We start from the raw sequence: 922,746 nt of genomic DNA, 5'->3' as shown, positions 1-922,746 counted from the left end.
TTCACTCCGAGCCACGGAGAAGCATCAGAAAACCCGCCGTTCGCCTCACCGCTCCATTGCATCGGTGTCCGTGAATTATCCCGGCCCTTCTTCCAGATGATCTTCATCACTTTTTCATGCGGAACGCCGCGGGACGTCTCTTTTTCATACAGATATTTCATTGCGGCGTCATCATAATCTTCTATGGATGGAAACGAAACATTGGTCATCCCGAGCTCCTGCCCCTGGTAAATAAACGGCGTGCCTTTCATCAGCATATACATCGCGGCGAGTGCCTTGGCGCTTTCTGTCAAAAACCGTTCGTCACCCCATACCGAGACGGAACGGGGCTGATCGTGGTTCTCCATAAATAACGCGTTCCAGCCCTTTCCTTCAAGACTGTTCTGCCAGCCGGACAAGACGCGCTTAAGCGCCGGAATGGAGATGCTTTGATCATCTTCCGTATCCCAGAGGCCGAGATGTTCAAATTGAAAAATCATTTGAAAGACGCCGTTTTTTTCACCGGCCCAATCAGCCGCCTCCCAAGCCGCCACTCCGTTCGCCTCGCCGACCGTCATGATCGGATAGCGCGAAAATGTTTCCCGTTTCAGCTCTTTTAAGAGATCCATTATGCCTTCCCCATTCATATGGTACGGGAAAGACGGGACGTACGGGAGACCGTCCGGATTCGGCATGTCAGGGAGCCCTTCTTTTTTCTTAATGTGAGAAATGGCATCCACCCGGAAGCCGTCTATGCCTTTATCAAGCCACCAGCGGACCATCTCATAAACGGACTGCCTCATCGCTTCGTTTTCCCAATTTAAATCAGGCTGTTTTTTGTCAAACAGGTGCAGGTAATACTGGCCGGTCTCTTGATCATATTCCCACGCTGATCCGCCGAAAATGCTTTCCCAATTGTTCGGCTCTTTGCCGTTTTTTCCGTCTCTCCAGATGTACCAGTCCCGTTTTTCGGAATCTTTCGCCGAGCGTGATTCGATAAACCAAGGATGCTCATCGCTTGTATGGTTGATGACGAGGTCTATAATCAGCTTCATGCCGAGCGCATGGACATCCGCAAGGAGCCGGTCAAAATCCTCCATCGTCCCGAATTCGCATGCAATTTGTTTATAATTCCGAACATCGTAGCCGTTGTCCGCGCCCGGCGAGTCAAAAACGGGACAAAGCCAGATCACATCCGCCCCCAACTCTTTTATGTAATGAAGCTTTGCTCTGATGCCGTTCATGTCGCCGATTCCGTCCCCGTTCGAATCCATAAAGCTTCGGGGATAAATTTGATAGACGGCCGCCGTTTTCCACCAATCCGTTTTCATACCGACACTCCTTTCTTTACATCATATGAAGGAGCGGGACGAAGAAGCATTTTTTCCATAAAAAAAGCCTCATTGCAAAAGCAGGAGGCTCAGAAATCAGTTTTTTTAATTTCAACGAAGCGGATATGATGGTCTTCCGCTTCCAGCACCTTAAATTCACACCCTTCGGCATGAAACACATCACCATTTTTCAACTCCATTTTTTGTGTTAAGAGCCAGCCGGCAATCGTGTCAATGTCTTCATTTTCGATGGCGATATCAAGGAGATCATTCACCTCTTCTATGAGCGCCTTGCCGTCCATCACATAATGGTGTTCGCCTTTTTTGACGATGTGGGGCATTTCATCCTGGTCATATTCATCACGGATTTCCCCGACGATTTCCTCCAATATGTCTTCGACGGTCACAAGTCCCGCCGTGCCGCCGTATTCGTCAACGAGAATCGCCATATGAATCCGCTCCTTCTGCATGCGGATCAAAAGCTCCTGAACGGGGATGCTTTCAATGACTCTGATGACCGGACGCATAATTTCTTTTAATTCAATGGAGCGGCCGAGAAAATACGCCTTAAATAAATCCTTATTGTTAATAATGCCGAGAATGTGATCTTTGTCTTCCTTAATAACCGGATATCGCGTATACCGTTCGTTGATGATCAAATGTATGGCTTCATCAACTGACTGTTCAAGCGAGATGGCGGCGATTTCGGTGCGCGGCACCATGATTTCTCTGGCGACCCGGTTATCGAATTCAAATATTTTATTGACGTAACGGAATTCAGATTGATTGATTTGACCTTTTTTATAGCTTTCGGACAAAATCAGCCGCAATTCCTCTTCACTGACCACGACCTCATGTTCTTTCACCGAATGAAAACCGAACAGCTTGACCAAAAATCCGGCTGAGCCGTTTAACAGCTTAATAAACGGATACATCACTTTATAAAACAGAATGAGCGGTTTCGCCGTCCACAGACTGACGGCTTCGGCTTTTTGAATGGATATCGTTTTCGGCGCAAGCTCTCCGATGACGACGTGCAAATACGTGACGGCGATAAACGCCGCAATAAACGTGACGACGTGCGTAATGGATGACGGCATTCCGATCAGGCTGAAAACAGGATGAAGAAGCCGCTGAATCGTCGGTTCACCGAGCCAGCCGAGTCCGAGCGCCGTAATCGTAATGCCGAGCTGGCACGCTGATAAATATTCATCGAGATTTGAAATCACCCTGTGCGCCGCGAGCGCCCGGCTGTCTCCGGTTTCAACCAGCTCCGCGATTTTTGAACCGCGGATTTTGACAATCGCAAATTCCGCAGCGACAAAGATGGCCGTTAATCCGATTAACAGCATAATGAGAATCAGTTTTAATATAAGCAAAAAAACCCCTACCGCAAACGGTAAGGGGCCACCTCCTTCGTGTTAATTCTCATCACGACCATTTAAGAAAATCATCACAAAACGAAGCAGCTCGAATAATGAAACGAGCGCCGCAGCCACATACGTCAGCGCGGCGGCGTTCAGCACTTTATTCACGCCGTGTTCTTCACTGTTGCGAATGAATCCTTCCGACACGATAATCCGCTTCGCCCTCGCGCTGGCATTAAACTCGACAGGCAGTGTGACAAGCTGGAAAAAAACAGCGGCCGAAAACAAAATAATGCCGAGTCCGATTAAGTTCAAGCTGCCCAGGAGCATCCCGCCCAAGAAAAGCAGAGGGGCAACCCCGGAGGCAAAATTGACGACCGGAAAAATTTTGTGCCTCAGCACAAGCGCGCCGTATGATTCCTGATGCTGCAAAGCATGTCCGACTTCATGGGAAGCGACGGAAATGGCGGAAATGGAGCGGCCGTAATATACCGGCTCAGATAAACGCACCACCCGCTCCGTCGGGTCGTAATGGTCTGTTAAAGTGCCTCTTACCGGTTCTACCGGCACATCATATAAACCGTTAATATCAAGAATCCGTCTTGCCGTTTCCGCCCCCGTCCGCTGACTGGAAGCTTCTACGTCTGAGTATTTCTGAAAATTGCTTTTCACTTTAAATTGTGCCCAAAACGACAATCCCAATGCAGCAATTGTTAAAAAGATAAACAGCATATTATCCTCTTCCTTTTTCTCTTATATCGTACGATTTGCTTATATATTATTTTAATGATTGTCCGCTTTCCTGTACAGAAATCCGCTTCTTTTTTCTGACAGGAATCAAACCTCCGAGCATGATGAGGATACACCCGGCCAATCCGATGTAAAACGGAAACGTGCCTGCGGTCTCTTTTGCAAAAACAAGCCATGAAAATCCGCCGGACATATGATTGTATCCATTCAAATCGAAAATAAGCAATACGGCCGCCGAAGCGAGCAGCTGCGCTCCGGCCAGCACCGCCAGCAGTTTTTGAATGACTGTCATTTGACTCACCCTTTTTCGATCCGCTTTCTTTATCATATGAAAAAATGAGGGTGAATATGTTTTCGGCGATTTTTGAAAGACATCAAACGAACTGGGACATACTGTATAAAAAAAGATACAGGTGTGATCGACATGAAAGTGACAAATGGCGAGAAAGAACAGCTGAGCAATGCGATAGACAGAATGAACGAGGGGCTTGACGCCTTCATCCAGCTCTATAATGAAGCGGAAAACGATGAACCTCTCATACAGTTTGAAGATGAGACGGCCGATTTAATCAGACATGCGCGTGACTCATACGGCCAGGAACAGCTGGACGAAAAACTAAACACCATTATTAAGCAGATTTTATCCATCTCTCTGTCGAAAGAAGAGCCGGACGAATGAAATCAAACCGTTTATTTATTTCCTGGCTGAGATGGCCGTTATATGTTCGGATCGGACTGATCATTATCGCCTTGATTTTATTGTTCGGCCAACTCATTTACATGCTTGAACCGAAGCAATTCACGTCTGTGTTTGAAGGGGTTTGGTGGGCGGTTATTACGGTGGCCACGGTCGGCTACGGCGATTACGTTCCCCAGACGCCGCTCGGGCAGATTGCCGGCATGGTGCTTGTATTAAGCGGAGCGAGTTTTGTGACCGCCTATTTCGCCACGCTTTCTTCAGCCGTGTTCAGCAAACAGCACCGCTATGTCGAAGGCAAGGTCGCCTTTAAAGGCAAGGGGCACGTCATCCTTATCGGATGGAATGAGAAGTCGCATATGCTGCTTAAAGAACTGCAGCACATCGCGCCGTCAAAAACTGTCGTCCTGATTGATGATTCATTAAGGGAAGGGCCGCTTATTGAAAACGTCCATTTCATCCGCGGACATGCCGCTGATGACAGTACGCTCAATAAGGCGAATATTACGGAAGCCGATACCGTCATTTTGACAGCGGACCAGCAGAAAAATGAATCCGAAGCTGATATGCTGTCGGTATTAACGCTTCTCGCCATCAAAGGGCTGCATCCGTCCGTTTATTGTATCGTGGAAATTTTAACGGAACGGTATGTCAAAAACGCCGAGCGCGCAGGAGCCAATAAGATTCTGTGCACATCACGCCTGTCGAGCCGGGTGATGTTTGAGCATTACCGGGTCAAGCTGCAGCTTGCCAAACCGCAAACGCTGTCAGATCTGACGCTGGAGAAAAAGGTGCGCATCATTCCCGTCCCCGAGGAATTAAAGGGTTCATCTTATCATGACTGTGCGCTCTATTATCTCAAACGGAATACCACGATCATCGGCATACAAAAAGAAGAGGGGCCGATGCTGACCCCTCCCCTGTCATACCATGTGCTCGATACTGATCTGTTTTTGGCTCTTTAATGCAGCAGGACGTCTTCCAGCTCTTTCACAAGCGAGATGCCGATATCTGTATATGAGCGGTCAATTGCCGCATCCCGCCGTTTCGGCTCGGAGAATTGGTTGAATAATGACTCAAAAACACCGCCGCCTGCATGATCATCCGTTTCCTGCTGATAAACGTGCCTCAGCAAAAAGGGTGTGCCGATTGTAACGGCGGCCCCCCGTTCATCCAGGTGTCCCTTATTTGCTTCAACAGGGATGCGGAGAAATAAATAGCCGTCCTGATCGGAAATTTTGTAATCAAAGAACCCGCGGTCATACTCCCAGCCGCCTCCGATGGTATAACCGATCGGTTTCATCACCTGTTCCAGTTCGCGGAGTAAAAACGATTGCCCTTCAAGTGAAGATGGAATGCTGATCATGTGCATATGCTCCTTTTTGTCTTTAGCGTCCCCGCTCTGCGGCATCTTCATACGGCGCCCGGGAAGAATCGGGAGCGGCAGACAGACGCCGGAAAGAGATAACGGCGCATTCAATCAGAACATACGTCACAATTGCGGAGAGAACGGCTTCCGTTGAAATATAGAAAACGACGGCATAGAGACAGCACTTCGTGATCAGCGACTGCATCCGGCCAATCTTCAGTTTCAGCCGGACCATGTCCGTAAACAAGCCGAGAGGGAAAGCGAAAAACAGGATGGTTTGTAAGAGGGATTCAGGAGACAGTTTTAGTGCCGAATAGACAATAGCGGCGGAACAGACGGAAATGACGGCATGCTTACATAAGAGTCGTATCATTCATCATCACACCTTTCACGGTTTAAAAAAGGCTGACCCGTCATGCTGAGGGCCAGCCCTTTTTTTTATTTTTCAAGGCGTTTTTCAAGCTCTGCTTTTTTCTCTTCAAAGCCCGGTTTGCCGAGAAGCGCGAACATATTCACCTTATAGGCTTCAACACCCGGCTGATCAAACGGGTTGACTCCGAGCAGATAACCGCTCATCGCCACCGCTTTTTCAAAGAAATAGACGAGATATCCAAATGTATATGCATTAAGCTCCGGAATATTGACAATTAAGTTCGGCACTTTTCCGTCTGTATGGGCAAGCATCGTGCCTTCGAACGCTTTTTTGTTGACGAAATCGACCGTTTTGCCGGCTAAGTAATTTAAGCCGTCGAGATCATTTTCCGCTTCTTCAATTGTCAGCTCATGCTTCGGTTTTTCAACGTTTAATACAGTTTCAAACAGATCGCGTCTGCCTTCCTGCACGTATTGACCGAGAGAGTGAAGGTCTGTTGAGAAGTTAGCGGAAGAAGGATAGATGCCTTTTTCATCTTTTCCTTCACTTTCGCCGAAGAGCTGCTTCCACCATTCCGCAAAGTATTGCAGCGCAGGCTCATAGTTGATAAGCATTTCAATGGTTCTGCCTTTATTATACAGAACGTTGCGGACGACGGCGTATTGGTAAGCCGCGTTCTCTTCTAATTCCGAGCTGGAGAAGTCTTTGCTTGCATCAAGAGCGCCTTTCATCATTTCATCGATATCAGCCCCGCTTATCGCAATCGGCAGAAGGCCTACCGCAGTCAGAACGGAGAAACGTCCGCCGACATCATCAGGAATAACGAATGATTCGAAGCCTTCTTCATTAGAAAGCGTTTTTAAAGCGCCGCGCTCTTTATCTGTCGTCGCGTAAATCCGCGCTTTCGCTTCTTCTTTTCCGTATTTTTCTTCAAGAAGTTTGCGGAAAATCCGGAAAGCGATTGCAGGTTCCGTCGTCGTGCCTGATTTAGAAATGACATTGATAGAGAAATCAGCGTCTTCCAAAAGATCCATAACATCTTTCATATAAGTTGAGCTGATATTGTTGCCGATAAAGATAACTTGAGGGTTTTTGCGCTTGTCTTTCGGCAGAACGTTATAGAAAGAATGATTGAGCGCTTCAATCGCCGCGCGGGCGCCTAAGTATGAACCGCCGATACCCACGACGAGAAGCACGTCTGAATCTGATTTGATTTTTTCAGCGCTTTTTTTAATGCGCGCGAATTCTTCTTTATCGTAGTTTTCAGGGAGGTCCACCCATCCTAAAAAGTCGCTTCCGGCGCCTGTTTTTTCATGGATATTATGGTGTGCCGTTTTTACGAAATCACGTGCGTATGTAAGTTCATGTTCATTGAAAAAAGGTAACGCTCTTGAGTAATCAAAGCGTACATGCGTCATTTGCTTGTCCCTCCATCACGGTGAATTGTTTTCTCTTTCACTTTATATGAACTCACCCGCTAAATCAAGTCATGAAGAAGGCATGATGAATACGGGATTTGCGCTAAAGATGCGTTCATTTTTTATACAATATCCCGGATTCAATATGGTTATATTTGTAATGATCGTGAGAGGGATAACGAATCGAATGTTGGTGATCCAGGAACGTATCACCTTTACTTTGGAGCAGGATGACATCCATCGCCAATCCCGATGGGCCGGTTCTTTTTATATAGTACTCCTCTTGAGAGGCTGCCACGAAGGAATATTAAGGCATAAATGTCCATTTTTAAAAATAGTGTCTATATTTGGGGTAACGTGTTAAGATGAAAGTGATTTTAAACCGGGAGGTGATTTTATGACTAAAACCATTGGTCTTATTTGTGGAAGTTTACGAAAAAACTCGTATAATCGAGCAATTGCTCAATCACTGATTGACTTCGATAATGCGGCTCAATTTCGCTGGGTTGAAATAGACAGTCTTCCTTTTTTTAACGAAGATTTAGAAATTGCCGGAGCACCAGACTCCGTAACATCCTTTAGAGCTGATATACAAGACGTTGACGGCGTCATCATTGTAAGTCCAGAGTACAATTCCGGAATTCCGGGGGTATTAAAAAATGCATTGGACTGGGCATCGAGACCGCGGACCTCTTCTGTTTTAAACAGAAAACCGGTTGGCTTAATCGGAGCAACCCCCGGAGGGTTCGGTACCGCCTTTGGCCAAACGCAAATGAGAGAAGTACTCGAAGCTATGCAAGTCAATGTTTTGCCCTTTCAAAAAATGCTGATTTCGCAAGTCCATGAGAAAATTGATTCCGCTCAAAACATACTTACGGATGAACAAACAAAACGTTATCTTCAACGCTATTTACAACAGTTCATCCATTGGATTGATCATGCTCCGGTTCCCGTTCCAAATTAATTGAAGGATCATCCCCCTCACGAAAAGTCACCTCAGAAATAACTTTCTATCTATACAGCATATGAATAGATTTACCGTTTTCAATTCACAAACTTACTTGCCTTAATTCAAGGAGGATGATAAAATGTCTGATCTTTATTCCCGTCTTTCAAAAGATGATGCTGCCGTGCTTTTAGTTGACCATCAAACCGGCCTTATTTCCGGTCTCGTGCGTGACTATGGCGTTGATGAATTTAAAAACAATGTATTGGCTCTCGGTGATACGGCTAAATTCTTTGATTTACCGGTTATTTTAACAACGAGTTTTGAAAATGGACCCAACGGACCGCTCATGCAAGAACTCGTTGATCTCTTTCCTGATGCGCCGAAAATAGCCCGTCCCGGACAAATTAATGCATGGGACAATGAAGATTTTGTTAAAGCCATTGAAGCGACTGGCAAAAAACAGCTGATTATCGCGGGGGTGGTAACAGACGTCTGCGTTGCTTTTCCTGCGCTTTCTGCCATTAAAGCAGGCTACGAAGTGTTTGTTGTGACAGATGCTTCGGGGACGTTTAATAAGCAAGTAGCAGATGCATCATTAACGCGTATGGCTCATGGCGGCGCGCAGCTTATGAACTGGTTCAGCGTAGCGTGCGAGCTTCAGCGTGATTGGCGCAACGATGTTGAAGGTTTTGGCGCATTAATCTCCAGTCATCTTCCCGGTTATCAAAACTTAATGGGAAGCTATATGGGGGCGCAGCGGGATCTTAGTACACAAAATGCATAAAAGGAGCGCTGATTGAATCAGCGCCCCTTTTTTAAATTCGCGGCTCTTCATGATTTAGATTTTGTGTAAATAGATGATCGGCAATCGCAAAGTTAATTGATCCTTTTCTGCTAAATGACAGAAACAAGGAGTCAAATCCGCAACATGTGAGATTTCCATAGTTGTCTCATGGCAAGGGGTGTTTCACTTGCTCTTGATGCACTAATGAAGGGACTCCCAAAACGGTTACATCTGCAGCTTGAAAATCTATTTCATCTTCACCCCGGCCGGGAATGTATCTTACAGTGACGCCTTTAAGATGGCAAGTACGTCATCTTTGTTCAGTTTTTGGAAATTGCCGAATCCGCCGTATTCCATTTCTTTTGCGGCGATGTCTGCGATCAGCTCAAGTTTGTCTTCACCGATGTCATAATCCGCAAGGCGGGACGGTGCGCCGAGGCTTGTCCAGAACGCGGACAATTTATCAATCCCTTCAAGCGCAATTTCTTTATCCGTTTTGCCTTCAGTATCAATGTCAAACATGTTGAGCATCAGGTTTTTAAAACGGTCTACATTTGTATCCAGCGTGTATCTCATCCAGTTCGGGAACAGAATCGCAAGTCCTCCCGCGTGAGGGATGTCATAAACCGCTGATACGGCGTGCTCCATCGTATGGGAAGCCCAATCGCCGAAATAGCCCATTTGCAGCGTGCCGTTTAATGCGATCGTACCCGCGTATAAAATCGTTTCACGATGCTTATAGTTCTCAAGGTCTTCCAAAAGTTTCGGCGCTGTTTCAATTACCGTCTGAAGGACCGCAAAACACATTCTGTCCTGAAGCGGCGTGTTTTCAACATTGTGGAAGTATTGTTCAAATACGTGGCTCATCATATCCACCATGCCGTATACGGTTTGGTTTTCCGGAACGCTGAAAGTATTCTCAGGATCTAAAATGGAGAAACGCGGATGAGTGACATTGCTGCCCCATACGAATTTTTCGTTTGTTTCCCAATTTGTGATAACGGAATCAGGGTTCATTTCAGAGCCTGTCGCCGCAAGCGTCAGCACCGTGCCGAACGGGAGCGCGTCCTGCGCCGTTACTTTTTTGCTGTAAATGTCCCATGCGTTGCCGTCATATTTCGCACCGGCCGCAATCGCTTTTGTACAGTCGATGACACTTCCGCCGCCGACTGCGAGAAGGAAATCTATCTCATGCTGTCTGCACAGCTCAATTCCTTTATTTACCGTTTCCAGACGCGGGTTCGGTTCAACGCCCGCAAGCTCATGAACGGCTGCGCCTTCTTCTTTTAAGATGCCTGTTACTTGGTCATACAGGCCGTTTCGCTTAATGCTGCCGCCTCCGTATACAAGCAGCACGTTTTTCCCGTATTGCTTCAGCTCTTTTTTCAATTGGTCGATTTGACCTTTTCCGAAAATCAGTTTCGTCGGATTGTAGTACGTAAAGTTCTCCATTTATCATGACCTCCAAAAAAATCGTAAGGGAATTACTATAACACAGAAAAAAAGGAGCTGCCAATCCGGCCGCCCCCTTTATGTTATTACAATGATGCTTTCAGTATCGCAAGCACGTCTTCTTTCTGCAGTGACTTGAACTGTCCGAATGCTCCGTTTGCCATCGCTTTATCTGCAATCGTATCCAGCTTCTCATCAGAAATATCATAATCAGCGAGTCTGTTCGGAGCACCGAGGCTCGTCCAGAAATCAGACAGCCTGCTGATTCCTTCAAGTGCGATCTCTTCATCTGATTTGCCTGTCTCGTCAATATCGAAGACACGGACGGCAAGCTGTTTAAAGCGGGCCGGATTTTCTTTGAGCACATGTCTCATCCAGTTCGGGAACAGAATCGCTAAACCTCCGGCGTGCGGTATATCGTAAACCGCTGATACCGCATGCTCGATGTTGTGTGTGGCCCAATCCCCTCTTGCGCCCATTGACAGCATTCCGTTTAATGCGATCGTGCCTGTATATAAAATCGTCTCACGAAGCTCGTAGTTCTCCAGATCATTGATCAGCTTCGGCGCTGTTTCAATCACCGTGCGCAGAAGCGATTCACACATCCGGTCCTGATACGGCGTGTTTGACGTGTGGTGGAAATATTGTTCAAACACATGGCTCATCATATCGACCATGCCGTAAATAGTGTGGTCTTTCGGAACGGTAAATGTGTTTACCGGATCGAGAATAGAGAATTTAGGGTAAACGAGCGGGCTCCCCCATCCGTATTTCTCTTGTGTCTCCCAGTTTGTGATGACTGATCCGGAGTTCATCTCTGAACCGGTTGCCGCAAGTGTCAGCACTGTTCCGAAAGGCAGCGCTTCTTTCGGCTGGTGTTTTTTCGTGACGATATCCCACGCGTCGCCGTCATATTTAGCGCCCGCCGCGATGGCTTTCGTGCAGTCAATGACACTTCCGCCGCCGACGGCCAATAAGAAATCGATGCTGTTTTCTTTACAGAGCGCAACACCTTTGTTCACCGTTGAGACACGCGGATTCGGCTCTACGCCTGCCAATTCATGTACGGTAACTCCCGCTTTTTTCAGAAGTTCGGTTACTTGATCATAAAGACCGCTGCGCTTAATGCTGCCTCCTCCGTATACGAGCAGCACGTTTTTTCCGTACGGTTTGATTTCTTCAGGAAGTTTTTCAACCTCTCCCTTTCCGAAAATCAATTTGGTCGGATTCCAATATGTAAAGTTTTGCATGACATCTCCTCCTTTGGATTTATATTATGCAGAAAGATGACGTTCAATGTAAAGCAATCCGCTTTTTTGACGGCGCATCACATGGTTTACAGACATCGAATTCCAGGGAAAGGCACTTGTACAGCCTGAGACAGTGTGTGATTTTACACGGCGAAGAATGTAGTATGCATAGATTCTTTGCTTTGTCACAATCTATAACTGTTTCACGAATTCATAGAGGAGGTTGTTTACATGAGTGTTATTCAGCGTATCTGTCTCGTATTAACGATTATCGGCGCTATTAACTGGGGACTGATCGGGTTTTTCCAATTTGATTTAGTAGCAGCCATCTTCGGCGGCCAAGGATCAGCTCTGTCGCGGATTATTTACGGCCTTGTCGGCATCGCCGGTCTGATCAATCTCGGCCTGCTGTTTAAGCCGAACGAAGAAACATCCCGCGAGGAAGCGGCAAATCCGGAAGTCAGATAAACATAAAAAAAGCACCGAACATAGGGACTGACCCCCGTTTTTGAGACAGGGATCAAAACACCTTTAAGCAGCCAGCTGTCGGTATGTGACCGGCGGCTGGTTGTTTAGTTTCGTTTGAATACGAATGTTGTTATAATAGTATATATAGGTTTCGACAGTTTGCTCTACGATGGTCGTCGTAGTGCTTTCCAACCTGTCGAGGTAGAACGTTTCAGACTTTAGTGAGGAATGAAACGATTCGATGGAGGCATTATCAGCGGGTGTCCCTTTACGGGACATGCTCATGGTAATGCCTTTTGTTTTAACAGCTTTCTGATACTCATAAGATGTATAAACAGAACCTTGGTCACTATGTAACACGCAGTTCTCTGGGAGTACGGGCAGCTGATCAAGTGTGTGTAAGACAAAATCTGTGTCCTGTCTATCGCCAATCGTAAAAGCAATCACTTCTCCATTGTATAAATCCAATATACTGGAAAGATACAATTGTTTCTGCCCATAAGGCAAATATGTGATATCCGTTACTAGCTTTTCCAGAGGGCGATCAGACTGAAAGTTCCGATCTAATATATTCTCGGCCACGGCATATGGCTGCCCATTCTTCTTGCGCTTTTTCACCTTAACCCGGCATTGCCACTGGTTTTTCTGCATAATGCGCTGAACCGTTTTATGATTAATACGCATTCCCTTTTTTAATATGGCTGTGATTTTCCGATAGCCATATCGATACTTATGTTCTCGGCACAACGTGCCGATTTGTTTTTCTAAATGGTATTTAGGGTTATCTTTCATCAGATTCTTCTTCCAACGATAATAAGATGCTCGTGAGATACCTAAATGAATACAGATATCCTGTATGGTCATTGTGCCGCGCAATGCTTCTACAAGCTCGACTGGCGTTTCGCTATCAGCTTCCTTTCCAATTCGTTGTACTTTTTTAACACTTCATTCTTTTGTCTCAGATAACGATTTTCTGCCTGCAGTTTCTCTAATTCGGAAGAATACTCTGGACCTTTTCCATAAGAATATTGCTTTCCGACAGGTTGTTCGAATCGATGTGTGTCCCCAGCTTTATACCACCTGACCCATGTCTGCACCTGCGTCTTATTCTTTATATTCAATTCCTGCATGATCTCCTTCACAGGCACGCCCGCCAATCTCATTTCTACAGCCTTCTGTTTGACTTCAACCGGATAACTCACTCTTGCCCTCATAGAAAAACACCTCCAAGTCTAATTTCGGATAACAACGATCCGTTTTCAAACTTGAAGGTGTTTTTTGTTTGTCTCATATTATGGGGTCAGTCCCATACATATCCGGTGCTTTTTTTAATGATTATTTTTTGATAAGGTCTTTGCGGTTGGACTGTTCAATCCACTCTTCAAGCTTATCTTTCAATGTGTTGAAACCTTGCGGAGCAGATGTTTCTTCAGAAGCTTGAGCCGCTTTCGGTTTTCTTGGTTTGCTTTCTTTTCTTTCAGGCGCCGCTTGAGTCGCACGGATAGAAAGGCTGATTTTGCCTTTTTCTTCGTCAACCGCAAGTACTTTTACTTGTACTTCGTCACCGATAGAAAGGTGTTCGTTAATGTCTTTTACGAAACCGTGAGTGACTTCAGAAATGTGAACAAGTCCTTGAGTTTCTTCATCTAATGCAACAAACGCACCATACGCTTGTAATCCTGTTACTTTACCAGTGTAAACACTGCCCACTTCAAATTTTGCTGCCATTCATAACAACTCCTAAGTTAAATTAAATACAGATTATACGCAATTTAAAATTATATCATACAAGTTTGTTTTTCGCAAAGAGAACTTTTTTACATCATCATGTTTAAGCACAGATAAAGGAGGGTAGACTATGATTACGAAGGCTTTCTAGTATTCCCCCCTTTTATTTGGATGCGAACCGGGTTCGTATCTTTTTTTATGCCCTTTTTTCAACAAACCGTTTGATTCTGACGAGCGCTTCCTGAATCTGCTCAATGGATGTCGCATAGGAACATCTGATGTAGCCTTCGCCGCTCGGGCCGAATACATTCCCCGGAACGACGGCTACTTTTTCTTCAATGAGCAGCTGTTCCGCGAATTCTTCTGAACTCATGCCGGTCGACTGAATGGAAGGAAAGGCGTAAAATGCTCCGCCGGGGTGGTGGCAGCCGAGTCCGATTTCGTTCAATGTCTCCACAATCAGGTTTCGGCGTCTCCGATAGCTTTTCTTCATTCTTTCGACGTCTTCCTGGCCGTTTTTCAGCCCTTCAAGCGCCGCGTACTGAGCCATGGAAGGCGCGCACATCATCGCGTGCTGATGAATTTTGAGCATCGCATCCCTGATCCCGGGAGGCGCCGCCGTAAATCCGAGTCTCCACCCCGTCATGGCAAATGCTTTGGAGAAGCCGGAAATAAGGACCGTGCGTTCCTTCATGCCGCGGATGGCCCCCATGCTCGTGAATGGCTCATCATACGTCAGCTCGGCATAAATTTCATCGGCAAGCACGATCAAGTCGTGTTTTTCAGCGAAAGCAGCGATGGATTCAAGCTCTTCTTTCGAATAGACGGAACCTGTCGGATTTGACGGCGAGCATAGAAGCAGCGCTTTTGTTTTGTCCGTCAGGGCCGCTTCAAAATCGGCGGCTGATGCTTTGAAACCTTTTGCAGCGACAGTCTGAATCGGCACCGGTTTCGCCCCCGTTAAGGTCACGAGTGATTCATATGCGACAAAACACGGTTCGGGAATTAACATTTCCTCTCCAGGATTCATAATGGCGCGGACAGCGAGATCAAGCGCCTGGCTTGCCCCTACCGTAACGATCAGTTCACTGTCAGGCGAATAACTCAGGCCGAACCGCTGATCTAAATAGCGGCTGATTTCTTCTCTCAGTTCATAAAGACCCGCATTTGCGGTATAAGCCGTATAACCCTGTTCTAAAGAAAGAATACTCGCTTCCCTCACGTTCCAGGCCGTCACAAAGTCAGGCTCTCCCACTCCCAGTGAAATGACGCCTTCCATCGTGGCAGCCAGATCAAAGAACTTGCGGATGCCTGACGGTTTAATCTGCTGCACGTAGTCAGATAAATAAGAAGTCTTCGTTTCCATTTACGGAGACACCACGATTCTTTTGTCATCGTCTCCGCTTTCAAAGACTTTGCCGTCATGCTTATATTTTTTCAGGATAAAGTGCGTTGTCGTGGAAACGACGGACTCAAGGGTGGACAATTTTTCAGACACGAAGCTTGCCACGTCTGACATCGTGTTGCCGCGAATAACGACAGATAAGTCATACACCCCTGACATCAGGTACACTGATTCAACTTCCTGGAATCTGTATATCCGTTCAGCGACTTCATCAAAGCCGACATTTCGTTTCGGAGTGACTTTTACGTCAATCATCGCCGTGACGCCTTCCAAACCGTCGACTTTGCGCCAGTCGATCATCGCCGCATAATCAATGATGACTTTTTCCTTTTCAAGCTTTTCAATGATGCTTTTGACTTCTTCGGCGGGAATGTTTGCCATTTTCGCAATCGTTTCCGCATCAACGCGGCTGTTTTCGTCTAAAATTTCTAATATTTCTGTTTCTTTTTCGGTCAGCTTCATACGTTTCACACCTTTGCATTATCAAAAATCTTCATGACATTATATCACGATTTTCGACAAATGCTAAGAAAAACCCGAAAGAAACCAGAGCTAAAATCTGACAATCAAAAAAGCCTTTACATTACAACAAAGAAAGGACGGCGAAGGCTCTCATGGAAGCTGTTTCACCGATTAAACGGGCCGCGATAGACGGAGTTGAGCTGTATTACGAGCATTATGAAAATCCCGGCAGACAGACACTCGTCTGCGTACACGGTTTTTTATCTTCGGCATTCAGCTTCAGAAAACTGATCCCGCTGCTCAGAAACCATTATGATATTATCGCCGTTGACCTGCCTCCTTTCGGGCAATCGGAAAAGTCACGGACATTCGTATATACTTACGCAAACCTCGCCAAGCTTCTGATCGGACTTCTCGAAAAGCTCGGTATCAGCCGGGCCGCACTCATCGGCCATTCGATGGGCGGCCAGATTTCCTTATCCGCGTCTCTTCTCAGACCCGAGCTTTTTTCTAAAATCGTCCTGCTGTGCAGCTCGGGGTATTTAAAGCGCTCGCACCCGTCGATTATATTCGGGACGCATCTCCCTTGTTTTGACCTGTATCTTAAGTATTGGCTTTCAAAAGACGGCGTGCTGAACAACCTGTTAAATGTCGTTCACGACCGGACGCTTATCGATCAGGAAATGATTGACGGTTACGAAAAACCATTTACAGACCGCCAGATTTTCAAAGCGATGACAAGGTTTATCAGACATAGGGAGGGTGATTTAGAGCCCGAGGATTTGAAGAAAGTGCAAAACCCCGCTCTTTTAATCTGGGGAGAAGAAGACCGTGTCGTTCCGGTCTCAGTCGGAAAACGGCTTCATGACGACCTGCCGGATTCCATTCTGTATTCACTCAAGGATACGGGGCACCTCGTACCCGAAGAGCGCCCGGAGTTTGTTTCGGAGCGGATTTTTGAATTTATTCAATAAAAAAACCGGCGGAACCGCCGGTTTTTAAGGGGTGCAGGAGCTGCTTTCTTTTATGAACAGAAGCTGCTCGGCGGCCTTTTGGCAGCCTTCGATCGGAAGCTTTCGCTCAAATGAAGCTTCAAAGATATCCTGAATGGCTGCTGCCAGCTTGTCGGCACGGTCTTCACTGTAGACGGCCTGAACGATATCGACGGCTTCTGTCTCATAAAAATCTTCTCCATATTTAAACGGGTCCCACTTGGCAATGATTTTCATCATTTCCATGACCGCTTGGCTTTCTTCCATTTTCATCACCGCTTATAATAAAGTTTGCAATTCTATTTTATCATAGATACGCTGTGCAAAATAATGATACTACAGGAGTGACATACATGAACTTTGATCTTCGAGAAAACCGTCTTGGCACACAATCGGTGAAATGGGACAAGGCGGAAGCGTTATTCGGCGTATCGGATGCGCTTCCGATGTGGGTTGCCGATATGGATTTCCGCGCTCCCGAAGCGGTCACTGACGCCTTAAAAGCCCGCCTTGACCACGGCATATTCGGTTATACGTCTCCTGACGAAAACACAAGAGAAGCCGTCGCTTCATGGCTTGAGACGCGGCACGGCTACCGGCCCGATCCCGCAAGCATCGCGTTCAGTCCCGGTGTTGTCACGGCAATCAGCATGGCCGTACAAGCCTTTACCGAACCGGGCGATCCGGTGTTGATTCAATCACCGGTGTATACGCCTTTTTATCAGATGATCAAGGAAAACAAACGGCAGGTTTTACATAACCCGTTACGGGAAGAAAACGGCGTCTACTGTATGGATTTTGAGGATCTTGAGAAAAAGCTGACCGATTCTGAGGTCAAGCTGATGATTCTTTGTAATCCCCACAATCCGTCCGGCAGAGCGTGGAGCCGGGATGAGCTTATGAAGCTCGGATCGCTGTGCGCCGCCCATAACGTCACCGTCGTTTCTGACGAGATACATTCCGACTTGATGCTGTACGGAAAGCCGCATACGCCTTTCGCTTCTCTGTCTGAGGAGTTTGCGCGGATTTCCGTTACTTGTGTCGCGCCGAGCAAGACGTTTAATATTGCCGGCATTCAGGCATCCGCCATTATCATTCCCGATCGGTATAAGCGGGCGAAATTCTCCGCCGCATTGCATCAGAACGGAATTTCCAGCCTCAACACATTTGCGGTTGCAGCAATCGAAGCGGCCTATACAAAGGGAGGCCCTTGGCTTGACGCGCTGATTCCTTACATTGAAGGGAATATGAAATTGGCTGAGGACTTTTTAAGAAAAGAATTTCCGAAAGTCCGCATGATGAAGCCTGACGCTTCCTATTTGATCTGGATGGATTTCAGCGAATACGGATTTTCGGATGCCGAGCTCAAAGAAAGAATGCTCAAAAAAGGGAAAATCATATTAGAGCCGGGAACAAAATACGGACCGGGCGGCGAAGGATTTATGAGACTTAATGTCGGCTGTTCAGCCGCCGCCGTAAAAGAAGGGCTTGAGAGAATGAAAGCAGCGCTCGCTTAGCAGCGGAAAGAACGCCTTTATCAGATGAGATAAGGGCGTTCGCTTTAGAGAAATATATACTTTTTTTTCCGGTAAAGATGTTATAATAGATTCATATTTACATAGGAAAGGATTTCGCATAAATGGAGATCGTAAAGGATTACCTGCTTCACTTCTCTTTTATTTTATTCCCTATTTTTCTTTATCAAGTCTTCTGGCTCAGCAAGCCCGATTTGCTTGTGCCGAGAGCGAACCGCCTGCTGGTCGCCGTATTTGCAGCGTCATCTTCCTTATTATGTACGGCTTTTCCCATCCAGGAGCTTCATTCCGTCCGTTACGGTTTGCAGCTGATTCCCATTATCGTCTGCCTGCTTTATTCCGGTACCGCCGCAGGACTTGCCGCAGGGGCGGCATCCGTTTTTTTTCAGCTCATATGGTTTGAACCTTCCGCTCTTTTTTTCTTATCCTTAATTCCTTTTTTAATCATCATCCCTATCCAGCTCCAAACGAAATGGCCTTTTTTTTCAAAGCGGAAGAAACTGCTTTTCGCTCTTCTCATCGGCTGCACTGAAACCGCCTTATTAACCGCATCTGTCTTCATCTATTCCGCGACCAATATTTTCAATTTTCAAAATCTATCTTCCGTTTATTATGAGGCGGCAGTATCTGTTTTTTTTCAAGCCAGCGCCCTTTTGCTGTGCATTTATTTGATTGAGATCATTGATGAGAATGCGTCCATGCGGGCAAGGCTGATTCACTCAGAAAAAATGGCCGTCGTCAGCGAGCTTGCGGCAAGCGTCGCCCATGAAGTCCGCAATCCGCTTACGGTCGTCAGAGGTTTTGTGCAGCTGCTGTTCAGCGGCGAGCAGCTTCAGGACAAATCCCACTCCGGATATCAGAAACTTGTGCTGTCCGAACTCGACCGGGCTCAGATGATCATTACGAATTATCTCGATATGGCGAAGCAGGATGACTATGAAAAAGAAAAGTTTGATATTTCTCTGCTCGTAAAGGAAACAGGTTCCTTAATGGAGTCTTATGCCAATTTTAAATCGGTGACCGTGACTGTTCAAAGCGAGCCTGATTTATATGTGTTCGGCGATGTAAAAAAACTGAAACAGGCCTTCATTAATCTGATTAAAAACAGTATTGAAGCCGTGCCCTCTGAAAACGGCCGAATCGAAGTCTCCGTCCAAAAACAGGAAGAGATGATTCTCATTCAGATTACGGATAACGGAATCGGCATGTCCGATGAAGAACTGCAGAAACTCGGCAAGCCGTATTATACGCTGAAAACGAACGGCACCGGGCTCGGGCTTACCGTGACATTCTCGATTATTCAGCATCATGAAGGCTCCGTCTGTTTCACCAGCGGCGAGCACTCGGGCACAACGGCCTCAGTCAGGCTTCCGGCAGCTGTTCACTAGCCAACCGCGTTGATCTCTTATAGAATAACTAGAGAGAGGTGAACGCTATGAATACGTCTGACATCGGCACAATCGTAAAAGGGTTTTATAAAACAGGAGCATACATAGGGGAAGTGACAGACGTCAGGCCCAATCACTATTTAGTGAAAATTAAAGCCGTTCTGACGCATCCCGCTCAAGGAGATCTTCATCATCCGAAGCAGGCGGATGTTCCGTTTTTTCATGAAAGAAGAGCGCTTGCATTCGGGGAACAGACAAACATACCGCATCAGATGGTCAAACCGTTTGATGGCGAGGTGCCTGATTATACGGCTTCCTTACAAGCGGCGTCTGCCCGGCTGAAAGATCAGCTTACAGCGGACGGCTCAGAATGGGCGGAACGTTCGCTCGACAACTTGGCCGCGTTAGAGCGTGACTATTTTAAAAGAACTTGACCCAGTCGGCATGATTGGGTTTTTTTATGTGGCCCGGCGAAACAGTTCAGTCAGATCGACGCGATCACCGATCGTCGGAGGTTTCGGTTTTTCAAGATATTGTTTATCCCGCTCGACAAGCTTGAATAATTTGTATGTCGTCCGCGCATCATCCAGCGCTTTATGATGCGTGCCCGTCCCTTTATCGCCATACTCTTCTGCCGCTTTCCAAAGGCCGGTCAATGTTCTGTCGCCGAAGAAGTTTTTGTATTCAAGGGACAGATCCCGAAGTTCTCCTTTGAACGGAAAAGGGATGTGGTTAAACATGCAATTTTGCTTTAACACTTTCATATCCATATTGCCCCAGGTGACGATCGTGCAGTTTTTATCAGGATCAAGCTCATTTAATTTGCGGATGAATTCATTAAACGTGATTCCGCCGTCCACGTCTTTTTGGGTGATGTTCAGAAAGGTTTTGCATCGTTTCGTCAGCTTCGGAAATTTTTTCGGTTTGATATAACTCGAAAACGTTTCAGTCACTTCATCATTCACCGTCTTGACAATTCCCGCTTCAATAATTTCGGGAAAGAAATTTTGCGGGCTGTATTTTCCGTCAGGCATTGTAAATTCAAAATCAATAATGAGCAGACTGCGCTGATCCACTTTTTTTACACCTGCCTTTCCTCCGATCAAAAATGATATTTTATGATAGTATATCAGTTTCCCCTCTGAAACTTTCTTCATTTTCTAAAAATAATGAATTTTCCTATATCCGCATCGAAAATACAAATACCGGATTCATTCCTATATACTAATGATTAGATACACGAAAAGTAAAGAAGGTGATGTTATTTCTGTCCGTAAGAAGAACTTCGTCGTCATTTGGATTACAAATTTCTTTATTTCCGCCAGCATGACCATGATTGTTCCGTTTCTTTCGTTATATATCGAAACGATCAGCCCCCATTCGGGCGGGTATGTGCAGAGATGGAGCGGGTATGTGTTCGGCGTCACGTTTTTAATGGCGTTTGTGATTTCCCCGTTTTGGGGCAGATTCGGCGATAAGCGCGGCTACAAAAAAATTCTCTTGATTACAGGAACCGGCATTGCCGTCAGCATTTTATTGATGGGGTTTGTGACATCCGTTTATCAGCTGTTTGTCCTGCGGCTGCTTATGGGTCTAGTAACAGGCTTTGTTCCGACATCGCTTGCCATGATTTCGGCGCAGACGCCGAAAGAGACTGCCGGGAAGACGCTCGGCACGCTGCAGATGGGTCAGGTGTCAGGCACTTTATTCGGACCGATGCTGGGCGGGCTGCTCGCTGACAGCTTCGGGTTTACGTACACGTTTTTTATTACGTCTTTTGTTATTTTCGCATCCGTGCTTCTCGTTTTATTTCAGGTCAATGAGCAGCCGCTCGGCGAGAAACAAAACAAGCGGAAAACCTATTCCAGAAAACAGGTGCTCTCCTATATTTTTCACCAGCCCGCGCTTTGGGCGATGATGGTGCTTACTATGATCGTGCAGACCGGCAATTTCAGCATCCAGCCGCTGCTCGCTTTATATGTCAATGAGCTGCACGGACCTGTTAATTTAGCCTTTTTCTCCGGTATGGCGTTTTCAGCGACCGGACTCGGAAGCTTACTGCTCGCCCGGAAATGGGGGGACTTCGGCGACCGCTTCGGCCACAGCCGGATCTTAATCGTGCTTTTGATTGCCTCAGCGGTGTTTTTCATTCCGCAGGCGCTCGCCTCCTCCCTCTCCATTCTGTTAGTCTTCAGATTTCTGTTCGGCATGGTCATGGGCGGCACGCTCCCCTGCATTACGGCTGCGATCCGCGTCAGGGCGCCGGGCAGCATCCAGGGAGAGGTGCTCGGCTATAACGTCAGCTTTCGTTTTCTCGGAAATGTGCTCGGCCCTCTGCTCGGAGGTGCGGTCTCAAGCGGTTTTTCCATTTCGGCTGCTTTCTACGTCACCGCCTTTCTCTTTTTAATAGGCGCGGGGCTCTTATGGATGGCGGGACATCTGCAAAAGGATACAGCGTCAAATGCGGGCTGACCGGCAGCGATCACGATTTCTTCTAAATTTAACCTTCTCGTATTCTTAAAAGAATGATACGATATGGCTAGAAATCAGGAGAAAAGAGAGTGACCATGGTACGTAAAATAATCGGATGGATTTTGCTGCTCGGCATTATCCCGTTGTGTGCATTTACAGTTATTGCTTCCGGCAAAGAGGTAAAACAAATCAAGCCTTTTGATCAGGTGCTCGATAAACATATTGATTTAAAAGCGATCAACCTGGTTCAAAACAGTTACATGTATGACAGGGACGGAAGCCTTGTTTCTGAGATTGTCAGCGATCATGAGAACCGCGTGATCGTGCCCTTTAATAAAATACCGAATGAGGTAAAACAACTGTTTTTAACCTCTGAAGACCGTCATTTTTATGAGCATAAAGGGTTTGACTTTATGGGGATGGTCAGGGCGGCCGCCTCCAATTTCAAAGATCATAAAATTGATCAGGGCGCCAGCACCATCACCCAGCAGCTGGCAAGGAATGTGTATTTAAGCCATGAACGCACCTTCAGCCGAAAACTGACGGAGCTGGCCTATTCCTATCAGCTTGAGAAAAAATACAGCAAAGATGAGATTTTAGAAGGCTACTTAAATACGATTTATTTTAATAACGGCGTATACGGTGTCGGTTCGGCGGCACAATTTTATTTCAGCAAGCCGCTGAAATCTCTCACTTTGGGAGAAATGGCCTTTATCTGCGCCATCCCTAATAACCCTACATTATATGATCCTCTCAAGCATTTTGATTATACGAAAAAACGACAAGTCAGATTGCTTAACGGATTAAAAAAAGCAGGCGTTATATCCGGGAAACAGCTGAAAAAAGCCGAAAAGGAAAAGATCAAGCTTGATATAAACGAAAAAACAAATAAATATCCTGACTATGTTTCCTATGTAAATGATGAATTCACACAGCTTGTTTCATCATCCGAAGGCTATGACAAACGTCTTGAAAAAGCTTCCGGAAAGGCGAAACAAAAAATACAGAGTGAGCTTTCAGACAGAGTCAGCACATTGTTAAAAGACGGCGTGAAGATTTATACGGCGCTGAATCCGTATATGCAAAACCAGGTCGTCGCCCAAGTGAATCAAAATCTGCCGTATGCAGGCGTCCAGGGCGGAGCGGCCGTGATTAATCATCAGACACATCAGATTATCGCGCTTTCAGGCGGGAAAGATTATCATAAATATGATTTCAACCGTGCCTATCAGGCATACAGACAGCCCGGTTCATCCATTAAGCCGCTGCTTGATTACGGACCTTACATTGAAAAGACCGGCGCAACGCCACACAGCAAGATTGACGCAAGCAAATTCTGCAGTGCGGATTACTGCCCGCAAAACTACAATAACCGCACGTACGGTACGGTCACGCTGGAAACGGCGTTTAAATACTCGTACAACACACCGGCCATCAGAATCATGGACCGCGTCGGCGTCAATAAGGCGTTCAGCTACCTTGAACCGTTTCATTTCGCGAAGCTGGTCAGCGCGGATTACCGTCTGCCTGCGGCGCTTGGCGGTTTTACAAACGGCATGACGCCGCTTGAAATGACCAATGCGTACACCACGTTCGGCAACAACGGCGTTTATACGCCGAGTCACGCGATTACAAAAGTGACTGATTTAAAAGGAAAAACGATATTAAAATGGAAAGATGAGCCGACGCAGGTATTCAGCGTGCGGACCAACATGCAGATCAAAGAAATGATGAAAGCCGTCGTCAAAAGCGGAACAGGAAAAAAAGCGAACTTTAAAGCTCCGTACGTCGGCGGAAAATCAGGAACGTCAAATGACTATCACGATATGTGGTTTGTCGGCCTGACGGACGCTTATACGATGGGGGTATGGGTCGGAAAGGATACACCGTCAAGCGTCGAATATCTTCATGACGCAAGCCCTCAGCTTTCGATCTGGAAAAACACGCTGCAGGCAGCTTATTAAAGATAACGGAGGGGATCCGCTTTGAAACCAGCTCAGCTTCCGGACCGCGTACTTTTGTTTGACGGCGTCTGCAACTTATGCAGCGGCGCCGTTCAATTCATCATTAAACGCGATCCGGCCGGCAAAATCTCATTTGCATCATTGCAATCAGATACCGCCCGGGAGCTTTTGGCATCAGAAGGACTTCCGACAGAACAATTTGACAGCATGATTTTTATCGAAAACGGGCGGATATACAAAAAATCCGCAGCCGTGTTAAAGGTTTCCCGTCATCTCCGCGGAGCCTGGCGGCTGTCAGCGGTTTTTTTCGCAGTGCCCCGCCCCCTCAGGGACAGAGCCTATTCTTTCATCGCCCGGCGCCGTTACAAATGGTTCGGAAAAAGGGAAGCATGCATGCTCCCCTCCCCTGAGATCAAAAACAGATTTCTGTCTTAACAAAAATGGCTAGCTTACACAGGTAAGCTAGCCATTATGCTATTATAAAGCTTGATAAAGATGTACAAAATACCGATAACAAAAGTAAACCAAAACAGAATCTCAAGCAATATAAAACCGATCAGCGAAACGATCGAGAGTGTCGAATAGATTCTGTACACCATGAAAATCAAATAAACGAGCGTAACAACGGCAAATAACGCCGCAATCCAAAAACCATTCTGCACGAGCGCAAAGGAAAGAATTCCTCCGCCTACATAAATTAAAGAGCCTAATCTGATTTTTTTCAGATTGTCCCCTTCAGGGTCATTTGTGAAAAACAAAAGAGACAGCTCTGTCACTGTGTTTGCAATCAGCTTCAAAGCCGAAAAAAGCATAAAATACACAAGGGCGAACGCTGCAAAAAGCGCCAGTCTGATCCCTTTCTCAGAGAAATAATCCAGCATCCCCTGATACATGCCGAGCGTCTGAAGTATCTTCATGACATAAAGCGAGGTAGAAATGGATAATGACGAACTAAAAAGCAGAATCGCAACGAGCGGAAAATAACCCGTCCAATAAGTATTTTTCATATAAAAAGTCCCTTTCTGTAATCTACCTCACTTATTATGGAGGACTTAAAACACATTGACAAGATAAAAAATACCATTTTTCCTCACTTTTACGAAATAAGGGCCTGATCTTCACAAACCGGCTTTTTCGGAGTAAAGTAGAACGCGGGAATGATAAACGTAAGGAAGGCTGTTATGAAAAAAACATTAAAATTGCAAACCCGATTAACGATTTTCGTCTGTATTGTCGTCCTTATCGCACTTTGTATCACCTTTTTCACGATCAGCGTCCAAACAGCAGACCGCGTGAAAGAAGAAGAACGGACGACCGCGCTGCGCACCGCAAAGCTGGTCGCGGAAACACCGAGTGTCGCGCGGGCATTGCAAACAAGAAAAGGGCTGAAAGAGCTCCGGGATTATACATTAGACGTCCAGCATACGACAGGAACCGAATTTGTCGTGGTGATGGATATGAACAGCATCCGCCTCACCCACCCCGACGTAAATAAAATCGGGAAGAAATTCACCGGCGGAGACGAACAGCCGGCGTTGCACGGACATATCAAAACGAGCACATCAGCGGGAACTCTCGGAAAATCCATGAGAGCCTTCGTACCGATCTATGGAAAAGATAAAAAACAAGTGGGCGTCGTTTCGGTCGGAATTTCGCTTAACAAAATACAGGATGTCGTCAGCCACAGTTTGAGACCGCTTTATTTCATCATCTGCGTAAGTATTTTTGTCGGCGTCATCGGAGCCGTCATTGTCGCCCGCACCGTCAAAAACATTATGTACGGTCTTGAGCCTTATGAAATCGCCACCCTCCTCGAAGAGCGGAGCGCCATGCTCGAATCAACGAAGGAAGGCATCCTGGCGGTTGACGCGCGGGGAAAAATCAAGCTTGCCAATGCGGAAGCGAAACGGCTTTTTATTAAAATGGGTATTCCGACTAATCCGGTCGATCAAGATGTGAACGATATTCTCCCGAAAAGCCGGCTGAAACAAGTGATTGAAACGAAAAAACCGCTTCAGGACAGGGATATCCGCATTAACGGGCTTGAGCTGGTCTTTAATGAGGTTCCGATTCATCTGAAAGGACAAACCGTCGGAGCGATCGCCACGTTCAGGGACAAAACGGAGGTCAAACATTTAGCAGAACAGCTGTCCGGTGTTAAAATGTATGCAAACGCATTAAGAGCCCAGTCTCATGAATTCATGAATAAGCTTCATGTCATTTTAGGGCTTGTCCAGTTAAAAGAATACGATGATCTCGGCACTTACATTAAAGACATTGCCATTCAGCAGAAGACGGAAACAAGCGAGATTATAAGTGATGTCAAAAGTCCGGTTCTCGCAGGGTTTCTTCTAGGAAAACAAAGCTACATACGCGAACAGGGCGCTGATCTGGACATTCAGCTCGGCAGCCTGATCCCGAATGCGGCAGATCCGGCCGTCATCCATGAGCTCATTACGATTATCGGAAACCTGTTAAACAACGCGCTCGACGCGGTGGCGCAGATGCCGAAAAAAAACATTACGTGCTCAATGCGGTTTCAGGATCGCCAGCTTGATATAGAGATTACGGACACGGGAGCCGGAATGTCTGCGGCAGACCAAGCCCGTATTTTTGAACAAGGTTATTCCACGAAAGGGACAAACCGGGGGTTCGGCCTCTATTTCACCCAGCAGGCAACAGAAAATTTAAAAGGCCATATGATTGTGACAAGTGAAAAGAATGAAGGAACGACTTTCAGTCTTCGCATTCCGTATGAACCGAAGGAGGAAAATGATGATTAATGTACTCATAGTTGAAGACGACCCCATGGTGGGTGAATTAAATAAACGCTATCTCAGCCAGATTGAAGGATTTCAGCTGAAAGGGATCGCATCATCCTTTCAAAGCGCGCTGCACGTGCTGAGCGAGCATCATATCGATCTCATCCTTCTTGACATTTACATGCCGGGAAAAAACGGGCTTGAGCTTTTAACGGAAATCCGCAAACAAAATGAATCGGTTGATGTCATCGTCATTTCGGCCGCAAGCGAGCTGGACGTCATCAAAAAAACGCTTCGGTACGGCGCCGTCGATTATTTAATCAAACCATTTGAATTTGACCGCTTTCAAACCGCTCTTTCCGACTACAGACGCAAGCAGAAAGTTTATCAATCACACAGAAGCATGACACAGAAAGAATTGGATGCCGAGCTTTTTCAAAAGAAAGAAGCGGCGGAAAAGGTTCACCTTCCGAAGGGATTGACAAAAAGCACGCTTAAACTCATCTGGGCGAGCATTGAGTCTTTCGGTGACGGCTCTTTTACCACAGAAGATCTCGCCAAGCATACTGAAATCTCGCAAGTCTCCATCCGGAAATACCTTAAATTTCTGGAAGACATACAAGTGCTGAATGTAGAAATGGCGTACGGCACGATCGGCAGACCCGTCTTCCAATATCATATCAACACCGGCAATGTCAGCAGCATCAAACAATATTTATAATGTCAAAAAGCGCCGTTCCGCTGTGAACGGTGCTTTTTTACTGTCATATCCCGTGACAAAAGGCTTGAGATTCCTTTTTTGTATGCTATATAAGGATAATGACCTGGCTGATCCTCCTCTGTTTTATCCAGATGAGGAAGCCGATTCATAAAATTGATATTTTTTAAAAAATAAGCAAATTTCTATTTATTTATGGCGGGTAAAATGATAAATTATGATTGGTTAGCAGATCTTTTCAGATAAGTCATAAGTCCCGAACCCGGAAGAGACAGCCGCTCAAGGCGGGAAAAAGAGAGACGTCTCATCATTATTATCAGAAAGTTTTTTCGATTCTGCATCCGGTACGGGGACTCAAGTCTGAATTGAACGGCACAGCCATATTTTACAGGGGGGTTATATCTTTGAAAAAACGCAAAATCGGAATGGCGATGGCGCTCATCGCGGCGGCCGGAACCATATTAAGCGCATGCGGTTCAAGTGACAAAGCAAACGGCTCCGGCAGCAAAAACTTTACCGTCGGCATGGTAACAGATATCGGCGGTGTCGATGACAAATCATTTAACCAGTCCGCCTGGGAAGGTATTCAGGCATTCGGAAAAGACAACGGGCTTACAAAAGGCAAAAGCGGTTTTGACTATCTTCAATCAAAATCAGATGCAGATTATACAACGAACTTAAATAAATTAGCGCGGGAACACTTTGACCTGATTTACGGCGTCGGGTATCTGATGCAGGATTCCATCAGCGAAATCGCCGATCAGCGCAAAGACACCAATTTTGCGATCATTGACGCCGTTGTCAAAAAAGACAACGTGGCGAGCCTTACATTTAAAGAGCAGGAAGGTTCATTCCTCGTGGGAGCGGCCGCTGCGCTATCGAGCAAAACGGGAAAAGTCGGATTCGTGGGCGGAATGGAGTCTGAATTGATCAAAAAATTCGAAATCGGCTTCCGCGCGGGTGTACAAGCCGCAAATCCGAAAGCGACCGTCGAAGTGAAATATGCGGGCGGATTTGACAAAGCCGATGTCGGTAAGGCGACGGCTGAAAGCATGTACAAATCAGGCGTTGACGTCATTTATCACGCGGCCGGCGCAACGGGAACGGGCGTCTTCACAGAAGCGAAAAATCTGAAAAAAGAAGATCCGAAGCGGAACGTATGGGTTATCGGTGTTGATAAAGACCAGTACGCGGAAGGTCAAGTCAAAGGCACAAAAGACAATGTCACTCTGACATCAATGGTCAAAAAAGTGGATACAGCCGTAGAGGACTTAACGAAAAAAGCAAGTGACGGGAAATTCCCGGGCGGCAAAACATTAACATACGGTTTGGCGCAAGATGCAGTCGGCATCTCGGATCACAAGGAGAACCTTTCTGACGATGTCATCAAAGCAACAGACGATTGGAAGAAGAAAATCGCGGACGGACTCGAGATCCCTTCAACTGAAAAAGAATTGAAATCCTTCAAGGCTGAGTAAGAACCAGGGGATAAGGAGACTTCCGTGCTTATCCCCTCTCTTTTATGAAAAGAGCGGTGAAGGAAAAGCTGCATCTCTTGCAGCTTTTCTTTTGCCAAGCTCTTTCTCATCAAAGTATCTCTGAAAAGGAGCGTCAAATCGGTGGATTATATCATTGAAATGCTTAATATACGCAAGGAGTTTCCCGGAATCGTCGCCAATGATGACGTCACGCTTCAAGTGAAAAAAGGCGAAATACACGCCCTTCTCGGTGAAAACGGCGCCGGAAAATCGACACTCATGAACGTTTTATTCGGCCTGTATCAGCCGGAAAAAGGCGAGATCCGGGTGCGGGGCGAACGCGTTCACATCAACAGCCCGAACAGAGCCAACGATCTCGGCATCGGGATGGTGCACCAGCATTTTATGCTTGTGGATACCTTTACCGTCTCAGAAAATATCATTCTCGGAAAAGAGCCGAAAACTTTCGGCCGAATTGACAGACAGCGCGCCGCCCGGGACGTGCGCGATATTTCCGACCGTTACGGCCTGCACATTGATCCTGAAGCCAAAGTTGCCGATATTTCCGTCGGTATGCAGCAGCGGGCGGAAATATTAAAGACCCTCTACCGGGGCGCCGACATTCTCATTTTTGACGAGCCGACCGCGGTGCTGACCCCGCACGAAATTCAAGAACTGATTCAGATTATGAAAAATCTTGTCAATGAAGGAAAATCAATCATCCTCATCACCCACAAATTAAAAGAGATTATGGAAGTCTGCGACCGTGTCACCATCATCCGGAAAGGAAAAGGCATTACAACACTCGATGTCGCACATACGGATCAAGATGAACTGGCAAGCCTTATGGTCGGACGCGAAGTGTCATTCAAGACGGATAAACAAGCGGCCGAGCCGAAACAAGAAGTGCTTTCACTTTCTGATGTAACGGTTAAGGACGCGCGCGGCGTTGAGGCGGTCAAACAGCTCTCCCTCTCAGTCAGAGCCGGTGAAATCGTCGGCATTGCGGGCGTTGACGGAAACGGCCAGTCTGAATTAATTGAAGCCATTACAGGTCTCAGAAAAACGAATGCCGGCACGATCACGTTAAACGGCAAACAGCTGCAAAACATGCCGCCCAGGAAAGTCACTGAAGCCGGCATCGGGCATATTCCGCAGGACAGGCATAAACACGGGCTCGTCCTTGATTTTCCGATCGGAGAAAATATCGTGCTGCAAAGTTATTACCAAAAGCCCTACTCTTCTTTCGGCATATTAAATAAACACACGATTTATGACAAAGCGCGAAGCCTGATTGAAGAATACGACGTCAGAACACCTGATGAATATACGCCTGCGCGCGCTCTCTCCGGGGGGAATCAGCAAAAGGCCATTATCGGCCGGGAAGTGGACAGAAATCCGGATCTTTTAATTGCGGCCCAGCCGACGCGGGGACTCGATGTCGGCGCGATTGAATTCGTCCATAAAAAGATCATTGAGCAGCGTGACGCCGGTAAAGCGGTGCTTCTGTTATCTTTTGAACTTGATGAAATAATGAATCTCAGCGATCGCATCGCCGTCATCTTTGAAGGCAGCATCATCGCAAACGTCAATCCGCTTGAAACAAACGAGCAGGAGCTCGGACTTTTAATGGCGGGAAGTAAGCAAATGGAGGCGGGGAAAACACATGATTAATCGACTTTCTCATCTGGCTGTGCCGCTGATTGCGATCATCCTTGGGTTAGCTGCGGGTGCGGTCATCATGCTCGCCAGCGGCTACAATGTCGTAAGCGGGTATTCGGCTCTTTGGAGCGGCATTTTCGGAGAAGTGTATTACATCGGGGAATCGATCCGCCAGATTACGCCATATATTTTGTCCGGATTGGCCGTGGCATTCGCATTTCGGACCGGCCTGTTTAATATCGGGGTTGAAGGACAGCTCCTTGTCGGCTGGACCGCCGCGGTGTGGGTCGGCGCTTCCTTTGACGCCCCCGCTTACATCCACCTTCCGCTTTCGTTATTGGCGGCTGCGGCTGCGGGCGGCATTTGGGGCCTGATTCCCGGATTTTTAAAAGCCCGTTTTTTTGTCCACGAAGTGATTGTCACGATCATGATGAATTATATCGCTCTTCATTTAACCAATTATCTCATTTCCGATGTCATGACGGACCACCGGGACAAAACAGACAAAATTCATGAAAGCGCGTCGCTCCGCTCGCCGTTTTTAGAGCAGCTGACAGATTACTCCCGCCTTCACTGGGGCATTCTGATCGCTCTGTTTGCGGCAGTCCTCATGTGGTTTATCATTCATAAAACAAAAAGCGGATTTGAATTCCGGGCTGTCGGCTTTAACCAGCACGCCGCACAATACGCCGGAATGAGCGTCAGAAAAAATATGATGTACGCCATGATGATTTCCGGCGCCTTCGCGGGGCTTGCCGGCGCGATGGAAGGACTCGGAACCTTTCAATACGCGGCGGTTAAGGGCGCCTTTACCGGCGTCGGCTTCGACGGCATTGCGGTTGCGCTTCTCGGCGGCAGCACGGCAATCGGCGTTGTTCTGGCGGCATGTCTTCTCGGCGGCCTTAAAGTCGGGGCATTAAATATGCCGATTGAATCCGGGGTGCCTTCTGAAGTCGTTGACATCGTCATCGCCATTATTATTTTGTTTGTGGCATCAAGCTACGCCATCCGTCTCATCCTTGATAAATTGAAGAAAAAGGGGGCGAAGTAAGTGGACTTCCTGCAGATTTTATCCATTATTGTCCCGGCAACACTCGTATATGCGGCTCCGCTTATTTTAACTGCTCTCGGCGGCGTGTTTTCTGAAAGATCGGGAGTTGTCAACATCGGTCTTGAAGGACTGATGATTATCGGCGCCTTTACAAGCGTCATGTTCAACTTATTTTTCGGACGCGAGCTTGGCGCCGCCGCTCCGTGGCTCGCCTTGGCTGCGGCTATGATTGCCGGCGGACTGTTCTCACTGATTCACGCGGCCGCCGCGGTTTCTTTCCGCGCCGATCAGACGGTAACCGGTGTGGCGATCAATATGCTCGCGTTAGGAGCGACACTGTTTATCGTCAAGCTGATCTACGGAAAGGCGCAGACTGATAAAATCCCGGAGCCCTTTTACAAAACGAACATTCCCGGGTTAAGCGATATTCCGGTTTTAGGAAAGATTTTCTTTTCCGACGTATATTATACGTCGATTTTAGCCATCGTACTGGCCTTTGTTTCCTGGTTTATTTTATTCAAAACGCCGTTCGGCCTCCGCATCCGTTCTGTCGGGGAACATCCGATGGCGGCCGATACGATGGGAATCAACGTGTTCGGCATGCGCTATATCGGCGTCATGATCAGCGGGCTGTTCGGCGGGCTCGGCGGCGGTGTATATGCTTCCACGATCGCGCTTGATTTCACGCACTCCACCATTTCCGGACAAGGCTTTATCGCTCTTGCCGCGCTGGTTTTCGGCAAATGGCATCCGATCGGCGCGCTCGGGGCGGCGCTGTTCTTCGGATTTGCGCAGAGTTTGAGCATTATCGGCTCGCTTTTGCCCCTGTTCAAAGACATTCCGAATGTATACATGCTGATGGCTCCTTACATTCTGACCATTCTCGCGCTTGCTGGCTTCATCGGCCGCGCGGATGCGCCTAAAGCCAACGGCATCCCTTACATTAAAGGAAAACGCTGATTGCCACAAAAAAGAGTTCCGCACCCTGGTGCCGGAACTCTTTTCATCTATATACGATTCTGATATACTCACGCGGCTGAAACGGTGTTTGCATTGATTCAGCCGCACTCAGCTTGTCTTCTGCGTATTCCGCACCGAGAAAAAAACGCTCCCAATTATCTGCCTCCGTCTGCTGCCGCGTTTTGCAGAAATCGTCCGCTATGAATGTTCCTGCAATAATAGAACAAAATATTCCAATACAGGCCGCCGCCTTTCTCTTCATCTGACCAGCTCCTTTTTTAAAAGCTTGATCTGAAAGATAAATGTATATACAAAGATCAGGATATTTGATAAATTTATTTTGGGTTCAAAAGACCACAAAAACACAGAGAGGAATACATTATGCCGTAGCAGGGTAAAAAAAAGTGCGATATAATTTGTACTGGGTCCTATGACCGTGAATTGATTAATTCACTCTTACATAAAGCAGTTGCTTGATGAAAAAACAAGCAAAGGAGGTCTTCTGTTGCAGCTGTTACATTTCGCGATTTTGGCGCCTTTTTTATTTGCATTTATCGTTCCCTTTCTTTATAAACGGGTAAAACAAGTCCATACAGGCTGGTTTGTGCTGATAGTGCCCGTTGTGCTGTTTGTTTACTTTATCAGCAAGCTCCCTGTAACAATGGCTGGGGAAACCGTCCGATATGCGGCCGAATGGATTCCGTCCCTCGGTATTAACTATACCGTTTATCTTGACGGACTCGGGCTGTTATTCGCTTTATTGATTACGGGTATCGGCTCTTTAGTGACGCTTTACAGTATTTTTTACTTATCGAAGGACAAAGAAAAGCTCGGCCCCTTTTATGTGTACCTGCTGATGTTTATGGGCGCGATGCTCGGCGTTGTGCTCGTCGATAACGTTATCGTGCTTTATATGTTCTGGGAGCTGACAAGCCTGTCATCCTTCTTATTAATCGGGTATTGGCATAAGCGGAAGAAATCACGCTACGGTGCGGAAAAGTCACTGCTGATTACCGTCGGCGGCGGGCTGTGCATGCTCGGCGGCTTTATCCTGCTGTATCTGATGACGGATTCTTTCAGTATCAGGGAAATGGTCAACCAGGTGCATATTATCGCAGGCCATCCGTTCTTTATTCCGGCGATGGTTCTCCTGTTATTGGGGGCCTTTACGAAATCAGCGCAGTTTCCGTTTTATATCTGGCTGCCTGATGCCATGGAGGCGCCGACTCCTGTCAGCGCCTATCTGCACTCGGCTACAATGGTGAAAGCGGGCATTTATCTGATTGCCAGATTCAGTCCGGTTTTTGCATTTTCACCCGTCTGGTTTTGGACGGTTGCCTCAGTCGGTCTGATCACGATGGTATGGGCTTCCTTTAATGCGATGAAACAAACCGATTTAAAAGCGATTCTGGCATTTTCCACAGTCAGCCAGCTCGGTATGATTGTATCGATGCTCGGCGCAGGAGCCGCCGCGCTTCATTACCAGCATTCAGAGTATTTTACGGCGGCTGTCACCGCGGCTGTGTTTCACTTAATTAACCATGCTACTTTTAAAGGAAGTTTATTTATGGCGGTCGGCATTATCGACCATGAAACGGGAACACGGGACATCCGCAGGCTCGGCGGACTGATGGCGCTTATGCCGGTAACGTTCACCGTTTCACTGATCGGAACGTTTTCCATGGCGGGCCTCCCTCCGTTTAACGGCTTTTTAAGTAAAGAAATGTTCTTTACAAGTATGCTGCGGATTGCTCATGCAGATATTTTCAGCCTGGATACGTGGGGCGTGCTGTTCCCCGTTCTCGCATGGATCGGGAGCGTCTTCACTTTCATCTACAGCATGAAGCTGTTTTTCAGAACGTTCAGCGGCGCGCGCAAACCTGATCAGCTTGAAAAGACGCCGCATGAAGCACCGCTCGGCATGCTGATTTCGCCGGTGATTCTTGCCGCTTGCGCCGTCAGTCTGTTTTTTGCACCGAACGTTTTGTCTTACAGCCTGATTGAACCGGCGATGAACTCCATTTATCCGGCTCTGTTAACCGGCGGAGATACATTCCATGTCCATATTTCCCAGTGGCACGGGGTGACGGCTGAGGTAATGATGACCCTCGGCATCATCATTGTCGGCACGATCGGTTACGTAACGCTGTCTAAATGGGAGCGTTTGTACGGTCTGTTTCCGAAAAAACTGACGCTGAACAAGCTTTACGATGCGGTGACGGGCAGTATGGAAAAAAGATCTTACCAGCTGACGTCATCTTATATGACCGGATTTTTGCGGGATTATCTGCTGTATATCTTTGCGGCGTTTATCATTCTCATCGGAACGGCGTTCGTCACAAAAGGCGGCTTTTCCATGACAGCGAAAGGCATGGCTGAAATCGGCCTGTATGAAATCGTGCTGTCCCTCGTTATGGTGAGCGCAACGATTGCGACTGTGTTCGCCAAATCGCGGCTGACGGCCATTATCTCACTCGGTGTTGTCGGGTACACACTCGCGCTGTTTTTCGTGATTTTCAGAGCGCCCGATCTGGCGCTCACGCAGCTCGTCATTGAGACGATATCCGTCGCCTTGTTTCTTCTTTGTTTTTATCATCTGCCGAAAATGCGGCGGAAAAAGAAGACAAGAACATTCCGGATGACGAATTTTATCATTTCTCTCGGTGTCGGCGTCATCGTGACAATGCTCGGAATCGCGTCTTCCAGCGAAAAAACAAAAGACAGCATCTCCTCCTTTTTCACCGCTTACAGCCATAAGCTCGGGGGAGGAAACAATATCGTCAACGTCATCCTCGTTGATTTCAGGGGATTTGATACGATGTTTGAAATCACGGTGCTGTCGATTGCCGCACTCGGTATTTACGGCATGATCAGAACGAAAGTAAAAGAGGAGGGAGAAGAGCGTTGAGACAGCAAAACACAAACGACATCATCCTTCAGACGGCAACGAAGCTTGTATCTTTTATCATTCTGCTTTTCTCTTTCTATTTATTTTTATCGGGGCATAACGCTCCCGGCGGAGGATTTGTCGGCGGACTGATTACGTCTTCGGCCATCGTGCTGTTGCTTTTGGCCTTTGATTTAAAAACCGTCAAATCGATTTTGCCCGTCAATTTTATTTATGTGGCGGGCGCGGGTCTGCTTATCGCGATTGCAACGGGTGCAGGTTCGTTCTTATTCGGAGCACCCTTTCTCACCCATACATTCGGCCATTTTCATCTCCCTGTGCTTGGGAATACGGAGCTTGCGACGGCCACTTTGTTTGATTTAGGTGTGTATCTCGTTGTTGTCGGCGTGACGATGACCATTATTCAAACGATTGGAGAGGAAGAATAATGGAAATCTTAATGTCTGTCATTGCCGGTATTTTGTTTATGGCGGCAACCTACCTGCTGCTTTCTAAAAGTCTGCTGCGCGTGATTATCGGCACCGCGCTTTTAAGCCACGGCGTCCATTTGCTGCTTCTGACCATGGGCGGACTGAAAAAAGGCGCCCCTCCCATACTGGGCGGAAAAAGCACGTCGTTTGTCGATCCGCTGCCGCAGGCACTCATACTGACGGCGATCGTTATTTCGTTCGGCGTCACGTCCTTCCTGCTTGTGATGGCGTTTCGCGCCTATCAGGAACTGAAAACGGACGATATGGATCGAATGAGGGGAAATGATCAACATGAATAACTTTGTGATATTGCCTATTCTGGTGCCGCTGCTTGCCGCAGTGCTGCTGATTTTTATGAACAGGCACGTGATGCTGATGCGGATATTCAGCACTGCCGCTTCCTGTGTCTCCATCGTCATCAGCGCCGCTCTCGTTCAGACGGTTTTTACACACGGGATTCAGACGCTGTCACTCGGCGGCTGGAAAGCGCCGTACGGCATTGTGCTCGCCGCGGATCAGCTTGCCGCACTGCTTGTTTTGACAACCGCCATAATCGGGCTGCTCGTCACCCTGTACTCCTTCCGCTCCATCGGAGAAAAAAGGGAGCGCGCTTTCTATTATTCAGGGGTGCAGTTTCTTCTAGCCGGCGTAAGCGGAGCGTTTTTGACGGGTGACCTGTTCAACATGTACGTCTTTTTTGAGCTTCTGCTTATCGCGTCCTACATGCTGATCGTGCTTGGCGGAACGAAAATTCAATTAAGAGAATCATTGAAGTATATCGTGTTTAACATTGTGTCATCCGCGTTTTTTGTCATCGGCGTCGGTTACTTATATGCGGTGACGGGCACGCTGAATATGGCTGATCTAAGCGTAAAAATAAGTGAATCGGGCCAGACCGGGCTGATAACCGTCATCGGCGTCCTTCTTCTCGTCGTTTTCGGTTTAAAGGGCGGGATATTCCCGCTGTATTTCTGGATGCCGGGCTCTTATTACGCCCCGCCGGCTGCGATTTCGGCCTTATTCGGGTCTCTTTTGACGAAAGTCGGCCTGTACGCCATTTTAAGAGTATTCACCCTGATCTTTATTCACGATACGGGCTTTACCCACCAATTGATGATGTGGCTTGCGATGCTGACGGTGTTATTCGGCGTAATCGGATCTATCGCCTTTTCGGATGTCATGAAAATCGTCATCTACAATATTATTACAGCCGTCGGCGTGATTTTGTTCGGCATTGCCATGAACACGCCGGCCTCCATTCAAGGAGCGGTTTATTACTTGATTCACGATATGCTGATTAAAGGAGCGCTGTTCATGCTCGCCGGCACGCTTATCGCATTGACGGGCACTGCCAGCCTGCATAAAATGGGCGGACTGATCACCCGTTATCCCCTTTTAGGATGGATGTTCTTTATTTCAGCCATATCTCTGGCCGGCATCCCGCCGTTCAGCGGATTTGTGGGCAAGCTGAAGATCGCGGAAGGCGGGTTCGATAAGGGGGAAACATTGTTTTCCGTATTGATTCTCTTATCCAGCCTGCTTGTGCTCTATTCCGTGCTGAAGGTTTTTACGACGGCTTTTTGGGGGGAAGAAAAAGAAATCCCCGGCCCCGGCGCAGGCGGACGGTCCGCAAAAGGACTTCTTTATCCGGCAGCCGCTTTTCTCCTTTTGTCGCTTCTGTTCGGGCTCGGAACCGAATGGGTTTCACCGTATGTCAATCAGACGGCTGAGAATCTGCTGAATCCGGAAAAATACATTGAAGCTGTTTTGAAGGAGTAGATGGCATGGCTTTTCAACTATTATTAAATGTTCTTCTCGCTGTTTGCTGGATGTTTCTCACAAACAGCCTCAGCGCGGCGGGTTTTATGACCGGATTTATCGCGGGCTTGGCGGCGCTGTTTTTTTTCCGGCGCTTCTTCTCGCGGCCGTTTTATATTTGGAAAATATGGTCAGTCATCAAACTGGCGCTGATCTTTATAAAGGAATTATATTTGGCCAATGTCAGCGTGCTGAAAACCGTTATATCGCCGAAACTGAACATCCGCCCGGGCATTTTCGCGTTTAAGACGGAATTGACGGAGGATTGGGAGATCACGCTGCTCTCGCTGTTAATCACTTTAACACCGGGTACGCTCGTGATGGATATCTCCGATGACCGGTCGATTCTCTATATACACGCCATGGACATTGAAGATGCGGAGAAAGCGATCCATGACATCCGCGTCTCTTTTGAGAAAGCCATTCAGGAGGTGAGCCGCTGATGTTTACGTTTATTCTGCAATTATCACTCGGCATTATGGCGGTTTCGACTCTTCTGTACGTCATTCGCGTCATAAAAGGGCCTACGATACCGGACCGGGTCGTCGCGCTTGATGGGATCGGCATTAATCTGATTGCCATGACCGCGCTTGTATCCATTCTCTTAAACACATCGGCCTTTTTGGACATCATTCTGCTGCTCGGCATTTTATCGTTTATCGGCACGATTGCCTTTGCTAAGTTTTTGGAGAAAGGAGAGATTATCGAAAATGATCGAAATCGTTAAATGGGCCGTCGCCGTTTGTATTCTGATGGGATCGCTGATCTGCCTGGTCGCGTCTTTCGGCACACTCAGGCTTCCTGATGTGTATACGCGCGCCCACGCCTCTTCAAAAGGCTCGACACTCGGCGTTAATTTGGTATTGCTCGGGGTGTTAGGCTACTTGTGGATGCTGACCGGAGAAATTTCTGTAAAAATACTGCTCGGCATCATTTTTATCCTGCTGACGGCGCCGGTCGGAGCGCACCTCATATGCAGGGCCGCGTACAATTCGGGAGCGGCGCTTGATAAAAGAAGCGTTCAGGATGATTACAAAGGGATCAGAAACTTTGTGATCAAACGTAAAGAAGATTCATATTTGTAAAAACAAACAGCCGGACGATTCAGGGTTCCGGCTGTTTGTTTATTTTGTTATAACAGCCAGCGTGCAGCGAGAAATACAGATCAGCCTTTCCCGTTCATCGAAAATGTTAATCCCGTACACAATGGTTGCCCTGCCTGTGTGAACGGGTTTCGCAATCGCCGTGACCGTCCCGCCCTCTTTCACGGATTTCAAATGATTGGCATTAATCTCAAGCCCGACACACGCCTGGTTCGACCGGTCGATAAAATGCTGGGCCCCGACACTTGCAACAGTCTCCGCCAGCGCTGCTGACGCGCCACCATGCAGATATCCGAAAGGCTGCACCGTCCTCTTATCCACCGGCATCACCGCTACGCATCTCTCCGGCGTGTTTTCAGTGATTTCAATACCGAGTGCGCCGAGCAATGTATTGTTCAGATTCATAGGTCATTCTCCCTTCAAGATTTATAGTACGTTGTCTGACTTGGCGATCAGCACCGCTTCAGTTCGGGAGCCGACATTCAGCTTGTTAAAAATGGATGTCAGGCTGTATTCAATCGACCGCTTGCTTAAGTGAAGCGCATCTGCGATTTCCTGATTGGTCAAACCTTTTTCGACCTCTTGGAGAATATGGCGCTCTCTCGGGGTTAACCGATCCTGCTCACTTTGAGGGGAAGAAGACGTTTTTGTTTTTTGCTGGGTCATCAGCTGTTTGAAATAGGAGAAATCAACTAAAATCTGTCCGTTGAGCACGTGATATATGTATTGCATGATTTTCTCTTTAGATTCGGTTTTGCTGATGGCGCCATGCAGGCCCGCGCGGATGGATTCTTCAAAATAATCTTCAACCTCATAGCCTGTGTAGACAATGATTTTACAGAGAGGATTCTCTTTTAAGATTTTCTTGGAAAGCTCTATGCCGCTGATGTCATCACCCAGATTTAAATCCATTAATATGAGATCGTAAGCTGAAAAATCATGCCGGAGAACGAATTGTTCACTGGCGTCAGGACTGAGGCAATCGACAGAAAGATTCGTGTCCGTTTCCAGAATCGTCTTGGTGCCCTCCATGACAGCCGGATGATCATCAATCACTAGTATCTTTTTCATGGTTTCCTCCCTTTTACTCACTCATTTCCATTTTATTAAAAAGACTTGGCTTCTGCCAAGTCGATTTGGTGATAAATTGGTTACAATTCCATTTCAATATCTACTTTAAAACCGTTTCCTTCACTTGTGTCGATTTTCATCCGTCCGTCAAGCGCCCGGACGCGCTCCTTAATACCCGAAAGACCCATGCTCATCGACTGCCCGCCGCCTTCTTCCTGATTGCATCCGACACCGTCATCTTCATAATGCAGAATCACTTTATTTTGAATGCTGATCAGCATAATCAGCACCTCATTCGCCTGTGAATGCTTCATGGCGTTCGAAAGAAATTCCTGAATGATGCGGTACAAATTCAGCTGCGTATCCAAATCCAGAGCCGCCGTAAACCGGCCCGTATTCAGACGGATATGAAACGGCGCACGCTCCTGCTGCTGCGCGGCAAGCTTGGATACCGCCTTGACCAGACCCAAATCATACAGCAGCTGAGGACGCAGCTCATGGCACGTCTCCCGGGTCATCAAAATGACATCCGACATCTGCTCATTCATCTGATGAAGCTTGTCCTGCACCTCTAACTGGCAAGGCTCCTCTTTCTTAAAATCGGCCAGAAACAGCTCACACTGGCGCTTCAAAGAAATTAAATCCTGCAGCACCGAATCATGCAGATCACGGGCCAAATCCGAACGCTGCTTTTCCTCGATCGTAAACATCAGCTTTTTGAGCCAGACCGGGTTTGAGCCTTGTTGTTTTAGATTTTGGAGGTGATCCATAAGTTCCTCAATTTGCAGAACATTTTCCATCGATACACTGGTATAAAATGATAACGTCTTCAGCCATGAAGTCTCATCCATTGTAAGTCTTGGTGTATTTATGCTTGATAAACAAAGCAAAACATAAGAACTTGTTCCTCTCTCGCCAATTTTCATGAGGAACCCTTGATTAATCTCAATGATTTTGCCGATTTCCGAATTGACCTTTTCAAATTTGTCTTTATAGGGATACCAATTTGGTTCTGTACTTTGTTTGTCAAAATACACAATTTCTCCGCCAGAACTAATTTCAAAAATATAAGCTTTGCTTACTGGCAAAACATCTAAAATTGTCGCTTTAAGATGTGTGAAAACTTGGTTCAAGACTGACACACTTTTAATCAATTGTGTGTATTTAAAAATACTGTCTTGATAATTATACTTTTCTGAGAAACGCTTTAAGCGGAACTTATAGTCCAGCACTTCTTTAAAATAAAAAACAGAAAGCATAATCAGAAAAACAAACAAGGTGATTTGAAAAGTATTAAAATCTCTATTTTTATTCATAAACACAACGAAAACCCAAACGATACCAATTGATGGGATAACCGCCAACAAACAATAATACCTCAAGCGTCCCAACAAAAAATCAATATTATAAATTTTATTAACAACAAATTGATATACCAGTGCTAACGGTATAAGCAAAAGAAAAGGTGCAGTGATTACCGCACTATAAACATATTGTCCAAAGATCACAAGAGGAACAATATATAATAAAGTAAAAGGTAAGAATGCAATGGTATTAGATACTAATAATACTTTTAACAAATAAGCAAAATCTTTCTTTCTATGCTTAATTTGATAAAGTATAAGACATACATAAACCACCATCATTTCAAATAAAAAAGTTAAGAGATTAAGGCTTGTAATCACATCATACTTTATATGCTTTTCAAATAGTTCACATATGATGTTCACTAAAGGTAAATTATACAAAATTAAAATATAAATCCCTCGTGAAAATTTCACGTTTAATTCTTTAAAATATTGATGAAGGAAGTTAAGATACAAAACAGGCACTGCTAAAAATGTATAAAGATTAATATAACGATTTACAGAGTATCCCCTTGTCACTCCTCCGGCACTTAAATAAGCAATAGATATACATAGCAAAAAACAAATCAGAATATATGCTGATATGCTGTCTTTCTTCAAATTAACTCTAAAGATGTAAAAAATACATATTAAACTCAGTAAATAAAAAATACCTGGTACAATATATGAAAAGAAACTGTACGGGCTATCTAAATAGATAAATTCAAAGTTATCTAACTTAATTAATTTATCATTACGTTCAACTTTTAATTGTCTAACTTTAGCTAAGTAAGAGCCATAAATGTTTTCTTTATTTGGTTTATGTCCATTTATTTCAACAATTTTGTCTCCAATTTCCAACCCCATTAATCTTCCATAGGAGGATCTTGTCATATCAACAACTTTCAGTTCTTGATTAGAAACTTTAACTACATTGGTACCTATAATTATTCCATTTTGAGTATAATAAACTACTAAAGTAAAATAGAAAATACTAAACAATAATAAGGCAACCGAAAAAAACTTTAAAAACTTCTTCAAAATAACATGGTTCACTTGTTTTTTAAGTACGCCAAGCAGGATCATCATTCCCTATTTTGAATTTATTGTTAAAAATTTTAATAATATCAGGAATAAGCGAGTCTGGAATACTTATTAAGCTCACTTCTCCCATCCCGAGTTTTTCTACAACCTCTGGATTCTTCATTAAAAAATTTACGATGTCTTGGTTCATAATGGTGCGCCCTCATTCAATGATTTATAGTTGAAAAATTCAAGTTTAATATTGAGTTTATTTAATTCCGTCATTATTTTATCCTCATATAATCTGATCATAATCGAAACATATTGAGTCACTCCGGCCTCCCAAAGTTTTTGTTTAAATAAGTTTATATCAGAAAGCAATAATTGATACTCCCTTTTTGAATTCATTATATTGAGGATTGATACTGACATCGGATTAAATTTACGTTTTAAGTATAATAAAACTAAATTATTTCTATTTTTGTTAATATCACTGCGTTCAATATTAAACAGTCCGTAATAATCATTCTCTATTTGTTTCACGATTCCCAACCAATAGGAATAATTCTCAACAGTTTTGTTATACTCTCCGCATGCAAGCATAGTTCCTAAAACACATGGCATCGCAATAAGTGAACCTGATTTATGTTTTATCATTGCGAGACATTCTTCTTCCGTTTCAGCCGAATTCTTTAGGTCATCATGCTGCCCTTGCATTGCCTCTATTGCATAATTTAAAGCTAACCGAGAAAAGTCAGAAACTGTACAAAGAGAATTAATGAATTGTATACTAATCGTATAGAGAGTTGTTGAGGCATTTAACGATACTGAGCGGTCTATTTTCATCCAAAGAGCACTTCCATTATCCTCATCTTCATGGTCATCTAAAATATCAAATGATAAGATTAACAACTCAATACCTGCAGCCAGCATCTCTATTTCTTTGAAATTTGCTCCGTTAAATGCTATGTAATGCTGATATGCCAGGTTTCCAAAAAAGAAGGATTCTTTTGTTTCAATGAAAGAGTACAGCAGACTGATCAAATCCGAATTGTAAAGATTAGTATTTACAATTTCCTTCATCTTCTCTTTAATCGTTTCGGCATCTAAACACATTTGCTCAATAATTGTCTTCACCCTCCCATTCTATTTTACTAAATGCAGGTGATGAAAGACAGCAGGTTTTTCGTTTTTTAACAATCGTATAATACTTTATCCATGAAATGGATAAAAAATGCACAAAAAAAAGACTTGTTTCCAAGTCTTTTTAAGAAATTTTCATTGCATATGAGAATTTATCGAGCTGATCAATGCTTTTGTTAATGTTTCGTAATGAGTCGGTTGTTTCTCTGATATCATTTTCAAGTCGGAATAATAATTGCTTTACTTCTTCTAATTTGTTTTCCACCGTTTCCACACTCCTTTTTTTGAAAGATCAATGAATTGTGTATGGTGAACGAGTCCTAGGTATTTGATCTGTTACTAATAGTGTAAACGTTTTTGCGGGATTTTTCACCGAAAAGTATGTGTAAAAGTATCTGCGTGACACCGCAAACCGTGGTAATTCTATAGTCCCGAATGGAGCATTTAGCGAACAGGACTATATAACTACCAGAAAGGCAGACGTTTAGGATGAAGCAGACCAATCTGGCGGTTCTGCTGTTTTTTTAACGGTTTTCCGACAAACCGGCAAGGACTATAGTCCCTGCCGTCGCAATTTCAAAACAGAATGGGCGAACAGCGTCGCATAACCACCGACAAACACCGAAAAGACCGCAACCCCCGCATTGTGGTCTTTTTGCATGTCATAACTCGTTATCATGCCGCCTATACTCTATAACGAATGTTTTCTCAGGAAGGAGGCCGCCGTATGCATTATGTGTATCCATGCTGTCCTGTTTTCGCCGCGCCATACCGGCATCCTGCGCCCAGTGCCCCGGTTCACGCAGATATTTTGACAGCGTCCGCAAAAGAGGCTGCGGGCATGCTGGAGGATGCGCGCCTGCTCCTTGCGCGGCTGTCGGCGTCAAAAGAGCTTGCGCGCCGCATTCTCACCGCAGCGCAATCATCTGACACCGCAGCGGTCAAGCGGCTCATTAAGCAGACCGGCATCAAAAATGACTTTGACGTGACGTATAATCCCGACGGCATCCGTGTCAGTCTGATCAGAGAGCAAAGCCGGTTTATCATCGCCCTCAGGTGGTCGGCTTAAAGCGGCTCAATCCACGATCAGCTGCCGGCACCATTCGATCGCCTGTAAGTAACATTCATACGCTTCTTCTTTGTTCAGTTCTTTTCCCCACTCGTCACAGTCCCAGTTGTTGCATTCAATGGCTTTGACGAACGCGAGCATCTTATAATAATCGTTTTCATAACCGAGCAGCGCCTGTCCGACTTCATCGATTAAAGGCAGTTCTTTGATGATATCCTCCAGCTCCCGGTGGAGAAGCGTATCGATGAGCGAAAACATGCCGATCAGCATGTAAGAAGAGGGCTGGGGCCTTCCGGTTCTTTTCGCCAGCAGTTCGCACAGTTTGGCCCTGATTAAGGAAATCTTAATGATTTCTTTTTGGCTTGAATGGCTTTTCGCCGTTAAATCTCTGAATGAAAGAATGTAAATCAAGCGCTTAATCTCATTCAGCCCAAGCATCATGATGGCCTGCTGGATGCTGTCTATCTTTTTTTTCAGCCTTGTTTGCGATCCGTTTAAAAAACGCAGAATCTGATACGATAAGCTGACGTCCCGCTCTATGTATTCCGTCACGCGCTGTATATTGGGCTGGTCATTGTTTAATTCGCTTAAAAGCTGGTAGTAAGAATGAAAATGAAACGTCAGATCATTTCCGCTGATGACACGCGGTTCACTGAAAAAATATCCTTGAAACAGGTGAAAGCCGTCTATGGCCGCCTGTTTATAATCTTTTCTCGTCTCCACTTTCTCCGCTAAATAAATCAGACTTTTACAGCTGTACGTCTGAATGATTTTTTTGCGCTCCAGACGCGAGGATTGCAAAAAGTCGATTTTTAAAATATCAATATATTTCATCAGCTGTTCCACTAACTCTTCATTTTCCGGATTGATGGCGTAAAAATCATCAAGTGCTAATGTATATCCTAATTTCTTCAGCTGTCTGCATCTTGAGATGAGTGCCGGAGTGATCGGTATGTCCTCAAGAATTTCGATAATAAGCTGGTCAGGATCAAAGGAGGTAGGGAGATCTGAAAACATCAGGCTTTCTGTAAAATTCACAAAGCAGCGTTTCCCCTCAGTCAGCTTTTCGATTCCGATGTTGATAAAGCTGTTAATAATGAGATCCGTCGTAGCTTTATCTCCATCAGCGGCCGAATAACGGTTCTCTTCGCTCTCCCGGTAAAGAAGTTCATAAGCAACAACCTGTTCGTTTCTGTTGAAGATAGGCTGTCTCGCAACAAACACCTTCATTCATTTACCCCCTTAGATGCGGCCTTCGAACATAAGTATATCAAATAACTTGACGAAATTTGTCTAAATGTGAAAAATATTATCACAACAAAAAGGCCTTTCCAGAGAAAGGAAAGGCCGCTTTGTCTTCTATTCAAGTTCCCGTTTCAGCTTGCTTTTGATTTCATGAATCCGCTGCATCTTGTTGCTCCAGCAGTCTTCGCTTAAATCGACCGGATATTCTTCCGGCTTGCTGATCCGTTTGTATTCCTCCCACAGAAGTTTGAGGTTATCCTGCACGTATTGCTGGATGTCGGTAATTTCGGGATTATCATAGCATAAAACGCCGTTTTCAAAGATCGGCTCATGCAGGTCTTTCGCATAGAAATCAGTGACGAATTTGCTGACGAACGTGTGGACGGGATGGAACATTTTTAAGCGTTTCTGATCATTTACCCGCTCGTCATAAAGCGCGATATAATCACCTTCCGAGTGGTGATTCAGCTTGTTGATAATCCGGTATACTCTCTTTCTTCCCGGCGTTGTCACTTTTTCAGGGTTTGACGAAATTTTAATGGTGTCGGTCAGTTTGCCGTCCTCTTCAATGGCGACAAGCTTGTAAACCGCGCCGAGAGCCGGCTGATCGTATGCGGTAATCAGCTTCGTGCCGATGCCCCACGTATCGATTTTCGCTCCTTGGGATTTCAGATTTAATATCGTGTGCTCGTCAAGATCGCTTGAAGCAATGACCTTTGCGTCTGTGAAACCCGCTTCATCAAGCATTTCACGCGCTTTTTTTGACAGGTACGCCAAGTCCCCGCTGTCCAGGCGGATGCCGATGAAGTTGATCCGGTCGCCGAATTCCTTTGCGACTTTAATCGCATTCGGCATGCCTGAACGGATCGTATCGTACGTATCTACGAGAAACACGCAGTCTTTGTGGGTCTCCGCATATTTCTTAAATGCCGTATATTCATCGCGGTACGCTTGTACGAGCGCATGAGCGTGCGTGCCGGATACCGGTATATTAAAACGCTTTCCGGCTCTTACATTACTCGTCGCGCTGAAGCCGCCGATCAAAGCCGCTCTCGCTCCCCACATGGCCGCATCCATTTCATGGGCGCGCCGCGTTCCGAATTCGAGGGCGTCTTCGTCACCGACAACGCCTTTAATGCGGGCCGCTTTCGTGGCGATTAATGTTTGGTAATTCACAATGTTAAGCAGAGCCGTCTCAATCAGCTGGGCTTCGATCAGGGGCGCTTCGACCCGCATAATCGGTTCGTTGTTAAAAACGAGCTCGCCTTCTTTCATGCTGTAAAGAGATCCGGTAAAAGAAAGATCCCGTAAATACTCAATGAAATCATCAGCATAGTGCAATTCCGTTTTTAAATAATTCAGATCGCTGTCGGTAAATTTGAAGTTCTCCAAGTATTCGATTGCTTTTTCTAAGCCCGCAAATACCGCATAGCCGTTTTCAAAGGGAAGCTTTCTGAAAAAAAGCTCAAAAATCGCTTTTTTCTCATGAATGCCGTCTCTCCAGTACGTTTCGGCCATATTTATTTGATAAAGATCTGTATGTAAAGACAAACTGTCGTCTTTAAAACCATGCTCCACCAAAATTGTTTTCCCCTTCCTTACTCTGCCACTTGCGCTCCGATGCTGTTCTTAAAATGGGACAGGGCCCATTCATGCCCTTCCGGATTAAAGCTGGCCACAGCGTTTTGATGAATGACGATCTGAAAGCCCTTGTTGTAGGCGTCAACCGCCGTGTGAAGAACGCAGATGTCCGTGCACAGGCCCGCAAGATGCAGCTCAGTGATCTGCCGTTCCCGCAGTTTCAGCTCTAAATCCGTTCCCGCAAAAGCAGAATATCTCGTTTTTTCCATATAATTTACGTTTTTTGCGTGTTTATGTTTCTCATAAAGAGGCGATAGCCTTCCGTACAGCTCTTTGCCCTCCGTGCCGTTGATATTATGCGGAGGAAACAGGCGTGTCTCGGGATGAAAGTCATCGTCTGCATCATGCGAATCAACCGCAAAGACAACGTAATCACCGTTTTCTATAAATGCTTGCGTCAAACTGACAATCGTATCTTCAATCTGTCTCGCGGGTTCTCCGCAGGTTAATGCCCCGTTCTCTGCTGCAAAATCATTCGTATAATCAATGCATATAAATGCTTTTTTCATAGCCGGCCTCCCCGCCATTCATATGAAAACCATTATATCCTATCTCCACTTGTAAGTGAATTGGCATTGTAAAATGACAAACGGTGTTTTGCCCTTTTAAGATTTCAGGAGTGAGCGCTGAAAAATGTCATCCTGTACGTAAATGCCGTCAAGGTTCACGGCATAATCGGCGGCAAAAACCAGGCCGAGCGGCGTTTCGAATTGAAGATCCGATATGACGGAGCTTCGGACACCGGCAAGTGCGGCAAGCTTCATATATGGCGAATAAGCATGATACGGGAGCCTTCCGTTTATATAGAGCACCGCGTCTTTTCGGCTTTTCAGCGCCTGTTTCACTTCTTCATACGGCTGCTTTTGCAGCACCTGCCCCTTCGTCAGGGCAATGATGACTCTTTCACGCAGCGAGCCTAAAAATAAATGGCGTTCATCCGGTTTCGTCTGCAGAGGGCCGTACATCCCCTGCTGTAAATAAAGGTCAACCGTTTTGTCGCTCATCGGCCTGTCCCTCCTCAGCTTGTTTTACAATTATCTCCCCGGACGGGACGCGGTAAACCGCTTCGTTACATTTCAGCCACCCAATGGGAGATCTTGCCGGCGAGCTCTCCGGCGGGTTCTTCTTCAATCAGCTTGCTGAATGATTGTAAAAGCCGCTGCGCCAGCGCCTTTTTCTCTTCCTCATAGGAAATGATCGTGCTCCACTCAAGTTCCGGAACGGCTACAAGGGTATGCTGTTCTTTTTTATTTTCATGCAGATATACATCACCGATCATTCCGGACTGCACGGTAATATTCGCTTTTCTGATTTTCATAAAAAATTCCCCTTTTATAAAGACTGATTCTATTATACTACAAAAAAGCGACAGCCTCCTAAAAGGAGGCTGTCACGCGTTAAACCAATCAGGTTCGTCAAACACATCGATGTCTTCAAAGCGCGTTTTGCTGAATTTATTAGTGACTTTGACAAAATCTCCGGAATGAAACGCCCCTGCCCCCGCGCCTGAGTGGTCAACGGCTTTGGGAGAAATGGCAAACACGTCACCGAAGCTCGCCGCAGCGTCTCCGGCTAAACTCATAATATAAATCGGTCCCACAATTGCAGGCATACCCACACCTCCGCTTTTCTTTACAGCATTTTATGCGCTGCATCGGGAGTTGTGCCCGTTTTTATTTCGGCTTGCGGCTGTCTTCGAGCTTTGACCGCTGACGAAGTTTGATAAGCCGGACGATATTTAAGACAAAAGCTTTTAAAACCGCGTAAACCGGCACGGCCAGAATCATTGCGAGAATGCCGCCGAAACTGCCCGCTCCGATAAGCAGAAGAATAATGGTGAGCGGGTGGGTATTCAGCCGTTTCCCGATGACAAGCGGAGAAAGCAGGTTCCCGTCAAGCTGCTGGACGACAACGACAACAATAACGGCAAACAGCGCCTTAGCCGGCGAATCCATAAACGCGATAATCACCGCGGGCGCCGCCCCGAGAAACGGCCCCAGGTACGGAATGATATTGGTGACGGCGATCACCATCCCGAGAATTAACGCATACTGCAGGCCGATGATCCAATATCCGATAAAGCATGCCGTTCCGACAAAGAGACAAATCAGCAGCTGGCCTTGGAAATAGGCGGCCAATGTGACATATAAGTCATTAAATATTTTCCGACCTTCCGCCCGGTAGGAAGTAGGCAGGATTTTAACCGCCAAGAGCGGAAACCGCCGGCCGTCCTTCAGCATATAAAACAAAATGAACGGAACGGTGATCACGACAAGCGTGATATTCGTAACGACGCCGAACACGGCCGACAGGCTTGCCGTAATATTTTGCGGAAGGCTTTGTAAAAATCCCGTCAGAGACTGCTGGATTTTTTCTATCGACACATAATCCTGCGTCATCATCCACGTAAACCATTTGGAATGGGATAATTGCGCCGTCAAGACTTGAATCTGATGAATGTAATCAGGGAAATTGTTAATCAGCCCCGTGACCTGGGAAGCCACAATCGGTCCGATGGCGGTGAACATAAAGGCAATCAGGCCGATGAAAACGAGATAAATGAGCAGGATCGCCAATGTCCGGGGGATTTTTTTCTCAAGCAGGCGTACGATCGGATTAAAAATGAAAAACAAAATGCCCGAGATCAAAATCGGAAAAAACAGCGTGGTGATAAAACCGAAAAACGGCTGAAAAATAAACGAAACTTTCGTTGATACGTAAATAATGAGCAAAACGAGCAAAATTTGCAGCGTCCAAAAATGGACCTTTGATTTCAACAAGCGGTTTCCTCCTATTGTCATGTGAACTTGTACTGTGATTGTACCAAAAAAAGCCGCCGTGCATCTATGTATCTCAAAAAAGAAGACGCACCGGGGTTCTATAGGGCCGCCTCCGGTTTGCGCCTTATTCGTGCTGTTACACGCGTTCGGTATAATCAGGCATGACGGAAACCACATGGCGGTTTCTGATATAAAATACACGGTCATGCGTTTCTTCAATGGCGATGTGATCCGGAGTGGCATCAATCAGCCGTCCTCTGACAATGCGTCTGACGGTTTGAATGATAAACCTTGAGCCGATAAGTTTATGGATGGTCTGATAAACGTAAGGGTCCACTAACGAGACGATTTGCGGGCTTCCTTGATGGGCCATTTTCGCTGATCCCCTTTACTATGTTTTCCTTCAGCATATGCAGCGGACAAAGGCTTTGACACAGTACGTCTATCGGAGCGGAAAAGGTGTTAGTGAGCATGCGGAGTTATGTAAGCGGAAAAGGCCGCATGAGTGGCCTAGACTGAGCTTCTTATGGGATATTGGGCTTGGTCAATTAACTGATCAAGCTTTTGGATTTGTTTGAGCGCGGCCGTGTGATCCATTTGGCGGTAATGGTGATGCCCGCCGGGTTCTTCATCGAGTTCATCTGCTTGTTTCACGATTTGCTGGAGCGTATTCTTGTCCAGTTCGCCTTCAGGCAGATAGGAATCGGTGTGAAGCAGAATCGCCAGCGCAATGTCCTTCGCCGCTTTTGGTTCTTCACCGAGCCGGATGAGCAGCTTATGCGCCCGTTCCGCGCCTTTAATGGCATGGATATCGTTTCTTCTGTACTTTTCATAATCCCATTTGCCGTCTGTGTACCATTCATAATGGCCGACGTCATGCAGTAAAGCCGCTTTCGCCGCAAGATCCGGGCTGACACCTGCTTTTACGGCAAGACGGTATGCATGAAACGCGCAGGCGATCGCATGGGCGACACCGGAACGCTGTAAATACTTTTGTGCGATTGGATGGGTGAAGACATCCATTAACGTTACATTTCTCATGGAAACCCCTCCTTATTTATATTTTTAGAATCCTAACATAAATCGAGAAGAAACTCAATTCATCTGATACATTTCTTATACCCCTTATACGTTGTTTCATTCATCATATGCCGCCGGACCCCGAAGTGATTGTACAAACAAAAAAGAGCAGCGTAAAAGCTGCTCTACAAAAATTCTTTGATATCGTATATCCGTCCGTTTTCCGGCTCACCCGCGATCAGTGAGTGAATGACGCCGGCGATGTATTCCGGGCTTCTGAGGTTTTTCGTTTCTTTCAGATTGCGGAACCGCTCGATGTCATGGAAATCTTCTTTTGACGAAGAACGGATGACGGCCTGCATGTCTGTATCCATCACTCCCGGCGAGAATGAGATCATGCGGACCGGCAGCTCTTCATCTTCCTGTTCAAACCCGAATGTTCTCGTAAACATATCAAGCCCCGCTTTTGAGCTGCAATACGCGCTCCAGCCTTTATAAGGATTTTTCGCCGCGCCCGATGTGATGTTGACAATTGTTTTGCTGCCGCTGAACGCTTCGAAACGCTTTGTGAACATTTGGCTGAGCAAAACGGGCGCCGTCAGATTAAGGGTGTAATGGCGGTTCAATTCTTCTGCGGAAGCCTCTTTCGCCCGCTTGATCGGTTCCACCATGCCGGCATTGTTGATCAGTGTGACGGCGGAGTACCCCTTCTCCTCTGCTTGATCAAGAATCGCCTTCATCTGCCGCTCTGTATCTGCCAGATCGGTTAAATCAACACTGTATTCTGTCAGCCCCTCACGCTTTTCCCCGCTTATCGTTCTTGAAAGCGCGGCGACTTCGGCTCCTTCTTGCAGCGCCTGTTCCGTCAGCGCCCGGCCCAAGCCTTTTGACGCGCCTGTTATAAGAAAAAACTGCATGAAACTCCTCCTTTTTTTCTTATTTTACGGGCTGTCTTCCCGCAAACACAAGCGATCCGTTTACCGCTTTGCCTTTTCCTGCGCCGTGACTTTCGGGATCAAATAGATCATCGCCGCAATCCCGAGGAGGATCAAGACGGCATAAATGACAGGCAGCAGATAAGAAGTCTTTTTCTCCTCCGTTTCCATATCTGCCGAGGTATGCCGCACCGCAGGCTCGGCAAATGTGATACCCAGTTTTTTCGATTGCGCTTTGATCGTATTCGGCTCCGTGTCTGACGATGTAAACAATTTTGATATCAGTTTGTCATCCGGGTTTTCGGCCGGCTGATCAAAGGTAATATCCTTCTGTTCTTTCGGAAGCGCCGTTTTTTCCTCGGAGTAGGCATCGTCGTGCAGGTAATCCGTACGAATTTCAATGTCTTTCTTTTCATATTCATTCGGCTTGACATCAGTATTTTCCTCATTCGCGGCTGCGGCTTGGGGAAGGAAAAGGAAAAAGGAGAGAGCAAACAGCAGCAATCCTTTTTCCATGAACGTGTTACGCCTCATAAGACTGATCACTTTCCTCCGTTTTTTCCGCAAACAGCCGAATGACGAGCGGAAGCGCCGCCGCAATCAGCGTAATGATCGCAAGAACCGTTACCCCCATCGCAAACAGATGGCCCGTTCCGTATTGAATATCGATATAGACTTTCGAAACCGGACTGTCAAAGGTGAAGTTCGGCATAATCAGGTCGATCAAAGGCGCCACATAAAAGAGAATGAGCGCGGATGATGCAATCCATCCGGTGATTGAGCCAAAGACAAAGGCTGCCCGGATAAAAGCTGAACTCGCCGCAAGCAAGAGAATCGTAAAGACTGACCATTTAATGGTCTGATCGTCCGGAAGCGAGTAGATATTCAGACCGAACAGACTGATCATCAATCCGACCATAATGTTTAAAATCCCAAAGAGCGCGCCTTTGACAAGAAGCGGCGCCTGCTGATAATACGAGCTGAAATAGCCGATCAGAAGACTGCTGATCAGAACGATTACCAAAATGACGACCGGCGGAACATTCTGAACCCGGTCTTCCGGCACCTCTCCGCTGATTTTAAGCGGGTTGGCGAGATAATCGTAAACGTAGCCGTTTTCCTGTCCGTCAACGAGCGCGTTCCCTAAAATGCCGTACACGTCATTTCTGATCAATTTCGTGGAATCGACGTTTTTGCCCCAGTTGCTGTTCAGGGTGTCCGCTTTATGCTGGACGTCATTTACGCTTTGCTGCATATTGTCGGTATAGCTGATGATGCCGGACTGGCGTTCTGACAGATGGCCCATCGTGTCAGACATTTGCAGGACTTCGCGGCCGACGGTATCCTGAGCGCCGAGCGCCATCGTTCCGGTTAATCCGTCTCCGCTGAACGCGGCCGCTTCCTGCACGGCGCCTTCAGCCAGCTGATCGGATGCTTTCGCCGCGCTGTCTGAAATGCTGGCGAGCTCATCGAGCACTCCGGCTTGTTCATCTCTGATATACGAGCTGTAGTTATCCGAGAATTCGGTCATGCCTTTAATGAAATTGCTGATGTCTTCATCTGTCTGCATTTTATTGTTTTTCAGATTTTCCCAGCTTGCCGTTTCTTCCGGTTTGATGGCGAGAACGGTTTGGACTTCGCCTTGCTGGGCTTTCAGCACCCGGTTTTTCACATCAGGCAGCGAGCCCGCGTCAAGAGAGTGATAGAGTGTCGCCTCATACAGGGATAAATCATTATAGTAACTCATTAAATCGGATATTTCTTTTGTATTGATGTCAGCGGCAAATATCTGTTCAAGAGCAGATTTTCGGCCGCTATCCAATGACGGGTAGTTCAAAATGTTCTGTTCTGTTCTTACAATCAATCTGTAAACGGTATTGAAGTCTTGTTTTCTCGTTTCTTTCAATTCCTCTAGCTTTTTCTTTGCACGTTTTTTGACGTCATCAATCTGGTCTTGAAGGCCTTGGATTTCTTCATCAAGAGCATCGAGACGTTTTTTCAGTTCTTCATTATGAGTCTGCTGTTTCTCTTCCAGCTCTTTTTCAATTTGCTGAATGCGCTCTGCGGCTTGGTTCAGCCTTTCTTTCGCCTCAGATATGTCCGTGCCGCCGTCCCCTTCAGAATCGTTTGGATCGTCCGCCGGCTCATCAGCAGGCGGAGTGACGTTTTTAGCGGCTGTCGCGGTCTGGACGGTTTTTGGCTCCTGATCGCCTGTGTTATCGGAAGCAGGCTGCTCTTCTTTTGTGCCGTCTTCCGTTTTTCCGTCTTCTCCGGGATTCGTTCCGTTATCCGGATCGGTATCGCCGGAGTTTTCACCGTCATCGCCTTGGCCCGGGTTTTCCGGTTCCGGTTTTTCTTTTTCCGGTTCTTTTAATCCGTCAGAAATGTGATTGATTTCAGCGGAGATGCGTTTTAATTCGTCACGCTGATCGTCAAGGTCCATTTTCAGATCGCCGGGTTTTTCTTCTTCCGGTTTTTCTTCTTCCGGTTTTTCTTCTTCTTTCGGTTCATCCGAGCCGTCATCACCCGGGTCCTTTTCCGGAACGGTTAATGCCGGCCGATCCCTTTTCATAAGGGTTTGGATACTGTTCAGTGTTTCAAATCTTGCTTGAGCTTTATATTGAGTCAAATAATTGTCCAGTAAATTGGATTGAATATTCGCCATCCCGTGTTCCTGATCAGGAACCTGCGCTTCTCTCACCTGTTGAGCGGCAAGAAGAGCCGATCCCGTCTGGTCAAGCTGTGTCTGCGCCCGGTTTATGCCTGAAGACAGCCCGCTCATCATCGTGCTGAACTGGTTGGCGGCCTGCTGTGCTTTAATGGCATTCAGTCCGGTTGTGATTTGCTTTTGGTTTTGTTCCTGCGCGGCCATCAGCAGTTTTTTCTGATTTTCTTGATATTGTTTATAGCGCTCGACCGTGTCGGCAAAGTCTTTAAGCGTGGTTTTGGCTTCATCTGCCGAAGTCAATTTTTCTTTTGCCGCGCCCTGCGCTTCATTCATTGATTTTTTCAGTTCGTCAATCAGGTCTTTTTGCCGTTTGATTTCACCTGCCAAGTCATTGGAGCTCGGCTTGTAAAAGTTGTACATGACGTTTTGAAACTCTGATTCTTTATTGACGATCTTGTCAAAATCGCCTCGGACATTGTTCACTTTTTGCGAGACGAAATTCCAATATAATGCCGACATTTTTTTATTCATTGATTTTTGGGCGTCTTCTAGCTCACGCTGCACCTTTTCTTTGTTGACGGCGTTCAGGTTGCTTTGAATATTGAATGTCAGCGTGGCTTTTTGCGGACGCTCCTTGTCATAGCTTAAGATGTCTTTTGAAAAATCGGATGGAATGTAAACGACGGCGTCATACTTCTTAGCCGCCAGACCGTTTTCAGCCGCGCTCCTGTTGACAACCGTCCATGAATAATCCGGACGGCCGCCGAGAGCGGCCGCTACTTCTTTGCCGAAATGGACGGATTCCTCTTCCTCATTTTCATCTGTTTGTAAGCCCATGTCTTCATTCACGACTGCGATTTGGCGGGTGGCGTTGATTTTTTGTTTTCCCGGGTCATCGCCGATAAACCGGAAAAACAGCACCGGCAGCAGCAGAATGATGACGACCGCGGCTATTAATTTGATCAGGCTTTTTCGTTGTTCAGTCATCTGACGGCCTCCCTTTCCGCTGAACATAAAGGTATTTGGATTTTTTGCTCTTTCCCGTTTTCAACCAAATAGCCGAAGCCCGGCTGAATGTCCGGTTCCTGCCTTTGGTAAGGCAGCGGAATGACATTTTGTTCGGATTTTTTCACAAGCAGCATCGCGTGGCGGATCTGTTTCATTTCCGTCGTTAAGGAATCATAGCCTTTTGAGAATTCGCTGTGATTGCCCGCCGGGATAAAACTGAAGCCCACATGCGCGTAAGATTTCATAAACATCGCCAGCTTGTCCTGAATGGCGGTGTCGATCGTCTGCTGGAATCTTGTAATGCCGTCGGCCATTAACACGACCGGAGAGAAACTGAGTTTGTGCACATCGCCATTTTTGACGGCCTGCGCATACTGAGCTTCGCGCTCCGTGAAAATAGCTTCTGCCGTTTCGATCCACTGCCGGACGTCTTCTTTTGTGTCCAGATAGCTGACTTTTGTTTCCTGCGCATACTGCGACAGTCCGCGGTCAATCGAGTCAAACAGCCCGACCTGTTCCGTACCTTCACGCAGCAGGTGATTCAGCATCACTTTCAGGATATTTGTTTTTCCCCGCTGTGTCTGGCCTAAGATAAGGCAATGCTTATTTTTGCCCAGATCAAAGTACACAGGGCTGACCTTTTCCTCATGAAGCCCGACAGGAATGCGGAACGGTTCTTGATCCGGGCCGAGACGGAGTGAAAATTCGCCGGCCGTCAGCCTATCCGGAAGCATCGGAATCGGGTCTGGGCCGGCTGTTCCGGCGTGGCGCTCAGCTAATGCTTTGACATCGGCTTTCAGCGCCTGGAACATCTCGAGGTCATTTTCCGCTTCAGCCGGAAGAAACATTTGCGCGAAAAACAGTTCTTCTTTTTGGATCATCACGCGGCCCGGGATCGGTTCGAGACTGAACGGCGGACGCCCGTAAATGGAGTATCCTTCTGACTGATCCATTAAATAATGGACGACTTTCGTTTTTATGTTGTTTAACAGCGACTGGCGGACGGCGTTTACCCTCGTTGCAGTCAGCAGGAAGTAAATGCCTAAGCTTTGCCCGTCGCGTGAAATCTGGATAAATTCCGTTTCTAATTCATGCATTTCATCTTTTACGATGTCGAAATTGTCAATTGTGATAAATATAAACGGCAGCTCTTCTTCACTGAGCGAATTGTACATTTTGATATGGCTGACTTCTTTTTCTCTGAACAGCCGTTTCCGCCGCTCGATTTCTTCCTTGATGCGGATCATGAATTTTTCGATCTTTCTCATTTGATCCATTAAGAAATAGTCTGCGGTGTGCGGAAGCTTTGCCAATGGCAGAAGCGTGCCGTTTCCGAAATCAAAGATGTACATATGAAGCTCTTCCGGCGTGTATCCTTCCGCGAAGTTCATCAGAAAGGTGATGGCAGCCACTGACTTGCCGTAGCCGGATGAGCCGAAAATGCCGATGTTACCGTCATCCATCATCGTATAAGCGAGAGGCGCCTGTCTTTGCTGATCAGGCTCATCCACGCAGGCGATGAAGAAGCGGTCTTTTTCCTGCGCAGGGTAAAGCGTGCGCGGGATACGTTCGGCAAGCGGCGGAAGCCACGGGCTCGGCAGCTTTTCAATGCCCATTTCATTTTGAATCCGCTCGATTTCTTCGACTACGGCTTCTATTTCTGCCGGGGCGTCTTTTTTCGCCGCATCATCCGCATCCACCTCAGACAGCGGGATTAAGCCGGTGTCGGTAACGATGGCAATGTCATCCTCGGTGCCGTATACATCTTCCATGTAAGGGGCGCCGCTCCAGGCAGACTGGAACTGCTCATACACTTCGTTATTTCCGACTTGCAAGTAGCCGCGTCCGGTGACCGTAATATTCGCCGCATCACTGTTTTTCAGGATTTCTTTACTGTCACTTGCATCCTGCACTTTCAGCGCGACCTTAAAGCGTGAGTTGCTCCATATTTGGTCGTCAATGATGCCGCCCGGCTTTTGCGTGGCGAGAATTAAATGCACACCAAGGCTCCGTCCGATGCGGGCCGCGCTGACAAGCTCCCTGATAAAGTCAGGCTCTTCGCTTTTCAGCTCGGCGAATTCATCTGAAATCAAAAACAGGTGCGGCATCGGAATCTCCGTTTCTCCCTGTTTATACAGCTTTGTATAGTCATTGATGTGATTGACGCGATATTGATCAAACAGACGCTGCCGTTTTTTCAGCTCGCTCTTAATGGATGCAAGCGCCCTGATACTGAAGTTTCTGCTTCCTTCAATATTCGTGATGGTTCCGAGAAGGTGCGGCATCTTGCGGAACGGCTGGGCCATTCCTCCGCCCTTATAGTCAATCAGCAAAAACGCCGCTTCATGCGGGTGAAAGTGAACGGCCAATGACAGGATGTACGTTTGCAGAAATTCACTTTTCCCGGAGCCGGTCGTTCCCGCCAGCAATCCGTGCGGCCCGTGCGCTTTTTCATGCAGGTTTAAATAGACGATGTCGTCTTTTCCTTTATAGCCGATCGGAACAGCCAGCGATTTTGCAGACTCACTTGTCTCCCACTTCTGCCTGATGCCGATTTCTTTTACTTCCTTCGCATGAAACAGCTCCAGAAATGAGACCGTTTCAGGAATGGAATTCGTCATTCCGACCTGATGGTGCAATGTCCGAAGCGTCCGGGAAAACCGCTCGTTGTTTGTCCGTTCGTGCCTGTCCAGCTTAAACGGGATCTGCACCGCTTTTTTCTGCTGAATGAGAATGTCTCCCTCATCTTCATTAATGTAGCGGACGAGGGTGTGAATGTTTTCCGCCAGGCTTTCCTTCGTTTCCGCGGCGATGATTGCCGAGATGCCGAGATGCTCATGCCGGCCTTCGATGTATTCTAAAATGACGTGCTCTGCGATCAGCTGCTGATTTGTGATGACAAAGACAAAATGCGGCTGGAAGATCTTCTTTTCTTTATCTTCTTCCAAATCCCGCTCCCGCAGCAGCTCGTAAATGGACGATAACAATTGATCGCGGGTCTGTTCATTGTAAATAAATCCTTTCGCGTACATATGAGGCAGCTGAAATTGCGGCAGCCACTTCATCCATTCCCATTCCTTATATTCGTCCTCATGAAAGATAAAGACAAATCGCAGATCATGGTAGCTGTTGAAGAACGCGAGCTGGCCGATCAGCTGGTGAATTTCATTTTTGACGATCTGAGGTTTCCCGACAAGCCCCATCGGCCCTTCTTGTAAATCAACGGTCACGGGCGCATGGCGGATATCTTTATACACACGCTGCATGTGCTGCGACTGCTCCATCAAGTCATCCACATCACGGTTCGCAAGGTCTCCGCCGCTCATTGAAATCTCGTAGCTTGCCGGGACCGTGCCCGTTCCGAGTCGAAGCATCAGAAAATCCCTGCTTTCCAGCGATTTCTCCCAAATGCGGCCGCTGATTTCAGAAGTTGAATATTTCATTTTTTCAAACGGGGGAAAATGATGCGTCAGCACTTGCAGCTGTTTTTCCGACAGCATCTGAAGCTCTTTCCGTTTGCTTTCCAAATACTGCTTGTACACACGCTCCCGTTTTTCCTCCCGTTTTTTCCGCTGGTTTTTTTCACGGAAATACTGCACGGTGGACGTAATGAGAGTCATCATAAACATCGCCAAAGAGACAAGGATGAATATGCCCCTCGGCTGTATAATGGCGACAACCCCCATTACAACCAGCATGACCAAAGGAGGCAGAATGACGAGCCACAGCCCCCGGTTATTCTGTTCGCTTTCCTGCGAGGGAAAGCTGAATGAAACGCGGTCTTCTGGAAGATCGTAGACCATGCGCGGCGTTCTTCGATATTGCGGGTATTTCTTTTTCATTTCGGTGCTTGGTTTTACCGTTTTGGTTAAACCGGTTTGAAGCTTTTCGTGATGAACGACTTCTAAAAGGTCGTCCTCCGTCAGCCTCACACGCAGAAAATTCCACAGCAGCTCATCTCCCGTCCGGAGCCTTTCGGGAGCTTCTGCAAGTATTCCGTTCACATAAACGTCCTGGCCATCAGGGACGACAGACCAGCATCCTCCCGACTTTCGCAGATAAAAAGCCCCTGTTTGAGCGGAGGACGGCTCTTTGTATATATCCGCTTCCTCTGTTTCTGATGAGAAAACGATCTCATCCTTCCCGCCGATAAAATAAACGGAGGATTCTTCTTTGTCAGGGGTGAGCAGAAGCCGCATCGTCTCTTCTTCAATCCGGCAGGGCATTTCATTTCCTATTGTCAATTCGCCGGCACAGTTATTTCCCAGGAAAACATCATAACGATCTGTTTCTTTTCGATAAAGGGTTGCGGCGTTTTGCCGTAACGGAAGTGTGCCGACCGTGATTGTATCTTTCATATCCGGACCGATCGTAATCGGCTGAGACGGCGGGAGTTCAGACAGCTGAATCTTTTGTACGTGCTCTCGGTAAAAGACCCATAACAGACTCATATGGCGAACCTCCTGACAGCCTGATCGTTACCTGCGGCCATTTGATGTGTGCTGTTATTTTTTTTCATCTTTTTTCTCATCTTTCTTGTCGTTCTCTTTGTTATCTTTCGCTTTGTCTTGTTTGCTTTCATCCTGTCCGGCGGAAGCTTCGGCGGTGTCACCGTTTTCCTCCGCTTCTTTATGCTGCTCCTCCGCCTCTTTTTTCGCCTTCGCAAGCTCGCTTTCCACGGCGTCCAGTTCTTTCTGCTTTTCGTCGTCTTTCATACTGTCATCCGCTAATAATTGCTGTTTATATTTTGTAAGTCCGAGCCAGATGTACGGGTTGTACTCAAGATTGCGGCCGATTTTGATGGCTTCTTCATTTTCCCCTCTGCCGATATCAATCCAATAAAGGAAATGCTTCGGGTCTGATTGCAGCGTGACCAGATTCCCGATGTTTTTCCGCTGCTCTTCCCTCAGATTTTCAACTGCCACATAAGAAGAAGCAAGCTCGTACTGCACAGATTCCGGGAGGCTTTCCGCATCGTATTTGGCGAGTGTGTCAATGACTTTGCTGTACTGCTGATTTAAAAAATAGCGGTTGCTTTCCGTAATTGCCTCTTGCTTTGGCTGGGCGAAAAACAGAACGTATAAGGAGTAAAGAAGTGTCGGCACAAGGAGGACGGCAAGCGCCAGACCGGCGTATCTTTGGATTTTCCATTTCTTTTTCGGCAGTTTTATGTATGTCTTGTCCCTTTCTTCGAGGGAATCAATTGCGGTTTGAATGGTTTCTTCCAGTTCTTCAATCGTCTCCGCCTCTAGCACGCTTTTCACCTCAGGAGAGAAGTGAAGCGTCTCCTTGTACTTCAAATATTCATCGAAGGTGTACGCCCCGTCAGCTGCAAGCGCCGCACAGGCTTTGAGCTCTTTTAACACCCTTTCTCTATCTTCCTCATAAGGCGGAAGGCTCTCCTTTACGCCGTAATGAAGAAAGTAAGGCGTCAGCGCTTTATCAAACACGATATTTTCAGGGGCGGCAATCAGATTGAGACGTTTCAGCTTATGCTGTTTCACGGCTTGGACGAGACGGTAGGCAAATTGCCACCTGCTTTTTTTATCTTTTCCTTTTATATAGCGGAAAGCCTGATAAGAAGAAGGAGGTTTGATTGTGATGGTTACTTCGTCTTCTGAAACTGAGACCTCTTTTTGAAAAAAAGGATCAGCATCTTTAATCACGTTTGCTTCCAGCCCGTCAAGAAGCTTGATTTTTTCCCGCTGGAAGGTGAACGTGAAGCCTGATTCGGTTTCTTCTCGGACGGCGTCTAATTCTGTTTCTAAATAAGATCTGTTATGACCTGTCATTCCACCATGTCCTTTCATAAAATTTCAAGGCGGTCTCCGTTCGTAATGCCGCAGTCAGATAGCTTTTGTTCTCCGGAAAAAACCGCTTCTTTATTGACCACTCTGATCCAATAGCCTTCACGCGGCGGAACGGATACATGCTGAGCCTGCCGGGCAATATCAATGACTTTTTTCACAGAATGGTAATCTGACAATCTGAGATCGAAGACGCTGCCGTTATAATGTGTTAAATCTATTGTAATATCGATATACATATTCATATCACCCTTACATAGAAAGAGCGCCGTCTTCTTGATTGAATCAGGCGCTCCGTTTCTTCATTCATCTTATTATCCGCGAATTTGGTTAGCGATATCTTGGTCAGTAGACTCAAGCGTATTTGCCGTTTGATCGAGCTGATGATTCACATCTTGAAGCAATTCAGACATTTTAATAAATGAAGGTTTCAGCTGCTCATATTGATCTGCAAAGGCTTCACTTGAAGCACCTTCCCACATGCCTTTCAAATCAGAAATCATGCGGTTCAGGCGGTCAACCTGATTCATGACTTCCTGACTTTCAACGCCATATTGCTTAGCCATCGCTCTTAGCTCTTCGGGTGTGACACGAATTAATCCAGACATATTCCTTATACCCTCCTGTGTCATCAGCCTAAATATGGGCTAATTCACTTATTTTTTGAACGTCATTATTATAAAAACAACCATTCGGCACAGTCAAACAAATCTGTTTTAATTTTACAAAATGAGTCTTATGATATATTGGATTTTTCGGTATATTTACACATTTTGTAAATGTAGTAGTATGATTTTCTTATTATTTTCGTTTTCATCGAATGATCTTATTGTCCTAGTCTATTTCCCTGCAAAGATGCCTTTCAGTCTGAAAAGCAAGATGGTAAGATCAAGATATGAAGCTATGAAAAAGTAGGGATACAGATGACCAATCCAAAGGATCCATTTAAGTACAGTTTCGACAGGCTTGAAGATGTTGCCGACCATATCAGTGAAGTTCTTCAATGCCCCATTACAATAGAAGACGTTAATCATAAACTGCTTGCATACAGCACGCACAGCGATTGTACAGATCCGGCCCGGACGTCGACGATTATCGGGCGGAGGGTGCCGGAAAAAGTCATCAACAAACTCTGGAAAGACGGAACCATTCCGGCCCTTTTAAAAACGGACCAGCCGATCAAAGTGAAAGAAATTGACGAGGTGGGCCTGAGCAACCGCGTGGCGATTTCCATCTGGAAAAACAGTCAGGTTCTCGGATTTATTTGGGCGCTTGAGATCAAAAAAAAGCTCAATGACGAAGATCTGAAGACACTTCAGCTGGCAGCCAAAGCGGTGCGGAACAAGCTTTTGCACCTGCAGATCCGCAAAACGAAAATCGAAGAGCGGGGCCAGGAGTTTTTTTGGAAAATGCTGACCGGCCATATTTATCAGGAAGCCGAAATGGCCGAAGGGTTTCATAAGCTCGGAATGGCGCTGCCGTCCGTGTTCAGCGTCATGATCATCCGTTTACATGATGAGCTGACTGAAAAGACGGAACAGCAGCTGCAATATTTGCAGGAAACGACACAGCAGATTCATGTCATGCTGGCGACTGTTGATTCAAATGAATTAATCTTATTAGCCGCGCCGAAAACCGATCAGCCTTTTAAAGATGTAAAGCACTTCGCCCTTCATATTCAAAAACAGCTGAAGGAACGATATAAAATTGAGGATGCGTCGATTGCGGTCGGCGGTATTTACGAATCGATTTCTTATGTTTACCGCTCCTATCAGGAAGCGCTTTCCGTATTAAAAGCGAAAGAGCGGTTTGTGAGAGAAACCAAACACCTTTTCAGCTTTTCGGAACTCGGCATTTATCAGTACCTGGATGTGTTGGATGAAAAACGCAAGCACAGCGGCTATATGAACTATTCCCTGTCAAAGCTTGAGCAGTATGACAGGGAGCACCAAGCCGATATGGTAAAAACGCTCGAACATTTTATTGATGCCGACAGCAATGTCAACACCGCCGCTAAAGCGCTTAACATCCATGTCAATACATTGAATTACAGGCTGAAAAGAATCAGCCAGATCGCAGAAATCGACTTAAAAAATGTGAATGAAAAGTTTACGATTTACCTTGATATCAAACTTCGCAGCATGGGTTCGTGAAATTTCACAAATCCGTGTTTTTTTATTTTCTGTTTCAAACAAAGAATTTTCGCAAAAATCGCGCTACACTTGAAGCATCACACAAACATTGGGGGAAACAGACATGATTATCGGGGTTCCAAAGGAAATCAAAAACAATGAAAATCGAGTGGCATTAACACCTGGAGGCGTTTCACAGCTTATCGGAAACGGCCATCGGGTTCTTGTGGAATCCGGAGCGGGACTCGGAAGCGGCTTTACAAATGAAGATTATGTATCAGCAGGGGCGGAAATTCTGGAGGACAGAAAGCAAGTATGGGATGCGGAAATGGTCATGAAGGTAAAAGAACCGCTGGCTGAAGAGTATGCGTATTTCCGTCAAGGTCTGGTCTTATTCACTTACCTTCATTTAGCTGCAGAGCCGGAATTAGCTAAAGCGCTTACAGAAAAAGGCGTGACAGCTATCGCGTACGAAACGGTAACGGACGGACGTTCCCTTCCGCTGCTTACGCCGATGTCCGAAGTGGCCGGCAGAATGGCCGCGCAAATCGGGGCTCAGTTTCTTGAAAAACCAAAGGGCGGAAAAGGAATTTTATTAGCCGGCGTACCGGGTGTATCCCGCGGAAAAGTCACGATCATCGGAGGGGGCGGCGTCGGAACAAATGCCGCGAAAATGGCTGTCGGACTCGGTGCCGATGTGACAATGATCGATTTGAACGCAGACCGCCTGCGTCAGCTTGATGATATTTTCGGGCATCAGATTAAAACATTGATGTCAAACCCTGTAAATATTGCAGATTCCGTCGCGGAAGCGGATCTTCTGATCTGCGCCGTGCTCATCCCGGGAGCCAAAGCGCCGACTCTCGTTACGGAAGAAATGGTTAAACAAATGAAACCGGGTTCCGTCATTGTTGATGTTGCCATCGATCAGGGCGGCATTGTGGAAACCGTTGATCATATTACAACCCACGATAATCCGACTTACGAAAAACACGGCGTCGTTCACTACGCTGTCGCCAATATGCCGGGCGCCGTACCGCGTACGTCTACGCTCGCATTAACGAATGTAACCGTTCCTTACGCGCTTCAAATCGCCAATAAAGGCGCGGCACAGGCCATTGCAGACAGCCCTGCGCTTAAAGCGGGCTTAAATACGGCTAACGGACATGTCACGTATGAAGCGGTAGCCAAAGACTTAGGCTATGACTACGTGCCTGCTGAAAAAGCAATGCAAGGTTCGGCTGCAAAAGCTTAATAGATATGAAGAGGACAGCCTGATCAGCGGGCTGTCCTTTTTTCTTTCTCATAAAAGGAAAAAAGGCCCCCTGTCTCGAATATCAATTCTTATCCCGGAAGAAAAAGGAGGATTCATATGGCTGTTCAGCACTATGGTGTATTAAAAGGCACTGTGTCAGATATGAAAAGGGAAACAGATGATGATTCTCCACATTTTCAAGTCGAGGTGCTAGGCGAGCCTGATACGCGCTATCGCTGTGCGATCAATGTCATGTCAAGTTCAAAAGAATCAGAGGTTCTGTATGCGGCACGCGATCATTTTGACGCAAGCGCGATCACCCTGCTGCCCAACATTCCGTATGGATATACCCCAATTGATGAAACCAGCCGTGAGCTGGCGCTGGATTATGTCCGCGGCGGATTATTTGATCCCCGGAACATGGTGCCCCTCCCGCATGAAGTCACCGGTCCGGATAATGACTTAAATGACTTTATTGAGACGTACATGCAAAAAGCGAAATCAGAAAAAGCCACCGTCTATATTTACGGCTCTAAATTCGGGCCGGAGCCGGGCGCTGATAAGATTTTCGGGTTCAAGCCGACAAACGGCATGCATAATATTCATATGAATCAGGGAAACCCAATTGATACACGCTGGAAGAAGGATAACGGAACGTGGCACGACGGCGGTATTTTAATCCAGTTTGCAGACCAGTGGGCCGCGGTCTTTTTGGCTTTTCTGTCTCAGTCATGGTGCACGAATGAAGAAGGCAACCCTTATACATTTTGTGATCATACACAGCTTAACGGCTGATGTCCGCATAAAAAGCCTGCCGAAATAACGGCAGGCTTTTCTTATTACATTTTAGCGGCTTCGGCCTGTTTCAGGCTTTCCGGCCTCATATCACGCCAGTTTGTTTCAATATATTCGAGACAAACGGGGCGGGTTTCATTCGTGAGGCGGGTTTCCCAGCCGTCCGGCACATCCAGATAGGCCGGCCACAGTGAGTACTGGCCTTCAGCATTGACGAGCACATGGTATGAGCCGTCTTCCCGTTCAAATGGATTTGTCATATCATCTCTTTCCTTTCTTTACCGGACTGTACGCCGTCCGTTTAATTTCTCTGCCAGAATCGCGCCGATGTCGGCAAGCGGGCCCGGCTGGCACATATCTTTATGGCGGCAGTCTAAGTCATACCGCTCGATTTCCCCCGTAATATACGGTTTCCAAGTATCCGGCTCAATCGGGTCAAACCACTCCGGAATAATTGTGGATCTGAAGAACAGCACATCTCCGTGGAACGGCTTCGGCTTGTATGTTCCTAACAGCCCGACAGAATTAATGTACGTGTCTTTCAGATTCATCATCACTGACTCGTCCAGGCTGGCTAATGCGCTTCCCTCACGGCGGAGAATGGTCAGCGCGGTGTCAAAATCAAGCGGCTGATCCCCGAGGCTGTCCGGGTCGTACCCTCCCAGGGCGAGCAGCGCGATGACGGCTTCCTCGTCATCAGGCGCATTTTTTATCGGCAGAAAATGATTCGGATACGCGTCAAGCATCACCAAAAGCGAAACCTCTTCACCCCGGCTCTGTAATTGTGTCGCCATGGCCTGAATGACATTCCCTCCGAGAGACCAGCCGAGCAGACGGTACGGCCCTTTCGGCTGCACGGTACGGATTTTTTCAATATAATCCGCCGCCATGTCATCTAGGCTTTGCGGAAGCGATTCTTTTTTTCCGATGCCTCTCGCCTGTAAGCCGTATATCGGATAATCAGCCTCTAAAGAAGACATCAGCCCGGCATAACACCAGCTGAGACCGCCGGCCGGATGGACACAGAACAACGGTGTTTCTTCTCCTGCCGTTCTGAGCGGAAGAAGAACATCAAGCGCGCTTGCGCCCGTTCCTGACTCAAGTCTTTCAGCAAGACTTGCCACCGTAGGAGCTTCAAATAATGTTCCGATACTCAGCTCGGCTCCCATCGCTTCCCGAATACGGCTCATTAAATGAACCGCAAGCAAAGAATGGCCGCCTAAATCAAAGAATCTGTCATCAATACCGACACGCGGCAGGTGAAGCACCTCTGCGAACAGCTCACACAGCATTTCTTCCTGCGGCGTTCTCGGCCCCCGGCCGGTGACCTCCGTTTGGAAGTCAGGCGCAGGGAGCGCTTTTCGGTCAAGCTTTCCATTCGGTGTCAGCGGCAGTTCATTCATTTGGACAAAAGCTGACGGAACCATGTAATCCGGCAGGCTTTCTTCGGCAAACCGGCGCATGTTTCCCGTGTCCAAGGTGCTGCCGGCAGATCGGACAAGGTAGGCGGCCAGCCGTTTATCTCCCGGCCGGTCTTCACGGACGACTACGGCGGCATCCTCGATATCCGGATGTTTGACGAGAACCGCTTCGATTTCTCCCAATTCAATCCGGAAGCCGCGGATTTTAATCTGGTGGTCCGCCCTGCCCATATAATCAAGAGAACCGTCCGTCCGCACACGGGCTAAATCCCCCGTCCGGTACATTCTCGTTCCCGGCGGGCCGTACGGATCAGCCACAAAGCGTTCGGCGGTCAGGCTTTGCCGTCCTAAGTAACCGCGTGCCACGCCTCCTCCGGCCACATACATTTCGCCCGTGATGCCCGGGGGCACAGGCTCCAGCCGGTCATCAAGCACATATACGTTCAGATCAGGAATGCCGCAGCCGATGAGGCTGTTTGCTCTCAGTTCGGCAATGTTTTTGTCTAATTCAAGGTAACTGACGTGCACCGTCGTTTCCGTAATGCCGTACATATTCACGAGCACCGGCTGATTGTCTGCGTGGCGGCTGTACCAATCCTCAAGCCGGCTCAGCTCAAGCGCCTCGCCGCCGAAGATGATATATCTGAGTGCGAGCTGACGCCCCAGCTCTTTGTGTTCTTTTTCCGCATGCATCAGCTGGTAAAACGCTGACGGCGTTTGGTTAAGCACGGTTACCCGCTCTTTCACGAGGAGATGTAAAAACGCTTCCGGCGATCTGCTGATGTCATGCGGCACGACGACGAGACGTCCGCCGTGAAGCAGCGGCCCCCACATTTCCCAGACAGAGAAATCGAAAGCGTAGGAGTGAAACATCGTCCATACATCATCAGAATGAAAGTGATACCAATGCCGCGTCGACTCAAACAGCCGGATAACATTGCTGTGCGGAATGATGACACCTTTCGGCACACCTGTTGATCCCGACGTGTAAATGACGTAGGCCGGGTGAAGCGGTGACAGCGGCCGAATCCGCTCAGCGTCCGCAGGGTTCGTGACGGCATATTGCCGAAGTGTTTCTTTATTCTGCGGGTCATCCAAGATGAAGGCCGGCATGCCGCTTTCGATAGAGAGCTTACTTGCGCCTTCACGGTTGGTAAGCATAAATACGGGCTTGGCATCATGTAACATAAAAGCAATGCGGTCCGCGGGATAATCAGGATCAAGCGGCAGATACGCTGCCCCCGTCTTCAGGACGGCTAACAGCCCGACAATCATATCTAAAGAACGCGGCAGCGCCAGTGCGACAAACTGCTCCGGGCCGACGCCGCGGGCAATCATCATGTGCGCGAGCTGATTGGCTCTTTCATTCAGCTCTTTATAAGTGAGTCCGCTCTCTTCAAAAACTGCCGCCGTTTCATCCGATTTTGCGGCGGCTTGTATTTCAAACAGTTCAGGCAGTGTCTGCCGAGGCTGAATATGCTGTTTTGCCCGTTTAACCGGCAAAAGCTTCCGGCGCTCTTCATCAGAAAGAATGGTTAAGCTTCCGATCGGTTTTTCCGGATGTGATGCGGCATCTTCGAGCAGAAGAAGCAGGCGTCCGGCAAGTGCTTCAGCCGTTTCTTTTCTAAATAAGTCCGTACTGAACTCCAGCAGGCCTTCAATACCGGCAGGCGTGCCGTCGTCATGGCGCTGTTCAGCCAATTCCAGCGTCAAATCAAATTTGGACGATCCGACACTGCTGATTTGCAGGCTTGTTTCCATATCAGGAAGACTGAGTACAGGGTCAGGCGTATTTTGGAATGCGAGCATCACTTGGAACAGCGGATGTCTTGACCGGGAACGAACCGGATTCAATTCTTCCACGAGACGTTCAAACGGCACGTCCTGATGTTCATATGCTGCGAGATTCATTTCCCTGACCCTTTCAAGGAGCTCACAAAAGCTCGGATCGCCAGAGGTATCGGTTCTCAGTACGAGTGTATTAATGAACATACCCACAAGGTCTCCCAATGCGTCATCACTGCGGCCGGCTATCGGACTGCCGATCGGAATATCGGTCCCTGCACCGAGCCGGGTCAGTAACGCGGAAAGCCCTGATTGAAGCACCATAAACAGGCTTACGCGCTGATTTCTGGCAAGTGAGAGAAGACGGGCATGAAGCTCTTGGCCGATGTTGACCCGAATGACGCCGCCCCTGTAGCTTGATTCAGCGGGACGCGGAAAATCAGACGGCAGCTCCAGCTGATCCGGTACATTTTCAAGCGTTTTCTTCCAGAAATCCAGCTGGCGCGCAATTAAGCTCTCAGAATCAGACGCGCTGCCTAAAAGCTGCTGCTGCCAAAGCGCATAATCCGCATATTGAACCGCCAGCGGCGCCCATTCTGCTTTTTCACCTGTTTGCCGGGCGATATAGGCTATGGATAAGTCACGCATGAGCGGATTCAAGGACCAGCCGTCACCTGCGATGTGATGCAGGAGAATCATCAGCGTATACTCGCCGTCACCAAGATCAAACAGCTCGGCTCGGACGGCCGGCTCTTTAGCGAGATCAAACCGATATCGTGCCGCAGCGGCAAGCATGTCTTGGAGCTCGTTTTTGTCTGCACGTGTCACTGTAAACACAGGGCGGGCTTCTTCAGCAGATAAAATGAGCTGATGAGATGATCCCTTATTTTCCGGAAAAACGGTGCGCAGGCTTTCATGACGGCTGACAACATCGTAAAAGGCGTGTTTCAGCGCTGATTGGTCAAGCTTGCCTGACATGCGGACAATCACCGGAATGTTGTAAGTCGGGCTTGGCCCTTCAAGACAGTAGAGAAACCATAGACGCAGCTGCGCAAATGACAGCGGGATATGCTCCGGCCGGTCAAACGGCTTGAGCTTAGGCCGCGCACTCTTTGCGGTATCAAGCTGTGCGGCGAGCCCGGCAACGGTCGGCGTATCAAACAGACGGCCGATGCCAAGCTCTGCGCCCATCGTCTCCCGGACCCGGCTCATCAGGCGTCCGGCTAAGAGCGAATGTCCGCCCAATTCAAAGAACCCGTCATCAATCCCGACCCGTGCAAGACCGAGAACCTCGGCAAACAGATCGCATAATATTTCTTCCTGCGGCGTCCGCGGCCCTCTGTCAGACAGGACAGCGGAAAAATCAGGTGCAGGCAGAGCGCTGCGATCGAGCTTCTTATTCGGTGTCAGCGGCAATTCTTCCAGCTGTACAAACGCGCCCGGCACCATATAATCCGGCAGGCTTTCGTCCATATATTCACGAAGTCCGCCGATATCAAGGGGCTGATCCGCGACAGCATAAGCCACCAGCCGCTTATCTCCGGGCTGGTCTTCACGGACAATGACGGCGGCCTGCGAAATACCCGGATATTTCGACAGCACTGACTCAATTTCTCCTAATTCTATCCGGAACCCGCGGATTTTAATTTGGTGATCGGCTCTGCTGATATAATCAAGCGAGCCGTCCTCACGCCAGCGCACGAGATCTCCCGTCCGGTACATCCTCGCGCCCGCGGACCCGTACGGATCGGCAATGAATCTTTCCGCTGTTAAATCAGGACGGTTATAATAACCTCTGGCAAGCCCCTCGCCCGCGATATAAAGCTCGCCCGCGATTCCCGGCGGGACGGGCTGCAATGCGGCGTCCAGCACATATACCCGCGTGTTCCAAATCGGCTTTCCGATCGGAGGCGCCCCTGTATGGCCTTTTGCAAGCGGCTGTGCGGCCGACCAGATTGTTGTTTCAGTCGGCCCGTACAGATTCGTCACCGTACAGCCTGATTCAAGCAGAGCATGCATAAGCGCGTTCGGAAGCGCCTCACCTCCGACAAGCACCTGCAGCGCCCGGAGAGAATCCGGTTCATTGGTGACTAATGAATGCCACAATGTCGGCGTTGCCTGCATGATTGAAATACCGTATGAGTGAATCATGTGCGCAAGCGCCCGCGGTTCCTGAATCGTCTCTTTACGTGCGATGACGCACCCCGCCCCGCTGATGAGCGGAAGGAAGAGCTCAAGTCCGGAAATATCAAACGCCGCAGTCGTAACGGCAAGCAGGCGGTCTTGTTCGCTGAGGGGGAACATTTCCCGCATGGATAAGAGGAAATTGCTTACGCTTTTTAATGTGACGACTACGCCTTTCGGTTTGCCCGTTGAACCCGATGTATAGATGATATAAGCGGGGTGCAAAGGCGAACATTCCGCCTGAGCGGGACAGTCAGCATTATGAGCGGCAACGGTTTTTACCGTATCCGGGTCATCGAGAATGATCCTTTTTACATCACTGTCTTCCGGCATGCGGCCGGATAATTCCATCGTTGTAATCAGGCATGCAGGCTGTGCATCTTTGAGCATGTATGTGATCCGCTCAGAAGGAAAATCAGGATCAAGCGGCAGGTATGCGGCTCCCGTTTTCAAAACGGCCAGCATGCTCACGGCCAACTCCTGTGACCGCGGAAGCAGCAAAGCGGCAAATTGTTCCGGTCCGAGCCCCTTTTCCTTTAGCATGCCGGCAAGCTGGTTCGCGCGCTTGTTCAATTCGGCATAGCTGAGCTCTTCGTTTTCGGTGATGATTGCCGGCCGGTCCGGTGTTTTTACGGCCTGTTCGTAAAACAGCTCCGGCAGACTTTTCTGCTTCTCGGCCTTGCGCGTGTCATTCCAGCTTTCCAGTACGCGGAGACGTTCACTTTCAAGCAGAAGGTTGAGTGTGCCGATTTTTTGTGTCTGGTCTTTCACAGCGGATTCCAACAGAAGCAGGAATCGTTTTTGATGGTTTTCAATATCTTCGGCGCTGTACACTTCCGGATTCGCATCAAAGTCCACACGCATTCCGCTTCCGTCCGCTCTGTCGTAAACGTTAATTGACAAATCATCAACGGGCCCTGCTGATAAATTATGAACGGTCCCCCGCGCTCCGGCGAAATCAAGCGCGTAGTCAAACGGCATCACATTGACTTGCGGGCCGAACAGCCTGCGATTTTCTCCGAGCAATTTAAGGTCGCGGCGCATGTCTTCATGGCGGTATTTCTGATGGCGCCGGATGTTTCGGATTTCTTTTGCCACTTGGCTGACGGCCTCATGAAAATTCATATCCGGGCGGAGAGAAAGCCGTAAAGGCAGAAGATTCATGACCATACTCGGAATATTCAGTGAAATTGAGCCGATCCGCCCCATCATCGGTAAACCGAGCACGATATCCCCTGCGTTTGTCATCCGATGGACATATACCGCCGCTGCGGCCGTGACGGCTTCATGCCAGTTCGGAATCGCTTTTACATGCTGTAAAGCCGTTTCAGAAAGATAAGCCGTGCTTCTCCGAAAACGTGTTGAGGTTCGCGGCGCTCTTTCTGCCAAACTGACGACATCAGGTTCATCCGCAAATTTCTCCATCCAAAATTCCCGATCTTTCAGGAATTGATCAGACGCACGGTACTCTTGTTCTTCTTTTACCAGCTCCTCCAAAGAACCGAAGGAGCGCCCGTTATCCGGACGTCCCTCCCGTATTGCGGTGTACATTTGCGCCGTACGCCGTGCCAGCAGTGAAAAACCGTAGCCGTCTATCGCAATGTGGTGAATGCGCTGATACCAGAAAAAGCGTTCCGGTCCCGCCTGAAATAAAATGTCGCGGAACAAAGGCCCGGTCGCCATATCAACGGGCTCAGCCAAATCTGTCTGCATGAGTCTGAGTGCGGCCTGCTTCGGATCAGCTTCTGAACTCACATCTATGACATCGATCGCAGCTTCAAATGGAGGATTGATGATCTGCTTCGGCCCGTCTGCTCCCTCTTCGAAGCGGGCGTGTAATGACGCGGCTTCCGTCAGCACGCGTTCGAGAGCGGTTTTAAATATGTTCACATCGATCGCGCCGTTTATCTCAACGTACTCGCCTGTATTGTAAATCGGATTATCAGGATCAAGCTGCTGCGCAAACCAGATACCGGCCTGTGCGCCTGTCAGAGGCAGCTGTTGTGTATCATGCATTCTATTCTCTCCCTTTATAAATAATCTGCGTTCGGCAAGACTTTTTGAGATCGGGAAGAAAGAAGTCTCCACCACTCTTCCAGCGTCGGGTTCTCCGCCAGTTCCACAAACGTCACTTCAGCTCCGTCACGGCGCCATTGTTCGACAAGGCTCATGATTCTGACGGAGTCAAGACCTCTGTCCAGCAGGTCTTCATGATCCGGAATATCAGACGGTGATTCTTGAAGAATCGCCGCAATTTGTTCACGCACCCGGTCTTTTGTCAATACGGCGGAAGTCTTCTCTTCTCCTTCAGAAACCGGCGCGCCGCCCAGCAGCTCCAGCACTTCGTTTGTCAAAGCCGTATAAGCGCAGCGCTGAGACGCATATTCGATGGCCATCTTATGTTTTTCTGAAGAAAAATCAGCAACGGCGTCTCCGATAAAGAAGCTTTGGATATCATCCATAAATGCTTCACAGGCTGTGACGAGACAGCCGATGTGTGCATAAATTCCCGTAATCATGAGCTGGTCTCTGCCGCTTTCACGCATGATCTCAAGGAGATTCGTCCGTTTAAACGCGCTGTATCTCCACTTTGTGAGGACAATGTCCTGATCATCCGGTGCAAGCTCCGGAATGACCTTTTCTTCATAAGGCCCGCTTTTTAGCCCCGGCCCCCAAAAATCCGTCAGCAGCGCACGGTCCGCCGGGTCTTGGCTGCCCGGCTGCGCGGTATACACCACCGGAATGCCGAGTGCTTTGCATTGCTCTTTTATTTTTTTGATATTCTCAGCCGCCTCCGTGATCGGAGCTTCACCTTTCGCAAAAGCATCGACGAAATAATTCTGCATGTCATGGATCAGAAGCACCGCGCGTTTCGGATTCAGCGTCCACGATACTTTATTTTCAGGCATATCTGACGCTGTCGGCAGCGCATATGCGGGAATAGACGGTATAGCCAATGTAAACACTTCCTTTTTTAAGATTGTTTGATTTCAGCCGGCTTTACTTTTTGGGCGATCGTTTCGCGAAGATCCTTTTTACTGACCTTGCCGACGCCGGTTTTCGGAAAAGAAGCGATAAATTCAATCCGGTCGGGGATTTTATATGCCGCCAGTCCGCGCTCACGCAAAAATGCTTTCAGCTCTCCCGGTTTCGGCGCTTCTCCTTTCGGGATGACGAACACACAGGAACGCTCCCCGAGAAAATCATCCGGCATTGAGACCATGGCGGCATCATGAACGGCAGGATGCGCAAGAAGGTGATTTTCCACCTCCTCAGCGGCTATTTTTTCACCGCCCCGATTGATTTGATCTTTCGCACGTCCTTCGACGATGATATAGCCGTCCGCCGTCAGTTTGACGATATCGCCGGTCTGATAAAATCCGTCGGCTGTGAATGATCTTTCATTATGTTCAGGCGCTTTATAATATCCGCGAATCGTGTAAGGGCCGCGTGTAAACAAATGTCCCGCTTCACCGGGGGCGACATCCCGCCCGTCATCGTCTAAAACCCTTACCTCATCAAAAGGTGACATCGGTCTGCCTTGCGTATTGACAATGATCTCTTCAGGATCATCCAGTCTCGTATAATTCACCAATCCTTCCGCCATTCCGAAAACCTGCTGAAGGGTGCATCCGAAAGCGCTCTTCACGCGGCGGGCCGCCTCAGCGCTGAATTTGGCGCCTCCCACCTGCAGCACTTGAAGGCTTGATAAATCATCACTTCGCGAACCGGATGCGTCCATCCACACCATCGCAAGCGGCGGGACGAGCGCTGTAATCGTGACACGTTCTTTTTCAATTAACGAGAAGCAGTCATCCGGACTCGGCGTCGGTGACAGAACGACCCGGCCCCCGGCATATAAAGTTCCCAGCACACCCGGCGAGCTGAGCGGATAATTATGCGCTGTCGGCAGAGCGGCCAAATAAACGCTGTGTTGATCCAAGCCGCATATTTCCGCACTGATGCGCAAACTGTATATGTAATCGTCGTGTGTTCGCGGAATCAGCTTGGACAGCCCCGTACTGCCTCCTGAAAGCTGTAAAAAGGCGACTTCCGCCGGGCTTATATCTTCCAGTTGAACAGGCTCTCTATGCAGGCTGCTCAGTTCTTGAAACTCTTCAGCTTCGCCGGCCACAATGACATGCGCCAAATCCGGAAGTTTGTCTTTCACCTGTCTGGCAAGCGCCCTGTAATCAAAACCTGAATGCATATCAGGAATGATGTATGCTTTCGCCTCTGCAAACTCGCAGAAATACGTAATCTCACTGCTTCTATGAGAAGGCAGCGCGAAAACGGGCAGCGCTCCCAGCCGGAACAGCGCGAAAATCACTTCAAAAAACTCAGCGATATTCGGCAGCTGAACGACAACGCGGTCTTCCTTTTGAATTCCAAGCTTATGCAGCCCCGCCGCTAAACGATCTGCCCTTTCATCTAATTCTTTGTAGGTCCAATGTACATCTTTACACGTCACGGCAGTTTGATTTCCGTATAAAGCCGCACGCTCTTTCAGCATTCCTCCGAACGTCTCACCCTTCCAGCAGCCGTCTTTTCGGTATTTGTCAGCCCATTCTTCCGGCCATGGCGTAAATCCAGTCAGCACGATCCATTCCCTCCTTTTTTACAACTCATCTTGGTAAAGCCCCATCGCCCGGAGCATGGTGCGGAATTTGGCCGAGGTCTCGTCCAGTTCATCCTGCGGCTTTGATCCGGCGACAATCCCGGCACCCGCAAAGAGCCGGAGAGACCTTGTTTCCGCTTCGGCGCAGCGGAGTGCGATAATCCATTCTCCGTCACCCTCAGCATCACACCAGCCCGCCATTCCCGTGTAGAAATTGCGGTCAAACGGCTCAATATCCTGAATCGCTTCTCTCGCCACATCTGTCGGTGTTCCGCATACCGCGGGCGTCGGATGCAGGGCGATGGCCAGCTCAAGTGATGTCGTTGACGGATCACGCAGCTCTCCCTTTACCTCGGTGGACAGGTGCCACATCGCCTCAGTTTTAATGAGTGACGGTTTTTCCGGCACATCAAGCACACGGCAGAACGGTTTAAGGGCGGCGGCCACGGCGGCCACGACTACGGCATGTTCATGCAGATCTTTTGCTGATTGCAGCAGTTCTTCCGCTCTTCTCTGATCCTCGGCGGGGTCTGTGCTGCGAGGTCTGGAACCTGCCAGCGGATTGGACAGAATCGATGTTCCGTTTTTGGACAGCAGCAGTTCAGGACTTGCGCCGAAAAGCGTTTTTCTTGTTTCTGACGTTCCCGTCACATCCGCAGCGAATGTATAGCCGCGCGGGTTGTGCTGCGCCAAATGCTTGACGGCCTGTGGAATGTCGATATCCTTTTCAGCGGTCAGATGAAGCGTCCTTGACAGCACGATTTTGCTGAGCGGACCGTCCGTAATGCTGAATACGCCTTGTTCCACACCGCTCATAAAGCCCTCAGGCTCCGGAACGGGACGGATGTCATATGTATTGGATTGCGGCTTTTCTGCGGAAGATTCCGCAAACGAAAGCGGGCCTGCCGTATGGACATTCTTCGGTACAAAAAGCCGGGAAGCTTTTCTGCCGTCAAAAGGAATGGCGCCGGCCGCAATCGGATGTTTGATGCCGGCTTGCTTTGCCTCAAGAAGCGTCTGTCTCACGCGTTCAGGCAGTGAATCCAGCTGACTTTCCGCGTCTGTATCAGGCACTTCCGCAAACATTCCTTCCGCAAGTATCGTACTTTTCGGGGAAGCTAAAAAGAACGCCCCGGGCTTGTAAGCATCCAGCACCTCTTTTGCAGACACTTCCGCCAATAAATATTGATTTGTCATGTTTGTCCCTCCTTCTCGTTACATCAAACGCCTAAAGTAGCGCCGCCATCAACGCATAAATCATGCATCGTAATATGGTTTGCCTGTTCAGAAGCCAGAAACAAAACGGCATTTGCAATATCAGAAGGCTTCGCCAGCTTTTGAAGCGGAATTCCCGTTTTATATGTATCAAGCGAACCTCTGATGACGTCCCGGGCTCCGTTCTCGTCCTGCCACAGCGCCCGCTGCATGTCGGTTTCCGTTGAACCCGGAGATACGATGTTGCAGCGGATATGATGGGCCGCAAGCTCCAGTCCGAGGCATTTCGTAAACATAACGGCAGCCGCTTTTGACGCCGCATAAGCCGCCATGGAAGCACGCGGAACGCCGGCTGCATTCGAACCGACCGTAACGATGGCGCCTTTTTGACGCTCAATCATGTACCGGCTTACAGCCCGCGACACATGAAATACGCCGGTCGTATTAACAGAAAATGTTTGATCCCAATCTTCATCACTGAGGGATTGCACCGGACCCGGCCGCAGCACGCCCGCAACGTTCGCCAATATTTCAATAGGCCCCATGTCGCGTTCAACGGCGGCGATGATATCATTGACAGCCGCACTGTCAGATACATCTGCGGCAAACCCCTGCGCCTGCACGCCTTTTTGCCGAAGTCTGTCAGTAAGCCCGAGAAGCAAGTCTTCATTTGTATCTATAGCTGCCACATTTACGCCTTGTTCAGCAAGGGCAAGCGCTGTTGCTTCTCCGATGCCTTGAGCGGCGCCGGTGACAACGGCCGTTTTCCCTTTCATTCCCAATGCGTCCATATTATCATTCCCTTTCTATATTGATAATGATTATCATTATCAATTATGATTCAAGACAATCATATCCAAATCAAAACACGCAGTCAATTAGAAAATTAGAATCAGCCGCATTTAGTTCGAAGGGCCTGTTTTTTCTCATGCGGGAGAATACGGGGTATGCGGTCCTCCCGGATTCAGGCAGAAACGCAGGGCCCTGCTGATTAAAACGGGCAGGACAGAAATATGGCCCTCTCCTTCAAACTCGCTGTATTCAGCACGGACTCCATCATCTTCAAATCCGGATAATAAAGAGTACAGCGCCTCTGCGTGCTGCGGGATTCTGCTTTTATGTGTTTTTTCAATTTCTCCCGCAGCCAGCAATACGCTGACTTGAAGATTTTCCGCAGAGAGCCGGTCTGACAAACGTTCCGCTTTTTCCTGAATAAAACGCTTGTTCCAGTGAATTGACGGACTCCCGGCAACATAGGTCTGGAACATGTCCGGCCTCATCAAAAGCACTTGCAGCACAAAAAGACCGCCCAGCGAATGGCCGAAAATCGTCTGCCTGCCTCTGTCGATCGGATAATCCCGCTCCATCGCGGGCTTTACTTCTTCTTCTATAAAACTCAGAAACGCTTCCGCCCCTCCCTGTTCGGGCCATGCCGCGCCGCGCGGATGCACCGGCAGTTCTGATTCAGAAAGCGGCATCGTAAAATCACTGTGACGTTCGGCGGAAAACGGCTGATCTGTCGGGTAGCCGATTCCGACAATCACCGCCGGAACAACGCCTGTTTTTTCAGGCCGTCGGCTTTGCACCCGCAAAGCTTCGGCCATTGTGCCGAATACGGAATTCGCATCGAGCAGGTATATGACGGGGAAGCCGGATGCAGGCGGTTCTTCCTGAGGAAAAGAGACAAAGATACGATACATACGGCCTCCTTTTGAGCGCATTTCTCTTACTTCTGTGCCCGGAACCGCGTATCGGCCGGCCGGCGCGAAACCCCGCTTTATTTGTTTTCCGTCCATTATGTGTTCATCCCCTTTGCGGCAATTGCTTTATCTATGCTTATTGATAATGATTTTCAATATCAAAAGACACCTCAAATAATAGGTTTTTTGCCAAACAAAGTCAATGGATTTTTGATATAAAAAAAGCACCTTATTTCAATAAGGTACCTAAGAACTATATAGTGATAGGGGCTTAATCCCATGTAAAGCGCTCATTCTTCCATGGATCTCCCCTCATATGGTAGCCGTTTTTCTCCCAAAAGCCGGGGTGGTTTTCCTTTGTGAACTGAATGCCGCGCAGCCATTTTGCGCTTTTCCAAAAATAAAGATGGGGGAAAACGCCTCTGAGCGGATAGCCGTGCTCTGGCGTTAACGGCTCGCCGTTATGCGCATATGCCAGCAGGGATGTTTCCCGCGCAAAATCAGAAAGCGGCAGGTTGGCCGTCCAGCCCTCTTCAGCGTGCAGAATGACGAATCCCGCTTCTTTGTGCACGCCCGCTTTCTCAGCGATGTCTTTGGCGCGTATTCCCTGCCAGATATTATCAAGACGGGACCAGCCCGTAACGCAATGAATATCATTTTTCACTTCGGCTTCAGGAAAGGATTTGATATCTTCAAAGCTTAACAGCATAGGACGGTCAACAAGTCCGTACACTTGCAGATTCCATTTTGACATATCTTCATAATAAGGAACATTTCCGGCGTGAAGCACGGGAAACTTCGTTGTGACATTTTGATTTGGCGGAATCCGTTCCGACTGTTTTGTTTGTTTCGTTTTCCCGAAAAACATATGGCTCCCTCCATTTAGTAAACCTGTGTTAAATCTTTGTTGACAATCAATCACCCTTCGATTACGCTAATCTGGTACAAGTGTAAGGGGGAAAAACAAATGAAACAACGCAACCTTCGCGCGGGCGATATGGCGCTTATCGGCATGTTTGCCGCACTGATGGCCGTCGGCGCCAACATTACATCAATGGCTCCTTTTTTGCAAGTTGCGGGAATTCCGTTATCGCTGCAGCCTTTCTTTTGTCTGTTAGCCGCGATGCTTCTCGGCGCCAGACGGGCAGCCATTGCAATGACGGTATACGCATTGGCCGGACTCGCGGGGGCGCCTGTTTTCGCTCAATTCTCAGCAGGCTTTGCGCCGTTTATCGGAAAGAGCGGCGGATTTATTCTCGCTTATATCCCGGCGGCATTTGCAGCCGGATGGCTGCTGGAAAAAACAAAAAAACCCGGCCGCCTGCATTATGCATGGGCCTCTTTGATCGGTACCGCCGTCATTTATATCATTGGCACGACCTATACGTATATTGCGCTGAAATTATGGCTTCATGCTCCGATCAGCTACGGAATGGCCTGGTTTTACATGATATGGTTTTTCATAAAAGATATCGTTTTAGCACTGTTATTGGCATCAATCGCGCCTGCCGTTTACAGGTCTATTCATAAAGCGACGGGGTTCAGCAGAAACCCGGCGTAAGATGTTCTCAGCATACAAAAAGGCTCCCCTTTCCGGGAGCCTTTTTTTACAGGACAAGTGCGGCAATCCAGCCGAATATCACAAGCGGAATGTTATAGAAAATAAATGTCGGTACGCACGTATCCCAAATGTGGTGGTGCTGTCCGTCGGCGCTGAGGCCTGACGTCGGGCCGAGCGTACTGTCACTTGCAGGAGAACCCGCATCACCGACCGCGGCGGCCGCTCCGATTACGGCGATCGTCGCCATCGGGCTGAATCCGAGCTGAGCGCACAGCGGAACGAATATGGTCGTAATAACGGGTACGGTTGCAAATGATGATCCGATTCCCATCGTGATTAATAAACCGACCACCAGCATCAGGAGCGCGCCCAATGATTGGCTGTGGCCGATAAAGCCTGTTGATGCTTTGACCAAGGAAGCCACATCACCCGTTTTATTCAATACATTTGAAAAACCGGCCGCAACAAGCATGACAAACCCGATAAAAGCCATCAGAATCATGCCGTCCGTGATCAGCTTATCCGCTTCATTGCGCTTCATGACTCCGCTGATAAACAGCGTAAACAAGCCGGCAAGCGCGCCCATGATCATACCTTCCACTCCGAGCACTTGTGACAGATAGAGCTGAACGGCAAGCGACACGGCAATGGAGATCAAGGCGATGGCAATGCTTTTTTTCGTATAAGGAGAAGACGATAGTCCGGCAATCTCCTTCGTCTCATATTTCTTCGGTTTCCGGAAGACGATGACGGCTAAAATTAAACCGACTACCATCCCGGCCGTCGGAATGATTAAAGCATAAGGGATATCACTGAGCGGCACCTTTAAACCGGCTGCCGCCATATTATCTCTCAGCATCCCCTGGAAAATCTGTCCGAATCCGACAGGCAGAACGATATACGGCGCAGTCAGTCCGAATGTCATCACACACGCGATCAGTCTGCGGTCTATTTCAAGTTCGTTAAATATTTTTAAAAGCGGCGGAATCAATACAGGAATAAACGCAATGTGAACGGGCACCACGTTTTGCGAGAAACAGGATATGATTAAAATAATCAATACGATTAACACTTTTGACAGTGCTTTTTTCCGCGAATCTTCCTTTTTTCCGATTAGTTTGACAGACGCTTCCACCATTGCATCGGGAAGCCCCGTCTTTGTCAGCGCCGCGGCAAATGCTCCGAGCAGCGCGTAGCTGACCGCGACGGTGGCATTTCCGCCGAGACCGTCCGTAAAAGCCTTCACCGTCTCTCCTAGGCCTAAGCCGCCGGTCAGCCCGCCGGCAAGCGCGCCGATCATTAAAGCTATAATAATATTGACACGCAGCAGGCTTAAGACGAGCATAAGCAATACTGCGACAACAACAGCATTCATTGATGAGTCCCTCCAAAAATCCTTTAGTTTGCTAATGTAGTAGATAATTAAAGTTACCATATATTCTGCGCTTTAGTCAACTAAAGATTTTGGAAATCAAAAAACCCGCTGCATCAAGGCAGCGGGATGCTGTTATCTTTCGGGCGTAAAGCGCTCAGTCAAAACAGCCAACGTCCTTGCCATGACGCCTGTTGCGCCGGCAGGGCCGAAGCATGTCGCTTTATTCGCCGTCGCGGTTCCCGCAATATCGAGATGAACCCACGGCGTGTTTTCCGCGAATTCACCAATGAATGCCCCCGCCATAATCGCGTGGCCTTCTCTTCCCGGAGAATTGTTCAAATCAGCCATCTGACTGTTTCTCACCCGTTTTTTATCCTTTTCTGTAATCGGAAGCTGCCAGATCGGCTCGCCGGATTCTTTCGCCGATTCCGCCACCTGTTCATAAAACGCGGCGTGATTGGTCATGGCGCCCGTCATTTCGTTCCCTAAGGCGACAATGACACCGCCCGTTAACGTTGCGACGTCTACAAGGACAGAGGCTCCGTGCTGCTTGGCGTATGTGATGCCGTCGGCAAGCACGAGACGCCCTTCCGCATCGGTGTTCAGGATTTCAATGGTTTTTCCGCTGAGCGAAACGATGACGTCATCCGGCTTCATCGCATCGGACGAAATCATGTTGTCCGTAGACGGTATGACGGCGAGCACGTTTTGTTCAGGCCGCAGTTCGCCGATAATCTCCATTGCCCCTAATACCGATGCGGCCCCTCCCATATCGCTTTTCATGCCGACGATGCCGGTTTTCGGCTTAATTGAATATCCGCCCGTATCAAAGGTAATTCCTTTACCGACCAGGCCGATGACGTCTTCCCACTGATCTTTGCCCTGATACTTCAGAACGATCATTTTCGGCGGTTCGGATGAGCCCTTGTTAACAGCAAGCAGCCCGCCCATGCCGAGCTCTTCCATTTCATCTTTTTCTAAAATTTCACACTCGAAATCGTATTTTGCCGCAAGCTCGGCGGCATATGACGCCAAATCAGTGGCCGTCAGCATATTACCCGGCATATTCACAAGCGTGCGGGCTGAATTCGTCCCTTGGCCGTATGCCGCTCCGACGTTCAGGCCGGCCTGCACTTCCCTCAGGTCTTCTTCGGTCACGGCGCAGACTGATTTCAGTTCCTGATCCGGCTCATTCGATTTATGTTTATAATCCTGCACTTCGTAAACCGCAAGCAGACAGCTTTCTGAAAGCGCATGAGCGGCATCGGCGGCAGGCACTTCCCCGGAGACGAATGTATCGAGCAAAACGGATACTTCCTGTTTTTTATCTTGATGAATCTGCTGAAATACTCGTGCAAAGCATTCTTTCGTATCTTCAAACGAATAATCCGCTTCTCTTCCCAGGCCGATAAAATAAATACGTTTCATACCGGTCGCAGCCGGAGGGTATACTTTTGATACACGATTGCGTTTGGCGGACACATCACCATCCTTTAACAGCTGGGTCAGATGACCGTCCAATTTATCATCCAATTCCTTCGTAAATCCGTTCAGCGTGCTTTTTTGAAAAAGACCGATGACCAGTGTTTCAGGATGCCGCAGTTGATCAGATGCATAAAACATGAGTACACACTCCTTATGTGGGTATTTGTTATGTAAAGTGGTATAATGAAAAAACATTTTTCATTGATTTTATTTTACCAAACTAAGGGCGTTTTCTGCAGTTTTTCGATACGATCGGAATCAGCAGATACAGAAAGGATGTCGCATATGGATGTACTTATGAATTTTCCTTTACTGGCGAGTTTTGCCGCCATTATTTTTGCCCAAGTTGTAAAAGTGCCTATTCAATTTATCGTATCCAAAAAACTTGACTGGTCTCTTGTGACGAGCACCGGCGGCATGCCGAGCTCCCATTCCGCCGCCGTCACTGCGCTGTCAACCGGAGTCGCTTTGGAACAGGGGCTGGACTCGCCCCTGTTTGCAGTCGCCGCGATTTTCGCCGTCATTACGATGTTCGACGCTACAGGTGTCAGGCGGCATGCGGGTGAACAGGCGACGGTCATTAATAAACTGGTCATCGACTTTAATCGGTTTGTCAGCGAAGCGAAGGACTTTCAGAAAGCGGAAGAGAAGGAAAAACAGAAGAAACTGAAAGAACTGCTCGGCCATCAGCCGATTGAAGTGTTCTTCGGCGGCGTCACCGGTATTGTGCTGACATTGATTTTAGATTATTTCTTTATGTAAAAAACGCTTCAGCGGATGCTGAAGCGTTTTTATTCTTTTACCGTTTTGTATTGATTTCTGAACACTTGCATCGACTTGGTTTCGTTCAGCTTTACAAGTTCGTCCTCGGTCACTGTGCCGTTCCCTTTTTTAATCATGTAGACCTCAAGTGTTTTTTTGCCCCAATTGTTATAGACGTCCTTGACGGTGTCAAAGTAGAGGTCAAGGCGGCTGCCTTTAATTTTTGAGCCGGTATCGGCGACAACCCCGTATCCGTAATTCGGTATAAACAGAATCGTCCCGATCGGGAAAACAGACGGATCGGCCGCAACAGTTGAATATAAATCGCGTTTGACCTTCACGCCTGAATATGTAATTCCGTACTGCGGATGACCCGGAGATTTTCCGGTAGATTCCGCTCCGGCGGTATAACCGGTGGCCGTCACCTTTTGTGACGGATAGCGTTCCCAGTCAAAAGCTTCTTCCAGCGGTTTTATCCTGCCTGATGCCTTCTTTTCCGGCTGATTCTGTAAGGATTGAAACGGAGTGCCGATGTTTTTCAAAACGGCGCCGCGATGTTCCGTCATCCAATTTGTCAGATCCTTTGCTTCAACACCGGTTATGGAAAAGTATGTCGCATGGCATGCGCCCAAAAAGAGCACGATCATGAATACGCGTCTGATTATCGTCAATCTGAAATCACTCTCCTCCGAGTCATTGTTCCCAACTCGGTGAGGTGCTATACAAAAAGCGCCGCGGCACAAAAAAAGCTTTCTCGAATAAGAAAGCGGCTTAAAACATTTGATATCCTCTTTTTCTGAGCGCCTTTATGGCAATGCCTGACATGATGGCTCCCGCCAGTCCGCCCGCCAAAATCACGACATCCGCAACCGCTAATGACATGATGCGCTGAAACAGGCTTTGAAAGGATTCCCCCGGCGCCTGCACGTAACTGATCATCTTTTTATTGCTGATAATGAAAAGGCATACAATCGGATAGACAACAGCCATAATCCACGACATTCTAAGCAGCATGTTCAACAGAAAGCCTATGCCGAAAAACAGTACGAAAAATAGTACGATTGAGATCAGGACAACCGGCAAACTAATCACAAACATCCACCCCCCTACAGCACTTTCAGTGTACCTCGGGGGCGGTAAAAAAGTCAACGTCTGGAAAAATCATCGTCTCTCTTTGCCGCTTCCCTGGCAGGAGGGACATGTTTCGGAGCCGCCAAGAAGCAATTGAAAATACCCTTTACCTGAGCAGAACGGACACGCCGCCGTGCTTTTTGCTGTCGTTTTCATGCGGATCACCCTTTTTCTTAATTTTCTGATAATATATCATATTTACTTGTCAAGCACCAAGTCAGAATATGTAACAAAATAACTCATGTAAGCGAAAACATTCATTTTTTTCTTTTACATTCTTTTGATAGCGCTCTTTTTTAAAAGAAGAGAAAACCCGCGGCCGCGGGTTTTCAGAAGAATTTAAACTTCCCTTTTTTCAGCGTCAGGCCCAGCCCGCCGATCATAAAGAGCGATCGGTTGTCAATGACCTTTTTCATAAAGGACGCCGGCATGCCTTTGAGCTTCCTGCCGTATACGACTCCGACGGCGTTATGCTCACCGAGGGAGGCGACGGTTCCTTTAATGTCAGGCTTGAACTCTTCAAGCTGGCCTCCTTTAATCAAACCGCCCAGATTTTTGGCGACCGTTTCTCCTTGCTGCATCGCGATCTGAGCAGTCGGCGGGTACGGCCGTTCCGTCTCTTCATTGATAAAGAGCGAGCTGTCGCCGAGTATAAAAACGTCATCATGACCCGGCGCCCGAAGATCAGGGTTGACCTTGACACGGCCGCGCATATTTTCAAAACCCGCTTCCTCCACGATCGGATGTCCGCGCACGCCCGCCGCCCAGACAACGGTCTGGGATTTGATTTCTTCCGGCTCTTCATCTTTCTTGCCGACTGTGACACCGTCTGCGCGGCATTCTTGAACCGCGGTGCCGATTTTAAATTCAACGCCTTTGCTCTCAAGGTATTGAACGGCGTAATCGACAAGCTCCGGATCAAATCCCGGCAAAACCGTCGGGGCGGCCTCGACACAGACGATCCGGACGAGACTTTCATCTATATCATAATATCTGCATAACTCCGGCTTGCGGTTCGCAAGTTCACCGAGAAATTCAATTCCCGTAAAGCCCGCTCCGCCGACAACGATGGTTAAGCGGTCAGGGCGTTTTTCGGCCTCCGTATTGTATGTCGCAAATTGGAGCTCAATATGGTCTTTCAGCTGGCGCGACGTATTAATATTCGCGATCGGAAAAGCGAATTCTTTTAAGCCTTTAATCCCGAATGTTTCAGGGACGGCGCCAAGCCCGATGACAAGATAATCATAAGGGATGTCCCCTTGTGAAAGCGTCACCTTTTTATTTTGCACATCTATCGCTTTTACGGTATCCTGCACAAATTTGACCCGTGATTCATTGATTACATCTTTTATTTGATATCTGCAGCGGTCATGATGCAGCGTTCCTGCGCTCGCTTCATGCATCCATGTCGTTTCATAATGATAATTGTGTTTATTGACCAAAGTAATGTCAGCGTCATTTGCCCCGATATGCTTCGGAAGCCTTGTTACTGTCATTAATCCACCATAACCTGCACCTAAAACCACGATTTTGGGTTTATTCAATGCCATCACATCCACCTTCTTTTTTTTGCTGTTAGACGCATAATCAAATCAACATTTGTATTAGCTTCAGCTTATTGGCGGGATTTTATGAAATGAAATATAAAATTTTTTAGAAAACCGCACATGTCTGCATATCACCATACTATCCGGAAGAATCAGAAAACATTCAGGAAAAAACAGATTGGAATTTGTCCCCATATTAGCGGCGGCCGCAATTTTTTTCAAGAATGAAGCGGCCGGGCGGTTTTCGGCACTCGTCATCCTTTTAAATTGTATGTTATAATTAATAACAATTTTCAATTAGGAGGCAATTTGGTATGCAAGAGGATTCAAAGGTTTATGATATTACGGTCATCGGCGGCGGCCCGGTCGGCCTGTTTACCGCTTTTTACGGGGGAATGAGACAGGCGAGCGTCAAAATCATCGAGAGCCTGCCTCAGCTTGGCGGCCAGCTCAGCGCGCTGTACCCTGAAAAATATATTTATGATGTAGCCGGATTCCCGAAAATCCGCGCCCAAGAACTTGTGAACAACTTAAAAGAGCAAATGGCAAAGTTCGATCAGACCATCTGCTTAGAGCAGGCCGTTGAATCTGTTGAAAAACAGGCGGACGGTGTGTTTAAGCTTGTCACGAATTCAGAAACGCATTATTCAAAAACGGTTATTATCACCGCGGGAAACGGCGCATTTAAGCCGAGAAAGCTTGAGCTGGAATCAGCGGAACAATATGAGGGCAAAAACCTGCATTACTTCATTGACGACCTCAATCAATTCGCAGGCAGACGCGTTGCCGTTCTGGGCGGCGGCGATTCCGCGGTTGACTGGGCGCTCATGCTTGAGCCGATCGCGAAAGAAGTCAGCATCATCCACCGCCGTGATAAATTCCGCGCGCATGAGCACAGTGTCGAAAACCTGCATAATTCTAAAGTCAACGTGCTGACACCGTTTGTTCCCGCTGAACTTGTCGGTGAAGACCGGATCGAACAGCTCGTTCTCGAAGAAGTGAAAGGCGACCGTAAAGAAATCATTGAAATTGATGACCTGATCGTAAACTACGGCTTTGTTTCTTCTCTCGGCCCGATTAAAAACTGGGGCCTTGACATCGAGAAAAATTCCATCGTCGTCAAAAGCACGATGGAAACGAATATTGAAGGCTTCTTTGCCGCCGGAGATATCTGCACATATGAAGGCAAAGTCAAGCTGATCGCCAGCGGTTTCGGCGAAGCTCCGACAGCCGTGAACAACGCGAAGGCCTACATGGACCCGAAAGCGCGTGTCCAGCCAATGCATTCTACAAGCATGTTTGAAAAATAATATAAAAAAGAGTCTGTGTCATACCGGCACAGACTCTTTTTTATTTAAACATCCAAATATAATTCATGACGGTTCCGACAACGAGCGCAATGACAAGCGCCGACACGACCCAAATCGTGCCTAAAATAATCCGGTCCTGAATTTTCTGGGCTTTCGGGCTGTGCCCGGGCTGTTTTTGTTCCACACCGGCCCCTCCCTTCTTTGCAAATCTATCTATCGTAACAAATGTCTTACAACACCCAATACTACTATGATAACCAAACTGCAAATGGATGACAAGCTGACCGCATATGAGGCAGCATGAAATCATTTGACATTCCTGACAAAACAAAGTACATTATAAAAAGACGAACATTTTAATTTTATTTAATTCTATTATTCGCTTTTAGGGGTGTTATATATGGAAAATGTATTTGATTACGAAGATGTTCAGCTGATTCCTGCAAAATGCATTGTGGACAGCCGATCTGAATGTGATACATCAGTTACATTGGGCGGACACACGTTTAAACTTCCGGTCGTGCCGGCCAACATGCAGACGATTATAGATGAAAACATCGCGGCCTGGCTCGCGGAAAACGGGTATTTTTATATCATGCACCGCTTCGAGCCGGAAAAACGCCTGGCTTTTGTCCGGGATATGAAAGCGCGCGGACTGATTTCTTCCATCAGTGTCGGCGTGAAGGAAAATGATTATGAATTCATCCGGGAGCTGAAAGCCCAGGAGCTTGTGCCGGATTATATTACCATTGATATCGCGCACGGCCATTCCAATGCCGTGATCAGCATGATTCAATTTATTAAAGAACATGTCCCGGAAAGCTTTGTCATCGCAGGGAATGTCGGGACGCCTGAAGCCGTAAGGGAGCTGGAACGCGCGGGCGCCGACGCGACAAAAGTGGGAATCGGCCCCGGGAAAGTCTGCATCACCAAAATTAAAACCGGCTTCGGAACCGGCGGGTGGCAATTAGCCGCGCTTCGCTGGTGCGCAAAAGCGGCGAGCAAACCGATCATTGCTGACGGCGGCATCCGCACGCACGGCGATATTGCGAAATCCATCCGATTCGGCGCATCCATGGTCATGATCGGATCATTATTCGCCGGCCACGAAGAATCACCGGGACAAACGATCGAAATCGATGGCAAGCTGTACAAAGAATATTTCGGCTCCGCTTCTGAATTTCAAAAAGGCGAAAAGAAAAACGTCGAAGGCAAAAAAATGCATGTCGAACATAAAGGGTCTTTACAGGACACGCTGGTTGAAATGGAGCAGGATCTGCAATCTTCCATCTCTTACGCCGGCGGCAATACACTTGAAGCCATCCGCAATGTCGACTACGTGATCGTAAAAAACTCTATTTTCAACGGCGACAGATTTTAACACGCAGCAGAGCCGCAAAAAAAAATAAAAAAATGACATTCAATATGAATGTCATTTTTTTATTAAATACCGAAATAAAGAGCCGCACTGGCCAACAGATTAATCACAAAAATAAACAAAAAGATGTAACGAATGAATTTATTTTGCACCGGTGCAAATATAAAGAGATACAGTCCTGCCACCCCAAAAGTAAGAACAGGAAACAGCCACTCAAAGGATAAAGAAATGATATAACCGATAATCATAACAATCGGCACACCGATTAATGATAATTTACTTCTCATATGATTTCTGCCCCTTTTACTTAAAAATTGGTGTGATGTAAGCTTCAATAATGGCAGCGGCGATCAGCAGACAAATAATTATGAGCACCAATATTCCAATATGCCTGAACATTGAAGCCATTATCTTTTTTTCCTTAGAAAAACACAGCCTGATGACCAATTCAACGCCCTTAAAACCAATGGCGCCACTTAATAATAACGCGGGAACTTCAAATATACCATGAGGAATTAGCAGTAAAAAAATCTGATAAAAAGGAACCCCGCTATGCAGATTTTCTATAATAGAGCCGCTTAAAATAAACCCGTTGGTGAATAAATAAAAGATTGAGGTCAACCCAAAGGTAAAAAAACCCGCGGCTAAAAACAGACAAGCGATTGCATTGTTTTTCAGCAGTTCAACCGCGCCTGACGAGCCGTTGTAAGACGCTGTTGAAACAAAGTGATCGGAAAAAAACGCAGCGATCACACCGCCTGAAAAAAACAGCAATGATGCGGTTAACGGAATGACGGACGTCCTGATTGCCGGCAACATGCGGTTCATCATGTATAAATACTCTCAGCCAATTTTTCAATCTCTTCTAATGAATGCTCGGATGACTGATACTCCGCCGCAAAAACGCCTTCATGTATAATACCGATTGTATCGCACAGCGAATGCGCCAGCTCCAGCAAGTGAGTCGATAACAGGACCGTATGTCCCTGTTTGACGTACTCCTTTAATAACGTCCGTATCGTTTTACCGCTGATTAAATCAATGCCCGTCAGCGGTTCGTCAAGAATTAATATCTTTGGCTGATGAATGAGCGCGGCCGAAATTGATAATTTTTGTTTCATTCCATGTGAATATGTTTTAATCAGCTGATTTCCGTCTTGAGCAAGCTTCAGCGTCTCTAACATATTCTTTATATACTCATTTGTCCGCTGAGACGGTACTTCAAACATCTCCGCTGTAAAACGCAAGTATTCGACTCCCGTTAAGTAATCATATAAAAAGGCATGGTCGGGCACAAAACCGATATCAGCCGATATTTGCCCCCCCTCTTCTGAATCCAGTTCCTTACCGTCAATCATGACGCTGCCTGAAGTCGGTTTAAGCAGGCCCGAAATGATTTTCAAAGTCGTTGTTTTCCCGACTCCATTAGTCCCCAGCAAAGCATAAATTGAGCCTTTTTTCACCTCAAACGAAATATCTTTCAACACCTGTTTTTCACTATAGTTTTTTTGTATATTCACTAATTTAATCATTGTTCGCAAACCTTTCCGCCATATTGATTCTGCGAAGAAACAGAAACATGACTCCATAGTTTAATAGTGTGAACAGGACAAAAATACCTGATGCAGAATGAATAAGCATCGTTTCAAGTTCCGGCTTTTTATAGATAAAATACGACGTGATCGCAGCGATTTGAAGCGACACAATGAAAATGAAAGATCCGTATAAGTTGTTATACGTCTTTGCTTTCCCCGCTTCTCCAATTTCGTACATATGCTCCCAGTTTTTCTTAGGATACAGGGCGGTGCTTGAAATCTGGACAAGACTGTATAAAAAACCCGAACATAAAAACACAATAAACAAGTAAATCGTCAGCGCAGCGGAAGACGGAAAAAACACCGTAATCAAAATGGTGATGATGAACGAATAGATAAGAGCGGCGAGATTATAAATACATACTTTCGGAAACACCAGCTGCCACGCATGTTTGATATTTCGGTGAAACAGATGCTGATTTTTTATTTCTCCGTCAACTGATAATACTGTTTTGAGCGCATCTCCGACGAGCTGATACGAAAAGTTCGCAATGATAACCGCCGCAGACACGATGGCGGCTGCCGAATACCCGATAAAATGATGCGACAGAAGCGGAATACAAAAACCTAAAAACAGCATGAACAAATACAGCATACTGCCGAAGTTCCTGATAAAAAACCCGTCAATTCTCGATAAAAACAGCAGATCCTTTTGAAAAACGGCATGAAATATTTTGTTATTTCTATATAATTTCAGCTTTGGCGCAAAATCTGCGTTTGTCAAAAACATATAAGGAATAAGGTCCATTTTCTTCAGCGTGGCCGACCACAGTTTAAACATCCCCGCCGTTAAAAGGACGGCGGCCGCAAACACCGCGGCGAAAACGAGCACGGAATGTGAGCGGAATGCTAACCATACATACGGCGTATTCATGAGGATGTTCCGGAAAGCCGGTGACTCCGTAAAGCTTGAAATATCCTTTGCGGTATACTCCCCAAACACGAGAAGATAAACGGCATACCCGACTGCAAGCGGAACCAGCAGGCTGACGCTGAATAAAATGCCTTTCATGATTTTCAAGTAAAACAATTTGCTCCACATATTTGTAAGAAGATAAACAACATAAGAAAACAGCATAGATAAAAATAAATTGAGAAGAAAATAAACGAAGCCCAAGAAAAATACGATGACCGCCGCAGACCCGGTCATGCCTGCGCTTGATAAAAACAAAAAGACCGGAAAAACAAAAAGATACCATACGAAAATGGTTTTTTTGATCGCCTGGCCGGCAAAAACAGAAAACAGCTGTAAAAAACGAACCTTTTTTAATTGATGAATGACCTTGCGCGTATCCAGCAGAAAGGCATTGTGGTGTTCTTTAAAGAAGCCGGCAGCCCAAAAAAGCTGCTCAAGTGAAACGGCGATTAAAACAAATTGCCCCCATGCGCTTAGGGGCAGCTGAATCAGTTTTGTCCCGAATACAACACCGCATCCCAGGAAAACGAGATATAAACATAACAGAGAAATAATAATGGCAGACAGCAGTTTGCTGTTGAGTTGAGGAATGCCCCAATCTTCCTTTCTTTTTCGAAACGATGACAGGGTATTATATTTGATAAGAGCCGCAATTTGTTTGACTATCATACTTTCAATCCTTACATATGTATTTGGGAGAGAGGCTCTTTTTGCAGCTTGTACAAAAAGAGCAATTATTTATTGATCGATTTTACCAAGCAGCTGCGTATTTTTTGCCGTATTTCTTAATCATTGTTTTTGCTGTTGCAACGATTGCATAAGAAATCGCGCCTGCGCCTGTAACGATACCGATAAGAGAAATGATAGAAGCAATTGTTGATGCCGCATCAATAATATCAATTGCTTTTTTAGCTGCGGCTGTAGAGATGCCGAGAGTAGAAGCTAATTCAGCATTGGCTGAGAATGCATGAGCCGCCGCCACGTTTAATTCAGTTCCCGTTAATAATAGTGCATAAACCAATGTTGCTGCAGCAAGAGCCGCGCCAAACAAAATGAAAGACTTTTTATTAGATTTTACTAAGTTCATCATAACATCTCCCTACTCTGTTTTTTAATTTATAATAAAATTCAGCTTAATTGACTCTCTCCCGAGCTAAATTTTATCCGCCATAAAATAGTTTAAGAAAATAGTAAAGAGTTTTAGTAAAACAAAACATCCAGTCAAAATGATTCTCTTGCCTTTACTGAGATCGGTCAGTTTTCCCGCAGCAGCATAAAGAGCCGCGATTGATATGAGCAGAAATGGATCCAGCAGCTGCAGACTCAAGCTGGTGCCGCCGGCAGAATATATAAGCGAGGAATCAGCCGTTAAGTAGTTAACAACTGAAAGAATCAACATTTTAAATGCCGAGATTAAAGAAGTCAGCGTATATAGAAGCAAATATATTTTTTTCGGTTTTTTTGTACCGAGAATAAAAGCGGCAACGAATAACAGAAATCCGCCTATCAGAATTTCCACAAAAGTTGTGAAGATCATAAACCCTTGCAGAAACATGACAATCGTACGAACACTTTTCTCCCCGATATCGTAGGTATTTTCTCCGACGGAAGAATAATACGACTGCAGAACTTTATCTGAAATACTGAATTGGAAGAGTAATGAACAGATCAAAATGATGAAAAAAGAACTTAAAAATATTTTTTTATTGCTCAATTGACCTATCATATTATCATCCTTTTCTTACAAAATAAATTAACTATTCTATACTTTTACAATTTAGTTTAATCCTATCAAAAAATCAATATCCTTTCGAAAAATATGACTTTAGAACGTGTTGACAAAGAGCACATCTTTCAGAGTTTTCGGTGCTATGTACCCTTTATTTTTTTTCGAATTTGCAAATAGTATGATTTAGACAATTGATTTGAAGTTTTAGGAAGAATCTGTCGAAAGAGACGCAGGATATAAAAAAGGAGGATATCGTCATGTATCCTCCGGATGTATGATCGCCAGCACCTGATGATCTTCCCATTTTCCATTTATTTTTACATTTTTTCTCGCAATGCCTTCTTTATGAAAGCCAGCTTTTTCGAGCACCCGGATTGACGCCTTATTGTTCGGCATGACTCCGGCTTCTATCCGATGCAGTTTCAGCTCGTTGAATGCATAATCGACTGCCAGCTTGACAGCCTTCGTCGCATAGCCTTTCCCGTTATATTTGCCATCTAAAAAATAACCGATAAAAGCGCTTTGGAGGGAACCCCGAACCACCTGAAAAAGGCTGATCGTGCCAATCAGGGTCTGATCCTGAAGAAAAATGCCGAAGCTGTATTCAGTATCATTTTCTGCATTCTTCAGTGATTGTTCAATTCGTTTTTTCCGGCCTTCCAGCGTATAAAAATCCCCTTGTCTCGACATGGCAAACCGTTCAAAAAACATGCGGTTTTCCCTCTGCAAAATCAGTTCCTGCTCTGCATCATTCAAGCTGAGCGGCCTGATACCTTCCTGCATATGCATCGCCGTCCTTTTGTTTTGATCAGAAACATTTTTTAATTGCCTCTCACCCATGTGATACGGTACGCTTTATCGCATCAAGAAAATTCCAAGACTTTACGTTCCCCTTTCCTGTCGTGACCTATGTCTGATGTGAGTAACCGAAACGGAAGCACAAGGTTCTTTTGTTGACTTAAACCGTGCTTTAAGCCGTATCATCATATTGTGACAAGGAAAGAATAGTTTTGGCGGGTTTCCCGATGATCTAAAAATCAATTTTACAGAATCACTGCTGTCTTATTTCATGCCTATTTGCGGGATGAATATATTGATTGGATCAAAGCTGAAATGTGACAAAGAAATGTAAAAACAATCAGAAAAGAGGAGTTAATATGAAACTGACGGGAAATACAATACTGATTACAGGCGGAAATGCCGGAATAGGATTGGCTTTCGCAGAACGGTTTTTAAAAGCGGGAAATAAAGTCATCGTGACCGGACGGCGTGAGCACGCTCTTCAAAAAGCAAAGGAAACATTCCCGGATCTTATTACATATGTCAGTGATTTGAGCATTCCATCTGAACGTATATCACTGTTTGATTGGGTGAAAGAAAATTATCCGGAAGTGAATGTGTTAGTAAATAACGCGGGGATTCAACAACGGTTTCATGTGCTGAAAGCGGATGCGAAGGACAATTGGGACTATTTCAATAAAGAAATCACAACGAACATTGAAGCTCCCTTCCACCTGTCTATGCTGTTTGCTCCGTTTTTTGCCGGAAAAGAAGATGCGGCTGTCATTAACGTCTCTTCGGGATTGGCTTTTACACCGCTTGCCATTGCACCGATCTATTCAGCAACGAAAGCGGCGCTTCACTCATTTACAATGAGTCTGAGACATCAGCTTTCTGATTCATCTGTAGAAGTGATTGAAGTTGCGCCTCCGGCGGTGAATACAGATTTAGGCGGAGCAGGGCTGCATACTCAAGGAGAACCGCTGGATGAATTCGCTGATGGGATTTTTAAAGGACTGAAAGAGGGCAAACAAGAAATCGGATATGGTTCTTCAGAAGAACGGCTGCGCATGTCACGGGATAAAGCCGATGAACATACGGCAAATATGTACCATGCGATGAAACATACAATTGAATAACCTCTTTGAAAAAGGAAAACCCGCTTCTGTTGAGCGGGTTTTCCTTTTATTAAACAGATAAACGCCTTTTTTAACAATGGTGCAAGCGCCACCGGAAAGAAAGACGTCATATTTTTTTCATCCTAAGAATGGCGGGTTGACCCTTAGCACTCTTCCGGCGTACCGGCGTTTTTGGCCGTGCGGAAAGATGAACCGCAGCCGCAGGAAGCGATGGCATTCGGGTTGTCAATGGTGAAACCGCCGCCCATCATGGACTGTTTGAAGTCAATGATCGTGCCGGTCATAATATCAAGGCTTTCGCTGTCGACCAAAACGGTGATTCCGTGCTGTTCAAACATGCTGTCTTTTTCGCCTTTTTCGTGCTCAAATCCCATTCCGTAAGACAGGCCGCTGCAGCCGCCGCCTTTTACGCCCACACGGAGAAACGCGTTTTCTTCTTCATGCTCTTTCATCATATCTTTTATATGCAAAGCCGCTGCTTCAGTGATGGTTACTGGAACACTCATAGGTAGACCTCCTTTTTTTAAAAACGGATGCTGATATCTATTATAAACCTTGAGGAGAGTATTTCTCAAACGAGCTGTTTACAAATAATAGACGCCGCTGCATACGGTTTCGGCGGGTCCCGTCATCAGCACGTGCCCGTTGTCCTGCCAATTAATCACAAGGTCGCCTCCCGCTAAATGAACGGTGATATCCCGGTTTCGTTCGGAAACACCGTTCAATACGGATGCGACAGCCGCCGCACAGGCGCCTGTTCCGCAAGCCTGTGTAATGCCGGAGCCGCGTTCCCATACGCGGAAATGAAGTTCATCGGCGCTGACGGTTTCCACAAATTCGACATTGACGCCTTCCGGAAATCTCGGGTCTTTTTCAATGACGGGACCGAGCGTTGTAAGAGGCGCTTGATTGATATCCGCAACCGGAAAAACAATATGGGGGTTTCCCATTGATACGGCTGTTCCGGAAAGCTCCGTTTCTCCAAAAACAAAGGTTTCATCGATCGTCCGTTCATCTTCATTGCCGAGCATCGGCAGCTCTTTTTTGGTGAGGCGCGGTTCGCCCATATCAACGGCGACTTCACGCACAATCCCGTTGTCCTCCGTAATGTCTGCTTTCACAAGACCTGAAAGCGTCTCAATGAAAAAGGACGTTTCTTCTGTCAGCTTATGTTCGTATGCGTACTTTGCCACACAGCGAAGGCCGTTGCCGCAATTTTTCCCTTCTGAGCCGTCATTATTAAAAATCCGCATTTTGACGGGCGCTTTTTCTGACGGACAGATGAGGATCATTCCGTCAGAGCCGATGCCCGTGTGAATACTGGACACTTTAACGGCAATCTCAGCCAGCCGTTCTTCCGGCAGCTGTTCTTCAAATTGATTTACATATATATAACTGTTTCCAAGACCGTGCATCTTGGTAAAACGGAATGAATTCATATCGGCCTCCAACTTTTTTTCTTTTACTTAGTATAAAAGCTCTTCTGCTCGGACACAATACAAATATCCCCCGTTTTTCATACATAAAAGCTCCCTGCATATGCAGGGAGCTTTTATCGTTTACTAAATAAACATGCCGGCAATCGCCGCGCTGAGAAGGTTTGCGAGTGTTCCCGCAATAACCGCTCTTAATCCGAGGCGCGCAATGTCCGAACGGCGGCTTGGGGCCAAACCGCCCAGTGTGCCGAGCATAATCGCAATCGAAGAGAAGTTGGCAAATCCGCACAGCGCAAAGCTGATAATCGTAGACGTTTTTTTAGAAAAGTCCGCAATATGCGGACCGAAGTTTGAATAAGCGACAAACTCATTCAGCACAAGTTTCTGTCCGATATAGCTTCCCGCTCCGAGCGCTTCATGCCAAGGAACGCCGATTACAAATGCGATCGGTGAAAACACGTAACCGAGAATGGATTCTAATGTAATATGTTTGAAACCGAACCAGCCGCCGATTCCGCCGAGAATTCCGTTCACTACGGCGATGAGCGCGACAAACGCAAGCAGCATGGCGCCGACATTTAGAGCAATCTGAAGGCCCGTGGACGCGCCTTTTGCCGCTGCATCAATCACATTAGCGGCGCCTTCGCCTTCTTCGTCCATATTAAAATCGCCTTTTATCGTCTGCGTTTTTTCCGTTTCAGGTATTAAAATTTTTCCGAACACGAGACCGGCGGGAGCCGCCATAAAGCTGGCCGCCAGCAAGTATTCGATCGGAATGCCTAACAGGGCGTAACCGAAAAGCGTCGAACCCGCTACAGCCGAAAGGCCGCTCGTCATAATCGTAAACAGCTCGGAACGGGTCAATCCCGCAATCAGCGGTTTAATGGCAAGCGGTGATTCAGACTGTCCGACAAAAATATTCGCAGCCGCCGCAAGCGATTCCGTTCTGCTTGTCCCAAGAAGTTTTGACAGTCCGCCTCCGATGACGCGAAAGATGAGCTGCATGATTTTCAAGTGATACAAAACGGCAATCAGCGCTGAGAAAAAGATAATGACCGGCAGAACGCTCAGCGCAAAAGCCGGGCTGCTGCCCACTTTTAACAGCGGGCCAAAAATAAAGCTGATGCCTTCGTTCGCATAATCAATGAGAAGCTGCACACGGCTTGAGAACCATAAAAATACGGCCCGTCCGGCGTCCCACTTTAATACGATGAATCCGAAGGCCATTTGTAAACATAAACCGACAATGACGGTTCGCAGGTTAATTTTGCTTTTCTTCTCTGATAACAAAAAAGCAATGGCTAATATAGCAACTGCCCCGAGCAGCCCCCAAACGATATTCAATGAATCCACCTCTAAAATTTTATTTAAAAAAAGTCTTTATTAAGATAACAATATTTATTTTTGCTGTCTACAAATTTTTTATTTTGCCAAAACCCGGGCGCAATAAAAAAGAGACCCCGTTCGGAGCCTCTGATTAAAACATCGGATTTTCTTCTATGAATGTATATATGTTGTCAACCAGTTCAGCAGGCGTGCCTCCCGTGACCACTTCGCCGTTAACCAGGGCGAACAGGGACTCCATGCATTTCCCGCAATAGCTTAAACAGCCGTATTCAAGCACGTCCAAGTTCGGATCCTTCTCTAAGATCTCAAGTGCTTCCTGGGAACCGCGCGCTAAATTGCTGACACAGAATTCAATCATCGGATTCATGCGGTTTCACCTCACATATGTACCTTATCCTAACGGAATTTCCTCTATTCGTCAAAGATCCGGTTTCACGCTCAATGTTATCGTAACATATTAATTCAGGTTAAAGGTTTTACTATTACGTGTTTTCTGGTCAATTTGTAGGTTATTTTAAAACTATTATTGTGGTTTTAGATCAAATTCGATATAATTCTAGATGTTATTTTACATAGTTCGTTATTTTGTAACAACATTGACTACCATATTTTTCGGGCAAAAGGGGAATCATTATGAAAAAATTGGTCTTGATCGGCGGGGGTTACGGAAACATGCGGGTGCTGCACCGCTTACTGCCGAACCAGCTTCCGTCAGATATATCCATCACGCTGATTGACAGAAACCCGTATCACTGCTTAAAAACAGAATATTATGCGCTCGCCGCCGGCACGATTTCTGATCATCATATCAGGGTGTCTTTTCCTGAGCATCCGAATCTGGATGTTCAATACGGTGAGGTGGCTTCCGTCGACACGAAAAACAAACAGGTTCTGTTTCATGACCGCGAACCGATTTCTTACGATGACGCGGTGATCGGACTGGGCTGCGAGGATAAGTATCATAACGTGCCCGGCGCGCCGGAACATACTTACAGCATTCAGACCATTGATCAGTCACGCGAAGCCTATCAAAAGCTGAACAACCTCGGCGCCAATGCATCTGTCGCTATCGTCGGAGCGGGATTAAGCGGCGTGGAGCTTGCCAGTGAATTAAGAGAGAGCCGTGACGATCTGAAGATTATGTTATTTGACCGGGGCGACCTGATTTTATCAAGCTTTCCGAAAAGACTCAGCAAGTATGTTCAGAAATGGTTTGAAGAACACGGCGTCACCATTATCAATAATGCGAATATTACAAAAGTGGAAGACGGGATCGTTTATAATCATGATGAAGGAATACCGGCCGATGCCATCGTGTGGACGGCGGGAATTCAGCCGAATAAAGCCGTCAGAGAACTGGACGCTGAAAAAGATCCGCAAGGCCGCATCGTTTTAACACCGCATCACAACCTTCCGGGCGATGAGCATGTTTACGTCGTCGGTGATTGCGCAAGCCTGCCGCATGCGCCGAGCGCCCAGCTGGCTGAAGCTCAAGCGGAACAAATTGTGCAGATCCTCCTGAAACGCTGGAACAATGAAGAGCTGCCGGAAACAATGCCGCAATTTAAGCTGAAAGGCGTTCTCGGTTCACTCGGAAAAAAAGCGGGCTTCGGTCTTGTCAACGACCGTCCGCTCATCGGGCGTGTGCCCCGTTTATTAAAATCAGGCCTTTTATGGATGTACAAGCATCATAACGGCTGATAAGAAAAAAGCCGCTGATTGCGATCAGCGGCCATTTTTAAGAGCCCGCAACATAGCCGCGCTTTTCCATTTCTTCATATATATCTTTTAAATGCGGATTCCCTTCCCCCACAATGACATCCTCCACCAGCACGAGCGGATAGAAAAATTCATCGTTTCTGATGCGCTCCGCAAGCTCTTCTGTCTCCTTTTGCTGAGGCGGTGCGTCAATATCAATATACCGCATGTGAAAAGGCTGCTCCGGATATTTCCGTTGCAGCGCCGCCTCCAGCCATTCAAACGTATCTTTGGCGCTCGGCATATTCACGCAGCTTGCGCAAAGCGTTTCAGCGCCGTAAACACTGAGCGTAACCGGCTTTGTCATGTATATCATCCCCTTTACACCAGTATACAAAGGACGCGGCAGCTTTTGTATAAAAAACGGTTTTTATGTTCAAGTTTAAATATGCTATAATGGGGAAAGCAGCTTTGCAAACCAAACATTAGATTTTTACCGTTACTGTGAATATAATGGTTTTATGTATATGAAAGGAGCGAATCTCATGACTGAGGTTGAAATGAAAGAGCAAGTACAGGAAGTATTGGATAAATTACGTCCGTTTCTGCTTCGTGACGGCGGTGACTGTGAGCTTGTTGACGTAGACGAAGGCATTGTAAAGCTTCGCCTCCTTGGCGCATGCGGCAGCTGCCCAAGTTCAACGATTACGCTGAAAGCCGGAATCGAACGCGCCCTTCTTGAAGAAGTACCGGGTGTCGTTGAAGTAGAACAAGTATTTTAATCATAAAACCAGGCTGCATGACAGCCTGGTTTTTTATTTTTTACAAATAGCCATCAAACCATGAACAAATATAACGGATGCGTTTCATCCGCTGTTCCGGATGGCCGCTTCTCGACAGCTCATGCGTGGCTTTCGGAAACCGGATGAACGACGTCGTTTTGTTCAGTTTCTTCAATGCGGTAAAGAGCTGCTCCGCCTGCTCTATCGGACAGCGGTCATCTCGCTCACCATGCAGGATCAAAAGCGGCGTCGAAACGCGGGACGCATATTTTACAGGAGAACGATCCCAAAGCTTATCCGCTTCCTCAAACAAATCATGTCCGAGCTGCCAGTCAGTAAAAAAGAAACCGATATCGCTGACACCGTGGAAGCTGAACCAATTTGAAATGGAGCGCTGCGTGACGGCTGCTTTAAAACGGCCGGTCTGCCCGACAATCCAATTCGTCATAAACCCTCCGTAGCTTCCGCCCGTCACACCGAGACGGCCGCTGTCAATAAACGGATACGCCTGAACGGCTTCATCCACCGCCTGCATGACATCACGGTAATCTCCGCCTCCGTAATCACCCCTGACACGATTGACAAAATCCTGCCCGTAGCCGTGGCTTCCTCTCGGGTTGACATACACGACAGCATATCCTTGTGCGGCCAGCACTTGGAATTCGTGAAAATACGTATGGCCGTACATCATGTGAGGCCCGCCGTGTATGTATAGAATGAGCGGATAAGTTTGATCCTCTTCAAAAACGGCGGGCTTTAAAAACCAGCCGTTTACCGTCAGCCCGTCCTTTGTTTCATATTGCAGCTTTTCCGGCACGGATATGATGCGCTCCTCAATAAACCGATCATTGTCGGATGTCAATTGCTTCTCTTCCCCTTCTTCGAGTGAAATGCTGTAAAGCTCGGAAGGCTGTGCGGGTTTGGCAATGACAGCGATACAGCTTTTCTGATCAGGATGAAAAGCAAAACCGTTCACGTACTCTTCTTCTAATCGGATCGGATAGACGAGGCCGTCAATCGAGATATAATAAATACCGGTGCTTCCCTGCTCGCTCCCGAGAACGTAAAAACCCTGCCCGTCGTTTGTCCATACAGGCCGGGGCGTCACCCCTCCTATGATTGAATCCGCAATCAGCGCATCGCTCAAATGAACATCCAGCATGTCGGTCAGGCAGGAGAGCCGCTCAGTTTTCACGTCGTACAGCCACGCTTTCTCTAAAGTCGCATTGCGAAATTCATTTTCATGGCCCAGCATCGCGATATAAGACCCGTCCGGTGAAAACACGCAGGAACCGAAAGAACCGCGGTGCGGCGTAATCTGCTTCAGGCTTCCGTCCGCCAGATTCATCAGATAGACATCGCTCGGCTTTCCGGCGTCACCCGGCTCGCATAAATTGGCGGTAAACGCAAGCTGCCTGCCATCCGGTGAAAAGGCCGCGCCATAATGATCCGCTTCATGATCCGTCAGCTGCCGAATCTCACCCGTTTCAAGATGAATCAGCACAAGCTGGGCCCAGCTTCCGTTCAGCAGGCCTTTCCCGTCACGTTTATATGTTAATGATTGAATATCAACCGGCTCATACTCGTCATGCTTCTTTTTTTCTTTCTCATCGGCGCGCTCCGCTGATGTCAGACTGACGGACACAAGCACGGATCTGCCGTCGGGCGCCCATATCGGATCTGATACGCCCCAAGGAATATCGGCCGCCTGCTCCGCCTCTCCGCCGGCAGCGTCGATGATGTACAGCTGAGGGACGCCATTCTCCCTGTCAGAAACAAAGGCGAGGCGCCGTCCGTCAGGCGACCACCGCGGACTTGTATTTCTATTGTCCCCGAAAGTCCACGGGTTTGAGATGCCGGATTCTGTGTCATATACCATAATGGCTGAGGAATAGGAATCACGCTTATGATTGACTGTTGTCCGGACGTAAGCGGCTCTTCTGCCGTCAGGGGCATATTGCGGGTCTGTCACGGATACGAGAGTCGCAATGTCCTCCTCGGTTATGAGTTTTTTCAAATCGTTTCTCCTCCTTTTCTTTTTTATTTCGCTTCCCTAAATAAAAATCCTTCTCCAGAAAAAGAAAGCGTCCTTCTCTGATGGGAAGAACGCTTTTTTATCATTATACACTTTTCACCTGCTCTAAAGGATTCCGTTCAATTACGCTTCCTTCTGACGGGACGGTAAGCGCCGCAATCTCACAGTGGGGGAAATGCTCAGAAAGCTGCTTTCTCAGCTCTTCTCCCTTTCCTTTTTCAATCAGGACAAGAATCGTCGGTCCCGCTCCGCTCAGCGCCGTCCCGTAGGCGCCTTTCATTTCGGCCGCATGTTCCACCTTTGAAAGCTCAGGAACAAGCATGGCGCGGTACGGCTGATGGAGGATGTCTTTTCTCATCATTTTCCCGGCGAGCGCCCAGTCATTTGACATGATCGCAGCAACGAGAAGGTTGCTGACGGCGCTTGCTTTAACGGCGCGTCGGTACGGCAGCTCTTTCGGGAGCACGTCTCTTGCGTCCCTGGTCAGAACTTCGTAAAACGGAATCACTGCCACAACGTCGATATCCGCTTCGGCAACACGCACGATATGTGTTTCATCTTTTTCGTGAAGGCCGATCACAAGCCCTCCTGCAAGGGAAGCAGCGGCATTATCAGGGTGCCCCTCTTCAAGACTGGCTAAGTGCAGCTTGTCGCTTTCCGACAGCTGCAGGCCGCATAACTCATCCGCAAGCTCAATGGCGGCGACGATAGCGGCCGCGCTGCTTCCTAGACCCCGCGCAAGGGGGATGTCACTCCACACTTTGACATGGGCGGGCGGCAGCTCTTTCTGATAGCGGTCAGCCGTCCGTTTGGCGACTTGGTAGATGAGGTTGTCCGTTCCTTGAGGGATGCCCGCGACAGTTTCGGTTTCCGCCGAGAACTGCCATTCATCGTTTCGGAAAACCGAAAGCTTCAAATATCTGCTGAGCGCCATCCCGACGGAATCAAACCCAGGCCCTAAGTTGGCGGTGCTTCCCGGAACCGTAATGGAAAACAGCATCTCCGCCTCATTCATACACGCGCCGCTCCATTTAAGTATTCCAGAATACTGTCCTCATCTGTCGGCAGTGTAATCGGTTTTATGTCAGATACGTCTACAGCCGTGTTCGGATCTTTCAGGCCGTTCCCGGTCAAAACTGCGACAACCTTGCTGCCTTTTGGAATTTCACCGGATTTCACCTGTTTCAAAACGCCGGCGATGGATGCACAGGAGCCCGGTTCGGCAAACACGCCTTCTTCACGGGCAATCAGCTGATAAGCGTGAAGAATTTCTTCATCTGTGACTTCATCAATTTTTCCGGCTGATTCTTCCGCAGCGAGCACCGCTTTGTCCCAGCTGGCAGGATTCCCGATTCGGATTGCCGTCGCAACGGTCTCTGGATTTTTAATGACTTCGCCGCGGACGATAGCCGCAGAACCTTCCGCCTCAAAACCGCGCATCTTCGGAAGTCCGGTGCCGTTTTTCTCATGATATTCTTTGAACCCTTTCCAGTAGGCCGTGATATTCCCCGCATTACCTACCGGGATCGCCAGAATGTCCGGCGCTCCGCCAAGCTGTTCGCATACTTCAAAGGCCGCTGTTTTTTGCCCTTCAATCCGGTAAGGGTTTACTGAATTCACTAATGCAATCGGTGATTTTTCGCAAATCGACCGGACGATGGCCAGCGCGTCGTCAAAGTTTCCGTCAATCGCGATGATTTCCGCACCGTACATGACGGCCTGCGCAAGTTTTCCGAAGGCGATTTTTCCGTCCGGGATGATGACGATGCATTTCATGCCGGCTCTCGCCGCGTATGCCGCAGCTGCCGCGGATGTGTTCCCTGTAGAGGCGCACATGATGGTATCATTGCCTTCTTCTTTCGCTTTGGCGACCGCCATGACCATGCCGCGGTCTTTAAAGGATCCCGTCGGATTAACGCCCTCTGTTTTCACATGCAGTTCAATTCCGAGCTTTTCGGAAAGTTTCGGCAGGTGAATCAGCGGTGTGTTGCCTTCATGCAATGTCAGGGCCGGCGTCTGATCCGTCACCGGCAGAAATTCTTTATATTGATGGATGAGTCCTTTCCACATTAGCTCCAACCGTTCCCTTCTACGCGATATGTGCTTTTTACTTCTTGTACAACTTCGAGGTCATTTAAGTTTTGCAGAATGTCACTGAAATCTTCTTCCGATGTATGATGCGTGACGATGACGATTTCCGCGAGGTCGTCATGGCCTTTGATCGGCAGCTGCAGAATTTTTTCAAAGCTGACGCCGCGCTCTGAGAAGGCCGATGTGATTTTTGAAAAAGAGCCGACCTGGTCTTTGACGTGAATTCTTAAAAACTGCTGGGCATAGATATCAGACGGCTGCTTCAGATTTCTTTCAAACTGCGGGGCGACAAAGCTGTTTCCGTTTACGCCGAGACGCATGTTTTTCATGACCGCGACCAGATCGGAAACGACCGATGTCGCAGTCGGCATGCTTCCGGCTCCGGGGCCGTAAAACATCGTTTCGCCGACGGCTTCTCCGTACACGTAAACGGCATTAAACTCGTTATGCACCGCAGAGAGCGGATGATGATCCGGAAGCAGTGTCGGCTGAACGCTGACTTCGATTTTATTGTCATCACGCTGGGCGATGCCGATCAGCTTCATCGTATAGCCGAGCCGTTTACTGAAGCTGATATCTTCATCCGTAATCCGGGAAATTCCTTTTACTTTGACATCGTCCAGATCGACATTCATAGAGAAGCCGAGACGGGCTAAAATCGCCATCTTGCGTGCGGCATCGAGCCCTTCTACATCGGCGGTCGGGTCCGCTTCCGCGAATCCGAGATCCTGCGCTTCCTTCAGCACTTCTTCATACGGGCTTTTTTCTTTAATCATTTTCGTTAAGATGAAGTTCGTCGTTCCGTTGACGATTCCCATCATTTTTGTGATCCGGTCAGAAGAAAGGCCTTCTTCGAGCGTGCGTAAAATCGGGATTCCGCCGGCGACACTCGCTTCATAATACAAGTCACAGCCATTTTCCTTTGCGGCGGCTAAAAGCTCTGACCCGTATACGGCGATCAGATCTTTATTTGCGGTCACAACATGTTTTTTCGCTTTCAAGGCATCAAGAAGATATTGCTTCGTCTGTTCGACACCGCCGATGACTTCAATAATCACGTCGACCTCAGGGTCATCGATCACATCATAGACTTCTGTCGTCAGCACTTCTTTCGGCAGATCTGCGTCTCGTTTTTTATCAATATCTTTAACTAGCACTTTTTTGATCGTCACCGGACAGCCGACCTGGTGCATAAGCTTATCCTGATGATCTTGTATAATTTTGACGACTCCGCTTCCCACGGTTCCCAGTCCTAACAGTCCAATACGAATCGCTTCCAAAGAGAAACTCCACCTTTCTTCCTTTTGTCCACTAGAAAAGGACAATTGTTAACCCTTCACAGACATTTAAGTTACAAATATTATATAAGCCCGCATTTGTTTTGACAAGCGGCTGAATATTGTTTCTACGGCTATGAAAACGCTTAACACATTGATATGACAAGATTCCCTATTTTCTAAATATTTTTACGTCATATTTTCTTACGAACTGATTCCTTTTCCGAGCCACGCCACAGGCGGGACAAAAACCTGCGCCGACCTGACATTCATCATGTTGTGACATGTCTGTAAAAACTGTTCATAGCGAGTGCAGTCGGCAAGAATGTAGTCAAGCTGCTCTTCGTAAAACTGTTTTTCAGAATCATGAGAAATGTAATAGCTCTCCACCGTCTCGAAGAAATGGAGCGGAAACAGCAGGCGGCTGTAAAACAGGCGTTTGGAAAAGGAGGATAACGGCGTAACTTGCTCATATTCCTGCAGAAACAAAAATCCATCTTTGAGCAGGTCGTCACGATGATACAAATATGTGCTGCGCATATATTCCGCAATATCACGGGCGGCATGGTCGAATACCCAATCGCCCGGAATGCGGATCAATGATTCCTCCGACCAGGTATCCCGTTCCATCCGCTGATGGCAGATTGTCCCCGAGTCTTCTGCGCCGGGATTGTCATCCAGCTCCGTATCCACTAAATATTGAATGGCGTTTTCCGCTAAGCCTGAATAATAAGGAAATGCTTCGATCATTTTCTTTTCGAACGGTTCAAGCGGAGACATATGAATTTTCTGCATCCAGAATGATTCCAGCTGATCCACCCGTTTTCCCCATAAGTCCTTCCATTGGCCGATCCTGCCCGCTTCTTTCACTTCGTACGGAAAACCCCGCCCTTTTCTGTGAAATTCGGCAAGCTCCCCTCCGACAGAAAACGACCGGTTTGAGACGGGAATCGGCGCTTTTAAGAGCGCATACGTTTTGCCCTCGTCCTCAAAGGTCAGTTCTCCTTCCTTCGTAAAGATAAACACTGAAACGTATGGGTCACTTTGTTCTTGTAAATACTGACTCATGTAGTAAAGCTCCGTCAGCTCTGATTGCGAAAACCCGGAAACGGGAATTATAAGAAAGAAGGAATTAGGCGTCTGGAAGCATTGGTATTTCTGATAAACGGAAAGCTGTCTGACGTGGATGCCGTATTTTTCTTTAATGATGCTTTTCATCATAATCACCTGCCTGAAAAATTAGAGCTATTCACATCGTAGTCATACGCCGGCGGAATTATGAATACATATTGTAATCCTTTGAATCAAGTTGAGAAACATCGTACACATCGGAAGAGTGTTGTATAAACTAGTAAAAAAAGATTGGGTGAAGCAAATGTCAGAAAAGGAACAACTGAATCAGGTGGAAGCTGTCGCCAGGGCGCGTTTAAAAGAACGGGGGGTTGAGACGGACGATATTGCCGAGCTGGTGTATTTCCTTCAAAAAAAATATCATCCTGATTTGACGATGGAAGTATGCAGGCTCAATGTGGACCGTGTCATCGCAAAACGCGAGGTGCAAAACGCCATTTTAACGGGAATAGAATTAGATGTGCTCGCCGAACAAAAAAAGCTGTCTGAACCGCTTCAGACCATTCTGGCGATTGATGAAAGCCTGTATGGGGTTGACGAGGTGCTCGCCTTCTCTATCGTGAATATATACGGCTCGATCGGCTTTACGAATTACGGCTACATTGACAAAGAAAAACCCGGTATTCTCGGGCGGTTAAATGATAAATCTACTGGCGAATGCCATACGTTTCTTGATGATATCGTCGGCGCAATCGCAGCAGCGGCTTCAAGCCGGCTTGCTCACAGCGCCAGAAATACAGAATAAGGACGGCCGTCATGGCCGTCCCTTTTTTTATAGATGTTCAATCCATTCGGTTAAAGAATCAATCGCATATGTCGGCTTCTGGCCGTAATCTGCCATATGCTCACGCTTTGTCACTCCGGTGTGAACCAGCAGCGTATCCATGCCCGCATTGATGCCGGCCATAATATCCGTTGCATAGTTATCGCCGACCATGAGTGTTTCGGAAATATCCGTTCCGAGCACACGCATCGCCTGTTCCATAATAATGGATTCAGGCTTGCCGATAAAGACAGGCTCAACGCCCGTTGACACCGTCAAAACGGATGTGAGCGAACCGTTCCCTGGTAAAAGTCCTCTTTCAGTCGGAATGGCGACGTCGCCGTTTGTTGAAATGAACCGGGCGCCGTTTCTGATCGCAAGGCATCCCGTTGCCAACTTTTCATATGTAATGCCGCGGTCGATTCCCACAACGACAAAGTCCGCGTTTTCTTCTCCGAAGCTCAGCCCGTTTTCTTCAATGGCCTGACGGATGCCTTCTTCGCCGATCACATACACCGACGCGTCTTTTTTCTCCTGGGCGATATGCTGCGCAGTCGCCATGCTCGTCGTGAAGACCTGCTCTTCAGATGCCGGAATGTCAAAGCTCATCAGCTTGTCCGCCACCTGCTTCGGCGTCCGGGAAGAATTGTTCGTCACGAATAAATACGGAATGCCGCGCGCTTTAAGCGTTCTCACGAATTCACACGCTTCTTCGATTTTTTCCGTCCCGTTGTACATTGTGCCGTCCAAATCTATCAAATATCCTTTATAATCCTTCATACTCAACACTCCTGTGGATTTTCTCACTCGTTGTTATTTAAATGCGGAAACAGGCCCTAATTCTGTTTCCAGGTAGGTTCTTACACGGGCTGGAAAGGCTTTCAGCACGTCCCTGTTTGACGTGATCAGCGTAAACAGCTCCTGATGGTCGGCGCGCTGATATTCCTGGACAAGCTGCTTTCTGGAAGAGATCAGCTGCTTCAGCTTATTTCCTTCATCCTCAGCTACCACCTTTTCATCCGTCAGAATATCCATGATGTCGTCATAACTGCCCGGATCGCGCATGATAAAGCCGTCAATCATATCATTTCCGACATCGAGTATGCATTCGATCATAAGATGGCTGATCCGCTCAAGCGCCCTTTTTTCGATCTCGCTCTCCCATGCAGGCGTGCTGTCAAACAGCGCAAGCTGGGTCTCAAAAAAACGGAGTGTTTGTTCGATATTATTTCTGTCAACAAAATACACGTGACAGCATCCCCTTCTGCATCAATTATTTTCTGATTCGTTTTAAAACAAAATACGCGCAGCCGAAATTGCAGTATTCGTAAATGTATTCGTCCAATGTGCTGATTTTCGTTTCAAAGGTTGCTTTTTGATTCTGGTCATCAAAGAAGCCTTTGAGCCGCAGCTGACTGTATCCCCAGTCTCCCACAATGTAATCATATTTATTTAATATGTCCGAATAGCGGGCTTTGAACGCTTCTTCATTGAAGCCGTTTTTAAAATCGTGTACGAGTTCAAACTCGGCATTTTGAATAAGAATCATGTCTTCACCTCTTTTATCACTCTTTACTATCATAATTCATTGACTTCTGTCCATCAATTGCAAAATGAGACGGTTCGGACGGACGGAGAATTTTTCCTCTTTATATCCAGTGTAGCGGTTCAGACGATCCTTATTCAAGAATGACTTTTTCCCTGCAAAAACGGCTCCATCACAAAAAACCCAAAACCTGCGGCGTTTTGGGTTTTTTCGGCTTATCTTATGCTTGGGCCTGGCGTTTTTTAGACGCTTCGTTCACTTGTTCATCCGCATGGTAGGAAGAACGGACAAGCGGGCCTGCTTCACAGTGGCTGAAGCCTTTTTGCATCGCGATTTCTTTCAGTTCGGCAAATTCGTCCGGATGATAATATTTTTGGACTTTTAAATGTTTTTTCGACGGCTGCAGGTATTGGCCGATCGCCATGATGTCGACATTGTTCGCAAGCAGGTCGTCCATCACTTCAATAATTTCTTCCTTCGTTTCGCCGAGACCGATCATAATGCTTGATTTCGTCGGGATGTCAGGCTGCATTTCTTTCGCACGGCGCAAGAATTCCAAAGAACGATCATATGTTGCGCGGGCCCGGACTCTCGGTGTCAGGCGGCGGACGGTTTCAATGTTGTGGTTCAGAATATCAGGACGGGTATCCATTAATGTTTTCAGGTTGTCGTAATTTCCGCCCATATCGGATGGCAGCACTTCAATTGTCGTGAACGGACTTTTTCTGCGGATCGCCCGGACCGTTTCCGCAAAGACGCCTGCTCCGCCGTCTTTCTGATCATCACGCGCTACGGCCGTGATGACGGCGTGTTTTAAATTCATCAGCGCGACGGAATCAGCTACGCGTTCCGGTTCCTGCAGATCCAGCTCAGTCGGCAGTCCCGTTTTTACAGCGCAGAAGCGGCATGCTCTCGTACAGACGGAACCGAGAATCATGAACGTCGCCGTACGTCTGACAGCCCAGCATTCATGGATGTTCGGGCATTTTGCTTCTTCACATACGGTATGCAGATTATTTTCACGCATTAATTTTTTCAGACCCGTATAGTTTTCATTCGTGTTCAGCTTTATTTTGAGCCATTCCGGCTTTCTCAGATGCTCGTCTTTCTTTGCCATTTCCCCATCATCTCCATTATCCCTTTATTCATGTTCGTGTGCGAAAAATTTCTATTTCACGATGGATATAAAACTTGCGGATTTCTATTCAATAGTCACTTTAACATAGGAAAAATTTCTCGACAAGGGAAGAGAATTACTTACATTTTCTCGGATTGTTGCCGCAAACTATTTGTATTCAATCCTGAAAGGAGATCATGTTGTGAAAGTTCTGTTATCTGCTCTTCTCCTTTTTTCAGTTTTCTGTCCGGCTGCAAGCGGGAAAGAACAATCGGCTCCTGTTTACGGCGAACGGATGCAGTTGTACCGCAAAGCCGAAGCAGTCACGCAGATTCCTTGGTATGTGCTTGCGGCGGTTGATCAATATGAAGAAAATGTCCGCTCGAACCGAAAGGATCTGCCGGAAAAAGCGGGAATCATCAGCATTTATATTCCGGATCATTTGTGGAGCGGCCCTGAAAATCCAAATCCTAAGGACGATGCGCCTCTCAGCATTAAAGTATTTGACGGGATCGGCTTGGACGGCGACGGCGACGGAAAAGCCGAGGTAAGCAATGATGAGGATATCCTTTATACATTTGCTCAGTATTTAGCGGGATTCGGAACGGATCTTGACCATATCCGCATCGGCCTCTGGAATTATTACCGCCGTGATCAGACGGTCGGCATTATCACCGAATTCATGACACTGTTTAAAACGTTCGGCCGCCTTGATCTCGGAGAGCACGCCTTTCCGCTTCCCGTGAAGACGGATTACAGCTACCGCAGCACATGGGGCGCCGCACGGGGTTTCGGCGGGCGCCGGATTCACGAAGGAACGGATCTGTTCGCTCATTACGGGCTCCCCGTCAGATCGACCTGCTACGGTATTGTTGAAATGAAGGGCTGGAACCGTTTCGGCGGCTGGAGAATCGGTATCAGGGATATCAATAACACGTATCACTACTTCGCTCACCTGAACGGCTTTGCAAAAGGTGTGCATAAAGGCCAGATCGTCAAACCCGGAGAGGTGATCGGCTCTGTCGGCAGTTCCGGATACGGACCGCCGGGCACCGCGGGAAAATTTCCGCCGCATCTTCACTACGGGATGTATAAAGATAACGGCAGATCGGAATGGTCTTTTGATCCGTATCCTCATTTAAGGGCATGGGAACGTAAAGAAATCCGCAGGAAAAAGTAAACACACAGCCGCCAGGAAAGATTGCGGCTGTGTGTTTTTATTTATCTTTCTTCTGTTTTTCATTCGGCAGCTGGACGGAAGGCGTCACACCTGACCCGCCGCTTCCGTTATAAAACTGCGGCACCTCTCCTTGAATCGCTTTAATGGAGACCGGAATATTATTTGTCACGACTGATGTCTTACTGGCAAACGGAATAATGACCTTCACTTTTATTTCCACAAAAATACTGATATCGATCAGGGCATTGTTAATGCCGTACGGCTTTATTTTTGTTTTCACATCAGTTAACGCATCACCGATCAGGTTAAAGCGCACGGGGATTTTCGGCCCGAGATTTCCGAGAATGCTGTTTCCCGTGACCTGCCCTAAGGGAATATCGATCATAATTTCATCGGCCGTTTTCGCGTCTTTTTCCGTTTCATGCTGCTTATTGTTCGACTCCGCTTCCTTCAGATGAGCCTGAAGCTGCTTTGTCACTTTCGCCTTCATACTGTTGACCATTTGTGTATTAAAATCCATCGTTGTGACTTTTCCGTTTTCATCCGTTTTCATATCGACCATATCTTTCACATTGTCGCTGTGAGACATGTATTCTTCAATGGATTCCGTAATGACCTCTGTCGCCACCCGTTTGGTTTCCATTTCCCCTATGTTCATCAGCACCGGTTTGATTGAGGAGTTGATCATCCAAAGGCTGATGACCGTCGATATGATAAAAAAAGCAAACGACAGAAGAAGCACATATCGAAAAGGCAAAGGCCCTCTCTTGCGAAGAGCGCTCCGGTATCTAGGCAAGAAAAATCCCCCCTTACATATCACAATGTATGCTTGTAAGGGGGGACATAGTATTTTATTTTCACACTTAAAAAGTCCCGCTTACCTTCACTCGGATGTAATGGAACGGCCGGCGGATTCTGACATTACGGCTGCCGCGCGAGCTTCCAGGCGAGCAGATCCCTTAAAAACTCCGGCATAAAGTATTGCTTTTCTTTTGAATCGCGGATGTAAGGGAACAGCTTTCCGAGTGTAAACATGTCGAGAACGGCAACCGAGTATATCCGCTCCGGATCAACCTCTTCTCCGTTCACTTTCACATTGAGGAGATGCGTCACACCGTCTTCAAGAATGCCGGCCTCTGCCTCCGCTCCGGCATATACCATCCTGCCCATCACTTCCCCGCGGAAGCCGAGGCCTTTTATCCGCAGCTGCTCCATTTGTTCCGAGGCGGCCTGGCTGATTGTTTCCTGAAGTTCTCTGCCTGAAAGACGAACGGCCACCGGATTGATCGGATGAGGACAGATACGGTGCAGGTCAAGCTTTGTGACAGGCCCCTTCTGTAAAGGCCCCAAAATAACGCCTGAATTCACCATGCTGACTTCACAGCCGCACCAGCTTTTCAGCGCTTCGGCTAATAGAAGCGGGAGGGGCGATTCCTCAAACCATTTCACGCCGGCTTCTTCATTCAGATTGGCGACTTGTTCGGAGAGCAGGTTTTCCGCTTCCCGTTCTTTCTCTTTCAGAAAAGCCGCCGTATCTTCAGATTCCCCTTGCCAATCAGCCATTTTCTGTACAGATGCCTGTTTGCTGACAATGGTTCGTGATTCACTTTCTATCGTCAGCTCGACACAGCCGACATAGTTCCCGTATTTTTCCGCACATGCAAGCAATACGCCGTTTATGTCCTGTCCGTCCTCAAGAAGGTGGTGCGTATGTGATTCAAGAATGACATCGATGTCCGGAAATTTTTCCGCTGCGGCCCTGTCATCGATCAGGCCTAAATGAGAAAGCAGAATGATGATGTCCGCTTTGCCCTTAATATCGTCAAGTGATTCTTGAATGCTTTTTTCCGCATCCGTCACCGTCCAGCCGAGTTTTTGATAGACGGGATAATACGGCACCGTGACGCCCAGTATGCCGGCGGTCATCCCGTTTTTCAGCGTTTTGATCACGTAGGGCTCGGCCCATTCCGGCCGCTGTCCGTCCGCGTCAAACAGGTTGGACACAATGACGGGAAACGCGGCATGGGTATATAAATCCGCCAGCTCATCGTGAGGCAGCGTAATTCCTTCATTATTCCCGACGGCAGCCGCATCGATCTCAAGCCGATTTAATAAGTCGACATTCGCTTTGCCGAAGGTCGCTTCCGTTATCATTTGGAATCGGTCCATATGATCGCCGATGTCGAATACGAGTGTTTCCTCCCCGTCTTTTTCATGTTCATTTTTCTTCTGCTCAATATAATGTACGATTTTCGGCCAATTTTCGAAATGGCTGTGCAAATCATTCGTATGATATAAACGGAGCTTCTCTAACATACCATCTCTCCTACCTTTTAGCTGAATATCCCTTGATAAATCAATTCACAGCCGATCAAAATCAAGACGACCCGCATGAAAAGCACGATCGTTTTCGTCTGCACCCGCTTATTAACCCACGCGCCCATTTTGCCGCCGAACCACGCGCCCGGAACGAGGCACAGCGCATACAGCCAATTGACATGGCCCTCTGCGATATGTGACACGGAACCCGTCACGGAGGATAAGAAAATAATGAGCATTGACGTCGCCACAGCCACTTTCGGCGGGAACAAAAATAACAGCATCATGGCCGGAACCATCAGAGAGCCGCCGCCAATGCCGAAAAGACCGCCCAATAAACCGACGAAAAAGGCAATCACGATACCGGTGAAAATACGGTACGAATATGTATAAAGCTCACCCGATTCATCCTCATATGTCCGGATCATGCCTTTATGCGCTTTATTGACCGGTTTTGCTTTCGCCTTCAGCATTAATGTAATGGAAATCAAAATCATAAAAAGTCCGAACCAGACGGAAAACGTATGCGCATTAAAAAGTTTAGACAAATACGCGCCGATGATGCTTCCCGGGCCGGAACCGATAAAAAAGATCAGTCCGCTTTTGTAGTCAACGGTTTTATATTTCATATAGGCCAAAGTTGATGACAGGCCCGTAAAAATAATCACCAAAAGGGACGTGCCGATGGCAGTCTGCGGTGTTACGTCATGGAAAAACGGAGTCATCGTGCTTAAATAGAGCATTGCCGGCACGATGATAATTCCTCCCCCAAGCCCGATCAGGCTGCCGACCGTTCCCGCGATAAATCCCAATATAATCAAAATAAGATAAGACATGTGTCTTGAAACCTCTTTTCTAGCTGAATAGGTCGAGCTGCTTCGGAGCAAGTCCGGTATATGAGATATTTAACATTTCAAGCATCTCAAGCCCGTTATCGGCGGCGTCTCCGCCTGAGTTATTGTTGAAGAGCACATACAGATTGCGCGACTGTTTTTTCAGCTCCTGAAGATTGTTTTTCCAATCTTTGAGCTCCTGTTTGTTATAGCGGTATAAATATCTGACCTCACGCCAATTTTGTCCGCCGTCAGGTTTGATCCAGCCCTGTTTGTTCCGCCCGTGAAAACGGACAAGCGTTTTTTCTTCATCCGTTGCTTTCAGGACGGTCGGAATGCTGCCCTCGCCGATTTGCGGCTCGTCACATATGCTGTGAATCCAGCCTTCCTCCTTCATAAAGGAAAGCGTCTGTTCGTAAAATGGCGGGGAAAACCAAGACCGGTTGCGGAATTCAAGCGCGCACGGGATATCGCCCATCTGCTGCCTGCACCATCTTAAATATGCGACGTTTTCTTTCTTGCAGTCAAACCACGGCGGGAATTGGAACAGCACCATGGCAAGCTTTCCATGCTCTATATACGGCGATAATGACAGCTTAAACGCCTCAAACATTTCTTCCTTCGATTCAAAGGGAATATCGCCGCGCTGATGGCCTGTCATTCCTTGATATGCCTTAATGACAAATTGAAAAGATTCCGGCGTCTCTTTGACCCACCTTTCATTATTGCGGGCGGGCTGTATCGCGTAAAAGCTCGCGTCCAGCTCAACGATGGGAAAATGGGAGGAATACGCCTGCAGTTTTTGCGGGCCCGCTGTTTTCGGCGGATAGATGCTGTCATGATCCCCCCACCCCGTCAGTCCGATATAAATCACAATCCTTCACCTCTCACTCTAGTTTATCACAGGTGTTTTTCTCTTTCTTTTTCCATGTTTTTTCTGAATGCACTTTTCAGGAACCGGTACTGATGTTCATTGGTGTCCGAAAATGCTTCATCTCTGGAAGAAAGAATGTGCTGATAGACGATCGGCTCTGAAAACTGACCGCTCGTGAAATCATATATCTCCCCGTCTATTCGGTTATAAAAATGCCAGCTTGTGCCGGTTTTTGTTTTGAGAATGTCACCGCCGTAAACATCTTGGATGACTAAAGCCGTTACGCCGCACTGGCCTTTGGCCGGGCAATCTTCCGTCCATTTTGTACTGGTCTTGCGCGACCAGGATGCCGTTAATATGTTCAAGATTTGATCATACAATGTGTTTTACTCCTTTTTATAAAAAGATACCACGAGACCCGCTTTCCAAACGACAAAAAAAACCGATTCTCATCAGAGAATCGGCTCTTTTATTTCAGAAGGCTTCAGGAATGTTCCGAAAGCCCCGCTCTGCTTACGGCCGCCATCCAGATACACACAGCGCCCCTTGCTGTAGGTCGCAGCAATTCGGTATGGAAAGGTGCGGCCTTCATACAGGCTTTGCTTATGTTTGGAAAACATCGTTTCTTTTGTGACGGTAAAAGGTTCCGGCAAAACGATGGCAAAATCAGCGTCAAATCCTTCTTCAAGCCGGCCTTTATTCGTTAACCCAAAGCGCTTGGCAGGTGCTTCGGCCGTCCATCGGGCCACATGTTCAAACGGAATCCCATGATCGATCGCTAATTGAATCATGCCGAGAAGCGTAAATTGGCCTCCGCTGATCCCGCCCCACGACAGGAACATATTATCCTCGCGTTTCAAAGACGGATGACAGGGAGAATGATCCGAAGACACCATATCAATCAGGCCCTCTGCCAAAACCCCGATCAATTCCTCTTTATCAGCCTCTGAGCGGAGCGGCGGAGCGCATTTGGCTGCCGCCCCTTTTTTGAGGAAGTCTTCAAAGCTGAATAATAAGTAGTGCGGACACGTTTCAACGGTGACATCCAATCCGTCTTTTTTCGCCTGCTGAATGGAGAGCACAGCCCGTTTCGTGCTGATATGTACAAAATGAAGCGCGCATCCCGTCGCTCTTGCATATTCAATCGCCCGCTGCACAGCCTCGCATTCGGCCTCTTCCGGACGTGAGGAAGCGTAAGCGCGGGCATCAATTTTCCCTCGGAGCGCGTACTCGGCTTCAAGGAATCGGGTGAGGGCGTCGCTTTCTGCGTGCAGGGCCAAAATCTTGCCGCACGCCGCGATTTCCTTCATTCCCTTTAAAAGAGTCCGTTCATCGGCTGATTGAAATTCATCCGTTCCCGACTTAGACAGAAACGCTTTAAACCCGATTGCCCCCGCTTCTGCCATCGGCCGGATATGTTCGGTATATCCGGGCATCAAACCGCCCCAAAGCGCAAAATCAACCGATGACTTCCGTTCGGCGATTTCCGCCTTTGCCAGCAGGTTTTCAACAGTTACCGTCGAAGGGATGCAGTTAAGCGGCATATCAAAATAAGACGTACAGCCGCCGGCAGCCAGCATGTTTGAGCCGGTTTCAATGCCTTCCCATTCTTCTCGGCCGGGTTCATTGAAATGGACGTGACAATCGACCGCGCCCGGAAACACATACATGCCGTCCGCCTGCACCACTTGTTCCGCGTTTTCGTCAATGCCGGGTCCGATCAAGGCGATTTTCCCGTCCTTGACGGCGATATCAGCCCGCTCTGTTCCGCCTTTTCGCACAGCTTTCGCACCCTTTACAATTACGTCATAGGCCATTTTATCTTCCTCCCTGTAAGGATGACGATTTTCTGTCAGTTTTTATCACAACATGCGTCTATGATTGCCAGTTTACTGCTACTATGATCGTAATACATCAGCAAAACCGCTATAATTTTTGATGATTTTTATTCATATTAACCAATGGTTGTCTTTAGAACCTGAAAGGAGACTGACTGATGAACATTTATGACGTGATGAAGATTCCCGCTTATGAGCGGGCAACATTAATCGCAGGCAGATCCGGCGGATGGAGGGGGGTGCAGCACGTCAACATGATGGATGCGCCGGACATCGCTGATTTTTTACATAAAAACGAATTGCTCGTCACCACGGCTTATCACTTGAAGGACCGCCCGCAGCTGTTGAAAGATTTGATCCGCCTCATGGCAAAACGGGGCTGCGCGGGACTGGGGATCAAAACGAAGCGTTATCTTAATGTCATTCCGAAAGATGCCGCGGAGCTTGCCGACCGGTATGAATTTCCGATTATTGAGCTGCCGGAAGACATCAGGCTCGGAGATATCGTCAACGCCACACTGAGCCATATTCTTGATATGCGTTCAAATGAGCTCCAGCAGGCCATTTACGCCCATAAAAAATTCACAAACCACATCATGAGCGGCAAGGGGCTGCAATCCCTGCTTAAGAAGCTCTCAGACATTCTCCGGCTTCCCGTGCTGCTTTTGGATCAGCATACAAAACTCTTATCATCGTCCCACCGCATACCCATTGACACGTCTTTATTGAAAAACATCTGTTATTCCCTTTCCGGGCCTTATTTCACCTGCTTTTCCATGCTGTCCGACAGAAAGGCGTATTCTGTCCTGCCGATTCTGAATGTTGAAAAAAACTGCGGTTATCTGGTGATTCCGGAGCTCGTGCAGACCGCTGATAAAGGCATGATTTTGACAATTGAACAGGCGGCCAACGTCATTTCCTTTGAACTGCTGAAAGAAAATGCCGTCAAACAATTCGGCAGACGGGCGCGCAATGAATTTTTCAGCAATTTCATCGACCGCTCGTTTACCGGCCATGAAGAAATCAAAAGCCGCGCCAAAGAATTCCGGCTCCGCTGGGATCAGAAATACATGTGCATTTGCGGAAAGCTTGACCGAAATGAGAAAACGATCAGCTTTACCGAAAATCAGCTCGTTTCCGATCATGTATTTGATCTGCTTGAAGGGGAGCTGTCATCCTTTCCGTTTCCCCCTCATCTCTTTATTAAAGGAAATGTCGGTATTCTTTTAATTGAAGCGACAGACAGCTGGAATGAAATGCACGCGTCTGTCATCAGCTTTTTGGAGCAGTTTCAAAAGCAGGTCCGGACGCAATTTAAACGGACTGTCTCCTTCGGCATCTCAAACATATGCCAAAAGCTGATCGACGTCCCTGACGCTTTTACTGAAGCTTCAGACGCCATTTCATCCGGGCATTTGTCCAGAAGCGCGGAGTTTATTCAAATCTATCATGCCAAAGACGTGCCGGAGCTGCTCCGCCTGCTTCCGGCGGAAGATGTGAAGAAATTTTACGAAGCCACCCTCCAAAGCCTGGCCGACCGGCAAAAGGAGGACCAGAGCCTGCTTCATACGCTGTCTGTTTATCTGGAGACCCACTGCCAGATTTCAGAAACGGCTAAGCGCCTGTACGTCCATCGAAATACGGTGATCTATCGTTTAGAAAAATGCGAGGAACTGCTCGGCAAAAGCTTAAAAGATCCGGAAACGACGATGCGCCTGCGGCTCGCGCTGAGAATGCAGCGGCTGATCGGTTAAGAAATGGTTAGAGACAGGGATGCGGGGTGTTCTCCCGCATCCTATTTAAGAGGGATTGATTCAGCTTAATCCTCAAAAAATGCTGCCATCAACATCTGCTTCCAGTGATGTCATCAGGCGTTAGTTATGATTTCAGCAGACTCTAATCTAAACTAAAAAAGCCTTTCCCGAAGAAAAGGCGTAAGCTGTTCAAGTTTGAAGACGATCAGAAGCAGTTTGAAAGGTAGCATGTGTTTGTTTTTCCACTGTGTTCATACCCAATCCACATACTAAAGTCAATGACAGACCCAGGACGATGAAAATGCTCTTTTTAAAATTCATACTGGCACTCTCCTTCTTAGGTTTGATTACGATCAGACGAAACTTGATATGATCCATCAAATGAAACAGACGATGCCGTTAGACCGGCCCCTGACATTAAAACGACAGCCGACACAATGATAAATACGCCTTTTCTAAAATTCATACAGGCATTCTCCCCTCTGAATTTGTTTTTGCGTTTGAATCATTTTTTGATGATAAAAATAAGATTTGTCATATTGCTTTGACTCTGCAAAAACAGCAGCCGTATCAAGAGCAATATCTTCTACATACGAATAGTTTTTATTTTTCTCAAGGTAATCAATTGTTTTTTTGATTCCCATTTGGTCTATTGCATTAATATATAAAGCCTCCAAATATTTTTGCAGAGATTCAAACAGCTTATCCCCTTGATATATCGCTGATGAAAGTCCCTTTTTGCTGATTTGAATCGCCTCGCTTGTTTTCCCTTGTTTAAATAGAAGCTTTGCGTATGTAAACAAGGAATGCGGAAGGTTACCCAATTTATACTTTTCGGATATCTCCGCTGCTTTTTTTAAGTAGATTTCAGCTTTACTGTATTCTTCCAGGTCTCCGTAATTCTTTCCTATGTTGTAATAAGCAGAACTGAGCAGCCTTTCATTATTGTTTACTTGTTTCGACAACTCTAAAGCTTTTTCTAAATGCGGCAAACTTTTTTCAAAGCGTTTAAAGTCAACATAATTTCCTGATATGACAAATAGACATTGAATTTTCCGGACTTTATACAACTCATACTGATCGTAAATATCGAGCGCTTGCTTTACGTGATGCATGGAGACGTGGCTTTGTTTCATACCGTAATATGCTTCAGCCAGTTTAAAATGAAACTCCGCTCTCTCAATTTCATCATGCACATGAACGAGTTGTTTTTCAGCCTCTCTATAAAAGCCGATCGCCTTTACATACTGCTTTTGATCAAATTCATACATGCCGCGGAAAAATAAAGAATAATAGCACAGCAGGCCGGAAATTCCTTTATTTGATGCTTCGATTGTTTCCAGCAGCTCGTCAATTGTCGGTCTCACGCGGGTAGTCACCGGTTCTAAATAATCCAGCATAAGCTGATGGCGGAATTTCATGAGGGTGTAGTAAATCAGTAGATACTCGTCTTCTTCCATCTCATTTATTTCTTGTTCCACTTCCGCTTTCAAAATCTCCGCATCCGGAACACTGAACTGACGTATCATTTTGTACCATTCATTAATCTTAACGCCAACCTCCGATGATGGTAAAACAGAACTCACAAGGCCACTCCTCCTTTTATTTCATATTCTAACATTTCCAAAATTATGTATGCCCGCAATAAAACCGCAAAATTTCATTCGGCTTGATCATAAATCTTAGTTTTAAGTCTACAACAAAAAAGCAGTCCCTATGCAGCCTGCTTTTTTTTGAGAAATTTATCTAAGATGAACATAAATAATGTGAATAACAGAGACATTATCAACATGTCTAGTATAGTTACATTAGAATTTTCTTTTACTAAGAAGAACCAGAGAAGCTGTAAAACGAAAGAAATCACAAAATACAATATGTACCTGATACTATTCATGTCAATCCATCCCTTCGCTTATCTTATTGCCCTTTACAGGGTAACCTGAACCATGCTGGAATCTCCCGGTAATGATGAGTATAATATATGCAGAATGTAACTGGAGCTGATCTAATCATCTCAACTTATTTTAAAATTTCAAAACGTGCAATTTCCCACTCTTTGTTTACTTTTAGCGGGATTGTTTTTAGCTTTTTGCCTGATTTCAAATCATAAGACGTGATGTCTCCAAGCTTCTTATCGCGCTGGATATCAAAGTTTTTAAGTAAAACATACATCTCTCTATCAGTGAATTGAACATCATTCATTAATTTGTTATCATCCCCAGCATAAAAATCAAAAGATTTTTTCTTAACCATTTTTTTATCAAACACCTGCAGCTTTCCATCAAAAGAAACAGCTAAGATGCTATCTTTTAATATTTTCAATTTTACAGGATGAAACCCTTTCTCCATCTCGACTTCTTTTTTTACCTTTAGCGTCTCTCTGTCTATTAATATGAGCTTAGAATTCTCTTTCTCATTCACGTTATCATTAACCGTCAGTATAAATGTATTTGCATTTAGAGCTTGGAATGCATCCTTTTCATCCATGAAGTATATCCCTTTATTCGGTATGGATGCCTTGTTCTCTTGCTTATTTGTCTCTGGGTTAATTGAAAGGATGGACATACTTTCTTCATCACTTGAAATGACATAAATTTTATTTTTAGCGACGATTGCTGATCCAAGTTCTCCGTCAAGCTTTATTTGTTTCTTGTTTTTTCGGCTGTTTCCCTTCCAATATACCAGTTCACTTTCCAGCCCTTTGTCTGTATATCCAACGTTAATGTCATGGATGATATAACCGTCAGAACTATTTATAAAGAAAGCACCTTCATCTTCAGTTGTTTTTGACAAACTCTTTTCATTGATTTTGTTTATTGTTCCGGTTTTATTGTCTATCATTAAGTGATTATTGCTTCTATTTGATGAGAAGAATGTATTATTTTTGTTATGTGAAGACATCGTGAAATTTATACCATCTTTCAATTCCAAGCTATCCATTTTAATACCATCTTCACTGTAAACCCCAATCTCACTTCCCCTATCTAAAGTGTTAGAAAAACCAACAATAAATTTTGCATTGTCAATATCCTTTAATACAGTCTTTTTATTGCTGCTTCTTTCCTCTTTTTCATTCCCAGTTTGGATGAGACCGCAAGAGGTTGTGACGATCAGTATACAAATGAAAATAAACAGGGTTTTAAGTCTACTCATTTTTTTCCTCCCTATGAGATAGCAAAAAGCCTCCGGATACCCGGAGGCTTTTGATTCTATCCTTGCTGCGTGAACGGCCGGGTCTGTGTCTTTTTGCCCCAGCCAAGCGCGGCCAGAAAACTGATGGCGAGAATAGCCGCTCCCAGCATATACGGAAATTCCATATTTACGTCAAAGAGAAAACCGGCGGCTGACGGTCCAGCGATATTCGCTAAGCTGATGAATGAGGTGTTCATCCCGCCGGCAAACCCCTGCTGGTCACCGGCGAGCTTCGACAGCATCGTATTAACCGCCGGCCGGAGCAGCGATGTCAGCGTCAGGAAAAAGATTGCTGCGGCAAAAACGGCCCAATATGAACCCGCAAACCGGCACCACACAAGTCCTGCAGCAGCCCCGATCAACGTCACGTTAATCACGCGTTTTTCCCCGAACTTGCGGACGAGATAACTGACGCCGACCGCCTGCACAAACACGCCGATGAGACCCGCAGCCGTAATAATAAAGGCAATATCAGACGCTTTAAATCCGTGTTTATGGTCAACGTAAAGGCCGAAAACAGATTCAAAGTTCATAATTCCGAAGTTCAGCACAAAAACCAGAATCAGCATAAACGCGAACGGCGATTTGAGCGCGCGTGACATTTGCTTAAACAGATGCTCACGTTTTTCCGTTTTTGCCCGGGCTTCCAGCTGCTTTTCACGCCCCAGCGTTTCGGGCAGAAAGAAAAATGAAAGCACACTTGAAAAGCAGGCAAGACTTGCAGACACGATGAACGGCACAGACATGCCGTAATGAACCAAATAGCCTCCGACACCGGGCCCGATGACGACACCAAGCGTCATCGCCGCGCTGAACAGCCCCATTCCTTTCCCGCGTTCTTCTTCGGTCGTAATATCCGCAATGTAAGCGAACATTGACGGCATTAAAAACGCCGCGCCCATTCCGCCCAAAAGGCGGGATGCGAACAATTGCCAGAGGCTTCCGGCAAAGGCGAAGATCAATTGTGACACGGCAAAGGCGGCGATGCCGAAAATAATCAGTTTCCGCCGTCCGTATTTGTCGGTTATTTCCCCGGCAATAGGCGCAAATAAAAGCTGTGTAAGCCCCGCCGCCGCAACAAGCAGACCCATCGTGCTGCCCGTCGCTCCGAATTCGGTAATATAAGTGGGCATAATCGGAATAATCAATCCGATTCCAAGCATCGCAATAAACATATTCAGCATTAAAATTGACAATCGGCCTATGTACGCCATGATTTCTTACCTTCTCCCCAGACAAACAGATGATCATTCCATATTTGTCATTTTTTATACCACTCAGTATAACGGGCAAAAGGGAAAAAAGTCCAGATGATTTCAATCTCGTTTTCAAGTCTCATGACAGCACACCGGTTTCAGCCGGCAGATCATATATGTTAAGAGCCGCCTGCAGCGCTTCCCCGGCTTTAACGGCAACTCCGTGTCTGATCAGAACCGCTTCAAGTCCGGCCAGCACAAACAGCACATTTTCCTTTCTGCAGCTGTAGCCCATCGTTCCGATTCGCCAAATTTTCCCCTGCAGCGGACCGAACGAGCTGGCGATTTCAATTCCGAATTGAGACAAAAGCATACTTCTGATCGATTCGCCGTCTGCTTCCGGCGGAATCTTCACACATGTGACGACAGGCAGCTTCGCCTCCGGATCGCCGAATAAATCAAGGCCCATCGCTGCAAGTCCCGCCGTAAGCGCTTTTTCATGACGCCGATGCCTGCGGAACCGTTCTTCAAGTCCTTCTTCCAGGACAAGGCGCACACCCTCCCGCAGCGCATAAAGCATTGCTGTCGCTTCTGTATGGTGATTCAGCCTTCTTTCACTCCAATAATCTTCGAGCTGGCTCAGATCAAAATAGTTGCTCGTAACCGGCCGATGACCGGACAGCCTTTTGCCGTCGGCTGCCGTCGCAATGCCCCGTTCTACCTTTTTACGCGCGGCAATGACAGCTGCCGTCCGGTCATTATAAGTAATCGGCGCCATTCCGGAAGGGACCGACAGGCATTTTTGCGTTCCCCCGATGACTGCGTCAATCTTCCATTCATCCGTTTTTACGGCGCAGCCTCCGATCGTGGCCACGGCATCCACGATAAAGAGTGCGTCTTGGGCGCGGCACGCTTCCCCGATTTCTTTCAGCGGGTGAATCCGCCCCGTTGATGTTTCTCCGTGCACCATAGCGACGATTTTCGGGGAAATTTTTTTCATCTCGCTGATAATCTCTTCAGGCCGGAAGACCGTTCCCCATTCACACTCAATCGTATGAACGTCCGCTCCGTACCGCTCGGCGATTTCAGTCAGCAGGTATCCGAAGCGTCCGTATATCGGAACGAGCACGCTGTCGCCCGGTTCTATCACACTTGCGAGAACAGCCTCAATCCCCGCTCTTGATGTACCGTCAATCGGATAGGCCCAGCGGTTTTCCGTTTGAAACAATTCACGGAGCATTTGCATCGTTTCGTTCATGATGCCGGTAAATGCCGGGTCAAACTGGCCGATGATCGGAGCGCCCATCGCCCTCAGCACTCTCGGTTCAGCTTCTGTCGGTCCCGGTGTCATAATCGTTCTTTGCGGAATGCACAATTCTTTTCTGGTCGGCACGCCGATTCCCCCTTTACGTTAATAGGCAAGTTTATGTAATACATTCGCCAGCGTAAGGACGCCGGTTTCAAGCTGATGTACGGGTGTGAATTCAAGCGGCGAGTGGCTGATCCCGCCACGGCTCGGCACAAACAGCATGCAGGCCGGAAAGGTTCTGCCGAGCATCTGGGCGTCATGTCCCGCTCCGCTTACGATTTTCTCCGGGTCCGCCCCCTGTTCTTTTGCAGCCTCCGCTGCGGTACGCGTCAGTGTCTGATTCATTTGAACCGGCTCTATCCTCATATATTCATCAATAACGGGTCTGACTCCTTTGCTGCGGCTGATGTTTTCAACAATCGACACCAGTTTCTGATGGAAGGCTGCCAGCACGTCTTCCTCCGGGTGACGAATATCAACGGAAAACTGGATACGGCCCGGAATGACATTCGCCATATTCGGCTCAACCGTCATTTTCCCGCACGTCAGGCGGAGCTCTTCCGGCTGTCTTTCCGCTGAGAGCATGAGTTCATGGATGATGCTGCTTCCCGCCGCGAGCGGGTCTTTCCGCCATTTCATTGAAGTGGTGCCGGCATGGTTGCATTCACCGTCAAGCGTAACAGTATAGCGTCTCTGTCCGGCAATCCCGGTGACAATCCCGATATCCCTTCCCGATCGTTCAAGCGTTTGCCCCTGTTCAATATGAATTTCCAGAAAGGCTTTGATATCTGTGCGCAGCGGTGCTGGATAACGGCCTGCACCGAAGCCGTTCTGCCGCATGGCTTCTTTCAGAGAAATGCCGGACGCGTCTTTCGGCGTTTCCGCATCTGAAAGCGAGAAAGCACCGGTGATATTGCCGGAGCCCCAATAAGTGATGGGAAAACGGCTCCCTTCCTCTTCACAGAGCGACACAGCCTCCAGCGTTTTTTTCGGACGCCCGCACGTCTCATGCAAATACCGGATCGCCAGCATGCCCGCCAGCACGCCGAACGCACCGTCATATTTGCCGCCGTCAATAACGGTGTCAATATGCGACCCGGTCAGAATCACCTCATCAGGCGATTCTGTGCCGTTCAGCCGGCCGAACACGTTTCCGACATCGTCAAATGCCGTTTCCAGCCCGAACGCCTCCATTTTCTTTTTGACGGCAAGCTGGGCGTCCATCCATTCTTTCGTATATAAAAGCCTCGTCACTCCGCCGGAAGCGGAAGCGCCGAATTGAGACAGCCATTGTATGTCATCGGAAATCCCGATATTCGCCGCCGAAAGCTGCTGATGTTCCATACACGCCCTCCTTTTAAACTGAAAAACTGACAAGATGATCTTCATTATAGAAGGAGCGCATAACGAGTTCATTATCATATCCTCTAAATAATCAATGATTTTCCGGATACTTTGACCAATAAGCCGAAGGAACCATTTTTCAAAAAAGATAGAATATTAGATTTATTTTTTGGATAATAGAGGTAAAGGAGGGCAAGTCATGACAAAAAAACTTTGGTTTCTGCCGATTGTCTGCCTGTTTTTCATTTTTGGATGGGCCGCGCCGTCAGCCTCTGCGGGCGCGCCGGCTGACACGAATCTGTACAGCCGGATGGCGGTTTCAACTGCCGGCGGCACAACTCTTTTTCCGCAAACTGCCTCAGCTGTCATCACTCCGTCTGCGGATACGGACACATATTACAAAGAAGCTTCCGGAAAAAGCGGAACGGACTTAAAGAGCGCCCTGCACCGCATCATCAGCGGACATACAAAGCTGTCTTACAGCCAAGTATGGAATGCATTGAAGGAAACTGACGAAGATCCGGCAAACCCGAACAATGTCATCTTGCTCTACACCCAGGAATCACGGGCCAAAAGTAAAAACGGCGGCAGCGTCGGGGACTGGAACCGCGAACACGTGTGGGCAAAGTCACACGGAAACTTCGGAACAGCTGCCGGCCCAGGGACGGACATTCATCATCTGCGCCCTGCAGACGTTCAGGTGAACAGTGCCAGAGGAAATATGGATTTTGATAACGGCGGCTCAGAATACCCGAAAGCGCCGGGCAATTATTACGACGGCGATTCCTGGGAGCCGCGCGATGAGGTTAAAGGAGACGTCGCCCGCATGCTGTTTTACATGGCGGTGCGTTATGAAGGAGAAGACGGGTATCCCGACCTTGAGCTGAATGATAAAACCGGAAACGGCTCAGCTCCTTACATGGGAAAACTGTCCGTTTTGCTCAAATGGAATCAACAAGACCCCGTCGACAGTAAGGAAAAACGGCGGAACGAAATCATTTACGAAGACTATCAGCATAACCGCAATCCGTTTATCGACCATCCGGAATGGGCGGACGAAATCTGGTAATCGTATCATAAGAAGTGATAAGGGAGCCCCGATCATCAGGCTCCCTTTTTCAATATACGGCGTTTTCAGTGTCGGCATCAAAAAAGACGGCCCGGTTCATATTGACCGCAAGCAGAATGGCATCGCCGGGTTTCACCTGTGAAGCGCCGTCAAGACGGATCGTCATGCGGTCATCTCCGCTCACCGCATGAACGTACATCTCCGCGCCTAAGTTTTCACATACTTCCGCCACAGCGCGGCACACCGCTTCAGGCGGGTGCTCTGATTGTCCGGCAAGCGTCAAATGCTCCGGACGCAGCCCCGCAATCATCTCCTTACCGCTGTATCCTTTCTGCACAAGAACAGCCGCTTTTTCTTTCGGAATGGGCAGACGAACGGACGAAGCGGCAAAATACCATTGCCCGTGACTTCCTTCAATGACGCCTTTTATAAAATTCATACTCGGAGAACCGATAAAACCCGCCACAAACAGATTCGCCGGATAATGATAAATCTCATGGGGGCTTGCGGCCTGCTGAATATCTCCTTCATTCATCACGACAATCCGGTCGCCCATTGTCATCGCTTCCGTCTGATCATGCGTCACATAAACGATGGTCGCTTTCAAACGCTGATGGAGCTTGCTGATTTCGGCGCGCATCGTCACTCGCAATTTCGCATCTAAGTTGGAAAGCGGCTCGTCCATCAGAAACACTTTCGGCTCCCGCACGATCGACCGGCCGAGCGCAACCCGCTGCCGTTGCCCGCCTGAGAGAGCCTTCGGTTTCCGCTGGAGCAGATGCCCGATTTCCAAAATATCGGCGGCCGTCCGGACTCGCTCTGCGATTTCTTTTTTCGGCAGCTTTCTGAGCTTCAAACCGAACGCCATATTATCAAACACCGTCATGTGGGGATACAGCGCGTAATTCTGAAAAACCATCGCGATATCGCGATCCTTCGGGGGCAGATCGTTCACCGCGTCTCCATCGATATAAAGCTTCCCCTCAGAAATGCTCTCCAGTCCGGCAATCATTCTGAGTGTCGTAGATTTGCCGCAGCCGGAGGGACCGACTAGCACCAGCAGTTCCTCATCTTTTACATCTAAGTGAAAATCCTTCACTGCCGCCGATTGGGCGCCGTATGTTTTTTTGATATGGTCAAATGTTAATGATGCCATTCGAAACCTCCTCCAATACTGGAAACCGCCACATCTTTCTGTTATGTTAAAAATGCTCGGGGTTTCTGACAGATTCATAAATAAAAAGCAAATTTGTATTATAACGTCATAATACATATAATAGTACTACTACTTGACAAAGGAGGTCCGTCCCATTGTTAAATAACGGGAGCTCGAAACCTTTATATATTCAGCTGAAACAAATTATCGCGGACGATATCAAGAAGGGCGTTTATTCGCCGTCCGTGAAACTGCCGACCGAAAATGAGCTGTGCGAAACGTACAACGTCAGCCGCATAACGGTCAGGAAGGCCATCCTTGATCTTGTGGAAGAAGGCTGGCTCATCCGGCAGCAGGGAAAGGGAACGTTCGTTAAAAGCCCTAAACTGAAGCGGGAGCTCATCGCGGTCAACGGCTACTCTGAATTTATGGAATCAACGGGGAAAAAACCGAAACACCAGATCCTTTCCCATGAAATCATTGAAGCGCCTAAATCCATCGCCCAAAAACTTCGCGTCGCTTCCGAAAGTCCCGTTCTTGAATTAAAACGCATTTTATTTCACGACGACCAGCCGCTCTCATTCGAAATCGCCCACTATCCGCTCAGTTTATTTCCCGACATCGGCAAGCATATTAAAGGCGGCGTGTCGATGCATGACATTTTGAAACAGCACTATCAGGTGGTGCCCACCCATAATACGAAGCTGTTAAATGTCGTATACGCCAAGCAGGAAGAAAGCCGCTATCTGGCTTGTGATATCGGGGATGCGCTTTTTGAAATTGACAAAACCGCTTTTATGTCAAAAGACCAGCCGATATACAGCTCGCTGTTTTTAATGCATACCGACCGCGTCACGTTTACCATTAACAGTCCCTATGCGTAACAAGTATAAAAAACGAGACAATGCTTATCGTATTCTCGTTTTTTCACTGCTTTTCCCGCCGCCCGGCCTGTAGGGATGCCCGTAACCGAACGCTCCGAACCCTCCGCATGTTTTGGCAGCCGTCCCGGCGGCCGCAGTAAGCGCTCGCCGAATATCCTGATGCTCGAAGAAATCGGTAAGAAACCCGGCGATAAAAGAATCACCCGCGCCCAATGTATCTATTATATCAGCTCTTACCACCGGCTGATGATAGACGCGTTCCCCATCCGATAACACCGCGCCATGTTCTCCCCTTGTCAGACAGACGATTTTCGCTCCGAAACCGCGGGCTTTTTCGGCAAGCCGCATACATTCACTTTCACTCAAATCACTCCCGGAAAAAAACGCATACGTCACGTACGGACAGACCGCTTCTAAATAGGCTTCGTCACGTTTTACAGAGAAGTCAAAGGAAATCGGCACATGGCCGCTCAGCATCGGAAGGTCACGTTCTATCCTGCTGTATACGCTCGTATGCAGCAGATCATGTCCGGCGATAAATGAGATGTCATTCTCCTGAAAAGCGAGCGTCAGACGCGATTGCACGCCGCCTTTATTTGATCCGGCAAATATCCTGTCCCCTCTTTCATCAAGCGTGACGACCGCCATCCCGTTTTCTCCGTATGCCCGGCGGATCAGATCGGCATTCACCTTTTCCAGTTTCAGCACATTCAATACGTGATCCGCCGCTTCATCACTGCCGAGAATCCCGATATAAGAAGTTTCGTGGCCTAAGCGCCGGGCAAGCACGGCTACGTTTAACGCATTTCCGCCCGGGTAAAACGTCTCCTGATCCTGATAATAATCTACTACATTATCTCCGGCCGCTATCAGTTTCATCTTTTCATCCTCCTTATCCTTTTACGCTTCCCGCTGCAATGCCGCGGATAAAATATCTCTGCATCAATAAAAACAGCGCGATGATCGGAGCAGCAGAAATCGTCAGCCCGGCCAGCAGCACGCCCCAATCCGTCTGCAGCGCATCTCTGAACTGCATCAGCCCGGCCGGAATCGTCCGTAAATTTTCATCATCGATAAAAATAATCGCAAACATAAACTCATTCCATGTATGGTAAGCCGTCAAAATGCCTGATGTCACCAGAATCGGCACGCTCATAGGTAAGAATATTCTGAAAAATATTCCGAAACTTGTACATCCATCCAGATAGGCAGCTTCCTCAAGCTCTTTGGAAATCGACAAAAAATAGGAACGGATCAGAATCACGGTAAACGGAATACGGTAGGCGGCGTACGGAAGAATCAATGCCCAATACGTATTGTACAGTCCCAATGACTGGATAATGGAGTACAGCGGCACAAGACTGACCTGCGGCGTCAGCATCAAGCCGCCAAGACAAATGATCAGCACAAACCCTTTTCCTTTAAATTGAAAACGGGCCAGCCCGTATGCCGCCCAGGCGCTCACAAATACGGTGATGAGACAAGTCAGCACGGTCACAATGACGCTGTTCATAAAATAAGCGGAAATCCCTTGGTTCCATGCGGATACGAAGTTTTCGGGATGCCAGACAGAGGGCAGCGACCAGCTGTGCTCAAAAATCTCATCCGAGCTTTTAAAGGCGCTGACCGCCATCCATAACAGCGGATAAGCAACGGCAATGAGGTAGATTAAGAGAAACAGCCACACAGACGTTTCCCCGACATACCATTTTCTCGGTTTTCCGCCTGTTCTGACGGCCTGACGGGCATGACGCAAGTCCGTCTTTTCAGGAAGCATCGGCTACTCCTCCTTTCCGGTCTTAAAGAATTTCATCTGAATAAGCGACAGAGCAAGCGTCAGCAAAAGCACCACCGTCGCGATCGCAGAAGCGTAGCCCATCATATCCTTTGTAAAAGCGCTCTTATACAAAAATGTGCTCAGCACTTCTGAAGCATTGCCCGGCCCTCCGCCGGTCAGAATATACGGTTCATTAAATACGGTAAATGCGCCGGTCAGCGTCATCACCACGGCAACAAACGACATTTCTTTCGTCTGCGGCACCGTAATGTGAAAAAACTGCTGGATTTTTCCGGCTCCGTCCAGCTGCGCCGATTCATATAATTCAGCGGGAATGCTCTGAATCGAGACAATGTACAGCATGGCGATGTAACCGACAGACTGCCATTGAGACACAAAAATGACAGACAGCATAGCGGTGTTTTCATCGCCCAGCCACGCCCGGGTCAGTTCATCAAGTCCGACGGCTTCCAGCAGCTGATTCAAGAGACCGATTTCCGGGTTATAAATAAAATCAAACAACAGCGCAATAACGGTCATGGAAATGACAACCGGAAGAAAAAAGACCGTGCGGAAAAACGGCGACCATTTTCTTACCAATCTGTCTTCCAGCACGGCCGCCAGAATTAAGCCGCCGCCAACCTGGCAAATCAGCGATATGACCGCATACAGCACATTGTTGCGGAGTGCTGTAAAAAACACGGGATCGTGAAACAGGTCAATATAATTTTTCAAACCGATAAACGTCTTTTCGGGTTGAAATGAGCTCCATTCAAACAGACTGAAAAACACATTCTCAATAATCGGAATGTAAACGAACAGCAGAAAAATCAGCGCGGGCGCGAGAAACAGATACGGAATGAAACGTTTTCGGCTGACCAAGGAAATCCTCATCTCCTTTCTCCAAAGAAATCTGTTCTATTCAGATGACGCTTTGACCTGACGCGCCGCTTTCTGCACGGAATTCATCACCTCGCGCGGTGTCATTGTGCCGCCGAGCATCTGCTGAACGCCTGCCGCATACACATCGGCGATTTCAACGTCAACATCCATATCAAACCACGGCACCATTGATTCGGCGCGGACGATATCCTGCACGGCTTCACGCTGGATCGGGGCGGAATTGTTTTCTGTCGCCGTTCCTTGAACCGCGCTGTATTTACCGACGTCTTTTATCAGCTTCTCTCCCATTTTTTTCGAGGTTAAAAACTGTAGAAATTCCATGGCTTCTTTCGGGTGCTTCGTTTTTGAGGAAATCATAAATCCTTCCGGAGATCCGGTCAGTGCACGGGGAGATCCCTTTTCGCCGCTGAGTTTCGGGAAAGGAAACAAGCCCAGATTGACCGGTTCGACGAGCTTAATTTCTGCCGTTTCCGCATAAATCATCGCCGCTTTGCCGCTCGTAAACTGCTGGCGCACGTATTCGTGATCAACGGAGTTCACGTGCTTTGTAAAGTACGGCAGAAGTTCCTGAAGCTTTTCAAGCGCTTTGACATAGCCTTCGTCCGTAAACTCCCCGGTTTCCGGGCTGTAATCCTTCGCCCGCGTTTTTTCATCCACCATACGCTGGTTCAGCGTCCCGATATAATGAGAAATCGTCCAAGGCGCTTTTGTGCCGAAACTGATCGGAATATATCCGTTCTCTTTCAATTTCTCAGAGACTGTGATCAGTTCATCCCATGTCGCCGGGGGCTTCAAATGTAATGTATGAAAAATGTCCTTATTATAAAAGAATGATTTAGCGTCCATTTGCCACGGAACACCGTACTGTTTTCCGTCATGCGTAAAGGGTTTGATTTGTGACTGCACAAGCTGTGAGGACCAATCTTTATCCTGCTGATAGTAAGACGACAGATCGAGGGCTTTATCTCCTTTGATGAATTTATAAGCAAACCGGTCGCTCCATGAAAAGAAAATATCAGGGGGGCTCGTTGTTCCGAGCATGACTTTCACCTTGTCTTTATAAGAATCGTTTAAGACCGCTTCCGTTTGGATATGAATATCCGGATGAGCAGCTTCAAATTCTTTGACCGCTTCTTCGAAATAGCTTTTTTCCGGCTCCTTCGGCCACCTGTGAAAAAACTTCAAGGTCACTTTTCCGTCAGAGGAACTGCTTTGGCTTGAACAGGCGGCGGCTGACAGACATACGGCTAACAGAACGAACAGGCAGATGAGCTTTTTCAGATGCTTTTCCTCCTTTGTCACCGGACTATAACGTTATATATCATTATAGTCCGGTGAAATATAATGCGCGTTCTTAATATTCGACTTTCCACATGTAACGCCGCTGGCTTAACGGATGGTTCCTTGCTTCCGCCAGCGCATCCGCATAGCTTCTGAGCACCCGGTTTAATACGAGAGGAGCCAGATAGCCTTTTACAGAATCGTCAATTCCGGAAAAATCATATGCTGCCGCATCAAGCACAGTCAGTTTTTTGCCGTATCTTTTTGAGAAGGAAAGCGCCCGCTCTTCAAGGGGTCTTGTTTCGTCTAAGCCGAGCAGGATAATAAATGGAACGGATTCATCAATGATTTCGAACGGTCCGTGAAAATATTCTCCGGCATGAATGGCGTGGGAATGAATCCATTGCATTTCCATGAGAATGCAGATGCTGTAGGAGTAAGCGACGCCGTAGTTCGCACCGCTTGCCATCGTGTAAATGATATCTTCTTTTTCGTGGGCTTTCGCGAATGCCTTTGCGTGATCCGCTTCTTGTTTAAGCGCTTTGTCATATACGGTCTGGAGCTTATTGAGTCCGTCGATCGCGTGCTCAAACGCGGTATGGTTTTCCAGCACGTGTAAAGCGCCGAACACGATTTGATACAGAACCCCGTAATTCGTGTTTATCGCCTGTGCATTCTCACCCCAGTCATACACCGCGACATATTCGGCTTCTTTCGCTAGCGGAGAATCAGGCTCAAAGGTCATCGCAATCGTAAGCGCGCCTTTTTTTCTGGCGAAACCGGCGGCTTTCACCGTTTCCGGCGTATTGCCTGACTGAGAACATAAAATCACGAGAGAGTTCTCCCCGAGCTGAACGGGATTGCGCTGAATAAATTCATTTGAACTGTAGAGATCAGAGCTGATGGCTTTCGCCTCTCTGTCAAACACGTACTTGCTCGGATACATAATGGCTGAAGAACCCCCGCAAGCGACGAAAAAGACGTGGTCAATCGTTTTTCCTTTCAGATCATCCAAGAAAGCCTGAACTTTGTGATTCACTTGTGCGGCAGTTTGACTCAAATCCTTCACTCCTCAGTGTTTTATTATATAACGTTATATAACATTATATAACGTTATATTAATCGCAACAAAGGTGCGTTGTCAATCATATTTTCTGAAATTTCTAAAATATGAAATAAACCCGTCTTATTTGCCGCCCTCTCTTGACCTGACCCTTAGAGACACGTTTAGAATGAAAAACAGGGAGTGATTCAGAATGAATATAAAAGAAGCCGCAAGGCAGACGGGTCTCACGAAAAAAGCCATCAAATATTATGAGCAGGAAGGTTTAATCACCGTCAGCAAAAACCCTGATAACGGATACCGTGAGTATTCCGCTCAGAACGTGAATACGCTGAAAATGATTGCCGCCCTCCGAATGCTGGCACTGTCTGTAAGCGATATTAAAGCGTTCCTCTTAGAGGGCAGCAGTCTGCATGATATACTGCGCCGGCAGCATCAAAAGCTCAGTCGGCAGATTGAAGAGCTTGAGCAGGAACGGAAACTGACTGAAATGCTGATCAAACGCGTGGAAGATGCGGAAAATGTCGATTCAATTCTGCATGATATCGGCGAGGTCAAAATAGATGAACCGAAGTATATGGGACTTCAGCTGAAAAAACTGTTCCCGGGAGATTTCGGAAAATTTATCGCCGCGCTGTTTGAACCGTTCCTCGACTTTTCTATTGATACAGATGAGAAAAAAACGATATGGGCAAAGCTTATTAAAGTATTGGATGATATGGAAGAAGTTCCGGCTGCACACCCGATGATGCAGCTGGTCGGCAAGGAGGATCCGGCTCAGCTCCAGCAGCACAAAGTCCAGCATGACCAATTTATCGAGCGGATTTTGGAGAGAGACCCCGCCACTTGGGACACTCATAAAAACATCATCATTCAGCTTGTGAAAAGAGTGCAGACAGATGAAGAATACAGGGAAAGCCTGATCAAGGTCGGAGAATCCGCTTCTGATCTGCCCGCGCTGAAGGCGGGATCGCCTTTCAGCAATCTTCTTCAAAAGCTCAGCCCGAAATATGACACGTACGTGCGACTTCAGCTTGAACTGAAAAAAGAAGCCGACGAGGAACTCGGCTTTGATTCAGAAGCATATTTAAAAGAGATGCTTCAATCAAAAAAACGCTAAGGTTCGTTTCCTTAGCGTTTTCTTTCTTCATCCTCAGTGCTGCGCGTTAATGCGGTCAACGACATTAGCGATGAGCTGCTCTTTTCCTAAGTCGGAATCTTCGTCAACGCTTGCTACTGTCAAAATGATGGCCGCTACCGCAAGAGCGATCGTCTCAATGGCGGCCGCCGCGTTTAAAAATACCTATACAGCCGTTGCGCATTGGCCGATGGCCGTTGATTTTCCTTTGTCCATGCTCTTTTTGTCAAATTCTTCTTTCAGCACTTTCGCCATAATCTGCGAACCTTGATCAATGACGCTGTTCACTTTCTCATAATCGCCGCTGTAGACCGCCGCTTTCAACTCTTTAAAATAATCCCGCGATGACTTTTTAATATCAGCGATCACCTGATCGGAAACACCCATAAGATAAATACTGAAACTAATGAAATTTTTCACACTAAAAAAAGGGAGTGTTCATATGTTTTTAATGAATGATAAAGTGCTGTGGGGTGCTGTAGTTCTCGCCTTTATTCTGTCGATTGTGTTTTATCCGTTTCTTCCTGCTGATATGGCTATTCACTATGACGTGTCGAACCGTCCGAATACATCAATCAATAAAACGGCCGGCGTCCTGATTTTTCCCGTGCTCATGATGATCTGCATGTTATTCAGAAAAAAGGTCGTCCAGCTGTTCCTCATCGTTTACTGTCTGCTGATCGTGCATATTGCCGTGATGTGGCTGGCACTGTAAACATAAAGAAAACCGGAGCCCTTAAGCTCCGGTTTTTCTTATTTATAAAATACTTTCTCAATGTTGTATTTCGACTGAAGGGTATTGATCGCGTACGTTTCGTAAATCTCCCTTTCCATCGGATCATTTACGACACATACTTCAATTTTATACACTTCGTCCCTGTGATGTTTAACAGGCGACACATTGTCTTCAAAATGCTTTTTGATTCTTTGTCTTAATTTACGGGCTTTCCCGACAAACAGCAGCTCATCATGAATGTTATAAAACATAAAGATGCCGCCTTTGTCTCTCGGAATTTGGTGAAAATCAATGAAACCGTAAATCGCTTTAATCGCCGGTTCATTCTCCGACGGTGACTGCTGCCGTTCCGTAATGGTTACATCAGGAGCAGGAAGGTTTATTTTTATCAAATGGGTCACGTCCTCTTATTCATTAAAGCTCCATCCTATCATAAGAATGCGCCAAAAGCTATTTTTTATTCAAGCGCTCCGGCCGGATCATAAAGGCTTACATCAATTTCCGTCTGCTGCCCGAGCGCGAGTTTCGCCAGTTCAGCCCCCAGATACGGCCCGCTCGTAAGTCCTGAGGCGCCCAGCCCGTTGGCAACGAGGAGTCCGCTGATATTCGGCACTTTGCCGATGACGGGAAGAAAACCGGGAGTAAACGGCCTGAAACCGACTCTTGTCTCTATTACAGTACTTTCTGAAAGCCCCGGCGCCACGGTTAATGCTTTGTCAAAAATCTCGCGGAGACCGCCGGCCGTCACCCGCAAATCCATGCCGGTATCGTTTTCATGAGTCGCGCCCGCTATGATTCTGCCGCTGTCAAAGGCGAGAATGTATTGATCGTTTGGAGGCATGACGACGGGCCAGCCGCCCGTATCCTCTCCCTGAAGCTCTAAATGAACGATCTGCGCCTTTTGGTATGATACTGAAAAACGGATGCCGAGCGGCTCAAGCAGCTCTCCCGCCCAAGCGCCGGCCGTTACGAGAACCCGGTCGGCAGTAAGCGTGCGTTCTGCGGTTTTCACACCGATGACGGCACCGTCCTCTGTCAATATTGACGCTTCTTCATTGTAAACAATCGCGCCGTGCTTAACGGCCGCGTTTAACAGCGCCTTACGAAGCGCCCTCCCGTTCACCCGGGCCGCGCCGCTGACATGAACCGCCCCGTATTCCTCCGACAGCGCGGGGAACAGCGCCTTCGTTTCTTCCGGAGTCAGTCTTGTAATGTCACCGATTTCAGGGGCGTCCTCTCTTCTTTTATAAGCTCTTTCCTCCATTTGGCTGAGCTTTTTTTCATCCGTATGGAGGCTGACGGCACCGACCTTTTGATAACCGGTTTCTGTTTCTCCGTCCGCTTCAAGCTGCTGTATCAATTGGTTATAATAGCGGGCTCCGCCTTTTGCGATCGCATACCATGCCTGATTGCGGCGCTGCGACAGCCACGGGCAGACGATCCCCGCCGCGGCGTCAGTCGCCTGCCCCGGGTGTTTCCGATCAATGACCGTTACATCCGCACCGGCCTTTGCGAGATGATAAGCCGCGGACGCACCGAGAATGCCGGCTCCGATAATTATATAAGACTTCATGTGTAACACCTTTTCTATCTGTTTTGTCTTATTTATTTTAACAAATGGAGCGCCCGGTTCCTACCGGAGTCCTGACAGCGACAATGAGTTTTGAAAACGGAAACGTATAATAAAAGGAATACGTTCTTGTGTGAAAGCCGTTTTCTTCAAGAATTGCTCTGTATTGTGATGTATTTTTTATATCTGACACGGCCAATGTGCCGCCAGGCTTCAGCACCCTCACCATTTCCGCAATCGCCCGTTCCCTCTCTTTTCTGCCTGAAATGTTGTGTACGGTAAAATGCGAAATGACAAGGTCAAACGTTTTATCAGGAAACGGCATGGCTTGCGCGAGCCCGTCATACAAATCAATTTTCGGCGCTCCTTCTGCCCGTCTGTTCTTTTCGAATGCGTCTCTCCCGTTTCCGCCCAGATCCCAGCTTGACCATTTGTCAATCGCTGAGACGTCAGCGCCTTTTTGAGCCGCGGCGATCGCTAATAGCCCCCGCCCCGTACCGACATCAAGCACCTTCATGTCCGGCTTTAAACCGGAAAGCGCAAGAATGCGATGGCGGTGTAAAAGTTTAATGGCCGTTGAATACAAGAGCATCCAAAGACCGAGCAATAAAAACAAGGTGCCCGTCAGCCAGCCCCAGTAAGGAGGAATCATACCGCATAACGTGGCTGCAGCATAAAGGAGCGCAAGAAAGATAAATCCAAACGCTCCATAAGGCGCATCAATTCCGTATCGTGTTGTCATACTGTCAAGTCCTTTCAATATTTATCCAACTATTATACCATAATATTCAAAAGCCGAAAGGAGATACGACCATGTGAAACGCGGCATTACATTTAACATCCCAAATCAATTCGGACGGTTTGCGGCAGATATATTACAACCGTTCCCCATCTCTTCCTATACGTGGTTTATCGGTGATGGAGAGGCGTATACTGAATTCAAAGAAGACACCGATACAGACCTGTTTCCGCAAAATCAGCGCATCATTCAGGGTCAAGAACTCCGTCAGCGTCTGGAAGGAAACCCTTATTATATGATTTTTGCTGAATTGAAAGCTTTCCCGGGCGGGATGGTAACGGAAATCAATACGTACGAGGAGTATTTGGAGAGTTCCTGTGAGCTTGTGCTTCTCATTGCAGATTGCTCGTATGTAACGTTATATTGCAAAGATCCGGATATGCTCGAAGCCCTTTATCAGCAGGCTGTACAATGCGGGTTTCACCGCGTTGACTATGTTACAGATGAGAATGACGCGAGAACGGGATTGTCTGTCTGATGAAGGTGCGTTCTTTTTATGAAGCACCTGATAGGGCTTAGGATTCAAAATATTGACAAATTCGTGTGTTTTAACAAAAAAACAACCCCCTCATGTATACTGAGTGCGTAACTTACATATGAAAGGGGTATGGCAATGAAAATCAGCTTGAAGAAAAAAGCAGATTTTTGGAAGAAGACGGCGGTTTCGTCACTTATTTTCACCATGTTTTTTACCCTGATGATGAGCGGTACGGTTTTTGCGGCCGGGCTGAATAAGGATCAGAAGCGCCGGGCGGAACAGCTGACCAGCATCTTTGAAAACGGAAAGACGGAAATCCAATACGGATATGTTGAAGCGTTGGATGACGGAAGAGGTTACACTTGCGGGCGGGCCGGCTTTACGACGGCTACCGGAGATGCGCTGGAAGTAGTCGAAGTATACACGAAAGCGGTGCCGAATAACAAATTGAAAAAGTATTTGCCTGAATTGCGGCGTCTTGCGAAGGACGAAAGCGATGACATCAGCAATCTGAAAGGATTCGATTCTGCCTGGCGCTCACTTGGCAATGATAAAGCCTTCCGCGCTGCCCAGGATAAGGTAAATGACAGCTTGTATTATCAGCCGGCGATGAAACGTTCAGAAAATGCCGGACTGAAAACGGCCTTGGCAAAAGCAGTGATGTACGATACGGTGATTCAGCATGGCGACGGGGATGATCCAGACTCCTTTTATGCCCTGATTAAACGCACGAACAAAAAAATGGGCGGGTCACCGAAAGACGGAACTGACGAGAAGAAATGGCTCAATAAATTCTTGGATGTGCGCTATGACGATCTGATGAATCCGTCAGATGAGGACACCCAGGATGAATGGAGAGAATCGGTTGCCCGTGTCGACGTTTTTCGCGATATTGTCAAAGAGAAGAACTACAATTTAAACGGGCCGATTCATGTCCGGTCAAGCGAATACGGTAATTTCACTATTCAATAAACAAAAAAACCCCGCCATATGGCGGGGTTTTACTATTAACCGATGGAGCCTTCCATTTCGAACTTAATCAAACGGTTCATTTCAACTGCGTATTCCATCGGAAGTTCTTTTGTGAATGGTTCGATGAAGCCCATAACGATCATTTCTGTTGCTTCTTCTTCAGAAATACCGCGGCTCATCAAGTAGAAAAGCTGTTCTTCAGAAACTTTTGATACTTTCGCTTCGTGCTCCAATGAAATGTTGTCGTTCAGGATTTCATTGTAAGGGATTGTATCAGAAGTCGATTTGTTATCCATAATGAGCGTATCACACTCGATGTTTGAACGGGCACCGTCCGCTTTTCGTCCGAAGTGGACGATACCGCGGTATGTTACTTTTCCGCCCTGTTTAGAAATCGATTTTGATACGATTGTGGATGACGTATTCGGTGCAAGGTGAATCATTTTCGCGCCTGCGTCCTGATGCTGTCCTTTACCCGCAAGAGCGATAGAAAGCGTCATGCCGCGCGCGCCTTCACCTTTCAGAATGACAGCCGGATATTTCATCGTCAATTTAGAACCGATGTTTCCGTCAACCCATTCCATCGTCGCGTTTTCTTCACAAACCGTACGTTTCGTTACTAGGTTGTAAACGTTGTTCGCCCAGTTTTGAATTGTTGTATAACGGCAGTAGCCGCCTTTTTTGACGATGATTTCAACAACCGCGCTGTGAAGCGAGTTTGTTGTGTACACAGGAGCCGTACAGCCCTCTACGTAATGAACGCTTGCTTCTTCGTCAACGATGATCAGCGTACGTTCGAACTGACCCATGTTTTCAGAGTTGATGCGGAAGTAAGCTTGAAGCGGTGTTTCAACCTTCACGCCTTTAGGCACGTAGATGAAAGATCCGCCGGACCAAACAGCTGAGTTCAGCGCCGCAAACTTGTTATCAGTCGGCGGAATGACTTTCGCCCAGTGCTCGCGGAAAATGTCTTCATTTTCTTTCAGCGCGCTGTCTGTGTCTTTGAAGACGATGCCTTGCTCTTCAAGATCTTCTTTCATATTGTGGTAAACAACTTCGGATTCGTACTGTGCAGAAACACCAGCAAGGTATTTTTGCTCAGCTTCAGGAATACCGAGTTTGTCGAATGTCTGTTTAATTTCCTCAGGCACTTCATCCCAAGAACGCTCTGAACGCTCAGACGGCTTTACGTAATACGTAATTTCGTCAAAGTTTAAAGAGTTTAAATCCCCGCCCCACTGCGGCATCGGCATGTTGTAGAAATGCTCAAGAGATTTCAGGCGGAAATCAAGCATCCATTGAGGCTCTTCTTTCATGCGTGAAATTTCTTCTACGATTTCTTTTGTCAATCCGCGCTCTGAACGGAAAATGGAAACGTCCTTATCGTGAAAACCGTACTTGTATTCACCAATTTCAGGCATTTTTTTAGCCATCCATTTTCACTCCAATCTTTTAATTGCCGCCTTTTTCGCCAGCGACTCCTTTTTCAAGTGCTTTCCATGAAAGGGTGGCACATTTAATCCGGGCCGGGAATTTCGAAACGCCTTGAAGAGCTTCAATATCCCCGAGATCTATCGAGTCGTCATACTCTTTCCCTTGCATCATGTCTGAGAAAATCTTAGACATGGAAAGGGCGGTATCAATATCTTTTCCTTTAATCGCCTGCGTCATCATGGAAGCTGAAGCCATGGAGATAGAACAGCCTTCCCCTTCAAACTTCGCTTCCTGAACGGTATCGCCGTCAAGCTTCATTGTCAGTCTGATCCGGTCGCCGCAAGTCGGGTTGTTCATATCGACGACGATGCTGTCATCCAAAACCCCTTTGTTGCGCGGATTTTTGTAATGATCCATGATCACTTGTCTGTATAATGTATCTAAATTTGCATTAAAAGACATTTGTAAAGTACTCCTTTGTCTTTTGGAGGGCTTCCGCGAGCTTATCGATCTCTTCCTCTGTATTATACAGATAAAAACTCGCTCTCGCAGTAGCAGATACATCCAGCCATTTCATGAGCGGCTGGGCGCAATGATGTCCGGCTCTGACCGCAATGCCCTCAGCATCGAGGACAGTCGCGACATCATGAGGGTGAACCTCATCAAGATTAAATGTCACAAGTCCCGCCCGCTCTTTCGGACCGTATACCGTCACGCCGTCTAGCTGCTCGAAACGGTCAAGCGCATAGGCTGCAAGCTTATGCTCATGCCGGGAAATCTCGTCGAGTCCGATCTCTTCAAGAAAATCAATCGCAGCTCCCAATCCGATCGCGCCTGCGATAATCGGCGTGCCTGCTTCAAATTTCCACGGAAGCTCTTTCCAAGTTGATTCATAAAGCCCTACAAAGTCGATCATCTCGCCGCCAAATTCGGCCGGCTCCATATTCTCAAGCAGTTCTTTCTTGCCGTACAGCACGCCGATTCCCGTCGGGCCGCACATTTTATGGGAAGAAAGCGCGAAGAAGTCGCAATCCAAGTCCTGAACGTCGATTTTCATGTGCGGTGTGCTTTGCGCCCCGTCTACCACGATGACCGCGCCATTGTCATGAGCGATTTTGGCGATCTCTTTAATCGGGTTGATCGTGCCGAGCACGTTTGACACATGAGCGACTGCCACGATCTTCGTATGGCTTGTGACAGTCTGCCGGACGTCGTCTAACGAAAGCGTGCCGTCTTCCTGCATCGGGATATATTTTAAAGTCGCGCCGGTTGCTTTTACTGCCTGCTGCCACGGAATGATATTCGCATGATGCTCCATTTGGGTGATGACCACTTCATCACCGGGTTTTAAGCTGGCGCGGGCATAGCTCAGCGCCACCATATTCAGTGAAGTTGTCGTGCCTTTTGTGAAAATGACCTCAGCCATTGATTTCGCATTGATAAACTTACGGACTTTTTCACGCGCACCTTCATAGCCGTCTGTCGCTCTCGTGCCAAGAGTATGAACGCCTCTGTGGACATTGGAATTGTATTTGCTGTAATACTGATCCACTGCTTCAATGACAGCACGCGGCTTCTGAGAAGTCGCCGCGCTGTCAAGGTACACGAGGTCATGTCCGTTCACTTGCTGATGAAGGATCGGGAACTGTTCACGAATATCGGTGATATTCATTATTTTACTTTCCTTTCGATGACGGAGACGAGCTGTTTCTTAACTCCTTCAATCGGAAGCTCTTTTACCACCGGAGCAAGGAATCCGTAAATGACTAAGCGCTCCGCTTCTTCTTTCGGAATTCCGCGGCTCATTAAGTAGTAAAGCTGGATCGGGTCCACACGGCCGACAGATGCCGCATGTCCTGCAGTTACATCGTCTTCATCAATTAAAAGAATCGGGTTTGCATCTCCGCGTGCTTTTTCACTCAGCATCAGAACGCGGGATTCCTGTTCAGCGTTTGCTTTAGAAGCGCCGTGCTCGATTTTGCCGATTCCGTTAAAGATGGAAGATGCGGCATCTTTCATGACTCCGTGCTTCAGGATATAGCCTTCAGAAGCCTTACCGAAGTGGATGATCTGCGTCGTAAAGTTTTCCGTCTGTTCTCCTCTTCCGACAACTACGGTTTTCGTATCGCCGTATGTGCCGTCTCCGTAGAGGTTTGTCGTGTTTTCAGAAATCGTGTCGCCGTCGTTCATCAGTCCAAGCGCCCACTCGATTCTGCTGTCGCGTCCGCGCGCGGCTCCGCGGCGGTTGACGTATGTTGTGACGCCTGCTGACAGGTTGTCAACGGCGCCGTACGTCACGCTGGCATTATCACCTGTGACCACTTCACTGATAATGTTGAATACAGCTTCTTTCGGATTCACCGTGCTGATGTAGTTCTCAACGTAAGTGACGGAGCTGTGGTCCTCAGCGACGATCAGCACGTGGTTGAACAATGCCGTGTCATTGCTTTCATGAACGTATACGGCCTGAACAGGCGTCTCCACCTGAACGTTTTTAGGAACATAAAGGAATGCCCCGCCGTTCATTAATGCTGCATGAAGCGCAGTCAGTTTATGTTCGTCGACCTTAACGCCGTCTTTCATGAAATACTTCTCAACGAGGTCGCTGTGCTCACGGGCAGCCGTTAAAATGTCCGTAAAGATGACGCCTTTGTCTTTCAGTTCTTTGGAAAGAGAAAGGAAAGCAGGCGTTTGGTCACGCTGCACGTATAACGTTTTGTCTTCGTTTTCGATATCGATCAGCGCTTTTGCTTCATCAGCTAAATCTTCTAAAGAAGCAAGCGGCGCATTTTCTACTGTATGCTTGTTGAACTTTGTAAAGTTCCAATTTGTGATTTTTGTTTTATCAGGCTTAGGCAGCGGCAGATCTTCAGCTTTTTCAAGAGCCTGTAAGCGCAGGTTTTTCAGCCAGGCAGGTTCTTGATGCTTTTCGGAAAAGCCTTTGACATATTCCTGATCTACGGATAGTTTCGTTTCCAATGTCATGATTATCCCCCTAACGCTTACGCTTCTTGGCCTACAGTTTCGTCTTCAATGCCCAGTTCTTGTTTAATCCAGTCATAACCTTCCGCTTCAAGGCGCTGTGCAAGCTCCGCGCCGCCGGATTTCACTACGCGTCCCTGCATCATAACGTGAACGACATCAGGCGTGATGTAGTTCAGAAGGCGCTGGTAGTGAGTGATCATTAAGCAGCCGAAGTTTTCGCTGCGCATTCTGTTGATTCCTTTAGAAACGACTTTAAGCGCATCGATATCAAGACCTGAATCGATCTCGTCAAGAATGGCGATTTTCGGCTCGATCATCATAAGCTGAAGGATTTCGTTGCGTTTTTTCTCCCCGCCTGAGAAACCTTCGTTCAGGTAACGCTGCGCCATTTCAGGGTCCATTTCAAGGAACTCCATGTTTTCGTCCATTTTGCGGATGAATTTCATAAGAGAAATTTCATCGCCTTCTTCACGGCGTGCGTTAATCGCAGAGCGAAGGAAATCGGCATTTGTCACACCGCTGATTTCGCTTGGGTACTGCATCGCCAGGAAAAGACCCGCCTGAGCGCGCTCGTCCACTTCCATTTCCAGTACATCCTTGCCGTCAAGCGTGATGCTGCCTTTTGTAACTTCGTATTTCGGGTGTCCCATAATCGCTGCTGAGAGCGTGGATTTACCGGTACCGTTCGGCCCCATGACAGCGTGGAATTCGCCGCCTTTTATTTCAAGGTTTACACCTTTTAAGATCTCTTTTCCTTCGATTTCAACGTGAAGATCCTTGATCGTTAATGTTGAAGCAGCCATATCTATACCTCCAAAATATATAATCATTATTCTCAATTTATTCTCATTCTAATTTTATAACAAATGAAAAGTAAATACAACTTTTTATATTACCCGGAACATTCCTAAAGTTTATCAAAGATCAAGGCGTAATTAAAGCTGTTTGAAACAGAAAAAGGGCGGAAATCCACCCTTTTTTACTGACCGATTTTCTCATTAAGCTGCGCTGCGAGGAACTTGCTTTTTTGATATTCAAGCTCCCTCTGCCGTTCGACTTCCATCCTTTTTGAAAGACGCCGTCCGTATTCCTCGTAGCCGATGCCGTGTGACTTCTGCATCGCTTTTTCCATTTCAGGCGTATAGTCAAGGTCCAGTCTCTCGTGGCTGGTGCAGATAATGAATCAATCCCTTCATCTATTTGTTTCTATTGTAACAATGATCCGCTGCTCCGGCCAAAGAGAGTGTGCCCCTGAATCCTTTCGAATGTGCCGGAAATCGGCGCTCGCTTTATCTGAAAAACGGTATTCACACGATTGCTCTTTCTAATGCGTCGTATGTCCGAATTCCTGAATGCACTGCTGCACGAGGGTCACTCCCTGACTGAGAGCCGCGCCGCCCCCGAATGCCGCCGCGACGCCGATGACCTCAAGGATGTTTTCTTCTGTCGCCCCTTGGTCAAGGCAGCCCTTCGTATGATAAATCATGCAAAATTCATCTTGAGCGCTGATGCTGATGCCCAGAGCGATTAATTGTTTCTCTTTTTCAGTTAATGAATCCGCTGAGAAACACTGTTCAGTAAATTCATTAAACTTCCGCCCCATCATCGGCATTTTTTGCTCGAATATGCCTAAACCTTCTTTATATTGTTTCAATGCGTCATGCACGCTTTTGCCGTTATCCTGGTATTGAGCCACTGCCATTCCCTCCAATAAGTTAACCTTCCTTTTTATTATGGACAGTTCTCCGATTAATACCCGAAAAAAACCCCGGATGATTCATCCGGGGTTTTCGTTTTATTCAGATACGGGAAGCACGGCTCCGTCGTATTTTTTCTCAATAAAGTCTTTGATTTTCTTAGAGTGAAGCACTTCCATAAGCGCTTTGATTTTCTCTGATTTTTCGTCACCTTTGCGTACGGCGATGATGTTTGCGTACGGGTTGTTTTTCGTTGATTCCACTTGAATCGCATCTTTTAACGGATTCAGTTTGTTTTGAATCGCATAGTTGACGTTAATGAAGACTGCATCGCCTTCTTCTTCATTATATGCTTTCGCCGTTAATTCAGGGGCGATTTTTTTGAATGTCAGGTTTTTCGGGTTTTTCGTAATGTTTTTCGTAGTGGCTTCAATCGTTTTTACCTTCGGATCAAGTGTGATCAGTCCGGCTTTTTCAAGCATCGCCAGCATACGGCCTTGTTCAGCGACATTGTTAGTCATGATGATGGTCGCGCCTTTAGGCAGGTCTTTCAGTGATTTGTATTTTTTCGTGTAAATTCCGAATGGCTCAAGGTGAACGGCTCCGGCATTCACGAGTTTGTAATCTTTATTTTCTTTCATTTCCTGTTCAAGGTAAGGAACGTGCTGGAAGTAGTTCGCATCCACTTCATTATCAGCTAACGCTTTGTTGTACATTTTGTAATCGTTCAGCACTTTTACTTTTAATGTGTAGCCTTTTTCCTTCAAGAGCGGCTCCGCTTCTTTTAAGATTTCAGCATGCGGTGTTTTTGTCGCGGCGACGACGATTTCCTTTTTATTTGAGCCGTTTGATCCGCAGGCGGCCAAAACTCCCGCGAACACAAGCAGCAGCGCACTTAATACAATCTTTTTCAATGTAAATCCTCCCTTATCTTTTGTCTATTATATTTGTAATTACATCACCGATAATCTGAATGATAAAGACGATGATGAGTATAAATACTGTCGCTACAAACGTTACATCCGTATTATTGGACTGGTAGCCTTCTACATATGCAAGGTTTCCGAGTCCGCCTGAACCGATGGCGCCGGCAATGGCGGTAGATCCGATCAGGGCGATGGCCGTAACGGTGATGCCTGAAATTAACGCAGGCATTGATTCAGGAATCAGCACTTTGAAGATAATCGTCGATGTCTTTGCTCCCATTGACCTGGCAGCTTCGATGACTCCTTTATCGACTTCGCGCAGCGCAATTTCCGCAAGACGGGCGTAAAACGGCGCGGAGCCGATAATCAGCGCCGGCAATGCGGCGTTCGGTCCTAAAATCGATCCGACCAAAATCTTAGTGAAGCCGAGAAGCAGAATAATTAAAATAAGAAACGGAATAGACCTGAAAATATTAACGACCGCCGCAATCACGGTGTTAATGATTTTATTTTCCCATAAGCTTCCCTTGCCCGTTAAAAAGAGCAGAAGACCGAGAATCGCTCCGATGACAAATGAAAAAACTAATGCGATGACCGTCATATAAAGGGTCTCGTATGTGGCCGTCCACAGCTCGGTTATATCAACGTTCGGGAACCATTTTTCAAACATTTGTGATCACCTCTGCTTCTACCTGTTTGTCTTTGATGAACCGGATCACGTTTTCTACTTCTTTTTCCTGACCGTCAATATGAATGAATAAAGAACCGTAGGCTCCGTCCTTCGTCTGTGAAATTTTCCCCTGCAGAATATTGACGTCCACATCAAAGTTTCGGATCATTTCCGTAATGAGGGGCTGCTCGGCGGCCTGCCCGACAAATGAAAGCTGAATCGTTTTTCCTGTCGCTGTTTCCTGCAGAAAATGCTGGATGGTTTCTTTCGTCTCCTCCGGTTCTGTCACCTGCTGAACGAAACGCTTGGTCATCGGTTCGCGCGGGTTTCTGAAAACTTGGAGTACTTCGCCTTCTTCAACGACTTTCCCGTTTTCCATGACGGCGACTCTGTTGCAGATTTTTCGGATGACATGCATTTCATGGGTAATGAGCACGATCGTCAGACCGAGTCTGTCATTTATATCGGATAAAAGATCCAAAATTGAATCGGTCGTCTGCGGATCGAGCGCTGATGTCGCTTCATCGCACAGAAGGACTTTCGGATTATTGGCGAGCGCCCGGGCGATGCCGACACGCTGCTTTTGACCGCCGCTCAGCTGCGACGGATAAGATTTTTCTTTCCCCTCTAATCCGACCAGTTTAATCAATTCATCAGCGCGGCGGACCCGTTCGCTTTTTTTCACGCCGGCGATTTCCAGCGGAAACATAATGTTCTCCCGGACGGTGCGCGACCACAGAAGGTTAAAATGCTGGAAGATCATGCTGATTTCCTGGCGCGCTTTTCTCAGCCCGCGGCTGCTTACTTTATTTAATTCCGTCCCCGCGACTTCCACGGTTCCCGACGTCGGCTTTTCAAGGCCGTTCAGGAGACGGATTAAGGAACTTTTACCAGCTCCGCTATATCCTATAATTCCAAATATTTCGCCCTTTTTGATATCAAGAGTGACATCTTGGACAGCATTGACATCCCCATGCTTCGCTTTGTAAATTTTTGAAACATTTTGAAGATGGATCAAAGCAATCACCCGCCTTACACTATTCTAAGAAATCTTCCGGGTTTCTCCGCAAAAGAAAAGCCTTTCTGCAAAAATGAGCAGAAAGGCTTATTGAAAAAGGCCTTTCTCTCATCTTTCAAAGCAGACCGCTTCGAGTGAATTGGCACCATTTCAACATTGTTGATGGTTGCCGGGCTTCATAGGGCACTTCCCTCCACCTCTCTTGATAAGAGAAAACATATCGTATTTTCGTCCGGAAATTCTTACTGTAGAATAGCACGGCGAATGATAAAAAGTCAATAAAATAAATATTGGAAGCTATTGTCACATAGTAGATTGGCAGTTACGGCCGTTTACTGATCGCCTGAAAAAATCCGTTTGTCAGCCAGAGGATGGCCTCCAGCTTCAGCAGAGCTCTGAATGATCCTTTCACTTTGAGTTTTCCGCTTTGGATAAGCTTTTGCAAAGAGACATCACCATGCAGGAGATGGATGATTTCCGTCTGGTTTCCGTAAAAGGTCAAATTAGATTTTTCCTTTGAGACCGACGTTTTTCTCATTTCTCCCTGTCCGTTAATTGAGACCGTTAAGGCTTCTGTTTCTCCTTGGAATGTAATCAGCAGCGTTGAGGCGTTTAATAGCGGTTTCAAAAACAGATGCTGTCCGTCATTCTCTGAAACTTCTATTTTCTCCACTCGTATAACCTCCCGTTTTAATGGCCATACATACACTTTCTCTTTTTAACGGACAGAACCCTTTATAAACCGCACGACATTTTCCTGTAAATATTGTCACATCGGGAACGTTTGCGATGTTTTTTGTTTAATCAGCTCATATAAATAGGAAACGGAGCGGAAGGCGTATCCTTTCTCAACAAGCTCTCCGCCTTTAAACAGCAAAAAGCACGGAACGCTTTCAATCTGATAGGCTTTGGCGAATGCGGGGGAATAATTCACGTTGTTTTTATAGAAGGCGGCGCCGGGCAGCATTTCTTCGACGACAGTAAGCATTTTGGACGCCAGCTGGCATGTGCCGCAAAACGGGGTGTACAAATACAGGAGATAAACGTCATCCTGAATCGATTCAAGTTCATTTTCTTGGAGTTCTTTCATGATTACCACCTCAGGTCGTTCTTTTTCAAAAATACAGTGTCAGCATCAAAGCCGGCTCTGATCAGCACAGATGCGAGATGATGGCCCGGGCACGACTCGACTTGCCTGTATGTTCTGTCTATATAAATATGGCGCGCGTCGGGAAGCTCCCGTTTCAGCTGTTTTCTTAATTTTTCTCCGGAGTCATCTGCGTCCGTTAAAATATAGACGTCCCTGTCAAACAGGCGGTCCGCCAAATCTTCCAGTTCGGTTTGGCCGATTGTCCCGTTTGTACAGACGATTTCCGCGGGTTCGATGAGCACTTCCCTGACTTTGATTTTATCAGATTTTCCTTCTACGATAATGACCTTTTCATCTCCGTTGTACATAAGCGCGTCACCTGCCGATTGTTTTAGCGTCAGATTGAAAAAGAAGGCAGTGAAATTCACCGCCAACTGTTAACACCAGCCATTCTCATAATCGCAATCGACATATTTCGGATCTCTGCCGTTTATGACATCGGCTGTTTTATAAAATTTTTGATTTTCAAATGAAAAGCCCTGTTTGAGCTCGTACTGGTCCATGCCTGTCATCTCGCCGATGGCTTCATTTTCATGAAATAAGGAAAACCGGCCGTTTTGAAAGCGGCCCGTAACGTTCTCCGTCACATCGACCTTTTGTTTATCAAAAGCCATTTTAGACACCTCCCGTTACAGATAGAATGTCCAAATGGCCCCTTTGCTATCCGATCAGTCTTCTTGTGTCATTTCGTCATATTGCTCGGAAGTCATGAGGTTTTCGATTTCTTCAGCATCAGCCGGTTCCACGACGATCATCCAAGCTTTTTCATACGGAGACTCGTTTACGAATTCGGGACTGTCATCAAGGTCTTCGTTCACTTCCGTCACCGTTCCGTTAATCGGTGCGTACAGTTCGGAAACGGTTTTGACGGATTCCACGCTGCCGAATGGCTCGTCCGCTTTAATTTCGGCGCCGACTTCCGGAAGCTCGACAAAGACGATGTCGCCAAGTTCGGCTTGCGCGAAATGTGTAATCCCGATGCGGGCTTTTCCGTCCTCAACTTTGACCCATTCGTGCTCTTTGGAATAACGCATATCTTTCGGTGTGCTCATCTAAATCCCTCCATTTTTTTCTTATAATAAGAAGATACCATAATTCTTTGAACCTGGCATTACATCCAATATTTTTCGAATTGGTCTTCTTTAAAGCCGACAGTGACTTTTTCGCCGTCTGTCGTAATCGGGCGTTTCAGGAGCATACCGTCTGATGCCAGGAGTTCGAGCTGTTCATCCTCTGACATATGGTACAGTTTTTCCTTTAAGTTCAGCTCGCGGTATTTCATTCCGCTCGTGTTGAAAAACTTTTTGAGCTCAAGACCGCTCTTTTCATAGAGGTCTTTAATTTCTTCTTTCGACGGAGTTTCCTCCGCGATATGTATTTCGTTTATTTCCTTACCGCGGTCTTCCAGCCATTTTTTCGCATTACGGCACGTTCCGCATTTAGGGTACCAGTAAAAATTTAACGACATCTTCTTCACCCCTTGTAAATGATCGTCGTTATTTTAACACAATCACTTGTAAAAACCTATAACGTTGCTTCATGAAAAAGCGCCCCTGATGAAGGAGCGCTTTCAGCATGTGATCAGACCGTATATTTTTCTTCACGGAAGACGGCGGCTGCCGCTTCACGTTTTTTCTGAATGAGGTTTTTCGGCGTCAGGCGCGTCAGTTTGCGCAGCACGGAAAGCATCATCCGGAGGGAATCTCCTTCCTCCATGGCGATCAGTGATTCTTTGGCGTGCGCTTCAATGTTCTGAAGGGCTTCCTGGGCAAAGATTTCCGTATATAACAGCTTCTGCGCGGCTTTTTCGGCACCGTCCGCCGCAATTGCTTTTTCCGTTCTGAGGACGGCTGATTCCAAAGCGTACAGCGCGCTGACAATATCGGCAATGTTCACCATGATTTCCTGCTCGCCTTCGATCTCTTTGCCGTATTTCTGCGCCGCGAGACCCGCTGTCAAGAGGGCGATCTTTTTCGCCTGTCTGACAATGTATTTTTCCTGTTCAAGAGGTTCTGAGCCCGGCTCTTCAGGCATCAGCATCATGAGTTCTTCTTGGAGCGCTTTTGCTTTTTCAAAGAGCGGCAGCTGACCTTTTACGGCTTTTTTCAGGAACGTGCTCGTGACGATCAGGCGGTTGATTTCATTTGTGCCTTCAAAAATTCTGTTGATTCTTGAGTCGCGATAGGCGCGCTCCACTTCATATTCCTGCATAAATCCGTAACCGCCGTGAATTTGAACGCCTTCGTCGGCAATATAATCAAGCGTTTCAGAACCGCACATTTTGTTGAGCGAGCATTCAATCGCGTACTCGGCGATTGACTTCGCGACTTCGCGTCCGTCTTTTTGCTCCGCTTCCGTCAGTCTGCTCATATTATCTTCGAATAAGCCCACTGTTCTGTATACAGAGCTCTCCATCGCGTAAAGCCGAGCTGACATCGTCGCAAGCTTTTCCTGAGTGAGCGTGAAGCTTGAGATCGGCGTTTTAAATTGCCGGCGCTGGTTTGCATAAGCGGCAGACAGCTCAATCACCCGTTTTGAAGCGCCGATTGTGCCGACGGCAAGCTTGTAGCGCCCGATATTCAGAATATTAAAAGCGATGACATGGCCTTTTCCGATTTCGCCGAGAAGGTTTTCTTTTGGGACTTCCGCCTGATCTAAAATCAGCGTTCTTGTCGATGAACCCTTAATCCCCATTTTTTTCTCTTCCGGTCCCGTTGACACGCCCGGATAGTTCTTTTCTACGATAAATGCGGAAAACTTATCTCCGTCCACTTTAGCGTAGACGACAAAGACATCTGCAAAGGCGGAGTTTGTAATCCATTGCTTTTCTCCGTTAAGAATATAGTGTGTACCCGCTTCATTCAAAACAGCCGTGGTTTTCGCGCCGAGGGCATCTGAACCTGAACCGGGCTCAGTTAAGGCGTATGCCGCGATTCTTTGTCCTGAAGCCAAGTCCGGCAAATAGGTTTTTTTCTGTTCTTCCGTTCCGAAGAACACGATCGGCAATGAGCCGATACCGACGTGGGCGCCGTAAGACAGCGAAAAGCTGCCGGCACGTGAAAACTTTTCCGTAATGAAGGCTGAACTGATTTTATCCAGGCCGATTCCGCCGTACTCTTCAGGCACGTCTGCTCCGAGGAGGCCGAGATCTCCGGCTTTTTTCAGCAGTCTGACCGAATGCTCGAACTGATGGTTTTCAATTTCATCGATATAAGGAAGCACATCGTTTACGACATAGTCTTCGGTCGTTTTGCCGATCATTTTGTGTTCGTCTGTAAAGTCCTCCGGAGTGAATATTTGATCATATCCCGTCTCTTCAATCAGAAAGCTGCCGCCTTTTTTGACGTTGACCGTTTCCTGTTTCATGTTCGTTTCCCCCTTTTTTTAAATGAGTTCAAATACGCCGGCAGCTCCCATGCCGCCTCCGATGCACATCGTCACCACGCCGAATTGCTCGTTTCTCCGTTTCATTTCATGAATAAGTGACAGGGTCAGCTTCGTTCCCGTGCATCCGAGCGGATGTCCGAGCGCGATGGCGCCTCCGTTGACGTTCACCTTTTCTTCATCTATCCCAAGCGATCTGATGACTTGAATGGCCTGTGAAGCAAAGGCCTCATTCAATTCAAAAAGCCCGATATCCTGTAATTCGAGTCCGGCAAGCTTGAGCGCCCGCGGAATGGCTTCAATAGGACCGATCCCCATTACCTCAGGCGGAACGCCGCCTACGGCAAAGGAACGGAATTTGACAAGCGGCGCCAATCCGAGCGACGAAGCTTTTTCGCGATCCATCAGCATGACAGCCGCCGCGCCGTCACTTGTTTGTGAAGAGTTCCCGGCCGTCACGGTTCCCGTTTTAGAAAAAGCCGGACGGAGCTTCGCCAAGACGTCAGCTGATGTGCCGGGACGAACGCCTTCATCTTGAGAAAAGATAAATTGTTTTTTCCGCGGCTTATGGTCATCACCGACTTCTGTCAGCGATACTTCAACCGGCACGATCTCGTCATTGAATTTGCCTTCCTTAAGGGCTTTTGCGGCATTCTGATGGCTGCGGACGGCAAATGCATCCTGGTCTTCTCTGGATACGCCGTACGTTTCGGCGACCTGCTCCGCTGTGTGCCCCATGCTCATGTAATACTCAGGCGCATGCTCCGCCAAAGCGATATTCGGGCGGGTCACATGCCCCATCATCGGAACTTGCGACATGGATTCCGCACCGCCCGCAATGACGGTGTCACCCGCGCCGATCATAATTTTTTCAGCACCGTAAGCGATGGATTGGAGCCCGGAAGAGCAGTAGCGGTTCACCGTAATAGCCGGCACCGTATGAGGAAGCCCCGCCAGCGCACCGATATTCCGCGCCATATTTAATCCTTGTTCGGCTTCAGGTGTTGCACATCCGATAATTAAGTCATCGATATTTCCTTCATATCCGCCTGCCCGTTTCAGCGTTTCTTTTACACAAAGCGCGCCCAAATCATCAGGACGAACGGCTGCAAGCGATCCTTTTTTCGCTTTACCGACCGGGGTTCTCGCACCGGCCACAATGACTGCTTCTCTCATAAACACCCTCCTAGTTCCGTAAAGGTTTGCCTTTGACGAGCATATGCTGCATTCTCGCTTGAGATTTCGCCTCGCCAGCGAGGCTTAAAAAGGCTTCTCTTTCAATCTCGAGCAAATATTCTTCTGAAACCTCCGTGCCGAACGGGACTCTTCCGCCGGCAATGACATGGGCCAGCTTCTTCGCAATCTTCATATCGTGATCGGATAAATAACCCGACCGTCTCATTTGGTCTGCTCCGAGCAGTAATGCCGCACATCCGGTTTCCCCGGTGACTTTCACGTTTTTGCGGGCAGGCGGGCGGTATCCGCTGTCATATAAGGAAGCAGCCAGCTGTTTCGCATCGTGCAGCAGGTGATCCTGATTCATGCTGATACGGTCTGCCGCGGACAAAATCTTCATATCACGGGCTTCATGTGCCGAACCGGACACTTTGGCAAGCGCGATTGTTTCGAAGGTTTTAATCGCTGCGTCCATCAGTTCACTTCCGCCGTCCAAATAATTCATGTACAGCTCTTTGTTTCCTCCGCCGCCCGGAATAAGGCCGACGCCGGTTTCAACAAGACCCATATACGATTCGCTCGCCGCCTGAACGCGTGCCGCCGGGAGACAGACTTCCGTGCCGCCGCCGAGTGTCATCCCGAATGGCGCCGCGACAACGGGTTTAGCGCTGTATTTGATGTTCAGCATCGTCTGCTGAAAACGGCGGATGACAAAATCGACTTCCATAAAGTTATCATCCTGAGCTTCCATCAAAATCATCGCAAGGTTTGCCCCCGCGCAGAAATGTCTGCCTTGGTTTCCGATGACAAGACCTTTATAATTCCGCTCCGTTTCCTCAAGCGCATTGTCAATCATCTGAATAATGTCTAAGCCGATCGCGTTGCTTTTCGTATGAAATTCCAGCAGCGCGACATCATCGCCGAGATCAATCAGACTTGCGCCGCTGTTTTTACTGATCACGCCTTTTGTTTCTTTTAACGTTTGCAGGCTGATCCGTTTCGGATTTTCTTTCACAGCCCTGTATTGGCCGTCTGAATAGTAAAATGGTGTTCCGTTTTCCTTCATATAAAATGTTTCATGGCCCTGATCAAGCATTTCTTTCACCCAGACGGGGAGTGCCGCGCCTTCTTCTTCGAGCCGCTCCGCTGATTTTCTGACGCCGATGGCATCCCACATCTCAAACGGTCCGAGCTCCCATCCGAAGCCCCATTTCATGGCGTCGTCAATCGCTTTGATATCATCAGCGATCTCACCTAAAAGCCGGGCTGAGTACAAGAGTGTTTGCGATGTAATATTCCAAAGCAGGCGTCCGGCGCGGTCATCAGAGTATATAAGCGCTTTCATTTTGCCTTTGGCACCCTTTGCCTGTTTGGCGGCTTCTAAAGCGGGCGTCTTCATTTTCGAGCGCTCACCGTATGTCATGGTCAGCGGATCGAGTTCATATATTGTTTTACCTTCTTTTTTGTAAAAACCTTGGCCTGATTTGCTGCCCAGCCAATTGTTTTTCAACATGTCATTCATAAATTCAGGAAGCTTAAACATGTCTTTTTCAGCGCCGTCGGCTTTATCATACACATTTTTTGCCACATGGGCGAAAGTATCAAGCCCCACAACGTCAAGGGTTCTGAAGGTCGCGCTTTTCGGTCTGCCGATCAAAGGCCCGGTCACCGTGTCCACCTCGCCGATGCGGCAGCCGGAAGAAAGCATTTCTCTTACCGTGACCAGCAGGCCGTACGTACCGATGCGGTTGGCGATAAAGTTAGGCGTGTCTTTTGCGATGACGACCCCTTTCCCGAGCGTGTTTTCTGCAAATGAAGTCATAAACTCCAGCACGTCAGGATCTGTTTCCTGAATCGGAATGATTTCCAGAAGCTTTAAGTAGCGGGCCGGATTAAAGAAATGGGTTCCTAAGAAATGAGCTTTAAAATCGGCAGATCGGCCTTCCGCCATTTTTGTGACGGAGATACCGGACGTATTGCTCGACACGATGCTTCCCGGTTTCCGGTATTCATCAACGATTGAGAAAATCTGTTTTTTTACGTCAAGATTTTCGACGACGACTTCAATAATCCAATCAGCATCCTTCAATTGAGCTGCGTCATCTTCCAAATTCCCCGCCGTTATATAGTCGAGATTGGCAGCCGAAGTCAGCGGCGCCGGTTTTTGCTTCAGCAGCTTTTGCATGGCCGATCGGCTCAGTCTGCTGCGGACCTCCGGGCTTTCTAATGTCAGCCCTTTTTTCATCTCATCCTTTGTCAGCTCGTTTGGCACAATATCAAGCAGCAGGACGGGAATTCCGATGTTAGCCAAGTGCGCGGCAATTCCGGACCCCATGACGCCTGATCCGAGAACGGCTGCTTTCTTTATAAACTTGTGCATGAGTCATCCCCCTTGAACTTTGAATGAATAGTCATTCATTTTTTCGGCAAAAAAAATGAAACCCTTTTCTTCTTACATCTTAAAAGATTTTCAGGATGACTTCAATAGCAAATATGGAATTTTTTTAAATTTTTCTGCTTCCGCATGTTCCGTGGCGCGGGCGGGAAACTTAAACCCGGAGGTGAAGGGAATGGTGCGAGGGAGAAAAGATCCGTCTTCTGCCGCAGTGAGCGCGGCCAGCATGAAAGGAAATGCGGGACCGAAGCAAAAATACGGCGGCGGCAAACGGACGAGCCAAAATCAGCAATATAAAAAAGACAACATGGAATAACATGCTGCGGCTGCTTTTTGGAGCAGCCGTTATTTTTTGAAGATCCCTTTCAGCACAAATGCCGCATTTGCCGGGCGCTCGGCAATTCTTCTCATCAGGTACCCGTACCAATCGGTTCCGTACGGGACATACACCCTCATCCTGTATCCTTCTTCGGCAAGCTCCTTCTGGCGCTCCGTTCTGATGCCGTACAGCATTTGGAATTCAAACTGCTCCCGGGGAATCTGATGTTTGCTGATGAGTGTTTTCGTATAAGAAATGATGTCATCATCATGTGTCGCCACCGCCGTTTCATGGCCGCTCAAAAGCTGCAGCTTAATCAGCTGCTGAAAATGAAGATCGGTTGCTTTTTTATCAGGGAATGCAACGGCCGCCGATTCTTTATAAGCGCCTTTTACAAGCCTGAGCCGCGGCTTGTATGGCATCAGACCGCTGATGTCTTCAGCTGCGCGGTACAAATAAGCCTGAATGACGGTGCCGAGCATCGGGAAATCCGGCTTGCACCGCTTATACAGCTCAAGCGTACGGCCGCATCTTGAATAGTCCTCCATATCAATCGTTACAGGCACGCCGCGTTCTTTTGCCTCCGTCAATATGTCTCTGACATGCTGTTCCGCGAGTTTCTCGGAAATATCCAGACCGATGGATGTTAATTTCAGCGACAGCTCACAATCCAGTTGATTCTCGGCAATCGCCCTGATTGCTTCTTTACATTCTTCCGCCGTCCTTTTCGCATCCTTCTCTGACCCCGCATATTCACCTAGATAATCAATCGAAGCCGACAGCCCTTTTTGGTTCAGCCGCTTTACCGTTTTCACAGCTTCCGTGAGTGTTTCCCCTGCAACGAACCTTCCCGCACCGAAGCGGATTCCGTAAGCCTGGGCGAATTTTGTAAGCATTTTATTTTTCGACAAAAATAAACATATGCTCCGCAGCAAGGATGAACTCCCTCCTTTTTCTTTTATTCGTGTATGAAATCCCGATCGCAGAGAAAGCTAAAACACAAAAGCTATGCAAATTGCCAAGATATCAGTTCATATATCCATACAGACTCTGATGTCAAAGCAATGTATTATATTATCAAGATATTCAAACGGTTTTAATGAGTCACAAAAAGAGTCAATAAAAATCACTACTTCTTAAATTGAGTTTTCGAGCTATAATTCCGCTTCTTCGTTAAATTTTGCCCCGAAAAACTTTTAATTTATATTTCTTTATCCCCTTATAATTTGAAAATATTCCTTAAAAGATAATTGATTTATAATTTACAATGGCTTATATTTAAAATTGATAATTCAGTTTATTGAACGTATCTATTAAGAAGGAAAAGCAGAATTTCAAAATGTTAATTCTGCTGAATTTATCTTTGCCTCACAAACATACCTCCAAAGCATTATTATTTCTTTCTAATAGCTTTACGATCCTTCATTTTTAAAGATGGCTTCTCTTCCCTAACGGAATTTAAAGAAGGGACCTGCCTGAGTTATCCATTCACCTAATTTTGAAGAATCACTATGCTCGAAACATATGAAAAGAGGGAACCTTCAAGTGGATTCAACAGGAAAATCTAAACGTACACTTTTATTAATTGGACTTATTATAGCCATGTTTTTTTCTGCTCTAGACGGAACAATCGTAGGAACGGTTATGCCTAAGATTGTAGGAGATCTCGGCGGCCTGAGCATGATGACTTGGCTGACTACGGCCTACCTATTAACATCTACCTCCATCGTTCCGATCGCTGGAAAACTTGCAGATCTATTAGGCCGCCGGGCAGTATATGTGGCCGGGCTGATTATATTCATGATTGGCTCTTCACTGTGCGGCTTGGCTGATAATATTAAAGAATTAATTGTGTTTCGAGGTTTACAAGGTCTTGGCGGAGGCATTATGATGCCGATGGCTATGATTGTCATTGGAGATTTATTCACAGGCAAACAGCGTGCCAGATTTCAAGGCGTATTTGGCGGTATTTACGCTCTTGCTTCTGTAATCGGACCGCAAATTGGGGGATGGATTGTAGATTCTTTCAGCTGGCATTGGGTATTTTTTATCAATTTACCCGTGGGAATGGTAGCTGTGTTCTTTATTGCGATGGGATTGCAGGCCAGAAAATACACGGGTCCGATTCATTTTGATTTCATCGGGATGTTTACAATGATTACGGGTGTAGTCTGTTTGCTGCTTACACTCAGTTTCGGCGGAAAAGAATTTGACTGGTTATCATGGCAGACATTTTGTCTGTTAGCTTTGGCCACTATAAGTATTATTAGTTTTGTATTTGCAGAAAAAAAAGCTGAAGAACCAATTCTGCCTATACATCTTCTAAAAAGCAGAACTTTTATCTTCCTAAATTTAATAGGGTTCTTTATGAGTATTGGGATGTTTGCAGCAATCACCTTCGTCCCTTTCTTCATGCAAGGAATAATCGGCATGAGTGCATCAGAGTCCGGGACAATCATGATGCCGATGATGGTCGCAATGATTATGTCCAGTATTATAGGCGGGCAGCTGGTCTTTAAAATCGGCATTAAAGCTCAGATTATCACGGGGATGGCAATCATATCCTTTGCCTATTTTTTATTATCCACATTAGAAGCTGACACCAGCAAATTAACTGCAACTACTTATGTAGCTATCATCGGCTTCGGTATGGGCCTTGTTATGCCCATTATTACTCTGGCACTTCAAGAGAGTTTCTCTAAAGAAACGCTCGGCGTGGTTACTTCGTCAAGCCAATTTTTCCGCTCTATCGGAGGTACGTTTGGAATTACGATTCTGGGAGCAGTGATGAATGCCAAGTCAGGAAATATATTAACCGATAAATTAGTTCCTTTTTTAGACAATTTCCCAAAACAAGAAAACGCATTGGCAACTCATCTCAAAGACTTGATCAGCAGCAATCCTCAAGTCCTGCTACAGAGGCTATTCAGTTCTGATTCATTCGAACAATTTCCGCATTCTATAGCAAAGCACATCATACCGATACTGAAGACAGCGTTAATGGACTCTCTTCGCAGTGTATTTTTCGCAGGGCTTATACTATTAATTGCCGGAGTATTTTCTGCTTTTCTTTTACCAAAAATAAAAATAACCGAAAGAAAAGCCGGCACTGATCTAGACAATAAACCGGCAGCTGAAGTCCAATCCTAGTGCCGCTGCTGACTTTCGCATATATTGAACTGTTAACATGAACAGGCATTATCCGAAGGTTTATTCTTCTGATAGTGTCTTTTTTTATTGTAAATATTGATGTCTCTGCTGCAAATCGTGGTTATTTTAATTTATCTGTATGAAATCCCGATCGCAGAGAAAGCTAAAAAGAACAGAATTGAAGGAGGCGTTTATATGAACAACCAAGAGCAGCACGGAAACTTGCCGCCTGCCGTCATCTCAACGAAAGACCATTTGTATCTTGAGGACATGCTGAACTGGAATCTGCTTGCCATGAAAAAAGCGCATTTTATGGCGGAACACTGCCAGAATCAGACGTTAAAACAAGAGCTTGATCAGATCGGCCGGATGCATCAGAAGCATTATCAGCACATATTAGGCCGCTTGAACCCCGATCAAGGCGGACAGACAACAACAGGCTATATGCAATAGGAGGACAATACATGGAACAGCAAAACCAAAAAATCACGAATCCGCAAACGCCCGTGCCCAATACGGCGCAAATGAATGACAGAGACTTGGTGAATGAGCTGCTGACGACGGAAAAATACATCACGGCTTCATATTGCACAGCCCTGCACGAGTTCAGCCACGAGTCTCTTTATCAAGATATTCAGGCGATTTTCGATGAGTCACAAAAAGCGCAAAGAAGATTATACGATGTGATGTTTCAAAATGGCTGGTATTCCATTGAAGCAGCCGATACCCAAAAGCTTCAGCAATCGTATCAGAAGTTCCGGCAGACCATTCAGCAGCAGTCTCCCTACCAGCAGTAAAACGAAGAAGGGTTTGATGTTTTCGACAAGCATCAATCCTTTTTTTATTTTTGCACAAAAAGATTGACTTGTCATTAATCCTTATTTATATTTAACTAATGTTAATTATTTTCTCGAGGAACAAGATGAGGAGGAGTTATGAAAAACGCGGATCAATATGTGTCTGACATCCAGAAATCTCTTCAGACGCTGCTGCAAAACATACAGCCTGAAATGGTGGAAAGCATGGCAAAACACGAGGTGACGCCTGCCCAATTATTTGTTTTAGCCAGCCTGAAAAAACACGGGAGCTGCAAAGTTTCCGAAATTGCGGAACGCATGGAGGTAAAGCCGAGCGCAGTGACGCTGATGGCCGACCGCCTCGAACAAAAAGGACTTATCGTCCGCAAACATAACCAGCAGGACAGACGCGTCATCGACATCAGCCTCACCAAAAAAGGCGAAACAAAATTCGAAGATGTTGTGGAAGGACGGAAAGCGATACTGGCGCGAAACCTATCCGTTCTGACTGACGATGAACTGATTCAGTCCGTGAACATCATCCGCAAAGTAGCGGAAGCCGCCGAGAAATACGCGGCTGATCAAAAAGAAAACGAATAGAAAAGAGGAGCTGCCGAAACATGAGCATTGAAAAGAAAGATCCAAAACGCACATTATTAATAACCGGCTTAATTATCGCCATGTTTTTCTCAGCCCTTGACGGCACCATCGTAGGAACGGCGATTCCTAAAATCGTGGGTGACCTCGGGGGATTAAGCATGATGACGTGGCTGACCACGGCATATCTTTTAACTTCGACGACGATCGTTCCGATTGCGGGGAAACTTGCAGATTTATTGGGGCGCCGCGTCGTCTATGTATCAGGTTTATTGATTTTTATGGGAGCTTCCGCACTGTGCGGAATGGCCAGCAACATGACGGAACTGATTATTTTCCGCGGACTTCAGGGAATCGGCGGCGGTGTCATGATGCCGATGGCTATGATCGTCATCGGGGATTTGTTCACAGGGAAACAGCGTGCCAAGTTCCAAGGGCTTTTCGGAGCGATTTACGGGCTTGCTTCCGTGATCGGCCCGCAAATCGGGGGCTGGATTGTTGACTCATTAAATTGGAAATGGGTTTTCTACATCAACCTGCCTGTCGGAATTTTAGCCGTGATCTTTATCGCAAGAGGACTTCAAGGCAGAAAACAGACCGGGCCGATTAACTTTGACATCGCCGGCATTTTCACAATGATCGTCGGAATCGTCAGCCTCCTCCTCGCGCTCAGCTTCGGAGGAAAGGATTACGCATGGGGCTCTTGGCAGATTCTCGGTCTCTTTGCGCTTGCACTTGCCGGGATTGTCGGATTCATTTTCGCTGAAATCAAAGCAAAAGAACCGATTCTGCCGATGTACCTGTTTAAAAACAGAACGTTTACCGTACTGAATCTGATCGGCTTTTTCATGAGTATCGGCATGTTCGGCGCCGTTACGTTCGTTCCTTTCTTTATGCAGGGAATTATCGGAGTCAGCGCCACCGCGTCCGGCACGATTATGACGCCGATGATGGTATCTATGATTATCACAAGTATTATCGGAGGCCAGTTGGTTTATAAGATCGGTATTAAACCGCAAATCATGATCGGCATGCTGATCATGGCCGTCGGCTTCTTCTTATTAACGACTTTGCAGCTGGATACAAGCAAGCTCGCGGCTACATGCTATATGGCCGTGATCGGTCTGGGAATGGGGCTCGTCATGCCGCTTCTCACACTCGCTCTGCAAGAAACGTTTTCAAAAGAAGAGCTGGGTGTTGTGACCTCTTCAAGCCAATTTTTCCGGATGATCGGGGGAACGTTCGGCATTACGGTGCTCGGCGCTGTCATGAATGCCAGATCAGGAAGCCTTTTAACCGACAGACTGGTGCCTTACTTAGACTCACTCCCGAAACAGGCAAGTGCCTTTGCCGCCCAGTTTAAAGGTATGATTGACAAGAATCCTGAAGGGCTGCTTCAATCCTTGTTCAGCCAGGAATCGATTAAGCAGATTCCGGCCGCATTTTCTTCCCATATCGTGCCGGTTTTGAAAACGTCACTGATGGATTCGCTTCACAGCGTGTTTTTCACAGGCCTGGCCTTTATCGCTGCCGGATTGATCCTCACGCTGTTTGTTAAATCAATTAAACTGACAAACAAAAAGACAGGCAAACAAGAAGAAAAGGCGAAAGCCGTTTAACAAAGAAAAATCCCGCGGATGCCGCGGGATTTTTTTATATCATCTGGGCCTCCCCGTTTCCGAATGACCAGTCTTCCGCCGCATTGCCTGAGAGGACGATAAACACATCTTCTTTTCTGACGCCCAGCTTTTCGTGCAGCCGGTCAGCCAAATGCTGATAGAATGCTTGTTTCTGATGAGTTGTTCTGGAGTTTTTCAAAGTAAAGCGGATAAACATCAGTTCATCGCTCCGCTCGACTTGAAGATATGACGGATCATAGAAAAACTCCCCTTTTTCGTGCTGATGCACCACTTGAAAATAGTCATCATGCGGAACATCAATCATCTCCGTCATGGCGGTGTGAATAACAGTGCTCATTTTTTTGAGCCAAAGTCCGCTTTTTCCTTTCTGTAAATGGATCTGTACAAACGGCACATTTCTCTCTCCTTTCGTCACATCGTCTGGCCGCAATCGGCTGTTATGATTTGTCCCGTCAGTGATTCCTGCTCCAGCACAGAGCAAATCAGTTCTCCGATATCTTCCGGAGCGGCGATCCGTTCCAGCGGAAGGCTTCCGGCAAGCCGGTACATCGTCTCTTCCCGCCCCGTCCACCATCTTGTTGCAACGGCTCCGGGCGCGACACAGCATACACGGATGTCCGGCGCCAGCGCATGGGCCAATGATTTTGTCAGGCCATGCACGGCCGCTTTGGAAACGGCATACGGAAGGGAAGAACCCGCTCCCGTCAGGCCGGCGATGCTCCCGACATTCACAATAGCACCTGACTTTTGCTTTTTCATATGAGGCGCTGCCGCTCTGGCGCAATGAAACATCCCGTTTACATTGACACCAAATAATTCATCCCATACTTCTTTCGTTGCAGATTCCAAATCATGAAGCGGAATATGTCTGGTGATGCTCGCATTATTTACGAGTAAATCAAGGCTTCCGAATCGGCTGGCCGCTTCGTTCACCATGTCTCTCGCCTGTTTGTCTATAGAAACGTCCGCTTGAATGGTCATCGCGTGTCCGCCTGCTTTTATTATGAATTCTGCCGTTTGTTCCGCTTCCGTTTTTGAATGTGAATAGTTAATGACAACAGCCGCTCCCCGTTTTGCTAAGGCAAGGCACGCCGCTCTTCCGATTCCTGTACCGCCGCCTGTGACCAGTGCCGTTTTATGTTGTAAATTCATGGCTTCTTCTCCTCTTACGTTCGATGTTCATCAGCTGATATGTTTATTGTAATGGAGATGTGCATTTTCGTATAATGATTGTTAAAGATGTTTCATATCACAAAAAATGATAGCAAAGAGGGAGAGATGACAATGGAAAGCGGAGATTTGCGGATTTTTCAGATGGTGGCCCGTGAAGGTTCCATTACAAAGGCGGCTGCGCGTCTCGGCTATGTGCAGTCAAACGTGACGGCCAGAATCCGCCAGCTGGAAGAAGATTTGAAAACCGAGCTGTTTTTCCGCCATAACCGCGGGATGACGCTGTCTTCAAGCGGCACGGTGCTCCTCCATTATGCGGATCAGGTCGTCGGTCTGATAGAAGAAGCCAAAATGGCGCTCGCTTCAACAGACAAGCCGAGCGGACCGCTTATGATCGGCTCCACCCAGACAACAGCCGCCGTCAGGCTGCCAAAACTTTTAGCCTCTTATTATGAGCGGTATCCTGATGTGGAGCTGTCCCTTACGACAGGACATACACAATATGTAACCGATAAAGTTCTTCGCTATGAATTGGACGGCGCATTTATCGGCTGTCACTTTCATCATCCGGATTTGCACTCCATCCCGGCCTTTGAAGAAGAAGCCGTTGTCGTGACTCCCGCTGCCGTCACCGCTATAGAAGAAGCGGTAAAAAAGCCGCTTCTTGTGTACAGCACGGGCTGCACGTATCGTGACACATTAGAGCGGTGGCTTCATTCCATTGGAACGGCGCATCCGGCCATTATGGAATTCGGCACCCTTGAAGCGATTATCGGGGGAGTGACAGCGGGGCTCGGCATTACGCTGCTCCCGCGAAGCGTAATTACTCAGCACGCCGCACTAGGCGCGGTTCGGATATGGACCATTCCCGAATCTTTCAGCATGATGAAAACGGAATTCGTCACGCGGAAGGATTCATATATGAGCTGTGCATTACGGGCCTTTATTGATTCCTTTTCAGCAAAAAAAGCTTCCGGCACCTCTCTTTGATGCCGGAAGCTTTTTATTGTATTTTTCTGTGCTCTTCATTGAGCTGTTTAATGTGCTGTACCGCGGCTTTGATGCCCTCTTTGGCGTCCGGGCTGGATTGGTTCCAATGTTTTACCGTTCAGCAAATATCTAATTATGATTGAAAAGAACAATTGAAAAAATCCACGAGATCCGTATAGCAAAACGGCTCTAATAGCAGGCTTACCAACTAAAAACATTAATTTTTAACAGCGTGTCAAAGGAAGCCGGCATTAAACTAACAATCGCAAGTACCCACCCCGCAACAAGTGAAACGGGAAATGAATGTAAGCAACAAGTTTCCCCATCATTACATCCCTAAAAAGAAAACATCAAAAGCTGGAGAAGGGTGTCCTTTTTCTTATGCCGCTAACGGTGCAGTTGAGTAAGGAGTATGATGAAACCCTTTAATAAACCTTAAACATTTCATAGTTATCTTTATAGTACGACATAATAAAGTCACGAAAATTTCTTACCGAAGAAGACAACAGCTTATGTCTCATCCAAGATAAGCCGACTGGATATGAAGCAGAGTGATCAGTCACTTTTATAAAATTCAGCCCCAATGTTCTGCAAACTGAAATAGGAAGCAACGCCACACCTTGATCCAGCTTTATAATCTCGACCAGTAAATGAGAATCTGCCTCAAACGCAATATTTGGGGTGAAACCGGCTTTCTCACAAAGCGAGGCTGTAAAACCGCTATACTCTTCATTATTAGCAAGGGTAATAAATGGTTCATCGGCGACAAGGCGTAAAGAAATTTCTGTTTTACCCGTAAATCGGTGGTTTGAGGGCAAAGCCAGAACAATATCTTCATTTACCAGCACCCAACTCCCTATCTCTTCATCTTGAATCGGATGACCTGTTATTCCTAAATCAATGTCCCCTTTTTTTAAACTTGTTATGATCTCGCTTTTAACTCCGATTGCTTGGAGAATTTTTGATTGAGGGGAGCGGTTGATATATTCACTCATCAGTCCTGCAAGGAATCTTGGATTGGAAATAGATATTCTGATGGTGTCAGAAATTTGATGTTCCTCCAATTGAATTTCCGTTTGTGCATTTTCAATCTCAGTAAAAATCCTGTTTACATGTTTTAAAAGAATTTTCCCTGCTGAACTCAGCTTAATATTTCTGCCTTTTCTCTCAAACAAGGTTGTTCCCAGTTCATTCTCAAGTCTTTTTATAGTGAGACTTAAAGAAGGCTGGGCAATCTTTAATTGTTCTGCTGCTTTAGATATATGTTCAGTATAGGCAACTGTCTGAAAGTATTTTAGCTGCAGCAATTCCATCTGTCTGCACCCCCTCATTTATTTCAATAAATATATATATACCTTATTATGTATTGGATTAAATGTAAATGCGAATGTAAGATAATAGCATAGTTAAAGAAAAGGAAAGGGTGTCATTCAATGAAAATTGATGTGAAAGATATAGCAAAAAATTTAAATACGCCACTAACAGCCCCTGCTTATCCTATACCAAATTATAAATTTGTTAACCGTGAATATTTAAATATTATTTACCGAACGGATGAAAAAGCTTTACGTGCAGCAGTGCCGGAACCTCTTGAAATTACTGAACCTTTAGTGAAATTCGAAGTGATGCGGATGCCCGATGTTTCCGGACTTGGCGCCTATACAGAGGCTGGACAAGTCATCCCTGTCAGCTTTAATGGTGAAGAAGGAGATTATGTACATTCTATGTATGTTGACAATTTCCCGGCTATTGCAAGCGGACGGGAACTTACTGCATATCCAAAGAAATTGGGTGCCCCTAAGCTGTATATAGACTCTGATACTCTTGTTGGCACATTAGATTATGGCAGTCTTCGTGTGGCAACTGCGACTATGGGATATAAACATTTCGAAATGGATAAGGAAAAAGCGAAAAGGGAAATTTGCCGACCTAATTTTATGGTTAAGATTGCCACTGATTACAATGGTGATTTAAGGGTTTGTGATTTGGTGCGGACGCAAATAACGAATATAGAAGTTAAAGGTGCCTGGACTGGACCGGCGCGGCTTCAATTATTTGAACATGCTCTGGCACCTCTTGCAGATTTGCCTGTATTAGAAGTCGTTTCAGCATCTCATATCCTTACAGATTTAACCTTAAATGCAGCACAGCCGGTTTATAACTACTTAGAGGAAAAATAAGGAGCGTTTACAATGAGAATTGCAGTTTTAGGAGCAGGTTCTTTAGGAACCATAGTTGGGGCATATCTGTCTGCTGGCGGAATGGATGTCGAATTGATTGATTCATACAAAGAACATGTAGATACTCTAAATCAAATAGGTGCTAAAGTAGTTGGTACAACGGAATTTCAAGCAAAGGTGAAAGCCATCACCCCTGAAAACAAATCAGGCAAGTATGATTTAATATTACTCCTGACGAAACAATTATATAATGACTCCATCCTTAAAGAGTTACTGCCTTTTTTAAAGGATGACAGTGTAGTATGTTCCTTGCAAAACGGTATACCTGAACAGAAAGTTGCTTCGATCGTTGGTGATGAACGTGTTATTGCAGGTTCTGTTGAATTTGGGGCTACATTTATTGAACCGGGCGTATCCAGACTTACAACTGAGTATACTCAATTTAAAGAGTACGCTTTTCAAATTGGAGAATTACATGGTGAAACAACAGAAAGAATCCAGCGTATTAAATCGGTTTTAGACCTTATCGGCGGAACACATATTTCCGATAATTTAGTTGGAACGAAGTGGTCAAAATTACTTATCAATAATGCATTCAGTGGTTTATCGGCTGCATTAAACGGAGAATACGGAGACATTCTTGACCATGAAATCGGCATTGTCAGTGCAGTCCATATCGCAGATGAGACGATTAAGGTGGGACACGCCAATGGTGTCAAATTTGCGAAAATGGGCGGCCTTGATTTAGAATCTTTGGAATTAAGAAGCGAAAATGATATTCCTGAACGTATCCAAACATTTAGGTCAGCCATGGAACCATCTAGGCTGCTAAGAGCAAGTATGCTTCAGGATCTTGAGAAAAAACGCAAAACTGAAATTGATTATATTAATGGAGTTATTCCCAAAATGGCAGAAGGTACTGGCATTTCAACACCTTTTCATGATTTGGTTGTAGCACAAGTCAAATGTGCCGAAGAATCTCTAACAGTGCCCAATTTTGATACAAATATAAAAGCATTTGAAGAGTTATTACGTATCCGAAAGGAAATGTGATATATAGGAAAGAGAGAAAGGGATTGCTGCGGCGGTCCTTTTTTCTTGGTTCAGCAAGCGGAAGAAATATACGTAAACAAACGGGTGCATTAGTTATATTAAAGTTCTTCGCCTATGAATTGAACGAAGCTCTTATTGATTCCCTTTTCAGCAAAAAAAGCTTCCGGCACCTCTCTTTGATGCCGAAAGCTTTTTTATTGTTTTTTTCTGTGTGCTTCATTGAGCTGTTTAATATGCTGTATCGCAGCTTTTATGCCCTCTTTGGCGTCCGGGTAGGATTGATTCCAATGTTTCACGAGCGGAGGCATGCTTTTTGCGATATGTGTATACAAAATCCACTGCCTGACTTCTTCCTTTACATCCGGGTTTGTTTCGCCAAGCAATAGTTCCGTGTATTTCTCAAGCAGGCCGTCCAGCTGCTGCTGCAGTTTCTCTTCCATACCGTTCCCTTCCCTTTTTCATGATTATGACAATCGGGCGGTGAGGGCCGCTTCCTGCACGATACATCTGCCGCGTCCGTGCGGAATGCAAAGCGGCGTGCCGAACAGCGGGTCTTGCGTTACCTGGCAGTTCATCGCAAAGACCTGCTGTACAAGCTCGCAAGTGATGACTTCTTCGGGACGGCCCTCTGCGTAAATCTGTTTATCCTTAATGGCGATCAGATAATGGGCATAACGGCATGCCAGATTCAGGTCGTGCAGCACCATGACGATTGTGCGTTTTTCTTTTTCATTTAATTCAAACAGCAAATCAAGAATTTCAATTTGATGCGTCATGTCGAGATAGGTTGTCGGCTCGTCAAGCAGAATGATATCCGTATCCTGAGCGAGTGTCATCGCAATCCATGCGCGCTGGCGCTGTCCGCCTGACAAGGAATCCACCGGACGGTCGGCCATTTCCTCAAGCTTCGTCGCTTTAAGCGCTTTTGCCACTGCGTCTTCGTCCTCTTTGGACCATTGCTTCAGCCAGCTTTGATAAGGGTATCTTCCCTGCTTCACAAGCTGATGCACCGTCAGGCCTTCGGGAGCTGACGGACTCTGCGGCAAAATAGCGAGCTCTCTTGCCACTTCCTTCGTCGGAAGCTTAGCGATGGCTTTTCCTTCTAAAAGCACAGAACCGCCCCTCGGTTTCATCAGCCGGGCCAATGAACGTAAAAGTGTCGATTTTCCGCAGCCGTTGCTTCCGATCAATACAGTGATTTCGCCTTTTGGAATCGCAACATCCAATTCGTCAATGATAACAGTTTCTCCGTACCCTAAGCTCAGCGTCTCTGTAGAAATTGCACTCATACCGCTAACCGCTCCTTTTTTGAGTTTCCCAACACTATGTATATAAACAAATTGCCTAAACATTCAACGTGAGATCATGATTATATTGTAACAGAAATTAATGACTCTGAATATCATTATCAATTAGTTTTGGGCAAAAAAGCAGCGGGCGGCAGTTATTTTTTTATTTCCGTCATTTCTCCGTCGTTCTTTTTCAGTTTCAAATAAAAATGGTCATAGCGGCTGTCCAAATTAAAAGCCGAGAGCACCTGCCGGACGATCTCGCTTTCCTGCATCCGGCTGTTTACAGCAAGTTCTCCAAGGATCATCTTCATTTCATCAAGCGCTTCCTCGCCCTCTCTGTGAACCCCTGAGAGCTTGTCCCGGATGTCAGCCTTTTCATGACCGCCTTTACTTTCATACAAACCTTCATAGCGGTTATGCTCTCCGGCTCCGTAGCTGACGCGTAGTGCAAAGCTGCTGTAAGGAACCGGCTTCGCGGATGATACGGGTGTGCTATCTTGTTCCGCTTCCCGTTTTTCTTCATTCAATCGGCAGCCGGCAATCAGCATCAGCGTAAGACATAAAACGCCCGCCGTTCTGATCCATTTCATGCGATTCACTCCCATTCCATTCCGATCGTTTTTAGGTATTTCCAAGGGAGGCGGCTGTCATTCATTAAACAAAAAAGAACCGGAGCGATAACACTCCGGCCGGTTCATCTCAAGATTATCATTCAGTCAGCTCTAAAAATTCCTGCACATCCTGTACGGCAAGGCGGACCGCGTCTTCCCAAAACGACCGTTCCGTCAGATCTGCTCCAAGGTGCTTCATCGCCAAATCCTCAACAGTCATCGAAGCCGTGTCACACAAAAGCGCGATATATTTTTCTTCAAAATCCGCTTTTTCCCGAAGAGCTCTTGCATATATTCCAAGCGAAAATAAATAACCGAACGTATACGGAAAGTTGTAAAACGGCACTCCCGTAATATGAAAATGCAGTTTTGACGCCCAGAAATGAGGGTGGTATTCCCCTAATGAATCGCAAAATGCTTCTTTCTGCGCCGCTTCCATCAGTTCATTCAGTTTCTCAGCCGGAACGACGCCCTGCTTGCGCTCTTCATAAAAACGCGTTTCAAATAAAAATCTCGCATGAATATTCATAAACATGGCTACGCTTCTTTGAATTTTATCTTCAAGCAAGAACACCTTTTCATCCTTTGTCTCCGCTTGTTTCAAAGCGGCGTCGGCGACGATCATTTCCGCAAAGGTCGAGGCTGTTTCAGCCACATTCATAGCGTAGGCTCTGTTCAGCTGCCGCACTTGAAGCATGGCCTCCTGATGGAACGCGTGACCGAGCTCATGCGCCAGCGTCGATACATTCGAAGCGCTTCCGGAAAACGTCATAAAAATCCGGGATTCTCCGCTGTCGGGAAAGCTGGTGCAGAAACCGCCGACCCGTTTGCCGCTGCGGTCTTCCGCTTCTATCCACCGATCACGGAATGCTTTTTCCGTAAATGCGGACAGCTTTTTGCCAAACGTCGAAAATTGGCTGACGATCAGATTGGCCGCTTCATCAAATGTGTATTCTTTCGGAGCCTCGCCGATCGGCGCGCCCACATCATACCAGTTCAGCCGCTCAAGCCCTAAAAGAGATGCCTTTCGATTCAGGTATTCGGCAAAAGGCTTTTTATGATCGGTAATGACCTGCCACATGACATCCAGCGTTTCTTTTTTCATCCGGTTGATCGCAAGCGGCTCTTCCAAAGCGCTTTTCCAGCCCCGCGCTTTATAGATTTCCGTACGGAAGCCGGCCAGATGGTTCAGCGTGCTGCCGAAAAGCTCCTCTTCTCCTTTCCACGCTTCATTAAGCTCTTTGAACACTTGATGTCTGATGCGGCGATCCGGGTGCGCCATCATATTTTCCGCTTGGCCGACCGACAGCTCTTTATCCTCAAACGGAATCTTCATTCTGCCGACAGCCGCATTATACAGGTCGCCCCATGCGTGATAGCCGTCAACGGCCAGGCCTTCAATCAGCCTTTCTTCTGAAGCGCTGAGCTTCTCTTTGACCCGGTCTCTTCTTTCATTTAAAACATATGTGAGATCCTGAAGTTCCGGTTTTTGCAGCAGCTCCTCCCAGACCGGCTCGTCAATCCGGGCAAGTGTATCGTCAAAGGTGACCAGAGCGGATTTAAAATCACTGCTCAGCTGATTGATCCGCGCCCTCCATTCATTCGCTTTCTGATCATGAGTGTTCTGAGCCTGAAGACATCCGACGAACGCTCCCGCCTGCCTGATCATGATCGCTGACCGTTCAAACCTATCAATCAGATTGATCAGCTCCCGGCTTTCATCCGCATGCGTCGGAGCTGTAAACGCTTCAACCGCATGTTGAAAAGCGCTTAGATGATTTTTGAGCTCTTGTATGTATTGCTGAAACTCTTCCGACCGGCTCCCGCCCTCAAAAATGGAGTTTAAATCCCATGTTTCCTTCAATCCCTCTAATGCCATCTTTTCTTTACCCCTTTCTATCCGAAGCTGACTCCATTATAAAACAATTCTGACATATTTCCGAACGATTTCTCCTTCTTTCCGCGAGATGTTATACACTATGAGAAAAGAACAAACGGGGAGGATTATAAGATGAACAGAAAAATTGCCATTGTAACCGGCGCGACGAGCGGATTCGGGCTGCTGACAGCGCTGAAGCTCGCCCGGTCTTATCACGTCATCGCAACAGCCAGACAGCCGGAGAAAGCTGAAATACTGAAAGAGGCCGCCGCTCAAGCGGGTGCATCCGAACATGTTACGGTCGTTTCTTTAGATGTGACAAATGAACAGTCGGTGTCTGACTTCGGGAACACCATCAGCGGTTTCGGACCGATTGACCTGCTCGTCAATAACGCCGGCACTGCGTACGGGGGGTTTATTGACGATGTGCTGATGGAACATTACAGGCAGCAGTATGAAACAAATGTATTCGGTCTGATTCACGTCACAAAAACCGTGCTGCCTTATATGCGAAAACATGGCGGGGCGAAAATCTTCAATATCAGCAGTATCAGCGGACTGACCGGTTTCCCGGCTCTATCTCCGTATGTCTCTTCCAAATTCGCGGTTGAAGGGTTTACAGAGAGCCTGCGCCTCGAACTGCTGCCTTTAGGAATTGATGCCGCTTTAATAGAACCGGGCTCCTACAAAACATCTATATGGGAAACGTCTCTCTCCAATCATCTTACGGCACCCGGCAAAGATTCGCCTTATTACCGCTATTATCAGCAAATCGAAGCTTACTTCAAAGCCAACGCATCCAAAAGCGGCGATCCTGATGACGTAGCGGAGCTGATTTATCAATTGGCACAAAGGAAACGGCTGAAGAAACTGCGGTATCCGATCGGCAGGGGCGTTAAGCTGACATTGGCTTTCCGCTCACTCTTTCCGTGGTCCGCCTGGGAATCGATTATAAAGAAAAAGCTGTTCACTTAAACCTAAATTATAATTATTATAATTTAGTATTGATTTTTATTTAATACGTGATATAATTAAATTATCAGATCACAGGGAGGACGATGAATATGAATACACAAAATGCGAAAAAAACTGAAACTCTTGTTGAGAAATCAATGAACACACAATTATCAAACTGGTTTATCCTTTACTCTAAACTGCACCGCTTCCATTGGTATGTAAAAGGCCCTCATTTCTTTACGCTTCATGAAAAATTTGAAGAGCTGTATAACGAAGCGGCGGAAACGGCGGATGCCATCGCAGAGCGACTTCTGGCCATCGGAGGACAGCCTGCGGCGACTTTACACAATTACCTTGAACAAGCTTCCATTACGGATGAAGGCCAGGAAAAAACGGCTTCTGAAATGGTAGAATCACTGGTTCAAGACTATAAACAAATCAGCCGCGAATCAAAATTTGTCATCGGCATCGCCGAGGAACAAAATGACCCGTCAACTGCCGACCTGTTTGTCGGATTAGTTGAAGAAGCGGACAAGCATGTGTGGATGCTGTCAGCCTACTTGGGAGAATAACGAAAAAAGCTGAACCTCAGTTGCAGGTTCAGCTTTTTTTATGCGTTCAGCTTGCGCTTTCAGTTTGTTTTGATAATGTGACGTTCAGCGTCTTTTTGCTTCCGCTTCTGAGAACTTGAATAGTCGTTTTATCGCCGATTTTCAGCTGATTATATAAGATCTGTCTAATATCGGCGCTGCTGCCGACATCTTTGCCGTTCAATTGTACAATGACGTCATTTGATTTGATGCCCGCTTTCGCAGCCGGTGAGCCGGACTGCACTTCTTTTACGTAAACACCCTTAGACAGCTGGTCGCCGAACAGTCCGAGCGTGTTTTCCTGATAAGTTTCCGGCACTTGCGCCATGTCAATCATCTGCACACCTAAAAATGGGCGCTCGACTTTTCCTTTTGCAAGCAGCTGGTCGACTATCGGTTCTACATCATTGCTCGGAATGGCAAAGCCGAGTGATTCCACGCCGTTTTCACTGACTTTCATGCTGTTGATCCCGATAACCTGGCCGCTTGAGTTGATTAACGGGCCGCCGCTGTTTCCGGGGTTAATCGCCGCATCCGTCTGAATCACGTTCATTTCCACTGGGCCTTGGGATGTATCGGCGTCTACCGTTCTGTTCAGCCCGCTGATGACACCTTGTGTGACGGTGCCGGAAAACTGCTGGCCGAGCGGGTTGCCGATTGCAATCACTTTATCGGCAATGCGGAGCTTGGAGGAATCCCCGAAGCTGGCCGCTTTTTTGACATTGGACGAGCTGATTTCCAATACAGCCAAGTCACTGATGGCATCCTTTCCGACAAGCTTTGCCGTTTCGGTTTTCCCATTGTAAAGAGTGACCGACAGTTTGTTCGCACCTTCTACGACATGGTTGTTTGTAATGATGTACGCTTTTTCGCCGTCTTTTTTGAAGATGACGCCTGACCCCGTGCCGCTTTCCGTTTCAGAGCTTGAACCGCCGTCAAGTCCGAACTGGCTGCTTTGCGAAGCTTGGTAGTTGGACACTCCCACAATCGCAGGCTCCAAATCTTCTACCATATCCGCTACGCTTGAGGTATTTTTCAAAGGCGTTGACGTAAAATTCGAAGACTGAACTTGTTTCGTATCAGAAACGGCTTCTGTCTTATGCTGCTCACCCGGCAGGTTTGGCACAATGCCAAGCATGAGGCCGCCGCCGATAATGCCGCCTAAAATCGGGCTCAGCCAAGCGGCTCTCCGTTTTTTTTCTTTTTTCACGGCAGCCGTTTTTTCAAATTCCGTACCGGCCGCCGTCTCGTTTTCCGCTTCTTTCGAGACGGGCCCTTCGAGCAGCTCGGGCTCCTGATGGCTGATCTGCTGCTGTTCATTTCTGTTTTGTTCCGTATGTGAAAGATCTGACTGATCGCGGCTTCTGCCGTCATCTCGATGATCATTCATATTCACGCACACTCCTTCAGCATGTTTTCATTCTATCGATTACATATTCATCGCATGTACAAGTTCTATTGTCCCAATAATAAGGAGAAAAGCAAAGCTCCAAAACAAAATGTGTTTGAACATGTTATCTTCCCCGCTTTTTTTCTTCCTTTCTTCCCTTATACACATCATAAACAAACATTGTGGGATAAAAATGAAAAGAATATGTGAAATTATGAAAATGCGGCTTGAGTGTGTTAAAACTAGTATAATGACGTTGAAAGGATGTGAAATGCCTTGTCATACACCATTTATCTAGTTGAAGATGAGGATAACCTGAATGAACTGCTCACAAAATATTTAGAGAATGAAGGCTGGAACATTACATCTTTCACAAAAGGCGAAGATGCCAGAAAGCAGATGCAGCCGTCTCCCCACTTGTGGATTCTTGACATCATGCTGCCGGATACGGACGGCTATACACTGATAAAAGAAATAAAAGAAAAAGATCCCGATGTGCCGGTTATTTTCATTTCCGCGCGGGATGCCGATATTGACAGAGTCCTCGGGTTGGAGCTCGGAAGCAATGATTATATCGCCAAGCCCTTTTTGCCGAGAGAACTTATTATACGGGTCCAGAAGCTGCTGGAGCTCGTGTATAAAGAACAGCCCGCCGCAAAGAAAACCGGCATCACCGTTTCTTCCTACAATGTGATCGAAGATGCCCGAGAGGTTTATGATGAAACCGGCAGCCTGGTCAATTTGACGTCTAAGGAATTTGATCTGCTGCTTTTATTTCTTCACCATAAAGGACACCCCTTTTCCAGGGAAGATATCCTGCTGAAAATATGGGGCCATGATTATTTCGGCACTGACCGGGTGGTCGATGATCTTGTGCGGAGGCTGAGAAAAAAAATGCCCGGGTTAAAGGTTGAGACCATTTACGGATTCGGCTACAGGATGATGACGTCATGAAAAATAAGCCGCTTGCTTTTCAAATATGGGTGGTCATCTCAGGCATCCTCTTAGCCATTTCGATTCTGCTTCTCGTGCTGTTCTCAAATACGCTGCGTAATTTTTTCACGGATGAAACGTATACGACCATTGAAAATGAACAGCATGTACTGACGGAGTACCGGCTGCCCGGATCGATCGAGCGGGGATATTACAGCGAGGATGCGACCGCGCCGACGACTTTCCGATCCGTTCAGCACGTTCTTCTGCCGCAACGGGAGGAATCGGCCAGTGACAAAGACTTGAACTACTTTTCTTCTTCCTTTATCCATAAGGTGTACAAGCTCGCGGGCCGCCAGCACAGCGTCACGAAACGATACAGCGCGGATATCAGCGGTGAAAAAGTATTTTTCGTCATTAAAAAAGGCCTCACCATTAACGGCCAGGATGCGATGATGCTGTCTTACGCCCTTGATTCTTATCGTGATGATCTCGCATTCACCCTGTTCAAGCAGCTGCTCTTTATCATTGCCGGCGTGATTTTGTTAAGCTGGATTCCGGCGATTTGGCTTGCCAAATATCTCTCGCGCCCGCTCGTTTCCTTAGAAAAGCATGTCAAACGGATTTCAAAACAGGATTGGGATGATCCGGTCATCGTCGACAGAAAAGACGAAATCGGAAAATTAGGCCATACCATTGAAGACATGCGGAGCAAGCTGGTGCAAAAGGATGAAACGGAAAGAACGCTCCTGCAAAATATCTCTCATGATTTAAAAACGCCTGTCATGGTGATAAGGGGCTATACTCAATCAATAAAGGACGGGATTTTTCCTAAGGGGGATCTGGAAACCACAATTGATGTCATTGAAGGCGAAGCAGAAAAACTTGAGAAGAAAATTAAGGATTTATTATATTTAACGAAGCTTGATTATTTAATGAAGCAGCGGGTGCACCATGAGACATTTGACATTGTGAAGGTCACGGAAGAAGTCATTGAACGGCTCAAATGGGCCCGGAAGGAATTATCGTGGACCGTTGAAACAGAAGATGCATTAATGATGCCCGGTGATCCGGAACAATGGAGCAAACTTCTTGAAAACATTCTCGAAAATCAAATCCGCTATGCAGAAACGGCGATTCACATTCGGATCAGCCAAAATCAGCAGCAGATTGTCATGACGGTTAAAAATGACGGGCCTCCGATTGAGGATGAGATGCTATCCAGCTTGTACGAGCCTTTTAATAAAGGGAAGAAAGGCGAGTTCGGCATAGGACTCAGCATCGTAAAACGGATTTTAACCTTGCATAAAGCATCAATTTCAATTGAAAATGACCAATCGGGTGTAATCTACCGAATTATCATACCAAAGTAGACTGTAGTGTTTCATTGCAGTCTTTTTTATGTGAAGGAATAGCCGTTAAAATCTCTGTAGTTTGCTTTCAGCGGTTTTTGGCATTGATGAACCCATTTCTTTTCACAAATTGTCTTTTTCGGATATTTCACCTTTTCGACTTTAATTCCTCTGTTTCGCAAGCGGCTGATCATTTCATCTAATTCTTTCATTTTCAGATTCACCCTTTCGCCAGAACTTTGACCATTCGGTCAGCTCACTTTATAATATAAATAAAACAAAACAAAAAAACAAGTTACAATCAGGTTAAATTTACGGAATATCAATATGACCATATAGTCATACATGAGAAGCACAAGCCAGCCTCCTGGCTCCGAAAGGGTGGAACCATTGAAGGAAAAAGAAAAGCTGATCATTGAAGCAGCAATCAAACTGTTTGCCCGAAAAGGGTACAAATCTACATCGGTTCAGGAAATCGCCGATGAATGCAAAATCTCAAAAGGCGCTTTTTATCTATACTTTCCTTCCAAAGAAGCACTGCTTCTATCCATGCTGAATTACTACTATGATAAAACGTTTACCCGAATCACGACGATCCAAACGGAGGGTGACAGTCCGAGAGCCGCTTACCAAAAACAGCTTGCGGTGTTTTACGAATCGATTCTCGCCCATCAGGATTTTATTACCGTGCAGATGAAAGACGGTTCACTTCCTTATACCGAAGAAGCGGCGCAGTGCGGAAAGAGAATCCGCCGGTCGATCCTGCAGTTTCATATCGACAGTCTTCTTGCGATTTACGGAGAAAAAGCTGAACCATACACAGCCGAGCTTTGTTTTTTAATAGAAGGAATCAGTCAGATGTATCTTGAATATCTCATTCTGACCGGCCGGTCCGTACAGCCTTCGCTTTTGGCAAATACCGTGATTCACAGAATTGATGACATCGTAAACGGAATGGCGGACAGACATGATGAAGCGTTTATTTCTCTTGATGAGGCAAGCTCACTGTTTGGCCCCCTTCATAACGGGCAGCCCGATCCTTTAAGCCAATCGATCTTGCAGACCCTCCGCACGCGCATCGGCACGATGGACAAGACGCAAGCATCTGAATTCACCGAGAGCTTGGATATTCTGGAAGCGGAAATGAAGAAAAAGTCGCCGAAACCGGCAATCATCAAAGGAATGATTTTGAATTTGAAGGAATCCGACCTGCTGGCTGAAGATGCAGAACAGCTCAGATTTTTACTGAAACAGCAGTTTATTTAGAAGAACGGCCGCAATGACTGCAGCCGTTCTTTCTTTTTATGCTTTCGGGTGCACCATATCTTCCGGACGCACCATTTCATTAAATTGTTCTTCTGTCAGAAGGTTCAGCTGTAATGCCGCTTCTTTCAGCGTCAGGCCTTCTTTGTGGGCAAGCTTGGCGATTTTCGCGGCGTTTTCATAACCGATGTGCGGGTTAAGCGCCGTAACAAGCATTAATGAGTTAGAGAGATTTTCCTGAATCGTCTCTTGGTTCGGCTCAATACCGACAGCGCATTTGTCATGGAAGGAATTCATTCCGTCACTGAGCAGCTGCACGGTCTGCAGGAAGTTATAAATAATAACCGGTTTGAAGACATTCAGCTCGAAGTTTCCTTGGCTGGCCGCAACTCCGATTGTCGCGTCATTTCCCATCACTTGCGCGGCGATCATTGTCAGCGCCTCACTTTGCGTCGGGTTGACTTTGCCCGGCATGATAGAGCTTCCCGGCTCATTTTCAGGAATGACGATTTCGCCGATTCCGCAGCGCGGGCCGCTTGCCAGCCATCTGACATCGTTGGCAATCTTCATCAGGTCGGCAGCCAATGCTTTTAACGCGCCGTGAACGTGAGTGATTTCATCATGGCTTGTGAGCGCGTGGAATTTGTTAGGCGAACTCTTGAATGTCTGCCCCGTTACTTTTGTGATTTCTTCCGCGACGAATTTACCGAACTGCGGATGGGCGTTGATTCCCGTGCCGACTGCCGTGCCTCCGATGGCAAGCGCGCGGATTTTTTCCGTTGACTCAAGAATCATTTCTTTCGAACGGTCAAGCATGTATACCCAGCCGCTGATTTCCTGTCCGAGCGTCAGCGGAGTGGCGTCCTGCAAATGCGTGCGTCCGATTTTCACAATATCCTGATAAGCTTTCGCTTTTTCATCAAGCGTCGCGCGCAGCTGATCAAGCGCCGGAACGAGCTGCTCATATACGGCAAGAACCGCCGCAACGTGCATCGCCGTCGGGAATGTATCGTTTGAGCTTTGGCTGCGGTTAACGTCATCATTCGGATGAATCTTCAGCTCGGAATTTTTTTCTTTCAATAAAGCAGTCGCGCGGTTGGCCACCACTTCATTCATGTTCATGTTGCTTTGCGTGCCGCTTCCCGTCTGCCAGACAACGAGCGGAAAGTTATCGTCGTATTTGCCGTTTAAAACATCGTCACATACAGCGGCAATCGCCTGTGCTTTTTCAGACTCTAAGTTGCCGAGGCGTTCGTTGGCGATCGCTGTGCTTCTTTTCAATATTGCAAACGCCTTCACAACACGCTGAGGCATTTTTTCTGAACCGATTTTGAAGTTCTCTTTGCTGCGCTGTGTCTGAGCGCCCCAAAATTTATCTGCCGGAACTTTAACTTCTCCCATGGTGTCTTTTTCAATTCTGTAATCCATTTATGTATCCCTCCATAACAGTTGCTTCACCCTGAGTATTATTCGCCAGTAACAGATGAAACCCTTTTTATTTTTCGGCCTTGGCCGTTTTTAATTTCAGCTCAAGATAGACGCGCGAATCCTTAGAGTATTTATACTTCGGATTTGTTTTACGGTATTCTTTCGACGTGTAAGCCACTTCGTAATGCGCTTCAAATGATTTGATGAGCTGTTCAATTTCTTCGGCATTTCCTGCCAGTCTGACTTGTGCCACATCTCTCCTCCGCTTTCATAAAAAAACTTGTACCATTAAATACTTTATCATAGTATATCATTTTTTTAACAGGAAAAGATAACCTCAATTAAGGATTGGAAGGCGGGTGACTGTCGATGGCGCAATCGGAATTCAAGGAATACATACACGTTAATCTGGCACTGGTGCTTCCCCACGTAGAGCAGAATGATGACCTGGTTCAAAATAAAAAGATGCTTCCGAACGGGCTTGTTTTTTATTATATGTATCTGAGTGAAATGAACGACGAAGACAAAATAAAAGAGGCGATTGAAACGCTGCTTCGGGAGGAAGACACTCTGACGCTGGATACGGTTACGAAACGTCTTGATAAGATCGACGCCCGTCCCGTCTTTACGTCGAAGGAAGCCGTCATCTCCATTCTGCGGGGAAAATGCGCCGTGTTTATTAACGGACTTGACAGCGTATACATTTTGTCCACGGGAAAAAGAGAAAAAAGAAGCGTGAATGAACCCACATCCGAAAAGGTCGTAAGAGGTCCGAAAATCGCCTTCATAGAAGATTCTGATACAAACGTCGCCATGATCAGGCAGCGCACGAACCATCCGAAGCTGAAAACGAAAAAGGTTCCGATCGGAGAAAATAAGTTAAAATACGCCACGGTCATGTACATAGATGATAAGGCGGACCCATCTGTCGTCAGCGATGTTGTAAAGCGCCTCAGCGAAGTGAAGATGGACGACATCCAGGATTCCGGGACGCTTGAGGAGCTTATTGAGGATAATAAGTATTCGCCGTTTCCGCAAATACAAAATACGGAACGGCCTGATAAAGTCTCTTCCGCCTTGTTCAACGGCCGCGTCGCCATCCTTGTCGACAACTCGCCGTTTGCGCTGGTGGTTCCGGCTTCTTTAGGAATTTTAATGCAGTCTCCCGATGATTATTATGAACGGTGGATTTCCGCCTCGCTCATCCGGGTGCTGCGGTTTACGTCTATTTTTATTACGCTGTTTTTTTCGTCCATTTATATCGCCCTCGTTTCGTTTCACCAAGGGCTGCTGCCGACGTCGCTTGCAGTCACCATCGCGGCGAACAGAGAAAACGTTCCCTTCCCGCCTATTATTGAAGCGATGGTAATGGAAATTACGATAGAGCTGCTGAGAGAAGCGGGCTTGAGGCTTCCCAGCCCGCTCGGCCAGACGATCGGATTGGTGGGCGGAGTCGTCATCGGCCAGGCGGCCGTTGAAGCGAATATTGTCAGCTCCATCATGGTCATCGTGGTCAGCATTGTCGCGCTCGCTTCATTTACGGTGCCGCAGTACGGGATGGGTCTGTCATTCCGTGTGCTCCGTTTCATTTCGATGTTTACCGCCGCAGCTTTCGGGCTGTACGGCATGATTTTATTTATGCTGGCGATCTACACTCATTTATCGAGACAGCGAAGCTTCGGTTCTCCGTATTTCTCGCCGAATGGATTTTTCAGCTTAAAAAACGCAAACGACTCTATTCTCCGTCTCCCTATTAAAAATCAACCAAAAGAGGCGAAAAACGTAAATGAGCCAGAAAACAACTCTCAATAAGCTTACAAGCTATCAAGGGACAGCATTGATTTCCAACACGATGCTCGGGGCGGGACTCCTTACCATGCCGCGGTCGCTGTCATCAAGGGCGAATTCGCCGGACGGCTGGATTGCATTATGTCTGGAAGGCGTCATCTTTATCTTTTTGATTTATCTCAATACGCTCATTATGAAAAAGCATCAGTACGGATCATTGTTTGATTATATGAACGAAGGCCTCGGCAAATGGGCGGGAAATATCGTCAATCTTATGATCTGTCTCTATTTTATAGGAGTCGCCAGCTTCGAAGCCCGGGCGATGGCGGAAATGGTCAAGTTCTTTTTATTGGAGAGAACGCCTGTGCCGGTTACGCTGTTTATCTTTATCGCCTGTTCCGTTTATTTAATTATCGGCGGCATGAGCGATCTCGGCAGGCTCTTTCCTTTCTATTTAACGATTACGATCATTATTTTGCTGGTGGTGTTTTCTTTCAGCTTTAAAATATTTGATCTGGACAACCTGCGGCCGGTGCTCGGACAGGGGTTTTCTCCCGTTATGGCTTCCTTGACCGTCGTTTCTGTTTCATTCTTAGGAATTGAGATTATGCTGTTTCTCCCTGAGCACATCAAAAATAAAAAGCACACGTTCCGTATGTCGGCCATGGGCTTTGGCATCCCGATTATTTTATACATCATTACCTACGTGCTCGTCGTCGGCGCCTTAACCACCCAGGATGTCAAAACAATGATCTGGCCTACGATTGCGCTTTTTCAATCATTTGAAATCAAAGGGCTTTTTATCGAAAGATTCGAGTCTTTTTTGCTTGCCGTCTGGATTATCCAATTTTTCGCCACCTATGTATCGTACGGATATTTCGCGACATCGGGTCTTAATAAAATTTTCGGGCTGAAGCACAAAAAGGGCATCATTTTCGTAGGCATTGCGACATTCTTCGGATCATTGATGCCCAAAGACGCTAACAAGCTGATGCTGTTCAGTGATATTCTAGGCTATATCTTCTTGGTTTTCTTTTTGCTGCCTTTACTGATGTTTGCAGTCGTCGCTGTGAAAAGGAAGGTGAAAAAAGCGCAATGAAGAAATATATCGTAATCATTCTTTGCACATTGCTTTTGGCCGGATGCTGGGACAGCCGCAATATAGAAGATTTGAGTCTCGTTATCGGCGTCGGGCTCGATAAACCCGAGGAAGAAAACGTGGAAGTGACGCAGCAGATTCTGGTTCCGCAAAAAGCAAGTTCCCAGCAGTCGTCGTCAGGGAGCGACACGACAAAGGTGACTTCCACTTCCGGAGAAACCGTCCATCAAGCCTTACGAACGGCATCATTAAAAAATCACCCCGCTTTCTCCCAGCACTTGCGTATCATGCTGTTTTCCGAGGCGCTGTTAAAGGACGACATCCCGCTTGACGCATTGATGAACCAATTTATCAGGGACAACGGTACGAGAAGAAGCTGCAATGTGATGACGGTGCCGGATAAAACGAAAGATATTTTCAAAATCAGTGACCAGGGAGAGCCTGCGTCAAATACGATCTATGACTTAACGGAGAATAATACGGTCACCATCCGGATGATGGAGCCCGTGACATTGGGGGAAATATCCGAGAGAATCGCCAAGGGCGAGACCTTTGCCCTTCCTCAAGTTCGCAAAGTGGGCAGCAGACTGGAAATCTGGGGCGCTACCATTATTAAAAATAAATTCTGGTATGCGAATCTAACTCCTTTACAAGTCCAGAATATGAACCTGTTCACAGGCACGGTAAAGGGAGGCGTTACGTTTGCAAAGCATGACAATTATTATTTGTCTTTCGAGGTATTTTCCAGCAAATATGATGTAAAAACACAATATAAAAACGGAAAATTCAAGTTTATCGTTACCCGGTTTGTTGAAGGCCGTCTATCTGAGGATTGGAACCCGAAAGAAGATTCCTTCAAGGAGTCCTATATAAATGAAATCAAAAACGCGGTAAAACGCAGCATTCATTCAGATGTCATGGCATTCATTGATTACATGCAGCATGAGTTGAAAGTGGATATTACCGGGTTAGGCGATCAAGTCCGGATTCATTATCCCGATAAATGGAAAAAGATATCCTCTGACTGGGATCATCACTTCAGTGAATCGGATATTGAATACAAAGTCAAAGTCGCCATCAGGGATTTCGGAACAAAGGGAATGTCCCAATGACCCCGTTCCTCGGGAGAGTGTGCTGGCACCGCTCTCCTTTTCTTATGTCACGAGATGATTGCGGTGGGCATATACGGCTGCCTGCGTGCGGTCACTGACATCAAGCTTTGACAATATATTCGTAATGTGGGTTTTCACCGTTTTAATCGTAATGAACAGCTCTTCACCAATCTCTTTATTCGTCTTGCCTTCCGCGACGAGACAGAGGATTTCCAGTTCTCTTTTTGTCAGCGTTTCATGCGGAAGCTGATTCTCTGAATGGCGCAGCCTTGACAGCACTTTTCCCGCCACCTTCGATTCAAGCTTCGGTTCGCCCTTGGCAGCCGCTCTGATGGCTTCGGCTATTTCTGCCGCCTTGGACGTTTTCAGCAAATAGCTGAGCGCTCCCGCTTCGATCACCGGATACACTTTGTCGTCATCAATAAAGCTCGTCAGCACGATGATTTTCGGGTCATTGAGTGTCGCGCAGATCTGTTTTGTCGCTTCGATACCGTCCATGCCGTCCATGACGAGGTCCATTAAAATCACATCCGGCAAAAGCTTTGCGGCCAGATCGACGCCCTGCTGCCCGTCTGATGCTTCACCGGCGACTTCAATGTCCGGCTGTGCTTCTAAAAATGCGGCCAGACCCATCCTGACCATTTCATGATCATCAATCAGTAACACTCGAATCACTGTCGTTCTCTCCTTTTGTTTTCTGATAAATCGGGACTTTCACGTCGATCTGCGTGCCTTTTCCCTTTACGGAGATAATTTCCGCTATGCCGCCGATTTCACTCGCTCTTTCCTTGATGGAATGCAGGCCGTATGAGGATGCTTTCACTTGATCCATCGTAAAACCCGCCCCGTTATCAATGACTTTAAGCTGAAGTTTTTGATGTTTCGCGCCGAGCCTGACGGTGACCTTGGTCGCCTTTGAATGTCTGAAAACGTTGGAAAGCGCCTCCTGCACGATGCGGAACAGATGGTCTTCAACGCCTTTTGACACACCCGTATCGCTGATGTCCCACTCAATATCCAGCGGCTGCTTCGCTTTGAACTCTTTTAACAGCTCAATCAGCCCTTCTTTTAAGCCTTTTCCTTCTAAAGTGACGGGCCGCAAATGCAATAGCAGCGCTCTCATCTCGTTTTGCGCTTCCCCCGCCATATGTTCAACCATGCGAATCCGTTTGACGATTTTGTCATCCGCATCTTTCACCTGCTCTAAGACGGCGGATGTCATCATAGAAATGGCAAAGAGCTGCTGGCTGACGGCATCGTGCAGATCGCGCGCCAGCCGCTGGCGTTCTTCAGTGATGACCGATTTTTTCATTTGATCCTGCCATTCCGCACGTTCGTTGGAGAGCTTTTGCAGCGATGTGACCTGGAGCTCGACCCGCTTGGCCATTTCGTTGAGCTGATCTGCCGCCAGACCGATTTCATCATCGCCGAGCGGCGGCACCCGATAAGCAAAATTGCCGTTTTCAAATTTCAAAACCGCTTCAATCAGTGTATCCATCCTTGTTTTCAGGCGGCCGCCGTATACATAACCGGAAATCAATCCCGCCGAAAGAGACGCCAGAAGCAGGATCACCACAAACGGAATACCGAACCAGCCGGAAGAAAACAGCAGCATCGGGTCAAGCCCGTAATACAGCAGCATCAGCGTAATAAACACCGCGCAAAGGAGCAGACTGAGTCCCGCGGTCATCCGCATGGCGCGCCACTGAATATTGGCGAGTAATTTTTTCCTCATAAATACTTCACATCCACATCGCCGATGAATAACGAAATTGAAATTTTAATCCGCCGCGGCGAGTCGCCGTACTCAGACGATACTTTATACAGATTCGGGCTCATGCCGCTTTTCTTAGAGCCGAGCAGGTTCATATCGCCGATAAAAGCCGATGAACTGACGGACACTTCGATATCCGGCGGGACGTACACATCGACATTGCCTATGACACCGCTGATGGTCATCGTGCTTTCTCCTTCGGGAATCATCGCTTTTGACAAATCAATTTTCACATCGCCGATGAATCCGGAAACATTTAAATCATTCAGCTCAAACGGGTCCTTCATCATCCGGAGCTCGCCGATAAAAAAGCTGCGGAGGTCCGGCTGTCTGCTTTCCGTCTGGGCGGAAGGCTTTGGCTGCTCTTCTTTTTCAAGATTGATTTTCTTCTCTTTATGTTCATACACGCGCTTTCCTTTCAGGAGCCTGTAGCCCGCGTATATGAGAAAGGCGGCGAAGGCATAGCCGAACAGGTTAAAGGTGGCGCTGAACAGGTTCCTCAAAAATAAAAAAGCGGCGAAGATATACAGGACGGAGCCGAGCCAGCCGCGGGAATATTTATTAAAAATATAACCTGTGATCAGAAAAAAGAGCGGCCAAAACAAGAAGTCGCCGATGCCGATAATACGCAAAAACATGCTGACGCCTAATAAGGCGATGATAAGTCCGAGAATCTGTTTTTTTGCCATCAGCTGCTTGCCCCTCCTTTCCTTGACTATTGCAGTGCAATATTGCCGCTCGTCACTTTTATATCAATCGGCCTGGCGCCGCTGCCTTTCATGCCGGTAAATGCCCCGCCTTCCTTACTCGTTTTCTCAAAGGAATAAGACGGCCGAATCCTTCCGCTTGCCGTCTCGGCGTTCACCGTAAAACTTCCGTCTTTCGGCAGGCTGATCGCTGCGCTGCCGCTCGCAAGCCTGACGGATACGGGAGCATCCGCCGTCTCAAGCGAGGCATCGACACTGCCAGAAGCGACCCGCACGTCAAGGGCGCCCGCCACATGTTGAAGCCCGACATGTCCCGAGGATAAACGGACAGCCCCCGTTTTTGCCGCAAGGCCTGCTGCTGTGAGATTGCCCGACAGCCCCTTCGCTTCAAACACATCCGTCTTCACGTGCTTCAGCGACATGTTCCCGCTTACAGAACGGACGCCGAGGTGCGCAAGAGACAGCCCCTTGTTTCCGTCGACGGCAATGCTGCCGCTTGATGTATGGACGGTGATGTCCCGATGATAATCATACGGAATGCGGACAATCAGCAGAGGGCGCTGAAAGAGATTCAGAAATTGGAACCCTTTCTCCTTCGCTTTAAGATTGAGGGTCTTTCCCCTGCTTTGGACAAACATTTTCCCCGCCGGTCCCGTCATGTTTGCCGCGATATCATTCCGCGCTTCCGCGATGATTTTTACATCCGTCTGTTCCGATGAAACCGACAGGCTGTTGACGGCACGCGGCGGTATGCTTGCCGATTCCGCTTCTGTTTCGCACAGCGGAAAAAAACGCCCGGCAAACACTTCTTTCACCAAAAACAGACAGCAGATCAGAACGGACGCCGCCATCAGTCCTTTGGCAATCTTACGCTTCATTACGTTCCATCCTTTTTCATTCATTTTATTATAAAGGAAAAGCCGGAGAATTGATACGTGCGTATAGGGAAGAGGCGTAAACGCGCCGATCTTCCCTTGTGCACATTATTCATGAGCCGCTTTTTGACGCTCTGTTTTTTCCAGAGAAAGCGAGCGCATTTTTTCAATCTCAGCTTCCACCTCGTCTGAATATTGGGAGCGGCTGTATTCTGTGTTCGCCTCAGCTGAAGTGCCGTATTTGACGCGGACTTCCATTTCTTCAATGCGGCTTTCCATTCGAAGGAACTCTCTGTAGGCGCTTTCGCTGTCAATTTTGTCGAAAGAAGCGTTCATATGTTCCTTCGCATTTGCCGCGTTTGCGCGGGCGATGAGCGCCTGTTTTTTATCCTTTACGTCGCGGAGGCGCGTTTCTAAAGTTTCCAGCTGCTCTTTCAGCTCTGCCAGCTGTGTTTTCGCCTGCTCATACGCTTTTTCATGTTCGGCCGCTTTTCCCTCAAGGTATTTCATTTCAGTCAGCGCCTTTTTCGCCAGCTCCTCTTCCCCGGCATCAAAAGCAAGCTGAGCCTGGTTTTTCCGTTTTGCCGCCGTTTCGGAGGCGTCTTCCTGTTTTTTCTTAAACTGATGGACGATCGTATGCTGTTTGACAATCGTTTGTTTCGCCTTAGCGATGTCACTTTCCATATCACGCACATATTGATTCAGCATGACTTTCGGATTTTCTAATTTATCAAGCCCTTCGTTAACAGATGCGACGAACATATTTCTTATTCTTTTTAAGACCATTTTGTCTTCCTCCTTATTTTTTCTTCAGAAATTCTTCCCATTCAGAGTCAAATCCGGATTGATAGCCCGGTGATGCCGCTTCCGGTTCATACTGGCGGGAAGCGGTATCTGAGCCGCCCTGCTTCATCATCTTCCACCCGAAATACACCATGGCGCCGGCCAGTCCGATCGCAACGATAAATGGAAGAGAACCGACGAGAATCATAGCTCCGATGACGCCCGCGATGATACCCGATACCGCCCGGCCTTTTGAAAAACGTTTGATTCCCCAGTAAAGCATCAGGCCTCCGATCGCCAGCGGGATGATAAATGCGAAATGGCCTCCTCCGAAAAAGACAGAAAGTCCGAACACAATCAGCAGAAAGCCGCCTGCCGTTTTACCATTTATATTCATGCAGATCCTCCTTTCGTTTTCCTTGTCTTTACTATAAACAAATCCCGCGGCCGGCAAAACGAGTCAGAGATTGATTTTCATATCAGACCGGAGTCGTATAAGCCCCCGGACCTTCGCATAAAAAAACGCCGCTGCACCGGACGGCGCAGGGCGTTTCACGAAAAATCTATATTCTGATGCTCGCTTCTTTTTCCCTGATGAGATCTGAGCGTTCGGCTTTGGCCAGCTTCGTAAAGAACAATATTCCGAGACCGGACAGGACTTCAACGAGACCGCCTGCGGCAATGACTTTTCCGGGACCGAAGGCGTTAGCCGCGTATCCGCAAAGAACCGCGCCGAGCGGAATGGATATGTTTGAGATCATATGGATGACGGCATAGACTTGCGGCTGGTCATCATGGTCCACAGACGTCTGAATAATCGTATATTCCGGCACATTAATAGCGCTGACGGCAGATCCGAACGCAAACGCGGCGAGGAAGACGAGCGGCAGAAAAGTGTTGAGGCCGGTGATGAAAAATGCCGCTCCTTCTATGATTCCCGCTGACACAAACAGGAGGCCGTATTTGTTCACCTTCACCTTAGCCAAAATAAAACCCATTAAAAAGGCTCCGCCCGTGCCTGTCGCTTTCAAAAGCGAGTAGATGATCGGCGGCATGTTTAAATCTTCGGCGACATAAACGGCAGAGAGCGCCTCCCACGGAGCGGCCGCAAAATTCATGAAGATACAATAGATGGCGAGCGGGTATAAAATCTGGTGTTTCCTGACAAGAACGAAACCCCGTTTGAGCCTTCCGAAATACGTCCCGCGCTGTCTGACGGCGACTGTATCCTGTTTGGCATGCTGGACTTGGTATGACATAAAGAGTACGAGAAAACCTGATAGAAGATAGAATATAAGAGCGATAAACAAAGAATAAGCGGGACTGATAAATGTTAAGAACACCCCGCTCAGCGTAATGGCGGCAAGCCTGACGATCTGGCCTGATGACTGGATGACCGCATTCGCTTTCTGCAGGCTGTTTTCTCTGACAATATTGGGGATTAATGAGATAGATGCAGGATTATAAGCGGCTCCCGTGGCTGAATGCACAATCATGAGAAGCATGACAAACCATAAAGGAGAAAAACCGTTAAAGTAACAGACCGGAATGATCAACACGACCGCCGCGCGCGTCAGGTCGGAGAAATACATCCAGAATTTCAGCGTATGCTGCTTCATAAAAGGCCCGGTAATCGGCGCCAGCATCGCCTCCGGAAGGAACGTGACCGCAATGAGCAGGGACGTGCCGATCGCGCCTTCCCCGTCAAAAATCAAAAACCACAGAATGGAATTAAAGGCAAAACCGTCGCCTGACAATTTAACCAGCCTTGAGATAAACAGAAGGGTGAAATTTTTATTCCAGATGCTCTCGCTCTTATTATATGTATCCATCTATCAAATCCCCCATTATTTTACAATGTTTCTTATAATATCTCATTTTTTAATTTTTCAGTCAATAATGCATAAGATACATTTTCCTCCTGTCAATAAAGGTTCAATTGATGGATATCTCTATAAAAAAACAGCCGGCTTGCTGCTGCCGGCTGAACAAAACATTATTCATCATCACGGAATACCGCGGCGCTTCTTTCATACTCTATATCCTGAACGCCCTGTCTTGCGTTAACCGCTCTTGCCGCCGCGAAAAAATAATCAGACAGGCGGTTCAAGTAACGCATCACCGTATCGTTTATCTCTTCTGTTTTGCCGAGTTTCACGATGAGACGCTCAGCCCGTCTCGTGACGGTCCGCGCGATGTGAAGCTGAGCAGCCGCCTTATGCCCGCCCGGAAGAATAAATTTCTCAAGCGGGGGCGCTTCAGCCGTGTAACGGTCTATGCAGTCTTCCAATGCGGAAATAGATGTCTCTCTTAATGTATAGCTTCTATGTTCAGTGACCGTCGCCAAGTCGCCGCCGCAGTCAAACAGCTCATGCTGAATGTTTCGGAGTTCGGCTTTCACATCACCGCAATTCTCACAATCATCAAGCTCCGCAAGCGCAAGCCCGATAAAGCTGTTCAGCTCATCAATCGTCCCGTAGCTTTCAACCCGCAGACTGTCTTTATCCGTTCTGCCGCCGATCAGGCTTGTCTGTCCTTTATCACCGGTTTTCGTATACAGCTTCATCGTTGTATTCCTCCTTCTTCCGCCGCTTTTACACATGCCGCGGTTCCTCTTCTGACGGCTCTTTCCGCGCGAGGGACGTCCATCGCCTCTCCTGTCTGCAAGGCACAAATGACAATGTCGCCTTTTGCCTGTCTGCCGGAAAGAGCCTGCATTCTCGCTTCAGCCGCTGCCGTTAACAGCCGTACAAATCCCTGTTCCGATAAACGTCCGCTGATCAGCACCCAAACGGTATGCTGCGCAGTCACGGCAATTGTGACCGAATCAAACGTACGGCAGATCAAACCAGCGGCCGCTGAACCGGAAAGCCGGCGGCTCCACGAAAAGCCCGGGCCGTCAGATGCGGTTGACAACATTCTGAACGGCCGTTCTGTATGAAGCGTTACGGTATTTCCGCTTTTGTTTATCTGAGAGGCGAACGGAACGTTGACGGGCTCTCTTTCCTCCCGCGCTTCCGGCATGAACGCGATCAGCGGTTTCGGCGACGATTGCTGGGCAACAGCGCTGACGGTGATGCCGTAAATGTCTTCAATCGTCTCTTTTTTCAAAGCCTGATCCGGCGTCTGCTTCGGAAAAGCGCGCCCGTCTTTCATCATCAGGAGCTGATCACAATATTGGCCTGCGGCGTTTAGGTCGTGAAAAATACTGATGACCGTCAGGCCTCTTTCTCTCGTCAGCCGCTTCACCGTATCAAGCAGGTCTTTCTGATATTTGAGATCAAGAAAGGTTGTCGGCTCATCCAGACACAGCACCTCAGGCTGCTGAGCCAGCGCCTGCGCCAGAAAGACGCGCTGCCGCTCCCCTCCGCTCAGATTGCAGACGGATTGCTGCGCATATCGGTCGATGCCCGTCATTTCCATCGCTTCCCGGACAATGTCTTCGTCATGTTGATCCATCTGTCTGAAGAGTCCTTTTTGATACGGGTATCTGCCGAAAGACACTGTTTCCTTAACGGTAAATGTAAAAGCTTGCTCCGTATGCTGCGGCAAAACGGCCATGATTTTCGCAAGTTCCCGCGGCTTGTATCCGCCGACGGGCCTGCCTGCTACGAGCGCCTCGCCTTTTGACGGAAAGAGCATTCCCGTCAGCAATTTCAACAGCGTTGTTTTTCCCGAGCCGTTCGGACCGAGTATGCCGACAAATTCACCTTTTCCCGCGGTAAAGCTGACATCTTCCACAATCATCCGGCCTCCGTACCCGCCGGACAGGCTGCTCACCCTGATCATAAGCGTTTCCCTCCATGATGCTGGCGAAGCAGAATCAAGGCAAACACAGGCGCTCCCGCCAAAGCCGTCATAATGCCGATCGGCAATTCGACAGGCTCAATGACGGTGCGGGAAAACAAATCCGCCAAAATGAGAAACCCGGCGCCCGTCAATGCTGACAGCGGCAGTAAATGGCGATGATCCGTCCCCCACAAAAGCCGTGTCACGTGGGGAATGACAAGGCCGACAAATCCGATCGTCCCCGAGACGGCAACCGCTCCTCCCGTCAGCAGAGATCCGGCGGCGATCATCAGCCATTTTCTTTTTCCCGTACTGACGCCTAACAGCCTTGCCTTTTCTTCTCCATAAGTCATAATGTTTAATTCTCTGCCATTGATAAGCAGAAGCGCCGTCCCGGCCAGAAAAAAAGGCAGAAACAGCGCGACATAGCCCCAGCCCCTCATTGACACGCTTCCTAACAGCCAGCGGACAATCGGGAGCAGATCATTGCCCGTTAAAGCGATCACAAGCGATATGAGAGCCCCGAGAAAAGAATTCATGATGATGCCTGTCAAAATGAGCGTCGAAACCGACATCGACGCATGAACGAGGCGGCTGAAAAACAGAACCGCCGCCATGACCGCAATGGCTGCGGCGATGCTGACAACCGGTAGTGTGAACCGGCCGATGACGGGAATCTGAATGCCGAAAAACAAGGTGATAACGGCTCCCGCTGAGGCTCCCGAAGATACCCCGAGTGTATAAGGGTCGGCGAGCGGATTTTTCAGAAGTCCCTGAAACGCCGCTCCCGCAATGGATAACGCGGCTCCGACAAGGGCAGCCAGAACGACTCTCGGCAGGCGGATATTCATCATAATATTTACATTCATAGGGTCAGCCGAGGATGTCCGGCCGATCCCGATCCAAAAAACGTCGGATAAAGGAATATGCAGACTGCCGATTGAAATGCCGAGTGCCGTACAAACGGCTAAAAACAGCAGGCTGACCGTGTAGGCCAGCGGGCGGTTACTTTTTAAACGTTTCAGGATAAACGCTTTCTGCAAGCTTCTCGACCCCTTTGACAAGGCGCGGGCCTGAGCGTGTGACAAGGTCGGGATCAACAGAATAGACATTGTGGTGTTTGACCGCATTGACGGCACCCCAGCCGGCGCGTTTTTCCACTTCAGCGGCCTTTACGCCGTCTGTCGTAATGATGACGTCCGGATTCATTTTGACAATCGCTTCATCCGTCAGCTGAACCCAGCCGGTCTGGCTGCCGGCGGCGTTTTTCGCGTGTATATCTTCAAGCATTTCGTTCATAAACGTGCCTTTCCCCGTCGTGTAGCCGTCAGGAGACACTTCGACGAATACTTTCTTTTCGTCTTTTTCAGAAATGGCCGCCGCTTTCTTTTCTATGCCGGAAAGGTCGGATTTCATCGATTTGATCAGCTTATCCGCCTGCTTTTCTTTGCCGGCCGCTTTTCCGATCATGCTGATTGATTTGTACACATCTTGGAACGATTGCGCATCATTGACCGTTAAGACGGTGATGCCCGCATCTTTCAGCTGCTTCATCGCATCGGCGGAAGCGGACATAGAGGACGCGTGGGCAAGCACGAGATCCGGCTTCAGCGCGATGACTTTTTCAGCGTTCACATTCATATCTCCGACTTTCGTTTTTTTTACCGCTTCTTTCGGATATGTATCATTTGTCGTGACGCCTGCGACCTTATCTCCCAGTCCGAGCGCGTATGTAATTTCCGTATTGCTCGGCATGAGGGAAACGATTTTTTCCGGTGCCTGCTTTATGGTTACTTTTTCGTTCGCGGCATCCTTAATGGTTACCGGGAATGCTTCGGTTGAGACGGCTTTTTGTTTGGCCGCGCTTCCTTCTTCCTGTGCGCCGGAACAGCCGGCGATCACAAAGGCGGTGACCAAAAGCGCCGCCCAGACGGCAGTGATCTTCTTCATTCTTTTAACTCCCCCTGATTATGGTAAACGATTGTCTCTTTGACATTCGTATCCTTTTTTCGCAGTAATTATACTATAAGTCTTTAAGGCTTGTATATCCGGCCTTTTTGCATGAAAGCAAATTGTTCGTACACACTAAAATTCATCATGTATACTGTTACACAATGGTGTAAAAAGGAGGATTATCATGGAATTACAGCTTGAACGAAAGCTCGTGTTGATTACAGGATCAACCTCAGGCATCGGAAAAGCCGCGGCAAAAAGCTTTTTAGCCGAAGGCGCCGAGGTGATTATAAACGGAAGAAAAAAAGAAACTGTGGAACGGACGGTTGAGGAGCTTTCCGCTTACGGAACGGTTCACGGCATCGCTGCGGATTTATCGCGTCAGGATGAGGCGGATGACTTGATAAAGCGCGCCGGCGGAATCGGGGAAGTCGATATTCTCGTCAATAATCTCGGTTTTTTTGAAGTAAAGGACTTCACTGAGGTGTCTGATGACGAATGGACTCGGTATTTTGAAGTGAATGTTATGAGCGCCGTGCGCCTGTGCCGGCGTTTTCTCCCGCAAATGCTCGAAAGAAACAGCGGACGGATTCTGAACATCTCCAGTGAAGCCGGTGTCAAACCGCTTGCGCAAATGATTCCGTATTCAATGACGAAAACGGCGTTAATCAGCTTGTCCCGGGGAATGGCGGAAATGACGAAAGGCACAAATGTCACGGTCAACTCCGTGCTGCCGGGACCGACATGGACCGAAGGCGTCGCTTCTTACATGGAAGGAGCCGCAAAGGCTGCCGGAGAAGACACAGACAGCTTCGTCCGGGATTATTTTAAAGTGAATGAACCGACATCATTGATTCAGCGCTATGCAACCCCGGAAGAAGTCGCCAATACGATTGTATTTCTCGCTTCATCAGCGGCTTCTGCCATTAATGGCACCGCACAGCGGGTTGAAGGCGGCATCATCCGCTCCATTTAACACAAAAAAGCCCGGCACAATGGGAACTTCCCCATATGCCAGGGCTTTTTTTTACATCATGCCTGCAAACGGAACCGGCTCCCAGCCGCCCGTCTCAAGCTCTGCTGAAAACAGGCCGCCCGCATGCGGCTGCTCAAGTCTTTCGGCTTCCGTCAATTTTTCCGTCGCGGTCGTAATGTATAACGTGTTCAAGTCTCTGCCTCCGAACGCGCAGCAGGTGACGTATTTCGCCGGAACTTCGATAGATGCAATTTCCTTATGCAAAAACGGGTCAATCCGGACGGCACGGCCGCCTCCGAACAGAGCCACCCACAGCATTCCGTCACGGTCAATGGTCATTCCGTCGGGAGATCCTTGCGACTCCGGAAAGCGGTAGACCGTTTTCGGATCTGATACGGCTCCGGTTTCAGGATCATATGAATAACAGACGATTTCCTGCGTCGGAGTATCGATATAGTACATCAGGTTTCGGTCCCGATCCCAATCCAAACCGTTCGAGGTGGAGACCTGGTCTTTTATTTTGGCAAGGCTGCCGTCCGTATTCAGACGGTACAGCGAAGCCTCCTCTTCTTTGCCTTCCATGCTCGTCGTTCCCGCCCATAATCTGCCGGACGGATCGCATTTTGCGTCATTGAAACGGATATCTTCCCGCATGTCTTTCGGCTGCTTCATCTTCGTCAATGTGTCTTCCCGAAGATTGTACAGGTAAAAACCGTCTTTCATCGTCATCACCAGCTCTTCCTTTGAATACAAGGCCAGAGCCGTGACAAATGATTTGAATTTAACGGAACGGTTGATTCCGTCAGCCGGAGTGAAGATATGCAGCTGGCTGCCCAGTATATCCACCCAGTACAGGCATTGCTTGTCCTTGTCCCATAAAGGGCCTTCTCCGATAACTGCTCTCGTATCTGCTCGTAATGCTGCTTCCATGTGTGAACACCTCTTTTGCTTGTCAGTCTTCTATTGTTATTCCCGACAAAGCGGCGTCCAAACTCAATCTTTTTTAAAAAGAATCGTAATCACCGTTCCGGCGCTGATTCTGCTGTTGACATGGATGGTTCCGTTATGAAGGTGAACCAGCTCCTTGGCAATGGCGAGCCCGAGTCCCGTTCCTTCTGACGGTCCCTTCGTATTCGTTCCCCGGTAATAACGGTTAAACAGCTGGTGAATCGTTTCGTCGTCCATTCCTCTTCCGTTATCTTTCACCTTCAGAATGAGCTGTTCGGCTGATTCCTCAAGCACGACCCGAATGGCGGTCCCTTTCTTATTATGCTTAACCGCGTTTGCCAGCAGATTCTCCAGAATACGGCGGAACCACGCTTCATCAATGGCGAAAAGAATGTCTTCCTTTTTGGTTTCAAAGGCGATGTCATAGCCTTCCGAGAACGTGTTTTTCGTGAAATCGTTCGTGACGTTTCTGATAAACGGCACGACGTTGATCAGCCGCCGTTCGATCGGGAGGGCCGCGTTTTTGAGGCGGTATGTTAAGTTTAAGTCCTCAATCAGCTTCGACATATATTCTGATTTTTCCCGGACGATCTGCCCCATTTCTTTGACTTCTTCCGGGGTCCAGTCGTATTGCTTCGATTCAAGCATCATGCTGTAGCCGTAAATCGTGCTCAGCGGGGTTTTTAAGTCATGGCTCAGCCCGGCGATCCACTCTTCCCTTGTCGCCTGGATTTTTTCTCTGTTTTTCTTATCCCGCTTCAGCGTGTCGGTCAGCTGATCCATCGATTCGAAAATCTCGGCGAAAAAGCGGAACGGCTGTTTTGTTTTGCCTTTTTTGTTTTTGCTGACCGGCTGTCCTTTGCGGTTCTTCGGCTCTTCAAGCCGGCCCTTTGATAAATTGACGAGCCATTTGATGGTATGAAACAGCGGCCAGCCGAAACGGAAAGAGTACCAGATGGTCAGGATGCAGATCATAAATACCAGGATTCCGATCAAGAGGAAGAGGGTTTTCATCACATTTCTCAAAAATGATTTGTTAAACTCGTGATCGGGGATGTACACGGGGTTCGGCACCGACGCGACCATCCATTTCGTTTTATCGAGTCTTTTAAAAGAAATTTCCCGTTTGTAATTCCACGGCTTGGAACTGTATTTCAGCAATTCAAGCTCATTGACGGTGTTCCGTTCTTTTTTCGTGCTGTTGATATCCCCGAGCAGTCTGCCGCTGTCTTCGAGAAGGTAGACCGCCCCTTTTTCCCGTTTAATATAATCAATCGTGCTCTTTTTATATTGAGAAAGGGAAGCGAGGGATGGCTCCTGTGATTCGATGTAAGTGAGAAGCTGCTCACTGGCGGATTTCCAGCCGAACAGAATCAAATAGGTCTCATCATTTATCGTGACCGTCCAGTAATTCAGCTTGTAGTTGTCAAAATTCCGGTACTGGTAAATGGATAAGAGATCTTTTCTGCTGTAATGGCTCGGGACGTCTTTCGGCACTCTGTACGCGTAGTCCGTTTTTTCATTGTCATTAATGATCTGCAGCCAGCCCTTCTGCTTTCGGACCGACATCTTTAAAAACTCATCGACATCCCATGTGCCGTCTTCGTTTTTATCAAGCCACGCTTCAAACGAGTCCGCGGTCGCTTTGGTCAGTCCCGCATTGGCTTCCGCTTCGCTGAAACGCCAATCCAAATAGAAGAAAGAAGCGACGGCCAAAACGGACATCAGCAGGATGACAAGCAGAAGCTGTCCGAAAAAGTGGAGCAGAAATTTTCCGCGCATTCTCATGAGCGGGTTCCTTTTTCTCCTTGATCGGGAATAAACCGATAACCGAGGCCGCGCACCGTTACAATATAGGACGGATTGCTGGGGTCTTTTTCAATTTTTTCTCTGAGCTTGCGGATATGCACCATGACGGTGTTGTTGTCGCCGTAAGACGGATATCCCCATACTTTTTCATAGATCTGATCTTTTGAGAGCACCACATCAGGGTGTTCACAGAAATATTGAAGCAATTGCAGAAGCTGTGCGGAGCAGCTGACGGGCTCTCCCCCGACGATCAGCTCGGCGTTTTGCGGTGAATAGGAAAAATGACTGTATGAATACGTCTTTACCGCCGTTTTCTCTTCGCGCTTATAGGTTCTCTTTAACGTCGCTCTGATCCGCGCCGCCAATTCGAGCGGATTAAACGGCTTTGTTATATAATCGTCAGCTCCCAATGCAAATCCTGACAGCTTATCCGCATCAGAAGAACGGGCGGTCAGAAAAAAGATCGGAGCGTCGGTATAGTTCCGGATTTCGGTGCATGCTTCAAAACCGGACATGCCTTCCATCATCACATCCAGCACGAGCAGATCCGCGGTTTCATGTTTAACAAACTCGATCGCTTCCTCAGCGCTTCCGGCTGTCTTAATGTTGTGATAGCCTTCTTTGACGAGAACGCGTTTGACCATATCAACGATCGCCTTCTCATCGTCTACAATTAAAATTGATGCATTTTCCACCTTGGACGTTCCTTTCTCTTTGTTTTTTTCATCATATCATTATATGGATAAGATTTGGTACCTTTTTAGTGCGGAGGTCTTGCGGGGAAACAGAAAAGAAAAACGAGACCGGACATCTCTTCTCGTTTTTCTCACGTTGTCAGAGCGGAATATCCATCATTCCGCCGCTTTTGTCAGGAGCTTTCATTTATAAGATGAAGTATAAATTCCCAAAAACCCGGCACTTCCTGGCATAACAGCATGTCCGCTTTTTCAACGATTTTAATCTTCAATTCTTGTTCAAGATCTTCTCTTTCCTGGTATGATGTATTGCTCAGTTTTTTTTTTATCATTGGCGAAAAACGCGAAATCAAAAGTTCCATTTCGTCGGTATCTGTGTTCTCTTTGTTGAAGTCAAATGGCCCGTTCACTGCTTATTTTCCCCCTTTTTTTGCTTGTCCAGCTGCTTTCTGAGATTGTCGAGCCCTTTTTTATGAATATTGGAAATGTTCTGCCGTGATTCACCCAGCGACTCGGCAATCTCCTTCATCGTCGCTCCGTGAAGATAAATATTCGTCAGCACGCTTTTTTGTTTATCGGTTAACGTCTGAAGCGCTTCGTATAAATCACGGTTTTGGACATGCTGGCTCAAATCCCCCTGCTTCCGCAGAAACTCTTCATACGCGTCTTTTCCCATTTCATAGGGAAGCGCTTCACCTCCCTCCGGCTGATCCACCGTCAGCGGATAGCGCTTCTGATTTTTACGGATGCGCTTGTCAAAATCGATGGAGAAAATCCGGATCATAGAGTTCATATATTTGATGATCCGGATTTCCTTATAAAACTGTTTAAAATGGTCGTCCAGTGATTTTGCATCCTTCTCGTCTGAATGTTCCAGCACATTTTTAAATTTCTCGTAATGCTTTGGGTCACTTAAAAAATGTTTAACGATCGGATGTTTCATAATTTCCTTGCATTTTGACCGTAAAAGAACTTGATAGTCCATAAAACCGCCCCCTATTTAAATTAAATGAAAGAAAGCAAAAAAAAGTAAACTACTCCTTTCCGACTAAGATTCCGCACTCCTTATGTCCCGGATTTGCCGGAACAAAAAAAAGACCCTCAACCGGGATATCAGGTTTACAGGAGCCGCTCTTTCTTTCACTTATATACATGACTGCAGGTCAAGTCAGGAGGTGGCTGATAATGGATCAGGTTTTTATAGAAGAAGCGGTCAGACAGATCGGCAATCTCGGCTTTCCGGCTCTGATTGCCATGTATCTTCTCACACGGTTTGAGAAGAAGTTTGACGCCCTGATCGAACTGATGACGGAACTGAAAGATCAGAAAATGAAAAATTAATTTTCACACGAAGTTGACTTTTCATCGGAACGCATCACTTAACAAAGCAGAAGGGAAAACGAAAGGCCTTTCACATTCTCTTTCTGAAAAAACAAAGCTTGAGAGGAGACGATTTACATGTCAAAAGAAAACAACTGCAATATCCCGCAGCCGATCAGAGGAGACAAAGGGGCGACCGTCACGATTCCGCGCAACCTTGAAAGAGACCGCCAAAATCCGGATATGCTGACGCCGCCGGAAACGGATCACGGCACAGTGGATAATATGAAATTCTCTTTCTCAGATGTGCACAACCGGCTGGAAAAGGGCGGATACGCGCGTGAGGTGACCGTTCGCGAGCTGCCGATTTCTGAGAATCTGGCATCTGTCAACATGCGTTTAAAACCGGGCGCCATCCGTGAGCTGCACTGGCATAAAGAAGCGGAATGGGCATATATGCTGACAGGCAAAGCGCGGGTCACGATTGTTGATGAACAGGGACGCAGTTTTATCGATGACGTGAAGGAAGGAGATCTGTGGTACTTCCCGTCAGGCCTGCCGCACTCCATTCAGGCGCTGAAAGAAGGCTGTGAATTCCTCTTGGTTTTTGATGACGGTTCTTTCTCAGAAAACAGCACATTCCAAGTGACTGACTGGCTTGCACACACACCGCTTGATGTCATTGCCAACAACTTCGGGGTTTCAGAAAAAGACCTCGCCGGCCTGCCCGGGAAAGAAAAATATATCTTTGAAGAGCCGGTTCCCGGGAAGCTGAAAGATGACATTGTGGAAGGCCCGAACGGTGAAGTGCCTTATCCGTTCACTTACCGCCTGCTGGATGAAGGCCCGACTGCTGAGACGGATGGCGGCAAAGTATATATCGCGGATTCCACAAACTTCAAAGTGTCCAAAACGATCGCTTCAGCGCTTGTCGTGGTCGAACCGGGCGCAATGAGAGAGCTGCACTGGCATCCGAACACGCATGAATGGCAGTATTATATTTCCGGTAAAGGGCGGATGACGGTTTTTGCATCGGACGGCCATGCAAGAACATTTAACTATCAGGCCGGGGATGTCGGTTACGTTCCGTTCGCAATGGGCCACTATGTGGAGAATTTGGGAGATGAGCCGCTCGTCTTCCTGGAAATCTTCAAGGATGACCACTATGCCGATGTGTCCCTGAACCAATGGCTTGCCATGCTCCCTGAGAAATTCGTCCAGCAGCATCTGGATCTGGGCAAAGACTTTACGGATATTCTTTCGAAAGAGAAACACCCTGTCGTCAAAAAGAAATGCTGAAGATACACACCGGCTTGCAGAGTTCCGTCTCTGCAAGTCTCCTCTGTGTGAAAAGGAGCTGAACAGATGATCAATCAAAACGGGACGAAAATGTTTTTTCTTCAGGTGCTCCGGTATGCCCTGGCAGCCGCTGCCGTATTATTCGGGTATTTCATCGTGATGATGGCTGTATTTTCATTAGCCGGGACGAGCTACGGATCGATGGCGTACGTCCTGCTTTTTTCCGTGCTTTTTATTCTTCTCGGTTTATGTTTTGAACCGCTTGAGCGGCTGATGATACATAGCTTTACCTTTTTTGGGACGGGCAGGCTGCCTTTTCTCCTTTTAGCCAGCACCGTTCAGCTGCTGTTCCTCTGGATGACCGCGTATACGACGGATAAACTGATTGAAAAGATTTGGCTGTCAACGACGGAGGAGCTGATTGTGGCGGGGGTTTTTTTCGTTTTGGATAAATGCGTCTCCGGACAAAAGCAGCCCCGGGCGCAATAAAAAAACGCAGGCCGGAATGGCTCTGCGTTTTTTTCATCATACCGTTGCGCTTTCATGCCGGATTAAATCGTAGGTTAAGCAGACCGGTTTGTTCGTGCGCGGATCTTTTACAATCTGTGCGTCAATTTGGAAAACGTCTTCCAATATTCCGGGAGTCATGACTTCCTCCGCCGTTCCTTCCTTGATGACGCGCCCTTTTTTCAGGGCGATCATGTAATGGGAAAAACGGGCGGCATGGTTCAGATCATGAATGACCATTAAGATGGTGCGGCCCTGCTCCTTGTTTAATTTGTCCAGCAGCTGCAAAATTTCAAGCTGATGGGCGAGATCTAAATAAGTGGTCGGTTCATCAAGAAGCAGCAGCTCCGTTTCTTGAGCGAGCGCCATGGCGATCCACACACGCTGCCGCTGCCCCCCGGAAAGCGCTTCGATCGGCCGGTCGTAAAATTCGGCCATCCCCGTCTCTTCCAGCGCCCATTTGATCATGTCACGGTCTTTATCACTCAAACGGCCCATTCCGGACTGATGCGGAAACCTGCCGTAAGAAACAAGTTCGTACACCGTCAGCCCGCTCGGCGCTTCAGGCGTCTGCGGAAGAATTGCCATTTCCTTGGCGATGTCTTTCGTGGATTTTTGCATGATCGCCTGTCCGTTTAAATAGACGGCGCCGGATTTCGGTTTCATGATTCTTGACATCGTTTTGAGAACCGTCGATTTTCCGCAGCCGTTCGGACCGATCAGTGTTGTAATTTTTCCTTTCGGGATGGCGATATCCAATTCTTTCGCTATCAAACGGTCGCCATAACCGACAGTAAGCTGTTCCGCCGATAATGAGTTCATCGCGGCAGTCTCCTTCCTCTATTTCGTTTTCATCAGCAAATATACAAAATAAGGCGCTCCGAGCACGGAAATCACCAGGCCGACGGGAACTTCGGACGGTGCAAGCACATTTCTCGCCAGCGTATCGGCAAGCAGAAATAAAAATGCTCCGATTAAAGCCGAAACCGGGATAAGCGTCTGGTGGCGCGGTCCGGTAAGCCTTCTGGCCAAATGCGGCGCAATGAGTCCGAGAAAAGCGATTCCGCCGGCTGCCGCAACACATGACGCGGTCAGGGCAACGGCGCACATCAGCAGAACGCGCCGCTCCTTTTCAACCCGGGTGCCGAGCCCCGCCGCCAGCTGATCACCGAGCTGAAGCACATTTAAATACCTGGCTTTATAGAGGCTGAACGGTAAAAGAACCAGCAGCCACGGCAAAATGGACAGCACCATTTTCCAATTGGCGTTCCAAATCGAACCGGAAATCCATACAAGCGCCTGCATGAAATCCCGCGGGTCCATTTTCAGCTGAAAAATCAAGAGAAGCGCATTAAACCCCGCATTGACGCCGATCCCGACCAAAACGAGCCGGACAGGTGAAACGCCTTTTTTCCAAGCCATCACATAGATGAGCAGCGCAGCCAGAAAAGCCCCCGCCAAAGCGCTCACCGGAAGCAGCCATGTACCGGCCATGCTTAAATCAACAGCTGATCCTTGGAAAAAGAAGATAAACAAAACGACCGCCAAAGACGCCCCGGCGTTAATCCCGAGAATGCCCGGCTCCGCCAAGTCATTTTGAGACACGCTTTGAAAAATCGCGCCTGAAACCGCGATTCCGGCGCCGACCAGCAATGACAGCACCATGCGCGGCAGTCTGAATTCAAATAAAACGAGCTGATCCCGGGCATCCCCCTGTCCGAAAAAGACACGTAGCGTATCAAGAGGCGCAATCCGGATCACACCCATGTTTAAGCTGATAAAAAAGACGATGCATATGAGCAAAAACGTAACGGCCATGACCGCCAGCGGTTTTTTCGATTTTACATTCATTACAGCCCTCTCCTTTCCCTGCGCGCCAAATAAAAGAAAAAGGGAACGCCGATAAGGGCGGTTAAAGCGCCGACCGGTGTTTCAAACGGCGCATTGACGAGTCTTGCGGCAATATCACTGAAGACTAACAGAACGGCGCCGAATACCGCCGAACAGGGAATGATCCACCTGTAATCTACCCCGACTAAAAATCGGGTGATATGCGGAATCACCAAGCCGATAAAAGAAATGGCTCCGGCGACTGAGACTGAAGCCCCCGTCAAGAGGACAACGACAAACATTCCGATTACTTTCACAAGCGATGTGTACTGCCCGAGCCCTTTGGCCAGCTCTTCACCCAAGCTCAGCACCGTCACTGAGCGCGCAATCAGAAATGCCAGCAAAAGTCCGATAACCCCGACCGCCAACAGCAGCTGCACGCCTTCCCATTTCACGGAAGCGACTCCTCCGGCGTACCAGAACTTCACATCCTGGGCGACATCAAAACGGATCGCAATCGCGCTTGAAAGCCCCGTTAAGAAATAACCGACTGCCGTACCGGCCAGCGCGAGCTTCACCGGTGTCAGACCGCCTTTTGAAAACAGGCCGATGCCAAACACAATAAGCGCTCCGATTCCCGCTCCCGCAAAGGACCACAAAACAAGTCCCGCCGCAGACAGGCCCGGAAAAAAAGCAAACGCCAATGCGATCGCAAATCCTGACCCCGACGTCACGCCCATAATCGAAGGCTCAGCAAGCGGGTTCCGCGTCAGCCCCTGCATAATCGCCCCGGACACAGCTAAAAAAGCCCCGACGAGCGCGGCGGCGGCGGTTCTCGGCAGCCTCAGATCGCGTATGATTTGATGAGATGTATTTTGCGGCTGAAAGTGAAAGAGAGCATCCCACACCGTCCGCAGATGAATATCGGCAGCTCCGATGGAAACAGACAGAGCCGCGCCGATCAATAAAACCGCAATCCCGGCACACAGCAGCACAGCCGCTCTGAATGAACGCGCCGTCCACTGGATTTCACTCCCTGATGCCCCTAGAGCCGTCATTGTCTGTTTCTTTTTCAATAGACCCAACACTCGTTCTTCCTTTCTCAAAACAAGAATGGTAATGATAATGATTATCAATGACTTGTTTCAGTATAGCACTTTTATCTTCTCTTTTAATAGACCTAATTTCATATAAAAAAAGAAAGTTTTTCTTAAAAAAGAGCGTGCTTCTCTATGAAAGCAGTGATATAATCACACTGATAATGATTCTCTTTATCACTAATTTTCATGAAAGAAGGAATGTCAGATGTTCCATACATACAAGAAAATCGGCGCAGCGCTGATTGCCATGCTGCTCATCGCCGCTTTGGCCGCATGCGGCAATTCTTCAGACACGAAAGGTTCTTCTGAAAAAGAAGAAACCATCACGTATAAAGCCGAAAACGGCAATATTAAAATTCCGAAGCACCCGAAACGGGTCGTCGTCATGGCTGACGGCTACTACGGCGACTTTAAACAGCTCGGCATCAATGTTGTCGGCGCGCCGCAAAACGTATTTAAAAACCCTTATTACAAAGGGAAAACAAAAAGTGTGACAAACATCGGCGACGGCACGTCCGTTGAAAAAATCATTGACTTAAAGCCGGATTTAATCGTGGTCTGGACGACACAAGGCGCCGATATTGAAAAACTGGAAAAAATCGCGCCGACCATCGCCATTAAATATGACAAGCTCAGCAACATTGATCAATTCAAAGAGTTTGCGAAAATGACAGGCACTGAAGATAAAGCAGACAAATGGCTGGCTGAATGGGACAAGAAAACCGCTGCCGCTAAAACAAAGGTTCAAAAAGCGGTCGGGTCAAAAACCATCTCCATCATGCAGACAAACGGAAAAGACATCTATGTATTCGGTAAAGACTTCGGCCGCGGCGGAAGCATCATTTATGACAAACTCGGGCTGAAGGCCACAAAACTGACGCAGGAAAAAGCCATTAATCAAGGGCCGGGCTACGCCAGCATTTCACTCGAGAAACTGCCTGACTTTGCGGGAGACTACATCTTTATGGGGCCATGGCAGGCCGGCGGTGACGACAAAGGCGTGCTTGACAGCTCAATCTGGAAGAACCTCGATGCCGTCAAACAAAACCATGTCTACCGCATTGATCCGATCGGCTTCTATTTCTCAGACCCGATCTCACTTGAAGGCCAGCTCGACTACATCACAAAAAGCTTAACAAAGTAACCCCGAAGCCGCTGTCACAGCGGCTTTTTATTACGCTTAAAACTTGACAAAAAAAATTTATTTATGCTATAATTTACATTTTTGGATTAACATGTATAATAAGATTCTCCCGGCCGGAGATTGATGTAAATAACGGAGGATCTTTATATGAAAGAAAACAAGGCGAGTATGACTTCCCTGCTGTCCGCTTTCGGAAGGGCGTACCACAGTAAATACGACACCCCGGTGATATTTGATGATTTTATGGCACAAGATCTGATTTCCGAAAAAGAGCATTCGGACATCCGCGATCATCTGATGCAAGGTATATCATTTTTCAGTAAAGACATGGCACAGAGGCTTCAAGGCCAACCGAATGACATCTTAAAATGGGTGACTCAAGTACAGCTGTCTCCTACACCGTTAGCCCGTGCCGCATATTGTGAAGAAGTGCTTTTGAATGAAGTGAAGCTCGGGGCCAAACAGTATGTTATCCTTGGCGCGGGGCTCGATACTTTCTGTTTCAGGCATCCTGAGATGACAAACGCCTTAGACATATTTGAAATCGATCATCCCGCTTCACAAGAAGACAAAATAAACAGATTGAAACATCTGAATCTCGACATTTCCCATCATCTTCATTTTGTACCGATGGACTTCGCCGCTTCGCTTTCTTTCAGCCGTCTGTATCAGGAAGGTTTTTCACGCCAAAAAACCTTTTTCAGCCTGCTCGGTGTGTCATACTATCTTACGAAAGAGCATCTCGCCCGCCTGCTCACACAATTATTTGCCGAAGTCCCGCCAGGAAGCTCTATCGTGTTTGATTATGCAGATGAGTCGCTCTTTGAAGAAAGAGGACTGTCAAACAGAGTGGAAAACATGGTGAAAATGGCTGCAGCAAGCGGAGAACCGATGTTATCGTGTTTCAGTTATAAAGAAATCGAAAAAATATTAGAATCATCAGGTCTGCTTATTTATGAACATTTATCTCCGGCGGACGTCAATGACCGTTTTTTCAGCGGACGCACTGACCATTTAACCGCATTCGAGACCATTCATTATATACATGCCGTCAAAAAGTAATCAGCTGCCGCAAACAAAAAAAGACATCTCACAGACGTGAGATGTCTTTTTGTCATACCGATTGTCTGTTATTTGCAAATTTCTTTGAGACGAAAGGATATAACAGCAAACCGACGAAAAACAGCCCGATACCGAGAATAAAGGTCGTTAAATCGGCCGTTCCGGTAATAATGACATAAAAAGAATAAATGCAAGCAAGGATGGCGATGATACCGTCTCTTACTCTTGAACCCTTTATCTCGTCATACGTTTCACCCGTAAAAATGAGCTTCAGGCTGTAAAACGCTGAAACGAGATACGGAATCAGATAAGCGAGCGTCGCCGCCGTCGTTAAAAACGTAAACGCGTCACTGATCGTCCGGGAAATAACTGAAAAGATAAAGATCTGTGACATCACGTTCGTTACGATTAACGACACAACTGGGCTGCCCTGTTTATTCGTTTTTGCAAAAGCAGCGGGAAAGTCTCCTGATTTCGCCGCTTGATACGGAACTTCAGAGCCGAGAAGAATCCATCCGAGCATCGTTCCGAACAGACACAAAATCGCCAGAATCGCCATGATGACGCTTCCCGCATTGCCGACGATCGCGTACAATACGTCAACAAACGGTTTTTCCGAGCCGACAAGCTTACCATGCGGAAGCACGCCCATCGTAATCAATGTCACGATGATATAGATGCCAAGCGCGATCAATAATCCGGTAATGGTGGCGCGTTTCACGTCGCGCTGCGAACGGGCGCGCCCGGATAAGATGACTGCCGATTCAATTCCGACGAACGCCCATAATGTTGAAATCGCCGCATTGTGGATCTGTCCGCCGATTCCCTCAACTGTGTGAGGACCTGTTTGAACCGGAAAATAAAAATGATCGAAAAACGACGTTTGAAACACAAATAAACCTGCAATGATAAAGAAGATAAATCCTAATACTTTTGAAAACGTCGTGACAAAATTTAATTTACTCGCACCGTTAATGCTGGTGACGAGAATCGTGTGAGTGCCCCATAATAAAACCGTACATACGGCAAACGTCAGCAGCTGGCCGAGCGTAACCGCCTGACCGCCGATCGAAAACATTTCACGCTTATCCGTTAAAATCGGGAAAAATGATGTTAAATATCCGGCAAGGCTCGTGATGATCGCCACGTTGCTGATCCAGCTCGCCACCCAGTAGCCCCAGACCATCGTGAAGCCCGCTGCATTCCCTTTTTTCCGATCGCTGAACAGCGCACGCGCATAGCTTTGCGGCCCCGCCGTCAGCTCAGGCTTGCGGATGGATAAGTGGCCGAAGACCAGCGCGATCATTAACACACCGGCTCCCGTTAAAAGCCATGCCGATGTGGCGCCGAACGGGCTCGCGATTTTTGCGAGCGTACTCGGAAGCGAAAAGATGCCCGAGCCTACCATATTTCCTACGACAAACGCCGTTAATAACCAAAAACCCCATTTTTTCGTCTGTTCCATTCCTGTACCTCCTGGTTGTTCATTCGTACGGACCAGACCCCGAGATCATATTTACACGCAAAAAAAGCCTGAACAAAAGTCCATGCTTAAAGAAACACACACACCCTTGATCTCCGGATAGCCCTCCGCGAAAAAGCACGCGGCAGTCCTGCACTTATTCAGATACAGTCCCAGCATAAAGAAGGATCGGCTTTCTTTACACTTCGGCGCTGATGCCTTTAACACATGTTTTGCGGCCCCTATCAGCCTGGCATGTGCGACTCATCATCAAGCGCAACCTCTACCTCACCGAGAAAGAGTGAGGATTTTTATCATTCAATTCTACTCAGAGGTTATCAGAGATAAAAAGATCTGTCAAAGGGAAAAATTAGATGGAAAACGGATAGAGCGTTCGCCCTACCCGTCTTATATGGTCAGCGGTTGTTTTTTTTCTTTTGAACAGCTTCTTGAAGCGGATCGTCTTTCAGAGCTGCACCGGCGTCTTCAAGCGCGCCTTGAATGACGTTTTTGTTTTTATCGCTGTTTTTTCCTTTTTCTTTGTTAAAGAAAGCCATCTGTATCACCTCTTTATCAAATATAGGTACACCTATAATGTGTCTTTTTCCGCGGCAGAATATGCGGAATCCCCGTCTCCTTCCTTTTGGCGGAACAGGTAAAGTTTGTTGATCAAACATGCATTCTCTTGATATATTTGTAATTCAGGGGATTTTGGCAAAAATAAAAAGGAGAAGCGAAAAATGACAGGAAAAACACACATCATGGGAGGCATCGCTTCTTGTTCCGCAATTGCGTATTATTACGGGTATGATCCGGTCCTTATGACCTCAGCGGGTGCCCTCGGGGCGCTGATTCCCGACATATGCCATACGAAAAGCAAAATCGGCAGAACGCTGCCCGTTCTGTCCAAAATCGTAAGCACGGTGTTCGGCCACAGAACGTTTACACACAGCCTGCTGTTTATGCTTATTATGTTTTTCATTACGGCAACCTATATTCCGAATCCGAGCATTTCCGCCGGACTGATGATCGGAATGGCGAGCCATCTTGTGCTTGACGCATGGACCGTCAACGGCATTAAACTGCTGTTTCCGTCCGCCATCCGCTTCCGTCTTCCCCTTTATATGAGAACGGGGAGTTTTTCGGAGCAGCTTGTGCTGGCCGGCTTAACGATTGTATCCTGCTATTATTTATACGAACTGGTTCACGGCCGTATCTCTTAAACAAAAAGCATCTTTCGCTTTTAGGGTGAGGAGTCATACATATGAAGAAAACCTTTTTCAGCAATCATCGGTTTTTATGCCTGTCCATCCTGTTCATGTGGATGAAAACCTATGCCGTTTATAAGCTCGGTTTTGATCTGCAGAACAATTCGGTTCTTGAGGAATGTCTGCTTCTCATTAATCCGCTGAGCTTCATTGTGCCGCTGTTCGGCATCGCCCTCTTGCTGACAGAAAAAAAACAGCGGATCTTTCTGCTTTCGGCAAATGTGATGCTGACGGGAATTTTAATCGCGAATACGGTGTTTTACGGGTTTTATATTGATTTTATCACCATACCGGTTTTGTTTCAGGCGAGCAATATGGGTGATATGGGAAGCAGCGTCCAAGAGCTGTTTCACCCGCTTTATATCGCTTTATTTTTGGATATTGCGGTTTTGTTTTACCTTGGTAAAAGGCATAAAGCCGATAAAGGGAAAGCCAGCACCCGTACCGTTAAAGCGTATGCGTGGGCATCAGCCGGCCTCATGCTGTGCAACCTTGCACTGTCTGAGGCCGAGCAGCCGAAGCTGTTCAAGCACCCTTTTGATCGTGAAGCGCTCGTAAAAGGAATCGGCCTGTTCCACTTTCATTTGTATGACACCATTTCGCAGACGCTGAATGCAGGGGCAAAAGCGTTTGCCGATGAAGACAGCCTTGCGGCGGTCGCGAATTACACTCAAGCCGACTACAGCAGGCCGTCCGAATCAAAGTTCGGGCTCGCAAAGGGGCGCAATGTGATTTTTGTTACGCTCGAATCAACACAGCGTTTTGTAATGGATGAGCGGGTCAACGGGCGGAAGATTACCCCGTTTTTAAATAAACTGCGGAAAAAAAGTTATGACTTCACTCATTTTTATCAGCAGACTGAACAGGGAAAAACCTCAGATTCAGAATTCATTACTGCGAATTCGCTGTATCCGTCTTCAAGCGGCGCCGTTTTTTTCACAAAAAGCGGCCACCGGTTCAATACGATGTACCATATGTTAAAAGACCGTCAATACTATTCAGCCGTTCTGCATGCCAATCATAAGGCCTTTTGGAACCGGGATGAGATGTACGGGGCATTCGGAATCGACCGTTTTTTCGACGCGGATGAATTTAAGGTGACACAGGAAAATTCAACAGGCTGGGGCCTGAAGGACAAGGAATTTCTCGAACAGTCAGCGGAAAAATTAAAGAAGCTTCCGCAGCCGTTTTACGCGAGCCTGCTGACTTTGACCAACCATTTTCCTTTTGAAATTGATAAACAGGATCAGCTCATTGAGGAACCGGACACAAGCAGCGAGTTATTAAACCGCTATGTGACGACGGTCCGCTATGAAGATGAGGCCCTGAAACACTTTTTCAAGAAGCTGAAAAAAGAAGGACTGTATGACAACGCGATGATCGTCCTGATGGGAGATCATTACGGTATATCCGAAGCCCATAATCAAGGACTTGCCGAATTCTTAGGGAAAGAGGAAATCACTCCGTTTGATACGGTTCAGCTTCAGCGCGTGCCGTTTATCATTCATATTCCAGGGGTGACCGACCGTGCGCCGGAAACGATTGCTTCCGCCGCGGGACAGGTTGATGTAAGACCGACGCTGCTTCACCTGCTCGGCATTGAAACGAAAGGCAGCATTCAGTTCGGCAATGATCTGTTTTCCGGAGAGCGGACCCCTTTTGCGGTGCTGAGAAACGGCAGCTTTATCACGGATGATCATATTTATACGAAAAATACGTGTTACAGCCGTAAAACGGGTGAACCGCTTTCTGACATGAGCGCGTGCAGCGATGAGAAAGAAAAAGCGGAACAAGAGCTGATGCTTTCCGATAAAATATTAAACGGCGACCTGCTGCGGTTTTATAAGCAATAAAAAAATCCCTCCGTTATATGGAGGGATTTTTCATGTTTCATATATAAGCCGTCCGGTCATTTTCGTATCATATCCGGATAATTGAGAAAGCTGAGACTTGAATTCCTCAGAATTAAGAATGTCCTGCACGCTTTGAACAAGCTCCCGGTTTTGTTTTAAGACGACCACATCGTACTGCTCACTGATCACCGGGATAAAGTCCGTGCCCGCCATATGCGCCGCATGCTGCGACCCGACTCCGATATCCGCCTTTCCGCTTGATACTTGTGAAGCCGCTGACAGATGATCCGTGACAATGTCATGATAGCCGGCGACATCAGACGGCGTAATGCCGAAAGATCTGAGCTGTTCATCCAGCAGCACCCTCGCGCCTGATCCTTTTTCGCGATTGACGATGCGGACATCTTTTCGGCTCATGTCCTGAAAACCCTGAATGTTCAGCGGATTACCTTTTTTCACATATAATCCGGCCTGCCGCAGCACGACATGAAAAAGCGCAAACGGCTCCCCTGAAAGAATGCGCTTCACGTACGGGATGTTATACTGCCCCGTCTCCCCATCGTATAAATGCAGACTGACGATGTCACAGGCCCCGCGGTACATCTCGATCAGGCTGTTCAAACTGCCGCTGTACTTGCGGAGCGGAGCCGCCTGTATTGTTTGTTCCAGCTGTTTGCTGAGGAGGTCCATCGACACATCCTGCCCGCTGATGATAACGGACTGCCTTTTTTCCGGCTCCCGCCCGCGGGACGGGTCAGGCGCTTCTGCTGCGGATGGCTTTTTTGACATTCTCATGTTTGCTTTATATTGTTTTAAGTCCTCTTCATCGACCCTCATCTGTCTTCCGACCCTGTACGCCGGAATGAGTCCTTTTTTTATCAAATCATATACTGTCAGTTTGGAGACCTTCAAAAGGCCCGCAACTTCTTCTATTGTATAGGAAGTGGCTTCCGTCATATTATCACGCTCCGTTTTTATTATAACTGTTCAGATATTGAAAAAAAACCGCACCATCACGTACAATTGCGTTATAATTAGTTTGATCTAATGATATTTAGCTATAAGGGGTGCACAATGTTGAAAAAGAAAGCGACACTACTCACAACTGCGGCTATGGCCGTTTTCCTTGCAACTGCGGGCTGCTCATCCGGACAATCGTCCAAAGGCGGACAAAACGAAAAAGTCACGCTGACCGTCTCTGCGGCAGCCAGCGCTCAGGATGCACTTGAAGAAATCCAGACCAACTACGAAAAATCTCATTCAAACGTAACCATTCAAGACAACTTCGGATCATCAGGCACATTGCAAAAACAAATTTCACAAGGCGCGGGAGCTGATTTATTCTTCTCGGCAGCCGAAGATAAATTCGAAAAGCTCGTTCATGACGGAGATATCGATAAAAAGGACAGCACGGATCTTTTGAAAAATGATCTCGTCATGATCGTGCCTGAGAAAAACAGCGCACACCTGACACATCTGAATGACCTGAAAAAAGACAGCACGGAAAAAATTGCGCTCGGCACGCCTGAATCCGTTCCGGCCGGACAATACGCCAAACAGTCATTGACGGCATTATCCCTGTGGGACAAGGTAAAAGATAAAGTCGTCTATGCAAAAGACGTTCGCCAGGTGCTTTCTTATGTTGAAACCGGAAATGTCGATGCCGGGCTTGTCTATAAAACAGACGCGCTGATTTCGAAAAAGGTGAAAATCACCGATGAAGCGCCGGCGAAAACGCACGATCCGATCGTTTATCCGCTCGGCATCGTCAAGGATACAAAGCACCGTAAAGAAGCAGAAGCGTTTTATCAGTATCTGCAGTCAGATGAAGCAATGAAAGTGTTTAAGAAATATGGATTTACTGCCAAGTAACATTACGGCTTCGGAATTTTTCACCCCAGTCGTATTGTCTTTTGAGGTGGCTTTGGCATCAGGCATCGCCGTCATCATTCTCGGGACGCTTGCCGGCGCCTGGATGGCGAAAGCGCGATTTCCCGGAAAAACGGCTGTGGAGACCCTGTTTATGCTCCCGCTCGTTCTTCCGCCTACCGTTGTCGGCTTCATTCTCATTATTATTTTCGGCAAACACAGCTTTATCGGCCGGGCGATTGAGCGGATTTTTCACCAGCCCGTCATTTTCACGTGGTCGGCCGCGGTGATCGCTTCGGCCATTGTCGCCTTCCCGCTTATGTATCAGTCCGCTAAAACGGGCTTCGCCGCGGTTGATGCCGACATCGAGGGAGCGGCGAAAGTAGACGGAGCCGGCAGGTGGCAGGTGTTCACCCGTATTTCCGTCCCGCTTGCCTTTCCCTCCCTCTTGACCGGAAGCATTCTCAGTATTGCACGTGCGCTAGGTGAATTCGGGGCGACTTTAATGTTTGCGGGAAATATTCCCGGTGTCACCCAAACGCTGCCGACAGCGATTTACGTCGCGATGGACTCCGGCAATGAAACACTCGCCTGGGTGTGGGTGATCTGTATTGTGATCATTTCTTTCCTGATGCTGTTTTTCATCCAATTGAAAAAACCCGCTTGACCGATCCGCCTTCCGCGCACCTTTCGCCGGGAGGCTTTTTGATTTAAAATCGGATGGTATATAATGAAACAAAAAACACACAAAGGGTGCGGCCATGAAGATTAATGTCATTATCGCGGATGATAATTCTTTCATCAGAGAAGGAATGAAAATCATTTTGCATACATATGAGGAATTTACTGTATCGGCAACGTTGGAAAACGGCCTGGAGGCGGCCGAGTATTGTAAACACAATCCCGTCGATATCGCCTTGCTGGACGTCCGCATGCCGGTGATGAACGGCGTCGAAGCCGCAAAACGGATCGCGGAGGAAACGGATACGAAGCCGATGATCCTGACGACATTTGACGACGATGAGTATATTTTAGAAGCGATTAAAAACGGCGCGAAAGGATATTTATTAAAAAACACCGAACCGGAACGGATACGCGATGCGATCAAAAGCGTTTTCAACGGACACAGCATTCTTCAGGACACCGTGCTGGATAAAATAAAAGACAGCCTTTTCCGGCCGGCGGAAGCCGCGCATCAGATTGATGAAAGCCAGTTTACTGAAAGAGAGCTCAGCATCATGTCGCTTATTGCGAAAGGACTGTCGAACAGGGAAATTTCAAAACAGCTTTTCATTTCTGAAGGGACGACGGCCAATTATATTTCATCTATTTTAGGAAAAACGGGGCTTGAGCACAGAACGCAGATCGCGATTTATTATATCACCGGGAAGGTGGATAACGGGCGTTGAACGGTATGGATTTTTGGATGCTGATGAGCAGACTGATCGCCATTTTTTATACGGCTTTTTTGTTCGTCTCGGCAGACCGCCCCTACACGCCGTACGCCGTCTTGTTTCTGCTGCTTTATCTGTCTTTGGGCATTGCGGTCTGCATGATCAGGCCGCCCGCTTGGAGGCGCGGGATCACCCTCATGTTGCTGGCATTGACCGCCTGGCTTTCCGCCTTAGGCCATCCGGCGTTTCTGTTTCTTTTACCGCCCGCCATTTTTGCGGTTCTTGCCGAATATCCGGTTCACCGCTATGTGTTCTGCCTGCTCGTATTTTTGCCGTTTTTATTTATCCCGTACGGCGACCTTCCGACTTATATCGTCATGACCTTGTTCTGCTTGGCGATATTCGTTTTGGCCGCCCGGTCCAGCGACCGGCTGAAAAAATATGAAGAGCAGTCAGACAACATGCGCTCAAGCATTGAAAAACTGACGAAACAGCTGCACAGCAGCACGGAATATATCAAACAATCGGAGTATACCGGCAAACTCGAAGAAAGAAACAGATTGTCCCAAGCCATCCATGACAAAATCGGCCATTCCATGACAGGCGCGCTCATTCAGATGGAAGCGGCGAAGCGGATGCTCGGCTCCCATCCGGACAAAGCGGCTGAACTGCTCCAAAACGCCATTACCATTTCCAAAGAGGGCATTGAGGATATCCGCATAACGCTGAAAAATATGAAACCGCCCGCTGAACAAATGGGCATTCACAGATTAAGAACGTTTATTGATGAATTTTCGGCCAAAAACGGGATGCCGGTTCCGTTTACGCATCAAGGCGATTTGGACAGGCTGACGCAAATGCATTGGAGAGTCATTCAGGAAAACGTAACCGAAGCCTTGACCAATGCAATGAAATACGCCGATGCCACGCAGATTTTCATTGATATCCATGTGCTGAATAAAGCCGTGAAAGCGGAAGTGAAAGATAACGGAAACGGCGCCGCCCGCTTTAAAAAAGGCCTCGGCATGCTCGGTATGGAAGAACGGGCGGCCGTCCTGCACGGAACCGTTATTTTTGACGGCACGGCCGGTTTTTCCGTCACGACATTGCTTCCGGTTGAATAAGTGAATGTTTTCATGTGAAAAATATGAAGATTCTCATGTCAAAGGAATGAACAGCTGCACTAACGGCCGTTCATTCTTTTTTTTATAATAAGAGCATCATAAGACATAGAGGTGGAAACATGAACATTTTGGAGCTCAAACAGCTGAGTAAGAAATTCGGTGATTATGCCGCCGTTGACCAGATGTCGCTTGCCGTAAAAGAAGGTGAGATTTTCGGGTTTCTCGGCGCAAACGGAGCCGGAAAAAGCACGACGATCAATATGATCTCAGGCCTTTTAAAACCTTCAGGCGGAGACATTCTGTTTCTCGGAAAAGATATTTTCAAATATAGCAAAGCAACGAAAATGAATATCGGCATCGTCCCTCAGGACCTCGCGATTTACGAAGAATTAAACGCCTATGAAAATGTGAAGTTCTTCGCCGGGCTGTACGGCCTGAGAGGGGCGGCTCTGAAAGAACGGGTCGAGGAGGCCCTGACATTCGTCGGCTTGAGCGATAAACACAAATATTTGCCGAAGCATTTTTCAGGCGGAATGAAGCGCCGGCTCAATATCGCCTGCGCTCTTGCCCACCGGCCGAAACTGATCATCATGGATGAACCGACGGTCGGCATTGACCCGCAATCAAGAAATTATATTCTGCAATCAGTGAAAAAGCTGAATGAAATGGGCTGCACGATCATCTACACGAGCCACTACATGGAGGAAGTGGAAGAAATATGCACGCGCATCGCCATCATCGACCACGGAAAGGTCATCGCAGAAGGCACAAAAGAACAGCTGACCTCCATCATTACCGACACGAAGGACGTCGTGATTGAGCTGTCATCCGGAAACGGCATCAGCCTCGGCGACATTCAGGAGCTGCCCGGCGTCAGAGCCGCCACACTGGAAGAAAACAGCGTGAAAATCAGCTCTGACACAGGGGTCAACAATTTAAACCGCCTGATCCGGTACTTCATGGACAAAGGAATTGAAATCCGCTCCTTGCAGGAACAGGCCCCTGACTTAGAAACGGTATTTCTCACGCTGACAGGCAGAAGCCTGCGCGACTGACCTCACTGAAAGGAGGATTGCAAATGAATATTCTGCACATCGCCGGGAAAGAAATCAAAATCAGTTTCCGCGACAGACGGACTTTTATTTTCATGCTTGCTTTTCCGATCGTCTTCATGCTGATTTTCACTGCGGCATTATCAAACGCCTTTGATTCAGAGGTGACGGTCGGAAACATCAAGGTGGTATATACGGACCAGTCAAACGGCCCTCTTTCTCATGATTTTACTGAGTTTATGAAAGCCGCCAAAAAAGAGCATGTCTATTTTCAAAAAGCGGACACGGAGGCAAAAGGCAAAAACGAGGTTCGAGAAAATCAGGCGGATGCTTTCGTCACTGTAAAAAACACCGGTTTTCAAGTCTTTACAAATGACCGGAGCGGCATAAACGGCACGATCGTCCAAGGCATGCTGACCGCTTTTACCAATCAATACAAAGCAGGCGCCGCCGCTTACAAGGCGCATAAGGCGCCTTCCGCCGGACAAATCAAAAGCGATTATATGAAGCAGACGTCTTTACACAAAGCGAAAGAACCGAAAGCGAAAGATTTTTACGCGATATCCATGACGACGATGATCGGGCTGTACGCCTCGATTTTTGCAAGCACCTTATTCCGCGGGGAAAGAATACGGCACACCGCAGATCGCCTGATCGCCGCCCCGCTCCGGAAAAGCGATATCTTTCTCGGAAAGATGCTCGGCATTTTGGCTGTGAATGTCCTGACGATTCTTGCCGTTGTCGCCTTCAGCAAATTTATCTTAAAAGCGAATTGGGGCAGCCACATGGGACTTGTGCTTTTGATTCTCGTTTCTGAAATTCTTTTGGCCGTCAGCTTCGGGCTCAGTCTGAGCTATTTGACCAGAAAACCCGAAAGCGCCAGATTAATCACCGTCATCATCGTTCAGGTGATGTCCATTATCGGCGGCGCCTATTACAAATATGAAGGCGGAGGAATTTCCGCCCTGTCGCCCTTATCCTGGATCAATAAGGCGATTAACAACATCATTTACGCAAATGATGTATCAGCGGCATGGCCTGCACTCGGTTTAAATACAGCATTGGCGGCACTCTTTTTGCTGATCGCTGCATTTACGTTTCAAAGACGGGAGGGACTGTAATATGAAAAACTTCTGGTGGCTGTTTGCGCACACTCTCAAAGGGATTACAAAAAGCAAAAAACAGCTCATTCTTTATATCGGGGCTCCGCTGATCGGCGTCTTCCTCTCCTTCATGACCAATGCCAACGGCGGAGCCGAAACGCTCAATATCGGCATTCTCAATCAAGACGGCGGAGAAGTGGCACAGGATACGGCCGCGTTTTTAAAAGGACTGGATCATGTGAAGATTTCGGAGGAAACAGCTGCGTCCGCCTCATCAAAAATCGCTTCAGGAAAAATGGAGGCGCTCATTACGTTTGAAAAAGGCTTCTCCCAAAGCGTAAAAGACGGGAAACCGTCTCACATCGGCATGACCTCGCTGAAAGGCGCCCAGGTCACCGGATATGTCAGCTCTTATTTGTACAATTATATGAACAGCATCGCCTCAATCGGCAAATCCTCCGGCGGAGACGCAAAGGCCTTTCAGGCGATGTACGCCGATTTCAAGCATTCTCCCATTCAAACGGAGTCCGCTGTTTTACAAGATACATCGAACCATAAAGAAATGACTTACTCAGTCATCGGGTATCTCATTATCATTATGCTCTATTCCGCCGGCAACCTGACGGAACTGATGATTAAAGAGCGGGAAAACAGGACATACTACAGGCTTCTGTCAACGCCGATCACATCAAAGCAGTATGTATTGGCGAACGCGGCGGTGAATATCATTATCATGGCCGTCCAAATTCTATTCGCCGTTCTCTTTATGGGCGCCGCTTTTCATATTCATCCGTCATTCCCGCTGTGGCAGCTGTTCATCCTGATGATGCTGTTTGCATTAAGCGCGATCGGGATCGCCTTTATTACCGTCGGTTTTTCCAACAGCAGCGCTTCGGCATCGGCGCTTTTGAATTTGATCGTCGTGCCGACATGCTTGCTGGCCGGCTGCTTCTTTCCGGGCAATATTATGCCGAAAACGGTGCAGACAATCGCCGAATTTCTGCCTCAGCGCTGGGTGCTCGATACTGTGGATCAATTGCAGCAAGGCCGCACGTTCCAAAGCCTGGTGCTGAACATCATCATTTTGGGAGCCTTCGCCGCCGCCCTGTTATTAATAGCCGCATACAGGTTCAGCGTAAAACGTCAGACACAGACATTTATGTAAAGAAAAACAGCCCCGTAAAGGGCTGTTTTTTCTTAGAACAGAAGCTCGTCCGGATTCGGGCCGACACGCTCGTCTTTGTTCAATGCGCTGATCTTTTCCATTTCTTCCTGTGACAGTTCGAAATCAAAAATATCGGCATTTTCTATGATGCGGTGCTCTTTAATCGATTTCGGAATGGTAACGACTTCGTTTTGAAGATCCCAGCGCAAAATCACTTGAGCAACCGATTTGTTATGTTTTTCCGCAATTTGTGACAGCACTTCGTTATCGAGAAGCTGTCCCTGCATCAATGGAGACCATGCTTCCACTTGAATGCCCTGCGCTTTGCAGAAATCTCTTACTTCTTTTTGAGTCAGGCGCGGGTGGAATTCAATCTGGTTGACCATCGGCTTGATTTCAGCATCTTTCAGCAGTTCTTCTAAATGATGCACTTGGAAGTTGCTGACGCCGATGGCGCGGATTTTGCCGTCTTTGTACAGCTTTTCAAGAGCGCGCCATGTGTCTTTATATTTATCCTTGCCCGGCCAGTGAATCAGGTACAGGTCGAGGTAATCGAGGCCGAGGCGCTCAAGGCTTTTCTCAAACGCGTCAAGTGTCGTTTCGTATCCTTGATCTTCATTCCACACTTTTGACGTGATGAACAGCTCTTCTCTGGCAACGCCCGCAGCTCTGATGCCTTCGCCGACACCCTCTTCATTTTTGTAAATAGCCGCCGTATCAATGCTGCGGTAGCCGTTTCTGATTGCCGCTTCGACGGAGTCCGCCGCTACGCTTCCGTTTTCCACCTTGAAGACGCCAAGGCCGAACCACGGCATTTCAACGCCATTATGAAGCTTTACAGTATCTTTTAAGCTTTTTGCCACGTTGAACCATCCTTTCTAGTCATTATGTAAACGGTTATTATTATCTCACATTTCCGCCGTAAGAAACCAATTATACGCTCATCGTTATCACAAAAACCATCTTTAGTGCCCAAGCACCACTTCCGTTATTATTTTCCTATTTTTCAAAAATTCCGGTTAACCGGTTAACTGTCCGGGTAAATCGCTACTGTAGCCACCACACAATTGAAGGAGGAAATCATATGAAACGTATGCGTATCCCGATGTCCGTTGCCCTTGGCGCCGCTTTGTCTCTGACTCCTCTGTCCTTTGTATCCGCAAAAGAAACCCCGGTCCCTCAAAACATGGCACAGCAATCATCAGATGTCTCAGCAAAAGATGTCGGATTAAACATTGACGTTGACCTGCTCGGCATCGGCAATTCGATTGCTGACGCGATTAAGTCGGCGCAAAACCGTGACGGCTTCGTCAAAAACTTAATGGAATCTTCATTCTACGCTTCCGGACAAAAATATAACGTCATGGTGTTTAATTTAAGCCAGGAATATGAAGATCATTTTAACGGTGTTCAGTTTTACGGTTCCGCCGTTTATGACGGCATCACGTACGGCATTTGGGTGTTTGAAGACGGAAGCTTCACCAATAAAGGTGATGGCGGCTGGATCAACTGGGCCTTCAGAGGCTGGTTTGACCGCGACGGCGATCACGTCGAATTCCATCGTCCGTAATCAAAAAAAGTCCGGCGACAGATGCCGGACTTTTTTGATTTATTCATCTCCGTCAAGCATGGCCGCTTCCACATCATTGATGTATTGGCGAAGCTCATGTGACATATCGCGGGAAATTTCCCGCTCTTCGAATAATGTTTGGATTTCGTTGCGGATGGCCTGCACGGCCCGCAGTTTGATTTCGAGTTTTTGATTTTCAAAACGGCGGCTTGGACTCTGTTCGTGATACGTGTGCCCCAGCCTGAAAATCAAGTGATTGTAAAAGGAAATGACGGCAAGCGTCACATCTTTATTTTCTTCAGTCATGTGTTTTTTCAGGCTTTCAATGGCCGCTTTTGCCGTTTTAACCCTTGTGGTGCGGATGAGGCCTTCTTCATTTAAAATTGACATTTCCGGCTTTTTTTGTTCACCGAAAAAGATCCAGTACATCAGGCGTTTCAGCTTTTTCTTAGATAAGCCGACTTTAAACGGGTTCGTATACAGCACTTCCAGTTCATCAAACCGTTCCTGAAGGCTGTCAGCCGTTTCTTCCGGTATGTCGCCCCGCTCAATCAGCCGCAGCAATTCTTCCTGTTCAGCCTGTATCCCTTGGGCGCGGACTTTCCGCTCATCTTTTTTCGTGCGGTTTTTGACGGTGAACTGCTGAAACCTGAGATTTTTCATTTTCTCATTGTATTCGGCAATGACCGCAAAAGAAGCCGTTTTGTTTGTCTCATTCATATTTTCTTTAATGGCGGTTAAGGCAGCTTTTATCAGCTTCCGTCTCGCTGTCAGCAATTTGACTTTCTTCTCTTTCACATTGTCTTCCGGCTTATCTGTCAAAATCGGCAGTACGATTGTCGCCAGCACCAATGTGCACATAATAACACCCGCGGCTAAAAAGAGAATCAAATTCCGTTCAGGAAACGGTGAGCCGTCAGAGAGCACGTAAGGAATGGAAAAGGAACCCGCAAGCGTGACCGCTCCCCTGACGCCTGAAACCGAAATCAGCAGGGTCGAGCGCAGGCCGGGTTTATAAATGCTCTGATCCTTGTTAAAAAACCACTTGCCGTTCCAAAAAAATAGCACCCACAAAAACCTGAGAATCATTAACGTCAGCGTAATGACGATAATGTACCCGATGACCATCATATTGTTAAACGCGGTATCATTAAAGATGACGGAAACCACATCCGGTATTTGCGCACCTAAAATAACGAAAACAAGACCGTTCAGAATGAACAAAATAATATTCCACGTACTTGAAGAGACGATTTGCAGTTTGACCATCGTTGATTCAAGACGGTCCTGCTCCACCGCATGCGTGATGCCGCCGGCCACAACAGCTAAAATGCCGGAAACGCCGATTTCTTCAGCCGCGAGATAGATGACGAACGGCGTCAGAATTTGAATCAGCATATGCATCGTGACATCCTGCATGCCGAGGCGGCGCAAAAACAGCCGGAAACGGATAATCAAAAAAGAAATGACGACACCGCTGAGTAAACCGCCGGCTGAAATCAGAACGAAACTGAAGGCGGCCTGCGCCAGCGAAAATGCGCCCGTCACGGCAGCCGCAATCGCAAATTTAAAAGCGACCAGGCCGGATGCGTCATTCATCAGTCCTTCTCCTTCAAGGAGACGCAGAATGCCTTTTGGCATCTTCACTCGCCCTGACAGCGCGCTGACCGCGACAACGTCAGTCGGTGACAGTATCGCCGCCAGCCCGAACGCGGCAGCCAGCGGGATGCTCGGAATCATCCAATGAATCGTGTAACCGCCGACAATCACCGTGGCAAACACGAGCCCGAGCGCAAGCAGCAGAATCGGCGCTCTTAAATTCCAAAGTTCCGCACGCGGCGTCCGTTTTCCATCGTTAAAAAGCAGCGGAGCGATAAACAAAACAAAAAACAATTCGGTATTCAGTTCAAAATGAAGCCCCTGCGGAAATGACGCCGCAATGATACCGAGCGCCACCTGAATCAGAGGCACTGGGATAAAGGGGACAAACCGATTTACGATATTTGAGATCGCGATGATGGTTAAAAGTACGAGTACGACTAAAAATATGTCCAAAGCATGACCTCCTTCATCTGCTGCATCATATCATTATTGCCTGTTCTCTGCCTTTGCCAAAGGCCGGAGCCGATGATCGGGCAGATTCAATATATTTTCCGCACGCAACCATTCTTCTTTTATTTTACCCGTTTTTATTTAAAATTTCTCATAACGTGCTCACGGCGAACTTTTTTTGCCTTCGGCTACATTTTTTCCAGAAAAAGAAAAAGCCTGTTTTCTCTGAAAACAGGCTTTTTCGCAAGCTGCGTCATCTGTTTCATGACGCGGTGCAGCGTTTATGCTGCTTAGTAAAGGATAGAGAACGCACCGTCAGTGTGTCTCTATCCTTGGTTTTAAGTGCTCATCTTATTCGTGAAAATTCGTGCCGTCTGTCGTCGCTTTAATGATGCCGGCGCGGATAACGAAATCGCCGAAGTGTTCGCCTTCCTCACGCTCTTTCGCGTAGCGCGGGAGAATGGTGCGAAGCTCATTCAGAATTTCCTCTTCACCGATATTTTCCCGGTACATTTTGCTCAAACGGCTGCCGTCAAACGCCGCTCCTAAATACATATTATATTTTCCGGGCGCCTTTCCGATAAATCCGATTTCGCCGAGCGCATGGCGGGCGCAGCCATTCGGGCACCCGGTCATACGGATGGTGATTTCTTCATCCCGCAGCCCGTTTTCGTCAACAATGTCTTCAATCTTATCAATCAATTTCGGCAGATAGCGCTCGGCTTCGGCCATGGCGAGCCCGCATGTCGGAAGCGCGACGCAAGCCATTGAACTGCGGCGGAGGGCGGAATGCTGCCGGCCGTCTGTCAGACCGTATTGTTCGATTAATGCGCTGATTTGTTTCTTTTTCTGGCTCGAGACATTACCGATAATCAGGTTTTGATTAGAGGTGAGACGGAAATCTCCCGTATGGACTTTGGCGATTTCACGTAATCCCGTCATCAGCTTATAATTCTCATAGTCCGTGACGCGGCCGCCTTCGATAAACATCGTAAAGTGCCATTTACCTTTTACACCCTTCACCCATCCGTAACGGTCGCCGTTATGGTCAAAATGATAAGGTTTCGCTTCATCAAGCTGCCAGCCGAGGCGGTTTTCCAGCTCGGCTTTTACGTTTTCCAGCCCGAGACGGTCAACAGTGTACTTGAATCTGGCATTCTTTCTGACGGAACGGTTTCCGTAATCGCGCTGAATCGTAATGGTTTTTTCCGCTACATCATACAGCTGCTCCGGTTTGCAGAAGCCGATGACTTTTGAAAGCTGCGGATAAGTGGCCGTATCGCCGTGCGTCATTCCCATACCGCCGCCGATTGCAACGTTGAATCCGATAAGACGGCCTTCCTCCACGATGGCAATGAAGCCGAGATCTTGAGAAAAGACATCGATATCATTGGACGGAGGCACGGCGATTCCGATTTTGAATTTCCGCGGCAGGTACAGCGGCCCGTACATCGGTTCCGTTTCCGTGTCAGGAGTGCCCGCTACACGTTCCTCATCAAGCCAGATTTCATGATAGGCTCTCGTGCGCGGAAGAAGGTCATCGCTCAATTTCTTCGACCATTCGTATACTTCCGCATGAATTTCAGACTGGTGCGGATTTGAAGCGCACATGACGTTTCGGTTGACATCTCCGCAGGCCGCAATGGTATCAAGCAGCGCCGCATTGATTTTCTGAATCGTTTTTTTCATGTTCCATTTTAAAATTCCGTGCATTTGGAACGTTTCACGCGTTGTCAGCTTCAATGTATTGTTTCCGTATTTTTGCGCCAGTTCATCCATGACAAGCCATTGTTCCGGAGTTGACACGCCGCCTGGCATCCGAACGCGCAGCATGAACTGATAAGCCGGTTCAAGCTTTTGTTTTTGACGTTCATTACGGAGATCGCGGTCATCCTGCAAGTAGCTTCCGTGATGCTTCATCAGCCGGTTGTCATCGTCCGGGATGCCGGCTGAAATCCGGTCGAGCATGACTTCTTTCAATGTGCCGCGCAAATAATCACTTTTTTCTTTAATTTCCTCAACATCACTTGGAGGGCCTTCCGGCGCTTTTAAAATGTTGTTCACCATGCTGAATATGCTCCTTTCAAACCAAAATCAATATACGTCACGCTGATAGCGTTTTTTCTGCTGCATGTCTGCCAGGAAGCTTTCCGCTTTTTCACGGCTCATGCCGCCTTCTTCCTGAATGATATCGAGAAGCGCCTGGTGCACGTCATGCGCCATATGCTGTTCATCACCGCAGATGTATACGGCGGCTCCCTGCTGCAGCCATTCATAAAGCTCTTTGCTTTGTTCTTTCATGCGGTGCTGCACATATACTTTTTCCTCCGAATCCCGGGAAAAAGCGACGTCCATTTTTGTGAGAACACCGTTTTGCAGCCATTTTTGCCATTCCGTCTGGTACAGAAAATCAGTGACAAAGTGCTGATCCCCGAAAAACAGCCATGTTTTCCCTTCAGCTCCGGTTTCTTCACGCTCCTGCATAAAGGAACGGAACGGCGCGATGCCTGTCCCCGGCCCGACCATAATGACCGGTGTATCCGGATTGTCCGGCAGCTTGAAGTTTTGGTTGTGCTGAATGTAAATCGGAAGCGTATCTCCCGGCTGGAGTCTTTCCGCACACAGAATGCTGCAGACGCCTTTTCGTTCTCTGCCGTGCGCGTCATATCTGACCGCTCCGATTGTCAGATGCACCTCTTCCGGATTCGCTTCTAAACTGCTTGCGATCGAATAGAGCCGGGCCGGCATTTTACGCAGGATGGAAAGAAAGTCTTCCGCTGTCGCTTCCCACGGCCCGAAATCCCGGACGAGATCAAGCAGATCACGGCCGTTGATGTACGCTTTCAGCTGCTCTTCGTTTCCTTCGGCCAAAAGTTCACTCAGCTTTTGGTCAGCCGTAAACTGTGCGGCCTTTTGCAGGAACGGTTTTGTTAAGACGGTTATTTCAAAATGAGAAGTAAGCGCATCTTTCAGCGGGAGGCGCTCTCCTTGTTTATTCACCGCCACTTCCTGTTTTGGGTCCCATTTCAGCTCATTGATCAGCTCATCAACGAGCGCCGGATCATTTTCCGGATAGATGCCGAGGCTGTCTCCGGGCTGATACGCGAGGCCCGACCCTTCAAGCGAAAGCTCGAGATGGCGTGTTTCTTTATTCGAACCGCGTCCGTTCAGATTGATGTTCTCAAGAACCTCCGCCCGAAACGGGTTCGTTCTGGAATAAACGGATTCACCGAGAGCCGGCGTCTCGGCAGGCGCTTCGGCTGTTTGATTTCCCGCTCCTTCGTTCAAACCGCCGATGACCGCGTCAAGCCATTCAGAAAACGGCTCATCATAATCAAGATCGCAATCAACCCGCGGCGCAAGCTGGGTGCCGCCGAGCTCTTGAAGACGCTCGTCAAACTCTTTGCCGGTCTGGCAGAAAAATTCATACGAGCTGTCCCCGAGCGCCAAAACGGAGTAACGGAGCGCTTCAAGCTTCGGCGCGCGTCTGCCGTGAAGAAATTCATGAAAGGCCAGCGCGTTATCCGGCGGATCGCCTTCTCCGTGCGTGCTCACCACGATCAATAAATTGTTTACTTTTTTCAGATTATTCAGCTTAAAATCGTTCATCGATGCGACGGTGACCTGGAATCCCCGTTCCTCAAGCGTCTTTACCGTCTGTTTCGCAAGACCTTCCGCATTTCCCGTTTGCGATCCGTATAATACGGTCACTTCTTTCGAGACTGCCGGGCTTTCTGCAGGAGCCGGAGCAGCGGGTGCGGCTGTTTCACCGGATTCGGACCGGGCCGCAGCCAAATAACCGCTCAGCCAGATTTTCTGTGATTCTGTCAAGGTCGGCAGAAGGCGGTTAAGGAGCTCTGCCTGCTCCTGATTAAACGGACTGTTCATGACCTGAAGTTGCAACGATATCCACCTCACAAGGAATTAAACGTAACGTACGTTATTTCTATAGGAATTGTCAAAATAATATTCTAATTGAAACTTTACCGAAAGTTTGTATGTAAGTAAAATATATAATCATGATGACAATGATTAAGATTCCTAATGATAAAAAGCCCTTTGCACTTGGCAAAGGGCTTACACGAATAAGCCGGCGGGCACTTCTTTTATAAAAGGAGAGGGTTCTCCCGGAGACAAAACGGTCAGATGATGCATCGCCCGCGTACAGGCCGTATATAACAGCTTACGGTCATGTTCGCTTTTGTACTGGACAGCAGAGGCGTCAGCGGCAATGACGGCGTCAAACTCAATGCCTTTTGCCAAATAAACGGGAATGACGCATACCCCTTTTTGAAAAGGCTGGTTTTCTTTATTGATCAAGCGGACACCGCTCTCGGCGCTGACTGCCTGAAACACTTTTTTGGCTTCCGCGGCCGTTTTGCAGATGACGGCGACCGTCTCCCAGCCTTTTTGTCTGAGCTCCCGGATTGTATCCGCCAATTGTTCCTGCCGCGCATTTTCTGTATCCGTCCGCAAAACACGCGGTTTTTCCCCGTTCCGGTTAAAAGGCTCAATGTCATCGCCGTCAGCCAGCAGCGCTTTCGTAAATTCAACAATCTGCCGCGTCGATCTGTAAGTCCGCTTCAGGCTGACATACTTTTCTGCACCATTGCGAAAGCAGCCGGCGAGGGAAGAAGGGCCCGTAATGGTGTGGGCATAAATCGACTGGCTGACATCACCGAGCACCGTCATCTTTGCCGCCGGGAAGATGCTTTGAATATACGTGAGCTGAAACGGGGAATAATCCTGAGCTTCATCAATGAAGACGTGCTTCATTTGTGTGTTTTTTCTTTTTCCTTCTAACAGATCCTGCAAATACAGATACGGAGCGGCATCTTCATACGGAAGTGACCGTTCTGCAAATGCGTTTCTGGTCAAAGCGCCGATGCTCTCCCAATGATCGGGCTTTTCATCAGCTCCCCAATCTGAAAACAGCCGGAGATACATCCGTTTTATATCGAGAAAGCCGAGCCGTCTGACGGCCTGCTTAATCGGTTTAAAGGCTTTGCCGACAATAATGGCGCCAAGCAGCCGCTGTTCGCGCTGATGGTCGTCAAATGCAGGTTCATCATCTGCCGCCTGCTTCTTGAGTGTTTGATAAACCTCAGCATAGTCTTCCTTATCAAGCAGCTCGCTCTCCTGCAAGACCCATTCCTTTTTACGCTCCTTTTTTTCGAGAGCGCTGATTTCCGCGAGAAGCCATTCCGCTGTCAGCTCCGCTCTGTTCGGAATCGGCAGCTGCTGATCAAGCGAATAAAAATAGGCTTCAATCCGCTCTTTTGAAATCAGGATGTCTCCCCGGAAGCTGATCTGTTTACACATCAGGCCCGAGCCGGAAAGCGAGCCGGCATAGCGGTCAATCATGGCCTGGAAAGCTGATGACGCTTTGTAAGCAATGGCTGCGAGCCTTACGGAAAGTGCGTCCTGATTTTGTTCAGTCAGGCAATATTCAAGCTGCTCGTACGGGCTTTCACAATCAAACTTTCGTCCGAGCCGGCGGATGATATATTCCTGAAAGGTGGCCTGCTCCATATTCTCTTCTCCCAATTCCGGCAATACGGCGGAAACATAACTGTTGAACAAAATGTTCGGGGAAAACAATACAATCTGACGGGCATCAAGCACCCCGCGACCGCGGTACAGCAAGTAAGCGGCCCGCTGAAGCGCCGCGGATGTTTTCCCGCTTCCGGCGGCTCCCTGAACGATGAGATATTTGCTTTTTTCATCCCGGATGATTTCGTTCTGTTCTTTTTGGATGGTTGACACGATGTTTTTCATATGCTGTCCGGAATGGCCGCTCAGCACCTCTTGCAGCATTTCGTCACCAATCGTCATATCCGTGTTAAACATCGCTTTAAGCGTCCCGTTTTTAATGATAAACTGCCGCTTCAGTGTGATGTCTCCTTCTATCGTTTCTTCGGGAACTTCATAGCGGGCTTTTCCCGGGGAATATTGATAGTAAAGAGATGAGATGGGCGCGCGCCAATCATAAATGAGAAATTGCTCGTTGTTTTCATCCATCAAAGAAGTCAGCCCGATATAAATCCGCTCGGAAGAGGACTCCCCTTTTTCCGTAAAATCGACACGGCCGAAGTAAGGAGAGGTTTTCAGCTTTTGGATTTTTTGAAGCTGCCGGTATTGAAGCCGATGCGTCCGTTCACGTTCTGAAAGCATTTCCGCCTGCTGTTTAATGCTTGAAAATGTCTCAGCCGCTTCATGGGCATCATCCATATTCACGGTGACATCATCCCAAAACGTTTTTCTCAGGCCGACAATATCCTGCTTCAATCCGCCCGATGAGGCTTCAAGATGAGTTTGTTTCTGTTCCAGTTCCTTCATGACAAAATTGATTCTTTCCTGCTCTTCTTTCCACTCTTTATCACGTTTTGCCATCAGCGGCACCTCCGACATCAAGCTGACAAATCCGGCTTTCATCATACAAACATATATGCAACATATTATTCAGCATTATGGTCAAATACCCTTTTTCTTATCATATCGGGCGTCTTTTTTTATCAGAAGCCGTTATGCAAAAAAAACCGATTTCGTTTGTGAAATCGGTTTTTTACTGATCTATATGATAGGAACGATTCGGCAGGCGCCACCTGAACACATAACTGCAGATGCGGCATGCCACAAGCACAAGAAACAGCACATACAAACCGGCGGCATCCCCGGCCCAGCCGAGGCCCACGATTAACCCTCCGAGCGCGGCCCAGACCGCGTAAATTTCCGCCTTGAGCACAAGCGGCTTCCTGCCCGCGAGCAAATCCCGTATGATGCCGCCCCCGCTGCCGGTCAGGACCGCTGCCGCAATCACAGCACTGAGCGGATGGCCCATTTTCACGGCATATAAAGCGCCTTGGATGGCAAACGCCGAAAGCCCGATGGCATCGGATAGGTTGCCCCATTTACTCCAATGCCTTAACAGCAGCTTCGGAAACAAAAAGACAATCGTAACTGATGCGAGAGCGATTTGAAAAAACGCGCCTTGCTCCCACAAGGCGGAGACCGGAACACCGATCAGCAGATTTCGGATCGCTCCTCCGCCGAACGCCGTTACAATCCCCAAGATATACACGCCTAAAATATCATACTCCTCTTCCATCGCAACAATCGCTCCGCTGACCGCAAACGCAATGATGCCGATTACACTAAGCAGCTCCCAGGCCATTCCATATGCTCCTTTTTATTTGTTAAATTTTCTGACGACCATTAGATTTTATAATCGCTTTCTCTTAAAATCAACCTTATTTTTGAAAGATTCTGATTCCTAACCCGGGACTACCTCACTCGCAACGGCTGGGAGCAAGAACATTTACCTATTTTATACTATTTTGGGAGGTTTATTGGAAGTTTCATTGAATACTTTCTCTAACAAAAAGGGGGTTATGAGATGAAAATCAGTTCACTTGTTTTTCCTGTTTTATTGGCCGCCGGATTAATTCCCGGCCTGCCGTCAGCCGAAAGCCATACGCATTCGCACACTCATGCGGAGCCGGCGAAAACGGTGTATACGGACCCGCTTCCGAAAGCCGATCATTTTAAAGATCTGAAGGGCCCGGTCCAAGTCGAACAGACGGTTGACACAAAAATTCTGGATGAAAACGGCAAGCAGGTCGGCACGAAACGATTCAATGCCAATGTCAGTCAGGATAAAGCCTCAACTAAAGCCAGCACGGGCAGCCAGAAGGTCAGAGTGCTGGCGGTGGCGGACGCTGAATACCGCGCCAAATACAGCGACTGGCAAACGCGAATCGTCCAGATCGTGGAGCAGGCGGATGTTGCTTTTAACCGTGATCACAACATTGATTTCGTCGTACAGGCTGTGCAGGCTTGGAATTCCTCCGGCTCAAACAGTTCTCAGATTTTATCGAATCTCCAAGGCAGCTTCAGAAATCAAAATTATCATTTTGTCGTCGGTTTTACCGCAAAATCAAGTTTTGACGCCGGCGGGATCGCGTATGTATATAACGGCAAACCGAGCGGCCCGGCTTTCAGCGTGAACCTTGATCAAGGAACGGCCAACACGGCGAAAGCGGCACAGCACGAGTTTTCCCATAACTTCGGACTTCAGCATGACGCCCAAGGCAGCGGCATCCGCTGCGTCATGAATTATGATTATGCCTATTCCGTGGATATCTGGGACAGCTCCCATAACAGACAGATTGAGACAAACAAAGCTTGGTACAAATAATAGAAAAAGAGCCGCTCCCATGGAGCAGGCTCTTTATTTTGCCGTGCGTTCCGTTTTGACAAAACACATGCAGATAATAATGAGAATAAATGCCGTCAATGCCAGGAAAGGAATGGTAATGAAACCGAACCAGTTTATATATTCAGATGAGCAAGGCACGCCGTAGACACACGGCTTGATGCCGCTGAAACCGGGCACCTTCTGCTCAAGGTAATGCATGATCGATATAAACGCGCCGATGACGGCCATCGGCAGCACGTATTTTTTCACGCGCGTGTCACCCTGGAAGGTGGCGATTCCTAAAATCAGGACAAGCGGGTACATGAGAATTCTTTGATACCAGCACAGCTCGCACGGTATGAATTTTCTGATCTCGCTGAAATATAGGCTGCCGAGCATAGCAGCAAGAGCAATCACCCAAGAAGCATATAAAAATACGATTCTATTTTTCATTTTTCAGCTCTTTCTTAATCGTTTTTGAAATCTCATCATATTTAGAGAAGTCATTAATCACCTTGTCATTTACGTAAATCGTCGGTGTCGCCGTTATGTTTAATTTATCATTCAGGTCAGTGTCAGCTTTCAGCTCTTTTGCAAATGTCTCTTTATCAAGGTTTTCCTTCAGCTTGTCAGGATCAACCTTTTTCGCGGTGCTTTTGACCGTTTTTTCAAGCAATGCAGGCGTGACCCATTCCTGTTCGCTTGACGGCTGCTGTTCAAACAGCTTTTCATGGAATGCCCAGAATGATGCCGGGTCTTCTTTCCACACTTCTTCTGAAGCAAGAGCCGCCAGACGCGAGCCGCTTCCGTGGTACATGACGTTCACAAATGAAAATTTCACGTCGCCTTTATCGATAAAATCTTTTTTGATTTTCGGAAAGATATCGCTGTTAAATACTTTGCATGACGGACACTTGTAATCTCCGAATTCAACTACCGTAACAGGCGCGCTGTCTTTGCCGAGCACGGGCTGTCCTTTAATGGAAGGCTGTTCGGCGACTGTTTCGCCCGCTTTTTCCGTTTGGTTGTTAATAATTACGATGGCCGCAAATAAAACGACAACGATTAACGTCAGTATCACCGCAAATTTCGCAGACGATTGTTTCTTTTTCACTCAGACACCTCATTGTTTTTAAAATAAAAAAGAAGCGGATGCCGGATGGCCCGCTTCTCTATTTTACCAAGACAACCTTGTTTAAGAAAACCCTGAAAAACGAATTATCTTTGACAATTATTCCGCTTTCACTCTCATGACGCGCATCGCGTTGGCAACAGCGATCAGCGTGACGCCGACATCTGAAAAGACCGCTTCCCACATGGTGGCGAATCCGAATGCGCCAAGCAGGAGAAAAATCATTTTTACGCCTAAAGCAAATCCGATGTTCTGCCAGACGATCCGGCGTGTGCGGCGTGCAATCCGGATGGCTTCGGCTGCTTTTGACGGCTGGTCTGTCATCAGGACGACATCGGCCGCTTCGACGGCGGCATCAGAGCCGAGAGCCCCCATGGCAGCTCCGATGTCAGCTCTGGCAAGCACAGGCGTATCATTAATCCCATCGCCGACAAACATCAGTTTTTCATTCGGTGCAAGCGCCGCTTCAAGTTCTTCGACGCGGTCTACCTTGTCACCCGGCAAAAGCTCTGTGTACACATCATCAATACCGAGCTCTCGGCCGACAGCTTCTCCGGTCTGCTTTGAATCACCCGTCAGCATCACTGTCCGCTTCACGCCGAGCGCTTTTAAATTGGCAATGGCCTGTTTGGCGTCCTCTTTGATTTCATCGGCGATCACGATCGCCCCCGCATACTGCTGATCAACGGCGACATAGACGACGGTTCCGTTGTTTTCAGCTGTGCCGGAAGCGATTTGTTCTTTTGCCATCAGTTTTTGATTTCCGGCTAAAATCGTTGATCCGCCGGTTTTCACCCGAATGCCGTGTCCGGGTATTTCTTCATATTCTTCAATCTCGTCTGCCGAGAGCGGTTGATTGTAAGTTTCACGGATGGAAGAAGCAATCGGATGATTGGAATGGGCTTCTGCAAGCGCGGCCGCATGAAGCAGGCTGTCTTTCGTAAATCCCGCCGCCGGCTTGATATCAGTAACGGCGAAATTGCCTTTCGTTAAGGTTCCCGTTTTATCAAACACGGCGTATGCCACCTGATTGAGCGCTTCTAAATAGTTGCTGCCTTTCACGAGCACCCCTGCTTTAGACGCAGCTCCGATACCGCCGAAAAACCCGAGCGGAATGGAGACGACGAGTGCGCACGGACAAGAAATCACAAGGAAAATCAGCGCGCGGTACACCCAGTCGGATAGCGCGGTTGAAGGCACGAGAAGCGGCGGTAAAAAGGCGAGAAGCACCGCAACAATGACAACGGCCGGTGTATAATACTTGGCAAACTTCGTAATAAAGTTTTCCGTTTTCGCTTTGCGTCCGGCCGCATTTTCGACCAGATCCAATATTTTTGACACGGCAGAGTCTTCATATCCTTTAGAGGTTTCAATATGAAGCACGCCGTTCTGATTCATAAATCCGGCCATCACATCTTGCCCCGGCTCCGCTTTTCTCGGCACGGATTCGCCCGTTAAAGCGGATGTATCAACCATCGAGGAACCGCTCAGCACCTTTCCGTCCAGCGGAATCCGTTCTCCGGGATTCACGACGATGACCTGTCCGACTTTGACGTCCTGCGGCGGAACGGCAGTCATGCCGTTTTCCGTTTTCACATTGGCGTACTCAGGACGGATGTCCAATAACGCGCTGATCGATTTTCTGGATCGGCTGACGGCCGCTCCCTGAAACAGTTCACCGATTTGGTAGAACAGCATGACCGCGACGCCTTCCGGATACTGATGAATCATAAATGCGCCGATCGTGGCAAGCGCCATCAGAAAATGCTCATCAAATACCTGGCCGCGGACAATGTTTTTTCCCGCTCTGGCTACGATATCGCCGCCGATAATCAAATATGAAGCAAAAAAGAGCAGAAACTCAAGGACGGCGCCCGTGTGCGCGAAGTAAGCGATGACGGCCAAAACGGCTCCCGCCGCCAGCCTCACTAACATCAGCTGCAGCTTTTTGCGGTACTCATCCTCGCCGGGTTTGTCTTCGTGCTTCGAACGAACGGTCACATGAGGATCAATGGACTTTACTTTTTTCGCGACTTCGTCTTTCATCCATTGCTCGTTTTTGCCGCCGGCTGAGACCGTGATGGTGCTTGCCGCAAAATTGACAGCACAGCCGTCTATGCCGTCAATGGCTTTTACGCCGTTTTCTATTTTTTTTGCACAGTTGCTGCAATCAAGTCCGTCTAATACAAATTCACCTTTGGCTGCTTTCATTTTCGACTCACCCTACTTTCCGTAATAGGATTCCCATAACATCAATACAGCTAAACGAATTTATATATATGAACATATACTCATATATGTGTTTTCTCTATTATATGCAGGATTTGAATAAAGTGTCAATAAAAAAGACAAAACAGGCATCAGCCCATTTTGTCTTTTTTCACCTTCTGTAAACGCAAAGCATTAAGGACGACCGATACTGAGCTGAACGCCATGGCAGCGCCTGCCACCCACGGGGCCAGAAAGCCGGCCGCCGCAATCGGAATGCCGATGCTGTTGTATCCCAATGCCCAGCCTAAATTCTGCTTGATGTTTCTCATGGTCAGCCTGCTCATGCCGATGGCGTCGGCAATGCCGTTCAGGTCACCGCGGATCAGCGTAATATCGGCTGCTTCCATTGCGATATCTGTGCCGGTGCCGATGGCCATTCCGATATCGGCCACAGCCAGCGCCGGAGCATCATTGATGCCGTCACCGACCATCGCCACGCGCCGGCCTTCTTTTTGCAGCCGGGAAATTTCCGCCGCCTTTTGTTCGGGAAGCACTTCGGCGATCACGCTGCCGATGCCCGCGGCTTTTGCAATGGCTTCCGCGGTCTTTTTGTTGTCACCGGTCATCATGATGACGTCAAGCCCCATATCATTCAGGCGTTTCACCGCGGCCGGAGATGTGTCTTTGATTGTATCGGCGACTGCGATAAGCCCCGCCGCTTTGCCGTCTGCCGCAATAAGCATCACCGTTTTTCCTTCCGCCTCCAAGCGGGCCATGTGAGGAAGCAGCGCCTCATGTTCGATGTGTTCCGATTCCATCAGCCGTCTTGATCCGGCTAGAATCGTTCTGCCGTCAGCCTCGGCGTATATTCCGGAACCGATCCGGGCTTGGAACCGGGTGATTTTCGGGATGACAATCCCCCGTTTTTCGGCTCCTGACACGATGGCTTCTCCAAGCGGGTGCTCTGATCCCGTTTCGGCGGCCGCCGCCAGCCGCAGGAGTTCCTCTTCGTTCATTCCCGCTGCCGGTACGGCGTCTGTCAGAACCGGTCTGCCGTTTGTCACCGTTCCTGTTTTATCCAGTACGATTGTCGTCAGACGCTGTGTTTTTTCTAAATGCTCTCCGCCTTTAAAAAGAATGCCGAATTCAGCTGCGCGGCCGGAGCCCGCCATAATGCTCGTCGGAGTGGCGAGCCCGAGTGCGCACGGACAGGCAATGACAAGCACGGCGATGAATTTGCCGATCGCTTCAGAAAACTGTCCCGGCGCCGCCCATACATACCAAATGAGAAAAGTCAGCACGGCCAGCCCCAGCACAATCGGGACGAAAATGCCTGAAATGTGATCTGCGAGCCGCTGAATGGGGGCTTTTGATCCTTGGGCTTCTTCCACGATTTTAATAATGTGTGCAAGCGCGGTATCTTTCCCGACATTCACCGCTCTGATTTTGAGAAAGCCGTTTGCATTGATCGTCGCCCCGGTGACAGTGCTTCCGGGAGACTTATCGACAGGCATGCTCTCCCCCGTAATCATCGATTCATCAATTGCGGAATGGCCTTCAATCACTTCGCCATCGACAGGAACACGTTCTCCCGGTTTCACATATACGATATCCCCCGTCCGGACCTCGTCAATCGGAATCACCTGTACCTTCCCTTCCCGCTCAACCGCCGCCGTCTTCGCCTGAAGCTTCATTAACTTTTTAATCGCTTCTGATGAGCGGCCCTTCGCTTTCATCTCTAAAAGCTTTCCAAGCAAAATCAAAGTCAGCAAAATGGCGCTCGTTTCATAATAAAGCCCCTCTACATGTCCGTCTCGTCCGAGAGACGCAATCGTCATGTACAGGCTGTATGCGTAAGCGGCCGTCGTTCCGAGCGCAACGAGAACATCCATATTGGCGCTTTTGTTTCTCAGCGCCTTATACGCTCCCATATAAAAAGGCCAGCCGATGACGAGCTGCACCGGGGTGGCAAGCGCGAATTGCAGCCACGGATTCATCAGGATATCCGGCATCCAGATAAAAGAAGTAAAAGAAAAATGGCTGACCATCGACCATAGAAGCGGAAATGAGAGAACTGCAGAAAATATCAGCCTGATCAGCTGTTTTCGCTGCTCTTTCTCCTTTTGGGATAATCCGCCATCTCCATCAACCGCTTGCTTCTCGTCTAATCTGTAGCCGAGTTTTGCCACGGTCTCTTTCAGCTCTTTCGGTGTCACCTCTTTCGGATTGTATTCAACGGTGACCGTTTCCAGAGCGAAATTCACCGGTGCGCTGTCAACTCCCCCTACTTTGTTCAGGCGCTTTTCAATCCGATTGGCGCAAGCGGCGCACGTCATGCCTTCAATCTGAAACTCGGCTTTTTCCGTCACAACATGGTAGCCGAGTTTTTCAATTTTATCCTTTATGGCGCCAGCTTCGATTTTGTCAGGCTGATAGGAAATATTTGAGGTCTCAAGCGCAAGATTGACGGAAGCGTCATTGACGCCGTCCATCCGTTTCAGTCCTTTTTCAATTCTAGAAGCGCAGGCGGCGCATGTCATGCCCCCCACTTGAATGGTCATTTCTTTCGGTTCACTCAATGTCCTCATCTCTCTTCATAAACCCCATGGGGGTATAAGTATGATAAAAGAAAACCGCGCCCGTTTCCGCAGCGCGATAAATCCTATACGACGTCATAACCTTGATCTTCAATCGCGTCTTTTATATCTGATACGGAGACTTTGTTCTCATCAAACGTCACATCTACCTGTCCGGCTTCCAATTTCACCTGCACCGCCGTCACTCCGTTCAGTTCTCCTACTCCGGTCTCTACTGCTTTGACGCAGTGCTGACATGACATGCCTTCGACTTGCAGTGTTTTTTGTTCCATGATGATTCCCTCCACGTCTTGTTTTTTCTTCTTTATGTTACCATACCCCTGTAGGGTATTTCAAAACATTTTATTTTACGATTTTGCGATTTTTTTCACAACATCAAGCAGCTCGGCAATCGCCTGCTCCCCGTTTCCGCTCTCAATGGCGCCGGCTACGCAGTGATGGGCGTGATCTTCCAGCAGATGAAACGCGACTTTCTGCATGGCCGCCTGTACGGCTGAAATCTGCACGAGAATATCCACGCAGTATCGTTCGTTATCCACCATATTCTGAATGCCCCTGACTTGGCCTTCAATCCGTTTCAGCCGGTTCAGGATCTGGTCTTTTTCCTTGGCGCTTTTATGATTTAACGATTGATGCTCGGTATGTTTGTCCATTTTCCACCTCGGTTTTTTTCTTCGTTATCTTCATTATACAGACTTGAAAATCCGGTGTAAAAAATTTTCAACACACAAGTTTTACCAGTACGCCCGCGGGGTATATAATGTTATCACTTATCAAGAGGGGGAAACTCATTGAAAACGATACAAGTCGGCATATTGGGATATGGTTTGTCGGGTAAAGTCTTTCATGCGCCGCTTTTGGACGTCCTTGATGATTATCAGATCAAAAAAGTCATGACGTCCAGAACGGAGGAGGCTAAACGTGATCTGCCGGGGGCTGAAGCCGTGCGCGCGATTGAAGACATTACCGGTGATCCTGACATTGATCTCGTCATCGTCACGACACCGAGCGGAATGCATTATGAATCAGCGATGAAATGTCTCCTGGCGGGAAAACACACCGTCGTGGAAAAACCGATGACGGCGACTTCAGCAGAAGCGGAGGAGCTGAGAAGAACGGCTGAAGATAAAGGCGTCTTGCTGAGCGTGTACCACAACCGGCGCTGGGACAATGACTTTTTAACAATACAAAAGCTGATTCGGGACGGGGCGCTTCAAGACATTCATACATATCAAGTCAGCTACGATCTATACAACCCGGTTGTACAGGAAAAATGGCGCGAAAAGAACGGACCCGCCACGGGAACGCTGTATGATCTCGGTTCACATATCATTGATCAGACACTTCTGCTTTTCGGAATGCCGGAATCCGTCACCGCACATGTGATGAAACAGCGGGACAACAGCGAAACCGTTGATAATTTTCTGGCCGCGCTTCATTACGGCAAGCTTCAGGTCATTCTTCAATCCGGCTCCATGAATGCGGCAAGCGGCCCGCGCTACCAGATTCACGGACGGAATGCAAGCTTTATCAAATACGGAAAGGACGGACAGGAAGCTGCGCTTTCAGCCGGCCAAAAGCCGATTGACGACAGCTGGGGCGCCGATGCCCCTGACAACTTCGGAGAGCTGACAATCGCAGCGGATGAGAAAAGGCATACAGAAACAATCCCCTCTGAGAACGGCTCTTACCTTACGTACTACAAACTGCTGGCAGACAGCATCTTAAACGGAAAACCGCTTCCCGTTACGGCAAAAGAAGGCATCGATGTCATCCGTGTCATTGAAGCGGCGATGAAAAGCAGCGAACAAAAACGGACGATTGCCCTTTAATATGAAAAACCTCCCAGCCGTACGGCGGGGAGGTTTTTTTAAGATCAGAATGATTTTCCGGCTTCTTTCGCGCGGGCAATCGCATCTTCTTTAATTTGCTGTGATTTATTCGGTTCAGCATTATGGCCTTCAACGATTAATCCGTCAAAAGAAGGAACGCCGAAGAAGTTCATCATGATGCCGATGTAACGGTGGCCCATTTCCATGTCAGCCGCCGGCCCTTCAGAGTAATAGCCTCCGCGCGCCTGAATGTGGAGCGCTTTTTTGTCTGTCAACAGACCGATCGGGCCTTGCTCTGTATATTTGAATGATTTTCCGGCTACAGCCACAGAATCAAGGTACGCTTTCATAACAGGCGGGAATGAGAAGTTCCAAAGCGGTGTGACGAATACGTATTTGTCAGCTGACGCGAATTGATCGCTCAGCTCGTTCAGACGGCCGACTTTCGCTTTTTCGTTTTCAGAAAGCTCTTCAAAACCTGTGCCGGATTGAAGTTTTCCCCAGCCGCTGAATACATCCGCATCGATATGAGGAATGTTCTCTTTGTAAAGGTCGATATGTACAACCTCATCATTCGGGTTTGATTCTTTATAAGAATCGATAAACGCTTTTCCTGTCGCCATGCTGTAAGATGTTTTTTCATCATGAGGATGAGCAGTGATATAAAGTACTTTTGCCATTGTAAACAGCCCTTTCGTTTTCAGATTACACACACATTTATTATGAAATATGAATGTTTTTTTATACTGATCAGTTCTGTAATAATTATAGTTACAAAAAAATCTTTTCGCAACAATAATATCTCGAAATCAGTGTATTTTTTTGAAAAGGCTGCAAGAAGTACCTCCAGCAAATCGAAAAAAACCCGCGTTAAGCAAATTTCGACAAAGAAAAGACCGATTTTGACCATGTTAAGCCTAAATCGGCTGTTTCATTTCAGACAGTTGTGTGGAATTTATCCATGCAAAATGTTCCTGCTCTTATATTAGAGACAAACGAATTCCGCTTCATACGTTCGAATTTATCACACTCTTTTATTGCAGGTCTGCTTGCCAGTTTAACAAATGCTTCATTTTCTGTTCTGTTTCACCTTCTTGGCGAGGTTGGTAAATGGTTAATTTTAGTTCAGGGGCATCGTACACTTGAAGAGTAATATGATCCATAATCATTTCTCCAACTAAAGGATGCAGCAGTGTTTTTTTGCCGCAAGGAGTACCTAGAACTTCATGTTTGGACCACCAATTACGAAACTCAGGGCTCTTATTGGTAAGTTCTTTAATGATATCTTTAAACCACTCATCACCGACAAAACGTGTATAGGCTAAACGAAATTGAGCAATCAAGCGTTGCGCATGATCTTCCCAATTAAGAAAGAGGTCTCGGTATTCTTTAGACGTAAAGCAACGCCAGACTGCATTACGATCTCGATCATTCATTTTATTAAAGTCACCAAAAACCACGGCAGCAGCTTTATTCCAGCTTACTATGTTCAATTTTTCGTCGGTTACATATGTAGGGCAGTATTCTAATTGACTCAATACATTTTTCAGGACGCTATTTACACTTTCAACGAGAGGTCTTCCCACCTTAGATAGCAATGGCCGATTTGCTAATAAAAATAGATGCTCTTTTTCCTCTTCATTTAACCTGAATACACGCGAAATAGCCTCCAATACGTCTGAAGATACCTGTATATCACGCCCTTGCTCTAACCATGTATACCAGGTTACTCCTATTCCTGCCAGCTGAGCTGCTTCTTCTCGGCGCAGTCCTTCTGTTTTTCTGCGCGGACCAATAGGTAAACCAAAGTCTTGAGGAGATAATCGCGCCCGTCGTGTTTTTAAGAAATCCCCTAGTTCTTTCCTTCTTTCTTTGTCACTTAACATGAACTTCTCCCCTTATAAGTAGTAGTTTTAATAATAGGATAAACACACTCCTATTCCCATTATAAACCTTCATCTATTCTAATAAATGAAGGAGGTGAGTTTTATGGTTTTCAAAAATAGGGCTGAGCCTTTCCCGAAAGGATTAGTTCTCCTCATGGCTGCAGCATGTGGTTTTACAGTAGCTAATGTCTATTTAAATCAAACGCTCTTAGTCAGTATGGCAAATACTTTTCACGTTTCTGAAAACTATATAGGAATTGTAGCAACTTTAACTCAAGTGGGATATGCATTGGGAAATCTTTTATTGGTACCATTAGGTGACATTTTTGAACGGAGAAAATTGATCCTAAGTTTATTATCTATTGTATGTATAATTTTAGCCGCAACTGCTTTATCAATGAATGTAACTTGGCTGATTGCAGCAAACTTAATTCTTGGATTTGTTACCATAGTCCCTCAAATTATTGTTCCTCTTGCTGCTAATTTAGCTTCAGAAGAGAACAGAGGAAAAGTGTTAGGGAATGTTGCCATTGGCTTAGTGTGTGGGATTTTAGGCGCTCGATTTATCAGTGGTTTTGCAGATTCCCATTTTGGATGGAGATCAATGTATTGGGCTTCTTTTGCTGGCACAATGATAATGATCATTTTAATGGCAATGTATCTTCCAAAAAGCAAAGGAAATCATGCAATGCAGTATAAAACATTACTTGCATCTTTAGGCCCGTTATTTAAAAAAGAAAAAGTGTTGCAAAAAGCTTGCCTGAGTCAAGGAATGATGTTTGGTTCCTTTAGTGCCTTCTGGACAACTCTTATTTTTTTATTAAATACTTCTCCGTATTCTTATGGGAGCACCGCGGCAGGTTTAATAGGTTTAGTGGGAATAGCTGGAGCCTTTGCAACTCCCATGATTGGCCGGGTGATCGATAAAAAAGGATCAAAATTTGCTAATACCTTATGTATGTTTATTTCTTTAATCGCTTTTCTGACCTTAATATTCTTAGGATATTGGTTACCGGGATTACTTCTTGGCGCACTATTAGTAACAGTTGGCACGCAAGCAAATCAAGTTGCTTGTCAAGCTGCTATCTTTCAACTATCTCCTGAAAAGAGAAGCAGATTAAATGGTTTATACATGGTATCTACATTCTTAGGCGGATCTTTAGGATCATATCTAGGTGTACTTGCTTGGAGCAAATGGCATTGGTATGGAGTATGTACAGTTGGGATACTCATGATAGGTATTGCTTTTAGTTCCTTATTTAGCTTACCTAAAAAAAGAACAGTAAAAAATAGAGAATTCGAGAAAGGAAGTCATATCTAATGTCTGAAAATACAGAAAACTTCAAAAAGGGATTGGAAGTTCTATCAAAAATAGATCCGCACAACTATCAAAATATCGTGAACAGTTTTAAAGATTCAGCAGCACCCGACTTGGGAACTTTGGCTGTGGAATTTAATTACGGTCAAATTTTTTCCAGACCGGGATTAGATTTAAAATCCCGCCTTCTTGCAGCAGTTGCTGGTCTGACTGCTTTAGGAAATACGGAACAATTAAGATTTTATATTAACGGAGCTTTAAATGTCGGATGGACCGAAGAAGAAATTGTGGAAGCTATGATGCAAATGTTAATTTATGCAGGCTTTCCTGTCGCATTAAATACCATTTTAACAATAGCTACTGAAGTATTTTCTAAAAGACGAAATCAGCTGTCAGCCAATTTATTGGAAGGAGAGTAAAAAATGATTATTGATAGTCATGCCCACGTAGTTCTACCTGTAGAAAAACACATTGAAATGATGGATTCAAGCGGGATAGATAAAACTATTTTATTCTCTACGCTTGTTCATCCAGAAAAAAGTGAAAGCTACGATGAATTTATTCAGGAAATGGATGTACTGAATCAAATTTTAAATAACGAAATAAATCCCCTAGAAGCACGATCAAAAGCTTTAGAAGAATTGAGGGATGCTATCGCAAAATATCCTGACCGTTTTATTGGATTTGGATCAGTTCCCCTTTTAAGTTCCTCCGGAGAACTGCATGATTGGGTTGAGAAGATTGTAAAAGATTATAAAATGAAGGGACTTGGAGAATTCACCCTTGGTTCAGGCCAAATTAAAATGCTTGAGCCTGTATTCCAGGCAGCTGGTGATTATAATTCCTTTCCGATTTGGGTGCATACATTCCATCCACTCAATTTAAATGATATTCGGGAATTGTTCGCTTTAACTCGTAAATATCCCACTGTCCCTGTAATCTATGGCCATTTGGGAGGGATTCATTGGCAGCAAGTTATTGCATTAACAAAAGAAACAAAGAACGCCTACCTGGATATTTCTGCATTTTATACAACCTATGCATTATCTTTGGCTATAAAAGAACTCCCAGAGAAAACTTTATTTAGTTCTGATTTTCCATATGGTGATCCATTCCTAAATAAGTTGGCAGTTGAACGCCATGCTTCAAGTGAAGAAGTCGCACAACGAGTACTGGGCGGAAATATTGCTAACCTCTTAAAGATTTAACTTATTTTTATAACAATTTCTTAGGGAATATAAGTTTGAAGGATTGCATTCAACAGGTTTTCATTCCTTACGTCTTTTAATAGTAAAGAGCCGATTTACTCTTAATGGTTAACGGGGTAAATCGGCTCTTTTCTTATCCAAAATGCTGGCGGGATCCCTTTAATGACGGGAATGGCAAGCAGCAGAAAAAGCAGAAACATTTAGTTTCTGCTCAAAATCGGATTTGATTTACAGATCGGAATATCCAATCCGAGATTCCCCCGCAGTGTATCGGCCGGATAGCTTTTTCGGTACAGCCCCTTTTCCTGGAGGATCGGTATGACTTGATCCACAAAGGCTTCAAGCATGCCGGGGATGTCAGAGTGAATAATAAACCCGTCCGCCGCTTCCCGCTGAAACCATGTTTCAATTAATGATGCCACACGTTCCGGTGTACCGATAAAATGGGTTCGCGGAAACGCGGCTTCGCGCGCCACTTGACGCAGCGTAAGATTCCGGGCTTTCGCCTCCCTTTTGATACGGTCTGTCGTGCTTTGAAACGCGTTTTTCCCGACGTCGCCCAAATCAGGAAACGACTCATCCAGCGGAAAACGGCTCAGATCATAATCATCAAAAAATCTGGCCACATATTTAACAGCGTTCTCTATCGGAATCAGCTCGGCGAATTCTTGGTATTTCGCTTCCGCTTCTTCTTGTGAGCCGGCTATAATCGGACTGATTCCCGGAAAAATCCGCAGCTTGGTAGCGTCCCGGCCGTAATCCGCCGCCCGCTTCTTCACATCATCATAAAAAGCTTTCGTTTCCTCAAGTGAATTGGAGTGCGTAAAGACTGCATCTGCATTCCTCGCGGCAAACGACCGGCCGGTTTCTGAAGACCCCGCTTGGAAAACGACCGGCTCTCCCTGTTTGGACCGGCCGATATTCAGCGGGCCCTCCACTTTGAAATACTCGCCTTTGTGATACAGGCGATGCAGTTTGTCAGGGTCAAAAAACTGCCCGGTTTCTTTGTTGCGGACGAAGGCATCTTCTTCCCAGGAATTCCACAGACCGCGCACCACGTCCACATGTTCCTGGGCGATGGCGTAGCGCCGGCTGTGGTCGGGAAGGCTTTCCTTGCTGTGATTGCGCGCGGCTCCCGCCTGCGGAGAGGTGACGAGATTCCAGCCCGCCCGGCCGCCGCTGATATGGTCAAGAGACATCAGCTGTCTTGCGATGGTGAACGGCTCAGTGAACGATGTGGAAAATGTGCCGATTAAACCAAGATGGGTTGTAGAGGCGGCAAGCGCCGATAAGATAGTGATCGGCTCAAACCGATTTAAGAAATGCGGGATGGACTTTTCAGAAATGAACAAGCCGTCCGCAATAAAAGCAAAGCTGAACAGCCCTCTTTCAGCAGTCTGCGCTTTTTGCCTGTAAAACGCCGCATTCGTGCTTGCTGTCGGATCGGCGTCGGGATGACGCCAGCCGTCCGTTGTGCCGCCGACACCGTGAATCATGGCTCCGAATTGAATAAGATCCGTCCGGCTCATTTTCTCTCCCCCTTTTTCCCCTCGTAATCGGCAAGCGCCCGTTCTACATGTTCAATGCCGACTTGAGTAACGGCCTGATACACACGGCTGTCACCGCTGCCGAGTTCAACGACGGGAACATGACGGATGCCGTATTTCATCTGCAGCACGTCACGCAATTCGTCCCGTTCTGTCACATCAATTGTTTCGTACGCAATGGCCTTTTCCCGCAAATATCCTTTCACTTCATCGCAATACGCACAGCCCTGTTTGCTCCAGACCACAACGTTTACTTCATGACTCATGTTCATCCCTCCTATAATTGTCTTACCGGCTGCACCGCTTCGCTTAACAGCCGGTAAGACAATCGTTTTTCCTCAGCGTTTCTGATAGGCGACAAAATCACAAAATCAGTAATGCTGTACTGAACGGATAATCGTCGCAGCTCGGCGGCAGTCTCTTCTTTTGTCCCGGCAATCACACCCGTCTTTTGTGTAATCAGCTTATATGGCTGCGTGACTTGTTCAAGAAACGCTTCCGCTTGTTCCCGGGAACCGACATTCACCTTTTTGCCGTCTTCGAGAATGATTTTGACCGACTCACGCGATACCACGTGTTTTTCCGCTTCTGCTTTTGTATGCGCGGTAAAGACCATCGGCGCAAGGTGAAATTCCGCCTTCGATCCTATCGGCAGATGCTCGTCAAAGGCGTGGCGCGCTTTTTCTAACGCAGCCTCTTCACCGTTTATGAAATAGGCGAAAACGAAGGAAATGCCGAGTTTGGCCGCGGATATCGCGCTTTCCGCGCTGCCGCCGAGCAAAAAGAGGTCAGGCGCATACTCAGTATGCGGCGCCGGCCGCAATGACGCGTAGCGGTGCGAGTCCGGAAAATCATTTCGGATGAAATGAGTCAGCTCCTCAAGCTTTTCTTCAAATAAACGGGCGGGCTGGATAAGCTCCCGCTGCAGCGCATCGGTTGACAGCTGAAATCCGCCGGGCGCTTTGCCGACACCAAGCGCCACACGGCCGGGAGCAAGAGCGGACAAAACCCGGAACTGCTCCGCCACTTTATAAGGACTGTAATGCTGCAGCATCACCCCGCCGGATGCGAGACGGATTTTTTTCGTGCTTGCGGCAAGATACCCCAGAACAATTTCCGGCGCTGATCCCGCTATCTCTTCATTGTTATGATGCTCCGCCGCCCAGAAACGGTCATATCCGTATTGTTCGGCCTCCTGAGCCAATTTCACCGTTTGCCGCAAGGCTTCTTCTGCGGTTTGGTTTTCCGCGGTGACACTTTGGTCTAAAATGCTTAAACGAATCATACGACAGGCTCCTTTATGCGCTCTTTTATGTCATAACCGTAATCAGGCAGCACGCGGCGGAGGAACTTCTTCGTTCTTTCTTTTTTCGTCTTGTAAAAGACTTCCTCAGGCGTTCCTTGTTCCACGATTGCTCCTTCATCCATAAACACAATTCGGTCGGACACTCTTCTGGCGAATTCCATTTCATGAGTAACAATGATCATGGTGGCGCCGGTCCGCACAATGTTAAGCATCACCTCGAGCACCTCGCCGACAAGCTCCGGATCGAGGGCTGCGGTCGGTTCATCAAACAGCATCACATCAGGATGAATGGCAAGCGCCCTGGCAATTCCGACCCGCTGCTTTTGGCCTCCCGACAGCTGATTCGGATAGGCGTGCAATTTATCCTGAAGCCCCACCTTGGCCAGTTCCCGCTCGGCAATGGCGTACGCATCTGTTTTTTTCATTTTCCTTGCGATCGTCAGGCCTTCCATAACATTTTGAATCGCCGTTTTATGCGAAAACAAATGATATTGCTGAAAAACCATCGCCGTCTGTTTCCTCAGTCTGAGAATGTCTTTTTTGGCAGGCTTTTTGTAGTTAATGACTTCACCGTGCAGCGAAATGGCGCCTTCATCCGGCCGCTCAAGTAAATTAAGGCAGCGCAGAAACGTGGTTTTCCCGGAACCGCTCGGGCCGATGATGGTCACGACTTCTCCTTTCCGGACACTTAAATTGATGCCCTTTAGCACGTGATGACTGCCAAAATGTTTCTGAATGTTTTGGATTTCGATCATAATGCGCCTCCTTGATATCTGGCTGCCCTTTTTTCCGCCAGACTGTTTACAGCTTCGAGAATCAGCGTTAATCCCCAATAAATCACGGCAGCCCCGATAAATGCTTCCAGAAATGCATAGTTATCGGATGCCGCAATCGTCGCCGTTCCTGTAATTTCAGGCACTGCAACAATGGCCGCGATGGAAGTGGTATGCAAAAAGCCGATGCCTATGTTGGTGAAGTTCGGCAGCGATATCATGAACGCCTGCGGCAGAACCACGCGCCGAATCATCTGCCCCCGCGTCAGGCCGATTGAATATGCCGCCTCCGCCTGCCCCGTATCGACGGCCATGATCCCGGAACGGAGAATTTCCGTCATATAAGCGCCTGCCGTTAATGACAGTGCCATGATGACAAACACGGCGACCGGAATCTGATTGGCCGACCAGCCGAGATGAAACGCGCGGCTGAATTGATCGGCAATCAGCGGAACCCCTAAATAAATCAGCATAATATGGAGAATCGCCGGGGTGCTGCGGAAAAAAGACACGTAAAACGATGAGCAGGCCAGCAGCCATTTGATGCGGAATATACGCACCGTGATATTGCCGAGAGCTATGAAAAATCCGGCAATAATCGGAATGACCGTCATCGCCAATGTAAGCGGAACGGTTTTCATCATTTGTTTGATCGCAGTGCCGATAAATGGAATGTCCAGCTCCACTGTTCTCCCTCCTTTTCAGCCGTGCGCGCTCATGTCAAAAACCGTCACAAGGCGCGTCTCATCTTTCTTGATTCGTTTTTCGGCCCATCTGAAGACACATTCAAATAAAAGGGCGGCCGCATAATACAGAACAGAAAGCGAGATATACACTTCTAAAGAATGATTGCTCGATGTAATCAAGGTCTGTCCTCTGCCCGACATATCCATCACCCCGATCGAAAAAGCGAGCGATGTATCTTTTAAGAAACCGATCACCATATTCCCGATGTTGGGAAAGGCCTGCACAAGCGCCTGCGGCAGAATGATGCGCCGGAATGTCTGCCCCCCGTTCAGCCCGATGCTGAAAGCCGCCTCCGCCTGCCCGCGGTCGACGCTGTTCACACCTCCCCTCATGATTTCGGCCGCTCTTGCCGCGCTGCTCAGCGCATACGTGGCGATGGCCGCATATAAAGGGTCCATTTTAGAGGTATCGATTCCGGCGAGCGCCGTGAGCGCCGGAATGCCGTAAAATACAATGAACAGCTGCACCATGATGGGCGTTCCTCTGAAAAAAGAGATATACAGCTTCGCAAACTGATTCAAAACGGGAATGCGATAGATGCGGGGCAGCGCCAAAAGCAGCCCCAATAGAAAGCCGAACAGCAGAGACACCGCCAATATATACAGCGTGACGGGCAAATACCCGAGCAATGTCGGCACAAAGGACGCGATCATACTGATATCAAACGCTTTTTCCATTACCGATCCCTCTCTTTTTCACTTAATATTGCTCCTTTGAATAATCCGCGCCGAGCCACTTTTCACTCAGCTTTTTAAGCGTGCCGTCATCAATGATTTCCTTGAGGGCTTTATCAATGTCATCGCTCAGCGTTTGTTCATTTTTGTTAAACATAAAGAACACTTTGGCATTTGACAGCACCCCGCCGACCGTTTTTTCTTTGATCGCGCTCGTTTTGTTTTGGAAATCGACGGCAAACGGCGTAGAAATCGTCGCATCGGCGCGGCCGGATTTCAGCTGATTGGCCGCATCGTTTGAACCTTGGCCCGCATAAGCGATTTCAAACGGACTGCCGTGTTTTTCATTCCATTTTTTCAGCACAAGCGCGCCGTTTGACGTCGGACTTGTAATGACCCGCTTTCCTTTCAAGTCATCAATGCCGTGAATGTTCCCGTTTTCTTGAAGCACCGTGATTTTCAGCGGGAAGTTGTTATACGCGACTTGATTGAACAGAAATTTTTTCTCCCGTTCGGCGCTTTTTTCCATTTGATGGGCTACGATATCGACTTTATGCTGGCCGAGGCTGACAAGCAGGTTGGAGAAATCCATCGTTTTAAAAGTGAAACGATAGTCCGGCAGGCGCCTGTCAAGCTCTTTCACCAGCTCAACGTCGTAGCCCGTCAATTTGCCTTCATCATCAATAAAGCAAATATTCGGAAATTGAGTGCCGGTGCCGACCGTAATGTTCTTCACGTTTTTCTGATTGCCTGATGCCGCCTCCCCGCCCGCGCCGCAGGCTGATAACGCCGCCGTTGCGGCAATTGTTAATGACATGACCGCCAATCTTATTTTCATGTGATCGCCCCGTTTTCTGCCTCAATTATTTCGTGAAACTTGATTTTGAATAATCCGCGCCGAGCCATTTTTCACTCAGTCTTTTCAATGTGCCGTCCTTCTCAAGCTTTTGAATCGCCCGATCCGTATCGTCCGCCAGGGTTTGGCTGTTTTTATTGAACATAAAATACACCTCGGTATCCAGCAGCACATCACCGACCGTTTTTTGTTTGAACGCGTGCGTCTTATTTTGAAAATCGACGGCAAACGGCGTGGATACGGTGGCGTCAGCGCGTCCTGTCTCTATTTGGTTTGCTGTATCATTGCCGCCCTGCCCGGCGTATTTCAAATGTATCGGGCTGCCGTGGGTTTTGTTGTATGCCGTCATATAATCCGCCGCGTTTGACGTCGCGCCGACGATGACGGTTTTCCCTTTTAAATCCCGGAGCGTGTGTATCGCGTCATTATCCGCCTTCACCGTGAGGTACATCGGCGAGTAGTTATATGGGATCTTGTGATACAAAAAGCGTTTCTCCCGTTCCTTATTTTTCGCCATATTATGCGCGATCACATCAATTTTCCGGTTTCCGAGACTTGTAAGCAGATTCGAAAAATCCATCGTCTTAAAGACAAATTTGTATTGCGGCAGCTGTTCATCAATGGCTTTCATCACTTCAATGTCATAGCCGGTCAGCTCGCCTTTTTCATCCATAAAAGCAATGTTCGGAAAATCAGTTCCCGTGCCGACAATGACGGTCTGCACGCCGCTTTCCGCTTTTGTGCTTTCTCCTTGCCCGCACCCGGCCAGCACGCCGAGCAGCAGAAGCAGACAGCCGGCTCTGATCCGTTTTTTTATCATTGCGCCCAGCTCGGTGTGCCTAACAGCGACGCGTCAAACCGCTCCGGTATGAGCACCTTTCTCATCATGACTCCGATGTCTCCGTCTTTCTCCTGCTCAAAATACACTTCATACCCCCTCCGTCTGTACATATCTACAAGCCAGGGATGCTTGCGCGCCGAAGTGCCGAGCGTGATGGCCGGGGCCTTCAGCGTATCCCGCAGCACGTGTTCCTCCACATAAGTCAAAAGTTTGCTGCCGATGCCCTGCCCCTTCAGCTCAGGAAGCGTTGCAAACCACCAGACAAACGGATATTTTGACGGAGGCGTGTCACTCTCCCACGGAAAACGGATCGTAATGGTTGAAAGAAGCCGTCCGTCCCGTTCGAGCACGACGGCTGAATGATTTTCAATATTTTCTGTTACCATATCGATGTCGGCTCGCGCCGACGGCCAGTCAATCTCCAAATTGCGGATCGGCTGAAACGCGCTGTACAGCAGCTCTAAAAACTCCGGCGCATCCTTTTTCTCAGCCAATCGAAATATGTCTTCACTCATTCCGGTCACTCTCCCCGCAAAATATATAATTCCCATTTGTTTACTAATCTTTGATTGTTTATACTATAAAGCAAACTGATTTATTTGACTAATCAAAAAAAGTAAAGGAAAGGTTCAAGAAAATTAATGAACAGCCGGGAGGGGATTTCGTTGGAATTACGCACCATTAAAACGTTTCATACGATCGTACAGTCAGGCAGCTTTTATAAAGCCGCCGAAATTCTGAACTACTCACAGCCGACGATTTCAATGCGGATTAAACAGCTGGAACAGGATGTAGGCGCGCAGCTGTTTGAACGGGGAAAGAAGCTGAAGCTGACAAGGGCGGGGCGGCTGTTTCATGAGCGGGCCGGGCAGCTTCTCGCGCAATACGAGGTGCTTGACCATACTCTGGCCGATATCAGACAGGGGCAGGCCGGCCTTATTCAGATCGGCATATCCGAACCGACGGCAAGCCTGATCTTCCCTGCCGTACTGCGGGGTTTCTTAAATGATTATCCGGACATGTCGGTCAATGTCAGCGTGGATGACGCCAATACATGCAGCCGCAAACTGCTGGAAGGCGCCATTGATTTTGCCGTATGCGGCGAGCCGGAGCTGATTCTGGAAAATTACTTCGATCCGTTTTTCCATGACTCGCTCAATGTCATCGTGTCCGACAGACATCCCCTTGCAGCCAAAACAAGCATCAATCTCGAGGATTTAGAAAATGAATGCCTGATTTTTACGCCCGCCAATTGCCCGATCCGGATTCAAATTGAACAGCACCTGCAGCGGGCCATCGGCAGCCGCTATCGAAAAATGGAGCTGACCAGCAGCATGGCTCACCAATACTATGTCAGGGAAAATATCGGCGTCTCAATCTTTACGGCGACGGCGCACTCAGAACCGATCGAGGGCACGAAGGTCATTCCGATCCATAACTTAACGATTTCACCGCCGGTCGGGCTGTTGACAAACCAGAAAGAAGAGCATTTTGACTGTGCTACAAAAGATTTAATCAGCAGGATCATCAGCCGGTTTCAGCGTGATCCGCATTAAAAAAACCCCCGCTTTACGGGGGTTTTTGTACGTTCATCTTATATAATGCTCCGCACCAAGCCGCCGTCGATCCGCAATGCAGATCCGTTAATGGCAGACGACAGCGGGCTGCTTAAAAAGGCGACAAAGTGAGCGATTTCTTCCGGACGGATCAACCGCTGAATGATCGACGTCGGACGATTCTCCTTCATAAATCGTTTCTCCGCTTCAGCCGCTGTCAGGTTTTCACCGGGATAAAGCGACTCCAGCATCGTTTCGACGCCCTCTGTTTTCGTGGAGCCCGGCATGACCGTATTCACCGTCACATTCGTCCCTTCCGTGAGCTCGGCCAGACTGCGTGACAGCGACAGCTGCGTTGTTTTCGTAGCGCTGTAATGGGCCATTTCCTGAGAAGGCATGACGGCCGCTTCACTCGCGATAAAAATCACCCGCCCCTCCTTCCGTTCAATCATCCGCTTTGCATACCGGCGTGTCAGCCTCACGCCGCTCATGATATTCACCTCGAAAAACCGGAGCCACTCTTCGTCAGGAATATCAAAGTATTCCGCAGGTTCAAAGATTCCTAAATTGTTGACGAGAATATCCACATCCGGATACTGCTGAAAAATCGCGCCGCATCCTTCCGCCGTGCCTAAATCAAATGCGGCCGGATAGAGACGGGCATCCGGCGTCTGTTTCTCTAGTTCCCGGATCGTTTCGTTCACCTTTTCTTCACGGCGGCCGTTAATAATCACGGCCGCACCTTCTGCAATCAGCGAAGCCGCAATCGCCTTCCCGATGCCTGACGTAGATCCCGTCACAAGCGCCGTCTTCCCTTTCAACTGCAAATCCATCATCCATTCCTCCCTATCGCAAGTCTCTTCTTATATATGGACAGAAATCGAAAGCCTGAAACCTTCTGTCCCTATTATCAGATAGAAAAATGGATGAGGGGAAGTACGCACTTTTTAGTGCCTGTCCGTTGTCCCGGCTGACGGCTGATCGATTTGAATGAAAAATTCACCATCTAATTCTGCCTGAGCCTTTTTTAATATCCTTAATACATTATCAGCATCCGAACCCAATTCCTTCTGACTGATGTCAAAATTCTTCCACACCAAAGTCAGCGGAAGTTCGATCCAGCCTGTCAGACAATCCCATAAGGCATTCAGATTTTCGCCATAAAAGTCCGGGAAATCTAATTGATCTTTTAAGATTCGGTGTAATGCTTCTGTGCTTGTAATATCTTTTCCGTCTATGATGACGACTATCATTCAAATGGACTCCTTTATTTCGGCATGAAAAAACCGCAGTGCGTCATGTGACGGCACTGCGGTTCCTCTGTTATGTATGGAGACGGTGGGAGTCGAACCCACGTCCAGAAACATCGATTACTTAAGCGTCTACGAGCGTAGCCTGCATATTTCGTGTTTCACTCGTCTTCGTGCCTGCGGGCGGGCCTTCCGAGAGCTAGTCTGTCAGTCTCTTCTTACGTTCTCAGACGGGAACGCAAGCGTAGCCTACTTGGATGTGCTCTTCACGGACACATAGGCAATGTCAGGAAGAGCTCGCTGCGTTTATTAGGCAGCTAGTGCTAAGTTTTGGTTAAAACTTTTAGTTTTGCCAGTTATATTTAGGTGCGTGTTAACGAGATCGCCTCTCGGCTCGCAGCTCAAGCTCGATCCATCCCTGTCGAATCCGTAACGTCCCCTTGTTAAGGGTATACGGGAGATCTATCAAGCTCTTGCTCAACTGGCTGTACTGTTATTATATCATGATCACAGACAAATTCAATTGGGAATGTCTTCAATAAACAGCCTGTGAATTTGATGTGTGAACAGTATAGCATACGGCAGTTATCACATCAAGGCTCAGGCATCAGAAGCCTTTTTGTCTGTCTCTGAACGCTCTTTCGATTTCCCTTTTGGCGTCTTTTCGTTTTAAATCTTCGCGTTTATCGTATGTTTTCTTCCCTTTTCCGAGGCCGATTAACACTTTGGCAAAGCCGTTTTTCAAGTACAGCTTCAGCGGCACGAGAGAATAACCTTTCTCTTTTGTCAGGCCGATCAGCTTATTGATTTCTTTCCTGTGCATCAAAAGCTTTCTCGTCCGGAGCGGGTCGTGGTTATAGCGGTTTCCCTGCTCGTACGGGCTGATGTGCATGTTGTGGAGGAACACTTCGCCGCGCTCGATTTTCGCAAAGGAATCCTTCATGTTTACGCGGCCGGCGCGAATGGACTTAATCTCCGTCCCCTGCAGCACGATGCCTGTTTCATAGGTTTCTTCTATAAAGTAATCATGGTTTGCTTTTTTGTTTTGTGATAATACTTTGCCTGATCCTTTTGGCATGCCTTATCCTCCTCTCTCCGCAAAAACCGTTCATGTGTGCGATACGCTTTATTTTAGCAAATGGAGCGTTCCGCGACAATGAAAATGCGGCTTGCGAAAGAAAGCAAACAGAGCATTTTGCCCCATTTGCTTTTCGCATTTACTTCTTCTTTTTGCGTTTTTGTTTTGGCGCGTTTTGGAAACCGCGTTTTTTCTTTTTCTTCTTCGGTTTTGTAAACCATTCCCCTTTTTCCTCCGATTTCGGCGGTGAAGCCGGGGTATTGCTGTTTAACACGCGTTTCCGCGCCGGTCTGCCGCGTTTTCTGCGGTCGCCTGTCGTTTCTCTCGGACGGCGGGTGCCTTTCATGCCGACAATTTCAAAGTCGATGTTTCTCTCATCTTTATTGACGTCGACGACTTTGACCGTGATTTCGTCTCCGATCCGGTAAACGTTGCCCGTGCGTTCGCCGATCATGGCGAAATGCTGCTCGTCAAAACGGTAATAATCATCCGTCATAAAGCTGACGTGCACAAGCCCTTCAATCGTATTCGGCAGCTCGACAAACATTCCGAAATTCGTGACGGAACTGATCATGCCGTCAAATTCCTCGCCGATTTTATCAAGCATATATTCCGCTTTTTTCAGATCGTCCGTTTCCCGCTCTGCATCAACGGCGCGACGCTCCATCGTTGACGTATGATCAGCGATTTCCGGAAGGCGTTCGGCCCACTTTTCTTGAGTCGCTTCGTCCGATTGTCCGTTGATCAAATACGTTCTGATCAGCCTGTGAACGATTAAGTCAGGATAGCGGCGGATCGGCGATGTGAAGTGCGTATAAAATTCAGTCGCCAGCCCGAAATGGCCCAAGCTTTGCGGGTCGTATTTCGCCTGCTTCATGGAACGGAGCATGACGGTTGAAATCACCGTTTCTTCCGGACGGTCCCGCACTTCGTCAAGAATGCTTTGCAGCGCGCGCGGATGAATGTCTCCGGCTTTCCCTTTGACGATATAACCGAATGTCGTGACGAACTCCAGGAACTTTTGCAGTTTTTCGGCGTTCGGCTCTTCGTGAATCCTGTAAATAAACGGCACGTTCATCCAATGGAAGTGCTCGGCCACCGTTTCGTTTGCCACAAGCATGAATTCTTCAATCAGCTTTTCCGCTACTGAGCGCTCTCTGATGACGACGTCTTTAACGGCGCCTTCCTCATCGACGAGCACTTTCGCCTCTTTGAAATCAAAATCCACGGCGCCGCGGTCCATCCGTTTCGCCCGGAGAATTTCGGCCAGACGTTCCATGTCTTTAAACATCGGGACGAGCGGCTCATATCTTTCTTTCAGCTCGGCGTCGTCTTCTGTGAGGATCTGGTTGACATCTGAATAGGTCATTCTTTCCGTCGTTTTAATGACGCTTTGGAAGATCTCGTGCTCTGTCACCTGGCCCTGCTGGTTGATTGTCATTTCGCAGGAAAGCGTCAGCCGGTCGACCTTCGGATTTAAAGAACAGATTCCGTTAGACAATCTGTGCGGAATCATCGGAATGACCCGGTCAACCAAGTACACGCTTGTCCCTCTTTCCAGCGCTTCTTTGTCAATCGGGGAATTCTCCGTGACGTAATGGCTGACGTCGGCAATATGAACGCCGAGCTTGTAGCTGCCGTTATCAAGCTTTGTCACGGTGACGGCGTCATCCAGATCCTTCGCATCCGCGCCGTCAATGGTGACAATGACCTGATCGCGGAGATCACGGCGGTCTTTGATGTCTTTTTCATCGATGGTATCGGGCGTGCTTGTTGCCTGCTCCATCGCTTCAGCCGGAAAATCTCCCGGCAGGCCGTGCTTATGGATGATGGATAAAATATCGATGCCCGGATCATTTTTATGGCCGAGTATTTCAACGATTTCTCCTTCGGCGTTCATTCTGCCTTCAGGGTAGCTTGTCAGTTTGACGACGACTTTATGACCTTCCGCAGCCCCGTTATTGGCATGTTTCGGAATAAAAATATCACTCGTGATTTTCTTATCATCCGGGATGACAAAACCGAAGCTTTTCGTTTCTGTGTATGTGCCCACGACGCGGTCGATGCTTCTTTCCAAGATGCGGATGACCGTGCCTTCCTGTCTCGATCCGCTTGACTGGGAATTGAGCCGCACCATGACGATATCGCCGTTCATGGCCGTATTCAGCTCATTCGGCGGAATAAACACATCGCTTAAAGAGGTATCCTCCGGCAATAGAAACGCGAATCCCTTTGCATGCGCGGAAATTTTTCCTTTTACTAAATTCATTTTTTCCGGAAGCCCGTAGCGGTTGCTTCTGGTGCGGACGATCTGCCCCGTTTCCTCGAGCGCCACCAGCGCTTTTACCAGCTCTTTGAATTCATCTGCTTCCGTGATGTTCAGCATCTCCTCAAGTTCCTGAACGGTAAGGGGCTTGTACGCCTCTTCCTTCATAAACGCGAGAAGACGGTCCATAAACGCTTCTTTTTCCATTATTCGACCTCCTGTTTGTTACCAATCGAGTTTCTCTAAAAATTCGTACACATCCTGATGAACGAGGTCCCGTTCTTTATCGAGCGTAATGACATGGCCTGATTCTTCATACCATTTCAGCTGTTTGTCGTCCGTTTCCACCTCGTTGTAAATGATGTTCGCACTTTCTGTATTAATCATATGGTCATGCCGTGCCTGAACCACAAATGTCGGGGAATAGATCATGTCGACGTTTTTGCGCACATCGGCAATCAGCTCCTGAAGCGATTTGAGCGTATTCATCGGTGTTTTTTCAAACTCCTTCATTTCCTTTTCAATCTGCTCCGGCTGTTTTCCTTCGAATTTTTTATAATTGCGCGCGTAGGAAAGAACTCCTTCGTACATAACCTTTTCACTTTTAATGTGCATCGGCGCACACATAGGAACAATTCCCTTTATGGGTACAGTGTAACCCAATTTCAATGAAAAAACCCCGCCAAGCGACAGTCCGCAGGCCGCAATGTTTTCATAGCCTTCAGACCGTAAATACTCATAACCGTCCATGACGTCTTTCCACCAATCTTCAGGCCCCGTATGTACCAGTTCTTCCGGCGGAACGCCGTGCCCTTTATATTGAGGCGCGTGACAAGTGTAGCCGCGCTCATTCAAGTAGCGGCCGAGCATTCTGACGTCTGCCGTATTTCCCGTAAATCCGTGCAGCAGAAGCACCGCTTTGTCTCCGCCTTTAAATGTAAATGGTTTTGGTGTCACAATTTTCATGCTCATAACCCCTTTTTTGCACATTCAATTTAGTTTTCCACAGTTTTGCGAGAAACAAACGCCGTCTCTCAACAAGAAAAAGGCCTGATATTAAATCAGACCTTATACAAACATTGCCTTATACGATATACGCCAGCGAAATCGTCAACACGAAAAACAAGACTGCCAGCACAACGGTTGTGCGGTGAAGAATCAGATCAAGGCCCCTTGCTTTCTGTTTTCCGAAAAGCTGCTCCGCCCCGCCTGAAATTGCACCCGATAAACCGGCGCTTTTGCTGGTTTGAAGCAATACGACAATAATAAGTGCAATACTGACGATGACCAATAAGGTAATCAATAATGTGTGCATCCCATACACCTCCAGACTGACTGGCCTACATTGCTTCTATTTTACATGAAAAACAAAGGCATGTCACGCCGTATCGGTGCACATCATGTCAGAAAAACGGAAATGCGTTTGAATCTTCCATCATCATTGACTTTTGTCAACAAAGTCGTAGTAAAAAAGATCTTCAAATTTCATGTCAAAGTAATAGAGCATTTTTCCGATGACCAGCTGGCCCGGCCTCCGCTCTCCATTCAGTACACGGCTCAGTGTGGCGGGAGATATTCCGATCTCCAGGGCGAGCTGGTTTAACGAGTAGTCATTATTGACCATATACTGCAGCACATAATCTCTTCTGATCTGTATCTTTTCGACCACTTTCTTCACCTTCCGTTCTGTCAAATACTTTCTTTCTTATACATAAGATACGGCTTTTGTTAACTTTTGTCAATACTTTTCCAGCCTGGCTATTCCCTTTAGTCAATAAACATACTAGAATATAAATAGACCGCGGGAGGGGGAAAGACTGTGGAAAGTTTCGGGAAACAATTGCGGACATTGCGGGAAAAAAGGCATCTGACAGTGAATCAGCTGGCAACGTATTCAGGCGTCAGCGCCGCGGGAATCTCGCGGATTGAAAACGGCAAACGCGGGGTGCCGAAACCTGCAACCATTAAAAAGCTCGCAGATGCGTTAAAAATCCCGTATGAGGAACTGATGCAGACGGCGGGATATATAGAGACCGTTCAGGAAACGAGAGCCCCGTACGACACGGGCTGCACCTTGCTGGAAAAAGCCGAAACGTATGAGCTGCATGATTTATCCCTATTGGAGCGGGAGAACTGGCGGCACCTGTCGAAAGAAGACTTGGTTCTGCTTGATAAATACTTTGCGTTCTTATCGGCTGAAGCCAAAAAAAGAACAAATGAAGACTCATGACTTTGCACATGTGAGGCGATCTTATTGAACACATTCGGAAAGCAATTAAGAGAGCTGCGCCGCGCCCGGAAGCTTACCGTCAATCAGCTTGCCGTCTATTCCGGCGTCAGCTCGGCGACCATTTCCAGAATTGAAAACGGGCACCGCGGCATTCCTAAACCCGCGACCATCCGAAAATTGGCGGACACATTAAAAATTCCGTACGAGGAGTTAATGGCGCGGGCCGGACACATCAAGGCATTTCAGGAAGAAATCCGCGAAACCTCCGAAAGCTATCAATCCATCTGCGCCATCTATCAGACCGCCGTTGACAGAGGCGCGGAGCATCTGCCGCTGTTTGACAGCAAAAAGTGGCAGCATTTCACAAAAGAAGATATTGAAAGCGTCAGCAAATACTTTGATTTTATCGCGGCTGAAGCGAAAAAGCGCTCCCCGGATTCCTCATCCTCTTTTTGATCCTCTCCTCAACTTAACAAGCGCCAGACGTACGTTCCCTCCGATTTTGCGGTATAATAGCAGAAGACGAGGTGAAAAAGCATGAACCAATCAGAAATGTGCCCCAGATTCGAAAAAGCGGTCGACATCCTAAGTAAACGCTGGGTGGCTCTAATCGTCTTTCAGTTATTGAACGGACAGCAGCGATTTAGCGAAATTGAAGCGGCGCTTCCGAATTTAAGCGGAAGAGTCTTGTCAGAACGTCTGAAAGAACTTGAAACAGAAGGTGTCATCAAACGGGATGTTATCCCCGAAACGCCTGTCCGCATTGAGTATTCTTTAACGGAAAAAGGCTGCGCATTAGCCCCTATTTTAGAGGAAATTTCCAAGTGGTCTTCAACATGGATTGATCCTTCCTGATAAACTCTTTTCCGCATAAGCGGCTGATCTCTCAAACGGACAGCCGTTTTTATTTTTGCTTTTCTTAAACAGAAAAACAAGCCCTCAGGCGTGCAGGGCTTGTTTTTGTCTGACGCCTTCCAGCGGAATTCGAATCTCCGCCCGGGCTCCTCCAGACTCCTGATTTTCAAGTATTAATTCGCCGTGGTGAAGATGTACGACATGATGGGCGAATGTAAGCCCCATGCCGTGATGCCCCGCCGAATGTCTGCTTTTATCCTCCGTGTAAAAAAGCTGTGTCGCTCTTTTCAGCGCTTCCGGCGAGAACCCGCTTCCGCTGTCGGATACGGCGAGATGGAGGGCGGAAGCGGTGCACAGGACGTCCACACGGATTTCCCCTCCTTCCGGCGTATAGTCGACGGCATTTGCCGCGATATTCATGACCGCCCTGTGGAGCAGCTCATGATCGATCGGCGCTTCAATTCGGTCAATTCCCCGTTCGCTGAGGACGAGATCAATCTGTTTCGGCCCCGCAAGCGCCGCCGCGTCACGATATATGTTTTGAATCCACTCTTTGAGGTCGGTATATTCCACATGAACGGCAACTGCCTCTTCCGCTTTAGAAAGCTGGATCAGCTGTCCGACATAATGCTCGATTTTGTTTCCGGCATCCAGAATATACTGCGCATATTCCGCCTGCTCCTCATCAGGCTCTGTTAACTGAAGCAGCTCGGCATTTCCTTTAATGATCGTTGCCGGAATTTTAATATCATGCGCAAGCGCGCCGATTTGTTCTTTCTTTATCCGCTCCGCCTCCCACTGCGCCGCCAAAGATGCCTGAAGCGCGTCTTTCATTTTCAGCAGAGAGTCAATGACATCGTCAAATTCCTTTATGCGAGACCTTTTTGGATTGATATTTAAATTCTGTTTTTGAATGCTTGCCGTAATGGAGCTGAGTGTGCGGAAATGCCGTCTCAGCTGATTGGCGAAACGCGTCGTCACGATAAAAACGGTCAAAAGAAGCAAAGTGATCAGAATCGTAAGACCCGTCCATTCATAATTCGGCAGATAGCGCCTTAACAGCGGCGACTGAAATTCCGACCTGAGTGAATATTGGAGAACGCCGTATTCATCTTTCCGATTTATCACCATGAATCCTTTTTGTGCATAATTAAAATACGGCTGATGCTGAATCTTTTTTCTCGCGTTGGCCGCATCTTGTTCCGTCATCGTTCCTTTTGTCATCCGCTTTGTTTTTTTATCAAAAACGGCGTATGTCATACCTGCGGGGATCATGTCTTCTGTTATCTTTTCCGCTGATTTCAGGCGGGGTTTGATCTGTTCCGCCTCATGCTCGCTGTAGTTTGCGGGCAGGATCGCTCCGGCATTCATGGCAATGGCATTTAAGGCGACACATAATGCCGCCACCCCCATCGTGCTCAGACACAGTGTGATCGTAAATTTGACAAGCTCTTTGCGGATGCTGGATTTTCCTTTTGCTATTCCCATTTGTATCCGACACCCCACACCGTTTTGATCGGATCAGCCCCGTGTTCTTTACATTTTTTCCGGATGGTTCTGATAAACTCCGTAATGGTTGAATAGAGCGCATCGCCGTCCAAGCCGTACACTTCCTCGTAAATCTGCTCCCGTGAGAATGTTCTGTTTTTATGCTGTGCCAGACATTCAACGATTTTATATTCGTTTTTCGTAAGAGGCAGTTTCCGATCATCAATCCATACTTCTTTATTGTCAAAATCAAACATGAAGCCTGATATCAGCCGTTTCGTCTGATGCTTTTCCCGCCGTTCCCTTCTGACATGCGCGTTTACCCTTGCCATCAATTCCTGTACGCCGAACGGCTTTGTGATGTAATCATCAGCGCCTGTCATGAGGCCTTTCACAATGGATTCTTCGTCAGACTTTGCTGTTAAAAACAGGATCGGGCTGTCCACCAGCGGGCGAATCCGCCGGCAGAGTTCAATCCCGTCTGTTCCGGGCATCATGACATCAAGAAGAATCAAATCATAGCCTTGAAAAAAATCCAATGACTGATCCTCCGCTTTTTCCAGAATCGTTACTGTATGCTGATCACGCTGTAAAATGTTTCTGATCAGAACGAGAATATCTTTTTCATCATCAATTGCTAAAATGTTTGCCACCGGCCGAATCGCTCCTTGCCTTTATTCATATGAACGCCGCCCTTCCCATCTTCTGCACCAATAAAGGCCGGCCAGACATAATATCACTATAGAAAAATATAACATTATTTCTCCGAATCTCATATCGTATCTTACATAAGGGAGGAACTCTTTTTTGACTTTGTCAAAATGCAGCAGTCCTGCAAGGCCTGAAAGCCGCACGCTCCATGCCCACGGAAAAAAACGCCAGATGATATCGCCAAGTCCCGTATTCATGAGCGCCGCCATTAATAATCCCGCACCCCCTAAAAGCCCGGACGGTCCCATGCCGTACTTTATGCCGACAAAAAAAGACATCATATAAAGCGGAATACTGCCGGCAATCAGCCACGCCCCTCCTTTTAAAAAGAGAAGATACGGGAGATCATTGATGTGAAGAACAAATTTCATCCCCGCCAAATAAAGACAGATGGCGAGACCTACCGAAAACACATTCAATAGGAGCAGCAAAAGCAGCTTGCCCGCAAAACTGATGATTTTAGAATGCGGAACCGCCAGCATCATCTGAAAACGGCCCGCCTGTTCCTCAACCGAGGCAGACATGCCGCAGACAATACTGATGATGAAAGGGTATAAAACAGCAATCGCGCTGAAAAACACACTGTACAGCATATAAGGCTCCTGAACCCTTCCATACATATACAACAGGAAAAATCCCGCGCATAAAACCGGCGCCGCAGCATGCATCCATATGAGCGGCGTACGCTTCATTTTTAATACATCGGCCCACATATATCGTAAAAGCACGGTCATGACCGGTTTCCCCCTTTTGAAAAAGACACGGCGGAAACAAAACTTACCGCGATAAAAGAAAGAATAGAAAGAATAATAGCCGGAATGATCACGTTTCCGTTTAATAAGCCGCTGTTTGCGGGAAGCGGAATTCCGTTCGGATGGATCCCGAGAATCGGTGACATCACCCGGACTGACCAGCTCCACGGACTCAGCCACCACAATGAACCTGACGCCGGCACAATGCCTAAAACAAAGGCGGCGATCATATTCATGAGGATGACTGCCGTAAACCCGAACTGTCTGGCAATCCATAAGCAGAACGGAATTTCCCAAAGCGTAGACAGCCACAAAAGGGAGCTTGCTTCAATACCTTTCAGCTGAACCGCAGCAATTGCCGGAAACACAAGGCCAAGAAAAAACATGATGACTAAAAAGACGATTTGCGACAGGAGTGAATACAGCGCGATCAAGCTTATTTTTGAGAACCATATGCTCTTCAAGTCAGCCGGCAGTGAGTACACCGCACGGTCATTCGCTGATTTTTTCTCTTTTTTAACAGATAAACCGCACATTAGAGCAATCATGAGCGGCATGAAAATAACCGCCCACCAATTGAACGTGCCCGTCATAAAATAGGCGGCATTCAGCAGAAAAGAAAAAGCCGTGTTCAGAAGCGGGATTAGAATGATCAGCTTTCTGATAAATGTTCTTTTAGATGTAAGGTGTTCCGCCTGCATGTACTGAATCATTTTCCTGTCCCCGCTTTCTCCCGTGTTGATTTGACTACCTCCAGAAACAGCCGCTCCAGATCGTCTTCCCGGCTGATTTCTCCCTGATATCCTAAAACGCCGTCACTGATAATTCCGATATGGTCTGCGATCTGCTCGACTTCTGATAACAGGTGGCTAGATAAAATCACCGTCATTCCCTGTCCGGGCAGGGAGCGGATAAATTCCCGCAAATCCTGAATTCCCATCGGGTCCAATCCGTTTGTCGGCTCATCAAGAATTAAAAGCGACGGACGGTTTAATAATGCTAACGCAATGCCGAGACGCTGTTTCATCCCCATGGAAAATTGTCCGGCGCGCTTTTTTCCGGTTCCCGTTAATCCCGTGATTTCCAACACTTCCGCAATCCTTGAATCAGGCAGTCCGAGCATCACGCAGCGGACTTTCAGATTTTCAGCGGCTGTCAGGTTGCTGTAAAGCGGCGGCGCTTCAATCAGGGAACCGATGCTTTTCAAATCTTCGCGCTTCCATGTATGTCCGTCGAACAGAACCTTGCCGGATGTTTGCTGCAGCATGCCGGTCAATATTTTAAGTGTCGTTGATTTTCCCGCGCCGTTCGGACCGAGCAGGCCGTAAATACTGTTTCGCTTAACCGATAGAGACACATCAGCCACTGCCTGTTGTCTGCCGAATGATTTTTGCAGCTGTCTCGTTTCTAAGATGTTGCTCATATGATTACCCCTCTGCTTTGTTATTTGATAAGTAAGACTTTACAGCGCAGTTATCAAAATTTAATCAAGAAATCAAAAAAAAGCATCCTTCACGCGGAAGAATGCTTTTTTTCATGAGGCTGAGCGTACGATCAGCTTTCTTTTTTGTTTTTTCACCGGGCTGAGGGCTCGTTCCAGCCACGCCATCAGCAGGTCTGCGGCTACCGCCATCAGCGCGGTCGGGATGGCGCCCGCCAAAATAATGGCGGTTCCGTTTGTCGCGTTCGAGCCTCTGACGATCATATCCCCGAGGCCGCCTGCGCCGACGAAGGTGCCGATTGCCGTGATGCCGATCGCAATGACGAGCGCCGTTCGGAGACCCGCCATAATGACGGAAAGCGCAAGCGGCAGCTCCACCATACGAAGGATTTGGTATTTCGTCATGCCCATCGCCTTTCCCGACTCGAGATAAGCGTGCTCGATATTGATAATGCCCGTGTGCGTATTTCTGAGAATCGGCAGCAGTGAATACAAAAACAAAGCCGTGATGACCGTATTGGCGCCGAGTCCCATGACGAGCATCAGGACGGCGAGCATCGCAAGCGCCGGAACGGTTTGAATCACGTTCGCCACAGCAAACACCCAGCCGGCGAGACGCCCGTGCCTTGCTGTCACAATTCCGGCCGGAATGGCGAGAACGGCGGCGAAAACGACGCCGTACGCCGACATGAGAAAGTGCCGCCAGCACTCATACAGAACATAACTGCCGTTTTGAGCATAATACGTAAACAGCTCCTTCATCGTGTCCATCCGCACATCTCCTTTCCGTTATTCAAAGTAATGATGTTTTTCTAAATATTCCTTGGCCACGACGGACGGCTCTTTTAATCGGCCGTCAACTTCGTAATTCATTTTCTGCATCATCTTTGTATCAATCGCGCCGATCATTTTATTGATCACGCCCTCCAGTTCGGGATGCTCTTTTAATACTTGATCCGGAACGACGGGTGAACAGTCATACGGAGGAAAGAACCGCTTATCATCCTTCAGCGTTTTCAGTCCGTAAGCGATGATTCTTCCGTCGGTGGAATAAGCGAGCGCGATATCCATCTTTCTGCTTTTCAGCGCGTCGTAAACAAGGCCGATCTGCATCGGATACGTGCCTTCAAATGACATTCCGTATGTGTTCATAAAATCCTGATATCCGTTGCCTCTCAGCTTCATCCAGTAGTTATCGACGCCGAATTTCAGATGAGACGCTTCTTTTTTGACATCGGATACCGATTCTAAATGGTATTTGCTGGCAAGCTGTCCGGAAACGGTAAAGACGTATGTATTATCAAAGCCGTAAGAATCAAACCATTTCATGTCATATCTGTTTTGAAATTCACGCTGAACGAGCCGCAGCGCTTTGTCCGGGTCTTTTTCCGGCTCCATGCGAAGCGTCCCGGTCAGCGCGTCTCCTGTATAGCGCGTCGCGGCGATATCAATATCACCGTTTATCAAGGATTGCTGCTGTACGGCATTGGAGCCGAGATTTTTAATAACGGATGTTTTCAACCCGCTGTGATGTTCGATCATCTGTCCGAGCATGCTCGCGATGATTTCCGATTCGGTCATGCTTTGCGCGCCGATTTTAATGGTGTCCTCCGATGCGGCGCTCAATCCCGGGAGCGAGCATCCGCCAAGGAGCAGCATGCCGATACAGGCGATTGCGAGCAGCCGTTTTTTGCATCTATTCCCCATGAGAGACCTCCTCCTTATGAAGCGTCCTTTATGCTTTTCAGCCCGTCAGGCGTGACTTTCCGTTCTGTCATCCCCAGCATGTAATCGACGGCTGCCGCCAGCATCGTGACCGGAACGGCGCCTGCGATAATATACTCCGGCTGGTAAAGGTTCAAGCCGATAAAAATGTAATCTCCCAGCCCGCCTCCGCCGATAAAGGAGGCGAGCGTCGCCCAGCCGATTAAATAAATCGAAGACGTCCTGATGCCCGCCATGATGACCGGAGCGGCAAGCGGGAGCTCTACAAGCCTGATCTGCTCCCATGCCGTCATGCCGATTCCTTTTCCCGATTCCAGAAGATGCCGATTGACGCCGAGAATCCCCGTATACGTGTTTCTGAGAATCGGCAGCATGGAATAGAAAAACAGCGCCACAACGGCCGGGACCTTTCCTACGCCTAAAAGCGGAATAAAAAACGCAAGAATGGCAAGGCTCGGCAAGGTTTGAATGATGTTGACGATGCCGATGACGGCGCCGGCTCCTCTTTTCATCCTCGTCAGCACGACACCGAGCGGAACGGCGGCGAGAATGCCCGCCATGACGGCGATTAATGAGATGTACAGATGCTCCCATGTTTTATAAAGCATCTCTCCTCCATTTGCCTGTAAAAATTGCACGGTCTGATTCATATCAATTGAAGCCTCCTCATGACATCACCGCGAGCTGATTTTCTTCTCCCCAGATGGAGTCATAGACGATGTCAACGAGGCTTGCCCTTGTCACGATTCCCGTTAGCCGGCCGGCTTCATCAAGGACCGGCACAAATTTCATGCCTCTTTTTAAAATTTTATGGACGGCGTCGCGGAGCAGAGTGCCGCTTCTGACCGTGTACAGATCCCGGTCAAGCACTTCCGCGACGGTTACCGCCTGTCTTCGTTTGCGGTCAATCATCTCCACATCGACATAACCTTGGAGAACGTTCTTTTCATCAATGACGAGCAGCGAATCCACCCGCTCGGCACGCATCAGCTGAATGGCGGCTGACAGTGTTTTCTCAGGTGTTACCGTCACGGGATCGGGATTCATGATCTGCTCCACCCGTTCAATATCAGGGCTGGATGATTGGATCAGCCGTTCCTTGCCGATAAACTCCTCAACAAATTCATTCGCCGGAAATCTGAGAATCTCATCAGGCGTTCCGGCCTGGACGATTTCTCCCGCTTTCAGAATGACGATTCTGTCCGCAAGTTTGATGGCCTCGTCCATATCATGGGTAACAAATACGATGGTTTTATGTAAGGTTTTTTGCAGTTTTTTAAATTCTTCCTGAAGGGAATCTCTCGTAATCGGGTCAAGCGCCCCGAACGGTTCATCCATTAAGATGAGCGGCGGCTCTGCGGCAAGTGCCCGTAATACACCTATTCGCTGCTGCTGTCCTCCGCTCAGTTCATGAGGGTAACGGTCTAAATATTCAGGCCCCATATCAACGAGCTTTAAAAGCTCCCGCGCCCGTTCCTTCCGTTTTTCGGCAGGATGCTTTAAAAGCTTCGGAACGAGCGTAATGTTCTGCTGAATGGTCATATGCGGAAACAGCCCGATCTGCTGGATGACATAGCCGATGCTTCTTCTGAGTTCCACCGGGTCTTGTTCCATAATGTTTCGGCCCTCTATCAGGATTCTGCCTTCTGTCGGTTCAATTAAGCGGTTGATCATTTTCATCGTCGTCGTTTTGCCGCAGCCGCTCGGTCCGATAAAACAAATAAATTCGCCTTTGGCGATATTCAGGTTGATGCTGTTGACGGCTTTTTTCCCGCCTTTATACATTTTCGAGACATTTTCTAATGTCAGCAAACACTCACACCTCCATGATTAAGTTTATTCAATTCGTTAAATTCAAATTTAACTTTTCAGACAATTGAACGTTTTCCATTATAAATTAAACTTTGTAAATTAAAAAGTTTACAATTTGTCCATATTATATATAAAGGTTGTGTAAGCACTGATTAACCCGTATTGACCGGCAAAGTTCTTCTTATTGCTCCGGATTACTGCCAAATTCTCTCGGAAGAGCATTTCCGCCGGTTTAAAAATGTGGTATATTGACATCGGAATTGCTGACTGAAAGGATTGAAACTGTTGGAGAAAGATCCGTTACACGTAATCGAACAAGCTGAAGATCATTTGATAGAACGAATCGCTGAAAATATGCATACATTCGGAATGCCCGCGACGGTGGGGCGCATTTTAGGCATTATTTATATGAACCGCAAGCCGATGACCTTAACTGAATTATCAGAAGCGACCGGCATGAGCAAGACGAGAATGAGTCAGGCGGTCCGTGAAATGCTTGACGTCAATCTGGCGGAAAAAGTGTTTGAAAAAGGCGTCCGCAAAGATTTATACGACGTCGAGCAGGATTATTACCAAACCTTTATTACGCTGTTTACGGCCACCTGGAGCAAGGTCGTCAGCAAAAATAAAATGATGCATAAAAAGCTGAACCGCGAACTGACGGCCGTCCTTGAAAACGGCGTGCCGGAAGAAGCTGAGGAAAAAATCAACGAACTGCTGAAAGAATTAAAGGATTGGCTTGATTACTACAACTGGATCAGCCGTCTGATCGAGTTTTTTGAAAGCGAAGAAATTTTCAAGCATGTTCCGAAGCCATAAGAAAAAAACGCCCTGACCCGCAAGGCGTTTTTTTCATGCCGCATTCGGCGCTTTGGTTCGTTTTTTCTTTCTCACCGGACTCAGCGCCCGCTCCAGCCATGCCATCACAAGATCTGCGATAACGGCCATCAGCGCTGTCGGAATGGCGCCGGCCAAAATAATCGCGGTTCCGTTCGTGGCGTTTGAGCCCCTGACAATAATGTCACCGAGTCCGCCCGCGCCGACAAACGTACCGATTGCCGTAATGCCGATCGCGATGACGAGCGCCGTCCGCAGCCCCGCCATGATGACGGAAAGCGCAAGCGGCAGCTCCACCATGCGGAGCACCTGAAATTTGGTCATGCCCATCGCTTTTCCCGATTCAAGATAAGCGTGTTCAATGCTGGCGATTCCCGTGTACGTATTCCGGATGATCGGAAGAAGCGAATATAAAAACAGCGACAATATCACCGTATTGGCGCCGAGCCCCATGACGAGCATCAGCACCGCAAGCATCGCAAGCGCCGGCACGGTCTGAATCACGTTTGTCACCGCGAATACCCAGCCGCTTAATGTTCTGTACCTGGCAATGAAGATGCCGAGCGGAACCCCGACGATCGCCGCAAATAAAACGCCGTATACCGACATGAGAAAATGGCGGTAAAACTCCTGAAGCACATAGGCGCCGTTTTGAGAATAATAAGTGCCGAGCTGCTGCAGCACTTCCATTTGCTCCACCTCATTTCTTATTCAAAATAATGATGTTTCTCCAAAAATTCTTTAGCGACGACGGACGGTTCTTTCAGCTTGCCATCCACCTCGTAATTCAATTCCTGCATCGTTTCCGTATCGATTTTGCCGATCAGTTTATTCACAATGCCCTTCAGTTCAGGATGCTGCTTCAGCACGCTGTCGGGAATGACCGGCGAACAGTCATACGGCGGGAAAAACTGCTTGTCGTCTTTTAAAATTTTCAGATCGTACGCTTTAATCCGTCCGTCCGTTGAATAAGCGAGGACGGCGTCCATTTTCCCGTTTTTCACGGCATCGTATACAAGTCCGATCTGCATCGGATAGGTTGTGCCGAATTCAAAGCCGTACGTGTCGGTAAAGCCCTTATAGCCGTCACCTTTTCTTTTCAGCCACGCATTGTCTACACCGAGCTTAAATTGATCCGCATGCTTCTTAATATCGGACACTTTGTCTAAATGGTCTTTTTCCGCGAGCTCTTTCGTGACGGTAAAAGCGTATGTGTTCTCAAATCCGTAAGAATCAAACCATTTGTAATGGAAGCGTTTCTCAAATTCTTTCTGTACGATGGATAATGCTTTTTTCGGGTCTTTTTCCGCTTCCATGCCGAGGGTGCTCGTTAAATCCGTTCCCGAGTAGCGCGTCGCGGCGATATCGATTTCACCGCCGAGCATCGCTTGCTGCTGGACATAGTTCGATCCGAGGTTTTTAATTAATGCCGTATTCAAGTCTGTATTGTGCTCAATCATCTGTGCGATCATATTGGCGATAATTTCTGATTCCGTCATGCTTTGCGCCCCGATTTTAATCGTATCATCGGAAGCCCCGCTCAGGCCGGGAAGGGAACAGCCGCCTAGAAGCAGAGCAGCTGACAGCGCCAGTCCGCACATCCATCTCTTTTGGTTTCTTTTCACAACAGCCAACTCCTTATGATACTTCCTTCAGTCCTTTCAGCCCTTTCGGCGTCACCTTCCGTTCCGTCGCCGCCAGCAGATAATCAATGATAATGGCTAAAATGGTGACTGGCACGGCGCCGCCGATAATATATTCAGGCTGATAGAGATTCAGGCCGATAAAAATATAGTCTCCGAGCCCGCCGCCCCCGATAAAGGAAGCAAGCGTCGCCCAGCCGATCAGATAAATGGTGGATGTGCGGATGCCCGCCATGATCACCGGAACCGCAAGCGGCAGTTCCACAAGCCTGATCTGCTCCCAGACCGTCATGCCGATGCCTTTTCCCGATTCCAGCAGATTTTTGTTTACGCCTTGAATGCCGGTATACGTGTTCCGGAGAATCGGCAGCACCGAATAGAAAAACAGCGCGACGATCGCGGGCACCTTTCCCACGCCTAACAGCGGGATAAAAAACGCCAGTATCGCGAGACTCGGCAAGGTCTGCACAATGTTGACGGCGCCGATGACGGCGCCTGCGCCCTTTTTCATTCTCGTCAGCGCCACTCCGAGCGGAACGGCGACGACAATACCTAATATGACGGCGATAATCGAAATGTATAAATGCTCCCACGTTTTATATAACAGTTCTCCGCCGTTCGTCTGCAAAAACTTGATCATTTCATTCATTGTAAGCGTTCCTCCCTTGTCAGCCTGTCACCAGCTGGTCTTCCTCGCCCCAGATTGAATCGTAAACGATGTCGACAAGGCTCGCTCTCGTGACAATTCCGACTAAATGCCTTTGTTCATCAACGACGGGTACATATTTCATTCCGCGCTTTAAAATTTTGCGTACGGTATCGCGCAGCAGTGTCCCCTGCTCGACTGTATACAGATCAGAGCGGAGCACGTCGCCGACGAGGCTCGCTTTTTTCCGGTTCTGATCAATGATTTCGACATCAACATATCCTTGCAGCACATTCAGGTCATCAACGACAAGCAGGGAATCGACACGGTGTTCCCGCATCACCTGTATCGCCTGCGAAAGCGTTTTGTCCGCCGTAACGGTGACAGGTTTTTTGTTCATCATCTGCTCGACGCGTTCAATATCCGGTCTTGATTGCAATAACCGTTCTTTGCCGATAAATTCTTCAACAAACTCATTAGCCGGATTCCTGAGGATGTCATCAGGAGTGCCGGCCTGAACGATCTCTCCCGCTTTTAAAATGACGATCCGGTCAGCCAGCTTAATGGCTTCATCCATATCGTGGGTTACAAACACAATCGTTTTATTCAATGTTCTTTGCAGTTTTTTAAATTCTTCCTGAAGGGAATCCCGCGTAATCGGGTCAAGCGCTCCGAACGGTTCATCCATGAGAATAAGAGGCGGTTCCGCTGCCAGGGCGCGCAGCACGCCGATTCTCTGCTGCTGTCCCCCGCTCAGCTCGTGAGGATAGCGGTCTAAATATTCCGGGCCCATATCGACGAGCTTCAAAAGCTCCCGCGCCCGTTCCTTCCGCTTTTGTTCCGGCCATTTCAGCAGTTTCGGCACGAGGGAAATGTTCTGCTGAATGGTCATATGAGGGAAAAGTCCGATCTGCTGAATGACGTAGCCGATTTTCCGTCTCAGCTCCACCGGGTCCTGCTCCATAATGTTTTCGCCATCGATAAAAATCTTTCCGGATGACGGCTCAATCAGTCTGTTAATCATTTTCATCGTCGTCGTTTTTCCGCAGCCGCTCGGCCCGATAAAACAAATAAACTCGCCTTTTTCGATATTTAAATCAATGCTGTTGACAGCTTTTTTTCCGCCTTTATAGACTTTTGATACATTTTCTAATCTCAGCAATCCGTGCACCTCCGAAGGGTTCCGTTATTTTTCTGAAAAGTATAATCTTTATTATAAGATGAAATTTGTAAAATAAAAAGTTTACAATGTGTTGGAATTATATACAATATACGTATTTTTTCATGTTATCCCGCTGACAATGCGGATGTTCTTACAATCGCTCCCGATAGCTCGCATATCCTGCCGCATCATCTTTTTCATCAACTGTAAAAAATATGATATATTGTCAGCATGAAAAGCCAGTGAAGGGATGATCAGCCGTGGAAAAAAACGCTCTTGATATCATCGGGCATGCTGAAGAGCATCTCATTGAGAGAATCGCCGAGAATATGCATACATTCGGAATGCCGGCCACACTGGGACGTGTGCTCGGTATTATTTATATGAACCGCAAGCCGATGACGTTAAATGAGCTGTCAGAGGCGACCGGGATGAGCAAAACGAGGATGAGCCAGGTGGTCCGCGAAATGACCGATGCCAATCTGGCTGAAAAAGTGTTTGAAAAAGGCGTTCGGAAAGACCTTTACGACGTTGAGCGTGATTATTACCAGACGTTTATCTCCCTGTTTACGGCAAATTGGACAAAGGCGGTCAGCAAAAACAAAATGCTCTATAAAAAGCTGAACCGCGAGCTGACTGAGCTTCTGGAATCGGAAAATCTCAGTCCCGATATTGAAGAAAAAGCCCGTCAGCTTTTGGATGAACTGACGGATTGGCTCCATTATTATGACTGGCTGAGCCGTTTGATAGAATTTTTTGAGAGTGAAGAAGTGTTTCAGCATGTGCCGAAAATAGAAAAAAGCAGCACCCGAAGATAACCGGGCGCTGCTTTTTTAAGTCAGGAAACCAATATCGGGAACATGCCTTTCAGACCGGCGCCGATCATGCCGATCGCCACCACCGCCAAAATCAGCCCCATCAGCCGGGTAATGACGTTCATTTCGGTTTTCCCGAGCTTATTGCTGATGAAAGATGAATAGTGAAAGAAGATGAACGTCATCGCGATGACGGCCGCAATGCCGATAAGCACGCTGATGTAATGGAAGATGCCGCCATGGCCGGCCGACAGACTCATCACCGTCGCGATCGTACCGGGTCCGGCGATAATCGGAATCGACAAAGGCGTCACAGATATATCTGCTTTCTCCTTGCTCTCCCCTTTCTCTTCATGATGGAGAGACTGCACATGAGATTTCTTCGCGTTCAGAAGATTATAAGCGATGCCGAAAATAAAAATGCCGCCCGCGATACGTAAGGCATGAATGTTAATGTCAAACAGTTTAAAGATCAGATGGCCGAAGATTAAAAAAGCCGCCAAGATGATAAACGACAGCACGGAAGCCTTGCGCGCGATCGCTGTCCGTTCTTTCTCCGGGTACCCTTCCGTCAGTGAAAGAAAAATCGGCACGTTTCCGATGGGATTGGAGACTGCAAACAGTGAAATGAAGACATGAATGATGAATGAAAACATGCGTACCTCCTTATGACTTGCCGTTATTGAGTTATGTTTTGTTCTCCGCTGTTTCTTATGCATGGTTTTTACCCCGGGGGCTGCTTTTTATAACCTCAGCCGAACAATCTGGAAACAGAAAAAACCGTCCTTGTAAGGACGGTTTTTTCTGTTTGCTATCTCCATAAGCCTTTTCCGAATTTCAACAGCCGATAAAGCATTTTCAATTTTTTCAGCATGCGTTAATTTCCTTTTTCACTCTGAATCAATGCGCCGAGAGACATGATATCTATCAGCTCCAATAAAATTCTACCATAAAGGGTACTTTTTCTCTATTATCAATTCATAGAGAAGGTGATTTGTATATCTTTAGAAAACTCCGTTACATCCGTCCTATTTTCTTTTATAATGTAAATATTGAACAAAATCCCTATATTACTTGTAAAAGGAGTTTTAGAATGTATTGTTCTCAATGCGGCCATCATACTGATGGCGGAAAGTTTTGTGAAAAGTGCGGGGCGCCCCAGCCCGGGCAGGGAGGCGCAGGCCAAACGCAAGGCCAGGCCGCTCAGGCCGGCGCCGCGGCTAAGCAGGCTTCAAAGCAATTTGCCTTATTCGTGCTTGATGTGTTAAAGCGACCGTACCAAACATGTAAAACGACAGGCGGCGAACAGCTTGTCAGCAGCATCATCAACATGGTGCTTTTCTGCCTGGTGACGCCGATTATGTTTTATATTCTCTTATCAGACGGCTTTCGTGACGTCAGTTTTACCGCGATTGTGGTCAAACCGGCGCTTACCTTTGCATTATGCGTTTTTTGCCTGTATCTCTTGATTTTTATTGCTTTGAAGGCCGGCGGCGCGCAGGTGTCATTTAAAGATTCGCTGTCCCGATTCGGGGCATTTTTGATTCCGTTTACAGCTATTTTGCTTCTTGCCCTCATTTTTATGCTGCTTCATACAACCGTTTGCTTCACCATTCTGGCTGTCGGTCTTTTAGGAGCGGCGTTTGCCGTGCCTCCGCTCATGCTGGCGAGCTATCAGCATCAGCTCACTACTAAGGCGGATATCATTTATTCTGTTATCGTCATCTATTTGATCATTTGCGTAACGTTTCAATTCACGATCAAGCATTATATAAAAGAACTCATGAATTATTTCTTCTTTTAAAAACGGAAACCCCCGCCGCCTGATTGGCGCGGGGGTTTTTTTATTGAATGGATGTTAAATAAATTCTTCCGTCTTTAACAATGCCGCCATACGTCCAATTATATGTTCTGAGCTTCGGACTGCCGCCGGCTTTCGTAATATAAAACTCCTCGTACGTGTGAATCGTCAGATGAGAGCCTTTCTGTGAAAAGCTTTTGACATTCACTTCATTAAATACTTCGGTCGTCCCCTCGCTGTGCAGTTTTTTGACCAGTTTCTGCTGATCAGCATACAAAGGGCTTCCCTCTTCTAAATTACCCGCCATGATGGCAAAATTGTTAAGGCTGACGGCGCTTGATTGATTTGTCAGGTAATCAGTCATAAACGATGTGACTTGCTCGTTTGTCACGCTGCCTGAAGCTGTGTTTCCTTTGGAAGATGCCCATGCGGATGTATAGGTTTTCGGCTGGTCGTTTTTTATTTTTTTTACATTTGTCCCAGAAGAATCTGAGGCAGGGTCAGCTTTTTCGAAAACCCATTTTTTATGTTTTGTATCATATGAGAGTACATAGTGAAAGCTCGGCTCAGCCTCTTCCATATCAGGCTTCGTATTCCCGTCGAAATAAGCAGACTCATGAAGCTCTTTACCCGTAACAGTTACTTGCCAGCGGCCGTTCTCTTGAGAAATCGCAAATGAATCCAGATCAAAGCTTGTCTCTTTATACTGATCCTTCAAAAAGGTGCCGGAACTCTTCATGCCGGATACCACTTCTTTCGTCTGCTCTTTCCAGGCGGAACCAGCCTCGGTCATCTGATCGGTATTTCCGTCTGCCATCGCTTTTGTATACTGCTTCGTTGTTTTGACAATCGTGTCCATGATTGTTTGCTGTGTATCTTGATCCGGGATAAGCGTTAAGTCCACATCAGTACTGTTGATCGGGACATCGGCAGTTTTCATTTTCCCCCAAGGAAAATCAGCCTCCACGGCGGCTGTCATGGAACCGTCAGTTAAGAGCGGACCATATGTAACGGATGTAAACGGATCTTTATGGACGGACTTGCCGTTTATCAGCAGATCGCCTTTCGCGCTTTTGAAGCTATCTGCCGGAGTGAATGTCACATCCTCGGCGTCTAACGGCAGGTCAAACTCAACATTCCGGCTTCCGGCCGCCTCTGCCTCTTGCTTTTTGACAACGTCAACCGTCTCATTTTTAAGCTTGGCTTCCGCCGTGTAGACACCAGGTGCATACGGGCCGAAGATTTGGGTTTCATCGGCTTTTTTGACCGTACCTGTTTTCTCGCTGTTGATATAAAGATCGGCGCCTTTATAATTGCTTGTGACGCGGAAATAAACCGGATCGACTTTCAGTTCGTAATGGTCAAACAAAAGAAGGGTTTTTCCCTCTTTTTTGACATATACCGCATCTGTTTCTGATGAATTGCCGCGAAGCGCTGCCAGCAGTTCATCGTGTTTCTTTGCGTATGCAAGGAGCGGTTTGACATTGGTCTCATTCAGCTTCAGTTTTTTGTCTGAAGGAGTGAGCAGGGCTGCGAGCTTTTTCGTGTCCCCGTCATGAACCGCCTGTTCGAATTGATCCGTGAGCCTTTTTTCAGATGTCAGCCAGGCTCCGGTTTTATATGCGGCAATCAATAAGATCAGCGCTGCGGCAATGCCGCCCCACATGAAGAGCGTTTTTTTAGGGATCGGCTTTCTCATTTGTGAAGCAGGTTCAGCCGCTTTTACAGCCGCCTGCCGCTCCAGCCGGCTTCCTTTCCCGATCGGTTTTCCGCATTCTTTACAGAAATGCGCTTCTTCATTGTTCTGCTGGCCGCAATGCTTACAAAAAAACATGACTTTCCTCCTATTCAATCTGCAAAACTTGTATAACTTTTCCTATGTTTCATATTTTATAATAAAGTAGAATGATTTTGGAGTTATTTTCAAAAATAGCTGTCGATCATAACGGAGGAGGAGAAACGGACATGCAAAAACTGAGCATCCGAAAAGCCGCGGAGCCGGATGAAGCGCTGTATGAACTATTGCTGCTGGCCGATCCGTCGAAAGAGATTGTCGATGATTATCTTGTAAGAGGAGAATGCTATACGGCCTGGACGTCAGACGAGCTTGCAGGGGTTTACGTTTTATTGCAAACAAGGCCTAAAACGATAGAAATCGTAAACATCGCGGTAAAAGAATCGCTGCAGAACAGGGGATTCGGAAAACAGCTGGTGCGGGACGCCATTGAAAAAGCGAGACAATCGGGGGCTGACACGATTGAAATCGGCACCGGAAATTCCAGTATTCATCAGCTGTCACTCTATCAAAAATGCGGATTCCGCATTCAGGCTGTCGACCATGATTTTTTTATCAGACATTATGATGAAGACATTTTTGAAAACGGCATTCAATGCCGGGATATGATACGGCTTTATTTGGATTTATGATAAAAAGGGCGCCGGCTGACATCGGCGCCCCTTCGTTTACCATTCAGACGGATTGATCCGCTTGTTTCTCTGTATTTCTTTGACTCCCTTGTCTGACTGAAAAAACAGCAAAAACGATCGTAAGGGTCAGTCCGACCGCCGCAAAAATATAATCCGCATTCATCAACAGCAGAAGCCCTGTGTAGACAGCGGCCGACAGCGGTTCACCCATTTTGACAATGGAAAAAATCAGTGCAAAGACCCTTCCGAAATATGCGGCCGGAACCGTCTTTTGGAAATACAGCACCGTTTGCACATCAATATACGAGATGATGATGCCAAGCACCAGGAAGATGATGCACTCAAATCCATGAAGGGGAAAAAACAGGAGCATAATGAGCAGTCCCGCTGCCGTTAACGTCCGCGGGTACAGCCGGTTCAAGCGTTTTGTATTCCATTTGAAAAATACGGCCAGATTGCCCAAAAGCATCCCCGCCTGAAACATTGAATACATGACGGCAAACCATACAGAATAGTTCTGCTGAAAACGCTCCACAGCAAGAATCGGCCCCATTACTGAAATAAGGCCGGCAATGACGAGATTTACGACGAAAAAGTATCCGACCGATGTCAGCCATGCCGCATTTCCTTTCAGCATTCTGTAACCGGCTTTTACATCTTCAGTTCCGTTGCTTTTTTCATTGGGCTGTTCTGAAATACGAATAAACGCGATAAATGCCGCAGAGATAAAAAAAGCAGTTCCGTTTATGGCAAACAGCATCCCGAACGGAATAGCCGCAATCATGATCCCGCTGATCAATTTTCCGACGATGAGTCCGATCAAGTCACTCGTATTGATCAGAGATGTCGCCTGATCAAGATGCTGTTTGCGGACGAGCAGCGGAATGATCGCGACTTTCGCCGGCGCAAACAGCATCGATTGCAGAGATAGACAAAAGGCGCACACCCCGGCTATCCACACGGTTAATAAATCGTTCGCGCTGAGCACCGCCAAGAGGATCATGATGACGGCCCGGCCCGTATTGCACAAATACAAGATCGACTTTTTTCGGAATAAATCAATCAGCGGTCCCGCCAGCACGCCAAATGTCAACGGCACGAGTTCGATAAAAGAAATAACGCCGACAAGAATTTTGCTGCCGGTCAATTCCAGCACTAACAGCGGCAGTGCAATAAGCCAGACCCCGTCCGCTGCTGAAGAAAACACCTGTGCACACCAAAGCTTTGCATAGTTCGGTGTTCGATATGTCATATCAGGCCCTTTTTTGATCCTCGTCATCAGAAACACCGCCGAACCATTCCAGCGTTCTCCATGATTCCCGTCTTTCCGTATAATCCTCTTCCATCACCTCAAATACAATGCCGGTATCTTGATTCCGATAAAGCTCCTGCAAAGTATCTGCAGCCCGTCTCAGCAGCTCCTCAGCGATCGTCCCTTCACTCGGATGGCGGCCCTCAAAACAGCGGACGCCGCCATGCGGGAACGCAAGCTGGCGAAATGAGCTGAAGTGATAATGCTTAATGTTCTCTTTTATCGACAGAAACTGAAAGAAATCGGGATATTTCAGCTGATCATTTCTGAACATAAGCGCGGAAGACAAGTGAGTCTGATAGGTAATCGCCCAATGGCACAGATCCCACGTAATACCGACATGCTTCAGATCCATCTGCACCAGCTCTGTAAAATCCTCAGGATAAATGAAAATCGGATCAAAATCCTCTCCCAGATTCCCGATGATCGGAAGGTTTTCCACACCGATCCAGATGTCCGTCCCTTTCAGCCGCTCATCAAACTCCGCGAAAAACTCAACGATTTTTTTACGGTTTCCTTCCAGGTCATAGACTTGAAATTCCTCAACCGTCATAAATTGATTCGCATGAACGGTTATGCCTTTGGCGCCGTATTTCACAGCGAGCTCCGCAAAGTGATAAAGCTGTTTTTTGATGTGATCTTCATTCACATAATCGGCATGATCTGTCGGGAAATGCAGCGTCAATAATGAAGGATCAAGCTGTTTCGCATATTCCAGCGTCTGATTAAATGTTTTGATATAATCCGCTTCCTCAAAGGAATGGCCGTCAAAAATATTCGCTTCCAGACCGTATCCCGCTTCCACCCATTTCTCATCGATTTGCTTCGGATCAAGTCCGAAAAACGGAATTTGAGCAATCATAGGACAGTCACCATGTTCCTCTCACAAGCATAAACGCTTCCGCAGCGGTAAAACCCGATTTTGCTCCCCACACATGGGCATTATGTTCGATCGCCTGCAAAGAGCGGGGATGAGGGAAGTCTCTGAGCTCGGAGCCGTAACACGCCATCGATTTCAATTTCGTTTCAAGCTCGTCTTCAATATTAACGAAGAAATTGGCATGAAACTGATCCTTCTGACAGTAATTCCATTCCGTCGAAGACAATGTTTCATAGGCAAAAACCCGTTTTACCGTATGACCGGGAAGCGGACGGGTTGCCGTCATGACCGCTCTGAATACGACGGAGTGGTCAATATTAATGTCACCGCCGTACTGGGTATACACAATGTCAGGCTGAAAACGATTGATTTGTTTCTCCGCTTCCTTCACGACATCCAGCAAATCCATTGAATCCATTCTGTTATCAGGAAGGTTCAGCCTGACAAAATCATGGATGCCCAAAGTGCTGAGCGCCTGCTCCGTTTCTTGATTAGAATGCTCCATAACGGAATCTTCAGGCTTTTTGTAATCCGTTTTTCTTGATGATTTGCCTTCCGCCATAATGACTGCCGACACGCTGTCACCTTGGCGGACATGTTTGGCGAGCGTGCCGCCGACGCCGATAATTTCATCGTCGGGATGCGCTGCAAATACCATTACTTTCATCATATTGCCCTCCTTTAACTAACATTTCAGCTGTATCCGCTCCGCAGTTCATCAGCATATCGAGCATGGAGAGGTGAGGGATATGCTCCCCGAATAATTGAGGATAGCCAAAATGTCGGATCTGCTGATACTCAATGACAATTCCGTTTCTTTCAAAATCGCTTTCTATTAAATAGTCGGAACCCTGACTGCCTGAATAATAACGGTCCGCCCCCAGCTCCTGACAAAGCGCTAAAACAAAATCGCTTTTTTTCTCCTTCCGGCATTCAAGCTCAGAGACATAACAGAGCGGCGTTTCAATTCGGAGCTCTTTTCGGAAAAATTCAATGATGTGCATATTCAAATCATGGAGATATTCCCACTCCCGCTGATAGACATCTTGAAAAAAATGCTGGTATCGCTCAAAATAGGGAGCTTTCGCATAGTTCATTTTAATCGCCATCCAATGTTTTTTCCGCCAATCCTGTGTCTGGTCGATTTTCATATGCCGAAGCTCTATGTCTTTATATTGTTTCATCTGCAAAGGCACTGTCAGCCATCTGGGGCCTTGCGGCGTTTTGATTCTGTTGCGGTTGAGGAATCCTTTTTTCTCAAATTGGGCTGTGTCATGAATGGCAAACAGATCCGACTTATACATTTTTTCAAAAAAACCGTACCACGGCAGATAACTGGATTGATGGCCGCTTATTGTTTTCATTCCGGTTTCGTAAAAAGTCGGCATTGTTTTTCTTCAGCTCCCCAATATCGTTTCGGTCTCGCGATTTCTTTACTGTGTGAATAGCCAAAATCAGCCCATTGAAGCTTGCGGCAAATGGCGAATTGCAGGGCGTCACGCATCAATAAGTAAGAGGCCTGCGCTTTTTTTCCCGCCAGGCTGTTTACATTCTGCCAATAATAGAAATGAGAGCGGTCATAGAGAAAAATACTGCTGCTGATCAGCGTCTCATCCTGATATGCTCCGACCCAAAACATTCGGTCCGCAAACGTGTCAAGCAGTCTTTGGAAAAAGCCCTGGCTCAGCACATAAGCCGCGCCGATTGCCGCCGTATGCTCTTTGTAGAGGTCATAAAACGCGCCAAGTTCTTTTCGCCCGATCAGCCGGGTGACAATATTCTCTTTTTCAGCGTATCTGACTGCCGTCCGGGCTTTTCCGGAAATGCCCGTCCAAAGCTCGTCAAACGTGTCCGGAAGCGAAAGAATCCGCGTTGCCTTTTCCGTCCATCCTTCCCTGATTTCTTCTGTAAAAGAAGTCTGACCGTACGGCAGCAGCATCCGGGATATGTTCCGGCCGAATATGGCCTGGATTTCACTTTGAAGCCATTCAAATGAGATGGGGCGATCTGAAATAACGCCGCCGTATCCGATCATGTTGCCGGATAATACGCCCTTCTGTTCAAAAAGCGGAAGATAGATGACTTGTCCTCCGTCCGTTGTCAGTCTGACAGGGTGAAATGACGTGCCGGGAAGCTCTTCCATGAGGATTCCCCAATCATAGCTTTGAAACAATCCCGCCTGATACATGTCAGCGGCCCGATCCCATGCCTGGCGGGTCGTGCATACTGCTGTTTTTTGCATAGTTATCACCACTATTCAGTCTTATTCTGTTGCTCACAATATGATAAAACGGATTCGGCTATATATCTGACTTGCTCCTTTTGAAGAGGAGGTTTAAACGGCAGGGAAAGAACTCTCTTCCAAAGCGGGTCTTCCCCGCCTTCCCCCGCGTATGTTTCATAAATCGGAATACGTCCGAGGGGAAGGTAGTTCCAGCATGTTTGGATGCCTCTTTCAGCTAAATAAACGGAACACCCGTACCGCTCTTCATCCCGGGGAAATACAATTGTTAAATAATTCAGATGTTCTCCTTCTTGGGGCTGGATCATTCTTATGCCGTTTGTTTCTTCCGCCTTTGCAAAGATTTCTCCCGCCGTCTCTAAGTTTTGGAGCGAAGCTGTTACAAGCTGATCTATACGTGAAAGCTGATCATCAATAATGGCTTCCCTTGCCGGATGCATACGAAGCACGGGTACAACAGCCGGTTTATCCGGCAGAGCTTCGAGCTTTGTGGCTTTCATGGAAGGCATGGCGCCCGCTTTTCTAAACATATATGAAATAGGATGATGCCGTTTCCGTTTCATTACAGCTTGGATTCTTTGATTTCTGATATAGATTCGATAGTCAGCTGCCACTTGGCTGCGCTGTTCCATCGGGAGATTTGCTTTTTGCCGAAGCCATTCTTTCGGCGCGATTAACGCGCCGCCTCCGATACTCGCAAGCGGCTTTGAGGGGCCGAAGCTTAAAATGCCGAAATCGCCCAAACCGCCGGCAAATGTATCGGCTTGTTTTGTAAACATGGCTTGAGCGGCATCATCAATGACAGCAATTCCGTTTTCCTTCGCCCAGTCAATGATAGCGGTATTTTCTCTCCGGCCGTATACATGTGTGAGGATAACCGCACACGTCTGCCTTGTCGCTTTTTTTTTGACATCCCCGAACGATAAGGATAGATGCTCATCCAGCTGCGCAAACACAGGCGTCGCACCGGATTGCAGTACGGCATCAATGACATTCGGGCAGCTGAAGGATGAGAAAATCACTTCTTTCCCCGGCCCGGCTCCCGAATAAGTTAATGCGAGCACCAGTGCCGCACTGCCGCTGGATGTCAGCACAACCCCTTTCCCGTAACGTTTTTCCAGTTTTTCAGTCAGTCCGCTTTGTCCGGCAGTAAGCAAGTGTTTCACTGCGCGCAGACGGCCGCTGACGGAAAACTGTCCGGGATAAACGGGATATTTGACCACTTCCGGGTTTTTAGGAAAGTGAAAGTTTGTGCTTTTGTCTTTCATCTTTTATGATCTCCAGGCCTTCATTCAGACTTACTTTCGGAGCGTAACCGAGCAAACGTTTCGCCTTCTCGATTGACGGCGCCCGCTTAAAAATTTCGATGTCTTTTCCCCTCACGCCGTCTTCGCCCAGCTTTTTAAACAGATAGTTATCCTTCTCTCTGCCTGAGAGCACATTGACTTTTTCAGCCAGTTCTTTTATCGTGATCGGCTGGTCGTTCCCGATATTGAAGTCCTCAAAGACGGCTCCTTCATGAATGAGAGCGAGATAAGTTCCGGTGACGATATCACTGATGTAGCTGAAGCAGCGTATTTGTCCGCCGTCCCCGTAAAGAGGCAGCTCAGAGCCATTCTCGGCCAGGCTGAAAAACTTGTTGATGACAAAATCCTCGCGCTGTTTCGGCCCGTATACATTAAAGTACCGGACGACCCGAATATGAAGTTCGTCGGAAGCCTGTTCTCTCAAATATTCCTCTGATTGCAGTTTGGCTTTTCCGTAAGCTGATTTCGGAAGTTTTCTGCTTGTCTCGGTATAAGGAAAATCCGGTGAATCTCCGAACACTTCTGAACTCGATGAGAAAAGAAGTGTGCTGATTCCCAATTCACCGCATACCTCAGTGACGTTTTTCGTTCCTTCAAAATTGACCCGTATGACGTCTTCTTCATTGCTTCGGCAGCTGTCCACTCCGACCATTGCCGCCAAATGGACAACCGCATCCGCTCCCCGCAGTGATTCGCGGAGGGACGTCCGGTCAAGGATATCCGTTTGGCGGTATTCAGTGTCAAAAGCCGGCTTCCTTTGGTCTGCAATGATGGTGTGATAACCTTTATCCTGTAATAATGCCGCCAGTTCGCTTCCGATAAAACCGGCTCCTCCGATAATCGCAATATGTTTCATGATCCTACCTCCTGGCTGATAGTCAAAACTTCTTTTATAGACTTGACAATATAGCTGCAATCCTCATCTGATAACTGGCTGTAAAGAGGCAGTGACACGATCTCCCGGAAAACACGTTCAGTTACCGGAAGCTCGGCAGGAAAATGTTTTTTATAGTAAGGATGCATATGCACGGGAATAAAGTGCACGCTCAGCCCGATTTGTTTTTCTTTCATTTTCTCAATAAACAGATCTCTGTCCATACCGCCGTTTTCTCGAATGCGCAAAATAAATAAATGCCATGAGTGCGTTATGCCGTTTGGAATGTCAGAAAGCGGAAGCGCCGCTTTGTCAGATTGGCCTGACAGTTCACGTACATAAAATTGAGCGATCTGTTCCCGTTTTTCTTGAATGTCGTTTGCGCGCTTCAATTGAACCAGACCGAGCGCGGCCTGAATATCCGTCATATTATATTTAAAGCCCGGCAGTAAAACGTCGTATCTCCAGCTGCCTTTTTCACCGTACCGGTTCCAGGCATTTTTTGTGATGCCGTGCCATCCGTACAGCCTCGCTCTTTCTGCGGCCTGTTCGTCTTTCATGACGAGGGCTCCGCCTTCCCCTGTTGTAATATTTTTGGTGGCATAAAAGCTGAAGCACACGGCATCGCCGTGAGTGCCGATCATGCTTCCGTTATATTTTGTACCAAGCGCATGAGCGGCGTCTTCAATCAGATACAATCCGTTTTCTTTACAAATGGATTGCAAGTTTTCCAGATCAGCCGGATAGCCGGCAAAATGAACCGCAATTACCGCTTTTGTGCGCGGCGTTATTTTCTTCCTGACATCTTCAGGATCGGCACATAGACTTTTCTCGCATATATCCGCAAACACCGGAACGGCTCCGGCGTGCAGGATGACATTGACACTGGAACAGAACGTGAAGCTCGGCACGATGACTTCATCGCCTTCTCCCACACCGAGCGCCAATAAAGCCATATGTAAGGCAGCGGTGCCTGAATTACAGCTGATGACGTGTTCGGCTCCTATACATTCTCCCAGCTTTTTTTCAAAATCGATTACCTTCGGGCCTTTCGAAATCCAGCCCGATTGAATCGTTTCGGTTACGCTTGCGATTTCTTCGTTTGTCATATCAGGTCTGTGAAAAGAGATAAATCGATTACTAATGACCGTTCCCTCCTATAAAGTGACAACTCTGCAATTGTCGGCTGATTTTTCCTTACATACATTTCTTGTGTCAAAGATAATCGGTGAGGCATCCTTCAAAATACTGTAGTCGATTACATCGTGATCTGTATGAATGATGATGACGTCGTACTGATTGATTTGTTCTTTTGTGAAAGGGACAGATTGTTTGCAGCTTCCGTCATTCAAGCGGATCTCGCTGATAAACGGATCATGATAATCAATCGCGCATCCCTTGTCCATCAATTCTTCCATTATCGTAAACACTGAGGATTCACGCGGGTCATTTGTATTTTTTTTATAAGCGGCCCCTATTATTAAGATGCTGCATTTGTCTTTGCCCGCCAGTTTCAAAGCATAGTCAGAGACAGAAATCGGCATGTTGGAATTGATTTCGTCCGCGAGATCAATTAATTTTGTCTGCAGCCCTTTTTCATTCGCGATCCATTTGAAGTAAAAAGGATCAATCGGGATACAATGGCCTCCGACTCCGGGGCCCGGGATAAATTTTTGAAAGCCGAACGGCTTCGTGTCCGCCGCGCAGATGACTTCCCATATATCAATATCAAGTTCACGGCAATTAAGCGCCATTTCATTGATAAGAGCTATATTGACATAACGATAAGTATTCTCTAGGAGTTTAGCTGTTTCAGCTACTTCGGGTGAGGTGACCGGGTGAATGCTTGTAACAATGGTGCTGTAAAACGCTGAGGCAAGTTCTGTGCAAGTCTGTGTGGTTCCGCCGACTACTTTAGGAATATCTGAAACTTCATATTGCCTGTTGCCCGGATCGATTCTTTCCGGAGAATAAGCCGTAAAAAAGTCTGTTCCTATTTTCATGCCGCGGCTTGATGCCATTCTGTCGGCAATCTTTTTTTTCGTTGTTCCGGGATAGGTGGTGCTTTCTAAAATTAAAAGCTGATGCTGCCTTCCATAAGCAATCATGCTGTCAACTGCACTGTCGATGTAGGTTAAATCGGGGATCTTGTCTTTTTTGTTCAGGGGTGTCGGCACACATATCACAATGATGTCGCATTTTTGGATGAGCGACATGTCGGCGCTGATTTGAAAGCGTTTTGTTTGTAAAGCCGAGTTCAGTCTGTCGTCCTCTATATCTTGAATATGGCTGCTTCCGGCGGCTAACAAGGAAACCTTTTCACTGTTTTTGTCGAATCCGATAACATTGTATCCTTTATCGACACATTCCAGCGCAAGAGGAAATCCCACATATCCCATGCCTAACACGCCTACAATCGCCTGCTTCGTTTCAATCAGATGTAACAGCCGTTTTTGACCAAGGTTGCTGGCTTCTTTTGTGACAGTATTCATTTTTCGCCCCCTAATAGATAGAAAAGAGTATTGTTTTTTACAATTTAAAACAAATATCGATCGATATCGCAATTATAACAAAAGTTAAAATTTGATAAATGAGTTTTACATCCTTTTATAAATTAGGTATTATCTATTTATTTTTCTTTTATTTGTAAAATAAAATCCTGTCAAATGGTATATATCTGGTAACGAGTGAGAAAATCTCCCTTAATTGAGAGAATATACAGAAAACAATATAAAAAAAACAGGCTGAAGCCTGTTTTTTATTCTTTCACTGCCTCAGTTACAGCCGCAGAAACGAGTGATCCCGCTTTCTCTAATCGTTCTTTGCTGATGTGTTTCATATTATCATTCTCGGTGTGATACCAAGGCCCCGGCTCCTGTGTATCGGGGCTGAGCCAAATCCAGTTAGCCGACGGAATCCCTGCTTCATAAAAAGAGACATGGTCTGAGTAACCGAGCTGAATCAGGTTTGGCTTGACCAACCGGGATTTTTCAGCGGCTTTTTCAGCATACCGGACGCTCGGGTTTTCCTTGCCGTCAGGAGTCGTGACACACATTTGACTCGCTTCTTCCCAGTCAGTCGCAATCATATCGGCATTAAAATTGGCCTGGCTGTGCTTTCTTTCATTGTTCGTGAGTGTACTGACGTAATAAGATGAACCCGCAGACCATAATTCTTCTGCACCGAACAGGATAAAGCGGATCTCTTTGTCTTTCGGTATGTGTTTGAGTTGCTTGCTGATTTCCAGAACGGCAGATGTGCCTGAGGCGTTATCATCCGCTCCGGGCGCGCCTTTTACGCTGTCATAATGCGCTGTGACATAAATAATATCAGCATCAGAAGAGTTGGCCTGTGCCGCTTTGCGCGTTCCTATAATATTTTGTGAGGTGCGGTTTTTATAGTTTTTAAATTGAATGACTGCCTGCTTTTCCTGCAGCAGTGCTTCACCGTCTTCTTTTTTCATACCCGCCGCCGGTATCGTGATTCCTTTATCGGTATGCGGACGGACGGCGAGCGGTTTTGTTGTCTGATTATAAATAATGACTGCTTTGGCTCCCGCTTGTTCGGCATGTTTGATCTTTTGAGAAACGGGGATCTTTCCTTCGCGTATCACTGCAATCTTTCCTTTGGCTCCTATTACGTCATCGCGTGATCCGCAGCCGCCGTCAAAAATCCCTCCCTCAATTCTCAGCTCTTTTTCAACAGCGGATTGATCAGCGGAGCGGAGCGGGAATTCATGATCTCCCGCTGTGACTGAACCTGAAAAGTACTTTTTCAATGGAAATGACTGTACTTTGACACTGGCGCCCTGAGCCCGCAGGCGATTCGATATGTATTCAGCCGCTTCCTTTTCTTTCGCAGTTCCGGTTTCCCGCGGTCCGATGGTTTCACTCAGATCATGCATCGTGTCCAATGCCTCATCAGCATCAAAAACCGGCGCGGCCACGGCTGAATAAGCATGAGTTTCGGACAGCGGCCCGGCAGACGCGCCCCATATGACGCTTGCTGCCACCGCGGCTGACATAAATGAAAATTTCATCATAATCCCTCCTCTTATTAACACCTCTTCCCTTTCGATTGAAGAACACTGATTCCTTTAAAAAGGGGAAAAATGAATATTATTGACCAAATGAAGATGATGAAAAAGGAGGGAAAAGCCCGGGAGCATAAAAAAACGCCGGGAGAATATCTCCCGGCGTCCATTCCATTACTTATTCAAGTTATAGAAAGAGTTGATACCGTGGTATTGAGCAGTTTCAGCCAACTGATCTTCGATGCGAAGAAGCTGGTTGTATTTCGCAACACGGTCCGTACGGGACGGAGCACCTGTTTTGATTTGTCCTGCATTAGTTGCCACAGCGATGTCAGCGATTGTGCTGTCTTCAGTTTCACCTGAACGGTGAGAGATAACGGCAGTGTAGCCCGCGCGTTTCGCCATTTCGATCGCATCGAATGTTTCAGTCAATGTACCGATTTGGTTTACTTTGATCAGGATAGAGTTGCCTACGCCGTTTTTGATACCTTCAGCAAGCTTTTTCGTGTTTGTAACGAAAAGGTCGTCACCGACAAGCTGAACTTTTTTGCCAAGACGCTCTGTAAGAAGTTTGTGGCCTTCCCAGTCGTTCTCGTCAAGTCCGTCTTCGATAGAGATGATTGGGTATTTAGAAACCATTTCTTCGTACCAGTCAACCATTTCAGCAGATGTTTTCACAACGCCTTCACCAGACAGATGGTATTTGCCGTCTTCTTTGTTGTAGAACTCAGAAGATGCAGCATCCATAGCAAGCTTCACTTCTTCGCCAGGTTTGAAGCCGGCTTTTTCGATCGCTTCAACGATTGTTTGAAGCGCTTCTTCGTTAGAACCAAGGTTCGGAGCGAATCCGCCTTCGTCACCTACAGCTGTGTTCATTCCTTTAGCAGAAAGAACTGATTTCAGGCTGTGGAAGATTTGAGCGCCCATGCGAAGCGCTTCACGGAAGTTAGGCGCGCCTACAGGCATAATCATGAATTCTTGAATGTCTACGTTGTTGTCAGCGTGCTCTCCGCCGTTTACGATGTTCATCATCGGTACAGGAAGCGTTTTTGAGTTGAATCCTCCAAGGTATTGGTAAAGAGGAATCTGTAAGAAATCAGCAGCTGCGCGCGCACAAGCCATAGATACGCCAAGGATTGCGTTCGCACCGAGTTTGCCTTTGTTTTCAGTTCCGTCAAGCTCGATTAAAAGCTGATCGATTGCGTTTTGTTCAGTTACGTCAAAGCCGAGAAGCTCTGGAGAAATGATTTCGTTTACGTTGTTAACAGCAGTTAACACGCCTTTTCCAAGGTAACGGTCTTTGTCGCCGTCACGAAGCTCAACCGCTTCGTATTCACCTGTAGAAGCTCCGCTTGGCACTAATGCGCGGCCGAAAGCTCCTGTTTCTGTATATACTTCAACTTCAACTGTTGGGTTGCCGCGGGAGTCAAGGACTTCGCGTGCATAAACATCAACAATGTATGGCATGAGTTTGTCTCTCCTTTTGATTTACGCTTATTTTTGAATTAAAGATGTTCCGGTCATTTCTTTCGGTTTTTCAACACCGAGAAGGTCTAATAACGTTGGTGCGAGGTCGCCTAGGATTCCGCCTTCGCGCAGCGTCACGCCTTCTTTCGTCACAATGACAGGGACTGGGTTTGTCGTATGGGCAGTGTGCGGTTCGCCTGTTTCTGTAATCAGAATGTCTGCATTACCGTGATCAGCGGTAATGATGGCATGTCCGCCTTTAGCGATGATGGCGTCAACCACTTCGCCTAAGCATTCGTCCACTGCTTCAATTGCTTTAATCGTCGGTTCAACCATTCCGGAGTGGCCGACCATGTCAGGGTTTGCAAAGTTCAGGATGATCGCGTCGTGCTTGTCAGCCGCGATTTCTTTTACAAGAGCATCCTTCACTTCATACGCGCTCATTTCAGGCTTCAGGTCATATGTCGCGACCTTCGGCGAGTTAATGAGGATGCGCTCTTCGCCCGGGAATTCTTCTTCGCGGCCGCCGCTCATAAAGAACGTAACGTGCGGATACTTTTCAGTTTCTGCAATGCGAAGCTGTTTTAACCCGTGCTGTGCCAATACTTCACCGACCGTATTGTCAAGGTTTACCGGTTTAAAAGCCACATATCCGTCAACAGATTCACTGAAGTGAGTCAGGCAGACGAAATACAGGTTTTTCGGATGATTTTCACCGCGGTCGAAATCGCGGAAATCTTTGTTGGTAAACGTGTTTGAAATCTGGATGGCGCGGTCTGGTCTGAAATTATAGAAAATCACAGAATCGCCGTCATGAATTTTCGCAACGGGTTCACCGTTTTCTTTTGTGATGACGGACGGAATGACGAATTCATCATGAATGCCGTTCGCATATGAATCGTCGACTACATCCATCGCGCTGCGGTAAGACGGGCCTTCGCCGTAAGCCATTGCGCGGTACGCTTTTTCCACACGGTCCCAGCGTTTGTCGCGGTCCATGGAGTAGTAGCGTCCGGAAATGCTGGCGATTTCGCCGACACCGATTTCTTCGATCTGCTCATTCAGCTGCTGAATGTAAGTTTTCGCTGTTTGCGGACCTACATCGCGGCCGTCGAGGAAACCGTGAATATACACCTTCGTCAGTCCTTCACTTTTCGCAAGCTTCAGCAGCGCGAATAAATGATTGATATGACTGTGTACGCCTCCGTCAGAAAGAAGGCCGAACAGGTGAAGCGCTTTGTCGTTGTCTTTCGCGTTTTTGATGGCGTCAAGGAACGTTTGATTGCGTTCGAATTCGCCTTCGCGGATGGCAACGTTCACGCGTGTTAAGCTTTGGTACACAATACGTCCTGCGCCGATATTCAAATGACCGACTTCAGAGTTCCCCATCTGTCCTTCAGGCAGTCCGACTGCTTCGCCTGATGCCGTCAGCGTCTGATGAGGGTATTGGTTCCAATAACGGTCGAAATTCGGTTTTTTCGCTTGTGCGACTGCGTTTCCGACTGTTTCATTGCGTAATCCGAACCCATCAAGAATGATGAGTGCAGCTGGTTTTTTACTCATATTGACCTTCCTCCAATAATTGAACGAATGACTGCGGTTCAAGGCTTGCGCCGCCGACCAAAGCACCGTCAATATCGGACTCTGCCATATATTCTTTAATATTTGCAGGTTTTACGCTGCCGCCGTATTGAATGCGGAGCTTGTCAGCAGTTTCCTGGCTGAAGCTTTCAGCAACGACTTTACGGATATGCGCGCAGACGTCGTTAGCATCTTTCGCTGTAGAAGATTTGCCTGTTCCGATTGCCCAGATTGGCTCGTACGCAATAACGGAAGCGGCAACTTGCTCTTCAGAAAGACCCGCAAGACCTTTTTTCACTTGATCGGCAACAAGATCATTTGTTTTTCCGGCTTCGCGCTCTTCAAGCGTTTCACCTACGCAAATGATCGGCACAATGCCGTGTTTGAAAGCGGCATGCGCTTTTTTGTTAACTGTTTCATCAGTTTCAGCGAACATTTCACGGCGCTCAGAGTGGCCGATGACGCAGTAATCCACGCCAAGGTCTTTCAGAGCGACCGGGCTTATTTCACCTGTGAACGCACCGTTTTCTTCAAAATGCATGTTTTGGGCGCCGACTTTCAGGTCAGTTCCTTTAACAGCAGAAGTCAGCTTTTCTAAGAAAAGAGCTGGTGCGCAAACAACGGCTTCCGCTTTGTCTGCTGCTGGAATGGAAGATTTCACTTCTTCAACGAAGCTGACAGCCTCGCCGAGTGTTTTGTTCATTTTCCAGTTACCGGCTATAATTGGTTTTCTCATCTGTTCCACTTCCTTATAGCAGTTTTTATTTATCGTTCAGCGCAGCTACACCTGGAAGCTCTTTGCCTTCCATGAATTCAAGGGATGCGCCGCCGCCTGTTGAGATATGGCTCATTTTGTCAGCAAGGCCGAATTTTTCAACGGCTGCCGCAGAGTCTCCTCCGCCGATGACAGAGTATGTATCGTTTGCCTCTGCCAATGCTTCAGCCACTGCTTTTGTGCCTTGAGCGAACAAGTCGATTTCGAATACGCCCATCGGTCCGTTCCATACGACAAGTTTGCTGTTTTTGATAACTTCAGCGTACGTTTCGCGGGTTTTCGTTCCGATGTCGATCGCTTCTAAATCACTTGGGATCTCAGAGATCGGCACGATTTGGACGTTTGCATCGTTAGAGAAATCATCAGCAACGAGAACGTCTTCCGGCATATAGAATTTAACGCCTTTTTCTTTCGCGCGGTCCATGAATGATTTTGCAAGTTCGATTTTATCTTCTTCAAGAAGAGATTTACCGACTTCATAACCAAGCGCTTTTACGAATGTGTAAGCAAGACCTCCGCCGATGATCAGGTTGTCCACTTTATCAAGCAGACTTTCAATTACGCCGATTTTGTCTTTTACTTTCGCGCCGCCGATGATTGCCGTAAACGGGCGCTCAGGATTTGTCACGGCTTTGCCGAGAACGTCAAGCTCTTTTTCCATCAGGAATCCTGCAACCGCCGGCAGATGCTCGGCAATTCCGGCTGTAGATGCGTGAGCACGGTGGGCAGCACCGAATGCGTCATTGACATATACATCCGCAAGCTCAGCAAATGCTTTAGCAAGCTCAGGATCGTTTTTCTCTTCACCAGGGTAGAAACGTACGTTTTCCAATACAAGAACGTCTCCGTCCTTCATATCAGAAATTTGTGCTTTTACAGCATCGCCGTAAGCTTCATCCGCTTTTTTCACTTCTTTGCCGAGCAGTTCGCCTAAGCGTGCAGCGACAGGAGTTAAACGAAGCTCCTCAACCACTTCGCCTTTCGGGCGGCCTAAGTGGCTCGCAAGAAGGACTTTCGCGCCTTGGTCTGCAAGGTGTTTGATTGTTGGAAGCGCAGCGCGGATACGAGTATCGTCTGTTACTTCCCCGTCTTTCATTGGAACGTTAAAGTCAACGCGGCAGAATACGACTTTGCCTTTTACGTCGATGTCTTTTACTGTTTTTTTATTCATGCCTTAGGAGATCCTCCTTCAAAATGGTTTGCATAGCACGAAAAACGTGAAACGTGAAACCGCCTCATGATGCTTCCGCCGCGGGGCAGATTGCAGCTTCCGGGCACGGGGCAGATCGTCTTCTGAGCCAGGGCAGGCGGCTCAGAAAACGAAAGTGCCGCGGAAACTTCAAAACGCGGACGTTCTGCAGCAATCCGGCGCTTTCTGAAAGCCGGTTCTCATGGAAAAAGGGAAAGGGAGTCCGTCCCCTTCCCTTGTCCGCTTTCATTATAGCGTTTCTGTCCGAAAGAACCAAGTCCGGCCCTTTCCGGGAGCTATGAATTAAAGACCTTGTTTTGCGATGTAAGCTGCAAGGTCAACAACGCGGTTAGAGTAGCCGCTTTCGTTATCGTACCAAGAGATTACTTTTACCATGCTGCCTTCCATAACCATTGTAGAAAGAGCATCGATTGTAGAAGAGTTAGCATTGCCGTTGTAGTCTCCGGATACTAATGGCTCTTCGCTGTAGCCAAGGATTCCTTTAAGATCGCCTTCAGCCGCTTCTTTAAGAGCTGCGTTTACGTCTTCAGCCGTTACGTCTTTGTTAAGTTCAGCAACTAGGTCAACAAGAGAAACGTTTGGAGTCGGCACACGCATAGCTCCGCCGTTCAGTTTGCCTTTCAGTTCAGGAAGAACAAGGGAAACTGCTTTAGCAGCACCAGTTGATGTAGGAATGATGTTTTCAGCTGCTGCACGCGCACGACGGTAGTCTTTGTGCGGAAGATCAAGAATTTGCTGATCGTTTGTGTAAGAGTGAACAGTTGTCATCATACCGCGTTTGATGCCGAATTTGTCGTTAAGTACTTTTGCAAACGGCGCAAGGCAGTTTGTTGTGCAAGATGCGTTAGAGATAACATCGTGGTTAGCCGCATCGTATTTGTCTTCGTTAACACCCATAACGATTGTGATATCTTCTTCGTTAGCAGGTGCAGAGATGATAACTTTTTTCGCGCCTGCTTCTAAGTGTTTCGCAGCGTCTGCGCGTTTTGTGAAGAAACCAGTAGATTCAACTACGATTTCAACGCCTTGTTTGCCCCAGCTGAGTTTCGCAGGATCGCGCTCAGCAGAAACTTCGATTGTTTTGCCGTTAACAACAAGGTTGCTGCCGTCAACTTTAACTTCTGCATCTAATTTTCCGTGTACGGAATCATATTGTAAAAGATGAGCAAGCATGTTAGCGTCTGTTAAATCGTTAACCGCTACTACCTCAACTTCAGGATTGTTTAATGCTGCGCGGAATACGTTACGTCCAATACGACCAAAACCGTTAATACCGACTTTTACTGCCATGATTATTTCCTCCTTTAAATAAGTGAGAGATATTTATATTGAGGGACTGTTATCCCTTAATAACTTCTTTGCGGCTCCTTCGTCCGTGACGAGAACCGTGTTTCGCTGCTTTTTAAAATAAGCTTCGATTGCTTCTGCTTTTGATGATCCGCCCGCTACCGCGATAATGTCGGGAATGGCATCGAGGTCATCGAGCTGCATTCCGACTGAATGCACCTTGTGAACGACTTCTCCGTCCGCATTAAAGTAGTAGCCGAATGCCTCTGTCACCGCATGATTGTCATCTATTTTCTTCAAATCTTCCAAAGGCGTGTTTCTTCGCTCCGCCATTGTTCTAGCTTCGCCGATTCCGTGAACGAGCATACTCGCTGATTTAATCGTGTGAAGCACCTCTTTTACGGAAGGCTCTTCAATAATAGATGAGTAGGCGCCTTGTGACAGCTGCCCGGGAACGAACAAAAGCCGGTAAGTGCCTGAAGCCTTTTCCGCCATATGCGCGCATATGGTGTTCGCCTGGTTTTTCACATCTTCGCCTAAACCGCCTCTTGCGGGCACAAACAGGAGCTCGCGGTTTTTTGAATCCGGCGTCATCATATCGGCGACGGCTTCAATTGTCGTACCGCCGGTTACAGCGACGATATTTTTGCCTGAAAATCTCTTTTTCATACATGCAACGGCCGCTCTCCCTAATTCTTTTTTGACCCAAGGAGATTGGTCGCTGTCTCCGGAAACGATAATGGCGTCTTTCAGATTAAGCCGCTCTTTTAATGTCTTTTCCAAAAGCGTCAACCCTAAAACATCCTTCATCGTATCTTCCAGAATCGAAAGCAGTGAATAGCCCTCTTCCGTCATTGTCATGCCGTTTGTTTTAATATCGATGAGATTCTGTTCTTTCAAAAACTGAACCTCGCTTCTGAGAACGCGCTCGGTCAATCCGAGGCTGGCTGCAAGACTTCTGCGGCCGATCGGTTCGGTAAGCCTGATATACTGCAAGATTTCAAATCTTTTCTGCATCACAAGCAAAAGATCAGGCAATAATTTTTTTTGAGCTTGTATTAACTGGTTCATGACTCAAACGTTCCTTCCTATTCATACTGGACAGAAAATGTCCCGCTATGACAAAAAACGTCCCATCATAGCCAAAAAAAATTATGTCTGCTTTCTTTAATTATTTTAACAGGATGACTTTGTTAATTCAACTGTTAAAGGTCAATTCCTCGACATTCTTCGCAGGATTTTCCAGTATCTCCTTGATACAGTCATTATATACAGAAACGGAATGAAGGTGACAGACAAAAGCCCGCCGGAGCGGACTTTTGTCGTAAAACGCTTTCATTTTATCCAGAGTTTTTCTATTTCTTCTAATGATTTATTTTTCGTCTCAGGACAGATCGTCACGACAAACAAGAAACAGAGAATATTAATGACGGCGAATATCCAGAAGGTGTACGCGAGCCCTAACCCGCTGATCATCATCGGCACGAACTGGCCGATCGCCCAGTTGGCCCCCCATAAGAATATCGTCGCAATACCGGCGGCGCGTGCGCGGAGGTGATTCGGAAAGATCTCCGAAATCATGATCCACGTAATCGGCCCGACCGATACGCAGAAAGCGGCGACGAATCCCAATATGATGACGACTAAAGCCGGACCGCTCGCCAGCTGAAAATAAAAGGATGCTCCGATTAAGATCATGAACAGCGCCATAAAGGCAGATCCGACCCCCATCAGCTTTTTCCGGCCCACCTTATCGACTAAAAGAACCGCGATAATGGTGAAAATCACTTCAACGACACCGACGATGCATGTCGTGATAAACCCCGCATTCTGTCCGAAGCCCATCATTTTGAAAATTTCCGGCCCGTAATACGTAATTGCGTTCATACCGATAACCTGATTGAATAAAGCCAGCAGAATCCCGATCACAAGCGCTTTTCTCAGCCCCGGCTTAAACAGCTGAGACAATGACCCCATTTTTTCTAATTGTAAAGACGTTTCGATTTGTTTGATTTCTTCTTTCGCGGTCTGCTCGCCGTTAATGCGCGTCAGCACGGCGAGGGCTTCATTCCGGCGCCCCGCTTTCGCAAGCCAGCGCGGACTTTCCGGCACGATAAGCAGCACGATAAAAAAGATGACGGACGGAATCATGCCGTAAGCGAGCATCCACCGCCAGCCGGTGTGCACTCCCCATTCATACGAGCCGGACTGCTGGACGGCGAGGTTAATAAAATAAGTGCCGGATATCCCTAATATCGTAAACAGCTGATACAGTGAAGACAGACTGCCGCGTATGGCCGGCGGAGCGGCTTCGGTAATATACGTGACAGAAAGCGAGGAGCCCATGCCGATTCCCAGACCGCCGATGACTCTGGCGATCACTAAGGAAGACACACTTTGAGAAAGCGCAGAGACAACCGCTGACACCGCAAACAACAGCGCCGCTGCCATCAAAATCTTTCTCCGTCCGAAACGGTCACTCAAAAATCCGGAAATCCCGACGCCGAAAACACCGCCGATCATAATGCTCGAAATCACGAGCCCTTCCATAAAAGGACTTAAGCGGTACAAATCTTTCAGGAAACCGATGGCGCCGGAAATCACCGCCGTGTCATAACCGTACAAAAGCCCTCCCAGTCCGGCCGCGCATGAGATGAGAATGACAAACCACTTGGAATGCTGCCGAGTGACAGGTACATTTGAGCCAATTGGTGCCGGGTGATTCTTCATGAATTTTACCCTCCCGCGAATAATAGAATAAAAACGCTTACAAATCTGAGTGCGGCGCTTGATGTTGCTTTGTTTTCTTCAGAACCGCCACATTTGTACGTACTTATAAAGAATTTTATCTAAAAATAAGGAAAATTAGTACGTACAAATAAAGAATAAGCAGTTTTTCATAATCTGTCAATTATTTTTACAGCTTGATGAAAGGGCTTACTATGTTATACTAGGATTTGTCCGTATACATTTTGGAGGAATTGATATGCTACCGAAATATGCTCAAGTAAAAGAAGAAATTTGTTCATGGCTGAATCAAGGAAAAATACAGCCGGACGAAAAGCTGCCTACGGAAAATGAGCTGATGCAGCAGTTCGGCGTCAGCCGCCATACCATCAGAAAGGCGATCGGAGATTTGGTCTCGCAGGGGCTGCTGTACAGCGTTCAGGGCGGAGGCACCTTCGTCGCTTCACGCACGGCGAAATCAGCCATGCATTCAAACAAAACGATCGGCGTCATTACAACGTACATATCAGACTATATTTTCCCGAGCATCATCAGGGGAATCGAATCTTATTTAAGCGAACAGGGCTATTCCATGCTGCTGACGAGCACCAACAACAATACAGAAAGTGAACGGCGCGGTCTTGAAAACCTGCTGTCCAAAAATATAGACGGGCTGATTGTCGAGCCTACGAAAAGCGCGCTGCAGACGCCCAACATCGGCTACTATCTCAATCTGGAGAAAAACGGCATTCCGTTTGCCATGATTAACGCCTCTTATGCGGAGCTGGCCGCACCAAGCTTTTCCGTCAATGATGTCAAAGGCGGCATGATGGCTTGCGAATACGTCATGTCCCTCGGCCACACGCACATTATGGGAATCTTTAAAGCGGATGACACGCAGGGCGTCAAACGGATGAACGGCTATCTCCAGGCGCACCGGGAGCGCGGGATTTTCCCGTCTCCGGACATGATCGTCACTTACACGACTGAAGAAAAAGAAACCGTGCTTCTCCAAAAAATTAAGCATACCCTTGAGCAAAACAGCGGGTCACACCCGACGGCCATTCTTTGCTACAATGACGAAATTGCGCTGAAGACGATTAATCTTCTCAGGGAATTCGGGTTAAAGGTGCCTGATGACGTATCGGTCATGGGCTATGACGATTCACATTTCGCCCAGATTTCCGAGGTGAAGCTCACCTCTGTCAAGCATCCGAAATCCATTATGGGGAAAGCGGCGGCAAAATACGTCATCGACTGCTTAGAGCATAAAAAACCGAAGAAGGATGACGTCGTGTATGAACCGGAACTCGTTATCCGGAATTCAGTCAGGCGGATCGGCGAATAAAAATGGGCAGATACAATAGTATCTGCCCATCAGTCATTAAATTGAAAACTAAGCTGAAAATCATGAGGTGGAAGAACATCATCTATATTTTCTTTATTAAAATGCTTTAAAATATAATAAAATAACGAATCTGAAATATATAGTCTTTTATCATAGTATGTAAAGACCTTTGGAAAGATATCCTTTTTGGATTGCAATTCATCGAAGTGATTAAGCACAGAGGTCAGCGCACCATGATTTATTGACTTTTTCTCATGGATTCGGTGAATATTCTCATATAAATACTGAAAAGAAAATCCTCTCCTCGCTATATCTGGATCAGACGTTAACACAATTTTCATTATATAATAGTATAACTTCAGCTTCGCTTTTCTTTCTCCATCTGCAATGTCTTGAATTTTTGTCAGATATTCCTCGCTTACTCTTTTATAATACAGAGCATTACATTCCTTAGCTAATTCAACACTGTCAAGAACAATGTAATTCTGACTTCTCTTTCTTATCCCACTTTCACGACAATAGTCAAAAAGAAGTTGTTGATATACAGCAACTATTTGGCTAGATGCCTCTATAAAATAATTTGTTACATTTTCACTAATGTCTATGTTCAGCTCTTTACAGCCTCTACTCTTTATATTCATTAAATCTGTAGTAGACCATTTAGTAGCATCAATATAATCAATTCTTTGAGATAATTCTCCATTAAATTTTTCAAAATAGCCATTTATAATTTTCGTCCCAATTATAATGAATCTTAAGCCGCTTTGATAAAACATTTTCAGGTCAAAAGCCAACAGATATTGATCGACTAAATTTAAATAATGAAAGTCATCCAGTACGATAAACTGAATACCTTTTTCCTTCAGTGATTCAGCCACTCTGACACTTACGGTCTTGGGAAGATCCATTTTTCCTGATTCACTTAATAACTCTTTTTCAGATGAATCTCCGGTCACTTTCGCTTTTAAAAATTGAAATAGATTTGCCTCTACTTGACTATCAATTTTTGAGCACTTTTCAATACTTTTGGAGAAGTTATCAGATATCTCCACACCAGATTTGTATAAAATTTGTGTATAAATATCAGCTAAATCAACTCCCTTCGTACAGTCTATCACTATAGTGTTTTCAGCTTTGGTTACATATTTTTTTCTTAATAATGTTTTTCCTACTTTTGTTTCACCATATATTACGATGTGATGATCCGTAAGTTCAATTTTATCTTGGTAATCCTCATCAATTTGTTGTCTATCAACATAACTTTTTAAAACATTCCGCGATATACCAAAAACATCTTTCAAAGAAACATCCAAATTTTTATTCCCTCCCTATATTTCAAGAAAATTTTTCTATTAAATAATATCATAATAGTATGAAATTTCGTATTATTGCACAAAAACAGGCAGCACACTATATATTATGTGCTGCCTGTTTTTCATCTTTTTAATTCGGCGATGATCTCAAATGATCTCATTCTGTCGGCATGCTCAAAGCTTTCTGAATTCACCATGATTTCATCCGCCTGTGTTGTCCGGATGAAGCTTTCCAGCTTTTCCTTCACACGCTCCGGTCCGCCGACGATCGTTGAACTGAGCTGTTCATTGACCATCGCTTTTTCATACGGCGACCAGATTTGATCCATGTCTTCAACAGGAGGCTTCAGCTGGTTCGGCGTGCCGCGGACGAGGTCTAAAAATCTTTGATAATGCGATGTTGCCAGATGCTCCGCCTTTTCGTCCGTATCGGCGGCAATGACGGTGACGCCGACCATCGCGTACGGTTGATCCAGTACGTCTGACGGACGGAAGGAGCTGCGGTACAGCTCAAGGGCGGGCACGGTGTTTTTCGGTGAGAAGTGAGCCGCAAAGGCGAACGGAAGCCCGAGCTCTCCCGCAAGACGCGCGCTGAAGCCGCTTGAGCCCAAAAGCCAGATCGGCACGTCCAGCCCTTCGCCCGGAATGGCGCGGACTTGATTGCGCACATTGCCGGACGGTTTGAAGTAATTTCTCAATTCTTCAAGCTGCTCCGGAAAATCTTCCCCGCTGTTTATGTTTCTTCGTAAGGCTCTCGCCGTTAATTGGTCGGTCCCCGGCGCGCGTCCGAGCCCCAGGTCAATCCGACCCGGATACAACGTTTCAAGGGTTCCGAATTGCTCCGCGATCACAAGTGAAGAATGATTCGGCAGCATAATACCCCCAGAACCGACGCGGATTTTTTTCGTGCCTCCGGCGATGTGGCCGATCAGCACCGCCGTTGCCGAGCTGGCAACTCCTTCTATATTATGATGCTCCGCAAGCCAATAGCGGTTATAGCCCCACTCCTCGGCGCGGCGCGCTAAATCCATGCTGTTGCGGAACGATTCAGCAACCGTTCCCCCCTGTACGACCGGCGATAAATTCAATACGGAAAACGCAGTATCTTTCAATGTATGTTCAGCCATCGTTTTCTCCTTTATGGTTTAGTGTAAGCAGATCTTAAACAAGGTCTCTACCACACACCTTACCACAGCTTTTCCCGTGAGTTAAACAATTTGATTCGATGATCTTCGAACAATCAGTCAGCGGCGGTTTTCTTACGGATGAACAGCTCCTCGGCGACATCAATAAAAAGCTTGGCGGCAAGTGATGCGTCTTTCATGGAAGGAACCGCCAGCTGTACCTCCCTGAATACATCCGGCGTAAACTCTTTAATCACCACTTCTTCCGGGAGGGGATTGCCGTCCATGGACATATCGGATAAGATTGCCATGCCCAACCCCTCCCGCACCATATTGATGGACGTGCTGACATTAAACACGGTAAAGGCGGCGCAAAGTTCGGCACCGGCTTGTTTAAACAGGCCTGCAAAAGGTGACGTGTAACCGCCTTCGCAAACCACCATCGGTTCACCGTCCAGATCTTTTATCGTTACGGTGGAGCGTGAGGCGAGAGGATGATCTTTATGCATAACCGCTGCCATTTTGTCTTTTTTCAGCAGAAAGTAATCCATATCCTCTGTCGGGAACAGCAGAATGCCCGCGTCAATCATCCGGGATTGCAGCCATTCTTTTACTTCGTCCGCCGTTCCTTCATGCAGTACCAGCTCAAGCTTCGGATACCGATTTTTAAACACGCTGATCAGCTTTGGAATGAAATAAGCGGAAGCGGCCGGAAATGTGCCGATGTGAATCGTTCCCTGTTCAAGCCCTCTTTCCGCGGCCGCCAGCTGCTCGGCTTTTTCTATCCCTTTGAGCACCTCTCTGATATGAACGAGAATTTTTCCGCCCGTGTCCGTGAGCCTTACGCCGTTGCGGCGCTCGCGGATGATCAGCTTGATGCCGAGCTCTGACTCAAGCGCAGAGATGGCATGGCTGACAGCGGGCTGCGTCATATTCAGCGCCTGCCCCGCTTTTGTAAAGCTTCCCGTTTCAGCGATTTGAACAAAAACCCGCAGTTGTGTAATCGTCATAACGTTTTACTTATGCTCCTTATAAAAAAGATTCATTTTATTTATCTTACTGATTACCGTATCATATGATGGAATTGTTCTACAAGGAGTGAACGACGTGAAACAGCTTTCGAAAATACAGACGGCTCTTATGCTGGCGTTTCTAGTCACGGTGTGGGGAATTAACTGGCCGCTGACAAAGGCCGCGCTTGCCTATTCGCCGCCTCTTCTGTTTGCCGGAATCCGCACGCTGATCGGCGGACTTCTATTATTAATGGTGGCGCTGCCCCGTTTTAAAAAGCTGCGTTTTAAAGAAACGTGGCCGATCTATCTTATTTCTGCCATTTTAAATATTACTTTATTTTACGGCCTGCAAACGGTCGGCTTGAATTACCTGCCTGCCGGCTTATTTTCAGCCATCGTGTTTTTCCAGCCGGTTTTAATGGGCGTTTTTTCTTGGCTGTGGCTCGGGGAATCGATGTATCCTTTAAAAATAGCCGGTCTTATTCTGGGCTTTGCCGGTGTCGCCGTCATCAGCGCAGCCGGTTTCGGAGGCCATATTTCCATCGCCGGCATTCTTTTGGCCTTAGGCTCCGCGGTCAGCTGGGCGCTCGGCACGGTATATGTGAAAAGAACGGGCGGACGCGCGGACTCTATTTGGATGGTCGCTCTTCAGCTTCTGATCGGCGGCGTGCTGCTTGTCAGCTCCGGCCATTTTTCAGAAAGCTTTTCAGCGATTCAATGGAAAGCTCCGTTCATTCTCAGCCTTCTGTTCATTTCGGTATTTGTCATCGCGCTCGGCTGGCTCGCCTTTTTTACGCTTGTCGGTTCAGGGGAAGCAAGCAAGGTTGCCTCTTACACCTTCCTGATCCCGCTCATATCTATTGTCGTCAGCTCGATATTTCTGCATGAGCCGCTGACCGTCAGCCTTTTAGCCGGACTGCTTCTGATCGTCACAAGCATTTGTTTTGTGAATATAACACCGAAGAAACTGAAAACACCTGCTCTGGCCGCAGAAAAAAAGGCCGTTCATTAAAAAAACTCTTGCCGCGGGGCAAGAGTTTTTTTATTTATTGACGTCTCCCTTTCACGAGATACGCAGCCGTAATGAGGAGATAGATGGCCGCAGTGATGCATGTGATGACGATGGACGTCGTCGCAATTACTCCGATTAGGATGGCCAAAAGCGCAAGCACCGCGAACCATGTCGTATACGGGAACCATTTGACGTAATAAGCCGGCTGTTCTGTTGAATGTTTTCTTGATTTCAAATGGGCGAATCCGATAATCAGCCAGATGAACAGCACGGTATAGCCGAGGGAACCCATCAAATAATTAAATGTCTGGCTTCCTGCGAATAAAGAAATCAGGACGCCTACATATAAAAATGACGTACAAGTCAGAATCGCATAAACGGGAACCTTTTTCTTCGATAGTTTTGAAAAGATTTTCGGCAGCCGGCCGTCAGAAGCCTGCGTAAACAAGACGCGGGATGACCCGTACAGTCCCGAGTTCATAGACGAGATAATCGCAAGAAGAATGACGGCATTCATAATATGGTCGGCACCCGGAATTCCGATCATCTTAAATACTATGACAAACGGGCTTTCGGGAACGCTGTTGACTTGATTCCAAGGAATCAGGCTGACGATGATGAAAAACGGCAGCAAGTAAAAAGCGACAATCCGCGTTAACGTGCTTCGGACAGCTTTCGGGATCACCTTTTCGGGGTTTTTTGTCTCCGCCAGCGTGACGCCGATGATTTCCGTTCCGCCGTATGAGTAGATCACGACGAGCATCGCCGTAATGACACCCCCCGCTCCATGCGGGAAAAACCCTCCGTGATCCGTTAAATGAGACAGCCCCGGCGCCGTGTGATTGCCGAATGAGAAAAATAATAGCAGAATCCCGCATAAAATAAAGATGACAATCACTGTAATTTTAATGAGCGCGAGCCAGTACTCCGTCTCGGCAAACAGTTTCACAGAAAGCATGTTTACGACCGTCACCACAATGGAAATGATCAAAGCCAATATCCATATCGGACATTCCGGCAGCCAATATTGAATGAAAATGGCGGCTACGACCGCCTCAGCGGCAATATTGAGCACCCACATTTTCCAATAGATCCAGTCTAAAAAGTATGCAGCGTACGACCCGAGAGACTGCTGAACCAAATCACGGAACGTCCTTGCATGTTTGTTTCTGACAGCCATTTCGGCCAGCCCCTGCATAATAAACAGCAGAATGATTCCGCCGAGGAGGTAGGCCAGCAGCACGGACGGCCCCGCTTCATCAATCGCCGTGCTGCTGCCTTTAAAGAGCCCGGCCCCGATTGCGCCTCCAAGCGCCATCATCATAATGTGTCTGGACGACATCGTCCGTTTTAACGTTTGCTTGTCCTTTTCCATCTATCACACGCCCTCTCGCAAAAAGTGTTCATCACATAAAAAAGCACGCCGCCTCTTTTTAGAAAAGAGACGGCGTGCCTCAGGCAGCCGCGGTACCACTCTTGTTGATCCCGAATGTCCGGAATCCAGCTTAAAAACCTTTTAACGAAGGTCAGCCGTTAGGACATAGGGAATATTCCGACAATTCCGTTCCGCCCTGCCACTTCCGGGCGAGTTCAAAGAACAATCAGTCCGCGTTGCACCAACCCGCGGCTCTCTTTTTCTGACTGGATTCTTTTACTGCTCCCGTTCACAGTGTTTTATGTTAAATGAATCTCTTGAGTTTTTATTTTCTGAATATAGTAACATAATATACAGTCTTCTATTTTCAAAGTCAATACTAATTTTTGCCGCTGGTTTTCTTATCACCTATATAAGACATTTTGACTGAACATGTTTAAATTCATATGCGGGGTGAGCCGGCCCCTAATATAGCGTAATCAGCACTTTATTTATATTGTTCAAACAGAAATTCCGACGAAAGGTTTTCTACGATATATGGACTGAGCGGCAAAAAGTTAGCAGAAATATGAAAGGTTTTACTCTTATGCTGGTATCCCAGCTTAGTAATTGCATTTCATTTCTAATCGTTCAACTTCAATGACTCCACAAGGTTCTATACCCGGAAGTCATATTCCATTTATTAAAGCTATTGACATGAAACCAATTCCACAAATTAAACTCGTGGAGAACACTAGTTGGCGTAACACGAAACAGTATAGAAGCATTTGTGGCGTTACAGCTAGTGTTTTTGAGTGTTTAAAGGAGAGTTTCAGGATACAAATAACAATAACGAGAACATCAGATGTAGAAAGTCGAATAAAAAACCTATATTTTTACAAAAAGTGATAATAAAAGGTTGATATGGTACGGGTTTCATACTTTAAGATGATGATGTGTCTTCACTGAATACTAAATAAACATTTCCAGGAGGCGTTTCCTATGCAGTCTAGCACATCATTTAACAGCCCAGCTTACCTTGAAACAAATGGAGTAATGAAAATCGCTGATATAACCTATAGTAATAACGAATGGCTGAACTTCGACATTGGAGGAGAAGGAATTTTTAAGAAATCAGGTTCTTATTTAGTTCCATCTCTTCCAGTAGAATTTCATTGTCATGGAATCGGTCACTATGATTTTAGCAATTTAGATCAATTAGATATTGAAAAGATCAATACACTAGCTGAAATAGAAGGGATTTTCTGTGTACCCTCTATTTTTCTTCCTCATAATCAATTAGATCAATTTGCAGCCTTTATGAAAGAGTTCCATACACAAAAGAGAAAGGGACGTTACCGTAATATTTTAGGTATTTCACTAGAAGGACCATTATTGGCCAGCTTTGCAGGCACACCGGAAAAAGGGAATTGGGCACCCTTAAAAGAAGAATGGGAAAAGATCGCTTCTTGCGGAGAATACGGTCTTATTTATACTGTACTGTCCCCAGATGCTATGACTGAAAACTCCTATCTAAAGAAATATATGACAGAAGAACATCCGAGTTTAGAATGGATTGTGGATACACTTGTGGAGGCTGGAGTAAAACCGGCGCTGGGTCACTTCCAAAAAGCATACCCGGAGGAAACCTCTGAACTTATAATGAAAGTTATAGATACAGCGCAAAAACGCAGCAATTACACTGGATCAGATGCCGTTTTAACAGATCATTTGTTTAATGATATGCCAAACAATTTTAAACACACCTGGAGAACACCCCAAGAAAGAGTACATAGATTAGAGGGGTTAAAAGATGCTCGGTTAGATAAATGGAACATAGATAATATCAACACACTTGTCGGAGAAGTTCCCGGTACTTTGATGAGAGCCGCGAAAGAAGGTTTACTAACCATTTGTATGAATTTTGATAGTGAACATGTAGACTTAGAAGTTGCACGACGGGTTGTAGAACTTGTTGGCTCTAAGGGTATTATAGCAATGACAGATCGCATTGACACAGATTCCATGTGCGGCCAATCACTGGAGAAAATTGAAGGGAATAATCTGTGGTATCAAGGGAAAGGGTATGTAGCAGCAGGGTCTTACACAATTGATCGGCTTATGCATAATATTCGTGCTATAGGTTTTAATGAGAAAGTTGTATGGAATATGACATCATTTGTACCATTAAAAGCTTGTCATTTCCTAAATGAACTTGAAAACCTATCCATGAAGCCCTTCAGTTTTATAGATGAAACGAAAAAAAGAGCTCATTTCAAAGCGCCTGCCCCAGAGCTGGTTCTGCGCTAAGCAAAAAAGACCACCATAAAGTGGTCTTTTTAAGTTGACTTTCTTTTCATAAGTTTTAGGTTCAACTTATTTATATTGGGGACATCTTTGTTATTCATTAAGTTATATAATAAATTTGCTGCTGTTTGTCCCAACTCTTTAATAGGTTGATGTATCGTTGAAAGTTCTATTACCTTAGATATCGGCTGATTATCAAATCCTATAACCGCCAGTTCTTCAGGTATTCGTATTCCCTGTCTTTTCGCTTCATAAATGATCCCCGCCGCAACATAATCACTTCCTACAACCATTGCCGCAGGACGAGGTGACTTATTTAGCAATAATTTTGCTATTTCTATACCATTCTCAATAGTGTACTGTTCCTCAAAGTACCAATTATCACTCCATTTCAATCCGTATTCATTTTGAAAGTGAAAAAATGATTTTTTTCTGCTTATGCCAACACCGCTCTTAGGATTTCCTATACACAGACCAATGGATTGATGTCCTTGATTTCGCAGATGATCAATTGCCATTTTGATTCCTGACTCATGATTAATAAATATATGTGCAACCTGTTTGCTTGCAGAAGCTTCACAGGAAACAATATTGCCAAACCCAGATATCTCGTCGAGTACGTGAGGGGGGCTTACACAGGATCCCAAAATAAGACCGTCAATAAGTTTGTATTTCAGTCTGTTAAAAAACTCCATTTCTTGTTCAGGATCGTTATTTGATTGGTGCACAAGTAAACTGTAATTATGTTTATTACACTCTTCGCCTATTCCGGCAATCAGTTTACTGAAAAACGGATGGTTGATTTTAGGAACAATGACTCCGAATACATTTGTCTTCCCCCTGGATAGGTTAATCGCGTTGAAATTCGGTACATAATTTAATTCCTTCATAGCTTTTAACACAGCGTCCCGCTTCTCAGGTTTTACATAAGGATGATTATTGAGAACTCTGGAAACTGTTGTCCGAGAAACGTTCGCTTTCTTTGCTATCTCTGTAATGTTTGTCATTACTGTTACTCCTTCTTAGACAGCGTTATCAGGATTTTACACTGAACAACACAAGGGAAAATAAGCATTTAATGAATTGTTTTATCATGGCCTCCATGAATATGTGCGCCTTCCTGTCCCACACTATAGATAGAACGGGGCTTCCCCATCTTGTGTAATAGTTTGTCAAATAAACCTACTAATATCCCCAGACATAGCAGCACAATGATGGTTCCTATCCCAATCGGCCCCTGAAGAATGATTGCAAGCACAAAAGCTAAAGCTTCCCCTATCGTCTTTGTAATATTAATACCCCAACCTGTACGTTCAGTAATAGCCAACATTAATTCATCATTCGGTATCGAAGGAAAAGATGCTCTTAAATAAATAGCGATTCCCATAGCCAATATACACAACCCTATCAAAAATAAACTCCATTGAAGAATGACAGCATCTGTTTTTAAGAACGAAAGAACCTTTAGGTTTAAAAGGTCAACAAAACTTCCAATAATAACAATCGGAATAAAACCGGCTAGATTAGGAAACCGCATTTTTATGAGGCTGTTTATAAAGATAAGGATTCCTCCGACAATGAAAACCCATGATCCGATTGTAAGGCCAATGAGTTCTGATAAAGCCACGTTCAGAGCATCCCAGGGGGCAATCCCGGTATTAGATTTAATCATACATACAACCCCCACGGATAAAATAAACAATCCGGCAATATAGATTAAACACCTTTTCACAAAATGGCTCATGGCTGTATACTCCGCGGTTTAGGGTCTTCTTCTTTCGTCAGAATGTAATGATGAAAAGCATAAGATACACCACACTCATCATTCGATAACGTTTTAAAAGCAGCCAATTGAATAAGCTTCTTATCTGCATTTCCCATGGCTATCCCTATTCCTGCTGCATGAAACATAGGCAGATCATTTAAATTATCACCTATTGCGATTGCATTCCGCGCATCCGTTCCATAATGTTCACAAAGTTTATTTAATGACGCTCCTTTATCTACTCCTGCACTTGTGATTTCAAGATTGAATGCTCCTGAACTCGTTACGGCACACTTCTTCAGTTGTCCAAAATATTCTTTAGCTTTTTTTAATTTTCTTTGGTTTGGCGAAACGATCATACATTTTATGACATACCGATAATCGATAGGGTCAATTGTACCCGGTATTTCCTCTAACCCGTATTGATGGATTTGAGCTTTAATAGAATTCCAAAATACTTCTTGATTAAAATGAGGTTCTTCCATTACTGTATTGTAAAGTTCTTTTTCAAGCTGCTGAATTCCTTGATTTGATACGACAATTTTGTCAGATAAGTAAAGCTGATAATAGATTTCTTCTTTATTTAACCATGTGATGATAGGTTGAATTACATCTGAATCCATAAAATGTTCGAATATTACCTGATTTCCCACATCAATTTGAGCGCCGTTTGAAGCAATAATCGGAAAATCCAAATCATATTTATTGATGATGTGTTTTGCATCAAATAAAGCTCTCCCTGTAGCGATTGTTACAAGATGACCTTGTTTTTGTCCGAGCTTTAAAGCTCTTACATCTTGTTCCTGGATAGTTAAGTTCTCTGATAACAGCGTGCCATCTAAGTCAATTGCAATTACTTTCATGTGAATTTCCTCCTCAGAGTTTAAAAATCATTGAAAGTATAATGTATGGTACGCGTTTCAGAGCAATTAGATTATTATATTAATTTGAAGTTTTTCTCCAGAAGCTGATTAGACCTGTGCTTCTCAAGTGTTCTCCTGCTTAATGATCCTTCTCTGGAATTTCAAGCGCTGGCAACTCACTAGAAACTGAACTGTAACAGGACAGCTTACACTTATGGCCGGCGACTTGGGCACCGGCACTTTTCAGAGAACGATCACTTTTTGTAAAAACCGGATGTATGAAGTGTCATTGAGGCGGTGTCCCCGATATACTTTTCTCTTTTCTTTCATTTGCGGTAAAGAAAACAAAACCTGATTCCCTTATGACAGAACTTGCTTTATCATAAAAGTATGCGTTTACATTCGAGTAGGGAGGTTATAGCATGACCCCTGTGAATTCAAGCAGCATCGGGAAGATTCAGGCGGCCAGCAAAGGTTTGTCGCCAAAATTGAGAGCGATTGCAGACCATATCGTGAAGGAACCGAAAGACGTGGTTCACCTTTCCATCATTCAGCTGGCGGAAAAAACGAAAAGCTCTGAAGCGACGATTTTCAGGCTGTGCAAACGGCTCGGTTTTTCCGGCTATCAGGATTTAAAAATCGCGCTTGCTCAGGAGATCGTTCAGGAGCCGGTGCAGCACATTCATGAAGAAATGAGCCCCGACGACGATATCGAAGTCATCATCCGGAAAGTTTTCCGCACAAACATTTCCGGTCTGACCGATACCTTTCAATTATTAGATCCGGCCGACGTTGAAAAAGCGGTAGAAATGATCCACCGCGCAGACAGAATCGAATTTTACGGAAACGGCGGTTCCGGGCTGATCGCCACAGACGCGTATCACAAATTTATGCGTACGGGTATAAATTGCATCGCGCACACGGATTCTCACTTTCAGGCGATGTCGGCGGGTCTTCTCGGTCCCGAAAGCGCAGTCATCGGCATTTCTCATTCGGGAAGCAACAAGGACGTGCTCGACGCGGTGAAAACGGCCAAATCGCTCGGCGCCGGCACGATCGGCATTACAAGCTACCAAAAGTCGCCGCTCACCCAGATTTCCGACGTGGTGCTGTATACGTCAACAAGGGAGACGGCTTTCAGAACGGAAGCAATGTCCGCAAGGCTTGCCCAGCTGTCGGTCATTGATACCCTGTATTTCGCCACGGCCCGGCTGCGGCAGGAGAAAACGCTCGCCAACTTGCAGCAAATCAGAAAAATGATCGCGCACAAACGTTTGTAATCGCTTTTTGAATATTTATTTTTCAAAAGAGAGAATGCCGATACAGCGGGAATTGAGGCAATTTTATGAAAAAAATTTTCTTCTTCATCGTTGATTTATAAAAAAATTATTCCTATAATTGACTTTGTAAGGGCATACATTATCAATCTATCTTATTATTCAATCAGATTAGGCGGGATATATTATGAAGGAAACCCAAGCTGTTATCGGTCTGGATATCGGCACGACCAGTACGAAAGCCGTTCTGTTCGGACCAAGAGGCAAAGTGTTAGCCAAGCATTCGGTTCACTATGATTTAATACAGCCAAAGCCGGCATGGGCCGAGCAGGATCCTGAGCACATTCTGGAAGCGGTTATCGGAAGCATCAGAGGCGCCGTCACAAAGGCCGGACTGAGCCCTGACAATCTGCTTGCAATCGGCATCAGCACCGCCATGCACTCATTGATAGCTGTCGATCAAAACGGCGGCCTGCTGACCAAAAGCATCATTTGGGCGGACAACCGCAGCGCCGAGCAATCAAAACGGATTTTAAAAGAGATGAACGGTTTTGATATTTATAAAAGAACGGGTACGCCGATTCACCCGATGTCTCCGCTTTCCAAAATTGTGTGGATGAAAGAACAGGACAAGGAGACATTCGCGAAAACCGCCAAATTCATCAGTATTAAAGAATATATTCTGCACGAGTTTTTCGGAACTTATGTCGTCGATTATTCGATCGCTTCGGCAACGGGGCTGTTCCGTTTAGATACGCTTTCCTGGGATGAAGAAGCGCTCCGGATTGCCGGAATCCGGGAAGATCAGCTGTCGGACATCGTGCCGACCACTCATCAGCTGCGCGGCCTTGCGCCGGAAATCGCTGCACGGATGGGCATTCATGCGGATACACCGTTTATTATCGGCGCAAATGACGGCGTGCTCGCCAACCTTGGAGTCGGCGCGATCGGCAAAGGCGAAGTGGCCGTTACGATCGGAACAAGCGGAGCCGTGCGTTCGGTGACGGATGCGCCGATTACGGATGAAAAAGCGCGGACATTCTGTTACGCACTGACTGACAAGCATTGGGTCATCGGAGGCCCGACGAATAACGGAGGCATTATGCTGCGCTGGCTTCGAGACGAATTCGCTTCTCCGGAAGTCGAAACGGCGAAGCGGCTCGGCATTGATCCGTATGATTTAATGATTGATATCGCTGATAAAGTGCCCGCAGGCTCTGAGGGATTGCTGTTTCTGCCGTTTTTATCAGGGGAGCGCGCGCCGTTTTGGAATCCGAATGCCCGCGGAACGTTTTTCGGCATCAGCCTCCGCCATAAACGGGAGCATTTTATCAGAGCGGTGCTGGAAGGCGTCATCATGAGCGTCTTTTCAATCGGTGTCGCACTGAGAGATTTGGCGGGCCCTGCAAAAGACGTGCGGGCATCGGGAGGATTTGCGAGATCGCCGCTTTGGAGGCAGATTTTGTCCGATACGATGGGACGGGAAGTCCTCGTTCCGGAAAGTTACGAAGCCTCGGCGCTCGGAGCGGCCGTCCTCGCTTTGCACAGCCTTGGCGAAATGGAACGGATCGAGGATGTTCAGGACTGGATCAGAATTTCTCACCGCCATGAACCGAACGTCAAAAACAGCGAAACATATATTGAGCTGTTTTACTTATACGAGCGGCTGTATGACAAGCTCAAAGATGAATTTGACGTCATCAGTGAATTTCAGCTCAAACAAAGCCGTTAATTCTTCTTTGAAAGGGTGAAAAGGTCATGTTACTGTTTATTGTCATTGCCGCTATTATCGTTTTACTCTTATTGATTACGGTCGCTAAATTAAATCCGTTTATCAGTCTTTTGATTACATCCATCCTTGTCGGTTTCGCAACGGGCATGAATCTGCCGGACATTATCGCTTCGATGAAAACCGGGCTCGGCAATACGCTGTCGCTGCTTGCGATCGTGCTGGCCCTCGGTACGATGCTCGGAAAAATGATGGCTGAATCAGGCGGTGCGGAGCGTATCGCCCACACCCTGATCGGCCGCTTCGGCAAAAAGAAAGTGCATTGGGCGATGATGGCCGTCGCTTTTATCGTCGGCATCCCGGTCTTTTTCCAGGTCGGCTTCGTCCTGCTCGTGCCGCTTTTGTTTACGATTGCGATTGAAACCGGGGTTTCATTAGTGACGATCGGGATTCCGCTCCTTGCGGGACTTTCCGTCGTGCACGGATTGGTTCCGCCCCACCCGGCGGCGATGGCGGCTGTCGGCATTTATCACGCCAATGTCGGAAAAACGATTTTGTTTTCTTTAATCGTCGGGATTCCGACTGCCATCATCGCGGGGCCGCTTTACGGAAAATGGATTGGTAAGCGCATTCATAAACCCGTTCCCGAACTGTTGAAAAAACAATTTATTGAACGGAATGAAAAACGCAAGCTTCCGGGATTCGCAAATACATTGTTTACGATATTGGTACCGGTGATCCTGATGCTTATGGCAACGCTTGCCGAAATTGCGCTTCCGGAAAAAAGCACGCTCTATGAAACTTTTAAATTTATCGGCGACCCTGTCACGGCGCTTTTGATCGCCACGGTTTACTCCTTTTTCAGCCTTGGTTTTTATCAGGGCTTTGACAGAGAAAGCATTTTAAAATTCAGCAATGACTGTCTGGGACCGATTGCTTCCATTCTGCTTGTGATCGGAGCCGGCGGCGCTTTTAACAACGTCCTGATTGATTCAGGCGTCGGCACGTATATCGCTGACATGGCGAAACACTCAAGCTTCTCTCCCGTTCTTTTAAGCTGGACGATCGCGGCGGTCATCCGTGTCGCCACAGGTTCAGCGACTGTCGCCATGATGACGGCGGCCGGCATTGTTGCACCGATTGCATCTGTCATGCCGGGCGTCAGCAGTGAGCTTCTCGTATTGGCAACGGGAGCGGGCTCTTTGATTCTGTCACATGTCAATGACTCCGGTTTCTGGCTCATTAAAGAGTATTTCGGAATGACGGTAAAAGAAACGTTCCTGACATGGACGGCGATGGAAACGATTATTTCTGTCAGTGCGATTTGTTTTATCATGATCATTAACGCGTTTATATAAAAACAAACCCCGGCCGCAAACCGGGGTTTGTTTTTTATCGGTCATTCACGAGGATATAAGCGGCTTTAACGGGTCCGTGGACGCCGACAACCAAATCCATTTCGATATCGGCCGAGTTGCTCGGTCCAGTAATATAGTTGATGCAGGAAGGAACGGTGACGCCGTCTCTGATCTGCTGTTTCAGTATATCGCTGGCCTGTGTCATTCTCGGCACAATGGAAGATTTCGGGATGATTGCGATATAGGTGGTCGGAAGCAGGCTGACAGAACGGCCGGCATGCTCTGACGCATACAAAACGACGGTGGCTGATTCCGCAAGCGTGATCTCGCTGAATGTAATGCCCACATTCGCTTGTTCCGCTTTTTCAATATTTTTCGCTCCTTGTTCCGCGTCCCATTCCCAAACGGGAATCCCTTCATCCGGCCACTCTTCTGTCATAAGGGTCTGCAAGCCGTACGTTTCAAACCGGCTGTCCTTCGGAATGATGACAGGCCCTCCTTCAAAGCGGTTCACCTGCGTGCGCAAAGCGTCGTAAAGCCCGGCTGCATCCGTTTCGATCAGTTCGGTATGAATGTTGACGCAGTGGTCTTTCAGCATCGTGACAAGATCGTCTTCCGTACAGCCCGCATGCGTTTGATATTGGGGCTGATACTTCCATTCAGGCAGGGACACGCCTGATTTCCTGCGCTCTCTGCCCAGACTTTTGGCGATCCGGTTTAAAAAGGATTCCTGATGTGTAACCGTCCCTTTCATCATCATTCTTCCCCCTTTTGTTTTTCCCGGTCTTTAAACCAATCTCTGAATCTCGATTTATGCGGCGCCGGGAAGTCCCGTATTGCCGTCCATTCTTTTAACGGCCCCGGCCCTTTTGATATTTTGTCATCTTCCGTAAACGGCGTCATGGCGGCAGGCGCCCATTTCGATCCCATTTTATAAAGGGACGGGGATGATGAGCCGAGCCCGAAGGCTTTCATCGCCAGTTTTTCGCTGATCGGCGCTTTGCCCTCTTTTTCCACGATGTTCTGCCGATGCTTGAGCAGCAGCTCGTGCAGCGGAATTTTAACGGGACATGCTTCCGTACAGGCCGCGCATAAGGAAGATGCGTACGGGAGCTCCTTGTATTCGTCATATCCGCCGAGAAGAGGCGATAAGACGGCGCCGATCGGACCCGAATAGATGGACCCGTACGAGTGTCCGCCGACATGCCGGTACACGGGACAGACGTTGATGCAGGCGGCGCAGCGGATACATTGCAGCACCGATTGAAATTCCGTGCCGAGTATGCGGGAACGCCCGTTGTCCACAACCACGAGGTGGAATTCCTCAGGCCCGTCAGCTTCTCCTTGCTGCCGGGGTCCCGTCAGCGCCGTAATGTAACTTGTAAGCCGCTGACCGACCGCGCTTCTCGTCAGCATGCTGACGAGCACTTCAAACTCAGAAAATGACGGAACGATCCGCTCCATTCCCATCACGGTGATCTGCGTCTTCGGCAGCGCGGACACAAGGCGGCCGTTTCCTTCGTTCGTCACGAGACTGACCGAACCGGTATCCGCGATCGCAAAGTTGCAGCCTGTAATGCCGACATCCGCTTCGAGAAATTTTTTCCGGAGAACGCTGCGCGCGTGCATGACGAGCTCTTCCGGTTTTTCCGTCTGTTTGTATTCGAGTCTCTCTTTAAACACGTCACGGATCTGCTCTTTGTTTTTGTGAAGAGCGGGAGCAACGATATGTGACGGCGGATCGTGATCGTCAATCTGGAGAATGTATTCGCCGAGATCCGTTTCTGTGACTTCACAGCCCTCTTCCTCAAGCACTTCGTTCATATTGATTTCTTCTGTCACCATGGATTTGGATTTTACGATTTTTTTGGCGTTTTTCTGCCGGATGACATCGCGGATATAGGAGGACGCTTCTTCCGCCGTTTCGGCGAAAAAGACGTGTCCGCCTCTGTTGGCGACATTTTCGGCGAGCTGTTCCAAATAGAAATCAAGATTGTCCAGCACATGCTGTCTGATTTCTTCCGCATGGGAACGCCAATCCTCCCAGTTTCCCAATTCTTCGGCCGCCTGAAGCCTTCTTATCCTGAGCCGTTCCTGCGCTCCGGAGACGGCTCCTCTCATAAACTCATTATCTATTCCTTCTGATACCCGCTCTTTAAAAGCGGCGGTACCGATTTTCATCGCCATGATTTTCCCCCCTTGTTGTTTCTCGTGTTATCTGCTGTTCAGCACTTCGGCGATGTGCATGACTCTGACGTTTTTATCCTTACGGTCAAGACGCCCGCCGATATTCATCAGACAGCCGCAATCTGCCCCGATCAGCACTTCGGCCTCCGTGTCTTCCACGCAGGCGACCTTCTCATCCACCATTTGTTCAGAGATTTGCGCCATTTTCACAGAAAACGTTCCTCCGAATCCGCAGCATTGGTGCTTTCCGGGAAGCGCGGTCAGCTCGAGCCCCTTGACATGGCGCAAAAGCTTCATCGGCTCCTCCGACACGCCGAGCAGCCTCGTCATGTGGCATGATGTATGGACTGTCGCTTTTTTATGCAGCACCGCCCCGACATCCTCCACCCCGAGAACGTTGACGATAAAATCCGTTAACTCATATGTTTTGTCCGCAAGCTGCTGCGCTTTTGCCGCCCACTTCGGATCGTCCTGAAACAGATGCGGATATTCACGGAACATCGTCGTACAGGAACCTGACGGACTGACGACGTACTCCGCTTCTTCAAACGCGGCAATCATCCGCTTCATCGCTTTTTTCGCATCCGTCACATACCCGCTGTTGTATGCGGGCTGCCCGCAGCAAATCTGCCCCTCGGGAAAATCCACCTCACACCCGAGCCGTTCCAGCACCTCAACCGTCGCCTTTCCGACATTGGTCTGGAACATATCCACAAGGCACGTGACAAATAATGAGACTTTCATGATGAACCCCTCTTTCATCCTCAATATGTGATCCGGTCATCTGATGACCTGTTTTTGGGAAAGCTCTATGAATATCCTACACTATTCTGAATATGGATTGGAAGGTTTTTCTGAAAAATCCTTTCGTCCGATGCGCTGAAGGGGACAAAAAAAAGAGAAGCCCGAAAGCTCCTCAAGCTGCTCTACATCCCGTTTTCCAGCAGACGTCCCAGTTTTTGCACACCCTCTTTTATCGCGGCTTTACCGGCATAACTGAACGACAGGCGAAGATATTCCGCACCGTCTTCCTGATGCAGAAAAAAATATTTACCGGGGACATAGGAAACGCCGTGAGAAAGAGCCCTCGCCAGCATTGCGGATGTATCCGCTCCCGGCGCTTTCACCCATACAAAGTAACCGCCTTCAGGCACGTGCCAGGATGCGGACTCCGGAAGATATCGAGCTGATGCGGCGAGCAAAACGTCACGTTTGCTTTGATATGCTTCCCGCAAGGCGGTGAGCCGTTTTTCAACATTCGTTTGTTCCAGATAGACGGCGGTCACCGCTTGGGAAAACGGGTGGCCTAAGTCTTTTTTTAACCATGACAATGCCTTGATGAATGCGGCGTCCCCTGCAATCCAGCCGATCCTCATACCCGGGGCGATGACTTTTGATAATGAACCGGCGTACAGCACCCGGCCGTTTTGATCCATGGCTTTCAAGGGCGGCGGAATATCGGTGAATCCGAGCTCGCCGTATGCATCATCCTCCAAGATGAGAAAATCATACGTTTCGGCAAGCTGAAGCAGGCGGGTTCTCCGCTTCGCTGACATTACGGTTCCCGCAGGATTCTGAAAAGCGGGTATCGTGTAGAGAAGACGGGGGAGCAGAAGCCCTTTTCGTTTTCTTTCCTCAAGCATGAACGCTAATGTTTCCGTTTGCAGGCCCTCTTGATCTGTCGGAATGCTCATGATATGCGGTGTGTAATTTTTAAAAATCTCGAGCGCTTCCATGTAGACCGGAGCTTCAACGGCAGCGGCGGTTTGTTCATCGAGGAAAACCCGTGCAGCCAGATCTATCGCCTGACAGGCGCCTGACGTCACGAGCAGCTCATCGTCCCGACAGTGAATGCCGCGGGTGGCTAACCGTTCTTGAATCTGCTTTTTTAAAACGGCCGTCCTCGGGCTTCCCATATAATGCAGCGGCAGATCGCGCTCCTCATCCAGAAGGCGGGCGGCGGCTTCTTTCAGCTCCTTATCAGGAACGAGTGCGGGATCGGGATAGCCGGAATGCAGGGGGATGCACGCTTTCGGAACTGCCGGCATCCATTCCCCGGGAGGATCGTTTGTCAGAGCTTTCTTTACATGGTCAGAAAAAAAAGATTCGGCCTGCATGTGATGTTATCCCCTTTCACAAGTCAGCTTCTATACATTTTCTTCAAAATAAGCCCCCAGCACGTCTTCCACATTCGTCAGGTGCGCGGTCATCGCGGCTTCCGCTTCATCCGCGTCTTTGGCGGCGACGGCACTGTAAATGCGTTCATGCTCTTCATACAATCGCTGCACGCTCGTTCGTTTAGAAAACAGCCAAATTTTTCTCGTTTCTCTCATCGTTTCCAAAAGGAGCGCGGAGACATGATTCATGAGATGCTTGAGCAGCCCGTTTTGTGATGCTTCCGCCAGCGCCATGTGAAAGGAGAAATCCGCTTTTTCGCCCAATTCTTCGTCTCCGTCAATGTCTTTCATCTCCAGGAGAGCCTGGCGGATTTTTTGTAAATCGTCTTCGGTGCGTTTTTCAGCGGCCATGGCGGCGACGCCGAGTTCAAGCAGCTTTCTGACTTCGAGCAGCTGTTTGACGTCCTCTTTTTTCATCAAGAGGGCGGAAGAAAGCGGCTGGGAAACATGAGACGGCTCAAATTCTCTTATGTATGTGCCTTCTCCCTGCTTCATGTCGACGAGCCCCATCGCTTTCAAAGCCGACAGCGCTTCTCTCACCGCCGAGCGGCTGACCTGAAAACTCTCAGAAAGCGCCTGAACGGAATCAAGCTTTTCACCCGGCTTAAGCTCGCCCGCTTTTATCTTCTCCAGCAATGCGTCAGCGACTTCCTCGTAGATTTTTTTCGTTTTAATTTGTTTATATTTCAACGCGATCACCCCGTCACTTGTGAATCTTGATGTTTATCGTCTATTATACTTCTTTTTTTGTATTGCCGACAGGTTCAGACAATTTGTTCAAGAAAAGTATTGTACTTTCAAAACTTTCAAAATATAATGCTAATTAACCCGGTCATCAGATGACCTTATCATAAAAAGTAATCGCTTACATGACATAAGGAGGGGTTTTTTAGGGATGCAATGGACACAGGGGTACGCTCCTTTAGGGGGAAATTTGCTTTTATCGGCAGCTTGCGCGCTCGTGCCGATTATCTTCTTTTTTTGGGCGCTTGCGGTGAAACGGATGAAGGGGTACATCGCGGGGCTTTTAACGTTAGCCGTTTCACTTTTAATCGCTGTATTTGTTTACGGCATGCCGGCGGAAAAAGCGGTGATGTCCGCTTCTCAGGGAGCGGTATACGGGCTGCTTCCGATCGGCTGGATTATCGTCACATCGGTCTTTCTGTATAAAATCACCGTGAAAACAGGACAGTTTGAGATTATCCGGAGTTCGGTGCTCTCAATTACAGATGACCGGCGTTTGCAGGCGCTGCTCATCGCCTTTTCATTCGGGGCGTTTTTAGAAGGCGCCGCCGGTTTCGGCGCTCCCGTCGCGATCTCGGCCGCTTTGCTCGTCGGACTTGGTTTTCAGCCGCTGTATGCGGCGGGAATTTGCCTGATTGCCAATACGGCGCCCGTTGCCTTCGGCGCGATCGGCATTCCGATTACCGCCGTCGAAGGTCCGACCGGGATACCGGCAATGGAAATTTCTCAAATGGTCGGCCGGCAGCTTCCGTTTTTATCCGTCTTTATTCCGCTGTACTTAATCATTTTGATGAGCGGGTTTAAAAAGGCTTTTGAGATATGGCCGGCCATTCTTGTTTCCGGCATCTCCTTTGCGGCCGTGCAGTACGCAAGCTCGAATTTTTTAGGGCCTGAGCTTCCGGATGTGCTGTCGGCGCTAGTTTCCATGGCCGCGCTCGCTCTGTTTTTGAAATTTTGGAAACCGAAAACGGCCTTTCGTTTCGCGGCAGAACGGGAATCAGCAGCGGCCGCTGACCGGACGCAGATCAAGTACGGGGGCGCCGCGGTGTTTAAAGCGTGGTCTCCTTTCCTTCTTCTGACGGCCATGATATCCGTCTGGGGGATTCCCGGCGTGAAGGCTGCCTTAACCGGTCATTATGAAGGAACGTCAATGTGGCTTTCCTGGCTGAATGCAGCCGGGCGTGCATTGACCTTCACGCCTCCCGTCCCATTTGTAAATCAGCAGATTCTTCAGGCGGACGGCACGCCGATTGAAGCCGTGTACAAACTTGAGCTTTTCGGTTCAGCGGGGACGGCGATTCTGATTGCCGCCGTCATCTCCAAGTTCGCCCTCGGCATGTCGTGGAAGACATGGGGCGAAGCGTTTATAGAAACGGTGAAAGAGTTAACGCTTCCGGTCGTGACCATTGTTTCTGTTGTCGGCTTTGCTTATGTGACGAATGCTTCCGGCATGAGCACGACACTCGGTCTTGCGCTTGCCATGACGGGCGCGATGTTTACCTTTTTTTCGCCGGTGCTCGGCTGGCTCGGCGTATTTATTACCGGCTCTGATACGTCGGCCAATCTGTTGTTCGGCGGATTGCAAAAGGTGACGGCGCTCTCTGTCGGGATGGACCCGGTTCTCTCCGTTGCCGCCAATTCATCAGGCGGTGTCACCGGAAAAATGATTTCTCCGCAATCCATTGCGGTTGCCTGTGCCGCTGTCGGTCTGGCGGGCAAGGAGGCCGACCTTTTCCGTTTTACGATTAAGCACAGTCTGTTTTTGCTTCTGCTCGTCTGTCTCATTACATTTTTACAGCATCATCTGTTTTCATGGATGATCCCGTAACACGGAGAACCTCCCCGGGGTTTGGCTCGGGGAGGTTTCAGCTGTACCGTTTTCTCGCCGATGACGGTGGAATATTTAATTGGTCACGGTATTTGGCGACGGTGCGCCTTGAGATTCGGATGTCATATTGTTCATGCAGCAGATCGGCAAGCTTTTGATCTGAAAAAGGTTTCTTTTTATCTTCTTTACCGACCAATGCCTCCAGATGCGCTTTTACGGCATAATTGGAGGCGCCGCCGTCCCCCGACGATTCAGCTTTCGCCGAGAAAAATGTTTTCATTTCATACAGTCCGTACGGCGTCTGAACGTACTTCCCTTTGATGGCCCGGCTGATCGTTGATTCGTGGAGCTCCAGCGTTTCCGCCACCTCTCTTAAGGTCAGCGGCTGCATTCCGCTTTTTCCTGTGAGAAAAAAGGATTCCTGCCGTTCAGTCAGGACGCCGATAATTCTCGTGATCGTTTGTTTTCTTTGCGACAAAGCCCGGTTCAGCCAGCGCCACTCCTGATATTTTGCCGACAGATAATTTTTCGTGTCACGGCACCCGGCAGCTGACAAGAGCGGCTGATAATGGGTATGAAGCTGGATGTCAGGAAACGAACGGCTGTTGAGCTGCGCTTGAATGATGCCGTTTTTCACTGTGATGAAAATATCCGGTTCCACGTAAAAACCCGGCTCCTCATGCGCATAACGGAGCCCCGGCCTCGGATCAAGGGCGCTGATCATGTCAGCGATGTCCTGAATGTCTTTAAGCGAAATGCCCGTTTTTAGTGTAAGCGCTTTCCAGTTCTTTCTTGCAAATAGCTCAAAATAGGCGCCGGCAATCCATTCCGCCTGTTCGTTCCGCTCGGGAAGACGGCGGAGCTGAAGAAGGATGCATTCCTGCAAAGACCTGGCGCCGATTCCCGCGGGCTCAAGGGATTGAAGCTTTTTCAGAACCGCTTCCGTCTCCTCTTGTGAAGCGGATACATGGTCGGCGGCAGCTTGTATGTCCTCTTTTAAATATCCGTTTGAGTCCAATGAATGTATCAGATAATTGAAAATCTTTTTCTCATCATCGGACAGCTTCATATCTAAGGCTTGCTGTTTGAGCGAATCCTGCAGCGTTTTGCGGGTAAGTCTGATCTGCTGGCTTCCGTCCCGTTCTTTCATCCTGTTTTTACTTGTTTTATGGTAAGATAGTGGCGGCGTGTCTGTTTCCTTTCGTTCAATCAGAGGGTTTTCCAGTGAGAGCTCATCAATATATCCGGCCAGTTCCGCGGAATTGTATCCGAGTAATGTGATAGCCTGTTTAAGCTCTTGCGTTAATTGAGGCTTTAACATTTGTGTTTGCTGAAGTTTGATATCCATCATGCTCACTCCCCTTTTTTCATTGTACATGATTGGTTTCATACCGTATATACTTATTAAAAGGAGTTGCTTTATAGATGTCAGAACTTTTTTCTGTTCCTTATTTTATTGAAAACTTTACACAGCACATTGAAATGAATCCGAATGAAGACCGAATTCATGCGATGAACAGCTATTACCGCTCCGTCGTCTCAACCCTTGTTCAGGATCAGCTGACGAAAAACTCGGTTGTGCTCAAAAGAATTCAGCATTTGGATGAAGCGTACAACAAAGTAAAACGCGGAGAAACAAAATAAACCTTCCGCTCATTCAAAGCGGAAGGTTTTCCTTCGTGCCGGCGGTTTCCCCGATCAGACGGACGTCCGGCGCTTCGTGCACCCAGGTGTGATAATAGTTGGCGTTTTTCCCGTATGAATTATCAATGACGGTATTCGGTTTCCCGAGAAGTGAGGACAGAATGTGGCCATGGAGCCTTGACGTTTCCACCGATTCGTACCTGCTGAAAAACAGAACCGCTTTTTTCGTCAAGAAATCGGAATAGCGTTTCCAAAACCGCGCAATCGGCAGCGGGTTTCCCGCTTTTTTATTCAAAACATTCAGCGTTTGGAAAAAAGCGATTCCCCTGCGGTCGCTTGCTGACAGCACATCCTGCCAGTCGCAGCTTTTAACGGAAGAATTGTTTTGCAGCTTCGGATTGATTTCCCCATCCGTGCGGATAAAATGAAGCCTGCCGCGTGACGGAGCCGCTGACGCCGCCATCGGATACAGCTGATGGGCCATGTCAGGCATAAGCCCGATATGATTCGCCGAAAAAAAGCATTTCGCGGTCTCGTATGACACATGATCTCTCGTAAACAGGTGGAGATCCTTGTGCTCCGCAAAAAGCGCCGATGTCTTCTCAAGTCGTGTCTCATCCTGATAATAGATGGATTGCGGCAGGATGACGATCCTGTTTTCCGGAAAGGATTTGACGATTTTTTCCCTGAACGTCTGATAGTATGGATAGAGATCCCCGAAATTTCCGCCACCCTGACAGACGATGATCGTCTTTTTGTCCGCCCGGCGCCCGAATGGAAAATTGTCGGGATTCCAGCGCTGTTTCACGCGGATGCCGTGCGCTTTAAAAAACGCCTCCGTCCCTTTCATTATCAATAAATCCCCTACATTTCCGTAGAGGGGATAGTCGGCATATATGATGTCAGATTGCGGCGGTATAACGCTGAGCAGACCCGTCAGCGTCTCTTTTAATCGGCTCATAACATGGCGGCTGTCCATGTTTTCTCCCCTTTCGTTTCAAACAATTGCGCAAGTGCGTCAATGACGCGCTGCTGCTCCTCAGAAGACAAGTCAGACCCGGACGGCAGACAGATGCCCCGGCTGAAAAGGTTCTCAGAGACACGCTCATGTTCGCTGTGAGGATAAAAGACGGAAGATGAGAAGAGCGGCTGCGTATGCAGCGGTTTCCACAGCGGCCGGGCCTCAATGTTCTGTTCCGCAAGACAGGCGACGGCTTCTTCCGGCGTCACGCCGTTATCAAGCGTCAGAGCCGTCAGCCAGCGGTTTGAAACCGTTCCTTCAAGCTCCGGCATCATGCGGATGCCCGGATACGTTTCCAGCGCTTCCCGATACCTGTGAAAGATTTCTCTCCTCGCCCGGACGCGATCTTCGAGCACTTCCAGCTGCGATATCCCCACGCCCGCGAGAATGTTGCTGAGCCTGTAGTTATACCCGAGCTCGCTGTGCTGGTAATGAACGGCGGCATCTCTCGCCTGGGACGCAAGAAACCTCGCTTTTTCAATCGCGGCCTCATCGTCAGACACGAGCATGCCGCCTCCCGATGTTGTAATGATTTTGTTGCCGTTAAAGGAATAAATGCCGAAACGGCCGAACGTGCCGCTCTGCCTGCCTTTATATGTTGATCCTAAGGACTCGGCAGCGTCTTCAATCAGACAGACGCCGTATGCGTCACAAAGGCTCATTAATTCATCCATTTTCGCGCTTTGGCCGTAAAGATTGACGGCGATCACCGCTTTCGGGAGTCTGCCGCGCCGCTTTGCATCCCGCAGCGCCCGCTCAAGCGCATCGGGCGACATATTCCACGTCTCCCATTCCGAATCAATAAAAACGGGCTCAGCCTGCTCATACACAATCGGATTCGCCGTGGCGACAAACGTAAAGGAAGGACAAAATACAACGTCTCCTTTTTTCACACCCGCAAGCCTCAGGGCAAGATGGATGGCGGCCGTTCCCGAGCTTACGGCCGCCGCGCTTTTCACTCCCGCATATTCCGCGAGCCGCGCTTCAAACGAATTGACGAGCGGACCGAGCGGGGCAATCCAATTGGAACGGAAGGCTTCTGCGATGTATTCCTGTTCTTTTCCGCTCATATGAGGCGGAGACAAATAAATCCGTTTGTTTGTTTGCATGAAATCATCCTTTTTCATTATGGATAGGGGAGATGACGCGGGCCGGAACGCCGACCGCCGTCACATGGCCGGGAATCCGGCTGATGACCGCAGCCCCCGCGCCGATAACGGACCAAGGGCCGATGTCAATCTGCGGTATAACGGACGCGCCGATTCCGATGTGCGTTCCTTCCCCGACTTTCACTCCGCCGGCAAGCGCCGCGCGCGGTGAAAGATGGACGTAATCTCCGATGGCATTGTCATGATCGGCAACCGCCCCCGTATTGATGATGCAATGGGCGCCGATGTCAGCGCCCGCCTGAATGACGGCGCCCGCCATCACAACCGTTCCGTGTCCGACGGAAGCCGTTTCACTGACGATCGCCCCGGGGTGAATGAGTGCGGCATAATCGTCATCTTCAAGCCCAAGCGTTTCAGCGAACTGCTTTCTGACGCCGTTGCGGCCGATGCATATCGTGAACACGGCTTCGGGGACGAGTTTCCGAAGCATGGGCACGTCTTCCGTCCGGCCCGTATATAAACCGTTCCGAACGGCAAAACCGCTGAATCCGTCATCCAATACGCCCGCAAGCTCCATATCGGAACGGGCCTGCACGATTTCCTTCACGACTTTTCCGTGTCCGCCGTTTCCGATCAGCACGACCTTTTTCACGATGACATATCTCCGCTGCCTGTGAAGCGCTTTGCCGTCACATGGCCGGCTTGATGTATGCCTTCTGACACGAGAACTTTTTTCACTGTTAAAAGCAGAATCTTTAAGTCGAGAAGAAATGTGCGGTTGTCGACGTACCACACGTCGAGCTTGAATTTTTCCTCCCATGAAATCGCGTTTCTCCCGTTAATCTGCGCCCAGCCCGTAATCCCCGGCTTCACCTCGTGACGCCGCGCCTGCTCCGCCGTGTAAAGCGGCAGATAATCCATCAGCAAAGGGCGGGGGCCGACAAGACTGATATCTCCTTTGAGCACATTAAAAAGCTGGGGAAGCTCATCGATGCTCAGTTTTCTGATCAGCCTTCCCGTTTTGGTCAGACGAAGATGATCCGGAAGCAGCACACCGTTTTCATCACGCGCATCCGTCATCGTTCTGAGTTTATACAACGTAAACGGACGCCCGTTATGCCCCGGTCTCGTCTGTTTAAACAATACCGGAGACCCGATGGCGCATCTGACGGCTGCCATGGCGAAGAGAAGGATGACGCTCGCGCCGCACAATAACAACACCGCGGCCGCTATATCAAATACACGTTTCGCCTTCAAATCTGAACAGCTCCTTTCACTTTTCGGCATTTCTGTAAAGCAAGCCGCCTTTCTTCTTTCGTACAAATGAAGAAAAAAGCGAATGCGGCATAGCTCATGCATACGGCAAGCCCCGCGGCGATCAGGCCGGCCCAGCTGTCAAGCGGTGAAAACAGCCGGATACCCCGGCAGACAGCCCAGGCAAATACGGCCGCCGCCAACGGGCCGAACATGCCTTTGTAAAACGCGGTTTTCTGAAAACCGGTAATATGCGAAACATACAGCGGCGTGAAGACGGCATTTTTCAAAATGAGAGAGACTGCACCGGCGATGGTGATGCCGTACAGTCCGAGATGAGCCGGACCGCTGAGAACCACGGCCAATACGACATTCAGTCCGCCTAAACATAAAGTAACGACGGCGGGCGTTTTTTGTTTATTAAAAGCCGTCCATACGTAAAAAAGCGGCATGACAGAGAGACTGACCGCCAAATACCCGGCGTGAATGTATAAAAGCGGCGCCGTCTGCACAAACGACGGGCCCAGCCAAATCGCCAGAAACGGTTCGGCAAGCCCTCCTAATAATGCGGCGGGAAGCGCGAGGAGAAGCCCGTTCATCCGCACAGCCTTATTGGCGTAAGACAGGAGACCTTCCATATCCCCTTTTGAGTAATAGGAAGTCAAAACCGGCGCAAACAGTGAAGCAAGCGTCCCGGCAAGACTTCTGAGCAGGAGCGGGAATTGAATAATCGCCGCATAGACACCCGCCTCAGACGGCCCCAGCACGAGGTTGGCCGTCATGAGATCAATCTGCAGAAACAGCAGCACGCCGATCTGGTTGACAGAGCTCCAGGCACCGGCCGAAAACAGCACTTTGCTCGTCTGTAATGACAAGGTTTTACGGCTGAAAGAAAACCACGGAATCAATTTCTTAAAGAAGAAAAAAGTCAGCACGGCCGCACAGACGGCTCCCGCTAATGCCGAAAGCTGGATCTGCCAGATTTTCGGCGGCAGGCACGTAAACAGAGCGAGCACACACAGCACCCTGACCAGCATTTGCACGGCCTGAATGGAACTTGTGATATAAAGCTTGTTGGCAAAAAACGGCCCCGTCGCGAACCCCGCCATAAAAAACGTCAGCATAAACAGCACGCTGCCGATCACGATAGACAGCCTCACATCCGTTAAGAGCCCGGCCGGCACATTCATAATCTTGTCAATAAAAAAAGCAGTCCCGGCGAGCGGCACAGCGAGTAATAGAGATATCACGACAGACGCGGCTAAATAATTGCTTACATACGCATTGGCCTCATCCCTGTTCCCCCTGTGGGCGGCGACGGAGAAAAACCTCACAACGACAGAGCTCAGCGCAACGGTAATAATAGAGAAATAGTTAATGATATTCTGTGTCAGATGGACAAATCCAAAAGCCTCCACACCTAATGTTTTCACAATAAAGGGCGTCATCCACACTGATAAAAACACCGATAGTAAAAACGCCGTCACATTAGCGCCGAAATTAATGGCAAATTTCATGCTCCTTCCGCACTGCCTTTCTCTTTCGATTTCCGTTCGAAAAACGCATGCAGAAGAAGAGGAAGGCGCATTTTGCACAGACCGAGCACCACGCGCTCCCCCGCCAGCAGCTGTTTATGGCGGCACGGCGTCCTGCGCACCGCCGTTTTTACCATGTCATACGTTAAGATTCTGCCGATGTGCGCCGTAATCTGATGTGACGGCTGCGGGGCGGCGCATGCGTTGGCGATCAGCATCGGAATCTGATGCTTGCACAAATATGTATCGATATCGCTCCGGCACGCGTCCGTCAGCCCGTTTTCCTCATAAAAAGCCATTTTCGCTTTATATTGCTTTTGCAGTTCTTGATCTAAGTGGGGCTTAAACGGTGTTTCTGTAAGACTTTGCGGATTTTCCCGGTAGATATACAGCCCTTCGTCTATCACTTTGATACGCGCGGCTCGGCGGAACGCTGCCAAGTTAAACGGAGAGTCCTCAGCAAACCGGATATCTTCATGGAACAGCAGCCCTTGCAATGCTTCTTTCCGGTATATATAGCGCCACACATACCAAATAAACCGATGTTCGTGCGCACGGGTCAGCAATGCTGTCATTTCATCCGCTGTGAAGACGCGGCCCGGCGGAAGGGACGGCGGCATATATGTTCTTTTCTTAGACGGCGTTTCTTTATAATAGCCGCAACCGGCGATATCCAGCCGGTTCTTCTCCGCTTCTTCATAAAGCCTTTCGAACATCGTTTCCGTCACATAGTCATCGCCGTCCGCAAAACCGATATAACGGCCGCGGGCGGCTTTTATTCCGGCATTGCGGGCCGAGCTGAGGCCGCCGTTTTCTTTATGAATCACCCGGATTCTCGCATCTTCTGCGGCGAATTGTTCAGCAATCCGGCCTGACCGATCCGGTGAACCGTCATTGACGAAAATGATTTCGATGTCTCTCAGCGTCTGTTTTGTTAAAGAAACCGCGCATTCTTTCATAAAAGGCTCTGTCTTATACATAGGCACGATCACGCTCACAAGCGGCGCGGTCATTGGGCATCACCGCTGATTTTCGAGCGCAGCCCGGCAAAATAAACACTGCGCAAAGAACCGCCTTCCTCATGCTTGCCGCTGAGCAGCCGGTTTACGGCGGCCGTTACGGCTTCAGGGTCAGGACGTTCAAGCAATGTCATGTTCGGTATGTTTTTCAGCCATTGATAGCCTTCCATCACTTTATGATCAAACGAACGAATGACGACACAAGGCGTTTTCGTCAGCGCGCAAAAAATCATCCCGTGAAGCCTGTCAGTGACGACGGCTTCCGCGCCTTTCAGCGTATTCCAAAGCGCCTCCAGCTCTTTTTCACGTGTATGGCGGCTTACCCTCCGGCCGACCGTCGTCGTAAAGGAATACAGCTCTCCGTACTCTTTTGCCAAAGCTTCTTTTACCGTCGTTCTGTCCTCAGCCGTCAGCGCACTCTCCTTATCCTCCCGTAAACAGAGGTAGATCCCTTCCCGCGGGATGTGCCGCTCGCTTTTATCCAAATATAAGACCATGTCAGGCTGTTTGAGCACTGTTTTTCCGGGAAAATGACGCTTCATCCATTGATACGTCGTCTCATCTCTCGCCATTAACAAAAGGTCGGGATGCGCATTGTACACTTTTCGGGCGCGCTTCAGTTCCTTCCGTCCCTTTTTTGATTCAGAAAAATGAGCCGTCGCCGGAAGCTGAACGATCCGATATTGCCGGAATGTTTTGATGATAAAGCGGCGCGTCCATTCCTCATACCGGTACAAATCCCCCATGTTCCCGCCGCCGATGATGAATACCATATCATCGGGGTGGCGCTTTTTGATCAGCGCTTTTGCGGATCTGTATATATCCTTCATATCCACCTCGACAATGTCAAAATCGGGATACTCCCGTTCAAGAAACGTTTTGCTTGCGTAGGCGATGGCGTGATCGCCGAGATTATCGTGGGACGGGAGCAGCGTCAGAATGATCTTTTTTCTTGCCGCTGTAAGCCCCGCCCCATCCGCTGCCGTTCCGAAATGAAATTGGGACGGGTATTTGACCTTAAGCAACAGCCATTCCGCGAGATTGATTTTTAAAGATTGTATCGACATGTCTTCACCCTCTGATTTTCATTTTGTACTCGATTGCCCGCTGATACGCGGCTGATGCCAGCGACACGAACGGAATCAGCTTCAGCTTCGCCAAAAGCAGAAGGCATGAGCGTTTGGCGTCAAACGGCGCCGTTCCGGTTTTGGAAAGGCTCAGGCGAAACACGGGATCAGCGCATATCCGGCTGATATTCTTCCACTTCTCAGAAAACCGGCCGCCGTTATTCCGCTTCCATTCATTCAGCAGGCAGACCGTTCCGTGCTGAACGATGAAAAAATCCAGCTCCTGCCGGTATTCCTGTAAGCAGCCGTTTTCACGCAAAAAAGCCTCGTTCAGCCGATAGAGAACGAGACCTGAGTCAAACAGCTTTTTCTGATAGCTTTGCACAATGGAAGTCAAGTGAATCCGATAATGATAGAGCGGCTGATCCACGTACGAGACCGCACCTGCGAAAACATGCGCCCGGAGGCTGAAGTACTGATCCTCCACGTGCTCCAGCTCATCACGAAGCGGAAAGCGCAGCTGATGATGCTCGATCATGGTTCTTTTGTACAGCTTGTTCCATGAAAAACCGCTGACTCTTCCTTCAAATAAATCTTTCAGGTACAGTTGTTTCGGGCGCCCCGCGTACGCTGAAGCGATCGTTGAAACGGCGGTTTTCCCCGTATCCGCAAACTCGGCCGCATATTCGCAAATCACGAGATCAGCCTGATCAGCCTTCGCTTTTTCATACATGCGCAGGCAATAATCAGGTTCAACCCAGTCGTCCGCATCAATAAAAGCGATAAATTCGCCGCGCGCCGCCTCGATCCCCCTGTTGCGGACCGCGCCGAGCCCACGGTTTTGCTGATGAATGACCCGGATTCTCTCATCCCGCTTCTGATAGGTTTCAAGAATCGCCGGGCTTTGATCCGTTGACCCGTCATTAACAGCCACGATTTCGATATTGGCGAGCGACTGATTGAGCAATGAATCTAAGCATCTTTCTAAATAAGTTTCCGTATTATACACAGCAATTAATAAACTGACCGCGGGTGTTTCCATATAAACCTCCAATGTCCATTACCGGGAAAAAATCGTTCTGTACGGAAGCACAGACGAATCGACCGGCATAAGCAAGTAACTGTAAAGAAAATAACAGACAATAATGGCGATATAAATCAGCGCATTTGATTTTTCATCAAAAATCCTCACAAAATAAGGGATCAAGATCATTTGGTACAGGCCGAAATATATATTAAACCGGGCGAAAATAACATCCTTTGTCGCCAAAAGACCGAAGAGCAGGCCGAGCAGACAGAAATTCACGATGACATCAATGTCAGGCCAGAGCTTCCGCAGCCGCTCCCGATAGCAGAAAGCCAAAAACAGCGGCAGAAGCAGCACCGCGATTTTTACGACGTTCATCCCGTTCGTATTGGTCATCAGCCATTTCTCATAATGGCCGTATGAGCTGTTTTCCAGCACGACGACAAAAAGCGAAATGAACTTCTGATACAGAAACGTCATAAGAAGAAACAATGCCGACAGTCCGAAAATCGCAGGCGACCAGGCTCTTTTTCTGACGAGAAAATAAACCGGAATCATAATCAGCGCTGAGGAATGAAAAAGCGAACACAGCAGCACGATTGACATATAACGCTTCCAGCTTCCGCTGATCACGTAGCGGACGGCCCAAAACAAAACGGCCGCCACCATATACTGCCTGATCCCGTTAAAGGAAGCGTAATAGTGATACGTGCCCAAAAACAAAAACACACTCAGCTCAAACGGACGGCCGAACTCAACGAGCCCCTTTAAAATAAAGCTGCACGTCACGACCGCCACGGTGAAATACATGATTTGCGGATCTTTCGTGATAAAATTCATGAGCCAGATGAGAGCCGTAAACCCCGGATCAACGGCTGCTTTTTTCGCTCCGAACCCGAAGATCTCCCAAATGCTGCCGTAATTTCCCGCCAGCTTGTACATCAGCGCGTACGTCTGAAAATCCGTCCCGACTCTGTAGCGCAAACCGGAGACCAATACGAGCGATAGCAGCGGAACGATCATGACGAGCTGATTCGGCCGGTATCCGGTCGAAAGCGATTGATCACGCCCGCCGCACATTTTCGCGAACCATGACCAAATATACACAATTCCCATATTGACTACATATACAATCATTCGTTACTGTTCCTTTTTCCAATTCATATTGTAAAGCTTCATAACAGCCCCCGCATTTTCTCCCGCGTCATATCCCTGCCGTCTGAGGGTTTCTTTAATGCGCGCCCCGTCAGGCTTTGCCGCCTCTGCTGCCCGTAACACCGCGGATGCCCATTGTCCGGGCGGTTCTTTGAGGCTGAGCCTTTTGACCAGCCCGAGCCCGGCATCGGCTTCTTCCGTTATGCCGTCTGATATTACGCACGGCACCCCGGAGGCCTGCGCTTCAACGAGCGTGACGGGCAGCCCTTCATAAAGAGACGGCATGACAAATACATCCAGCGTTTTCAACAGGGCATGAACGCGGTCTTCTATGCCGATAAAACGCACATCATCATCAAGCCCCAGCTTCGCCGCCAGATTTTCCATATCGGTGCGAAGCGGACCGTCTCCGGCGAGAATCAGCTGTAAACCGATGCCCCGCTCTTTCATATCAGCGGCCAGCCGGAGCAGAAATTCGTGGTTTTTTTCTTCTGTAAAGCGGCCGATATGGCCGATCACCAAACGGCCGCCTGCAATGCCACGCTTCCTTTTTTCAGCTTCTGTGTCCGCGCACCCGCCGGCAAATAAGTCGAGATCAATGCCGTTCGGCAAAAGATGCACGTCTTTTTCTTTCCCGAATAAGAAACGGCCCGCGTCTTCCCCGCAGGCGCACAGTGCCGTGGCGTTTGCCGTGATCAGCCGTCTGAAAACAAACAGCTGCATCCCGGCAAGCCGCGACGCCCGCCCCCGCCACGACGTACTGTGCGAATGGCAGATCCGCACCGGGACGCCGGCTAAACGAGCGGCAAGCGCGATGAATCCCGACTGAAAATCGGTATGGGCGTGCACGGCGGCAAACGGGCCTTTTTCCTGAATCACCCGCTTGACCTGTTTCACAAATGTAATCGGGTTTGTGCTGCCGATGCTCGGCACATAAAAAAGCCGTCCGCCGAGAGCGAGAATTTCCTCATCATAAGCGCACGGATCGTTCCTATGGGTTAAAAAATCAAACTGCACCTTCGTTCTGTCCATCTTCCGGTACAAATTCATCATCATCGTTTCTGCGCCGCCCCTGTTCATCCCGCTGAAGATGTGCAGCACCCGCATCGGTTTGTCAGTCATGTTCGGCAAGCCCTTCTTTTTGGCGGATGTCCCTGTTTTTATGATAACGGTTCATGACCGCGGGCGGCGTAATGGCGCGGATGAGCGGTTTTGCGATATACGCGTAATGGGAAAGCGGCAGCTTCAGCCGTCTGCATGCCTGAAAAACGAGGACCGCGTTATCAATGGAATACGTAAACGATCTCCTTTTAAACGCATCACTGTCCTCTCTGACTTTATACAGCGTTTCTTGGAGATTGTACCCCCGGAAACCCGCTTCAAAAAAGCGCAGCCACAAATCGATATCCTCCATCCGCCGCGTCCGCCTGACTGACCGGTAGCCGCCAAGCGCTTTGTACGCTTCAGCCCGCATCATAACGGTGCCGTGGCAGAACGGTGTGCCTTTCGCCATAATTCCCGGTTTCGGCACGGGCGGCAAAAGCCGGGCGCCCCTTACGCCGAATTCGTCAAATACGAGCATCCCCGTGCCTACGACTTGATAGTGGGCGTGCTTGTTTAAGAAAGCGGCCTGTTTTTCCAGTCTCCTCGGGTTGGAGATGTCATCACCGTCCTGCCTGGCGATATAATCCCCCGTTGCGTATGTCAGACAGCGGTTCAGCGAAGCGGCAAGCCGTTGATTTGTCTTATTTTGAATCAGCGTGATCCGGTCGCCGTAATGATCCGCGTAACGGCGCGCAATCTGATACGTTCCGTCAGTTGACGCGTCATCACACATAATCAGTTCCCAATTCTTATAAGATTGGCTCAGGATGGATTCAATACTCTCCGCTAAAGTCTCTTCGCAATTATAAATTCCCATGATGACGGAAATTTTCGGTTGTGCTCCTGCATTCATACGCTTTTCTCCTTTTTATCCATATAACCGGCGTAAATGTGCGCCATTTCCTTTACCGTACGTGTTTCAGAAAAACATTCCGCCGTGCTGCGCCCTTTTTGCCCCATTGCTTTTCGCAGACACGGTGAGCGGTACAGCTTTTCAATCCGATCGGCAAACGCCGCGCTGTCCCCGGCCGGCACGAGAAAACCGTTCACACCGTCTTCGATGATCTCACGGTGCCCCCTGTTGTCTGCAGCAACGGCCGGCTTTTCGGCAGCCATTCCTTCAAGCAGATTCATGCCGAGTCCTTCCCGGATGCTTGAGGCGACAGACAGATCGGCAAGCTGAATCAGTTCATGAATATCGCGGCAAAAACCGTAAAACCGCACCATGTCGGATACACCGAGTGATTCAGCCTTTTTTCTGTACGGCGCTTCCATCGCGCCTTCTCCGGCAAATACGAGTTTCAGCTCCGGGATGCGGTTCTTCAGCAGTGCCGCAGTCTCAATGAGAAGTCCCTGATTTTTATTGCCGTTTAATTCAGCGGGGTATACGAGAATAAATTCCCCGGCGCCGAAGCCGTATTTTTCTCTCAGACGTTCACTCTCTTCCCGGCTCACAGGGCGAAACCTGTCTGTATTCACCCCGATGCCGTGTATTTTTTTCGCGCCGCAAGCTGTTTTTTTCATTTGCTTGGCCCGTTCGTAATCCTCTTCATTAATCGTAATCAGACAATCCGTGTAAGAAGAAAGAAATTTTTCGATCGGGTAATAAAGAAGCCAGTTTTTCAGAGGCGCTCCGTCACAGAAGTGAAAGCCGTGCGCGGTGTACAGCACCTTTGTCCCTTTTTGGCGCGCTTGTCTCGCGGCAAGGCGTGCGAGCACGCCGCCGACCGGCGTATGACAGTGAATCATGTCGTAGCCGTTGTCCTGAATGAGCCGTTTCAGCCGCCTGTAAACAGAAAGATTTTCGGGATGAAACGGCGAGCGCCGGATCGGAATGGAAAACTTTTCATCAACGAACGGAAGATTCATATTGCCGCCTGCCGCGACGTGCACCTCCCAGCCCATATCCTGAAACCATTGAAAATACGGAAGATGAAAGGCTTTAAAATGATAATCGACAGTGGCGCAGAATAATACTTTTTTCGTCATCTTTCTGTCCTCCCATCACACGCCTGCGGCCGCTTCTTCATGTACTGATTCGATCGCCTCAAACAGCCTTTTTCTCAGCTCTTCTTCAGGCAGACGGCTGAATTCCTCCATAAAACGGATGAGCACGGCCCAATTCCCGTCCACCGCTTTCCCGATATGGATTTTCGGAAAAATCTGCTCCGTATGTACTTCATTATGATTCAGCAATTCTTCATACATCTTTTCTCCCGGGCGGATGCCGGAGAATTCGATGGGAATCTGTTCTGTCGTATAGCCTGATAAATGAATCAGGTTTTTGGCCAGATCGACGATTTTGACGGGTTCTCCCATATCCAGAACGAAAATCTGCCGCCCTTTTGCAAGCGCCCCCGCCTGAATGACGAGTCTTGACGCTTCGGGAATCGTCATAAAATATCTTGTCATCGCCGGGTGCGTGACGGTGACGGGTCCGCCTTTTTCAATCTGCTTTTTGAAAATCGGAATGACGCTGCCGCGGCTTCCGAGCACATTTCCGAAACGGACGGCGGCGAATTTGGTGCTGCTGACCTTTCCGAGGTTCATGATGACCATTTCCGCAAACCGTTTCGTCGCGCCCATGACATTGGCCGGATTGACCGCTTTGTCAGAAGAAATCAGCACGAATGTTTCCGTTCCGCACATGTCGGCGGCTTCGGCGACATTTTTCGTGCCGATAATGTTGTTTTTAACGGCTTCTTCCGGATTATGTTCCATTAACGGCACATGTTTATGGGCAGCCGCATGATAGACGACGTGCGGCTCGTATTTTTTCATCAAAGCAAAGATTTTATCTCTGTCCTGAATATCGGCGATCTCCGCGTGAAAGAGCACCTCTTTGCCGAAGCGTGCGGACAGCTCGGTATGTACGGAATGAATGCTGTTCTCCCCGTGGCCGAGAAGGACGATTTCCCGCGGAAGAAACGCGCTGATCTGGCGGCAGATCTCAGAACCGATTGAGCCGCCGGCGCCCGTGACCAGAATCGTTTTTCCCTTGATGCTGTCAGAAATTTTGCTCGTATCAAGGGTGACCGGCTTTCTGCCGAGCAGATCTTCGGCTTTTACATCTCTGATGTGTCCGGCAGCCTGCGTTCCGAGCAGGATCTCGTCAAATTGCGGCATGATTTTAATATGGGCGCCCGTCTGCACACATTCTTTGTATAACGTCTGAAGCTCATGGGTGCAAAGAGACGGAATGGCAATGATGATATGGTGAATTCTCAGCCTCTGCACCGCCGGCATAATACTTTCTTTTCCGCCGATGACGGGCAGACCCATGATTTCAAGCTTATGCTTTGTCTGATCATCATCAATAAAAGCCACAGGCATGATTCCGAGATCGTTTTTCTGGGTAAGCTGACGGACGAGCAGCGTCCCCCCCGAACCTGCGCCGATGATCAGCGCCCGGGAAGAGTCATTTTGCTTCCTGCCGATCGTTTCTTTCAGCACCCGTGAAATCATCCGGCTTCCTCCGATGAACAATAGCTGAACCATCCAGCTGACGGCCAACAGCCTGAACAAAATCGTGTGGAACACCCCGTATTGGACGGCGGCTGTCACAGCTGCGGACAGCGTGATCCCCTTCAGCAGATCAAGCAGCTCGCCTATTCCCGTGTACGTCCATACCTGCTTATACTGGTGAAACATAAAAGCGCATACATGATGGCTGATCAGCATGCTCACGGCAGTCAGCAGCAACGCTCCGGAGTCATAAAAGTGATAAGAATCCTCAAAAAATTGATATCCTATAACAACGGAAAGTAAAACGAGATACGTATCCAATGCAAAAATCATTGAAAGTCTTCTCCGGTAAGTCAATCTTTCCCCTCCTCATTTATCGGTTTAGCTGATACGGTTTTCGTAAAAACAGACATAACAGCTAAGCCGATAACAATGCATCATCTTAAGATAAAATTGGGCATTTAACCCGTCCTCACACCCCGCCACCGACGACCAGCATCTAAGGCGGCGGAAAACGCCGCCCACAGCAGAGCCGAGTGCCTCCGTTGATAAAGGTAAGGAGACATCACCTGCACCGCTCAATATGAGTAGTGCTCTGTTTTTTTGATTTTCTTTTTATTCAGCAGCGCCCCCAAAAGCTTTGCCTTTGACTGCTGGAGCGCATCTCTCGCCTTTTGGACGGTATCCATTTTCGTTTTTCCGCTCAAGACGACGAGAACGCTTCCATCTGTCTGGTTCGCTAAAATCTGTCCGTCCGCCACAGCCAAAAGCGGAGGTGAATCGAAAATAACCAGACTGTACCGGCTGTACATCTCCTGAATCAGCTCTCCCATCGCCTTTGAAGATAAAAGCTCAGCCGGATTCGGCGGCGTCGGCCCGCTCGTTAAGACGTAAAGGTTATCAATCAGCGTTTTTTGCACCGTTTCGCCGAGGGAAGCGTTTCCGACTAACACATTCGTAAGGCCTTGTACATTTTCAAGCTGATAGGTCTCGTGTATCGTCGGTTTTCGTAAATCCGCATCGACGAGCAGCACCTTTTTTTCCTGCTGCGCAAATACCGCGGCAAGGTTGGCGGCGCTGAATGATTTTCCTTCTCCCGGAACGGAAGAAGTGACGAGAATAGAGCGCAAATGGGTCTGAACAGAGGAGAACTCAATATTTGTCCGAATGGTGCGGTATTGTTCAGCCACCAATGATTTGTGATGTAAAACGGATATTTGAGCCAGTCCCCTTCTTGATTTCTTTTTTCTGAATCCCAAACGCCTCACTCCCCGAAATGTTTTTCATCAGACCGTGTCTGCTGATTTTTGATGTCATACACAACCCCTAAAACAGGCAAGTCTGTTTTTTCGCTGAGCTGCCGCTCGCTTTTAACGGTTTCATCAAGAAAATGGAGAAAAAACGCAAGCGTCACACCCGCCATGAGAGCCGCACCGAACGCCATCATGATATTCCTGATGCGCGAAGGCTTGACCATCGGGCTTTCCGATGCTTTTGCCTCAGACAAAACAATGACGCCTTTTATATTCATCCTGTCACGGACTTCTTTTTTAAATGTCTTCATCAGCGTGTTCGCTATAGCGGCGGCCTGTTTCGGATTCTCGTCCTGCACCGCTACGGTAATGATCTCTGAATCGGTTTCGCTGCTTGTCGTGATCTTTGCTTTTAAAGCGGATGCCGTCTCAGAAAGATGCAGCGTCTGCTTCACTTTCTCAAGCACTACCGGGCTTTTCATTATCGTTTGAAACGTATTGTTGTAATGAAGATTCAGCTGAACGTCGCTGAGATTCGAATTTTTTTCACCGCTTGTTTCATGAATGAGCACTTGGGTCGATGCCTGATAAACGGGCGAAATCACCCGGAATTGGATGTATCCCGTCACCAGCGTTACAACTGCTGTCATGATAAAAATCAGTAAAAATCTGTGTTTAATAATGTCAAATAATTCTTTAAAACTCATATTCTCATTCATGTAATTACAGCCTCATCCTTATTGCATCAGGCTTAAACGCCCCCTTCTGTTAATGATTGGATTATAAAAGAAAAGGTCGAAATTTGAAAATTTCAAATTAAGCCATTTAGTTCTTTTTAGAGAACATTATCATGATTTTCCTCTTATTTACTGCACTTACCTTATAATTTTAAATTTTATAAAGAACGAAAAATTTCTTATAATGAACAAAAAAATGCCAGTATACAGGGGAGAATTCAGCACAATGATTGGAAGAATAATTCGTTTATACCGCAGAAGAAAAGGCTACTCTATTAATCAGCTAGCAGTTGAAGCAGGTGTCTCTAAATCTTATTTAAGCAAGATAGAACGGGGGGTTCACTCAAATCCGTCCATCCAATTTCTGAAAAAAGTATCCGCCACCCTGCAGGTCGATCTGACGGAGCTTTTTGATGCCGAAACGATGCTGCATCACATGGGAGGCACGGAAGATGAGTGGCGCATCCACCTTGTGCAGGCCGTGCAGTCGGGCATGCCGAAAGAAGAACTGTTCACCTTTACGAACAAATTGACTGAAAAACGCCCGGAGCCCGCACCCTACCGCAACAGAAAACTGACTGAATCCAACATTGAGGAATGGAAAGCGCTGATGCAGGAAGCCAAAGAACTCGGCTTGTCCGTTCAGGAAGTCAGATCATTTTTAGAACGGAAGCGTTACTAATGATATGCTGATGAAAAGGCTTTTATTCGCTTCATGTCTTCATCTCTGTTTATAATGAAAAGAAAAAAGGGGATGAAATCATGACAAAACTTACCGTTCAAACCCGCTCCGGCGCACTGAAAGGAACTGCCGGCCGCGGTGCCCGCACATGGAAGGGCATACCGTACGCGAAGCCGCCCGTCGGAGAGCTCAGATTTAAAGCGCCGGAGCCGCCCGCACCTTGGGACGGCGTAAAACATGCCGATTCGTTCGGACCGGTTTGTCCGCAGCCAGATGATATGCTGTCTATATCGTTTTCCGGAGATGTACCGCCTCAATCTGAAGATTGCCTTTACCTCAATGTTTTCGCCCCCGATTCAGAGGGCGAAAAAAAGCCTGTCATGGTATGGATACACGGCGGGGCATTTTATTTAGGTGCCGGAAGCGAACCGCTTTACGACGGATCTGCCCTTGCCGCTGACGGAGATGTCATTGTAGTGACACTCAATTACAGGCTCGGACCGTTCGGCTTTTTACATTTGTCTTCTATTCATGACGCGTATTCCGCCAATATCGGGCTGCTCGATCAGATCGCCGCGCTGCGCTGGGTGAGGGACAATATCTCCGAATTCGGAGGAGACCCGGATAACGTCACGATATTTGGTGAATCGGCAGGCGGCATGAGCATCGCCTCCCTTATGGCAATGCCTGACGCAAAAGGCCTGTTTCATAAAGCCATTTTAGAAAGCGGCGCCTCTCATACGATCCCGGCGGACATGGCAAAAGACATCGCGGCGGCATTTATTCATGAAGCCGGCACTGATCAATTGCAGGAGCTTTCCGTTAATGACCTGCTTAAGACTGCGGATAAAGTGCGGCGCTCACTAGATCAAAACATTTTTCAGCTTTTGTTTCAGCCCGCCATCGATCCGGCCACATTGCCTGCGGAACCGGTGAAAGCCATAGCAGACGGAGCCGCAGAAGGCATACCTATGATCATCGGAACCAATCGCGATGAAGCATATTTGTTTTTCACCCCTGATACAGACATTCATTCCGAGAAAAAGCAGCAAGATTATTTGCATTATCATCTTGGAGAGAACTGCACTGAGCAAGCGGCAGATTTATATCCGCATTCATTAAAGGGACAAATCGATATGATGACGGATCTGATTTTCTGGCGGCCGGCTGTCGCTTTCGCACAAGGACAGTCGCAGCACGCACCGGTCTGGATGTACCGCTTTGATTGGCATGGCGAAACACCGCCGTTTCATAAAGCCGTTCACGCTCTGGAATTGCCGTTTGTGTTCGGAAACTTTGATTCTTTGAGAAAGACGCTGCAAGAACCGCTCGGTGATGACGCAGAACAGCTTTCCAAACAAATCCAATCCTCATGGCTCGCTTTTGCAAAAACCGGAAACCCGAACACCTCTCACTTCAATTGGCCTGAATATGATACCGATTCACGCGAAACTTTGCTTTTCAACACGGATACCGCTGTCGAAAGTGATCCCGATTCAGCAAAACGCCGCATCCTGTTTCAAGCATAAAAAACGCCAAGGGAGCCGGCTCCCTTGGCGTTTCGTTTTCATCTTACTTCATAATGCAACTCCGCAAATTGCTTATAGCGCCTGACATCAGTCAGCTTCAGACCTGTCTCCCGGTCTCCGGGTTTGAACAAAGAAATTCCGCGGCCGAGCAGAACGGGTGCGATCTGAATGATAAACTCATCGACAAGTTTTTCCTCCAAAACCGGGTGCAGCAGATCACTCCCGCCGACAATCCAAATCCGCTTGCCTTCTTGGCGTTTCAATGCTTTTATAAAATCGGCAGGCTCTTCATGAATAAACCGCACATGTTCAGTGCCCCCGGTCAATGTCCGCGAAAACACATAGCATTCTTTACCTTTGTACGGAAATTCCTCAGGCAATAAAACCAATATTTCCTCGTATGTTTTTCTGCCCATGATGATCGTATCGATAGATTCATAGAAAGCTTCATAATCGGTGCCGTCTTCACCTTCAGTTCCGATTAACCAATCTAAAGAATGATTTTCCCGCGCAAGATAGCCATCTGCGCTGACAGCTCCGTAAAAAACGAGCTTTCTTTGACCGCTCATAAAAATCCCTCCCCCTTTTTTATTATACCTTAAACATGCGGGTGAAATGAAAAATGATAGAATCGGGTAAAAACCGCCGTTACCTGGTTTTCGTTTTTTCCTGCTTTGGAGATGCTGTTAATATGCCGTCTATCCATCTTCCGGTAATCGGCATAAAGAAATGAAGGATGATCCCGCCTAAACAAACGGTTAATAACGTTCCGATGCCTACCGGACCTCTTAGCATCACGGCCAGTATGAAAAATATGAAGTAAATGACCGTTCTTGAAAAAAAGATGCTTCTCCCGGTTAAATCACGGACAATTAGCGTTAACCGATCAACCGGGATCGGTGCGAAATTTGTGTGCAGGTAGGTTGCGGTTCCTATCCCTATCACAACTAAACCGATTGCAAAACAGCCCGCCTTTCCGTACCATGGTTCAGGCGTTATGATTCGGTGCAGGAAAAAAAGCCACATATCAATCCCGATTCCCGTTATAAACGCCGTAATCATCCCTGTAAATTCCGGTCTTTGTCTTTTTAACATTGAATTACAGCAAATTAACAGGAAAGCGATGATGATTTCCCAGCTTCCCACGGTAAGCCCTGCATGGACGGATAATCCCACAATAAGCGAATCAAAAGGAGACGTTCCAAGATCTGATTGAATCGTGACAGAAATACCAAAGGTCAAGATCATGATTCCTAAAACATAAAAAACATATTTCACTTTATCGTCCTCATTTTCTTATTTTATGTTGCAAATACAACAAAAATACGGTATGTTTACTATACGGTATTTTCATTGCAAATACAACAAAAAAACAGCTGATATGATAAATGAAGAAAGGAGCTGTATGACCATGAGTATTCAATTAAAAAAGTGCAGCCTTAACGATATAACAGAGCTCCGGGAGATAAGCATTGAAACATTCAATGATACATTTAAGGATCAAAATTCAACAGAAAATATGAAAGCTTATTTGGAAAATGCATTCCGCTCTGAACAGCTGAAAAAGGAATTATCCAATCCGTCTTCTCAATTTTATTTTATTTATTATCATGATGACCTTGCGGGGTATGTAAAAGTCAACATGAACGAAGCACAGTCAGAAAAAATGGGGGAAGATTCTCTTGAGATTGAGAGAATTTATATAAGAAAAAGCCATCAGAAACACGGGCTTGGCAAATATCTGCTGAATGAAGCTGTGAAAATCGCAACAGCACACAATAAAAAGAACATCTGGCTGGGCGTATGGGAAAAAAACGAAAATGCAATCGCCTTTTATCAAAAAATGGGGTTTGTCCAAACCGGAGAACACTCTTTTTATATGGGGGATGATAAACAAGTCGACTTTATCATGACCAAAACCCTGTCGTAAAAGGATACAAAAAACCCGGCCAAGCTGCCGGGTTTTTTCTCTTATTTTAATTTTCCCGCACGGATATCATCGGTCATTCCTTCGTACGGCGCTTCTGAAATCAATGTTTCGTTATTGATTCCCGCATTGTTGAGATACGTAATATCCGCAAACTCGGGAACGACATATTTCGGGTACGTTTCATATTTCTCACGTGACTCTTTCATCACGTCAATGTAATCATTTTGGTAGCACACCGTGATTTCCGGATGCTCATGCACCCATTTCGGGAAGAAAATAATTCCGTGCATCCGTTTTTCATTCGGCATAAAGTTTAAGGAAACATCTGTGCCTGTCGGTTCAGTCCATGACACTTTGTATACGCCTTCTGTCAGCTTGACGATATTCACTTCCTGGTCGCGCACCCAGCGGCCGCCTACCATTCCGCTATGAATCCGATAGTCGATCGTATGATCATTTTTAATATAGATTTCATACTCCCAGCCGTTTTCATACGTGTAAATCATATGGCTTCCGATAAAGTTTTCCATGTTGACTCACTCTCCATCTTATTATTGAACTTCATAAATATCTAACCGAATGTCATCCGGCCATCTGATCGCAGCCCCGATAAACAGCCGGTCCTGCAGATGCTGATATGCCTCGCTGCTTGTTTCAAATACAGGCACAGTGCGGAAGTAAACATACTCGGGATCAATGATGCGGTTCACTGAATCATTGATGACTTTTTTAAAGAAGGTTCATTCAAGACGTATCACCTCCCGAGGTATTATGTTCACTTAAACATGTAACTATTTACACATTCAATTGTAATGCTGTTAAAATGGACTGTCAAATAATGAGCTGCCTCTGATAAAGTTTACCCGGAAAAAGAGGTGTTCAACAAAAAAGACAAGGGCGGCACATGCCGAAACCCTTGTCTTTTTCGTTAAGCTCATCTATAAAAACGCAGACGAGCGTCTTCTTAGTAATCACAATCTTTATCTCTGCATTCATTCTTTCTTACAGCGTCTATTGAGTGCCCCATGATCTTGTCATTTGCCTTATCATAAATACCATCGAATTTATTCGATGTATCACCGTTGTAATAGCCAAATACCTCTATCCCGCCCATTGGATCTATTTCGTATTTACCTTTAAATGTAACGTTATGTATGCCTTCATAATTCGCTTTGATGAATTTCTCCATTCGTTCTTGAGCAATCTTTATCTCTTCAGCCTGAACATTTTTATCATTCATACTCTTCATTATAAAACCTCCGGCTGCTATCAAGATAACCATGAAGATAATAATGTATTTTTTCACAGAATCATCCGTTCCATGAGTGATGATGAAGCTCGCGGACTGGAAAAAATGGTCGGTGACAGGTGTATTTAGGCGTCTTAAGATTTTTCTTCCGCATCCAAAGAGGAGCTCCCTATTTTGTCACCTACAGGATCATATAAGCCGTCAAATTCTTTAGTTTTATCACCGTTTAGATACCCCTCAACTGTAATTCCGCCGGTTGGATCAATAAAATAATCATCATAAGAAATTTTCTCTATACCCTTGTACTCGCTACGCAAGTATTCGGTCATTTTACTTTTGGCTTTTTCAAAAAGAGCCTTTTCTTCCTTTTTCACATCATATTGATGCTTCATAATCAACCCTACAACAGTTATAATTAACACCAGTACAATAATAAAGTATTTTTTCAAAAAAAATCATTCCTTTCCCTACCCTATTTTACATGACAAGAAAGGCGCTATATATCTTGAGCAAGAAAATCAGGACTTCAAACCTGACAGATGAAACATATTACAGGATGAGTCAAGGTGCTTATAACTATGACTATCTTAAAAGGAAATTGGAGAAGAACGATTATATACGTATTAATTCTTCCATTTCAAAACCTACTTACTGGTACGTCGATCAAATAAAATCGGACAACGATACCGGACTTGATGCGGTTGTTCTGTCACAAGCTGAAAAGAAAAACGGAAAATGGATAAAATCAAAAAATCCCGAAAACGTGGTCGTCACCTTTGCGGGAACCGATATCGCAAAAGACCCGATCTTTGACTGCGGGAATATTGTTTTCGGAAATGATCCGAAAACAGAAGTGTATTACAAGGAGAAAAACAAGAATGGCTACTCTTTAAGGAAAGGGATTTATCCGTTAGAGTTTTTGGGGCCAGCCAATAATTTAAAATGACGCCAGTTAGGCGTCTTAAGATTTTTCTTCCGTATCCACAGAGGAGCTCCCTATTTTGTCATCTGGAGGATCATATAAACCGGCAAATTCGTTTGGAATTACATTATTCAAAAATCACTAAACTGTATTTTCGCCAGCAAATCCAGCGTCTTTTTTAGTATTCACATTCTTTTTCCTGACATTCGGGTTTCTCTTCTGCATCGACTGACGAAACTCCTATTTCATCATTCGTTTTGTCATAAAGTCCAAAAAATTCTTTTTCCTTATTACCATTCAAGTACCCCTTCACGGAAATACCACCCATAGGATTTATTTTATAATCGTTAATGTATGTAATTTGCTTTATATTTTTGTAATTAGCTTTTATATAGCTTTCCATTTTATTTTTCGCTTGGTTAAAAAGTTCTTGCTCTGCTTCTTTTTTATCATGGTGGTACTTCATGTAGATACTTCCTGACGCTATAGTTATTACAAATATCAGGACAACCATGTATTTCTTCACAGACTCATCCTTTCTTAGATTAAATTTACATCAACCTCAGAGTGTTGTACATGTCTAAAAAATATCAATGTATCAAGTATCAGTGATCGAGAATACTTTTATATAAGCGTTAGTTAGACTATCCTAAAAGTGTGCGAATTTCTACAAAAGCTTATAGTTAGATCTAGGTTAAATGAAGTGATGAAGGAGAAAGGAATTCAAATCCAGAAGGAATTGGCTGATTTAGTTGGTTCTACTGAGGCTGCGATAAGCAGATTTAAAACAAATACAAGATATGATATCACAACACTATTCATTATTAACTGAGGATTAAATGTACCTATGGAAGATTTGTTTTATGTCGAGGAGATAGAGTAAGAGCAATAAAACAAAATTAGTCCAGCTCGATTGAGCTGGCTAATTTATCTTGTACAAAGCTTATCTTTACATTCTTCTTTGGGTTCGGCATCAACCGTATACGACAATATTTCTTTATTGCCTGGATCATATAGACCTTCAAACTCTTTTTTTCCATTCGTATAACCCTTAATACTAATACCACCCATTGGATTAATATGGTAATCCTCAGAAAAATGGATATTATCCACATTTTTATAGTTCGTTGTTAAAAACTTTTCCATATGATTCTGGGCTTCTTCGAATAACGCAATCTCTTTTTCCTTTTGATCATACTGATGCTTCATAAAAAGTCCCCCAACTGCTATAATTATTAAAATAAGGATAATTATGTACTGTTTCTTTTTCATTTGGAAATCAATCCTTTCCTATAAATAACTGTCGTTCTTAAGTAAACGAAATGAGCGAAAACTTGATATGAATATACTTTCAGCATGTCAAAAGCAAAGCTAACCAATTCAGAATTCATCGCGATTGTTGCTGACAAGTTAAGATTGGAACTTAAAGCGAGTAAAATGCTGATCTGACGTTTTCCTGTCGTTGAGTTGTCATGATATTTGTACGCGTTTACCGTTAATATCGGGGATACCTCGACAAATGAGACGGTAGAGGCGATTGATCTCAGGAATAGGTTTGAACTGTATGAGAAACATATCACGAATTTTGTAAGATAATTAAACAAAATAAATACCCACTCATCCTGAGGTGGGTATTTTACCTTTCTTCGGCATTGACCACTGAAATACCTATCTCCTTGTTCGTTGGATCATATATACCGGAAAATTCTTTTTCTTTATTATTATTTATGTAGCCTGAAACTTCAACTCCGCCTGTCGGATCGATATTGTAGTCTTTTGAAAAGTGAACTTCCTGTACATTTTTATAGTCTTTTTTTAAGTAATTCCTCATATGATCTTGCGCCTCAATCACAAGTTTTTCTTCGTTTTTATGTTTATCATATTGATGCTTCACGAAAAAACCTCCCACTGCTATAATTATAACAATTAGGATAATAATGTATTTTCTCATGCGTATCATCCTTTCGGAACTATTTTACAATATAAGAAAGGTGATGTATATATGCCAAAAGGAAAAGAAATAACCGTCTCTGATGTCACAGATAAAGAATATTACCGTTTGAGTCAAGCAGCTTACAATTATAAAATGTTAGCCCTGCATATGAAATATAAAACTCCTTATAAAATAAGTAAGACGTCATATTGGTACGTTGAGAAAGTGAAGCAGGATTCTGATACGGGACTTGATGCCTTTGTATTCTCAAAAGGCATCAAGTCCAAAAACGGAAAATGGATAAAATCAAAAAACCCCGAAAACGTGGTCGTCGCCTTTGCGGGAACCGATATCGGAAAAGACCCGATCAATGACGGCGTAAAAGCGGACGGCGGCAATATTGTTTTCGGAAATGATCCGAAAAAAGAAGTACATTATATTGTAAAAAAAGACGCAAAGGATACCTCGAAAACGCTCGGAGCCTATCACGGAACGCCCTCTCAAGACGCCATGCTCACAACCGGAAAGTATAAGCTGATGACGAAAACTTCGCAAATCGATCAAGCCGATCAGCTGGTACGCAGCGTAAAGAAAAAGTATGCCGGAACGTCAACGATTATTTCAACAACCGGCCATTCACTCGGCGGCGCTGAGGCCGAATACAGCGCAGTGAATAATGATGTGTATGCCGTCGCGTTTAACAGCCCTTCCGTCGTAAAACTGCACGATGAAGAAACACAGAAAGAAATCAACAGCGGCATATACGATCCATACATCCGGTCAATTATCAATCCGGACGACATGGTCGGGGCGGGTTATTGGAACGAATATGACCGCCACAACGGGACAACAATTTATACGAAAAACCCCTCGCTCTCACAGTTCAGCCGAAACCAGCGGCTTGATGGGAAATTGAGCGAGCAGATCGGAAAAAATCTCGCTTATTTCTTCACTACCGTCATTCTGAGAAATCCGGATACACACGGCTTAAATGAAGCGAATTTCATATTTGACCGAAACGGAAGCATCACAAATCCGAACGGAGATGAATTAGTCTTTGACAAAAACCTCGACGCTCTTCTGCCGGCCGGTGCGATCGGAAGCGCAGATACAATAAAAGTAACACCAAAAAACGCAAAGAAGCTGGCTGAAAAGGTGCAGGCCATGACTGAGGATTTACGGACGATGAAAAAAGAAGCGCAGAACGCCTATCAGGAGCACGATGAAAAAATCGCCGAGCTAAAAACGGAATTTTACGGCCAAGTCGGACACGGCTTGTTTGATCAGCTTCAAGCACAGGACGTGACCAATAGCATTGAAGATATTGCGCAATCCTACGATAAAGGCCCGATTTTTTACGACACTCAGGCTGAGCAGGCGTTTATTGATTCTTTGCAGGCGGCGATCACGGATCTTGAAGAGATCGGCGGATTCTTACATAAAATAGCAGACGAATTTCAGGAAAAAGACCAGATGCTCGCAAACTGGTTAAGATGATAGAGGTGTATACATAATGCCGACATTAGACGAACTTTTAGAACACAAGGACGACCCGATGAAGAAAAGGCTGCAGCGGCAAATGCTGAAAACCGTCATGACGCAGGCAACGGGAACAAAACTGGAAACAGTGCGCCAAACGCTGAAGCCGACATTCGAAATGGACACATTGAAAGATGAATTATATGAAGTGTATTCAGCCCTATTGAACAGCTTTGAAGGCAAGGCGCAAAAAGCTCTCGCACAGCGGATCAGTGAAAGTGCGCGGCTGATTGCCGGCACCGAACATAACAGAGACACATTTGTTAACAGTTTCAAAACAAGATAAAATAAAAAAACCTCGCAGATTTATCATCTGCGAGGTTTTTCCTATCCTCTTAACTGAGACGCGCTCGGAGGGATTCGAACCCCCGACAGACGTGGTACCGGAAACCACCGCTCTATCCAACTGAGCTACGAGCGCACGTTTTTTCAATCAGATACCTTTATATTATAATAAAGAAACGCGCAGAAAGCAACTCTTTTTTGATAATGCACAACAGGATTATGCAGCGTCCTCATGCAGCATAATCCTGCATCGTTTACCGGCATTGATTTTCACAAAAAACCCATTTCAGGCGTACTGCCTCCCGGCTCGGTTCATTTTCAATCACTGCAGAAAAAGCAGTAATCACCCGTTTTAGCTTTTTTTCCAAATATCTTTTAACGTCCAATAGGTGAATTCCTCAACCTTTACGGCGCCTTTCTCAGAAAACAGCTCAATCCCCAATCTGCCTTCATTCGGATAGATACGGCTTGTCATCGTTGTTTCTCCATGATTTGCGAATACTTCAATCGAGGATCTGTCAATAAAGATACGCAGCGCCAGCTTGCCGTTTGTATCCGTCTGCACCCTTCTCACACCGTCTTTCGCTTTCCCCATCTTGGTGCAATCAAGTGTCAGCTTTTTATCCGTTAGATTGTATGTCAGCACAAGTTCTTCTTCGTCAAGGCCGCGAATCTTAAAGCCTGCCGTTTCGGCATCGGAATCGTTTACATCAAACACGGCTCGGACTTCAAGCAGGTCTTCGGACGTCTTTGCCAAGTAACTCCCTGAAAGCGATCGTCCGGCACATTCCCGATATTCCATTTTCCGCAGCTGCTTGGTTTCTTCCACGGGATTCATCAAAAGTTTTTGATCATCACGCAAAGTCAGTTCTCGCGGCAAAGTCAGTGCACCGCACCATCCGTCCGCTTTTGTCGGCATCTCAGATTCCCACATATCCATCCAGCCGATAGCAATTCTGCGTCCTTTATCATCTAATAATGTTTGCACGGCGTAAAAGTCATGGCCGTGATCCAGTTCTTTAAAAGCGCCGTGTGTAAATTTGTTTGTTCCATCATGATAGTCACCGATTAAATAGCCGGTTTGATGTAAATTTTGATAGGAATCACCGTCCGCCTCGATCCCCTGAGGCGAAATCAGCAGGACATGCTTGCCGCCTAATTCAAAGAAATCAGGACATTCCCACATATAGCCGAGATTACCGTCACTTTGGGCGAGAACACCCGCGTATTCCCAATCACGCAAATCAGGTGAACGGTATAAAACGACCCGTCCGACGTTTTCTTTTGAAGAGTTGCCGATGACCATATACCAAACATCGCGATGCTTCCATACTTTCGGATCGCGGAAATGACGGGCGCTGTCTTCCGGCGGTTCCGCAATAACAGGGTTTTCCTGAAGCTTTTCAAACACGATTCCATCTTGGCTGACAGCGATATTTTGAGTTTGATAGAATAGGTCTTTCTCTTGATCAATTATATTATGTCCTGTATAGATGAGGGCTAATCTTCCATGATCATCGACCGCGCTTCCCGAAAAACAGCCGCTTTGGTCGAATGCATCGCCTGGAGCTAAGGCAACCGGCAGGTGCTCCCAATGAATGAGATCTTTACTTTTTACATGTCCCCAATGCATCGGCCCCCAATGCTCATCATACGGATGATGCTGAAAAAAGACGTGGTATTCTCCTTTAAACTGAATAAGCCCGTTCGGATCATTGATCCAATTCGCCCGGGGCATAATATGGTACCCCAATCGATATCTTTGTTTCACTTTACCCTCGGCTTCCTTCAAAGCTTCTTCCGCCTGCTGAATTCTATCCATTTGTAACATCCTCTCTATCCGATTTTTTGCAGACGCTGGACACGCCTGCTGTTTTGTTTCGGGCCCAATAAAGTAAATAAGGAGATGACGGTAAAACCGAAGACGACGATTCCCATGATGAGATAGGTTTGACGGAACCCCGCACTGTCATATAATCCTCCCGCAAGCGGCGACAGAATCGACGCGCCTGCCTGAGATGCGAATTGAAAACCGACGAGATAAAGGACGGACGACAGACGCGTATCAAAATTGGCAGCCAAATATTTAAAAACGGCGATCAGCATAATCGGCAATTCCAGTGCGTGGATGAGTTTCATTGATGAAATGCCTACAGGCTCAACTGCAATTCCGGACCCGACGATGCGGAAAGCCATTAAAAACCCCGCTAAAATCAAACTGTTTTTCGCCCCGAACTTATTGACGATAAAAGGCGCAAGAAACATCATGCCGGCCTCTAAAAATACCTGGAATGAATTAAGATAGCCGAATACTTGGTTGCCTATCGACACTGAAGGAAACAAAGACGCATAGTAGATCGGGAACTGCTGATCATATACGCCGTAAATGCAAGTCACCCCGATAATGTACAGCATAAAAAACCAGAAATCTCTTAGTAAAAAGAGCCGCCCCACGTCTTTTAACCGGACCGAATCCGCTCTGTTTTTCTCATGATCGGTCATTTCTATTTTCACAGACATGATAATGGCCGTTAATATGACGGCTGAAACAGACGCGATCCAGAAGTTGATATTGGGATTGATATTGAAAAGCTGCCCTGCAAAAAATGCAGCCGCCGCCCAGCCCAGCGAGCCCCACATTCTTGATTTTCCATACTCGAAATCATACTTACGGCTGACCTTTTCAATGTACGTTTCAATCGCGCCTATCCCCGCCAAAAAAGCGGCTCCCAAATATAAGCCTCCGACAACGGCGCCAAGAAAGACGTTGTATTGTAAAAGCGGCCCATAGACGAAGATATAAAACGGACCCGTAAATATGAGAAGACAGCTGATCATAAACAATATCTTTTTCTTCAGCCCCAATTTGTCAGAGATAAAACCGTAAAGAGGCTGCATGCATAGGGCAAATACGGCGTTTACAGAAAAGATAATGCCTGTCGCTGATCCGTTTAAATTGATTTCCTGCCCTAACCAAATCGCAAATAAAGAATAGCTGGAAGACCAAGTAAAAAAGAAAAAAAAGAAATAAGCACTCAGTTTCCAATACAGACTTTTTGAGCTTTTCATTTGCACCGCTCCTTTAATAGGACCTTTTAATAGCCGTTTTAGAGCCGCATACTTCCTTCTTCATTTTCATCACATACATGCGAGCCCTGAGTAAGCGCTTACTTTCTATCGCTGCTTAATTCTTTCACTTTATTGCCGCCAGCCATCTCTCCATACCCGCCACTTCCCTTCACTTCGTAAATAAAGCGCTTTCAAAAAGAATTGTATGTCAACCGGTTCCATATGTCAATCGGTTGACATACAATTTTCTGATTATTTTAATCAAACAAAACGCACCCTCTTTATATGAAAACAGAAACATGGAATGTCCTTGCACATGTCAGCCTGATTCTCTAAAATAAGTGCGTGACGGAAATTGTAAGCCATTTCAGTAAGCAGGAGGGCACGGGAATGAAGCCTAACATTCATGATGTTGCGAAAATAGCGGGAGTTTCATCTACAACCGTTTCGCGGGTATTAAATAACCGCGGCTATATCAGCGAAAAAACAAAAGAAAAAGTGTACAAGGCGATGGAAGAAATCAATTACTTTCCAAACGATCTGGCCCGCTCTTTATTCCGAAAACGAACCAATTTAATAGGGCTTATCATCCCAAACTCCAGCAATCCGTTTTTCGGCGAACTCGCCTTTCATATTGAAAGCATTTGTACGTCCATGGGCTACAAACTGCTGCTTTGCAACAGTTTACATCGAAAGGATAAGGAAGAAAAATATTTGGAGATGCTGATAAGAAACCAAGTGGACGGCGTGATCGCCGTGACTTACAACCGGGGAATTCTCAATTATCACAAGCAAAATCTGCCGATTGTCGCCATTGATCATTACTTATCGGACACGATTCCCGTCGTCGGCTCAGACAACTATGACGGCGGAAAAAAGGCGGCAGAACTGCTGATTGAAAAAGAGTGCCGGCACATCGTCCATATCAACGGCCCGATTGAACTCGAAACACCGGCAAACCTCAGAAGAAAAGCATACGAAGACGTCATGCATGAACACGGACGGAAGCCTATTACATATGAAGTACCCTTTTATCAGCATTACCATGACATTATTTCAACATTATTCGATGAACAGCCTGACACCGACGGAATTTTTGCCAGCGATGATATCATGGCGGCTGCAGTGATGACCGAGGCCAAAAAACGGGGAATAGACATCCCGAATCAATTAAAAGTGATCGGTTATGACGGCACTGAAACCGTTCAATCGATTCTGCCGGACTTGGCAACCATCCAGCAGCCGATTGAATTGATTTCCAAAACAGCCATCGAGATTTTAGCAAAAGAAATTGAAGGCGAATTTGATGATTTGCCGATGGAAACGTATTTGCCGGTACGGCTTTTGGAAGGGCGGACAACGTAGTCAGACCGTTCAGCCGTACGTAGCGACGCGATTGCGGTCTATTTTGAGCGCTCCGGCCATATCATTTTCTCAAGGCTCCGGCATTGATCATCCTCATTTCCACTTTGCTGTTTGAACTTTTTGTTTTATGGGAAAAATGGTGTTAGAAGAAAAGGTTGGCATTTTGGTCAGCGTTTTGTTTGACCTTTATTGACCAAAAATGTATCATGTAAATACATACTTACCTAAAAGGTGAAGGAGGAGCATTATGAATTTAATACCTACAGTCATTGAACAAACGAACCGCGGAGAAAGAGCTTATGACATTTACTCCCGTCTTTTGAAGGACCGTATTATCATGCTTGGATCTGCGATTGATGACAACGTTGCGAACTCCATCGTGTCACAGCTTTTATTCCTTGAAGCGGAAGACCCTGAAAAAGATATTTCTATTTACATTAACAGCCCTGGCGGATCAATCACTGCCGGCATGGCAATCTATGATACAATGCAGTTCATTAAACCGAAAGTATCCACGATCTGCATCGGTATGGCCGCTTCTATGGGAGCATTTTTACTTGCAGCCGGAGAAAAAGGCAAACGTTACGCGCTTCCTAACAGTGAAGTTATGATTCACCAGCCGCTTGGCGGAGCGCAAGGACAGGCGACAGAAATTGAAATCGCGGCAAAACGCATTCTTTTGCTTCGCGACAAATTAAACAAAGTGCTTGCTGAACGTACCGGCCAGCCGCTTGAAGTCATTGAGCGCGATACAGACCGCGACAACTTCAAATCAGCTGATGAAGCCTTAGAATACGGCTTAATCGATAAAGTGCTGACACGCAATACAGAAGACCAGAAGTAATGCCCAAAAAACCTGCAAGAGCTGATGTCTCTTGCAGGTTTTTTTATGCTTTATTCCCATTCAAAAAAGTAATGAATGCTTTGACGACAGATAATTCTAACGCTGAAGAATCATACATAAGCCAAGTATCGCGTATCACAGGCTCGTTATTTTTATAGGATAGCGCCAATGTGTATAATTCATCAGAAGGCTGAAGACAGATTTCCGGCACAACAGAATAACCGAGACCGTTTTTCACCATCTCTTTACAGGTTTCCTGCCTGTCTACCTCCATCGCAATGAAAGGCGGTTCAGTAAATTGGTTATTCCACCATTTTTGAATCAAACTTTTCAAAGAAGCATCAGTTTGATAATAAATCATCGGCAATTTGGGAAGGTCCTCACTGTTGATTTCAGTTTTTGAAATAAGGTACAGTCTCTCTTCATTTAGCAGTTGTTTTTTCCCTTGCCAATCATAATCTCCCCTCATAATCCCAAGGTGTACCCCCGAATGATGAAGCAGATCCATCACCTTCGCACTCCATCCCGTATTGACGTGGAATTGAACAGATGGATACTGATCAGAAAACCGTTTTAGAATCGCCGGGAGCTTATACTGAGCAAAATTGCTTGAGACTCCTAATCTGAGAACCCCGCTGACTTCATGGCTCATATTGAGCATATCATCCTTCACTCTTCTGAATTCCTGCAGCATCTCTTTCGAATAATCAACCAGATGTTCACCTTCTGAAGTGAACTCCATCCCTTTTTTTCTTTTATAAAAAAGGCGCACTCCGAATTGTGCTTCCAGGTTTTTGAGCCGATAACTTAACGCCGGCTGTGTCATATATAATCGCTCTGCCGCCTTCGTCATATTTTTTTCTTCGAATAATGTAATGAGCACAATCCAATCCTTTTCATCCATATGAAATCCCCCAAAATATTTTTCTGCTATAAAATTTCCTCCTATTATAAAAGTTTTTTATTCAACTTTATAAAAATTATATGTTTTACTTATAATCCTTATTTATCATACGATATTTTCCAAAGGGACCGGTACCTTTTTATCCACACAAAATGATGTAAGGATGAGACAGCATGGAAAAAGTTCCTGTAACCGTCATGAGAGGCGGCACCAGCAAAGGCGTTTTTATTCATCAAAAAGACATGCCAGACGATACAAACCTATGGAGCGATTTTCTTTTAGACATTATGGGGAGCCCTGACGAGAGACAAATTGACGGTCTCGGCGGCGGCCATTCTCTCACAAGCAAGGCAGCCATTATTAAGAAATCCGCCAGAAAGGATGCAGATGTTGAGTATACGTTTGCTCAGGTCAGTTTGACTGACCATTTTACGGACTTCAAAGGCAATTGCGGAAATATCTCTTCTGCCGTAGGCCCTTATGCTATTGAGAAAGGGCTCGTTCAAGCTGAAGAGCCGGTTACAAAAGTCAGAATGTTAAATACAAACACTCAAAAAGTGATCGTAGCAGAAGTTGAAGTCAGAAATGGAACATTTCATTACCAGGGGGACTGCTCTATCCCCGGGGTTCCAGGTACAGCTTCTCCTATTTATCTTTCATTTCACCAGGCTGAAGGAGCGGTGACCGGAAAACTGTTTCCGACCGGTCAGCCTATTGATGTTCTCGATACACCGTATGGAAATATCTCGGTCTCGATTATTGATTACGCCAATCCGCTTGTCTTTGTAAAAGCAGAGGACGCGGGGCTTACCGGCTTAGAGCTTCCGGACGAATATACTCCGGATATATTGGAAAAGCTCGAAATGATCCGATCAATTGCAGCCGAGAAATGCAGATTCGCTTCAAGACATGAGGCTGCTGCAAAATCACCGGCCGTACCAAAACTGACTTTAATCTCGTCTCCAGCGGATTATATTGATACAAAAGGGATAAAGAGACACGCAGAAGAGATGGATCTTGTCATTCGTATGATGTCCATGCAAAAACCGCATCAAGCTTTAGCCATTACAGGGGCGGTTTGTACGACTGCCGGTATGCTATTGCAGGATACAATATTATCTGAATTTTCATTCTACGGCAGAACGATTCGATTGGGACATCCAAGCGGCATTTTAGAAACCGAGGCAGATGCTGATCCGGATGGAACAACGATTAAAGTAGTACGCACAGCAAGAAAAATCTCTGAAGGCTATGTGTTTACAAAGCAAAGTTACAACCTGAATACGCTGAATCGCATTGGTTAATACCAGTCTTCAGACAAGTCAAAGATAAACGGAGGAATACGAGATGATCAATGTAAATGCGTCTAATCGATTAAACAGACTGCCTTTTTCAAGGGCCCATCAAGCAGTGCTCGTTATCCTTTCATTCGCTTACTTTTTTGATTTTATCGATTTAAATACGTTTTCATATGCGGCGCCTTCACTTTTAAAGGAATGGAACATTTCGACTCATACCATCGCTTTTATTACGTCTGTCTCCTATTTCGGAATGTTTATCGGCGCCTCTGCAGGAGGATGGTTTTCAGACCGTTTCGGAAGGAAAAAAGGTTTAATTCTGGTTGTCACTTTTTTCTCTTTCTTCTCCCTCCTCTCTTCTCTGGCTTGGAACCCAGAAATACTCGGTGTTTTTAGATTTCTTACGAGTTTAGGTATCGGCGCCACAACGATTGTGGCAAGTACGTATATCAGCGAATTTTTCCCATCCGCAACTAAGGGTAAGTACCAGGCAATCTGTATTACAATCGGCATATGCGGAATTCCTGCAGCCGGCTGGGTGGCTAAATTGGTCGTGCCGTCCGCCTCTTACGGCTGGCGGTTTATCTTTCTATTCGGCGCGGTCGGTATTTTTTTTCCGCTGATCGCCAGAAAACTGGAAGAATCACCGAAATGGCTGGACACGAAAGGAAAAAGCGAACAAGCACACCGCATTCTGCTTGAACTGGAGGCAAAAGCAGAAAAAGAAAAGGGTGAACTGCCTGAACCAGCTCCGGCTCTACGAAGCAGACAAACCGCTGTAAAATCCGTTCCATATCGGACGTTATTTCAAAAGCCTTTGGCAGGAAGAACTTTTGTTTTAATGACGATGTGGGCAGCTTCCACGATTGCAATTCAAGGCTTTGGCACATGGGTTCCCACCCTTTTGGTAAAAGAAGGCGTATCAATGGATGAGTCTATCGTATACGTCACTCTGGGAACGATCGGTGCCCCGCTGGGCGCTCTCATTGCGTCGCAAATCTCTGACCGTGTGGATCGAAAGTGGGCCATTTCTGTTTTATCGTTAATTATTATGGCGCTTGGATTCTTTTACGGCATCAATCCTTTGCCGATGGTCATTGTCATATGCGGATTTCTCATGCATATGTTTGAGCGTACTTTCAGTTCGATCGCATATGCCTATACGCCGGAATTATATCCGGTTGAAGCCAGGGCCTCTGGAAATGGTCTCACTTACGGCGTAGGACGTCTTGCGAATGTAGCCGGTCCCTTTGTCGTCAGTTTCCTGTATTCAGGCTACGGATTTTTAAGTGTATTCTTGTTTTTTACAGGCTGCTGGTTTCTTTGTGCACTGACAGTCGGTATATTTGGAATCAGTTCAAAAAAACAAAAGATGCAGCAGGATGATTTCATATCGGAGGAAACATTCGTGCAACAAAAGTTGTAAACGCATACAGTCGCAAACCGCAAAACATCCATCTCCTCTGAGGAAATGGATGTTCTTCTTTCAACCCCAACAGCATTCTCTTTCTCATCTTATTCTCATACATATGTCTTATCATGAAGAAAGGTGTGATACGCATGAGAAAGAGAAAACGATTTCCAGAAAGAAAAGGTATTCTATAGGCGGAGAATTTTCCATCAGAATGGATCAGATGCAGCCGCCGAAACATATTTCAGACCGCTGCCTTACAATTCACGCCATTTCTTATCTAAAATCGGGTATGTATACCGATTCATCTGCTCAATCAGCTCATCCGGCCGGGAGGAACTGTGGATCAGCTTCAAATGAGACTCATTCGAAAATCCTTCCTGAATGCTGTACTTGACCATCTTCATCATCGGCTCAAAATACCCGTTCACATTGTACAGTCCGATCGGTTTTTGATGAATGCCGATTTGCGCCCAGCATAGCACTTCAAACAACTCTTCATATGTTCCGAAGCCGCCGGGCATGGCAATGTACCCATCGGCAAGTTCACTCATTTTCGCTTTCCGCTCATGCATGCCGCTGACTTCAATCAGTTCCGTAAGATTCTGATGAACAATCTCTCCGCTGAACAGCCCGCTCGGCATGACGCCGACAGCTTTTCCGCCGCCTGCCATTAACGCATCGGCGACGGTTCCCATCAGACCGACCCGTGAACCGCCGTAAACAAGGCCGATTCCCTGCTCCGCCATATATTCACCCAGTTCGGCCGCTTTGCGTTTGTACTCTTCATTTACCCCCGGATTTGACCCCGCAAATACACAAATGGTTTTCATTTTTTCATCTCCGCATCTATATATGTACATCAATAAATCAAAACACACTATATATTGTCCCATCTCTATATGATAATATCAATAAGAATCATACAGGACATAAGGAGTGTTTCACATGCAGATGGCTGAAGCAGAACAATGGACGAAAGATTTTTATGAAAAACGAGGATGGACGGCGTACGGGCCATTTATCAGAATCGGTTTTTTAATGGAAGAGGCGGGTGAGCTCGCCCGAGCGGTAAGAGCATATGAAATCGGCAGAGACCGGCCGGATGAAAAGGACGCGACCCAGGCTGAGCGCAGGCAGGAGCTGATTGAAGAAATGGGTGACGTCCTCGGAAATCTGGCCATCCTTGCTGATAAGTACGGCATCACGTTAGAAGATGCGATGAAAGCCCATCAGGAAAAACTGATCAAGCGCTTTGAAACCGAATAAAAACACGGCCTGTCCGCTTTTTCATGGACAGGCCGTGTCTGAATTTATCCCGTTATCTCGTCCTGATGCTCAAAGAAATGCTGCTTTCCGATTTTATGAAACAGCCCCGTCTTCCGGATCAGCTCTTTCGGCTGTGATTGCAATCCGACGATCATCAATCTCCCGTTATGCCGTTTGATCCGGTTCATCACATTCCCCAGCACCGCTTCTGCGGAGGTATCCATGTAATGTACATTATTCATCAGCAGAATAAGCGTCTTCGGCTTTTCCTGAACCCTCTCCAGCAGCGATGTTTCCAATGAATCAATTGAACCGAAAAACAGCGGCCCTTCAATGGAATATGTGCTGACGGACGAATCATTTTTAACCGATTTGACAGCGGCATGCGGTGTTTTGATACGTGTTGATTCGCTCATTTTTCTGATAAAGAAAACAAAAGCGAGCACGAGACCGGCAGAAACGCCGATGATTAAATCAAACAGAACCGTCAGCAAAAAGGTTGCCGCCAGTACGAATGAATCAGTGTTTTTCAGCCGCATCATATTGGCGACTTCCCTCCGCTCACTCATGTTCCAAGCCACAACCATCAATACCGGCGCCATGCTTGCCAGCGGTACGTGAACGGCAAGCGGGGCGAAGACGAGCAGGACGAGGAGGACGGTGACTCCGTGGACAACACCGGAAATCGGAGAAACTGCGCCGTTTTTAATATTTGTTGCGGTCCGCGCAATCGCTCCCGTTGCCGGTATACCGCCGAAAAGCGGCGCTGCCATATTGGCGATGCCCTGCCCGACAAGCTCCCTATTGCTGTCATGCCGTGATCCTTTCATATTGTCCGCGACCATCGCCGATAATATGGACTCAAGTCCGCCGAGAAGCGCAATGATCAGAGCCGACGGAAACATCATGATCATGTTATCGATTGAGAAATCAGGAAGCTGGAAAGCCGGAAGCTGCCGCGGGATTTCCCCGTAAGCAGAACCGATTGTCGCCATTTTGTCAGGAAAAAACACGACCGCCGCGGCTGTAGAGACAAGCAGCGCCACAAGCGCGCCCGGAATCTTCGGCATCAGCCTGGCTGATAACAGCAAAATGGCCAAAGCAATTCCCGCGATGAGGATGCTGTACAAATTAAAGGTTCCGATCTTCTTGCCGATTTCCGCAATGTTGAGGATAAAGCTTTCATGCTTTTGGATATCGCGCAGACCGAGAAAATGGGCAATCTGCTCCGAGAAAATCAGCACCGCGATTCCGGCCGTAAATCCGACGATCACCGGCTTCGGCACGAATTTCATAATCTTTCCGAGCTTAAATACGCCAAACAGGACGAGCATGACGCCTGCCATAAAACCGGCTACAAGTAAATTCTCAAAACCATACTGCATCACAATGGCAAATAAAATGGGAACAAACGCCCCCGTAGGCCCGCCGATCTGATATTTAGAGCCGCCCAACAGCGAAATCAGAATTCCGGCCACAATAACGGTGTAAAGCCCGTATTCCGGACCGACCCCCGAGGCGATGGCAAAGGCCATTCCCAGTGGAATCGCTACAATTCCCACCACAATTCCCGCGATTAGGTCTTTCTGAAATTTCTGCAAATTGTATCCCTGATATCTGCCGGTAAATTGCATCGTCAGCTGCATCCTCCTTTGACTGTTTCATAACCGTCAACGACTACATCCAGCGTCCCCGTCCCCGGATCGATCACCAGCCCGTGCACCGGCACCTCTTCAGGCAAGAGCGGATGATGCCTGACCATATTCACGCTGTGGGCCACGCTTTCTTCAACGCTGTGAAAGCCGGTCAGCCATGTTTCCAAATCGACTCCCGCATGCTGCAGAAGGCTGAGACATTTGTCCTCCACGCCGCGCTCTTTCGCTTTATTTAATATGGAAGCCGCATTTAATCCCGACATTCCGCACTCGCGGTGACCTATGATGCAGACTTCCTCTGCCTGCAGTTCATAAACGGCAACCAAAATGCTCCGCATGACACTTCCAAATGGGTGAGAAACAATGGCTCCCGCGTTTTTTATGATTTTGGCATCGCCGTTTCTGAGTCCCATCGCCTGCGGCAGAAGCTCCGTCAGCCTTGTATCCATACAGGATACGATGACAAGCTTTTTTTTCGGGAATTTTGTCGTTTGGTAAGGTTCATATTTCCTTTCTTGGACAAACTGCTGGTTGTGCTCCAAAATGCTTGATAAAGAAACCATTTTTCTATTCATCTCCCATCCGATCGTATTGCAAGCCTTCTTACCCAGCTTACAGTAAGGAATTATAGCACAGAAAAAGGACTCAAAAGCGCTTTCAAAAAAAGACACGATAATTTGACTGTAAATTCAGATTATGTTCATTTATATCTTTCAAAAATAATAAAATTTATCTTTACACCAACCTATAAAGCTTTTGAAAACAGCGGTTCCGCTCATTTTGCCTTCAGAAATATAGGCGGATTCTGTTATTGTTTGGAGAAATCAAGCATGTACATTTCTTTTTCTTTCATTTTAAGTTCAAAAGAACCAGAAATTTATCGTAATGCGTTTGAATATTTCTCACGTTACCGCTTCTCTTATATAATAAAATAGAGAAGAAAGACAAAGGAGGAGAAGCCCGTTGAAACCCTATGTATTCATCGCGAAACCGATACCGCCGGAAGTCGAACAAATGATAGGCGAGCATTGCCGGTATGACATCTGGAAAGAAGATACCATTCCAAAAGAGGAACTGTACGAAAAAATGAAAGATGCCGAAGGGCTGCTGACATCCGGAACGGCGATTGACAGTGATTTACTGGATCACGCGCCGAAGCTGAAGGTCGTCAGCAATAATTCTGTCGGCTATGATAATTTTAATATTGAAGAAATGAAAAGACGCGGGGTTGTCGGCACGCATACGCCGTACACCTTAGATGACACTGTCGCTGATCTGGCTTTTTCATTAATCCTGTCTTCCGCCAGACGGGTTGCCGAATTGGATCGATTCGTCCGCGCCGGCAAATGGGGAACCGTTGAGGAAGAATCTCTTTTCGGTATGGATGTCCACCATCAGACATTAGGAATTATCGGCATGGGCAGAATCGGTGAACAAGCTGCCAAACGGGCAAAATTCGGCTTCGATATGGACGTGCTGTATTATAACCGCAGCAGAAAACCGGACGCTGAGAAGGAACTCGGGGTTACATATGCCGAATTAGATACACTGCTGAAAACATCAGACTTTGTGCTGTTAATTACGCCGCTTACTGACGAAACGTATCATATGATGGGAGAGCGGGAATTTAAATTGATGAAAGATACGGCATATTTCGTCAATATTTCCCGGGGAAAGACGGTTGATGAGAAAGCGCTCATCCGCGCATTGCAGGAGGGCTGGATAAAAGGCGCCGGTTTAGATGTGTTTGAAAAAGAGCCGATCGCCGAAGACAATCCGCTCCTGCAGCTGGAAAACGTCACATTGCTTCCGCATATCGGGTCAGCAACGGCAAAAATCCGCTTGAATATGTTCAAGCAGGCCGCACAAAACATGATAGACGCCGTATACGGAAAAACGCCGAAAAACCTCACGAAGGAATTTCAATGAGATGAAAAACCCCGGCCGTTTCAGCCGGGGTTTATTTTTCGCTAGATCAAAAGGACTATTTTTAAATTCTTTCTATTCCTTTCTCTCGATGCTGATACAATGAAAAGGAATCAGCTTCACATGATAAAAATGGGAGGTATTGCTTTGAAAAAACGATTATCGTGGATTTCCGTTTGTTTGCTGGTGCTGTTCTCCGCGGCGGGGATGCTGTTTTCCACGGCTGCCAAGACGGATACATCTTCTCACAAGGCGCACACTGAAGCACAGGTTATCAACACGTTTGACGGGGTTGCGGATTATCTTCAGACTTATCATAAGCTTCCTGATAATTACATTACAAAGTCAGAAGCGCAGGCCCTCGGCTGGGTGGCATCAAAGGGGAATCTTGCAGACGTCGCTCCGGGGAAAAGCATCGGCGGAGACATCTTCTCAAACAGGGAAGGCAAACTCCCTGCCAAAAGCGGACGGACGTGGCGTGAAGCGGATATTAACTATACATCAGGCTTCAGAAATTCAGACCGGATTCTTTACTCAAGCGACTGGCTGATTTATAAGACGACAGATCATTATAAAACCTTTACAAAAATGAGATAAACACATACAAAAAACGGCTTCCCTGCGGGACTGACCCCATAATATGAGACAAACAAAAAACACCTTCAAGTTTGAAAACGGATCGTTGTTATCCGAAATTAGACTTGGAGGTGTTTTTCTATGAGGGCAAGAGTGAGTTATCCGGTTGAAGTCAAACAGAAGGCTGTAGAAATGAGATTGGCGGGCGTGCCTGTGAAGGAGATCATGCAGGAATTGAATATAAAGAATAAGACGCAGGTGCAGACATGGGTCAGGTGGTATAAAGCTGGGGACACACATCGATTCGAACAACCTGTCGGAAAGCAATATTCTTATGGAAAAGGTCCAGAGTATTCTTCCGAATTAGAGAAACTGCAGGCAGAAAATCGTTATCTGAGACAAAAGAATGAAGTGTTAAAAAAGTACAACGAATTGGAAAGGAAGCTGATAGCGAAACGCCAGTCGAGCTTGTAGAAGCATTGCGCGGCACAATGACCATACAGGATATCTGTATTCATTTAGGTATCTCACGAGCATCTTATTATCGTTGGAAGAAGAATCTGATGAAAGATAACCCTAAATACCATTTAGAAAAACAAATCGGCACGTTGTGCCGAGAACATAAGTATCGATATGGCTATCGGAAAATCACAGCCATATTAAAAAAGGGAATGCGTATTAATCATAAAACGGTTCAGCGCATTATGCAGAAAAACCAGTGGCAATGCCGGGTTAAGGTGAAAAAGCGCAAGAAGAATGGGCAGCCATATGCCGTGGCCGAGAATATATTAGATCGGAACTTTCAGTCTGATCGCCCTCTGGAAAAGCTAGTAACGGATATCACATATTTGCCTTATGGGCAGAAACAATTGTATCTTTCCAGTATATTGGATTTATACAATGGAGAAGTGATTGCTTTTACGATTGGCGATAGACAGGACACAGATTTTGTCTTACACACACTTGATCAGCTGCCCGTACTCCCAGAGAACTGCGTGTTACATAGTGACCAAGGTTCTGTTTATACATCTTATGAGTATCAGAAAGCTGTTAAAACAAAAGGCATTACCATGAGCATGTCCCGTAAAGGGACACCCGCTGATAATGCCTCCATCGAATCGTTTCATTCCTCACTAAAGTCTGAAACGTTCTACCTCGACAGGTTGGAAAGCACTACGACGACCATCGTAGAGCAAACTGTCGAAACCTATATATACTATTATAACAACATTCGTATTCAAACGAAACTAAACAACCAGCCGCCGGTCACATACCGACAGCTGGCTGCTTAAAGGTGTTTTGATCCCTGTCTCAAAAACGGGGGTCAGTCCCCTGCGGAGGCCGTTTTTTTTTTGCAGAGAACCTGCGAGCTTCATATAAAATGAGCAGTAAATTTTTCTTCAAACTCTGACCGGTCTATTCTGCTGTTTTCCGCCGTGCCATCGTGTTTTTTTATTGTTATATTGCGTTCAGACAGAACCATGTGCCCTTCCGGTGTCCGCTTAGAAGCAAGCAGGCGTTTGTTGAAAGGAGAGCGTTCATGTTCAAAGATTGTTTGTTTCATAGACTTGAGATCCTTTTCATCGATTTCTTCAAGCGAAAATGCGTAACCTGTCTGCCAGCCGTCCCCTTTGTTCATTTCAAGCAGGTATGTCCCGAATTCCGTCTCTTCTATCCTCACGCGGAACGCTCCGGCCGCTGATACCGTCTCGTCTCCCGACATCGGCACAGGCTGCATGGCGAGATTGAGGCCGAAGCCTGCATCAGCGATGTACTCATTCCCCCCGGCGGAAAGAAGTACGGCCGCATGTGTGCCGGGCAGCGCCCAGCCGTTTTTCCAGACCGTTCCGCGGATCAATTTGACATCAAATCCGGCATCTTTCAGGATGAAATAAAGCAGTCCGTTCAAGTCATAACAAAGGCCGCCATGAGGTTCCTTCACCATGTGCCGCCACAGTCCTTCTTTCGTGACGTCATATTCTTTTTTGGACAAAACCGCGCGATTTTCAAACGGAAACCGATATGCGAGCGCCTTTAAAAACTCCGGCAGGTTGCTGAAATCGAGGGAATCCTTTTCCCAGCCTATCGTTTGATAACAATCTTTCAGAAACTCATTCATCGTTCCGTCCCCCTTACAAAGTGTTCACACTTCTTCCTGCACATAAGCGGACAACTTTTCCAGCGCTTCCTTTTCATCGTCGCCTTCAGCGATCAGAGTGACTTCCGTCCCCGTGCTGACCGCCAGACTCATTAATCCCATAATGCTTTTGGCATTCACTTTCTTGCCGTTTTTCTCAAGAAACACATCTGATGCAAAACGATTTGCCTCCTGTACAAACAATGCAGCGGGGCGCGCCTGTAATCCCGTCTTTAAACGCACTTCCACTTTCTCCTGAACCATAAGATCTCCCCTTTTCTGTACGGTTATTTCAAAGTGATGCTTTGTCCTGTACGCAGCTGTTCTGCGATTTCATCGAGCTTTCTCAGCCTGTGATTGATGCCGGATTTGCTGATTTTCCCGCTTGCAACCATTTCCCCCAGTTCTTTCAGCGTGACCTCCTGATAATCAATCCGCAGCTGCGCAATTTCGCGAAGCTTTTCCGGCAGCGCTTCAAGACCGATCCGTTCATCAATGTATTTAATATTTTCCACCTGTCTGAGCGAAGCACCGATGGTTTTGTTTAAGTTTGCTGTTTCACAATTGACGAGGCGGTTCACTGAGTTTCTCATATCTCTGACAATCCGCACATCTTCAAAACGCAGCAGTGAATTGTGAGCGCCGATGACATTCAGAAATTCAGTGATTTTTTCCGCCTCTTTTAAATACGTAATATAGCCTTTTTTCCGTTCAAGCGTTTTGCTGTTCAGATGAAATTCATTCAGCAGCGCGCATAATGAATCGTTATGTTCCTTATAAAGCGAGAAGATTTCCAAGTGGTACGACGAGGTTTCGGGATTATTCACAGATCCCCCCGCCAAAAACGCCCCTCTCATATAAGAACGTTTGCAGCAGCGTTTCGCCACCAGTTCCTCAGAAATATTCCGTTCAAATACAAAGTTCTCTCCGAGGATTTTCAATTCCTCTAAAATCAGCTTTGCATTTTCAGAAAAGCGCACAATATAAACATTGTTTTTTTTCAGCCGCATTTTTTTTCTGACTAACAGTTCGACCGATACATCATATTGTTTCTTCAGCAATGTATAAATGCGGCGGGCAATCGCCGCATTTTCGGTTTGAACGTCAAGCACGAGATGGCGGTTTGAAAATGACAGGGAACCGTTCATCCGAATCAGCGCGGACAGCTCCGCCTTGGAGCAGCAGTCCTTCACTTCCAGATTCGTCAGTTCTTTTTTTGTTTCCGATGCAAATGACATATTAGCCACCTCATTTCAAAAGGCCTCTAGTCCCTTAATAAATCGACAAGAAGAGAAGCCACTTTATGTGTATCGTGACGGATTACGCCATTTTTATACGTGATAATCTGATCCCTGATGACCTCAAGCCCCATGGATTTCAGCTTTTCAACATTGAAGTCGACGGGCCGGGCCAGCTCTTTCGCATATTTGCTTTTGATTTCGTCAGGGATCTCCTCATTGTTGATTAAGATCGTGTCGATAAACGGCTGCTCCATATGATCGTTCAGCGCCTTGACATGGTCGGCCGCACTGTATTGCAGCGTCTCTCCGGGCTGTGTCATGACGTTGCATATATATACTTTTTTGGCCGCAGCCTTGACGACTTCCTCTCCGATTTTCGGTACGAGCAGATTCGGAAGAATGCTTGTGTACAGGCTTCCCGGACCGATAATGATTAAATCGGCCTGACGGATGACGTCAATCGTTTCCGGGAGCGGATCAATTTTTTCAGGCGTAAGAAACACCCGTTTAATCTGCTGGCCGTAAGAAGGGATTGTCGATTCTCCGGATACGACCTGCCCGTCCTCCATTTCAGCGTGAAGAACGACACTGGTGTTGGCAGCCGGCAGCACTCTGCCGCGGACATTCAGCACCTTGCTCATTTCGGTGACAGCGTGAAAAAAATCACCGGTTATATTTGTCATCGCTGCCAAAATCAAATTGCCGAGCGAATGTCCGGTTAAGTCGCTTCCTTTGTTGAAACGGTGCTGAAACAGATTTTCAACGAGCGGCTCAACATCTGACAAAGCGGCCAGTACGTTACGGATGTCACCCGGCGGCGGAATTTGAAGTTCATCCCGCAGACGGCCTGAACTTCCGCCGTCATCAGCAACTGTCACAATCGCCGTAATATCAACGGGCTTATGCTTTAACCCCCGAAGCAGCACGGACAGACCCGTTCCGCCGCCGAAGATTGCGATTTTCGGCTTCTTATTCATTTCCGGCTTCTCTTTTCAATGTCCCGGTGAGTGACATGAGTATAGAAATCTTTTTTAAAATAGTCAGCCAAATATTCAGCGAGCGTGACGGAGCGGTGCTGGCCGCCCGTACAGCCGATCGCGATGACAAGCTGGCTTTTACCTTCCCGCTTATAAGACGGAAGCATAAAGCCGAGCAGATCAACAAGCTTTTCAATAAACTTTTGTGTTTCGTTCCACTTCATCACATAGGATGACACTTCCTCATCTTTCCCCGTAAGCGGCCTCATGCTTTCAATGTAGAACGGATTCGGCAGAAACCTTACATCAAACACGAGGTCGGCATCTATCGGAAGCCCGTATTTGAAACCGAATGACATTACGTTCACTGTAAATGTTTCACCTTGGTTCGTGGCGAAATGCGCCACGATTTTTTCACGCAGATCACGCGGTTTCATATCCGATGTGTCATAGATCAGCTGAGAGCGCCCTTTCAATTCTTCAAGCAGCTGGCGTTCCAGCGCGATTCCTTCGAGAGGAAGCCCGGTAGCGGCCAGCGGGTGAGAACGCCTCGTTTCTTTGTATCTCGTCACAAGGATGGAATCCTTAGCGTCTAAAAAGAGAATGCGCGGTGTAATCCACGGATTTTCCGCCATTTCATCCAGCGCCTCAATCAGCCTGTCAAAAAATTCACGTCCCCGCAGATCCATGACAAGCGCGACCTTGCTCATTTTTGAACTTGATTCTTTCATCAGCTCCAAAAATTTCGGCAGCAAGGAAGGCGGCAGATTGTCGACGCAAAAATAGCCGAGATCCTCAAAGCTTTGAATGGCGACGGTTTTCCCCGCTCCAGACATTCCCGTAATGATGACGAGCTGAATATCATGGTTTTCATTCATACTCATCTTTCTCCCCCCTGCGGTCTTTCTTTTATTTGATAAGCTGCGGATCTAAACGATAGCTGAGCAGCTCGAAGTCCGGCGTATACGTAAAGGTGCCGTGCAAAAGCCCTTGGCCCTTGATCATAAAATCAAGGATATGCCCGTCTCCGGGGGCCATCGGAAGGCTGTGGATATCTTTTACGTCATGCCACTTCAGAACGCCTTCCTCTGATTCAGCGACATTTCGCCCCGTGTACGAGTCGGCGACGAAAGTAAACATCATCCACTCTGACACGATTTGTTCCTGTTCCTTAATAATAAAGGTAAACACGCCTTTTAACTGCGGATTTAGTATATAAATGCCCGTCTCTTCTCTGTACTCTCTGATGACGGAATCTCTGACGGATTCGCCGCTTTCCATCTTCCCGCCGGGCGCGACCCACCAGCCCCGTCTCGGCTTTTGGAGAAGGAGAACCTGATCATCTGTCTGCAGCACACAATTTGTCACTCTTTGCACAAGTACGTCACCTAACCTTCTCAACAAATCATCGTCTCTTCATTATACCGTTTCGGCATGTCTCTCACAATGCAGAGACACCGACATCCTTTTCTTTTATTTGACAGAAAACAGAAAATCGCAAAAAAAGGGCACGGATACTGGAATCCGTGCCAAAGTGTATTCATTAAAAAGGGGGTCAATTACTACATTCATCTTAAAACATCAGTATTTCACCCGTGTTACAGCGTAATTAAAACACAGTAACGATTCAAAAACTGAACATTACAGTGATTATTTAACGGTTTTGAGCGTTTCCTCAAGCTCTTCCACATAATGCTGAACGCTTTGAGCCGCAATACTTCCGTCGCCTGTCGCCGTTACGATCTGGCGGAGCGTTTTTTCACGGATGTCTCCCGCGGCAAAAATGCCTGGAACTTTTGTTTCCATTTGAGCGTTTGTTTCAATGTAGCCTTCTTCATTTGTGATGCCCAAGTTTTCGAACGGTTTAGAAAGCGGAAGCATACCGATATAAATAAAGACGCCGTCAGCTTTGAATTCTTCCTCTTCTCCCGTCACGGTATCCACAAGAGTAAGTCTGCCGACTTTTCCGTTTTCCTCATGGATTTCTTTTACGGTTTTGTTCCATTTGAAGTCAATTTTCTCATTGTCAAAGGCACGCGCCTGAAGAATGCTTTGCGCACGCAATTTGTCACGTCTGTGAACGATGGTGACTTTTGAAGCGAAGCGTGTCAGATAGACGCCTTCTTCAACGGCGGAGTCTCCGCCGCCGACAACGACAAGCTCTTTATTTTTAAAGAACGCGCCGTCACAAACCGCGCAGTACGATACGCCGCGGCCGCCCAGTTCTTTTTCGCCGGGAACACCGATCTTTTTGTATTCCGCTCCGGCAGAAATGACGATGGCGCGCGCTTTATATTCTTTTGAACCGGCTTTGACCGTTTTATATTCTTTGCCGTCAACGATTTCTTTAATATCGCCGTACGCATATTCCGCACCGAATTTTTTCGCATGTTCAAACATTTTATTAGAAAGTTCAGGGCCGAGAATGCTTTCAAAACCAGGATAGTTTTCAACATCCTCCGTGTTGGCCATCTGGCCGCCCGGAATTCCTCTTTCGATCATTAATGTGGATAAGTTCGCTCGTGATGTGTAAACAGCAGCGGTCATCCCCGCCGGACCCGCGCCGATAATGATCACATCATAAATTTTTTCTTCTGACACCATGATTCACTCCTTTTCGAAATGGGGCGCACCCTATATGGATAAGAATCCCCATCAATCGTATTCCTTACCCATATCCTATTAAATCTGAGGGCAATTCGCTATTTTTTTGCTCATTTTTCTAAGAAACCGTGATTAGGCAGCTCCTGAGCGGGTATACAAATAAAGAAAGAGCCTTCCGGGATAGAAGGCCCTTGTCTTATTCATTATTGCACGACACGTCTTACATTGCCGTTGAATGCTTTCTTCCAGTAAGGGTTGCTCATAGAATCAATGGATACACCGTGTGATGTATTATCGTTCAGGAACGTTCCGTTACCTAAGTAGATGCCGACGTGGCCGTTTGTTTTATACGTATTGAAGAATACTAAGTCTCCGCGTTTCATGTCAGACGCGCTTACTGCTTTACCTCTTCCGATTAATGTATCTGTGTTTGTGCCGCTTGCAGGTCCAAGGTTAACGCCTGCGTTAGCATAAGCCCAGCGTACGAATGAAGAGCAGTCAAAAATACGGTTGTTAATATCAGATTGAGTGCGTCCGCCGCCGAATTTGTACGGGGATTGACCCACAAGGCTTGATCCTACGCTGATCGCGCCTTCAATACCGCCTGAATTTGAAATAACAGATCCGCCGTCAGAATCATCTGAACCGCTGCTGTTATGAGATGATCCGCCTGAAGTGCTCTTCGGTTTGCTTGAGCTGTCAGATGATGTTGAAACAGCCGCTTTTTTCACAGTTTTAACCGCCGGTGCCGGCTGGCTGTCATCTTTTTGGTTTTGGTCTTCAGAAGCTTTTTGCGCTTCTTCCTGTTTTTTGATCAGGGCAGCCGCTGCAGCCTGCTCAGCTTTAATGCGCTTCTGTTCTTTTTCAGTGTCAGCTTTTTCGTTTGCAAGCTTTGATGCTTCTTTTTTCAGATCAGAGATAGCGGAAGCCGCTTTTTTCTGACCGTTTTTCGCTTCGTCGAAAAGCTTGTCTTTCTGATCAAGCTGTTTGTTCAGGTCTTTTTGCATAGACTCGAGTTTCGCAAGATCATCTTGAACTTTTTTCAGCTTCACGTTAAGTTCAGCTTCTGCGTCTTCGAGTTTCGCTTTATCCTGCTCCTGCTGTTTGATCAGCTCTTTATCCGCATCAACGATAGAAGATACCGCAGTCGCACGGGAAATGAAGTCTCCGAAGCTTGTCGCCCCTAAAAGAACATCTATGTATCCTTGAGAACCGCCGTTTTCCTGTAAAGAACGAACGCGTTTTTTCAGGATTTCATTGCGTTTTTCAATACGCGCTTCTGTTTCTTTGATTTCTTTTTTCAAATCAGCGATCTGCTTTTTCGTTTTTTCGTTTTCAGCTTTTTTATCTTCGATTTTATTGCTTGTATCCAACGCTTTAGCGTTAATGTCTTTCAGTTCTTTTTCAATCTTAGCCTGCTTGTCCTGAAGCTTAGACAATTCTCTTTCTTTTGCTTCAAGGCTTGAAGCCACCTCAGATTGCTTGCTTTCGATTTTTGCTTTTTTGTTGTCTAATGTTTCCGCCGATGCAGTTTTTGTAAACGGGATCAAAAAACTGCTTGTCCCGATGACGGAAGCCAAACCAAGTGTTAATAAACTCTTTTTCACTTTTTCTTTCCTCCCTTTTACTTTAAACCTGTTCTCATTTGGAATTCTATTATGAACATCAAAGTTACGCTCCTCACATACCCGTGAGGCTGATGATTTTTATGTATGAATCTTTAAATCTTTTAAATTGGTATAGATTATACAGCACATGTAAAATAAACTAATCTCTTATGTACGAGACTCATTATACCATCATGTTTCGACAATTTTTATTACAGTTATATTTCAATGTGATTGCAAATCTCATATTTTGCAAAATAAACGGTGATTACGGCCTGATTTCGATTCGAAAAGCAAAAAAATACGTATGAATACCTCTTTATTCGGCGGTAAAGTTCTGTTTTGCCCCTTTCTGATAAAAAAAGAACCGACTCTTTATATAGAAAGAATCGGTTTTATTCTAATATATCGTCTATTTGTCTGATGTATTTCGAAAGTGTTGCCGGCGTTATACCGTAAACGGCGGCCGTTTCTTTTTTCGTCGTTTTTTCGCCGTTCGCTTCTTTCCATACATATGCGATGGCTGCGGCCCATGCCCGCTCATTCTGTACGGCAGCGGCGGCGCGGATGTGCTGAATGACGTGAAAAACCCAGCAGCTCATGACGTCAGTTTTTAAACTGTCGGCTTCCGCTTTCTCCAGCAGCTTGACCGTCCGATACGTGAACAGCGCATCACCGGAGACGCCTGAAGCGCCTTTTTCACCGGAAAGCAGCAGTTTGACGAAATCTTGTTCAAACGGTGAAACGGCACGTTTTGCCGTCAGAACTTTTTCAAGCTGGTTCCGCTCTCCTTCAGCGCTGCTGATATAATAGGCGGCAAGCCGCTGTTCAAGTGAAGCAGGCAGCGGTTCCTGCCGCTCCGCCCAAGGCGCGGGCCGGTCTGATTCGGGAAATTCGGCTTCGGCCTTTTTCCAAATGGTTTCCGCAAATTCTGTGCGGCCTGTCCCGTAGGCTGAGGCGGCCAGCCAGTAATAAAACGTTTCGTCGCCTTCGAATCCGCTTTTGTAAAGAGAATGGAGCCATTTATAACCGAGATCATGTCTGCCGACAAGCGCAAGCGTCGCCCCCAGCTTATAGCGCTGTTCGAATAAAATCGGATACACATTGGCGAGTTTTCCGCTCAATTCTCCGACTTTTTCATCTTCCCTCTCGTAATAGCAGAATACAAGGAGGTTGCACAGGGCATGGAGATTGCCTTCATTTTTCTCAAGCACTTCGAATACCGTTTGTTTCGCTTTTGTGACATTGCCTGAGTAAAAGTAAGCGAGCGCCAGGTTGTTGTATGCAGACCAAAGCTCGGGGTAATCGGCCGTAATCTCTTCAAGCATGACAACCGCTTCATGAAGCTGGCCGCTCTCAAGAAGCGTTTTTGCCCGATCCTGCCTGATCAGCAGTTCATCCTGGTCATAGAGCGATTCGTTTTCACCCGCTTCGCCGAAATCCAATAGCTCCATCAGACTTTCAATTTCTTCGCTGAATTCACCGTCCGGATCGGCATCTGAATAAGCCGCTGCTTCTTTGTATGCTTCCTGAAAGAGTCCCAAATGCGCGAAATTATTCGCTTTAAAGTAATGACACTCGGGCATTTCTTCTTTCAGGTTCACCAAAATAAAGTCGAACAGCTCATTTGACTGCTGGTAGTGGCCCATTTCAGAATAAATGACGGCCAGCCGGGACAGCATTTCGGAATCATTCGGCTCGAGGTGGACGGCCCGCTGAATCAGTTTGCTGGCCCGCTTTAAATTCCGCTCTTTATATGCTTTTAAGCCTTTATGAAAAAAATATTGTCCATCCTGAAGCAGCTGGACAATTTGCGCGTGCTTTTTCTGTTCAGAAGTGTGTTTTCCCACAAATATCCTCCGTTTTATACGTATTACCGTCAGTAGTATACCATAAAACGGTTTCACCTCAATAGTTCAAAAGACAGGATCGGCTTCGTTTTTTACTGGCTGGTTCGACCAGATTTTAGCTGTTTTTTTCACGAGGCTCGGCTGGAAGAATGACGCGGAAAAGGGTTCCTTCGCCGCGCTTGCTCTCAACCTCTATCGAACCCCCGTGCAGCTCGGCGATTTTTTGGGCGATGGACAGACCGAGCCCGCTTCCTCCTTCGTTTCTCGCCTTGTCCGCTTTATAAAACCGTTCAAATACACGCTCCGCCTGTTCAGGCTCCATTCCGATTCCGTCGTCGGCGATTTCGACAGCCGCCGCTCCCGGCAGATCTGCAATTTTAACGGAAATGCGGCCGCCTTCACCGGTAAATTTTACGGCATTGTGAATCAGATTCATCCATACTTGGCTGAGCAGCGCTTCATCTCCGTACACATACGACTCCTGTAAATCAATGAGAAACTCAATCTGTTTGGCGGACCACTCAGGCTCACAGGTCAATATGGTGCGCCGCAGCTGTTTGTCAATGCGGAACGGTTTTTTTTGTATCGGTTCGGTTTGGCGTTCGAGCGCAGTGAGCTTCAGCAGATTTTCACTGATTTTTGATAATCGTTCTGTTTCTGTTTCGATGATGTGTAAGTAGCGCCCCCGCTCCTCATATGATAAATCCGGTTTTTTCAGAAGGTGCGCGTAGCCCTTTAATGAAGTGAGCGGGGTTTGGATTTCATGGGAAACGTTCGAAATAAATTCTTGTTTCAGTTTTTCCATTTCACTCAGTTCCGCGGCGAGTGTCGACAGTTCATCAGCCAATTTCGTCACGGGATGGTTCCGCTCAATCTTCTCCATTTTCTGGGAAGCGGCCGCTGTGAAGTTGCCGCTCGACATTTGCTTGATCGTGGCGGTCAGCGAATCCCAGATCGCATGATGTCTTTCACGTGCTGACTTTGAAAAAATAAACATCGTTACGAACAGCAGGCCGAAAACAAGCCAAAGCGTCAGAATCTGCTCGGCGTACGGCACAAGTAAAATCGGCCATATGAGACCGAATCCCTGAACAATCAGGTGAGCCGCCAGCCATAAGAATGCGGTGACGGTGAGAAGGATGATGATTTTTCCAGCCGTTCTGAAGATCCGTTTCATCCTGTCACCACAAACCGATACCCGAGCCCCCGCACCGTATGGATGGCAAACGGATAGTCTTTTTCCGGAAACCGTTCTCTCAGCCTTTTAATATGCACATCAACGGTCCGCTCGTCACCTTCATAATCAAAGCCCCAAATATCTTCTATTAATTGTTCTCTTGAAAACGTCTTATTCGGATAACCGGCGAGCTTAAATAAAAGCTCAAATTCACGCCGGGGCAATGTCAATCCCGCTCCGCCGCCGCGCGTTACGGTGCGGGATTGCTTATCTAATGTGACCGTTCCGATGGTCAGCAGTTTTTCAGCGGTGATCCGGTACCGTTTCAGCAATGCTTTGACCCTTGCTTCCAGCTCAAGCGGCTCAAACGGTTTGACGAGATAATCATCCGCTCCGGAAGTAAAACCTTGCACTTTGTCCAGCGTTTCGCCTTTTGCCGTCAGCATCAAAATCGGAATGTCCGTAAAGCTGCGGACGGCTTCACTGACTTCAAACCCGTCCATTTTCGGCATCATCACATCCAGTATGATGAGATCTATAGGTGCTGATTCGATCAGCCGCACCGCCGCTTCCCCGTCTTCCGCTTCTGCGACGTCAAAACCGCTCTGCTCCATCATAAGGCGGACAAGCTCACGGATATGGCAGTCATCATCCGCAACCAATATGACAGCCATGAAAATCCCTCCTTCTGCTTTTTTGCCTGTCTTCTTTTAATGAATCGACATGATGTCTATTAACCGTCTTATTTTTTCATTGTCTCCTGTATCGACAGACACTTTTTTTGTATGGCGGATCATTTCCTCCGTCACTTCTTTCATTACCCCTTGATCAGTATCTTCACGAGACTCCCAGCGCAAAGGAACATTGTATACCTGAATGGTGCCGTCACCATTGCTGCTGTAAGTGACTGACCCATCGACTAACCGGGAGCCTGCTAACTGCGTAACATCTTCCGGATAGCGGGCGCTCGTATGATCGTCAGGATTGACGAGTGCTCCGGCCGGAATGCGGCGAACGTTCAATTCATCTATCTGCTGATTTTCCCCAAGCTGCAGCCAGATGCGGGCATATTCAATTTGCAGAGGAGAATAATCTGCCGACATGTTATCCGGTTCGCTTTTGTCCGCAGAGACGTGATGTGAATCTTTGTTTACGGGTTCTTTTTTTTCTGCCGCTGTTGCTGTTTCAGCCTTTTTGATGCCGCTGCTTTCTCCGGCCGGACTTGAAGAATGGCTCGGCTCTTCATCGTTACCATCCGTACACCCGGCAGTCATAAATACGAGCAGTAAGGCCGCGTGACAATAAAAAATCTTTGTGCGTTTTTTCATCATTTAACCCTCGCTTCCAATGAATAGGATTCCGGCTGCAAAATAAAAAGCAGCTTTTTCAGCTGCTTTTTATTCATAAAGTCTTGCTTTACACAGCTTTGTTTTCTAAGTCGGCATTCAGCTTCAGCTGCTGCTCCGCAAAATCGCGGTACAGCGAATGGGATGCCATTAATTCATGGTGTGTGCCCCGTCCGGTGATTTCACCCTGTTCGACAAAGAGAAGCTGATCTGCATCCACAACCGTGGATAAACGGTGGGCAATCACAATCGTGGTGCGGCCTTTCATTAGAACTTCCAGCGCCTGCTGCACCCATTTTTCAGATTGGCTGTCCAGACTTGATGTCGCTTCATCAAGCATCAGAATGCTCGGGTTGCGAAGGAGCGCTCTGGCAATGGCGATGCGCTGGCGCTGTCCGCCTGACAGCATAATCCCCCGCTCACCGACCTCGGTTTCAAATTTCTTCGGTAAGTCTTCAATAAATTGCAGGGCGTAGGCCATGTCAGCCGCTTGCCTCAGTTCCTCATCAGTCACCTCGCGTTTTAATCCGTAGCAGATATTGTCGCGGATGGTGCCTGACATTAACGGGCTTTCTTGCGACACGTAGCCGATATGCTCCCGCCATGACTCAAGGGAATACGCATCAATCGGTTCATTTCCGAGCAGGATGCTGCCCGCAGTCGGATTGTAGAATCGTTCAAGCAGCTTAAATAACGTTGTTTTTCCGCCGCCGCTCGGTCCGACGATCGCGGTGACTTTGCCGGCCTCAATCGTAGCCGTAATGTCTTTTAAGATGGTTTGATCTGTTTTGTAGCCGAATGAGACTTGTTCGAGCTTAATCGGCTGATCCGCGTTTTCAATGGCTTTTCCGGTTTGGATATCTTCTTCTTTTTCTGCAAGAATATGAATCATCCGTTCCGTTGCGCCGACGGATTTTTGAAGCTGTGTGAAAAATGAAGTGATCTGGCCCATCGGCATAATGATCTGAAACAAATACAGGATAAAGGCAACGAGTGCGCCGGCTGTCAATTCACCGGATGACACCTGCATCCCGCCGTACCCGATGACAGCGACCAGCGCCGCCATTAATACAAGTGTAATAAGCGGGCCTACGAGCGACTGCACCTTCGCCTCACGCAGCCCGAGTTTAAAGAGTGCCATGATGCCTGCTTTTCCGCGTCCGTATTCCGCTTCTTCAGCGTTTGACGCTTTTACAAGCCTGATTTCCGGGAGGATGTGGTTTAATAATCCGGTGAATCTCGCCGTTTCATCCTGTGTTTCCCGAGAAATTTTAAACATTTTCCGGCCGATCGGCACTAAAATCACCGCAGCCAGCGGCACGACGATCAGCACAAGCAATGTGAGCTTCCAGTTCATGAAAAATAAGATCGTCAGTGACCCGATAACGGAAATGATTCCGGTAATAAATCCGCTGATATTGTTTGTGATCAGCTCTTTTACCACCATTGTGTCATTGGTGACACGGCTGATCGTTTCTCCCGTGGCGTTTTTGTCAAAATAAGAGACGGGCAGTTTAATTAATTTCTGCCACAACAAATCACGCAGTCCCGAGATGATTTTCTGGCCGCTGTAGTTCAGGGCGTAGGTGGCGTAGGCGCTTAATGCGGCCTGTACGATAAACACGGCTGCGATGATTCCGATTTGCACGCCTGACAGCGACGACATGGAAAAGCCGTCAACGAGCTGCTTTGTCAACAGCGGAATCAGCAGGCTGACGAGCGTTGTCACAATACTGAGAGACAGCGCGAAGGCCAGCATACCGTATGATGGTTTTGTTTTTTTGACTAATGAAAAGAATGAGCTGAATTTCCCTTTAGGTTTTGGTTGTTTATTCGGCATATGTTTTCCTCCTATATCACTGTTTATACTATAACGGATGTGCATGAACGGAATATGAACAAAACGTATATTTTTAATAAAAACCAAAATAAACTCTATTAGTCAATATTATCAAATTCATCTGCCTCCGGTTGCGGAAATAAGGAATATTTAATTGAATGTTTAAGTTTGACAGATTAAAAACCTCACGGATCTCTCCGTGAGGTTTGTTTTACTCAGATGCTGAATGGCGTTTCGCAAGGACGTCAAGCACGTCGTCCAAAGGAAGCGACTGCTCACGCAGAAGAACGAGCAAATGATACAGCAAATCCGCCGCTTCCCATTTTAATTCTTCATGGTCGCGGTTTTTCGCGGCGATAATAACCTCTGCGGCTTCTTCGCCGACTTTTTTGAGGATTTTATCGACGCCTTCCCGAAACAGATACGTTGTGTAGGCTCCGTCAGGCATCTCCGCCTGCCGTTTGGCGATTACGCTTTCCAGTTCATTTAAGATGCCGAAACGATCCTGCGCGTCCGCTTTTTCCGAAGAAAAGCAGCTGTAGCTTCCCTTATGGCATGCGGGTCCTGAAGGCTCCGCAAGCACGACAAGAGCATCTTGATCGCAATCATAGCGGATGGCTTTCACCTTTTGGGTATTCCCCGACGTCGCTCCTTTATGCCACAGCTCCCCGCGTGAACGGCTGTAAAACCAGGTTTCTTTCGTTTCTATCGTTTTTTCGTAGGATTCACGATTCATATAAGCCAGTGTCAGTACTTCTTTGCTTGCCGCATCCTGCACGATGGCGGGAATCAGTCCGGCCTCGTCAAACCGCAGTTCATCTGCCCGTTTCATCTCACATTCACCCCGTGTTTCTTCATATAATCTTTCACTTCTTTTATAGATGTCTCTTTGTAATGGAAAATGGAAGCTGCAAGCGCGGCGTCCGCTTCACCGATCGTGAAGGCTTCAAGCATATGGCGCGCGCTGCCGGCTCCCCCTGACGCAATGACGGGCACCGGGACGGCACGTGTGACAAGCTGTGTGAGCGTATGATTAAAGCCTGTTTTCTCACCATCTGCGTCCATGCTTGTCAGCAGGATTTCACCCGCTCCCCGGCTGACGGCTTCTTTTGCCCAGGCCGTGACTTCCCACTCGGTTTTCTGTCTGCCGCCGTGTGTGTACACTTTATAGCAATCCGAATCTTCATCATACTTTGCGTCAATCGCCGCTACGATGCATTGCGAGCCGAAAAAATCTGCTCCTTCCGTAATCAGCTCGGGGCGGAGGACGGCCGCTGTATTAACAGATACTTTATCAGCGCCGGCGCGAAGCATCCGTTTCATATCGCTTAATTGATTGATTCCGCCGCCGACCGTAAACGGAATCGCCAGTTTTGCCGCAACTTGTTCTACGACGTCTGTCATCGTCTTGCATCCTTCGTGAGAGGCGGAAATGTCGAGAAAAACAAGTTCGTCAGCGCCCTCCCTGTCGTAAGCTTCGGCCAGCTCGACAGGATCGCCCGCATCTTTCAGCCCGAGAAATTGAATGCCTTTGACGACGCGGCCTTCTTTCACATCGAGACACGGAATGATTCGTTTCGTGATCATGCGTCCTTCACCCCGCTGAGCGCTTCGGCTAATGTAAATTGTTTTGTATACAGCGCTTTTCCGATAATCGCTCCCGATACGCCGGCGTCTTTGAAGCGGGCCAGTGCTGTGAGGTCGGCGACTGAGCTGACTCCGCCTGAAGCGATGACGGTTTTTCCCGTTGCTTTTGCGAGCTGAACGGTGCTTTCGATGTTCGGTCCTGACAGCATGCCGTCAGTTGCAATATCCGTGAAAATGAAGGTTTCCGCTCCTTCGGCCGCCAATTCACGGCCCAGATCGGCCGCCCTTACCGAGGATGTTTCCAGCCAGCCTTCCGTCGAGACATATCCGTTCCTTGCATCAAGACCGATCGCGATTTTGCCGCCGTATTGTTTCAGCATGCTCTTCACAAATGCCGGATCGGAAACGGCCGAGCTGCCGAGAATAACGCGATCAACACCTTGTGATAAATAACCGTACACATCCGCTTCAGAACGGATCCCGCCGCCGATCTCGACTTTGACATCAAGCTGCCGCGCAATGTCAAGAACATGCCTGTCGTTTACTTTCCTGCCTGCTTTCGCGCCGTCAAGGTCCACGAGATGAATCCATTCGGCACCTTCGTTTGCAAATTGCGCCGCCATGTCTAAAGGAGAGTCACCGTATATCGTTTCCTTGCCGTAATCGCCTTGGATGAGGCGGACGCATTTGCCGTTTCTCATATCGATTGCCGGATATAATGTAAAAGCGTTCATTTCTTCACCTTCTGTTCCGCTGCCATTTTTGTAAATTGCGTTAAGATCGCCATTCCGGCCGTACCGCTTTTTTCCGGGTGAAACTGTGCACCGAAGACATTGCGTTTCCCGACGACCGCCGGAACACGAACGCCGTACTCAGCGCTTGCCAGAAGATCGCCGTCTTCCATCCCGTCTATATAATAGGAATGGACAAAGTAAACGAAGCCTTCTTCCGCTTCCGAAAGCAAAGGAGACGTTTGGTGAAACGTCAGCCGGTTCCAGCCCATATGCGGCACCTTCAGCTTGTTTCCTTCGGCATCTCTGTCTTTGAGTCTCACAGCTTTTCCGGCTAATAAACCGAGTCCTTTTGCAGAGCCGTTTTCGGTGCTTTCTTCGAAAATGAGCTGCATACCGAGGCAGATGCCGAGGAGCAGCTTCCCCTTGTCAACCATACGGTGTATGAATTGATCAAGCTTCGCGCTGCGTAAATTGTCCATGGCGTCACTGAATGATCCGACACCGGGGAGAATAAAAGCATCCGCTTTTTCAAGCTCTTCCGGCCGGTCTGATACGACATACGGGACGCCGACGCGTTCCAGCGCCTTCGACACGCTGAATAAATTGCCCATACCGTAATCAATTACACCGATCATTTACAGCATTCCTTTCGTAGACGGCACGCCCTTGACGCGCGGATCAATGGATGACGCTTCGTCCAGCGCTCTGCCAAGCGCCTTAAACACGGCTTCTATCATATGATGCGTATTCGTGCCGTAATGAACGATGACGTGCAGATTCATTCTCGCTTCGAGCGCCAGTTTCCATAAGAATTCATGTACCAGCTCGGTATCAAACGTTCCGACTTTCGCTTGCGGAAATGCAGCGCGCATCTCAAGGTGCGGCCGGTTGCTCAGGTCTACGGCGACTTGGGCGAGAGCTTCGTCCATCGGTACTAGCGCTGATCCGTACCGTTTGATCCCTTTTTTATCACCGAGCGCCTCCAAAAAAGCCTGCCCTAAACAGATGCCGATATCTTCAGTCGTATGGTGATCATCTATCTCCGTATCGCCTTTTGCGTCAACAGTTAAATTGAATTGCCCGTGCTTTGTGAACAAATCAAGCATATGAGTCATAAACGGCACATCCGTGCTGATGTCGGCTTTTCCTTCTCCGTCTATTTCGAAAGCCAGCTTAATATCGGTCTCATTTGTTGTTCTGGCGCGTTCCGCTTTTCTCATCGGTCATTCCTCCGTTTCTCGCTTCAATCGATCTTGCGTGCGCTTCAAGCCCTTCCAGTCTCGCGAAGGCGGAAATGCTGTCCGCGTGCGTTTCAAATGCCTTCCGGCTGTATGAGATGATGCTCGATTTCTTTTGAAAATCTGTTACATTCAACGGGCTTGAAAACCGCGCCGTTCCGTTTGTCGGCAAAACGTGATTCGGTCCGGCAAAATAATCGCCGACCGGTTCAGCGCTGTATCGCCCTAAGAAAATCGCCCCCGCGTGTCTGATGCTTCCAAGCAAAGCCTCCGGCGAATGCGTCATGATTTCTAAATGCTCGGGCGCCAGCGCATTCACCGTGTCCACTGCATCTTCCATCGATTCCGTAATGTAAATGCGGCCGTGATCCCTGATCGACGCTTCGGCGATTTCTTTGCGCGGCAGCGTCTGAAGCTGTTTATTCACCTCATCTGATACGGCTTCGGCAAGCTTCCGTGAGTCGGTGACAAGCACGCTTGAGCTGAGCGTATCGTGTTCTGCCTGTGAAAGCAGGTCAGCAGCTACTTCTTTGGGCACCGCCGTATCGTCTGCCAGGACCACGATTTCACTGGGCCCGGCAATCATGTCAATATCCACAACGCCGAAGACTTCGCGCTTCGCGAGTGCTACAAATATATTGCCGGGGCCCGTGATCTTATCAACAGGCTGTATCGTTTCGGTTCCGTAAGCGAGCGCGGCAATCGCCTGCGCGCCTCCCGCTTTGTAAATTTCCTTTATGCCGAGCTCAGACGCCGCCGCCAGAACGCCCGGCGAAAGGCGGCCGTCTTTTCCCGGAGGACTGACGAGAACGATCCGTTCCACTCCCGCAGCGAGAGCGGGGATGACATTCATTAAAACGGAAGACGGATAAGCGGCCGTCCCGCCCGGCACGTATACGCCCGCGGAATCGAGCGCCGTTATTTTCTGCCCGAGCATCGAGCCGTCTTTGCGATGGTAAAACCACGAGGATTGCAGCTGGCGTTCGTGATATTCTTTAATATTGGCAATCGCCTGTCTGATCACTTCCAACAGCTGATCATCAAGCAGACGGTACGCCTCGGTGACTTCCTCTGCACTCACGGCCATTTGGTTCAGGCTGATGCCGTCAAATGTTTTTGTATAGGCCAAAACGGCTTTGTCACCGTTTTGTCTGACGTCTTCAATAATCTCCCTGACGGTTTTCCGCTGCTCTTCGGTTCCGCTGTCGATGGAACGCTTCAGTGAAAACCGCTCGCTTCTTTTTACTGCGGTTATTTTCATTGTGCCGTTTCTCCTTCCACAACCCTGGCCAGCCTGGCCGCCATTTCGTCGATTACATCATCCTTCATGCGGTAGCTGACCGGATTGACGATAAAACGCGATGTGATGTCACAAATATGTTCTGATTCAACGAGACCGTTTTCTTTTAATGTCCGCCCGGTTGATACGATATCTACGATTCTGTCAGCAAGCCCGATTAAAGGCGCCAATTCAATCGAACCGTTCAGCTTAATGATTTCCACCTGCTCGCCCTGCTCTCTGAAATAACTTGACGCAACATTCGGATATTTCGTCGCAATCCTCGGGGCGACTCCGTTCCAATCCGCTCCGGGAAGCCCCGCAACGGCGAGATGGCATTTGCTGATTTTCAGATCGAGCACCTCATACACGTCACGCTCTTCCTCAAGCATGACATCCTTTCCGGCAATACCGGCATCAGCGACGCCATGCTCGACATAAGTCGTCACATCCATCGGCTTTGCCAGAATAAAGCGGAGATTTTCTTCAGGAACGTCAATGATCAGCTTTCTCGATTCTTCAAACTCCTCGGGCAGCCTGTACCCGGCCTGCCGCAGCAACCCGGCCGCTTCTTCGAATATCCGTCCTTTTGGCATTGCCATTGTGAGTACCTTACCCATTCTGCTCTTCCTTTCTGGCACCGATAAAGTATGTGACGTTTGCAAATGATTTTGTCATATGATCGATATTTTCAATGCCCGCCAGATCCTGCAGGACGACTTTTCTGCCTCTCGCCCTTTCTTCCTCCGCGAATAAAATGGCCTGCGCCCGCTGCTCCTTGCTGAAAATCACGGCGTCCGCTTCACTAGTTTCTTCCTGGATGCCGAGCGCTTCAATCAGCCTGTCGATACGGAGCCCGAAACCCGTGGCGGGAGCGGGACTGCCGAAATGGCCGAGAAGATTGTTATAGCGTCCGCCGCTTCCGATGACAAAACCGACATTTGCCGCATACACTTCGAATAAAATTCCCGTGTAATAACTCATATGGCTTACCATATTCAGATCAAGGCGAATATGCTCGGCACATCCGTAATCCTCAAGAATGTCCCACAGGTCTTCCAGCTCCTGAATCAAGCTTTGTCCGGAGATGCCGATGATCTCCTCCGCCTTGGCGCAGATCTCTTTCCCGCCTCGCAATTCCAGAAGTGCGAGCAGCCGGCTTTTGTCTATTGAAGAAAGCGGAAGCGATTTGACATGTTCCCTGTATCCCACGTAATTCTTCTCAAAGAGAAAGCGCCGCAGAACATCCGCCCGCTCAGCATTGCCCAGAACCTCGACAAACAGCTCATCAGCGAGTCCGGCATGGCCGATCGCGATTTTAAACCGGTGCAATCCCGCGTTTTTCAAAGCGCCGGCCGCCAGCGCAATCACCTCGGCGTCCGCGCTTGTTGATCCGTCGCCGATCAGCTCCGCGCCTACCTGTTCGAATTCTGCCGGACGTCCGCCTTCCCGCTCCTGAGCGCGATAGACGCTTGCCGCGTACCCCGCTCTGAGCGGATGATTGTGTTTGTGCAGCTTAGACGCCGCCACCCTGGCAATCGGTCCGGTCATGTCAGGCCGAAGCACAAGCGTTTTTCCGTCCTGATCGAGAAGCTTAAACAGCTGCTGTTCTTCAATGGCTGACTGGACGCCTACTGTTTCATAAAATTCAAGGGTCGGCGTCTCCATAAACTGATAACCCCATTTATCAATTAAATCCGTCAGTGTGGAACGGACTTTTTTCTTTACTTCGTATAAACCGGGCAGCGTATCTCTCATGCCATGCGGTTTCTCAAACATAAACATTTGCCTTTTACACCTCCGCTTTGTCTGAAGGAAAATTCCGAATCCTTTAGTTCGCTAATATGATAATATGTTAGCAGATAAAAGAATGAATTGCAACGCCCAATGTCCGCCTACTCTTTTCCATAAACATGGCTAAAGAATGAACAAACCTGTAAACATATCGGAACGATCGAATCATATTGAGCAGAAGTGCTATAATACATAGAATAGCTTCAACAGAAACAAGGGAGAAGAATTGATAATGAAGACGCTTGGAACATTATGTGTGCTGATTCTGACAGCCGTCCTTGTCTATCTGGGATATAACATCTATACAAACGATATTCATTTTAATTTTTTCAATCAGCAGTCCGACGAGCCTGATGAGAAAACACCGTTAAAAGGGAGCGCGTCACCGCTGAATGTCGTTCTGTACAGACAGATGGATTCTCCCAGACTGTACAATGGCTGTGAGGTGACAAGCCTTGCCATGATTTTGAACAATGCCGGATATCATGTGTCAAAAAATACATTGGCGGATAAAATCAATAAAGTTCCGCTCACATACAGCAGCGGGCTGAAGGGAGATCCGAATGAAGGATTTGCCGGAGATATGGAAAACGGCCCGGGTTTAGGCGTTTATCATGAGCCGATTGATAAACTTGCCAAAGAATATGCGGGAAACAAAGTATACGACCTGACGGGAAAAGACATTTCTTCAGTGTACCGCCAGCTTGAAAAAGGGCGGCCGGTCTGGGTGATTACCACCACATCCTTTAAGCCGGTTGATAATATGCAGACTTGGAATACGCCGAACGGAAAAATCGACATTACGTTCAGCATGCATAGCGTAGCCGTTACCGGTTATGATCACGATTATGTATACGTTAATGATCCTTATGGCTATAAAAACAGAAAAACAAACCGATCTGACTTTGAAAAAGCCTGGAAGCAGATGGGCAGCCAGGCCATTGTGATCAAGTCATAAAAAAACCCCGCTGACGTTAATCAGCGGGGTTTTCCCATTCGTTCTTTCATTTCTTCGTCCGTATAGATCACCTGCATCGGATTTCCTCCGACAAACGCCCCGGCCGGGACATCTTTATGCACCAGCGTGCCGGCTGATACAACGGCTCCGCTCCCGATGGTGACGCCGGGCAGAATGGTTGTGTTTGCCCCGATCATCACCTCGTCACCGATTGTGACATCACCGGTCCGGTACTCATGTATTAAATATTCATGAGCCAAAATCGTCGTATTGTAGCCGATGATACTGTTTTTTCCGACAGTGATTTTTTCGGGAAACATAATATCCGGCATCACCATCAGCGCGAATGAGGTCTGTTTTCCGACATTCATTTTCAAAAAGGTTCGGTACAGCCAGTTCTTCACGCTTAGAAACGGCGTATACCTTGCGATCTGAATGATGATGAAATTTTTCATCACCTTCAGAAAGGGGACCGTCTGATAAACATGCCACAATGAATTTGCACCTGAAACCGGATGGCGGTCTGTTTTTCTCACGGGTTACTTCACCCCGGTGATGTGCAATAAATCACTCATTTTCTCGAGCATATAATCGGGTTCATAGGCGGAAAGCGTCTGTGCGCTTTTAATCGTCCACGCGACGCCGGCTGTTTTCGTGCCGGCGTTTTTTCCCGCCATGACATCGTGATAATTGTCACCGATCATTATGGCTTCCGACGGATCGCACCCAAGCCGGCTGAGAGCAAGCCGCACAGGCTCGGGGTCAGGCTTCGGATGCTTTACATCATCAAGCGTGACGACAGTATCAAAAAACCGCCCGATGCCTGTCAGCTTCAATCCCATATTGACTGTATCCCTCAGCTTCGTGGTGACAATCCCGAGCTGATAGCCCGCTTTTTTCAATTCATCCAGCGTTTCATAAACCGTTTCGTACTCCGTGACGAGCTCATCGTGCTTTTCATGGTTGAATGCTCTGTACATGCTGATCATCTCATTGCACTTTTCAGCATTAATGCCTGAAAACGTTTCATACAGAGGCGGGCCGATAAACGGAAGCACATCTTCCCTTTTGAACTGCCCCGGGCAATAATGATCAAGCGTATGAAGGTAAGAAGCGATAATCAGTTCATTCGTGTCAATCAGCGTGCCGTCGAGATCGAATAAAATGGCGGTTACACGTTTATCAGTCATCTTATGTCCTTTCCGATTTCAGGCGTCAGTCCGTGTCGGCATACCGCTTATCGGCATACCCCTTCATGCGTCTGAAAATCATTAAAATAATCGCAAGTACAATCAGCACAATGGAAATGACCTGCGCAATCCGAAGCTGGCTCGTAAGCATCAGGCTGTCCGTCCGCATTCCCTCAATAAAGTATCTGCCGATCGAATACCAGATCACATACGTCAAAAACAGATTGCCCCTGCGCAGGTTCACGCGGCGGAGCAGAAGCAGAATCAAGACGCCCGCAAAACTCCACAGCGATTCATACAAAAACGTCGGGTGATAATATTGTCCGTCTATGTACATCTGATTAATGATGAAATCCGGAAGATGCAGACTTTCCAAAAATGACCGGCTGACCGCTTCACCGTGAGCCTCCTGGTTGATAAAGTTCCCCCAGCGCCCGATGGCCTGGCCGAGCAGAATACTCGGCGCGGCAATATCCGCCAGCTTCCAGAATGAGATCCCTCTTACTTTTGAAAAGACGATTCCCGTTGCGATCGCGCCGATCAATCCGCCGTGAATCGCGATGCCGCCTTTCCAGGTTTTAATGATTACCCCGGGGTGTTCCGAGTAATAGCTCCACTCGAAAAGCACATAGTATGCCCGTGCGCAAATGATTGCGATCGGGATGGCGAAAAGAACAAGATCAATAAAAATGTCCTTTTTCAGCCCCCGCTTTTCACTCTCCCTCATGGCCATCCAAAGCCCTAATAACGCGCCCGCGCCGATAATGATTCCGTACCAGTGCACGGATAATGGCCCGAGCTGCAAGGCAATCGGATTGATTGGTGTTCCTGCTTCGTTCATATTATTGCCAACTCCTATTCGTCTTGTTCGCCGTCCTCAATGACATCCGCCAGTTTATTCGTAAATTGCTCGGCAGCATTTAAGCCCATCCGCTTCAATCTGAAGTTCATCGCCGCAACTTCGATAATAACGGCGAGATTTCGCCCAGGGCGGACTGGAATGGTCAGTTTTGTAATTTCCGTATCAATGATTTTCATTTTTTCTTCTTCAAGTCCGAGACGGTCGTATTGCTTCCCTTGCTCCCAAAGCTCAAGGTCCATGACGATTGTAATTCTTTTATTGCTTCTGACGGCGCCCGCTCCGAACAGCGTCATGACATTTATAATGCCGAGACCCCTGATTTCAAGCAGATGCTCAATCAGATCAGGCGCATTCCCGACGAGCGTATCCTGATCCTCCTGCCGGATTTCGACGCAGTCATCCGCGACAAGACGATGGCCGCGTTTGACGAGCTCCAGGGCCGTTTCACTTTTACCGACGCCGCTTTTTCCCGTTATGAGCACACCGACGCCGTATATATCCACAAGCACGCCGTGAATGGCGGTTGTCGGCGCGAGACGGCTCTCAAGAAAATTCGTCAGCCGGCTTGACAGTCTGGTTGTTTTCAGAGGGGATCTGAGCACAGGCACGCCGTTTTTCTCGGATGCTTCTACAAGCTCCGGCGGGATCGGCATATCTCTGGAAAGTATGATAGCCGGCGTCACATCGGTGCACAGCGATTCCATCCGCTGTTTTTTATCCTCCTCAGGAAGCTGATCGAAAAATGACAGCTCCGTTTTTCCTAAAAGCTGCACCCGTTCTCTCGGGTAATATGTAAAATAACCGGCGATTTCAATACCGGGCCGTGATAAATCACTCATCGTAATCGGGCGGTTAATCCCTTCTTCTCCGCTGATCAATTCTAAATGGAACTGCTCCATTACGTCTTTGGTCCGAACCTTTGCCAAGATATGTTCCTCCTGTTCTGGGATGTTCCGAGCTTTGAACAGTTATATTTTATCACTTTACCGTCTGAACCAAAACAGATTTATACAATTCCGGCATAACTGGTCTAGATAACTAGTCTGAAAAAGAGTAAAATAAAACTAACAACTAACCAGAAAGGCGTGTTTTAAAGTGGCTGAAAGCTTGTTAATCAGCGGTGCGGACATCGTAACAGAAGAGGAAATCATCCGAAACGGTTTTCTCGGTATAAAGGACGGCATCATTTCTTACGCGGGGAAAACAAGACCGCAAGAAACGTATGAGAAGGAATGGAAGGCGCCCGCGGGCTCGTATGCGCTTCCCGGAATGATTGATATTCATATTCACGGCGGATACGGCGCGGATACGATGGATGCTGATATTGCAGCTCTTGATACAATGTCCGCCCGGCTGCCCGAAGAAGGAACAACCTCTTTTTTAGCGACAACGATCACACAACAGCACGAAAACGTTGAAAAAGCACTCGTCAACGCCAAAAAATGGGCGTCTTCCTCACCGCAGGCCCAAAAAGGCGCTGAGTTGATCGGCATTCATTTAGAAGGACCGTTTGTCTCTCCGAAAAAAGCGGGAGCACAGCCGAAACAATGGATTACGCCGGCTGATGCCGGGCTCTTTCAGAAATGGGAGCGGCTCTCCGGAGGTCTGATTAAAATCGTGACGCTTGCACCGGAAGAAGATCCTGATTTCAGCCTGATCCGTTATTTAAAAGACCGGAACATCATCCCGTCAATGGGACACACAGACGCGGGAGCCGAGCTTTTAGAAAAAGCGGCGGATGCCGGGGCGGTGCATATGACACACCTCTTCAACGCCATGAGCTCCTTTCATCACCGTGAGCCGGGGGGCATCGGTACGGCTCTCGCCTGCGGCCGCATCACGGCGGAGCTGATCACTGACGGCATTCATTCCCATCCTTTGGCCGTTAAGCTTGCCTATTTGGCGAAAGGAAGCAAAAACCTGATCATGATTACAGACTCCATGCGGGCAAAAGGGCTTAAGGACGGAGAATACGAATTCGGCGGACAAAGAGTCACCGTTTGCGGAGACAAAGCGCTTCTCTCTGACGGGACGCTGGCCGGTTCCATTTTAAAAATGAATGAAGGCGCAGCGCTCATGCGCAGGTTTACAAACTGCTCATGGCCGGATATAGCAAATATGACATCGGCAAATGCGGCCCGCCGCCTCGGCATATTCGACCGTAAAGGAAGCATCGCCGAAGGAAAAGACGCCGACGTTGTTCTGACGGACGGACAGTGCGGCGTGCTGGCCACGATTTGCCGCGGAAACACCGCATATATCTCAAGGGAGGCTGATTGGATATGAACGTTATCACATGCAGACATTATGAAGAATTAAGTGAAAAAGCCGCAGCGATTATCGCTGAAACAGTGAAACAAAAGCCGGATGCCGTTCTCGGCCTTGCGACGGGAGGCACTCCTGAAGGCGTATACAAAGAACTTGTGCGGATGCACCGCTCAGAGGGCTTGTCATTCGGGGATGTCACGACAATCAACCTTGATGAATACGCCGGGCTTTCTCCCGAGGACAAAAACAGCTATCATTATTATATGAATACACATTTTTTTGCACATATCGACAGCCGAAAGGACCGCCACTTTCTCCCTGACGGACGGGCAGACGATCTCGATGCCGAATGCGGACGCTATGACCGATTGATTCAAACACTCGGCGGAGCGGATATACAGCTTTTAGGCATCGGACACAACGGCCATATCGGCTTTAATGAACCCGGGACGCCATTTGAATCCCGAACCCATGTCGTTGAGCTGAATGAAGAGACAAGACAGGCGAATGCGCGGTACTTTCCGTCAATTGATCAAGTCCCTGTAAAAGCCCTGACAATGGGGATCGGGACGATTTTGTCCGGCAAACGGATTTTGATCATGGCATCCGGAAAAAGCAAGGCCCAAGCGGTGAAGCAGCTTCTGGACGGGCGCATCAGCGAAGCATTCCCCGCCTCCGCCCTGCACGCGCATCCGGATGTGACGGTCTTGATTGATGAAAAGGCTGCGGGCGGCGATTGAAAGGATTTGACCTATGCAGATTGATAAACAATCTCCGATTCCGATTTACTTTCAGATTATGGAACAATTAAAAACACAAATCAAAAACGGCGAGCTGAAAGCGGATGCGCTGCTTCCGTCAGAGCGGGAATACGCCGAACAATTCGGCATCAGCCGAATGACGGTGCGCCAGGCGCTTTCCAATCTGGTGAATGAAGGATTTTTATACAGGCAGAAAGGCCGGGGAACGTTCGTCAGCAAACTGAAGATGGAACAGCCGCTTCAAGGGCTGACAAGTTTTACGGAAGATATGAGAAGCCGGGGCATGAAGCCGGGGAGCAGACTTGCCGAATACCAGCTGATTCAGGCGACGGAAGAATTATCTTCTATCCTGGGATGCGGCTATCCGGCAACGCTTCATAAAATCATCCGCGTCCGGCTGGCAAATGATATCCCGATGGCGATTGAGGCCTCGTACATTCCGTTTGACAAAGCGGGAAAACTGGACGCCTCTCATTTTCAATCATCCATGTATGAGCATATTGAAGCGTACAATCAGATGCCGATCTCACGGGCAAAACAAGAGCTTGAACCGGGAGCCGCTTCCGAGGAAGAAGCTGAGCTGCTCGGTATCCAGCCCGGCGCCCCCGTCCTCTATATCAAGCGGACCACTTATCTGCAGGACGGCACTGCCTTTGAGCACGTCAAATCCGCCTACAGAGGCGACCGCTACACATTCGTGCATTATATGGACAGGGTGAAATGAAACATCTCCAACCGTTACGGGTTGGAGATGTTTTTTGATCTGCCATTTTCAAATCAAGCCGGTGAATGTTCTCTATGACTCTGTCAAAATGGAGAGGCTGTGGTTCTGATATCTATTTTTATAAAGAAAAGAGTAATAAAATGCTACCCTCTGTTTTGGACAATATACGGAACCTGCTTTGAAACCAGCAGCAGCGGTTCTTTGTTTTTATGAGCCAGTGAAAACATGATTGCGCCTTCAATCATCGAGTTGATTGTCAGCCCGAGCTTCTCCGCTTCCTCTTGTTCAAACCCATGCTCAAGAAATTTTGCCGCAAACACATCCGTCCACTTCTTGAACACCTCAACACATGTGCATCTTAACGTTTCATTGATCAGAGCGGTCTCACCCGCCAGCAATCCAACCGGCACGCCCTCAATATTCTGCGGATCATTAAACTGTTCAGCCGTTACATGAATAAAGTGCTGAATCGCTTCTATAGGGTCCGCGAATTGAGACATACTATTCTGTATTTGCTTTTCAACGCATCTTCCCGTATATTTGATCGCCGCAATGGCGAGTTCTGCTTTTCCATTTGGAAAGTGATGATACACAGACCCTCTGGGTGCTCCGCTCTCTTTTATAATTTGATTCAAACCAGTCGCATGATATCCCTGAATCTGAAAAAGATATGCAGAGGTTTGAATAATTCTTTCTTTTGTCCCGGTTTTACTGTTCATTATGTTTCCTCCTGCATATTACGAAAACCAATCGATTTTAGTATAGAAAAGGGACATAAAAAAGTCAAAAGCACTTAGTACCGCCATTCATGTTACAGAAAAAAACCTGCTGACCGTCAGATTTTCTTCTGACCGATCAGCAGGCTGTATGTTTTCGTTATGGGTTTGAGGCATGCCTGAAATCAAACTGATCCGGAGCCGGGCGATACGGCGTATTCCCCGTTTTGAACATCCACAACGGTGATATTGTTTTGCCGTTGTACGGGTCCTTCACGACGGTGTACCAGTAATAAACGGAATCAGGCTGCAGGCCGTCCCAGACCCAATTTGCGGTTTTTCCGCTTTTTACGTGTTTTTTATGACCGAGCAGTTCGTTCGTATAGACGTTGCATTCAAAATAATCGGTCGCTACCCTTTTCCTCTTCGGCTGTAAATCCATTTCTGCTGAGAATTCGTCTTTATCAGCGAACAGATCGGTGTCATAGTAATTGATGTCATCCGTGTACGGCGAGTAGGAGAACATGTGAACCTGATTGGCGGCCTGATCGAATTGCATCATGCGCATAAAGCCCTGCCCCCCTTCCGGACCGTCCTGGTAGTCGGTCAGAATTTGGTGGACGAGGCGGTCCGGTTTTCCGTCTCCGTCATCGTCAAGCGCATCGTTTTTTTTCATGGCGTTATGGTAATGGCCGCTTAATACCATCGCCACATTGCGATTCGGCTTGACGACTTTTCGATAGATCGTTTCCCCGATCGGGCTTCGGTTTCCGCTCACAAGCAAGTACTCATGAAAGCATAAGATGGCGGTTCGGTCCGGATACCTCTTCAGCACTTGATTGATCCAGTCAATCTCTTGTTCCGCAATGCCCCAGCCCATATAAATCATAATAAAATCGTTCCCGCTTGCCGACAGCAGATCATAATGCCCGCGGTTATTTTTGTATGATCCGCCGTAATGCATGTTCTGTTCAAACCGGCGGCTCCCGAAGAAATCCCCGAAGGTTCGGTATGTGCCGTCTTTATGGCCGACGTCATGATTGCCGGCAAGCACTCCGTACGGAATTCCCGCCTTGTCAAGTGTCCGCATGGAGTGATCGGCGTTTTTCCACTGTTTCATCACCATTGAATCATCGACGATATCACCGGTATGAAAGACATATTTAATATTGTGCTTTTCCTTATTTTCTTTGATCCACTCCGTCATTTTGTCAAAAATGTGCGGGTGCCCTTGTGCGTAATACTGTGTATCCGACATCCAGATAAACGTGTAATTGCCTTTCGCCGGTATTTGATCCTGCACGATGACATTCATTTTTGAGTTCTTCACCGCATCCGCTGCGGAAACGGCGGCTTTTAATGTAAACGGCTTTTTATCTTTGGCAAGAACGCTGTCCGCCTCCTGCCAGCGGCTTGTCCGGTAATTCCAAATATACATGGTTACCTTTCGGCCGGGCAGAGAGCTTCCTTTCCAGACCGCCTCAGCCAGATCCGTTTCGTCGATAGACGGGTCAACGGAGACTTCGAACCGGTGATAAGGAAAACGCTCCATACTTTCCGCCGATACGGTTTTTCCGTCATTTGCCGAGATGCGGTTCATTTCCGGCAGGGTAAACGGCATTTCATTTTCTTTTATGCCCCTCGGCGGTTCCGTTAATGAGGCGTGTTTATACACTTTCACGCTGCCCGGATTCCGCGCGGTATAACGGAAGCCGCGATAAAATGATACATTCATGTCATCCTTCGTCGGGTCTTTTACCCGGACGGACAGCTTTGCTTTGTGGGCGCCGATTTTTTGATCGGCAAGCTCCGGCTGGTTCGGCTCCTCCCGTTTGATATAGAAGGTGCGGACGGACGTTGTTTCATTTCCGGCAAGGTCTGCCGCAATAATGGTAAGGGTATGTTTTCCGGGCTTGAGATCGGCTGATGACGTGTGATGCGGGAGCGTAATGCTTTCTCCGTCCAAAAACGCTTTGACCTCTTCCACTTTGCTCCATTTGTCACGAATGTCCGCATTCAGCTCAACATTACCTTTCAGCGCCGCGCCTTCTTTGATACCCGGGACAATCTTCGGCCCTGTATTGTCCACCCGCACAGATTGGCTCAGCTGCTCCTCACCGTCGCTAACAAAAATATGGTGATAGCCTTCAGAAAGCTTCGTCGTGTTCCACGGCAGCAGCCGTGACGTAAACAAATGATCCGGCAGGCTGAATGAGAAGTTCTTCTGCTGATTCGCCCGCCTGCCGTCACCGATAAACAGCTGCTCAGCCGGATCCGTCTTCCCGTCTTTGATCACCGTTCCATCCGAAAGCACCAGACGGGCATGTTTCACGACAAAATCATCCCGATTCTCTCCCGTATCATACGGAGAAACCTTTGAGCCCGAACGGATGGATACTTTCTGTCTTTTGCCCCCTTTTTGCAGCAGACGTTCCGGAAGGAGAACCGAGTGCGTTCTGAAGCGGTGAGACGGATCGTCAAAAATGTGCAGCACCTCATTTTCCATTATGACGGTGTTTTGAAAATAAAGATTCGTTTTCCGGGCATCGAAGGCGAAATAGACCTCTTTTTCCAGCGCCGGCCGGGTCTCCTGCCGCTTGCCGTCAATCCACAGCTTGATCTTATCGGCGCTGACGTCGGAAGTCGCTTTGAGCAGATAGGTGCCGGATATCGTATCTTCGGGTTCAACATTCATTCTGAGTCCGTGTGATTTGCTCGTCTGTTCAATGTCAATCATTTTGACGGGCGTTTTTGCTTCATTTTCTCCATCACTGGCTGCGATATAATACTCAAGCTGATCCTGGCCGAGCAGTTCCGGGGAATAAAGAATGTGATGGTATAAGCTGTCGTTGCGGTCTTTTTCGGCCAGAATTCGTTTGAATGGTTTTTTCTCATTGGTCCGGTAATAAAACGCGGCTGTTTTGACAAGGTTTTTGTCTTTTATGTCTGCCTTTAATTCAATGCTTTCAGCGGGCCGGACGGGCTTTCTGTCTGTAAGGTCTTCGATGACCGGTTTTTCCTTGTCAGGTTTGATCACCCTTTTCTGCTGCGGGATCTGCGCCTGAAAAACAGAGCCCGGTGACGGCTTATGCTCGCTCGTGGAGATCTTCAGCAATTCTCCCGTTCCGTTCAGCGGATATTTGTACAGCAAAGAAGTCAGCCGGCGGAAAGCGTGTTTCCGGTAATGCGCTGAGGCGATACCCTTTCCGGTATTTGCCGACAGCACCACCGTACGCGGGCGGCCGTTGGACATTCCGTCCGTCCCTTCGATGACGGCGAGATGTTTTCCCTCCTTCAGGCGTGTCCCGTAATAGCGGTTGAAATCATCTATCGTCAGTTCTGATGCGGCGCGCCTCAGCCAAAACACGTAAGTCCCGCCTGACGGAATGACGGTATCTTCTTTCGGCCTCCATATCATGTCTGATTCCGGCCCTTCCTTCGGATAGCGGTAGCGGATATGGTAGTCTTTAAAATGAATGGGCCTGTCCGTCGTGTTATACACCTCGATAAATTCATAGGCATCAGCGCCGTCTTCATTTTTCGTATCAACCGCAAGCTCCGTAATCATCAGCTCGGGAATATGATTCAAATCGGCTTGATAGCCGTCCAGCTTCAGCAGCTTTTTCTCCGATTCCGCCCGCTGTCTGCCGTTGGTGAAAACGAGGTAATATTCCAATTCTCCATTCCAGATATCCCGTTTTGAAACCTGGGCCGTAAACAGCCGGATTGCGCCTGGCGCGGGCTCCATCGGCACCATTTTAAACCCCAGCTCATTGCTTTGTTTATAAAAAAGAAACGCCGAAAACGCTTGATAGTCAGCATTCCGTACATGAGCCTGTATGAACAGGTTTCTTTTCATTTCCGCCTTTACTTCGATTTGGGGAGGATTCTCCAGAAGCGGTATGTAATGAGGCGGCTGTCCGAATTCCTGCTGATTCACGGGGATTGCCGATTCTTTGCGCGCCGCATCCGCAGAAGGACTCACACAAAGCAAACCAATCAGAAAAAAGAGCGTCATCACAAGTTTCATCTCATTACCTCCCTATGCATTATGTTGCGTCAGGAGGCTGCCGCTTATGTAAATCACACATAAAAAAGCTGCCCTCTCGGGACAGCTCGTTTTTTACCTTTTTCTAAGCGGCTCCAATATGCCTTTTTGGATCAGCAAGTGGAAAACGGACAGCACGACGGATGCCCAAATGGCGGTGCCGAACCCATCAATCTGAAAGCTGTCTCCCATCAAGGCTGCGGTCATCATTAACGTAATGGCGTTGATGACAAACAGAAAGAGGCCGAGGGTCACAACCGTGACGGGCAATGTCAATATGACGATGATCGGCTTGATCAGCACATTTAACACAGAAAGAATCACACTGGCGATGACAGCCGCTCCGATACTGCTGATATGGACGGAATCAAAATATCCCGCGATAACGATTAATAATAAAGCATTTACTAAAATGCTGACTGCCCATTTGATCATTTATTTCAAATCTCCTTCTAAAGGTACAACAAAACACCAGATAATATATACAATCGGCACGATTCCGCTCGTGACAAGCGCTAATACAACGGTTATAATGCGCAAAAGCGACGCATCCATATTGATGTACTCCGCCAAACCGCCGACGACGCCGGCGATTTTACGGTTTTTTTCTGAACGGTAAAGTCTTTTCATCCAATCACCTCTGAGTATGCTTGAGCTTAATGGCTCCTGTTAACGATTCTGAGAAAATCGAGAGATGCTGATCATGGCCTTGATTTGATGCCAGCATCAGTTCTTTTTGAATGGTATCATTCTTTTCCTTTAAAATTTCCGCATCAATCAGCTCATGGCTGAGAGAGCCGAGATTGCTTTTCAGCTCCGCTTTCACCGCCGAATCATCAGGCAGAGCGATCTCCACGTTTCCGGTCGTCGTTTTCGTGTAGATGGAGCGGCAGTGCGGCGCTGTCACGGTAAGCATGATATTGCCGTTAAAGCTTTGAACGTCAATGGATTCACTCGATCCGCGCAAATCAATCAAGCCGTTGATCGTTTCCGCTTCAATCGCGCCGCATTGATGTCCGGCCAGCTTGATTTGTCCGTTAGCCGTTTCCGCCGACGCTTTATCAGCCGTCAAATGAGAGAATGACAGAACGCCGTTTGTCGTTTTCGCCGAGAATTCTTTTACATGTAAATGTTCCCCTCTGATCGGTCCGTTAAACAGCTTCACTCTTATCTTATCGTACTCTTTCTGGGGAACATAAAGCGTGACATTGGTTTTCATCGTTTTCTTTTCCGTGCGGACAAAAAACTTATTGCCCTTCACTTCACACTCAATGTGCTGAAGAAATGCGGTGCGCGCCGCCTCCTGACTGTCCGCCCGGTACACTTTCGCCTGGCACTCCGCTCTGATATCTTCATCCGCCCACGGCACGATATTGACGCTGCCGTTTGCAATCTGCATATCAATGGCCGTGAATTCACTGTCTTTAAATTGAAAAATATGCTGCACTTCGTGTGCGTGGCCGAAATTCAGATCAAGATCCGCTTCCTTCACTTTTTTGACGGCAGAATCAATCCAGTCGAACAGCTTCGCCCCGAGCGACGGCTTTTGGCTTCCTTTTGCCCCGCTTTCGAAATCTTCCGCAGGTTCCTGGACCTCTGCAGATAATGCGGTGATCTGCTCTTCTTTTTCTTTATATTCATGATCCAGTTTTTCAATGAGCGTCAGTGCTTCCTGCGCCGTCAGCATGCCGTCTTCCACAAGCTTTAAAATCCGTTCTTTCTCCTGTTTCATACAAAACGCCTCCCCCGACTTTTCTTACACCTGGCGTAACACCTTAATTCCCTGCACGATATTCCAAATGACCATTCCGATGAGGATCAGAAAATAAACAGCTGCTCCTGTTATCATAACAAAAACGGGCACCATACTCTCCCCCTGAGCCGTAATCAATCCGCCGACAACACCCGCGGTCACAATCAGCAATCCCGCAAACGGAATGATATGGGAAATCAGAGCGCGCATGGCATGCCGCTTCGTCTCTTTTTCATCGACGACAAAGTAAGCCACAATCGGAAGAATGAGCGGCGCGAGAAACACGCTGAAATAACAGATTGATGCGATAATCGCTTGATTTCGGTTCAATAAAAACACTCCCTGTGCCGTAATGTAAAAACCCTTCCTTATACATACGTATGACGCATGGGCGGGTTTCATTTTCATGCTAAGGACATGCTTCGTTATACGTAATTTTTGATTTCAGAGATTTCACTATAGAATCTTTTCCCCGAACCGATTACAATATGTAACAAAGCCTGACCGTATGCAAGGAGGACATACAAATGGAGAAAGATCCCGAAAACGCCCAAGTAACGGAAGAGAGTCTGCGAAATTTAATTCGCGAACAGAAAAGAATGAACAGCGAAATGCTGGCTGAATTGGAACAGATCAAAGCAGCCCCTCTTCCCATTTCCCATGATATCCAATATATAAAAGTGCTGCTGGACAGCAGCAGCACCCATATTCTGCAGGACTTAATGCATTTAAGCAAACAGCTTCCCCAACAGAAAAAAGCCTGTAACACAACAGCCCAAAACCGGTGAGTTTTGGGCTGTTTTTATTGATCTATTATGTGGCTGCCGTTTCTTTTTCAGCCAGCAATGTTTTCATCCGTTTTTTATCACGTTCCATTACCGGTTTCAGATAGCGGCCCGTATATGATTCTTTCACTTCCACAACTTCTTCAGGCGTCCCGGAGGCTACGATCGTGCCGCCGCCCGCTCCGCCTTCAGGTCCCAGATCGACGATGTAGTCCGCCGTTTTAATGATATCGAGATTGTGTTCAATGACCAAAACGGTATCACCGTTATCGACGAGTCTTTGAAGCACAACCAAAAGCCTTGCGATATCATCAACGTGGAGGCCTGTCGTCGGTTCGTCCAAAATATACAGCGTCCGGCCTGTGGAACGCTTATGCAATTCGGAAGCAAGCTTGACGCGCTGCGCTTCTCCGCCTGACAGCGTCGTCGCCGGCTGGCCGAGCGTCACGTACCCGAGTCCGACATCGGCAAGCGTTTGAAGCTTGCGTTTGATTTTCGGGATATTTTCAAAGAAAGACAGAGCATCTTCCACCGTCATATCCAGAACGTCAGAAATGCTTTTTCCTTTGTATGTGACCTCAAGCGTCTCCCGGTTGTAACGTTTGCCGTGGCACACTTCACACGGGACGTACACGTCAGGAAGGAAATGCATCTCAATTTTGATGATGCCGTCGCCGCGGCAGGCCTCACAGCGCCCGCCTTTTACATTAAAACTGAACCGGCCTTTTTTATAGCCGCGCACCTTTGCTTCATTTGTCTGCGCGAATACATCGCGGATATCATCAAACACGCCCGTATAAGTTGCCGGATTTGATCTCGGTGTCCGGCCGATCGGCGCCTGGTCGATGTCGATCACCTTATCAAGGTGGTCGAGGCCTTTGATTTCTTTATGGCTTCCCGGTTTCGCTTTGGCTTTATGAAGCTTTTGCGCAAGCGCCTTATGCAGAATTTCATTCACAAGCGTGCTTTTTCCGGAACCGGACACACCTGTCACCGCCGTAAAAGTGCCGAGCGGGAATTTGGCGTTCGCTTTTTTCAGGTTGTTTTCTGAAGCGCCTTTGATTTCAATGAACCGGCCGTCAGGCTTTCTTCTCTCCGGAGGCATCGGGATGAATTGAACCCCTGACAAATAGCGTCCGGTCAGAGAGTCCGCATCATTCATCACTTCTTCAGGCGTCCCCGCCGATATGACGCGGCCGCCGTGAATGCCGGCGCCCGGACCGATATCTATCAAATAATCGGCAGCCATCATCGTATCCTCATCATGCTCAACGACAATCAGTGTGTTGCCGAGATCCCTCATGTTTTTCAGCGCGCTGATCAGACGGTCATTGTCACGCTGGTGAAGGCCGATGGACGGCTCATCAAGAATATACAGGACGCCTGACAAACGGGAGCCGATCTGCGTCGCAAGCCTGATGCGCTGCGCTTCTCCGCCTGACAGCGTGCCCGCCGCCCGGCTCAGCGTCAGATAATCAAGACCGACTTTATCTAAGAAGCTGAGCCGCTCCACAATCTCTCTTAAAATTAAATCGGCAATCTGCATATCTTTCTTAGACAGCGTCAGGTTTTTGAAAAATTCAAGCGCGTCGCCGACGGAAAGCTCCGTAATGGTTCCGATATGACGCCCGTTGACCAAAACGGCAAGCGCTTCTTTCTTCAGCCGGTAGCCTTTGCACGTCGGGCACGATTTCTGTGACATGTACTGCTCCATCTGTTCACGGATATAATCGGAGCTTGTCTCTTTATACCGTCTCTCAATATTGCGCAGCACACCTTCAAATTCAATTTCATTTTCGCGCACTTGTCCGAAATCATTCTCGTATTTAAAGTAAATCCGTTCATTGCCGCTGCCGTACAGCACTTTATCAAGCTGATGCTTCGGCAGGTCTTTGACCGGAGTCTCCATATCAATGCCGTAATGGCGGCAGACCGCCTGAAGCAGCTGCGGATAATATTGTGAACTGATCGGCGTCCACGGCGCGATGGCGTGTTCCTTTAATGACAGCTCGGGATTGGGGATGACGAGCTCAGGATCCACTTCCAGCTTCAAGCCGAGACCGTCGCAAGTCGGACAGGCGCCGAACGGGCTGTTAAACGAAAACAGCCGGGGTTCAAGCTCCCCGATAGAAAAACCGCACAGCGGACAAGCGTGATGCTCGCTGAACATCAGCTCCTCCTGACCGATGACATCTATCATGACACGGCCTTCCCCTAAACGGAGCGCGGTTTCCAGCGAGTCGGAAAGCCGGGCGGCAACGCCTTCCTTGACAACGATCCGGTCAATGACTACTTCAATGGAATGCTTTTTGTTTTTTTCAAGTTCAATATCGTCAGAAAGCTCGGCCATTTCTCCGTCAATCCGCACCCTTACGTAACCTTGCTTTCTGATTTGGTCAAGCACTTTGACATGGGCGCCTTTTCTGCCTGAAATGATCGGCGCAAGCACTTGAAGCTTCGTCCGCTCCGGATATTCAAGAATCCGGTCAACCATCTGTTCAATCGTTTGCGACGTAATTTCAATGCCGTGCTCCGGGCAGTGAGGCTTCCCGACTCTCGCGTACAGCAGCCGGAGATAATCATAAATCTCCGTTACCGTTCCGACGGTTGACCGCGGATTGCGGCTCGTCGTTTTCTGATCAATGCTGATCGCCGGAGAAAGCCCTTCGATCGCATCAACGTCCGGCTTATCCATCTGCCCTAAAAATTGGCGCGCATAGGCAGAAAGCGATTCAACATACCGCCTCTGTCCTTCCGCGTAAATGGTGTCAAAGGCAAGGGATGATTTTCCCGATCCGGACAGCCCCGTCACGACGACGAGCTGATCCCGCGGAATCGTTACATCAATGTTTTTTAAATTGTGCGCCCTTGCGCCTTTCACCTCGATCCGGTCAATTGCCATGTGTTCATCATCCTTCCGCTTTAAGCTCTAACAGTAAATCACGAAGCTCTGCCGCCCGCTCGAAATCAAGCGCTCTGGCCGCTTCTTTCATTTCGTGCTCCATTTGCTCAACGACTTTCTGGCGTTCTTTCTTCGTCATCTTCGCCAGTTTAGGCGCGGCTTTTGTTTTATATTCTTCTTTATCCTCAGCGGCCTGCGTCGCGCGGATCACATCGCGGATTTCCTTATTGATCGTTTGCGGCGTAATGCCGTGAATTTCGTTAAAGCGCTCCTGCTGTTCCCGGCGGCGCTTCGTTTCATTAATCGCGATTTCCATCGAATTTGTGATTTTATCGGCATACATGATGACGCGGCCTTCCGCGTTTCGTGCCGCCCGTCCGATCGTCTGAATCAGCGAACGTTCAGAACGGAGGAAGCCTTCTTTATCCGCATCGAGAATGGCGACAAGTGACACTTCCGGAATATCAAGCCCTTCCCTCAGCAGGTTGATGCCGATTAACACATCATGTTTTCCGAGGCGGAGGTCACGGATGATTTCAATCCGTTCAAGCGTCTTAATCTCGGAATGCAGATAATTGACCTTGATGCCGATTTCCTTGAGATAATCGGTCAGATCCTCTGACATTTTTTTCGTTAAAGTCGTCACGAGAACGCGTTCATTCCGTTCTATCCTCGCCTGAATCTCGCCGATCAGATCATCAATCTGTCCTTCGATCGGACGGACGTCAATGAGGGGATCGAGGAGTCCCGTCGGTCTGATGATCTGCTCGATCATTTCCGGCGTATGCTCAATTTCATACGGTCCCGGAGTCGCCGACACGTACACGATATTGTGCATGTGTTTCTCAAATTCCTCGAATCGGAGCGGACGGTTGTCAAGCGCTGACGGCAGGCGGAACCCGTGATCGACAAGCACCTGTTTTCTCGCCTGGTCACCGTTGAACATGCCGCGCACCTGCGGAATCGTCACATGTGATTCATCAACGACAATCATAAAATCGTCCGGAAAATAATCAAGCAGCGTATACGGCGTAGAGCCCGGCGGACGGAGTGTCAAATGTCTTGAATAGTTCTCGATCCCTGAGCAAAAACCCATTTCCCGCATCATTTCAAGATCATATCTCGTCCGCTGCTCAAGCCGCTGCGCTTCAAGGAGCTTGCCGTTTTCGTGCATGACTTTCAAGCGCTCCTCAAGCTCCTGTTCAATATTCAGAATCGCTTTTTCCATCTTTTCCGCCCGGGTGACGAAGTGGGAAGCCGGAAAAATCGCGACATGGTCACGGTCGCCGAGAATTTCTCCGGTCAAAGCGTCGACCTCTCTGATCCGCTCAATTTCATCTCCGAAAAATTCCACTCTGATACAATGTTCGTCACGGGAAGCCGGGAATATTTCCACAACGTCTCCGCGCACGCGGAACGTCCCGCGCTGAAAGTCGATATCATTGCGGGCATACTGGATATCTACAAGCTTTCTCAGCAGCTCGTTCCGCTCAATCTCCATTTCCGGTCTGAGCGACACGACCATTTCCCGGTATTCTTCAGGCGAACCGAGACCGTATATGCATGACACACTCGCAATAATAATGACATCTCTCCGTTCAAACAGAGAGGATGTCGCGGAGTGTCTCAGTTTATCAATTTCATCATTAATGCTTGCGTCTTTCTCTATAAAAGTATCCGTTTGAGGCACGTATGCCTCCGGCTGATAGTAATCGTAATAGCTGACAAAATATTCGACAGCATTGTTCGGGAAAAACTCCTTAAACTCGCTGTACAGCTGTCCGGCAAGGGTTTTGTTATGGGCAATGACCAGTGTCGGTTTATTCACTTCTTTAATCAGATTGGACACGGTAAAGGTTTTGCCCGTCCCTGTCGCACCCAGGAGAGTCTGGTGTTTTCTGCCTTCCTGTATGCCTTTGACAAGCTTCTCAATCGCTTGCGGCTGATCTCCCTGGGGCTGATATTTCGAGACTAACTCAAAACGATCTTTCACAAAAAAGCCTCCGTTTCTTTACGAAATCTTCCTATTGATATAGTAACACAATGACAGGCAAAATCACTAAAAATACGAACTAAAGTTCGATGGTTTATTTTTACCAAGTCAATTTTTGTATAAAAAACCTGCTTTTATGGCGTAAAAGCAGGCATTCTATTTCATATTCACCATGTCAGGCATTGTCTTTCTTTTTGTCTGCTTCTTTTTTGGCCATGTACAGCCCTCCGGCCACCAGCGATACGACATCCAATCCAACGATAAAATACGTTTCGGTGTAACCCTTTAAATAGGATGCGAAAAGCAGTGCGGCTGTGAGAGCGATCGCCACATAGTGGTTAAACGTGACGCGCGTAAAAAGGACGACCAGCATAAAAGGGAAACATAATGCAAAAACGGCTTTTGTAATCACAAAAACCCTCCTCGGGAATTCTTCATCTCATCTGATTATAGTAAAAAATGAAGAATCGGACAATCGTTCCCCTGCTATCACAATACCCTTTTTCAGCAGTCTTCAATCATCTGTCAAAAAAAATGTGAATATAAATCCATTGAACCATTAACCAGATGAACCGAATGACCTTTCTTCAGCCGAAAGGATGAGAAGGTTTAGGTCTTTGTATCTTTGACAGTTTCTTCCTCCCTCTTTACAATGTAATGATAGTGTTTACTATCATTTTTCTTGGATGAAGAAAAAAAGGGGGTCATACCGCATGTATTCAGTGCGATTTCAAAAAGCGGAAGAATCGAGCCGCTCTGCAGGAGCAAAAGGAATGAACCTGATTAAACTGACGAAAAACGGGCTGCCCGTTCCCGGCGGTTTCATCATTCAGACGAATGCCCTGACACGTTTTATGGAAGACAACGGGCTTCAAGCAGATCAGGAACAGATGGAGCGCGCCATTATGAACGGCACGTTTTCAAAAGAGCTTCGGGAGGAACTGACCGCGTCGTTTTATGAATTGAGAGAATCATACGCCTCTGTCGCCGTACGTTCCTCCTCCGCGTCCGAAGATCTTGAAGGGGCTTCTTTCGCGGGCCAGTACGAAACCTATTTAAATATCAAAACAGAAGAAGAGTTTCTCGGAAAAGTGAAAGAATGCTGGGCTTCCTTCTTCTCGGCGCGGGTCAGCGGTTATAAAGAGAAAATGAACAATGACACCGCAGAACCGTTAATGGGCGTTGTCGTGCAAGGGCTTATCAATTCCGAGGTTTCAGGAGTCATTTTCAGCCGCAACCCCGTCACGCACGATGACGGAGAGCTGATGATCAGCGCGAGCTACGGTCTCGGAGAAGCAATCGTCTCCGGCAGCGTGACGCCCGACACATTTATCGTCAATAAAGACACATTTCAGATTGAAAAAGAAATCGGCTTAAAAGAAATGTATATCGTTTCTAAAGACGAAGGCGTGACGGAAAAAGAGACGACCGCTGACATGGGAAACCGCTTCTGCCTTGATGACGAGAGCATCAAAGAGCTTGCCATGCTGACGATAAAGACGGAAGAACTGTACGGTTATCCCGTGGATCTCGAATTCGGATTTGCCGAAAATAAGCTGTATCTGCTTCAGGCCCGGCCGATTACAACGATCGCGCAGGATCAGAAAGCGGCAGACGAAGAACGGGAATTTATCATGACGCCCCGGGATCAGAAAGATTTTTGGCTCAATATGGAGGCCAATATAGAAGGCCCCGTCAGCCCGTTATTCGCCTCACTCATTGTGCCGGCTTTGGAATACGGCCTCAAAGAGAGCACGAAGGCATTCCCTGTAATGGGCATCGAAATCGAGCGTGTCAAACTTCATCAGGGCCGTGTTTTTTCCAGACAGCATAAGACGGACGACAAGCTGCCCGCAGAACAGTTAGAAGCGCTTTTCCCCGTCTTGGCTGACCGCATGTACGATATTATTCAGGAAACCTTTCTGCCTTTTTATCAAAAGCTGGACGAACTGGCGCATACAGACCATACGCCGGAGACTGCCCTTAATGCGTTCCGAAACCTGCAAGACTTCTATTTAAAAGGATACGCAGAACATTTCAATATTGTCTTTCCGCAGGTTGCGTTAAACATGATACTGGAATCCATGTACGGACAGGTTGAGAAAGAAAACACCTCCCTTCTGTACGAAATGCTGGCTGGCGTCATGAATAAGTCATTGGAGACCGACAGACAGCTCTGGCTGCTGTCCGGACAAGTAAAAGACAGCCCTGAGCTGCGGCGCGTCTTTACGGTTTCTCATGCCGATGAGCTGCATCAGACGCTTCTGCAATCAAATGAGGGAAAACGCTTTCTCGAACAAGTCGGTGAATTTTTACAGGAATACGGCTGGAGATCCGTGAAAAGTCATGATCTGATTGAACAAACTTGGACGGAAAACCCTTATTTCGCTTTGGCCAACATTCAGAACTATGTCCGGAACGGATACGATTTTGACAGTGAGTTTCATAAAACGATAGAAAAACGAAAACAGCTCTACGCCGACTTTATGGATAGAATTGAAGATGACGGCTTCCGGGAGACGTTTGACCGCTATTATCAGTGGACATTGTCTTCATCCGTCATCAAAGATGATCACCATTTTTATATTGATGCGATGCTGGACGCCAAAGCGCGCCTTTGCCTTCTGAAAATCGGCGAGCTGCTTCAAAAACAAGGCGTAATCGATGATCGGGAGGATATGTGGTACTTATACAGCGATGAAGTCGAGAAAGCGCTGGCGTCGCCGGTTCCGATGCAGGAAAAAGCCGCTGAACGAAAACAGCTCTTCCAGCAATATCAATTGCTTGAAGCCCCCGCTTATCTCGGGACTCCGACTTCGGAACAGCTGAAAATGGCTGAACAGATTACCGGCTCCATCACAGAAGATGAAAAAAACACTGAACATCAAATTTACGGACTTGCGGCGTCAAGCGGAATCGCAAGCGGCCCTGTGAAAGTCATTCGTGACGCAAGTGAATTTTCCCGTTTTTCAACAGGAGACGTGCTTGTCTGCAAAATGACGACACCGCTGTGGACCAGTCTGTTCCAGGATGCAAAGGCCGTCATTACGGACACGGGCGGCATCCTGTCACATGCGGCGATCATCGCGAGGGAATACGGGCTCCCGGCCGTTCTCGGCACACGTGCCGCGACTGACAGGCTCAACGACGGAGATATCGTCACGGTGGACGGGACAAACGGCAAGATTACGATTGTCAAACGCGCTTCATGCTAGGTTTCCCTCTTTATTGACGGGCAGGGCGGGTGTATACTTGTCCTGCCAGTATTTACGCGAGGTGAAACATGTTGAGAACGACGAACAAGAGAATTATTGACGCCGCGATGAATCTGATCATCCAAAAAGGATACCGCGCAGCGACAACAAAAGAAATCGCAGAAAAAGCAAAAGTAAGCGAAGCAACGATTTTCCGTAATTTTAAAAACAAACAAGGATTAATGAAAGCCATGATTGAACAGCAGACGCCGGTTCCGGAAAGCATGATCACTAAGGCGGAAGGCGATTTGTATGAGGATCTTCTTCATTTCGCCGCGACCCTTCTTCAGCAATTGGAACAAAAAAAAGAAGTATTCCGCATCTGCCTGCGCGAACCGGAACTATTCGAAGACGTCCTGCAGGATATTGTCGTATATCCGCAATCCGTGAAAAAGCATTTAATCGTTTACTTTAAGGAGCTGACAAAGAAAAATATGATAAGCCCCGGCAGCGAAGAAGCTAATGCAGACGTCTTTATGACGATGATTTTCGGTTATTTTATACACCGGCTGCAGCTGGGGAAAAGAGTCATCACTCTCTCTGAGGAAACGATGCTGAAACACAGCACTGAGATTTTCATGAAAGGCATTACCGGCCGGTCATTTTCCGGCTCCAAGGAGGATGAAGGATGGGTTCAAAGAAAGAATGGGCGCTGATCGTTTCGCTTTTGCTGGGAGCCATACTCGTTCCCATCAATTCTACGATGATCGCAGTCGCCCTTTCATCCATTTCCCGCTCATTCAGCGAATCAATTGCCAGCATCACATGGGTAGTGACCGTGTATTTAATCGTGATGGCCGTGACACAGCCCATTGCCGGCAAACTCGGTGATATGTACGGAAACAAAAAAATGTATTTATGGGGCGTCGGCCTTTTTCTCATCGCATCATTGGGGTGCGCCCTCTCGCCAAGTCTTTTCTTATTGATTTTCTTCCGGGCGCTTCAGGCTGCCGGCGGCGCTTTGCTTACGCCAAACAGCATCGCCATCATCCGCCATGTCGTGTCTGAAAAACGACTTCCGAAAGTATTCGGCTTTTTCGGCCTCGGTGCCGGGCTGGGCGCGGCTCTCGGTCCGTTTATCGGCTCTCTTTTAATTGAGAGCTTCAGCTGGCATTCGATCTTTTGGGTCAACATTCCGTTTCTTGCAATCGCACTCGTGACGGCATTAGTGATGTTTCCTAAATATAAAGAAGAAACGTCTGACGCTCCGCTTGATATCATCGGTTCCGTTTTGCTTGCCGGAAGCATTGTATCTATTATTCTTCTGACGAAAAATGAAAGCTCTTTGGGCTATTGGGTGTACGCACTGCTCATTCTCGTATTTGTTCCGCTATTTTTCAGGCGGGAGCTGCGCACGAAACATCCGATTATTGATTTTGATCTGTTTAAAAACACGACCTTTACGAGCGCCAATCTGTCGGTTCTGTTAAGCAATTTAATGATGTACGCCGTGTTATTGATTATGCCGCTCTTTATGACCGGCCACTTCAGCATGAACACGTCGCACAGCGGCATGGCGCTGTCAGTCTTTTCTGTTTTCATGTCCGCCAGCAACTGGGGCGGAGCTCAGCTGCATCAGAAATGGGGCGCGCGAAGAATGATTTTTCTGTCCTTCGGGCTGATGGCCGTAGCCAATCTCTTATTTTTTCTTTTGGTTTATTCCCATTCCGTTCCGTTTCTTATGGCATCGCTTATTGTCGGAGGCATCGCGTCAGGTGCGGGGCTGACGAGCATGCAGGTATCTTCTCTTGCGACGGTAGAACCGGGCATGTCCGGCATCGCATCCGGGATTTTCTCCACCTTCCGTTATTTCGGAAGCATTATTTCTTCAGCGCTGATCGGCTTAATCTCCGGGTTTCATATTCTGTTTATCATATTGATCGTAGTTTCTGTGATCGGCTTGTTCGTATCGCTTGGTATCAAGTCCGGGGAAACCGTTCAGACGAAAAAAAGCCATTCGGCATAACGAAAAAGGTTCCGTAAGCATCTGCTTTCCGGAACCTTTTCTAGTTTTCCTTCTTCATTTTCTCTCTCAAAGTGTCACCGCAATGCCGTTTGCTCTATGAGAATCTTTTGATTTACAAGAGAAAAGGGGAATGTAAATGGCTGAGCGTTCCGATCAAGTTCGGCGCTGACATCGTAATCCGGCCGTAAAAAGCCCGGCCGCCGTCTTTTATTTTATTTATTTCACTCACTCCTATGTTCAACTTGAGCCCACTATCATTACTATATAAACCTATAAGTATTCAAGATACATTTAATTGTACTTCTCTATCTCTCGCTGCTCTGCCAGCAACAAATTCACCATATCACTATAGCTATTCATACCGTCTGTCTGATTATTTGCCTTCAGATATACATCATTTACATTTCTTGAAATACTTGAAATAACACCCTCATACTTATCCCGGTACTGCTCATTTTGTTCTATATCATGCTGCACCGCCTTGGACAGACTGGACATTATATCAGACGCCTGATCTGGATCCACTTTCTTTAGCTCAGATATAGAATAATCAAATGCTAGAAAAAAACCACTGTAAAGTATCATTGGATCATCCTGCTGCTTACATGCCAGATATGCTATAAAATTTGCCTCATCCTCATGCATGAAACCACTCTGATGTGCCAATTCATGTGCCATAGTAGCAGGCACCAAGAAAACGGGCACATTAACATTGATATTGGATTCATAAGTAAAAGGGACAAAGATACCATTTATCCCTGCATGCGACATTAGCTTTGACATCACAACTGGTTTTGGTGTTGAGTATAAAGAATGCTCCAAAATAGGATATTCCTTTGATAACATTTGCATCGAGAACACTGCGTGTTGTGCATAATAATCAAAAACCTCCGGTACTTGAGCCAAAAGATCAGTGTCCGCTAACTTTTCCCTTGCCAATCCCATTTCAACGGCAAGCGACTTACTCAATTTGACCAGTTCCTCCTTGCTGTAGTTCTCTTCTTTATATTCGGTATAAGACAAAAAAGAATATCTGTAATAGTTTATTCCACCCAAAATAGTATAACAAAAATATATCACGCTACAGATCGTAACTATTCCTAGAGCACCACGATAAACTACCATCCTACGTACACCTTTACTCATGATAACCTTGCGCACATAATAAACGATATAAAATAGAAAAAGTAACACAACCAACACGACGAGCCATTCACTAACAGAAAACTTGACCCAAGAAGGTACAAATCCTACTATTTTTGACAATAACGGATATACAGACCTACTGTATTTTTCCGCCCAATCCTGATGGTTCTGCGCGTATATTGTCAGTATGTAAGCTATAACTCCAAGTGAAATCAACGGTAATCTCTTAAGTAAAAGCTTTTTTATAATGTACTCCCCCTATCCAACATAACGATTATAATCAGTTATTCTTAATATATATCCTGCTAAAGATTCATCTTCTAAAGGTTTTGGAGTTAGCAATAACCTTTCCAATAAGCCATACCTCTCCTTCATTTATTTTTTTATTATTTCAAAATAAAACAGCTAAGAAAATATAATTTTCTTAGCTGTTTTACTTTCTAACTGATTTTGAAATCTAGTTTAGGAGTTCTTGAAACTATTCCGAATAATTATGAAAAATCACATCATAATGCTGTCATTTCTTCGTGCTCGTGTTCATCCTGCACGAATAAAATACCTAATTCATGATGTTCGCCTTCATAGGACGCGCGCTGATCAAACCGGATCTCACCGTTCAGGCCGATGATCTCCATTTTTACAAATGCGCGGTTTTTTTGAAGTGCTTCATAAAAATCCGACACATGCTTCACGGGGATGCCGTTTACTTTCGTAATAATCTCACCGATCTTCAGCTCAAGATCGTCCGCGGGTGTATTCGGAATGATGCCGAGCACCATTAAACCCTGATCCCGCTTAGAGAAATAAAACGGAGCCGCGTTATCGTTCAGCCGCTGTCTCAATGATAAAAACAGGCGTCCGAGCACCGCAATACAAGCGGCAGCTCCGGCAAGCGGAGTCCACCAAAGGGCCGCTGCCCCGAATGCGGTCACGATAACCCCGAGAATCATGACACGTTTCGCCGTTATCCTTATGCTGACTTCCGGAAGTGACCCCTGCACACGCTGTCCGAAGCCGGCGATATAAGGAATCCAGATCAAATGGAAAGAGCCGCCCGGCACGGTAAAGACAGGCCACCAAGAAAGGTGTGACTCAAGCCCGCTGCCCGGCACCAATAAGAAAAGCGGAAGCAGCCATGCGCGATTCGCCAATTGTCGGCCGATGGGCAGGCCTCTGCTGCTGACGACAAGCGCCGGAGATGTTTTCAGATGCGCTGAACGGCAGGCAGCCGCTCCCTCCGTGATAATCAAAAGGCCCATAAACACGGCCGCCGATGCCCAATTCACGCCGAATGCCTGCGGAAACCGATCCGCAAACGGCACTGTGTGGGTATACTGAAGGAGAAACGCAATGAACATGCCGGCGCTGACAATATAAGCTGATGACAGCCAATTCATACGGAACGTCAGCGAAGCCAAAGCCGTCACGGCCGCGATTATGCCGAGAAGACCGAATGGAATCGAAATTCCCAGTCCAAAAAATAATATGGAGAGAAGAATACCCGGTATAAGTCCTTTTATGTATGTAAAGATAAGCTCGTCATACATATCCGCGATTTTTGTATGAAACGTATGGCGTTCACGTTTGATCCGCAAATATCCGCATGCGAGACTTATGATGATAAAAAACCAGAACATCGGGTGCAAAAAAAACAGACCGATACTTTTCAGAAGTTCAATTCCCCATTGAACAGACACTGCTTTCACCGCCTCAAGCCAAACATTTTAATTCTATTCTACCAAATAATCATTGGCTTGAATATCTCAAACGTTTATCTCTCTTCCGTCATCCACAGCGTTACATTTGAGAGAGAGAAATCTTTCAGATAGTGGTCAACCTCTACCTCGATCACGCCGCTGATCAGAAGCATGGACCGCTTAATATCCGTCAGATTGATTCCTAAACGTTTATGGTTTTTCATTAAGTAAGTGAAATAATGCTTCGCACACTCTTCATTGATTTCGTGAACGCATTCAACATTTGTGTAATTGACCAGGTATCTGCTGAACAGCATAAGAAGACTTAGTGCTTTTGTTGATGAAAATGTGACGTCTTTTGTTCTGTCTTTTAGTTGTTCCACTAATTCATAATATTTTTTTTCACGCACAATACTTGCCCTCTTCAATTGTGAACCCCCATTTTTTTATCCAGATAAGCACGGGTGATTACAGCTGCCGTGCTGAAGCGCCGCAAACACTTCTGCTTTCGATACTGAAATGCAGCTGCCAAACTAAAACTGTTCTCTATTAGAACCTTCTTTTATTGTAAGAACTAAAACTGACTGAGGCAACTTTCAAAAGTTTCATTTTGAATACATATTAACTCGGCATAAAGTCTCTCTTCTCTATAAATATCGGGTAATGTTTGTCCTTTATAAATGTTTAAATGTGAAAATTTTTTTAATATCTTGTCAAAACCGACATAATTATATGTCTTTCAGTTCATTTTTAGAGTGTGACAAAAGAAACAGGAGACGTAAAAAACGCCTCCTCTTCATTTATTTTACAAATAATGATTTTAACGCCATTTGCAGCTGTAAATCATTTTTTTCGTCAGATTTCTTTTCATTCATCAGCTGATTCATTTTTTCCGCTGTCTTTTTATCAATGACTGCTGTTTTATCAAGCTTGTACCGGTCTTGAAACGCCAGAACGGCTTTTTTCATTGTTTTGCTGAAATAGCCGTCCGCTCTGCCCGGGTCGAAGCCTAGGCCTTTCAGCAGGATTTGGGCGTGTTTGACATCCGCGCTGTTCATATCAGGCTGAAGCGGCTGTTTCAGCTGAAGCGGTCCCGCCGCAAAATAATCCGGCTGGCTCACGGCGATTGTCGGAGCAATGCCTTTTTTGTGAATCCAATTGCCTTTCGGTGTCAGCCATTTGTAAAGCGTCAATTTAATGTTGCTCCCGTCTCCCATAGGCACGGCCTGCTGAACCGTTCCTTTACCGAAAGAAGTGTCGCCGACAACGTCATAATGTCCCGCTTCTTTTAACGCGCCCGCAAGAATTTCTGAAGCGGAGGCGCTTCCTTTATCCGTGATGACATTGACGGGATACGGCTTCTTATGTTTTAAGGTTGAGAAATATTGTTTTTTATCGCCGTTACGCTCCGCAATTTGGATATACGGCATGTCTTTTGTGATGAAATGCTTTAAAATTTGTTCGACGCTTTGAAGGTAGCCGCCGGGATTCCCTCTTACATCAAGGACGAGACCGTCAATCCCTTGTTTTTCAAGCTTTTTCAGCGCCGCGGCGAAGTCCTGGGCGGTATGCTCGGAAAATGTCGATATGCCGATGTAGCCGACATGATGACCGCCTGATTCTTTGCGGGAAGCAAATACGGTTTCAAGCGGGATTTCCGCTCTCTTAATCCGGAATGACAGCTGTTTATCAGTACCCGGACGCTGTATTTTAATAGAAACCTTCGATCCTTTTTTTCCTCTGATTTTCAGCACGGCTTCGTTTAAACCTTTCCCGTTCATTGACTCGCCGTTTATGCTGATGATTTCATCATTCGGCTTGAGTCCCGCTTTTTCCGCCGGAGATTGCTTAAACGGTGATACGATAATGATTTTATTGTCTTTCATACCGACTTCAGCGCCGATCCCTTCGAAAGAAGAATCAAGAGAATCGGAAAACTGCTTAGCTGTCTGCTTGTCCATATAAACGGAATAAGGGTCGTTTAATGTAGACAGCATCCCCTGAATCGCTCCTTCAAGAAGCTTTTCGTTATCTACATTTTCCACGTATTCGTTCGAGATCAGCTCATATGCTTTTTCGATTTTTTCCATTGCCCGGCTTCTTTCTGCGTCTGATGAATTCGGCTGTGCCGCCCCGGCAATATGGGCTCCGCCGCACATGATGCTGACGGCCGCTATCACTGCGATCATTTTCTGCTTCATCGTTTACCTCCTCTTAGTCCTTTTACGAAAACCTGGAGATAGTATGTGTAAATTGCAAAGAATTCATGTAACGGCAACAAAAAAATGAAAACGCGAGATTGTTTCATATATATGGGTAACGTATAATATTTTGTATGCAATTCATTAAATATACAGGAGAATGCGATATGAAAATAAAATTATCGATTTTATCCGCGGCGGTTCTGGCCGCAGGCATTACCGCCTTTGTCTGGCCAAAAACAGAGGCCAATGAAAAAACGCAGACGGACGCCTTGTATGTTTCTCCCGCAGGCAGCGACCAAAATGAAGGAACGTTAGAAAAGCCGTTCCGCACATTAAAACATGCGGCTGAAAAGGCAGAGGCCGGGACAACCGTATTGATTCGGGAAGGGACGTACGATGAAACGTTTGAAGTAAAGCACAGCGGCACGGCCGAAAAGCCGATTACATTTCGGAACTATCAGAATGAGCATGTCTCAATCAGCGGCAAATCTGCGCCAAAAAGCGATTCTGAAACTCCGTTAATTCAAATCCGCAATAAACAGTACATTACCATTCACGGCGTTACGCTTGAGAACCTCTCCGTATCATCAGAAGATGCGACGGCCATGGGAATTTGCGTCACCGGATCAAGCAGTCATATCAACATTGACGGCAACCATATCCGAAACATTAAAACCACGGCTGATGAGGGAAATGCACACGGCATCGCGTTTTACGGCACAGGCGCCATGAAGGATGTCAGCATCACAAATAATACGGTTGAAAAACTGACGCTCGGCGCAAGCGAAGCGGTCGTGCTGAACGGGAATGTTGACGGATTTAAGATTGCCGGCAATACCATCCGGGACAATAACAATATCGGGATTGACGTGATCGGATACGAAGGAACGTCCAAGCAAAACGACTATGCGCGAAACGGCGTTATTGAAAACAATACGGTGAGCCATAACTCTTCTTACGGAAATCCCGCTTACGGAAATGAATATTCAGCGGGCGGTATTTACGTTGACGGCGCAGAACATGTGGACATTAAGAAGAACACCGTTTACAACAATGACCTTGGGATTGAAGCCACCTCTGAGCATCAAGGGAAATACGCACGTGATATCCGGATTACGGATAACAAGGTGTACGGCAATGCTTACACCGGTATTTCAATCGGAGGCTATGACACGAAACGCGGCGGCACCATCAATTCGGTGATCGCTCATAACATTATGTATCGAAATGACACGAAGGACCTTGATGGCGGCCAGCTGCTGCTGCAGTACGGCACAAAAGGGAACACGATCGAAAAAAACATCATGACGGCAAGCGGTTCACGGATTTTTATCGCAAATGATTATACGAAAAACGAAGGCAATACCGTTAATCATAACGTCTATCACAAAGAAGCGGGAAAAGACGGCATTTGGAATTGGAAGAACAGAGAATATGATTCATTCACAGCGTACAAAAAAGGAACGGCAAACGATTCGGATTCCATTTATGCGGACCCGATGTACCGTGACGAATCGTCTTATGACTTTACATTAAAGCCCGGATCACCGGCCCTGCCCGTCATTCAGTAACGAAACCATTAAAAAAAGCCAGTCTATATCAGACTGGCTTTTGTATTTATACACGAAGGAATTTCCGGATGGAAGTCAGACTTCCCCATACTCCGATAACCGCGCCGATCAGAATGAGCACAAGTGATACTTGGAACACAAACGGGCTGTACGGCAGAAGTGAAACAAATGAGCCCTGAACTTTCGGGGCCACCCAAGCGACCATCGACTGGTAAGTACTCAGCACGAGAGCGATTGGTATGATAGAACCGAATACCCCCAGCAGCAGCCCTTCCAGGAAGAACGGCCAGCGGATAAACCAGTTTGTCGCGCCGACAAGCTTCATGATTTCAATCTCTTTTCTTCTGGCGAAAATCGTGATTTTAATCGTATTTGAAATTAAGAACATCGCCGTGAACAGAAGGCCGATGATTAACGCAATCCCGATGTTGCGTGACACCCCGACGATCTTAAACAGACGGCTGACTTCTTCTTTCCCGTATGTCACTTTATACACATGATCCAGCTTCTCAATTTTTTTCGCGACTTTCGGCGTATCATGCGGATCTGTCGTTTTGACGATAAACGCGTTGTTCAGCGGGTTTTCCTGATCTTGCATTTTCATGGCCTTTCCGCTGTCGCCGAAGCTTTTGACCAATTGATCAAGCTCTTTATCTTTAGATGAAAACTCTACGCTTTGGATTCCCGAGATGTCTTTAATCTCATTCTGCAGCGTATCCTGCGTTTTCTTATTGGACGTCAGATCGATTAATACTTTAATTTCCACTTCTTTTTCAGCATTTTTAGCCATGTTGTTTAAATTCAGCATAATGACTAAAAACACGCCGACCAAAATCAATGTAACGGTAACGGCACTGATGGATGCAAATGTCATCCATGTGTTTCTTCCGAGAGATTTAAAACTCTCACGCAAATGGCGCCCGAGAATTTTAATCATAAGAACCATACTCCCCTCTTGACTCATCACGCACAATAATTCCGTCTTCGATCGCGATGACCCGTTTCTTCATGGTGTTTACTATTTCTTTATTGTGTGTCGCCATCACGACGGTCGTTCCGCGGTTATTAATCTCTTCCAGCGTCTTCATGACTTCCCATGATGTTACCGGATCAAGGTTGCCCGTCGGTTCGTCAGCTATCACGACGTCAGGATTGTTGACGATGGATCTTGCGATGGAAACACGCTGCTGTTCTCCTCCGGAAAGCTGGTCGGGAAACTGCCGCGCTTTATGCTTCAGCTGCACAAGATCGAGCACTTCGAGCACGCGTTTTTTAATGACTGACTGCTGCTCTCCGATAACCTCAAGTGCAAACGCGACGTTTTCAAACACCGTCAATTTCGGAAGAAGTTTGAAATCTTGGAAAACAACCCCTATTTTACGCCGCACGAAAGGAATCTCTTTTTCTTTCACAGACGCGAGATCTTTATGATTAATCAATATTTGCCCTTTTGTCGGCTTTTCTTCTCTGTAAATCATTTTAATAAAAGTAGATTTACCGGCTCCGCTCGGTCCCACGACATATACAAATTCTCCGGGATGAATCATGACTGACAGCCCGTTAATCGCTTTTACACCGTTCGGATAGGATTTATATACTTCTTTCATCTCTATCATGAAATCACCTAATCTTTTAATTATGTCTTGCAGCCATAGAGTTCGCAAACGTACAGCGGTTTATGGCCGATTTACCAGGAAACAGATGAAAAATCTGAAAGTTCCTTTTCCTCAGTACACTTCATTATACGTCAAATTTAGACATATTACTATTACAGTTTCTTTTCATTCCCAGACCGTGAAAAAACCTTGCCCCTATAACAGGCAAGGTTTTTCTGTTATTTTTTCTGTGACAGCCATTTTGCGATCTCAGCGGCTTCCTTATCATTTACAAGATGGCTCGGCATATTGCCGCGTCCGTTTTTAATGATGCTTTCAATTTTAGCTTCATCATACTTCCCGCCGACTTCCTGTAAATTCGGGCCTCCGCCGCCTTCTAAGTCTTTTCCGTGACAGCCGATACAGCTTTGCTGATAAAGCTCTTCTCCTGCTGACGCAGAAGCTTTTGATCCGCCTGAGCTGTCAGAGCTTTCTTTTTTCGATTCATTGGATCCGCCGCATGCCGCCAGCAGGACGGACATGGTCAGAACCAGCGCCAGCAGCGCCCATTTTGATTTCATATGTAAGATGCACCCCTTCGCTATTATAACCCCGTTTACGCGCGTTTGAAACCCTCGCCGAGCACCTCGCTTGCGTCTGCGACAATAACAAAGGCTGACTCATCAATTTGTTTGACGATTTGTTTCAGTTTTGTGAATTCGGTCTGGCCGACGACACACATTAAGATCGGCCGGTCATGTTCCGTATACCCGCCGACTGCGGAAATCTTCGTCACACCCCTGTCGATTTCTTTAAACACAGCCGATCTGACGGCTTCTTCATGCTGCGTAATGATTAAAGCCATTTTGGAACGGTTGAACCCGACCTGCACGACATCAATCGTTTTGCTTGAAATAAATACCCCGAGCATCGCATACAGTCCCTGCTCCACTCCGAAAACGAGCATCGCGCTCAGCACAATTAATCCGTCCATGATGGCAAGGCACGTTCCCAGCGAAAGCCCCGTGTATTTGTGAATGATCTGCCCCGCCAGAGCCGTTCCCCCCGTGGAGCCTTTGCCGAGATACACGATGCCGATTCCCGTTCCGATCCCGACGCCTCCGAAAATCGCCGCCAGCAGTTCATGGGTCGTCGCGGCAGGCAGATCTCTTGTCAAATAGACGGCGAGCGGCAGAACGATGGAACCGACCAGTGTCTTCATTCCGAACTTCCCGCCGAGAATAATCACTCCGGCGATAAACAAAGGGATGTTAATAATCCACTGCACGTAAGCCGGTTCAAAACCAAACGTTTCTAAAATGGTGCTGATCCCGCTTACTCCCCCCGCTGCTATACGGTTCGGCAGCAAAAATACGTTAAACACGATCCCCGTAATCGCCGCGCCGATCATGATGTATATATAATCTTTGATCAGACGGAGCGGCTTATTGTGATTCACATCCATGCAAAATCCTCCGTTCTCCGATTTTCTCTCGATAGCATTTTAAGTCTTCCCGGCTTAGAAGTAAATAACAGCCAAATACCGTATTAATTTGCTAAAGCGCTGTTGTGAAAAATGGAAAAAGAGAACGGATAAAAAAACACACCTTGCCAAAGGCAGGTGTGTTCCCGGATTACGACAGTTTAGAACGTAAATAGGCGTCAATGAAGATATCGATATCTCCGTCCATAACCGCCTGCACGTTCCCCATTTCCGTATTGGTGCGGTGATCTTTCACCATGGAGTACGGATGGAAGACGTACGAGCGGATTTGGCTGCCCCAGCCGATTTCTTTCTGTTCGCCGCGGATTTCGTCAAGCTCCGCCTGCTGTTCTTCAATTCTGCGCTGATACAGCTTCGCTTTGAGCATTTTCATCGCCCGGTCGCGGTTTTTGATTTGTGAACGTTCCGTCTGGCACGTGACGACTACATTTGTCGGGAGGTGGGTGATCCGAACGGCTGAATCAGTCGTATTGACGTGCTGTCCGCCGGCACCGCTCGCCCGGTACGTATCAACTTTAATATCTTCGGTACGAATATCAATGTCGATTTCTTCATTGAATTCAGGCATGACTTCACAAGACACGAATGACGTGTGACGGCGGCCTGATGAATCAAATGGAGAAATCCGCACGAGGCGGTGTACGCCTTTTTCCGCTTTTAAATAGCCGTATGCATTGTGGCCTTTAATAAGCAGTGTGACTGACTTAATTCCTGCTTCATCTCCCGGGAGATAATCAAGCGTTTCAACTTTGAAACCGCGTCTTTCCGCCCAGCGGGTATACATTCTGAGCAGCATGGAACCCCAGTCCTGGGATTCCGTACCGCCGGCCCCCGGATGAAGTTCTAAAATCGCGTTATTTTTGTCATATGGTTCACTGAGCAGCAGCTGAAGCTCAAATTCATTCAATTCCTTCGTTAATGACTTCAGCTCTTTTTCAAGCTCTTGCTGAAGGTCCTGGTCAGGTTCTTCTTTTAAAAGATCATGTGTCATTTGCAGCTCTTCGTGAGACTCGCTCAGCTGATGATAGGAGTTCACGTATTCTTTCAGACCGTTCGCTTCATTGATGACGGTTTGGGCCTTCTGCTGGTCATTCCAGAATTCCGGTTCCGCCATCTTTTCATCTAATTCTGCAATGCGGGCTTCCTTTGATTCGAGGTCAAAGAGACCCCCTGAAGTCCGCTAAACGAGAAGCCATATTTTCGAGCTCTGCCCTGATTTCTGATAATTCCATTCCATTCACCTCATTAAAAGATCCGGGGCGCCATAAGACGCAGACCCGGTCATGTTCGCTTCATACAGTCGAGACTATTCTGTCCGGCCGCAGCAATTTTTATATTTTTTTCCGCTTCCGCAATGGCAAGGCGCGTTGCGTCCGATATCCACAACTTTGCGGACCGGCGCTTTTTTCGCTTGTTTGGCCTCATCGCCGTCCTGCGGCTGATGAGCCGTCGTTTGGCCCTGAACAACTTCTTCGCGTTCCAGATTGCTTTCAATCTCGGCCTTCATGACGAATTTCGCAACCTCGTCCTCAATGGACTCAATCATGTGCTCAAACATAGCGAAACCTTCCATTTGGTATTCACGCAGCGGATTTGTCTGCGCATAGGCGCGAAGGTGAATCCCTTGACGCAGCTGATCCATCGCATCAATATGATCCATCCATTTTGAATCGACGGCACGCAAGACGATGACTTTTTCGAATTCACGCATCTGCTCTGTGCCGAAATTCTCTTCTTTTTCATTATATTTTGTCATGATGCGGTCCATGATCATCTCATGCATTTCATCCGGTTCTTTTCCGAAGATATCGCTCTTTTCAAGCGCGCCTTCATCAAGATACGTTGTATTCACCAGCTCCACGAGGCCGTCAAGATTCCATTCTTCCGGAAGCTCCTCTTTCGGCGTATAAGCGGCAATTGCACGCTCCAGAGAAGACTTGATCATGCCTTCCACAATGTCACGCAGGTTTTCAGAGTCAATGACTTCAAAACGCTGCTTGTAAATGACTTCGCGCTGCTGACGGAGCACGTCGTCATATTGAAGAAGCTGTTTACGTGAATCGAAGTTGTTTCCTTCGACACGTTTTTGAGATGATTCCACGGCGCGTGACACCATTTTGCTCTGAATCGGCGTGGAGTCATCCATACCGAACCGGTCAAGCATCGCCATCGTCCGTTCAGCTCCGAAACGGCGCATCAATTCATCTTCCATTGAAAGATAAAATTGTGTGATACCCGGGTCCCCCTGACGCCCTGAACGTCCGCGGAGCTGGTTGTCAATCCGGCGGGATTCATGGCGTTCCGTACCGACGACTGCAAGGCCGCCAAGCTCTTTTACGCCTTCGCCGAGTTTAATGTCGGTTCCGCGTCCCGCCATGTTGGTCGCAATCGTGACAGCGCCTTTTTGTCCCGCTTCTTCAATAATCTGAGCTTCACGCTCATGGTTTTTGGCATTCAGCACCTGATGCGGAATCCCTTTGTTTTTCAGAAGTTTAGAAATCAATTCAGACGTTTCAACGGCAACCGTACCGACAAGAACCGGCTGTCCGGTCATGTAGCGCTGGGCGACATCCTCCGCCACCGCCTTGAATTTCCCTTCCATTGAGCGGTAGATCAAGTCCGGACGGTCGTCACGGATGACCGGCTGGTTGGTCGGGATGGATACAACCTGCATGTTATAAATATTGCGGAATTCTTCCTCTTCCGTTTTTGCGGTACCGGTCATACCGGCCAGCTTTTCGTACATACGGAAATAGTTTTGGAACGTAATCGTCGCCAATGTCATGCTTTCATTTTGAATCTCCAGGCCTTCTTTCGCCTCAATCGCCTGGTGAAGACCTTCGCTGTAGCGGCGTCCTTTCATCAGACGGCCGGTGAAGGAATCAACGATGACGACCTGGCCGTCCTCAACAACATAATCCACGTCTTTCTGCATCGCCGCATGGGCTTTTAAAGCCTGGTTGATATGGTGGTTCAAGGCCACGTTTTTGACATCAAACAGGTTGTCGATGCCGAACGTTTTTTCAGCCTTCGTCATTCCTTCTTCCGTCAGCTGAACGCCCTTCGTTTTGACGTCATACGTATAATCCTGATCTTTCTTGAGTGTGCGGACAAACGCATTTGCCTGCACGTACAGTTTTGTGGACTTCTGAGCTTGTCCGGAAATAATCAATGGCGTTCTCGCTTCATCGACTAAAATTGAATCGACTTCATCAATAACGGCAAAATGAAGCGGGCGCTGCACCATTTGTTCTTTATAGAGCACCATGTTGTCACGCAAATAATCAAAGCCGAGTTCATTGTTCGTTGAATACGTGATATCGGCTGCGTAAGCTTCGCGTTTTTCGTCTTTTGACATCGAATTCAGGTTCAGGCCGACTGTAAGCCCGAGAAACGCAAAAATCTCTCCCATTTGCTGGGCATCACGGCTCGCCAGATATTCGTTGACCGTTACGACGTGAACGCCTTTTCCCGTCAACGCATTTAAATACACGGGAAGCGTGGACGTCAGCGTTTTCCCTTCCCCTGTTTTCATTTCGGAAATGTTCCCCTCATGAAGGGCGATGCCCCCCATCAGCTGCACTTTAAACGGGAACATGCCGGTTACGCGGCGGGAAGCTTCACGAACGACGGCAAACGCTTCGACAAGAAGGTCATCCGTCGTTTCTCCTTTTTCAAGCCGCTCTTTAAATTCTGCCGTTTTATGTTTAAGCGCCTCGTCAGAGAGATTTTCATAATCTCCTCTTACGGCATCAATGTCATTTGCTATTTTTTCGTATTTGTTCAGCGCACGTTTGGTCGGATCAAACATTTTATTTAAAATCCCAAGCATCTATAACGCTCCTCTATGTTCACATGCAGATTTGCATGGAATAAATGATAATTTTCTGTCCATGTATACCTCTCATTATCATAACATACCTTTTGCTATTTCCAAAGAATTTGCAGATAAAGATAGAGAAAAACCTTCCGCGCGTTCACGGAAGGCTGGATGGGTTTATTCAGTCGGTTCAATTAATCCGTATTTGCCGTCATTTCTGCGGTAAACGACATTTGTGAGATTCGTCTCCGCGTTGGTGAATACGAAGAAATTATGTCCGAGCATATTCATTTGGAGAATCGCTTCTTCATTATCCATCGGTTTTAAATTAAAACGCTTTTGACGGACAATTTCCGGGCTGTCATCTTCAATTTCGTCCTGAACCGCTACGCCCGTATCAGCAGCGCTGCCGTTCTCGAAATAATGTTTCGGAAGACCCTGCTCGCGGAATTTTCGGTTGACTTTTGTTTTGTGCTTTCGGATTTGACGTTCCAGCTTGTTTGTTGCGAGATCAATTGCATTGTACATATCCTCGTTATGCACTTCAGAACGAAGCGCCAGATCAGTCATCGGAATGGTGACTTCAACTTTGGATTCCTTATCATTATAGAATTTTAAGTTGACGTTCACATCGGCATTGACGCTCTGCTCGAAATATCGCTCCAGCTTGCCGATTTTTCTCTCCACATGATCCTTTAACGCAGGTGTAACCTCAATGTTTTCTCCTCTGATATTGTAGTTCATCAAAGAACGCCTCCCTTTATCTAAGGATATGTAACTATTTCTCTTTTACCCCTTCTGATCCCTGCTGAAACGTTAAAATAATGTGTAAATTCGGTGAACGATGACGAATGGTGTCGGTTTTATCCGGCAGCTTCCGCCAGGATTATAAGTATATGCGGAGGACGCAGGCAAAAGACCTGCCGCTTGCAGCAGGTCTAGTGAAGAACATACGGTTTGATGCAGTCGTGCGTCTGCTCCATCCACAGCTTATAATGCGGCAGAAAGATGGTTTTTAAAAACTCCTGAAAAGGTGCGGACGGGAAATCATAATCATTTAACATGCTGAAATCCTGAAAGATCTCGTCAAATGAGCGGATCGCCGTCTCCACGCATCGGCACTCAATGATAGACAGCAGAAGCGCATGAGAGGAATCGAGATGAAAAAAAGCCTGAATCAAATCGTTGTAAATCCGCTCGCCCTCCGTCTTAAAAAAATCATCCTGCGTGTCCAACAGGTAGCAAAGCCCCTCATCAATCGTAAAAAGAAGCTGGTAATAGGCTGACACCAAATGGTAATCGTTCAAACTTCTCAAAACACTCACCTATTTGCGTTTGTCGTAATAACGGCCGTCACTTGTCGTTTGATGATACGGATTGAAATACGTATTATGGTATTTTCGTTTTTTCTTAAGCGTTTTTATTTCATTTCGGATACCATCCTGAATCCGTTTCACTTCGCCGGTAATCAGGCGGTCCATCGCGGCCACCTGCTGAAGCAGCGTTTTTTCTTCTTCGGAAAAAGGCGGCTGTATGCCCGCAAGCATCTCCTCCCTTTTTTCCGTAAATGCCGTAACGCTGCTGATGAGACCGTCGCTTTCCGGGGCGTCCTTCAGTGCGGCGTACATGTTCTTCGTTTCGTTATACAAAGAAAAGACATTGCTGTTCATCAGGCAAGGCCGCCCGCGCCATGGCTGTTTTTCCGTTCACTCTGCATGGCCTGCTTCCACGTATCGCGAAATTCAGTAACGAGCTTTTCCGCTTCATCTAAAAACTCTCCGTTATTCTGCACGTTCGCATCGATCAGCCGGCGGCGGATGTAATCATAAATGGATGACATCTGCTCGGAAATCTCAATCTCCCGGTTTAACGTGATGCTGAGCTCTTGAATGATGTTTTGCGCCTTTACGATATTTTCATTTTTGGCTTCAAGGTTGTTTTGCTTCATCGCCTGCCTTGCCAGCTTAATAAATCGCAGGCAGCCGTTATAAAGCATAAGGGTCAGCTCTTCCGGAGCGGCTGTAAAGACGGATGTCTGCTGATAAGCAGCAAAAGGATTATTTATTGCCATTTTTATAAAACCTCCAAGGTTATGATGTTGAAGATCCTAACATTGACGTGAGATATGAAGATTGGCTGTTCAATTTCTCCAATGCCGTATCCAGTGCGCTGAACTTTTTATAATATCTCGTTTCGATGTCATCCAGCTTCGTTTTCATATTGGAAATATTTGTTTCTATTTCATTCAGGCTTTTCCCGATGGCAAAGCTGGTTGATACCGAGCTTTCCGTACCCGCCTGTTTTGAAATTTGGGTCTGCATTTTGTTTAATGTGTCTTTTAATCTCCGGGCAATCCCCTGTTCCTCCGGGTTTTTGGTTTTCGCTGTATCAGGGCTGTCTGCATTAAACAGTTTAGCCACGAGAGCAGGATTCTCGGTAATTTTCTGTTTCAGTTTCGCTTCGTCTTTAATGACAAGCTTTCCTTGATCCGTATAACTATCAGACGTCTCAATTCCGAAATCTGCAAGCTGATATTTTTTCCCGTCAATCGTAACCGTTGAGTACAGATCAAGCCGCATCTCCGCCAAACCGTTCTGCAGCGTGCTGTCGCTCCGTAATAAACCGCTTTTGGCCTTTGCTTCCCACTGCTCAATCTGCTTATCGGTCATCGCTTCTCTTTGTTCATCGGTTAGCGGCTTATAATCACGGTATTTTGATTCCGACGCCTTCTCGTTTACACTTTTAATTAACGTATTGTATTTATCAACGAAATCTTTAATGTTGTCAAAAATGCCGTCCGTATCAGTCGTGCTGTTAATCGTAACCGTTTTATTGCTGTCCGTCACGCTGTTCAGCGTGTATTTGATGCCGTTGATCGTAAAGTTATTGGACGTTTTGGTCATTTCAAGCCCGTTGAACGTAAACTTCGCGTTTTTCCCTTCGGCATTGGCCGTCAGTTCATTTGTTGCATCATCAACGGCAAAACCGAGCTGATCTTTCAGAAAGCTTTTGGTTGCGTCATCACCTGCGGCAAGGGTAAATCCTTCCCCCGTTTTATTGGAAGTGAACGCAATCGTATCCACATAATCCGTGCCGTTGGAAATTTTCTCTTTTAAAGCCGTCACTCCGAGACCCGAGCTGTTCAGTTTGGAAATGACATCGTCAATCGTATCGGTTGCCGCGATCGTGACGTTTACCTCAGTCGGCTTCGTTTCACCCGGATTTGTGACATTGAATTTCAATGTTTGGCCCTGACCCGAAGTGAAATTGATGGCCCCCGATGATTTATAAGTCGTCGGCGTAGCCAGCTGCTGTACAGACATGCTCGTTGAAATATTCTGTTCAGCACTGACGGCCGTCGCGCTGACACTGGAATCCGAACTTGTTACTGTTTTTTTATTCCAGTTTGTAGACATCAGCATATTATTAAATGTAGTAGAATACATGTCGGCAATCTGGGTATTCATTTCCCGATAAGCATCGCGCTTCCATTCAAGCGTCTGCTTTTGCTGGTTTAATTTATTAAGCGGCTGCTTTTCGGCATCCATCATTTTTTTCACCAGAGAATCTACATCAAGACCGGAATTAAGGCCTGTGATTCTTGTGACCATATGTACCCTCTCCTTTTCGGCGTTTAGTCGTAGACGGCTCTATGACAACAGTGAGTTTCCGACTGTTTATCATATCACAGCTCCATAAATGTATGATCTTATTCTTATATCGGTCAGATTATAAGGTTTTCAATAATTTAACTGCAAATTATAACGTTTCATTTTGTCAATAGGATTCTTTGGCATGCTGAGGGGGAAAAGCTGCAGAAATAAAAAAAGACCCTGGAGAACCAGGATCTTTCCGTCATTAACCTTTCAGCAATTGAAGAACTTGCTGAGGCTGTTGGTTAGCTTGCGCAAGCATAGCTTGAGAAGCCTGAGTAAGGATGTTGTTTTTCGTGTACTGCATCATCTCAGAAGCCATGTCTACGTCACGGATACGTGATTCAGCAGAAGTCAGGTTCTCAGAAGAAGTACCAAGGTTGTTGATTGTGTGCTCTAAACGGTTTTGAACCGCACCAAGTTTAGCGCGCTCGCTAGATACTGTGTCGATAGCTGTTTTGATTGTTGTAAGAGCTGAAGACGCAGCTTTAGCTGAAGATGAGATGTCGATACCTTTTGTAGCGTCTTTATTTACTGTAGTAGAAGTTGTAGTGTCGCCTCCTACAGTAGCTTTTTTAGTTAAGTCTGCGCCATCAATAGCAGTAGCTTTAACAGCCCCTGTTTTATTTAAAGAATTTAGAACGTCTTCTTGTGAAGCAGTAATAGTACCATCAGCTTTTTGCGCTAATGTTACAGTTACTGTTTTGCTAGTCTCATCATAAGACGCAGTTGTTTTATCTACATCAGAAGTTCCAGCCGCAGTGAATGAAATTTTAACGGCTTCACCTTGATCATTTCTTACTTCGAGTTCAGAGTTTCCATCAAGTCCTATCTTTTCGCCAACTTGGCCAATAACTTTTAAAGAATCAGCGTTCATGTTGTTGATTGAAAGGCTCATAGTTTGACCTTCGTTAGCACCGATTTGGAAAGTCAGTTTGTCAGCCGTGCCATCAAGCAATTTCTTTGTGTTAAACTCAGTATCTGTAGAAATTCTTGTCACTTCAGAAGAAAGCTGATCCATCTCTTTCTGTAACTCGTCACGGTCAGAAGTGGTGTTTGTATCGTTCGCCGCTTGTGTAGCAAGCTCGCTCATACGCTGAAGAATGCTGTGAGTTTCGTTTAATGCACCCTCAGCCGTTTGGATAAGAGAGATTCCGTCTTGAGCGTTTTTAGACGCCATGTCTAAACCGCGGATTTGAGAACGCATTTTTTCAGAGATCGCAAGACCCGCAGCGTCATCACCAGCGCGGTTGATGCGAAGACCTGAAGATAATTTTTCCATGTTTTTTGCAGCAGAGTTTGAACCTGCATTCAGCTGACGGCTAGTGTTAAGAGCCGCGATATTGTGGTTGATTCTCATTTTGTATTTCCTCCCTGAATTGTTTTTCGCACGTCCTTGTGCATTTGCGCAGCGTCATTTCCGAAGAAAATTTTTCCTCTCATTGGCTACACTATATATATCGGATGGCCGCTTCTATTGTTTATATTGAAAATAAAAAAATCCTCACTTTTTTTGTGAGGATAGGTTAAGTAATAAATCAGTATTAAAAGATACAGCTCTGTTGTTCTCTTCCAGGATCGACAAGTAGATTTCTTTCCGATGAATATCTACGTGCTGAGGCGCTTCAATTCCCAGCTTTACTTGTTCTCCTTCGATGGCGATCACCTTTATTTCAATATCCGGCCCGATCTGAATGGATTCATTCACTTTTCTTGAGAGAACTAGCATGATCCTCCTCCTATCAGATGTTTTGTTTCATAGGAAGCATCATGTAAAATGATTTGTTTCGCCTTCATTTCCTTTTTATTGACGATAATCGGCGCTTTTAAATTGGCGGTCGTGTTTTCAAAAGGCTCTTCCAGCGTTAAAATCGCCATCACTTCGACGTCCTCTATATCTTCAATATGCAAAAGTTCAAGCGTCGCATGGTCAATGTCAAATTCGTACCCTTTAAAGAAAATAAACGGACTGGCGACAATAAAGGCGATGTGCTCCTGTTTCACAGACTGCAGCGCCAAAAACGGTGAATCTTCCGACAAAGGAAGAACAACAAATTGAGTCTCGTCATTAAATCCCGGCAGGCCGTTTTCAAATGAGATAATCTGCCCTTCGTCTATTCTGATTTCTCCGTGATATTTTGTTTTAATTATCATGCTTCACAATCCTTTACCACTTTCATCTTTTATTCTGCGTTGCCATCATCAACCGAAATCGTCACCTTAGGGTCTTGCATCATATCAATCTGAACTTTCCCCGGCGTATAATTCCATACAGGTTTATTGACGGCTGCTTCAATTGAAGGTTTGCGGGCTTCAATATCAATCGTAAGCTTTGAAGGAATGCAGTCAATGTCGACGAGAAACTGCGCAGGCAGAAAGTCGCTGAATTCGCCGAATGGATCGGGCGGTCTGACATCTGCTGCCTGCCGGGCCATCACATTGCCCGTTTTCTTTTCGATAGCCGCCATTTCCTTCCCTTCCCTGACTGTTTTTGCTATAAACTCGCTGCAGGCTTCCGCACCTTTCTGGGCGGCTTCAGCATTCAGCTTTTCAAATGATTTGAGATTCAAGTTCTCCCACGCCCTCGTCTGGTCAATCGTCAGTTTGGCCGGCGTGCTTTCAATGTTCAGCTCTGCCGGCGGCTGCTCGATTTCCAAGTCAGCTGGCGGCTGTTCCATCTCGATTTCTTCCTTTTGAAAGGTTATACCGATTTTAGCAGGCACACTGTCAATAATCAATCTCGGCATCTGCACAGAGACCCCTCCTGTTTATAGTATTTTAGTAAAAAAAGCGATCTCCCTGGTGTGAGTCGCTTTTTTATATATTGAAGACGGTCAGTTAAATTATTTCAGAAAGTCAATCAGTGACGGCTGAATGATATTCGCATTCACTGACAGCGCTGCTCTATGAACCGTCTGTTGAGATAAATAATCAACAATTACATCTTCCATTTCTACATCCTCATTATCCGACAATACTTTTTCAGCGGTTGCCGCTTGTGATTCCAATCTTGTCTGAATGAGTTCCAACCGGTTTGTGCGTGCACCGATATTGGATTTTTCAGCATTCATTTTATCAGTAAAACCGTCAATATCTGACAGAATTTGATTTGAATCTGCTTCGGACAGCGTGCCTTTGCTTAAAGAAGCTTCTAAGGAGTTGAGAAATTCAAATACATTATCTCCATTTTGTGCGACGCCTCCGAAAGCTGAGTTTGGATCAGAATTCACTTTCAACACTGCTCCGTTCGAGATGTTGATGTTAACATCCGAAGCACCTGTATAATTCTCATAGTTATACGTATAAGTGCCGTCGGCATTTTCAGTGATCGGCGGGACGTCTGAATTTGTTCCGTTAAACAGATAACGTCCGTTTACCTGAGTATTCGCGACAGAAACGAGCTGCTTTTTCAGCTGGCCGATTTCTGTACCGATTGCTTTCAATTCTGTTTCACCGTTCGAATCACTTTTCGCCTGAACCATCAAGTCTCGGATTTTCCCCATAATATCCGTTTCCGAGTTTACGCTTGATTCCGAGTTTTCCAGCCATGTAAAACCTTGCGAAACATTCCGCTGATACTGGTTTACCTGCGCAAGCTGAGTACGGTACTGCATTCCCTTCATTGCAACGACCGGATCATCAGAAGCTTTTGTGATTTTTTTCCCCGTAGACACTTGCTGCTGAAGCCGATCGAGCTTGTCATAACTTGAGCCGATAAATCGAAGAGAATTTTTTGCGATCATCCCTTGAGTTACTCTCATTTACTTATCTCCTATCTTCCTCCGGTGCCCATACCGTTAATAATTTTATCGAATATTTCATCTTGCATCGTTATAATCCGCGCAGCCGCATTATAAGCGTGCTGAAACTGAATCATATTTGTCATTTCTTCATCTAAAGACACTGCACTGACTGATTGTCTCCGTTCATCGGCTGAAAGGGTGTTGCTTTCAGAGTTGTTCATAAGATTGGCCGCTTTTTGTGAATTAACGCCCAGCTTTCCGATAAGGGATTCATAAAAGTCATTAATTGTAGTGGTTTCACCGTTAATAGTCAGCTTGCTGTTCTGTACGGCTGCAAGATTTGTCGCGTTGGTGCCGTCACTTTTTTCTCCGTTTAACGACGCTGCGATATTATCAGTAGACGCAAGGATTTTGTCACTGACTTTTATTTTCGCTGCCGCACCTTTTGCCGGCACCGCTTCACCACCGCTGAAATCAAAAAATGCTGCACCCTGTTCGCCTGTATAGGTCTTCCCTTTTTCATGAACTGCATTAAACGCGTCAGCAAAGGACAGCGCCATATTGTCAAGAGCCGTCAGCATTTCAGGATAAAGACCTTTTTCTTCTCCGTTTGACATATAGCCGTATGATTCAATAAGACCTAAAAGTGAGCCTTTTCCGGTAAATGCATCCGCATTGACCGTATTGCTGCCGACTGACACACTCGACACGAGGCCGCTGTCCTTGTCGTAATTGATTTTCATTTCTGAAACTGTTTTTGTGTTACCGTCGAGCAGCGTACCGAGAGAATTGTTGTTTCCGTTCAGCAATTCGACGTTAACCGTGCCCTCAGCAGTCGCCAAGGCATGTCCGCCCGACTTATTATATGAAACTTTAATATTTGCCATAGAAGATAATTGATCAATCAATCTGTCTCTTTGGTCATACAAATCATTAGGGAGCATACCGCTCGGCTCAACTGCCGCTATTTGATTGTTAAGGTCATTCAGCTGATTGAGAATGGAATTGACCTGATCCGCTGTGTTATCCAGGTTCTTTTTAATATCACCCTGAATGTTAGTCAAAGAGGTAGATATATAGTTAAAGCTTTCGGCAAGAGATTTCCCCTGCTCCTGCAAAACTGAGCGCGCTCCCGTATTTTCCGGATTCGTCGCCAGATCCTGAAGGGCATTCCAAAACGAACTGAGCGATCCGTTTAATCCGTTATCGTCAAGCTCTTTCATGACGCCTTCCATTTGTGACAATGAATTGGAACGGGCTGTATAGTACCCTAATTTTGTATTTTCAGTTCTGTACTGATAGTCTAAAAAACTGTCTCTGACGCGCTCAACTGAACCGGCTTTTACTCCTGTTCCAATTTGGCCGGCCGTCAGATCACTGTTTTTTGATACTGCGGGATAAGGGCTCGTCGATTGTAATGTGACGCGCTGCCTCGTGTATCCTTCTGTATTTGCATTTGCAACGTTATTTGAAACTGTGCTCAATGCAGTCTGCTGCGCACTCAATGCACGCCTTGCTGTTTCCAGCCCCATAAAAGTCGATGGCATTGAAAATCCTCCGTTCTAAGCTTTTGAATCGAATAATGTCAAACGGCTGACAGGCTTGCGCGCCGCTTGCGGCTCTTTATAATTCATATTCTCTTTTTCACCCGGCATGATCATATCGAATGCCCCGGAGATGAATTGTAAAGCCTGAATCGTGAGCTGTTTGTTCATCTCATTCACTTCTTTCAGACGGTCAAGAAGCGCAGACAAAGAGTGAAATAACCCTTCAAGCTCCTGTTTTTCACTGCCTGAAGTTCTGGAGATGCATGCAGCAATTGTATTGTCCTCACCGCGGCTGAGAAACTGAGAAGTTAACCTGATTCGTTCTTCCTCAGTCTGCCCGATTGCCTGAATATACTTTTGCTCTTTGGTCAATATGTTGGAGAGCTCTTTTGTTTTACCTGCTTTCAGCGCTTCCGTTTTCTCCTCAGACAGCGTGAGCAGATGTTCATGCAGTGCGCAAAGTCGCTTCAGTTGATCAATAATTGGCTTTGCTGACATTGGCTTTCTCCTTTTTATTGCTTTTTATAGAAATTTACTATGTTTTCAGCGATGCTGTTTGAATCTATTTTATATGTTCCGCTCTCTATATCCGCTTTAAGCTGAGCGATTTTTTCCTGTCGTGTTTTAGTGACCGCATCTGACGCATTTTGAAGCTCTTTTGCATGAGAAGAAATTTCCACTTTGTCCTTCGGCTTTGCAGCCTCTTTTTGTACGGCTTGCTTTTCGTAATTTTTTTGGTATGGATTAACGGATTGTGTTCCGTACTGATTGATTTTCATAGGATTCCTCTCGCTTTCTGTTCGCAGTCTAATTCTTTTATCGACTGCGTTATCAGTTAGTTTAGGGAATCAGGTGTTTTTGGTATTATAGGCATAGTATGTGTCTTTTGTACTGTTTTTATCTTCGAATTCAGCGGCTGTTTTTTGGTTCATATGGTCTAATTGCGACTCAATATCTGTCTGACAGGACTTGCAAAATTTCCCCGTCCTGATTGGATTTCCGCACCTTTCGCAAGGATATGCCAAATTCGGAAGCTGGCTGATCTGAATTCTTTTTTGTTTGATAAACTTGAGGATCAGCTCTTCATCCACACCTGTTTCCTCAGTGATCTGCTGCATCGTCGACTGTCTGTTGATCTGCTTTCTCAAAAATTTATAGACGGTTTCAAATGCTTTTTCTTCTTCTTTAATACATGCCTGGCACACAGTCTGCAGGTTCGTTTTAAAAAATAAAGCATTGCATTTTGGACAATTCGCCAATTCACCCATCGTATTAACTCCTATTCCTTCTTTAATCTGCCTTATATTTCTATCAATTATATCGGCAGAAAAAAAGAATGATTTAGCTCCTGATTAAAGTAAAAGAGGAGACCGATGACGCTTTACCCGCTGTCAGCAGGACTTCGGCGGCTTGGTGAAGTGTGGCGCCCGTCGTATAAATATCATCTATTAAAATGACGTTCATACCTTCGGCGGAGTTTTCGGCTGCTGAAAACTTTTTTTCTGCAGACAGCCTGTCTGTTTTGCTCTTTTTGGATTGTTTTTCATTGTTCAGTCGGATGAGGGGGAAAATGACGGGCATTCCGAGCAGAGAGGCCAGCAGCTCGGATTGATTGAATCCGCGTTCCGCCAGCCGTTCGCCGCTCAGCGGAATAGGGATGAGAGTATGTTTATTTGATGGATATGCCGCTTTAAAGCCGGCAGCAAAGTCACGTTCAAATGCTTGAATGATTTTCGCATCACCCCTGAATTTAAAACGGGCCAATGAGTCCTTCATCGCATCATTATACAAATATACCGAACGGTTTTGCCGCAGCAAAAAGCGCTTTTCCGTTTTTGATTCCCGGGCCGCACAATCAGCACATTTTTCATTTGACTCCTGAGGCCTCCCGCATATACTGCATAAGGGGCCTTCAATTTTTTCGAATTGGCTGCTGCATATGCTGCATATCTCTTGCTCGGGCGCCAGAGAAAACAGAGATCTCCAAGTCAATGAACTTGAAATTGGTGAGTCACACAATAAACAATTCAGAGATATTACGCCCCTTCCCGAGTTTCACAGAACTCGCTTGGATTAACCGAAACAATCGCCGCTGATTCAGCCAGAATGACAAGCAGCGCCGTATTTTTCTGTTTATCAACTATCTCTGCTTTTGCATAAGCAACTTTCTTTTTATCTGTAACATATGCCGGTTCAGCCCGGTTAAGTGAAAGTGCCAGTACATCATTTTTGCATACCCGGCATGTGCATTTCATATGAAGCTTAGGCATATGGCGGTCGAGAAGTTCCTTTAATATGATTTCTTTAGAATTGACAAGCATGCTGACAGCTCCTCATAGGAAAGTATGAGTATACTGTATCACGTTTTCTGAAATTAACTAGTCCAACAATTTACTTTTTTGTGCCAATTTGTTCATATGTTCTATATGTTTTTTTGCTTGTTTCATTCCGTTTGTCATTCCGAAATGAAACATGACGACATCACCGCAGAAATGTTTATAATGCCTTCCCGTTCTGCCCGCGATCTGTACGAGCGCGCTCTCAGTAAAGATAGGTGCTTCTGCGCCGAGGACACATGTCTGAACTTTGGGCACGGTAACCCCTCTTTCTAAAATCGTAGTCGTTACCAGCAGGTCAAGTTGGCCGTCTCTGAACCGTTTCACTTTATCCTTTCTGAATGTGTCTTCCGCATGAACGCCTTCTGCCCTTACATTTAATTTCTGAAAATAATCCGTTGTCTTTTTCAATACGTCTACAGACGGAACGAATAAGAAAACCGGCAGCTGTGATTGAAGTTTTTGGCGGACCCAATCGGTTACAGAGCGCGGCAGTTTTCCTTTCTGAAGCTTCTTCTTCCAATTGCCGCACCACAAAAAACGCGGCTCCGGGAGGGGTTTCCGATGATATCTGGCCGGTATGCGGACGCTTTTCAGCAAACCGGCTTCGGCCTTCTTTTTTAATGTGTCTGAAGGAGTTGCCGTTACATAAACAAGGGCGCTGTTTTTCTTCCTCGCTTTATCAACAGCGAATCTTAATGTCTCATCGGCTGAAAAAGGAAACGCATCTACTTCATCTATTATCATGACATCAAAAATGTCTCGGTAGCGCATCAGCTGGTGAGCGGTTGAAATCATTAACGGAGTCAGACGGCCTTTGTCCTCGCTGCCGCCGTACAAAGCAGAAACGTCGACTTTCTCAAATGCTTTTTTCAGTCTCGGCAGCAGTTCAAGTACGACATCTGTACGCGGAGTCGCGACACAGACGCGCAAACCGTGATTCAGAGCAAACTCGATACCCGGAAACAGCATCTCTGTTTTCCCCGATCCGCAAACCGCCCATACTAACAGCTCTTGTCTCTCTTTTATCGCATCTGTAAGCGCGGCGGCCGCCTGCTTCTGTCCGTCTGTCAGTGTTCCTTCCCAAGAAAGCTTTACAGGCTCCCAGCTGTTTTCAGAGGCTTGATTCCAAGAATATAATGATGTCAGTTCATCAGCCCTTCCCATCATGACACAAGCACGGCAATAGGTAATCTGCCTTTTGGCAGAGGACGCCCAAAATGCCGCAAAGCAGGCTTGATCAGACTGACCGCATCGTTGGCAGACGTAACGGTTTTTCCGGCGGATGATTGACGGCTCGGCCGTTATATACTCTTTTTCTATAAAACGCTTGATGCGCTGATCTGAAAACGGTATCTCAGATCTCAATAAATGCCGGCCGTAAAAGAAATCCCGCACCTCTGAAAATTCTGAAGCACCTTCGGACATCTCCCTGCCTCCTTTCTGCTCAAAGTATGCCTGCCGGGAATTTTTTTGTCGAATCACGAAAACTTAATAATAAAAAAATCTCCGCCCTTGAAAACGGAGATTTTCACTTAGTTTTTAAAGCACCAGCCGATTCCGATGGCACCTTCCCCCAAATGGGTTCCAATCACGGCACCGAAATAGCTGTTATAGAATTCGACATGAGGATACTTACCGCTTAACTCCTGTATAATATCCGCCGCTTCTTCTTCCCTGTTTGCATGGATGACAGCGGCCCGCATCGGGATTCCTTTACTTGCATCCTCCCCAAACAGCTCAAAAATTCTCGAAATCGCTTTTTTGCGTGTCCGAATCTTCTCAAAAGGAACAATTACCTTATTGTCAAAATGAAGAATAGGCTTTACCTTTAACAGACCGCCGATAAAAGCCTGAGCACTGCTTAGACGCCCGCCCCGCTGGAGGTGTGATAAATCGTCCACCATAAAATACGCACGGACTGTTTTTTTCATATCATCCAGCTCTTTTATAATCTCTTCCGGTGAGTCAACACCGTCTTTAATGAGCTGTGCTGCCTTTAATGCATAAAAACCTTGTGCCAAACAGCTGATCTCTGAATCAAAGGGATAAACTTTAATATGATCAACCATAGTGTTTGCCGAGGCGGCGCTGCTATATGTTCCGCTGATTCCGCTGGACAAATGTATGCTTATGACTGCGTCATATGTTTTGCCCAGTTCTTCGTACAATGCGATTAATTCACCGAAAGAAGGCTGAGACGTAGTCGGCAGCTCATCATGATTTTTTACTTCTTTATAAAAACTTCTCCAGTCGAGTTCTGTTTCTTCGCGGAATGTTTTTTCACCGAAAACCACTTGGAGAGGGATCATATGAATATGATGTTCTTCTCTCATCTCTTTCGGAATATATGCTGTACTGTCTGTTACAACTGCAATCTTCATCACTTTACCTGCCTTATTAAGTACTTAATAAGTATTTTAATAGATATGCAGCTGTAAAAAAAGACTTGCCATAACAGGCAAGTCTTCTCACACATGACTAACGCATCTCTACCCAGCCGTTTTTAATGGCCACGACAACGGCTTGTGTCCGGTCATTAACGTTCATTTTCTGCAAAATATTACTCACGTGGTTTTTCACTGTTTTCTCACTGATAAACAATGATTCACCGATTCCGCGGTTGCTTTTTCCGTCTGCAAGCATTTGCAGCACTTCACATTCCCGTCTCGTTAATATATGTAATGGTCTCCGGATTTCCGGGTAAACCTCATGCTGAGGATGAACAGAAACTCCGCTTGTCGCAAGACGGCGGAATTCGTTGACAAGATTGTGGGTTACTTTCGGGTGAAGGTAAGAACCGCCCTCGGCTACCACTTTCACTGCTTCGATTAAAGTATCTGCGTCCATCTCTTTCAGGAGATAGCCTCTTGCACCTGTTTTTAAAGCATGAGTCACATAGTTTTCATCATCATGGATGGAGAGGATAATCACCTTAGATTCAGGGTACAGCTCAACAAGCTGTTTAGTAGCCTCTACTCCATTTACATTCGGCATATTGATGTCCATTATGACAACATCGGGATGGTAATGCTCGACGATTCGAGCCGCCTCATCTCCATCGTCACCTTCTGCTACCACTTCAAAGGTAGGTTCAAAATCCAATATTCTTTTTACACCCTCACGGAATAGTTGATGGTCGTCGATAATAACAATATTTACTTTAGTCACACGCTACGCCTCCTTATCCTATTGTTCTATATACGCCGCTGTTCGGTCAATATGTCTTTTGGCTCTATTTAACAAATTATAGGCCGAGAGATAACGGAACCTTAATCATGATAAATGTCCCAAGACCTATTTTAGAGTCTATCGTTATCGTTCCTTCAAGCAGATCTACTCTTTCTTTCATTCCCAGCAAGCCGAATGACTTGTTTTTCTTTTGTTTAGCATCCTTAATATCAAAGCCTTTTCCGTTGTCCTTAATGATGAGAACGACAAAATCAGCGGTTACTTCCACTTTTACTGTAATTTCCTCTGATTCTGAATGCTTGAGTGCATTTGTGACGGCTTCCTGAGCGAGACGGAAAAGCGCCACTTCAAATTGCGGGGCAAGCCTTTGGTTCTCCGTGTCTCCGATACACTGAAAATGTATTTTCACCTTTCCGTTGTATTCTTCAGTTGTATAAAGATATTTTCTCAGTGTCGGAATCAGCCCGAGATCGTCCAATGCCATCGGTCTTAAATCATATATAATCCTTCTGACTTCGTAAAGGGCATTCCGCACATTCTGCCGCAGATTTCTGATTTCCTGAAATCCGTCCTCCGTGCCGCGGTCGCGGAAGATCCGTTCAATTAATTCCGATCTCATCATGACATTTGCCAGCATTTGCGCGGGACCGTCATGAATTTCTCTGGAAACTCTTTTTCTTTCTTCCTCTTGGGCTTCAATAATTCTTAAACCGAAATCTTGTTTAGCCTGCGCATCGGCAAGAAGAAGCCCTACTTGGCGAAGGTCTTGATTCAGGTAATTCAGAACGACGGTTATTTGGCTGACCAATGATTCTGACCGTTCAATGATTTCCTGAAGCCCCAAAAGCCGGCGTTCTAAATCATCTCTGCGCTCCCGCAGCTGCTTTTCACGCTGTTGGATCATCGTCAGTTCCACTTGAAGTTTGTGCGCCTTTTCATAGGCGTTGCGAATTTCTTCTTCACTGAACTTATGGAAATTTCTGCTTACTTCAGACAAGCGGTTTCGTGCGTGCCGCGTATGAACTTCAAGTTTGTCGCCCAGCTCAATGACTTCGTAGACCTGCTGTTTGATCTGTTTGAGTTCTTCAACCAGCTGCTCATATTGCTGGCGCGACTGCTCTCCGATTTGAAAAACCTCGTCCTTACTCCCGTCCACGGTTTTCAGCATTTTCATAAGTATAGAATCCAAAACTTTGGAGTCCATCTTCGATTTATTCATCTGTCTCCCTCCGTAACGGTGTTGTTATGTATTTTTATTATAAATGTAATTGAACTGCAATTTATGTCGAATTATAATGAAAGAATGCGTATATTCTAGAAAAAAACATTTTTATATAGTATCTTACTCTTTCATGATACCAAAATATGCGCAAAAATTCTAAAGTCTGTTCGAATTTGTAGAAACAAGTCTTTTAATGCTTGTCAGGAGGGTCCAGCAATCATGCTGCACAGCTATTTAACAGTTAAAGAAACGGGTGAACATGAGATTGTGATTGAAAAATCGCGTTTTATCTGTCACCTGAGCCGTGCTGCTTCTGAAGAGGAAGCGCAGGAATTTATACAAAAGATAAAAAAACAGCACTGGAATGCGACTCATAACTGCTCAGCTTATCTGATCGGCGAAACCGACCATATACAAAAGGCGAATGATGACGGAGAACCAAGCGGCACAGCCGGCGTCCCCATGCTGGAAGTGCTGAAAAAACGCGGTCTGAAAGATACCTGCGCGGTGGTTACCCGGTATTTCGGCGGAATAAAGCTCGGTGCAGGCGGATTGATTCGTGCATATGGAAAGTCAGTGTCTGAAGGCTTAAATCATATAGGAGTTACGGAGCGGAAGCTGATGCGGATTATGCATACATCAGCGGATTATACGTGGCTCGGCAAGATAGAGAACGAACTGAGAGAATCAGTTTTTTTACTGAAAGATATCCATTATGCGGATCATGTCGAATTTGAAACGTACGTTGAAGAAAAAGACAAAGAAGCGTTTATCAAATGGATGACAGAACTGACGAACGGCAAGAGTAAGAATACAGAGGGAGAACTGACGTATTTAGAAACAGACGTCAGCCCTAAAGGAGACTAATGTAATGGCTGAACGTGTAAGAGTGCGTGTTCGAAAGAAAAAGAAAAGCAAACGAAAGATCATATTCAAACGGATTTTGCTGCTGCTTACCCTCGTTTTGTTAGTCGCTGCCGGGTTTGGCGGATACAAAGTATACAAAACGATCAATGCGGCAGATAATGCATATGATGCCCTTTCCCGCGGAGACAAATCAAAATTACGGGATAAAGTCATCAATATGAAGAAAAAACCGTTCTCCATTTTGTTTATGGGGATCGAAAATTATGCCACAAGCGGAAAAGGCGGACGATCAGATTCTCTTATTGTCGTTACCCTTGATCCGAGAAATAAAACAATGAAAATGCTGAGTATTCCGCGTGATACGCGGGTGACGCTTGCCGGCGACACAACCGGTAAAAAATCAAAAATCAATGCGGCTTTTGCTAAGGGCGGAGCGGATGAAACCGTCTCAACCGTCGAAGACTTATTAGGCATACCGATTGATAAGTATGTCACTGTCGACTTCAATGGCTTTAAGGATGTTATTGATGAAGTAGGCGGGGTCGATGTAAAAGTGCCGTTTGACTTCGACGAGATGAGTGACGTCAGTAAAAAGAAACGGATCTATTTCAAGAAAGGAAACATGCATTTGAACGGTGAGCAGGCTTTGGCTTACGCGCGGATGAGAAAACAGGATAAGCGCGGAGACTTCGGCCGGAATGACCGCCAAAAGCAAATCTTAAACGCACTGATCGACCAAATGTCCAGAGCTGGAAATATTGCTAAAATTGATAAAATCGCTGAAACAGCGAGCAATAACGTCCAAACGAATATCCGAATCACTGAAGGACTCGCTCTTCAGCAGATTTACAGCGGCTTTACAAGCAAAAAGGTTGATACACTGACCATAACAGGATCAGATTTATATTTAGGCGGAACCGCAACTACGCGTGGAACATATTATTTCCAGCCGGATCCGACCAATCTCGAAAAAATACGGCAGGAATTGCAGAAACATCTGGATTACCCGTCCGGAAACAGCACGGCATCCGATCCTGCTTCTGACAGCACCGGAACGGACAGTACGACTGATTCGACTTCCGACAGCACGGGAACAGGCGGTACGGCTGATTCGCCTTCCGGCAGCACAGGAACAAGCGGCACGACTGATTCAACCAGCGGTACTGCAGGTGAAAACGGTACGGGCAGCACACAGTCCGGCGGCACAACAGGCTATTAAGAGTAAACCCGATCCTTTGAGCAGGATCGGGTTTTTTTATATAATAAGAGAATAGCAGAATCCACAAAAAAGCAGACCATTCGCATGATCTGCTCTTTTTAATTTTTCTTTACCAATCTCTTGTAAAACTTGGTAAATGGTTTAAATTGTTCATTTACTAACCCTGTGACCTCTGCTATGATTTGCATAAATACAATCAATACAAAAATAATAAACAGCGAAAGCCATATGGTCGCGCTTTTCAGCAGGATGGCACTGACGCTGAAAATAAAGCCGATTAAATAAATGATAATGACAGCCGTGCGGTGTGACAGCCCGAAGGCCATCAGCCGGTGGTGTATATGTGACTTATCAGGCGCTGAGATCGGCTGTTTGTTTAAAATCCGCCTGATGACGGCGAATGTCGTATCAAAAATCGGCACGCCCAAAATGATGATCGGAATGATGATACTGAATAAAGTAACACTTTTATAAAGACCTAATAATGAGAGTACTGAGATGACGTATCCGAGAAAGAGCGATCCGGTATCTCCCATAAATATCTTTGCCGGGTGAAAATTATAAAATAAAAATCCGAGTGTGCTTCCTATCACGACAAGTGAAAGTGACAGAATAAGGATTTTCCCTCCGGACAACGCCATAACGGCGATAGTGGAGAGTCCGATGACCGACAGGCCGGCAGCGAGTCCGTCCAAACCGTCAATCAGGTTCATCGCGTTCGTAATACCGACGATCCATAACACAGTCAGCGGGTAAGCGACCCATCCCAATTCTAAACGTTCCGTTAAAAACGGTACGGAGAAAAAGTCCATTTTCAGTCCCGTGCTCACAATCATAATGGCCACGGCCAGCTGGACGAAAAACTTTACCTTTGCGCTTAATTGGTATTTATCATCAAGGATTCCTAAAATAACAATAATAAACGCACCCACCGTGATGGCGGTCATTTTCGTTTCATTATATATGCCGGCCGCGAGCACACCCGCCGCTACGCCGATAAAGATGGCCAAGCCGCCCATACGGGGCATTATTTTATCATGTACTTTTCGGTTGCTGGGCTGGTCAACTGCACCTATTTTGATCGCAATTTTTTTTACGATAGGAGTTAGGATTAAAACCGTTAGCAGAGAGACAAAAAACGCAACAACTATGCGAAACATGCGTTCGTCAAGCATAAAGAAGTCTCCTTTGGAATTATATGAAGTCTTTTCTGATATTGAACCGTTCCTTCCATTATAATTCTTACTAGTTATTATAACAAGCATCATCAAAAAGAAACACGCAAATCAAAAAATGCGCTTTCCCTTTTAATGGGATTGCGCATTTTTCAATATACCCGTGCATTCGAGCATTCGGCCGAATAAAACATTCCAATCCCGTCTCCGGGCCAATTCACGGCGCAAAGCCTCATATGATCCGCTGCGGTCCGCTGCCAGAAGCGCGTCGCAGGCCACGATGAAATCTGCGGGGTCACTGCCTTCAACGTATTCATAGACGAAAGGCCTTTTGATTTTTGACGTAGAAGAAAGGTTGCAGCCGACAACCGGTTTCCCGGCGGCTAAAAATTCAAAAAGCTTAAGCGGAAATACCGCATCATTATAAGGGGAATTTTTATACGGCATGATGCCGATGTCGACAAGCTGCATATAGGACGGCACTTCATTCGGCGCGGCAGGTCCCGTCCAGATGACATTCGGACGCTCCAGAAGCGACTTGAAATCCGGATCGTCCTTAGCCGTGTTCGGGCCTACCAATAAAATCGTCCAGTCAGGCCTCACATCTGCCGTTTCCGCCATAAGCGCAAAATCGAGCTTCGGTTTGATTCCGCCGATAAAACCGAGAACCGTTCCGTTCCGTCCCCGTAAAATGTCTTCATCCGGCTGTTTATTTTCCCGTGAAAACAGGTCATATTCCACTCCGTTTTCAATGGTGAACACTTTCTGGTGCGGATTCTCCAGCTTTTTTCCGACCTCTTGGTGCAGACAGTCAGATGTACACGTAATGGAATCGGCACGCTGTATGATTCTCATTTCCGCTTGTTTAATGATGTTTCTTCTAACATTTGACAGAACTCCGGACCGGCCGCTGATCGGAGCGGCCCACAGATCACTGCAATCGTAAATCACTTCATCCCAAGGAAACAGATCTGCCAGCAGCGGAAAACCGGGGAAGGTGTACCATAAGCAGCAGCGGGCCCCTTCTCCTTCTTCCTTCAGCATGTTCAACAATGGTGAAAGCTTATGCCTGTAGCACATGTCTGTATACCTGCCGAAGCGGAAAGCTTTTTGCTGCATGAGATCCTTTACAGTGAACTGCCGGATTCCCTCGGCGATCCCGGCCATCTGACCATCATTGGCTCGCGGAGACGGGCATACCCAAATGACGCTTTTCGTTTCTTTTTGCCGGGCGAGAAATTCAGCCAGCCGGTGCCGTCTGTATCTCAGCCGGTCATGCCCCCATTCCGCCGCTCCGACGATTACGTGAATAATCGGTTCCACCTTCATCACCCAGCTCCTCTGACGCCTACAGTCTTTTCAAGACCGCGTTTTTCGCATATTGCATAAAACACCACGAAGCCTTGATAAAGTGCAGGCGCTCAATTTCTCTATAAACAAACCACGTTTTTTTTGCGGCTTTCCACTTGTTGCTTGAAATCGAATTCTGCACAAGCCTGTATTCTGAAAGGCACTCATTCAGGCCGTAAGCCGTAAATCCCCTTTTCAGCAAGGAAAGCCATGTCGCTAAATCCTGCCGCGTTCTGATATCAGGCATTTGAATCTGCCCCGTCTGCTCTCTGTCAATCATGACCGTTAAACATCCGATAATCGTGTTTTTTAAAGCTTCATCATATGACAGGCTTTCAGGGGCTTGAATCGTTTTGTCCGTCGGCGTTCCGTCCTGCTCCATGACGCTGTAGCCCGTAAATGAAAAAGCGCAGGACCGCTCTGCCATAAACGCAAGCTGTTTTTGAAGCTTTTCCTTTTTCCATCTGTCATCGCTGTCCAGAAATGCGACATAACGGCCCTTGGCATGTTTAAGGGCTGTATTTCTGGCAGCCGCGGCTCCCCCGTTTTTCTCTAAATAAACGACGCGGATCCGCTCATCCTTTTGTTCATAGTGCTGTAAAATATCTCTCGTTCCGTCCGTTGAACAATCATCCGCAATAATCATTTCCCAATGCGGGTGGCTTTGATGTAAAACAGACTGAATCGTGTCTTCGATATATTCACTTGCGTTATAAGACGGTGTAATGACAGATACGAAAGGTTTCCAGTTTGTCATGGTCACATCTCCATCGCAGATTTTTACAAGGACTCTCTAAAAAACTCAGGAATGACAATGAACATAAATGCAACTGCAATGCCGATTAAAACGCCCAGAACCGCTTTCTTTTTCGGCGGCATGCCTTGTCCCGCCGTTTCATTCATCGGCTCTGAATTGATGACGCCGGCCGCTTTCAGGTTCAGCTGCGTATTTTTCAATTCGTATAAAAATCGTTCCTTATCCACTTTGGCGTCCGCGCTGACGGTTTCTCCTTCAAGCGCAGCAATACTCTGCCGCACTACTTTTGCCCGTTTTTCAAACAGGTCCTGGTCATTCTTCAGAAAAGTTTTTATGACGGCTTGAAACACCGATTCGGTCTCCTGTTTGTTTTGGCCGCTGTAGCTGACCGTGATCAATGAATCTGATTGTGTTTCGACAGTCAGTTTACTTTTCACGGCCGCTCTTTCTTCGTCTGTTTGATCAGGCAAAGCCTGCTTTAAAAAGGCATCGCTCGTCAAAAGGAGCGGGATTTCTTTTGTATTGTTATAAAGCGGATGATCATAATTTCCCGCGGCGATCGCGGCTTCTGATGTAAAACTGCTGTTTCCGCTGATTTTTGACGGCAATACATATCCCGCCGCCCCTAACACAACGGGCAGCGCAATGATCCAAATGATATTCTTTTTGATACGCCGGGTTATTCTTGTCAACATATCCTTCATCTCGCATCTCCCTGTTTTTCATAGTACGCCGTGACGGCAGGCTCCTTTTGTAAACGCCTCAATATATTGACCGCCGCGATCACGAGCGAGAGAAATACCCAGTGGAAAAATAAATTTGATACGGAGCTTGGGCTGATGCTGCTTACCAAAAAACCGGCCATCGCCGTGATAAGTCCTTCCGTGATCAGTCTTGACTGATTTTCCGATTTTCTTTCATGACATTTATAAAGTGTCCAAAAAAGGAACAAATAGACTGTCAGGTAACCGAGCATCGTAAGCACGCCGAAGTTCGCCATAATCTCGACGATCCAGTTGTGCACCTCAACTACGCCGCCCGTATCATAAACGGGCTCCGCTTTTAAATAGTAAGAGACGTTTCCGGCACCCACTCCGAACCCCCAGGAATCAATCACATAGTGAAAGGCGTTCTTTAAAAGATTCGCCCTCGCGAGGTTGGAAGGAAGCGGTTGCTGTCCCGGCATCGCCTGCGGAGCTGAAAACAGATTCAAGACGGCATTGGTGATACGGCCCGCAAATAAAACCGCAAACAGCGCCGCACCCGCTCCCGCAGCGTACAGCGCGAGTTTTTTCAACAGGGAAGGCAGCAGGATGAAGACGTATACAGCCGCCCCCGCGTATATGCCCAGCAGACTCGCGCGCGAACCGGTCAAAATGATTAAATACAAAGCGCAGATCGCAAAGAGCAGGCTGACGGCCTTCACATAACCGTTTTTCATATTTTTCACCGCCGCCGCATACAGAAAGAAACTGATGCACAAAAACGTCGCGAAATCATTTTGATTAAAGAAAACGGACGTCGGATAATGCTGTTTGTACTGCGGGCCGTTATAAAGCGTGGAGCTCGGCAGATGGTGGTGTGTAAAATGATTGTAAAAGCCGATCGCCATCACAAAAATGGTCATCACAAGCCATATGCCGTAAAAAACCATCAGCTGATCAAAGCGCTGAATGAACATGACAATAAGATAAATCAGAAACATGCCCATTCCCATTAAAGCTAAATATTTAATCCCGTACGTCACGGATTTTGCCCACAATAACGATAGGAGACCGTATGTAAACCATAAGGCGAAAAACATCAGAACCCCTTTTACATTCACCCGATTCCATCTGTCAATATGATGACGGTTTGTCAGGATGCCGGCGATGTGAAGGGCGCCCGCTCCGATTAATAACAGCCGGTATATAAATAAGCTGAAAAATCCGAGATGGATCGCAAAGAAGGCCTGGTTTAAAAATGTACACGCGATCAGTATATAAATGAGCCCCATAAACATCTGACCGTTTGTTGTAAAGGCGGATAGCAAAGCAAGTCCGGCAATACCGATCATGGCGGCAAGCAGCAGCACGGTGATTTTTCCGAATCCGGCATCCGTCCTGACCGCCTCCAGCATGATGAATCCTCCTGTAATGAGAGCGGCAAGCAGCACAAGAACATGTGCCGCTGAACGTTTGATACTCACATGGCAAACCCCTTTCCAAAACCGGCAGCCGAGCCGGGCTGCCGAGAGCCTGAAGACAAATCTTTTTCTATCTTGCCAGTTCTTTTATTTGCCGATCGGCATGAACCGCCGGACGTCCGACGGAATGATAAGTGAATCCTGAAATCCTCATATACTCCAGCGGAAACATATTTCTGCCGTCAATGATGACCGGCTGTTTGAGCAGCTGCTTCGCCCTCTGAAGATCCATCTCCTTGACTTCCGGCCAATCTGTTGTAATCAGGCATGCATCCGCGTTTTTAATGGCACTGTACAGCTCTGTGTGATATTCAATGCCGCCGTCTCCTAATATCGCTGACGCTTCGGGAATCGCGATCGGATCATACGCTTTCACGTGAGCGCCCTGCTCTTTAAGGCTTGTGATGATATCAAGGGCCGGGGCGGAGCGGACGTCATTTGTGTGCGGTTTAAAGGCCAGCCCCAGTACGGCCGCGGTTTTCCCTTTTAAGGGACCGATGGCGCGGTTCAATTTTTCCGTAATACGGACCCGCTGCTTCTGATTGGTTTCAATGACGGCTTCCATCATTTGAAACGGATAGCCGGCGGCGTTTGCGATATGCAATAAAGCCGTTGTATCCTTCGGAAAGCAGGATCCGCCGAATCCGATGCCCGCCTGCAAAAATTTATTCCCGATCCGGCTGTCAAGACCGACGCCTTCTGACACATGGGAAATGTCCGCCCCGACACGTTCGCAAATATTGGCGATATCGTTAATAAAAGATATTTTCGCGGCTAAAAAAGCATTTGCGGCATACTTAATCATTTCCGCGCTTTCAAGATTGGTCTTTACGATCTTCGTACGGAACGGCTTATGAAGCTCTTCAATGACCGAAGCGGCATGTTCGCTTGTGGCGCCGATAACCGCCCGCTCCATCTGCATCGTATCCCGCACCGCCGAACCTTCGCGGAGGAATTCAGGATTTGACGCGACATCAAACGGATATTTTCCCTTTGACGCTTCGCTGACGATTTGGTAAACGAGCTTTCCTGTCCCGACCGGAACAGTGCTTTTGGTGACAATGATTTTGTATCCGTTCAGCTGTTCTCCGATTGTTTGCGCCGCTGCCTTAATGTAGGTCAGATCGGCTTCACCCGTCTTTGACATCGGCGTACCGACGGCGATATAGATGATATCAGCGGCTTTCACAGCCGGCTCAATGCAGGCCGTAAAGGATAAGCGCCCGGCACTGACATTTTTTTCGGCTAATTCCTCAAGCCCCGGTTCATATATCGGGATGACTCCGTTTTGCAAGCTTCTGATTTTCGCTTCATTGATGTCACAGCAAGTCACATGATGGCCGATTTCCGCAAAACAAGTTCCAGATACAAGACCTACATACCCTGTTCCTAATACAGCGATTTTTTTCACAGCTTCATCCCTCTTTCGAAAGGTTCTCCTCTTGCCCGGCCCGGTTCATTACGGATCGGTATTTCTCTTTCAGCGCTTTCGCGTTTTGGCTTGCGTCAAAATACGTGCGGACGGTTTGATAAAGTTCCTCGGCTGTTTGCGGCGTCCAAGCCTCTCCTTCGTCATATTGCAGAATCGATTCTGCCAGCGTCTCAGGTGAACCCGGCTTGATCAGCAACCCCCGGTGTTTCCCGAATAAAGAAGCCAATCCTCCGACATCGGTGCAGATCACCGGCACCTTCAGAGCGAGCGCCTCAATGACCACAGTCGGCATGCCTTCGCTGTAGGACGGCAGCGCCATTACATCCGAAGCCAGCAGATAGTCCTGTACCTTGTCGTTCGGCACTTGCCCGGTGACGATATGAGCGGCTTCACGCAATGAAGATGCGGCGGGACCGTCACCGACAAAGACGGCTTCATATCTTTCATCCAATGATTGAACGGCTTTTGATAAGTCGAAAACACCTTTCTCTTTGACAAGCCTGCCGATGAACACGATCAGTTTTTTATCCGGAGGAAGGCCGAGCCGTTTTCTGACGGCTTCTTTCGTCTCGTTCCTTTTTCGGAAGGCGTCAAGCGTGATGCCGATCGGAAGCACGGTGCACTCCGCTTCGATGAGCTTTTTCATTTGTTCCCGCAGACTGCCGCTCACAGCGTAAATATCGGCTGCTTCCCGCACCGCAAATGTAAATGCGCGATGAGCGCTTTTGCTGTAATGCGGATAGACATTGACATCACTGCCATGCAAGGTCAGCACATACGGAATGCCTAAAGCCTTTGACACAATGGCGGCCGCTCCGCCTGACGGCATGGCGAAATGCGCGTGAATCAGATCGGGCTTCAGGCCATGATTTTTGATTTCGGAAAGAATGGATTCCGCCATTCTTTTATGCGGCTGCGCCCATTTCAGCTGCCCGGGAACCGCCTGATAAAACGGCCGGTGGACGGACACGCCTTTCCGCCATTCATACGCCGGCCTGATATCCTTTTGCCGATACGTCTTTTTCAGCACCCGGAATGGCGCGGCGAGTTTCGGCCGCGGACAAATGACGGTCATCTCCGCGCCAAGCTTTCTCAATTCTTGGGCCTGCGTCTCATGAAAAACGCCTTCTCCCGGCTTCTCACTGCTCGGATAGACACTTGTCATCCACAATACCTTCATAGCAAACGTCCTTTTCTTAATTTACTTTTCATATGCGGATAAGCTTTTCCTAACAGGAATAAATAACACAACGCGCCGCAGGCTACGGAGATCGCCAGCCGCAGCTTGACATCAAGGCTGATCCGCTCCGTGCCGAAGCTGGCTGTAAAGGCGATGACACCCATTGCCGCCGTAAGCAGAAACGGTTTGGCCACGGCTTTGAAGTAAGCCGACAGCCGCAGCTTAATGACATATGCCAACAGCCAGCGCCCGATCAGGAAATTCAGGATGCTGATGAAAGCGTACGTCCAGGCTACCGTCAAGAGATTTCCGGACAGCACGGCGGCGTACAAAGATGCACCATACAGCAGCATCACCCCGGCGTCCCAATAAAACGCCAGATCGGCCCGCCCTTTTGCGAGCAGCACAGATCCGTTCGGATTCATCAGAACCCTTAATACCCCGACGATGGCGAGAACGTTTAAAACCGGGACAGCCGCCAGCCATTTTTCTCCGAATACCGAAGCCACGAATGCATCCGACACTGAAACCAAACCGAGCAAAAGCGGAAAGGATATCAGCGCGAGTATTTTGGTCATATTGAGAAATCCTTCTCTGATAACGCTGTTTTCATGCTTGTTTTTCGCAAAGACGGGAAACGCGACTCTCGTAATAATCGGATTAATTTTTAATACCGGAAGCGTGACAATCTGGTAGGCCAGATTGTAAATGCCGAGCGCCTCAGCGCCGATAAAACTGCCGATCAGAATCATATCAATATTCGCTCCGAGCCGGTTCACAAGCCGGGAAGACAGCTGAAAGGCCCCGAAAGAAAAGAAGCCTTTCATTCCTTTCAGATCAAAAACCAACGCCGGTCTCCATGTTTTTCTGCAGGCCATCCAGTACAGAATCCCTTTCGACGATTGCAGCAGCACCTGGGAAATCACATAGGCGAGAATCGGGTCCGTATAAAAAACCGCGGCCGCCAAATACACGAAGGACAGCACATTTGAAAAGATTTCAATCTTGCTTAACGTGTTAAATGCCAGCGCTTTTTGCAGCATATACTGGTATTGCTGACCGATGGGCGCGATTAAAAACATGACGGCCAGCACGCGGATTAAATAGACAAGCTCCTCCCGCCGATAAAAATCGGCGATGAGCGGACTGCTGAAAAACAGCAGCGCAAACAGCGCAAGCCCCGTTATGATATTCAGCCAGTACAAGGAAGACATCTGTTTATCAGTCACATGATCTTTTTGAATGAGAGCGGCGCCAAAACCCATATCAAGCGCAATTTGGGCAAACACCACTACCGTTGTGATCATGCCGACAAGGCCGAATTCAGCCAGTGACATGACCCGCCCGAGCAGGGCGAATTGGATGATTTGAATGACCGTAATACACGCTGTCGAAATACTTGTCCATTTGGCGCCGCTCAAGATTTGATTTGTAATACTAGGCATCGTTTTCCCTACTTTTTTGTCTGCTGACCAGAATTTTTATCGCGCCCCGTCACCGGTCCAGATCACTTTGCACGTTTTGAGCATAATCTTCAGTTCCAATGAAAAGGTCAGGTTGCGGATATAATATAAGTCAAACATTAGTTTTTCCCTCGGTGTCATGTCATATCCCCCGTTGACCTGCGCCCAGCCGCTTAATCCCGGCTTAACGGCCAGCCGCTCCGTAAACCCCGGAATCTCAGCCTGAAACTGTTCCGTAAACACGGGCCGCTCGGGACGCGGGCCGATCAGGCTCATTTCTCCCCGAAGCACATTTACCAGCTGCGGCAGCTCATCAATACGGGTCCTTCTGATAAAAGCGCCGACCTTTGTCACGCGGGGATCCTTTTTCAGCGCCCAGACCGCCCCCGATTTTTCAGCATCTATTTTCATAGAGCGGAGCTTATACAAATAAAACGGCTTCCCGTCTTTGCCTACCCGCTCCTGCTTATAAAAAGCCGGGCCGGGCGACTCCAAACGAATCAGGATGGAGAACAGGCCCATCACCGGGAGCGCCGCCAAGAGCCCCGCAAGCGCAAACACAATGTCCATGAATCGCTTAAAAGCCAAATAACGGGCCGTTCTTTCCGTAACGGCAGCGGAAGTCCCCTGCCGCACTGCATAGTTATTATTTACATTCATGCTTTTCTCTGCTCCCACTGACACACACCTCACGATTTGTTGGGATGTTTGATGACCTATGCCGTGAGTTTAGCAGATGGATGTTAATTGGAAGTAAAGGAAGCGTTAATGTTTATTAGAATGTTTCGATTATTGTTTTTTTATTGTAAATCTATTCATATCCATAAACAGCGGTTACTATAATTGAAAAGGATCACAACGAAAAAGCCTGCCGATCAATTTTGACCAGCAGGCTCGTACACAAATATATAAAAGTTTTACTTATAATAAGACACGATTCCATCATTGATGGCTGCAGCTGCCTTTTCCTTATAGGATGCTTGCTTTAATTTACTTGCATCAGACGGATTCGTAATAAAAGCCGTCTCTACTAATACACTAGGCATTTTGGAATACTTAATGACATAGAACGGAGCTGTTTTAACCTCTCTGTCTCTTGTTTTTAATGCATTAACAACCCTAGGCTGAATTTGTCCTGCCAGGCGTTTGCTTGCAGCGGCTTGATATGTCTCATCATAGTAGGTCTCAGTTCCGTTTGCAGAAGTTGCATCATTTGCATTGCCGTGAACGCTGATAAATAAATCCGCTCCTGCGGTTGCACCTTTATTTACCCTTTCCTGCAAGGAATAAAATGTATCATTAGACCTCGTCATGACCGGCAGAGCACCTGAAGCATTTAATTTTGTATTCAGCCTTTTAGCGATATCAAGATTGACGTCTTTTTCTAAAATGCCGTTACCTATAGAACCGGAATCTTTTCCCCCATGACCCGGATCAATTAAAATTGTTTTTCCTGCTGCCGGATTTTTCAGCTGGTTTGCAACATTTGAGCTGACAGCCGGGGTATTCCCGATAATGGTAAAGCTGCTTAATTTTTTTCTCCCGATAAAGACTCTTGTTTCTTTTGAAAGATTGCTGCCGTTTGTCAGAATGATAGATTGTTTTTTCTTTGCAGCAAGAGCAGCACCCGCTATGGAGTCTGCATACCCGAAACCATTGCTGACGAATACATTGCCTGTCGGAAGATTTAATTGCTGAACTAGATTGGCCGCAAGTTCGTATCGATTGCTTCCGCTGATTCTTTTTGGAGAAGGGAGTTTTTTAAAGACAGAGGCATTTATGCTCCCGGTTCCCCCTGCTACAATAGAGCTTTTGATCCCCTTGCTTTTTATAGCTCCTGCTGTGGCACTGTTGATAGCTGTTTTATTCGTAAACAAAATTGGATATCCGTTCTTTGCGGCATATGGAATTGCAGCTATTGCGTCAGCATATAAAAATCCGTTTGCAATAACGGCTTTTGAGGCGGCAGGCATTTCCTTTGCTACTTTAGCTGCCGTATCATATCGGTTGCTTCCTGAAATTCTCTTAACACTGATGCCGAGCGCTTTGATTTGATTTGCTGTATTTGCTGACACAGCAGGCGTTCCGCCGACAATAATGACCGTTTTTGTTTTTAATTCTTTCAGACGGGTTTTCGTCTCTGATGACAAATTATCTTTGTTTGTGTAAAGCAGCGGCGCATTTTTCTGATATGCCATCGGGGCAGCAGATATAGCATCTGCATACGAACCTCCTCCGACGACAACAGCTGTACTCGCTGTTGAATACACCTGCTTGGAAAGCGCAGCAGCCGTACCGTACCTGTTGCTTCCCCCTACTCTTTTAACCGCGTTGTCAGCTAAGGCTGACGGGATAAATAAGATGAGTCCCAGCATAGAAATGATCAGGACTTTAAGATAAGAACGCAATTGCCTTCCTCCTGCTCTCGTTTATTTAATAGTCAGTCAATGTGGTGCCCGGATAATAAAATTTTAAAATTGAACTATATGAATCTCCCGAATCCGCTCTTGCCTTAGCGCCGTATTGGCTCATACCGATGCCGTGTCCATATCCCTTTCCGCTGATTGTAAAAGCAGAACTGTTTTGACTGACGGTCACATAAGTGCTTTTAAACACGGAGGCTCCGATCATCGTTCTCAGTTCAGTCACCGGCACAGTCATTGCAGATGTTTTATTTGCCTCGTAATTTCCATTGTTTTGTTTGACAGCGTAATTCACTTTCAAAGTTGCTGTTTTAGCCCGCTGTCCTTTAGTTGTTCCGCTGAATGTAAGATCTTCTATTTTTAAAATTTTAATGGCGGAAGCGCCCGTTTCCTTATTTTTCAGAATCCAATTTTTAATACCGCTCAGTTGAGCTGCATTTGTCTCATTCTTTGAAGCAAACCAAGAGGCCGGCTTATTTACATCAATTGAATCCGGATTGATTTGCTGCTTAGAAAGCGTCAGACTCCAGGCAGTTTGAGGATCTTTTGTGTCTTTTTTCGCAGTTAAATAAGGAACGCTTGAACCCCATACTTCGCCGCTTGATTCTGTATAACCGCCATTACTCGATGAATAAGCCGCCGTAATTAAATTCCCTTTGTAAGTCAGCACCTTATTTTTTGTCTGCTGCACCGCTTTCGTTGTATTGGCATTCCAGCTGTACCCGCCATATACTTGAAAAGCAGTAGTATCAGCAACAGTGCTCCCGGTCTTCGTAATTGAGTATGTTCTTGCCGCAACCGTTTGCGCCTTCAGCGCTTCAAGAGACCAGCTTGCAGGCATTTCATTCGGTACGACACCTTTTAAATAATCTTCAAAAGGAATGTTTTCATTTACAGGTCTGATATATTTGCCTGACTCTATTGAAAAATTAACCGTCCCCAAGTATTCTTTTCCATTCAAACTGATCCGGTTGGATTCATTGTACGTTTCCGGTTTTATTCTCAATGAATTCCCATATGTTTTAATATGATTAAGATTTAACTTTCCATTATTGATTTGTAAGTTGTATGTGCTTCCGCCGGCTAAGTAAAAATGGTTTGAAAGCTCATTTTCAACCCCGGCGGAAATGGAGCTTGTGCTTCCGATAAAGTCGTATGCATACGACGCCTTCTCTTTTGTCACTGATTTAGCTGCTGAAGGAACATCATCTTGTTTGATATATAATATTTGGCTGTTTTTTTTGGCGGCTAAAGAAGCGCCAACCAGGACATCAGCATATTTCGTTCCATTAGTCATGACGACTTTATCAGCCTTCAACTTTAGCTGATTAATGATATTAGCAGTCAATTCATACCGTGTTGATCCGGGTATTCGCTGCACATTTGAAGTTTTTTTAATTTGATTTTCTACAGCATCACTCACGCTGAACGAACTCCCGATAATTATGACTTGCTTCGGAAGATCATAATCCGGCAATTTATCCTTTTCAGTCAGTAAAATGGGATAGCCGTTTGCAGCGGCATACGGAGCAATGGCTAAAGCGTCTTGAAAAACATTACCTGTTACAACAATTGCTTTATCGTAATTTCCCATTTGTTTTGCAATGTTTTCAGACAGAACATAACGGTTTTTCCCGCTGATTCTTTTCACAGCTCCATAAGACTTAAGCTTATTTTCAACGTCCTTTGAAATACTTTTAGCCCCGCCGATGACCAGAATATTATCGGGATTGAACTTAGCAATCTGTTTTTCTGTTGTTTTTGTCAAAGTGTCCGGCTGTGTAAATAACACCGGCGCATCCAATTTTTTTGCCAGAGGAATTACTGGTAATGCATCGATAAAAACATCACGATTGACGAGAATAACGGTTTTAGGATTCGTCCATTGGGAGTCAGATGCAAGAGCCGCCGTCTCATATCGGGATGCCCCCGAAAAGCGGTTGGTTACAGACACATGATCACCGGTAACCTGATAAAAACCGGTTGGAGATAAAGAAATGCTTGATTGATTTCCTATGTAATTTGTCAGCTTAACAGATATATTTGAATCTGCCGCAAAGGAAACCGCCGGTATAAGCAATATAACAACAGCTAGAGTCAGTCCTATTAAATGTTTGCAAGTTTTCAAGATTACAGCGTCCCCCTGTTCATTAATTTGCCGGTTCGATATCCTTCAGCATAAGCTGTCCCTTGCTATTTTTTTGATATTTTACTGTCACTTTGTCGCCATTATCCAAATTCTTAACATCGTCGGCTGATTCTTCAGTGATATCAAAACTTACCGGTTCATGATCCACAGTGACTTCTATTGTATGAGTATCCGCCAGTCCTACATAAGTGCCCTCTTTCGTTACCAGCTTTTCACCCGCATCCTCGCCCTGAGATTTTTCATTATTAACTCCGCACCCGGCGAGAAGCAGTATAAAGAACAAACATCCAAAAATTTTTTTCATTTTTTTCACCTCATTATGGATTATCGACAATATATTATCTATTTTAAAGAAAAATTAAGAAACATTGAAACTTTTTTCGATAACATTCGACTATATTAGGATTTATTGTATTCTATTATAAAATATTTCATTTACTGGGAGTTCGATTTCCAATTTAAAACAGATGGGGTGTATTGAGATGAGAAGTAAACGAAGAAAAAAGAAAAAGACTTTGTTACTGGTCTTTCTGACAATCATCGGCATTTTTATTTTAGTTTCCGGCGGCTTTACATACTATCTATGGCATAAAGCGGCATCAACCGTCGCCAGTATTCACGAAGACATTAACAAATCGAATAAACGCAGCACTGAGGTGAAAATAAATAAACACGAACCGTTCTCTGTCTTGATCATGGGAGTGGACGAACGTAAAAATGATAAAGGAAGAGCCGACTCGCTCATTTACCTTACTGTCAATCCAAAGACAAAAACAACGGAAATGGTCAGTATTCCGCGTGACACTTATACAAAAATTATCGGCAAAGGCACGATGGATAAAATCAATCATTCATATGCATTTGGCGGTACGCAAATGGCAGTAGATACTGTGGAGAATTTCTTGAACCTTCCTGTAGATTATTTCATTAAAGTAAATATGGAAAGCTTTAAAGATGTCGTTGACACTTTAGGAGGCATCACTGTCAACAGTACATTCGCTTTCAACTATGACGGTTATTCCTTCAGCAAAGGCAATATTTCATTAAACGGTGATGAAGCCCTCGCTTACTCACGAATGAGAAAAGAAGATCCTAAAGGGGATTTCGGGCGCCAAGACAGACAGCGGCAGATTATAGAGGGTATTATCAATAAAGGGGCAAGTATCTCTTCTGTCACGAAATTCGGAGATATGTTTAAAGTAGTAGAGAACAATGTAAAAACGAATTTAACCTTTGATGATATGTGGGATATTCAATCCGGCTATAAAGATGCCCGCAAGAAAGTGATTCAGCATGAGCTGAAGGGTGACGGCACCAAAATCAACGGAATTTACTATTATAAAGCAGATGAAAACGGTCTTGCTTCCATTACTAATGAATTGAGAAGCAGCCTCAACCTTTAAACTAATGCAGAAAAAGCAGCTTCGCATACATTATGCGGAGCTGCTTTTTTGTTACACTTCAAAAGAATCAGGACGCTCTGAACGCAGTCCGAATTGATAGAACAGCCCCTCAGCAATCCTTCTTGACGCCATGCCATCTCCATAGGGATTAGATGCCCGCGACATTTTTTCATATTCCTGCTTGTCTGTCAGCAGCTGTTTTGCCATCTGATAAATCGTTTCTTCATCAGTACCGGCTAATTTCAGAGTGCCCGCCTCCACTCCTTCGGGCCGTTCAGTCGTATCGCGCAATACGAGAACCGGCTTTCCTAAGGAAGGAGCTTCCTCCTGAACGCCTCCTGAATCAGTTAAAATAAAATACGACCTTGACGCAAAATTGTGGAAATCAATCACTTCAAGAGGTTCAATTAAATGGACGCGCTCCGAATCACCAAAGTGCTTATCAGCAGCTTCACGTACAGCAGGATTCAGGTGTACCGGATAAACGACTTGCACATCACTGAATTCATCTGCGATCCGGCGGATGGCTTTAAACATATGTTCCATCGGCTGACCTAAATTTTCCCGGCGATGCGCCGTCAGTAAAATCATTCTGTCATTGCCGATTTTCTCAATAATGTTATGGGAATATTCAGAGTGAACCGTTGTATGCAAAGCATCAATCGCTGTATTTCCGGTAACAAAAATGGAGCTTTCTTTTTTATTCTCATTCAATAAATTTTGCTTCGCTTGCTGAGTCGGAGCAAAGTGGATATCAGCAAGCGCTCCGGTCATTTGGCGGTTCAATTCTTCCGGAAAAGGTGAATATTTGTTGCCCGTCCGCAATCCGGCCTCCACGTGTCCGACTGCAATCTGGTGATAGAAAGCTGCAAGGCTTCCGGCAAAGGTTGTTGTCGTGTCACCATGAACAAGAACAATATCAGGTTTGATTTCCTTAAACAGGCCGTCCAGTTTTACCAGGGCGTTTGAAGTAATTTCAGCCAGCGTCTGCCGTTCTTTCATAATATTCAAATCAAAGTCAGGCTTAATTTGAAATGCGTGAAGAACTTGATCCAGCATTTGTCTATGCTGGGCAGTCACAGTGACATATGATTCTATTTCAGGGCGTTTTTTTAATTCGAGCACAAGGGGCGCCATTTTTATCGCTTCAGGCCTTGTACCGAATACCGTCATGACTTTAAGTTTTTTCATATCTCTTTCTCCTGTATCAAGTTTGTGATCATTTTTCATTATCAACCCATTTTACACGATATGATCCGCCGGTTAAATATCTTGTATTATTTTTCCCCTAAATGAAAAAGGATATATCATTAAGGCTTTACGGATAAAACTTGTTTAATAATGGTTTATCTTATATCATTAAAAGTGTTAAAAATGAAATATCGGGTATACAGAAAATATCAGCAAGCCTGAGTCTGTATAGATATCATAACTTATATTTAAGTGATGCTAAGGAAGGTGCTTTAAAGTGAAAAAAGTACGCAAAGCCATAATTCCCGCTGCAGGTTTAGGGACACGCTTTCTGCCGGCAACAAAAGCCATGCCGAAAGAGATGCTTCCGATTGTAGACAAACCAACGATTCAATACATAATTGAAGAAGCGGTTGAAGCGGGTATTGAAGACATTATTATTGTTACGGGAAAAAGCAAGAGAGCCATTGAAGACCATTTTGATTACTCACCAGAGCTGGAAAGAAACCTAGAAGAAAAAGGGAAAGTCGAACTCTTAGAAAAAGTCCGAAAAGCCTCTAATCTTGCTGACATTCATTATATCCGGCAAAAGGAGCCAAAAGGTCTTGGACATGCCGTTTGGTGCGCACGTAATTTTATCGGTGACGAGCCATTCGCCGTCCTTCTCGGAGATGATATCGTTCAAGCTGAAAAACCAGGGCTTCGCCAGCTGATGGATGAATATGAAAAAACACTTTCTTCTATTATAGGGGTTCAGCAAGTGCCTGAAGAAGAAACCCATCGTTACGGAATTATTGATCCGCTGACAAGTGAAGGCCGCAGATATCAGGTGAAGAACTTTGTTGAGAAGCCGGCTCAAGGGACTGCTCCGTCCAATCTGGCAATACTGGGACGTTATGTCTTCACTCCTGAAATCTTCATGTACCTTGAAGAACAGCAAATTGGTGCCGGAGGGGAAATTCAGCTTACAGACGCTATTCAAAAGCTGAATGAAATCCAGCGGGTTTTTGCTTACGATTTTGAGGGCAAAAGATATGATGTTGGTGAAAAACTAGGTTTTATTACCACTACATTAGAATTTGCGATGCAGGATCGTGAACTGCGTGATCACCTTATCCCTTTCATGGAAGACCTGTTAAGAAAAGATGAATTATAAGAAAAAAAGCTGTTGGATTTATTCCAACAGCTTTTTATTTTATAATGCAGGTTAAAGTTTGATTATCGTTATTGATAATAAAGGCGTATTTATCATTTGCCGCAATAAATTGCCGATCACTGCTGCCCTTTATAACATCTTTATTATTCAGGGATAGATCTGCCGGAGTAATAGCTGATATTCCTCTGAAAACAAGCTGCTCGGCCTTGCCATTATTCACTGCATAACTGACCTCGCCATTTTTAAGATATAGCGTCTCCCGGCCGTTCACTACTTCTTTCTGCAGCTCTTTCATTTCTTGCTGAATATCATTAACGCGCTCACCGAGATGTGACACAAGTTGATCAGTATCACCCTGCTTTACATACGGAGAAAAAGCGGATGCTTTCACATTTGAACTTTTTTCGTTATAGACCGCTGCATTTTCCGGGATATAGTACGTTTTATTATTGGCCTCAATCTTTGCTGATTGCCTGTCTTCAGATACCACTTTCACCTGAGCACCGAACGGAATAAGGAAGTCCGCCTTTTTTTTCAGCTCTGTATCTTTATAGGCCTGCGTCTGGTCTTTTAATACGAAACCTTTTTTGTTCACCAATATCTGGTCTTTCCCCTTGTTAACATCATCTTGATATCCGATCTTACCGAAGGAAGCGATCGTACGAAGCGGGGCGCTGAAAAACATGGTTCCTGCCATAAACACAAGCAGTATTGATAAAATAGCAATTTGAATAGCATTGACTGCTGATCCGGATTTACTATTTTTCTTTTGTTCCTTCACAATTGCCTGCTGCTCAGGCGATTCTTTTTTACGTTCAGCAACCTGATCTTTCTTATATTTCTCTTTGTCTTTTTTGGAGAGTTTATTAAACCAATCGATAAATGCTTTGTACTCTTTGACGACGGTTTCAGTGTCGTCGAACATTCTTAATTCACCATAGTGCATCCAAGCCACACGGTCACACATTTTTTCAATCTGACCGATGGAATGACTCACAAAGAAAATGGTTTTTCCTCGTTCTTTAAATTCCTGGATCCGGTCAACACACTTCTGATAAAATGTCTGGTCTCCTACGGAGAGGGCTTCATCAATGATTAAAATATCCGGATCTATATGCACGGAAATAGCAAAACCAAGGCGGGACTTCATACCGCTTGAATAGTTTTTCACCGGCTGATTAATAAAATCACCGATCTCAGCAAACTCAACTATGCTTTCATACATCTCATCGATTTCTTTATTTGTCAGCCCCATCATTAAACATTTAAGTTTTATGTTATCCCGGCCCGTCAAAGCATTATTTAAACCGGCTGCAATCGCAATCAGCGACGGCTGGCCGTTCATTTCAATTTCACCGCTTGTCGGCGGTATCACTTTTGCAAGCAGATTGGACATCGTCGATTTACCCGATCCGTTAATTCCCACAAAGCCGATTGTCTCCCCTTCATATACATCAAAGGAGACATTTCGCACAGCGAAAAAACCGTTATCTTTAGCAGGGAAAAACAAACCTTTTATTTTGTCCGACTGTTTTTCATAAAGATGATACTGCTTTGAAACATTTCGAAACGAAACCTTTAGTTTCATCGTACAATCTCCTTACGTATTAAAGAAAGTCAATAAACTTATCTCTGAATTTCATGTGTAAAACAGAACCGACTGTTAACAAAAATAAGGTGAACAGCCAGAAATACAGTGTATATTTCACATCTTGAAAGAACCACTGACCATCTAATAAGCTGTTCCTGAAACCGTCAATTATATAAAAAAGCGGATTCAGCTTCAAGACAGGAACCAATTCCGGGTGAGCTGCCCCCAGCTTTGAGTTAATATCCCAAAAAACCGGCAGGAGGAAAAACAAAAGTCTTGTCACTGCCTGCAGAAGAAACTGATAGTCTCGGATCAGCACGCTGATTGTCGAATTAAACAAGCTGAACGAAAATAAGAAAGCCATCAGACAAACAAAATAATAAATATATTGAAGCCAATGAAGGCTCGGATAGATTCCGCTGGCGAGCAATGCAATGATATAGATCACCATCATAATTGCATAACTGAACAAATTAGAAGCGATGGCGACAGACGGCAAAGAACTGATTGGGAAATTCATTTTAGCAACCATTTTAATTCTTTTAAATACACTATTTGATCCGTCCAGTATTGTCGGGCTTATAAAAAACCACGGTATCAGACCTGCAAGCATCCACAGAATAAAAGGCACTTCTCCGGCACCTGTAGCCATCGGCCCCCCTTTTCTGATCCCCAATCCAAAAACAAACCAATAGGCGAGCATTTGAATAAGAGGATTTAAAAACTGCCATAAAACGCCTAAATAATTCATTTGATATTTAGACTTTGTTTCATAGGCCGCTAATCGCATGATTAAAGGAAATGATGTTACTTGCTCTTTTAGTATTTTCACTACAGCATTCATTTTAATCTTCCTTAGGTTGATTTGATTTTATAAAGCATCGCTGATAATTGTACCAGAAATCAAATTTTTTTTCACTTTCAAGCCGCATGCAAATGCTGCTAAAAGGTTTGTAAATCATAATAGAAAAACCCCTTGATACAAAGGGGTTTTTCTATTATTCAGATTCAAACACAATTTTCACGACTTTCTCAGAAGAATGTCCTGACTCAAGATAACAGAATTTGTCATAAAAAGGTTTGAATGAAACCGGGTGCTGATAATCCGGTGATGAAATATGTTTGATTGCCTCGATCGTTTCCTCTGTCGTTTTCACTAACGGACCAGGAGCATCTTTCTCAAAATCGAAATAAAACCCTCTGAGTTTATCCCGGTATGTTTCAATATCGGGAACAAAAAACAGCATCGGGCGTTTCAGATTTGCAAAATCGAAAAATACAGAAGAGTAATCGGTAATTAACAGATCTGAAATCATATACAATTCCCGAATATCTTCGTGTGCAGAAAAGTCGTAAGCAAACCCTTCAAACGGAACGAGGTCAAAATTTTCGGCCACAAGATAATGCATTCTCAGAATAACGAGATATTCATCTCCGAGCTCTTCCCTTAATTTATGCAGGTCTAAATCAAGGTCAAATTTATAACGGCCTTTAGCATAAAACTGGTCATCTCTCCATGTCGGCGCATAAAGAATGATTTTCTTATCCTCAGGCAGGTTTAACCTTCTTTTTATCGCTGTGATTGTCTCATTATTATTATCATTATGAAGAAAATCATTTCTGGGATAACCTGATTCAATCATAGTTTTATCGAATTGAAAGGCGCGCGCAAATATCTCAGACGAGTAGGCATTAGGGGAAATTAAATAATCCCAATTGGATGCCTCTTTAATAAAATTCTTTTTATATTTTTTCGTATTAGTACCCGGCATATGAACTTCTTCCATATCCATTGCAAGTCTTTTTAAAGGCGTGCCGTGCCATGTTTGAAGATAGGTTGTATGTTCCGGCTTTGGAATCCATAAAGGCAGACGGCTGTTGACGACCCAATATTCTGCCCGCGCCATAGCAAACAGCCACTTGATAGAAAGCCTGTTAATGTATTGAATGCCCTTCTCTTTAAAAGGCGCTGCATACTGTTTATTTACGCTCCAATACATTTTATATTCCGGATGATTGATTTGCATGTATTCATAAATGGCTCTCGGATTACAGCTGTATTGTTTGCCGTTAAAGCTTTCAAAAATAATGGTCTTGCTTTTAACAGGCATTTTGCTCGCCATTCTGAAAACAACTTTATAACCTTTCGTAATGAGGGAATTTCTGCGTTTTTTCAGTTTTTTCATTTTGGAAATGAAACGTTTTTTCTTCCCTTTTATGAAGTATCTCATCCTTGTTTTCAGGCTGTAGTCGTTCACACGGATACAAACAGTCTGCTTTTTCTTCTTTTTATATACCTCATACCTGACCGGTCCGCTGTCTTTATTCACAACGCTTATGAGGCCTTTCAGTTTATTTTTTCTGTCTCCGAGCACAAGCGGAGTGCTGCTGAGAACAATAGGTTCAGCTTCGTCGTTTTCACAATGAAACTCCATAAACATACGGTAGACAAATCGTTTTTCCAGAGAATAAGGAATATCTTTTAATGGAATTTTTATTTGGAAATCAAAAATTTCAGGGGTGAATGCATCTTCCCGAAGCTGTTCAATATTCTCCGTTTTTTTCGTCATTTTAATAGGGAAATGTTTCTCTACGGGATCTTCTCCCCCTTTTTTAATGACAAATTGCAGGTTTTTAACTGAAAGCTGATTCTCCGAACTTAGATATCCTGCATACCCTGAAATTATAATCTCTTCTGCCTTCAGCTGAATCTCATCAAACTTCACAATTTTCGCTTCTCTTTTTACCTTTAAAGAGAAATTGCCCTTATCGGTTGTATAAGGTAAAATTAACAGCTCAGTCGTATGATCAAGGTGGTAGGCACGCTCAATCGCTTCAGCTTCCACGGTTAAACGCACCTGCTTCGGCTGTTCTTCTTCCGCTGCCGGTTCCCCCAGTACCACATAAAAATCATAAGTCTGTCCCATTTCTAAAGGTTCAGGAAACGAGTGAATATTAATTGATGCACTGTATTGAGCCGGGCTCTCTTTCTCTAAAATAACAACATCCTCGGCGCCGGAACGCCGTTCTTTTAATTTTAAATAACATTTCACTTCCTCAGCTAACGGTTCTTCGCTTTCAAGTGAAATAGAGAGTGCCAGGTCTCCCACATTATTTTTTAAGCTTTTCAAAATACATTTGCTCACGGTATTTTCATCCATACTTATTTTCTGCTCCTCTGAATTAAAGCTCTTCACTTAACCGATTTCACTTAATCGATGTGATCCTTTTTGTTTAATTTAATAGAGAAATTCCCTTTCACAGTCGTATAAGGTTCGAAAGTATATCCGTTATTCATAAACCGATCTTTTTCGCCGAAATTGACTTCACGGCTGGATACCCTTCTTAGAATACGGATATGGTCAGCTGTTATATATTGAATGTAAAAGTCAAGAACCGAAGTATGATTTGCGTCAATTTTTTCTTTTTGGATGTCCTTTTCAAAATCTATATAAAATGGCTGAGCCGGTTGATCAGCGGATACGGATATGATTTCAGATTTGTTTTTCCGATCAATCCCAACCATTCGGACTTTTTCAAATGCATCATTCTGGTCAGACACTGAAACGCTGATCGCTAATCCGTTGGCATTTTTTTCAAAAGATGTGATCGGGTGTTCTTTAGAACCGACTTTTTCAGCAAGCCGTTCCTTTTCTTTTCTCACTTCAACCATTTTGAAAAGAGCATATGACCAATTTTTAATATAGTTTGGTTTAGAGTATTTCTCCGCCATTTTAAAGGCTAGACGTGAAAATTGTTTGTGAGTGCTGTCATCTCTCATTAAAGAGATAATGGCCTCAGCCAGCTTTTCTATATTATATTGTTCAATTACATAGCCGTTTACTCCATCTTCTACCAAGCTTCTGGCACCGTAATCGTAATCGTAAGTTACGACCGGGCATCCATTGCTCAATGCTTCCATATTGGACAGACCGAAGCCTTCAAAGTGAGAAGTTGAAATTGTCAGCCACGCTTTTTGAAACTCGTAATCAGGGTTGTTCGTGTAGCCTTTCAGCAATACATTATTCTTGAGGTTTTGAGCTTTTATTTCCTTTTTGATTTTCTCTGTTTCTCCTCCAGAACCGAATATTTCCAGTTTCGCATCCGGGATTTCATTTACAACAAGTTTGAACGCTTTAACGGCATGCGTCAGGTTTTTCATTGGTACAATCCGAGAGATAATAACCGCTTTATTTCGTTCGCTCGGAACTTTCAAAACCTCTTCATCAAGCGGTTTATTAATCGTATGCGGCGTAAAAAAGAATGTCTCTTTTTCCCCTGAAATCAAACTGAAATCTGCTATCTGCTCCTCAGTGATAAAAAATACGGCATCAAGGTTATTTATTTGACCGAAAAGTTCTTTATAGCGTCCTTTGATCTGGAACTTATTATCACCATAATGTTTATTGTGAATAATCGCGGCATAATAAGATGACGGCGCTTTTTTCACTCTGAAGACATGTTTATCCTGTAGTCTGCTGTCGACCAGAAATAGTTTAGGCCGATCGTTTTCTTTTTGGAGAATATCAATCCAATGCCTGCGCAACTCAAATTCATCCTTAAATGTTAAAGGGTCTTCTTCTGAGTACCAAGTAAAATGTGTGAATTTGACTGCTTCACTTTGGTCATCCCACATGAAGTGCTTTTCCAGATAAACGACATTTTCGTTGTTGATAAACTCCTGAAGGAAGATTTGATTCGTCTTTGTATCAAAATGAGAGACAATGACGGGTTTTCCTTCTTTATTGTATTCTTCCCTTTTGATTACTTGTTTTTCATCATTCAGGTAATCTACGTAACGCACGTCATCACTGCCTGAATAATAGGAAAGATTATAATCGTTTGATGATTTTCCGAACATTTTTGAGATAGTTTTGCTTACTTTCCCCTTACTGACATGTTTTTTTATTTGATTCAGCTCAATTTTCTCCGAATAAATCCGCTTGCCTTTTGTTCTTTTACTTAAAAAGTCATCGTACATGTTGATAACTTGTGTATATTGAGGGTCCGTTTTCTTTCTTTCAAAGAGTTCGTTTTTTTTTCTCCGAAATTCCAAATCAAATTTAAAAGTAAGAAAGGCGGTATTCTTTTGACTCTCTTCTCCGAATAGTTTAGAACGCAATAATAGTGATTTGGTCAGACCTCCGTAATCATCCGGGAGGCCTCCTGAGATAAAATAATACATCATATCGGGAAGCTCATTATTATCGTTAATAGGCTGATTGGACAAATTTTTTCTCCCTTTCACCATATGGAATTTAGTAAAACACTGCAAAATAATACTATTCCCTCAGATTATTATAACAAACAAACCTATTTAAGCATCAAAAAGTACTCCTTATCAGCAAATAAGAAGTACTTTGAACAGTTCATACATTCAATAATTCCGTATTACACCCCGGCAATTTCTTTTTTAATCTGTGTGGTGGAAATGCCTTCGGTTCTAGGGAGGTAGATGACTTCGCATTGATCTTTAAGGAAATCGAATTTGCCTTCCCAATCGTCTCCCATTACGAACACGTCGATGTTGTGATCCGCTACGTCACGTACTTTTTGATCCCAGCTGTTTTCCGGAATGACTTCGTCGACATAACGGATCGTTTCCAGAATCAGCTTTCTGTGTTCATAGCTGTGGTAGGCCTTTTTTTGTTTTTGCAGGTTGAACTCGTCTGTTGAGATGGCAACAACAAGGTAATCTCCAAGCTGCTTTGCGCGCTCAAGCAGTTTAATATGACCCCAATGCAGTAAATCAAACGTTCCGTAAGTAATGACCTTCTTCATGAAACAAAAGCTCCTTTCTATCATCATACGTATAACAAGCAACTGCTCTGAAATGCTGCGCAGCTGTATCCTTAATCACTAAAGTGCCAATTTCGTACTCATGGAACCTCATTATATCACATAGCCCTGAAAAGGTTAAGCCAATGTAAAACGAAGTTACATTCCACTTATTAACAAATGTTATCACAATAGGAGTTTAGCAGGGTTTTTGCGCGTATGATTAAAGAAATTGTTATCTTATTTATATTTTTGTAAAACTATTGTTAAGTTTATCTGAAGGTATTATGTTAAAATAAAGCTTAGCCTAATTCACGAAAAAGTGAAAGAAAATCCCGTACAAAAAGGAGGACGGCAGATGCAGACTGAAATGGTGCACAACCTTTCTTATGTTAATGGAAATTTACAGGAGTTTATTTCATATTTAGACACTTATTATATCGCACAAAAGCAAGGAGCCGTCATTGCGACGGTCAATCCTGAGATCGGATACGCTGCGGCGAAAGACAAAGGTTATCATCAAGTCATTTCTTCCGCGGATTTCGTCCTGCCGGATGGTATCGGCGTCGTGTTAATGTCACGTTTGACGCAGCACCCGCTGAAATCAAGAATTGCGGGATTCGATGTGTTTCTTGCGCTGCTCGGCCTCGCAAACCGGCAGTCTAAAAAAATATTTTTATACGGAGCTAAACAAGACGTGCTTGACGCCGTTTTGAACCGGATCAGCAAAGAGTATCCGAATATTGAGGTTGTCGGAGCCAGCAACGGTTATGAAGCGGATAAACGCTTCGTCGCCAAACAGATTTCCCGGGCGAAACCCGATCTCGTGTTTGTCGCCTTAGGATATCCCCATCAGGAACAATTTATTTATGAATACAAACATCTTTTCCCTCAGGCTGTATCGATCGGTTTGGGCGGAAGCTTTGATGTGTTCAGCGGAACGGTGAAACGCGCCCCTGAATGGATGATCAAAACGAATCTGGAATGGCTGTACAGACTGTTGACGAATCCGTGGAGATGGAAAAGGATGCTGAACATTCCGAAGTATGCTTTTACCGTTTTGAGAAATAATAAATCAAATAAAAGCCTGTATTCCAAGCAGGCAGAAGATCAAACGAAACAGCTTTAAACAAATAAAACAGCAAAAGAGATTGGTAATCTATGAACTTGCGATCTTTATTCGCCGCTTTTTATTCTATATATCTGTCTGTTCTCGGCGTTTTGTTCAAGCCTGTAAAGCCCAAGAACCACCTGACCCTGCTGGTATCTTTTGAAGAAAATGCGCAGGCTCTCATCCGTTCTTACAAAGCGCACGCTGAATCGCTTTCTTATGAAATGACGGTTTTGTATACGAGACATGCCGTCAGTCTGAAAGAAGAGCTGGAAGGTATCGGCTCTTTTTATCTGAACGAAAAACATCCGCTGCATCTTTTGAAGGCGGTTTTGATCCTTTTTAAGAGCAAAGCGGTGATAACGGATAACTATTTCCTCATGACAAGCGTCTTAAACCGCCGGCCGCAAACGACATGCATTCAGGTGTGGCATGCGAACGGCTCTTTGAAAAAGTTCGGCCTTGAGGATGTGACGAATCAAAACCGTCCGGCATCAGATATCAGCCGGTTTAAAAAAGTGTACCGCTCGTTTGACTTTGTCACCGTCGGTTCAGACGCGATGGCTGACGTTTTTAAAAAGTCGTTCGGCATACGGGACGGCCAGCTGTTAAAAACGGGTGTCCCCCTGACTGACGTCTATTATGAAGAACACAAGCCCGAACTGAAGCACAAATGGCCGAAAAAAATCATCCTGTACGCACCGACATTCAGGGATTATGATATGCAATCCTTTCGGCTGCCATTCACCGAAGAACAGCTCACAAACGCGTTAAACGGAGAGTATATGCTGCTTGTAAAGCTTCACCCTGCCGTTTTGCATCAGATTTCGGCTTCGTTTGAAAGCGAACTGATCAAGAACGTGTCTGACATGCGTCTTCATGATCTCTTGAAAGCCGCTGATATTTTAATTACGGATTACTCTTCCGTGCCTTTTGAATTCGCGCTCTTAAATAAACCGATTTTCTTTTTCACATATGATCTGGAGGAATATGATCAAAAACGCGGATTAATCGACAATTATACGTCCGTCATTCCCGGAAAGGCTTGTCATAACAGCGAAGCTCTTCTGGAGGAAATGACGAAAAAGCCATTTCATGCAGAAGAAATGAAGCGGTTCTCGGACAAATGGAATATGTATTCAGATGGGAATTCGAGCAGCAAACTGCTCCAATTTGCAGAAGAACAAATAACATACAAAAACACCTGTTCACACAATTGAACGGGTGTTTTATATATTTATATTGCCTCCATAGTGCTTAAAAATAATCGTACAAACAAAAAGACATCTGTCCAATTTAATATTGAAAAAAGCTCGGAAGTATGACTCCGAGCTCTTTAACACGTTTATTTATAGACAGGAATATCATAGTAAAGCTGATAGTTATCTAACAGACTATAAAGACTGTACATTCTGTTTACCTGCTTATACGCCCAACCAATATCAGATGCATATTGGTGGCTTACAGAAGGCTCCCATCTCATTTTATACAAGGTATCTTGGTTGTATACGGCATTGTGTATATAACTCTGTCCGATAAATTTGGCCCCTCCAGTAATCGCTGCTTCAGGACTGAACCATCCTTGGTTATATGCATATTGGGCACCCTTGTTCACAGCGTCTCCGTCATATGCACCTATGCCATACATGTTATATACCTTTTTCCCATTATAGGTCACACCGTTTGCCAGCTCTGAGGTACCGTTTCCGGTCTCTAATAAAGCGTGAGAAATCAGGTAGAGCTCATTAATACTGTTAGATTCAGCTGCCTTAATAAAAGCTTCACCTTTTCCTTCAAGAATTCCTTTCCCTTTTAAAATCTTCGTATTGACTTCTGATGCTGTCAGTCCTGCATATTTCGATAACTTCAAAAACTGAAAATAACTTTTATCTGACACAGAAAAGTTTGCGGGGTTTACATAGTAGGAAACTTCTTCCTCGCTTGCTTTCCGCCAACCCATTTTAATTTTGGCCCAGTTATTCTCTACACTAATGATATTAACCTTATAACCTTTTGTCACTGTTCCTATAATATTATTGCTCTTTACCTCTGGAGTGGACCTGACATTAAGAAAATCTGCGGTTACGGTAGAATTTGCACTATTAATATAAGATAGAGATACGTAGGCACTTGAATCCGTCTGCGGGTTCGCTTTTAACTGCTTCGCGACCATTTCACTCATCGTAATATTATAATTTGTTTCCATTATTTGAGGACCGCTTTTCACCTCAACACTTGAAACTGCCCACCCATAAAGCTGCTTCACTTTGCTTGCAGCCTTATCAGCATTGCTTTTTCCTGTAAATTGTTCAGTAATCACTATACTGTATATTGGATTGTTTTTAGTAGTGTAGCTTGCTGATAAGTTCTTTGCCTTAAAGAAACTCAGTCCTTTGTTTAAAGCCGACGATGTGCTGATTTGATCTGTAACTAATTTATATTGCGTGTATGTGCTTTTGCCATTTTGTTTGGCGTTGCCTTTCGCATTATTTGTTTTAAAAAAAGTTAACACACGATCTATATCTTTTTGATTTAATAAGTCACTAACAGTGACTTGATATTGCGTATAAGCGGATTTACCGGTTTTTTCACTTACTGCCGTTAATTTTTTTGTCTTGAAGAAAGATTTGACTTGATTAATCTTAGCTGTGTCCAGCAAGGCTTCTGTCTTAATTTTATAAGTTATTCCTTTTGGTTGTTTTATAGATTTGGCAGTTGCATTAATACCGATTTTCTTTAAAGAGTTTAAACCTTTTGTTACTTTTGTTTTGTCAGCAGTCTGTTGTGATAACAGTTGATATTGATTAGCAGCTGTTTTTCCTGAATTTGATTTTGATGATTTTAATTTTTTTCTGCTAAGAAAATTTACTGCTTTATCTGCCTGTGCGTTTGTTACAGCATTTGTTATCACTTGATAAGTTGTTTGTGTTGACGTTTTCTTTACAGCTGTATAAGTCATATGCCATCTTTTCTTCTTAAAAAAGGCTTGAAGACTTTTTAGTTTTTCCGGGCTGACATCTTTCATTTTCACAAAATAATTATTTGTAGCCCCAACCTTTTGGTAGGTCCCTTTAATTCCAGTGTTATTTTTTATTTGGCTGATGGCATTCTTAACCATACTCAGTCCATTAAAAAAACCCGTTTCTATATTATACGATGTGATAGTTTTTTTATTATTGATGGTTTTGTAACTACTTTTGACGCCTGTGCTTTGTTCAAGCTGTTTGATAAGACTTTTCGCCTCATCTGCTTTATTAATCAAAGAATTCGTTGTAACAATGTAGTAAGACTGGCCTTTATCAGTCATGTTTAACGTGGCATTCAGCCCAGAATCTTTTTGAAAACTGCTTTTCACTTGGGATGCTGTTTTCTCTCCTTGAATTTTTCCGGATTGAATTTGAATGATCTCCGGTTCCTGTTCAAGTTTTTGATAATTAGCATTGACTCCAGTCTGCTTCTTTAACTCTTGAATAGCTGCCTTTACACTGGCCTCACTTGTCAGCTCAGATGTAACAATGCTTATATAAGGCTGCTTCACACCATTCGGTTTAACAGTACCGGTTAATCCTGTTTCCTTTTTCATTTTATCAAGCAAGTTATTAGCCTGCTGTTCACCTGAAATAGTGCCGGAAACTGCAGTATAATAGGGCTGCTTACTGCCCGTCGGACTTGATGTTCCTTTAATGCCTGTCTGCTTCGTAAAATCGCTTAGTACGCTTTTAGCATTCGATTCGCTTGTCAGACCTGAAGCAGATATTTGATAGTTCTTAGACGTTCCGCTCTTTTGATAGTCTGCTTTCCATCCGGTATCTTTTTTCAATTTTGCAACTGCCTGAGAAGCCTCACTTTCAGAAGCAAACTTTTGTGTTGTTTCTAACTGATAAATGGAATTGTCAATATAAGCTGCCTTTACTGAGTCTGTTATCGTGAAAAATTCAAGAGTAACCGCTGACAATAACATTGCGGCAGCCAAACTTTTTTTCATTACCTCTCCTCCTTCTCTATATTTATCTATCACACTACTACTTTTATCGGAAAGTGCTTCAATTTTTAAAGTGAAATATATATAAAAAAAACTTAATCCCAGAGCCGGGATTAAGTTTGGTTTTATATATGAGAAACGATGATCGTGCAATCTCCGTTTATCGTAAAGTCAGGCATCTGATCCGGCAGTATGAAATGCGCGCCTTTTTCAAGCTTGGCGGACTTGCCTTCACAGATGATGGAGCCGCTTCCTTCTGTGACGCTGCACAGCATAAACGGAGCGTCCTGGGTCATTTCCGCCGTCCCGCTGATATCCCATTTGTATACAGAAAAATATTCTCCCTGCACAAAGGTTTTGATGGTGACGCCTTTTCTCGTTTCAGTTGATTCATCTAAAAATCCGTCCACATGAGGAACGGTGGCGGCGTTGACGGCATCGCGGATATGCAGCTCACGCGCCTGGCCGTTTTGATCTGTACGCCCGTAATCATATATCCGGTAGGCGGCCTCTGAATTCTGCTGTGTTTCAAGCACGAGCGCCCCCGCACAAATGGCATGGATGGTACCGCTCGGCACATAATAAAAATCGCCGGGTTTGATCTTCACACGGCGCAGCAGGCCTTCCCAGTCACCGCTGTTAATCATGGTGACAAGTTCCGCTTTCGAACGGGCCGTGTGACCGTATATGATTTCCGCATTTTCTTTACAGTCGATAATGTACCAGCACTCAGACTTCCCCGTTTCGCCCAGTCCATGCTCTTCGGCGTCATAATCGTCAGGATGGACTTTAACGGACAGATGTTGTTTGACGTCCAGTATTTTCGTCAGCAGCGGAAACCGGTCCCCTTCCGTTCCGCCGAATAATTCTCTATGCTGATCCCACAGTTCCATCAAGGTTTTCCCTTGATACGGACCGCTTTTGACCGTGCTCATTCCGTGCGGATGGGCTGATATCGCCCAGCATTCGCCGGTTGTTTCTGAAGGTATGTCATATCCGAATCGTTCGCGTAATAACGTGCCGCCCCATAATTTTTCTTTACATACAGGCTGTAAAAAAATCGGCTCTTGCGTCATGTTCGTTCCCCTCCCCTTAAAAAGCGGCTCATATCCCATTCCCCCTGTGTCTTTTTTAAAACACGGAGGGAGCCGCGGTTAAAAACAATATGTATAAAATGGCTGACCTGCTCATTATACCATTCGGATGGGGCGGAATGCTCAGTCATTTCCTATTCCAGAATAAAATGCCTTGTTTGTCGCAAATTAAAATAACTGATGGAAAGGGGGGAACATTGTGACGATACATGCGGAGCTCGGCAAAAACCTTGAAGTGCTGAAAAAACGGTTCGGCCAAAGCGATGACATGATGTTTTATTCGTTTACGTACGGAAACGGCAAATGTGACGCCTGTCTTATCTATATAGACGGACTGACCGACAATCAATTGCTTGCGGAATATATTATTTCGCCCGTGCAGGCGTCCGCCCGGCATCAAGAGGAACCGGCTGAAACACCGCCGTCATCCATCTCATTCGGCTATCGTCATACCCGGCTTTCTTCACTTAAGGACGCGGAGGCAGACATTTTCTCCGGCAAATCGGTTTTGCTGGCGGAGGGATGGGAGGAAGCTCTTTCGTTTGAGACGGAAACATTTAAAATGCGTGATATTGAAGAACCGGCTTCAGAAGTGCTTGAACGGGGGCCGAGGATAGGTTTTGTCGAAAAGCTTCGGACGAACACGGCGCTTTTGCGCGAGCAGTCCGGTGATCCCAACCTCCAGATCAAAGAGATCACACTCGGCGAACGGACAAAAAAGCGGATCGCCGTTGCCTACATTCGGGATATTGCCCCTGATGATGTTGTAAAAGAAGTGATGAAAAGACTGGAGTCCATCACCATTGACGACATTCCGGAATCAGGAGCGATCGAGCAGCTTATTGAAGATAACACGTATTCCATTTTCCCGACCGTCTTGACGACCGAACGGCCCGACCGGGTTATGGGCGCTCTTTTGGAAGGAAGGGTTTCCATTCTTGTAGACGGAACGCCTTTTACCCTTTTGGTGCCGGCTACCGTTGATGAATTTATCCACTCCCCTGACGATTATAATCAGCGGTGGGTTCCGGTTACCTTTCTCAGGCTGCTTCGGTATACATGCATTTTAATCACGATTTATTTACCCGGCCTTTACATATCGCTCGTTACGTTTCACACGGGGCTCTTGCCGACGAGAATGGCGGTTACGATTGCCGGAAGCAGATTGAATGTCCCGTTCCCGCCTTTTGTTGAAGCGTTCATCATGATTTTTACGATCGAGATGATCAGAGAAGCCGGACTCAGGCTGCCGAAGCCGATCGGACAGACGATCGGCCTGATCGGGGGCGTGGTGATCGGACAGGCCGCCGTTCAGGCGAATATTGTCAGCGCGATGATGGTCATTGTCGTATCCGTTACGGCGTTGGCTTCTTTTACGGCGCCCTCCTATGCGTTCAATTTTCCGCTGAGGCTCATCCGTATTTTTTCGATGATTTTGTCGGCGATATTAGGTTTATACGGACTGATCATGTGCTACCTGCTTGTCGTCGGCCATCTGATGCGTCTGAAAAGCTTCGGTCAGGACTATCTTATTCCGATCATGGCGCAGCCTGGCCAAGACTTAAAAGATACGATCGTCAGACTGCCGACGCCTCTTTTGAAAAAACGGCCGACCAGAAAAGAGACGAAAGATAAAATCAAGCAAAGGTGATCCCCATGAAAAAACCGGAAGACAAGCTGTCGTTTATGCAGACACTTCTCATGGTAAGCGGAACAATGATCGGAGCGGGCGTGTTAACACTGCCGCGCTCCGCCGCAACAGCGGACAGTCCGAGCGGATGGATCATTATTCTTGTGCAGAGTGTCGTGTTTATCGGCATCGTCCTGCTCTTTATGCCGTTTTTGCAGAAAAACAGCGGGGAAACCATTTATGAGCTGAATCAAAGCATCATGGGCCGCGCCATCGGTTCTCTTCTGAATTTATTCATCAGCTGTTATTTTGTCGTCACTGTCTGTTTTCAAGCCCGTTTTCTCGGTGAAGTCATCAATTACTTTTTACTGAAAAATACGCCGATGGGTGTCGTCATATTCATCTTTCTGGCGGTCGGCATTTACCATGTGACCGGCGGGGTCTATCCCATTTCAAAGCTTTATGCCTATCTGTTTCCGATTGCGATCGTCATCCTGATTACGCTGCTCATATTCAGTTTGAGACTTTTTAAGCTGGATTTCGTCCGCCCGGTCATGGAAGGAGGCTACAAAAGCTTTTTTGAGCTGTTTCCGCAAACCCTTCTGTATTTTTCGGGACTTGAGGTGATTCTTTATCTGGTGCCGTTTATGAAAAACCCGAAGCAGGCGAAAAAGGCGGCTGTCTTCGGCATCGCTGGCGCGAGCATTTTTTACAGCTTTACGCTGCTTGTCGTCATCGGCTGTATGTCGGTCGCTGAAGCCAAAACGGTGACGTATCCGACCATATCCCTGATTCATGCCTTGGAAATCCGGGGCATTTTCATAGAGCGGTTTGATATCTTTCTTTTAATTACGTGGACATGCCAGCAGTTCACCTGTATGCTCGGTTCTTTTAAAGGAGCGCATCTCGGATTAAACACCATTTTCAAACTGAAAAATAAAAACAATGCCTGGCTGCTGGGAGGCTTATTGGCAGTGACATTCGGCCTTTCAATGTACCCCGATGATATCAACAGTGTGTTTGCATTCGCGAATATTCTCGGATATGCGTTTTTTGCCGTCATTATGATTCCTTTTCTCATCTGGTTTGTCAGCTGGATGAAAAAAATAGCCGGGAGGAAACAGACGTCATGACACTTTTCATCAAATGGGCGGCGGCGCTTTTCATACTGATGACGCTTTCAGGATGCTGGGACGCGAAGGAAGTCGAAAAGCTGTCTTTCGCCCGGGGGCTGGCGATAGACGAGACGAGTGACCGCCGATATAAATTAACCTATCAAAACCTGCTGCCCCAAAGCGAAAACAGCCAGGCTTCCGGCCGGCCCGTGTTTGTCAATGTGACGACGCGGGGGGATACCATTCTTGAAGCCGTCAGTGAAGTCGCTTTAAAAGATCCGCCTGTTTACAGCGATCACTTAAAAGTGCTGATATTCAGCGACAAATTGCTGGCCGACCAAAATATACTGCAGATGATGAATCATTTTATCCGCGATGATGAATTAAGGCGGAGCAGCTATCTCTTCGCGGCAAGAGGAAAAGCGTCCGATATTCTGACGGAGCCGACGCCGAATCAGCAGCAGCCCATGGCCGCGGAAAAGCTGATCGACCTTACGAACAACGGCGGCTACAACGGGAAGATTTTACAACCGCTCCGAATCGGGAGAGCTTCAATTTACTGCCATAATAAACTCAGTTTTCTCATTCAGGCCGTCAGCAATCAAAAAGGAAAAACGGTGTATGACGGAGCGGCCATTATCAAAAACGCAAAACAAAACAGATTGGCGGGCTTTCTGTCATCATACGAAATACAGAGCCTGAATTGGCTGATGGGGACGATACGGGGCGGCGTGCTGCCCGCTTTGGATAAAGGGGGGCACCCGATTACCTTCGAGATCAAAAAATCAACATCCGCCATCACTCCCAGGCTGAAAAACGGGAAGCTGTCATTTCATGTAGCGGTAAAAACAAAAGGACTTTTGTCAGAGGATCAATATGCCGGAGAAGATTCATTCGATCAGCACTATTTAAACGGGCTGGAAAAGATTTTCGAAAAAAAACTGAAAAGCGATGTGAAAGAAGTCATCGATAAGCTGCAGAATCAATATGAAACGGACCCTGTATTCTTTTCTGACAGAGTCCGCATTCAATATCCCGACTATTGGAAGAAAGTAAAGCACCGCTGGGATGAGACCTTCTCCGAAGCGGCCTTTGACTATGATGTTTCCATTCAGATTACCAACTTCGGAACGATGGGACGGTAGCCTTCAGCCTGTTTTTTCGACACGGAGGAGAATCTGATAAATCCGGCTTTGTTCGGGCAGCTGTGTCACCGGAAATTGCATCGATTGCGCCATTCGTGTGATTTCCTGTAAAAACAGCTGCACCCGCTCATCCACGTGAACATACGTATAGGACTGCTTTTTCACAGTAAATGTCTCTTCCGGAAAGAGCGTGCGCACCGTCTGCGGCGTAAAAAACCGCAAGTGGGTGCGGTCGAGAATGCCGGCGTCTCTGTATGTCCAGTCACCGAGCAGAAGCGGAAACAGCGCTTCGGCGTGGGAAATATTCGGAATGCTGCAAACGATTGATCCGGCAGGCGACAAATAGGATGAGTACGTTTCAATGACGCGCCACGGGTCTTTTAAGTGCTCAAGGATGTCCGCGAAAATGATGCAATCAAAAAAGCCTTCCGGATAAGGCAGCTTCACTTCTTCGACATCTTCCTGCAGAACCGCTTTATAATGCCCTTTTGCCGCTTGCGCCGCCAGCGGGTGCAGCTCTATTCCGTACAGTTCGCAAGGCTGCCTGTTTTGAAGTTCCAGCCCCGTAGCTCCCGCGCCGCAGCCGACATCAAGTATCCGTTTCGCCTCCCGGGGAACGAGCTCCGCAATTTCCGGTCTCGGATGAGTAAAATACGTAAAATCAGTGCCCCATTTTTCCGTAAAACGCTGGCGGTTCTCCGAATATAACTGATTGATATTGATATCCTGATTAGCCGTAAACGTCGCGTGACCGTGGTGATGCACAAAGGCATCGAGGGCGATGTGCAGGCTGTAGCCTTTTTGCAGGGCGCGCAGACATAGGTCATCATCTTCAAAAGAACCGTATCCGAATTGTTCATCGAACGGGCCGATGTCTTCAATGACGCTTCTTTTCACCAGAAGACAGAAGCCGACAAGGCGCAGCACCCGCTTTGTATGATGCTTTTCCCGTTCGCAATACGCCTCCGCGAATGACTCCAGCTCATCAAGCGATTGATATGCGTCATGGATCATTTGCGCGCCGCTGACATAGTTGCTGACGGGCCCGACCATACCGGTTTTTTCAGATTGATACAGCACCCTCAGCATGGAGGTGAGCCAATTTTTCGTGACCATCGTATCGTTGTTCAGAAACAGCAGATTTTCTCCCCCTGCCGCTTCGATTCCCTGGTTGCACCCCTTGGCGAACCCGAGGTTTTTTTCATTTAGGATGACTTTGACGTCAGGCAGATTTGATATGTATTCTCTCGTTCCGTCTGAGGAACCGTTGTCAACTATAATCAGTTCAATCTTATCTTTGTCGGTGTATCGTTCAATGCTGGCCAGACATTTTTTCGTCAGCTCAAGTTCATTATATGTAAGGATAATAATACTCGTTTTCACCGGCATCCCCGCCTTTATCGTGACTTTATACAACGTATGACATATCCCCGTCATTTATGTGACCGGGCGCCCGCTCGGCATCCGTTTTGAGGGGGCCGGTGAATAACCGCCCCCCTAAAACTGAATATTACGGATGAACTGTCCGCCGATTTGATTCTGATCCCGAGCCTCCGTTACGGCTTTTCAGATCCTGCTCAATTTCTTCAAGGCTTTTCCCCTTCGTCTCGGTCACTTTAAACCGGACGAACAGGAATGCCAGTATCCCGATCGCGGCATAAATGAGAAATAAATAGCTGATGCCGACTGCTTCCATTAACATCGGATAGGTTAATGAGACAATCAATGTTCCGGCATGCAGCATCAAAGTGGAGACACCCGTCCCGATACCCCGGACATGCAGCGGGAATAATTCAGGAAGCATGACCCATACGGCAGGCCCCCAGCTGACCGCAAACACAATGATAAACAGGCCTAAACAAATCACCGTTGTCCATGATGCGGCTGCTGAATGTTCAAAGAAAAGATTGACCGCGGCCAATACGAGCAGACTGATGACCATGCCCGCATTTCCTGCCAAAAGCAGCGGCTTCCGGCCAATTTTATCAATGACTTTAATAGCCGCAAGCGTCATGATGACATTGACGGCGCCGATTCCGACCGTTCCCAATATAGACGCGGAATTGCCGAACCCGACACTGGTAAATGTTTTCGGGGCGTAATAAATAATTGTATTTGTCCCGATGAATTGCTGCAAAAAGGCAAGTCCGAGGCCGGCAATCAGCGCGGGTCTCACCCACGGCTCAAACAATTCTTTCAAGCCGCCTTCGTTTTCCTTTTCCGCTTCTTTCATCTGCTCAATCTCATCATCAATATTCTTCGTTCCCCGCAATGATGAAAGGATTTCTCTTGCTTTCTCTTCTTTGCCGATCGTAAACAGCCAGCGCGGGCTTTCCGGCATAAATAGGATTCCGATCAGCAGAATGACTGACGGCACAACCGCAAGTCCAAGCATCCAGCGCCAAGCGCCTGCATCGGCAAATATATAGTTCACGATATAAGAAACGAGGATTCCGACCGTAATCATCAGCTGATTCAGCGAAGAAAGCGCCCCTCGTTTATGCTTCGGAGCCAGCTCCGATAAATAGAGCGGAACGATCGTTGTAGATGTTCCGACAGCCAGTCCGAGAATGATCCGGAAAAGAACCATCACCTCTGTATTCGGGGCAAAAGCGACTCCTAAACCGCCTATACAAAACAGCAGCGCCGCTCCCATGATGGCCTTCCGCCTGCCGAACCGGTCGGTCAGTTTGCCGGCGAATCCCGACCCGAGAATCGCCCCCGCCAATAACGAACTGACGACGAGGCCTTCTGTAAAGGCGTTCAGTCCCAGTTCTTTTTTCATAAATAAAATAGCTCCGGAAATGACTCCGGTATCATATCCGTATAACGCGCCGCCGAGTGCGCCGAAAAAATAGAGCCATTTATTCGAGTGTATGCTTTTCATGTTATGTAGACTCCCTTCATCCAACGCTGTATCCGCGCGGAATTGTTCTACTGCTTCTTTTACCTGTTTTCGTCCGTTTCAAACCTTCCGCACCGTTAATATCCATTATTTTACTAATTATTTTTTGCAAAGCGACGAAACATTTCCCGCTTCCTGCCGTCCAATATAATGTGAACCTGATGCAAAAATAACAGTAGATGTTGTCGAAATAGAGAGAAAGATTTGGAATTTTCTCATTTGCAGAGTTGCTCCAAGTCAACAATTATGGTACGCTTCACAAAGAATAGAAACGAGAGGTAATGATATGGAAGAACGATCTCAACGCAGAAAAAAGAAAAGACGCCTCAGAAAATGGGTGAAATTTGTACTGGTATTCGCCGCTTTCTTATTGGTGATCGCCGGTTCCGTCGGCACCTACGCATTTGTGAAATTGAATAATGCGACCAAAGAAGCGCACGTCAGCCTTGACCGCGGCGACCAGTCCGTAAAACGGATCAAAGAATTTGACCCGAAGAAGGATTCTTTCACCGTATTGCTTTTAGGAATAGACGCCCGTGACAATAAGGGCGAATCAGTAGATGACGCAAGAAGTGACGCCAACGTGCTCGTCACCTTCAACCGGAAAAAGAAAACAGCGACGATGCTCAGCATTCCGCGGGATTCCTATGTCAACATCCCGGGACACGGCTATGACAAATTCGCGCACGCACATGCTTACGGCGGTTATAATTTAACTTATAAAACAGTAGAAAACATGCTTGATATTCCGGTAGATTATGTGGTTGAGAGCAACTTCGACGCGTTCCGCGATGTCGTCAATGAGTTGAACGGCGTTACGGTAAATGTGAAAAGCCAGAAAGTTGCCGATCGTATTAAAGTCGATACAAAAGGAAAAGTCGTGCTGAAGCCGGGCGTCCAGACGCTTGACGGTGAGCAGGCACTGGCTTATGTAAGAACACGCAAAGCGGACACCGATCTGATGCGCGGACAAAGACAGATGGAAGTGCTGAGCGCCATTATTAAAAAATCTAAATCGTTAAGCTCGATCCCATCTTATGACGATATCGTCGACAGCTTAGGGAAAAACTTAAAAATGAACTTATCTCTTAATGACGCCATCGGTCTGTTCCCGTTTATCACATCGCTGAAATCGGTGGATTCTTTGCAGCTGACAGGTTCAGACAGCTATATTTACACTCCTCAGTACGGCAAAAATATTTATTACTTCAAGCTGAATGAGGAAAACCTTCAAGAAGTGAAAACGAAATTAAAAAATGATTTAAACGCGTAAGACGTCACGGCGGGATTAGCAAATCCCGCCGTTTTTCTGTTGAAAAAAAGGACATGAAGGTATAGCCTTTTAACTGAAGGCTTTCTGCTGATTTCGCACAAAGCTGAACATACTACATGAAGCAGCTTTATTTTTAAGGAGGGCATCCATACATATGAAATTGATAGCCATTGACTTAGACGGCACATTACTGAACTCGGACAGTGTGATTTCTCCGGAAAACAGAGCGGCTTTACAAAGAGCGGATGAAGCGGGCATTCTCGTGGCCATCTGCACGGGCAGAGCCACGTTTGATGTAAAAACGCTCTTGAAGGATTTGGATATTCCGATCATTGCAGCAAACGGCGGGACAGTCCATGACAAAGGATACCGCCTCGTCAGCCGGCTCTTAATGGATCAGCAGGCCGGGAAGGATATCGCCGCTTATTTAACGGACAAAGATATTTACTTTGAGGTCTATACAGATGATCATCTGCTGTCCCCATTTGACGGCGAGTCCAAACTGCAGGCAGAACTGGATATTCTGAAAAGCGCCAATCCCAAGGAAGATATTCAGACATTATGGGAGGGCGCAAAGACGCAGTTCAAACAATTCGGCATTAAACCCGTACAGGATATACAGGCGATTTTTAACGGAGACGAACATGTTTACAAGCTTCTTTGTTTCTCTTTTGATATGGAAAAACTGAGAAACGCCAAAGAAGAAATTACACATCATCCGAAATTATCCCAGACATCTTCCGGAAAACACATTATCGAAATCCTCCCTGCCGGTTCCGGAAAGGGACGTGCTCTGACGGAGCTTGCCTCACTGTACGGAATTGAAAAACAAGATATTTACGCCATAGGCGACAGCCCGAATGATTTCTCCATGTTTGAAGCGGCGGGAAACCGCATCGCCATGGGCAATGCGATTGATGAACTGAAGGAAAAAAGCACGTATATTACAAAAAGCAACGATGAAAACGGCGTCGCATATTTCATCAACCGGCTACTCGACAACGATCAATAAAAGGAAAAAGCCAGGTCTTTCACGGCCTGGCTTTTCACGTTTCCCAAAAAAGAAATTCCCAAAAATGAAAATAAATTGTAATATAAAGAAAAAAGGAGTTTCATGATGTCGAATGCAATCGCTATTATAGGATGTTTAGCTTTTCTCTGCGCAGTCGGATACGGAATATTCCACCTCATATGCAAAGCTGCCAAAAAAGAAAAACGTTTTTCAAAAAAGCTGTTTTGGCCCCTTCTCATCGGCGGATTTATCCTGCTTCTGACCGGCGCCTCCCTCGCAGAGCCGGACGCCTCGGCCGTGAAGGCAGAGGAGAAATACAGCACCCTTGATACCGCTTATCAAAAACTGACGAAGGAACACCAGGCGCTTGAGAAAAAATATGAAAGCATCAGTGCCGCGGCCGAAAAGGAGAAATCCGAAGCCGAAGCCGGCAATGAAGAAAAACTCAGCAAACTCAGCCAAGAGATAAGCGAGCTGAAAAAAACAAACAAATCACTCAAACAAGACAATGAGACATTAAAAAATTCACAAAAGAAGCTCGAAAAGACCGCTGAAACGCTTCAGTCAGAAAATAAAACTTTAAAGCGGCAGAAAGCAGAAACAAAAACATCCGAAAACACGGAAACGGCGCAAAACAACGCCCCTTCCTCCGGCGGACATGCCGAAACGAAAGCAGCCGGCACCTCACAGGGATGCGACATTAAAGGCAGCCGGAACGGCATTTATCACACGCCGGGAAGTACATACTACGACCGGACGACAGATCCCGCGGAAATGTTCTGTTCCGTAGAGGATGCGGTAGCGGCCGGATACAGAGCGCCGAAACGGTAAAAGAAAAAGACGTCAGAGACACTCTCTGACGTCTTTTTTTACGGAAGCCGGATGCCGCCCGCATATTTGTCCTTCCAATAAGCGCTTGTGTTCATATTTGTTATGGTAACGCCTGCGGACACGGTGACATGAATCACTTGTCCGTTCCCGATATAAATGGCCGGATTCAGGCTTTCCGCTTTAAAGAAGACCAGATCGCCGGGCTTCAGATCTTGTTTATCGACCGGAACGCCCGCCTGCATCTGCTTGTCCGCATAACGCGGCAGGCTGATTCCTTTCGCTTTTTGATAGATGTATTGAACAAATCCCGCCGTATCAAAGCCGGTTTCCGGTGAAACGCCGCCTTTCAGATAAGAAATTCCGATATGATCGGCCGCTGTGGACACAACGGGATTTTCTTTAGAAATGGCTAAATTGCTGAATCGGCGCACCCCCGTAAAATGTTTTTTCCAGTAATCTTCCGACAAGTAAGAAATGGTGACTTTTGCGGAGCGGCTTGCTTGGATGAACCTTCCCTCTCCCGCATAAATGCCCGCATGGGAAATTCCTTTTTTATACGTGTCGCTGAAATAAATCACGTCCCCGGGCTTTATGCCGCTCAGTTTGATTTTCTCACCGACCAGCCACTGCTGTTCCGCTGATCTCGGCAGGTAAATGTGAAGCTTGTTTTCAAAAACATATTGGACCAGCCCCGAACAGTCGAATCCCTCCTCGGGCGTGCTTCCGCCGAATACATACGGAATGTCGAGGTAACGGGCTGCCTCCTGAACGATCGGGTCATCAGCCAGTTCCGGATCTTTTGTAATCCGCTTTGCGCCAAGATATAAATTCATCCAATAACTGCTTTTTTGAAAGCGTGTGACGGTTACGCCTTCTGACGGAGAACTGTGTATCATCTCTCCGTTTCCGATATAAAGACCGTCATGGACGGGCGCGTTTTGTGTTGAATCCGACTTTTTGAAAAACACAAGATCTCCCGGTAAAAGGTCATTTTCTTTGACGGCGGCTCCGACTTTCCATTGATCACTGACCGTTCTCGGCAGATGGATGTTCTGCCTGCTGAAAAGATAATGCATCAATCCGGACGGATCAAAACCGTCCTCAGGCTCTTCGCCTCCGTAAACATATTTATTTCCGACAAGTTTTTGCGCGTCTGAAACCATCAGGACAGAAACTTGAGAATCCGCTTCAGCAATTTCCGTTCTCGTTACTGCAGGTGCCACAAGACAAATCATAAGGCCGGCAAGGATGTACTTCCTCCAGCTTGTGAGCATGTTTTCTATTCACTCTCCTCATTTTTAGTAGTTTTTACATCGGTAACTTTTAACAAATGTTTAGGAGAGCACACAAAAAAAGAATGCCCGTTATGGGCATTCTTTACTGGATTCGGAACAAACAATATGCCGGCAAGCGGAATCATGCGCTTATTTTGCGCCCGCTGTGTCCTCTTGCTGAATTTTTTGCATTTCCGTGTCAATTTTTTGTTTTTCCTGATCTGTGAGCTGATCATTGTATTTAAACGCAGACATAAACATAAATACCATAATGATCGCGGCAAACGGCCATCCCGCTTTAATGATTTTCATTTGTTTTTCACTCCGCTTTCTTTTTTAAGATATCGCTGTGATCCACATCAAACGTTAATTTTCCATCCTTGACGCTCCAATCGAAATTCGATTCTTTCGTCAGTTCACGTACGACCGTTTTATGATTGATGCTGCCTTTTTTAACCGGCGCAGGCGTCGCTTCATGAATATTCATCGGCGTGACTTCAAAGCGTCCCGTGCCGTTTTTCTGCAGATGATATTGAACAAGCGCCGTGTCTCTCGTTCTTGTCCACCCCTGGTCGAATACGAAGTTGCCCAGGCTGTAGAAAATAACGGTGCCGTGGTACATTTCGATCGGTTCCAGCACGTGCGGATGGTGTCCGACGATAATATCCGCTCCGGCATCTGACATTGCTCTTGCCAATTGGCGCTGTCTGTCATTCGGATCATTATCGTATTCCTGTCCCCAGTGTGTTTGAACAATGACAAGATCGGCTTTCTTTTTGGCTTTAGAAATCATCGGAATAAACAGCTCTGGATCGGCCGGAAGCACACCCGGCGCATTTCGTTTAGCTGCAAAACCTTTTCCGGAAACATCAGTGAAACCCAGTGTTGCGATTTTGATTCCGTTTACATCTTGATACGAAATGTTCTGCTCGGCTTCCTTCAGCGTGAGGCCCGCGCCGACAAGTTCAAGATTTTGCTTTGAAAACTCTTCAACCGTATCCCGCATTCCTTGAGGGCCGTAATCCATCGCATGGTTGTTGGCTGCCGTGAGAACGGTGAAATTCATGTCCTTCAATACTTTTACGGCATCTTTGTTTGATTGAAGGTGGATATTTTTTTCTGCTTCTTTGTAGTTCTTTTTATATGTAACCGGGTTTTCAAAGTTCCCCGACACATAGTCGGATGCTTCGAAGAATGGCTTTGCGTAACGGAAGACACTCTCCGTGCCTTTATGCTTTGTCACTTTCTCGACATTCCGGCCCATCATAATATCTCCGACGAATGAGGCTGATACAAGGTCATCGGCATTTCTTTTCACACTCGGCGTTTCCGCCTTCCCTGTCAGGATGCAGACGAACATCAGGCAAAAGACGATCGGCAGCGCGATAAAAACGTGAAGATTGGTCTTCTTTTTCTGCTGTTTGGTCAGCTTCAGCAGTTTTTCTTGAAAGCTTAATTGTTTTTTCATCGTTTGACACACCTTACATTAGATTAAGTAGTAAGCAAACATAATGGCAAAAGTTGCGCCGCTTAAGAACAGCGTGCTGGCAAATGTAATCGTTAATCCCTGTTTCTGAATGGTATTGGCGATCAGACCCGGTACGATGATACCGATTCCTCGGAATTCTGATATCTCAAACGGTACGATCGGGTAAAGGAAATCAAGGGCGATTTTTAAGCAGATTCCCGTTATCAGCATAGCTGCGAATTTTCTGCGTCCGTACAAAATCATAAATCTGGATAAACCGTATTTGACGATCACGTATGTAAGAAGACTCACTAACAATACGAGTAAAATAAAGACCGGCTGGTTAAAAACGAGCCCTAAATAACCCGGCACGACTAAACCGGCAGGTACGATACCTGTTTTTTCCGCGAAAATTAAACTGATTAACACGCCTAAAATAAGTGAGATGTATAAATCTGATCCGAACATTTATCCTTTTCCTCCTAGCTAACGAGCTGTTTCACCTTATACTCTTGAATTTTTTCAATTAATGGTTCCGCTGAACCGTGGATATTGCCCACGCCATATATGACACGGTTTTGCATTCTTGTTTTCAGCACGTCCATGATTTCGTCTGTTGATTTATATTCCAGATCGTGCAATGTATCGGCAGGAATCTTGCCTTCTTCATAAGCTCTGACGATCGGTTCTGTCGTCTCGCCGATGAGTATGAGTTCCTTCGTTTTAATGTACGGAAGCACGTCGTTTGCGAACTGAATCGTTCTGTCCACACGGTCGGCGCGGCAGTTCATGATAACGATCGGTTCATCTGTCGGGTAGCCGATTTCCTTTACACGTTTCCATATATTTAAAGTAGAAGATGCATCATTTGCGGCAAAGCCGTTTACGAAATGACCGGGCTCCTTCGTGCTGAGCAGCGGCAGGATTCTCATGGCGCCAGGATCAGGCGGCGCATTCAGCATTCCTTTAAACGCCGTTTCTTCATCTATCCCAAGAGCCTGGGCAACGCCGAGCGCAAGGGAAGCGTTATCAGGAAAGACCATATATTCAAATTTTCGAAGGTATTCATCTGTAATTTTAGAGTTATCCGCAATAATGACCTCGGTATTCCGCTCTGCGGCTTTTTCTTTAAAGAAGTCTGTGTATTCACTGTCTGTAATGACAAGGTGACCGTTGTACGGTATCGTCGCGGTAAATGCTTCAGCGATTTCATCAAGCGTCGGCCCCATGACGTCCATATGGTCTTCAAGCACATTCACGATGACGCCGATGTTGGCTTGAAGGAGTTCTTCCTGAAAGATAATCTGATAATCCGGGTTTACCGCCATACATTCACTGACAATGGCATTGGCGCCCCGTTCTACGGTTTCCTTCATTACTTCTTTTTGCTCGCCGATATTCGGACCCTGCGGTTTCCGTTTGATCGGTTTCTCCTCAGGTGTATCCCAATAGATCATCCTTGCATCTGTTCCCGTCGTTTTTCCGACTGTTTTGTAGCCCGCCTCCATCAGTATTCCGGTCGTCAGCCTCGTTACGGTTGACTTTCCGCGGATACCATTAATATTGACGCGTACTGGCAGGGCATCGATATTCTTCTGATGCCGCCTTTTTTCAATGATTCCGATGATTAGTACGGCAGCACAGGCTATAATGAGTAACCACATTGATTTTTGACATCTCCTTCTGTATTGATAAATTCATTCATCAGTATATAGCTTCACTATGAATTCTCAATCGGCATTATGTAACATAATCTTCCCGCTTTCACTGAGCCAAACTTCTCTATTAGTGACGCTATTCTTCCTATTATCGAATTGCTTTTTTTGGGAATAGGCAGGACTTCAACCTTACTTCAATTTTTCAAAAGAAAAATGAATGCGTTTACATTTTCACACAGAAATTCATTTGGACCAATGGAACTATTCGCGTTCCGGAAGAAAAAGATGTAATGATAATCCATCTTTTCCAGCCCGTTTGTATCAGCGTTTTTCGCACTGCGCATACGTTTCGGGACTCTCTGTCCGCTGTGTGCAGACTACCTGTTTTGTTAAGGATAAGGTCTTAAAGTCATTCATTTTTCCCCCGTATCCTGCTTTCAGTCCCATTCCAAAATAACTAGCGGAATGACTGGTACATGACAGAAAAAGACGGGTCCGGAGTGTTTACAAGAAATACACATTTTATATGCGGAAAGCCTTTCTCCTTTTAAACCATTTACAGGACGTTTATCACTCTTTTGAAATAATTTTAATAAATCTTTATATTCGTTCAAGAAATATTCATCCATAATTGTGAAGTTCTTGGTAAAACATCGAGGAACTCCTCTATTTTATAAAATGCATAAAAAAGGAATACCCGCTGAAAACTACAGATAACCAGGAAAGGAGGGGGCTGATGTCTGCGGATAAACAAAACAAACGGATTCCCGGCGATTTTGAATCGGCTGTACGGGAAATGCAGGAGCTGATGTGTGTTTGCGGTGATTTTAAAATACGAAGGATCAAACTGCAGGACCGTCATACCGCTTTCTTTTATATTGAACAAATGATAGAAGAACAGAAGCTGAATGAGTTTCTGTTAAGCGACACCCTGCAGAACGGCCCGCTTGAGGAAACGATGAATGCCGTCAGCAGTGCGGAAACGGATGAAATCAGAAAACTCATTGACGGGATTTTGGCCGGACAGGTTGTTTTTCTCAGCGATGCATCGAGAAAAGCGAAGCTGTTTTCCGTCGGGCAGAATCCGCTGCGTTCCATTATGGAACCCGAATCTGAAAGTATCGTCCGCGGCGCCCATGACGGGTTTGTGGAAAGTTTGGAAACGAACATTCATCAGCTGCGGTTTCACATACAGGACCGCCATCTCTCCGTTCATTATATGGATATCGGGGAAAGAGCCAAATCAAAGGTTGCGGTTATCTTTGTTGAGAATATCGCCAATCCGGAGATTGTCGAGGAAGTGAAGCGGCGCCTGTCATACTTGCGTATAGACAGCGTGCTTGCGCCCGGGATTATCGAGGAATCAATAGAAGATAATTCGTTTTCCATTTTTCCGCAGATCATTCATACGGAACGGCCGGATAAAGCAAAAGCATGCGTGATGGAAGGCTGTGTACTGATCATGATGGACGGGAGTCCGTCGGCTTTGATTGCGCCGATCACATTCTTTTCCTTTTTTCAATCTCCGGATGACTACAGCACGAGGTGGATTTCTGCCAGTTTTTTAAGAGTGCTGAGATTTTTCGCCTTTATGATCGCGATTACGCTGCCCGCTTTTTATATCGCGCTGATTGCGTTTCATTTTGAAGTCATTCCCAACGATCTGATTATCACCATGAAAAATTCGATTGTTGATATTCCCTTTCCCCCGCTGATAGAAGCCATGATTATGGAAATTACGATTGAACTGATCCGCGAAGCCGGTATCAGGCTGCCGAGACCGATCAGTCAGACGATCGGCATTGTCGGCGGTCTCGTGATCGGTGACGCAGTCGTTCAGGCGGGACTCATTTCTAATATGATGATTATCGTCGTAGCCGTTACGGCTGTTTCTTCTTTTGTGCTTCCTTCATATGAAATGAGCACGTCCATCCGAACGCTCAGATTTCCGCTTATGTTTCTGGCATCCTCGTTCGGTTTTATCGGCATCGCACTCGGCTTCGGGCTTATTCTGATGAACCTGTGCAAGCTTGAATCACTCGGCGTTCCTTATTTATCATCTCTGACGCCGTTTCATTTCAGTGACTTGAAGGATGCATTTATCCGGCTGCCGGCTTGGTTTATTAAAAGAAGGCCTTTTTATTTGAGACCGCAAGACTCAAAGCAGATGAAACATGTTCGGGGGTGGAGAAAAGATGAAGCCTAAAAAAATAAGCCCGCTTCAAGGCGTGTTTTTCATTAATCAGACGCAGATCAGCATCGGCATTTTGGCGCTGCCCCATTTACTGATGATGAAATCGGGAAGCAGCGGATGGATTTCCATTCTGCTTACCGGATTGCTCGTCCAGCTTACATTCAGCCTGTATATGATATTATTTCACCGGTTTCCGAAGCTGAACCTGTACGAAATGCTGGAGGAGGTGTTCGGAACACTTGCCGGCAAAGGGGTGCAGGTGCTGTATATTTTATATTTCGCGTTTCTCTGCACGCTCATTCTTTCTGTATTTACACGGATATTGGATATCTGGGTGCTCCCTCAGACTCCGAATTGGGTGATCAGCTTAATGCTGATCCTCGGTTCTGTCTATATCGCCCAGGCTCCGCTGAATGCGATCGCCAGGTTCAGCTTTATTTTAACGCCGTTTTTGCTGCTGATCTCTCTGCCGCTTTTATACACGCTGGGAAAAGCCGATATCACATACATTATGCCGATTTTTCACGGAACCGCAAAAGACATGCTTACCGGGGTGCAGCAAACACTTGTCAGCATTACCGGCTTTCAGGCGGCGCTCGTGATCGGGCCCCTAATCAACTGCACCGTCAGCCAGCGCTACAAAATACTGACGATTTCAAACATCTTGATTATCCTTTATTACCTGTATATCACCCTTACTTGCTTTGTCACAATCAGCCCCGAAGAAATAAAAATGATCCCGGAGCCTGTGCTGTACCTGTTAAAAACCGTTTCATTCAGAATTATCGAACGGACGGATCTGCTCTTTTTGACGTTTTGGTTCGTGACCGTCTTTTCAACGCTGGCCAACGTGTTTTACTTGGCAAGCACCGGCATTGCCAAGCTGTTCAATCAAAAAGATCACAGCCGGTTTGTTTATCCGCTGGCCCTGCTCGTCTTCCTTCTGTCTATTTGGGCCACAAGCACAGATAAAACGATACAGCAGCTGGATCAGTTTTTCCGCATTTCCGATATTGTGTTTGTGTATTTGTTTCCGTTGTTTATGGTATTGATTGTCCTTGTACGCAAAAAGGGTGTCCGCCATGCGCATTAAAAAAGCGGTTCTTATCAGTCTCATGTGCGCAAGCCTGACACTTGCGGGCTGCTGGGATCAAAATTTGCTGAAAGATATTTCTCTCGTGCTGACCGCAAGCCTTGATGTTGATCATGACGGTAAAAATAAAATCGGCATCACCTATCGGAAGGTTCAGTCCTCCCAGGCGGAACAGGAAACGGGCGGCTCATTCATTACGACGGTGCTCAGCGCTTCCGGGCACACCATCCGTGAAGCGCGGTTTCAATTGGATAAGCTTGTCGATCAGCGCATTGACACGTCCAAGCAAAGAGTCTTATTAATCGGTGAGAAAATGGCGGAAAAACCGCTTTTTCCTTATCTCGATGTCTTTTACAGAGATCCGAAAAGCCCGCTTCTCGCTCATCCGGCGGTTGTAAAAGACGGCGAGGCGATTGAAGTGCTGAAGCTGATCGTCCGGCAGAAATTGATCGTCAGCAAGTATTTAACGAATTTATTAACAAGCGCTAATGCGGAATCAAATATCAGCATGGAAAATTTGCAATCCATCCGTTCAAGCATGCTGACGGCTGATAAGGATTTCGCCCTTCCTTATTTATCGATTAACGGACAGACGATAAAGGTAGAGGGTTCTGCCCTGTTCAGCGGCCAGCGAAAAGTGACTGAGGTGCTCGGTCAGGATTCGACCCTCCTGACCCTTTTAAGCGGGCAATTTAATAAATCGGCTAATATTAATCTGAAGCTGTGGGACAAATACAAAATGGATATTGAAAATTATCTTTCTCTCGGCATCACGGATGCCACGCGAAAGATTGTATTTATAGATACAGATCCGCAGCATATAAAAGTGAAAATCCGTTTAAAACTGAATGCACGCGTCTTGGAATATCCAAAGGACAAGCTGAATTCTTATACGGCAATCGACCAAATAAACAAACAAGCCTCAGCAAATTTGAACAGCCAGGCCAGATCGGTGATCAGCCATATTCAGGAGCACAACTCGGATATCCTCGGCATCGGCCGGAAATATCAAACCCATTATTATGAGCGGGGCAAGCGGCTCAATTGGCGTGGGGTCTATCCTTCCATCGAGATAATCCCTGATATTAAAGTGAATATCTCACAAATCGGCATCGTGAACTAAAAGAGACCCCGGTCTCTTTTTTTGTTGCCAACCGAAATGATTCGTGTTACTCTTTTTATGTAAACGGTTACATAGTTGAAGGAGGAGTGTTTGTTGGCAACGATTAAAGATGTGGCAGGCGCTGCCGGCGTCTCTGTTGCCACAGTTTCACGTGTCCTCAATGACAACGGCTACGTGCATGAAGATACACGAACGAAGGTCATGCTTGCCATGGAGAAGCTGAATTATTATCCGAATGAAGTTGCCCGCTCTCTTTATAAAAGAGAATCCAGACTGGTCGGGCTCTTGCTTCCGGATATTACGAATCCCTTTTTCCCTCAGCTTGCCCGCGGCGCTGAAGACGAGTTGCAGCGGGAAGGATACCGGCTGATCATCGGCAACAGCGATGAAGAATTGGAAAAAGAACTCGACTACCTGCAAACATTTAAACAAAATCAAGTTGCCGGTATTTTGGCGGCCACCCATTACCCCGACCTTCCCGAATACAGCGGCAGCCTTTACCCGGTCGTATTTCTGGACCGGACAAAAGAAGGCGCCCCATCCGTATTCAGTGACGGGCGGGCAGGCGGAAAACGGGCGGCTGAGGAAATGCTTCGCGGCAAAAGCACAAGCATCACGCTTGTCAAAGGCCCAGCCCACCTTCCGACCGCTCAGGAACGTTTTAACGGCGCACTTAACGTGCTGCAAAAAGCGAACGCGCAGTTCAATGTCATCTCCGCCGCTTCATTTTCCATCAAGGATGCCGCCATTTTAGCAGAAGAATTGTTTGCAGCATACCCTGAAACCGACGGAGTCATTGCCAGCAACGACATTGCGGCGGCTGCCGTCCTCCATGAGGCGCTGCGGCTCGGCAAAAAAGTTCCGGAGGAGATTCAGATCATCGGATACGACGATATTCCGCAGAGCAGGCTTTTGTTTCCGCCGCTTTCAACCATCCGCCAGCCTGCATATGAGATGGGAAAACAAGCGGCAAACCTGCTGCTGCAATTGATAAAGAAAGAGCCGCCGAAAGAGACGGCCATTCAAATGCCCGTGACTTACATAAGAAGACAAACGACAAGAAAGGATGATCACCATGAGTGAAATTTGTGTTATCGGAAGCTGTTCTATGGATCTGGTCGTCACATCTGAACGGCGTCCGAAAGCCGGAGAAACCGTACTGGGCACAGACTTTCAAACCGTGCCCGGAGGAAAAGGCGCAAATCAGGCCGTAGCCGCTTCCCGCCTGGGCGCAAACGTATATATGGTAGGAAAAGCAGGCAATGACAGCTACGGAAAAGCGATTATTGAAAACCTGAAGGCAAACGGTGTCAATACGGACTATATGGAAACGGTTACACATAAAAAAAGCGGAACGGCTCATATTGTGCTCGCAGAAGGAGACAACAGCATCGTCGTCGTAAAAGGCGCAAACGATGACATCTCCCCCGATTATGCCAAAAGTGCGCTGGCAAAACTTCCCGGCATTGATATCGTGCTGATCCAGCAGGAGATTCCTGAAGAAACCGTTGAAGCAGTGTGCAGCTACTGCCGCGCGCAGCAAATTCCGGTTATTCTGAATCCCGCGCCGGCCCGGCCGCTGAAACAATCGACGATTGAGGATGCCGCATATCTTACGCCGAACGAACATGAAGCATCCATTTTATTTCCTGACCGGACGAAAGAAGAAGCGCTCGCCGGCTATCCCGGCAAACTGTTCATTACCGAAGGAAAACAAGGCGTGCGCTACTCAGACGGCACCGCGGAACGGCTTGTTCCCGCCTTCCCTGCAGAAGCGGTCGACACGACGGGAGCCGGCGATACCTTTAATGCGGCACTTGCCGTCGCACTCGCGGAAGGACGGGACATTGAGCAAGCGCTCCTGTTTGCCAACCGCGCCGCCTCCCTGTCCGTGCAGCACTTCGGCGCCCAAGGCGGCATGCCGGCCAGAAAAGAAGTTGAGGAGCTGCTGTCATGAAAAAACACGGAATGTTAAACAGCCACATTGCCAAAGTATTAGCCGATCTCGGGCATACAGACCTCATCGCAATCGCCGATGCGGGTCTCCCCGTCCCTGACGGCGTCCCTAAAATTGATTTGTCCTTAATGGCGGGCGTTCCCGCCTTTCGGGACGTGACCAGCCTGGTAGCCGGGGAGATGGCAGTCGAAAAGGTGATCGCCGCTTCCGAGATCAAAGACGCAAACCCTGAGAATGCAAGTTTCATAGAAAGCCATTTCTCAGCGCAGACGATCGAGTACATGTCCCACGAGGAATTCAAACGGCTCACACAGAAAGCAAAAGCCGTCATCCGAACGGGTGAAATGACACCATACGCCAACTGCATCCTGCAGGCGGGTGTGATTTTCTAGAAAGAAGGGATCCAGCATGCACATCGGCATGACAGACATTCATAAAGCATTCGGCAAAAACCAAGTGCTCTCCGGCGTCTCATTTGAGCTTCTGCCGGGAGAAATCCACGCTTTAATGGGAGAAAACGGAGCGGGCAAATCGACGTTAATGAATCTGCTCACCGGGCTCTACCGGCTCGACAAGGGAAACATTACGATAAACGGAACAAACATGAGCTTCTCCAATCCAAAGGAAGCCGAAAAGCACGGAATCGCCTTTATCCATCAGGAACTGAATATATGGCCGGACATGACGGTGCTTGAAAACCTTTTTATCGGCAAAGAGCTGACGACGGCGTTCGGCGTTTTGGAAACGAAGAAAATGAAAGCGCTAGCAAAATCACAGCTTGAAAAACTGGGAGTCTCTCTTCCTCTTGACCGGGAAGCCGGACAATGTTCCGTCGGACAGCAGCAGATGATTGAGATTGCCAAAGCGCTGATGACAAACGCCGAAGTCATTATTATGGACGAACCGACCGCGGCGCTGACCGAACGGGAAATCAGCAAACTGTTTGACGTGATGACGGCGTTAAAGCGGGACGGCGTATCCATCGTCTATATTTCGCACCGAATGGAAGAGATATTTTCGATTTGCGACCGGATCACCATTATGCGGGACGGCCTCACTGTCGATACGGCGCATATGAAAGAAACTAATTTTGATGAAGTGGTCAAAAAAATGGTCGGGCGGGAGCTGACCGATCGGTATCCGACTCGCACGCCGTCACTCGGCGATAAGGTGCTCGAAGTGAAAAACGCCTCAAAAAAAGGAAGCTTTTCACAGATCAGTTTCCATGTGAGCGCCGGAGAAATCCTCGGCGTTTCCGGTTTAATGGGTGCCGGACGGACAGAAATCATGAGGGCGCTGTTCGGAATTGACAGGCTCGATTCCGGAGAGATCTGGATTTCCGGCCGAAAAACCGGCATTCGGGGTCCGTACGATGCCATCCGTAAGGGACTCGGCCTGATTACGGAGAACCGCAAAGATGAAGGGCTGCTGCTGGATACGTCCATTCGTGAAAATATCTCATTGCCGAACCTGACCAGCTTCTCTCCGAAAGGCATCATTGACCGAAAACGCGAGGCGGAGTTCGTTGAGCTGCTCATCAAGCGTCTGACCATTAAGACCGCATCTCCGGAAACCGCCGCCCGGCATTTATCAGGAGGAAATCAACAAAAAGTCGTCATCGCCAAATGGATTGGAATCGGCCCGAAAGTTCTCATCCTTGATGAACCGACAAGAGGCGTCGACGTAGGCGCGAAAAGGGAAATCTATTCATTAATGAATGAACTGACCGATCGCGGAGTCGCCATCATCATGGTGTCTTCCGAGCTGCCGGAAATTCTCGGCATGAGTGACAGAATCATCGTCGTCCACGAAGGGCGCATCAGCGGAGAAATCAATGCGGCCGGCGCAACACAAGAACACATCATGACACTTGCCACGGGAGGGCAGCAGTATGAAAACTGAACCAATGACATCAACTGAACAAAAGCGATTTTCCATTCACACCTTCACGCAAAAACTCGGTCCGTTTCTCGGCTTACTGATTCTTGTGCTGATCGTTTCCGTTTTAAACCCGAGTTTTCTTGAACCCCTCAATATTCTCAACCTTCTTCGGCAGGTTGCGATTAACGCTCTGATTGCATTCGGAATGACGTTTGTCATTTTAACGGGAGGCATTGATCTCTCTGTCGGAGCCATCCTCGCCTTATCGAGCGCATTAGTCGCAGGTATGATGGTCTCAGGCATCGACCCGATCTTAGCCGTCATCATCGGCTGCGTAATCGGCGCCGTACTCGGCATGATAAACGGATTATTAATCACAAAAGGAAAAATGGCGCCGTTCATCGCCACTTTGGCGACAATGACCGTCTTTCGCGGACTGACCCTCGTCTATACGGACGGAAATCCGATTACGGGGCTCGGTTCAAATTACGCATTTCAATTATTCGGACGCGGTTATTTTCTCGGTATTCCCGTACCTGCCATTACGATGCTGATTGCATTTGCGGCCCTGTGGGTTCTTCTGCACAAAACACCGTTCGGCCGCCGGACATACGCCATCGGCGGCAATGAGAAAGCGGCGCTGATATCGGGAATCAAAGTGCCCCGCATCAAGATCATGATCTATTCTCTGACAGGTTTATTATCGGCGCTGGCGGGAGCGATTCTGACATCACGCTTAAATTCCGCACAGCCGACGGCCGGGGAATCATACGAGCTGGACGCCATCGCAGCGGTCGTTCTCGGCGGAACGAGCCTGTCCGGCGGTCGAGGGCGCATCATCGGTACGCTGATCGGGGTTTTGATTATCGGTACGCTGAACAACGGCTTGAACCTTCTCGGCGTATCATCTTTTTATCAGCTCGTCGTCAAAGGAATCGTCATTTTAATCGCGGTGCTGCTGGACCGCAAAAAATCGGCATAGTAGGAGGACCATTATGAAGAAAGCCATCATCACGATCGCGGCATTATCACTGTTTTTGCTGTCCGCCTGTTCACTTGAACCGCCACAATGGGCAAAACCGTCAAACACAAAACATAAAAAAGAATTCACTATCGGGCTCTCCGTCTCCACATTGAACAATCCGTTCTTCGTTTCATTAAAAGAAGGCGTTGTAAAGGAAGCCAAAAAACGGGGCATGAAGGTCATTATTGTCGATGCTCAAAATGATTCATCTAAACAGTCAAATGACGTAGAAGATTTGATCCAGCAGGGAGTCGATGCGCTGCTGATTAACCCGACCGATTCATCAGCGATTTCAACAGCCGTCGAATCGGCAAATTCCCTCGGCATTCCCGTCATTGCGCTTGATCGTTCAGCCGAACACGGCAAAGTCGAAACGCTTGTCGCCTCTGACAATGTCAAAGGAGGAGAAATGGCGGCTGACTACCTCGCCGACCAGCTCGGAAAAGGCGCCAAAGTGGCGGAATTGCAAGGGGTGCCGGGCGCATCCGCGACACGGGAACGCGGAACGGGCTTTCATCATATTGCCGACAAAAAGCTGGATGTCGTAACAAAGCAAGCGGCGGATTTTGACCGTACAAAAGGATTGACCGTCATGGAAAACCTGCTGCAGGGACATCCGGATATTAAAGCCGTGTTCGCCCATAATGATGAAATGGCACTCGGAGCGCTCGAAGCGATTAACAGCTCGGGCAAACACATTTTGGTCGTCGGTTTCGACGGAAATAAAGATGCGATTTCTTCCATTAAAAACGGAAAGCTGACAGCCACGGTCGCCCAGCAGCCGGAGCTGATCGGAAAACTGGCGGCCGAAGCGGCGGAGCAGGTGCTCAAAGGAGAAAAAGTCAAAAAAACCATTTCCGCTCCATTGAAACTTCAAACACAAAAATAACCGGCCGATGTTTAGACTTCCGATAAAACGTGAAAGGATGAAGTAAAAGGAGAGATACAGATGAAGAAAACAGCCAAAGCGGCATCCATTCTGACCCTTGCAGCGGGAATAACAGCGGCTTCAGCTGCCGGAATAACGCCTCTTTCGGAGACACACGCGCAGGAAGCGGTCAAAATTGACGATCTGTACAGCTACCCGCTTGACTCTTATCTCGTTTCCGCGGAAGCATTGAACGTCAGAACAAAAGCATCAGCAGCCAGTCCGAGAGCTGATACCCTTCATTTAGGCGACAGCTTAAAGATCGTTTCATTCCAGAACGCTGACTGGGCAAAAGTACATTATAAAAACGGAAAAACAGGATTTGTATCTACTCATTATATTGTTAAAGAAGCAACAACCGTAAAAACAACGGCAAAAACAAAAGTATATACAGACAAACAAGCGGTCAAAGCTTCCCTTGCTAAAAACACGAGCGTTTCTTTCCTCGGATGGAAAAAGACAGCCGGCGGCGGCATTGACTTCGGCTGGGCGCTTGTCGATTACGGGGGCGCAACGGGATATATCAGCACAAAAGATCTGCAAAAACTGACATAATATCAAAACGGATTTCGCAAATTCAGCGCGAAATCCGTTTTTTCTTTCTTGGGCAGTCAGAAACGTCTAAGGTTCGAAATATTTCTCAGGAAATATTGTCGGATGAAGATGAATGCATACGACTCTAAAATGGCTTCTTTATGTAATCCGCCAGGCGTTTGGCATTGTCACGGATAGCCGCAGCATCGGCGCTGCTTACCCCGTACATCGCGAAAGCCGGCAAATAGGTCATACCCGTAAAATTAGCCATTGCCTGAAACGGCCTTAAGAGCTCGCTCAGTGAAAAATGGTTGGACCCGCCTGCCTGATATGCATCCTCTCCGGCACCTACAGAAACAGCCAGCAGCAATTCTTTGCCGTGCAGCGCCTTTCCTTTGGAACCGTAAGCCCAGCCATACGCCAGCACATGATCCATCCATGTTTTTAAAAGCGGAGGCGCACTGTACCAGTACAGCGGGAATTGAAATACGATCCGGTCATACTGTTCACACAGCTGCCGTTCCTTTTCCCCATCTATTTTCCCGTCCGGATATTCTTTATAAAGCTCACGGACCGTGATGTCATCATGATTTTTTAATTCTTCTGTCCACGCCTTATTGACCGCTGAGTTATCCATGTCAGGATGAACCGCTAATACCAATACTTTCACAGCTACCACACCTTTCCCTTTTGACTGTATTTTACCTAATCTTTGCCGGTTCAGCCAAATAAAAAGAAAGCCCCCGAGAAAAATGGGGCTTTCTTTTTTAATTTATTCCGGGCTTCCTTCGGTTGTTTCGATATCCTTCGCAAAATTCGGATTATCTAAATTTGCGTTGAAAAAGTCCGCCGTATTCGGAAGCTTGAGGTTCATATTCATTTTTTGAGAAATGGTCACTTTACAATCTTTAATGACATAGTCAAACACGTGTCCCCCGGAATTGCGTCCTTCATCAATGAAGTGCAGGTGGTATCCGGAAACAGCGATGCCGTTTGCGTAACCCGGCGTCCAGAAGCCGGCGATTGTACCCTGAATGTCGTCAAAGTTGAACACAGGCTGTGTTTTCACCGCTTCTATCATCGGAACGTACGGTTTCTCCTGGCGTTCTACCGTTCTTGTCTGCACCTTTTTAAATACGCCGTCTAAACGGATCGCATAAAATAAGTTTTTACTAGGCAGAAGGCTGGCGATTTCCTGCTCGAATTCTTCACGGGTCATTTCGCCGTCGATCGTATGCGTCATATCAGGCGTGAAAAATGTGAATGAGCAGAATGGTGACAGGTCTCCGCCTTTAACAGGCGTAGCCGTTCCGTCGCCGCGCAGACGGTAAAATTCTCCGTCAAATCCGATTAATTCGCCGTCCAATTTGTTGAACGTGCCGATTCCGAAATCACCGAACTTCGGAATGTCAGCCATATCAAAATCTCCGTCATATACTCCGTCCAGCAGAGATGTCATTGTTGATACTTGATAGATCTGATCCTCAGGTGAGCCTTTTTCTCCGCGGCTCATCATATGGATGTCGCTTGCATTTTTCATATTCCCTTCACTCCTTTTAAATTGGGCTGTTTTAGAAAACAGGTCATGGTGCGCAGAGTGCTAGAGAGCTTTTGCTTTCATTTTTTCTTTGAATTGCTTCGGAAGCATGTCGCTTGATAAATGGACATTGTCACTGTAATCGACAGGAATGTCAATGATGACAGGGCCTTCTGTGTTCAAGCCTTTTTGCAGCACGTCTGCCAGCTGTTCCGGTGACTCAACGCGCAAGCCGGTGGCGCCGAAGCTTTCTGCATATTTTACGATGTCAATGTTTCCGAAATCTACGCATGATGTACGGTTATATTTTTTCATTTGCTGGAATGCGACCATATCATATGTGCTGTCATTCCATACAAGGTGAACGATCGGCGCTTTTAAGCGGACTGCCGTTTCCAATTCCATTGCAGAGAACAGGAATCCTCCGTCTCCTGAAACGGATACGACTTTTTCACCCGGATTCACCAATGTGGCGGCAATCGCCCAAGGAAGCGCTACGCCCAATGTCTGCATGCCGTTGCTGATCAACAGTTTCAGCGGCTCATAAGCGCGGAAGTAGCGGGACATCCAGATCGCGTGAGAACCGATATCGCAAGTGACGGTTACGTCGTCATCAATTGCATTGCGCAGTTCTTGGACGATTTGCAGAGGATGCACTCTGTCGGATTTATGGTCGCTTGGCGCCTTCTCGCTGTCTGTGAGCATCTGTTTTAATTCGCTCAGCACTTCTTGTTCACGGCTGCCCATATCAAATGTCACAGCGTCGTGTTCAATTTGTTTAACCGTAGCGGCGATATCGCCTAATAATTCTAATTCCGGCTGATAGGCATGATCGATATCGGCCTGGATTTCGTCAAGATGGATAATAGCACGGTCACCGTTTACGTTCCAGAACTTCGGATCGTATTCAATCGGATCATAACCGATCGTTAATACGACATCCGCCTGTTCAAGCAGAAGATCGCCCGGCTGGTTGCGGAACAGTCCGATCCGGCCGAAATATTGGTCTTCCAGCTCTCTGGACAATGTGCCGGCCCCTTGGTACGTTTCTACGAAAGGCAGTTTTGTTTTGGCAAGCAGTTTGCGGATTTGTTTTACCGCCTCCGGTCTTCCGCCTTTCATGCCGACTAACAGAACGGGAAGTTTCGCCGTCTGGATTTTCGCGATAGCCGCGCTGACCGCTTCTTCCGGTGCAGGGCCTTGTTTCGGCGCCGGCACGCTGCGTACGTTTTTCACATTTGTGATTTCATTCACAACATCCTGCGGAAAGCTCACGAAAGCCGCGCCTGCCTGACCTGCTGACGCTGCCCTGAAGGCGTTTGTTACCGCTTCTGGTATATTCCCTGTTTCCTGTACTTCTACACTGTATTTTGTAATCGGCTGAAATAGCGCCGCATTGTCCAATGATTGGTGTGTCCGTTTTAACCGGTCTGCGCGAATTACGTTACCCGCCAGCGCCACTACCGGATCACCTTCTGTATTAGCCGTTAACAAGCCGGTCGCCAAGTTGGATGCCCCCGGGCCTGAAGTAACGAGACAAACGCCTGGTTTTCCAGTCAGTCTTCCGACAGCCGCAGCCATAAATGCAGCGTTCTGTTCGTGACGGCATAAAACCAGTTCAGGTCCTTTATCTTTTAACGCATCAAATACTGCATCAATTTTTGCACCCGGAATGCCAAAAACATGTGTGACACCTTGCTCCACTAAGCAATCAACAACAAGCTCCGCCCCCCGATTTTTTCCAGAGGTTTTTAGTTCATTTGTTGCTTTTGCCAACACCCTCACTCCTTATTATGCATATTAAATATAAAATTTTAAGTAATTTGTGATATTATTCACTATACACTCTTTGGAAATTGACCTCCAATATCAATTCGCCGTATGATTAATATGTTTCACGAATAATTAACAAAGAGAAAGGAATGGATAAGGATGGAGCTTCGCCATCTTCAATACTTTATTGCCGTTGCCGAAGAACTTCATTTCGGCAAAGCTGCGCTTCGGTTAAATATGACACAGCCGCCTCTCAGCCAGCAGATCAAACAGCTTGAGAAGGAAGTCGGCGTGACCTTATTAAAGCGCACGAAACGGGTTGTAGAGCTTTCAGCTGCCGGAGAAAGTTTTTTAAAACACAGCAGAAACGCGATCGAAGAAATAGACAAAGCGATTGAAATGGCGCAGAGAACGGCGCGGGGAGAGCTCGGCCGCCTTGTCGTCGGTTTTGTCGGCTCGGCCACATATGAATTTCTGCCGCCGATCATTCGGGAATTCCGCGAAAAATTCCCCTCCGTCAAGCTTGATCTGCGTGAAATTTCTTCTTTCAGACAGCAGGAAGAACTTCTGAAGGGGAACATTGATATCGGCATCCTTCATCCGCCTTTACAGCATTCCGCGTTACATATGGAAAAGGTGCAGAGCAGTCCGTGCATTCTGGCCTTGCCGAAGCAGCACCCGCTTACCGCTAAACAGACAATCGACATTCACGATTTAAAAAATGAACCGATTATCACACTGTCGAAAGAAACATGGCCGACTTTATACCTAGAGTTTGTAAACTACTGCGAGCAGGCGGGCTTCAAACCGAAAATCGTTCAGGAAGCGACGGAGTATCAAATGGTGATCGGATTGGTTAGTGCCGGCATCGGTGTGACCTTCGTGCCTTCTTCTGCTAAAAAGCTGTTTAATCTCGAAGTCGCCTACCGCGGCATTAATCAGGTGCAGCTCACTGCCGAATGGGTCATTGCCTACCGCAAGGATAATCAAAATCCGATTCTGAAACATTTTCTGGATATTATGAATAAACGCCAGGCTTTATTGCAGGCGGATAAGGAAAATGCATAAAAAAGAGGGCCGCCGAAAGCAGCCTCTTTTTTTGTGCTTTTATGGATTTTTACTAAATTGGTAGAAACGCTCAGTACACCTTACGACCTGTACCCGTATACATACAGTACAACTGATCAGGAGGGATAAAAATAACGGGGCGGCAATGACCCATCTAAAAGGAGGCAGAACACATTACACATATTACCGTCATTTTGACCCTGATTTCTTTCTTTGTGACCATTATTTTTATCTTTTGGAGACCCGGGGGATTAAATGAAGCCGTTCCGGCGTCGCTGGGCGCCATTCTCGTTTTGTTATGCGGAACCGTTTCCTTTCATGATTTGGGGGATATAGGGTCAAAAGTCACCGGAGCATCAATCACCATTATCTCCACAATGATTATGGCGATCGCGCTGGAAAGCTTCGGTTTTTTTAACTGGGCGGCGGCCAAACTGCTTCACCGCGCCAAGGGATCGGGCATCCGGCTTTTTTGGCTGACCAACCTGCTCTGTTTTTCAATGACGCTCTTTCTGAATAATGACGGCAGCGTCTTAATCACCACTCCTATTTTACTATTGGTCTTACAATATCTCGGACTTAAAAGACATCAGAAAACACCGTATTTAATAAGCGGCGTATTAATTGCGACGGCGGCAAGCACCCCGATCGGCGTCAGTAATATCGTCAATTTAATTTCTCTCAAAATGATAGGCATGGACCTTTATTTGTACACCAATATGATGTTTATCCCCGGCACGCTGGGACTGGTGTTTATGGCCTTTCTGCTGTTTGCCGTTTTTTACCGCCGTTTGCCGAAACAGCTCCCCGATATTCCGGTTCATTTTGATTCGCTGGAACACAAACGATATCATCCGCTTCAGCCTCCGCCGGACCCGACCCAAAACAGCCGTACGAACATCATGTTTTGTGTTTTGGCATTTGTATTGTTCGTCCGGATCAGTCTGTTTGCAGCTTCTTACAACGGCATATCCGTTTCGCTCGTGGCTGTCATCAGTTCAGTCATCCTGCTTGGCTGGAGATGGATTTATTTAAAAATCGGACCGGCAGACTTATTAAGGAAAGCGCCTTGGCATATCTTTATTTTTGCCTTCACGATGTACATTATCATCTACGGACTGCATAATATCGGACTGACGGCGCTGCTTGTTCAGTCTATTGAGCCTTATGTCTCACAAAGCATTGCCCACGCCGCATCTATTATGGGCATTGCTACATCCGTCCTCTCTAATTTGTTCAATAACCATCCCGCCTTAATGATCAGCACTTTGACCTTAACTGAAATGTCCATTGACCCCTTAACCGTAAAAATCATTTATCTGGCTAATATTATCGGCAGTGATATCGGATCATTGCTTCTGCCGATCGGGACATTAGCCACGCTGATCTGGATGCATATCATCAGACAGCACGGCGAAAAAGTTTCTTGGTCAGAATATATCAAAACGACCATTATCGTTGTCCCTCTCACCGTCGTGTTTACCATTACCGTTTTATATGTTTGGATCAGTTGGATTTACCTTTAGCCCTGATGAAAAAAACTGCCTGCTGTATAAGAGAGGCAGTTTTATCATTTATGGCAGGTGCATGGTTTTTAAATGATTCAATTTCCAAAAAACAGTATCTCCGTCTGCATTGGTCAATTCAAGAATATTATCTGAGACATCCTGTAACAGTCCGACTTTATTCGGTATATCTCCTAAATCCAGAATAATCAGCTTCCCGATATATCTTTTTAATTGCTCCTCAAAATTCCGGACGAGGGGCACATTAGCGGGAACAACCGGCAGCTCTGAACTGTTTAATGTATACGGCGTCTGCTCATCGGAATAGGGTGTCAGCCATTTCAAATGATGCATCGAGATGAAAAGAGTCTTATAAACCGGAGAGAAGAAAACAAAATAATCATTTAAAACACTTGTCACATACCCATGAATGGAACGGTCTCCCGTAACAAATATTTCTGTGAATCTGCCTTTTATATGCTGGAGGGTATTCCGGTAAGAAAAGGAATGTTCCTGTTTTTCGGGATGCGGACTTTTTTTTCTTGCGTACGGTTCTTTATTCTCTTCGTCCGGGAGCGTCAATGTCATCCTCTGAAGGTGCAGCAGCGGAATATAAAGAAACGTCCGGCCGTCATGAATCACAATGATATCCTGACCGATATCCAAAAGAGTTCCTGAAAATGTCGTATTCCCCGATATCTCAATATCGACTTGTTTATCCAGAAATCTGCTTAATCCAGCCATTTCATTCCCCCCTCTCCCGCGTTTACGGACAATCTTTCCAATCATTTACGGCCGTGTTTCCACCGATAATCTATTGTCCTTAATACAGTGGCGTAGCTATAAGAGTTCTCTTCCTCCCTTTTTGAAGATCGAACCGATCTTGACGATCTTTTCGACTTTTTAGAGGAAGTACGCTGCTCTTCGCGTGATTCTTCCTCATGCGGCTTTTCTTCTTCGGCGCTCTCTTTCTCACCTTTATTCTCGTCGTCTTTATTCTCCTCTTTTTTAGCTGCTCCTTTTGCCCCTTCGCTGATGCTCTTGATATGAAAAGGATAGATCCGCAGCACTTCTTTATCTTTCACAAGAGTGTAGTGGCCGTCGGAATTATCCACAAGTATACCTTCAACGGCTTCAGGACCTCCGCGGTTGATGGATACCCATTTGTGGATCAGGCGTTTAAATATGCCGTGAAAATCATCAGCCATTTCAAATTCCGGGCGCTCCTCCTCTTTGCCGTCCTCTTCTTGTTCCGCGCTGATGCTTTTGACATGATCGGCGTTAAAATATACGATTCCGTCATCTTCCGTTTCCAGCACGAGAAAATCATCGCCTGTTTCGTGAAGCTTTCCTCTTTTCGATTCCGGACCTCCCTGATTCAATTGCACCGTGCGATTGGTCATCCGGCTGATCAGATCTTGAAAATCATCAGCTTTTTCACATTCTGCCGCTTCGGCCGGCGATACGGTTTCACTCGTATTTTCCGTCACACTTTTCACGTGTTTCCATTGATAATAAACGATTTTATTATCAACCTGAAGAGCGATATAATCCGATTGAATGTCTGCTAATCTCCCTGTCTTGGACTCCGGGCCTCCCCGGTAGACAGTAATTACTTTTCCTTCCATCGCATGCAAAAAGTTGTCATCAGACCGCTGCCGCTTCGTATTGCGTTTCATCTATTGTCCTCCTAGTCATTTTTCTCATAATGTAAAAAGCATAATGCATATATACGTATCACGATTATTTTCGGGAACTGATTCACCAGCCTATTTGTAAAAAATCTTTCTTCATTTCCAAATCAGATATTCCACCGCTCTAACTCACTGCTGATGAAGGCTGACCGCTCCTTAATGTATTCGCAAATCACTTCAGGCTCCCGGTCAAAGCAATCAATCTCTTCTTTCTTATATGGATCCTTCGCGACATGCGGCCTGATCTGCTCATACAGTGACATGACCTTCGGCTTCATATGTTCAATGGTAAACCGGGTCTGAAGTGTTTCTTCCAAAAGCCGTTTGTACGCTTTGCGGAAATACGGTTCATCCAGAAGCCTTGCAGTCAAGGTATTAAACCCTTGTATTCTGACATAATCGGCCTCCATCCGATCACCGTGAATGTCTCTTCCCCACGTCGCATCGTAATCCCACGGAATGACTTCAAAAAGTCCCGTTTCATGATTCCGGTACAAAGCGTAATTATGAACAAATCCATCGTAGTTTGAGGTAAACACGATGCCCGCAAGCCACCGCAAATACTTATCGGCGTCCAAGTGTTTGACGATCTCCCCCTTGAACTCTGACTTCGGAACGGTATTAATTTTATAGATCATGTCCTGCAAGTATAAATCGTCTTCTTTCGTTCCCGTTTTCTTTTCATAACCAAGTTCGAGCGATGTTTTCGTATCCCGCTCCAGATCACTGACGAGGGAGAAATTGGCGTCGTCATCAACCGCGTAAAAAACAGCCCCGTCCGCCAAATTCCGTTTCGCCAGAAAATATTCATCCACTGACTCCAGCTCAAGATACACCCCCTCATGTCTGCCATTGATTTGCAGGGTTACGAAATTCGCCTTTGGTGACAGCGTCCCAAGCTCCGCGAAGAAATCGAGAGACAGCTTATTCCGCATCATCGACGGATCTTTGTATTCAGCGTTTAAATGTATCTCTTTCGCCCTGCGAAATGTTTTCGGCGAATAAAAAGCGATGTGATACGATTTTTTCTTGAAATCTCTTATATGCGAGCCGCGGTACGCCAGATCAATGTCAAGCCGTTTTTGATTCACTCTCAGCACCGCGGGCACCGGATCATCATCCCAAATGTCTTTTTTCAGCTCCATTAAGTCTTTCGGGTGAATAAACAGCTGGTATAGAGGCAATGTTGATTGGTCTTTCATCAGTAAACCTCCCTGTATTAATTTAGGCTGTGCTTTTTATATAAAACTCAGCGAATCACACATACACTTTTTTCATTCATGCGTACTATGTGGTAGTAAGGATCGCATCCTTAAAACATATATCATGAGGAGGTTTCAAAATGGGCCACTATTCCCATTCTGATATCGAAGAAGCAGTAAAATCCGCAAGCACCGAGGGATTGGAAGATTATTTGTACCAAGAACCAAAAAGCAGTAAGAAGAGAAAATCTCGCAGCCGTAAAAAATCATGCCGCTCTCACAAAAAATCTCGCAGTCATAAAAAATCGTGCCGCTCTCACAAAAAATCTCGCAGTCATAAAAAATCGTGCCGCTCTCACAAAAGATCTCGCAGCCATAAAAAATCCCGTTCTCACAAAAAATCTCGCAGCCATAAAAAGTCCCGTTCTCACAAAAAATCTCGCAGCCATAAAAAATCCCGCTCTCACAAAAAATCTCGCAGCCGTAAAAAATCATGCCGGTCTCACAAAAAATCACGCAGCCACAAAAAATCATGCCGCCGCAAGAAAAAACGCACGCAGAAAAAACCTTATCGTCCTCATAAAAAAGACCCTTGCAAAAAAGACGATTACTGCAGCAAAACAGAGTACTGGAAAGACGGGAACATCTGGGTTGTAAAGAAAAACTACAAGTAACACCATTCGTAAATAGGCTGCCGGCTAAACGGAAGCCTTTTTCCTCAATCAGATATATGCCACGTGATAAGATATGCAGCCGGTTTTCTTTTGTTGTGTTTCCGAATTTTCTTTCTGTATAATCAGGTCATACGATAAAGAAAGGCGGCCGAAATCATGCATATCTTACGAGCAGACGAACTGAACGCAAAAGACACTTACAAATTGCTTTCGGGCACAGTCGTTCCCCGGCCGATCGCATTTGTCACGACGCGGTCATCCATCAACGGCGCCGTAAACGCGGCGCCCTTCAGTTTCTATAACGTTGTCTCCGCAGAACCGCCGCTTCTGGCCATCTCAGTCAGCCGCGCGGACGGTCGGCAGAAAGACACCGCGAGAAACGCACTCGCTCATCGGGAATTCGTGGTGCACGTCAGTGATGAGTCCATTATTGAAGACATTAACAAAACGGCGGCAAGGCTTGATCCTGATGTCAGTGAACTTGGCATGACAGACCTTTCTGTGACAGACAGCGCTTGCATCAGCGTTCCCGGTATAAAAGAAGCAAAAGTCAGGTTTGAATGTATACTCGAACGCCATCTTCCGTTCCAAAATGACAGCGGAGAAACGACGACAGACCTCATCATCGGCAGAGTCGTTTGTTTTCATTTGAATGACCAAGTATATGACGCCGATAAAGGCTACATACGGACAGATGAGCTGAAGCCTGCGGCAAGGCTCGCGGGGAATGAATACGCCAGACTCGGGAAGACATATACACTTGTCCGCCCGACCTGAAGCAGGAACCATTATAATAGAAGAAACTAGTCAAAAAGACCCCATTCAAAAGGGGTCTTTTTGAGTCTTTTACCATGTAACTCAGCCTAATGTCTTATAGAATGCCGAAACTTACAAGGTCCTCACCCGTATGAAACGAGTGACACATTTTTAGGAGGCAGACGATGGATTTCATTCAGTTACTGATTTTTTCAGCCGTATTTATTTTGCTCAGCCTTATGTTTCAAGTATTTTCCGTCAAAGTTCTCAATATCGATTAATCGAAATCACACTGCTTATTACGGGCATCGCAGCGGTGACTTTTTTCAATGAAATGTACGTATTTGCGGGAGTTGTTTTCATGCTATTTTTCTGCAGCGGCTTAATGGAATGGCGGCACCGGCGGGAGGAAAAGCAATATGTGTACGATTCGTTTTACGCGGGTCTTTCTGCCGCGCTTGGCGTGCTTATTTTTTTCATCAGTCAGCGTAGCTCTATACTCCTGCGGCCGCTCCGTCGCCGCGCGGGTCGGCCCCGCCTTGGAGAAAGCCTTCTTCATCAATGACGATCGCTGCCGCATGGCCCATAAGCCCGTCAAAATCACCAACGGTCTCGACGCGGTGGCCGCTCTGCCTTAGGGCTTCTCTCGTTTCAGAGCTGATTCTGCTTTCAACCCTCAGCCCTTCATACTCCTCTCCCCATGTCCGTCCCCAGACCCAGCGCGGCTCATTGATCGCCTGCTGGGGGTCCATTTTGTAATCAATGATGCGCGTAATCATCGCTGTCTGAGTTTGCGGCTGGCCTTCTCCTCCCTGGGTTCCGTACAGGATGTGCGGCTTTCCTTCTTTACAGGCCATCGCCGGCATGAGAGTGTGGAACGTCCGCTTGCCGGGTTCAAGTGTATTGACATGGGATTCGTCCAGCGAAAAAAATGACCCGCGGTTTTGCAGCAGAATACCCGTCTCCCCCGCTGTAACGGCAGATCCGAACTCGAAATAGAGGCTCTGAATAAAGGAAACGGCATTTCCTTCCGCATCGGCGACGGCGGCATAAGCTGTGTCGCTTCCGACCGGCCGGCTTACCGCCGGCGCAGCCACGTTACCGATTTCTTCCGCAAGCTGCTTTGCATACCGTTTATCAAGCAGCCGATCCAGCGGAATATGAGAAAATGCCGGATCAGTCAGCACTTCATTCCGGTGCTGAAAACTCTTCTTCAGCGCCTCGATCAGCAGATGATAATAGTCAAAGGAACCGTGTTCGATCTGAGAAAAATCATAGTTTTCCAATATATTGAGCGTCATTAAGCCTGTAAAACCCTGTGAATTCGGCGGAGCCTGATAGATTTTGCACCCGCGGTAATCGGAGGATACCGGGTTCGTCCACTCGCCGCGGTGGGCTTTAAAGTCATCAAGTGTCAGACGGCTGCCGTTGTTTTGCAGAAAGGATGTGATGCGTTGAGCGAGGTCTCCTTCATAAAAAGCGCTTCTGCCTTTCTCGGCAAGCTGCTCCAAGCTGGCCGCCAGATCCTTTTGGACAAACCGTTCACCGGGCATGGGCGCTTTTTTGTTTCTCGTAAAAATGGCCGAGGTGTAAGGCGTCGAGGCTAAAAGAGCGAGATTGCGTTCTGTGTGGGCGCACTGGTCGGCGGACACCGGAAATCCGTTTGCCGCATAATCAAGAGCTGGCTTCAGCACCTCAGCGAGCGAAAGACGCCCGTACGCCGAAAGCACGGCATCCCAGCTGTCCGCCATTCCCGGAACGGTAATGGCGCTTTCTGTCCCGCGCAGAGGGATCGCTTCTCTGCCCCGATACAAGTCTCTCGTCACATGCTTCCCTGAACGGCCGCTCCCGTTATAAGCTTTGATTCGTCCCGTTTCTTTATGGTAAGTGAGCCAAAATGAATCCCCGCCAAGACCCGTCATATGCGGATACACGACTGCCAGACAGGCGCTGACCGCCACTGCCGCGTCAAACGCGTTTCCGCCCTTTTCCAGAATGCCGGCCCCCGCCTGAGAAGCGAGATAATGCGGACTGACGACCATTTGTTTCGTTCCGATGGTTGAAGTATTCATGGCAAGCCCCTTTACAAATTTTCTCAATTATAAAAAGCGGCTTCGCGGCCATCCACATTCCTGAAAGAAAATCTCACACACTATTTACTTTTCGATAAGAAATAATTCTAAATCATTACGTATCGAAAACAATAAAAAATTTATACCTTCATACCGTAACGTTTCATGATACAATAATGTCTACCAAATGAAGGAAGGTGAAGCGGGTTGGAACATGAATACAGCATTCCGAATCTTGTCCTTGATGAAACGGATAAACAGATTCTTTCGATTTTGCACGAGGAAGGGAGGATTTCCTATACAGACGTAGGAAAACGGGTTAACCTGTCGCGAGTGGCGGTTCAGCACCGCATTCAGCATTTACTGGATGCCGGTGTGATTGAAAAATTCACCGCTGTCATCAACCCGGCGAAAATCGGCCGCCATGTGTCCGTGTTTTTTAATGTGGAGGTGGAGCCGCAGTATTTGGAGGAAACCGCATTAAAGCTTGAAAAGGAACCGGCCGTGACAAGCCTTTATCATATGACCGGACCGAGCAAGCTGCATATGCACGGCATTTTCGCAAATGATCAGGAGATGGAAGAGTTTTTGACAAAACGGCTCTATACGCAAAAAGGCGTCGTCAGCGTCGACTGCCAAATGCTGATTAAACGGTATAAAAGCAGAACGGGCATGAAGCTATAAGGAGGACATAGCCATGAAACATCCCTATTGGGACATTACGGCGGCGATGGTCCGAACGGGCATTTTCGGATTCGGGGGCGGCCCGTCGGTGATCCCGCTCATCCGCCATGAAGCCGTCAATAAATACAAATGGATAGATGATGATGAATTCGGAGAAATATTAGCAATCGCTAATGCGCTTCCCGGACCGATTGCCACAAAAATGGCTGCGTATCTGGGCTTTAAGCTGAAAGGCACGTTAGGCGCAATCGTGGCAACCCTTGCCCATATTCTGCCTACATGTCTTGCTATGGTAGGCTTGTTTGCGGCTGTCAATGTCTTAAGCCACTCAGCAATTGTTGCCGGTATGATTGGCACCGTCACGCCGGTAATCGCCGTCATGCTCGGCATTATGGCGTACGAGTTTGGCCAAAAAGCGCTTAAAGGTTTCGGCTGGGTCACGGGCATCCTATTTTTTATCATCGCTTTTATCGGCCTGCAAACGCTGCAGATCAATCCCGGCTTTGTCATTATCATTTTCTTAGCGTACGGCGCGTTTCATTTTAAATTGAAAGACAAAATCACAAATAAACGTTCAAAAGATAAAGGAATGTCGGCCTCATGATCATGATTTATGTATTTATGGCGTTTTTTGTCGCAAACGTACTCGGATATGGAGGCGGACCGGCGTCGATCCCGCTGATGTTTGAAGAAGTCGTCAACAGATACAGCTGGCTCTCAAACGATCAATTCTCAAATATGCTCGCGCTTGCGAACGCATTGCCGGGCCCGATCGCAACCAAAATCGCGGCGTATGTCGGCTACAGCGCAGGCGGGTGGCCCGGGTTCCTGATTGCGCTGATCGCCACCGTCGTACCGTCGGCGCTCGCATTGATCGTCCTCTTGCGCATCATTCAGCGCTTCCGCCAATCCCCCGTCATCAAAGGCATGACGCTGTCCGTCCAGCCTGTCATCGCCGTCATGATGCTCATTCTTACCTGGCAAATCGGCGCAGACGGCATCAAAGCGATCGGCTGGGTTCAAGCGATAGTGATTGCGGGGATTTCCCTCCTTGCCTTGACAAAATTCAAGATGCATCCGGCCTTCCTGATTATCGCGGCGTTTTTGTATGGAGGTCTTGTGGTTCCTCATTTATAGAAAAAAGCACCTGGACAGGTGCTTTTTGTTTCAGTCCCGATATGTTGTTCGATATAGATAACTGTTTCTTCGTCTATGCTTCTTACATGTGGTGCCTGTCATCCCCCCAGATGGCCTGATCAATAAAAAACATTTGCAGCCTCCCGGACTGCAAGTGTTACACGTGATTTTTCCGATAAAACGTTCGCAAAACATGCGTTTCAAGGTCAGCCAGACGGACAGGGATCGGCAGCCTGCTGTCTCGATTGATCATTTTCATTGTGATCTGATAGCTGCTTTCTAAATCAATGTTATGTCCGCAAGACAAGAAGATAGGCTTCACGTCCCGCCGTGTCCGAAGCGCCCGGCCATATACCTCGCCGTCAATGAGAATATCGGTGTAGGCGCCGACTTCATTTTCGGGCATCTCAAAATCGCAGCCTTTGATTTTGAGATAGGTTTTCGCAATCCCAATCGTCGGCTTACCCAGAAAAAAAGCCGCATGGGTGGCAACGCCCATATGATTGTAATGCAGATACCCGTTGCCATCAAACAAAAACACATCCGGCTCCGCCTCCAGCTTTTCGGCCGCTTCGATGATCAGCGGCAGCTCGCGAAACGCAAGAAAACCGGAAACATACGGCACGCTGATTTTCCCCATGCTGTGCACTTTTTCAATCACTTCTTTTGTATCAGCGTCAATCACGATGATACTGCATACGCCGTACGGTTCCCCGTCCTGATCCCAATAAGCGAGGTCGACGCCTGCGCAGGTGTTGACGGAGTCTGGATGGATGACGGGGGATAGGTTGATTCTATGTATTAGGGATTGTTGTGTTTGAATAAAATCCGATTCATCATTTAGATCAAATTCGTGAATTTGATGTATTTTCATTTAATTGGTTTTCCTCATTTTCATTTCTAAAATCGTCTTTTCAGTTCAAATTCTTCATTTCGATATACAACGCAATAAAACTTCCATAAGGATAATCTCCATCCCAGCCACATGGAAAATAGCCCGCTTTATAAATTTTGAAAAGTTTTTCAAAAAAATTGTCTGTTTTCCCGTTTACTGCTCTATTTATTGCACAATTATTTAGATCTGCTACGATCTCTTCAAGAAAAGTATTAAATTCAGTCGTAGTACTTCTGACATTTTCCGAAAAAATTTTCAGAAGCATGTCTAGGTTTTGTGGTTTTTGATCATCGTTTAATTCATAAAATTTTCCCCATACCTCACTCATCTCGTTTTCTTTTATATCTTTCCATGCATATTCATCTTCACCAATTACATCTTCGTAAGCATAGTACTTAGCTTTTTCTTCATCATTAATAATTTTAGTAAAATAAGAGATATCATGTGATGCAACTGCTTTAAAGGTTTTGGAAAAATCAATAACTTCTTTTACCTGATTATGATAATGTCCGTATTTCATTACTTTATACACCTTTCCTAAGTACAACCGTAGGGTTACCAACTCTCCGGTAACCGGAACGCAGCCTAAAGCCAAATAAATTATTCAGAATTTACAAAACAGAAAACAACAATTCACCTATGAAAAAACCTTGAAAGGCTTCAGCAGCCATCAAGTTTAATTAATTTTTCTAACCATTCCCTCTTATAAGTCTAATCCTCAATTAAATCAAGATAATATTTATCATTTTTCATAAGTTCTATTAAAAACTCTTCTAATGAATCTGCAATTTTTATATCATCGTAATATATTGAATTGTTTTGTTCATTGCCTAATGCAATTAACAATAAAGCACTTTCATTTGCTTCAAAAAAAATTAATTTATCTTCTTCAAGTTCCTCATAAACTTCTATATCTGGATAAAACTCAAAGTCATTAACTTTTAATCTTGCATCTCTAATTGAAGCAGGTCCAAGAATGCGATTAATATTATATTCTGATTTTTTCAGAAAGCCGTATCCAACCTCAAGAAGAAACTGTCTCAAATCATAAGGTAACCTTAATCCTAACTTATTTTCTACTTCTAAAATTTCATTCTCGCTTACTGGATAAAATGTATTTTCTTTGTAATTTTTAATAAAATCATATTTCACAATTATTTACCTCCTTTGAGTGGGAGAGTTTTTCTCCTGTGACGGGGTTCATAGCCCAACAGACATTTAAGTCATTTTAAACAGAAAATAACAATTCATTTGTAAAAAACCTTGAAAGGCTTCACTAGCCAATCAAGGTCAATTAATTCTTCTAACTATCCCATTTTTAAGTCTAATCCTATATTAAATCAATATAATATTCGTTATCATTGAGGAACTTTTTTAAAAAATCCTCTAACGATTCAGCTATTTGAGTGTCAAAATAAAATATTGGATTGTTTTCTAATTGTAAATCTATAGAAATATAAACACCCTCGTTTACTTCAAAAAAAATAAGTTTATTTTCATCATCATAAAGTTCATCTAAATCTGGGTCAAACTCAAAAATTCCTTCTCTTAGTCTAATGTCGGCTACTGCCCCTGGCCCCAATATCCTATTAATTGCATTATCACTTTCACCTTTAATAAAACCATAACCGACTTCTAAGTATAATTGTTTTAAATCATTTGGAATATCTACTTTCATTCTTTGTTCAGCTTTTAATATATCCTCTTCAGGTACCTTATATGTTTTATTTTCTAAATGATTTATAAATTCAAATTCAGCCATGAACTATTTTTACCTCCTTGGGAAAAGTTTTCCTGATGGTGCTCCCTTTCCATGTATACCCGCTTGGTGTTCATCCGGATATTTTGCCGGATGAATATTCCACCATTCGTGAGGGCCACCAAAGTTGTTCTCTATGATATGATGGGCATCGTACGGTTGACCAATACTTCGGGCAACTTCTCCATGCTTATCAAAAACCTCTTCTGTATATCTAGGCCACTTTTGATTGGTTTTTTCTTCCCATTCTGCAATCAATCTATCTTTCAAACTTGATGTGAATTTGCTCCTATGCTTAGCTGTTTCTTTTGGTGTTAATTTCTCATAGTTATTATTTCTTAAAGCTTCTTTTATATGGTCGATCTGCTCTTTACAAACCTTTCGTCCAGTTTTGGCTTCTATATCTCTGAGATATGCTTTCGCTAAGTCTTTATTTAGTTCACCAGTAGCTTTAGTGCCTTCACTATGAACGTCTGTTTTTTGCCTCTCAACTTTCAGCACCTTAGGCTCTTCTACATGATCTGCTTTCGGTTTTTTCGCAAATTTTCCATCGCTTGTGCGAAACACTTTCGACGAGGCATCATAGAATACCTTCCCTGTTTGTGTAATATAGTGAATATGGTCTTTAGCAACTTGTTTTAGGTAATTAACTGGATACTGTGCGACTTTCTTGACAGCTTCTTTATTAATCAAATTCTCGGTATAGTGGCTGCTTTTAGCATATGCGTATGCTGGATTTCGGAATGTTCCCATCAGCTGTTTCGCAAAACGTACGGTTTCACCAGCTGATTCTATCACCGATAAAGATCGTTTTTTAACTGATTGATAGGTTTGATGAGCTACTTTTTTCACATGGGTCGGATTCACGACATGTCGTATATCTGATAGTTTCACTTTAACTGTCGAACCTTTATCCATATTTCGATACATTGATACACTATGATCAACCGATTTGGCCAGACTGCCCGCTCCAACCAAACTCAGCGCAGCTTCCAGTGCCCCTTGCTTCCGCTTCTCCTCGGACACTTTGTTTCCGAACATATCTCTGCCTGTGACGGCTTCTGAGAATCCGTTTGAGGCGACAAGGCCGTATGCGCCCATTTCTGTCATTTTGAGAATGTCTAAGGATTTTCCGGTTTTATAGGCATCTAAAGCATGTTCTGCGGCAATGACGGTTTTTCCGGTTTTGTAAATGGCTTTTCCGCCTTTGAAAGCGCGGCCCGCCCAGCCGACGACCGGTATGAATCCGGCGGCGGCCATCGCTCCTGCTGTGACGCGTTCTGCGGTGGAGAGCTTTTCTCCGGTCACCGGATCAACGCCTTCGGCTGCTCTTTTATAATCATAATAGCCGGTGACTTCGCCGGTAAAGTTGCAGATTCCGTCCCATGTTTTTTCGTACCATGGTTTATTGGCTTCTTCTTCAGCCTTTTCCTGAAGCCGTCTTGCTTCGGCCTGCTGGGCTTTTGCGTCAATATAGTCCGTTCCCTGTTTTTCTGTCGCCGTGACGCTTTTGTAGATTTCATTGCTGTGGAAGGCTTTTTTGTCATAGTACATAGGGGATGCGCTTTTCCCGTTGCTGGTGGCCTGCATGAGAACGGAATATTTGCTGAGCACTGCGTTGTCCAGAGATTCTAAGTTTTGATATTCAGCGGTCAGGGATTCATCAAGCGTATCGACTGCCGTGATCGTGTCGCGTCTGGTTTTTTGGGCATCGCCCATTTTATCAGCGTAATCATCCAGCGTATATGTGTCGAGATGAATAATATCGCTGATGCCTGACAAAATTGAATCGATTTCTGCTTTATGAGCGGAGACAATCTCTGAAGCTTTCAAATCCGCGTTGGGCAGCTCATGCTCCAAAAATGAAGTCTCCACATATGTATCGCTGAGTTCTTGATCTTTAATGTCACCTGAAATGCCATTTAAAAACGCAATTTGAGCAGAGACAAGCGTCAGCCAGCTGTCGGCGATTTCCGCTTGTCCCTGAAAAAAATCTTTTATATTGTCTGCGCCTTTCCCTTTCAAAGCATCACCCAGATCAGCCATGCCTTGAAAGGCTTGTTTGAGCGCACGCAGCTGCTCTTCAAGGGCTTCGTATTGTTTCTTTCTCTTATCTGCTTCGTCCGTTAACGATTGTGATTCAAACACTTTGCTCATCGGCAAGTCCTTTCTTTCGTTATTTTACGGCGATCGCCTCGTCCTGTTCTTTCAAAGAATCTACGTTGTCTTTAACGTCCGCGATATTCTTATGAACGGCCTGCTTGTATTCGCTGATCATCGATACAAGCTTTGCCTCGCGGGATTGGTACTTGGAGGTATAGTCGAGCTTGTTTTTTCCGTTTGAACCGGCGTTCCCGATCGAAACGGCCTCCAAAGCGCTGCTGACGGATTCAAGCTGCTTCATGACAGCTCCGTATTTGAGTTTTATTTCTGCCATTAAAACCAACTCCAGCTTTTTTTGATTGATTGTATTTTTTCTCCGACCGTGTCAAGGGCTTCTTCTCCCAGCGTCAGCAGGTGCTCTGCCTCTCTCGCGATGCTTCTGGCGGCAAGGAGCCCTCCTTTTTCAATTTCAAGCTGTGTCATCTTTAAGCCGATTCGGTAAATATAACCGTCGTATTTGTCTGTGACGATTCTGTATGCTTCTGTATGGGCCTGATCGCGCCGGTCATCAAATTCTTCAGCAAAAGTGCCGGTCCAATGATGGTCCAGGTGCGGCCTCAGGATGTCCCTGATTTCAGATACGCCCTCTTCCTGCAGAGATTCTATCTCTCTTTTCGCTTCTTTTAATTTATCAATTTGGTGTTCAACCTCGCCCAGTTTATGGCTGATCGTGCTGTTAATATGGCTTAATGTGCTTGAATGGCTCATCTGTTTTCACCTCGTCTTACGCAAAAAGTCGTACAAAAAGCACAGACTTTTCCATACTATATTTCCATATATTATATTTTAAAATAGACAGAAAGCAGCTTAAATAGGTTAAATGGCTTATTTTCAACAGCCGAGATGCTCATTATTAACGCCAAAAGACTCACACAAACGGCATATCCATTCATCGATCTCCTCTATGTATCCATGATAAATTCCCTAAAAAAAGGAGACAGTGATTAACCGTCTCCTTTGCCTTGTATCATGATCATCATACTGTCGTTAACTGCAGTCCCAGTTGTACAAAACGTTTGAGAAATCTTTTCTCTTCAAATCTTCCGGTCTGATAAAGAAATTGGCGATTCCCACATCTCCCCACATCGAATCAATGTCATCATCTGAATCAATTTGCAAAAGCAGAATCGTATGGTTTTGATGGGAGTAAGACCGCGGATCTTCCTGGGTGAAGGACGCATAGCCGCCGATTTTATGGCCGAATGCGTTCGCCGTATATTCGTCATACACCTCATCGTCAAACTGCTCGAAATAGTCAAAGGCATCCATCCCGGCATACTGCCTGAATTGAAAATCAGACGGGAGCACCCATTCAGCAGATAGCTCAGGGGTGATCAGCGCTTCTGATTGAATCGGAAAATCGTACTCCTCTTCAACCTGAACGAAAGAAAAATCATCCATGAGCTCCGCTTCTTCTGCTGTCACATGTTCAAAATATTTGACGCAGAAACCCGTTTGCACGCACCCGTCGTCAAAATTCAGACCGTATACGTCATCACTGACCGATATGTAAAACTGAAGAATGCCGGTGTCCGGAAAATCAGGGAGTCCGGGCATATCCGCAAAATTGATTTGAGCGAGAAGCTTCATCGGCCTGCCGCTTTCATCTTTAGGATATGGTTCATGTTTCGGAAAATAGGGGTCTCCTGCAATTTTACTGTCATACCGTCCCGTTTCAGCTTTTTTGACGTGCAGTTTGATAAAAGGCCGTGCTGACGTTTCCAGCAGATCGCGGGATGATTCCATTTGCTTCGGCAGTTTCCATGTTTTTTCCACGATTAATATCCCCTTCGTCTCTAATGATTGTATGATAAAAGGCCGGCGCGGTCCGCCGGCCTTTCAAGTGACAGAATCAGTCTGAGGCACGACGGCTCTTCTTCCGATTGAGATATATTCCACGCCCGCCTGTTCCGCTTCCTCAAGCGAGTGGCAGTTTCTCCCGTCGAAAATAACCGGGGTTTCCATCAGCTCTTTGTACGCTTCAAGCGGGAAGTGTTTAATTTGTTCCCAATCTGTCAGAATCAGGACGGCATCCGCTCCCCTGACGGCTTCTTCTATGGACTCCCGATAGGAAACCGCAGCCGGAAGCAGTCCGGAAGCCCGGAATGAAGCGATCGGATCGTACGCTGTCATCCGGGCGTCAAGAGCCGCCAGACGATCCGCAATGACAATGGACGGGGCATCCCGCATATCATCTGTATTCGGCTTAAAAGACAGCCCTAATAACGCGATGGTCTTCCCCGTCACACCGCCGAGCCTGTTCAGCACTTTATCAACCAGCATGGACTGCTGGTTATTGTTGACTTTAATGACGGACTTCAGCAATTCAAAATCATGCTCCACATGTCCCGCGATCTGCACGAGGGCGTTTGTATCCTTCGGAAAACAGGAACCGCCGTAACCGATGCCGGCTCTTAAGAATTGATTGCCGATCCGTTTATCCAATCCCATTCCGTGTGCGACTGATTCCACATCCGCACCGACTTTTTCACATATATGAGAAATTTCATTAATAAAACTGATTTTTGCCGCTAAAAATGCGTTTGACGCATATTTGATCATCTCAGCGCTTCTGATGTCCGTATGATATACCGGAATCGCAAGCGGCGCGAAAACCCGGTCAAGCGTTTCCCGCGTCTGCCGGTCTTCAGCCCCGATCACGATGCGGTCGCCGTGAAAGGTATCGTGAATCGCCGAACCTTCACGGAGAAATTCCGGATTCGAGGCGATTGAAATGTTCACGTCCGCTTTCAGCCGTGAATGAATAACTTCTCTGATCCTGTCATTCGTTCCCACGGGAACCGTGCTTTTTGTCACGACGATCGCATCTTTACAGATATGTTCGGCAATCCGTTCGGCGACATTTTCAATATAAGTAAGGTTTGCGTGCCCGTCTTCTTTTTGCGGCGTTCCGACCGCTATAAAAATAACGTCCGCTTCCGCAAGCCCTTTTTCGTAGCTCGTTTCGAATGCCAGCCGATGCCGGCCGATATTTCGTTTCATCATATCTTCAAGGCCCGGTTCAAAGATAGGGGACAATCCCTTTCTCATCTGCTCAACCTTACGTTCGTCAATATCTATGCATGTTACGTCATGGCCGATTTCTGAAAGAGACACTCCTGTCACAAGACCGACGTAGCCTGTTCCGATCACTGTTATTTTCATCGTGTTCCCCCAACCGTTTAGAAATTGCTGCTGGGCAGCTTACCGTTATTATCATATGATCCCGGCGCCGGCTGAATGCCGGAAGCCTGAGGTCATGATAGGAAAAAACGGCGCCGGCCGCTGATAATAGCATAAGCATAAAAGAATCATCTTGCAAAACAGCCGCTTACGCTTCATTTAAACGGGATGGAGACGACGATTAAAAAAGACCCCAGCGCTTACGGCGGGCCACAGGCAGCGGAGGTTCCTTATAAACGGCTTTGTTTTCAGCGAGAAGCGCCGCATTTTCCGTGAGCATGTAAATAAGCTCCGCCCCTGCTTCTTTTTTCAGAACGCCGAGCGCCTCCTGATAATAAAAATTTCTCGGGCCGAGATTATGGGCGTCAGATGCGAGAAAGTGAATCAAATTCGCTTCCATCAGCTGCAGCGAAAAGGATTTCGCTTTCCGCCCGAATGCTCCGGCAATGCAGCCGGCCGTCACTTGGGCGGCCGCGCCTTTCTTCACAAGATTGTATAGAACGGAAGGGTTTTCGCGAATTTCCCTGTTCCGCTCCGGATGGGCGATGACGGGGACATATCCGTTCAGCTGCAGTTCATAAAACAGCCTTTCAGCGTAGGCCGGGACATGATCCGCCGGAAATTCCGCCAGCACATACTTTGTATTATGGAGCGGGACAAGCGAGCCGCTTTGAAGACCTGCCAGCAGATCTCCGTCTATTCTGATTTCCTGGCCGGGCAGAACAGTCAGCGGAATGCCTTCCTTATTCAAACGTTTGTTTAACAGACTGACCGCTTCGTTGACCGTATGCCTGTCCGTGTCATAGCGGTATTTCACATGATGCGGCGTCGCGATGATCGTATCAATCCCCTGTCTGACCGCTTCTCTCGCCATCTTCAGGCTTTCTGTATCATCCGCCGCGCCGTCGTCTATGGAAGGAAGGATGTGACAATGGATATCTATCATATTTCAATCCCTCCTTAAAAAGAATGGACCGCGCCCATTATGACATTATTGTCCGTAATAGGCGTAGTCCGAATGTTTCGTTTGTTTCTTCCCGTTCATCACGGCCCCAAGGAGCTTGCACGGGCAGTAATCGAGCGCTTCTTTCGCCTTGGCCGCTTTTTCCTTGTCCGTTTTCCCGCTTGAGATCACCATAATGGCCCCGTCAGTGTAGCTGCCTAATATTTTCGTATCGGCTACGGCCAAAACGGGAGGCGTATCCAAAATCACCTTATCATAAACTTCGGCGGCTTCTGACAGAAGATCTTTCATGGCACCCGTCGATAAAAGCTCCGCCGGATTGGGCGGGATCGGCCCGCTCGTTAAAATATCCAGGTTTGCTTCATCAGCCGGCAGGACGGCTTTCTGAAACGGCATCTGTTTTAACAGCAGCGACGTTAATCCGGTTCCGTTATCCAATTTGAAGGTGAAATGAACCGTCGGTTTGCGCAGATCCGCATCAATTAAAAGCACTTTTTTCCCCTGCTGTGCAAATACGACGGCAAGGTTGGCCGCGGTTGTCGATTTTCCTTCTTCCGGACCGGCGGATGTGATCAAAAGGGACTTCACCTCCGTATCAACGGAAGAAAATTCAATGTTTGTGCGGATCGTGCGATATTGTTCTGAGTTGATGGATTTCGGCTCAGACATCGCAATCACGCTTCGTTTTCCGGGTTTGTCTTTTTTACGCGTCAACATGTCCGCCCCCCGCTTGTTTGGTTTCCGCCATCCTCAAGTTTTTGGCAACGCTGTCTTTAGTACTGATTGAAGTAACCGTTCCCAGGATCGGGATGCCGAGCAGCGATTCCAGCTGTTCTTCCGATTTGATCGTATTATCCAGATGTTCCAGCAAAAAGGCGAGACCGATTCCGCCCAAAAGTCCGGCGGCAAACGCAATCGCGATGTTCAGCTTACGGTTAGGCTCTGCCGGTGACTGGCTGTCCGCCGCTTCGGCCTTTGAAAGGATGCTGACATTATCCACGTTCATAATGGCGGTGATCTTGTCCTGAAAAACGGCTGCAACCGCATTTGCCATAACGGCCGCCCGCTTAGCATCCGTATCCCGCACGGCAATCGTCACGACTTGTGAATCCTGCTCGCTGGACACCGTGATTTTCGATTCCAGCTCTTTCGAAGTCATGGACAGATGCAGCTGTTTAATCACCTCATCGAGGATGACCGGGCTTTTGATGATGACATTATACGTGTTGATTAATTGGAGGTTGGTTTGAACGTCATTGAATTGGACTTCTTTTTGATTGTTTTTGGATTGGCTGACCAAAATTTGAGTTGAGTTTTCATAGACCGGCGTAAGAGCGAAGAAACTGATGAGTCCGCCTGCGGCAGTTGCCGCCGCGGTAATAATAAGTATAAACAGCAGACGCTTTCTCAGTATTGCGAATATTTCCTTTATGCTTGTCGATTCTCCCATATAACCTCCATATCACTTTCCGCGTATTCCCATTCCCTCCAATGATCTTTTCCAATTACGATTATACAGCTTTAAACTGTCATTTCTAACCTTTTCAAATGACAAAATTCGACAAAAATAGACAATCACTTCAATCTGTTTTATTTTTGTAAGCGTTTTAAATACTGGTGTCACAGGAAGATTAAAAAATCCCGCGGCCAAGAGCCTGCGGGATTTTATGTTGCATATCCATTTTTAATATAAGAAATCAAATTCTCAAGCATTTCTTTTGTGGTCATCTCAGAGGACTGCTCACCAATGTCGTGCGCATGCATTAAAATCTTCAGAAACTCCTCTTGATCTAACTTCGTTTTCTTCATCATTCGTTTCCTTTCGGCTTCCATTAAATTGAAAACAAGATTATTATATGCTGTCGGGTGCTGTTTTGCAATCTCTAATACATCATTCGACACATTCGGGTTTTTATGTCCTTTTTTAGGAAAAACTTTTTCCGGGCCATGTGTTGCGATATAATAGAGGAATTGGAATCTTTTTATTTTGTGACTCGTTAGGAGCGATAATCATGCTTCAGGATATGATTGCTAAAGAAGATGTGCTCGCAGCGGCTGAACAGCTTAAAGAACTTCTTCCTTACAATGAAGACAATGTTCAGCTGATGAAGAAAGCACTCATTTTATATCGGCAGGATTCCGTCTATCGTATACAGGTTCAAACCCCGACAGAGATTTCCGCATATGTGCAGGATGTTGTGCCTGTAAGGGTCACGCTGAACTTATTTTTCATGGTGAAAAGCGGCTGCGCATGCCCGTCTGAGGCGATCTGCCGCCACGTGCTGGCCGTTTTTCTTTACGTATATGCCCAATTCGAGCGGGTCGGTACCTTTACCGAACATTGGCTGGAAAGAGAAAAGCTTGAGGAAAGCAGGGAGCTTGTCCGCCGGCAGTTTCAGGAAAAAGTGCTGCCGAATGAAGAGTCGCTGTCAAGCTGGCTCGCTTTTTTTGATTCGGAATTCTCGCTGTGGGAGGCGCGGACGCCGGCCGGAAGCCAGACGATGCAGGGCCTTTATTACGGCTATTTGTCAGCGCTCAAAAAACACGCCCCGAAAAAACCCGAGCTTAAAAGCTTATATCAGATTCATTCGGCGCTTGCCGTCTGGCTTCACATGTTCACTTTGATTGAGTCAGGCAGATTGGATGCCGAAAAAGATTATTACAGCATCAATCCATACGTGGAACAGCTGATGGATACGATTTATTCCTCCATTGACAGACTGAAAACGTACGCTTTGTCTTTTTCACTCGATCCTTTTTTAGACCGGACGCCCCCGGTGCTCCGCAGACTGCTTGTGAAAGAAGAGCTTTTTCAATACGAACGCCTCCGGGTATTCGGTGAAATGTGGAGCGCGCTTTTGAACCGGCCGAAATGGGTTGCGCGTGAACAGGAGATTCTCGCACAGGAAAGCGGGCGGCGTTTTTCGCCGGAAGTGCGGTTCGGACGGCTTCATCTGGCCTTTTTGCAAAAAGATGATGAAGCGGTCTTTCAAGATATGTCCCGCTTCCCTCCTGAAGCGCTGCCGTATACCTTTCAATGGCTCGGTGAACTCACCGCGAAAAAAGACTGGAAACGGCTGAAAGCATGGTATGGCCGGATCGAGCCGCTTGCCGTGAACTATACGAAGCTTGATAAGCCGTTTAAAGAAATGCGCGACATTATCGGAGAGCTGTTTGCGCTATTGGCGGATTATGCGCGGCACTCACGGGATGATCAGCTGTTTGAACGGTTTGCTTCCGGCTGCCTTCCCTATACCTTTACCGAATACAGCCAGTACCTGTATGAAAAGCGACGGTACGCGGAGTGGGTGGAGATTCACAGCCTCGTCGGTTTTTCCGTCTGGGAAATCGAAAAGGACATCCTGAAGGAAATTGCCGCCAGTGATCCGGAAGCGCTCATCCCCTCCTATCACCGGGCGGCGGCCTTTTTTATTGACCAAAAAAACCGCAGCGCCTATAAAGAGGCTGCGCGCCATCTGAAAAAACTGCGGACGCTTTATAAAAAGGCAAAAAAACAGCAGGTATGGGAGCGGTATATCAGCCGGCTGAGCGCAAGCTACAAGAGGCTGCGCGCCCTTCAAGAAGAATTGCAGAAAGGAAAGTTGATTGATGGCGAGTCTTAAGGAAATTTTCATTCATGTAGAACAAATGGAAGATTGGACATTTACGCTGTCAAGCCATGATGAGAAGGAGCAGCCGCTTACTCTCAGTCAGATGAAGACTCATTTGTTCCAATGGCATGAGTCCACCTTTTACGGAACGTTTCTTGAAGACGTCAGCTTCATCGGCACCCCGGCCGTTCTGCTCAGCCCGTGGATGACCGTCGAGCTGCTCGGAAAAAACTCGTTCAATTCATTCAGCACCGTGCAGCTGACAAAGGAAACGGAACCGTTAATCGAAGCGGCTTCGACGATATACGAATTTATTGCCGACGGCGATTTTCTTCCGGATTATGAGGCTTGGCAAAATGGCGTCCTGCGTTTCAAAGACCGCGAGCTTTTGCTGGAAGGCTTTACGGCAGACTGGTTCTCAGCCGCGGTCCAGGACTACATTCAGTACAATGATGACCTGCTGGAAAAATGGCGGCAGATCGAAACCCGCTCGCCGGCCGTTCATACGTTTAAAGGCTCCTTTTTGGATGAAGATGATTTTCTCGAGGGAATCGGCTGGCATGACGATCTGACGCCGTTTACCGTCGGGCTCCGATTAAACGAGCCTGATTTCGACGGTGACGACTGGAAAATCGAAATGTTTTTACGTGAGAAAAAAACCGGCTCCATCACCTTTTTTGACGGACTGAAGGGACTGAAAAAAGCGTGGCAGGGATACAGCGGAAAAATCGCGCGCGAACAGGACCGCTTCCGCAGAACGGTTCCCTGGCTTTCGTTTGATTCAGGAACGACGCTGATTTCTGAAGAAGAGGCTTGGATCTTCTTATCGGAAGCGAGTGAGACGCTTGTCGATATGGGTGTGGAGATTCTTCTCCCATCATGGTGGCAGATTGTCCGGGACAGCAATATGATGCTCAAGGCGAAAGTGTCATCCTCCCCGCGGGGCGAATCCTTCGTCGGCATGAACGCCCTGCTTGATTTCAACTGGAGATTCGCCACAAACGGGATTGAGCTGACAGAGGATGAATTCAATGAGCTTGTCGCAAACAACAGACGTCTCGTCAACATCCGCGGCCAATGGGTGAAAATTGATCCGCAATTTATTAAACAGATGAAAAAACTGATGGAAAAAGCGGAATCTGAGGGTCTTCACATGTCCGACGTGCTGGCGCGCGAACTGATGGATCACGGGGAAAGCGGAGCCGAGGACACGGACATCATTGACTCATCGGCATTTGCCGGGATCAAGATCGAATTATCAAAGCAGCTCAGAAGCCTGATCCGCAAACTGACGGAAGCCCGGGATCTGCCGGAGCATGAAGTCAGCGCCGCGTTTCAGGGCCAGCTCCGCCCTTATCAGATGTACGGCATGAACTGGCTTCTGTTTTTACGGGAAAACGGCTTCGGCGCCTGTCTCGCAGATGACATGGGACTTGGAAAGACGATTCAGATGATCGCTTATTTTCTCCATGTGAAGGAAAGCGGCCGGCAAAAAGCGCCTGCCTTAATCATTGCGCCGACATCGGTGCTCGGCAACTGGCAGCGTGAGCTCCAGACCTTCGCGCCGCAGCTGAAGGCCGTGCTTCATTACGGCCCCCGCCGGCCGAAGGGGGAAGCATTTGTCCCGGCCTATCAGGACGCGGACGTCGTTCTTACTTCTTACGGGCTCTCGCACGCCGATCAGGAAGAGCTTTCTTCCGTGACATGGAGCACCATCTGCCTTGATGAAGCGCAAAATATTAAAAACGCGCATACGAAGCAGTCCCGCGCGATCAGAAAGCTGAAAGGCGTCCATCATATCGCGCTGAGCGGAACACCGATGGAAAACCGCCTGACAGAGCTTTGGTCGATCTTTGATTTTATGAACAAAGGCTATCTCGGCAGTCTGACCGGCTTTCATAAACGCTATGTGCTGCCGATTGAAAAAGACCGTGACGAAAAAAGAATCAACCAGCTTCAGCAGTTAATCCGGCCGTTTTTACTGCGCCGGACAAAACGGGATGAAGAAGTGGCGCTTAATCTTCCTGACAAGCTGGAACAAAAAGAGTTTATCCCGCTCTCAGCCGAACAGGCATCCCTTTATGAACAGCTTGTCAAAGATACATTTGAACATATGGCTTCTCTGACCGGGATGCAGCGGAAAGCGCTGATTCTGAGCATGCTCGGCCGCTTGAAGCAAATATGCGACCATCCTGCGCTCTATTTGAAGGAAGAACAGACAGAGCTGTTAAACGGGAGATCCGTCAAACTGGAAAAGCTGCTTGATTTAATGGCGGTGATCCGCGGACAAGGGGAAAGCTGCCTCATTTTCACCCAATACATTCAGATGGGCAACATGATGAAGCGCCTCCTGGAAAAAACATTCGGAGAACCGGTTCAGTTTTTAAACGGAAGCCTATCCAAGCAGGAACGCGATTCTCTCGTCGAACGGTTCCAAAAGAAAGAATACCCGACGCTGATTTTGTCACTGAAAGCGGGCGGAACCGGCCTGAACCTGACGGCTGCCAATCATGTCATTCACTATGACAGATGGTGGAATCCGGCGGTGGAAAACCAGGCGACCGACCGCGCCTACCGAATCGGCCAGGAACGGTTCGTCCACGTTCACAAACTCATTACGACGGGAACGATTGAAGAAAAAATTGATGCCATGCTTGAAACGAAACAAACGCTGAACGATCAGATTATCCAAAGTGAAAATTGGATTACCGAGCTGTCATCCGCTGAGCTTGAAGAACTATTCACCCTCAGCGCATCGGCGCAATCACATTAAACGCAAAAAGGCCGGCTCTCTCAGAAGAGCCGGTCTTTTATGTCGTCCTTACTGTTACGCCGCATTTGCCATGAATGCGTCACGCCAGTCATGAACAGTATCGCCATACCTTTCACAGTAAATTCCTGATCATATGCGCAACGCCGTTTTGATCATTTGTCAATGTAACGGCATCAGCGATCTCTTTAATATCTTCTCTCGCATTCCCCATCGCTATGCCTTTTCCGGCCGCCTGAAGCATTGAATAGTCATTTAAGCTGTCACCGACCGCGGCGGTCTCAGCCATCGGAATGCCGAGCTTTTGCGCCAGCCGTTTGAGCGCCTGCCCTTTAGAGGCGTTTCGAGACGCCAGTTCGAAGTTGTGATCGGCAGAGCTGACAAGGGTGAGATCTTTCTGACCGCTGAATCGGTCCCAGCCCGCTTTCAGCTTCCGCTCATCAAACGAAAATCCGAGAATATTATAAAAATCCAGATGCTCTTCTTTCTCAAAGAGCTCACGGTATGAATGAATGTAAGCAAAGCCGGATTGGCTGTATTGCACTGAAGCCGCCTGTTCCAAAACGGAAAGATCGGTTTCCGGATTGGCGCTTTTCACCCGGTCCATTTCGATATCGAGCAGCTGCCTGCCGGTTTCAGGCGTATAGATGGCTTTGTTTGTAAACACCTCATAGTAATATTGATTCTCTTCAAGCCATGACAAAATGCCGCGGGCTCTTGTTTCTTCAATCGCATCACAGTGGTACAGGCTGCCGTCAGGAGCATGAATGGCGGCTCCGTTTGCGCTGATGACCCACGTTTTTATGCCGAGCGGTTCGAATAGGGAGTGCACGTCAAAATGCGCGCGTCCCGTGGAAACCACGATTTCAATTCCCGCTTGCCGGGCTTCCCTTAAAGCCCGCTCATTTTCATCGCTTACTTGATGACTGCTGTTCAGCAGTGTGCCGTCCAGATCTATGGCAATCAGTTTCACATGTCCTCATCCTCTTCTTCAGATTCAGTTACAAGCAATTCTACGCCGTGCCGGTCGAGCAGATCGCAAAAATCCTGATCAGGCAGCTGATCGGTAATCAGCAGGTCAACCTCGTGCAGGTCTGCATACTGATAAAAACTCGTACGGCCAAGCTTGGAGTGATCGCTCAGCGCAATCACCTGTTCCGCCTGTCGGATCATTTTACGCTTTACCATGCCGTCTTCTTCATGCGGAATCGTCAGGCCGTTTTCCGAGATGCCGACAACGCCGATCAGCACCTTATCGGCGTGATAATCCCCCAGTTTTTCTACGACGGAAGCCCCGTATAAAAACCGGTGTTCCTTCTGGAGCTTTCCGCCGAGCAGGTGAATATCAATTCCCTCTTTTGCGGAAAGGATATCGGCCTGATTGATCGAATTTGTAATAACAGTGCAGCCGGTGACATTTAAATGCTCCGCGCAGGCCTGCACGGTTGTCGAAGTGTCCAGGATGATCCGGTCTCCTTTATGGATCAGGGATGCGGCCAGCTTGCCGATTTTGTTTTTCTCTTCAGAAACGGTTTTCAGCCGGCCCGAATAGCCCGGAACTTCCTGATTCACCGACGGCAGAATCGCGCCGCCCCGTGTTCTGATAATGGCCCCGCGCTCTTTCAGCTTTACAAGGTCCCTTCTTGCGGTATCTCTTGAAATATGAAGCAGCGAACATATCTGTTCAGCGGTAATCCGCCGATGCTGTTTCAAATATTCCATTATCGCAATCAGTCTTTCTTCTTGATACACGTCCTCATTCCCTTTTTCGTCACTTATCTGTAAGTAATTATAAGTTTTTATCCCGATATATTCAATGTTTTTAAGTATTCATAAGCGAAATCACTTCTTTTTAACCATTTTTTAGCTCCCGCACAAAAAAACCAGTCTTTCGACTGGCGAGTGGGAAGGAGGTATTGCGGGGCCCGCTGAAAAAGGCGGGAAATCGAGGAAAAAACATGCTATTCAGCCAGCGGCTCTTTCCGTTTTTGATCCATAAACCGAACGGTATCAGCCATGACCTCGGTCACATAAACTTTTACGCCGTCTGTCTTTTCATAGCTTCTTGTCTGGATTCTGCCGCTTACACCGACCATTGACCCTTTTTGGCAGTACAATGCCGTGTTTTCAGCGTTTTTTCTCCAGATGGTGCAGTTGACGAAGTCGGTTCCGGTTTCACCCGACGCGCTTTTAAAATTGCGGTTTACCGCCAACGTAATATGTGCGACGGGAATGCCCGCTGCTGTAAAACGGAGCTCCGGGTCTTTCGTCAGCCGGCCGACAAGCATAACGTGGTTAAACAAGCCGTATCCTCCTCTCTTTTTCGAGGCTGGCTTCATTGTAGTACAAGGGCTCGTGAAAGCAAAAAGCGGATAAAGCCGTTATTCGTTCAGGCTGCTCTTATGTTTTTGTTTTTCTTTCTGATAAAAAAAACTTTTGTTTTTGACCGCTTATGTAATATGTATTTTTGAGCAGCCGCGAGAAAAGTTTCGTTTTGAGCCAGTCTTTCTCAAACATGCGGACAAACTTTCCGCCGTCCCATGCGAACCAGTAAAAACTCAGCTTTTTATCAGTCAGTGAAAGCTGAATTTTATACTGTTCCATGCGGTCTTTTGTTTCATATAAAAAGACGACATTTCCCCTTCTGTTAAGATGCACCTCACAATCTTCCTTTTTGCATACCAAGTAGGAATGATCGTCTTTTCGCCTTGAACCGTCTTCTATATAGATTTCCTTCAGGCGCAATTGATTCATAAGCATCTCTCCATGACCATATTCTTTTACATTATAATGAAAAAATAGAAATGATTAAATGTTGACCGCCTACAAAAATGATGAAGCATGTCTTACAGCATTTTCCCGGAAAAAATGATATGTGTTATAATAAATGAACGAAAAACATGGACAACAGGGGTGAAAATAAGAGATGAAAACCTTTAAACTGGTTGATCTGAATGTGGAACGTTTAGATAAAGACGATCAGCCGATTGAGCAGTTTCCCCTTTTAGACGGATTGATTATCAATAAAGAGGACGGAGAAAATCATTGGTTAATTGAAGCACTGGTCCCGGCCGAACACTTGTCTTTTTTTGACATGCTGATGAAAAGCCAGAAAGAAGCGAAGGTGTTTGTAACGATTACGAAAAAAAGCAACCGCCCCGCCCAGCTGACGGGAAGCATCAAAAATATCGTCGAGCTGGAAAGAAGTATACAAGTTTTAATTTACGGTCAAATGGTGTCAAGAAATCACCCCGGATCAGAAAGCATTCTGGAGTCGCTCGTGAAAGAAGGCTACTCGGGCAGCCGGCTGATTGAAGCGTTTAAACAAAAATTATAATCATATGAAAAAGGCCGGACGTTAATCATCCAGCCTTTTTTTGTGCCCTAGTCATTGTGAGGAGCCCGCTGTTTCAGCAGATCTCTGATTTCAGTCAGCAGTTCTGTCTGCTGATCTGTGTCTTCTGCTTCTTCAGCCTCTTCTTCTGCTTCTTTTTTACGTCTCAGCTTGCCTATTGTGCGGATCACGATAAAAATAGAAAATGAAATAATAAAGAAGTTCACAATCGTTTGAATGAAGCTTCCGTACTTGATATGAGCATCGCCGAATGTCACGGCCAGCCCTGAAAAGTCAAGACCGCCAAGAAGCAGGCCGACAAGCGGCATGATGATGTCTTCAACGAGCGACGTCACGATTTTGCCGAAAGCGCCGCCGATGACGACACCGATAGCCAGATCCATGATATTGCCCCGCATCGCAAAGCTTTTAAATTCTGACCACATCACATTCACCCCTTTCTATACAAAATGGGCTTTTTATAAGCCCATTTGTTTGCTTTTATTCTCCGAGCGCAAAAGTTAATTCAGCTTCACACACGAGCTCGCCGTCAACTTTGGCAACGCCTTTGCCGCGTCCGATCGTACCGCGCGCGCGGGTAATATCAACCTCAAGCTCCAGCTTGTCACCCGGTTTTACCTGCTTTTTGAAACGGCAGTTATCAATCCCCGCAAAAAATGCGAGTCTGCCCCGGTTTTCTTCTTTAATCAGCATCGCAACCGCTCCGACCTGCGCCAAAGCCTCTACGATTAATACGCCCGGCATAACAGGGTATTCAGGAAAATGGCCGTTGAAAAAATCTTCATTCGCCGTCACATTTTTATATCCCGCCGCCCGTTTTCCTTCTTCGACTTCCGTAATTCTGTCTACCAGAAGAAACGGATAGCGATGGGGAATAATTTCTTTAATTTGCTGAGTATCAAGCATTCTCTTGACATCTCCTTCATCGACAATAGTATGTATAGAAGGCATATGTGGCAACCAATCTGTACATTTGGAAGTATATTATGAATCAATTTCTTTTTCAACCGCGCTGTAAACTGTAACCAGCTGGCAATGAGCCTCGTCCATTAATGTGTTATGATAAATAAAGATTTTTACCCTATGCAAAGAGGTTGGAAGATGATTGCTAAGTTTACTGAAAAACGTACGCTGGTGATGCTGAATGAGTGGTATGACGCCATGGGAAAACGCCAATTCGATCTAGCCCGTTCCCTTCACGAACAAATCAATCAGCATCTCCCCAAATTACAAAAGAACGCAAAGCTCAAACTCAGATATCAGCTGTTTTTCGCACGGTTTCAGCTGCTGTTTGAGAAAAAAGACGGTCTGACTAAATTGTTCTGCGAGCTGAAGCGGCGCAAAGATGAGATGGATCATGAATTAACTTATTATTTCTATTTTTTCAAAGGGTTATTCCATATGGTGAATGGCGCTCCGAACCGTGCTGTCTGCCGCTTTAAAGAAGCTGAACAGTACCTGCCGGCCATTCAGGACCGTTTCGAAGCCGCTGAATTTTATTATAAAACAGCGGGTGCATATTACATGATGAAGTCGCCTGCGCTCTCCATTCAATATGTCAATAAAGCGCTGGAAATCTATCAAGGTGAATTCGGCTACATCAAAAAAACGCTCAGCTGCCGGCTGCTTCTCGCCGTGAATTATATAGACGAGGCACGCTATGACGACGCAGAACAGCTCTTCAATGAATCCATAAAGATAACGGACCGGATCAATGACAATAACCTGCTGTGCCACGCCTATTATAATTTTGGTTTTTTAAAGACCGCCCAGAAAAAAGATAAAGAGGCCCTCCCTTTTTACAAAAAGGTATTGGGCAATCAGCGTTTCGAGAAAGAGTCTCCCGTTTCCTACCTTCATTGTGTGTACGAAGCGGTCAGAGCACTTTTTAAAACCGGATCTGCCGCCGAAGGACAAACCGTGCTGCAGAAAGGTTTATACATATCTGAAAAAGTGCAGAACAAGATTATGAAATTGAAGCTGACCGCGCTCAACATACTGTACACCGCTCAGGAGGACCCGTACGACCGATTGCAGAAGCTCGTGCTGGAGCTGCAGAAAATTGAAGCGTGGGTGGATTTGGAAGTGCTGCTTCAGGATATTACTGATTACTACAAAAAAAAGGGCGATTTTGAGAAAGCCGCATTTTTTATCATGCGCGGCTGATCAAAACGCCCCTTCTTTTATCTGACTGAGTTGATTAAGCCCAGCATTTGGTCTCCCAATGTAATCGTGCGGCTGTTCAGCTGATAGGAACGCTGAGACACGATTAAGCCGGTCATTTCTTTTGACATATCGACATTTGAACCTTCAAGCGCGCCCTGCTCCATGCCGATTGCCTGCCGGTTTGCGCCGGTAAGGTCTTCAATCGCTGAAGCCCCCGCGCCGTTTACGGAAAACAGATTATCCCCTTCCGCATGAAGCGCCTGAGGATTATTGACATTGACGATGCCGAGATTAAACGTCTGCGAACGGGTTCCCGCCTGGTCTGAAGCAGTCAGCGTTCCGGTTTTGCTGATTTTCAGCTGAGTCAGCGAACTGTCAATTTGTATGGGCTGACCGTTCTCATCGAGAATGGGATTGCCTCCCGCTGTCATCAGCTGAAGCAGCCGGTCATTTCCGCCGGCCGGCTTGAGGGAAAGTGAGCCGTCCCTTGTATACACCCGCCGTCCGTCCGCTTCTGCCTGAAGATATTGATAAGGTGATGTGAACGCGATATCAAGGTCACGGTCGGTTTTTTTGATGCTTCCCTGCCCTGAGTCCAGCTGCGGAGTCATCACCGTTCCGGCGCCGAGACGCAGGCCGGGCGGCGTTTTCCGCATGTTCGGCGAATTTTCCTTTTTGTCATCTATATGGTCATACTGCTGTCTGATCAGCTCGGAAAAGCGGGAGTCCCTCGCTTTATAGCCTGTCGTATCACTGTTTGAAAGGTTGCTGCTGACTGTATCCATCTGCTGCTGAAGCTGATGTAAGGCTGTTGAAGCCGTCAGCATTGATCTGAGCATCATAATTGAATGTCCCCCATTTTGTTACACTTTGCCGATTTCATTTGCGGCTTTATCCATGCTTTTATCGTAAGCCTGAATGACTTTCTGATTGGCTTCAAATGATCTGTATGCTTCCGTCATCTCTGTATACGTGCTCGTCACGTCCACGTTTGAAAGCTCCGAGACGCCTTGCTTTAATGAATACGAGACTTGGGGATTCGCCGCCGCGCTCGGCAGTTCAGAGCCGTCGGCCGTGCTGTATAGGTCATTGCCGTCCCGTTTCAGATTGCGCACGTCTTCTTCCATTCTGATATCAATCTGCCCCGCCGGCCGGCCGTTTGTCGTGACCGTTCCGTTTTCTGATACGGTGAATTTTTCATTGTCGACTGTAATCGGCTGTCCGTTTGTTGATAACACAAGGTTTCCGTTTATCGTAAGCTGATTGTTTTCATTTAATGAGAAAGTGCTGCTTTTTGAATAGCGGACGCCGCCTGCGGTCTGGACGGGATAAAACAGCTCGGCGTTTTCATTCGTTTCGGCATTCTTGGGAACCTGATTCTCCATAAGCGCGATATCCGTCGGCTGATCGGTCGTTTTCAGGCTTCCCTGCGTAAACAACGGTTTCAGCTCCTGCATGTATACGCCTGTGTTGACGGAGCCGATTTTCGTTTTTTTGTCGCCTTCTATTCGGCTCAGAAGCATCTCGGGAAAGGCGCGGATTGAACCTTGATCCTCTTTGTACCCTGATGTATTCGCGTTTGCGATGTTATTTGACAGCATTTCCGTTCTTCTCTGCTGTGTAATCATTGCGGACGTTGCGGTATATAATCCTTTTAACAAGTCTTCCACCTCTGAAATAGCATTATTTCCAGTTGCCTCACCGGAACATTTGTTCTATAATGAAAATCAGCATTTTTTCTTATTATCGGATTTACATTCCCGTTCGTGAAGGGTTTGACAAAAAAAACCCCATTCTTTTTCAGAATGAGGTTTTATCATCAGCTCAGTTTGCGTTTTGGAAGCTTGTCCATGTTATCCAGCATGACGCCGGTTCCGACCGCAACACAATCCATCGGGTTCTCAGCGACAAGAACAGGCACCCTCAGCTCTTCGGCAAGAAGCTGGTCAAGCCCGTTTAACAGCGCTCCACCGCCGGTAATGATAACGCCGCGGTCGATGATGTCAGCGGACAATTCAGGCGGTGTTCTTTCAAGAACCTGCTTGGCGGCCTGCACAATGACGGCAACTGATTCACGAAGGGCTTCTTCTACTTCTTTGCTGTTTACTGTAATCGTTCTCGGCAGACCGGAAACCATGTCACGGCCGCGGATGGTGATTTCTTCATGACGTGCGTCTGGGAAAACCGTTGCGACCTTCACCTTAATATCTTCAGCGGTACGTTCACCGATCAGCAGCTTATACTCGCGTTTGATATAATTTAAGATTTCCATGTCAAACTTGTCCCCAGCCATCTTAATAGAAGAGGAGGTGACAATATCGCCCATAGAAATAACTGCGATATCTGTCGTACCGCCTCCGATGTCCACAACCATGTTACCGCTCGGCTGGAAGATTTCCATACCCGCGCCGATAGCGGCAACTTTCGGTTCTTCTTCAAGGTACACATGCTTTCCGCCGCTTTTTTCAGCTGCTTCTTTAATCGCTTTTTGCTCAACGGATGTAATATTCGTCGGGCAGCAGATCAGCATGCGCGGTTTTGAGAAAAGTCCTTTTACATTCAGCTTATTAATGAAATGTTTCAGCATGGCTTCTGTTACTTCGAAGTCTGCGATTACGCCGTCTTTCAGCGGACGGATCGCAACAATATTCCCAGGTGTACGTCCAACCATTCGTCTGGCTTCTTCACCGACAGCCAGCACTTTGCCGCTGTTTTTATCAAGTGCCACAACGGAAGGCTCATTCAGAACAATTCCTTTTCCTTTTACATGGATCAGTACATTTGCAGTACCGAGGTCAATTCCAATATCCCTTGCAAACATCTATTTATATCCTCCTTGATATCTGTTTCACAGTAAAATATCCACATTGTGCCCTAATTATATATATTATCATAATTTATCAAAAAAAAGCTGCTGAACGATATAAGTTCTTGACAAAATTTTGCGGATATTCGCGAAACCGCCCGGGAGGAGAAAAAAGGGCCCGGCAGACGTCAGGCGCTACGGCTGCTGAACGGGCTCCCCTTCAAGAATTTCATCCTTCTTGTACTTTAATTTCGTCGCCTCTCCCCCTCTTAAATGTCTGATGGATTTATGATAATCGAGTATTTCTTTTACTTCATTCGCCAAGTCAGGATTGATTTCAGGCAGGCGCTCTGTCAGATCTTTGTGTACGGTACTTTTGGAAACACCAAACTCTTTCGCAATGACACGAACGGTTTTTTTCGTCTCCACGATATACTTGCCAATCTTGATTGTTCGCTCTTTGATGTAATCGTGCACACCACTCGACCTCCCCAGTTGGATGTGAGAAGTGTGAAATGAGATCCGTATTCTGTAACAGATTCACTGATGATGCAGCTTCTTCGTTGTCCGATTATATAAGAAGGTTTTAGAAATATGCCCACGATCCCTCACCTCAAACACTCTCTTTGATAGGTTTGTAACAGTGTATTAGCAATGAATTGGGAATATGCTAAAAACTCAATAAGGACAAGGGGCGGGTCATAATTTTCTGCTTTTTGGTCGGGGGGTTTACATCCGCGTGATCCTGCTGTAGAATGAAACAGCACAATTAGTTACTTAGGTAAGTTTTTTGAAAAGGGGAACGGAAATGATCCACGTCAACAGACGCCTCATTCACCAAATCAATCAATGCGCCCGCCTGATTACGAAGAAAGCCAATGAACGGCTGGAACCATTCGGCCTGTACTCCTCTCAATGGTCAATCCTATATTGCTTAAAAACGATCGGACCGATGACCCAAAAAGAAATCTGGTCCTATCTGAACGTAGAGGCGCCGACCGTTACCAGAACGATCAAACGCCTTGAAGAAAACGGCTGGATTCAGCGGGAACAGGGAGAAGACAAGCGGGAAAAGCTCGTCGTCCTGACGAAGGAAGCTGAATTGAAATACGACAGCATCAATCAAGAGATGCTGAAGTTCGAGGAAGACATGCTTGCGGATTTCCAAGATGGAGATAAGGAAGCTTTTTCTGAGTTTCTGAATGTGTTTTTAACGAAATAGAAAAGAAAGGGAAGTGCTGTACTTTTGAGTAAATCTGACTCGATCTGGACCAAAGATTTTATTATGGTCGTACTCGTGAATTTATTTGTCTTTGTGTTCTTTTATACATTTTTGGCCGTGCTGCCTATCTATATGATTCAGGAGCTTGGCGGCAGTGAATCGCAAGGAGGGCTTTTGATCAGCCTGTTCCTGTTATCTGCTATTATCACCCGTCCTTTTTCAGGGGCGATTATTGAACGGTTCGGCAAGAAAAGAATGACGATTGTATCCTTGGCGCTGTTCGCCCTGTCTTCTTATCTGTATTTGCCGCTACACAATTTCTATCTGCTGCTCGGACTGCGTTTTTTCCAAGGCATCTGGTTCAGCATTTTAACGACGGTTACGGGCGCAATTGCCGCTGACATTATTCCCGCCAAGCGGCGCGGCGAGGGGCTCGGTTATTTTGCGATGTCTATGAACCTTGCCATGGCGATCGGTCCTTTTCTCGGGCTGAGTCTTGTGAAAGTCATCTCGTTCCCGGTTTTCTTTACGATTTTTGCCGTATTTGTTTCTTTAGGCTTGCTGATTGCTTTTATGATTCGTGTGCCGGATCAAAACAACAGCGGAACGACTGTCTTCCGTTTTTCTTTCTCCGACATGTTTGAAAAAGGCGCGCTTAAAATCGCGATTGTCGGGTTGTCCATTTCTTTCTGTTATTCAAGTGTGACTTCATATTTATCCGTTTATGCAAAGACAATCCACCTGTTGGATGTCAGCGGCTATTTCTTCGTCTGTTTCGCCGTGACGATGATGGCCGCCCGTCCTTTCACAGGAAAGCTGTTTGACAGAGTGGGGCCGGGAATCGTCATCTATCCGTCGATTATCGTGTTCTCCGCGGGGCTTTGCATGCTGGCGATGACAAACAGCGCCCTCATGCTTCTCTTGTCCGGTGCCGTAATCGGTCTCGGATACGGCTCTATCGTACCTTGTATGCAGACACTGGCGATTCAGAACTCGCCCGGACACCGTTCAGGCTTTGCGACGGCTACCTTCTTCACTTTCTTTGACAGCGGGATTGCCGGCGGGTCCTATGTATTCGGCCTCTTCGTCGCTTCGGCCGGATTCCATTCGATTTATCTGGCAGCGGGGCTGTTCGTCCTGATTGCTTTACTCCTGTATGGCTGGAGCCAGAAAAAAAGAACGCCGCTTGAAGCGGACGGAAACGTTTCAATCGCAGACTGATATGACAAAAAGCCGGGGGCAGCCCCCGGCTTTTTTTATTCGGCCGCTCTTTCCCGCACGATTCGTCCCGCCGCTTTTACATAAGGAGGATGAATATACATAAGCGCCGTATAACCGAGACATGACAAAATGACACCCGCAAACCAGGAGATATCATAGATGCCGGCGAACGCCGGGACGTACATCCCGATTAAAGAAATAAACGCGCCGAGAAAAGTCGCGGCAAAGGCCCGGTAATTATAGCCTTTGTAATAAGTGTACTGTCCGGTTTCCGAATAAAGGTCTTCAACTGAGAGCTGCCTTTTTCTGATGATAAAATAATCAGCCATCATCACCCCGGCCACCGGTCCGAGCATCCCGCCGATGAGCCCGAGAAACGCATAAACATTCGTGGCGCTCTCCATCAGCTTCCACGGTATTGTGAACAGAGCCAAAACGGCGGCCAAATACCCTCCCCTCCTGAATGTAATATACTTCGGCAGGACATTCGCCAAGTCATAGGCCGGTGACACGATGTTTGCCGCCACGTTAACCGAGACGGCGGCGATGCAAAGTGTGATGACCGAAAGAGCGATAACGAAAGGATTATCAAACCGGGCCAAAATCTCCACCACATCCCAAATCGGTTCTCCGAATGCTACCTGTGATCCGGATGTCACCGTGATGCTTGCAAACGCGAACAGCGCAAACGTTCCCGGCAGCCCGTAAAACTGGCCGCGAATCTGTTCTTTTTGCGACGCGGCGAACCGGGTGAAGTCAGGGATATTCAGAATCAGCGTCGCCCATATTCCGATAATGCCCGTCACTCCGGCGGCAAACGGCCAAAACGTTTCAGAAAAGGTGTGGAACTTTCCCGGCTGTGAGTAAATCGGCCCGAGCCCGCCGGCAATATCTATCGCCCACCAGACCATGCCGCCGAAGACGAGATAAACAAGCGGGCCCGCCCACACTTCAAATTTTTTGATCGATTCCATGCCGTGCCGCAGTACAAGCAGATGAATGCCCCAAAAGAAAATGAACGACAGAAAGCCCGGCAGATGAAGCCCGAATATATTCCAATCTCCGCCGAGACTCCCCCAGCCCGGCCATATGTTCAAAAGCAGAATGTGCAAAGCCGTGCTCCCGGCAAATGTTTGAATTCCGAGCCACATAATGGCTGTAAACGCCCTGAGAAGCGCCGGAATGTTAGCGCCGTATATTCCGTAAGAAGCCCTGATAATGACCGGAAAAGGCAGGCCGTATTTCGTTCCGGCATGGCCGTTCAAGGCCAAAGCGGCGAACAAAATCAGTGACGCCGTCACGATAATGGCGAGCACCTGCCACGGAGAAAGGCCGATCGCAATGAGCCCGCCCACAGTCGCATAGGTCGGGATATTATGAATACAGCCCATCCAAATGGATGCAAAATTCACCGCTTTCCATGTCCGTTCGCCGTCTTCTAAAGGCAGTAAATCTTTGTTGCTTAGCCGATCACTCGTTGTTTTTTTCATTTTCTCCCTCCCGCATGTACGTTTTCCTTACATCACATGTGAAAAAATATAACTGAAAATTCCGTAAATAACATTGGTCGCTGTCGACAATAATCGTTTTGATTTTTGAGCACATTACACAAAAAAGAGACGGGGAGAGCCCGTCTCTTTTTGTTGCGCCCGTTAAGAGGCTTTTTTGAGGAGAACCGAAAACCGGAACGCCACCAAAAGGCTTACGGCGCCGACAACGATAAGAATCGTCCCAAGCATATGAAAATGGCCTGCGGTAATTTCTTTTCCGAAAAGAATGCCCAAAATGACAGAAGACAAAATCGAACCGAGATACCGGCAGGTCTGAAACAGGCCGGACGTTGTTCCGGCCATGTCGGCGGGGCTCGTTTTCAGCATGGCCGCCTGAAACGTGACATTTCCGAAGCCGTAGCCGACACCCAGCACGGACAGGATCAGCCCTTTTCCTATCATGGGCGCCTGAAGAAAGAAAAACGTTAACAGCACCGCTCCGATCGCGGTCAGGCAGGTTCCGGCAACAATCGGCTGAAGAAGCCCTTTCTTATCTATCCATTTTCCGGTCAGAGGCGACACCAGAATACTCATGCCCGACATAAACAGCATAATCAACCCGCTTGTCTGAACGGACAAATGCATTTCATCCTGAAAATAGCTCGGAAGCCCGAAAAAGATGCAGTAAAAGAATATATTCAGCAAAATAAATTGAATATACACCGACGATAGTTTCCGGTGCGTTTTAAACAGCCTGACATCAATAAACGGCTTCTCTGTTTTCAGCTCGCGCCAGATAAACAGCCCGACAAACAAAAGCCCGAATACGCCTTCTGTATAGTGAGGCTTCGTACTGAAGGACAATAAAAACGACAGGAGAAGGATAATCGCTCCGGCAAACAGAAGTATCCCGATCGTATCAAGCTGGCGGAGCACGCCTTTCAAGCCGCCGATCTCGCGTTTTTTATCTTTCGGAAACATATACATTCCGAGAAAAAAGCTGAGAATGATAAACGGCAGATTGACAAAAAAGATTGCCGGCCACCCTCCCCAAACGATCAGAAAACCGCCGAGAGTCGGACCGAGCGCCGTCATGGCTGATGCAAAGATTGACAGGACGGCCAGCGCCGAAGCCTGCTTCTCCCGTATATTTGAACGGATCAATCCGACGCCGGACGGATATATCGCGCTGCTTCCGATCGATTGAAAAAGCCGCATGATCAGCAAAGTCATAAAAGTCGGCGCAAACGGCGCGCCGACCGCCGAGACGGCAACAAGCAGAAGCCCGATCAAAAACAGCTTCTTCCTGCCGAGCATATCACCGAGCTTCCCGGTAACAGGCTGCGCCACCGCGCTGGCCAGATAAAAGGACGATATCAGCCAGGACACCGTTGTAAACGACAGGTGAAATTCATGCTGAATACTGTGAAGCGCAAGAGAAATCATCGACGAGTTCAATGGGTTCAGCATCGTCCCCGAAGCCACGGCCGTCAAAAACAGGACGCGGCTTTTTTTGGAGATTGTCATTTTGTCTGTGCGATAAATTCTTCCGTCGTCCGGCTTCTGCCGATTTTCGGGAAGATAAACTTGAGTGTCGCTTCGTGCTGTTCATCGCTGAATGTCGCCATCGCGTCAGTTACGAAAACTTGCTGATACCCAAGCTGAAAAGCTTCTCGCGCCGTGCTTTCCACACCGATGTTTGTCGCAATCCCGCATAACACAATCGTGTCGATTCCCCGTCTTCTGAGCTGAAGGTCCAGGTCCGTGCCGAAAAACGCGCCCCACTGCCGTTTTGTTACCGTATAATCGTTTTCTTTCACTCCGATGTCAGGCACAAATTCAGCCCAATCCGCCGGCGGAGCCGAATGGCCCGCCGCCTCTTCATCCGTCAGCGGCTTCAGCGCATCCGCTCCGTCATGAAAATCCACGTTCACAAAGCTGATAAATCCGCCTTTTTCCCGGAACACATCAATTAATTTTTTCGCGTTCGGCACAACGGTACCGCTTTTATCAATCGGCACAATGCCTTTTTGTAAATCAATAAGGACCAAAGCCGTTTTTTCAAATTGCAGATTTAATGATGTTGTCATAATGATTCCTCCTGATGCAGTTAGTGTTTCTCACCCCGTTTATTTTACTCTTTCCCGGACAGGATTTCTTACGCCGTGCTCCGGCGCTCTTTTTATGGATATAAAGTCGCACGACACCCATTTGAAAAAGCAGCATTATGAACGCAAAAAACCATGTCAGATAACCTTACATAAAAATGTTTTATCGTTCTTTTTTCTCTATAATAATGAATTAATCACAATTACATTCTGAATGAGACGGAGGAATACAACATGCAGATGGGCGATACAGTATTTATGTTCTTTTGCGCTTTACTCGTGTGGCTGATGACCCCCGGGCTGGCTTTGTTTTACGGCGGAATGGTAAAAAGCAAAAACGTGCTCAGCACGGCGATGCATAGTTTTTCTTCTCTCGCCATCGTATCCGTCGTTTGGGTTTTGTACGGATATTCACTTGCTTTTGCCCCCGGCAATACATGGCTTGGCGGGATTGAATGGGCCGGGCTGAAGGGGGTCGGCTTTGAACCCGGAAGTTACAGTGATACGATCCCGCATTCCTTGTTCATGATGTTCCAAATGACGTTTGCCGTACTGACGACGGCCATTATTTCCGGAGCATTTGCTGAACGCATGAGATTCAGTGCTTTTCTTGTATTTTCCTTTTTGTGGGCTTCCCTCGTATATACGCCCGTTGCGCACTGGGTATGGGGCGGCGGCTGGATCGGCCAAATGGGCGCTCTTGACTTCGCAGGCGGAAACGTCGTCCACATTTCTTCCGGAGTCGCCGGGCTTGTGCTGGCGATTGTGCTCGGGAAACGCAAGGACGGCACGGCGGCTTCGCCTCACAACTTAATTTACACGTTCTTGGGCGGAGCGCTCATCTGGTTCGGATGGTTCGGCTTCAATGTCGGAAGCGCCCTCACGCTTGACAGTATCGCGATGTTTGCCTTCATTAACACAAACACCGCGGCTGCAGCCGGAATTATCGGCTGGATTTTAATCGAATGGATGCTGAATAAAAAACCGACCATGCTGGGTGCTGTATCAGGCGCAATCGCCGGGCTTGTCGCCATTACGCCGGCTGCCGGGTTCGTTACGCCGTTCTCTTCCATCGTAATCGGTTTCATCGGAGGGCTTGTCTGCTTTTGGGGCGTTTACTGGCTCAAAAAGACTTTCGGTTATGATGATGCGCTTGACGCTTTCGGCCTGCATGGGATCGGCGGCACATGGGGCGGCATCGCGACCGGTTTATTCGCCACCACTTCCGTCAATGACGGCGGGGCAAACGGGCTGTTTTACGGCGATCCTGGACTGCTCTGGAAGCAGATTGCGGCCATTGCGGCAACCTATGTATTTGTATTTATTGTCACTTTCGTTATCATTAAAATTGTAGGTCTGTTCATTCCCCTGCGCGCCAGTGAAGAAGAAGAGTCACTTGGGCTTGATTTAACGATGCACGGGGAAAAAGCATATCAGGACTTATAAAGTGAGGAGCGGCTTAGATGAGCGGTCAAATGTTCAAGGTAGAAATCGTTACGCGTCCGGCTAAGTTTGAAACATTGAAACAGGAACTCGGTAAAATCGGAGTCACATCGCTGACCTTCTCCAACGTACACGGCTGCGGCCTTCAAAAAGCCCACACCGAACTGTACCGCGGAGTCAAAATTGAAAGCAATGTGTATGAACGGCTGAAAGTGGAAATCGTTGTCAGCAAGGTTCCCGTTGATCAAGTCGTGGAAACGGCGAAAAAAGTGCTGAAAACGGGAGAGCCCGGAGACGGCAAAATATTCGTCTATGAAATCGGAAACACGATTAATATCCGCACCGGAGAAGAAGGACCAGAAGCTTTATAAACAGGCAGAACGCCCGGGGACAGAAATGTCCCGGGCGTTTTTTCAGCTTCATTAAAAAGAAGAAACCTTTTTTTCATGCGGGACAGGCCGCTTATGCCGTACGGGTTGTTTTTTCGCATATGTACTGATATTGACCAGTATGCCGCACAAAAACAGCGTCATAATCAATGAAGAACCGCCGTAGCTGATAAACGGAAGCGGCACACCCGTAACCGGGAGAAGTCCGCTCATCGCTCCCAAATTCAATACAACCTGAAACATTAATTGAAACGTAATTCCGATGGCAAGAAGCTTCCCGAACGGGTCATCAGCCCGCACGGCCGTTTTTACGCCGAGAAGCATTAACGCAAAATATAATCCCAAAACGATCAGAACACCGAATATCCCCAGCTCTTCGCTGATCACGGCCATAATGAAATCGGTATGCGCCTCAGGCAGATAGTTCATTTTTTCAACACTGTTTCCAAGCCCTCTTCCGAAAAACCCGCCTCCGGAAATAGCAAAATAGGATTGAATCAGCTGATAGCCGTCCCCGTTCGCATCACCAAACGGATTGGTAAAGGAAACGAGGCGCTTCACACGATAGGAAGCGGAAAATGCGAGATAAACAACCCCCGACACCGCCGTCGCGCCGAGCACGAACAGATGGCGCTTTTTCAAGCCGGCACATAATAGTATCGACCCGCACGCCGCCAGGATTAAGGAAGCCGTCCCTAAATCAGGCTCCGCCAATGTCAGCAGAAAAGCAGTTCCCAAAATCACTAAAGGCGGCAGAACCCCTTTCACAAATTGATGAATGTACGGCTGCTTTTTCGTATAAATCGAAGCGAAATACAAAATCATCGCGATCTTCGCCAATTCAGACGGCTGTATGACAAGCGGGCCCGCTCCCAGCCACCTGCGGGAAAAATTCCGCTCCAGCCCGATTCCCGGTATCAAGACGAGCAGCAGCAATACCAGCGAACCGACCACAAACAGCGGTACAAGCCGCGCATACCGCTTATACGGCAGACAGGCGGCAAATAGAAATAAGCATAATCCGATCAGTAAAGAGGTACTTTGTTTATGGAAGAAATAGGATGGATCTCCATACCGCTGAGACCCCATCACATCACTGGCGCTGTACACCATTAACAAGCCGAATCCGCAAAGCAGCATAATGACAAACACAAGCGGCAGATCGGCGTTTTTCAAACGTTTCAGCAACGGACAAAACTCCTTCGGCTATTCTTTTCCCGCATACTTGACGCACAGTAATACAGTCACGTTTCATTCTGTTTACTTTTTTATGATTATTTTTAATACCAATTGTGTCTCATAGAAAAAAGCATTACACTGTTCATATAAAATAAAGATAAAAGGTGATATTTGTGAATTACGAACTATTTAAAGCGATCAATGGTTTGTCGCACCATAGTGCCATTCTCGACTCTATCATGGTATTTATTACGGAATACGCCATTTACGCCTACGCCCTTTTCCTGCTTGCCATGTGGCTGTTCGGAAGCACAAAAGGCAGACAAAACGCCCTGTACGCGGGCTTCACGGGTGTTGCGGCGCTTATCGTCAACTACCTCATCACGAAGGTCTATATCGAGCCGCGCCCCTTTGTCGAGCATACGGTTCATACGCTGATCCCTCATGCCGCGGATGCTTCATTTCCGAGTGACCATACGACAGGCGCTTTGGCGATTTCAATTGCGATTCTGTTCCGCAACAAAAAACTCGGCTGGCCGCTTGTGATTTTCGGCCTTTTGACCGGCTTCTCAAGAATTTGGGTCGGCCACCATTATCCGATCGATGTGCTCGGAAGCATTATCGTTTCCCTCATTGTCGGATTCCTGCTGTTCAGATTTTCAAATGTGCTTCGTCCGATTGTCGATCTGATCGTGCGAATCTATGAAAGTATCGTTCATAAAAACAAATCGACAAACCATAATATATAAAAAAAAGCCGGCGTCTGTCACAGACTGCCGGTTTTTGTATGTTTGGCTGTATGCTTTTTCCTTTGTAAAGCACAGAATGCGGCAATGCCGAGACTGTCAATCAGCACATCGCGGAGGCATCCGTTTCTGCCGAAAAAGAGCTGGACGATTTCTGTCAGGAAAGCGGCGGCCAATGCATACAGCACCGCCCTCTTCATGCGCCTGCGCTCTCTGAAAAACAAATAGGCGAGCACAAAAAATGAAAACGCGTGCCCGAGCTTTTGAATCGCCGCTTCCGGTATGGCGAGCTCCGCGATATCGAACACAAAGAAACCGGACACATCCGGATGCGGCGTGAAACGGAAGGACACCGTCTGCGACACAACCATATCGTGAAAGCTTTCAGTCAAAGCCGAAACGAAAACAAAGACGAGCCACCCGGCCGCCAGACATTTATTCATTCAGCATCTCCTTCGTTTTCTACTAGTATAAAGGCACATGCGGCAATATGAAAAGCGCCTATCTGAGCTGATAGGCGCTTTGGGATCAAGATTACTTGCCCGAATCTTTCATTGAGCCGTCATCTTTACCATCTGTCTTGTCTTTTGTGCCGTCCTCTTTGTCACCTGGTTTTTCTTCGGTTTCTTTTTTAGGCGTCACATCTTTTTTCTCGGAAGACTGCTGAATTGACCCTTCCGTTTCTTCTGTCACAGCGTTTTTCTCTTCAGCCGCCGCTTTTTCAATAGATGTTACCGGCTTGTCCATAAAATTGAGCGGGTTCATCGCTACGCCGTCCTTGCGGATTTCAAAGTGCACGTGATTTCCGCTTTCTTCACTGTAAAGGTTTTTTCCGGATTTACCGATGACCTGGTTCTGCTTTACTTTGTCGCCCTGATCCACGCTGACTTCAGATAAAGACTGATAGACAGTAGACAGGCCGTCTGAGTGTTCAATTTCAACCACATATCCCAGTACCGGGTCTTTAGCAGCTTTAACAACCGTACCGCTCAGAGAAGCAGAAACATCAAATGATTTTCCGTCTTTCTCAGCTAAGTCAATTCCTTTACTGAGGCTGTACGTGTTATTATAGTTAACAAGTGCTGCTTCTTTCTCTTTTTTTGCGGCATCAGTTTCATAAAACTTTTTCACAACAGAAACATTTTCAGAATGAGCAGCCGGCATTGCGACGTTTTCCATTGACTTGCCTACTTCGACGGCATCGTCTTTGCCGCTGTCATACGCAGAGTTTCCGCCGTTGTTCGTCAGATTGTCCTTCACATCATTCGAAACGGATTGATACCAAAGGACAGCTGTTAAAATGACGGCCGCACTGACTAAGTAGATTGCAGGGAATATCCAGCGTTTGCGAAAAAACCGCTGAAGTTTTTTGACTTGAGAAGTTTTCTTTTCTTCCTCTCTCATTTGTTCATCACCTCAGCAACATTCTGAACACTTTTCTGAAAATATATACACATCCATAAAAAACTTTTTTGGAAATAGTATGTGCAGATTGCACTTGATTATGTAATAAAATGTGAAGGGAGATCCCGGAATATGAATTTGACCCTGCGCAAAGCCGTATTGGAGGATTTAGATGCGGTGGTGGCCATATACAACTCGACGATTGCCTCACGAATGGTAACGGCTGATACGGAAGAAGTGACGCCCGAAGACCGGATGGATTGGTTTTTGCGGCACACGGACCGGCGCCCGCTGATGGTCGCGGAAGATGAAACCGGCAAAGTGGCGGCCTGGATCAGCTTTGAAACGTTTTACGGCCGTCCGGCCTATGACAAAACGGCGGAGATCAGCATCTATCTGCATCAGGATTGCCGCGGCAAAGGAGCAGGAAGCTTTCTGCTGAAAGAAGCCCTGGCACTCGCTCCGGCAATCGGCATCCGCAGCCTGATGGCTTTTATCTTCGGACATAATGTGCCGAGCATTAAGCTGTTTGAAAAATTCGGTTTTACCGAATGGGGCGTATTCCCGGGTATCGCCGAAATGGACGGAAAACGATATGACTTGAACATTTTAGGGAGAGAACTGTCATGATCACCATCGATAAAGACAAAGACGAAAACCAGCCGCTCAATAAAAAAGCCCGTTCCCTTGCCGACATCGCCAAATGGGGAAAGATCACCGCCGTGTTTCTGATCATCACGGGCTCTCTTTCCGCTCTTTCAGCCATTGTGACGCTGCTCGGAGCCATTCCGGGGGTCCTGCTCATCATTTCCGGCGTCATGCTGATGCGCTCGGCAAAAGCGGCTGCCGCACTTCAGGAAGGACTAGAAGAAAACGCGGAAGAAAATATGCTTGCACATTACGCGTCATTTATCAAAATGCAGTTTTTTTACGCGGCATCCAGTGTGGTATTGGGCATTCTCGCTTTTATTTTAGTCGTCATCTTCGCTGTCATCGGAATTATCGCTTATCACAGCACTGATACGTATGACACGCCTGATTCATATTACTATGAGAACGACCCGGTGTTTGAATGACAAAAAGAGCTGATCGCGCGTCAGCTCTTTTTTAATAAAGCATTTCTTTTTTCCGGTCTTCTTCCGTTAAAAATTCAATAAAGCTCTTCATCGCAGACGGCTCCTCGGCAATCAGCCGGGTATAGGCGCTTTTCCGTTCCTCGGACAGAATATCGCTTTTTCTGATTCTGTTCAGCATATAAAGGCGGATCGTTTTTTGCACCTGTTTCCGCTGATAGCCGGCTTCCTTAAAAAACGCAAGACCTAGAGCCGCAAGGAGGGCAAAAATGCCGGCCGATACGAGAGCTCCTCTCCCGGAAGGGGCCTGAATCAAAAGCGATGCCAGATGAAACAGACTAAAAGCGGCGAGCGGGAAAGCAAGAAAACGGTAAATGATGCTTTTTTTCATCAGCGGCGCGATGGCGATTTGTATTTTCTGAATTTCTTTTTTTATGAATCCCGGCAATTGTTCCGCATGCTCCAGCTTCATGCCCTCTCCCCTTTGCTGTCATTTTTGTCTTCTTTTTCATATATGCATATTTTACCGCACCCGGAACTTTCTTTGAAAGAAAACTGCATTCATCTTTGATTCCGGCTCTTTATTCTTTCAAAATGTCAATGTTATAATTTGAAATGGGAATCAGATTGCTGCACTTGTCGGAATACTAATGGGCACAGTCTTGATAAATATGATATAGCGGGGTTGCAAAGTGAGCATTTCATTTATTTTATTCGGATTTTTTTTCGTTTTAAATATACTTTTGGCCGTCATCATGATTTTCAAAGAAAGACGCGATGCCAGCGCTTCATGGGCTTGGCTCTTGGTTCTTTTTTTTATTCCCATTTTAGGGTTTATTTTATACCTGTTATTCGGCCATAACCTGAGACGCAAGCATCTGTTTCAGTGGGAAGACCGTAAAAAAATCGGGATTGAAAAGCTGCTGAAGTCTCAGCTGAAGGATCTGAAGTCGAGGCAATTCCAATTTAACAACAGGGCGACTGTGGATAATAAAGACCTCATCTATATGCTTGTCATGAACAACCACGCAGTCTTTACAGAGGATAATTCGGTGGAGATTTTGACGGACGGGCGCGATAAGTTCAAACGCTTAATGAAGGACATTTCCAACGCAAAAGATCACATTCACCTTCAATACTATATTTATAAAGGTGATGAACTGGGAAAAAAATTGCGCGATGCCTTAGTGAAAAAAGCACGCGAAGGCGTAAAAGTCAGAGTGTTATATGATGAACTCGGTTCAAGATCACTCAGAAAAAAATTCTTCAAACCGCTGCGGGACGCCGGCGGCCATGTGGAAGTCTTTTTTCCTTCCAGGCTTCGTCCGATTAATTTGCGGCTCAATTACCGGAATCACCGCAAGCTCGTCATCATTGACGGCGAAACCGGCTATGTCGGCGGCTTTAACGTCGGAGATGAATATCTCGGCCTGAATCCGAAATTCGGCTACTGGCGCGATACGCACCTCAGGCTTCAAGGCACGGCGGTACACGCCATTCAGACACGGTTTATCCTCGATTGGAACCAAGCCTCCCATCATCATACGCTCACATACGTTCCGAATCATTTTCCGGAATGCGAGCCGAAGGGCAATGTCGGGATGCAGATTGTCACGAGCGGACCGGACTCAGAATGGGAACAAATTAAAAACGGCTATATCAAGATGATCTCAACGGCCAAACGGTCAATCCTGATTCAGACGCCTTACTTTATTCCTGACTCAAGTCTTTTAGATGCCCTCAGGATCGCCTGTCTGTCAGGCATCGACGTCAAAATCATGATTCCGAACAAGCCGGATCACGCTTTCGTTTACTGGGCGACTTTATCTTACATCGGCGATCTTTTGAAAGCCGGAGCCTCAGTCTACATTTACGATAACGGCTTTATTCATGCAAAAACGATTGTCGTCGATGATGAGACGGCTTCAGTCGGTACGGCGAATATCGACGTCAGAAGCTTCAGACTTAATTTTGAAGTCAACGCCTTTATTTATGACGTCACCATTGCGAAAAAACTCATTTCCTCATTTAAAGAAGATCTGCTCGTCTCCAGAAAATATACGTATGAAGAATATCAGGAGCGTTCGCTGCGGATCCGCATTAAAGAATCGATTTCAAGACTTCTTTCGCCGATTTTGTAATTCCCGGGGTGTTTCTCGGGAATTTTCTGATACAAAAACGGACACGGCATGAAAAAACACATTTTATATTCAAAAGAATGACCGAATAGTGTATAAATGAAAAGTGAGTATTTTTTTGTAAAGGAGTGCCATAGTTTGAAACCTGAATCAGTGAATCGTTCGCTTATTTCTATTTCGAAATGGGGAAAAGCGACAGGTATTTTATTTATTATCGTGGGTGCGTTTGCGGCGCTGTCGGGCGCGTTTTTCTTTTTAATCGGAGCCATTCCCGGCGTTCTGCAGATCATTGCCGGCATTTTTCTGATGCGCTCGGCAAATGAAGCGGGACAGATGGCGGAGCAGTTCAATGAACTGACAGAGGAACATATGCTGGAGAATTATGCAAAGTTCGTGAAAATGCAGGGGATCTACCTGATTGTGACGGTCGGCTTGTCCGTTCTCGGTATCGTTCTCTTCATTGTCCTCATGACGCTCGGCATCGCGGACGGCGTGTTTAATAATATTGATGCCAATACATATTAAAAAGGAAAATCCCGGCGCATCCGCCCGGGATTTTTTCTTATTCCGCTTCTTCGATAACGGGAAAGTTTTTCTGTTTTGGATTTTCCAATACGACGATGGCATAATGGCGCAGCTGATGCAGCTGTCTGCAAATATTCTTTCAGACATTCCGGCTTCAGCCAGACGTGTCGCCATCACATCAAAAAAGCTTTTCCTCAGAGTTTCAATTGAAATCACTCAATTGTTCGACTGTTCCTGATCAGGTTTAGAAGCAAGAATTGTGATTCTGCAAAATAAGGATAAAAGCCCTGATGGAACAAGACCACTTATCATACAGTTTTTTGGGTCTTTGTAATTAAATTACAATTGTTCTTAATATTCACTCATGTATTCATGCTATTATATTGAAAGGAACGATCAAAAGCGTTGGCGTTCGTTAAATATTTACGAGTGCTCCTCATGTCAAAGTCAGAAAAAATAGTATAGGAGGTAACATATGTTTAAGTTTAAAAAGAAATTCTTAGTTGGATTGACGGCAGCTTTCATGAGTATCAGCATGTTTTCGGCAACCGCCTCTGCAGCTGGCACAGATTACTGGCAAAATTGGACTGATGGGGGCGGAACAGTCAACGCTGTCAATGGATCTGGCGGGAATTACAGTGTTAATTGGTCTAATACCGGAAATTTCGTTGTTGGTAAAGGCTGGACTACAGGCTCGCCATTTAGAACAATAAACTATAATGCCGGAGTCTGGGCGCCGAATGGCAATGGATATTTGACTTTATATGGCTGGACGAGAGCACCTCTCATCGAATATTATGTAGTGGATTCATGGGGTACTTACAGACCTACCGGAACGTATAAAGGTACTGTAAAGAGTGATGGAGGTACATATGACATATATACAACGACACGTTATAACGCACCTTCCATTGATGGCGATAACACTACTTTTACGCAGTACTGGAGTGTTCGCCAGTCGAAGAGACCGACCGGAAGCAACGCTGCAATCACTTTCAGCAATCATGTTAACGCATGGAAGAGCCATGGAATGAATCTGGGCAGTAATTGGGCTTATCAAGTCTTAGCGACAGAAGGATATAAAAGCAGCGGAAGTTCTAATGTAACAGTGTGGTAACAGCTCATCTTTAATTAGGGGCAGCTAACGGGCTGCTGATCGTTCCTAGAGAAATTTTATAATGATTGTTAAGAGGCGAACGGTTTTGGCATTGCCGGAGGCAGGATATCATTTTTTGTTTAACTTGCTCACAGCTGACACCTTCACATAAGTCTTAAGCAAAATAAAAATATCCCGGCAACCGCCTCCTTTAGTTCCGGAGGATTTCTTCATTAAACAGATCGCAATCCGCATCCAGGCGTGTCTGAATATGGAGCCAAAACCGTGATTTCCTCATTATCCATTGTAACCATTTCTGTTACACCTATAGCGGCATGAACCCATCTCTTTTTAACAAAAGAGATGATTCATTACATCATAAAGGGACTTGCTCGCAAGTTCATTCTCCATTGCCCGCTGTACGCTTCCGAACGTCTCATCGAGCGCGCGCTGAATATTTTTTCCAACCGGACAGTCGGGGTTCGGATTGTCGTGAACCGCAAAAAGCTCTTCCTTATTCTGCACCGCCCTGTAAACCTCTAAGAGGGTGATCTCCGACGGATCTTTTTTCAGGCTGGCTCCCGGAACACCCGCTCGGGATGTCAGAATACCCGCTTTTTTCAGCTGGCTGATCGTTCTCCGCACGACGACGGGATTGGTGTTTACGCTGCCCGCAATCATATCCGATGACGCCCGTTCATCCGTTGAGATCAGCGATAGAATATGAATGGCCACAGCAAGACGGCTGTTAATCATGTTTTTCACCACCGTTGTAACCGCAATAGTTACATTTCATTTGTTTGTCAACTACTAATATACACTAAAACGGGCGGCAGGATGAAATCAAGTTGGCAATAGAGGGTAAACAGGCCGGCGGGAAACCGGCCGAAGAGGGATTAAAATAAGAAATAACGCTGTCCGAGCGGAACATAGCTGACGGGCTGGCATGCCAGCTCTTCTCCGTCGGCGAACACCTGATAAGTTTTCGGATCGACTTGTATATTCGGCATCGCGTCATTCAGCTTCATGTCGAGCTTACTCAGCTTACGGATATTCCGTACGGGAGAAATCATTTTTTCAAGGCCGAGCTTTTCCGGCACACCGTTTGCGATACCGGCCTGGGACATAAATGTAATAGAAGTATTTCGGTTTGCTTTACCGTATGATGCGTACATCTGCCGCATAAACACGGGCTCAGGCGTCGGAATGGAAGCATTCGGATCTCCCATCTGGGCGCGGGCGATCATGCCGCCTTTGAGCACAAGTTCAGGTTTGACGCCGAAGAAAACCGGGTCCCATAGTACAAGGTCGGCGAGCTTTCCTTTTTCAACGGAACCGACTTCATGGCTCAGGCCGTGAGTGACGGCCGGGTTGATCGTGTATTTGGCGATATAGCGTTTGGCGCGCACATTGTCATTGCCGTTTTCTCCTGATAGAGCGCCGCGCTGTTTTTTCATTTTATCGGCCACCTGCCATGTCCTGATAATCACTTCTCCCACCCTGCCCATCGCCTGCGAGTCAGATGACGTCATGCTGATCGCGCCGATATCGTGCAGAATATCCTCCGCCGCAATGGTGGCCGCTCTGATGCGTGAATGACTGAACGCCACGTCTTCAGGCACTTTTGAATCTAAATGATGGCAGACCATCATCATATCAAGATGCTCGTCCATCGTGTTGACGGTATACGGAATCGTCGGCGTTGTAGAGGACGGCAGGATATTGGCGTAAGATGCGAGTTTCATAATATCCGGTGCGTGGCCTCCGCCGGCTCCCTCTATGTGATATGTATGGATAACCCGGTCTCCGATCGCATCAAGCGTATTTTCTAAAAAGCCCGCTTCATTTATCGTGTCTGTATGGATCGCCACCTGAATGTCCGCCTCATCCGCTGCTTCCATGCAAGCTTTAATGGCGCTTGGCGTTGATCCCCAATCTTCATGCAGCTTCAGGCCGATCGCGCCTGCTCCCACCTGCTCGATCAGCGGCGCTTTATCGGATGCATTCCCTTTTCCTAAGAAACCGACGTTGATCGGAAACTCCTCGGCCGCTTCCAGCATTCTCGACATGTACCATGCACCGGATGTACAAGTCGTCGCTTTACTTCCCGTCGCAGGACCCGTTCCGCCGCCGAGAAGCGTGGTCACGCCTGAAGAAAGCGCGACTTCCATCTGCTGCGGGCAGATAAAGTGGATATGCGTATCCACCCCGCCGGCCGTTACGATTTTCCCTTCGCCGGAAATAACTTCTGTTCCGGCACCGATAATCATGTGCGGGTCCACCCCATCCATAATATCAGGGTTGCCGCTTTTTCCGACGCCGACAATCCGGCCGTCCTTCACCCCGATATCCGCCTTGACGATTCCGGTATAATCCAGGATAACCGCGTTTGTAATGACCAGATCAAGCGCTCCGTCTTTCCCGGTGATACGCCCGTTCTGCCCCATGCCGTCCCGGATTGTTTTCCCTCCGCCGAAAATCATTTCTTCCCCGTAATTCGTGAAATCTTTTTCGACTTCAATCCATAAATCCGTATCTCCGAGTCTGACTTTGTCTCCCGTTGTCGGTCCGAACAGTTCTGCGTATTGCTCACGTGACATTTTCATCGGATCGCCTCCTCCATCCATCCGGCTTTTTTAAGATTTGACAGAGTCTTCTCTTTTCCGCGCTCATCCATATACGTATCGGCCATGCCGTTGAGACCTCTGACCGTTTTTCGCCCTCCGATTTCCACGAGCGTGACGGTTTTCTCTTCTCCCGGTTCAAAACGGACAGATGTGCCTGACGGGATATCAAGGCGCATGCCGATTGCTTTGTCCCGATTGAAGGAAAGGGCGCCGTTGGCTTCGGCAAAATGAAAATGCGATCCTACCTGCACTGACCGTGTTCCGTTATTGGTGACTGACACCTCCAGCGTCTTCCGGCCTTCGTTAATGGTGATGATCCCCTTTGCGACTTGAATCGCTCCCGGCTTCATGACTTCACCTCCGCTTTGATCGGCTGATGAACGGTGACAAGCTTAACCCCGTCCGGGAACGTCGCTTCCACCTGAATGCTGTCCAGCATTTCCGGAACGCCTTCCATAACGTCTTTTTCCGTCAATACATTGCGGCCGGATTCCATCAGCTCAGCAACGCTTTTTCCGTCTCTCGCGCCTTCCATCAGATAGCAGGTCAAATATGCGGCGGCTTCGGGATAATTCAGCAGAACGCCGCGCGCCTTCCGCTGCTTAGCGAGCTCTCCCGCCGTAAAAATAAGCAATTTTTCTTGTTCAACCGGTGTCAGTTTCATCTGTATTCCCCCTTAGTGATAGTCAAACACAATCCGCATGGTCATACCGAAACGATGCAGGCGGCCGTCACCCCCTTCACCTCATGAAATGTTAAGTGATAAAAGTTATTCGACGGTGAACGGCCCGATTCCTTTTGCAGAAATTACCGATTTCTCATTTTTTTCTTCAACAAACGTTTAATCAAATGTGAAGAAAGGTTACATTCTATGTGAATATTATAAAGAAATCGCAGGGGAATTTATAGAATATTTAAAAATTTAGTGAATATTAACCAAATGAACTGGAATTTTTGTCATTTCTCATAACAAAAAGCCCAAAATATTTTGGGCTTTTGCTGTGTTTCACTATCAAATTAATCATCACTGAGTTTATCTTTCGTTTTGCCGACACCCTTTTGCAGGCTGCCTTTCGCTTTGTCTTTTTTACCTTCCGCTTTTAAGTCGGACTTGTCTGCCATGTCGCCTGCTTTGTCCTTTGCTTCCCCTTTCATTTTGTTCATGCCGCCTTTTACTTTGTCTTTTAAACCGTTATCTTGACTCATAATATCTTCAGCTCCTTTTGTTGTTGTGTACTTGTGTTCTTCCCTTTCAGCCTGATAGCAAACATTTCAACTCTCAATTATTGATTTCATAGCGTTCCCCGTAGCGGAGCACTTTGTAAACGGCCAATCCGTCTGACAGCTTATTATCACCGTATTGCACCGGCAGAAGAGCAAAGAAAACATAATAAGTTGAAAAATAGACAAATTGGTAAAAAAATAAGTTTGGCTCGAGGACATCTTTCATGATCAGCAGATTTATTAAAAAGATAGAAGCGAGATTAAACAGACAGCCTCCGGAATAGACGAGCGCGCTCGTCAGACGGTTATCTATCCGCAATTCGCCGAACTTGCAGAATGAATCTATGAAGTAGATACGCCGAACCTGAATCGGCCCTACTTTTAGAAGACGTTTCCCCATTCCGATATCCAATGACGCCTTGCCTCCGAACAGCATGGCCATAAAGCTGTGCCCCGACACATGGATGACAGACACCATCGGCAGAATGATGAGAAAAGATACGAAAAACTTTATCATATCATTAAATCCGAACAACAAATCCCCCCCTCGCATATGCTTTTTTCTCTCTTTTGCGATTTTTCCGTTTTTTTCTATGATCAAACGTTATAATGTGCATAAAGAAATAACCATCTGCTGATCAGATGGTTAAGAAAATTATATATCGTATAAACACTGTTCTTTTTGAATGTTTTCTCTCATGCGAATCGCTTTTTCATAAAAATACGCCGCTTCTTTATATTGCTCATGTGCGCTTGTGTAAACGGCGGCCTCCAAGGCGAAATCTTCAATATACACATACAGCGATTTTTCATTCATATAGTCAAACACTTCATGGATTAAATCCATATTGAGTGACTCCAAATAAAGCGCTTGTAAAAACTTATACTTCTCTAAACTGAATCGATCGCCCCGTTCTTTCGCGATCATGACCCCTCTTTCATAATAGGTAAGGGCCGCTTGGTCATCATGCAGCCTGAAAAGGGTGTGCGTTAAGCTGAACAGCGCCTTCGGAAGCTGTTCAAGCTGATGCTCTTCAAAAACGGGAACCGCTTTTCTAAAGTACCGGGCCGCTTCATCCAGATCCCGCTTTTCAGCATAACAATTCCCCAGATTGTAAAGCGAAGACCCGATCAGGCGGGGCTGTCCTTCAAGCAAAGAAAGGCGGAGGGCTTCGTCTAAATGCTCAAGCGCTTTGTCGTAGTTTTTGCAGTCGATGTAGTTTCCTGAGATGACGAAATGGCATTGAATTCTCCGCACTCTGTAGAAATCGTGTTTCATATACGTATCCAGCGCTTGAATCCCGTGATTCATGGAAAAATGAGTCTGCTTCATGACATAAAACACTTCAGACATCTTGAAATGGAATTCCGCCCTCTCTATATCGTCCTCGACAAATGAAAGGAGTTTTTCCGCTTTCCGGTAAAAAGAAATAGCCGCAACATAGTTATTGTGATCGAATTCATACATCCCTCTGAACAAATGGAAATAATACTCAGACAGTCCCGATATGCTGTCCGTGCTTTCGATCGTCTTTTGCAGCTCGCTGTACTGAATCTGTGATTGTTCGGTGCATTCCGGCTTGACGTAATCAAGCATAATATGATGGCGGTAGCTGATCAGCTGATAATATAACAGCAGCAGCTGGTCTTCCTCCATACGTTGTATATCCTCATCAATTTCCTCTTTCAGCTTTATGGCATCAGCCGCTTGAAACGCTAAAATGTGCTTGTACCATTTGTTGATCTTGACTCCAACTTGAGATGACGGAATCTCGTATGCGGTCATGCCCCTTTCACAACCTTTTCTAATTTCTATTGGTTATATTTTAACATATTGTATGGCTTTGGAATTGCATAACTTGATTGTCCTACATCAAAATTCCTATCATATATTTCGGCTGTCATCGGTATTTTTTGAACAGACCGCTCTCATATTGTGAATAAAAAAGCCTGCCCTTGTCCGGGCAAGCTTTTCTTCATCCGCCTATATAAGACATTTCCACTTTCTTTTTCCCATCCGTTTTAGAAAGCGCGCGGTCAATTGAATACTGATCCGTGCGATTTCTCCAGACAGAAGCGATGGATTCCGTCAATTCATCATCGGTCAGACCGCCGCGCACGAGTTTCCGAACATCATAGCCGCTTGACGCAAACAGGCACGTAAACAGCTCGCCTCTCGCCGACAGGCGCGCTCTGTTGCAGGAGGCGCAGAATGCATCCGAGACGGAGGAAATCACGCCGATTTCGCCGGAACCGTCAAGATAGCGGAACCTGGAAGCGACCTCTCCTTTATAATTCGCTTCTATCGGCTCCGTCGGCATGTGCTGATTGATCAGATCAATAATCTCTGCCTTCGTGATCACGTCTTTTTTATTCCATTGATTCGTATTGCCTACATCCATAAATTCAATAAACCGGAGAATATGACCCTTTTCTTTAAAATAGCGGGCCATCGGCAGGATATCTTTTTCATTGACACCCTTTTGAACAACCATATTGATTTTCACACCGAGTCCGGCCGCTTTTGCCGCCTCAATGCCCTCAAGCACCTTGTTCACCGAAACCCCGCGGCCGTTAATGGCCTTAAACCGCTCATCCTCTAAAGAATCGAGGCTGACTGTCACGCGATGCAGCCCCGCCTGCTTCAGTTTTTCCGCATACACGGGAAGAAGAGAGCCGTTTGTCGTCATCGCGATATCTTTAAGTCCGGGGATGCGCGCAAGTTTTTTGATCAATTCAGGCATATCTTTTCTCATGAGCGGCTCTCCGCCCGTCAGCCTGATTTTTTCAACGCCGAAGCGGCCGACAAACAGCTTCGCTAGCCGCTCAAGCTCCTCGAAGGAGAGCAATTCCGTCTTTTGTAAAAATGGATAATCCGGTCCGAATAATTCGGCTGGCATACAGTACGTGCATCTGAAGTTGCAGCGGTCGGTTACAGAGATACGAAGATCCCTGAGCGGCCTTTCCCTTTTGTCTGTCACCCGGCGCGTTTCTGTATTCATAAGCCCAAGACCCCTTTCTATTGTTCAACCCGTTCAGGATGTGTATATACGTTAAATGATCCGTTTCTGACAAAACCTATCGCGGTTATGTTCAGCTCTTCCGCCATTTGCAGCGCGAGCTCCGTCGGCGCCGATTTTGAAATGACAATCGACACGCCGATTTTTGCGGCTTTTAATAAAACCTCTGAGGAAATCCGGCCGCTGAAGACGATCAGCTTGTCACGGACGGGCATTCCGTTTTTCAAACAGCAGCCGTACAGCTTATCCAGCGCGTTGTGGCGCCCGATGTCCGTCCTCATGAAGAGCAGCTTTTCCGTATCGCACAGCGCCGCATTATGGACGCCGCCCGTTTCCCGGAAGGTGCCGCTCCCGCTTTGCATCTCCTTCATCAGGCGAAGGCACGTCTCAGGAGTTATGGTGATACGGCTGACGGCGGTTTTGGCCGTTTTCACATCCTGCTGAAAGTAAAAATGGCGGCCTTTCCCGCAGCATGAACCGATGACCCTCTTCGTATAGTCTTTTTGCTCAAGCACTCCGGGATTCGTCAGTTCAACATATGCAAACCCGAGACTTTCATCTATAGTAAAGCTTTTGATTTCTTTTTCAAAACGAATGACGCCTTCTGATGCGAGAAATCCGATGACGAGTTCCTCTAAATGGTCAGGCGTGCAGACGAGCGTAACAAATTCCTGTCCGTTCACCATGACGGTCAGCGGATACTCTGAAACCATCCGATCTGCCGTCTTTGTTAATACCCCTTTTTCATAGCGGTATATGTCTCTTACCGCTGTTGTTTTTTCATCCACTGTTTTCCCCTCCGCAGTATCCTTCTCTTTTATTCTTCCACAATCCCTGTATTTTGTCGAATTTGCGGTTTAAAAAAAGAGCCCCCTTAGGACTCTATGTTTCATTGCGATGATGTCTGCTCAGAATGGTGAATAAAATAACTGCGGCGATAATGGCCAATATACTGACGAATATGAAGGCGGCAAGCTTCAGAAAAATTCCCATCAGAACAAAAACGACTGCCGCCAGCACTAATATAATGCCTGCTCCTTTTAACAACAGCGTTCATCTCCTTTTATCCGTATCATTCCCGCGGTTCCGTTTTCTAAACAAAAAAGACGCCGCGCGGGCGTCCTTTTTTAACCTATTCTTTTGCTAAATCCTTTGCAGCGTCTTCCCAAGCCTGTTTGAACTCGTCCGCGGTGTCAGCTGAGACATATGTGCCGCCTCCCGCTTCCGCCGCTTTTTCAAGGCTTTCGCTTCCTTTCATGCCGAAGTTGAAGCCGATGATATTGACGATCGTGTTGACGTTCGCTTTACGGAGCTTTTGAATTTCGGCCTGAGGATTACCGCCGCATGTTTCTTCACCGTCTGTGATCAGATATACGACGTTTTTCCCTGTGGCGCCGGCCCGCTCAAATTCTTCACGCGTATCAGAGAGCGCTTTCGCAATCGGTGTCCAGCCGGTCGGTTTAATCTTGCTGAGTGATTGCTCAAATGGAGTCACGGCGTACGGCTGAAGGCCGTATAACGTTTCTGTCGCATTACATGATACGGCTTTGCCTGAGTTTTTATTATTGCCCTTATGCCCGAATACCCGAAGCATCAGATTCGTGTCTTCAGGAAGAACTTCCGCAAAAGAAGTGACAGACTCTTTCGCGACATCTATTTTACGCTCTCCCCCTGTTTTTTGTATCATGCTTCCGCTTGCATCAAACAGCACGGCAACGTTTGTTTCTTCGTGCTTTTTCTCAGCTGCAAAAACAGGTGATCCGAGTGAAAGCGTCAAAAGTCCGACAATCCCCGCAGTGAACATTTTTTTCATTTCCTTCATTCCTCTCCGTTTGTTTTTGGCCGATGGGCCCCCGGCTCTTCTCTATGCTAGATGAGGAGTATGCAAAAAGATATAGGGCGGGATTCCTTTTGTATAAGCGGCTGTACACCGTTAAAAATGAACAGAATTATGCGCATCATCCTAAAAAGATTGGATAAATGATGACAGATTTAATGCCTTTTTCGCCCTTTTTGTAATATAAGTCCGGAATCTGATTCTTTTTACAGTTTTCTCTTCATCTTTTCTTGAAATTTTTGTTAAATAAAAATAAAAAAAAGGGCCGCTAAACGGCACCTTTCTTATTCCGCTAATGAACTCGCTTCCAGGGTAAAGATGCGGTTCATATCCTTTTGGCTGTGAGCTTCGTAATATTTTCCTCCGCCCGCACCGGCAATTGCGTGAAGCTGTCCGTTGAAGCCTTCTTTAAAGTCAAAGCCGATCACGTTGACTTTAATATGATGTTTGCGAAGTTCTTTCGCTGTCTTAATAGGATCTCCTCCGCATGTCTCCTCACCGTCTGTCAACAGGTAAACGGATTTAAAGCCGAATTTATGAACGCCGTTAAAAGAAGCTTTCGCATCCTCTAATGCTTTTGCAATCGGTGTCCACCCCGTAGGCCCGATTCCGTTCAGAGAGTTGAGGAAGCTCTGTCTGTCAAACCTTTGGAATCCGTATACACCGCGAATGGATTCGCAAGATTGAACTTTTCCGGAGTTTTTATTATTGCCTTCCGAACCGAAAACCGTCATTCTGACCTGTGATGTAGACTTAATTCGATCCGCAAAACGGACAATTTCATCTTTTGCCATATTGTATTTAGAAACGCCGTCAATCCGTTTCGCCATACTGCCGCTCGCATCAAGCAAAATAGCGATATTGTTTTTAAATAAAAATGTCTTCTCGTTTGCATTCTCGGCAGCAAAAGCAGGAGATGCAGCAGTCAGCATCAATCCGAGCATGAGTATGAGTGAAAATGTTTTTTTCATTGCTTTTTCCCCTTTTCAATAGATTTACGTTCAACGCCGAACAATATTTATCGTAAATGAGATGAAAAGGGAAATAAATAGGACGGCGTTCCTCATTATTTTTGCGTATATTCACATAGAAGCGGCATTTTTATCAGTGATTTACACCCGGCGCTCAGCCTTCAATCGACATTTGTCAGCCTTTAGGCTTTCGTTATATGAGTCTGTTGGTTGCTTTACCGTTTATGGAATAGTTTTCAAAAAAACAGACGCTCATGAAAGCGTCTATTTTTTCGCCATATATTTGTTTAAAAATGAATCTGCTTCGGAAATGTCCACTCCCTGATAATAATGCTTGACGATGTCCGCCACTGATTTTCCCTGCTCCGCCATGTAATTGGCCCCGTACTGGCTCATGCCGACGCCGTGGCCGAATCCTTTTGTCGTAATGGTGATGCTGCTGCCGTTTCGTTTCCATTCAAAGTCGGCAGAACGGAGTCCGAGTTTTTCCCGGATGTCTCTTCCCTTCAGCTTTTTGCCGTTGATGACGGCCGTTGCCACTTGATGGCCCGGCGTTCTGGCTGTAATCTGTCCCACCGTGTTTTGTCCTGAGAGCTGTACGCCGAGCTTTTGCTGAAACTCCGGCACACTGAAGGTCTGGGTGGCAAGATATTTCGGCGATTGCTTATCCCACGGACTTTTCACGCTTTTTAAATAAGGAATGGCGCTTGTCCAATAGGCTTCCGCATTTTCCGTATACCCGTTGCTCGTAGAGAAGAAAGATGCCTCAATCGGCTTGTTATCGTACGTTAAAATCTTTCCTTGCGTGCCGGCGACCGCGTTTGTGATTTTCTTGAGGTTGTGTGCGTACTTAGAACCCCATTCTTTTTTCAGCTGGCTTTTGCTTTGATAGACTTGGAACATTTGCGTATCATCCACCAGTGATCCTTTCGGCGCCTGAACGGCTGAGTCAGCGACCATCAGTCTGACGATGAATGTCCGGGCGGCGAGCGCCTGGGCTTTTAAGGCCTCCGGTTTAAAATCTGCAGGCATTTCGGAAGCCACGACACCGATCACGTACTCTTCAAGCGGAATGTTTTCTACAGAATGATTGGATGTCCGATAAACCGGAATGGATACAGGTGATTCTTTCAATGTTTCTGCTCCTTTTGTTTCTCGTGTGGTGTGTGCTGTTTTGTGTCCGGGTTCTCTGTTTACGGCTGCTCCTTTTTCCGCCTGAAACGGAAGGACGAGAATGGTGGGGACTAGAAGAATAAGTATACACAGCCCGGATAGTAGAAATACAATCGGTTTCATATATCAGCTGCCTCCTGCTTGGGATTCGACTCTACTTCATCTTATGGGCAGGGACAAGCTAATATGACTTCCTTTTGGACAGAATCTTTATTCCATTTTTCAAGCGAAAAACGTATTCTTTTTTGGAAATCAGAGCATAATAATGATGATAAACCATAAAAAAACAGTATGCCAGATTGACATACTGTTTTTACAGCCATTATGCGTTTAGGTCAGTTACGACTTCTTTGCTTTCTTGTTCAGCGGCCGTTTCATCAACGACACGCTCGATGTCAGCGCCGAGAGCCGCAAGTTTTTTATGGAAATTCACATAACCGCGATCCAAGTGCTTCAGTTCCGTGACGCGTGTATGACCTTCAGCCACTAATCCCGCAAGAATCAGCGCCGCGCCCGCACGCAGGTCCGTAGCGGCAACTTCTGCGCCTTGCAGCTGTACAGGACCGTTAATGATCACAGAACGTCCTTCAATTTTAATGTCGCCATTCATCCGGCGGAATTCTTCAGCATGCATAAAACGGTTTTCAAACACAGTTTCAGTAATCATGCTTGTTCCGCTCGCACGGAGAAGCAGCGCCATCATTTGCGACTGCATATCAGTCGGGAATCCTGGGTGAGGCATCGTTTTAATGTCGATCGGCTTCAGCTGGGCAGGACCGATGACACGAAGGCCTTCTCCTTCATCCGTAATTTTGACTCCCATTTCTTCCATCTTCGCAATTAAAGACGTAAGATGCTCAGGAACCGCACCTTTGACTAATACATTTCCTTCCGTGATAGCCGCAGCCACCATGAAAGTACCCGCTTCAATACGGTCAGGAATGATGTTGTGTCTTACGCCGTGAAGCTTCTCGACACCTTCAATTTTAATGGTGCCTGTGCCGGCTCCGCGGATTTTTCCGCCCATCGCATTGATATAGTTCGCTAAGTCAACGATTTCAGGCTCTTTTGCCACGTTTTCAAGCGTTGTTGTTCCTTCAGCTAAAGCAGCTGCCATAATCAAGTTTTCTGTCGCACCCACACTTGGGAAATCTAAATAGATTTTTGCGCCCTGCAGACGGCCTTCCACTTCTGCTTCAATAAAGCCGTTGCCTACTTTGATTTTTGCACCCATTGCTTCAAAGCCTTTTAAATGCTGATCAATCGGTCTTGAGCCGATTGCGCAGCCGCCCGGAAGCGCTACTCTTGAATGACCCGTACGGGCTAACAGAGGGCCCATAACAAGCACTGACGCGCGCATTTTGCGCACATATTCAAAAGGTGCTTCTGTTTCTAAAGCGTAAGAAGCGTTTACGGTAACTTCATTATTCTCAAAATGCACATCTGCTCCTAAATGACGCAACACTTCATTAATTGTATATACATCGGAGAGCGTAGGTACATCACATATTACGCTTTTTTCTTCACTTGCTAATAAAGATGCAGCGATAACTGGTAAAACGGCATTTTTTGCTCCTTCAACTTTCACTGTGCCGTTTAACTTCTGACCGCCGCGGACGATGATTTTTTCCAAGGTATTCCCCTCCGCGTCCCTATATTCTCTATATTAATATTCAGTCGTCACGATTGGTGTGCCAACCGTAACGGTATGTTTTTCGCCCATTCCCGCACTTCTAAGCGCAACTTGCACATTCATCTTATGTTTCGATGTCATGATGTAATCTGTCCACTTATATGTAAATGCAGAAACAGAAACGAAATGAGGCTCAACTACATGTTCAACTGGACTTGCTTCAAATTCTTTCATGAGCTGTTCTGCTTTTTTTTGCAAAACAATACTCATATTATCATTTAAATGACCCTTTAGACAAGTAAAAATAAATACTTTATTTTGAAATATGTCATGTGCCTGCCGTTCAAACTGTTCATATGTATCATTCCAGTTTTCCGGTTGCTCCGGGCTCATTTGCTCATATAATAAATACGAAGTTGGGTTCTGGTTTTTGAGGGTAGTGACGAGCTGCAGTTTAAAAGTTGTGTGATTTTTTTTGTCAGAATACGTGCCGACGGCCTTTACGATTTTATCTTCCCGCGCGGATTCCCAATGATATTGCGGATACTGCGTCTTCAGTTCTTTTACCTTGTCATCAAATTCACTCAGTGACAGGTTCAGATTTTCTTTCGCATGAAGCGTCCATTCATCTACAGTGACCTGCTGCCGCTCCATTCCTTCGGCAATCTGGGCAAGCGGAGACAGCTCACTTGCATGAATGGAATGAAATACCGCTATTAAGGCGCTTAAAAAAACAAAAAATAAGATGATGCGGCCTGCTCTTTTTTTCTTCATATCGATCTCTCCCCCTTACTCCCATTTTTGCCGGAGCCGGGGAAAGCAATACATGGAAAACTTCGTCAAAACTCGCCAAGCGGGTGAAGAAAAGTTGGTTTCTCACCCAGCGATTCCCTTCATTTCAACAGACGAAACATCCTAAAATAAGTATGGAAGCTGTTTCGAATAGGTAAGATAATCTAAAAAGAAGTCAGCGACTGCCGTACCGATCGCAATGGTAAGAAGAATGATCAGCAGCCTCGCCTGCACTATTTTTCCTTTTCGGATCAGCGGATCAAAGTTGACGGCCTGAAGCGCCCACCATGTCACCGCAATGCATACCAGGTGAACCAGGATGCTGATTGCGGCCTGCTGCCCCAATACATTCACAAATTCCATCTCCTTTCATTTTTTCCGCCCCTCATATCCTCTCTTATTATATAAGAAGAAGAGAGAAAGATGATCATTTTTACATCAGAATTTTTATCCAAAATTAGGGGCAATCCCCGCTTAAATGTCCGTTCTCCGGCATGATATACTTTTTTGGAAAGGAGATGGGAATATGAATCATTCCTTTTTTCATCCGGAAAAGCAGTATGGAGAAACACTTCCCGTATTTGACCACGAGTGGGAAGCGATAGCATTCTACTATGATTATAGACAGTCTCAAACAGAGGAACTGAAAGAATTATGTCAGTTTTTCAACATTTCTCTTGATTATTCAGGCGGCAGCCTGCTGGAAGTGGAAGCTCTTTACTTCCGCAGCATACAAGAGCTGCTTTTGGCGGATTGGAACCTGCCGATTGACGAATTTGAGAAAATGCTCAGCGTGTATGTCATCGATTGCGCGATCCGACACCATGACGATGCCGAATGGGTCGTCAAACCTTATCCGTATACGGACGGCGCTTATACGACGGGTGTGCGGAGAGGAAACAAAACGTGGCACACCGACAACTGCTGCGAACATTTATATCTGCAAAAAGAAGAGGATCATCCGCTTATCGGCGTCTATGAATCTCTTATGCGTTAATATAGAAAAAGAATCCTTCTCAGACAGCCGAGAAGGATTCTTTTTTAGTTTCCTGCAACATCCAATCTGTTTACAGCCCGCTGTAGCGCAAGCTCAGCCCGACGAATGTCAGTATCATCTGATCGTTTGTTCAAACGGTCTTCCGCCCGCTTTTTCGCAGCAAGGGCGCGCTCTTTATCAATGCTTTCCGCTGTTTCAGCGGCTTGTGCAAGGATAGTGACCTGATCAGGACGGACTTCTAAAAATCCGCCGCTGACAGCCGCCAATTCGGTCTGTCCGTCTTTTTTAAGGCGGACAGCGCCGATTTTAAGCGGAGCCACGGTCGGAATATGGCCAGGCAAGATACCGAGATCACCGCTCTCGGCTCTTACACTTACCATTTCAATATCAGCATCATATACTGGGCCGTCGGGAGTAACGATATTGACTTTAACGGTCTTCATGCTTTTACCCTCCTAGGACCAGATTAAACTTCTACACCCATCTCTTTTGCATTCTCAATGACTTCTTCAATGCGTCCCACAAGACGGAATGCATCTTCCGGAAGATGGTCATATTTACCGGAAAGGATTTCTTTAAAGCCTCGTACCGTTTCTTTAACAGGCACGTAAGAACCCTTTTGTCCCGTAAACTGCTCAGCTACGTGGAAGTTTTGAGAAAGGAAGAACTGGATACGGCGTGCGCGGTGAACGACAAGCTTGTCTTCTTCACCTAATTCGTCCATACCGAGAATCGCGATAATATCCTGAAGTTCTTTGTAACGCTGAAGCGTTGACTGGACTTCACGCGCCACCGCATAATGCTCTTCTCCGACAATTTCCGGAGCAAGCGCGCGGGAAGTGGAAGCCAGCGGATCAACCGCAGGGTAGATACCCATTTCAGTTAATTTACGCTCAAGGTTAGTCGTCGCATCCAAGTGAGCGAACGTTGTCGCCGGAGCCGGGTCAGTGTAGTCATCGGCAGGCACGTAGATCGCCTGGATAGATGTAACTGAACCAACGTTTGTAGACGTAATACGCTCTTGAAGCTGACCCATTTCTGTCGCAAGCGTCGGCTGATAACCAACCGCAGAAGGCATACGGCCGAGAAGCGCGGAAACCTCTGAACCCGCTTGTGTGAAACGGAAAATGTTATCGATAAAGAACAGTACGTCCTGTCCTTGTTTATCACGGAAATGCTCAGCCATTGTAAGACCCGTCAATGCTACACGCATACGTGCGCCCGGCGGCTCGTTCATTTGTCCGAAGACCATGGCTGTTTTCTTGATAACGCCTGAATCGCTCATTTCGTAGAAAAGGTCGTTCCCTTCACGAGTACGCTCTCCTACACCGGCGAATACGGAAATACCGCCGTGCTCTTGCGCGATGTTGTTGATTAATTCCTGGATTAATACGGTTTTACCTACGCCGGCGCCGCCGAACAAGCCGATTTTACCGCCCTTGATGTAAGGAGCGAGCAGGTCAACAACCTTAATTCCCGTTTCAAGAATTTCAACCTCAGTTGAAAGCTCATCGAATGAAGGAGCTGATCTGTGGATCGGGTCCTTTTGAGCATCCGCAGGCAGCGGTTCATTTAAATCAATTTTATCTCCCAGTACGTTAAATACGCGTCCGAGAGTCACATCACCGACAGGAACGGAAATTGGCGCACCTGTATCAACAGCTTCCATTCCGCGCTGAATTCCGTCCGTAGATGCCATGGCAATTGTACGGACTGTATCATCGCCTAAATGAAGAGCAACCTCTAGCGTTAGGTCGATGCCTACTTCATTTTCGCCTGTAGCTGGCTGTGAAACTTTAATCGCATTATAAATCGCAGGCAAGTGGCCGTCCTCGAAACGTACGTCGACAACCGGTCCAAGCACCTGACTTACGCGTCCTTTCTTCATCGCTATCCCTCCTGACAAAATCTTTCTATTCTAAAGCGGCTGCACCGCCGACAATTTCGGTAATTTCTTGTGTAATCGCCGCTTGACGCGCGCGGTTATATGAAAGCGAAAGTGAATCAATGAGTTCTTTCGCATTATCAGTCGCATTTTTCATTGCTGTCATTCTCGCAGCGTGTTCACTTGCTTTACTGTCAAGAAGCGCGCCGTAAATTAAGCTTTCCGCATATTGAGGAAGCAGCACTTCGAGCACCTCTTCTTCATCCGGTTCGAACTCGTAAGAAGCCGTGCGCTTCCCGCCGCTCGTTCCGAAATCCGTTAAAGGCAGCACTTTTTTCTCCGTCACTTCCTGTGAAATCGCACTGACGAAATGGTTATACACCAAATGCAGTTCATCAAAAGCGCCGTCGATAAACATTTGAACCGTCTGACGGGTCAAATCTTTAATCTGAGCAAAAGTGACCTCGTCGCCAAGCCCCACTAACTCAGACAAAATCGGCATTTCCCGTTTTTTGAAGAAATCGCGGCCGACTCTGCCGATTGCAATCACCGTGTATTCATCTTTAGACTGATGGCGTTCTTGAATGGTGCGGTAAGCGTTTCGCAAAACCGAACTGTTAAACGCACCCGCAAGCCCGCGGTCAGACGTAATGACGAGATACGCCGTCTTTTTCACTTCTCTTGAGACAAGCATCGGGTGTTTCGCGTTTTTCGCGCCTTTTCCGACGTTAAACACAACCTCCTGGATCTTATCCATATACGGAGCAAATGACTTCGCGTTGGTTTCCGCACGGTTCAGCTTCGCAGCGGATACCATCTGCATGGCTTTTGTAATCTGGCTTGTTTTTTTCGTTGACGTGATCCTTGACTTAATATCGCGTAATGAGGCCAAAGATTTCACCACCTTTATTCTTCATTTGCGTAAAAAGAGAGAAAAAGAGAACCTTTTTCTCTCATCTTCTAAGGGTTAGTTGCTTGGTGCAAATGTGCGTTTGAAGCCTTCGATTGCAGCTTTGAAGTCTTCATCAGCAGGAAGGTTTCCTGTTTTCGCAATGCCGTCAAGCAGATCTTTATGGTTTTGATCAAGGTACATGTAGTACTCTTCTTCAAAACGTCTGATATCCGCAACCGGAATATCATCAAGATATCCTTTTGTCAGCGCATAAAGAATGGCTACCTGTTTTTCAACCGGAAGCGGTTTATTCAAGTCTTGCTTCAGCACTTCAACTGTACGCGCACCGCGGTTCAGTTTCGCCTGAGTCGCCTGGTCAAGATCAGATCCGAATTGGGCGAACGCTTCAAGTTCACGGTATGAAGCCAGGTCAAGACGCAATGTTCCCGCTACCTTTTTCATCGCTTTGATTTGGGCTGATCCGCCGACACGGGATACGGATAATCCGGCATTGATCGCAGGACGCACGCCTGAGAAGAATAGGTCGGATTGAAGGAAAATCTGTCCGTCAGTAATGGAAATGACGTTTGTCGGGATATAAGCGGAGATATCTCCTGCTTGTGTTTCGACGAACGGCAGCGCCGTAATTGATCCTGCGCCTTTAGCGTCACTCAGCTTGGCTGCGCGCTCAAGCAGACGGGAGTGAAGATAGAATACATCCCCAGGGAATGCTTCACGGCCCGGGGGACGGCGAAGAAGCAATGACAGCTCACGGTAAGCGGCCGCTTGTTTGGATAAATCATCATATACGACGAGAACGTGCTTGCCGTTGTACATGAATTCTTCACCCATTGTCACCCCTGCATACGGTGCAAGGTACAGAAGCGGAGCCGGCTGTGAAGCGGACGCCGTCACGACAATCGTGTAATCAAGCGCGCCATGCTTACGAAGTGTTTCCACTACGCCGCGCACTGTAGATTCTTTCTGGCCGATCGCTACGTACACACAGATCATGTCTTGATCTTTTTGGTTTAAGATTGTATCAATCGCAACAGATGTTTTACCTGTCTGACGGTCACCGATAATCAGCTCACGCTGTCCGCGGCCGATCGGAATTAACGCGTCGATCGCTTTGATACCCGTTTGAAGCGGCTCATGTACCGATTTACGGTCCATTACGCCTGGAGCCTGGCTTTCGATCGGACGTGTTTTGCTTGTCAGAATCGGACCCAGTCCGTCTACCGGCTGTCCGAGCGGGTTGACGATACGTCCGATTAATTCTTCACCTACAGGAACTTCCATGATGCGGCCCGTTCTTTTGACCTCATCACCTTCACGGATATCTCTGTAAGGTCCTAAGATAACGATACCTACGTTGGATTCTTCAAGGTTTTGAGCCATACCCAAAACGCCGTTTGAAAACTCAACAAGTTCACCGGCCATACAATTGTCAAGGCCGTGCACACGCGCAATACCGTCTCCGACTTGGATGACTGTACCTACGTCATGAACTTCAATTTCAGATTGGTAATTTTGAATTTGCTGCTTTATCAGCGTGCTAATCTCTTCAGCTTTGATGCTCACTTAGGTTTCACCCCTTCTATCGATTTCCTCCGGCAAGTTGACGTTCCATGCGCTCAAGCTTTCCGCTCACGCTTCCGTCATAAATCCGGTTTCCAATGCGGACTTTAATGCCGCCTATTAAATCCGTCTGCACTTCATTTCTGATTCTGAGCGAAGCGATTCCGGCTTTTTTTGCAAACACTTGAGACAATGATAACATTTCCGCTTCTGACAGCGGTTTTACTGAATAAACAACCGCGTCCTCTGTCTGACGGGCCTGATTGGCAAGTTTGATAAACTCGTCTGTGAGATCAGGCACAATCGAAGACCGGCGGCGGTCAATCAGAAGAAAAATCGTATGCAGCACAGACTCAGACAGTGCGCCGAACGATTGCTGAATCAGCTCTTTTTTCTTAGCGGCCGATACCTTCGGATGGCTTAACACTTCCTGTAATCCGGCTTCGTTCCGGAACACTTCTTTTAGTACGGTAAGCTCTTCTTCGATTTCATTGATTTGAGAAGTCTCAACGGCAATGTCGAAAAGCGCTGACGCGTATCGTTTAGAGACAGCAGATCCACTCATCGGCTTTCTCCTACCTCTTTAAGATAGTCCTGAATCAGTTGTTCCTGGGCTTGTTCATCAAGCTCTTTTTCAATCACTTTCGATGCGATTAAGACAGAAAGTGATGCGACTTGCTCGCGAAGTGCGGAAACCGCTTGTTCTTTTTCTTTGACAATTTCGGTTCTCGCCGCTTCTTTCAATCTTTCAGACTCGGCACGTGCAGCCTGAATAATGTCTTCCTTCTGCTTTTCACCCAGTTTTTTCGCATTTTCAATGAGTGATTGTGATTCCTGTTTCGCTTCTTTTAAAAGAACGCGCTGCTCTTCAATCAGCTTCTGCGCTTCTTTATTTCTTTCTTCAGCGGACGTAATTTCGCCGGCGATATGATCTTCACGCTGTTTCATTATATTTAATAGCGGTCCAAGAGCGAATTTCTTGAGAAGCGCTAATAAAACTAACATAGCTAACAATTGGAATAGGATATCTCCGCCGTTAAACGACAGTCCTAATTCAAGAGGTAATTGAGACATCTACTACGGCAACTCCCTTCTGCAGGTTTTCTCTGCTGATAAAAAGCCGTTTCGGTACGGCCTGCTTATCAGACATAAAGCAATGGCGAAGGTTCTCTTAGAGTGATCTTCGCCATTTTTAGTTCATATAAGGCTTTTTTGCTTAGCCAAAGAACGCTAAGAACGCGATAACGACAGCGATAATCGGAAGGGCCTCAACCAATGCGATACCCATGAACATAAGAGTTCTAAGTTCTTTTCCTGCTTCCGGCTGACGGGCGATTCCCTCTACCGTACGTGAAACGATCAGACCGTTACCAATACCTGCACCAAGTGCACCTAAACCGATTGCAATTGCAGCTGCTATTAAATTCATGAAAAAGTTCCTCCTTTAAAATGTTATCCGAATGGATATATGATTTTAATGATCATGACTGATTTTGTGTGACATGTACACCATCGTCAGCATCGTAAAGATAAATGCCTGGATGGTACCGATGAACAAGCTGAACGCCTGCCATGCAAGCATCGGAAGAATGGCTCCGACTGTGCCGACCAAACCGAGAAAGAAGCTGTTTGAGTAGAAATTCGTCGCCAGATTCGCAAGCAGGCCAAGAAGAATTTCCCCGGCGAAAATGTTACCGTAAAGACGAAGTCCGAGTGTCAGCGTATTCGCAAACTCCTCAATGATCTTCATCGGGAACATAAGCGGAACCGGTCTGAGGTAATCCTTAGAGTATTCCTTCAAACCTTTCATCTTCACGCCGTAATAGTGCGTTAACGACACAACCATAACGGCTAGAGTCAGAGTAATAGCCGGATCGGCCGTCGGTGATTTCCACCAAAGCTCGTGTCCGACCGTTACAGAAAACGGCAGCCCCAGCATATTTGATACAAATATGTACATCAGCAAGGTTACACCAAGCGCCAAGAAGTTAGCCCCTGTTTTTAAATCCATTGTACTGCCTATAATATTGCGGACAAAATCAACAATCCATTCCATGAAGTTCTGGGCTTTTCCTGGACGTATAGACAGCGTTCTCGTAGTAAGAATCGCAATCAGCAGCACAATCACACTTGCCACAGTAATCATCAGAATGTTTGTCAGATTAAAAGTAAGACCAAACAAATCAATAGTTCTGTAATCGTGATTCAATGGGTTTTCACCTCTCTTCCATTGATGAACGTTTGAGCTGAATAATGGAATCTATCATAATGACGGGATAAATTGTCATTAATCCAATAATCACACTTGCCACACTGACTTTATCGGGATATTTAAAGGCGACAGCCATCGCAAGTATCGCATTGCACCAACGCGCTGCGCTCCCGAGTGATCGTATGGACTTTCCTTTCGCCACGGCCTTGTCAAAAGCATTCATTCTTCTGGTCAAGAGCCACAAATTAAACAAACTGAAAACAGTTCCCAAAAAGAGGCCTAAAAAAACAGTTTTATACGCCGTAAGACCATATCCCAGCAAATAGATTGCTAAGATTACAAATACATATCTCCGTTGTCTGCTGAATGTAAGATTGGGATCGTCCATCAACTATCTGTCTCCTGATGAAAATGTAATATAATTCCTGGATACGGCAAAACATGCGGTTAACCCTTTGCAGAAGGCCTTTTTTTGTCCCGCAAAACGGCCTGTTCGAAAAAACCACTCATCCTCCTGATGCCACGGGATGCTGTTTCATTCGCTTAGATAAATCCTCATATAACGGGTTTTTTGGAGGATTTAAAATGAGGATGGATACTAGAAATGAAAGGAATGAAAACCTTCTCATAATACCCTCGTTTAGCATACAATAGCCCCTAACATGTGTCAATCTGTTTAAAGTTAAAAAACTTTTTATACCGCAAGCATACACAGAATGTTCACAATTTCACCTATAAATGTATGAACTCTGCCCATTCAGCAAATATCTGGATAAAAAAAGAAAACCCCTGAATGAGGTTTTCCGATTTATTTGGTTCCGTACAGTCTGTCACCCGCGTCACCGAGGCCCGGAACGATATAGCCTTTTTCATTCAGTTTTTCATCAAGGGCGGCGATGTAAATATCAACGTCAGAATGATGTTTCTGCAGTTCTTCCACGCCTTCCGGAGCCGCTACAAGACACATAAAACGAATGTTTCTCGCGCCGCGCTTTTTCAGGCTGTTTATCGCTTCCACCGCAGAGCCTCCCGTAGCAAGCATCGGATCCACGACAATAAATTCGCGTTCTTCTATATCAGAAGGAAGCTTGACATAGTATTCCACCGGTTTTAAGGTTTCCGGATCACGGTATAATCCGACATGTCCCACTTTAGCGGCCGGGATTAATTTCAGCATGCCGTCAACCATTCCGAGACCCGCTCTCAGGATCGGCACGATACCGAGTTTCTTCCCTGAAATTACTTTGGACGTCGCTGTTTGAACAGGTGTTTTCACTTCCACTTCTTTAAGAGGAAGATCACGTGTAATTTCAAATGCCATCAGTGATGCGACTTCGTCCACAAGGTCTCTGAAATCCTTTGTACCTGTATTTTCATTCCGAATATATGTCAGTTTATGCTGTATTAAAGGATGATCAAATACGTAAACCTTTCCCATACTGTGTTCAGCTCCTTTTTTGTTGTCCGAGTGACTTTTTCACACTTCTATTGATTCTACAGAAAAAGACAAACAGTTTCAAGAAAATCATAAAAAAACCCGCCGGATTAAGGTTCCGGCGGGTTTCTTCCTTATTAATAGTCCAGTTCTTTATATAAAGGAAACTTTTCAGTCAGGGCAGATACGCGCTGTCTCGCTTCTTCAAGTTTTGCTTCGTCTTCATGATGTTTCAGCGCGAGGCCGATGATGGCGCCGACTTCTTCAAGCGCGTCACCGTCAAAGCCGCGGCTTGTCACAGCTGCCGTACCGAGACGGATTCCGCTTGTGACGAACGGTTTTTCCGGATCGTAAGGGATCGCGTTTTTATTAGATGTAATGCCGATTTCATCAAGAACGTGTTCAGCGACTTTTCCGGTCAGTCCGAGAGAACGGAGGTCGACAAGCACAAGGTGGTTATCCGTTCCGCCTGATACGAGCTGAATGCCCTCTTTGTTCAGAGACTCAGCCAGGCGCTTCGCGTTCGAGATGACGTTTTGCGCATACGTTTTGAAATCATCTTCAAGCACTTCTCCGAAAGAAACGGCTTTGGCCGCGATGACATGCATAAGCGGTCCGCCTTGGATTCCCGGGAAAATGGATTTATCAATCTTTTTGCCGAACTCTTCACGGCAAAGGATCATTCCTCCGCGGGGGCCGCGAAGTGTCTTGTGAGTCGTTGTCGTTACAAAGTCAGCGTAAGGAACCGGATTCGGATGAAGACCGGCTGCGACAAGACCCGCGATATGCGCCATGTCTACCATGAAGTAAGCGCCGACTTCATCAGCGATTTCGCGGAATTTTTTAAAGTCGATCGTGCGGGGGTACGCGCTCGCTCCGGCAACGATGAGTTTCGGCTTATGCGCCAGCGCTTTTTCACGCACATCTTCATAATCTATATATTGCGTGTCTTTATCGACACCGTATTCTACAAAGTTGTATTGAACGCCGCTGAAATTAACCGGGCTTCCGTGTGTTAAGTGGCCGCCGTGGGAGAGGTTCATCCCGAGCACCGTGTCGCCGTGCTCTAAAATCGTGAAGTAAACAGCCATGTTCGCCTGAGCGCCTGAGTGCGGCTGAACGTTTACATGCTCAGCTCCGAAAATCTCTTTCGCGCGGTCGCGGGCGATGTCCTCGACGACATCAACATGCTCACAGCCGCCGTAGTAGCGTTTGCCTGGGTAGCCTTCAGCATATTTGTTTGTTAAAACAGAGCCTTGTGCTTCCATTACCGCTTCCGTCACGAAGTTTTCAGAAGCAATTAATTCGATCTTAGTCTGTTGACGCTTACGCTCATCTTTGATGGCGTTAAACACTTGTTTGTCTTGTACAGGTAAATGTTTCATCAGCGAGATCCTCTCCTATCCGTTTCCTGTTCTTTATTTTTACCACCCTTATTGTACATGGTTTTTCAGGTGAATGTAACAGCTTATTTAAAAAAATCACAAAATTTAATTAGAAAACACGAACATTATACAGGAAAAGCATTTTCATCATTCGCATTCATAAACGGCGCGAATTCCGCCTATCAGCTTCGGCCTTGTCCGGGCCATCGTCACATGTGCTTCTCCAAGCTCACGACTTGATATCCGGACAGGGACGGCAACGGGTTTCAGATGCATGCCGATGAACGTATCGCCGATGTCAATCCCGGCATCAGCCTGAATCGATTCGGCGAGCACGGGAGAACGCATCTGCCGGTATGCATAAGAGGCCATTGCTCCGCCCGCTTTCGGGACGGGGACGGCTGAAACAATGGGGAGCCTGAACCGCTCGGCCGTTTCCGCTTCAATGACAAGCGCCCTGTTTAAATGCTCGCAGCATTGAAAAGCAAGATGTACACCCGTTTTTTCCTTAAACCGGTTAAGTCCGCCGTATATCAATTCAGCCCAATCCCCGCTTCCGGCGGTGCCGATCCGGCTTCCGGCGGCTTCACTTGTACTGCACCCGATCACCAGCAGACTGCCGTCCGTCAGTCCTGCCTGCTCTTGAAACTCAGTCAGCATGTCCGTCCATTTTTGCTTCATCTCTTCCATTGTCCAGCACCTCTTACAGATTTTTTTCTTCGTAATCTGCGATTTTGCCGATCCGCCGTTCGTGGCGGCCGCCCGTAAATTCAGTCGTCAGCCAGACTTTTGCGATTTCGCGCGCCAGCCCCGGGCCGATGACGCGTTCGCCCATCGCAAGAACATTCGTGTCATTGTGTTCACGCGTCGCTTTTGCGCTGAAGGTGTCATGGGCAAGCGCACAGCGTATGCCCTTTACCTTATTTGCGGAGATGCTCATGCCGATGCCTGTGCCGCAAATTAAAATTCCCCTGTCAGCTTCGCCGTTCACCACTTTTTCCGCTACCGGAAAAGCGTAGTCTGAATAATCGACAGAGCCGGCGCCGCATTCACAGCCCATATCAATGTATTCAATCTGCAATTCATCCAAAAGACTTTTTATTTCTTCGCGGATATGGACGCCGCCGTGATCTGACGCAATAGCTACTTTCATTCATTTACCTCCTAGGTGTGGCTGGGCGAAGACAGCCCAGTGTGCTTGTCCTTTTTATTACGAAATCCGTTGATTTCATTCTACTCTTTCACATTCGTTTTGCAAATGACCTGTTTGCAGATTTTCTGACAGATTACTTGCTTTTTCCGTCAAGCAATTGATCAGCCAAAAGGGTCAGCAGCTCCTCCAGTTCGTCCCGCGTCTGTTTATAAACATCAAGCGGACCGCCGAACGGGTCAGAGATATCGCCGTTTTCCCCCGTTACGTATTCTTTAATGGTAAAGACTTTGCCCTGACTGTTTTGATATCGGCCTTCAATCAGCTGTTTGTGCTGTTCCGTCATCGCCAGCACCAGATCAGCCGTCTCGATATGTTCTTCCGATAAGGGAGATGAACTGTGATTGAGAGCGATCCGTTTTTCAAACAGCGCTTCCACGGCATGGGCCGACGCTTTTCCGTTCGGAGACGCGAATACGCCGGCCGAACTTACGCTGACGTCCAGCCCTTTCGTTTCTGCAATGGATTTAAAAAGAGCCTCAGCCATAGGACTGCGGCACGTATTGCCTGTACACACAAAGATTATTTTCATGTCCGTCACCTCTTACTGCCTATTATAAATGAAGAAAAAAGAAACGGCATCTTCGTTTCTTTTTTTACGTATCTTATATCGGTAAAAGCAGTTTCAACCCGAACCCGATCAAAATGGCTCCGCCAAGCGCTTCGCTGTAGGAGCCGAGCCACGACTGCACCTTTCTTCCCGCCAAAAGGCCCGCCCATGTTAAAACGGTGCTGAAGACCCCGAACAGCGTAACGGCCAGAAACGGATTGGAACCGTTCATCCCGAGACTGAGCCCGACAGAAAAGCTGTCCAGACTGACACCGACCGCAAACAGCAACAGTCCCGAGCCTGCCGGAGATATGAGCGGCCCGTCTGATTGTTTAAACGCGGCGATGATCATCTGCACCCCTAAAATGAAAAGAAGAGATCCGCCGATGTAAACGGCGAGCATCCCTAGAAAACCGGACAGCAGATGCCCGGCCGCCATTCCCGCAAGCGGCATCATGACATGAAACAGCCCGATGACAACCCCTATATGAAAAATCTGTTTTTTCTTCAGCTGAATCATTCCCATTCCGAGCCCGACGGAAAAGGCATCCGTCCCCAAAGCAAATGCCATGATGCTTAAGGAGACAAGTTCCCCGATGAATAGATTCGTCATGAAATAAAAACCCCCTTGGACGTGCCCGCTTGTTTAGCTTATGCATGTCCGATAAGGGGTAGAACAAGTTAATGGATAACGGTGCCGCCTGCGGCTTTCATCAGCCTGTTCATCACGGCGAGCCCCACTCCGGTATCCGGAAAGGACTCAGAAATAATCATGTCCACTTCCGCTTCATCAAAGCTGCGGAGCGCATCGTATAAGGCGGACGCCACTGTTTCAAGGTCGGCGCGTCTGCCGCAGACCTTGATATAATCAGCCTGGTAACTATCGGCGTTCTCTTCTGTTGTCAGAATGCCGATTCGTTTTCCCCGGCTTTTATATGCGTCTGCCAGTTCTTGAATTCTCCGGGCGCCGCCGTCGGCAATAGCCATCGGCGCAGAAGGCGCGTAATGTGTATATTTCATACCGGGAGAAATAGGAACCTCATCTTCTTCGGTCAGCCCTTTATCCACAAGAACCGGACCGGCGGCGGATTCAATCTGCTCTTTTGTCACGCCGCCCGGACGAAGCAGCACGGGCTGTTTCCCCGTACAGGACAGAACAGTTGATTCCACTCCGATTCCCGTCGCGCCGCCGTCCACAATACCGGCAATGCGGCCGTTTAAATCATGAGCTACATGCTCGGCCTTCGTCGGGCTCGGTTTTCCTGATAAATTGGCGCTCGGCGCGGCGATCGGCAGTCCGGCCGAGCTGATGAGGGCTAATGCTGCCGGATGATCAGGCATTCTGACCGCTACCGTCTCAAGTCCCGCGGTGACACGGGGTGACAGCACACCGGGCTTACACGGCAGAACAAGGGTCAGCGCCCCCGGCCAGAATAGCTTCATCAGCTTTTTCGCCGTCTCAGGAATATGGCTGATAAAACGATCAAGCTGGCTGATATGGGATATATGCACAATCAGCGGGTTATCGCTCGGCCTTCCTTTCGCCTCATATATTTTCGTTACGGCTTCCGTATTTTCAGCGTTAGCGCCCAGTCCGTAAACGGTTTCTGTCGGAAAAGCCACAACCTCATTCTGCCGGAGCAATTCCGCGGCTTGTGTAATCTGGGGATCGGTTGTGGATAATTCTGCGGAACAATCCACAAACCATCTTCTTGTTTTCATGTATAACCAAACTCCTTATTTTAAAGCGGTAAAACTTTATTTTCTCTCGTGTATTCCTTTTGAAAGTATAAAAGATGTCCTTTAATAAAACAAGTGTTATCCACAAACTGTGGACAACACTTTTTAATAAGTGGATAACCTTGTGTATAAGTTAGATCAGGCAGAGGTTTTCACCATTAAAAACGAACCTTCTGTGCATAACGAGTTGCGGAAATGTTCGGACGTATACAGTTCATCAGGCGCATCGGCGCACGCTTCAAATCCCATCACATTCAGAAACTCAGCAGATGAGGGCTGGTTGGCGACTAAGTAGACATCTTGAATCTCATGTTTTTTACACAGCACATCCATACTTTGAAACAGTGTAACGATATGGCTTTGATTCAGCCTGTCCGACATGACGAGTGAACGGAGAAGCCCTTTTCCGCCGCTGAATTTTTCGATCCCGAGACAGGCGGCAATCATTTTTTCGCTGTCTTCCAGTACGATAAACCGGCTGGTCTGCTGATCGATTTCCGCATGTGCCGTATCAGCCTTTTTCAAAAAGGCCTCCAGCGCCTCCGTATCTTGATCTCTTGCCACTCTCAGCTGATAAAACATATATTTCCCTCCGTTTCGATCAACTCTTTCTTCCAATCTATGAATCGAATCCGGATTTATGCCTTTTACTTCAGGAAAATAGATCTGAAATCCAATCGACGAGGAAAAACTTCACTTCGGTATCATCGTCATCTTTATTTTCTTTCTTCGCTTTATCAGCCTTTGCTTTTACGTCATCCAGCACTTTTTTAGTCTGTTTCTGCGTTTCTTCCTGCTTCTGTCCGCCCTCTTCCTGATCTTTCACCGCTTCGCCGTTTGAGAAATCAAGGAAGCACAGCGGCGGAAACAAGACGCACCACCAGTTGGCGCCCTCGCCATTGCCGAGTGTAATTAAAATCGCTTCATATTTTCCGGCCGGATAGACCATATTGCCGTAAAGCTTTGTCGGAAACGAAATTTTATTGAATTGAACTGAAACGGATTGATGCGCACCCTTTTCTTTCATCGTCTGTTTGGCGATTTCTTTAATTTCAGGAAGCTTCGAACGAATGAGCCGCCGCGCTTCTTCAATGGAAGTGATATCTTTCACCCAGTCTGTGATTTGCTTGTTTACAGCATCTCTGATCTGGCGCTTGAGCTTTTGATCCTCATCGTTATCACTGTTGGCCAAAATTCTGAGCCGGATCGCTTCATCCGGTATGACGACGGGCTCATCGGCTGATGCCCGCGCCGTTTCTTCTTTTGTCAAACCCGCAAGCGCTCCTGATAATAAAAGAAAAATATATATGCAGATCATCATTGTCTGTTTCATCGGTCCCCACCGTTCCTCTCCGTGCTTTTTTTATCTAGTCCCATTATGGACATGACGGAAAAGGTTTAAACCGGCGGGAAGAAAAAAATCTAGCAAGCTGATAATCTGCATTGACAGATTCAAAATATGGTACGATATTATTTTGATAGGAGGTTTTCAGATGAAATATAATTACACCGTGCTGCTGTCGGCGGCATGTATGTCTGTCATTTATTCTATTTTGTATGTTCATCAATTCATTATCGCGGCTTTCATTTCGATGGCGTTTTATTTTCTGTTTCCTTATTTGATTTTTGCGCTGCCGCTTCAATACTTTCTGAATAAAAAGCCGAAAAGATTTCATCCGCTGTATTTTCTTTATTATTTAGGGGTGTCATTTATTGCAAACGGGATTATCTTCGGTCTTTTGCAGCCGTCAGGCCAATCTCTGTTTTCTAATTCAGCCTTTTATATCTTTGCGGTTTTAACAGCCGTCGTCTATTGGGTATGGGATTCCGTATTGCTGCAAAGACAAAATCCGGCTACAGAAGCGTAATCAGCAGACAGCCGGCTGAAGGGAGAGCGGCGCAAAAGAAAACGGCGGCCATCTTTAAACGGGCGTGCCGTCCTTCTTCTGTTTCAGAATGATAATTGGCCCGCTGCTCCGCTCCGCTTACGGCCAACCCTGAAACGATGATTGCTGTGACGATAAGAACAGCCGTAACGGCGCCGAAAATGATATCAACGCCAAACGGCAGAACAAACCCCGCCGCATAAGCTGCGGCGGCGAGTATACATCCGAAGGCGAACGCTTTTTTCAAGGCGGATGCCCCTTTCATTTTCTTTCCATTGTAACAAAAGCCCGCCGTGTGCGTCACCGGCGGGCTTTTTTCATGATGTGATGACCGCGGATACGGTTCTGTCTTTTCCGTTGATGTCCTGTACGACTTCCACTTCCGCATTCGGAAAGGAATGACGGAACAGGTCTTTCACGGCTTTCCCCTGATTATATCCGATTTCAAAGACGACAAGCGCTTTATCTTTCATGACAAGAGGCAGCTCCTCCATAAACCGCTTGTAGAATTTCAAACCGTCACCGCCGTCCGTAAGTGCATGAAGCGGCTCATGGAAACGGACGATATCCGACAAATCCGCCATTTCTTCTTCAGAAATATACGGCGGATTGGAAACAATAATATCCGCTTTTTTCCCTGATGAAATAAAAGGAGTTAACAGATCTCCCTGCAAAAAACAGACGTCCGCTCCGAGGTTTTGCGCATTTCTTTCCGCCACCTGCAGCGCTTCTTTTGAAATATCCGAAGCCGATACTGAAAAATGTCCGCATTCAAGGGCGAGCGTCACTGCAATGGCTCCGCTCCCCGTACCGATATCAATGACGTTCAGTCGTTCTGCCTCGGAAAATACCCGCTTTTGTCTGTCCAGCAGATGAAAGACGACTTCTTCCGTTTCCGGACGCGGAATGAGAACATCGTCATTCACAAAAAATTCCCTGCCGTAAAACTGTTCTTTCCCGATAATATATTGAATCGGAATACCTTCTTTATGCATCTCCACGTGCCGTCTGAATCGATAAAGCTCGTCCTCGCCGACGGGCTCCTGCAGACTTGCGAGAAGCTTGCTCCGATCCATTCCGGTATCATTTAACAACAGCAGCTCGGCCGCGTTTTTTTCTCTTCCCGCTTCGGTTAAATAAGAAGAAGCCCAGCTTAGGGCTTCAAAAACGGTCTTCATCTTAATTTTCCGCCTGCTGGAGCTTGCTTGACTGGTCTTCTACGATTAACGCTTCAACCACTTCATCAAGCTTGCCTTCCAGGATTTGATCCAGCTTTTGAATCGTCAGGCCGATGCGGTGATCCGTCACACGGTTTTGCGGGAAATTGTATGTGCGGATACGCTCGGAACGGTCGCCTGAACCGACGGCTGATTTACGGGTCTGGTCATATTCAGCCTGAGCTTCCTGCTGGAATTTGTCATAGATTCTGGCGCGGAGCACCTTCATCGCTTTTTCTTTGTTTTTAATCTGAGATTTTTCATCCTGACAGGAAACGACGACACCGGTCGGTAAATGCGTCAGGCGTACGGCCGACATCGTCGTGTTTACGCTTTGTCCGCCCGGTCCGCTTGATGCGAATGTATCGACGCGGATGTCTTTTTCGTGGATGTCCACTTCTACTTCTTCCGCTTCAGGAAGACACGCCACCGTCGCCGTGGATGTATGAATACGGCCGCCTGATTCCGTTTCCGGAACACGCTGTACGCGGTGCGCGCCATTTTCATACTTCAGCTTGGAGTATGCGCCTTTTCCCGTAATCATAAAGATGATTTCTTTGTAACCGCCCGTTCCGGTCACGTTTGCTTCCATGACTTCAGTCTTCCAGCCTTGGATTTCGGCATAACGGGAGTACATTCTGTAGAGATTTCCCGCAAACAGCGCGGCTTCTTCTCCTCCCGCTGCTCCGCGGATCTCCATGATTACGTTTTTGTCATCGTTCGGGTCTTTCGGGATGAGGAGCACTTTCAAACGCTCTGATAAGGTTTCCGTCTCTCCCTGCAGTTCGGAGATTTCTTCCTTCACCATTTCTCTCATATCGGCATCAAGCTTTTCCTCAAGCATCGCTTTCGCATCGGCAAGCTGTTCTGATGCGTCTCTGTATTGTCTATAGACTTCAACGGTTTCTTGTATATCAGATTGCTCTTTCGAATATTCTCTAAGCTTTTTCGGATCGTTGACCACTTCCGGATCACTTAAAAGCTCATTTAATTTTTCGTATCGTTGTTCAATTGACTGTAAACGGTCTAACACGGTCTTCACCTCTGTTTTCCTGTGCGTAACATTCTCATTATAGTATAGGGCTTATCGCCAGTCAAAAGCAATTCGCCTCTGTTATACTGAAGCAAAAAAGGAGGAGCGGATATGCTGAAATCCATCCACCATATAGCAATCATATGCTCTGATTATGAAAAGTCGAAAGCTTTTTACACCGAGATTCTCGGTTTCGGCATTATAAAAGAAACATACCGAAAGGAACGGGAATCTTATAAACTTGATCTGGCGCTGGACGGCGCGTACGCGATTGAATTGTTTTCCTTTCCCGATCCGCCCGAACGGCCGACCAGACCGGAAGCCGCGGGTCTCCGGCATCTCGCCTTCACCGTAAACGATCTTGAAGCAGCCGTCAGAGAGTTAAAGGAAAAGGGCGTCGGCACAGAACCGATCAGAACCGATCCGCTGACGGGGAAACGGTTTACCTTTTTCTTCGATCCCGACAAGCTTCCGCTTGAATTGTATGAAGCGTAACGTTTTTTGAAGAAATGCCGCTTTCTTTGGCGAATTCCTTCTTGTTTTGTCTAACATGAAGGGAACGCCGCCTCATGGTCGAATACCTAGCAAAAAGGAGGTATGTGATCATGAATACAAACATGGCCGCGAAAGAGCTCGGCGTCTCCGCAAAAACGGTGCAAAGGTGGGTCAAGCAGCTGAATCTTCCGGCTGAACGGAATGAGCTCGGACATTATTCCTTTACACCTGAGGATCTTGATGTGCTGAAATCGGTCAAACGGCAAATTTCTGAAGGCACTGCCCTTCTGGACGTTCAAGTGCCCCGGCAGCCGAAAAAACGGACGGGCTTCATTTTGCAGCGTCCGAAAATCAATGGCGGCGCTGAACAAAGATTGGCAGAGCTGGAGCGCAAACTGGACATTCTCACGAAAGAGAAACAAGGTGAGAACCATCTGCTTTCAAGGATAGAAGAGCTTGAACGCCAGCTGAAACAAAAGGCGGATGAAGGGGTGTCTTATCAGCTTCTTCAGCACAGGCGGGAAATTGACGACCTCAATACCGAATTGCAGACATTGGCCTCCCGCATCCAGGAACTTGCCCAGACAGCTCCCCTCTCAGAAACAGCCGCTTCTTCAGAACATAAGAAACCCAGAAAAAAAACGAGATTTTCGCCTTTTAAATTTCAATTCTAATCAAAAAAGCTCCCTGAAACAGGGAGCTTTTCATTATGCAGTCAGCGCAATGATGATCGGCAGTGAGATGAGAGATAAAATCGCACTGATCACGAACGCGGACGCAGTTTCTTCCTCTTGTTTTTCGAAACGTGTGGCAATCATCGCCGCTACCGCAGATCCAGGGAATGCAACGAGCAATACCGCTTTTGTGATCTGGTCAGCCGAAAGTCCGACTGCAAGAGCGATTAAGTACATCAGCGCAGGCTGAACGGCAACTTTTAACAAAGCGATACCGAAAGCCGGCAGACTGAGCTTAATGCTGCGGATACCGACAGTTACACCGACGGCAAAGAGCGCGACACCCGATGTTGTGCTTCCGAGCTGATCAAGCATTTTTTCTCCCAAAGCAGGGAGTGTTACACCGCAGAGCACCAAGATGATACTGATAAGCGGTGCAGCCGCAAGCGGTTCGGAAAGACCGTGAAGAATAGACTTACCAGTCATTTTCCAGAAGTTCTCGTTTTCAGCATCTTTTTTCTTAGATGACTCACCGACAGTAGCGATAATGATCGCAAGCGGGTCAAGGATGGCGTTAACCACGATACCCGTAACGGCGATAGGAATCGCTACTTCGCTTGCTCCGAATAAGCTTCCGAGTACGGGAATACCCATAAAAGCAAATGTCGGCTGTGCAGAGTTTAAAGAAAATACAGATGAATTCGTTAAATCATACTTGAAGATAAATTTGCAAACCAACAAAATGACGATAAAGAATCCGACAATCCCAATGATCAAAGCGACCATCAAAGGAACCTGTGATAAAAACGCACTTCTTGAAGTGGTTAAAATACTTGCGATAAAATGCGCCGGAAGCGCGTACTTCGTAACTAAGGTGCTTACCCCTTTTGCTGACTTCGCGTCATAACTTCCGAAGCGACCTGCGAACCATCCCAGCACGATCACGAAAAAGATCGGCGCCAGGAGGATTAAAATATCTAAGAAGCTCAAAATGTTCTCCTCCAAATCCTTAATGTCCGTATACTTTAGCCTTTATATAAAAGCTTTCCCTCGGACTGTAAAATTAATCGTAAAAATTATTTAGCGACAACTTGTTTATATTGCGGTTTCCACATTGCATCAAGAACGGCTTGTTCTACATTTTCAGGAATGCGGTTTGCCACGCCTTCTTTAATGGCAGTTTCCGCTACGGCGATCGCAACTTTAATTGAAACTTCTTGTAAGTCGCTCATGCTCGGCAGAAGGCCTGCACCCGGTGTTTCAAAATCAACGCTTTCTGCGATTGCGTCAGCAGTTGCCGCAAACATTGCAGGAGTAATCACTTTTGCTTCTACAACGATTGAACCGAGACCAAGTCCAGGGAACGCGAATGCGTTGTTAGATTGTCCGATTTCATGAGAAACGCCATTGTACTCTACATTGTCAAACGGGCTTCCTGTCGCCACAAGCACTTTGCCGTCAGTCCATTTGAAAAGATCGCTAGGAACGGCTTCAGCAAGCGGTGTCGGGTTAGACATCGGCATGATGACCGGACGCTCAACGTGTTTTGCCATTTCTTTGACGATTTCTTCACTGAACGCGCCGCTTTGGCCTGATGTACCGATTAAGATTGTCGGTTTCGCTTGACGGATCACTTCAATGAAAGGAATTTGTCCATTTTCATCGCGTTTCCAATCTTTAATTTCTTCAGCTGTGCGCAGGTACGGCTCTTGGAAATCAAGAATGTTTTCCATACCTTCAATTAACAAGCCTCTGTAGTCCATTGTGTAGAACGCTTTGTTGGCTTCTTCTTCAGACAGACCGGCAAGCACCATAGTGTCGCGGATTTGGTCAGCGATTCCGATTCCGGCAGATCCCGCACCGAAGACAACCACACGCTGGTCTTTAATAGACGCGCCTGTTTTCTTCATAGCCGCAAGCACCCCTGCAAGCGTAATCGCGCCTGTTCCTTGAATGTCATCGTTGAATGTAAGAATTTCATGGTTGTATTTCTTCATGATATTGCGCGCGTTTTTGTTTCCAAGGTCTTCCCAGTGAAGAAGAGCTTTAGGGAAATATTTAAGCGCAGCTTTTACATAAGCGTCAACGAAAGCTTCGTAACGTTCGCCTTGGATACGTTCATGGCGGTTACCGATGTATAAAGGATCGTTCAGAAGTTTTTCATTGTTCGTACCGACGTCAAGAACGACAGGAATAACACGGCTTGGGTCAATACCGGCAGCAGCTGTGTATACCGCTAATTTACCGATGGCGATGTTGATACCGCCTACACCCCAGTCACCGATTCCGAGGATGCTTTCTGAGTCTGTCGCAACGATCAGATCAATATCTCCGGCAGTGGCATGAAGGTTTTCAAATGCCTCTTCGATTCCTTCCACGTTGTCGATAGAAAGGTAAATCCCTTGAGGTCTTCTGTACTCATGGCTGTATTCTTGAATCGCTTCACCGACAGTCGGTGTGTAAACAACCGGCAGCATTTCACGAAGATGGTTTTGAAGCAATTTAAAGAAAAGAACTTCGTTACGGTTTTGCAAATCATTCAAATACACGTTTTGGCGAAGGCGGTCCGGCTGAGCTTGAAACTGCTCGTATGCGCGTTTTGCCTGCTCATCAAGAGACAGAATTGTCGGAGGAAGCAGCCCGTCTAATCCAAGGCTTTTTCTTTCTTCTGCTGAAAACGCAACACCTTTATTTAAAGTAGGGATAGATAGAACTTCTTTTCCTCTTAAAGTAGTTTCTAAGTTGCCTTCCTTCGTTACTTTAATATTATTCAAGAAAATCTCCTTCTTTCTTCAAATAGTTAACAAAGTTAAGTAATTACCCATTTTGGCTAGTGTGATCGCGATCTGCTATATCTTTTTTTGACAATTATTCGAACAATGTCTCATAACTATTTACATTACTTAGTCATTTTATGCCTGTAAAAATGAAAATTCAAGAGATGAAAATTACTTAATTTTTTCATACTCTTTTTTAAGTTATTTAACTACAATTTTTGAAAAAACGTCAAAAAAACACCGGATTTTTTACCGATGTTTTCATGAAAAGGGTTATTTATCAGTCTGTTTTTTTCGGCACTTCGTGATGATGTCTGCATCTCGCTTCGTATGACTCCGACGCGCCGACTAAAATGACCGGATCATCATAGGAAGCGGGCTTCCCGTCAATCAAACGCTGCGTACGGCTTGCCGGCGACCCGCAAACGGAGCAGACCGCCTGCAGCTTCGTCACCGATTCGGCAACCGCCATCAGATTCGGCACCACGCCGAAAGGCTCTCCCCGGAAATCCATATCAAGTCCGGCAGCGATGACACGATAGCCTTTATCCGCAAGCGAGGATAAGTCGCCGATGATCGATTCGCCGAAAAACTGCACCTCATCTACCGCGATGACGTCCGTGCTTTCACTGATATGATCCCATATTTCAGCCGAAGACGAGATGACGTGGCTTGTCATGGATGTGCCGTTGTGAGAAACGACGGCCTCCTCACTGTAGCGATTATCAATGGCAGGTTTGAACACCTTGACCTCCTGCTTCGCATATGTCGCTCTTTTCACTCTGCGGATCAGCTCTTCTGATTTCCCAGAGAACATGCTGCCGCATATCAGCTCAAGCCATCCGCTTTGCTTCATTATGTACATAGGCTATCCGCTCCCCTTTTTTTCCTGTTTATGGACATAAAAAACAGGCAAGAAGCAATTCTTGCCTGCCTGTAAAATCTATTATTACTTAAGACCGTATTTTTTGTTAAAGCGATCAACACGACCATCAGCAGAAGCGAATTTTTGACGTCCAGTGTAGAATGGGTGGCATTCAGAGCAAATCTCAACGCGTACCTCTTCTTTTACTGAGCCTGTTTCAAATTCATTTCCGCAAGCGCATTTAACTGTTGCTTTTTTGAAATTAGGATGAATTCCTGCTTTCATTGTATCCATCTCCTTCCGCCCTGAATCCCGTGTGGAAACAGAGTTATTATTCCGGAGTAATCCGGAACGCATATGAGAGAATTATATCAGTCATTTACTGCATTTGCAAATACATTTTTTATCAGCGGCGGGCTGATGATGAAAGGTTTGCCTGCTTCCATTCTTGGTTAATCAGATCGAAGAATTCCTGATTCGTTTTTGTTTTTTTCATTTTTCTCATAAACTTCTCTGCGAAGTCCGGAGAATCAGACATCGATTTGCGGATCGCCCATAAACGGTCAAGATGCTCTTTCGGCACGAGCAGCTCTTCCTTCCGTGTGCCGGAGCGGCGGATATCGATCGCCGGGAAAATCCGTCTTTCCGCAAGAGAACGGTCAAGGTGAAGCTCCATGTTGCCCGTTCCTTTAAACTCTTCATAGATGACGTCATCCATCCGGGAGCCCGTGTCCACGAGCGCCGTCGCCAAAATGGTCAGACTGCCGCCCTCTTCAATGTTTCTCGCGGCACCGAAAAAGCGCTTCGGACGATGGAACGCAGCCGGGTCAATCCCGCCGGAAAGCGTACGTCCGCTTGGCGGGATAACGAGGTTGTAGGCCCGTGCCAGGCGGGTAATGCTGTCCATCAGAATGATAACATCTTTTTTGTGTTCAACGAGACGCATTGCCCGTTCAAGCACAAGCTCCGCTACCTTAATGTGATTTTCCGGCACTTCATCGAACGTCGAGCTGACGACATCGCCCGCTACGGAACGTTCAATATCCGTTACTTCTTCCGGTCTTTCATCAATTAAGAGAACGATCAATTCAGCGTCAGGCTGATTTGTCGTAATGCTGTTAGCGATTTCTTTTAACAGCATGGTTTTACCGGCTTTCGGCGGCGCCACGATCAGACCGCGCTGGCCGAAACCGACGGGAGCCATCATATCAAGAATTCTTGTTGAGAGATAATTCGGTTTCGTCTCAAGCACCATTTGGCGGTCCGGATAAAGCGGAGTAAGCGCAGGAAAATGGACGCGCTCTTTCGCAGATTCCGGATCATCTCCATTTACCGCTTCAACGTGCAAAAGTCCGTAATAGCGTTCGTTTTCTTTCGGCGGACGCACCTTGCCGGATACTTTGTCACCGTTTCTTAAATCAAAGCGGCGGATCTGGGAAGCAGAAATGTAGATGTCTTCTGAGCTTGGCGAGTAATTAATCGGTCTGAGGAAGCCGAATCCTTCCGATTGGATGATTTCGAGCACGCCTTCCATAAACAGAAGATCCTCCTGCTCGGCGTTGGCTTTCAGAATGGCAAAGATTAATTCTTTTTTAGTCAGTTTGCTGTAGTAGGAGATTTTATAATGTCTGGCCAGTTCATATAGTTCTTTTAATTTCATATTTTCCAAAGAGGAAATAGATACGTCTTTCATAAAAACACCACGCTTTTCATAGTCAATGTATTGCTGTTTTCATTCAAATCGGCTGCTTCGCATGATTCCGCCAAAGCACATTCTTTTATAAAACGTTCAGGAACTTCTATCGGTAACACTTCCACCCATGATCGGCGCTTTTTTAAAAAAGGAATGTCTTAATGAGTTTTGAAGGAAGCGAGGACAAAAACTTGAGAAGATCAATATTTATATCGTCTGTATGCGGTAGAATTTGAAAATTTCCCAGTACTCAAAAGAAGGAATGACACAGAAAAATCGCAGCACTCTTTATTTTTACCTCATTTCAAAAAATTATTCAACTTAAATAATGCTTTGACATATAAATGATAGGGTTGACTCTTTATTGCAAAAGAAAAGCGGGACTTTCCGTCCCGCTTTTCTCTATTTATGGCCGGATCACAAGATTTGGTTTTTTCTTCAGGCTGTGTCTTCCGTCAACGAATCGGACCGTTCCTGATTTCGCCCGGATGACCAGACTTTCAGTCGTGCCGACGGAGCCTTTGAACTGAACGCCTTTCAGCAGCTCTCCGTCCGTGACGCCCGTTGCGGCAAAAATGGCGTCATCCCCTCTCACAAGGTCCTCCATCCGGAGCACTTTGGATACATCAAGGCCCATTCGCTCACAGCGGGCCTGCTCTTCCGCACTTTGCGGCAGAAGCCTGCCGATGATTTCGCCGCCGAGCGCTTTTAACGCAACGGCAGACAGCACGCCTTCAGGAGCCCCGCCTGAACCGAAGAGAATGTCTACTCCCGTATGGTCAAAGGCCGTATTGATGGCGCCCGCGACATCACCGTCGTTGATCAGTTTGATTCTGGCGCCCGCCTCACGCAATTCAGAGATGATTTTTTCATGTCTGTCACGATTTAAAATGGTTGCCACGACATCTTCAATGTCTTTGTTTTTCGCTTTCGCAACGGCTTTTAAGTTATCAATGACAGGCGCTTCAATATCGATGCAGCCTACCGCTTCGGGACCGACCGCGATTTTTTCCATATACATATCCGGGGCGTTCAGCAGTGTTCCGTGGTCGGCGACCGCGATCACCGTCAGCGCATTCCAGCCGCCGCTCGCTACGATGTTTGTGCCTTCAAGAGGATCGACGGCGACATCGACGCGCGGGCCGTATCCGTTTCCGAGCTTTTCGCCGATGTAAAGCATCGGCGCTTCATCCATCTCGCCTTCCCCGATCACGACCGTGCCTTTCATCGGCACCGTGTCAAACACGTCACGCATTGCGCTTGTCGCCGCATCATCAGCTTCATCTTTTTTCCCGCGGCCCATCCATCTGGCAGATGCTAAAGCCGCCGCTTCAGTGACTCGAACCAATTCCATCGATAAGCTTCTTTCCATTTCAACACGATCTCCTCTCAAAAGTCCGCATTTCTATGAATTTTGGAGCTGTTCTATCTCTTCGTCCGTCAGCCTTTGCCGCCAGATTGTGGCGCCCAGACCTTCGAGTTTTTTCTCAAGATTGCTGTAGCCGCGGTCTAAATGCTCAAGACCGGTAATTTCGGTTACGCCGTCAGCCATGAGCCCGGCGACGACCAGACAAGCGCCTGCACGCAGATCGCTCGCCTTTACTTTTGCGCCCTGAAGCTCGGCCGGACCGGTGATAATGGCCGACCTGCCTTCCACTTTCATGTTGGCCCCCATCCGTCTCAGCTCATCTATATGTTTAAATCGGGCCGAGTAGATGGTGTCGGTTACGACGCTCGTGCCGCTGGCTCTCGTTAACAGAGATGTCATCGGCTGCTGAAGATCAGTCGGGAATCCCGGGTAAACAAGCGTTTTTACGTCGACCGGTTTTATCTGCTTCTGCCCGCCGAGCATAAGAAGCTGATCGTCACTCGTCTCAATGTGAAAACCCATTTCCCTGAGCTTCGCCGTTAAAGACTCCAGGTGAGTCGGTATGACATTATCAATAATGACTTCTTTCCCCATCGCGGCGCCGGCGATCATAAAGGTGCCCGCCTCAATTCTGTCCGGAATGATCGTATGCCTGCATCCGTGCAGCTCTTTTACGCCGTCGATTCTGATTACATTGGTTCCCGCGCCTTTGATCTTTGCGCCCATGCTGGTGAGCAATGTGGCAACATCAATAATCTCAGGTTCCTTGGCGGCGTTTTCTATCACGGTTTTACCTTCAGCCAGTACAGCGGCAAGCATGATATTGATCGTCGCTCCGACGCTGACGACATCTAAATAAATCCGTGCGCCTCTCAGCCTCTCGGCGCGCAGATAAATCGCGCCTTGTTCATTGGTGACTTCCGCCCCAAGCGCTTCAAACCCTTTAATGTGCTGGTCAATCGGCCGCGGCCCGAGATGGCATCCGCCCGGCAGTCCGATGACCGCCTGTTTGAAGCGGCCCAGCATCGCGCCCATTAAGTAATAGGAAGCGCGGAGTTTTTTCACTTTGCCGTTGGGAAGCGGCATGCTGATCATCGGAGAAGGGTCGACGACCATTTCTCCTTTTTCAAAATGGACGTTTCCGCCGATTTCTTTCAGCAGGTCACGCAGCGTTTCAATATCTGAGATCTCCGGAAGCCCTTCGATCGTTACTTCGGAATTTGCCAGAATGGTTGCGGGTATCAATGCGACGGCGCTGTTTTTCGCGCCGCTGATATGTACGGTTCCGTTTAACGGATCGCCGCCGGCAATATTCAACTTTTCCATGATAGTCTCCTTCCATAAGAAGATAGCTGCGGAGCGTAAATAAAATGGCATTTTATTCTGTCTCTGCAAATAAAGCTCTTGTCCAAAATGTAGCCAATTCGAAGAGAAAGAATACAAGGACATTATAAAATAACAGGAAGAAAATAGCGAAGCTTTGCGGGGCATTTTTTACACAGGATGCACAGAGGCCCGCCGGGTTCACATTCCGGGGAAACACACTCTTCACTTTGATACTTAAGGCCCGCTGCCAAACAGGAAAACATAAGGGTGCGGCAAACGGATGCAACCGGTTTGCCGCCCTTTTCACCCTTATTTATTCCAGTCTGCCAAGAATTGCTCGATGCCTTTATCCGTTAACGGATGTTTCGCCAGCTGGTGAATGACTTTCAGCGGCATCGTACCGATATGCGCACCGCGTAAAGCGGCTTCAGTCACGTGCTGCGCATGACGGATGGAAGCTGCGATGATTTGTGTATCAATATCATGAATGTCAAAAATCTGTCTTATTTCTGAAATCAGTTCAAGACCGTTATGGCCGATATCATCCAGACGGCCTAAGAACGGAGATACATAAGTCGCTCCGGCTCTTGCCGCCAAAAGCGCCTGGTTGGCACTGAAGATGAGCGTTACGTTTGTTTTAATGTTCAGATCGCTCAGCGCTTTTACGGCTTTTAACCCTTCAGACGTCATCGGGATTTTCACCGTGATATTCGGTGCGATTTTCGCAAGTTCTTTACCTTCTTCAATCATCTCTTCAGCATTCAGGGAAATGACTTCCGCACTTACTGATCCGCTCACGACTTCCGTAATCTCACGAAGTCTGTCATGGAAAGACACGTCAGCTTCTTTTGCCACTAAACTAGGGTTTGTCGTAACTCCGGCAAGAACGCCAAGTTCATAAGCTTCTTTAATCTCGTCAATGTTTGCTGTATCAATGAAAAATAACATAAGGAAAGCCTCCCCAGTAATAAATTTTCAGAACTGTAAAACATGATTGCGCTTTCTAAAGGTAAGACATAAAACCGCCTGTCAATGCTGTCAGGCGGTTTATGGATGTTACATTGGATTAAGCTTGGTTTGAAGAACCGAACTCACGCATTTTGCCGATAACCGTTTCTTTGATCGCTTCACGAGCAGGTCCAAGATATTTACGAGGATCGTATTCGTTCGGCTTAGCTGCCAATGTTTCGCGGACAGCTTTTGCAGAAGAAATTTGGTTTTCAGTGTTTACGTTGATTTTAGCCGTACCAAGTGAGATTGATTTTTTAATGTCGGCAGTCGGAATTCCTGTACCGCCGTGAAGTACTAACGGAAGGCCGGTTGATTTGCCGATATCTTCCATTTCTTTGAAACCGAGGTTCGGTTCGCCTTTGTAAGGGCCGTGAACAGAACCCAGTGCAGGTGCAAGGCAGTCGATGCCAGTGCGCTCTACAAGTTCTTGACACTCTTTAGGGTCAGCATAGATTACGCCTTCAGCGATCACGTCATCTTCCTGTCCGCCTACAGTTCCAAGCTCAGCTTCAACTGAAACGCCGTGGAAATGAGCAAGCTCAACCACTTTAGCTGTAGTTGCTACGTTTTCCTCAAACGGGTGGTGAGATGCGTCGATCATTACAGAAGTGAAGCCTGCATGAATCGCTTTCGCACAAGATTCAAAGCTTGAACCGTGGTCTAAGTGAATGGCGACAGGAACTGTCACTTTGTATTCTTCCATAAGAGCTTTAACCATGGCAACCACTGTTTTGAAGCCGCCCATGTAGCGTCCCGCGCCTTCTGAAACACCAAGAATAACCGGGGATTTTTCCTCTTCTGCTGCTTGTAAAATAGCTTGAGTGAACTCAAGGTTATTTAAGTTAAATTGTCCAACAGCATATCCTTTTTCTTTAGCTGTATTCAACATTTCCGTCATTGAAACTAAAGGCATGTCGAAAGTCCTCCTTATGTAGCCTGATTTGCTTCTTCTCGAAAAAAGCTTTCCACCTATAGCATGACCATAAAAACCTGTCATATGTAAAACAACAGATCGCTTTTTCTCCATCTCTAGGATACCAACTTTTCGACAAATCGGCAACACAATGACATAATTGTTTCTAATTTTATTAATTCGATTTTAGAGGTAAATATTTTTTCACCGCGTCTCTGATCTCATCAATGTCAAAAGGTTTCGCAAAATGGGTCAGCGCTCCGAGCTCTTTTGATTCCTTAATCATATCGAGTTCTCCGTAAGCGGTCATGATAATGACGCGTATTGATTCGTCGATCATCTTCATGCGCTTGAGAATTTCGATTCCGTCCATGCCGGGGATTTTCATATCTAAAAGCACGAGATCGGGCCGTTCTTTCGTTACGATGTCCAGCGCCTGTATGCCGTTGGCGGCCTGAAACGTCTGGTACCCTTCTTTATGAAACACTTCATTGAGCAATATGCGTATACCGTATTGGTCATCTACGATTAAAATCTTTTCATTCATCATTTTACACCCCAATATTATCATTTTCGTCAAAAGGAAGCAGTTGTTTATGTATTCTGTTTGATTTTCACATTTCCTTTAATTATAATAGTCTACTTTCCGACATTTTCTGAGCATTTTCTCTTTTGTTGTATACTGTTCTTGTATGTGTAAAGGAGGTTTCACTCATGTTAAAGATATTTACGACGCAGCTTGCAGGCATTTTTTCCCGCATTCAGGATAAGGAATCCGAAGCAATAGAAGACGGCGCGCGCCTGCTGGCGCAGGCAGCCGTCAGCGGCCATACCATTTATTTATACGGCGCAAATGAGATGCAGGGCATTTTGTGCGAAGCGGAACTCGGCTCAGAACCGATGCCTTCCGTCAAAGCGTTTCCGGATACAGCTGATTCGATTACAGAAAGCGACAGGGTGCTGATGTTTTGTTCAGGTCCGGGCACGGCTGAAGAACAGGCGCTGGCTCAAAAGCTTTATGAAAAAGGGATCGGCCTCGTTGGCGTATCTCCTGTCATCAAAGATCAAACCGGGATTGAGGAATTTTGTGATGTTCATATTGACAGCAAATTAAAAATGCCGCTTCTGCCTGATGAAGACGGGACAAGATACGGCTTTCCTTCATTAATGACAGGCCTGTATGTCTATCACGCACTGTCCTTTACGTTAAAGGAAATGATGCAGGAATATGCCTGATGCAGAAAAAAGACTTGCCGCTTTTAAAGGAGGCAAGTCTTTTTTTATTACTTCTGTTCTGCAGCTTGTACGGAAGCGCCGATAAAGTCTTTGAATAAAGGCTGAGGTCTTGTCGGTCTTGATTTGAACTCAGGGTGGAACTGGCAAGCGACATACCAAGGATGGTCTTTCAGCTCGATGATTTCCACAAGACGGCCGTCAGGGCTTGTGCCTGAGAACACAAAACCGTTCTCTTCCATTTGCTGTCTGTATTCGTTGTTGAATTCATAACGGTGGCGGTGGCGTTCGTATACCACTTCATCCGCATACGCTTCGAAGGCTTTCGTGTCTTCCTGAAGCTTACAAGGGTACAGTCCGAGACGAAGCGTTCCTCCGAGATCCTCGACATCTTTTTGTTCTGGCAGAAGGTCAATGATCGGATAAGGAGTGGACGGATCGATCTCCGCAGAGTGAGCCCCTTCCAGACCTAATACGTTTCGCGCATATTCAATGGATGCAATCTGCATACCGAGGCAGATGCCGAAGAACGGAATTTTATTCTCACGCGCATACTTGGCGGCGATGATTTTCCCTTCTACGCCGCGGTCTCCGAAACCGCCGGGCACGATGATTCCGTCTGTGCCGCTAGTCAGCTCTTGAATATTGCTTTCTGTCACTTCTTCGGCGTTAATCCATTTGATCTTCACATCAGCGTCAAACGCATAGCCGGCGTGGCGCAGTGATTCAACGACTGAAATGTAAGCGTCCTGAAGCTCGACGTATTTACCGACGAGGCTGATTGTAATGGTTTTAGACAAGTTTTTCACTTTCGTGACAAGGTCTTTCCATTCCGTCATATCCGGGTCTTTGCATTCTAATTTCATATGATCGCAGACAAGCTTATCGAGTCCCTGCTCCTGAAGGTTAAGCGGGATGGAGTAAAGGTTGTCCGCATCTTCGCACTCGATGACCGCTTTCGTGTCAATATCGCAGAAGAGCGCGATTTTATCTTTCATATCTTGAGAAATCGGCATTTCCGTGCGCACGACGATGATATTAGGCTGAATACCGAGGCTTCTCAGCTCTTTTACGCTGTGCTGCGTCGGTTTTGTTTTCAGCTCGCCCGCCGCTTTGATGTACGGAACAAGCGTACAGTGAATGTACATCACGTTTTCATGGCCGATGTCGCTTTTCATTTGACGGATGGCTTCAAGGAACGGAAGGGATTCGATGTCTCCCACTGTTCCGCCGATCTCAGTAATGACTACATCTGCGTTTGTTTCTTTGCCTGCACGGTAGACGCGGTCTTTCAGTTCATTTGTGATGTGCGGAATGACCTGAACCGTTCCGCCGAGGTAGTCCCCGCGGCGCTCTTTTTTCAATACGGCGGAATAGATTTTACCGGTCGTCACGTTGCTGAATCTGTTCAGATTAATGTCAATGAAACGCTCATAATGCCCTAAGTCAAGGTCAGTCTCAGCGCCGTCATCGGTAACGAATACCTCACCGTGCTGGTACGGGCTCATCGTTCCCGGGTCAACGTTGATATAAGGGTCAAATTTTTGGATGGTGACGCTCATGCCTCTGTTTTTCAAAAGGCGGCCAAGTGATGCAGCCACAATTCCTTTTCCGAGTGATGATACAACTCCCCCGGTTACAAAAATATATTTCGTCATTTCGTTTGCTCCTCTCTTCGGTCTGCGCTACATTCCTTAAAATGTGCCGTTTTATAGAAAATCATTTCACTAAAAACAAATGATGTGTAAAAGAATTTGGGAGATGAAAATAAGAAAGCTCCCTTTCAATTTCTTGAAAGGGAGCGTAGCACTCTTATGAATTCTCTTCTTTTTGAAGAGCCCAAAATACATACTACATAGTTCGACAATGAAAGTCAAGATCGTTTTGCTGATATAAAATCAGTCTTTGCGATCCTCTTCCTCATCATCATAATCTTCCTCATCTTCTTCAATCATCTCGTCTTCGATCTCAAGCTCGTCGTCATCTTCTTCATCGATATCTTCGTCGTCAAAGCTGTCTGCGTCAAGGTCAATATCTTCTTCCATTTCATCGAGATCGATGTCATCTTCGTCAACTTCCTCGAATTCATCAAGGTCGAGATCTTCCTCAACGACTTTTTTCGCTTTTTTCTTTTTCGCTTTTACAGTCGGCTGTGTTTCTTCGTCCAGCTGATCGTACGGATACCAGCTGCGAAGCCCCCACGTCTGGTCTGACAGAGCAATAAAGCGGCCGTCAATGTTCAGGTCTGTATAAAATTGGGCGATACGGTCGCCCAGTTCCTCTTTCGTAACACCGAGCAAGGAGATCATTTCATTCAGCAGCTCCTGGAACGGAACCGGTTTTTTATGTTCTGAGAAAATTTCGTGAGCGATTTCAACTAAAGCCATCTGCTTCAGCTGTTCCTGAGAATATTGTTTGATACTCAAGGTCGGACACTCCCTTTCTATTACTTATATGTATCTGTTTCTATCCTATAATAAGAACGAATTTGTATTGTTTTGTTCATAAACCATACCTCTCATTATAAACAAATTAAAACAGAATATGCTACCCTTAACAGCGTAATTTAAGAAATTTTAGAGCTGTCCCTTCATAAATCGGCTGATGTGCGAAAACAAAGCCGCCGGCATATGCGCCGGCGGCCCGCTTCTTTCTATAAAGACTCTTGTTTTTCAGCGCCGAATACAGACATGGCGAGCAATTCACTGACATCATAAGTGCCGACAGCGTCTTCGGCTTCTTTCGCTTTCGTACCGTCACCGAGCATGGTCAGACAGTAAGGACAGCCGGAGCTGATGACCGTCGGACTGACAGAAAGCGCCTGCTCAGTCCGGGCCGTGTTGATTCTCGCTCCCGTTTCTTCTTCCATCCACATGAGCCCTCCCCCGGCGCCGCAGCACATCCCGTTTTCGCGGCTGCGCTCCATTTCCTTCAATTGAACGCCCGGAATGGCTTTTAAGATCGCTCTCGGCGGCTCATACACTTCATTGTATCTTCCTAAATAGCACGAGTCATGGAAGGTAATCGTTTCATTCACCGGGTGAAGCGGTTTTAGTTTCCCCTGTGACACAAGCTCGGCTAATAATTCAGTATGATGATAGACTTCGGCCCGGAATCCGAAATCAGGATATTCATTTTTAAACATATTATAGGCGTGCGGATCAATCGTGACGATTTTTTTGATTCCGTGTTTTTCAAATTCGCCGATGTTGTGTTCCGCCAGCTCTTGAAACAGAAACTCGTTGCCCAAACGGCGCGGCGTATCGCCTGAGTTTTTTTCCTTATTGCCGAGAATCGCAAAGGATACGCCCGCTTCATTAAGCAGCTTTGCAAATGAGACGGCAATCTTTTGGCTCCTGTTATCGTAGGAACCCATTGAGCCTACCCAAAACAAATAGTCGAACTCTTTGTCTTGTTTTTTCATTTCTTTCACTGTCGGAATCTCTGTATCAGCCTGCTCCCGCCAGTTCTCCCGCTCTTTCCGGTTTAAGCCCCACGGGTTTCCCTGTCTTTCAATGCTAGTCATGGCCCGCTGCGCGTCGCTGTCCATCTTCCCTTCCGTAAGCACAAGATAGCGGCGCAGATCGATAATTTTATCAACGTGTTCATTCATGACCGGACATTGATCTTCACAGTTGCGGCAAGTGGTGCACGCCCAAATCTCCTCTTCCGTGATGACCTCGCCGATTAAGCTCGGGTTGTAATCAATGGCTGCGGCCGCTTCACGCGATCCTCCCCCTGAGGAAGCCGCGGCGAGCTGATTCGCTTTCGTGTGCTGAAAAACGGGCGCGGGCACCCACGGAGATTTTGACGTCACGGCAGCGCCTTTTTCCGTCAAATGGTCTCTGAGCTTTAAAATGAGGTCCATCGGCGAGAGCATCTTGCCCGTACCGGAGGCCGGACACATATTTGTACAGCGGCCGCATTCGACGCAGGCGTAAAGGTCGACAAGCTGAGAGCGGCGGAAGTCTTCAATCTTTCCGACGCCGTAGCTTTCTTTCGTCTCATCGGTGAAATCGATTTTTTCCAGCTTTCCTTTTGAATCCAGCCTGCTGAGGAACACATTCGCCGGACCCGCAATTAAGTGCGCATGCTTTGATTGCGGCACGTACACTAAAAAGCTGAGCAAAAACAACAGATGAAGCCACCATGAAACATAAAACACGGCGGCGGCCGCCGGCGCTGAAAGACCGCCGAGCACAATCGCAATGGAGGAGGCGATCGGCTCCGTCCAAGACAGAGAATGATCGTGCCATAAAAGGTTCATGGCGTTCCCGAGAAGCACCGTCACCATCAGTCCGCCGATAAACAGCAGGACAAGCCCCGCTTTAAACCCGCGTTTCAGTCTGACGAGTTTTTCAATGTAGCGCCGGTAAAACGCCCAGACTACGGCGATTAAAATCAAAAACGTGACGATTTCCTGAAAAAAGGTAAACGCCGGATAAAGCGGACCGAACGGCAGATGGCGGTCAGGAAGCAGCCCTTTCAGAATAAAATCAATTGCGCCGAACTGAACGAGTATAAAACCGTAAAAAAACAGAACGTGGATGATGCCGCTCTTTTTATCTTTCAGCAGTTTTTTCTGTCCGAACACATTCACCCATATCTTCTGAAGACGTTCTTTCAGGCGTTTATCAAATTCTTCCCTTTGGCCGAGCTTAATATAAGCGATCCTCGTTCTGATCAGGTAAACGAATAAATAAACGGCGTAAGCGGTTACAGCTGAAAACAGCAGCGCGTTTACCATGAGAAATGCGTTCATCTTGTCTCCCCCTTTGTTCTGATACCCCTCTTCATTGTCATATCTTTACTTTATCATAAATAATGAATGAGTGTTCAGTCAATAATTAAATTCACATTCTCAGGGCACACTACGAATACTTCGGAAAGGAGCGTCGGTATGAAGGTCATTTTTGTGTTGCTTGTCATTTTTATCATATTGATCGCACTTATGCTGCTTGATATGCTGCTTGGCCGGGCGGCGTACAAAAAACAGGCGTATGAGCCCGTTTTTGATCCGAAAAAGAGTGATATCACACTCATTCACTGCGGCAGCGAGCTTGTGCGGCAGATGACGGCTGATATCCGCCAAGCCGTCTCTTCTATTCATATGATGTTTTTTATTATGAAGAACGACCAAGTCAGCCATGAGATGTTTCATTTATTGAAGGAAAAGGCCCAGGCCGGCGTCTCCGTATATCTGCTGCTCGATTGGGCGGGCAGCCGCCAAGTGAAAAAGCCTTCCATTCAAACGATGAAAAAAGCCGGCGTTCACGTTCATTTTCTAAATAAACCGGCATTTCCGTTTCTATTTTTCAGGCTGCAAAAACGGAATCACCGGAAAGTGACCGTCATTGACGGCAAAATCGGCTATGTCGGCGGTTTTAATATCGCTGAAGAGTACCTCGGCAAAAAAGCGAAGTTCGGAAACTGGGAGGATTATCACCTGCGGATGACCGGAGAAGGCACGGCGGATCTTCAGACTCTTTTTGTAAGCGATCTGAAACGAAACACCGGAAAGGCACCCGGATCACCCGGGGTTTATCCGGCATTATCCGTAGGGAATATCTCTCATAGAACATATGCATCTGACGGTTTTTCGCTTGAATCGCATTATGAAAACTGCATCCGTAAGGCGGAGAAAAAAATCATTATCGGCACGCCTTATTATGTACCGAGCAAAAAGCTTCAGGAAGCGCTTATTTCAGCCTGCCGAAAAGGCGTCAAAGTCATCTTGATCGTGCCGATGAAGTCAGACCACCCGTTCGTTCGGGAAACAGCTTTTACCTATTATCCCGAGCTTCTGAAGGCCGGCTGCCTCATCTATCGGTATTATCAAGGCTTTTATCATGTCAAAGCTTTCATTATTGATGACCGCATCAGCATTATCGGCACGCCGAATTTTGATAAACGGAGTCTGTTCTGGAATGAAGAGGTGAATGTCATCATTCATGATGAAGCCTTTACAAAGGAAGTGCTTTCAACCATAAAGCAGGACATCGAAAAATCCGAGCTTCTCACATTAGAAAAAGTGAAACAGCGCTCCGTCAGACAGCTTCCTGCAGAATGGCTGGGAAAGGCCATATCTTACTTTTTATAAAGGAGAAACCATATGCTGTTCAGATTCGGATTCGTCGCAAACGCCATGTGCCTTTGGGACGCGTCACCCGCAAAAACCTTAACATATGCGCGCTATACCAAGCTTTCCCGCAGTGAGCGGAAAGACGCCCTGCTTTCTGTGACGAAAGCAAATCTTACCAATACGCTGCGCACCATCCACTATGTGGTCGGCCACGGCATCCCACTGTACAGGTTCTCAAGCTCGATTGTGCCGCTCGCCACCCATCCGGATGTGCTGTGGGATTTTGTCACGCCGTTTCGCCAGGAGTTTCGTGAGATCGGCGGGCTGGTCAGAAAATATGACCTCAGAACGAGCTTTCATCCGAACCAATTCACGCTTTTTACAAGCCCGAAACAGGAGATTACCGCAAATGCGGTCAAGGATATGGCCTATCATTATGACATGCTGGACGCAATGGGCATCGCGGACCGTTCCGTCATCAACATCCATGTCGGAGGCGCTTACGGTGACAAACAAAGCGCGCTTGGCCGTTTCCGCGTGAATCTGAAAGAACTTCCCGATGTCATCAAACAGCGGATGACTTTAGAAAACGATGATAAAACATATACGTCCGAGGAAACACTCAGTGTATGTGAACAAGAAGGCATTCCGTTTGTGTTTGATTATCACCATTTTTACGCCAATCCGACCGATGACGCTGATTTAGATGACATTCTTCCGCGGATGATCAAAACATGGCAGCGGATCGGCTTAAAGCCGAAGGTCCATCTCTCCTCGCCAAAATCAGAATCAGCCGTACGCAGTCATGCGGACTATGTAGATGCGAATTTTATTCTGCCGGTGCTGGAGCGGTTCAGACAATGGGATACGGACATCGATTTTATGATTGAGGCGAAAGAGAAAGACCGGGCGCTGCTCCGGCTCGTCGAAGAATTAAGCGCCATCCGCGGAGTCAAACGCCTGGCGGGCGGAGTGCTGAAGTGGAAGGCATAACCAGGTTTATCACCCGTTTATATGGGGAATTTCCGAAATAACAGACCATCAGACGGAGGAGAAAACATATGAAAAACATTACATCTTTGAAAATAGCCGCTAAGAAGTTCACTTTACGAAACATGCTTCAGCTTTATCATCTTTGCCACACGGGAGGCCACGAGCTGTATATCTACTCTAAAAAAACGATGTGCAAAATCAAAGATATCATTGAGCTGGAAACGTTCAGAATGGCCCATAAAGAACAAGAATATTTAATTGTAGTGGAAGGAAAGAAAGCGGTGCAGCTTGTTGACCGTTTCAAACATATCATCGAACCTGCGCAAAAAGAAGCCCATTAAATACGGACTACATAAAAAAAAGGATAGACAGGAGGCTGACCCCTTTTGTCTATCCTTTTTCTTTTATTGATGTATCAGCTCGCCGAATTGGGCCTGATGAAGTCTCTGGTACATGCCGCCGGATGCCAGCAGTTCCTTATGATGACCTTGTTCAGCGATGCCATCTTTCGTGACGACGACGATCCGGTCCGCATCCTTAATCGTAGCCAGCCGATGGGCGATCACAAGCGTTGTGCGTCCTTCAGACAGCTCTTGCAGCGATTTTTGAATGGCGGCTTCCGTTTCTGTATCGAGGGCTGATGTAGCCTCGTCTAAAATTAAGATCGACGGATTTTTCAAAAACATTCTGGCGATGGAAAGCCGCTGCTTCTGCCCGCCTGACAGCTTCACGCCGCGCTCGCCGATCACCGTGTTTAAACCGTCGGGATACCCGTTTACCAAGTCCTCTAAATGCGCCTGGCGGACGGCCTGCCAGATTTCTTCCTCAGACGCGTCCAGCCGCCCGTAAGCAATGTTTTCCCGCAATGTGCCGGAAAACAGAAAGACATCCTGCTGGACGACGCCGATTTGTCCGCGCAATGATGACAGCGTCATGTCCTTAATATCGATTCCGTCGATGGAAATCACGCCTTCAGACGGCTCATAAAAGCGCGGCAGCAGACTTGTCAGCGTTGATTTTCCCGCTCCCGAAGGCCCGACGAATGCGACTGTCTCCCCGGCATGAATGGACAAATTGATTCCCGACAGAACCGGACTGTTTTCTTCGTAACCGAATGACACACCATCATAACGGATATTCCCTTTTAAACCGGACACATGTCTCGCGTTCGGGGTGTCCTTGATATCAGGCTCCGTTTCCAGTATTTCTATAAAGCTTTTAAAACCGGCAATGCCTCTCGGATACATCTCAATAATCGCGTTGATTTTATCAATCGGACGGAACAGAACGTTCGTCAGCAGCACAAAAGCGACGAATTCCCCGTAAGATAACGATCCGCGTATCACGAACCATGTGCCGCACAATAAGACGAACAGCGTGACAAATCTTGTCAGCATGTAACTGATCGAGCCGTTTTTCGCCATGATTTTATAAGACGTCAGCTTTGTTTTGCGGAAACGCTGATTGTTCACGTCAAACCGCTGCGTTTCAAACGCTTCATTGCTGAAAGCCTGAACAAGACGGATGCCGCCGATATTGTTTTCAACCCTCGCGCTGAAGTCTCCGACGTCTTTGTTCAGTTTTGTAAACGCAGAGGTCATTTTTTTATTGAAATACAAAGCAAGCCAAATGACGACCGGCATAATGATAAAAGTCAACAGCGCGAGCTGCCAGTTAATAAACAGCATCACACCGAACGCGCCCAAAATCGTCATGATCGCGATAAACAGGTCTTCAGGCCCGTGGTGGGCGGTTTCTCCGATATACATCAAATCATTGGTGAGCTTGGACATTAAACTGCCCGTTTTGTTGTTATCGTAAAATTTGAACGAAAGCTTTTGCAGATGGTCGAAAAGCTTTTTCCGCATATCCGTTTCAATGTTAATGCCGAGCATATGGCCCCAATACGTCACAACATACTGAAGTGCCGAGCTGAGGGTGTAGACCCCGAATAAAGCAGCGGAAGTCAAAATAATCAGACTCCAATCCCGCCCCGGGAGCAATGTATCGATAAAGTAATTGACAATCAGAGGAAAACTCAGCTCCATCAATCCGCCGGCGATGGCAGAAAAGAAGTCGAGAAAAAACAGCTTTTTGTACGGTTTATAATAAGAAAAAAATTGTCGCAGCACGATTCCGTCCTCCTTGTGCCTCGTTCTTAATGATAATATTTCTCAATTATACTATACACAAGGAGTTTTAAAAGCGTTTTTTATAAAACGCCGGAAAATAACCGTGCGAAGGATTCCTTCGTTCTTTCCCATAATGTGCGCTTATAGAAACGGACGGGGCTGATTTTTTCAGACTCCTTCATATCCTCCAGGTAATGCGCTTCAAGATCTTTGATCGCCTCTTGATCTGTAAAAAAGACATTGACTTCAAAATTCAGCTGAAAGCTTCTCATGTCCATATTCGCCGTCCCGACAGAGGCGAGGTTTCCGTCAGTGATGAGCACCTTTTGATGCATAAAGCCTTTTTGATAAGAATAGACTTCGATTCCTTCGCGAAGAAGCTCGGGGAAATACGATCTCGTCGCGTACTGGGTTAAAAATCCGTCATTGGTTTCCGGCACCATGACACGCACCCGGACGCCTCTGGCAGCAGCCTCCTTTAGCGCTGTGCGGATCGGCTCATTCGGCACGAAATAAGGCGTCGCGATCCATACAGACGATTCGGCCGCCGCTATCATGGCATAATACAGATCGCTCATCCGCTCCTTCATATCGGGGCCTGTCGGAACGACTTGATAGACGCCGCCGCTTTCTGCCGCAACCGGGCGGGTATATGCTTTCTGATCAATCAGCACCTCATCCGAAACGTATTCCCAATCAAGCATAAAAATGCTGTGGAGCGTCTGAACGATTTCTCCTTCGACTTTCATATGTGTGTCCCGCCAAAAGCCGACATCTTGGTCTTTGCCGATATACTCCTTGCCGACATTCAGCCCGCCGACAAAACCGACTTTCCCGTCAACGATGACGATCTTGCGGTGATTTCTGAAATTGAATTTTTGGTTGAAAAAACCGTATTTCAGCGGCAGAAACGGGACGATGTTCACGCCCGCGCGTTTCAGTTTTTTAATATCTTTTCCGGCCAGCTTCAGGCTGCCGGCCGCGTCGAACAAAAACCGCACTTCCACGCCTTGACGCGCCTTTTCCATCATAATGTCCATCATCTTGTGCCCGAGCATGTCTGATTTGAACATGTAATACTCAATATGTATAAATGACGCGGCCTCCCGGAGCGCCTCAAACAGCTCCGGAAATGTTTCGTCCCCGTTTTTGAGCACCTTCAGCCTGCTTTTTGTATTGATATTCATATGGGACGCCTTGATTGAATATTGAAAGAAACGCTTCTGATTTCCTTTCAGCCCGGTCAGGTCGGGAGTTTGTTCCATATCAAATATCGTTCTCAGCTTTTCCCGGTTGTATGTCCGTTTCGACCTGAACAACTTGCCTTTTTCATAAAGCTGGCCGGAAAAAAGGTAAAATAAGTACCCGGCGATCGGAAAAAACACAAGAATATGAATCCATAACAGCGTGTGCTGCGAGGTGCGGTTTTCAAGAATTAACGAATAAATGCTGAACAAAATAATGCTTGCATAACAAAGCACCCCACCGTAAAACTCAAGCCTGGAAACCGGAAAAAACCATATGACATATGCTACGATAAGCATCATATATAAAAAGCAAAATTCCAGTCTCCTTTTCAGCATCCCGACTCTCTCCCATCTGATCCGATATCTCTGTATACCCTCTGTTTTCCGGCTTGTAAACATATGAAAAAGCCTCTCCGCACGAGCGGAAAGGCTTATGATGAAGCTTCCTGTGATTGGCCGGGTGTGATGTTCTGAAGCAATGCCGGATTGAGCGAGCAGCTGCCTTTGATTTTATTTTTGAAGATGCCGATGATCAGACCGGTGACCGCTATCGACACTAAGGAGAAGAGCCCTTTCAGCAATCCGACGGAGAAAATGCCGGCCAGCACGACGCCAAAATCGAAGAGGAAATTAACGGCACCCGGATTCCATCCGCAGCGCTTTTGCAGAAATAAAGCGAGGATATTGGCGCCGCCGAGCGATGCCTGATGATAAAACATGAGCGACAGGCCGAACCCGATCAGCGCCCCGCCGCAAATCGCCCCGGCAAGCGGTGAAACAGAGACCGGCGGCAGCCAGTGATCCGTGCCTGTAAATAGAGTCAGCACTGTGACTGCAAAAACGGTGGATAGAGTGAATTTGATTCCCATTCTGATGAGAGAAAATATATAAAACGGGATATTAATCAGAAAGAAGATAATCGCAAACGAGGAATGAAACAAGTATGACAGGCTTAGTGACAGTCCCGCTGTGCCGCCGGTTAATACTTGAGAATGTCTGAGTGTCAGGACGCCGGCGCTAGTCATCAGACAGGCGGCTAAAATGAGGAAAATCCGCTTCATTCTTCACTCTCCTTTTGTTGCTGTTATTTCCAAATAAAACATAACAGGAATCCCCGCCGCCCAGCCATTACCTTGGCAGAAAATATCTTATGTTTTTATTTTTTCACCATAAAAAATCCCCCTCTGGCAGGGGGGATTTTTACGTGCGTTTCCGATAGACAACATAGCTGCGGGTCAAATACTTGAGGGGCAGGCTGAACACGTGAACCAGTCTTGTAAACGGCCAGAGGATAAAAACGACGTACCCTATGATGATATGAAACTTAAACCATAGCGGGACACTTTCCATCAAAGAAGCGTCAGGCCGGAACAAAACAATTTCCCTGAACCACGGCCCGACTGTTGCCCTGTAATCAAATCCTTTCGAGTCAATGTTGAGGAACGTGGCCGCAACGCCCGACAGCATCATGAACAGCAGCAGAATAAGCGTCAGGATATCCGATGGCGAGCTGGTTTTGCGGATTCTTTTGTCAAACAGCCTTCTGTACGTCAGGATGACAAGTCCGGCACATGCAGCAATCCCCGCCGGCAGGCCTGCGCCGATCGCCATTTTGTGATACATATGCTCTGAAATGCCAAGGGAAGCATACACGCCTTCCGGGATCAGAATTCCCATGACATGTCCGCCGACAACGCACAGCAGTCCCCAATGAAAAAGTGTGCTGCCAGCCGCGAGTTTTTTCTTTTCTAACAGCTCGCTTGATTTCGCCGTCCAGCCGAATTGGTCATGCTGATAGCGGTAAATATGCCCGCCGATAAAGATCGTCAATACAATGTATGGCATAACGCCCCACAGGATCTGCCCGCTCATGCCTGAACAGCCCCTTCTTCAGTGCTTGCATGTACACCGATGTTTTCCAGTGCGGCCTGCAGCACGTGCAGCAGCTCAGCATAGATGCTGTTATTTTTTTCGAGGCGGGAAGCCAGCTCCCTCACATTGGACAGGTATTTCTCAAACACGCTTCTCGCCGCTTCAATCTCCGCAACCGCGGCGAATTCCAGCATCAGCGGCAGGTAATCAGGCAGTTCTTTCTCTGTCGGCAGGAAACCGGATTGCTGGTAGATGTTTTTTAAATGCAGCAATTCAATGCCGCGTTCCCTTTGTTCGCCTGAGTTAAAGTAGGTGACGTACATATTCGTTTTCTTTCCGAAATCGAACGTATACACATAGTGTTCAATCAGCGCTTGCGGAGAAAAGCCGGCTGCCGCCTCTAAAAAGTGCAGCAATTTCTCCCGGATTTGCTGATTGGTGATGTCATGGATAAGAGCCTTCCAATCGGGAATCTCGGCTCTCCACTCTTCATCCGGATAAGAGAGAAGAACGGAAAGAGCGGAGAACGTCATTTGCCGGTCTGTGGTGTTCATGTTATTACACCTCATTTATGAAAAATTAGAAACAAGAGCCCGGGCCGCCTGAAAATGATAAGCCGCAGCTCCCTTGTTCAGCATATAAATCTGACACTTCTTCTCGATGGCTGCTCGGGATCACAAAACGGTCATCATATTTGGCGATTGCCAGCAGCCGATACATGTCTTTAATTTGCTGTTCTGTTAAGCCGACACTGGAGATCAGTTCCGGGTCGATTGATTTATTCGTCTGGATCGCTCTCATATACTGGCGCATGACAGACATTTTCTTTAACGTGGATCGAATATGATCCGTATCCCCCGCCGTTAACAGCTGCGCCAAATAGTCAATCGGAATTCTCATTTGGTCGATAGCCGGAAAAATCGCTTCCGCCGTTTGCCGGCTTCCTTTTCCTTCAAAGAGATTCATAATCGGGCTGAGCGGCGGAATGTACCAAACCATCGGCAGCGTACGGTACTCAGGGTGAAGCGGAAGCGCAATCTTCCAGTCGATGATCATTTTGTAGATCGGCGATTGCTGCGCCGCTTCTATCCATTCAGCCGGGATGCCTTGTTCTTTTGCCAGTTTGGCAATCTCAGGATCATTCGGATCAAGAAAAACGTCCAGTTGGGAATGGTAGAGATCCTTTTCATTTTCAACCGATGCCGCTTCCTCCACTTTGTCCGCGTCATACAGCATGACGCCGAGATAGCGGATTCTGCCGACACACGTTTCGGAGCAGATGGTCGGCAGCCCCGCCTCCAAGCGCGGAAAGCAGAGTGTGCATTTTTCCGCTTTGTTCGTTTGCCAGTTAAAATAGACTTTTTTATAAGGACAGGATGAGACGCAATATCTCCATGAACGGCATGCGTTTTGATCCACAAGCACAATGCCGTCCTCCTCACGTTTGTACATGGCGCCGGACGGGCAGGAGGACACGCACGCCGGATTAATGCAGTGCTCACAAATACGCGGAAGATACATCATAAAGACTTCATCGAATTCTGTTTTGATCGATTCCTCCATCTTTTGCACGTTTGGATCTTCAAGCCCTGTAATGTGGCCGCCAGCGAGATCATCCTCCCAGTTCGGGCCCCATTCGATATTCATGAAATCCCCCGTTAAGGACGATTTCGGCCGCGCCACCGGCTGGTGCTTTTTTTGCGGGCTGTTTGTTAATGTTTCATAATCATAGTTCCAAGGTTCATAGTAGTCATCAATCGTCGGCTGATTCGGATTATAGAAAAGGCCTGCAAGCCGGTTTGTTTTCGGGCCTGATTTCAGTTCAAGCTTTCCTTTTTTCAACGTCCAGCCGCCTTTATATTTGTCCTGGTCCTCCCATTGCTTCGGGTAGCCGATGCCGGGCTTTGTTTCTACATTATTAAAATACATATATTCCGCACCGGAACGGTTTGTCCACGTGTTTTTGCAGGTGACGCTGCACGTGTGGCAGCCGATGCATTTATCCAAATTCATGACCATCCCGATCTGCGCTTTAATCTTCAAGCCAATCGACCTCCTTCAGCTTGCGGATGACGACATTCAGATCGCGCTGATTCCCCGTCGGACCGTAATAGTTAAAGCCGTAACTGAGCTGGGCATAGCCCCCGATCATCTGGGTCGGCTTGACGTGAATCCTTGTCGGGCTGTTATGGGTGCCTCCGCGGTTATTCGTCAGTTTTGTGCCGGGCACATTGATGTGGCGGTCCTGGGCATGGTGCATAAACGCCATTCCTTTAGGAATCCGGTGAGACAAAACCGCTCTCGCGACGACAACGCCGTTTCGGTTGAAGCATTCAATCCAATCGTTGTCTTTGATATCCGTGTCCTCTGCGTCATCTTTATTCATCCACACGGTCGGCCCGCCGCGGAACAGCGTCAGCATCGGCAGAGAATCAAAATACATGCTGTGGACGGACCATTTATTATGCGGCGTCAAATAATTAAGAACGATTTCTTTGCCCTCTTGATCAGGCCGCTTGCTTAGGAACGGACGGTGCTGGAGGATCGGTTTAAATGTCGCCATCGTTTCACCGAATTCCATCATCAGTTCATGATCGACATAATAGGATTGTCTGCCGGTCAGCGTCCGCCACGGAATTAATTTTTCCACATTCGTCGTAAACGGCGAGTACCTGCGCCCTCCTTTTTCTGAACCGGTAAAGGCCGGAGAGGTGATGACCGTTTTCGGCTGGGCTGTAATTTGCTCGAACGTAAAGCATTCTTCCTCGCGCTCTTCCGCCAGGTCTTTCAGCTCCAGATTGGTAATGTTTTCAAGTGATTCCCATGCTTTCACGGCGACTTTTCCATTTGAGGTGGACGACAGGGTTAAAATCGCTTCCGCCGCCTGCTTCGCTTCACTTATATTCGGGCATCCTTTGGCAACGCTGTTTGAATCGGTTTCTCCCAGTCTCTGTTTGAGTGATTCATATTCATCCGCAATCGACCAGCTCATCCCTTTTGTTCCGCTCGGTTTTAAAGCCGTATGAGGGCCGAGCGCGGTCATTTTATGAAAAATGTGTTTGTAATCCCGTTCAACGACATGGATGTTCGGCATCGTTTTTCCCGGAATGGCTTCACATTCGCCTTTGCTCCAGTCATTGATTTTGCCGAACGGCTGGGCCAATTCCTGCATCGTGTCGTGGAGGAGCGGCGTTGCGACTACCTCTTTCACCGGCTCCATATCGACTTCTTCCGCCAGATCGGAAACGGCTTTTGACAGCGCCTTAAAAATATCCCAGTCTGACTTCGATTCCCACGGCGCCGAGATGGCCGGAGCAAATGGATGAATAAACGGATGCATATCCGTACTGCTGAGATCGTGTTTTTCATACCATGTCGCCGCCGGCAGCACGATATCGGAATACAGCGCCGTACCCGCCATTCGAAAATCAAGATTGATTAACAAGTCGAGCTTGCCTTCCGGCGCCTGCTCCCGCCATTTGATTTCTTCAGGGCGGATGCTGTCGCTGTCGTCATTCATCAGACCGTTCGTCGTCCCCAGCAGATGCTTGAGAAAATATTCATGCCCTTTCCCTGAGCTTGAGATCAGATTTGCCCGCCATACGAAGAGATTCCTTGGGAAATTCACTTCATTGTCAGGGTCTTCAATCGCGAATTTCAGTTTTTTCTCTTGAAGCCGTGAGGCCACGTACGCACCTACGTCTTCAGGTGCCGCCGCCCCCGCTTTCTCAGCTTCTTTGTACAGATCAATGCCGTTTTGATTGAATGTCGGGTAAGACGGAAGCCACCCTAATCGCGCCGCCAGCACATTGTAATCGGCGTGATGCTTGTAGCGGGATGACGCGGCGATCGGTGAAGCCAAGTCACTGATCGGCTGGTCTTCATAACGCCACTGGTCTGTCGCAAAGTAAAAAAACGAGGTGCCGTTTTGCAGTTTAGGCACGCCTTCCCAGTCCTTTGCGGTTGCAATCGTCTGCCACCCTTCAGCCGGACGGAGCTTTTCCTGCCCCACGTAATGGGCCCAGCCTCCGCCGTTTACGCCTTGGGCGCCTACGAGTAAAACAAGATTTAACACCGCACGGTAAATTGTGTCGGAGTTGAACCAGTGGTTGATCCCCGCCCCTACGATAATCATGGATCTGCCGTCTGTATCAATCGCATTTTGGGCAAACTCCCTGGCAATCTGTATAACGGCTTCTCTTTTAATTCCCGTGATCTGTTCCTGCCAGGCAGGTGTGAACGGACGGGGATCATCATAGGATGCGGCTGATTGTCCGCCGATGCCCCGGTTCACGCCGTAGTTGGCCAATATCAAATCAAACACGGTCGTGACGTACGTCTCTTCACCATTCAGATCCAATTTTTTAATAGGAAGATTCCGCTCAAGCACTTTATTTCCGTCATTTGAAAAATACGGAATGCGCACCATGCCGATTTCGTCCTCTATTCCGAGCACGGAGAGACGGGGTTCAATCGGTTCCCCGGTGTCTTCGTCGATCATGTGCAGATTCCATTTCTGCTGCCCGTCCCAGCGGGAGCCCATTGTGCCTTGCGGTATGGCAAACGCACCTGTCTGTTCATTCCAGACCGCCGGCTTCCACTGATCATTTTTTGTCTGCCGCCCGATGTCTTTCGCATGCAGAAACCGTCCCGCTGTGTATACGCCATTTTCTTTTGACAGAGTGACGAAGAATGGAAAATCGGTGTATTGCTTCGCGTACTCAATAAAACGTTCAGTTTCTTGGTTCACGTAAAATTCCTGCAAAATAACGTGACCCATCGCCATCGCAAGCGCCCCGTCAGTCCCCTGGCGGATACTCAGCCAGTCATCTGCGAACTTTGAGGATTCCGCAAAATCGGGACTGATCGAAATGACTTTAGCGCCTTTATAGCGGGCTTCCGCCAGAAAATGCGCATCAGGCGTTCTCGTTAACGGCACGTTGGAGCCCCATGTGATGATATAGCCTGAATTGTACCAATCACTGCTCTCCGGAACGTCCGTCTGGTCGCCCCAAATTTGCGGGGACGCCGGCGGAAGATCCGCATACCAGTCATAAAAACTGAGCATTGGGCCGCCGATTAAAGACATGAATCGCGAACCTGATGCGTGGCTGATCATGGACATCGCCGGGATCGGAGAAAAACCGACATTCCGGTCAGGCCCGTATTTCATCACTGTATACAGCAGAGAGGCCGAAATCAGCTTCAGCACCTCCGGCCATTCCGCGCGCACAAAGCCGCCTTTCCCTCTTGCCTGTTTATAGGACTTCGCTTTTTCAGGGTTTTCAACGATCGATTTCCAGGCATCCAACGGATTGTGATGCGCCTGCAATGCCTCCCGCCACAAATTGATCAGCACACCTCGCACATATGGATATTTCACACGGAGCGGGCTGTAAATGTACCAAGCCCCCCGCGGGCAGCCTCTCGGTTCGAAATCAGGCATATCCGGGCCTGTTGATGGATAATTCAAGTTTTGTCCTTCCCACGTGACAATTCCGTTTTTCACATAAATATTCCAGCTGCAAGAACCCGTGCAGTTGACGCCGTGGGTGGAGCGAACGACTTTGTCGTACTGCCATCTGTTTCTGTATACATTCTCCCAATCACGATCTTCGCTTGTCGTTTGGCTATGGTTATTTGAATGATGTTCGATAGGAGAAAAATAGTTTAATCTCCTGAGCAACGGACTCATTTTCTTTTTCTTCATGATCGTTCACTCCTTCCGAGTCAGGTGATGCTATGTACACTATAAACAGAGACGGCGCGTTTCCTTGTGAACTATGTCACACACTCTGCTTTTTTCACAAAACGTTCACACGGAGCAGCAGGAAGGATTTTCAAACGATATGAGGACGCCCGCGTCATCAAAAAAACCGGTTCTGTTTAAGAACCGGGTTCGGCGTTTTCATCCCGTGATGTATGCAGATACCGCAAAAACAACTGATAGGAACAGAAGACATTTTGCTGAAGCATCGCCAAAAAGTTCATTTGCAGCCGCGGATGGTAAGACATCATTTGCTTAAATACGGAATATGGAATATGGAGTACCAGAATATCCGGTGAGACATTGACTGAGATAAAAGGCGATAAAGAGAGCCCGCCTTTTTCATCAATCGGAAACACATCGCCTTTTTCCCACAGCGCAACGGTTTGCGACCCTTCAGGGAGCCTGCTGTCCGTAAAACGGATATTGCCTTTTAATACAATATAAACGGATTGTGAATGAAGAAAGGATGGAGATTGGTCAGATGAGCCGCGGATAAACGTCCCGTTTTTCAGCAAGGTTTCGACAATGGACAGAGGCACTTCATTAAACATAGGAAGTTGTTTCAGAAATAATAAATAGTCACACTGATTCATAGGAAAGCCTCCTGTGCTAAGGATAGCTTTAGTGTAGCCCGATTGAGCCCGCGCGGCAGTGATGTATTTCACAGCTTGTATGATAAAAGTCACTTATCAGGAGAGTGTTTGTACTTATAATGAAATAAAAAGGAGGGTTTCGATGAAGGCGATGATTCCGAAGCAGCACGGCGCATGGGCGATGCTGCTGATTCCATTTTTACTCGGCATGATCAAGGGAGGCCCGGTTTTCTGGCATATTCCGCTCTTTCTGGGCTGGCTGTTCCTTTACTTGACGGTTTATCCCGTTTCGCTCGCTTTGAAAAAGAAACAGCTTCAGCCCTATCAAAAGTGGATATGGTATTACGGTTTTCCGGCCTGCTGCTTTTTGATCATCTCTGTCTATCATAAGCCGCAGCTCGTCTGGATCGGCGTTTTTTTATTGCCGCTGTTTCTCATACATACGCATTATGCCCGCCGAAAAAACGAACGGGCGCTCACGAATGATATTGCGGGTGTTCTGTTCTTTTGTTCAGGCGGGCTTGCGAGCTGCTGGCTGGGAACGGGAATCCTTGACGGCTGGGCCTGGTTTCTATTCTTGCAATCCGCTTTATTTTTTGTCGGGAGTTCTTTTTATGTGAAATCGGTCATACGGGAGAGAAAAAACAGAACCTTTGCATACTGGTCGTGGGGATATCACCTCTTGCTCCCCTTTTTATCGGCTCTTCTCGGGGCAGGCTGGGCGTTTCTCGCTTTTATCCTAAGCAGTCTGCGGGCCTGGTTTTTTCACGGAAGAGACTGGCCGGTGAAAACGATCGGCATTCTGGAAATCGTAAATGCCGGCTTCTTTTTCACCGTCATGTGTATATGTATCACAAGCTGAAAAACAAGGACACCGGCTGCCCTTGTTTTTTTCAGTCAATATTGCAGATCTCCAGCGGACAATTTTCACACTCGATCTCGCATCGTAAATAGTCCCGCTTGTGCAAAATAATTTTTCCGGTTTCGTCTATCGAAATAACCCCTTGTTTGCGGAGGTCTCCCAGCATGCGGTTGACGCTCTCCCTAGCCGCCGCGCAAAACTTAGCCAAATCCTGATTTGTCAGCACAATGTTAATCAGAATCCCGTCACTTCGTTCCACCCCGTAGCTGTTTGATAAGCGGATAAGGGTGGAATAGAGCGCCCCTTTTTTGCCGTGAAGAAGCAGGTCCCTGATCTTGGACTGGATTTTTCGAAGATGGGTGCTCATCCATTTCATAAATTCAAACGTCAAAACACCGTTTTGGATCAATTCCTTTTCCAACTTGTTTTTATTAATGACGAGCACCTCGCCATCCTCTAACACTTTCGCACTGAGCATATATCTCGGCTCATCTGTGAATAGCGTCAATTCCCCGACAATATCGTTTTTTTGGCAGATTCTAAGCGTCAGGTCTTTTCCGTCAGATGTCAGCTTGCCGATTTCAATGAGTCCTGACTGAATCAGATAGAGCTCTTTTGCTTCCATTCCTTCTTGAAACAAATAAGTGTGTTTTTTCATTTTCCTTTTCGTACTGATCGATTCCAGCAATTCATGCAGTTCGCGGGAAAGAAGTTCTTTATCAGATTTTCGGACAGAGAGAATATTCATGAGCTCACCTCGAAGAAAGTCACGTTGCGTATGTATATTGTAACGTGACTTGATTTGCACTCACCCAGAAAAAACTAACAATCTTGTGAATGGATCATTATGAATTGAGGCTCTGACTGTTTCTCTCCGTATGTGTTTTCATTCTTTCCTGCCAATACATCCAGATCACAAGGACAAAGCTGGCTAACGCGACCTCTGAAAGCGCCATAAACCCGATCGCGTATTGGCCTGTTGCCTGAAATACACTTGCCAGAATCAGCGGAGGGAAAAAACCGCCCAGTCCGCCCATGGCAGACACAATACCGTTGGCAATCCCCGCTTGCTTCGAAAAATAGAAAGGCACCAGTTTAAATACCGTCCCGTTTCCAATCCCTGAGCAGACTGCCACCGTCAGCGATCCAAACGCATAAAGGCCGATCGTCGGGGAGAATGACAGCATGACCCCTGACAGCGTAAGCCCTGCGAAAACGAACATCAGAATGCGGAGCGGGCTCAGTTTATCTGCAAGAAACCCTCCCACAGGCCTGAGCAGCGTAGAGACCGCAATAAAGCCGGCCGTCCGCAGACCGGCGTCCGCAGGGCTCAGCCCAAAATGCTCAACCAAAAAATTCGGAAGATAGATGGTAAAGGCGACAAAGGCGCCGAACGTAATAAAATAAAACAGGCTCAACATCCACAGCACATGATTTCGGTAAACGGCTTTCATTTGTGTCTTTATGGAAACTTTGACTTTCTTCTCATGCCGGTCGCCGAACAAAACGTGCAGTAATGCGAAAACAGCCAGCAAAACAAGATACATCTGCACGGTTGCTTTCCATCCCGCGGCTTGAGCGATAACCGGCGCCGCAAAGGTAGTAACGGCGGTCCCGATGTTTCCGGCACCGTAAATCCCATTGACGACACCGTGCTTTTCTTTCGGATAATATTTCGGGAGGGACGTCACTCCGATGGAGAATACCGCTCCCCCGATCCCTAAGAAAAAGCCGCCCGCGATTAAATCAAATAAAGAATCCGCGATACTGATCCAAAATACAGGAAACAAAAGCAGGATGAAGCTGATCATAAACATCAGCCGCGCCCCGTACCTGTTCGTTAAATATCCTAAAGGAATACGGAGAAGCGATCCGAGAATAACGGGAATCGCCGTCACCAATGAAATCTCGCCTTTGCTTAAATGAATATCTGATGTCATTTGAGAAATGAGCGATGAAATCAGCACCCACACCATAAACCCTGCCACTAAGCTTAATGACTGCAACGATAATTGAATATGTTGACGATTGATCATTCGGCTTGCCCCTTTCACTGATTCAATATCAGTCTTATCATACAAAAACTCAGTTTACGGGATTGTGAATTACATCACACGCTTTATATACAAAAAAAGAACAAAGCCCGAAGACTTTGTCCTTTGATCATCATTACATTTTTTCCGGAGCGGATACGCCGATCAGCTGAAGCGCATTGTTCAGCGTAATTTGCGTCGCTTTCATTAAAGCGAGACGCGCGCGGCTCTTCTCTTTATTTTCCGGATCGATGACTTTCTCCGCATTGTAGAAGCTGTGCAGAGCGGAAGCCAGATCATAAATATAGTTTGTGACACGGTGAGGAATGCGTTTTTCCGCCGCTTCTGCCACTGCCTCAGGGAAGCCGCCGATCGTTTTCAGCAGGTCATATTCTTTTTCTGATTGAATATGGCTGAAATCAAGATCTGCCGCCGGTTTAAGTCCCTGCTCCTCCCCTTGGCGAAGCATGCTGCAAATACGTGCATGTGCGTATTGTGCATAATACACAGGGTTTTCGTTAGATGTGGATACGGCAAGATCCAAGTCAAAATCCATGTGCGTATCAGCGCTGCGCATCGCGAAGAAATAACGCACGGCATCCAAGCCGACTTCTTCAATCAAGTCGCGCATCGTTACGGCTTTCCCCGTACGTTTGCTCATCTTCATTTTTTCGCCGTTTTTGTATAAATGAACGAGCTGAATGATCTCAACTTCCAATGTGCCTTTCTTGTAACCGAGCGCTTCAATTGCCGCTTTCATACGCGGAATATACCCGTGGTGATCCGCGCCCCATACATTGATGAGTTTGTCGAATCCGCGGTCAAGTTTGTCTTTATGGTATGCGATATCTGGCAGCAAATAAGTGTATGAGCCGTCTTTTTTGATCAGCACACGGTCTTTATCGTCGCCGAACGTTGTGGAGCGGAACCATGTCGCGCCGTCCTCTTCGTATACATGGCCCTTTTCGCGAAGCGCCTCAAGCGCCTGATCAATTTTTCCGTTTTCGTACAGTGACGTTTCAGAATACCATACGTCAAACGGTACGCGGAAATTTTCCAGGTCGGAGCGAAGTTTATCAAGCTCGTACTTTAAGCCGTATTCACGGAAAAACGCCTGACGTTCGCTCTCCTCTTCATGTACGAAACGGTCGCCGAAATCTTCGGCAAGCTTTTTCCCGATGGCGATAATATCCTCGCCGCGGTAGCCGTCTTCCGGCATCGGTTTCTCGAGACCGAGCGCTTCAAAATAACGGACTTCAACGGAAAGCGCCAGGTTGTTAATCTGGTTGCCCGCATCATTAATATAGTACTCGCGGCTCACATCATAGCCCGCTTTAGAAAGAACGCTGCACAGCGCGTCACCTACCGCCGCGCCGCGCGCATGGCCTAAGTGAAGATCTCCCGTCGGGTTGGCTGATACGAATTCGACCTGAATCTTTTCGCCTTGTCCGATGTTTGTCTCTCCGTAATGTTCACCCGCTTCAAGCACGGACGGAATCAGTTTTGTTAAGTAGCTGTTGTTCATGTAAAAGTTGATAAAGCCAGGTCCCGCAATATCCATCTTTTCAATGGAAGCTTTGCCTTTATCAAATGACGCCACGATCTCCTCAGCGATTTGGCGCGGCGCTTTTTTTGCGATTCTCGCCAGCTGCATCGCCATGTTTGTGGAATAATCACCGTGTGTTTTTTCTTTCGGCGTTTCTAACAGTACGCTTGGAATCTGGCTTTCTTCCGCCAGGCCCGCTTTCAGAACGGCCGCTTTGATTTCTTCCTTCAGCACGTCCTTCATTTGTTCCGCAATGTTCATGCGTGAGTTCCTCCCTCATACGTGATCGTCATATTATGTAAATGCTGCTGCCCGTCTCCGACATGCATGTCATATGCGATGCTGATTCGGCCTTTTTCTTCACCGAGATCAGATTGAATCGATTTTGTGCTTGTTTCCAGCTCAAGCTCACCAAATGACATTTTATATTTCGCAATTGTGGAAGCTCCCGTTATGAAACGCTGATTCATTTTAACAGCGCCTGACCTCATGATCAGGACTTCGCCTTCGCTCACCTTCACAATCGTTTTTACTTTGCCTAGGTCGTGTTCTTCATAATAAGATAGATACACTTTTTGTTGTTTTACATAGTAAAATCCGGTAGTACGGAATTCGATGACTTCATCATTTCCGTCATCCTCGATCACAGACTTCACATGGAGTGTTATCGGTGTCTCTTGCTTCATTTTGACACGTCCTTTTCATCATTCCACTTTGACTTGAATAGTATAATCATTCAGCTTGTAAACTTCAACTGCTTCTATCTTACCATCATTGCTCATTAGATTTGAAGATAAACCTCATAAAAAGCAGTTCCTTATGAGAAGAGAAAATCATATCACTATGTCACCCAATCCGTAAAAAACATGACAGCAGCTTATCAGAAACTCCCACAGTCTCATCGAAGCTGCTGCGACTTCCAGCAACATAGATTGTGCAGCAGAAATGCCAACGATGTCAAAGCGCTGCGTGACAGCGATAAAAACGTCCGCCAAACACACGTGATGGCTGCTGTATTATGCCAAGTCATCATATTCGGCTGCGTGTACGAAATCGTCAAAGCCGTCCCTTTCCGCTTTCACACGCCCCTTGCCGTATCAATGGGACTCGCGGTGTTACTGATTTTGTATTTATTGTATTTTATGCGGACGTACTTGCTGCAGCTTTTCCAGCATGTCAGCCTGTTCAAAAAAGGGCATGCGGGAGCGCTGGCAGCAGCAGGGGTTTGGCGAATGCTCAGTTTCACCATAAGTGAACTGCTATTTTTAATCATCCTGGCTGCCATCCAGCAGATCGGCTCATTTATTTATAAACGATTTTTTTATCGCAGCTCTGCTTCTGTCAACCTGTGAAATAAGCTACATCGCAATCGCTGACGGACCAGTCCCAACCGGAATCACCGTCATGGCTGTATAATCACTCGTGCGGTACACGGTTACGGTATTGTCGCCGGGCTGTGCTGCATAAATGTACTGATTATCAGGTGTTACGGCGAGGTCAAAGGCGTCGGGGAGAGACACGTTTGCAATGATCCTCTGTCCAGCCGTATTAACTACGTATAAGTTATTAATGAGAAACGGTTCACTATATGGCTCTAGAAAATAAGCTCTAGTGCTATCGCGAGAAAATACAATCGTCCTCAGCGTTTCCAATAAACGGTTGAAGTCGCCTCCCCTGCTTAATGGTGACAAACTGATCTCCGTTACACCTTTCGGCAGCAGCTCACCATTCAACACATACGCAAAATTTCCAGCGTAAGGAGTGGCAATTAAACTGGGAAATTCAAATGTATCTATGATACTTTCTACCAACTGCCCAGTATTTACATCATATTTATCAACCGACCAACTGCTTCCATTAGCGGTATAGACATACTGTCCATTCGGATCAAGAGCAAAGTCTAAAACGCCGGGTATCGGAATGACATCAATGACCGATTGAGAGGCCATGTTGATCATATATATAGATCCGGCGGCCATCACGTACGCGAACTCATCTGTTGAATCAAATTCAACCTTTCTCGGCCCTCCTCCAACAGTGATGGTATTTATGATGGTTAATGTTTTATTATCTAGCACTGAGACAAGGTTGGTATTCCCATGGAGGACATACGTGAAAGCTTTATCGAAAGTAACGCCTAGATTAGTTGGCACGTCAGAAAAAGGGATTGTTTTTACAACCGTGTTTAAATCTGAATCAATAACCGAAACCGTGCTGTCTCCTGAATTGGCTGTAAACACATACGATTGAGGGTCTGGCGGTGGCGGTAAAACAAGCGTCCCGGTCACCGTAAGCGGACTGCCGTAGAAAGGCGGTACAATGAGAAGATCTTCCACTGTTATTTGACTGAAATCAGGACAGCGGCCAGACTGCGCTGCATAATAAACAACTTGATCAATCTCTTCTGTATGAATCACAGAAACAGCCCCGTCCCCTTGTCCATATTGATTTCGTACAGGCGACACACTGACAAGAAGCATAACGGTCCCTTGTACTCTCACAGCATATCGAACACCGATATCTTCTGGTTCCGGCCCAGTCTGGATTAAGCAAGGCTCACTGATACAGGACAAATTGTCTGTACTCCATGTAACAGCCGCTGACGCTTCGGCCGTATCAACCTTGAAGCCCTCAGGGATATCTATCGGCACTTGAAACGGCGCTTCCCGGCTAATTTCCTCATCACAAAAACAGAAACAATTTTCCTGTAAAGCAGAAAGATCATTCTTTTTCATGATTTCACGTCCTTTTAGAAATGCACAACATATAGTTGATTAAATCGCAATAGCTCCCGGTGAAACCCCAAGAGATATGACAGTCTCCACGGAGTAATCATCCGTGTTGTAAACAGTGATGCTCTGCTCTATAAAACGAGTTGCATACAGAAAATCGCCATTCGGGGTAAACGCATAGTCTGTTGCTGATTGCGGAAGATTTCCAATTACACCTGCTCCATTCGGACTGACAGAATATAAATTGCCAGTGAAGCTGTCATGTAAATACACCTCTGATCCACTCGTAAACATTACATATAGCCCGTCAGGCTCCAGCTCTTGGGTATCCCTGATCGTAAACGTATTTAAATCAATAACCGTCAAATAATTGAATAAGAATTCTTGTTCTAATACATACGCATACCGCTCCGTAGAATCTGTTTCTATGGATGATACGATAAGCTCTCGTTCAATCGTTCCTAAGACTTCACCGGTAGATAAGTCCACTTTTTGCACTAACCCAAAATTAAGAACATAGGCGAACAACCCATTGGGGTCAATTGCAATATCAAAACCTTCTACAGGAATAGACCTCTCAACAGTCAACGTATCAATTCCAATCACATAAATGGCAGTACCGGTGAAAACATAAGCAAACTCATGATTAGGGATAAATCTAATCAATCGAGGCGGCTGATCCAGCAATATAGTTGCTGTCACTGTTAATGTGTCATAATCGATGACAGAAATCACATTATTGTTGGGATGTAAGACAAACACAGCGCTTTTATCTGGCGTAATTTCAATACCTGCCGGATTGTACGGAAGAGCAATCGTTGTCACAACAGTATGGGTGTTTGTATCAATCACAGAAACTGATTGATCATTTGGATTCGCTGTAAACGCGTAGACGGGTTCCGGCTCCGGTACAAGCACAATCGTCCCCGTCACCGATAAAGGACTGCCGTAAAACGGCGGAACAACAACAAGGTTCTCAATCGTGATGTCACTGATATCCGGGCAATCATCCGGTTCATCGGAATAATAGACGACTTGATCGATTTCTGCATTGTGAATGACGGAAACAGCCCCGTCCCCTTGTCCATATTGATTTCGCACAGGTGAGACACTGACGAGTAGCGTAACGGTTCCCTGCAGGCGCACTGCAAATTGAACACCGACCTCATCAGGCTCTGGCCCCGTTTGAATTAAGCAACGGTCACTGACACAAGAAAGGCTGTCTGCATTCCACGTCACGTTTGCAACAGCTTCAGCCGGATCAACGACAAATCCTTCAGGTAATTCAATCGGCGCTTGAAACATGGCTTCTCGGCTTGCTTCTCCCTCACAAAAACATAAGCACTCTTCTTGTTCTGCTCCTGCTTTTTCTTTAAAGGAAAGCTTATTTTTTCTCATTCCTTCACTTCCTTTTCAGACATACACTGCTCACGCAGATACAACAGAATATGGGAAGGTGTATTTGTTTGCTTGTACAAATTGGGGGGATAATAGTGGATTTTTGAAATGATATCCGCAGACATGCGGTTTTAACGAAAGAAAACATTGCGGTATTTTTGCGCTATCCTTCCGAATGAAAATGATAAAATATGTCATATACATAACGTGGAAGGGAGGGATTCGGAATAGTGGCGAGTGTTTTATCATCTTCAGCGGTTGGAGAAAAAATCAACGAATGGTATATGTACATTCGAAGGTTCAGCATCCCGGACGCCGAGTACTTGCGGAGAGAAATCAAAGAAGAACTTGCAGGTCTGGAAGATGATCAGGATCTTCATCTATACTATTCTCTCATGGAATTCCGCCATAATCTGATGCTCGAATACCTCGAACCGCTGGAATCGCAGCGGATAGAAGAACAGCCGAGACTATCGGATCTGCTCGCGGATATTGATAAAAAGCAGGCCCGGCTGACCGGACGTCTTGATTATTATTTTAATTTTTTCCGGGGGATGTATGAGCTGGAATGCCGTGAATATCTTTCAGCGATTCAGTTTTTTAAGAAAGCTGAATATAAGCTTGATTTTGTCAAAGATTGTATCGAGAAAGCTGAATTTTATTTTAAGATGTCAGAGTCCTATTATTATATGAAACAGACTTATTTTTCTATGGATTATGCCCGGCAGGCTTATAAAATTTATCATAAGCAGGAGGCATATAATATAAGGGTGCTTCAGTGCCATTCATTGTTCGCTACCAACTTTCTTGACTTAAAGCAATATGATGAAGCAATTCAGCATTTTAAAAAGGCTTATGCCATGGCAGAGGCAGAACAGCAGCCTCAATTAATGGGCCGGACTCTATATAATATCGGACTTTGTTTTAACAGCCAAGAAAATTACAAACCAGCCATTGACTACATAAAACGGGCAATAGCTGTTTTTGAAGATGGGAACATCATCACTTCTCTCCCGCAAGCCTATTTCTTAATCACACAAATACATTATAAAATCGGAAATATGGCCATAGCCAGACAATATCATGACAAAGGGGTATCTTATGCAGAGGAGGCAGAAGATTCCCTATATATCGCCGAGTATGAATTTTTAGAATCTTTATATGTCGGTGAGCCTGATGAAGAAGCAATCATGGAATGTTTTGACTTTCTCAGAGATAAATTGATGTATGCTGATCTTGAAGATTTTGCCTTAGATGTGGCAAAATATTATCATGAAAGAGAAAATTTCGAGAAGGCTTCCGCATATTTTTTAAAGGTGGAAGAAACAAGACAGCAGATTCAAGGAGGTGTGAAGTTGTATGAAATTGAAGTATAAATTAGCACTTACTTGCTTGGCAATAAGCACTGTTTTTGTTTCAGCCGACATCGCAAGTGCACCGAAACATCAATTTGAAGTTGCTCAGCGCGGAATGATTTAAATGATGATTACTTTTAGGCTTGCAGGTTAAACTGCAAGCCGTTTTTTATATAAACAACTAATTTGCAAAAACAAAAATCATACCTTAAAATTCAAATGTGTAAAAAGTATTTGACACACATACATATATTATTTAAAATAAATATATATAAATTTGAAAATTTAAAATAAAAACAAAAATATTTAAGGAGGGTTTTAGTGGATAACAATATTAAAAAACTTAGAACAGCAGCTGATATTTCACAAAATGATCTGGCTAAGCTCTGCAATGTGACCAGGCAAACCATCAATGCAATTGAAAATAATAAATATGACCCGACATTAAGTCTGGCTTTTTCGATAGCTCACGCATTAAATACGGGAATAGATAAAGTATTCAACTATAACGCCAAAAAAAAGTAAGGGAGCGGTTCTTATGAAGAAAATGGATGAGATGCAAAAACACCAATCGGGTATAGCCGCCAGAATAGCATTTAGTTTTTATACTGTCGCTTTACTGATATGGTCATTAATAGATTATTTTAAAAACGGAAATACAGGATGGCAATTTCCAATACTTTTAATAGGCTGCGCGCTCTATTTATGGATTCAAGTTTATCATAATCGAAAAACAAGGTAACAATTCCAATACACTTCCGGAGGATTATACAGCAATGTACGAATATAAGTTCATAAAAGTAGAAGTAAACCGATGGAAAGGAAAGCCTAAAGAAGACTATAAAGAAATTATTGAAAAGTATTCGCAGCAAGGATGGAAGCTGGTTCAAATATTTGCTCCTCCTATTTCAGGTTATGGGGCAGCCGATTATTTTGATATTATTCTTGAAAAAAAAGTATAAATGTTTCAGTACAAAGAAAGCCGGATCATACATATGGTCCGGCTTTCTTTGTACTGAAAATAAGCCAGCAGATACCTTAACGGATTTCACCTCTTAAATATTTTTTTCGGAAATCCGCAATTCAAATAGCTTTCAATATATTTTATTATTTAACTTGCTGGGGATATTGAAAAAATTGGAGGAAAAAATGAGTCTACTTTTAAAAACACAAAATAGTAAAGCGATTTTTACATTAGTAGCATCAGGAATCATTGTTCTCGCTCTTTTCAGTATAAAACATAATCATTTAAGCATGGATGTCATCGATATTTTAAACAGAGCTGGAATAATAGCTCCTAGTTGGATTGTCAGTGCTATCACCGCAACGGGTTCAGTCCTGGCTATCATTACTGTTTTAGGATCTCTTGGTGCAGGCTTGCCATTAGCCGTTTTAGAACAATTGGCTGCAGCAAGTACAGCAGCAGCTTAATATAAAACATTAAATTCAATATCCCTGGCAGTCCCTTAAACGAATGGATGAAAATACTTTGTTTAAAAAGAACGTTTTAGTCAAATTGTACATACTCTGTCTGATCTTATTTTTAATTGCTTTATTTACAGCTTATTTTTATACAGATCCCGCTTCAAATGTAAATAATCTAAATCGAAATATCCGTCCGGATTTTTTTCAGATTTTCTTTAATAATATTAAAGTAGCGAGTCTGCTTGTTTTTTTAGGCCCGTTGACGCTGTCACTTGGCACGATTGCAGTTTTAATTATTAATGGATTCATTTTAGGAAATGCCATAGGAAACATCAAAGACAATTTAAACCTTTTACTGCTTGTTATACCCCATGGAATAATTGAAGTCCCGGTATTGCTTCTTGCAGCTTCTGTAGGAATGAAATTAACTTTGGATTTATTACTCCTCAAAATAAATTTAAAATTCACTTTTAAATATATTGGTATTATATTTCTCGGTTTAATGATAGCAGCTATGTTAGAAACATTTCTTACACCTATCTTTATAAAAGGAGTCTCTTAGGATTATGCAAATTGAATTATCTTCATTTAAGGACCGAAACATTAATTTTTTGTCCTCATTTTTGTTTTATATTATCGGGTTAGCTTTTTATTTAAGTTCCCTATTGCCTTTTATGAAAAGTTTAATTCCCAAAAACATCCCTATACAAGTTGTTGAGCAAGTAAAACATTTAGATTATATCATTGCGATAGCCGCACTGTTTCTTTTAATGTTCGGGGTGATTTTTGAAGGATTTGTACTATTTCTCATTATAAATTTTCTTGGCGCTCAAATTAAGATTAAAACCTTTTATTCCCTATTTATGTTTTCTAACATCCCGGTCGCAATTAAGTTTTTTCTTATATCATTCAAAAACATTTTCGCAGAACATCCAAATACTAGTTTATTTTTCACAAGTAATCATTTGATTTTTTCTATCTTTGATTTGTTCAATATTGCCTATTTATTTCTTTTGTTTATTCTTCTGAAATGGAGAACAAGTTTGAACTACCTGACAATCTCAGTTTTTATTTTTACGGCATTCCTGTATAGAATGTTTTTTTAGCATATATAAATAAACCCCCTCAATAGGGGTTTTTCTTTCATTTCGTTCACTGTATACAATTCCTTTTATATGCTTCCGAAACAATACCCACTCTAGTACTCACATTCCACTTTTTACAGAGACCGGCTATGATATATTCGACATTACGCTGCGAGTAGTTTAATGACTTAGCGATCTCTTTATTAGGTTTTTCAGCAATTATCAGTTTAATTACAGAAATTTCAATCTTTTTTAATTCCAATTCATTTTCTACTGCTGTTTTCATTCTAACTTCCTTTCTAAAAATGTATTTACTAAATAATACCCTATTATATAATTTTTATCAATAACATCAATTATTAATAGTAAAATAATATAGCTTTTACTAACTTCTAAGTAGTTTATATACAATATAAAAATCCCCCGCCATGTTTCAAGCGGGGGAAATTCTTTCTATTTCACAAACCCAAGCAGCATTTCACGAATCATCTTGCTTGCCGTGTTTGCGGTTTGTTCTGAGTGGTCATAGACCGGCGCGACTTCTACGAGGTCAGCGCCTTTTACGCTGACTTCTGAGCGCGCGATTTCATGGATGGACGCGAGCAATTCTTTAGACGTGATGCCTCCTGCGTCAACCGTGCCCGTTCCCGGCGCATGAGCGGGATCAAGAACGTCGATATCGATGGTGACATAAACAGGGCGTCCCGCAAGCTGCGGCAGCACTTTTTTCAGTGGCTCAAGCACTTCAAACTTAGAAATGTGCATGCCGTTTTCTTTCGCCCATTCAAATTCTTCCTTCATTCCGGAACGGATGCCGAATGAAAATACGTTTTGCGGCCCGATGAGCTCGGCCGCTTTGCGGATCGGAGTAGAGTGGGAAAGCGGTTCGCCTTCATAATCCGTGCGCAGGTCGGTGTGCGCGTCAAAATGAATGATGGCAAGGTCCGGAAATTTCTTATACATGGCTTTTATGACAGGCCATGATACAAGGTGCTCCCCTCCCATGCCGAGCGGGAACTTTCCTTTTTCTAAAATGCTGTCCACGTATTCTTCAATCATATCAAGGCTTCTTTGCGGATTGCCGAACGGAAGCGGAATGTCGCCGGCGTCAAAGAAATTCAAATCAGCTAAGTCACGGTCGAGATACGGGCTGTATTCTTCAAGACCGATAGACACCTCGCGGATTCTCCCCGGGCCGAATCGTGAACCCGGACGGTAGCTGACCGTCCAATCCATCGGCATGCCGTAAAGGATGGCGTCCGCCTCTTTCCAGTCGGGGCGGCTTGCGATAAATACTTTTCCTGAATATGCTTCATCAAACCTCATGATAAAACCCTCGCTTTCCTGTAAAAAAGCGCAAGATTCGCTCCTGCGCCGTACGTTTTTATTTGATTAAGTCGCTCACAAATTTCGGAAGAACAAATGCCGCTTTGTGAAGCTCTTTCGTGTAATATTTCGTGTCGATGTCAAAGAAACGGCTGTCCTCCACTTCAAGCGGATCGTACTTTTTAGAACCGATCGTAAATGTCCACAGGCCGCTCGGGTACGTCGGGATATTAGCCGTATACAGGCGGGTGATCGGGAAGATTTCTTTCACGTCACGCTGAACGTTTGTAATCAGTTCCGGTGTAAACCACGGGTTGTCCGTCTGCGCGACGAAGATGCCGTCTTCTTTTAACGCCTTGGAAATTCCGGCATAGAAGCCTTTTGAGAACAGATTGACGGCCGGTCCGACCGGTTCTGTTGAATCAACCATGATGACGTCATACTCATTCTCTGATTTCGCGATGTGCATGAAACCGTCATCGACTCTCACGTCGACGCGCGGATCATCAAGCTTGCCCGCAATGGACGGAAGGAATTTTTTAGAGTATTCAATAACCTTGCCGTCAATGTCGACAAGCGTCGCTTTTTTTACGCTTGGGTGCTTCAGAATCTCTCTGATGACACCGCCGTCTCCGCCGCCGACAACGAGGACGTTTTCCGGATTCGGGTGCGTAAATAACGGAACGTGCGCAACCATTTCATGATAGACAAATTCGTCTTTTTCAGAAGTCATGACCATTCCGTCTAAGAACAGCATGTTGCCGAATTCTTCTGTCTCCACCATTTCCAGATGCTGAAATTCCGTCTGTTCCGTATGTAATGTTTGTTTCACCTTTAATGTAATGCCGAAATTCTTCGTCTGCTTCTCCGTATACCAAAGCTCGCTCAATTGTCATCTCCCTTTCAAGGCTTATTTCATTTATTGTAAGCGTCTGTATCGCTTTTATTCCGGTTAAAATCTCATTTTCACCTAAGGAAAAAGTATAGAGGATGGAGGGGAAAAAGTAAAGAAGTGTCCGGTTTGATATGTTTAAAAAACCCCCTTTTTTCACATAATAATAGAATCATGAAAAAGGGGGTTCCCAAAAGTGGATAAAGTATCTGGAAAACAGCTCAGAATCACATTCAAAATCATCCGCGCCTGCATCTTTCTGACACTGATCGGCGGAATGCTGGCCGGCGTCTGCTTCACATCCGTTCTTCTTGCAGCGAAATGGCAGGGGGCCCCCTCCGTCCGGGTTCCTCAGTCTACGATTCTTTATGCAAATGACGGCTCAAAGCTAGGTGAGACCGATTTCGGGGAAAAGCGCTACTGGGTGCGGTTAAAAGATATCAATCCGATAGCGGTGCAGGCCGCCATTGCGGTGGAGGATCAAAACTTTTACAACCACCACGGTTTTGATTACCGGCGGATGGCCGCCGCCGCGCTGGCTGACATAAAGGCAATGGCCAAGGTTCAGGGCGCAAGCACCATCACCCAGCAATACGCGAGAAATCTCTACCTTGAGCATGATAAGACATGGAAACGAAAATGGAACGAAGCATTTTACACGATCCGCCTTGAACAGAACTATTCTAAAAACGAGATTTTAGAAGGTTATGTAAATACGATATATTACGGCCACGGCGCATATGGAATTGAAGCCGCCTCGCGCCTGTATTTCGGCAAACACGCCAAAGATCTGAACGATGCGGAAGCCGTGCTTTTGGCGGGCATACCGAAAGGCCCGTCCGGCTATTCGCCATATGTCAGCGAAAAGAAGGCCAAACAGCGCCAGGAAACCATTCTCCGACTGATGATCGGCCAAAAAATGATCTCAAAAGAAAAGGCGGAAAGGCTTAAGAAAACGCCGCTTGCCTATCAGCCGCTGAAAAACAGAACCGCGGCGAAAACGGCGCCTTATTTTTACGATGATGCGATGAAAGAACTCGAGAAAAAGCTAGGCATGACGCGCGAACAGCTGGCAACGAGCGGATTGCGTGTTTATACGACGCTTGATAAGCGCATGCAGCGGATTGCGGAAAACACTGTGGCACATACGATCCGTACCGGCTCTGACATTCAGGTCGGCTTTTCCGCGATTGATCCGGCAACAGGGCGCGTGCTTGCGCTTCTCGGCGGACGTGACTACGAAAAAAGCCCGTTTGACCGGGCGACACAGGCGAAACGGCAGCCGGCTTCCACGATCAAGCCGCTTTTGTACTACAAAGCGATTCAAAGCGGCTTTACACCGGTCACGCTGATGAAAAGCGAAGCCACAGAGTTCAAGATTGACGACAACGGAGATACTTATTCTCCAAGCAATTACAACGGCTACTACGCCAATAAACCGATTACGCTGCTTCAGGCGCTTGCATTATCAGACAACATTTATGCCGTGAAGACCCATCTCTTTCTCGGCATGAATAAGCTCGTGTCGGCGGCAAAGGAATTCGGCATCAGCGAACATTTAAAGCCTCTTCCGTCTCTGGCGCTCGGAACTGAACCCGTGCGCCCGATTGAGATGGTTAATGCCTACGCGATGCTCGCAAACGGGGGAAAACAAATCACCCCTTCCTTTATCACAAAAGTGACGGATACCGCCGGCAACGTCTTGTATGAACAGCCGCGCGGACATCAGCAGACGCTTGATAAAAAAGCCGCTTTTGTGACGGCGAGCATGATGACGGGCATGTTTGATCAGGATTTAAACGGCTATACTTCCGTCACGGGACGCACCATTTCGGACCGGCTGACCCGAACCTATGGCGGTAAATCAGGCACGACCAGCGCAGACAGCTGGATGATCGGCTTTAACCCGGCTCTTGCCGCCGGTGTATGGACAGGCTATGACAAAAGCAGCACGATTGATTCAGTAGAGGAAAAAAGCTATGCGAAGACGATTTGGGCGGACTTTATGGAGAAGGCGCTCGAAGGAGAACCGGAAATAGCGCTTAAACCGCCGAAGGGCGTCACGGGCGTCTATATCGATCCCGCTTCCGGCTACACTTCGGGACCCGGCTGCGCCGCAAAGCATTATACGTATTTCATCGCAGGCACTGAGCCCGCGGATGTGTGCTACGGACCGGAACCTTCTAAAAAAGAAAAGGAACACGCCCCCGCCCGCAAAGAAGCTCCGCGCAAAAAGTGGTGGGATAAGTGGCTCGGCAAAAAAGACTGAGCCCGGTGCATTGCGCGCCGGGCTTTAATCCGCGTCTTCCTCAAGCACCCATGGGAGCAAGAGTGAAAAGTCGAGATGGATAATAGGGTCAGGAAAACCCTTCGGTATAAAAAATGTTGTACTCGGCAATGAAAACGAAAAGCGGATATCTCCCGCCCTCTCGATATGAAACTTCGGCCAGCCTTCCCTAAGCCTGCCGACAATCGGATAGCTGCCCGCATAGTGATGCAGGCCGTTTTCCTTTCCATGCTCCCCCAAGTCGTGACAGACAGCCGGACGAATCCCAAACTGCGTAAACAATCTTGTTATCTCGGCGGGAAGGAGATTCACCGCCTCGGAAAAGTTCCGGCAGCTCCCGCAATCGCAAGGATCAGGCCATGATTTTTCGTATTGTTTTCTCGTTTCCGCCGCATCTGCTTCAATGACCCATGGCCCGATTTCAAAGACGGTGAACATGATGAAACCTCCGCGTAAACATGAAAAACCCCGAGTCTTGGTTCGGCTCGGGACTTTCCATGTCCTGATTCTGTATCAACAGTTTACTCAGTACAATTGCAAAATAGTGCAAATATTTATAAAGTTCACAAAAAGTTCACAAATTATTTTTCTTCCGGAAGCAGACCTGTTTTCAATTCATCGGATGAACGTTCCCAGAGCCCTTGGTCATGCTTCTGCAGATATTCAGCAAGCACCTGCTTTGAGCTGGCGTCCATTTTGTCCACGATAATGCAGCGTTTCATTGATTTATCCATTAAATTCACATGCTCCGGCAATGACTTATAGCCTCTGCGGATACTTCTGTCCACGGTCATTTCACAAGCCGTCACACCCGCGTAATAAGGGCCTTCTTCTTTTCTGTCGATGGTGACCCACACGAGCCAGTACGGTTTTCCGTTCGGCACTTCATCTTTGTTCGGCAGGAATTTGATGCCTTTTTCAACGACACTGCGGGCATGCATGGCGCCGATGTCAACGAAGGCTTCCTTCTCTTCCACATCGACAAATACCGGAGAAATATTGTCAAGGCTCAGCGCCCCGGCGCCAAAACCGCCATGTCCGTCGGTCGGATCACTTTTAATAATATTAAATCCGATTGTTTTCTTCTTTTTTTCTTCCATGAAAATACCCTCCTACAAAAGCGGTTGAAATATAATGGCAAATACCTTGAGAATCCAGTCTCTCCCCTCGCTTAACAGCGGCCACACGACATAGGAGCCGACCGGTGTCACAAACAGCACGAGAAACACGATAATCCCGTAGCTCTCAAACTGAGTCATTTTGGCGCGCACCCCCGGCGGCACGAGATCCTCAATAATCCGGTAGCCGTCAAGCGGAGGAAGCGGCAGCAGGTTGAATAAACACAGCGCGAGATTCAGCTGAATCCAAATAGAGAAAAAGCGGTCAAGCCCCATGCTGAATGCAGAAAGCAGCTCCATTCCGTAAGCATGCATCAACACTAGCAAAAAGAAACCGATAAAGGCAAGAAGCAGGTTGCTTACAGGCCCGGCGACGGAAACCAGCACTCCCGCCAGCCGCGGTCTTTTAAAGGCGCGGCGGTTCACCGGCACCGGACGGGCCCAGCCGAAACCCGCGACCAAAATTAGAATCGTTCCGAAAACATCAAGATGTTTAATCGGATTGAGCGTTAATCTGCCCTGTCTCGCCGCGGTATCGTCTCCGAACCGATACGCGACATACGCGTGCGCCAGTTCATGCATCGTAAATGCCACAATCAGCGTAATCACGACATAGGGCATAAGCTCCAGCGGATAATATAAAAATCTGTCCAAATGTAAAAATCCCCTTTTTTAAAAAATGCAAGATTGTCCTTCATTCAGTATACTATAAGTGACCTCTCTTCCAAAGAGAGGAAACGATAAAGGAGGATCAGCACCATGCCGCTCGTAACCGTTAAAATGCTTGAAGGCCGCACAGATGAACAAAAACGGAATCTGGTTGAAAAAGTGACAGAAGCCGTAAAAGAAACGACAGGCGCAGCCGAAGAAAAGATCATTGTCATGATTGAAGAAATGAGAAAGGATCATTACGCCGTCGCCGGCAAACGGATCAGCGATACGGAGTAATCCTTGATAACGGCCGGCGCTGCTATGTCAGGCCGGCTTATTTCATTACTTTTTCAACGAGGCTGAAAAAGGTATTCTTTTCTTCTTCTGTTAATGCCTCGAACAGCTCGTCAATGAGCATCTGCCGGTTTTCAATCATTTGCATGGCCGCCATTTTTCCCGATTCGGAAAGCGTCATCCATACCGTGCGTCGGTCTTCGTTATTTCTCGACCTTTCCACGAAACCCTCTTTTTCTAAGTGATTCAGAGCGGTTGTCGTGGCTGAAGGCGATAATGTGACTTCCTGCAATATATCTTTAATCGTGCACGTGCCATGTCGGTAAATAATCCTGAGAATAAATCCTCTGATATTGTTTATACTCTTCGGAATTGTCGCCTCATCAAGCTTTTTCGTGCTCTTTAAATATTTCGTGAGCGCGTAATCCAGTACATTTGCTTGCAATATATCGTGCTTCATGCAGAAACTCCCCATTTCAAGATGCATCCATCATCATTGTTTGTTTTTTATTACATTTTACTGATACCTTACGGAGAAAGTCAAAATTCCCGCCGGAAAGCCCACAACTTTTATCCTGCCCTATACAGACTATTATCTCCTGCTTTTTTACCCATCCATTTTATGCAATGCTGGTTTTATAGACATGATTCAGGTAAAATCATTAAGGGTGACTGCGTTTGACGGAAAGGATAATCTGATCGGATGCGGCAGACAATATGACTGGAAAAGAAACGGAACAGACGGGGAAACAGAACACAGGATTGTCGATTACACAGAAGATGTGACACGGGTAAAAGCCAAAGAGGCCCTCTTGGCTTTTACTTTTGGATGGAGGGATGCGTGTTGCGGAATATCCTACAAAAAAAAGACATCACCCAGCTGCTTGAACAAAGCAGAAACAGGCAGACTGCCAAAACGATGGGTGGATTTGATTTAACATTACTGGGCATCGGCGCCGTCATCGGGACGGGCGTCATGGTTCTTACAGGCATTACGGCCGCGAAAAACGCCGGGCCTTCCGTAATCTTTTCTTTTATCATTGCAGCCGTTGTCTGCAGCCTTGCAGCATTATGTTACGCCGAAATCGCTTCTGTTCTCCCAGTTTACGGAAGTGCCTATATTTACTCTTACACTACCATGGGAGAAATTGTCGGCCATTTAATGGGCTGGACGCTCTTATCCGTTTATATGGTGACGGCGTCGGCGGTGGCAAGCGGCTGGTCAAGTTATTTTAATAATCTGTTAGCCGAAATCGGCATGCCTTTGCCGGACAGTCTGCTGCACGTGCCGAGCCAGGGGGGCATCGTCAACCTTCCTGCCATCATCATTACTCTATTAATTGCCGTCGTTCTGTCACGCGGCTCTAAAGAGAGCAAAACCTTTAATAATATAATGGTTCTCGTAAAAATCGGAATTGTTTTGCTGTTTATCATCACAGGAAGCTTTTTTGTAAAGCCGGGCAATTGGCATCCTTTTATGCCTTTTGGAATCAAAGGCGTCATTACGGGGGCTTCTGCCGTCTTTTTTGCGTTTCTCGGATTTGACGCGATTTCCGCTTCGGCTGAAGAAGTCAAAAAACCGCAGCGCAACCTGCCGATCGGTATTATCGGTTCACTGGTGATCTGTACATTGGTATACGTCATCGTCTGTCTCGTCATGACGGGGATGGTTCCGTATTCACAGCTTAATGTGCCGGAAGCCATGTCTTATGTGTTGCAGTCTGTCGGACAAAACGCTGTGGCGGGCGTTATCGCTGCCGGTGCGGTGATCGGACTGATGGCCGTCGTTCTCGCCCATACCTATGCGGCGACCCGTATATCTTTTGCGATGGCAAGAGACGGAATGCTGCCGAAAGTCTTTACCATTGTCGGAAAGAAATCGGGAGCGCCGATCTTTAATACGTGGCTGATCGGACTGATCAGCGCCTGCATCGCGGGTTTTGTAGATCTGAAAGAGCTGTCGGATCTCTCAAACATCGGCGCGCTATTGACATTTGCCATGGTCAGTCTGTCCGTGCTGATTCTGCGCCGCACCCATAAGGATCTGCCGCGGGGATTTAAAGTGCCTTTTGTACCCGTTCTGCCGATTTTGGCCATTATCTGCTGTTTGTTTTTAATGGTCAATCTGCCGCTGAAAACGTGGCTTTATTTTGCCGTCTGGCTGATCATCGGCGTCATCGTTTACTTTTTATATTCGTACAAGCACAGCAAATTGAGACAATAAACAAAACCAGGCCCGCTTTATCGCGGCCTGGTTTTTTCATCAAAAAAGACGAAAGCCATCGCCTTTAACAAATGTGTTTCAGCTCTTCTATGTAGTGAAGCGCCTCATCATATTCTTCATCCGTATATTTCTGTTTGCTTTTTATCGTAAACACTTTCTCTTTCTTTTCCTCAGCTTCAAGGCCGTCAAAATACAAAATCGTAGACACCAGCTCCAAAAACCGGGATGAGCGGCTGTTGACGCTGTCGATGTACTTCTTCATATCCGGCATCGTAAGCTCCGCATGATGTAAAAACTCGGCTCCCGTCTCCGTCAGCGAGTACCGGTATTGAAAGTAGCCGCCCTTTTTTTCCTTCACCTCATCCAGAAACCCAAGATTGCACAGCTCTTCAATTCGAAGCGTCAGTTCTTCGGAATACGGGCCGTAAAAATGAAAATCATATTTTTCGTAGAAAGGATACTGCATTTTCTTCGCGATATAAATGATTTTCTGCAGCTTTTTCCGCCCGATGATTTCTCCAGAATCCGAGAACACCTTCATCAGTTTTGCATGTTCTTTCAACAAATTCCCGACATCTCCTTTTCCTTCTTTACCAAAATCCTTCTATGTCAGTCCCAGCAGCTGCCGGATTTTTAATTTTGCTTCAGGGTTTTCTGAATCGTCACAAATGAGGTCCATCGGATAGTAGAGCTTATGGTCCGTCCGGCGTTTGCCCGAAATGGATTCGACAATGGCGGACTGCCTGGACAGCTCTTTGATCTGGCCGTTCTGCGTTAACAGGTGAATCGGCAGACGCTCCTCCTCTTCACCCGGCCGGTAAAAATCATACGGCAGATCCGATGAAGAATCGACCACTAAATAGTAATTGGGATCAATTCCCGCCTCTTTAAACAGAGCGGTCAGTTCAAAATAAGCCGACATTTCCTCATTGGGGTTAAATTCGGCATATTGAAACAGCTGGCGGTTAATGAAGCGGCGGCACAAGTCGGACAGAATCGGGTCCTCTTCTTCTTCCCAAGCCTGGAAATAATATAAAATGATGGCTTCATCAAGCTTCAGATAATCCGCAAGCGTCAGCTTCCCTTCAAAAATGGAATAAAAATGAACGGGAGCATGAGTGAATATATACCCTTCTTCATGGAGCTGCTTCGCACGGTGGAGAATTTTCGTCAATATGACTTCAGCGCTTCTCGTCACGGGATGAAAATACACCTGCCAGTACATTTGATAGCGGCTCATAATATAGTCTTCGACGGCGTGCATGCCGCTTTGCTTAATGACGATTTGGTCCTCTCGCGGACGCATCACCCTTAAAATCCGTTCCATATCAAAATGTCCGTAGCTGACGCCCGTATAGTATGCGTCCCGCTGAAGGTAATCCATCCTGTCGGCGTCAATCTGGCTCGAAATCAGGCTGACCACCTGTTTGTTTTTGTATGTTTTGGCAATGACTTCGGCAACATCCTGCGGAAATCCCGGTCCCGCCTTTCTGAGAACCTGATTCACCTCGGTGTCGCCGAGAATGATTTCCCTCGTATAGTCTTCATGATCCAGATGAAAAACCTTTTCAAAGGAATGCGAAAACGGCCCATGTCCCAAATCGTGCAAAAGCGCGGCGCTGAGACAGAGTTCGCGTTCATTGTCATCCCATTCAGGACGCCCTTTAAAAACATCATCAACCATTCGTCTGACAATCTCATAGACGCCGAGAGAATGGTTAAAACGGCTGTGTTCCGCGCCGTGAAACGTCAAATACGTCGTACCGAGCTGTTTGATCCGGCGCAGCCGCTGAAATTCACGGGTGCCGATCAAATCCCAGATCAGCTTGTCCCGCACATGAACATAGCGGTGAACGGGATCTTTAAACACTTTTTCTTCTGATAATTTTCCGTTTGGATACGCCATCGTCATTCCCTCTTTTTTTTAGCCGTGATTCTATTATATCGGCTCTGTAATTTGAAAACATCCTTGAATTTGTCCGGCGTTTTGTTCCAGTTTTCCGTCATTGATTTTTTGAAGCAAAAAAGCCTGACCCATCGGGCGAGGCTGTCGTAAAATACACATTTACTTTTTGATCTTCTTTTTCACTTTCTCAATCAGCTCATCCTCAGTCGGCGCCGACAGCGGGCGGTTGTTTACGAAAGCAAACGATTTTTTGCGTCCGGGCCCGCAATATGACTGACATCCGACCTCCACTTTTGCATCCGGGTCAGCTTCTTTCAAACGCGGCAGCAATGTCTTAATATTGGTGGCCTGGCAATCATCACACACTCGGAATTCATTAGCCATGATGTACGCTTCCCTTCATTCAATGTTCCTCTATGTTAAATCTTAATTTTAAAAACGAAAAAAATCACATCACATCTCATTGTACAAGGATTCATCTTATCCTGCAAGGCTCTGCGTATCTCTCATTCTTTCAGCCAATTTGTATAAATATTTTCCAATCTGGACATTCTAATACCATCAAAGATATTGGGGGTTGAGAACATTGACAAAACAAAGACAGGACGCCTGGTCGGAGGAAAATGACCTGCTGCTTGCGGAAACCGTGCTCCGGCACGTCCGGGAAGGAAGCACGCAGCTGAACGCCTTTGAAGAGGTAGGCGATAAATTAAACAGAACGTCGGCAGCGTGCGGTTTCAGATGGAATGCCGTCGTCCGCCATCAATACGAAAAAGCGCTTCAGCTCGCCAAAAAACAGCGCAAACAGCGGATGCGCGCGCTCGGAAACGGCCAGCCGGCAAAGAAGAAACTATTATATCAGCCGCCTGCGCCGGATGCGGACATCATGCAGGAAACCGCAGCCGAAGAGACGGTTCAAACGGAAGCGCCAAAAGAGGATCGGCAAGCCGTCATGTCCGGCGAACATATGCCTTATGTCGATGAAAGCTTCAAGGAAGAGTTAGCTAGTTTATCACATTTGCTGGCGCCTCAGCAGCCGAGCCAAAAGGCGGAGCTTACAATGGCAGACGTCATTCAATTTCTGCAGAGCTATGAAGGAAGCGGAAAGCAAACTTCCGCCCTGCAAATGGAAAATGACCGTTTAAAACGGGAAAACCAAGAACTTCAGTCTAAAACCGAGCAGCTGGAAGCGGCCGTCGAAAAGCTTGAAAAAGATCAAAAAACCATTCAGGAAGACTACGAAACCTTGGTGAAAATTATGAACAGAGCCAGAAAACTAGTTTTATTTGAAGACGACGAACATGCCTCTCCGTCCTTTAAAATGGACCGGAACGGCAATTTAGAAAAAATGGCCGAATAACGAAAAAACCCCTTTCCTTGTCATGGAAAAAGGGGTTTTTACCATTTGTCAATGACGCGCATCCTGATCTATATTAATGTAAACATTGTTCAGGAGGCCTTCTTCCCGCAAGGGCTGCGCATCTCGGTCCCCGCCCGCACATAAGCATAAAGATTCAATTCCTCACCCCAAATGGTTCTTGGGAATTATTGATCGATTAGCTACTGTGCAATACACTGTATAGAGAATACAATTATTAGATATGATGGGAATGATAGTAAATGAGTAGCCAATTACGAAAAGGAGCGTTGGAACTTTGTGTGTTGTCCCTGCTTCTTTATGAAGATTTATATGGTTATGAATTAATCAAGATCATAAGTGAAACGTTCCCTGTATCGGAGGGCACCATCTACCCCATATTACGAAGACTTACAAAAAACAACTATTTAAAAACGTATACAGCAGCTTCCGATCAAGGCCCGTCACGCAAATATTACAAAGTAACAGAAGAAGGCGCCTTATATCATCACACATTAAAATCGGAATGGCTTGACCTGTCCGAAAAAGTGAACAGCATCATTAAGGAGGGAAAATGAATGTGTAAAGACCAATATTTAAAACATCTCCGGCGGGAAATAAAAGATCTGCCGGAACTTGAGCAAAAAGAGATACTCGCCGATATCGGCGAAATATTCCAAATGGGCGGCGCTGAAGGAAAAAGCGATGAACAAATCGCCGGCAATTTAGGAAATCCCAAAACACTTGCGCGCGCCTTAAAAGCGGATATTTTCATCAGTGATGCCGAGGAGCAGAAAACATGGCGCTCCTTTTTCAAAGCATTCGGCCTGATGCTGGGGATGGGCATGTTCAACTTCATGTTTATGCTGACACCGTTTCTTTTTGCCTCTGTTGCGGTGTTAAGTTTGATGGCGATCGGCCTGATGCTGATGACCGGATCATTCTTTCTCCTTGTAAAAGTGCCGATTATAACAGCCATTTTTAACGGGTGTATGGTTCTTGGAGCGGGTATGGCGGTGTTTATGGCCGGATTTGATCTTTCGAAACTGATATTCCGCATCTTTTTGCGCTATTTCAAATGGAATGTCAGCGTTGTAAGGAGGGAAACCATTGAATCGAAAAATGTGGTATAGCATTGCTCTCATTTTAATCGCTGCCGGCCTGATCGGAAGCATGTTCTTCGGTTTTGACGGCTTTTACCCTAAATCATAAGGAAGGTGTGCAAATATCATGACTGAACCAGCCCTGATATTAAAAGATGTCTCCAAAACAATCAATCATACCCCTATTGTACAGTCAATTTCTTTCGATGTGAGAAAAGGCGAGATATTCGGCCTTTTAGGGCCGAACGGCTCAGGAAAAACCACTATTTTCAGAATGATCGTACAGCTTATTAAAAAAACAGAAGGAGCCATTTCATTCAGAGGCAGACCGGACAGCGACTTTGAATATTTTATGAGACATATCGGGGTTATCATTGAAGGCCCGGATATGTATCCGAATATGACCGCTTTGCAAAACCTAAAATATTTTACTAAACTGCGCAGCACCTCGCTGCGAACGGATGACCTTATGAATACCCTTGCAAAAGTCGGACTAGAGCAGGCTGCCCGCAAAAAAGTGAAACATTTCTCATTAGGCATGAAACAGCGCTTGGGGCTCGCTTATTCTCTTCTTCACAATCCCGGATTATTAATTCTGGATGAACCGATGAACGGCCTCGATCCTAAAGGAATGAAAGAATTGCGCACCATTCTTTCCGATTTAGCGAAGCAAGGGGTTTCCATTTTATTATCAAGCCATTTATTGTCGGAAATGGAGGAGATTTGCGATAGGGTTGCCTATATTAAAAAGGGACGGATTTTAGGAATTGAAGACATGAAGAACAGACATGACCTTGGTCAGAAAAAGCTGTTTACCGTCACGGTCGATCATCCGGCAAGGGCGAAAGAAATATTAGAGCAGGACGGTATTCTTCAAGTACAGCAAAAAGACAGCCGCATCATTGAATTGGAAGCGGAAGAAGATACCATCCCGTATGTCATTAAATCTTTGGCAGAGAAAGAGATTCTGATTTCCCGCGTTTCTGCAAGAACTTTGTCATTGGAAGAGAAATACATGATGATTACAGATCAGGAGGACGCGGTATGAGCATATTTCATCTGGCGCAGAACGAATTCATAAAAATAACCCGAAAAAAAGGCACACTTTTATCTCTTTTTTTCCTGTTTCTCATCGTTTTGCTGGCCGGCCTTATTATGAATCATGAGTTAGATGCTTCCTCGGATAACAATTGGAAAGAACGGCTTCTCGCCGAAAAAAAACAGGAAGAAATTGATAAACCCGCTGAAACGACAGGCGTTTATTATTCTGCTGATGTTAAGAATAAAGACTATTATTTGGAGCATAACATCAACCCTTATGAATGGAACGGCTGGAGGTTTTTCGGCACGGTTACTTCAAACGGGCTTGAGATTTTCGTCAGCTTGACCGCGATTTTAACCGTCAGCGGGGTTGTTTCTAAAGAGTTTGCCCTTGGGACGATTAAATTTATCGCTACAAGCCCGAACCGAAGATGGCGGATTTTAACATCGAAATTTCTGGCCTCCCTTCTGTTTACCGGTATGATTTACTTATTTTACTGTGTGAGCTGTTTGCTGATCGGCGGCGTGTTATTCGGTTTTTCCAATGCTTCATATCCGCTCGTCTATACTCATTTAAATGACAGTCTGTATACCATCAGTTCAATAAAAGCATCCGGAATCATTCTGCTTTTGCGTTTCATATCAATTATTAGCATTGTCACCATTGCGTTCACTTTGTCAGTATTGTGCAAAAGCCAGGCGCTCTCCCTTTGCTTATCGATTTTACTGCTGTTTGCCGGCAGTATATTGGGCGGAACTGATTTGCTTGCCCAATTTACGTGGTATAAATTTACGCTCTTTCCGCATTTAAACCTCGTTGCTTATGTAAATAAAAGCGCGGGTGATGCGATTTCAACGTTAAACATCCCCTATTCCATGACGGTTATAGCGATCTACTTTCTTATTTGTTTATTGATTTCTTTTTCCGTCTTTCAAAAGAGAGACATTACAGCATAGACAGAGAGGCGGCGGCATAATGAGCGGACGGCAGGAAATACTGCCGGTCCAGCAATTTGCCGCTGACCGCCCCTCGATCCATCGCTAATGGATTCAAATAACCGAAGCTCCCGCTGCTTCGCTGCTGAAAGCGTAGAAATTCCCGCCCTTCCCGTATAAAAAGCGCCTCATCGAATCGGAGAAATTTCATAATGGCAGTGTATTTTGCAACGGCGTCAATGTGATACTTTCTGCACTCGGCTAACATTAAACCTGAAAAAGCAAAGTCTGATGTTTTGTACCATTCCGTGAGAAAAGGCTGCAATTCATTCATTTGCAAATAAGTGACGGCATAAAGGGCATCCGCCTGCTCTTGCTGGATGCTGCCCGGTGCCATGAGCAAATCGGCCTCACGTTTCATCCCGGTTTCTAAGAACACGATCAGTTCTTCCGGAGTCACCGCCCCAAAATAAGCCCCTAACACCATGAGGATCATAGAGGAGGGCTCTGATTTCAGTTCCTCTTGTAAACCGCGGACTATTTGTTCAAGTCCGTTATGAAAAAAGATGCTTTTTGCGGCATCTATCCTGCGGTACACATGATACGCATACGCGAACAGGACCGGATGGCATTCGTGTGTTTTTTCTCCGAAATAACGGTCTAGGAATAGAATAACTTCTTCTGTATCCTTTCTGCTTTCAAAACGATGACATGCCGCTAAACCGCAAAACAGGTGCATGAGATCATCTGCTTCCATTTCTTCCGGCTGCAGCTGAATGTTCTTCCAAAAACCCAGCAGCCATTCTTCTGTTTTTTTTATATGAAAATGTTCCTTGACTATCTGCATGTTCCACACTCCAGATTCAGAATCTCAATCGCCGGCAGAAGAGCCGGAGCACAATGAATAGATGGATTCTCGTTATTTATATGATGAAGAGCCGCTTGACAGCCATAAAAAAATGGATCGATACACGATTGGATAAATAACATATTGCACAGCTGTTTCATTTTTCGGCTGCCGAGACAAAACACAAGCCATTTTTGAATGGACGCCTTCAAGCCGGGATGAAGCAGATGCTCTCCCTCATTCAAATGAAGAAGACAGTACTCGACAAACTCCAGCTCGTTTTCAGCTGTTCTTTTCCATGCGTCATGGAGCAAAGGCTGAAACATCGAATTCTTGTAAAAGCGCACTTTTTCATGGTCAGTTGACATTCCCAGCTCGCTCAGCAAACCGACGAATTCGGCGTATTTAAAATAAGGCCATTCTTTTTTTATAAGATAGCCGTTTTGCAATCCGTGACGTATGACCTGATCATCCGAATCCATTCCCTGCTTCTTTTTATAAGCTTTTGCCGTTAAATAGATATGAATCAACTCATTGACAATGGCCGTGTTACAGTGAAACAGATCTTCCCAGCATGACTTATCAACGAAAGCGGAGGCAATCCTTTCAGTATGTTCTTTTACAGCGGAAGAATGGCTCGTCTTCCTGTAGTACTTGCAGAAGCCGGCAAACAGCTGAATGCTCTTTTGATCCGGAAGCGATTGTTCAGCAAAAGATAATAAAAATTGATCTGTCTCTTCAGCTAATCTATTCAAGTTAATCGTTCCTTTCTGCTCTAAGACAGGCATGCGCGGCACCAGCGGCGACAAGTGTTGTATGATAGCAATGTTTGAACACATCTTCTCTTCGCTGTTCACCTGTCAAACCGGGTTTATGTTGATAGGTGATGCTCGGGACATTCCCCTCTTTCATTCGGCCCTGATAGATTTTATTCCAGGCTGCTTCATAGAGCGGTTTATGGTTGTCCTTATCCATGTTGATATGTAAAAAAGAGCTGCACATTAATAATTCACTGGTAATATCTAAATTCTCAAGACAGATATAGATCCCGAGAAATTTCAGGACCTTTTCTTTTAAGGACGGCAGATGATACTCTTTATCCGTAAGCGAAGAACATCCCATGTCTGTTATATAAAAAATCGTATGAGTGATGCTGTACGCATCATGATCCGTCATATATGTATTTGGGATATCCTGACCAGCTGCTGTGCAGTGATATAAGTCAGAAAAATCCGTTATTTCCGAGGTTACGCCTGCTCTTTGCAGACTGTACTTCAGATCCATTTTCCGAAAGGGAACTTTAGCAAGGCTGCAATCAAAACGCGCTGCCGTGAATTTTTCCAGCTCCCATATCACCGAAGCCCGTGACGGGTGATCAGTCAAGGTAAGAAATTCACCCGCAATAGCCAATCCGGCGAGACCGTCCGGATCAAAATGAATAAATTCTTCAAGCTGATCATTACGGAGCCTTTCTGTAATAAACTCCGTTAAAACAGCAACTTCCTTATCATCTGCCTGATTTCTGATCAGGTAATTGGTAAGAAAAATGAGTTCTATAAATGTTTTAAGGCGCCACCTGAAATCATTCGCTACTTTATGATTCATATCAAAATAATGGATATTTTTAACAATCCATGACAGTGCTCCCCGCTTAATTTCTCTTATATACTCTTGTGTCACACTCTCACCGCCTCGTCTCAGATGTGTAGGCTCCAAACAGTGATTATCCTACTTTTGAGCGGCTAAATCAGAGAAATTCAAATTCGGGTTTTGATTGTCTTCTTGGCTCGGCACTACAAGCACCCAGCCGCTCCAAGCGAAAGAATTGCCTGATTGTTCCGCATCTCCGGCTAACAAATGTGTCGGGATCGTGATTCTTTTTTCTTCTTTTATTTTTTTAAAGTTCATATCTCCATCTCCTTCAGTTTATAGAATTATTTGGAACCTACATAAATATATTAATCAAATAAGGTATATAATGTAAACTAGTTTTGATATAACGATTCTTTTTCACTATAACTAAATAGTATATAATTACCAAAAACAAAAAAGCCCGGACTTAGTCCAAGCTTTCCTGCGTGCCGAACACCTTCTCATTCCGTTCCAGCATTCGGGTCAGATTTTTTTCAAATACCATTTCCTCTTCCGGCGATAATCCGGCTGCATACAGGCGTCCGCTGAGTTCCTTCAGTTCAGTCAAAAGCGCCAGCATTAAGTCCTGCACGGTAATGTCCGTTTGCAGCAATTCGCTTAATGAAGCCATCGTTTCGGGCCGGATATCGGGATATACGCCTTTTGTATCGTTGCTTTTGTCTTTTAAAGCGGCTTGATAGAAACGTCTGATCAGATCGGCGCGTTCGCTTCCGCTTTTATCGGCGCAGAGGTAAATCTGAACCGCGGTTCCGCCCCGCAGGCGTCTTTGTGAGATTCCCGCGAATTTTCGTCCGCCGATGCTGAGATCATAGCTGCCCGGACAGTACGATCCTTTAATTTCATATGCTTCAATTTCGGCATGGTGCGGACGCAGCATCCGCCGCACCAGCTCTGTCATCGCCTCGTAGCCTCTGTCGATGTCGATGCCTTTTTTCTCGTCTTCAAAAATAAGCGAGATATTCAATACGCCTTCGTCCAGTACGACGGCGAGGCCTCCGGAATTGCGGACAATGACACGGTAGCCTTCGTCCTCCAGCAATTTCACGCCGTCCTCTAAAAACGGCAGGCGCGTGTCCTGAATGCCGAGCACGATCGTCCGGTGGTGCACCCAAGAGCGTGCCGTCGCAGGCGATTCCCCTTTGCCTACGGAGGCGCACAGCGTATCATCCATTGCGAATGACTGCTTCGCATCAAAATAAGGGCCGAGGCTGGATTGGTCAATGATTCTCCAGCTCGGCTGCATCAGTAAATCAATCGGTTGCTTTCCCATCTATATTAAATCCCTTCCGTCATAGGCTTTCCATGCATTTATTATATCACTCCGCTTGTGATGATTGAAATTGGCTTTTCAAAAGAGCGATGAAGATTTCTTTGTTTTTTGTGTTCTCCATAATGGAAGATTGGATGATAGACAGTTTCCGTTTTAAGGAGAATCCTTTTATCTCAAGCACGGAAATGCTGCCGTGAAGCAGATCCTTTTGCAGCACGCTTTTTGACAGTACGGAAAGACCCATTCCGCTGATCACGGCTTCTTTGACGCCCTGGTTGCTGCTGATCGTCATCATGGATTTCGGCCGCAGTCCGTTTGATTGAAGCACGTGGTCTAAATATTCCCTCGTTCCCGAACCCTTCTCCCTCGTCACCCACGCTTGATTTTGCAATTCGGCAGCCGGGATGTTTTTTCTGCCGGCGAGCGGGTGTCCGTTCGGTGCGGCAATGCACAATTCATCCTCCATAAACGGCTGAATGTCGAGCTCGTTTTTCCCCGTATGCCCTTCAATTAATCCGATATCGGCTTGAAGCATCCGAACCGCTTCGCTGACCTCCTCCGTGTTTCCGATCATGACGTCCAGATTCAGCTCGGGATACTCGTCATGAAGCTTTGCGAGAAGCGGCGGCAGAATATATTCGCCGATGGTAAAGCTCGCGGCGATTTTTAGCTTCCCTTTGACATAATGATGATGGGCGTAAATTTCGGATTTCGCCTGTTCGTACAAAAAGACCATCTGCTTGGCGCGCTGATAGAGAATGTCCCCCGTCGGCGTAGTCGTAAAGTGCTTCGGAGAGCGGTTCAGCAAGGCGGTTTGAAATTCTTTCTCCAGGTTTTTAATGTGAAGGCTGACGCTCGGCTGAGAAATCATCAGCTTCTGCGCCGCCTTTGTAAAGTTTTTTTCTTCCACGACGGCAATGAATGTTTTCAGTTCCCCATAATACAAAAAGCATCGCCCCTAATCATTATTTTTCCTAATCGTTTAGATCATATAAATATATTTTACTAATGATTGAGACCGCAGTAAAGTGGAGTTATCAAGATAATGGGAAGTGACTGAGATGAAGATGGTAAAAGGTGTTTCAGTTACCGCAGGAATTGCGTTTGCGGCTTTCTATGTCAGCCGCCTGCCGTTTTTGCATATGCTCGGGATGCTTGTCCTTGCCATGCTGATCGGCATGCTTTGGCGCGCCGTATTCGGACAGCGGGCGGCATTAGAGCCGGGGATCGCGTTCTCAAGCAAATACTTGCTGAAAGCAGGCATCATCCTGCTTGGTATGAGACTGAATCTGGCGGATATCTATCATGCGGGCTGGCACGTATTTGCAATTGCCGTCTGCTGTATGATGTTTGCGGGTGCCGTTGTATACGGACTGTCCCGGCTGTTCCGTATAGATCAGACACTCAGCACGCTGACAGCCTGCGGCACAGCGATCTGCGGAGCGGCTGCCATTGCCGCGATCGCGCCGCAGATCAGATCAAATGAAAATGCAGCCGCCATCAGCGCGGCCGCCGTTTCGTTATTAGGAACCGTTTTTACTGTTGTATATTCTCTTGCTTATCATGGATTGGGCTTTTCTCCTGCGGCTTACGGAGCCTTTTGCGGGGCAACGCTTCACGAGGTGGCGCATGCGGCGGCGGCCGGCAGCGCCGGAGGAAAAGCAGCCGTCGAGATGGCGGTGATCGTCAAACTGACCCGGGTCGCGCTGCTCGTCCCGGCCGCATTCATGCTCGGAATGCGGGCGCGCCGCAGCGGAAAGTCAAAGACGGCTTCTGCCGCTTCGCTCCCCATCCCTTGGTTTATCTTCGGATTTCTCGGAATGAGCGCCATCCATACATCAGGCGTTATTTCAGCTTCGTTTTCCGCGTTTCTTGTTCAAGTGTCTTATGTTTTCATCGGCATGGCGATGGCGGGTCTCGGTTTGAAAGTCCATATATCGGCGTTTCGTCATAACGGCTGGCGGGCGCTCGCAGCAGGCTTGATCGGTTCTCTCTGTTTGTCCCTGTTCGGCTGGGCCGCAGTGACGTTCTTTCTATAAAAAAATGCCGGCCCTCGTAAAGGCCGGCTTTTGCGGATTACAGCGCTTGAGCAGCCGTAATTAACGCAAGATTGTAGACGTCTTCCGCATTACATCCTCTGGAAAGATCGTTTACAGGCATATTTAATCCTTGCAGAATCGGTCCGACCGCTTCAAAGCCGCCTAAGCGCTGAGCGATTTTGTAGCCGATGTTTCCTGCTTCAAGGCTTGGGAATACAAATACATTCGCGTCTCCTTTAATGTCGGAGTCCGGCGCTTTTTTCTCCGCGACAGACGGCACAAATGCAGCGTCGAATTGGAATTCGCCGTCAAGCGTAAGCTCAGGCGCTTTTTCCTTCGCAATTTTCACGGCTTCAGCCACTTTGTCCGTCTCGTCTGATTTCGCCGATCCTTTTGTAGAGAAGCTGAGCATGGCAACGCGCGGGTCAATGTCAAACATTTGAGCCGTATTGGCGCTTTCAATGGCGATTTCGGCAAGGTCCTGGCTGTCAGGAGCAATGTTGATCGCGCAATCAGCGAACACATACTGCTCGTCACCGCGGGCCATGATGAAGACGCCTGATGTTTTTTTCACGCCTTCTTTTGTTTTGATGATTTGCAGTGCAGGGCGCACCGTATCAGCAGTAGAATGTGCAGCTCCGCTGACAAGTCCGTCTGCGAGACCTTTGTACACAAGCATTGTGCCGAAATAGTTTTCGTCCAGCAAAGCTTTGCGGGCCTGTTCTTCCGTCGCTTTGCCTTTGCGGCGTTCTACGAAAGCCTGAACGAGTTCTTCCATGCCTTCATATGTATGCGGGTCAAAAATGTCCACGCCGTCAAGCGTAAGATTTAATTCTTTCGCTTTTGCTTGAATGTCTTCTTTATTGCCGACTACGATCGGCTTTAATACCTTGTTGCCCGCCAAGTTGTTGACCGCAACCAGGATACGTTCGTCCAACCCTTCAGGAAATACGATTTTCACATCTTTTCCTGCGACTTTTTCTTGTACTTTTGTAAATAAATCTGCCACGATATACCCTCCTCTATGTTGACAAAAAACGCTTACTTTTACAGCATACTCTTCTTCCAGCTAAATTCAAATAACCAACTTCTATTATAGCGCTTTCAAAAAGAAATCTTATTTTTCTAACTAATTTAATTGACGGTTTGTTTCACGGCTTAGTTTCTGACACAAGGCTTCGGATTATTCAAGGTTTCTCCACAGCCGAAACGGTTAAACTGTGATATAGTGAAGGCATCAATGTAATGAAAAGATATAGGAGTGAAGATACATGAGTGAGCAGCAAAAAACGAACGAAGCCGCCCAAACGCTTGACGGCTGGTACGCGCTTCACGATTTCCGCACAATGGACTGGACGTCATGGAAGATGTTATCCAGCGATGAGCGCCTGTCGATTATTCACGAATTTACGGGACTGCTTGAAAAATGGGGCGTCGCCCAAAAAGAAGGCAAAGGCTCGCAAACGATCTACAGCATCGTCGGACAGAAAGCTGATTTTATGCTGATGATTCTTCGCCCGACAATGGAAGAGCTGAACGAAATCGAGCTTGAATTTAACAAATCAAAGCTTGCTGAATTTACAATCCCGGCTTATTCTTACGTGTCCGTGGTTGAGCTGAGCAACTACCTCGCAAGCGGAGAAGGCGATCCGTATGAAAATCCGCATGTCCGCGCCCGCCTGTATCCTGAGCTGCCGGAAGCGAAATACGTCTGCTTCTATCCGATGGATAAAAGAAGAAACGGCAATGACAACTGGTACATGCTTTCTATGGATGAACGCAGAAACCTGATGAGAAGCCACGGCTTGATCGGACGGAGCTATGCCGGCAAAGTCAAACAGATTATCACGGGATCTGTCGGTTTTGACGATTACGAATGGGGCGTCACGCTCTTCAGCGATGATGTGCTTCAGTTCAAAAAACTTGTTTACGAAATGCGCTTTGATGAAGTCAGCGCGCGCTACGGCGAATTCGGTTCATTTTTTGTCGGAAACCGCTTGTCTCTCGACACGCTTCCGAAGTTTTTGCACGTGTAATAACCACCCGCCTGTCCGGCGGGTTTTTTCTTTGTCAGAATTTAATTAAAATTTGCTATTTTTATCATTTTTTTTTACGATGTAAAGGAGATTCCATTTTGGTAAAGGGGTGCAGACAGTTGTCAAAACGAACCGCATTTATTATGGGAGCCAGTCAGGGGATCGGCAAAGCGATCGCTCTGAAACTGGCGGACAATGGCTTTCATACCGTCATTAATTCACGAGTTCCCGAAAATATCGAATCGGTAAAAGAAGAGATCCTCGCCAAACATCCGGATGCGGGCGTCACCGTTCTGGCCGGGGATATGTCGGACCAGAAGACAAGAGCCGGCATTTTTGAAGAGATCAGATCACAATGCGGACGGCTTGATGTATTGATCAACAACATTCCGGGCGGCTCGCCGGATACCTTTGAAAACTGCGATATAGAGGATATGACAAATACCTTTACGAATAAAACAATCGCCTATATCGACTCTATGAAAACGGCCGCAGCAATCATGAAGCAGCACGAATTCGGCAGAATCATTAATATCGTCGGAAACCTATGGAAAGAACCCGGCGCCAATATGTTTACCAACAGCATGATGAACGCCGCTTTAATTAATGCCAGCAAAAACATCGCCATTCAGCTTGCGCCTTTTCACATTACTGTCAACTGTCTGAATCCCGGGTTTATCGCCACAGACCGTTATCACCAATTCGTGAAGAATGTCATGAAGCAAAACGGCATTTCTAAAGCGGAAGCGGAAGAACGGATTGCCTCAGGCGTCCCGATGAAGCGTGTCGGAACTGCGGAAGAAACCGCGGCGCTGGCTGCCTTTCTTGCCTCTGAAGAAGCCTCCTATATTACCGGACAGCAAGTATCAGCCGACGGCGGCAGCATGAAAAGCATATAATAAAAACATCCCGCTCTCAGCGGGATGTTTCTTGTAATGAAGGAAAGGACAAACCGAGCTTTTGAATCCGCAGCACGAATTCCCTTAAATCGCCCTGCTTGGCCACCATTGATATTCTGACATAACGCTTTCCGCCGCTGCCGAAAATCTCGCCGGGCGTCACGACAACATGGGCATGCTCCAGCAGATAGTCCGAAAACTGGTGTGAAGACTCGAATTCATTCGGAATTTCAGCCCATACATAAAAAGTCCCTTTCGGTTTTTCAATGCTCCAGCCTAATTCCTTTTCACATAACGCCGTGAAAAAGTCAATCCGTTCTTTATATGTGCGCTTCAGACGCTCCGTATGCTCAGGATTTCCTGACAGCGCCGCCGCTGCCGCCTGCTGAAGACCGCCGAACATGCCGACGAAGACGTGATCCTGAAACTCATTGACCGCCTGAATGATTTTCTCATTCCCCACGGCAAATGCCATTCTCCAGCCTGCCATATTGAAGGTTTTCGAAAATGAATAAAGCTCCGCGCCGACCGTTTTCGCTTCTTTCGCCTGAAGAAAGCTGGCCGGGTTCTGATCAAATTCGAACGCGCCGTATGCAAAATCGTGAATAAGGTGGATGTCATGTTTTTTTGCAAACGCAGCCGCTTTTTCATAAAACGCCTGATCTGCAGTCGCGCCCGTCGGGTTATTCGGGTAATTCAAAAACATCAGCTTGGCTTTTTTCAGGACGGCGGGATCAATCCGCTCAAAATCCGGCAGATAGCCGTTTTCCGGATGAAGCGGCATCTCATGCAGCTCCGCTCTGGCCATTGTAATGCCCGATAAATACTCAGGGTAGCCGGGGTTCGGGACTAAAGCGATATCGCCGGGATTCAGCAGGCATTGCGTCAAAACGTACAAACCAGCTTTCCCTCCGCCGAACAGCGCGACTTCTGTCTCCGGATTGACCGATACCCCGTACTCTCTCTCATAAAATTCCGCGATGGCTCCTTTCAGAAACGGATAGCCTCTGAACGGGCCGTATCCGTGATACGCAGGATTCAGCGCAGCCTCCCGCAATGTTTCAACGATATGCGGCGGTGTGGGGAGATCGGGATTCCCCTGCCCGAGGTTAATGATCTGGGCTCCCGTTTTCTCCATCTCTTTTACCTTTTGAAAAACGAGCGAAAATTCCTGTTTCGGAAGTGTCTTGATGACGTCGGACGGTATGATTTCCATCTGAAAGGCTCCTTATAAATGAATTTGCTCTGATTCGTTATTCCGTTCTGAAAAGGATTTATTGACCAGTTTTGTATGCAGAAACAGCCCGCTGACCAAAAGGACGATAAACGCCATGATGACTGCCGCGTCTACAATGTTGATCAGCATGGAACCGACGGCGATGCACAATCCGATGGAGGCCTCCGCCACCGAAAAAATCCGGCCCTGAATCTGGTTCGCCGCGTTCTCCTGAACTTTGACCTTCGCCAGCACTTCACCGTATTCCATTGCGATAAAGAAAAGAATGGCGGCAATGACTGACACGGCGAAAATCGGGGTAAACAAAAACAGCGCAAGCGAGACGATCGATAACACTGTAAAATACATCAGCCCTTTATTGTTGTTAAAGCCCCATTTGCTGACAAGAGCGGCGCCGATAAAGCCGCCGAAGCCGATACAGAACGTCAGGACGAAATTGCCGATTTCACCGTCCCCTAAAAAGCGGCTGACAATCGGGAAATAGCTGTAGACGACACCCCACAAAAGCGCCATCGTAATCATCGTGAACATGGCGTTTAACACAAAAGCATTTGTTTTGATTTCCTTCAGGCCTTCTTTAAACGACTGAAAAGCTTCTCTCACGTTTTCTGACTGAATCGGCACGTATTGAAGCTTAATGCGGCTGATGAAAAACGCGGAGACAAGATAGGTCACCCCGTTAAACGCGACGGCAAGCTCCACAGAACCGCCTAACAGAAAAAGTCCGCCGGCTGCAGCGCCGACAATAATCGAAATCGTCGTGGCTTTTGCAAACAAAGTGTTGATATTTTTAATATCCGCTTCTAAAGACGACATGACCGCGAGACGTGCCGGGTTAAAAAACACGCCGCTTCCGTAAGAAACAAACAGCAGCGCCAGAAAAAGCAGCGGATATTCGCCTTTCGGGAGAAATGTCAGCCCCAAAAAGATGACACCTCTGATCACATCCGTCCACAGCATGATTTTCACCCTGTCGAGCCGGTCCACGAGCACGCCTAAAAACGGCTGAAACACCATCGGAATACTGCGGACCGCGATGACGCCGGACGTCACCCAGTAGTCGTGATAGTATGTAGACAAAATGAGCAGAGCCGGGAGAACGCAATAGTCTCCCATAAACGAAAGCGCCTGCCCGAAAAGCAAATACTTAGAGTTCGGTTTCAGCTGTTTCATACCGGTAACGCATACTTTGCAGTCAGCTTCGCCTGCTGCTGAATTTGTTTGATTGATTCGGCCACGTCACCCGAATTGCTTCCTTTCAGCTCGAACGCCGCAATGCTGTTGAACGCTTCGAACAGCCGCAGATCCACGGATGTACCCGCCTCGGCCGCCGAGAAAGAAACGATTTCGGTGTCTCCCTTTAAGACGCCGTCCGGAATGTCAATGCTTTTAATGACGAAATCGACAGCCGTCTCAGGCAGCTGGCCGTTTTCTTTGAAATGCTGAGGATACAAGTGGCAGTCGGCGACATAGCATGGCTCCTGCTCCAATAATCCTTTCGGCAGATCGGCTTCTTTTCCGAAACAGAGAACATCCAATAACAGCTGCGCCATATCGACGCCGAAGACCTTTTTAATATTCGGAATCATGTTCCAGCCCGCAAATCGTGCCGCTGATTCAATCAGTCCGGCTTCCCGGTTTTTCATTAATTTAATCTCTGTATGGGTTGCGCAGTTTTCGAGGCCGAGTCCTTCATTCGCCTTTTTGGCTGCTTCGACGATTTTCCGCTTCGCGTCATCATCCAGGATGGACGGCGTAATATGCGATGTCTCCGTGAATCCGATTTGCGGTGTTTTATCATGAATTGCGACAGGGAAGTATTCTCCGTCGGCCATGATGCCTTCTATGCTGATATAGTCGGAATAACCGCTTGTTTCGTACCAGTCGTCATACTCGCCCTGCAAAAATTCTTCCGCGATAAACGGCGCTTCAAACGTGACCGCTTTCGGTACGTTGATCGACTTCAGGTATTCATTGACTCTGTTAAATTCGGCTTCTGCCGTTTCCATCTCTTTGATGAGCGTCACGCCGATGGAGCTCGCCAGATATGTAGGCTTCAGAATGAGCGGCGTTCCGATTTCCTGAAGCGCGGCGCGGAAATCTTCCAGCGTCGTCACCCGTTTGTTTTTGATAGACTTGACGCCGGCCCGGTTGAAGGCGGCTCTCATTTTGTTTTTATCTCTGGCATTTTCAGCGGCCTGTACGCCCGCTCCCCGCAGGCCGAGACGTTCACACGCTTTTGCCATCGGAGCGATAAACAGTTCATTGTTGGTCGTAATGGCGTCAACCGCGAACATGCCGGCCACCTTGACGATTTCTTCGACGACTTCTTCCTCAGGTTTGTCATGATCTTCATGAGCCCAGTAAATCGAATCGGGATGCTCAAAATCAGCCAGACTCTTAAAATAGTCTTTATCTTTTATGACCGCGACCGAGTATTTTTCAATTAATGCCGCATGAGAGGCTGTAATTGCAAAAGGTCTCGGAATAAAGCTGACGAGGTTGTATTTTTCGGCTGCGCTTTTGTAAAACATATGCGGCGGGCATCCCCCAAGGTCAGCGATAACCAATACTGTTTTTCTCTCCATATGTAAACACTCCTTCTCTATTGTGCGGTGTATCCACCGTCTGCGGTGATCGCGCTTCCGGTCATATAGCTTGATAAATCCGACGCGAGAAACAGCATGACGTTCGCTATTTCTTCAGGCTTGCCGAGTCTCAGCAGCGGATTGACTTTCGCTTTTTCTTTTTTGATTTCTTCAAGCGTGCCTTCGTTGTTTTCAAGGAACGACTTTTCATTCAAAGGTGTGTCAATGATTCCCGGGCACACGCAATTGACGCGGATGTTGTGTTTGGCGTAATCGACGGCCATCGAACGCGTCAGCTGCAATACGCCGCCTTTAGAGGCGTTATATGCGGGAATGTCGGGCCATGCAACGACTCCTCCGACGGAGCACGTGTTAATGATATTGCCCTTGCCGCTTTTGAGCATATACTTGAGCGCGTGCTTGCTCATAAGAAACATGCCCGTCAGATTGACGTTGAGCACCTTGTTCCAATCGCTCAGCTCCATCTCATGAATCGGCGCGACAATTTCGATGCCGGCGTTATTGATTAACACGTCCAATCCGCCGAACTTGTCCGCCGCTGACCGGATGGCGTTTTGACATGCCGGCTCATCTGTAATATCCGTCTGCACAAAATGCAGCCTGTCATTGTTTTCTTTCCTGATCATCGCTTCTCCCTGCGCCTCATCAATATCCGCGACGACCACATTCGCCTGCTGATTCAGAAACGCCTGAACCGCGGCATAACCGATGCCTGATGCGCCCCCTGTGATGAGGACGGTTTTATCCGTCAGGTTCATGACTCTTTCGCCTCTAATTTTTTCGCTTTTGCTCTGTTATAGCGCGGAGGGAAAAAGATATTGACTGATTTTGAATCTTTTTCAAATCTGTTGATGGCGCCGTGATCTTCTCTCGGATCGCAGAAATAAGCTGTGCCGAATGTCATATCCACTTTGCAGCCTTCAATGGTCATATCATAGCCGCCGCCGATGCAGATGCCGATTTGTTCATTGCGGTGTTTATGGAACGGCATTTCTCCCCCGTTGCCCGGAATGTTGGCAAGCATGATTTCCACCCAGTCTTCCACGAAGAACGTGACTTCCATACCGGGCAATAAGTCTCTCGTTTTAAAAATATTCAAAAAATAATCTTCAGGGCTTGTGTAGGTTTCACCGGCTTTCAGGCGTTTAATATCAATGGCGATCACTTCTTGATCCGTCTCATTTCTTGCGCCGTGAGGCACATTAGGAGGCGCGATATAGGCTGATTCCAGCGCTGTCATCTTTCTTGTGACATCTCCGACAGTCATGGACAGCTCCCCGGAAACGACAAGGCCGATTTGGACTTCCTTATGCTGATGCGGTTCCACGTTTGTATGCGGCGGAACGTAAGAAAGCAGAACTTCCGTATCTCCTCTGACGGACGAATATTGTCTTACTCCGTTATCCCATTCTATTAATTTAGGCGTCGGGAAATAAAGTTCCTGCAAATCTTGTTCAGTTTTCATCATGAATCTCTCCTTTTCCGAATAATGACCAGCTCATGGGAATGCTTTTAAATGTTTTGACAAAGTGAAGGCCGTACTTTTGTCTGGCCAGCTCATTTGTCAGCGCGATGTCGGACAAACCGTCCTTCACTCTTTTCGCGGCTGCGCTCGTTGAGTTCACCAGATCAAACGTGACATCTTTACGGGTAAAATACTTAATCAAATTGATAGGAGACGGGTGGGATACGATGACAGTCTGATCAAGCATGTCATCCGTATATTCAAAACCGGGCCGGACAGCCAGGCCGTACATCGGGGTGTCGCACCTGAAAATTTGCAGAAGCTGCAGATCCGGTCTCATGTAGAAGTGCTTAATGCCGTCATACGCGTGAGGCACAATTGTGTATTCCAGCGGACTTTGAAGCGTTTTTTCAATGCACGATTCAAATGTATCATGCAGTGATAATTTGCTGTTCACCCCTTGGAGAAGGGTAAAATTGGTGATGAAGTTTTTTGCTGCGTACTCACTGCTTGTCCCTTCAGGACCGAGCGTGTTGATCGTAATCAGTTTAGATATTGAATAAGCCTTGCTTTTCGTTTGAATGCTATTATCCAATATAATCATGAGCACCAACCAATCTGTTAAATTTTAAGTAAATATTATCCATAGACGTTCAAGCTGTCAATATTATTTGAAAATATTGATAATTATTCCTATATATTAGAAAACACCTTAAAATATAAGGTGTTAAAATTAACATTTACAAAATTATAGAAACTTTATTTTACCGATACAATGATTGGTCGGCCTGATGCTCATATTTCCCATACCTTCTGTATGCGAAAACGCTGAAGACAAAGCCGATGAGGGTGACGGCCGCACAGATAAATCCGACAGCTGCATATCCGTATCCGACATAGACCGGACCCATGACAGCAGAACCCAAGGTGACGGCCAAATTGGACGCCAGGCTGTAAAATGCCATGATTTTGCCCCGGCGGCTCTGTGAGCAATCACTTAAAATGGTGCTGAGCAAGGTCACCGTCAGGCTTTGCATCAATCCCCAGACGAATAACCCGATGACCAAAAACGGCATTGATGACGGCGCATAGGCGAGACAGGAAAGCCATATGCTGATCACGGCCAATGCCGCGATCAAAGAGCGCATTTTCCCCGCCTTATCTGCGATTTTTCCGGTGAACACGCTCATGGAAAAACCGACTCCGTACACCATGATCAGCAGCCCTGAAGCTGTATTCCCCCCCGGCAGCACGCGGTGAAGATATGTGCCGAGAAAGGAATACATGCCGTAAAAACCGATCATGTTGCAAAATGTGATCGTGAGGTATACAGGGACACGGGGCACCTTCAGCGCATCCCGGAAAGTGCCTGCCTGCCGTCCGTTTTCCTCTTCTGTTTTATCCCCATCCGCCGTGCTGCGGCGCGCCTCAATGAAAATGAGCGAAGCAACGAGGACAGACATGAGGGCGAAAATCCAAAACGTCCACCGCCAATTTAAAACGCCGCCGATAAAAGAGCCGATCGGAACGCCGAAAATCAAAGCGAGCGACCAGCTTGACACGATCAGACCCATCACCTTGCCGCGGTACGCATAAGGCACACGGTCGCCGACCACCGCATAAGCTGTCGGCACAAACGCACCCGCCGCAAGCCCGGAAAGCGCCCTGCCCAGAAAGAAGAAAAAGAGATTGTGCGCCAGCGCGCAGATCACCGTGCCGGCCGTAAATATAAGCAGCCCCGTCATCAGGCTGAGTTCCCGGGAATATTTATCTCCCAGCGGAACGAGAAGCGGCGCGCCGATAAAAATCATCACTCCGTAAAGACTGATGGAAAGCGCCAGCACACTGACATCCGAGCTGAAAGCCCGCGCTAAATCCGGAAGCAGCGGAGAAATCACCAGCTCTTCAGAACCGGCGGCAAATACGCCTAATGTCAAAGCAAGCGCGAGACAGATCGGAAATCGGCGTTTCGTTTCGATGTGATCGGTTTGTTTGCTGTTCATGCTCTTTGAACACCTCTTCCGTAAAACTTTTCTACCTTTTGTTGTTTTATAGTTTAGCATCCTTATGTTTCATTTTACATTTCACATGAAAACTAATTCTTATTTTTTATTTACATTCAGATTTTAAATAAAATATTTAGTTTGTATTCAATAAATGATATAAAATACGCCGTCCGGTTATGCTATAGTGATAGAATCATTTGTTAAGGTGGGGGTCATGGAATGAATAACGCTGATTCAAAGGCCGCCCGCGCAGGCCTCGGCATGGTACTGATTCTCGGAACGCTCGCTTCATTCGGGCCGCTTTCGCTCGATATGTATCTGCCCGCTTTGCCTGAAGTGGCGGCCGATCTTCATACGACAGCGTCACTTGCACAGCTGAGCCTGACGTTTTGTCTTTTGGGGCTGGCGGTCGGGCAGATCGTTGTCGGGCCGCTCAGTGATATGATCGGGCGCCGGAAGCCGCTCATTCTGTCATTGCTGCTTTATACGCTGTCTTCTTTATTATGCGCCTTCAGCCCTTCTGTTTCGTTTTTAATTGTCATGAGGTTTATTCAAGGATTCACCGGGGCGGCCGGAATCGTCATCGCACGGGCGTCCGCACGCGATATGTATTCCGGAAAAGAATTGACGGCTTTTTTCTCATTACTGATGCTCGTCAATGGGGCGGCACCGATTTTAGCGCCGATTACAGGGGGATTTATCCTTCAGTTTGCCGGCTGGAAAATCGTATTTGTCGTGCTGGCGGTGATCGGCTGTATCATTACTGCCGCCGTGCTTACGGCGTTGCCTGAATCACTCCCGCCGGAAAAGCGGACAAGCGGCGGACTCCGGGAGACGCTGATGACGTTTCGCGGCCTGCTTGGCGACCGGATGTTTATGGGATTTGCGCTCAGCCAGGCATTTGTGATGACCGGCATGTTCGCATATATTGCCGGGTCGCCGTTTGTACTGCAAAACATCTACGGCGTATCGGCGCAAATGTTCAGCCTGCTGTTCGCCGTAAACGGTGCGGGAATCATATGCGCCACCCAAATCACCGGACGGATGGCCAAAACACATGATGAACGGAAGCTGTTTGTCTCCGGGCTGTTGATCGCCGTCATCGGAAGCATCGCTTTGCTTTTATCACTTGCGTTTGGTTTAGGCCTGACGGCGGTCTGCATTTCTTTATTCATCATTGTTTCTTCTGTCGGGATCGTCACGACGACGGGGTTTTCTCTGGCTATGCAGAAACAGGAGAAAGGCGCGGGAATCGCTGCGGCTCTTCTCGGACTCCTGCCCTTTATCGGCGGTGCGGCTGCCGCTCCCCTGGTCGGTATTGCCGGAGAAGAAAATGCCTGGCCGATGGCCGTCAGCATTTTCGGTTTTCAGTTCTTTGCCGTTCTATCCTATGTGCTGTCGGCCAAACGAAAAACAAAGTAAAGCCCGCCGCTTTTTGCGGAGGGCTTTTTTTCTTATCCGGCAGCGCCTTTTTTCGAAGAAGCCGGCTCACGATTCAGGCGTTTTTTAATACCGAAGTGATAATACGCGTAACAGATGATCATCAGCGGGACGCCGCAGTACAGACCGATACGCTGGTCGGGGATAAAGATGAGACTGATTAAGATAAGACCGTAAACCGAAAATCCGAGAATCGGCACGATCGGATAAAGAGGTGTTTTAAATGCCAGGTCTTCGAGATTTCCTCCTTCAGCGAGAAAGCGTCTCCTGAAAACGAATTGTGAAGCGCAGATTGACATCCACGCGACGACGGTAATCATACCGGAGATGGAAATGAGCCACACATACACCGTTTCAGCCGCGAATACACTTGTCAGCAGGGATAAACCGGAGATAGCGATGGTGATGGAAAGAGCTTTCAGAGGCACGCCTTTTTTCGTCAGTTTCGTTAAGGAAGCGGGACCCATCTTAGTTTTTGATAGGGACCACATCATTCTGGACGAAGCGTACAGCCCGGAATTCGCCACCGACAGCATGGCGGTCAGAATGACAAAGTTCATGATATCAGCCGCATAGGGAACGCCGATTTTATCCAGCACAGCCACAAACGGGCTTTCGATGACGCCTGCCGTTTGGTACGGCAAAATGGACACGAGAACAAACATCGCCAGCACGAAGAAAAACAGCGTCCGCCATATGACGTTTCGGATTGAGCGGGGAAGCGTCTTTTCCGGATTTTCGCTTTCTCCCGAGGCGATTCCGACCAGCTCGGTGCCCTGGAATGAAAAATTCACCATGACAAGGGTAAACAGCACGGCTTGGGCGCCGTTCGGGAAAAGCCCTTTGTCCGTCGTAAAGTTTGACAGATACGGAGCCGTCTGCCCGCCGTTAAAACCGACAAAGCCGAAAACCGCAGCGCAGCCGAGAATAATAAACAATACAATGGCCATGACCTTAATGCTGGAAAACCAAAATTCCATTTCCGCAAAACTCCGCGCAGACAGCGCGTTAATGGAAAAAATGACGACGCCGAATACAAGGCACCACACCCAAATCGGAACGGCCGGAAACCACCGCTGCATTAAAATCCCCGCCGACGTCAGTTCAAGCCCCACTGTATTGGCCCAGCTGAATGCGTACATCCATCCGATCGTAAAACCCGTCGACGGCCCAAGAAACTTTGCCGCATACGCCTGAAATGATCCTGCGACCGGCATGGCGACCGCGAGCTCCCCCAAACAAAGCATTACCAGATACATTAAAAATCCGCCGATCACATAAGCCAATATCGCGCCGATCGGTCCCGCTTCACTGATCGTAAAACCGGAGCCCAGAAAAAGCCCCGTCCCGATCACGCCGCCGAGGGCGATCATAAACAAATGCCGGCCCTTCATCGTGCGCTGCAATTCAGTTTGATTGGTATCTCCCTGCATATACATCCCCCTTATTCCGTTATGTCAGCCATTTGTGCGTATGTCTAATCGGTAGCTGTGCAAAAGGTGCATTGTCGTCTGCTGAATGAGTTCCGGCAGCACATGGAATGTGTACGGCTTGTACACGCGTTCCGTCCATTTATGGCCGTCCTTTCCGTATACCCCTATATTGACCGACGGAATATTCAATTCCCTGATTTCTTTAAAAGGAATCGTCCCGATGACATCCCAGCCCGGAAAATTATCGGTAAAGGCGGAGACCTCCTCGTCTGTTTCATGCAGCGATAAAAAGCTTCCGTCCGCTAAATAAGGGAAAAACTTTTTAAAGGCGAATGTTTCTCCGGTTGACGCCGCTGTTTTATCGACCGCTTCTTGAATGACATGCTGCAAAAGCCGGTCCCGTGTGCTCTCTTCTTTCAGATAATTGTGCGGAAGGTAAGGCGGCGCATAGAAAATAATGACCTTGGCTCCCTGCTCAGGATCGAGTTTTTGCAGTTCCTCGACGGCTTTAAAGCATCTCATCCGCAGTTCAAGATGTTCATATGTTTGAAATGCCTGCCCGATACACTGCGCCGGGTCTATCCCGCGATTTCTCAGCCTTTTCAGGTAATCTTCCAGACTGTACACTTGAACGTTCCATGACATCTCTTTTTTCGGCAGGCTCGTTCTCTCACAGTATTCGTCGTAATAATCAGATAATTTTTGTTCTGTCTCTTTGCAGGCTTCGTCAGCCACGGCGGTCAGCTGATCCATGACTTCTTTGGCGGTTTTCTCGTAAATAAAATAATTAAAATAGACATAGCTGCTGACGGCGGTCTGCACGTTATACGCTTCCTTGTTGTCACGCTGGTACAGGCAGGTCGGCGGAAGCACAAGCTCCCCTTCAATGTTTTCCGCCATATGAATATTGTTGTGAATTCTTCTGGTGATTTCTGACGCGATCAAATTCGGATCGATGCCGGACAGCGTATCACCGACATGCACCTCCCGCCCGTAAATCGCAAAGCAAGGCAAAAGCTTTCCTGCCGCGCCCGTGTAGATGTACCTTGTCGTGTCACCCTCATACAGCGGGGTGATAAAATCGTTATTAATCGCTGCTAAATAACGAAGCTGCTTTTCTTGTTTCAGCCGTTTTAATTCAGAAATGCTGGTTAAAATGCCGGAATGCTGGCTTTCTTCATCCGGGTTTGCCATGAACAGAATATGGCCCGGCAGCTGATCGCGCCGTTCAGAAAAGTGAAGCAGATTGGCGAGATGAACGGCAATACCGCTCTGCATATCAACCGAACCCCTTCCGAACATCCACTCGCCTGAGCGGGCGTCCCGCTGCACATCCCGATCAAATTCATAGTTTGAGAAATACTCCGCGAGACGGTCGGAATCAAAAGCGATATCTTTTAAAGGGCCGAAATCCTCGATGCCGACCGTATCAAGATGAGCGTGATAAATGACCGTATTCAGGCTTTCGCCGTTTCCCTCAATAAATGCGAAAATATTTTTGCGGCCGTAAGGGTCCTCAGGAATCGCCTGCTCCCACACATGTGACGGATTCTCCTGAAAGTAGGGAAAGCTCTTGATCATATCTTTGATATAGTCGGCTTTTTTTCCTTCTCCCAATGTGCCGTTGATGCTGTTTAACGCCACCAGTGATTTCGTAATGGCTTCTATTTTCTCCTCCGGAAGCATTTTGCTGAGCTGCTGATACATATTCCATCCTCCTTACCCTCATATAGAGAAAATAGCGCGACTCTCTTTTTCATCGCGCTATTTCCGAAAGATTAATAGGCTTCAGACGTTGTTTTTGCCTGCATATGAAGAATCAGATAGTCAGGTCCTCCTGCTTTTGAATCGGTTCCTGACATATTGAAGCCCCCGAACGGCTGGTATCCGACAATCGCTCCCGTACAGCCGCGGTTGAAGTATAGATTTCCGACGTGAAAATCTTCGCGGGCGCGTTCAATGTGCGCGCGGGTTTTTGATAACAGAGCGCCCGTCAGTCCGTAATCGGTATTATTGGCAATCTCAAGCATATGGTCGAAATCACGGGCTTTTGAGATCGCGACGACCGGCCCGAAAATTTCCTCCTTCATCAGGCGGGCGTTTTCATCAACATCCGCAAAAATGGTCGGCTGAATAAAGTATCCTTTTGAATCATCACCTTCGCCTCCCGTCAGGAGTTTTCCTTCTGTTTTGCCGATTTCGATATAACTCATGACTTTATTATAAGATGCTTCGTGGATGACTGGCCCCATGTATGTATCAAAATCTTCCGGACTTCCGACGGTGAGTGATTTTGTTAAAGCGACGGCTTTTTCAACCACTTCATCATAGACGTCCTGATGGATGACCGCACGGGAACCGGCTGAACATTTTTGGCCTGAGAATCCGAAGGCGGAATACACGATTGAGGAAGCGGCAAGATCAAGATCAGCATCTCTGTCTACAAGCACCGTATCTTTCCCTCCCATTTCGGCAATGACCCGTTTCAGCCACTTTTGGCCCGGCTGTACTTTTGCGGCGCGTTCATAAATACGGCATCCGACCGCGCGGGAACCTGTAAACGACACAAATCTCGTCTTCGGATGCTCAACCAGATAGTCGCCGATTTCTCCTCCGTCGCCCGGTATGAATTGGAGCACGCCGTCCGGCAGGCCCGCTTCTTTCATCACTTCAACGAATTTCGCCGCCACGACAGGCGCCGCATCCGCCGGTTTCAGCAGTATCGTGTTGCCTGTTACGATGGCTGCCGCCGCCGTTCCCGCCATGATCGCAAGCGGGAAGTTGAATGGAGAAATGACGATTCCCACCCCAAGCGGCTCATAGTGATACTGATTATATTCTCCGTCACGGCTCTTTACAGGGGAACCGTCTTTCAGTTTCAGCATCTGACGGGCATAATACTCTAAAAAGTCGATCGCTTCCGCCGTATCAGCATCCGCTTCCTTCCACGGTTTTCCCGCTTCTTTCACTAGATACGCGGAGAATTCGTGCTTTCTTCTGCGGATGATCGCCGCCGCTTTAAACAGCACATTCGCGCGGTGTTCCGGCCGTACTTTTTTCCATGTTTGAAATGCCTGCAGCGCAGCCTGCATGGCCTTTTCCGCAAGTTCTTTTCCGGCGGCCGATACAGAACCGATCACTTCTTTTTTATCTGCCGGATTGACGGAAATGATCTTTTTATCCGTTTCAATCGCTTCACCGTTGATGATAAGCGGATAATGCTTGCCGAGCTGTGAATTCACATAAGCCAGCGCTTCCTGAAACGATTGTTTATTTGTCTCTTCCTGAAAATTTGTAAATGGTTCGTGTGCGTATGAAACTGTCATTAGAATTCCTCCCCGTATTTTGTAATGTGTGCTCACGCTTTATGAAGATGCAAGAAGCATACCAGCATAGCAATTTGTGATAAAAACAAGAAAATTTTTGCCGAAAGCGGACGAAGCTTGTCCGAATCTGTCAGCTGTAATCTGAAAACGCAAAGAAATTTTGCGATCCGCTATATAACTGATGCAAAATCTCTTTGCGGATAACACTTATACCCAGCCGCGGAACCGGGCCGCTTCAGCCGACTTTCTGATGCCCGTCATATAGGCGGCTAAACGCATATCGACTTTATGGGTATGCGCTGTCTGATAAATGGATTCAAACGAATTCACCATGACGCTGCGCAGTTTTCCGGCGACTTCCTCCTCAGACCAGTAAAAGCCTTGATTATTTTGCACCCATTCAAAATAAGACACCGTCACGCCGCCGGCGCTTGCCAAAATATCCGGCACGAGAAGCACGCCTCTTTCATTCAGAATTTTCGTGGCATCTATCGTTGTCGGGCCGTTTGCCGCCTCCACAATGATTGAGGCTTTAATGTGATGGGCGTTTTCAGCCGTAATCTGATTGGAGATTGCGGCGGGCACGAGAATATCACAGTCCTTTTCCAGCAGCTCCCTGTTCGTTATGACATCCGAGAAGAGATTCGTCACCGTGCCGAAGCTGTCCCGCTTATCCAGCAGGTAATCAATGTCAAGGCCGTCAGGGTCATACAAAGCGCCGTGGGCGTCTGAGATGCCGATCACCTTGGCGCCGGCGTCATGCATAAATTTAGCGAGAAAGCTCCCCGCATTTCCGAACCCCTGAATGATGATCCGCGCATTTTCCAATGGAATCCCTTTTTTCTTAACGGCTTCCTCAATACAAATCGTGACGCCTTGCGCGGTCGCCGTCTCCCGCCCCTGTGAACCGCCGAGAACGATCGGTTTGCCCGTAATGAATCCCGGTGAATCAAATTCTCTCAGGCGGCTGTATTCGTCCATCATCCATGCCATAATCTGCGAGTTGGTATATACGTCGGGAGCCGGAATATCCTTTGTCGGACCGACGATCTGGCTGATCGCACGCACATATCCGCGGCTCAGCCGTTCCAGCTCTCCGAATGACATCGTCCGCGGATCACAGATGATGCCGCCTTTTCCGCCCCCGTAAGGAAGATTTGTGATGCCGCATTTTAAAGTCATCCAGATGGAAAGCGCCTTAACCTCTTCTTCACTGACTTCCGGATGAAACCGCACGCCCCCTTTTGTCGGGCCGACTGCGTCATTATGCTGTGAGCGGTAGCCCGTGAAAACCTGTACTGAGCCATTGTCCATTTTGACAGGGATGCGGACGGTTAAAAGCCGCATCGGCTCTTTCATCAGTTCATACATATTGTCAGGATAGCCCAGTTTGCGCAGGGCTTCTTTTATGATCGATTGTGTTGACAAGAACAAATTAAGAACTTCTTTTTCTTCATCTTTCTGATTGCTTTTAGAAAGCGGGTTGGCTGACATGTTTTATCACCTCATCGTATTTTACGTGTAAGCTTCAATTACCGGCAGAACAAAATGTAAGCGCTTTTACACCAAAACCCATCAATCCCTTTCACATTGTCGTTACGCCCTTTTTATATGCAAGATTCATGCCAGGTTTTTGTGTATAAAAAAAAGAGGCTGTTGTCAGCCTCTTTCATCCTGGATTAACGCGGGTCAATAACCAGCTTTGTTTCGGCATAAAGACTGCCGGCCCCCAAACCGTTTACGTAATCGCCTTTAATTGTATACGCGCCCGCGCGCGGAAGGTTTTTACGCACCAGGACGAGATTGTATTCAGACGCGCCCAATAAGTCAAGGGTAAGCGGAAGTCTGACCGTTTTTCCGTAGTTGAGAATTTGCGTTTCTTTCAGTGTTCTTCCGTTTACAGAGTCCCTCACAGTGGCGTTGAACCCGTCAGGAAATTGAAATTCAACGGCGCCGACGGCAAGCAGCGCATTCGGCTTGTATGTGACTTCAATATCAGACGTCGCGTATTCTTTCGTACTATTGACGGTTTTCGCTTCAATAACGGCAGATTGGGCGTTCGCATGAAAAGATGGCAAGAACACAGATGAAAATACTGCAGCACTGATGAGAAAGGCCGAAAATGATTTTCTTTTTAACATCATGAATTCCTCCAGATCATATGGGATTCAGAGCGTCCTCTGCCGGAAAAGCGTGTCTGATGGTTCCATTCGCGAATTGGGTTTCTCTTTTCCTGAGAATAATCTACCACCTTTATCCATGGAAGTAAATTATTTTTTGGAATATTCTATCATTTATTTTTCACGAGATGAATCAGCACAAAAAACGAAGACATCCGCTGTCTTCGTCTTGTGCGCTATCGGTGAGCCGTCTGCCAGTCAAATCCGATGGTGTCATCATTCCACGGGATTCTTTTTTCGTCAGGCTGATCCGGATTGTAGGACATTGTCGTGAAATAAATAATGGTCAGCGGGGTTTCACCCAGCACTCTGTACCCGTGTGCGACGCCTTTGGGAATGAGAAGGAGCATCGGATTGTCTTCTCCCATGTAGTAGACATCCGTTTCTCCCTTGGTTGCAGACTCTTCGCGAAGGTCATGCAGCACGACCTGGGCGTGGCCCGTCGGAAAAAACCATAGGTCATCCTGTTTCTCATGATAGTGAAACGCTTTAATGACGCCGGGATAGCTTTTGGACCAGGAAGCCTGCCCGAAACGCTCTAAGAGATGTTCATCGTCACGGACGAGTTCTGAGAAAAAACCCCGGTCATCGCTGTGTTTGATCAGCTTTTTGATTTTTACGCCTTCGATCACTTGCACTGTCCCTCCCTTTGTAAATAATCATGAAGCGCTTCCCGCCAATGCCTCATGCCGAGCCCCTGCCGTTCAATCGACTCAAGACTCAACACCGAGTAAGCGGGGCGCGGCGTCTCATTTCCGTATTCCTCCGTCGTGACGGGCAGCACGGCGGCGGTTCTGCCGCTTTCTTCAAAAATAGCCTTGGCAAATTCATACCAGCTGCACACTCCGCTGTTTGCGGCGTGGTATAAGCCCGGCGGCCTGTCAAACAGACCGATCACCGTTTCGGCTAAATCCTTTGTGTACGTCGGCGCCCCGACTTGATCGTTAACGACACGCACCTGATCATGTGTATCCGCAAGTTTCAGCATCGTATTGACAAAGTTGTGTCCGCCGCTGCCGTACACCCACGATGTTCTGATAATGGTGTGGTTTTTCCCCGTTAACCGGATCAGTTCTTCGCCGAGTTTTTTGCTTTTTCCGTAAATCGTGCCCGGATCTGCGGGATCATCGGTCTGGTATGGCCGTGTTCCTTTGCCGCTGAAGACGTAATCGGTGCTGATGTGAATGAATTTCGCACCGGTGTTTTCAGCCTCAAGCGCGGCATAATAAGCGCCGATTCCGTTTATTAAATACGCTTTGTCGAGCTCCGTTTCACATTTGTCAACGGAGGTGTATGCCGCCGTATTGACGACGATATCCGGCTTGTAATGGCTGAACGAGTGCCGCACCGAACGCTGGTCGGATATGTTCATCATCGCTTTTGTCAAGGCGATCACTTCATACCCTTCCCGCTTCAGCTGGCGGCATAACTCCCGCCCCAGCTGGCCGGCCGCTCCGGTTACTAATACCTTCGTCAATCGGATCCCCTTCTTTCCGATTAGTCTTGGCTGTCTGTATACCAGCGAATGGTTCTTCTCATTCCTTCTTCAAATGTGACGTCCTGCCGCCATCCCAGCTCATTTTTCAGCTTTGAAGCATTGATGGCGTAACGGCGGTCATGCCCTTTTCTGTCTTCGACATGAGCAAACCGTTCCTCGACACCGAGCTCCTTCATGATAAATGACGCAAGCTCTTTATTCGTCCGTTCATTTCCTCCGCCGATATTGTAAATGTCACCGAGTGTTCCTTTTTCCAGCACGAGCTTAATGGCGCGGCAATGATCTTCGGCAAACAGCCAGTCTCTGATCTGCATCCCGTCGCCGTACAGCGGAACCGGCGTGCCGTTTACGGCATGCCTGATAATGGTCGGAATCATTTTCTCGTGATGCTGGTACGGCCCGTAATTGTTGCTGCATCTTGTAATGATGGCAGGAAGCTTATGGGTTCTCACGTAAGACATGACGAGCAGGTCTGAGCTTGCCTTGCTGGCCGAATACGGATTGTTCGGAGAAAGCGGCGTCGTCTCCGTAAAAGCTGGATCATCCGGCGCCAAATCTCCGTACACCTCATCTGTGGAAATGTGAATCAGCCTGCCGGCTTTTCCCTGTAACACCGCGTCCGCCAGTCGGTATGTGCCCATCACATTTGTTGTGATGAACGGCTCTGCCTGATTTATGCTTCTGTCCACATGGGATTCAGCCGCAAAATGAATGACAGCGTCATACATTTGGGAAAAGACTTTGTCAATGTCCTCTTTTTCAGAAATGTCACCTTTGATAAAACGGAAACGGCCGTTCTTTTTTAAGGCTTCTATTTCAAGCGGCCTGCTTGCATACGTGAGATTATCCAGGACGGTAATCTGCGCGTCCGTTTCTTTCAGCATCATCTTTGTAAAGGTAAGGCCGATAAATCCGGCGCCCCCTGTAATTAAATATGATTTTGGCATGATTAATGCTCCTGTCCTTTCTGTAATGCCTGATGCGCCAGGCTTCCGGCGAGGTAGAGCGATTCATGCGTGCCCGCATCCACCCACCAGCCCGTTAACACATCATACGTCAGCTCACTGTGTTCAATGTATAAATTATTGACATCCGTAATTTCCAGTTCGCCGCGTTTTGAAGGGGAAATTTGTTCAATATAGGAAAACACTTCTGCGTCGTACATGTAGATCCCTGTGACGCATAGTCTGGTCGGCGGCTGCTCCGGCTTTTCAATGATCGACTTGATCCGTTTGTTTTTCTCATCAATCTCGGCGATGCCGAAGCGCTCCGGATCGTCCACTTCTTTCAGCAGCACTTTCGCTCCTTTTCCCTGCTTTGCGAAACGCTCCGTATAAGGTTTTAATGAATCTTCAAAAATATTATCTCCCAAAAGCAGAACGAAAGGATCGCGCCCGGTAAACCGCTTTGCGTATGATAAACCGTCGGATATGCCGGATGCGGCTGGCTGAACCTGATATGTGATTGAGACGCCGAGCTCTTCTCCGGTTTCGAGAAGTTTATGAAATTGCGGAATATATTCTTTTTGCGTAATCAGCAAGATATCTGTAATCCCCGCTTCTTCCAGCTTCATGACCGACCAGTAAATCATCGGATATGGACCGACAGGGAGTAAATGCTTATTGACCGCTTTTGTCAGCGGCATAAGGCGTGAGCCGGTGCCTCCGGCTAAGATAACACCTTTCACATGAACACTTCCTTACGTGTGGTTTTATCACAAATCATAAAGAATCGCCGCCGCCCGTTTGATGCCCCTGCCGTCAACCAGCGGCTTTCCGTTTTGATGAAGTCCGGTCCGCATCGGATAATCAGCGGCCATGTCAGACATATGCCGTGCGAGAACGTCCGCTGATATGCATTCACCAAGGCCGAGATGAACGGCGGCCCCCCGTGCGGCGAATTTTTCCGCCGTCTCAGTTTGATGCTCCACTTGAGAAAGTACGATGCAGGGCACACCTGTACAAATGGTTTCATATAAAGTGATCCCGCCGGACACGACGGCCATATCAGCCCTCGAAAGAAGCGCAGCCATGTCATTTGTCTGCCTTACCAGCTCGGCATAAGGCATTTGTGTAAGATGCGCGCGCACGTCGTCAGCATGAGGCGCGGCGCCGCCCATGACGATGATCACTCGTTTTCGCTGAATGTCGGGGATGCGGCGGCATGCTTCCATCACTTTAAAGACAAGCTTCTTCGGGTCGCTTCCTCCTAATGAAACCAATATGGTCCGGCATTCTTTATTCAGCTGATAAAGCTGTTTGGCTTTTTCAAAACCCGGATGAAGAATCATATAATCCGGGCCTTCATATACCGCGGCGCTGCCCTTTTGGACCGTCCGGCTTTTCAGCCCTCCGTAAATGCCGTTTATAACGGCATCGCATAAATGAATGACATGTTCCCGTTTTTCTTCAAATAAGACGATGCGTGCCGATGAATGCTTTTTGACTTCCTCTAACCAGTCACACGGCATATCGAGCAGATCGAAAATGAGAAGGTCAGGAGCCTGCCTGTTTATTTCCCGGACAATAAATTCCTTCTGTCCCTTGTCAGGCTTGATGATCACTTCCCATTGATCAGAAGACAGATAAGAAGAAGCCTCTTTATTTGTGCAGAACGTTATTGAGCAATTGTTCTTAATGGCACCGGCAAGCAGCTTCATCCGCACCGCGTGCCCCATGCCGATGTCACGGCCCCCGTCCGCGAAAATCAAAACCCGCATGCTAATCAGCCTCTTTTTGCCGGATCATTTGATTAATGGCCCTGAGCTCCGGATCACTATTCAGCAGATGGATCAATTCTCTTGCCGGAATATCAGGACGCGAGCCCGCTTTTACGTACAGCTCGCGGGCCAGCCTGTAGTCCTCTTCTGTATCGACGGTCATCCGCAAGTGAGGAGCCCGGAGTTCCTGCGGGGGCTCAGGAAAGAGAAGCCGGTACCTCTCAGGAGATTCTCTTATTAAAAGCGTGACATGCTCCTGGTATTTGTCCGCCAGCGTTTTGTCGGCATTGATCTCCGTTAAAAGTCGCGCGTTTACCGCCTCGCCGCCGATGCCGAGCGGTGTACCGCAGATATACGTGTAGTCCGCGTGCTGATCTAAATGCGATTGAATCAGAAAATCAAGCAGCGATGGGTCGACAAACGGGTTATCCCCCGTCAGTCTGACTGCGATGTCCGGTTTTACTCGTTCGATGACTTGTGCAAACCGGTCAAGCACGCGCTGCTCGCTGCCGCGGTGCACACGGTAGTGCTCGCTGATGCAGTGCGCAGACAAAATGTCGTCGGTCTTGCTGTCAGACGAGGCGACGATCAGATTATCCCGCGATTGATCATAATACGCGCTTTGCCGAACCCTTTTGACAATCATATCGAGAATCGTATACCCGCCGATCGGTTTCAGCACTTTGCCGGGAAGACGCCCGCTTCCCATCCGCGCCTGAATGATAAACAAAATGTCAGTCATCATATGGGCTGCCTTTCGTCAAAAGGTCATCCCAAGTGATGCCCGTGTCGGCGGGGATATCCCTGACCGCACGCGCGCCGTCAGTTAAAAGCTCAAAATATCTCGGGTGAAGCCCCTGCGGTTTTTGGCCGGGACGAAGGACGGCAAGGTTTTCCGCCGTAAAACATTCGCCTTTTTGAATCGGCGCCGTTGAAAAAATGCCTCTGTAAGCGAACCTTCTGATATCCCCTTCAATCGGTGTCGTGGTTTTATGGGAGCTTCCCGACAGCACTTCCGGCACCGGAGCGTGATGCCCCTGCCGCAACTCCGCTTCAACTGAGCGGATCGCCGCAACCATTTGTTTTAATTCATCCGGATTGAGGGCGAAGGAGTGATCAGCACCGGGCAGGTTTTTATCGATCGTAAAATGCTTTTCAATCAGTTTCGCTCCGAGCCTGACCGCCGCGCACGGCACATCATACGGATGGGCGCTGTGATCGGAGAAACCGATCACTGCATCCGGGAATGCGGCGGCAAGCATGGGAATGACGCTCAGATTGCTGTATTCAGGCGGCGCGGGATATTTCGCCACACAATGCATGATCGCAATTTCTGTGTTCCCCTCGCCGGTAATGGTTTGATAAGCCTCCTGAATATCTGAAATATCAGCGCCCGCGGTGGAAAAAATAATCGGGGTCTTCAGCCCCGCGACATATTTCAATAACGGCAGATGGTTCAGCTCGTAGGAGGCGATTTTAAAGGCTGAAGGGGAAGTCGCATACAGTATGTCGGCAGAGCCTTCGTCACATACCGTGCTTAAAAACAGCACGCCTTTTTTCTTACAATATTCAAGCAGCGGTTCGATCCACTCAGCGGGCATTTCCATTGATTGCACTAAAGAAAATATCGAGACGTCTTTTCCCGCAGCGGTTTTGTACAAGCCGGGGTCTTTCTGATACATTTTGTCAGCCTGAAACATTTGGAACTTGACCGCGTCCGCGCCGGCCTCACTGGCCGCATCTATCAATTCAAACGCCTGGCTCAGTTTTCCGTCATGATTAATTCCGGCTTCAGCGATGATGAATACGGGCGAACCTTCGCCGATTGACTTCGTTCCGATTTGGCATGATGCCATCAGTCCGCCTCCTTCCCGGGCCACACATGATAGTAGTAATAGGACGCATCCGCTTTAAATCCCATTCTTTCATACAGGCGGATGGCTCTTACATTGTGGAGCTGCGTTCCCGCTGATACAGTCTTATGCTGAAAGCGCAATGATTGTTCAATAATGTGCGCCGCTAAATGGAATCCCGCTCCTTTCCCTTCAAAGCCCGGCTTTACCGCCATCAGATCAAGGACGAATTCATCGCCTTTAGACAGCCCCTGAATAAAGCCCACGGTCTCTCCCTTATATGTGGCGGCGAATTGTAACGAAGCTCTGCCTTCCGCGTTATTCCGCGCCCACTCTTCAAACAGGCGGTTTGCACTTTCATAGCTGAGGCGGGGATCTTGATAATACCTGCTTTTTGTAAAGGCGTCGCGGGCCAGCCGGCTGATCGCTTCCGTGTCGCCGGGTCCGGCTTCTGTAATCTCAAATGGCGGCGTGCTGTTATATACACGCACCGGACTGACGAGCTTGAGAAGACTCCCTACAAAATAAGCGTTCGGAAGCTGCTGAACGACCTGCATCGCGCCGATATCTTCAGCCGGTATTTTAATAAATATAAAATCAGTGCCTGCCGCCCGCCTTGCCGCGTAAAATTCCTGAAACAGCCTTTTAAGCTGTCCGGCGCTGTTTGCGGCTGCAAGCTTCACATTGATGATATTTTTTCGGAACAATTGACTTTCCCACGAAGAGTTTTCATATAAAATTACGCCTTGAAGGCTGTTTTCTTCCAATAAACAGAGCGACGATTCATAGGCTTCCGGCTGAATGCCCTTCTGATGCAGGAAGGTATGAATCATGTCCTGCGCAAGATTTTCCCTCAGTCTGTACACCTAATCAGCCCCTTTGACGATATCCGTAACGGCTGCAATGACGTATTCAACGTCGTCATCTGTCATTGACGGATAAAGAGGGAGTGACACGGTGCGGTGATAATACGCGGCCGCGGCCGGAAAGTCAGTTTCCTTATACCCGTACGTTTTTTGATAATACGGATGGAACGGAACCGGAATAAAATGAACACTTGTGCCGATATTATATTGGTCTTTTAAAGCGGAAATCAGATCGTTCCGGCTGACCCCGGCCTCCTGCTCCTCTATTTGAAGAACATACAGATGCCATGCATGCCGCCCGTCATCACTGGCATGCGGGATGGTCAGCCCTTTCATGTGTCTGAAGGCGTCCTGGTAGCGGCTCGCAATGTCGGCTCTTCTTTGCTGCATGCTGTCAATCCGTTTCAGCTGATGAAGCCCAAGCGCTGCCTGAAGATCAAACATATTCATTTTATAGCCGGGCGTTTCGACCTCGTAGTACCAGCTTCCGTTTGAAGAATAGCGGTTCCACGCGCCTTTGCTCATGCCGTGAAGGCTGAGCACCCTGATCTGATCGGCAAGCCCGTCATCGTCCGTCGTCAGCATGCCGCCTTCACCGGTTGCCAGGTTTTTTGTCGCGTAGAAGCTGAATGCCGTCGCATCGCCGATTGATCCGATCATTTTCTGTTTATACGTGGTATACACGGCATGTGCGGCATCCTCTAAGACAAATAACTGATGCTTTTCGGCAATGGCCAGAATCTGATCCATATCACACGACTGGCCGGCGAAATGAACGGGTACAATCGCCTTTGTCCGCGGGGTGACGGCCGCCTCAATTTTTTCAGGGTCCGCGTTCAGCGTAAGCGGATCGATGTCAACAAACACCGGAACGGCGCCTGTGTGCACGATTGTATTGGCCGTTGAACTGAACGTCACGGCAGACGTGATGACCTCGTCGCCGGGACCGATCCCTTTCGCTTTCAGGGCCAAAAACAAAGCGGCGGTACATGAGTTCAGCGCGATCGCGTGCTTTGCCCCCGTCCAGGCGGCAAAGGCTTTTTCAAACGCCTCTACTTTCGGTCCCTTTGAAAGCCAGCCCGATTCAAGCGTATCAATAACCTCCTGAATTTCGTCCTTCCCGATCATGGGCAATGAATAGGGAAGAAAAGCTGATCTTTTTTGCACCATTTTCTTTGCGCTCCTATCTTTTTTATGAAGGGTCAACCCGTCTGAAGCTGACTCCGGTTTTTTCCTGAAGCACTTGGCATAAAGCGGCAAGCGAATCCTGAACCGGGTAGTTCGCGGCGACAAAAGCACGGCGCGCCTGTTCCGCTTTTTGATATTCTGCGGGGCTTTCGCATATCCGGATTAATTCCTGAGCAAGTGCCTGCGGGTCCTCAAAGACAAATTCTCCAAGTGAGTGATAATAAGGGTATCGGCGGGTTCCCGCTGATTTTCCGATCAGCACGGGCTTTTGAAACAGCATCGCTTCAAGACCGACCGTTGATGTCTGTGTCACCGCAGCGTCAACATACGGGAGAATATCATACAGCTCCATCTCTTTTTTGATGATTTTGCCTGCTTTATATTTCCGCAGCACCTGATTGTAAGCATCCAGCTTGTTTTTGCCGATTTCCCACGGATGCGGTTTAATAATGAGCTGCATGTTCTTTTGGCCGGCAAGCTCTTCAAGCACTCCCGTATAAAATTCATCAGAAAACGGCTGCGTGGCGATCAGCACCGTCCGCTGTGACGGGAGAAAAGAAAGTTTGCGGTAAAACGTGTCTTGATCTATCGGCTCTCTTGAGAAAATCTCGTCGAAACGGGGATGCCCCGTGATGATGATTTGTTCATCCCTGCAGCCTTTTGCTTTATACCACTCCGCTTCATAAGCCCCGAATACGGCCTGATAGTCCGTAAATACGGGCAGAAACGCTTCATCTCCCATGAGCGCTCCGTGCTGCAGACAGATGCTGACGGCGTTTTTTTTCGCGGACATCAGCGCCAGCACACGGCTGTAAATATCCTCCGTCGTGCCGACTACAACGGCGGAAATCTTTTCGGCCGTAAACAAAATATCAATGGCGTCAATCGCTTCAATAAATAACGGGATGTCTTTATACAAACGTTCCTGAAATTCTCTGTTTCCGAAAGCGGGATGGCTGTGAAGCTCTTTCAGAATGGAATGGGCTTTTTCAATATAAGGGACGGGGTTCCCTTTTTGCCCCATTCCCGTCAGCTCCAATTTGCAGATAACGGGCAGCCCGTAATGGTCAGGCAGACTCCATCTGGCCAGTACTGCTGTTTTTGCCGGATCAAACTGACGGTAGTTTCCCTCGGTGAACCGAAGATGATCGAAATGCAGAATGACTTTTCCGTTTACCGGTTTCTCATCTGTTTTCTTAATGTTTTGCCTTTTTTGATCATAATATGGCTGTATACCGGCTTCAGGAATATGGTGATCAGCCGGACCGAAAAGCTCTGGGTTCTGCTCCATGCTCTCCCGAAGCGCCGGACTGATATATTGATAAAAATTACTGATCAATGCGAGCGGGATGTCTTTGTAGCGAAGTGACTGAAAAAGGTCAATATACTGCCGGTACAGCACCCAATAGTTCGCTAAGTATGCCGACAAGCCCTCACCCCTTTCCAAGCTTTTTTAATGATTCCCTCAGCTCCCGGCACGTGGTCTGCTGCGGAAGGCTGTTCACAAACTCGTTTTTCTCCGCCGCGAAAAGCTGATAATGGATGGATTGATCGGTAATATAATTGATATCAAGCTCCTCAGAAATCGGGTAAAACGGATAAAAATGATTCACTCTCCAGAAGAAACGGGCGTCACCGATCCGGTAAAACGCCGGGCTTTCATCCCAATAGGAACCGAATGCCGATTTGACCTGTTCCAGCACGGAAAACCTGTGCATGACCGAACAATGGTCAATGGCGCACGGCGCGTTCCACACGATCCGTTCGGCGGGCCTGGCCGTCTCCTTCACCGTCTCTTTCCGCTGATTCAGATGATAGGTTTTGGAACTTGAATACACGACGGCTTTTTCCGGGTCTTCATCAAGCTCTTTCACCATTTTCTCAAGCCGTTCCGGCACATACGTGTTGTCGTCGGTCGCATACGTCACGTACTCGCCCTCCGCCATTTCTATTGCCTGATTAATCAAGGCGGCGTAGCGTGTTTTTTCCGTTCTTTCTTTGACGCCCGATACATCGCTTTGATAAAACCGGACGCGGTCATCCGTGAGAAAAGGACGTATTTCCGCCAATGTCGCTTCATTTGAGTTGTCATCCATAATAAACAGCTCAAAGTCCGTAAACGTCTGAGACAGAATACTTTTAATAGAGCGGGCCACATAGTCACTTTTGTTATAGCTCGTCATGATCACTGACACTTTAGGCAACTCGTCACCCCCTTTTCGCACCTGAAACTACCGCTATCATATGTTCCTTATGCGGAAGATGCGCTAGGAATACAGACTATTATGTGAAAAGTCAGCATTGCGCGCACAAAAAAAGCCGGCTCTGATGTCCGGACTCATTGGAGCGTATTTTCTTTTTTCGCATAAATCTTTCTTTGGGCTCATATGGTGGAATAGATAAAAACAGCAGCCGCTCTGTCGGCTGTCTGATACTTGTCAGGAGGTTTCAGCATCAAGAGGTTTTCATCAAAGGAGGAACAATATGAAACCGAAAAAGAATCAATATCAGCAAATGCAGGGGATGGGGATGGGAATGGATATGCAAGGATACCAGCCGCAGCTCGGGCCTAATCCTTATCCGCAGCCTCAGGGCCAAGGATCACAAATGATGCCGATGCAGCAGCAAATGACAATGCCGATGCAGCAAGGCCAGCAGAGCTTCGGCGGGGGGTTCCCCGGCCAGCCGCAGCAGCAGGGCGGCGGCAGCTTTCAGATTCCGTCAGGTCCATCATCGTCACAAAACGTTCCCGGCATGCTGCCGATTGAAGAGTCATACATTGAAAATATTCTGCGGTTGAACCGGGGCAAAACGGCGACGATTTATATGACATTTGAAAACAGCAAAGAATGGAATTCAAAGATTTTCCGCGGTGTGATTCAGGCGGCGGGACGTGACCATATCATCATCAGCGATCCGAAAACGGGCACCCGCTATCTGCTTCTGACCATTTACCTTGATTACATCACGTTTGATGAGGAAATCGCTTATACTTATCCGTACTCCATGTCTTCTTATTCTCCGAGATAAATCAAAAAGCCAATCACTCATTTGACAGAGGATTGGCTTTTTTTCTTTATAAATATTTGACGGCCGCGACGATAATCATAATCCAAGAGATGATAAACGCCACGCCGCCGAGCGGTGTAATCGCGCCGAGAACGGAAATCTGCGTCACGCTCAATACGTACAGGCTTCCCGAAAACAGAACGATGCCCGCAAACATCAGCCAGCCCGCAACAGAAACACTGCCTGCGCCAGAAAGCTTTTCGGCCAAAAACGCGACAGCCAGAAGACCGAGCGCGTGATACATATGATATTGCACGCCTGTGTGCCACACCTGCAAATATTTATCGGGGATTTTCCCTTCAAGCCCATGCGCGCCGAAAGCGCCCAGCGCCACGGCCAATAAAGCGTTAATCGCACCAAGAATAATAAACACTTTCATCTATTTTTCTCCCGCCTTTTCGTTAAAGTTTCCAATTCAATCATAACCCAACATCGGCAAAATTCAACGTCCGCCGTCCGATGACACGAGATTGTCGGATTTTTTCTTTTTGATAAGCTGGATTCGGTCAATCGCTATCGCCAGCAGCGTCCCGAGCACAAGACCGTTGCTTAAGAGCGAAATCAGGATCGGATGCATCCCCGATAACGCGCTCTCCGGCACAAACATTACGCCGACCCCCGTCAGGAGCGCCAGACCGATAATGGAGCGGATTCGTTTTTGCTCCGCTTTCTCATAAGAGTCAAACTCCGTAAAGGCGAGACCGGCCATCGTGGAGAAAACGACGAAGTTTACCGCAAAGCCGACCGGTGAGGGCAGACTCGCAAACGCATTCATAAATAGCGGGATCATACTGATGATCACGACAAATACACTTCCCAAAAGAAACGGCTTTTTCGAAGGAAGCTTCGTCGTCTCAATAAAACCGGCCGCCCCTGAAATCGGCACAGGCGCAATGCCCCCTGACAGTCCGCTCAAAAGGTGGCTGATCGAAGCCGCAAACCCAGCCGGACGCTCACGCCGCTTCCCGACGGTACCGCCGAATTTTTTCACCGCCGCTTCTACAACCCGGATGCTCGCGAGCATGTTGACAATCAAAAGCACGGTAATGAAGAGTGATGTAATAATCAGGCCGCTGTCAAACACCGGTTTTCCAAACGGAAAAAGAGCCGGCAGCTGAATCACGCGGTCCGGTATTTGAATCGGTTTGGCAGCGCCGAAGACGGCGAATAAGATCCATCCGCCGGCAAGCGAAAGGAGAATCGCATACTGTCTTAAGAACGTAACATTCGATCGGGACATGATGAACATCGCCGCCGTCACAACCATGGCGAGCCCGAATACAAGGCCGTCGACGCTGTTTTTTAAATAGCCGATGCCCAAAAGGCCTTTCACAATCGGCTGACTCAGCTGCATGACCAACAGCAGCAGATACACACCGGTCACAACCGGCGTAAACAGCACGGCCAGCCGTTCAATCACTTTAAAAAGGCTGAACAAAAAGAAAAAGACAGCGCTTAATAACAGCGCCCCCTGCAGCGCCCGCAGCGTCTCGCCGAATGTCGCGAACACCGTGCCAGTCAGTCCGCCGTAAATCGTGTATACGCCCCACCATAAGCCTGCCGGGCTTTCATTAATCGGCAGACGATGTCCCTGGAGACATTGGATGACCGCGGCGACGCCAAGCACAAAAAATGTGCTCTGAATCAATGCGGCAGAATCGGCATGGTTCAAGTGAAATGATTGTGCGATGGCGACAGGAACTACAATCGCAGCCGCAATCATAAATGCCGTCCATTGCAAACCCCCGAGTATCAGTTTCAAGTCAATCAACCTCTCCTGTTAAAAATCGAAAATGGAATCCCCGTTTCCGTCTTCCTCACGTTCGTCTTTCGCTTTTTTCTGATATTGGTTCAGCCCGGCGCTGCCCATCATTTTTTCAAGCAGCAGCGGGTCTGTCGAAGGAGACGCGGAAGGTTTCGGCGCCGCTTTCGGAATCGGATTCTGCACAGGCGCCGGAGCGGTGTGCGTCTGAGTGCCGAGCACGACATCACACAGAGAGCGGATGGCGGCCGCGTGCATTTTGACCTCCTCGGTGCGGGTCGCCGTTTTCGCCTGCCTCAGTTCTTCTTCCATCTTCTGAATCAAAGCAGAGATATGTATGTTCATGAGTAAATCCTCCAGCAGTAATTTGTCTTCTTCCTGCATTTTATCAAATTTCTGAGCGAATCGCAGAATTGAGTTTGTTATTTTTTCTGACGGCATACCGCCCTGAACGCCAAAAAAGGCGCTTTCCGCCGGGCGGAAGCGCCTCAAAAAAACCGTTTATTGCGGCAGGTCGGGGATGCACCAATCGATCGGCTGCTCCCCCATTTTTTCAAGGGCGGCGTTTGTACGGGAAAACGGTCTGCTCCCGAAAAAACCGTTCCTTGCCGAAAACGGGCTCGGATGAGTCGATTCAATAATAATGTGTTTCGATGTGTCAATGCGCTCTTTTTTCATCTGCGCGTGACGCCCCCACAGGATAAAGACAATCGGCTTCTCTCTTTCATTCACCACATCAATGATGCGGTCAGTGAGCCGCTCCCATCCCTTGCCTTTGTGGGAATTGGCCTGACCGCGGCGAACCGTAAGCACTGTGTTTAACAAAAGCACTCCCTGCTTCGCCCAGCTGACGAGCGATCCGTGGTTCGGTACGGAGCAGCCGATATCGTCCTGAAGCTCTATGAAAATATTTTTCAAAGACGGCGGCTGTCTGACCCCGGGCTGAACGGAAAAACTAAGCCCGTGCGCCTGTCCTGGCCCGTGATATGGATCCTGTCCGAGAATGACCGCTTTTACATCCTCATAGGGCGTATAATGCAAGGCGTTAAAAATATCATGGCTGTCAGGATAAATCGTTTGGCTGCTGTATTCTTGTTTCAGCATTTCTCTCAGCTCTTGATAATACGGTTTGTCAAATTCATCTTTCAGCTGATTCCACCAGCTGTCTTTTAAAAGCTGTTTCAAACTGTCCGTCCCCCTTATGAACTGTGCAGTCTCGAATGGACGGGCTTTCCGTCCCACACAATATCAGTCGGCGCCTCCCGCCTCTTCATGTCCGGCTCTTCAAGAAGAACCGCGAAGTTTTTCGTCGGGAGCTCCCCAAGCCCGTGCTTTTCGCTTAACCGGTCTAAGTACCGCTTCCGTTTGCCCCCGAGATCCGCGGACTGATTGCCGCCTCCCTCAAAAAACGCATATATGACGCTCGCGCAAGGAACACGCTTCACACGGTGCTGTTTCGCGGCGCGCAAATAAAAGTCCCAGTCCCAATAATTATGGACATCTGGATCAAAATACCCTAACGTGTCATGCAGAGAACGCCTGTACATGCTGCCTGACGGAACGTACGTGGAAAATACCCGCATATCCGCATAATCCGCCGTATAGGCGAAAGGCTTTCGTGACACCGGGTATCTCGTGCCGCCCCGTTCTTCAAATGACACAATTTCCGCGTCAGAATGGACAAAATCCGCATCAGCAAGTGCAGCCGCCATTCTTTCCAAATGGCCCGGCGTAATGAAATCATCATCATCGCACAGCATGATATAATCACCCGACGCTTTTTTCACACCTGCGTTCCGCGCCTCCACATGTCCGACATTCTGTTCTAAATCAATAATCTGAATCGGCAGATCGCTGTACAGCTGCTTCGCTTGTTCGGCCGATTCCCCGGCATCATTTACAATGATCACTTCATAAGGCTTTATGGTCTGCATGGAAATCGACTCCAGCAGCTCACACAAAGCCGGAATCCGATTATACGTGACTATGACAATTGATATATTCATGATCCGCTCCTTCTGCTTTTTCTCATGTTCTATTAAAACATAAAGCGGCGGAGAGATCAGGGGGGATTTTTGATTTCGGCCCATTCAGAAACAAATCCAGGTCATGCCCGCCAGCAAAACGAGAATGATCAGAAGGTCTCCCCAAACAGTGCATACCGCCTTGGCATTAAGTCTGCCCGCCTCCATGGCGTTCCAAAGTTTTGATTGATAAACAGGCACCAACACCATCGCATAGCTTGTGCACAAGCAGCCAAAAGCCGGCGGGACAAGCGCACATCCATCCTCATGCCAATCATGAATCAGTTCCGGTATACTCACCCCGCTGTCAATGTACAAGTATAATATACCCGCCAGCGGAATGAGCGAACTGATCTGCAGCTCGAAAAGTTTCACCTTCCACTCACGCGCAAACGAAACGGCCCAAATCCATCCCAGCGCATAAAATAATAGAAGAAGCAAAATACTGAAAACAACAAAAACAGCGTCTTGCATCCCATTCAGAACCATAATAAAAAGACTCACAACGGGCAATGCAAGAACCAAGCTGCAGACGGCAAATACGGTTACGGCTATTTGGGCGCACGCGCCGTACATCCACGAACCTAATCTCATTTTAACACCCCTATATAGATTCCCTATGTATATAGTGAAAAAGATCAGGCAAGTCTCTGCCTGCCTGCGTAAAAACCTATTTTTCCGCAAAACGGAAAACATACCGTCACAACGGCGCATACTGCCGCAAAACTCGGTGTGACCGCCGAAGGAAACAGCCCAGCCGGAACCAGGTTGAACAAAAAGACAAACATAAAACATAGATTCGGCACCATTGAAGCCCATACCGTCCGCTCAGCAAGCTTTTTTCCGCCAGCCCCGAACTCTTTTCCAGCTTGATAGCCGATTTGGAACCAATACAGCACATAACCGATCATAATCAGCCATACTGACACGGAAATCCCTTTCCACAGCGCGTCAACAGCGGGATGAATCCTCCACGCGTGCATCATCGTAATCATCGCCCCCATCACAAAAAGACCGCAGTTGCAGAACAGATAAAAGAGCATAAAAGTCCGCGCGGGCACCGCCGAAGCTTTTTGAAAAGCAGAGATAATCTCAGACGGAGTCCCTACTTCCCGCAGAATAAGCGCCATCGCTTCGCTTTCGGTTTTGCCTTTTTCCAGATGATCACAAATGGCATGATGAATATGGCTTTCGATTTCTTTTAATAATTCACGGCTTCCGGACTTGCCTTCCAGCCCTTTTCTGATTTCCTGCACATAAAGGTCTTTATCCATTCTGCCCGCCCCGCTTCAGCATCCGGTCCATCAGAGCAGAGAACAGATTCCATTCCTTCGTCCGTTCGGCTAGAATGTTTTTTCCTTCATCGGTGATCCGGTAATATTTTCGGTCCGGCCCTTTGGTCTGCTTTTCCCAGTAAGAAGAAATATAGCTTTGGCGTTCAAGCTTATGAAGCGATGGGTACAGCGTGCCTTCCTTCATTTGCAGTTCATTCCCGCTTCTTTTCTCCATTTCTTTCACAAGTTCATACCCGTACATGGGCCGTTCATTCAGCAGAGTCAGCACCAGAATGACCGTGCTCCCCTTTACAAGCTCCCTGTTGAGCATTTATTTTCTCACCCTTACCTAGTAATCTTATGTAGGTATTGTACGCACATCCCCCGCGGCTGTCAAATCATTCCTCTAAGCCTTCCGTATTGTGATCGGGAGAAAATCTAACTATAATGAGATATAAAACACTGATGGAGGCCATTGATATGTCAATGCACAAAGCACTTACTATTGCCGGTTCTGATTCCAGCGGCGGCGCGGGAATTCAGGCCGATTTAAAAACATTTCAAGAAAAAAACGTATACGGAATGACGGCTTTGACCGTGATCGTAGCGATGGACCCGGAGAACAGCTGGGATCATCAAGTATTTCCGATCGATACCGATACGATTCGCGCACAGCTGGCAACGATTGTTGACGGAATCGGCGTAGACGCCATGAAAACGGGAATGCTCCCTACCGTGGAGATCATAGAGCTTGCGGCGAAAACGATTAAAGAAAAACAGCTGAAGAATGTCGTTATCGATCCTGTCATGGTCTGCAAAGGAGCGAACGAAGTGCTGTATCCGGAGCATGCCGAAGCGCTTCGCACCCAATTGGCGCCTCTGGCAACCGTCATCACGCCAAACCTGTTTGAAGCAAGCCAGCTGAGCGGTATGGATGAATTAAAAACGGTGGAAGACATGAAAGAAGCGGCCAAGAAAATTCACGAACTCGGCGCGAAATATGTATTGATTACAGGCGGAGGCAAATTGAAACATGAAAAAGCGATCGACGTGCTGTATGACGGAGAAACCGCGGAAGTATTAGAAAGCGAAATGATTGATACACCTTACACGCACGGAGCCGGATGCACATTCTCCGCCGCCGTGACGGCAGAACTGGCCAAAGGCGCTGAAGTGAAGGAAGCCATCTACGCGGCAAAAGAATTTATCACCGCGGCAATCAAAGAATCCTTCCCGCTGAACCAATACATCGGACCGACTAAACATTCGGCGATGCGTCTTAGCGGAAAATAAAATAAATATCCCCCTCATTACCCGAGGGGGATTATTTCATTTTTTTCGCGGATGACCGCAAAAACATCTCAATAGACTGCACAAACAGCGCATATTCCTTCATCTGTTCATATGTATGCATCAGCCGATCACTCCATTCATTGTGCGGCTCAGCTCTCTTGAGCATGCGATTCAGCTGAAGCAATACTTCTTTATATTCTTCCCGCTTATCTTCCACTTGCTCTGCGGCTTTGACAAGTAAACATTTCGGCGTCATCTTCTGATTTTTCAAAACTGAGAAAACAACTCCTTTTATTCCTGGAATCATAGGCTTTCGTTTGAAGAATAGCACAGATGGCATAGGTTTCACATAAGAAAAAAGAACGATTTTCTACAAAAGTGTCCAAATTGATCCATTTATTTCCGTTTTTCCTGTCGAAGTGACGGTTACGTCATCATTTCCCGGGAAAGGAAAATATCTGGCGCTGAATACCTCTTCTCCATCATTCAAAAACAATTCAATCGAGGATGCATCCAGAAAGAGCTGCACAGAATGCACCTCGCTGACGGCGCAGCTTCTCTTTTCTTTTTCTTCTCCGCTGAAAGCGGTGCGCTCCAACACAGCCAGCCCCTCTTCCTGATGAAATATAAACCGAGCCGCGCCCCGAATTGAGATTTCAAAACCGGATTCGCAAGTGATGTCTTCCAGCAGCACTTCAGCCCGGGACGCATCTTTCACCGGGAGGCTTACAGACGAACAATTCAATTGAAGCCGGCGCTTTTGTTCATCCGTGCGGCGCGATTTCATTTCCGGGAGCGGGCGCTGTATGATTCTGCCGTTGGACAGTGACAGCTGTCTCGGCATCGTTAAGCAGTGAATCCAGTGATACGCATGTGTCGGATGTTTGTCCTCATGCTGATCCGGAACCCCCATCCACGCGAACAGAATTCTCCGTCCCTTATCATCTTCCAGCGTCTGCGCCGCGTAAAAGTCAAATCCTCTGTCAAGCTCCGTAAATGCACCGTGCTTAAATTCTGGCGGCTCTGTATGCAGCCTGCCGAGGAAATAGCCCGCCTGGTGGCTGTTATGATATTCTATCCCGTCGGCTTCAAGCCCCTGCGGACATACGAGCAGCACGTCGGTTCCGTCAAGGGAAAACAAGTCGGGACATTCCCACATATAACCGAATGACCCGAGACCGCCGGAGTCCGCCCCCGCAATCGCACCGAGAAACGTCCAATCCGTCAAGTTCTCTGATGTGAACAACACAGCGCTTCCGGTGAGCTTTTCTGTCTGCGCGCCAAGCACCATGTAATACGCTCCGTCTTTCTTCCAAACCTTCGGATCACGGAAATGAGCGGTATAGCCTTCCGGGAGACGCGCGACAACTCCTTTTTTTTCAAATACGATCCCGTCTTCGGATACGGCGAGGCATTGATACGTTTCCCGATTGCCTTCTCCGTCACGGACATTGCCTGTGTACATCAGGCAGAGCCGCCCGTCTTTTTCGATGGCGCTTCCGGAATAACAGCCGTTTTTGTCATACCACTCACCCGGCGCAAGCGCGATTTCTTCCTCTTTCCACTCAACGAAATCCTTCGTCGTCACATGCGCCCAAAATTTCGCGCCGTGCCCCGTATGAAATGGCTGCCATTGAAAAAACAAGTGATATACGCCGTTCCATTGGATCACGCCGTTCGGATCATTTAAAAGCCCGACCGGCGGCATAATATGATAGTTCTGGCGGTATGGATCTGACGCGGCTGTTTCTCCCCGCTTCTTTTTCGCTTCCTCAGCCTGCAAGCGCAGCTCTTGATCCGGTGTCCTCATTTGACGGCCTCCTTTTCTTTAGCTCCCATAATGTAAGCGGCAATAAACGCCGAGACAGAGGCGATGCCCATTCCGATCAGATAGTTTATAAGATTTCCTAAACCGAGCGGAGCCGTGATGGCAATCATCGGAATTCCGGTCAGACCGTAGGCATTGGCGGCGACACCGGTCACCACGACATAGGCTCCGCCCAGCGCTCCGCCGATCATTCCCGCGATAAACGGCTTGCGGTATCTTAGGTTCACACCGAAAATGACTGGTTCGGTTACACCGAGAAAAGCGGAAAATGCGGCCGGCAGAGCGATTTCTTTCATTTTCGCTTTTTTCGTCAGGAAAAATACAGCCAGTCCCGCCGCACCCTGAGCGACATTCGCCATCGACCAGATAGGAAGGATATAGTTTCTGCCCAAATCAGCGATGAGGCCGGCCTCAATCGCATGAAAGCTGTGATGCACACCGGTAAGCACAATAAGCGGATAAAGACCGCCGAAAAGCAGTCCGGCAACAATGCCCGCATGATCATACACATATGTCAGCGAGACGGTAATGCCTGATCCGATCGCCCTGCCAAGCGGACCGATTGCGATAAAGGTGATAAATCCTGTGACAATCACCGTGACAAACGGCGTGACCAATAAATCGAATGCGTGAGGCACAATTTTTCTCGTGCCCTTTTCCACTTTGCTCATAATGTAAACGGCTAACAGTACGGGGATGACCGTCCCTTGGTAGCCGAGCAGCGCAATGTCGAAGCCGAAGAGCTGCATAAAATCAGGCGATGCATCCGCAAGCCCCCACGGATTCAAAAGCGCCGGATGGATCATAATTCCCCCGAGCACGGCACCGAGATAGGCATTACCGCCAAATTCCTTCGCCGCGCTGAACCCGATGAATACGGGCAGAAAGATAAACGCCGCGCTTGAAAACATGTCTAAAAGCTTAAACAGCGACGATTGTTCAGACACCCAGTGAAAAGCCTTCATCATGCCGAGCAGCCCCATTAAAAGTCCGCTTGCCACGATAGCCGGAATGATGGGAACGAATATGTTAGACAGTGTCTTCGCAAATCTTGCGGCCGGATTCAGCTTTTTTTTCGCTGCGTCCTGATGTGTCTCACGATCCTCCCGCCCCAAATCGGCTTCTTTTGAAAAAGCGTCATACACTTTATTCACGAGGCCGGTGCCGAATATAATCTGATATTGCCCCGAGCTGCTGAAAGCCCCTTTTACGCCTTCTATTTCTTCAATGCCGGCCTGGCTGATCTTCTGTTCATCTTGAATGACGAGCCTGAGCCGCGTCGCGCAATGTGTCGCGCTGATGATATTTGATTCCCCTCCGATATGTTTGATAAGCTGTTTTGCCGTTTCTTGATAATTCATGATGTATCCCCCTTTCTAAAATCAAAAAAGACCTAAAATTCGCCAACGAAAAAGGTCAGCATGATCCCTTTTTCATGTACGCAAATTTTAGGTCTTGCCTGCATTACCAGTCACAATCCCGCCGGATTCAGTTTTTTTAATGCGCTTTCATTCTATTTCATGATAGCGCTTTCGTCAATATGTTTTCAAAAAAAAGTCTGTTTCTCGAAACAGACGCGTTATTCCGGGTTTTTTTGCAGACGCTGGACATGCAGCGTGATATAGCCGGCCTCGGATTCCGGCAGTTCCAAATCATATTCAGTTCTTAAAAACGCCGCCAGTTCAAGCGCACACCGATAAGCAAACGGATACTTTTTTTGGATGAAATAAAGCATCTCCTCGTCCATGGAATGGAGTGCTTCATTTGAGTCCAACCGACTGACCGCATACCGTAAGTGCGTGACGAGGCGCTGATAGGAAATACTGTCTTCATCCACCTTCTGTTCAAAAAAGGATTCGATCTTTTCGATCATTTCTTTGATCATGGTTGTATGCTTCATCGCCGAATACATGCTTTTGGCATCCGCCTTGGCAGTGTGGATATGAAGCGCGATATACCCCGCCTCATCATCAGGCAATGATATACCGAGGGTTTGTTTCACGTGTTCAACCGCCCAGCGGCCGATCTCATATTCTTTTTTATAAAGCGCCTTAATTTCATGAAGCAATCGGTTATGCACCTGAAGGCCGTTTTGAATCCTTTCGATCGCAAAGGATAAATGGTCCGCCAGCGCAATGTGGATGTGATCGCTCAAAGGTGCCGCAAGCTCTCCCTCCGCATGGCTGATGATATCTTCAGCCGCCTCTATATGCTCTTCGGGAAGCGTTTCTAACACTTGTTTGAACTTTTCATTTTCGTCGTGCACGACAAATATTTTTTCAATTTTATGTTTTTGAATCACATCATTTTTTCTCTTTTGAAAAGCGATTCCGGGACCCATTACGATCTTTTCCCGTCCGTCTTCTTTTATTAACGCCGCATTGTTATTTAATACTTTGTCTATTCTCAAGAGGTTCGCTCCCGTTCTTATGTTTAGTGGGATTGTACCCTCTTTTTCATATGATGTAAAGGTGTCGGACCCGCGCGCTCCCGTTTCGGCAATTCTTTGCGGACAGGCATCCATCGGTTTTTATCCAGCCTGCCGCGGGCCGATTTCGTTTCATCGGTCAAATCCGCCGATCGGACACGGCTCACAAACGAAAAAGCCCCAGCCGTCCGCTTCGCTTTCTTATAATAAGCCGCTTGGTTTCCGTACACGGCGGCTAATGGATATCTTCCGTTACCCGGCGCCATCCAGTTCATCAGAAAGACCATCCACACCCGTAAAGATACTAGCAAACGTTTCATTGCAAATCATCCCTCCGCTTCTTTTTGACAGACAGCTTGTTCGCAGGCCTGTTTTTCTCTCCGCTTTAACGGAAAAGGCGGCCGATCCTTCTCCGCTAAAAACTAGCGGGTCTAGCAACCCTATGACTCTATGATAGACGCGTCCGGGCGAATTGTTTGTCACAATATGAGTGAAAAAACAAACTAGTTTTCAGAAGTTTTGTTGAAAGCTGATGGAAATGACCTGAAAAATGGAAAAGCCGATAAAAAAAGTTATACACACCTTATCCCTTGGTTAAGCACAGCTTAAACACAGGGTATATCCACATATCCACAAACTCAATCTATATTTTGTATAGGAACACTCGTTCCCAACAATATATATACACAAATTTATTCAGTTATACACAGGATTCTGTGTATAACTCCCTCCTTATTCACAGACCAATTTCCATAAATGAGTCATATGTCACAAGGATTATTTTGAATTTTCAAGAAATATATACTAGATTTCTAATTTAGATAAAGAAAAAGGGGGAAACACGATTGAAAAAAGGAATCATCCGTTATCTGCTTCCGGCTTTTGTCTTATCCTTTACCTTATCCACAAGTTCACAGGCTGCGCCGGCTTCAAAACCGCAAACTCCTGATCTTGAAAAGGCTGAGGTGTTCGGTGACATTGATATGACCACCGGCAAACAAACAACAGTCATCGTGGAGCTGAAGGAAAAGTCACTGGCGGAAGCAAAGGAACTCGGCAAAGCACAGACAAAAAGCAAGCTGAAAAGCGAACGCGCAAAAGTGAAAAAGAAAGCGCTCAAAACCATTAAACACGGAAAAATCAACAGGGAATATGAGCAAGTGTTTTCCGGCTTCTCCATGAAACTCCCGGCAAATGAAATCCCCAAACTGCTGAGTGATCAGGATGTCAAAGCGGTTTATCCGAATGTCACCTATCATACCGATCAGCTCAAAGATAAAGACATCACCCTATCTAAGGATGCCGTGTCTCCGCAGATGGATGACAGCGCGCCTTATATAGGGGCAAATGACGCGTGGAAGCTCGGCTATACGGGTAAAGGCGTCAAGGTTGCCATTATTGACACCGGTGTCGAATATAAACACCCTGACTTAAAGAAAAATTTCGGACAATATAAAGGATACGATTTTGTGGATAACGACTACGATCCTGAAGAAACGCCGTCCGGTGATCCAAGAGGCGCGTCGACTGACCACGGAACCCATGTCGCGGGCACGGTAGCGGCAAACGGAACGATCAAAGGCGTCGCGCCGGATGCTACACTCCTTGCCTACCGTGTGCTCGGTCCGGGCGGAAGCGGAACAACGGAGAACGTCATCGCCGGCATCGAACGCGCCGTACAGGACGGAGCGGATGTCATGAACCTTTCTCTCGGCAATTCTGTGAATAACCCAGACTGGGCGACAAGCACGGCGCTTGACTGGGCTATGTCAGAAGGCGTCACGGCCGTTACATCAAACGGAAACAGCGGGCCGAACAATTGGACCGTCGGCTCTCCGGGAACGTCCAGAGAAGCCATCTCCGTCGGAGCGACCCAGCTGCCGCTGAACGAGTACGCCGTCTCCTTCGGTTCCTATTCCTCAGCGAAAGTAATGGGCTACAACAAAGAAGATGACATAAAAGCACTGAATAAAAAAGAAACAGAGCTCATAGAGGCGGGTATCGGCGAGCAAAAGGATTTTGAAGGCAAAGATCTGAAGGGAAAAGTCGCTGTCGTCAAACGGGGCAGCATCGCCTTTGTGGATAAAGCAGACAACGCCAAAAAAGCGGGCGCGATAGGTATGGTTGTGTATAACAATGCCCCGGGAGAAATTGAAGCCAACGTACCGGGCATGTCCGTGCCGACGATTAAGCTTTCATCAGAAGACGGCGAAAAACTCGTCAGCCAATTAAAAGCGGGCGGCACAAAAGCGACATTCAATTTATCCGTGGCTAAATCGCTCACTGAACAAATGGCAGACTTTTCGTCACGCGGTCCGGTTATGGACACGTGGATGATTAAACCCGACGTCTCCGCTCCCGGCGTAAACATCGTCAGCACCATTCCGACCCATGATCCGGCCGACCCGTACGGCTACGGATCGAAGCAGGGAACGAGCATGGCTTCCCCGCATGTAGCCGGCGCAGCTGCCGTCATCAAGCAGGCCAAACCGAAATGGAGCCCGGAACAAATAAAAGCCGCTTTCATGAACACGGCCGAAACCTTAACGGACGCGGACGGTGACGTATACCCGCATAATGCGCAAGGCGCCGGAAGCATCAGAATCATGAAGGCGATCAAAGCAGACTCCCTTGTCGCCCCGGGAAGTTATTCTTACGGAACGTTTATGAAAGACAAAGGCAATGAAACGAAAAAAGAAACCTTTACGATTGAAAATCAATCATCCATCAGAAAATCATATCAGCTCGAGTACTCTTTCAACGGCACGGGCATTACCGTTTCGGGCACAGACCGGGTCGTGATCCCCGCTCATCAAACCGGAAAGTTCAATGCGAAAGTAAAGGTCAATGCCAAAAAAGTAAAGGCGGGCACCTATGAGGGAACCGTCACAGTGCGTGAAGGCGGAAAAACAGTCGCAAAAGTGCCGACGCTGCTGATTGTAAAAGAGCCGGACTATCCGCGCGTGACGTCAATCGACGTGCAGGACGGCACAACGCAGGGAACCTACCAAATTGAAACCTATCTTCCGGCGGGAGCCGAAGAGCTTGCCTTCCTTGTATATGACAGCAATCTTGACTTTGTCGGCCAAGCCGGCATCTACAAAAAGCAGGATAAAGGCTATCAATATTTCGACTGGAACGGCAAAGTCAATGGTGACAACGCACTGCCGGCAGGAGAATATTATATGCTGGCCTATGCCGCGAACAAAGGGAAATCAAGCCAGGTGCTGACTGAAAAACCTTTTATCATTGAATAACCGAACAACCCTGCTGGAGCATCAGCAGGGTTTCTTTCTGATCATTCGGCAAAAGCTTCTCGAAGCAGGCGGTATGACTGAAGTTTATCTTCAAAATGATGAGTAATGGTTACAGCCATCACTTCTTCCGTTCCGTATGCTTTACTGAGAGCCAGAATCTGTTCTTTCACTTGTTGCTTCGTTCCGATGATCATTCGATTCCGATTATCGGCAATTCGTCTTTGTTCATACGGTGTGTACGTATTGCCGCGGACGGTTTCGTAAGACGGTACGCCGTGAAGCGGAATCCCCTGTTCACCCGCAAGCAGCGTATAATCCATGACGGCCGCGAGTTCCTCCGCTTTCTCCTCCGTGTCCGCGCACAGCACAAACACCGCCACGGCTGTTTTTGGTTCTTTTCCTAATGCGGAAGGTTTAAATCTGCGCTTATATTGTGCTGTCGTGCTTTCTCCGCCTTCTCCATTAATAAAGTGAGCAAACATATAGCCTGCTCCCATTTCTGCGCTCAGAAGCGCGCTTTCCCCCGAAGAACCGAGAAGCCAGACTTCCGGCGCCGTCTTAATAAGGGGTGATGCGGTCAGATTCGGAAAACGGTGATTGTCATCAGTTGCATCATGCAAATACATCGCCAGCTCACGAAGCTGCTGCGGATATTGATCAGCGTTACGCTTCCCGCCATCATTCAGCGCCCATGATGCGATCGGCATTCCGCCCGGCGCTCTCCCTAATCCGAGATCGATTCTGCCCGGCGTCAACCCTTCAAGCACGCGGAAATTCTCCGCCACCTTATATGCACTGTAATGCGGAAGCATGACACCGCCCGAGCCTACACGAATCTCATTCGTTTTCGCCGCAATATGGCTGATCAGCACTTCAGGGCTTGAACCCGCCAACCGCTCTGAAAAATGATGCTCTGACACCCAAAACCTCTTATATCCGAGCTTTTCCGCCTCCTGCGCCAGTCTTACTGTATTCCGCAGAGCATTTTCCGCAGAAGACCCTTCTGATACAGGAGATTGATCTAATATGCTTAATGAAATCATCACTGTCACCTCATCAACATCGTACCACTGCTGAGCCGTTTTTTCTTTCTGTATGCTTATAAGCATCCCTGATGATAAACATATATATACCTTGTTCCATTTTGTCGAAATATGTTACACGTGAAACATAAAAACCTCTCCCGGTCAGGAGAGGTTTTTTCTTAATTCTTTTGAAAACCTTTATCTTTTACATATTGATTTAAATAGGTTCTCGGTTTTTGTTTCATGAACTGCAGGATTTGATCAGACCACGTTTCAACCCGCTTGCCGTTTGTCCGTTTATCATAATAAGCGGAAATGGTTTCATCATATTCCTTCATATAACTGCGGAAGTGTTCTTCATTCGTATCGTACGTGTTTTCATGATATACGGCTTGTTTCGGCAGGCGCGGCTTTTGACCTGACGGATGAGCGGGATGACCGACTACCAAGCCGAACAGCGGCAGCACATGGTCAGGCGTTCCAAGCACTTCTGTCACCTGATCAAGTTCATTTCGAATGCCTCCGATATAACAAATGCCAAGTCCCATTGATTCCGCGGCAACACTTACGTTTTGTGCGGCAAGTGCGGCATCAATGACGCTGACCATAAACATTTCCGTATTCTCAAGAAGCTCGGTAATGTTTTCGCCTTTTTCCTCAGCAAGTTTTTTATGGCGGTACAAATCAGCGCAAAATACAAACAAGTGCCCGTTATTTTCGACGTAAGGCTGGTTTCCGGCCAGTGCCGCCAGCTTCCGCTTTTTCTCTTTATCAGTTACGCCGATGATGGAGTAAGCCTGCACGTAACTGGACGTTGACGCCGCCTGGGCGCTTTTCACTAATGTATCTATCTCTTCTGCTGTCAGAAGCTCGTCAGTAAATGATCGGATCGACCGATGATTAAGTATGGTTTCAATGGTATTGTTCATATAAAAGCCTCCTTCTCTCTATATCATATCCGAAAGGGAATCATGTCAAAAGCGAAATGCTCTAAACAAAAAAAGACAGCCCGAAGAACGAGCCGTCTCACATTAAGAATTGAACAAGTAGCTTTTATATTTCGTCAGCTGCACACTTGCGTTATATACGATCCCGAAGCTGATTAATGTAGAAAGCACCGAGCTCCCCCCATAGCTGACAAACAGCAGCGGAATACCGGTAACCGGCATAATGCCGATATTCATCCCGATGTTCTGGAAGGTGTGAATCACGATAAGTGCAGTAAATCCTACGCAAAAAAACGCGCCAAATCGGTTAAACGCATGCAAGCGGTCAATCAGCACCACAAGTCTGTAAATTAAAAAGAAAAACATGACAACCGCAATGGCGCAGCCTAAAAACCCAAAACTTTCACCCAAAATCGCAAAGATAAAGTCGGTCTGTCCCTCAGGTACGTACACCTTCAGATTATGAACGCCGTTTCCGGTAATGCCGCCCGATCCGATCGCCATAACGGCCTGATCCACCTGCCAGCTTTTATCGCTCTCTGCCTGAGTCGTTGCCGCACTGGAGTCAGACATCCACGATGTAATCCGGTTAATTTGATAATCCGCAATGCCGATTGAATTCGCCACATGGGGAAATTCAATAACGAGAACTAAGAAAAGGCCAAGCACAAGTGCGGCCGAACCGCCGATAATGGTGATCAGCTTCCAGTTTACACCTGACATAAACACCATCACCATAACGATAAACAGACAAATCGCACCCGTTCCGGCATCCTGCAAAACGATCATCCCGATCGGAATAACCGTCCATGCCGCAATTTTCAAAAGCAGGTTCACATCTTCCCTAAGTGACCTTTGATCTTTCGGGCCCGCCTTCGATATAATGGACGCGACCATCATCATAATTCCTATTTTCGTAAACTCAGAGGGCTGGAGGGTAAAGTTTCCGATTTGAAACCAGCTCTTCGCTCCGTTTTTAATCGGCGCGATGGATTCCGGCGCCACACGCAAAAGGAGCAGCGACAGCACGCCGGCAATCAATACGTACAGACTCAGTTTTTCAAGCTGCTCTAAATCAAAGTACAGCAATAATCCGATGAATCCCGCACCTATAACATAGAAGACAATCTGTTTCATCCAGGCACTGCCTCCGTACTGCCCGAACTGTCCGGCCGCATAAATCGCGGCAACACTAATTATTAAAAACACACCAAATATAAAAATCAAATCCCCCTGATAATAGGGATTTTGCTGTTTCTTATATCGACTCATTCTATCCCGCCTTACATTTTCATCGGAAGTCACTATTGTTTATTATACATGAACACCGTTCAAGAAAACATGTTGAGGTTGCTTCCTTTTTATTTTTTACGGTTTGGGGACTACACGACATATGACGTGTCAGAAAAGGAAATGTTTCGGTCATGATGAAACTTTTCCGATAAAAAACCCCTTCTCGTCAGAAAAGGGGTTTCAGCCTATGTTTAACGTCATAAACAAGCTGTTCGGGTCCTCTTTATAATGTGCAAACGGATCACAATATTGAAACCCGGCTTTTTCATACAGGCGTCTGGCGGGGAGAAAAGCCTCCATAGAACCGGTTTCCAAGCTGATCCGCTGATAGCCCCGCCGCCTTGCTTCTTCAAGCATATGGCGGAGGATCCGGTTGGCAACGCCTTTTCTGACATGATGCGGAGAGGTTTTCATTGATTTGATCTCACCGTGCCGGCTGTTTAGCTCCTTTAAGGCACCGCAGCCGAGCAGGATGCCGTTTCCCCTCGCACTCCAAAACGTAACGTCAGGCTGACGCAGCCGGTCCGCATTGAGCGCATGTATACTTTCCGGAGGAGAATGCATGGTCATGCTCTTCAGATGATCCTGCAAAAGCGCAATGACATCCGGCGCTGTGACATCTTCTTTCCTTACGTCCACTTCAAACCACCCTTGCTGTGCATGTTTCTTTGACCATAGCAAAGGTTCACAGCCTGCGCCATTCCATTGTCCGGAAATGTGACAGGGTATTGGGCCTTTCCGGTTTCTTGTACCTATCCAAAAATGAGGCAATAGTTACAATACATTTCTCGAAAAAGCGGTATCAAAAATTGGAAAACATGGTATAATAATTGTAACAAAATGTTCAAAAAACGACCACAAAACAGACACATTTCATTCTCTGTATTTCATTTTGGAAACGCTCCCATAAAATGAAAGGAGACATGTAAGATGGACATGTTTTTTGCTTATTTACTGGTCGCAAGCGCAACACCCCTCTTTATCTGGCTGGATAACAAAAAAGTCGCTCTTTCGGCCATACCGCCAATTATTCTTATGTGGGTTTTCTTCTACTTTTACGCAACCAGCAGCCTATCCCCTCTCGGCCACACACTCATGATCATCCTGTTTGCCGTCAACGTCATCGTTGCCCATATCGCCGCCTTTATCATTTACGGCCTTCCGCGCCTGCGCCGGAGAAGAAGCCAATAAAGGCACAAAAAACCCTCTTCGCATAAACGAAGAGGGTTTCTTTTTATTCCTGATGTTCGGAATGATGCTTCGCACCGCCAGGAGGGTTTCCATCCATATGGTCACCGTGATGGTAGTGCGCCGCAAAGATCCAGATGGAACCAAGGATGATAACAATCGCTCCGAAAAATCCGAAGAGCGTGTTTCCGACTTGAATTCCGCCGTTTTCGCTTTCTGTCATGTGCATGAACATGAGAAGCTGAAGACCGGCTTGGATAAATGCGAATCCGAAAATGATCCAGAGTTTTGCTGATGGGCTTAATTCCGTATATACTGCAACCCAAAGGGCCAGCAGGGTCAGAATAATAGACAACGCAAAACCTACGATATGCTTCCACGGAAAGTGGCTGTGTTCAGCAGATTTGTTTGCCATATTATAGTCCCCCCAATCCGATGAGATAGACGCCTGTAAAGATGAAGATCCAAACAACGTCTAAGAAGTGCCAGTATAAACTTGAGATGAAGATTTTTGAAGACGTCTGCGGCGTTAATCCGCGTTTCTTCAATTGCAGTAAGATGCCGGCAATCCAGAAGATACCGATCGTTACGTGCGTTCCGTGCGTTCCCAGAAGGACGAAGAATCCAGACCAGAAAGCACTTGTACCGAGAGATGCTCCTTCATGTACATAGTGGATGAACTCGTTAAGCTCACATCCGACGAAGCCCGCGCCGAGAAGAAGCGTAATGATCGTCCAAATGACGACGCCTTTTAAACTTCCGCGACGCATTTCATGAACAGCGATCCCGCAGGTGAAACTGCTGATCAGAAGCAGGAATGTCATGATCATGACAAGCTTCACTTCAAATAATTCAGCCGGTAAGACTCCTCCTGCTGTTCTTCTTTGAAGAACGAAGAAGGTTGCAAATAGTGTTGAGAACAACACAATCTCTGCCCCTAAAAAGATCCAAAACCCGAGAATATTGAGTCTGCCGGTTTCAGATTGATATTCCATAGGCGCGTTAGAATTGCCGTGTTCTGCATGTTCCATAAATCACGCCTCCTTTATTCGGAAATCTTTCTTTCCGTCTCTTTTATTTCTTCAACAGGTATATAGTAGCCATTGTCATATTCAAATGAACGAAGCACCATGCAAAGCAGAATGCCGATCAAGCCGACAATGCCCATCCAGAACCATTCAAATACAAGTCCGAAGCCTGCAATACCGAACGCCACTGACATAATAAGCGGTCTTCCGGAGTTGTGCGGCATATGGATTTTCTTGAACTTGCTTTCCGGATGAATATCCGTTTTGTCTTCTTTCAATTGCAGGTACGCATCTTGAGATTTCACTTCAGGAAGCACCGCAAAGTTGTAATGCGGCGGAATCGCAGATGAAGTCGCCCACTCAAGCGTACGTCCCACGCCCCATGAATCTCCGCTGATCTCGCGAGTAGAGTAGCGGAAGCTGTAGTAGATGTTGTAGCAAAGGATTAAGAATCCGACACCCATCATGAAGGCTCCGACAGTTGAAATAAAGTTTAATGCAGTCCATCCGTCATTCGGTCCGTAAGTGTAAATACGGCGAGGCATACCTTGCAGCCCCAAGAAGTATTGAGGGAAGAAACATACATTAAATCCGATCATAAAGATCCAGAAGAACCATTTTCCGATTCTTTCGTTCAGCTTGTGGCCGAACATTTTCGGATACCAGAAAATAAATCCTGCGAAACATGCAAATACCGTACCCGCGATCAGCACATAGTGGAAGTGAGATACGAGGAAGTACGTATTATGGTATTGATAATCGGCTGCAGCCATCGCAAGCATAACCCCTGTTACCCCGCCGACAACGAAGTTCGGGATGAACGCAAGCGCCCACAGCATCGGTGTTGTAAAACTGATCCGGCCTTTATACATCGTAAAGAGCCAGTTAAAGATTTTAACCCCGGTCGGAACCGAAATCGCCATCGTTGTAATCGAGAAGAAAGAGTTAACGGACGCACTGTTCCCCATTGTGAAGAAGTGGTGAGTCCATACTAGGAAACTCAGGACGGAAATGGCGATAATTGAGCCGACCATCGCTTTGTAACCGAATAACTGCTTTCTTGCAAACGCTGAAATAATTTCAGAGAAAATACCGAATGCCGGTAAGATAACGATATATACTTCAGGGTGTCCCCAAATCCAGAACAAGTTAGCCCAAAGCATCGGCATACCGCCGGCTTCCAGCGTGAAAAAGTGAGCGCCGAACAAGCGGTCAAATGATAACAGCGCCAATGCCACTGTCAAAACAGGGAAGGCGAATACGATAATAACCATTGTAATCAGCGTCGTCCATGTGAACATCGGCATACGCATCAGCGTCATGCCTTTCGTACGCATTTTCAGGATCGTCACCATAAAGTTGATACCCGTCATCAGCGTACCGATACCGGCAATCTGAAGACCGAGCAGGTAGAAGTTCTCACCAGGCCCGGGACTCATGTCGTTGCTTGCCAGCGGCATGTAACTCGTCCAGCCTGCGTTCGGAGAACCTCCGATAACAAAAGAAATATTGAAAAGCATCGCACCTACGAAGAACGTCCAGAAACTCAGGTTGTTCAAGTAAGGGAATGCTACGTCGCGCGCACCGATCTGCAAAGGTACGACAACGTTGATCAGACCGATTAAAAACGGCATCGCCATGAAGATAATCATGATCGTACCGTGAGTCGTAAAGATCTCATTATAGTGGTTTGAGTCTAAAAAACTGTTATTAGGAAGCGCTAACTGGGCGCGCATCATCAAGCCGTCGACCCCGCCGCGGAACAGCATGATAACAGCAGAGATAATGTACATGATTCCAAGTTTCTTATGGTCTACAGACGTAAGCCATTCAGACCAGAGCCACTTCCACTTTTTGAAGTATGTGAGTACAACGATGATAGCAATAGTGGACAGCGCAATGGAAACTTGTGCGCCCAGAATTAATGGGTCACCTGTTACAAAAAATTCATCCCATCTCAATTTCATTCGGGCTTCCTCCTTTCTTGTTCAATTTCAATCTTGTTTATCGTCGGGTACTTTAAATTCGTTTTTCTTTACATTTTCCCACGGATCTGTTTTAGAGTGCGGTGATACGGCTTTGTAGCCAAGGCGTTTGCGCGCCTCCATCGCATATTCGGCATCTTGGCCGTGGTCAACGTATTTTAAGTGTGTAGAAGAGAACGTTAATTTACCGACATTCTCCGGAAGCATCAGTTCGTCATACTTCTCTTTCGTCAGCTTTGGAGAATCGCTTTGGGCTTTTTTCACCCAGCTGTTAAAGTCTTTTTGCGTAACAGCTTTTACGTTGAATTTCTGGTCGGCAAAGTGTTCGCCGGTGAAGTTCGCGTTGCGGCCTTCATATGTTCCCACTTTGTCAGCCTGTAAGTATTGATCCATCAGCATTCCCGCCATCGCGTATTTTTGTCCCCCAAGCTGAGGAATCCATAGCGATGCCATTGAATCGGCTGAAGAAATTTTAAATAAAACCGGACGGTCTACAGGAATGTTCAGGTAGTTAACCGTCTCAATATCCTGCTCTGGGTAGCTGAATACCCATTTCCAGTCTACCGAAGTAGCATAAACAACAAGAGGCTCTTTATCCTTTGTCGCTTCAGGCGCTTTTTCTAACGAATATATCGTCTGTACGGTAGGCACAGAAAGTGCAATAACAATTAAAATTGGGATCACTGTCCAGACTACTTCTAAGAACGTGTTGCCGTGCATCTCGGGCTTGTAATTTCCGCTGTCTTTGCCTTTGCGGTCGCGGTATTTCACTAAAATGATTGTAAATAGTACGAAAACGACGCCGACAATGAACAGCATAAATCCGATTGACAAGAGAATCAGATCTTTCTGCTGGTCTGCTACAGGTCCTTTCGGATCTAAAACGGAAATGTCGCTGCATCCGCCCAGTACGAAAACAACAGCCAACATCGCTATTAAAAGTAACGGTTTAAATGCTCTGAACAAGAAGATCACCATCCTTCCTATTGATGTAGTGAATCTGAAATGTACTTTCTCAAAATCTTTTCTCTATCTACCTTGTTATGCTATCAAAATCTGCCCTTATTAGCTTTATTTTTTTCTAAAGTTCATCTTTTTTTCGACCTAATGTCACAAAATCGTCAAAAAATGCATGAACTTTTTCCACTTGCGCAAATCAAACATAAAAAATTTTAGATCATTTAGCATATATAGAGAAAAAAGATAGTGAGAACGAATAATACCAAATAAAGGTTTACCATAATAAAAAACGCTGGTCAACAAAAAGTTTCATTTTGTTAAACATTCTACAAAAGAAATATTTTTTCCTTTGCTCACACCTTTTCACACGGTTTCCATTTTAACGCAACGCATTATGAAAAAAAAGACCGGAACGCGCCTTGATATGTTCATTATAAAAAACGCATTCATATGTTTAATATGGACAAAACGAAGGTAACATATAGGCATAAATAATAAAAAATAGGAAGTGATATTTATGGGTTTTATCGTATCTCTGATTGTCGCTATTATTATCGGCTGGATCGGAAGTTTATTTGTAAAAGGCAGTATGCCCGGGGGAATCATCGGGTCAATGATCGCCGGTCTGATCGGCGCATGGATCGGGCACGGACTGCTCGGCACATGGGGTCCTCACCTTGCCGGCTTTGCCATCATTCCGGCAATCATCGGAGCTGCGATCGTGGTATTCTTATTCAGCCTGATCGCCAGAAGCAGAGGATAAAAAAAAGCCTCGTCCCTTATGGGATGGGGCTTTTTTCCGGTAGAGCGCCCAAATGGCGGATAAACCGCCGGAAAGCCGCTCTGCCTTCTTCTGTCTGTTTAAAGACGCCGGCATGCTCCAGTATCCGCGCAAAGGCATGGCCGATTTCCTCTTTCAAAATCTGTTCCGCGTTTTCTTTCGTTACCTTCCGCTTATGCAGCACGCTGAGCGCCCAATCTTTATGCGCTGCCGCAGAAGGGTCTGCCGTTAAGACCGCTTCCGGGTCCGGTGAGCACAGCGCTTCAGCCGTGTATTTCATTTCTTGTTCAAGGCGGCCCGGCAGAATCGCAAGCCCCATTACCTCAATCAGTCCGATATTTTCTTTTTTCAGGTGATGAACTTCCTGGTGGGGATGAAAAATTCCCAGCGGATGCTCATCAGAGGTGCGGTTATTTCTGAGGACGAGATCTAATTCGAATAAACCGTTTCTCCGCCGGGCAATCGGCGTAATTGTATTGTGCGGTGTTCCTCCTGAACAGGCGAGGAGATCAGCCGCCTCATCGGAATAACCGCGCCATGCCCGCAGGATGGCATCCGCCGCGCCGGAAAGCTCAGACGCACTCTCGCTTTGCAGGCGGATGACCGACATCGGCCACTTCACAATTCCCAGCACCGTTTTCGGATAGTCAGGCAGCCTGTACCGGCTTTCTGTCTCCGCCCGCGCCATCGGGAATTCATAATTGCCCCCCTGAAAATGGTCGTGGCTTAAAATACTGCCGCCGACAATCGGCAGATCAGCATTGGAACCGAGAAAATAATGAGGATACTGGCTGACGAACGACAGCAGCCGGTCAAACGTTTTTTTGCTGATCTTCATCGGTTCGTGCCGGTCTTTCAAAACGATGCAATGCTCCCGGTAATACACATACGGAGAAAATTGCAGAAACCACTGCTCATCGCCGAGAATGACCGGAATGACACGAAGGTTTTGACGCGCCGGGTGATCCGGTCTCCCCTCGTACCCGACATTTTCTTTACAAAGAACACATCTCGGATAATCGGATTGAGGCTGCTCTTTGGCAGCGGCAATTGCTTTCGGATCTTTTTCCGGTTTTGAAAGGTTGATCGTGATGTCCAGCTTTCCGTAAGCCGTCTCAGCCGTCCACCCGGCATTCCGCTGTATTCTGTCCGAACGGATATAATACACATCCTCTGAAAATCGGTAAAACGCCTTTGTCGCCTGCTCCGGTCCGTGCACCGCCTTTGTTTCTTCAAAACGACGGACAATCTCGGACGGCTGCGGGGCAAAGCAGCCCATGATCTTCGCGCTCAGCAGGTCGCGATAGGTGTCTGTATCGGCTGAAATCCGGCCCGTTTCTGCCGCCCATTCATAAATCGGGGCCAATATGTCCGGCAATGATGCCGCCGATTCATTTTCTTTCTGTTCTGGAACCTCCGGATGGGTGATATGCAAAGCTTCATATAAACGGTTTCTTGTATATTCAATATCAAGAAATGAAATCAGCTCTTTTTGCAATCCGTACCGGATTAAACGTTCCACGTGCCGCTCAATTGCCATCGTCATCCCCCTTTAGTTCTCTCGCTCCGGCTCCGACATCCGCCGTGTAAAAGTCAGCTTTTCTCCCTGTCTTTTCCTCATAGCGGGCCCCTGCCGTTTCAATAAAATCCGAAACCGCATCGTCCTTGACGATATTGACTGTACAGCCGCCGAAACCGGCTCCCGTCATCCTTGATCCGATCACCCCGCCGTGGCGCCAGGCCGCTTCAGCCAGTGTATCCAGCTCATGATTCGTCACCTCGAAGTCATCGCGTAAAGAGAGATGCGAATCCCTCATTAATTCACCGATATGATAAAGCAGATTGTTACTGAACATGTCGGCGGCCTCTATTGTGCGGTGATTTTCATAGACGGCGTGTTTCGCCCGGCGTCTGTTCACTTCATTCTGAATCAGCTCCGCATGAGCGTCAAAAGCGGAAGGGGTCAGCTCTCCCAGTGATTGAACGGAAAGATGTTTCTGAAGATCACAAAGCGCTTCCCCGCACTCCTTGAGCCTTGTATTATAGCCTGAGTCTGCAAGCGTTCGTTTTTTATTGGTATTTGCAATAACGATCGACAGCCCCGACAGCCCGAGTTTTGTATATTCAAAGCTGAGCGTCCCGCAATTCAGCAGAATCGCATGATGTTTCTTTCCCATTCCGATGGCGAATTGATCCATTATTCCGCAGCTGACGCCGATAAAGGAATTTTCCGCCGTCTGAGCGAGCTTCACCAAGTCGAGCATATCCGCCTCAAGCTCATGGCATTCCTTGAGAATGACCGCCGTAACAAGTTCAATCGAAGCCGAAGATGACAGCCCCGCGCCGTTCGGGATGTTTCCCCAGAACACAATATCGAAGCCGTGCGGAAGGGAAAAACCGCTGCCGAGACATTCCGCCATGACCCCTTTCGGATAGTTGGCCCACCCGTCCTCTTTTTGATAACGGATATTATCGAGAGTGCATTCCTTTATGCCCGCTTCCTTAAATTGATGAGAGTACATTCTGACGAGCCTGTCCCCTCTCTCCCGGACGGCTGCATATGTACCGATCGTCAGCGCGCACGGAAAGACGTGGCCCCCGTTATAATCCGTATGCTCTCCGATGAGATTCACTCTGCCGGGCGCAAAGAAAATGCGCAGGTCCTCCGATTCCCCGAATACATCAGCAAACGCTTTCTTTATTTTGTGCTTCATACGCATCCCCTTTCACCATTACACTTTCCCCCGGGGCGCGGAAAGAAACCGTTATGACACGCCCTCTTCTTTCGCTTTTCTGAAGACGATCCACTTGCTGGCCGCATAGTTGACGACTACGATAATGACGTTATCTGCGATTTTCGCCAACGTTTCGTTCATATGAAATTGACTGACCAGAAGAATCATCATGGCGAGATCGATGGCGAGGGACAATACCCGCACGCTGAAAAAGGCCGTCAATTCTTTCATCAGACTCCGCATCCCCGCGGTCTTTTGCTGAAATACATACAGTTTATTCGTGACATATGCAAATAGAACGGACAGAATCCAAGCAGCGACGGTCGCCGCCTTGTAATCCATCTCAAATGCCGACGTCAGAAAGTAAAAACTGACGATATTCACGATGGTCGTGAATATCCCCATAATGATATACATCATAATTTCTCTGTAGCGCATGGCAGTTCCTCGCTTTCTGAAAGACTTTTCTAAACCTTTTGTCAAATCAAGAAGAACGTTACCTTGATTTTCTGCCGCTGACAAAAACATAGAGCGCGTCAAACATGCTGCGGAAAGTAACCGGCCTTCCCAGCACATTGGATTGCTTAATCATCCCGTCGATGAGCGCGCACATCATGTTAGCGGTATGCTCGGTATCTATATGGTCTTCTATTAAATTTCTCGATTTGAGCCAATTTATGTACATGGTGCTTTCTTCTATCCATAACTTATAAAGACGGATATAAGCTTCATATTCACTGACGACTTTGTAAGTAGGCATATGAACGGCAAAAGACACAACATTCCAGGCAGGCTTGCTGTTTACAAACCGCATCAACAGGCTGGCCGCGCTTGCCGCAGCTTCACAAAGCGTCAACGGCCGCGCTGTTTGCTTTTCTAATTCGTCGAGATAGCCAGTGATGATCCTTTTTTTAATCTGACGCCTGTCTAACAAATGCTTCAGAAAATCTTCCTTGCTTTCAAAATGAACGTAAAACGCGCCTTTGCTGAAACCCGCCGCTTTACTGATGTCATCGATTGAGACTGAATCGTAAGCTCTTTCAATCAGGAGATGAAGGCCTGCGTCAATAAAACTTTCAAATGTTTCTTCTCTCTTAATTTGAAATTTGTTTTTTTTCATTTTTTACCCCAGCTGTTTGATCATTCACTTTATCTTACACCGAATCATTCTTTTGCGGTATTTTTTATGCAAAAAGAATATGCTAGTCGACGCTTTGAGGGTAAATGTTAATAGGTCATATGATTTATTTTTATTTGCATACTATCCAGTCAGTATTTATTTGTTTATTATTATACGTAAGAATTCTTGAAGGATTTTGGTTATTTCAGTCATTTTCTTAGGGAATAGGTAGGTGAATTCATCTTCAATTTGGGATTACCGGCCAACTATGTGTGATATTTGTTATACATTGGCTGCTGTAGCTGGGCAAATCAATTTTTCAATTGGAGGTTCTTATGAAAACTCATGTAATGAAAGATATAGATCAAGATTGGCAATTGTTAATTCAAGAGGCTAGAATCATGGGTTTGCACATTGACGATGTAAGGCGCTTCTTAAATACTGAAAAAGCGGTGAAGAAAAAAACACCAATGAAAAACACCATCCGCCAGCGGTAAGATTACAGGCGGATCCTTTTACTATATGACCTGCCACAGTCCGCCCGCACCCGAGTTTTCAAAGGAACAGCCGCAATAAGAGGGGAATCAGAGAACAAACCGTATACCGGACAACCATTCCCGTCCGCATTCCGCAATTGAACAGCCAAACATGGTGATATGAGATCCCCCCGCTGCATATCTTGTGTATATGCCCATTTATGAGGTGATACACAGATGGATACGAATCCCTATTATGATGAAAAACAACAGAACTACTACGAAGGCCTGAATCCTTATTTATTGAACAAAATAGACGAAAACTGGCGGACAGTGCTTGATGTCGGCTGCGGCACAGGCAATTTAGGAGCAGCGATCGAAGACCGCGGAATAACGGTTTACGGCATTGAGGCGTATCCCGAAGCCGCAAAAAAGGCGGAAAGCAAATTGAGCCACGTGCTTTGCGGCGACATTGAATCCGCCATTCTTCCGTACGAATCAGAACAATTCGACTGCATGCTGTTCGGAGACGTTCTTGAGCACCTTATCGACCCGTGGTCCGTGCTGAAAAAGCTTCGTCCTTATGTAAAAAAAGACGGCACGGTGCTTGCGTGCATACCGAATGTCGGCCACATCTCAGTGGTGCTGGAGCTTTTAGCCGGCAAATGGACTTACAGTGACGCCGGATTAATGGATCAGACCCACCTGCGTTTTTTTACCCGTGAAGAGACGCTTTCATTATTTAAAGCCGCCGGCTATGAGGTGAAACGCATTGAGGCGATCCGCGTTGATCACCCCTCTTATCACAAAGCCATCGCAGCATTGCACGAAGTATGCGTACAGCTTGGCATAAGGCATGACTTTATGACAGAAGCATCGGCGTATCAATATGTGATTGAGGCCGAGAGGAGCATGTAATGGATTCACATTCATTTCTGTTTGTCGTCTGTGTGAATGACGAGCCGCTCTACTCCCGGTGCAAGAGCCATATCATGCAGCTTACCGTCCCCCCTTCATACTCCGTTGATATCATGCCGATATACGATTCAGCAAGCATGGCCTCGTCCTACAACAAAGCGCTGAGACACCCCTCCAAATATAAAATTTATCTGCATCAGGATACCTTTATCATTCATCAGCATTTCCTGCATGACATGCTTCATATCTTTCAATCTCATCAGGAGCTCGGCCTTCTCGGTGTCGCCGGCTGCAAAACCCTGCCGCCGAACGGCATTTGGTGGGAAAGCGGACAGCGGATGGGAAAAGTGATTGAATACCGGGGGAATGCTTATCACCCGCTGGACTTTGAGCACGGCGATGAAGACGGCCTGTTTACGCCCGCTGACGCCATTGACGGCTTGTTAATGGCGGCTCAATATGACGTGGAGTGGCGGGAGGATTTGTTTCGCGGCTTTCATTTTTACGACACATCACAGTCGCTTGAATTTCAAAAACACGGCTATCAAGTCGGCGTCGCCTGCCAAAAAGACCCTTGGTGCCTTCATTTTTGCGGCGACTCATTTGACGCCGCGGCATATGAAGCGGACAGACAAACATTTGTCAAACACTATATGGCAAAGCCCTCTCGCTGATCGAGAGGGCTTTTTTCGGGTTAACGTTTATTCAGTTCCCGCTCAATGATTTGTTCAAAGGTTTCCTTTCCCGCCGCGCCAGGGATTCTCTCATCGCCGATGATAAACGTCGGCACTGCCGTAATGCCGGCTTCTTCATAAGCATGGCGGAGCGCTTCCTGCTGTATGTGTCTGTACGCTCTTGTCTCAAGCGCCTCTTTGAAGGCAGCGCCGTCAAGTCCTGCTTCTTCCGCAAGCTTTGTCAGCACGCCAACGTCACCGATATTTTGTTCTTCTTGAAAGAACGCCTGAAAAACGCGTGTATGGTATTCGCTTCCTTTCCCATGTTCCTTTGCGAAATGAAAGCCTTCAAATGCCAAATCCGTGTAAGGATGCGGTGACACACGGGGGAACGTGATTTCAACGCCTAAAGACTGCGCCATCGGCTCAATGGAGTTTTTCCACATCTGCCGCTTGGCGGGATCATTCACCGGATCAAGTTTCGGCGAGGGGCTCGGACGCAATTCAAACGGCATCCATTCCACCTGTACGTCCTTGTCCTTGATTGCTTCTTCAAACGCCGCTTTGCCGACAAAGCAAAACGGACATACATAATCAGAATATACTTTAATCTGCAGTGTCATTGTAAGTCTCCTTTCCTTTTCATTTTAAGTTGTAACATATATAGTTACAAGTGTTTTTTTAAAAACACCCTCCATATGGAAGGTGTCACGATTCCAGCAGCCTTTGGGCGATATATTCTCCTTTTTTACAGCCGCCGGGACAGGCGAATAAGGAAGAGCCGATCGTTTGTGTGTATTCATTCAGCGCATCCTTTGCCGCCAAAGCCTTCAGTATCGGGACAAATTGGCGGTCCGGGTCTTTTTGAAAGCAGATAAACAGCAGGCCTGCGTCAACATAGCCCGTCTTCGGATCAATTCCGTCCGTATAGGAAAATGCCCGGCGCAGAATCTGTCTGCCGGTTGATTTTGCCACGCTGACATGCGAGTCGGCGGGAATTTGATTCAGCTTCACGGGATCGGTTTCCTTTTTTTGTCCGAAAGGCGCACCCGAGCTTTTCACCCGACCGAACGTGTCCTCTTGTTCCTTCAAGGATGAACGGTCCCATATATCTAAAAACATCTTAATTTTCCTAAACGCCATGTACGTGCCGCCCGTCATCCAGTCCGGTTCTCCTGATTGAACCCAAATGATCGAATTCATCAGGTTTTCATCCTTCGTGCTTTGGTTGCCGGTGCCGTCTTTAAATCCGAAGAGGTTGCGCGGTGTTTCTCCGTTTTTCCCGCCGCTTAAGAAACCTTTATTGAGAAAACGGACTTCGCACACCCCCGATGCCTGTTTCATCAGGTTGCGCACCGCGTGAAACGCCGTTTGTTCATTATCCGCGCAGACTTGTATGACGATATCACCGCCGCCTTGTTTCTTATCGAGCTTGTCGTTAGGCATCGGCGGAATATCGGCGAGGTGCTTCGGTTTTTTATCTTTCAGTCCGAAGCGGTCCTTCCCGTCTTTCTCGAAAAACCCGGGGCCGAAGCCGAAGGTAACGGTCAAATTCGCCGGTGCCAGATCCTGCGACTCCCCGGTATCCTGCGGAGGCATATATTTATTTTTCTGTTCGCCCGACGGGACGGCGCCTGAAGTCAGGAGCTGCGTCAAGCTTGTCCATTGTTTGAAAAGGGAGATGACATCGGCTTTGTCGCTTGACATGACATCAAGCGCCGCAAAATACACATACGTCTGATGCGCCGTTGTGATTCCAGCTTGGTGCTTTCCGTAAAAAGGAACGATTTGATCACGATCACGTTTTTCATCATTCTTCTTTGAAGCGGTGGCCGCCGGTTTGAAGAGCGGCGCGAGTCCTCCGAGGCCGCTCGCTCCGACAGCAACGGCAGCGCCCGCGACGGCGCCCCACTTCAGGACATCCCGTCTGTGAATCTGTTTTTCCTTGTTTTGTTCATCGCTCATGCTGCGTCTTAACTCCTTTTAAAGCACATCGGCAATCTTCGACATGGTTTCAGAAAGGGCCGTCAGCTTCGTGCTTATCTCTCTGATTTGATCTGTACTTAATGTATCACAAGACATATACGATTGATCGCACGTTTTGTATTTCGACATCAAACCTTCAAATTCGCTGAATTCCGCATCAAGTTTATCCGTGACCTCGAAATGATCTCTCACTGCGCGCTTTTCACTGTTTCATAGAGGGCTTTTAAGCCTTCGGCGCCGGCAGTGATTGGTTCAGGCATCACTTTGAGCGAAGCGATAGAGCCGTCAAACACTTCGGTCGATATTGCAAGCTGATTGCCCTGTTCTTGACATACGGCTTATATTCTCCAAGTCCGTCACTGCCTTTTTGCGCACACAGAAAAAGGGCCGTCCTATCGGGACAGCCCTGCTTTGGAGCGCTGAATTTCCTCTGAAAACTTCCGCGCCGCCGCTTTTGGATCTTCGGCTTGGCTGATGGCGCTGATCATGCTGACGCCGTCTGCACCCGCTTCAATGACGGGCGCCGCGTTGTCAGCCGTAATGCCGCCGATTCCTACAATCGGAATGCTGATGCCCTGACGCCGCACCTCTTCAATCAATGTAACGCCCTGCACAGCTTCAGCATCTTTTTTTGTTTCGGTCGGATAGACCGGGCCCATTCCGACGTAATCGGCTCCGGCTTCTTCCGCCCGCTTCACCTCGGAGACGTTATGTACTGACACACCGAGTATCATATCGCCGATTGCCGCTCTCGTTTCTTCGGCGTCTGCGTCATCCTGCCCGATATGCACTCCGTCCGCCTCAAGGCGCAAGGCCAATTCGACATCATCATTAATGATGAAAGGAATCCCGGCCTGCCTGCAGACATCCTGTACCTGCTTCGCGAACAGGACACGTTCCTCCCCTGTTAAAGAACCGCTCCCCTTTTCCCGAAATTGAAAAAGCGTAGCGCCGCCCTCAATGGCTTTTTTCACCACGGAAACGGGGTCTGCGCTTGTATTGTTTGATCCCATAATAAAATAAACCGATAACATATCCTTCATCATTTCCCGAGAAATACGCGTCATTTTTCTGTCACCCTTTCAATTGCGGCAAGCTCGGCCGCTTCTTGTTCTGAGATGCTTGCCAGCTTGTTTAAAAGCTCAATCTGGAAGCTGCCCGGCCCCTTATGGGAGGTGTCCAGAGCGGCAAGCTGAGCGGCGCTTCCGTATACAGAAACGGCTGAAACGGCCGCTTGCAGAACGTCCTGTCCCGCCGCGCAGAAGGCTCCGATGACAGACGTCAGCAGGCATCCCGCCCCCGTCACCTTCGTCAGCAGTTTATCACCGTTATGTACGGCATATGTGTCGGTGCCGTCGGAGATGACGTCGGTTTTTCCGGTAATCGCAATGACCGTCTTCAGCCCGCTTGCAGCCGTCTTAGCGAGCTGAACCACATCTCCTCCGGCTTCCCCCGCATCCACGCCTTTTATCTTCCAATCAGGGGCGCCGGCAATATTGGCGATTTCCGCGGCATTTCCGCGAATGACGGACAAGCGGACCTCCTGTATGATCTTGCGGGCTGATGCCGTCCGAAACGGCGTGGCGCCGGCGCCTACCGGATCAAAAATGACCGGAACACCGTTTTCATTGGCCGATTTTCCGGCTGCGATCATAGCTTCAACCGACGCCGAATTGAGGGTGCCTATATTCAGGACGAGCGCTCCTGCGATTTTCGCCATGTCGCCTGCCTCCTCAATTGCATAAGCCATAACGGGCGATGCGCCGAGCGCGAGCAGTCCGTTAGCGGTGAAGTTCGTGACGACATTATTGGTAATACTGTGAACGAGCGGGTTTTGATCCCGCACTTTACTCAAGTGTTGAGCTGCGGTTTGTGCGTCCATGCTTAATCATCCTTTTTTCTCTTTTTCGGATTCCATAAATACGATTTCGTATGCTCCAGCCAGGCTCTGGCGGCAAAGGACATATAGCGGTCTTTCCGCCAAATGATGGCTAAATGCCACGGAATGACCGGATGAACGAGCGGAATGGTTCTGACTTTGTCAGGATCAAGACCGCGGCAGATTCTTTCCGGCAAGAGGCCGATACCGAGATTGGCGGATACCATTTCGCTGATAAAGTCCCACTGTGACGTTTCATAAATGACGTGAGGCCTGAATCCGGCTTTCACGCATTCCGTCATAATTCGATTATGAAGGACAAAATCCTCCCTGAAAAATATGAACGGCTCTTCTTTCAATTCGTGAAGACTGCATTCTTTCTCGTCAGCGAGCCGATGTGACGGATGGACGACGAGCATAAGGGTTTCCTTGACGATTGTGAACGTATGAAAAATTTCTTCATTCGCGGGAAGCACGACGACCCCGATATCAAGCGAGCCGTCCTCCACCCCTTGCTGCACTTTAATAGAGCCGTCCTCAACAAGCTGAAACGTCACATCGGGATATGTGACGCGAAAGTCACCGAGCACTCTCGGGAAAAAGCCGGACCCGATCATCGGCGGAAGACCGATGCGGACGTGCCCTTTCTTCACTTCCATAATATCATTCAGCTCTGACGTCAGGTTTTGGAATGACTTTGTGATTTCCTGCGCCTGCACATACATGCTCTGCCCGGCGTCAGTCAGTTCAACTTGCCGGCCATTGCGGTAAAACAGCTTAATGCCGAGCTCCGTCTCCAGGTTTTTAATCATTTTTGAGATTGTCGGCTGTGAAACATACAGAGACTGTGAGGCCTTCGTAAAGCTTTTCAAACGGGCCACTTCCAAAAAATACGTTAAGTGCCGGATATCCATTACATTTCATCCTTTCTATAGACAAAAGGAATACACATTATTCTTTATATGTATTTTACCTATAGCAAAACCTTCTGTACAATATAAATATAAGGGAGGCATCATTATGAAAAAATTGCTGCTTACCGTTATTCAAATCGCTCTGCTGTTTATATTTGCGCGTCTGATCAATTGGGTCACGGCGGCTCTTCATATAAATATTCCCGGCAGTATAATCGGGATTGTGATTCTTTTCACATTATTGCATTTCAAGATTATCAAACTTGAATGGATTGAGCTTGGCGCAGCATGGCTCCTCGGTGAGCTGCTGCTGTTTTTCATCCCGTCTGCCGTCGGAGTGATTGAATACGGAGATATTATGTCTAAATTCGGCGTAAGCATTTTACTTGTCGTCGTCATCAGCACATTTGTCGTGATGGTTTCAACAGGTACGCTTACACAGCTGATAGCAAAAAGAAAGGAGAAAAAACAAACGTGTTCATCGGAATCATAAGTTTATTCTTAACTGTCTTAGTATATTTGGGCGCGAAAAAACTCTACATTCGTTTTCCGCGGGTGTATACGTCGCCGCTTCTGATTACGCCCGCTGTTTTGGTCGTACTGCTGCTTCTTGTCAATGTCCCGTATCAGACATACAATCTCGGCGGCGGACTGCTGACCGATATGCTTCAGCCGGCAACAGTGGCGTTCGCCATCCCGCTTTATAAATATTTCCCGATTTTAAAGAAATACGCCGTGGAAATTATTTTGAACGTAGCGGTCGGTTCATGTATCGCCATTCTGTCAACGGCCTTTATCGCGAAATGGTTCCATCTCGGCAGCAGCTTAGTCGACAGTCTCGTGCCACGATCCGTGACGACGCCGATTGCCATGAACGTTTCAGAAATGATTGGCGGGATGCCGGCCGTTACAGCGGTTTTCGTCATTTTAACGGCTTTATTGGGAACGATCATCGGGCCGATGGTCATCCGCTATTTCCGCATTGATAACGAAATTGCCCGGGGCGTGCTGCTCGGAACTAGCGCGCACGGAGCGGGAACATCTAAAGCATTTGAGCTCAGCTCCGTATCAGGAACGATCTCAAGCGTGTCCATGATTCTCGCCGCAATTATGACGCTGTGCGCGGCCCCGATTTTGCTTTCGTTTATGTCATAAAAGACTGCTCCTTACAGAGCGGTCTTTTTTTATTTGCCACGCAGATTGATTTGTCTGTCCTTCATAAAAAGACGAAAACACGATATGATAAGATATGAAGTGAAAAGACTGAAGAACGGATGTGTCATATGAACGGCCAGCAGCGAAACAGCATCAGAAAAGGACTTGAAGTCGATATCGTCCTGAAAGCCGATCAGCGTTCAGGAAAGCTGACAAGAGGAATCGTGAAGGATATTTTGACGAACTCAAGCTTCCACCCGCGCGGCATTAAGGTCCGCCTTGAAGACGGGCGAATCGGCCGAGTGCAGCACATTATTGAATAGAAAAGAGCCGGAGCTTCACGCCCGGCTTTTTTTCTTTAATTTCAGCAATGAAATCCTCATATGTTCTTTCTTTATATACAAAAAATCTTTAACCAACTATTGACTCTTACGTTGCGTAATACTTTAGAGTAGCCATTAAGGAGGCGGCAAACGTGATGGGTATGAAAGTAAAAGAAGTAGCTGAACTGATTGGAGTAAGCATACGTACTCTCCATCATTACGATCAAATTGGATTATTGACTCCTCAGGAAACGACCGATTCCGGTTATCGGCTTTATTCTGAAGAGAATCTTGAACAGCTGCAGCAGATACTATTTTTCAAGGAGCTCGATTTCCCCTTAAAAGAGATTAAAGAAATCATTAATAGTCCTTCATTTAACCGAAGGGAGGCATTAATTTTACAAAAGAAAATGTTGATTGAGAAACGGAATAGAGTCGATAAAATGATTGAAACCATCGATAAATCAATCAAACATATGATGGGAGAGATTTGCATGACGAACAAAGAGCGGTTTGAGGGAATGAACTTCAATCATAATCTTTATGAACAAGAAGCTCGCAAACGGTGGGGTGATCAACCTGTCGATAAGGTAAATATTAGATTGAAAAACATGACTGATGGTCAGCAAAAAGATTTATCTGATAAGTGGACTGCAATGTTCAATAAATTTGCACTCCTTATTAACCAATCTCCCAAGTCCCCAGACGTACAAACAGCTATCAAAGAGTGGTTTGATTTTCTCAATGAAAATTTTGGTGAATATTCTTTTGATGCCTTTTACGGATTAGGTCAACTCTATATTGAAGATAAACGCTTCACTAAGAACATCGACCAGTATGGTGAAGGGTTGGCGAAGCTCATGAGTGACGCCATCACAATTTATATAGATCATCAAAAAAAGGGTGGTACCCATTAAAATCATTATCGAGGATACAATCAGGCAATACGAAACGTTATTTTCAATGATTGAAAATAGAGAAGATTATTATCGGTATTCAATGATGAAACCTTTTGAAGATATGTGGAAAAAGATGAATGTTCCCTTAAAGGCAAAGCAGCCTAACGGATATGATGTAATCATGGCTGCAAATATGCTGGGCTATCTGAGCATATTTGATACGGAAACCGGAAGAAAAGCATTAGAGAAACTAAAAGAAATTCAAGCTCTTCAAATTGCATATGGCACTTTAACTCATTGTGTAGAATTTATCCAGCAAAACCGCTTAAAAATAAATGCTGATGAAATAAGGTTTGGGATGTATCTGGCCAATCAAAAAAAGCTTGAGTTACATAGAGGGTATTGTGGATTCGGAGGAATTCCGGGATTTATTCAAGTTTCAATATTCCCCAATTCATATAACATACCGAGACTGCCTGCTGTAATCGCACATGAATTTCATCATAATATTCGTTTTTCGTATTTCAATTGGGATTATGGGAACGTAACGGTTGGTGATTACTTAATTATAGAGGGATTGGCAGAATCGTTTGCCAAAGAACTTTACGGAGAAGCTCTGTTAGGTCCCTGGGTTACTTCTTTTGAAAAAGAAGACTTAGAATACTCAAAAGAAATCATCAAAGACTCATTAAATGTGAAAGGATTTGCTGAGGTCAGCAGTTACATGTTTGGCGACACCTTTGCAGCCGAACAAGGTTATCAGCCTGTCGGCTTATCACCGTTTGCAGGTTATGCGGTTGGCTACCAAGCGGTGCAATCCTTCATGAAAGCCAACAATGTGGGGATTAGTGAGGCCACTTTACTTAGCACAGATGAGATACTAAGTAATAGCGGGTTGTTTCTTTAAGATATGAAGATTATCTTATCCCGTATTAACGCGATGAAAGAGGGTTTTCTTTTCCCCTCTTTCCACGCTATAAATGATCATTCTATTTTTTCCGCAAGAAAACAACCTTCAAATAGTTCCCTTCTTTAAACGCGGGAATCGTTTTGAAATCTTCCGGAAGCGTGTATTCTTCCAAAATGTCGTAACGCTCATTTGTTTCTTTAAAGGCGGTCTCTATAAAGCCTTTAAATTTCTTCATATTGAAGGCGCTGCTGTTCGTCGAAGCGACGATGATGCCGTTTTTTGCGGTGATGGCGATCGTTTCCTTCAGCAGATTTTTATAATCTTTCGCCGCGCTGAACGTCCGTTTTTTTGTGCGGGCGAAAGAAGGCGGATCAAGGATGATGAGGTCAAACTCCAGCCCTTTTTTCTCCGCATAGCCGAAGTATTTGAAAACATCCATGACTTTAATGTCATGCGCCTCATAATCAATTCCGTTGGCGCTGAACTGTTCAATCGTTTTTGCGAGACTGCGGTTGGCGACATCGACGCTGGTCGTTTTCTCAGCTCCTCCAAGCGCCGCCGCAACGGAAAATGCCCCCGTATAAGAGAACGTATTCAGCACCCGTCTGCCGTTTGCATACTTGTCCCGAATCGCTTTGCGCACATGACGCTGGTCTAAGAAAATGCCCGTCATCGCCCCGTCGTTTAAATCCACTGCGTACCGTATGCCGTTTTCTTGAACAATGACCGGAAAATCTCCTCTTTCGCCTTTGACAAAATCGTCGTCTTCCACGTATTGCCCGGCCGTATCGAATCGTTTCTTTTCGTAGATCGCTTTATAAGAAAGCTCCAGTCCGTCAATCGCCTCAATCATGCTGTCCTTATAAGCGTAAATGCCTTTACTGTACCATTGAATCAGCAGATAACCGTCATAAAAGTCAATCGTGACGCCGCCGATGCCGTCGCCCTCACCGTTGAAAAGCCGGAACGCCGTCGTATCGGGCGCCTTAAACAGATGGGCTCTCGCTTCAGATGCTTTTTTCAGCTTGTCCAGAAAGAAACGTCCGTCGATCCGTTCATCTCTCGCGCGGGACAGCACCCAGCCGACTCCTTTATTCTGCAAACCGTAATAGCCTTTTCCGATAAACTCACCCTTCTCGGATGTCACATCAAAAAGATCGCCCTCTGTTAAATGAGCCGAGCTTCCGGACAGAGCGTCTTTTTCAATCAGGGGGAATCCTTTTTTCAGCTTTCCGGCAAATGTATCTTTCACTGTAAGTAGCTTCATTGTGCATTCCTCTTTCGTTTTGCTTTCTCTTATCGTACCATAAAACATGATCAACACCGCGTTGTCCCGAAAAATTCAAAACAGGGGGAAAACCATGACAGCCAAAAGAATCGACCATACAGGCATTATGGTCAAAGATATTGAAACATCCATTGCCTTTTATCAAGACGTTCTCGGTATGACGTTAAAGGATCGTATCACTCATACGAACGGCATTATTGAACTTGCCTTTCTCGGCTTTCAGGAAGGGCCGGAGACAGAAATTGAGCTGATCCAGGGCTACAGCAGCGAGCTTCCCGCAGAAGGAAAAGTCCATCATGTCGCTTTATTAACTGAAGATATCGCGGCGGAGTTCACGCATGCGAAGCGTCAGGGCGCCGTATTTATCGATGAAGAAATCACGACGCTTCCGAACGGGTACCGCTACTTTTACATTGAAGGACCTGACGGCGAATGGATCGAATTTTTCCAGCGTTAAAAAAACGGGCGAAAGCGCCCGTTTTTTTTATGTTTCTTCAGTGACGTTTTGTTCCGCCGCCCGTTCCTCTCTCCATTTTTGAAGATCCCAAATTCGGAAAAACGGATAATAGATGATAAATGTAATCAGGAGATTGATCAGCTGCATGACCGAACCGGAGATTTTCCCGCCCGTCGCCAAATAACCGGAAATCAGCGGCGGCATCGTCCACGGCACGGCGATTCCCGCCGGTTTTGCCACCATCCCCGTGCTCATCCCGATGTACGTCGCCGTAATGGTCAAGAGCGGCGCAATGATAAAAGGCACGATTAACAGCGGATTCATGACGAGCGGCATCCCGAAAATAATCGGTTCGTTAATGTTAAAAATCGCGGGCCCGATGCCGAGACGGCCGAGCTGTTTCATCTGTTTGCTTCTGGAGCGCACAAGCATGGTCAGCACAAGGGCAAGCGTCGCTCCGCTTCCGCCGACATTAATCCATATTTGAAAGAACTGTGTCGTAAAAATGCTCGGCAGCGCTTCTCCCGCTTGAAAAGCCAAACGGTTGGCATCCATCGCCCCGTACCAGATCGGCGACATGACGCCGCCGATAATGGACGCGCCGTGTATGCCGCACGACCAAAGCAGCATTTGCACGAATTCGGCGATAAGACTTCCGCCGAGACTCCCGCCCAGAATAGACAGCGGGGTGCCCAGCAGATCGCCTACGACATTGTGGAGGCTTTTAAAAGGAGTTATTTCAATAAACAGACGGGCCAGCCATACAAGCGTAATAATAATGAAACCGGGGATGAGCGCAACGAACGATTTGCTGACCGCAGGCGGCACTCCGTCAGGCATTTTAATGACGATATTTCTTTGTATGATAAACCGGTACACTTCCGTAGACAGCATTGCAATGATCATCGCGACAAACAGACCTTTGCTTCCGAGCAGCGAAATCGGAATGCCGCCTCCCACCATAATCTCTGTTGCCGAGCCGTCAGGAATAAACGGAATCTGATACGGCGTCGCCAATAAAAAGGCGGCAAGGGCAATGGCTCCCGACGACAGGGCATCCACCTCATAGCTTTCCGCAAGCCGGTAAGCAATCCCAAAGGCGGCGACAAGCGCCATAATATCAAAGGACGCATTCACGGGATACCCGAGCTTTTCAACCCAATTTTCACCGAAAAGACCAGCCATAAAATCGGCATAACCGGGAATCGGAAGACTCGTCAGAATCAGAAAAACCGATCCGATGATGATAAGCGGCATCGTCAAAATAATGCCGTCCCGCAAAGCTCTTAAGTGCCTTTGGCCGGCGACTTTTCCGGCGACAGGCATGATTTTTTCTTCCATGACCCGATTGAACGTACTCATTTATCAAAAACCCCCTTTTTGAGTTCATTGCGCAGATGTCTTAAAGCATTTTCTCCATCATATTTTGGAAACGCTTACATTTGCATACAGAAATTTTCCTTATCCCTCAGGAAAAAAAGAATTCCGCACTGCCGATATATAAAGAAAAAGGGGGAATTGCAATGTATCACACCCTGAAACCGATAATGGCCGCGGCCTTGTGTGTCGGCCTGTTCTCCGCCGCGGCGCCCGCGCACGCCGAGACGCACGACCGGGATGTTATCGTGGTGTACAAAAATCAAAACGGCAAGGAATCCGCCATAGACAGCGGAGCGGATGTGGAACAGACCTATCAGCATCTCCCGGCAGTCGCCGTGTCAGCCGATTCACAAACGGTGAAAGACCTGAAACAGGACCCTGACATCTTATATGTAGAAGACAATGTATCCTTTCAGGCAGCAGGCGGTTCTGATATCCGCCCGTTATCAGCGGCCCAAAGCAGCAGTTACGCGCTGCCGCAATGGGATATCAAACCGACTCAGGTCAAGCAGGCGTGGAAAGAAGGCTTGACGGGAAAAAAGGTGAAAGTGGCTGTCATTGACAGCGGCATTTATCCTCATGATGATCTGTCCATTGCGGGAGGCTATTCCGCAGTCAGCTATACTTCCTCATACAAAGATGACAACGGACACGGGACGCATGTCGCCGGAATCATTGCGGCCAAACATGACGGATACGGCATTGACGGTATTGCGCCGGATGTCCGGTTATATGCGGTTAAAGCATTAGACAGAAAGGGTGCAGGGGATCTTAAAAGCCTTCTTAAAGCGATCGACTGGTCGATCGCCAATAAAATGGACATCCTCAATATGAGCCTCGGAACTAACGCAGACAGCAAAATTCTTCACGACGCCGTAGACAAAGCATACAAAAAAGGAATCGTGATCGTAGCCGCCGCAGGAAACGACGGCAACAAAAAACCGGTCAATTATCCGGGCGCCTACAGCAGCGTAACGGCAGTCTCAGCGTCAACTGAAAAAAACGGACTCGCGGCTTTTTCCACGACCGGAAAACAAATTGAATTTGCCGCACCCGGCACCAATATTACGAGCACGTATCTGAATCAAATGTACGCCACGGCTGACGGCACATCTCAAGCCGCGCCCCACGTCACCGGCATGTTCGCGCTGCTCAGGCAGAAATATCCCGAGGAAACAAATACACAGCTCCGGCAGCAGATGCAGCAAAACGTCAAAGATCTGGGCGCTCCCGGACGTGACAGCCGATTCGGATACGGCCTGGTGCAATATCACGTAAAGCAAAAGAGCTTTGCCGAACGGGCCGTAATAAAAGCGGAAAAGACGAAAAAACAGGCAGATATCAATCAAGCAAAAACGGCCGTCAGCAAGCTGTCCAAGTCAAAGGGAAAAACCGCTCTCGAGTCCCGGATCAATAAAGTTCAGACGGCAAGAAATGTGACGGACGCAAGAGACAAAGTCCGGACTGCCGAAAAACAAAAGAAAAAAACCGCCGTTAATGCCGCACAAAGCGCCATTCGCAAATTACCGGCCGGTTCAGAGAAAAAAGGGCTGCAAAAGCGGCTGAACGCTGTCAACTCAAGCCTTTTGAAAACAGCTGAAGCCAGCGTCAAACAGGCGGAAAAAAAGACCTCTGAGGCCAGCACCGCAAAAGCCCAAAAAGCAGTCAGCGAAATCCAGCCGGGAAAAGAAAAATACGCTCTGGAAAAACGGCTTGACCGGATAAAAGATAAACTCAACCGGCAGCAGGCTAGAGACAAAGTAAAAACGGCTGAAAAAACCAAGACGAAAAAAGCAAAATCAGCGGCGCAAACGGCAGTCAGCCGATTGAAGCCGTCTGCCGAAAAGAACGGCCTGCAAAAACGCGTGCGTGCGATTCGGGTGAAATAGAAAAAAAACGCTTATGAGCCGGATAACGGCTTCACAAGCGTTTCATCACACCTGCCTATTGGTTCATGGCCGGGCGGTCGATCGTGTTCCATTTCGTAAAGGACATATATCGGAAATAATGATCACGATACGGGTGCGAGGTGCCTGTATTCCAAGGCTTGTCGCTGCCGCAGAAATGGACGATGGCCGGTTCGGCACGTGTTTCTCTGTAACGTATACGGTCGATCAGTTCAGGAGGCGTTTTCTCATTCATGATAATATGCGTCTGCGCGTTCCAGCGCGGATGCAGTTCATGCCATTGATCATATAAGATCGCGTTAAGCGCGTCCTGATCATGAAACACGAGAAAATCCTCCGAGCTGTTTTCGTTGATAAAATCAATCACCTTTTCGGAAATATTTTGTTTTCTCCAAGGTTCGAAATCTATAATCATAATGCCGGAATTAAAATACTTGGCAGTTTCGCTGATATTCATTTTTTTCAGTCTTTCATGCTGTCCGGCGTCTTCTACCGCCGCAACTATTGCCGGGGAAATATCCAAGTCCCATAAAACCGAAATATCTTCCATCACAATTGCATCGCAATCAATGTAAATCATCCGCTTTACGGACTCATCCTTAATTAAATCAGGGATGGAAATGCGGTAATAAGCCGCTTTTGTAATGTGGCTGCTTTCGACTGCATGCTTGTATTGATCAGCGTCTACTTCTAAAAATTCAAGCGGCGTCCCGAATGACATCGCGGTCTGTTCAAGCTTGTCCTTGTTTTCGGCAGTAATTCCGCCGTCAATCACATATAATTTTGCATCCCTTGTTTTATCCATATTCATCAATAAAGAAGCGAACATCCCACCCAAATGACGAGCATAATGATCATCGGCACATGATACGATATGCATTGTTTCATTCTTTCCCACTGATATTCATCTCCCTTTTTGTTGTACAAATGTCTTTCCCTTTTTTAAAAAAGTAAACCTCGATCTTACACATTTTTTCTGCGGGAATGTGCTGTTTGCAATTTGATATCTTTTGCATTCCCTGTTCAAATTCAATCAGGATTTCAGCCTGAATCATCGTCAGAATATATCGCGCAGGAAAGCGAAAACACGTAAACATAAAAACAACCAGCCGGACTGCACATAAAAGCGGCCGGCTGGTTGTGATGCGTCGATCGTTTAATCGACTTCTTTCTTAATCCCAAGCATCTTTTCGTCTAAATAATGGGCGATGTCCGCCGCTTCCTTCAGCTCGTCGGTCAGATGCTTTGGGACTTCGTTATTTAATTTGTAATAAATTTTATGTTCAAGACTCGCCCAAAAATCCATGGCGATGGTGCGGATTTGAATTTCCGCCTTCACATATTCCACACGATTCGTCAAATAAACGGGAATTTCAATAATCAAATGCAGGCTGCGGTAGCCGTTCGGCTTCGGTTGTTTGATATAATCCTTCACCTTTACGATCTTCAGGTCCTTATGCTGCTTCAAAACCTCAGCGACATTATAAATATCGGAAATAAAGGAACAGATAATCCTGACACCCGCAATATCATGAATATGCTCTTTCATTTCCTGCGTCGTCACATCGCAGCCTTTGCGCATCAGTTTATTGACGATACTCTCAAAACTTTTCACGCGTGATTTTGTATGCTCGATCGGGTTATGCCCGTGAATCAGATTATATTCCTGGCTGATGATAGAAAACTTCGTATCCAGCTCATCTAAAGCGAATTTATAAACTAATAATTCATTTTTCCAATCTTCCATGACCGTTTTCAAATCATCCATATGGGCTGTTGACAAGTCCATTTTTTTCATCTCCTTGCTTTGCTGTCCATATATGAGACGTGTCAGTCCGCGGTCAGGTTCTTTACAATATCGTGAAGATTATGTCATAAAAAAAAGCAAATGCCGATTATGGCATTTGCCCTTTCATTTGATCAGCGGAAATAACTGATCAGGAGTCCGATGGAAAGCAGGAATCCGAAGAATGTATTGGTTTGCGCCGTTGATTTCATCGCAATAATCATGTTCATCGGCATTTCGTTTTTCACAAAGCCTTTCACGGCCTGAACGGGTTTCGGCACGCTCAGGAAGACCAGGAACAGCCACGGGCTTGTGTAACCCATGATGACAAGACCGATGATCCAGATGTAAGCGATGGCAAAAGATGCGGCCAGTATCATAACGGCCCCTCTATGCCCCATCAAAATGGCCAGGGTTTTACGTCCGCCCTTTTTATCTTCCTCAATATCACGGATATTGTTGGACAGATTAATGGCTCCGACCAAGATGGCGATCGGGATGGAAATCAAAATGCTCTGTTCATTAATTCTGCCTGTCTGAATGAAGAAAGAAATAAGGACAAATACAGAGCCCATGCAAATGCCGGAGAACAGTTCCCCGAACGGTGTATACGCAATCGGCAGCGGGCCGCCCGTATACAGATAGCCGATCAGCATGCCGGCAAGGCCGATAGCCGCAAGCCACCAGCTGCTGCTCATGCAGATATAAACACCGAGCACGAGGGCAATCGCATAAGAGCCGAGCGCCAGCTGCAGAATTGTTTTCGGCTTCATGCCGTGGCGGACGATCGCTCCGCCGATACCGACGGAATCCTCCGTATCTAAACCGCGTTTAAAATCATAATATTCATTGAATAAGTTCGTGGCGATCTGGATCCAAAGGCAGGAAAACAGCATGGCCAAAAACAGCAGGAAATCAACCTTTACGTAAAACATCGCCAATACGGTGCCGAGAAGTACGGGCACAAACGATGCCGTCAATGTATGAGGGCGGGTTAGCTGCCACAAAATGCGGCCCATGCTTTCTTTCTCGGGCGTCTTTTGGCTGCCCCCCATATTGTTTTGATTCATTTTCCTCTTCCTTTCTATTAAAAGGCTTTCACAGTCAGCCGATAACAGTAGTGTTGAATTGGGGTTTTCACGTTTTCTGCTACCTTATCTATCATAATAATTTCTTCCTCATTTCACAAGATGCGGCGCTTTATCGGCTATCCTGCCGGAAACGGCTTTTCGCCCTTCTCCATTGGGGTTCGGGACAAGCCTGCTTAAGAAAAAGCCGCCAAAATTTTTTTACCTCGTTTATATTTACGATAAGTTAAAAATCCCGCCTGAACAGCGCCTTTTTAGTATGATCATTTGCCAATTTATACATGCGTGTTTTCCATCCTTTTGTTTCTCATTCATTTTTAAGGAAATTTTAAGCTTAGGATATTAGACATATTTTGAAACTTTTTGTTAATCTAATCGTCATATACTGGTGTAATTATTGAATACGCGGGGAAGGAATTTTGAATATGATGCAAAAATTAAAACGTGCTTATGAAAATACATTGATCAAATGGACGTTTCATACGGGCTTTTATTTTCTGATATTAGTATTGCTCTTTTGGATGTATGGATTTCATACAGCGAATACCGGCACTTATATTTACAACGATTTCTAATCGGGGAGGATAACTATGAAACTACTTGATGCTATAAAAACATACGCAGACGCCAAGCCGCAGGCCGAAGCGTTTCGTTCCTTAGATCAATCCCTCACTTACGGGGAATTATGGGATTTGTCGGAGCGGGTTGCGTCCGGCATTCAAAAACATACAGCTGACGGTTCGAAAGCGCCTGTCCTGGTTTACGGACATATGGAGCCGAATATGATCGTTTCTTTCTTAGGAAGCGTCAAAGCGGGCCGCCCTTACATCCCTGTCGATGTTTCCATTCCGGCGGAGCGGATCGTCAAAATCATTGAAAGCTCAGGCGCAGAGCTGCTTATCAGCGTATCGGGCGATGCAGTCGATACGGGAAGCAATCTGATTAAAACCGTTACGCCCGAAGAGCTTGCAGCTGACGGAGATGCAGACCTCAGCCGTGAGAATTGGGTAAAAGAGCTGGACACGTTTTACATTATTTACACGTCCGGAAGCACGGGAAATCCGAAGGGCGTGCAGATATCGGCTGATAACCTGCAAAGCTTTACTGACTGGATCTGCAGGGATTTTCCTGTGGGCGGGGGTAAGACTTTCTTAAACCAAGCTCCGTTTTCTTTTGATTTATCTGTCATGGACATTTTCCCGTCGCTTCAAACGGGAGGTACGCTGCATTGCGTAACGAAAGACAAAATCAATAAACCGAAAGTACTATTTGAAGAACTGGAGAAATCCAAACTGAACGTCTGGACATCGACGCCGTCTTTCGTCCAAATGTGTCTGATGGACCCCGGCTTTACACAGCAGCTCCTGCCTGAGGCAGAAGTATTTATGTTTTGCGGAGAAGCGCTTCCGGCTGCCGTGGCACAGGAGCTGTTAAACCGTTTTCCGAAGGCCCGCGTATTCAATACATACGGCCCGACTGAAACAACGGTTGCCGTCACCTCCGTTGAAATTACGCAGCAGATTATCGATGAAAATGAATCTCTGCCCGTCGGTTTTGCAAAACCCGATATGAATATCTTCATCATGGATGAAAACGGGAATAAGCTTCCGGACGGAGAAAAAGGGGAAATCATCATCGCCGGCCCGAGCGTGAGCAAAGGCTATCTCGGTGAACCGTCTCTGACGGAAAAAGCGTTTTTCTCAATTGACGGCCAGTGGGCATATCACACGGGTGATGCCGGTTATGTTCAGGATGGTCAGATTTTCTGCCAAGGACGCCTTGATTTCCAGATTAAGCTTCACGGCTACCGCATGGAGCTGGAGGAAATCGAAGTACATGTAAGGCAGTCTCAATATGTGCGCACGGCGGTTGTCATCCCGTATCAGCCTAACGGACCTGTCGAATATTTAATTGCCGCCATCGTGCCTGAAAAACATGATTTTGAAAAAGAATTCCAGCTGACAAGCGCCATTAAGAAAGAACTGGCCGCTTCGCTTCCGGCCTACATGATTCCGAGAAAATTCATTTATCAGGATCACATTCAAATGACTGCGAACGGAAAAATCGACCGTAAACGCATTGGCGAAGAGGTTCTTGTATGACGCCTTACAGCTCGTTTTTCTTCTTTATCTTACTTGGAATCCTTCTTTTGCCGACGATTATTTTAGGGCTGAACGGCAAGAGATTCCAAGGATACAACATGTTTATATCCATCATCGTATTGGCTTTGATTTTCGCGCATGATCTGCACGGCGTGATCGCACTATGTATCTTTACGCTGTGGCAGGTGCTTTTAATCAGGGGTTATCTCGCTTACAGACTGAAAGCCAACAGCGGCTTTGTCTTCAGTATGGCCGTGATCGCGTCCATTTTACCCCTGTTTTTATCTAAATTATGGCCGTTTTTCTTTCCGCCGGCGCCTCATCACCCGGTTCATAACCTGATCAGTTTCTTAGGAATTTCTTATTTGACATTTAAAGGCGTCCAGCTGATCATGGAAACGAGAGACGGACTGATTAAAGAAAAAATGCCGCTTCACCGCCTTTTGTACTTTATTATGTTTTTCCCGACCATTTCTTCCGGTCCGATCGACAGATACCGCAGATTTGCCAAGGACGAACAGAAAGTATGGACAAAGGGAGAATACGCTGATTTACTGTATACCGGCATTCATAAAATTTTTATCGGTTTCTTATACAAATTCATTATCGGATATGCGATTAACACGTATTTCATTATGAATCTGTCTCATATCACCCACAGCAAACTGTGGGGTAATGTGCTGTACATGTACGGATACAGCTTGTACCTGTTTTTTGATTTTGCGGGTTACACGATGTTTGCCGTCGGTGTAAGCTATATCATGGGTATCAAATCTCCGGAAAACTTTAATAAGCCGTTTATCAGCAAAAACATTAAAGACTTCTGGAACCGCTGGCACATGTCCTTATCCTTCTGGTTCAGAGACTACGTATTTATGCGCTTTGTTTTCTGGATGACAAAGAAAAAATGGATAAAGAACCGGATGGCCGTCTCGAACATCGGGTATTTCCTGCTGTTCATGCTGATGGGCGTCTGGCACGGACTCGCTCTGCAATATATTGTATACGGCCTGTACCACGCCGTATTAATGACCGGGTATAACTTTTTTGAGAAATGGAATAAGAAATACAAGTGGCTGCCCGCCAATCGTTTTACGGCCTTTTTAGCCATCGTCATCACATTCCATTTCGTATGTTTCGGATTTTATATTTTCTCAGGAAAACCATTTCATCACTAAAGGAGATTGAAAACACATGGAATTTAAACAGGAAGTATTAGACGTATTAGCTGAAGTTTGTCAGGAGGACGCTGTGAAAGAGAATCCTGATATTGAAATCTTTGAAGAAGGACTGCTTGATTCTTTCGGAACTGTAGAACTGCTTGTCGCCATCGAAAACCGCTTCGGCATTACAGTGCCGATCACTGAATTTGACCGTGACGAGTGGAATACGCCAAACAACATTGTAAACAAACTGACTGAGTTGAAGTAAATGAAAAAGCGTTTCTTTGGACCAATTATTTTAGCGTTTGTCCTGTTTGTCGGAGCTATCGCAGTTCCGGCTTCATGGCTTACGCGCTTCATTCCTGAAAAACGTGTCGAAGAGTCGGCGGCAGCCTTAAATCCGAATATGTTCCAGGGACTCTATCTTCAAAACAAAATGTTCGAAGACTCGAAGTATCTGCCGATTTTCGGTTCTTCCGAGCTTTCAAGACTGGATGAGTTTCACCCGTCCAACTATTTCCAAGTGAACAACCAAGGCTTTACGCCTTATCTTGTCGGAAAAGGCGGGGACCAATCCTTGATACACGCCGTGAACTTTGCGGCGCATTATCAGCAGCTGAAAGGCAAAAAACTGGTATTCATTGTTTCTCCGCAATGGTTTATCAAAAAAGGTTCTGATGAACAGCACTTTGCGCCGAATTTTTCATCACTTCAGGCATTGGATTTAGCATTTAATAACCAGATTGATCCCGCGGTCAAAAAGAACATGATGAAGCGCATGCTCCGTTTTAAAGTCGTTCAGCATGATGCCGTCCTTTCTGAATTGTACAAGGGAATGGTCAACGGACAATCATGGAAAGTGAAAGCGGTCATGCCGGCCGCCAAAGCTTATTATTCTCTGCTTGAGAAAAAAGATCTTTATTATTCAATGGGAGAAAACAAGGGCCCTGAACGGACGATCTCTGAAAACCTGAAAGGGAAATCGTGGTCAGAGTTAAAAACAGCCGCCGCTCAATTAGGAGAACGGAGCTCCAAGTCCAATCCTTTCTATATCGATGACGCTTCTTATAAAAAGATTAAGAAGAAAGTAAAGAGAGTGAAAGGAATCAACAAAGGAAGAACATACGCCAAATCAGTCGAATATCACGACTTTGAGGATATGCTGGACATTCTGAAAGATGCCGGCGCTGAACCGATGTTCGTGGTTATTCCGGTCAACGGAAAATGGTATGACTACACCGGCTTCCCGAAAAAAGGCCGGACTGATTACTACAAAAAAGTCACTAAGCAAATTAAAGCGAAGGGCTTTCAGGTTGCCGACTTATCCGGGCACGAATATGATCCGTACTTTATGAAAGACACCATCCATATCGCCTGGAAGGGCTGGGTGTACGTCGATAAAGCAATGGAGCAGTTTTACAAAAACGGCAAGGTGACGGTTCACTGAGCACGGTGATGACAGAATACGTAAAAACGAACACGCAGGGGGGCATTCTCTCCCCTGCTTTTTATGTGATTTGATTTTTTCACAAATTTGAGGAAAACTATTGCGAATATTTGTTGAAGGTATACAATAGAATATAAATTATTTTCAAATAAGTTTGACAATAACACCAATAGGGAGACAGAACATTATGAAACAAGATATTCGTGTTGAATTGACTTCAGCCAAAAAACCGAAACCGGACCCCCATGACCTTGCGTTCGGCAGAATTTTCACCGACCATATGTTTGTTATGGATTACGATGCCGATCAAGGCTGGTATGATCCGAGAATTATCCCTTATCAGTCCATCTCAATGGATCCTGCGGCCATGGTTTATCATTACGGCCAAACCGTTTTTGAAGGGCTTAAAGCGTATGTAACGAAGGATCAGGAAGTGCTTCTGTTCAGACCGGAGAAAAATATGGAGCGCCTGAACCAATCAAATGACCGCCTTTGCATCCCGCTCATTGATGAAGAGCTTGTTCTTGAAGGCCTGAAACAGCTCGTAGCCATCGACAAAGACTGGATTCCGAAAGCGGAAGGCACTTCCCTTTATATCCGTCCGTTTATCATTGCGACTGAGCCTTTCCTCGGTGTAGCGGCATCCCATACGTACAAGCTGTTTATCATCCTTTCCCCGGTCGGCTCTTATTACAAAGAAGGCATTAAACCGGTAAAAATCGCCGTGGAAAACGAATTCGTGCGCGCCGTCAAAGGCGGCACCGGAAACGCGAAAACCGCCGGCAACTACGCATCAAGCCTGAAAGCGCAGCAGGTTGCGGAAGAGAAGGGATTTTCCCAGGTTTTATGGCTTGACGGCATTGAGAAAAAATACATCGAAGAAGTCGGCAGCATGAACATCTTCTTCAAAATCAGCGGCGAAATCGTGACGCCGGAACTGAACGGAAGCATTCTTGAAGGAATTACGAGAAATTCCGTCATCACCCTTCTCAAACATTGGGGACTGACTGTGTCTGAGCGGAAGATTTCGATCGATGAAATCATCCAGGCGCATCGTGACGGCCGATTGGAAGAAACATTCGGAACCGGTACGGCGGCGGTCATTTCTCCGGTCGGCGAATTGATCTGGAATGATGAAAGTCTTGTCATCGGCAGCGGTGAAACCGGAGAGATCTCGAAGAAATTGTATGATACCATTACAGGCATTCAAAAAGGCGCGGAAGCCGACGTGTTCGGCTGGACGACGGAAGTCGCCTCACTAAGCGAATCAAAATAAGCAAAAAACCCGGAATCGAATCCGGGTTTTTTTACTGCTCTTATGCTTCAATCGACTTAAAGAAATGAGGCAGATGTTCTTTGTGGGCCTCAAGCATTTCATCCAGAATGGCCTTTGCCACGGAGTCTGACGGGACGAGAGGGTTGATCGTCATCGCAAGTAGCGCCGTTTGATAATCTCCCGTGACGGCTGCTTCAGCGGCGACACGCTCAAATGATTTGATTTGCTGGACGAGTCCGCGGACAGACACCGGCAGATCACCGACGGCGATCGGTTTCGGACCGTCTTTCGTCATAACACAGTTCACTTCGACCGCTGAGTCATTCGGAATGCTGGCGATCGCGCCGTTGTTGATTGTATTGACGGGCTGGATATCATGTTTGTCGTTATAGATGGAGCTGATCAGGTTGCAGGCCGCGTCACTGTAGTACGCTCCGCCCCGTTTTTCAAGCTGCGGCGGTTTGATGGCGAGATTCGGATCTTTGTACAGTTCGAACAGTTCTTTCTCAACCTTCTGTACGACCTCGGCGCGTGTGCCCTCCGTCTGTGACGCTACTATTTCATGCTCGAGCATTTCTTTCGTTTTGAAATAATAGCGGTGGTAGCCGCAAGGAATCAGATCGAGCGCCTTCAGGAATTCAGGCTCCCATTCCGCCCCTGAAATATTTTTCATCGTCATAGCGTTTTTCGGGTCTCCCATGGCTTCAATGACTTGATCTTTCACGCTGACGCCGTCTAAGAAAACATCTAATCCGAAGACCATGTGATTCAGCCCGGCAAATTGCACTTCGATCCGGCTGACATCCACGTCCAATGCTTTTGCGACGCCCATTTTAATGCCGATCGGCACATTGCAGAGGCCGACGACTTTTGTGAGATTCGAGTAGCGGAGCAAGGCCTCGGTAACCATGCCGGCAGGGTTTGTGAAATTCACGAGCCATGCATTCGGACAAAGCTCTTCGATGTCTTTCGCGATTTCCAGAATAACCGGGATGGTGCGCAGCCCTTTGAATAAACCGCCCGGACCGTTTGTCTCCTGGCCGATTACGCCGTATTTTAACGGAATCCGTTCATCTTTGGCGCGGGCCTCAAGAAGGCCGACGCGGAATTGAGTCGTTACGAAATCCGCATCCTTCAAGGCTTCTCTCCGGTCAAGCGTCAGGTGAATCTCTATCGGAACACCCGCTTTTTCGACCATGCGTTTTGCAAGCGTGCCGACAATATTGAGTTTTTTCTCGCCTTCGGGAATGTCGACGAGCCATAATTCTCTGACAGGCAGTTCCTCATAGCGTTTAATGATGCCTTCCACAAGCTCCGGTGTATAGCTTGAACCTCCGCCGATCGTTACAATTTTAATTCCTTTTGTCATATTTTTGCTCCCCCTTGCAGACTCACTTTTTCGTAAATCTCGACTAACTCAGCGGCCAAGTCTTTCACGGTCATGGCATTCATTAAATGATCTTGCGCATGCACCATTAAAAGCGTCATGTCTGTTTTTTCTCCGCCGGCTTCATTTTGGATCAGTTCTGTCTGATAATGATGGGCTTCCGTCAGTTCCCTTGCGGCTTCCTGAAGCTTTTCTTCCGCCATGGCTCTGTCCCCCCGCTTTGCGGCGGCAATGGCTTCCATTGATGCGCTTCTGCCGTTGCCGCCATGCAGGATGATCTGAAAAATGGTCTGTTCCATTTTTTCATTCATGTGTTTCACTCCCTTTCTCTACAGCACGGCTTTTTCGTCTCCCTGTACGGCTGGCGCCTGCGATTGTTCAAGTTCGTTTTCTTCTTTCAGCTTTTGCGAATCCCACATTCTGAAGAACGGATAGTACACGATAAAGGCTGTGATGATGTTAATCGCCTGCATGACAGCCCCTGATATTTTTCCGCCCGTGGCAAGATAGCCGGAGAAAATCGGCGGCATCGTCCATGGGACGGCAATGCCGGCAGGTTTGGCGACGAGGCCAGTGCTCATGCCGATATAGGTAAGGACCAGTGTGACAAGCGGTGTGATAATGAACGGAATGAGAAGCATCGGGTTCATGACGATCGGCATTCCGAAAATAATCGGCTCATTAATATTAAAGACGGCCGGCCCGATGGCGAGTTTCCCAAGCTGCTTCATCTGCTTGCTTCGCGAACGGAGAAACATGGTGACCACGAGCGCCAGTGTCGCGCCGCTTCCGCCGATGTTGATCCAGATTTCAAAAAACTGCTGGGTGAAAATATTCGGAAGCGCATCGCCCGCCTGAAACGCAATCCGGTTGGCATCCATCGCTCCGAACCAGATCGGCGCCATGACGCCGCCGACTATGTTCGCCCCGTGTAATCCGCACGCCCACAAGAGCATTTGAACCGCTTCGGCTATCAGGCTTCCGCCGAGACTTCCCCCAAGAATCGAGAGCGGTGTACCCAGTACAACGCTTACAATGTTATGAAGGCTTTCAAACGGTGTCGCTTCGACAATTAAACGCGCGCCCCAGATCAGAAAGATGACGGCAAAACCGGGAATTAAAGCGATAAACGATTTGCTGACCGCAGGAGGCACGCCGTCCGGCATTTTGAAGACGAAATTCCGCTGGATGATCAGGCGGTAAATTTCCGTCGACAGCATGGCGATGATCATCGCAACAAACAGCCCTTTGCTTCCCATGAGAGACAGCGGGATGCCGCCGCCGACCATGATTTCCTCTTTGGCGCCGGAAGGCAGAAACGGAACTTTGTACGGCGTTGCCAAGAGAAACGCCGCCAAAGATATCGCACCGGCCGATAATGCATCCACCCCGTATTTTTCGGCCAGGCGGTAGGCGATTCCGAAAGCGGCGACAAGACCCATGATTTCAAAGGTCGCATCAACCGGATATTGCAGTTTTTGAGACCAGGCGCTTCCGAACGTTTTTGCCATGAAATCCGCATATCCCGGAATCGGCAGGTTGCCGATGATCAGAAAAAACGAACCGATGATGATAAGCGGCATGGTGAGGATGATCCCGTCACGCAATGCTTGCAGATGCCGCTGGGAGGCAATTTTTCCGGCAATGGGCATGACTTTCTCTTCTAAAAACTGGTTCACCTTATTCACACGGCCCGCCCCTTTCTACGATGCGTTTCCGAGCTGTTCCGCTGATTTCAGAACCTCCGCTCCGTTGCATGTGCCGTAATGGACGGTATTGATGACTTCAACCGGCACTCCTTTTGATTCACCCAATTTTTTCAGCTGCGGAAGCAAATAACGGACTTGAGGCCCAAGCAGCAATACGTCCGCTTTATCAATATGCTGGTTGACTGAATCGCCTGACACCGCCCAGATTTTATATTCTTTTCCTTGTTCCTGTGCGCTTTTTTCCATCTTGGTGACGAGTAAGCTTGTTGACATCCCTGCTGCACAAACGAGTAATATATTCATGTAAAAGACCTCCTGAAAGTTTGATATTTTGTATGTCTCGATGTTAGTACCATCATATTATGAAATCGCTTTCATAACTACTCAGGCTTTTTCCGCTGTTAACGGAAAAAAGGTGTATCCCGGTCTTTCTCTGATCGTTTGTCTCTGAATACTCGTAAAACCTCCTGATAGGTTGTGCATTTTAAGAGACGGCTTACCGCGGCCGGATCATCTAACATCCCGCCGAGCCATTTGTACATATGCTGGAGGTCGGCTTTGCTTTCTTTCTCGACGCAGAGCAGGCAGACAAATTGGACACGCTTATCCGCCCAGTCAATCGGCTTCTTCAGCGTGCATACCGCCCAAAACGTCGTGTCTGTCTGCGGAACGAGCGGGTGCGGAATCGCCGTAAGATTGCCGAAACTCGTAGGAGAAATCGCTTCCCTTTCAAAAATAGAATCGGTCAGAGAATCAGAAGCGAGGCCGGCTTCAGCAACCTGCTGTCCGAGAAAACGGATGACGTCCTCCTTCGTCTCCAGATCCTGCTGCAAAAATACCAGCTCCGGTTTCAGAAAGTTCAATTGTTCCCGCTTTTCTTCCAGCATGGCGTCGATTTTTGTAAAATCCCCGCCGCCCAACAGCGTATGAACCTTCAACACGGGAACGGGCAGGTCTTTTTTGATCGGCACTGTGCTGACCACAAAATCAATCGACTCAAAGGAAAGCTGGTCAAGGCTGCAGTAATCAGCCGTTCCGACGATTTCAAGACGCTTTGCGAACCGGGAACGGAGCTTTTCTCTCAAAAGCTGCGCGCTGCCGGCGCCGGACGCACAGACAATCAGACAGCGCTTAGGCGGCCGTTCCGTCTTTCTCCTTTCGATGGCGGCTCCGAAATGAAGCGCCAAGTATCCGATCTCATTCTCATGAATATCAATGCCGGTTTGCTCCTTGATCACGATTCCCGCAATCACTCCCGCTTCAAATGCGAGCGGATAATTTTCCTTTATGGCGGAGAGCATCGGGTTTCTCAGGTTCATTCCGTACCGGTTTCGGTTAATCGCCGGCTTGATGTGGAGCGCAAGACCCGCTTTCAGCTCATTGTCGTCCGTGATTCCGAGCTTCAGCTCCCGCTCAATGGCTTCAATCATGGCCTCCGTCAAACGGCTGGTTTCCCCGTCTATCAGCCTTGTAAGCTCTTTTCCTTCCAGTTGTGACTGGGTCATGCGCTTTGTCCCGAGCAGGTGAATGGCGATATAGGCGGTTTCCTGTTCGGGAAAGGTGACCGAAAGCGCCGATTCAAGCTCTTTTACGATGGCTTCCGCTGACTGATATTCTGTTTCAAGCTTAATATCATGAAGATCTTCCGGAATGAGAGATACATAGTTTTCTGTCCGGATTCGTTTGCAGGCAATGGCGATATGGATGATGAGATTGTTCAGGCCGAAGAAAGAAAGCGGGATCTTATGGTTTCGAACCTGCTTCATAATGGCTGTGCGGATCACATGAATGTCGTCTTTCGGCAGAATACCGGCCTTTTCACTCAGGAGATCAGGCTCAGGCTCGCGGTCGTCCACTAAGTATTCCGCCATACAATAACGGAGGCGGAGCTCTTCGCCGCGCAGCTTAAAGCCGTAGTTCGGCCTTGTTTCCAAAATGATGTCATAGGGGCGGAGCCGTTTTTTGACTTCTTTTAAATCAGATTGAAGTGTGGATTTACTGATGAATAGTTCTTCCGCCAAGTCATCCAGCTTGAGGTAGCCGTCGGCCAGAAGCATTCTTTTCATAAGGTAATCTATCCGTTCATCGGGAAAAATCGGCACGGTGCTGTTCTGCTGGAAATTGTCCTGAAGCCAGTTTTTAAACGGCTGCTCATTCCGGATCAGCAGCTTATAGCCGCTCCCTCTGACAGATTGAATGGATGCGCCGTGTTTTTCTACAATGGTTTGCAGTTCCTTTATGTCATTGCGGACCGTCCGCGTCGTTACCTTTACATTTGCAGCGATGACTGAGCTTGTAACCGGTGTTTCAGCAGCTAAAAGCAAGCGCAAAAGTTCACGAAGCCGCCCATGAAGCATGAGAAAAACCTCCTATCAGATCAGATGCAGACGTGAAAAATGGGCAAAAAGAATGAGGAAGGGGTAAATGTATGTAAATTCTATAATGGGGAGGATTTCAAGTCAATGCGGCAATCCGATGCCAAGCCCGTAAAAAAACAGCCGGATCAGCCGGCTGTTCGGGATGCGGACATGCGGTTCCGCTTAGATGCCTTCCGTTCTTTTATGATTTTTCTGATGATCGGATAGATGACGGGCGCCCATTTGATAATCGTTTTGAAAAATTTTTTCAATGTCTGAATCCCCTTTCTTTTACCTTGTCTTTCCCCTGTTATCAGCGTTTATAAACATGGTCAGCGTGAAACATACCGGTTCCCCGTCACCCAATAGCGCCACGGATAATCCCGGGCTTCTCCGCTGTTGTCAATCCCGATTCTCGGGCCTGTTGATATATGCTCAGGCGTAAAGCCCTCCGTAATATACAGCGGCGGTTCCGTGATCATGCCGCCGTAGTCGTTCATTGAAATGCCCATCGCCTTCGTCAGTTTTCCCGGGCCGTTTGTCCACTCTCTCGGGGGTCTGCCCGGTCTCCTGCTCTCCATCAGGAACTGTCCTTCATGAGGCTCCGCCGCCCTGATTAACACGGCCTGCGGAATGCCGATGTCCGCGGCGACGACGTTCATTAATGTATGAGTGTGCATGACGTATGTATAAATGCGGCCCGCCTCATGGAACATAATTTCCGTCCGTTTCGTGCGCCGGTTGCCGAAGCTGTGCGCCGCCCGGTCTTCCGCTCCCATATAAGCTTCCGTTTCCACGATAAAACCTGAAGCCGTTCCCTCATCCGTCTCCTTCACCAAGAGACAGCCGAGCAATAAAGGGGCAAGCTCCACTGACGGTCTCTGGTAAAATTCAATCGGCAAAGGCTTTCGTTCTCCTGCCATTTGCCTCCCTCCTTTCTGAATATAGCGATTTCCTCTTTCACGTTTTTCACTTCTTTTTTACAATATAAACATGAGAGAAAAAAGGACATTATTGTTGAACGCTCTATTGCGTTTTGAAAATCGGCTCGGTATAATATGATGGTTCAAATGAAAATGATTCTCATGTTCAATAAATACCGGACAATGATCATAAAAGTAGGTGAATTGATTTTTGAGCGATTCTGTCAGGTCCGCAAGCCGTCTGATCAGCATCTTAAAAAACGGGGTTTTCTTCCTGATCGCGGTGACCGGGCTGCTTGTATCTATTTTTTTCGCCGTCTCATTCGGCGCGAAAGACATTACTTTACATACGGTTTGGTCGGCTGTTGCTGATTACAATCCGAATATAACGGGCCAGCAGATCATTCATGAATTGCGTCTTCCGAGGGTGCTCGGGGCGGCCGTTACAGGAGCCGCTTTTGCCGCAGCGGGCGCCCTCATGCAGGGTGTCACGAGAAACCCGCTTGCCGATTCGGGTGTCTTAGGCGTAAACGCGGGCGCCATGTTTGTTGTTGCGCTCAGTTTTGCTTTTTTCCCTCATTTGTCATACGCCCTGCTGATGGTGATGTCATTTTTGGGAGCACTGGCAAGCACCGGCTTGATTTTCTTTATCAGTGCGGCGGGAAAAGGCAGCATGACACCTTTAAAGGTGACGCTTGCCGGGGCGGTCGTGGCCGCTCTTTTACATTCACTCAGTACCGGTGTGGCGATTTATTACGATTTAAGCCAGGATTTGGCCTTCTGGTACGCCGGGGGGGTGTCAGGGATCAAGTGGGCTCATTTACAAGTCCTTGTTCCCGTGATTGCGGTCTTCATCATTCTCGCGACATTCATGGGCCGGTCCGTCACCCTTCTCTCAATGGGAAATGACGTGGCGGCGAATTTAGGGGTGAACACGGCTCTGACGCGTGCCGCCGGATTAATGATCGCCGTCGTTCTTGCCGGTGTGTCTGTTTCCGCTGCCGGCGCGATCGGCTTTGTCGGGCTGGTCATTCCCCATATCGCGCGAAAGATCGTCGGCGTTACGTACAGGCTGATTATTCCGATGTCCGCTTTACTCGGCGCGATTCTATTGATTTTGGCTGACCTGGCCTCGCGCACGGTCAGTCCCCCGAGGGAATTGGCGATAGGCATTATGGTCGCACTTGTCGGTGTCCCTTTCTTTCTTTATATTGCCCGCAAGGAAGGGAGAGACTTATAAATGAAAGTGCAGAAAGAAACAAAAAAAGCGGCGGCGGCAGGACTCATTCTGCTGGTCATCGCCGTTTGCATTATTCTGATCGGGCTGCATACGGGCTCATTCCGGCTTTCTCCTCTCACGGTGGGAAAAACGCTGTTCGGATACGGCACGTTTCAAAGCACAACCGTTTTATTCGATTACCGGCTTCCCCGGATTCTGGTGACGATGCTGGCCGGCATCGGTTTAGGAGTGTCGGGCGCTATTTTGCAGGGTGTATCCCGAAATCCGCTTGCCGATCCGGGCATTCTCGGACTGCATGCCGGCGCTTCCTTCGGTTTGATGATGTATATCACGTTCTTTCATTCCCTGGAGGCGCAGGCGTCGATGTTCATCCCGCTGTTTACGTTTGCGGGCGGAACACTCGCCGCCCTGCTGATCGTAGTGCTTACGTACGACAGGCTGAACGGTTTTTTAACGATCCGCATGCTGTTAGTCGGGATCGCCGTTTCCGCGGGCTTCAGCGCCGTTACATTGTTTATGTCGCTGCGCCTGAATGAAGAAACTTATACATTCGCTTCCCGCTGGCTGGTGGGAAACGTCTGGGGCAGGGATTGGATTCACGTGTGGTCGCTATTGCCCTGGATCGGCATTCTCGCACCGCTTGCATGGCTGAACGCCCGCTCTTTGAATATTTTAATGCTCGGTGACCAGGCAGCCGCGGGGCTCGGCGCACACGTGCAGAGAAAAAGGATCATGCTGATCGCCATAGCGGTCGGCTTGTCCTGCGCGAGCGTCGCGATGGCCGGGGGAATCGGCTTTATCGGCTTTGCCGCCCCTCACTTGGCAAGACGGCTCGTCGGCACCATGCATCAGCATATTATCCCGATTGCGGGATTAATCGGACTCGTCATTCTTGTCGCGGCAGACACCATCGGCCGGTCTTTGTTTCAGCCGAACGCCATTCCGGCCGGCGTGGTTGCGGCAGCCATCGGCGCGCCGTATTTTCTCTATCTCGTCATGAAAATCAAATCATAAAACAAGGAGTATTCCCATGAAAAAAATAATTGCGCTCGTCAGTTTCATGTGTATTTTCTTATTGGCTGCCTGCCAATCCGACTCAACACAGCCGGAGTCAAAAAAGAAATCCGGCGATCATAAAATCGCTTCGATGTCCATTCACCTGACAAATGATCTGCTGGCTCTCGGCGTTACACCTGCCGGTTCCGTCGTGGGCGGAGAATTGAAAGATTTTCTCCCTCATGTGAAAAATCAGCTGAAAGACACGAAAAAACTCGGACCTGCCTCAGACCCGGATATGGAAGCTTTACTTGAGCTGAATCCAGACAACATTTATCTTGATAAAGAATTTGCGGGGAAAGATGTGTCAAAATACAAGAAAATCGGAAACACACACGTTTTCGACCTTGATAAAGGCACTTGGCGCGATCATTTAAAAGATATCGGAAAAATCGTCAACCGTGAAAAAGAAGCGAAAACATTTATTCAAGATTACGAAGATGAAACAAAACAAGTCAGATCCATGATGAATAAGGAATTAGGGAAAAACGCCAAAGTCATGGCGATCCGCGTGAACGCAAAAGAGCTTCGCGTCTTCAGCACACGCCGTCCGATGGGACCGATTCTGTTTGACGATCTGAAGCTGAAACCGGCTGACGGCATTAAAGACATGAACACCTCCCGCCCTTATGAAGTCATTTCTCAAGAAGTGCTGCCTGATTACAACGCAGATGCGATTTTCGTCGTCGTTAACAGAGACGACAAGTCACAGCAAGCCTATAAAGAATTGCAAAAAAGCGCTGTATGGAAAGGGCTGAAGGCCGTGAAAGCAAACCACGTCTATAAAATTGCCGATCAGCCTTGGCTTGATTATTCAGCACTGGGAAATAAATTAGCAATGGATGAAGCGAAAAAACTGTTCCAAAAATAAACATGAGCCGGTTTTGCAAAAGTGCAAGGCCGGCTTTTTTATATTGTCGTTTACTTATATAAACATCTGCTTATATAATAGTGTAAAAAAGGAGTGAGCGCATGGAACGAAGGCATCATGCTTTAAGTTCCGAAGGGATCAGCCAGTGCCTCAAACTTCTAAGCGACCCGACGAGGCTTTTGATGCTGAAGCTTCTGAAGGATAAGGAATATTGTGTCTGCGAGCTGACGGCTATTTTTGATATAAGTCAGCCCGGCATCAGCCAGCACTTGAGGAAATTAAAGAACGCCGGCCTTGTGCGGGAAAGACGCGAGGGTCAGTGGCGGTACTATGCCATTCATCCGTCCGGTCCGGAATACGCGCTGGTTTGCTCGATTCTGCAGCAGATAGATGAAAAGGACGAAGTTTTACAGACATTGCGGCAAAAAGAAGTCACTGTTACATGCCGGTAAGGGGGATATATTCTTGGGAGTTGCGGTTTTATCAGCGCTGATTTTTGTGCTGACACTTGTGTTTGTCATATGGCAGCCGAAACATATATCAATCGGCTGGTCTGCCTGCGGCGGGGCGGTCCTCGCTTTGATCGCCGGAGCAGTCAGCCTGCACGATATCGCGGAAGTGACGGGAATCGTCTGGAATGCGACACTTGCCTTTATCGCCATTATTATCATTTCATTGATTCTTGACAGTATCGGTTTTTTTGAGTGGGCCGCGCTGCATATGGCCATGGCGGCCAAGGGCAGCGGGCTGCGGATGTTTCTCTATGTGTCGGTCTTAGGGGCTGTTGTCTCCGCCCTGTTTGCCAATGACGGAGCGGCGCTCATTTTGACCCCGATCGTACTGGCGATGGTGCGGGCTTTGAATTTACCTGAAAAGCTGGTTTTTCCTTTTATTATCGCCGGAGGATTCATCGCCGACACCACCTCGCTTCCGCTCGTTGTAAGCAATTTGGTCAATATTGTATCCGCCGATTACTTCCATATCGGATACATTGAATATGCATCACGCATGCTGGTGCCCAACCTTTTTTCTCTGGCGGCAAGCATTTTGGTGCTGTATCTCTATTTCAGAAAAAACATTCCGAAACGGTATGACACCGCTCTTGTGAAACATCCGGCATCCGCGATTAAGGATGAACGCCTTTTCCGGTTATCGTGGGCTGTGCTGGCCGTTTTATTGATCGGATATTTCGTCAGCGAACTGCTGTCGATACCCGTTTCCTTCGTTGCCGGCTCCATCGCGGTCATTTTTCTCATTCTGGCGCAGCGAAGCCCCGCCGTCCCTGCGAAACAAGTCATCAAGGACGCCCCGTGGGCCATCGTGTTTTTTTCTGTCGGCATGTATGTTGTCGTGTACGGCTTGCGGAATGCCGGACTGACGGATCTTCTTTCTCAGCTTATACAGAAAGCGGCGGATCACGGTTTGTTTGCGGGCACACTCGGAATGGGGTTTATCGCGGCGATCCTCTCCTCCGTTATGAATAACCTGCCGACGGTGATGATTGACGCCATAGCCATCAGCGGAACGGACGCTCACGGGCTGATGAGAGAAGCATTGATTTACGCGAATGTTATCGGTTCGGACCTCGGGCCGAAGATCACGCCGATCGGGTCGCTGGCGACGTTGTTATGGCTCCACGTGCTGAGCCGGAAAAACGTGAAAATTTCCTGGGGAATGTATTTCAAGACAGGTCTGATATTAACCATTCCGACGTTATTCATCACCCTGATCGGACTTTATTTATGGCTGTTATGGCTCGCTTGAGATGAAAAACCTTTTAAGTTGAATCTTAAAAGGTTTTTTTGTGTCAAAAATCCGAAAAGTAAAACTTTTATATTTTAAAAGTATAGACATTTAGTTTTAAAAGATTATAATATTCATGAAAACGTTTTAACTTTATGAAAGAAGGGATTTCTCATGAAAAGAATTTTATTAGCCTGCAGCTCAGGCATGTCCACCAGCCTTCTTGTTACGAAAATGCAGAATTACGCCCGCTCCATCGGTGAGGAAGCCGAGATTTGGGCAGTCGGACAGGATAAAGCAAAAGAAGCGATGAAAGATGCAGACGTCGTACTGATCGGCCCGCAGATGAGTTTTTTAAAAGGTGAGCTTCAGAAAGAGGCGGACCCGCTTCACATCACCGTTGATGTGATTGATATGATGGCATACGGCATGGGAGACGGCAAAAAAGCATACGAACAGGCCGTTGCCTTGATAGAGAACAAATAAAGGAGGCGATAAGCATGGAAACGTACACGGATGAACAGATCAGTTTTCAGCTGATTCTTCACAGCGGCAATGCCCGCAGCAATATTATTCAATCGATACGCGCTTATAAAGACGGCCGGACAGATGAGTCAGACACCTTTCTGACAAAGGCTGAAGAAGAACTGGGGAAAGCGCACGACATCCATTTTCAGATGATTCAAAAAGAAGCCGGCGGCGCCAAGACGGATGTCTCTCTGCTTTTTATGCATGCTGAAGATCACTTAATGTCAGCGCTTTCAATGAAAGAGCTCGTCAAAGAAATGCTCGACTTATTTCAATCAAAGAATTTATAAAAAGCCGGGGGTGAAGACGTGTTTGAGAAAATCAGCCAATTCCTTGTTCCGATCGCGGGCAAATTAAACAATAACCGCTACTTGCAAGTCTTACGGGATGCTTTTATGCTGGCGTTTCCGCTGACCATTTTCGGTTCGGTGTTCGTCGTGCTGACGAACCTGCCGTTTTTAAACAAAATCATGAGCAGCTCCGCCCTGTCTGTCTTTCAATCCGGATTTGGCGGCGCTTCGACGGCGACGATGGGGATTATGTCCATTTTTGTCGTCTTCGGGATCGGCTATTACCTTTCCAAAAGCTACGAAGTGGAGGCCGTATTCGGCGGAGCGATCGCATTGGTTTCTTTTCTGCTGCTCACCCCGTTCGTTTTAGAGCCGGAAACGGGCAAAGCGGTCGCAGGCGTCATTCCGGTTGACCGGCTTGGAGCAAAAGGGATGTTTCTCGGCATGATGACCGCATTTTTGTCAGGTGAAATCTACAGAAGAATCGTTCAGAGAAACTTAACGATTAAGATGCCTGCCGGTGTTCCTCCGGCTGTTGCTAAATCGTTCGCCGCATTGATTCCGGCTTTTATCACGCTTACCGTCTTCCTCTTGATCAATGCGGCTGTCACCCAGATCTTTCACACCAATCTGCATGATGTCATTTATCATACGGTTCAAGCCCCGCTTGTCGGACTTGGAAGCGGTATCATTCCTACATTAATCGCTGTTTTCTTTATTCAGATTTTATGGTTTTTCGGACTTCACGGACAAATCATTATCAATTCCGTGATGGACCCGATTTGGAATACATTACAGGTCGAAAATTTAGCTGCGTATACAGCGGGAAAAGAGATTCCCCATATTATTTCTAAGCCGTTTATGGAGATTTACACCGTCGGAATGGGCGGAACCGGAATGACATTGGCCATAGTGATCGCCATCTTGCTTTTTATGAAAAGCAAACAGATGAAACAGATATCCAAACTCGGTCTCGCGCCGGGCATCTTCAACGTCAATGAGCCGGTTATTTTCGGTTTGCCGATCGTGATGAACCCGATCATTATCATTCCGTGGGTCATCGCGCCGATGGTTGTCACCCTCGTCACCTACCTGGCCATGTCGGCGGGGATCGTGCCCCCTCCTACCGGCGTGACCGTGCCTTGGACCGTCCCCCTTTTCATTAACGGGATTATGGCGACCAATTCCGTCATGGGCGGCATTATGCAGCTGGTCAACCTCTGTATTGTGTTTGTCATCTGGTTCCCGTTTCTTAAAGCGCTGGACAAATTAAACATGGCAAAGGAAAAAGAAGCTGAGACCGAGCAGCATGCCCGGGATGACAGCATGAGTATGTAATCAAAATCGCAGTAAGGGAGAGAAATCAATTGACTGAATCAAATATTCAATATCGTTTTCCGGAAGGATTCTGGTGGGGGTCTTCCGCCTCCGCCACCCAAACAGAAGGCGCCGCTGACAGAGACGGAAAAAGCCAAAACATATGGGATTACTGGTATGAAAAAGAGCCGAGCCGTTTTTTTAACGGCGTCGGCCCCGGCGACACGTCACGTTTTTACGATCAATACAAGGAGGATATCCGGCTGATGAAAGAAATCGGCCATAACTCCTTCCGGCTGTCTATTTCCTGGTCAAGATTGATTCCGGACGGAACTGGCGAGGTCAATCAGAAAGCGGTCGCGTTTTATCAGGACGTCATCGATGAAATGCTTGCCCATCGCATTGAGCCGTTTGTCAATTTGTTTCACTTTGACATGCCGCTCGCCCTTCAGCGTAAGGGGGGCTGGGTTAGCCGGAACACCGTTGACGCGTTTGAAAATTACGCCGAAACATGCTTTTCGCTATTCGGTGACAAGGTGAAAAAATGGTTCACTCACAACGAGCCGATTGTGCCGATTGAAGGTGGCTACTTATACGACTTTCACTACCCGAATCACGTTAATTTTCAAGAAGCAGTGCAGGCCGGTTTCCATACCCTGCTGTCGAATGCAAGGGCTGTCAAAGCCTACAGAGAATTGAAACAGGAGGGACAAATCGGAATCATTCTGAATTTGACGCCTTCTTATCCGAGAAGCTCACATCCTGAAGATGTCAAAGCGTCCCGGATTGCCGACGCCTTTTTCAACCGCTCATTTTTAGATCCCGCCGTAAAGGGCGAATTTCCTGAGGAGCTTGTCGAGATTCTCAAGGCGGAAGGCTTTCTGCCGCGTTATGAGAAAGAAGATCTCCGCCTCATTCAGGAGCATACGGTCGACCTGTTAGGCGTGAACTACTACCAGCCGAGGCGCGTCAAGGCAAAAGAACATGTTCCGAATCCGCATGCCCCTTTCCTGCCTGAGCGTTTCTTCGACCCGTATGTCATGCCCGGCCGGAAAATGAACCCTCACCGCGGGTGGGAAATTTACGAAAAAGGAATCTACGACATTCTCACCAATCTCAGAGAACATTACGGAAATATCGAGTGTTTTATTTCCGAGAACGGCATGGGAGTAGAAGGCGAGGAACGCTTCCGCGATGAAAACGGCATCATTCAGGATGATTACAGGATTGAATTTATCCAGGACCATCTCAAATGGGTGCATCGGGCCATCGGAGAAGGTTCAAATGTAAAAGGCTATCACCTGTGGACTTTCATGGACAACTGGTCTTGGACAAACGCTTATAAAAACCGCTACGGCTTTGTATCTGTCAATCTGGAAAACGGGGGCGAACGGACCGTCAAAAAAAGCGGCCGCTGGTTCAAATCCGTTTCCGATCAAAACGGATTTTAACAGATGAGGAGGGACGGCCATGCTTGGAGGTATTGAAGCCGGCGGCACGAAATTTGTCTGTGCCGCCGGACAAAGAGACGGCACCATTCTGGACAGAGCAGAGTTTCCGACGGGAGAACCGGATGACACACTCAGACAGGTCATCCGTTACTTTAGAGATTTCCCGATAGAAGCCATCGGCATCGGGTCGTTCGGACCGATTGATATCCGTCCTGACAGTCAAACATACGGGTGCATCACCGCGACGCCAAAGACAGCCTGGCGGAACTGCCCTATTCTTCAAACGATCAAAAGCGCTCTGGGTATTCCTGCAGGCTTCACCACCGACGTGAATGCGGCGGCGCTCGGAGAAGCTTCTTTCGGCGCGGCCAAAAACGCGGACAGCTGCCTCTATTTGACGGTCGGCACAGGCATCGGCGCGGGCGCCATCATGAACGGCAGATTTGTTCAAGGGCTGTCTCATCCTGAAATGGGCCACATTTATGTCAGAAGACATCCGGACGACGGCTACAAAGGCAATTGCCCATACCATACAGATTGTCTGGAAGGTCTCGCGGCAGGCCCCGCCATTGAGAAACGCTGGGGGAAAAAAGCATTTTTGCTCACGGATCAGCAGGAAGTGTGGGAGCTTGAGGGCTATTATATTGCCGAAGCGCTTGTGCAGTATATTCTCATACTTTCGCCGGAAAAGATCATTCTCGGCGGGGGCGTCATGAAGCAGCGGCAGCTGTTCTCTTCTATCCGTCAGCACGTGAAAAAGCGGCTGAATCAATATATTGATCTGCCCGATATTGAACACTTCATCGTTCCCCCTCAATTAGGGATTCACTCCGGCGCGGCCGGTTCGCTCGTATTGGCGGAGCAGGTCTTAGAAGCGGCAAACCGGGAGGCGGGAAAATGACGAAACTCTTATTTTTGGAACCGGTTTTTAAAGAAAGATTATGGGGCGGGACGAAGCTGCGCGATACATTCGGGTATGAGATTCCTTCTGAGCGGACGGGAGAGTGCTGGGCGATTTCAGCTCATCCGCACGGCACATCCATCGTGCGGAACGGGCCTTTTTCCGGAACATCATTACAGCGTCTCTGGAGTGAACACCCTGACCTGTTCGGACATCCGAAAGAAGAGGCTTTTCCCCTGCTCACAAAAATTCTTGACGCAAATATGGACTTATCCGTACAGGTTCATCCGGATGACGCATATGCACATCGGCATGAAAACGGAGAACTCGGAAAAACGGAATGCTGGTACGTGTTGGACTGCAAAAAAGACGCGGAGCTCATTTTAGGGCATCGCGCCCAAACGAGAGAAGACTTCGTTCGGCTCATTGAACAAAACGAGTGGGATCACCTGCTCCGCCGCATCCCCATTAAGCCCGGCGATTTTTTCTATGTCCCGAGCGGCACACTGCACGCTTTATGTGAAGGTACGCTCGTTCTTGAAATCCAGCAAAGCTCTGATGCCACCTACCGGCTTTACGACTATGACCGGACGGATGGGAACGGGAATAAACGCGAGCTTCATCTTCAGAAAGCAATTGACGTAACAGACATTCCGCATACCGATGAAAATGTAAAAAGCACAAAGCATCGGATCGGAGATGCTCTGATTACGATACTCGCCGAAACACCTTTCTTTTCAGTTTATCAATGGGATGTGAGCGGGAAAGCATCATTCCCCGCACCCGGCCGGTATTTACTCGCAAGCGTCATGAAAGGACGCGGAGAACTGGATGGATGCCCCATTCACAAAGGCGATCACTTTATCGTGCCGGCGGATTCCGGAGATTTTGTTATAGAAGGAGATTGTGAGGTTATCGTTTCACATCCTTCATCATCTTAAAAATCAGGAGGTCTTTTATATGCTCAAAAAGTTAGCAGCCTGCCTGTCTATCGTTTTATTACTCTTAGGAGCCGCCAGTCCGATATCGGCTCACACCGTTTATCCCGTCAACCCAAATGCCCAGCAGACGACAAAAGATATCATGAACTGGCTGGCGCACCTGCCCAACCGTTCAGAAAACAGGGTCATGTCCGGGGCGTTCGGCGGGTACAGCGATGTCACTTTTTCAATGACAGAGGAAAACCGCTTGAAAAACGCGACGGGACAGTCTCCCGCCATCTACGGCTGTGACTATGGGAGAGGATGGCTTGAAACAGCGGATATCACCGATTCTATCGATTACAGCTGCAACAGCAGCTTAATCTCATACTGGAAAAGCGGCGGCCTCCCTCAGGTCAGCCTGCATCTCGCAAATCCGGCTTTTCCATCCGGAAACTATAAAACAGCCATCTCAAACAGCCAGTACAAAAACATTCTGGACCCTTCAACTGTTGAAGGAAAACGGCTTGAGGCGCTGCTCAGCAAAATCGCCGACGGCCTTACTCAGCTGAAAAATCAAGGCGTCACCGTTCTGTTCAGACCGCTGCATGAAATGAACGGCGAGTGGTTCTGGTGGGGGCTGACAGGCTACAACCAAAAAGACACGGAAAGAATCTCGCTGTACAAAGAGCTTTACAAGAAGATATACCGCTATATGACAGAGACAAGAGGGTTGGATAACCTTTTGTGGGTGTATTCGCCGGATGCCAACAGAGACTTTAAGACAGACTTTTACCCAGGCTCATCTTATGTGGATATTACCGGTCTGGACGCTTACTTCACTGATCCGTATGCGATATCAGGCTATGATGAAATGCTGTCTCTGAAAAAACCGTTTGCCTTTGCCGAAACCGGTCCGTCCGGCAATATCGGAAGCTTTGATTATGCTGCTTTTATCAAGGCGATCAGGCAAAAATACCCCGAGACCACGTACTTTTTGACATGGGATGAACAATTAAGTCCGGCGGCCAATCAAGGCGCGCAAAGCCTTTATCAAAACAGCTGGACGCTGAACAAGGGCGAAATATGGAACGGCGGGTCCTTGACGCCGATCACGGAATAACCGCTTCTTTTGAAAATCGGTTTTAAATTACGGCTCTGCTGGGCATATTGTTACCGTTCAAAAAGGAGGGTTCAACAATGGAAAATAACAAAAACAGCGAAGAAACGCTTTCCAGTAAGACGACCGGTAAAGGCGAGTCAGAAGACACGCTGACAAACCGGCAGGGCCATCCGGTCACTGACAACCAGAATGTCAGGACAGTCGGCAATAGAGGACCGACGACATTGGAGAATTATGATTTTTTGGAGAAAATCAGCCACTTTGACCGCGAACGGATTCCCGAGCGCGTCGTTCACGCGCGCGGCGCCGGCGCACACGGATACTTTGAGGCGTACGGAAGTTTTGGAGACGAGGAGATTTCTACATACACAAGAGCGAAAGTGTTTCAAAAGAAAGGAATGAAAACTCCGGCGTTTGTGCGGTTTTCTACCGTCAACCACGGAAAGCATTCCCCGGAAACATTGCGTGACCCCCGGGGTTTTGCCGTTAAGCTTTATACCGAAGACGGCAACTGGGATCTGGTCGGCAACAACTTGAAAATCTTTTTTATCCGTGATCCGCTGAAGTTCCCGGATCTTGTGCACGCATTTCAGCCTGATCCCGTTACGAACATTCAGGACGGCGAGCGTATTTTCGACTTCATTTCCCAATCACCGGAAGCGACTCATATGATCACTTTCTTGTTTTCGCCGTGGGGCATCCCGGCCAACTACCGGCAGATGCAGGGCTCAGGCGTCCATGCCTACAAATGGGTCAATGAAGAAGGAAAAGCCGTGCTCGTCAAATATCACTTTGAACCGAAACAGGGCATCCGCAACCTGACACAGAAGGAAGCGGAAGAGATTCAGGGGAAAAACTTTAACCATGCGACACAGGATTTGTATGAAGCGATTGAAAAAGGCGATTACCCTGAATGGGAAGTGTATGCGCAAATCATGACTGATGACGAACACCCCGAGCTGGATTTTGATCCGCTTGATCCGACCAAGCTGTGGTATAAAGACGATTTCCCTTGGAAGCCGATCGGTAAATTGGTTCTGAACAAAAACCCGGAAAACTACCATGCCGAGGTGGAACAGGCCTCATTCGGAACGGGCGTGCTTGTGGACGGCCTTGATTTTTCGGATGACAAATTACTTCAGGGGCGGACATTCTCCTATTCAGATACCCAGCGGTACCGCGTCGGCGCAAACTACCTGCAGCTTCCGATCAACTCGCCGAAAAAGCATGTCGCCACCAACCAGGAAGGCGGGCAAATGCAGTATCTGGTCGATCGGGCAGAAGGACAAAACCCGCACGTCAACTATGAGCCGTCCATTATGGGAGGACTCAACGAAGCAAAGCAGGATGGGAAAGACCATACACCTCATGTCGAAGGCGATGTGAAGCGGGAAGCGATCGACCGGCCGAATAACTTCGGCCAGGCCGGAGAAACATACCGCAGATTTTCGGAATTTGAACGGAACGAATTGATCACAAACTTGGTCAATACGCTTTCTTCCTGCCGCAAAGACATTCAGGATCAAATGATTGAGAATTTCACAAAAGCAGATCCGGACTACGGAAAACGTGTGGCGGAAGGGCTGAAAAAAGCCTCCGAAAGCAACAGCGGCGGGCCGATCGGCACTACTGATACAGCACAAGCCGCAAAACAGGCTGAACAGGAAAGCCATCCGTCTGATCCGTATTAAATAAAAAAACAGGACAATCGCGTCCTGTTTTTTTTTGAGCTAATTCAGCTCCTGTATATTCTGCTCCGCCGCGGCCGCAAATACTTTCGGCTCCGGACGGTCAAGATCTTCATGGAATAAACTTACTTTGTGAATCTGCCGGTTGTCGTACAGATGAAAGTAGTAGTTCCCGGTGTCACAGCACATGACCGACGTATACTGCGTATAATCAATTTCATTCTCCTCTGTGATCACCGCGCCTTTTGGAATATTCACATTGGACAGCACGTGAAAAGCGGCCGTAACGCCATCCGTTTCATGAGCGGCAGGCTCTAAATGCTCTTTCAGATAAGCGGCTCTGATGAATCGGGATGGCGGCGTGTAATCACCGGGAAGCCCGATCGTTCCAGATCCTTGGCCGAAAGCGGTTAATGTCATTCCGCCCAATGTTTTGCTTTCTGACTGCTGCGGCCTGATTCCGATATAATGGCGCAGATTGGTCACATGCCAAGGAAATTCCGGACTGTTGGTCATCACTCCGGGTTTGTTGTCATATACTTTCATTCCCTCCGGTGTCGGCTCGATGACAATGCAGCCGCCCGTGCGGTCTGATAAAATCCAATGAAGAGGCAGCACCGTATCCAATAACATTAACTTCTTCTCTACAATCGTCAGCATTGAGAGCTTTTCCTTTATGTCTTCAAGAGATTCACAGTTTGATAAGGCCCAGGTGACAAACTCATGAGGAGCGATGTGACAGGTGCCCTCCCGTTCCGCTTTCTCGTATCCCGCAAAGCCCGGAAAATACAGCGTCGCACACGACAGCCCTTTTTCATTTACGCCGTCGGCAAACAGAACATTGCCGAGATTTCTCCCCATGCCGATAAATGCGTATTTCGTCTTATGCATCCTGCCGTCAGCTTCGCTTTTCCAGCTGTACTGACGAGGATAAAGCACGACGTCCGTCCCGAGCTGAAATGCAAAATCCATCGTTCGCGCCAATAGGTGATTACCGTCTGTCGTTTTCAATGTAAGACTTGTACACATATCATCAATCCCCTTTTCATTAATGAAATTTACACAAAGTAAACTATTCTTCCAGCTTAACGAATAATGGCTCCATTCGTCAAAAGATTGACACATTTCTCCTTAATACATATTAGTCCGTAAGCATATCCATGCCTTTTAAACCCTGGCAAATCGTTTTGGCGGCAGTGTTTGTTCCGTTTTTTCAAAAAAATTTTGAACGGCTGTCAACGAGGCTTTACATTGTTTTTCCTGCATGCTGGAATTTGTAAACGGCAGGTCAATCTGTTAAGCTATGTCTTTATGTTAAAGAAGAACATACGGAGGAGATTATCTATTGAAAGTAGAAAGGCGAACGATTGAACATATTCCGCATGACGAAAGACACGGAAAGGCTAAAGATTTATTCCCCGTCTGGTTCGGGGCTAATATGCATATTACGACGTTAGTCACAGGCACACTGCCCGTTACAATGGGACTCGATCTCTTTTGGAGTATCGCCGCCATTATTATCGGGACCTTTATCGGCGCAATCTTTATGGCGTCTCATTCCGCACAAGGACCTCAGCTCGGAATTCCGCAAATGATTCAAAGCCGCGCGCAATTCGGCGTGATCGGAGCGATTCTGCCCCTCTTTTTGGTCATGTTTATCTACCTGGGCTTCTTTGCGAGCAGTACGATTCTCGCAGCCGGTACACTGAGCAGCTTTGTACCGATTCCGGCTTCATGGTGTATTATCGGCTTAAGCGCCATCTGTTTTTTACTCACGATCTACGGTCATGATCTGATTCACAAAATGCAGAAAATCCTCTCTTGGACCTCCTTTGCCGTTTTTTTTGCTGCAACGATTCTTATTTTTCAACTGCCGATTCCTTCAGGAAGCTGGGTGCCCGGCTCATTAGACCTGCCTGTTTTCCTAGTGGCGGTCAGCGCGGTGGCCACATGGCAGCTGGCATACGCGCCATATGTCGCAGATTATTCCCGTTATCTGCCGGTCAAAACACCGGCATCGCATACCTTTTGGTACAGCTACGCAGGTACGTCAGTCAGTTCCATCTGGATGATGCTTCTCGGCGCCATTTTGACGACGGCGCTCCCGGAATTTACCGCTAATGCGGGAAATGAGATTGTCCGATTGTTCGGTCCGTTTTCCTTTATTATGCTGATCATCGTCCTGTTCGGGCAAATGGCGATCAACGTCTTTAATTTATACGGAGCCTTTATGTCTACGACGACTACCTTAGAGCCGTTTTTAAAACTGAAGGTGACGCCGAAAACGAGAGTGGTAATGATCCTTTGTGTGACGGCAGCAGGTACTGTATTAAGTCTCTTGGGCCAAAGCAATTTCATGGAACTGTTTTTAAATTTCATCTTTTTCATCAGTTATTTCTTAATTCCATGGACGGCGATCAACCTCGTGGATTACTATTTTATCCGCCGCGGAAAATACCACGTCAAATCGATGTTTGACGTCAACGGACAATACGGCAGGGTCAATTGGATTACAGCGGCCGCCTTCGTTTTGTCGATTATATTAGAAATCCCATTCATCAATACATCCTTTTACATCGGGCCGCTCGCTGAAGTATTCGGCGGAGGCGACATTGCCTGGGTCATCGGCCTGGCCGTTCCGTCGCTGCTGTATTATGTCCTGATGAAATCAAGGGTAAAACAACAAGAGGCGCCTTCTCTATGAAGACGCCTTTTCTTTATTCATATTCCTTCCATACACGCGGCAGCAGTTCAGAAAGTTCGTGCGCCAATAAGGTATGGGCGGAGCGCTCTTTCGTCCATAACTCCGCACATTCACCGTGAAGGCGGACGGCGTTCAATACGGCATGCTTCGGGTCTTGATGACAGCACAGCATGCCGAGAATCATTCCCGTCAGCGTGTCGCCGGTCCCGCCTTTTGCAAGCGCGCCGTTTCCTGTTGTATTCCTGCGGCATTCCCCGTCGGGAAAAGCGATAATGGTTTCGTTTCCTTTCAGGACAATCGTAGCATGAAGCCGCTCCGCACATTCCGCGGCATATCCCGCTCTGTTCTGCTGAATCTCTTGAATCGGAAGGCCTGTCATTCTGGAAAATTCGCCGGGATGAGGCGTCAAGATCACGGGGGCTTTCCTCTTTGGATAGGTTCTTTTCGTTATGGCGCCCGCATCCAGTATGACGGGATAATCGGCAGAAAGCAGCTGATCAGCCGCCTGCTGCACTTCGTCTGTTTGAGGAAGGCCCGGCCCGATGGCAGCGGCCCGGATGGTTTCCCCGGGCTGGCCCGCCGCGGCTTTTTTCCAGCCGTCACGCCAGTACGTCGCTTCCGGCAGCACCGGGACGATAAGCGGGATGACGCCTGCCGATGTACCGATGACGAGCTTGCCGACACCGCTTCTCATCGCGCCCAATCCGGCCAGAAGGGCGGCTCCCGGCATGTCTTCGCTGCCGGCCAGCAATAACGCCGTCCCGAACGTCCCCTTATGGCTGTCTGCCTCCCGCTTCGGCAGCGTATCTTTCACATCCTGTTCCGTCCAATCCATTATATTCATCTCTGTACCTCCTCTTCTGTCTCCTATTTATATTCCAAACAAGAAGAGATTTTAAACCGCACAAAAAAAACAGCCGCTTGCTTGCGGCTGTTTATGTTCTGATCGGAACATCAAGACGGTAAAGCTTCCGGTACCGTTCGTTTTCTGCAAGCAGCTCTTGATGGGTTCCTTCCATTTCTGCTTTTCCATTTTCTAAAAAGACGATTTTATCGGCTGTTTCCACACCCGCTAAATGGTGTGTAATCCAGAGGATCGTTTTCTCTTTAAAGACATCAAAAATCGTATCAAGCAATTCGCGTTCAGTGACCGCATCAAGGCCGACCGTCGGTTCATCAAGGATGATGACCGGCGTGTCTTGGAGCAGAATACGGGCAAGCGCGATCCGCTGCCGTTCCCCGCCTGAGAAACGAATCCCCGTCTCCTGCACGGACGTTTCATATCCGTCAGGCAGTGATTCAATATAATCATGCAGCTTCACTTGCCGAGCCGCACGCCTAACATCTTCATCACTCGCCTTGCCGTTTCCGAGCCGGATATTGTTCATAATGCTCGTGTTAAAGAGATGAGGTTTCTGATTCAAAACGGCCACCGCTGAGGAAATCTGCTCCTGCACGGCCGCAGTTTCCAGCCCGTTCAGCATCACTTTGCCCGAATCGGGAACTAAGGCGCCTTCAATTAAAGCGAGAGAGGTCGACTTACCGGAGCCGCTCCTGCCGAGCAGCGCCATTTTTTCACCTTGGCGGAGAGTGAAGGAAAAACGGTCAAGCACATGACTGTGCTGATCATAAGAAAACGTCACGTTATCAAATGTAAGTGTCACATCAGATACATCCAGTTTCTCATCTGTCTGCTTCACCTCACGACTTCGCAGCTCCGGAGCCGCCTGACTCATTCTTTTGATGGAATCCTGATAAGAAGGCACTTCCGTCAGCGCATCCGAAAGGGGCAGAAACGCCTCCGTCAATGGAAATACGACAAGCACAAAGGCCGCGATCATCGTGTTGGCGATGCTGCCGTCCGCATACTGACCCGCCGTCCAGAACAGCATGATCAATATGAGGCCGCCGACAAGACATTGCGCGGCGAGATCACGCCATCTCGTAAACCGCTGACGTTTGCTTTCAAGATCAAACCATGCCTTCTCTTTCTCTTCATAAGAGGAAATAAAGGCCGCCTGGCGTCCCGAGAACATCCAGTCGCTCACGCCGAGCACGGCATCTGTCAGCCGGCTGTAGAGCGTATTCCGGCCGCTTTTCAGCCTCATGTTTTTCGCTCTCGTCACAAGAAGCGACACAACCGGAAACATTACAACCAATATAAACAGGTAAATCGCCGCAAAAGCGGCAAACGGCCAGGAATAAAAGCCGAGTCCGATAACGGAGGCCGCATACAGCAGCAAAGCGGAAACCGCAGGGAAAATCGTTTTTAAAAACGCATCCTGCAAATGCTCAATATCCTCAGCCAAAATGCCGAGCATGTCGCCCGTCCGAAAACGGGATGAAAGCATAAGCGAGGCCGGCTCCAGCATATTGTAAAGCCGCACCCTCATGTCGGACACGATTTTCAAAATGATATGGTGCCCCGTCAGACGCTCGGCGTACCGTGAGACTGAACGGGCAATCCCGAAGGTCCGCACGGCTACAATCGGAACGTACACCAGCAGGATATTCTCAGGCCTAGTCGCCGACTTAGAGATCAAAAAACCGGAAGTGAACATGAGAAAGGCCGCCGAAAAAATCGTCACCGCGCCTAAAAAAATCACAAGAACAAACAAACGGGCATTTTGCTTCATATACGGCAGAATCCATTCTTCTTTTCTCATGTTCTTTCCCCCAGTTGCGCCTTTACAAGTTTGGCGTATACGCCTTGTTTCGCCATCAATTCGTCGTGGGTGCCGATTTCCGCCACCGCGCCGTCATCAAGCACGATAATTTCGTCCATCTCAAGCATCCAGTGAAGACGGTGAGTGGCCAGAAAAACAAGTTTGTTTTCAAACAGGTCTTTCATCGTTTCTTTTATTTCATATTCTGTTTCAATATCAAGGTGAGCGGTCGGCTCATCCAAAAGGAGAATCGGCCGGTTTCCTAAAAAGGCTCTGGCCAGCGCGACACGCTGAGCCTGTCCTCCGCTGAGCGCCCGTCCGCCCTCGCCGATCCGGCCGTCAAGACCGCCGGGCAGATCACGGATCAGTTCGGAAAGACCCGCCGATCTAGCGGCCTGCGCCGTGTCCTCACGCGAAGCATCAGGATGATAAAACCGGATATTATTCAAAAGCGTGTCATCAAAAATGTACGGGTGCTGCGGAATATAAAGCAGCTGCTTCTGCCAGCCGTCCGACTGCAGATGCGAGCGTGATTCACCGTTTACCTTGATCTCACCGGACGCAGGCTCTAAAAAGCCGCCCAGCACATCAATGAGTGTCGATTTTCCCGCACCGCTTTCCCCGATAATCCCGATTTTCTTCTTCCCTTTGAAGGACAGATGAAATTCAGACATCGATTCTCGGACGGACAAACGCGTAAGCTGTAATTCATCCCCGTCAGTCCACGTATCAAGTTCGAGCGGCTTTTCTTCTTTAAAACCGGGCTGCGCCAAAATCGCTTGAATGGTTTTCCCCGCCTCCTGCCCGTTTAACGTCGCGTGGTAATCATTTCCCACTTCGCGGACCGGGAGAAAATATTCAGGCGCGAGAATGAGCGCGGTCAATGCCGGCCCGAGCTGAATTTGTCCGTCTATCAGCCGCAAGCCGAGAAACACCGCCACTGTCGCCACCGACAGCATCGTAAAAAAGTCCAGGGCGAATGATGATAAAAACGCGACCCGGAGCGTGCTCATCGTCGCCTTGCGGTATCTCTCACTGACATGAAAGATGTTTTTACTGTGTGATTTGCTTAATCCTAAAAACCGCAATGTCTCCAGTCCGCGGAGCGAATCCACGAAATGATTGGAAAGCGTCTGATAGGACTTCCATTGGCGATCGGCTTTTTTCTGTGCGACAAGTCCGAGCAGAATCATAAATACAATCAAAATCGGAAGCGCAAGAATCAGAATCAATGCCGATGTCTTATCCTGAAAAAACACGTAAATAACAACGGCCGCCGGCACAATCGCCATGCTCACCATTTTCGGCAGAAACAGCTCTAAATAACGGCGGAACTGGCTGATGCCTTCCATCGCCAGCATCACCATCCGGCCTGTCCCCTCTTTTTTCGCAAAGCGGGGACCGAGACGGAACAATTGCTCAAGAAATCTTTTTCTAACGTCTGCGCCGGTTTGCGCGGCATATTGGTACACGATTTTCTGCCGGACCGTTGTCACCGCATGCCGGACCAAAAACGCAAGCAGGAAAAAGCCGATAACCGGATAAAGAGAAGCAATCCGCTTCCCGTTAAATAATCCGGTTACCGCCTGGCTCAGCCATTCCGCCTGTAAGATGATGGCGGCCGTTTGTATAATCGTTAATCCCGTAATGATCGCAAGAATCCGCTTCATTCCTTTATAAAGAAACAGGTCTTTTCCCATTAATAAGTCATAGGCTCCTTATGGCTGACGCGTTTCCGGAAGACATAATAGCTCCAGATCTGACTGCCGATGACAAACGGCAGCAGAGTCAGTGCGGCAATTGTCATGACCTTAAGTGAATAATCACCGGAAGACGCGTTAGCTACTGTTAAGTCATACGCGCTTTTCAGCGAACTGACCATGACGCGCGGGAACAGAGAGATAAAAATCATCGCAACTGTCAAAGCAAGACCCGCGCCGGTCATACCGAATGCCCAGCCGTCTTTTTTCTTGCTCATGAACACAACGGCAAGAACGTTGCAGATGACAATCAGCACGAATACCGGAATCGTGATGTTTGCCCGGCGTGTAAACATATCCGTATCGTATGCAGACATCGCAAAGAAAGCAAGTACAACAAGAAAGATAACACCGATTACGCGTTTTGCCATTTTTCTCGCACGCTCTTGTAAATCACCGATCGTGCGCAGGGTGATAAACATTAAACCGTGCAGGAATGAAAGAAGGGTGACGGCCGCTCCGCCAAGAACGGAATACACGTTCACAATATCTGAAAAACCCGCATGCATATTCATATGGCCGTCAATCGGCATTCCGCGGAACAAGCTTGTGAAGATAAGGCCGAATACAAACGGCGGGATAAGGCTGCCGAAGAAAATCACCCAGTCCCATGTTTTGACCCATTTTAAATGATTCACTTTTCCGCGGAATTCAAACGCCACGCCGCGGCCCATTAAAGCAAGAAGGATGATGATAAACGGAATATAATATCCGCTCAGCATCGTCGCATACCAGTTCGGGAATGCCGCGAAGATCGCTCCCGTACCTGTCAGCAGCCATACCTCATTCGCATCCCAGAAAGGGCCGATGGTGTTAATCAGCACTCTGCGTTCTAATTCATTATGGCCAAGAAATCGGGTCGAAATGCCGACACCGAAGTCAAAACCTTCTAAAAAGAAAAATCCGACAAACAAAACTGAAACGAGTACAAACCAAAGATCATGAAGTGACCCCATGGTAAACCTCCTGACTGAACGGATCCGTTGATACAGGAACATCCTTATGATCATCATGGTCCGCACCTTTTTTAATTTCACGAACGAATAGGAAGACAAGCAGCGCGCCTAAAATCAAATACATGACGCCGAAGCCGATAATTGAAAACAGCAGAGATCCCGTCGTTACGTTAGGCGAAACGGATTGTGCGGTCGTCATTTGCCCCATAACAGTCCACGGCTGGCGGCCGATTTCAGTCATAATCCATCCTGCAGAGTTCGCAATGAACGGGAATGCGATCAGCGCGATCATGCCCCGTAAATACCACTTGCTCGTATGAAGCTTTTTGCGGCGGTTCAGAATAAAGCCGGCAATCGCGGCAAAAATCATAAGCGCGCCCGCTCCCGCCATAATGCGGAAACTCCAGAACGTCGTTTTAACAGGCGGGATATAGTCGCCTTTTCCGTACGTTTTTTCATATTCTTTTTGAAGTGTTTTCATCCCTTTCACACTGCCGCTGAACTTCTGGTAAGCCAAGTAGCTGAGTGCGTAAGGAATTGAAATCTCTGATGTGTTTTTTTCTTTATTCGTATCAATATTCGCAAAAGCCGTCCACGCGGCAGGATCACCGCTGTCATCCCAAAGCGCTTCACTGGCAGCCATTTTCATCGGCTGCGATTCCATTAAATGCTCAGCCTGCATATGTCCGCTGAACGCAACGCCGATACCGGCGATCAGACCGACAATCATCGAAAGCTTGAAAGATTTATGGAAGAAAGGCACTTCTTTTTTCTTCAATAATTTAAATGCGCTGACACCGGCGATAAAGAAAGCACCCGTCGCAAGCGCCCCGAAAATGACGTGAGGGAATTCAACCCAAAGCTGAGGGTTTGTCAAAAGCGCCCCGAAATCATTCATTTCCGCTCGGCCGTTTTTAATCGTAAAGCCGACCGGCTCCTGCATGAATGAGTTTGCCGTCAAAATCCAGAAAGATGACATAATCGTCCCGAAAGATACAAGCCAAATGCAAAGCAAATGCACTTTTTTAGATAAACGGTCCCAGCCGAAAATCCATAATCCGATAAAAATAGACTCCATAAAAAACGCCAAAAGCGCTTCAATCGCAAGCGGAGCCCCAAATACGTCTCCGACAAAACGGGAATAATCAGACCAGTTCAATCCGAACTGGAATTCCTGAAGAATCCCTGTGACGACGCCGACAGCGAAGTTAATTAAAAAGAGATGCCCCCAAAATTTAGCCATTTTGAGATAGGTCTCTTGTTTTTTGACAACATAAAGCGTCTCCATCAAAGCAACCATAAACACAAGCCCGATAGACAAAGGCACAAACAAGAAGTGAAACAATGTTGTAGATGCAAATTGAATGCGGGCTAATACCAACTCACTCATGATGTTTTTCCTCCAATCTGGTAAATTGCTCAACATTTCACAAACATAGCGAAATCATTGCTCGGTATTTCACAAAAAATGATATATTTGCTCAACGTTTCACAAATTCGTCAAAACTATTGAAATATCAGCCTGTACACCCTGGGGGACAGCGGCTGTCATAGAAATGATTCAATATCATTACTTTACAACGATTCAGCCTAAAAAAAAAGATCAATATACCTAAAATAAGGCTGAAATTGTGACCGATTATTGTCGGATTTGTAGAGATTTTATGTCAGCACCTAGGATATTTGTCCCTTTGATATCGTACCTCTTTTTTATTCGTGTGGCGAACAAAATGCTTTTCTCGGTGAAAAATCCCGCCAAATCGCCATTTTGAGAAAGAAAATGTGAAGAAAGCATGCCCACTAGTAAATTCATAATATATGAACAATTTAAATTTTTTAGTATACTTTAAATGGGGATATTTTTTCACTACATAACGACTGGGGGAACAAGCATGGGAGAACTTCAACCAAAATTGCAAACGGATTCAATCCAAAAACAGGAACGGACTGATAACTGGTTTGCCAGAGCAATGAATATAAGAATCGGCATTATTCCTCTTCCTATCTATATCCTGCTTTTCTTGCTTATTACGGTGTTTGTCATGAGCCGTGATGTAAAAAGCGACATTCTGACATCAATTGCCGTCATGAGTTTTTTCGGATTTACCTTCGGCCAGATCGGAAAATCCATTCCGATCGTGCGTTCCATCGGCGGCCCTGCGATTCTCGCAACCTTTATTCCATCCGCTGTCGTCTACTACCACTTGCTTCCGAAAGACATTATTACTTCAACAACAGAATTCACAGAAAGCTCCAACTTTCTCTATCTATTTATTGCTAGTATCGTCGTCGGCAGTATTCTCGGGATGAAAAGAGAGACGCTCGTCAAAGCTTTCGTCAAGATTTTTATTCCGCTGATCGCCGGCTCGATCGCGGCCGCCATCGTCGGCTTATGCGTCGGGACGCTGCTCGGACTCGGCTTTCAGCACACATTGCTTTATATTGTCGTTCCGATTATGGCGGGGGGTGTCGGTGAAGGCGCGATTCCTTTATCCATCGGCTACTCCGATATTATGCCGATGTCCCAGGGAGACGCCTTTGCGCTTGTGCTGCCGTCCATCATGCTCGGCAGCCTGTGCGCCATTATGTTATCGGGTTTGCTGAATGTCATCGGGAAACGCAAACCGGAATGGACGGGCAACGGGAAGGTTGATAAGTCTGATCATTCCGCTCCCGCATTGGAACAGCCGGCCAATGATAAAACGTTTGATTTGTCCTTTTTCGCTTCGGGCGGTATTTTAGCGGTTTCCCTCTATTTGGTCGGCATGCTGGCGCATGATTTCTTTCAGCTTCCGGCTCCTGTCGTGATGCTCGTCCTTGCCGTTCTCATTAAGCTGTTCAGGCTGGCGCCGGCTTCGATTGAAAACGGAGCCTTCGGCGTCTCGCGCTTTTTCTCGACAGCCGTGACCTATCCGCTCTTATTTGCGATCGGCGTTTCAATGACACCGTGGGACAAGCTGATTGCGGCGTTTACGATCAGCAACATCATTACCATTTTATCTATCGTCGTCACGATGATGGCCGTCGGTTTTCTGATCGGAAAATGGCTGAATCTGTACCCGATTGAGACGGCGATTATTAATGCCTGCCATTCCGGCCAGGGCGGCACCGGCGACGTCGCGATCTTGAGCGCCGCTGAACGGCTTGAGCTTATGCCGTTCGCCCAAGTGTCGACCAGAATCGGCGGAGCGATTACCGTGAGTGTCACCCTTCTGTTGCTTCATCAATTCTATTAAACTGAAAAAAGCCTCCGCATATGCGGAGGCTTGTTATTTCATCACATTTTGAATATAAGAGCCGAATGCCGCGCCGGACATGCCCGGCGATACACGGACGCGGTGAAGCCCGTAAAGCCCCTGATCTCTTGACGCCGCTCCCGGCTCCGTCGTAACCGCCATACGGTAGCCTGACGCGGCGGCGGCTTTTAATGTTTCCTTATTATATCGTCCGACAGGGTAGCTGATCATCGACGTCCGCTGCCCGAACATTTGATCAAATAAACGCTTAGAGTCCTTCATTTCACGTCGCTGCTGCTGCGGTGTGAGCCCGTTCAATTCGAGATGGTTCATCGTATGGCTCTGAATGGAAATGCCGTGGGCGGCCATCTCCTTCATCTGCTTCTCAGTCAGATGATTCTTATGCCCGATATAGTTTCCGATCATAAAGATTGTCGCTTTCATCTTGTATTTCTTTAAAATGGGATAGGCCGCTTTCACATTGTCGGTATAGCCGTCATCAAATGTGATCAGAACACATTTTTCACGCGGCTCCTTATCCTCCGTCAGCATCAGATAGGCCTCTTCAGGAGTCATCGTATAATAGCCGTGATCATGAAGCCACTTCATATGCTGCCGGAATTCTTCCTTCGGCACACGCAGGCTGTTTCCCTCAGAAATGCTGTGGTACATCAGAATCGGCAGTCTTGCCGTTCCTTTCGTTTGAACCCAGGCGGACGTATCCGGCTCTTTTTTGATTTGGCGCTTTACAGACTTTTTATCGTGGTGCGCTTCTGCCTTCGGAATGCTTTGTTCGGCGCTTGCCTCATGGCCCGAGCAGGCGGCAAGCGTAAACACGGCAGCCAAAAGGCACACGCACATGATCATGCGTTTCATCGTTTTCCTGCTTTCTGTCTTCTATTTACTTTTTATATCGGTTATGCGTCATAAATTGTTACATCAAAAAAGCCGGACATCCAGCTGTCCGGCTTTGCGTTATGAGCGGATTCTGATTTCTGTTTCACTGTCAAAAAAGTGAGCTTTATTCATGTCGAAAGCGACGGTCAATTCTTCACCGGCATGAATGTCATGGCGGGCGTCAATCCGGGCGATAAAATCCTGATCCCCGATCCGGGAATAAACCATAATTTCTGACCCGAGCAATTCCGCGACATTGATTTTAGCTGTGATGGATGAATTCTTATAGGATTCTACCACAATCAGCTCATCATGTATGTCTTCCGGGCGGATGCCGAAGATAACATCTTTGCCGGCATACCCTTTTTCCCGGAGCATTTTCATTTTGCCTTCCGGCACGCTGAGAGCGGCCGAACCGATCTGAATGGCGCTGTCCGTCAGCTTTCCTTGGAAAAAGTTCATCGCTGGGGAGCCGATAAACCCGCCGACAAATACGTTTTCGGGATGTTCATACACGTCTTTCGGCGTGCCGATCTGCTGAATTTTTCCGTCCTTCATGACTACGATGCGTGTCGCCATCGTCAGTGCTTCTGTTTGGTCGTGCGTCACATAGATTGTGGTTGTTTGCAGCCTTTGATGCAGCTTAATAATTTCTGCCCGCATCTGCACCCGAAGCTTTGCGTCCAGATTTGACAGCGGCTCATCCATTAAAAACACTTTGGCGTCCCTGACAATCGCCCGGCCTAATGCAACCCGCTGCCGCTGCCCGCCGGAGAGCGCCTTCGGTTTGCGGTGCAGATACTCTGTGAGCCCCAGCATTTTCGCCGCTTCTTCGACCCGTTTTTTTATCTCAGGTTTCGGCATCTTCCTCAGCTTCAGACCGAAAGCGATATTATCATAGACCGTCATGTGCGGATATAACGCATAGTTTTGAAACACCATGGCGATATCCCTGTCTTTAGGAGCGATATCATTCACTCTCGTGTCACCGATATAGAAATCGCCCTTCGTAATGTCTTCCAGCCCGGCAACCATCCGCAATGTTGTCGACTTGCCGCACCCCGACGGACCGACAAACACGATAAACTCTTTATCTTGAATATGAAGGTTAAAATCATCGACAGCCGCTTCTTTTTGATCGTAATACTTATAAATATGCTCCAGCCGAAGTTCCGCCATGTCATCTCCCCCTTTTTTGTAAACGCTTTCTTTAATAGGATTGTAACAGCGTCAGACGGCGGCGGATATAGGCAATGTTCATAAAAAAAGTCCGCTGCCTTCGTGCACATTTCCCATTTAACGTGATTTTTCATACTGCAGACAAATGAAATAAGCCAGCAGGGCGCCCTGATATGTCTTAATATCAATACCCGAGCGTTCCGCAAATTTATCAATCCGATATTGAAGACTGTTGCGGTGCAAATGCAGTCTTTTCGATGTGAGCGACATGTTCGAGTTATGTTCAATAAAAGTCTGAATCGTATGCTTCAGCTCCGGTTCTTTCTGAAACAGCAGCACCGCTTCTTCGTGAAGCAAGGCTGAGAGCTTTTCTCTGCTTTCTTCCGTGAGCATGGCCGGAAATACCGTTTCCGCGGTCAGCGTGCTCAGCTGCGGGAGATAACGCCGGCCAATCTGACAATATTGCTGTTCTCTCCGATAATGAAGGCGCAGACGTTCTCCCGCGCCATAATACCTTCCGATGAAAAAACGGACACTGAAATAAAAATCGCCTTCGAGAATCTTCACAAAAGATGCGATGTCATCCGAATCTGGCGCTTCCAGCTTTTCTTCCTCCACAATCACGCCCTGATCCCTTCCCGTCCGGACAACTGTATATGAAACCGGCCAGAAATGGCGCAGCGCTTCCGTAAATGCCCCCCAGTCCCGTTCTCCCAATAAGTCATAATGGATAAAACGGACACGCGGCTCTTTGACATCAGGCACCGGGCCTTCTTCCAGCAGAAAACGCCGCCACCTCTTTGCTGCCGCCGTCTCCGGAAAAAAAACGCCTTTTTCTTCAGCGGGCGTCAAAAATGATTCCAGAAGCAGTTTCTCCTTCGGGGTGATATCCTCCTTCGGAATGGCGACATAGACCCGCCTTTTCTCATCATAAAAGCAAAAGACATCTTCCGCCGTACAGCACGTATCAGACAACACAGCCCTCGGGTAAATTGCCAATAACGGATTCATATGCGCTCCTCTCTATCGCTCTATCATATTTTCAGTATAAAACGTCCGGCCGATTGTATCCACTTCGTTTTAAGAAACAGCTTTCAGGCTATTTCCCGGGAAACGGATCATAACAACTTCTGCCGGCATAAGAAAAAAAACCCTCCGCGCAGGCAGAGGGATCCTTTTTATTTAGAGATATCGACGAAGCCTTCACCAAAGACGTCACGCACATCATGAACAATGACAAACGCTTTTGTATCACAGCTTTTAATAATTTTTTTGAGCATGGAAAGCTCTTGTTTCTGGATGACGATATATAAAATTTCCTTCGACTGCCCCGTGTAATTTCCTTTACCCGACAGCAGCGTGACCCCTCTGTCCATAAGCGTGTTGACCTGTTCAGCGATTTCGTGCTTATGCTCAGATATAATCGTCACCGCTTTTTTCGTATTCAGGCCTTCAATGATAAAGTCCATCACCTTCGTTCCGATGTACAGCATGACAATGGTAAACATCATTTTTTCTGCACCGATGATGAAATAAGAACTGAAGACGACAATCAGATCAAAGAACAAAAGCGCATAGCTGATATTCCAATCGAGATATTTGTTCGCAATCCTCGCCAAAATGGCAGAACCCGCAGTCGTGCCTCCGACTCGAATAATGATCCCGATTCCGACACCGGCAAACACACCCGCAAAAATAGTATTAATAATGAGTTCATGTGAAGGCGAGTGCCAATCATGCGTCAGATGCAGAAACAGTGAGTTGGCGACAACGGTAATGATGGTATAAAGCGTTGTTTTTCCGTCTAAAAATTTATATCCGATAATCAATAAGATCCCGTTCAAAATGATATTCGTCACCCCGGGCGACCATTCAAACACATAGTACAAGATCAGGGTGATTCCCGTTACCCCGCCCTCTCCAAGATCATTCGGAATGGCGAATAAATTAACGGCCAAAGCAAAGATAAAAGCCCCAATAATCAGCATCAGCACATCCAGCAATCTCTTTTTCATCCCAGACACTCCCTTTATATAAAATCAAAAAAGCCCGGGAGAGCACTCTTCATTAAAAGAGCAGAAACTCCCGGGCTTTTATCCCAACGTGTCACAGCAGGAACCTGCTGTGTGTTTTCTCTCGGTCCAGACCAATTCAGCATTGCGGAACCCTAGAAAACCACTGTTTTTTATGTTCAGTTTTTGTATATCTTTCAAGATTATACGGGAAATCACGAACATGTTCAACCACTCTTTTTTCAATAAACGTATAAAAAATATGAGCGATCTGCCGATACTAAAAAAGGCACTAAAATACATGACTAAAAAATCATTAAAATACTTTTTTTCTCAAAATATTATTGACTGTAGGTTATTTTACAGGCATTATAGTATGTAGTTTTAAAGAAATAGTTTACATAGGAGGAAATATTATGGCAGTCAACCTGGTGTCTTGTAAGGCATGCGGCAAAGAAATCGCTAAAGGCGTTAAAAAATGCCCAAACTGCGGTAAAGATCAGAGAAACTTTTTTATGAGACATAAAATTATCACATTGCTTCTGGCAGTAGTGGTTATTATCATTCTCGTAAACATCGGCGGCGGAGGCGGATCTTCATCATCTAAAACCGCGTCTTCAAAAGCTGCGGAATCCAAGGAAAAACTGTATAACATCGGTGACACTGTTAAGACTGAAAAAACAGAAGTTACTGTTACGAAAGTGGAAAAAAGAGATTCAGTAGGCTCTCAATTTGTCGAGAAAAAAGCATCTGACGGCGGCGTTATCGTAGCTGTTCAATACACAGTTAAAAATGTTTCAAACAAGCCGTTAAGCTCTTTCTCCATTCCAAGAGCGAAATTAGTAGATTCTAAAGGAACATCCTATGATTCAGATATTGATGCTTCTTCAAGCTATGCAACAGAAACAAAAGTAGACAACAGTAAAATTTTAAGTGACTTGAACCCGAACATTAAAGTTACTGACGTAAAAGCTTTTGAAGTTGATAAAAACGCATACTCTAAAGGCACTTGGAAATTAAAGTTCAGCAACGATGTTGAAGTGAAAATTAAATAATGACCGTAATAAAAGAGACCTTCACCATTTGAAGGTCTCTTTCTTTTTACACCTTTTGGTACCCGTTCACATTGGAGGACTGCCACTTCCAAGAGTCGGCGCACATTTCTTCAAGTCCGCGCTTTGCTTCCCAGCCTAATTCAGCCTTCGCTTTTGCCGGGTCTGCGAAGCATGCGGCGATGTCTCCCGGGCGCCGGGCGGCAAAACGGTACGGCACTTCTTTTCCCGATACTTTTTCAAACGCCTTGACCATCTCAAGAACGCTGTAGCCTCTTCCGGTGCCGAGATTATAGGCATCCGCGCCTGTTGTGTTCAGCACCTTCTCAAGCGCTTTGACGTGGCCCTCGGCAAGGTCAACGACATGGATGTAATCCCGCACGCCGGTGCCGTCCTTTGTCGGATAATCATTGCCGAACACCTGCAATTGCTCAAGCTTGCCGACAGCGACTTGTGCGACGTACGGCATTAAATTATTCGGGATGCCGTTCGGGTCTTCTCCGATCCGCCCGCTCGGGTGCGCGCCGAACGGATTAAAGTAGCGGAGCAGCGCAATGCTCCATTCAGAATCCGCTTTATGCAGATCGCGTAAAATCTGTTCCAGCATCAGCTTTGTCTGCCCGTAAGGATTGGTCGCGCTTAATGGAAAATCCTCAGTGATTGGCGTTGTTTCCGGAACGCCGTAAACCGTCGCTGAAGAACTGAAGACGATTTTTTTCACACCGTGTGCCTGCATGGCTTCACATAAAATAAACGTCCCCGTCAGATTATTATGATAATAACGGAGCGGAACAGCCACAGACTCACCGACGGCTTTTAATCCCGCAAAATGAATGACGGCTTCAATCTCATTTTCAGCAAACACCCGGTGAACGGCGTCACGGTCAAGGAGATCCGCTTCATAAAACACAAGCCCTTTTCCGGTAATGTCTTTCACACGCTCCAATGCTTCCGGTGAACTATTTGACAGATTATCCAGAACCACGATGTCATAGCCGCCGTTTAACAGCTCGACACATGTGTGGCTTCCGATATAACCCGCTCCGCCTGTCACTAAAATCGCCATGAAGAAAGCCTCCCCTATTGAATGAATTGACCATATTATATCGGTTTTTTCTTCCTCAATCATCCATTTCCAAAAAGTTTAATCGTTTAGTCATCGTTTCTTCATAATTTGTTTTCATTCGCGTAAAACACAGAGACCTCGATTCAAACCGGTTGCGAAATAGAAATCTCTCCCCCGCGCATGGTAAGATAAGACAAAGGAGATGACGGTATGAAAAATGAAATCATTGAACGCTTTACCTCTTATGTAAAAGTCGATACACAGTCTGACGAAAACAATGAAAACTGCCCTTCAACCCCCGGCCAGCTGACATTGGCCAACATGCTGGCCGATGAATTAAAATCGATCGGCATGACAGAAATCACAGTCGATGACAATGGGTACGTCATGGCGACTCTGCCGGCAAATACGGATAAAGACGTGCCGACTGTCGGTTTTCTGGCTCACGTGGACACCGCGACTGATTTTACCGGAAAAAATGTGAATCCTCAGATTATTGAGAGCTACAACGGACATGATATCGTTTTAAATGACAAACTCAATGTCGTCCTGTCGCCTGAGCAATTTCCGGAGCTCTCCCGCTATAAAGGCCAGACGCTGATCACAACAGACGGCACGACGCTGCTCGGAGCCGACAACAAAGCGGGCATTGCCGAAATCATGACGGCAATGGCGTACTTGATCAAACATCCGGACATCAAACACGGAACGATCCGGGTCGCGTTCACGCCCGATGAAGAAATCGGCAGAGGCCCTCACAAATTCGATGTCGCCCGCTTCAACGCGGCATTCGCCTACACGATAGACGGAGGCCCCCTCGGCGAACTGCAATATGAAAGCTTTAACGCAGCCGCCGCAAAGCTTACTTGTTACGGAAAAAGCGTCCACCCGGGAACGGCGAAAAACAAAATGGTCAACGCTTCAAAAATCGCGATGGAATTTCATCACGCGCTGCCGAAAGAAGAAGCGCCGGAATATACGGAAGGGTATGAAGGCTTCTATCATTTACTTTCCATGAACGGCGACGTTTCTGAAGCCGCCCTGTCGTACATCATCAGAGACTTTGACAGAGACCGCTTTGCAGAACGAAAAGAATATATGCAGAAAACCGCCGATGCGCTGGCGGCCAAATACGGCAAGGAAAGCATCAAGCTTGAACTGCGTGATCAATATTACAACATGAGAGAAAAAATCGAACCGGTCAAAGAGATAGTCGATGTCGCCTATCAAGCCATGAAAAACCTCGACATCGAACCGATTATCGAACCGATCCGGGGCGGAACCGACGGATCACAGCTCTCTTACATGGGGCTGCCGACACCGAACATTTTCACGGGCGGCCAAAACTTCCACGGAAAATATGAATACATTTCCGTCGATCATATGGAAAAGGCGGTAAACGTCATTGTTGAAATCGCCAGGCTCTTTGAAGAGCGCGCTTAAAACCAAAGCCCCCTGCTTTGGTTTTTTTCTTTCACATGAAACCTTTCCTTCTTTCTTTCCGTATATAAGGTATGAAATGGAAAGAAGGAGTGAAGACTATGGCAAGAGGGACTGTAGCGAAAGAATTGAAAAATACCTTAAAAGACCCGCGTGTTCTGGAGACGAAATCAAACCCTTTTAAAAAGCTGCGGAAAATGTTCAAACGATTTTTTTAAGATAACATCTCGTTTTCTTTAAAAAAATAAAGAAAGCGCTGTCATCCTGCAGTCATCTGTTAGAAGCAGTTATTTTGCATATGATAAGATTTTTTAGGGTACTGAATAACACAGGGCAAACGAAAACAACGAAGTAGTTAATTTGATGCTTACAAAAAATAGTGAAAAAGTTATATAAACGATTATCATTCATCAGCCGATACAATCTATAGAACCACAACAAGAGCAAAACTTCTTCAACCCATAGTCATTTTTACGGAAAATGACGTTATTTTTTAAAAAAGTGACAATTGTTTGAATACTTTTCGTTTGTTTTTTCGTACAATAATAATACCAAAACTTTTTTTGGGAGGTATGTAAAATGATGCTACTTATTTTTGCTGCTTTGACAGGGTATCTTGTTTTCTCTTTCAGTAAGGACAACCGCCGGAAAACGCCAAAGACAAGCCCGCTGGTGACAGCTGCCGACACGAATAACATCATTGATTTAAATGCGATCCGTCAAAAACGCCGGATGCCGCTATCATAAAAACGACAGCTGCCGCAAAATCGGCAGCCTTTTTTTTATGCACCCGGCCGATATGAAACCAACCGCCTCCTTTTTTCGTACAACATAAAAAAGGAGTTTTTTTATGTACCATTTTTACATCAAAGAGCGAATGTTTACGTTTAAAAATCGTTTTCAAGTGTTTCTTGAAAGCGGAAAAGAAGTCTACAATGTTGAAGGAAAGCTGTTTTCATTCGGTGATGAACTGAAGCTGACTGATTTGGACGGCCGCACGCTCGCCAGCGTCAATCAGAAACTGATGTCGCTCGTTCCCCGTTACGAGATTTCCGTCAGCGGCAAACCCGTCTGCCAAGTCATCAAGAAAGTCACGTTTTTCAAACCGAAATTTGAAATTTCCGGACTCGGCTGGGATCTTACCGGCGATGTGTGGGGCCGGAATTTTCAAGTGACAGACGGAAAATCAAACCGGATGACCGTCACCAAATCATGGATGAGCTGGGGCGATTCCTATCATTTGCAGATTGAAAAGGAAGAGGATATCGTTCTTTGTCTCGCGATCGCCATTGTGATAGATATGATTCTATTTGAGGGTGACAAATAAAAATATTTATCGAAATATATTGACAATATGAGAAAACATACTAAGATTAATAGTAATACAGTTTATTCTGAAAAATAGCATATTTCCTTATCAAGAGAGGTGGAGGGACTGGCCCTATGATACCCGGCAACCGCTGTTCAGCAGAATGGTGCTAAATCCTGAAGATAAGGTTGAGATTTGCGGACGCAAGCTCTTCCCTATCCGAGGGAAGAGTTTTTTTATATTTCATCAGGAAAGAAGGAATCGTTCATGTCACAGCAAAACACAGAACAACCATTGCATACGCTTCTAAGAAAAAACCCGCCGTTTCGCGCGGATCAGGTCGGAAGCCTGCTGCGGCCGGCGGCTGTGAAGCAAGCCCGCCTGCAAAGAGCGGCGGGTGAGATTTCGGCAGAACAGCTGCGCGAAATCGAAAACAAAGAAATCATCCGCAGTGTGAAAAAGCAGAAAGAAACCGGCCTCAATGTCGTGACTGACGGCGAATTCCGCCGTGCCTGGTGGCATTTTGATTTTCTCGAAAATTTAGACGGCGTCGAAGCGTTTACGCCTGAAAGCGGCATTCAGTTTCACAACGTACAGACGAAAGCGCGCGGCATTAAAGTAACGGGAGACATTGATTTTTCTCAGCATCCGATGCTCGAAGATTATAAATTCCTGCACAGCATTGCCGGCGATGCTGTTCCGAAAATGACCATCCCAAGTCCGAATATGCTGTTTTTCCGCGGAAAATTGGAAAAAGCGTCCTACCAGAATGATTACAAACAATTTCAGCACGATGTGTCAAAAGCGTATAAAAAAGCGATTCAAGCTTTCTATGACGCCGGGTGCCGCTACCTTCAGCTCGATGACACCGCATGGGCCGTTTTCTTATCAGAAGCGGGGCTTCGTCAGATTGAAGCTTTCGGCACGACGCCGGATGAGCTGCGCAAGCTGTTTGCCGCTTCCATTAATGACGCCATCAAGGATCGCCCTGACGATCTGAAGGTTACGATGCATATCTGCCGCGGCAACTTCCAATCCACATGGACGGCTGAAGGCGGCTATGATGCAGCGGCTGAAACGATTTTTGACGGGCTTGATCTTGACGGATTGTTCCTGGAATATGATGATTCCCGCTCAGGCGGCTTCGAACCGCTCCGTTATGTCAAACGCTCTGATCTTCAGCTTGTGCTTGGTTTGATTACGTCGAAACACGGCGAACTTGAAGACAAGGACGCGATTAAACGCCGGATTGAAGAAGCTTCACAATATGTCAGCCTGGACCAGCTTTGCCTCAGCCCGCAATGCGGATTCGCCTCCACTGAGGAAGGAAACCTGATCACAGAAGAACAGCAATGGGCGAAACTGCGCCATGTCGTCAACATTGCCGGTGAAGTCTGGAAATAAAAAAAAGACACGCGATTAGCGTGTCTTTTCCGTTTTACAGCGAACCGGTTCCGATTAAAATATCGATATCTATCGTGACAGCAGCCTCTTTCCGGCTGATAAACCGCCGGATGCTGTCATCAGTACATTTCCATGTTAAGGGCGTCATTTTCACAAGCCGCTCGAGGTCAGGCTGCGCTAAAGTCTTTGTGTAACACAGCCGTTTGCGCTCAAAGGTTTGAAAGCCCGCTTGGAATCGTCCGGCCGCAGAATCGGCGGTGTCATTCCGCCGAGAGCTGTCTCCGAAGAAGAATTCCCTTACTTCCTTCAGATAATCACGCCGCGGCACCGCTTTAATGACTGTGCCGCCCTTTCGTAAAAGCCTGCTGCATTCCTTGTAATTCCAAGGTGATAAAACAGACATCACGACATCAAAACAGCTGTCGGCAAACGGCGCATCCGCCACATCAGCGACGGCAAAAACCAAATGATTCCCGAAGGCCTTTGCGGCATGCAGCACACCTTCTTTCGAGAGATCAATCCCGATTCCCGTCACGGAAAAAGCGGGCTGAAGCAATTTGCACACGGCGGCTAAATGAGAGCCTTCTCCGCATCCCGCATCCAATATCGCCGCTGATGTTTGCGGAGATTGAATATGGGTGATGATGGCGGCAATCTCCTTTTGAACCGGCGCAAAAAATTCCCGGCTGTCAAAAAGCTCGCGTCTCGCTTCGAACAGCTGCCTGTCATAGCGGGTTTTGACCGATTTATTGAGGAAATTCACATATCCTTGTTTTGATATATCAAATGTATGCCCCTGTCCGCACATCAAGCTTCGGTATTGTGAGACCGCCATGGCCGAACTGCATAGCGGACACCTGAACACGGACTGGCATGATTGCAGTAATTCCGCGCGTTTTCTTTTTATAGACGTCAAAAAAACACCTCATTCATTCGTTATTCCGATGAAATGAAAAAGGCATAGACAAATAAACCTCACTTAATTGGAAGTTTCAACCTATTTATCTATACCTCTCATTATCTGTAACGAATGAACTGAATGATCACGAAAATGCCCCCTTTTCTGCCGTCTTTTGAAGGCTGTGCCCTCAGATCCATTTTATCAGCTGCATCCCGTCTTTACAATGAATCGGAACGGTTTTCAGGGGTTTTTTATTCCTATATTATCCAATTACTTATGCACATCCTTTATTTTCTTTATTTATAATATAAATTTATTATTTTGAAAATATCTAAAAAGGTTGATTTTCAAAAATTGAAACGATAAAATACTGCTATCTCATGTAATATCGTTATTCTTGTATATGATCAGTAATATGGTCTGATTGTTTCTACCTAGTGCCGTAAAAGACTAGACTACAAGAAAGTTTGCATAAATTTGAACGAGTGAAAAGCATATGACGCTGTCTATTCTTTTCTTTTGGCTCTTATTTATCACACTTTCTGGCTTTCAGGAATTTGTGACGAATAAGAGTTTTTTTTATTTCCATAATACCCTTATAGGAGTTGCTCACATGTACTTTTTATTGAACATTGTCGGTCTCATTGTTGTCATGGCTGTTGTTTTCTTATGCTCTCCCAACAAGAAGAAGATTAAATGGCGTCCGATTGTCATGCTCCTCGTCTTTGAGTTTCTGATTACTTGGTTTATGTTAGGGACAAAAGTCGGCGGCTTTGTCATCGGGAAGATCGGCGCGTTCTTTACATGGCTGATTTCCTGCGCCAGTCAAGGGATTGCGTTCGCTTTTCCGTCTGTCATGGCCAATCCGACGGTTGATTTTTTCTTCAGCGCATTGCTGCCGATTATCTTCGTCGTGACCTTCTTTGATATGCTGTCGTATTTCGGTATTCTGCCGTGGCTCATTGATAAAATCGGCTGGCTGATTTCTAAAATATCCCGTCTGCCGAAGCTGGAGAGCTTTTTCTCCATCCAGATGATGTTTTTAGGAAATACGGAAGCTTTAGCCGTCATCCGCCAGCAGCTTGCCGCCGTCAGCAACAATCGGCTTCTGACATTCGGGCTGATGAGCATGAGCAGCATCAGCGGCTCGATCATCGGATCATACTTGACGATGGTTCCGTCCACTTATGTGTTTACAGCCATCCCGCTGAATTGCTTAAACGCGCTTTTAATCGCCAATATGCTGAATCCCGTGGACGTTTCTAAAGAGGATGATATTATTTACGTTCCTTCAAAAGCGGAGAAAAAAGACTTCTTCTCCACGATTTCTAACAGTATGCTTGTCGGCATGAACATGGTCATTGTCATTTTAGCGATGGTAATCGGCTATGTGGCGTTAACGGCCGCGTTAAACGGCGTACTCGGGCTGTTCATGCACGGGTTGACCATTCAAAAGATTTTCTCATACATCTTCAGTCCGTTTGCCTTCCTTCTCGGGTTAGGTGTACATGACGCGATGTATGTCGCACAGCTGATGGGCATCAAGCTCGCGACGAATGAATTTGTGGCAATGGCCGATCTGAAAGGGCAGCTGAATTCACTTCCGCCGCACACGATTGCCGTGGCTACGACATTCCTGACATCATTCGCAAACTTCAGCACCATCGGTATGATCTACGGATCTTATCAATCTCTGCTTGATGGTGAGAAATCAGCCATCATCGGAAAAAACGTCTGGAAGCTGCTTGTCAGCGGAATTGCCGTTTCCTTATTGAGCGCGGCGATTGTCGGATTGTTTGTCTGGTAAAAGAAAAAAAGCGATACCGCTCCGTTTTGGAGTGATATCGCTTTTTTTTATTGATAGACGGATGCAGGTACGAAAACGTCCCGGATTCCTGCCGCGTACGGCCCGAGATCATATTGTCCGAACACAACGGCAATGCCGTTTTTCGTAAAGAAGAAAGGTCTTTCGTTATTCAGGATGATCTCTTGTTTTTTGACGTCCTGATCGAACAGATCGTCATGTTTCTTGATGTAGCCGTAAAGATAGTCTCTCGTTTTGTTAGCTTTCGTTTTTGTATTCAGCACATTATCGAGTGTGACCCGTTTTTTTGCGGCCAAGTCGTAATTAAAAGTCTGAACGGATGTCAGCCCGTGTGCGCCGCCTGTGTAACTGTAGTCTTCCGTCTGAATGCTGAGCTTGCCGTCTTGATTATACTTCACCTTGAAATCTGTTTGGTATTCCGCTTTGTAGCCTTGTTTTTCACCGTCTTTTTTGTTTTTCACATATTCTTGGTACGATTGTTCAATATAGCGCTTGAAGTCCTGATTGATTTTCTTTTCAAAAGATGCGTTTCCCGTATTTGTGACCTCGGGGTATGTCAGCTGCTTTACATGCTTATACGTATGGCTTTTGACAACGGGCTTTGCGGTTTGCGCGGCCTCGGCTGAAGGCGCGAAACCTCCGAACGGCGCGGCTGTCAGCACGGTTAAGAGCACGGCCGCCATCATTTTGAATGCCTTTTTCATCACAACTCCTCCTTTTCATTACCGTTCCCTTTTTGAAAACGGGTTACACTCTATAGACAGCGCAGATCAGTAAATTGTTTCTGGGCCTTCTTTCACATTTTCTCCATAAAAAAAAGAGACATGGAAAATCCACGCCTCTTTTACCGTGAAGGTCTTTGCGCAATGGCTTCATAAACGGCTTCCGCCAAATCGGAGTTGCCGAACATCTCCAAAACACCGATAACGGTTTGATCAGGAATCGGTTCTGATTCCTCCTTCGGCACGACAAGCTCTTCAGCCGTTTTTCGCAGCTCTTCGTTTAAAGGCTGTCCGGGATAAGCCTTGCTGTAAATGGCCATCGGATCAAGGTCATGATTGACGCACCATTGGGCAAACACCAAAATCATCATGTTTTCGTCACGCCGGTAATATTCTTCAAGTTGTTTTTCGGTAAACGGCTTCACTATGTATCCCTCTGCTTTTATTATTCTTCTACTTGAAGTTCCAAAGTTTCAATCTGTTTTCGAATAATTTGAATGTCTCTCTTAATCAATGTCCCCGGTACTATAATTTTTGCAGATTTTCCATTGGTAAGGGAAAAATCGAACCTTTGCATTTCAATAGTTCCTTGTTCTAACGCTTCTCTTGGAATTCTGTCTTTTTTATCCATAAATGTTTCCTCTCTATTTGATTTTATTATTTTTTTATTTTTATGTATTATATTAGCGAATAAAGCTGACTCAATGAAAATCCTAGAGGCGTATTCACTACTGTTAACTGAAATTTCATGATATACATTTAAAATCTCAGGTAAATTATCTGGAATTGCTCCTTCACTTGAATACTTATTAAAAAGTTCAGCAAATAGTTCTGGTTGAAGAAATGCTGTTCTCAAAGCACTTTGAAAATCCTTCTCACTCATTGAATCAATTATCCTTTTGGAAAGCTGAGTCAGCTTATAATTACCAGAGGATCTTTCTAATAATCCAAAGTGTTTTAAGGATGCTATTTTGTTGCCTACAGCCCCGCTGTATTTTTTATATCCCAGAGCTTTTGTTATTAAGTCCTTTTCAATATCGCTATCTCCTGAATAACTTCTTATTAACTTAGCAAACTCTAAAGTACTTTCTAAATTAAATCGCGGAAATCCACGGCTTCTCTTTTTCATAAAACTCTCCTAACTTGTATCGCGAGATAATTACTAACTTTAAACTTATGTTAACTAAAAGTCAACTTCAGTTCAAGTAATATAGAGAATAAATTTTTAGTTTGTTCTATTATTAACTCAACTCTCGTTATTCTACTCTAATAACTTAAAAAAGTGCCTCATTTTCAGAGGCACTCAAATATATTCTTATATGTTTCTGTCCCAATGCCGATGCTCAGCCACGGCCTTCAGAAATTGTTCATGGTTTCCGTCCGGAACAAGGCCGGGGCCGTTTTCGGTTCCGGCGGCGAGGGCGAGAAGTTCTTTTCCTTCACCGGAGGCGCCGATCGCTTTGTAATGGCTGAAAGCTTCGCTGACGAAGTCTCTGGCCGATTTTTGGGCTTTGAGGCTGTCTGTGCTTTGTTTTCCGCCCGGAATGAAAACAGCGTCGTACAGGACGGAATCCGCTGTCAGGAAAGTGGCTGACGCTTTCAGCTCCGTACCGTTTTCTCCCTTGACGGTTCCCAGCGCGGGGCTGATGATATCGGCTCTGACTCCCGCCTGTTTGCATGCGTCAAGCACTTGTTTGACTTTCTCATCAGAAAACCCGTGGTCGGTTAACACCGCGACCTGCCTTGTCGCTGCCGTCTTCACCGTGTTTTCCTGGCTTAAGGCCGGGGAAGTGAACGTTTCATCAGATTCACGGTCCTTCGGCGGCGGGTTCACGCCGATTCCTTTCGCAACACGCTCGGCAAGCCCGGCGTCGACGTGACTGAAGACATCCACCACCTGCTGCTGCACATCCTTGCTGTTCACTTTTCCGACTTCAAAACAGAACGCGGAGATGATATGTTCTTTCTCGGCGGGAGACATGCTGTTCCAGAACATCTTCGCCTGAGAAAAATAGTCATTGAAGCTCTCGCTGCGCTGGCGGATTTTTCTGCCTTCTACTTTTTCCTGGTAATGAACGTATCCGCCTTCTTCTTCTGAAGCCGGCGACGGATCATTGTTCTGCAGGGAATTTTTATGATAGGCGACGGGGCCCTTATTAATCGTCATCCGGTGGTAGCCGTCGTATTGGTTGTTATGGAACGGGCAGACCGGCCGGTTGATCGGAATCTCGTGAAAATTCGGCCCGCCAAGACGGATGAGCTGTGTATCTGTATAAGAGAAAAGCCGTCCCTGCAGAAGCGGATCATTGGTGAAATCAATGCCCGGCACGACATTTCCCGGGTGAAAGGCGACCTGTTCCGTTTCCGCAAAGACATTGTCCTGATTGCGGTCAAGGGTCATTTTTCCGATCAGCTTGACGGGAACCAACTCCTCCGGCCACAGCTTCGTCGGATCAAGGATATCGAAATCAAACTTAAATTCATCTTCTTCGTCAATCATCTGAACACCGAGCTCATACTCGACTTTGCCGCCGTTTTCAATCGTTTCCCACAGGTCACGGCGGTTGAAATCGGGATCTTTCCCGGCAATTTTCTGCGCTTCATCCCATACGAGGGAATGAACGCCGAGCACGGGCTTCCAGTGGAATTTTACAAAGCGCGCTTTTCCTTTCTCGTTGATGAAACGGAACGTATGCACGCCGAAGCCCTCCATCATCCGATAGCTTCGCGGGATGCCGCGGTCAGACATCGTCCACATGACCATGTGAGCCGACTCAGGGTTATTAGCGACAAAATCCCAGAACGTATCATGAGCCGTCGCAGCCTGCGGCATTTCATTGTGCGGTTCCGGTTTTATGGCGTGAACGAGATCCGGGAATTTGATCGCGTCCTGAATGAAGAACACCGGAATATTGTTTCCGACGAGGTCATAGTTCCCTTCTTCAGTATAAAACTTCGTCGCAAATCCCCTGGCGTCACGGACGGTGTCGGCTGACCCCTTGGAGCCCGCCACTGTTGAGAAACGGACGAACACAGGCGTTTTGACGGAAGGGTCCTGCAAAAATTTCGCCCGTGTATATTCCGTCATCGGTTCGTACACCTGAAAATGCCCATGAACGCCGTACCCGCGCGCATGAACGACCCGTTCCGGAATCCGCTCGTGGTCAAAGTGCGTCATTTTTTCACGAAAATGAAAATCCTCCATCAGCGTGGGGCCGCGGACGCCCGCTTTTAAAGAATGTTCATCCTCAGACACGCGAAGCCCCTGATTGGTCGTCATTTTTTTGCCGCTGTTATCAGACCGGTACTGCTCCAGCTGTTCGTCCTTTGAGTGTTCATTTACTCGTTTGTTTTGATCATCACTCATGTCAGTTCCCCCTTTTAAAACGAAACATTCTACAGCACATTTACCCGCGGCGTTCTTCATATAAACTGCTGATCCGCTCATTAGGATTTTAGGTCTGTATTTACATATGCGGTCATACACATTTTGAAATAAGCCATTTTCACAGAAAGAAGTTGTGAAAGCGCTTACCTAAATAGCTGTTGAACAGGGGAGGTCATATCGTGCTTGCCATACTCGGTTTTGTGATGATGATTGTCTTTATGTATCTTATTATGTCTAATCGGCTTTCCGCTCTTATTGCTTTGATTGTCGTTCCTGTTGTGTTTGCCCTGATCAGCGGATTTGGCAAAGATCTCGGCGAGATGATGATTCAAGGCGTTACAGACCTCGCTCCTACCGGGATTATGCTGTTATTCGCCATCCTGTATTTCGGCATTATGATTGACTCAGGTCTGTTTGATCCCCTCATTGCCAAAATCCTATCGCTTGTCAAAGGGGATCCGTTAAAAATCGCCATCGGCACAGCGGTTCTGACGATGACCATTTCGCTGGACGGAGATGGGACAACAACGTATATGATTACGATTGCGGCAATGCTGCCCCTTTACAAACGGCTCGGCATGAACCGTTTGGTGTTGGCGGGGATCGCGATGCTCGGTTCGGGCGTCATGAATATTATTCCGTGGGGCGGGCCGACGGCGAGGGTTTTGGCTTCCTTGAAATTGGACACGTCGGAAGTCTTTACGCCGCTGATTCCCGCTATGATTGCCGGCGTTCTCTGGGTGATCGCCGTTGCTTATCTCCTCGGAAAAAAAGAACGGAAGCGGCTCGGTGTCATTTCAATTGAACACGCACCGTCCTCTGATCCGGATGCAGCGCCGCTGAAGCGCCCCGCTCTCCAATGGTTTAACCTGCTGCTCACTGTCGCCCTGATGGCCGCGCTGATCACCAGCCTGCTTCCCATCCCTGTTCTTTTTATGATCGCGTTCGCCATCGCCTTGATGATCAACTATCCAAATGTCAAAGAGCAGCAGAAACGGATTTCAGCGCATGCGGGTAATGCGTTAAACGTTGTTTCAATGGTGTTTGCGGCAGGCATATTCACAGGCATTCTCTCCGGCACAAAAATGGTGGATGCGATGGCGCATTCTCTCGTTTCCCTCATCCCTGATGCCATGGGCCCGCATCTGCCGTTGATCACTGCGATTGCCAGCATGCCTTTCACCTTTTTCATGTCAAATGACGCCTTTTACTTCGGTGTGCTTCCCATCATCGCTGAAGCCGCTTCCGCTTACGGAATAGACGCCGCTGAAATCGGAAGAGCCTCCTTGCTGGGCCAGCCGGTGCATCTGCTCAGCCCGCTTGTGCCATCCACCTATCTATTGGTCGGAATGGCGGGCGTCAGCTTTGGCGATCATCAAAAATTCACTATTAAATGGGCCGTGGGGACAACGATTGTGATGACGATTGCGGCGCTTTTGATTGGGATTATTTCGTTTTAATTAAAAAAGGATTTCCGCTGGCGGAAATCCTTTTCTGTACATTATTTTTTTGTATAGCGCACCCAGTCATAATGAGCGTATAGCGGATTTACACCATTGTAGGAACCGAGCCAGTCATCGACACCTATCCCATTCCACAAGTTCATCATGATCTTTCCCGGGTTTGTCGGGATTTGGCTTGTCGCAGTATGTTTTAATTGCCCATCGACATACCATTTAATAGAGTTTGGCTGCCAATCGAACGCATACGTATGATAGGCATTGGCCGCGTCAAATCCGAGATCCGCAACCTTCTCATGGTTTCCCGCGCCATTTGTATAATAGTTAAATTGAACCTTTGTCGTGTCTTTTCCTAAAAATTCGATATCAATCTCATCCCAAGGAGTGCCATCCGTTGGACCTGTATAAGTGAAGAACGATGAAACGATCCCCGTGTTTTTAGCCGGTTTCATTCTGACTTCATAAAGTCCATAGCCATAGGTTTGAACGGAGCGGTTCTCCCCGCAGTCAAACTTGTTATAAGACGGGCTTGTCAGCGCCAAACGCATTTCACCTGATGACGTCATTGATACATTATTTGCACGCCACGTGCAGTTGAACATATCTCCATTGGAATAACCATTTGCTTTTTGCCATAAGCCGGAGTTATAGCTGTTAAAAGGTTCAAAAAACGATCCGCCTGTTTGAGCTGATGCAGTAGAAGTGATCGCACACAAACTCAAAAACAATCCAGTGACAAGAAGCAGCAGCACTCGTTTCATACGATAAAACATGTCGGCATTCCCCTTTCTTTGAAAAAGATTTCTTTATCGATCATACATGATTCTGTTAAAAGGGGACATCGGTCAGAATAATGATAATAATGAATCTTAAAAAAACCTAAATTACCATCAGCACAAACAGAAATGATCAGCGCTCATTGTAATTTAGGTTTTGCCTGCTTATCAGTAACAATCCTAACAAGATCATATGTGAATGAAGAAAAAAATACCAACGCTTTCATTATGCTTATTTGACTACCCTTTCTATGTGAATCGTTAAATACAGCAGCTCGTCACTGGTGAGCTTGTGTTCATACGTCCTCTCAATGCATGTTTGGATTTTCTTCGTGCATTCATACGCCCGATGGTACTTTTCTTTCACTGTCTCCAGCAAAAAATCGTCCTGGCTTTCCATATGTGTGCCGTTAAAAAGACGCTGCGCGAAAAACTTTAAGTGGGTGACAAACCGATAATAGTGAAGTGATTCCTCGTTGAAGTCAATCTTAAAATGGTATTTTACGATACTCAAAATCTCTTGCATGACTTTTGTAATGTTGATGATATTGGGCATCTCTTCATTCAGCTCGGCATTGACAATATGCAGCGCAATAAAGCCTGCTTCATCCTCCGGCAGAGACACGCCAGTCTTGTTTTTTACCATGGCCAACGCTTGTTTGCCGATTGCAAACTCGTCTTTATACAGCCGTTTCGTTTCCCACAATAAGGCGTTTTTGATATCCAGCCCTTTCTTATTGCGCTGGATCGCAAAGTTAATATGGTCGGTCAGCGACACATAGATGCTGTCATTGAGCTTTTTGCCGAGCTGTAATTTCGCATAGCTGATAATCTCTTCGGATACTTCCATACATTCGATCGGGATATCATACAAAAGGGTTTTGAACTTTTCGGATACATCTTTGTTATCGAGCGTGAACACTTTCTCAATGCGGGCTTCATCTACCGGGTCTCCCGTTTTCTTTTGAAAAGCAATGCCCCGGCCCATGATAACCAATTCCTGATTGCCTTCTTTGAGCACACTGACAACATTATTATTAATGACTTTCGCAATCTTCAATTCTGTCTCCCTCCCGCCTGACCATTTACCTGCTACACCTTGATTTTACATCCTTTTTGAACTAGGTCAATATCTCCAGGTCAATCAGAAAACGCCGTTCAGAAATCATTGTCCAACGATGAGGCAGCGGCGCATATAATGCAGAGAACCGGTTTTTGGGAAGGAGCGTGTGTGATGAAACGGTTTTCGAAAGAAGAAAGCAGCTGGATGCTGTATGATTGGGCCAATTCAGCTTATTCGGTCATTATTATGACGGCGGTATTCCCCTTGTTCTTTAAAGCCGCGGCGGCGGAAAACGGTGTCAGCGCAGCTGATTCCACCGCTTATTTGGGCTATACGATTGCCGCCGCGCCTTTTATTTTGGCGATGCTCGGCCCCGTCTTAGGAACGATTGCCGACTACAAAGGATGCAAGAAACGGTTTTTTGCCTTCTTTTTTCTGATCGGTGTGGCGGGCACAGCCGCGCTGGCTTTGATTCCCGGTGAATCTTGGATGCTGTTATTAATTTGTTATACGATTTCCACGATCGGCTTTGCCGGGTCTAATGTGTTTTATGATGCGTTTCTCGTTGATGTGGCCGCAAAGGAGCGGATGAATATGGTGTCCGCCAGGGGGTTTGGGCTGGGCTATATCGGCAGTACGATCCCTTTTCTCCTCAGCATTGCCGTGATTCTTTCAGCACAAGCGGAGGTGATTCCGCTGTCCGCCCAGGCTGCCGGCCGCATTGCCTTTTTGATTACGGCGGCATGGTGGGGGCTGTTTTCGATCCCGCTCCTTCTCCGCGTCCGCCAGCGCTATTATATCGAGAGGGAGCCGCGGCTTGTAATCAGCAGTTTTAAACGGCTGGCCGGCACGCTGAAGCAGATCAGGAAGCACCGGGCGCTGTTTTTGTTTCTGCTCGCCTATTTCTTCTATATCGACGGGGTCGGCACCATCATTACGATGTCCACGTCATACGGGGCTGACCTCGGCATCAGCGCGGCAAATCTGCTGATTGTTTTATTTGTCACTCAGGTCGTCGCCGCGCCTTTTTCGATTTTGTACGGACGGCTAGCCGAACGGTTTAAAGGAAAAACGATGCTTTATGCCGGAATCGGCGTGTATATGATTGTCTGCACGTATGCTTATTTTATGGATTCCGCTTTTGATTTCTGGGTTTTGGCTATGCTTGTCGCCACTTCCCAAGGCGGTATTCAGGCGCTGAGCCGCTCTTACTTTGCAAAGCTTGTCCCCAAACAGAACGCCAATGAGTTTTTCGGCTTTTATAATATCTTCGGCAAGTTCGCTTCGATTATCGGCCCTCTTTTGATTGCCGTCACCGCCCAGCTGACCGGGAATTCGTCAGCCGCCGTGTTCAGCCTGATCATTTTGTTTGTAATCGGGATTGGCATCCTTGCGTTTGTCCCCGAGGAGACGGCGTAAAAAAAGCCTGCGCGCGGCAGGCTTTTTTTTTTATTTCTTAGCTTTATGGACTTTCAGTTTTTTGCCTTTGACCGTCGTATTTTTCATGATGTCAAGAACGTGCGGGCCTTTGCCGTTCAGAATCTCGACGTACGATGCGTTGTCCAGAATCGTGATAATCCCGATATCATCGGCTGAAACGCCGTCGATTTTCGCAATCGTTCCGACAAAATCGACCGCTCTGAGTTTTTTCTTTTTCCCGCCGTTAAAGTACAGCTTCATGATGTCTTTGTTTAACTGTTCGCTTTTGTCTGTTTTGACATCGGGGCGGGCGTTCAGTTTTTCCGAAAAAGCCGCTTTCCGTTCCGCTGTTTCTTTCTCGGACGGCGCCTCCCGCTTTTGGATGCGGAAACCGATATATGTCTCAATGTCATTCAGGAACCGCGATTCAGAAGGCGTCACAAACGTAACGGCCAGTCCGCGGTGTCCGGCGCGCCCCGTTCGGCCGGTGCGGTGCACATAGCTTTCTTTTTCAAGCGGAATATCATAATTGATGACGAGGCTGATGTTTTCAATATCAATTCCTCTGGCGGCAACATCGGTCGCAATGAGATAGCGGAACTCGCCGCGCTTGAATTCATTCATGACGTCAAAGCGGTCTTCCTGCACCATGCCGCCGTGAATTTTATCGCAAGGGTAGCCCAGCCTGTCCAGCTCATCGGTTAACTGAATGACCCTTTCTTTTGTCCGGCAGAATATAATGCAGCTGTCCGGGTTTTCGGTGATCAGGACATCACGCAGCAAAGATGTTTTGTCCTCTTCTTCTGTTCTGGTGACAAAATGCTCAATGTCTTTTGTCGTCAGGCCTTCCGCTTTTACTTCAATCAATTCAGGGTCTTTCATATATGTGCGGCTCAGCTTCTCGACGTCATCCGGCAGCGTCGCTGAAAACAGCATGGTGACTCTGTTTTTCGGCAGATGCTGAATGATGGCTTCCACCTGTTCAATAAATCCCATATTCAGCATTTCATCCGCTTCGTCAATCACCACATACGCCAGCCGTTCAAGCGGCAGCGTCCCTTTTTCTATATGATCAAGCACACGCCCCGGCGTTCCGGCAACGACGTGGCTTTTTTGCTTCAATTCGGTTTTCTGTTTGTCAAAAGAAGCTTTTCCGAAAACCGCCGTGGCTTTTATCCGTTTGAAACGGCCGATATTCGTGATATCTTCTTTAATCTGCGCCGCAAGCTCGCGGGTCGGCGTTAAAATCAGCGCCTGCGGTTTGTTTTCCTCCCATTCCGCAAGCTCGCAGATCGGAATGCCGAAAGCCGCGGTTTTGCCGCTGCCCGTCTGCGATTTGACGACGAGGTCTTTTTTTTGCAGCGCGGCGGGGATGACGCGCCGCTGCACTTCAGTCGGCTCGGTGTATTGCAAGCCATTCAGCGCCCGTCGGATTTCGGGGCTGATCGCATATTCATTAAACTCATTCATGACTAAACTCCTTCTCTGTCCGGCTCCCCTCATTATACGCGAAATGCCGCCGCTTTACCCTGACGTTTTGCCGGGCCATTCGGGGGATTGCTTTTTCTTCATGTCAAGCACGACCCATTTGGCGCAATAAAAGCTCATGCTTCCTTCCCCGTCATCGACATAGTAGCGGATCGATTCCCAGCCGCCGTCGACCGGGCTGATATCCAGATGGATGTCGGTGATGCTCTCCAGATCATCCAGCCGGGCAGCACTCACACCTTCAAACCGCAGCACAGCATCATACTGTCCATCAGCCAGCTTCAGCTCAAACACCGGGATTTTATCATAATACTCGTTATACCCGTTATAGAACATAAACTCCGTCAATTCAAAACAACCCGGCGAATCCGGCCCCAGCAGAACTGCTTTCTCATGTTTGTGCCATTCCATTTTGTGCCTCCTTTTTTTCAGCTGAATTGGCATGTCTGACTCAAATGAATTTTCTTTACAAACCCCCATGAATTTCTTTATATGTCTGCACCCAATCTCTTAATTCTTCAATCGTATGCAGATAAGAATCAGGCGAATCTTTCAGATCAAACCCGCTCAAATATACGAGCATCTCCCAAACGGTTTCGTCCTCAACCGCGGATCATCTGCAGCCACATACTCAGACGCCCAATCCGACACTTCTTCCCTCGCCGCTTGACCGTTCAGGATCAGACCAGCCTTTTTCAGACATTCTGCTCTTGTGGGTTCTGTCACGTCAGAATCCTGCCTTTCATTTCTTGTTTAAAATGCTGACTAACAGCCTCCGGGCCCGTTCATGCCTCCCGATTTCCCGGCTGAGCTCCGGATAATCCGTTAAAGCATTTTTCAGCTGCGCATATTGCGGATAAAGCTCAAAAAAGGATTTATATAAAGCTTTACGCTGCCGCGCAGGCATTTGTTTATCTGCCAACACAAAATCTAAGCTGCCGCAGATAAGCGCGAAATACTCATAAAAATCCCCCGCGCAGTCAGCCCCCTCAAAGTCTTCTTCAAATCTCCCAGCATCTGAAGGCAGCGGACCCTCTAATTCTTTTTTGTGTAATTTCAGGTTTTGGATGACGTCATCATTTAAAGAATATCTGTTGGATTTCATCATCTCATTTTGACGCTTTCCAATTACTGATATCCCGCTTATAAATCCCCGAATTCGAGACCGCGTAAATGGCATTGCCAGTCAGCTTTAGCTGATGCCCGGAAAGCTCATGACCATCCGCATCACAGCACATTACCTCTTGCATCGGCAGACTGACATCGGCCGGAATGAGAGACAGTGAATGATCATCTTTGCATACCCAAAACCCGTCATCAGAAATCGCTAGCTGGTCGTAAACCCCGGAATATGTTTTATCAGAAATAATCCAAACTCGTTTCACGTCGGTTTCATCAAACGCAGCAATGACTGTATAAGAGTAATACAGCATGTAGATCAGTCCGTCTTTTTCTGCAAGTGCATAGCAGTCATCTGCCGCGGGCGCGTATATTTCTGAAAGCTGCTGATCAATGTGAGTTTTCTTTAGCTGCCCGTCTAAAGTGAAGCACAGCACACTGTGCCCTTCAGGATTTTCATCACTATAAATACCTTCATCACTTAAACCGATCCACAGGTTTTGTTTTTCATCCAAAAGACTGCATGAAACCCCTGAAGGCAGAGAAAATGCACTTTGTTCTGTTCCTTCTGCTGAAAATACTTTCACTTTATACTCATGCGATTCAAAGAAAATCAACACATACCAGTCAGCCGAACTCTGTTGAAACAGCATAATATCCTCACACAGAATTTGTTCATCGATATGAATCACTCGAATATCACCTAATTCATCGATAATCGTAAACGAAAGCCCGTCATTCTGATGCCGTCCGAGATACAGATGCCCGCAGTTATCAAAATGGAAGAAACGTCCTTTTATTGATTCGTCATGTATCTTATTCATTTTTATTTTCATGTCATTGCCCCTTGAGTCTTGGGTGATATTTTTATCGATCGCACTCTGTAAATTGATATGCAGATGGCTGAAAAAAGCCATCTGCATAGGATTGATCAAAACTTTACCAGATATAAATCGTTATCATGAAAGATAAACATGCGGTCCTGGACGGCTCTGTACGTTGTTTTTCCTTTTCTATCAATACCGTGTATCATGACGTCAGCCTCTGATAACCCTTTGCTCTCTTCATGAAATGCAAATAGGTTATCCTCGTGATTCTGTATCAGCAGCACCCTATTTTTCGAAACGGACAGCTGGTCACAATAGGAGTATTGATCGCCGTTTAGCACATATTCTGCAACAGTACGAATTCTGTCCCGTCCAATCTGATAATGACCGATGACACAGCAATCCTCTCCCTCGAAACATACATACAAATCAGATTTGATCGATTGTACGGCATAGCATTCGTGCATCATTTCTTTAAAATCGTCTTCAAAATAAAACGTTCTGTCTTCTGCATGAAAAGCAAATATCGCTTTTCCTTGAGGATTTCTCTCATCATACATACCCTCGTCCGTTAATCCGATCCATAATAATCCATCCTCACCCAGATGAAATACATTGGCGCTTAATAGAAAAGAACAAATCGGATTGATTTTATTACTGTTTACGCAGTATACGGCTAATTGACACGTATGATTTTCCAGGTAAACGATCACGATAGTGTCATCATACGAATCAACCAGATAAAAATGGGCATCTTCAGAAAATCCGTGTAACTCTTTTTTGATTAAAAGAGAGCTGCCTTTCATAACCTCCAATATTACTTTGTGATCGTGCACCGACACAATAAATACTTGATCATCCCGACCCGCATTGAAATAAATGATATTTTCCCTTTCATATGACCCAACACGCTCCGCGGTAAGTTTTAACATCAGCAACACTCCGTTGAATAGGAACCTGAAATTTTATATTAAATTAATCAATGATATATAAATCTGCTGCATCGTATTCAAACCAAATGATTTTTTCATTACTTTCAGTAGTTACATCAACCTTTTGAGTGTTCAGGTTCATGTAGGACTTATTTTTGGCAGGATTTGCTATTATAACAACAAAATCATTGATCGATGCTAAAAAATATAATTCATCTAATAAGTAATCTGCCATCAATTGTTCTTTGGTTAGGACACATTCAATATGAATGAACTTTTTCGATACAGTATTCATATTTATCATTTTCTTTTCAACCTTCCTCTTCCATTCTTCAATAAAAGAAGGTGTTCCATAACTTCTATCAGAACGGTTCCAAACTCTAAGTCATTCATTAATTGAGAAAAAGTATCTTTACTCACTAGATCACATGAATATATCGAGTTGTATTGAAGCGGATTAATCACATCCAGATTCCCTATAGCCCTCAATGATTCTTTTTGTAAATTTAAAGGAGTGTTCATGTTTACCTCCGCGAACGATTTCGTTATGTAAGAAAAGAGAGGCTGGGAACCTCTCTTATTTATGATTTCGAATGATACGCATAAAATGATTGATCATCAAAGCGAACTGTTTCAGCTTCTACAGCAATCAGCATTCTGTTCATGCCAATGAGAAAATTAGCATTTGATTGATACTCCGGAATTACAGCATTTGATAGATTACCGATTCCTTCCGGGTGGTAACTCATCTCAAATACTTGCCAATTGTATTCTTCCGGATCTATTTTTTCTAATCTCATATCACCAATATCTGCACTAAAATAAACAGATGCTGCATTTTGAAAAAGAATGTTATGCGTAAATTCGGCTTTATTTTCAACGACCTGAATCTTAAGTGAAAGCTCTTTTTTAAACACATGAAAGTCACAATGAAGGACAGCGCACCCTCCGTCTATATAATCTACCCATTCATTAATTGTCTTGTACACCGTTTATCTCCCTAATGAAGTTTTGGAGTCTTTGAGATCTGATTTTAAAGTCTTCACGAAAATTTCTAGCTTTTCTTCATTACAGTTCAATTTATAGAAGGTTGTATTTGAATTATTTTCCATAAATCTAATGATAAATCTGTAATGTTCGTTTTCTTTATCAATACTTAGTATAAAAAATGGTTCAATTGTTTCTAAACGTATCCTGTCTTGATTGCCTGCTGATAATGCTTCAATATCTGATATCAGCATTTTATATTCACTTTCTAATAAAACGGCAGAGTAATCGCGAACGATTGCTTTATTATGTTCCAACAGTTCAAACATTGTTGAGATAAAAGGATCATCCTCTGCTTCTTGATACCTTCTCGGTGTTATTTCAAGTTCCAGACAACCGTCTCCGATTTTGGCCATGCTGTCTCCTCGTTCTCTACTTAATAGCTTTAATTTATTAGTAAATGATTTGAATGACGCTCTGGAATTCAAGCTAAGTTTCAATCGATTGTTCACCTTTTACTGTCTCAGTTCTAATCACCTACCCACTTATTATCTATAATTTTTTTAAAAAAAGCCTGTTGACCAAAAGATGATCAACAGGCTCATCTATTTTTTATTTAATGCCCTTATTTAATAATGTTTGTAATATTTTCTCTATGTCTAGATCCTATTCTGATTGTCTCGGAATCTGTTATTTCTATATGATAAAGAACATAATCCAGTAAATCTTTAATAATTGTTTTCTCTGCTAAAGGGGCTCCATTTAATATATCTTTTAACTCAACTTCTTTTTCCAATAAGATTATATTTTCATGCGCAATTATTGTATTCTTGTACTCTTCTGCTGAGGTTTTTATAAATGAGATTTTTTTATTAAACAAAGTATTTGTTTTTAAGCTCGCTGAGAATATACAAGTATCACTATCTTTATTTGAAACAGAGTAAGAATACATTGCATATTGTTTATTTTCCATATTTTTTAATATAACAAATATTAAATCCTCTATTGTTTTATACTCTTTTTCAACCGAATCATAGTCATTGAGAGTTGATATTTCATAAAAATAGTACATTTAATTCTCTCCTTCTATCTTTTATACACTGTAAACGGCATGAGATAGAATAAGTTTCTTCGTCGTATTGATAGCCTGTTAGCGGTAGCGCTTGTCTTTTACTTCGTCTCAGCAGTATGTTATTCCCACATGTTCCGTGTGTAGTTTGGTTTTTATCATATAAGATAAGAGAGGCTGGTAACCTCTCTAAATCTGTTAAATATCCCGCTTTCCCCGAAAACAACCTTCTTTCACAAACCCATATATCTAAATGGTCTACACAATAGCCGTCTTCATTATCGTGAAAGTCGGTGCCGTTCAAATAAGCTACAGAAAAAAATATCAGTGAATTATAGGTATTCTCAAAACAATCTGAGGGCTGTACTTCTTTTCCTATTTCTTTTTCGTTTCCGACTCTTCCAAAAGCAGCTTCAATTTTCAAACCCATTTTTCTAAACTTTTCTTGATTGTTTCTTATTTTGTTTAATGCAATCCGTTCAAATTGTTTTTCTATTTGTAAGATCTCTTTTTGTGTAATAGATTTCAGGTTGATTTTCTTCATATTACACCTCGTTCAGAACTCAAAACATTTACTACTGTCAGTATCTGTACAAGCGAATGTGAGAAATCAGTCTTTTACAATTCAGTCTTTATGATTTCTTCCATTGACATTCCTTCAAAATATTTATAGAGAATAGATTCTACAGCCGAATGTCCAAATATACCTAATGGGTTAGGGATGTCTTTGCCCGTTTTCTCATCTGCCTCTGCTAATTCATCTTCTGATGCAAATGAATCGCCTTCACTTATGAGATATTTACCGTCTTCATATAAAACAAATTTTAATTGAGAATGACTGTTTTTCTCTATTATCTCTTGAGGCATCTTGGATATTACTTTCCAATCTCCTTGCAGAAAACCTGTGTCCCAGTATTAGCCGCAAATATTTTCTTATTTTCTTCTTTCATTAGACGAATGATTTCTTCTCTGCTAAGTGTATTTTCAGTGAAAATATTATAATACTGAATAAGAATGTCATCGTCTTTATTTTTTGATAGATCACCTTCAATAACCCAAGCATAAGTATACTTCCCGATCTTATCCAAAGGTATTTGAATAACAGCTCCCGGTATTACTTTAGCTATTGATTTCGCTTTCCTGGTCGTTGCCTTTATTTCTACTATTCGCTTATCAACTAACTCCGTGAAAGAAGAATCTCCATTTGTATTCATAACGGTAACTAAAGTTGCTAAGAATTCTTCTAATATCGGTTCTCTATCCAGCTCTCTCTTATATAATTCACAAAATTTTTCTACAGCATCAAAACATATATCTAAGCCTTCATCACTAAGTAAAACTTTCTTGTTTTTATATTCTTCTTCCCAATATCCCAATAGAACGGCCTTCTTTCTTTTCTATTTCATACCGCTCATTCCCTGAATAATATCGTGTCTGAATTCTGTACGCCCAGAGGTTAAAAAGGTTTCCTTCATCAACTACTCAATATCGTAATCCTCCCACTCCCTCCAGTTATTATTTACATCACCTACATCAACTGAACCTGCGCCTTTTTCAAGATATTGCGCAAATGATTGAAAAGAAATTAATTGGCTTGGATCTGTTAGGTAATCAGGATATTCCCAATCCTCTGTTTCGAATACTCCTTCTGCTTCGCTTTTTAGATCCAGTATATTTAATAGTTTTTTTGGCTTTATCCAAAGCGCCTCTCTAAAAGAAGCATCCTCAAACAAATTCCTGAAATAAGTTTTCCAAGCCCTTTCTTTTGTACTCTTTTGGAATTCATTTCTTTGGTGAATATTTACGCAATAACGAGACTCTTTAATTTCAATTTCCACTACTTCGCTTAATTGTTGAAAATCACTTTCACTATATGTTATTTTCTCACCTGCTTCAGTCTTTAGGGCGAAGTCATCAATTATTATCGATTTGTAGTTGTCTGAAAAACAGTTACTATAGGTATGAATAGCCAGAAAAGGTCCTTTAGAATCTACTTCGAAGCAATGAATTGCCAGTAACCAATTGTCATCATTTAATCTTAATAAGGTACATTTACTCCCAACATAATTAGATTCACGCCATTCAAAAATTGGTCGGTTTAATTCACTAAATTCATCATCTAATAGGCTAAGAATTTCTTTACTTTTAATCAAAATTCATTCTCCTTATTAAATTATTTTTATATTTTATCTTCCACATAATAATTTATTTAATATATAACGGATTATTTCCAATTACTGCATGTCTATAATATCTTCAAAAGTATTGAACAGAATCTGTGTGTGCCCATTTTGGCCACTCTGTGTTACCATCATCATGTTTTTGAATATATGCTATCTCTTGACGGGAAATTGCTTCGGCAATTGATTGAAAGAAAGGAGACAAACTAGGCAAATCTTTTTCTCCTTCTGGATGCATCCATAATTCTGTTGAATACAATTGTTCATACTCCGAAGAGAGACCCGCTATTTCCAGTTGTTCTTGTTTCGTCAGCCAAAGTGTGTCAAGAAATAATCTATTTTTGGTCATATGCCTCAAACATGTAATCCATTCATTCTTTGGGGAAATCTTATCTTTTATTTCCTGCTCAATAAAAAATTGAAATGTTTTCTCTCTAAGAGACACATTGATTTGTTTACTTGTAAAACCCGATTCTATATCTTCCAATTCCAGCAAATTTCCTTTTTCATCTGCAAATAAAAACGGTTCATCATCTAAAAAACTTACTTCATTATTTGTTAATTGATTACCCACCGCATAAAAATCAATAGCTGGTCCCAATCTCGACAATCCAAACAGCTGGAACGTTAAAAGCCAGTTATCTCTTTCAATAAAAATCGAAAGCTTCCCTTTTGCGAAGTCAAAATTCTCATTATCAAGAAACGGAAACTCTTCCTTATTGAATGAATCGTTAAGCAATGCGAGAATGGCTTCTTTTTTTCCACCCAACATCCTCACCTCCGTTGATGTCTTTTTCTCAGAATAGCACTAGTATATCCTCCTTGTTTTCGTGAACAAGTTTGACAATGAGGATATAGCCTTTGTCGCTGGCCTTTCTTCCTTAATTTTGATACTGGTTGGTGATCCGCAATCCAATTTCTGCTTTTAGTTCCAGGGTGCCTTCTACCACAAGTATGACAGCCATATTTATTCCCAATTTTGTTTAATACTCTTCTTTCCTTTTTATTTAACCTGCTACTTGTACTTCTTGCAGGAATTGACCTTCTAGCGTATTTACCAGGTTTTAAATACTTCTTGGCGGCCTTCGCAAATCCCAAAGCCTTCTTAGCACCTTTAAACACTTTCCCAGGCCCAAAGTTCGAAGCCGCTGCCCAGGCTGCACCTCTCCATCCTTTACCTGATTTATAGGCCTTATATCCATCATAGGCTGCAAATCCGGTATTTACTACAAGCCACACCCAATGCCCATCCGGATCGACGTTCATGACTGGGTTGTTGTTTCCGTATGCATATCCATTCTGATCTAAAGAATCGCCGTCACTTCCCGGGTCTGGGTCTAGTGATAAGAATACGCCGTTTCTTGGCTCGTAGTAGCGGGCCATGAGATAGTATAGACCGGTTTCTTCATCGTACTGGTAGCCTGCGTAGCGGTAGCGGTTGTCTTTTACTTCGTCGCTCGCTTCGGTTTTTGTCGGATTTCCCCATGCATCGTATTGATATTTGGCAACGGTTTTTCCGGTGCTGTCTGTGATGGCGATGACGTCGCCGTGTGCGTTGTAGTGATAGAAATATTTCTTGCCGTTCTCTGTATAGGATAACAGCTGGCCGCTGTCACCGTACGTGTATGATTTAGTGACGTTGTTGTCTGCGTCTGTTTCATACAGGACATTCAAGCTGTCTCCGTCGTAGAAGTAGTTTGTGACGTTTCCGTTGACGGTTTTTTGGATTCTGTTTCCTTTTTCATCGTATTTGTATGTTGCGAACGGCTTGTCTTCGCCTTTTTTCGTGACGGCGGTCAGGTTGTCTTCCGCGTCCCACGTATATGTGTATTTGCCGTCGGATGTGCGGTTGCCGTTTTTATCGTAGGACAGGTCTTCGTCATTCACCTTCGTCAGCTGGTTCATGATGTTGAAGGAAGCGTTGACTGATTTGCTTGCGCCGTCCTTTGTGGTGGTAACATTTGTCCGGTTGCCGAAGCCGTCGTACGTATATTGAATGACGGTGCCGTCTTCATGAGTTTCTTTGACGAGCTGGTTGAGCTTGCCGTATTCGTACTGCACCTTTCCGCCCGCTGAGCTGTCGATGACCGTGCGGTTGCCGTTGGCGTCGTATTCATAGCTTTCCCGGAAGATGCTGCCGCCGTTTTTCGCTCCGATATGAAGAGAGCTGACAAGATTCCGCTCATCATATGAGAAGCTCGTGCCGACTTCATTTCCGCTGATGAATGTCTGGACATTGCCGTTTTCATCATAATCAAATGTATAGGCTGAAGTGCCGTCTTTCATTTCAATCATTTGATCAAGTTTGTTGTACGTAAAGCTGTTTGTTCCTTTTTGGCCGCCGTGGCTCCATGAGAAAGTTTTCAGCTTATCCGAATCAGCCGGATACGTCCAGCTTTGGCTGCCGCCGCGGTCGGTTAATTCGGTCAGGCGGTTTTTGTTGTCAAAGGTGCGTTTTTTCGTTGTATTTTGTTCTTTGTTCGTGACCGACGTTTCATTGCCGTTTTTGTCATAGGTAAAGTTGTATTTTTCAGTGCCGTTATACGCTTTTGACTTAACCCGGTCGGTGCCGTCATAGGTCAGCGACACTTCATTGCCGTTGGCGGAAACGGTTTTCGTCAAGTTGCTGTAGGCGTCATATTCACTCTTCAGTACATTGCCGAGCGGGTCGGTTGTTTTGACGAGCTTGCCCATGACGTCATATTCATATTGATAGGTCTGGTCCGCGCCTGCCCGAATCGTTTTTGTCAGCTCATTTCCTTCCTTGTCATAGCTGTGAAGGATGGATGTGCCGTTTGACAAGGTCAGCTTTGTCAGCTGGTCGGCCTGATCGTATTCGTAGGCGGTTGTTTCGCCTTTCGCGTCGGTTTCAGACATTTTCTTTCCAGTCTCATCATATGAAGCAGTGCTTGCATACCCTAGTTCGTCTTCTTCTTTTGTGACGTAGTTTCCTTTTTCGTCATAGGTGTTTTTCGTCAGGATGCTTCCTTCGATTAAACGGATATCATCAAACCACGCCGTTCCTGTGGCGCTTTTTTGGAACAGAATGCTGAGTTCGATTTTATTGATCGGCTTTGTTTTCGGAATGACTGCCGCCGCCCGGTTCCATTCCTGTGTCCCCTGCGGGAATTTGGCAGTGTATACGCCCGTCGTGCCGTCCGCATAAGTGACGTCAGCCTGAAGAGCGTAATCATTGTCGTTCGTTAATTTTACGCCGTCAGCCTTGGACATCCCCGTCAGCGTGATATATACCGGCTTATCGTCCGCGCTTTGGCCTAGCGTAACGGTTTGTTTTGCGGCCGCATTGGCTTGTGATGCATTTGTGCGGGACGCTTTTAATGAGCTGTCATCATCGAAGCCTTCATCAAGGTCAGCGGCGGCTCCGCTTGTGCTCCAGCCATCTGTTTTGGCCGTGAAACTGCTGTTTTGCACCGGGTTATAGCTTGAAGAGACTTCGCCTTTTTCCAGCTGAACCTGATCAAACCACGCTTTTCCTTTGCCGTCCTTGTCGTTATGATCCACTTCCATATAGACGATGGCTTTTCCTGCATTGGCCGGTGTTGTAAAGGTGATCTGCCGTTTCGTCCAGTCATTCTTTCCGGCTAATGCGCCTGATTCATTGTGAATCCATTGAATGCGTTTTTGGTCTTTGTCACGCAGATCAATGTTGAAATACGCTCTCGCCTTCGTCAGATCCGTTTTGATCTGGCCGCTGAGTGTATACGTCGTATTCGGCTCCAGCTGCACTTCCTGCGTTGCGGACGCATGGCCGTGCTCTGTTCCGGCTGAAGCGGATTGTGACGAGATCTCCAATGCTTTTTGTCCGGACAGCGCGCCGCTTCTTCCTTTGACAGACGCGATGCTTCCGCTGTCTCTCGTAGCGGTGAGATTCCAGCCAAGCTTTGTTCCTTCAAAGCTGCCGTCTTTCAGCAGGCTCGCCGAAGCTGCCAGCTCTTTGCTTGATTGAATGAGATTTCCGTACTTGTCATACACGGCGGCGGATGAGGATTTTCCGCTTTGATCCGTCTCAGAAACGGCATCCAGTCCGTCGTACGCAATATCAGTGACGTTCCCCTCGGTATCCTTCATTTTCGTTACGTCATTGTTTTTGTTGTACTGATACGTTTCAGTGCCGTAGTTGTCTTTTACGGCTGTGACGTTGCCGTCTTTATCATATTGATAGCTTTCTGTCGCTTTGCCCGCATCCGCGTCGTTCGGATCGGTGTCCTGAATGACGTTGTTGCCTTCGTATACGGTATTGGTCGTGATTTTCAGCCCTTCGGCATCATCGATCATCTGAATCGGGTTGCCCGCCTCATTATAGCCGTACTGCACTTTGCGGCCGTTCGGCTGCGTCATGAGCAGCGTTTTTTTGTCCGCGTCATAGCTGTAGTCGTACGTTTCTTTTTTCGCATTGACGGCTTTGGCCAGACGGTGGCCGCTGTATTGGTATTCAGTGAACAGCGGTTTGTCATCCGTGCTGTTTGCGGAATACTGCTTGACGAGGCGCCCTTCGGCATCATAGTCGTAGCTTGTGACGCTGCCGTCAGTATCCGTCACCTTTTTGAGAAGGTCTTTGTCATATGAATATGAAATCTTTTTGTTTTTCGGCCCTGTAAGAGATGTGACATGGCCGTTTTCATCATAGGTAAATGTCAGCTTGCGCCCTGATGCGTCTGTTATGGCGGTCAGCTGATTGCTGTCGTTATATTCGTATACGGTTGTGTTGTTGTGTCCGTCAACGATTTTTTGGAGCTTGCCGCCTTTTTTGCTGAAGTAAGCGTTCGTCTGATCTTTTGTTTTTAATACAAATTGATCGCTTGTTTCCGTAAGTTCGAGATAAACGCCCGTCGGCGGCTGATACGTGCCGTCAGATTTTTTCGTGAAGACATGTGTTGTCGCGTCCTCATCAATATAAACGGCTCTGCCGTCTTCAGAAAGGATCGACGTTTCCGCATCGGCATACCAGCCTTGGCCGAACATATGGTCAGAGCTGTCAAGGCTGTTGAAGGTCCGGGAGAGTCCGAGCCCCGGGCCGCGTCCGTCGATTGACATATCTTCCTCATTGACGATGACATTTCCCGTCGCGCCGTTCAGCTGTCCGTCCGGAATGTCGATAATAGACCAGAATTCTTCCGTTCCGAGGAATTCCGCCCCTTCGTGGAAAACAGGGTTAAAAGGTGCCGTCGGTATGCTGTCACCGTTTGCGTCATAGGCGGTCAGCGTGAAGGAATAGTTCTTCTTCCCTTTGTAATTGCCGTTTGCGTTTTCGTAAACAGGTGAAGGGTCAAGCGCCAGTTCGCCGCCCTTTCCGTCCGTGTGAAGCTGGAATCTTCCCGCTTTCACTTCATCGGCTGAAGGCCAGATGTGTTTGTTTTGGGTCGTCCAATGATCGGTATCCCCGACATCGAATGATTGATAGTCTTTTCCGTTGTAGATGTTGATTTTGTAGCCTTTGGCGTTTTTGACTTTATCCCATATGAGATTGACATAACCCGTTTGGCTCGATTTCGTGTTCGTATAGACATAGCCTGTCAGGTTTTTCGGCTTTGCGATATCAGGCAGCGCCGGACTCGCTTCCGGTGAGGCGATCGCTTCTCCGTCTTTGTTATAAGCAATGACTTTAAATCCGTAGGTTTTCCGGTTCGCATCTCCGCCGGCGTTTTTATAAACGGGGCCCGGGTTGATCGGCAATTCCGCGCCTTTTTTGTCTTTCAGGTGAAGCGCATATTTTCCGGCGCTGATTTCCGCCTTTGTCGGCCAGATGTTTTGATCTTTTGTGGACCAGGATGTTTTATTTCCGAGGTCAAGCGTTTCAAAGCTTTTGCCGTTAAAGACTTGCATTTTATACCCGGCTGCGCCTGATACGGCTTTCCAGGAAAGATCAAACCAGCCTGTGGCGTTGTTGTTATTAAAGCCTTTCGTGCTTGGTTTCTGAACTCTTCCAATATTCGGAATGACGGGCTTGGCGGCCGCAGACATGGCGCCTTCTCCCTGGTCAAACACCGCGCTGACCGCGACCCAGTAATTTTTACTTGCCTGATAGCTGCCGCCGGCGTTTTTATAGACCGGCGAAGGATTAAGCGCTAATTCAGTTCCGCCTTTTCCGTCTGTATGCAGCTTATATTTGCCGGAGTCGATTTCCGCTTTTGTCGGCCAGATGTTTTTTCCTTTTGTGCTCCAAGAGGTTGCATTGCCGACCGGAATGGCCTGGTATTCTTTCCCGTTATAGAGCCAGACTTTATAGCTTTTGGCGCCTTCAGCTTTTTTCCAGCTGATATTGAAAAATCCTGTCGAATCTCCGTTATGATACGCTTTGACAGACGGCGTGTCCGCCTTCGGAATTGTGTATGTCACTTCAATGTATGGTTTTTTAGCAGAGTTTGCTGATGACATCAGCTTCTTCCAATATTCTTTTCCGTTGCCGTTTGCGTGAAGCTTAAAGCCGTAATTGGCGCCGCCGCTGTTCCACGACTTGACTGCGGAGGTGACATCGAAGCTTGCCCATTGGCCTTTATAGACCTCGGCTTTGCCGATGTTTTTGGAGCCCGGCTTGTTCTTCCACGTAATCTTGGCATTGTCGTAATTGCTGTTAACGGTGTCGAGCCAAAGCCCCGTCGCTTTTGATCCGTAATAGGAGTGGGCTGTGTACGCTTTGAGCGTCGCTTTCGTCACCGTCATGTTTTTGATCGGCTTTAGATTATCAAACTTCATAAAAGCGTAGTTCGTTCCGGTTGTGCCGTCATAATATCCAGTTTTCAGCACGTACGCTTTCAATCCGGCATCCCATTTCTGCGATGCGGCAGAGTAGTTTGTCGTCGGGTACGCGCTCATGACAAAGGTATCGGATGACACAGATACTGATGTTGAAGGGTCAATAGATACCGGATAAACCCGCTTGGGATCTTTCAGCCATTTTTCATCGGCCGTTACATGGAGCAAGTAGCCTTCACTATTTTTTTCAAGCTTGAAGCTGACATCTTCTGACCTGCTGACTTCACCTGACTTTTCGTCGAGATCTGAGTCGGTCATAAAGGGCTTCGGCACGGTGTAGACGACATTGTCTTTATCATCAGAAAACGCGATCGAGCCGTCTTCCTGTTCTTTAGCCTGAAGGTCGGTTTTGATTTGAAAGGTGAAGGAATTGTAGCCTTCATATTTGTGAAGCACAAGGTCTTCTTTTATGTTTTCGTTAAATGTGTAGGTTTGTAAATCAATTGCAGGAAACACTTGCTGATACGTAAGCTCGTTGCTGTCTTCCCTTACTTTTGCTGAGGCATCTGTCGGAGTGATTGCAGCCTGATCGGGGCCTTTTGCGCCGGTTAATGAGTATGTGAGCTTATGATCATCATGTTCAAATGTAGCGTATAATCCGTTTTTCATTTGCTTCAGAAAATCGGAATTCAGCACTGTATTTTCCGTTCCGACTTCCTTTGAGCCGGTTTTCAATTCAGGAGAAACGTCTTCCCAGTCCGCATTGGCGGTTTCTTTCGTATGTATGGGGTCTGTGTAGATTTCCTGTTTGTACACACCCTCGCCTTCATAGTAAAGCTTTGAATTCTCAGTTCTTTCTGACGTGATCTCACCGTCTTGATTGATATCTTTTTGATCAAAAGGCATCTGCTCAGATGCTTTTTCCGCCGGAAGATCTTTTTCCGGGTCTGCGGCCGGAATGGCGGCGGTTTTCGCTTGATCTTGTTTTTCACGCGTTTCTGCCGCAAACACATCGGCAGGCGCAATGGAAATCATCAGCGTTGCCGCAAGAGTGCCGGCCAGCCATTTTTTCCACTTGTTCTTTTTTCCTATTTTCATAGGTTCTCCTCCTTCTTTTGTAATATAGGCTTAACAATAGTAATATTATTGAAATTGTTTATCAATATTTTCCTAGGTATTTAAGGTTATTTTAAGGATTATAGGGATTTTGAACCTTTTATCATATAAAAAAACCGCCGGCTGCCGGCGGTTTTTCGTATTATGGATAGCGGAGATTTGTATTTTGCGCTCCCGCGTAAGATTGGGCGAAGTTTTTGGCGTCCTGGGCTGAAAGGGTTCCATAGCTGTAATTTGATCTCGGATTCCAGCCGGTGCGCGGTGATTTCGGGGCTTTGAGCGACGGGAATGAACCGGTGTCGGTGAATTGGGCCGTCCCGTAGTCGTCTATCATTCCGCCTTTTTCATTTCCGTTACCGAAATAGTTGGCTTCTGAGAAGACAGTCGCGTTTGTATGAATGGTGAATCCTAAATTGAAATTGGTCACATAGTTGTTTTTCGCGTGAAAATAGCCGTATCTCATCAGGCCCGGTGAACGCACATAGACGTTATTAAAATAGTTGTTGGTGATCGTCATATGCGGATAGCCGATATAATTGCGTCCTTCGTTATCATCATTCGGATAACCGAGAATCAGGCCGTACAGATGGTCTGTGAATTTAGAGTTAGACAGCGTCACAAAATCCGCTTTGGCGCCGACATACAGAAGCTTTCCCAAATCACTGTGGCTGTTCGGATTGTAGCTGTGTCCTTCAAACCAGACGTGGTCAATCCAGTAATTCTGTCCGTTCGCTATGTACATCGGAATGTCGTTGTTGCCTGTAATGGCGGCACTATGGCTGATAATGAGATTTTTGAAAATCACATTGTTTGAGCCGGATCCGGTGGTCAGATAGATGTTGGTCAGCCTGTGGCTGGTATAAGAGCCGACGATGGTTTTATTGGCACCGACTGTCACAACGGCTTTACCCGGGGAAGAAATATCACTTGTGATGACGATGGTTTTGCGGTCCGTTCCGCCCGCATTGTTTTTCAGATCATTAAGATTACTGACGTAGACGACGGGGCCGCCCTGGCCTCCCGATACGGCGGATTTTGCTTTTCCGTTATGATCCTTCGCATTGCCCGCGAATCCGGTAAGTCCCTGCATCACATCCGGATAAGCCGCTGCCGCTTCTGCCTGCTTTGATGCGGAACATACGATGGCCAGACAAAGCGCAAATCCGAGTGCAGCCAAGAAAGCGAGATGACGCGTCTTTTTTATCATGCCCTTCACTCCTTTAATTTCTTAAATTGTAAACACAAGAAGTATTATACAATTACTATCCTCTTTTTCCATGATCTGTTTGTCTGCTTTTTCGTTATGGCTGAAAAGCCCCAAAATAAAAAAGCAGCCGGTATGGCCGCCTATATACGGGTGCTGTCTGCCTGAGTTTCCGCCGGCACGGCTTTTTGCTTTCGAATCAGGGACAGCGCCATTCCCGCAAAAATCAATACAATCCCCAAAGATTGATAAAGGTCGGGGCGAAATCCCGTAAATACGGTGTCAAGCACAATCGCCACCGCCGGATCAAGAAATACGATGATTGAAATAAACCGGGTGGATAAAAACCGCAAGCTGTCAAAAAAGAGCAAATACACAATTCCCGTATGAATGATACCGGTCGACACAATCATGATCCAGTTCACATGCGACAAATCAGAAAAAGCGCCATAACGGACGAACGGGAGAAGAATGATAACGCCCAATCCGGTCTGCAAACAGGTGACGGCGTATGGGCTGAGGCTGTTGATGCCTTTCCCGGCCAGTGTCGTAAAAGCATAAAAAAGGGCGGCCAGCACGGCCCAAATAATACCCGATCCCATCAGCTGAGAAAATGATGTACTCCCTTTAATGCCGGAAATCAGGGCGGTGCCCAGAAAACAAATCACGATGGAAGTGACGGACACAATATGCAGTTTCTCCCGGTATATAAGGCTCCCCAGGAGAAGGACGAGAACCGGAGCCAGATGATAAACGGAAATCGCTATCGTCACTGATGTCTCCTCAAACGATTTAAATAAAAACACCCAGTTCAGCACGAGAAAAAATCCGCAGGCCAGTGTCTGCAGCACCTCACGCCGGTTCCATTGTTCGGTGCGGTACCGTCCGGAACCAAACCAGCAAACGCCCAGAAACAATGAGGCGCACAGACATCTCACAAAGACCAGTTCAATTGAAGGCACATTCGTATGTTCTGAGAAAAAGCCGATTGATCCGAAAATGACCATGGAAATGACCATTTTGATGACGGCATTTGATGTTTGTTCAGCTTGCATTGATTCGCTTCCCCCATATCATTGACTGTTTATTCAGACAAATACTAACAGCCATTTTACTTGATTCAGAGGAAGATTTCATCCTATTTTTCGAAAGACGGCGGTCTTTTCTCATGAAAAAAACCCCGCATCAGCAGGGTCTTCTGTTTAATGAACGATCAGTACAGGACAAGGAGACAATTGTGAGACCTTATGGCTCACGCTTCCGAGCATCATTTCTTTAAATCCGCTGATTCCGCGGCTTCCGACGACAATCAGATTGAAATGCTGTTCTTTCGCTATGTTTAAAATTTGATGCGCAGGTTCGCCTTGGACGTACAGGCTTTCCGCGTTTACTCCGCTTTCTGCCGCTTTCTGCTTGGCATCTTCCAGAATGGCCGCTCCTTTTTGCTCGACTTCATGTTTGATGTCTTCAATGAAGTTTTCCGGAACATAGACAATCCCTGTTAAGGCTGATGTGGAGACAACGGCTTCACGTCCCGCATAGAGAATGGTGAGTTCAGCCTGCTGTTCTTTCGCCAGATGGATGGCTGCGTCCAGGGCTTTATTGCTCATGTCTGAACCGTCTACTGCTGCAAGAATTTTTTTAAACATATGAATCCCGCCTTTCTGCTTTTATTGTCCTCCTCTCTTTGCTGAATGTCAATTTTGCCGGCTTTCTCCGGAACATTGCGCTTACAGACTTTCTCCGTTTGTGGCGATGACGTCTTTATACCAATAAAAACTTTTCTTTTTCTTTCTTTCAAACGTGCCTTTTCCGTCATTGCCGCGGTCGACATAGATATAGCCGTAGCGTTTTTTCATTTCTGCCGTTGAGGCGCTGACGAGGTCAATCGGCCCCCACGACGTGTAGCCGATCAGGTCGACGCCGTCTTCAATCGCCTCTCTTGCCTCTATTAAATGATCACGCAGATAATTGATGCGGTAGTCATCCTGAATGCTTCCGTCCTCCTCCGGCTGATCAACCGCGCCGAGTCCGTTTTCGACGATGAAGAGCGGTTTCTGATAACGGTCGTACAGCGTGTTTAAGGTGATGCGCAAGCCCTTCGGATCAATCTGCCATCCCCATTCGGAAGATTTCAGGTACGGATTTTTCACGCCGCCGAGAAGATTCCCCTTAGATTGCGCCAAATCCTCAGGAGCCGTGCTGGCCGTCATCGACATGTAGTAGCTGAAGCCGATGTAATCCACCGTATGTTCTTTCAGGAGCGCCTCGTCTCCTTCCTTCATCTCGATCGTAATTCCGTTTTCTTTAAAGAAGCGTTTCATATAGCCCGGATAGCTGCCCCTCGCCTGTACATCAGAAAAGAACAGCGTGCTCCGCTCTTTTTGCAAAGCCGCATATACATCCTCCGGCTTTGGCGTCATCGGATACGTCGTCGTCGCGGCGATCATGCAGCCGATCTGTGAATCCGGAATGATCTCATGACCGGCTTTTACCGCCAGCGCGCTCGCCACAAATTGATGGTGGGCCGCTTGGTACATCGTGTTTTGTTTATTTTCGCCTTCCCGGAAATGCAGTCAATTCAAGCCCATTACCTCAACAGTAACCCCATTTTCAATGTAAGAATACTCCATACTCCACCAAACTACCTCAGCGTTATTTTTTAAACGCTTAATAAATAGGACTTTATTCTCTTCTTTTTTAGTATTACCTATTGGTAAGGGTAGTGATAAAATGGAATTATTGATATAAAAAAGGAGATTATGATGAGAAATCATAGAGGCTTCCATGAGGAAATTCAGCAACAACAAAAACTTTATCCAACATCACATCGCATTCAACCGGTTAGCCCTAAAGAATATGCAGAGGTTTTGACTTTACATACGGCAAAACAACTGAGCGAGACATTTCAAACACTTGTGGATCAAGATCAATATGAACAAGCGATTCAGCTGAGCGAGAAAGTTGCCTCTCAGCTTGGACAACATACGAATTTTTCATTACCACTTTCCACAGTGCTTTATAGTTTAAACGAAATGGAACTTCCTATTTCAGAGGAATTTTCTCTACATCGTCTGAAACTGCTAGGAAATCATCAAACTCATGATAACTTTTTCAAAGCATTAAAACACGAGATGTTAACGGCGGATCGGGTAGACTTTATGGTTAGTTTTACAAGATGGTCTGGTGTTCAGCTTTTGATCCCTCCGCTTCAGGAGCTTGCTAAAAGACATGTCCCTGTACGCATCATTACATCTACCTATATGGGTATTACAGAAACGAAGGCGTTAAGACATCTTCTTCAATTTGAAAATGTTGAGTTGAAAATTGTAAATGAATATAAAAAATCTTTCCATACGAAAGCATACTTATTTGAACGCTGTTCTGGACAGCATAGTGTCATTGTAGGATCTTCAAATCTATCACAAGCTGCACTTACGACCGGGTATGAGTTAAATGTTAGACTACCTGAAACCAGATATCTCCCCGTTTATCAACAAACAAAAGATTTGTTTGACACTGTTTGGAATGAAAAGACACAGCCTGTTGACGAACAATTTTTACAAGCCTATGAGGAATTCCAAACAGGAAGCCAAAAGGTAAGTGCTTCCTTTGCTGCTCAAAACTCTCTTTACAAAACGAAAATGTCCCCGAATGCCATGCAAAAGGAAGCGTTACGAAACCTTAAAAAAACAAGAAACGAAGGGGAGACAAAAGCAGTCATCATCGCCGCCACTGGAACCGGAAAAACATTTTTAGCAGCATTTGATTTTGAGCAATTTAAACCAAATAAATATCTTTTTCTTGCCCACCGGGAAGAGTTACTTACAAAAGCAATCGAAACATTCCAGAAAGTCACCAATAATCATGAAGATTTTGGTTTATTGACTGGAACGAAAAAAGAAAGAGATAAGCGTTTTTTATTTAGCACTGTACAAACGCTACATAAAAAAGAAACAATGGAATCCTTTTCAACAGATGAATTTGACTACATTGTGATTGATGAATTCCACCATGCAGAAGCATCTACCTATCAAGCTGTATTAAACTACTTTACACCAAAGTTTTTATTAGGTTTAACTGCAACACCAGAGCGTCTTGACGGTAAAGATGTGCTTCAGATTTGTGATCATAATGTTGTTTATGAAATTAGACTCCGCGATGCCCTAAAGGCAGAGCTACTTGCACCATTTCACTATTTTGGAATTTCAGATCATACTGTAGATTACGAAAAAGTAAAAGTGAAAAATGGACTGTACGAAGAGAAATCGCTAGTAGATCATTTAAAAACTCATAAACGAGTAGAATATATCATTAAGATGATCAACATGTATGGATTCCACGGCGAGAAAATGGTTGGCTTAGGTTTCTGTACAAACGTCGAACACGCAATATACATGAGTGATGAATTTAATAAATTGGGATTTTATACAACTTACTTAACAGGAAATGATTCTCCTGCAAAAAGACAAGAGGTCATTCGTCATTTGGAGGACCCGCACCACAGTTTAGAACTTATATTTACAGTAGATATTTTCAACGAAGGAATAGATATTCCAAAACTCAATCTACTATTGTTCCTTAGACCAACAGAATCACCAACGATTTTCATTCAGCAATTAGGACGGGGGCTTAGAAAAACAGACGACAAAGAGTTTGTAACGATACTGGATTTTATCGGAAACTATCAAAAGTCATTTGTTATTCCACTCGCACTATCTGGACAAACAAGCCAAAAATCGTTTGATAAAGATTCCCTCCGAGTGGCCGTGACGCATGAGTTTTCAGATTTACCTGGAGGATCTTATGTTGACCTTTCAGCCGTAACGAAGAAAGAAATTTTAAATAAGATCGATCATATTAAACTAAATTCAGATGCCATGCTGAAAACGTTATACAAGCAATTTAAACAAGAGCTAGGACGCTCTCCAGAATTAATTGATTTTCTATACTCTGAACAGGCACCTGGGCTTACCTTTTTTATAAAGAAATACAAATCGTGGGTACAGACCAAAAAGAAAATGGACGATTTGAATGTTACAGATGAAGCAATTCTCAATAACCCCTTGGTTGTAGGGATAGTAGCAAAATTAGAACAGCAATTACCTATTAAATGGCCTTATGAATGGTTAATTTTACAGAGCGGTTTTCACAAAAATATCATCACAATAGAAGATGTAAAAGAATCGTTAGAAAAACAGTTTCATATTCAAATCACAACAGATACACATGATGACCTCATTCAGCGAGCAATGGAGCGTTTAACGAAATCAGATCAAAAACAGAATTGGCGCTTTGGTACATTACAAGGTGATACATTCAAGTTAGATCCAGAAGTGAGCGAGATATTAAACGATCCATTATTCGGACCGTATATTAAGGAGCGCGTCCACTATGGACTGATTGAATTTAGACGTATGAACAATATAGAAGCCCTTGCTTCAAAAGAGATTAAGCTTACAATGTATCAAACCTATACAAGAAATGAACTCATTTATCTTTTTCAGTCAACTGATCAGGAAGGGACTTGGCGAGAGGGTGTACGTAGAGTTAAAAATCACTATTTAATCTTTATCAATTTGAATAAGTCAGAAAAAGTAGAAGATCATTTGCTATATAAAGATTATTTTATTGATCCTAGCCATTTTCACTGGCAAAGTCAAAACCAAACCTCACATACATCAAGCGTAGGGCAAAACTTTATTCACCATAAGGAAAAAGGATACCATATTCATTTATTTGTGAGGAAATTCACTGAAATGCACAACATCACTTTACCATTTATTTATGTAGGAGAAGCGGATTACGTATCAAGCCACGGAGACAAGCCAATGAATGTCAAATGGAAGCTCCATCAGCCTGTCCCAGAAAACTTGTATGTGGATTTAACGAATTAAGGCAGATACGGTCGGAAGATCAGCGGGTGCCCACTCTAGTGATTCTAGCTCACGTATAGGCACCCATCTGAATTCCGCATGCTCTTTTGCTACCGGCTTCCCTGATACAATCTTCGCTTTTATTGAAATTAAATTGACGATGACCTTCTCATATTCATGATGAATATCGGCTATCACATCGCCCGCAACAATTTTACAATCAAGTTCCTCTTCAATTTCTCTTACAAGTGCTTCTCGTGCATTCTCCCCTTCTTCAAGCTTTCCACCAGGAAACTCCCACAGATTAGGCAGAGACATTGTTGGAGAACGTAGAGCACATAGAATTTCATTGTTTTCATTTTGTATGACTGCGGCGGCTACTTTTATTGTTTTTTTCAAAATTAAACTTCCTTTCGTCTTTTCTTAGGTATGTATTCAAATTTTTCAATTTTATACTGTTCACTGTAAACGATAGAGGTTGAATCCATCATAATTCAAATGGTTTATTAAAAGCAATAGAAGGTCATTCTCCTAATTAGCAAGAAAAAAGCACCCTCCAAAATGGAGTAAGTGCTAATTTACTTCACTCCCCAAACAGCCTCCCCATCACCGCTCAGCACACTAAACGTCACAACTTCTTTCTCTCTCGCTGAGTCCCATTCTTTCAGGAAGACGCCGTCATAATTTGTGCCGTTCAGGTTGATTCGGGCTTTGCTGCTGTCCGTTTTTGTCCAGGTTCCGGTCATTTCCCCGGAAATGGTGCCGTCGTTGTTAAGCCGGATGGTTTTTGGGGTTTTGATCGTAGCTGTAATGTCTTTTCCGTGCTGGATGAGTTTGTAGGCTCCGGATGCGGCGGATGCCGAAATGTGTGTATCCGGTTCTCCCGCGTAGCGGTATGGTGCTGCAACGGGCCAGCCGTCTTTGTTCATGTACAGCTGATGCACTCTGACTTCGTGCTCTTCGCCTCTGTTCGGGAAACGGGTGTGGAAAATGAGGTATGATCGTTTCGTTTTCCCGTCGTAAAACACGGAGTTGTGTCCCGGTGAGACGTAGCCCGTGCCTTTTTCAGATTGTGAGGCGAAGCTGTAGCCGCCCATGAGTTTGACCCCGTACGGTTCAATTGCTTTGTCATCGAAGAAACTGCCGTCTTTTCCTTTGGCGTCAAGCATGTTATGGCCTGCGGCGTCATAGTACGGACCGTCCGGATTTTTGGAACGCGCCACACGCATATGATAACCGCCGGCTGCGTCAAGTCCGCCGAATGACAGATACAGATAGTAATATTTCGTTTCCGGATTGTAGCTGATGTACGGGCCTTCGATTCTGCTGTGATTTCCGCCGAGCAGTTTTTTTCCGTAGCCTTGGTTCGGGAGCGGGAAACCGGTTTTCGGATTCATTTCCAGTATAAAAATCCCCCCGGAGTAAGAGCCGTACACCATCCAGAGCTTGCCTTTATGGTCAAAAAACGTTTGCGGATCTACGACGTTCGGGTGAACGTTTGCATTATACGTCGTGCCGTCTTCGCTTTTTCCTTCCATGCCCGATTTCAAAAAGATGCCTTTGTTTTTGTAGGGTCCTTCGATTTTGTCACTCACGGCGACACCGAGAGCGGATCGCGGCGAGTCTCCTTTACAGGCGTTATAGTACATGTAATATTTCCCGTCAGACAGCTGGGTGACGTCCGGCGCCCACAGCGTATCAGACTGGGCCCAGTCGAATGTCTCTTTTAATTCGGTGTAGACGTTCGGGATCAGGGGATTATTGGGATTGACGCTTGAAGACATCTGCTGCCACTGCATCAGGTTTTTCGACTTGGCGGAAGCCAAATGCGAGCCGAATACATAATATGTATCGCCTGTTTTGATGACGGACGGATCATGCACGCTGACCTCTGAAAAAACCGGATGCTGGGCTTTTGCCTGCGGCAGAGTGAATCCGATGACCGCTGCTGAGACCAGGCACACACGAAAGAAACTGGTTTTCATTTTCTGAAATCTCCTCGCTCTCTTCTTTTCTTAAAACGCTTTCAAGACAACGCTCCATTTTATGACGCGGATGGCGGAAATATGTGATCAACAGCGCCGGCTTCGCGATGTACCGCTTTACTTCGATAACAATCTGATTTGTGAAAGACTGGAAAAAAAGTTTTGACTTCTGATTCGCAAACACTTAATATAAAAAACAGTTACTAGTTATCAGAATATTTAAGAATTGAGTGAAGCATATATGACCTTACACAAAGACCGCCGCATCGGGCGACTGTCCGTCCTTCTTCTGCTTCATGAGACTGAAGAAAACCAGCAGATCAGCCGGCTGGAACAGGACGGCTGGAAAGTCTGTCTCGGCAGGGTGGGTTCAATGGATGCGCATAAAGTGGTAGCCGCAATTGAAACCGCTTCCAAAAAGAGCGGTGTCATTCAATCTGAGGGTTATCGCGAATCACATGCGCTGTATCATGCCACAATGGAAGCTTTGCACGGAGTGACGAGGGGCGAAATGCTGCTTGGCTCGCTGCTTCGTACCGTGGGCCTGAAGTTTGCCGTCTTGCGGGGAAATCCGTATGAAAGCGAGGCGGAAGGCGATTGGATCGCTGTTTCACTTTACGGCACGATCGGAGCTCCGATTAAGGGGCTTGAGCACGAAACATTCGGAGTCGGAATTAATCACATATGAATCAGCCCATAGATTTCAGATGATAGGGGGCTATGCGTGAAATATCATTTTCATGGCATAGCTCCTTTTTGTATGGGCGCTTTACCAAAGTAAAGGAAGGGGTTGAAATGATGGTGACGTTAGACGGTTCCTCACTGACAACCGCAGATGCCCAGCGTGTGCTGTTTGATTTTGAAGAGGTTCAAGCATCTGCCGAAAGCATGGAACGTGTGAAAAAAAGCAGGGCGGCGGTTGAACGGATCGTTCAAGAAGAGAAGACCATTTACGGGATTACGACGGGATTCGGCAAGTTCAGCGATGTGCTGATTCAAAAAGAAGACGCTGCGGATCTGCAGCTGAATCTGATTCTTTCTCACGCGTGCGGCGTCGGTGATCCATTTCCGGAATCTGTATCGCGGGCCATGCTGCTTTTGCGCGCCAATGCCTTGCTGAAAGGCTTTTCCGGCGTGCGGACTGAGCTGATTGATCAACTGCTCGCGTATCTCAATCATCGCATTCACCCGGTCATCCCGCAGCAAGGGTCACTGGGGGCGAGCGGGGATTTGGCGCCGCTTTCTCATCTCGCACTGGCGCTTATCGGTCAAGGCGAAGTCTTTTACGAAGGGGCCCGGATGCCGACAGCTCATGCTTTAGAACAGACAAACCTTCAGCCGGCCGTCCTGACCTCTAAGGAAGGGCTCGCGCTGATCAACGGAACGCAGGCCATGACCGCGATGGGACTGATCGCTTACCTCGAGGCCGAAAAGCTGGCCTATCAGTCGGAACGGATCGCGAGCTTAACGATCGAAGGCCTTCAGGGCATTATCGATGCGTTTGACGAGGACATTCATGCCGCCCGCGGTTATCAGGAACAGATGGATGTCGCAGAGCGAATCCGCTATTACTTGTCAGACAGCAAGCTGACGACCGTCCAAGGGGAGCTGCGTGTCCAGGACGCCTATTCGATCCGCTGTATTCCTCAAGTCCACGGTGCATCATGGCAGACATTAGCGTATGTAAAAGAAAAATTAGAAATTGAGATGAATGCCGCGACAGATAACCCGCTCATTTTTGAAGACGGCGCCAAAATCATCTCAGGCGGAAACTTTCACGGACAGCCGATCGCCTTTGCCATGGATTTTCTCAAAGTGGCGGCGGCCGAGCTTGCGAATATTTCTGAACGCCGGATCGAACGGCTTGTGAATCCGCAGCTGAATGACCTGCCGCCCTTTCTGAGCCCTCAGCCCGGCTTACAATCCGGAGCGATGATCATGCAATATGCGGCGGCCTCCCTCGTGTCAGAAAATAAAACCCTGGCCCATCCCGCCAGTGTCGATTCCATTCCTTCATCGGCAAACCAGGAGGATCACGTCAGCATGGGAACCATCGCCTCAAGGCACGCCTACCAGATCATTGCGAATACGAGACGGGTGCTTGCCGTTGAAGCCATTTGCGCGCTGCAGGCCGTGGAGTACCGGGGTGCGGAACATTGCGCCTCGTACACAAAACAGCTCTATCACGAAATGAGAAACATCGTGCCGTCCATACAAGAAGACCGCGTGTTTTCTTATGACATCGAGCATCTGAGTGACTGGCTGAAGAAGGAGTCTTTTCTGCCGAATGAGCATCACCAAAAACTGATGACCAATGAAGGGGGACTTACAAGATGACTGATGTAAAGAAATCAATCCGCGCCGGCCGCGGCACCGAACTTGAATGCTTAGGATGGGAGCAGGAAGCCGTGCTCCGCATGCTCCGAAACAACCTTGACCCGGAGGTTGCCGAAAAGCCGGAGGATCTGATCGTATACGGCGGCATAGGCAAGGCCGCGCGAAACTGGGATGCTTTTCACGCGATTGAGCGTTCCCTCAAAACGTTAAAAGATGATGAAACACTGCTGATCCAATCCGGAAAACCGGTCGGACTGTTCCGCACGCACAGCCGCGCGCCCCGCGTCCTGCTGGCTAATTCGGTTCTCGTGCCGAAATGGGCGGATTGGGAGCATTTCCATGACCTTGAGAAAAAAGGACTGATGATGTACGGGCAGATGACGGCCGGCAGCTGGATTTATATCGGCTCACAAGGTATTTTGCAAGGCACCTATGAAACCTTTGCTGAGCTTGCGAGACAGCATTTCGGCGGCAGTCTGAAAGGAACCCTTACGCTGACGGCCGGACTTGGCGGAATGGGAGGCGCTCAGCCGCTGTCCGTCACGATGAATGATGGCGTCGTCATCGCCGTTGAAGCGGATGAAACACGGATTGATAAACGCATTGAAACAAACTATTGCGACCGTAAAACCGCATCAATTGACGAAGCGCTGCGCTGGGCCGAAGCAGCCAGACAAGCCGGAGAGCCTTTATCGATCGGCCTTCTCGGCAATGCGGCTGAGGTGCATCAGGAGCTTTTGAACCGCGGCGTCCATATTGACATCGTGACCGATCAGACTTCCGCTCACGACCCGCTGATCGGCTATATTCCGGCAGGATACTCACTTGAAGAGGCCGACCGTCTGCGCCGGGATCAGCCTGAATTATACGTAAGGCTTTCCAAGCAGAGTATGAAAAAGCATGTGGAAGCCATGCTCGCCTTCAAGAAAAAAGGTGCCGTCGTCTTTGATTACGGCAACAATATCCGCCAGGCTGCCAAAGATGAGGGTCTCGCCGATGCTTTTGATTTTCCGGGATTCGTTCCCGCCTACATCCGGCCTTTATTTTGTGAAGGAAAAGGGCCGTTCCGCTGGGCCGCGCTGTCGGGAGACCCTGAAGATATATACCGCACTGACGCTTTATTAAAAGAGCTGTTTCCAGAAAATCAAGCCCTTCACCGCTGGATTGACATGGCACAGAAAAAAGTCACATTCCAAGGCCTGCCGTCCCGTATTTGCTGGCTCGGCTACGGTGAACGGGAAAAGATGGGGCTCGCCATTAATGAATTGGTCAGAAACGGCGAGCTGAAAGCCCCGATCGTCATCGGAAGAGACCATTTAGACTGCGGATCTGTCGCCTCTCCGAATCGGGAAACAGAAGCGATGAAAGACGGAAGCGACGCGGTCGGCGATTGGGCGGTGCTGAACGCGCTGATCAACACGGCCTCAGGCGCAAGCTGGGTTTCTTTTCACCACGGCGGGGGCGTCGGCATGGGGTATTCCCTTCACGCGGGAATGGTCGCGGTCGCTGACGGCAGCATCCTTGCGGAACAACGGCTTTCCCGCGTTCTGACAAGCGATCCGGGAATGGGCATCATCCGCCATGCGGACGCAGGTTATGAAAAAGCGGCTCAAGTCGCCGAGGAACAAGACATTATGATACCGATGAAAAAGGAGCGGTAACATGCCGAAACAAATAGATACCCTACTCACCAACATCGGCCAGCTGCTGACGATGGAATCCGGCGGCCCCCGATCAGGCGAAAGCATGCAGGATCTTCGTGTCACGGAAGATGCCGTCATCGGCATTCACGACGGGCGCATTGTTTTTGCCGGACATCAAGGAGCGGAGGAAGGATACGAGGCAAGAGACATCATCGACTGCGGGGGACGGCTCGTCACCCCCGGCCTCGTCGATCCCCATACCCATCTTGTATTCGGAGGGTCCCGGGAAAAAGAACTGAATTTAAAAATTCAGGGCATGTCCTATTTGGATATTCTGGCGCAAGGCGGCGGCATTTTGTCAACCGTCAAAGACACGAAAGCCGCTTCCGAAGAAGAACTGATTAAAAAAGGGCTTTATCACCTCGGACGCATGCTGTCATACGGCATCACGACGGCAGAAGTAAAAAGCGGCTACGGACTCGACAAAGACACGGAGCTGAAACAGCTGACCGCGGCGAAAAAACTGGGCGAACGCCAGCCGGTCGACCTTGTCACAACTTTTATGGGGGCACACGCCATTCCGCCTGAGTACCGGAACAGCCCTGACGAATTTCTGGATCGCATGCTGCAGCTTTTGCCTGAAATAAAAGAAAAAGGCCTCGCGCAATTTGCCGATATTTTCACAGAAACAGGCGTCTTTACCGTCAGCCAGTCGCGGGACTACCTGAAAAAGGCGTCTGAAGCCGGTTTCGGCCTGAAAATCCATGCTGATGAGATTGACCCGCTCGGCGGCGCGGAATTGGCGGCAGAACTGCATGCTGTTACTGCCGATCATTTGGTGGGGGCGTCTGACGAAGGCATCGAAAAGCTAGCGGCGTCCGGAACGATCGCCGTCCTGCTGCCGGGCACGACTTTCTATCTCGGCAAACACACTTATGCGAGAGCCCGGGAGATGATTGATGCGGGCGTACGGGTCAGTTTGGCGACTGACTTCAACCCGGGCAGCTCACCGACGGAAAACCTCCAGCTCATCATGTCAATTGCCGCGCTTCATTTAAAAATGACCGCAGAAGAAATCTGGCACGCTGTCACCGTTAATGCCGCGTATGCGATCGGAAAAGGCGAAGAGGCCGGACAAATTAAAGCCGGACGGGCGGCTGACATTGTCATTTGGGAAGCGCCGAATTACATGTATATCCCGTATCATTACGGCGTCAATCATGTACACCGTGTCATCAAGAATGGAAAGACGGTTGTCTCAAGGGAGGGAGCCGCTCTTGGATAAGTATCCGTTTCTGCAAAAAGCCGGCTCCCTCTTCAACGACCGCCATGTGACAAGGATCGGCGATGTGACGGAAGCGTGGGCGGGACAACCGATCAAAGGGCCGGCTTTGATCGGCGTTCCGCTTTCTAAGTCGTCAATCAGCCATTCCGGCGCCTGCTTTGCACCCGGTGCGATCCGCCGGGCGCTCGGCGGGATTTCCGCTTATTCCGCGGAGCTGCGGGAGCATGTCATTGACCATCTTTACGATATCGGCGATATTCAGATTCACGTCACGGATGTCGTCACATCTCACGAACACATTTACCGGACCATTCATGACATTCTGACGGACCAGCCTGACTGGGTGCCCGTCATTCTCGGCGGCGACAACTCCATTAGTTATTCCACCATTAAAGCCATTGCGGAAACGAAAGGAACAACGGCCGTCTTTCAATTCGACGCCCACCACGACGTCCGCAACACAGAAGACGGAGGACCGACAAACGGCACGCCATTCCGCCGGCTGTTAGATGAAAATATCATAAGCGGACAAAACCTGATTCAGCTTGGAATCAGGGAGTTCAGCAACAGCTTGGCATATGAACAATATGTAAAAGAGCGGCAGGCAGACGTGCATACAATGGAGATGATCCGGGAGAAAGGGCTCCTCCGAACGATACAAGAGGTCTTGCCGGCCGTTCAAAAAAGAGCCGACGCCATTTTTATTTCGGTTGATATGGATGTGCTGGATCAAGCTCATGCGCCCGGCTGCCCCGCGATCGGCCCAGGAGGCCTGTATACCGAAGAACTGCTTCAGGCGGTCCGGTTTTTAGCCCAGGAGGCTGACATCTCGGGTATTGAGATCGTTGAGGTTGATCCGACACTTGATTTTCGCGACATGACAAGCCGGGCAGCCGCACACGTCATTTTACATGCATTAAAGGGATTTAAATTGTCACGTTAAAGTCAAATCCGGCACGCGTGCTCTCGGCTGCCGGAAGATTCTCACGCCACGCAAAAAGGGGGAGATCACGATGGATGTTGATCAAGGCGGCAATCAATTAAAGCGCACGATGAAAAGCAGGCACTTATTTATGATTTCATTGGGAGGAGTCATTGGCACGGGGCTGTTTTTGAGCACAGGGTATACATTGAGCCAGGCCGGGCCGGGCGGGACGATCGCCGCTTACCTGATCGGCGGCTTGATGATGTATCTTGTCATGCAGTGTCTCGGAGAATTGTCAGTAGCCATGCCTGTGACCGGTTCATTTCAAACGTATGCGACAACGTTTATCGGGCCGTCCACGGGCTTTATGGTCGGTATCATGTATTGGGTGAATTGGGTGGTGACGGTAGGATCGGAGTTTACAGCTTCCGGTATCCTTATGCAGCGCTGGTTTCCCCACAGCAGCGTCTGGATGTGGAGCGCGATTTTCGCGGCTCTCCTTTTTGCCGCCAATGCATTCTCCGTTAAATTGTTTGCAGAAACAGAGTTTTGGTTTTCAAGCGTCAAAATCGTTACCATCCTTTTATTTATCATCTTAGGCGGCGCCGCGATGTTCGGTTTGATTTCATTGCACGGTTCGGGTGAAGCTCCGATGCTGTCGAATTTTACCTCACACGGCGGACTGTTTCCGAACGGCTTTCTTGCGGTTTTCATCGCAATGATTTCCGTAAGCTTCGCCTTTTCAGGGACGGAGCTGATCGGAATTACCGCGGGTGAAACCGCCAATCCGGCAAAAGATATTCCGCGTTCGATCCGAAATGTCGCCTGGAGAACGGTCATCTTTTTTATCGGTGCCATTTTTGTGCTGTCCGGACTGATCTCCTGGAAGGAGGCCGGTGTGATTGAAAGTCCGTTTGTCGCGGTCTTTTCCCAAATCGGTATCCCATACGCCGCAGATATCATGAACTTCGTGATTTTAACGGCTTTGCTTTCGGTCGCCAACTCCGGGCTGTATGCTTCCACCCGGATGCTGTGGTCTCTTGCGAATGAAAACATGATCAGCGCCCGGTTCAAAAAAGTTACGCCGAAAGGCATTCCGCTGAATGCTCTGCTCGCCAGCATGGCCGTTTCCTGCATATCCTTGATCTCAAGCATCGCCGCCCCGGGCACAGTCTACGTGGTGCTTGTGGCAATAGCCGGATTTGCCGGCGTCGTGGTGTGGATGAGCATCGCACTGTCTCAGCTGTTATTTCGAAAACATTATGTGAAAAACGGCGGATGCGTCTCGGATCTGACCTTCCGCACACCGTTATACCCTCTCGTTCCGATCGCCGCTGTGATCTTATGTTTCGCTTCATGCGTAGGCCTTGCATTTGATCCCAATCAAAGAATCGCCCTCTTCTGCGGAATTCCTTGTATGATCCTGTGCTATCTCATTCGTTTTTTGAGAAAGAAACAGCCGAAACAATCCGTCCGTGACATTCATTTGGATAAAACCATGCCATAAAAAAAGGCACATACTGATGAGGTATGTGCCTTTCTTCTCTTATTCCGTAATCAGCGTATGAATCAGTTTCGGCGCTTCCGCTTTTTCTGAGATGCGGATGTTGTCATAGACTTTGGCGGTCACGTCTTCAACGTTTTCGCGGTTGGCGTAAAGGGTGACGAGCGGCTCGCCTTTTTCGACGTTGTCACCGACTTTTTTGCGGAGCATAATGCCGACGGCAAGGTCGATTTCGTCCTCTTTTGTCGCACGTCCCGCGCCTAACAGCATCGCTGCGACGCCGATTTCGTCAGCGACGATTTCTGAAACGACACCCGCTTCTTTTGCCGGAACGTCAATTTTGTACGCCGCCTGCGGAAGTTTGGACGGATCGTCAACAACGGAAGCGTCTCCTCCCTGATTGCTCAGGAACTCTTTGAACTTTTCAAGCGCTTTGCCGTTTTTCATGACTTCCTGCAGCTTCGTTCTCGCTTCTTCCAATGTCTCAGCTTTTTTCGCCAATACGACCATTTGGCTGCCGAGCGTGAGGACGAGTTCGTTTAAGTCTTCAGGACCTTCCCCTCTTAATGTATCAATGGCTTCTTGTACTTCCAGGGCATTCCCGATCGCAAAACCGAGCGGCTGCGACATATCAGAAATCACGGCCATCGTCTGGCGGCCGACGTTGTTTCCGATGCGGACCATTGCTTTGGCGAGGTTCACGGCGTCTTCATCCGTTTTCATAAACGCGCCGGCTCCCGTTTTGACGTCAAGCACGATGGCATCTGCTCCGGCGGCGATTTTTTTACTCATAATTGAGCTTGCGATCAGCGGGATGGAGTTCACCGTACCCGTTACATCACGCAGCGCATACAGCTTTTTATCGGCAGGCGTCAAATTGCCGCTTTGTCCGATGACGGCTACCTTGTCGCGGTTCACAAGCTTGATGAATTCATCTTTTGACAATTCCACGTGGAAGCCTTCGATCGCTTCCAGCTTATCAATGGTTCCCCCCGTATGGCCAAGACCGCGGCCGGACATTTTAGCAACGGGAACGCCGAGCGCCGCGACGAGCGGTGCGAGTACGAGAGTTGTCGTGTCGCCGACCCCGCCCGTAGAGTGCTTGTCGACCTTAATGCCTTCAATGGCGGAGAGATCAATCGTTTCCCCTGAATTCACCATCGCCATTGTCAGATCGGCGCGCTCCTGATCCGTCATATCCTGAAAGTAAATCGCCATAGCCAGCGCGCTTGCCTGATAATCAGGGATGCTTCCGTCCGTGTATCCTTTTACGAAAAATTGAATTTCTTCTGTTGTCAGTTCTTTTCCATTTTGTTTTTTTACAATAAGATCTACCATTCTCATGATCTATCACCTGTCCTTCATTTATGTTCAGTGAATCAATCCGACGATCGCCGCTGTCAGGAAGCTGACGAGCGTTGCGCCGTACAGCAGCTTCAGCCCGAACCGCGCGACGACGTTTCCTTGTTTTTCATGCAGCCCTTTCACCGCACCGGTAATGATTCCGATAGAGGAGAAATTCGCGAATGAGACAAGGAATACAGATACCACTGCCTGTGTATGCGCACTGAAATGGAAATCGCCGGATGAGAGTGTCTGCATCGCCACAAATTCATTCGATACCATTTTCGTCGCCATAATGCTTCCGGCGCTCACCGCTTCATTCCACGGAATACCGGTTAAAAACGCAAACGGCGCGAAGACATATCCGAGCAGCGCCTGGAATGTAATGCCGAAGACCGCATTGAAAACGCCGTTGACCAGAGCAATGAGTGCGACAAATCCGATCAGCATCGCCGCTACGACGACGGCGACTCTGAATCCATCCATTATATACTCACCGAGCACTTCAAAAAAGGATTGCTTTTCTTCTTCAGGAACGACGATCAAATCCTCTTCTTTGCTGACGGTGTACGGGTTGATGATAGAAGCGATGATAAATCCGCCGAATAAGTTCAGCACAAGCGCCGTCACGACGTATTCGGGCTTCAGCATCATCATGTAAGAACCGACGATCGACATTGAGACCGTCGACATTGCGGATGCGCAAAGCGTATATAAGCGCTGTTCAGTAAGATAACCGAGCTGTTTTTTCAAACTGATAAAGACTTCTGATTGCCCTAAAATCGCGGATGCGACAGCGTTGTAAGATTCGATTTTCCCCATTCCGTTCACCTTGCTTAACGCAAGACCGATATACTTCGTGATGAAGGGGAGGACCTTCCAATGCTGCAGAATTCCGATTAAAGCGGATATAAAGACGATCGGCAGAAGCACGCTCATGAAGAACGTCGTCTGTTTCGCATTCACAAGCCCGCCGAATACAAAGTTAATCCCTTCTGATGCATATTCCAGCAAGTAGTTAAATCCTTTTGCAAAACCGCCGACAAGAAAATTCCCGATACCGGTGTTGAGGAGAATATAACCGAGAATCAGCTGCAGCACGAGCATGACGGCGATCGGCCGGATTCTGATTCTTTTTTTGCCGTTGCTGGCAAGCCAGGCAAGACCTAAAAACACAATGATTCCGATAATTCCGATGAGATACTTCATATGTGTTCTCCTTTTATTTGTATTCGCTTACAATTTTTTATGCATCAACAAAGAAAGAGGATGGCGGAAGCTTTCAGCTTCCGCACTGCTGATTAATAGTCGCTGCTGCCGCTGTCTCCGCCGCTCACGATAGAGACGCCCGCACTTGCGCCGATCCGGCTCGCGCCCGCAGCGATCATGCTGTCAACATCAGCTTTTGTTCTGATGCCGCCTGATGCTTTGACCCCGATGTCCGGTCCGACTGTTTTTCTCATGAGAGCGATATCTTCAGCCGTTGCCCCGCCTGTAGAAAAACCGGTAGACGTTTTGACGAAATCTGCGCCTGCGGATACCGCCAAGCGGCACGCGCGCTCTTTTTCTTCATCTGTCAAAAGGCATGTTTCGATGATCACTTTAACGAGCGCTTTTTTATCAGCTGCTTCAACTACCGCGCGGATATCAGCTTCAACCGCTTCATCATCGCCGTCTTTTAATGCGCCGATATTGATGACCATGTCAACCTCAGTGGCTCCTTTTGAGATGGCATCCTTCGTTTCAAATGCTTTTGTTTCCGATGTCGTTGCGCCGAGAGGAAATCCGATAACGGTGCAAACGTCAACTCCAGTGCCTTTCAGTTCCTCCGCTGCGAGTTTGACCCAAGTCGGGTTTACACAAACGGAAGCGAATTTATATTCTTTTGCTTCTTTTATCAGTTGTAAAATATCCGCTTTTTGTGTATGCGGTTTCAAAGCAGTATGGTCTATTTGACTTGCAATTGACATTGTATGCACTTCCTTTTTCCTAGGATACGTTTAGAATAACCGAATTTTGAACATATGTAAATTGGTAATTGAAATTATGTTCATGAATTGTCACAATTCTTGAATGAGTTTTTTGGCCGTATGCTGATCGGTAATCAAAACGTTGGCGTACTTTCCTTTCAGGGCACCGTGAATGGCCTTGCATTTTCTGCTGCCGCCCGCCACCAGAATCGAACGCTCTTTCATTTTCAAGTCGCTGAGCTCGACTCCGATCGTCCTGCCGTTAATGCTGCTGCTGCAAACCCTGCCTTCCTCGTCAAAAAAGCGCGAACAAATATCGCCGACTCCGCGTGCTTTCAGCAATTGTTTCTCTTCTTCCCGGAAATAGCCGAGTCTGAAAAGCAGCGCCTCATCCCGGACGGTTCCGACCGTAAACAGGGCGATATTGGCTTGTCTGCCCATTTCAATGATCCGCTTAATATGTCTGTCCCGTTCGACCATCTGTTTCACATCGGCGCTGTCAAATATAACCGGCAGCGGCAAATACCTCGGCATGGTCTGAAATGCTTCGGCGAACAGCTGAATCGTTTCTGACGAGTACGTATTAACATTGGAATGACTGATGCCGCCTTTCAGCTGCACGACTTCAACGCTCTTTACCTGCTTCGGCTCCATGCGGCTTGCGATCTGGTACATCGTCGTCCCCCAGCTTACGCCGAGTATATCGCCGTCCTTTACGGTTTTATGCATATAGTCTGCGCCATAGCGGCTTAAGTAATGTGTAATGGCCTGGTAATCGTCGCTTGGAGAAAAGACGACGTGCGCCTCAAGCAGCCCGTATTTTTCTTCCAGCTTCGCGCCGAGTTCGTCCAGATCCTCAAACGGGTCCATGACGCGAATTTGAACATACCCTTTTTCCTTTGCGTACTGCAGCAGCCTTGAAACGGTGGGGCGTGACAGATCAAGCCGTTCGGCGATCTGCTGCTGGCTGTAATCTGATTGATAATATAGTTTTGCCGCTTCTATGCTGAGCTGCTGTTTTTCACGATCCATGCCGCGCCTCCCCTCTCCGCTTATCATATCACCAAAACACGCGGTAAAAAAGCACCCTCTGATGGGGTGCCTATTTTTTCAGCACAAGCTCCTGAATCGCATGCGCCACGCCGTGTTCGTTATTTGATTTCGTTTCAAAATCAGCAATCTCCCTTACTTCCGGGATGGCATTGGCCATTGCCACACCGCAGCCGGCCCACTGAATCATGGACATGTCGTTGCCGTTATCGCCGATTGCCATGACGTCTTTCTGTTCAATGCCGAGTTTTTCGGCCAGCAGCTTGACTGCGTTTCCTTTACTGACTTTCGGGTGAAGAATCTCATGGAAGAATGGCGCGCTTTTAACCATTGTGTATGTTTCCTTGAATGATTCCGGAATGGAAGCGATCGCTTTCTCCAGCTTGTCCGGATCGTCAATGAACATGACTTTCGGAATCAGAATATCCTTCGGCACTTCATCGATCGTGCGGAAATGAAGCGGCACTTTCGTAATGTATGATTCGTATACCGTGTATTCACTGATATCCCGGTTCGGCGTGTACAGATTGGCTGTGTCAAAGTAATGCATCGGGGTATCCAGCTGTAAGCTCAGCTCGTAAAGCGACTTCAAATCCTCATAACCTAATGACTGCTCGGCCACGACACCGTTTGTATACGTATTTTGGACGAGTGCGCCGTTATAGGCAATCACAAAGTCGCCTTCTTCCTGTAAGTTCAGCTCTTCCAAATACCGACGCACGCCGCCGATCGGCCGGCCCGTGCACAGGACGATATTGACCCCTTCCGCTTTGGCGGCATCAAGCGCCCCGCGGACTTCAGCCGTCACTTCATGATGATCGTTTAGTAGTGTTCCGTCCATATCTATTGCGATTAACTTGTACATCCTGCATCTCCTTTGTATCCTTTTCTTCTTATGCTTTCATCATATCGTTTTTTCGTTTCAATGAAAAATCAAACGGACGAGTTTCTCCGCCTTCTCTTCGTATACCGGGCCTGCCTCCGGATGCGGGGCCGTCTTTTCCCCTTGTCAGCTTGTTCGCCGCCGTCATCTGTTTTCTGCTTCAAGAGCATCAGCCCCGCCGCAAAGAAAGGGACGGCCGCTATGTCCAGAAGGGCAAGCTTTATTCCCATCGTTGCGGGAAAGTATGCCCATAATGAACGGCTGTTCCGCCTGATCATGATATAAGAAACGATTTCCAGCAGGATAAACAGAGCGTTCACCCACAAGTAAATGAGTAGCGCCGCAAACAGAAACAGCAGGAGCGTATTCCGCAGCGTGCCGGAAAACAGAAGAGCGCGCATCATATCAAAGAATGAAAAAGACTGCATGCTTCCGTTGACGACATTGGGATTGTAAATGGTAAAACGCCCGAACTGATCAAAAAGCATAAAAAATAACCATAACAGTGAAAACCATTGAATGATATGTACGATGACACCCGTCAAAACGAGTCTGTCGGCAGCCTTATTTCTCATGTGCATCCTCCCCGCCGGTTTTTATTCTTGTCATTGTTTTTGTTTCTCCGTATATCTTCCAAATGAGCGTACCGTTTTTTCCTCTTTTCAACGTGCTTTTGACGGGGTGCGGATGGCCGAGGTATTCAATCTCGATCGTCCCGTCCGTGTTTTGTGAGATCACCTTGTACACATCTGAGGGCATGGCAACCTCGCCGCGGCCTTGAATGACCTGCTTTGTCAGCACGCTGTCTTTCGTAAACGTGACGGTTTCAGATCTGACCCCGTCCATCGGGCCCGGCTTCAGCCCCGCATCCCATGTCCCGTAATAAAAAGGGGTATCGTCTGCTTTCTTTTGCGAGCAGCCTGTTATCATGACGCATCCGAAAACAAGAACCGTCATGATGAAAATCCGTATGTTCCGCAACATGATCACCTTCCTTTGAAGCTTTTTTACGCCTGTAACTTAGGCGGATGCCGTGGCACTGTGCAATTGACTACATAGTGTATAAAGACTTCACTAGATAAGGAGAATGATGAATGAACCCATATCAGTACTACACCCCGCCTGCCTATTTCCCTCAGCAGCAGGAATACGAAGTGAACCGCGTTGAGTATGAGCCGTATCAGCAGCAGGAAAGCTATTATTATGCGCCCCCTCAGTCCGAAGAGCGGCAGCCGACAGGTTTAGAACGGAGAGTCGCCCAGCTTGAAAGACAAAACGCCGAGCAAACGAGAGAGCTCACCCGCCTCTCACAAGAAGACCAGCGCCAAAACCGGGAAATCACGCGTATGAATGAGCAGATCAGACGGCTGAGCCAGTCCATTGAAATCCATACCCGCCGCTTAAACCGTTTAAATCAGCGCCTGCGCGCAGTCGAAAACAGACTCAATATTCCTTTTCACGCTACAGAAGGCGGCTTCTGAGAAAAAGGGCCGGAATACAAAGCTCGACAGGCCATCCCGAGCCTTGTATTCCGCTCTGTACATAACAGGTAAATATTTGAATCCTTTTCTTGCATGAATGCCTCTCCTATTCTTTCACATGATAAATGTGTAAAATCAATCACTCCAGGAGGTCTTCATGATGTATCAAAACCAATACAGCGGAAATCAGCTGCAGCAATGCCGCCAAACAGCACAGCAGCTTATTCAGCAGACACAGCAAAGCAGTCAGCAGTACAAGCAAATGCTCCAGCAGGAACAGCAAAATATTCAAATGCTTCAGCAGATGCTTAACCATGAACAGCATGCCGTTCATACCATTCAGCAAGCGCTGCAGGGGCATGAAGCGGCCATTCAGAAATGCCAGCAAATCGTGAATGTGTGCAATCAGCTTCAGCAGGAAGTAAGCGGACACATGCCTGCACCGATGGCAAACGCTAATGTTTCTTCATTCCCGCAAACACAGCATCACACACCGTTTCAGCAGCATTCATACCAGCAATAGGCCGGTCATGCAAATGACAAAGCGCGAGATACCGGCTTTGTCATTTGTTTTTATCTCTGTTTTGTCAGATCAATGCGATGAGCGGGTTTTCCGCCGAATTTTGCTTCCGCCTCATGCCTTACCGCTTCAAACGCTCTTGCTTCGACGTTTTGTTTAAACACATCAAGCTGTATCAAATAAGCCGCCCGCACTTTCAGCCCGTGGATGATGGAGATGACCCATAAAGGCAGCACGATATACACGCCCGGCGTGCTCGGCAGCACAAAAGCAATTGCTAAAATAATAAAATAGATAAGTCCGTATTTCAGCCATTTTTTGTTCTTGGCCCGGTAGCCGATATAGAAAAAGGCCAAGAAAGCGGTCAGCGCAAACGGCGCGAAAGTCAGCAGCAGCCACCAGCTGTGCAGCACTTCCCACCAAGTTCCTCTTTTCGTAATCAACATTCATTCCTCCTCCTTTACTACTATAACATGGATAATCAAGGAAGGTTTTCTATAAAAAACATAGACGGAATGACGTCTTCCTGCTATATTAATAATGATAATCATTATCACTGAAATAGGGGGATCATTATGAAGAAGCAATCATGGCTGATCGGCCTGGCACTTCTGCTTGTTTTCGCATTAAGCGCTTGCAGCGGCGCGAAGGAAAACAACGGATCGGCATCAGGCAAAGGAAAGACAGACATGCGTACATATGAATCAACAAAAGGAAATATTGACATACCCGCACATCCGAAACGGATCGTCACTGACTTTTATGCAGGTGAGCTGCTGTCCGTTGACGCAAATGTCGTGGGGGCGGGCTCATGGACTTTCAAAAATCCGTTTATCAAAAAACAGCTGAAAAACATTACTGACATCGGCAATCCCGTCAATGTGGAGAAAGTGATGCAGCTGAAGCCTGATTTAATCGTGCTGATGAAGGAAGACCAATACGAGAAACTATCGAAAATCGCACCGACGATTGTCATTCCTTTTAACACCGCAAAGAATACGAAAGATACGGTCAGCCTATTCGGCGACATTGCCGGGGCGAAGGATAAAGCCAAAAGCTTTATGGCAGACTTCAACAAAAAAGCCGAAGCGAATCAAAAGCGCCTCAAAAACGTGATCGGCAAAGACGAGACAGTCGGCCTTTATGAAACGACGGATAAAGGCGAAATCTGGATTTTCAATGACAATTCCGGCCGCGGCGGCCAAGCCGTTTATAACGCGCTCGGATTGAAAGCGCCGGCCAAAATTGAAAAAGACATCATGAAAACGGGCGCCATGAAACAGGTTTCCCAAGAGGTCATCCCTCAATATGCGGCTGATTATATGTTCATTACCGATTACAATCCGAATGGAGAAAGCAAAACATTTGAGCGTCTGAAAGATTCATCCGTTTGGAAAAATCTCGATGCCGTAAAACACAATCGTGTCTTTATCAACGATTTCAACACCTTCTATCCGTATGACCCGATTGCCGTCAGCAAACAGATGGATATCATCACCGACATGCTGATCAAACGGGCTGAAGAAAATAAAAAATAAAAAAACGGCACAGTCATGACACTGTGCCGCTTTTCATGTTCACTTTAACTTTGACTGTACGGAGCCCGGCATATCTTCAAATCTGACTTCTTCCCAGGTCTCGACATACTTTCCTTTCGCCTTCACTTTCAAATACGCGTTCTTCCTAAGATCTTTCCCGGCGAAAAAGGTCACTTCTTCTTTTTTTCCGGATGCATTATATCCGTCTAATGTATACTCAGTACCGCCCGGGCCAAGATGTTTGCCATCTCGATCAATCTGTACATAGACGTCTTGCTGGTGAATAAACGGATTAAATCTGTCTGTAACATCATTATGAAAAAAGAGAAGTCCGTATATGACGGCAGCGGCCGCCAAGACGGCCAGGATTGCCAATGCTTTTTTCATCTGTGCACTCCCCTTACTTGTTCATTTTTTTCAAATAGCTTGACCGCACTGTGAGGAAGAACAGAAGCTGAAAGATGAAAAACCCTCCGATGGTCAGACTGAGCGGCCCCGCTACATCGGAATAGCCTTCCACGGCCAATGTTCTCAAGGCAAACAGCGTATGCATGACGGCAATGACGAAAGGAAAGAAAAAGAGAATCGCCAATTGTATTGTCACGCTTTGTGCCATTTCACGCTCACTCAGGCCGATTTTAGCCAATGATCGGTAGCGCTCCCGGTCCTCATCTAAATCAGTGAACAGCCTGAAATATAAGAAACTTGCTGCCGCGACAAAGAATACAATTGCGATAAACAGGCCGATAAATAAACTCAGGCTCGGCAGCTGCACCGTATCATAGTACGTCCCGGCTTTTGCCATAAAATCAGAATGCACGTCGATATAGTTGCCGTAAATCTCATTTTTCAAGGATTGGCTGATCCCAAGACTGTCTTTCCAATGATCATAGCTGTAGCCGTATAATGACGCTTTTTCACCGAGTGATTTAAGCTGATCAAAGGTTTGATCGTTCACCGCGATGATGGCATTTAATGAAATCAGCGGTTTTTCGACTTCTTTTACCGTCAGTTTTTGGTCAGACGGCTTGCCTTTTTGGTTCAGCAGCTTCAGCTGATCCGGTGCTTTGTTTTTGAAATTCCGGTCATACGTACTCGGAAAATAGACAGCCTCATCATGTTTCAGGCCGTTCAGCTTGACATGGAAGTATGTTGACACATCCGATTCGCTGATCATGTAAACAGGGGGAACAGTATCTCCTTCCTGATAGCGAATATAGGAAACATTTATTTTGTCTTTCTTATACGGCAAGCCGTGTGTTTTCAGTTCATGGTCAATTTTTTTCAAATGAGTCTGTTCTTTTGGGTTGCCGCTGTAAGATAAATACTCCATCTCATAAGCGGACTCTTCCGCCCCGACGGTCGATTTGTACATCGCGAGCACGCCTGTCGCCGTAAACGCTACCGCGGAAATAATGCTGACGATAAAGAACAGGCGGGCATTGTCTTTTAAACGATAAACAAGATCAGAAACCCAAATGACATTTTTCCCGCGCAGATAAAAGGTTTTCCACTTCTTCAGCGCGCGCAGAATCCAGATGCTGCTTTGGCTGAAAAAGAAATACGTGCCGATGACGGTAAGCAGCAAAATGATAAACGGTTGAGTCCCGTGGACATTGCCTTTAAGGACCATGCCGTACCCGCCGCACAGGCAGGCGATGCCGAATATAGACAGAAGCACGGACGGCTTCGGCTCCGGCTTGATCTTGTCAGTGCCCTTTATTAATTTGATCACCGTATTTGATCTGACAAAAAGGATCGTGAACTGCGATAAAAGGAAAAATAAGAGCAGGAATCCGCCGGCCGTAATGCCGAGCGCTTTCCAAGGCATGTACAGAGGCAGCGCCTCCATTTCTAAAATATAAGCGCCGACCGTAAAGAACGTTTTCGAAAAAATGAAGCCTCCGATAATCCCGGCTGCGATCGACATGACGCCGATGATCATGTTTTCCGCCGTAATGAGCTTTCTCAGCTGCACCGGCGTAATGCCCTGCATCAGCAGGATGCCGAATTCTTTATTTCTCGATTTCAAAAATGCGTTAACCGAATACAGAACAAATAAGAAAGAAAAAACAAAGATCATCCATTCCGCGGCGGTTAAGCCTTTTCTGGCGATGTTATTCAGGTAGCCTTCCTTTAGTGCCGGATGAAACAGGAACATCGCAAAGGTAAAGAAAATCAAAACGGAAAAAGCGCTGCTTAAAAAGAAAGCAAGATAGGCCCTTTTGTTTCTCGTGACGTTTTTATAAGCGAACTGAAGAAAGGTCATTTGCGTTTCCCCCCAGCATAGACAGCACATCAAGAATCTGCTCATAAAAGACTTGGCGGTTTTCCCCGCGGTAAATCTCATTAAACAGTTCGCCGTCTTTTATAAAGATGACGCGGCGGCAGTAGCTTGCCGCAACCGGATCGTGGGTCACCATCAAAGCCGTGATATGATCATCCTGATTCAGGCTCTGCATCGTTTCCATGACGTCTTTTGACGCTTTGGAATCAAGGTTTCCCGTCGGTTCATCGGCCAGAATGAGTGACGGCTTATGAATGACCGCTCTTGCGATGGCGGCCCGCTGGCGCTGTCCGCCGGATACTTCAAACGTCCGTTTGTTGAGCAGGTCTTCAATTCCGAGCTTTGCCGCGATGCCGTGCAGTTTTTCTTCCATGACAGACGGCGCTTCTTTTTCAAGCGTTAACGGCAGCATGATATTTTCACCGATTGTCAGTGTGTCCAGAAGGTTGAAATCCTGGAACACAAATCCGAGCTGCTTGCGGCGGAAATGAGCGAGCTTTGTCCGCTTCAGCCGGTGCGGGTTTTCTCCGTGAATCAGGATATCGCCTGAATCCGGCCGGTCGATCGTTGAAATGATATTCAAAAGCGTTGTTTTTCCGGAGCCGGACGGTCCCATCACCGCCGTGAACCCGCCTTCTTCTATTGAAAACGAAATTTGTTTTAAAGCTTGATAGGACACTTGTCCTTTATAGGTTTTATTTATATGTTTGACTTCAAGCATATTCGCCATGAAAATCCTCCTTATGGTTTTATTCTTGTTGGTCTGGGCTGCTTTCATGTAGTGCCGGGGCATTTAACATAAAAATCCCCTTGACATAAATCCATGTTATCAAGGGGAAACAAAACGAGCTATGTTGTTTTCTTAACGCAGCCTTACATTTTTGTAAGAAATGAAAATCGGACCGATGTCCCTTCACCGGGGGACGAGCTGATGTCCACCGTATGATTGAGCTTGCCCGTAATTTCTTTGACGAGATGAAGGCCGATTCCCGTAGATTCTTGGAAACGCCGTCCGTTTTCGCCGGTGTAATAAGGGTCAAACACCCGCTTGATATCTTGCGAGGGAATGCCGACACCGTAATCTTTGACTTCAAGCACCGTCCTGTCTTCATCGCGGAAGACATTCAGCTCAAGTCTGTCACTCTTGCCTGCCGAATACTTGACCGCATTTGTGACCACTTGGCCGATCGCAAATTTGAGCCATTTCGCATCGGTGTAAATCTGATGATCATCGCGAATATCCATTTTCGGATAGACGCGGTATTGAATAAAAAATCGTTTATAGCTTTGAATGACCGATTGGAGAAGCTCTGATAAGGAAACCGCTTCAACTTTAAAATCCCGCTCAAACAGGTCAAGCCTTGAAGAATAAAGAAGCGTCTCCAGCCCGAATTCAATCTGCCGGACCTCTTTTTTGATTTGTTCAAAGACGGGCTCATCCTCTTCCTGAATGATTAAATTAATGACCGACAGCGGCGTTTTTACTTGGTGCCCCCATTGGTTCATATACGTCACCCGCGCGTCAAGCTTGGCTTCGGTCTCATGGAGCTTCTGGTGCTGCATCCGGGTCAGCTCCATCTGCTTTTCATACAGCTCTGAACAAAACACTGAAGAACCGAGATACGGGATGTCCGTCCCTTCCTGCTCCGAGCTGAGCCAATGATACACACCGCGGTCTTTGTACCAGCGATAGGCAAGATATCCCGCCAAAATAAGAAGCTGCACGCCCAATATGTAAAACAGGTGGGAAAAAGAATGAAGACCCGCAAACCAGTAATAAAAGAAAACAAACAGCCCTTGAAGGAGAAAAAGCAGAATCAGCACGGCATGAGACCGGAGAAACAGCTTCATGACAGCCCCCTCAGCTGGTAGCCTTCGCCCCGCACCGATTCAATGGAAACAGGCGCATTCAGCTCCCGCAGTTTTTTTCTGAGCCGCGTGATATACACGTTAAGCGTATTATCATCGACGAAAATGTCGGTGTCCCACGTTTTTTCCATGAGCCGGTCTCTTCCCGTCACCTTTTCTCCCCGCTCCAGCAGCACTTCCAAAAGCTTGCTTTCTTTTTTAGAAAGCTCACTTTTTTCGTCTTGAAAGCGCAGTTCAAACCGTTCCACAAAGAGCTGCACACCGGCATATTCAACCACTTTCTCTCCCTGCTTGGCGGCGTACTCTCCGTATGCCCTGCGGATCTGGCTTTTGATTTTCGCCAGCACAATATCATAAGAAAACGGTTTTTCGATATAATCATCTCCGCCGTTTTCAATCGCCATCACTTGATCCATTTCCCCGCTTCTGGCAGAGATAAAAATGATCGGGCTTGTGGAGTGCTGGCGGATCTGGCGGCACCAATAATAGCCGTCATAAGACGGCAGATTGATATCAAGCAGCACCACATCAGGCTTTTCCCGCAAAAAAACATCAAGAACAGCCGTGAAATCATCGGCGGCCACCGTTTGATATCCGTATTTTTCAAGGTAATTCTGCAATAGTCCGCGAATGTCTTCACTATCTTCCACAATCATGATTTTATTCATGCAACCATCCTCCAAAAGGATACGGCTTTTCGGAGCCCTCAATATTTGATGCCCCCATCATAATGCTTTCATCGGTTCTCTGCAACATGAGAAAGCGGGCCTTTATAAAAGACCCGCTTCTCCCTTTCTCAATGTAAGATCGATTATTTTTAATTGACATTGTTATACTTAGATGGCGGACTCGGAAAGGTAATTTTAAATCTTGTGCCAATTCCCGGCTGACTATATATATCAATATTTCCCCCATGTGCCTTGATAATTTGTTGAGCAATAGCCATTCCTAATCCAGTCCCTGAGTTATTTGACGAAGCGCTTGTCCCTCTGAAATACCGATCAAATAAACATTTAACCGTCTCTTCGTCCATTCCTATTCCATCGTCTTCTATTACAATTTGTATTTCATTGTCATGTAACACGTCATGATATAATATGACCTTTATTTTAGTGCCCGGAGGATTATGTTTAATACAATTAGCAATCAGGTTTTCAACTGCGCGCTTTAGGTACCTTTCATCCATATTAAAAAGTATCTTATTGTGACTGGATTCTATAGCGAATCTCTTATTTTCTGACTCCGGTAGCAACTTCATTTTTTCTAAAGTGTCATGAATTACTTTCACTGCGTTTTTTTCTTCAAGATGGATTGGAAGCGACTCATTTTTCAATTGAAAAGTTAAGTTGAAATCTTCAATCAGCTTTTCCATATATTCGACACGTTCTTCCATTATTAAGGAAAAATCACGCACTTGCTGATTTTCCCACTCATATTCATTTGAAGATAAAAGAACCGTATATCCCTTAATAACCGAAAGAGGGGTTTTTAAATCATGTGAGACACCGGCCATCCACTCTTCTCTTGTTTTTTCCAATAACTCTCTCTCAGCCTTATTCCTTTGAAGCGTTGAGGTAAGTTCAGACAGAGCTTGCATTAATTCTTGATAGGTCTTATATCCAGATTTATTATGTCTATATTTGCTTGAATGAAACTTCCGATCATAAGGTTCTTCATATTTTTCTTTAGACAAATTCTCAATCCAAGATACAATAAACAGCAGGGGAGCACCTAGTTTTTTTCCGTAAAATATTGCAATTACAATCCCTGCCGTCATAATAGAAACTATCCACAAGTTATTCACCCAATAGAAAAAAGGGTTATTTTTTTCCATCGGCTTTCCCAATACCCATGTTAAATCCTGATTGTTTTTCGTTTCGTACCACGTAGATAATTGATAACCTTTTTTGGCAGGATACATGTAATCTGATATTAATTCTCCAAGAATATAATGCTTAGGTATATTTTTAGGTTTATTAAAAGAAAAAACCTCATCTCCTTGTTCATCTAAAATTTGAATCCACATCCGATTCTCTAATAAATCTTCTTTTGCTTTCGTATTTATTGAAAATTGTTTATCTGCAACAACTGTTTGGTCAACAATTTTTTTTAAGGATAAGTGCGGCGTTTCCATTTTGTTCTGACCTAAGACGAGGCTGAAAAATATGATACTGCCCACCATGAGCAGACCCCAAATAAACATGAGTAAAAAAAGTCTCGATACGAAGTAAAATGCTATCCTATTTCTCAGCTTCACAATAAATCCTCATCTATAGGCTCTGCTTCAAATATATAGCCCTGTCCTCGAACCGTTTTAATCCATCTTGGTCTGCTCGGGTCTTCCTCTAATTTTTCACGTAATCGTCTTACATGTACCATTACAGTACTATCTCCGCCGTAAAACTCCCCCCACACATCTTTATAAATTTGGTGTTTACTTAAAATTTGATTGGGATGTTCACAGAAATAAATCAGAAGTTTCATTTCCTGAGCAGGGCAATCGATTCTTGTCCCGTTAACAACAAGTCTGCCGGTATTGGGATCTATTTTAAAATATTCATAACCGTATACCTGTTTTAGAGGGTAAGAAGTAGAGAGTTGAGTCATTCTCTTTAATTGGGCTTTTACACGAGCTACAATTTCTAGTGGATTAAATGGTTTAGTAATATAGTCATCTCCTCCAAAACTAAACCCTTGCAATTTATCTAAATCTGTTGTTTTTGCTGTTAAGAAGAGTATCGGCACATTTGTATGGGAGCGTATTTTGCTGCATAAGGTGAAGCCATCAGTGTCCGGAAGCATGACATCTAATAAAATAATATTTGGAAGTTCCTGATCGATTTTCAGAAGGGTTTCGCTCCCTGTCATAGCTGTGGAAATATTGCTGAAACCTTCCTTTTCAAAGCAAGTTATTAATAAGTTTAAGATATGTTCGTCATCATCCACCATGAGGATTTTGTTCTCTTCTAACGTCATAAGTTACCCTCCTTTTTTTCTCATTTTAAATGAAATCGAATACATAAGAGTTAGAAAAGGAAAGAATTTAGCTTTTATTTAGATTTCAGAATATTCTTATCAAGTAATCAATTTTACTATATGCAGTCAATAAACCAGGGATGTCGTTAAGTGAATGTTTAGGAAGAGTTTCGTTTGTGTTTAAAGAACATCGCTTATGATAAAAGTGAGGTGAGAGACAAATGAATGATCAAATAGTGGTAACACACGATCTAACTAAAAAGTATAAAAAGCATACTTCAGTTGATGGATTAAACTTAAGGATTAGGCGCGGCGAAATTTATGGTTTTCTTGGACCGAATGGTGCTGGTAAAACAACAACCATCCGAATGTTATTAGGTTTAATTAAACCAACAAAAGGAAACATCGAAATCTTTGGCCAAAACCTAAACAAGAATCGTTTGCAGATATTGCAAAGAATCGGGTCACTGGTAGAATCTCCAACTTATTATGGTAATTTAACAGGTTACGAAAACTTAGAAGCTGTTAGGAGGTTACGAGGACTTCCGGAACAACGGGTCAATGAAGTATTGGAAACTGTAAGGTTATCTAGAGTAGCAAATCGACTGACTAAGGAGTATTCCCTTGGAATGAAACAACGTTTGGGAATTGCAGTTGCCCTGTTAAGCAGTCCTGATTTATTAATTCTGGATGAACCGACAAACGGTTTAGATCCATCCGGTATCCAAGAAATAAGAGAGCTAATTAAAGAATTGCCTAAATCGGGAATGAGTGTTATTGTATCCAGCCACTTATTGAGTGAAATAGACCAAATGGCTACTCAAGTGGGAATTATCAACAATGGAAGGATGATTTTTCAGGACTCGATTGCAAGTTTACATCTTAAACGAAAACCACTATTAAAAGTCGGTGTTAGTGACGTAATCGAAGCAAAAACAATACTAAACAGGAAAGGATTAAAGGTTGATTTACAAAAAAATTATTTGTGGCTGTCTCAAACAGAACCGGAATTTGTTTCAGAAATCAATTCCATACTTCTTCATTCAGGGCTGTCTGTATTTCGACTTGAAGAAAAGACACGATCGCTTGAGGATATTTTTTTAGAATTAACTGGTACAGAGGGAAGTCTATGAAAAAGTTATTGTGGGCAGATCAATTAAAACTGAAACGTTCGTCGTTATTGATTGTAGTCTTATTGGTTCCCTTACTCATTATAGCATATGAGTTGGTAAATCTTACTTATCGATCTGAATACGTGGAAAAACAAGCTGAAATGTTCCATGCTGGATCAATGTGGATGTATTTACTGTATGATAACAGTTTGTTATTTGGTCTGGGTTTTCCATTAGCCGCAACACTTTCTGCGTCAATAATAGCAAATATAGAACATCAAGCAAACGGATGGAAGCAAACCCTTTCTTTTCCCGTATCTAGAATGCGAATTTATGTAAGTAAATTTATTTGCTTAGTAGTCAGTTTATTTATTTCGTCAACAATCTTCTTGCTCGGCATGGTACTGCTGGGCAAACTGGTAGGATTCGAAGGTAGTGTACCTTGGGGACTTTTGTTTGGAGATAGTTACAGCATGTTAGTTACAGTACTGCCTATAATGGCATTCCAGATATGGTTATCTATGGTGTTTAGCAACCAAGCATTCTCGATTCTTGTAGGATCAATATCATCTATAATGGGTTTGTTTTTGGCAGCTGCTCAATCAACGAGATGGTTTCCGCTGGCTTATCCTAGTCAATCTTCGACAGTCATTCTGCAGTATGAAGGTATAGGATATAACCCAGATCTTTCATCTTACCTTTGCATTAGCCTTTTCTTAGGGATAATTATATTATTTCTAGGCTCTATTCATTTTGCTAAACGGGATGCTTTGTAAAAAAGGAGGCGAAATACTTGAAAAACATTTTATTTGTAGAACGTTTAAAGCTTAAGCGATCAAAGTTATGGATCATCTATTTATTAGGGCCTTTGTTAGGTGTATCCCTGGCATACACGAACTTTATTAAAAACTATAACCTTTTTATGAATCCTGGAGACAATCCCTGGGTAGAGGCTTGGACACAAGTTGCCTTATTTATGGGCCCTTTTGTATTGCCTATCGTAGTGGGAATTTTCGCCGCCCTTGTTTGCAGGGGGGAACATGTAGGAGGCGGTTGGAAACAGCTTCTAGCCTTACCAGTCAAACACTCAGATATCTTTCTGGGAAAGTTTCTGACAGTGGTCCGCATGATATTCATTAGTATGTTCATTTTAATCCTCTTATTTATTGGATTCGGTTATATGTTAGGCATAAGCGGGAGTCTTCCTTTACTTACAATTCTAGGTTATGGAATTAGAGGGATCTTAGCTTGTTTACCATTAATTTTATTGCAGCTTATTGTTTCAATCAGGTCTAAAACATTTGGCATACCACTCGCTGTTAGCATTGTTTTTACATTACCGGCCATTATTATTGCCAGTACACCATTAGGTCAAGTATATCCATGGACACAGCCTATGTTAGCAATGTCACCCGAAGATGAATCACCGATTCAATCAAACTTCCTATTTTACTCAATTATGGTAATAACATGTCTCGGTCTCCTGGTTTACGGAATAAGAAATTTTACTAAACGAGACCTTACGTAGGGTATATGCGGTATAAACTTATGAGAATTCGAGACAAGGTAATAATGAAATCACTGCGAAAGACAAAGACATGACTTATAGATTATTTTAACAAAAAAGAAAGTTACCGACGTCATCGATAAAGAAAAGGATAATAACGAATTCTAGTTTTCATAACTATAGTAAACGAGGGGGCAAAAGCTGTATACAATTCGCTTGGATTGAAAGAGCCTGTAAAGATGAACAGGTTGATTTGATTGTGATACTTTGGTGAAACGCGAGAAGGACATAAACGGAAAGACGAAAGCACTCACGATGTTGTGAGTGCTTTTCATCAGCCGACCTGCTGTTTTACGGCTTTACCGGCTGATCCGAACTCTTTCATTTTGCTTCGCACTGTCTCTTCCACGGCCTCAATGCCGGGTGTCATGTAGCCGCGGGGTTCGTACAGATCACCGTTTTTCTGAAACATGCGGCGTGTTTCTTCTGTCCAGGCGACCATACATTCCGTGTTGATATTGATTTTCGCGTGGCCGAGCGTGATGGCTTTTTTGATCTGATCCTGCGGAATCCCGGATGCTCCGTGAAGAACGAGGGGAATATCAGTCATGCGGGAGATAGCCTCCATTTCTTTAAATCCGAGATTCGGTTCACCTTGATATTTGCCGTGGACGGAGCCGAGGGCGGCGGCCAGCGCGTCAATATTGGTTTCTTTGACGATCCGCTTACATTCGGCGACATCGGCATAGCGGACCCCGCCGACCAGCCCGTCTTCCATGCCGCCGACCGTGCCGACTTCTGCTTCTACTGAGACGGCGTGCTTAGCGGCATAATCGGCGACTTCTTTTGTCATCGCGATGTTCTCATCAATCGGTTGATGGGAGCCGTCAATCATCACTGAGCTGAATCCGGCGTCAATGGCCTGTCTGCAGCGTTCCGCACTGCTTCCGTGATCAAGATGGAGCACGACGGGAACGGTAATCGCCATTTCTTCCATTAACGCGCCGACCATGGCGGAAATCGTTTTAAAGCCGCCTAAATAGTCGACCAGACGATCGGAAGCCGCGGCGATGACCGGCGATTGCTCCTTTTGTGCCGCTTGCAGAATTGCCTTTGTCCATTGGAGGCCGTTGATATTAAATTGGCCGACTGCATAATGCTCCCGTTTCGCTTCTGCAAGAAGATGTTTCATGGTGACAAAAGCCATGTTCACGCCTCCTTCATGAAGTATTTTGATGCGACGGCTTCCGTTGTTTCCTTTGCCGTTTTGATCGTTTCCTCCGCAGTCAGCTTATAATATTCAGGTCTGAACAGCTCTACGGAGACAACATCATTGAATCCGATTTCTTTTAACTCTGACAGATGGGCGTCTAAGTCAATCGCACCCTGTCCAGGCCAGACGCGGTCTTCATCCGTTAAAAAGCCGATCGGAAAGTCTTCTGTATCGTCGATATGATAGATGAAAATTTTCTTTCCGTCCGCCTGCTTCAAACTCTCAATATTGGAGCCCATCGCGTGGAAATGGAAGCTGTCAAACACCAGTCCGACATTATCGCGGCCGACAGCGTTCACGATGTCATACGCCTGTTCAAATGTATTGACCGTACATTGCGGGTGGCCGACAAATTCAAGGGCAATGTTTACGCCGTACGGCTCCGCGATGTCCGAAAGCTCAGTCAGCACCTCTATGCTGCTCTTTTTGATCTCCTCTTTCAAGATTTTCCGCTCTGTCACAAGCGGCACGGCCACCACATATTTCACGCCGAGCGTCCTGCAGGTTTCCATCATGCTTTTGAATTCCGAAATGATCTCCCTATAGCCCTTCTCATCACGGTTGTTGAAGAAAACCAGTGCGTTCAGGGCAAGCGGTTTAATGTGATGGGTTCGAAAATATTCCGCCAGATCGGCCAGTGAATGGTCTTTTAAGTATTCCGGCAGCTTATCCATTGTGCGGATTTCAATATAATCATAGCCGTGCTTTTCGCATAGTTCTAAATCCTGTTTCAGGTTTGAATTCTCCAGCGTAGTCGCTTCATTAAAGCAAAGTTTCATGTCAGCCTCTCCCATCCAACGTTTTCGATATGAAGGGAGTCCGGCAGGAGGGCTTGTTTGCCCCGCTCCGCCGAACTCCGTACTCAGCTTATGCCATGCCTAATTCTTCCTTTAATTTCTTAAGCGTGGTCCGGCTTGATTCATCCGCTCTTTCGCCGACCCAAGCAAAAACGGCGTTCGTCGCAATTCCATCGAATTTCATCTCTCTCATCTTTCTGAAAATCGTCTCAAAATCAACCTCGCCTTGCCCGATGTCCAAATGCTGGTGAACCGTTACTTTCGCGTCAGGCGGGTTGACGATATAGCGAAGGCCATGCGCCGCTTTATGATTAAAAGTATCTGCAAATAAGACATGTGTGAGGCGGTCGCCGGCTTCATCAAACATAGTCGCAATATCGCCTTTGCCGTCATCATAGAAGAACGTATGCGCAGTCGAGTAGACAAGATTGATCCAATCCTTGTCAAGCGCGCGGATCATATCCATCGCCCCTTTGTGCGTTTCGATAAAATCGTATGGATGAGCCTGCAGATTGAGTTTAACGCCTTCTTTTTCAAAGACGGGCAGCAGTTCATCCATGGATTTGATGAATTTTTCTTCACTTGTCAAAGGATCATATTTTGAACCGCTGAATTCACTGTTCATCAAATCCACTTCAAGTTCAACCGCAATTTCGATCGCCCGTTTCCAGTTGCGCACGGCGGCCTGACGACGGTCTTCATCAGGACCCGCCCAGTGGTAAAGCGGAAGAAGAGAAGACAGCTTCACACCTGTATCTTTTAAAAGGCGCTTCAATTGTTTGATTTTTGCTGAATCGACTTTCGGATATTTATAGAAAGGACAAAAATCCTCGCGCGGGGACAATTCGATATATTCGTATCCGAGCTCCGCCGTTTTATAGACCATTTCTTCTAACGTTAAATCATCGCGGTACATGGATGGATCTAAGGCCAGTTTCATTTCTTTCACTCCCGATCTATTATTTGTTCACAGTCGTAAATGATTGGTAGAATGCCGGTTTCTCTTGCAGCGCCACAGGCTCTTTCTGTCCGGATTCCTGAGCTTTTACGCACGCGTCAGTTGTCACCGCGGCAATATAACCGTCCCATGCCGTCGGACCGCTGACTTCGCCTTTATTCCGGATCGAATCAATGAAGTCTTGAATTTCCACATCATACGCAGCCACAAATCGGCGCTGCCAGTCCATCAGGATATCGGTGCTGAATTTCCCTTCTTTTCTCAAGCTGATGCTTGACGGTTCCGGAAGCTTGATAATGCCGTCTTCCCCGACGATTTCACATTGAATGTCGTAGCCGTATTTACAGTTCACGTAGATTTCGGCATTGATGACGATGCCGCCTTTTGTTTCGATGATGACCATCTGCGGATCTTTCAGATGCGGCAGCGCATTTTTTGATTTTTTCGGATAGATCACCTGTACGGATTCATAGTCGTCATTGACGAGCCAGTGGAGGACATCAATTTCATGAACGAGCGTATCGACGACGGCCATGTCCGTTGAATAATTCGATGCGACTGTCGGGTTGCGGTGCGCACAGTGAATCATCAGCGGCTCGCCGACCACGCGGTTGTCAATCGCTTCTTTCAGCTGAACATAACCGCTGTCATACCTGCGCATGAAACCTACCTGCACCAATCGTTTTCCCGTCTTCATTTCTTCCTCGACAATGCGCATACAGCCTTCTGCCGTTGTCGCAAGCGGCTTTTCACAAAACACGTGCTTGCCGTGCTGAATCGCTTTCAAAACGCTGGACTCGTGAGCCGGGCCCCAGCTTGTCACTAAGACGGCATCCACATTTTCAGCAGCGAGGAGGCTGTCGTCATCAGGATAAACGGAGGCGTTCAAATTGAAATCCTGAACGGTCTGCTGCGCGGCCTCCTGATTCACATCTGTGACAGCGGTAATTTCCGCTCCGGACAGCTTATTTGTGATGCGATTGATGTGCTCTTTTCCGATAGCACCGGTTCCGATAACACCTATACGTAAATTCATTGATCGCCACTCCTTCTGATAATCAAATAATGGTTCTCGTCTTTCTTTTCTCGCTGCCGTCCTGAGGAGCGCCGTACAGTTCCTCCTGTATCTGTTCAAGCGACTTGCCGGACGTATTCGGCGCGAAGACAAGCCCGATGATCATACTGGCCGTCACACATATGAGCAGAATACCGGCCATAAAACCGATGCCGAATTGTGACATGATGACCGGCACAAATAAACTCCAAATTCCGATTGAAATACGGACGAGAAAGAACATGAGCCCTTGTGCTGACGCTCTGTGTTCTGTCGGGAACAGCTCGCTTGCCCACAGCTGGTAGTTCGCCTGCTGGCCGGCTCCGTTATTGATGCCGATCGCTAAGACAAACAAAAGCAGCATCGGGAGCCCCTGAAACGGCAGTAAAAACAGCGACCAGCCGACAACGGCCATACATGCGCAGATTCCGAACACCGTTTTCCGATATTTATCTGCAAAAGGCATGAAGATACAGGCGACGCCGAGCCCGGTGAAGATAAACAGGGTCATCTGCAGAATGTTGGCCGTATTTGCGGATACGCCGCCGACCTGCTGGTAGATGTACGGCATGAAGAATCCCATGACGCCCGCTGCGAGATTCCATACGAGAAACACACCCATTAAAAACAAAATGTTCTTGAAAAATTTCGGCTGAAGCAGGTCAAAATAAGATGTTTTTTTCACGGCGGCAGGCCGCTCTTCACTGTTTTTCCAGGCATCCGACTCAGGTAAACGCTTTCTTATCACATATGTGATCAGGGCGATCACCAATAGATGCGCAAAGACAATTTTATTTCCTAAAAGCCCGAGGTCACCGACCAAAACGGATAACAGCAGAACCACAACGGCTCCTGCGGCCCACGCCACCTGCGCCACTCCGCAATGCCTCGCCCGGTTTTTCTCAGGGGCGTTTTCCGCGATAATGGTCCATGAAGCTGTAATATCCGCGCCTACAGAAATCCCGATAATCATGTATCCGCATAACAGCATGGGAAAGTTGAATCCAAACAAAACCAAACAAATTCCTAAGGCGTAGACGAGCATACTGTTTGTGTATACAGCTTTTCGGCCGACCTTATCAGCCAAATACCCGCCGAGCAACGCTCCGATGGCCGCTGATATCGCATTTGCGCTGAAGGCGCCGAGCAATCCGATCTGGCTGTCGGACAGCTTTAAATAGCTGACCCACATAGATAAACCCGCTGATCCTGCCACGATGGAACCCGCATCAATGTAATTTGCTAATGCTGCGGCGATGGTCCTTTTGCTGAAAGCTGATTCCGCCTTGGCACTATTCATATAAGTCCCCCTCTAATTTGCAGGATCAAGCAATTCACTGTCGATGTACTTTCTCGCAATTAGCGCGTACTCAAGCGGATTGGCGACTGCCGGGTCTTGTTCGGCTTCGATGACGATCCAGCCTGAATAATCATGACGGACGAGCGTTCGGTATACTTCGGTAAAATCGATGCATCCGTCTCCGGGAACCGTAAAAATGCCCTGTAAAAACGACTGCCTGAATGACTTGCCTTCCTGTCTGCACCGCTCCATAATGTCAAACCGCGCGTCCTTGAAATGAACGTGTCTGATCCGATCCATATACTTGTTGAGAATCGTCATATAGTCTCCGTCCGAGATATAGGCATGGCCGGTATCATAAAGTAAATGGACATACCGCGGGTCCGTTCCATCCATCAGCCGGTCAACTTCTTCCGCCGTCTGGACGCCTGTGCCGAGATGATGATGAAACGTGAGGTCCAGCCCGTATTCGCCAGCGATTTTCCCGAGACGGTTCAAGCCTTGGCACAGCGTATCCCATTCTTCATCTGAGAAATGCGGTTTTTCCTTAAATACATCAATATCCAAGCCCTGAACGCTGTACGTCTGTTCAGAAACGATGGCGACATCCGCTCCGACTTTCTGCAAATAATCACAGTGTTCTGTAAATTGTTCAGCCGTTTTTTCAATACCGTCTTGTATGATAAAGCTGCTGAACCATTTCCCCGCAATCCGTAAGTTCCGGAGAGCCAGCTCCTTATTCAGGACGGAGGGTTCAGGGAAAAACGCTCCCACTTCCGTACCTTGAAAGCCGGCGACAACAATATCGCTTAACAAATGCTGCAGCGTATTCCCGGCTCCGATTTCCGGCATATCGTCATTGCGCCACCCAATGGGAGCGATGCCCCACAGAATATCTTGTTTGCCCATCGTGATGCCTCCCCTCTAGTACTGCTTTGCAGACTTCAGCTTCGTCTCTTTCGCTTCGTATGCCCGCTGAACGCTTTTCTGCTCCGACACTTCCGCCACGCCGACATGCCACCAGCTGTCATAGCCGTCCGTCATCGTTTTCGGCAGAACTTTCATTTCAATTAAAGTGGATACGTCTTGCGTTTTCGCATCTTCAAGCGCCGCTTTCAGTTCTTCAACCGTATTGGCTCTGTATGTTTTAGCGCCGTAGCCCTCTGCCACCTTCGCGTAATCAACGTTTAAAATCTGATTGTCCTCTGTGCGGAACTCGCAAAAATAACTGCCGCTCCCGTGATCCATCTGCAGATTGTTGATACAGCCGAATCCGGAGTTGTCAAAGAGCAGGACATTGATTTTTTTGTTATATTGAAGCGCGGTAATCAGCTCTGAGTGCAGCATCAGAAAGCTTCCGTCGCCGACGAGTGAATAGACTTCTTTGTCGGGATGAGCCAGCTTGAGGCCGAGCGTGCCTGATACTTCATACCCCATGCAGGAATAGCCGTACTCGAGGTGGTACGTATTCGGGACGTTGGAATGCCACAGCCGCTGCAAATCTCCCGGAAGAGATCCCGCCGAACTGATGACGACGCTGTCTTCAGGAATCGTGTCATTGATGGTCAACAGCGCCGTTGTCTGCGGCAGCTCAGTCCCGAGCGCGTCGGCATACTCGTTTAACACATCCTGTGAGAAATGGTTTTTAATTTCCGGTTTGAACGCGTCACGTGTAAAAGTGACCTTGCCGAGCCGGTCCCGTTCAGCAAGCCATTCATCTTTCCAGTCTTTAATCGCCGTGCCGAATGCACTTTTATATCCATCTAATAAGCCGTGCAGCCTGCCGAGCGTCACTTTCGCATCGGCTACGACCTGAAACGCGTCAAGCTTGTAAGCCTGCATGCGGCTGACGTTGATATTCAAAAATTTTGCTTTGTCAAAATCAAACGCCGTTTTCGAGGATGTCGCAAAGTCCGTGTACCGTGTGCCGACACCGATGATCAGATCAGCCTGGCGGGCGGCTTTGTTTGCGGCGAGGGTGCCCGTGATGCCCATGCCGCCCAGATTGTTGGCGAAATCGGCTTCAACCGTTGACTTGCCGGCCTGCGTTTCGACAAGCGGAATGCCGTATGTTTCAGAAAGCGCGATTAATTCCTCACGCGCGCCGGAGTACTTCGCGCCGCCGCCCACTAAAATGACGGGACGGCTGCTCTCCTTAATTCTTTCCGCGGCGCCTTTCAGTTCACGCTCGCTCGGCTGCATCCGGTCAATGTAATGAACGCGTTTTTCAAAGAAGCTTTCATCAAAATCAAATGCTTCTCCCTCTACATCCTGAGATATGCAGATGGTCGCCGGGCCCGCTTTTGCCGGATCTGTCATCACTTCAAATGCCCGGATTAAGCTGCTCATCAGCTGCTCGGGTCGGGTAATGCGGTCCCAATAGCGGGACACGGGCTTTAACGCATCGTTTGTCGTGACGGCGGCACTGTATTCCTGCTCCACCTGCTGAAGCACCGGGTCAGGCTGCCTCGTCGCAAAGGTATCGGCCGGAAGCAGCAGCACCGGGATATTATTGGCCAGCGCCGTACCCGCGGCAGCCGTCAAGTTAGCGGCACCCGGACCGACCGATGTCGATACCGCGTAAATTTTTCTTCTCAGCATCTGCTTGCTGTATGCCATCGCGGCATGCGCCATGCCTTGTTCGTTTTTGCCTTGATAGACTTTCAGGTGCCCGGCGTCCTGCTCAAGCGCCTGCCCGATCCCCAACACATTTCCGTGGCCGAAAATCGTGAAGATGCCCTCAACGAACGGCTCTTCTTTTCCGTCAACATGAATGTACTGCCGGTTCAAGAATTGAATCAGCGCTTGTGCTGTCGTTAAGCGAATTGTCTTACCCACAAACGATCCCACCTTTTATACGTTCTATTTACCGTTAAGACTGTGCTGCGCTTCAATCAGTTCGATAATTTCACCGGCAGCCGGCATTGCTTCTGAGGAGCTGTGTTTGCTGACGACGATGGAAGCGGAAGCGCTCCCGTATTTTAAAGCCGTTTCAATATCCCGGCCGCTGACAAGTCCGTAGATGAAGGCTGACGCATAGGAATCACCCGCTCCGAAGGTCTTCAGCACCTTTGTTTTATAGGCATGCGCCCGGAAAACTTCTCCCGATCTGCTGTATGCGTATGATCCGTCAACGCCGTGCTTAATGACGACAAGGTCAGCGGAGTGCGCAAACAAATGGCGGACGGTTTCATCGTTACCTCCGCCGCTGCGGTTTTCCATTACGTCAAATTCGTCACGCGTACCGATGACGATATCGGATTGTTCCGCCACCAGCGTGTAGTACACGGCTGTTTCTTCTGCCGATTGCCATGTATACGGACGGTAGTCGAGCTCAAACACGACTTTTACGTCATGTTTTTTTGCGATATGCACCGCTTTTAAGACGGCTTCGCGCGACGGGCTTTTCGCAAGCGCCGTACCTGATACGAGCAGCATTTTCGCGTTTGCGATGTAGCCTTCATTGACTTCGGACGGCTCAAGATACAAATCCGCCACGTCATCCCGGTACATCAGAATGCTGCACTCTTCCGGACTGAGAATTTCCGTAAAAGCGAGCCCGGCTTTACGCCCTTCTCTGTCGACGGTCATTTGTGACGTATCAACGCCCTTTCCCTGCATATAAGAAACGATGAATCTGCCGTGCTGATCGTCCGGGATTTTGCCGATAAAACCGGCTTTTAATCCGAGCTTGGCGCTGCCGATCGCAATATTTGCCGGGGAGCCGCCGACATATTTAGAAAACGTCATCGTTTCTTCCATCGGCCGGTTGTATTCCGCAGCGTTCAAATCAATACACGCGCGTCCGATCGCGACAATATCAAACTCTTTTTCTTCATTAAATGTATATTTCATCGTTATCTGCCACTCCTCACTTGTTAGCGTTCCAGGATCCATTCATGGGCCGGATCATTATGAAACTTCCATTTTCGTGTCGGTCCCGCCATTACATTCAGGTAGTAAGAGGTATACCCGTCCGGAACACCAACCGGGTGATAGCCCGCCGGCACGATGACAACGTTTTCATTTTCTGCGGTCATCGTCTCATCAATCGAGCGGTCGTCCGTGTACACACGCTGGAAGACAAACCCCTGCGGCGGGTCCGTTTCATGGTAATAGGTTTCTTCTAAAAAGGATTCAGCCGGCAGATTGTCTTGGTCATGTTTATGAGGCGGATAGCTCGACCAGTTGCCGCTGTCCGTGTAAACTTCAACAACGAGAAGGCTGTTTGCCGATGGATCTGAATCGGGGAGAATGTTATGAACGGTTCGTTTGTTTGCCAGCTTGCCGCGATGTTCCACGCCGTTGTCTTCCGCTTTAATCAGCTTTGTCGGAAGCTGGTGTTCGGACGGAGAATAGCACAGCGCGACCCTCGCCCCGCTGACCGCTGTGATCTCAAAAGAGCGGTCATTGGACACATAAACGCTGTCCGTCGGTTTTCTTTCAAATACGCTTTCACGGGTGCCGATGCTTTCAAATGTCTGATCATAATCAGTGACGGTGATTTTTCCCGTTACCGCAACGATGCAGCACTCCGTCTTTTTCAAATCTTCTGTATATGCGGAACCGGGAGTGAGGTCAACGACTTTGAATCCGACGTATTTGAGGTCTGAATTGGCTGAAGTGACGTCATGTATGATGTTCACGCCTTGAGAAATCTCATCGGCCTGCGGTTTGCGCAGCAAATGACTCATGTTTATTCCTCCTTAATGGATGGTAAAAGAAAACCCGGACGGAATCACAAAGCCGTCCGGGCCGGCTGTCAGATCAATTGAAGTCAGGAGACGGGTATCGTGCCGTCACGACTTTTTTACGTGTATAGAAGTCGACGCTGTCTTTTCCGTTTGCGTGCAATGTGCCGAAGAAAGAAGACTTCCAGCCAGAGAACGGGAAGAATGCCATCGGCGCCGGGACGCCAAGGTTGATGCCGAGCATTCCCGCGTCAATATTCTCACGGAAGTAGCGGATCGCGTTCGCATTTGAAGTGAACAGACACGCGCCGTTCGCAAATTCAGACTGGTTGGCGATGTCCACCGCTTCTTTTAAGTTTTTCACGCGGATGACCGACAGAACGGGCGCAAAGATTTCATCTTTCCAGATCGTCATATCCGTCGTCACGTTGTCAAAAATCGTCGGTCCGACGAAATAGCCGTCTTCCGTTGCGTTTTCACGCCCGTCACAAAGAAGTCTCGCTCCTTCTTCGATGCCTTTTTCAATATAGCTGTGCGTGCGTTTTTTGTTGTCCTCGCGGATGACCGGGCCTAAGAATACGCCGTCATCCAGTCCGTTTCCGATCTTGATGTCCGCTGCTTTTTCCTGTAATTTCGCCATAAACTCATCGGCGATTCCCTCTTCAACCGTCACAACCGCGCATGCCATGCAGCGCTCTCCTGCCGAACCGAATGCCGCGCCGATAATGTTTGTGACCGTATCTTCAAGGTGGGCGTCATTCAGCACGATCGTGTGGTTTTTCGCGCCCGTTAACGCCTGCACGCGTTTCAAATGTTCGCTGCCTTTTTTGAAAACATACTCGCCGACAGGTTTTGAACCGACGAATGAGATGGCTTTAATATCCGGATGTTCAAGAACGCCGTTTACGACGTCATGCGCGCCGTGCACGACATTGAAGACGCCCTTCGGAAGGCCGGCCTGTTCAAACAGCTCTGCCAGTTTTTCCGTTAACAGCGGCGTGCGCTCAGACGGCTTCAGAATGAACGTGTTTCCTAACGAAATCGCCATCGGGAACATCCAGCACGGGACCATCATCGGGAAGTTGAACGGTGCGATACCGCCGACCACCCCGATCGGATAGCGGTAATTCGCCGCCTCTACATCCGTCGCGATGGAGGCAAGTGAATCGCCCATCATGAGTGACGGCGCGCCCGCTGCGAATTCGACGTTTTCAATTCCGCGTCCCACTTCACCGAGTGCCTCTGTCGTGTTTTTACCGTTTTCCAAAGTGATCAGACGGGCAAGCTCTTCTTTGTTCTGCTGGAGAAGCTGCTGATAGTTAAATAGAATTCTCGCACGGCGCGGCACTGCCGTCTTTGACCATGTTTGAAACGCCTCTGAGGCTGAGCGGACGGCGTATTCCACATCCTCCCGCGTAGAAATCGGAACCTGGCACATCACTTCTTTTGTAGCCGGATTGACAACGTCTTCATATTGATCTGTCTTACTTTCAACCCATTCACCATTGATGTAGTTTTTCAGTTTTCTGATCTCTGCCATTCTCATTGCCTCCTTAAATAGTAAACATCCTGTTCAGCTGGATAATAACGGATGAATATATTCATCTTTTACATATAAAAGACATGAATTAAACGCTTACAAATGCTAAAATGATGGTGACTCCCAATCTTTCCATGTAAAAGTTGGTCATGTACCGGAAAAAGCAAACGGTTACATCTTTCACTTTTGATTTTACAGGTTATGTTTTGGTCATTTCTTGGTTACATTGTAAGCCCAACACATCTTCAAGTCAATCTAAAAAATCAAAATTTTTTCATTATTTTTATCGTACTTTTTTTGACCGGGAAAACAGGAACTTGGAGAACCGTGTCGAATCGGAGGGGATGATCCCTCTTTTTTATCATTTGTTAAGTAACTATTGATTAACTTCTGGTGTTTATTATATATTTTAATTACTTTAAGAATTCTAGAAGGAGTTTTTTTATGAAACTGATGCGGATTCAGGAGATGGAAGAATACATTCTCAAACACGGAGCCACTTCGCTGGATGAGCTGTGCGAGGTATTCAACGTCTCTAAAAACACGGTCAGACGCGATATTAATAAGCTTGCGGAAAAAGGGGTTATCAAAAAGGTGTACGGCGGCGTGACGTCAGCCGAAAAATCTGTGCTCGTCCCTTTTGAAAACCGCACCATTCAACATCAGGATGAAAAAATCAAAATCGCCCGCTATGCGTCACGGTTTATCGAGGATCACGATCTTGTATTTATTGATTCCGGCACGACGACCAAATCGATGCTGGAGACGCTTGATCCCGATAAGAATGTGACGGTTTTGACGAACAGCCTTGATATTATTAACGCTGCTTCATCCATGAAAAATATCGACCTGATCATCATCGGCAATAATTACAAGCGGAAGACAAGGTCGTTTGTCGGCATTGATGATCGGAGCACACTCAATAAATACAACATTAACAAGGCGTTCATGTCCGCTACCGGGACAACGATCACCCACGGCCTGACGAATTCCGACTTACTGGAATACGAGGTGAAAAAGAGAATTTCCGAAAAGGCGAACGAAGTGTATCTGCTCGCGGATCATTCCAAATTCGGCAAATCCACGCTTTTGACATACGCGCCTTTCGACCGGCTTCACAGCATTGTCACTTCTCAGCAGCTCGATGAGGAATATACGAAGTATTGCCAAGAGCATCAAATCGACATTCACTTGGCATAGCGTTATAGTTAATAGAGAACGCTGCCGTATTTTTCCGGCAGCCGCTATGATATCCAATTTTTTCAGGGGGCGAAAACATGAGCAAAGTAACAATCGGCAAAACTGACCTAAAGGTATTTCCGATCGGTTTGGGAACAAATGCGGTCGGCGGACACAATCTCTATCCGAATCTGAATGAAGAAACGGGAAAAGAATTGGTTCGGGAAGCGATTAAAAGCGGCGTTACCATGTTAGATACCGCCTATATTTACGGTGTGGGACGTTCTGAAGAATTAATCGGCGAGGTGCTGAAAGAATGTAACCGCGAGGATGTCTTCATCGCCACAAAAGCCGCTCACAGAAAAGAAGGCGATGACTTTGTTTTCGACAATTCACCGGCCTTTTTGAAACAATCGGTCGAAGACAGCCTGAAACGCCTGCAGACTGATTACATCGATTTATTCTACATCCATTTCCCGGATGAGCACACGCCGAAGGACGAAGCCGTTCAAGCATTGAATGAGCTGAAAAAAGAAGGAAAAATCCGTTCCATCGGCGTATCCAATTTCTCTTTGGAACAGCTGAAAGAAGCCAATAAAGACGGCTTAGTCGACGTGATTCAAGGAGAATACAACCTGCTGAACCGTGAGGCGGAAAAGACTTTCTTCCCTTATACGACAGAACACGGCATCTCATTCATTCCGTACTTCCCGCTCGTATCCGGACTGCTGGCCGGCAAATACGACGAGAACACCACCTTCCCTGAAGGCGACCTGCGCAATGATCAGGCGCATTTCCAAGGGGAGCAGTTTAAAGAAAACATCAAAAAAGTCAACCAGCTCAAACCGATTGCCGAAAAGCACAATGCTGATACGGCGCATATCGTGCTTGCCTGGTACTTGGCGAGACCTGAAATCGATATCCTGATTCCGGGCGCCAAACGCGCGGATCAATTAAAAGACAACATGAAAGCAGCCTCCATTACGCTATCTGCTGAAGAAATCGCGTTTATCGACAAGCTGTTTTCCTAAGAAAAAAACACGCCTCTTAAAAGGGGCGTGTTTTTTTTATGTTTATATTTTTCTCTTCGGGGAATGAAATAGTTATCTAAATAAACTATTATGCGTTCCAAAAGATGAGGAGGATCATCTGTGAAGAAAAACACCAAAAAATACCTGATTTACTTTTTCGGAGCATTAGGCGGGCTGCTTTACGGCTATGACACCGGTGTGATTTCAGGGGCTTTGTTATTTATTAACAATGATATTCCTTTAAACACGCTGACCGAGGGATTGGTCGTCAGCATGCTGCTGCTCGGTGCGATTTTCGGGTCCGCATTAAGCGGGACATGCTCTGACCGATGGGGCCGGAGAAAAGTGGTTTTCGTCCTTTCACTCATTTTTATTATCGGCGCGCTTGCCTGTGCAGCTTCGCAAACCGTCACTATGCTGATTATCTCCCGTGTCATTCTCGGGTTAGCCGTCGGCGGCTCAACGGCGCTGGTTCCCGTTTATCTATCTGAGATGGCGCCGACGAAAATACGCGGAACGCTCGGCACATTGAATAACTTAATGATTGTAACCGGAATTTTACTCGCATATATCGTGAATTACATATTCACCCCGTTTGAAGCTTGGCGCTGGATGGTCGGTCTCGCCGCAGTACCGGCGGCGCTTTTATTAATCGGAATCGCGTTTATGCCGGAATCTCCGAGATGGCTCGTCAAACGCGGCCGTGAGCAGGAAGCCAGACAAGTCATGGAAATGACCCACGACAAAGAGGATATCGCTGTTGAATTAGCGGAAATGAAACAAGGTGAAGCCGAGAAAAAAGAATCTACGCTCGGCTTGCTGAAAGCCAAATGGATCCGTCCTATGCTGCTGATTGGGATCGGCCTTGCCATCTTCCAGCAGGCGGTCGGTATCAACACGGTGATTTACTATGCGCCGACCATCTTTACAAAGGCCGGACTCGGCACTTCGGCGTCCGTTCTCGGCACGATGGGCATCGGTGTCTTAAACGTCATCATGTGTATCACCGCCATGATCTTAATTGACCGGATCGGCCGGAAAAAACTGCTGATGTGGGGAAGCGTCGGCATTACCTTGAGCCTGGCGTCACTATCAGCCATTCTCCTTCTGGCCGGCCTGTCAGCTTCAACAGCATGGCTGACCGTGCTGTTTCTCGGCATCTATATCGTCTTCTACCAGGCGACATGGGGTCCCGTCGTATGGGTTCTGATGCCGGAGCTGTTCCCGTCAAACGCACGCGGAGCCGCAACCGGATTTACGACATTGATCCTGTCGGCAACCAACCTGATCGTTTCACTGGTATTCCCGCTTATGCTGAGCGCTATGGGCATCGGCTGGGTATTCGGAATATTCTCAGTCATTTGCCTCTCATCCTTCTTCTTCGCCGCTTACATCGTTCCTGAAACGAAGGGCAGAAGTTTAGAAGAAATCGAAACGCACTTGAAAAAACGGTTCTCCTTAAAGAAGCGCAGCAAACAAAATCAAATTCTTAAACAGCGCACACTGTAATAAAAAAAGGAATCGCCCCCGCTGGGCGATTCCTTTTTGGCGTCATACCATAACTTTGCAGATGTCATTCGTAAATTCGACCGGATCATGGATCGGCAGCCCTTCAACCAGAAGCGCCTGATTGTAGAGAAGATTTGTGTATAATGCAAGCTTTTCCCGATCTTGTCCGTGCGCGTTTTTTAGCGTCTCAAACACTTCGTGATTCGGGTTGATTTCCAGCACTTTTTCCGCTTTGACCTGCTGGCTGTCAGGCATAGCATTCAACACTTTTTCCATTTCGATCGTCACTTCGCCGTCTGTCGCAAAACAGACCGGATGAGATTTTAAACGTTTCGACGCTCTGACGTTCTTTACTTTATCCGCAAGAATCTCTTTCATGCTCTCGAACAGGTCTTTATATTCGTTTTCTTCGGCTTCAGTCTGCTTTTCATCCTCATCACTGTCGATGCCTAAGTCAGCGCTGGATACGGATTTGAACTCTTTTTCCTCATAGCTTGTCAGCATTTTGATCGCGAATTCATCAATATCTTCCGTGAAATATAAAATTTCGTAGCCTTTGTCCGCCACCATTTCAGTTTGCGGCAGCTTTTCAATCCGCTCATATGAATCGCCGGACGCGTAATAGATATATTTTTGATCCTCAGGCATTCTGGACACATATTCGTCCAGAGTGACGAGCTTTTTCTCCTTAGATGAATAGAAGAGAAGCAGATCTTTTAATACGTCTTTATTCGCGCCGAAATCATTATAGACGCCGAATTTCAGCTGTCTGCCGAAAGATTCATAGAAAGATTCGTATTTTTCCCTTTTGTTCTTCAGCAGGCTCTTCAGTTCGGCTTTGATTTTTTTATTGATGTTTTTCGCAATCAGCTTCAGCTGGCGGTCGTGCTGCAGCATCTCTCTGGAAATGTTCAGCGACAGATCCTCAGAATCCACCATGCCTTTTACAAAGCTGAAATGGTCCGGAAGCAGGTCGGCGCATTTGTTCATGATCAGCACGCCGTTGGAATACAGCTCCAATCCTTTTTCGAATTCCTTCGTATAATAGTCAAACGGCATGTTTTCCGGAATAAACAAAATCGAATTGTAGCGCACCGCTCCATCGACGCTGATATGCACATGGGTCAGCGGTTTATCAAAACCGTAATGCTTCTCGGCGTAAAAAGCCTCGTAATCCTCATCCGTCAGCTCGCTTTTGTTTTTTCTCCAGATCGGCACCATGCTGTTGACCGTCTGTTCTTCCTGAACTTCTTCAAATTCGTTCTCGCTGCCCTCTTTCGGCTTGTTGACCGTCTCTTCCATTTTGATCGGGTAGCGGATAAAATCAGAGTACTTTTTCACGATCGCTTTGATGCGGTAGTTTTCTAAAAACTCATCATAGCTTTCATCTTCCGTGTTTTCTTTTATTTGCAAAGTGATTTCCGTACCGACGGTTTCCTTGTCACACGGCGCGATCGTGTAGCCGGCAGCCCCTTCCGACTCCCATACATACGCCTCGTCACTGCCGAGCGCCTTACTTTTCACCGTGACTTTATCAGCCACCATAAATGCCGCATAAAACCCGACGCCGAACTGGCCGATAATGTCATGGCCGTCTTTCGAGTCATTTTCTTGCTTGAAAGCGAGTGAACCGCTTTTCGCAATTGTGCCGAGATGCTGTTCAAGCTCGTCTTTTGTCATCCCGATACCGGTGTCTGTGACGGTGAGCGTTCTCGCTTCTTTGTCCGCCGTCACTTTTATGTAGTAATTGTCTTGATCAAACGTTAATGAATCATCGGTTAACGCCTTGTAATAGATTTTGTCAATCGCATCGCTCGCGTTGGAAATTAACTCGCGGAGAAAAATTTCCTTCTGCGTGTAAATGGAGTTAATCATCATGTCCAGCAATCGCTTGGATTCTGCTTTAAACTTTTTTTTCCGCACTTCAGATCTCTCCTTTAATTATGCTTTGATGTTATGTAAAATCTTTTCAGCATCTATTTATCATATACAGTGACAATTGTCAACTAGGATTAGCAGATGCATATATTGTAAATTTAACATGTTAATGGATTCATTTCACCCATTTTATCAATAAAAAAGAGAGAATGTTGATCATCCTCTCCTCTCTGCTTCTTTCCGGCGGCCGAATTCCTTCTTCATCCATATGTATGACGGGTAGAAAAACAAACTAAATAAGATAAGAGATCCCAAGTTTCGCAAAGACTCATGAAGAACATTTCTTACAGTGAGAGGAAATATGATGTCCTGAAATAGAATAGAGATAACGGTGTAAATCACAAATCCCATAGGAACAATGGCATAACAATAAAACGCTATCTCCTTCTTATGCTGTATCTTCAAAATATGTAAACCTCCCAATGATGTATATACATAATATTAACATATTTAATAGGTATTTAGAAACAGACCTCCGTATGTTTATCCCCCTATTCAGCGGGAACAGATATAAAAAAGGAGGAATCGCAATATGGGAAGATTAACAGACAAAACCGCAATCATCACAGGGGCCGCGACAGGCATCGGACAAGCGACGGCACGGGTTTTCGCCGATGAAGGCGCCCGCGTGATCTGCGGTGACATCAATGAAAGCGAACTGAATGAAACCGTCAGCGCTATCAGAAAAAACGGCGGAGAAGCAGAAGCCTTTCACCTTGATGTATCAGACGAAGAAAACGTAAAGTCTTTTGCGGACAGCATTCAGCGAAAGTACGGAACAATTGATATTCTGTTTAACAATGCCGGTGTTGACCAAGAGGGCGGAAAAGTCCATGAATACCCGGTCGACCTGTTTGACCGGATCATCGCCGTCGATCTGCGCGGCACATTTCTGTGCAGCAAATACCTGATTCCGCTCATGCTCGAAAAAGGAGGCTCCATCATCAACACCTCCTCCATGTCCGGCCGGGCCGCAGACCTTGACCGCTCCGGCTATAACGCCGCAAAAGGCGGAATCACGAACCTGACGAGAGCGATGGCCATTGATTACGCCAGAAGCGGAATCCGCGTCAATTCCTTATCGCCGGGCACGATTGAAACGCCGCTCATTGATAAATTGGCAGGCACGACAGAAGACGAAATGGGCGAAGCGTTCCGTGAAGCCAACAAATGGATCACGCCGCTCGGCCGGCTCGGAAAACCGGAAGAAATGGCAGCCGTCGCGCTCTTCCTCGCTTCAGACGACAGTTCTTACGTCACGGGAGAAGACATCACCGCAGACGGCGGCATCATGGCATACACTTGGCCGGGAAAAATGCTGATTGATAAGAAGTGGAAGGAAGAGACGGAGTGACGATAGTAATAAAAAAAGCCAGTGTAAAAAACACTGGCTGAACAAGCTGAGGGCGGGTTACTTAAACCAGCCCTTTTCTTTTGATCGGGTAATGGCTTCAATTCGATTTTTCACTTCTAATTTATCCAGGATCATCGAAACGTAATTGCGGACTGTGCCGCTTTTGATGCTGAGGGCGTTTGCGATTTCTTTCGTGTTTTTTCCGTCTGCGACAAGCTCGAGCACCTCTTTTTCCCGTTCGGTCAGCGGGTTTTCCTCACTATAGATGTCCTCCATTAATTCAGGTGCGTAGACGCGTCTTCCTTTCATGACGCTGCGGATGGCGCTGACGAGCTCATCGCTCGGGCTGTCCTTGAGCATGTACCCGCTGACGCCTGCTTTTAGCGCCCGCTGAAAATAGCCGGAGCGGGCAAAGGTCGTCAAAATGATGATCTTCACACCGCTGTCCTTGAGTTCTTCTGCCGCTTCAAGACCTGATTTCCCGGGCATTTCGATATCCATCAGACAGATGTCGGGCGCATGTTTTTCCACGAAATCGATGGCATCCTGGCCGCTTGTGCCTTTGCCGACAACCGTCATATCCTCTTCTAAATTCAACAGGGAACCGAGTGCGCCGAGCAGCATTTGCTGATCCTCGGCAATGAAGATGTTGATCATCTGCTACCATCCTTTTCTTTTGATTTTGAATCATTCGGGATTCTCATGGTCAGCTTTGTTCCGGCGGCTGTATCGATGGCTAAACTGCCGTTTGCGAATTCAAGACGTTCCCTCATTCCAAGCAGGCCGTGCCCCTTTGAAAAAAAGCGGTCTTCTTTGCATTGAAAGCTGCCGTCATCTTCCACCGTAATGACAACCTCTTTCCAAAGCTGCTGAATGGTGATGCGGCATACTTTGGCGCCGCTGTGTTTCACGACATTGGTGACGGCTTCTTTTATGCACATGCTGACGATGTTTTCGTTCAGCAGAGAGATATGTTTTGGCGCTTCTTTTTCTTCATACACAAATTCAATTCCTGCCGCTTCAAGAATTTGCCGAACATTGCCGAGCTCATCCTTCAATCGGATGCCTTTCATCGATGAGACGATTTTTCTGACCTCATTTAAGGAGGTGCGGGCCGTCTGCTGCACGCTTTTCAGCTCAGTGCGGGCCTGTTCAGGGTCCTTGTAAATCAGCTTTCGGGCAAGGTCGCTTTTCAGTCCGATTAAGGAGAGCTTTTGTCCAAGTGTATCGTGAAGGTCCCGGGCGATGCGCTGCCTTTCTTCCAGCTTCACAAGATCGGCGATTCGCTCATTTGCATATTCTAATTTCTCCTCAAGGCGCTCCCGTGCCTTTCTGCTTCGAATGCTGAGCGGGAGCAGGATGGCACTGATCAGTGTAATGACGATAAACGGAATTTGTGTCAAAAACCACTCTTTTTTCAGAACAAGGCTGAAGTTGACGGCAACCGCCGCACTGATGATATGAATGTAATATAAGATGTAAAAAGGAACTTTGTCTCGGATATGGCCGATGAAGTAGGCGATAAAAAAGGCGAAATAAATATAGCTGAACAGCATGACAGAGCCGGTCGAAATGCCGATCAGAAGAAGCGCCCATAAGTAAAGCGGCCAGCCTTTTGCAACAAATGCGAAGCGGTATGCGCCAAAGAAAACAAGTGTGAAAATGATGCCGGCAACGATGACAAAGGTAGAAGAGCTTTTAAAAATAAAATAAAAAGGCAAGATGAAAAAAATCATCCATATATAAGGAGAAATCCCATTCAGTTTTTGAAATTTAAAATACTTCTTCATCTTCGTTCCACCTTCTGCTGCTTGTGTCTACCATCACTTTATCAAAACACCGCCTTCATTGCATCCTCACGCATGAAGAGAAGGCTCTTTCTGATAAGAGAAAGAGCCGCGCGTCATATCAGGCATTTTTCTTTAAAGGTTCTTTCGGCACCGGATGGGGCGCCGGTTTTTTCCGAGCCTCCCGAAAGGTGACAAATTGCTTTTCGTCCTCATCCCACAGACGGAATTTCATGGATTCAAGACTTGTTTTAAGCGTAATGGTCGGTACGTTTTTTAAAGGCTCGTGCCCCTCATGAGCGGCTTCCAGCTTGTAGTTCGGCACTTTCGGGCTTAAGTGGTGGACATGATGGTAGCCGATATTGCCTGTCAGCCATTGCAAAAGCTTCGGAAGCTTGTAAAAGGAGCTTCCTTCTACCGCGGCCTGCACATAGTCCCAATGCTCATCGGCTTCAAAATAAGAATCCTCAAACGTGTGCTGAACATAAAAGAGCCAGACGCCGATTGACCCCGAAATAAGGAAAATCGGACCCTGAACAAGCAAAAAGTTTTCCCAGCCGAAAAGCAGGCACGTCGCAGCAGCCAATAAGACAATCGCCGCGTTCGTGAAATAGGTGTTCCAGCGCTCCTTGCGGCGGGCGCCTTTTACATTGAAACGGTTTTTAATCAGAAATACGTAAATCGGGCCGAGAATAAACATAATAAACGGATTGCGATAAAGTCTGTAGCGTACTTTTGTCCAGGCTGAGGCTTCGTTGTATTCCTTGACGGTCATCATCCAAATATCGCCGGTGCCCCGTTTATCTAAGTTGCTGCTCGTCGCATGATGGATGGAGTGGCTGCGTTGCCATTGAAGGAACGGAAACAGTGTCAGCACACCTGAAATAAACCCGAACAGCCGGTTCAGCTTCTTTTGTTTGAAAAAGGATTGATGGCAGCAGTCGTGGAAAATAATAAAGATTCTTGTCAAAAATCCCGCTGCTATAACAGTAAAGGCGAGGGTCAGAAGATAGGAGACATTGAGGCTGAAGTAAGCAAGAAACCAAAGGGCAAAAAACGGCACAAATGTGTTGAAAAGCTGATTGACACTATGCTTTGTATCGGCACCGGAAAATGCAGCAACCTGCTTTTTTAAAGATGCTTGTTTTTGAGTTGCGGCGTGATTGGTCATGAATGTCATATCCCCTTTTTTTTATTATGATTCCAAGTATACCGAGGCGCTCGCGGCGGTTGTAGTAGCAGCCATCATGCCCCGAATATGACATTTGTCATGTTTGGCGGCAGAATGCTGATCAGGCGGCATATAGAAGGTTTTTTTATAAGGGATAAAGCCGGACACTTCATATCGGCACTTCTCAAAAAAAACAGCAAAAAAGAACCCGGCCTGTTTTCGGCTGAGTTCTTTTTCATCATCCTCACAGCAAAATCACCCGATACTTCTTTACATCCAAAAACTGCAGAAACTCCCGGGCCAGCATGTCCGGCGCGTGGTCTTTTCCTTCATGAAGACGATATTGAATCAAGCCGACGAGCATGGATGCGACATAGTATGCATAGAGTTTTTTGCCCGCCTGAATGTGCAGAGGCTGATGAAGATAAAACGATTGCAGCGCTCTGAACATTTCCGGGATGACGTCAGGCACTCCCGAACCCTCTCTCAGAAAATGGACGAGCGGCATGCCGTCCGACAGTGCGGAAAAGAGCCGGACGAGCGCAGCTTCCGCTTCTTCCATGGAGCAGTCAGCAGGATCTCCCTTTACCGTCAATAATCCGATCAGCTCCCGGCATGATTGATGGATGATCGTTTTCAGCAACGCTTCTTTGTTGGCATAATGGTCATAAAAAGTGGCACGGCGCAGGTTGCTTTCACGGGCAATATCGGAAATCGTAATCGCCGCGTAATCCTTTTTTTCCGCTGCTAAGCTGATCATAGCCTCTTGCAAGGCCTGCCTCGTCCGTGTCACCCGGCGGTCGGCGGGCTTTTTTTCTTCTTGTTCCGGCACCCGGCGGCCAAACAGCCAGTAAAACCGTTTTTGAGAAATCAAATCCCACACCTGCCCGCTGATCGCTTCCGGTGATGCCCCGGGCTCCTCATTCAGCCAGTACAACACAATGGCATACGTGTATAAAGCGCGGTAATGAATGTACATATCCTGTTCAGTCGGTGAGAAATCCGCATTGACCGGTGACAGCAGCACATCATGCCGGAACACATCTTTTAAAAAAGCATGAAAGTGAAAATACGGCATTTTATGACGGTCCATCATCGTTTGAAAAAACTCCCGATGCCGGTCAACAAAAGACAGGGTCGGATGCACTTTTTGCCATCCGCCATGTAAATGAAGCACATCTTTATTCTTCAGTGAATCATACAGCGCTTCGCTCAGCCCGTCTTTCATTTCTTCCTCTATATCCTCTAAAATCGCATATTTATCTTCGTAATAAAGGTACAGTGTCCCCCGGCTCACACGCGCCCGTTCGGCGATGTCCTTCATGGTCACACGGCGGATATCCCGCTCTCCAAGCATGGCCAAAAGCGCTTGTTTGATGTCAGTTGTCACAGAATCCGGCATAAGAGACACTCCTTTCATTAGACAGATCACCGCAATTTGTACGGTAACGTATAGATGTGTTTACGCTGTCTTTGCCGCAAAAACACACCACATTATAATAGGCCCTGAAGAAACAAAAAAGCAACCAGAGGAGGAAGACCGATGGATCAGCATATAAAAGCAGACATCAAACGCGTCTTTGAGCTTCAGAAAAAAAATCAAAAAACGCTGCGTGCTTCAACAGCCGGGCAGCGCAGAGAAAAGCTTCAGCGCTTTTTAGATGCCGTCACCGCACATGAAGAAGAAATCATCGAGGCGATCAGACGGGACGTCCGCAAGCCTTATCATGAGGTAAAAAGAGCGGAAACGCAGGGAACGATTAAGGCGATTAAAGATAATATGAACAATCTCGACACCTGGATGGCGCCGAAACGCGTCGGCTCATCCGTCAGTCCCGACGCTGACGGCGTATTAATGTACGAGCCAAAAGGCCTTACCTTAATTCTCGGCCCGTGGAATTATCCGTTTATGCTGACGATGGCTCCGCTTGCAGCTGCCATTGCGGCCGGCAACAGCGCGATTGTGAAGCTGTCCGATTTTACAATGGAGACGAGCCATATCGCCGCGACAGTTATTCGCGAGGCATTTCACGAAGAAGAAGTCGCCATTTTTGAAGGTGAGGTCGATGTCGCCACAGAACTGCTCGACCAGCCGTTTGACCACATTTTCTTCACCGGAAGCACGAATGTCGGTAAAATCGTCATGACGGCAGCAGCGAAGCACTTGTCGTCCGTCACGCTTGAGCTTGGCGGAAAAAGCCCGACGATCATCGACAGCGACTATGATTTGATGGACGCGGCGAAAAAAATCGCCGTCGGCAAATTTGTCAATGCGGGGCAAACATGTATCGCACCTGACTATCTCCTTATGAAGAAAGAAGTGCAGAGCACCTTTACAGATCTCCTGCAAACCATTGTCAATGCAGGTTTTATGGAGGATGATCATACGGTTGACCGCAACAAATTCACGCAGATTGTCAACGACCGCAACTTTAACCGTGTCAAAGCCCTGTATGATGACGCCATTGAAAAAGGGGCGAAAACGGCGTTCGGCGGCGTATTCGATGCGCATGACCGCACGATTTCTCCGACCGTACTGACAAACGTCACGCCTGATATGAAGATCATGCAGGAAGAAATCTTCGCACCGATTCTGCCGATTATGAATTACGAAGATATCAGTGAAGCCGTTGATTACATCACTGAACGGGACAAGCCGCTTGCCTTGTATGTATTCAGCCATAATCAGGAGCTGATCGATTATGTGCTGCAGCATACGACATCCGGCAATGCTTCTGTCAATGATGTCGTCGTTCATTTCACTGACGTCAACCTTCCGTTCGGCGGTGTCAATACGAGCGGGATCGGTTCATATCACGGTGTGTACGGCTTTAAAGAATTTTCTCATGAAAAAGGCGTATTTATTCAAGCCTCTAAATAAAAAAAGAATCCGCGCAGATGACGCGGATTCTTTTTTATTATTTTTTTGCCCCGAATGCGAGCAGTTTCGTATAAGTGCCGACATAGAGCGTGCCGTCTTCAGCCAGAACCGGGGAGGAAATGACATTGCTGTCTGTTTGATAGCGCCATTTTTCATTACCGTCAGCGTCAACCGCATAGACATTTTTATCGTCAGAACCGAAGTACACATTGCCGTCCGCATCAATCAGCGGCGCCGTTCTCACAGGCCCGTCCGTATAGAAAGACCAGTTCATATTGCCGGTTTTGCTGATGGAAAACAGCTCGCCGCTTCCGGAACCGATATACACATTGCCGTTATGGTCGATCGCTAATGAAGAGCTGGAGAAACCGTTTAACGGGAACGTCCACTTTACAGCACCCGTTGATGTATAGGCGTATAAGTTGCCGTCCTGGTTTCCGGCGTAAACGGTGCCGTCTCTATCAATAACCGGATAGCCTTTAAACCCGTTGGACGTCGTTTTTGACCATTTCACTTGGCCCGTTCCGGAATTAATTGCGTAAAAGATATTATTGTACGTTGCCGTATACAGCGTGCCGTTTGACGCTAACACGGGAGCGGAGCCGACCACGCCGTTTGTTTTAAACTTCCACTTTTGCGTCCATGTCGAAGGCGACGTCGGTTTAATCGCATAGATATAGTTATCCAGCGTCGACACATACAGCGTGCCGTCAGATCCGATAGCCGCATCGGAACTAGGCGCTCCGCTCAGCGGAACTGAAGTTAAAATGGTTCCGGTTTCTTTGTCGATGAAATACAGTTTTTTATCGTGAGATGGAAGATAAATGACACCGTTTGTTCCGAGCACCGGAGTCAGCGTATAGGTCGTCCCGAGGTTTTCCGTCACCCATTTCACAGTACCGTCCGGATGATACGCCGTCAGCTTCCCGTCTTTTGATTGAATAAATACGGTGCCGTCCCCGTCAACCGCGGCTCCCGCACCGTTTTGAGGGGTGGCCGGGACATTCTTTTCCCATTTTAACGCGCCATCGGCAGTGCTTGTAAACCGGCTTTCTCTTGACCAGTTGAACATCGTCGGAGACATCGCCTGCGCGTCATACCGTCCCGCCAAGAAACCGGATGCCGCATGATTTTGTTTAAATACCGTTTCCGCGGCTTGAGCAGCCGCCGGATGCAGCCATTTTGCCCCCGGCAAATCAGAAACCGCTCCCACAGATAAAGCCGCAGCAACCGCAGCGCCGGCCGCCAATGTTTTCATTCGCAATGAAGCTGTCTTTTTTTTCAATGTCAGTTCCTCCCGTTTCTATTAAAAGCTGCTATATCACTTCGATCATACCATAATTAACCTATGAAATATTTGTATTTTCGGTAGATTTATAGAACAAATGTCACATAGCCTGCTGATGCTTCGGGGATGATCGAAACGCGGCAATATACCACACCACATTGACGATAAAAGCCGCGCCTGACCAAACGAAAAGGCCGTAATAAAGAGACAGCTCCTGCCCTAAGGAAATTGCGGTCAATAACGTCACCAACAAGACAGCCGCGCAAATGATAAGCCCGATTCCGCAAAAAACGGCCATGATGATTTTCATGACACGAATACCGAGAATATACATAATGAGCGGAACCGCATATATAACAAGGATCTGGCCGACGGCGGCCCACATGCCCGCGGAATTAAAACGATTTGCGTTCGGCCCCGTTTCTGCAAGCGGAGAAAGCGAGACGAGGACCGGCAATAAACAAAACAGCAGAGCGGAAAGCAAGGTCACCGCAACCGTACCTTTTTTCTTTTGATTCATGTGAATATCCTCCTGACAATAACCCGGCTTTTTTACCGGTAATCTGATAATATGTTATATTTTAGCACGATATTTAGTTATTTTGAGAATGTTTTGTTAAAAACGAATTTACAAATCCAGAAAAATAGATATAATAAACGTTATGGAACCGATATTGATTCATAAAGCGCTATCTAACAAAACACGAAGTGATATTATGACGTGGCTTAAACACCCGGAAGACCATTTTGATGAAAGACCTTATCTTGAGCAGGGACTCAGTTTCCGCACCGGAATTTGCGTCGGTGATATTCAGGCAAAGTCGGGGCTTGCGCAGTCCGTCATCTCCAGCTACCTGCTGACCATGCAAAAAGCCGGCCTGCTGGAATCCGAACGAATCGGAAAGTGGACCTATTACAGAAGGAATGAAAAACAAATTAAAGCCTTTGCTGACTATGTTCAGCACCAGCTATAACCATGAAAGGAGGGCTTTTTTTGTTCTAACATATCTATTTTTCTGTATATGTAGTTATAAAAGGAGGAATACATAACAATGAAAAAAAGCAGCTCCATCTTCATTCTATTTTTGGCACTGGGGGTTTTCGGGATTATCACGACCGAGATGGGCATTATCGGCGTTCTTCCGCAAGTGGCGGACAGATTTCATATTTCTGCTTCAAAAGCGGGATGGCTTGTCAGTATTTTCGCGTTCATCGTCGCTGTGTCGGGACCGTTTTTGACCTTGCTTGCTTCAGGCATAAACCGGAAAATCATTCTGCTTTTGGCGGTGCTGATGTTTGCCGTTTCAAATGCGGTCTACGCGTATACGGCGCATTTCAGTGTCATGCTGGCGTTTCGGATCATTCCGGCTTTATGCCACCCGGTGTTCTTTTCTGTAGCGCTTGCGGCCGCGGCCCGGCTTGTCCCCGCCGGCCAATCCGGAAAAGCCGTAACGAAAGTCTTTTCAGGCATCACCGCCGGCTTTGCGTTCGGCGTGCCTTTCACGTCTTATCTGGCGGATCGTCTATCCCTTGAAGCCGCCTTCTTATTCGGCGCTATCATCAGTCTCATCGCATTCACGGGCATTCTTCTCTTTTTGCCATCCATGCCGGTCACAGAAAAAATGTCTTTCAGAAGTCAGCTCGGCATCCTTCGCAAACCGGCTTTGTGGCTCAATATCGCTGCCGTCACCTGTCTCTTTGCGGCCATGTTTTCTGTCTACAGCTATTTTGCGGAGTATCTCGGACGGGTGTCGCATATGAACGGCACATGGGTCAGCTTCATGCTGATGAGCTTCGGGGTGATTATGATAGCCGGAAATTTCGTCTTCGGCGCTTTGTTATATAAAAATATGAAAAAGACCGTCATTCTGTTTCCGCTTCTTTATACAGCCGCCTACTTGCTCATATACGGGTTTGGGACGTCTTTCGCGCCGATGGCCGTCCTCGTCTTCGTATGGGGCGCCGTTCATTCCGGCGGTCTCATTGTCAGCCAGACTTGGCTTACTGCGGAAGCAAAGGAGGCGCCCGAATTCGGCAACAGCCTGTTTGTCTCTTTTTCCAACCTCGGCATCACCATCGGAACGGCGGCGGGCGGCTGGTTTATTTCACATTTGGGAATCCATCAGCTGATGTGGTGCGGCATCATGTTTGCCCTTCTGGCTTTCGGGCTGATCATGGGACGCTTGGCATGGGGAAAGAGGCTGCTCGCAAAAGCTTAAGCTCCGTTGCAAAATCCGGAATGATTACGTATAATATTCCAGATTAAAGCAAGGGAGAGAAAAAGATACATGGAAAGACCGGCAGGATTTTGGATTCGGTTTCTGGCTTACGTCATTGATCAAATCATCATAGGAATTCCGATTTTTATCATTCAATTTATGGTCTCTTTTTTATTTGCGGCAGGCGTTGCGGCGGCTGACCCCTTCATGACCGAAAATCAGTTTAACATCTCTTTTCTGGTGTTCGGCGTCATCCCGATTCTTGCGAGCTCTTTTGTGATCAGTATCTTATATTTCAGCCTGCTCACGGCCTCAAAGATGCAGGGGACACTGGGAAAAGCATTGCTCGGCCTTAAGGTCGTCAATGAAGATGGCGGACGGATTTCCATCGGCCAGGCCTTCGGACGCGCTTTCGCATATATCATATCTAAGCTTATTCTTTATATCGGATTCATCATGGGCGCCTTCGGAGAGAAAAAAACGCTGCACGACATCATGTGCAGCACCCGTGTTGTCTATAAATAACGACCTCAAGTCCGGGCCTTTTGAGCCCGGGCTTTTTTTATGACGGCTGTGCCCGCCTGATGTCAATGCCGCCCTTTCCGTCAGCCTCAATGCGGATCGTCCCGTTCACAACGACAGACAGCGGATGGAACTCCGCATGCTGATCAGAAAAAATCCAGCGGCGGCCGCTCGGCCCTAAAAGCAAAAACGCCCCATCATTGTAATCACCCATAAAATGAAACCCGTTTTCCCTAAGAGGCGCATGCTTTCTCACCGGAATGCCGAAACGCTGCAGCTTTCTCCCGGTTGATACGACTTCGGCAGCCGTCAGATTCACCTCGCCGATATTCAGAACGGACTCAATCGAAAAATGTTCCGCGCTTGGCGGCGATGTTTCTCTCGCGATGAATTCCGCCAGATTGTTGGACGGATCTTTGAAATAAAAGGAACGCGCCTGAATATGAGAGAAATACACCTCATCCTCCCCATCTTCCGTTTGAAAAACGACTTTATCCTTTATCCACGCCTTCGCCTCATCAAAACGATTATTCGGAATGTTAAACGCGAAATGATACGTAGGATGAGAGTGAGAATCGGCGCGCCTGAATTCCAACTCACTTTCTCCCGCCTTGATGGTAAACGAATCACCGGACTCATCAATTAAAGGAAAACCTAACACCCGTTCATAGAAGTGTTTCGTCTCCTCCAACGCACAACTGTACAAAGTAATGTTATTTATTTGCATGATCATACCCCCTTTGGTTTATACTGCCATATAGAAGGGTTGATTCCTACTGTTTCGATTCACCAATTGAGAATCCCCCTTTCGCCCGGCGCTAAATATGACAAACAGCGCCAAACCGCTTATACCAGGCGTTTTTAAACATCTAAAGCAAAAAAAGCAGAAAATAATACCCCATATAGCTTGACAAAAAATAAATGTTATTTAATAATCTATATATAATTAGAATTATTATTGAAAGATAAAGTGAATGCTTTGTCTTTTTAATATATTTCAAATCACATTTCAGGAGGAAGATATTATGTCTTTAATCGGAAAAGAAGTACTGCCATTCGAAGCAAAAGCTTTCAAAAACGGTGAATTCATCGATGTAACAAACGAAGATTTGAAAGGTCAATGGAGCGTTTTCTGCTTCTACCCAGCGGATTTCTCTTTCGTTTGCCCGACTGAACTTGAAGATCTTCAAGGACAATACGCTGCACTGAAAGAATTAGGTGTTGAAGTATACTCTGTTTCTACAGATACTCACTTCGTACACAAAGGCTGGCATGACAGCTCTGAAAAAATCGGCAAAATCACTTACGCAATGATCGGTGACCCATCTCAAACGATCTCCCGCAACTTCGACGTTCTTGACGAAGAAACTGGTCTTGCTGACCGCGGAACATTCATCATCGATCCTGATGGCGTTATCCAAACAGTTGAAATCAATGCAGGCGGTATCGGCCGTGACGCAAGCAACCTTGTAAACAAAGTAAAAGCAGCTCAATACGTTCGTCAAAACCCAGGTGAAGTCTGCCCGGCTAAATGGGAAGAAGGCGGCGAAACACTTACACCTAGCCTTGATTTGGTAGGTAAAATCTAAGGAGTGCATTCCATTGGTACTTGATGCAAATATCAAAGCACAATTAAATCAATACATGCAGCTAATTGAGAACGACATTGTTCTCAAAGTAAGCGCCGGTGACGATGACACTTCTAAGGACATGCTGGCTCTCGTTGACGAGCTGGCTTCCATGTCATCTAAAATTTCAGTTGAAAAAACTGAATTAAACAGAACACCGAGCTTCAGCGTTAATCGTACCGGAGAAGACACAGGCGTTACATTCGCCGGTGTTCCTCTCGGCCACGAATTTACATCATTAGTGCTGGCATTGCTTCAAGTCAGCGGCAGAGCGCCTAAGGCTGATCAAAAGGTCATTGACCAGATTAAGAACATCAGCGGAGAATACCGCTTCGAGTCTTATATCAGCCTGACGTGCCACAACTGCCCTGATGTCGTCCAAGCATTAAACATGATGAGCGTGCTCAACCCGAATATCACTCATACAATGATTGACGGCGCGGCATTCAAAGAAGAAGTGGAAAGCAAAAACATCATGGCTGTTCCGACTGTATTCTTAAACGGTGAATCTTTCGGAAGCGGCCGTATGACCATCGAAGAGATTCTCGCAAAAATGGGCAGCGGCGCAGATGCGTCTGAGTTTGCCGACAAAGAGCCGTTTGACGTTCTTGTTGTCGGCGGCGGACCTGCCGGCGCAAGCGCGGCGATCTACACGGCGCGTAAAGGCATCCGCACCGGTGTCGTCGCTGAACGCTTCGGCGGCCAGGTACTCGACACCATGAGCATCGAAAACTTCATCAGCGTTAAAGCGACTGAAGGACCGAAGCTCGCTGCAAGCCTTGAAGAGCACGTGAAAGATTATGATATTGACGTCATGAACCTTCAGCGCGCGAAACGCCTTGAGAAAAAAGACCTCTTCGAACTTGAACTCGAAAACGGCGCTGTACTGAAAAGTAAAACAGTGATCCTTTCAACAGGTGCCCGCTGGCGCAATGTCAACGTACCTGGTGAGCAAGAGTTCAAAAACAAAGGTGTTGCATACTGCCCGCACTGTGACGGACCATTGTTTGAAGGCAAAGACGTAGCCGTTATCGGCGGCGGAAACTCCGGAATCGAAGCGGCGATTGACCTTGCAGGTATCGTCAATCACGTGACTGTGCTGGAATTCGCGCCTGAACTGAAAGCAGACGAAGTCCTGCAAAAACGTCTTTACAGCCTGCCAAACGTCACTGTGCACAAAAATGCACAAACGAAAGAAATCACAGGCGACCAAAACGTAAACGGCATTACGTTCGTTGACCGTGAAACAGGCGAAGAAAAACACGTTGAACTCCAAGGTGTATTCGTCCAAATCGGCCTCGTGCCTAATACAGAATGGTTAGACGAAACGGTCGAACGCAACCGCATCGGCGAAATCATCGTCGATAAGAGCGGCGCGACAAGCGTTCCCGGCCTATTTGCCGCAGGGGACTGCACAGACGGCCCGTACAACCAAATCATTATCTCCATGGGATCAGGTGCAACTGCCGCTTTAGGCGCATTTGATTATTTGATCCGGAATTAATGTGAAAGCCGCCATATGAATGGCGGCTTTTTTAAATATACTAATTAAGAAGGCAGTATTTCCTCTAAACAATCCTCGCTGATTTTATAAGATTTTGGCCTTCTGCTTACCAGCTCAACAAATCCTTGCTGTTCTAAATAATCCATTACTCTGTTAATTTTATGTCTCGATTTATTTGAGAGCTCCATTAAATCTTGCACCGACAGCGTAACCTGATCATTTACAAATACATTAATCGTGATAATGATATTAAAAATATCACGTTCATCTTTATAATCAGCCCATTGATCGCTATCAATATAGTTCCTAATTCGTTTCAGTTTCATTAAATTAAATTCAAGATCCTCAATAATTCCTTTTTGTCCTGACAGAAGCAATTCCAGCATATCCATTAAATAAAAAGTCAGCTCTCCCCGGTTTAAAGGTGCGGGAATTTCCTCTAATGCCTTATAATACTTATCTTTGTTCTTATTAACTGCGTAAGAAAAAGTGATGGCTGAATATTTTTCTAAGTATCGGGACAAATAACTCCCAACGATAAGGCGTCCTGTTCTTCCATTGCCGTCATAAAAAGGATGAATGTATTCATAGTAGTAATGAGCTGTCATGTAACGATACAGCTGGGGATGTGTTTCATCATGAAGATAAGCAATTAAAGCCTCAAGCGCTTCTGTTATCTTTTGTTCAGAATTAACGCCGATATGGGTGGTCATGTTCCCATCGTTCACTTCAACATAGCCTTTTCTGAATAGCTCACCATCCGGCGCATCTTCTGTTCCGATTTCATCTGCGACCAGCTCGTCATATAATTCCCTAAAGTCATGAATGCTTGTAAACGACGGAATTCGGTCTATAAATTGATATGTTTTCATCAACCCGACAAACCGCTTATGTGAGGGCTCGGATTGTTCTAACGCTTTAAGAGCCTCTTTCAATTCTTTTTTTGTACTGCGGATTCCTTCAATTTCATTATTACTCTGTGCTTCATTAATAATTAATTTATCAAAATAAGGTTTGACAGCAAATTCAGGGAGCTGACTGATAAGGGATGAAATTTTGGAACTGTTTAACAACACTTCATTATTCAGCTTCATGAGTTTATGTGTATTCACATAAAATAGCTCAAATGAATCGTCCGTGGATCGGCCTTTTCGGAACCCCCGTATGTTTAATGATGTTGAATAACTGCCATAGCTGCTTGTTCTCTTTTTAAATTCTTTTTCATATGAATCAGCATCCGTTTTATAAAAAAGCTTAGATAACTTCTCATACTTCATATTATCACCTCGCTTAATTTAAAATTATACACTTTTTTAAATTATACAATCATTATAGCCTGATTCCTAACAAATATTCTCGCTTTCCAATCAAAACAAAAAACGGCATACTGCATGGCAGTACACCGTCTGAAGCAATTCAATCTGTCTTTCTCCCTCTCGCCCGATAGATAAGAAATAATCCAATAAACCACAGCGGCGTCAGCAGCAAAGCCGGGCGCGTTGCATCCGCAAACAGCATAATCACCAGAATGACGGCAAACAGCGCCAGCACGGCGTAATTGATAAACGGCGCAAACGGCGCCTTGAAAGACGAGCTTGCATGTAAGTCCGGACGGGTTTTCCTGTATCTGATATGACAGACCAGAATCACGCCCCACACCCAAATGAAACAAATCGCGCTGATGGTTGTCACGATGCCAAAAGCCGCTTCCGGTATCAATTTGCTTAAAAGAGCGCCAGCTGACAGCACAATAACCGATATCCATAATGCGCGGCTCGGCACATGATTTTTATTCAGCTTCGCAAAACTTGCAGGCGCTTGTTTCGTTTTGCTTAAGTTATACAAAATCCGGCTTGTTGAAAACATCCCGCTGTTACAAGCAGAAGCGGCAGACGTTAATACGACAAAATTAATGATTCCCGCGGCTAACGGGATGCCGACCAGGCTGAAGGTCTTTACAAAAGGACTTTCCGCCGCATTCAGCTGCATCCACGGATTAATACATAAAAGAATGAGCAATGCCCCGACGTAGAAAAATAAAATCCGCAATGGAATTTTATTGATAGCGGACGGAATATTTTTTTTCGGATTTGACGTTTCCGCCGCCGACACACCCACTAATTCCACACCGACATAGGCGAAGATCACCATCTGGAACGAAAGCAAAAAGCCTGAAAATCCGTTCGGAAACAAGCCGCCGTGCTCCCACAGATTCGCCGCTGAAACCGTTCCGGTATGCGTTTTGAACCCAATCACCAGCAGAACCACACCGATGACAATTAACGCGAGAATCGTGACTACCTTAATTAAGGCGAACCAAAACTCCAATTCTCCAAAAATCTTAACCGTTAACAGATTAAGCCCTAATAAAATGAGCAAACAGATAAGCGCCGGAATCCACTGCGGAATATCAAACCAATATTTCACATACACACCGACGGCGATCACATCAGCCATAGCCGTCATAATCCAGCAAAACCAGTAGGTCCAGCCGGTGACAAACGCTGCACGCGGTCCTAAATACGCCTCGGCAATATCCGTTAATGATTGGTAGCCCGCTTTAGATAACAGCAGTTCTCCCAGCGCCCGCATGACGAAAAAAAGCGCAATACCTACAATAAAATACGCAAAGATGATAGAAGGACCCGCCAGCTGAATTGCCTTACCGGACCCTAAAAACAATCCGGTGCCGATCGTGCCGCCAATGGCGATCAGCTGCACGTGCCGATTCGATAAGTCCCTCTTTAGCTCTCGCTGCTCCACATCTGACTCCTCCTTACCTCTCTAGTGAACGACGAGCAAAAAAAGCCAATAAAAAAAGAGATTGGATGCCCTCCAATCTCATGGTCATAAGAATATCAAATTATATCTGCGCCGCTGACAATCAACAGCATGACAAATACATATTCGGTACTCTTCTGTCCTTTTGCCTGAGATTGTGAACCCTTCGGCGCCGCGGAAAACCCGCGGTCTCTCCAGAAGCCGCTCCTGCTGTAGTTCGACCCACAGCAATCATAGCCTGCTACGTATTGAGTTTCTGATAGAAATACCTATCAGCTAACTTTTTATTTTAATGGAACTTGAATGAATTGTCAATAGAGGGATGAGCTGAACGGCGTTATCCGGGTCCAATTTTTGATGCCTGAAGCGCGTATTTTCCGTTTTCATTGTCTCAAAAAGGCGTTATGCGGTACTATCATATAAGGTCTAATCATTTAAACATTATGTCATACTTTAAATTCACTTTATCATACAATTGCTCGTAAATAAAAAGGGGATGGACGAGATTGGAAACGAAATATTTAGATCTGCTCGCACAAAAATACGATTGTGAAGAAAAAGTGGTCACGGAAATCATTAATCTGAAAGCGATACTGAACCTGCCGAAAGGAACCGAGCATTTCGTCAGTGATCTGCATGGGGAGTATCAGGCATTCCAGCACGTGCTGCGGAACGGTTCAGGAAGGGTAAAAGAGAAGATTCGCGATATTTTCAGCGGCGTCATTTACGATAGAGAAATTGATGAACTGGCGGCTTTGGTCTATTATCCGGAAGACAAACTGAAGCTGATCAAACATGACTTTGATACGAAGGAAGCATTAAACGAGTGGTATAAAGAAACGATTCACCGGATGATTAAGCTCGTTTCTTATTGTTCTTCCAAGTACACCCGCTCCAAATTGCGCAAAGCACTGCCCGCCCAATTTGCTTATATTTCTGAAGAGCTGCTGTACAAAACAGAACAAGCCGCCAACAAAGAACAATACTACTCCGAAATCATAGAACAGATCATTGCGCTCGGCCAGGCCGATAAGCTGATCACCGGCCTTGCCTACAGCACGCAGCGATTGGTGGTCGACCATCTGCATGTTGTCGGCGATATTTATGACCGCGGACCGCAGCCGGATAAGATCATGGAAGAACTGATCAACTATCATTCAGTGGATATTCAATGGGGGAATCATGATGTTCTCTGGATAGGCGCTTATTCCGGCTCAAAAGTATGCCTGGCAAACATTATCCGCATCTGTGCCCGCTATGACAATCTGGATATTATTGAAGACGTTTACGGCATCAATCTGAGACCGCTATTGAACCTTGCCGAAAAATATTACGATGATAACCCGTCTTTCCGCCCGAAAGCGGACGAAAACAGACCGGAAGATGAGATTAAACAAATCACAAAAATTCATCAGGCGATTGCGATGATCCAATTCAAGCTTGAGAGCCCGATTATTAAGAGACGGCCGAACTTTAATATGGAGGAACGGCTGTTACTGGAAAAGATCGATTATGACCGCAATGAAATCACGCTGAACGGAAAAACATATCAACTGGAAAACACCTGCTTTGCGACGGTGAATCCCAAACAGCCTGACGAGCTGTTAGAAGAAGAAGCAGAAGTCATGGACAAGCTGCTGTTCTCTGTTCAGAACTCCGAAAAGCTGGGCCGCCATATGAATTTTATGATGAAAAAAGGCAGCCTTTATTTAAAATATAACGGCAACCTGCTGATTCACGGCTGTATTCCCGTCGATGAAAACGGCAGCATGGAAACGATGATGATAGAGGATAAAGCTTATGCGGGCCGTGAGCTGCTCGATGTATTTGAACGGTTCTTACGTGAAGCGTTTGCCCATCCGGAAGAAACCGATGATCTGGCGACAGATATGACTTGGTACTTATGGACAGGCGAATACTCTTCCCTCTTTGGAAAACGCGCCATGACAACCTTTGAGCGATACTTCATTAAAGAGAAGGAAACGCATAAAGAAAAGAAAAACCCGTATTACTATTTGCGCGAAGACGAAGCAGCCTGCCGAAACATCCTGAAGGAATTCGGCCTCAACCCGGATCACGGCCATATCATCAACGGCCATACACCGGTAAAAGAAATCGAAGGCGAAGATCCGATCAAGGCAAACGGAAAAATGATCGTCATCGACGGCGGCTTCTCCAAAGCCTACCAATCCACAACAGGCATCGCCGGCTACACGCTCTTATACAACTCCTACGGCATGCAGCTCGTCGCCCATAAACACTTTAACTCTAAGGCTGAAGTGCTGAGCACCGGAACCGACGTCTTAACAGTGAAACGATTAGTCGACAAAGAGCTGGAGCGGAAGAAAGTAAAAGAAACAAACGTCGGTGAAGAACTGATGAAAGAAGTGGCGATTTTGGAGAAACTGCGGGAGTATCGGTATATGAAGTGAAGAATATGGAGTTGAGGGATGATTGGGACTGACCCCCGTTTTTGAGACAGGGATCAAAACACCTTCATACAGCCAATTGCCGATATTGTATCGGCGATTGGCTGTTTAGTTTCGTTTGAATACGAATATTGTTATAATAATGAATGTATTCTATGGCAGTGCGTTCTACGATGGCGGTCGTAGTTCGATCAATGCTGTTAAGATAGAACGTTTCAGACTTTAGTGAGGAATGAAACGATTCGATGGAGGCATTATCAGCGGGCGTCCCTTTGCGGGACATGCTCATGGTAATGCCTTTTGTTTTAACAGCTTTCTGATACTCATAAGATGTATAAACAGAACCTTGGTCACTATGTAACACGCAGTTTTCAGGAAGTGTTGGCAGCTGATCAAGTGTGTCTAAGACAAAGTCTGTGTCCTGCTTATCTCCAATCGTAAAAGCAATCACTTCTCCATTGTATAAATCCAATATACTGGAAAGGTACAATTGTTTCTGTCCATAAGGCAAATATGTGATGTCCGTTACCAGTTTTTCAAGAGGGCGATCAGACTGAAAGTTCCGATCCAATATATTATCGACCACAGAATATGGCTGCCCACTTTTTTTACGCTTTTTCATCTTAACCCGACACTGCCATTGATTTTTCTGCATAATACGTTGAACAGATTTATGATTAATACTTATTCTCTTTTTTAGTATGGCTGTGATTTTTCGATATCCATATCGATACTTGTGTTCTCGGCACAACGTGCCGATTTGTTTCTCCAGTCGCATCTTAGGATTACTCTTAGTCAGATTCTTTCTCCATCTATAATATGAAGTGCGTGAAATATCTAAATGGACACAGATGTCCTGTACCGTCATCGTCTTGCGCAATTCTTCTACCAGTTTGATTGTCGTTTCCCTATCAGCTTCCTTTCCAATTCGTTGTACTTTTTTAACACTTCATTCTGTTGTCTCAGATAACGATTCTCTGCCTGGAGTTTCTCTAATTCAGAAGAATACTCCGGACCCTTTCCATAAGTATATTGCTTTCCAACAGGCTGTTCGAATCGGTGGGTATCCCCAGCTTTATACCACCTGACCCATGTCTGCACCTGCGTCTTATTCTTTATATTCAATTCCTGCATGATCTCCTTCACAGGCACGCCCGCCAATCTCATTTCTACAGCCTTCTGTTTGACTTCAACCGGATAACTCACTCTTGCCCTCATAGAAAAACACCTCCAAGTTTTATTTCGGATAACAACGGTCCGTTTTCAAACTTGAAGGTGTTTTTTGTTTGTCTCATATTATGGGGTCAGTTCCGATTCTCTGGGCTCTTTTTTTACGGTTTCCCTGTATGTAAAACGGATTTAACCGCTTCTTCAATCTCCCTATAACCCGTACATCTGCAAATATTGGACTCCAGCCAATTTTTTATCGTGTCATCACTTGCATTCGGCTCAGTATTCACTAAAGCATGACAATTCATGAGAAAACCCGGTGTGCAATAACCGCATTGAAACGCGAATTTTTCAATAAAGGCCTTTTGAATCGGCGTATTGATCAGTCCTTCAATCGTCGTAATGTCCTTTCCTTCCCCTTCTGCCGCAAGCATTAAGCAAGATTTCATCGGCACCCCGTCCGTTAATACCGTACAGGCGCCGCAATCCCCATTTAAGCAGCCCGGTTTTGCACCAGTTAATCCGAGACGAAGACGAAGAGCAAATAACAAAGTATCAGCCGGCCTGACCGTAATCTGTCTTTCCTCGCCATTTACTTTCAACGTAATAGGATCAGACATTTGGACCTCCTTCTAATTCCCGTAGGGCATCTAAAATTGTATTTTGCAAGACAAACATTCGGTATTCACTTGAGCCTTCTGCGTCATCAAGAACGGGTTTGGGTACATACTGTAAAGACCTGCTTACTCTTTCTTCTGCTGATCGGCTTTTATCGTTAAGCACAGCCTCCATTTCAGCAGAACGAAACGGAAATGGACATACGCCGCTGAAGGCCATTCTGATCTCATCATCTTTTTTCAGCGCACAGACCGTCACCAATGGATACCCGACATTCCACTGCTGTCTTCTTTTGATACTGACAAATGGCAGGTCAACGTACGCTCGATCGACAACGACATGAAATAAAAAATCACCTTTTTGCAACTGTATTTCCTTGTTAAATACTTTATTTATGGGACGGTAATGAATCCCCGCTCTCCCTGCAATCCCTATCAAACTATCAGAAATCAGCAACGGCAGCACGGCCTCACGGTAATAGATGCCCCCGCAAATGTTTCCGCCCAGGCTGATTTTATTTCGAGTCGTACGATCGGCTATTTCACTTACTGTTTTACTTAATAGCGGAAATGGATTTTCTTCCTCCAGTTTCGTTAATGACACGCCCGCTCCGATCACCAGATCATTTTCATAAAAGCGGATGGTTTGAAATTCCGGAAGCGCGTTCATATCTATCACCGCATCCGTATAGATGATATTCAGCCTTCCTAACGTGATAATTTCCGTGCCGCCGGAATAATACATTGGTGTTTTCTTTTCTGCCGCAAGCGAGTGAAATAGATTGATTGTTTCTTGAATGGTCTTCGGTTTAAAATAATCAAAATCAAACGGTATCATCTTTCCACCCCTCTTGCGTCCTCCATAATCGTTCGGGAATGAGAGGAAGTTGATTCAATTGGACACCTAAAGCGGCGGAAAGGCAATTTCCCAATGCTGCCGGCATCCCCAACAGTCCGTGTTCCCCGCCTCCGCGCGCTCCATAAGGGGCAATCACATGCGGGGTTTCAACAAATTCAATGATATATTCAGGCTGCTCTCCATAGTGAAGGGGGCGGTATGTTCTAAGCTGAGGATTTAATACTCTGCCATATGAATCAAATACAAAGGTTTCTCTTCCTCCAAATGCGATTCCCATACTCATCCCCCCCATCACTTGACCCCTAGCAGCTTTTTCATTCAGTACAGTTCCTATATCCACAACAGAATAGGCTTTTGTAATTCGGTACGTATAATCCCGTTTATCCAACTCAACTTCAATTCCCTGAGCACCTACAGCCCACTCGGGTCCCGGCTTTCCTCTTCCCGTTTCCCGGTCTAAATTCGTCATCCGGGTTAATGTGTAATTGCCGCTCGCAATGATTTGGCCGCCAATGGTATTTCCATTTGGAAACGTATATCCGTAAGCAATGTCTTTTATTTCAACATGTACAGAAGGATGATCTATAAAATAAACCTTTCCGTCGGCCACTTCCAATTCCTCGACAGGAACCCGCAACACACATGATGCCACGTCTTTCAGCTTTCGAATGGCTTCCTCCGCTGCATTCAGTACGGCTCTTCCGGCCATTAACGTCCCTCTGCTCCCCACGGTTTTCCAATGCTCGGGTGTTGTTTGTGTATCTATAAGCATTTTTACGTGAATTTTGCTTATATCCATTTTCATTCGTTCCGCCAGGATTTGGGCTAGCACTGTTTTTGTCCCTGTTCCAATTTCCACTACCCCTGACATCAAATTAATGCTTCCATCGGGATTAAAGGTTAGAATCACCCCGGACGTTGCATTTGTATCAAATGTTGAGGTTTTCCAAATGCAGCTGATTCCCTTCGCCCGTATCTTCCGGCCATCGATTTCAATTCGCTGTCCCTCGTCCCAATTCATTAATTCCTTCAATCTTTCAATACACTTCGGCACATTTCCGATCGTGCTTGAATTGAGAAGAACTTGTGTCGGTGTGGTGTCACCGGGGCGAATGGCATTTTTATAGCGGAGTTCTAATGGGTCCATGTTCAGCTTTTCCGCCAATACATCCATCGTCCGCTCAAAGGCAAATAACACTTCAGCATGGCTGTAGCCCCTGAATGCACTTGGATATGGATGATTCGTATACATACAATATGAATCACACCGTATATGATCGATCGCGTACGGACCCGTACAATCAACCACCGCAGCCCGGCTGATGTCCACTCCTTTATCAGAATACGCTCCGCCATCAAATAAAAGCTGAATGTCCGCCGCCTTTAAGATTCCATCCTTTGCAGCCCCTAATTTGACAATGGCATCCAACCCGATATGAACGGGCGATGTGATCAGATCCTCTTCTCTCGTATTAAACAATTTGACGGGCCGCCCTCCAACCGCTTTTGATGCCAAATAGGCAATCACCTCTAACTGAACGGCCGCTTTTCCCCCGTACGCCCCTCCTACTAAAGGCGTTTTGACGATCACCTTTCCGGGTTCGATTCCAAAATACCACTGCATTAATTTTTTAATGGCAAAAGGAGCTTGAGAGGATGTGGTAATGATAATCTCCTCATCCGCCCGAATTTCAACAATCGAGCATCTTGTTTCCATCGCAGCGTGATCAGAAGGGTTAAAGGAAATCTGGAATTCTGCTGTCACATCACTTTCCCTAAACCCGTCTTCAATATTTCCTTTTCTAACCTTATCCACGTTTGCGATATTTGTCTTCGGAACCGGGAATACACCTTTTGTCTTCTCATAGCGGTCCGCATTTTCATGGACGAGCGGCGCATCCTTTTGAAAGGCCTCACGGGGGGAATTGACGACGGGAAGAGGTTTATAGGATACTTTGATGGCATCCGCTGCCTTTTTAGCTGTAATCGGATTTTCCGCTACAACAACAGCAACCGGCTCACCATGGTATCTGACCCTTTTATAAGCAATCGGCGACCTGTCTTTAATTTCTTCACCTGCAAGCGGAAAAGGTTCATCACCCAATATCGCTCTCACGCCGGGAATCTTCCAAGCCTCTGAAAAGTCCATAGACACAATATCGGCATGAGCATATGGACTGACCAGCATTTTTGCGTGTAATGTGCCTGTTTCTTGAAAATCATCCGTATATTTCGCTTTACCCGTCACTTTTTCGAGGGCCTCTTTTCGAATGACACTCTTCCCGATATACTCCAACTCATTCACTCCCCGAATTTATTCAGCAGCAGCGTATAATCTTCAACTGTATCGACGTCATAAAAAAGCAAAGGGTCTTGAAAGCTGATCATTTTTCCCGTATTGATCATACTTTCACGGATGACATGCCGGGCGCCCTGATCTCCCTTTAACTGATGCAATACCGGAAAACATTGATTTGAGAATAAAATGGGGGGCATAGGAAGATATTGATTTTCAGCGGAGATAAATAAATAACGGTGCTCCTTTTGATAGGAATCAATTAACGTATTGATGATATCTGCGGTGACAAACGGCTGATCTGCAAGGAGAATGATAACGGCGTCAGCCTCGTACTCTGCCGCTTTTTTCACACCGCATTGTATAGAATGGCCTTGGCCTTTACCCGCTTGCTCACATTCTGCCTGGCTCCACTTGCTTGATATGGGGTCTAAAAAGAAAAAATCCGAAAGCCAATGCAGTGGATCTCCCTTTCCCGTAATAACGAAAATATGATCTAATTCAGATAACAAGGCATTTTTAAGAGCTATACTTCCAAGGGAAACTCCATTGAGAACTAAACTTCGCTTATCCGTCCCCATGCGTCTGCTTGTACCGGCTGCCAGGTAAATGGCTGCTGTTTTCATAAGCGGGACCTTTGTGTTCGCATTTCTTTAATCATCTCGCCGACAATGCTTACAGCAATTTCCTCAGGCCCTTGTGCCCCGATGGGAAGTCCGATAGGGGCATGAATATCCTCCGGAATCTCAGCTCCGCCTAATAGCCGCTCGGTGCGCCTTCTGGGGCCTAATACACCTTTATAAAACACATTCTCGTTTTTTAATGTATGTAAAATGATCTGATCTTTTTGAAAGCTGTGCGTCATAATGACAACAAAATCCCTTTTTGTCATGCTCAGACCTTCCATGACTTCTTCCGGTGCTCCTGTAATCAAATGGCCGGCTTCAGGAAAATGGCCGTGATGACATAAAGCGGGACGCCAGTCAATCACCGTCACATGAAAGCCAGTGCCAGCTGCCAAAGAAACTAACGGCTTCGCATCTTCCCCTGCTCCGAATACATATAAACAAGGTTTTGGCACCATCTGATGGATAAAAAATAAATCAGAGGTATGTTCATCCCTCTTGATTCCCTTTTCCGTCTGTCTCAGTTTTTGAATACGGCCTTGTTCCATAACATCCCCGGTTCCAAACACTTCGCCATCTTCCACTATGTACAGCTCTTCCTTCGGCTCTAACGTTTCCGTGAATCGTTTCATTCGGGTCACAGACTTTTTTTCATCTAAGCATGCCTTGACTGTCATCAGATTTCGTTCCAATTCCCCTTTTACAGGCTCAAGTAAAACCGTCAAAACACCATTACAGCCAATGCCCTGTCCCCAGGATAAATCGTCTTCCGAGCTCATATCAAAGCGGACAATCAACGGCTCTCCTGCAGCCCAGACCTGTTCTGACCGTTCAACGAGATCTTCTTCCAGACAACCGGCGGATAACATTCCGACTCTTGTTTTATCCCCTAAAATCAGCATCGAAGCCCCTTCTTTCTTATAAGCGGACCCCTCTGTTTTAATAATGGTAGCCAGTACCTTAGCTTTTTTAGAAGTGGCGATGACATCCAAAATCCGGTGTATATCATCCATTTCATGTCCCCCGTTTTACCTGATCATATCTGCATCTGTAAATCCATATTCTTTTTTTCCAGAAAACATTACAAACGCTTCAGCAATTTTTTCGTTTCTAAAAAAAAAGAGTCTTTATAGACCTTATGACCGGGCGGCGGGTGCGACAGCATGTCGGAGCGGAGAGATTCCAATAACATGTCCTGTTCCTTCTGTTTCCAATTGTCTGTTTCACCCTGCTGTATTCCTATAAAACCCGCAAAGTATTCACTTAACACTTGTAAATCATTCCCCAGCTCCCTTTTGTCACTTGAAGATAAAGCTCCTTCTTTTTCCCAATCTTTTAACGTTTTCACTATATTTGACAGATACTCAAATCCGGCGTTCAACTTTTGCATCTCTATTTGATAGCTTGAAATGATGATTTTATGTTTTTTTCTGACGGGGTTGAATTTTAAGCTGTCAGAGGCTGTTTGCAGCATCTCTTTTGCCGTATGCAGCTCCTGCAGAAGATGGTTCATTCTATACGCCATGAGGTTTCCTTTTCCTTGTCCCCACTCTGATTGCACCCATTTGGAAAGGTCTGAAAGTGTGCCGGAAAGCTGACGAGCCAATGTTTGAAAAGAGTCCGCTGCCTTTTTTGTGTAGTCCGGCGGAAAAAGGAACATGTGAACCAGAATGGCGATAATGACGCCGATCACCGTATCGATGATTCGGTCGAATGCATAATCTTTAGCGTTTCGTTCAAACGTAAAGACCAACAAAATGGTGAGCGCTACCTGATGTAGAACCGTTACATCTATTCGTAACCACTTCGCAATGTAAGTACCGCCTAATAGGAACAGCCCCAGCATCCAGCCATTCATTGGCAAGTGACTGACAAGATAGGACGTTAGCATGATCCCAATCGCAGTTCCCGCAATACGATGAAAAGAAAAGCGAATTGACTGATCTATCGTTGGCTGCAAACATAAGATAACAGAAAGAGGCGCTAAATAGGGGTGATCAGAGCCAACCAGTTTTGCCGCTTCCCACGAAACAGCAGATGCAATCGCCATCTTCCAAACCAAAGATGTTTTGTTTTGAATTTTTTCACTTTTCATCATACGCCCCCTCCTTTCAGAAACCTTTTCCACTAGGTTTCCGTGACGGAAAGGGATTTATACTGTCGTAGGGAAAATGCGGAAGAAGCTGTTGTTCGAAGGGGGATTCTTGAATGATGGCTTCTTTTTGGGCGGGGTAGACATTAGGAAACGGAAAAATGATCGTCATCGACGGCGGCTTCTCCAAAGCCTGCCAATCCACAACAGGCATTGTCGGCTAAACGCTCTTATACAACTCCTACGGCATGCAGCTAGGTGCTGATAAACACTTTGACTCAAAGGCAGAAGTTCTGATCACCGGCACCGACGTCTTAACGGTGAAACGATTAGTGGACAAAGAGCTTGAGCGGTAGAAAGTGAAGGAAACGAATGTGGGAGAGGAATTGTTGAGGGAAGTGGCTATTTTGAAGAGGCTACGGGAGTATCGGTATATGAAGTGAGGGTATGAGGTTTAGGGATGATTCCTTGAGCTCTTTTTTTATTTCATTTAGCACTGCAAACCGCAAACATTATTTTAAATGAAAACAAATTTTGAAAAATGAATGATCAGCAAACAGACTAAATTCCGTGGAAGATAACCATGACGTTATTAATATGTAAGAGAAGAATGAAAACCAATACAAACGCTGTTTTTTTAGGTAGAATCGCCTTTCTAGAGATGGGTCTGTTATACATTTACATCTTTGCATTTAGAATTGATAATAGAAGCTTACCTACAAATTGAACTAAACGAAATCATGCTTGGGAGACTTCAAGAAATACTTATTTCATCTGCTCATAAAATGTCGATTGAGTAAATAAAAAGACGTTTAAGGTATGACTAATAAAATTGAATTCAATTTTATTTTTATAGAAATCAACATGTTCGTGCCCTTTTCATTTTTACACGGGCTAATCGTGAAACAGGTACGATGACTTACAGCCGACAAGGGATAATACCTTTAACTCCTTAAAACACCAAATGCGTCCTCCCTCTTCATTAAAAAACTCAGATGCCGGAGCAACCTCAAATTTTAAGTCTAAAGAAGGAGTGACTCATTTATTGATCACTCGATAAAATGCAATTTACATTTAGAAGAGTATGAATAAAAATCAGTTAATCCATATATTATTAAATTTTAGTTTAAATGTTTTCCTCACATTATCATGGAAAGATAATTAAAAAAGTCGCCCATTGAATAGTTGAACGACTTTCTTAGTAAATTCTACTTTAAGATTTCCTCATTGATAGCTTTATTAAATCCATTCCGTCTATAGAAAAATCAGTTCCATAAAAAACGGAAAGTTCTAAATCTCCATTAACTTTGGATCTCCTCACTTCTCCAATCCCAGTGAATACAATATCCTGATTTTTGTTTTCTTTTTGATACTTTAAAATGTGATGAAATAACCCTAAATAAGCTGGACTATTATTTATGAATACTTCTTCAAACTTAACATGGATATTTGTTTTACCCTCTTCCACAATGATATCAGCTATCGATTCTATTAATTTCACACTCTTTACTTTTCCCATTACTAAACGAGGTTTTCCATTATCAATATCCTTTAACATATCCACTGTCCTTTTGGGGAGGTTTGGTCCTCTAATACCTATCCTTCGATTAGTTACCTCTTCAGGCTGATCTCCATCTTGTAAAACAGCGTGAGTCACGGGAACAGATTCCTTTCCAACAGTAGTCGGATTATTTTTTCTGGTTGGTTTCTTTGTTTTCTCTATTGTCTTTTCATCATCAGACATAGTATATAGCTTATAAGCTTCTTTTAAAGCCCTTTTTTTCCTCTCAGCAGTGAGTTCAACATTAATAAATTGAGTAGTATCAACACCTACCCTTTTTTTAGCTCTCGTAAAACCATGAATACAATCGTCAATATGGTTATCCATATTCCATGTTCTTAAAAAGCTTTTTACACCAGAATTATAAATAACCCTTGCACCGCAATTCTTAGTAGGACAATAGAGATAACCTTTTAAGGTTTCATTATATAAGTCGGGCGTGATATCACTCTTTTCATATTCCTTTTCTATTCCATCTTTAATAAACCTTGCTGTTAATATTGCCAATATATCTCCTGCTTTCTTGTTGGTTATTAAGCCGAAGAAATAAAAGATAGAGGTCTAAGTTTGTCTTACTCCAAATTAACATTCCTGTAATTTTTTACTATATTTTAAACAAACTTAATAGGTGTTGATTTTTTTACCACACTATGTTATTCTTTTAAAAGTCAATTAGTTATAAAAATTATTAGTAAGACTAAAAGATATTTTTATTTAAAAATGCGGCAACATTTTTAAATAAAAGAAAATTCAATTAATAACACAGCCTCATACTTCTACAATTTTCGACCTTTTCTAAATTATAGCATAGGTCTATTTGTTTAGCAAACATTTCCCATTTTTATTCTCTCAATCATCAGATTACAACACAAAATCCATTAACAAATAAATAAATTTTCGTTTTAATATTACTTGTAAAGTTTCTAAGTGGGGATTACTCCATTTATTTTCATACCTTCCATGTGCAACAAGAAAGATTTCTTTTAAAAAGCAATCTTCTAATTTTCCGTTTTTTAGTGTTTTCTTCTTCTAAGTACTCATTGGCTAAAGATGGTGTACATTACTAATATCGAATATATCAGGTATTGTATCAATATATCTTGAAGGAAAGATTAGCAGTAATATAAATTCTTTTAAAATTTAATCAATTTATATTATAACTTTTTACACATTTAGGTGATGCCCAGTTTCATTTTCTTTTTTTAAAAAAGCATGTTAATAAGAAAATATTAGTGATTTTTTTAGAATCTCTAATGATGAAATGAGTATTTCTTTTAAGAACTGTATTTACATGAGAGTATATTATACCTAGAATTTACCTATTATTCTATTAGTAATGCACATTAGTATAGATTCGAATGGGAAAATTAGATAATAAAATATATAAGGAATTGCGGAGGTGCTTAATGCTTATGGAGATAGAAAATATCGAGGAAATTCCAATACAGAAATTTTATTTTTCAATGTCGCATCTTTCTCATATAAGCCAAGTACAAGATAATTTACCGTCCCTTTTGATAAGAGATTTATATAGTATTGTAGATACATACTACTTAGAATCTTTATCAATATTAAGGTCTTCAAAAAAAAATGGTAGTAGACTTAAATTGGAAATTGATTCGAAATTAAAAGAATCTCGAGAAATGTTGGAAAAGTATCAAAGATTAAGAGAACAGACGAAAGACCCGGATGAATTGGAATGGGTAGATGTTATTCAATCTCGTCATGTGTCCGAAAGGGAGTTCAAATTAAAACAAATAGAATTAGAGGGTGAAATGAATTCTTTAGCATCTATTGTAATGTTTCTAAGTTTATTGGAATCGACTTTATTTAGCCTGACCAAGAAACTCATTGAATCTGAACCATCACTTCCTGAAATGAAAGATGTTATGAATAGAAGTGATAATGGTATAGTTAAATACCTTAAATATTTCGAAAAATACATTGAAAAGCAAGAAAACCACTTTATTGTTGGGACAAAAAAGTATGAATTAATAAGGTTTTGGTTGAATGTCAGAAATAATATTGTACATAGCAATAATGCAGTAAAAAAAGAGATTTTAAGTGATGCAAATAGATTAAAAATAAGCATATCTATTAATAGTTATTCAAATAAATTTCGCTTTAAAGACATTGATATAATGTCAGTTGCAGAACTTTGTGGTGGAACATTGGAAGATTGCATTGAAAAAGGCTTGTATAAGTATTTTGGTGTAGAGGACATCTAATAAAAAAGAATTATACAAGTTAGTACGATTAATAAATGAATGGTAAAAAAATCAGTTTTTATTTCGTTTAGAAAGAGTCGTTCAATAGTTGAGTGACTCTTTCTTTCATAATCACTTTATATAATTAATCAAAACCCCACTCACTTATGATAAGGCTCACCACGATTAATCCGAAACGCCCGATAAATCTGCTCAACTAGTATGAGCCGCATGAGCTGATGAGGAAATGTCATTTTTGAAAATGACAGTTTGTCATCTGCCCGTTTCATGACGGCGTCGCTTAGTCCTAGTGAGCCGCCGATGACGAAGGTGATTTTGCTTTTTCCATAAGTCGCCAGCTTATCTATTGTATCGGCCAGTTCTTCGGATGTTTTCATTTTTCCTTCGATGGCGAGGGCGATGACGTGGGTGTCCGGGCTGATTTTGGCCAGGATGCGTTCGCCTTCTTTGTCTTTGACGATTTTCATGTCTTGGTCGCTCAGGTTTTCCGGCGCTTTTTCGTCCGGGAGTTCGATGATGTCGATTTTTGCGTAGGCTGAGAGTCGTTTTTTGTATTCTTCAATGCCTTGCTTGAGGTATTTTTCTTTTAGCTTTCCAATGGTCACAATATTGATATTCACAGGTCATCCCCACTTTAGAAACAAGTTATTCATATATATTGTCCACAATTGTGGATATCTTTTCTGTATTTTGTGTAGGATCATTCGTTCCCTACTAGATATGTTGCAGTGTCCCCACATAATTCACAGGCTGTGGATAAACTGTTAGTATGTTCGATTTTTCTGATTTCGGGCGGAAGCTCATGATCATCTATGTACATGTCCAGCACGGTTTCAATATGTTCTTCACAAGAATAATAAGCGGTTTTCATCGTTACGTCCTCCGGTTTTCTTTTGCACGCGGCAATTGTTCTCTTTTCAATATAACCTATTTATACACATGTTAGTAGTGCTTCGGGCTGAGTTTTATCCACAATTCGGCAAATCACGCGCAAAAAGAGCCGGTGTTTTCAGCATCCGGCTCTTTACGTGTTTTCTCTTTTTTCTAAGCGAAGGACGAACAGAATTCCTAATAGACACGCCAGCAGTGTAGAGCAAACATCAATCCAGTCCGGCTTTCCGCCGTTTAAAAAAGAGTTGGTTATTACGGAAACCAGGAGAATGGTTACGGTCACCGCGGCAAGCTTTTTCTTCATCGGCTCCCTCCTAAATTCCTCTATCTCTATGTTCGGTCGGCTTTTCTCTTGTTATATAGCCTTATCATAAGGATCACAACGATATATACAATCATAATCAATGCCCCGTTGCTCACATCAGGGTATCCAATCAACATATTCATTATGACAAAAACAATGGTTATACAAATGACGGACAACAATAAGAAGATACTGAATGATTTCAAATGAACACCTTCTTTCTTACAGTAACGTTTCATTATAAAAAGCTTACCAAAAGCGGCAAGCTCTTTTCAAATCTGCATATTTCAACCAAAGAATTGTTCACAAATTTCTTTAGCACCTGCTTCGCCAACTCCATTTTCAATTGCTAAACATAAAGGCGAGCACACTACTGCGCCGACAGCACCTCCGACAGCCATACAAGCACCTGCGCAAGCAATACTGGATCCCAGCCCCAGCATTTTTGTGACTAAATCGTTACAGGACTCCAATTTTGATTTTGCCGGAGATGCTTTTTTGACAGAGTTCAATAAAGCATTATTCCCCTTGCCTTTTAATCCATCTTGATTAAAATCTTCATTAATAATTTCTTTATCTCCCACTCTTAATTTGAAGTTTCCTTCTTTTTTTTCTTTGTCCCACTTTCCTTTACCCTCTACGGATAAAACGATTTGCTCAGTGTTTAAATTAATATACCTCTGCGCAAATGAATGATTTTGTTGATCTTCATAATGAACCAATGCAATCTTATGATCTTTATTATTTAAAACAGTCACAAAGACTTCTGTTTTATCCATATCCAAATCATCTCTGTCTTTGACGATACCCAAAGCTTTTTGTCTGTCTTTTTTACTTCCTTCAGACTTAATCGTTTTATCACAGACAGGGCATGTGATTTCATCTTTTATTGTCTTTGTACTAATAGCTTCTGTCACACCTGAAAAACTGAACATAAAAACAAAAATAACTACTCCCACAAACCATTTGAAACGTTTTTTCACTATATATCCTCCTTTTATTCAGTCTACTACTCTATATCCTCAAACGAGTACAAGTAAACCAATAAAAGGTTTTTTTGTTTATATAATCCAAAGTTTGTGTTTTCATTATGATGACTGCTTTTCCTTCTCAAACCCATCCATCACCTGCACATCATACAGCTTGAGATGGCTTTTCGGCGTGACGATGTTTTTTAAATTTGGGATGGTCAGGTCGTTCAGCTTTTTGCCCGTTTTCAGGTCGAAGGATTCGATTTTGGCGGGCTTTTTGTAGCTGTACGTGAACAGATACAGCTTTCCGTTTTGATGGGTCAGCTCCTTGAAGTCGGCTTTCATTCGTGATGCGGGGAGCTTGAAGGCTTTTTTGCTTTTTCCGGTCTCAGAGTTGATACGGTACACGTTTCCGAAGCCGTCAACGAAATAGAAGCTGCGCCGCTCCATGAAAAAGCTTTTTTTGAAGCTGAACGGCATGGAGTCATAGATCGTCTGTTCGTCATTTTTATAAGCGGCGATGTCATACGTTTTGATGGCGCCGCTGTTTTTCATGACTTTCACCATTTGATAGATGTGATCTGCTTTTTCCCCTCTGGTGACAAAGCAGACGGCGCTGTCGTCCGCGGCGAGCTGGGATTCGACAGACGTGCCTTCTTTATATGTCCATGTCGCGATTGATTTTGTATGGAGCTTCTCTTTATCAGCCTGAATGTCTTGGATGTGATAGCCTTTTTCGTCATCTGTCGGCGTGAGCGCGAAAAGATGATCTTTAAAAAAGCCTGAAGCGCGGATGTAGTGCGGGATGACGTTTTGCTTCCACTTGCCGTCAATCTGGCGGTACAGCTCTGAGCGATAGCTGCCGCCGCTCTTGTCGTAGCCCGAATTATACAGCGTGTAAAAGCCTTTCGCCCGTTCGATATATCCCGCGCTGTCTCCCGTATGCTGGTACGCTCTTTTATACGTGTGAAGGCCGTCCTGAACGGTATAGATTCCTTTTTTGTCCTCCAGCAGCACGCTGCCGTCATGCACTTTGGCCGATCCGAGCTCAAGCCCCTTCATGTGATAAGAAGAGAGCCGTCCTTTGTCATCGGCGAAGAGGGCGTAGCTTTTTCCGCCGCCGAACGTGTCTTGGTCAGCCGCCGTGGAGAAATACAGCAGCGCCTCTTTATCTTTCAGAAAATCAGGGTCATTTAATGTGTCTCTCGCAACCTCCGCAGGGTCTTCCGTGCGGAAATAGAAGAAGCATAAGACCGCTGCGGCGGCGATGATCACTAAGGGTATCCAGATGATTTTTTTCACGTTGTTCTCCTTAGTGAATGGTCAGAATCGTGGTTGTGTAGGACGAGCTTGTGATGTCGCGCGGGTATACGCCTAAGCCGCCATTAGAGTCGATATCAATCCCGGCTTTTAAGAGGAATGCCGACCACAGCAGTTTTGAGCAGTTTTTGGCGCCTTCATGGCCCGTATTTCTGTTATTGACGAAGTTGAAGGAGTACTCATCACCGACTCTTGATACAGCCCAGTCAGCGGCGGCTTGTTTTTGGGCATCGGTAACTTTCACGGTCTGAACGATTGAATTGTCTTCGACTTCTCTGCCGTTATAAGCAATCTGGCGGACGCCGTCTCCCGGCACGGATTCCACAATTTTATCAGCGGATGAATACATGCCGACATGCCCGTGGTTGTAATAAGCCGTGTATGAGTTCGTGTAATAAATATTGCCTTTTGTGCTTTTCGGAAGTTTTTTGGTTCCTGACGATCCGCCCATCGCAGAGAGCCCTTCTTTGGAAGCGGTTACATTTCCCTGCACCTTGTCTGCCGTGATTTCTTGATGAAACTGCTTGAGAATTGCTTCTGTTGAAACGTGCTTCTGTTTGGCAAGCTCTTTGGCGGATTGGAGAACGTCTTGAGGAGTCGTGCCCTGCTGAAGGTCTGCGATTTCTTTTGCGTAGCGGGCTGCTTCTGTTTCTTTCGCTTTTACATTCAAACCGGAGAACGACAGAACCATGGTGAATGACAGGGCAAACGGGAGGATGGCTTTGAACAGCTTTTTACACATATTACTTCGCCTCTTTTCTTTGAGTATAATTTTTCCACATTTGTATTATATGACGGAATTGCGATAAAAAAATAGATAATTTACAGATTTTTAAAAATTTTATAACAATATGTAAATCATATGCATAAATCATTTTCAAATATCAGGAAATCCGGTTATCATACAAGAAAGGGGGAGGACATATGAAGGACAGAACGATCGGTTCGATGCGGGTTTCCGCAATGGGTTTAGGGTGCATGGGCATGTCGGAATACTACGGCAGCCAGAGTGAGGAAGAGTCGATTTCCACACTGCATCATGCCGTTCATCTCGGCGTGAATTTGTTTGATACGGCTGATCAATATGGATTGGGTGCAAATGAAGAGCTTGTCGGCAGAGCACTCGCCCCATTCAGAAAGGAGCTTTACCTCGCGACGAAATTCGGTTATGTCCGAAGCGAAAAGGGTGAGTTTATCGAAATTAACGGACGGCCCGATTATGTGAAAAAAGCGTGTGATGCCAGTCTGAAACGTCTCGGAACGGATTATATCGACCTTTACTATCTGCACCGGGTTGATCCGCGGGTGCCGATTGAAGAAACTGTAGGCGCCATGAAGGAGCTGATAGACGAAGGAAAGGTGAGGTATATCGGATTGTCAGAGGCTTCCGCAGAAACGATCAGGCGCGCCGTCCGCATTCACCCGATTGCCGCGCTTCAATCGGAATATTCTTTATGGAGCAGGGAAGCAGAGGAGCATGTGCTGCCCGCCTGCCGTGAGCTCGGCATTTCATTTGTGCCTTACAGTCCGCTCGGCAGAGGTTTTCTTTCCGGAAAGATGACGTCGACCGAGCAGCTGGATGCCGATGATTACAGAAGAAGAACGCCGAGATTCCAGGGAGACAATTTGGCGGTGAATATAGGGCTCGTCCAAAAACTTACCGCCATTGCCCGGGAAATGAATATCACCGCGCCTCAGCTTGCGCTCGCATGGGTTCTTGCAAACGGCGATGACCTTATTCCGATTCCGGGTACAAAAAAGAAACACTACTTGGAAGAGAACCTCGCCGCTCTCGACATTGTGCTTCCCGAGGATGTGAAGGCGCGGTTGGATGAGATGTTTCCGATCGGCACGGCGGCCGGCGAGCGTTATCCGGAACACATGATGACATTGTTAGATGAATAACAAAAGAGGCCCCATCGTGCGGGCCTCTTTTCATGACAGCTTTTTGCTCATGATGACATCCGTCTCCAGAAATCCCGTCTTCTCATACAGCTTGCGCGCCGTTTCGTTATGAGCGAACACATGGAGAGAAATCTTGCGGACACCCAGGTCTTTGGCTTTGTCCTCCAGCCTTGCGAGCGCCTCTTTTGCATAGCCTTTGCCGCGGAAAGGCGGATGAAGGCCGAAATCATAAATAAATGCGTCCTGCTGCGGGTGGTCCGGATCGGCGTGCAGCCACAGCCAGCCGGCATTTTCCTTTCCGTCCAATGTCAGCGTCCATAAATAGTGATCGGCCGTCTCCAAGCCTTCAGGAAGCAGGTCATTAAACGCCAGCTCGGCTAATTCCGGCGCTTCGTCAGGCAGCCACGTTCCCGCTTTTACCTTTTCTTCAGCGTAATGCTTGGTTGAATGAGCGAGATAGGACTGAAATTCTTGTTCTGTCATCGGCTGCAGCGTGATAGCCATTAAATCACTCCTTACGAAACACAGATTGAAAGCGGTATCATGAAGTATTATCCGAAGGCTCCGTTTTCCGCCGGTTTTATGATTTGTTCGGCTTGTGCCGTTGAACCAGTTTGCGCAAATAATCCAATCGAAATGAGACTTGCCAAGGCTGCTGAGAGTACAATGAATTTACATGTTTTCATTACGAATCCCCTCCGTTAATCTCAAAATTTGGTCATTGGCATCAATTGATTCCTGAAAATACTTCGCCGCCGGTTTGTATTTCTCCTGTTTTTTAAAATGCGCCGCGGCCTGATACGACAAATCGGAAACGTCACTCCACAGCTCTTTCCTTCTTAACTCGGCGAAAGCTGATTCAAGCGCTTCTTCATTGCGGTCAATAAAGACATGCTGTAAGATGCGCAGCTTTTGGGTGTATACGGGTTCGTTTTTTTCTTCAGCGGCATTCAGCGCTTTATGCAGCCAAAACCGGCCCTCATCCGCCTGTTCCTGCTTCAACAATACTCTGGCCAGCATGTACAGACTCCGCACCGAATACGCTGATCGCAAATGCTCCTTTTGATCGAGAGCCGTTTCAAACTCGACCCGCGCCTCCTCAAGCTTTTCCTGTCTTTCATAACAAATGCCTGCGTTAAAGTGGGCGAGCGCCTCAATATGCGGATCGCCCGCTTTGGCGGCTTGATGAACCGCCGTCTGCAGGAGCTCTTCGGCTTTCTGATAGTGAAACAAGTCCATTCTGTTACAGCCGATCACCATTAAACACTGTGCTTCTCTGACCGCGTACATTTCATTGGCTTTGTAGATCTCCAACGCTTTTTCCGCGTGGTTCATCGCAAAGTAGTTTTGGCGGATTTCATAGTAGGCAATCGCCACTTGATAATTAAACTCGGCTCTTTCAATCTCATTCGGTATGTGCCGGAGCCTGCTTTCAGCAATCCGGTAAAAATTAATGGCGTTCATAAACCGTTTACGGTAAAACTCGTGCATTCCGGAAAAGAAATAATAATAGTATTGAATCATCTGGTCTGTTTTTTCTTTATCGGCGTTCAGCTGGATCGTTTTTAAAATGCCGTCTGTTTTCTCATACTCTTCCATTAAAAGCTTATAGCGGGAATCAATTAAATTAAAATAAAGGAGCACCGTTTGATTTTGTGTCATATTTTGCAGATCCGTAAGCAGTTGTTCTCTTAACGCCTCAGCCGATTCGGTGTTGTGCTTTTTGATTTCCTCATACCAGTCACTGATTTTTTTCGCAACTGTTTCGTGGGCCATCACTTCAGCCATCTGTCAGGACACCTCCCTTTCCCATTTTGTGTAATAAATATATCATATTTACAGGTTCAAAAAGAGGGTGGCAGCCCGCTAGTTTCCTCGTGGCAACAAAAAAACCTCCGCAGGTGCGGAGGCGCATATTTTATAACAGTTTTTTTCCTAACAAAGATTCCACCAGCTCGACCGCTGTTTTGCCGGTTTTGTTTTTGTGATCGAGGATCGGGTTGACTTCGACAAATTCAGCTGAAGTGATGATGTCGGCATCATACAGCATCTCCATTGCCAAATGGCTTTCACGGTAGCTGATGCCGCCGACGACAGGTGTGCCTACGCCGGGTGCGTCGCTCGGATCAAGGCCGTCGAGGTCAAGGCTGAGATGAACGCCGTCACAGTCTGACAAGTAGTCAATGGTTTCTTCAATGACCTTTGTCATGCCGAGGCGGTCAATCTCATGCATCGTATAGACCTTCATGCCTGTTTCCTTAATGTATTCACGCTCACCTTCATCAAGCGATCTCGCGCCGATGATGACGACGTTCTCCGGCTTGATTTTCGGGGCATACCCGCCCAGGTTCACCAGCGTGTCGTGCCCGACGCCGAGGCTGACGGCCAGCGGCATTCCGTGAATATTGCCTGACGGCGATGTTTCCAGCGTGTTTAAGTCGCCGTGCGCGTCGTACCAGATGACGCCGAGCTGTTTATAGTGCTTTGCCGTTCCTGTCAGCGTTCCGATCGCGATGCTGTGATCGCCGCCCAAGACGAGAGGGAACCGCTCATTCTCAATGACGCTGTCCACCTTTTGGGCGAGCTGCTCGTTCCCCGAGAGCACAGAGTTCAGATTTTTCAGCTCTTCATCATTTTTGAGTTTTTCACGATTGACGGGGATGTCGCCTAAGTCTTCCACCGCATACCCCATGTCAGATAACCGTTCAATGAGATGCGCGTAGCGGATGGCGCTCGGGCCCATGTCCACTCCGCGTCGTGCTTGTCCTAAATCCATCGGCATTCCAATAACTGAGATATTCTTGTTCATCCGTTTTTCCACCTCAACATGTTGTATGTTGTCCTGTGCGGGTTTCTCAAAGATGACTTGGACACGAAAAGATTTAAAGCTCTATCTGTTTTTCTGACTGCTTATGCTTTTTTACATACAGATGATAGACGATAACGCACACCGCCATGAACGGGATGCCGCAATAAAGGGCGAGCCGCTGTTCTGAATCAAATGCGAGGCTGATCAGAACAACCGTGTTTAACGTCAGCCCGATAATAGGCAGCACCGGGTACAGCGGTGTTTTAAACTTCAGGTCTTCCACTTTGCCGCCTTCGCGGATGTATTTCCGTCTGAACATCAGCTGTGACAGGGAAATCGTAATCCAGCCGACCTGCGCGCTTAGTCCGGCTAATGATAAGAGAAACATATAAACGGTTTCCGGCGCTGCCACTTTAGACAGCAGTGACAGGCAGGCGACGGCCAGCGTCACAATCAGAGCGTTCATCGGCACCCCGCGTTTATTTGTTTTGCCGAGTGATTTAAAGGCTTGTCCTTCGTTCGCCATGGCATATAGGATACGCGTCGATGCAAACAGGCCTGAGTTGGCCACTGAGAGCAGCGCAATTAAGATAACAAAGTTCATAATATCGGCGGCATATGGAATACCGATTTGTTCAAACACCACGACAAACGGGCTTTCGACCACTCCCGCCTGCTTCCAAGGAATCATGCCGGCAATGACGATGATGGAGAGAACGAAAAAGACCAGCGTTCTCCATACCGTTTGCCGGATAGAGCGCGGAATCGTTTTCTCGGGATTTTCACTTTCTCCCGCGGCAACCCCGATCAGCTCCGTTCCCTGGAACGCGAAGTTTACGGTAATCATCGTAATAAGCATAGCCTTAATGCCATTCGGAAACAATCCATCCTCATAAAAATGAGAGAAGAAAGGAGCCTGCTCGCCGTGTTTCATGTCAATCAGGCCGAACATGGCGGCGCCGCCCAAAATAATAAACAGCAGAATGACTAAAATTTTAATACCGGAAAACCAAAATTCCGACTCAGCGAACGCTTTTGTGGTAATGGCGTTCAAAAGAAACATCAGTCCGACAAACACGAGGCACCACACCCATACGGGAACATGCGGAAACCAGCGGAGCATCAATTGTCCCGCAGATAAAAACTCAATGGCGCATGTCACCGCCCAGCCGAGCCAGTACAGCCAGCCGAATGCGAAACCGAAAGCGGGGCTGATGAATTTGGTTGCGTACGTCTGAAACGACCCTGATACGGGAAGGGCAACCGCAAGCTCGCCTAAGCAGAGCATTGTCAAAAACATTATAAAACCGCCGACCAGATAAGACAGAACCGCGCCCAGCGGTCCCGCCTGGTTAATTGTAAATCCGGTACTCAGGAAAAACCCGGTGCCGATCACTCCGCCCAAAGAAATCATAAACAAATGGCGTGATTTCATTGTGCGCTGAAGCTGATTCTCTTTTTGATTTGTATTCACTATTCTGCACCCCTTCAGCAACTTGTATTGGAACCAAGCCGGTGCTTTGAAACCGATTTGCTGTCCAAAGAGCCTCTATTTGTATATGAATGTTATATGAAATTCATTTTCGTACATAAAGATACATTATACTAAAATACTGTCGCCGCGCAAATAGAGTGTGCTGAATTTTTTATTTGTAAATTCCATACAAGCCGAGGGAAAGCATTGCCGCATCAAGGTTTTACGCGTTTTGAAGCACGTTTGTGATCTTTTGGATCGCCCAGTCCAAGTCTTCCTTGGAAATCATTAACGGCGGTGCAAAACGGATCACGGTATCATGTGTTTCTTTGCATAAAAGCCCTTCGCCTTTCAGCTTTTCACAGTACGGGCGGGCCGCTTCTGTCAGTTCAACGCCGATAAACAGGCCGCGTCCGCGCACGTCTTTTATGATAGGGTTATCGATTTTCTCAAGCTCTTCTTTAAAATAACGGCCAAGCTGAAGGGAACGCTCTGCCAGCCCTTCTTCCTCAAGGACTTCAAGAGATGCGAGCGATACCGCGCAAGCGAGCGGGTTTCCGCCGAATGTCGAGCCGTGGGAACCCGGGTTAAACACACCGAGAATGTCACGGTTCGCCGCAATGCACGAAATCGGGAAGACGCCCCCGCCGAGCGCTTTGCCTAAGATGAACATATCCGGTACGATATTTTCCCAGTCAACCGCGAATGTTTTCCCTGTGCGGCCGAGTCCCGTCTGAATTTCATCAGCGATCAGAAGCACATTTTCTTCCTTACAAATGGCGGCCGCTTCTTGTAAAAATCCTTCCGGCGGAATGACGATGCCCGCTTCTCCCTGAATCGGTTCGAATAAGAAAGCGGCTGTGTTCGGCGTGATCGCCCTGCGCAGCGCTTCTGCGTCTCCGTATGGAATTAATTTTATACCCGGAAGCATAGGTCCGAAACCGCGTTTATACTCATCTTCTGAAGAAAGGGATACCGCAAGCATCGTTCTGCCGTGGAAGTTGCCGATACACGCAATGATTTCCGCCTGATTATCCGCTACTCCTTTGACCTCATATGCCCAGCGTCTCGCCGCTTTGACAGCGGATTCAACAGCTTCCGCCCCCGTATTCATCGGCAGAATCATATCTTTTCCGGTCAGCTTGGCTGTTTTCTCATAAAACGGACCGAGCTGATCATTATGGAACGCGCGTGACGTCAGAGTGATTTTATCCGCCTGATCCTTCAGCGCCTGAATGATCTTCGGATGTCTGTGCCCCTGGTTCACCGCAGAATAAGCACTCAGCATATCCATATATTGATTACCTTCAGGGTCTTTTACCCAAACACCCTGCGCTTCGGAAATAACAATCGGCAGAGGATGATAGTTGTTCGCGCCGTAATGTGAAGTTTGGCTGATAATTTCTTGAGATTTTGTGAAAGCTGACATAATCTGATTCCCCCTTGTTTTGTAATCATTCAACATTAGATCTTGCTTTCCCTTTTTATAAAGCAAGTTCCGTGCCAATTCGAAAAAACGGGATGTTTCGCCAGCATTCTTTCTTTTCCCGCAAAATTTTCCGGCAGTTTGCGTGCAAACTTCAGCCAAGCGCAAAATTTTTTTGCGTTTCCCGCTGACAAAATAGGAGCAATCCAATTAGATTGCTCCTACTCAACAGTTATTTATTCAATTGTCTCTGATATACAATGTAAGAATATAGTAAAGATAATATGATACAGCCGATTGCAGCCATGAAAATGACTGACACTCTATACACCGGCGGCAAAAAAGCTGCAAGCATCATGAGCATGCCCGCTAAGACAAAAAGTTTCGAACTAACCCTGTGTGTATCCTTCCAAACTCTTTCACTGCTCAGCGTCCAAGGTGTTCTTATCCCTAAAAAGAAATTAGGCTTAACGATCTGAATGAAGTTTCCAAACACCATGAAAATGACTCCCACTATAAAGTTTCCTAAATAAGATATAGGGAGATCATATCCCAGGCCGGTCAAGATGGTAATCAGATTAATGACAAACAGAACCGCAAACATTGTATTAAAGATAGCCATATATGGCCGGATAAACGTTTTGTAGTTATTTTTAGGATCAATCTTAGGGATGATAACCATTAAAATATATAGAATAATCATGATGCCAATAAGCATCATCATCGCATTAGCTTTCGTTTGGTAATCATTTGCACTTCCGTTTAATCCCCAGTGTGTCGCCAAATTGTCCGGTAAAGATGAATATGTGCAAACCCATGTGAAAACAGTTAAAACTATGATTCCTGCCGAAAAGAGATATTTTTTCATGATTCCCCGCCTTTCTTATTATCATGTTCTGAATCAGTCAGAGAAAAGAACCAGCCTATAAGATCCTGTAATACAGTGGTATTTAATGAATACATAATAAATTGGCCTTTCCTCTCATCGTGAACCAAATCAGTATTTTTCAATATGGTAAGGTGATGAGAAATACTGGGTTTTGACATGTCGAAGTGTTCCGCAATTTCTCCAGCCGTCATGTCTTGTTTCTTTAATAAATCCAAAATTCGTCTCCTTGTAGGATCGGCCAGTGCTTTAAAAGCTTTATTCAAAAACTTTCCCCCTCTCATACATACATGATTTAGATATTTAAGTATATATCTAAATATCAACCATTTCCCTAAAAAAGTCAATGGTTTTATTACCTCAATTTCCATTTACTTTTAAACATCGTCCAAGCGCAAAATTTTTTTGCGTTTCCCGTTCGATTTATTTTAAAATAATGAATGTTAAGACGATTAAGAGGGGGAATTGACCTGCACACAACCAGCGAATTTTACACACTCGTGTTACAAAGCATTCTGGAAGAGATTGATGTCGGGCTGCATGTGGTGGACGAAAAGGGCAGCACCGTCATTTACAATAAGAAAATGATGCAGATTGAAGATATGGATGAACGGGACGTCCTGCATAAAAACCTGACTGATGTATTTATGTTTTCCAATCAGCAGGACAGCACGCTCGTTCAGGCCCTTCAAGAAGGCAAAACGATTAAAAACGTGAAGCAAAGCTATTTCAATAACAAAGGCCAGGAAATCACGACGATCAACCACACCTTCCCGATTGTGCAAAACGGCGAGATCAAGGGAGCCGTGGAAATCGCCAAGGACGTCACCAAGCTCGAACGGCTGATCAGGGAGAACATGCACAGGAAAGAACAGAACAGCTACACGTTTGACAGTATTCTCGGCAACAGCCCGGTCATTCGGGAAGTCATCGAAAACGCGAAACGGGCAACCCGCACATCATCATCGGTGCTTTTGGCCGGCGAGACGGGAACGGGCAAGGAACTGTTCGCCCAAAGCATTCACAACGGCAGCCAGCGCTCAGGCGCCCCGTTCATCTCACAAAACTGCGCCGCCCTGCCGGATAGCCTGGTCGAAAGTATTCTATTCGGCACGAAAAAAGGCGCCTTTACCGGAGCCATCGACCAGCCCGGCTTATTTGAGCAGGCGCAGGGAGGCACCCTGCTCCTCGATGAGATCAACTCGCTCAATCTCAGCCTGCAGGCAAAACTGCTCCGCGCCCTTCAGGAAAAGAAAATCAGGCGCATCGGATCAGCGCAGGACAAACCGATTGACGTCCGCATCATCGCCACGATGAATGAAGACCCGATCACCGCCATTTCGGAAGAGCGGCTGCGCAAAGATTTATACTACCGCTTAAGCGTTGTCACACTGATCATTCCCCCGCTCCGGGAGCGCAAGGAGGACATTCTGCCTCTGGCCGAAGTCTTTATCCAGAAAAACAATCACCTGTTCCAAATGCATGTCGATTCGATCAGTGACGATGTGCAGCGATTCTTCTTGGAATATGACTGGCCGGGCAACATTCGCGAGCTTGAACATATGATTGAAGGCGCCATGAACTTTATGACGGATGAAACGACAATTACGGCGGCCCACCTGCCTTATCAATACCGCATGAAAATCAAACCGGCTGACACGGAAACCAAAGCCGCCGCAAGCACCCAGCCCGGCACCGATTTAAAAGACAAAATGGAAAACTTCGAAAAATACATGATCGAAAAGATCCTGAGAAAACACGGCAATAACATATCCAAAACGGCAAACGAGCTCGGAATCAGCAGACAGAGCCTGCAATACCGCCTGAAAAAATTCGGTCTGGACCGGATGAAATAAATCCATACAAAAAAAGGCTGAGTTGCTCCTCAGCCTTTCGTTTATATCTGATTGGCAAGCCGCTCTCCGGTAAACCAAAAGTTCTCACTCACTGCCAATGTATGTTCCGTATTCTCGACTTGATGCCACCAATGGCGCGGCGCGTAAATGATTTCTCCCGCCTTTTGTCTGAAGCGGATCGGAGACGCCTTTTGCACCAGCGGTTTTTGCTCAATGTCTTTTTCATCAAAGACATTGATATTTCCTTCGTACAAATACGGAGAGTCGTCCGGATGATAGAAGATCCATTCCTTCTCCCCGAAAATGACGCCGTTCCACGCGTGCGTGTTGTTAAAATCCTGATGCAGCGGTGTGCCTGTCTGCTTAGAACCGAGAAAGAACCATTTCCAGTCCCGTCCCGTTTCTTCATCCGCTCTCAATGTGTCTTTTGTAAAATACTCGGGTGCGGAATAGACAAGGTCTAAGTCATTTTGGTTCAGCTGCGTAAAATTCCAGTCACAGTACCATTTGTCATCATTCTGATCAATATACTCGATATAGTTGGAAAGCTTTACTTGTTTAAACGTTTTGACCCCTTCGATATCTGATTTTCGGATGGTGACCATTCTGTCCCCATAGTGTTCTTCAATGTATTCAAGCGTCCACGGCCTGCATTCCCAGTGATCCATTGCCCCCGTCAAAATAAAAGGTTTCTTATCAGCATACTCGCTTACAAAAAGATCGTACGATAACTCATTGATTGTCAGTCTGTCAATGGTCATATCCATTCCCCTTTTATTCGGCAATCTGCCGTTTTTTTTGTTTGGCGTAACTGTATGGACCTGAAAAGATAGTGACGTTTTGATTCTCAAGCCAGAAAATCTTGTTGAACTTCTCCAGCAGGTTTCTGTCGTGAGAAACGCAGATGATGGTGCCTTGAAACTGCATCAGGCTGTTTTCGAGAATTTCCTGAGATTCAATATCCAAGTGGTTGGTCGGCTCATCCAGGATCAGGACATTCAGCTTTTTTTCCATTAAGATGGACAGCTTCAGCCTGATTCTCTCACCGCCCGACAGGACGGAAAGTTTTTTAAAGACCGACGACCCGTAAAATCCGTACTTGGCCAGCATATTCCGGGCCATGCCCTCTTCAGTCAGCAGATTTTCTTTAAAAAATTGCAGAATCGTCTGACTCGAATCTCCTACATGGCTCTTTTGATCAATGTAGCCTATTTTAAGATTTTCTCCCACTTTAATGGTGCCGTCCGACAGTTCTCTTTCCCCGATGATACAGCGGATCAGCGTTGTTTTGCCGACGCCGTTTCTGCCGACGATGCCGATTCTGTCTTTATGCTTTATGCGCAGATTCACATTTTGATATAAAAGGGAAGATCCGTTGGTCACCTTTCCGTTTTCAATGAACACAATATCTTTTGAACCGGCGCCCGCTTCCTGAAATGCGTTTTTTAATTTTTGCTCCGTCCGGACCGGCTTATTGATCAGCTCGATCCTTTTCAGCGCCTTTTCCATATTATTCGCGCGTCTGTGCAGGCCGACAGACGGCGGATTTGAGCGGTTGGCCCAATCTCTCAGCTGGGCGATGGATTCCTTCATCTTCTGTATTTTTCTCTGCTGTTCTTCATATTTCTCAAACTGGGCGATGATGAATTCTTCCCGCTTTTTCAAGTATTCGCTGAATCCGTAAGGCCAAATCTTCACCTCGGTATCGTCAATCTCGAGCACCTTCATCGCCGTTTGGTCGGCAAACGTTTTATCGTGGGTCGTAAACAGAATGGTTTTGTTCGATTTTTTAATAAACCCTTCAAGCCACTCAATCGCATGGACATCCAAATGGTTGGTCGGCTCGTCCAGCAGTATAACGTCGTCGTTGCGGATTAAAATTTCGGCAAGGCCGGCTTTTGTTTTTTCGCCGCCGCTCAGCTTTGAAAACGGCTGATCCTTTAATTCGCTGAGGCTGAGCCCGTTGCATACCTCGTCAATCATTGCATGCATCTGGTAGCCGTTGTTCCGCTCAAATGTTTCCGTGTATTGACTGTACTTTTCCAATAAAGCAGTCAGCTCGTCATCACTCATCGGTTCCGAAAGCTTCAGCTCAATGGCCTTCATTTCATTCTGGATCGCCGCGAGAGCTTCAAACGATTTTTCCAGATATTGATACAACGTCAGATCCTCATTGGGATCAGCGATCTGCTTCAGCAAACCGACCTTCGCCCCTTTGTTGATCGCAATCGTTCCTTCATCTGCCTCAAGCTCTCCGGAAAGCACCCTGAACAGCGTGCTTTTGCCGGAACCGTTCGGCCCGGCCACAAGCACTTTTTCGCCTTCATTGATGAAAAAAGAAACTTCTTTGAAAATGGTATCTCCCGCTAAATTTACCGTAAGATTATGAATATTCAGCAACTCACATCATCCCTTTGTCATTCTGGTTCAAAGCTCGACTTTATTCTGGATGGCGACGCTCGCTTTCAGTTTGTAAAAGCTGAGCATCATAAACAGCGACAATAAGATGGATAATACCCCGATTGCGGTCAGCAGCAAAGCTGAATCAAAATAGTCCGTTAAGAATCCGATAAACGGAAAGGCAATGAACATGAAGAGTGAGGTCATCAAACTGATAATGGACAGCAGCGTGGCTCTCGTTCTGGACGGAATTTCATTATTCACCACCTGACTGGATACGGGTTCTATCACATCATAGAGCGCGTTAATGACGACAAAAGCTGCAATCGTCACGTACAGACTGCCCGAAGGTATAAACAGGTAGGCCGCCCCGATGATGCAGAATGTCAGCAGAAGCACGCGCCTCGGCGTGAATTTTTCCGCCGGCTTGGAAGAAAAGATGGAGCACAGCGCCTGCAAGATGGACAGTCCCGCAAAAATAATGGATATATTGCGCACGGACAGCCCTTCCTGACTTAACAGATCTTGTCCGTACATATAAAAAACCGATGTAATCGCAAAGAAAACGGAGAGTGACAGCACCAGATATTTAAAGGCTTTGTTCAGCCTGAAGAAATCTTTGACTTCTTTTAAGATGTCACCGACCGTCTGCGTTTCGTGTTCACTGTTTTCAAATTTGATTTCCGTCAGCTGTGTAATGACCGCCATTGCAATCAGCTGAGTGACAATCCCGGCGATAAACACATACGACCATGATATTTCCTGCAAGTAGCCGCCGATGCCCATGGCGATCGCAAGACCGAGTATGACAAGTCCGTTATAATTTCCGATGGATTTGCCGTACCATTTTTCTTTCCCTTGTTCTTTCAGTGAATCAAACAAAAAGGCATGATCCGTTCCTGATATAAACGTCAGCCCGATACCGTATATAATATGGGCGATGAAGAGGGCGATGAAGTTATGGAAGCTCAGGAACATCACCAAATAGACAATGACCATAAAATGGCCGAGCAAGAGCGATTTTTTTCTCCCGATTCTGTCCGAGATGACGCCGCTCGGCACTTCCGCCAGAAACATCGCCAAATTCAGGACCGATTGCAGGATGCCCACTAGAAACAATGAATAATTCATGCTTGTTAAATATAAAATCCAAATTCCCCGTTCGAAAAAGAAGTTTCCGAAAAAACCGGAGAAGTAAAGCAAATTTCGATTCCGCAAATGAATACCCCTTTCCAGCTATCTGCATTTAACATCATGAACAGAAAGGAGCCCGTCAGTCTTTACACTAAAACCCTCTATACATGGATCTTGCAGATACAGACTTTTCCCAAAACAAATTGGGCAATAATGAGTTGTATTCTCGAATAACCCAAAAAGTTCCTTCTTTTTTTCAGATCCTACGGCATCAATGATCGTTTTTTTCTTCCCTGGATCGCTGATGTCGCGGATGAAATATTTGATATAGCTCAGCTCATGCATGTAAGCCGGCAGGAACAAATGGAGCTCAATATCAAACCGGCTTTTATCCATATGGTAATAATCATTGAAATGACTGACGCGGGAGACGGACACGTCCGCTCCGGCCCGTCGAAACAAATCAGCCAGCCTTTCAATGATCTCTCCGTTGGGATAATAATCGGCATAAACGATTCGGATCGGTTCTTCTCTTGTCAAAAGGGGCGGATCTTTCTGCGGTGTCCTCCCGCTTTCCCATATACCGATCAGTGAATCAGTCGGTGTGATGATATGCCCCAAATCCCCGGCCAGCTCTTTTTTATCAAAATAATGCTGAATGAAAGTTCTCAGCATGTCGTCCTTTACCTTGAAGGTAAATAACATCGGCAAATGATTTTCTTTAAAATCAGCATACTGCCGATACCTCATGTTTGAATGATGAAATTGGGTGTGGCAGGTCACGTCCGTTTGATTCGCTTCGTACAGCCCGATGCTTTTTTCCAGATCATCATTCAAAATAAATTGGATGGTCTGAACCGTGCGGTGATCCGCGGGCGTCATTTTATATTGCGGATTCCGCTCAAATTCCAGCCCCTTCTCAAACGTGCGCTTGAATCGGTACGGGCCGTTTTCCGGCACATCGCCCCCGGAGGTCCCAGGAATCAGAAAGCTGCTCTGCAAAACGGCTTCTATTTCATCAGACGGCTCGTCCAAGGTGACTTCAAAGCGTTTTTCGCCTGTTACGTTCACCCCGAGCTGATCGGAAGAGACGAGGCCTTTTACATACGGAACGGCCTGTTTTATGTTCAGGAAACTGCCGAGATGGGGGCTTTGATTTTCTTTCGTCAGATGATAGATGATCGTTTGAACCACACCCTCGGCGTCGCCTAAATAGTCCGGGTGAATGTCCACCTGACAGGTGCGGGGATCTTTGCGGATGATCTGGCAGTTATAGCCGTCCTGCAGACTTTCATACATAATGCTGCACATCATCTTGCTTGTGTAATCCTGCGTATCTAATGGGTTCAAGCGTATCGGGCTTGTGTCGATTTCTATTTTCAGAGGGTCGCCCGGTTTTCTCGCCGTACGATGCATCGTCTTCATAAAACGCTTTCCTTTTGAGAAAGTTTCGTTTCTGTAATATGAAGGCCGTCAAAGTCCAGGCCGATGCGGGTATTCAGGGATTTCGGGCTTCCGCCTGCAAGGTATGTGATAATGTCATGAGACATAAACGAGGATATAATACCGTTTGTCGCTCCTAAGGAACCTTTGATCGGTTCATCGGGGTAACAGTTCAGAAGTCCGGCCGGCATGTTTTTTTCATAGGTGACGCCGGATTGATAGGATTCAGGCGTGAGCAGAGGCCCCCATTGGCCGCTGAAGCTGCCGACACCCCCGGTCATAAATGCAATATTCCGCTCCTTACAATACCGGTAAACCCATTCAGAAATGTTATGGGGTTTGTCAGCGGCATTTATGACGATATCAATTTCGTACGGATCTAACACACGCAGGTCCTGCGGCTGTGTAATTTCCTGATGGTAAAGTGCTGCGTCCGCATGGGGATTGATACCCGCAATATAATCTCTGCATTCTGAGATCTTTAATTTGCCTACAGAAGATTGATTATAGACGAATTGTCTGTTCAGGTTATGTACTGATACGGCATCGAAATCAATGAGAATAAAATGCTGCATGCCCGCCGCCAAAAGATTTTGAAGAATGATCGTTCCGACGCCCCCCAGACCCACGATCGCTGCCCTGCTGCCGTCTAATCTCTTTTGGATCAGATTGGGGTTTTGGTTGTATTTCTCAAAATGGTACAGCTGCTTTTCAGTGATGCGGCCTTCACGGCCGTTTTGCCATGGCTCTATTAAAGCATCCAATTTCATTAATGCATCGAAAAAATGGTTTCCCGCTTCCTCTCCCAGAAGATCAGAGAGCTCTTGTTTTTCACAGCCGATGATCAGCCGTTCAACCGCCTCTTTGATCTCACTCGTATGCGCAAGCTTAATCGCCTTTCGATTTTGAATGATAATATGCGCCGTGTAGGTCAGCACCTGCACGCTGTCTTTAAACTTCCAGCGCTTACAGTCCGTTGACATCATGACATACCCCCTGAAAGATAATAACTCCCCAATGAGGGGAGTCACGGCTTTACTAGCAGCGATGCACCAAGCTTGCTGTTTCTGTATCAAGATCAAGTTCTTCAATCTTCATCAGTACACACCCCCTTTACCAATAACTAGATATTATCACCAATATTGGAAAAGGACAAGTTATTTTTTGAAAATTTAGAATTTACATATAAATTGTGATATTTCTTCCTGCTTCCCGGTTTATCCCGGCAGCCGGATGATGAACACGGAGCCTTTTCCCTGCTCACTTTTCACTTCAATTGTTCCGTTGTGACTGTCGATAATGGTTTTTGTAATGGCAAGACCCAGCCCCGCGCCGCCGGATTGACGGGATGGGGAGGTTTCCGCCCTGTAAAACCGGTCAAACAAATGAGGCACATGCTCCGGAGCGATTCCCGTTCCGTTATCCGCAATCATAAGCATGATTCCTCCGTCTTTCTGCAGGGAGACGGTGATGACACCCGTGTCTTCATCCGTATGCTGCACCGCATTGTAAAAGAGATTGAGAATGACCTGCTTCATTTTGTCTTTGTCAAAAACGGCTTCTATCTTTTGATCGACAAAGAACTCGAGCTTCCGGTTTCTCGCGAGCAGCTTCAGCTGAGCCTCCATTTCCAAAATGACGTCTCCCAATGCGCCTTTTTTCATTTCAAAGCTCGGCACCCGGTCAATCTTCGCGAGAAACAAAAGATCCTCTATCAGCTTATTCGCCCTGACGGATTCCGCGTACATGCTTTGGAGCGCTTTTTCTTTCTGCTCCGGCTTTTCCGCCGCTCCGCGCATTAACATTTCGATACAGCCGTGAATGGAGGTAAGCGGCGTTCTCAGCTCATGTGATGCGTCTGATACAAACTGCCGGATTCGTTCCTTCTCTTCTTTTTCCGCCTGAAAAGAGGTTTCAATCCGTTCCAGCATCTGATTGATGGAGATGCCCAGCGACTCAATTTCTGCCTGCCTTTTATCAATCGGCAGCCGTTTATCGAGACTGCCGGCATGAATGTCACCCATCATACGCACAATGCGGGACAGCGGCTTGAGTGTGAGCCGGATCACCGGCAAGAAAACAAACAGGCCGATGACCAAAGCCGCAAAGGAAAGCACCGCGAAAATGCTGATCTGGCGGAAAAGCGAATCATTCAGAGGCTGGGTCAGCGTGCTCATCTGTACAACTCCCGCCTGCCTTCCGTCAACGGAAATCGCCTGAAACACGACGATGATTTCCTCACCCGCCTTATTGTGAGCCACCTGATAGTGAAGCGCCATGGTATCTGTCAGCGCATCCCGGTACACGTTTTTCGGGAAAGAAGGAGCGGCCCCCGCGTTCGGGTCTTCTGATAAAACAGACATCTTGTATGATTGATTGATAAAAGCAACCGTTACCCCGGGGTAAATCAAATTCGGATGAGCCGGTGTTTCGGAACGGGCAAGGGTTTTGATTGACCTCCATACGCTTTGATCCATTGAATTGATATCACTCTGAATGCTGATCGCCTGATTTTCATACATCGTCCGTGTCATAAACATGTACTGAGTGCCGCCGATGAAACATAACAGCAAGGCCAAAATCGCCAGTGACCTGAACAGGAGCTGGAACCGCAGGGTTCTGTACAGCCGTTTCATTCCAGATTCATCCTGTACCCGGCGCCCCGAACCGTGCGAATCACCTTGTGTTCTTTATCCTTCAGCTTTTCGCGCAAATAACGGGTGTACACCTCGACGATATTGCCTTCCCCGAGGATCGTTCCGTAATGAAGCCCCATCGTTAAAGAATCAATGAGCGCAGACTCACCGTCTGCACTCAGCTTGATGCCTTTCAACTTTTCCATGATGCAGTCTCTCCTTAGATGTATCAGCCTGTGTTTATTTTTTTCGCTTCCCCTTCTATTATTCGCTTTTATCTGAAACAAAACGGAATCTAAGCTGAATTGGTGAAAGGAAACGCTGAAAACGGAGCCATCTGCAAATAAAAATCATTATCTACGCTTCAATTCAGCAGCACCAGTTCTAGGTTCACGTCTCCTTTTTCTACATATACCCATTTTTAACTGAACGTGTTGTGACCCGCGTTCAGTTCTTTTTTATGGCTTCTGAAAAAAGGCATAAAAAAAGCGCCCTGAAAAAGGACGTTTAATATGACATGTTTCATGTTCTTAAATTCTGCATTCTAAAATAATTCTTCCTTCACATTCACCTTCAATTTCATTCAATACGATGATCACATCAGCCGTTTTCATGTGTTTCACCTCCCGTTTTCACAATAGTATAATATTAACAAATAAATCAATAAAAAACAGCCCGGATGTCCGGGCTGTTTTTTATTTCTGTAATCGATCCGCTTCTGTCAGTTTGACTTCCGCTGTTTTTTTCTTTCCCGAACGGTAGAACGTGATGTTCACACGGTCGCCGATCTTTTTGCGATACAGGCGCTCACGGAGATCAACAACGTCATTGACCTTATGTCCGTCGAACCCGGTAATCACGTCGAGCTTTTTCAAACCCGCTTTTCCGGCCGGTGAAAACGCGTCGACACCCATAATGACCGCCCCGGTTTTAACGCCTTTCGGAAGTTTCAGCGTCTGGCTCCAATGGTAGCTCGCAATATCCGTTAAGGATTTCATCTCAATACCGAGGAAAGGCCGTCGGACTTCTCCGTATTTTTCTAAATCCTGAATAACGGGAATGACAAGCTTTGACGGGATGGACAGGCCGATGCCTTCAACGGCGGATTCAGCGATCTTCATTGAGTTGATGCCGACCACCTTGCCCGATATATCCATCAAAGCGCCGCCGCTGTTGCCGGGGTTAATCGCGGCATCGGTCTGCAGCACTTCCGCATTCCAATCCGGCTGTCCGTCGCCGTTTGAGTCAACGGGCACCGCCCTTTCCGTGCCTGAAATGATCCCCTGTGTCACTGATCCCGCAAATTCAAGCCCGAGCGGATTTCCGATCGCAATGACCGGTTCTCCGACTTTGACCTGATCAGAATTGCCAAACTGGGCGGCCGATTTGATTTTATCAGACTTCACCTTCAGCACGGCGAGATCCATCAAACGGTCGCTCCCGATCAGCTCAGCAGGCACGCGTGAGCCATCCTTCAGGCTGATCTCAATCTCAGTCGCACCTTCAATGACATGGTGATTGGTTACGATATAGGAAGTGTTTCCGTTCTTTTTGTAAATGACGCCCGACCCGCTTCCCGCTTCGCCGCCCTCTCCCCAAATATCGGTCTTTTGGATATTGAGAACGCCGACTACCGAATCTGATACACGGCTGACCATATTCGTGACAGCGTCATTGACATTTACGTTGACTGTTTTCACCTGTTCGCTGCCGAGACGCTGGCTGGTGCTTTTGCTGCTTTCTCCATGGTCTCCGCCTGTCCAGTACGGCAGCAGGAAAGCCATGAGCGCGGCCCCGACGATGACGCCGATCAGACTTGATAGAAAGTACCCTCTCTTGCTGCGGCGGGGCTGTTCGGAGGCGTACTGTTCATCATCGCGATTATAATCCACCCTATCTCAAATCCTTTCAAGAGTACTTGATTTGCTTATAGTGTGGGTCAGATCGCGGATTAATAATCATGATTCATTTGGAAAAATTACACGGCGCACAGCGGCGTCGGGATTTTCGGATCGGTATCAAATAACTGAAACGTTTCCCCGGCGACAAATCCTTTCGCAGCCAATGTCTGCTGCACGGACATTCTCGCCAGTTCCTTCATATTGTTGTCTTGGCTCAGATGCGCCAAATAGATGCGCGATGTGCCGTCGCCGATGACATCAGTCATGGCGAGCGCCGCATCTTCATTCGAGACGTGGCCGACATCGCTTAAAATCCGCCGCTTAATGCTCCATGGGTATCTGCCCATTTGCAGCATGCCGACATCATGGTTGCTTTCAAACACAAACACATTGGCCGAACGGATAATGCCTTTCATTCTGTCGCTCACATACCCGGTGTCCGTCATCAGCGCGAGCTTTCTGCCTTGGTAGTGGAAAACATAAAACATCGGCTCGGCCGCGTCATGGGAGACGCCGAATGACTCAACATCAAGCCCGCCGAAGGATTTTACGCTTTCCATCGGGAACAAAAACTTTTGTCCGGTATCCAGCTTGCCGATCTGATTCTCCATCGCTTTCCACGTCTTTTCATTGGCGTAGACGGGAAGTCCGTACTTTCTCGCAATGACGCCGAGCCCTTTAATATGGTCGCTGTGCTCGTGAGTGACAAAGATGCCGTCGACGTCGTCTATCTTGCGGCCGATTTTCTCCATCAGCCCGTCCATCGCTTTACCGCTCAGGCCGGCATCCACCAGAAAAGAGTGCTCATCTGTCTCCAGATAAAACGCGTTTCCGGTACTCCCGCTCGCAAGCACGCTAAATTGCAAGCCCATTGTGTCTCACTCCATTATTTATTTTGATTGTTATCAATGACTGTGCTTTCCAATGCATTCACAGTGTACGTTTGCTGTGTCTTTTTCTTCGTCCCTTTTGACTTATCTTCAATTGTAATTCTCCATACCGGCGCCAGCACCTGCGTACTTGTCAGCGGATATTGGGCAATATAGCCGAACTTAACGCTTTTAACGGCGCAATTCGCTTTTAAGTAATTTTGAGAATACAATAATTCGACCGCATCAAGCTCAGGAATCAGGCTCTCCGTCTGGATTCGCTTGAATGACTCCAGCATGGTCTGCTCGTAAGATACGACCTCGTTTTTATCGTTCAGATGCAGAATCACCTGTCCGATCGCATCCGTGGACGAGTCAAAATCCTGATAAATAAACTGGCCGTCATACATCTGGTAAAAAGTGATCTGTTTTTTATCCTTGTCGACTTTCCACAGTTTATATTTTTCACCGCCGGTTATTTTAGAGCTGACGAGCGATTCCGCATCCTCCTGCGGTTTTTGCTTCGATAAACCGACCGGATTGGTAAATTTCATTTTCAGTGTGGTAACCTTGTGATCATCCGCCGGCATCTCCATTAAAGGCTTTTGATCTTTCAAAGCATCAATATCTTCGGCGGTAAATACCTTTTGGCCCGCCGTCAGCCGGTAGCCCGTCGCGGAATCAGAAGACAGGTTGCCGAAAGTGATATGATCCATCTCCATGTCTTTTTCCACATTTGAATTTTTAATCACTTCGTATTCACTGCTCGAGCGTTTTTCAAAAAACTGATAGCCGAGAAAAATATCGAGGATGAGGAAGGCAATGATGAAGATCGTTTTTGTCTTATTCCACTCCATTATCGTCCTCCTCCTTCCCCAGCAGATCTTTCGTAATCGGGACGATCTTCCCGTTGATTTTCATGCTCCAGACGGGTTCCAGTTCAACGAGATCATTCGTTGATGAAGAGACCATTTGATAGGACAGGAAGATCTGGTCGATTTTATTCACGTCGTATTTATCCTGCTGCTCCAGCAGAGACACAACCTCATTGCCGTTCATCATTTTTACGTCTTTTGTTTTAATCGGATTCGGCCCGAGAACATAGTTCGGCCGCTTGTAGCTGAGAACCTCGTCATTGGCCCATTGCAGGGTCAAAACAGGTCCGGATCCGAAAGGCTTAGACGTGCTGTTGATCACAGGCATTTGGTCTTTAAACATGTAGAAACTCAGCTGCTGGTTATCACTCACATTGAAAAATTGATAATGATCCGTCCAGCTTCCCGTATCCTCTAAATATTTATAGCTTTTCTTAATCAGCTCCCCTGTTTGATAAGAAGCGCTTTGTGCTAGGTTCCGATGCTGGAATTGAATCTGCCGCTGTGTCGAATTGATTTCCAGACGGCTGATTCCGTCAGTCAGCACATTCCGATTGTAATTCGGGTCTTCTCTGACCGTGCTCGGATCATTAAAAAGCGTCTGCTTAAACAGGTTCGTCTTAATGGTTTCAGTGATAAATTCTTTTTCCTTCATATTAAACCGCGCATTCGGCATGAGAAATTCTTTGCTTTTTCCGACCGAATAGAGGTGGTATAACGGCATACTCGACTTTTTGCTGTACAGCTCATTCATCAGATTGCGGTAATTCGCCGATTCCACAGTCACTTCCAAAATCAGCTGCTTGCTGTATGAGACCATGTAAATCTTTTTATTTGTCTTATTCTCATTAAACGGAATGACAATATGGTCAAATGAGCTGTATTCCATTGACGGATTCGACCATTTAAACATCGTTTGGAAAAAATCAATCGGAATGGTGTCATTGAATTGCAGATCGAGCTTTGCCGAATTGCCGTTTCTGCCGTAAAGCCAATTTTTAAAACCGAGCTTGTCGTATTGATCGGAAATATCCTTCATCCCTTTTACTTCCCATTGTGGCAAATCCGCCCATAGGTCATTAAAGAGCGTCTCATCATCCACTTTGTAATGAGAGCCGTTTGTATGAATAAACATATCCCGGGGTTTTACCGTTTGCGACACTTTTTGGCTCGTTTTATCAATTTTATGCTTTTCCCGGACAGTCGATTTGGTTGAGGCCGTGCCTTCTGAAAAATTGGGCTGGAATGTCCAAATTCCCCATGTTAAAACAAGACTAATGACGACCAGCACTGACAGTATGACTGTTTTTATATTTTCACGCCTCATCCCAATCATCCTCTTGCTCTTCTTTATATGGAAGAGTAAATGTAATCTTCGTTCCTTTTCCTTCTACACTGTCGGCCCAAATGTCTCCGCCGTGCGCCTGAACCATCTCTTTTGCAATCGCAAGGCCGAGTCCGGTGCCGCCGAGTTTTCTCGTGCGCGCTTTATCCACTCTGTAGAAACGGTCAAAAACTTTTTCCACATCTTTTTTCGGAATGCCGATACCTTCATCTTTTACGCTGATATAAAGCAGCTCTTCTTTCTCATTCACATCGACTGAGAAAGTGACATGTCCGCCTTCCGGTGAGTATTTCAGTGCGTTAGAAATGATATTATCGAGAACCTGCGTCACTTTATCCTGATCAATCTCCACGTACAGATTTCTGTCCGGAAGCTCGCGGATAAATTCGACATGCTGTTCTTTCGTCATTTCAAAACGATCGATAATCAGTGACATAAAGCGGATCATATGAATCCACTCTCGATTAAACTGATAATCTTTGCTGTCGAATTTAGAAAGCTGAAGCAGGTCGTTCACCAATCTGATCATGCGCTCAGTCTCATTTTGGGTCACCATTAGGAAACGCGGAGCGATATCTTTGTTTTCCCACGCGCCTTCCGCAAGCGCCTCTAAATAGCTTCGCATGGTCGTCAGCGGTGTCCTCAGCTCATGAGACACGTTGGCAACGAACTCTCTGCGTTCCCGATCGAGTTTTTCCTGTTCGGTGACATCATAAAGAACCGCGATTAAACCGTCGATTTTTCCGTGCTCTCTCTGAATAACGGAAAAATTCACCCGCAGTACAGTCGTTTCATCGTCACGTTCGATCTCCAGCAGCATTGAATCCTGCTGTTCTACTAAATCCTCAAATGTAAAGTTCTCTTTTATGCCTAATAAAGACGTAATCGGCATCTCTAAAGCCGTTTCACGTGAAACATTCAGCAGCTCAAGCGCAGGGCTGTTTAAAAGAATAATAGCTCCATTGCGATTCGTTGCGATGACGCCGTCCGTCATATACGCGATAACGGAAGAAAGCTTTCTTCTCTCCCCTTCCGTCATGGCTTGGGCATCTTCAAGCTCTCTCGTCAGATGGTTGAACGTCGTTGCGAGCTGACCGATTTCATCATGCCCGTATTTCCGCACCTTTCTGGAGAAATTCCCTTTTGCCAGTTCCATCGCCTGCTTACGCATATCTGACAGCGGATGGGTAATGGTGCGGGCGAGAAATATACCGAGAAGAGCCGTCAGAACAAGGGCTAAGCCTGTTCCTGAAGCAAGAATCGAGTTGACGGTTTTCATCTGGTTAAAGGTATCTTCCATACTGGCCACGACATATATCGCGCCGACAACTTCCTGATTCTCTGTGACGACAGGTTTTGCTGAAATCAGCACTCTGTTTTTACTTTTAGGATCATAATATTTTTTTGAATAGGCCTGTTTTGTTGAGAAAATCCGTTTAAAAATCGGGTCAGTCGTCTGTTTCCCCGCTATTTCCTCGCCATAAGGCCTCGAAGAACCGACGACCTCATAGCTTTTATCAACAAATGTAATTTCCCGTATTTCATTATTCTTCGTAAAATCATTCAAAATCCGTTTGACGTCATCTTTAATGACGGTGCTGTCATTATCTCCTTTATATTCCTGCTCAATATAATAGGATAGATTGTCAATCCGCTGATTTAACGATAATTCATAGGACTTGAGAAGAGAATTCTCCACCTGTTTCACAAAGTACACACCGATAATCTGCATGGCGATGATAATGAGAAGCACATAGATCAGCGTGATCTTAAACTGAATCGACCGAAAAAAACCAACCTTATTCATCGCCGGTTAGTCCTGTTCAGGGTTTCTCAAGTAATAACCGACACCCCGTCTTGTGACGATCCAGTTCGGATGGCTCGGATTATCCTCGATTTTCTCACGGAGACGGCGCACTGTTACATCCACCGTTCTCACATCACCGAAATAGTCATAGCCCCACACAGTCTGCAGCAGATGCTCACGCGTCATAACCTGTCCGATATGTTTGGCTAAGTAATGAAGCAATTCAAACTCACGATGAGTCAGCTCGATCGTTTCTTCTCTTTTTGATACGACATAAGCGTCAGGGAAGATGACGAGAGAACCGATATGAATGTCATTAGAAGCTGATTCTTCCTCAGCCGGCGCAACCGTAAGCTGGCGGCGCAGGTTCGCTTTGACGCGGGCCAGAAGCTCACGCGTGCTGAAAGGCTTCGTGACATAGTCATCCGCTCCGATTTCAAGCCCGATGACCTTGTCAATCTCCGAGTCTTTTGCCGTCAGCATAATAATCGGCATATCATATTTTTTCCGGACTTCCCGGCACACTTCAACTCCGTCTTTATTCGGAAGCATAATATCTAAAAGAATTAAATCAGGCTGAAGCTCCTCCACCATTTCCACGGCTTCGTTTCCGTCGTACGCACAATGCACGTCATAGCCTTCTTTTCTTAAGTTAAACTCTAATATATCTGCAATCGGTTTTTCATCATCGACTACAAGGATTTTCTTATCCATCATCTTGATTTTCCTCCTGCCAGAATGACTTCATTTCATCTATTGATGTTTCATGATGATCACAATTCGGATCGTGAAAAACGTTCCCCGTCTATTATAACGGTTTCAGGTCAAAAGATAAAAAAATTAAAGAGAACAGCGCAAAAACGTATTGAACTGCCATCCTTTTGTCATGTTTTTTATTTTCTTTTAAAAAATAATATTTTTTTGAAACCTCACGAAAAAAAACGCCGTCTAGTGTTTGACGTCTTCTTCTGGGCCGGCTGAAAAGCCGGCTCTCCCTTTTTTTATAACAAAAGAAAAAACGCACCTACTATTGCAGATGCGTTTGGGTAAGTGGCTCGGGACGGAATCGAACCGCCGACACACGGATTTTCAGTCCGTTGCTCTACCAACTGAGCTACCGAGCCAGATGTTTCTTTTCTATACTATAAAGTAAAGTAAAATGGCGGTCCGGACGGGACTCGAACCCGCGACCTCCTGCGTGACAGGCAGGCATTCTAACCAACTGAACTACCGGACCTTACAGTAATTTGTCCGGAGAGCCGTATCGTGGCGGCCCTCCGAGGACAAATAAGGAGTTAGCAATAACGCTAAAGTAAATCAATGACCCGTACGGGATTCGAACCCGTGTTACCGCCGTGAAAGGGCGGTGTCTTAACCGCTTGACCAACGGGCCATAAAAAGTGGTGAGCCATGAAGGACTCGAACCTTCGACCCTCTGATTAAAAGTCAGATGCTCTACCAACTGAGCTAATGGCTCCTGATGTGTCGGATTATGTATCATAGAGCATTCAGACAAAAGCTTTCTTGCAGTACTCTATTGAAGCTGTTCCGTAACAACGAGATTTATAATATCATAGAACATTCGAAAGTGGCAACTACTTTTTTGAAAAAAATCTATTATTTTTTTCCTACATAAAAAAACAAGCCTCCGTGACCGGAGGCTTGTTTGCTGCAAATTCTTAGTTAGCGCGGTATACACTGCGGATGACGTTCGTTTGGGAACGGTCGGGACCGACAGAGAAAATAGAAAGCGGAATACCTGTCAGCTGAGACACGCGTTCCAGATAATGGCGCGCATTTTCAGGAAGATCGCTTAATGTTTTTGCACCTGTGATATCTTCCGTCCAGCCAGGCATTTCTTCATATACCGGTTCACACTCTGCGAGAGCTTTCAGACTTGCCGGGAATTCTTCAATCACTTCACCTTTGTAGCGGTAAGCGACACAGATTTTCAATGTTTCAATGCCAGTCAGCACATCGATTGAGTTCAGAGAAAGATCTGTGATTCCGCTGACGCGGCGGGCGTGGCGGACAACAACGCTGTCAAACCAGCCGACACGGCGCGGACGGCCTGTCGTTGTGCCGTATTCGCGTCCGACTTCACGGATTTGATCCCCGATTTCATCTTTCAGCTCAGTCGGGAAAGGGCCGTCACCGACACGGGTTGTGTACGCTTTAGATACACCGACGACGTGCTGGATTTTTGTCGGGCCTACGCCTGAACCGATCGTCACCCCTCCGGCGACCGGGTTGGATGAAGTGACAAACGGGTATGTCCCTTGGTCAATATCAAGCATAACCCCTTGAGCGCCTTCAAATAAAACGCGGCGGCCTTCATCCAGCGCGTCATTTAAGACGACGGATGTATCGCATACATACTTTTTAATCTGCTGGCCGTATTCATAATACTCATCCAGAATATCTTCAATTTTGAAGCCTTCCGTTTCATACATTTTTTCAAGCAGACGGTTTTTCTCTTCAAGGTTCCGTTCAAGCTTTTCTGCAAACACGTCACGATCTAACAGGTCTGCGATCCGGATGCCGATCCGCGCCGCTTTGTCCATATAAGCAGGTCCGATGCCTTTTTTCGTTGTGCCGATCTTATTGGCCCCTTTGCGTTCTTCCTCTACTTCATCCAGTTTCAGATGGTATGGAAGAATGACGTGGGCTCTGTTGCTGATTCTCAAGTTATCCGTGCTCACATTGCGTTCATGAAGATACGCAAGCTCCGTTATGAGCGCTTTCGGATCAACAACCATTCCGTTCCCGATGACACACGCTTTTTCTTTATAAAAAATTCCTGATGGGATTAAATGAAGCTTGTACGTGACGCCATCAAACTTGATGGTATGTCCTGCATTGTTTCCGCCTTGATAACGTGCGATCACTTCTGCATTTTCTGATAGGAAATCTGTAATTTTACCTTTTCCTTCATCGCCCCACTGCGTACCTACTACGACTACTGAAGACATATATCCGTGCACCTCCGTTAACCTTTCAAAACGATATCTCATTCAAACAAATTAAGTGTATCAGTGCCGAAACAGAAAGTCAATCGTAAATCCGAACGTTTAAATCTTATTAATATATATTTGTTCGCCTTAAACATAATTAAAAGCGTTTTCTCTTTCATTTGCTATCTATCACTCCCGAAACTTTCATGCTTTAATAAGAAAAAGAACCCGTAATCAGGGTTCTTCAAACAGTCATTTATATGCCGCTTGTATTCATCAGGACGACCCGCCAGCCGTCAGGATCTTCGATGGTCACGCCTTTTTCTTTCCAGTACGGGTTTTCGGGTGCTTTCTCCTCATATCCCATCTGCTTTAATTTCGTGCTGATGCGAATGACCTCCTGCTGATCCTGGATGTAAAAGACAAGCAGGCTGTCGCCGTGCGGAACGGGCGCCGGCTGAGACGCGCCGGTTTCTTCGGTGAATTCTAAGTGATATTGCGTATGGGGCAGGCCGAACATGACGCCGCTGTAGCCCTCATGTCCGGAAAAACTGCCGACCCTCTTCAGCCCGAGGCCCTCTTCATAAAACCTGATGATTTCCTTAAGCTGTCCGGTCGGCCGGGCAATCCGGATTTGCGCCGCTTGAAATTGCGGAAATTCAATTGCCATCATCATCCCTCCCTTAATTCCATTATATAAAAGCGCTTTCCTTTTTTCGTCTGCCGAACGGACGGCATTCTCTCATTCTTTCGGATGAAAAAAAGCCTCAAGACATTGCTTGAGGCTTTACGCACCTGCCGGAACACCGCCGTCATCAAAGCGCCTTTCCAGGTTTACGAACTTATTGTATTCTTTCACAAAAGCCAGTGAGACGGTGCCCACCGGGCCGTTACGCTGTTTGGCGATAATGATTTCGATGATGTTTTTGTTTTCGGATTCTTTATCATAGTAATCATCACGATACAGGAAGGCGACGATGTCGGCATCCTGCTCAATACTTCCCGACTCACGGATATCTGACATCATCGGACGTTTATCCTGCCGCTGCTCAACACCCCGGGAGAGCTGAGACAGGGCGATGACCGGGACTTCAAGCTCCCGCGCCAGCGCTTTTAGCGCCCGTGAAATTTCCGATACCTCTTGCTGGCGGTTGTCGCTTGAACGGCCGCTTCCTTGAATGAGCTGCAAGTAGTCAATTAAAATCATGCCCAATCCGTTTTCCTGCTTCAGCCTGCGGCATTTTGAACGGATTTCGCTGACGCGGATGCCGGGGGTGTCATCTATAAAGATACCGCTGTTAGACAGGCTTCCCATCGCCATCGTCAGCTTGCCCCAATCTTCTTCCGTCAGATTACCCGTTCTGAGATTTTGGGCGTTAATATTCCCTTCAGCGCAGAGCATACGCATGACAAGCTGCTCGGCACCCATCTCAAGACTGAATATCGCGACGCTCTCATCCGTTTTGGTGGCTACGTTTTGCGCAATATTTAAGGCGAATGCCGTTTTCCCCACAGACGGACGGGCCGCGACAATGATCAAATCATTCCGCTGAAACCCCGCCGTCATCCGGTCAAGCTCAATAAAACCAGTCGGAATCCCGGTAATATCGCCTTTCCGGTTGTGAAGCTGCTCAATGTTGTCGTATGTTTGCACAAGCACGTCTTTAATATTTTGGAAGGCGCCCGAATTTTTTCGCTGCGCGACCTCCATAATCGTTTTTTCCGCATCGCTTAATAAATCTTCAACTTCATCCTCGCGCGTATACCCGTCTTGAGCGATTGAGGTCGCCGTTCTGATTAAACGGCGGAGAATCGATTTTTCCTCAACGATTTTCGCGTAATATTCTATATTAGCCGCTGTCGGAACGGAATTCGCGATGTCCGTCAGGTAAGAGACGCCTCCCACCTCTTCTAACAAATCGGTATTCGCAAGCTCTGACGTTACCGTGACCAAATCAACCGGTTCACCGCGGTCTCCGAGCACGAGCATGGCATTGTAAATTTTTTGATGTGACATTCTGTAGAAATCATCCGGAATCAACACTTCAGAAGCCAGTGTTAACGCAGACGGCTGTAAAAAAACAGCACCTAACACGGCCTGCTCAGCTTCTATGTTTTGCGGCGGCAGCCGATCATTCAGAAGGTCTGTCATGCTAAGCACCGTCCTCTCCTTAAAAAATATCCAAACTCCATTTTACCATTTCTCAAGAAAAAGAATAGAAAAACATCATTTTCCCTGTATTTGTCAAACAGCGGCTGCGTGTTTCACCATTCCGAATGCTGGGAAACAAATAAATAAATCGAAACCAGGAGGTAAGAAGGATGAAAACATATGCAGTAACACCCAATGTTGATGCGGACGGATGGTTTGTGAAGGTTGAAAATGTGGCGCCGACGGCTCTTTATACATCAAAGGACGCGGCGATCGAGAAAGCGGAGCAGACGGCTAAAGAGAACAGCCCGTCTAAGCTTGTCATTTATGATCAGCATAAAAACATTGAAGAAGAACGATCCTTTTAAGAAAAGCCTTCGCCCGAGCGAGGGCTTTTCTTATTCGATGAAACGGATGTGCAGCACCGTCTGCGCCATGAGATCGGCCGTTTTTTGATACAGCTCCCATTCTTCACAGGCGGCGAATACTTTCATCATGTCCTGCAATGTCTGTTTCAGTATGATAAATTCGTCAATTGTCCGCAGTTCTGCGGCTTTTTTCTGATAATCAGCCAGCTTCAGCTGTAATAACATCAATGGCGATTGCATAAAAAACCTCCCCCATTCTGTTATAAAGCCCCGCTTTTCAAACCTCCATTCCTTTGTCATATCCTCTTACGTTAGATTTCTGATTTTAGTACAATAAAGAAACGGAAGGAGTGATCACATGAAACCGCTGCAAATTTCCGCCGAAACGGCGCAAAAGCTCGCAGAATCACTGAATATGCCGCTTGAGAGAATCATGCACATGCCTCAGCACATTCTGCTTGCCAAATTAGCTGAAGTCCAAAAAGAGAACGATCACAAATAAAGGCTGCTCTCTCATATATATGTGCGGGAGGCGGAAGCGATGGCTTTCCGCCTCTTTTTTTGTGAAGAAAATTTTGGTAAAACATTCTTTGAACGGAACCGATCCGATTTTAACCGTCTCTCAGCTGAAAAAACTTGTTGACGAAGGAAAAGTGAAACATTTCTTATTATCCGGAAACAATTCAGGCAACACAAAGCTTGTCTCATGGATGAAAAAGAACGGCACAAAAATCTCAGCTGACCGATACAGCACCGGAAAAACAAGCTCAGCCCGGCAAGGAATGACAGGCGGCCCGGGCGGACAAAGTCAGCAGACTCTGTATGAGATGAAAAAATAGTTCGGAAAGAGGCTGGATAGTTAAACGCCGGCCTCTTTATTTTGCTCTTGAAGCACCTGCCATGCGGCGCCGGTATCATTCAGAAAAATGATTGATAAATCCTTTCTATTTTTGAAACCATCAGTTCCTGACGCAGATGCCGGCCGGCATAGGAGCGCGCTTCTTTTCCAAGCCGTTTCCTGAGAGACTGATCCGTAATCAGCATTACGAGAGCATCAGCAAGTTCGCGGCTGTTGCCGGGCTGACAGATAAGCCCTGTGGCCTCATGCCGGATCATCTCAGGGATTCCTCCGCAGTCAGTTGCGACAATGGCTTGACCTGAGAACATCGCTTCGATGATCGCTATAGGGAAATTATCATTCAATGTCGGCAGGACAAATATAGATGATTCAGCCAAAAGCGCCGGCACATCACGTCGTTTTCCGAGGAAAAACACATTTGAGAGGCCCAGTTTCCGTCTCTTCTCTTCCAGAAACCCTCTCATGTTTCCGTCTCCGATGATCCATATATCAACTCCGGATAAATGGTGCCGGATGCGGGCGAGAGCGTCCAGCAGCACATCATGTCCTTTTCGCTCGGTCAGACGGGAAACGCACGCGATCACGAGCTTTTCAGCACGTTTTGACTCAGGGGCATCCTGAATGTGAATACCGGTATGAACAGTCTTCAGCTGGGCTTCCTTCGCTCCGTACTCCAGCAAGGGCTCGTGAAAGGAGTCGCTGATTGTAATGATTTTATCCGAAGCCCGAATACCCTGCCTTTCTATTTCACTGAAATATGCCTCTTCTATTGAACCCTTTTGGATTTTATGAAACTTCATCCGGCTTTTCGTAAAATGTCCGTGCGGCGTGAAAAAAAGAGGACGCTGGTACGTTTGATTAAGGTATCCCAGCAAAAATACCGCAAATAAATCCTGCGCGTGAAACAGGTCATATTGTTCTAAGTCTTTCTCCTTCAAAAATCTTTGAAAGACATGTAAATAGCTGAGATTCTTCACAAACTTTTTGTTTGCGGCGCCGTATCTGCCAACAAGAAACGCTCTGATCTCGTCAGCGGCCCGCGGGATATCTTCCTGAAAAAAAGTTGGCGGCATTTGGAGCGGCGAGATGACATCCGCCTGATGACCGATGCGCTCAAAACCCGTCTTAATTGATGTGATATAACTCGCCAACCCTCCGACATTCGGGTAACGGAGAAAAGTTGCGTACAGAATACGCAATGGCTTTTTTCGTTTAGGGGAGCTTTTTCCTTCCGCACAGAACGAATACAGCATCTCTGGCTCACCTTGATGTTCGATCCCGTAAAATTGATCCATGACGCGCAATAAGGCTAGAGGCACCAGACCGTTCGGCTTGCCGATCTCTTCTTTCACATCCGCTCCCCCTCTCTCAAACTTATAATCCTAATTCCCGTCCCCATTTTGACACTTTGTCAACATGATACGGCAGCAGTTCTCCTCCCCGATTGTCGAAGATTCTCCGCAATTGGGTATGAAGCCCTTTTTCAAGTGTTCTCTGCAAATAAGCCATTTTGTAAAGCGTCATAGGAGGGGTCTGAAAATGAATGCCCCGCTTTTTCATTTCTTTCGTATACACTTTTACGCAATACGTCCGAATATCTTCTGCGTGCCGGCTCCAATCTTTTCTGAAGCCAAGCAGAATTTCAACCAGCACCGTCATATCAAACCAAACCGGCGCGTATTTTGCGGATTCCCAATCGATGAATTGAATATCCCACGGTTCATGTCCGGACGCATCGTGGGTGCAGATATTCTGCATATGAAGATCACCGTGTGTGATGGCTGAGCCGTTTTGTATCAATTCAGGGAAAAAATCCGGCTCCTCCTGCTCAAGCAAGTTTGTGATTTGCCAATAATGAGGCTTCACGATATCTTTTGTGCGCTCATCTTTAAGAGCCCTATCCAATAATTCCGCTGTCTTTTTGATCTGCTTTTTACGCCCTTTTCTCATGGTTTCCGATCCATATACCGGCAGCCACGACCGCCATTTACCGTCAGAAATATTCTTGTTTTCAAAGGTGCGGCTGTGCAGTTCTGCGACAGACGGAATAATATACTTGAAATGCTTCGGGTGAAATGTAAGCTGTCCCCTGATCTGGCTGACAAACTCCATAAATATCCACGTTTCATGGTCACTTTCTTCTATAAGATAGATATCCGGCAGCAAATCCCCTAAAACAGAACGGGCTTTGCCGTATATATTAATCTCGACCTTATTTTTTTCACGGGAAGATTTATATACTTTCAATATCAGCGGAACAGTGCCGGATTTTTTCTTTACAGACAGTTTATAAATGGCGCTTCTGTCCGTCGATTTCAGGCATGTGATGTCATCCGGATTCAACGCAGCCCTTTCACCGAACGAATACGACAGTTTTTCGTCAATTCTCAGTTTTTGAAATGCGCCATACAAAATCTCCTTTTCATACATGCCGATCTTCCTTCCGCTTCCGTTTCCAGCTGTTTTTGAGATGAGACCAAGTGCTTCTGATAAATGGCATCGGGTCATTCCAAGCAAAAAGAGCGTACTCTTTTTTTCCTTTACACCCTTTCCAAAAATCCCGGAACGTCATTTCTCCTCTTTTTCGTTTCTTCAAAAATGTTAAGAAATAACGCACCTCATAAATCCAGTTGATTCCGTCTTTTTGTTCGAGCTGGGGCTTCACATGTTGTCCGGTCAAATACAGATAGTACATGTAAACGAAATGAACGCCTGCCGGTTCTGTCAGGCTATGGCTGAGCCAAAAGCGCGGATTAATTTCGATAAACTTGTAAACATTGTCCCGGGGATCCTTTTTAAATTCCGCCATGCCTACTCCCTTCAGCTGAATCGCTTCAAAAAACGGCAGGGTCTTCTCGATTAAATCAGGAAGCCGTTTGCTGACGACGTGGGCCCCCGCGCCAAAATCAGCAGGGAATTGATGGTTCTTTTGCAGAGAGAATAGGCCCATTAATTTCATTTGGTCATCATAAAAAGTGGCGACTTTATAAAAACACTGGTTGTCTCCGGGGATGATCTCCTGCACGAGCAGTTCTCCATTTTCTCTGTAGGAGCTGAACTCCTTGCGCAATTGTGCGGCATCCTTCATTACAATTGCTTTTTTGTTTACTTTTTTTCTGTATTCATGGCCGGCCACCGGTTTTAAAATACACGGGAAGTCAATATTAGCGATGGCCTCTTCCAGCTCATCCCGGTTGTTCGGAAAAAAGGTTTTCGGGCAGGGGATGTGATGCTTGACCGCTAATTCATATGCTTTGCTTTTATCTAAAACCGTTTCTAACAGAGAGCGGCTCGGGAGCAAAAATAAAAAAAAACCGGCTAATGTCTCGCGGAATTTAGATATAAATCCCGCATAATCATCAGATCCTGCGTACAGAACCGGCTTTGCTTGGAACCGCTTCCCGAAATCAGTCAGAAATGTCAGCAGTTCTTCCTCTTGTGTTAAAGGGCTGGGACATATCCCGCAATCTGCCAATCTTGATTTTCCGATACGATAAGGTCCCTCCGTGTCAAACGCGTAAACATCGATTCCTCTTCGGGCCAGGCTGCGAATGATCCCAATCCCGTTTGCACTGAAATCAAGTACAACGGCTGCATGTTCATGTTTCATGATCTCCCTCCGAGCTGTTGGTATTTTGATAAATCGATTCGATATTTTTTATCATCGTCTCACTGCTTAAATATTTCTCCGCGTAGGCCTTTGCGTTTGAAGCAGCCTTCTCCCGCGCAGATTTGTTAGAGATAAAAAACGCTAAAGCCCGGGCAAGAACCTTTGCATTTCCCGGCTCGACAATAAGCCCCGTTTTGTTATGGCGGATCAGATCCGGAATACCCCCGCAATCGGTCGCGATGATAGCCGAGCCGCTGAACATCGCTTCAATAATCGAAATAGGCAGACTATCATTAATGGTCGGCAGTACGAATATGTCCGTCATATTCAAAATAGCGGGAACATCATCTCTTTTTCCTAAAAAGGAGACCATAGACAGATTCAGTTTTCGAGCCTGTTCCTCTAAGGCGCTCCTCATCTCTCCGTCGCCCGCGATCAGCACTTCAACATGTTCAAGTAGATCAGACGGAATTCGTGAAAGTGCGTCAAGCAAATGATTATGTCCTTTTCTCGGGCCTAATCTTGCAATACACGAGATGATGATCTTATTTTTCGGTACCGGGGTTTTTCTTTTCCCGCCTGTTTTTGCATCGTAATCGATTCCTGTGATCACCGTTGTCATGTCTTTCTGTTCGGCTCCGAGCTTCATGAGCGGGCTACGGAACGTATCGCTGATAATAATCAGGCGATCTGCATATTCAATGGCTTTCATCTCTAGTTTTTTATAATAAAACTCTTCTACCGATCCTTTTTTAAAGATGTGAAATTTAAGTCTGTTGAAAGTAAACATGCCATGCGGTGTAAAAAACAAAGGTTTCTTATAGATTTGATTGAATCTGCCTAATATATTGGCTGTAAATAAATCTTGAGCATGAAACACATCATATTTTTCCAGATGAATCTTTTGAAGCATTTGCTCGTATATAAACATCAGCCGATTATTCTTCAAAATATGATCACTGTAATCCCCGTATCTGTCACTAAAGAAATCTTTTAATTTCGGAACAACATCCGCCCGCAGTTCTTTTACCTGTGCGGACGGAAACAGATTAGGGGATATGACATCGACCTTATGACCTCTTTTTTTCAGTCCTTCACTAAGCGTTTTAATATAGTTTGATAAACCGCCCGTGTGCGGGTAGTCCCAAAACGTGGCAATCAAAATGGATAACTTCTTTTTTTTCCTGTATAACCGCGGAATATGATGTTCATGTTTCAACTGTGTCTTTACTGCCGCCTTTTTTCGCGGGCGCGTTTTGACCCCGTAGTAGCGGTCAAGCGTCTGGACCATATACGGATAGGGGACGGAAAATGTCTTGATCATTTCCAGATCCTCCGCACGACTTCAAAAGCTTCGGCGTATTCCACACCCGCCGTCATCCCCCTGACTCTTCCTAAATGTTTTACGCCTTCATATGAACGGGGATGAGGGTAATCCCTCATTTCTACGTCATAGTGGTGAAGCGCCGCGAGTTTGGCATCCATTGTGTCTGTGATGTTAACGAAGTAATTAGGCTTGAAGAGTTTATCAGCCGTATTCCTCTCCCACTCGCTTGAAGATAGCGTTTCGAACGTAAGCAGTTCGATAGGTTTTTGATTCGGAAGCGGTCTGGCGGCTGTTAAAACTGCTTGGAATGTTCTCTGGTGATCCATATTGATATCGCCGTAATGATGTGTAAAGATTTTTTCAGGCTGATAGACGCGAATGAGCTGCTCTAATTCTTTGACAAGCTTATGAAGAGGGATACATTCCAGCTCTAAATTCGTATGCTCCAAAAAGATGACTTTCTCAATTCCAAGCTCTTGATTCGCGCGTTCGCCTAATTGTTTAATATGATGAGCTTCTTCTTTTCTTCCTAATGCCGTAATAATGGAAACCACTTTATATCCTTCATTGATCAGCCGTTTTATGGTGCCCGCTGCTCCCAATAGTTCATCATCGGGATGAGCGCCGATAACCATAATGTATTCTGCCATTTTTTCCACACTCCACCAAACAAATGTTACAAATATCATATGACGACCCTAAAAAAAGGAAACTTACATATGCGGATTTTCAGAAACTTACATGTGCGGCTGCCATTCCAGGTAACGTGACGGATTTAATTTTTTTATAGTGTTCAAAAACTCATCCGCCAAGCCGTATTTGTCCAGTCCTTTTAATAGTTTTACGGGAAACCGGGTAATGGTGGAAAAAGCTCTTTTATGGTCGATGACTTTAAGACTTCCGTGTTCATTGATCAGAATGTGCCTGATTTCGGCATCCCATCTGGTAAAACCGATTCTTTTTAATTCATCCAGCATATTTAAAATATCAGCAGTCAGTTTGACGGACAGGGATTTTTCTTTTCTGATATGGCGGGCAAGAGAGGTGCCTTGGATGTATTCCATCACAATATAATGATCTCCGTATTCATACAGTCTTGGAATCACCGGGGAACCTTGTCCGGTCTTTAAAGCCGCCAATTCCTTCTTGCATGTCCCTTTTTCAAAGAAGTATTTTACGCATTTGTTGTGTGTTAAGCGGTAGACTTCCCCGTCTTTTCCGTCTCCGATCAGCGGATAGTGCTCCAGCGCCTTTTTATTCTCCGGATTATTAAAATATGTTTCAGAAAAAAATCGTTTCATACCGACACATCCTTCGTTATGATGTAATATAATATGCAATCTGGTAACGATCGGAAATGAAACAATCTCATCATTTTCTTGCGCTGCGCGGTCTGCTGACATGAAAAAAAACCCGCCGGATCGGCGGGTTTTTCATTGTGTATTACGCTTCTTCTTTTACGTGAACCTTCAGCACAGCCTGAACTTCAGGGTGCAGCTTTACAGGAACGTTTGTATATCCCAGTGTGCGGATACCGTCTTGGAGCTCCAGTTTCCGTTTATCCACTTTAATCTTATGCGTTTTTTGCAGCGCTTCTGCAATTTGTTTGCTTGTGACAGATCCGAATAGACGGCCGCCTTCACCGGATTTGGCACTCAGCTCAACAGTCAGCTGTTCAAGCGTTTCTTTCAAATCTTTCGCTCTTTCAAGCTCGGCAATCGCTTCTTTTTTCTCTTTTTCTTTCTGTCCTTTCAATGCGCTGATGTTCGTCGCATTTGCTTCGACAGCGAGGCCTTTTTTAATGAGAAAGTTATGTGCATAACCGTCTGCTACGTTTTTCATTTCGCCTTTTTTTCCTTTACCTTTTACATCTTGTAAGAAAATAACCTTCATCTCTGAACGCCTCCCTCAAAATATTCATCAATGGCTTCCTTCAGCCGGACGAGCGCTTCTGAGACAGAAATGCCCGATAACTGGGTTGCCGCATTGGTTAAATGCCCTCCGCCATCCAGCGCCTCCATAATAATCTGCACATTGACCTCGCCCAGCGATCTCGCACTGATGCACACCGTATGCTCATCCCGTCTGGCTACCGCAAATGAAGCTTCCACTTCACTCATCGATAAGAGGGAATCAGCCGCCTGCGCAATCAGCACCTGGTCAAAGTACTCCTCTTCGTTCTCAGGAAGAGAAGCAATCGCGATATGTTCTTTATAAAGAGACGTATGCTGGATCAGCTTCGCCCGCTTGATATAAGAACCGACCGATTCTTTGAGAACTTTCTGCACCAGAACCGTATCTGCGCCTTTCGCTCTCAAATAAGAAGCGGCGTCGAACGTCCGCGAGCCCGTGCGAAGGGAAAAGCTCTTCGTATCCACTATTATACCAGCTAACAGGGCCGTCGCTTCAATCATATTGATTTTGAGCCGCTTCGGCTGGTATTCAAGCAGCTCCGTCACGAGTTCTGCGGTGGATGAAGCATATGGCTCCATATAAACGAGCAGCGGGTCTTTAATAAATTCCTCGCCTCTGCGGTGGTGGTCAATCACAACGATGTGCTCGATTTTGTTCACGAGACGCTCTTCCATCACAAGGGATGGTTTATGTGTATCAACGACGACAAGCAGCGTGTCGTCATTTGAAATTTCCATCGCCTCTTCCGGCGTGATGAACCGCGACCACAGCTCTTCATATTTCTTAATTTCTTCAATCAGACGCTGAACACTTGATCCGATCTGGTTCGGATCAATGACGATGTAGCCTTCTTTGCCGTTGGCCTGCGCCACCTTCAATATTCCGATTGCGGCTCCGACTGCGTCCATATCAGGAAATTTGTGCCCCATGATAATGACATTGCTGCTTTCTGAGACAATTTCCTTGAGCGCGTGAGAAATCACCCGGGCGCGCACCCTTGTGCGCTTCTCCATCGGATTCGTTTTGCCGCCGTAAAATTTCACCTTGCCGTTCGGCATTTTGATCGCCACTTGGTCGCCTCCGCGGCCGAGAGCCAAATCGAGGCTGGACTGCGCCAGATCTCCAAGCTCCTTCAAGGAAGAAACCGATGCGCCGATCCCGATGCTGAGGGTCAAAGATACAGTGTGAACGGATGTTTTTTCTCGGATTTCATCCAAAATCGAAAATTTCGCGTTTTCAAGCTCCGTTAAAATGTGTTCATTTAACACCGCGATAAACCGCTCCGAGGACGTCCGTTTCAGGAAAATGCCGTACTCCTGCGCCCACGCATTTAATAATGAGGTGACCTGGCTGTTCATCGTGCTTCTCGTTTGGTCATCCAGCCCCTGTGTGACGTCATCATAGTTATCTAAGAAGATATATGCCAGCACGGTTCTCTCATTTTCGTACTGCTTTTCAATCTGAATCTGTTCTGTCACATCAAAGAAATAAAGCAGGCGCTCATCTCTTTTAATCACTACTTTAAACTTCCGCTCATTCAAGGTGATCGTTTCCGAATCGACCTCCTGCTTGATCAGCGGCACAACGGCCTCGCATGTGTCATACAGCGAGCGTCCGACGAGCGTGCTTTCATTAAAACAGGAAGACAAAAACGGATTCGCCCACTCAATGTAATATTGATCATTAAACAGCATAATTCCGATAGGCATTTCCATTAATGCCTCTTCGCCTACTTTTTTCAATCTATACGATAACGTGGAGATATAATCGTCAATTTCTTTTCTGATCAGAGAATCCGCACGCTTAATGAAAAACAAGATCACGGCGAGCAGCACAACGCCAATGGCTCCTATCAGCCAGTTAAAGTAAATGCTGATGAGAATTATGATGATTGACAATGCAATCAATGCATAGATGGGATACCGAAACAACGGTTTTTCATAAAAACTAGGCATTTCTATCAACTCCCCACCTGTAAGTCACACTCAATTTCGCGTCACCTTATTTCTTATGTTAAAGCCTATGTCAATGATGCCTAAGAGGAGATACACGGACAAGATGAGCGGAAAAAGCACCCCCAGCACAATTGCTAATACAGGAACGGCTTTCGGCATCTCCATTTCGCGGCAATAGAAAAAAATAAACGCTAATCCTTGAATACAAATCAGCAAGCTGAGAATAAATCCCCCATTCAATGAAACCGAATACAGCATATGCCCTTTTTCTAAAGGGAGAAACCCTAATATCGTCACAATAAAATACAGAATGACAACGCTTTGCGGGAGTTTGAGCTCTCTAAAAGGCTTCATCTTCGGAAGATCAGGGGAAAATCGCCGTAAAAGCGGCCTTGCCATAGCATAACTGAGGAAAGAAAAAACGATGCCGGTCAATACGAGCACTGTCGGAAAAAGATATTGAACCGTGCTCAGCTGACTTTCCATCAGCTTGATCTGCTTCCCGAACTGGTCTCCGTAACCGAGCTGTTTTGACATGGTATCAGCCACAGACAGCGACTCCCGAAGCTGGGACATGGTGGTATCAACCACATTCATATTAAGAAACACGATGCTGACCACAAAAAAAACGACGCCGCACAGCACATACGCCATAGCGCCGGCAGCAACCGCATAGCCGGGCTGTTTCTTTTTAAAATAAAATCCCATGGCGATTCCCGTACAGGCCGCCGTAAAAGCGCCTGTAAGCCCGGTAAACGAACCTACAATAAAGCTGACAGGAAGGCTGGCAAGCCCCATCCATACCCCGGGCTTCAGACCGTGCCGAATGGTGTAAAGAATGATCGGCAGCGGCAAAGCAAAGAGAAGAATTGCCCCCAGTAAAGGGAGGTACACGACCAAAAGGGAAATGATTGCAAAAATACTGATCAAAATGGCGCCTTCTATTAGAGCCCTTGTATTTTTCACTTACTCACCTCAAACCTTGTATCATTCGAACATACG

The 922,746-nt window shown here is 46.8% G+C and carries 917 protein-coding genes, 5 tRNA genes, 1 other RNA gene, 13 pseudogenes, 6 riboswitches and 1 other annotated feature (1 of these 943 cut by a window edge); of the genes and pseudogenes, 272 read left to right on the top strand and 664 right to left on the bottom strand.

The features are described from left to right. The 4 genes from BZ167_RS14695 to BZ167_RS14680 form a co-directional block, all read right to left on the bottom strand. On the bottom strand, window positions 1-1,310 hold the 5' portion of the coding sequence (locus tag BZ167_RS14695; protein ID WP_033574925.1) for a glycoside hydrolase family 13 protein. It extends 349 nt beyond the left edge of the window; the window shows 1,310 of its 1,659 coding nt (coding positions 1-1,310); its start codon is at window positions 1,308-1,310; the stop codon falls past the left edge of the window. Window positions 1,311-1,399: 89 nt separating this feature from the next. Further along, the gene (locus BZ167_RS14690) at window positions 1,400-2,689 is read right to left on the bottom strand and encodes a hemolysin family protein (protein ID WP_007408640.1); all 1,290 of its coding nucleotides are present in this window, start codon (window positions 2,687-2,689) and stop codon (window positions 1,400-1,402) included. Window positions 2,690-2,731: 42 nt separating this feature from the next. Continuing rightward, window positions 2,732-3,409 carry a zinc metallopeptidase gene (locus BZ167_RS14685; protein WP_003152125.1) on the bottom strand — a complete coding sequence of 226 codons (678 nt, stop codon included), beginning with the start codon at window positions 3,407-3,409 and terminating at the stop codon, window positions 2,732-2,734. Between the two features lie 46 nt (window positions 3,410-3,455). Next, window positions 3,456-3,719, bottom strand: a complete 264-nt coding sequence (locus BZ167_RS14680) for a YuzI family membrane protein (RefSeq protein ID WP_033574924.1) — start codon at window positions 3,717-3,719, stop codon at window positions 3,456-3,458. 132 nt (window positions 3,720-3,851) lie between these two features. Between BZ167_RS14680 and BZ167_RS14675 the strand changes: the two genes are divergently transcribed. Both BZ167_RS14675 and BZ167_RS14670 read left to right on the top strand, forming a co-directional pair. Further along, window positions 3,852-4,106, top strand: coding sequence for an Atypical membrane-integrating protein (locus tag BZ167_RS14675; protein WP_015418086.1), 255 nt, complete (start codon window positions 3,852-3,854; stop codon window positions 4,104-4,106). Continuing rightward, the gene (locus tag BZ167_RS14670) at window positions 4,103-5,089 is read left to right on the top strand and encodes a potassium channel family protein (protein WP_015418087.1); all 987 of its coding nucleotides are present in this window, start codon (window positions 4,103-4,105) and stop codon (window positions 5,087-5,089) included. Before BZ167_RS14675 ends, BZ167_RS14670 begins: the two co-directional genes overlap by 4 nt. Here the strand turns inward: BZ167_RS14670 and BZ167_RS14665 are convergent. The 3 genes from BZ167_RS14665 to BZ167_RS14655 form a co-directional block, all read right to left on the bottom strand. Next, a complete protein-coding gene (locus BZ167_RS14665; RefSeq protein ID WP_029973784.1) occupies window positions 5,086-5,490 on the bottom strand; it encodes a YugN-like family protein in 405 nt (134 codons plus the stop codon). The two genes, BZ167_RS14670 and BZ167_RS14665, sit on opposite strands and share 4 nt — an antisense overlap. Window positions 5,491-5,512: 22 nt before the next feature. Beyond that, on the bottom strand, window positions 5,513-5,866 hold the full coding sequence (locus BZ167_RS14660) for a hypothetical protein (protein ID WP_033574923.1): 354 nt from the start codon (window positions 5,864-5,866) through the stop codon (window positions 5,513-5,515). A 65-nt stretch (window positions 5,867-5,931) separates the two neighbouring features. Next, window positions 5,932-7,284, bottom strand: coding sequence for a glucose-6-phosphate isomerase (locus BZ167_RS14655; RefSeq protein ID WP_061860824.1), 1,353 nt, complete (start codon window positions 7,282-7,284; stop codon window positions 5,932-5,934). Window positions 7,285-7,681: 397 nt separating this feature from the next. Between BZ167_RS14655 and BZ167_RS14645 the strand changes: the two genes are divergently transcribed. Together BZ167_RS14645 and ycaC are read left to right on the top strand one after the other, a co-directional pair. After that, window positions 7,682-8,248: an NADPH-dependent FMN reductase gene (locus BZ167_RS14645; protein WP_022537146.1), complete on the top strand. Its 567-nt coding sequence runs from the start codon at window positions 7,682-7,684 to the stop codon at window positions 8,246-8,248. A gap of 124 nt (window positions 8,249-8,372) precedes the next feature. After that, entirely contained in the window at window positions 8,373-9,017 is a 645-nt protein-coding gene (gene ycaC / locus BZ167_RS14640) for an isochorismate family cysteine hydrolase YcaC (RefSeq protein ID WP_014418745.1), read from the top strand. Window positions 9,018-9,296: 279 nt separating this feature from the next. On the opposite strand, the gene BZ167_RS14635 is transcribed toward ycaC, so the two are convergent. Beyond that, entirely contained in the window at window positions 9,297-10,469 is a 1,173-nt protein-coding gene (locus tag BZ167_RS14635) for an iron-containing alcohol dehydrogenase (RefSeq protein WP_061860826.1), read from the bottom strand. An 86-nt stretch (window positions 10,470-10,555) separates the two neighbouring features. After that, window positions 10,556-11,719 carry an iron-containing alcohol dehydrogenase gene (locus tag BZ167_RS14630; protein ID WP_007408652.1) on the bottom strand — a complete coding sequence of 388 codons (1,164 nt, stop codon included), beginning with the start codon at window positions 11,717-11,719 and terminating at the stop codon, window positions 10,556-10,558. A 231-nt stretch (window positions 11,720-11,950) separates the two neighbouring features. Between BZ167_RS14630 and BZ167_RS14625 the strand changes: the two genes are divergently transcribed. Then, window positions 11,951-12,187, top strand: a complete 237-nt coding sequence (locus BZ167_RS14625) for a DUF378 domain-containing protein (RefSeq protein ID WP_003152104.1) — start codon at window positions 11,951-11,953, stop codon at window positions 12,185-12,187. A gap of 63 nt (window positions 12,188-12,250) precedes the next feature. Here the strand turns inward: BZ167_RS14625 and BZ167_RS14620 are convergent. The 4 genes from BZ167_RS14620 to BZ167_RS14605 form a co-directional block, all read right to left on the bottom strand. After that, window positions 12,251-13,401, bottom strand: a protein-coding gene (locus BZ167_RS14620) for an IS3 family transposase (RefSeq protein WP_148660071.1) whose coding sequence is annotated in 2 segments (ribosomal slippage) — window positions 12,251-13,128 and window positions 13,128-13,401 — 1,152 coding nt in all. Because the reading frame shifts where the segments join, the coding sequence is not laid out codon by codon here. A 121-nt stretch (window positions 13,402-13,522) separates the two neighbouring features. Continuing rightward, window positions 13,523-13,915 carry a S1 domain-containing post-transcriptional regulator GSP13 gene (yugI, locus tag BZ167_RS14615; RefSeq protein WP_007408653.1) on the bottom strand — a complete coding sequence of 131 codons (393 nt, stop codon included), beginning with the start codon at window positions 13,913-13,915 and terminating at the stop codon, window positions 13,523-13,525. Between the two features lie 196 nt (window positions 13,916-14,111). Beyond that, window positions 14,112-15,281, bottom strand: coding sequence for an aminotransferase (locus BZ167_RS14610; protein ID WP_061860827.1), 1,170 nt, complete (start codon window positions 15,279-15,281; stop codon window positions 14,112-14,114). Next, a complete protein-coding gene (locus tag BZ167_RS14605) occupies window positions 15,282-15,782 on the bottom strand; it encodes an Lrp/AsnC family transcriptional regulator (RefSeq protein ID WP_003152098.1) in 501 nt (166 codons plus the stop codon). Window positions 15,783-15,934: 152 nt separating this feature from the next. Here BZ167_RS14605 and BZ167_RS14600 point away from each other — a divergent pair, with 152 nt between their 5' ends. Continuing rightward, complete coding sequence (locus BZ167_RS14600; RefSeq protein ID WP_007408654.1) at window positions 15,935-16,756, top strand: alpha/beta fold hydrolase; 822 nt, start codon at window positions 15,935-15,937, stop codon at window positions 16,754-16,756. Window positions 16,757-16,780: 24 nt separating this feature from the next. Here the strand turns inward: BZ167_RS14600 and BZ167_RS14595 are convergent, their stop codons facing one another. Continuing rightward, window positions 16,781-17,041, bottom strand: coding sequence for a DUF1871 family protein (locus tag BZ167_RS14595; protein ID WP_015418093.1), 261 nt, complete (start codon window positions 17,039-17,041; stop codon window positions 16,781-16,783). An 86-nt stretch (window positions 17,042-17,127) separates the two neighbouring features. On the opposite strand from BZ167_RS14595, the gene BZ167_RS14590 reads away from it, so the two are divergent. From BZ167_RS14590 to BZ167_RS14580, 3 genes are all read left to right on the top strand, one after another. Further along, complete coding sequence (locus tag BZ167_RS14590; RefSeq protein WP_061860828.1) at window positions 17,128-18,291, top strand: MalY/PatB family protein; 1,164 nt, start codon at window positions 17,128-17,130, stop codon at window positions 18,289-18,291. A 122-nt stretch (window positions 18,292-18,413) separates the two neighbouring features. Beyond that, a complete protein-coding gene (locus tag BZ167_RS14585) occupies window positions 18,414-19,697 on the top strand; it encodes a sensor histidine kinase (RefSeq protein WP_061860829.1) in 1,284 nt (427 codons plus the stop codon). A gap of 47 nt (window positions 19,698-19,744) precedes the next feature. Beyond that, a complete protein-coding gene (locus BZ167_RS14580; RefSeq protein ID WP_077392123.1) occupies window positions 19,745-20,131 on the top strand; it encodes a kinase-associated lipoprotein KapB in 387 nt (128 codons plus the stop codon). A gap of 24 nt (window positions 20,132-20,155) precedes the next feature. Here BZ167_RS14580 and kapD read toward each other — a convergent pair whose 3' ends face one another. Continuing rightward, window positions 20,156-20,773 carry a 3'-5' exonuclease KapD gene (kapD, locus tag BZ167_RS14575; RefSeq protein ID WP_003152084.1) on the bottom strand — a complete coding sequence of 206 codons (618 nt, stop codon included), beginning with the start codon at window positions 20,771-20,773 and terminating at the stop codon, window positions 20,156-20,158. A gap of 151 nt (window positions 20,774-20,924) precedes the next feature. Here kapD and BZ167_RS14570 point away from each other — a divergent pair, with 151 nt between their 5' ends. The 3 genes from BZ167_RS14570 (at window position 20,925) to BZ167_RS14560 (ending at window position 24,568) form a co-directional block, all read left to right on the top strand. Next, the gene (locus BZ167_RS14570) at window positions 20,925-22,169 is read left to right on the top strand and encodes a multidrug efflux MFS transporter (protein WP_007408659.1); all 1,245 of its coding nucleotides are present in this window, start codon (window positions 20,925-20,927) and stop codon (window positions 22,167-22,169) included. 89 nt (window positions 22,170-22,258) lie between these two features. Next, window positions 22,259-24,133 carry a transglycosylase domain-containing protein gene (locus tag BZ167_RS14565; protein ID WP_012118304.1) on the top strand — a complete coding sequence of 625 codons (1,875 nt, stop codon included), beginning with the start codon at window positions 22,259-22,261 and terminating at the stop codon, window positions 24,131-24,133. A gap of 21 nt (window positions 24,134-24,154) precedes the next feature. Continuing rightward, complete coding sequence (locus BZ167_RS14560) at window positions 24,155-24,568, top strand: thiol-disulfide oxidoreductase DCC family protein (RefSeq protein ID WP_014305710.1); 414 nt, start codon at window positions 24,155-24,157, stop codon at window positions 24,566-24,568. Between the two features lie 14 nt (window positions 24,569-24,582). On the opposite strand, the gene BZ167_RS14555 is transcribed toward BZ167_RS14560, so the two are convergent. Next, window positions 24,583-25,140 (bottom strand): YufK family protein, encoded by a 558-nt coding sequence (locus tag BZ167_RS14555; protein WP_007408662.1) that lies wholly within the window; start codon window positions 25,138-25,140, stop codon window positions 24,583-24,585. A 174-nt stretch (window positions 25,141-25,314) separates the two neighbouring features. Between BZ167_RS14555 and malK the strand changes: the two genes are divergently transcribed. The 6 genes from malK (at window position 25,315) to nupQ (ending at window position 32,764) form a co-directional block, all read left to right on the top strand. Beyond that, complete coding sequence (malK, locus tag BZ167_RS14550; protein WP_032867190.1) at window positions 25,315-26,916, top strand: malate sensor histidine kinase MalK; 1,602 nt, start codon at window positions 25,315-25,317, stop codon at window positions 26,914-26,916. After that, window positions 26,909-27,616, top strand: a complete 708-nt coding sequence (locus tag BZ167_RS14545) for a response regulator (protein ID WP_003152077.1) — start codon at window positions 26,909-26,911, stop codon at window positions 27,614-27,616. The genes malK and BZ167_RS14545 overlap by 8 nt, the downstream gene beginning before the upstream one ends. 401 nt (window positions 27,617-28,017) lie before the next feature. Next, window positions 28,018-29,091, top strand: a complete 1,074-nt coding sequence (locus tag BZ167_RS14540) for a BMP family lipoprotein (RefSeq protein ID WP_007408665.1) — start codon at window positions 28,018-28,020, stop codon at window positions 29,089-29,091. 141 nt (window positions 29,092-29,232) lie between these two features. Next, on the top strand, window positions 29,233-30,765 hold the full coding sequence (locus tag BZ167_RS14535; RefSeq protein WP_020956265.1) for an ABC transporter ATP-binding protein: 1,533 nt from the start codon (window positions 29,233-29,235) through the stop codon (window positions 30,763-30,765). After that, window positions 30,758-31,804 carry an ABC transporter permease gene (locus tag BZ167_RS14530; protein WP_012118308.1) on the top strand — a complete coding sequence of 349 codons (1,047 nt, stop codon included), beginning with the start codon at window positions 30,758-30,760 and terminating at the stop codon, window positions 31,802-31,804. Before BZ167_RS14535 ends, BZ167_RS14530 begins: the two co-directional genes overlap by 8 nt. Next, entirely contained in the window at window positions 31,805-32,764 is a 960-nt protein-coding gene (gene nupQ, locus BZ167_RS14525) for a guanosine ABC transporter permease NupQ (protein ID WP_003152071.1), read from the top strand. Between the two features lie 43 nt (window positions 32,765-32,807). On the opposite strand, the gene BZ167_RS14520 is transcribed toward nupQ, so the two are convergent. Further along, window positions 32,808-33,026, bottom strand: a complete 219-nt coding sequence (locus BZ167_RS14520; protein WP_007408668.1) for a hypothetical protein — start codon at window positions 33,024-33,026, stop codon at window positions 32,808-32,810. Window positions 33,027-33,269: 243 nt separating this feature from the next. Between BZ167_RS14520 and BZ167_RS14515 the strand changes: the two genes are divergently transcribed. Genes BZ167_RS14515 through mnhG form a run of 7 tightly spaced genes read left to right on the top strand, consistent with a single transcriptional unit; the run spans window position 33,270 to window position 39,045 of the window. After that, on the top strand, window positions 33,270-35,672 hold the full coding sequence (locus tag BZ167_RS14515) for a Na+/H+ antiporter subunit A (protein WP_061047115.1): 2,403 nt from the start codon (window positions 33,270-33,272) through the stop codon (window positions 35,670-35,672). After that, window positions 35,669-36,100: a Na(+)/H(+) antiporter subunit B gene (locus BZ167_RS14510; RefSeq protein ID WP_007408670.1), complete on the top strand. Its 432-nt coding sequence runs from the start codon at window positions 35,669-35,671 to the stop codon at window positions 36,098-36,100. The genes BZ167_RS14515 and BZ167_RS14510 overlap by 4 nt, the downstream gene beginning before the upstream one ends. Then, window positions 36,100-36,441: a Na(+)/H(+) antiporter subunit C gene (locus BZ167_RS14505; protein WP_003152063.1), complete on the top strand. Its 342-nt coding sequence runs from the start codon at window positions 36,100-36,102 to the stop codon at window positions 36,439-36,441. The genes BZ167_RS14510 and BZ167_RS14505 overlap by 1 nt, the downstream gene beginning before the upstream one ends. After that, a complete protein-coding gene (locus BZ167_RS14500) occupies window positions 36,434-37,921 on the top strand; it encodes a Na+/H+ antiporter subunit D (protein WP_032867186.1) in 1,488 nt (495 codons plus the stop codon). The genes BZ167_RS14505 and BZ167_RS14500 overlap by 8 nt, the downstream gene beginning before the upstream one ends. A 5-nt stretch (window positions 37,922-37,926) precedes the next feature. Continuing rightward, window positions 37,927-38,403 (top strand): Na+/H+ antiporter subunit E, encoded by a 477-nt coding sequence (locus BZ167_RS14495; RefSeq protein WP_007408672.1) that lies wholly within the window; start codon window positions 37,927-37,929, stop codon window positions 38,401-38,403. Then, on the top strand, window positions 38,403-38,687 hold the full coding sequence (locus BZ167_RS14490; RefSeq protein WP_012118311.1) for a Na(+)/H(+) antiporter subunit F1: 285 nt from the start codon (window positions 38,403-38,405) through the stop codon (window positions 38,685-38,687). Before BZ167_RS14495 ends, BZ167_RS14490 begins: the two co-directional genes overlap by 1 nt. Next, window positions 38,671-39,045, top strand: coding sequence for a monovalent cation/H(+) antiporter subunit G (gene mnhG / locus BZ167_RS14485; protein ID WP_003152056.1), 375 nt, complete (start codon window positions 38,671-38,673; stop codon window positions 39,043-39,045). The genes BZ167_RS14490 and mnhG overlap by 17 nt, the downstream gene beginning before the upstream one ends. Before the next feature lie 39 nt (window positions 39,046-39,084). Here mnhG and BZ167_RS14480 read toward each other — a convergent pair whose 3' ends face one another. The 6 genes from BZ167_RS14480 to degQ all read right to left on the bottom strand — a co-directional run bounded on the left by BZ167_RS14480 (window position 39,085) and on the right by degQ (window position 43,911). Continuing rightward, on the bottom strand, window positions 39,085-39,468 hold the full coding sequence (locus tag BZ167_RS14480; RefSeq protein ID WP_061860832.1) for a hotdog fold thioesterase: 384 nt from the start codon (window positions 39,466-39,468) through the stop codon (window positions 39,085-39,087). A gap of 21 nt (window positions 39,469-39,489) precedes the next feature. Beyond that, window positions 39,490-40,134 (bottom strand): two-component system response regulator ComA, encoded by a 645-nt coding sequence (locus BZ167_RS14475; protein WP_003152052.1) that lies wholly within the window; start codon window positions 40,132-40,134, stop codon window positions 39,490-39,492. A gap of 80 nt (window positions 40,135-40,214) precedes the next feature. Next, on the bottom strand, window positions 40,215-42,566 hold the full coding sequence (locus BZ167_RS14470) for a sensor histidine kinase (RefSeq protein ID WP_015418104.1): 2,352 nt from the start codon (window positions 42,564-42,566) through the stop codon (window positions 40,215-40,217). Continuing rightward, window positions 42,544-42,714: a competence pheromone ComX gene (gene comX, locus BZ167_RS14465; protein ID WP_015418105.1), complete on the bottom strand. Its 171-nt coding sequence runs from the start codon at window positions 42,712-42,714 to the stop codon at window positions 42,544-42,546. Before comX ends, BZ167_RS14470 begins: the two co-directional genes overlap by 23 nt. Then, on the bottom strand, window positions 42,711-43,640 hold the full coding sequence (locus BZ167_RS14460) for a polyprenyl synthetase family protein (protein ID WP_224462816.1): 930 nt from the start codon (window positions 43,638-43,640) through the stop codon (window positions 42,711-42,713). Before BZ167_RS14460 ends, comX begins: the two co-directional genes overlap by 4 nt. Window positions 43,641-43,770: 130 nt before the next feature. Next, entirely contained in the window at window positions 43,771-43,911 is a 141-nt protein-coding gene (gene degQ / locus BZ167_RS14455) for a degradation enzyme regulation protein DegQ (protein ID WP_003152043.1), read from the bottom strand. A 462-nt stretch (window positions 43,912-44,373) separates the two neighbouring features. Between degQ and BZ167_RS14445 the strand changes: the two genes are divergently transcribed. Beyond that, a complete protein-coding gene (locus tag BZ167_RS14445) occupies window positions 44,374-44,715 on the top strand; it encodes a YuzC family spore coat inner layer protein (protein ID WP_015418107.1) in 342 nt (113 codons plus the stop codon). A 6-nt stretch (window positions 44,716-44,721) separates the two neighbouring features. Here BZ167_RS14445 and BZ167_RS14440 read toward each other — a convergent pair whose 3' ends face one another. The 16 genes from BZ167_RS14440 to BZ167_RS14365 form a co-directional block, all read right to left on the bottom strand. Continuing rightward, complete coding sequence (locus BZ167_RS14440) at window positions 44,722-45,945, bottom strand: EAL and HDOD domain-containing protein (RefSeq protein WP_007408678.1); 1,224 nt, start codon at window positions 45,943-45,945, stop codon at window positions 44,722-44,724. A gap of 129 nt (window positions 45,946-46,074) precedes the next feature. Continuing rightward, window positions 46,075-47,541 (bottom strand): nicotinate phosphoribosyltransferase, encoded by a 1,467-nt coding sequence (locus BZ167_RS14435; protein WP_015418109.1) that lies wholly within the window; start codon window positions 47,539-47,541, stop codon window positions 46,075-46,077. A 17-nt stretch (window positions 47,542-47,558) separates the two neighbouring features. Beyond that, window positions 47,559-48,110, bottom strand: a complete 552-nt coding sequence (locus BZ167_RS14430) for a cysteine hydrolase family protein (RefSeq protein ID WP_003152033.1) — start codon at window positions 48,108-48,110, stop codon at window positions 47,559-47,561. A 96-nt stretch (window positions 48,111-48,206) separates the two neighbouring features. After that, a complete protein-coding gene (locus BZ167_RS14425) occupies window positions 48,207-48,605 on the bottom strand; it encodes a YueI family protein (protein WP_003152031.1) in 399 nt (132 codons plus the stop codon). A gap of 65 nt (window positions 48,606-48,670) precedes the next feature. Continuing rightward, a complete protein-coding gene (locus tag BZ167_RS14420; protein WP_003152028.1) occupies window positions 48,671-48,919 on the bottom strand; it encodes a YueH family protein in 249 nt (82 codons plus the stop codon). Between the two features lie 72 nt (window positions 48,920-48,991). Beyond that, window positions 48,992-49,213, bottom strand: a complete 222-nt coding sequence (locus tag BZ167_RS14415) for a spore germination protein (protein WP_007408682.1) — start codon at window positions 49,211-49,213, stop codon at window positions 48,992-48,994. Between the two features lie 61 nt (window positions 49,214-49,274). Next, on the bottom strand, window positions 49,275-50,381 hold the full coding sequence (locus tag BZ167_RS14410; RefSeq protein WP_015418110.1) for an AI-2E family transporter: 1,107 nt from the start codon (window positions 50,379-50,381) through the stop codon (window positions 49,275-49,277). A gap of 136 nt (window positions 50,382-50,517) precedes the next feature. Next, window positions 50,518-50,754 (bottom strand): DUF2642 domain-containing protein, encoded by a 237-nt coding sequence (locus BZ167_RS14405; protein WP_003152023.1) that lies wholly within the window; start codon window positions 50,752-50,754, stop codon window positions 50,518-50,520. A 137-nt stretch (window positions 50,755-50,891) separates the two neighbouring features. After that, the gene (locus tag BZ167_RS14400) at window positions 50,892-51,422 is read right to left on the bottom strand and encodes an HD domain-containing protein (protein ID WP_007613450.1); all 531 of its coding nucleotides are present in this window, start codon (window positions 51,420-51,422) and stop codon (window positions 50,892-50,894) included. 164 nt (window positions 51,423-51,586) lie between these two features. Next, window positions 51,587-52,318: a (S)-benzoin forming benzil reductase gene (locus BZ167_RS14395; protein ID WP_032867179.1), complete on the bottom strand. Its 732-nt coding sequence runs from the start codon at window positions 52,316-52,318 to the stop codon at window positions 51,587-51,589. 60 nt (window positions 52,319-52,378) lie between these two features. Then, on the bottom strand, window positions 52,379-52,852 hold the full coding sequence (essA, locus tag BZ167_RS14390; RefSeq protein WP_015418112.1) for a type VII secretion protein EssA: 474 nt from the start codon (window positions 52,850-52,852) through the stop codon (window positions 52,379-52,381). A gap of 7 nt (window positions 52,853-52,859) precedes the next feature. Continuing rightward, on the bottom strand, window positions 52,860-55,991 hold the full coding sequence (gene esaA, locus BZ167_RS14385) for a type VII secretion protein EsaA (RefSeq protein ID WP_077392122.1): 3,132 nt from the start codon (window positions 55,989-55,991) through the stop codon (window positions 52,860-52,862). Continuing rightward, the gene (gene essC, locus BZ167_RS14380) at window positions 55,988-60,463 is read right to left on the bottom strand and encodes a type VII secretion protein EssC (RefSeq protein ID WP_061047113.1); all 4,476 of its coding nucleotides are present in this window, start codon (window positions 60,461-60,463) and stop codon (window positions 55,988-55,990) included. The genes esaA and essC overlap by 4 nt, the downstream gene beginning before the upstream one ends. A 54-nt stretch (window positions 60,464-60,517) precedes the next feature. Continuing rightward, window positions 60,518-61,804: a type VII secretion protein EssB gene (gene essB / locus BZ167_RS14375; RefSeq protein WP_039063744.1), complete on the bottom strand. Its 1,287-nt coding sequence runs from the start codon at window positions 61,802-61,804 to the stop codon at window positions 60,518-60,520. 14 nt (window positions 61,805-61,818) lie between these two features. Then, window positions 61,819-62,058 carry an ESX secretion system protein YukD gene (locus BZ167_RS14370; protein ID WP_007408690.1) on the bottom strand — a complete coding sequence of 80 codons (240 nt, stop codon included), beginning with the start codon at window positions 62,056-62,058 and terminating at the stop codon, window positions 61,819-61,821. Between the two features lie 75 nt (window positions 62,059-62,133). Continuing rightward, window positions 62,134-62,427 (bottom strand): WXG100 family type VII secretion target, encoded by a 294-nt coding sequence (locus BZ167_RS14365; RefSeq protein ID WP_003152013.1) that lies wholly within the window; start codon window positions 62,425-62,427, stop codon window positions 62,134-62,136. A gap of 315 nt (window positions 62,428-62,742) precedes the next feature. Here BZ167_RS14365 and BZ167_RS14360 point away from each other — a divergent pair, with 315 nt between their 5' ends. The 3 genes from BZ167_RS14360 to BZ167_RS14350 all read left to right on the top strand — a co-directional run bounded on the left by BZ167_RS14360 (window position 62,743) and on the right by BZ167_RS14350 (window position 66,001). Further along, on the top strand, window positions 62,743-63,972 hold the full coding sequence (locus tag BZ167_RS14360; RefSeq protein ID WP_007408691.1) for a sporulation transcriptional activator AdeR: 1,230 nt from the start codon (window positions 62,743-62,745) through the stop codon (window positions 63,970-63,972). A gap of 103 nt (window positions 63,973-64,075) precedes the next feature. After that, on the top strand, window positions 64,076-65,206 hold the full coding sequence (gene ald, locus BZ167_RS14355; protein WP_003152011.1) for an alanine dehydrogenase: 1,131 nt from the start codon (window positions 64,076-64,078) through the stop codon (window positions 65,204-65,206). A 117-nt stretch (window positions 65,207-65,323) separates the two neighbouring features. Further along, complete coding sequence (locus tag BZ167_RS14350; RefSeq protein WP_061860835.1) at window positions 65,324-66,001, top strand: YukJ family protein; 678 nt, start codon at window positions 65,324-65,326, stop codon at window positions 65,999-66,001. Between the two features lie 44 nt (window positions 66,002-66,045). Here the strand turns inward: BZ167_RS14350 and BZ167_RS14345 are convergent, their stop codons facing one another. From BZ167_RS14345 to BZ167_RS14310, 8 genes are all read right to left on the bottom strand, one after another. Beyond that, window positions 66,046-66,261, bottom strand: coding sequence for an MbtH family protein (locus BZ167_RS14345; protein ID WP_007408694.1), 216 nt, complete (start codon window positions 66,259-66,261; stop codon window positions 66,046-66,048). Window positions 66,262-66,279: 18 nt separating this feature from the next. Beyond that, window positions 66,280-73,407 carry an amino acid adenylation domain-containing protein gene (locus tag BZ167_RS14340; RefSeq protein ID WP_077392121.1) on the bottom strand — a complete coding sequence of 2,376 codons (7,128 nt, stop codon included), beginning with the start codon at window positions 73,405-73,407 and terminating at the stop codon, window positions 66,280-66,282. Between the two features lie 14 nt (window positions 73,408-73,421). After that, window positions 73,422-74,348 (bottom strand): isochorismatase, encoded by a 927-nt coding sequence (locus BZ167_RS14335; protein ID WP_033574909.1) that lies wholly within the window; start codon window positions 74,346-74,348, stop codon window positions 73,422-73,424. Between the two features lie 17 nt (window positions 74,349-74,365). After that, window positions 74,366-75,991, bottom strand: coding sequence for a (2,3-dihydroxybenzoyl)adenylate synthase (locus tag BZ167_RS14330; RefSeq protein WP_060675432.1), 1,626 nt, complete (start codon window positions 75,989-75,991; stop codon window positions 74,366-74,368). 18 nt (window positions 75,992-76,009) lie between these two features. Continuing rightward, window positions 76,010-77,206: an isochorismate synthase DhbC gene (gene dhbC / locus BZ167_RS14325; protein WP_060675433.1), complete on the bottom strand. Its 1,197-nt coding sequence runs from the start codon at window positions 77,204-77,206 to the stop codon at window positions 76,010-76,012. A gap of 23 nt (window positions 77,207-77,229) precedes the next feature. Beyond that, the gene (locus tag BZ167_RS14320; protein ID WP_043020747.1) at window positions 77,230-78,015 is read right to left on the bottom strand and encodes a 2,3-dihydro-2,3-dihydroxybenzoate dehydrogenase; all 786 of its coding nucleotides are present in this window, start codon (window positions 78,013-78,015) and stop codon (window positions 77,230-77,232) included. A gap of 135 nt (window positions 78,016-78,150) precedes the next feature. Continuing rightward, window positions 78,151-79,020 carry an alpha/beta hydrolase gene (locus BZ167_RS14315; protein WP_020956282.1) on the bottom strand — a complete coding sequence of 290 codons (870 nt, stop codon included), beginning with the start codon at window positions 79,018-79,020 and terminating at the stop codon, window positions 78,151-78,153. Window positions 79,021-79,195: 175 nt separating this feature from the next. Next, window positions 79,196-79,792 carry a sulfite oxidase-like oxidoreductase gene (locus BZ167_RS14310; protein WP_007408701.1) on the bottom strand — a complete coding sequence of 199 codons (597 nt, stop codon included), beginning with the start codon at window positions 79,790-79,792 and terminating at the stop codon, window positions 79,196-79,198. A gap of 99 nt (window positions 79,793-79,891) precedes the next feature. Here BZ167_RS14310 and BZ167_RS14305 point away from each other — a divergent pair, with 99 nt between their 5' ends. Continuing rightward, window positions 79,892-80,485 carry a biotin transporter BioY gene (locus tag BZ167_RS14305; protein WP_007408702.1) on the top strand — a complete coding sequence of 198 codons (594 nt, stop codon included), beginning with the start codon at window positions 79,892-79,894 and terminating at the stop codon, window positions 80,483-80,485. A gap of 46 nt (window positions 80,486-80,531) precedes the next feature. Here BZ167_RS14305 and BZ167_RS14300 read toward each other — a convergent pair whose 3' ends face one another. Next, complete coding sequence (locus BZ167_RS14300) at window positions 80,532-81,860, bottom strand: Na+/H+ antiporter NhaC family protein (RefSeq protein WP_007408703.1); 1,329 nt, start codon at window positions 81,858-81,860, stop codon at window positions 80,532-80,534. Between the two features lie 132 nt (window positions 81,861-81,992). After that, window positions 81,993-83,483 (bottom strand): leucyl aminopeptidase, encoded by a 1,491-nt coding sequence (locus BZ167_RS14295; RefSeq protein ID WP_007613484.1) that lies wholly within the window; start codon window positions 83,481-83,483, stop codon window positions 81,993-81,995. 147 nt (window positions 83,484-83,630) lie between these two features. On the opposite strand from BZ167_RS14295, the gene BZ167_RS14290 reads away from it, so the two are divergent. Then, on the top strand, window positions 83,631-84,107 hold the full coding sequence (locus BZ167_RS14290; protein ID WP_021495380.1) for a divergent PAP2 family protein: 477 nt from the start codon (window positions 83,631-83,633) through the stop codon (window positions 84,105-84,107). A gap of 29 nt (window positions 84,108-84,136) precedes the next feature. On the opposite strand, the gene BZ167_RS14285 is transcribed toward BZ167_RS14290, so the two are convergent. From BZ167_RS14285 to BZ167_RS14275, 4 genes are all read right to left on the bottom strand, one after another. Next, complete coding sequence (locus BZ167_RS14285) at window positions 84,137-84,778, bottom strand: 3D domain-containing protein (RefSeq protein ID WP_015418127.1); 642 nt, start codon at window positions 84,776-84,778, stop codon at window positions 84,137-84,139. A gap of 100 nt (window positions 84,779-84,878) precedes the next feature. Then, window positions 84,879-85,199 carry a YuiB family protein gene (locus BZ167_RS14280; RefSeq protein ID WP_003151989.1) on the bottom strand — a complete coding sequence of 107 codons (321 nt, stop codon included), beginning with the start codon at window positions 85,197-85,199 and terminating at the stop codon, window positions 84,879-84,881. A 69-nt stretch (window positions 85,200-85,268) separates the two neighbouring features. Next, the gene (locus BZ167_RS20165; protein ID WP_007408708.1) at window positions 85,269-85,394 is read right to left on the bottom strand and encodes a YuiA family protein; all 126 of its coding nucleotides are present in this window, start codon (window positions 85,392-85,394) and stop codon (window positions 85,269-85,271) included. 173 nt (window positions 85,395-85,567) lie between these two features. Next, entirely contained in the window at window positions 85,568-86,788 is a 1,221-nt protein-coding gene (locus tag BZ167_RS14275) for an NAD(P)/FAD-dependent oxidoreductase (protein ID WP_007408709.1), read from the bottom strand. Window positions 86,789-87,099: 311 nt separating this feature from the next. Here BZ167_RS14275 and yumC point away from each other — a divergent pair, with 311 nt between their 5' ends. After that, window positions 87,100-88,095 (top strand): ferredoxin--NADP reductase 2, encoded by a 996-nt coding sequence (yumC, locus tag BZ167_RS14265; protein WP_020956286.1) that lies wholly within the window; start codon window positions 87,100-87,102, stop codon window positions 88,093-88,095. Between the two features lie 40 nt (window positions 88,096-88,135). Here the strand turns inward: yumC and BZ167_RS20350 are convergent, their stop codons facing one another. Continuing rightward, window positions 88,136-88,279 (bottom strand): hypothetical protein, encoded by a 144-nt coding sequence (locus tag BZ167_RS20350; protein ID WP_003151982.1) that lies wholly within the window; start codon window positions 88,277-88,279, stop codon window positions 88,136-88,138. A gap of 216 nt (window positions 88,280-88,495) precedes the next feature. Between BZ167_RS20350 and guaC the strand changes: the two genes are divergently transcribed. After that, window positions 88,496-89,476, top strand: coding sequence for a GMP reductase (gene guaC, locus BZ167_RS14260; RefSeq protein WP_061047110.1), 981 nt, complete (start codon window positions 88,496-88,498; stop codon window positions 89,474-89,476). A gap of 62 nt (window positions 89,477-89,538) precedes the next feature. On the opposite strand, the gene BZ167_RS14255 is transcribed toward guaC, so the two are convergent. From BZ167_RS14255 to BZ167_RS14225, 7 genes are all read right to left on the bottom strand, one after another. Beyond that, window positions 89,539-89,760 carry a DUF5970 family protein gene (locus BZ167_RS14255; RefSeq protein WP_003151978.1) on the bottom strand — a complete coding sequence of 74 codons (222 nt, stop codon included), beginning with the start codon at window positions 89,758-89,760 and terminating at the stop codon, window positions 89,539-89,541. Between the two features lie 16 nt (window positions 89,761-89,776). Then, entirely contained in the window at window positions 89,777-90,304 is a 528-nt protein-coding gene (locus tag BZ167_RS14250; RefSeq protein ID WP_025285208.1) for a stage II sporulation protein M, read from the bottom strand. Then, window positions 90,301-91,005 (bottom strand): ABC transporter ATP-binding protein, encoded by a 705-nt coding sequence (locus BZ167_RS14245; RefSeq protein WP_061047109.1) that lies wholly within the window; start codon window positions 91,003-91,005, stop codon window positions 90,301-90,303. Before BZ167_RS14245 ends, BZ167_RS14250 begins: the two co-directional genes overlap by 4 nt. Next, window positions 90,998-92,653 carry a hypothetical protein gene (locus tag BZ167_RS14240; RefSeq protein WP_007408714.1) on the bottom strand — a complete coding sequence of 552 codons (1,656 nt, stop codon included), beginning with the start codon at window positions 92,651-92,653 and terminating at the stop codon, window positions 90,998-91,000. The genes BZ167_RS14245 and BZ167_RS14240 overlap by 8 nt, the downstream gene beginning before the upstream one ends. A gap of 82 nt (window positions 92,654-92,735) precedes the next feature. Continuing rightward, a complete protein-coding gene (locus BZ167_RS14235; protein ID WP_003151973.1) occupies window positions 92,736-93,071 on the bottom strand; it encodes an uberolysin/carnocyclin family circular bacteriocin in 336 nt (111 codons plus the stop codon). A gap of 66 nt (window positions 93,072-93,137) precedes the next feature. Continuing rightward, entirely contained in the window at window positions 93,138-93,710 is a 573-nt protein-coding gene (locus BZ167_RS14230; RefSeq protein WP_007408715.1) for a hypothetical protein, read from the bottom strand. Window positions 93,711-93,968: 258 nt separating this feature from the next. Then, a complete protein-coding gene (locus BZ167_RS14225) occupies window positions 93,969-94,496 on the bottom strand; it encodes a GNAT family N-acetyltransferase (protein ID WP_039255048.1) in 528 nt (175 codons plus the stop codon). A gap of 374 nt (window positions 94,497-94,870) precedes the next feature. Between BZ167_RS14225 and BZ167_RS14220 the strand changes: the two genes are divergently transcribed. Beyond that, window positions 94,871-95,632 (top strand): SDR family oxidoreductase, encoded by a 762-nt coding sequence (locus BZ167_RS14220; protein ID WP_015418134.1) that lies wholly within the window; start codon window positions 94,871-94,873, stop codon window positions 95,630-95,632. A 143-nt stretch (window positions 95,633-95,775) separates the two neighbouring features. Here BZ167_RS14220 and BZ167_RS14215 read toward each other — a convergent pair whose 3' ends face one another. The 4 genes from BZ167_RS14215 to BZ167_RS14200 all read right to left on the bottom strand — a co-directional run bounded on the left by BZ167_RS14215 (window position 95,776) and on the right by BZ167_RS14200 (window position 98,782). Continuing rightward, window positions 95,776-96,138 carry a HesB/IscA family protein gene (locus tag BZ167_RS14215; RefSeq protein ID WP_003151967.1) on the bottom strand — a complete coding sequence of 121 codons (363 nt, stop codon included), beginning with the start codon at window positions 96,136-96,138 and terminating at the stop codon, window positions 95,776-95,778. A gap of 78 nt (window positions 96,139-96,216) precedes the next feature. Further along, window positions 96,217-97,071: a diaminopimelate epimerase gene (gene dapF / locus BZ167_RS14210; protein ID WP_012118345.1), complete on the bottom strand. Its 855-nt coding sequence runs from the start codon at window positions 97,069-97,071 to the stop codon at window positions 96,217-96,219. 123 nt (window positions 97,072-97,194) lie between these two features. Continuing rightward, window positions 97,195-98,412, bottom strand: a complete 1,218-nt coding sequence (locus BZ167_RS14205; protein WP_012118346.1) for a NupC/NupG family nucleoside CNT transporter — start codon at window positions 98,410-98,412, stop codon at window positions 97,195-97,197. Between the two features lie 133 nt (window positions 98,413-98,545). Further along, window positions 98,546-98,782, bottom strand: a complete 237-nt coding sequence (locus BZ167_RS14200) for a YuzB family protein (RefSeq protein ID WP_007408721.1) — start codon at window positions 98,780-98,782, stop codon at window positions 98,546-98,548. A 266-nt stretch (window positions 98,783-99,048) separates the two neighbouring features. Here BZ167_RS14200 and BZ167_RS14195 point away from each other — a divergent pair, with 266 nt between their 5' ends. Beyond that, on the top strand, window positions 99,049-100,116 hold the full coding sequence (locus BZ167_RS14195; protein ID WP_007613539.1) for an NAD(P)/FAD-dependent oxidoreductase: 1,068 nt from the start codon (window positions 99,049-99,051) through the stop codon (window positions 100,114-100,116). Window positions 100,117-100,153: 37 nt separating this feature from the next. Here the strand turns inward: BZ167_RS14195 and BZ167_RS14190 are convergent, their stop codons facing one another. Beyond that, on the bottom strand, window positions 100,154-100,480 hold the full coding sequence (locus BZ167_RS14190) for a YuzD family protein (protein WP_015240509.1): 327 nt from the start codon (window positions 100,478-100,480) through the stop codon (window positions 100,154-100,156). Between the two features lie 79 nt (window positions 100,481-100,559). On the opposite strand from BZ167_RS14190, the gene BZ167_RS14185 reads away from it, so the two are divergent. Continuing rightward, a complete protein-coding gene (locus tag BZ167_RS14185) occupies window positions 100,560-100,895 on the top strand; it encodes a NifU family protein (protein WP_169510385.1) in 336 nt (111 codons plus the stop codon). 40 nt (window positions 100,896-100,935) lie between these two features. On the opposite strand, the gene BZ167_RS14180 is transcribed toward BZ167_RS14185, so the two are convergent. The 5 genes from BZ167_RS14180 to yutH all read right to left on the bottom strand — a co-directional run bounded on the left by BZ167_RS14180 (window position 100,936) and on the right by yutH (window position 107,519). After that, entirely contained in the window at window positions 100,936-102,912 is a 1,977-nt protein-coding gene (locus BZ167_RS14180) for a S9 family peptidase (protein WP_060675438.1), read from the bottom strand. A gap of 103 nt (window positions 102,913-103,015) precedes the next feature. After that, the gene (gene thrB / locus BZ167_RS14175) at window positions 103,016-103,945 is read right to left on the bottom strand and encodes a homoserine kinase (protein WP_040238923.1); all 930 of its coding nucleotides are present in this window, start codon (window positions 103,943-103,945) and stop codon (window positions 103,016-103,018) included. Beyond that, on the bottom strand, window positions 103,942-105,000 hold the full coding sequence (gene thrC, locus BZ167_RS14170) for a threonine synthase (RefSeq protein ID WP_040238922.1): 1,059 nt from the start codon (window positions 104,998-105,000) through the stop codon (window positions 103,942-103,944). Before thrC ends, thrB begins: the two co-directional genes overlap by 4 nt. Continuing rightward, a complete protein-coding gene (locus BZ167_RS14165; protein ID WP_003151938.1) occupies window positions 105,000-106,301 on the bottom strand; it encodes a homoserine dehydrogenase in 1,302 nt (433 codons plus the stop codon). The genes thrC and BZ167_RS14165 overlap by 1 nt, the downstream gene beginning before the upstream one ends. A 201-nt stretch (window positions 106,302-106,502) precedes the next feature. Next, window positions 106,503-107,519: a spore coat-associated protein CotNH gene (gene yutH, locus BZ167_RS14160; RefSeq protein WP_007613555.1), complete on the bottom strand. Its 1,017-nt coding sequence runs from the start codon at window positions 107,517-107,519 to the stop codon at window positions 106,503-106,505. Between the two features lie 154 nt (window positions 107,520-107,673). On the opposite strand from yutH, the gene BZ167_RS14155 reads away from it, so the two are divergent. Continuing rightward, on the top strand, window positions 107,674-108,174 hold the full coding sequence (locus BZ167_RS14155; RefSeq protein ID WP_003151934.1) for a phosphatidylglycerophosphatase A family protein: 501 nt from the start codon (window positions 107,674-107,676) through the stop codon (window positions 108,172-108,174). A gap of 27 nt (window positions 108,175-108,201) precedes the next feature. Here BZ167_RS14155 and BZ167_RS14150 read toward each other — a convergent pair whose 3' ends face one another. The 4 genes from BZ167_RS14150 to lipA all read right to left on the bottom strand — a co-directional run bounded on the left by BZ167_RS14150 (window position 108,202) and on the right by lipA (window position 110,855). After that, entirely contained in the window at window positions 108,202-108,972 is a 771-nt protein-coding gene (locus BZ167_RS14150; protein ID WP_007408728.1) for a TIGR01457 family HAD-type hydrolase, read from the bottom strand. 33 nt (window positions 108,973-109,005) lie between these two features. Further along, window positions 109,006-109,440, bottom strand: coding sequence for a DUF86 domain-containing protein (locus BZ167_RS14145; RefSeq protein WP_015418141.1), 435 nt, complete (start codon window positions 109,438-109,440; stop codon window positions 109,006-109,008). Window positions 109,441-109,465: 25 nt separating this feature from the next. Then, the gene (locus BZ167_RS14140; RefSeq protein ID WP_003151928.1) at window positions 109,466-109,741 is read right to left on the bottom strand and encodes a YutD family protein; all 276 of its coding nucleotides are present in this window, start codon (window positions 109,739-109,741) and stop codon (window positions 109,466-109,468) included. Between the two features lie 217 nt (window positions 109,742-109,958). Beyond that, complete coding sequence (gene lipA, locus BZ167_RS14130) at window positions 109,959-110,855, bottom strand: lipoyl synthase (RefSeq protein ID WP_003151923.1); 897 nt, start codon at window positions 110,853-110,855, stop codon at window positions 109,959-109,961. A gap of 202 nt (window positions 110,856-111,057) precedes the next feature. On the opposite strand from lipA, the gene lytH reads away from it, so the two are divergent. Further along, complete coding sequence (gene lytH / locus BZ167_RS14125) at window positions 111,058-112,035, top strand: L-Ala--D-Glu endopeptidase (protein ID WP_015418142.1); 978 nt, start codon at window positions 111,058-111,060, stop codon at window positions 112,033-112,035. Between the two features lie 37 nt (window positions 112,036-112,072). On the opposite strand, the gene yunB is transcribed toward lytH, so the two are convergent. The 6 genes from yunB to BZ167_RS14095 all read right to left on the bottom strand — a co-directional run bounded on the left by yunB (window position 112,073) and on the right by BZ167_RS14095 (window position 117,878). Further along, window positions 112,073-112,831 (bottom strand): sporulation protein YunB, encoded by a 759-nt coding sequence (gene yunB, locus BZ167_RS14120; RefSeq protein ID WP_015418143.1) that lies wholly within the window; start codon window positions 112,829-112,831, stop codon window positions 112,073-112,075. Between the two features lie 125 nt (window positions 112,832-112,956). Then, complete coding sequence (locus BZ167_RS14115; protein ID WP_077392120.1) at window positions 112,957-114,351, bottom strand: bifunctional metallophosphatase/5'-nucleotidase; 1,395 nt, start codon at window positions 114,349-114,351, stop codon at window positions 112,957-112,959. 17 nt (window positions 114,352-114,368) lie between these two features. Further along, window positions 114,369-115,190 carry a sulfite exporter TauE/SafE family protein gene (locus tag BZ167_RS14110; protein ID WP_007613562.1) on the bottom strand — a complete coding sequence of 274 codons (822 nt, stop codon included), beginning with the start codon at window positions 115,188-115,190 and terminating at the stop codon, window positions 114,369-114,371. 19 nt (window positions 115,191-115,209) lie between these two features. Beyond that, complete coding sequence (locus BZ167_RS14105) at window positions 115,210-116,061, bottom strand: DUF72 domain-containing protein (RefSeq protein ID WP_014305754.1); 852 nt, start codon at window positions 116,059-116,061, stop codon at window positions 115,210-115,212. Between the two features lie 26 nt (window positions 116,062-116,087). Continuing rightward, window positions 116,088-116,441 carry a YunG family protein gene (locus BZ167_RS14100; RefSeq protein WP_031378393.1) on the bottom strand — a complete coding sequence of 118 codons (354 nt, stop codon included), beginning with the start codon at window positions 116,439-116,441 and terminating at the stop codon, window positions 116,088-116,090. A 72-nt stretch (window positions 116,442-116,513) separates the two neighbouring features. After that, a complete protein-coding gene (locus BZ167_RS14095) occupies window positions 116,514-117,878 on the bottom strand; it encodes an allantoinase (RefSeq protein WP_015418147.1) in 1,365 nt (454 codons plus the stop codon). Window positions 117,879-118,057: 179 nt separating this feature from the next. Between BZ167_RS14095 and BZ167_RS14090 the strand changes: the two genes are divergently transcribed. Next, window positions 118,058-119,653 (top strand): PucR family transcriptional regulator, encoded by a 1,596-nt coding sequence (locus tag BZ167_RS14090; RefSeq protein WP_015418148.1) that lies wholly within the window; start codon window positions 118,058-118,060, stop codon window positions 119,651-119,653. A 337-nt stretch (window positions 119,654-119,990) separates the two neighbouring features. Here the strand turns inward: BZ167_RS14090 and BZ167_RS20620 are convergent, their stop codons facing one another. From BZ167_RS20620 to allC, 7 genes are all read right to left on the bottom strand, one after another. Then, the gene (locus tag BZ167_RS20620) at window positions 119,991-120,119 is read right to left on the bottom strand and encodes a hypothetical protein (RefSeq protein WP_257008605.1); all 129 of its coding nucleotides are present in this window, start codon (window positions 120,117-120,119) and stop codon (window positions 119,991-119,993) included. Further along, the gene (locus BZ167_RS14085; RefSeq protein WP_015418149.1) at window positions 120,109-121,239 is read right to left on the bottom strand and encodes a Rap family tetratricopeptide repeat protein; all 1,131 of its coding nucleotides are present in this window, start codon (window positions 121,237-121,239) and stop codon (window positions 120,109-120,111) included. Before BZ167_RS14085 ends, BZ167_RS20620 begins: the two co-directional genes overlap by 11 nt. A 128-nt stretch (window positions 121,240-121,367) precedes the next feature. Continuing rightward, on the bottom strand, window positions 121,368-121,547 hold the full coding sequence (locus BZ167_RS20545; protein ID WP_007410112.1) for a hypothetical protein: 180 nt from the start codon (window positions 121,545-121,547) through the stop codon (window positions 121,368-121,370). 125 nt (window positions 121,548-121,672) lie between these two features. Then, window positions 121,673-122,806, bottom strand: a complete 1,134-nt coding sequence (locus tag BZ167_RS14075) for a hypothetical protein (protein WP_015418150.1) — start codon at window positions 122,804-122,806, stop codon at window positions 121,673-121,675. 56 nt (window positions 122,807-122,862) lie between these two features. Further along, window positions 122,863-124,059 (bottom strand): MFS transporter, encoded by a 1,197-nt coding sequence (locus BZ167_RS14070; RefSeq protein ID WP_015418151.1) that lies wholly within the window; start codon window positions 124,057-124,059, stop codon window positions 122,863-122,865. A 121-nt stretch (window positions 124,060-124,180) separates the two neighbouring features. Further along, the gene (locus BZ167_RS14065; RefSeq protein WP_197985421.1) at window positions 124,181-125,392 is read right to left on the bottom strand and encodes a pyridoxal-phosphate-dependent aminotransferase family protein; all 1,212 of its coding nucleotides are present in this window, start codon (window positions 125,390-125,392) and stop codon (window positions 124,181-124,183) included. Window positions 125,393-125,452: 60 nt separating this feature from the next. After that, complete coding sequence (allC, locus tag BZ167_RS14060; protein ID WP_061890803.1) at window positions 125,453-126,694, bottom strand: allantoate deiminase; 1,242 nt, start codon at window positions 126,692-126,694, stop codon at window positions 125,453-125,455. A gap of 199 nt (window positions 126,695-126,893) precedes the next feature. Here allC and BZ167_RS14055 point away from each other — a divergent pair, with 199 nt between their 5' ends. Then, window positions 126,894-127,763: an endonuclease I family protein gene (locus BZ167_RS14055; RefSeq protein ID WP_077392119.1), complete on the top strand. Its 870-nt coding sequence runs from the start codon at window positions 126,894-126,896 to the stop codon at window positions 127,761-127,763. Between the two features lie 49 nt (window positions 127,764-127,812). Here the strand turns inward: BZ167_RS14055 and BZ167_RS14050 are convergent, their stop codons facing one another. Further along, a complete protein-coding gene (locus BZ167_RS14050) occupies window positions 127,813-128,919 on the bottom strand; it encodes an ABC transporter ATP-binding protein (protein ID WP_053574107.1) in 1,107 nt (368 codons plus the stop codon). Window positions 128,920-129,074: 155 nt separating this feature from the next. Here BZ167_RS14050 and BZ167_RS14045 point away from each other — a divergent pair, with 155 nt between their 5' ends. Next, entirely contained in the window at window positions 129,075-129,803 is a 729-nt protein-coding gene (locus BZ167_RS14045; RefSeq protein WP_077392118.1) for a transcriptional regulator FrlR, read from the top strand. Window positions 129,804-129,827: 24 nt separating this feature from the next. On the opposite strand, the gene BZ167_RS14040 is transcribed toward BZ167_RS14045, so the two are convergent. The 5 genes from BZ167_RS14040 to BZ167_RS14020 form a co-directional block, all read right to left on the bottom strand. Then, on the bottom strand, window positions 129,828-130,682 hold the full coding sequence (locus tag BZ167_RS14040; protein WP_040238907.1) for a PfkB family carbohydrate kinase: 855 nt from the start codon (window positions 130,680-130,682) through the stop codon (window positions 129,828-129,830). Between the two features lie 13 nt (window positions 130,683-130,695). Then, entirely contained in the window at window positions 130,696-131,580 is an 885-nt protein-coding gene (locus BZ167_RS14035; protein ID WP_033574891.1) for a carbohydrate ABC transporter permease, read from the bottom strand. A 3-nt stretch (window positions 131,581-131,583) separates the two neighbouring features. Next, complete coding sequence (locus tag BZ167_RS14030) at window positions 131,584-132,474, bottom strand: carbohydrate ABC transporter permease (RefSeq protein ID WP_012118373.1); 891 nt, start codon at window positions 132,472-132,474, stop codon at window positions 131,584-131,586. Between the two features lie 24 nt (window positions 132,475-132,498). Beyond that, on the bottom strand, window positions 132,499-133,764 hold the full coding sequence (locus BZ167_RS14025) for an ABC transporter substrate-binding protein (protein ID WP_039255045.1): 1,266 nt from the start codon (window positions 133,762-133,764) through the stop codon (window positions 132,499-132,501). A 73-nt stretch (window positions 133,765-133,837) separates the two neighbouring features. Further along, entirely contained in the window at window positions 133,838-134,824 is a 987-nt protein-coding gene (locus tag BZ167_RS14020) for an SIS domain-containing protein (protein WP_039253962.1), read from the bottom strand. 196 nt (window positions 134,825-135,020) lie between these two features. Here BZ167_RS14020 and BZ167_RS14015 point away from each other — a divergent pair, with 196 nt between their 5' ends. Then, on the top strand, window positions 135,021-135,947 hold the full coding sequence (locus tag BZ167_RS14015) for a MerR family transcriptional regulator (RefSeq protein WP_039253960.1): 927 nt from the start codon (window positions 135,021-135,023) through the stop codon (window positions 135,945-135,947). Window positions 135,948-136,130: 183 nt separating this feature from the next. On the opposite strand, the gene BZ167_RS20540 is transcribed toward BZ167_RS14015, so the two are convergent. Beyond that, complete coding sequence (locus BZ167_RS20540; RefSeq protein ID WP_223609745.1) at window positions 136,131-136,334, bottom strand: sporulation delaying protein family toxin; 204 nt, start codon at window positions 136,332-136,334, stop codon at window positions 136,131-136,133. A gap of 73 nt (window positions 136,335-136,407) precedes the next feature. On the opposite strand from BZ167_RS20540, the gene BZ167_RS14005 reads away from it, so the two are divergent. Next, window positions 136,408-136,680 carry a DUF1648 domain-containing protein gene (locus tag BZ167_RS14005; protein ID WP_015240532.1) on the top strand — a complete coding sequence of 91 codons (273 nt, stop codon included), beginning with the start codon at window positions 136,408-136,410 and terminating at the stop codon, window positions 136,678-136,680. A gap of 38 nt (window positions 136,681-136,718) precedes the next feature. Here the strand turns inward: BZ167_RS14005 and BZ167_RS14000 are convergent, their stop codons facing one another. The 3 genes from BZ167_RS14000 to BZ167_RS13990 form a co-directional block, all read right to left on the bottom strand. Next, the gene (locus tag BZ167_RS14000; RefSeq protein ID WP_007410094.1) at window positions 136,719-137,093 is read right to left on the bottom strand and encodes a nucleotide excision repair endonuclease; all 375 of its coding nucleotides are present in this window, start codon (window positions 137,091-137,093) and stop codon (window positions 136,719-136,721) included. Window positions 137,094-137,158: 65 nt separating this feature from the next. Further along, window positions 137,159-138,274, bottom strand: a complete 1,116-nt coding sequence (locus tag BZ167_RS13995; RefSeq protein WP_077392116.1) for an NAD(P)/FAD-dependent oxidoreductase — start codon at window positions 138,272-138,274, stop codon at window positions 137,159-137,161. A 37-nt stretch (window positions 138,275-138,311) separates the two neighbouring features. Further along, window positions 138,312-139,013, bottom strand: coding sequence for a class I SAM-dependent methyltransferase (locus BZ167_RS13990; protein WP_064115963.1), 702 nt, complete (start codon window positions 139,011-139,013; stop codon window positions 138,312-138,314). A gap of 73 nt (window positions 139,014-139,086) precedes the next feature. Between BZ167_RS13990 and BZ167_RS13985 the strand changes: the two genes are divergently transcribed. Both BZ167_RS13985 and csn read left to right on the top strand, forming a co-directional pair. Next, window positions 139,087-139,548, top strand: a complete 462-nt coding sequence (locus BZ167_RS13985; RefSeq protein WP_031378382.1) for a DUF2691 family protein — start codon at window positions 139,087-139,089, stop codon at window positions 139,546-139,548. Between the two features lie 135 nt (window positions 139,549-139,683). Beyond that, a complete protein-coding gene (gene csn, locus BZ167_RS13980; RefSeq protein WP_039253952.1) occupies window positions 139,684-140,520 on the top strand; it encodes a chitosanase in 837 nt (278 codons plus the stop codon). A 35-nt stretch (window positions 140,521-140,555) separates the two neighbouring features. On the opposite strand, the gene sufB is transcribed toward csn, so the two are convergent. The 19 genes from sufB to BZ167_RS13890 all read right to left on the bottom strand — a co-directional run bounded on the left by sufB (window position 140,556) and on the right by BZ167_RS13890 (window position 157,340). Then, window positions 140,556-141,953: a Fe-S cluster assembly protein SufB gene (gene sufB, locus BZ167_RS13975; protein WP_007410090.1), complete on the bottom strand. Its 1,398-nt coding sequence runs from the start codon at window positions 141,951-141,953 to the stop codon at window positions 140,556-140,558. 19 nt (window positions 141,954-141,972) lie between these two features. Then, window positions 141,973-142,416: a Fe-S cluster assembly sulfur transfer protein SufU gene (sufU, locus tag BZ167_RS13970; RefSeq protein ID WP_003151877.1), complete on the bottom strand. Its 444-nt coding sequence runs from the start codon at window positions 142,414-142,416 to the stop codon at window positions 141,973-141,975. Then, on the bottom strand, window positions 142,406-143,626 hold the full coding sequence (sufS, locus tag BZ167_RS13965; RefSeq protein ID WP_007410089.1) for a cysteine desulfurase SufS: 1,221 nt from the start codon (window positions 143,624-143,626) through the stop codon (window positions 142,406-142,408). The genes sufU and sufS overlap by 11 nt, the downstream gene beginning before the upstream one ends. Continuing rightward, window positions 143,626-144,939, bottom strand: coding sequence for a Fe-S cluster assembly protein SufD (gene sufD / locus BZ167_RS13960; protein ID WP_007613603.1), 1,314 nt, complete (start codon window positions 144,937-144,939; stop codon window positions 143,626-143,628). Before sufD ends, sufS begins: the two co-directional genes overlap by 1 nt. 17 nt (window positions 144,940-144,956) lie before the next feature. Next, entirely contained in the window at window positions 144,957-145,742 is a 786-nt protein-coding gene (sufC, locus tag BZ167_RS13955; RefSeq protein WP_003327022.1) for a Fe-S cluster assembly ATPase SufC, read from the bottom strand. A gap of 176 nt (window positions 145,743-145,918) precedes the next feature. After that, a complete protein-coding gene (locus BZ167_RS20160) occupies window positions 145,919-146,071 on the bottom strand; it encodes a YuzK family famiily protein (protein WP_003151857.1) in 153 nt (50 codons plus the stop codon). A gap of 192 nt (window positions 146,072-146,263) precedes the next feature. After that, window positions 146,264-146,641: a carboxymuconolactone decarboxylase family protein gene (locus tag BZ167_RS13950; RefSeq protein ID WP_029973602.1), complete on the bottom strand. Its 378-nt coding sequence runs from the start codon at window positions 146,639-146,641 to the stop codon at window positions 146,264-146,266. A 93-nt stretch (window positions 146,642-146,734) separates the two neighbouring features. Then, window positions 146,735-147,550 carry a methionine ABC transporter substrate-binding lipoprotein MetQ gene (gene metQ, locus BZ167_RS13945; protein WP_012118382.1) on the bottom strand — a complete coding sequence of 272 codons (816 nt, stop codon included), beginning with the start codon at window positions 147,548-147,550 and terminating at the stop codon, window positions 146,735-146,737. A gap of 13 nt (window positions 147,551-147,563) precedes the next feature. After that, window positions 147,564-148,232: a methionine ABC transporter permease gene (locus tag BZ167_RS13940; protein ID WP_012118383.1), complete on the bottom strand. Its 669-nt coding sequence runs from the start codon at window positions 148,230-148,232 to the stop codon at window positions 147,564-147,566. Beyond that, window positions 148,225-149,250, bottom strand: coding sequence for a methionine ABC transporter ATP-binding protein MetN (metN, locus tag BZ167_RS13935; RefSeq protein WP_003151850.1), 1,026 nt, complete (start codon window positions 149,248-149,250; stop codon window positions 148,225-148,227). Before metN ends, BZ167_RS13940 begins: the two co-directional genes overlap by 8 nt. A 105-nt stretch (window positions 149,251-149,355) precedes the next feature. Beyond that, window positions 149,356-149,462: riboswitch (SAM riboswitch) on the bottom strand. 110 nt (window positions 149,463-149,572) lie between these two features. Continuing rightward, window positions 149,573-149,923 (bottom strand): SCP2 sterol-binding domain-containing protein, encoded by a 351-nt coding sequence (locus tag BZ167_RS13930; RefSeq protein ID WP_007410085.1) that lies wholly within the window; start codon window positions 149,921-149,923, stop codon window positions 149,573-149,575. 96 nt (window positions 149,924-150,019) lie between these two features. Further along, window positions 150,020-150,340 (bottom strand): thioredoxin family protein, encoded by a 321-nt coding sequence (locus BZ167_RS13925; protein WP_003151847.1) that lies wholly within the window; start codon window positions 150,338-150,340, stop codon window positions 150,020-150,022. A gap of 2 nt (window positions 150,341-150,342) precedes the next feature. Next, window positions 150,343-150,708 (bottom strand): toprim domain-containing protein, encoded by a 366-nt coding sequence (locus BZ167_RS13920; RefSeq protein WP_032868013.1) that lies wholly within the window; start codon window positions 150,706-150,708, stop codon window positions 150,343-150,345. A 69-nt stretch (window positions 150,709-150,777) separates the two neighbouring features. Continuing rightward, window positions 150,778-151,014 (bottom strand): YusG family protein, encoded by a 237-nt coding sequence (locus tag BZ167_RS13915; protein WP_015418166.1) that lies wholly within the window; start codon window positions 151,012-151,014, stop codon window positions 150,778-150,780. Window positions 151,015-151,068: 54 nt separating this feature from the next. Beyond that, entirely contained in the window at window positions 151,069-151,452 is a 384-nt protein-coding gene (gene gcvH / locus BZ167_RS13910; RefSeq protein WP_003151844.1) for a glycine cleavage system protein GcvH, read from the bottom strand. Between the two features lie 59 nt (window positions 151,453-151,511). Continuing rightward, complete coding sequence (locus BZ167_RS13905; protein WP_003151843.1) at window positions 151,512-151,868, bottom strand: arsenate reductase family protein; 357 nt, start codon at window positions 151,866-151,868, stop codon at window positions 151,512-151,514. Between the two features lie 113 nt (window positions 151,869-151,981). Next, window positions 151,982-153,766, bottom strand: a complete 1,785-nt coding sequence (locus tag BZ167_RS13900) for an acyl-CoA dehydrogenase FadE (protein WP_015418167.1) — start codon at window positions 153,764-153,766, stop codon at window positions 151,982-151,984. A gap of 18 nt (window positions 153,767-153,784) precedes the next feature. Next, window positions 153,785-154,960, bottom strand: a complete 1,176-nt coding sequence (locus BZ167_RS13895) for an acetyl-CoA C-acetyltransferase (protein WP_015418168.1) — start codon at window positions 154,958-154,960, stop codon at window positions 153,785-153,787. A gap of 10 nt (window positions 154,961-154,970) precedes the next feature. Then, complete coding sequence (locus BZ167_RS13890; protein WP_015418169.1) at window positions 154,971-157,340, bottom strand: 3-hydroxyacyl-CoA dehydrogenase/enoyl-CoA hydratase family protein; 2,370 nt, start codon at window positions 157,338-157,340, stop codon at window positions 154,971-154,973. Window positions 157,341-157,530: 190 nt separating this feature from the next. Here BZ167_RS13890 and BZ167_RS13885 point away from each other — a divergent pair, with 190 nt between their 5' ends. Next, on the top strand, window positions 157,531-157,671 hold the full coding sequence (locus BZ167_RS13885) for a YuzL family protein (protein WP_003151836.1): 141 nt from the start codon (window positions 157,531-157,533) through the stop codon (window positions 157,669-157,671). A gap of 29 nt (window positions 157,672-157,700) precedes the next feature. On the opposite strand, the gene BZ167_RS13880 is transcribed toward BZ167_RS13885, so the two are convergent. Then, the gene (locus BZ167_RS13880; protein ID WP_060674123.1) at window positions 157,701-158,609 is read right to left on the bottom strand and encodes a proline dehydrogenase family protein; all 909 of its coding nucleotides are present in this window, start codon (window positions 158,607-158,609) and stop codon (window positions 157,701-157,703) included. Between the two features lie 589 nt (window positions 158,610-159,198). On the opposite strand from BZ167_RS13880, the gene BZ167_RS13875 reads away from it, so the two are divergent. The 5 genes from BZ167_RS13875 to BZ167_RS13855 all read left to right on the top strand — a co-directional run bounded on the left by BZ167_RS13875 (window position 159,199) and on the right by BZ167_RS13855 (window position 163,837). Further along, complete coding sequence (locus tag BZ167_RS13875; protein ID WP_060674121.1) at window positions 159,199-160,824, top strand: MDR family MFS transporter; 1,626 nt, start codon at window positions 159,199-159,201, stop codon at window positions 160,822-160,824. Window positions 160,825-161,019: 195 nt separating this feature from the next. Continuing rightward, a complete protein-coding gene (locus BZ167_RS13870; protein ID WP_015418171.1) occupies window positions 161,020-161,277 on the top strand; it encodes a hypothetical protein in 258 nt (85 codons plus the stop codon). 11 nt (window positions 161,278-161,288) lie between these two features. Beyond that, a complete protein-coding gene (locus tag BZ167_RS13865) occupies window positions 161,289-161,621 on the top strand; it encodes a spore coat protein (RefSeq protein ID WP_003151830.1) in 333 nt (110 codons plus the stop codon). A 138-nt stretch (window positions 161,622-161,759) separates the two neighbouring features. Continuing rightward, complete coding sequence (locus tag BZ167_RS13860; protein ID WP_003151828.1) at window positions 161,760-162,221, top strand: MarR family winged helix-turn-helix transcriptional regulator; 462 nt, start codon at window positions 161,760-161,762, stop codon at window positions 162,219-162,221. A gap of 20 nt (window positions 162,222-162,241) precedes the next feature. Continuing rightward, window positions 162,242-163,837 carry an MDR family MFS transporter gene (locus BZ167_RS13855; protein ID WP_007410079.1) on the top strand — a complete coding sequence of 532 codons (1,596 nt, stop codon included), beginning with the start codon at window positions 162,242-162,244 and terminating at the stop codon, window positions 163,835-163,837. Window positions 163,838-163,871: 34 nt separating this feature from the next. Here BZ167_RS13855 and BZ167_RS13850 read toward each other — a convergent pair whose 3' ends face one another. Both BZ167_RS13850 and BZ167_RS13845 read right to left on the bottom strand, forming a co-directional pair. Next, on the bottom strand, window positions 163,872-164,252 hold the full coding sequence (locus tag BZ167_RS13850; RefSeq protein ID WP_031378375.1) for a tautomerase family protein: 381 nt from the start codon (window positions 164,250-164,252) through the stop codon (window positions 163,872-163,874). 17 nt (window positions 164,253-164,269) lie between these two features. Beyond that, complete coding sequence (locus BZ167_RS13845) at window positions 164,270-165,010, bottom strand: SDR family NAD(P)-dependent oxidoreductase (protein ID WP_060674119.1); 741 nt, start codon at window positions 165,008-165,010, stop codon at window positions 164,270-164,272. Between the two features lie 132 nt (window positions 165,011-165,142). Between BZ167_RS13845 and BZ167_RS13840 the strand changes: the two genes are divergently transcribed. After that, window positions 165,143-166,018, top strand: a complete 876-nt coding sequence (locus tag BZ167_RS13840; RefSeq protein WP_012118393.1) for a LysR family transcriptional regulator — start codon at window positions 165,143-165,145, stop codon at window positions 166,016-166,018. Between the two features lie 13 nt (window positions 166,019-166,031). On the opposite strand, the pseudogene BZ167_RS20155 reads toward BZ167_RS13840, so the two are convergent. Together BZ167_RS20155 and BZ167_RS13835 are read right to left on the bottom strand one after the other, a co-directional pair. Then, window positions 166,032-166,133: pseudogene (locus BZ167_RS20155) on the bottom strand (DUF2573 family protein); the annotation flags it as partial. 310 nt (window positions 166,134-166,443) lie between these two features. Next, window positions 166,444-167,331: a LysR family transcriptional regulator gene (locus tag BZ167_RS13835; protein WP_061860849.1), complete on the bottom strand. Its 888-nt coding sequence runs from the start codon at window positions 167,329-167,331 to the stop codon at window positions 166,444-166,446. Window positions 167,332-167,451: 120 nt separating this feature from the next. Between BZ167_RS13835 and BZ167_RS13830 the strand changes: the two genes are divergently transcribed. After that, the gene (locus BZ167_RS13830; RefSeq protein WP_064107673.1) at window positions 167,452-168,198 is read left to right on the top strand and encodes an acetoacetate decarboxylase; all 747 of its coding nucleotides are present in this window, start codon (window positions 167,452-167,454) and stop codon (window positions 168,196-168,198) included. Window positions 168,199-168,210: 12 nt separating this feature from the next. Then, complete coding sequence (locus BZ167_RS13825) at window positions 168,211-169,251, top strand: ketopantoate reductase family protein (RefSeq protein WP_077392115.1); 1,041 nt, start codon at window positions 168,211-168,213, stop codon at window positions 169,249-169,251. 194 nt (window positions 169,252-169,445) lie between these two features. On the opposite strand, the pseudogene BZ167_RS13820 reads toward BZ167_RS13825, so the two are convergent. From BZ167_RS13820 to BZ167_RS13805, 4 genes and pseudogenes are all read right to left on the bottom strand, one after another. Next, a pseudogene (locus BZ167_RS13820) lies at window positions 169,446-169,713 on the bottom strand (YusU family protein). Window positions 169,714-169,715: 2 nt separating this feature from the next. Then, complete coding sequence (locus BZ167_RS13815; protein WP_025285239.1) at window positions 169,716-170,540, bottom strand: ABC transporter ATP-binding protein; 825 nt, start codon at window positions 170,538-170,540, stop codon at window positions 169,716-169,718. A gap of 155 nt (window positions 170,541-170,695) precedes the next feature. Next, window positions 170,696-171,133, bottom strand: coding sequence for a YusW family protein (locus BZ167_RS13810; RefSeq protein WP_077392114.1), 438 nt, complete (start codon window positions 171,131-171,133; stop codon window positions 170,696-170,698). Between the two features lie 118 nt (window positions 171,134-171,251). Next, window positions 171,252-173,033: a M3 family oligoendopeptidase gene (locus BZ167_RS13805; RefSeq protein ID WP_077392113.1), complete on the bottom strand. Its 1,782-nt coding sequence runs from the start codon at window positions 173,031-173,033 to the stop codon at window positions 171,252-171,254. Window positions 173,034-173,165: 132 nt separating this feature from the next. On the opposite strand from BZ167_RS13805, the gene BZ167_RS13800 reads away from it, so the two are divergent. Together BZ167_RS13800 and BZ167_RS13795 are read left to right on the top strand one after the other, a co-directional pair. Next, window positions 173,166-174,008, top strand: coding sequence for an oxidoreductase (locus BZ167_RS13800; protein WP_061860853.1), 843 nt, complete (start codon window positions 173,166-173,168; stop codon window positions 174,006-174,008). Between the two features lie 89 nt (window positions 174,009-174,097). Next, on the top strand, window positions 174,098-174,562 hold the full coding sequence (locus BZ167_RS13795) for a Dps family protein (protein ID WP_061860854.1): 465 nt from the start codon (window positions 174,098-174,100) through the stop codon (window positions 174,560-174,562). Window positions 174,563-174,608: 46 nt separating this feature from the next. On the opposite strand, the gene BZ167_RS13790 is transcribed toward BZ167_RS13795, so the two are convergent. Then, a complete protein-coding gene (locus BZ167_RS13790; RefSeq protein ID WP_061860855.1) occupies window positions 174,609-175,970 on the bottom strand; it encodes a S1C family serine protease in 1,362 nt (453 codons plus the stop codon). A gap of 276 nt (window positions 175,971-176,246) precedes the next feature. Here BZ167_RS13790 and BZ167_RS13780 point away from each other — a divergent pair, with 276 nt between their 5' ends. Next, window positions 176,247-176,924 carry a two-component system response regulator CssR gene (locus tag BZ167_RS13780; RefSeq protein WP_007410069.1) on the top strand — a complete coding sequence of 226 codons (678 nt, stop codon included), beginning with the start codon at window positions 176,247-176,249 and terminating at the stop codon, window positions 176,922-176,924. Next, window positions 176,921-178,276 (top strand): two-component system sensor histidine kinase CssS, encoded by a 1,356-nt coding sequence (locus BZ167_RS13775; RefSeq protein WP_061860856.1) that lies wholly within the window; start codon window positions 176,921-176,923, stop codon window positions 178,274-178,276. Before BZ167_RS13780 ends, BZ167_RS13775 begins: the two co-directional genes overlap by 4 nt. Before the next feature lie 26 nt (window positions 178,277-178,302). On the opposite strand, the gene spxO is transcribed toward BZ167_RS13775, so the two are convergent. Further along, window positions 178,303-178,467, bottom strand: a complete 165-nt coding sequence (gene spxO, locus BZ167_RS20150; RefSeq protein WP_003151811.1) for an anti-adapter protein SpxO — start codon at window positions 178,465-178,467, stop codon at window positions 178,303-178,305. 178 nt (window positions 178,468-178,645) lie between these two features. On the opposite strand from spxO, the gene BZ167_RS13770 reads away from it, so the two are divergent. Then, window positions 178,646-179,521: a TetR/AcrR family transcriptional regulator gene (locus BZ167_RS13770; protein ID WP_007410065.1), complete on the top strand. Its 876-nt coding sequence runs from the start codon at window positions 178,646-178,648 to the stop codon at window positions 179,519-179,521. Window positions 179,522-179,557: 36 nt separating this feature from the next. Here the strand turns inward: BZ167_RS13770 and fumC are convergent, their stop codons facing one another. Both fumC and BZ167_RS13760 read right to left on the bottom strand, forming a co-directional pair. Then, entirely contained in the window at window positions 179,558-180,946 is a 1,389-nt protein-coding gene (gene fumC, locus BZ167_RS13765; RefSeq protein ID WP_060674111.1) for a class II fumarate hydratase, read from the bottom strand. 67 nt (window positions 180,947-181,013) lie between these two features. After that, window positions 181,014-181,199, bottom strand: a complete 186-nt coding sequence (locus BZ167_RS13760; RefSeq protein WP_003151806.1) for a YvzF family protein — start codon at window positions 181,197-181,199, stop codon at window positions 181,014-181,016. A gap of 116 nt (window positions 181,200-181,315) precedes the next feature. On the opposite strand from BZ167_RS13760, the gene BZ167_RS13755 reads away from it, so the two are divergent. The 3 genes from BZ167_RS13755 to BZ167_RS13745 are packed head-to-tail and all read left to right on the top strand — an operon-like array spanning window position 181,316 to window position 184,945. Next, window positions 181,316-182,758 (top strand): spore germination receptor protein GerAA, encoded by a 1,443-nt coding sequence (locus tag BZ167_RS13755; protein WP_020954311.1) that lies wholly within the window; start codon window positions 181,316-181,318, stop codon window positions 182,756-182,758. Continuing rightward, on the top strand, window positions 182,733-183,833 hold the full coding sequence (locus BZ167_RS13750; RefSeq protein ID WP_007410062.1) for a spore germination protein: 1,101 nt from the start codon (window positions 182,733-182,735) through the stop codon (window positions 183,831-183,833). The genes BZ167_RS13755 and BZ167_RS13750 overlap by 26 nt, the downstream gene beginning before the upstream one ends. Next, on the top strand, window positions 183,830-184,945 hold the full coding sequence (locus BZ167_RS13745; RefSeq protein WP_077392112.1) for a Ger(x)C family spore germination protein: 1,116 nt from the start codon (window positions 183,830-183,832) through the stop codon (window positions 184,943-184,945). Before BZ167_RS13750 ends, BZ167_RS13745 begins: the two co-directional genes overlap by 4 nt. Window positions 184,946-184,987: 42 nt before the next feature. Here BZ167_RS13745 and BZ167_RS13740 read toward each other — a convergent pair whose 3' ends face one another. The 11 genes from BZ167_RS13740 to BZ167_RS13690 form a co-directional block, all read right to left on the bottom strand. Further along, complete coding sequence (locus BZ167_RS13740; RefSeq protein ID WP_007410060.1) at window positions 184,988-185,620, bottom strand: two-component system response regulator LiaR; 633 nt, start codon at window positions 185,618-185,620, stop codon at window positions 184,988-184,990. After that, a complete protein-coding gene (gene liaS / locus BZ167_RS13735; RefSeq protein ID WP_003151796.1) occupies window positions 185,598-186,680 on the bottom strand; it encodes a two-component system sensor histidine kinase LiaS in 1,083 nt (360 codons plus the stop codon). The genes BZ167_RS13740 and liaS overlap by 23 nt, the downstream gene beginning before the upstream one ends. Beyond that, window positions 186,677-187,408: a cell wall-active antibiotics response protein LiaF gene (gene liaF / locus BZ167_RS13730; RefSeq protein ID WP_003151794.1), complete on the bottom strand. Its 732-nt coding sequence runs from the start codon at window positions 187,406-187,408 to the stop codon at window positions 186,677-186,679. Before liaF ends, liaS begins: the two co-directional genes overlap by 4 nt. Before the next feature lie 26 nt (window positions 187,409-187,434). Further along, window positions 187,435-188,304, bottom strand: coding sequence for a LiaG family protein (gene liaG / locus BZ167_RS13725; protein ID WP_007410058.1), 870 nt, complete (start codon window positions 188,302-188,304; stop codon window positions 187,435-187,437). Between the two features lie 105 nt (window positions 188,305-188,409). After that, window positions 188,410-189,087 (bottom strand): stress responsive protein LiaH, encoded by a 678-nt coding sequence (gene liaH / locus BZ167_RS13720; protein ID WP_007410057.1) that lies wholly within the window; start codon window positions 189,085-189,087, stop codon window positions 188,410-188,412. 13 nt (window positions 189,088-189,100) lie between these two features. Next, the gene (locus tag BZ167_RS13715) at window positions 189,101-189,481 is read right to left on the bottom strand and encodes a protein liaI (protein ID WP_007410056.1); all 381 of its coding nucleotides are present in this window, start codon (window positions 189,479-189,481) and stop codon (window positions 189,101-189,103) included. 166 nt (window positions 189,482-189,647) lie between these two features. Beyond that, window positions 189,648-190,916, bottom strand: coding sequence for an MFS transporter (locus tag BZ167_RS13710; RefSeq protein WP_007410055.1), 1,269 nt, complete (start codon window positions 190,914-190,916; stop codon window positions 189,648-189,650). 164 nt (window positions 190,917-191,080) lie between these two features. Further along, entirely contained in the window at window positions 191,081-191,650 is a 570-nt protein-coding gene (locus BZ167_RS13705; protein WP_007410054.1) for a cob(I)yrinic acid a,c-diamide adenosyltransferase, read from the bottom strand. Beyond that, complete coding sequence (locus BZ167_RS13700; protein WP_039063616.1) at window positions 191,647-192,873, bottom strand: ABC transporter ATP-binding protein; 1,227 nt, start codon at window positions 192,871-192,873, stop codon at window positions 191,647-191,649. The genes BZ167_RS13705 and BZ167_RS13700 overlap by 4 nt, the downstream gene beginning before the upstream one ends. Then, window positions 192,870-193,916 (bottom strand): FecCD family ABC transporter permease, encoded by a 1,047-nt coding sequence (locus tag BZ167_RS13695; RefSeq protein ID WP_025285248.1) that lies wholly within the window; start codon window positions 193,914-193,916, stop codon window positions 192,870-192,872. The genes BZ167_RS13700 and BZ167_RS13695 overlap by 4 nt, the downstream gene beginning before the upstream one ends. After that, the gene (locus BZ167_RS13690; RefSeq protein ID WP_007410050.1) at window positions 193,879-194,823 is read right to left on the bottom strand and encodes an ABC transporter substrate-binding protein; all 945 of its coding nucleotides are present in this window, start codon (window positions 194,821-194,823) and stop codon (window positions 193,879-193,881) included. The genes BZ167_RS13695 and BZ167_RS13690 overlap by 38 nt, the downstream gene beginning before the upstream one ends. Window positions 194,824-195,010: 187 nt before the next feature. Here BZ167_RS13690 and BZ167_RS13685 point away from each other — a divergent pair, with 187 nt between their 5' ends. Further along, entirely contained in the window at window positions 195,011-195,802 is a 792-nt protein-coding gene (locus BZ167_RS13685; RefSeq protein ID WP_015240561.1) for an SDR family NAD(P)-dependent oxidoreductase, read from the top strand. A 51-nt stretch (window positions 195,803-195,853) separates the two neighbouring features. Here BZ167_RS13685 and BZ167_RS13680 read toward each other — a convergent pair whose 3' ends face one another. The 5 genes from BZ167_RS13680 to BZ167_RS13660 form a co-directional block, all read right to left on the bottom strand. Further along, window positions 195,854-196,732 carry an SMP-30/gluconolactonase/LRE family protein gene (locus tag BZ167_RS13680; RefSeq protein ID WP_015418192.1) on the bottom strand — a complete coding sequence of 293 codons (879 nt, stop codon included), beginning with the start codon at window positions 196,730-196,732 and terminating at the stop codon, window positions 195,854-195,856. A 63-nt stretch (window positions 196,733-196,795) separates the two neighbouring features. Next, window positions 196,796-198,538, bottom strand: coding sequence for a HAMP domain-containing sensor histidine kinase (locus BZ167_RS13675; RefSeq protein ID WP_012118418.1), 1,743 nt, complete (start codon window positions 198,536-198,538; stop codon window positions 196,796-196,798). Then, window positions 198,535-199,254 carry a response regulator transcription factor gene (locus BZ167_RS13670; protein ID WP_003151779.1) on the bottom strand — a complete coding sequence of 240 codons (720 nt, stop codon included), beginning with the start codon at window positions 199,252-199,254 and terminating at the stop codon, window positions 198,535-198,537. Before BZ167_RS13670 ends, BZ167_RS13675 begins: the two co-directional genes overlap by 4 nt. Before the next feature lie 173 nt (window positions 199,255-199,427). Beyond that, the gene (rsoA, locus tag BZ167_RS13665) at window positions 199,428-199,664 is read right to left on the bottom strand and encodes a sigma-O factor regulator RsoA (protein WP_003151778.1); all 237 of its coding nucleotides are present in this window, start codon (window positions 199,662-199,664) and stop codon (window positions 199,428-199,430) included. Continuing rightward, a complete protein-coding gene (locus BZ167_RS13660) occupies window positions 199,661-200,197 on the bottom strand; it encodes a sigma-70 family RNA polymerase sigma factor (protein ID WP_087920805.1) in 537 nt (178 codons plus the stop codon). Before BZ167_RS13660 ends, rsoA begins: the two co-directional genes overlap by 4 nt. A gap of 242 nt (window positions 200,198-200,439) precedes the next feature. On the opposite strand from BZ167_RS13660, the gene BZ167_RS13655 reads away from it, so the two are divergent. From BZ167_RS13655 to BZ167_RS13645, 3 genes are all read left to right on the top strand, one after another. Continuing rightward, window positions 200,440-200,595, top strand: coding sequence for a YvrJ family protein (locus tag BZ167_RS13655; protein WP_012118419.1), 156 nt, complete (start codon window positions 200,440-200,442; stop codon window positions 200,593-200,595). Window positions 200,596-200,712: 117 nt separating this feature from the next. Further along, window positions 200,713-201,873: an oxalate decarboxylase family bicupin gene (locus BZ167_RS13650; RefSeq protein ID WP_007410043.1), complete on the top strand. Its 1,161-nt coding sequence runs from the start codon at window positions 200,713-200,715 to the stop codon at window positions 201,871-201,873. Between the two features lie 66 nt (window positions 201,874-201,939). Beyond that, window positions 201,940-202,362, top strand: coding sequence for an acid stress-sensitive anti sigma factor RsiO (locus BZ167_RS13645; RefSeq protein WP_015418194.1), 423 nt, complete (start codon window positions 201,940-201,942; stop codon window positions 202,360-202,362). Between the two features lie 36 nt (window positions 202,363-202,398). On the opposite strand, the gene BZ167_RS13640 is transcribed toward BZ167_RS13645, so the two are convergent. The 3 genes from BZ167_RS13640 to BZ167_RS13630 are packed head-to-tail and all read right to left on the bottom strand — an operon-like array spanning window position 202,399 to window position 205,268. Continuing rightward, window positions 202,399-203,202 (bottom strand): ABC transporter ATP-binding protein, encoded by an 804-nt coding sequence (locus BZ167_RS13640; protein ID WP_063094432.1) that lies wholly within the window; start codon window positions 203,200-203,202, stop codon window positions 202,399-202,401. Window positions 203,203-203,220: 18 nt separating this feature from the next. Beyond that, the gene (locus tag BZ167_RS13635; protein WP_033574859.1) at window positions 203,221-204,231 is read right to left on the bottom strand and encodes a FecCD family ABC transporter permease; all 1,011 of its coding nucleotides are present in this window, start codon (window positions 204,229-204,231) and stop codon (window positions 203,221-203,223) included. Further along, window positions 204,231-205,268 (bottom strand): FecCD family ABC transporter permease, encoded by a 1,038-nt coding sequence (locus BZ167_RS13630; protein ID WP_031378357.1) that lies wholly within the window; start codon window positions 205,266-205,268, stop codon window positions 204,231-204,233. Before BZ167_RS13630 ends, BZ167_RS13635 begins: the two co-directional genes overlap by 1 nt. A 247-nt stretch (window positions 205,269-205,515) precedes the next feature. Between BZ167_RS13630 and BZ167_RS13625 the strand changes: the two genes are divergently transcribed. Together BZ167_RS13625 and BZ167_RS13620 are read left to right on the top strand one after the other, a co-directional pair. Beyond that, window positions 205,516-206,454 carry an iron-hydroxamate ABC transporter substrate-binding protein gene (locus BZ167_RS13625; RefSeq protein WP_061860864.1) on the top strand — a complete coding sequence of 313 codons (939 nt, stop codon included), beginning with the start codon at window positions 205,516-205,518 and terminating at the stop codon, window positions 206,452-206,454. 147 nt (window positions 206,455-206,601) lie between these two features. Further along, window positions 206,602-207,516, top strand: a complete 915-nt coding sequence (locus tag BZ167_RS13620; protein ID WP_077392111.1) for a class I SAM-dependent methyltransferase — start codon at window positions 206,602-206,604, stop codon at window positions 207,514-207,516. Between the two features lie 52 nt (window positions 207,517-207,568). On the opposite strand, the gene BZ167_RS13615 is transcribed toward BZ167_RS13620, so the two are convergent. Both BZ167_RS13615 and sspJ read right to left on the bottom strand, forming a co-directional pair. Continuing rightward, entirely contained in the window at window positions 207,569-208,981 is a 1,413-nt protein-coding gene (locus tag BZ167_RS13615) for an amino acid permease (protein ID WP_007410036.1), read from the bottom strand. A 110-nt stretch (window positions 208,982-209,091) separates the two neighbouring features. Next, window positions 209,092-209,272: riboswitch (Lysine riboswitch) on the bottom strand. A gap of 122 nt (window positions 209,273-209,394) precedes the next feature. Further along, window positions 209,395-209,535, bottom strand: a complete 141-nt coding sequence (gene sspJ / locus BZ167_RS13605; RefSeq protein WP_007410034.1) for a small acid-soluble spore protein SspJ — start codon at window positions 209,533-209,535, stop codon at window positions 209,395-209,397. 183 nt (window positions 209,536-209,718) lie between these two features. On the opposite strand from sspJ, the gene BZ167_RS13600 reads away from it, so the two are divergent. Continuing rightward, entirely contained in the window at window positions 209,719-210,201 is a 483-nt protein-coding gene (locus tag BZ167_RS13600) for a metal-dependent hydrolase (RefSeq protein ID WP_003151759.1), read from the top strand. 41 nt (window positions 210,202-210,242) lie between these two features. Continuing rightward, a complete protein-coding gene (locus BZ167_RS13595; protein ID WP_015418198.1) occupies window positions 210,243-212,099 on the top strand; it encodes an LTA synthase family protein in 1,857 nt (618 codons plus the stop codon). A gap of 30 nt (window positions 212,100-212,129) precedes the next feature. Here the strand turns inward: BZ167_RS13595 and BZ167_RS13590 are convergent, their stop codons facing one another. After that, window positions 212,130-213,056: a substrate-binding domain-containing protein gene (locus tag BZ167_RS13590; protein ID WP_007410031.1), complete on the bottom strand. Its 927-nt coding sequence runs from the start codon at window positions 213,054-213,056 to the stop codon at window positions 212,130-212,132. 117 nt (window positions 213,057-213,173) lie between these two features. Here BZ167_RS13590 and modA point away from each other — a divergent pair, with 117 nt between their 5' ends. The 7 genes from modA (at window position 213,174) to BZ167_RS13555 (ending at window position 219,806) form a co-directional block, all read left to right on the top strand. Further along, the gene (modA, locus tag BZ167_RS13585) at window positions 213,174-213,971 is read left to right on the top strand and encodes a molybdate ABC transporter substrate-binding protein (protein WP_031378355.1); all 798 of its coding nucleotides are present in this window, start codon (window positions 213,174-213,176) and stop codon (window positions 213,969-213,971) included. After that, on the top strand, window positions 213,952-214,635 hold the full coding sequence (gene modB / locus BZ167_RS13580; protein ID WP_014305804.1) for a molybdate ABC transporter permease subunit: 684 nt from the start codon (window positions 213,952-213,954) through the stop codon (window positions 214,633-214,635). Before modA ends, modB begins: the two co-directional genes overlap by 20 nt. A 94-nt stretch (window positions 214,636-214,729) precedes the next feature. Then, a complete protein-coding gene (locus tag BZ167_RS13575) occupies window positions 214,730-215,377 on the top strand; it encodes a response regulator transcription factor (protein ID WP_007410028.1) in 648 nt (215 codons plus the stop codon). A gap of 5 nt (window positions 215,378-215,382) precedes the next feature. Beyond that, the gene (locus BZ167_RS13570; RefSeq protein ID WP_061890958.1) at window positions 215,383-216,486 is read left to right on the top strand and encodes a sensor histidine kinase; all 1,104 of its coding nucleotides are present in this window, start codon (window positions 215,383-215,385) and stop codon (window positions 216,484-216,486) included. 119 nt (window positions 216,487-216,605) lie between these two features. After that, window positions 216,606-217,541 carry an ABC transporter ATP-binding protein gene (locus tag BZ167_RS13565; RefSeq protein ID WP_020956334.1) on the top strand — a complete coding sequence of 312 codons (936 nt, stop codon included), beginning with the start codon at window positions 216,606-216,608 and terminating at the stop codon, window positions 217,539-217,541. Between the two features lie 23 nt (window positions 217,542-217,564). After that, window positions 217,565-218,659, top strand: a complete 1,095-nt coding sequence (locus BZ167_RS13560) for an ABC transporter permease (RefSeq protein WP_053574087.1) — start codon at window positions 217,565-217,567, stop codon at window positions 218,657-218,659. 1 nt (window position 218,660) lies between these two features. Beyond that, complete coding sequence (locus BZ167_RS13555) at window positions 218,661-219,806, top strand: ABC transporter permease (protein ID WP_061860867.1); 1,146 nt, start codon at window positions 218,661-218,663, stop codon at window positions 219,804-219,806. Window positions 219,807-219,838: 32 nt separating this feature from the next. On the opposite strand, the gene BZ167_RS13550 is transcribed toward BZ167_RS13555, so the two are convergent. Next, window positions 219,839-220,669 (bottom strand): aldo/keto reductase, encoded by an 831-nt coding sequence (locus BZ167_RS13550; RefSeq protein ID WP_007410023.1) that lies wholly within the window; start codon window positions 220,667-220,669, stop codon window positions 219,839-219,841. 221 nt (window positions 220,670-220,890) lie between these two features. Between BZ167_RS13550 and BZ167_RS13545 the strand changes: the two genes are divergently transcribed. Beyond that, complete coding sequence (locus tag BZ167_RS13545; protein ID WP_007613741.1) at window positions 220,891-221,376, top strand: hypothetical protein; 486 nt, start codon at window positions 220,891-220,893, stop codon at window positions 221,374-221,376. Window positions 221,377-221,415: 39 nt separating this feature from the next. Here the strand turns inward: BZ167_RS13545 and BZ167_RS13540 are convergent, their stop codons facing one another. The 5 genes from BZ167_RS13540 to BZ167_RS13515 form a co-directional block, all read right to left on the bottom strand. Further along, complete coding sequence (locus BZ167_RS13540; protein ID WP_017418924.1) at window positions 221,416-223,431, bottom strand: Na+/H+ antiporter; 2,016 nt, start codon at window positions 223,429-223,431, stop codon at window positions 221,416-221,418. Window positions 223,432-223,779: 348 nt separating this feature from the next. Continuing rightward, a complete protein-coding gene (gene cysI, locus BZ167_RS13530; protein ID WP_003151735.1) occupies window positions 223,780-225,495 on the bottom strand; it encodes an assimilatory sulfite reductase (NADPH) hemoprotein subunit in 1,716 nt (571 codons plus the stop codon). A gap of 27 nt (window positions 225,496-225,522) precedes the next feature. Then, window positions 225,523-227,331, bottom strand: coding sequence for an assimilatory sulfite reductase (NADPH) flavoprotein subunit (locus BZ167_RS13525; protein WP_042635485.1), 1,809 nt, complete (start codon window positions 227,329-227,331; stop codon window positions 225,523-225,525). A gap of 174 nt (window positions 227,332-227,505) precedes the next feature. Next, window positions 227,506-229,821 carry an RNA polymerase recycling motor HelD gene (helD, locus tag BZ167_RS13520; protein WP_077392109.1) on the bottom strand — a complete coding sequence of 772 codons (2,316 nt, stop codon included), beginning with the start codon at window positions 229,819-229,821 and terminating at the stop codon, window positions 227,506-227,508. A 172-nt stretch (window positions 229,822-229,993) separates the two neighbouring features. Further along, complete coding sequence (locus tag BZ167_RS13515) at window positions 229,994-230,602, bottom strand: trimeric intracellular cation channel family protein (RefSeq protein ID WP_007410017.1); 609 nt, start codon at window positions 230,600-230,602, stop codon at window positions 229,994-229,996. 222 nt (window positions 230,603-230,824) lie between these two features. Here BZ167_RS13515 and BZ167_RS13510 point away from each other — a divergent pair, with 222 nt between their 5' ends. Beyond that, window positions 230,825-231,625 (top strand): zinc-dependent metalloprotease, encoded by an 801-nt coding sequence (locus tag BZ167_RS13510; RefSeq protein ID WP_015418210.1) that lies wholly within the window; start codon window positions 230,825-230,827, stop codon window positions 231,623-231,625. 33 nt (window positions 231,626-231,658) lie between these two features. Here BZ167_RS13510 and BZ167_RS13505 read toward each other — a convergent pair whose 3' ends face one another. From BZ167_RS13505 to csoR, 6 genes are all read right to left on the bottom strand, one after another. Next, window positions 231,659-232,078 (bottom strand): disulfide oxidoreductase, encoded by a 420-nt coding sequence (locus BZ167_RS13505; protein WP_007410015.1) that lies wholly within the window; start codon window positions 232,076-232,078, stop codon window positions 231,659-231,661. Beyond that, window positions 232,068-232,739, bottom strand: a complete 672-nt coding sequence (locus BZ167_RS13500; protein ID WP_012118444.1) for a disulfide bond formation protein BdbD — start codon at window positions 232,737-232,739, stop codon at window positions 232,068-232,070. The genes BZ167_RS13505 and BZ167_RS13500 overlap by 11 nt, the downstream gene beginning before the upstream one ends. A 117-nt stretch (window positions 232,740-232,856) precedes the next feature. Next, a complete protein-coding gene (locus tag BZ167_RS13495) occupies window positions 232,857-234,968 on the bottom strand; it encodes a heavy metal translocating P-type ATPase (RefSeq protein ID WP_061860870.1) in 2,112 nt (703 codons plus the stop codon). Window positions 234,969-235,117: 149 nt separating this feature from the next. Beyond that, entirely contained in the window at window positions 235,118-237,547 is a 2,430-nt protein-coding gene (locus BZ167_RS13490) for a heavy metal translocating P-type ATPase (protein WP_015418213.1), read from the bottom strand. Window positions 237,548-237,630: 83 nt separating this feature from the next. Then, window positions 237,631-237,837, bottom strand: coding sequence for a copper chaperone CopZ (gene copZ, locus BZ167_RS13485; protein ID WP_015240581.1), 207 nt, complete (start codon window positions 237,835-237,837; stop codon window positions 237,631-237,633). 75 nt (window positions 237,838-237,912) lie between these two features. Beyond that, complete coding sequence (csoR, locus tag BZ167_RS13480; RefSeq protein WP_003151723.1) at window positions 237,913-238,218, bottom strand: copper-sensing transcriptional repressor CsoR; 306 nt, start codon at window positions 238,216-238,218, stop codon at window positions 237,913-237,915. Between the two features lie 138 nt (window positions 238,219-238,356). On the opposite strand from csoR, the gene BZ167_RS13475 reads away from it, so the two are divergent. Beyond that, window positions 238,357-239,397, top strand: coding sequence for an oxidoreductase (locus BZ167_RS13475; protein ID WP_015418214.1), 1,041 nt, complete (start codon window positions 238,357-238,359; stop codon window positions 239,395-239,397). Window positions 239,398-239,441: 44 nt separating this feature from the next. Here the strand turns inward: BZ167_RS13475 and BZ167_RS13470 are convergent, their stop codons facing one another. Continuing rightward, window positions 239,442-240,077 (bottom strand): FMN-dependent NADH-azoreductase, encoded by a 636-nt coding sequence (locus BZ167_RS13470; RefSeq protein ID WP_015418215.1) that lies wholly within the window; start codon window positions 240,075-240,077, stop codon window positions 239,442-239,444. Window positions 240,078-240,431: 354 nt separating this feature from the next. Then, window positions 240,432-241,283, bottom strand: a complete 852-nt coding sequence (locus BZ167_RS13460) for a helix-turn-helix transcriptional regulator (protein ID WP_007410007.1) — start codon at window positions 241,281-241,283, stop codon at window positions 240,432-240,434. A 103-nt stretch (window positions 241,284-241,386) separates the two neighbouring features. Here BZ167_RS13460 and BZ167_RS13455 point away from each other — a divergent pair, with 103 nt between their 5' ends. From BZ167_RS13455 to BZ167_RS13445, 3 genes are read left to right on the top strand one after another with little or no spacing between them, the layout of a single operon-like run. Next, the gene (locus BZ167_RS13455) at window positions 241,387-242,604 is read left to right on the top strand and encodes an MFS transporter (protein ID WP_015418216.1); all 1,218 of its coding nucleotides are present in this window, start codon (window positions 241,387-241,389) and stop codon (window positions 242,602-242,604) included. Beyond that, window positions 242,604-243,020, top strand: coding sequence for a carboxymuconolactone decarboxylase family protein (locus BZ167_RS13450; protein ID WP_077392108.1), 417 nt, complete (start codon window positions 242,604-242,606; stop codon window positions 243,018-243,020). Before BZ167_RS13455 ends, BZ167_RS13450 begins: the two co-directional genes overlap by 1 nt. A gap of 3 nt (window positions 243,021-243,023) precedes the next feature. Further along, entirely contained in the window at window positions 243,024-243,809 is a 786-nt protein-coding gene (locus BZ167_RS13445; protein ID WP_015418218.1) for an amidohydrolase family protein, read from the top strand. A gap of 200 nt (window positions 243,810-244,009) precedes the next feature. On the opposite strand, the gene BZ167_RS13440 is transcribed toward BZ167_RS13445, so the two are convergent. Genes BZ167_RS13440 through BZ167_RS13400 form a run of 9 tightly spaced genes read right to left on the bottom strand, consistent with a single transcriptional unit; the run spans window position 244,010 to window position 251,068 of the window. Then, entirely contained in the window at window positions 244,010-245,338 is a 1,329-nt protein-coding gene (locus tag BZ167_RS13440; RefSeq protein ID WP_053574074.1) for an LLM class flavin-dependent oxidoreductase, read from the bottom strand. Further along, window positions 245,335-245,622 (bottom strand): glutaredoxin family protein, encoded by a 288-nt coding sequence (locus BZ167_RS13435; protein WP_031378341.1) that lies wholly within the window; start codon window positions 245,620-245,622, stop codon window positions 245,335-245,337. The genes BZ167_RS13440 and BZ167_RS13435 overlap by 4 nt, the downstream gene beginning before the upstream one ends. An 11-nt stretch (window positions 245,623-245,633) precedes the next feature. Further along, on the bottom strand, window positions 245,634-246,641 hold the full coding sequence (locus BZ167_RS13430) for an LLM class flavin-dependent oxidoreductase (protein ID WP_077392107.1): 1,008 nt from the start codon (window positions 246,639-246,641) through the stop codon (window positions 245,634-245,636). After that, window positions 246,638-247,417 carry an amino acid ABC transporter ATP-binding protein gene (locus tag BZ167_RS13425; RefSeq protein WP_031378339.1) on the bottom strand — a complete coding sequence of 260 codons (780 nt, stop codon included), beginning with the start codon at window positions 247,415-247,417 and terminating at the stop codon, window positions 246,638-246,640. Before BZ167_RS13425 ends, BZ167_RS13430 begins: the two co-directional genes overlap by 4 nt. Next, window positions 247,414-248,121, bottom strand: coding sequence for an amino acid ABC transporter permease (locus tag BZ167_RS13420; protein ID WP_007613790.1), 708 nt, complete (start codon window positions 248,119-248,121; stop codon window positions 247,414-247,416). Before BZ167_RS13420 ends, BZ167_RS13425 begins: the two co-directional genes overlap by 4 nt. A 15-nt stretch (window positions 248,122-248,136) precedes the next feature. Continuing rightward, window positions 248,137-248,859, bottom strand: coding sequence for an amino acid ABC transporter permease (locus BZ167_RS13415; protein ID WP_031378338.1), 723 nt, complete (start codon window positions 248,857-248,859; stop codon window positions 248,137-248,139). A gap of 22 nt (window positions 248,860-248,881) precedes the next feature. Then, window positions 248,882-249,694: an amino acid ABC transporter substrate-binding protein gene (locus tag BZ167_RS13410; protein WP_061890826.1), complete on the bottom strand. Its 813-nt coding sequence runs from the start codon at window positions 249,692-249,694 to the stop codon at window positions 248,882-248,884. A 25-nt stretch (window positions 249,695-249,719) separates the two neighbouring features. Next, on the bottom strand, window positions 249,720-250,532 hold the full coding sequence (locus BZ167_RS13405; RefSeq protein ID WP_031378337.1) for an amino acid ABC transporter substrate-binding protein: 813 nt from the start codon (window positions 250,530-250,532) through the stop codon (window positions 249,720-249,722). Beyond that, window positions 250,529-251,068, bottom strand: coding sequence for a GNAT family N-acetyltransferase (locus BZ167_RS13400; protein WP_003151702.1), 540 nt, complete (start codon window positions 251,066-251,068; stop codon window positions 250,529-250,531). The genes BZ167_RS13405 and BZ167_RS13400 overlap by 4 nt, the downstream gene beginning before the upstream one ends. Before the next feature lie 150 nt (window positions 251,069-251,218). Between BZ167_RS13400 and BZ167_RS13395 the strand changes: the two genes are divergently transcribed. Continuing rightward, window positions 251,219-252,109 (top strand): LysR family transcriptional regulator, encoded by an 891-nt coding sequence (locus tag BZ167_RS13395; protein ID WP_015418225.1) that lies wholly within the window; start codon window positions 251,219-251,221, stop codon window positions 252,107-252,109. Between the two features lie 38 nt (window positions 252,110-252,147). Here BZ167_RS13395 and BZ167_RS13390 read toward each other — a convergent pair whose 3' ends face one another. From BZ167_RS13390 to BZ167_RS13355, 8 genes are all read right to left on the bottom strand, one after another. After that, complete coding sequence (locus tag BZ167_RS13390; protein WP_061860877.1) at window positions 252,148-252,942, bottom strand: SDR family NAD(P)-dependent oxidoreductase; 795 nt, start codon at window positions 252,940-252,942, stop codon at window positions 252,148-252,150. A 114-nt stretch (window positions 252,943-253,056) separates the two neighbouring features. Continuing rightward, window positions 253,057-253,362 (bottom strand): barstar family protein, encoded by a 306-nt coding sequence (locus tag BZ167_RS13385; RefSeq protein ID WP_061860878.1) that lies wholly within the window; start codon window positions 253,360-253,362, stop codon window positions 253,057-253,059. A gap of 74 nt (window positions 253,363-253,436) precedes the next feature. Further along, window positions 253,437-253,799: a transfer-messenger RNA gene (ssrA, locus tag BZ167_RS13380) on the bottom strand. A gap of 167 nt (window positions 253,800-253,966) precedes the next feature. Then, the gene (smpB, locus tag BZ167_RS13375; protein ID WP_003151688.1) at window positions 253,967-254,437 is read right to left on the bottom strand and encodes an SsrA-binding protein; all 471 of its coding nucleotides are present in this window, start codon (window positions 254,435-254,437) and stop codon (window positions 253,967-253,969) included. A gap of 139 nt (window positions 254,438-254,576) precedes the next feature. Beyond that, entirely contained in the window at window positions 254,577-256,910 is a 2,334-nt protein-coding gene (gene rnr / locus BZ167_RS13370; RefSeq protein ID WP_031378334.1) for a ribonuclease R, read from the bottom strand. Between the two features lie 18 nt (window positions 256,911-256,928). Next, window positions 256,929-257,669, bottom strand: a complete 741-nt coding sequence (locus tag BZ167_RS13365) for an alpha/beta hydrolase (protein WP_015418229.1) — start codon at window positions 257,667-257,669, stop codon at window positions 256,929-256,931. A gap of 118 nt (window positions 257,670-257,787) precedes the next feature. Next, a complete protein-coding gene (secG, locus tag BZ167_RS13360) occupies window positions 257,788-258,018 on the bottom strand; it encodes a preprotein translocase subunit SecG (RefSeq protein WP_003151681.1) in 231 nt (76 codons plus the stop codon). 123 nt (window positions 258,019-258,141) lie between these two features. Then, window positions 258,142-258,327, bottom strand: a complete 186-nt coding sequence (locus tag BZ167_RS13355) for a helix-turn-helix domain-containing protein (RefSeq protein WP_087920807.1) — start codon at window positions 258,325-258,327, stop codon at window positions 258,142-258,144. A 195-nt stretch (window positions 258,328-258,522) separates the two neighbouring features. Here BZ167_RS13355 and BZ167_RS13350 point away from each other — a divergent pair, with 195 nt between their 5' ends. The 3 genes from BZ167_RS13350 to BZ167_RS13340 all read left to right on the top strand — a co-directional run bounded on the left by BZ167_RS13350 (window position 258,523) and on the right by BZ167_RS13340 (window position 259,788). Further along, window positions 258,523-258,933: a transcriptional repressor RghR gene (locus BZ167_RS13350; RefSeq protein WP_003151677.1), complete on the top strand. Its 411-nt coding sequence runs from the start codon at window positions 258,523-258,525 to the stop codon at window positions 258,931-258,933. A 24-nt stretch (window positions 258,934-258,957) separates the two neighbouring features. Further along, window positions 258,958-259,389, top strand: coding sequence for a helix-turn-helix domain-containing protein (locus BZ167_RS13345; RefSeq protein ID WP_003151674.1), 432 nt, complete (start codon window positions 258,958-258,960; stop codon window positions 259,387-259,389). An 81-nt stretch (window positions 259,390-259,470) separates the two neighbouring features. Continuing rightward, entirely contained in the window at window positions 259,471-259,788 is a 318-nt protein-coding gene (locus BZ167_RS13340; RefSeq protein ID WP_003151672.1) for a catDE operon transcriptional regulator CatR, read from the top strand. 84 nt (window positions 259,789-259,872) lie between these two features. Here BZ167_RS13340 and BZ167_RS13335 read toward each other — a convergent pair whose 3' ends face one another. The 9 genes from BZ167_RS13335 to BZ167_RS13295 form a co-directional block, all read right to left on the bottom strand. Then, complete coding sequence (locus BZ167_RS13335; RefSeq protein ID WP_077392106.1) at window positions 259,873-261,276, bottom strand: sensor histidine kinase; 1,404 nt, start codon at window positions 261,274-261,276, stop codon at window positions 259,873-259,875. Then, complete coding sequence (locus BZ167_RS13330) at window positions 261,267-261,929, bottom strand: response regulator transcription factor (protein WP_007613820.1); 663 nt, start codon at window positions 261,927-261,929, stop codon at window positions 261,267-261,269. The genes BZ167_RS13335 and BZ167_RS13330 overlap by 10 nt, the downstream gene beginning before the upstream one ends. Window positions 261,930-261,950: 21 nt before the next feature. Beyond that, the gene (locus BZ167_RS13325) at window positions 261,951-262,721 is read right to left on the bottom strand and encodes a lantibiotic immunity ABC transporter MutG family permease subunit (protein WP_033575162.1); all 771 of its coding nucleotides are present in this window, start codon (window positions 262,719-262,721) and stop codon (window positions 261,951-261,953) included. Continuing rightward, on the bottom strand, window positions 262,718-263,452 hold the full coding sequence (locus BZ167_RS13320) for a lantibiotic immunity ABC transporter MutE/EpiE family permease subunit (RefSeq protein ID WP_061860881.1): 735 nt from the start codon (window positions 263,450-263,452) through the stop codon (window positions 262,718-262,720). Before BZ167_RS13320 ends, BZ167_RS13325 begins: the two co-directional genes overlap by 4 nt. Continuing rightward, window positions 263,449-264,162: a lantibiotic protection ABC transporter ATP-binding protein gene (locus tag BZ167_RS13315; protein ID WP_061860882.1), complete on the bottom strand. Its 714-nt coding sequence runs from the start codon at window positions 264,160-264,162 to the stop codon at window positions 263,449-263,451. The genes BZ167_RS13320 and BZ167_RS13315 overlap by 4 nt, the downstream gene beginning before the upstream one ends. A gap of 111 nt (window positions 264,163-264,273) precedes the next feature. Further along, window positions 264,274-264,951, bottom strand: a complete 678-nt coding sequence (locus BZ167_RS13310) for an ABC transporter permease (RefSeq protein ID WP_015240601.1) — start codon at window positions 264,949-264,951, stop codon at window positions 264,274-264,276. An 18-nt stretch (window positions 264,952-264,969) separates the two neighbouring features. After that, a complete protein-coding gene (locus BZ167_RS13305) occupies window positions 264,970-265,887 on the bottom strand; it encodes an osmoprotectant ABC transporter substrate-binding protein (RefSeq protein WP_031378329.1) in 918 nt (305 codons plus the stop codon). Between the two features lie 14 nt (window positions 265,888-265,901). Beyond that, entirely contained in the window at window positions 265,902-266,555 is a 654-nt protein-coding gene (locus BZ167_RS13300) for an ABC transporter permease (protein WP_077392105.1), read from the bottom strand. Window positions 266,556-266,571: 16 nt separating this feature from the next. Next, the gene (locus BZ167_RS13295; RefSeq protein WP_031378328.1) at window positions 266,572-267,717 is read right to left on the bottom strand and encodes a betaine/proline/choline family ABC transporter ATP-binding protein; all 1,146 of its coding nucleotides are present in this window, start codon (window positions 267,715-267,717) and stop codon (window positions 266,572-266,574) included. Between the two features lie 285 nt (window positions 267,718-268,002). On the opposite strand from BZ167_RS13295, the gene BZ167_RS13290 reads away from it, so the two are divergent. Beyond that, window positions 268,003-268,536, top strand: a complete 534-nt coding sequence (locus BZ167_RS13290; protein WP_003151660.1) for a GbsR/MarR family transcriptional regulator — start codon at window positions 268,003-268,005, stop codon at window positions 268,534-268,536. Window positions 268,537-268,569: 33 nt separating this feature from the next. On the opposite strand, the gene opuCD is transcribed toward BZ167_RS13290, so the two are convergent. The 4 genes from opuCD to opuCA are packed head-to-tail and all read right to left on the bottom strand — an operon-like array spanning window position 268,570 to window position 272,005. Further along, on the bottom strand, window positions 268,570-269,244 hold the full coding sequence (gene opuCD, locus BZ167_RS13285; RefSeq protein ID WP_003151658.1) for a glycine betaine/carnitine/choline/choline sulfate ABC transporter permease OpuCD: 675 nt from the start codon (window positions 269,242-269,244) through the stop codon (window positions 268,570-268,572). Window positions 269,245-269,261: 17 nt separating this feature from the next. Continuing rightward, window positions 269,262-270,155, bottom strand: a complete 894-nt coding sequence (gene opuCC, locus BZ167_RS13280; RefSeq protein ID WP_099686898.1) for an osmoprotectant ABC transporter substrate-binding lipoprotein OpuCC — start codon at window positions 270,153-270,155, stop codon at window positions 269,262-269,264. A gap of 37 nt (window positions 270,156-270,192) precedes the next feature. Further along, window positions 270,193-270,846 (bottom strand): ABC transporter permease, encoded by a 654-nt coding sequence (locus tag BZ167_RS13275; RefSeq protein WP_003151654.1) that lies wholly within the window; start codon window positions 270,844-270,846, stop codon window positions 270,193-270,195. A 19-nt stretch (window positions 270,847-270,865) separates the two neighbouring features. Continuing rightward, the gene (gene opuCA / locus BZ167_RS13270) at window positions 270,866-272,005 is read right to left on the bottom strand and encodes an osmoprotectant ABC transporter ATP-binding protein OpuCA (RefSeq protein ID WP_003151651.1); all 1,140 of its coding nucleotides are present in this window, start codon (window positions 272,003-272,005) and stop codon (window positions 270,866-270,868) included. Between the two features lie 260 nt (window positions 272,006-272,265). On the opposite strand from opuCA, the gene BZ167_RS13265 reads away from it, so the two are divergent. Then, complete coding sequence (locus BZ167_RS13265) at window positions 272,266-272,823, top strand: GbsR/MarR family transcriptional regulator (RefSeq protein WP_014418904.1); 558 nt, start codon at window positions 272,266-272,268, stop codon at window positions 272,821-272,823. Between the two features lie 20 nt (window positions 272,824-272,843). Here BZ167_RS13265 and BZ167_RS13260 read toward each other — a convergent pair whose 3' ends face one another. Next, window positions 272,844-273,476, bottom strand: a complete 633-nt coding sequence (locus BZ167_RS13260) for an NAAT family transporter (protein WP_015418237.1) — start codon at window positions 273,474-273,476, stop codon at window positions 272,844-272,846. A 437-nt stretch (window positions 273,477-273,913) separates the two neighbouring features. Between BZ167_RS13260 and BZ167_RS13250 the strand changes: the two genes are divergently transcribed. Then, on the top strand, window positions 273,914-274,624 hold the full coding sequence (locus BZ167_RS13250; protein ID WP_007409971.1) for a hypothetical protein: 711 nt from the start codon (window positions 273,914-273,916) through the stop codon (window positions 274,622-274,624). Between the two features lie 40 nt (window positions 274,625-274,664). On the opposite strand, the gene BZ167_RS13245 is transcribed toward BZ167_RS13250, so the two are convergent. After that, window positions 274,665-276,455: a zinc ribbon domain-containing protein gene (locus BZ167_RS13245; RefSeq protein WP_061047071.1), complete on the bottom strand. Its 1,791-nt coding sequence runs from the start codon at window positions 276,453-276,455 to the stop codon at window positions 274,665-274,667. A gap of 131 nt (window positions 276,456-276,586) precedes the next feature. On the opposite strand from BZ167_RS13245, the gene BZ167_RS13240 reads away from it, so the two are divergent. After that, window positions 276,587-277,048 (top strand): GNAT family N-acetyltransferase, encoded by a 462-nt coding sequence (locus tag BZ167_RS13240; RefSeq protein WP_007409969.1) that lies wholly within the window; start codon window positions 276,587-276,589, stop codon window positions 277,046-277,048. 43 nt (window positions 277,049-277,091) lie between these two features. Here BZ167_RS13240 and BZ167_RS13235 read toward each other — a convergent pair whose 3' ends face one another. The 17 genes from BZ167_RS13235 to BZ167_RS13150 form a co-directional block, all read right to left on the bottom strand. After that, the gene (locus BZ167_RS13235) at window positions 277,092-278,327 is read right to left on the bottom strand and encodes an MFS transporter (protein WP_020956358.1); all 1,236 of its coding nucleotides are present in this window, start codon (window positions 278,325-278,327) and stop codon (window positions 277,092-277,094) included. Beyond that, a complete protein-coding gene (locus BZ167_RS13230) occupies window positions 278,302-279,222 on the bottom strand; it encodes a sugar phosphate isomerase/epimerase family protein (RefSeq protein WP_032869649.1) in 921 nt (306 codons plus the stop codon). The genes BZ167_RS13235 and BZ167_RS13230 overlap by 26 nt, the downstream gene beginning before the upstream one ends. Window positions 279,223-279,229: 7 nt before the next feature. After that, window positions 279,230-279,907, bottom strand: coding sequence for a PIG-L deacetylase family protein (locus tag BZ167_RS13225; RefSeq protein ID WP_007409965.1), 678 nt, complete (start codon window positions 279,905-279,907; stop codon window positions 279,230-279,232). Beyond that, the gene (locus BZ167_RS13220) at window positions 279,870-280,628 is read right to left on the bottom strand and encodes a WbqC family protein (protein ID WP_007409964.1); all 759 of its coding nucleotides are present in this window, start codon (window positions 280,626-280,628) and stop codon (window positions 279,870-279,872) included. Before BZ167_RS13220 ends, BZ167_RS13225 begins: the two co-directional genes overlap by 38 nt. Next, window positions 280,601-281,482 (bottom strand): GNAT family N-acetyltransferase, encoded by an 882-nt coding sequence (locus tag BZ167_RS13215; RefSeq protein WP_007409963.1) that lies wholly within the window; start codon window positions 281,480-281,482, stop codon window positions 280,601-280,603. The genes BZ167_RS13220 and BZ167_RS13215 overlap by 28 nt, the downstream gene beginning before the upstream one ends. A gap of 11 nt (window positions 281,483-281,493) precedes the next feature. After that, on the bottom strand, window positions 281,494-282,750 hold the full coding sequence (locus BZ167_RS13210; RefSeq protein WP_061047070.1) for an aminotransferase class V-fold PLP-dependent enzyme: 1,257 nt from the start codon (window positions 282,748-282,750) through the stop codon (window positions 281,494-281,496). Then, window positions 282,716-283,645: an NAD-dependent epimerase/dehydratase family protein gene (locus BZ167_RS13205; RefSeq protein WP_061047069.1), complete on the bottom strand. Its 930-nt coding sequence runs from the start codon at window positions 283,643-283,645 to the stop codon at window positions 282,716-282,718. The genes BZ167_RS13210 and BZ167_RS13205 overlap by 35 nt, the downstream gene beginning before the upstream one ends. Beyond that, window positions 283,642-284,772, bottom strand: a complete 1,131-nt coding sequence (locus tag BZ167_RS13200; RefSeq protein WP_061047068.1) for a DegT/DnrJ/EryC1/StrS family aminotransferase — start codon at window positions 284,770-284,772, stop codon at window positions 283,642-283,644. Before BZ167_RS13200 ends, BZ167_RS13205 begins: the two co-directional genes overlap by 4 nt. Window positions 284,773-284,820: 48 nt before the next feature. Then, entirely contained in the window at window positions 284,821-286,155 is a 1,335-nt protein-coding gene (locus BZ167_RS13195; RefSeq protein ID WP_007409958.1) for a nucleotide sugar dehydrogenase, read from the bottom strand. Between the two features lie 266 nt (window positions 286,156-286,421). Further along, the gene (locus BZ167_RS13190; protein WP_077392104.1) at window positions 286,422-287,702 is read right to left on the bottom strand and encodes a M20/M25/M40 family metallo-hydrolase; all 1,281 of its coding nucleotides are present in this window, start codon (window positions 287,700-287,702) and stop codon (window positions 286,422-286,424) included. Window positions 287,703-287,870: 168 nt separating this feature from the next. Further along, window positions 287,871-289,163, bottom strand: coding sequence for a phosphopyruvate hydratase (eno, locus tag BZ167_RS13185; RefSeq protein ID WP_007409956.1), 1,293 nt, complete (start codon window positions 289,161-289,163; stop codon window positions 287,871-287,873). A 27-nt stretch (window positions 289,164-289,190) separates the two neighbouring features. Continuing rightward, complete coding sequence (gpmI, locus tag BZ167_RS13180) at window positions 289,191-290,726, bottom strand: 2,3-bisphosphoglycerate-independent phosphoglycerate mutase (RefSeq protein WP_003151620.1); 1,536 nt, start codon at window positions 290,724-290,726, stop codon at window positions 289,191-289,193. Next, the gene (tpiA, locus tag BZ167_RS13175; protein ID WP_003151618.1) at window positions 290,719-291,480 is read right to left on the bottom strand and encodes a triose-phosphate isomerase; all 762 of its coding nucleotides are present in this window, start codon (window positions 291,478-291,480) and stop codon (window positions 290,719-290,721) included. Before tpiA ends, gpmI begins: the two co-directional genes overlap by 8 nt. A 25-nt stretch (window positions 291,481-291,505) precedes the next feature. Further along, window positions 291,506-292,690, bottom strand: coding sequence for a phosphoglycerate kinase (locus BZ167_RS13170; protein WP_003151616.1), 1,185 nt, complete (start codon window positions 292,688-292,690; stop codon window positions 291,506-291,508). 321 nt (window positions 292,691-293,011) lie between these two features. Beyond that, a complete protein-coding gene (gap, locus tag BZ167_RS13160) occupies window positions 293,012-294,019 on the bottom strand; it encodes a type I glyceraldehyde-3-phosphate dehydrogenase (RefSeq protein ID WP_007409954.1) in 1,008 nt (335 codons plus the stop codon). Between the two features lie 33 nt (window positions 294,020-294,052). Next, the gene (gene cggR / locus BZ167_RS13155) at window positions 294,053-295,087 is read right to left on the bottom strand and encodes a gapA transcriptional regulator CggR (protein WP_003151607.1); all 1,035 of its coding nucleotides are present in this window, start codon (window positions 295,085-295,087) and stop codon (window positions 294,053-294,055) included. Between the two features lie 264 nt (window positions 295,088-295,351). Further along, window positions 295,352-296,746, bottom strand: coding sequence for an arabinose-proton symporter AraE (locus tag BZ167_RS13150; protein ID WP_003151605.1), 1,395 nt, complete (start codon window positions 296,744-296,746; stop codon window positions 295,352-295,354). 256 nt (window positions 296,747-297,002) lie between these two features. On the opposite strand from BZ167_RS13150, the gene BZ167_RS13145 reads away from it, so the two are divergent. After that, complete coding sequence (locus BZ167_RS13145) at window positions 297,003-298,091, top strand: arabinose utilization transcriptional regulator AraR (RefSeq protein ID WP_020956364.1); 1,089 nt, start codon at window positions 297,003-297,005, stop codon at window positions 298,089-298,091. 29 nt (window positions 298,092-298,120) lie between these two features. Here the strand turns inward: BZ167_RS13145 and BZ167_RS13140 are convergent, their stop codons facing one another. From BZ167_RS13140 to BZ167_RS13130, 3 genes are all read right to left on the bottom strand, one after another. After that, a complete protein-coding gene (locus BZ167_RS13140; protein WP_031378316.1) occupies window positions 298,121-299,404 on the bottom strand; it encodes an ATP-binding protein in 1,284 nt (427 codons plus the stop codon). 122 nt (window positions 299,405-299,526) lie between these two features. Beyond that, on the bottom strand, window positions 299,527-300,531 hold the full coding sequence (locus BZ167_RS13135; protein ID WP_015418250.1) for an LLM class flavin-dependent oxidoreductase: 1,005 nt from the start codon (window positions 300,529-300,531) through the stop codon (window positions 299,527-299,529). A gap of 113 nt (window positions 300,532-300,644) precedes the next feature. Further along, a complete protein-coding gene (locus tag BZ167_RS13130; RefSeq protein ID WP_077392103.1) occupies window positions 300,645-301,538 on the bottom strand; it encodes a LysR family transcriptional regulator in 894 nt (297 codons plus the stop codon). A 97-nt stretch (window positions 301,539-301,635) separates the two neighbouring features. On the opposite strand from BZ167_RS13130, the gene BZ167_RS13125 reads away from it, so the two are divergent. After that, a complete protein-coding gene (locus tag BZ167_RS13125) occupies window positions 301,636-302,553 on the top strand; it encodes a DMT family transporter (protein ID WP_003151595.1) in 918 nt (305 codons plus the stop codon). Between the two features lie 34 nt (window positions 302,554-302,587). Here the strand turns inward: BZ167_RS13125 and BZ167_RS13120 are convergent, their stop codons facing one another. Further along, complete coding sequence (locus tag BZ167_RS13120) at window positions 302,588-303,928, bottom strand: amino acid permease (RefSeq protein WP_007407366.1); 1,341 nt, start codon at window positions 303,926-303,928, stop codon at window positions 302,588-302,590. 62 nt (window positions 303,929-303,990) lie between these two features. Continuing rightward, window positions 303,991-304,230 (bottom strand) — a binding site (T-box leader). Between the two features lie 679 nt (window positions 304,231-304,909). Here BZ167_RS13120 and BZ167_RS13115 point away from each other — a divergent pair. Beyond that, window positions 304,910-306,217, top strand: a complete 1,308-nt coding sequence (locus BZ167_RS13115; RefSeq protein WP_015418252.1) for an amidohydrolase family protein — start codon at window positions 304,910-304,912, stop codon at window positions 306,215-306,217. A gap of 29 nt (window positions 306,218-306,246) precedes the next feature. Here the strand turns inward: BZ167_RS13115 and BZ167_RS13110 are convergent, their stop codons facing one another. The 3 genes from BZ167_RS13110 to BZ167_RS13100 all read right to left on the bottom strand — a co-directional run bounded on the left by BZ167_RS13110 (window position 306,247) and on the right by BZ167_RS13100 (window position 308,842). Beyond that, complete coding sequence (locus tag BZ167_RS13110; RefSeq protein ID WP_007407368.1) at window positions 306,247-307,221, bottom strand: LacI family DNA-binding transcriptional regulator; 975 nt, start codon at window positions 307,219-307,221, stop codon at window positions 306,247-306,249. 68 nt (window positions 307,222-307,289) lie between these two features. After that, window positions 307,290-307,958, bottom strand: coding sequence for a YczE/YyaS/YitT family protein (locus tag BZ167_RS13105; protein WP_039253782.1), 669 nt, complete (start codon window positions 307,956-307,958; stop codon window positions 307,290-307,292). Next, complete coding sequence (locus BZ167_RS13100) at window positions 307,955-308,842, bottom strand: Cof-type HAD-IIB family hydrolase (protein ID WP_015418254.1); 888 nt, start codon at window positions 308,840-308,842, stop codon at window positions 307,955-307,957. The genes BZ167_RS13105 and BZ167_RS13100 overlap by 4 nt, the downstream gene beginning before the upstream one ends. A gap of 422 nt (window positions 308,843-309,264) precedes the next feature. Here BZ167_RS13100 and BZ167_RS13095 point away from each other — a divergent pair, with 422 nt between their 5' ends. The 3 genes from BZ167_RS13095 (at window position 309,265) to BZ167_RS13085 (ending at window position 313,206) form a co-directional block, all read left to right on the top strand. Continuing rightward, window positions 309,265-310,122: a MurR/RpiR family transcriptional regulator gene (locus tag BZ167_RS13095; protein WP_003151588.1), complete on the top strand. Its 858-nt coding sequence runs from the start codon at window positions 309,265-309,267 to the stop codon at window positions 310,120-310,122. A gap of 184 nt (window positions 310,123-310,306) precedes the next feature. After that, window positions 310,307-311,851 carry a gluconokinase gene (gene gntK, locus BZ167_RS13090; RefSeq protein ID WP_007407372.1) on the top strand — a complete coding sequence of 515 codons (1,545 nt, stop codon included), beginning with the start codon at window positions 310,307-310,309 and terminating at the stop codon, window positions 311,849-311,851. A gap of 26 nt (window positions 311,852-311,877) precedes the next feature. Further along, window positions 311,878-313,206 (top strand): GntP family permease, encoded by a 1,329-nt coding sequence (locus BZ167_RS13085; RefSeq protein WP_007407373.1) that lies wholly within the window; start codon window positions 311,878-311,880, stop codon window positions 313,204-313,206. 34 nt (window positions 313,207-313,240) lie between these two features. Here the strand turns inward: BZ167_RS13085 and BZ167_RS13080 are convergent, their stop codons facing one another. The 5 genes from BZ167_RS13080 to BZ167_RS13060 form a co-directional block, all read right to left on the bottom strand. Continuing rightward, window positions 313,241-313,963, bottom strand: a complete 723-nt coding sequence (locus BZ167_RS13080) for a LutC/YkgG family protein (RefSeq protein WP_031378312.1) — start codon at window positions 313,961-313,963, stop codon at window positions 313,241-313,243. Further along, entirely contained in the window at window positions 313,963-315,393 is a 1,431-nt protein-coding gene (locus tag BZ167_RS13075; protein WP_031378311.1) for a LutB/LldF family L-lactate oxidation iron-sulfur protein, read from the bottom strand. The genes BZ167_RS13080 and BZ167_RS13075 overlap by 1 nt, the downstream gene beginning before the upstream one ends. A 27-nt stretch (window positions 315,394-315,420) precedes the next feature. After that, a complete protein-coding gene (locus BZ167_RS13070; RefSeq protein WP_007613889.1) occupies window positions 315,421-316,137 on the bottom strand; it encodes a (Fe-S)-binding protein in 717 nt (238 codons plus the stop codon). Window positions 316,138-316,319: 182 nt separating this feature from the next. Then, window positions 316,320-317,510, bottom strand: a complete 1,191-nt coding sequence (locus BZ167_RS13065) for an aminotransferase-like domain-containing protein (protein ID WP_060674045.1) — start codon at window positions 317,508-317,510, stop codon at window positions 316,320-316,322. A gap of 30 nt (window positions 317,511-317,540) precedes the next feature. After that, window positions 317,541-318,260: an L-lactate utilization/bacilysin biosynthesis transcriptional regulator LutR gene (locus BZ167_RS13060; protein ID WP_007407377.1), complete on the bottom strand. Its 720-nt coding sequence runs from the start codon at window positions 318,258-318,260 to the stop codon at window positions 317,541-317,543. 205 nt (window positions 318,261-318,465) lie between these two features. Between BZ167_RS13060 and lutP the strand changes: the two genes are divergently transcribed. Then, window positions 318,466-320,142, top strand: coding sequence for an L-lactate permease LutP (gene lutP, locus BZ167_RS13055; protein WP_031378309.1), 1,677 nt, complete (start codon window positions 318,466-318,468; stop codon window positions 320,140-320,142). Window positions 320,143-320,179: 37 nt separating this feature from the next. On the opposite strand, the gene rpoN is transcribed toward lutP, so the two are convergent. Then, a complete protein-coding gene (gene rpoN, locus BZ167_RS13050) occupies window positions 320,180-321,490 on the bottom strand; it encodes an RNA polymerase factor sigma-54 (protein ID WP_077392214.1) in 1,311 nt (436 codons plus the stop codon). Between the two features lie 77 nt (window positions 321,491-321,567). Here rpoN and yvfG point away from each other — a divergent pair, with 77 nt between their 5' ends. Further along, window positions 321,568-321,786 carry a protein YvfG gene (gene yvfG, locus BZ167_RS13045; RefSeq protein WP_003151570.1) on the top strand — a complete coding sequence of 73 codons (219 nt, stop codon included), beginning with the start codon at window positions 321,568-321,570 and terminating at the stop codon, window positions 321,784-321,786. Between the two features lie 13 nt (window positions 321,787-321,799). Here the strand turns inward: yvfG and BZ167_RS13040 are convergent, their stop codons facing one another. From BZ167_RS13040 to BZ167_RS12970, 15 genes are all read right to left on the bottom strand, one after another. Next, window positions 321,800-322,765, bottom strand: a complete 966-nt coding sequence (locus tag BZ167_RS13040) for a polysaccharide pyruvyl transferase family protein (protein ID WP_077392102.1) — start codon at window positions 322,763-322,765, stop codon at window positions 321,800-321,802. After that, window positions 322,744-323,916, bottom strand: coding sequence for a DegT/DnrJ/EryC1/StrS family aminotransferase (locus tag BZ167_RS13035; protein ID WP_007407381.1), 1,173 nt, complete (start codon window positions 323,914-323,916; stop codon window positions 322,744-322,746). The genes BZ167_RS13040 and BZ167_RS13035 overlap by 22 nt, the downstream gene beginning before the upstream one ends. Window positions 323,917-323,920: 4 nt before the next feature. Then, window positions 323,921-324,568: an acetyltransferase gene (locus BZ167_RS13030; RefSeq protein WP_031378307.1), complete on the bottom strand. Its 648-nt coding sequence runs from the start codon at window positions 324,566-324,568 to the stop codon at window positions 323,921-323,923. Further along, the gene (locus tag BZ167_RS13025) at window positions 324,565-325,173 is read right to left on the bottom strand and encodes a sugar transferase (RefSeq protein ID WP_007407383.1); all 609 of its coding nucleotides are present in this window, start codon (window positions 325,171-325,173) and stop codon (window positions 324,565-324,567) included. The genes BZ167_RS13030 and BZ167_RS13025 overlap by 4 nt, the downstream gene beginning before the upstream one ends. Continuing rightward, window positions 325,170-326,687, bottom strand: coding sequence for an MATE family efflux transporter (locus BZ167_RS13020; RefSeq protein WP_031378306.1), 1,518 nt, complete (start codon window positions 326,685-326,687; stop codon window positions 325,170-325,172). The genes BZ167_RS13025 and BZ167_RS13020 overlap by 4 nt, the downstream gene beginning before the upstream one ends. Then, entirely contained in the window at window positions 326,684-327,718 is a 1,035-nt protein-coding gene (locus BZ167_RS13015) for a glycosyltransferase (protein ID WP_031378305.1), read from the bottom strand. The genes BZ167_RS13020 and BZ167_RS13015 overlap by 4 nt, the downstream gene beginning before the upstream one ends. Further along, the gene (locus tag BZ167_RS13010) at window positions 327,715-328,791 is read right to left on the bottom strand and encodes a polysaccharide pyruvyl transferase family protein (RefSeq protein ID WP_061890833.1); all 1,077 of its coding nucleotides are present in this window, start codon (window positions 328,789-328,791) and stop codon (window positions 327,715-327,717) included. The genes BZ167_RS13015 and BZ167_RS13010 overlap by 4 nt, the downstream gene beginning before the upstream one ends. A gap of 4 nt (window positions 328,792-328,795) precedes the next feature. Then, window positions 328,796-329,833, bottom strand: coding sequence for a glycosyltransferase family 2 protein (locus BZ167_RS13005; RefSeq protein ID WP_031378303.1), 1,038 nt, complete (start codon window positions 329,831-329,833; stop codon window positions 328,796-328,798). A gap of 18 nt (window positions 329,834-329,851) precedes the next feature. Further along, window positions 329,852-330,955 carry a biofilm exopolysaccharide biosynthesis protein EpsG gene (locus BZ167_RS13000; RefSeq protein ID WP_007613926.1) on the bottom strand — a complete coding sequence of 368 codons (1,104 nt, stop codon included), beginning with the start codon at window positions 330,953-330,955 and terminating at the stop codon, window positions 329,852-329,854. Between the two features lie 3 nt (window positions 330,956-330,958). Continuing rightward, on the bottom strand, window positions 330,959-332,095 hold the full coding sequence (locus BZ167_RS12995) for a glycosyltransferase family 1 protein (RefSeq protein WP_060674036.1): 1,137 nt from the start codon (window positions 332,093-332,095) through the stop codon (window positions 330,959-330,961). Beyond that, window positions 332,088-332,930, bottom strand: coding sequence for a glycosyltransferase EpsE (locus BZ167_RS12990; RefSeq protein ID WP_020954328.1), 843 nt, complete (start codon window positions 332,928-332,930; stop codon window positions 332,088-332,090). The genes BZ167_RS12995 and BZ167_RS12990 overlap by 8 nt, the downstream gene beginning before the upstream one ends. Next, entirely contained in the window at window positions 332,927-334,066 is a 1,140-nt protein-coding gene (locus BZ167_RS12985; RefSeq protein ID WP_060674034.1) for a glycosyltransferase family 4 protein, read from the bottom strand. Before BZ167_RS12985 ends, BZ167_RS12990 begins: the two co-directional genes overlap by 4 nt. 15 nt (window positions 334,067-334,081) lie before the next feature. After that, window positions 334,082-335,899 carry a polysaccharide biosynthesis protein gene (locus tag BZ167_RS12980; RefSeq protein ID WP_172798706.1) on the bottom strand — a complete coding sequence of 606 codons (1,818 nt, stop codon included), beginning with the start codon at window positions 335,897-335,899 and terminating at the stop codon, window positions 334,082-334,084. Window positions 335,900-336,120: 221 nt separating this feature from the next. Continuing rightward, window positions 336,121-336,801: a protein tyrosine kinase EpsB gene (locus BZ167_RS12975; protein ID WP_007407393.1), complete on the bottom strand. Its 681-nt coding sequence runs from the start codon at window positions 336,799-336,801 to the stop codon at window positions 336,121-336,123. A gap of 5 nt (window positions 336,802-336,806) precedes the next feature. Continuing rightward, the gene (locus BZ167_RS12970) at window positions 336,807-337,514 is read right to left on the bottom strand and encodes a YveK family protein (protein WP_033575178.1); all 708 of its coding nucleotides are present in this window, start codon (window positions 337,512-337,514) and stop codon (window positions 336,807-336,809) included. Window positions 337,515-337,758: 244 nt separating this feature from the next. On the opposite strand from BZ167_RS12970, the gene slrR reads away from it, so the two are divergent. Both slrR and BZ167_RS12960 read left to right on the top strand, forming a co-directional pair. Continuing rightward, entirely contained in the window at window positions 337,759-338,214 is a 456-nt protein-coding gene (slrR, locus tag BZ167_RS12965; RefSeq protein WP_003151541.1) for an HTH-type transcriptional regulator SlrR, read from the top strand. Window positions 338,215-338,294: 80 nt separating this feature from the next. Beyond that, on the top strand, window positions 338,295-339,743 hold the full coding sequence (locus BZ167_RS12960; protein ID WP_077392101.1) for a carboxylesterase/lipase family protein: 1,449 nt from the start codon (window positions 338,295-338,297) through the stop codon (window positions 339,741-339,743). Window positions 339,744-339,781: 38 nt separating this feature from the next. Here BZ167_RS12960 and BZ167_RS12955 read toward each other — a convergent pair whose 3' ends face one another. Both BZ167_RS12955 and BZ167_RS12950 read right to left on the bottom strand, forming a co-directional pair. Further along, on the bottom strand, window positions 339,782-340,312 hold the full coding sequence (locus BZ167_RS12955) for a dihydrofolate reductase family protein (protein ID WP_077392100.1): 531 nt from the start codon (window positions 340,310-340,312) through the stop codon (window positions 339,782-339,784). Window positions 340,313-340,391: 79 nt separating this feature from the next. After that, complete coding sequence (locus BZ167_RS12950; RefSeq protein ID WP_077392099.1) at window positions 340,392-341,021, bottom strand: YczE/YyaS/YitT family protein; 630 nt, start codon at window positions 341,019-341,021, stop codon at window positions 340,392-340,394. Window positions 341,022-341,154: 133 nt separating this feature from the next. Between BZ167_RS12950 and BZ167_RS12945 the strand changes: the two genes are divergently transcribed. Continuing rightward, window positions 341,155-341,673: a spermidine/spermine N(1)-acetyltransferase gene (locus BZ167_RS12945; protein WP_015418277.1), complete on the top strand. Its 519-nt coding sequence runs from the start codon at window positions 341,155-341,157 to the stop codon at window positions 341,671-341,673. Window positions 341,674-341,714: 41 nt separating this feature from the next. Here the strand turns inward: BZ167_RS12945 and BZ167_RS12940 are convergent, their stop codons facing one another. The 4 genes and pseudogenes from BZ167_RS12940 to BZ167_RS12925 all read right to left on the bottom strand — a co-directional run bounded on the left by BZ167_RS12940 (window position 341,715) and on the right by BZ167_RS12925 (window position 343,371). Further along, window positions 341,715-342,203, bottom strand: coding sequence for a phenolic acid decarboxylase (locus tag BZ167_RS12940; RefSeq protein ID WP_014305882.1), 489 nt, complete (start codon window positions 342,201-342,203; stop codon window positions 341,715-341,717). A gap of 21 nt (window positions 342,204-342,224) precedes the next feature. Continuing rightward, a pseudogene (locus tag BZ167_RS12935) lies at window positions 342,225-342,386 on the bottom strand (DUF3237 family protein); the annotation flags it as partial. A 251-nt stretch (window positions 342,387-342,637) separates the two neighbouring features. Continuing rightward, on the bottom strand, window positions 342,638-342,922 hold the full coding sequence (locus BZ167_RS12930; RefSeq protein WP_060674028.1) for a DUF1433 domain-containing protein: 285 nt from the start codon (window positions 342,920-342,922) through the stop codon (window positions 342,638-342,640). A gap of 134 nt (window positions 342,923-343,056) precedes the next feature. Beyond that, window positions 343,057-343,371, bottom strand: coding sequence for a DUF1433 domain-containing protein (locus BZ167_RS12925; RefSeq protein ID WP_033575182.1), 315 nt, complete (start codon window positions 343,369-343,371; stop codon window positions 343,057-343,059). A gap of 56 nt (window positions 343,372-343,427) precedes the next feature. Here BZ167_RS12925 and BZ167_RS12920 point away from each other — a divergent pair. Then, a pseudogene (locus tag BZ167_RS12920) lies at window positions 343,428-343,784 on the top strand (lipase); the annotation flags it as partial. Between the two features lie 238 nt (window positions 343,785-344,022). Here BZ167_RS12920 and BZ167_RS12915 read toward each other — a convergent pair. Then, window positions 344,023-344,310, bottom strand: a complete 288-nt coding sequence (locus BZ167_RS12915; RefSeq protein ID WP_025285326.1) for a DUF1433 domain-containing protein — start codon at window positions 344,308-344,310, stop codon at window positions 344,023-344,025. Window positions 344,311-344,550: 240 nt separating this feature from the next. Here BZ167_RS12915 and BZ167_RS20535 point away from each other — a divergent pair, with 240 nt between their 5' ends. Next, a complete protein-coding gene (locus tag BZ167_RS20535) occupies window positions 344,551-344,676 on the top strand; it encodes a hypothetical protein (protein ID WP_015387666.1) in 126 nt (41 codons plus the stop codon). A gap of 95 nt (window positions 344,677-344,771) precedes the next feature. Here BZ167_RS20535 and BZ167_RS12905 read toward each other — a convergent pair whose 3' ends face one another. Further along, on the bottom strand, window positions 344,772-345,116 hold the full coding sequence (locus tag BZ167_RS12905) for a DUF1433 domain-containing protein (RefSeq protein ID WP_039253733.1): 345 nt from the start codon (window positions 345,114-345,116) through the stop codon (window positions 344,772-344,774). A gap of 66 nt (window positions 345,117-345,182) precedes the next feature. On the opposite strand from BZ167_RS12905, the pseudogene BZ167_RS20345 reads away from it, so the two are divergent. Beyond that, window positions 345,183-345,293, top strand: a pseudogene (locus tag BZ167_RS20345) (sporulation transcription factor Spo0A); the annotation flags it as partial. Window positions 345,294-345,480: 187 nt separating this feature from the next. Here BZ167_RS20345 and BZ167_RS12900 read toward each other — a convergent pair. Beyond that, window positions 345,481-345,795 (bottom strand): DUF1433 domain-containing protein, encoded by a 315-nt coding sequence (locus tag BZ167_RS12900; RefSeq protein ID WP_014305887.1) that lies wholly within the window; start codon window positions 345,793-345,795, stop codon window positions 345,481-345,483. 51 nt (window positions 345,796-345,846) lie between these two features. Here BZ167_RS12900 and BZ167_RS12895 point away from each other — a divergent pair, with 51 nt between their 5' ends. Further along, window positions 345,847-347,274, top strand: coding sequence for a lipase (locus tag BZ167_RS12895; protein WP_061860898.1), 1,428 nt, complete (start codon window positions 345,847-345,849; stop codon window positions 347,272-347,274). A gap of 16 nt (window positions 347,275-347,290) precedes the next feature. Further along, a complete protein-coding gene (locus tag BZ167_RS12890; protein ID WP_015418282.1) occupies window positions 347,291-347,602 on the top strand; it encodes a hypothetical protein in 312 nt (103 codons plus the stop codon). Window positions 347,603-347,661: 59 nt separating this feature from the next. Here the strand turns inward: BZ167_RS12890 and BZ167_RS12885 are convergent. From BZ167_RS12885 to BZ167_RS12875, 3 genes are all read right to left on the bottom strand, one after another. Then, a tRNA-Arg gene (locus BZ167_RS12885) sits at window positions 347,662-347,737 on the bottom strand. Between the two features lie 216 nt (window positions 347,738-347,953). Continuing rightward, window positions 347,954-349,423, bottom strand: coding sequence for a glycoside hydrolase family 32 protein (locus BZ167_RS12880; RefSeq protein ID WP_061860899.1), 1,470 nt, complete (start codon window positions 349,421-349,423; stop codon window positions 347,954-347,956). 14 nt (window positions 349,424-349,437) lie between these two features. Next, the gene (locus BZ167_RS12875; protein ID WP_061860900.1) at window positions 349,438-350,670 is read right to left on the bottom strand and encodes an MFS transporter; all 1,233 of its coding nucleotides are present in this window, start codon (window positions 350,668-350,670) and stop codon (window positions 349,438-349,440) included. A 390-nt stretch (window positions 350,671-351,060) separates the two neighbouring features. On the opposite strand from BZ167_RS12875, the gene BZ167_RS12870 reads away from it, so the two are divergent. Together BZ167_RS12870 and clpP are read left to right on the top strand one after the other, a co-directional pair. After that, on the top strand, window positions 351,061-352,035 hold the full coding sequence (locus BZ167_RS12870; protein ID WP_061860901.1) for a LacI family DNA-binding transcriptional regulator: 975 nt from the start codon (window positions 351,061-351,063) through the stop codon (window positions 352,033-352,035). A gap of 247 nt (window positions 352,036-352,282) precedes the next feature. Continuing rightward, window positions 352,283-352,879: an ATP-dependent Clp endopeptidase proteolytic subunit ClpP gene (clpP, locus tag BZ167_RS12865; RefSeq protein WP_003151513.1), complete on the top strand. Its 597-nt coding sequence runs from the start codon at window positions 352,283-352,285 to the stop codon at window positions 352,877-352,879. Window positions 352,880-352,922: 43 nt separating this feature from the next. Here the strand turns inward: clpP and BZ167_RS12860 are convergent, their stop codons facing one another. Further along, on the bottom strand, window positions 352,923-353,783 hold the full coding sequence (locus tag BZ167_RS12860; RefSeq protein ID WP_061860902.1) for a LysR family transcriptional regulator: 861 nt from the start codon (window positions 353,781-353,783) through the stop codon (window positions 352,923-352,925). Between the two features lie 173 nt (window positions 353,784-353,956). On the opposite strand from BZ167_RS12860, the gene BZ167_RS12855 reads away from it, so the two are divergent. Next, window positions 353,957-355,087 (top strand): 2-methylaconitate cis-trans isomerase PrpF family protein, encoded by a 1,131-nt coding sequence (locus BZ167_RS12855; RefSeq protein WP_077392098.1) that lies wholly within the window; start codon window positions 353,957-353,959, stop codon window positions 355,085-355,087. 43 nt (window positions 355,088-355,130) lie between these two features. Then, a complete protein-coding gene (locus BZ167_RS12850) occupies window positions 355,131-356,507 on the top strand; it encodes an MFS transporter (RefSeq protein ID WP_015240656.1) in 1,377 nt (458 codons plus the stop codon). Window positions 356,508-356,749: 242 nt separating this feature from the next. Here the strand turns inward: BZ167_RS12850 and BZ167_RS12845 are convergent, their stop codons facing one another. Continuing rightward, window positions 356,750-357,325 (bottom strand): LOG family protein, encoded by a 576-nt coding sequence (locus tag BZ167_RS12845; RefSeq protein WP_015387658.1) that lies wholly within the window; start codon window positions 357,323-357,325, stop codon window positions 356,750-356,752. 115 nt (window positions 357,326-357,440) lie between these two features. Here BZ167_RS12845 and BZ167_RS12840 point away from each other — a divergent pair, with 115 nt between their 5' ends. Continuing rightward, entirely contained in the window at window positions 357,441-357,761 is a 321-nt protein-coding gene (locus tag BZ167_RS12840; RefSeq protein WP_003151506.1) for a MazG nucleotide pyrophosphohydrolase domain-containing protein, read from the top strand. A gap of 44 nt (window positions 357,762-357,805) precedes the next feature. On the opposite strand, the gene BZ167_RS12835 is transcribed toward BZ167_RS12840, so the two are convergent. Together BZ167_RS12835 and BZ167_RS12830 are read right to left on the bottom strand one after the other, a co-directional pair. Continuing rightward, window positions 357,806-359,395, bottom strand: coding sequence for a SulP family inorganic anion transporter (locus tag BZ167_RS12835; protein WP_077392213.1), 1,590 nt, complete (start codon window positions 359,393-359,395; stop codon window positions 357,806-357,808). Window positions 359,396-359,397: 2 nt separating this feature from the next. Further along, entirely contained in the window at window positions 359,398-359,979 is a 582-nt protein-coding gene (locus tag BZ167_RS12830) for a beta-class carbonic anhydrase (RefSeq protein WP_003151503.1), read from the bottom strand. A 451-nt stretch (window positions 359,980-360,430) separates the two neighbouring features. Here BZ167_RS12830 and BZ167_RS12820 point away from each other — a divergent pair, with 451 nt between their 5' ends. The 3 genes from BZ167_RS12820 to BZ167_RS12810 all read left to right on the top strand — a co-directional run bounded on the left by BZ167_RS12820 (window position 360,431) and on the right by BZ167_RS12810 (window position 363,210). Beyond that, window positions 360,431-361,345, top strand: coding sequence for a 2-hydroxyacid dehydrogenase (locus tag BZ167_RS12820; protein ID WP_229024480.1), 915 nt, complete (start codon window positions 360,431-360,433; stop codon window positions 361,343-361,345). 204 nt (window positions 361,346-361,549) lie between these two features. After that, the gene (locus BZ167_RS12815; RefSeq protein ID WP_223204413.1) at window positions 361,550-361,939 is read left to right on the top strand and encodes a ribonuclease; all 390 of its coding nucleotides are present in this window, start codon (window positions 361,550-361,552) and stop codon (window positions 361,937-361,939) included. A gap of 120 nt (window positions 361,940-362,059) precedes the next feature. Further along, a protein-coding gene (locus BZ167_RS12810) for an IS3 family transposase (protein ID WP_148660071.1) occupies window positions 362,060-363,210 on the top strand; the annotation gives its coding sequence in 2 pieces (ribosomal slippage) (window positions 362,060-362,333 and window positions 362,333-363,210; 1,152 coding nt in all). A gap of 80 nt (window positions 363,211-363,290) precedes the next feature. Here the strand turns inward: BZ167_RS12810 and BZ167_RS12805 are convergent. The 21 genes from BZ167_RS12805 to BZ167_RS12705 all read right to left on the bottom strand — a co-directional run bounded on the left by BZ167_RS12805 (window position 363,291) and on the right by BZ167_RS12705 (window position 383,320). Then, the gene (locus tag BZ167_RS12805) at window positions 363,291-364,037 is read right to left on the bottom strand and encodes an arylamine N-acetyltransferase family protein (RefSeq protein ID WP_007407420.1); all 747 of its coding nucleotides are present in this window, start codon (window positions 364,035-364,037) and stop codon (window positions 363,291-363,293) included. A 24-nt stretch (window positions 364,038-364,061) separates the two neighbouring features. After that, on the bottom strand, window positions 364,062-364,319 hold the full coding sequence (locus BZ167_RS12800; RefSeq protein ID WP_012118534.1) for an HPr family phosphocarrier protein: 258 nt from the start codon (window positions 364,317-364,319) through the stop codon (window positions 364,062-364,064). A gap of 23 nt (window positions 364,320-364,342) precedes the next feature. Beyond that, complete coding sequence (gene whiA / locus BZ167_RS12795) at window positions 364,343-365,293, bottom strand: DNA-binding protein WhiA (RefSeq protein ID WP_033575191.1); 951 nt, start codon at window positions 365,291-365,293, stop codon at window positions 364,343-364,345. Between the two features lie 26 nt (window positions 365,294-365,319). Beyond that, a complete protein-coding gene (locus tag BZ167_RS12790) occupies window positions 365,320-366,273 on the bottom strand; it encodes a gluconeogenesis factor YvcK family protein (protein ID WP_064108177.1) in 954 nt (317 codons plus the stop codon). Further along, entirely contained in the window at window positions 366,270-367,157 is an 888-nt protein-coding gene (gene rapZ, locus BZ167_RS12785) for an RNase adapter RapZ (protein ID WP_012118535.1), read from the bottom strand. The genes BZ167_RS12790 and rapZ overlap by 4 nt, the downstream gene beginning before the upstream one ends. 25 nt (window positions 367,158-367,182) lie before the next feature. Continuing rightward, window positions 367,183-367,650, bottom strand: a complete 468-nt coding sequence (locus tag BZ167_RS12780) for an 8-oxo-dGTP diphosphatase (RefSeq protein ID WP_003151491.1) — start codon at window positions 367,648-367,650, stop codon at window positions 367,183-367,185. A 273-nt stretch (window positions 367,651-367,923) separates the two neighbouring features. Next, the gene (trxB, locus tag BZ167_RS12775) at window positions 367,924-368,874 is read right to left on the bottom strand and encodes a thioredoxin-disulfide reductase (protein ID WP_007407423.1); all 951 of its coding nucleotides are present in this window, start codon (window positions 368,872-368,874) and stop codon (window positions 367,924-367,926) included. A 206-nt stretch (window positions 368,875-369,080) separates the two neighbouring features. Continuing rightward, window positions 369,081-370,484 (bottom strand): peptidoglycan DL-endopeptidase CwlO, encoded by a 1,404-nt coding sequence (locus tag BZ167_RS12770; RefSeq protein WP_061860907.1) that lies wholly within the window; start codon window positions 370,482-370,484, stop codon window positions 369,081-369,083. A gap of 395 nt (window positions 370,485-370,879) precedes the next feature. Beyond that, the gene (locus BZ167_RS12765) at window positions 370,880-372,334 is read right to left on the bottom strand and encodes a tetratricopeptide repeat protein (protein WP_064108179.1); all 1,455 of its coding nucleotides are present in this window, start codon (window positions 372,332-372,334) and stop codon (window positions 370,880-370,882) included. A gap of 115 nt (window positions 372,335-372,449) precedes the next feature. Further along, window positions 372,450-373,511: a sensor histidine kinase gene (locus tag BZ167_RS12760; protein ID WP_061860909.1), complete on the bottom strand. Its 1,062-nt coding sequence runs from the start codon at window positions 373,509-373,511 to the stop codon at window positions 372,450-372,452. Then, the gene (locus tag BZ167_RS12755; protein WP_061860910.1) at window positions 373,508-374,185 is read right to left on the bottom strand and encodes a response regulator transcription factor; all 678 of its coding nucleotides are present in this window, start codon (window positions 374,183-374,185) and stop codon (window positions 373,508-373,510) included. Before BZ167_RS12755 ends, BZ167_RS12760 begins: the two co-directional genes overlap by 4 nt. A 36-nt stretch (window positions 374,186-374,221) precedes the next feature. Beyond that, complete coding sequence (locus tag BZ167_RS12750) at window positions 374,222-374,839, bottom strand: hypothetical protein (RefSeq protein ID WP_061861495.1); 618 nt, start codon at window positions 374,837-374,839, stop codon at window positions 374,222-374,224. An 88-nt stretch (window positions 374,840-374,927) separates the two neighbouring features. Next, on the bottom strand, window positions 374,928-376,697 hold the full coding sequence (locus BZ167_RS12745) for an ABC transporter ATP-binding protein (protein ID WP_012118541.1): 1,770 nt from the start codon (window positions 376,695-376,697) through the stop codon (window positions 374,928-374,930). Window positions 376,698-376,908: 211 nt separating this feature from the next. Further along, window positions 376,909-377,529: a bifunctional phosphoribosyl-AMP cyclohydrolase/phosphoribosyl-ATP diphosphatase HisIE gene (hisIE, locus tag BZ167_RS12740; protein WP_015418300.1), complete on the bottom strand. Its 621-nt coding sequence runs from the start codon at window positions 377,527-377,529 to the stop codon at window positions 376,909-376,911. Further along, a complete protein-coding gene (gene hisF / locus BZ167_RS12735) occupies window positions 377,526-378,284 on the bottom strand; it encodes an imidazole glycerol phosphate synthase subunit HisF (protein WP_077392097.1) in 759 nt (252 codons plus the stop codon). Before hisF ends, hisIE begins: the two co-directional genes overlap by 4 nt. Next, complete coding sequence (hisA, locus tag BZ167_RS12730; RefSeq protein ID WP_031378291.1) at window positions 378,281-379,018, bottom strand: 1-(5-phosphoribosyl)-5-[(5-phosphoribosylamino)methylideneamino]imidazole-4-carboxamide isomerase; 738 nt, start codon at window positions 379,016-379,018, stop codon at window positions 378,281-378,283. The genes hisF and hisA overlap by 4 nt, the downstream gene beginning before the upstream one ends. Continuing rightward, window positions 379,015-379,653 carry an imidazole glycerol phosphate synthase subunit HisH gene (gene hisH, locus BZ167_RS12725; RefSeq protein WP_031378290.1) on the bottom strand — a complete coding sequence of 213 codons (639 nt, stop codon included), beginning with the start codon at window positions 379,651-379,653 and terminating at the stop codon, window positions 379,015-379,017. Before hisH ends, hisA begins: the two co-directional genes overlap by 4 nt. After that, a complete protein-coding gene (gene hisB, locus BZ167_RS12720; RefSeq protein WP_007614023.1) occupies window positions 379,654-380,238 on the bottom strand; it encodes an imidazoleglycerol-phosphate dehydratase HisB in 585 nt (194 codons plus the stop codon). After that, entirely contained in the window at window positions 380,204-381,517 is a 1,314-nt protein-coding gene (gene hisD / locus BZ167_RS12715; RefSeq protein ID WP_039253702.1) for a histidinol dehydrogenase, read from the bottom strand. The genes hisB and hisD overlap by 35 nt, the downstream gene beginning before the upstream one ends. Next, the gene (gene hisG, locus BZ167_RS12710; RefSeq protein ID WP_012118547.1) at window positions 381,514-382,155 is read right to left on the bottom strand and encodes an ATP phosphoribosyltransferase; all 642 of its coding nucleotides are present in this window, start codon (window positions 382,153-382,155) and stop codon (window positions 381,514-381,516) included. The genes hisD and hisG overlap by 4 nt, the downstream gene beginning before the upstream one ends. Continuing rightward, window positions 382,148-383,320, bottom strand: a complete 1,173-nt coding sequence (locus BZ167_RS12705; protein ID WP_077392096.1) for an ATP phosphoribosyltransferase regulatory subunit — start codon at window positions 383,318-383,320, stop codon at window positions 382,148-382,150. Before BZ167_RS12705 ends, hisG begins: the two co-directional genes overlap by 8 nt. Window positions 383,321-383,561: 241 nt before the next feature. On the opposite strand from BZ167_RS12705, the gene BZ167_RS12700 reads away from it, so the two are divergent. Continuing rightward, window positions 383,562-384,287 (top strand): C39 family peptidase, encoded by a 726-nt coding sequence (locus tag BZ167_RS12700; RefSeq protein ID WP_039253699.1) that lies wholly within the window; start codon window positions 383,562-383,564, stop codon window positions 384,285-384,287. Window positions 384,288-384,307: 20 nt separating this feature from the next. On the opposite strand, the gene BZ167_RS12695 is transcribed toward BZ167_RS12700, so the two are convergent. From BZ167_RS12695 to hprK, 4 genes are read right to left on the bottom strand one after another with little or no spacing between them, the layout of a single operon-like run. Further along, complete coding sequence (locus BZ167_RS12695) at window positions 384,308-384,823, bottom strand: acyltransferase (RefSeq protein WP_031378285.1); 516 nt, start codon at window positions 384,821-384,823, stop codon at window positions 384,308-384,310. A gap of 3 nt (window positions 384,824-384,826) precedes the next feature. After that, window positions 384,827-385,477, bottom strand: coding sequence for a pyrophosphatase PpaX (gene ppaX, locus BZ167_RS12690; protein WP_031378284.1), 651 nt, complete (start codon window positions 385,475-385,477; stop codon window positions 384,827-384,829). A 25-nt stretch (window positions 385,478-385,502) separates the two neighbouring features. Further along, complete coding sequence (gene lgt / locus BZ167_RS12685; RefSeq protein WP_031378283.1) at window positions 385,503-386,318, bottom strand: prolipoprotein diacylglyceryl transferase; 816 nt, start codon at window positions 386,316-386,318, stop codon at window positions 385,503-385,505. A gap of 14 nt (window positions 386,319-386,332) precedes the next feature. After that, window positions 386,333-387,265, bottom strand: coding sequence for an HPr(Ser) kinase/phosphatase (hprK, locus tag BZ167_RS12680; RefSeq protein ID WP_013353746.1), 933 nt, complete (start codon window positions 387,263-387,265; stop codon window positions 386,333-386,335). Window positions 387,266-387,434: 169 nt separating this feature from the next. Here hprK and nagA point away from each other — a divergent pair, with 169 nt between their 5' ends. The 3 genes from nagA to BZ167_RS12665 are packed head-to-tail and all read left to right on the top strand — an operon-like array spanning window position 387,435 to window position 390,092. After that, window positions 387,435-388,625: an N-acetylglucosamine-6-phosphate deacetylase gene (nagA, locus tag BZ167_RS12675; RefSeq protein ID WP_077392095.1), complete on the top strand. Its 1,191-nt coding sequence runs from the start codon at window positions 387,435-387,437 to the stop codon at window positions 388,623-388,625. Then, window positions 388,622-389,347, top strand: a complete 726-nt coding sequence (gene nagB / locus BZ167_RS12670; RefSeq protein WP_031378282.1) for a glucosamine-6-phosphate deaminase — start codon at window positions 388,622-388,624, stop codon at window positions 389,345-389,347. Before nagA ends, nagB begins: the two co-directional genes overlap by 4 nt. A gap of 13 nt (window positions 389,348-389,360) precedes the next feature. After that, window positions 389,361-390,092, top strand: a complete 732-nt coding sequence (locus tag BZ167_RS12665) for a GntR family transcriptional regulator (RefSeq protein ID WP_012118554.1) — start codon at window positions 389,361-389,363, stop codon at window positions 390,090-390,092. Between the two features lie 143 nt (window positions 390,093-390,235). Here BZ167_RS12665 and BZ167_RS12660 read toward each other — a convergent pair whose 3' ends face one another. From BZ167_RS12660 to BZ167_RS12635, 6 genes are all read right to left on the bottom strand, one after another. Then, on the bottom strand, window positions 390,236-390,811 hold the full coding sequence (locus BZ167_RS12660; protein ID WP_033575202.1) for a TetR/AcrR family transcriptional regulator: 576 nt from the start codon (window positions 390,809-390,811) through the stop codon (window positions 390,236-390,238). Between the two features lie 157 nt (window positions 390,812-390,968). Continuing rightward, window positions 390,969-394,838: a metallophosphoesterase gene (locus BZ167_RS12655; RefSeq protein WP_060673996.1), complete on the bottom strand. Its 3,870-nt coding sequence runs from the start codon at window positions 394,836-394,838 to the stop codon at window positions 390,969-390,971. A 93-nt stretch (window positions 394,839-394,931) separates the two neighbouring features. Next, window positions 394,932-395,291, bottom strand: a complete 360-nt coding sequence (locus BZ167_RS12650; protein WP_007407446.1) for a phage holin family protein — start codon at window positions 395,289-395,291, stop codon at window positions 394,932-394,934. Further along, a complete protein-coding gene (locus tag BZ167_RS12645; protein ID WP_003151448.1) occupies window positions 395,292-395,486 on the bottom strand; it encodes a PspC domain-containing protein in 195 nt (64 codons plus the stop codon). Window positions 395,487-395,490: 4 nt separating this feature from the next. Beyond that, complete coding sequence (locus BZ167_RS12640) at window positions 395,491-396,588, bottom strand: DUF4097 family beta strand repeat-containing protein (protein ID WP_015418314.1); 1,098 nt, start codon at window positions 396,586-396,588, stop codon at window positions 395,491-395,493. Between the two features lie 24 nt (window positions 396,589-396,612). Beyond that, window positions 396,613-396,939, bottom strand: a complete 327-nt coding sequence (locus BZ167_RS12635) for a hypothetical protein (RefSeq protein WP_003151444.1) — start codon at window positions 396,937-396,939, stop codon at window positions 396,613-396,615. A 197-nt stretch (window positions 396,940-397,136) separates the two neighbouring features. On the opposite strand from BZ167_RS12635, the gene BZ167_RS12630 reads away from it, so the two are divergent. Beyond that, on the top strand, window positions 397,137-397,397 hold the full coding sequence (locus BZ167_RS12630; protein ID WP_012118557.1) for a hypothetical protein: 261 nt from the start codon (window positions 397,137-397,139) through the stop codon (window positions 397,395-397,397). A 25-nt stretch (window positions 397,398-397,422) separates the two neighbouring features. On the opposite strand, the gene uvrA is transcribed toward BZ167_RS12630, so the two are convergent. The 3 genes from uvrA to BZ167_RS12615 all read right to left on the bottom strand — a co-directional run bounded on the left by uvrA (window position 397,423) and on the right by BZ167_RS12615 (window position 402,701). Beyond that, window positions 397,423-400,296, bottom strand: coding sequence for an excinuclease ABC subunit UvrA (gene uvrA, locus BZ167_RS12625; protein WP_015418315.1), 2,874 nt, complete (start codon window positions 400,294-400,296; stop codon window positions 397,423-397,425). A gap of 7 nt (window positions 400,297-400,303) precedes the next feature. Beyond that, window positions 400,304-402,289, bottom strand: a complete 1,986-nt coding sequence (gene uvrB / locus BZ167_RS12620) for an excinuclease ABC subunit UvrB (RefSeq protein ID WP_003151439.1) — start codon at window positions 402,287-402,289, stop codon at window positions 400,304-400,306. Window positions 402,290-402,464: 175 nt separating this feature from the next. Beyond that, on the bottom strand, window positions 402,465-402,701 hold the full coding sequence (locus BZ167_RS12615) for a CsbA family protein (RefSeq protein ID WP_003151438.1): 237 nt from the start codon (window positions 402,699-402,701) through the stop codon (window positions 402,465-402,467). A 301-nt stretch (window positions 402,702-403,002) separates the two neighbouring features. Here BZ167_RS12615 and BZ167_RS12610 point away from each other — a divergent pair, with 301 nt between their 5' ends. The 3 genes from BZ167_RS12610 to BZ167_RS12600 all read left to right on the top strand — a co-directional run bounded on the left by BZ167_RS12610 (window position 403,003) and on the right by BZ167_RS12600 (window position 407,509). Next, complete coding sequence (locus tag BZ167_RS12610) at window positions 403,003-405,504, top strand: PEP/pyruvate-binding domain-containing protein (protein WP_077392094.1); 2,502 nt, start codon at window positions 403,003-403,005, stop codon at window positions 405,502-405,504. 71 nt (window positions 405,505-405,575) lie between these two features. After that, window positions 405,576-406,199 carry a TetR/AcrR family transcriptional regulator gene (locus BZ167_RS12605; RefSeq protein ID WP_015240677.1) on the top strand — a complete coding sequence of 208 codons (624 nt, stop codon included), beginning with the start codon at window positions 405,576-405,578 and terminating at the stop codon, window positions 406,197-406,199. Beyond that, the gene (locus tag BZ167_RS12600) at window positions 406,172-407,509 is read left to right on the top strand and encodes an MFS transporter (RefSeq protein WP_060673988.1); all 1,338 of its coding nucleotides are present in this window, start codon (window positions 406,172-406,174) and stop codon (window positions 407,507-407,509) included. The genes BZ167_RS12605 and BZ167_RS12600 overlap by 28 nt, the downstream gene beginning before the upstream one ends. Window positions 407,510-407,621: 112 nt before the next feature. On the opposite strand, the gene BZ167_RS20615 is transcribed toward BZ167_RS12600, so the two are convergent. The 5 genes from BZ167_RS20615 to ctpB form a co-directional block, all read right to left on the bottom strand. After that, window positions 407,622-407,750, bottom strand: coding sequence for a hypothetical protein (locus BZ167_RS20615; RefSeq protein WP_024085857.1), 129 nt, complete (start codon window positions 407,748-407,750; stop codon window positions 407,622-407,624). Between the two features lie 50 nt (window positions 407,751-407,800). Next, entirely contained in the window at window positions 407,801-408,871 is a 1,071-nt protein-coding gene (locus BZ167_RS12595) for a DUF3810 domain-containing protein (protein WP_040238845.1), read from the bottom strand. A gap of 290 nt (window positions 408,872-409,161) precedes the next feature. Next, window positions 409,162-410,352, bottom strand: coding sequence for a cell division topological determinant MinJ (locus BZ167_RS12590; protein WP_007407459.1), 1,191 nt, complete (start codon window positions 410,350-410,352; stop codon window positions 409,162-409,164). Window positions 410,353-410,426: 74 nt separating this feature from the next. Beyond that, entirely contained in the window at window positions 410,427-410,780 is a 354-nt protein-coding gene (swrA, locus tag BZ167_RS12585) for a swarming motility protein SwrAA (RefSeq protein WP_014305920.1), read from the bottom strand. A 372-nt stretch (window positions 410,781-411,152) separates the two neighbouring features. Continuing rightward, window positions 411,153-412,511: a carboxy-terminal processing protease CtpB gene (ctpB, locus tag BZ167_RS12580; protein ID WP_370529539.1), complete on the bottom strand. Its 1,359-nt coding sequence runs from the start codon at window positions 412,509-412,511 to the stop codon at window positions 411,153-411,155. Window positions 412,512-412,720: 209 nt separating this feature from the next. On the opposite strand from ctpB, the gene BZ167_RS12575 reads away from it, so the two are divergent. Beyond that, on the top strand, window positions 412,721-414,127 hold the full coding sequence (locus BZ167_RS12575; protein WP_015418325.1) for a right-handed parallel beta-helix repeat-containing protein: 1,407 nt from the start codon (window positions 412,721-412,723) through the stop codon (window positions 414,125-414,127). Window positions 414,128-414,173: 46 nt separating this feature from the next. Here the strand turns inward: BZ167_RS12575 and ftsX are convergent, their stop codons facing one another. The 26 genes from ftsX to degS all read right to left on the bottom strand — a co-directional run bounded on the left by ftsX (window position 414,174) and on the right by degS (window position 436,736). After that, window positions 414,174-415,064 (bottom strand): permease-like cell division protein FtsX, encoded by an 891-nt coding sequence (gene ftsX / locus BZ167_RS12570; RefSeq protein ID WP_007407464.1) that lies wholly within the window; start codon window positions 415,062-415,064, stop codon window positions 414,174-414,176. Next, window positions 415,057-415,743, bottom strand: a complete 687-nt coding sequence (ftsE, locus tag BZ167_RS12565) for a cell division ATP-binding protein FtsE (protein ID WP_007407465.1) — start codon at window positions 415,741-415,743, stop codon at window positions 415,057-415,059. The genes ftsX and ftsE overlap by 8 nt, the downstream gene beginning before the upstream one ends. A gap of 218 nt (window positions 415,744-415,961) precedes the next feature. Then, on the bottom strand, window positions 415,962-416,303 hold the full coding sequence (gene cccB, locus BZ167_RS12560) for a cytochrome c551 (protein WP_007614074.1): 342 nt from the start codon (window positions 416,301-416,303) through the stop codon (window positions 415,962-415,964). Between the two features lie 35 nt (window positions 416,304-416,338). Then, entirely contained in the window at window positions 416,339-417,187 is an 849-nt protein-coding gene (locus BZ167_RS12555) for a YitT family protein (protein WP_012118565.1), read from the bottom strand. Window positions 417,188-417,356: 169 nt separating this feature from the next. Then, window positions 417,357-418,458, bottom strand: a protein-coding gene (gene prfB / locus BZ167_RS12550; protein WP_096034905.1) for a peptide chain release factor 2 whose coding sequence is annotated in 2 segments (ribosomal slippage) — window positions 417,357-418,385 and window positions 418,387-418,458 — 1,101 coding nt in all. Because the reading frame shifts where the segments join, the coding sequence is not laid out codon by codon here. Between the two features lie 74 nt (window positions 418,459-418,532). Continuing rightward, entirely contained in the window at window positions 418,533-421,058 is a 2,526-nt protein-coding gene (secA, locus tag BZ167_RS12540; RefSeq protein WP_020956414.1) for a preprotein translocase subunit SecA, read from the bottom strand. A 165-nt stretch (window positions 421,059-421,223) separates the two neighbouring features. After that, window positions 421,224-421,790, bottom strand: a complete 567-nt coding sequence (gene hpf, locus BZ167_RS12535) for a ribosome hibernation-promoting factor, HPF/YfiA family (RefSeq protein ID WP_003151413.1) — start codon at window positions 421,788-421,790, stop codon at window positions 421,224-421,226. A gap of 194 nt (window positions 421,791-421,984) precedes the next feature. Next, window positions 421,985-422,362 (bottom strand): DUF8042 domain-containing protein, encoded by a 378-nt coding sequence (locus tag BZ167_RS12530; protein WP_003151412.1) that lies wholly within the window; start codon window positions 422,360-422,362, stop codon window positions 421,985-421,987. 9 nt (window positions 422,363-422,371) lie between these two features. Continuing rightward, on the bottom strand, window positions 422,372-422,716 hold the full coding sequence (gene fliT, locus BZ167_RS12525; protein ID WP_015418327.1) for a flagella biosynthesis regulatory protein FliT: 345 nt from the start codon (window positions 422,714-422,716) through the stop codon (window positions 422,372-422,374). Further along, on the bottom strand, window positions 422,716-423,117 hold the full coding sequence (fliS, locus tag BZ167_RS12520) for a flagellar export chaperone FliS (protein ID WP_003151407.1): 402 nt from the start codon (window positions 423,115-423,117) through the stop codon (window positions 422,716-422,718). The genes fliT and fliS overlap by 1 nt, the downstream gene beginning before the upstream one ends. Before the next feature lie 19 nt (window positions 423,118-423,136). Then, window positions 423,137-424,657: a flagellar hook-associated protein 2 gene (locus BZ167_RS12515; protein ID WP_025649348.1), complete on the bottom strand. Its 1,521-nt coding sequence runs from the start codon at window positions 424,655-424,657 to the stop codon at window positions 423,137-423,139. 247 nt (window positions 424,658-424,904) lie between these two features. Beyond that, window positions 424,905-426,059: a flagellin N-terminal helical domain-containing protein gene (locus BZ167_RS12510; RefSeq protein WP_053574008.1), complete on the bottom strand. Its 1,155-nt coding sequence runs from the start codon at window positions 426,057-426,059 to the stop codon at window positions 424,905-424,907. Window positions 426,060-426,203: 144 nt separating this feature from the next. After that, on the bottom strand, window positions 426,204-426,428 hold the full coding sequence (gene csrA, locus BZ167_RS12505; protein ID WP_003151402.1) for a carbon storage regulator CsrA: 225 nt from the start codon (window positions 426,426-426,428) through the stop codon (window positions 426,204-426,206). Continuing rightward, the gene (gene fliW, locus BZ167_RS12500) at window positions 426,422-426,853 is read right to left on the bottom strand and encodes a flagellar assembly protein FliW (RefSeq protein ID WP_007407475.1); all 432 of its coding nucleotides are present in this window, start codon (window positions 426,851-426,853) and stop codon (window positions 426,422-426,424) included. The genes csrA and fliW overlap by 7 nt, the downstream gene beginning before the upstream one ends. Before the next feature lie 29 nt (window positions 426,854-426,882). Further along, window positions 426,883-427,452 (bottom strand): DUF6470 family protein, encoded by a 570-nt coding sequence (locus BZ167_RS12495; RefSeq protein ID WP_007407476.1) that lies wholly within the window; start codon window positions 427,450-427,452, stop codon window positions 426,883-426,885. Window positions 427,453-427,542: 90 nt separating this feature from the next. Then, complete coding sequence (flgL, locus tag BZ167_RS12490) at window positions 427,543-428,460, bottom strand: flagellar hook-associated protein FlgL (RefSeq protein WP_003151396.1); 918 nt, start codon at window positions 428,458-428,460, stop codon at window positions 427,543-427,545. Window positions 428,461-428,471: 11 nt separating this feature from the next. Continuing rightward, window positions 428,472-429,989: a flagellar hook-associated protein FlgK gene (gene flgK / locus BZ167_RS12485; RefSeq protein WP_032869556.1), complete on the bottom strand. Its 1,518-nt coding sequence runs from the start codon at window positions 429,987-429,989 to the stop codon at window positions 428,472-428,474. Between the two features lie 15 nt (window positions 429,990-430,004). Further along, a complete protein-coding gene (locus BZ167_RS12480) occupies window positions 430,005-430,487 on the bottom strand; it encodes a flagellar protein FlgN (RefSeq protein WP_003151394.1) in 483 nt (160 codons plus the stop codon). 14 nt (window positions 430,488-430,501) lie between these two features. Continuing rightward, entirely contained in the window at window positions 430,502-430,768 is a 267-nt protein-coding gene (gene flgM, locus BZ167_RS12475) for a flagellar biosynthesis anti-sigma factor FlgM (RefSeq protein ID WP_003151393.1), read from the bottom strand. Window positions 430,769-430,837: 69 nt separating this feature from the next. After that, window positions 430,838-431,257: a TIGR03826 family flagellar region protein gene (locus tag BZ167_RS12470; protein WP_025285352.1), complete on the bottom strand. Its 420-nt coding sequence runs from the start codon at window positions 431,255-431,257 to the stop codon at window positions 430,838-430,840. A 73-nt stretch (window positions 431,258-431,330) separates the two neighbouring features. Next, complete coding sequence (locus BZ167_RS12465) at window positions 431,331-432,020, bottom strand: phosphoribosyltransferase family protein (RefSeq protein ID WP_198039463.1); 690 nt, start codon at window positions 432,018-432,020, stop codon at window positions 431,331-431,333. Between the two features lie 5 nt (window positions 432,021-432,025). After that, the gene (locus BZ167_RS12460; protein ID WP_003151389.1) at window positions 432,026-432,310 is read right to left on the bottom strand and encodes a late competence protein ComFB; all 285 of its coding nucleotides are present in this window, start codon (window positions 432,308-432,310) and stop codon (window positions 432,026-432,028) included. 57 nt (window positions 432,311-432,367) lie between these two features. Then, window positions 432,368-433,753 carry an ATP-dependent helicase ComFA gene (locus tag BZ167_RS12455; RefSeq protein ID WP_061860920.1) on the bottom strand — a complete coding sequence of 462 codons (1,386 nt, stop codon included), beginning with the start codon at window positions 433,751-433,753 and terminating at the stop codon, window positions 432,368-432,370. 107 nt (window positions 433,754-433,860) lie between these two features. Beyond that, on the bottom strand, window positions 433,861-434,709 hold the full coding sequence (locus BZ167_RS12450) for a DegV family protein (protein WP_061860921.1): 849 nt from the start codon (window positions 434,707-434,709) through the stop codon (window positions 433,861-433,863). Window positions 434,710-434,806: 97 nt separating this feature from the next. After that, window positions 434,807-435,496 (bottom strand): two-component system response regulator DegU, encoded by a 690-nt coding sequence (degU, locus tag BZ167_RS12445; protein WP_061860922.1) that lies wholly within the window; start codon window positions 435,494-435,496, stop codon window positions 434,807-434,809. A gap of 76 nt (window positions 435,497-435,572) precedes the next feature. Beyond that, window positions 435,573-436,736 (bottom strand): two-component sensor histidine kinase DegS, encoded by a 1,164-nt coding sequence (gene degS / locus BZ167_RS12440; protein WP_007407484.1) that lies wholly within the window; start codon window positions 436,734-436,736, stop codon window positions 435,573-435,575. Window positions 436,737-436,958: 222 nt separating this feature from the next. Here degS and BZ167_RS12435 point away from each other — a divergent pair, with 222 nt between their 5' ends. Both BZ167_RS12435 and BZ167_RS12430 read left to right on the top strand, forming a co-directional pair. Beyond that, window positions 436,959-437,606 (top strand): YigZ family protein, encoded by a 648-nt coding sequence (locus BZ167_RS12435; RefSeq protein WP_007407485.1) that lies wholly within the window; start codon window positions 436,959-436,961, stop codon window positions 437,604-437,606. 4 nt (window positions 437,607-437,610) lie between these two features. Continuing rightward, the gene (locus BZ167_RS12430; protein WP_015418337.1) at window positions 437,611-438,825 is read left to right on the top strand and encodes an LCP family protein; all 1,215 of its coding nucleotides are present in this window, start codon (window positions 437,611-437,613) and stop codon (window positions 438,823-438,825) included. A 98-nt stretch (window positions 438,826-438,923) separates the two neighbouring features. Here BZ167_RS12430 and BZ167_RS12425 read toward each other — a convergent pair whose 3' ends face one another. From BZ167_RS12425 to BZ167_RS12370, 12 genes are all read right to left on the bottom strand, one after another. Next, a complete protein-coding gene (locus BZ167_RS12425) occupies window positions 438,924-440,000 on the bottom strand; it encodes a glycosyltransferase family 4 protein (protein WP_003151382.1) in 1,077 nt (358 codons plus the stop codon). Between the two features lie 132 nt (window positions 440,001-440,132). Then, window positions 440,133-441,329 (bottom strand): teichuronic acid biosynthesis protein TuaH, encoded by a 1,197-nt coding sequence (tuaH, locus tag BZ167_RS12420; protein WP_060673980.1) that lies wholly within the window; start codon window positions 441,327-441,329, stop codon window positions 440,133-440,135. A gap of 19 nt (window positions 441,330-441,348) precedes the next feature. After that, the gene (gene tuaG / locus BZ167_RS12415; protein WP_060673978.1) at window positions 441,349-442,107 is read right to left on the bottom strand and encodes a teichuronic acid biosynthesis protein TuaG; all 759 of its coding nucleotides are present in this window, start codon (window positions 442,105-442,107) and stop codon (window positions 441,349-441,351) included. 23 nt (window positions 442,108-442,130) lie between these two features. Further along, window positions 442,131-442,811, bottom strand: a complete 681-nt coding sequence (tuaF, locus tag BZ167_RS12410) for a teichuronic acid biosynthesis protein TuaF (protein WP_060673976.1) — start codon at window positions 442,809-442,811, stop codon at window positions 442,131-442,133. Continuing rightward, window positions 442,808-444,295 carry a teichuronic acid biosynthesis protein TuaE gene (tuaE, locus tag BZ167_RS12405; RefSeq protein WP_077392093.1) on the bottom strand — a complete coding sequence of 496 codons (1,488 nt, stop codon included), beginning with the start codon at window positions 444,293-444,295 and terminating at the stop codon, window positions 442,808-442,810. Before tuaE ends, tuaF begins: the two co-directional genes overlap by 4 nt. A gap of 67 nt (window positions 444,296-444,362) precedes the next feature. Continuing rightward, window positions 444,363-445,703, bottom strand: coding sequence for a UDP-glucose 6-dehydrogenase TuaD (gene tuaD, locus BZ167_RS12400; protein ID WP_015418341.1), 1,341 nt, complete (start codon window positions 445,701-445,703; stop codon window positions 444,363-444,365). A 4-nt stretch (window positions 445,704-445,707) separates the two neighbouring features. Next, complete coding sequence (tuaC, locus tag BZ167_RS12395) at window positions 445,708-446,904, bottom strand: teichuronic acid biosynthesis protein TuaC (RefSeq protein ID WP_015418342.1); 1,197 nt, start codon at window positions 446,902-446,904, stop codon at window positions 445,708-445,710. Beyond that, a complete protein-coding gene (gene tuaB, locus BZ167_RS12390; RefSeq protein WP_015418343.1) occupies window positions 446,901-448,349 on the bottom strand; it encodes a teichuronic acid biosynthesis protein TuaB in 1,449 nt (482 codons plus the stop codon). The genes tuaC and tuaB overlap by 4 nt, the downstream gene beginning before the upstream one ends. Before the next feature lie 36 nt (window positions 448,350-448,385). Further along, window positions 448,386-449,045 carry an exopolysaccharide biosynthesis polyprenyl glycosylphosphotransferase gene (locus BZ167_RS12385; RefSeq protein WP_003151373.1) on the bottom strand — a complete coding sequence of 220 codons (660 nt, stop codon included), beginning with the start codon at window positions 449,043-449,045 and terminating at the stop codon, window positions 448,386-448,388. Between the two features lie 239 nt (window positions 449,046-449,284). After that, a complete protein-coding gene (locus BZ167_RS12380; RefSeq protein ID WP_053574018.1) occupies window positions 449,285-450,775 on the bottom strand; it encodes an N-acetylmuramoyl-L-alanine amidase LytC in 1,491 nt (496 codons plus the stop codon). A 25-nt stretch (window positions 450,776-450,800) separates the two neighbouring features. Next, window positions 450,801-452,918, bottom strand: coding sequence for a SpoIID/LytB domain-containing protein (locus tag BZ167_RS12375; RefSeq protein WP_053574019.1), 2,118 nt, complete (start codon window positions 452,916-452,918; stop codon window positions 450,801-450,803). Between the two features lie 22 nt (window positions 452,919-452,940). Further along, entirely contained in the window at window positions 452,941-453,243 is a 303-nt protein-coding gene (locus BZ167_RS12370) for a membrane protein (protein WP_017418804.1), read from the bottom strand. A gap of 178 nt (window positions 453,244-453,421) precedes the next feature. Between BZ167_RS12370 and tagU the strand changes: the two genes are divergently transcribed. Further along, window positions 453,422-454,342 (top strand): polyisoprenyl-teichoic acid--peptidoglycan teichoic acid transferase TagU, encoded by a 921-nt coding sequence (gene tagU, locus BZ167_RS12365; RefSeq protein WP_060673967.1) that lies wholly within the window; start codon window positions 453,422-453,424, stop codon window positions 454,340-454,342. 51 nt (window positions 454,343-454,393) lie between these two features. On the opposite strand, the gene wecB is transcribed toward tagU, so the two are convergent. Then, window positions 454,394-455,533 carry a non-hydrolyzing UDP-N-acetylglucosamine 2-epimerase gene (gene wecB / locus BZ167_RS12360; RefSeq protein WP_060674146.1) on the bottom strand — a complete coding sequence of 380 codons (1,140 nt, stop codon included), beginning with the start codon at window positions 455,531-455,533 and terminating at the stop codon, window positions 454,394-454,396. Window positions 455,534-455,810: 277 nt separating this feature from the next. Between wecB and galU the strand changes: the two genes are divergently transcribed. Further along, the gene (gene galU / locus BZ167_RS12355) at window positions 455,811-456,689 is read left to right on the top strand and encodes a UTP--glucose-1-phosphate uridylyltransferase GalU (protein WP_015240700.1); all 879 of its coding nucleotides are present in this window, start codon (window positions 455,811-455,813) and stop codon (window positions 456,687-456,689) included. A 34-nt stretch (window positions 456,690-456,723) separates the two neighbouring features. Here the strand turns inward: galU and tagH are convergent, their stop codons facing one another. The 5 genes from tagH to tagD all read right to left on the bottom strand — a co-directional run bounded on the left by tagH (window position 456,724) and on the right by tagD (window position 464,061). Then, window positions 456,724-458,277: a teichoic acids export ABC transporter ATP-binding subunit TagH gene (gene tagH, locus BZ167_RS12350; protein ID WP_060673965.1), complete on the bottom strand. Its 1,554-nt coding sequence runs from the start codon at window positions 458,275-458,277 to the stop codon at window positions 456,724-456,726. A 19-nt stretch (window positions 458,278-458,296) separates the two neighbouring features. Then, complete coding sequence (gene tagG / locus BZ167_RS12345) at window positions 458,297-459,124, bottom strand: teichoic acids export ABC transporter permease subunit TagG (protein ID WP_017418800.1); 828 nt, start codon at window positions 459,122-459,124, stop codon at window positions 458,297-458,299. A gap of 154 nt (window positions 459,125-459,278) precedes the next feature. Then, window positions 459,279-461,441 (bottom strand): teichoic acid poly(glycerol phosphate) polymerase, encoded by a 2,163-nt coding sequence (locus BZ167_RS12340; protein WP_077392092.1) that lies wholly within the window; start codon window positions 461,439-461,441, stop codon window positions 459,279-459,281. A gap of 50 nt (window positions 461,442-461,491) precedes the next feature. Beyond that, entirely contained in the window at window positions 461,492-463,510 is a 2,019-nt protein-coding gene (locus BZ167_RS12335; RefSeq protein ID WP_060673961.1) for an alpha-glucosyltransferase N-terminal domain-containing protein, read from the bottom strand. A gap of 161 nt (window positions 463,511-463,671) precedes the next feature. Further along, the gene (tagD, locus tag BZ167_RS12330; protein WP_003151361.1) at window positions 463,672-464,061 is read right to left on the bottom strand and encodes a glycerol-3-phosphate cytidylyltransferase; all 390 of its coding nucleotides are present in this window, start codon (window positions 464,059-464,061) and stop codon (window positions 463,672-463,674) included. 355 nt (window positions 464,062-464,416) lie between these two features. Here tagD and BZ167_RS12325 point away from each other — a divergent pair, with 355 nt between their 5' ends. Beyond that, window positions 464,417-465,187, top strand: a complete 771-nt coding sequence (locus BZ167_RS12325; RefSeq protein WP_012118587.1) for a WecB/TagA/CpsF family glycosyltransferase — start codon at window positions 464,417-464,419, stop codon at window positions 465,185-465,187. Between the two features lie 32 nt (window positions 465,188-465,219). Beyond that, window positions 465,220-466,389, top strand: a complete 1,170-nt coding sequence (locus BZ167_RS12320) for a CDP-glycerol glycerophosphotransferase family protein (RefSeq protein WP_060673959.1) — start codon at window positions 465,220-465,222, stop codon at window positions 466,387-466,389. 125 nt (window positions 466,390-466,514) lie between these two features. Here the strand turns inward: BZ167_RS12320 and BZ167_RS12315 are convergent, their stop codons facing one another. Together BZ167_RS12315 and manA (BZ167_RS12310) are read right to left on the bottom strand one after the other, a co-directional pair. After that, window positions 466,515-469,154, bottom strand: a complete 2,640-nt coding sequence (locus tag BZ167_RS12315; RefSeq protein WP_060673957.1) for an N-acetylglucosaminidase — start codon at window positions 469,152-469,154, stop codon at window positions 466,515-466,517. Window positions 469,155-469,276: 122 nt separating this feature from the next. After that, window positions 469,277-470,227 (bottom strand): mannose-6-phosphate isomerase, class I, encoded by a 951-nt coding sequence (gene manA / locus BZ167_RS12310; protein ID WP_015418352.1) that lies wholly within the window; start codon window positions 470,225-470,227, stop codon window positions 469,277-469,279. Between the two features lie 217 nt (window positions 470,228-470,444). On the opposite strand from manA (BZ167_RS12310), the gene BZ167_RS12305 reads away from it, so the two are divergent. The 3 genes from BZ167_RS12305 to BZ167_RS12295 are packed head-to-tail and all read left to right on the top strand — an operon-like array spanning window position 470,445 to window position 474,135. After that, on the top strand, window positions 470,445-471,896 hold the full coding sequence (locus tag BZ167_RS12305; protein WP_040238810.1) for a spore germination protein GerBA: 1,452 nt from the start codon (window positions 470,445-470,447) through the stop codon (window positions 471,894-471,896). A gap of 5 nt (window positions 471,897-471,901) precedes the next feature. After that, window positions 471,902-473,008: a GerAB/ArcD/ProY family transporter gene (locus BZ167_RS12300; protein ID WP_015418354.1), complete on the top strand. Its 1,107-nt coding sequence runs from the start codon at window positions 471,902-471,904 to the stop codon at window positions 473,006-473,008. Beyond that, entirely contained in the window at window positions 473,005-474,135 is a 1,131-nt protein-coding gene (locus BZ167_RS12295; protein ID WP_060673951.1) for a Ger(x)C family spore germination protein, read from the top strand. The genes BZ167_RS12300 and BZ167_RS12295 overlap by 4 nt, the downstream gene beginning before the upstream one ends. A gap of 3 nt (window positions 474,136-474,138) precedes the next feature. On the opposite strand, the gene BZ167_RS12290 is transcribed toward BZ167_RS12295, so the two are convergent. Both BZ167_RS12290 and BZ167_RS12285 read right to left on the bottom strand, forming a co-directional pair. Next, the gene (locus BZ167_RS12290) at window positions 474,139-475,551 is read right to left on the bottom strand and encodes a bifunctional glycosyltransferase family 2 protein/class I SAM-dependent methyltransferase (protein WP_077392091.1); all 1,413 of its coding nucleotides are present in this window, start codon (window positions 475,549-475,551) and stop codon (window positions 474,139-474,141) included. Between the two features lie 94 nt (window positions 475,552-475,645). Next, window positions 475,646-477,022: a sugar porter family MFS transporter gene (locus BZ167_RS12285; protein ID WP_015418357.1), complete on the bottom strand. Its 1,377-nt coding sequence runs from the start codon at window positions 477,020-477,022 to the stop codon at window positions 475,646-475,648. A gap of 304 nt (window positions 477,023-477,326) precedes the next feature. Between BZ167_RS12285 and BZ167_RS12280 the strand changes: the two genes are divergently transcribed. The 3 genes from BZ167_RS12280 (at window position 477,327) to BZ167_RS12270 (ending at window position 480,156) form a co-directional block, all read left to right on the top strand. After that, window positions 477,327-478,313 carry an LCP family protein gene (locus BZ167_RS12280; protein WP_015418358.1) on the top strand — a complete coding sequence of 329 codons (987 nt, stop codon included), beginning with the start codon at window positions 477,327-477,329 and terminating at the stop codon, window positions 478,311-478,313. A 154-nt stretch (window positions 478,314-478,467) separates the two neighbouring features. After that, window positions 478,468-479,325: a Cof-type HAD-IIB family hydrolase gene (locus tag BZ167_RS12275; protein WP_077392090.1), complete on the top strand. Its 858-nt coding sequence runs from the start codon at window positions 478,468-478,470 to the stop codon at window positions 479,323-479,325. A gap of 105 nt (window positions 479,326-479,430) precedes the next feature. Beyond that, a complete protein-coding gene (locus tag BZ167_RS12270) occupies window positions 479,431-480,156 on the top strand; it encodes a sunset domain-containing protein (protein ID WP_007407513.1) in 726 nt (241 codons plus the stop codon). 38 nt (window positions 480,157-480,194) lie between these two features. On the opposite strand, the gene BZ167_RS12265 is transcribed toward BZ167_RS12270, so the two are convergent. The 5 genes from BZ167_RS12265 to pgsB form a co-directional block, all read right to left on the bottom strand. After that, window positions 480,195-481,430 carry a C40 family peptidase gene (locus BZ167_RS12265; RefSeq protein WP_015418360.1) on the bottom strand — a complete coding sequence of 412 codons (1,236 nt, stop codon included), beginning with the start codon at window positions 481,428-481,430 and terminating at the stop codon, window positions 480,195-480,197. A gap of 150 nt (window positions 481,431-481,580) precedes the next feature. Continuing rightward, window positions 481,581-481,742 carry an extrachromosomal elements maintenance protein EdmS gene (locus tag BZ167_RS20145; protein ID WP_003151344.1) on the bottom strand — a complete coding sequence of 54 codons (162 nt, stop codon included), beginning with the start codon at window positions 481,740-481,742 and terminating at the stop codon, window positions 481,581-481,583. Between the two features lie 7 nt (window positions 481,743-481,749). Beyond that, window positions 481,750-482,898 (bottom strand): CapA family protein, encoded by a 1,149-nt coding sequence (locus tag BZ167_RS12260; protein ID WP_061860928.1) that lies wholly within the window; start codon window positions 482,896-482,898, stop codon window positions 481,750-481,752. An 18-nt stretch (window positions 482,899-482,916) separates the two neighbouring features. Beyond that, window positions 482,917-483,366 carry a poly-gamma-glutamate biosynthesis protein PgsC gene (pgsC, locus tag BZ167_RS12255; protein ID WP_003151340.1) on the bottom strand — a complete coding sequence of 150 codons (450 nt, stop codon included), beginning with the start codon at window positions 483,364-483,366 and terminating at the stop codon, window positions 482,917-482,919. Between the two features lie 14 nt (window positions 483,367-483,380). Next, complete coding sequence (gene pgsB / locus BZ167_RS12250; RefSeq protein WP_003151337.1) at window positions 483,381-484,562, bottom strand: poly-gamma-glutamate synthase PgsB; 1,182 nt, start codon at window positions 484,560-484,562, stop codon at window positions 483,381-483,383. A 730-nt stretch (window positions 484,563-485,292) separates the two neighbouring features. Here pgsB and BZ167_RS12240 point away from each other — a divergent pair. The 10 genes from BZ167_RS12240 (at window position 485,293) to BZ167_RS12195 (ending at window position 495,311) form a co-directional block, all read left to right on the top strand. After that, a complete protein-coding gene (locus BZ167_RS12240) occupies window positions 485,293-486,762 on the top strand; it encodes a spore germination protein (RefSeq protein WP_015240716.1) in 1,470 nt (489 codons plus the stop codon). Further along, window positions 486,752-487,843, top strand: a complete 1,092-nt coding sequence (locus BZ167_RS12235; RefSeq protein WP_032867468.1) for a GerAB/ArcD/ProY family transporter — start codon at window positions 486,752-486,754, stop codon at window positions 487,841-487,843. Before BZ167_RS12240 ends, BZ167_RS12235 begins: the two co-directional genes overlap by 11 nt. Beyond that, on the top strand, window positions 487,833-488,966 hold the full coding sequence (locus tag BZ167_RS12230) for a Ger(x)C family spore germination protein (RefSeq protein WP_039253592.1): 1,134 nt from the start codon (window positions 487,833-487,835) through the stop codon (window positions 488,964-488,966). Before BZ167_RS12235 ends, BZ167_RS12230 begins: the two co-directional genes overlap by 11 nt. 93 nt (window positions 488,967-489,059) lie before the next feature. Beyond that, complete coding sequence (locus tag BZ167_RS12225) at window positions 489,060-490,049, top strand: LacI family DNA-binding transcriptional regulator (RefSeq protein ID WP_015418365.1); 990 nt, start codon at window positions 489,060-489,062, stop codon at window positions 490,047-490,049. Beyond that, window positions 490,042-490,923 carry a ribokinase gene (gene rbsK, locus BZ167_RS12220; protein ID WP_039253589.1) on the top strand — a complete coding sequence of 294 codons (882 nt, stop codon included), beginning with the start codon at window positions 490,042-490,044 and terminating at the stop codon, window positions 490,921-490,923. Before BZ167_RS12225 ends, rbsK begins: the two co-directional genes overlap by 8 nt. Then, window positions 490,920-491,315 (top strand): D-ribose pyranase, encoded by a 396-nt coding sequence (rbsD, locus tag BZ167_RS12215; protein WP_015418366.1) that lies wholly within the window; start codon window positions 490,920-490,922, stop codon window positions 491,313-491,315. The genes rbsK and rbsD overlap by 4 nt, the downstream gene beginning before the upstream one ends. Before the next feature lie 16 nt (window positions 491,316-491,331). Continuing rightward, complete coding sequence (locus tag BZ167_RS12210) at window positions 491,332-492,825, top strand: sugar ABC transporter ATP-binding protein (protein WP_015418367.1); 1,494 nt, start codon at window positions 491,332-491,334, stop codon at window positions 492,823-492,825. Then, complete coding sequence (gene rbsC, locus BZ167_RS12205; protein WP_012118605.1) at window positions 492,815-493,786, top strand: ribose ABC transporter permease RbsC; 972 nt, start codon at window positions 492,815-492,817, stop codon at window positions 493,784-493,786. Before BZ167_RS12210 ends, rbsC begins: the two co-directional genes overlap by 11 nt. 13 nt (window positions 493,787-493,799) lie before the next feature. After that, complete coding sequence (gene rbsB / locus BZ167_RS12200; protein ID WP_007407524.1) at window positions 493,800-494,717, top strand: ribose ABC transporter substrate-binding protein RbsB; 918 nt, start codon at window positions 493,800-493,802, stop codon at window positions 494,715-494,717. A 60-nt stretch (window positions 494,718-494,777) separates the two neighbouring features. Continuing rightward, entirely contained in the window at window positions 494,778-495,311 is a 534-nt protein-coding gene (locus tag BZ167_RS12195) for an SH3 domain-containing protein (RefSeq protein ID WP_033574421.1), read from the top strand. A 124-nt stretch (window positions 495,312-495,435) separates the two neighbouring features. Here BZ167_RS12195 and BZ167_RS12190 read toward each other — a convergent pair whose 3' ends face one another. The 3 genes from BZ167_RS12190 to alsS all read right to left on the bottom strand — a co-directional run bounded on the left by BZ167_RS12190 (window position 495,436) and on the right by alsS (window position 498,603). Further along, on the bottom strand, window positions 495,436-495,960 hold the full coding sequence (locus BZ167_RS12190) for an NAD(P)H-dependent oxidoreductase (protein WP_003151320.1): 525 nt from the start codon (window positions 495,958-495,960) through the stop codon (window positions 495,436-495,438). 102 nt (window positions 495,961-496,062) lie between these two features. Next, on the bottom strand, window positions 496,063-496,830 hold the full coding sequence (gene budA, locus BZ167_RS12185; RefSeq protein WP_003151318.1) for an acetolactate decarboxylase: 768 nt from the start codon (window positions 496,828-496,830) through the stop codon (window positions 496,063-496,065). A 60-nt stretch (window positions 496,831-496,890) separates the two neighbouring features. After that, the gene (gene alsS / locus BZ167_RS12180) at window positions 496,891-498,603 is read right to left on the bottom strand and encodes an acetolactate synthase AlsS (RefSeq protein ID WP_007407527.1); all 1,713 of its coding nucleotides are present in this window, start codon (window positions 498,601-498,603) and stop codon (window positions 496,891-496,893) included. A gap of 156 nt (window positions 498,604-498,759) precedes the next feature. Here alsS and alsR point away from each other — a divergent pair, with 156 nt between their 5' ends. Together alsR and BZ167_RS12170 are read left to right on the top strand one after the other, a co-directional pair. Then, window positions 498,760-499,668: an acetoin biosynthesis transcriptional regulator AlsR gene (alsR, locus tag BZ167_RS12175; protein WP_015418369.1), complete on the top strand. Its 909-nt coding sequence runs from the start codon at window positions 498,760-498,762 to the stop codon at window positions 499,666-499,668. Between the two features lie 194 nt (window positions 499,669-499,862). Beyond that, window positions 499,863-501,194: an arsenic transporter gene (locus BZ167_RS12170; protein ID WP_015418370.1), complete on the top strand. Its 1,332-nt coding sequence runs from the start codon at window positions 499,863-499,865 to the stop codon at window positions 501,192-501,194. Window positions 501,195-501,242: 48 nt separating this feature from the next. Here BZ167_RS12170 and BZ167_RS12165 read toward each other — a convergent pair whose 3' ends face one another. The 3 genes from BZ167_RS12165 to BZ167_RS12155 all read right to left on the bottom strand — a co-directional run bounded on the left by BZ167_RS12165 (window position 501,243) and on the right by BZ167_RS12155 (window position 504,069). Next, window positions 501,243-501,917, bottom strand: a complete 675-nt coding sequence (locus tag BZ167_RS12165; RefSeq protein ID WP_007407530.1) for a hypothetical protein — start codon at window positions 501,915-501,917, stop codon at window positions 501,243-501,245. A gap of 41 nt (window positions 501,918-501,958) precedes the next feature. Further along, on the bottom strand, window positions 501,959-502,852 hold the full coding sequence (locus BZ167_RS12160) for a hypothetical protein (RefSeq protein WP_061860932.1): 894 nt from the start codon (window positions 502,850-502,852) through the stop codon (window positions 501,959-501,961). Window positions 502,853-502,974: 122 nt separating this feature from the next. Continuing rightward, entirely contained in the window at window positions 502,975-504,069 is a 1,095-nt protein-coding gene (locus tag BZ167_RS12155) for a CotH kinase family protein (RefSeq protein ID WP_015240725.1), read from the bottom strand. Between the two features lie 140 nt (window positions 504,070-504,209). Here BZ167_RS12155 and cotG point away from each other — a divergent pair, with 140 nt between their 5' ends. From cotG to BZ167_RS20675, 3 genes and pseudogenes are all read left to right on the top strand, one after another. Beyond that, window positions 504,210-504,743, top strand: a complete 534-nt coding sequence (cotG, locus tag BZ167_RS12150) for a CotG/ExsB N-terminal domain-containing protein (RefSeq protein ID WP_033574417.1) — start codon at window positions 504,210-504,212, stop codon at window positions 504,741-504,743. 156 nt (window positions 504,744-504,899) lie between these two features. Then, window positions 504,900-505,520 (top strand): flavin reductase family protein, encoded by a 621-nt coding sequence (locus tag BZ167_RS12145; RefSeq protein ID WP_012118614.1) that lies wholly within the window; start codon window positions 504,900-504,902, stop codon window positions 505,518-505,520. Between the two features lie 164 nt (window positions 505,521-505,684). Further along, window positions 505,685-505,983: pseudogene (locus BZ167_RS20675) on the top strand (hypothetical protein); the annotation flags it as partial. 10 nt (window positions 505,984-505,993) lie between these two features. Here BZ167_RS20675 and ggt read toward each other — a convergent pair. Further along, window positions 505,994-507,571: a gamma-glutamyltransferase gene (gene ggt, locus BZ167_RS12135; protein ID WP_060673924.1), complete on the bottom strand. Its 1,578-nt coding sequence runs from the start codon at window positions 507,569-507,571 to the stop codon at window positions 505,994-505,996. A gap of 207 nt (window positions 507,572-507,778) precedes the next feature. On the opposite strand from ggt, the gene BZ167_RS12130 reads away from it, so the two are divergent. From BZ167_RS12130 to chrA, 3 genes are read left to right on the top strand one after another with little or no spacing between them, the layout of a single operon-like run. Continuing rightward, window positions 507,779-508,255 carry a chromate efflux transcriptional regulator ChrS gene (locus BZ167_RS12130; RefSeq protein WP_007407537.1) on the top strand — a complete coding sequence of 159 codons (477 nt, stop codon included), beginning with the start codon at window positions 507,779-507,781 and terminating at the stop codon, window positions 508,253-508,255. Window positions 508,256-508,268: 13 nt separating this feature from the next. Next, a complete protein-coding gene (chrB, locus tag BZ167_RS12125; protein ID WP_060673922.1) occupies window positions 508,269-508,859 on the top strand; it encodes a chromate efflux transporter subunit ChrB in 591 nt (196 codons plus the stop codon). After that, the gene (gene chrA / locus BZ167_RS12120) at window positions 508,856-509,392 is read left to right on the top strand and encodes a chromate resistance efflux protein ChrA (RefSeq protein WP_015418373.1); all 537 of its coding nucleotides are present in this window, start codon (window positions 508,856-508,858) and stop codon (window positions 509,390-509,392) included. The genes chrB and chrA overlap by 4 nt, the downstream gene beginning before the upstream one ends. A 157-nt stretch (window positions 509,393-509,549) precedes the next feature. Here the strand turns inward: chrA and BZ167_RS12115 are convergent, their stop codons facing one another. The 13 genes from BZ167_RS12115 to BZ167_RS20140 all read right to left on the bottom strand — a co-directional run bounded on the left by BZ167_RS12115 (window position 509,550) and on the right by BZ167_RS20140 (window position 520,165). Continuing rightward, on the bottom strand, window positions 509,550-510,266 hold the full coding sequence (locus tag BZ167_RS12115) for an endonuclease V (RefSeq protein WP_061860934.1): 717 nt from the start codon (window positions 510,264-510,266) through the stop codon (window positions 509,550-509,552). Window positions 510,267-510,306: 40 nt separating this feature from the next. Continuing rightward, window positions 510,307-510,807, bottom strand: a complete 501-nt coding sequence (locus BZ167_RS12110; RefSeq protein WP_061860935.1) for a hypothetical protein — start codon at window positions 510,805-510,807, stop codon at window positions 510,307-510,309. Between the two features lie 191 nt (window positions 510,808-510,998). Beyond that, entirely contained in the window at window positions 510,999-511,439 is a 441-nt protein-coding gene (locus BZ167_RS12105) for an SMI1/KNR4 family protein (RefSeq protein ID WP_061860936.1), read from the bottom strand. A 178-nt stretch (window positions 511,440-511,617) separates the two neighbouring features. Continuing rightward, window positions 511,618-512,049, bottom strand: a complete 432-nt coding sequence (locus BZ167_RS12100) for an SMI1/KNR4 family protein (protein WP_061860937.1) — start codon at window positions 512,047-512,049, stop codon at window positions 511,618-511,620. 9 nt (window positions 512,050-512,058) lie between these two features. Further along, a complete protein-coding gene (locus tag BZ167_RS12095; protein ID WP_077392089.1) occupies window positions 512,059-514,203 on the bottom strand; it encodes a ribonuclease YeeF family protein in 2,145 nt (714 codons plus the stop codon). Between the two features lie 19 nt (window positions 514,204-514,222). Beyond that, window positions 514,223-514,483, bottom strand: a complete 261-nt coding sequence (locus BZ167_RS12090; protein WP_007614257.1) for a YwqI/YxiC family protein — start codon at window positions 514,481-514,483, stop codon at window positions 514,223-514,225. Next, on the bottom strand, window positions 514,483-514,917 hold the full coding sequence (locus BZ167_RS12085) for a coiled-coil domain-containing protein (RefSeq protein WP_015418385.1): 435 nt from the start codon (window positions 514,915-514,917) through the stop codon (window positions 514,483-514,485). Before BZ167_RS12085 ends, BZ167_RS12090 begins: the two co-directional genes overlap by 1 nt. 279 nt (window positions 514,918-515,196) lie before the next feature. Beyond that, on the bottom strand, window positions 515,197-515,985 hold the full coding sequence (locus BZ167_RS12080) for a YwqG family protein (protein WP_077392088.1): 789 nt from the start codon (window positions 515,983-515,985) through the stop codon (window positions 515,197-515,199). A gap of 63 nt (window positions 515,986-516,048) precedes the next feature. Next, window positions 516,049-517,374 (bottom strand): UDP-glucose dehydrogenase family protein, encoded by a 1,326-nt coding sequence (locus BZ167_RS12075; RefSeq protein WP_015418387.1) that lies wholly within the window; start codon window positions 517,372-517,374, stop codon window positions 516,049-516,051. A gap of 199 nt (window positions 517,375-517,573) precedes the next feature. After that, window positions 517,574-518,338: a tyrosine-protein phosphatase gene (locus BZ167_RS12070; protein WP_015418388.1), complete on the bottom strand. Its 765-nt coding sequence runs from the start codon at window positions 518,336-518,338 to the stop codon at window positions 517,574-517,576. A gap of 45 nt (window positions 518,339-518,383) precedes the next feature. Next, window positions 518,384-519,073, bottom strand: coding sequence for a CpsD/CapB family tyrosine-protein kinase (locus BZ167_RS12065; protein ID WP_012118633.1), 690 nt, complete (start codon window positions 519,071-519,073; stop codon window positions 518,384-518,386). Beyond that, window positions 519,060-519,806, bottom strand: coding sequence for a protein-tyrosine kinase activator TkmA (locus BZ167_RS12060; RefSeq protein ID WP_015418390.1), 747 nt, complete (start codon window positions 519,804-519,806; stop codon window positions 519,060-519,062). Before BZ167_RS12060 ends, BZ167_RS12065 begins: the two co-directional genes overlap by 14 nt. 215 nt (window positions 519,807-520,021) lie before the next feature. Next, the gene (locus BZ167_RS20140; protein WP_003151259.1) at window positions 520,022-520,165 is read right to left on the bottom strand and encodes a YwzD family small protein; all 144 of its coding nucleotides are present in this window, start codon (window positions 520,163-520,165) and stop codon (window positions 520,022-520,024) included. Between the two features lie 203 nt (window positions 520,166-520,368). On the opposite strand from BZ167_RS20140, the gene BZ167_RS12050 reads away from it, so the two are divergent. Then, a complete protein-coding gene (locus BZ167_RS12050) occupies window positions 520,369-521,979 on the top strand; it encodes an SWIM zinc finger family protein (protein ID WP_015418391.1) in 1,611 nt (536 codons plus the stop codon). Further along, window positions 521,966-524,740, top strand: a complete 2,775-nt coding sequence (locus BZ167_RS12045; protein WP_061890868.1) for a DEAD/DEAH box helicase — start codon at window positions 521,966-521,968, stop codon at window positions 524,738-524,740. Before BZ167_RS12050 ends, BZ167_RS12045 begins: the two co-directional genes overlap by 14 nt. A 112-nt stretch (window positions 524,741-524,852) precedes the next feature. Here the strand turns inward: BZ167_RS12045 and BZ167_RS12040 are convergent, their stop codons facing one another. From BZ167_RS12040 to BZ167_RS12025, 4 genes are all read right to left on the bottom strand, one after another. After that, window positions 524,853-525,710 carry a Cof-type HAD-IIB family hydrolase gene (locus BZ167_RS12040; protein ID WP_053573987.1) on the bottom strand — a complete coding sequence of 286 codons (858 nt, stop codon included), beginning with the start codon at window positions 525,708-525,710 and terminating at the stop codon, window positions 524,853-524,855. Next, complete coding sequence (locus tag BZ167_RS12035) at window positions 525,707-526,489, bottom strand: transcriptional regulator GlcR (RefSeq protein ID WP_015418394.1); 783 nt, start codon at window positions 526,487-526,489, stop codon at window positions 525,707-525,709. The genes BZ167_RS12040 and BZ167_RS12035 overlap by 4 nt, the downstream gene beginning before the upstream one ends. Before the next feature lie 209 nt (window positions 526,490-526,698). Next, window positions 526,699-527,040: a single-stranded DNA-binding protein gene (locus BZ167_RS12030; RefSeq protein ID WP_007407557.1), complete on the bottom strand. Its 342-nt coding sequence runs from the start codon at window positions 527,038-527,040 to the stop codon at window positions 526,699-526,701. A 97-nt stretch (window positions 527,041-527,137) separates the two neighbouring features. Beyond that, the gene (locus BZ167_RS12025; RefSeq protein ID WP_003151247.1) at window positions 527,138-527,491 is read right to left on the bottom strand and encodes a hypothetical protein; all 354 of its coding nucleotides are present in this window, start codon (window positions 527,489-527,491) and stop codon (window positions 527,138-527,140) included. Window positions 527,492-527,663: 172 nt separating this feature from the next. Between BZ167_RS12025 and BZ167_RS12020 the strand changes: the two genes are divergently transcribed. Further along, window positions 527,664-528,074, top strand: a complete 411-nt coding sequence (locus BZ167_RS12020) for a YwpF-like family protein (protein WP_012118638.1) — start codon at window positions 527,664-527,666, stop codon at window positions 528,072-528,074. A gap of 47 nt (window positions 528,075-528,121) precedes the next feature. Here BZ167_RS12020 and mscL read toward each other — a convergent pair whose 3' ends face one another. Beyond that, window positions 528,122-528,517 carry a large conductance mechanosensitive channel protein MscL gene (mscL, locus tag BZ167_RS12015; protein ID WP_015418395.1) on the bottom strand — a complete coding sequence of 132 codons (396 nt, stop codon included), beginning with the start codon at window positions 528,515-528,517 and terminating at the stop codon, window positions 528,122-528,124. A 55-nt stretch (window positions 528,518-528,572) separates the two neighbouring features. Next, window positions 528,573-528,998, bottom strand: coding sequence for a 3-hydroxyacyl-ACP dehydratase FabZ (gene fabZ, locus BZ167_RS12010; protein ID WP_003151242.1), 426 nt, complete (start codon window positions 528,996-528,998; stop codon window positions 528,573-528,575). Between the two features lie 195 nt (window positions 528,999-529,193). On the opposite strand from fabZ, the gene BZ167_RS12005 reads away from it, so the two are divergent. Then, on the top strand, window positions 529,194-530,258 hold the full coding sequence (locus BZ167_RS12005; protein WP_015418396.1) for a tetratricopeptide repeat protein: 1,065 nt from the start codon (window positions 529,194-529,196) through the stop codon (window positions 530,256-530,258). Between the two features lie 17 nt (window positions 530,259-530,275). Here the strand turns inward: BZ167_RS12005 and BZ167_RS12000 are convergent, their stop codons facing one another. From BZ167_RS12000 to spoIIID, 4 genes are all read right to left on the bottom strand, one after another. Beyond that, a complete protein-coding gene (locus BZ167_RS12000; protein WP_064108111.1) occupies window positions 530,276-531,097 on the bottom strand; it encodes a flagellar hook-basal body protein in 822 nt (273 codons plus the stop codon). 24 nt (window positions 531,098-531,121) lie between these two features. Then, window positions 531,122-531,919 carry a flagellar hook-basal body complex protein FlhO gene (locus BZ167_RS11995; protein ID WP_007614310.1) on the bottom strand — a complete coding sequence of 266 codons (798 nt, stop codon included), beginning with the start codon at window positions 531,917-531,919 and terminating at the stop codon, window positions 531,122-531,124. A 158-nt stretch (window positions 531,920-532,077) separates the two neighbouring features. After that, window positions 532,078-533,079: a cell shape-determining protein Mbl gene (mbl, locus tag BZ167_RS11990; protein ID WP_003151237.1), complete on the bottom strand. Its 1,002-nt coding sequence runs from the start codon at window positions 533,077-533,079 to the stop codon at window positions 532,078-532,080. A 180-nt stretch (window positions 533,080-533,259) separates the two neighbouring features. Continuing rightward, on the bottom strand, window positions 533,260-533,541 hold the full coding sequence (spoIIID, locus tag BZ167_RS11985) for a sporulation transcriptional regulator SpoIIID (protein WP_003151236.1): 282 nt from the start codon (window positions 533,539-533,541) through the stop codon (window positions 533,260-533,262). Between the two features lie 331 nt (window positions 533,542-533,872). On the opposite strand from spoIIID, the gene BZ167_RS11980 reads away from it, so the two are divergent. Both BZ167_RS11980 and BZ167_RS11975 read left to right on the top strand, forming a co-directional pair. After that, window positions 533,873-534,286, top strand: a complete 414-nt coding sequence (locus BZ167_RS11980) for a MarR family winged helix-turn-helix transcriptional regulator (RefSeq protein WP_007407562.1) — start codon at window positions 533,873-533,875, stop codon at window positions 534,284-534,286. A gap of 24 nt (window positions 534,287-534,310) precedes the next feature. Beyond that, complete coding sequence (locus tag BZ167_RS11975) at window positions 534,311-535,507, top strand: MFS transporter (RefSeq protein WP_012118641.1); 1,197 nt, start codon at window positions 534,311-534,313, stop codon at window positions 535,505-535,507. 35 nt (window positions 535,508-535,542) lie between these two features. On the opposite strand, the gene BZ167_RS11970 is transcribed toward BZ167_RS11975, so the two are convergent. The 3 genes from BZ167_RS11970 to BZ167_RS11960 all read right to left on the bottom strand — a co-directional run bounded on the left by BZ167_RS11970 (window position 535,543) and on the right by BZ167_RS11960 (window position 539,087). Then, window positions 535,543-536,997, bottom strand: coding sequence for an NCS1 family nucleobase:cation symporter-1 (locus BZ167_RS11970; RefSeq protein WP_061860944.1), 1,455 nt, complete (start codon window positions 536,995-536,997; stop codon window positions 535,543-535,545). Window positions 536,998-537,159: 162 nt separating this feature from the next. Further along, window positions 537,160-538,524 carry an MFS transporter gene (locus BZ167_RS11965; protein WP_061890869.1) on the bottom strand — a complete coding sequence of 455 codons (1,365 nt, stop codon included), beginning with the start codon at window positions 538,522-538,524 and terminating at the stop codon, window positions 537,160-537,162. After that, window positions 538,521-539,087 (bottom strand): isochorismatase family protein, encoded by a 567-nt coding sequence (locus tag BZ167_RS11960; RefSeq protein ID WP_012118644.1) that lies wholly within the window; start codon window positions 539,085-539,087, stop codon window positions 538,521-538,523. Before BZ167_RS11960 ends, BZ167_RS11965 begins: the two co-directional genes overlap by 4 nt. A gap of 252 nt (window positions 539,088-539,339) precedes the next feature. On the opposite strand from BZ167_RS11960, the gene BZ167_RS11955 reads away from it, so the two are divergent. Both BZ167_RS11955 and BZ167_RS11950 read left to right on the top strand, forming a co-directional pair. Beyond that, on the top strand, window positions 539,340-540,551 hold the full coding sequence (locus BZ167_RS11955; RefSeq protein ID WP_003151223.1) for an ammonium transporter: 1,212 nt from the start codon (window positions 539,340-539,342) through the stop codon (window positions 540,549-540,551). Between the two features lie 17 nt (window positions 540,552-540,568). Beyond that, window positions 540,569-540,919, top strand: a complete 351-nt coding sequence (locus BZ167_RS11950) for a P-II family nitrogen regulator (protein WP_014419080.1) — start codon at window positions 540,569-540,571, stop codon at window positions 540,917-540,919. A gap of 51 nt (window positions 540,920-540,970) precedes the next feature. Here BZ167_RS11950 and ftsW read toward each other — a convergent pair whose 3' ends face one another. Continuing rightward, window positions 540,971-542,125: a putative lipid II flippase FtsW gene (ftsW, locus tag BZ167_RS11945; RefSeq protein ID WP_061890870.1), complete on the bottom strand. Its 1,155-nt coding sequence runs from the start codon at window positions 542,123-542,125 to the stop codon at window positions 540,971-540,973. Window positions 542,126-542,289: 164 nt separating this feature from the next. Here ftsW and BZ167_RS11940 point away from each other — a divergent pair, with 164 nt between their 5' ends. After that, a complete protein-coding gene (locus BZ167_RS11940) occupies window positions 542,290-542,865 on the top strand; it encodes an undecaprenyl-diphosphatase (RefSeq protein ID WP_061860945.1) in 576 nt (191 codons plus the stop codon). Window positions 542,866-542,882: 17 nt separating this feature from the next. On the opposite strand, the gene BZ167_RS11935 is transcribed toward BZ167_RS11940, so the two are convergent. Next, window positions 542,883-543,305 (bottom strand): VanZ family protein, encoded by a 423-nt coding sequence (locus BZ167_RS11935; RefSeq protein ID WP_061890871.1) that lies wholly within the window; start codon window positions 543,303-543,305, stop codon window positions 542,883-542,885. 91 nt (window positions 543,306-543,396) lie between these two features. Next, on the bottom strand, window positions 543,397-544,266 hold the full coding sequence (locus BZ167_RS11930; RefSeq protein ID WP_007407571.1) for a stage II sporulation protein SpoIIQ: 870 nt from the start codon (window positions 544,264-544,266) through the stop codon (window positions 543,397-543,399). 138 nt (window positions 544,267-544,404) lie between these two features. On the opposite strand from BZ167_RS11930, the gene BZ167_RS11925 reads away from it, so the two are divergent. Then, window positions 544,405-544,896, top strand: coding sequence for a GNAT family N-acetyltransferase (locus tag BZ167_RS11925; protein ID WP_089072492.1), 492 nt, complete (start codon window positions 544,405-544,407; stop codon window positions 544,894-544,896). After that, window positions 544,893-545,342, top strand: a complete 450-nt coding sequence (locus BZ167_RS11920) for a DUF5362 family protein (protein WP_007407573.1) — start codon at window positions 544,893-544,895, stop codon at window positions 545,340-545,342. The genes BZ167_RS11925 and BZ167_RS11920 overlap by 4 nt, the downstream gene beginning before the upstream one ends. Window positions 545,343-545,373: 31 nt before the next feature. Here BZ167_RS11920 and BZ167_RS11915 read toward each other — a convergent pair whose 3' ends face one another. After that, entirely contained in the window at window positions 545,374-545,811 is a 438-nt protein-coding gene (locus BZ167_RS11915; protein ID WP_007614328.1) for a DUF5392 family protein, read from the bottom strand. A gap of 220 nt (window positions 545,812-546,031) precedes the next feature. On the opposite strand from BZ167_RS11915, the gene cls (BZ167_RS11910) reads away from it, so the two are divergent. The 3 genes from cls (BZ167_RS11910) (at window position 546,032) to xynA (ending at window position 549,119) form a co-directional block, all read left to right on the top strand. Next, window positions 546,032-547,480, top strand: a complete 1,449-nt coding sequence (gene cls / locus BZ167_RS11910) for a cardiolipin synthase (protein WP_007407575.1) — start codon at window positions 546,032-546,034, stop codon at window positions 547,478-547,480. Between the two features lie 135 nt (window positions 547,481-547,615). Continuing rightward, complete coding sequence (locus tag BZ167_RS11905) at window positions 547,616-548,002, top strand: DUF5362 family protein (RefSeq protein WP_015418405.1); 387 nt, start codon at window positions 547,616-547,618, stop codon at window positions 548,000-548,002. A gap of 475 nt (window positions 548,003-548,477) precedes the next feature. Continuing rightward, window positions 548,478-549,119 carry an endo-1,4-beta-xylanase XynA gene (xynA, locus tag BZ167_RS11895; RefSeq protein ID WP_007407578.1) on the top strand — a complete coding sequence of 214 codons (642 nt, stop codon included), beginning with the start codon at window positions 548,478-548,480 and terminating at the stop codon, window positions 549,117-549,119. Between the two features lie 330 nt (window positions 549,120-549,449). On the opposite strand, the gene BZ167_RS11885 is transcribed toward xynA, so the two are convergent. The 16 genes from BZ167_RS11885 to BZ167_RS11815 form a co-directional block, all read right to left on the bottom strand. Next, window positions 549,450-549,854 carry an Rrf2 family transcriptional regulator gene (locus BZ167_RS11885; RefSeq protein ID WP_003151203.1) on the bottom strand — a complete coding sequence of 135 codons (405 nt, stop codon included), beginning with the start codon at window positions 549,852-549,854 and terminating at the stop codon, window positions 549,450-549,452. 140 nt (window positions 549,855-549,994) lie between these two features. Next, window positions 549,995-551,704: an urease subunit alpha gene (gene ureC / locus BZ167_RS11880; RefSeq protein WP_031379249.1), complete on the bottom strand. Its 1,710-nt coding sequence runs from the start codon at window positions 551,702-551,704 to the stop codon at window positions 549,995-549,997. Beyond that, a complete protein-coding gene (gene ureB, locus BZ167_RS11875; RefSeq protein ID WP_012118652.1) occupies window positions 551,701-552,075 on the bottom strand; it encodes an urease subunit beta in 375 nt (124 codons plus the stop codon). The genes ureC and ureB overlap by 4 nt, the downstream gene beginning before the upstream one ends. Next, window positions 552,072-552,389 carry an urease subunit gamma gene (gene ureA, locus BZ167_RS11870; RefSeq protein WP_007407581.1) on the bottom strand — a complete coding sequence of 106 codons (318 nt, stop codon included), beginning with the start codon at window positions 552,387-552,389 and terminating at the stop codon, window positions 552,072-552,074. The genes ureB and ureA overlap by 4 nt, the downstream gene beginning before the upstream one ends. 353 nt (window positions 552,390-552,742) lie before the next feature. Further along, window positions 552,743-552,931 carry a CsbD family protein gene (locus BZ167_RS11865; RefSeq protein WP_015418407.1) on the bottom strand — a complete coding sequence of 63 codons (189 nt, stop codon included), beginning with the start codon at window positions 552,929-552,931 and terminating at the stop codon, window positions 552,743-552,745. A gap of 73 nt (window positions 552,932-553,004) precedes the next feature. Then, entirely contained in the window at window positions 553,005-553,484 is a 480-nt protein-coding gene (locus BZ167_RS11860; RefSeq protein WP_061860947.1) for a hypothetical protein, read from the bottom strand. A 120-nt stretch (window positions 553,485-553,604) separates the two neighbouring features. Further along, window positions 553,605-554,735, bottom strand: a complete 1,131-nt coding sequence (locus tag BZ167_RS11855) for a response regulator aspartate phosphatase (protein WP_061860948.1) — start codon at window positions 554,733-554,735, stop codon at window positions 553,605-553,607. Between the two features lie 190 nt (window positions 554,736-554,925). Next, window positions 554,926-555,951, bottom strand: a complete 1,026-nt coding sequence (gene moaA, locus BZ167_RS11850) for a GTP 3',8-cyclase MoaA (RefSeq protein ID WP_012118655.1) — start codon at window positions 555,949-555,951, stop codon at window positions 554,926-554,928. Window positions 555,952-555,968: 17 nt separating this feature from the next. Beyond that, window positions 555,969-556,757, bottom strand: coding sequence for a formate dehydrogenase accessory sulfurtransferase FdhD (gene fdhD / locus BZ167_RS11845; protein WP_017418742.1), 789 nt, complete (start codon window positions 556,755-556,757; stop codon window positions 555,969-555,971). Between the two features lie 94 nt (window positions 556,758-556,851). Then, window positions 556,852-557,016 (bottom strand): hypothetical protein, encoded by a 165-nt coding sequence (locus BZ167_RS20340; RefSeq protein WP_007407587.1) that lies wholly within the window; start codon window positions 557,014-557,016, stop codon window positions 556,852-556,854. Between the two features lie 85 nt (window positions 557,017-557,101). Beyond that, window positions 557,102-557,782, bottom strand: a complete 681-nt coding sequence (locus BZ167_RS11840; RefSeq protein WP_039253514.1) for a VWA domain-containing protein — start codon at window positions 557,780-557,782, stop codon at window positions 557,102-557,104. A gap of 308 nt (window positions 557,783-558,090) precedes the next feature. Continuing rightward, on the bottom strand, window positions 558,091-558,777 hold the full coding sequence (locus BZ167_RS11835; RefSeq protein WP_015418411.1) for a VWA domain-containing protein: 687 nt from the start codon (window positions 558,775-558,777) through the stop codon (window positions 558,091-558,093). Between the two features lie 264 nt (window positions 558,778-559,041). Beyond that, window positions 559,042-560,073 (bottom strand): stage II sporulation protein D, encoded by a 1,032-nt coding sequence (gene spoIID, locus BZ167_RS11830; RefSeq protein WP_007407591.1) that lies wholly within the window; start codon window positions 560,071-560,073, stop codon window positions 559,042-559,044. 199 nt (window positions 560,074-560,272) lie between these two features. Further along, window positions 560,273-561,583, bottom strand: a complete 1,311-nt coding sequence (gene murA / locus BZ167_RS11825; RefSeq protein WP_007407592.1) for a UDP-N-acetylglucosamine 1-carboxyvinyltransferase — start codon at window positions 561,581-561,583, stop codon at window positions 560,273-560,275. A gap of 33 nt (window positions 561,584-561,616) precedes the next feature. Then, window positions 561,617-562,357: a YwmB family TATA-box binding protein gene (locus BZ167_RS11820; protein ID WP_015418413.1), complete on the bottom strand. Its 741-nt coding sequence runs from the start codon at window positions 562,355-562,357 to the stop codon at window positions 561,617-561,619. Between the two features lie 141 nt (window positions 562,358-562,498). Next, entirely contained in the window at window positions 562,499-562,729 is a 231-nt protein-coding gene (locus tag BZ167_RS11815; RefSeq protein WP_007614366.1) for a DUF1146 family protein, read from the bottom strand. Window positions 562,730-562,901: 172 nt separating this feature from the next. Between BZ167_RS11815 and BZ167_RS11810 the strand changes: the two genes are divergently transcribed. Further along, window positions 562,902-563,372 carry a hypothetical protein gene (locus tag BZ167_RS11810; RefSeq protein WP_061890872.1) on the top strand — a complete coding sequence of 157 codons (471 nt, stop codon included), beginning with the start codon at window positions 562,902-562,904 and terminating at the stop codon, window positions 563,370-563,372. Between the two features lie 44 nt (window positions 563,373-563,416). Here the strand turns inward: BZ167_RS11810 and BZ167_RS11805 are convergent, their stop codons facing one another. The 18 genes from BZ167_RS11805 to spoIIR all read right to left on the bottom strand — a co-directional run bounded on the left by BZ167_RS11805 (window position 563,417) and on the right by spoIIR (window position 577,595). After that, on the bottom strand, window positions 563,417-563,815 hold the full coding sequence (locus BZ167_RS11805) for a F0F1 ATP synthase subunit epsilon (protein ID WP_003151176.1): 399 nt from the start codon (window positions 563,813-563,815) through the stop codon (window positions 563,417-563,419). A 23-nt stretch (window positions 563,816-563,838) separates the two neighbouring features. Continuing rightward, window positions 563,839-565,260, bottom strand: coding sequence for a F0F1 ATP synthase subunit beta (gene atpD, locus BZ167_RS11800; RefSeq protein ID WP_003151173.1), 1,422 nt, complete (start codon window positions 565,258-565,260; stop codon window positions 563,839-563,841). 25 nt (window positions 565,261-565,285) lie between these two features. Continuing rightward, a complete protein-coding gene (atpG, locus tag BZ167_RS11795) occupies window positions 565,286-566,149 on the bottom strand; it encodes an ATP synthase F1 subunit gamma (protein ID WP_003151172.1) in 864 nt (287 codons plus the stop codon). A gap of 75 nt (window positions 566,150-566,224) precedes the next feature. Next, on the bottom strand, window positions 566,225-567,733 hold the full coding sequence (gene atpA / locus BZ167_RS11790; RefSeq protein WP_003151170.1) for a F0F1 ATP synthase subunit alpha: 1,509 nt from the start codon (window positions 567,731-567,733) through the stop codon (window positions 566,225-566,227). 16 nt (window positions 567,734-567,749) lie between these two features. Then, on the bottom strand, window positions 567,750-568,295 hold the full coding sequence (locus BZ167_RS11785) for a F0F1 ATP synthase subunit delta (protein ID WP_003151169.1): 546 nt from the start codon (window positions 568,293-568,295) through the stop codon (window positions 567,750-567,752). Beyond that, window positions 568,292-568,804, bottom strand: a complete 513-nt coding sequence (gene atpF, locus BZ167_RS11780; RefSeq protein WP_003151168.1) for a F0F1 ATP synthase subunit B — start codon at window positions 568,802-568,804, stop codon at window positions 568,292-568,294. Before atpF ends, BZ167_RS11785 begins: the two co-directional genes overlap by 4 nt. A gap of 142 nt (window positions 568,805-568,946) precedes the next feature. After that, window positions 568,947-569,159, bottom strand: a complete 213-nt coding sequence (atpE, locus tag BZ167_RS11775; RefSeq protein WP_003151167.1) for a F0F1 ATP synthase subunit C — start codon at window positions 569,157-569,159, stop codon at window positions 568,947-568,949. A gap of 45 nt (window positions 569,160-569,204) precedes the next feature. Continuing rightward, window positions 569,205-569,939 (bottom strand): F0F1 ATP synthase subunit A, encoded by a 735-nt coding sequence (gene atpB, locus BZ167_RS11770; protein WP_014419099.1) that lies wholly within the window; start codon window positions 569,937-569,939, stop codon window positions 569,205-569,207. Between the two features lie 7 nt (window positions 569,940-569,946). After that, window positions 569,947-570,330 (bottom strand): ATP synthase subunit I, encoded by a 384-nt coding sequence (gene atpI, locus BZ167_RS11765; protein ID WP_003151155.1) that lies wholly within the window; start codon window positions 570,328-570,330, stop codon window positions 569,947-569,949. Between the two features lie 420 nt (window positions 570,331-570,750). Further along, window positions 570,751-571,380 (bottom strand): uracil phosphoribosyltransferase, encoded by a 630-nt coding sequence (gene upp, locus BZ167_RS11760; RefSeq protein ID WP_033574393.1) that lies wholly within the window; start codon window positions 571,378-571,380, stop codon window positions 570,751-570,753. 134 nt (window positions 571,381-571,514) lie between these two features. Then, window positions 571,515-572,762: a serine hydroxymethyltransferase gene (gene glyA / locus BZ167_RS11755; protein ID WP_015418416.1), complete on the bottom strand. Its 1,248-nt coding sequence runs from the start codon at window positions 572,760-572,762 to the stop codon at window positions 571,515-571,517. Between the two features lie 147 nt (window positions 572,763-572,909). After that, a complete protein-coding gene (locus tag BZ167_RS11750) occupies window positions 572,910-573,452 on the bottom strand; it encodes a TIGR01440 family protein (RefSeq protein WP_007407598.1) in 543 nt (180 codons plus the stop codon). Window positions 573,453-573,465: 13 nt separating this feature from the next. Then, entirely contained in the window at window positions 573,466-573,915 is a 450-nt protein-coding gene (gene rpiB / locus BZ167_RS11745; protein ID WP_003151149.1) for a ribose 5-phosphate isomerase B, read from the bottom strand. A 133-nt stretch (window positions 573,916-574,048) separates the two neighbouring features. Next, the gene (locus tag BZ167_RS11740) at window positions 574,049-574,504 is read right to left on the bottom strand and encodes a low molecular weight protein arginine phosphatase (protein ID WP_007407600.1); all 456 of its coding nucleotides are present in this window, start codon (window positions 574,502-574,504) and stop codon (window positions 574,049-574,051) included. 73 nt (window positions 574,505-574,577) lie between these two features. Further along, window positions 574,578-575,135: a manganese efflux pump MntP gene (locus BZ167_RS11735; protein ID WP_061860953.1), complete on the bottom strand. Its 558-nt coding sequence runs from the start codon at window positions 575,133-575,135 to the stop codon at window positions 574,578-574,580. A gap of 68 nt (window positions 575,136-575,203) precedes the next feature. After that, complete coding sequence (locus tag BZ167_RS11730; RefSeq protein WP_061890873.1) at window positions 575,204-576,244, bottom strand: L-threonylcarbamoyladenylate synthase; 1,041 nt, start codon at window positions 576,242-576,244, stop codon at window positions 575,204-575,206. 156 nt (window positions 576,245-576,400) lie between these two features. After that, window positions 576,401-576,844: a GNAT family N-acetyltransferase gene (locus BZ167_RS11725; protein ID WP_015418419.1), complete on the bottom strand. Its 444-nt coding sequence runs from the start codon at window positions 576,842-576,844 to the stop codon at window positions 576,401-576,403. A 70-nt stretch (window positions 576,845-576,914) separates the two neighbouring features. After that, window positions 576,915-577,595 (bottom strand): stage II sporulation protein R, encoded by a 681-nt coding sequence (spoIIR, locus tag BZ167_RS11720; RefSeq protein WP_015418420.1) that lies wholly within the window; start codon window positions 577,593-577,595, stop codon window positions 576,915-576,917. A 160-nt stretch (window positions 577,596-577,755) separates the two neighbouring features. On the opposite strand from spoIIR, the gene BZ167_RS11715 reads away from it, so the two are divergent. After that, complete coding sequence (locus tag BZ167_RS11715) at window positions 577,756-578,130, top strand: UPF0715 family protein (RefSeq protein ID WP_003151143.1); 375 nt, start codon at window positions 577,756-577,758, stop codon at window positions 578,128-578,130. On the opposite strand, the gene BZ167_RS11710 is transcribed toward BZ167_RS11715, so the two are convergent. The 3 genes from BZ167_RS11710 to prfA form a co-directional block, all read right to left on the bottom strand. Next, window positions 578,117-578,395, bottom strand: coding sequence for a DUF5316 family protein (locus BZ167_RS11710; RefSeq protein ID WP_020954349.1), 279 nt, complete (start codon window positions 578,393-578,395; stop codon window positions 578,117-578,119). The genes BZ167_RS11715 and BZ167_RS11710 overlap by 14 nt on opposite strands. A gap of 70 nt (window positions 578,396-578,465) precedes the next feature. Next, window positions 578,466-579,326 (bottom strand): peptide chain release factor N(5)-glutamine methyltransferase, encoded by an 861-nt coding sequence (prmC, locus tag BZ167_RS11705; RefSeq protein WP_053573969.1) that lies wholly within the window; start codon window positions 579,324-579,326, stop codon window positions 578,466-578,468. 1 nt (window position 579,327) lies between these two features. After that, entirely contained in the window at window positions 579,328-580,398 is a 1,071-nt protein-coding gene (prfA, locus tag BZ167_RS11700; protein WP_003151139.1) for a peptide chain release factor 1, read from the bottom strand. Window positions 580,399-580,509: 111 nt separating this feature from the next. Between prfA and gloA2 the strand changes: the two genes are divergently transcribed. Both gloA2 and racA read left to right on the top strand, forming a co-directional pair. Beyond that, window positions 580,510-580,893, top strand: coding sequence for an SMU1112c/YaeR family gloxylase I-like metalloprotein (gene gloA2, locus BZ167_RS11695; protein WP_003151138.1), 384 nt, complete (start codon window positions 580,510-580,512; stop codon window positions 580,891-580,893). Window positions 580,894-581,003: 110 nt separating this feature from the next. After that, window positions 581,004-581,567 (top strand): chromosome-anchoring protein RacA, encoded by a 564-nt coding sequence (gene racA / locus BZ167_RS11690; RefSeq protein WP_015418422.1) that lies wholly within the window; start codon window positions 581,004-581,006, stop codon window positions 581,565-581,567. Between the two features lie 33 nt (window positions 581,568-581,600). On the opposite strand, the gene BZ167_RS11685 is transcribed toward racA, so the two are convergent. The 11 genes and pseudogenes from BZ167_RS11685 to spo0F all read right to left on the bottom strand — a co-directional run bounded on the left by BZ167_RS11685 (window position 581,601) and on the right by spo0F (window position 592,071). Continuing rightward, window positions 581,601-582,557, bottom strand: coding sequence for an AEC family transporter (locus BZ167_RS11685; RefSeq protein WP_061890874.1), 957 nt, complete (start codon window positions 582,555-582,557; stop codon window positions 581,601-581,603). A gap of 86 nt (window positions 582,558-582,643) precedes the next feature. Next, window positions 582,644-584,341 carry an oxaloacetate-decarboxylating malate dehydrogenase gene (gene malS / locus BZ167_RS11680; protein ID WP_007407609.1) on the bottom strand — a complete coding sequence of 566 codons (1,698 nt, stop codon included), beginning with the start codon at window positions 584,339-584,341 and terminating at the stop codon, window positions 582,644-582,646. Window positions 584,342-584,624: 283 nt separating this feature from the next. Next, window positions 584,625-585,209, bottom strand: coding sequence for a thymidine kinase (locus BZ167_RS11675; protein WP_007614390.1), 585 nt, complete (start codon window positions 585,207-585,209; stop codon window positions 584,625-584,627). 84 nt (window positions 585,210-585,293) lie between these two features. Beyond that, window positions 585,294-585,494 (bottom strand): 50S ribosomal protein L31, encoded by a 201-nt coding sequence (gene rpmE / locus BZ167_RS11670; RefSeq protein WP_003151132.1) that lies wholly within the window; start codon window positions 585,492-585,494, stop codon window positions 585,294-585,296. Between the two features lie 121 nt (window positions 585,495-585,615). Next, entirely contained in the window at window positions 585,616-586,902 is a 1,287-nt protein-coding gene (rho, locus tag BZ167_RS11665; RefSeq protein WP_003151107.1) for a transcription termination factor Rho, read from the bottom strand. Continuing rightward, a pseudogene (locus tag BZ167_RS20730) lies at window positions 586,899-587,107 on the bottom strand (hypothetical protein). The gene rho and the pseudogene BZ167_RS20730 overlap by 4 nt, the downstream one beginning before the upstream one ends. 201 nt (window positions 587,108-587,308) lie before the next feature. Next, the gene (gene glpX / locus BZ167_RS11660) at window positions 587,309-588,274 is read right to left on the bottom strand and encodes a class II fructose-bisphosphatase (protein ID WP_003151105.1); all 966 of its coding nucleotides are present in this window, start codon (window positions 588,272-588,274) and stop codon (window positions 587,309-587,311) included. 33 nt (window positions 588,275-588,307) lie between these two features. After that, window positions 588,308-589,597: a UDP-N-acetylglucosamine 1-carboxyvinyltransferase gene (locus tag BZ167_RS11655; protein WP_007407612.1), complete on the bottom strand. Its 1,290-nt coding sequence runs from the start codon at window positions 589,595-589,597 to the stop codon at window positions 588,308-588,310. A gap of 309 nt (window positions 589,598-589,906) precedes the next feature. Next, window positions 589,907-590,545, bottom strand: coding sequence for a fructose-6-phosphate aldolase (gene fsa, locus BZ167_RS11645; protein WP_007407613.1), 639 nt, complete (start codon window positions 590,543-590,545; stop codon window positions 589,907-589,909). A gap of 118 nt (window positions 590,546-590,663) precedes the next feature. After that, complete coding sequence (locus tag BZ167_RS11640; RefSeq protein ID WP_003151102.1) at window positions 590,664-591,521, bottom strand: class II fructose-bisphosphate aldolase; 858 nt, start codon at window positions 591,519-591,521, stop codon at window positions 590,664-590,666. 175 nt (window positions 591,522-591,696) lie between these two features. After that, a complete protein-coding gene (spo0F, locus tag BZ167_RS11635; protein WP_012118670.1) occupies window positions 591,697-592,071 on the bottom strand; it encodes a sporulation initiation phosphotransferase Spo0F in 375 nt (124 codons plus the stop codon). 164 nt (window positions 592,072-592,235) lie between these two features. On the opposite strand from spo0F, the gene BZ167_RS11630 reads away from it, so the two are divergent. Continuing rightward, entirely contained in the window at window positions 592,236-592,757 is a 522-nt protein-coding gene (locus BZ167_RS11630) for a DUF2529 domain-containing protein (RefSeq protein WP_007407614.1), read from the top strand. A 47-nt stretch (window positions 592,758-592,804) separates the two neighbouring features. Here BZ167_RS11630 and pyrG read toward each other — a convergent pair whose 3' ends face one another. The 3 genes from pyrG to BZ167_RS11615 all read right to left on the bottom strand — a co-directional run bounded on the left by pyrG (window position 592,805) and on the right by BZ167_RS11615 (window position 597,516). Then, entirely contained in the window at window positions 592,805-594,412 is a 1,608-nt protein-coding gene (gene pyrG / locus BZ167_RS11625) for a glutamine hydrolyzing CTP synthase (RefSeq protein WP_007407615.1), read from the bottom strand. Between the two features lie 240 nt (window positions 594,413-594,652). Then, a complete protein-coding gene (gene rpoE / locus BZ167_RS11620; RefSeq protein WP_053573968.1) occupies window positions 594,653-595,180 on the bottom strand; it encodes a DNA-directed RNA polymerase subunit delta in 528 nt (175 codons plus the stop codon). A gap of 227 nt (window positions 595,181-595,407) precedes the next feature. Then, window positions 595,408-597,516 (bottom strand): (Fe-S)-binding protein, encoded by a 2,109-nt coding sequence (locus BZ167_RS11615; RefSeq protein WP_053573967.1) that lies wholly within the window; start codon window positions 597,514-597,516, stop codon window positions 595,408-595,410. A gap of 138 nt (window positions 597,517-597,654) precedes the next feature. Here BZ167_RS11615 and cls (BZ167_RS11610) point away from each other — a divergent pair, with 138 nt between their 5' ends. The 3 genes from cls (BZ167_RS11610) to BZ167_RS11600 all read left to right on the top strand — a co-directional run bounded on the left by cls (BZ167_RS11610) (window position 597,655) and on the right by BZ167_RS11600 (window position 600,170). Further along, complete coding sequence (gene cls, locus BZ167_RS11610) at window positions 597,655-598,854, top strand: cardiolipin synthase (protein ID WP_061890875.1); 1,200 nt, start codon at window positions 597,655-597,657, stop codon at window positions 598,852-598,854. A gap of 12 nt (window positions 598,855-598,866) precedes the next feature. Beyond that, window positions 598,867-599,829 (top strand): UV DNA damage repair endonuclease UvsE, encoded by a 963-nt coding sequence (uvsE, locus tag BZ167_RS11605; protein WP_015418426.1) that lies wholly within the window; start codon window positions 598,867-598,869, stop codon window positions 599,827-599,829. A 68-nt stretch (window positions 599,830-599,897) separates the two neighbouring features. Beyond that, the gene (locus BZ167_RS11600; RefSeq protein WP_015418427.1) at window positions 599,898-600,170 is read left to right on the top strand and encodes a hypothetical protein; all 273 of its coding nucleotides are present in this window, start codon (window positions 599,898-599,900) and stop codon (window positions 600,168-600,170) included. Between the two features lie 63 nt (window positions 600,171-600,233). On the opposite strand, the gene BZ167_RS11595 is transcribed toward BZ167_RS11600, so the two are convergent. From BZ167_RS11595 to BZ167_RS11560, 8 genes are all read right to left on the bottom strand, one after another. Further along, the gene (locus BZ167_RS11595) at window positions 600,234-601,961 is read right to left on the bottom strand and encodes an ABC transporter ATP-binding protein (RefSeq protein WP_061890876.1); all 1,728 of its coding nucleotides are present in this window, start codon (window positions 601,959-601,961) and stop codon (window positions 600,234-600,236) included. 80 nt (window positions 601,962-602,041) lie between these two features. Continuing rightward, window positions 602,042-603,544, bottom strand: a complete 1,503-nt coding sequence (gene cls / locus BZ167_RS11590) for a cardiolipin synthase (RefSeq protein WP_053573964.1) — start codon at window positions 603,542-603,544, stop codon at window positions 602,042-602,044. A 95-nt stretch (window positions 603,545-603,639) separates the two neighbouring features. Then, window positions 603,640-604,269: a YitT family protein gene (locus tag BZ167_RS11585; protein WP_060673894.1), complete on the bottom strand. Its 630-nt coding sequence runs from the start codon at window positions 604,267-604,269 to the stop codon at window positions 603,640-603,642. 139 nt (window positions 604,270-604,408) lie between these two features. Next, the gene (gene narI / locus BZ167_RS11580) at window positions 604,409-605,080 is read right to left on the bottom strand and encodes a respiratory nitrate reductase subunit gamma (protein WP_007407624.1); all 672 of its coding nucleotides are present in this window, start codon (window positions 605,078-605,080) and stop codon (window positions 604,409-604,411) included. After that, the gene (gene narJ / locus BZ167_RS11575; RefSeq protein WP_015418431.1) at window positions 605,077-605,634 is read right to left on the bottom strand and encodes a nitrate reductase molybdenum cofactor assembly chaperone; all 558 of its coding nucleotides are present in this window, start codon (window positions 605,632-605,634) and stop codon (window positions 605,077-605,079) included. The genes narI and narJ overlap by 4 nt, the downstream gene beginning before the upstream one ends. 25 nt (window positions 605,635-605,659) lie before the next feature. Beyond that, window positions 605,660-607,123 (bottom strand): nitrate reductase subunit beta, encoded by a 1,464-nt coding sequence (narH, locus tag BZ167_RS11570; RefSeq protein WP_031379126.1) that lies wholly within the window; start codon window positions 607,121-607,123, stop codon window positions 605,660-605,662. Further along, complete coding sequence (locus BZ167_RS11565; protein WP_077392087.1) at window positions 607,113-610,790, bottom strand: nitrate reductase subunit alpha; 3,678 nt, start codon at window positions 610,788-610,790, stop codon at window positions 607,113-607,115. Before BZ167_RS11565 ends, narH begins: the two co-directional genes overlap by 11 nt. A 176-nt stretch (window positions 610,791-610,966) precedes the next feature. Further along, a complete protein-coding gene (locus BZ167_RS11560; protein ID WP_040238756.1) occupies window positions 610,967-611,443 on the bottom strand; it encodes a cyclic nucleotide-binding domain-containing protein in 477 nt (158 codons plus the stop codon). 142 nt (window positions 611,444-611,585) lie between these two features. Between BZ167_RS11560 and BZ167_RS11555 the strand changes: the two genes are divergently transcribed. After that, window positions 611,586-612,305, top strand: a complete 720-nt coding sequence (locus tag BZ167_RS11555; RefSeq protein WP_077392086.1) for a YwiC-like family protein — start codon at window positions 611,586-611,588, stop codon at window positions 612,303-612,305. A gap of 31 nt (window positions 612,306-612,336) precedes the next feature. Here BZ167_RS11555 and BZ167_RS11550 read toward each other — a convergent pair whose 3' ends face one another. From BZ167_RS11550 to BZ167_RS11535, 4 genes are all read right to left on the bottom strand, one after another. Further along, on the bottom strand, window positions 612,337-613,053 hold the full coding sequence (locus tag BZ167_RS11550; RefSeq protein WP_053573960.1) for a fumarate/nitrate reduction transcriptional regulator Fnr: 717 nt from the start codon (window positions 613,051-613,053) through the stop codon (window positions 612,337-612,339). A gap of 97 nt (window positions 613,054-613,150) precedes the next feature. Next, entirely contained in the window at window positions 613,151-614,341 is a 1,191-nt protein-coding gene (narK, locus tag BZ167_RS11545) for a nitrate transporter NarK (protein WP_007407632.1), read from the bottom strand. 133 nt (window positions 614,342-614,474) lie between these two features. After that, entirely contained in the window at window positions 614,475-616,145 is a 1,671-nt protein-coding gene (argS, locus tag BZ167_RS11540) for an arginine--tRNA ligase (RefSeq protein WP_014419127.1), read from the bottom strand. Then, the gene (locus BZ167_RS11535) at window positions 616,142-616,570 is read right to left on the bottom strand and encodes a YwiB family protein (protein ID WP_007407634.1); all 429 of its coding nucleotides are present in this window, start codon (window positions 616,568-616,570) and stop codon (window positions 616,142-616,144) included. Before BZ167_RS11535 ends, argS begins: the two co-directional genes overlap by 4 nt. Before the next feature lie 153 nt (window positions 616,571-616,723). On the opposite strand from BZ167_RS11535, the pseudogene BZ167_RS11530 reads away from it, so the two are divergent. Further along, a pseudogene (locus tag BZ167_RS11530) lies at window positions 616,724-617,236 on the top strand (bacteriocin biosynthesis protein AlbG); the annotation flags it as partial. 6 nt (window positions 617,237-617,242) lie between these two features. Here the strand turns inward: BZ167_RS11530 and BZ167_RS11525 are convergent. Further along, window positions 617,243-618,619, bottom strand: a complete 1,377-nt coding sequence (locus tag BZ167_RS11525; RefSeq protein ID WP_061860962.1) for a YncE family protein — start codon at window positions 618,617-618,619, stop codon at window positions 617,243-617,245. 39 nt (window positions 618,620-618,658) lie between these two features. Continuing rightward, window positions 618,659-620,014: a YncE family protein gene (locus tag BZ167_RS11520; RefSeq protein WP_077392085.1), complete on the bottom strand. Its 1,356-nt coding sequence runs from the start codon at window positions 620,012-620,014 to the stop codon at window positions 618,659-618,661. 230 nt (window positions 620,015-620,244) lie between these two features. Between BZ167_RS11520 and BZ167_RS11510 the strand changes: the two genes are divergently transcribed. The 7 genes from BZ167_RS11510 to BZ167_RS11480 all read left to right on the top strand — a co-directional run bounded on the left by BZ167_RS11510 (window position 620,245) and on the right by BZ167_RS11480 (window position 623,356). Next, the gene (locus BZ167_RS11510) at window positions 620,245-621,390 is read left to right on the top strand and encodes a response regulator aspartate phosphatase (protein ID WP_015418439.1); all 1,146 of its coding nucleotides are present in this window, start codon (window positions 620,245-620,247) and stop codon (window positions 621,388-621,390) included. Beyond that, a complete protein-coding gene (locus BZ167_RS11505; protein WP_015240778.1) occupies window positions 621,374-621,493 on the top strand; it encodes a PhrC/PhrF family phosphatase-inhibitory pheromone in 120 nt (39 codons plus the stop codon). The genes BZ167_RS11510 and BZ167_RS11505 overlap by 17 nt, the downstream gene beginning before the upstream one ends. 197 nt (window positions 621,494-621,690) lie before the next feature. Then, window positions 621,691-621,894, top strand: a complete 204-nt coding sequence (locus tag BZ167_RS11500; protein ID WP_007407640.1) for a helix-turn-helix transcriptional regulator — start codon at window positions 621,691-621,693, stop codon at window positions 621,892-621,894. Between the two features lie 13 nt (window positions 621,895-621,907). After that, window positions 621,908-622,111, top strand: coding sequence for a hypothetical protein (locus BZ167_RS11495; protein WP_007407641.1), 204 nt, complete (start codon window positions 621,908-621,910; stop codon window positions 622,109-622,111). Between the two features lie 34 nt (window positions 622,112-622,145). Then, window positions 622,146-622,331 carry a DUF4177 domain-containing protein gene (locus BZ167_RS11490; protein ID WP_007407642.1) on the top strand — a complete coding sequence of 62 codons (186 nt, stop codon included), beginning with the start codon at window positions 622,146-622,148 and terminating at the stop codon, window positions 622,329-622,331. Between the two features lie 187 nt (window positions 622,332-622,518). Further along, window positions 622,519-622,800, top strand: coding sequence for a hypothetical protein (locus BZ167_RS11485; RefSeq protein WP_007407643.1), 282 nt, complete (start codon window positions 622,519-622,521; stop codon window positions 622,798-622,800). A 43-nt stretch (window positions 622,801-622,843) separates the two neighbouring features. Continuing rightward, window positions 622,844-623,356 (top strand): stage II sporulation protein M, encoded by a 513-nt coding sequence (locus tag BZ167_RS11480; protein ID WP_031378560.1) that lies wholly within the window; start codon window positions 622,844-622,846, stop codon window positions 623,354-623,356. A 590-nt stretch (window positions 623,357-623,946) separates the two neighbouring features. Here the strand turns inward: BZ167_RS11480 and BZ167_RS11470 are convergent. The 3 genes from BZ167_RS11470 to speE all read right to left on the bottom strand — a co-directional run bounded on the left by BZ167_RS11470 (window position 623,947) and on the right by speE (window position 626,094). Further along, entirely contained in the window at window positions 623,947-624,165 is a 219-nt protein-coding gene (locus BZ167_RS11470) for a helix-turn-helix transcriptional regulator (protein WP_003151056.1), read from the bottom strand. A 167-nt stretch (window positions 624,166-624,332) separates the two neighbouring features. Further along, window positions 624,333-625,205, bottom strand: a complete 873-nt coding sequence (gene speB / locus BZ167_RS11465; RefSeq protein WP_007407646.1) for an agmatinase — start codon at window positions 625,203-625,205, stop codon at window positions 624,333-624,335. A gap of 58 nt (window positions 625,206-625,263) precedes the next feature. Next, the gene (gene speE, locus BZ167_RS11460) at window positions 625,264-626,094 is read right to left on the bottom strand and encodes a spermidine synthase (protein WP_003151052.1); all 831 of its coding nucleotides are present in this window, start codon (window positions 626,092-626,094) and stop codon (window positions 625,264-625,266) included. A gap of 199 nt (window positions 626,095-626,293) precedes the next feature. Here speE and BZ167_RS11455 point away from each other — a divergent pair, with 199 nt between their 5' ends. After that, window positions 626,294-628,366 (top strand): transglycosylase domain-containing protein, encoded by a 2,073-nt coding sequence (locus tag BZ167_RS11455; protein WP_033574377.1) that lies wholly within the window; start codon window positions 626,294-626,296, stop codon window positions 628,364-628,366. A gap of 24 nt (window positions 628,367-628,390) precedes the next feature. Here BZ167_RS11455 and BZ167_RS11450 read toward each other — a convergent pair whose 3' ends face one another. The 3 genes from BZ167_RS11450 to BZ167_RS11440 form a co-directional block, all read right to left on the bottom strand. Beyond that, window positions 628,391-628,822 (bottom strand): hypothetical protein, encoded by a 432-nt coding sequence (locus BZ167_RS11450; protein WP_015418444.1) that lies wholly within the window; start codon window positions 628,820-628,822, stop codon window positions 628,391-628,393. A 143-nt stretch (window positions 628,823-628,965) separates the two neighbouring features. Continuing rightward, a complete protein-coding gene (locus BZ167_RS11445; RefSeq protein ID WP_015418445.1) occupies window positions 628,966-629,484 on the bottom strand; it encodes a YwhD family protein in 519 nt (172 codons plus the stop codon). Between the two features lie 12 nt (window positions 629,485-629,496). Continuing rightward, window positions 629,497-630,156, bottom strand: a complete 660-nt coding sequence (locus BZ167_RS11440) for a site-2 protease family protein (RefSeq protein ID WP_012118691.1) — start codon at window positions 630,154-630,156, stop codon at window positions 629,497-629,499. Between the two features lie 105 nt (window positions 630,157-630,261). Between BZ167_RS11440 and BZ167_RS11435 the strand changes: the two genes are divergently transcribed. Then, the gene (locus BZ167_RS11435; protein WP_003151042.1) at window positions 630,262-630,450 is read left to right on the top strand and encodes a 2-hydroxymuconate tautomerase; all 189 of its coding nucleotides are present in this window, start codon (window positions 630,262-630,264) and stop codon (window positions 630,448-630,450) included. A 37-nt stretch (window positions 630,451-630,487) separates the two neighbouring features. Here BZ167_RS11435 and BZ167_RS11430 read toward each other — a convergent pair whose 3' ends face one another. Then, entirely contained in the window at window positions 630,488-630,907 is a 420-nt protein-coding gene (locus tag BZ167_RS11430; RefSeq protein WP_012118692.1) for a MarR family winged helix-turn-helix transcriptional regulator, read from the bottom strand. 384 nt (window positions 630,908-631,291) lie between these two features. On the opposite strand from BZ167_RS11430, the gene BZ167_RS11420 reads away from it, so the two are divergent. Then, window positions 631,292-632,671 carry an amino acid permease gene (locus BZ167_RS11420; protein ID WP_032865071.1) on the top strand — a complete coding sequence of 460 codons (1,380 nt, stop codon included), beginning with the start codon at window positions 631,292-631,294 and terminating at the stop codon, window positions 632,669-632,671. A 64-nt stretch (window positions 632,672-632,735) separates the two neighbouring features. Here the strand turns inward: BZ167_RS11420 and BZ167_RS11415 are convergent, their stop codons facing one another. The 3 genes from BZ167_RS11415 to BZ167_RS11405 all read right to left on the bottom strand — a co-directional run bounded on the left by BZ167_RS11415 (window position 632,736) and on the right by BZ167_RS11405 (window position 634,961). Then, a complete protein-coding gene (locus BZ167_RS11415) occupies window positions 632,736-633,236 on the bottom strand; it encodes a YwgA family protein (protein ID WP_007407653.1) in 501 nt (166 codons plus the stop codon). 39 nt (window positions 633,237-633,275) lie between these two features. Continuing rightward, window positions 633,276-634,577: an HD domain-containing protein gene (locus BZ167_RS11410; RefSeq protein ID WP_003151035.1), complete on the bottom strand. Its 1,302-nt coding sequence runs from the start codon at window positions 634,575-634,577 to the stop codon at window positions 633,276-633,278. Window positions 634,578-634,736: 159 nt separating this feature from the next. After that, the gene (locus BZ167_RS11405) at window positions 634,737-634,961 is read right to left on the bottom strand and encodes a YuzB family protein (protein ID WP_003151034.1); all 225 of its coding nucleotides are present in this window, start codon (window positions 634,959-634,961) and stop codon (window positions 634,737-634,739) included. Between the two features lie 202 nt (window positions 634,962-635,163). Between BZ167_RS11405 and BZ167_RS11400 the strand changes: the two genes are divergently transcribed. The 5 genes from BZ167_RS11400 (at window position 635,164) to BZ167_RS11380 (ending at window position 639,035) form a co-directional block, all read left to right on the top strand. Continuing rightward, window positions 635,164-635,937, top strand: coding sequence for an RsfA family transcriptional regulator (locus BZ167_RS11400; RefSeq protein WP_012118695.1), 774 nt, complete (start codon window positions 635,164-635,166; stop codon window positions 635,935-635,937). A 260-nt stretch (window positions 635,938-636,197) separates the two neighbouring features. Beyond that, entirely contained in the window at window positions 636,198-636,512 is a 315-nt protein-coding gene (locus BZ167_RS11395) for a PadR family transcriptional regulator (protein ID WP_015418447.1), read from the top strand. After that, on the top strand, window positions 636,513-637,067 hold the full coding sequence (locus BZ167_RS11390; RefSeq protein WP_015418448.1) for an HAAS signaling domain-containing protein: 555 nt from the start codon (window positions 636,513-636,515) through the stop codon (window positions 637,065-637,067). It begins immediately after the preceding gene. 97 nt (window positions 637,068-637,164) lie between these two features. Next, window positions 637,165-638,085, top strand: a complete 921-nt coding sequence (locus tag BZ167_RS11385) for an ATP-binding cassette domain-containing protein (protein ID WP_020957981.1) — start codon at window positions 637,165-637,167, stop codon at window positions 638,083-638,085. Next, window positions 638,082-639,035, top strand: coding sequence for an ABC transporter permease (locus tag BZ167_RS11380; protein WP_012118698.1), 954 nt, complete (start codon window positions 638,082-638,084; stop codon window positions 639,033-639,035). The genes BZ167_RS11385 and BZ167_RS11380 overlap by 4 nt, the downstream gene beginning before the upstream one ends. Here BZ167_RS11380 and BZ167_RS11375 read toward each other — a convergent pair. From BZ167_RS11375 to BZ167_RS11350, 6 genes are all read right to left on the bottom strand, one after another. Then, window positions 639,025-639,861 (bottom strand): hypothetical protein, encoded by an 837-nt coding sequence (locus BZ167_RS11375; RefSeq protein ID WP_033574374.1) that lies wholly within the window; start codon window positions 639,859-639,861, stop codon window positions 639,025-639,027. The two genes, BZ167_RS11380 and BZ167_RS11375, sit on opposite strands and share 11 nt — an antisense overlap. Then, window positions 639,852-640,649, bottom strand: coding sequence for a hypothetical protein (locus tag BZ167_RS11370; protein ID WP_020957984.1), 798 nt, complete (start codon window positions 640,647-640,649; stop codon window positions 639,852-639,854). The genes BZ167_RS11375 and BZ167_RS11370 overlap by 10 nt, the downstream gene beginning before the upstream one ends. Then, complete coding sequence (locus BZ167_RS11365) at window positions 640,618-641,541, bottom strand: DUF6895 family protein (RefSeq protein ID WP_031378572.1); 924 nt, start codon at window positions 641,539-641,541, stop codon at window positions 640,618-640,620. The genes BZ167_RS11370 and BZ167_RS11365 overlap by 32 nt, the downstream gene beginning before the upstream one ends. 48 nt (window positions 641,542-641,589) lie before the next feature. Next, complete coding sequence (locus BZ167_RS11360) at window positions 641,590-641,769, bottom strand: hypothetical protein (RefSeq protein WP_003151018.1); 180 nt, start codon at window positions 641,767-641,769, stop codon at window positions 641,590-641,592. 151 nt (window positions 641,770-641,920) lie between these two features. Continuing rightward, complete coding sequence (locus tag BZ167_RS11355) at window positions 641,921-642,784, bottom strand: octanoyl-[GcvH]:protein N-octanoyltransferase (protein WP_007407665.1); 864 nt, start codon at window positions 642,782-642,784, stop codon at window positions 641,921-641,923. Between the two features lie 46 nt (window positions 642,785-642,830). Beyond that, complete coding sequence (locus BZ167_RS11350; RefSeq protein WP_003151014.1) at window positions 642,831-643,730, bottom strand: cysJI operon transcriptional regulator CysL; 900 nt, start codon at window positions 643,728-643,730, stop codon at window positions 642,831-642,833. A 115-nt stretch (window positions 643,731-643,845) separates the two neighbouring features. On the opposite strand from BZ167_RS11350, the gene BZ167_RS11345 reads away from it, so the two are divergent. Next, complete coding sequence (locus BZ167_RS11345; RefSeq protein WP_050515804.1) at window positions 643,846-644,823, top strand: YeiH family protein; 978 nt, start codon at window positions 643,846-643,848, stop codon at window positions 644,821-644,823. Window positions 644,824-644,860: 37 nt separating this feature from the next. On the opposite strand, the gene pta is transcribed toward BZ167_RS11345, so the two are convergent. Beyond that, window positions 644,861-645,832: a phosphate acetyltransferase gene (gene pta, locus BZ167_RS11340; RefSeq protein WP_003151012.1), complete on the bottom strand. Its 972-nt coding sequence runs from the start codon at window positions 645,830-645,832 to the stop codon at window positions 644,861-644,863. A gap of 262 nt (window positions 645,833-646,094) precedes the next feature. Here pta and hemQ point away from each other — a divergent pair, with 262 nt between their 5' ends. Further along, entirely contained in the window at window positions 646,095-646,859 is a 765-nt protein-coding gene (hemQ, locus tag BZ167_RS11335; protein ID WP_033574372.1) for a hydrogen peroxide-dependent heme synthase, read from the top strand. A gap of 119 nt (window positions 646,860-646,978) precedes the next feature. Beyond that, window positions 646,979-647,758: an NADPH-dependent reductase BacG gene (locus BZ167_RS11330; RefSeq protein ID WP_007407669.1), complete on the top strand. Its 780-nt coding sequence runs from the start codon at window positions 646,979-646,981 to the stop codon at window positions 647,756-647,758. Between the two features lie 16 nt (window positions 647,759-647,774). On the opposite strand, the gene BZ167_RS11325 is transcribed toward BZ167_RS11330, so the two are convergent. From BZ167_RS11325 to BZ167_RS11295, 7 genes are all read right to left on the bottom strand, one after another. After that, entirely contained in the window at window positions 647,775-648,974 is a 1,200-nt protein-coding gene (locus tag BZ167_RS11325; protein WP_077392084.1) for a transaminase BacF, read from the bottom strand. Between the two features lie 12 nt (window positions 648,975-648,986). Further along, window positions 648,987-650,168, bottom strand: coding sequence for a bacilysin exporter BacE (locus BZ167_RS11320; RefSeq protein ID WP_059367586.1), 1,182 nt, complete (start codon window positions 650,166-650,168; stop codon window positions 648,987-648,989). Continuing rightward, a complete protein-coding gene (locus BZ167_RS11315) occupies window positions 650,165-651,583 on the bottom strand; it encodes an alanine--anticapsin ligase (protein WP_015418457.1) in 1,419 nt (472 codons plus the stop codon). Before BZ167_RS11315 ends, BZ167_RS11320 begins: the two co-directional genes overlap by 4 nt. A gap of 17 nt (window positions 651,584-651,600) precedes the next feature. Then, window positions 651,601-652,362, bottom strand: coding sequence for a dihydroanticapsin 7-dehydrogenase (bacC, locus tag BZ167_RS11310; protein ID WP_007407673.1), 762 nt, complete (start codon window positions 652,360-652,362; stop codon window positions 651,601-651,603). Beyond that, window positions 652,359-653,069, bottom strand: a complete 711-nt coding sequence (locus BZ167_RS11305; protein WP_003151000.1) for a 3-((4R)-4-hydroxycyclohexa-1,5-dien-1-yl)-2-oxopropanoate isomerase — start codon at window positions 653,067-653,069, stop codon at window positions 652,359-652,361. Before BZ167_RS11305 ends, bacC begins: the two co-directional genes overlap by 4 nt. Then, entirely contained in the window at window positions 653,059-653,673 is a 615-nt protein-coding gene (locus tag BZ167_RS11300) for a bacilysin biosynthesis protein BacA (RefSeq protein ID WP_015418458.1), read from the bottom strand. Before BZ167_RS11300 ends, BZ167_RS11305 begins: the two co-directional genes overlap by 11 nt. Window positions 653,674-653,833: 160 nt before the next feature. Next, window positions 653,834-655,072: an MFS transporter gene (locus tag BZ167_RS11295; RefSeq protein WP_031378576.1), complete on the bottom strand. Its 1,239-nt coding sequence runs from the start codon at window positions 655,070-655,072 to the stop codon at window positions 653,834-653,836. A 222-nt stretch (window positions 655,073-655,294) separates the two neighbouring features. Between BZ167_RS11295 and BZ167_RS11290 the strand changes: the two genes are divergently transcribed. Beyond that, window positions 655,295-656,497 (top strand): multidrug effflux MFS transporter, encoded by a 1,203-nt coding sequence (locus tag BZ167_RS11290; RefSeq protein ID WP_015418460.1) that lies wholly within the window; start codon window positions 655,295-655,297, stop codon window positions 656,495-656,497. Between the two features lie 32 nt (window positions 656,498-656,529). Here the strand turns inward: BZ167_RS11290 and BZ167_RS11285 are convergent, their stop codons facing one another. The 16 genes from BZ167_RS11285 to BZ167_RS11210 all read right to left on the bottom strand — a co-directional run bounded on the left by BZ167_RS11285 (window position 656,530) and on the right by BZ167_RS11210 (window position 673,782). Then, the gene (locus BZ167_RS11285) at window positions 656,530-657,948 is read right to left on the bottom strand and encodes an amino acid permease (protein ID WP_015418461.1); all 1,419 of its coding nucleotides are present in this window, start codon (window positions 657,946-657,948) and stop codon (window positions 656,530-656,532) included. A 24-nt stretch (window positions 657,949-657,972) separates the two neighbouring features. Then, window positions 657,973-659,655, bottom strand: a complete 1,683-nt coding sequence (locus BZ167_RS11280; RefSeq protein WP_015418462.1) for a M20 family metallopeptidase — start codon at window positions 659,653-659,655, stop codon at window positions 657,973-657,975. Window positions 659,656-659,726: 71 nt separating this feature from the next. Next, window positions 659,727-661,274 carry an L-glutamate gamma-semialdehyde dehydrogenase gene (gene pruA / locus BZ167_RS11275; protein ID WP_015418463.1) on the bottom strand — a complete coding sequence of 516 codons (1,548 nt, stop codon included), beginning with the start codon at window positions 661,272-661,274 and terminating at the stop codon, window positions 659,727-659,729. A gap of 207 nt (window positions 661,275-661,481) precedes the next feature. Beyond that, on the bottom strand, window positions 661,482-662,768 hold the full coding sequence (locus BZ167_RS11270) for a Glu/Leu/Phe/Val family dehydrogenase (RefSeq protein ID WP_003150991.1): 1,287 nt from the start codon (window positions 662,766-662,768) through the stop codon (window positions 661,482-661,484). 185 nt (window positions 662,769-662,953) lie between these two features. After that, window positions 662,954-663,415, bottom strand: coding sequence for a biofilm surface layer hydrophobin BslB (gene bslB, locus BZ167_RS11265; RefSeq protein WP_022537147.1), 462 nt, complete (start codon window positions 663,413-663,415; stop codon window positions 662,954-662,956). Between the two features lie 215 nt (window positions 663,416-663,630). Next, complete coding sequence (locus BZ167_RS11260) at window positions 663,631-664,086, bottom strand: dTDP-4-dehydrorhamnose 3,5-epimerase family protein (RefSeq protein WP_003150986.1); 456 nt, start codon at window positions 664,084-664,086, stop codon at window positions 663,631-663,633. Then, window positions 664,083-664,931 (bottom strand): dTDP-4-dehydrorhamnose reductase, encoded by an 849-nt coding sequence (gene rfbD, locus BZ167_RS11255; protein WP_015418465.1) that lies wholly within the window; start codon window positions 664,929-664,931, stop codon window positions 664,083-664,085. Before rfbD ends, BZ167_RS11260 begins: the two co-directional genes overlap by 4 nt. Window positions 664,932-664,951: 20 nt before the next feature. Further along, window positions 664,952-665,899, bottom strand: a complete 948-nt coding sequence (rfbB, locus tag BZ167_RS11250; protein WP_007407684.1) for a dTDP-glucose 4,6-dehydratase — start codon at window positions 665,897-665,899, stop codon at window positions 664,952-664,954. Between the two features lie 2 nt (window positions 665,900-665,901). After that, window positions 665,902-666,639 (bottom strand): sugar phosphate nucleotidyltransferase, encoded by a 738-nt coding sequence (locus BZ167_RS11245; protein ID WP_012118722.1) that lies wholly within the window; start codon window positions 666,637-666,639, stop codon window positions 665,902-665,904. Between the two features lie 27 nt (window positions 666,640-666,666). Then, entirely contained in the window at window positions 666,667-667,671 is a 1,005-nt protein-coding gene (locus BZ167_RS11240; RefSeq protein WP_015418467.1) for a PseG/SpsG family protein, read from the bottom strand. Between the two features lies 1 nt (window position 667,672). After that, window positions 667,673-668,413: a cytidylyltransferase domain-containing protein gene (locus BZ167_RS11235; protein ID WP_033574363.1), complete on the bottom strand. Its 741-nt coding sequence runs from the start codon at window positions 668,411-668,413 to the stop codon at window positions 667,673-667,675. After that, complete coding sequence (locus tag BZ167_RS11230) at window positions 668,406-669,527, bottom strand: N-acetylneuraminate synthase family protein (protein ID WP_077392083.1); 1,122 nt, start codon at window positions 669,525-669,527, stop codon at window positions 668,406-668,408. The genes BZ167_RS11235 and BZ167_RS11230 overlap by 8 nt, the downstream gene beginning before the upstream one ends. Beyond that, window positions 669,527-670,390, bottom strand: coding sequence for a GNAT family N-acetyltransferase (locus tag BZ167_RS11225; protein ID WP_015418470.1), 864 nt, complete (start codon window positions 670,388-670,390; stop codon window positions 669,527-669,529). The genes BZ167_RS11230 and BZ167_RS11225 overlap by 1 nt, the downstream gene beginning before the upstream one ends. Further along, complete coding sequence (locus BZ167_RS11220; protein WP_077392082.1) at window positions 670,391-671,560, bottom strand: DegT/DnrJ/EryC1/StrS family aminotransferase; 1,170 nt, start codon at window positions 671,558-671,560, stop codon at window positions 670,391-670,393. 22 nt (window positions 671,561-671,582) lie between these two features. After that, entirely contained in the window at window positions 671,583-673,007 is a 1,425-nt protein-coding gene (locus tag BZ167_RS11215; RefSeq protein WP_031378587.1) for a capsular polysaccharide export protein, LipB/KpsS family, read from the bottom strand. A 4-nt stretch (window positions 673,008-673,011) separates the two neighbouring features. Further along, a complete protein-coding gene (locus BZ167_RS11210; protein ID WP_003150972.1) occupies window positions 673,012-673,782 on the bottom strand; it encodes a glycosyltransferase family 2 protein in 771 nt (256 codons plus the stop codon). Window positions 673,783-674,062: 280 nt separating this feature from the next. Here BZ167_RS11210 and gerQ point away from each other — a divergent pair, with 280 nt between their 5' ends. Beyond that, a complete protein-coding gene (gerQ, locus tag BZ167_RS11205; protein WP_007614539.1) occupies window positions 674,063-674,608 on the top strand; it encodes a spore coat protein GerQ in 546 nt (181 codons plus the stop codon). 46 nt (window positions 674,609-674,654) lie between these two features. Here gerQ and BZ167_RS11200 read toward each other — a convergent pair whose 3' ends face one another. From BZ167_RS11200 to BZ167_RS11165, 8 genes are all read right to left on the bottom strand, one after another. Further along, window positions 674,655-675,026 carry a DUF423 domain-containing protein gene (locus tag BZ167_RS11200; protein ID WP_015418474.1) on the bottom strand — a complete coding sequence of 124 codons (372 nt, stop codon included), beginning with the start codon at window positions 675,024-675,026 and terminating at the stop codon, window positions 674,655-674,657. Window positions 675,027-675,089: 63 nt separating this feature from the next. Next, on the bottom strand, window positions 675,090-676,409 hold the full coding sequence (locus BZ167_RS11195) for a purine/pyrimidine permease (protein WP_007407695.1): 1,320 nt from the start codon (window positions 676,407-676,409) through the stop codon (window positions 675,090-675,092). Window positions 676,410-676,427: 18 nt separating this feature from the next. Next, entirely contained in the window at window positions 676,428-676,850 is a 423-nt protein-coding gene (locus BZ167_RS11190) for a YwdI family protein (protein WP_015387535.1), read from the bottom strand. Window positions 676,851-676,910: 60 nt separating this feature from the next. Next, window positions 676,911-677,594 (bottom strand): uracil-DNA glycosylase, encoded by a 684-nt coding sequence (locus tag BZ167_RS11185; RefSeq protein ID WP_012118732.1) that lies wholly within the window; start codon window positions 677,592-677,594, stop codon window positions 676,911-676,913. 14 nt (window positions 677,595-677,608) lie between these two features. Beyond that, a complete protein-coding gene (locus BZ167_RS11180; protein ID WP_061890963.1) occupies window positions 677,609-678,415 on the bottom strand; it encodes a glycosyltransferase family 2 protein in 807 nt (268 codons plus the stop codon). An 84-nt stretch (window positions 678,416-678,499) separates the two neighbouring features. After that, a complete protein-coding gene (locus BZ167_RS11175) occupies window positions 678,500-679,027 on the bottom strand; it encodes a hypothetical protein (protein ID WP_077392081.1) in 528 nt (175 codons plus the stop codon). A 44-nt stretch (window positions 679,028-679,071) separates the two neighbouring features. Continuing rightward, window positions 679,072-679,707: a permease prefix domain 1-containing protein gene (locus tag BZ167_RS11170; RefSeq protein WP_042635590.1), complete on the bottom strand. Its 636-nt coding sequence runs from the start codon at window positions 679,705-679,707 to the stop codon at window positions 679,072-679,074. After that, on the bottom strand, window positions 679,700-680,038 hold the full coding sequence (locus tag BZ167_RS11165; protein WP_003150960.1) for a PadR family transcriptional regulator: 339 nt from the start codon (window positions 680,036-680,038) through the stop codon (window positions 679,700-679,702). Before BZ167_RS11165 ends, BZ167_RS11170 begins: the two co-directional genes overlap by 8 nt. A 149-nt stretch (window positions 680,039-680,187) precedes the next feature. On the opposite strand from BZ167_RS11165, the gene BZ167_RS11160 reads away from it, so the two are divergent. Then, entirely contained in the window at window positions 680,188-681,000 is an 813-nt protein-coding gene (locus BZ167_RS11160; protein ID WP_061860994.1) for a bifunctional hydroxymethylpyrimidine kinase/phosphomethylpyrimidine kinase, read from the top strand. A 31-nt stretch (window positions 681,001-681,031) separates the two neighbouring features. Here BZ167_RS11160 and BZ167_RS11155 read toward each other — a convergent pair whose 3' ends face one another. The 5 genes from BZ167_RS11155 to BZ167_RS11135 all read right to left on the bottom strand — a co-directional run bounded on the left by BZ167_RS11155 (window position 681,032) and on the right by BZ167_RS11135 (window position 685,576). Further along, entirely contained in the window at window positions 681,032-681,307 is a 276-nt protein-coding gene (locus BZ167_RS11155) for a hypothetical protein (protein ID WP_042635591.1), read from the bottom strand. Window positions 681,308-681,370: 63 nt separating this feature from the next. Then, window positions 681,371-682,810 carry a sucrose-6-phosphate hydrolase gene (locus BZ167_RS11150; protein WP_077392080.1) on the bottom strand — a complete coding sequence of 480 codons (1,440 nt, stop codon included), beginning with the start codon at window positions 682,808-682,810 and terminating at the stop codon, window positions 681,371-681,373. Further along, the gene (locus BZ167_RS11145; protein WP_007614557.1) at window positions 682,807-684,189 is read right to left on the bottom strand and encodes a sucrose-specific PTS transporter subunit IIBC; all 1,383 of its coding nucleotides are present in this window, start codon (window positions 684,187-684,189) and stop codon (window positions 682,807-682,809) included. Before BZ167_RS11145 ends, BZ167_RS11150 begins: the two co-directional genes overlap by 4 nt. 218 nt (window positions 684,190-684,407) lie before the next feature. Continuing rightward, window positions 684,408-685,238, bottom strand: coding sequence for a PRD domain-containing protein (locus BZ167_RS11140; RefSeq protein WP_015418481.1), 831 nt, complete (start codon window positions 685,236-685,238; stop codon window positions 684,408-684,410). 23 nt (window positions 685,239-685,261) lie between these two features. After that, the gene (locus BZ167_RS11135) at window positions 685,262-685,576 is read right to left on the bottom strand and encodes a hypothetical protein (RefSeq protein ID WP_033574359.1); all 315 of its coding nucleotides are present in this window, start codon (window positions 685,574-685,576) and stop codon (window positions 685,262-685,264) included. Between the two features lie 525 nt (window positions 685,577-686,101). Here BZ167_RS11135 and BZ167_RS11130 point away from each other — a divergent pair. After that, entirely contained in the window at window positions 686,102-688,513 is a 2,412-nt protein-coding gene (locus tag BZ167_RS11130; RefSeq protein ID WP_060673855.1) for a S8 family peptidase, read from the top strand. Between the two features lie 41 nt (window positions 688,514-688,554). Here BZ167_RS11130 and BZ167_RS11125 read toward each other — a convergent pair whose 3' ends face one another. From BZ167_RS11125 to BZ167_RS11110, 4 genes are all read right to left on the bottom strand, one after another. Continuing rightward, the gene (locus BZ167_RS11125) at window positions 688,555-689,556 is read right to left on the bottom strand and encodes an LLM class flavin-dependent oxidoreductase (protein ID WP_015418483.1); all 1,002 of its coding nucleotides are present in this window, start codon (window positions 689,554-689,556) and stop codon (window positions 688,555-688,557) included. 161 nt (window positions 689,557-689,717) lie between these two features. Next, entirely contained in the window at window positions 689,718-690,467 is a 750-nt protein-coding gene (gene nfsA, locus BZ167_RS11120) for an oxygen-insensitive NADPH nitroreductase (protein WP_007407708.1), read from the bottom strand. Between the two features lie 102 nt (window positions 690,468-690,569). After that, a complete protein-coding gene (locus BZ167_RS11115) occupies window positions 690,570-691,757 on the bottom strand; it encodes an FtsW/RodA/SpoVE family cell cycle protein (RefSeq protein WP_007407709.1) in 1,188 nt (395 codons plus the stop codon). A 201-nt stretch (window positions 691,758-691,958) separates the two neighbouring features. Next, window positions 691,959-692,417 (bottom strand): GNAT family N-acetyltransferase, encoded by a 459-nt coding sequence (locus BZ167_RS11110; protein WP_060673853.1) that lies wholly within the window; start codon window positions 692,415-692,417, stop codon window positions 691,959-691,961. Between the two features lie 291 nt (window positions 692,418-692,708). On the opposite strand from BZ167_RS11110, the gene ywcE reads away from it, so the two are divergent. Then, window positions 692,709-692,969 (top strand): spore morphogenesis/germination protein YwcE, encoded by a 261-nt coding sequence (ywcE, locus tag BZ167_RS11105; protein WP_003150937.1) that lies wholly within the window; start codon window positions 692,709-692,711, stop codon window positions 692,967-692,969. Window positions 692,970-693,012: 43 nt separating this feature from the next. On the opposite strand, the gene qoxD is transcribed toward ywcE, so the two are convergent. The 4 genes from qoxD to qoxA are packed head-to-tail and all read right to left on the bottom strand — an operon-like array spanning window position 693,013 to window position 696,954. Beyond that, complete coding sequence (gene qoxD, locus BZ167_RS11100) at window positions 693,013-693,381, bottom strand: cytochrome aa3 quinol oxidase subunit IV (RefSeq protein ID WP_007407711.1); 369 nt, start codon at window positions 693,379-693,381, stop codon at window positions 693,013-693,015. A gap of 1 nt (window position 693,382) precedes the next feature. Next, window positions 693,383-693,997, bottom strand: a complete 615-nt coding sequence (gene qoxC / locus BZ167_RS11095; protein ID WP_003150930.1) for a cytochrome aa3 quinol oxidase subunit III — start codon at window positions 693,995-693,997, stop codon at window positions 693,383-693,385. Between the two features lie 14 nt (window positions 693,998-694,011). Then, window positions 694,012-695,961, bottom strand: coding sequence for a cytochrome aa3 quinol oxidase subunit I (qoxB, locus tag BZ167_RS11090; RefSeq protein ID WP_012118743.1), 1,950 nt, complete (start codon window positions 695,959-695,961; stop codon window positions 694,012-694,014). 27 nt (window positions 695,962-695,988) lie between these two features. After that, entirely contained in the window at window positions 695,989-696,954 is a 966-nt protein-coding gene (gene qoxA / locus BZ167_RS11085) for a cytochrome aa3 quinol oxidase subunit II (RefSeq protein ID WP_148660093.1), read from the bottom strand. A 502-nt stretch (window positions 696,955-697,456) separates the two neighbouring features. Here qoxA and BZ167_RS11080 point away from each other — a divergent pair. After that, window positions 697,457-697,702, top strand: coding sequence for a GlsB/YeaQ/YmgE family stress response membrane protein (locus BZ167_RS11080; protein ID WP_003150926.1), 246 nt, complete (start codon window positions 697,457-697,459; stop codon window positions 697,700-697,702). 16 nt (window positions 697,703-697,718) lie between these two features. Here the strand turns inward: BZ167_RS11080 and galT are convergent, their stop codons facing one another. From galT to BZ167_RS11060, 4 genes are all read right to left on the bottom strand, one after another. Then, complete coding sequence (galT, locus tag BZ167_RS11075) at window positions 697,719-699,260, bottom strand: UDP-glucose--hexose-1-phosphate uridylyltransferase (protein WP_061860997.1); 1,542 nt, start codon at window positions 699,258-699,260, stop codon at window positions 697,719-697,721. Next, window positions 699,250-700,434 (bottom strand): galactokinase, encoded by a 1,185-nt coding sequence (locus BZ167_RS11070; protein WP_015418488.1) that lies wholly within the window; start codon window positions 700,432-700,434, stop codon window positions 699,250-699,252. Before BZ167_RS11070 ends, galT begins: the two co-directional genes overlap by 11 nt. A 51-nt stretch (window positions 700,435-700,485) precedes the next feature. Further along, window positions 700,486-700,872 (bottom strand): GtrA family protein, encoded by a 387-nt coding sequence (locus BZ167_RS11065; RefSeq protein ID WP_032863219.1) that lies wholly within the window; start codon window positions 700,870-700,872, stop codon window positions 700,486-700,488. A 79-nt stretch (window positions 700,873-700,951) separates the two neighbouring features. Beyond that, window positions 700,952-701,575 carry a TetR/AcrR family transcriptional regulator gene (locus BZ167_RS11060; RefSeq protein ID WP_015418489.1) on the bottom strand — a complete coding sequence of 208 codons (624 nt, stop codon included), beginning with the start codon at window positions 701,573-701,575 and terminating at the stop codon, window positions 700,952-700,954. 335 nt (window positions 701,576-701,910) lie between these two features. Between BZ167_RS11060 and BZ167_RS11055 the strand changes: the two genes are divergently transcribed. The 3 genes from BZ167_RS11055 to BZ167_RS11045 all read left to right on the top strand — a co-directional run bounded on the left by BZ167_RS11055 (window position 701,911) and on the right by BZ167_RS11045 (window position 703,643). Then, complete coding sequence (locus BZ167_RS11055; RefSeq protein ID WP_003150917.1) at window positions 701,911-702,072, top strand: anti-repressor SinI family protein; 162 nt, start codon at window positions 701,911-701,913, stop codon at window positions 702,070-702,072. Between the two features lie 216 nt (window positions 702,073-702,288). Continuing rightward, window positions 702,289-702,969 (top strand): class I SAM-dependent methyltransferase, encoded by a 681-nt coding sequence (locus tag BZ167_RS11050; protein WP_007407718.1) that lies wholly within the window; start codon window positions 702,289-702,291, stop codon window positions 702,967-702,969. After that, window positions 702,969-703,643, top strand: a complete 675-nt coding sequence (locus BZ167_RS11045) for a glycosyltransferase family protein (protein WP_015418490.1) — start codon at window positions 702,969-702,971, stop codon at window positions 703,641-703,643. Before BZ167_RS11050 ends, BZ167_RS11045 begins: the two co-directional genes overlap by 1 nt. Before the next feature lie 20 nt (window positions 703,644-703,663). On the opposite strand, the gene BZ167_RS11040 is transcribed toward BZ167_RS11045, so the two are convergent. From BZ167_RS11040 to cidR, 6 genes and pseudogenes are all read right to left on the bottom strand, one after another. Next, window positions 703,664-704,266, bottom strand: coding sequence for a DsbA family oxidoreductase (locus BZ167_RS11040; protein WP_015418491.1), 603 nt, complete (start codon window positions 704,264-704,266; stop codon window positions 703,664-703,666). Window positions 704,267-704,351: 85 nt separating this feature from the next. Continuing rightward, entirely contained in the window at window positions 704,352-705,608 is a 1,257-nt protein-coding gene (gene efeB, locus BZ167_RS11035; RefSeq protein ID WP_015418492.1) for an iron uptake transporter deferrochelatase/peroxidase subunit, read from the bottom strand. An 18-nt stretch (window positions 705,609-705,626) separates the two neighbouring features. Further along, window positions 705,627-705,946, bottom strand: a pseudogene (locus BZ167_RS11030) (Efem/EfeO family lipoprotein); the annotation flags it as partial. Window positions 705,947-706,021: 75 nt separating this feature from the next. Further along, the gene (gene thiE, locus BZ167_RS11025) at window positions 706,022-706,696 is read right to left on the bottom strand and encodes a thiamine phosphate synthase (RefSeq protein WP_015418494.1); all 675 of its coding nucleotides are present in this window, start codon (window positions 706,694-706,696) and stop codon (window positions 706,022-706,024) included. Continuing rightward, window positions 706,693-707,511: a hydroxyethylthiazole kinase gene (thiM, locus tag BZ167_RS11020; protein WP_015418495.1), complete on the bottom strand. Its 819-nt coding sequence runs from the start codon at window positions 707,509-707,511 to the stop codon at window positions 706,693-706,695. The genes thiE and thiM overlap by 4 nt, the downstream gene beginning before the upstream one ends. 2 nt (window positions 707,512-707,513) lie before the next feature. Beyond that, entirely contained in the window at window positions 707,514-708,422 is a 909-nt protein-coding gene (gene cidR / locus BZ167_RS11015) for a cidABC operon transcriptional activator CidR (RefSeq protein WP_003150908.1), read from the bottom strand. A gap of 106 nt (window positions 708,423-708,528) precedes the next feature. On the opposite strand from cidR, the gene BZ167_RS11010 reads away from it, so the two are divergent. From BZ167_RS11010 to BZ167_RS10990, 5 genes are all read left to right on the top strand, one after another. Beyond that, entirely contained in the window at window positions 708,529-708,915 is a 387-nt protein-coding gene (locus BZ167_RS11010; RefSeq protein WP_007407725.1) for a CidA/LrgA family holin-like protein, read from the top strand. Further along, window positions 708,897-709,577, top strand: coding sequence for a CidB/LrgB family autolysis modulator (locus BZ167_RS11005; protein WP_012118753.1), 681 nt, complete (start codon window positions 708,897-708,899; stop codon window positions 709,575-709,577). Before BZ167_RS11010 ends, BZ167_RS11005 begins: the two co-directional genes overlap by 19 nt. Before the next feature lie 128 nt (window positions 709,578-709,705). Further along, complete coding sequence (locus BZ167_RS11000) at window positions 709,706-709,900, top strand: YwbE family protein (RefSeq protein ID WP_007614611.1); 195 nt, start codon at window positions 709,706-709,708, stop codon at window positions 709,898-709,900. Between the two features lie 155 nt (window positions 709,901-710,055). Next, on the top strand, window positions 710,056-710,817 hold the full coding sequence (locus BZ167_RS10995; RefSeq protein ID WP_041482165.1) for a MerR family transcriptional regulator: 762 nt from the start codon (window positions 710,056-710,058) through the stop codon (window positions 710,815-710,817). A gap of 46 nt (window positions 710,818-710,863) precedes the next feature. Further along, window positions 710,864-711,706, top strand: coding sequence for a DUF2268 domain-containing putative Zn-dependent protease (locus tag BZ167_RS10990; RefSeq protein WP_077392212.1), 843 nt, complete (start codon window positions 710,864-710,866; stop codon window positions 711,704-711,706). Window positions 711,707-711,788: 82 nt separating this feature from the next. On the opposite strand, the gene BZ167_RS10985 is transcribed toward BZ167_RS10990, so the two are convergent. Beyond that, window positions 711,789-712,976: a class I SAM-dependent rRNA methyltransferase gene (locus BZ167_RS10985; protein ID WP_015418498.1), complete on the bottom strand. Its 1,188-nt coding sequence runs from the start codon at window positions 712,974-712,976 to the stop codon at window positions 711,789-711,791. A 94-nt stretch (window positions 712,977-713,070) separates the two neighbouring features. Between BZ167_RS10985 and BZ167_RS10980 the strand changes: the two genes are divergently transcribed. Beyond that, entirely contained in the window at window positions 713,071-713,454 is a 384-nt protein-coding gene (locus BZ167_RS10980) for a glyoxalase GlxA (protein WP_014419203.1), read from the top strand. Between the two features lie 27 nt (window positions 713,455-713,481). Here the strand turns inward: BZ167_RS10980 and celB (BZ167_RS10975) are convergent, their stop codons facing one another. Continuing rightward, window positions 713,482-714,816 (bottom strand): PTS cellobiose transporter subunit IIC, encoded by a 1,335-nt coding sequence (gene celB, locus BZ167_RS10975; RefSeq protein ID WP_007407728.1) that lies wholly within the window; start codon window positions 714,814-714,816, stop codon window positions 713,482-713,484. Between the two features lie 161 nt (window positions 714,817-714,977). Here celB (BZ167_RS10975) and BZ167_RS10970 point away from each other — a divergent pair, with 161 nt between their 5' ends. Beyond that, window positions 714,978-716,723: a S8 family peptidase gene (locus BZ167_RS10970; RefSeq protein WP_077392211.1), complete on the top strand. Its 1,746-nt coding sequence runs from the start codon at window positions 714,978-714,980 to the stop codon at window positions 716,721-716,723. A 55-nt stretch (window positions 716,724-716,778) separates the two neighbouring features. On the opposite strand, the gene BZ167_RS10965 is transcribed toward BZ167_RS10970, so the two are convergent. From BZ167_RS10965 to BZ167_RS10950, 3 genes are all read right to left on the bottom strand, one after another. Continuing rightward, window positions 716,779-717,639 (bottom strand): glycosyltransferase family 8 protein, encoded by an 861-nt coding sequence (locus tag BZ167_RS10965; RefSeq protein WP_015418500.1) that lies wholly within the window; start codon window positions 717,637-717,639, stop codon window positions 716,779-716,781. Between the two features lie 258 nt (window positions 717,640-717,897). Next, a complete protein-coding gene (locus tag BZ167_RS10955; RefSeq protein WP_015418501.1) occupies window positions 717,898-718,530 on the bottom strand; it encodes a GTP pyrophosphokinase YwaC in 633 nt (210 codons plus the stop codon). Between the two features lie 131 nt (window positions 718,531-718,661). Continuing rightward, entirely contained in the window at window positions 718,662-719,597 is a 936-nt protein-coding gene (locus BZ167_RS10950; RefSeq protein WP_007407733.1) for a 1,4-dihydroxy-2-naphthoate polyprenyltransferase, read from the bottom strand. A gap of 443 nt (window positions 719,598-720,040) precedes the next feature. Here BZ167_RS10950 and BZ167_RS10940 point away from each other — a divergent pair, with 443 nt between their 5' ends. From BZ167_RS10940 to BZ167_RS10915, 6 genes are all read left to right on the top strand, one after another. Next, entirely contained in the window at window positions 720,041-720,190 is a 150-nt protein-coding gene (locus BZ167_RS10940) for a teichoic acid D-Ala incorporation-associated protein DltX (RefSeq protein ID WP_003150882.1), read from the top strand. A 15-nt stretch (window positions 720,191-720,205) separates the two neighbouring features. Continuing rightward, complete coding sequence (dltA, locus tag BZ167_RS10935; RefSeq protein ID WP_015418502.1) at window positions 720,206-721,717, top strand: D-alanine--poly(phosphoribitol) ligase subunit DltA; 1,512 nt, start codon at window positions 720,206-720,208, stop codon at window positions 721,715-721,717. Next, window positions 721,714-722,895: a D-alanyl-lipoteichoic acid biosynthesis protein DltB gene (gene dltB / locus BZ167_RS10930; RefSeq protein WP_012118762.1), complete on the top strand. Its 1,182-nt coding sequence runs from the start codon at window positions 721,714-721,716 to the stop codon at window positions 722,893-722,895. Before dltA ends, dltB begins: the two co-directional genes overlap by 4 nt. Window positions 722,896-722,911: 16 nt before the next feature. Further along, window positions 722,912-723,148, top strand: a complete 237-nt coding sequence (gene dltC, locus BZ167_RS10925) for a D-alanine--poly(phosphoribitol) ligase subunit 2 (protein WP_003150875.1) — start codon at window positions 722,912-722,914, stop codon at window positions 723,146-723,148. Then, window positions 723,149-724,327 carry a D-alanyl-lipoteichoic acid biosynthesis protein DltD gene (gene dltD, locus BZ167_RS10920; protein ID WP_033574349.1) on the top strand — a complete coding sequence of 393 codons (1,179 nt, stop codon included), beginning with the start codon at window positions 723,149-723,151 and terminating at the stop codon, window positions 724,325-724,327. It begins immediately after the preceding gene. Window positions 724,328-724,511: 184 nt separating this feature from the next. Further along, window positions 724,512-725,603, top strand: coding sequence for a branched-chain amino acid aminotransferase (locus BZ167_RS10915; RefSeq protein WP_025650062.1), 1,092 nt, complete (start codon window positions 724,512-724,514; stop codon window positions 725,601-725,603). Window positions 725,604-725,643: 40 nt separating this feature from the next. On the opposite strand, the gene licH is transcribed toward BZ167_RS10915, so the two are convergent. The 7 genes from licH to BZ167_RS10885 all read right to left on the bottom strand — a co-directional run bounded on the left by licH (window position 725,644) and on the right by BZ167_RS10885 (window position 731,979). Continuing rightward, window positions 725,644-726,972, bottom strand: coding sequence for a 6-phospho-beta-glucosidase LicH (gene licH / locus BZ167_RS10910; protein WP_077392079.1), 1,329 nt, complete (start codon window positions 726,970-726,972; stop codon window positions 725,644-725,646). Continuing rightward, window positions 726,969-727,301, bottom strand: coding sequence for a PTS lichenan transporter subunit IIA (gene licA, locus BZ167_RS10905; protein WP_003150867.1), 333 nt, complete (start codon window positions 727,299-727,301; stop codon window positions 726,969-726,971). Before licA ends, licH begins: the two co-directional genes overlap by 4 nt. A gap of 18 nt (window positions 727,302-727,319) precedes the next feature. Continuing rightward, window positions 727,320-728,678 carry a PTS cellobiose transporter subunit IIC gene (gene celB, locus BZ167_RS10900; protein ID WP_015240833.1) on the bottom strand — a complete coding sequence of 453 codons (1,359 nt, stop codon included), beginning with the start codon at window positions 728,676-728,678 and terminating at the stop codon, window positions 727,320-727,322. Window positions 728,679-728,693: 15 nt separating this feature from the next. Beyond that, a complete protein-coding gene (licB, locus tag BZ167_RS10895; protein WP_003150863.1) occupies window positions 728,694-729,002 on the bottom strand; it encodes a PTS lichenan transporter subunit IIB in 309 nt (102 codons plus the stop codon). 98 nt (window positions 729,003-729,100) lie between these two features. Next, window positions 729,101-731,056, bottom strand: coding sequence for a transcriptional regulator LicR (gene licR / locus BZ167_RS10890; RefSeq protein WP_007407741.1), 1,956 nt, complete (start codon window positions 731,054-731,056; stop codon window positions 729,101-729,103). A 146-nt stretch (window positions 731,057-731,202) separates the two neighbouring features. Next, window positions 731,203-731,337 (bottom strand): hypothetical protein, encoded by a 135-nt coding sequence (locus BZ167_RS20605; protein WP_369719122.1) that lies wholly within the window; start codon window positions 731,335-731,337, stop codon window positions 731,203-731,205. Window positions 731,338-731,388: 51 nt separating this feature from the next. Next, the gene (locus BZ167_RS10885; protein ID WP_007407743.1) at window positions 731,389-731,979 is read right to left on the bottom strand and encodes a DNA-3-methyladenine glycosylase; all 591 of its coding nucleotides are present in this window, start codon (window positions 731,977-731,979) and stop codon (window positions 731,389-731,391) included. A 241-nt stretch (window positions 731,980-732,220) separates the two neighbouring features. Here BZ167_RS10885 and BZ167_RS10875 point away from each other — a divergent pair, with 241 nt between their 5' ends. The 13 genes from BZ167_RS10875 (at window position 732,221) to katX (ending at window position 745,110) form a co-directional block, all read left to right on the top strand. After that, complete coding sequence (locus BZ167_RS10875) at window positions 732,221-733,219, top strand: FecCD family ABC transporter permease (protein WP_050515808.1); 999 nt, start codon at window positions 732,221-732,223, stop codon at window positions 733,217-733,219. Then, on the top strand, window positions 733,220-734,233 hold the full coding sequence (locus BZ167_RS10870; protein WP_007407745.1) for a FecCD family ABC transporter permease: 1,014 nt from the start codon (window positions 733,220-733,222) through the stop codon (window positions 734,231-734,233). Between the two features lie 16 nt (window positions 734,234-734,249). Further along, window positions 734,250-735,146 carry an ABC transporter substrate-binding protein gene (locus tag BZ167_RS10865; RefSeq protein WP_015418507.1) on the top strand — a complete coding sequence of 299 codons (897 nt, stop codon included), beginning with the start codon at window positions 734,250-734,252 and terminating at the stop codon, window positions 735,144-735,146. 101 nt (window positions 735,147-735,247) lie between these two features. Next, entirely contained in the window at window positions 735,248-735,598 is a 351-nt protein-coding gene (locus BZ167_RS10860; RefSeq protein ID WP_059367547.1) for an ArsR/SmtB family transcription factor, read from the top strand. Window positions 735,599-735,611: 13 nt separating this feature from the next. Then, complete coding sequence (locus BZ167_RS10855) at window positions 735,612-736,910, top strand: arsenical efflux pump membrane protein ArsB (protein ID WP_033574346.1); 1,299 nt, start codon at window positions 735,612-735,614, stop codon at window positions 736,908-736,910. A gap of 153 nt (window positions 736,911-737,063) precedes the next feature. Further along, a complete protein-coding gene (locus BZ167_RS10850; RefSeq protein ID WP_007614670.1) occupies window positions 737,064-737,375 on the top strand; it encodes a PTS sugar transporter subunit IIB in 312 nt (103 codons plus the stop codon). A 14-nt stretch (window positions 737,376-737,389) separates the two neighbouring features. Further along, complete coding sequence (locus BZ167_RS10845; RefSeq protein ID WP_007407750.1) at window positions 737,390-737,707, top strand: PTS lactose/cellobiose transporter subunit IIA; 318 nt, start codon at window positions 737,390-737,392, stop codon at window positions 737,705-737,707. Between the two features lie 18 nt (window positions 737,708-737,725). Continuing rightward, complete coding sequence (gene celB / locus BZ167_RS10840; protein WP_012118772.1) at window positions 737,726-739,045, top strand: PTS cellobiose transporter subunit IIC; 1,320 nt, start codon at window positions 737,726-737,728, stop codon at window positions 739,043-739,045. A gap of 29 nt (window positions 739,046-739,074) precedes the next feature. Next, window positions 739,075-740,475, top strand: coding sequence for a glycoside hydrolase family 1 protein (locus BZ167_RS10835; protein ID WP_015418511.1), 1,401 nt, complete (start codon window positions 739,075-739,077; stop codon window positions 740,473-740,475). Between the two features lie 19 nt (window positions 740,476-740,494). After that, window positions 740,495-741,376, top strand: coding sequence for an ROK family protein (locus BZ167_RS10830; RefSeq protein WP_015418512.1), 882 nt, complete (start codon window positions 740,495-740,497; stop codon window positions 741,374-741,376). After that, window positions 741,373-742,317, top strand: a complete 945-nt coding sequence (manA, locus tag BZ167_RS10825) for a mannose-6-phosphate isomerase, class I (protein WP_015418513.1) — start codon at window positions 741,373-741,375, stop codon at window positions 742,315-742,317. The genes BZ167_RS10830 and manA (BZ167_RS10825) overlap by 4 nt, the downstream gene beginning before the upstream one ends. Before the next feature lie 19 nt (window positions 742,318-742,336). Then, window positions 742,337-743,419, top strand: a complete 1,083-nt coding sequence (locus BZ167_RS10820) for a mannan endo-1,4-beta-mannosidase (protein WP_060673839.1) — start codon at window positions 742,337-742,339, stop codon at window positions 743,417-743,419. 77 nt (window positions 743,420-743,496) lie between these two features. Further along, window positions 743,497-745,110 carry a catalase KatX gene (gene katX / locus BZ167_RS10815; protein ID WP_015418515.1) on the top strand — a complete coding sequence of 538 codons (1,614 nt, stop codon included), beginning with the start codon at window positions 743,497-743,499 and terminating at the stop codon, window positions 745,108-745,110. Window positions 745,111-745,149: 39 nt separating this feature from the next. Here the strand turns inward: katX and BZ167_RS10810 are convergent, their stop codons facing one another. Next, window positions 745,150-746,136 carry a penicillin V amidase gene (locus BZ167_RS10810; protein ID WP_003150840.1) on the bottom strand — a complete coding sequence of 329 codons (987 nt, stop codon included), beginning with the start codon at window positions 746,134-746,136 and terminating at the stop codon, window positions 745,150-745,152. Window positions 746,137-746,452: 316 nt separating this feature from the next. Here BZ167_RS10810 and BZ167_RS10805 point away from each other — a divergent pair, with 316 nt between their 5' ends. Beyond that, window positions 746,453-747,811, top strand: a complete 1,359-nt coding sequence (locus tag BZ167_RS10805) for a purine-cytosine permease family protein (protein ID WP_015418516.1) — start codon at window positions 746,453-746,455, stop codon at window positions 747,809-747,811. Window positions 747,812-747,824: 13 nt separating this feature from the next. On the opposite strand, the gene BZ167_RS10800 is transcribed toward BZ167_RS10805, so the two are convergent. The 5 genes from BZ167_RS10800 to BZ167_RS10780 form a co-directional block, all read right to left on the bottom strand. Continuing rightward, window positions 747,825-748,655 carry an NAD(P)H-hydrate dehydratase gene (locus BZ167_RS10800; RefSeq protein WP_015418517.1) on the bottom strand — a complete coding sequence of 277 codons (831 nt, stop codon included), beginning with the start codon at window positions 748,653-748,655 and terminating at the stop codon, window positions 747,825-747,827. Between the two features lie 91 nt (window positions 748,656-748,746). Then, a complete protein-coding gene (gene cydC / locus BZ167_RS10795) occupies window positions 748,747-750,477 on the bottom strand; it encodes a thiol reductant ABC exporter subunit CydC (RefSeq protein WP_040238714.1) in 1,731 nt (576 codons plus the stop codon). Then, the gene (gene cydD, locus BZ167_RS10790) at window positions 750,474-752,177 is read right to left on the bottom strand and encodes a thiol reductant ABC exporter subunit CydD (RefSeq protein WP_077392078.1); all 1,704 of its coding nucleotides are present in this window, start codon (window positions 752,175-752,177) and stop codon (window positions 750,474-750,476) included. Before cydD ends, cydC begins: the two co-directional genes overlap by 4 nt. Next, window positions 752,177-753,193 (bottom strand): cytochrome d ubiquinol oxidase subunit II, encoded by a 1,017-nt coding sequence (cydB, locus tag BZ167_RS10785; protein WP_061861003.1) that lies wholly within the window; start codon window positions 753,191-753,193, stop codon window positions 752,177-752,179. Before cydB ends, cydD begins: the two co-directional genes overlap by 1 nt. After that, a complete protein-coding gene (locus tag BZ167_RS10780) occupies window positions 753,177-754,583 on the bottom strand; it encodes a cytochrome ubiquinol oxidase subunit I (RefSeq protein WP_007407763.1) in 1,407 nt (468 codons plus the stop codon). Before BZ167_RS10780 ends, cydB begins: the two co-directional genes overlap by 17 nt. 502 nt (window positions 754,584-755,085) lie before the next feature. On the opposite strand from BZ167_RS10780, the gene BZ167_RS10775 reads away from it, so the two are divergent. Continuing rightward, complete coding sequence (locus tag BZ167_RS10775; RefSeq protein WP_077392077.1) at window positions 755,086-756,429, top strand: citrate/malate transporter CimH; 1,344 nt, start codon at window positions 755,086-755,088, stop codon at window positions 756,427-756,429. Window positions 756,430-756,462: 33 nt separating this feature from the next. Here the strand turns inward: BZ167_RS10775 and BZ167_RS10770 are convergent, their stop codons facing one another. The 4 genes from BZ167_RS10770 to BZ167_RS10755 all read right to left on the bottom strand — a co-directional run bounded on the left by BZ167_RS10770 (window position 756,463) and on the right by BZ167_RS10755 (window position 760,520). Continuing rightward, window positions 756,463-757,305, bottom strand: a complete 843-nt coding sequence (locus tag BZ167_RS10770; RefSeq protein ID WP_061890894.1) for a polysaccharide deacetylase family protein — start codon at window positions 757,303-757,305, stop codon at window positions 756,463-756,465. A 99-nt stretch (window positions 757,306-757,404) separates the two neighbouring features. After that, complete coding sequence (locus BZ167_RS10765) at window positions 757,405-758,505, bottom strand: ABC transporter ATP-binding protein (protein WP_077392076.1); 1,101 nt, start codon at window positions 758,503-758,505, stop codon at window positions 757,405-757,407. A gap of 117 nt (window positions 758,506-758,622) precedes the next feature. After that, window positions 758,623-759,516, bottom strand: coding sequence for a PucR family transcriptional regulator (locus BZ167_RS10760; RefSeq protein WP_077392075.1), 894 nt, complete (start codon window positions 759,514-759,516; stop codon window positions 758,623-758,625). Between the two features lie 167 nt (window positions 759,517-759,683). Beyond that, window positions 759,684-760,520, bottom strand: coding sequence for a YitT family protein (locus BZ167_RS10755; protein ID WP_003150818.1), 837 nt, complete (start codon window positions 760,518-760,520; stop codon window positions 759,684-759,686). Between the two features lie 65 nt (window positions 760,521-760,585). Then, window positions 760,586-760,687: riboswitch (guanidine-I (ykkC/yxkD leader) on the bottom strand. A gap of 345 nt (window positions 760,688-761,032) precedes the next feature. Here BZ167_RS10755 and BZ167_RS10750 point away from each other — a divergent pair. Next, window positions 761,033-761,572 (top strand): DUF4352 domain-containing protein, encoded by a 540-nt coding sequence (locus BZ167_RS10750; protein WP_119834765.1) that lies wholly within the window; start codon window positions 761,033-761,035, stop codon window positions 761,570-761,572. A 46-nt stretch (window positions 761,573-761,618) separates the two neighbouring features. Here the strand turns inward: BZ167_RS10750 and galE are convergent, their stop codons facing one another. Then, window positions 761,619-762,635, bottom strand: a complete 1,017-nt coding sequence (gene galE / locus BZ167_RS10745) for a UDP-glucose 4-epimerase GalE (RefSeq protein WP_015418524.1) — start codon at window positions 762,633-762,635, stop codon at window positions 761,619-761,621. Window positions 762,636-762,845: 210 nt separating this feature from the next. Between galE and pepT the strand changes: the two genes are divergently transcribed. The 4 genes from pepT (at window position 762,846) to BZ167_RS10730 (ending at window position 766,788) form a co-directional block, all read left to right on the top strand. After that, a complete protein-coding gene (gene pepT / locus BZ167_RS10740; protein WP_061890895.1) occupies window positions 762,846-764,078 on the top strand; it encodes a peptidase T in 1,233 nt (410 codons plus the stop codon). 576 nt (window positions 764,079-764,654) lie between these two features. Next, a complete protein-coding gene (locus BZ167_RS20335) occupies window positions 764,655-764,822 on the top strand; it encodes a hypothetical protein (protein WP_003150808.1) in 168 nt (55 codons plus the stop codon). A 103-nt stretch (window positions 764,823-764,925) separates the two neighbouring features. After that, window positions 764,926-765,402: an LURP-one-related/scramblase family protein gene (locus BZ167_RS10735; RefSeq protein WP_012118790.1), complete on the top strand. Its 477-nt coding sequence runs from the start codon at window positions 764,926-764,928 to the stop codon at window positions 765,400-765,402. An 84-nt stretch (window positions 765,403-765,486) separates the two neighbouring features. Beyond that, a riboswitch (SAM riboswitch) is annotated at window positions 765,487-765,573 on the top strand. A 78-nt stretch (window positions 765,574-765,651) separates the two neighbouring features. Then, window positions 765,652-766,788 (top strand): 5-methyltetrahydropteroyltriglutamate--homocysteine S-methyltransferase, encoded by a 1,137-nt coding sequence (locus tag BZ167_RS10730; protein ID WP_015418525.1) that lies wholly within the window; start codon window positions 765,652-765,654, stop codon window positions 766,786-766,788. 34 nt (window positions 766,789-766,822) lie between these two features. Here BZ167_RS10730 and BZ167_RS10725 read toward each other — a convergent pair whose 3' ends face one another. Beyond that, a complete protein-coding gene (locus tag BZ167_RS10725; protein ID WP_015418526.1) occupies window positions 766,823-767,704 on the bottom strand; it encodes a methyltransferase domain-containing protein in 882 nt (293 codons plus the stop codon). A gap of 362 nt (window positions 767,705-768,066) precedes the next feature. Next, window positions 768,067-768,167, top strand: a riboswitch (purine riboswitch). 135 nt (window positions 768,168-768,302) lie between these two features. Between BZ167_RS10725 and BZ167_RS10720 the strand changes: the two genes are divergently transcribed. Further along, window positions 768,303-769,496 carry a NupC/NupG family nucleoside CNT transporter gene (locus tag BZ167_RS10720; RefSeq protein WP_007407776.1) on the top strand — a complete coding sequence of 398 codons (1,194 nt, stop codon included), beginning with the start codon at window positions 768,303-768,305 and terminating at the stop codon, window positions 769,494-769,496. 47 nt (window positions 769,497-769,543) lie between these two features. Here the strand turns inward: BZ167_RS10720 and BZ167_RS10715 are convergent, their stop codons facing one another. The 4 genes from BZ167_RS10715 to BZ167_RS10700 form a co-directional block, all read right to left on the bottom strand. After that, entirely contained in the window at window positions 769,544-770,218 is a 675-nt protein-coding gene (locus BZ167_RS10715) for a DUF3298 and DUF4163 domain-containing protein (protein ID WP_012118794.1), read from the bottom strand. Between the two features lie 140 nt (window positions 770,219-770,358). Beyond that, entirely contained in the window at window positions 770,359-770,607 is a 249-nt protein-coding gene (locus BZ167_RS10710; protein ID WP_046341506.1) for a protein YxiS, read from the bottom strand. A 74-nt stretch (window positions 770,608-770,681) separates the two neighbouring features. Then, window positions 770,682-771,365, bottom strand: a complete 684-nt coding sequence (locus tag BZ167_RS10705) for a hypothetical protein (protein ID WP_077392073.1) — start codon at window positions 771,363-771,365, stop codon at window positions 770,682-770,684. Window positions 771,366-771,551: 186 nt separating this feature from the next. Next, entirely contained in the window at window positions 771,552-773,603 is a 2,052-nt protein-coding gene (locus tag BZ167_RS10700; RefSeq protein WP_077392072.1) for a catalase, read from the bottom strand. A 200-nt stretch (window positions 773,604-773,803) separates the two neighbouring features. Here BZ167_RS10700 and citH point away from each other — a divergent pair, with 200 nt between their 5' ends. Then, window positions 773,804-775,084: a citrate transporter CitH gene (gene citH, locus BZ167_RS10695; protein ID WP_053573918.1), complete on the top strand. Its 1,281-nt coding sequence runs from the start codon at window positions 773,804-773,806 to the stop codon at window positions 775,082-775,084. A gap of 41 nt (window positions 775,085-775,125) precedes the next feature. Here the strand turns inward: citH and bglS are convergent, their stop codons facing one another. Both bglS and licT read right to left on the bottom strand, forming a co-directional pair. Then, window positions 775,126-775,857 (bottom strand): beta-glucanase, encoded by a 732-nt coding sequence (bglS, locus tag BZ167_RS10690; protein WP_007407782.1) that lies wholly within the window; start codon window positions 775,855-775,857, stop codon window positions 775,126-775,128. Window positions 775,858-776,092: 235 nt separating this feature from the next. After that, a complete protein-coding gene (gene licT / locus BZ167_RS10685) occupies window positions 776,093-776,920 on the bottom strand; it encodes a BglG family transcription antiterminator LicT (protein ID WP_015418531.1) in 828 nt (275 codons plus the stop codon). A 171-nt stretch (window positions 776,921-777,091) separates the two neighbouring features. Here licT and BZ167_RS10680 point away from each other — a divergent pair, with 171 nt between their 5' ends. After that, entirely contained in the window at window positions 777,092-778,342 is a 1,251-nt protein-coding gene (locus tag BZ167_RS10680; protein WP_108490715.1) for an MFS transporter, read from the top strand. A 30-nt stretch (window positions 778,343-778,372) separates the two neighbouring features. Here BZ167_RS10680 and BZ167_RS10675 read toward each other — a convergent pair whose 3' ends face one another. The 20 genes and pseudogenes from BZ167_RS10675 to BZ167_RS10585 all read right to left on the bottom strand — a co-directional run. After that, window positions 778,373-779,812, bottom strand: a complete 1,440-nt coding sequence (locus BZ167_RS10675; protein WP_033574330.1) for a DEAD/DEAH box helicase — start codon at window positions 779,810-779,812, stop codon at window positions 778,373-778,375. 54 nt (window positions 779,813-779,866) lie between these two features. Further along, window positions 779,867-780,241, bottom strand: a complete 375-nt coding sequence (locus BZ167_RS10670; protein ID WP_032869354.1) for a hypothetical protein — start codon at window positions 780,239-780,241, stop codon at window positions 779,867-779,869. 55 nt (window positions 780,242-780,296) lie between these two features. Next, window positions 780,297-780,556 (bottom strand): annotated as a pseudogene (locus BZ167_RS10665) (DNA-binding protein). A gap of 16 nt (window positions 780,557-780,572) precedes the next feature. Beyond that, a complete protein-coding gene (locus BZ167_RS10660; protein ID WP_032869345.1) occupies window positions 780,573-780,938 on the bottom strand; it encodes a YxiJ family protein in 366 nt (121 codons plus the stop codon). Window position 780,939: 1 nt separating this feature from the next. Continuing rightward, on the bottom strand, window positions 780,940-781,785 hold the full coding sequence (locus BZ167_RS10655) for a hypothetical protein (RefSeq protein WP_061861009.1): 846 nt from the start codon (window positions 781,783-781,785) through the stop codon (window positions 780,940-780,942). Window positions 781,786-781,880: 95 nt separating this feature from the next. After that, on the bottom strand, window positions 781,881-782,708 hold the full coding sequence (locus tag BZ167_RS10650) for a hypothetical protein (protein WP_061861010.1): 828 nt from the start codon (window positions 782,706-782,708) through the stop codon (window positions 781,881-781,883). Between the two features lie 43 nt (window positions 782,709-782,751). Then, the gene (locus tag BZ167_RS20525; RefSeq protein WP_223255288.1) at window positions 782,752-783,012 is read right to left on the bottom strand and encodes a hypothetical protein; all 261 of its coding nucleotides are present in this window, start codon (window positions 783,010-783,012) and stop codon (window positions 782,752-782,754) included. Window positions 783,013-783,289: 277 nt separating this feature from the next. After that, window positions 783,290-783,697 (bottom strand): YxiG family protein, encoded by a 408-nt coding sequence (locus BZ167_RS10640; RefSeq protein ID WP_053573914.1) that lies wholly within the window; start codon window positions 783,695-783,697, stop codon window positions 783,290-783,292. Window positions 783,698-783,700: 3 nt separating this feature from the next. Continuing rightward, window positions 783,701-784,111, bottom strand: coding sequence for a WapI family immunity protein (locus BZ167_RS10635; protein ID WP_053573913.1), 411 nt, complete (start codon window positions 784,109-784,111; stop codon window positions 783,701-783,703). Between the two features lie 209 nt (window positions 784,112-784,320). Next, window positions 784,321-784,767 (bottom strand): hypothetical protein, encoded by a 447-nt coding sequence (locus BZ167_RS10630; protein WP_061861011.1) that lies wholly within the window; start codon window positions 784,765-784,767, stop codon window positions 784,321-784,323. Beyond that, window positions 784,751-785,308, bottom strand: coding sequence for a hypothetical protein (locus BZ167_RS10625; RefSeq protein WP_061861012.1), 558 nt, complete (start codon window positions 785,306-785,308; stop codon window positions 784,751-784,753). The genes BZ167_RS10630 and BZ167_RS10625 overlap by 17 nt, the downstream gene beginning before the upstream one ends. A gap of 74 nt (window positions 785,309-785,382) precedes the next feature. Continuing rightward, window positions 785,383-785,631 carry a hypothetical protein gene (locus tag BZ167_RS20520; protein WP_224462900.1) on the bottom strand — a complete coding sequence of 83 codons (249 nt, stop codon included), beginning with the start codon at window positions 785,629-785,631 and terminating at the stop codon, window positions 785,383-785,385. Window positions 785,632-785,639: 8 nt separating this feature from the next. Beyond that, window positions 785,640-786,140, bottom strand: a complete 501-nt coding sequence (locus BZ167_RS10620) for a hypothetical protein (protein WP_224462902.1) — start codon at window positions 786,138-786,140, stop codon at window positions 785,640-785,642. A 102-nt stretch (window positions 786,141-786,242) separates the two neighbouring features. Then, on the bottom strand, window positions 786,243-786,917 hold the full coding sequence (locus BZ167_RS10615) for a DUF7003 family protein (RefSeq protein WP_047476019.1): 675 nt from the start codon (window positions 786,915-786,917) through the stop codon (window positions 786,243-786,245). Window positions 786,918-787,020: 103 nt separating this feature from the next. Further along, window positions 787,021-787,716, bottom strand: coding sequence for a DUF7003 family protein (locus BZ167_RS10610; protein ID WP_047936317.1), 696 nt, complete (start codon window positions 787,714-787,716; stop codon window positions 787,021-787,023). A 2-nt stretch (window positions 787,717-787,718) separates the two neighbouring features. Then, complete coding sequence (locus tag BZ167_RS10605; protein ID WP_077392070.1) at window positions 787,719-794,756, bottom strand: DNRLRE domain-containing protein; 7,038 nt, start codon at window positions 794,754-794,756, stop codon at window positions 787,719-787,721. A gap of 160 nt (window positions 794,757-794,916) precedes the next feature. Beyond that, window positions 794,917-795,981, bottom strand: coding sequence for a polysaccharide lyase family 1 protein (locus BZ167_RS10600; protein WP_020958055.1), 1,065 nt, complete (start codon window positions 795,979-795,981; stop codon window positions 794,917-794,919). 140 nt (window positions 795,982-796,121) lie between these two features. Beyond that, entirely contained in the window at window positions 796,122-797,033 is a 912-nt protein-coding gene (locus BZ167_RS10595) for a DMT family transporter (RefSeq protein WP_061890902.1), read from the bottom strand. 147 nt (window positions 797,034-797,180) lie between these two features. Beyond that, window positions 797,181-797,627, bottom strand: a complete 447-nt coding sequence (locus BZ167_RS10590; protein ID WP_007407802.1) for a universal stress protein — start codon at window positions 797,625-797,627, stop codon at window positions 797,181-797,183. Window positions 797,628-797,708: 81 nt separating this feature from the next. After that, window positions 797,709-798,554: pseudogene (locus BZ167_RS10585) on the bottom strand (family 1 glycosylhydrolase); the annotation flags it as partial. Between the two features lie 189 nt (window positions 798,555-798,743). On the opposite strand from BZ167_RS10585, the gene BZ167_RS10575 reads away from it, so the two are divergent. After that, on the top strand, window positions 798,744-801,875 hold the full coding sequence (locus BZ167_RS10575) for a DUF3427 domain-containing protein (protein WP_077392067.1): 3,132 nt from the start codon (window positions 798,744-798,746) through the stop codon (window positions 801,873-801,875). Here BZ167_RS10575 and BZ167_RS10570 read toward each other — a convergent pair. Next, a complete protein-coding gene (locus BZ167_RS10570) occupies window positions 801,864-802,253 on the bottom strand; it encodes a (deoxy)nucleoside triphosphate pyrophosphohydrolase (protein WP_007407807.1) in 390 nt (129 codons plus the stop codon). The genes BZ167_RS10575 and BZ167_RS10570 overlap by 12 nt on opposite strands. Window positions 802,254-802,432: 179 nt before the next feature. Then, window positions 802,433-803,839 (bottom strand): arabinan endo-1,5-alpha-L-arabinosidase AbnB, encoded by a 1,407-nt coding sequence (locus BZ167_RS10565; RefSeq protein WP_077392066.1) that lies wholly within the window; start codon window positions 803,837-803,839, stop codon window positions 802,433-802,435. A 241-nt stretch (window positions 803,840-804,080) separates the two neighbouring features. On the opposite strand from BZ167_RS10565, the gene hutP reads away from it, so the two are divergent. The 6 genes from hutP to BZ167_RS10535 all read left to right on the top strand — a co-directional run bounded on the left by hutP (window position 804,081) and on the right by BZ167_RS10535 (window position 811,536). Beyond that, window positions 804,081-804,527, top strand: coding sequence for a histidine utilization transcription antiterminator HutP (hutP, locus tag BZ167_RS10560; RefSeq protein WP_015418550.1), 447 nt, complete (start codon window positions 804,081-804,083; stop codon window positions 804,525-804,527). Window positions 804,528-804,637: 110 nt separating this feature from the next. Then, on the top strand, window positions 804,638-806,176 hold the full coding sequence (gene hutH / locus BZ167_RS10555; RefSeq protein ID WP_039063838.1) for a histidine ammonia-lyase: 1,539 nt from the start codon (window positions 804,638-804,640) through the stop codon (window positions 806,174-806,176). Continuing rightward, a complete protein-coding gene (gene hutU, locus BZ167_RS10550) occupies window positions 806,173-807,837 on the top strand; it encodes a urocanate hydratase (protein ID WP_077392065.1) in 1,665 nt (554 codons plus the stop codon). The genes hutH and hutU overlap by 4 nt, the downstream gene beginning before the upstream one ends. A 1-nt stretch (window position 807,838) precedes the next feature. Continuing rightward, window positions 807,839-809,104, top strand: a complete 1,266-nt coding sequence (gene hutI, locus BZ167_RS10545) for an imidazolonepropionase (protein WP_077392064.1) — start codon at window positions 807,839-807,841, stop codon at window positions 809,102-809,104. Next, entirely contained in the window at window positions 809,097-810,047 is a 951-nt protein-coding gene (gene hutG / locus BZ167_RS10540) for a formimidoylglutamase (protein WP_064115233.1), read from the top strand. Before hutI ends, hutG begins: the two co-directional genes overlap by 8 nt. 70 nt (window positions 810,048-810,117) lie before the next feature. After that, window positions 810,118-811,536, top strand: coding sequence for an amino acid permease (locus BZ167_RS10535; RefSeq protein WP_033574317.1), 1,419 nt, complete (start codon window positions 810,118-810,120; stop codon window positions 811,534-811,536). A 39-nt stretch (window positions 811,537-811,575) separates the two neighbouring features. On the opposite strand, the gene BZ167_RS10530 is transcribed toward BZ167_RS10535, so the two are convergent. From BZ167_RS10530 to BZ167_RS10500, 7 genes are all read right to left on the bottom strand, one after another. Further along, window positions 811,576-812,877 carry a pyrimidine-nucleoside phosphorylase gene (locus tag BZ167_RS10530; RefSeq protein ID WP_007407816.1) on the bottom strand — a complete coding sequence of 434 codons (1,302 nt, stop codon included), beginning with the start codon at window positions 812,875-812,877 and terminating at the stop codon, window positions 811,576-811,578. Between the two features lie 27 nt (window positions 812,878-812,904). Beyond that, entirely contained in the window at window positions 812,905-814,086 is a 1,182-nt protein-coding gene (locus BZ167_RS10525) for a NupC/NupG family nucleoside CNT transporter (RefSeq protein ID WP_004393280.1), read from the bottom strand. Window positions 814,087-814,178: 92 nt separating this feature from the next. Beyond that, window positions 814,179-814,847 (bottom strand): deoxyribose-phosphate aldolase, encoded by a 669-nt coding sequence (gene deoC / locus BZ167_RS10520; RefSeq protein ID WP_004393277.1) that lies wholly within the window; start codon window positions 814,845-814,847, stop codon window positions 814,179-814,181. Window positions 814,848-814,937: 90 nt separating this feature from the next. Beyond that, window positions 814,938-815,879 carry a DNA-binding transcriptional repressor DeoR gene (locus BZ167_RS10515; protein WP_061890904.1) on the bottom strand — a complete coding sequence of 314 codons (942 nt, stop codon included), beginning with the start codon at window positions 815,877-815,879 and terminating at the stop codon, window positions 814,938-814,940. A 70-nt stretch (window positions 815,880-815,949) separates the two neighbouring features. Further along, window positions 815,950-816,762 (bottom strand): sugar-phosphatase, encoded by an 813-nt coding sequence (gene yidA / locus BZ167_RS10510; protein ID WP_015240895.1) that lies wholly within the window; start codon window positions 816,760-816,762, stop codon window positions 815,950-815,952. Between the two features lie 68 nt (window positions 816,763-816,830). After that, window positions 816,831-817,355 (bottom strand): hypothetical protein, encoded by a 525-nt coding sequence (locus BZ167_RS10505; protein ID WP_033574315.1) that lies wholly within the window; start codon window positions 817,353-817,355, stop codon window positions 816,831-816,833. Further along, on the bottom strand, window positions 817,345-817,764 hold the full coding sequence (locus BZ167_RS10500) for a lipocalin family protein (protein ID WP_007407821.1): 420 nt from the start codon (window positions 817,762-817,764) through the stop codon (window positions 817,345-817,347). The genes BZ167_RS10505 and BZ167_RS10500 overlap by 11 nt, the downstream gene beginning before the upstream one ends. Before the next feature lie 110 nt (window positions 817,765-817,874). Here BZ167_RS10500 and BZ167_RS10495 point away from each other — a divergent pair, with 110 nt between their 5' ends. Then, the gene (locus BZ167_RS10495; RefSeq protein WP_007407822.1) at window positions 817,875-818,261 is read left to right on the top strand and encodes a hypothetical protein; all 387 of its coding nucleotides are present in this window, start codon (window positions 817,875-817,877) and stop codon (window positions 818,259-818,261) included. 160 nt (window positions 818,262-818,421) lie between these two features. Beyond that, window positions 818,422-818,784, top strand: coding sequence for a hypothetical protein (locus tag BZ167_RS10490; protein ID WP_007407823.1), 363 nt, complete (start codon window positions 818,422-818,424; stop codon window positions 818,782-818,784). A 50-nt stretch (window positions 818,785-818,834) separates the two neighbouring features. Here the strand turns inward: BZ167_RS10490 and BZ167_RS10485 are convergent, their stop codons facing one another. Next, window positions 818,835-819,227 carry a hypothetical protein gene (locus BZ167_RS10485; protein WP_007407824.1) on the bottom strand — a complete coding sequence of 131 codons (393 nt, stop codon included), beginning with the start codon at window positions 819,225-819,227 and terminating at the stop codon, window positions 818,835-818,837. A gap of 129 nt (window positions 819,228-819,356) precedes the next feature. On the opposite strand from BZ167_RS10485, the gene BZ167_RS10480 reads away from it, so the two are divergent. Continuing rightward, window positions 819,357-820,319, top strand: coding sequence for an iron-hydroxamate ABC transporter substrate-binding protein (locus tag BZ167_RS10480; RefSeq protein WP_053573897.1), 963 nt, complete (start codon window positions 819,357-819,359; stop codon window positions 820,317-820,319). A 39-nt stretch (window positions 820,320-820,358) separates the two neighbouring features. On the opposite strand, the gene BZ167_RS10475 is transcribed toward BZ167_RS10480, so the two are convergent. The 7 genes from BZ167_RS10475 to BZ167_RS10445 form a co-directional block, all read right to left on the bottom strand. Further along, window positions 820,359-820,706 carry a YxeA family protein gene (locus BZ167_RS10475; protein ID WP_077392063.1) on the bottom strand — a complete coding sequence of 116 codons (348 nt, stop codon included), beginning with the start codon at window positions 820,704-820,706 and terminating at the stop codon, window positions 820,359-820,361. 13 nt (window positions 820,707-820,719) lie between these two features. After that, complete coding sequence (gene yxdM / locus BZ167_RS10470) at window positions 820,720-822,588, bottom strand: ABC transporter permease YxdM (protein ID WP_077392062.1); 1,869 nt, start codon at window positions 822,586-822,588, stop codon at window positions 820,720-820,722. Next, a complete protein-coding gene (gene yxdL, locus BZ167_RS10465) occupies window positions 822,563-823,336 on the bottom strand; it encodes an ABC transporter ATP-binding protein YxdL (RefSeq protein ID WP_007614823.1) in 774 nt (257 codons plus the stop codon). Before yxdL ends, yxdM begins: the two co-directional genes overlap by 26 nt. A 143-nt stretch (window positions 823,337-823,479) precedes the next feature. After that, window positions 823,480-824,457: a two-component system sensor histidine kinase YxdK gene (gene yxdK, locus BZ167_RS10460; protein ID WP_077392061.1), complete on the bottom strand. Its 978-nt coding sequence runs from the start codon at window positions 824,455-824,457 to the stop codon at window positions 823,480-823,482. Further along, window positions 824,454-825,143 (bottom strand): two-component system response regulator YxdJ, encoded by a 690-nt coding sequence (gene yxdJ, locus BZ167_RS10455; RefSeq protein WP_012118834.1) that lies wholly within the window; start codon window positions 825,141-825,143, stop codon window positions 824,454-824,456. The genes yxdK and yxdJ overlap by 4 nt, the downstream gene beginning before the upstream one ends. A 149-nt stretch (window positions 825,144-825,292) precedes the next feature. Next, a complete protein-coding gene (locus BZ167_RS10450; protein WP_077392060.1) occupies window positions 825,293-826,732 on the bottom strand; it encodes a sensor histidine kinase in 1,440 nt (479 codons plus the stop codon). Next, complete coding sequence (locus tag BZ167_RS10445) at window positions 826,729-827,451, bottom strand: response regulator transcription factor (RefSeq protein ID WP_015418566.1); 723 nt, start codon at window positions 827,449-827,451, stop codon at window positions 826,729-826,731. The genes BZ167_RS10450 and BZ167_RS10445 overlap by 4 nt, the downstream gene beginning before the upstream one ends. A 221-nt stretch (window positions 827,452-827,672) precedes the next feature. Between BZ167_RS10445 and BZ167_RS10440 the strand changes: the two genes are divergently transcribed. From BZ167_RS10440 to BZ167_RS10430, 3 genes are read left to right on the top strand one after another with little or no spacing between them, the layout of a single operon-like run. After that, window positions 827,673-828,584 (top strand): ABC transporter ATP-binding protein, encoded by a 912-nt coding sequence (locus tag BZ167_RS10440; RefSeq protein ID WP_060673796.1) that lies wholly within the window; start codon window positions 827,673-827,675, stop codon window positions 828,582-828,584. Beyond that, complete coding sequence (locus tag BZ167_RS10435; RefSeq protein ID WP_012118838.1) at window positions 828,581-829,339, top strand: ABC transporter permease; 759 nt, start codon at window positions 828,581-828,583, stop codon at window positions 829,337-829,339. The genes BZ167_RS10440 and BZ167_RS10435 overlap by 4 nt, the downstream gene beginning before the upstream one ends. 17 nt (window positions 829,340-829,356) lie before the next feature. Further along, the gene (locus BZ167_RS10430; RefSeq protein ID WP_012118839.1) at window positions 829,357-830,091 is read left to right on the top strand and encodes an ABC transporter permease; all 735 of its coding nucleotides are present in this window, start codon (window positions 829,357-829,359) and stop codon (window positions 830,089-830,091) included. A 313-nt stretch (window positions 830,092-830,404) separates the two neighbouring features. Here BZ167_RS10430 and fba read toward each other — a convergent pair whose 3' ends face one another. From fba to iolA, 10 genes are all read right to left on the bottom strand, one after another. Then, window positions 830,405-831,277: a class II fructose-1,6-bisphosphate aldolase gene (gene fba, locus BZ167_RS10425; RefSeq protein WP_060673794.1), complete on the bottom strand. Its 873-nt coding sequence runs from the start codon at window positions 831,275-831,277 to the stop codon at window positions 830,405-830,407. A 2-nt stretch (window positions 831,278-831,279) separates the two neighbouring features. Next, the gene (iolI, locus tag BZ167_RS10420; protein ID WP_077392059.1) at window positions 831,280-832,122 is read right to left on the bottom strand and encodes a 2-keto-myo-inositol isomerase; all 843 of its coding nucleotides are present in this window, start codon (window positions 832,120-832,122) and stop codon (window positions 831,280-831,282) included. Between the two features lie 88 nt (window positions 832,123-832,210). Further along, a complete protein-coding gene (locus tag BZ167_RS10415; RefSeq protein ID WP_007407833.1) occupies window positions 832,211-833,080 on the bottom strand; it encodes a sugar phosphate isomerase/epimerase family protein in 870 nt (289 codons plus the stop codon). Window positions 833,081-833,099: 19 nt separating this feature from the next. Beyond that, window positions 833,100-834,134 carry a bifunctional inositol 2-dehydrogenase/D-chiro-inositol 1-dehydrogenase gene (locus BZ167_RS10410; RefSeq protein WP_015418570.1) on the bottom strand — a complete coding sequence of 345 codons (1,035 nt, stop codon included), beginning with the start codon at window positions 834,132-834,134 and terminating at the stop codon, window positions 833,100-833,102. Between the two features lie 22 nt (window positions 834,135-834,156). Further along, the gene (locus BZ167_RS10405; RefSeq protein WP_061890906.1) at window positions 834,157-835,452 is read right to left on the bottom strand and encodes an MFS transporter; all 1,296 of its coding nucleotides are present in this window, start codon (window positions 835,450-835,452) and stop codon (window positions 834,157-834,159) included. A gap of 12 nt (window positions 835,453-835,464) precedes the next feature. After that, a complete protein-coding gene (gene iolE, locus BZ167_RS10400) occupies window positions 835,465-836,361 on the bottom strand; it encodes a myo-inosose-2 dehydratase (RefSeq protein ID WP_077392058.1) in 897 nt (298 codons plus the stop codon). A gap of 15 nt (window positions 836,362-836,376) precedes the next feature. Then, entirely contained in the window at window positions 836,377-838,290 is a 1,914-nt protein-coding gene (gene iolD / locus BZ167_RS10395; RefSeq protein ID WP_077392057.1) for a 3D-(3,5/4)-trihydroxycyclohexane-1,2-dione acylhydrolase (decyclizing), read from the bottom strand. A 24-nt stretch (window positions 838,291-838,314) separates the two neighbouring features. Beyond that, a complete protein-coding gene (iolC, locus tag BZ167_RS10390) occupies window positions 838,315-839,307 on the bottom strand; it encodes a 5-dehydro-2-deoxygluconokinase (protein ID WP_012118846.1) in 993 nt (330 codons plus the stop codon). Window positions 839,308-839,330: 23 nt separating this feature from the next. Beyond that, a complete protein-coding gene (gene iolB / locus BZ167_RS10385; protein WP_012118847.1) occupies window positions 839,331-840,146 on the bottom strand; it encodes a 5-deoxy-glucuronate isomerase in 816 nt (271 codons plus the stop codon). Window positions 840,147-840,219: 73 nt separating this feature from the next. Beyond that, the gene (iolA, locus tag BZ167_RS10380; RefSeq protein WP_014419295.1) at window positions 840,220-841,683 is read right to left on the bottom strand and encodes a methylmalonate-semialdehyde dehydrogenase; all 1,464 of its coding nucleotides are present in this window, start codon (window positions 841,681-841,683) and stop codon (window positions 840,220-840,222) included. Between the two features lie 444 nt (window positions 841,684-842,127). On the opposite strand from iolA, the gene BZ167_RS10375 reads away from it, so the two are divergent. From BZ167_RS10375 to BZ167_RS10365, 3 genes are all read left to right on the top strand, one after another. Further along, window positions 842,128-842,883 carry a DeoR/GlpR family DNA-binding transcription regulator gene (locus BZ167_RS10375; protein ID WP_077392056.1) on the top strand — a complete coding sequence of 252 codons (756 nt, stop codon included), beginning with the start codon at window positions 842,128-842,130 and terminating at the stop codon, window positions 842,881-842,883. 77 nt (window positions 842,884-842,960) lie between these two features. Continuing rightward, entirely contained in the window at window positions 842,961-843,893 is a 933-nt protein-coding gene (locus tag BZ167_RS10370) for an aldo/keto reductase (protein WP_007407843.1), read from the top strand. A gap of 120 nt (window positions 843,894-844,013) precedes the next feature. After that, entirely contained in the window at window positions 844,014-845,402 is a 1,389-nt protein-coding gene (locus tag BZ167_RS10365; protein ID WP_007407844.1) for a sugar porter family MFS transporter, read from the top strand. 42 nt (window positions 845,403-845,444) lie between these two features. Here BZ167_RS10365 and htpG read toward each other — a convergent pair whose 3' ends face one another. Both htpG and BZ167_RS20515 read right to left on the bottom strand, forming a co-directional pair. After that, window positions 845,445-847,325 (bottom strand): molecular chaperone HtpG, encoded by a 1,881-nt coding sequence (gene htpG / locus BZ167_RS10360; protein WP_077392055.1) that lies wholly within the window; start codon window positions 847,323-847,325, stop codon window positions 845,445-845,447. 171 nt (window positions 847,326-847,496) lie between these two features. Further along, window positions 847,497-847,745: a hypothetical protein gene (locus BZ167_RS20515; protein ID WP_007614882.1), complete on the bottom strand. Its 249-nt coding sequence runs from the start codon at window positions 847,743-847,745 to the stop codon at window positions 847,497-847,499. Between the two features lie 127 nt (window positions 847,746-847,872). Here BZ167_RS20515 and BZ167_RS10350 point away from each other — a divergent pair, with 127 nt between their 5' ends. After that, window positions 847,873-848,694: an SDR family oxidoreductase gene (locus tag BZ167_RS10350; RefSeq protein WP_047936332.1), complete on the top strand. Its 822-nt coding sequence runs from the start codon at window positions 847,873-847,875 to the stop codon at window positions 848,692-848,694. A gap of 57 nt (window positions 848,695-848,751) precedes the next feature. Here BZ167_RS10350 and BZ167_RS10345 read toward each other — a convergent pair whose 3' ends face one another. From BZ167_RS10345 to BZ167_RS10325, 4 genes are all read right to left on the bottom strand, one after another. Further along, complete coding sequence (locus BZ167_RS10345) at window positions 848,752-849,351, bottom strand: response regulator transcription factor (RefSeq protein WP_007407848.1); 600 nt, start codon at window positions 849,349-849,351, stop codon at window positions 848,752-848,754. After that, window positions 849,348-850,484, bottom strand: a complete 1,137-nt coding sequence (locus tag BZ167_RS10340; protein ID WP_032869296.1) for a sensor histidine kinase — start codon at window positions 850,482-850,484, stop codon at window positions 849,348-849,350. The genes BZ167_RS10345 and BZ167_RS10340 overlap by 4 nt, the downstream gene beginning before the upstream one ends. Before the next feature lie 118 nt (window positions 850,485-850,602). After that, window positions 850,603-851,652 carry a Delta(5) desaturase DesA gene (locus tag BZ167_RS10335; protein WP_077392054.1) on the bottom strand — a complete coding sequence of 350 codons (1,050 nt, stop codon included), beginning with the start codon at window positions 851,650-851,652 and terminating at the stop codon, window positions 850,603-850,605. Window positions 851,653-851,896: 244 nt separating this feature from the next. Next, window positions 851,897-853,054, bottom strand: a complete 1,158-nt coding sequence (locus tag BZ167_RS10325) for a TetR/AcrR family transcriptional regulator (RefSeq protein WP_077392053.1) — start codon at window positions 853,052-853,054, stop codon at window positions 851,897-851,899. A gap of 141 nt (window positions 853,055-853,195) precedes the next feature. Between BZ167_RS10325 and BZ167_RS10320 the strand changes: the two genes are divergently transcribed. Next, window positions 853,196-854,533, top strand: coding sequence for an aldehyde dehydrogenase family protein (locus BZ167_RS10320; RefSeq protein ID WP_007407852.1), 1,338 nt, complete (start codon window positions 853,196-853,198; stop codon window positions 854,531-854,533). A gap of 37 nt (window positions 854,534-854,570) precedes the next feature. Here the strand turns inward: BZ167_RS10320 and BZ167_RS10315 are convergent, their stop codons facing one another. After that, entirely contained in the window at window positions 854,571-855,791 is a 1,221-nt protein-coding gene (locus BZ167_RS10315; RefSeq protein ID WP_098082008.1) for an outer membrane protein assembly factor BamB family protein, read from the bottom strand. Between the two features lie 130 nt (window positions 855,792-855,921). After that, window positions 855,922-856,341, bottom strand: a complete 420-nt coding sequence (locus tag BZ167_RS10310) for a DUF5391 family protein (protein ID WP_017418531.1) — start codon at window positions 856,339-856,341, stop codon at window positions 855,922-855,924. A 142-nt stretch (window positions 856,342-856,483) separates the two neighbouring features. Between BZ167_RS10310 and BZ167_RS10305 the strand changes: the two genes are divergently transcribed. The 3 genes from BZ167_RS10305 to BZ167_RS10295 all read left to right on the top strand — a co-directional run bounded on the left by BZ167_RS10305 (window position 856,484) and on the right by BZ167_RS10295 (window position 858,565). Then, window positions 856,484-856,795: an ArsR/SmtB family transcription factor gene (locus tag BZ167_RS10305; RefSeq protein WP_015240918.1), complete on the top strand. Its 312-nt coding sequence runs from the start codon at window positions 856,484-856,486 to the stop codon at window positions 856,793-856,795. 78 nt (window positions 856,796-856,873) lie between these two features. Then, window positions 856,874-858,040: an MFS transporter gene (locus BZ167_RS10300; protein WP_077392052.1), complete on the top strand. Its 1,167-nt coding sequence runs from the start codon at window positions 856,874-856,876 to the stop codon at window positions 858,038-858,040. 69 nt (window positions 858,041-858,109) lie between these two features. Then, a complete protein-coding gene (locus BZ167_RS10295; protein ID WP_014419310.1) occupies window positions 858,110-858,565 on the top strand; it encodes an RDD family protein in 456 nt (151 codons plus the stop codon). Between the two features lie 37 nt (window positions 858,566-858,602). Here BZ167_RS10295 and BZ167_RS10290 read toward each other — a convergent pair whose 3' ends face one another. Next, window positions 858,603-859,289, bottom strand: a complete 687-nt coding sequence (locus BZ167_RS10290) for a VOC family protein (RefSeq protein WP_061890913.1) — start codon at window positions 859,287-859,289, stop codon at window positions 858,603-858,605. A gap of 298 nt (window positions 859,290-859,587) precedes the next feature. Between BZ167_RS10290 and ahpC the strand changes: the two genes are divergently transcribed. Both ahpC and ahpF read left to right on the top strand, forming a co-directional pair. After that, on the top strand, window positions 859,588-860,151 hold the full coding sequence (ahpC, locus tag BZ167_RS10285; RefSeq protein ID WP_004393188.1) for an alkyl hydroperoxide reductase subunit C: 564 nt from the start codon (window positions 859,588-859,590) through the stop codon (window positions 860,149-860,151). A 13-nt stretch (window positions 860,152-860,164) separates the two neighbouring features. Next, a complete protein-coding gene (gene ahpF, locus BZ167_RS10280; protein WP_007614902.1) occupies window positions 860,165-861,694 on the top strand; it encodes an alkyl hydroperoxide reductase subunit F in 1,530 nt (509 codons plus the stop codon). Between the two features lie 44 nt (window positions 861,695-861,738). On the opposite strand, the gene BZ167_RS10275 is transcribed toward ahpF, so the two are convergent. Together BZ167_RS10275 and BZ167_RS10270 are read right to left on the bottom strand one after the other, a co-directional pair. Continuing rightward, entirely contained in the window at window positions 861,739-862,971 is a 1,233-nt protein-coding gene (locus BZ167_RS10275) for a Fic family protein (protein WP_077392051.1), read from the bottom strand. 139 nt (window positions 862,972-863,110) lie between these two features. After that, window positions 863,111-864,457, bottom strand: a complete 1,347-nt coding sequence (locus BZ167_RS10270) for an amino acid permease (RefSeq protein ID WP_007614904.1) — start codon at window positions 864,455-864,457, stop codon at window positions 863,111-863,113. A 145-nt stretch (window positions 864,458-864,602) separates the two neighbouring features. Continuing rightward, a riboswitch (glycine riboswitch) is annotated at window positions 864,603-864,683 on the bottom strand. A gap of 298 nt (window positions 864,684-864,981) precedes the next feature. On the opposite strand from BZ167_RS10270, the gene fbp reads away from it, so the two are divergent. Next, on the top strand, window positions 864,982-866,907 hold the full coding sequence (gene fbp, locus BZ167_RS10265) for a fructose-1,6-bisphosphatase (RefSeq protein ID WP_014419314.1): 1,926 nt from the start codon (window positions 864,982-864,984) through the stop codon (window positions 866,905-866,907). Between the two features lie 64 nt (window positions 866,908-866,971). Here fbp and BZ167_RS10260 read toward each other — a convergent pair. The 7 genes from BZ167_RS10260 to BZ167_RS10230 form a co-directional block, all read right to left on the bottom strand. Continuing rightward, a protein-coding gene (locus BZ167_RS10260; protein WP_156886065.1) for an IS3 family transposase occupies window positions 866,972-868,122 on the bottom strand; the annotation gives its coding sequence in 2 pieces (ribosomal slippage) (window positions 866,972-867,849 and window positions 867,849-868,122; 1,152 coding nt in all). 113 nt (window positions 868,123-868,235) lie between these two features. Beyond that, on the bottom strand, window positions 868,236-868,694 hold the full coding sequence (locus tag BZ167_RS10255; RefSeq protein ID WP_015418586.1) for a (2Fe-2S)-binding protein: 459 nt from the start codon (window positions 868,692-868,694) through the stop codon (window positions 868,236-868,238). Next, a complete protein-coding gene (locus tag BZ167_RS10250; protein WP_039253227.1) occupies window positions 868,687-869,529 on the bottom strand; it encodes an FAD binding domain-containing protein in 843 nt (280 codons plus the stop codon). Before BZ167_RS10250 ends, BZ167_RS10255 begins: the two co-directional genes overlap by 8 nt. Then, window positions 869,516-871,846, bottom strand: coding sequence for a xanthine dehydrogenase family protein molybdopterin-binding subunit (locus tag BZ167_RS10245; protein WP_077392050.1), 2,331 nt, complete (start codon window positions 871,844-871,846; stop codon window positions 869,516-869,518). Before BZ167_RS10245 ends, BZ167_RS10250 begins: the two co-directional genes overlap by 14 nt. 5 nt (window positions 871,847-871,851) lie before the next feature. Then, entirely contained in the window at window positions 871,852-872,472 is a 621-nt protein-coding gene (locus BZ167_RS10240) for an NTP transferase domain-containing protein (protein WP_077392049.1), read from the bottom strand. Further along, the gene (locus BZ167_RS10235) at window positions 872,469-873,485 is read right to left on the bottom strand and encodes an XdhC family protein (RefSeq protein ID WP_077392048.1); all 1,017 of its coding nucleotides are present in this window, start codon (window positions 873,483-873,485) and stop codon (window positions 872,469-872,471) included. The genes BZ167_RS10240 and BZ167_RS10235 overlap by 4 nt, the downstream gene beginning before the upstream one ends. A gap of 68 nt (window positions 873,486-873,553) precedes the next feature. Then, complete coding sequence (locus BZ167_RS10230; RefSeq protein ID WP_077392047.1) at window positions 873,554-874,570, bottom strand: FUSC family protein; 1,017 nt, start codon at window positions 874,568-874,570, stop codon at window positions 873,554-873,556. A gap of 146 nt (window positions 874,571-874,716) precedes the next feature. On the opposite strand from BZ167_RS10230, the pseudogene BZ167_RS10225 reads away from it, so the two are divergent. Further along, window positions 874,717-875,007: pseudogene (locus tag BZ167_RS10225) on the top strand (fructose-bisphosphatase class III); the annotation flags it as partial. A 770-nt stretch (window positions 875,008-875,777) separates the two neighbouring features. Here the strand turns inward: BZ167_RS10225 and BZ167_RS10220 are convergent. Then, window positions 875,778-876,632 carry a hypothetical protein gene (locus BZ167_RS10220; RefSeq protein WP_207719753.1) on the bottom strand — a complete coding sequence of 285 codons (855 nt, stop codon included), beginning with the start codon at window positions 876,630-876,632 and terminating at the stop codon, window positions 875,778-875,780. Between the two features lie 899 nt (window positions 876,633-877,531). On the opposite strand from BZ167_RS10220, the gene BZ167_RS10215 reads away from it, so the two are divergent. Continuing rightward, a complete protein-coding gene (locus tag BZ167_RS10215) occupies window positions 877,532-878,353 on the top strand; it encodes a hypothetical protein (protein WP_053573869.1) in 822 nt (273 codons plus the stop codon). A 140-nt stretch (window positions 878,354-878,493) separates the two neighbouring features. Here the strand turns inward: BZ167_RS10215 and rlmH are convergent, their stop codons facing one another. The 6 genes from rlmH to BZ167_RS10185 form a co-directional block, all read right to left on the bottom strand. Further along, complete coding sequence (gene rlmH, locus BZ167_RS10210) at window positions 878,494-878,973, bottom strand: 23S rRNA (pseudouridine(1915)-N(3))-methyltransferase RlmH (protein ID WP_013354196.1); 480 nt, start codon at window positions 878,971-878,973, stop codon at window positions 878,494-878,496. 80 nt (window positions 878,974-879,053) lie between these two features. Continuing rightward, complete coding sequence (locus tag BZ167_RS10205; protein ID WP_004393147.1) at window positions 879,054-879,224, bottom strand: CxxH/CxxC protein; 171 nt, start codon at window positions 879,222-879,224, stop codon at window positions 879,054-879,056. Between the two features lie 153 nt (window positions 879,225-879,377). Beyond that, window positions 879,378-879,548 carry a hypothetical protein gene (locus BZ167_RS20330; RefSeq protein WP_007407875.1) on the bottom strand — a complete coding sequence of 57 codons (171 nt, stop codon included), beginning with the start codon at window positions 879,546-879,548 and terminating at the stop codon, window positions 879,378-879,380. A 287-nt stretch (window positions 879,549-879,835) separates the two neighbouring features. Continuing rightward, the gene (locus tag BZ167_RS10195) at window positions 879,836-880,531 is read right to left on the bottom strand and encodes a hypothetical protein (RefSeq protein WP_042635658.1); all 696 of its coding nucleotides are present in this window, start codon (window positions 880,529-880,531) and stop codon (window positions 879,836-879,838) included. A gap of 105 nt (window positions 880,532-880,636) precedes the next feature. Then, entirely contained in the window at window positions 880,637-881,821 is a 1,185-nt protein-coding gene (locus BZ167_RS10190; RefSeq protein ID WP_077392046.1) for a hypothetical protein, read from the bottom strand. Window positions 881,822-881,831: 10 nt separating this feature from the next. After that, window positions 881,832-882,530, bottom strand: a complete 699-nt coding sequence (locus BZ167_RS10185; RefSeq protein ID WP_370529540.1) for a hypothetical protein — start codon at window positions 882,528-882,530, stop codon at window positions 881,832-881,834. A 233-nt stretch (window positions 882,531-882,763) separates the two neighbouring features. On the opposite strand from BZ167_RS10185, the gene BZ167_RS10180 reads away from it, so the two are divergent. Continuing rightward, window positions 882,764-883,744, top strand: coding sequence for an aldo/keto reductase (locus tag BZ167_RS10180; RefSeq protein ID WP_069007584.1), 981 nt, complete (start codon window positions 882,764-882,766; stop codon window positions 883,742-883,744). Window positions 883,745-883,774: 30 nt separating this feature from the next. Here BZ167_RS10180 and BZ167_RS10175 read toward each other — a convergent pair whose 3' ends face one another. The 8 genes from BZ167_RS10175 to BZ167_RS10145 form a co-directional block, all read right to left on the bottom strand. Continuing rightward, window positions 883,775-884,248, bottom strand: coding sequence for a GNAT family N-acetyltransferase (locus BZ167_RS10175; protein WP_015418601.1), 474 nt, complete (start codon window positions 884,246-884,248; stop codon window positions 883,775-883,777). A gap of 47 nt (window positions 884,249-884,295) precedes the next feature. Next, window positions 884,296-884,430, bottom strand: coding sequence for a hypothetical protein (locus tag BZ167_RS20600; protein WP_007407881.1), 135 nt, complete (start codon window positions 884,428-884,430; stop codon window positions 884,296-884,298). Beyond that, the gene (locus BZ167_RS10170) at window positions 884,417-885,532 is read right to left on the bottom strand and encodes a response regulator aspartate phosphatase (protein ID WP_039253203.1); all 1,116 of its coding nucleotides are present in this window, start codon (window positions 885,530-885,532) and stop codon (window positions 884,417-884,419) included. The genes BZ167_RS20600 and BZ167_RS10170 overlap by 14 nt, the downstream gene beginning before the upstream one ends. A gap of 130 nt (window positions 885,533-885,662) precedes the next feature. Then, window positions 885,663-886,553: an arginase gene (rocF, locus tag BZ167_RS10165; RefSeq protein ID WP_007407883.1), complete on the bottom strand. Its 891-nt coding sequence runs from the start codon at window positions 886,551-886,553 to the stop codon at window positions 885,663-885,665. A 73-nt stretch (window positions 886,554-886,626) separates the two neighbouring features. Then, window positions 886,627-888,027 carry an amino acid permease gene (locus tag BZ167_RS10160; RefSeq protein WP_015418603.1) on the bottom strand — a complete coding sequence of 467 codons (1,401 nt, stop codon included), beginning with the start codon at window positions 888,025-888,027 and terminating at the stop codon, window positions 886,627-886,629. Between the two features lie 223 nt (window positions 888,028-888,250). Beyond that, window positions 888,251-889,456: an ornithine--oxo-acid transaminase gene (locus BZ167_RS10155; protein WP_004393130.1), complete on the bottom strand. Its 1,206-nt coding sequence runs from the start codon at window positions 889,454-889,456 to the stop codon at window positions 888,251-888,253. Between the two features lie 229 nt (window positions 889,457-889,685). Continuing rightward, the gene (locus BZ167_RS10150; RefSeq protein WP_015418604.1) at window positions 889,686-890,321 is read right to left on the bottom strand and encodes an SdpI family protein; all 636 of its coding nucleotides are present in this window, start codon (window positions 890,319-890,321) and stop codon (window positions 889,686-889,688) included. Then, window positions 890,318-890,605 (bottom strand): autorepressor SdpR family transcription factor, encoded by a 288-nt coding sequence (locus BZ167_RS10145; protein WP_015240946.1) that lies wholly within the window; start codon window positions 890,603-890,605, stop codon window positions 890,318-890,320. Before BZ167_RS10145 ends, BZ167_RS10150 begins: the two co-directional genes overlap by 4 nt. A 174-nt stretch (window positions 890,606-890,779) precedes the next feature. Between BZ167_RS10145 and BZ167_RS10140 the strand changes: the two genes are divergently transcribed. Continuing rightward, on the top strand, window positions 890,780-892,195 hold the full coding sequence (locus BZ167_RS10140; RefSeq protein ID WP_015418605.1) for a sigma-54 interaction domain-containing protein: 1,416 nt from the start codon (window positions 890,780-890,782) through the stop codon (window positions 892,193-892,195). A 41-nt stretch (window positions 892,196-892,236) separates the two neighbouring features. Here BZ167_RS10140 and BZ167_RS10135 read toward each other — a convergent pair whose 3' ends face one another. The 20 genes from BZ167_RS10135 to dnaB all read right to left on the bottom strand — a co-directional run bounded on the left by BZ167_RS10135 (window position 892,237) and on the right by dnaB (window position 911,711). Next, window positions 892,237-892,956, bottom strand: a complete 720-nt coding sequence (locus BZ167_RS10135) for a cupin-like domain-containing protein (protein ID WP_033574289.1) — start codon at window positions 892,954-892,956, stop codon at window positions 892,237-892,239. 13 nt (window positions 892,957-892,969) lie between these two features. Further along, entirely contained in the window at window positions 892,970-894,595 is a 1,626-nt protein-coding gene (locus BZ167_RS10130) for an ABC-F family ATP-binding cassette domain-containing protein (protein WP_033574288.1), read from the bottom strand. A 27-nt stretch (window positions 894,596-894,622) separates the two neighbouring features. After that, window positions 894,623-895,813 (bottom strand): MFS transporter, encoded by a 1,191-nt coding sequence (locus BZ167_RS10125; protein ID WP_014306161.1) that lies wholly within the window; start codon window positions 895,811-895,813, stop codon window positions 894,623-894,625. 18 nt (window positions 895,814-895,831) lie between these two features. After that, complete coding sequence (locus BZ167_RS10120; protein ID WP_033574287.1) at window positions 895,832-897,154, bottom strand: periplasmic substrate-binding domain-containing protein; 1,323 nt, start codon at window positions 897,152-897,154, stop codon at window positions 895,832-895,834. Further along, complete coding sequence (locus tag BZ167_RS10115) at window positions 897,151-898,158, bottom strand: ThiF family adenylyltransferase (RefSeq protein WP_033574286.1); 1,008 nt, start codon at window positions 898,156-898,158, stop codon at window positions 897,151-897,153. The genes BZ167_RS10120 and BZ167_RS10115 overlap by 4 nt, the downstream gene beginning before the upstream one ends. 231 nt (window positions 898,159-898,389) lie before the next feature. After that, complete coding sequence (locus tag BZ167_RS10110; RefSeq protein WP_033574285.1) at window positions 898,390-899,808, bottom strand: sensor histidine kinase; 1,419 nt, start codon at window positions 899,806-899,808, stop codon at window positions 898,390-898,392. Next, the gene (locus BZ167_RS10105; protein ID WP_033574284.1) at window positions 899,805-900,014 is read right to left on the bottom strand and encodes a winged helix-turn-helix domain-containing protein; all 210 of its coding nucleotides are present in this window, start codon (window positions 900,012-900,014) and stop codon (window positions 899,805-899,807) included. Before BZ167_RS10105 ends, BZ167_RS10110 begins: the two co-directional genes overlap by 4 nt. Window positions 900,015-900,503: 489 nt before the next feature. After that, a complete protein-coding gene (locus tag BZ167_RS10100; protein ID WP_007614967.1) occupies window positions 900,504-901,700 on the bottom strand; it encodes a S1C family serine protease in 1,197 nt (398 codons plus the stop codon). 86 nt (window positions 901,701-901,786) lie between these two features. Next, on the bottom strand, window positions 901,787-902,581 hold the full coding sequence (locus BZ167_RS10095; protein ID WP_015418612.1) for an MBL fold metallo-hydrolase: 795 nt from the start codon (window positions 902,579-902,581) through the stop codon (window positions 901,787-901,789). A 14-nt stretch (window positions 902,582-902,595) separates the two neighbouring features. Then, window positions 902,596-903,435 carry a two-component system regulatory protein YycI gene (locus BZ167_RS10090; protein ID WP_031379196.1) on the bottom strand — a complete coding sequence of 280 codons (840 nt, stop codon included), beginning with the start codon at window positions 903,433-903,435 and terminating at the stop codon, window positions 902,596-902,598. After that, window positions 903,422-904,780, bottom strand: coding sequence for a WalRK two-component regulatory system regulator WalH (gene yycH, locus BZ167_RS10085; RefSeq protein ID WP_015418614.1), 1,359 nt, complete (start codon window positions 904,778-904,780; stop codon window positions 903,422-903,424). Before yycH ends, BZ167_RS10090 begins: the two co-directional genes overlap by 14 nt. Further along, window positions 904,770-906,605: a cell wall metabolism sensor histidine kinase WalK gene (gene walK / locus BZ167_RS10080; RefSeq protein ID WP_004393106.1), complete on the bottom strand. Its 1,836-nt coding sequence runs from the start codon at window positions 906,603-906,605 to the stop codon at window positions 904,770-904,772. The genes yycH and walK overlap by 11 nt, the downstream gene beginning before the upstream one ends. Window positions 906,606-906,611: 6 nt before the next feature. Then, window positions 906,612-907,319, bottom strand: a complete 708-nt coding sequence (walR, locus tag BZ167_RS10075) for a cell wall metabolism DNA-binding response regulator WalR (protein ID WP_004393104.1) — start codon at window positions 907,317-907,319, stop codon at window positions 906,612-906,614. Window positions 907,320-907,656: 337 nt separating this feature from the next. Then, window positions 907,657-907,729 (bottom strand) — tRNA-Phe (locus BZ167_RS10065). A 36-nt stretch (window positions 907,730-907,765) separates the two neighbouring features. Then, a tRNA-Asp gene (locus BZ167_RS10060) sits at window positions 907,766-907,842 on the bottom strand. A gap of 84 nt (window positions 907,843-907,926) precedes the next feature. Further along, a tRNA-Glu gene (locus tag BZ167_RS10055) sits at window positions 907,927-907,998 on the bottom strand. A gap of 8 nt (window positions 907,999-908,006) precedes the next feature. Beyond that, window positions 908,007-908,082: transfer RNA gene (locus BZ167_RS10050), tRNA-Lys, on the bottom strand. Window positions 908,083-908,284: 202 nt separating this feature from the next. Further along, a complete protein-coding gene (gene purA / locus BZ167_RS10045) occupies window positions 908,285-909,577 on the bottom strand; it encodes an adenylosuccinate synthase (RefSeq protein WP_012118894.1) in 1,293 nt (430 codons plus the stop codon). A 238-nt stretch (window positions 909,578-909,815) separates the two neighbouring features. Then, window positions 909,816-910,229, bottom strand: coding sequence for a VOC family protein (locus tag BZ167_RS10040; RefSeq protein ID WP_033574283.1), 414 nt, complete (start codon window positions 910,227-910,229; stop codon window positions 909,816-909,818). Between the two features lie 117 nt (window positions 910,230-910,346). Then, window positions 910,347-911,711 (bottom strand): replicative DNA helicase, encoded by a 1,365-nt coding sequence (gene dnaB, locus BZ167_RS10035; protein WP_004393100.1) that lies wholly within the window; start codon window positions 911,709-911,711, stop codon window positions 910,347-910,349. Window positions 911,712-911,881: 170 nt separating this feature from the next. On the opposite strand from dnaB, the gene BZ167_RS10025 reads away from it, so the two are divergent. Then, window positions 911,882-912,079: a DUF2188 domain-containing protein gene (locus tag BZ167_RS10025; RefSeq protein ID WP_015418616.1), complete on the top strand. Its 198-nt coding sequence runs from the start codon at window positions 911,882-911,884 to the stop codon at window positions 912,077-912,079. 30 nt (window positions 912,080-912,109) lie between these two features. Here BZ167_RS10025 and BZ167_RS10020 read toward each other — a convergent pair whose 3' ends face one another. Further along, window positions 912,110-912,319 carry a hypothetical protein gene (locus BZ167_RS10020; RefSeq protein WP_015418617.1) on the bottom strand — a complete coding sequence of 70 codons (210 nt, stop codon included), beginning with the start codon at window positions 912,317-912,319 and terminating at the stop codon, window positions 912,110-912,112. Between the two features lie 118 nt (window positions 912,320-912,437). Here BZ167_RS10020 and BZ167_RS10015 point away from each other — a divergent pair, with 118 nt between their 5' ends. Both BZ167_RS10015 and BZ167_RS10010 read left to right on the top strand, forming a co-directional pair. Beyond that, on the top strand, window positions 912,438-912,581 hold the full coding sequence (locus tag BZ167_RS10015; protein ID WP_007407902.1) for a YycC family protein: 144 nt from the start codon (window positions 912,438-912,440) through the stop codon (window positions 912,579-912,581). Window positions 912,582-912,669: 88 nt separating this feature from the next. After that, window positions 912,670-912,918 (top strand): annotated as a pseudogene (locus tag BZ167_RS10010) (hypothetical protein); the annotation flags it as partial. 79 nt (window positions 912,919-912,997) lie between these two features. On the opposite strand, the gene BZ167_RS10005 reads toward BZ167_RS10010, so the two are convergent. From BZ167_RS10005 to BZ167_RS09965, 9 genes are all read right to left on the bottom strand, one after another. Then, window positions 912,998-914,290: a glycosyltransferase family 4 protein gene (locus BZ167_RS10005; RefSeq protein WP_077392045.1), complete on the bottom strand. Its 1,293-nt coding sequence runs from the start codon at window positions 914,288-914,290 to the stop codon at window positions 912,998-913,000. Window positions 914,291-914,312: 22 nt separating this feature from the next. After that, on the bottom strand, window positions 914,313-915,368 hold the full coding sequence (locus tag BZ167_RS10000; protein ID WP_039253176.1) for a phosphotransferase: 1,056 nt from the start codon (window positions 915,366-915,368) through the stop codon (window positions 914,313-914,315). Then, on the bottom strand, window positions 915,361-916,548 hold the full coding sequence (locus tag BZ167_RS09995) for a carboxylate--amine ligase (protein WP_061861062.1): 1,188 nt from the start codon (window positions 916,546-916,548) through the stop codon (window positions 915,361-915,363). The genes BZ167_RS10000 and BZ167_RS09995 overlap by 8 nt, the downstream gene beginning before the upstream one ends. Beyond that, the gene (locus BZ167_RS09990) at window positions 916,538-917,872 is read right to left on the bottom strand and encodes a glycosyltransferase family 4 protein (RefSeq protein ID WP_061861063.1); all 1,335 of its coding nucleotides are present in this window, start codon (window positions 917,870-917,872) and stop codon (window positions 916,538-916,540) included. Before BZ167_RS09990 ends, BZ167_RS09995 begins: the two co-directional genes overlap by 11 nt. Beyond that, window positions 917,869-918,525, bottom strand: coding sequence for a PIG-L deacetylase family protein (locus BZ167_RS09985; RefSeq protein ID WP_015418623.1), 657 nt, complete (start codon window positions 918,523-918,525; stop codon window positions 917,869-917,871). The genes BZ167_RS09990 and BZ167_RS09985 overlap by 4 nt, the downstream gene beginning before the upstream one ends. 87 nt (window positions 918,526-918,612) lie before the next feature. Next, a complete protein-coding gene (locus BZ167_RS09980; protein ID WP_224462931.1) occupies window positions 918,613-919,176 on the bottom strand; it encodes a kinase in 564 nt (187 codons plus the stop codon). Window positions 919,177-919,318: 142 nt separating this feature from the next. Further along, window positions 919,319-919,768: a 50S ribosomal protein L9 gene (gene rplI, locus BZ167_RS09975; protein WP_004393063.1), complete on the bottom strand. Its 450-nt coding sequence runs from the start codon at window positions 919,766-919,768 to the stop codon at window positions 919,319-919,321. Further along, complete coding sequence (locus BZ167_RS09970; RefSeq protein WP_007407911.1) at window positions 919,765-921,744, bottom strand: DHH family phosphoesterase; 1,980 nt, start codon at window positions 921,742-921,744, stop codon at window positions 919,765-919,767. Before BZ167_RS09970 ends, rplI begins: the two co-directional genes overlap by 4 nt. 30 nt (window positions 921,745-921,774) lie before the next feature. After that, window positions 921,775-922,710, bottom strand: a complete 936-nt coding sequence (locus BZ167_RS09965) for a YybS family protein (RefSeq protein WP_015418625.1) — start codon at window positions 922,708-922,710, stop codon at window positions 921,775-921,777. Window positions 922,711-922,746 lie beyond the last annotated feature (36 nt).

The sequence above is a fragment of the Bacillus sp. 275 genome (assembly GCF_001999205.1).
In the GTDB taxonomy this organism is placed as follows: domain Bacteria; phylum Bacillota; class Bacilli; order Bacillales; family Bacillaceae; genus Bacillus; species Bacillus velezensis.
The sequence above is the reverse complement of the archived record's forward strand: the minus strand, read 5'-3'. Positions and strand labels throughout refer to the sequence as shown.

Excerpts from the sequence above, each read along its gene's own strand:
- galE (WP_015418524.1), bottom strand. The coding sequence starts at position 762,635 with ATGGCGATTTTAGTGACAGGCGGAGCGGGTTATATCGGAAGCCACACA.
- BZ167_RS09970 (WP_007407911.1), bottom strand. The coding sequence starts at position 921,744 with ATGCCTAGTTTTTATGAAAAACCGTTGTTTCGGTATCCCATCTATGCA.
- lgt (WP_031378283.1), bottom strand. The coding sequence starts at position 386,318 with ATGAACGAAGCAGGAACACCAATCAATCCGATTGCCTTGCAGCTCGGG.
- BZ167_RS11820 (WP_015418413.1), bottom strand. The coding sequence starts at position 562,357 with ATGAAGAAAAAAAGAGCAGGCCGCATCATCTTATTTTTTGTTTTTTTA.
- rpmE (WP_003151132.1), bottom strand. The coding sequence starts at position 585,494 with ATGAAAGCAGGAATTCATCCTAATTTCAAAAAAGCAACAGTTAAATGC.
- BZ167_RS10500 (WP_007407821.1), bottom strand. The coding sequence starts at position 817,764 with ATGTTGCGGAACATACGGATTTTCATCATGACGGTTCTTGTTTTCGGA.
- ycaC (WP_014418745.1), top strand. The coding sequence starts at position 8,373 with ATGTCTGATCTTTATTCCCGTCTTTCAAAAGATGATGCTGCCGTGCTT.
- rfbB (WP_007407684.1), bottom strand. The coding sequence starts at position 665,899 with ATGCCAAAATCATATTTAATTACAGGGGGCGCCGGATTTATCGGCCTT.
- BZ167_RS14190 (WP_015240509.1), bottom strand. The coding sequence starts at position 100,480 with ATGACAAAGCCGGTTACGCTCAGTGTTTACGGCGCTGAAACGCTTTGC.
- uvsE (WP_015418426.1), top strand. The coding sequence starts at position 598,867 with ATGCTGTTCAGATTCGGATTCGTCGCAAACGCCATGTGCCTTTGGGAC.
- BZ167_RS13795 (WP_061860854.1), top strand. The coding sequence starts at position 174,098 with ATGAATACACAAAATGCGAAAAAAACTGAAACTCTTGTTGAGAAATCA.
- BZ167_RS14030 (WP_012118373.1), bottom strand. The coding sequence starts at position 132,474 with ATGAGGATTTCCTTGGTCAGCCGAAAACGTTTCATTCCGTATCTGTTT.
- BZ167_RS12655 (WP_060673996.1), bottom strand. The coding sequence starts at position 394,838 with ATGAAACTTGTGATGACGCTCTTTTTTCTGATTGGTTTGCTTTGTGTG.
- fabZ (WP_003151242.1), bottom strand. The coding sequence starts at position 528,998 with ATGCTTGATACTCAGCAAATTAAAGAAATTATTCCCCATCGCTATCCG.
- BZ167_RS10590 (WP_007407802.1), bottom strand. The coding sequence starts at position 797,627 with ATGTTTAAAAAAATTCTTGCAGCAGTAGACGGTTCAGACATGAGCAAT.
- cydB (WP_061861003.1), bottom strand. The coding sequence starts at position 753,193 with ATGGGGTCACTTCATGATCTTTGGTTTGTACTCGTTTCAGTTTTGTTT.
- BZ167_RS11345 (WP_050515804.1), top strand. The coding sequence starts at position 643,846 with ATGAAGATGGTAAAAGGTGTTTCAGTTACCGCAGGAATTGCGTTTGCG.
- BZ167_RS11270 (WP_003150991.1), bottom strand. The coding sequence starts at position 662,768 with ATGTCAGCCAACCCGCTTTCTAAAAGCAATCAGAAAGATGAAGAAAAA.
- BZ167_RS13790 (WP_061860855.1), bottom strand. The coding sequence starts at position 175,970 with ATGAATGATCATCGAGATGACGGCAGAAGCCGCGATCAGTCAGATCTT.
- BZ167_RS10820 (WP_060673839.1), top strand. The coding sequence starts at position 742,337 with ATGCTCAAAAAGTTAGCAGCCTGCCTGTCTATCGTTTTATTACTCTTA.
- BZ167_RS12110 (WP_061860935.1), bottom strand. The coding sequence starts at position 510,807 with ATGAAATACGGACATTATCATAATCAGGTAAAAGAAGTTATTGATTTT.
- BZ167_RS10995 (WP_041482165.1), top strand. The coding sequence starts at position 710,056 with ATGGGTATGAAAGTAAAAGAAGTAGCTGAACTGATTGGAGTAAGCATA.
- BZ167_RS11180 (WP_061890963.1), bottom strand. The coding sequence starts at position 678,415 with ATGAATATATCAATTGTCATAGTCACGTATAATCGGATTCCGGCTTTG.
- BZ167_RS11930 (WP_007407571.1), bottom strand. The coding sequence starts at position 544,266 with ATGAGAGAGGAAGAAAAGAAAACTTCTCAAGTCAAAAAACTTCAGCGG.
- BZ167_RS10485 (WP_007407824.1), bottom strand. The coding sequence starts at position 819,227 with ATGTTGATTACGAAAAGAGGAACTTGGTGGGAAGTGCTGCACAGCTGG.
- BZ167_RS11040 (WP_015418491.1), bottom strand. The coding sequence starts at position 704,266 with ATGACACTGCAGATTAAAGTATATTCTGATTATGTATGTCCGTTTTGC.
- BZ167_RS13575 (WP_007410028.1), top strand. The coding sequence starts at position 214,730 with ATGAAGATTAATGTCATTATCGCGGATGATAATTCTTTCATCAGAGAA.
- BZ167_RS14140 (WP_003151928.1), bottom strand. The coding sequence starts at position 109,741 with ATGATTCTTATTCAAAATGCCGAGTTTGAACTCGTACACGATTTTAAA.
- BZ167_RS13215 (WP_007409963.1), bottom strand. The coding sequence starts at position 281,482 with ATGCAAAAAACAGCAGTATGCACGACCCGCCAGGCATGGGATCGGGCC.
- BZ167_RS14545 (WP_003152077.1), top strand. The coding sequence starts at position 26,909 with ATGATTAATGTACTCATAGTTGAAGACGACCCCATGGTGGGTGAATTA.
- BZ167_RS14480 (WP_061860832.1), bottom strand. The coding sequence starts at position 39,468 with ATGAATCTGAACAATACATTGCTCGGCGCACTCGGTATTGAAATCACT.
- BZ167_RS14315 (WP_020956282.1), bottom strand. The coding sequence starts at position 79,020 with ATGGACGGAAAACAAATAAAGCGGGGTTTCGCGCCGGCCGGCCGATAC.
- BZ167_RS13680 (WP_015418192.1), bottom strand. The coding sequence starts at position 196,732 with ATGGAAGCAGCATTACGAGCAGATACGAGAGCAGTTATCGGAGAAGGC.
- yugI (WP_007408653.1), bottom strand. The coding sequence starts at position 13,915 with ATGGCAGCAAAATTTGAAGTGGGCAGTGTTTACACTGGTAAAGTAACA.
- rpoN (WP_077392214.1), bottom strand. The coding sequence starts at position 321,490 with ATGGATATCAAACTTCAGCAAACACAAATGTTAAAGCCTCAATTAACG.
- BZ167_RS11070 (WP_015418488.1), bottom strand. The coding sequence starts at position 700,434 with ATGAAGCACAAAATAAAGAAAGCGTTTGCTGATGTATTCGGGGAATCG.
- BZ167_RS13100 (WP_015418254.1), bottom strand. The coding sequence starts at position 308,842 with ATGAAAGTAATTGCAATTGACTTAGATGGCACGCTGTTATCAGAGAAC.
- BZ167_RS11050 (WP_007407718.1), top strand. The coding sequence starts at position 702,289 with ATGGATACGAATCCCTATTATGATGAAAAACAACAGAACTACTACGAA.
- BZ167_RS11325 (WP_077392084.1), bottom strand. The coding sequence starts at position 648,974 with ATGGAAATCATACCGTCCGACGTCATCAAGACACTTCCGAAACAGGAA.
- BZ167_RS10345 (WP_007407848.1), bottom strand. The coding sequence starts at position 849,351 with ATGATCAACATCTTCATTGCCGAGGATCAGCAAATGCTGCTCGGCGCA.
- BZ167_RS12280 (WP_015418358.1), top strand. The coding sequence starts at position 477,327 with ATGGAAGAACGATCTCAACGCAGAAAAAAGAAAAGACGCCTCAGAAAA.
- BZ167_RS14610 (WP_061860827.1), bottom strand. The coding sequence starts at position 15,281 with ATGGAAACGAAGACTTCTTATTTATCTGACTACGTGCAGCAGATTAAA.
- qoxB (WP_012118743.1), bottom strand. The coding sequence starts at position 695,961 with ATGAAATTGAGATGGGATGAATTTTTTGTAACAGGTGACCCATTAATT.
- rbsB (WP_007407524.1), top strand. The coding sequence starts at position 493,800 with ATGAAGAAAGCCATCATCACGATCGCGGCATTATCACTGTTTTTGCTG.
- BZ167_RS13460 (WP_007410007.1), bottom strand. The coding sequence starts at position 241,283 with ATGTTAAGTGACAAAGAAAGAAGGAAAGAACTAGGGGATTTCTTAAAA.
- BZ167_RS13840 (WP_012118393.1), top strand. The coding sequence starts at position 165,143 with ATGGAAAGCGGAGATTTGCGGATTTTTCAGATGGTGGCCCGTGAAGGT.
- BZ167_RS14240 (WP_007408714.1), bottom strand. The coding sequence starts at position 92,653 with ATGATAGTCAAACAAATTGCGGCTCTTATCAAATATAATACCCTGTCA.
- hemQ (WP_033574372.1), top strand. The coding sequence starts at position 646,095 with ATGAGTGAGCAGCAAAAAACGAACGAAGCCGCCCAAACGCTTGACGGC.
- BZ167_RS10250 (WP_039253227.1), bottom strand. The coding sequence starts at position 869,529 with ATGATACCGTTTGATTTTGATTATTTTAAACCGAAGACCATTCAAGAA.
- BZ167_RS13440 (WP_053574074.1), bottom strand. The coding sequence starts at position 245,338 with ATGAGCCGGACGGATCTTATTCAATTCGGAGCCATGATTCACGGTGTC.
- BZ167_RS13505 (WP_007410015.1), bottom strand. The coding sequence starts at position 232,078 with ATGAAAAATAGAATCGTATTTTTATATGCTTCTTGGGTGATTGCTCTT.
- BZ167_RS13920 (WP_032868013.1), bottom strand. The coding sequence starts at position 150,708 with ATGTACAACGGAGATGAAAAGGTCATTATCGTAGAAGGAAAATCTGAT.
- rnr (WP_031378334.1), bottom strand. The coding sequence starts at position 256,910 with ATGGAAAAAGAAGCGTTTATGGACCGTCTTCTCGCGTTTATGAAGGAA.
- BZ167_RS12930 (WP_060674028.1), bottom strand. The coding sequence starts at position 342,922 with ATGAAGAGTATGAATGATAAAAATGTTCAGGCTGAAGAGATAAAGATT.
- atpD (WP_003151173.1), bottom strand. The coding sequence starts at position 565,260 with ATGAAGAAAGGACGCGTAAGTCAGGTGCTTGGACCGGTTGTCGACGTA.
- BZ167_RS11395 (WP_015418447.1), top strand. The coding sequence starts at position 636,198 with ATGAGTAGCCAATTACGAAAAGGAGCGTTGGAACTTTGTGTGTTGTCC.
- BZ167_RS13020 (WP_031378306.1), bottom strand. The coding sequence starts at position 326,687 with ATGAAATTTGCCATTAATTTCGGCGCTAATGTGACGGCGTTTTTACTA.
- BZ167_RS10505 (WP_033574315.1), bottom strand. The coding sequence starts at position 817,355 with ATGAGAAATAAGGCTGCCGACAGACTCGTTTTGACGGGTGTCATCGTA.
- malK (WP_032867190.1), top strand. The coding sequence starts at position 25,315 with ATGAAAAAAACATTAAAATTGCAAACCCGATTAACGATTTTCGTCTGT.
- BZ167_RS12985 (WP_060674034.1), bottom strand. The coding sequence starts at position 334,066 with ATGACGAAAAAAGTATTATTCTGCGCCACTGTCGATTATCATTTTAAA.
- BZ167_RS11065 (WP_032863219.1), bottom strand. The coding sequence starts at position 700,872 with ATGTATATCATTATGGGGATATTCACGACCATCGTGAATATCGTCAGT.
- BZ167_RS10415 (WP_007407833.1), bottom strand. The coding sequence starts at position 833,080 with ATGAAACTGGCCTTAGATCCATCCATGTACCGCGATGATTTAACGTTA.
- BZ167_RS13190 (WP_077392104.1), bottom strand. The coding sequence starts at position 287,702 with ATGAAATTTTCATTTATGTCAGCCGCGGTGGCAGCAAGCGTCATATGG.
- BZ167_RS11285 (WP_015418461.1), bottom strand. The coding sequence starts at position 657,948 with ATGCAGGGAGATACCAATCAAACTGAATTGCAGCGCACGATGAAGGGC.
- BZ167_RS12830 (WP_003151503.1), bottom strand. The coding sequence starts at position 359,979 with ATGGTTTCTTTATCAAGCATTTTGGAGCACAACCAGCAGTTTGTCCAA.
- BZ167_RS11805 (WP_003151176.1), bottom strand. The coding sequence starts at position 563,815 with ATGAAGACCGTTAAAGTCAATATCGTTACTCCCGACGGCCCAGTATAT.
- BZ167_RS13690 (WP_007410050.1), bottom strand. The coding sequence starts at position 194,823 with ATGAAGAAGATCACTGCCGTCTGGGCGGCGCTTTTGGTCACCGCCTTT.
- BZ167_RS14295 (WP_007613484.1), bottom strand. The coding sequence starts at position 83,483 with ATGTTTTATGCATCTGATCAACTGCGGCATCCTGAAACACTGGTCATC.
- BZ167_RS13200 (WP_061047068.1), bottom strand. The coding sequence starts at position 284,772 with ATGACAAACGAAGAAATCGCAAGCGTAACCGAAACGATTCAATCGGGC.
- BZ167_RS11565 (WP_077392087.1), bottom strand. The coding sequence starts at position 610,790 with ATGAAGAAAAAGAAAATGAGTCCGTTGCTCAGGAGATTAAACTATTTT.
- cysI (WP_003151735.1), bottom strand. The coding sequence starts at position 225,495 with ATGGTGAACAACATTTTAAAAGCGCCGGAAGGCCCTCCAAGTGATGTT.
- BZ167_RS12650 (WP_007407446.1), bottom strand. The coding sequence starts at position 395,291 with ATGATCAAATGGGCAGTCAGCATTTTAGTAAATGCTTTATTATTAATC.
- BZ167_RS10335 (WP_077392054.1), bottom strand. The coding sequence starts at position 851,652 with ATGACCAATCACGCCGCAACTCAAAAACAAGCATCTTTAAAAAAGCAG.
- BZ167_RS11960 (WP_012118644.1), bottom strand. The coding sequence starts at position 539,087 with ATGACAACATCATTAAATCTGCAATTTGAAAAAACGGCTTTGGTCCTT.
- BZ167_RS10440 (WP_060673796.1), top strand. The coding sequence starts at position 827,673 with ATGAATGATCAAATAGTGGTAACACACGATCTAACTAAAAAGTATAAA.
- dnaB (WP_004393100.1), bottom strand. The coding sequence starts at position 911,711 with ATGACAGACCTTCTGAATGATCGGCTGCCGCCGCAAAACATAGAAGCT.
- BZ167_RS11045 (WP_015418490.1), top strand. The coding sequence starts at position 702,969 with ATGGATTCACATTCATTTCTGTTTGTCGTCTGTGTGAATGACGAGCCG.
- cydC (WP_040238714.1), bottom strand. The coding sequence starts at position 750,477 with ATGAGAAAAGAAGAATGGATTCTGCCGTATATGAAGCAAAATGCCCGT.
- BZ167_RS13315 (WP_061860882.1), bottom strand. The coding sequence starts at position 264,162 with ATGAGCAACATCTTAGAAACGAGACAGCTGCAAAAATCATTCGGCAGA.
- BZ167_RS10095 (WP_015418612.1), bottom strand. The coding sequence starts at position 902,581 with ATGGGCTTGCAATTTAGCGTGCTTGCGAGCGGGAGTACCGGAAACGCG.
- ureB (WP_012118652.1), bottom strand. The coding sequence starts at position 552,075 with ATGAAGCCGGGAGCGATTCAAGTCGCAAAGGGGATCATCACCATTAAC.
- BZ167_RS12000 (WP_064108111.1), bottom strand. The coding sequence starts at position 531,097 with ATGCTCAGATCAATGCTGACGGCTTCAACAGCCTTACATCAGCTTCAG.
- BZ167_RS11055 (WP_003150917.1), top strand. The coding sequence starts at position 701,911 with ATGAAAACTCATGTAATGAAAGATATAGATCAAGATTGGCAATTGTTA.
- tagG (WP_017418800.1), bottom strand. The coding sequence starts at position 459,124 with ATGAATGCTGTAGTGAAAATACTAAAAGAGCAAGTAACATCATTTCCT.
- BZ167_RS11740 (WP_007407600.1), bottom strand. The coding sequence starts at position 574,504 with ATGAAAATAATCTTTGTGTGTACAGGCAATACGTGCCGCAGTCCTATG.
- BZ167_RS13210 (WP_061047070.1), bottom strand. The coding sequence starts at position 282,750 with ATGAAAGACAAAAGCACAAACTTTCACTTTCCTAAAAACCCGGAAGTG.
- secG (WP_003151681.1), bottom strand. The coding sequence starts at position 258,018 with ATGCACACATTATTGATTACCTTATTGGTCATCGTCAGTATTGCACTT.
- BZ167_RS13710 (WP_007410055.1), bottom strand. The coding sequence starts at position 190,916 with ATGGATACATATAATAAGAGCGAGAGCATCTGGAATAAAAATTTCACC.
- BZ167_RS09985 (WP_015418623.1), bottom strand. The coding sequence starts at position 918,525 with ATGGCAGAATACATTATGGTTATCGGCGCTCATCCCGATGATGAACTA.
- lutP (WP_031378309.1), top strand. The coding sequence starts at position 318,466 with ATGCAATGGACACAGGGGTACGCTCCTTTAGGGGGAAATTTGCTTTTA.
- BZ167_RS12940 (WP_014305882.1), bottom strand. The coding sequence starts at position 342,203 with ATGGAAAACTTTATCGGAAGCCATATGATTTACACGTATGAAAACGGC.
- BZ167_RS11385 (WP_020957981.1), top strand. The coding sequence starts at position 637,165 with ATGACTGAACCAGCCCTGATATTAAAAGATGTCTCCAAAACAATCAAT.
- yycH (WP_015418614.1), bottom strand. The coding sequence starts at position 904,780 with ATGAGGCGTGAAAATATAAAAACAGTCATACTGTCAGTGCTGGTCGTC.
- BZ167_RS13685 (WP_015240561.1), top strand. The coding sequence starts at position 195,011 with ATGGAATTACAGCTTGAACGAAAGCTCGTGTTGATTACAGGATCAACC.
- BZ167_RS20525 (WP_223255288.1), bottom strand. The coding sequence starts at position 783,012 with ATGATAAATATGAATACTGTATCGAAAAAGTTCATTCATATTGAATGT.
- BZ167_RS13015 (WP_031378305.1), bottom strand. The coding sequence starts at position 327,718 with ATGACCGCGCCGCTTGTGAGCGTGATCGTGCCTATGTATAAGACAGAG.
- BZ167_RS12155 (WP_015240725.1), bottom strand. The coding sequence starts at position 504,069 with ATGAAAGACCAATCAACATTGCCTCTATACCAGCTGTTTATTCACCCG.
- BZ167_RS10980 (WP_014419203.1), top strand. The coding sequence starts at position 713,071 with ATGACAGCCAAAAGAATCGACCATACAGGCATTATGGTCAAAGATATT.
- BZ167_RS13220 (WP_007409964.1), bottom strand. The coding sequence starts at position 280,628 with ATGCCGACTTTTTACGAAACCGGAATGAAAACAATAAGCGGCCATCAA.
- BZ167_RS13335 (WP_077392106.1), bottom strand. The coding sequence starts at position 261,276 with ATGGGAATAGCAAAAGGAAAATCCAGCATCCGCAAAGAGCTTGTCAAA.
- BZ167_RS12900 (WP_014305887.1), bottom strand. The coding sequence starts at position 345,795 with ATGAGAAAATACATTATTATCCTAATTGTTATAATTATAGCAGTGGGA.
- BZ167_RS12820 (WP_229024480.1), top strand. The coding sequence starts at position 360,431 with ATGATAGGCGAGCATTGCCGGTATGACATCTGGAAAGAAGATACCATT.
- BZ167_RS11560 (WP_040238756.1), bottom strand. The coding sequence starts at position 611,443 with ATGAATCAGTGTGACTATTTATTATTTCTGAAACAACTTCCTATGTTT.
- BZ167_RS20160 (WP_003151857.1), bottom strand. The coding sequence starts at position 146,071 with ATGGAAAAAGCGATGCAGAAGTCACACGGCATCGGCTACGAGGAATAC.
- BZ167_RS14220 (WP_015418134.1), top strand. The coding sequence starts at position 94,871 with ATGAAACTGACGGGAAATACAATACTGATTACAGGCGGAAATGCCGGA.
- BZ167_RS13415 (WP_031378338.1), bottom strand. The coding sequence starts at position 248,859 with ATGGAAAAAGCGTTTGATATCAGTATGATCGCGTCCTTTGTGCCGACA.
- BZ167_RS14255 (WP_003151978.1), bottom strand. The coding sequence starts at position 89,760 with ATGAGAAGTAAATTATCATTAATCGGTGTGCCGATTGTTATGATTATC.
- hisG (WP_012118547.1), bottom strand. The coding sequence starts at position 382,155 with ATGGGTAAGGTACTCACAATGGCAATGCCAAAAGGACGGATATTCGAA.
- BZ167_RS20330 (WP_007407875.1), bottom strand. The coding sequence starts at position 879,548 with ATGAAGAAAAAGCTTGCCGCGGTGACCGTAACCATTCTCCTGGTTTCC.
- cls (WP_061890875.1), top strand. The coding sequence starts at position 597,655 with ATGAAGGTCATTTTTGTGTTGCTTGTCATTTTTATCATATTGATCGCA.
- BZ167_RS11155 (WP_042635591.1), bottom strand. The coding sequence starts at position 681,307 with ATGATTCCAGGAATAAAAGGAGTTGTTTTCTCAGTTTTGAAAAATCAG.
- BZ167_RS13150 (WP_003151605.1), bottom strand. The coding sequence starts at position 296,746 with ATGAAGAATCACCCGGCACCAATTGGCTCAAATGTACCTGTCACTCGG.
- BZ167_RS10370 (WP_007407843.1), top strand. The coding sequence starts at position 842,961 with ATGAGCAAAGTAACAATCGGCAAAACTGACCTAAAGGTATTTCCGATC.
- BZ167_RS12270 (WP_007407513.1), top strand. The coding sequence starts at position 479,431 with ATGTCGAATGCAATCGCTATTATAGGATGTTTAGCTTTTCTCTGCGCA.
- BZ167_RS10235 (WP_077392048.1), bottom strand. The coding sequence starts at position 873,485 with ATGGATGATATACACCGGATTTTGGATGTCATCGCCACTTCTAAAAAA.
- hutI (WP_077392064.1), top strand. The coding sequence starts at position 807,839 with ATGCCGAAACAAATAGATACCCTACTCACCAACATCGGCCAGCTGCTG.
- ctpB (WP_370529539.1), bottom strand. The coding sequence starts at position 412,511 with ATGTGCGGCGGAGCCCATATTGCCGGGGCGGCACAGCCGAATTCATCA.
- BZ167_RS10595 (WP_061890902.1), bottom strand. The coding sequence starts at position 797,033 with ATGCAAGCTGAACAAACATCAAATGCCGTCATCAAAATGGTCATTTCC.
- tuaG (WP_060673978.1), bottom strand. The coding sequence starts at position 442,107 with ATGACAAACTGGAAACCTTTCGTATCTGTCATTACACCGTCTTATAAC.
- BZ167_RS10185 (WP_370529540.1), bottom strand. The coding sequence starts at position 882,530 with ATGGTTCTGTCGTTCTCCGGTTTGAATGTAAAAGCGAAAGAAACAGAA.
- BZ167_RS13600 (WP_003151759.1), top strand. The coding sequence starts at position 209,719 with ATGACAGGAAAAACACACATCATGGGAGGCATCGCTTCTTGTTCCGCA.
- BZ167_RS11615 (WP_053573967.1), bottom strand. The coding sequence starts at position 597,516 with ATGAACGCATTTCTCATGGTAAACGCGCTGCTGTTTTCAGCTGTAACC.
- BZ167_RS11000 (WP_007614611.1), top strand. The coding sequence starts at position 709,706 with ATGAACGGCCAGCAGCGAAACAGCATCAGAAAAGGACTTGAAGTCGAT.
- BZ167_RS20520 (WP_224462900.1), bottom strand. The coding sequence starts at position 785,631 with ATGCCTCAAGAGATAATAGAGAAAAACAGTCATTCTCAATTAAAATTT.
- BZ167_RS14155 (WP_003151934.1), top strand. The coding sequence starts at position 107,674 with ATGTCAGAAAAGGAACAACTGAATCAGGTGGAAGCTGTCGCCAGGGCG.
- BZ167_RS12745 (WP_012118541.1), bottom strand. The coding sequence starts at position 376,697 with ATGCCGAATAAACAACCAAAACCTAAAGGGAAATTCAGCTCATTCTTT.
- BZ167_RS12510 (WP_053574008.1), bottom strand. The coding sequence starts at position 426,059 with ATGAGAATCAACCACAATATCGCGGCTCTTAACACTAGCCGTCAGCTG.
- xynA (WP_007407578.1), top strand. The coding sequence starts at position 548,478 with ATGTTTAAGTTTAAAAAGAAATTCTTAGTTGGATTGACGGCAGCTTTC.
- BZ167_RS14340 (WP_077392121.1), bottom strand. The coding sequence starts at position 73,407 with ATGCATGATACACAACAGCTGCCTCTGACAGGCGCACAGGCCGGTATC.
- BZ167_RS09990 (WP_061861063.1), bottom strand. The coding sequence starts at position 917,872 with ATGATCAAGACATTTTCCGTCCCCTATCCGTATATGGTCCAGACGCTT.
- BZ167_RS13070 (WP_007613889.1), bottom strand. The coding sequence starts at position 316,137 with ATGAAAGTCTCATTATTTGTCACGTGCCTTGTGGATATGTTCCAGACC.
- efeB (WP_015418492.1), bottom strand. The coding sequence starts at position 705,608 with ATGAGCGATGAACAAAACAAGGAAAAACAGATTCACAGACGGGATGTC.
- BZ167_RS13905 (WP_003151843.1), bottom strand. The coding sequence starts at position 151,868 with ATGTCGTTAAATTTTTACTGGTACCCTAAATGCGGAACGTGCCGTAAT.
- atpF (WP_003151168.1), bottom strand. The coding sequence starts at position 568,804 with ATGTCTCAATTACCTCTTGAATTAGGACTGTCGTTTAACGGCGGAGAT.
- BZ167_RS10375 (WP_077392056.1), top strand. The coding sequence starts at position 842,128 with ATGAAACTGATGCGGATTCAGGAGATGGAAGAATACATTCTCAAACAC.
- BZ167_RS10275 (WP_077392051.1), bottom strand. The coding sequence starts at position 862,971 with ATGAAGTATGAGAAGTTATCTAAGCTTTTTTATAAAACGGATGCTGAT.
- dapF (WP_012118345.1), bottom strand. The coding sequence starts at position 97,071 with ATGAATTCATTCCGTTTTACCAAGATGCACGGTCTTGGAAACAGTTAT.
- BZ167_RS10810 (WP_003150840.1), bottom strand. The coding sequence starts at position 746,136 with ATGTGTACAAGTCTTACATTGAAAACGACAGACGGTAATCACCTATTG.
- BZ167_RS13995 (WP_077392116.1), bottom strand. The coding sequence starts at position 138,274 with ATGAAGTCTTATATAATTATCGGAGCCGGCATTCTCGGTGCGTCCGCG.
- BZ167_RS10630 (WP_061861011.1), bottom strand. The coding sequence starts at position 784,767 with ATGTACTATTTTTATGAAATATCAACTCTCAATGACTATGATTCGGTT.
- BZ167_RS14670 (WP_015418087.1), top strand. The coding sequence starts at position 4,103 with ATGAAATCAAACCGTTTATTTATTTCCTGGCTGAGATGGCCGTTATAT.
- fsa (WP_007407613.1), bottom strand. The coding sequence starts at position 590,545 with ATGTTATTTTTCATTGATACAGCAAACATTGACGAGATTAAAGAAGCT.
- BZ167_RS13705 (WP_007410054.1), bottom strand. The coding sequence starts at position 191,650 with ATGAAGCTGTATACGAAAACCGGTGATAAAGGACAGACAAGCCTGATC.
- BZ167_RS12315 (WP_060673957.1), bottom strand. The coding sequence starts at position 469,154 with ATGAAAAAAAGTTTGGCTGCCGCAATGTTATTGTCAGCGGTTACTCTT.
- BZ167_RS13355 (WP_087920807.1), bottom strand. The coding sequence starts at position 258,327 with ATGGTCAATAATGACTACTCGTTAAACCAGCTCGCCCTGGAGATCGGA.
- BZ167_RS13890 (WP_015418169.1), bottom strand. The coding sequence starts at position 157,340 with ATGCACAAGTTTATAAAGAAAGCAGCCGTTCTCGGATCAGGCGTCATG.
- BZ167_RS14585 (WP_061860829.1), top strand. The coding sequence starts at position 18,414 with ATGGAGATCGTAAAGGATTACCTGCTTCACTTCTCTTTTATTTTATTC.
- BZ167_RS11410 (WP_003151035.1), bottom strand. The coding sequence starts at position 634,577 with ATGGCGTATCCAAACGGAAAATTATCAGAAGAAAAAGTGTTTAAAGAT.
- BZ167_RS12575 (WP_015418325.1), top strand. The coding sequence starts at position 412,721 with ATGAAAATAAAATTATCGATTTTATCCGCGGCGGTTCTGGCCGCAGGC.
- BZ167_RS13035 (WP_007407381.1), bottom strand. The coding sequence starts at position 323,916 with ATGCAAACAAACAAACGGATTTATTTGTCTCCGCCTCATATGAGCGGA.
- cydD (WP_077392078.1), bottom strand. The coding sequence starts at position 752,177 with ATGGGAAAAGACCTGTTTCTTTATAAAGGAATGAAGCGGATTCTTGCG.
- BZ167_RS13565 (WP_020956334.1), top strand. The coding sequence starts at position 216,606 with ATGAACATTTTGGAGCTCAAACAGCTGAGTAAGAAATTCGGTGATTAT.
- BZ167_RS11355 (WP_007407665.1), bottom strand. The coding sequence starts at position 642,784 with ATGGGAAAGCAACCGATTGATTTACTGATGCAGCCGAGCTGGAGAATC.
- csoR (WP_003151723.1), bottom strand. The coding sequence starts at position 238,218 with ATGGACAAACATACCGAGCATCAATCGTTAAATCATAAAAGCGCCAAG.
- sufD (WP_007613603.1), bottom strand. The coding sequence starts at position 144,939 with ATGACATTGGAAACGAAACTATCCGTAGATCAGGAATATGTCAAAGGC.
- BZ167_RS14300 (WP_007408703.1), bottom strand. The coding sequence starts at position 81,860 with ATGAATGCTGTTGTTGTCGCAGTATTGCTTATGCTCGTCTTAAGCCTG.
- BZ167_RS13110 (WP_007407368.1), bottom strand. The coding sequence starts at position 307,221 with ATGACAAACATTACAGAGATAGCAAAGAAAGCGAACGTTTCTCGGACA.
- BZ167_RS14625 (WP_003152104.1), top strand. The coding sequence starts at position 11,951 with ATGAGTGTTATTCAGCGTATCTGTCTCGTATTAACGATTATCGGCGCT.
- BZ167_RS11935 (WP_061890871.1), bottom strand. The coding sequence starts at position 543,305 with ATGAATAAATGTCTGGCGGCCGGGTGGCTCGTCTTTGTTTTCGTTTCG.
- BZ167_RS12700 (WP_039253699.1), top strand. The coding sequence starts at position 383,562 with ATGAAGACGCTTGGAACATTATGTGTGCTGATTCTGACAGCCGTCCTT.
- BZ167_RS11430 (WP_012118692.1), bottom strand. The coding sequence starts at position 630,907 with ATGAAGCACGATATATTGCAAGCAAATGTACTGGATTACGCGCTCACG.
- BZ167_RS13130 (WP_077392103.1), bottom strand. The coding sequence starts at position 301,538 with ATGACGATTACACAACTGCGGGTTTTTGTTCAAATCGCTGAAACGGGA.
- BZ167_RS13385 (WP_061860878.1), bottom strand. The coding sequence starts at position 253,362 with ATGATAGTCGTCATCATAGACGGAAAAGATATTACAAGCACAGAAGCA.
- BZ167_RS14290 (WP_021495380.1), top strand. The coding sequence starts at position 83,631 with ATGGATGTACTTATGAATTTTCCTTTACTGGCGAGTTTTGCCGCCATT.
- opuCC (WP_099686898.1), bottom strand. The coding sequence starts at position 270,155 with ATGTGCGGACTGGCGCTGTCAGCTGCTCTGCTTCTAGGCGGCTGTTCC.
- BZ167_RS10435 (WP_012118838.1), top strand. The coding sequence starts at position 828,581 with ATGAAAAAGTTATTGTGGGCAGATCAATTAAAACTGAAACGTTCGTCG.
- BZ167_RS12665 (WP_012118554.1), top strand. The coding sequence starts at position 389,361 with ATGCAGATTGATAAACAATCTCCGATTCCGATTTACTTTCAGATTATG.
- BZ167_RS11490 (WP_007407642.1), top strand. The coding sequence starts at position 622,146 with ATGTACGAATATAAGTTCATAAAAGTAGAAGTAAACCGATGGAAAGGA.
- BZ167_RS12240 (WP_015240716.1), top strand. The coding sequence starts at position 485,293 with ATGTCTGCGGATAAACAAAACAAACGGATTCCCGGCGATTTTGAATCG.
- allC (WP_061890803.1), bottom strand. The coding sequence starts at position 126,694 with ATGGAACATCAGCAGCTTTCGGCGGCGAATATCGGGATTTCCGATGAC.
- BZ167_RS11280 (WP_015418462.1), bottom strand. The coding sequence starts at position 659,655 with ATGTATCAGCAGCTCAGCAAAATGCTTCCGGAGGAGAAAATAGAAGCC.
- BZ167_RS13655 (WP_012118419.1), top strand. The coding sequence starts at position 200,440 with ATGGATCAGGTTTTTATAGAAGAAGCGGTCAGACAGATCGGCAATCTC.
- hisF (WP_077392097.1), bottom strand. The coding sequence starts at position 378,284 with ATGATCACGAAACGAATCATTCCGTGTCTCGATGTGAAAGAAGGCCGC.
- BZ167_RS12970 (WP_033575178.1), bottom strand. The coding sequence starts at position 337,514 with ATGAATGAGAATATGAGTTTTAAAGAATTATTTGACATTATTAAACAC.
- BZ167_RS10155 (WP_004393130.1), bottom strand. The coding sequence starts at position 889,456 with ATGTCAGCTTTCACAAAATCTCAAGAAATTATCAGCCAAACTTCACAT.
- BZ167_RS11630 (WP_007407614.1), top strand. The coding sequence starts at position 592,236 with ATGTTAAAGATATTTACGACGCAGCTTGCAGGCATTTTTTCCCGCATT.
- BZ167_RS11725 (WP_015418419.1), bottom strand. The coding sequence starts at position 576,844 with ATGTTTTATCAGCTGAGAGTGGCAAGAGATCAAGATACGGAGGCGCTG.
- nfsA (WP_007407708.1), bottom strand. The coding sequence starts at position 690,467 with ATGAACAATACCATTGAAACCATACTTAATCATCGGTCGATCCGATCA.
- whiA (WP_033575191.1), bottom strand. The coding sequence starts at position 365,293 with ATGTCATTTGCATCGGAAACAAAAAAAGAACTGACGAATCTGGAAGTG.
- iolC (WP_012118846.1), bottom strand. The coding sequence starts at position 839,307 with ATGAAATATACATTTAATGAAGAAAAAGAGTTTGATATTGTCGCGATC.
- BZ167_RS13650 (WP_007410043.1), top strand. The coding sequence starts at position 200,713 with ATGTCAAAAGAAAACAACTGCAATATCCCGCAGCCGATCAGAGGAGAC.
- BZ167_RS11485 (WP_007407643.1), top strand. The coding sequence starts at position 622,519 with ATGAGTCTACTTTTAAAAACACAAAATAGTAAAGCGATTTTTACATTA.
- BZ167_RS12285 (WP_015418357.1), bottom strand. The coding sequence starts at position 477,022 with ATGAAAAGCATACACTCGAATAAATGGCTCTATTTTTTCGGCGCACTC.
- BZ167_RS11315 (WP_015418457.1), bottom strand. The coding sequence starts at position 651,583 with ATGGAGAGAAAAACAGTATTGGTTATCGCTGACCTTGGGGGATGCCCG.
- BZ167_RS13940 (WP_012118383.1), bottom strand. The coding sequence starts at position 148,232 with ATGTTTGAAAAATGGTTCCCGAACGTTGATATAACCGAGCTGTGGACG.
- modA (WP_031378355.1), top strand. The coding sequence starts at position 213,174 with ATGTTGAAAAAGAAAGCGACACTACTCACAACTGCGGCTATGGCCGTT.
- BZ167_RS12915 (WP_025285326.1), bottom strand. The coding sequence starts at position 344,310 with ATGAAGTACCACCATGATAAAAAAGAAGCAGAGCAAGAACTTTTTAAC.
- BZ167_RS12705 (WP_077392096.1), bottom strand. The coding sequence starts at position 383,320 with ATGTTTATGTTTGAGAAACCGCATGGCATGAGAGATACGCTGCCCGGT.
- BZ167_RS10105 (WP_033574284.1), bottom strand. The coding sequence starts at position 900,014 with ATGGAAAAGTTGAAAGGCATCAAGCTGAGTGCAGACGGTGAGTCTGCG.
- BZ167_RS13310 (WP_015240601.1), bottom strand. The coding sequence starts at position 264,951 with ATGGACACGATGAAGGAGCTGTTTACGTATTATGCTCAAAACGGCAGT.
- BZ167_RS12235 (WP_032867468.1), top strand. The coding sequence starts at position 486,752 with ATGAAGCCTAAAAAAATAAGCCCGCTTCAAGGCGTGTTTTTCATTAAT.
- dltC (WP_003150875.1), top strand. The coding sequence starts at position 722,912 with ATGGAATTTAAACAGGAAGTATTAGACGTATTAGCTGAAGTTTGTCAG.
- BZ167_RS10700 (WP_077392072.1), bottom strand. The coding sequence starts at position 773,603 with ATGAGTGATGATCAAAACAAACGAGTAAATGAACACTCAAAGGACGAA.
- licR (WP_007407741.1), bottom strand. The coding sequence starts at position 731,056 with ATGCTTCATGGGCGGCTTCGTGAACTTTTGCGCTTGCTTTTAGCTGCT.
- BZ167_RS12960 (WP_077392101.1), top strand. The coding sequence starts at position 338,295 with ATGACAAAACTTACCGTTCAAACCCGCTCCGGCGCACTGAAAGGAACT.
- BZ167_RS13065 (WP_060674045.1), bottom strand. The coding sequence starts at position 317,510 with ATGCAGGCCGAATCTTTTTTTTCTGACCATGTAAAGAAAGCTCTGACA.
- BZ167_RS12090 (WP_007614257.1), bottom strand. The coding sequence starts at position 514,483 with ATGGCAGAAATAAAACTCAAATACGGAGCTGTCATGAAGCAGCTTGAA.
- BZ167_RS10290 (WP_061890913.1), bottom strand. The coding sequence starts at position 859,289 with ATGCAAATAAATAACATTACTTTGTACAGTTGTGCGTTGGAGGAGACG.
- BZ167_RS14660 (WP_033574923.1), bottom strand. The coding sequence starts at position 5,866 with ATGATACGACTCTTATGTAAGCATGCCGTCATTTCCGTCTGTTCCGCC.
- BZ167_RS12945 (WP_015418277.1), top strand. The coding sequence starts at position 341,155 with ATGAGTATTCAATTAAAAAAGTGCAGCCTTAACGATATAACAGAGCTC.
- licA (WP_003150867.1), bottom strand. The coding sequence starts at position 727,301 with ATGAATGAAAAAATGGAACAGACCATTTTTCAGATCATCCTGCATGGC.
- BZ167_RS11360 (WP_003151018.1), bottom strand. The coding sequence starts at position 641,769 with ATGAACTTTAAAAAAATAAAAGAAGAAAAAAGAATCACGATCCCGACA.
- BZ167_RS11980 (WP_007407562.1), top strand. The coding sequence starts at position 533,873 with ATGATCCACGTCAACAGACGCCTCATTCACCAAATCAATCAATGCGCC.
- uvrA (WP_015418315.1), bottom strand. The coding sequence starts at position 400,296 with ATGGCAATTGACCGGATCGAGGTGAAAGGCGCAAGGGCGCACAATTTA.
- BZ167_RS10955 (WP_015418501.1), bottom strand. The coding sequence starts at position 718,530 with ATGGACTTGTCAACAGCCCATATGGATGATTTGAAAACGGTCATGGAA.
- walR (WP_004393104.1), bottom strand. The coding sequence starts at position 907,319 with ATGGATAAGAAAATCCTTGTAGTCGATGATGAAAAACCGATTGCAGAT.
- BZ167_RS10730 (WP_015418525.1), top strand. The coding sequence starts at position 765,652 with ATGTCACAGCAAAACACAGAACAACCATTGCATACGCTTCTAAGAAAA.
- hisA (WP_031378291.1), bottom strand. The coding sequence starts at position 379,018 with ATGAACGCTTTTACATTATATCCGGCAATCGATATGAGAAACGGCAAA.
- BZ167_RS10845 (WP_007407750.1), top strand. The coding sequence starts at position 737,390 with ATGGAAACGTACACGGATGAACAGATCAGTTTTCAGCTGATTCTTCAC.
- manA (WP_015418352.1), bottom strand. The coding sequence starts at position 470,227 with ATGACGCAAGAGCCGATTTTTTTACAGCCTGTATGTAAAGAAAAATTA.
- BZ167_RS13750 (WP_007410062.1), top strand. The coding sequence starts at position 182,733 with ATGAGCCAGAAAACAACTCTCAATAAGCTTACAAGCTATCAAGGGACA.
- BZ167_RS10765 (WP_077392076.1), bottom strand. The coding sequence starts at position 758,505 with ATGGCGGAACTTCGGCTGGAGCATATTTATAAGTATTACGATCAAAAA.
- BZ167_RS10610 (WP_047936317.1), bottom strand. The coding sequence starts at position 787,716 with ATGTTGGGTGGAAAAAAAGAAGCCATTCTCGCATTGCTTAACGATTCA.
- BZ167_RS14580 (WP_077392123.1), top strand. The coding sequence starts at position 19,745 with ATGAATACGTCTGACATCGGCACAATCGTAAAAGGGTTTTATAAAACA.
- BZ167_RS12165 (WP_007407530.1), bottom strand. The coding sequence starts at position 501,917 with ATGGCTGGATTAAGCAGATTTCTGGATAAACAAGTCGATATTGAGATA.
- rocF (WP_007407883.1), bottom strand. The coding sequence starts at position 886,553 with ATGAACAAGAATATCTCAGTTATTGGAATGCCGATGGATTTAGGACAA.
- BZ167_RS11445 (WP_015418445.1), bottom strand. The coding sequence starts at position 629,484 with ATGGAAGAAAAAAAGAAGAAAACAATCGGATTTAATATTATTAAAAGT.
- BZ167_RS12480 (WP_003151394.1), bottom strand. The coding sequence starts at position 430,487 with ATGTCAGCAAAGCCAATTATTGATCAACTGAAGCGACTTTGCGCACTG.
- BZ167_RS11555 (WP_077392086.1), top strand. The coding sequence starts at position 611,586 with ATGAAGGCGATGATTCCGAAGCAGCACGGCGCATGGGCGATGCTGCTG.
- BZ167_RS10675 (WP_033574330.1), bottom strand. The coding sequence starts at position 779,812 with ATGAATGAGTTTAATGAATATGCGATCAGCCCCGAAATCCGACGGGCG.
- BZ167_RS14225 (WP_039255048.1), bottom strand. The coding sequence starts at position 94,496 with ATGCAGGAAGGTATCAGGCCGCTCAGCTTGAATGATGCAGAGCAGGAA.
- glyA (WP_015418416.1), bottom strand. The coding sequence starts at position 572,762 with ATGAAACATTTACCTGTACAAGACAAACAAGTGTTTAACGCCATCAAA.
- flgM (WP_003151393.1), bottom strand. The coding sequence starts at position 430,768 with ATGAAAATCAATCAGTACGGAACACAATCCGTTAATCCATACCAAAAA.
- hpf (WP_003151413.1), bottom strand. The coding sequence starts at position 421,790 with ATGAACTACAATATCAGAGGAGAAAACATTGAGGTTACACCTGCGTTA.
- BZ167_RS12260 (WP_061860928.1), bottom strand. The coding sequence starts at position 482,898 with ATGAAAAAACAATTAAGCTTTCAAGAAAAACTGCTGAAGCTGACCAAA.
- fba (WP_060673794.1), bottom strand. The coding sequence starts at position 831,277 with ATGGCTTTTGTCACCATGAAACATCTTCTTGCAGAAGCGAAACGGGAG.
- prmC (WP_053573969.1), bottom strand. The coding sequence starts at position 579,326 with ATGAAGACCGTTTTTGAAGCCCTAAGCTGGGCTTCTTCTTATTTAACC.
- BZ167_RS11730 (WP_061890873.1), bottom strand. The coding sequence starts at position 576,244 with ATGAAAACAAGAAGATGGTTTGTGGATTGTTCCGCAGAATTATCCACA.
- BZ167_RS13875 (WP_060674121.1), top strand. The coding sequence starts at position 159,199 with ATGAAAAGAGGGAACCTTCAAGTGGATTCAACAGGAAAATCTAAACGT.
- BZ167_RS10310 (WP_017418531.1), bottom strand. The coding sequence starts at position 856,341 with ATGAATCAAAAGAAAAAAGGTACGGTTGCGGTGACCTTGCTTTCCGCT.
- ureC (WP_031379249.1), bottom strand. The coding sequence starts at position 551,704 with ATGAAAATGTCACGTGAGCAATACGCAGAACTGTTCGGACCGACAACG.
- smpB (WP_003151688.1), bottom strand. The coding sequence starts at position 254,437 with ATGCCAAAAGGATCAGGCAAAGTATTATCACAAAACAAAAAAGCAAAC.
- BZ167_RS13645 (WP_015418194.1), top strand. The coding sequence starts at position 201,940 with ATGATCAATCAAAACGGGACGAAAATGTTTTTTCTTCAGGTGCTCCGG.
- BZ167_RS12275 (WP_077392090.1), top strand. The coding sequence starts at position 478,468 with ATGAAATTGATAGCCATTGACTTAGACGGCACATTACTGAACTCGGAC.
- spxO (WP_003151811.1), bottom strand. The coding sequence starts at position 178,467 with ATGAAAGAATTAGATGAAATGATCAGCCGCTTGCGAAACAGAGGAATT.
- BZ167_RS13205 (WP_061047069.1), bottom strand. The coding sequence starts at position 283,645 with ATGAAACATATTGCGATTATCGGAGGAGCCGGTTTTATCGGAAGCGAA.
- BZ167_RS14360 (WP_007408691.1), top strand. The coding sequence starts at position 62,743 with ATGACCAATCCAAAGGATCCATTTAAGTACAGTTTCGACAGGCTTGAA.
- BZ167_RS13915 (WP_015418166.1), bottom strand. The coding sequence starts at position 151,014 with ATGGCTTTTGATAAACAAAAGGTCGATGTGACGGAGAACGTTACGGGC.
- BZ167_RS11855 (WP_061860948.1), bottom strand. The coding sequence starts at position 554,735 with ATGACCGCATACGAGATTCCGTCATCTCAAGTTGGAGTCAAGATCAAC.
- BZ167_RS10535 (WP_033574317.1), top strand. The coding sequence starts at position 810,118 with ATGGATGTTGATCAAGGCGGCAATCAATTAAAGCGCACGATGAAAAGC.
- BZ167_RS13845 (WP_060674119.1), bottom strand. The coding sequence starts at position 165,010 with ATGAATTTACAACATAAAACGGCACTGGTCACAGGCGGCGGTACAGGA.
- tagD (WP_003151361.1), bottom strand. The coding sequence starts at position 464,061 with ATGAAGAAGGTCATTACTTACGGAACGTTTGATTTACTGCATTGGGGT.
- essB (WP_039063744.1), bottom strand. The coding sequence starts at position 61,804 with ATGACAGGTCATAACAGATCTTATTTAGAAACAGAATTAGACGCCGTC.
- chrA (WP_015418373.1), top strand. The coding sequence starts at position 508,856 with ATGATCATGATTTATGTATTTATGGCGTTTTTTGTCGCAAACGTACTC.
- BZ167_RS10600 (WP_020958055.1), bottom strand. The coding sequence starts at position 795,981 with ATGATAAAAAAGACGCGTCATCTCGCTTTCTTGGCTGCACTCGGATTT.
- BZ167_RS13990 (WP_064115963.1), bottom strand. The coding sequence starts at position 139,013 with ATGACAACACGATACGGAATTGATGCGCCTTATGGAGCGTTTGGATTT.
- BZ167_RS11390 (WP_015418448.1), top strand. The coding sequence starts at position 636,513 with ATGTGTAAAGACCAATATTTAAAACATCTCCGGCGGGAAATAAAAGAT.
- BZ167_RS13235 (WP_020956358.1), bottom strand. The coding sequence starts at position 278,327 with ATGACGAGGATCAAAAAAGGGCCTGATATGACATATCGAACACCGAAC.
- BZ167_RS14065 (WP_197985421.1), bottom strand. The coding sequence starts at position 125,392 with ATGACACCGGGACCGACAGAAGCTGAACCGAGAGTGCTGAGGGCGATG.
- qoxD (WP_007407711.1), bottom strand. The coding sequence starts at position 693,381 with ATGGCAAACAAATCTGCTGAACACAGCCACTTTCCGTGGAAGCATATC.
- BZ167_RS10885 (WP_007407743.1), bottom strand. The coding sequence starts at position 731,979 with ATGGCAGGAGAACGAAAGCCTTTGCCGATTGAATTTTACCAGAGACCG.
- BZ167_RS13830 (WP_064107673.1), top strand. The coding sequence starts at position 167,452 with ATGAAAATTGATGTGAAAGATATAGCAAAAAATTTAAATACGCCACTA.
- BZ167_RS11535 (WP_007407634.1), bottom strand. The coding sequence starts at position 616,570 with ATGAAGCAAGAGACACCGATAACACTCCATGTGAAGTCTGTGATCGAG.
- deoC (WP_004393277.1), bottom strand. The coding sequence starts at position 814,847 with ATGTCAATTGCAAGTCAAATAGACCATACTGCTTTGAAACCGCATACA.
- BZ167_RS12145 (WP_012118614.1), top strand. The coding sequence starts at position 504,900 with ATGCATATCTTACGAGCAGACGAACTGAACGCAAAAGACACTTACAAA.
- BZ167_RS13615 (WP_007410036.1), bottom strand. The coding sequence starts at position 208,981 with ATGGAACAGACGAAAAAATGGGGTTTTTGGTTATTAACGGCGTTTGTC.
- ppaX (WP_031378284.1), bottom strand. The coding sequence starts at position 385,477 with ATGACTGATAAACGTGTAACCGCCATTTTATTCGATCTCGACGGCACG.
- cggR (WP_003151607.1), bottom strand. The coding sequence starts at position 295,087 with ATGAACCAGTTAATACAAGCTCAAAAAAAATTATTGCCTGATCTTTTG.
- BZ167_RS14645 (WP_022537146.1), top strand. The coding sequence starts at position 7,682 with ATGACTAAAACCATTGGTCTTATTTGTGGAAGTTTACGAAAAAACTCG.
- iolB (WP_012118847.1), bottom strand. The coding sequence starts at position 840,146 with ATGAGTCATTTGCTGCGCAAACCGCAGGCCGATGAGATTTCTCAAGGC.
- BZ167_RS14370 (WP_007408690.1), bottom strand. The coding sequence starts at position 62,058 with ATGTATATCGATATTACAATAGATTTAACACATTATAACGGCAGCGTC.
- BZ167_RS10710 (WP_046341506.1), bottom strand. The coding sequence starts at position 770,607 with ATGATGATTTTGGTGTTTGCCCAATGGTGCGTCAATCATGACCTTGAT.
- pruA (WP_015418463.1), bottom strand. The coding sequence starts at position 661,274 with ATGACAGTTTCATACGCACACGAACCATTTACAAATTTTCAGGAAGAG.
- BZ167_RS13745 (WP_077392112.1), top strand. The coding sequence starts at position 183,830 with ATGAAGAAATATATCGTAATCATTCTTTGCACATTGCTTTTGGCCGGA.
- BZ167_RS12835 (WP_077392213.1), bottom strand. The coding sequence starts at position 359,395 with ATGCAATTTACCGGCAGATATCAGGGATACAATTTGCAGAAATTTCAG.
- BZ167_RS10205 (WP_004393147.1), bottom strand. The coding sequence starts at position 879,224 with ATGAAAACCGCTTATTATTCTTGTGAAGAACATATTGAAACCGTGCTG.
- BZ167_RS11810 (WP_061890872.1), top strand. The coding sequence starts at position 562,902 with ATGAATCATTCCTTTTTTCATCCGGAAAAGCAGTATGGAGAAACACTT.
- BZ167_RS11655 (WP_007407612.1), bottom strand. The coding sequence starts at position 589,597 with ATGGAAAAGTTGAATATTGCCGGCGGCGATCCGTTAAACGGAACCGTA.
- BZ167_RS14555 (WP_007408662.1), bottom strand. The coding sequence starts at position 25,140 with ATGAAAAATACTTATTGGACGGGTTATTTTCCGCTCGTTGCGATTCTG.
- BZ167_RS11405 (WP_003151034.1), bottom strand. The coding sequence starts at position 634,961 with ATGGCTAATGAATTCCGAGTGTGTGATGATTGCCAGGCCACCAATATT.
- BZ167_RS09980 (WP_224462931.1), bottom strand. The coding sequence starts at position 919,176 with ATGAAACGATTTTTTTCTGAAACATATTTTAATAATCCGGAGAATAAA.
- essC (WP_061047113.1), bottom strand. The coding sequence starts at position 60,463 with ATGAGTCTGTTATGGGTCTTTTACCGAGAGCACGTACAAAAGATTCAG.
- clpP (WP_003151513.1), top strand. The coding sequence starts at position 352,283 with ATGAATTTAATACCTACAGTCATTGAACAAACGAACCGCGGAGAAAGA.
- BZ167_RS10720 (WP_007407776.1), top strand. The coding sequence starts at position 768,303 with ATGTACTTTTTATTGAACATTGTCGGTCTCATTGTTGTCATGGCTGTT.
- BZ167_RS10705 (WP_077392073.1), bottom strand. The coding sequence starts at position 771,365 with ATGAAAAAGAGAAGCCGTGGATTTCCGCGATTTAATTTAGAAAGTACT.
- BZ167_RS13810 (WP_077392114.1), bottom strand. The coding sequence starts at position 171,133 with ATGAAATGGATCAGAACGGCGGGCGTTTTATGTCTTACGCTGATGCTG.
- tagU (WP_060673967.1), top strand. The coding sequence starts at position 453,422 with ATGAGAAGTAAACGAAGAAAAAAGAAAAAGACTTTGTTACTGGTCTTT.
- BZ167_RS14305 (WP_007408702.1), top strand. The coding sequence starts at position 79,892 with ATGAAACAACGCAACCTTCGCGCGGGCGATATGGCGCTTATCGGCATG.
- BZ167_RS10950 (WP_007407733.1), bottom strand. The coding sequence starts at position 719,597 with ATGAATCAAAACAATATGGGGGGCAGCCAAAAGACGCCCGAGAAAGAA.
- chrB (WP_060673922.1), top strand. The coding sequence starts at position 508,269 with ATGAAACATCCCTATTGGGACATTACGGCGGCGATGGTCCGAACGGGC.
- BZ167_RS12955 (WP_077392100.1), bottom strand. The coding sequence starts at position 340,312 with ATGAGCGGTCAAAGAAAGCTCGTTTTTTACGGAGCTGTCAGCGCAGAT.
- BZ167_RS12075 (WP_015418387.1), bottom strand. The coding sequence starts at position 517,374 with ATGAAAATAACAGTGATCGGAACAGGCTACGTCGGTCTTGTGACAGGA.
- BZ167_RS14245 (WP_061047109.1), bottom strand. The coding sequence starts at position 91,005 with ATGATTAAATTAGTGAATATACAAAAAAACTATAGTGAAAAACAGGTG.
- BZ167_RS14500 (WP_032867186.1), top strand. The coding sequence starts at position 36,434 with ATGAATAACTTTGTGATATTGCCTATTCTGGTGCCGCTGCTTGCCGCA.
- BZ167_RS10495 (WP_007407822.1), top strand. The coding sequence starts at position 817,875 with ATGAACCCATATCAGTACTACACCCCGCCTGCCTATTTCCCTCAGCAG.
- BZ167_RS10015 (WP_007407902.1), top strand. The coding sequence starts at position 912,438 with ATGAAACCGCTGCAAATTTCCGCCGAAACGGCGCAAAAGCTCGCAGAA.
- narI (WP_007407624.1), bottom strand. The coding sequence starts at position 605,080 with ATGAGCGGGCAGATCCTGTGGGGCGTTATGCCATACATTGTATTGACG.
- BZ167_RS12020 (WP_012118638.1), top strand. The coding sequence starts at position 527,664 with ATGAAAACCTTTAAACTGGTTGATCTGAATGTGGAACGTTTAGATAAA.
- BZ167_RS10410 (WP_015418570.1), bottom strand. The coding sequence starts at position 834,134 with ATGAATTTACGTATAGGTGTTATCGGAACCGGTGCTATCGGAAAAGAG.
- BZ167_RS10445 (WP_015418566.1), bottom strand. The coding sequence starts at position 827,451 with ATGACGTTAGAAGAGAACAAAATCCTCATGGTGGATGATGACGAACAT.
- BZ167_RS20335 (WP_003150808.1), top strand. The coding sequence starts at position 764,655 with ATGATGCTACTTATTTTTGCTGCTTTGACAGGGTATCTTGTTTTCTCT.
- BZ167_RS10800 (WP_015418517.1), bottom strand. The coding sequence starts at position 748,655 with ATGAATATAATGGATTGGACGGAACAGGATGTGAAAGATACGCTGCCG.
- BZ167_RS13775 (WP_061860856.1), top strand. The coding sequence starts at position 176,921 with ATGAAAAATAAGCCGCTTGCTTTTCAAATATGGGTGGTCATCTCAGGC.
- BZ167_RS14090 (WP_015418148.1), top strand. The coding sequence starts at position 118,058 with ATGAACATTTATGACGTGATGAAGATTCCCGCTTATGAGCGGGCAACA.
- BZ167_RS14415 (WP_007408682.1), bottom strand. The coding sequence starts at position 49,213 with ATGCCTGCAATTGTGGGACCGATTTATATTATGAGTTTAGCCGGAGAC.
- sufB (WP_007410090.1), bottom strand. The coding sequence starts at position 141,953 with ATGGCTAAAAAAATGCCTGAAATTGGTGAATACAAGTACGGTTTTCAC.
- BZ167_RS14250 (WP_025285208.1), bottom strand. The coding sequence starts at position 90,304 with ATGATGAACCGCATGTTGCCGGCAATCAGGACGTCCGTCATTCCGTTA.
- BZ167_RS14655 (WP_061860824.1), bottom strand. The coding sequence starts at position 7,284 with ATGACGCATGTACGCTTTGATTACTCAAGAGCGTTACCTTTTTTCAAT.
- pepT (WP_061890895.1), top strand. The coding sequence starts at position 762,846 with ATGAAAAATGAAATCATTGAACGCTTTACCTCTTATGTAAAAGTCGAT.
- BZ167_RS14680 (WP_033574924.1), bottom strand. The coding sequence starts at position 3,719 with ATGACAGTCATTCAAAAACTGCTGGCGGTGCTGGCCGGAGCGCAGCTG.
- BZ167_RS14055 (WP_077392119.1), top strand. The coding sequence starts at position 126,894 with ATGACAAAAAAACTTTGGTTTCTGCCGATTGTCTGCCTGTTTTTCATT.
- pgsC (WP_003151340.1), bottom strand. The coding sequence starts at position 483,366 with ATGTTCGGATCAGATTTATACATCTCACTTATTTTAGGCGTGTTAATC.
- BZ167_RS13675 (WP_012118418.1), bottom strand. The coding sequence starts at position 198,538 with ATGAGAATGCGCGGAAAATTTCTGCTCCACTTTTTCGGACAGCTTCTG.
- rapZ (WP_012118535.1), bottom strand. The coding sequence starts at position 367,157 with ATGAGTATGAATGAAAACCATGATATTCAGCTCGTCATCATTACGGGA.
- BZ167_RS11675 (WP_007614390.1), bottom strand. The coding sequence starts at position 585,209 with ATGTACATAATGAAGCAAAGCGGATGGCTTGAGCTGATATGCGGCAGC.
- BZ167_RS12230 (WP_039253592.1), top strand. The coding sequence starts at position 487,833 with ATGCGCATTAAAAAAGCGGTTCTTATCAGTCTCATGTGCGCAAGCCTG.
- BZ167_RS12320 (WP_060673959.1), top strand. The coding sequence starts at position 465,220 with ATGAACTTGCGATCTTTATTCGCCGCTTTTTATTCTATATATCTGTCT.
- BZ167_RS10315 (WP_098082008.1), bottom strand. The coding sequence starts at position 855,791 with ATGAAAACATTGGCGGCCGGCGCTGCGGTTGCTGCGGCTTTATCTGTG.
- rho (WP_003151107.1), bottom strand. The coding sequence starts at position 586,902 with ATGAAAGACGTATCTATTTCCTCTTTGGAAAATATGAAATTAAAAGAA.
- BZ167_RS10480 (WP_053573897.1), top strand. The coding sequence starts at position 819,357 with ATGAAGAAGCAATCATGGCTGATCGGCCTGGCACTTCTGCTTGTTTTC.
- BZ167_RS10305 (WP_015240918.1), top strand. The coding sequence starts at position 856,484 with ATGGAACCGATATTGATTCATAAAGCGCTATCTAACAAAACACGAAGT.
- BZ167_RS13105 (WP_039253782.1), bottom strand. The coding sequence starts at position 307,958 with ATGAGCCATTTTGTGAAAAGGTGTTTAATCTATATTGCCGGATTGTTT.
- BZ167_RS14095 (WP_015418147.1), bottom strand. The coding sequence starts at position 117,878 with ATGGCCTATGACGTAATTGTAAAGGGTGCGAAAGCTGTGCGAAAAGGC.
- BZ167_RS13495 (WP_061860870.1), bottom strand. The coding sequence starts at position 234,968 with ATGAAAGCAGCCAAAGGTGAATTTGTATTAGACGGACTTGATTGCAGC.
- BZ167_RS14110 (WP_007613562.1), bottom strand. The coding sequence starts at position 115,190 with ATGTCTTATCTTATTTTGATTATATTGGGATTTATCGCGGGAACGGTC.
- BZ167_RS12450 (WP_061860921.1), bottom strand. The coding sequence starts at position 434,709 with ATGAAGATTGCAGTTGTAACAGACAGTACAGCATATATTCCGAAAGAG.
- BZ167_RS11240 (WP_015418467.1), bottom strand. The coding sequence starts at position 667,671 with ATGCGGGTTTTGATTTTCGCGGACGGGGGCCGTGACATCGGCATGGGG.
- BZ167_RS11220 (WP_077392082.1), bottom strand. The coding sequence starts at position 671,560 with ATGGTGCAAAAAAGATCAGCTTTTCTTCCCTATTCATTGCCCATGATC.
- BZ167_RS14235 (WP_003151973.1), bottom strand. The coding sequence starts at position 93,071 with ATGAACTTAGTAAAATCTAATAAAAAGTCTTTCATTTTGTTTGGCGCG.
- iolA (WP_014419295.1), bottom strand. The coding sequence starts at position 841,683 with ATGGCAGAGATCAGAAAACTGAAAAACTACATCAATGGTGAATGGGTT.
- BZ167_RS12815 (WP_223204413.1), top strand. The coding sequence starts at position 361,550 with ATGCTGTTTTCCACGGCTGCCAAGACGGATACATCTTCTCACAAGGCG.
- BZ167_RS12025 (WP_003151247.1), bottom strand. The coding sequence starts at position 527,491 with ATGAATCAATTGCGCCTGAAGGAAATCTATATAGAAGACGGTTCAAGG.
- BZ167_RS13170 (WP_003151616.1), bottom strand. The coding sequence starts at position 292,690 with ATGAATAAAAAAACAGTAAAAGACATCGACGTAAAAGGCAAAGTCGTA.
- BZ167_RS10870 (WP_007407745.1), top strand. The coding sequence starts at position 733,220 with ATGAAAGTGCAGAAAGAAACAAAAAAAGCGGCGGCGGCAGGACTCATT.
- BZ167_RS14405 (WP_003152023.1), bottom strand. The coding sequence starts at position 50,754 with ATGGCCCATCAAGGAAGCCCGCAAATCGTCTCGTTAGTGGACCCTTAC.
- BZ167_RS11230 (WP_077392083.1), bottom strand. The coding sequence starts at position 669,527 with ATGGCATCATGCCAAATCGGAACGAAGTCAATCGGCGAAGGTTCGCCC.
- BZ167_RS10575 (WP_077392067.1), top strand. The coding sequence starts at position 798,744 with ATGAGAAATCATAGAGGCTTCCATGAGGAAATTCAGCAACAACAAAAA.
- racA (WP_015418422.1), top strand. The coding sequence starts at position 581,004 with ATGAATACAAACATGGCCGCGAAAGAGCTCGGCGTCTCCGCAAAAACG.
- tpiA (WP_003151618.1), bottom strand. The coding sequence starts at position 291,480 with ATGAGAAAACCAATTATAGCCGGTAACTGGAAAATGAACAAAACACTC.
- BZ167_RS13635 (WP_033574859.1), bottom strand. The coding sequence starts at position 204,231 with ATGAATGTAAAATCGAAAAAACCGCTGGCGGTCATGGCCGTTACGTTT.
- BZ167_RS13620 (WP_077392111.1), top strand. The coding sequence starts at position 206,602 with ATGAAAGAAAACAAGGCGAGTATGACTTCCCTGCTGTCCGCTTTCGGA.
- ywcE (WP_003150937.1), top strand. The coding sequence starts at position 692,709 with ATGGACATGTTTTTTGCTTATTTACTGGTCGCAAGCGCAACACCCCTC.
- BZ167_RS14665 (WP_029973784.1), bottom strand. The coding sequence starts at position 5,490 with ATGATCAGCATTCCATCTTCACTTGAAGGGCAATCGTTTTTACTCCGC.
- yxdL (WP_007614823.1), bottom strand. The coding sequence starts at position 823,336 with ATGGCGAATATGCTTGAAGTCAAACATATAAATAAAACCTATAAAGGA.
- BZ167_RS11165 (WP_003150960.1), bottom strand. The coding sequence starts at position 680,038 with ATGCTCAACAGGGAGCTTGTAAAGGGGAGCACGGTCATTCTGGTGCTG.
- qoxC (WP_003150930.1), bottom strand. The coding sequence starts at position 693,997 with ATGGAACATGCAGAACACGGCAATTCTAACGCGCCTATGGAATATCAA.
- BZ167_RS11380 (WP_012118698.1), top strand. The coding sequence starts at position 638,082 with ATGAGCATATTTCATCTGGCGCAGAACGAATTCATAAAAATAACCCGA.
- BZ167_RS14050 (WP_053574107.1), bottom strand. The coding sequence starts at position 128,919 with ATGGCATCATTAACATTTGACCATATCAAAAAAACATACGGCGCCCAA.
- fliT (WP_015418327.1), bottom strand. The coding sequence starts at position 422,716 with ATGAACAGCAATGTCTTTTCTTTGTATAACGAAACGAAGAACATGTAC.
- BZ167_RS14350 (WP_061860835.1), top strand. The coding sequence starts at position 65,324 with ATGGCTGTTCAGCACTATGGTGTATTAAAAGGCACTGTGTCAGATATG.
- BZ167_RS12160 (WP_061860932.1), bottom strand. The coding sequence starts at position 502,852 with ATGAAACGCAATACGAAGCGGCAGCGGTCTGATGACAACTTTTTGCAT.
- BZ167_RS14475 (WP_003152052.1), bottom strand. The coding sequence starts at position 40,134 with ATGAAAAAGATACTAGTGATTGATGATCATCCGGCTGTCATGGAGGGC.
- BZ167_RS12555 (WP_012118565.1), bottom strand. The coding sequence starts at position 417,187 with ATGGATGTGAATCACAATAAGCCGCTCCGTCTGATCAAAGATTATATA.
- BZ167_RS13630 (WP_031378357.1), bottom strand. The coding sequence starts at position 205,268 with ATGACGGCTCTAGGGGCATCAGGGAGTGAAATCCAGTGGACGGCGCGT.
- BZ167_RS13040 (WP_077392102.1), bottom strand. The coding sequence starts at position 322,765 with ATGGACAGCCGCCATGTTATGAGCCGATTAAAAGAGACGCTGACGGGT.
- BZ167_RS14595 (WP_015418093.1), bottom strand. The coding sequence starts at position 17,041 with ATGGAAGAAAGCCAAGCGGTCATGGAAATGATGAAAATCATTGCCAAG.
- BZ167_RS11235 (WP_033574363.1), bottom strand. The coding sequence starts at position 668,413 with ATGACTGACATTTTGTTTATCATTCAGGCGCGGATGGGAAGCGGGCGT.
- BZ167_RS11865 (WP_015418407.1), bottom strand. The coding sequence starts at position 552,931 with ATGAGTCAAGATAACGGTTTAAAAGACAAAGTAAAAGGCGGCATGAAC.
- BZ167_RS10865 (WP_015418507.1), top strand. The coding sequence starts at position 734,250 with ATGAAAAAAATAATTGCGCTCGTCAGTTTCATGTGTATTTTCTTATTG.
- BZ167_RS10150 (WP_015418604.1), bottom strand. The coding sequence starts at position 890,321 with ATGAAAAAATATCTCTTTTCGGCAGGAATCATAGTTTTAACTGTTTTC.
- BZ167_RS13000 (WP_007613926.1), bottom strand. The coding sequence starts at position 330,955 with ATGATTGTATATGTAGTCAATATGGGAATTGTGTATATTTGGTCATGG.
- BZ167_RS13400 (WP_003151702.1), bottom strand. The coding sequence starts at position 251,068 with ATGAGTGAAGACATATTTCGATTGGCTGAGAAAAAGGATGCGCCGGAG.
- BZ167_RS13590 (WP_007410031.1), bottom strand. The coding sequence starts at position 213,056 with ATGACGGAAGCCACTTCCTATACAATAGAAGAAGTTGCGGGCCTTTTG.
- gloA2 (WP_003151138.1), top strand. The coding sequence starts at position 580,510 with ATGCTGAAATCCATCCACCATATAGCAATCATATGCTCTGATTATGAA.
- thiM (WP_015418495.1), bottom strand. The coding sequence starts at position 707,511 with ATGGACGCACAAACCGCAGCTCAACACTTGAGTAAAGTGCGGGATCAA.
- BZ167_RS11370 (WP_020957984.1), bottom strand. The coding sequence starts at position 640,649 with ATGCCTGTCTTAGAGCAGAAAGGAACGATTAACTTGAATAGATTAGCT.
- BZ167_RS14070 (WP_015418151.1), bottom strand. The coding sequence starts at position 124,059 with ATGGCGTACATAGGCCGATTGTCAATTTTAATGCTGAATATGTTTATT.
- BZ167_RS12750 (WP_061861495.1), bottom strand. The coding sequence starts at position 374,839 with ATGAAAAAACGCACAAAGATTTTTTATTGTCACGCGGCCTTACTGCTC.
- BZ167_RS13470 (WP_015418215.1), bottom strand. The coding sequence starts at position 240,077 with ATGGCAAAAGTACTTTATATCACTGCTCATCCTCATGATGAAAAAACA.
- BZ167_RS11375 (WP_033574374.1), bottom strand. The coding sequence starts at position 639,861 with ATGCAGATAGTCAAGGAACATTTTCATATAAAAAAAACAGAAGAATGG.
- dltB (WP_012118762.1), top strand. The coding sequence starts at position 721,714 with ATGACGCCTTACAGCTCGTTTTTCTTCTTTATCTTACTTGGAATCCTT.
- atpI (WP_003151155.1), bottom strand. The coding sequence starts at position 570,330 with ATGGACGATCCCAATCTTACATTCAGCAGACAACGGAGATATGTATTT.
- tuaF (WP_060673976.1), bottom strand. The coding sequence starts at position 442,811 with ATGAAGGATATGTTGACAAGAATAACCCGGCGTATCAAAAAGAATATC.
- liaF (WP_003151794.1), bottom strand. The coding sequence starts at position 187,408 with ATGGCAAAAAAACAGATTCTCGGACTTATCATCGCCTTATTAGGCGTC.
- BZ167_RS10970 (WP_077392211.1), top strand. The coding sequence starts at position 714,978 with ATGTATCACACCCTGAAACCGATAATGGCCGCGGCCTTGTGTGTCGGC.
- BZ167_RS11550 (WP_053573960.1), bottom strand. The coding sequence starts at position 613,053 with ATGAATATTCTCTCTGTCCGAAAATCTGATAAAGAACTTCTTTCCCGC.
- alsR (WP_015418369.1), top strand. The coding sequence starts at position 498,760 with ATGGAGCTTCGCCATCTTCAATACTTTATTGCCGTTGCCGAAGAACTT.
- fliW (WP_007407475.1), bottom strand. The coding sequence starts at position 426,853 with ATGATAATTAAAACAAAATATCACGGAGAAATCAGAATAGACGAAGGG.
- BZ167_RS11835 (WP_015418411.1), bottom strand. The coding sequence starts at position 558,777 with ATGAAAAAAACATTTTCACTCATACTCATGCTCGGATTGATGCTGACT.
- BZ167_RS10755 (WP_003150818.1), bottom strand. The coding sequence starts at position 760,520 with ATGAAAAAGAGATTGCTGGATGTGCTGATGCTGATTATTGGGGCTTTT.
- BZ167_RS13835 (WP_061860849.1), bottom strand. The coding sequence starts at position 167,331 with ATGGAATTGCTGCAGCTAAAATACTTTCAGACAGTTGCCTATACTGAA.
- BZ167_RS12050 (WP_015418391.1), top strand. The coding sequence starts at position 520,369 with ATGCTTCAGGATATGATTGCTAAAGAAGATGTGCTCGCAGCGGCTGAA.
- BZ167_RS13900 (WP_015418167.1), bottom strand. The coding sequence starts at position 153,766 with ATGAAACAGGAAACGGTCAACGTCAAAAAAGGCGGCAGCTTTCTGATT.
- BZ167_RS13455 (WP_015418216.1), top strand. The coding sequence starts at position 241,387 with ATGGTTTTCAAAAATAGGGCTGAGCCTTTCCCGAAAGGATTAGTTCTC.
- ftsX (WP_007407464.1), bottom strand. The coding sequence starts at position 415,064 with ATGATTAAAATTCTCGGGCGCCATTTGCGTGAGAGTTTTAAATCTCTC.
- BZ167_RS10000 (WP_039253176.1), bottom strand. The coding sequence starts at position 915,368 with ATGTATGAAAAGGAGATTTTGTATGGCGCATTTCAAAAACTGAGAATT.
- slrR (WP_003151541.1), top strand. The coding sequence starts at position 337,759 with ATGATTGGAAGAATAATTCGTTTATACCGCAGAAGAAAAGGCTACTCT.
- BZ167_RS12600 (WP_060673988.1), top strand. The coding sequence starts at position 406,172 with ATGGGTTCAAAGAAAGAATGGGCGCTGATCGTTTCGCTTTTGCTGGGA.
- BZ167_RS13800 (WP_061860853.1), top strand. The coding sequence starts at position 173,166 with ATGAACAGAAAAATTGCCATTGTAACCGGCGCGACGAGCGGATTCGGG.
- spo0F (WP_012118670.1), bottom strand. The coding sequence starts at position 592,071 with ATGATGAATGAAAAGATTTTAATCGTAGATGACCAATACGGTATACGC.
- BZ167_RS12070 (WP_015418388.1), bottom strand. The coding sequence starts at position 518,338 with ATGATAGATATCCATTGTCACATCCTTCCTTCCATAGACGACGGCGCG.
- BZ167_RS14470 (WP_015418104.1), bottom strand. The coding sequence starts at position 42,566 with ATGATCCTGCTTGGCGTACTTAAAAAACAAGTGAACCATGTTATTTTG.
- BZ167_RS10025 (WP_015418616.1), top strand. The coding sequence starts at position 911,882 with ATGAAAACATATGCAGTAACACCCAATGTTGATGCGGACGGATGGTTT.
- BZ167_RS12095 (WP_077392089.1), bottom strand. The coding sequence starts at position 514,203 with ATGAGCAAAGTGTTTGAATCACAATCGTTAACGGACGAAGCAGATAAG.
- BZ167_RS13755 (WP_020954311.1), top strand. The coding sequence starts at position 181,316 with ATGGCGCAATCGGAATTCAAGGAATACATACACGTTAATCTGGCACTG.
- BZ167_RS14600 (WP_007408654.1), top strand. The coding sequence starts at position 15,935 with ATGGAAGCTGTTTCACCGATTAAACGGGCCGCGATAGACGGAGTTGAG.
- BZ167_RS13570 (WP_061890958.1), top strand. The coding sequence starts at position 215,383 with ATGGATTTTTGGATGCTGATGAGCAGACTGATCGCCATTTTTTATACG.
- BZ167_RS12610 (WP_077392094.1), top strand. The coding sequence starts at position 403,003 with ATGTATTCAGTGCGATTTCAAAAAGCGGAAGAATCGAGCCGCTCTGCA.
- walK (WP_004393106.1), bottom strand. The coding sequence starts at position 906,605 with ATGAATAAGGTTGGTTTTTTTCGGTCGATTCAGTTTAAGATCACGCTG.
- BZ167_RS13895 (WP_015418168.1), bottom strand. The coding sequence starts at position 154,960 with ATGAGAGAAGCAGTCATTGTGGCCGGTGCGAGAACCCCGGTCGGTAAA.
- gerQ (WP_007614539.1), top strand. The coding sequence starts at position 674,063 with ATGAAACCGAAAAAGAATCAATATCAGCAAATGCAGGGGATGGGGATG.
- BZ167_RS14015 (WP_039253960.1), top strand. The coding sequence starts at position 135,021 with ATGAATATAAAAGAAGCCGCAAGGCAGACGGGTCTCACGAAAAAAGCC.
- argS (WP_014419127.1), bottom strand. The coding sequence starts at position 616,145 with ATGAACATTGCGGAACAAATGAAGGACGTGCTGAAGGAAGAAATCAAA.
- BZ167_RS14150 (WP_007408728.1), bottom strand. The coding sequence starts at position 108,972 with ATGAAGGATTATAAAGGATATTTGATAGATTTGGACGGCACAATGTAC.
- narJ (WP_015418431.1), bottom strand. The coding sequence starts at position 605,634 with ATGAACACCACAGACCGGCAAATGACGTTCTCCGCTCTTTCCGTTCTT.
- BZ167_RS13115 (WP_015418252.1), top strand. The coding sequence starts at position 304,910 with ATGCAGTCTAGCACATCATTTAACAGCCCAGCTTACCTTGAAACAAAT.
- BZ167_RS11480 (WP_031378560.1), top strand. The coding sequence starts at position 622,844 with ATGGATGAAAATACTTTGTTTAAAAAGAACGTTTTAGTCAAATTGTAC.
- BZ167_RS13300 (WP_077392105.1), bottom strand. The coding sequence starts at position 266,555 with ATGAATCAGACCGTGCAATTTTTACAGGCAAATGGAGGAGAGATGCTT.
- mnhG (WP_003152056.1), top strand. The coding sequence starts at position 38,671 with ATGATCGAAATCGTTAAATGGGCCGTCGCCGTTTGTATTCTGATGGGA.
- dltA (WP_015418502.1), top strand. The coding sequence starts at position 720,206 with ATGAAACTACTTGATGCTATAAAAACATACGCAGACGCCAAGCCGCAG.
- BZ167_RS13815 (WP_025285239.1), bottom strand. The coding sequence starts at position 170,540 with ATGAGTGCAATTTCTACAGAGACGCTGAGCTTAGGGTACGGAGAAACT.
- BZ167_RS10770 (WP_061890894.1), bottom strand. The coding sequence starts at position 757,305 with ATGAAACGCATGATCATGTGCGTGTGCCTTTTGGCTGCCGTGTTTACG.
- flgK (WP_032869556.1), bottom strand. The coding sequence starts at position 429,989 with ATGCCATCGACTTTTATGGGGCTGGAAACAGCAAGGCGTGCATTGAGT.
- BZ167_RS20140 (WP_003151259.1), bottom strand. The coding sequence starts at position 520,165 with ATGAAGAAAACGAAGTTAGATCAAGAGGAGTTTCTGAAGATTTTAATG.
- thrC (WP_040238922.1), bottom strand. The coding sequence starts at position 105,000 with ATGTGGAAAGGACTCATCCATCAATATAAAGAATTTCTGCCGGTGACG.
- BZ167_RS12195 (WP_033574421.1), top strand. The coding sequence starts at position 494,778 with ATGAAGAAAACAGCCAAAGCGGCATCCATTCTGACCCTTGCAGCGGGA.
- BZ167_RS13715 (WP_007410056.1), bottom strand. The coding sequence starts at position 189,481 with ATGAATATAAATGGTAAAACGGCAGGCGGCTTTCTGCTGATTGTGTTC.
- ggt (WP_060673924.1), bottom strand. The coding sequence starts at position 507,571 with ATGAATACTTCAACCATCGGAACGAAACAAATGGTCGTCAGTCCGCAT.
- BZ167_RS11010 (WP_007407725.1), top strand. The coding sequence starts at position 708,529 with ATGAAAAAATTGCTGCTTACCGTTATTCAAATCGCTCTGCTGTTTATA.
- BZ167_RS13510 (WP_015418210.1), top strand. The coding sequence starts at position 230,825 with ATGAAAATCAGTTCACTTGTTTTTCCTGTTTTATTGGCCGCCGGATTA.
- dltD (WP_033574349.1), top strand. The coding sequence starts at position 723,149 with ATGAAAAAGCGTTTCTTTGGACCAATTATTTTAGCGTTTGTCCTGTTT.
- BZ167_RS11950 (WP_014419080.1), top strand. The coding sequence starts at position 540,569 with ATGAGCGGTCAAATGTTCAAGGTAGAAATCGTTACGCGTCCGGCTAAG.
- hisB (WP_007614023.1), bottom strand. The coding sequence starts at position 380,238 with ATGAGAAAAGCGGAACGCGCCAGAACAACAAATGAGACCGATATTAAG.
- BZ167_RS12870 (WP_061860901.1), top strand. The coding sequence starts at position 351,061 with ATGAAGCCTAACATTCATGATGTTGCGAAAATAGCGGGAGTTTCATCT.
- BZ167_RS12640 (WP_015418314.1), bottom strand. The coding sequence starts at position 396,588 with ATGAAACAGGAGAAAGAACGGATTTTAAAGCTTGTGGAAGACGGCATG.
- BZ167_RS14445 (WP_015418107.1), top strand. The coding sequence starts at position 44,374 with ATGCATTATGTGTATCCATGCTGTCCTGTTTTCGCCGCGCCATACCGG.
- BZ167_RS14040 (WP_040238907.1), bottom strand. The coding sequence starts at position 130,682 with ATGAAACTGATAGCGGCCGGAGATAATGTAGTAGATTATTATCAGGAT.
- BZ167_RS13625 (WP_061860864.1), top strand. The coding sequence starts at position 205,516 with ATGTTCCATACATACAAGAAAATCGGCGCAGCGCTGATTGCCATGCTG.
- BZ167_RS13390 (WP_061860877.1), bottom strand. The coding sequence starts at position 252,942 with ATGGATTTGCAGTTGAAAGGGAAGACGGCGCTTGTGACGGGATCTACG.
- secA (WP_020956414.1), bottom strand. The coding sequence starts at position 421,058 with ATGCTTGGGATTTTAAATAAAATGTTTGATCCGACCAAACGTGCGCTG.
- BZ167_RS12880 (WP_061860899.1), bottom strand. The coding sequence starts at position 349,423 with ATGGATAGAATTCAGCAGGCGGAAGAAGCTTTGAAGGAAGCCGAGGGT.
- BZ167_RS10530 (WP_007407816.1), bottom strand. The coding sequence starts at position 812,877 with ATGAGAATGGTAGATCTTATTGTAAAAAAACAAAATGGAAAAGAACTG.
- BZ167_RS11135 (WP_033574359.1), bottom strand. The coding sequence starts at position 685,576 with ATGAAACGTTTGCTAGTATCTTTACGGGTGTGGATGGTCTTTCTGATG.
- BZ167_RS14005 (WP_015240532.1), top strand. The coding sequence starts at position 136,408 with ATGTTTTTAATGAATGATAAAGTGCTGTGGGGTGCTGTAGTTCTCGCC.
- BZ167_RS13075 (WP_031378311.1), bottom strand. The coding sequence starts at position 315,393 with ATGGCGATGAAAATCGGTACCGCCGCTTTTAAAGAGCGGGTATCAGAA.
- yxdK (WP_077392061.1), bottom strand. The coding sequence starts at position 824,457 with ATGAAGCTGTTTCTCCGGTCTCATGCCGTGCTGATTCTGCTTTTTCTC.
- rbsK (WP_039253589.1), top strand. The coding sequence starts at position 490,042 with ATGAGTGAAATTTGTGTTATCGGAAGCTGTTCTATGGATCTGGTCGTC.
- liaG (WP_007410058.1), bottom strand. The coding sequence starts at position 188,304 with ATGAAGCGTAAGATTGCCAAAGGACTGATGGCGGCGTCCGTTCTGATC.
- BZ167_RS14425 (WP_003152031.1), bottom strand. The coding sequence starts at position 48,605 with ATGAGCGACAAAACGGTTGACCTTTATTTACAGCAGGGGATGTACGGC.
- comX (WP_015418105.1), bottom strand. The coding sequence starts at position 42,714 with ATGAACCAAGACATCGTAAATTTTTTAATGAAGAATCCAGAGGTTGTA.
- hisD (WP_039253702.1), bottom strand. The coding sequence starts at position 381,517 with ATGAAAATAACCGCAGTAAAAAGAAGCGAGCGGTTTTCACTGAAGCGT.
- bglS (WP_007407782.1), bottom strand. The coding sequence starts at position 775,857 with ATGTTTTATCGTATGAAACGAGTGCTGCTGCTTCTTGTCACTGGATTG.
- BZ167_RS13450 (WP_077392108.1), top strand. The coding sequence starts at position 242,604 with ATGTCTGAAAATACAGAAAACTTCAAAAAGGGATTGGAAGTTCTATCA.
- BZ167_RS13010 (WP_061890833.1), bottom strand. The coding sequence starts at position 328,791 with ATGTCGATACAATCTTTAAAAATCAATCTCGCGGAATGGCTGTTGCTT.
- BZ167_RS13245 (WP_061047071.1), bottom strand. The coding sequence starts at position 276,455 with ATGTTTTTTTGTAAGCATTGCGGCCAGCAGAACAATGAAGAAGCGCAT.
- BZ167_RS13595 (WP_015418198.1), top strand. The coding sequence starts at position 210,243 with ATGAAGAAAACCTTTTTCAGCAATCATCGGTTTTTATGCCTGTCCATC.
- purA (WP_012118894.1), bottom strand. The coding sequence starts at position 909,577 with ATGTCTTCAGTAGTCGTAGTAGGTACGCAGTGGGGCGATGAAGGAAAA.
- BZ167_RS14200 (WP_007408721.1), bottom strand. The coding sequence starts at position 98,782 with ATGAATCCGATGATTGAATTCTGTGTCAGCAATTTAGCGCGCGGTTCC.
- BZ167_RS13195 (WP_007409958.1), bottom strand. The coding sequence starts at position 286,155 with ATGAATACTGTCACAAAAGAAGCCAGCAACCTTGGTCAAAAACGGCTG.
- BZ167_RS10715 (WP_012118794.1), bottom strand. The coding sequence starts at position 770,218 with ATGAAAAAGGCATTCAAAATGATGGCGGCCGTGCTCTTAACCGTGCTG.
- cotG (WP_033574417.1), top strand. The coding sequence starts at position 504,210 with ATGGGCCACTATTCCCATTCTGATATCGAAGAAGCAGTAAAATCCGCA.
- BZ167_RS13545 (WP_007613741.1), top strand. The coding sequence starts at position 220,891 with ATGAAACGTATGCGTATCCCGATGTCCGTTGCCCTTGGCGCCGCTTTG.
- BZ167_RS10295 (WP_014419310.1), top strand. The coding sequence starts at position 858,110 with ATGGAAAGACCGGCAGGATTTTGGATTCGGTTTCTGGCTTACGTCATT.
- BZ167_RS10240 (WP_077392049.1), bottom strand. The coding sequence starts at position 872,472 with ATGAAAACAGCAGCCATTTACCTGGCAGCCGGTACAAGCAGACGCATG.
- opuCD (WP_003151658.1), bottom strand. The coding sequence starts at position 269,244 with ATGGAAGTGCTGCAGCAGCTCGGCACTTATTATTCTCAAAACGGCGCC.
- BZ167_RS13430 (WP_077392107.1), bottom strand. The coding sequence starts at position 246,641 with ATGATTCGTTTAAGCATTTTAGACCAAAGTGTCACCGCGGAAAACCAA.
- BZ167_RS11750 (WP_007407598.1), bottom strand. The coding sequence starts at position 573,452 with ATGGAAGAGATGAAGCAAAAATGGACGGACATGCTGACTGAGTTTCAA.
- upp (WP_033574393.1), bottom strand. The coding sequence starts at position 571,380 with ATGGGAAAGGTTTACGTATTTGATCATCCTTTAATACAGCATAAACTG.
- moaA (WP_012118655.1), bottom strand. The coding sequence starts at position 555,951 with ATGAATACAGAAACGCGCCGGGTGACAGACAAAAGGGAAAGGCCGCTC.
- BZ167_RS11435 (WP_003151042.1), top strand. The coding sequence starts at position 630,262 with ATGCCGCTCGTAACCGTTAAAATGCTTGAAGGCCGCACAGATGAACAA.
- ftsE (WP_007407465.1), bottom strand. The coding sequence starts at position 415,743 with ATGATAGAGATGAAAGAAGTATATAAATCCTATCCGAACGGTGTAAAA.
- sufS (WP_007410089.1), bottom strand. The coding sequence starts at position 143,626 with ATGAATATCACCGATATTCGTGAACAGTTCCCGATCCTTCATCAGCAA.
- helD (WP_077392109.1), bottom strand. The coding sequence starts at position 229,821 with ATGGCAAAACGTGATAAAGAGTGGAAAGAAGAGCAGGAAAGAATCAAT.
- pgsB (WP_003151337.1), bottom strand. The coding sequence starts at position 484,562 with ATGTGGTTACTCATTATAGCCTGTGCTGCCGTACTAATCATCGGAATC.
- BZ167_RS14195 (WP_007613539.1), top strand. The coding sequence starts at position 99,049 with ATGAAAAAATTGGTCTTGATCGGCGGGGGTTACGGAAACATGCGGGTG.
- BZ167_RS14505 (WP_003152063.1), top strand. The coding sequence starts at position 36,100 with ATGGAAATCTTAATGTCTGTCATTGCCGGTATTTTGTTTATGGCGGCA.
- yxdJ (WP_012118834.1), bottom strand. The coding sequence starts at position 825,143 with ATGAATAAAATCATGATTGTGGAAGATAGTGAAGACATTCGCGGACTA.
- BZ167_RS11295 (WP_031378576.1), bottom strand. The coding sequence starts at position 655,072 with ATGAACAGCAAACAAACCGATCACATCGAAACGAAACGCCGATTTCCG.
- BZ167_RS10735 (WP_012118790.1), top strand. The coding sequence starts at position 764,926 with ATGTACCATTTTTACATCAAAGAGCGAATGTTTACGTTTAAAAATCGT.
- BZ167_RS12065 (WP_012118633.1), bottom strand. The coding sequence starts at position 519,073 with ATGTTGACGCGTAAAAAAGACAAACCCGGAAAACGAAGCGTGATTGCG.
- BZ167_RS12905 (WP_039253733.1), bottom strand. The coding sequence starts at position 345,116 with ATGAAAAAGAAACAGTACATAATTATCCTTATTTTAATAATTATAGCA.
- BZ167_RS10830 (WP_015418512.1), top strand. The coding sequence starts at position 740,495 with ATGCTTGGAGGTATTGAAGCCGGCGGCACGAAATTTGTCTGTGCCGCC.
- BZ167_RS11915 (WP_007614328.1), bottom strand. The coding sequence starts at position 545,811 with ATGAAGCTGGAGCATGCGGAACAATTGCCGGGATTCATAAAAAAAGAA.
- pyrG (WP_007407615.1), bottom strand. The coding sequence starts at position 594,412 with ATGACGAAATATATTTTTGTAACCGGGGGAGTTGTATCATCACTCGGA.
- BZ167_RS10320 (WP_007407852.1), top strand. The coding sequence starts at position 853,196 with ATGGATCAGCATATAAAAGCAGACATCAAACGCGTCTTTGAGCTTCAG.
- BZ167_RS12895 (WP_061860898.1), top strand. The coding sequence starts at position 345,847 with ATGCCAAAAGGAAAAGAAATAACCGTCTCTGATGTCACAGATAAAGAA.
- BZ167_RS14520 (WP_007408668.1), bottom strand. The coding sequence starts at position 33,026 with ATGAAGAGAAAGGCGGCGGCCTGTATTGGAATATTTTGTTCTATTATT.
- BZ167_RS12435 (WP_007407485.1), top strand. The coding sequence starts at position 436,959 with ATGCTGCACAGCTATTTAACAGTTAAAGAAACGGGTGAACATGAGATT.
- BZ167_RS12370 (WP_017418804.1), bottom strand. The coding sequence starts at position 453,243 with ATGAAAAAAATTTTTGGATGTTTGTTCTTTATACTGCTTCTCGCCGGG.
- BZ167_RS13435 (WP_031378341.1), bottom strand. The coding sequence starts at position 245,622 with ATGAGTCATGAAGTAAACGTTGTGGTCTGGAGCAAACAGGGCTGTGCG.
- BZ167_RS13860 (WP_003151828.1), top strand. The coding sequence starts at position 161,760 with ATGAAAAACGCGGATCAATATGTGTCTGACATCCAGAAATCTCTTCAG.
- BZ167_RS11190 (WP_015387535.1), bottom strand. The coding sequence starts at position 676,850 with ATGCCGTCAGAAAAAATAACAAACTCAATTCTGCGATTCGCTCAGAAA.
- BZ167_RS10475 (WP_077392063.1), bottom strand. The coding sequence starts at position 820,706 with ATGAAAAAAGCATTGGCAATCCTGGCCGTCTTGGCGGCCGCTGCCGTC.
- BZ167_RS14215 (WP_003151967.1), bottom strand. The coding sequence starts at position 96,138 with ATGAGTGTTCCAGTAACCATCACTGAAGCAGCGGCTTTGCATATAAAA.
- BZ167_RS10655 (WP_061861009.1), bottom strand. The coding sequence starts at position 781,785 with ATGAAAATAAAAATGAATAAGATACATGACGAATCAATAAAAGGACGT.
- BZ167_RS20545 (WP_007410112.1), bottom strand. The coding sequence starts at position 121,547 with ATGAATAGTATCAGGTACATATTGTATTTTGTGATTTCTTTCGTTTTA.
- BZ167_RS13925 (WP_003151847.1), bottom strand. The coding sequence starts at position 150,340 with ATGAAAGAACTCCAAGAAAATGAACTTGAATCGATTCAGGATGACGTT.
- tagH (WP_060673965.1), bottom strand. The coding sequence starts at position 458,277 with ATGAAACTAAAGGTTTCGTTTCGAAATGTTTCAAAGCAGTATCATCTT.
- BZ167_RS10750 (WP_119834765.1), top strand. The coding sequence starts at position 761,033 with ATGAGACATAAAATTATCACATTGCTTCTGGCAGTAGTGGTTATTATC.
- BZ167_RS11840 (WP_039253514.1), bottom strand. The coding sequence starts at position 557,782 with ATGAAAAAAATGTTCACTGCGGGGATTGTCGGACTTTTGACGCTTTCA.
- BZ167_RS14400 (WP_007613450.1), bottom strand. The coding sequence starts at position 51,422 with ATGAGAAATGTAACGTTAATGGATGTCTTCACCCATCCAATCGCACAA.
- BZ167_RS13005 (WP_031378303.1), bottom strand. The coding sequence starts at position 329,833 with ATGGAAACACCCGCGGTCAGTTTATTAATTGCTGTGTATAATACGGAA.
- BZ167_RS11470 (WP_003151056.1), bottom strand. The coding sequence starts at position 624,165 with ATGAAAACAGCAGTAGAAAATGAATTGGAATTAAAAAAGATTGAAATT.
- BZ167_RS12515 (WP_025649348.1), bottom strand. The coding sequence starts at position 424,657 with ATGGTCACAAGAATCACAGGCCTTAATTCCGGTCTTGATGTAGATTCT.
- gpmI (WP_003151620.1), bottom strand. The coding sequence starts at position 290,726 with ATGAGTAAAAAACCAGCTGCACTCATCATTCTTGATGGGTTCGGATTA.
- BZ167_RS14685 (WP_003152125.1), bottom strand. The coding sequence starts at position 3,409 with ATGCTGTTTATCTTTTTAACAATTGCTGCATTGGGATTGTCGTTTTGG.
- nagB (WP_031378282.1), top strand. The coding sequence starts at position 388,622 with ATGAACGTTATCACATGCAGACATTATGAAGAATTAAGTGAAAAAGCC.
- manA (WP_015418513.1), top strand. The coding sequence starts at position 741,373 with ATGACGAAACTCTTATTTTTGGAACCGGTTTTTAAAGAAAGATTATGG.
- BZ167_RS13555 (WP_061860867.1), top strand. The coding sequence starts at position 218,661 with ATGAAAAACTTCTGGTGGCTGTTTGCGCACACTCTCAAAGGGATTACA.
- BZ167_RS11125 (WP_015418483.1), bottom strand. The coding sequence starts at position 689,556 with ATGATTTCATTAAGCATATTAGATCAATCTCCTGTATCAGAAGGGTCT.
- BZ167_RS11520 (WP_077392085.1), bottom strand. The coding sequence starts at position 620,014 with ATGAGAAAAAATAAGCTTTCCTTTAAAGAAAAAGCAGGAGCAGAACAA.
- licB (WP_003150863.1), bottom strand. The coding sequence starts at position 729,002 with ATGAATATATTACTCGTTTGTGCAGCAGGGATGTCAACAAGCTTACTC.
- BZ167_RS14115 (WP_077392120.1), bottom strand. The coding sequence starts at position 114,351 with ATGTTAGAGAAGCTCCGTTTATATCATACGAATGATTTGCACAGCCAT.
- lipA (WP_003151923.1), bottom strand. The coding sequence starts at position 110,855 with ATGGCAAAGAAAGACGAGCATCTGAGAAAGCCGGAATGGCTCAAAATA.
- BZ167_RS09995 (WP_061861062.1), bottom strand. The coding sequence starts at position 916,548 with ATGAAACATGAACATGCAGCCGTTGTACTTGATTTCAGTGCAAACGGG.
- BZ167_RS11170 (WP_042635590.1), bottom strand. The coding sequence starts at position 679,707 with ATGGATAAAGACCTTTATGTGCAGGAAATCAGAAAAGGGCTGGAAGGC.
- BZ167_RS13870 (WP_015418171.1), top strand. The coding sequence starts at position 161,020 with ATGAACAACCAAGAGCAGCACGGAAACTTGCCGCCTGCCGTCATCTCA.
- BZ167_RS12470 (WP_025285352.1), bottom strand. The coding sequence starts at position 431,257 with ATGGGTGAATTGGCGAATTGTCCAAAATGCAATGCTTTATTTTTTAAA.
- gap (WP_007409954.1), bottom strand. The coding sequence starts at position 294,019 with ATGGCAGTAAAAGTCGGTATTAACGGTTTTGGTCGTATTGGACGTAAC.
- BZ167_RS14075 (WP_015418150.1), bottom strand. The coding sequence starts at position 122,806 with ATGAGTAGACTTAAAACCCTGTTTATTTTCATTTGTATACTGATCGTC.
- BZ167_RS10140 (WP_015418605.1), top strand. The coding sequence starts at position 890,780 with ATGTTAAGACGATTAAGAGGGGGAATTGACCTGCACACAACCAGCGAA.
- BZ167_RS12755 (WP_061860910.1), bottom strand. The coding sequence starts at position 374,185 with ATGGCTGTCATATTGGTTGCGGATGATGACTGCCATATCCGTGAGCTT.
- BZ167_RS11060 (WP_015418489.1), bottom strand. The coding sequence starts at position 701,575 with ATGAAAAAAAACAAATTTCAAATTAAGAGAGAAGAAACATTTGAAAGT.
- BZ167_RS11320 (WP_059367586.1), bottom strand. The coding sequence starts at position 650,168 with ATGAAACAGCTGAAACCGAACTCTAAGTATTTGCTTTTCGGGCAGGCG.
- BZ167_RS12760 (WP_061860909.1), bottom strand. The coding sequence starts at position 373,511 with ATGAAACGGATCTTCAGAACGGCTGGAAAAATCATCATCCTTCTCACC.
- BZ167_RS13560 (WP_053574087.1), top strand. The coding sequence starts at position 217,565 with ATGAATATTCTGCACATCGCCGGGAAAGAAATCAAAATCAGTTTCCGC.
- BZ167_RS14310 (WP_007408701.1), bottom strand. The coding sequence starts at position 79,792 with ATGTTTTTCGGGAAAACGAAACAAACAAAACAGTCGGAACGGATTCCG.
- rpiB (WP_003151149.1), bottom strand. The coding sequence starts at position 573,915 with ATGAAAGTAGCTATTGCGTCAGATCACGGCGGCGTCCATATCCGCGAA.
- iolI (WP_077392059.1), bottom strand. The coding sequence starts at position 832,122 with ATGAAACTTTGCTTTAATGAAGCGACTACGCTGGAGAATTCAAACCTG.
- BZ167_RS10300 (WP_077392052.1), top strand. The coding sequence starts at position 856,874 with ATGAAAAAAAGCAGCTCCATCTTCATTCTATTTTTGGCACTGGGGGTT.
- licH (WP_077392079.1), bottom strand. The coding sequence starts at position 726,972 with ATGACAAAAGGAATTAAAATTGTAACGATCGGCGGAGGTTCAAGCTAT.
- liaS (WP_003151796.1), bottom strand. The coding sequence starts at position 186,680 with ATGAGGAAAAAATTACTCGCCAATATTCAGTGGCGCGCCATGCGGATG.
- BZ167_RS14490 (WP_012118311.1), top strand. The coding sequence starts at position 38,403 with ATGTTTACGTTTATTCTGCAATTATCACTCGGCATTATGGCGGTTTCG.
- BZ167_RS10325 (WP_077392053.1), bottom strand. The coding sequence starts at position 853,054 with ATGCCGGATTCTGTGACAACTGACATCAAACAAGCGCTTTTGGCCATG.
- BZ167_RS13365 (WP_015418229.1), bottom strand. The coding sequence starts at position 257,669 with ATGAAAATTGTGACACCAAAACCATTTACATTTAAAGGCGGAGACAAA.
- BZ167_RS20535 (WP_015387666.1), top strand. The coding sequence starts at position 344,551 with ATGAAGGAGAAAGGAATTCAAATCCAGAAGGAATTGGCTGATTTAGTT.
- BZ167_RS10490 (WP_007407823.1), top strand. The coding sequence starts at position 818,422 with ATGTATCAAAACCAATACAGCGGAAATCAGCTGCAGCAATGCCGCCAA.
- spoIIR (WP_015418420.1), bottom strand. The coding sequence starts at position 577,595 with ATGAAACAGACAATGATGATCTGCATATATATTTTTCTTTTATTATCA.
- BZ167_RS11290 (WP_015418460.1), top strand. The coding sequence starts at position 655,295 with ATGAATAACGCTGATTCAAAGGCCGCCCGCGCAGGCCTCGGCATGGTA.
- BZ167_RS13340 (WP_003151672.1), top strand. The coding sequence starts at position 259,471 with ATGAACCAATCAGAAATGTGCCCCAGATTCGAAAAAGCGGTCGACATC.
- BZ167_RS13515 (WP_007410017.1), bottom strand. The coding sequence starts at position 230,602 with ATGGCCTGGGAGCTGCTTAGTGTAATCGGCATCATTGCGTTTGCGGTC.
- fliS (WP_003151407.1), bottom strand. The coding sequence starts at position 423,117 with ATGGCAATAAATAATCCTTTTGCTGCTTATCAGCAGACATCCGTCTTT.
- BZ167_RS12850 (WP_015240656.1), top strand. The coding sequence starts at position 355,131 with ATGATCAATGTAAATGCGTCTAATCGATTAAACAGACTGCCTTTTTCA.
- BZ167_RS10215 (WP_053573869.1), top strand. The coding sequence starts at position 877,532 with ATGCTTATGGAGATAGAAAATATCGAGGAAATTCCAATACAGAAATTT.
- BZ167_RS10350 (WP_047936332.1), top strand. The coding sequence starts at position 847,873 with ATGGGAAGATTAACAGACAAAACCGCAATCATCACAGGGGCCGCGACA.
- BZ167_RS11600 (WP_015418427.1), top strand. The coding sequence starts at position 599,898 with ATGAAAAACATTACATCTTTGAAAATAGCCGCTAAGAAGTTCACTTTA.
- BZ167_RS10090 (WP_031379196.1), bottom strand. The coding sequence starts at position 903,435 with ATGGAGTGGAATAAGACAAAAACGATCTTCATCATTGCCTTCCTCATC.
- BZ167_RS13660 (WP_087920805.1), bottom strand. The coding sequence starts at position 200,197 with ATGAAACATCCGATCGTTAAACATTTTTTAAGTGACCCAAAGCATTAC.
- BZ167_RS10525 (WP_004393280.1), bottom strand. The coding sequence starts at position 814,086 with ATGAAGTATCTCATCGGAATTATCGGAATCATTGTGTTTTTAGGTCTT.
- guaC (WP_061047110.1), top strand. The coding sequence starts at position 88,496 with ATGGAAAATGTATTTGATTACGAAGATGTTCAGCTGATTCCTGCAAAA.
- BZ167_RS11200 (WP_015418474.1), bottom strand. The coding sequence starts at position 675,026 with ATGAAAGTGTTTATTATTCTTGGTGCGATTAACGCTTTATTGGCCGTG.
- BZ167_RS14635 (WP_061860826.1), bottom strand. The coding sequence starts at position 10,469 with ATGGAGAACTTTACGTACTACAATCCGACGAAACTGATTTTCGGAAAA.
- BZ167_RS10985 (WP_015418498.1), bottom strand. The coding sequence starts at position 712,976 with ATGAAGCTACTTACAGTGAAAGATACATTTGCCGGAAAGCTGAAAAAA.
- BZ167_RS10760 (WP_077392075.1), bottom strand. The coding sequence starts at position 759,516 with ATGAATCCGTTATTGGCAATTTACCCGAGGGCTGTGTTGTCTGATACG.
- csrA (WP_003151402.1), bottom strand. The coding sequence starts at position 426,428 with ATGCTAGTTCTCTCAAGAAAAGTGAATGAATCCATTCAGATCGGGCCG.
- sufC (WP_003327022.1), bottom strand. The coding sequence starts at position 145,742 with ATGGCTGCTTCAACATTAACGATCAAGGATCTTCACGTTGAAATCGAA.
- BZ167_RS12860 (WP_061860902.1), bottom strand. The coding sequence starts at position 353,783 with ATGGATGAAAAGGATTGGATTGTGCTCATTACATTATTCGAAGAAAAA.
- budA (WP_003151318.1), bottom strand. The coding sequence starts at position 496,830 with ATGAAAAATGCAAGCGACATCCATATGATGAGCCGCGGAGAAAAAGGC.
- yvfG (WP_003151570.1), top strand. The coding sequence starts at position 321,568 with ATGTCAGAACTTTTTTCTGTTCCTTATTTTATTGAAAACTTTACACAG.
- BZ167_RS11920 (WP_007407573.1), top strand. The coding sequence starts at position 544,893 with ATGATCACCATCGATAAAGACAAAGACGAAAACCAGCCGCTCAATAAA.
- BZ167_RS10940 (WP_003150882.1), top strand. The coding sequence starts at position 720,041 with ATGATGCAAAAATTAAAACGTGCTTATGAAAATACATTGATCAAATGG.
- BZ167_RS14395 (WP_032867179.1), bottom strand. The coding sequence starts at position 52,318 with ATGCAGTTTTTTCTTATAACAGGCGCGTCAAAAGGCTTGGGCCGGGCG.
- essA (WP_015418112.1), bottom strand. The coding sequence starts at position 52,852 with ATGGAAAAAGGATTGCTGCTGTTTGCTCTCTCCTTTTTCCTTTTCCTT.
- BZ167_RS20165 (WP_007408708.1), bottom strand. The coding sequence starts at position 85,394 with ATGAAAACGACAGCAAAAAGCACGGCGGCGTGTCCGTTCTGCTCAGGT.
- BZ167_RS12855 (WP_077392098.1), top strand. The coding sequence starts at position 353,957 with ATGGAAAAAGTTCCTGTAACCGTCATGAGAGGCGGCACCAGCAAAGGC.
- mscL (WP_015418395.1), bottom strand. The coding sequence starts at position 528,517 with ATGTGGTCAGAATTTAAAAGCTTTGCGATGCGGGGCAATATCATGGAT.
- BZ167_RS11715 (WP_003151143.1), top strand. The coding sequence starts at position 577,756 with ATGAAATATAATTACACCGTGCTGCTGTCGGCGGCATGTATGTCTGTC.
- BZ167_RS12875 (WP_061860900.1), bottom strand. The coding sequence starts at position 350,670 with ATGAAAAGCTCAAAAAGTCTGTATTGGAAACTGAGTGCTTATTTCTTT.
- modB (WP_014305804.1), top strand. The coding sequence starts at position 213,952 with ATGGATTTACTGCCAAGTAACATTACGGCTTCGGAATTTTTCACCCCA.
- thrB (WP_040238923.1), bottom strand. The coding sequence starts at position 103,945 with ATGAATGAGGCGGAGATGCTGTTTTCCATTACGGTTCCGGGAAGCACC.
- BZ167_RS12060 (WP_015418390.1), bottom strand. The coding sequence starts at position 519,806 with ATGGGAGAATCGACAAGCATAAAGGAAATATTCGCAATACTGAGAAAG.
- flgL (WP_003151396.1), bottom strand. The coding sequence starts at position 428,460 with ATGAGAGTAACTCAAGGGATGATCGCAAAAAATTCTCTTCGATTTATC.
- tuaH (WP_060673980.1), bottom strand. The coding sequence starts at position 441,329 with ATGAAGGTGGAACCGATTATTCACGTAATCGTCGGAGCGGCGGAATGG.
- bacC (WP_007407673.1), bottom strand. The coding sequence starts at position 652,362 with ATGAACCTGACGGATAAAACCGTCCTCATCACAGGGGGCGCATCAGGC.
- BZ167_RS13250 (WP_007409971.1), top strand. The coding sequence starts at position 273,914 with ATGTATTGTTCTCAATGCGGCCATCATACTGATGGCGGAAAGTTTTGT.
- BZ167_RS11150 (WP_077392080.1), bottom strand. The coding sequence starts at position 682,810 with ATGAGGACACCGGATCAAGAGCTGCGCTTGCAGGCTGAGGAAGCGAAA.
- sufU (WP_003151877.1), bottom strand. The coding sequence starts at position 142,416 with ATGTCTTTTAATGCAAATTTAGATACATTATACAGACAAGTGATCATG.
- BZ167_RS10230 (WP_077392047.1), bottom strand. The coding sequence starts at position 874,570 with ATGATGAAAAGTGAAAAAATTCAAAACAAAACATCTTTGGTTTGGAAG.
- BZ167_RS12840 (WP_003151506.1), top strand. The coding sequence starts at position 357,441 with ATGCAGATGGCTGAAGCAGAACAATGGACGAAAGATTTTTATGAAAAA.
- thiE (WP_015418494.1), bottom strand. The coding sequence starts at position 706,696 with ATGACGCGTATTTCTCGGGAAATGATGAAGGATATGTTATCGGTTTAT.
- BZ167_RS10110 (WP_033574285.1), bottom strand. The coding sequence starts at position 899,808 with ATGAAACGGCTGTACAGAACCCTGCGGTTCCAGCTCCTGTTCAGGTCA.
- BZ167_RS12995 (WP_060674036.1), bottom strand. The coding sequence starts at position 332,095 with ATGACTGACAAACCGATGCGGGTGCTGCACATCTTCAGCGGGATGAAC.
- BZ167_RS14590 (WP_061860828.1), top strand. The coding sequence starts at position 17,128 with ATGAACTTTGATCTTCGAGAAAACCGTCTTGGCACACAATCGGTGAAA.
- BZ167_RS10670 (WP_032869354.1), bottom strand. The coding sequence starts at position 780,241 with ATGGAATGGCACAAACATGAGAAAGCAGTTCTGCTGGGGCCGGATTCG.
- BZ167_RS12295 (WP_060673951.1), top strand. The coding sequence starts at position 473,005 with ATGACACTTTTCATCAAATGGGCGGCGGCGCTTTTCATACTGATGACG.
- yxdM (WP_077392062.1), bottom strand. The coding sequence starts at position 822,588 with ATGACCTTTCTTCAGTTCGCTTATAAAAACGTCACGAGAAACAAAAGG.
- BZ167_RS13855 (WP_007410079.1), top strand. The coding sequence starts at position 162,242 with ATGAGCATTGAAAAGAAAGATCCAAAACGCACATTATTAATAACCGGC.
- degS (WP_007407484.1), bottom strand. The coding sequence starts at position 436,736 with ATGAATAAATCGAAGATGGACTCCAAAGTTTTGGATTCTATACTTATG.
- ureA (WP_007407581.1), bottom strand. The coding sequence starts at position 552,389 with ATGAAACTGACACCGGTTGAACAAGAAAAATTGCTTATTTTTACGGCG.
- BZ167_RS14275 (WP_007408709.1), bottom strand. The coding sequence starts at position 86,788 with ATGGCATTGAATAAACCCAAAATCGTGGTTTTAGGTGCAGGTTATGGT.
- BZ167_RS11450 (WP_015418444.1), bottom strand. The coding sequence starts at position 628,822 with ATGTTCACCGTCTTTGAAATCGGGCCATGGGTCATTGAAGCAGATGCG.
- BZ167_RS10255 (WP_015418586.1), bottom strand. The coding sequence starts at position 868,694 with ATGTCTGATCCTATTACGTTGAAAGTAAATGGCGAGGAAAGACAGATT.
- BZ167_RS10775 (WP_077392077.1), top strand. The coding sequence starts at position 755,086 with ATGGGAGAACTTCAACCAAAATTGCAAACGGATTCAATCCAAAAACAG.
- BZ167_RS11115 (WP_007407709.1), bottom strand. The coding sequence starts at position 691,757 with ATGAGTCGATATAAGAAACAGCAAAATCCCTATTATCAGGGGGATTTG.
- cls (WP_053573964.1), bottom strand. The coding sequence starts at position 603,544 with ATGCTGAAAAGGAGACTGGAATTTTGCTTTTTATATATGATGCTTATC.
- BZ167_RS11785 (WP_003151169.1), bottom strand. The coding sequence starts at position 568,295 with ATGAGTGGATCTGCTGTCTCTAAACGATACGCGTCAGCGCTTTTCGAC.
- BZ167_RS20145 (WP_003151344.1), bottom strand. The coding sequence starts at position 481,742 with ATGAAAATCATTAAAGCGGGATGGCCGTTTGCCGCGATCATTATGGTA.
- BZ167_RS13425 (WP_031378339.1), bottom strand. The coding sequence starts at position 247,417 with ATGATCGAAATCCAAAACATTCAGAAACATTTTGGCAGTCATCACGTG.
- yumC (WP_020956286.1), top strand. The coding sequence starts at position 87,100 with ATGCAAGAGGATTCAAAGGTTTATGATATTACGGTCATCGGCGGCGGC.
- BZ167_RS11885 (WP_003151203.1), bottom strand. The coding sequence starts at position 549,854 with ATGATTAACAGCCGTCTTGCTGTGGCCATTCATATTCTATCGCTGATC.
- BZ167_RS10650 (WP_061861010.1), bottom strand. The coding sequence starts at position 782,708 with ATGTTAAAACTTACCGCGGAGCGTGTTGGGTCATATGAAAGGGAAAAT.
- BZ167_RS13825 (WP_077392115.1), top strand. The coding sequence starts at position 168,211 with ATGAGAATTGCAGTTTTAGGAGCAGGTTCTTTAGGAACCATAGTTGGG.
- BZ167_RS10340 (WP_032869296.1), bottom strand. The coding sequence starts at position 850,484 with ATGAAGAAGTATTTTAAATTTCAAAAACTGAATGGGATTTCTCCTTAT.
- BZ167_RS11965 (WP_061890869.1), bottom strand. The coding sequence starts at position 538,524 with ATGACAATCTCCAAAAAAAGCCGCGTCCTGTTTTTGACGGCCGTGGCT.
- BZ167_RS13275 (WP_003151654.1), bottom strand. The coding sequence starts at position 270,846 with ATGAATGAAATGATCAAGTTTTTGCAGACGAACGGCGGAGAACTGTTA.
- copZ (WP_015240581.1), bottom strand. The coding sequence starts at position 237,837 with ATGGAACAAAAAACACTGCAAGTCGAAGGCATGTCATGTCAGCACTGC.
- BZ167_RS10515 (WP_061890904.1), bottom strand. The coding sequence starts at position 815,879 with ATGGATCGTGAAAAACAGCAGCTCAGCATAGAAGCGGCAAAACTATAT.
- BZ167_RS12210 (WP_015418367.1), top strand. The coding sequence starts at position 491,332 with ATGCACATCGGCATGACAGACATTCATAAAGCATTCGGCAAAAACCAA.
- BZ167_RS10605 (WP_077392070.1), bottom strand. The coding sequence starts at position 794,756 with ATGAAAATAGGAAAAAAGAACAAGTGGAAAAAATGGCTGGCCGGCACT.
- BZ167_RS12990 (WP_020954328.1), bottom strand. The coding sequence starts at position 332,930 with ATGAATGCAGGAGCACAACCGAAAATTTCCGTCATCATGGGAATTTAT.
- BZ167_RS13325 (WP_033575162.1), bottom strand. The coding sequence starts at position 262,721 with ATGACCGTGCTTTTACGATATATGTGGGCCGATGTATTAAAAATGAAG.
- BZ167_RS10850 (WP_007614670.1), top strand. The coding sequence starts at position 737,064 with ATGAAAAGAATTTTATTAGCCTGCAGCTCAGGCATGTCCACCAGCCTT.
- BZ167_RS10180 (WP_069007584.1), top strand. The coding sequence starts at position 882,764 with ATGAAGGACAGAACGATCGGTTCGATGCGGGTTTCCGCAATGGGTTTA.
- BZ167_RS11525 (WP_061860962.1), bottom strand. The coding sequence starts at position 618,619 with ATGAAAAAGAATGATCTTTCTGCTTTACAGGAAAATTGTTTCTGTTTT.
- hisH (WP_031378290.1), bottom strand. The coding sequence starts at position 379,653 with ATGATCGGTGTAATTGATTACGGTATGGGCAATTTATTCAGCGTGTCG.
- BZ167_RS13640 (WP_063094432.1), bottom strand. The coding sequence starts at position 203,202 with ATGAACTCATTATCGGCGGAACAGCTTACTGTCGGTTATGGCGACCGT.
- BZ167_RS12630 (WP_012118557.1), top strand. The coding sequence starts at position 397,137 with ATGGAGAAAGATCCCGAAAACGCCCAAGTAACGGAAGAGAGTCTGCGA.
- BZ167_RS10860 (WP_059367547.1), top strand. The coding sequence starts at position 735,248 with ATGGAACGAAGGCATCATGCTTTAAGTTCCGAAGGGATCAGCCAGTGC.
- BZ167_RS11505 (WP_015240778.1), top strand. The coding sequence starts at position 621,374 with ATGAAATTGAAGTATAAATTAGCACTTACTTGCTTGGCAATAAGCACT.
- BZ167_RS10565 (WP_077392066.1), bottom strand. The coding sequence starts at position 803,839 with ATGAAAACCAGTTTCTTTCGTGTGTGCCTGGTCTCAGCAGCGGTCATC.
- rbsC (WP_012118605.1), top strand. The coding sequence starts at position 492,815 with ATGAAAACTGAACCAATGACATCAACTGAACAAAAGCGATTTTCCATT.
- BZ167_RS12265 (WP_015418360.1), bottom strand. The coding sequence starts at position 481,430 with ATGCTCACAAGCTGGAGGAAGTACATCCTTGCCGGCCTTATGATTTGT.
- rplI (WP_004393063.1), bottom strand. The coding sequence starts at position 919,768 with ATGAAGGTTATTTTCTTACAAGATGTAAAAGGTAAAGGAAAAAAAGGC.
- rbsD (WP_015418366.1), top strand. The coding sequence starts at position 490,920 with ATGAAAAAACACGGAATGTTAAACAGCCACATTGCCAAAGTATTAGCC.
- dhbC (WP_060675433.1), bottom strand. The coding sequence starts at position 77,206 with ATGACAAATCAATATTTATTGGCGGAAGTGTCTGCAAAAGAGGTGCTG.
- BZ167_RS14570 (WP_007408659.1), top strand. The coding sequence starts at position 20,925 with ATGATTAGATACACGAAAAGTAAAGAAGGTGATGTTATTTCTGTCCGT.
- BZ167_RS13700 (WP_039063616.1), bottom strand. The coding sequence starts at position 192,873 with ATGATCAGGGTGAGCAGCCTGTCCGGCGGGTACGGAGGCCGGATGATT.
- spoIID (WP_007407591.1), bottom strand. The coding sequence starts at position 560,073 with ATGAAACCGATTGTATTTCTACTATCCGGGCTGTGTATACTTATTCTT.
- hisIE (WP_015418300.1), bottom strand. The coding sequence starts at position 377,529 with ATGAAACGGGCAGATGAACTGCGGTTTGACGAGGCCGGACTGATTCCC.
- BZ167_RS12890 (WP_015418282.1), top strand. The coding sequence starts at position 347,291 with ATGCCGACATTAGACGAACTTTTAGAACACAAGGACGACCCGATGAAG.
- ald (WP_003152011.1), top strand. The coding sequence starts at position 64,076 with ATGATTATCGGGGTTCCAAAGGAAATCAAAAACAATGAAAATCGAGTG.
- BZ167_RS13230 (WP_032869649.1), bottom strand. The coding sequence starts at position 279,222 with ATGATTGCTCAAATTCCGTTTTTCGGACTTGATCCGAAGCAAATCGAT.
- BZ167_RS12085 (WP_015418385.1), bottom strand. The coding sequence starts at position 514,917 with ATGAGCCATTCAAGCACATTAAGCCATATTAACAGCACGATCAGCCAT.
- BZ167_RS13240 (WP_007409969.1), top strand. The coding sequence starts at position 276,587 with ATGCAAAAACTGAGCATCCGAAAAGCCGCGGAGCCGGATGAAGCGCTG.
- BZ167_RS11145 (WP_007614557.1), bottom strand. The coding sequence starts at position 684,189 with ATGAATTATCAAGAAACGGCAAAACAGCTTATCAAACATATCGGAGGG.
- BZ167_RS14605 (WP_003152098.1), bottom strand. The coding sequence starts at position 15,782 with ATGAAGCTGACCGAAAAAGAAACAGAAATATTAGAAATTTTAGACGAA.
- BZ167_RS13320 (WP_061860881.1), bottom strand. The coding sequence starts at position 263,452 with ATGATTCAGTACATGCAGGCGGAACACCTTACATCTAAAAGAACATTT.
- BZ167_RS11585 (WP_060673894.1), bottom strand. The coding sequence starts at position 604,269 with ATGAAGCGGATTTTCCTCATTTTAGCCGCCTGTCTGATGACTAGCGCC.
- BZ167_RS13410 (WP_061890826.1), bottom strand. The coding sequence starts at position 249,694 with ATGAAAATAAGATTGGCGGTCATGTCATTAACAATTGCCGCAACGGCG.
- atpE (WP_003151167.1), bottom strand. The coding sequence starts at position 569,159 with ATGAATTTAATAGCAGCTGCAATTGCAATCGGTTTAGGTGCACTTGGT.
- gcvH (WP_003151844.1), bottom strand. The coding sequence starts at position 151,452 with ATGAGCACACCGAAAGATATGCGTTATTCCAAAGAGCACGAATGGGTC.
- liaH (WP_007410057.1), bottom strand. The coding sequence starts at position 189,087 with ATGGTCTTAAAAAGAATAAGAAATATGTTCGTCGCATCTGTTAACGAA.
- BZ167_RS14035 (WP_033574891.1), bottom strand. The coding sequence starts at position 131,580 with ATGCTTCCTGAAAAGACGGACTTGCGTCATGCCCGTCAGGCCGTCAGA.
- mbl (WP_003151237.1), bottom strand. The coding sequence starts at position 533,079 with ATGTTTGCAAGGGATATTGGAATTGACCTCGGTACTGCAAATGTACTG.
- BZ167_RS13145 (WP_020956364.1), top strand. The coding sequence starts at position 297,003 with ATGCTACCGAAATATGCTCAAGTAAAAGAAGAAATTTGTTCATGGCTG.
- BZ167_RS11080 (WP_003150926.1), top strand. The coding sequence starts at position 697,457 with ATGGGTTTTATCGTATCTCTGATTGTCGCTATTATTATCGGCTGGATC.
- BZ167_RS11955 (WP_003151223.1), top strand. The coding sequence starts at position 539,340 with ATGCAGATGGGCGATACAGTATTTATGTTCTTTTGCGCTTTACTCGTG.
- BZ167_RS10020 (WP_015418617.1), bottom strand. The coding sequence starts at position 912,319 with ATGCAATCGCCATTGATGTTATTACAGCTGAAGCTGGCTGATTATCAG.
- BZ167_RS11970 (WP_061860944.1), bottom strand. The coding sequence starts at position 536,997 with ATGAAAAAAACAACGAGTGATCGGCTAAGCAACAAAGATTTACTGCCT.
- BZ167_RS11175 (WP_077392081.1), bottom strand. The coding sequence starts at position 679,027 with ATGAGATTAGGTTCGTGGATGTACGGCGCGTGCGCCCAAATAGCCGTA.
- BZ167_RS14675 (WP_015418086.1), top strand. The coding sequence starts at position 3,852 with ATGAAAGTGACAAATGGCGAGAAAGAACAGCTGAGCAATGCGATAGAC.
- BZ167_RS13225 (WP_007409965.1), bottom strand. The coding sequence starts at position 279,907 with ATGAAAGTAATGGTATTTGCAGCGCATCCCGACGATGAAATTATCGGC.
- BZ167_RS10625 (WP_061861012.1), bottom strand. The coding sequence starts at position 785,308 with ATGAAGAAAATCAACCTGAAATCTATTACACAAAAAGAGATCTTACAA.
- speB (WP_007407646.1), bottom strand. The coding sequence starts at position 625,205 with ATGAGGTTTGATGAAGCATATTCAGGAAAAGTATTTATCGCAAGCCGC.
- eno (WP_007409956.1), bottom strand. The coding sequence starts at position 289,163 with ATGCCATACATTGTTGATGTTTATGCACGCGAAGTCCTTGACTCCCGC.
- gntK (WP_007407372.1), top strand. The coding sequence starts at position 310,307 with ATGAAGGAAACCCAAGCTGTTATCGGTCTGGATATCGGCACGACCAGT.
- BZ167_RS12800 (WP_012118534.1), bottom strand. The coding sequence starts at position 364,319 with ATGGTTCAGGAGAAAGTGGAAGTGCGTTTAAAGACGGGATTACAGGCG.
- BZ167_RS11735 (WP_061860953.1), bottom strand. The coding sequence starts at position 575,135 with ATGACGAATCTATTCATCGGGGAACTTGTCTCCTTAAGCATCATGGCA.
- cccB (WP_007614074.1), bottom strand. The coding sequence starts at position 416,303 with ATGAAATCAAAATGGGCGCTGCTGGCGCTGGTTCTGACCATGTCCGTC.
- BZ167_RS10135 (WP_033574289.1), bottom strand. The coding sequence starts at position 892,956 with ATGACCATTGACAGACTGACAATCAATGAGTTATCGTACGATCTTTTT.
- BZ167_RS13865 (WP_003151830.1), top strand. The coding sequence starts at position 161,289 with ATGGAACAGCAAAACCAAAAAATCACGAATCCGCAAACGCCCGTGCCC.
- BZ167_RS14230 (WP_007408715.1), bottom strand. The coding sequence starts at position 93,710 with ATGATAGGTCAATTGAGCAATAAAAAAATATTTTTAAGTTCTTTTTTC.
- BZ167_RS13135 (WP_015418250.1), bottom strand. The coding sequence starts at position 300,531 with ATGGCTGAACATACATTGAAAGATACTGCGTTTTCCGTATTGAATTTA.
- esaA (WP_077392122.1), bottom strand. The coding sequence starts at position 55,991 with ATGACTGAACAACGAAAAAGCCTGATCAAATTAATAGCCGCGGTCGTC.
- BZ167_RS10990 (WP_077392212.1), top strand. The coding sequence starts at position 710,864 with ATGATTGAAAATAGAGAAGATTATTATCGGTATTCAATGATGAAACCT.
- wecB (WP_060674146.1), bottom strand. The coding sequence starts at position 455,533 with ATGAAAAAACTTAAAGTCATGACGGTATTCGGTACAAGGCCTGAAGCG.
- fumC (WP_060674111.1), bottom strand. The coding sequence starts at position 180,946 with ATGGATTACAGAATTGAAAAAGACACCATGGGAGAAGTTAAAGTTCCG.
- BZ167_RS14530 (WP_012118308.1), top strand. The coding sequence starts at position 30,758 with ATGATTAATCGACTTTCTCATCTGGCTGTGCCGCTGATTGCGATCATC.
- BZ167_RS13080 (WP_031378312.1), bottom strand. The coding sequence starts at position 313,963 with ATGATGAAAGGGACGGTTACACATCAGGAATCCTTTTTAAACCGGATC.
- BZ167_RS11640 (WP_003151102.1), bottom strand. The coding sequence starts at position 591,521 with ATGCCTTTAGTTTCAATGACGGAAATGTTGAATACAGCTAAAGAAAAA.
- cidR (WP_003150908.1), bottom strand. The coding sequence starts at position 708,422 with ATGGATATCCGGCACTTAACGTATTTTTTGGAAGTGGCCCGTTTGAAA.
- BZ167_RS11160 (WP_061860994.1), top strand. The coding sequence starts at position 680,188 with ATGTCAATGCACAAAGCACTTACTATTGCCGGTTCTGATTCCAGCGGC.
- BZ167_RS14365 (WP_003152013.1), bottom strand. The coding sequence starts at position 62,427 with ATGTCTGGATTAATTCGTGTCACACCCGAAGAGCTAAGAGCGATGGCT.
- BZ167_RS14345 (WP_007408694.1), bottom strand. The coding sequence starts at position 66,261 with ATGACAAATCCATTTGAACGGGAAGACGGCTCATACCATGTGCTCGTC.
- bslB (WP_022537147.1), bottom strand. The coding sequence starts at position 663,415 with ATGTTAAAAAGAAAATCATTTTCGGCCTTTCTCATCAGTGCTGCAGTA.
- narK (WP_007407632.1), bottom strand. The coding sequence starts at position 614,341 with ATGATCAATCGTCAACATATTCAATTATCGTTGCAGTCATTAAGCTTA.
- yidA (WP_015240895.1), bottom strand. The coding sequence starts at position 816,762 with ATGTACAAGTTAATCGCAATAGATATGGACGGAACACTACTAAACGAT.
- sspJ (WP_007410034.1), bottom strand. The coding sequence starts at position 209,535 with ATGGCTTTCTTTAACAAAGAAAAAGGAAAAAACAGCGATAAAAACAAA.
- BZ167_RS12790 (WP_064108177.1), bottom strand. The coding sequence starts at position 366,273 with ATGAATAAGAAGCCGAAAATCGCAATCTTCGGCGGCGGAACGGGTCTG.
- BZ167_RS11300 (WP_015418458.1), bottom strand. The coding sequence starts at position 653,673 with ATGATTATATTGGATAATAGCATTCAAACGAAAAGCAAGGCTTATTCA.
- BZ167_RS13405 (WP_031378337.1), bottom strand. The coding sequence starts at position 250,532 with ATGATAAAAAAACGGATCAGAGCCGGCTGTCTGCTTCTGCTGCTCGGC.
- BZ167_RS13950 (WP_029973602.1), bottom strand. The coding sequence starts at position 146,641 with ATGGCAGTGGCTCAATACCAGGATAACGGCAAAAGCGTGCATGACGCA.
- BZ167_RS13885 (WP_003151836.1), top strand. The coding sequence starts at position 157,531 with ATGGTGCGAGGGAGAAAAGATCCGTCTTCTGCCGCAGTGAGCGCGGCC.
- BZ167_RS12325 (WP_012118587.1), top strand. The coding sequence starts at position 464,417 with ATGCAGACTGAAATGGTGCACAACCTTTCTTATGTTAATGGAAATTTA.
- katX (WP_015418515.1), top strand. The coding sequence starts at position 743,497 with ATGGAAAATAACAAAAACAGCGAAGAAACGCTTTCCAGTAAGACGACC.
- BZ167_RS12045 (WP_061890868.1), top strand. The coding sequence starts at position 521,966 with ATGGCGAGTCTTAAGGAAATTTTCATTCATGTAGAACAAATGGAAGAT.
- BZ167_RS10660 (WP_032869345.1), bottom strand. The coding sequence starts at position 780,938 with ATGATGAAATCCAACAGATATTCTTTAAATGATGACGTCATCCAAAAC.
- BZ167_RS13445 (WP_015418218.1), top strand. The coding sequence starts at position 243,024 with ATGATTATTGATAGTCATGCCCACGTAGTTCTACCTGTAGAAAAACAC.
- hutP (WP_015418550.1), top strand. The coding sequence starts at position 804,081 with ATGACCTTACACAAAGACCGCCGCATCGGGCGACTGTCCGTCCTTCTT.
- tuaB (WP_015418343.1), bottom strand. The coding sequence starts at position 448,349 with ATGCCTAGTATTACAAATCAAATCTTGAGCGGCGCCAAATGGACAAGT.
- BZ167_RS13095 (WP_003151588.1), top strand. The coding sequence starts at position 309,265 with ATGACCCCTGTGAATTCAAGCAGCATCGGGAAGATTCAGGCGGCCAGC.
- BZ167_RS10115 (WP_033574286.1), bottom strand. The coding sequence starts at position 898,158 with ATGATGTCAACGGACTGTAAGCGCTGGAAGTTTAAAGACAGCGTGCAG.
- BZ167_RS14420 (WP_003152028.1), bottom strand. The coding sequence starts at position 48,919 with ATGAAAATCAGAAAAGCGAATATTACCGTGCAGTCCGGAATGATCGGT.
- BZ167_RS13260 (WP_015418237.1), bottom strand. The coding sequence starts at position 273,476 with ATGTTTTCATTCATCATTCATGTCTTCATTTCACTGTTTGCAGTCTCC.
- tuaC (WP_015418342.1), bottom strand. The coding sequence starts at position 446,904 with ATGAAGGTATTGTGGATGACAAGTGTCTATCCGAGCAGTGAGAAGCCG.
- BZ167_RS12300 (WP_015418354.1), top strand. The coding sequence starts at position 471,902 with ATGAAAAAACCGGAAGACAAGCTGTCGTTTATGCAGACACTTCTCATG.
- BZ167_RS12660 (WP_033575202.1), bottom strand. The coding sequence starts at position 390,811 with ATGAACAGTAAAACCGGGACAAAAGAAAGAATTATTCAAACCTCTGCA.
- iolE (WP_077392058.1), bottom strand. The coding sequence starts at position 836,361 with ATGGGCAAACAAGATATTCTGTGGGGCATCGCTCCCATTGGGTGGCGC.
- BZ167_RS12340 (WP_077392092.1), bottom strand. The coding sequence starts at position 461,441 with ATGGATGAAAATACCGTGAGCAAATGTATTTTGAAAAGCTTAAAAAAT.
- BZ167_RS14630 (WP_007408652.1), bottom strand. The coding sequence starts at position 11,719 with ATGCAAAACTTTACATATTGGAATCCGACCAAATTGATTTTCGGAAAG.
- BZ167_RS20620 (WP_257008605.1), bottom strand. The coding sequence starts at position 120,119 with ATGAATTTTAGAAAAGGCGTATTTATCATTGTGTCGGCTGTCGTTTTA.
- BZ167_RS10175 (WP_015418601.1), bottom strand. The coding sequence starts at position 884,248 with ATGGCTATCACGCTGCAGCCGATGACAGAACAAGAATTTCAGTCCTAT.
- BZ167_RS12645 (WP_003151448.1), bottom strand. The coding sequence starts at position 395,486 with ATGAAAAGACTTTACCGTTCAGAAAAAAACCGTAAAATCGCCGGCGTC.
- hutH (WP_039063838.1), top strand. The coding sequence starts at position 804,638 with ATGGTGACGTTAGACGGTTCCTCACTGACAACCGCAGATGCCCAGCGT.
- BZ167_RS20600 (WP_007407881.1), bottom strand. The coding sequence starts at position 884,430 with ATGAAAACATGTAAATTCATTGTACTCTCAGCAGCCTTGGCAAGTCTC.
- BZ167_RS10405 (WP_061890906.1), bottom strand. The coding sequence starts at position 835,452 with ATGAATAGTGCCAAGGCGGAATCAGCTTTCAGCAAAAGGACCATCGCC.
- BZ167_RS12430 (WP_015418337.1), top strand. The coding sequence starts at position 437,611 with ATGGCTGAACGTGTAAGAGTGCGTGTTCGAAAGAAAAAGAAAAGCAAA.
- csn (WP_039253952.1), top strand. The coding sequence starts at position 139,684 with ATGAAAATCAGCTTGAAGAAAAAAGCAGATTTTTGGAAGAAGACGGCG.
- celB (WP_007407728.1), bottom strand. The coding sequence starts at position 714,816 with ATGAGTACGTTCAATCGGGTCATGGAAGAAAAAATCATGCCTGTCGCC.
- BZ167_RS13120 (WP_007407366.1), bottom strand. The coding sequence starts at position 303,928 with ATGGAAAAGGACAAGCAAACGTTAAAACGGACGATGTCGTCCAGACAC.
- BZ167_RS12100 (WP_061860937.1), bottom strand. The coding sequence starts at position 512,049 with ATGGCTGAATTTGAATTTATAAATCATTTAGAAAATAAAACATATAAG.
- glpX (WP_003151105.1), bottom strand. The coding sequence starts at position 588,274 with ATGGAAAGAAGCTTATCGATGGAATTGGTTCGAGTCACTGAAGCGGCG.
- BZ167_RS13085 (WP_007407373.1), top strand. The coding sequence starts at position 311,878 with ATGTTACTGTTTATTGTCATTGCCGCTATTATCGTTTTACTCTTATTG.
- BZ167_RS10780 (WP_007407763.1), bottom strand. The coding sequence starts at position 754,583 with ATGAGTGAGTTGGTATTAGCCCGCATTCAATTTGCATCTACAACATTG.
- BZ167_RS12005 (WP_015418396.1), top strand. The coding sequence starts at position 529,194 with ATGATTGCTAAGTTTACTGAAAAACGTACGCTGGTGATGCTGAATGAG.
- yutH (WP_007613555.1), bottom strand. The coding sequence starts at position 107,519 with ATGATGAAAAGCATCATTAAAGAAAAATACGGCATCCACGTCAGACAG.
- BZ167_RS12845 (WP_015387658.1), bottom strand. The coding sequence starts at position 357,325 with ATGAAAACCATTTGTGTATTTGCGGGGTCAAATCCGGGGGTAAATGAA.
- galT (WP_061860997.1), bottom strand. The coding sequence starts at position 699,260 with ATGGCAATTGAGCGGCACGTGGAACGTTTAATCCGGTACGGATTGCAA.
- BZ167_RS13305 (WP_031378329.1), bottom strand. The coding sequence starts at position 265,887 with ATGGGGAATAGATGCAAAAAACGGCTGCTCGCAATCGCCTGTATCGGC.
- BZ167_RS14440 (WP_007408678.1), bottom strand. The coding sequence starts at position 45,945 with ATGAAGGTGTTTGTTGCGAGACAGCCTATCTTCAACAGAAACGAACAG.
- ahpC (WP_004393188.1), top strand. The coding sequence starts at position 859,588 with ATGTCTTTAATCGGAAAAGAAGTACTGCCATTCGAAGCAAAAGCTTTC.
- BZ167_RS11495 (WP_007407641.1), top strand. The coding sequence starts at position 621,908 with ATGAAGAAAATGGATGAGATGCAAAAACACCAATCGGGTATAGCCGCC.
- BZ167_RS14320 (WP_043020747.1), bottom strand. The coding sequence starts at position 78,015 with ATGGACGCATTGGGAATGAAAGGGAAAACGGCCGTTGTCACCGGCGCC.
- BZ167_RS12805 (WP_007407420.1), bottom strand. The coding sequence starts at position 364,037 with ATGAATGAGTTTCTGAAAGATTGTTATCAAACGATAGGCTGGGAAAAG.
- BZ167_RS13805 (WP_077392113.1), bottom strand. The coding sequence starts at position 173,033 with ATGGCATTAGAGGGATTGAAGGAAACATGGGATTTAAACTCCATTTTT.
- BZ167_RS10635 (WP_053573913.1), bottom strand. The coding sequence starts at position 784,111 with ATGGCCAAAATCGGAGACGGTTGTCTGGAACTTGAAATAACACCGAGA.
- BZ167_RS12460 (WP_003151389.1), bottom strand. The coding sequence starts at position 432,310 with ATGCTTGTCAATTCTAAAGAAATCATATTAAAGGAACTTCTCGACCGC.
- BZ167_RS10170 (WP_039253203.1), bottom strand. The coding sequence starts at position 885,532 with ATGGCTGAAGTGATGGCCCACGAAACAGTTGCGAAAAAAATCAGTGAC.
- BZ167_RS10040 (WP_033574283.1), bottom strand. The coding sequence starts at position 910,229 with ATGGCAATTGAATTTCCGCAATTTCAAGCGGCGCAAATCCGGATTGCC.
- BZ167_RS10120 (WP_033574287.1), bottom strand. The coding sequence starts at position 897,154 with ATGAAGACGATGCATCGTACGGCGAGAAAACCGGGCGACCCTCTGAAA.
- BZ167_RS14495 (WP_007408672.1), top strand. The coding sequence starts at position 37,927 with ATGGCTTTTCAACTATTATTAAATGTTCTTCTCGCTGTTTGCTGGATG.
- BZ167_RS12455 (WP_061860920.1), bottom strand. The coding sequence starts at position 433,753 with ATGTCCGAAGGTGCTTCAGAATTTTCAGAGGTGCGGGATTTCTTTTAC.
- BZ167_RS12425 (WP_003151382.1), bottom strand. The coding sequence starts at position 440,000 with ATGCTTGACGAACGCATGTTTCGCATAGTTGTTGCGTTTTTTGTCTCT.
- BZ167_RS14430 (WP_003152033.1), bottom strand. The coding sequence starts at position 48,110 with ATGAAAAAAGCATTTATATGCATTGATTATACGAATGATTTTGCAGCA.
- BZ167_RS11305 (WP_003151000.1), bottom strand. The coding sequence starts at position 653,069 with ATGAAAACTGAACAAGATTTGCAGGAACTTTATTTCCCGACGCCTAAA.
- hutU (WP_077392065.1), top strand. The coding sequence starts at position 806,173 with ATGACTGATGTAAAGAAATCAATCCGCGCCGGCCGCGGCACCGAACTT.
- BZ167_RS12115 (WP_061860934.1), bottom strand. The coding sequence starts at position 510,266 with ATGAAAATACATCAAATTCACGAATTTGATCTAAATGATGAATCGGAT.